625 protein-coding genes, 11 tRNA genes and 3 riboswitches (1 of these 639 running past the window's edge) are annotated in these 682960 nt (G+C 36.4%); of the genes, 308 read left to right on the top strand and 328 right to left on the bottom strand.

The annotated features are described in order from the left end of the window. Positions 1-1290: 1290 nt before the first annotated feature. The 3 genes from cysS to folE form a co-directional block, all read right to left on the bottom strand. Positions 1291-2757: a cysteine--tRNA ligase gene (cysS, locus tag LC457_RS03400; RefSeq protein WP_223598599.1), complete on the bottom strand. Its 1467-nt coding sequence runs from the start codon at positions 2755-2757 to the stop codon at positions 1291-1293. Between the two features lie 125 nt (positions 2758-2882). Beyond that, a complete protein-coding gene (locus LC457_RS03395) occupies positions 2883-3314 on the bottom strand; it encodes a DinB family protein (RefSeq protein ID WP_223598598.1) in 432 nt (143 codons plus the stop codon). Positions 3315-3320: 6 nt separating this feature from the next. Further along, positions 3321-3986, bottom strand: a complete 666-nt coding sequence (folE, locus tag LC457_RS03390) for a GTP cyclohydrolase I FolE (protein ID WP_223598597.1) — start codon at positions 3984-3986, stop codon at positions 3321-3323. A gap of 101 nt (positions 3987-4087) precedes the next feature. Between folE and LC457_RS03385 the strand changes: the two genes are divergently transcribed. Together LC457_RS03385 and LC457_RS03380 are read left to right on the top strand one after the other, a co-directional pair. Next, on the top strand, positions 4088-5239 hold the full coding sequence (locus LC457_RS03385; protein ID WP_223598596.1) for a hypothetical protein: 1152 nt from the start codon (positions 4088-4090) through the stop codon (positions 5237-5239). A gap of 89 nt (positions 5240-5328) precedes the next feature. Next, complete coding sequence (locus LC457_RS03380; RefSeq protein ID WP_223598595.1) at positions 5329-6036, top strand: hypothetical protein; 708 nt, start codon at positions 5329-5331, stop codon at positions 6034-6036. A gap of 52 nt (positions 6037-6088) precedes the next feature. On the opposite strand, the gene metF is transcribed toward LC457_RS03380, so the two are convergent. From metF to LC457_RS03345, 7 genes are all read right to left on the bottom strand, one after another. After that, positions 6089-7048 (bottom strand): methylenetetrahydrofolate reductase [NAD(P)H], encoded by a 960-nt coding sequence (gene metF, locus LC457_RS03375; RefSeq protein WP_123320601.1) that lies wholly within the window; start codon positions 7046-7048, stop codon positions 6089-6091. 7 nt (positions 7049-7055) lie between these two features. Beyond that, positions 7056-9716, bottom strand: a complete 2661-nt coding sequence (metH, locus tag LC457_RS03370; protein ID WP_223598594.1) for a methionine synthase — start codon at positions 9714-9716, stop codon at positions 7056-7058. A gap of 1 nt (position 9717) precedes the next feature. Further along, positions 9718-10809 carry a fatty acid desaturase gene (locus tag LC457_RS03365; RefSeq protein ID WP_223598593.1) on the bottom strand — a complete coding sequence of 364 codons (1092 nt, stop codon included), beginning with the start codon at positions 10807-10809 and terminating at the stop codon, positions 9718-9720. A gap of 83 nt (positions 10810-10892) precedes the next feature. Next, a complete protein-coding gene (locus tag LC457_RS03360; protein WP_223598592.1) occupies positions 10893-11903 on the bottom strand; it encodes a homocysteine S-methyltransferase family protein in 1011 nt (336 codons plus the stop codon). A gap of 46 nt (positions 11904-11949) precedes the next feature. Further along, entirely contained in the window at positions 11950-13110 is a 1161-nt protein-coding gene (locus LC457_RS03355) for an O-succinylhomoserine sulfhydrylase (protein ID WP_223598591.1), read from the bottom strand. A 113-nt stretch (positions 13111-13223) separates the two neighbouring features. Continuing rightward, positions 13224-14762, bottom strand: coding sequence for an ACT domain-containing protein (locus LC457_RS03350; protein WP_374200531.1), 1539 nt, complete (start codon positions 14760-14762; stop codon positions 13224-13226). Next, complete coding sequence (locus LC457_RS03345; RefSeq protein WP_223598589.1) at positions 14762-15706, bottom strand: alpha/beta fold hydrolase; 945 nt, start codon at positions 15704-15706, stop codon at positions 14762-14764. The genes LC457_RS03350 and LC457_RS03345 overlap by 1 nt, the downstream gene beginning before the upstream one ends. Before the next feature lie 66 nt (positions 15707-15772). Next, a riboswitch (SAM riboswitch) is annotated at positions 15773-15879 on the bottom strand. Between the two features lie 188 nt (positions 15880-16067). Here LC457_RS03345 and LC457_RS03340 point away from each other — a divergent pair. Further along, entirely contained in the window at positions 16068-18683 is a 2616-nt protein-coding gene (locus tag LC457_RS03340) for a glucosidase (protein WP_223598588.1), read from the top strand. A gap of 77 nt (positions 18684-18760) precedes the next feature. Here LC457_RS03340 and LC457_RS03335 read toward each other — a convergent pair whose 3' ends face one another. The 8 genes from LC457_RS03335 to LC457_RS03300 all read right to left on the bottom strand — a co-directional run bounded on the left by LC457_RS03335 (position 18761) and on the right by LC457_RS03300 (position 26045). Beyond that, a complete protein-coding gene (locus tag LC457_RS03335; RefSeq protein WP_223598587.1) occupies positions 18761-19180 on the bottom strand; it encodes an OsmC family protein in 420 nt (139 codons plus the stop codon). A 27-nt stretch (positions 19181-19207) separates the two neighbouring features. Further along, positions 19208-20530, bottom strand: coding sequence for a DUF58 domain-containing protein (locus LC457_RS03330; protein ID WP_223598586.1), 1323 nt, complete (start codon positions 20528-20530; stop codon positions 19208-19210). 146 nt (positions 20531-20676) lie between these two features. Next, positions 20677-20883, bottom strand: coding sequence for a four helix bundle protein (locus LC457_RS23440; RefSeq protein WP_308116395.1), 207 nt, complete (start codon positions 20881-20883; stop codon positions 20677-20679). Between the two features lie 138 nt (positions 20884-21021). Further along, positions 21022-22053, bottom strand: a complete 1032-nt coding sequence (locus LC457_RS03320) for a MoxR family ATPase (protein WP_223598585.1) — start codon at positions 22051-22053, stop codon at positions 21022-21024. A 109-nt stretch (positions 22054-22162) separates the two neighbouring features. Next, positions 22163-23320 carry a DUF4350 domain-containing protein gene (locus tag LC457_RS03315; protein WP_223598584.1) on the bottom strand — a complete coding sequence of 386 codons (1158 nt, stop codon included), beginning with the start codon at positions 23318-23320 and terminating at the stop codon, positions 22163-22165. 11 nt (positions 23321-23331) lie between these two features. Next, on the bottom strand, positions 23332-24123 hold the full coding sequence (locus LC457_RS03310) for a DUF4129 domain-containing protein (protein WP_223598583.1): 792 nt from the start codon (positions 24121-24123) through the stop codon (positions 23332-23334). Continuing rightward, positions 24116-25078 (bottom strand): DUF4013 domain-containing protein, encoded by a 963-nt coding sequence (locus LC457_RS03305; RefSeq protein WP_223598582.1) that lies wholly within the window; start codon positions 25076-25078, stop codon positions 24116-24118. The genes LC457_RS03310 and LC457_RS03305 overlap by 8 nt, the downstream gene beginning before the upstream one ends. Further along, entirely contained in the window at positions 25062-26045 is a 984-nt protein-coding gene (locus LC457_RS03300) for a stage II sporulation protein M (RefSeq protein WP_223598581.1), read from the bottom strand. The genes LC457_RS03305 and LC457_RS03300 overlap by 17 nt, the downstream gene beginning before the upstream one ends. Positions 26046-26073: 28 nt before the next feature. Between LC457_RS03300 and LC457_RS03295 the strand changes: the two genes are divergently transcribed. Both LC457_RS03295 and LC457_RS03290 read left to right on the top strand, forming a co-directional pair. Beyond that, entirely contained in the window at positions 26074-26823 is a 750-nt protein-coding gene (locus LC457_RS03295; RefSeq protein WP_213277922.1) for an RDD family protein, read from the top strand. A 174-nt stretch (positions 26824-26997) separates the two neighbouring features. Continuing rightward, positions 26998-27288: a GNAT family N-acetyltransferase gene (locus tag LC457_RS03290; RefSeq protein WP_223598580.1), complete on the top strand. Its 291-nt coding sequence runs from the start codon at positions 26998-27000 to the stop codon at positions 27286-27288. On the opposite strand, the gene LC457_RS03285 is transcribed toward LC457_RS03290, so the two are convergent. From LC457_RS03285 to smpB, 5 genes are all read right to left on the bottom strand, one after another. Then, entirely contained in the window at positions 27277-28248 is a 972-nt protein-coding gene (locus LC457_RS03285) for a glycosyltransferase family protein (RefSeq protein ID WP_223598579.1), read from the bottom strand. The two genes, LC457_RS03290 and LC457_RS03285, sit on opposite strands and share 12 nt — an antisense overlap. Then, positions 28249-29073, bottom strand: coding sequence for a UDP-2,3-diacylglucosamine diphosphatase (locus tag LC457_RS03280; protein ID WP_149833880.1), 825 nt, complete (start codon positions 29071-29073; stop codon positions 28249-28251). Between the two features lie 57 nt (positions 29074-29130). Next, positions 29131-29871, bottom strand: coding sequence for a YebC/PmpR family DNA-binding transcriptional regulator (locus LC457_RS03275; RefSeq protein WP_184558271.1), 741 nt, complete (start codon positions 29869-29871; stop codon positions 29131-29133). A gap of 95 nt (positions 29872-29966) precedes the next feature. Beyond that, positions 29967-31478, bottom strand: coding sequence for an OmpA family protein (locus LC457_RS03270; protein ID WP_223598578.1), 1512 nt, complete (start codon positions 31476-31478; stop codon positions 29967-29969). Between the two features lie 77 nt (positions 31479-31555). Next, on the bottom strand, positions 31556-32014 hold the full coding sequence (gene smpB, locus LC457_RS03265) for an SsrA-binding protein SmpB (protein ID WP_045501613.1): 459 nt from the start codon (positions 32012-32014) through the stop codon (positions 31556-31558). 121 nt (positions 32015-32135) lie between these two features. Between smpB and LC457_RS03260 the strand changes: the two genes are divergently transcribed. Continuing rightward, on the top strand, positions 32136-33758 hold the full coding sequence (locus LC457_RS03260; protein WP_223598577.1) for an ABC-F family ATP-binding cassette domain-containing protein: 1623 nt from the start codon (positions 32136-32138) through the stop codon (positions 33756-33758). A gap of 80 nt (positions 33759-33838) precedes the next feature. On the opposite strand, the gene LC457_RS03255 is transcribed toward LC457_RS03260, so the two are convergent. Then, on the bottom strand, positions 33839-35581 hold the full coding sequence (locus LC457_RS03255; protein WP_223598576.1) for a T9SS type A sorting domain-containing protein: 1743 nt from the start codon (positions 35579-35581) through the stop codon (positions 33839-33841). A gap of 260 nt (positions 35582-35841) precedes the next feature. Continuing rightward, positions 35842-36654: a M48 family metallopeptidase gene (locus LC457_RS03250; RefSeq protein WP_223598575.1), complete on the bottom strand. Its 813-nt coding sequence runs from the start codon at positions 36652-36654 to the stop codon at positions 35842-35844. A 110-nt stretch (positions 36655-36764) separates the two neighbouring features. Here LC457_RS03250 and recJ point away from each other — a divergent pair, with 110 nt between their 5' ends. From recJ to LC457_RS03225, 5 genes are all read left to right on the top strand, one after another. Then, the gene (recJ, locus tag LC457_RS03245; RefSeq protein WP_223598574.1) at positions 36765-38477 is read left to right on the top strand and encodes a single-stranded-DNA-specific exonuclease RecJ; all 1713 of its coding nucleotides are present in this window, start codon (positions 36765-36767) and stop codon (positions 38475-38477) included. A gap of 126 nt (positions 38478-38603) precedes the next feature. Then, the gene (nadD, locus tag LC457_RS03240) at positions 38604-39188 is read left to right on the top strand and encodes a nicotinate (nicotinamide) nucleotide adenylyltransferase (RefSeq protein WP_223598573.1); all 585 of its coding nucleotides are present in this window, start codon (positions 38604-38606) and stop codon (positions 39186-39188) included. A 69-nt stretch (positions 39189-39257) separates the two neighbouring features. Continuing rightward, the gene (locus LC457_RS03235; protein ID WP_142717087.1) at positions 39258-39596 is read left to right on the top strand and encodes a DUF3817 domain-containing protein; all 339 of its coding nucleotides are present in this window, start codon (positions 39258-39260) and stop codon (positions 39594-39596) included. A gap of 523 nt (positions 39597-40119) precedes the next feature. Further along, a complete protein-coding gene (locus LC457_RS03230) occupies positions 40120-42381 on the top strand; it encodes an outer membrane beta-barrel family protein (protein WP_223598572.1) in 2262 nt (753 codons plus the stop codon). A 45-nt stretch (positions 42382-42426) separates the two neighbouring features. Further along, on the top strand, positions 42427-44685 hold the full coding sequence (locus LC457_RS03225; RefSeq protein WP_223598571.1) for a TonB-dependent receptor domain-containing protein: 2259 nt from the start codon (positions 42427-42429) through the stop codon (positions 44683-44685). 142 nt (positions 44686-44827) lie between these two features. Here LC457_RS03225 and LC457_RS03220 read toward each other — a convergent pair whose 3' ends face one another. From LC457_RS03220 to LC457_RS03175, 10 genes are all read right to left on the bottom strand, one after another. Then, on the bottom strand, positions 44828-46582 hold the full coding sequence (locus LC457_RS03220) for a discoidin domain-containing protein (protein WP_223598570.1): 1755 nt from the start codon (positions 46580-46582) through the stop codon (positions 44828-44830). Positions 46583-46609: 27 nt separating this feature from the next. Then, on the bottom strand, positions 46610-47635 hold the full coding sequence (locus tag LC457_RS03215) for a hypothetical protein (RefSeq protein WP_223598569.1): 1026 nt from the start codon (positions 47633-47635) through the stop codon (positions 46610-46612). 9 nt (positions 47636-47644) lie between these two features. After that, positions 47645-49171 (bottom strand): NAD(P)-binding protein, encoded by a 1527-nt coding sequence (locus LC457_RS03210; protein ID WP_223598568.1) that lies wholly within the window; start codon positions 49169-49171, stop codon positions 47645-47647. A gap of 37 nt (positions 49172-49208) precedes the next feature. Further along, positions 49209-50723, bottom strand: coding sequence for a polyamine aminopropyltransferase (locus tag LC457_RS03205; RefSeq protein ID WP_223598567.1), 1515 nt, complete (start codon positions 50721-50723; stop codon positions 49209-49211). After that, on the bottom strand, positions 50716-50931 hold the full coding sequence (locus tag LC457_RS03200; RefSeq protein ID WP_223598566.1) for a DUF350 domain-containing protein: 216 nt from the start codon (positions 50929-50931) through the stop codon (positions 50716-50718). The genes LC457_RS03205 and LC457_RS03200 overlap by 8 nt, the downstream gene beginning before the upstream one ends. 12 nt (positions 50932-50943) lie before the next feature. Then, positions 50944-51138 (bottom strand): hypothetical protein, encoded by a 195-nt coding sequence (locus LC457_RS03195; RefSeq protein ID WP_223598565.1) that lies wholly within the window; start codon positions 51136-51138, stop codon positions 50944-50946. Then, positions 51135-52592, bottom strand: a complete 1458-nt coding sequence (locus tag LC457_RS03190; protein ID WP_223598564.1) for a DUF4178 domain-containing protein — start codon at positions 52590-52592, stop codon at positions 51135-51137. Before LC457_RS03190 ends, LC457_RS03195 begins: the two co-directional genes overlap by 4 nt. A gap of 2 nt (positions 52593-52594) precedes the next feature. Next, positions 52595-52954 carry an S-adenosylmethionine decarboxylase family protein gene (locus LC457_RS03185; protein WP_223598563.1) on the bottom strand — a complete coding sequence of 120 codons (360 nt, stop codon included), beginning with the start codon at positions 52952-52954 and terminating at the stop codon, positions 52595-52597. A gap of 20 nt (positions 52955-52974) precedes the next feature. Further along, positions 52975-53898 carry a citrulline utilization hydrolase CtlX gene (ctlX, locus tag LC457_RS03180; RefSeq protein ID WP_223598562.1) on the bottom strand — a complete coding sequence of 308 codons (924 nt, stop codon included), beginning with the start codon at positions 53896-53898 and terminating at the stop codon, positions 52975-52977. Between the two features lie 84 nt (positions 53899-53982). Further along, positions 53983-54897, bottom strand: a complete 915-nt coding sequence (locus tag LC457_RS03175; protein WP_223598561.1) for a dimethylarginine dimethylaminohydrolase family protein — start codon at positions 54895-54897, stop codon at positions 53983-53985. Positions 54898-55187: 290 nt separating this feature from the next. Between LC457_RS03175 and LC457_RS03170 the strand changes: the two genes are divergently transcribed. Then, positions 55188-55352 (top strand): hypothetical protein, encoded by a 165-nt coding sequence (locus LC457_RS03170; protein ID WP_156121335.1) that lies wholly within the window; start codon positions 55188-55190, stop codon positions 55350-55352. A 35-nt stretch (positions 55353-55387) separates the two neighbouring features. Here LC457_RS03170 and LC457_RS03165 read toward each other — a convergent pair whose 3' ends face one another. The 3 genes from LC457_RS03165 to LC457_RS03155 all read right to left on the bottom strand — a co-directional run bounded on the left by LC457_RS03165 (position 55388) and on the right by LC457_RS03155 (position 59236). Beyond that, a complete protein-coding gene (locus LC457_RS03165; protein WP_223598560.1) occupies positions 55388-57562 on the bottom strand; it encodes a TonB-dependent receptor domain-containing protein in 2175 nt (724 codons plus the stop codon). 80 nt (positions 57563-57642) lie between these two features. After that, on the bottom strand, positions 57643-58704 hold the full coding sequence (locus tag LC457_RS03160; protein ID WP_223598559.1) for an AraC family transcriptional regulator: 1062 nt from the start codon (positions 58702-58704) through the stop codon (positions 57643-57645). A gap of 154 nt (positions 58705-58858) precedes the next feature. Continuing rightward, a complete protein-coding gene (locus LC457_RS03155) occupies positions 58859-59236 on the bottom strand; it encodes a helix-turn-helix domain-containing protein (RefSeq protein WP_223598558.1) in 378 nt (125 codons plus the stop codon). 76 nt (positions 59237-59312) lie between these two features. Here LC457_RS03155 and LC457_RS03150 point away from each other — a divergent pair, with 76 nt between their 5' ends. After that, on the top strand, positions 59313-60131 hold the full coding sequence (locus LC457_RS03150) for an alpha/beta hydrolase family protein (protein WP_223598557.1): 819 nt from the start codon (positions 59313-59315) through the stop codon (positions 60129-60131). A gap of 46 nt (positions 60132-60177) precedes the next feature. On the opposite strand, the gene LC457_RS03145 is transcribed toward LC457_RS03150, so the two are convergent. From LC457_RS03145 to LC457_RS03120, 6 genes are all read right to left on the bottom strand, one after another. Continuing rightward, entirely contained in the window at positions 60178-61464 is a 1287-nt protein-coding gene (locus LC457_RS03145; RefSeq protein ID WP_047427632.1) for a citrate synthase, read from the bottom strand. A gap of 88 nt (positions 61465-61552) precedes the next feature. Further along, the gene (eno, locus tag LC457_RS03140; protein ID WP_223598556.1) at positions 61553-62845 is read right to left on the bottom strand and encodes a phosphopyruvate hydratase; all 1293 of its coding nucleotides are present in this window, start codon (positions 62843-62845) and stop codon (positions 61553-61555) included. A gap of 183 nt (positions 62846-63028) precedes the next feature. Further along, on the bottom strand, positions 63029-64252 hold the full coding sequence (locus tag LC457_RS03135; protein ID WP_223598555.1) for a hypothetical protein: 1224 nt from the start codon (positions 64250-64252) through the stop codon (positions 63029-63031). Beyond that, complete coding sequence (locus LC457_RS03130; protein WP_223598554.1) at positions 64249-64638, bottom strand: hypothetical protein; 390 nt, start codon at positions 64636-64638, stop codon at positions 64249-64251. The genes LC457_RS03135 and LC457_RS03130 overlap by 4 nt, the downstream gene beginning before the upstream one ends. A gap of 30 nt (positions 64639-64668) precedes the next feature. Next, on the bottom strand, positions 64669-64998 hold the full coding sequence (locus tag LC457_RS03125; protein WP_223598553.1) for a hypothetical protein: 330 nt from the start codon (positions 64996-64998) through the stop codon (positions 64669-64671). Between the two features lie 70 nt (positions 64999-65068). Further along, a complete protein-coding gene (locus tag LC457_RS03120; RefSeq protein ID WP_223598552.1) occupies positions 65069-65857 on the bottom strand; it encodes a sensor histidine kinase in 789 nt (262 codons plus the stop codon). 113 nt (positions 65858-65970) lie between these two features. Here LC457_RS03120 and LC457_RS03115 point away from each other — a divergent pair, with 113 nt between their 5' ends. Further along, positions 65971-66177, top strand: a complete 207-nt coding sequence (locus LC457_RS03115) for a hypothetical protein (protein WP_223598551.1) — start codon at positions 65971-65973, stop codon at positions 66175-66177. A 304-nt stretch (positions 66178-66481) separates the two neighbouring features. Here the strand turns inward: LC457_RS03115 and LC457_RS03110 are convergent, their stop codons facing one another. The 3 genes from LC457_RS03110 to LC457_RS03100 all read right to left on the bottom strand — a co-directional run bounded on the left by LC457_RS03110 (position 66482) and on the right by LC457_RS03100 (position 70023). After that, positions 66482-67315, bottom strand: a complete 834-nt coding sequence (locus LC457_RS03110) for a hypothetical protein (RefSeq protein ID WP_223598550.1) — start codon at positions 67313-67315, stop codon at positions 66482-66484. 6 nt (positions 67316-67321) lie between these two features. After that, complete coding sequence (locus tag LC457_RS03105) at positions 67322-67954, bottom strand: response regulator transcription factor (protein ID WP_223598549.1); 633 nt, start codon at positions 67952-67954, stop codon at positions 67322-67324. A 215-nt stretch (positions 67955-68169) separates the two neighbouring features. Further along, on the bottom strand, positions 68170-70023 hold the full coding sequence (locus LC457_RS03100) for a beta-galactosidase family protein (RefSeq protein WP_223598548.1): 1854 nt from the start codon (positions 70021-70023) through the stop codon (positions 68170-68172). A 65-nt stretch (positions 70024-70088) separates the two neighbouring features. Between LC457_RS03100 and LC457_RS03095 the strand changes: the two genes are divergently transcribed. Beyond that, positions 70089-70523 carry a hypothetical protein gene (locus LC457_RS03095; RefSeq protein ID WP_223598547.1) on the top strand — a complete coding sequence of 145 codons (435 nt, stop codon included), beginning with the start codon at positions 70089-70091 and terminating at the stop codon, positions 70521-70523. Between the two features lie 109 nt (positions 70524-70632). Here LC457_RS03095 and rplQ read toward each other — a convergent pair whose 3' ends face one another. From rplQ to LC457_RS02950, 29 genes are all read right to left on the bottom strand, one after another. Further along, entirely contained in the window at positions 70633-71154 is a 522-nt protein-coding gene (rplQ, locus tag LC457_RS03090) for a 50S ribosomal protein L17 (protein ID WP_027371704.1), read from the bottom strand. A gap of 6 nt (positions 71155-71160) precedes the next feature. Further along, entirely contained in the window at positions 71161-72156 is a 996-nt protein-coding gene (locus tag LC457_RS03085) for a DNA-directed RNA polymerase subunit alpha (RefSeq protein ID WP_047376582.1), read from the bottom strand. 33 nt (positions 72157-72189) lie between these two features. After that, positions 72190-72798, bottom strand: coding sequence for a 30S ribosomal protein S4 (gene rpsD, locus LC457_RS03080; protein ID WP_223598546.1), 609 nt, complete (start codon positions 72796-72798; stop codon positions 72190-72192). Between the two features lie 19 nt (positions 72799-72817). Further along, the gene (gene rpsK / locus LC457_RS03075; protein ID WP_047376581.1) at positions 72818-73207 is read right to left on the bottom strand and encodes a 30S ribosomal protein S11; all 390 of its coding nucleotides are present in this window, start codon (positions 73205-73207) and stop codon (positions 72818-72820) included. 12 nt (positions 73208-73219) lie between these two features. Then, on the bottom strand, positions 73220-73597 hold the full coding sequence (gene rpsM, locus LC457_RS03070) for a 30S ribosomal protein S13 (protein WP_002983260.1): 378 nt from the start codon (positions 73595-73597) through the stop codon (positions 73220-73222). A 9-nt stretch (positions 73598-73606) separates the two neighbouring features. Continuing rightward, the gene (rpmJ, locus tag LC457_RS03065; RefSeq protein WP_007839480.1) at positions 73607-73723 is read right to left on the bottom strand and encodes a 50S ribosomal protein L36; all 117 of its coding nucleotides are present in this window, start codon (positions 73721-73723) and stop codon (positions 73607-73609) included. A gap of 62 nt (positions 73724-73785) precedes the next feature. After that, positions 73786-74001, bottom strand: coding sequence for a translation initiation factor IF-1 (infA, locus tag LC457_RS03060; RefSeq protein WP_034684855.1), 216 nt, complete (start codon positions 73999-74001; stop codon positions 73786-73788). 3 nt (positions 74002-74004) lie between these two features. After that, on the bottom strand, positions 74005-75384 hold the full coding sequence (gene secY, locus LC457_RS03055; RefSeq protein ID WP_047376580.1) for a preprotein translocase subunit SecY: 1380 nt from the start codon (positions 75382-75384) through the stop codon (positions 74005-74007). A 9-nt stretch (positions 75385-75393) separates the two neighbouring features. Next, positions 75394-75843 (bottom strand): 50S ribosomal protein L15, encoded by a 450-nt coding sequence (gene rplO, locus LC457_RS03050; protein ID WP_034694692.1) that lies wholly within the window; start codon positions 75841-75843, stop codon positions 75394-75396. A gap of 21 nt (positions 75844-75864) precedes the next feature. Then, a complete protein-coding gene (gene rpmD, locus LC457_RS03045) occupies positions 75865-76041 on the bottom strand; it encodes a 50S ribosomal protein L30 (RefSeq protein WP_027371710.1) in 177 nt (58 codons plus the stop codon). Positions 76042-76052: 11 nt separating this feature from the next. Continuing rightward, the gene (rpsE, locus tag LC457_RS03040) at positions 76053-76574 is read right to left on the bottom strand and encodes a 30S ribosomal protein S5 (protein WP_045491132.1); all 522 of its coding nucleotides are present in this window, start codon (positions 76572-76574) and stop codon (positions 76053-76055) included. A 19-nt stretch (positions 76575-76593) separates the two neighbouring features. Continuing rightward, entirely contained in the window at positions 76594-76947 is a 354-nt protein-coding gene (gene rplR / locus LC457_RS03035; protein ID WP_034694689.1) for a 50S ribosomal protein L18, read from the bottom strand. Positions 76948-76962: 15 nt separating this feature from the next. Next, positions 76963-77508 (bottom strand): 50S ribosomal protein L6, encoded by a 546-nt coding sequence (gene rplF, locus LC457_RS03030; protein WP_047422409.1) that lies wholly within the window; start codon positions 77506-77508, stop codon positions 76963-76965. A 17-nt stretch (positions 77509-77525) separates the two neighbouring features. After that, positions 77526-77924 (bottom strand): 30S ribosomal protein S8, encoded by a 399-nt coding sequence (gene rpsH, locus LC457_RS03025; protein ID WP_047376575.1) that lies wholly within the window; start codon positions 77922-77924, stop codon positions 77526-77528. 147 nt (positions 77925-78071) lie between these two features. Then, the gene (rpsN, locus tag LC457_RS03020) at positions 78072-78341 is read right to left on the bottom strand and encodes a 30S ribosomal protein S14 (RefSeq protein ID WP_002983233.1); all 270 of its coding nucleotides are present in this window, start codon (positions 78339-78341) and stop codon (positions 78072-78074) included. A 3-nt stretch (positions 78342-78344) separates the two neighbouring features. Continuing rightward, positions 78345-78896, bottom strand: coding sequence for a 50S ribosomal protein L5 (rplE, locus tag LC457_RS03015; protein ID WP_105683336.1), 552 nt, complete (start codon positions 78894-78896; stop codon positions 78345-78347). An 11-nt stretch (positions 78897-78907) separates the two neighbouring features. Next, positions 78908-79234 carry a 50S ribosomal protein L24 gene (gene rplX, locus LC457_RS03010; RefSeq protein ID WP_047376572.1) on the bottom strand — a complete coding sequence of 109 codons (327 nt, stop codon included), beginning with the start codon at positions 79232-79234 and terminating at the stop codon, positions 78908-78910. 21 nt (positions 79235-79255) lie between these two features. Next, entirely contained in the window at positions 79256-79624 is a 369-nt protein-coding gene (gene rplN / locus LC457_RS03005) for a 50S ribosomal protein L14 (protein WP_002983226.1), read from the bottom strand. A 2-nt stretch (positions 79625-79626) separates the two neighbouring features. Further along, a complete protein-coding gene (rpsQ, locus tag LC457_RS03000; protein WP_027371715.1) occupies positions 79627-79881 on the bottom strand; it encodes a 30S ribosomal protein S17 in 255 nt (84 codons plus the stop codon). Between the two features lie 12 nt (positions 79882-79893). Then, positions 79894-80079, bottom strand: a complete 186-nt coding sequence (rpmC, locus tag LC457_RS02995) for a 50S ribosomal protein L29 (RefSeq protein ID WP_034694678.1) — start codon at positions 80077-80079, stop codon at positions 79894-79896. 12 nt (positions 80080-80091) lie between these two features. After that, on the bottom strand, positions 80092-80517 hold the full coding sequence (gene rplP, locus LC457_RS02990; RefSeq protein WP_029297776.1) for a 50S ribosomal protein L16: 426 nt from the start codon (positions 80515-80517) through the stop codon (positions 80092-80094). Between the two features lie 98 nt (positions 80518-80615). After that, the gene (gene rpsC, locus LC457_RS02985; RefSeq protein WP_034694675.1) at positions 80616-81365 is read right to left on the bottom strand and encodes a 30S ribosomal protein S3; all 750 of its coding nucleotides are present in this window, start codon (positions 81363-81365) and stop codon (positions 80616-80618) included. 7 nt (positions 81366-81372) lie between these two features. Beyond that, positions 81373-81771, bottom strand: coding sequence for a 50S ribosomal protein L22 (gene rplV / locus LC457_RS02980; protein WP_034694674.1), 399 nt, complete (start codon positions 81769-81771; stop codon positions 81373-81375). A gap of 2 nt (positions 81772-81773) precedes the next feature. Next, on the bottom strand, positions 81774-82052 hold the full coding sequence (gene rpsS, locus LC457_RS02975) for a 30S ribosomal protein S19 (RefSeq protein WP_034678015.1): 279 nt from the start codon (positions 82050-82052) through the stop codon (positions 81774-81776). A gap of 2 nt (positions 82053-82054) precedes the next feature. Beyond that, entirely contained in the window at positions 82055-82876 is an 822-nt protein-coding gene (gene rplB / locus LC457_RS02970; RefSeq protein WP_123909155.1) for a 50S ribosomal protein L2, read from the bottom strand. A gap of 22 nt (positions 82877-82898) precedes the next feature. Further along, positions 82899-83189: a 50S ribosomal protein L23 gene (rplW, locus tag LC457_RS02965; protein ID WP_047376571.1), complete on the bottom strand. Its 291-nt coding sequence runs from the start codon at positions 83187-83189 to the stop codon at positions 82899-82901. 3 nt (positions 83190-83192) lie between these two features. Next, positions 83193-83822, bottom strand: a complete 630-nt coding sequence (gene rplD, locus LC457_RS02960; RefSeq protein WP_047422406.1) for a 50S ribosomal protein L4 — start codon at positions 83820-83822, stop codon at positions 83193-83195. Beyond that, a complete protein-coding gene (gene rplC, locus LC457_RS02955; RefSeq protein WP_047422405.1) occupies positions 83813-84436 on the bottom strand; it encodes a 50S ribosomal protein L3 in 624 nt (207 codons plus the stop codon). Before rplC ends, rplD begins: the two co-directional genes overlap by 10 nt. Positions 84437-84627: 191 nt before the next feature. Further along, positions 84628-85524, bottom strand: coding sequence for a LysR family transcriptional regulator (locus LC457_RS02950; RefSeq protein ID WP_223598545.1), 897 nt, complete (start codon positions 85522-85524; stop codon positions 84628-84630). Positions 85525-85656: 132 nt separating this feature from the next. On the opposite strand from LC457_RS02950, the gene LC457_RS02945 reads away from it, so the two are divergent. Together LC457_RS02945 and LC457_RS02940 are read left to right on the top strand one after the other, a co-directional pair. Then, positions 85657-86049: a rhodanese-like domain-containing protein gene (locus tag LC457_RS02945; protein ID WP_223598544.1), complete on the top strand. Its 393-nt coding sequence runs from the start codon at positions 85657-85659 to the stop codon at positions 86047-86049. 16 nt (positions 86050-86065) lie between these two features. Then, on the top strand, positions 86066-86509 hold the full coding sequence (locus tag LC457_RS02940; RefSeq protein ID WP_223598543.1) for a GNAT family N-acetyltransferase: 444 nt from the start codon (positions 86066-86068) through the stop codon (positions 86507-86509). Positions 86510-86598: 89 nt separating this feature from the next. On the opposite strand, the gene LC457_RS02935 is transcribed toward LC457_RS02940, so the two are convergent. Next, positions 86599-87363 carry a DeoR/GlpR family DNA-binding transcription regulator gene (locus LC457_RS02935; RefSeq protein WP_223598542.1) on the bottom strand — a complete coding sequence of 255 codons (765 nt, stop codon included), beginning with the start codon at positions 87361-87363 and terminating at the stop codon, positions 86599-86601. A gap of 116 nt (positions 87364-87479) precedes the next feature. Between LC457_RS02935 and LC457_RS02930 the strand changes: the two genes are divergently transcribed. The 7 genes from LC457_RS02930 to LC457_RS02900 all read left to right on the top strand — a co-directional run bounded on the left by LC457_RS02930 (position 87480) and on the right by LC457_RS02900 (position 96708). Next, on the top strand, positions 87480-89078 hold the full coding sequence (locus tag LC457_RS02930) for a glycerol-3-phosphate dehydrogenase/oxidase (protein WP_223598541.1): 1599 nt from the start codon (positions 87480-87482) through the stop codon (positions 89076-89078). Positions 89079-89088: 10 nt separating this feature from the next. Continuing rightward, entirely contained in the window at positions 89089-90585 is a 1497-nt protein-coding gene (gene glpK, locus LC457_RS02925; RefSeq protein ID WP_223598540.1) for a glycerol kinase GlpK, read from the top strand. A gap of 23 nt (positions 90586-90608) precedes the next feature. Next, entirely contained in the window at positions 90609-91340 is a 732-nt protein-coding gene (locus tag LC457_RS02920) for an MIP/aquaporin family protein (RefSeq protein ID WP_223598539.1), read from the top strand. Between the two features lie 5 nt (positions 91341-91345). Then, a complete protein-coding gene (locus LC457_RS02915) occupies positions 91346-92158 on the top strand; it encodes a hypothetical protein (protein ID WP_374200530.1) in 813 nt (270 codons plus the stop codon). 176 nt (positions 92159-92334) lie between these two features. Further along, on the top strand, positions 92335-92757 hold the full coding sequence (locus tag LC457_RS02910) for a hypothetical protein (protein ID WP_223598538.1): 423 nt from the start codon (positions 92335-92337) through the stop codon (positions 92755-92757). Between the two features lie 171 nt (positions 92758-92928). Beyond that, positions 92929-93906: a hypothetical protein gene (locus tag LC457_RS02905; RefSeq protein WP_223598537.1), complete on the top strand. Its 978-nt coding sequence runs from the start codon at positions 92929-92931 to the stop codon at positions 93904-93906. A 78-nt stretch (positions 93907-93984) separates the two neighbouring features. Beyond that, positions 93985-96708 carry a hypothetical protein gene (locus LC457_RS02900; protein ID WP_223598536.1) on the top strand — a complete coding sequence of 908 codons (2724 nt, stop codon included), beginning with the start codon at positions 93985-93987 and terminating at the stop codon, positions 96706-96708. A 59-nt stretch (positions 96709-96767) separates the two neighbouring features. On the opposite strand, the gene LC457_RS02895 is transcribed toward LC457_RS02900, so the two are convergent. The 10 genes from LC457_RS02895 to LC457_RS02850 all read right to left on the bottom strand — a co-directional run bounded on the left by LC457_RS02895 (position 96768) and on the right by LC457_RS02850 (position 109068). After that, entirely contained in the window at positions 96768-99023 is a 2256-nt protein-coding gene (locus LC457_RS02895; RefSeq protein ID WP_223598535.1) for a zinc-dependent metalloprotease, read from the bottom strand. A gap of 154 nt (positions 99024-99177) precedes the next feature. Next, positions 99178-99672 carry a low affinity iron permease family protein gene (locus LC457_RS02890; protein ID WP_223598534.1) on the bottom strand — a complete coding sequence of 165 codons (495 nt, stop codon included), beginning with the start codon at positions 99670-99672 and terminating at the stop codon, positions 99178-99180. Positions 99673-99766: 94 nt separating this feature from the next. Further along, positions 99767-100963, bottom strand: a complete 1197-nt coding sequence (locus tag LC457_RS02885) for a PepSY domain-containing protein (RefSeq protein ID WP_223598533.1) — start codon at positions 100961-100963, stop codon at positions 99767-99769. A gap of 269 nt (positions 100964-101232) precedes the next feature. Beyond that, a complete protein-coding gene (locus LC457_RS02880) occupies positions 101233-101850 on the bottom strand; it encodes a hypothetical protein (RefSeq protein ID WP_223598532.1) in 618 nt (205 codons plus the stop codon). An 18-nt stretch (positions 101851-101868) separates the two neighbouring features. Continuing rightward, positions 101869-104040, bottom strand: a complete 2172-nt coding sequence (locus LC457_RS02875) for a TonB-dependent siderophore receptor (RefSeq protein ID WP_223598531.1) — start codon at positions 104038-104040, stop codon at positions 101869-101871. A 303-nt stretch (positions 104041-104343) separates the two neighbouring features. Continuing rightward, positions 104344-104649: a 30S ribosomal protein S10 gene (rpsJ, locus tag LC457_RS02870; protein ID WP_002661363.1), complete on the bottom strand. Its 306-nt coding sequence runs from the start codon at positions 104647-104649 to the stop codon at positions 104344-104346. A gap of 16 nt (positions 104650-104665) precedes the next feature. Further along, positions 104666-106783 carry an elongation factor G gene (fusA, locus tag LC457_RS02865; RefSeq protein WP_047376558.1) on the bottom strand — a complete coding sequence of 706 codons (2118 nt, stop codon included), beginning with the start codon at positions 106781-106783 and terminating at the stop codon, positions 104666-104668. Between the two features lie 6 nt (positions 106784-106789). After that, positions 106790-107266 (bottom strand): 30S ribosomal protein S7, encoded by a 477-nt coding sequence (rpsG, locus tag LC457_RS02860; protein WP_034694654.1) that lies wholly within the window; start codon positions 107264-107266, stop codon positions 106790-106792. A 23-nt stretch (positions 107267-107289) separates the two neighbouring features. After that, positions 107290-107703 carry a 30S ribosomal protein S12 gene (gene rpsL, locus LC457_RS02855; protein WP_002983146.1) on the bottom strand — a complete coding sequence of 138 codons (414 nt, stop codon included), beginning with the start codon at positions 107701-107703 and terminating at the stop codon, positions 107290-107292. Positions 107704-107931: 228 nt separating this feature from the next. Next, positions 107932-109068, bottom strand: a complete 1137-nt coding sequence (locus LC457_RS02850; RefSeq protein ID WP_223598530.1) for a hypothetical protein — start codon at positions 109066-109068, stop codon at positions 107932-107934. A 229-nt stretch (positions 109069-109297) separates the two neighbouring features. Here LC457_RS02850 and LC457_RS02845 point away from each other — a divergent pair, with 229 nt between their 5' ends. The 6 genes from LC457_RS02845 (at position 109298) to LC457_RS02820 (ending at position 114062) form a co-directional block, all read left to right on the top strand. Next, the gene (locus LC457_RS02845) at positions 109298-109774 is read left to right on the top strand and encodes a Dps family protein (RefSeq protein ID WP_047380538.1); all 477 of its coding nucleotides are present in this window, start codon (positions 109298-109300) and stop codon (positions 109772-109774) included. Between the two features lie 95 nt (positions 109775-109869). After that, positions 109870-111048, top strand: coding sequence for a nicotinate phosphoribosyltransferase (gene pncB, locus LC457_RS02840; RefSeq protein WP_223598529.1), 1179 nt, complete (start codon positions 109870-109872; stop codon positions 111046-111048). A gap of 129 nt (positions 111049-111177) precedes the next feature. Then, complete coding sequence (locus LC457_RS02835) at positions 111178-111648, top strand: YciI family protein (protein ID WP_223598528.1); 471 nt, start codon at positions 111178-111180, stop codon at positions 111646-111648. A gap of 146 nt (positions 111649-111794) precedes the next feature. Next, on the top strand, positions 111795-112769 hold the full coding sequence (locus tag LC457_RS02830) for a DUF6624 domain-containing protein (RefSeq protein WP_223598527.1): 975 nt from the start codon (positions 111795-111797) through the stop codon (positions 112767-112769). A gap of 231 nt (positions 112770-113000) precedes the next feature. Next, the gene (locus LC457_RS02825; protein WP_077413577.1) at positions 113001-113234 is read left to right on the top strand and encodes a hypothetical protein; all 234 of its coding nucleotides are present in this window, start codon (positions 113001-113003) and stop codon (positions 113232-113234) included. A gap of 72 nt (positions 113235-113306) precedes the next feature. Then, on the top strand, positions 113307-114062 hold the full coding sequence (locus LC457_RS02820) for a DUF5995 family protein (RefSeq protein WP_223598526.1): 756 nt from the start codon (positions 113307-113309) through the stop codon (positions 114060-114062). Positions 114063-114117: 55 nt separating this feature from the next. Here the strand turns inward: LC457_RS02820 and LC457_RS02815 are convergent, their stop codons facing one another. From LC457_RS02815 to LC457_RS02795, 5 genes are all read right to left on the bottom strand, one after another. Beyond that, entirely contained in the window at positions 114118-117216 is a 3099-nt protein-coding gene (locus LC457_RS02815) for an efflux RND transporter permease subunit (RefSeq protein WP_223598525.1), read from the bottom strand. Next, positions 117216-118331 (bottom strand): efflux RND transporter periplasmic adaptor subunit, encoded by a 1116-nt coding sequence (locus tag LC457_RS02810; protein WP_223598524.1) that lies wholly within the window; start codon positions 118329-118331, stop codon positions 117216-117218. Before LC457_RS02810 ends, LC457_RS02815 begins: the two co-directional genes overlap by 1 nt. A gap of 3 nt (positions 118332-118334) precedes the next feature. Continuing rightward, positions 118335-119609, bottom strand: coding sequence for a TolC family protein (locus LC457_RS02805; RefSeq protein ID WP_223598523.1), 1275 nt, complete (start codon positions 119607-119609; stop codon positions 118335-118337). A gap of 145 nt (positions 119610-119754) precedes the next feature. Next, positions 119755-121116, bottom strand: a complete 1362-nt coding sequence (locus LC457_RS02800) for a HAMP domain-containing sensor histidine kinase (RefSeq protein ID WP_223598522.1) — start codon at positions 121114-121116, stop codon at positions 119755-119757. Between the two features lie 2 nt (positions 121117-121118). Continuing rightward, complete coding sequence (locus tag LC457_RS02795) at positions 121119-121793, bottom strand: response regulator transcription factor (protein ID WP_223598521.1); 675 nt, start codon at positions 121791-121793, stop codon at positions 121119-121121. A gap of 184 nt (positions 121794-121977) precedes the next feature. Here LC457_RS02795 and rmuC point away from each other — a divergent pair, with 184 nt between their 5' ends. The 4 genes from rmuC (at position 121978) to LC457_RS02775 (ending at position 126005) form a co-directional block, all read left to right on the top strand. Beyond that, on the top strand, positions 121978-123483 hold the full coding sequence (gene rmuC, locus LC457_RS02790) for a DNA recombination protein RmuC (protein WP_223598520.1): 1506 nt from the start codon (positions 121978-121980) through the stop codon (positions 123481-123483). A 12-nt stretch (positions 123484-123495) separates the two neighbouring features. After that, positions 123496-124335 (top strand): LytTR family DNA-binding domain-containing protein, encoded by an 840-nt coding sequence (locus LC457_RS02785; RefSeq protein WP_223598519.1) that lies wholly within the window; start codon positions 123496-123498, stop codon positions 124333-124335. Positions 124336-124425: 90 nt separating this feature from the next. Then, entirely contained in the window at positions 124426-125214 is a 789-nt protein-coding gene (locus tag LC457_RS02780) for a CPBP family intramembrane glutamic endopeptidase (protein ID WP_223598518.1), read from the top strand. A 23-nt stretch (positions 125215-125237) separates the two neighbouring features. Next, on the top strand, positions 125238-126005 hold the full coding sequence (locus LC457_RS02775) for an RNA methyltransferase (protein WP_223598517.1): 768 nt from the start codon (positions 125238-125240) through the stop codon (positions 126003-126005). 121 nt (positions 126006-126126) lie between these two features. Here the strand turns inward: LC457_RS02775 and LC457_RS02770 are convergent, their stop codons facing one another. Continuing rightward, the gene (locus tag LC457_RS02770) at positions 126127-126468 is read right to left on the bottom strand and encodes a hypothetical protein (RefSeq protein ID WP_047376546.1); all 342 of its coding nucleotides are present in this window, start codon (positions 126466-126468) and stop codon (positions 126127-126129) included. A 183-nt stretch (positions 126469-126651) separates the two neighbouring features. Between LC457_RS02770 and LC457_RS02765 the strand changes: the two genes are divergently transcribed. Next, complete coding sequence (locus tag LC457_RS02765) at positions 126652-127833, top strand: hypothetical protein (protein WP_223598516.1); 1182 nt, start codon at positions 126652-126654, stop codon at positions 127831-127833. Beyond that, entirely contained in the window at positions 127817-128398 is a 582-nt protein-coding gene (locus tag LC457_RS02760) for a hypothetical protein (RefSeq protein WP_223598515.1), read from the top strand. The genes LC457_RS02765 and LC457_RS02760 overlap by 17 nt, the downstream gene beginning before the upstream one ends. On the opposite strand, the gene LC457_RS02755 is transcribed toward LC457_RS02760, so the two are convergent. Together LC457_RS02755 and LC457_RS02750 are read right to left on the bottom strand one after the other, a co-directional pair. Next, a complete protein-coding gene (locus tag LC457_RS02755; RefSeq protein WP_223598514.1) occupies positions 128347-128922 on the bottom strand; it encodes a 5-formyltetrahydrofolate cyclo-ligase in 576 nt (191 codons plus the stop codon). The two genes, LC457_RS02760 and LC457_RS02755, sit on opposite strands and share 52 nt — an antisense overlap. Before the next feature lie 62 nt (positions 128923-128984). Further along, on the bottom strand, positions 128985-130346 hold the full coding sequence (locus LC457_RS02750; protein ID WP_223598513.1) for a rhodanese-related sulfurtransferase: 1362 nt from the start codon (positions 130344-130346) through the stop codon (positions 128985-128987). 363 nt (positions 130347-130709) lie between these two features. On the opposite strand from LC457_RS02750, the gene LC457_RS02745 reads away from it, so the two are divergent. Next, the gene (locus LC457_RS02745) at positions 130710-132245 is read left to right on the top strand and encodes a trypsin-like peptidase domain-containing protein (protein WP_223598512.1); all 1536 of its coding nucleotides are present in this window, start codon (positions 130710-130712) and stop codon (positions 132243-132245) included. Between the two features lie 70 nt (positions 132246-132315). On the opposite strand, the gene LC457_RS02740 is transcribed toward LC457_RS02745, so the two are convergent. The 3 genes from LC457_RS02740 to LC457_RS02730 all read right to left on the bottom strand — a co-directional run bounded on the left by LC457_RS02740 (position 132316) and on the right by LC457_RS02730 (position 135871). Continuing rightward, positions 132316-132771, bottom strand: coding sequence for a hypothetical protein (locus LC457_RS02740; RefSeq protein ID WP_047376540.1), 456 nt, complete (start codon positions 132769-132771; stop codon positions 132316-132318). After that, positions 132771-133151 (bottom strand): RidA family protein, encoded by a 381-nt coding sequence (locus LC457_RS02735; RefSeq protein ID WP_034694591.1) that lies wholly within the window; start codon positions 133149-133151, stop codon positions 132771-132773. The genes LC457_RS02740 and LC457_RS02735 overlap by 1 nt, the downstream gene beginning before the upstream one ends. A gap of 134 nt (positions 133152-133285) precedes the next feature. Continuing rightward, entirely contained in the window at positions 133286-135871 is a 2586-nt protein-coding gene (locus tag LC457_RS02730) for a putative LPS assembly protein LptD (RefSeq protein WP_223598511.1), read from the bottom strand. A gap of 53 nt (positions 135872-135924) precedes the next feature. Here LC457_RS02730 and LC457_RS02725 point away from each other — a divergent pair, with 53 nt between their 5' ends. From LC457_RS02725 to LC457_RS02685, 9 genes are all read left to right on the top strand, one after another. Further along, positions 135925-137211 carry an N-acetylmuramoyl-L-alanine amidase gene (locus LC457_RS02725; RefSeq protein WP_223598510.1) on the top strand — a complete coding sequence of 429 codons (1287 nt, stop codon included), beginning with the start codon at positions 135925-135927 and terminating at the stop codon, positions 137209-137211. A gap of 59 nt (positions 137212-137270) precedes the next feature. Further along, a tRNA-Glu gene (locus LC457_RS02720) sits at positions 137271-137342 on the top strand. 372 nt (positions 137343-137714) lie between these two features. Beyond that, positions 137715-138035 (top strand): hypothetical protein, encoded by a 321-nt coding sequence (locus tag LC457_RS02715; protein WP_047380487.1) that lies wholly within the window; start codon positions 137715-137717, stop codon positions 138033-138035. Positions 138036-138101: 66 nt separating this feature from the next. Then, positions 138102-138356 carry a 30S ribosomal protein S20 gene (gene rpsT, locus LC457_RS02710; protein ID WP_002983073.1) on the top strand — a complete coding sequence of 85 codons (255 nt, stop codon included), beginning with the start codon at positions 138102-138104 and terminating at the stop codon, positions 138354-138356. 10 nt (positions 138357-138366) lie between these two features. After that, a tRNA-Glu gene (locus LC457_RS02705) sits at positions 138367-138438 on the top strand. Positions 138439-138521: 83 nt separating this feature from the next. After that, a tRNA-Glu gene (locus tag LC457_RS02700) sits at positions 138522-138593 on the top strand. A 65-nt stretch (positions 138594-138658) separates the two neighbouring features. Further along, positions 138659-138730, top strand: a tRNA-Glu gene (locus tag LC457_RS02695). 346 nt (positions 138731-139076) lie between these two features. Continuing rightward, entirely contained in the window at positions 139077-139850 is a 774-nt protein-coding gene (locus tag LC457_RS02690) for a T9SS type A sorting domain-containing protein (protein WP_223598509.1), read from the top strand. Positions 139851-140071: 221 nt separating this feature from the next. Further along, the gene (locus tag LC457_RS02685) at positions 140072-140860 is read left to right on the top strand and encodes a T9SS type A sorting domain-containing protein (RefSeq protein ID WP_223598508.1); all 789 of its coding nucleotides are present in this window, start codon (positions 140072-140074) and stop codon (positions 140858-140860) included. Between the two features lie 164 nt (positions 140861-141024). On the opposite strand, the gene LC457_RS02680 is transcribed toward LC457_RS02685, so the two are convergent. The 21 genes from LC457_RS02680 to LC457_RS02580 form a co-directional block, all read right to left on the bottom strand. Then, positions 141025-143283 (bottom strand): DUF5074 domain-containing protein, encoded by a 2259-nt coding sequence (locus LC457_RS02680; protein ID WP_223598507.1) that lies wholly within the window; start codon positions 143281-143283, stop codon positions 141025-141027. Positions 143284-143311: 28 nt separating this feature from the next. Next, positions 143312-144505, bottom strand: a complete 1194-nt coding sequence (locus tag LC457_RS02675) for a cell surface protein (protein WP_223598506.1) — start codon at positions 144503-144505, stop codon at positions 143312-143314. A 14-nt stretch (positions 144506-144519) separates the two neighbouring features. Then, complete coding sequence (locus tag LC457_RS02670) at positions 144520-145653, bottom strand: YncE family protein (protein ID WP_223598505.1); 1134 nt, start codon at positions 145651-145653, stop codon at positions 144520-144522. After that, positions 145650-147761, bottom strand: a complete 2112-nt coding sequence (locus LC457_RS02665; protein ID WP_308116394.1) for a TonB-dependent receptor domain-containing protein — start codon at positions 147759-147761, stop codon at positions 145650-145652. The genes LC457_RS02670 and LC457_RS02665 overlap by 4 nt, the downstream gene beginning before the upstream one ends. A 29-nt stretch (positions 147762-147790) precedes the next feature. Continuing rightward, positions 147791-147976, bottom strand: a riboswitch (cobalamin riboswitch). Positions 147977-148067: 91 nt separating this feature from the next. Next, a complete protein-coding gene (locus LC457_RS02660; RefSeq protein ID WP_223598504.1) occupies positions 148068-149015 on the bottom strand; it encodes a transporter in 948 nt (315 codons plus the stop codon). A gap of 12 nt (positions 149016-149027) precedes the next feature. Then, the gene (locus LC457_RS02655) at positions 149028-150077 is read right to left on the bottom strand and encodes a cytochrome-c peroxidase (protein WP_223598503.1); all 1050 of its coding nucleotides are present in this window, start codon (positions 150075-150077) and stop codon (positions 149028-149030) included. Next, positions 150070-150897 carry an MbnP family protein gene (locus tag LC457_RS02650; protein ID WP_223598502.1) on the bottom strand — a complete coding sequence of 276 codons (828 nt, stop codon included), beginning with the start codon at positions 150895-150897 and terminating at the stop codon, positions 150070-150072. The genes LC457_RS02655 and LC457_RS02650 overlap by 8 nt, the downstream gene beginning before the upstream one ends. Positions 150898-151099: 202 nt before the next feature. Continuing rightward, the gene (locus LC457_RS02645; protein ID WP_308116393.1) at positions 151100-151468 is read right to left on the bottom strand and encodes a hypothetical protein; all 369 of its coding nucleotides are present in this window, start codon (positions 151466-151468) and stop codon (positions 151100-151102) included. A gap of 4 nt (positions 151469-151472) precedes the next feature. After that, a complete protein-coding gene (locus tag LC457_RS02640; protein ID WP_047427466.1) occupies positions 151473-152147 on the bottom strand; it encodes a superoxide dismutase in 675 nt (224 codons plus the stop codon). 180 nt (positions 152148-152327) lie between these two features. Continuing rightward, positions 152328-153005 (bottom strand): SCO family protein, encoded by a 678-nt coding sequence (locus tag LC457_RS02635; RefSeq protein ID WP_223598501.1) that lies wholly within the window; start codon positions 153003-153005, stop codon positions 152328-152330. Further along, the gene (locus tag LC457_RS02630; protein WP_223598500.1) at positions 152992-153267 is read right to left on the bottom strand and encodes a YHS domain-containing protein; all 276 of its coding nucleotides are present in this window, start codon (positions 153265-153267) and stop codon (positions 152992-152994) included. Before LC457_RS02630 ends, LC457_RS02635 begins: the two co-directional genes overlap by 14 nt. A 215-nt stretch (positions 153268-153482) precedes the next feature. After that, positions 153483-153845 (bottom strand): hypothetical protein, encoded by a 363-nt coding sequence (locus tag LC457_RS02625; protein WP_223598499.1) that lies wholly within the window; start codon positions 153843-153845, stop codon positions 153483-153485. A gap of 589 nt (positions 153846-154434) precedes the next feature. Further along, positions 154435-156417 (bottom strand): heavy metal translocating P-type ATPase, encoded by a 1983-nt coding sequence (locus LC457_RS02620; protein ID WP_223598498.1) that lies wholly within the window; start codon positions 156415-156417, stop codon positions 154435-154437. Between the two features lie 45 nt (positions 156418-156462). Next, the gene (locus LC457_RS02615) at positions 156463-156882 is read right to left on the bottom strand and encodes a Fur family transcriptional regulator (RefSeq protein WP_002983024.1); all 420 of its coding nucleotides are present in this window, start codon (positions 156880-156882) and stop codon (positions 156463-156465) included. 17 nt (positions 156883-156899) lie between these two features. Continuing rightward, positions 156900-157796 (bottom strand): cation diffusion facilitator family transporter, encoded by an 897-nt coding sequence (locus LC457_RS02610; RefSeq protein ID WP_223598497.1) that lies wholly within the window; start codon positions 157794-157796, stop codon positions 156900-156902. An 18-nt stretch (positions 157797-157814) separates the two neighbouring features. Further along, a complete protein-coding gene (locus LC457_RS02605; RefSeq protein ID WP_223598496.1) occupies positions 157815-158696 on the bottom strand; it encodes a bestrophin family protein in 882 nt (293 codons plus the stop codon). Between the two features lie 131 nt (positions 158697-158827). Then, on the bottom strand, positions 158828-160057 hold the full coding sequence (locus LC457_RS02600) for an efflux RND transporter periplasmic adaptor subunit (RefSeq protein WP_223598495.1): 1230 nt from the start codon (positions 160055-160057) through the stop codon (positions 158828-158830). A gap of 46 nt (positions 160058-160103) precedes the next feature. Further along, positions 160104-164465: a CusA/CzcA family heavy metal efflux RND transporter gene (locus tag LC457_RS02595; protein WP_223598494.1), complete on the bottom strand. Its 4362-nt coding sequence runs from the start codon at positions 164463-164465 to the stop codon at positions 160104-160106. A gap of 146 nt (positions 164466-164611) precedes the next feature. After that, complete coding sequence (locus LC457_RS02590; RefSeq protein WP_223598493.1) at positions 164612-164935, bottom strand: DUF6660 family protein; 324 nt, start codon at positions 164933-164935, stop codon at positions 164612-164614. A gap of 790 nt (positions 164936-165725) precedes the next feature. Then, entirely contained in the window at positions 165726-167219 is a 1494-nt protein-coding gene (locus LC457_RS02585; protein WP_223598492.1) for a RagB/SusD family nutrient uptake outer membrane protein, read from the bottom strand. Positions 167220-167236: 17 nt separating this feature from the next. Then, positions 167237-170170 (bottom strand): TonB-dependent receptor, encoded by a 2934-nt coding sequence (locus LC457_RS02580; RefSeq protein WP_223598491.1) that lies wholly within the window; start codon positions 170168-170170, stop codon positions 167237-167239. An 83-nt stretch (positions 170171-170253) separates the two neighbouring features. Further along, positions 170254-170352, bottom strand: a riboswitch (SAM riboswitch). Positions 170353-170596: 244 nt separating this feature from the next. Here LC457_RS02580 and LC457_RS02575 point away from each other — a divergent pair. Next, on the top strand, positions 170597-171004 hold the full coding sequence (locus LC457_RS02575) for a type II 3-dehydroquinate dehydratase (protein ID WP_223598490.1): 408 nt from the start codon (positions 170597-170599) through the stop codon (positions 171002-171004). Between the two features lie 97 nt (positions 171005-171101). Here the strand turns inward: LC457_RS02575 and pckA are convergent, their stop codons facing one another. The 8 genes from pckA to LC457_RS02535 all read right to left on the bottom strand — a co-directional run bounded on the left by pckA (position 171102) and on the right by LC457_RS02535 (position 184861). Beyond that, positions 171102-172718, bottom strand: a complete 1617-nt coding sequence (pckA, locus tag LC457_RS02570; protein ID WP_079240179.1) for a phosphoenolpyruvate carboxykinase (ATP) — start codon at positions 172716-172718, stop codon at positions 171102-171104. Between the two features lie 127 nt (positions 172719-172845). Next, entirely contained in the window at positions 172846-173751 is a 906-nt protein-coding gene (locus LC457_RS02565; protein WP_223598489.1) for a GYDIA family GHMP kinase, read from the bottom strand. Between the two features lie 10 nt (positions 173752-173761). Continuing rightward, on the bottom strand, positions 173762-174637 hold the full coding sequence (fabD, locus tag LC457_RS02560; protein ID WP_047376515.1) for an ACP S-malonyltransferase: 876 nt from the start codon (positions 174635-174637) through the stop codon (positions 173762-173764). 71 nt (positions 174638-174708) lie between these two features. Continuing rightward, a complete protein-coding gene (locus tag LC457_RS02555; protein ID WP_223598488.1) occupies positions 174709-176676 on the bottom strand; it encodes a LysM peptidoglycan-binding domain-containing protein in 1968 nt (655 codons plus the stop codon). A 38-nt stretch (positions 176677-176714) separates the two neighbouring features. Further along, entirely contained in the window at positions 176715-178301 is a 1587-nt protein-coding gene (gene bshC, locus LC457_RS02550) for a bacillithiol biosynthesis cysteine-adding enzyme BshC (protein WP_223598487.1), read from the bottom strand. Positions 178302-178313: 12 nt separating this feature from the next. Next, entirely contained in the window at positions 178314-180251 is a 1938-nt protein-coding gene (locus LC457_RS02545) for a putative porin (RefSeq protein ID WP_223598486.1), read from the bottom strand. Between the two features lie 92 nt (positions 180252-180343). Next, a complete protein-coding gene (locus LC457_RS02540) occupies positions 180344-181984 on the bottom strand; it encodes a RagB/SusD family nutrient uptake outer membrane protein (protein ID WP_223598485.1) in 1641 nt (546 codons plus the stop codon). 12 nt (positions 181985-181996) lie between these two features. Beyond that, positions 181997-184861, bottom strand: a complete 2865-nt coding sequence (locus tag LC457_RS02535; protein ID WP_223598484.1) for a SusC/RagA family TonB-linked outer membrane protein — start codon at positions 184859-184861, stop codon at positions 181997-181999. Positions 184862-185263: 402 nt separating this feature from the next. On the opposite strand from LC457_RS02535, the gene LC457_RS02530 reads away from it, so the two are divergent. Further along, on the top strand, positions 185264-185944 hold the full coding sequence (locus LC457_RS02530; RefSeq protein ID WP_223598483.1) for a hypothetical protein: 681 nt from the start codon (positions 185264-185266) through the stop codon (positions 185942-185944). Between the two features lie 69 nt (positions 185945-186013). Here the strand turns inward: LC457_RS02530 and infB are convergent, their stop codons facing one another. The 3 genes from infB to rimP form a co-directional block, all read right to left on the bottom strand. Further along, complete coding sequence (gene infB / locus LC457_RS02525) at positions 186014-188995, bottom strand: translation initiation factor IF-2 (RefSeq protein ID WP_223598482.1); 2982 nt, start codon at positions 188993-188995, stop codon at positions 186014-186016. Positions 188996-189071: 76 nt separating this feature from the next. Further along, entirely contained in the window at positions 189072-190307 is a 1236-nt protein-coding gene (gene nusA, locus LC457_RS02520) for a transcription termination factor NusA (RefSeq protein WP_047097519.1), read from the bottom strand. Between the two features lie 16 nt (positions 190308-190323). Next, positions 190324-190791 (bottom strand): ribosome assembly cofactor RimP, encoded by a 468-nt coding sequence (gene rimP / locus LC457_RS02515; protein WP_142717170.1) that lies wholly within the window; start codon positions 190789-190791, stop codon positions 190324-190326. A 215-nt stretch (positions 190792-191006) separates the two neighbouring features. On the opposite strand from rimP, the gene LC457_RS02510 reads away from it, so the two are divergent. The 18 genes from LC457_RS02510 (at position 191007) to LC457_RS02425 (ending at position 208888) form a co-directional block, all read left to right on the top strand. Further along, positions 191007-192320: a UDP-glucose/GDP-mannose dehydrogenase family protein gene (locus tag LC457_RS02510; protein WP_223598481.1), complete on the top strand. Its 1314-nt coding sequence runs from the start codon at positions 191007-191009 to the stop codon at positions 192318-192320. A gap of 4 nt (positions 192321-192324) precedes the next feature. Further along, positions 192325-193404 (top strand): dTDP-glucose 4,6-dehydratase, encoded by a 1080-nt coding sequence (gene rfbB / locus LC457_RS02505; protein WP_223598480.1) that lies wholly within the window; start codon positions 192325-192327, stop codon positions 193402-193404. Between the two features lies 1 nt (position 193405). Further along, on the top strand, positions 193406-193867 hold the full coding sequence (locus LC457_RS02500; protein WP_223598479.1) for a hypothetical protein: 462 nt from the start codon (positions 193406-193408) through the stop codon (positions 193865-193867). Position 193868: 1 nt separating this feature from the next. Continuing rightward, the gene (rfbA, locus tag LC457_RS02495; protein ID WP_223598478.1) at positions 193869-194732 is read left to right on the top strand and encodes a glucose-1-phosphate thymidylyltransferase RfbA; all 864 of its coding nucleotides are present in this window, start codon (positions 193869-193871) and stop codon (positions 194730-194732) included. A gap of 174 nt (positions 194733-194906) precedes the next feature. Continuing rightward, positions 194907-195755, top strand: a complete 849-nt coding sequence (locus LC457_RS02490) for an ABC transporter permease (RefSeq protein WP_223598477.1) — start codon at positions 194907-194909, stop codon at positions 195753-195755. A gap of 41 nt (positions 195756-195796) precedes the next feature. Beyond that, positions 195797-197056, top strand: a complete 1260-nt coding sequence (locus LC457_RS02485; protein WP_223598476.1) for an ABC transporter ATP-binding protein — start codon at positions 195797-195799, stop codon at positions 197054-197056. A 43-nt stretch (positions 197057-197099) separates the two neighbouring features. Further along, complete coding sequence (locus tag LC457_RS02480; protein WP_223598475.1) at positions 197100-197507, top strand: FdtA/QdtA family cupin domain-containing protein; 408 nt, start codon at positions 197100-197102, stop codon at positions 197505-197507. Beyond that, on the top strand, positions 197497-198276 hold the full coding sequence (locus LC457_RS02475; protein WP_223598474.1) for an acyltransferase: 780 nt from the start codon (positions 197497-197499) through the stop codon (positions 198274-198276). The genes LC457_RS02480 and LC457_RS02475 overlap by 11 nt, the downstream gene beginning before the upstream one ends. Before the next feature lie 8 nt (positions 198277-198284). Continuing rightward, positions 198285-200159: an acyltransferase family protein gene (locus tag LC457_RS02470; RefSeq protein ID WP_223598473.1), complete on the top strand. Its 1875-nt coding sequence runs from the start codon at positions 198285-198287 to the stop codon at positions 200157-200159. 4 nt (positions 200160-200163) lie between these two features. Further along, positions 200164-201264: a DegT/DnrJ/EryC1/StrS aminotransferase family protein gene (locus LC457_RS02465; RefSeq protein ID WP_223598472.1), complete on the top strand. Its 1101-nt coding sequence runs from the start codon at positions 200164-200166 to the stop codon at positions 201262-201264. A 43-nt stretch (positions 201265-201307) separates the two neighbouring features. After that, entirely contained in the window at positions 201308-202228 is a 921-nt protein-coding gene (locus tag LC457_RS02460; RefSeq protein WP_223598471.1) for a glycosyltransferase, read from the top strand. Between the two features lie 19 nt (positions 202229-202247). Further along, positions 202248-203372, top strand: a complete 1125-nt coding sequence (locus LC457_RS02455; protein ID WP_223598470.1) for a glycoside hydrolase family 99-like domain-containing protein — start codon at positions 202248-202250, stop codon at positions 203370-203372. Next, the gene (locus LC457_RS02450) at positions 203365-204210 is read left to right on the top strand and encodes a glycosyltransferase (protein ID WP_223598469.1); all 846 of its coding nucleotides are present in this window, start codon (positions 203365-203367) and stop codon (positions 204208-204210) included. Before LC457_RS02455 ends, LC457_RS02450 begins: the two co-directional genes overlap by 8 nt. A gap of 57 nt (positions 204211-204267) precedes the next feature. After that, positions 204268-204936: an NAD-dependent epimerase/dehydratase family protein gene (locus LC457_RS02445; protein WP_223598468.1), complete on the top strand. Its 669-nt coding sequence runs from the start codon at positions 204268-204270 to the stop codon at positions 204934-204936. Positions 204937-205101: 165 nt separating this feature from the next. Continuing rightward, entirely contained in the window at positions 205102-205968 is an 867-nt protein-coding gene (locus LC457_RS02440; protein ID WP_223598467.1) for a glycosyltransferase family 2 protein, read from the top strand. Positions 205969-206099: 131 nt separating this feature from the next. Then, positions 206100-206927 (top strand): glycosyltransferase, encoded by an 828-nt coding sequence (locus LC457_RS02435; protein ID WP_223598466.1) that lies wholly within the window; start codon positions 206100-206102, stop codon positions 206925-206927. Positions 206928-206940: 13 nt separating this feature from the next. Next, the gene (locus LC457_RS02430; RefSeq protein WP_223598465.1) at positions 206941-207939 is read left to right on the top strand and encodes an acyltransferase; all 999 of its coding nucleotides are present in this window, start codon (positions 206941-206943) and stop codon (positions 207937-207939) included. A 10-nt stretch (positions 207940-207949) separates the two neighbouring features. Further along, positions 207950-208888 carry a glycosyltransferase family 2 protein gene (locus tag LC457_RS02425; protein ID WP_223598464.1) on the top strand — a complete coding sequence of 313 codons (939 nt, stop codon included), beginning with the start codon at positions 207950-207952 and terminating at the stop codon, positions 208886-208888. Positions 208889-208936: 48 nt separating this feature from the next. On the opposite strand, the gene LC457_RS02420 is transcribed toward LC457_RS02425, so the two are convergent. Next, complete coding sequence (locus LC457_RS02420; RefSeq protein WP_223598463.1) at positions 208937-209971, bottom strand: acyltransferase; 1035 nt, start codon at positions 209969-209971, stop codon at positions 208937-208939. Positions 209972-210138: 167 nt separating this feature from the next. Here LC457_RS02420 and LC457_RS02415 point away from each other — a divergent pair, with 167 nt between their 5' ends. The 3 genes from LC457_RS02415 to LC457_RS02405 are packed head-to-tail and all read left to right on the top strand — an operon-like array spanning position 210139 to position 212674. Then, positions 210139-210684: a DapH/DapD/GlmU-related protein gene (locus LC457_RS02415; RefSeq protein WP_223598462.1), complete on the top strand. Its 546-nt coding sequence runs from the start codon at positions 210139-210141 to the stop codon at positions 210682-210684. Further along, entirely contained in the window at positions 210681-211520 is an 840-nt protein-coding gene (locus LC457_RS02410; protein WP_223598461.1) for a glycosyltransferase, read from the top strand. The genes LC457_RS02415 and LC457_RS02410 overlap by 4 nt, the downstream gene beginning before the upstream one ends. Continuing rightward, entirely contained in the window at positions 211520-212674 is a 1155-nt protein-coding gene (locus tag LC457_RS02405; RefSeq protein WP_223598460.1) for a glycosyltransferase, read from the top strand. The genes LC457_RS02410 and LC457_RS02405 overlap by 1 nt, the downstream gene beginning before the upstream one ends. A gap of 1 nt (position 212675) precedes the next feature. Here the strand turns inward: LC457_RS02405 and LC457_RS02400 are convergent, their stop codons facing one another. The 3 genes from LC457_RS02400 to LC457_RS02390 are packed head-to-tail and all read right to left on the bottom strand — an operon-like array spanning position 212676 to position 214666. After that, positions 212676-213434: an SDR family NAD(P)-dependent oxidoreductase gene (locus tag LC457_RS02400; protein ID WP_223598459.1), complete on the bottom strand. Its 759-nt coding sequence runs from the start codon at positions 213432-213434 to the stop codon at positions 212676-212678. Then, entirely contained in the window at positions 213434-213667 is a 234-nt protein-coding gene (locus tag LC457_RS02395; protein WP_047380387.1) for a phosphopantetheine-binding protein, read from the bottom strand. Before LC457_RS02395 ends, LC457_RS02400 begins: the two co-directional genes overlap by 1 nt. A gap of 27 nt (positions 213668-213694) precedes the next feature. Then, the gene (locus LC457_RS02390) at positions 213695-214666 is read right to left on the bottom strand and encodes a 3-oxoacyl-ACP synthase III family protein (RefSeq protein WP_223598458.1); all 972 of its coding nucleotides are present in this window, start codon (positions 214664-214666) and stop codon (positions 213695-213697) included. Between the two features lie 107 nt (positions 214667-214773). Here LC457_RS02390 and LC457_RS02385 point away from each other — a divergent pair, with 107 nt between their 5' ends. The 7 genes from LC457_RS02385 to LC457_RS02355 all read left to right on the top strand — a co-directional run bounded on the left by LC457_RS02385 (position 214774) and on the right by LC457_RS02355 (position 226666). Continuing rightward, positions 214774-215289, top strand: coding sequence for an acyltransferase (locus LC457_RS02385; protein WP_223598457.1), 516 nt, complete (start codon positions 214774-214776; stop codon positions 215287-215289). 6 nt (positions 215290-215295) lie between these two features. Continuing rightward, the gene (locus LC457_RS02380) at positions 215296-216426 is read left to right on the top strand and encodes a glycosyltransferase (RefSeq protein ID WP_223598456.1); all 1131 of its coding nucleotides are present in this window, start codon (positions 215296-215298) and stop codon (positions 216424-216426) included. Continuing rightward, positions 216408-217388: a glycosyltransferase family 2 protein gene (locus LC457_RS02375; protein ID WP_223598455.1), complete on the top strand. Its 981-nt coding sequence runs from the start codon at positions 216408-216410 to the stop codon at positions 217386-217388. The genes LC457_RS02380 and LC457_RS02375 overlap by 19 nt, the downstream gene beginning before the upstream one ends. A gap of 10 nt (positions 217389-217398) precedes the next feature. Then, entirely contained in the window at positions 217399-218544 is a 1146-nt protein-coding gene (locus tag LC457_RS02370; protein ID WP_223598454.1) for a glycosyltransferase, read from the top strand. An 11-nt stretch (positions 218545-218555) separates the two neighbouring features. After that, positions 218556-219110 (top strand): serine O-acetyltransferase, encoded by a 555-nt coding sequence (locus LC457_RS02365; RefSeq protein WP_223598453.1) that lies wholly within the window; start codon positions 218556-218558, stop codon positions 219108-219110. 403 nt (positions 219111-219513) lie between these two features. Continuing rightward, positions 219514-224478, top strand: coding sequence for a T9SS type A sorting domain-containing protein (locus tag LC457_RS02360; RefSeq protein ID WP_223598452.1), 4965 nt, complete (start codon positions 219514-219516; stop codon positions 224476-224478). Between the two features lie 982 nt (positions 224479-225460). Then, positions 225461-226666, top strand: a complete 1206-nt coding sequence (locus tag LC457_RS02355; protein WP_223598451.1) for a phosphoethanolamine transferase — start codon at positions 225461-225463, stop codon at positions 226664-226666. A gap of 26 nt (positions 226667-226692) precedes the next feature. Here the strand turns inward: LC457_RS02355 and LC457_RS02350 are convergent, their stop codons facing one another. Together LC457_RS02350 and LC457_RS02345 are read right to left on the bottom strand one after the other, a co-directional pair. Then, complete coding sequence (locus tag LC457_RS02350) at positions 226693-227298, bottom strand: DUF2306 domain-containing protein (protein ID WP_223598450.1); 606 nt, start codon at positions 227296-227298, stop codon at positions 226693-226695. 131 nt (positions 227299-227429) lie between these two features. Continuing rightward, entirely contained in the window at positions 227430-228464 is a 1035-nt protein-coding gene (locus LC457_RS02345) for a helix-turn-helix domain-containing protein (RefSeq protein WP_223598449.1), read from the bottom strand. 468 nt (positions 228465-228932) lie between these two features. Here LC457_RS02345 and LC457_RS02340 point away from each other — a divergent pair, with 468 nt between their 5' ends. The 4 genes from LC457_RS02340 to LC457_RS02325 all read left to right on the top strand — a co-directional run bounded on the left by LC457_RS02340 (position 228933) and on the right by LC457_RS02325 (position 232350). Next, positions 228933-229601, top strand: coding sequence for a carbonic anhydrase (locus tag LC457_RS02340; RefSeq protein ID WP_223598448.1), 669 nt, complete (start codon positions 228933-228935; stop codon positions 229599-229601). A 21-nt stretch (positions 229602-229622) separates the two neighbouring features. After that, on the top strand, positions 229623-229922 hold the full coding sequence (locus LC457_RS02335; RefSeq protein ID WP_047380370.1) for a hypothetical protein: 300 nt from the start codon (positions 229623-229625) through the stop codon (positions 229920-229922). A gap of 147 nt (positions 229923-230069) precedes the next feature. Next, a complete protein-coding gene (locus tag LC457_RS02330; protein ID WP_223598447.1) occupies positions 230070-231662 on the top strand; it encodes a SulP family inorganic anion transporter in 1593 nt (530 codons plus the stop codon). 52 nt (positions 231663-231714) lie between these two features. Next, positions 231715-232350 (top strand): carbonic anhydrase, encoded by a 636-nt coding sequence (locus LC457_RS02325; RefSeq protein WP_213277796.1) that lies wholly within the window; start codon positions 231715-231717, stop codon positions 232348-232350. A 146-nt stretch (positions 232351-232496) separates the two neighbouring features. On the opposite strand, the gene pth is transcribed toward LC457_RS02325, so the two are convergent. The 7 genes from pth to mfd all read right to left on the bottom strand — a co-directional run bounded on the left by pth (position 232497) and on the right by mfd (position 241338). Next, on the bottom strand, positions 232497-233060 hold the full coding sequence (gene pth / locus LC457_RS02320; protein ID WP_223598446.1) for an aminoacyl-tRNA hydrolase: 564 nt from the start codon (positions 233058-233060) through the stop codon (positions 232497-232499). An 85-nt stretch (positions 233061-233145) separates the two neighbouring features. Further along, positions 233146-234078, bottom strand: coding sequence for a hypothetical protein (locus LC457_RS02315; RefSeq protein ID WP_223598445.1), 933 nt, complete (start codon positions 234076-234078; stop codon positions 233146-233148). 99 nt (positions 234079-234177) lie between these two features. Beyond that, on the bottom strand, positions 234178-235050 hold the full coding sequence (locus LC457_RS02310) for a hypothetical protein (protein ID WP_223598444.1): 873 nt from the start codon (positions 235048-235050) through the stop codon (positions 234178-234180). 152 nt (positions 235051-235202) lie between these two features. Beyond that, positions 235203-235940 carry a hypothetical protein gene (locus tag LC457_RS02305; protein ID WP_223598443.1) on the bottom strand — a complete coding sequence of 246 codons (738 nt, stop codon included), beginning with the start codon at positions 235938-235940 and terminating at the stop codon, positions 235203-235205. Positions 235941-235948: 8 nt separating this feature from the next. Further along, positions 235949-236773 (bottom strand): hypothetical protein, encoded by an 825-nt coding sequence (locus LC457_RS02300; RefSeq protein ID WP_223598442.1) that lies wholly within the window; start codon positions 236771-236773, stop codon positions 235949-235951. A gap of 2 nt (positions 236774-236775) precedes the next feature. Next, entirely contained in the window at positions 236776-237597 is an 822-nt protein-coding gene (locus tag LC457_RS02295) for a hypothetical protein (protein ID WP_223598441.1), read from the bottom strand. 372 nt (positions 237598-237969) lie between these two features. Continuing rightward, positions 237970-241338 (bottom strand): transcription-repair coupling factor, encoded by a 3369-nt coding sequence (gene mfd / locus LC457_RS02290; protein WP_223598440.1) that lies wholly within the window; start codon positions 241336-241338, stop codon positions 237970-237972. A gap of 245 nt (positions 241339-241583) precedes the next feature. On the opposite strand from mfd, the gene LC457_RS02285 reads away from it, so the two are divergent. The 20 genes from LC457_RS02285 to LC457_RS02190 all read left to right on the top strand — a co-directional run bounded on the left by LC457_RS02285 (position 241584) and on the right by LC457_RS02190 (position 267675). Then, complete coding sequence (locus tag LC457_RS02285; protein WP_223598439.1) at positions 241584-241979, top strand: hypothetical protein; 396 nt, start codon at positions 241584-241586, stop codon at positions 241977-241979. Between the two features lie 182 nt (positions 241980-242161). Further along, positions 242162-242455: a hypothetical protein gene (locus tag LC457_RS02280; protein ID WP_213277785.1), complete on the top strand. Its 294-nt coding sequence runs from the start codon at positions 242162-242164 to the stop codon at positions 242453-242455. A gap of 136 nt (positions 242456-242591) precedes the next feature. Further along, positions 242592-244091, top strand: coding sequence for a GH3 auxin-responsive promoter family protein (locus tag LC457_RS02275; RefSeq protein WP_223598438.1), 1500 nt, complete (start codon positions 242592-242594; stop codon positions 244089-244091). Positions 244092-244160: 69 nt separating this feature from the next. Further along, the gene (locus LC457_RS02270; protein ID WP_223598437.1) at positions 244161-244523 is read left to right on the top strand and encodes a hypothetical protein; all 363 of its coding nucleotides are present in this window, start codon (positions 244161-244163) and stop codon (positions 244521-244523) included. Between the two features lie 92 nt (positions 244524-244615). Continuing rightward, entirely contained in the window at positions 244616-245851 is a 1236-nt protein-coding gene (locus tag LC457_RS02265; protein WP_047380341.1) for an MFS transporter, read from the top strand. Between the two features lie 303 nt (positions 245852-246154). Beyond that, positions 246155-246760, top strand: a complete 606-nt coding sequence (locus LC457_RS02260) for a M48 family metallopeptidase (RefSeq protein WP_223598436.1) — start codon at positions 246155-246157, stop codon at positions 246758-246760. Between the two features lie 169 nt (positions 246761-246929). Continuing rightward, entirely contained in the window at positions 246930-249002 is a 2073-nt protein-coding gene (locus LC457_RS02255) for a T9SS type B sorting domain-containing protein (RefSeq protein WP_223598435.1), read from the top strand. Between the two features lie 102 nt (positions 249003-249104). Next, positions 249105-251252: a T9SS type B sorting domain-containing protein gene (locus LC457_RS02250; protein WP_223598434.1), complete on the top strand. Its 2148-nt coding sequence runs from the start codon at positions 249105-249107 to the stop codon at positions 251250-251252. A 154-nt stretch (positions 251253-251406) separates the two neighbouring features. Continuing rightward, positions 251407-252993, top strand: a complete 1587-nt coding sequence (gene dnaB, locus LC457_RS02245; RefSeq protein WP_223598433.1) for a replicative DNA helicase — start codon at positions 251407-251409, stop codon at positions 252991-252993. A gap of 59 nt (positions 252994-253052) precedes the next feature. Further along, positions 253053-253529: a ribonuclease HI gene (rnhA, locus tag LC457_RS02240; RefSeq protein ID WP_223598432.1), complete on the top strand. Its 477-nt coding sequence runs from the start codon at positions 253053-253055 to the stop codon at positions 253527-253529. A gap of 164 nt (positions 253530-253693) precedes the next feature. Next, positions 253694-255952 (top strand): T9SS type B sorting domain-containing protein, encoded by a 2259-nt coding sequence (locus LC457_RS02235; protein WP_223598431.1) that lies wholly within the window; start codon positions 253694-253696, stop codon positions 255950-255952. Positions 255953-256112: 160 nt separating this feature from the next. Next, positions 256113-258371: a T9SS type B sorting domain-containing protein gene (locus tag LC457_RS02230; protein ID WP_223598430.1), complete on the top strand. Its 2259-nt coding sequence runs from the start codon at positions 256113-256115 to the stop codon at positions 258369-258371. Between the two features lie 121 nt (positions 258372-258492). Then, the gene (locus LC457_RS02225; protein ID WP_223598429.1) at positions 258493-259119 is read left to right on the top strand and encodes an NAD(P)H-dependent oxidoreductase; all 627 of its coding nucleotides are present in this window, start codon (positions 258493-258495) and stop codon (positions 259117-259119) included. Positions 259120-259151: 32 nt separating this feature from the next. Beyond that, positions 259152-260723 carry an L-aspartate oxidase gene (gene nadB, locus LC457_RS02220; protein WP_213277775.1) on the top strand — a complete coding sequence of 524 codons (1572 nt, stop codon included), beginning with the start codon at positions 259152-259154 and terminating at the stop codon, positions 260721-260723. A 10-nt stretch (positions 260724-260733) separates the two neighbouring features. Continuing rightward, positions 260734-261366 (top strand): hypothetical protein, encoded by a 633-nt coding sequence (locus LC457_RS02215; protein ID WP_223598428.1) that lies wholly within the window; start codon positions 260734-260736, stop codon positions 261364-261366. Between the two features lie 10 nt (positions 261367-261376). After that, positions 261377-262237: a carboxylating nicotinate-nucleotide diphosphorylase gene (nadC, locus tag LC457_RS02210; RefSeq protein ID WP_223598427.1), complete on the top strand. Its 861-nt coding sequence runs from the start codon at positions 261377-261379 to the stop codon at positions 262235-262237. A gap of 208 nt (positions 262238-262445) precedes the next feature. Then, entirely contained in the window at positions 262446-265040 is a 2595-nt protein-coding gene (locus tag LC457_RS02205; RefSeq protein ID WP_223598426.1) for a TonB-dependent receptor, read from the top strand. Positions 265041-265126: 86 nt separating this feature from the next. After that, positions 265127-265558, top strand: coding sequence for a hypothetical protein (locus LC457_RS02200; protein ID WP_089692819.1), 432 nt, complete (start codon positions 265127-265129; stop codon positions 265556-265558). A 67-nt stretch (positions 265559-265625) separates the two neighbouring features. Beyond that, positions 265626-266618 carry an aspartate-semialdehyde dehydrogenase gene (locus tag LC457_RS02195; RefSeq protein WP_142717221.1) on the top strand — a complete coding sequence of 331 codons (993 nt, stop codon included), beginning with the start codon at positions 265626-265628 and terminating at the stop codon, positions 266616-266618. A gap of 58 nt (positions 266619-266676) precedes the next feature. Further along, entirely contained in the window at positions 266677-267675 is a 999-nt protein-coding gene (locus LC457_RS02190; RefSeq protein ID WP_223598425.1) for a cation diffusion facilitator family transporter, read from the top strand. 9 nt (positions 267676-267684) lie between these two features. Here the strand turns inward: LC457_RS02190 and LC457_RS02185 are convergent, their stop codons facing one another. Together LC457_RS02185 and xrtF are read right to left on the bottom strand one after the other, a co-directional pair. Then, positions 267685-268125, bottom strand: a complete 441-nt coding sequence (locus LC457_RS02185; RefSeq protein WP_223598424.1) for an exosortase F system-associated protein — start codon at positions 268123-268125, stop codon at positions 267685-267687. Continuing rightward, positions 268112-268642, bottom strand: a complete 531-nt coding sequence (gene xrtF, locus LC457_RS02180; protein ID WP_223598423.1) for an exosortase family protein XrtF — start codon at positions 268640-268642, stop codon at positions 268112-268114. Before xrtF ends, LC457_RS02185 begins: the two co-directional genes overlap by 14 nt. Before the next feature lie 241 nt (positions 268643-268883). Between xrtF and LC457_RS02175 the strand changes: the two genes are divergently transcribed. From LC457_RS02175 to LC457_RS02150, 6 genes are all read left to right on the top strand, one after another. Continuing rightward, complete coding sequence (locus LC457_RS02175) at positions 268884-269903, top strand: aminoglycoside phosphotransferase family protein (protein WP_223598422.1); 1020 nt, start codon at positions 268884-268886, stop codon at positions 269901-269903. Positions 269904-269998: 95 nt separating this feature from the next. Further along, positions 269999-270406 carry an RNase adapter RapZ gene (locus LC457_RS02170; protein ID WP_223598421.1) on the top strand — a complete coding sequence of 136 codons (408 nt, stop codon included), beginning with the start codon at positions 269999-270001 and terminating at the stop codon, positions 270404-270406. Between the two features lie 109 nt (positions 270407-270515). Then, positions 270516-271229 (top strand): nucleotidyltransferase family protein, encoded by a 714-nt coding sequence (locus LC457_RS02165; RefSeq protein WP_223598420.1) that lies wholly within the window; start codon positions 270516-270518, stop codon positions 271227-271229. 8 nt (positions 271230-271237) lie between these two features. Continuing rightward, entirely contained in the window at positions 271238-271990 is a 753-nt protein-coding gene (locus LC457_RS02160) for a TIGR00730 family Rossman fold protein (protein ID WP_052186347.1), read from the top strand. A 58-nt stretch (positions 271991-272048) separates the two neighbouring features. Then, entirely contained in the window at positions 272049-272519 is a 471-nt protein-coding gene (locus LC457_RS02155; protein ID WP_223598419.1) for a DUF6702 family protein, read from the top strand. Positions 272520-272794: 275 nt separating this feature from the next. Further along, entirely contained in the window at positions 272795-273346 is a 552-nt protein-coding gene (locus LC457_RS02150) for an inclusion body family protein (protein WP_149834031.1), read from the top strand. Positions 273347-273441: 95 nt separating this feature from the next. On the opposite strand, the gene LC457_RS02145 is transcribed toward LC457_RS02150, so the two are convergent. Continuing rightward, positions 273442-274866: a DUF5689 domain-containing protein gene (locus LC457_RS02145; RefSeq protein WP_223598418.1), complete on the bottom strand. Its 1425-nt coding sequence runs from the start codon at positions 274864-274866 to the stop codon at positions 273442-273444. 26 nt (positions 274867-274892) lie between these two features. Next, on the bottom strand, positions 274893-277769 hold the full coding sequence (locus LC457_RS02140) for a carboxypeptidase-like regulatory domain-containing protein (RefSeq protein WP_223598417.1): 2877 nt from the start codon (positions 277767-277769) through the stop codon (positions 274893-274895). Positions 277770-278019: 250 nt separating this feature from the next. Here LC457_RS02140 and LC457_RS02135 point away from each other — a divergent pair, with 250 nt between their 5' ends. Next, complete coding sequence (locus LC457_RS02135; RefSeq protein ID WP_223598416.1) at positions 278020-279210, top strand: endonuclease; 1191 nt, start codon at positions 278020-278022, stop codon at positions 279208-279210. A 51-nt stretch (positions 279211-279261) separates the two neighbouring features. Then, complete coding sequence (locus LC457_RS02130; RefSeq protein WP_223598415.1) at positions 279262-279624, top strand: DUF6146 family protein; 363 nt, start codon at positions 279262-279264, stop codon at positions 279622-279624. Positions 279625-279749: 125 nt separating this feature from the next. Here the strand turns inward: LC457_RS02130 and LC457_RS02125 are convergent, their stop codons facing one another. Continuing rightward, complete coding sequence (locus tag LC457_RS02125; protein ID WP_223598414.1) at positions 279750-280346, bottom strand: superoxide dismutase; 597 nt, start codon at positions 280344-280346, stop codon at positions 279750-279752. 197 nt (positions 280347-280543) lie between these two features. Beyond that, entirely contained in the window at positions 280544-282376 is a 1833-nt protein-coding gene (rho, locus tag LC457_RS02120) for a transcription termination factor Rho (protein WP_223598413.1), read from the bottom strand. Positions 282377-282519: 143 nt separating this feature from the next. Here rho and LC457_RS02115 point away from each other — a divergent pair, with 143 nt between their 5' ends. From LC457_RS02115 to LC457_RS02100, 4 genes are all read left to right on the top strand, one after another. After that, the gene (locus LC457_RS02115) at positions 282520-282909 is read left to right on the top strand and encodes a DUF4293 family protein (RefSeq protein WP_223598412.1); all 390 of its coding nucleotides are present in this window, start codon (positions 282520-282522) and stop codon (positions 282907-282909) included. Between the two features lie 132 nt (positions 282910-283041). Beyond that, positions 283042-283962: a M28 family peptidase gene (locus tag LC457_RS02110; protein WP_223598411.1), complete on the top strand. Its 921-nt coding sequence runs from the start codon at positions 283042-283044 to the stop codon at positions 283960-283962. 234 nt (positions 283963-284196) lie between these two features. Next, positions 284197-286035 carry an ABC transporter ATP-binding protein gene (locus LC457_RS02105; RefSeq protein WP_223598410.1) on the top strand — a complete coding sequence of 613 codons (1839 nt, stop codon included), beginning with the start codon at positions 284197-284199 and terminating at the stop codon, positions 286033-286035. 18 nt (positions 286036-286053) lie between these two features. Continuing rightward, positions 286054-286401 (top strand): DUF1801 domain-containing protein, encoded by a 348-nt coding sequence (locus LC457_RS02100; RefSeq protein ID WP_223598409.1) that lies wholly within the window; start codon positions 286054-286056, stop codon positions 286399-286401. Positions 286402-286450: 49 nt separating this feature from the next. Here LC457_RS02100 and LC457_RS02095 read toward each other — a convergent pair whose 3' ends face one another. From LC457_RS02095 to rsfS, 9 genes are all read right to left on the bottom strand, one after another. Further along, positions 286451-288250: a hypothetical protein gene (locus LC457_RS02095; RefSeq protein WP_223598408.1), complete on the bottom strand. Its 1800-nt coding sequence runs from the start codon at positions 288248-288250 to the stop codon at positions 286451-286453. 300 nt (positions 288251-288550) lie between these two features. Beyond that, positions 288551-288871: a helix-turn-helix domain-containing protein gene (locus LC457_RS02090; protein ID WP_223598407.1), complete on the bottom strand. Its 321-nt coding sequence runs from the start codon at positions 288869-288871 to the stop codon at positions 288551-288553. Between the two features lies 1 nt (position 288872). Further along, a complete protein-coding gene (locus tag LC457_RS02085) occupies positions 288873-289286 on the bottom strand; it encodes a transposase (protein ID WP_223598406.1) in 414 nt (137 codons plus the stop codon). 97 nt (positions 289287-289383) lie between these two features. Beyond that, the gene (locus LC457_RS02080; RefSeq protein ID WP_223598405.1) at positions 289384-290376 is read right to left on the bottom strand and encodes a Two component regulator three Y domain-containing protein; all 993 of its coding nucleotides are present in this window, start codon (positions 290374-290376) and stop codon (positions 289384-289386) included. Positions 290377-290806: 430 nt separating this feature from the next. Next, the gene (locus tag LC457_RS02075) at positions 290807-291463 is read right to left on the bottom strand and encodes a phosphatidylserine decarboxylase family protein (RefSeq protein ID WP_223598404.1); all 657 of its coding nucleotides are present in this window, start codon (positions 291461-291463) and stop codon (positions 290807-290809) included. A 4-nt stretch (positions 291464-291467) separates the two neighbouring features. Then, positions 291468-292340, bottom strand: coding sequence for a phosphatidate cytidylyltransferase (locus LC457_RS02070; protein WP_223598403.1), 873 nt, complete (start codon positions 292338-292340; stop codon positions 291468-291470). 25 nt (positions 292341-292365) lie between these two features. Then, complete coding sequence (locus LC457_RS02065; protein ID WP_047422252.1) at positions 292366-292947, bottom strand: LUD domain-containing protein; 582 nt, start codon at positions 292945-292947, stop codon at positions 292366-292368. A 136-nt stretch (positions 292948-293083) separates the two neighbouring features. Beyond that, a complete protein-coding gene (ftsH, locus tag LC457_RS02060; protein WP_223598402.1) occupies positions 293084-295105 on the bottom strand; it encodes an ATP-dependent zinc metalloprotease FtsH in 2022 nt (673 codons plus the stop codon). Between the two features lie 21 nt (positions 295106-295126). Continuing rightward, the gene (rsfS, locus tag LC457_RS02055; RefSeq protein ID WP_047422250.1) at positions 295127-295492 is read right to left on the bottom strand and encodes a ribosome silencing factor; all 366 of its coding nucleotides are present in this window, start codon (positions 295490-295492) and stop codon (positions 295127-295129) included. 87 nt (positions 295493-295579) lie between these two features. On the opposite strand from rsfS, the gene LC457_RS02050 reads away from it, so the two are divergent. Beyond that, complete coding sequence (locus LC457_RS02050; protein WP_223598401.1) at positions 295580-296293, top strand: biotin--[acetyl-CoA-carboxylase] ligase; 714 nt, start codon at positions 295580-295582, stop codon at positions 296291-296293. Here LC457_RS02050 and LC457_RS02045 read toward each other — a convergent pair. The 4 genes from LC457_RS02045 to LC457_RS02030 all read right to left on the bottom strand — a co-directional run bounded on the left by LC457_RS02045 (position 296287) and on the right by LC457_RS02030 (position 299690). Beyond that, positions 296287-297399, bottom strand: coding sequence for an LptF/LptG family permease (locus tag LC457_RS02045; RefSeq protein ID WP_223598400.1), 1113 nt, complete (start codon positions 297397-297399; stop codon positions 296287-296289). The two genes, LC457_RS02050 and LC457_RS02045, sit on opposite strands and share 7 nt — an antisense overlap. Before the next feature lie 6 nt (positions 297400-297405). Next, positions 297406-298536: a tRNA guanosine(34) transglycosylase Tgt gene (gene tgt / locus LC457_RS02040; protein WP_142717246.1), complete on the bottom strand. Its 1131-nt coding sequence runs from the start codon at positions 298534-298536 to the stop codon at positions 297406-297408. Positions 298537-298599: 63 nt separating this feature from the next. Continuing rightward, positions 298600-298968: a DUF4296 domain-containing protein gene (locus tag LC457_RS02035; protein ID WP_223598399.1), complete on the bottom strand. Its 369-nt coding sequence runs from the start codon at positions 298966-298968 to the stop codon at positions 298600-298602. A gap of 5 nt (positions 298969-298973) precedes the next feature. Beyond that, on the bottom strand, positions 298974-299690 hold the full coding sequence (locus tag LC457_RS02030) for a polyprenol monophosphomannose synthase (protein ID WP_047422245.1): 717 nt from the start codon (positions 299688-299690) through the stop codon (positions 298974-298976). Positions 299691-299932: 242 nt separating this feature from the next. On the opposite strand from LC457_RS02030, the gene LC457_RS02025 reads away from it, so the two are divergent. From LC457_RS02025 to LC457_RS02005, 5 genes are all read left to right on the top strand, one after another. After that, positions 299933-300601: a DUF4271 domain-containing protein gene (locus LC457_RS02025; protein WP_262904041.1), complete on the top strand. Its 669-nt coding sequence runs from the start codon at positions 299933-299935 to the stop codon at positions 300599-300601. 12 nt (positions 300602-300613) lie between these two features. Beyond that, positions 300614-301354, top strand: coding sequence for a uroporphyrinogen-III synthase (locus tag LC457_RS02020; protein WP_149834373.1), 741 nt, complete (start codon positions 300614-300616; stop codon positions 301352-301354). 171 nt (positions 301355-301525) lie between these two features. After that, on the top strand, positions 301526-303571 hold the full coding sequence (locus LC457_RS02015; protein WP_223598398.1) for a S9 family peptidase: 2046 nt from the start codon (positions 301526-301528) through the stop codon (positions 303569-303571). A 7-nt stretch (positions 303572-303578) separates the two neighbouring features. Then, a complete protein-coding gene (locus LC457_RS02010) occupies positions 303579-303941 on the top strand; it encodes a four helix bundle protein (RefSeq protein WP_223598397.1) in 363 nt (120 codons plus the stop codon). A 40-nt stretch (positions 303942-303981) separates the two neighbouring features. After that, positions 303982-304323, top strand: a complete 342-nt coding sequence (locus tag LC457_RS02005; RefSeq protein ID WP_047422243.1) for a hypothetical protein — start codon at positions 303982-303984, stop codon at positions 304321-304323. Between the two features lie 120 nt (positions 304324-304443). Here LC457_RS02005 and LC457_RS02000 read toward each other — a convergent pair whose 3' ends face one another. Beyond that, positions 304444-304935, bottom strand: a complete 492-nt coding sequence (locus LC457_RS02000; RefSeq protein ID WP_223598396.1) for an SRPBCC domain-containing protein — start codon at positions 304933-304935, stop codon at positions 304444-304446. 201 nt (positions 304936-305136) lie between these two features. Between LC457_RS02000 and LC457_RS01995 the strand changes: the two genes are divergently transcribed. The 5 genes from LC457_RS01995 to LC457_RS01975 all read left to right on the top strand — a co-directional run bounded on the left by LC457_RS01995 (position 305137) and on the right by LC457_RS01975 (position 311388). After that, positions 305137-306681, top strand: coding sequence for a sensor histidine kinase KdpD (locus tag LC457_RS01995; RefSeq protein WP_142717251.1), 1545 nt, complete (start codon positions 305137-305139; stop codon positions 306679-306681). A 155-nt stretch (positions 306682-306836) separates the two neighbouring features. After that, positions 306837-307523 carry a response regulator transcription factor gene (locus LC457_RS01990; RefSeq protein WP_002982671.1) on the top strand — a complete coding sequence of 229 codons (687 nt, stop codon included), beginning with the start codon at positions 306837-306839 and terminating at the stop codon, positions 307521-307523. A 72-nt stretch (positions 307524-307595) separates the two neighbouring features. After that, complete coding sequence (locus LC457_RS01985) at positions 307596-308231, top strand: hypothetical protein (RefSeq protein ID WP_374200529.1); 636 nt, start codon at positions 307596-307598, stop codon at positions 308229-308231. A 19-nt stretch (positions 308232-308250) separates the two neighbouring features. Continuing rightward, positions 308251-308613: a hypothetical protein gene (locus LC457_RS01980; RefSeq protein WP_223598394.1), complete on the top strand. Its 363-nt coding sequence runs from the start codon at positions 308251-308253 to the stop codon at positions 308611-308613. Between the two features lie 69 nt (positions 308614-308682). Continuing rightward, complete coding sequence (locus tag LC457_RS01975) at positions 308683-311388, top strand: TonB-dependent receptor domain-containing protein (protein ID WP_223598393.1); 2706 nt, start codon at positions 308683-308685, stop codon at positions 311386-311388. Positions 311389-311600: 212 nt separating this feature from the next. On the opposite strand, the gene LC457_RS01970 is transcribed toward LC457_RS01975, so the two are convergent. From LC457_RS01970 to LC457_RS01915, 12 genes are all read right to left on the bottom strand, one after another. After that, on the bottom strand, positions 311601-312098 hold the full coding sequence (locus LC457_RS01970) for a phosphoheptose isomerase (RefSeq protein ID WP_223598392.1): 498 nt from the start codon (positions 312096-312098) through the stop codon (positions 311601-311603). 23 nt (positions 312099-312121) lie between these two features. Then, entirely contained in the window at positions 312122-314404 is a 2283-nt protein-coding gene (locus LC457_RS01965; protein ID WP_223598391.1) for a GH92 family glycosyl hydrolase, read from the bottom strand. A gap of 21 nt (positions 314405-314425) precedes the next feature. Next, positions 314426-315286 (bottom strand): ROK family protein, encoded by an 861-nt coding sequence (locus LC457_RS01960; RefSeq protein WP_223598390.1) that lies wholly within the window; start codon positions 315284-315286, stop codon positions 314426-314428. Between the two features lie 130 nt (positions 315287-315416). Further along, positions 315417-317825 carry an endo-beta-N-acetylglucosaminidase H gene (locus LC457_RS01955; RefSeq protein WP_223598389.1) on the bottom strand — a complete coding sequence of 803 codons (2409 nt, stop codon included), beginning with the start codon at positions 317823-317825 and terminating at the stop codon, positions 315417-315419. Between the two features lie 58 nt (positions 317826-317883). After that, entirely contained in the window at positions 317884-320037 is a 2154-nt protein-coding gene (locus tag LC457_RS01950; RefSeq protein WP_223598388.1) for an endo-beta-N-acetylglucosaminidase H, read from the bottom strand. A gap of 108 nt (positions 320038-320145) precedes the next feature. After that, on the bottom strand, positions 320146-321573 hold the full coding sequence (locus tag LC457_RS01945) for a glycoside hydrolase family 125 protein (RefSeq protein ID WP_223598387.1): 1428 nt from the start codon (positions 321571-321573) through the stop codon (positions 320146-320148). A gap of 31 nt (positions 321574-321604) precedes the next feature. Further along, on the bottom strand, positions 321605-323836 hold the full coding sequence (locus LC457_RS01940; protein ID WP_223598386.1) for a GH92 family glycosyl hydrolase: 2232 nt from the start codon (positions 323834-323836) through the stop codon (positions 321605-321607). A gap of 128 nt (positions 323837-323964) precedes the next feature. Beyond that, positions 323965-324936 carry a glycoside hydrolase family 130 protein gene (locus LC457_RS01935; protein WP_129038662.1) on the bottom strand — a complete coding sequence of 324 codons (972 nt, stop codon included), beginning with the start codon at positions 324934-324936 and terminating at the stop codon, positions 323965-323967. A gap of 30 nt (positions 324937-324966) precedes the next feature. Next, the gene (locus tag LC457_RS01930; protein WP_223598385.1) at positions 324967-326268 is read right to left on the bottom strand and encodes an MFS transporter; all 1302 of its coding nucleotides are present in this window, start codon (positions 326266-326268) and stop codon (positions 324967-324969) included. A 174-nt stretch (positions 326269-326442) separates the two neighbouring features. After that, positions 326443-328068: a SusD/RagB family nutrient-binding outer membrane lipoprotein gene (locus LC457_RS01925; RefSeq protein ID WP_223598384.1), complete on the bottom strand. Its 1626-nt coding sequence runs from the start codon at positions 328066-328068 to the stop codon at positions 326443-326445. 17 nt (positions 328069-328085) lie between these two features. After that, positions 328086-331052: a SusC/RagA family TonB-linked outer membrane protein gene (locus LC457_RS01920; RefSeq protein ID WP_223598383.1), complete on the bottom strand. Its 2967-nt coding sequence runs from the start codon at positions 331050-331052 to the stop codon at positions 328086-328088. A gap of 386 nt (positions 331053-331438) precedes the next feature. Beyond that, the gene (locus LC457_RS01915; protein ID WP_223598382.1) at positions 331439-332317 is read right to left on the bottom strand and encodes an AraC family transcriptional regulator; all 879 of its coding nucleotides are present in this window, start codon (positions 332315-332317) and stop codon (positions 331439-331441) included. A gap of 201 nt (positions 332318-332518) precedes the next feature. Here LC457_RS01915 and LC457_RS01910 point away from each other — a divergent pair, with 201 nt between their 5' ends. The 6 genes from LC457_RS01910 to fabF all read left to right on the top strand — a co-directional run bounded on the left by LC457_RS01910 (position 332519) and on the right by fabF (position 337635). Continuing rightward, positions 332519-333385 carry an AraC family transcriptional regulator gene (locus LC457_RS01910; RefSeq protein ID WP_223598381.1) on the top strand — a complete coding sequence of 289 codons (867 nt, stop codon included), beginning with the start codon at positions 332519-332521 and terminating at the stop codon, positions 333383-333385. A gap of 86 nt (positions 333386-333471) precedes the next feature. Then, positions 333472-333891, top strand: coding sequence for an OsmC family protein (locus tag LC457_RS01905; protein WP_002982623.1), 420 nt, complete (start codon positions 333472-333474; stop codon positions 333889-333891). 179 nt (positions 333892-334070) lie between these two features. Beyond that, positions 334071-334676 carry a TetR/AcrR family transcriptional regulator gene (locus LC457_RS01900; RefSeq protein ID WP_223598380.1) on the top strand — a complete coding sequence of 202 codons (606 nt, stop codon included), beginning with the start codon at positions 334071-334073 and terminating at the stop codon, positions 334674-334676. Positions 334677-334686: 10 nt separating this feature from the next. Next, on the top strand, positions 334687-335955 hold the full coding sequence (locus LC457_RS01895) for an acetyl-CoA C-acetyltransferase (RefSeq protein WP_223598379.1): 1269 nt from the start codon (positions 334687-334689) through the stop codon (positions 335953-335955). A 10-nt stretch (positions 335956-335965) separates the two neighbouring features. Next, positions 335966-336391, top strand: coding sequence for a PaaI family thioesterase (locus tag LC457_RS01890; RefSeq protein WP_223598378.1), 426 nt, complete (start codon positions 335966-335968; stop codon positions 336389-336391). A gap of 2 nt (positions 336392-336393) precedes the next feature. Continuing rightward, entirely contained in the window at positions 336394-337635 is a 1242-nt protein-coding gene (gene fabF / locus LC457_RS01885) for a beta-ketoacyl-ACP synthase II (RefSeq protein ID WP_223598377.1), read from the top strand. Between the two features lie 151 nt (positions 337636-337786). Here the strand turns inward: fabF and LC457_RS01880 are convergent, their stop codons facing one another. The 3 genes from LC457_RS01880 to LC457_RS01870 are packed head-to-tail and all read right to left on the bottom strand — an operon-like array spanning position 337787 to position 340047. Next, positions 337787-338266, bottom strand: a complete 480-nt coding sequence (locus LC457_RS01880; protein WP_223598376.1) for a hypothetical protein — start codon at positions 338264-338266, stop codon at positions 337787-337789. A 21-nt stretch (positions 338267-338287) separates the two neighbouring features. Beyond that, positions 338288-338707 (bottom strand): Dabb family protein, encoded by a 420-nt coding sequence (locus LC457_RS01875; RefSeq protein ID WP_223598375.1) that lies wholly within the window; start codon positions 338705-338707, stop codon positions 338288-338290. A gap of 11 nt (positions 338708-338718) precedes the next feature. Then, entirely contained in the window at positions 338719-340047 is a 1329-nt protein-coding gene (locus LC457_RS01870; protein WP_223598374.1) for a porin, read from the bottom strand. 239 nt (positions 340048-340286) lie between these two features. Here LC457_RS01870 and LC457_RS01865 point away from each other — a divergent pair, with 239 nt between their 5' ends. Both LC457_RS01865 and LC457_RS01860 read left to right on the top strand, forming a co-directional pair. Then, complete coding sequence (locus LC457_RS01865; RefSeq protein WP_213277721.1) at positions 340287-340973, top strand: response regulator transcription factor; 687 nt, start codon at positions 340287-340289, stop codon at positions 340971-340973. Continuing rightward, on the top strand, positions 340970-342343 hold the full coding sequence (locus LC457_RS01860) for a HAMP domain-containing sensor histidine kinase (protein WP_223598373.1): 1374 nt from the start codon (positions 340970-340972) through the stop codon (positions 342341-342343). The genes LC457_RS01865 and LC457_RS01860 overlap by 4 nt, the downstream gene beginning before the upstream one ends. Before the next feature lie 33 nt (positions 342344-342376). On the opposite strand, the gene LC457_RS01855 is transcribed toward LC457_RS01860, so the two are convergent. Beyond that, a complete protein-coding gene (locus LC457_RS01855; RefSeq protein WP_213277719.1) occupies positions 342377-343132 on the bottom strand; it encodes a murein L,D-transpeptidase catalytic domain family protein in 756 nt (251 codons plus the stop codon). Positions 343133-343259: 127 nt separating this feature from the next. Next, positions 343260-343706, bottom strand: coding sequence for a peptide-methionine (R)-S-oxide reductase MsrB (gene msrB / locus LC457_RS01850; RefSeq protein WP_374200528.1), 447 nt, complete (start codon positions 343704-343706; stop codon positions 343260-343262). Between the two features lie 176 nt (positions 343707-343882). On the opposite strand from msrB, the gene LC457_RS01845 reads away from it, so the two are divergent. Further along, complete coding sequence (locus LC457_RS01845) at positions 343883-345127, top strand: DUF445 domain-containing protein (RefSeq protein ID WP_223598371.1); 1245 nt, start codon at positions 343883-343885, stop codon at positions 345125-345127. A gap of 18 nt (positions 345128-345145) precedes the next feature. After that, on the top strand, positions 345146-346036 hold the full coding sequence (locus LC457_RS01840) for a hypothetical protein (RefSeq protein WP_223598370.1): 891 nt from the start codon (positions 345146-345148) through the stop codon (positions 346034-346036). A gap of 30 nt (positions 346037-346066) precedes the next feature. Here LC457_RS01840 and LC457_RS01835 read toward each other — a convergent pair whose 3' ends face one another. Further along, positions 346067-347104 carry a quinone-dependent dihydroorotate dehydrogenase gene (locus LC457_RS01835; RefSeq protein ID WP_223598369.1) on the bottom strand — a complete coding sequence of 346 codons (1038 nt, stop codon included), beginning with the start codon at positions 347102-347104 and terminating at the stop codon, positions 346067-346069. 160 nt (positions 347105-347264) lie between these two features. Next, positions 347265-347960 (bottom strand): pseudouridine synthase, encoded by a 696-nt coding sequence (locus LC457_RS01830; RefSeq protein WP_223598368.1) that lies wholly within the window; start codon positions 347958-347960, stop codon positions 347265-347267. Between the two features lie 204 nt (positions 347961-348164). Between LC457_RS01830 and LC457_RS01825 the strand changes: the two genes are divergently transcribed. Continuing rightward, positions 348165-349706, top strand: a complete 1542-nt coding sequence (locus LC457_RS01825) for a glycine--tRNA ligase (RefSeq protein WP_213277713.1) — start codon at positions 348165-348167, stop codon at positions 349704-349706. Between the two features lie 82 nt (positions 349707-349788). Then, on the top strand, positions 349789-351318 hold the full coding sequence (locus LC457_RS01820; RefSeq protein WP_223598367.1) for a hypothetical protein: 1530 nt from the start codon (positions 349789-349791) through the stop codon (positions 351316-351318). A 128-nt stretch (positions 351319-351446) separates the two neighbouring features. Here the strand turns inward: LC457_RS01820 and LC457_RS01815 are convergent, their stop codons facing one another. After that, the gene (locus tag LC457_RS01815) at positions 351447-352775 is read right to left on the bottom strand and encodes a M48 family metalloprotease (RefSeq protein WP_223598366.1); all 1329 of its coding nucleotides are present in this window, start codon (positions 352773-352775) and stop codon (positions 351447-351449) included. A gap of 98 nt (positions 352776-352873) precedes the next feature. On the opposite strand from LC457_RS01815, the gene LC457_RS01810 reads away from it, so the two are divergent. The 3 genes from LC457_RS01810 to LC457_RS01800 are packed head-to-tail and all read left to right on the top strand — an operon-like array spanning position 352874 to position 356200. Further along, positions 352874-354007, top strand: a complete 1134-nt coding sequence (locus tag LC457_RS01810) for a serine hydrolase (protein WP_223598365.1) — start codon at positions 352874-352876, stop codon at positions 354005-354007. 5 nt (positions 354008-354012) lie between these two features. Next, complete coding sequence (locus LC457_RS01805; protein ID WP_223598364.1) at positions 354013-354624, top strand: YdeI family protein; 612 nt, start codon at positions 354013-354015, stop codon at positions 354622-354624. A gap of 16 nt (positions 354625-354640) precedes the next feature. After that, positions 354641-356200: a tetratricopeptide repeat protein gene (locus LC457_RS01800; RefSeq protein WP_223598363.1), complete on the top strand. Its 1560-nt coding sequence runs from the start codon at positions 354641-354643 to the stop codon at positions 356198-356200. Here LC457_RS01800 and LC457_RS01795 read toward each other — a convergent pair whose 3' ends face one another. From LC457_RS01795 to LC457_RS01775, 5 genes are all read right to left on the bottom strand, one after another. Beyond that, positions 356201-357112 carry a hypothetical protein gene (locus tag LC457_RS01795; RefSeq protein WP_223598362.1) on the bottom strand — a complete coding sequence of 304 codons (912 nt, stop codon included), beginning with the start codon at positions 357110-357112 and terminating at the stop codon, positions 356201-356203. It abuts the gene before it with no gap. Positions 357113-357123: 11 nt separating this feature from the next. Continuing rightward, a complete protein-coding gene (locus LC457_RS01790) occupies positions 357124-357936 on the bottom strand; it encodes a hypothetical protein (protein WP_223598361.1) in 813 nt (270 codons plus the stop codon). A 10-nt stretch (positions 357937-357946) separates the two neighbouring features. Beyond that, the gene (locus LC457_RS01785; RefSeq protein WP_223598360.1) at positions 357947-358807 is read right to left on the bottom strand and encodes a complement C1q domain-containing protein; all 861 of its coding nucleotides are present in this window, start codon (positions 358805-358807) and stop codon (positions 357947-357949) included. A 243-nt stretch (positions 358808-359050) separates the two neighbouring features. Further along, positions 359051-359323, bottom strand: coding sequence for a hypothetical protein (locus LC457_RS01780; protein ID WP_223598359.1), 273 nt, complete (start codon positions 359321-359323; stop codon positions 359051-359053). A gap of 49 nt (positions 359324-359372) precedes the next feature. Continuing rightward, positions 359373-360644, bottom strand: coding sequence for a Y-family DNA polymerase (locus LC457_RS01775; protein ID WP_223598358.1), 1272 nt, complete (start codon positions 360642-360644; stop codon positions 359373-359375). Positions 360645-360954: 310 nt separating this feature from the next. On the opposite strand from LC457_RS01775, the gene LC457_RS01770 reads away from it, so the two are divergent. The 6 genes from LC457_RS01770 (at position 360955) to LC457_RS01745 (ending at position 365238) form a co-directional block, all read left to right on the top strand. Then, positions 360955-361455, top strand: coding sequence for a M15 family metallopeptidase (locus LC457_RS01770; protein WP_223598357.1), 501 nt, complete (start codon positions 360955-360957; stop codon positions 361453-361455). 244 nt (positions 361456-361699) lie between these two features. Beyond that, positions 361700-362737 (top strand): patatin-like phospholipase family protein, encoded by a 1038-nt coding sequence (locus LC457_RS01765; protein WP_223598356.1) that lies wholly within the window; start codon positions 361700-361702, stop codon positions 362735-362737. 222 nt (positions 362738-362959) lie between these two features. After that, positions 362960-363115: a hypothetical protein gene (locus tag LC457_RS01760; protein WP_223598355.1), complete on the top strand. Its 156-nt coding sequence runs from the start codon at positions 362960-362962 to the stop codon at positions 363113-363115. Between the two features lie 102 nt (positions 363116-363217). Further along, positions 363218-364138, top strand: a complete 921-nt coding sequence (locus LC457_RS01755) for a YafY family protein (RefSeq protein ID WP_223598354.1) — start codon at positions 363218-363220, stop codon at positions 364136-364138. A gap of 53 nt (positions 364139-364191) precedes the next feature. Further along, positions 364192-364806, top strand: coding sequence for a hypothetical protein (locus tag LC457_RS01750; RefSeq protein WP_223598353.1), 615 nt, complete (start codon positions 364192-364194; stop codon positions 364804-364806). Next, entirely contained in the window at positions 364807-365238 is a 432-nt protein-coding gene (locus LC457_RS01745) for a nucleoside deaminase (RefSeq protein ID WP_223598352.1), read from the top strand. Between the two features lie 152 nt (positions 365239-365390). On the opposite strand, the gene LC457_RS01740 is transcribed toward LC457_RS01745, so the two are convergent. The 5 genes from LC457_RS01740 to LC457_RS01720 all read right to left on the bottom strand — a co-directional run bounded on the left by LC457_RS01740 (position 365391) and on the right by LC457_RS01720 (position 371307). Beyond that, positions 365391-365918, bottom strand: coding sequence for a GNAT family N-acetyltransferase (locus LC457_RS01740; protein WP_223598351.1), 528 nt, complete (start codon positions 365916-365918; stop codon positions 365391-365393). A 60-nt stretch (positions 365919-365978) separates the two neighbouring features. After that, positions 365979-366737, bottom strand: coding sequence for a type III pantothenate kinase (locus LC457_RS01735; RefSeq protein ID WP_223598350.1), 759 nt, complete (start codon positions 366735-366737; stop codon positions 365979-365981). A 223-nt stretch (positions 366738-366960) separates the two neighbouring features. Then, complete coding sequence (locus LC457_RS01730; protein ID WP_223598349.1) at positions 366961-368799, bottom strand: M1 family metallopeptidase; 1839 nt, start codon at positions 368797-368799, stop codon at positions 366961-366963. 189 nt (positions 368800-368988) lie between these two features. Continuing rightward, on the bottom strand, positions 368989-369459 hold the full coding sequence (locus LC457_RS01725) for a DUF1572 domain-containing protein (RefSeq protein ID WP_223598348.1): 471 nt from the start codon (positions 369457-369459) through the stop codon (positions 368989-368991). Positions 369460-369615: 156 nt separating this feature from the next. Beyond that, positions 369616-371307, bottom strand: a complete 1692-nt coding sequence (locus LC457_RS01720; RefSeq protein WP_223598347.1) for a hypothetical protein — start codon at positions 371305-371307, stop codon at positions 369616-369618. A 496-nt stretch (positions 371308-371803) separates the two neighbouring features. Here LC457_RS01720 and LC457_RS01715 point away from each other — a divergent pair, with 496 nt between their 5' ends. Both LC457_RS01715 and LC457_RS01710 read left to right on the top strand, forming a co-directional pair. After that, positions 371804-373999, top strand: coding sequence for a glutamine synthetase III (locus LC457_RS01715; RefSeq protein ID WP_223598346.1), 2196 nt, complete (start codon positions 371804-371806; stop codon positions 373997-373999). 339 nt (positions 374000-374338) lie between these two features. Then, on the top strand, positions 374339-375049 hold the full coding sequence (locus tag LC457_RS01710) for a C40 family peptidase (RefSeq protein ID WP_047422199.1): 711 nt from the start codon (positions 374339-374341) through the stop codon (positions 375047-375049). 186 nt (positions 375050-375235) lie between these two features. Here the strand turns inward: LC457_RS01710 and LC457_RS01705 are convergent, their stop codons facing one another. The 6 genes from LC457_RS01705 to LC457_RS01680 all read right to left on the bottom strand — a co-directional run bounded on the left by LC457_RS01705 (position 375236) and on the right by LC457_RS01680 (position 381583). Then, a complete protein-coding gene (locus LC457_RS01705; RefSeq protein ID WP_223598345.1) occupies positions 375236-375838 on the bottom strand; it encodes a pentapeptide repeat-containing protein in 603 nt (200 codons plus the stop codon). Between the two features lie 69 nt (positions 375839-375907). Then, positions 375908-377137, bottom strand: coding sequence for a rod shape-determining protein RodA (gene rodA, locus LC457_RS01700; RefSeq protein WP_223598344.1), 1230 nt, complete (start codon positions 377135-377137; stop codon positions 375908-375910). Next, the gene (locus LC457_RS01695; protein WP_223598343.1) at positions 377134-379179 is read right to left on the bottom strand and encodes a penicillin-binding protein 2; all 2046 of its coding nucleotides are present in this window, start codon (positions 379177-379179) and stop codon (positions 377134-377136) included. The genes rodA and LC457_RS01695 overlap by 4 nt, the downstream gene beginning before the upstream one ends. Beyond that, entirely contained in the window at positions 379176-379682 is a 507-nt protein-coding gene (locus tag LC457_RS01690) for a hypothetical protein (RefSeq protein ID WP_002982456.1), read from the bottom strand. Before LC457_RS01690 ends, LC457_RS01695 begins: the two co-directional genes overlap by 4 nt. Further along, positions 379675-380529, bottom strand: coding sequence for a rod shape-determining protein MreC (gene mreC / locus LC457_RS01685; RefSeq protein WP_047422195.1), 855 nt, complete (start codon positions 380527-380529; stop codon positions 379675-379677). Before mreC ends, LC457_RS01690 begins: the two co-directional genes overlap by 8 nt. A 28-nt stretch (positions 380530-380557) precedes the next feature. Then, the gene (locus LC457_RS01680; protein ID WP_045491741.1) at positions 380558-381583 is read right to left on the bottom strand and encodes a rod shape-determining protein; all 1026 of its coding nucleotides are present in this window, start codon (positions 381581-381583) and stop codon (positions 380558-380560) included. Between the two features lie 454 nt (positions 381584-382037). On the opposite strand from LC457_RS01680, the gene hemA reads away from it, so the two are divergent. The 4 genes from hemA to hemE are packed head-to-tail and all read left to right on the top strand — an operon-like array spanning position 382038 to position 386021. Then, complete coding sequence (gene hemA / locus LC457_RS01675; protein ID WP_142717305.1) at positions 382038-383312, top strand: glutamyl-tRNA reductase; 1275 nt, start codon at positions 382038-382040, stop codon at positions 383310-383312. Continuing rightward, the gene (gene hemC, locus LC457_RS01670) at positions 383299-384207 is read left to right on the top strand and encodes a hydroxymethylbilane synthase (RefSeq protein WP_047376231.1); all 909 of its coding nucleotides are present in this window, start codon (positions 383299-383301) and stop codon (positions 384205-384207) included. Before hemA ends, hemC begins: the two co-directional genes overlap by 14 nt. Positions 384208-384258: 51 nt before the next feature. Then, positions 384259-384942: a uroporphyrinogen-III synthase gene (locus LC457_RS01665; protein WP_223598342.1), complete on the top strand. Its 684-nt coding sequence runs from the start codon at positions 384259-384261 to the stop codon at positions 384940-384942. Between the two features lie 47 nt (positions 384943-384989). Then, a complete protein-coding gene (gene hemE, locus LC457_RS01660; RefSeq protein ID WP_047376227.1) occupies positions 384990-386021 on the top strand; it encodes a uroporphyrinogen decarboxylase in 1032 nt (343 codons plus the stop codon). A 79-nt stretch (positions 386022-386100) separates the two neighbouring features. On the opposite strand, the gene LC457_RS01655 is transcribed toward hemE, so the two are convergent. After that, on the bottom strand, positions 386101-386925 hold the full coding sequence (locus LC457_RS01655) for a T9SS-dependent choice-of-anchor J family protein (RefSeq protein WP_223598341.1): 825 nt from the start codon (positions 386923-386925) through the stop codon (positions 386101-386103). Between the two features lie 152 nt (positions 386926-387077). On the opposite strand from LC457_RS01655, the gene LC457_RS01650 reads away from it, so the two are divergent. Further along, complete coding sequence (locus LC457_RS01650) at positions 387078-387203, top strand: GNAT family acetyltransferase (RefSeq protein WP_223598340.1); 126 nt, start codon at positions 387078-387080, stop codon at positions 387201-387203. A 52-nt stretch (positions 387204-387255) separates the two neighbouring features. Here LC457_RS01650 and LC457_RS01645 read toward each other — a convergent pair whose 3' ends face one another. The 5 genes from LC457_RS01645 to LC457_RS01625 form a co-directional block, all read right to left on the bottom strand. Then, positions 387256-388476: an aminotransferase class V-fold PLP-dependent enzyme gene (locus LC457_RS01645; RefSeq protein WP_223598339.1), complete on the bottom strand. Its 1221-nt coding sequence runs from the start codon at positions 388474-388476 to the stop codon at positions 387256-387258. A 239-nt stretch (positions 388477-388715) separates the two neighbouring features. Next, positions 388716-389357 (bottom strand): 50S ribosomal protein L25/general stress protein Ctc, encoded by a 642-nt coding sequence (locus LC457_RS01640; RefSeq protein ID WP_223598338.1) that lies wholly within the window; start codon positions 389355-389357, stop codon positions 388716-388718. Positions 389358-389412: 55 nt separating this feature from the next. Beyond that, positions 389413-390351, bottom strand: coding sequence for a ribose-phosphate pyrophosphokinase (locus tag LC457_RS01635; RefSeq protein WP_184558726.1), 939 nt, complete (start codon positions 390349-390351; stop codon positions 389413-389415). A gap of 85 nt (positions 390352-390436) precedes the next feature. After that, positions 390437-391999, bottom strand: a complete 1563-nt coding sequence (locus LC457_RS01630) for a G-D-S-L family lipolytic protein (protein ID WP_223598337.1) — start codon at positions 391997-391999, stop codon at positions 390437-390439. A 12-nt stretch (positions 392000-392011) separates the two neighbouring features. Next, positions 392012-393250, bottom strand: a complete 1239-nt coding sequence (locus tag LC457_RS01625; protein ID WP_223598336.1) for an OmpP1/FadL family transporter — start codon at positions 393248-393250, stop codon at positions 392012-392014. Between the two features lie 438 nt (positions 393251-393688). Here LC457_RS01625 and LC457_RS01620 point away from each other — a divergent pair, with 438 nt between their 5' ends. From LC457_RS01620 to LC457_RS01595, 6 genes are all read left to right on the top strand, one after another. Then, a complete protein-coding gene (locus tag LC457_RS01620) occupies positions 393689-395086 on the top strand; it encodes a regulatory iron-sulfur-containing complex subunit RicT (protein WP_223598602.1) in 1398 nt (465 codons plus the stop codon). Further along, entirely contained in the window at positions 395079-395543 is a 465-nt protein-coding gene (locus LC457_RS01615; RefSeq protein WP_262904040.1) for a gliding motility lipoprotein GldH, read from the top strand. The genes LC457_RS01620 and LC457_RS01615 overlap by 8 nt, the downstream gene beginning before the upstream one ends. Positions 395544-395549: 6 nt before the next feature. After that, positions 395550-397928, top strand: a complete 2379-nt coding sequence (locus LC457_RS01610) for a transglycosylase domain-containing protein (RefSeq protein ID WP_223598334.1) — start codon at positions 395550-395552, stop codon at positions 397926-397928. A gap of 75 nt (positions 397929-398003) precedes the next feature. After that, positions 398004-399545: a YdiU family protein gene (locus LC457_RS01605; protein ID WP_223598333.1), complete on the top strand. Its 1542-nt coding sequence runs from the start codon at positions 398004-398006 to the stop codon at positions 399543-399545. An 86-nt stretch (positions 399546-399631) separates the two neighbouring features. Then, complete coding sequence (locus LC457_RS01600; protein ID WP_223598332.1) at positions 399632-400447, top strand: T9SS type A sorting domain-containing protein; 816 nt, start codon at positions 399632-399634, stop codon at positions 400445-400447. Between the two features lie 75 nt (positions 400448-400522). Continuing rightward, the gene (locus LC457_RS01595) at positions 400523-401800 is read left to right on the top strand and encodes a DUF6080 domain-containing protein (RefSeq protein WP_223598331.1); all 1278 of its coding nucleotides are present in this window, start codon (positions 400523-400525) and stop codon (positions 401798-401800) included. A 54-nt stretch (positions 401801-401854) separates the two neighbouring features. Here the strand turns inward: LC457_RS01595 and LC457_RS01590 are convergent, their stop codons facing one another. Continuing rightward, positions 401855-402412: an SPOR domain-containing protein gene (locus tag LC457_RS01590; RefSeq protein ID WP_223598330.1), complete on the bottom strand. Its 558-nt coding sequence runs from the start codon at positions 402410-402412 to the stop codon at positions 401855-401857. Between the two features lie 184 nt (positions 402413-402596). Between LC457_RS01590 and LC457_RS01585 the strand changes: the two genes are divergently transcribed. The 13 genes from LC457_RS01585 to LC457_RS01525 all read left to right on the top strand — a co-directional run bounded on the left by LC457_RS01585 (position 402597) and on the right by LC457_RS01525 (position 418722). Next, positions 402597-403955 (top strand): c-type cytochrome, encoded by a 1359-nt coding sequence (locus LC457_RS01585; protein ID WP_223598329.1) that lies wholly within the window; start codon positions 402597-402599, stop codon positions 403953-403955. Positions 403956-403978: 23 nt separating this feature from the next. Continuing rightward, the gene (locus LC457_RS01580) at positions 403979-407038 is read left to right on the top strand and encodes a TAT-variant-translocated molybdopterin oxidoreductase (RefSeq protein WP_223598328.1); all 3060 of its coding nucleotides are present in this window, start codon (positions 403979-403981) and stop codon (positions 407036-407038) included. Positions 407039-407063: 25 nt separating this feature from the next. Continuing rightward, positions 407064-408461: an NrfD/PsrC family molybdoenzyme membrane anchor subunit gene (nrfD, locus tag LC457_RS01575; RefSeq protein ID WP_149387537.1), complete on the top strand. Its 1398-nt coding sequence runs from the start codon at positions 407064-407066 to the stop codon at positions 408459-408461. Beyond that, positions 408448-408969 (top strand): DUF3341 domain-containing protein, encoded by a 522-nt coding sequence (locus tag LC457_RS01570; protein ID WP_223598327.1) that lies wholly within the window; start codon positions 408448-408450, stop codon positions 408967-408969. Before nrfD ends, LC457_RS01570 begins: the two co-directional genes overlap by 14 nt. A gap of 1 nt (position 408970) precedes the next feature. Beyond that, complete coding sequence (locus LC457_RS01565) at positions 408971-409660, top strand: cytochrome c (RefSeq protein WP_047380199.1); 690 nt, start codon at positions 408971-408973, stop codon at positions 409658-409660. Positions 409661-409668: 8 nt separating this feature from the next. Continuing rightward, complete coding sequence (locus LC457_RS01560; RefSeq protein WP_047422176.1) at positions 409669-411000, top strand: hypothetical protein; 1332 nt, start codon at positions 409669-409671, stop codon at positions 410998-411000. Between the two features lie 157 nt (positions 411001-411157). Next, entirely contained in the window at positions 411158-412174 is a 1017-nt protein-coding gene (locus LC457_RS01555) for a hypothetical protein (RefSeq protein ID WP_223598326.1), read from the top strand. A 175-nt stretch (positions 412175-412349) separates the two neighbouring features. Next, entirely contained in the window at positions 412350-413549 is a 1200-nt protein-coding gene (locus LC457_RS01550) for a hypothetical protein (protein WP_223598325.1), read from the top strand. A gap of 3 nt (positions 413550-413552) precedes the next feature. Then, complete coding sequence (locus LC457_RS01545; protein ID WP_047380195.1) at positions 413553-414089, top strand: adenine phosphoribosyltransferase; 537 nt, start codon at positions 413553-413555, stop codon at positions 414087-414089. 228 nt (positions 414090-414317) lie between these two features. Then, positions 414318-415025: a tetratricopeptide repeat protein gene (locus tag LC457_RS01540; protein WP_213277670.1), complete on the top strand. Its 708-nt coding sequence runs from the start codon at positions 414318-414320 to the stop codon at positions 415023-415025. Positions 415026-415028: 3 nt separating this feature from the next. Beyond that, positions 415029-415547, top strand: coding sequence for a 6,7-dimethyl-8-ribityllumazine synthase (ribH, locus tag LC457_RS01535; protein WP_034734563.1), 519 nt, complete (start codon positions 415029-415031; stop codon positions 415545-415547). Between the two features lie 166 nt (positions 415548-415713). Continuing rightward, positions 415714-417792, top strand: coding sequence for an LTA synthase family protein (locus LC457_RS01530; protein ID WP_223598601.1), 2079 nt, complete (start codon positions 415714-415716; stop codon positions 417790-417792). 66 nt (positions 417793-417858) lie between these two features. After that, positions 417859-418722, top strand: coding sequence for a neutral zinc metallopeptidase (locus tag LC457_RS01525; protein WP_223598324.1), 864 nt, complete (start codon positions 417859-417861; stop codon positions 418720-418722). 64 nt (positions 418723-418786) lie between these two features. Here the strand turns inward: LC457_RS01525 and LC457_RS01520 are convergent, their stop codons facing one another. Both LC457_RS01520 and LC457_RS01515 read right to left on the bottom strand, forming a co-directional pair. Then, on the bottom strand, positions 418787-419650 hold the full coding sequence (locus LC457_RS01520) for a GLPGLI family protein (protein ID WP_223598323.1): 864 nt from the start codon (positions 419648-419650) through the stop codon (positions 418787-418789). Positions 419651-419662: 12 nt separating this feature from the next. Beyond that, the gene (locus LC457_RS01515) at positions 419663-420601 is read right to left on the bottom strand and encodes a GLPGLI family protein (RefSeq protein ID WP_223598322.1); all 939 of its coding nucleotides are present in this window, start codon (positions 420599-420601) and stop codon (positions 419663-419665) included. 213 nt (positions 420602-420814) lie between these two features. On the opposite strand from LC457_RS01515, the gene LC457_RS01510 reads away from it, so the two are divergent. The 5 genes from LC457_RS01510 (at position 420815) to sufD (ending at position 425424) form a co-directional block, all read left to right on the top strand. Beyond that, a complete protein-coding gene (locus LC457_RS01510; RefSeq protein WP_027372006.1) occupies positions 420815-421144 on the top strand; it encodes an iron-sulfur cluster assembly accessory protein in 330 nt (109 codons plus the stop codon). Positions 421145-421226: 82 nt separating this feature from the next. Further along, positions 421227-422675, top strand: coding sequence for a Fe-S cluster assembly protein SufB (gene sufB, locus LC457_RS01505; RefSeq protein ID WP_223598321.1), 1449 nt, complete (start codon positions 421227-421229; stop codon positions 422673-422675). A 7-nt stretch (positions 422676-422682) separates the two neighbouring features. Beyond that, entirely contained in the window at positions 422683-423186 is a 504-nt protein-coding gene (locus tag LC457_RS01500; protein ID WP_223598320.1) for a GNAT family N-acetyltransferase, read from the top strand. An 18-nt stretch (positions 423187-423204) separates the two neighbouring features. Beyond that, positions 423205-423948 (top strand): Fe-S cluster assembly ATPase SufC, encoded by a 744-nt coding sequence (sufC, locus tag LC457_RS01495; RefSeq protein ID WP_047376159.1) that lies wholly within the window; start codon positions 423205-423207, stop codon positions 423946-423948. Between the two features lie 141 nt (positions 423949-424089). Then, complete coding sequence (gene sufD, locus LC457_RS01490) at positions 424090-425424, top strand: Fe-S cluster assembly protein SufD (protein ID WP_374200527.1); 1335 nt, start codon at positions 424090-424092, stop codon at positions 425422-425424. Positions 425425-425494: 70 nt separating this feature from the next. Here the strand turns inward: sufD and LC457_RS01485 are convergent, their stop codons facing one another. Then, positions 425495-426418 (bottom strand): DUF3078 domain-containing protein, encoded by a 924-nt coding sequence (locus LC457_RS01485; protein WP_223598319.1) that lies wholly within the window; start codon positions 426416-426418, stop codon positions 425495-425497. Between the two features lie 226 nt (positions 426419-426644). Continuing rightward, positions 426645-427571 (bottom strand): DUF3078 domain-containing protein, encoded by a 927-nt coding sequence (locus tag LC457_RS01480; protein ID WP_223598318.1) that lies wholly within the window; start codon positions 427569-427571, stop codon positions 426645-426647. Between the two features lie 237 nt (positions 427572-427808). On the opposite strand from LC457_RS01480, the gene LC457_RS01475 reads away from it, so the two are divergent. The 4 genes from LC457_RS01475 to LC457_RS01460 all read left to right on the top strand — a co-directional run bounded on the left by LC457_RS01475 (position 427809) and on the right by LC457_RS01460 (position 431770). After that, positions 427809-428576, top strand: a complete 768-nt coding sequence (locus LC457_RS01475; RefSeq protein ID WP_213277661.1) for a rhomboid family intramembrane serine protease — start codon at positions 427809-427811, stop codon at positions 428574-428576. Between the two features lie 33 nt (positions 428577-428609). Then, entirely contained in the window at positions 428610-429719 is a 1110-nt protein-coding gene (gene dprA, locus LC457_RS01470) for a DNA-processing protein DprA (RefSeq protein WP_223598317.1), read from the top strand. A gap of 190 nt (positions 429720-429909) precedes the next feature. Next, positions 429910-431268: an NADP-specific glutamate dehydrogenase gene (gdhA, locus tag LC457_RS01465; RefSeq protein ID WP_047380182.1), complete on the top strand. Its 1359-nt coding sequence runs from the start codon at positions 429910-429912 to the stop codon at positions 431266-431268. Between the two features lie 265 nt (positions 431269-431533). Beyond that, the gene (locus LC457_RS01460) at positions 431534-431770 is read left to right on the top strand and encodes an iron chaperone (RefSeq protein ID WP_262904039.1); all 237 of its coding nucleotides are present in this window, start codon (positions 431534-431536) and stop codon (positions 431768-431770) included. A 44-nt stretch (positions 431771-431814) separates the two neighbouring features. Here the strand turns inward: LC457_RS01460 and LC457_RS01455 are convergent, their stop codons facing one another. From LC457_RS01455 to LC457_RS01445, 3 genes are all read right to left on the bottom strand, one after another. Then, complete coding sequence (locus tag LC457_RS01455) at positions 431815-432117, bottom strand: hypothetical protein (protein WP_223598316.1); 303 nt, start codon at positions 432115-432117, stop codon at positions 431815-431817. 236 nt (positions 432118-432353) lie between these two features. Next, complete coding sequence (locus tag LC457_RS01450) at positions 432354-432842, bottom strand: YkgJ family cysteine cluster protein (protein WP_213277657.1); 489 nt, start codon at positions 432840-432842, stop codon at positions 432354-432356. Then, on the bottom strand, positions 432843-433814 hold the full coding sequence (locus LC457_RS01445; protein ID WP_223598315.1) for an ion channel: 972 nt from the start codon (positions 433812-433814) through the stop codon (positions 432843-432845). Positions 433815-433952: 138 nt separating this feature from the next. Between LC457_RS01445 and LC457_RS01440 the strand changes: the two genes are divergently transcribed. Next, complete coding sequence (locus LC457_RS01440) at positions 433953-434333, top strand: group III truncated hemoglobin (RefSeq protein ID WP_223598314.1); 381 nt, start codon at positions 433953-433955, stop codon at positions 434331-434333. Positions 434334-434388: 55 nt separating this feature from the next. Here LC457_RS01440 and LC457_RS01435 read toward each other — a convergent pair whose 3' ends face one another. The 9 genes from LC457_RS01435 to hflX all read right to left on the bottom strand — a co-directional run bounded on the left by LC457_RS01435 (position 434389) and on the right by hflX (position 443881). Further along, a complete protein-coding gene (locus LC457_RS01435) occupies positions 434389-435459 on the bottom strand; it encodes a calcium:proton antiporter (protein WP_223598313.1) in 1071 nt (356 codons plus the stop codon). Between the two features lie 66 nt (positions 435460-435525). Further along, positions 435526-435864 carry a DUF6122 family protein gene (locus LC457_RS01430; protein ID WP_223598312.1) on the bottom strand — a complete coding sequence of 113 codons (339 nt, stop codon included), beginning with the start codon at positions 435862-435864 and terminating at the stop codon, positions 435526-435528. A 29-nt stretch (positions 435865-435893) separates the two neighbouring features. After that, positions 435894-437129, bottom strand: a complete 1236-nt coding sequence (locus LC457_RS01425; protein WP_223598311.1) for a hypothetical protein — start codon at positions 437127-437129, stop codon at positions 435894-435896. Continuing rightward, positions 437130-439151 carry a hypothetical protein gene (locus LC457_RS01420; protein WP_223598310.1) on the bottom strand — a complete coding sequence of 674 codons (2022 nt, stop codon included), beginning with the start codon at positions 439149-439151 and terminating at the stop codon, positions 437130-437132. A gap of 17 nt (positions 439152-439168) precedes the next feature. Then, positions 439169-439837 carry a hypothetical protein gene (locus LC457_RS01415; protein WP_223598309.1) on the bottom strand — a complete coding sequence of 223 codons (669 nt, stop codon included), beginning with the start codon at positions 439835-439837 and terminating at the stop codon, positions 439169-439171. Positions 439838-439969: 132 nt separating this feature from the next. After that, positions 439970-440686 (bottom strand): DNA alkylation repair protein, encoded by a 717-nt coding sequence (locus LC457_RS01410; RefSeq protein ID WP_223598308.1) that lies wholly within the window; start codon positions 440684-440686, stop codon positions 439970-439972. Positions 440687-440711: 25 nt separating this feature from the next. Further along, on the bottom strand, positions 440712-441998 hold the full coding sequence (locus LC457_RS01405) for a sodium:proton antiporter (RefSeq protein WP_223598307.1): 1287 nt from the start codon (positions 441996-441998) through the stop codon (positions 440712-440714). Positions 441999-442019: 21 nt separating this feature from the next. Further along, positions 442020-442655, bottom strand: a complete 636-nt coding sequence (locus LC457_RS01400) for a DUF4919 domain-containing protein (RefSeq protein ID WP_223598306.1) — start codon at positions 442653-442655, stop codon at positions 442020-442022. Further along, complete coding sequence (hflX, locus tag LC457_RS01395) at positions 442655-443881, bottom strand: GTPase HflX (RefSeq protein ID WP_223598305.1); 1227 nt, start codon at positions 443879-443881, stop codon at positions 442655-442657. Before hflX ends, LC457_RS01400 begins: the two co-directional genes overlap by 1 nt. A 193-nt stretch (positions 443882-444074) precedes the next feature. On the opposite strand from hflX, the gene LC457_RS01390 reads away from it, so the two are divergent. The 4 genes from LC457_RS01390 to LC457_RS01375 all read left to right on the top strand — a co-directional run bounded on the left by LC457_RS01390 (position 444075) and on the right by LC457_RS01375 (position 448354). Then, on the top strand, positions 444075-444782 hold the full coding sequence (locus LC457_RS01390) for a LytTR family DNA-binding domain-containing protein (protein WP_223598304.1): 708 nt from the start codon (positions 444075-444077) through the stop codon (positions 444780-444782). A 161-nt stretch (positions 444783-444943) separates the two neighbouring features. Beyond that, positions 444944-445417, top strand: coding sequence for a T9SS type A sorting domain-containing protein (locus LC457_RS01385; RefSeq protein ID WP_223598303.1), 474 nt, complete (start codon positions 444944-444946; stop codon positions 445415-445417). 6 nt (positions 445418-445423) lie between these two features. Then, the gene (locus LC457_RS01380; protein ID WP_223598302.1) at positions 445424-447946 is read left to right on the top strand and encodes a collagen-like protein; all 2523 of its coding nucleotides are present in this window, start codon (positions 445424-445426) and stop codon (positions 447944-447946) included. A gap of 6 nt (positions 447947-447952) precedes the next feature. After that, positions 447953-448354 (top strand): hypothetical protein, encoded by a 402-nt coding sequence (locus tag LC457_RS01375; RefSeq protein WP_223598301.1) that lies wholly within the window; start codon positions 447953-447955, stop codon positions 448352-448354. 88 nt (positions 448355-448442) lie between these two features. Here the strand turns inward: LC457_RS01375 and LC457_RS01370 are convergent, their stop codons facing one another. After that, entirely contained in the window at positions 448443-448877 is a 435-nt protein-coding gene (locus LC457_RS01370) for an META domain-containing protein (protein WP_223598300.1), read from the bottom strand. A gap of 86 nt (positions 448878-448963) precedes the next feature. Here LC457_RS01370 and LC457_RS01365 point away from each other — a divergent pair, with 86 nt between their 5' ends. After that, positions 448964-451168, top strand: coding sequence for a S46 family peptidase (locus LC457_RS01365; RefSeq protein ID WP_223598299.1), 2205 nt, complete (start codon positions 448964-448966; stop codon positions 451166-451168). Between the two features lie 79 nt (positions 451169-451247). Continuing rightward, complete coding sequence (locus LC457_RS01360) at positions 451248-451724, top strand: YdeI/OmpD-associated family protein (RefSeq protein ID WP_223598298.1); 477 nt, start codon at positions 451248-451250, stop codon at positions 451722-451724. A 91-nt stretch (positions 451725-451815) separates the two neighbouring features. On the opposite strand, the gene LC457_RS01355 is transcribed toward LC457_RS01360, so the two are convergent. From LC457_RS01355 to LC457_RS01295, 13 genes are all read right to left on the bottom strand, one after another. Then, positions 451816-454923, bottom strand: a complete 3108-nt coding sequence (locus LC457_RS01355; protein ID WP_223598297.1) for a non-ribosomal peptide synthetase — start codon at positions 454921-454923, stop codon at positions 451816-451818. A 632-nt stretch (positions 454924-455555) separates the two neighbouring features. Beyond that, positions 455556-456407 carry a nuclear transport factor 2 family protein gene (locus tag LC457_RS01350; protein ID WP_223598296.1) on the bottom strand — a complete coding sequence of 284 codons (852 nt, stop codon included), beginning with the start codon at positions 456405-456407 and terminating at the stop codon, positions 455556-455558. 80 nt (positions 456408-456487) lie between these two features. Continuing rightward, complete coding sequence (locus LC457_RS01345) at positions 456488-457360, bottom strand: AraC family transcriptional regulator (protein ID WP_223598295.1); 873 nt, start codon at positions 457358-457360, stop codon at positions 456488-456490. Between the two features lie 150 nt (positions 457361-457510). Then, positions 457511-459046, bottom strand: coding sequence for a YifB family Mg chelatase-like AAA ATPase (locus LC457_RS01340; protein WP_223598294.1), 1536 nt, complete (start codon positions 459044-459046; stop codon positions 457511-457513). A 454-nt stretch (positions 459047-459500) separates the two neighbouring features. Beyond that, a complete protein-coding gene (locus LC457_RS01335) occupies positions 459501-460463 on the bottom strand; it encodes a T9SS type A sorting domain-containing protein (protein ID WP_223598293.1) in 963 nt (320 codons plus the stop codon). A 43-nt stretch (positions 460464-460506) separates the two neighbouring features. Beyond that, positions 460507-461904 (bottom strand): porin family protein, encoded by a 1398-nt coding sequence (locus LC457_RS01330; RefSeq protein ID WP_223598292.1) that lies wholly within the window; start codon positions 461902-461904, stop codon positions 460507-460509. Next, a complete protein-coding gene (locus LC457_RS01325; protein ID WP_223598291.1) occupies positions 461897-462463 on the bottom strand; it encodes an RNA polymerase sigma factor in 567 nt (188 codons plus the stop codon). Before LC457_RS01325 ends, LC457_RS01330 begins: the two co-directional genes overlap by 8 nt. A gap of 103 nt (positions 462464-462566) precedes the next feature. Beyond that, on the bottom strand, positions 462567-463145 hold the full coding sequence (locus LC457_RS01320) for a DUF4840 domain-containing protein (RefSeq protein WP_223598290.1): 579 nt from the start codon (positions 463143-463145) through the stop codon (positions 462567-462569). Positions 463146-463400: 255 nt separating this feature from the next. Then, the gene (locus tag LC457_RS01315) at positions 463401-464816 is read right to left on the bottom strand and encodes an efflux transporter outer membrane subunit (RefSeq protein ID WP_223598289.1); all 1416 of its coding nucleotides are present in this window, start codon (positions 464814-464816) and stop codon (positions 463401-463403) included. Then, positions 464803-467964, bottom strand: coding sequence for an efflux RND transporter permease subunit (locus tag LC457_RS01310; protein WP_223598288.1), 3162 nt, complete (start codon positions 467962-467964; stop codon positions 464803-464805). Before LC457_RS01310 ends, LC457_RS01315 begins: the two co-directional genes overlap by 14 nt. Positions 467965-467993: 29 nt before the next feature. Beyond that, complete coding sequence (locus tag LC457_RS01305) at positions 467994-469115, bottom strand: efflux RND transporter periplasmic adaptor subunit (RefSeq protein ID WP_223598287.1); 1122 nt, start codon at positions 469113-469115, stop codon at positions 467994-467996. 270 nt (positions 469116-469385) lie between these two features. Next, a complete protein-coding gene (locus LC457_RS01300; RefSeq protein ID WP_223598286.1) occupies positions 469386-470150 on the bottom strand; it encodes a LytTR family DNA-binding domain-containing protein in 765 nt (254 codons plus the stop codon). After that, on the bottom strand, positions 470147-471265 hold the full coding sequence (locus LC457_RS01295) for a sensor histidine kinase (RefSeq protein ID WP_223598285.1): 1119 nt from the start codon (positions 471263-471265) through the stop codon (positions 470147-470149). The genes LC457_RS01300 and LC457_RS01295 overlap by 4 nt, the downstream gene beginning before the upstream one ends. 228 nt (positions 471266-471493) lie before the next feature. On the opposite strand from LC457_RS01295, the gene LC457_RS01290 reads away from it, so the two are divergent. The 5 genes from LC457_RS01290 to LC457_RS01270 all read left to right on the top strand — a co-directional run bounded on the left by LC457_RS01290 (position 471494) and on the right by LC457_RS01270 (position 483027). Beyond that, positions 471494-472318 (top strand): universal stress protein, encoded by an 825-nt coding sequence (locus LC457_RS01290; protein WP_223598284.1) that lies wholly within the window; start codon positions 471494-471496, stop codon positions 472316-472318. A 508-nt stretch (positions 472319-472826) separates the two neighbouring features. Continuing rightward, positions 472827-474158 carry a hypothetical protein gene (locus LC457_RS01285; RefSeq protein WP_223598283.1) on the top strand — a complete coding sequence of 444 codons (1332 nt, stop codon included), beginning with the start codon at positions 472827-472829 and terminating at the stop codon, positions 474156-474158. 16 nt (positions 474159-474174) lie between these two features. After that, positions 474175-475356, top strand: coding sequence for a lamin tail domain-containing protein (locus tag LC457_RS01280; protein ID WP_223598282.1), 1182 nt, complete (start codon positions 474175-474177; stop codon positions 475354-475356). Between the two features lie 78 nt (positions 475357-475434). Beyond that, positions 475435-482313, top strand: coding sequence for an RHS repeat-associated core domain-containing protein (locus LC457_RS01275; protein WP_223598281.1), 6879 nt, complete (start codon positions 475435-475437; stop codon positions 482311-482313). 3 nt (positions 482314-482316) lie between these two features. Continuing rightward, a complete protein-coding gene (locus tag LC457_RS01270) occupies positions 482317-483027 on the top strand; it encodes a hypothetical protein (RefSeq protein ID WP_223598280.1) in 711 nt (236 codons plus the stop codon). 110 nt (positions 483028-483137) lie between these two features. Here LC457_RS01270 and LC457_RS01265 read toward each other — a convergent pair whose 3' ends face one another. After that, entirely contained in the window at positions 483138-484085 is a 948-nt protein-coding gene (locus LC457_RS01265; RefSeq protein ID WP_223598279.1) for an NADP-dependent oxidoreductase, read from the bottom strand. A 120-nt stretch (positions 484086-484205) separates the two neighbouring features. Here LC457_RS01265 and LC457_RS01260 point away from each other — a divergent pair, with 120 nt between their 5' ends. The 7 genes from LC457_RS01260 (at position 484206) to LC457_RS01230 (ending at position 489716) form a co-directional block, all read left to right on the top strand. Further along, positions 484206-484553, top strand: coding sequence for a helix-turn-helix domain-containing protein (locus tag LC457_RS01260; protein WP_223598278.1), 348 nt, complete (start codon positions 484206-484208; stop codon positions 484551-484553). A gap of 327 nt (positions 484554-484880) precedes the next feature. Next, positions 484881-485435, top strand: a complete 555-nt coding sequence (locus LC457_RS01255; protein WP_223598277.1) for a hypothetical protein — start codon at positions 484881-484883, stop codon at positions 485433-485435. Positions 485436-485447: 12 nt separating this feature from the next. Further along, the gene (locus tag LC457_RS01250) at positions 485448-486092 is read left to right on the top strand and encodes a hypothetical protein (protein ID WP_223598276.1); all 645 of its coding nucleotides are present in this window, start codon (positions 485448-485450) and stop codon (positions 486090-486092) included. A gap of 12 nt (positions 486093-486104) precedes the next feature. Continuing rightward, positions 486105-486875, top strand: coding sequence for a sensor histidine kinase (locus LC457_RS01245; protein ID WP_034691954.1), 771 nt, complete (start codon positions 486105-486107; stop codon positions 486873-486875). Next, positions 486872-487516: a response regulator transcription factor gene (locus tag LC457_RS01240; protein WP_142717386.1), complete on the top strand. Its 645-nt coding sequence runs from the start codon at positions 486872-486874 to the stop codon at positions 487514-487516. The genes LC457_RS01245 and LC457_RS01240 overlap by 4 nt, the downstream gene beginning before the upstream one ends. A gap of 269 nt (positions 487517-487785) precedes the next feature. Beyond that, the gene (locus tag LC457_RS01235) at positions 487786-488631 is read left to right on the top strand and encodes a caspase family protein (protein WP_223598275.1); all 846 of its coding nucleotides are present in this window, start codon (positions 487786-487788) and stop codon (positions 488629-488631) included. 74 nt (positions 488632-488705) lie between these two features. Then, positions 488706-489716: a serine protease gene (locus tag LC457_RS01230; RefSeq protein WP_223598274.1), complete on the top strand. Its 1011-nt coding sequence runs from the start codon at positions 488706-488708 to the stop codon at positions 489714-489716. Positions 489717-489805: 89 nt separating this feature from the next. Here the strand turns inward: LC457_RS01230 and LC457_RS01225 are convergent, their stop codons facing one another. The 9 genes from LC457_RS01225 to LC457_RS01185 all read right to left on the bottom strand — a co-directional run bounded on the left by LC457_RS01225 (position 489806) and on the right by LC457_RS01185 (position 502287). Continuing rightward, a complete protein-coding gene (locus tag LC457_RS01225) occupies positions 489806-490615 on the bottom strand; it encodes a hypothetical protein (RefSeq protein WP_223598273.1) in 810 nt (269 codons plus the stop codon). A 5-nt stretch (positions 490616-490620) separates the two neighbouring features. Continuing rightward, entirely contained in the window at positions 490621-490842 is a 222-nt protein-coding gene (locus LC457_RS01220) for a hypothetical protein (protein ID WP_223598272.1), read from the bottom strand. Positions 490843-490909: 67 nt separating this feature from the next. Continuing rightward, positions 490910-491263, bottom strand: a complete 354-nt coding sequence (locus tag LC457_RS01215; protein ID WP_223598271.1) for a hypothetical protein — start codon at positions 491261-491263, stop codon at positions 490910-490912. 8 nt (positions 491264-491271) lie between these two features. Next, entirely contained in the window at positions 491272-493452 is a 2181-nt protein-coding gene (locus LC457_RS01210; protein WP_223598270.1) for a toxin glutamine deamidase domain-containing protein, read from the bottom strand. Positions 493453-493527: 75 nt separating this feature from the next. Further along, the gene (locus LC457_RS01205) at positions 493528-494034 is read right to left on the bottom strand and encodes a hypothetical protein (RefSeq protein ID WP_223598269.1); all 507 of its coding nucleotides are present in this window, start codon (positions 494032-494034) and stop codon (positions 493528-493530) included. 120 nt (positions 494035-494154) lie between these two features. Further along, positions 494155-495732, bottom strand: coding sequence for a hypothetical protein (locus LC457_RS01200; RefSeq protein WP_223598268.1), 1578 nt, complete (start codon positions 495730-495732; stop codon positions 494155-494157). Between the two features lie 30 nt (positions 495733-495762). Further along, positions 495763-499407 (bottom strand): hypothetical protein, encoded by a 3645-nt coding sequence (locus tag LC457_RS01195; RefSeq protein ID WP_223598267.1) that lies wholly within the window; start codon positions 499405-499407, stop codon positions 495763-495765. A 346-nt stretch (positions 499408-499753) separates the two neighbouring features. After that, a complete protein-coding gene (locus LC457_RS01190) occupies positions 499754-500221 on the bottom strand; it encodes a hypothetical protein (protein ID WP_223598266.1) in 468 nt (155 codons plus the stop codon). A 5-nt stretch (positions 500222-500226) separates the two neighbouring features. Continuing rightward, positions 500227-502287 (bottom strand): hypothetical protein, encoded by a 2061-nt coding sequence (locus tag LC457_RS01185; protein ID WP_223598265.1) that lies wholly within the window; start codon positions 502285-502287, stop codon positions 500227-500229. A gap of 169 nt (positions 502288-502456) precedes the next feature. Here LC457_RS01185 and LC457_RS01180 point away from each other — a divergent pair, with 169 nt between their 5' ends. From LC457_RS01180 to LC457_RS01160, 5 genes are read left to right on the top strand one after another with little or no spacing between them, the layout of a single operon-like run. After that, complete coding sequence (locus LC457_RS01180) at positions 502457-502966, top strand: hypothetical protein (RefSeq protein ID WP_223598264.1); 510 nt, start codon at positions 502457-502459, stop codon at positions 502964-502966. Continuing rightward, on the top strand, positions 502963-503310 hold the full coding sequence (locus LC457_RS01175) for a tRNA-binding protein (RefSeq protein WP_223598263.1): 348 nt from the start codon (positions 502963-502965) through the stop codon (positions 503308-503310). The genes LC457_RS01180 and LC457_RS01175 overlap by 4 nt, the downstream gene beginning before the upstream one ends. A gap of 20 nt (positions 503311-503330) precedes the next feature. Then, a complete protein-coding gene (locus LC457_RS01170; protein WP_223598262.1) occupies positions 503331-504032 on the top strand; it encodes a 3'-5' exonuclease in 702 nt (233 codons plus the stop codon). 3 nt (positions 504033-504035) lie between these two features. Further along, a complete protein-coding gene (locus LC457_RS01165; protein ID WP_047422116.1) occupies positions 504036-504362 on the top strand; it encodes an SUF system Fe-S cluster assembly protein in 327 nt (108 codons plus the stop codon). A gap of 11 nt (positions 504363-504373) precedes the next feature. After that, complete coding sequence (locus tag LC457_RS01160) at positions 504374-504517, top strand: hypothetical protein (protein WP_223598261.1); 144 nt, start codon at positions 504374-504376, stop codon at positions 504515-504517. 65 nt (positions 504518-504582) lie between these two features. Here LC457_RS01160 and LC457_RS01155 read toward each other — a convergent pair whose 3' ends face one another. Together LC457_RS01155 and LC457_RS01150 are read right to left on the bottom strand one after the other, a co-directional pair. After that, the gene (locus tag LC457_RS01155) at positions 504583-505419 is read right to left on the bottom strand and encodes a sulfurtransferase (RefSeq protein ID WP_223598260.1); all 837 of its coding nucleotides are present in this window, start codon (positions 505417-505419) and stop codon (positions 504583-504585) included. Positions 505420-505570: 151 nt separating this feature from the next. Beyond that, entirely contained in the window at positions 505571-506419 is an 849-nt protein-coding gene (locus tag LC457_RS01150) for a hydroxymethylglutaryl-CoA lyase (protein WP_223598259.1), read from the bottom strand. 188 nt (positions 506420-506607) lie between these two features. Between LC457_RS01150 and pepT the strand changes: the two genes are divergently transcribed. From pepT to LC457_RS01130, 4 genes are all read left to right on the top strand, one after another. After that, positions 506608-507855, top strand: a complete 1248-nt coding sequence (gene pepT, locus LC457_RS01145) for a peptidase T (RefSeq protein ID WP_149387469.1) — start codon at positions 506608-506610, stop codon at positions 507853-507855. A 6-nt stretch (positions 507856-507861) separates the two neighbouring features. Beyond that, on the top strand, positions 507862-508428 hold the full coding sequence (locus LC457_RS01140) for a hypothetical protein (protein WP_223598258.1): 567 nt from the start codon (positions 507862-507864) through the stop codon (positions 508426-508428). 153 nt (positions 508429-508581) lie between these two features. After that, complete coding sequence (locus tag LC457_RS01135) at positions 508582-509889, top strand: hypothetical protein (protein WP_223598257.1); 1308 nt, start codon at positions 508582-508584, stop codon at positions 509887-509889. 155 nt (positions 509890-510044) lie between these two features. Then, positions 510045-510287 (top strand): hypothetical protein, encoded by a 243-nt coding sequence (locus tag LC457_RS01130; RefSeq protein ID WP_142717405.1) that lies wholly within the window; start codon positions 510045-510047, stop codon positions 510285-510287. Here LC457_RS01130 and LC457_RS23345 read toward each other — a convergent pair. Next, positions 510284-510415: a hypothetical protein gene (locus tag LC457_RS23345; protein ID WP_262904038.1), complete on the bottom strand. Its 132-nt coding sequence runs from the start codon at positions 510413-510415 to the stop codon at positions 510284-510286. The two genes, LC457_RS01130 and LC457_RS23345, sit on opposite strands and share 4 nt — an antisense overlap. 22 nt (positions 510416-510437) lie before the next feature. Between LC457_RS23345 and LC457_RS01125 the strand changes: the two genes are divergently transcribed. The 3 genes from LC457_RS01125 (at position 510438) to LC457_RS01115 (ending at position 512899) form a co-directional block, all read left to right on the top strand. Then, on the top strand, positions 510438-511034 hold the full coding sequence (locus LC457_RS01125; protein WP_223598256.1) for a porin family protein: 597 nt from the start codon (positions 510438-510440) through the stop codon (positions 511032-511034). A gap of 79 nt (positions 511035-511113) precedes the next feature. Next, positions 511114-512175 carry a sensor histidine kinase gene (locus LC457_RS01120; protein WP_223598255.1) on the top strand — a complete coding sequence of 354 codons (1062 nt, stop codon included), beginning with the start codon at positions 511114-511116 and terminating at the stop codon, positions 512173-512175. Further along, positions 512165-512899 carry a LytTR family DNA-binding domain-containing protein gene (locus LC457_RS01115; RefSeq protein ID WP_223598254.1) on the top strand — a complete coding sequence of 245 codons (735 nt, stop codon included), beginning with the start codon at positions 512165-512167 and terminating at the stop codon, positions 512897-512899. The genes LC457_RS01120 and LC457_RS01115 overlap by 11 nt, the downstream gene beginning before the upstream one ends. 61 nt (positions 512900-512960) lie before the next feature. Here the strand turns inward: LC457_RS01115 and LC457_RS01110 are convergent, their stop codons facing one another. From LC457_RS01110 to LC457_RS01090, 5 genes are all read right to left on the bottom strand, one after another. Next, positions 512961-513869, bottom strand: coding sequence for a DUF6268 family outer membrane beta-barrel protein (locus LC457_RS01110; RefSeq protein WP_223598253.1), 909 nt, complete (start codon positions 513867-513869; stop codon positions 512961-512963). A 141-nt stretch (positions 513870-514010) separates the two neighbouring features. Beyond that, positions 514011-515207 carry a multidrug effflux MFS transporter gene (locus LC457_RS01105; protein ID WP_223598252.1) on the bottom strand — a complete coding sequence of 399 codons (1197 nt, stop codon included), beginning with the start codon at positions 515205-515207 and terminating at the stop codon, positions 514011-514013. Positions 515208-515375: 168 nt separating this feature from the next. After that, positions 515376-516197, bottom strand: a complete 822-nt coding sequence (locus LC457_RS01100) for a helix-turn-helix domain-containing protein (RefSeq protein WP_223598251.1) — start codon at positions 516195-516197, stop codon at positions 515376-515378. Between the two features lie 98 nt (positions 516198-516295). Beyond that, positions 516296-517348 (bottom strand): thiamine-phosphate kinase, encoded by a 1053-nt coding sequence (thiL, locus tag LC457_RS01095; RefSeq protein ID WP_223598250.1) that lies wholly within the window; start codon positions 517346-517348, stop codon positions 516296-516298. Between the two features lie 94 nt (positions 517349-517442). Then, positions 517443-517937 (bottom strand): thioesterase family protein, encoded by a 495-nt coding sequence (locus LC457_RS01090; RefSeq protein WP_047422103.1) that lies wholly within the window; start codon positions 517935-517937, stop codon positions 517443-517445. Positions 517938-518051: 114 nt separating this feature from the next. Here LC457_RS01090 and LC457_RS01085 point away from each other — a divergent pair, with 114 nt between their 5' ends. Genes LC457_RS01085 through LC457_RS01065 form a run of 5 tightly spaced genes read left to right on the top strand, consistent with a single transcriptional unit; the run spans position 518052 to position 522568 of the window. Next, complete coding sequence (locus LC457_RS01085; RefSeq protein ID WP_223598249.1) at positions 518052-519254, top strand: NAD(P)/FAD-dependent oxidoreductase; 1203 nt, start codon at positions 518052-518054, stop codon at positions 519252-519254. Positions 519255-519285: 31 nt separating this feature from the next. Further along, entirely contained in the window at positions 519286-520587 is a 1302-nt protein-coding gene (locus tag LC457_RS01080; protein WP_223598248.1) for an alpha/beta fold hydrolase, read from the top strand. A gap of 19 nt (positions 520588-520606) precedes the next feature. Next, positions 520607-521011, top strand: coding sequence for an energy transducer TonB (locus LC457_RS01075; protein WP_223598247.1), 405 nt, complete (start codon positions 520607-520609; stop codon positions 521009-521011). 1 nt (position 521012) lies between these two features. Then, the gene (locus LC457_RS01070) at positions 521013-521651 is read left to right on the top strand and encodes a DUF2306 domain-containing protein (RefSeq protein WP_223598246.1); all 639 of its coding nucleotides are present in this window, start codon (positions 521013-521015) and stop codon (positions 521649-521651) included. Beyond that, positions 521648-522568, top strand: a complete 921-nt coding sequence (locus LC457_RS01065) for a YARHG domain-containing protein (protein WP_223598245.1) — start codon at positions 521648-521650, stop codon at positions 522566-522568. The genes LC457_RS01070 and LC457_RS01065 overlap by 4 nt, the downstream gene beginning before the upstream one ends. A 24-nt stretch (positions 522569-522592) precedes the next feature. Here the strand turns inward: LC457_RS01065 and LC457_RS01060 are convergent, their stop codons facing one another. From LC457_RS01060 to LC457_RS01050, 3 genes are all read right to left on the bottom strand, one after another. Next, complete coding sequence (locus tag LC457_RS01060) at positions 522593-522994, bottom strand: DUF2809 domain-containing protein (protein WP_223598244.1); 402 nt, start codon at positions 522992-522994, stop codon at positions 522593-522595. A gap of 70 nt (positions 522995-523064) precedes the next feature. Next, the gene (locus LC457_RS01055) at positions 523065-523718 is read right to left on the bottom strand and encodes a thioredoxin family protein (RefSeq protein WP_223598243.1); all 654 of its coding nucleotides are present in this window, start codon (positions 523716-523718) and stop codon (positions 523065-523067) included. 10 nt (positions 523719-523728) lie between these two features. Further along, entirely contained in the window at positions 523729-524217 is a 489-nt protein-coding gene (locus LC457_RS01050; protein WP_223598242.1) for a TlpA disulfide reductase family protein, read from the bottom strand. A gap of 150 nt (positions 524218-524367) precedes the next feature. Here LC457_RS01050 and LC457_RS01045 point away from each other — a divergent pair, with 150 nt between their 5' ends. From LC457_RS01045 to LC457_RS01030, 4 genes are all read left to right on the top strand, one after another. Next, positions 524368-524529, top strand: a complete 162-nt coding sequence (locus tag LC457_RS01045) for a hypothetical protein (protein WP_223598241.1) — start codon at positions 524368-524370, stop codon at positions 524527-524529. 39 nt (positions 524530-524568) lie between these two features. Further along, positions 524569-524724 carry a hypothetical protein gene (locus LC457_RS01040; RefSeq protein WP_223598240.1) on the top strand — a complete coding sequence of 52 codons (156 nt, stop codon included), beginning with the start codon at positions 524569-524571 and terminating at the stop codon, positions 524722-524724. 183 nt (positions 524725-524907) lie between these two features. Next, complete coding sequence (locus LC457_RS01035) at positions 524908-525075, top strand: hypothetical protein (protein ID WP_223598239.1); 168 nt, start codon at positions 524908-524910, stop codon at positions 525073-525075. A gap of 30 nt (positions 525076-525105) precedes the next feature. Further along, positions 525106-525264: a hypothetical protein gene (locus tag LC457_RS01030; RefSeq protein WP_223598238.1), complete on the top strand. Its 159-nt coding sequence runs from the start codon at positions 525106-525108 to the stop codon at positions 525262-525264. A 35-nt stretch (positions 525265-525299) separates the two neighbouring features. Here the strand turns inward: LC457_RS01030 and mutS are convergent, their stop codons facing one another. Then, a complete protein-coding gene (gene mutS / locus LC457_RS01025; protein WP_223598237.1) occupies positions 525300-527894 on the bottom strand; it encodes a DNA mismatch repair protein MutS in 2595 nt (864 codons plus the stop codon). A gap of 126 nt (positions 527895-528020) precedes the next feature. Between mutS and LC457_RS01020 the strand changes: the two genes are divergently transcribed. Next, on the top strand, positions 528021-528551 hold the full coding sequence (locus LC457_RS01020) for a GNAT family N-acetyltransferase (RefSeq protein WP_223598236.1): 531 nt from the start codon (positions 528021-528023) through the stop codon (positions 528549-528551). A gap of 182 nt (positions 528552-528733) precedes the next feature. On the opposite strand, the gene LC457_RS01015 is transcribed toward LC457_RS01020, so the two are convergent. Further along, positions 528734-529612: a cupin-like domain-containing protein gene (locus tag LC457_RS01015; RefSeq protein WP_223598235.1), complete on the bottom strand. Its 879-nt coding sequence runs from the start codon at positions 529610-529612 to the stop codon at positions 528734-528736. A 228-nt stretch (positions 529613-529840) separates the two neighbouring features. Between LC457_RS01015 and LC457_RS01010 the strand changes: the two genes are divergently transcribed. Continuing rightward, complete coding sequence (locus LC457_RS01010; RefSeq protein WP_223598234.1) at positions 529841-530737, top strand: bestrophin family protein; 897 nt, start codon at positions 529841-529843, stop codon at positions 530735-530737. Positions 530738-530749: 12 nt separating this feature from the next. On the opposite strand, the gene LC457_RS01005 is transcribed toward LC457_RS01010, so the two are convergent. Further along, positions 530750-531349: a hypothetical protein gene (locus LC457_RS01005; RefSeq protein ID WP_223598233.1), complete on the bottom strand. Its 600-nt coding sequence runs from the start codon at positions 531347-531349 to the stop codon at positions 530750-530752. Positions 531350-531404: 55 nt separating this feature from the next. Between LC457_RS01005 and LC457_RS01000 the strand changes: the two genes are divergently transcribed. The 10 genes from LC457_RS01000 (at position 531405) to LC457_RS00955 (ending at position 539483) form a co-directional block, all read left to right on the top strand. Continuing rightward, on the top strand, positions 531405-532025 hold the full coding sequence (locus LC457_RS01000; protein ID WP_223598232.1) for a toxin-antitoxin system YwqK family antitoxin: 621 nt from the start codon (positions 531405-531407) through the stop codon (positions 532023-532025). Positions 532026-532030: 5 nt separating this feature from the next. Then, positions 532031-532561: an RNA methyltransferase gene (locus tag LC457_RS00995; protein WP_223598231.1), complete on the top strand. Its 531-nt coding sequence runs from the start codon at positions 532031-532033 to the stop codon at positions 532559-532561. A gap of 187 nt (positions 532562-532748) precedes the next feature. Next, complete coding sequence (locus LC457_RS00990; protein ID WP_047375984.1) at positions 532749-533402, top strand: CBS domain-containing protein; 654 nt, start codon at positions 532749-532751, stop codon at positions 533400-533402. Between the two features lies 1 nt (position 533403). Continuing rightward, positions 533404-534270 (top strand): NAD kinase, encoded by an 867-nt coding sequence (locus tag LC457_RS00985; protein ID WP_223598230.1) that lies wholly within the window; start codon positions 533404-533406, stop codon positions 534268-534270. A gap of 70 nt (positions 534271-534340) precedes the next feature. Further along, the gene (gene fbaA, locus LC457_RS00980; RefSeq protein ID WP_105682972.1) at positions 534341-535411 is read left to right on the top strand and encodes a class II fructose-bisphosphate aldolase; all 1071 of its coding nucleotides are present in this window, start codon (positions 534341-534343) and stop codon (positions 535409-535411) included. Positions 535412-535500: 89 nt separating this feature from the next. After that, positions 535501-536355: an acetyl-CoA carboxylase, carboxyltransferase subunit beta gene (gene accD / locus LC457_RS00975; RefSeq protein ID WP_047095043.1), complete on the top strand. Its 855-nt coding sequence runs from the start codon at positions 535501-535503 to the stop codon at positions 536353-536355. Between the two features lie 54 nt (positions 536356-536409). Further along, entirely contained in the window at positions 536410-536919 is a 510-nt protein-coding gene (locus LC457_RS00970) for a hypothetical protein (RefSeq protein WP_223598229.1), read from the top strand. Between the two features lie 291 nt (positions 536920-537210). Continuing rightward, positions 537211-538614 carry a nucleoside recognition domain-containing protein gene (locus LC457_RS00965; RefSeq protein WP_223598228.1) on the top strand — a complete coding sequence of 468 codons (1404 nt, stop codon included), beginning with the start codon at positions 537211-537213 and terminating at the stop codon, positions 538612-538614. Between the two features lie 55 nt (positions 538615-538669). Beyond that, a complete protein-coding gene (locus LC457_RS00960) occupies positions 538670-539035 on the top strand; it encodes a four helix bundle protein (protein WP_223598227.1) in 366 nt (121 codons plus the stop codon). Positions 539036-539090: 55 nt separating this feature from the next. Further along, the gene (locus LC457_RS00955) at positions 539091-539483 is read left to right on the top strand and encodes a hypothetical protein (protein WP_223598226.1); all 393 of its coding nucleotides are present in this window, start codon (positions 539091-539093) and stop codon (positions 539481-539483) included. Positions 539484-539498: 15 nt separating this feature from the next. On the opposite strand, the gene LC457_RS00950 is transcribed toward LC457_RS00955, so the two are convergent. The 4 genes from LC457_RS00950 to LC457_RS00935 all read right to left on the bottom strand — a co-directional run bounded on the left by LC457_RS00950 (position 539499) and on the right by LC457_RS00935 (position 542170). Continuing rightward, positions 539499-540383 carry a ferric siderophore ABC transporter substrate-binding protein gene (locus tag LC457_RS00950; protein ID WP_223598225.1) on the bottom strand — a complete coding sequence of 295 codons (885 nt, stop codon included), beginning with the start codon at positions 540381-540383 and terminating at the stop codon, positions 539499-539501. 35 nt (positions 540384-540418) lie between these two features. After that, a complete protein-coding gene (locus LC457_RS00945; RefSeq protein ID WP_213277581.1) occupies positions 540419-540817 on the bottom strand; it encodes a biopolymer transporter ExbD in 399 nt (132 codons plus the stop codon). 12 nt (positions 540818-540829) lie between these two features. Beyond that, positions 540830-541534 carry a MotA/TolQ/ExbB proton channel family protein gene (locus tag LC457_RS00940; protein ID WP_047422081.1) on the bottom strand — a complete coding sequence of 235 codons (705 nt, stop codon included), beginning with the start codon at positions 541532-541534 and terminating at the stop codon, positions 540830-540832. A 174-nt stretch (positions 541535-541708) separates the two neighbouring features. After that, entirely contained in the window at positions 541709-542170 is a 462-nt protein-coding gene (locus LC457_RS00935) for a hypothetical protein (RefSeq protein WP_223598224.1), read from the bottom strand. Positions 542171-542339: 169 nt separating this feature from the next. Between LC457_RS00935 and LC457_RS00930 the strand changes: the two genes are divergently transcribed. Beyond that, a complete protein-coding gene (locus LC457_RS00930) occupies positions 542340-544136 on the top strand; it encodes a DUF885 family protein (protein WP_223598223.1) in 1797 nt (598 codons plus the stop codon). Positions 544137-544209: 73 nt separating this feature from the next. Beyond that, complete coding sequence (locus LC457_RS00925) at positions 544210-544656, top strand: DinB family protein (protein WP_223598222.1); 447 nt, start codon at positions 544210-544212, stop codon at positions 544654-544656. Positions 544657-544888: 232 nt separating this feature from the next. On the opposite strand, the gene nth is transcribed toward LC457_RS00925, so the two are convergent. Beyond that, positions 544889-545509 carry an endonuclease III gene (gene nth, locus LC457_RS00920; RefSeq protein WP_149387431.1) on the bottom strand — a complete coding sequence of 207 codons (621 nt, stop codon included), beginning with the start codon at positions 545507-545509 and terminating at the stop codon, positions 544889-544891. Between the two features lie 33 nt (positions 545510-545542). On the opposite strand from nth, the gene bcp reads away from it, so the two are divergent. After that, positions 545543-545992, top strand: a complete 450-nt coding sequence (gene bcp / locus LC457_RS00915; protein WP_223598221.1) for a thioredoxin-dependent thiol peroxidase — start codon at positions 545543-545545, stop codon at positions 545990-545992. A gap of 83 nt (positions 545993-546075) precedes the next feature. On the opposite strand, the gene LC457_RS00910 is transcribed toward bcp, so the two are convergent. The 5 genes from LC457_RS00910 to LC457_RS00890 are packed head-to-tail and all read right to left on the bottom strand — an operon-like array spanning position 546076 to position 550275. Further along, positions 546076-546609, bottom strand: a complete 534-nt coding sequence (locus tag LC457_RS00910; protein WP_223598220.1) for a GNAT family N-acetyltransferase — start codon at positions 546607-546609, stop codon at positions 546076-546078. After that, a complete protein-coding gene (locus LC457_RS00905; protein WP_223598219.1) occupies positions 546578-547240 on the bottom strand; it encodes a hypothetical protein in 663 nt (220 codons plus the stop codon). Before LC457_RS00905 ends, LC457_RS00910 begins: the two co-directional genes overlap by 32 nt. A 32-nt stretch (positions 547241-547272) precedes the next feature. Next, complete coding sequence (locus LC457_RS00900; RefSeq protein ID WP_223598218.1) at positions 547273-548355, bottom strand: mannose-1-phosphate guanylyltransferase; 1083 nt, start codon at positions 548353-548355, stop codon at positions 547273-547275. Between the two features lie 2 nt (positions 548356-548357). Continuing rightward, positions 548358-548951 (bottom strand): SprT-like domain-containing protein, encoded by a 594-nt coding sequence (locus LC457_RS00895; RefSeq protein ID WP_223598217.1) that lies wholly within the window; start codon positions 548949-548951, stop codon positions 548358-548360. A gap of 1 nt (position 548952) precedes the next feature. Continuing rightward, positions 548953-550275 (bottom strand): TolC family protein, encoded by a 1323-nt coding sequence (locus tag LC457_RS00890; protein ID WP_223598216.1) that lies wholly within the window; start codon positions 550273-550275, stop codon positions 548953-548955. Positions 550276-550459: 184 nt separating this feature from the next. Here LC457_RS00890 and LC457_RS00885 point away from each other — a divergent pair, with 184 nt between their 5' ends. The 4 genes from LC457_RS00885 to LC457_RS00870 all read left to right on the top strand — a co-directional run bounded on the left by LC457_RS00885 (position 550460) and on the right by LC457_RS00870 (position 553170). Further along, the gene (locus LC457_RS00885) at positions 550460-551698 is read left to right on the top strand and encodes a folylpolyglutamate synthase/dihydrofolate synthase family protein (RefSeq protein WP_223598215.1); all 1239 of its coding nucleotides are present in this window, start codon (positions 550460-550462) and stop codon (positions 551696-551698) included. A 49-nt stretch (positions 551699-551747) separates the two neighbouring features. After that, positions 551748-551822 (top strand) — tRNA-Val (locus tag LC457_RS00880). Between the two features lie 33 nt (positions 551823-551855). Then, positions 551856-551930: transfer RNA gene (locus tag LC457_RS00875), tRNA-Val, on the top strand. Positions 551931-552048: 118 nt separating this feature from the next. Beyond that, positions 552049-553170: a hypothetical protein gene (locus LC457_RS00870; protein ID WP_223598214.1), complete on the top strand. Its 1122-nt coding sequence runs from the start codon at positions 552049-552051 to the stop codon at positions 553168-553170. On the opposite strand, the gene LC457_RS00865 is transcribed toward LC457_RS00870, so the two are convergent. From LC457_RS00865 to LC457_RS00850, 4 genes are read right to left on the bottom strand one after another with little or no spacing between them, the layout of a single operon-like run. Further along, positions 553160-554083, bottom strand: a complete 924-nt coding sequence (locus LC457_RS00865) for a glycosyltransferase family 9 protein (RefSeq protein ID WP_262904043.1) — start codon at positions 554081-554083, stop codon at positions 553160-553162. The genes LC457_RS00870 and LC457_RS00865 overlap by 11 nt on opposite strands. Before the next feature lie 50 nt (positions 554084-554133). Then, on the bottom strand, positions 554134-554553 hold the full coding sequence (locus tag LC457_RS00860) for a SufE family protein (RefSeq protein ID WP_223598212.1): 420 nt from the start codon (positions 554551-554553) through the stop codon (positions 554134-554136). A 47-nt stretch (positions 554554-554600) separates the two neighbouring features. After that, positions 554601-555695: a glycosyltransferase gene (locus LC457_RS00855; protein WP_223598211.1), complete on the bottom strand. Its 1095-nt coding sequence runs from the start codon at positions 555693-555695 to the stop codon at positions 554601-554603. Continuing rightward, positions 555692-555919, bottom strand: coding sequence for a uroporphyrinogen decarboxylase (locus tag LC457_RS00850; RefSeq protein WP_223598210.1), 228 nt, complete (start codon positions 555917-555919; stop codon positions 555692-555694). The genes LC457_RS00855 and LC457_RS00850 overlap by 4 nt, the downstream gene beginning before the upstream one ends. Positions 555920-556071: 152 nt before the next feature. Here LC457_RS00850 and LC457_RS00845 point away from each other — a divergent pair, with 152 nt between their 5' ends. Next, the gene (locus LC457_RS00845; RefSeq protein WP_223598209.1) at positions 556072-558609 is read left to right on the top strand and encodes an ATP-dependent Clp protease ATP-binding subunit; all 2538 of its coding nucleotides are present in this window, start codon (positions 556072-556074) and stop codon (positions 558607-558609) included. A gap of 141 nt (positions 558610-558750) precedes the next feature. Here LC457_RS00845 and LC457_RS00840 read toward each other — a convergent pair whose 3' ends face one another. After that, the gene (locus LC457_RS00840) at positions 558751-559278 is read right to left on the bottom strand and encodes a hypothetical protein (protein WP_223598208.1); all 528 of its coding nucleotides are present in this window, start codon (positions 559276-559278) and stop codon (positions 558751-558753) included. A 190-nt stretch (positions 559279-559468) separates the two neighbouring features. On the opposite strand from LC457_RS00840, the gene mnmA reads away from it, so the two are divergent. Continuing rightward, the gene (gene mnmA, locus LC457_RS00835) at positions 559469-560656 is read left to right on the top strand and encodes a tRNA 2-thiouridine(34) synthase MnmA (RefSeq protein WP_223598207.1); all 1188 of its coding nucleotides are present in this window, start codon (positions 559469-559471) and stop codon (positions 560654-560656) included. Between the two features lie 135 nt (positions 560657-560791). Next, complete coding sequence (locus tag LC457_RS00830) at positions 560792-560992, top strand: hypothetical protein (RefSeq protein WP_223598206.1); 201 nt, start codon at positions 560792-560794, stop codon at positions 560990-560992. A gap of 71 nt (positions 560993-561063) precedes the next feature. On the opposite strand, the gene LC457_RS00825 is transcribed toward LC457_RS00830, so the two are convergent. After that, a complete protein-coding gene (locus LC457_RS00825; RefSeq protein ID WP_223598205.1) occupies positions 561064-561414 on the bottom strand; it encodes a hypothetical protein in 351 nt (116 codons plus the stop codon). A gap of 12 nt (positions 561415-561426) precedes the next feature. After that, a complete protein-coding gene (locus LC457_RS00820) occupies positions 561427-562164 on the bottom strand; it encodes a hypothetical protein (protein ID WP_223598204.1) in 738 nt (245 codons plus the stop codon). A gap of 138 nt (positions 562165-562302) precedes the next feature. Here LC457_RS00820 and LC457_RS00815 point away from each other — a divergent pair, with 138 nt between their 5' ends. From LC457_RS00815 to LC457_RS00805, 3 genes are all read left to right on the top strand, one after another. Continuing rightward, the gene (locus LC457_RS00815) at positions 562303-563199 is read left to right on the top strand and encodes a hypothetical protein (protein WP_223598203.1); all 897 of its coding nucleotides are present in this window, start codon (positions 562303-562305) and stop codon (positions 563197-563199) included. A 115-nt stretch (positions 563200-563314) separates the two neighbouring features. Beyond that, entirely contained in the window at positions 563315-563512 is a 198-nt protein-coding gene (locus LC457_RS00810) for a hypothetical protein (RefSeq protein ID WP_223598202.1), read from the top strand. 163 nt (positions 563513-563675) lie between these two features. Next, positions 563676-564902 carry a DUF6051 family protein gene (locus LC457_RS00805; protein WP_223598201.1) on the top strand — a complete coding sequence of 409 codons (1227 nt, stop codon included), beginning with the start codon at positions 563676-563678 and terminating at the stop codon, positions 564900-564902. Positions 564903-565014: 112 nt separating this feature from the next. Here LC457_RS00805 and LC457_RS00800 read toward each other — a convergent pair whose 3' ends face one another. The 10 genes from LC457_RS00800 to LC457_RS00755 form a co-directional block, all read right to left on the bottom strand. Then, positions 565015-565758: a LytTR family DNA-binding domain-containing protein gene (locus LC457_RS00800; protein WP_223598200.1), complete on the bottom strand. Its 744-nt coding sequence runs from the start codon at positions 565756-565758 to the stop codon at positions 565015-565017. Between the two features lie 59 nt (positions 565759-565817). Beyond that, positions 565818-566093: a 2TM domain-containing protein gene (locus LC457_RS00795; protein ID WP_223598199.1), complete on the bottom strand. Its 276-nt coding sequence runs from the start codon at positions 566091-566093 to the stop codon at positions 565818-565820. A gap of 31 nt (positions 566094-566124) precedes the next feature. Further along, positions 566125-566421, bottom strand: a complete 297-nt coding sequence (locus LC457_RS00790; RefSeq protein WP_223598198.1) for a 2TM domain-containing protein — start codon at positions 566419-566421, stop codon at positions 566125-566127. 125 nt (positions 566422-566546) lie between these two features. Then, positions 566547-567116: an isoprenylcysteine carboxylmethyltransferase family protein gene (locus tag LC457_RS00785; protein ID WP_223598197.1), complete on the bottom strand. Its 570-nt coding sequence runs from the start codon at positions 567114-567116 to the stop codon at positions 566547-566549. A gap of 55 nt (positions 567117-567171) precedes the next feature. Then, entirely contained in the window at positions 567172-567477 is a 306-nt protein-coding gene (locus LC457_RS00780) for a 2TM domain-containing protein (protein ID WP_223598196.1), read from the bottom strand. Between the two features lie 4 nt (positions 567478-567481). After that, the gene (locus tag LC457_RS00775; protein WP_223598195.1) at positions 567482-568795 is read right to left on the bottom strand and encodes a 2TM domain-containing protein; all 1314 of its coding nucleotides are present in this window, start codon (positions 568793-568795) and stop codon (positions 567482-567484) included. Between the two features lie 142 nt (positions 568796-568937). Continuing rightward, complete coding sequence (locus LC457_RS00770; protein WP_223598194.1) at positions 568938-569597, bottom strand: hypothetical protein; 660 nt, start codon at positions 569595-569597, stop codon at positions 568938-568940. Between the two features lie 51 nt (positions 569598-569648). Beyond that, entirely contained in the window at positions 569649-571895 is a 2247-nt protein-coding gene (locus LC457_RS00765) for a TonB-dependent receptor (RefSeq protein WP_223598193.1), read from the bottom strand. 93 nt (positions 571896-571988) lie between these two features. Next, positions 571989-572891, bottom strand: a complete 903-nt coding sequence (locus tag LC457_RS00760; protein ID WP_223598192.1) for a GyrI-like domain-containing protein — start codon at positions 572889-572891, stop codon at positions 571989-571991. 89 nt (positions 572892-572980) lie between these two features. Next, positions 572981-573628 carry a 4'-phosphopantetheinyl transferase superfamily protein gene (locus tag LC457_RS00755; protein WP_223598191.1) on the bottom strand — a complete coding sequence of 216 codons (648 nt, stop codon included), beginning with the start codon at positions 573626-573628 and terminating at the stop codon, positions 572981-572983. Between the two features lie 231 nt (positions 573629-573859). On the opposite strand from LC457_RS00755, the gene LC457_RS00750 reads away from it, so the two are divergent. Further along, entirely contained in the window at positions 573860-574363 is a 504-nt protein-coding gene (locus LC457_RS00750) for a superoxide dismutase family protein (RefSeq protein WP_223598190.1), read from the top strand. Between the two features lie 53 nt (positions 574364-574416). On the opposite strand, the gene LC457_RS00745 is transcribed toward LC457_RS00750, so the two are convergent. Beyond that, positions 574417-576546: a carboxy terminal-processing peptidase gene (locus LC457_RS00745; protein WP_223598189.1), complete on the bottom strand. Its 2130-nt coding sequence runs from the start codon at positions 576544-576546 to the stop codon at positions 574417-574419. 344 nt (positions 576547-576890) lie between these two features. Between LC457_RS00745 and LC457_RS00740 the strand changes: the two genes are divergently transcribed. Beyond that, complete coding sequence (locus LC457_RS00740; protein ID WP_047426491.1) at positions 576891-577061, top strand: lmo0937 family membrane protein; 171 nt, start codon at positions 576891-576893, stop codon at positions 577059-577061. A 390-nt stretch (positions 577062-577451) separates the two neighbouring features. Continuing rightward, entirely contained in the window at positions 577452-578240 is a 789-nt protein-coding gene (surE, locus tag LC457_RS00735) for a 5'/3'-nucleotidase SurE (RefSeq protein WP_142717462.1), read from the top strand. 53 nt (positions 578241-578293) lie between these two features. On the opposite strand, the gene LC457_RS00730 is transcribed toward surE, so the two are convergent. From LC457_RS00730 to LC457_RS00720, 3 genes are read right to left on the bottom strand one after another with little or no spacing between them, the layout of a single operon-like run. Beyond that, a complete protein-coding gene (locus LC457_RS00730) occupies positions 578294-579697 on the bottom strand; it encodes a radical SAM protein (RefSeq protein ID WP_223598188.1) in 1404 nt (467 codons plus the stop codon). Positions 579698-579707: 10 nt separating this feature from the next. Next, positions 579708-579941 carry a hypothetical protein gene (locus LC457_RS00725; RefSeq protein ID WP_223598187.1) on the bottom strand — a complete coding sequence of 78 codons (234 nt, stop codon included), beginning with the start codon at positions 579939-579941 and terminating at the stop codon, positions 579708-579710. Beyond that, on the bottom strand, positions 579938-580693 hold the full coding sequence (locus tag LC457_RS00720; protein ID WP_223598186.1) for a prolipoprotein diacylglyceryl transferase: 756 nt from the start codon (positions 580691-580693) through the stop codon (positions 579938-579940). Before LC457_RS00720 ends, LC457_RS00725 begins: the two co-directional genes overlap by 4 nt. Before the next feature lie 61 nt (positions 580694-580754). Between LC457_RS00720 and LC457_RS00715 the strand changes: the two genes are divergently transcribed. Then, the gene (locus tag LC457_RS00715) at positions 580755-581795 is read left to right on the top strand and encodes a GMP reductase (protein ID WP_223598185.1); all 1041 of its coding nucleotides are present in this window, start codon (positions 580755-580757) and stop codon (positions 581793-581795) included. A gap of 46 nt (positions 581796-581841) precedes the next feature. Here LC457_RS00715 and LC457_RS00710 read toward each other — a convergent pair whose 3' ends face one another. The 5 genes from LC457_RS00710 to LC457_RS00690 form a co-directional block, all read right to left on the bottom strand. Next, positions 581842-583161, bottom strand: coding sequence for a DUF6056 family protein (locus LC457_RS00710; protein ID WP_223598184.1), 1320 nt, complete (start codon positions 583159-583161; stop codon positions 581842-581844). Positions 583162-583164: 3 nt separating this feature from the next. After that, positions 583165-583908 (bottom strand): 3-oxoacyl-[acyl-carrier-protein] reductase, encoded by a 744-nt coding sequence (gene fabG, locus LC457_RS00705; RefSeq protein ID WP_129041169.1) that lies wholly within the window; start codon positions 583906-583908, stop codon positions 583165-583167. 172 nt (positions 583909-584080) lie between these two features. Further along, positions 584081-585592 (bottom strand): WG repeat-containing protein, encoded by a 1512-nt coding sequence (locus LC457_RS00700; RefSeq protein WP_223598183.1) that lies wholly within the window; start codon positions 585590-585592, stop codon positions 584081-584083. A gap of 6 nt (positions 585593-585598) precedes the next feature. Next, complete coding sequence (gene rsmI, locus LC457_RS00695; RefSeq protein WP_047377914.1) at positions 585599-586273, bottom strand: 16S rRNA (cytidine(1402)-2'-O)-methyltransferase; 675 nt, start codon at positions 586271-586273, stop codon at positions 585599-585601. Positions 586274-586275: 2 nt separating this feature from the next. Beyond that, positions 586276-587763, bottom strand: a complete 1488-nt coding sequence (locus LC457_RS00690; RefSeq protein ID WP_223598182.1) for a hypothetical protein — start codon at positions 587761-587763, stop codon at positions 586276-586278. 61 nt (positions 587764-587824) lie between these two features. Here LC457_RS00690 and LC457_RS00685 point away from each other — a divergent pair, with 61 nt between their 5' ends. The 6 genes from LC457_RS00685 to LC457_RS00660 all read left to right on the top strand — a co-directional run bounded on the left by LC457_RS00685 (position 587825) and on the right by LC457_RS00660 (position 596557). Then, a complete protein-coding gene (locus LC457_RS00685) occupies positions 587825-588412 on the top strand; it encodes a thymidine kinase (RefSeq protein ID WP_223598181.1) in 588 nt (195 codons plus the stop codon). 158 nt (positions 588413-588570) lie between these two features. Next, a complete protein-coding gene (locus LC457_RS00680) occupies positions 588571-591018 on the top strand; it encodes a bifunctional UDP-N-acetylmuramoyl-tripeptide:D-alanyl-D-alanine ligase/alanine racemase (protein ID WP_223598180.1) in 2448 nt (815 codons plus the stop codon). A gap of 2 nt (positions 591019-591020) precedes the next feature. Further along, the gene (locus tag LC457_RS00675; protein WP_223598179.1) at positions 591021-593180 is read left to right on the top strand and encodes a patatin-like phospholipase family protein; all 2160 of its coding nucleotides are present in this window, start codon (positions 591021-591023) and stop codon (positions 593178-593180) included. 4 nt (positions 593181-593184) lie between these two features. Next, positions 593185-593604: an rRNA maturation RNase YbeY gene (gene ybeY / locus LC457_RS00670; RefSeq protein ID WP_047422039.1), complete on the top strand. Its 420-nt coding sequence runs from the start codon at positions 593185-593187 to the stop codon at positions 593602-593604. Positions 593605-593751: 147 nt separating this feature from the next. After that, positions 593752-595614, top strand: a complete 1863-nt coding sequence (gene mnmG / locus LC457_RS00665) for a tRNA uridine-5-carboxymethylaminomethyl(34) synthesis enzyme MnmG (RefSeq protein ID WP_223598178.1) — start codon at positions 593752-593754, stop codon at positions 595612-595614. A 121-nt stretch (positions 595615-595735) separates the two neighbouring features. Further along, positions 595736-596557, top strand: a complete 822-nt coding sequence (locus LC457_RS00660) for a bifunctional 2-polyprenyl-6-hydroxyphenol methylase/3-demethylubiquinol 3-O-methyltransferase UbiG (RefSeq protein WP_223598177.1) — start codon at positions 595736-595738, stop codon at positions 596555-596557. Positions 596558-598138: 1581 nt separating this feature from the next. Here LC457_RS00660 and pgk read toward each other — a convergent pair. After that, the gene (gene pgk / locus LC457_RS00655) at positions 598139-599329 is read right to left on the bottom strand and encodes a phosphoglycerate kinase (protein ID WP_142717580.1); all 1191 of its coding nucleotides are present in this window, start codon (positions 599327-599329) and stop codon (positions 598139-598141) included. Positions 599330-599972: 643 nt separating this feature from the next. Between pgk and rpiB the strand changes: the two genes are divergently transcribed. The 7 genes from rpiB (at position 599973) to tsaB (ending at position 606725) form a co-directional block, all read left to right on the top strand. Then, the gene (rpiB, locus tag LC457_RS00650) at positions 599973-600407 is read left to right on the top strand and encodes a ribose 5-phosphate isomerase B (protein ID WP_223598176.1); all 435 of its coding nucleotides are present in this window, start codon (positions 599973-599975) and stop codon (positions 600405-600407) included. Positions 600408-600741: 334 nt separating this feature from the next. Further along, complete coding sequence (rnr, locus tag LC457_RS00645; protein WP_223598175.1) at positions 600742-602895, top strand: ribonuclease R; 2154 nt, start codon at positions 600742-600744, stop codon at positions 602893-602895. 234 nt (positions 602896-603129) lie between these two features. Continuing rightward, on the top strand, positions 603130-603816 hold the full coding sequence (locus LC457_RS00640) for a LysE family translocator (protein WP_047422033.1): 687 nt from the start codon (positions 603130-603132) through the stop codon (positions 603814-603816). Then, the gene (locus LC457_RS00635) at positions 603813-604742 is read left to right on the top strand and encodes an LD-carboxypeptidase (protein ID WP_223598174.1); all 930 of its coding nucleotides are present in this window, start codon (positions 603813-603815) and stop codon (positions 604740-604742) included. Before LC457_RS00640 ends, LC457_RS00635 begins: the two co-directional genes overlap by 4 nt. 43 nt (positions 604743-604785) lie before the next feature. Then, positions 604786-605157, top strand: a complete 372-nt coding sequence (locus LC457_RS00630) for a YraN family protein (protein ID WP_223598173.1) — start codon at positions 604786-604788, stop codon at positions 605155-605157. 77 nt (positions 605158-605234) lie between these two features. Further along, complete coding sequence (locus LC457_RS00625; protein WP_223598172.1) at positions 605235-605984, top strand: SDR family NAD(P)-dependent oxidoreductase; 750 nt, start codon at positions 605235-605237, stop codon at positions 605982-605984. Between the two features lie 66 nt (positions 605985-606050). Continuing rightward, positions 606051-606725, top strand: a complete 675-nt coding sequence (gene tsaB / locus LC457_RS00620; RefSeq protein WP_223598171.1) for a tRNA (adenosine(37)-N6)-threonylcarbamoyltransferase complex dimerization subunit type 1 TsaB — start codon at positions 606051-606053, stop codon at positions 606723-606725. A 77-nt stretch (positions 606726-606802) separates the two neighbouring features. Here the strand turns inward: tsaB and LC457_RS00615 are convergent, their stop codons facing one another. The 4 genes from LC457_RS00615 to LC457_RS00600 form a co-directional block, all read right to left on the bottom strand. Beyond that, a complete protein-coding gene (locus LC457_RS00615) occupies positions 606803-609373 on the bottom strand; it encodes a lipopolysaccharide assembly protein LapB (protein WP_223598170.1) in 2571 nt (856 codons plus the stop codon). A 148-nt stretch (positions 609374-609521) separates the two neighbouring features. Continuing rightward, positions 609522-610085 carry a nucleoside triphosphate pyrophosphatase gene (locus LC457_RS00610; RefSeq protein ID WP_223598169.1) on the bottom strand — a complete coding sequence of 188 codons (564 nt, stop codon included), beginning with the start codon at positions 610083-610085 and terminating at the stop codon, positions 609522-609524. A 6-nt stretch (positions 610086-610091) separates the two neighbouring features. Then, positions 610092-610610, bottom strand: coding sequence for an HAD family hydrolase (locus LC457_RS00605; RefSeq protein WP_149389103.1), 519 nt, complete (start codon positions 610608-610610; stop codon positions 610092-610094). Further along, positions 610600-611349, bottom strand: coding sequence for a Rossmann-like and DUF2520 domain-containing protein (locus tag LC457_RS00600; RefSeq protein ID WP_223598168.1), 750 nt, complete (start codon positions 611347-611349; stop codon positions 610600-610602). Before LC457_RS00600 ends, LC457_RS00605 begins: the two co-directional genes overlap by 11 nt. Before the next feature lie 181 nt (positions 611350-611530). Here LC457_RS00600 and LC457_RS00595 point away from each other — a divergent pair, with 181 nt between their 5' ends. The 5 genes from LC457_RS00595 (at position 611531) to lepA (ending at position 616262) form a co-directional block, all read left to right on the top strand. Continuing rightward, positions 611531-612082, top strand: coding sequence for an RNA polymerase sigma factor (locus LC457_RS00595; RefSeq protein WP_047377935.1), 552 nt, complete (start codon positions 611531-611533; stop codon positions 612080-612082). 18 nt (positions 612083-612100) lie between these two features. Next, positions 612101-612643 (top strand): hypothetical protein, encoded by a 543-nt coding sequence (locus LC457_RS00590; RefSeq protein ID WP_223598167.1) that lies wholly within the window; start codon positions 612101-612103, stop codon positions 612641-612643. Between the two features lie 6 nt (positions 612644-612649). Next, positions 612650-613159, top strand: a complete 510-nt coding sequence (locus tag LC457_RS00585; RefSeq protein ID WP_223598166.1) for a hypothetical protein — start codon at positions 612650-612652, stop codon at positions 613157-613159. A gap of 96 nt (positions 613160-613255) precedes the next feature. Next, complete coding sequence (locus LC457_RS00580) at positions 613256-614281, top strand: hypothetical protein (protein WP_223598165.1); 1026 nt, start codon at positions 613256-613258, stop codon at positions 614279-614281. A gap of 184 nt (positions 614282-614465) precedes the next feature. Then, positions 614466-616262, top strand: a complete 1797-nt coding sequence (lepA, locus tag LC457_RS00575; protein WP_047422022.1) for a translation elongation factor 4 — start codon at positions 614466-614468, stop codon at positions 616260-616262. A gap of 52 nt (positions 616263-616314) precedes the next feature. Here lepA and LC457_RS00570 read toward each other — a convergent pair whose 3' ends face one another. After that, on the bottom strand, positions 616315-616959 hold the full coding sequence (locus LC457_RS00570) for a DUF1579 domain-containing protein (RefSeq protein ID WP_223598164.1): 645 nt from the start codon (positions 616957-616959) through the stop codon (positions 616315-616317). A 123-nt stretch (positions 616960-617082) separates the two neighbouring features. Here LC457_RS00570 and LC457_RS00565 point away from each other — a divergent pair, with 123 nt between their 5' ends. The 16 genes from LC457_RS00565 to LC457_RS00490 all read left to right on the top strand — a co-directional run bounded on the left by LC457_RS00565 (position 617083) and on the right by LC457_RS00490 (position 629668). Further along, positions 617083-617778, top strand: a complete 696-nt coding sequence (locus LC457_RS00565) for an NUDIX domain-containing protein (protein WP_047380037.1) — start codon at positions 617083-617085, stop codon at positions 617776-617778. Positions 617779-618106: 328 nt separating this feature from the next. Beyond that, positions 618107-618649 carry an NADAR family protein gene (locus LC457_RS00560; RefSeq protein WP_223598163.1) on the top strand — a complete coding sequence of 181 codons (543 nt, stop codon included), beginning with the start codon at positions 618107-618109 and terminating at the stop codon, positions 618647-618649. 27 nt (positions 618650-618676) lie between these two features. Then, positions 618677-619225 (top strand): 2OG-Fe(II) oxygenase, encoded by a 549-nt coding sequence (locus LC457_RS00555; protein ID WP_223598162.1) that lies wholly within the window; start codon positions 618677-618679, stop codon positions 619223-619225. Between the two features lie 74 nt (positions 619226-619299). Further along, on the top strand, positions 619300-619635 hold the full coding sequence (locus tag LC457_RS00550) for a hypothetical protein (protein WP_223598161.1): 336 nt from the start codon (positions 619300-619302) through the stop codon (positions 619633-619635). Positions 619636-619637: 2 nt separating this feature from the next. Further along, on the top strand, positions 619638-620492 hold the full coding sequence (locus LC457_RS00545) for a hypothetical protein (RefSeq protein WP_223598160.1): 855 nt from the start codon (positions 619638-619640) through the stop codon (positions 620490-620492). A 74-nt stretch (positions 620493-620566) separates the two neighbouring features. Next, entirely contained in the window at positions 620567-621637 is a 1071-nt protein-coding gene (locus LC457_RS00540) for an adenylosuccinate synthetase (RefSeq protein WP_223598159.1), read from the top strand. 73 nt (positions 621638-621710) lie between these two features. Beyond that, positions 621711-622187, top strand: a complete 477-nt coding sequence (locus tag LC457_RS00535) for a macro domain-containing protein (protein WP_223598158.1) — start codon at positions 621711-621713, stop codon at positions 622185-622187. A 47-nt stretch (positions 622188-622234) separates the two neighbouring features. Continuing rightward, entirely contained in the window at positions 622235-622663 is a 429-nt protein-coding gene (locus LC457_RS00530) for an ADP-ribosylation/crystallin J1 (RefSeq protein ID WP_223598157.1), read from the top strand. Further along, positions 622653-623468, top strand: coding sequence for a TIGR02452 family protein (locus LC457_RS00525; protein ID WP_223598156.1), 816 nt, complete (start codon positions 622653-622655; stop codon positions 623466-623468). The genes LC457_RS00530 and LC457_RS00525 overlap by 11 nt, the downstream gene beginning before the upstream one ends. Further along, positions 623465-623971 (top strand): O-acetyl-ADP-ribose deacetylase, encoded by a 507-nt coding sequence (locus LC457_RS00520; RefSeq protein ID WP_223598155.1) that lies wholly within the window; start codon positions 623465-623467, stop codon positions 623969-623971. Before LC457_RS00525 ends, LC457_RS00520 begins: the two co-directional genes overlap by 4 nt. Before the next feature lie 4 nt (positions 623972-623975). Beyond that, on the top strand, positions 623976-624662 hold the full coding sequence (locus tag LC457_RS00515) for an NAD-dependent deacylase (protein ID WP_223598154.1): 687 nt from the start codon (positions 623976-623978) through the stop codon (positions 624660-624662). Then, positions 624662-625603: an ADP-ribosylglycohydrolase family protein gene (locus LC457_RS00510; RefSeq protein ID WP_223598153.1), complete on the top strand. Its 942-nt coding sequence runs from the start codon at positions 624662-624664 to the stop codon at positions 625601-625603. Before LC457_RS00515 ends, LC457_RS00510 begins: the two co-directional genes overlap by 1 nt. A gap of 10 nt (positions 625604-625613) precedes the next feature. Continuing rightward, complete coding sequence (locus LC457_RS00505) at positions 625614-626156, top strand: RNA 2'-phosphotransferase (RefSeq protein WP_223598152.1); 543 nt, start codon at positions 625614-625616, stop codon at positions 626154-626156. After that, positions 626157-626885: a metallophosphoesterase family protein gene (locus LC457_RS00500; protein ID WP_223598151.1), complete on the top strand. Its 729-nt coding sequence runs from the start codon at positions 626157-626159 to the stop codon at positions 626883-626885. It begins immediately after the preceding gene. 169 nt (positions 626886-627054) lie between these two features. Further along, complete coding sequence (locus LC457_RS00495) at positions 627055-628779, top strand: hypothetical protein (RefSeq protein ID WP_223598150.1); 1725 nt, start codon at positions 627055-627057, stop codon at positions 628777-628779. A 100-nt stretch (positions 628780-628879) separates the two neighbouring features. Then, entirely contained in the window at positions 628880-629668 is a 789-nt protein-coding gene (locus LC457_RS00490) for a T9SS-dependent choice-of-anchor J family protein (RefSeq protein WP_223598149.1), read from the top strand. 52 nt (positions 629669-629720) lie between these two features. Here the strand turns inward: LC457_RS00490 and LC457_RS00485 are convergent, their stop codons facing one another. Continuing rightward, positions 629721-630602, bottom strand: coding sequence for a cupin-like domain-containing protein (locus LC457_RS00485; protein ID WP_223598148.1), 882 nt, complete (start codon positions 630600-630602; stop codon positions 629721-629723). Positions 630603-631167: 565 nt separating this feature from the next. Here LC457_RS00485 and LC457_RS00480 point away from each other — a divergent pair. Next, entirely contained in the window at positions 631168-633867 is a 2700-nt protein-coding gene (locus LC457_RS00480) for a hypothetical protein (RefSeq protein ID WP_223598147.1), read from the top strand. A 52-nt stretch (positions 633868-633919) separates the two neighbouring features. On the opposite strand, the gene LC457_RS00475 is transcribed toward LC457_RS00480, so the two are convergent. Beyond that, complete coding sequence (locus tag LC457_RS00475; protein ID WP_047380021.1) at positions 633920-634417, bottom strand: DinB family protein; 498 nt, start codon at positions 634415-634417, stop codon at positions 633920-633922. 184 nt (positions 634418-634601) lie between these two features. Between LC457_RS00475 and LC457_RS00470 the strand changes: the two genes are divergently transcribed. The 8 genes from LC457_RS00470 (at position 634602) to LC457_RS00435 (ending at position 643941) form a co-directional block, all read left to right on the top strand. Next, on the top strand, positions 634602-635501 hold the full coding sequence (locus tag LC457_RS00470; protein ID WP_223598146.1) for a GLPGLI family protein: 900 nt from the start codon (positions 634602-634604) through the stop codon (positions 635499-635501). A gap of 133 nt (positions 635502-635634) precedes the next feature. After that, entirely contained in the window at positions 635635-635889 is a 255-nt protein-coding gene (locus LC457_RS00465) for a FeoA family protein (protein ID WP_047421995.1), read from the top strand. Next, entirely contained in the window at positions 635889-637922 is a 2034-nt protein-coding gene (gene feoB, locus LC457_RS00460; protein WP_223598145.1) for a ferrous iron transport protein B, read from the top strand. The genes LC457_RS00465 and feoB overlap by 1 nt, the downstream gene beginning before the upstream one ends. Positions 637923-638139: 217 nt before the next feature. Further along, on the top strand, positions 638140-639156 hold the full coding sequence (locus LC457_RS00455) for a DUF4421 family protein (RefSeq protein ID WP_223598144.1): 1017 nt from the start codon (positions 638140-638142) through the stop codon (positions 639154-639156). A gap of 68 nt (positions 639157-639224) precedes the next feature. Next, positions 639225-640607, top strand: coding sequence for a phosphoglucosamine mutase (gene glmM, locus LC457_RS00450; protein ID WP_223598143.1), 1383 nt, complete (start codon positions 639225-639227; stop codon positions 640605-640607). A gap of 91 nt (positions 640608-640698) precedes the next feature. Continuing rightward, positions 640699-641235 (top strand): Crp/Fnr family transcriptional regulator, encoded by a 537-nt coding sequence (locus LC457_RS00445; RefSeq protein ID WP_223598142.1) that lies wholly within the window; start codon positions 640699-640701, stop codon positions 641233-641235. Between the two features lie 144 nt (positions 641236-641379). Beyond that, on the top strand, positions 641380-642351 hold the full coding sequence (locus LC457_RS00440) for a zinc-binding alcohol dehydrogenase family protein (RefSeq protein WP_223598141.1): 972 nt from the start codon (positions 641380-641382) through the stop codon (positions 642349-642351). Between the two features lie 207 nt (positions 642352-642558). Continuing rightward, a complete protein-coding gene (locus LC457_RS00435; RefSeq protein ID WP_047421987.1) occupies positions 642559-643941 on the top strand; it encodes a tetratricopeptide repeat protein in 1383 nt (460 codons plus the stop codon). Between the two features lie 45 nt (positions 643942-643986). Here LC457_RS00435 and LC457_RS00430 read toward each other — a convergent pair whose 3' ends face one another. The 4 genes from LC457_RS00430 to LC457_RS00415 are packed head-to-tail and all read right to left on the bottom strand — an operon-like array spanning position 643987 to position 646857. Further along, positions 643987-644853: a hypothetical protein gene (locus LC457_RS00430; protein WP_223598140.1), complete on the bottom strand. Its 867-nt coding sequence runs from the start codon at positions 644851-644853 to the stop codon at positions 643987-643989. Positions 644854-644900: 47 nt separating this feature from the next. After that, positions 644901-645779 carry a DMT family transporter gene (locus LC457_RS00425; RefSeq protein WP_223598139.1) on the bottom strand — a complete coding sequence of 293 codons (879 nt, stop codon included), beginning with the start codon at positions 645777-645779 and terminating at the stop codon, positions 644901-644903. Continuing rightward, positions 645766-646419: a leucyl/phenylalanyl-tRNA--protein transferase gene (gene aat / locus LC457_RS00420; RefSeq protein ID WP_223598138.1), complete on the bottom strand. Its 654-nt coding sequence runs from the start codon at positions 646417-646419 to the stop codon at positions 645766-645768. Before aat ends, LC457_RS00425 begins: the two co-directional genes overlap by 14 nt. 60 nt (positions 646420-646479) lie before the next feature. After that, a complete protein-coding gene (locus LC457_RS00415) occupies positions 646480-646857 on the bottom strand; it encodes a DUF3127 domain-containing protein (protein ID WP_047380715.1) in 378 nt (125 codons plus the stop codon). Between the two features lie 179 nt (positions 646858-647036). Here LC457_RS00415 and LC457_RS00410 point away from each other — a divergent pair. From LC457_RS00410 to LC457_RS00385, 6 genes are all read left to right on the top strand, one after another. Further along, positions 647037-647118: transfer RNA gene (locus LC457_RS00410), tRNA-Leu, on the top strand. A 4-nt stretch (positions 647119-647122) separates the two neighbouring features. Beyond that, a tRNA-Gly gene (locus LC457_RS00405) sits at positions 647123-647198 on the top strand. A gap of 6 nt (positions 647199-647204) precedes the next feature. Next, positions 647205-647288: transfer RNA gene (locus LC457_RS00400), tRNA-Leu, on the top strand. A gap of 120 nt (positions 647289-647408) precedes the next feature. After that, positions 647409-647490, top strand: a tRNA-Leu gene (locus LC457_RS00395). A gap of 74 nt (positions 647491-647564) precedes the next feature. After that, positions 647565-647648: transfer RNA gene (locus tag LC457_RS00390), tRNA-Leu, on the top strand. A 171-nt stretch (positions 647649-647819) separates the two neighbouring features. Then, entirely contained in the window at positions 647820-648524 is a 705-nt protein-coding gene (locus tag LC457_RS00385; protein WP_223598137.1) for a hypothetical protein, read from the top strand. Between the two features lie 113 nt (positions 648525-648637). Here LC457_RS00385 and LC457_RS00380 read toward each other — a convergent pair whose 3' ends face one another. From LC457_RS00380 to LC457_RS00325, 12 genes are all read right to left on the bottom strand, one after another. Beyond that, positions 648638-650842, bottom strand: coding sequence for a peptidase domain-containing ABC transporter (locus LC457_RS00380; protein WP_223598136.1), 2205 nt, complete (start codon positions 650840-650842; stop codon positions 648638-648640). Further along, a complete protein-coding gene (locus tag LC457_RS00375) occupies positions 650839-653940 on the bottom strand; it encodes a lantibiotic dehydratase (protein WP_223598135.1) in 3102 nt (1033 codons plus the stop codon). The genes LC457_RS00380 and LC457_RS00375 overlap by 4 nt, the downstream gene beginning before the upstream one ends. After that, on the bottom strand, positions 653921-654868 hold the full coding sequence (locus tag LC457_RS00370; protein WP_223598134.1) for an LLM class flavin-dependent oxidoreductase: 948 nt from the start codon (positions 654866-654868) through the stop codon (positions 653921-653923). The genes LC457_RS00375 and LC457_RS00370 overlap by 20 nt, the downstream gene beginning before the upstream one ends. A gap of 1 nt (position 654869) precedes the next feature. Further along, positions 654870-656027, bottom strand: a complete 1158-nt coding sequence (locus LC457_RS00365; protein ID WP_223598133.1) for a lanthionine synthetase LanC family protein — start codon at positions 656025-656027, stop codon at positions 654870-654872. Next, positions 656027-657199, bottom strand: coding sequence for a lanthionine synthetase LanC family protein (locus LC457_RS00360; RefSeq protein ID WP_223598132.1), 1173 nt, complete (start codon positions 657197-657199; stop codon positions 656027-656029). Before LC457_RS00360 ends, LC457_RS00365 begins: the two co-directional genes overlap by 1 nt. 81 nt (positions 657200-657280) lie before the next feature. Beyond that, positions 657281-657451 (bottom strand): class I lanthipeptide, encoded by a 171-nt coding sequence (locus tag LC457_RS00355; RefSeq protein ID WP_174774463.1) that lies wholly within the window; start codon positions 657449-657451, stop codon positions 657281-657283. A gap of 58 nt (positions 657452-657509) precedes the next feature. Then, positions 657510-657689, bottom strand: coding sequence for a class I lanthipeptide (locus tag LC457_RS00350; RefSeq protein WP_223598131.1), 180 nt, complete (start codon positions 657687-657689; stop codon positions 657510-657512). 49 nt (positions 657690-657738) lie between these two features. Continuing rightward, positions 657739-657918: a class I lanthipeptide gene (locus LC457_RS00345; RefSeq protein ID WP_223598130.1), complete on the bottom strand. Its 180-nt coding sequence runs from the start codon at positions 657916-657918 to the stop codon at positions 657739-657741. A gap of 52 nt (positions 657919-657970) precedes the next feature. After that, positions 657971-658150, bottom strand: coding sequence for a class I lanthipeptide (locus LC457_RS00340; RefSeq protein WP_076595230.1), 180 nt, complete (start codon positions 658148-658150; stop codon positions 657971-657973). Between the two features lie 54 nt (positions 658151-658204). Next, positions 658205-658384, bottom strand: a complete 180-nt coding sequence (locus LC457_RS00335; protein ID WP_076595230.1) for a class I lanthipeptide — start codon at positions 658382-658384, stop codon at positions 658205-658207. Between the two features lie 88 nt (positions 658385-658472). Further along, on the bottom strand, positions 658473-660869 hold the full coding sequence (locus LC457_RS00330) for an outer membrane beta-barrel family protein (RefSeq protein ID WP_223598129.1): 2397 nt from the start codon (positions 660867-660869) through the stop codon (positions 658473-658475). 66 nt (positions 660870-660935) lie between these two features. After that, positions 660936-661580, bottom strand: coding sequence for a hypothetical protein (locus LC457_RS00325; protein ID WP_223598128.1), 645 nt, complete (start codon positions 661578-661580; stop codon positions 660936-660938). 125 nt (positions 661581-661705) lie between these two features. Between LC457_RS00325 and LC457_RS00320 the strand changes: the two genes are divergently transcribed. Further along, a complete protein-coding gene (locus LC457_RS00320) occupies positions 661706-662464 on the top strand; it encodes a response regulator transcription factor (RefSeq protein WP_223598127.1) in 759 nt (252 codons plus the stop codon). Positions 662465-662476: 12 nt separating this feature from the next. On the opposite strand, the gene LC457_RS00315 is transcribed toward LC457_RS00320, so the two are convergent. Next, complete coding sequence (locus tag LC457_RS00315) at positions 662477-663223, bottom strand: ThiF family adenylyltransferase (protein WP_223598126.1); 747 nt, start codon at positions 663221-663223, stop codon at positions 662477-662479. 205 nt (positions 663224-663428) lie between these two features. Next, positions 663429-664049 carry a helix-turn-helix domain-containing protein gene (locus tag LC457_RS00310; RefSeq protein ID WP_223598125.1) on the bottom strand — a complete coding sequence of 207 codons (621 nt, stop codon included), beginning with the start codon at positions 664047-664049 and terminating at the stop codon, positions 663429-663431. A gap of 205 nt (positions 664050-664254) precedes the next feature. Between LC457_RS00310 and LC457_RS00305 the strand changes: the two genes are divergently transcribed. From LC457_RS00305 to LC457_RS00295, 3 genes are read left to right on the top strand one after another with little or no spacing between them, the layout of a single operon-like run. After that, on the top strand, positions 664255-664623 hold the full coding sequence (locus LC457_RS00305; protein WP_223598124.1) for a hypothetical protein: 369 nt from the start codon (positions 664255-664257) through the stop codon (positions 664621-664623). 41 nt (positions 664624-664664) lie between these two features. Continuing rightward, a complete protein-coding gene (locus LC457_RS00300; protein WP_223598123.1) occupies positions 664665-666083 on the top strand; it encodes a PLP-dependent aminotransferase family protein in 1419 nt (472 codons plus the stop codon). Between the two features lie 11 nt (positions 666084-666094). Next, positions 666095-666580: a GNAT family N-acetyltransferase gene (locus LC457_RS00295; RefSeq protein WP_223598122.1), complete on the top strand. Its 486-nt coding sequence runs from the start codon at positions 666095-666097 to the stop codon at positions 666578-666580. Between the two features lie 73 nt (positions 666581-666653). Here the strand turns inward: LC457_RS00295 and LC457_RS00290 are convergent, their stop codons facing one another. From LC457_RS00290 to LC457_RS00265, 6 genes are all read right to left on the bottom strand, one after another. Further along, the gene (locus tag LC457_RS00290) at positions 666654-668507 is read right to left on the bottom strand and encodes an alkaline phosphatase family protein (RefSeq protein ID WP_223598121.1); all 1854 of its coding nucleotides are present in this window, start codon (positions 668505-668507) and stop codon (positions 666654-666656) included. 414 nt (positions 668508-668921) lie between these two features. Beyond that, positions 668922-669590: an HAD-IA family hydrolase gene (locus tag LC457_RS00285; RefSeq protein WP_223598120.1), complete on the bottom strand. Its 669-nt coding sequence runs from the start codon at positions 669588-669590 to the stop codon at positions 668922-668924. A gap of 7 nt (positions 669591-669597) precedes the next feature. Then, positions 669598-670752 (bottom strand): TIGR03364 family FAD-dependent oxidoreductase, encoded by a 1155-nt coding sequence (locus tag LC457_RS00280; RefSeq protein WP_223598119.1) that lies wholly within the window; start codon positions 670750-670752, stop codon positions 669598-669600. Positions 670753-670763: 11 nt separating this feature from the next. After that, positions 670764-672074, bottom strand: coding sequence for a DUF5690 family protein (locus tag LC457_RS00275; RefSeq protein ID WP_223598118.1), 1311 nt, complete (start codon positions 672072-672074; stop codon positions 670764-670766). A gap of 9 nt (positions 672075-672083) precedes the next feature. Further along, positions 672084-674909 carry a TonB-dependent receptor gene (locus LC457_RS00270; protein WP_223598117.1) on the bottom strand — a complete coding sequence of 942 codons (2826 nt, stop codon included), beginning with the start codon at positions 674907-674909 and terminating at the stop codon, positions 672084-672086. Between the two features lie 571 nt (positions 674910-675480). After that, on the bottom strand, positions 675481-676050 hold the full coding sequence (locus LC457_RS00265; RefSeq protein ID WP_120232272.1) for a helix-turn-helix domain-containing protein: 570 nt from the start codon (positions 676048-676050) through the stop codon (positions 675481-675483). 192 nt (positions 676051-676242) lie between these two features. On the opposite strand from LC457_RS00265, the gene LC457_RS00260 reads away from it, so the two are divergent. The 7 genes from LC457_RS00260 to LC457_RS00230 all read left to right on the top strand — a co-directional run. Then, positions 676243-676950: a response regulator transcription factor gene (locus LC457_RS00260; RefSeq protein ID WP_149834323.1), complete on the top strand. Its 708-nt coding sequence runs from the start codon at positions 676243-676245 to the stop codon at positions 676948-676950. Between the two features lie 3 nt (positions 676951-676953). Next, a complete protein-coding gene (locus LC457_RS00255; protein ID WP_223598116.1) occupies positions 676954-678366 on the top strand; it encodes a HAMP domain-containing sensor histidine kinase in 1413 nt (470 codons plus the stop codon). Positions 678367-678599: 233 nt separating this feature from the next. Further along, entirely contained in the window at positions 678600-679094 is a 495-nt protein-coding gene (locus LC457_RS00250) for a hypothetical protein (protein WP_142717527.1), read from the top strand. A gap of 27 nt (positions 679095-679121) precedes the next feature. Then, the gene (locus tag LC457_RS00245) at positions 679122-679949 is read left to right on the top strand and encodes a YoaK family protein (protein WP_223598115.1); all 828 of its coding nucleotides are present in this window, start codon (positions 679122-679124) and stop codon (positions 679947-679949) included. A 314-nt stretch (positions 679950-680263) separates the two neighbouring features. Further along, the gene (gene mutL, locus LC457_RS00240) at positions 680264-682054 is read left to right on the top strand and encodes a DNA mismatch repair endonuclease MutL (RefSeq protein ID WP_223598114.1); all 1791 of its coding nucleotides are present in this window, start codon (positions 680264-680266) and stop codon (positions 682052-682054) included. A gap of 6 nt (positions 682055-682060) precedes the next feature. Then, positions 682061-682789, top strand: coding sequence for a rhomboid family intramembrane serine protease (locus tag LC457_RS00235; protein WP_223598113.1), 729 nt, complete (start codon positions 682061-682063; stop codon positions 682787-682789). A gap of 9 nt (positions 682790-682798) precedes the next feature. After that, positions 682799-682960, top strand: the start of a protein-coding gene (locus LC457_RS00230) for an endonuclease/exonuclease/phosphatase family protein (protein ID WP_223598112.1). Its footprint extends 828 nt past the window's final position; 162 of the gene's 990 nt are visible here — the first part of the coding sequence; the start codon lies at positions 682799-682801; its stop codon lies beyond the right edge, outside the window.

Genomic DNA, 682960 nt, shown 5'->3' with positions numbered 1-682960 from the left:
CGCTTTTCAACGTAGCAATCTTCTCTGTCAGTGTCGCTCCGTATTTGCGAGTGCAAAAGTAAAACTTTATTTCTTAATGACCAAATGTTTTGAAAGAAAATTTTAAAGTTTTTTAAGTAACCTTAATTCCTTTCTCAACCTCAATCACCCTACTCCTGCGCTCCCTTTATTTGGGACTGCAAAGATACAAACTCTTTTTTAACCCGCAACTTTTTTTATTAAAAATTTAAAGTTTTTTTTCGTCCGTCTCTTCTTGAAGTATCTTAATGTTTTTAGCTTATCTAAAAGCTCTTCTGCGCTACTGTCTTACTCTCGTTTTTCAGTGGGGCAAAGATAGAAACTTATACGACACCCTGCAACTTTATTTAACATAAATTTTACCTTTCCGTAATATTTAACCCTAAACCATTGAAACAAAGGAGCAAAAATTTTAAACAAATGTTTGGAAGAAGGAAGGAAATCTTGGAGAGTCGGAGGGTTTGAGCGTTGGAGAGGATTTTGGGTCGGTGGAAAGGGATACGAGATACGAGATGCGGGGTGTGAGTCAGAGGGTGAGATGCGGGGTTTTAGGGTTTAGAATGATCAAAATATACATAATTATTATATAGAATAGCTTTTTAAAAGTTTTGGCTTCGCTATAGTCTTTATAATCATTATTATTCTATATCCCCAGATAGCATTGTCACTCCGTAGGAATAAGAACAAAACTCTTCTGTAAAATTAAAATAGCAGAAATATAATTCACCTTAATTAAAAGGCTTCGACTCAGCTCAGCATGACACTGCTAATACTAACTGATAAAAAAATCTTAAACATTATCCTGCCAGCTTACTTCCTTTAAAGGCTGTTTGGATTCCTGCGGAATGACACAATGGGAACAGAGGTTTATACTCACTAGCCACCTTACATAAAAATCAGGAATATGAAAATTCAACACCAATGTTCCTTTTCTACATAGAAACCTGAAACCCGAAACATAATAACCCGAACAACTGTATCCTTCTACCCCGAAACTCATCATTCATAATTCATAACTTATAATTCATCATTCGTCTTCCTAGCCCTGATAGGAATGGTTACCCCGCAGCATATGTAGGAGAGCAGATGGGTGTGAGCGTGGGAGTGCTCGGGTGCGAGGAGTATGAATGGATAGCAGGATGAAGCTCCTGAAAAAATCGTACTATATATAATAATGTATAAAGTGTATTTCTCAGATGGTCCAAAAAAACATTCCGTAAGAATCCTAAGTGTGGGACTCCTACGGAATGGGTATAAAACGAAGTTATATTTTTAGTTCAGAACGTATGATGTCCCGTCTCTTCCGTCTTTTAATTCGATTCCTTCTGCAAGCAGTTTGTCTCTGATCTGATCTGAAAGGTCGAAATTCTTGGATTTTCTTGCCTGATTTCTCAATTCAATTAAGACTTTTAAAGTTTGATCAAGCTTTTCATTATTATTTTCCTCTACAGTCTGTAATCCCAAAACGTCGAAGATAAAAGCATTCAAAGTTGATTTTAAATCTTCAAGATCTGCCGTTGAAATCGTTTCTTTACTGTCATTCAGAGCAAAAATATATTTCACGGCTTCAAACAGGTGAGCAATAAGGATTGGTGAATTGAAATCATCTGTTAAAGCTTCATATGCTTTATCTTTCCATTCTTTCAGGCTGAAACCAGATTGTTTTGTATCATCAGGAGTGATTGAGTTCAATACTTTTACAGCTTCCATTAATCTGATGAATCCTTTTTCACTGGCTATCATTGCATCGTTTGAAATATCCAGAACACTTCTGTAATGCGCCTGAAGGAAGCAGAAACGTACAATTGAAGGATGGAAAGGTTTTTCAAAGAAGTCATTATCACCTGTAACCAGCTGCATCGGAAGGATATAGTTTCCTGTAGATTTGCTCATTCGCTGAGAATTCATCGTCAACATATTGGCGTGCATCCAGTAATTTACGGGTGCAGCATCATTGCAAGCTTTCCCCTGGGCAATTTCACATTCGTGGTGAGGGAACTTAAGGTCCATTCCTCCTCCGTGGATATCGAAAGTTTCTCCTAAATATTTTGTACTCATTGCAGTACATTCAAGGTGCCATCCCGGAAATCCTTCTCCCCAAGGGGAATTCCATCTCATGATGTGAGCAGGTGATGCTTTTTTCCACAATGCAAAATCCTGTGGATTTTTCTTTTCTCCCTGTCCGTCAAGGTCTCTTGTATTGGCGAAAAGTTCTTCTATGTTACGTTTTGAAAGTTCACCATAGTTCAGTCCTCTTTTGTTGTATTCTAATACATCAAAGTAAACTGAACCGTTGCTTTCATAAGCAAATCCTCTTTCAATCAGCTTTTGAGTCAATTCGATCTGTTCTACGATATGTCCTGTAGCTGTAGGTTCGATATTGGGTGGCAAAAGATTGAACATATCCAATACTTTATGGAAATCAACAGTGTATTTCTGTACAATTTCCATAGGTTCCAGTTTTTCAAGTCTGGTCTGCTTTACGAATCTGTCATTATCTACATTCCCATCATCGGTAAGGTGACCTGCATCGGTAATATTTCTTACATATCTTACTTTATATCCCAAATGTGTTAAGGTACGGTAGATAAAATCAAAGGAAAGGAAAGTTCTCACATTTCCTAAATGCACATTACTGTACACTGTAGGCCCGCAGACATACATCCCGATATTTCCGTCTAAAATAGGTTTGAATATTTCTTTTTCCGCTGTAAGGGAGTTATATATTTTTAGTTGCATTTATTTTTAAGTTAAAAGATTCAATGATTTTAAAGATTCAAAAATTAGTTAAAAAATAATTCTGTCACAACAAATAATTGTCGTGATAAAAATTTTATCTGAAACTTTTTTAAATTTTATCATAATTAAATCGCTTTTAAATGATGCTGCAAATGGTCTACATAATCATTAATAATAAACTCCAATGTAAAAACCTGCGGCTCTGTTTTGGTTGTATCGCAGGTTCTCTGTAATGCTTCATCCGGGATATTTTCCACTACATGAACAATCTGATAGTTCAAAGATTTCCAAAGATCAATAAGATCCGAAACAGGAACATTCTGATAGTTCTGAGCTTTTACCCAGATATTCTGATCATATACAATATTTTCGTTCTCTTTATATTGAGTGACAACAAATCTACGAATATTTGTAAAAGCGCTGTCACAAAGGTGCCCTATAATTTCTTTTTTAGACCATTTTTCGGGGGCACTTCTGTATGACCATTCTTCTTCAGGGATATTTTGAAATCTCTGAAGTTCGGTATCAATAATATTTTTAAGAATTTGGTAGTTCATTGTTTATTAATCCAGTTTTGCATGGCTTCCTACATAATGAAGGAATTCCTGTCTTGTAATAGGGTTTGTTCTGAAAATACCACTTAGTTCTGCAGTAATGGTAGAACTTGCAGTATCTTTTATTCCTCTGCAGTTTACACAAAGGTGTTTCGCATCAATAATACAGGCTACATCTTTTGTTCCCAAAGCTTCTTTCAAAGCATCTACAATCTGCATCGTAAGTCTTTCCTGAACCTGTGGTCTTTTCGCATAGTAATCAACAATTCTATTGATTTTTGAAAGACCTATTACCTCACCATTGGAAATATAAGCTACGTGGGCTCTTCCTATGATGGGTAAGAAGTGATGCTCGCAGAAAGAATATATCGTGATATCCTTCTCCACCAACATCTGACGGTATTTGTATTTATTAGAAAAAGTGGAAATTCCCGGTTTGTTTTCAGGAAGAAGTCCTCCAAAAATCTCGTTCACGTACATTTTGGCAACACGTCTTGGAGAATCCTTCAGAGAGTCATCCGTCATATCCATTCCCAATGTTTCCATAATCTCACCAAAAAGCTCAGTAATTTTTTCTATTTTTTCCTGTGGCGATTTATCAAAAGCATCTTCCCTTATAGGCGTATGTTCTTTTCCAGTGAAAATATCATCGTCGTTATCAGTAAAATCAACCATTTTTATTTAATTTGCAGCAAAAATACGGATAATATCTATTTCTCTATTTCAAATAAGATGAAAAACATTATCTTTTATAGCCATTTCTGATTAAAAAGCCTATGATTATTGTTGAAGAAGTACAAAACCAACTCCATAAAAGGGAATTTCTTGAATTCCCTACGCAGCTTTATCAACGCGACAAAAATTATATCCGGCCTTTAGATAAGCATATTGAGGAGATTTTTGATCCTGAAAAGAATAAATTTTTTAAAAACGGTGAGTGTAAAAGATTTCTGTTTAAAAAGAATAACAAAACGGTTGGTAAAGTAGCTGTTTTTATCAATGATAGTTACGAGCAGAATCAACCTACAGGAGGAATTGGTTTTTTTGATTGTATTAATGATCAGCAAATTGCTAATTTTATTTTTGACCACTGTAAAAACTGGCTTCAGGGAAAAGGAATGGAAGCGATGGACGGGCCAATCAATTTTGGGGAACGGGACAAATTCTGGGGACTTTTAATTGATGGTTTTATTGAACCTTTGTTTGGTATGAATTACAATCTGCCTTACTACAAAGACCTTTTTGAAAATTATGGTTTTCAGATTTATTTTGAGCAGCTTTGTTTTACCAGACCTATTTTTGCAGAAGTTTCAAGAATTTTTACAATTGCTCATGAAAGGAACAGAAGAAATCCTGCAATTTCAGCCCAGCCTATGAAAAAGAATAACCTTGCTAAGTTTGCAAAAGATTTTACTGAAGTTTATAATAAAGCGTGGGCCTGCCACGGGGAAGGAAAATATCTGGAAGAAGCAAAAGTACTGAAGATGTTCAATACCATGAAACCTATTATCAATGAGCATATTTCATGGTTTGTATATGAAAATGGGAAACCGATTGCCATGTGGATTAATATTCCGGACCTCAACCAATGGTTTAAATATTTGAATGGAAAATTTGGACCTTTTGAAAAACTTAAATTTTTGTTTCTAAAACGATTTAAGAAGAATGAAAAAATGGTAGGGCTTGTTTTCGGGGTTATTCCGGAATGGCAGAAGAAAGGTATTGACGGATATATGATCTGGGAAGGAACCCAGCATTTGAGGAAACATACGGATTTTAAGATCACAGAACTACAGTGGATTGGTGATTTTAATCCCAAAATGATCAAGATTGCAGAAACTCTGGATACTTCAGTAACACGAAAGCTGGCTACTTACCGGTATTTGTTTGACAGGAATAAGGAGTTTGAAAGGCATCCAAGCTTATAGTTAAATACATCAATAAAATTTTATTACTTTAAGAATAATAGTTGTATTTTTGAAAATAACTTTTGAAAACTTTAAATAAAACTAACAAAATGAGAAAAGTAATTATAAGTGCCTTACTGGTTGCTTCATGCATTGCATATGCACAAGATTTCACACCTAACAACTACTCATCCAGCTACTCAAGTACAATGTCCGTCAATAGTCTTGGAGGAGATCATGCAGTATTTGGAGTACGATCAGAAAACTTTGGAAGAGCATTAAAGTATGATGAGATAGCCGGTTCTCCTTATTACAATGCTGAATTTCACCTTGCTAATGTAGCTGAAAATGTTGAAAAAGTACCTGTAAGATATAATAGTTATAAAGATGAAGTAGAATTTCAGAAAGAAGGTAAACCATTAGTACTACCTAAAGAAGAACAGTTTTCCAGAATTGAAATTATTTCGCCTAAAAGTACTATAGTATTATTAAAAACTAATGATGACCTGAGTGGTTATTTTTTTGAATTAATTAATGGTAAACTCCCTCTGTACAAAAAAATAAAGGTTAAATTTCAAGATGCCATTCCTGCAGCCAATTCATATGCAACTGATAAAGCAGCTTTTTTTAAAACTTTAGATCCTGTCTATTATATCAAGACAGAATCAGGATATATTAAGAAGCCAAAGAAAGTAAAAGAAATCGCTGATGCTTTTCCAGCAAAAAAGGATGAAATTGAAAAATTCGCGAAATCTAATAATATTAAAATAAATAAAGAAGAAGACCTCATTAAGCTGGTTAAATTCCTAAATCAATAAAAAAATAAACCCCTGTGAAAATCACAGGGGTTCCTTCATTTTGGTACTTTTATTAGAATAGCTCACCGGCTACTTTTTTTATGTTATCACTCTTACCCATGGAGTAAAAATGCAGAACAGGAACTCCAAAATCCAGCAATTCTTTGCATTGGGCAATTGCCCATTCTACTCCGATCTGCTTCACTGCTTCATTATTTTTTGCGTTTTCCACTTCATTGATGAGTTCTTCGGGAAGGTCTATTTTGAATACCTGAGGCAGTATTTTTAAATGCTTCTTTGTAGCAATTGGCTTAATCCCGGGAATAATAGGAACCGTAATTCCCATCTCTCTTGCTTTCTGAACGAATTCTATATACTTTTTATTGTCAAAAAACATTTGGGTAACAATATAATCTGCTCCGGCATCTACTTTTTGTTTCAACCATTTCAGGTCGTAATTCATGGAAGGAGCTTCCATATGTTTTTCCGGATATCCCGCAACACCGATGCAGAACTTGTTAAGCTCATCACAAACCTGCTCTTCATTATGAAGGTATTTTCCTCTTCCCAGGTTATTGATCTGATCCACAAGATCCATAGCACTCGCATGCCCTCCCTGAGTAGGCTCAAAATACTGATGTCCTTTCATAGCATCTCCTCTTAGAGCCATTACATTATCAATCCCAAGGTACATACAATCTACCAGCAGATATTCTGTTTCTTCTTTGGTAAAACCTCCGCAAAGAAGGTGTGGAACTGTATCTACATTATATTTATGTTGAATAGCAGCACAAATTCCCAGAGTTCCAGGGCGCATTCTCGTGATACGACGCTCCATCAAACCATTTCCTTTGTCTAAATAAATATATTCTTCTCTGGATGTTGTAACATCAATGAAGGGCGGTTTGAATTCCATCAATGGGTCTATGTTTGTATACAGATCTTCAATACCTATTCCCTTTTGTGGCGGAACAACTTCTAAGGAGAATAAAGTTTTTCCATTTGCATTTTTAATGTGTTCTGTTATCTTCATGTCAATTTTAATCTGCTAAATTTGGTGACAACCATTTTTTTGCTTCCTGGATGCTACAACCTCTTCTTGCTGCATAATCGTTAAGCTGGTCTTCTGTAATTTTTCCTAATCCGAAATATTTGGCATACGGGCTTCCGAAATAATATCCGGAAACAGATGCGGTTGGGAACATCGCAAGGCTTTCTGTAAGGAAAACGCCTGTATTTTCTTCTACTTTTAAAAGATCCCAGATTGTTTTCTTTTCCAGATGATCAGGGCAAGCCGGATATCCCGGAGCCGGACGGATTCCTTTATATTTTTCAGCGATAAGCTCTTCATTGCTTAAGGTTTCCTGATTGGCATACCCCCAATATTCCGTTCTTACTTTTTTGTGTAAAAATTCAGCGTAGGCCTCTGCAAAACGGTCTGCCAAGGCTTTTACCATGATGGAGTTGTAATCATCATTGGCTTTTTCGTATTCTGCAGACAGTTCATCAGTTCCAAATCCGGTGGTTACGCAGAATGCTCCCACATAATCGGTTTTTCCAGAGCTTTGAGGAGCGATGAAATCACTTAGAGCTAAATAGTCTTTTCCTTTTGATCTCTGAGCCTGCTGTCTAAGGGTTAAAAATTTTGCCTGCTCAGTGTTATTTTCATCAAAAATTAAGATATCATCGGATTCATTGGAATTGGCTTTAAAGATTCCGAAGATGGCTTTTGCCGTCAACAGTTTCTCATCCAGAATTCTTTTCAGGATTACCTGAGCATCTTTGAATAATTCTTTTGCCTGAGCGCCCACCACCTCATCTTCTAAGATATTCGGGTATTTCCCATGCAGATCCCAGCTTCTGAAAAACGGAGACCAGTCGATGAAAGGAAGAAGTTCTCTTAAATCCTGATTCTCGATTACTTTTATTCCTACAGTATTCGGAGTGAAGATATCTTCGTTTTCCCAATCAATTTTAAAATGATTTTCTCTTGCTTCTTCAATGGAGACATAATCTTTATCCACTTGTCTGTTCAGGAACTTTTCTCTGAAATCGGAATAGTCATTCTTTAAATCCGAAACGTATTCTTTATTTCTGTCACCCAACAATGAGCTCACAACGTTTACAGCTCTTGAGGCATCATTTACGTGAACGACTGCATTTTTATATTTTAAATCGATTTTCACCGCGGTATGTGCTTTTGAAGTTGTAGCACCACCTATTAATAAAGGAAAATCCAAATTTTGTCTTTCTAATTCTGAAGCGATATACACCATTTCATCCAAACTTGGTGTTATCAATCCGCTCAGTCCAATAACGTCTACTTTTTCTGCAATAGCAGTCTGGATAATCTTTTCAGCAGGAACCATTACTCCAAGGTCGACGATTTCATAGTTGTTACACCCCAAAACAACACTCACAATATTTTTACCGATATCATGAACGTCTCCTTTTACAGTTGCCATCAGGATTTTTCCATTGGCAGGTTTTGCTCCGTCTTTTTCAGCTTCAATGAAAGGCTGTAAATAAGCTACCGCTTTTTTCATTACTCTTGCAGATTTTACTACCTGAGGCAGGAACATTTTCCCACTTCCGAATAAATCTCCTACCACTCCCATTCCCGTCATCAGATTAATTTCGATAACATGAAGTGGTCTTGCTGCTGATTGTCTAGCTTCTTCTACATCTTCTTCAATAAAACGGTCGATACCTTTTACCAAGGCATAGGTAATTCTTTCCTGTAGTGGATTGTTTCTCCATTCTAAGTCTTCGGTCTTTTCTTTTTTGACTGATTTATGTTTTTCTGAATAATCAAGAAGTCTTTCTGTAGCATCTTCTCTTTTATCCAGGATCACGTCTTCTACAAGCTCCAGTAATTCTTTATTGATCTCATCATAAACTTCCAGCATCGCCGGGTTTACAATACCAATGTTCATTCCTGCCTGAATAGCATGGTAAAGGAATACGGAATGCATGGCTTCTCTCACTGTATCATTTCCACGGAAAGAGAAAGAAACATTACTCACTCCTCCACTTACGGATGCATAAGGAAGGTTTTGCCTTACCCAGCGTGTAGCTTCTATAAAATCGATGGCATTTCTTCTGTGTTCATCCATTCCCGTTGCCACAGGAAAGATATTTAAGTCGAAAATGATATCTTCTGCCGGAAAGCCAAGCTGGTTGACTAAGATATCATAAGAACGTTTTGAAATTTCAATTCTCCGGTCAAAATTGTCAGCCTGTCCCACCTCATCAAATGCCATTACAATGACTGCTGCTCCGTATCTTTTAATTGCTTTTGCATGTTTGATAAATTCTTCCTCACCTTCTTTTAAGCTGATAGAATTTACCACACATTTTCCCTGCGCTACCTGAAGACCGGCTTCCAGAATTTCCCATTTAGAAGAATCTACCATAATCGGGATTCTTGCGATGTCCGGTTCAGAGGCAATTAAATTCAGGAATTTGATCATGGATGCTTTTCCATCAATCAATCCATCATCGAAGTTGACATCCAGGATCTGGGCGCCTCCTTCTACCTGATGGCGGGCAATATCTAATGCTTCAGAGAACTTCTCCTCTTTGATCAGTCTTAAAAATTTTTTGGAACCGGCAACATTGGTCCTTTCACCAACATTGATGAAATTACTCTCCGGGGTTATGATAAGAGGCTCCAGGCCTGATAATCTTAAATATTTCATTTTATTCTTCTAAAATATAGTAGGCATTATTTGCATTCTGCCTCAATAAATCCCTATGCTTGCTTAAAGCAGTCAACAGTGGAAATCTTTTATAAGCAAGATCATATTCTCTGGCAAATTCTTCAATCTCCTCTGTGATCTCGTTGTAATACATATAACTGTAATTTGGAAACAGGTGATGGGCCACATGAAAATTGAAATTTCCCAACATATTTCTTACCAGCCAGTTATTTTCTTTTAAATCGTTCGTCACTTCAAACTGGTGACGAAGCCAGCTGAATGGAAGACCATTCTCTTTATTTAATCTCGGAAAAGCATTATCAGGAAGCGGATGCAAAGGCAGTAAAACAAACAATGCAAAAATACTTGCTGAAATCACCTGTAAAAACCACGCACCCAAAGCCAATCCTACTGATACTTTAAAGAACACAATAGGAATCACAATCTGATAAAAGAAGTAGAACAGCTTATAACTGATCATTTTTATTTTTTCCTTAACAGGTATTTGTCCCTGAGTTTTTAAAATCACCCTTTCCTTATCAAAGAAATCTCTAAAGTCTCGTATAAACATCCAGTTGAACAAATACAACGGATAAACTAAAAAGAAAAACTTATCCTGATACTTCTGTACTCCTTTTGCTTTGATCCACGGTACAATTAAAAGCAATCCGCTCTGTTCTATATCCGTGTCCCATCCGTCCACATTCGGATAGGCATGATGGCTTGCAATGTGTCTTTTCTTCCAGATGTAGGAATTAGCTCCTATAAAATCAAAAATATGAAGGACTAAATTATTCAGCTTTTTACTTTTATAGATATTGTTATGGGCTGCTTCATGAATCAGGTTCAAATAAATTAAAACAAGGGAGATTCCCATTAACACAAAACTCAATATATAGATCCAGTGCTTTTCAGCATTAAAAAGAGCAAGGAAGTATAATCCCAGATAAACCATCGGCAGAATAACTGCTTTGATCTGAATATAGATATCTCTGTTTTCAGAAATGGCTTCCACTCTCTTGTTCACTTTCTTTCTCAATTCATTAAAGAGTTTGATGTCTTCTGAATCTTTTAAGTAAATCGGCTTTTCCATTACATTAAATTTTGTGGTTTATTTAAAGATAATATTTATAACCGAGCCTTCATTATTGATTTTAATTAAAAAAATCTATCAAATCAGACAAATTCTCTCAATTTTCTAGGCGGATATTTTTCCACCAAATCTGCAATCGCCTTTATATGCTCAGGAGTAGTTCCGCAACATCCTCCGATAATATTGATCAATCCTTTTTCAACATATTCTTTGATCTGTCTTGCCATATCTTCAGGAGTTTCATCATATTTTCCAAAAGCATTGGGTAAACCTGCATTCGGATATGCTGAAACATAGAATTCCGAGTTATGGGCCAGTGTTTCAAGATAAGGAGTCAGCTGATCTGCTCCCAGTGCACAGTTGAAACCTACACTTAATAAATTCAGGTGGGAAACGGAGATCAGGAAAGCTTCTGCCGTCTGTCCGCTCAAAGTTCTTCCTGAAGCATCGGTAATGGTTCCTGAAACCATGATTGGAATTTTGATTCCTCTTTCATCCTGCAGTTCATCAATGGCAAACAAAGCGGCTTTCGCATTCAGTGTATCAAAGATGGTTTCTACCAAAAGGATATCTGAACCTCCATCCAGCAAAGCTTCACACTGCTGTTTATAAGCCACTCTCAGTTCTTCAAAAGTAATGGCTCTGTATCCGGGATCATTGACATCAGGGCTTAAACTCGCTGTTCTGTTCGTTGGCCCGATAGATCCTGCTACAAATCTCGGCTTATCCGGATTTTTTGCGGTGTACTCATCACAGGCTTTTCTGGCAATCTTTGCAGACTCATAGTTCAGTTCATACACCAATTCTTCCATATGATAATCTGCCATAGCAATGGTAGTCCCTGAAAAGGTATTGGTTTCTATGATATCAGCACTTGCTTCCAGGTATTTCTTGTGAACTTCCTCAATGGCCTGAGGCTGCGTCAGAGAAAGAAGGTCATTATTTCCTTTTACCGGATACTCCCAGTCTTTGAAACGCTCTCCCCGATAGTCTTCTTCTTCAAACTTATATCTCTGAAGCATCGTTCCCATTGCACCGTCAAGAATTAGAATTCTTTCGGATAACGCTTTATATAATTGTTCTGAATTTTTCATTTTTATCTATTTTGGTCATCATAAGCCTTAGCCTGCTCCTATTGAACTAGTCTAAGGCCTGTTTAAGATCTGCAATGATATCTTCAATATTTTCCAATCCTACTGAGCAGCGTACTAATCCCGCTGTAATCCCTACTTCATTTCTTTCTTCGTCTGACAGTTTAGAGTGTGTTGTAGATGCCGGGTGAGTAACAATCGTTCTTGTATCACCTAAATTGGCAGAAAGCGAACACATTTGTATCTTATCTAAAAAGTTTCTTCCACCTTCTATTCCGCCCTTGATTTCAAATGCCACGATATTTCCTCCAAGTTTCATCTGCTTTTTGGCAACTTCATAACTCGGGTGGGATTTCAGGAATGGATATTTTACTAATTCTACGTTCGGATGGCTTTCTAAAAATTCGGCTACCTTTAATGCATTCTCACAATGTTTTTCTACACGAATGGCCAATGTTTCAAGGCTTTTTGATAATACCCACGCATTAAAAGGAGACAATGCAGGACCTGTATTTCTTGCGAAAAGATAAATTTCTCTGATCAGGTCTTCTTTTCCTACTGCTATTCCTCCTAAAACTCTTCCCTGTCCGTCAATCAATTTCGTTGCTGAATGTACAACAATATCTGCACCATATTTGATGGGCTGCTGAAGATAAGGTGTTGCAAAACAATTATCTACAATAAAAATAAGATTGTGTTTTTTCGCAATCTGACCGAAAAACTCCAGGTCCAGGATTTCAATAGCCGGGTTGGTAGGCGTTTCAAGGTATAGGATCTTAGTATTCGGTTTGATATATTGCTCAACATTCGCTGCATCTTCTGCTTTGAAATAAGAGGTTTCAATATTCCATTTCGGGAAATACTTAGTGAATAATGTATGCGTAGAACCGAAAACTGACTGGCAGCTTACGATATGATCTCCGGCATTCAATAAAGCTGCAAATGTAGAATAAATGGCTGCCATCCCGGTTGCAAAAGCATATCCGGCTTCTGCGCCTTCCATTTTAGCGATCTTATCTGTAAACTCTGTTACGTTAGGATTGGAAAAACGGCTGTATAAATTTTTAGGTTTTTCTTCAGCAAAGCTTGCTCTCATATCCTCAGCATCCTGAAATATAAAACTGGACGTAAGGTATAATGGTGTAGAATGCTCGTCAAACTGGGTTCTTTCAGTCTGGGTTCTTATTGCTGATGTTTCAAAATTTCCCATATAGTTTTAATTTGGCAATTTGGCAGTGTAACCATCAGATTCTTCGCTATGCTCAGAATGACAATTGCAGTAATTGTTACACTGCTAAACTGGTAGATTGTTATAGTTAAATATTATTTCGTTTCACTTACTCTTAAAATATCTCCGAATACTCCTCTTGCTGTGACCTGTGCTCCGGCTCCAGCTCCCATAATCACAATTGGATTTTCACCATAACTTTCTGTATAAATTTCAAAGATTGAATCTGAACCTTTCAGCTGTCCTAATGCAGATGTTGCCGGAACTGAAATCAATTTCACATCCAACTCTCCTTTATCTTTCTGTAGATCACCGTGCAGATCTCCCACATATCTCAATACATGTTCGGGTTCCTGATTTTCTTTTATTTTCTGATATTCTTCATCCAGTTCTTCAAGTCTTGAAAGGAATTCTGATTTTGAAACCTCAAGTAAGCTTTCCGGAACAAGATTCTGAATATTGATATCTCCGAATTCGTTGATTAAGTCTAATTCTCTGGCCAAAATCAATAATTTTCTTGCTACATCATTTCCTGACAGGTCTTCTCTTGGATCCGGTTCTGTATATCCCTTCTCCAAAGCTTCATTGATGATGGTTGAAAATTTATAGTCTCTTAAAGAAAAATTGTTGAACACATAGCTTAATGTTCCGGAGAATACTCCTTTAATTCTTGTGATATTTTCTCCTGAAAGGTGTAATAATTTGATGGTATCAATTAACGGTAATCCCGCACCCACATTGGTTTCATAGAGATAACGTCTGTTGTTTTTATTCAACGTATATCTTAGTTTTCTGTATTCTTCAATCGGAAGGGTATTAAAAATCTTGTTTGAGGAAACCAGATCGAATCCGTTTTCTGCCAAAGCGTGATAGTTTTTCACAAAATCCTTACTTGCCGTGTTATCCACAACGATAAGGTTTTCCAGCTGGTTTTCGTTGGAGAAATTAATAAGCTCCTGAACACTTGAAGGATGTTCTGCAGTCAAAACTTCATCATTCCAATTTGCATCAAATCCTTTTTTGTTGAAGGCAATTTTCTTTGAATTGGCCACCGCCACTACTTTAAGGTCTATTTTTTTACGTCTTTTAATCTCTTCAGAAGATTCCAGTACCTGTTCTATCAAGGTTTTCCCTACATTTCCATGTCCTATGATCGCCAGATGAACGGTCTTTGGCTTCTTGAAAATTTCAGATTCTATAATGTTTTTTGTTTTTTCGTCCTGTGAAGAAGTTACTACGATGTTTACTCTGTTCTCTCCTGCAACCTGATTCAGCAATAATGGGAAAACATTGTTTCTTGCCAGTTCAGCAAAAACTTTATTGAAATCTTCTGCCACAAAACCAATGACAGAAACATTATTGATACTGTAGATCTGGGAAACTTTTCCAGATTTTCTTTCTGCTTCAAATTCATCAATAAGACAAGCGACTGCTTTTTCAGCATCATTTTCCTGAACCAGAATAGAAATTCCGTTTTCTATAGCCTGTTGAGAGATTACTCCCACACTGATACGCGCTAAAGTAAGCGCTTTAAAAATTCGTCCGTCAATCCCGATTTCTCCCAGGAAATCTTCTCCTTCAAATTTGACGATTGATCTGTTCTTCAAAAATTTTATTTCGTTAGCATTTTTCATTACTTCTGTAAAATGTTTTTAATGATATTATTTAATTGTTGATATTCCATTAGGAAGGCATCGTGCCCGTGTATAGATTGGATCTCGTGATAAGAAACATTCTTATTTTTCTCTTTTAAGTTTTCAAAACACATTCGGATTTCAGAAGCCGGGAAGAATAAGTCTGTATCTACAGAGATCATGTGCATTCGTGCCTGTATGTTCTCCAGTGCCATTTCATCAGCATTAATATTCATCAAGAGATGATTCATCAGTTTGTACGCTTTTAAACTAAATCTTTCGTTTAGCGCGTTACCATGATAAACCAACCAGTCTTCAGATTCCAGGCGTTGTTTGTCCTGATTATATTGGTTTTGAAATCTGTCATTGAGTGATTGTGGAGTTCTATAACACAGCATGGCATGAATTCTTGCTTTCTGTAATGGTTCCTCTTTATCATTCAATAAAAATTTCTGAACCAGACACTGTGCATGAAGCCAGTCATGTGTCCTGTAATCACAGGCTATAGGAATAAATATTTCTGCGAGATCCGGCTGCTTGGCAAGCATTTCCCAGGCAATCCCTCCTCCCAGAGAGCCTCCAATAATGGCATATAAGTTTTTGATATGTAAAGTTTCAAGTCCTTTTAAAAATATCGCTGCGATATCTGAAGGTGTGAAATCTTCATAGTCTTCAATTAAAAAATCGTCATAACCGTTTCCGGGTATATTGAAACACAGAACAGTGTATTGATCAGTATCAACAATCTGATTTTCTCCCACCAATTGTTTCCACCAGCCTTTTTCTCCGGATACCTCTGAGTTTCCGGTAAGAGCATGATTGATTAAAATAATGGGTGCTGTAAACAGATCTTTCCCAAAAAGCTGATAGCTTAACGGGATATAGTATTCCTTTTGAGAATTGGTTTGATACGAAAGATTTATATAGTTTAGTTCTGTTTTCAATTCTATTATATTTTAATACAAATACAATTGAAAATGCCACAGGAAATGGCTGAAAAGAACTTCAGTAAGTTATCTGTCCAAAATACTTTGGTAGAACGTAGCACCTTCTTTGCTTGCGCAAAGGGTTGCTAAGGTTTCATAGGGTCTAATCCCTCAACCTTTCTTGATAACATTTTCAATATTTAAATGAACGAATGGTGCAAAGGTAGTTCTTTTCTTTTAATTTCAAAAAAAAATTATTTTAATATTTAAAAAAGCCCTTAAATACAAGTATTCCAAGAGCATATTAATAATTGTTCAGATGAAAAAAATTGGAATTATTTTTCAAAAAAACTAACTTCGTATGGAAAAATGATGAGATATGACCGCCGAAAAAGAAAGATTACAAGATACCAAATGGAAAAACTGGGGCCCGTATGTAAGCAACCGGCAGTGGGGAAATGTACGTGAGGATTACAGCTCAAACGGGAATGCCTGGGATTTTACCAATCATAATAACGCTGAAAGTTATGCGTACCGCTGGGGTGAGGAAGGCATCGCCGGAATTTCTGATGTAAAACAGTTATTCTGTTTTGCTTTTTCATTCTGGAACAAGAAAGATAAAATGGTAAAAGAACGGTTCTTCGGATTGAGTAACCCACAGGGGAATCATGGTGAAGACATTAAAGAAATCTTTTATTATCTGGATAATACACCTACTCACAGCTATATGAAAATGGTGTATAAATACCCCATCAACGAGTTTCCATATGATGAACTTCTTGCTGAAAATGGAAGACGCAGCAAAAAGGAACCTGAATATGAGATTTTCGATACCGGAATTTTTGATAATGATGAATATTTCGATATTTTCATTGAATACTGTAAAGCTGATCACAACGATATCCTGGCCAGAGTCACCGTCTGTAACCGAAGCCAGCATGATGCTCCTATTGTCGTAGCACCAACTGCGTGGTTCAGAAATAACTGGAAATGGGGATATAACACTTATAAGGCAGAGCTCAATGCTTCTCATAACGGAAGTATCAATATAGGCCACGACAGTATTTCGATCAAAAAAGTCTATTCGCGAAATACAAATGCACAAAGTGTATTCTGTGATAACGAGACCAATACCTCTAAGCTTTACGGAACTCCTAAAACAGAGAATACTTATTTCAAAGATGGCATCAATGATTTTATTATTCATCAGGGAGATACTGTAAACCCCGAAAAAAGGGGAACAAAAGCATCTTTTCTGATTGATGAAATTGTAGGAGCAGGAGAATCTAAAATTTTTGAATTCAGATTATGTCCCGATGAAACGGATGAACCTTTTGAAAATTTTGATACTATTTTCAGTACACGACAAACGGAAGCGGAAGAGTTTTATAACGATATTCAGAATGATACGGTAAATGAAGATGAGAGAAATGTTCAGCGACAGGCTTTTGCAGGACTTCTCTGGAATAAACAGTTCTATCACTACAATATCGGAAAATGGCTGAAAGGTGATCCCAATTTTGAAGCTCCGAGAAATTTCAGTGAGTATGTAAGAAATACGGAATGGAACCACCTTCACAATAAGGATATTATTTCTATGCCTGATAAATGGGAGTATCCATGGTATGCTACCTGGGATCTGGCGTTCCACTGTGTTCCTTTTTCTATTATTGATGCAGAATTTGCCAAAGGACAGCTTTTATTGCTTACGAAAGAATGGTATATGCATCCCAACGGACAGCTTCCTGCCTATGAATGGAATATGAGTGATGTAAACCCACCTGTACATGCATGGTCCTGCTTCCGTGTTTTTAAAATTGATGAAAAAAATAACGGGAAGCCTGATTTATTATTTTTAGAAAAAGTATTTCAGAAGCTGCTGCTGAATTTTACATGGTGGGTGAACAGAAAGGATAAAAACGGAAAAAATATTTTTGGAGGAGGCTTTCTTGGTCTCGATAATATTGGTGCTTTTGACCGGAATATGGAATTAAAGGACGGTCAGCATCTTGAGCAGGCAGACGGAACAAGCTGGATGGCAATGTATGCACTGAATATGATGCGTATTGCAATGGAGCTAGCCCAGTATTATCAGGTGTACGAAGATATGGCGATCAAATTTTTTGAACATTATCTTTATATCGCTGAAGCTATGGAAAACCTGGGTGAAGGAACGAAAGGACTCTGGAACGAGGAAGACGGTTTCTTCTATGATGTATTGCAGCTTGGCAACGGAGACAGTGTTTCTTTAAGATTAAGAAGTATTGTAGGTCTAATTCCGATGTTTGCTGTTGAGATTGTAGACCATCGTTTACTGGAAAAGATGCCAAATTTCAGAAGCAGAATGGAATGGATCTTAAAAAATAAACCAGAGCTCACCAAACTTGTTTCTCACTGGGACGAGGAAGGACACGGCAGAAAACACCTGATGAGTATCCTCCGTAAAAACAGACTGACAAAGGTTTTGACCAGAATGCTTGATGAAAATGAGTTCCTGAGTTCTTATGGAATCCGGGCTATGTCTAAGGTATATGAAGAGAATCCTTTTGTATTTTCTGTACATGGGAATCAGAATATGGTCTATTACACTCCTGCAGAGAGTGACAGCCGAATGTTTGGCGGAAACAGCAACTGGCGCGGACCGATATGGTTTCCTATCAACTTCCTGATCGTGGAAAGCCTGCAGCGTTTTCATTATTATTATGGAAATAGCCTGAAAGTAGAACTTCCAACGGGAAGTGGCGATAAAAGAAACCTTGATGAAGTAGCTCAAAACATCAGCAAAAGACTTTGTTCTCTATTTTTAAAGGATGAACATGGGCAGCGCGCTTTCAACGGAGGAAATCCTAAATTCAATTATGATGAACACTTCAGAGATTACATCACCTTCTTTGAATATTTCCATGGAGATAATGGCCGTGGTGTAGGAGCTTCCCATCAGACGGGATGGACTGCCACTGTAGCGAAACTGATAAAACCAAGACTTACCTTTTAATAAGCAATGAATAATAGGTAATAAGTAATAAAAAAAGCCGGATGAGTCATCCGGCTTTTCTATTTTTAAATAAGAGATCAAATTTTTTCTCCGTTCACATAGACTTCATATCCGATTTCTACATTCGGTTCTAAGGTTTTGGATACGGAACAATATTTTTCAAAAGAAAGTTCTGCTGCTTTCTGTGCTTTTTTAGGATCAATTTCTCCTTCTAAAAGGAACTTAACGTTAATTGATTTAAATGGTTTTGCATCCTCTACCTGTACTCTTTCTCCCTCTACCTCTGCCTGGAAGCCTGTAATGTTCTGACGCTGCTTCTTTAAAATAGAAACCACATCAATTCCGCTGCAGCCTGCTACAGCCATCAACACACTTTCCATTGGAGAAACTCCTTTGGCACCCGGCTGGGAAGTATTATCCAAAAGAATAGAATTCCCCTGCGCATTGGTACATTCAAATAAAAAATCGTCGTTTATTCTGTTAAGTGTAATTTTCATTATTTATTGCTTATTGCTTCTGCAAAGTTATAAAATTCCTCTCGCTTTTATCTCCAGATATTTATTGATAACATCAATATTCAAATTTTCAGGAAGGGTATATACCGTATAAATTCCATATTTGCGGAGTTCCTGAATAATCAGTTTCTTTTCAAACTCAAATTTCTCAGCGATGATCTCATCATAGATTTCCTGCATATTTTCAGGATTTTTGTTAATGATTGTCTGCAGTTCTGAATTTTTGAAAAATACAACAACCAACAAATGGTTTTTAGCAATACCTCGAAGATATTTCAACTGTCGATTCAATCCGTCTAGTGTTTCAAAGTTCGTGAAAAGCAGAATTAAACTTCTTTGATTGATGGAATATTTTACATCCTGATACAAACGGTTGAAATCACTTTCAAAGAAATCTGTTTTGATATTATAAAGTGCTTCAGAGATTTTTTTCAGCTGTCCGGATTTATTATCAGCGGCAATTTTATTTTCAGCTTTCTTGGAAAAAGTCATCATCCCGGCTCTGTCCCCTTTTCTCAAAATAATATGAGACAGCGCCATGGTTGCATTGATGGAATAATCCAGTAAACTTAATCCATTGAAAGGCATTTTCATGGTTCTTCCTTTATCAATCAGCATAAAAATACGCTGTGATTTTTCATCCTGAAACTGGTTTACCATCAAACGGTTCGTTTTGGAAGTTGCTTTCCAGTTGATCGTTCTGATATCATCTCCAGGTACATATTCTTTGATCTGCTCAAATTCCATGGTGTGTCCCAGTTTTCTGACCTTTTTAATTCCGCCCAATAAAAATTCACTCTGAATGGCCATGAGTTCATATTTTCTGAGATGGATAAAAGACGGATAGGAAGGCAATGCAGCATCCTTCTGAAAAATAAATCTTTTTGATATCAATCCCAATGGTGAAGATGCATAAATATTCAGTCCCCCGAAATGATATTCTCCTCTTTCTTTAGGTTCTAATGAATATTGAAAGAATGTATTCGCCCCTGAAGCAATCTGTTTTTCAATCAGAAAATCTCTTTTCTGAAACTGGAACGGAATTTCATCAATAATTTTAGCATCTATTGTAAAATTGTAATTATTTTTAATATCAATTTTAACAAAATTCTCATCGCCATTGGACAATTTTTCCGGCAAAATTCTCTGAACCTGTAATGCATTCTTTTGATTAAAAAGCAATAGGAAATCTACCATTGCAGCCAAAAAACAGATTAACAGTGCAATATGGGCTACCCACATCAGCACCGGGAAGAAAAATGCCAGGACATACACAATCCCCACTCCGATGAGTGTAAAAAAGAAACGTGTATTGATGTATAAGTTTTTCATTATTTAGGTAGCGGGTTGCAGATGAAAGGTTTTAGGTGGTCGTATATTAGCTTTTTCACATTCATTATTATTGTAGGGAATTAATGAGCCCGTTTAACATTTTGGATATTTCTATAATCCTTTCATTTAGTTTTAAATAATTGTCTTCATTTAAAAATTTGAGATTTTTTTGAGATAATTAATTGTGTTTCTAATTCTGCACAACTACCCCTTGATATTTTTAAAAATTGCAGATAATCAGGTTTACTTCTTCTTGAGTTTCCCTCGGCAATATTGGAGGGTATAGAAATGGCGGTTCGTCTGATTTGTGATATTAATCCGTAGAGTTCATCCTTAGGAAAAGCTTCTGTGATTTTGTAAATTTCAGTAACAAAATCAATAGATTTCTGCCAAACTAAAAGTTTTTTTAAAATTTGCCATATATAATAATTTTGTAACTATTTAAACATTCATCCACTATCACCTGCTACCTGCCACCTATTAACTACTACCTATCTTGGAATCTCTATTCCTTCTAAAATCTGGCGGATAATTTCATCTGCAGTAAGACCTTCCATTTCTCTTTCCGGAGATACGATAACTCTATGTCTCAAAACTGCGTAGCTAGCTTCTTTAATATCTTCAGGAGTTACAAAATCTCTTCCTCTCAGAGCAGCAAATGCTTTTGATGCCGTAAGAAGTGCTAATGAAGCTCTTGGTGAGGCACCCAGATATAAGAATTGGTTTTCTCTTGTGTTGATGATAATTTTAGCTATATATTCCATCAGCTGAGCTTCCACAATGATTTCTTTTACCAGCTGCTGGTAGTTTTTCAATTGTTCAGCTGTGATCACTCGGTTTACTCCTTCTGTTTTATCTTCTTTTTTACTTTCGTGCTGGTTTTTAATGATTGCAATTTCCTGTTCAAGATTCGGATATCCTACATTGATTTTGAATAGAAAACGGTCCAGCTGAGCTTCCGGAAGTCTATACGTTCCTTCATGCTCTATAGGGTTTTGTGTAGCTATCACCAGGAAAGGTTCTTCCAAAATATAACGGGTACCGTCCATGGTAATCTGTCTTTCTTCCATGACTTCAAATAATGCTGACTGTGTTTTTGCTGGCGATCTGTTGATCTCATCAATCAGGATGAAATTGGAGAAAATAGGTCCTTTTTTAAATTCAAATTCTGAATTTTTCACATTGAATATGGATGTTCCCAAAATATCAGAAGGCATCAGATCCGGTGTAAACTGAATTCTGCTGAAACCTACATCAATTGTCTTAGCCAATAATTTTGCCGTAATCGTTTTAGCTATTCCGGGAACGCCTTCAATCAAAACGTGTCCGTTTGAAAGTAATGCAGCCAAAAGATGTTCAATCATTTTCTCCTGTCCTACAATTACTTTTCCAATCTCAGATTTTACTTTCTCTAAACTCGCACGAAGTTCAATCATATCAATTCTCGACTGAAACTGCTCTTCCTGTTTATTAAGATTGATTGAGCTTTGGTTTTCTATATTGGGGTTATCAAAGTTTTCCATAATACATTTTATTTGGTCAGTCTGACAATGAACAACGGTATTCTTTCCTGTGAATTGTCGTTATCAGCATTGAAAAACTGCTACATCATTAGGTTATTATATTGTTATATTATTTAAATATTTCGTCAAGGAGTTTATTGATCCTTGTAAGATCTTCTTTTATTACACTGGCATAAGGATCCTGCCCTTTTTTGATAAGCGCAATAGCTTCATTAATCATTTCCATATTTTTCCCGGTTTTCAATTGTAGCTTTTTTGCAAATTCTTCATCTAAAGTCTGAGTATCTATCAACAGATCCATTCTCACTTTGTTCAGAAAATACTGCGATTTCTTTGCCATCATATCATGAAAATCACCTTCCTGAAGATACAGATTTCCAATACTTTTCACAAAATCCAGAGAAGTATTCCTCAGAGGCTCTGTTATCGGTACTATTCTCTGTTTTCTTTTGGCATTAAAGAAAATGAAAAGGATAAATCCTCCCAAAAATACCCACCACGCATACTTTAAAGCCGGATTCGACAGTACAAATCTCATAAAGAAACGTGATGCAGAACTTTTATTGGATACAAACCAAAGCGTTTCTCTATCCGGAAGATATGAAAATACATCTTGTGCATACTTTACGTTTCCGGGTTTCAGAAGATAATAATTGGTCAGAAAAAGAGGTTCAGTATGAGCGTAAATATGTCCTTTCCCAAACTTTACTTTGATAAAGTTGGCCTGATCCGTATTCTTTTTCTCTACCGTTTTTCCAAGGACTTCAACGTTAGGTTTAATGAATGAAAATCCTCTTCCTGATGGAAATTTATCTAATTTAACAAAATCATTCTGATATTTTTTATCGGTAAGTTTCAGCACATTTTCTTCTTCAAAAGAGATTTCGGAATCATAATATCCGATACTGTCTGAAATTTCCTTCGGCATACGGGCTACCATTAAAAATGCATCCGATCCTTCAGATACCTGCGTCAGGATTTTATTCCATGATTCTTTGTCAAAATTATTTTCAATAACGATAATGTTGTGAGCATCTTTTTTATGCTGATTATAGTATTCGTAAGGAATCTGTTCAACCTTCTTCAGATTGTTTTTAAAAAGATTTTTAGCTTCATTATTAAAAACAAATAGTCCGAACGGAGACTTTTCATTGATATCAAAATTCTTGCGCCAGTCTGTCGTTTCTTTTTTGTTAACTTCAAGCAATGCCAGAATAATCATCACAATGATGAAAATTGCAGCATATGTTTTGAAAGTTTTATTCATGGTTACTATTGTTAGGGTTTAAATGCCTGATATTGATTTTTAAATTTCTGATAGCTCTGTTCTTCAATACTGAATTCTCCATACCAGACATAATCAAAAATATAAGACAGGTCAGAAAAGTCATTTTTCAGATGAGGGGCTTTCAACTCTACGGCATAATCCTTATTGGTTTTTTCCGGATTCCAGTTGATCAGCTTTTTGTCACTCAGTTTTTTAAGAATAAACAGGAACTGGTAACGGACTGCCGAACGATAATCTCCCGCCATTTCAAATTTTGCGATACTTTCAGGGAAATTGATTTCATGGATATTTTCACGGAGTTCCTGCACATTGAGATCCAGCTTTTTATTCTTTTTACCAAAAAGAAAGTTCCCGTCTTTTCCCATGATATATTTAATGATGAAATACAATAGAAAACCTACCAGGATGATCGCAAACAGACGGATAAGGATTGCGGTAAATTCCCCGGACTTTGTCAATGCTGTTTCCCCGAAAATTCCCTGTATAATTTGATTGAGCTTCCGCATCAGCTTTTGAAAGAAAGACTCTCTTGGCTTTGATACAGAATAATCAAATTCATTTCCTTTATATCTTGATGGTATATTTTCTTTGAATGCTTTCGGATAAGCTGTATTCTCAGATACCGGATTTTTCATCAGTACAGAATCAGCACGCAGCATATTTCTGTAATGCCCGGTTGTATATAGAGAATCTACCAGATCATCAGAAGTAGGATTATCGTCCTGAGCCTGAACCAGCCCAAGAGAGAGAAAAAGCAATATGAAAAGGAAAATTTTACTCATTGATTCCAATAGTGTCTATTTCTGCAAGTTCTACTTTCTGGTGAAGATCTGTTCTGCTGTCATAATACATCAATCCTGCATTTACATACATCAGGTTTGAAAGAAAAAACGAAATCAGCATTGAAACTCCATAGAATACAAAAAACAAAATTCCGGCAGCTCCGGTAAAAGGATTCTGCTCAAAATTCCCGTCCGGTGTTGATGTAAGAAGCGATCCGTAAAAAAATATCATCGGAATAAATGTGAATATAGATGTTATCATGTAAATAATAATAAACATCACAAATGCAGATCCCCAATATTTCCAGTAGGGTGATTTCTCACTCCCGTTCGGATAGGAAAACTGCGATCTTAATGCGTAGCTCAAACTTTCCCAGAAACCTCTGTTTGAATTAAAATAATCATACATCAAAAATGTAGTGAAATTGAATATCGTGGGATAGAGAAGCAGTATCAAAAAAAATCCGATAATAATAAAAATCAGAATATAAGAAAATCCTACCACAAACAAAACCGCCGGTGTGACGATAAAGATCATTCCAAGGCACAGCTTCCCGATTCTTCCTGCATTGCTTTTAAAATCATTCAGAATTTCATCCGTTTTTATTTTTTCTGCACCCTGTGCAATTCTTTTTAAATAAAAAACGGGATACAGGTAATTGACAATCATCAGAATCATGAAAAGCAGAAAAGTAAGTATTCCTACTGTAATCAGCATGCCGGAATTATCTGAAAAATACTGTTCAAAATAATACGTTTCCCCACCAAGATTGGACCCGAATATCTGCGAAAAGAGTTCTTTATATCCGAAAATCACAACGGTTACCATTAAGATCAAAAGCAGGCCATTGATCAGAATATAGTTCTTAAAATAATTCTTCCCGTATAATTTGAAAAAATTGAAACTATCACTGATAAAAGTTCCAAAATCTCTTTTTTTATAAAATTGTATCATGGATGTGTTTATTAGTTTTTTTGTAAACAATAGACGGATACACAAAATAGTAGAATCCGATAATTGCCAGTGAGCCAAAAATAATGATTAGGTTCAAAATTAAAGGCATCTTCAATGCATGTCTGGTGACATACCCTTCTATAATCCCTGCACAAATAGTGAAAGGAACAGTACTTAAGAATATTTTAAACGAATCTTTAAATCCTTTTTTAAAAGAATTAAATCTTGAAAACGTTCTCGGAAATAAAATAGATGCCCCAAGAATCAATCCACACATCGCTTCCACCACCATGGCAAAGATCTCAAAAACTCCGTGAAGCCATATCCCTCTTGCACTGTCTTTCAAAGCCCCATAATCATAGAAAAAATATTGGAAAGCACCCAGCATCACACTATTGGAAAGCAAAGCAAACAAAGTTCCCACTCCTCCGGCAATTCCATAAATATACAGTTTTGCTCCCACCTGGATATTATTAAAAATAATCCCGATAGTACTTCCCCATGTGCTGCCACTCTGGTAAACTCCTACTGCATTATTATGTTTAATATTTTCAATGGTTTCATTCACATAACCTTCCCCCAGAATGATATTGACAAAGTCTTTATCATAAATGGCAGAAAGCACTCCTATTGAGGTAAACAAAATAAAAAAGAGAAACGCATACATCAGATACCTTCTGTACTGATACATCAGCAATGGAACTTCAGTTTTGAAAAAATAAACCAGCCTGTTTTCCTCTACCCTTTTTGTTTTATAGATCTTCTGAAAAATCTGGGCAGACAAATGGTTCAGATAAACTGTGGTGTTACTTTTCGGATAATAAGTCTGGGCAAAAGAAAGATCATTGATCAGATTTATATATAACGAAGACAGGTCATCAGGATTTTTTTTAATTTTCCCTTGAATAACCTGTTCTATTCCCAACCATTTTTCTTTATTTTGTTTAATGAAATAAACTTCTCTCATAATTGTTAAGGCTAAAATAATAAAAAATATGTCTCAAATTGCGATAAATACCTCACAAAATGTAAATATTAATTTTAATATTGCAGGCGTAGGAGAAAGGATGCTTGCCTTCATAATTGATCTTCTGATCAGGATCGCTTATGTGGTGATCATCCTGTATTTATTCTTCAATATTCTTGACCTGGGATATTTATTAGACGGCCTTGATGAATGGTCAATAAGAGCGGTATATCTTATCCTTACTTTTCCTATTTACATCTATCCGCTTGTATTGGAAAGCTTAATGGAAGGCCAGACACCCGGTAAAAAGCTAATGAAAATCAAAGTGGTAAAGATTGACGGTTATCAGGCAAGTTTCGCAGATTATATGATCCGTTGGGTTTTCAGGATTGTTGATGTATCATTTGCCGGAGTTATAGGACTGATCTCTATGATTGTCTCTAAAAACAACCAGCGTCTAGGTGATATTGCTTCCGGAACCGCTGTCATTTCCTTGAAAAACAACATCAATATTTCGCATACAATTCTGGAGAATATCCACGAAAATTACATCCCTTCTTTTCCGCAAGTCATTGCTTTGAGTGATAATGACATGAGAATCATCAAAGATAATTACACCAAAGCACTGAAAGTAGACGACCGCCAGATCATCAGTAAGCTTTCTGAGAAAATTAAAAGCATTCTGAAACTGGAAATTGATGCTACTAAAATGACAGAAAGACAGTTTATCAATGTGATTATTAAAGATTACAACTATTACACGGGAAAAGATAATTAAGAGAGTCAATTGTGAATTTTGCTTCGCAAGTGAATGGTCAATTTAAAAAATGTTGAAAAATTCATAGCGAAGCTTATTGCTTGTTGCTTGTTGCTTGTTGCTTGTTGCTTGTTGCTTGTTGCTTATGCAAAGGTCGGTGCAATTTTTGTATGTTTAAACCTAAAGTTCAGAATCATGAAATTTGAAAACAATAAATCCGGAAACGGCGGGGTCCTTACCCTAAACAACGAAATAAAAGAAGTAGGCAGACTTACCTATACCATTTTCCCTGAAGACCATAAACTGATCATTTCATTTGTTCTGGTACATCCTGAATTTGAAGGGAGAGGAATGGGAAAATTCCTGGTAGAAGAAGCCATCAAATTTGCCAGAGAAAACAATTGGAAAGTATATCCGCACTGTTCCTATGCAAGATCTGTGATGATGAGAATGAGTGATGTGGACGATATTTTTTTAAAGAATTAAAACCTCGTTTACCAGGATATCTTCAATATCATCCGGATAATCTACTTTAAGATGATGATCAGAAGCAACCCATTCCATAATTTCCTGAAGATTTAAAACCTTCGAATTGGGGATTCCCATTTTATCAAGGGCACATGCATTACATTCCTGTTCATACTGATTGTGGATAGGAATTACGAATAGTTTTTTGTCCATAAATAATGCTTCTGCCGGACTTTCAAAACCAGCGTTGCACAAAATTCCGTCACAGCCTTCAAAGTATTTCAGGTATTGTATTTCATCAATAGGAAATACTTCTACATTTTTTACTTTGACCTGTACTTTGCTGTATTTTGAAAACACTTTCCATTCCACAGGAATTTTTCTTAAAACCTTGATAATATTTTCATCCGCAAAGCTGGGAAGATAGACAAGATAATATCCCTGTTTACAAGGGTTAAGATTTCTGATTTTTCTTCTGATCACAGGTTTTTTGATTTGTGGATGATAGTTTTCAAAATGAAACCCTATTTTCCTTTCACTGGGAACATAATATTTTAAAATCATTTCTCCCAGAAAGTCCTTTTTCTTTGGTTTGGGCGTTTCCGGAAAACTCATGGAAGCCTGATGGCTAAGCTCTATCATGGGAAGGTTCTTCAGTTTGGAAGCCCAGCCTGTCAAAGGCTCATAATCGTTAATGATTAAATCATATTGTGACAATTCCAGCTCTCTGATTGTTTTGGCTGCTTCAATGAACTTATTCTCTGTAAACATTTTCCGATAGGATAAACCGCCTGTTTTATTATAAAGAAGGGAAATACCCTTATATTGGAAATTGATGTCAAAATCAGCCTTTAATTGCGATTGATGTCCGCTGATCAATGTATCAACGGATGCATATTTTTTGAGAAGAGGAATAATTTCCTGTGCTCTGGCAACATGACCGTTTCCAGTACCCTGGAATGCATACAAAATCTTCATTTAGGAAAAATTGGTTACGATTTTTAAAAGCGCAGAATTATCCATTTCCTGAATTTCTTCCACTTCATCATCTTTCAGCAAATGTTTATGTTCATCATAATAAAAAATTGTCCATTCTTTATTGTTGTATTCTAAGGCAGAGAGATTTTCAATCCAGTCTCCTGAATTCAAATAAGTACAAGATCCTTTTTTATTAACAACCTCACGGATCTGTGGCTGGTGGATATGTCCGCAAACTACATAGTCATAATTATTGTCAATAGCCAGCTCTGAAGCTGTAAGTTCAAAATCTCCGATATATTTTACCGCTTTTTTCACATTGTTTTTGATCTTTTTGGAAAATGAATATTTTTCTTTACCCATTTTTTCTAAGAACCAATTTACAACATTATTGATAATAATAAGGAGATCATAGCCTTTTCCGCCAAGTTTGGCGATCCATTTTGAATGCTGGACGGATGCATCGAAAACATCACCGTGAAATATCCAGGTTTTTTTCTGATCAATATTCAGGCAGATTTTATTACAGACTTTAAGTTTTCCAAGTTCAAAATCTGTGAACTTACGAAACATTTCATCATGATTGCCCGTGATGTAATAGACGTCTGTGTTCTTGGTCGCCAATGAAAGAATCTTTCTGATTACTTTCAAATGAGGTTTAGGGAAGTAAGACTTTTTAAACTGCCAGATATCAATAATATCACCGTTCAAAACTAAAGTTTTAGGCTGGATAGAATTGAGATATCTCAACAATTCTTTAGCCTTACATCCATAAGTTCCCAAATGAACATCCGATATAACAACTAATTCAACGTTTCTTTTCATAGTTTTGTACAAAGAAACTAATTGAAAGTTAACTGTATATGAATGCTATATTATTTTTTATAAAGAGTCCATCAACTCTTCTGTAATTTCCATATTGTGGTAAACGTTTTGAACATCATCGTCCTCTTCGAAACGCTCAAGCATTTTCATGTTAGCTTTGAACTGTTCTGCATTTACTTCTTTTGTATTGTTTGGAATTCTTTGAAGTTCTGCGCTCTTTGCCTCAATTCCAAGTTCATCTAATTTGTGAGATAAAGAACCGAAATCTTCAAAAGCAGTTGTAATCATCACCTCTTCCTCGTCCTTTTCTACATCTTCTGCACCTCCATCAATCATTTCCATTTCAAAATCATCCCAATCCATTTTGATCTGAGCCAAATCGATTGTGAAAATTCCTTTTCTATCAAAGATGAATGCCAATTCACCATTTTTCCCAAGGTTACCGTCAAACTTGTTAAAAACAGCTCTCACGTTTGCTACAGTTCTTGTTGTATTGTTTGTAGTACATTCTACAAAAAAAGCAACACCACCTTGCCCGTAGCCCTCATACGTGATTTCTTCATAGTTTTCTGCATCAGCACCGCTCGCTTTCTTAATTGCTCGTTCTACGTTGTCCTTAGGCATGTTTGCTCCCTTCGCATTCTGGATACATCTTCTCAGGGCCGGGTTTGCTTCCGGATCTGTTCCACCAGCCTTTACAGCTAATGCAATGTCTTTACCTATTTTGGAGAATGTTTTGGCCATTTTATCCCATCTGGCCATTTTAGAAGCTTTTCTATATTCAAATGCTCTTCCCATTTTAATTTTTAAATTTCCAACAAAATTACTCAAAAGTCAACAAAAAAAAAATACCTCCAATTAAATTGGAGGTATTCATTATTTAGAAAAATTAATTATTTTTTCTTTTTAGCAGCAGCTTTTTTCTTAGCTGGAGCTTTTTTAGCTTTTTTCACTACAGTCTTCTTCTCTACAACTTCTAGATCAGATTTCTTAAGTGCATCCCAAGCAGCACCGTTGATAGCCTCAACAACTACTTTTCTGTCAACCATTCTTTCAGCGTCAGAAGCTTTTTCAGAAACAGTAGCGTCTCTTTCACCAACTCCTACAGATTTTAACTGATTACCGCTAACACCTCTAGCTTCTAGAGCACCTACTACTGAAGCAGCTCTTTGTCTAGAAAGTTTCAAGTTGTAAGCATCAGCACCTTTCTTATCTGTGTGACCAGTTACTAAGAATGTACCGTCGTTAGACTGCTTAATGATTGTTGCAGCTTGATCTAATTTACCGCTAGATTCAGGTCTGATAGTAGCTTTATTGAAATCAAATAAGATATCTTTAAGAGCACCTGTAGCTTCTTTAGCGATAACATCTTTTGGCTTAGGACATCCGTTGTATTCAGGAAGACCTGGAACAGTAGGACAAGCATCATCTTTATCTAAGATACCGTCACCATCTGTATCTGGCCAAGGACAACCGTTGTTTTCAGCAGGACCTGCTACTGTAGGACAAGCGTCATCTTTGTCGATTACACCATCACCGTCAGTATCTGGCCAAGGGCATCCATTGTTTTCAACTGGACCTGCCACTTCTGGACATTGATCGTCTTTATCTGGAACTCCGTCACCGTCAGTATCAGGACATCCTTGGAATTCTGGTAAACCTGGAGTATCTGGACAAAGGTCATCTTTATCTAGGATACCATCCTTATCTCTATCTCTGTTTCCAAATCTGAATAAGATAGAAGCAGAAGCTTGCCAGAAGTTAGCAACTGTAGAGTTGTCACCTGGAGTTGATACATAATCTCCCTGAACACCAAGACCGAAGTTCTTAGTTACCCAGAAGTTAGCACCAGCACCTGTAGCTACAGTAAAGTGGTTAGCTTTACCATTTTCGTTACCATCCTTACCATTAACAACAGCTTCGATTGGATTACCGTTAGCGTCAACAGATGTTCTAGGGAAAGTAAGAGCTGTATAGTCATGTCTTAAGTAGTTAGCACCAACTCTTAAATATGGATCAAACCAAGATTCTTCGTTCCATAAAAGACCTGCAGCGTGAGCTTGGAAACCAAGACCTGTCATTAGGAAAAATTCTTTCCCCATGTTGAATCTTTTGTTTTCAACGTTCCCAACAGAAGTCTGCCAGTCAATTACTAAACCTTTACCAACATTTCTAGCAACTGTTAACTTAGATAATGGAGGAGTAATAGAGAAGTTGTTCACATTGAACATACTCTTCGTCAAATTGTTAGCAGAGAACGTATTACTGAAGTTACCTCTTGCTGCTACGTGGTTTTCAGCATGAGCACCAACTCCGATTAACCACGGATTGTTGGTAGTCTGTGCGAAAACAGTAGAGGCAACAGTAAGCGCCAATGCTGAAATTCCTAATTTTAGATTTTTCATAGAATTAAATGATTAAATAATTGATAATGCAAAATAAATATAATTTTTCTTTATATACAAAGTTTTTCAAATGATTTTTAACTTTTCTTTAATATTCTGTCCAGGTTCCGTTTATTTTCTCTATCTTTTATCGCCTCTCTTTTATCGAAAAGCTTTTTCCCTCTACCCAGCGCTATCAGCACCTTTGCTTTACCTCGGTCAGTGATATATAATTTTAAAGGTATTATGGTGTTCCCAGCATCCTTTAACTTTTTTTCAAGTTTTTGTAATTCTTTTTTGTGCAAGAGCAATTTCCGTTCCCTTTTTGTTTTATGATTGTAAAAAGTACCTAATTTATACTCATCAATCATCATGTTGATGATGTACAATTCCCCATCAATAAACTGACAGAAGGATTCTGTAATGGATGCTTTGGATGAACGTAAAGATTTTATTTCGGTACCCGTCAAAACCATTCCTGCTTCATATTCTTCAAGAATTTCATATTCAAAACGGGCTCTTCTGTTTAATATGCTAACTGTTTTCTCAATCTTCATCATTTTAAAATTTCGTTAATGAAATATATAAAAAATACCATACAATTAAAAACTTGACTATTATATTATTACAAAATACCCAAATTCTTTTCGTATTTTTGCGCCAAATTTACAAAACTATATGTTAACAGTATCTAACTTATCTTTACAATTCGGGAAAAGAGTTCTTTTTGACGAGGTAAATATTATGTTTACCAAAGGAAACTGCTACGGGATCATCGGAGCAAACGGTGCGGGAAAGTCTACATTCCTGAAAATATTAACAGGAAAGCAGGATCCTACAACAGGACATGTATCTCTGGAACCAGGGAAAAGAATGTCAGTTTTGGAGCAGGATCACTTTGCTTATGATCAGTATACTGTTCTTGAGGCAGTTTTAAGAGGTAATAAGAAATTATTTGAAATAAAGGAGGAAATGGATGCGTTATACGCAAAAGAAGATTTCTCTGACGAAGACGGAATTAAAGCCGGTGAACTAGGCGTAATCTATGATGAAATGGGTGGCTGGACTGCAGAATCTGATGCACAGACCATGCTTTCAAATGTTGGAGTAAAAGATGACATGCACTGGCAGATGATGAGCGAACTTGAGAACAAAGACAAAGTAAAGGTTCTTTTGGCTCAGGCTCTTTTCGGCAATCCGGATGTGTTGATTCTGGATGAGCCTACCAACGACCTTGACATTGACACAATCTCATGGCTGGAAGATTTCCTTGCTGATTATGAAAATACAGTAATTGTTGTATCTCACGACCGTCACTTCCTTGATACAGTGTGTACACACATTGGTGACTTGGATTATGCTAAACTTAATCTTTACACAGGTAACTACTCTTTCTGGTACCAGGCTTCTCAATTGGCAACAAGACAAAGAGCTCAGGCCAATAAGAAAGCTGAGGAGAAGAAAAAAGAACTTCAGGACTTCATTGCAAGATTCAGCTCTAACGTAGCTAAAGCCAAACAGGCTACTGCAAGAAAGAAAATGATCGACAAATTAAATATTGACGATATTAAACCATCTTCAAGAAGATATCCGGCTATTATTTTCGAAATGGAAAGAGAGGCTGGTGATCAGATTCTAGATGTAAAAGGTCTTGAGAAAACAAAAGATGGAGAATTACTATTCTCTAATATTGATTTGAATCTTAAGAAAGGAGATAAAGTAGCTGTACTTTCCAAAAACTCTTTAGCAATTACAGAATTCTTCGAAATTTTAGCAGGGAATGTAGAAGCTGATAAAGGAACTGTTGCTTGGGGAGTTACAACTAACCAATCTCATATGCCTTTGGACAACACTAACTTCTTCCAGGAAGATTTAAGTCTGGTTGACTGGTTGAGACAATTTACCAAAAATGACGAAGAGCGTCACGAAGAGTTTGTAAGAGGATTCCTTGGAAGAATGCTTTTCTCTGGTGATGAAGCTTTAAAATCTTGTAAAGTGCTTTCAGGAGGTGAGAAAATGAGATGTATGTTCAGCAGAATGATGCTTCAGAAAGCAAACGTCCTTTTATTAGATGAACCTACCAACCACTTAGACCTTGAAAGTATCACTACTTTGAACAACTCTTTATCGAACTTCAAAGGAAATCTTTTATTAGCATCTCATGACCACGAAATGCTTTCAACAGTCTGTAACAGAATCATTGAACTAACTCCTACAGGAATTATCGACAGAGAAATGACTTATGACGAATACCTTGCTGATAAAAAGGTAAAAGAATTAAGAGAAAAAATGTATTCTTAATCATTAAGAATTTTAATTCATAAAAAAACAAATAGCTACTCGTTTGAGTAGCTATTTTTATTACGACTTTAATCGTTAAATTATTTCTTGATAAACTTATGAGTTGAAGAAGTTCCGTCTGTATTTTTGACAGTAAGGATGTAAGCTCCTCTTACTAACTGTGAAACATCAATTCTTTGTTCAGCTTTGTCTGAAGATAAAACGACTCTACCTGAAACATCCAAAACTTTAATTCCTGAAACGTTCTTAGCTCCTTTAATATTTAGATAATCACTTGTTGGGTTTGGATAAACCTGCATCCCTTTCAACAACAAGTTTTCTGAAGTAGATAATGAACTTGTAGTTAATGATATATTATCAAACATCATAAGTCCAAAACCTCCACTCATAGCTGCGGTTGTATATACATTAAATCCGAAATAATAAACTCCACTTGTCGCAGGTGTAATTGTAAAAGATCCCGTTGCATAGGTAGTTATATCTACGTTAGAATAATCATTAATCATGTTAGTCATTGAAGTATTTACTGGTGAAGTACCATATGCAACTTTAAAATTTTGAGGATCATAATTAGCATAATCAAACGTAAAGGTATAGGAAGTTCCTGCCTGTAGATTAACACCATTTGTATAAAACCAGGTATCTGCATCCGTCATATCATTGGTTGAAGTATAAACTATATTGGACGAAAATCCGGATAATCCTGCACTATCCCCAATAGTCCAATCTCCTCCTGCATTTATGATTTGCTGCGAGGTACACATTGGTAGAGTTCCGGGTGTGGTGGAATCGAAATTTTCTGTATATGGAGCATTTACAAAAGCACAAGATGTCGTAAAGTTCGCCTTTACAGGGCTCCAGTCACTCACACTGCCTCCTCCACAGTTTGATCTTACCCATACATTATATGATGTAGCTGGCGACAATCCTGTAATATTTTTTGAAGTAGTACCAATTCCCGTATCCGTTGGTGCAGTAGAACCAACAGGAGCAACCGTTGAAGTGCTTCTGTATAGCTCATAAGATGAAACTCCCGAAACAGCTGTCCAAGAAACCGTTGCAGAATTTGGAGTTAAATTGGCAGCCGTAATAGAATCCGATGCGATACATGAATTTGCAGCTTGGTAAGAAAGGCCAAAAACACACAAAATTCCTGATCCTGATGAAGTTTTAGTGACTTTAACACTTGAAATATTCTTAGCCTGATTAACAGCGTTCATTGACAAGACAATCTCATACAACCTCGGATCATTGATATTATTTTCAATAACATCACTTACCCTACTCGCTCTACCAATTCCTTTGATAGCAAAAGAAGACCCTCCATACCAATCACTCACAGTATTATTAGTAAATGTCTGACTTGTCCCATCTGTAAAAGTCACAAGAATATCGGCTGTAGAACTTCCACTTCCTGTAGTTGCCAGTATATATAATTTAGAAGCTTTTGGACTAGAACTAAATGATAAAGTTCCTGAATCACTTACATTTAAAAGCCTTAAGGAATTATTAGAGCTATAAGAGCCTAATTGAAACGACAACCCTGATGTATTTGCTGAATTAATCAAACCATTAACTGGCAATCCTGAAACTGGACTTACCCCCGAACCGTTAACAAAATCCGTTGACATAAACACATACCCGTTGGCTGGATCATCCACACTTTGCGAGGTACTAGAAGAAGCCACTCCTGCACCGTTTGCTACAAGATCTTCATTATAGCCACTTGTAACATTTAAGATTTGATAGTTTTGAGCATTGACTTTACCACAAAGAAAAGCAGTCATTAAGCCAAGTAAGACAAATGTAATTTTTTTATTCATTATTTATATTTTATTCAACACAAATGTAAAAATTAAAAATTATCAAATTAACTAAAATTAACGAATTAAAACCAAACAAATGATATAAAAATTATATTATAATAATTGAAATTTAATACAACCTAAAAAATCTTATTTTAAGTTTTAATGAATTTTTTTTTCAATTTCTATACATTACATTATTTTAAATTTTTTCATCAAACCAATAAAAAACCTCAAAGCAGTGCTTTGAGGTTTTTTTGTTGAAAATATATAATTAATTATTTCGTAAGTTTTGCTGTAGGCAAAGTTACTGTTCCCGGATCTTTCCAAAGACCATCTTTTTCTGCTCGTTTTTTAATAGACTCTGCCCTTTTATTACTGTCAGGGTGAGAATTGAACATTTTCTCAAAATTACTCTGTGTACTTCCTTCTGAAAGCAGTGCTAACTTTTTGAAAGCTGTATAAGCTCCTACAACATCATATTTATTAGCTTTCATAAAGTCATATGAATAAGTATCTGCTTCTGATTCCTGTTTTTTACTGTGTGAAGCATCCAAAAATGCATTAGCCATCTTTCCTACCTGGCTCTCATTAAGAGTAGCTACAGCAGAAGAAGCCGATGATGCAGCATCTAATGCCGCCGCTTTCAGATAAGCAGACTTCATAGCATCTTTTGTATCCTGATTTTTCACGTGCCCGATCTCATGCCCGATAACAGCAAGCAATTCATTGTCTGTCATGATATCCATCAGAGAAGAGAATACACGTACACTTCCGTCCGCACAGGCAAACGCATTAATATCTTTAACTTTATAAACTTTATAATTCAAATTCAGACCGTCCTGAGATTTGTGTTTTCCAAACAGTTTGTTCAGTCTCACAGTATATGGGTCTTTAGGTCCTGCTACAGCATTATTTTTATCCATCCAGTCTACTGACTCTTTGGATAGTTTAACCGCATCTTCGTTCGTAAATGTTAGAGCTTTTGCACCATTTGAAACCATTCCGGCAGCTTTCCCGAGGTTAATTTTTTGTGCATTAATCGAATACATAGCCCCAAATAACATAAGGCATACAGTAATTTTTTTCATAGTCATTTAAAATTTTGGAGCACGAAGATAGCCTTTTTTTAACAATTATTAAGTCGAAACTTCGTTCCAGTTCTTTCTGGAATGCTATTTTTTTTCCTTATTTTTGTGAAATGAGTCAAAAATGGATTTATAAGCCTGAACCCGATGAGGAAGTTGTGGACAGACTGAGTTCGTCACTTGGTTTTGGTACTTTTGAATCTAAAATCCTCGTTTTAAGAGGGATTGACAACTATCAAAAGGCCAGAGAATTCTTCAAACCAAACCTTAACGATATACATAATCCATTTTTAATGGCAGATATGCAAAAAGCTGTAGAGCGTATTGCAACGGCTATTGAAAATGGTGAAAAAATATTGGTCTATGGTGACTATGATGTGGACGGAACCACAGCCGTTGCTTTAATGTACCTTTATCTCAGCAAAATTGTTGAGAAAAAATATTTAGACTATTATATTCCTGACAGAAATTCTGAAGGGTATGGAATTTCTACTGAAGGAATTGATTTTGCCAAAGAAAATGGATTTTCATTAATCATTGCTCTGGATTGCGGAATAAAGGCTCTTGATATGATCAACTATGCCAAAAATCTGGATATAGATTTTATTATCTGCGACCATCACCTTCCGGGTGAAGAAATTCCTGATGCAGCAGCTGTACTTGATCCTAAAAGAAATGACTGCCGATATCCTTTCAAAGAACTTTCGGGATGTGGCGTTGGTTTTAAGCTTTGCCAGGGATTAAATACAATTTATAAATTACCGGAAGCGGAATTATTTGAACTTACTGATCTTCTGGCCATTTCTATTGCTGCCGATATTGTTTCCATGACGGGTGAAAACAGAGTACTGGCTAAAATGGGATTGAAAACCCTTAGAAAAACCAGAAATCTGGGATTAAGATTGCTGATTCCTGAGGATAAGCTTTCTCATTTTGAAATTTCAAATATTGTTTTTGAAATAGCTCCTAAAATTAATGCAGCCGGAAGAATCTCTCATGGTAAAGCGGCCGTAGAACTTATGGTTTCTGACAATCTGAAACATGCCAACCAGATTGTAAGCGACATCATGAACCTCAACGATGAAAGAAGAGAGCTGGATATGAACTCCACTCTTTCTGCGTTGAACCAAATTATAGAGTCTCAGCAGGAAACCAAGCACACAACCATCGTTTATCATCCTGAATGGAATAAAGGAGTGATTGGTATTGTAGCTTCCCGACTTATTGAAACGTATTATAAACCTACCCTGGTATTTACAGATGGTAATAACGGGGAAATGGTAGCTTCTGCAAGATCTGTTTCTGATTTCGATGTGCATGAAGCCCTTGATATGTGTTCTGAATATTTCCTGAAATTTGGGGGCCATCACGCTGCTGCCGGACTTTCTATGGAAAAAGACAAGTTTGATGCTTTCAAAGAAAGGTTTGAAAAAATTGTTTCTGAAAAAATCAAAGACCATCAAAAAGAACCTTCCATCGCCATTGATACTGAAATTGCAGTTGATGAAATCAACAGAGAGTTTATCAATTTCCATAGAAAACTGGCTCCATTCGGACCTCACAATATGAAACCTATTTTTACATTGACCAATCAGAAATTGTCAGGCTATGTAAAAACTATGGGAAAAGATAATAACCACCTTAAATTTTATATCAAGCAGGAATCTACAGGACGAAACATTGAGTGCGTAGGATTCAAGCTTGGACCATTTGTTGAAGATTTTAAAAATAAAAATTTCGACCTTGCTTTTACCCTTGAAGAAAATCACTGGAAGGGCAATGTCACTCATTATCTAAATATTAAGGATGTGAAATTCAGGGATTGATAGAGGCTGTAGGATCTAGGTTGCAGGTAATAGAATCAAATATTCCCCGTAAATCTTAAAAAGAATCCTGATACCAATATTTACAGTACTGCCACCTATCACCCGCTACCTACTACCTAACAAACAATGAAAAAAATCGGCTTATTTTTCGGATCATTCAATCCAATTCATATCGGACATCTTATTCTGGCAAATTATATTCTGGAAAATTCTGATATGGATGAGCTTTGGTTTGTAGTGAGCCCACAAAATCCATTTAAAGACAAAAAATCTTTACTGAAAGATCATAACAGGCTTGATATGGTACAGCTCGCAGTAAAGCATTATCCGAATATGAGAGCTTCTAATGTAGAATTTTCTCTTCCAATGCCAAGTTATACTATCGATACACTTACTTATCTCCATGAGAAGTATCCTGAATATTCTTTCAGCCTGATTATGGGGGAAGATAATCTGAAGAGTCTTCATAAGTGGAAAAATTCTGATGTTCTGATCAAAAATCATCATATCATTGTTTATCCAAGAGTATTTGAAGGAGAAAAGGCAGATTCTGAATATTTACAGCATGAAAATATTTCTATGATAAAAGCGCCGGTCATAGAACTTTCTGCCACAGAAATCCGTAATATGATTAAAGACGGCAAAAATGTAAGGCCTATGTTACCTCCTGAAGTTTTTGAATATTTGGATGGTAGTAGTTTTTATAAGTAATTTTGTAATCAGAAATGAGAGATTAGAGAAAGACTCTTTACTAGTAACTCTCAACTCATAACTAAAGGAATGGACTTCATCGAAAAATTTTTCTCAAAATATTCTCAGGAAAAAATCATCAAATGGTTTAAACAGATTTGTGTTGCGGAAGCTGTTTCGTGTCTTTTACTGTATTGTGTTGCGATGATCTGGATCCGATATGATGAAAATTTATATTCTATTATCTTCATCAGTGTTATTGGCAGTTTACACGGATTATTTTTTACACTTTACCTTATACTCTGCCTTCCTGCAAGAAAAATTTATAATTGGGATGATGAAGATTTTGTTTTTGCATTATTATCCGCATTCTTCCCTTTTGCAACGGTTTGGGTAGATAAAAAACTTGCCCGTTTTGACAGAGAATAAATAATATAATACTCACAAAAAAAGGACCTTTTCGGTCCTTTTAGTTTTTATAGTTATAACGTGTCCCTTTTACATGTCTTCTTGCTACGTTTGAGTTTTCTGGAAATCTATTACATTGATTGCAGATGTCGTTGTTCTATTTATTCCGTTGGTAAGCACCAAAGCTTAATGCATTCACATAGCCAGATTTTATCACTTTAATATGGGCAAAATTTTCTTTTACCGAAGCATAGTAATGAAACACAATCATTGTTACTTTTTCTGATTTCTCATCAAATATTTTTACAACTTTTCATCTATTTCATTTCGTCATGTAACAAAATTGAACTTTAAATTGTCTAATTAAGGAACAAAGTCATTAAAACCTTAAAATTGATGTAAAATTTTAGTTACTGATAATCAATAACTTAAATATTAATTAAAAACATTTTAAGTACTTTGCATTGCATGATACTAAATTTATTATATATCTTTGCAATGTAAAATAACAAACCATACAAGCTATTAATTAAAAAATAATATCATGAAAACTCAAATTCTTATTGCAGCACTATTTTTCGGTGGACTTGTAACTGCCCAGCAGAAAAAAGACAGTTTGAAAGTAAATGCTATTGATGCAGTGAATATCAAGAAGCAGGTTTTCAAAAAACAAGGAGACCGTTTAGTGTACGATGTAGCTTCTTCATCTATCGCTAAAGGAACGAACACCTTTAATCTTTTAAAACAAACTCCAATGATTTCCAGCATAGACGGAAAAACACTGAAGATTTTGGGAAAAAATGATGCGGTGATCTACATCAACAATAAGAAAACAAATATGGATTCTGAGGCACTGATTGAAATGCTGAAGTCTACTCCATCCGAGGATATCCAGAAAATTGAAGTGATTACGGTTCCGGGAAGTGAATTCCAGGTTGAATCCAAAGAAGGGGTGATTAATATCGTCATGAAAAAAAGCAAAAACAACGGTTACAACGGAACGTTGAAAATGCAGAACGAGCAGGCTTTTTACAATAACCCTAATGCCGGAGCTTCATTTAACTTCAGACAAGGAAAGTGGTCTGGTAATTCAAACTTCAGAACAGGAAGCTGGACAGACAGACAAAGATATACGCTGTCTAACGGAGATCCTACTTTCAGAAATGAATCATACGGGTTTAATGATGATCCTAATAAAAATTTTGGAGGAGGCTTTAACGTTGATTATGAGATCAATAAAAAGCACAGTCTTGGTTTCTCCTACAACATGAGATATAATAAAAGTTTCAATTCTGTACTGGATATTACCAACTGGCAAAACGGAGTTTTAAATAACAGAACGGTCAATAATGAAGATGCACAAACCAGAAATCACTCATTCAATTTAAATTATGAAATGAAAACAGATTCTTTGGGAAGCAGGCTTACCTCAAACATTTCTTACCTATGGTTCAACAGAGATAAAGTAAGTTTTAATGAAAGTTTTCCTTTAACTAATGATACCATTAATAAGTATTCTGCACTTCATCAATCAGTACCCCAGATCATTAACAATTATGCAGCTAATATAGACTATCTGAAAAAAACGGCTAAAGGTGCAACATGGTTAATGGGAATCAGCTACAATCATACGAACACCGATAATGATACCAAACAAGACAAATTAATAGGTACCGATTTTGTGATAGATCCCAAACAAACCAATCACTTCATTTATAAAGAAAATATTTTAGGTATTTACCTGAACTATGAACGTAAACTGACTGAGAAAATATCCGGAAAAATAGGAGCCCGATATGAAATGACCAGAAGTACGGGAGAGATTCTGAAAAAAACAGGATTCGAAAGAAACTACAACAATCTTTTACCTTATCTGAATTTAAATTATGCCATCAATTCTGATCACAACCTGAGCTATACTTTCTCGAGCAGAATCCGAAGACCAAGGTTCTGGGAACTTAACCCATCCAGAACGTATTTCACTCCTACGAATTATACACAGAACAATCCATTTGTTCTTGCTTCAAAATTTTATAATCAGGAACTGAACTATATGTACAAAAATGCATTCTACGCCAATCTTAGCTTTAATATGGTGGAAGATGCATCTGCTTCTGATATGCTTCCGTTACAAGGGACTTTAACAGCTCCAGAAAGGGATAAAAATGGAAATATAGTCTATGGCCCAGATGGAAATATGATCATGCGAACAACTAGATTCCTAAGATATATAAGAACCAATTACGGTAAAAACAGAGAGCTTGCTCTAACGCTGGGAATGAACAAATCATGGTTCAAAGACATATGGACAACCAACTATTCTGTCAATTTGGGTTATGTTACCTACAAAGGCGGAGTATGGGAAGATCCAACTTCTCAGCTAGGTCAGTACGAATCTGAGTCACTGGATCCTTATATCATTGATGTAAAAAACTACAATATGTCTGCAACCATCAATAATATCATCAGACTTTCATCTAAAAAAGACTGGTTCTTAGGAGTTAATTACTTCTTTGCAAGCCAGACAGCAATGGAAGGAGGTATGATAGGAGCAAGACAAAGCTTCGATCTCAGTCTGAAAAAAATTGCGGGCGACTGGACCATTGTAGCGGAAGTAAGCGATTTATTTAACCAAAGCTTTTACAGAGTCAAAGGAGTACAGCCAAACGGAAAATATAACAATATTACCAACTTCAACTATCCAAGGCTCATGAGCATCGGAGTTACTTATAATTTCGGAAACCAGAAACTGAAAAAGACAAGGGAAATGAAATCAGCTAATGATGCTGTAAAATCAAGAACCTAATCTATAAAAACTTATATCACTCAACCACTCTTAAATAAAAACAACATGAAACGTATAATTTTGTCAATGGCCATCGTATTCGGTACTTGTGCATTTGCCCAGGAGAAGAAATCTGATACGGCAAAAACAAAAAGTATAGAAGGAGTTACCATTACAAAACAGGTTTTCAAAAAACAAAGTGACCGTTTTGTATATGATGTGGCAGCATCTCCCGTAGCTAAAGGAAATACCACTTTCGACCTTCTGAAGCAGACTCCTCTATTATCTTCCACAGATGATAAAACATTAAAAATCGCTGGAAAAAATAATGCCCTGATCTATATCAACGGAAGAAAAAGCAATATGGATTCTGAATCCCTGGCTCAGTTCCTGAAAAATACTCCGGCAGAAAACATTCAGAAAATTGAAGTCATTACCGTTCCGGGAAGTGAATTTCAGGTTGAATCATCAGATGGGATCATCAATATCGTTTTAAAGAAAAAAATGAGTGACGGTCTCAACGGAAATATGAGAATGTCTAACACAACCAGTAAATACAACGGAAGCCAGGCCAGCTTCTCTGCCAACTACAGAAAAGGTAAGCTGGGAGTGAGCGCCAACCTTAGCGGTGGTGAAAATATAGAGGCACAAACCTACACGTTAAGAAACGGAACTGCCAAGACTTCTAACGAATCTACAGGAGATGTTGACGATCCGAACAAAAACATCGGAGGTTATCTGAATATTGACTATCAATTGAATGAGAAGAGTAATCTGGCTTTATCATGGAACACCTGGGCCAACAAAAGCTATAATTCAACGGTAGATTTGTTCAATACCATAAAAAAAGCAAGTACAGAAAACCCGGAATATACATGGTCCAAAAATAAAGAAGATGCAAGATCTTATAACAATTCCGTGAATTTAAATTATGAATTAAAAACAGACTCATTAGGCAGCAAACTGAATGTAAATGCAGCTTATCTTAACTACAGAAGATTTCAGTACACCGATAACAAAACCTTCGCTTCAGATATTGACAGAGTTGTAGGATCAAGAACAAGACAAGTCATTCAGGACCTTCCCCAGATCATTAATAACTTCTCCGGAATGGTGGATTACAATCAGAAATTTAAAAATGACCTGACAATTTCCGTAGGAGGAAATTATAACAAAACCAAAACAGACAACGATTCTAAAAACATTACATATTCTTTTAATCCCATAGAAGCTCCAGACTCAAGACCCAATCATTTTATCTACGATGAAAACATCTACGGCATGTATGTGACCGTTGAAAAGAAACTCTCGGATAAAATTTCCGGAAAAGTAGGAGCAAGATATGAGATCACCAGCAGTCTTGGAACTTCTGACAACGCTCCTACAGATGAACTTAAAAGGATTGAAAGAAATTACAGTAATATTCTTCCTTATCTGAGTTTCAACTATGCAATCAATGATAAAAATAATATTTCCTATTCCTTTTCAAGCAGGATGAGAAGACCGAGTTTTTGGGAAATCAATCCGGTAAGAAATATTCTTACAGATGATAATTATACTCAAAATAACCCATTTGTAAAGGCTTCATCTACTTATAATCAGGAGCTGACTTATATGTACAAAAATTCATACTTCCTGATTTTAAACCATTCTTATATTCAGGATGCTATCACTCAGGTTCCACTGCAGGGTTATCCTGTATCACCTGACGGTAAAGTAGGAGAAAATCCTGTTCTTAGATATATAAGAACCAATTTTGGAAATAAACAGGAAATGTCTGCCATGGTAGGTATTCAGAAGTCATTCTTCAAACAATACTGGACAACCAACTTCAATATCGGAGTACAGCATAACATCAATAATGGAAGTCTTGATATTGATCCTACAACAGGAGACCGATTCAGAAATCAGGATGGTAAAGACATAGTATACACCAACAAAACAAATTCTACCAGTCTTTTGATTCAGACCAACAACACGATCCGTCTTGATAAAAAGAAAACATGGTTCTTTGGTGTTAATTATTTCTTCGTAGACAAGCAGCAGATTGAACTTGGATTACTAAAAGGCTTAATGAGCTTAGACCTCAGCCTTAAGAAAATGTGGAACGACTGGACTTTTGCGGTAAATGTGAATGACATCCTTAATACCAACATCGTTAAAATTGAAGACTTCCAGGAGAATGGCAACTATAATTACATCCACCAAAACCGTTACAACAGAAACTTTACGGTAAGTCTTACCTACAATTTTGGAAACCAGAAAGTGAAAAAAGTAAGAGACATCGAAGGTGCATCAGATGCTATCAAAAGCAGAACGAGATAAAATTTATCTTTCTTCATATTCAATTAATTATTCTTTACAGTATCCGCTGATTCTTTTCAGCGGATTTTTATTATAAATTCCATCAAAAAATAACACGTCCTGATATTTCAAAACGTGTCATTCTTTTATAATTTAATTGTATTTATTCAGATTTTGCAACGGCTGTCCTTTCCGAAACTCCATTGGCATTGAAAGCTTCAATCTGGAAATAGTAAGCATCCGTTCTGTCTGCACCTGTAAAGAAATATTCATTTTTTCCGTATACCATAATGCTTCCGTACAATTTATCAGGAGACTTTCCAAAATAGATTACATAGCCGTCTGCATCAGGATTCTGCTGCCATTTCATCCAGATACTTCTTCTTTCACCATATTTCTTTGGATCAGCTCTTAAAGGTACAAAACCTTCCACCTTAGCGGGTTGTTTTCCTGCTCCTTTTCCAAATACCCTGAAACCGCTCAATGCAAATTTCCCTGTCGGCATTTTCAAATTTTCCATTTTCAGGAAACGGGCTTTCGCAGGATGTTCCAGTTCTACATAATCGTGAGGAACATCTTTTGTATTTTTGCTTTTATCCACAATCAGATTCCATTTCTTCCCATCATTGGAACCGTAGATTTTGTATTGATGCATTTTCCCTAAAGTTTTCCCCATAAATTCAGCGTCCTGATCAGCATAGTTGATCTGAATGGCATTGATGGTAGAAACCTCACCAAGATCTGTCTGAAACCATTCTCCGGAATTTCCTGTTTTGGCACTCCAATATGTTTTGATATCTTCATCTACTGCGTAATTAGGCTGATATCCACCTAAAGTAGATGAAACCTGAACCGGTTTGTTATAATTCAGCAGCATCCATCCGGCAAAAAGACCTTTTGTAAAATCTTTTCCCTGTGCATACTGCGGAAGGTATGTAGGATAATCCCCATAAGCCGTATTACAATACATTACATCATCCTTATCAAAACCTGCCGGCCAGATTCCCAGTCTTCTTTCAAAATTATTTTTAGTAGAAATAAAGATGGTTGAAATGTGCCACCAGTTTTTATAATTGTCTTCAAAAGTAGCTCCGTGGCCTGCTCCTCTGGCAAAACCTCCCGGTTTATAGGAAAACGGATTATGTTGTTGATATTCGAAGCCTTCCAAAGGATTTTTACTCACATATACTCCATCAGAATATCCGCTAAACTCTGTTGCCGGAGCACCATACTGCATATAATATTTTCCGTTGTGCTTTGTCATCCACGCTCCTTCTACAAAAGGCTGAAGAAAAACATTGTCATTGTATTCACCGAAACGTTCCCAGCCATGATCTTCTGGTTTTAATTTAATAATAGGTTTCACGAAACCTTCAGACTGAAGATTTTTCACTTTCACTTCGGTTCCCAGCAATGGCCATTCGTTACTTGAACCCCAGTACAGATACAGTTTATTTTTATCTTCATCATAGTGAAATGCCGGATCCCATGCTCCTACTTTTAAAGTATCTACTGCAATTTTCCAATCATCTTTCGTAGGATTCGTACTTTTCCAGATCGGGAAATCCTGTTCCCAGGTAGAGCCATAGACATATAAAGTATCTTTCATGGCCCAAACTGCCGGAGCATTAAGGTCATGGGTGTATTTATTATCTCTGAGAAATTTCCTTTTTACAAACTTCCAGTCCAGCATATCATCACTGTACCAATATCCCTCCTGATTGGTAGAAAAAAGAAACAGTTTATTCTTAAAATTAACAATCACCGGATCTGCTGTAGCACGGTGTTTTCCCTGTTTTGAAAAAACTTCAAAAGGCGTATAACCATAATCAATATTGATGGGATTACAGAAAGTCTTCTGTTGTGCCCCTGCAATGATTCCGAGAAAAACTGCTAATAAGAGAAAGTATTGTCTCATTTTTAGATTTTAAAGATTACCGCAAAGTTAGCTAACTTTTTTTGGTTTTCTCCAAATAAAGCCATCCAGCAGATAATGAGTGAGCTGAGGCACGACTAATAACGGAACCAGAAACTGAAACCATTTTTCTGAGAGCATCACATTCAGGGAAAAATGCTCATTCCAAACCAACGTTTCCCATAAGAATTCTTCTACAAAGGCAAATCCTAAAATAATACCCACAAATAAAAATACACCTGAAAAAGATTTAAAAACCTGCATTCTGTTAAGCTGATTGTTTTCCTTTTGATGTATTTCCCGGATATAAATCAATGCGACATAAGGAATCCCATGGGAAACCACATTCAGAAAAGTGAAAAGAAGATCATTATTAAAGTAGACAATCCCGAAATACCAGGAAAGGAAAGTTCCGGTAATCAAAGCAGTTTTTGGGATATTAATATCTTTTGTTTTAAAAACTTCAAAAACAGTTTTAACAAGCCAAATGATCAGAATTGCAAAGTATACAATGGTAATCAAATGAGTATAATCCGGAAGATTTTTAAGCCAGTCAAACTCATTATTGACAAACCATGTAAAGGCACGAGGTGTTTTAAACCAGTACAACATGGGATAAATAGTTGCAGAATAAACAGCCACTTCATCTATTTTCTTACTCCAGTTATTCGGCTCAAAACGGGCATAGATTCTCATAAACCCGTACTGTTGTCGTATAAAATGAAAAACTGCAACCAAAGCCAGCACCGACCAGAATGTCAGACTCCCAAATTGAAACAGAATAATTCCCAAAATCCAGCTTACAGCAGGGATGCCGAGATAAAGCAGCTTATTTTTCTGAACTTCTCCTTTTACAAAATAAGTTTTGAACAGTGTAGAATACACGTGAGACACATCCACGAAAACAATCAGGAAAAGCCATGTATAAAAAGAATAATGATTTTCTAACCCTTGAATCTGTTTCTGAAAGAGAAAGATAATCAGCAATACCACAAAAGGCGGTGATAAGATAAACCACCAGTCTGTTTTTGCATTATGTATCCACGGCTGTTTCATTGTATTATTTTAAATCATTCGTTCTGCAGTCCGGATTCCCTGATAGAAAGCTTCTTCAAAAATAGATATTCCTGAAAGATCGGAATGGGCAAAGAATATTTTATCTTCAATAGGTTCTTTTGCCATTTTGGTTTTTTCTCCAAAAATCTGATCAGGTACCGGAGCAACCATGGCATGTCCTATTTTATGAAACTGCATTTCCAGAATAAAATCCTCTATCAATGGGTGAGCTTTCTTCAGATCATCCAAAACTAAATTTTTCAGTTCAGCATCTTTCATTGCATACAGCTTTTTCCTTGCTTTCCTACAATCTCCGGTTGAAAAGCTCTTATAATGGGTAATCACTTTTTCACCCATAACCTGGTTCAGATTCTGATGCTGGTCAAAGATATAGCCCAATCCCGAAGAGCCATAAATCACATTATCCCAGGCCAACTCTTCATCCCCTCCGAATTCATTCTTCAGAGTAATTGTTGTTAAAAGCCAGGGAACATAGTTAAATGAAGCTGCTTTTTGATGATTGAAAATCCTTTCGTTGACAAACTGCGGTGATGCAAACAGTACTTTATCTGCAATGATCTTTTTTGTTTTTTTCTGAGTATTATCAAAACTTAAAACCTCAACTTTATCATTGATTTTCACATCAAAAACCAGATTTCCGGACATATGCTTTCCTTCTGTATATTTTGAAAAATGTTTTGCTAATCTGGCATTACCTTCAGGCCATGTGAAAACCTGATCTTTATATTTCGTGCTCCAATTGTTCTTTCTACCTGCGAAATAATGAATTCCAGCCCATGCAGAAACATAGTCTATTCCCAATCCGAAATCGTCTCTGCAGGAATAATCCAGCAGCCAAAGGAGCTCTTCGGAGTGATATTTATTTTCTTTGAGCCAGTCTTTAAAAATGATTTTTTCAAATGTCAAAACCTCATCATCTTTGCTGGAGTCATGTACAGGAATGGCAAACCAGTATTTTCCCCCTGCATCTTTTTTTAAACGAAATTCATCCATCAACTTAAAAAAACGGTTAAGCTCTTGCTGGGTTTCTGTTGAAATTCCTCTTTGTGGAACAATATCGTTCTGCCAGGAGTTTTTATAGAACAGCCTTTCCTGCTGTGGGAAAGTCATTTGGTATTCATCAAGAACGGGTTCACCATTCTCTTCGATTCCAAGGCAGATTTTGCATTCTTTCAGAAACTCGATAATTTCTATATTCTCTTTGTTCGGTAATGGTAAATAGTGAGCACCTAAAGGAAATTTTGAGAATGTGTTCTGTCCATTAGAAGAATTTCCTCCAAGATGGTTTTCCATTTCAAGGAGAAGATAGTTCTGTTCATGATGCTGACTGAAGAACCTGCACGCTGAAAGTCCGGAAATCCCACCGCCTACGATAAGATATCGGGTGTGGATAACTTCTGAAAATTGTGGAAAATCTTTTGCCCACAGTTTATGCCCCAGCACATGGTTTGTCCCGGTAATCTTCAGCAGCAATGATTTTACTTTCTTTCCGCAATACTGCAAAAAGGGAAGCATAAGACTACCTAAAAATATAGTTTTAAGAAAATCCTTTCTACTGTACTTTCCCCCACTCTTCATCAAAATAACGAACTAGTATCTGGTTGTCCAGACGGTTAACTTCTACGTCCTTCACTTTCATATCTTTACTGAAATAAGACATCTGTGAAAAGTTATAATCATAATATTTTAACCCAGGCAGCTTTCTGTAGACCCTGTTGTTGATGGGCTCAAATGAAGCCATAGAAAACCCCCATTCTCCAAAAGAGGGAACATAGGTATGGTATGCTGCTGTGAAAGGAAAAATCTGATTGATAGTTTTTTCTATACACCAGAAAGATTTAGGCGCGAAATACGGAGAGGTGGTTTGAACCACAATCTTTGTATCAAGGGTAGTCAGTCTTTCCAGTTCTTTATAAAACTGCAAGGAATAGAGTTTTCCCAAGCTATAATTGGATGGATCCGGAAAATCTATGATGATGACATCAAACTTTTTTTTGTTCTCTTTTACCCAAATGTAAGCATCTTTATTAATCACTTCCACCTTCGGATTGGAAAAAGAACTTTGGTTCAGTTTGCGCATGGTTTCGTTGGTCTTGAAAAACTGTGTCATTTCCCCATCAAGATCTACAAGCGTTATTTTTTTAACGTCTTTATATTTTAACACTTCTCTTGCTGCAAAACCGTCACCACCTCCCAAAATCAGGACATTATCAATATTCTTTGCCATAGACATTGCGGGATGTACTAAAGCTTCATGATAACGATATTCATCGGTGGAAGAAAACTGCAGGTTGTTATTTAAATACAGACGGAATTCATGAGTATTTCGGGTAAGAACAATCCTTTGGTAGGGAGAACTTTTGGTATAAACTACATTTTCACCGTACAATTTTTCTTCAGAATAAGACAGAATCGTATCTGAAAAAAAGAAAAGCCCCAACAGAAAAGCAAATGCAGCAATAGATTTTACTTTTAATGATAGGGGTTTTGACAATTCCTTTCTAAGGTAATAGCATAAAAATATCGCAATAGAGATATTAATCAGACCAAAAAATAAAGGTGTCTTTACAATTCCCAGCTTTGGAATTAAAACCAACGGAAAGAGAATCGAGGCTAATAAAGCTCCGATATAATCGAATGCAAAGACATTTGAAACTAAATCTTTAAACTGTACCCGGTCTTTCAGAATATTCATTAAAAGCGGAATTTCCACTCCAACGAGACATCCGGTGAAAAAGACAAAAAGGTAGAGAACACTTTCAAAATGTGCGAGTGTATTAAACAAAGTAAAGAGCACAACAGAACTGATTCCGCCTACGATTCCCACCAGAATCTCGATCTCAATAAATTTATCGATCAGATTTCCCTTGATGAATTTCGCAAAATATGAACCTACTCCCATTGAAAATAAATACACCCCGATAATAAAGGAAAACTGCTTTACAGAGTCTCCTAAAAGATAGCTCGCCAGGGCTCCGGCCACCAATTCATAAATCAATCCACATGTAGCAATGACGAATACTGAAAACAATAAAAGCAGCTCAAGAGGAATCCTCTTCTTATCCATGAATTGCAGCGCTTATAATCATTGAAATTCCTATGATAAATGCTCCGAAGACAATAGCCAGTGCTATATTTTTGTTCTGAGCAATCTCATGCCATGTTTTTTCCGGAGTAAGTTTTTCTATAACGAAATAGCACACCAGAAGAATAGCGATTCCTAATAGTGAATAAAGAACCGAGTTAAATATTGGTAATAAATTGATGTTGTCCATAGTTTTATATTTTTATTTGTGATAGTATCTGTAGAATCCTACTCTGGAATGACTTCTTGTAGTTCCGTCACGGTATGTTTCCGTCTTGGCACAGTCGCAGACCTGATTTCCCTGATAAGTAAGGTATACAAACCAGGTCATGAAAAGTCCTCCGATCATGCAGAGTATCCAGTTTTGTCTTATATAGTTTAAAATATTAGTCATCATGATGTGGGATAAGGAGTGTTTGAGCTATTCTTCCATTTATTCACATTAAAGAAATGTCTCCCTATCCACATAGCTACAAAGAGAACAATCATTATGAATAAAATAAATCCGAAGTTCCAGAATGAAACGGGAAGCCAGGTTGCTTTGAGTTGTACATAGGTATTGCTTGAAATGGGATCTGTAGTGAGTTTAGGTGCTTCAGCATTAATCAGGGAATCCAGCTTTTGAGTCCCGAAAGACGTTTTAGCAAGTCTCGCAACTTCTGATGTATCTTTTTCCAGTGTTTTTCCATCTGTAAAGCTTGTGGTCTGGCCCTTAAGCAGATCATTGATCTCGACAGTTCCCGATTTATCCCGAGATATGATCACCTTTGAATCCGGAGACTGAAGATTGGAAAAGGCAGGTAAAGCGCCATCTTTCTCTGCAGAAATAAGAAAGTGATACTGCCCAGAACTTACTCCACAAAGGTTAAAGTCTTCGGACTGACTTCCTTCTGACCAGCTTTCTCCATCTTCGTAACCATGATATTGTTCGATATCTTTGGAGGTATAGATAATTTCATTAGTCTTTTCATTCACAAGACTCAGCTGGATATTCGCCCAGGAATTATCAACTCCGGAAAAAGCATTAACTTTTAATGGTGCTGAGCCTCCTGAAAGGGTAAAACTTTTACTGACCAATTCCTTATCTTTTACATCTGTAAAATTGATGGTCTCCGTAAAAACAGTTTCGTTAGTTCTTGATGTGTAAACATATAGCTGACACAGACATATCATTAATGCAGCGATACAAAAGATGTTCACCGCCTGTCTCATATCGAAATAATAAGGCTGAACAATCCCAACGCCCGTATAATAAGGCATATGAGCTATTTTAAAAGCTCTTTTCACATCATATTTTGAAATATGAACTCCATAGAAATACTGGCTTTTTTTACTGGTCTTCTCCTGAGAGATCATACGGGTTCCGTTGACGTATTCTTTATAAGTAGCAATACTGAAGTCCAGATGTTCATCAAAAAATCCAGCTGCCGAATCGATACTGCATTGAGTATTTTCATACCAGCGATAAGTTCGTCCGAGGTAGGTTGGTAATTTTGAATTTTTACCTTTAAAATCATCAGGGTGCATTGAGGTCAGGAAAACCCAATGTCCGTCACTTTCACTCAGGAAAGCATCACCTCCTTTGCTGTCTTTTAAAGAATATTCCCGCCAGAAAATACTGTTTCCGTATTTTTTGACAGTAATTGCAACGACCGTATATTCTACACCGTCAATTTCTCCTTTCTGTCCGACGTCCAAGACAACGTTTTCTGTCGGGACTTTCAAATGTTTGATTTGTTTGTTTCCGGCAACATCGATGAGATGGGAACAGGTTTTACAAACATATTCTTCAACAGGAAAAGTGAGATCTAATTTATTTTCTGATTCGCATGCTGGGCAGACATAGTACATTTTTATCTGTAAATTTTGTGTTTTTGAATGGTATTAGCTTTAAAATACTGAACCACTTCATCTGCAATCTGCTCTACTTTTGTGGTATTGTCCTGTGTATAATTACAAAGGAAAACATCAAAAGTAAGCTGTTTAAATTCCGGCCACGTGTGGATACAAAGGTGAGACTCTTTAAGGATCACTGCGGAAGTAAAGCTATCATTCTCAAAAATATGATTGGTTACTCCTACAATTTCTACATCTTTTGTCTTCAGAATTTCTTCTGTAAACGCCAGAAAACCTTTGCTGTCTAATAACAAATCTTCTGACTCTGTTTCCAAAGTCAGAAGAATATGTAAACCTTTACTTGATAATGGGTTCAATTAATTTTTTCGTAAATATATTATTTTTTTGGAAGAAAAACCTCAGCAAGCATACATCTTGCACTTCCTCCTCCATTTACTTCAATGGTATTCAGGTCTGAATAGATAATTTCGCAGTATTTTTCAATAGCTTCAACTTGTTCTGTAGTTAAAGACTGGTAAGCTGTCTGGCTCATTACCAGGAATTTTTCACCATCTTTATTCTGAACCTGAAGCATATTTCCTGCAAACTGCTGCATCTGCTCTTCTGAAATTTCGATGATTTCTTTTCCGGAACCTTTAATAGTTTCAACTACTTTTTCTCTTTCCAGTTCATCATCAATACAATCAAGACAGATTACGACAAACTTATCTGCCACACACATCATTACATTGGTGTGATAGATAGGAAGCCTTTCTGTACCTACCGTCTGGAATGAATGAAACACAACCGGAGTGAATCCGAATTTTGCACAGAATTCTCTGAACAGTTTTTCATCCAGTCTCAAAGAAACAGAGCCATAAGCAATTTTGTTATCGTGATCGAAAATCATACTTCCTGTCCCTTCCAGGAAATGTCCCTGAGTTTCAGGAAAAGACCAGTCATCAATTTCAGCAACTTCAAATCCCTGTTCTTTGATACTTTCAATAATATCATCTCTTCTTTCTACTCTTCTGTTGGAAGCGAACATCGGATATAAAACCACCTTCCCATCTTTATGGAAGCTTACCCAGTTATTTGGGAAAATAGAGTCAGGAGTATGAGGATCTAATGTATCTTTTATTGTGATCACATTAATTCCTTTACCTCTCAACTTTCCAACAAAGGTATTGAACTCAGCCAAAGCTTTTGACTGGATATCGGAACCTGTCTGTTCTACCTGAAAGTAATTGTTTTTTGCTGTCTCAGCGTTGTAACCGAATGCAATCGGTTCTATCATTAATACTGTATCTGTTGTTTGCATTGTTTTTGATTTAAAAAATTAAAAGATTGAAGATTGAAAGACTACAACTCTCCCACTCTCAAACCCTAAACCACTCCTACTCCATTATTCTCTCACAAGCGGCATTGTAGAGCATCTCAACAAACCACCCATTTTAGAGATTTCTCTGTAAGGGATTTCTTCAACGGTCATTCCCCATACGTTTCTCAAATGGTCATTCATTCTTGTGAATGCTTTGTCTGAAACTACCACATCTGGTGCAATTGAGAAGATATTCGGGAACATTTCAAACATTTCTTCGTCATTGATATGGAAACAGTTTTCTTCTCCGAAAATATCGATAATCAAGCGGTAGTCACTTTCATCAACGAATCCGTTTTTATAAATGATACATTTGTCTTCTCCTACGGGATTGAATGTACAATCCAGATGCAGAATACCTTCAAACGGAACTTTATCGTTTTTCTTCAGCTCCAGGTCAATAATTCTCTTCTTTGGAAAATATTCTTTTAAGATTTCAATGGCGTATTCGTTTGTTCTTGCTGTCTTGTAGTTTCTGTAATCTTCGCTGAAACAGGTTCCGATAAAAATAAAATCATTCCATACGATCACATCTCCTCCTTCAATATGAGCTGTTTCCGGAAGGTTGATGATCTTTCTCCATGCTACTTTCTCAAAAACGCTTTTGTATGCTTCCTGCTCGTCTGCTCTGTCCGCGATCACATTGGAAATGACCATCTTATCGTCAATCACAAAGGCCACATCTCTTGAGAAAACCTGGTTGTAATCTTTGATGATACTTGGACGCAGTACTTCAACGTCATACTTTTTCAGAACTGCTTCAAAAGCGTTCATTTCATTGATAATATCCTCTTCTTTAGGATAAATGTTGTGTTCGATTGAGTAATATGACTTTGCGTCATAACTTTCCTCTAGTGTGGGAACTGCTCCCAGTGAATTAGGCTGGCCTAGAACTACTGACTTCAGCCTACCCGTTTCGTTTTTAATGTTTAGTCTCATAAAGATTTATGCAATACTACAAATATAAGTAAAGGTCTCTATCTGTAAAACTTTTGGATTATTTTATGCATTAAATTTGATCTCCAAAATCAGCACCCTTCAACAAAATTTCCTTGTCTGTAAAGCCAACTGTAGTGAATAGCTCCAAAAACATCTACAACTTACTATTTTCCATCTACATAAGAACAAAAAAACAGATAATTCTATTATTTAATTTCCTATATTAGTGATATAATTTTCGCGAAATTATAATCCATAAAACTTAACTATTAACACCAAAAATCAAAGTTATGAACAAGAACAATCCAGTGCTTAAAAATGCACAAAAATTAGGAAGAGATCAACAAAAATCTGTAATGGGAGGTGCTCCAATCTCAACAGGCAGAAGATGCTGCGAGTGGGATGATGCAGGAAATTGTTATATCTGGACATGCGACAGATGTCAATGTCCATAATAAAAACGAAAGTCTGCTTTTTCAAGCAGGCTTTCTTATCTCGTTCTGTTTTCTTCTTCTGTCTTCTGGGTTTCTTTAACCTGATATTTTGAACTTCCTATAGTATAACTGAGTGAAAATACCAATCGGCTGCTATCCCACCAATGGGTAAAACGATTATCCATAATCTTTTTGTGCCGGAATTCCAGTCGTTGCTCATAGGAATCCAGGAGATTATTAAAACCCAATTTAGTGTTTAGTTGATTATCAAACCACGACTTTTGCACTGATACCTCTACGGTATACCTTGGTTTGATAATGTAAAGGCTGTTCCCCGTTTTTGATTCATAGTTAGCAAATACGTTTACGGTAAATCCTTTTGGAAGGGAAAACACCTGGTTTAGCCTTACTTCAAAATTGTAAATTTTCAATGCAAAAACCTCATCCAGATAAGGCCTGAATTCATCATTATAATATCCTGTGATCTGGCTGGTAATATTCCACCATTTTGTAATTCTGACTGGAAAGCTGGTTTCCAAAACAGCAAAGTTCCTGTACGGAAGATTCGTTCCCAGATACTCCAATACATTTGTTTCCGGATTGTACAGTGGATAACGTGTCATCACATCTTTTTCTTTTCCAACTGTAAAGCTGGTGATCCAGTTTTTATAGCGATAGGTTGCTTTGATCTGATTTGTAAAGGAAGGAAGCAGATAAGGATTCCCTATCCAGTAATTTAGCGGACTGAAATAAAACCGGAACGGATTAAGCTGAGAGAAAACCGGTCTAGTTATTTTCCTGCTGTAAGAAAGAGAAAGTTCACTGGACTTGTTAAAAGTATAATTTGCACTTAACGACGGAAGCCATTTCAGATAGTTTCTTGCAACAACGGAATCCACGGTAACTGCATTGGAAATACTGTTGGTATTTTCAAATCTTAGTCCTGCATTGATCTGTAAACTTCCTATTTTCTGTCTGTAGGCCAGATAACCTGCCCAGATTTTTTCTTTATATGAAAACACATTACTTCTCGCAGGATCAAAGACAAACTGATTTCCGACAGACAATGTATCATACCTGATATTGTTTTGAGTGTCTGAACTGCTGTATTTGAATCCTGCTTCAAGATCTACATGATTAATTTTCTGTGAAGCATCTATCTGTGCAGTATAGATATTAATTTTATTAATCAAATCAGATTTCCAGTAAGACAGAAGATTTAATGTAGCCTTATCTCTATTGATAAAATCATCATTCTGTTTATTTTTAACTGAAAGATAGTTTCCTAAAAAACTGATTTTAAATCCTTTGTTTTGAAAAGAATAATCGGTGGTAATTCCATAATTATCCTGTGAATAACGGGTGGGATTTTCACTGGCGGTATTCAATACTGTCTGGGTTTCATTTTTATCGGTAGTAAAAAGAGAGCCGTCCCGTGTACGGTCATTATCCCTGAAATTACCTCTCAGATTGACTCCAAGTCTGTTTTTATCATTCATTCTGAAATCAGCTCCAGCCTGAATATTATACATCTTCCCAAAATCTTCCTGGTAGGTGTGGGTACGCATAATATTGGTATTTGCCAGCCGCTGCAAAGCCTGATAACGATAGGTAGAAATCCCTTCATTATAACCTGCCTGAAGGCTGTATGTAACTTTTCCCGTATGATAAGATGTATTGAATGCATTTTCCCTGTAATTGAATTTATTGATATACACATTACCATTATAGCTTACTTTCCAGCCGAGACTGATATTCTTTTTTAATTTAATATCAATGATCCCTTTAAATTCGGCATCATATTTTGAAGACGGATTGGTATTCACTTCTACAGATTCCACCATATCTGGAGATAAAGACCGCAAATAGGCCTGCAATTCCTGATTGTTCATCACAACAGGTTTTCCATCGATAAGAACAGCCGGAGCAATTCTTCCGCCAATAAAAATTCCGTCTTCCTGGTCTACTGTAACGCCGGGTGTTTTTCTTAAAACATCAAGAAGATGGGTAGAGGTTTTAAAGTCTCTGTTTCCGGCAACAGATACTATCAGGTTTCCATCATTTAATTTCATCTTTCGCGGAGCTGATTGAAGAATGACTTCAGAAATAGTTGTGGTGGAAGATCTTACCTGAGTCAGAGAATCCGAAAATTTATTTTTTACAATTTCCTGTGCTTTACCAAAAATGGAGAGAAACAGCAGGAATAACAAAAGCCACAATTTGATGATCATAGATTTTAAATTTTATGAAATCAAAAGTATCGGCTTGTCGTAAAAAAGCGGTTTTGAAATTGAAATTCCGCAGTACTGAATTATAAATTTGAACTCTGAAACCTAGGCTCAGTAAGGGTTTGAGTCTGTTTATACAAAAGAGGGGTTGTATTTTTAATTTTCTTGAAAGTTGAAAAGAAAGTTGACTTGGAATTAAATCCTACTTCATAGCCAATCTCCTCAATCTTTAAATAAGATCCGTTTTCTATCATTTCACAGGCTTCATTGATCCTGTATTCATTAATGCAGGTAGAAAAACTTTTTCCCAAGTTATCATTCAGCAATTGGGAAAGCTGGTGAGTTGACATATTCATTCTTGAAGCAAGATCACTCAGTTTTAAATTCGGATTTTTATAGAGCCCCTCTGTATCCATTAATCTTTGTAATCTTGATACAAAATTACCCGCCTGTTCTCCGGAAATCTTTTTATTGGAATATTTTTCTGTTTCTTTTACGGGAAGCTGCTGATATTTTTTATTGAATAGAATTAAAAAATTGGCATACAGTACAAATGAAAATACCAGACTTCCTCCTGCACAATATATCTGTACCCAACCCGTTGAAATCAACTGATAAGTCAAAAAGATAATCACATTACTGATCAGTACCGGAAGAACAAATTTGTTTGGGCTCTTATGGTTTTGCTTTGAAAAGTTATAGTACTGGTAAACTGTAAGGAATACAAATATAGACCAAACGGTATAAATAAATGTTCCAAAATAATGTTCCCATGTAACAGGGAAAAGCAGATATAATAAACCGACAGCTCCTAAAGTTAGTGTTAGTATTCCAAACCATTTCTGACAGTTTTTCCAATCAAACTGGTCTTGCTGAAAGGAAGATTTCACATAGTAATATAGAGCTGGTCCGGTGAAAAATAAGGCTGAAAGCCCCAAATGCGGGATAATTCTCGGCAAGTCGGGATAAAAGTAAATGCATACGGAAATTCCTACTCTTGAACTTAGCATGAGAAGAAGAAGACCCAGGAAAAAATCCGGCAGATACTTCAGTTTTTTAACAAACAACAGATAAATTCCCAGCAGAAGTCCGTTGAATGCTCCTACTGCACTGAAGAAAAATAACATCTGTTGTCCGAAAGTCATGATAATTAATTTATTCTTAAATAATGAAACATTTGAGTTCGCAGTTTATTATAAGGTCTGGTCATTCAATCATTCAGTTCTGAGCATATCAATAATTTCATAAAAGCAAAATTAACAAATTATTGGATTCAATTTCAGCAACATATATGTTTTTCTAAGAAATATTGCAGATCATTATTTCTTTCCCATTCTCATATTCTTTCCCCCATTCACATAAGCTTTTCAGGATAGGGATAAGGTCTTCGCCTTTGTTTGTCAGTATATACTCAATTCCGGAAGGAATAGTATCGGGAATGTCTTTTTTAATAATAATCTTATGGGTTTCCAATTCCTTTAGCTGTCTTCCTAAAACCTGTTCAGAAATATTAGGTAATTCTTTCTTCAAAAGATGAAACCTGTTGTTTCCTTCCGATATCGAATAAATAATCTGCGATTTCCAGCGTCCGCTGATAATGCTTACAGCAGAATTCAGTTCACAGATACCGAACAGAAACTGTTCGTTTGCCGCATTGGTTGAAGTTTCTTTTCTCATAATGATCACTCACAATTTTGTTCGTTATTGTAATTCACAGACAGCTTGCAGAAATTTACCTCAAAATTACAAAATTATGTATACAAAAAACATTCTGTTGATTATTGCCATCCTAATAAACCTGCAACTATTCAAAGCGCAGGAAAAATGGATTCTAAAATCCAGATTTATATCAAAACCAGATACGGTACTTATTTTCAAACCTAAAACCTATGATATGAAAGAGAAATATCCATTAGTATATTTACTGCATGGGTACAGTCAAAATTATCGTCAATGGTCACAAACAACAGACCTTCAGAAATTTTCTGATCAATATAAAATGATTATTGTCTGCCCGGATGGGTTTACAACATGGTATATAAACAGTCCTTATGATAAAGGGTCAAGAGCTGAAGATTTCTTTTTTAAGGAGCTGGTTCCCAAGGTTCATAAAAATTTCAGCATCGACAAAAAAAATGTTTTCATCAGTGGATTGAGCATGGGAGGATATGGTGCTATCCGATATTTTTTGCTTCATCAGGATTATTTCAATACTGCCGGAAGTACAAGTGGTGCCTTTTCGTTAGATCCTAATGTTATGCGAAATGCAAGTTTACAATTCTTTAATACAACCAGAATTACTGATGATCTGAACAAAACATTAGGTTCACCGGAAGAATGGAGTCAATATAATATTTCAACACTTTTAAAAGCTTATAATAAAGGAAATCCTTTTCTAATAGATTGCGGCACGGAAGATATACTTTATCCTTCCACGATTGAAATTAGAGATATTGCCGATAGTCTGAAAACTCACATTACATTTATTTCTCAACCGGGAAATCATAATACAGAATATTGGAAAAAATCCATTGAGCATCATTTCATTTTTTTCAGGCAACATTTTAAATAAAAAATCCCAAAGCAAGCTTTGGGATTTTTTATGGTATAAGCAAATATTATCTGCTTGCAATGTCGATGTAGTTTCTTTCCTGAGCACCTTGGTAAACCTGTCTTGGTCTTCCGATAGGGTCTCCTTTCAGTCTCATTTCTTTCCACTGAGAGATCCATCCCGGAAGTCTTCCCAATGCAAACATTACTGTAAACATTTCTGTAGGGATTCCTAACGCTCTGTAGATAATTCCTGAATAGAAGTCTACGTTTGGATATAGTTTTCTTTCTACGAAGTACTCGTCTTCAAGGGCAACTCTTTCTAACTGCATTGCAATGTCAAGAGCTTTATCCTGAATACCTAATGCTGTAAGGATATCGTCAGCAGCTTTCTTGATGATTTTCGCTCTTGGGTCGAAGTTTTTGTACACTCTGTGTCCGAATCCCATTAGACGGAAGTTATCAGCTTTATCTTTAGCTTTAGCAACATATTTAGATACATCACCACCATCTTTCTCGATCAATTCAAGCATTTCGATTACTGCCTGGTTGGCACCACCGTGAAGTGGTCCCCAAAGTGCAGATACCCCAGCAGAGATAGAAGCGAAAAGACCTGTGTGAGCAGAACCTACCATTCTTACTGTAGAAGTAGAACAGTTTTGTTCGTGGTCTGCGTGAAGGATTAATAATTTATCTAAAGCATTTACAACTACCGGATCGATTTCGAAATCAGCGTTTGGTAATCTGAACGCCATTTTGTAGAAGTTCTCTACGTAGTTTAGGTTGTTATCACCGTGGTTTAATGGTAAACCTTGAGTTTTTCTGTAAGTCCAGGCACAAAGGTGAGAGAACTTAGCGATCATCAGCTCAGCTGCGTGATCCATTTCTTCTTTAGAGTTTACGTTAACTGCTTTCGGGTTGAAAGCTGTCAAAGCAGAAGTTAAAGAAGATAAAACTCCCATAGGGTGAGCAGAACGAGGAAAAACATCAATGATCTTTTTCATTTCGTCTGCGATGAAGTTATATTTTTTAATATTGTTGTCGAATGAAGTAAACTGATCCTGAGTAGGTAATTCTCCATGTAATAAAAGATACATTACTTCTGTGAAGTTAGATTTTTCAGCAATCTGCTCAATTGGATAACCTCTGTAGAATAATTCTCCTTTATCTCCGTCTAAGTAAGTGATGTCGCTAATAGTAGCTCCTGTATTTTTGTAACCTAAATCCAGAGTGATCAAACCTGTCTGGTCTCTTAATTTTGAAATATCAATCCCTCTGTCTCCGATAGTACTATCCACGATTGGATATTCATATGAATTACCGTCGTAATTCAATATTACTTTGTTGTCTGACATTATTTATTTATTTTTTTTAAATATACCACTTTCCATAAAATACGGCAAACTAAAAATTTCGCTTGCCGTTATTTATAAATTCGATTAATTATCTTTTGATTTTAAAAGCTTCCAATCCTGGGAAAATCGCAGTTTCGCCTAAAGCTTCTTCTATTCTCAATAGTTGGTTGTATTTTGCCATTCTGTCTGATCTTGAAGCTGAACCTGTTTTGATCTGTCCACAGTTCATTGCTACTGCTAAATCAGCGATGGTAGAATCTTCAGTTTCTCCTGATCTGTGAGACATTACTGAAGTGAATTTGTTGTTCTGAGCCATTTGTACGGCTGCCATTGTTTCAGAAAGGGAACCAATCTGGTTTACTTTTACAAGGATAGAGTTTGCAATGTTTTCTTTTACTCCTCTTGATAATCTCTCTACGTTAGTCACAAATAAATCATCTCCTACCAACTGTACTCTGTCACCAATTTTATCAGTTAACATTTTCCAACCTTCCCAGTCATTTTCCTGCATACCATCTTCAATAGAAATGATTGGATATTTAGCAGCCAGTTCAGCAAGGTAAGAAACCTGCTCACTGCTTGAAAACTGAGCAGCATCCGGAGTCTGGAATTTTCTGTAATCATAAACTCCGTCTTTGTAGAATTCTGACGCAGCACAGTCTAATGCCAACATGATGTCATCACCAGGCTTGTATCCTGCTTTTTCGATCGCCTGAAGTAAGGTATCCAAAGCATCTTCAGTTCCTTTGAAAGTAGGAGCAAAACCACCTTCGTCACCTACCGCAGTAGATAGACCTCTTGAATGAAGAATAGATTTAAGATTGTGGAAAATCTCAGTTCCTTTTCTCAACGCATGAGAGAAAGAATCTGCTTTTACCGGCATAACCATAAATTCCTGGAATGCGATAGGAGCATCTGAGTGAGATCCACCATTAATTACATTCATCATTGGAACAGGAAGTGTATTAGCATTCACTCCTCCTACATATTTATAAAGTGGCATTCCCAATTCCGCAGCTGCAGCTCTTGCTACGGCTAAAGAAACACCAAGAATAGCATTAGCACCAAGATTTCCTTTGTTAGCCGTTCCATCAAGATCAATCATAATCTGATCGATATAGTTTTGTTCAAAAACCGGCTGTCCAACTAAATTCTCTGCAATTACTTCTTTTACATTTTCAACAGCTTTCAGAACTCCTTTCCCTTGATATTCTGAACCACCGTCGCGTAATTCTACCGCTTCGTGTTCTCCTGTAGATGCTCCTGAAGGTACAGCAGCACGGCCCATTGCACCGCTTTCTGTAAATACATCTACTTCGATTGTAGGGTTACCTCTGGAATCTAAAATCTGTCTTGCTTCTATATAAGAAATTGCACTCATTTTTTATTTTTTTTAGTTTAGACAAATTTAATCAAAATTTAACTTTTAGGGGTATTTCGAGGGATTTTTTTGAAATAAATCCAAGTTAAATTTTCGTTAATTTATATTATGATAATTCCAACTTTAAAAGGAACAAAAAACCTTTTTGAACATTCAAAAAGGTTTTTCTAAGTTATGATGTAGTTATTGAATTTTCTTTTCATCAGCAGGATCTACAAAAACACTCTTCTTTTCAGAATCCAATCCCCAATTAAGGCCCAAAAATGAAATAAGATTATCTTTTTCTCCATAATTTTTCCCAAAGGCTGCATTGATGTATACTTTATCTGAAACCTTATAAGCAATCAAGCCACTGGAACGAAAGGTATTTTCGATATCATTAATACGATAAATATATTCGTAAGAAATAGAGAACCTTTTATAGGTAAATTCAGCTTTCCCACCTAAATCACAGTTTTTTGTTCTTAGGAACTGTTGATTAGCATCTAAATTTGTTCCATCATCTAAATATCTGACTATACCGTAGAAATTGAGTCTTTTCTCTACATTTGGTTCATCACTTTTAGCAAAATCAAAACCTGTATTTAAGGTTAACCAAAATCCTAATTTTCCAAAATGATTGTTTGAAAATTTATTATCTGAGAAAAAAGTACTGTAACCTCCTGCAAAATCTGCAGAAATGAGAGGTGGTGCTTCCAGCAGATTCCTGTAATAGTCCGCTTCTTTTGAGCTTTTATACTTTTCAGCAAATTTTTTCTTAAAACGAGCTTTGCCTTTTTCAAAAATTTCTGCTTTGGCATCATCTTTAACACCAGCTCTCATACATGAATCACTTAATAATTTATGTTCATTTGAATGTACCCAATCTTTGTTGATATTACTCAAAACGCCTTTCAGTCTAGCATCATGAGCCAGTATTGAATCTTTATTCTTCCTTGTCCGAACTCTTATCAAAGTACTTCTAACACTGAAGGCAAAGGAAGGGTTTTTCATTTCGTCCCCGGTGCCTAGTGATAAATCTCTTACAAATCCTAATGAAAATGAAGCTTTTTTAACTTCACTGAAAGCATTCCATTTATATTTCATTTCATTATCACTTCCCTTTACAGTATTATATCCTGCATATTTAGAAGAATTCATATTACTTGATGGTAATAGCCAGAATGGAGTAATTTCAAAAGCATAACTGTCTGGAATACCTTCACTTTTTTTAAAAGAATTTACTAAACTCAGAACAATTGCTTTTTTTGATTTGACAATTTCAAGCTCTGATGGGGAAACTCCTAAAAGTACAACAGAAGGTGCTGTTGTAATTTCTAATTCTTTCAACTCAATATTAATGTCTTTTTTTTGCTGTGCATAAAAGACCAAAGGAAAGAAAATGAGTATTAGAATAAAATTTTTCATAAGGTAATATGTTCAATGGTTATAAATTTTACAGAACTGATCCTATCCTCACTGTCCAAATCTTTGCTTGTTTTCTTTTTAAAAGGTTGCAAAGGACCAATTACATTAAGAAGAGAGTATGTAATCTGTGTTTGCTGAATCGCATTATCTAAATTTTTCTTAGGTATACCTTCAAAAGAAAATTCATGATTAATTTCAATAGTTTTTCCCTTAAGATCACTAAACGATCCTATTTTCTCTCTTTTTTCGTAATCAAATTCTTTAACTCCGGGAATAGTGACAAGAGTACTGCAGGTGCCTGTAGATGATACAGTGATTTCTAAAAATACGTCTTGATTATCTGCGAGGTCAAATTTTAAGGTTTTTGATGATTTTACAGCTTTCATGGCATCTGGTTTTTTAAAGTTATTTGTTTATTATTTTCTCGGTGTAGGAGATAAAAGGCCGGCCAAAGCTCCAATAGCTCCTGATGAAATGGTTGCAAAGATTGTTACCAGCTGATTATCTTTGGGCTGCCCATTACTCCATGCGGAAATAAGAATAAGTCCTGCAATAATTCCAATAATTGCCAGACCAAGCATAATGACTATAATTCTATAGATCCAATAATCTGTACCTCTCCCATTTCGGATTTCCACATTTTTTAAGGCTTCTATAGGATTAGTCTTAAATTTTTCCTGAAGATCTGTGTTGTTTTTTAAAGCAGCTTCCAAATCTCCAATACTGTCATTAATAAGAGTTTTCATGGCTTTTAGTTTTTATAGATCAAATTTCCCTCTAAAAAACACACCAGTCAATTACACAAAGGGGTAGTTTTTATACTATTATTTTAAAAATCAGGCATGTTCCGGGGTTTTCGGATAAAATATGACATTCACCGGATAATTCATTCATTCTCCTTTTCATATTTCGGAGGCCATTTCCTTCTTTTTCGTTGTCAGAAATCCCGACTCCGTTATCTGATATTTTCATAGAAAAGCTATTTTTTTCCTGTGAGAATGAAAGTTTCAATGTATTTGCATGACTGTGTTTGTATACATTATTCACAGCTTCTTTTAAACAGAGAAAAAGATTACGCCTCATTTCAGTTGAAATGGAAGTTTCTGCGGTGATATCTTCACATTCTGAAAGCAGCACTATTTTTGTTTTTTTTAAAAAATTTCCTGTATATGATATCGCATAATCGATAAAACTGCCTAATGTATCATTTCCTGAGTTCAGGCTCCAAAGCATTTCCCGCATAGAAATATTCATTTCTTCAGAGGTTTTCAAAAGTTCATCAATATCGCTTTGCAGATCATCATCTTCTGCTTTCTGCTTTAGAAATTCTGCCTGTAGTTTCAATGCAGAAATTCCGGCTCCCAGATCATCATGCATATCATGGGAAATACGTTCGCGTTCCTGCTCAAGAATTTTTTGTTTTTCGAGTTCTTTCTGAAGAAGCTGATTTTGGTGCTCAGATTCTTTGAGCTGTTGTTCTTTGAGATATAAAAGCTGCTTTCGATTGTACATCAATACGACGAAAATAATGAAGCCTACAAAGAACAACATTATGATAGCAGCAAGTATGTAAGTAAATTTAAATTCTTCTGGAAGTTGGTTCATTATTAACAAATATTAGTCCTACTAGAAATAAAAGATACGTTACTATATTGATTAAAGAAAAAACTGATATTAAGAAATTTAGTAAACCAGAATCATTTTCCTGAAGAAAATACATGGGAATAGCCCTGAAAATAAAAACTACAGACCAGATTAAAATGGCAGAACTTATCCAAAATAAAAAATCACTTACAATAGTCTTTTCGTTTACATTTTTCAGTTTAAAAATATACCATGATATTGAAATAAAAATAAAAAAGACAGGAAGACTTATAATGGAAATAAACTCTAATTTCTCAACATTCTGGATTTGTGATTTGTAAAAAATAAAGGAAATTAAAATTATGGAAAGTAGAAGATTTAAAACTCTAAAAACTTTATTCTTTATACTCATCTGGTAAATACAACCAAAATAAAGTATTGATAAAATAATATAAACTGTGAATAACAGGTTCCTATTAAATGCTATCAGAGTATGTATATTTACAGGAATAATATCTATTAATATGACCATCAATAGATATAAAAAAAAATAAAATTGTTGTTTGGATTTATTTTTAATTAATCCAATATATAATGAATAAAAAAAACTTATCAAAACAACAATTTCATAAATTAAGTTCAGAATCATGGACACTGATTTGGACAAAGAGAGTTCATATCATAATCTGAAACATTATCCACAACTTTATTACTTTCATCAATAGAATCAAAAACTACTGTTAACTGATTAGGCGAATAAGCTCTATCAATTAATTTTTTGACTTCTAATGAAGACACCTCAATTTCACCATTTTCAATACCATAAGTCTCCAGCGCTCTTATTTCTGCTGCATCTAAAGTGCTCGCTAAGCAAACATTAACTGTAACAATTTTATTATCGTTATGGTATTTATTATAAAGCACAATTTTAGAATAATATGCTAATAACTCTATTCTGGGGATCATTACAAAATTTGTATATCCTTGCTCTTGAGTTGTTATACCTCCAACTAGTGACTGAAATACAGCTTCAAATTTTTGCTTTACCACATCAAAGTCTGCTTTTCTTACATGAACTTGATTATATGATGAGTATATCGCATTGTACTCATTCAATTCAGTTCTATCCATTGCTCTCGAATACATGAGACACAAAGAATTTTCAAATCCATTCAACTGAGAATAGCTCCCACTAAACTCATCCTTATAATGAGTAAAATATATTCTAATATGATTGTAAGAATCTTCGTCTTTCTCTACAACCCACAGCATATCTTCCAAATTGTCTAAACTTAAAGCGTAAGTTTCTTTAAAACCAACGTTTTTACCTCTAAAGACAGGAGCAATATTTAGTCTAAATTTTTCTTTCATCCTATCAGCTATTAATCTTGGTATTTTTATCATTTCTGTACCAAAATTTCTTGCCTTAGATAAAGACATTTGAGATGATGCCATTCTTTCTGTTTCTTTTGTGTTCATGATTTCTTAGTTTTTTGATTGGTTAAACTTATTAATAGCCTCCACTTTATTATTTACGTGAAGTTTTCTGTAGATATTTCCAACGTGTTTTTTTACGGTATCAATGCTGATACATTTTTGGTCTGCAATTTCTTTGTAAAGAAGTCCTTCAGAAAGAAGTTCAAGAATTTCCTTTTCACGCTCCGTAAGTTCATCAAACCCTTTTATTTCCGGAAGTTTTCTTTCAAAATGTTTGAGAACTTTTCTGGCAATGGAAAAACTCATAGGAGCTCCACCCTGGTAAACATCCCGGATAGATGAGAGGATCTTGTCCATACTTTCTCCTTTTACTAGATAGCCCATCGCACCAGCTTTTAAAGAATTAAAGATCTTTTCATCCTCCTCAAAACTGGTACACATAATGAACTGTGTATTCGGCATTTCTTTTCGCAGTTTTTCTATGATTTCAATTCCGAGCATATCCTGCAACTGGATATCCATCATCACGACATCGGGGGAGATAGCAGGAAGGTTTTGCATGGCATCATTTCCATCAAAGAACTGAGCAATTACCTTCATATCATCTTGGTAATTGATTACTTTCTTCAACGCGTTGTTGTAGTTTTTTTCGTCTTCTACTATGGCGATGGAAATACTCATGACTTATTTTGTTTGTAGCAAATTTCAACAGAAAACAAATTGAAATCAATTACACCTTCGGGTAATATTAGTATTTGAGTTACGGCTATGGTTTAGTTTTTAGCTGTTATTAAATTTAATCAATTTTTCATTTTAAAAACAACAATAATTTAATTATTTTACAATAAATTAAAGAAAAGTCAAATAAATTTAAACTTATATTTAAAAATTAATTTTTATTTCGTAAGCTGATCAAGAATAGGATGCTCAATACCGCTTACTGTATTATGAAATTTAATTTGCTCAAAGATCTGAATCAGGTTTCTACCTTTTTTCAACCATACCCCGGGAATGTAAAGTGTTTGTTGAGGGCCTGCAGTACTCCAGTATCTTCCTGCATTTTTTCCATTGATAAAAACAATTCCTTTTCCAAAATTTCTCATATCAAGAAAAGTATCTCCTGTTTCATCCAGTGTAAATTCAGCTTCCTGAATTACGGGTGAGTGAACGGCAATGTGTTTTTGTTTAAAAGTATGTTTGGGAAAAGTATCAAAAGGCATTGGAAGCATTTCCCAGTTTCCGGAGACTTCAGTTCCGTTGATTTTTACCGGACTGATAATTCCTTTTAAATTATTAACAATCTCTGCTCCATAATTAATCCTGCCCATATTTTCAACCAGAATCTCCAATCGGTCCCCTGATTTAATTTCAATGTCAAGATCATATTTTTTGTTCACCCTGTTCAATTCTCCTTCCCATTTGCCATTGATGTATATATTGGCATAATCACGTAATCCTTTTATTTCTAATTTACCTTTCTTATCATTATCAAATTTTCTTCTGTAGAGAACATATCCGTTTCCGATATTCAGATCTTCAAAGGTGAGTGGTTTGTCACTCACAACAGGTTTTTGACGATTGGTAAGATCAAAAATGCAATTTATTTTTGAAAATTTAATGGAGGGGATAGTAATGACCTTCATCGGCTTTGGAATATCAGGAAGTGTATTCTGATATATTTTTTGAAAAATTTCTCTCAGCGCATTATATTTTGGAGTGGCCCATCCTGCTTCATTGATGGGAGCATCATAATCATAGCTTGTAATATCCGGCTGTATATCGTGATTCTTATCGTAATTTGCACCGCTTGTAAATCCAAAGTTGGTTCCGCCATGAATCATATAATAATTAAAAGAAATTCCGTTTTTTATATACGTCTCTGTTTGCTTTACCACTTCTTCTGTAGTAACCTTAACAAAGGGTTCTGCCCAATGATCAAGCCATCCGGGGTAATATTCGGCAACCATGTAAGGACCTTGCCCTCCATTATATTCATTTATACTTTTCTTTAAAATATCAATATCACCTTCTCCGTTTGCTGTTGGTATCGCTCCTTCAATAGAACCACCTTTAAAAAGCGAACTTCCATCTGAAGTAAATAACGGAACCGAAACTCCGCTGTTCAAAAGCATCTCTTTTATCTTATGGCTGTATTTTCTGTGCTCTTCGAGAGGAATATCTTTTCTTTGAGCGACATAAGATCCAAATTCATTTTCAGCCTGGACCATAATCACTGGACCACCATTATTGATCTGCAAGGGGACTATTTGCTTTGCCAACTGATTAATATATTTCCGGCATTCTTCGAGAAAAGCTTTATTGTCTCTTCTTATCTCAAGATCTTTGTTTTTTTGCAGCCACCAAGGATATCCACCAAATTCCCACTCAGCACAAACATAAGGTCCTGGCCGAATAATAACATATAAACCAACTTCTTGTGCTGTTTTTATAAACTTTCTCAGATCCTTTTCGCCAGAAAAATTCCATTTTCCCGGGGCCTCTTCATGGTAATTCCAAAATACATAAGTAGTAACTGTATTTAAACCCATTGCTTTCATCATCTCCAACCGATGCTTCCAATATTCTGACGGAACTCGCGGATAATGCATTTCTCCGGAATACACTGTAAATGGTTTATCATTTAAGAAAAAACTCCCATGTTTAATTTCAAATTTTCCTTTTTGAGAAAACAGAGTATTCAGGGAGAAAAATAAAAGAATGATACATAAATAACGGCTAAAATTTCTCATATTGTAAGGCATGATTTTTGTAAAATTAAAATATAAAAATCAATTGAATATCAAATAATATAATCATGAAAAAAAGTCTTTTAGCACTCGGTGCTGTACTTGCATTAACAGTTATCGGCTGTAAAAAAAATGAGAGCGGAAATAAAAGCGTTATCAAAACAGACAGTTCGGAAACTGTAGTTACAGACAACAACGGAAAAATAGATTCGGTAACACAAAGTTCTTCAACGGTAGATGTAAACGGTCAGAAAATTGAAAAAACAGATTTTGTTTATAAAGCTACAGACGGAACCTTAGTGAAAGTTGTATTCAAAAACGATCCAAAAGAGAGTACAGTAGCTATTACCAGCAACAAGAAAACTTTTACATTACCTAAGACAGAATCCAAAGGTGATGAAACGATTTACAAGAAAGATGATATGACCGCAAGGGTAAAAGGAGACAGCCTTCACCTTGAACAAGGTAATAATATTATTGAGTTGAAAAGAACAAAGATCTAAAATAGCAATGTCCTTCAATATTGAGGGACATTTTATTTTGTAAGTATATTAAAGGAAATAAAAAAACCATCCGGATTCCGGATGGTTTTTTTATATATCTGAATGAATATTATTCTTCAGTTTTTTCTTCAGTAGTGTCAGCTTTAGCTTCTTCTACTTTCTCTTCTACTGCAGGTGCTTCAGCTACTACAGCTTCAGCTTTTTTAGGTGCAGCAGTTGATCTTCTGCTTCTTCTTGTAGCTTTTTTCTCTTCAGCATTAGGGTTGTAAAGCTCATTGAAATCTACTAATTCGATAAGAGCAGTATCAGCAGCATCACCTGGTCTGAATCCTGTCTTGATGATTCTTGTATAACCACCGTTTCTTTCAGCGATTTTAGGAGCTACAGTTCTGAATAATTCAGCAACCGCAAATTTATTTTGAAGGTAAGAGAATACTACTCTTCTGTTGTGTGTAGTATCTTCTTTTGCTTTTGTTAATAGAGGCTCAACATATACTCTTAAAGCTTTCGCTTTAGCTACAGTAGTGTTGATTCTTTTATGCTCAATTAGAGAACAAGCCATATTAGAAAGTAAAGCACTTCTGTGAGAAGCTGTTCTTCCTAAGTGATTGAATTTTTTACCGTGTCTCATTATTAATTATTTATCAGCGTCTAACTTATATTTTGCAACGTCGAAACCGAAGTTAAGACCTTTTGAATGCACTAATTCTTCTAGTTCTGTCAAAGATTTTTTACCAAAATTTCTGAATTTCATCAAATCAGACTTACTGTAAGAAACCAATTCTCCAAGAGTTTCTACTTCAGCTGCTTTTAGACAGTTAAGGGCTCTTACAGAAAGATCCATATCTGCTAATTTAGACTTAAGAAGTTGTCTTGTGTGAAGAGTTTCTTCATCGTACTGGATAGATGCTTTTACAGCTTCAGTTTCAAGCGTGATTCTCTCATCAGAGAATAGCATGAAGTGATAAATTAATATCTTAGAAGCTTCAGTTAAAGCATTCTGAGGGCTGATAGACCCGTCAGTTTCTATATCTAATACAAGTTTTTCGTAGTCTGTTTTTTGCTCTACACGATAATTTTCAATGCTATATTGTACTTTCTTGATCGGCGTAAAAATAGAGTCGATAGCAATAGTTCCTACAGGAGCATTGTTTGACTTATTTTGTTCAGAAGGCACATACCCTCTACCTTTTTCAATATTGAAAGTAATTTCGAAAGTTACATCACTGTTTAGGTTGCAAATCACTAGATCCGGGTTTAAAACCTCAAATCCATTGATAGACTTACCTAAATCACCAGCAGTAATAACCGTTTGACCTGAAACTTTAGCAACAACCTGCTCGTTAGCCTGGCCTTCTGCTGCAGCTTTTAATCTTACCTGCTTAAGGTTAAGAATAATTTCGGTAACGTCTTCGATTACTCCTGGAATAGTTGAAAATTCGTGCTCTACACCTTCTATTTTGATAGATGAAATAGCGTATCCTTCCAGAGAAGAAAGCAACACTCTTCTCAAAGCATTACCGATTGTAAGCCCGAAACCTGGTTCTAAAGGTCTGAATTCGAATTGACCTTTAAATTCATCAGAGTTAAGTAAAATTACTTTATCGGGTTTTATGAATTGTAAAATTGCCATATTATTGGGTTGAGCAAAAATTTGATTAAAAAATTATTTAGAGTAAAGTTCCACGATAAGGTTCTCCTTGATGTCTTCCGGAATCTGGATTCTTTCAGGAGCAGAAATGAAGGTACCTTCTTTCTTCTCATCGTTGAATTGTAACCACTCATAGTTTGACTTAGAAGCCAATGCATTGGTAACAACATCAAGAGACTTAGACTTTTCTCTTACAGCGATTACATCACCAGCTTTTACCAAGTAAGAAGGGATATTAAGAATTTCTCCGTTCACAGTGATGTGTCTGTGAGAAACTAATTGTCTAGCTCCAGATCTAGTTTTAGCAAAACCTAATCTGAAAACTACGTTATCCAATCTTGATTCACAAAGTTGTAATAGAACTTCACCTGTTACACCTTTGCTTCTGTGTGCTTTTTCAAATAAGTTAGCAAACTGTCTTTCTAAAATACCGTAAGTATATTTAGCTTTTTGTTTTTCAGCTAACTGAACTGCATATTCTGATTTTTTAGCACCTCTTCTTTTGTTAGGACCATGTTGTCCTGGCGGTTGGTTCTTTCTTTTTTCGAAGTTTTTATCATCTCCGTAGATTGCAGCACCAAACTTTCTAGCAATCTTAGTTTTAGGTCCAATATATCTTGCCATAATGGGTAAATTCTAAAAATTAAACTCTTCTTCTTTTTGGTGGTCTACATCCATTGTGTGGCATTGGAGTCACATCAATGATTTCGCTAACTTCAATTCCTGAATTGTGAATAGATCTGATAGCAGATTCTCTACCTGCACCTGGACCTTTCACAAACACCTTTACTCTTCTTAATCCAGCTTCATGAGCTACAGCAGAGCAATTTTCAGCTGCCATTTGAGCAGCAAAAGGAGTGTTCTTTTTAGAACCTCTGAATCCCATTTTACCGGCAGATGCCCAAGAGATAACCTCTCCACTTTTATTTGTTAAAGAAATGATGATGTTATTGAAAGAAGCTTGAATATGTGCTTCACCAATAGCTTCAACTTTTACTTTTCTTTTTTTAACTACTTTACTTTGTTTTGCCATAATTCCTAACGATTATTTACTTGCCTTTTTCTTGTTAGCAACTGTTTTTCTCTTTCCTTTACGGGTTCTAGAGTTGTTTTTCGTTCTCTGGCCTCTTAAAGGTAATCCTAGTCTGTGACGTATTCCTCGTTGGCATCCTATGTCCATCAATCTCTTGATGTTCAATTGCACTTCAGATCTTAACTCTCCTTCTACTTTAACGTTTTCAGAGATATATGTTCTGATTGCAGCCAATTCATCGTCATTCCATTCGTTGACTTTCTTGTCTTCGCTGATACCGGCAGCTTTAAGGATTTCAGAAGAAGTACTTCTTCCTACTCCATAGATGTAAGTTAAACCGATAACACCTCTTTTGTTTTTTGGTAAATCAATACCTGCAATTCTCGCCATAATTTAATGTTAGCCTTGTCTTTGTTTAAATTTTGGGTTCTTCTTGTTGATTACGAACAGTACACCTTTTCTGCGTACGATTTTGCAATCAGCGCTTCTTTTTTTAATTGATGCTCTTACTTTCATTTTGATAGTATTTATTTTTTACAAATGCCAAATGGAAAGTGTATTCCATTTGGCTAATTGTTTTAATATCTAAATGTGATCCTCCCTTTTGTTAAATCATAGGGAGACATTTCTAGTTTTACCTTATCACCAGGTAAAAGTTTAATATAGTGCATTCGCATTTTACCGGAAATATGAGCAATAAGAATATGCCCATTTTCAAGTTCTACACGGAACTGAGCGTTCGAAAGTGCTTCCGTTATAACGCCGTCTTGTTCAATATGTTTTTGTTTTGCCATAAATTAATATCCAGTCGTTCTAGACAGTTTAGACTGCATTAAGCCATCATAATGATGATTCAGCAGATATGTATTAATCTGTTGAACAGTATCTAAAATTACACCTACCATAATTAATAGTGACGTTCCCCCGAAAAATAGGGCAAACGCATCTGTCTGAACAAAGCTTCCATGCACAATTGCTGGAAGGACTGCAAAGATAGATAAAAAAATTGCACCTGGCAAGGTAATTTTTGATAAAATATCATCTAAGTAATCTGCTGTCTCTTTCCCTGGTCTTACTTTCGGTACTAAACCTCCATTTCTCTTCAAATCATCAGCCATCTGGTTTACCGGAATTGTAATTGCAGTATAGAAAAACGAGAAGATAATAATTAATAGCGCAAACAATACATTGTACTGCCAGCTAAAAACATTCTTGAAACCTGCAAGAAAAGTGTTAGACTCATCGAATTTTGTTAATAATCCTGGTACGAACATCAATGCCTGAGCAAAGATAATCGGCATTACACCAGCAGCATTTACTTTCAATGGAATCCATTGTCTTGCGCCCTGCATAAGATTCTTGTTTACACCTCCTCTTGCTTGAGCTCTGCTTACATACTGAATTGGAATTTTTCTAACAGCCACAGATAAAATCACGGCCAGAAGAACAACTACCATCCAGAATAATACTTCAATAAGGATCATGATAGATCCCATTCCTCCTTTTCCGTTCTGCACGGCCATCTCCTGTACGAATGCTTCAGGTAATCTTGAAAGGATCCCAACCATAATAAGGATGGAAATACCATTTCCGATTCCTTTGTCGGTAATCTTTTCACCTAACCACATTGCGAATACTGAACCAGCAACCAGGATTACAATACTTGGCAACCAGAACATGATAGAATTTGGCTCTACAAAATATGCAGATTGGAACTGAGCATACGGTAAGAATAATTGAGTAATAGAAGTTAAATAAGAAGGTGCCTGTACCAGACAAACTCCAATTGTTAACCATCTTGTAATTTGGTTCAATGTATTTCTACCTGACTCTCCATCTTTCTGAAGCTTCTGAAGATAAGGAATAGCCATTCCCATCAACTGAACAATAATAGAAGCAGAAATATAAGGCATGATACCCAACGCCATTACGGAAGCGTGGCTGAAAGCTCCCCCCGTAAACGACGAAAGCAAGCCAAGGAGACCTGCTCCTTGCTTGTTACCGCCTTGATTTTTATAATGCTCTAAGAGATCTCCCACCTCTGCAAGGTTAATTGCCGGAAGTGAGATATAAGATGCGAATCTATACACAAGGATAATACCTAACGTAAAGAGAATTTTGTCTCTTAACTCCTTTAGGCTCCATATATTTTTAAGTGTTTGTATAAATTCTTTCATTAGTAAGTATTATAAGGTAATTGCTTTTCCACCTGCCTTAGCAATAAGCTCTTCAGCAGATTTAGTGAATTTGTCAGCAGAGATTGAAACCGCAGATTTCAATTCTCCTCTACCCATAATTTTCACTAATTCGTTTTTAGAAACTATCCCGTTTGCTACTAAAACTTCTTTCGTGATATCTCCAGTGATGGATTTGTTCTCGATTAAAGTTTGAATAGTATCAAGGTTAACTCCTCTAAACTCTTTTCTATTTACGTTTTTGAAACCGAATTTAGGTAATCTTCTTTGTAAAGGCATCTGTCCACCTTCGAAACCGATTTTCTGAGAATAACCAGCTCTAGCTTTCTGACCTTTGTGTCCTTTTGTTGAAGTACCTCCTTTTCCACTACCTTGACCTCTACCAATTCTTTTTGAGTTGAAAGTAGATCCTGCAGCAGGTTGTATATTATTTAAATTCATTTTAATTTCTCTTTTATAAAATTATTTTTGAACTTCTAGTAAGTGACCTACAGCAGCTATCATTCCTAAGATAGAAGGAGTAGCTTCGTGTTCTACCACTTGGTGAAGTTTTTTTAATCCTAATGCTTCAAGCGTTCTCTTTTGGGTTTTTGTTCTACCAATAGCGCTTCTTACTTGCTTTACTTTAATTGTTGCCATTGTTTTAATTATTAACCGTTAAACACTTTACTTAGAGAAACTCCTCTCATTCTAGCGATCTCTTCAGGTCTTCTGATATCCAATAACGCTTTGAAAGTAGCTTTCACCACGTTGTGAGGGTTAGAAGATCCTTTAGATTTTGAAAGGATATCGTGAATACCAGCAGATTCCAATACCGCTCTTACCGCACCACCGGCGATAAGTCCTGTACCGTGAGAAGCAGGTCTTAAGAAGATATCTGCACCACCGTATCTAGCAGTAGTTTGGTGAGGAATAGTATGGTTCATTACAGGAACTTTCACAAGGTTTTTCTTAGCGTCTTCAACTGCTTTAGCAATTGCAGAAGCAACCTCTTTAGATTTTCCTAAACCGAAACCGATAATACCTTCTTCATTACCTACTACAACAATAGCAGAAAATCCGAAAGCTCTACCTCCTTTAGTTACTTTTGTTACTCTGTTAACAGCTACGAGACGATCTTTTAATTCTAATCCTCCCGGTTTTACTCTTTCTATATTATCTAGTCCTAACATATTTTCCGAAATTTAATGATTAGAATTTAAGTCCACCTTCTCTCGCACCATCAGCTAGAGCTTTTACTCTACCGTGATATACGAAACCGTTTCTGTCAAATACAATACTTTCGATTCCTGCAGCGATAGCTTTAGCAGCGATAGCTTTACCAACAGCAGCAGAAACTTCAGTCTTAGTACCTTTAGCGTCTACACCTTTTTCTCTAGAAGAAGCTGATGCTAAAGTTTTACCATTTTTATCGTCGATTAACTGAGCGTAAATTTCCTTATTACTTTTGTATACAGATAATCTTGGCAATTCAGAAGATCCAGAGATTTTCCCTCTTACTCTTCTTTTGATTCTTATTCTTTTTTCTAATTTACTTAATGCCATAATACTTATAATTTATTAAGCAGATTTACCAGCTTTACGTCTAACAATTTCTCCTACGAATCTTACACCTTTTCCTTTGTATGGCTCAGGCTTTCTGAAAGAACGGATCTTTGCAGCTACCATTCCTAGAAGTTGGTTGTCGTGAGACGTTAAAGTAATAATTGGGTTTTTACCTTTTTCAGTCAATGTATCAACTTTTACTTCACCTGGAAGTTCTAATACGATACCGTGAGAGAATCCTAAAGCTAACTCAAGTTTTTGACCTGCGTGTGAAGCTCTGTATCCTACCCCTACTAGTTCTAGTTTCTTTTCGAAACCTGTATTTACACCAACAATCATGTTGTTGATTAACGCTCTGTATAAACCGTGAAGCGCTTTGTGTTGTTTAGAATCAGATGGTCTGTTTACATTCAGTTCACCATCTTTTTGTTCTATAGTAATTCCTGCCGTAAGCTCCTGAGAAAGTTCTCCTTTCGCTCCTTTTACAGTTACTACACCGTTGTTTTCAGTGATTGTAACTCCAGCTGGAATTGTTATAATTGCTTTACCAATTCTTGACATTTTCCTCTGATTAAAAATTAATAAACATAGCAGATTACTTCACCGCCTACTTTCTCTTCTCTAGCTTTCTTGTCAGTCATTACTCCTTTAGAAGTAGAGATGATAGAAATACCCAAACCGTTTAGTACTCTTGGAAGTTCAGTAGAACCTTTGTACTGTCTCAAACCTGGTCTAGAAGCTCTTTGAATAGACTTAATAGCAGGTTTGTTAGTTTGCTTATCGTACTTTAAAGCGATTTTGATCACTCCTTGAACAGCGTTATCTTCAAACTTGAAGTTTAAGATATACCCTTGATCAAATAGGATCTTAGTAATCTCCTTTTTGATTTTCGATGCAGGAATTTCCACCACTTTGTGGCCTGCGCTTTGTGCGTTCCTTACTCTTGTTAGGAAATCTGAAATTGGATCTGTTACCATTTTTCTTTTATAAATTATTGGTTAAAGAACAATCAGTATTGAAAAGACTTGAAGAGAAAAATATCAGACTTCAGAAAACTTCAGTCTGATATTATTGTTCTTTAGTATCTCGACAACTTAATTGTCCCGATTTTTAATTAGTAATTATTACCAACTAGCTTTTCTTACACCTGGGATAAGACCGTTGTTTGCCATTTCTCTGAAAGTTACTCTAGAAATACCGAACGTTCTCATATATCCTCTTGGTCTACCTGTTAGTTTACATCTGTTGTGTAATCTTACAGGAGAAGCATTTTTTGGTAATTTTTGAAGTCCTTCGTAATCACCAGCTTCTTTAAGAGCTTGTCTTTTAGCAGCGTATTTAGCAACTAGTGCTTCTCTTTTGCGCTCACGCGCTTTCATTGATTCTTTAGCCATTTCTTAATTCTTTTTAAATGGTAAACCGAAGTGAGTTAGTAATGCTTTAGCTTCTTTATCTGTTTTCGCAGTAGTAACGAAAGTGATGTCCATCCCTTGGATTTTTTTCACTTTGTCAATTACGATTTCAGGGAAGATAATCTGCTCAGTAATACCTAAGTTGTAGTTACCTCTACCATCGAAACCATCAGCTTTGATTCCAGAGAAATCTCTGATACGTGGTAAAGCTGAAGCAGTAAGTCTGTCTAAAAACTCATACATTCTGTGAGCTCTTAAAGTTACTTTTGCACCTACAGGCATTCCTTTTCTTAGTTTGAATGCAGCTTCATCTTTCTTAGAGATTGTACCTACTGCTTTCTGACCTGTGATGTTTGTAAGTTCTTCTACAGCATAATCGATAATTTTCTTATCTGCAGTAGCGTCTCCTAAACCTTGTGATACAACAATTTTCTCCAATCTAGGTACTTGCATGATTGACTTGTACCCAAATTCTTCCATCATTGCAGGAACAATTTGCTCTTTGTATATTTTTTTGGGTCTTGCTATAAATTCCATGTTAATTCAAATTATAAAGTTTCACCCGTTTTTTTGTTAACTCTCACTTTCTTATCTCCTTCGATTTTGTAACCGATTTTGATAGCTTTTCCGTCTTTACCAACTAAAGCTACGTTTGAGATATGAATAGAAGCTTCCTTTTCAGTAATTCCTCCTTGAGGATTTGAAGCTGAAGGCTTAACGTGTTTTTTAACGATGTTAAGTCCTGCAACGATTACTCTAGGGTCTTTTCCTTCTTTCTTGATCACTTCAATAACTTCACCAGTCTTACCTTTGATATCTTTCTTACCAGTAGTAATGATTACGTTATCTCCTCTTTTTATTTTTAACTTTGACATTTCTTTTAAAAATTTTTAAAATTAAAGTACTTCAGGAGCTAATGAAATGATTTTCATATATTCTTTGTCTCTCAACTCACGAGCAACGGGTCCGAAAACACGCGTTCCTCTCATTTCTCCCGCTGCGTTTAGTAATACACAAGCATTGTCGTCGAATTTGATGTATGAACCATCTTTTCTTCTTACTGCTTTTTTAGTTCTTACTACTACAGCTTTAGATACCTGACCTTTTTTAGCGTTTCCTGATGGTGTAGAATCCTTGATAGTAACAACGATTTTATCACCAACTGAAGCATATCTTCTTCTGGTTCCTCCCAGAACTCTAATAACTAGTACTTCTTTAGCACCTGTGTTATCAGCAACTTTTAATCTTGATTCTGTTTGTAACATTATTACTTAGCTTTTTCAATGATTCTTACTAATCTCCATCTCTTGCTCTTGCTCAAAGGTCTAGTTTCTTGGATCAAAACTGTATCACCTTCTGTGCATTCGTTGTTCTCGTCGTGTGCAGTATATTTTTTCGTTTTCAAAACGAATTTACCGTACATCGGGTGCTTTACTCTTGTAGTTTCACTAACAACAATAGTTTTTTCCATTTTATTGCTGGAAACCACTCCGATTCTTTCTTTTCTTAAATTTCTATCCATTGTAAAATGAAATTATTGTTTGTTAGTTAACTCAGTGTTTAGTCTTGCGATTGTTTTTCTCAAATCTCTGATTTGAATCGGGTTTTCAATTGGGCTGATTGCATGAGCTAATTTCAATTTAGAATATTGAGCTTTTGCTTCAGTTAATTGAGCTTGAATATCACCCGCGCTTAAATTTTTAATATCAGCATTTTTCATTGTATTCAAAGATTATAGAGGTTTAACAAAATCGTTAGCAACGATGAATTTAGTAACTACTGGTAATTTTTGCGCAGCAAGTCTTAAAGCTTCCTTAGCGATATCGTAAGGTACACCTCCGATTTCGAACATAATTTTACCTGGTTTTACTACAGCTACCCAATATTCAACAGCACCCTTACCTTTACCCATACGTACTTCCGCTGGTTTCTTAGTAATTGGCTTATCTGGGAAGATTTTGATCCATAGTTGACCTTCTCTCTTCATATATCTTGTCGCAGCGATACGAGCTGCTTCAATCTGTCTTGCAGTGATCCAAGCTCCTTCCGTTGCTTTGATCCCAAAAGTTCCGTAAGCAAGTTGACTACCTCTTTGGGCATTCCCCTTCATCTTCATCTTGTGAACTCTACGGAATTTGGTTCTTTTTGGTTGTAACATAATTTCTAAATTTTAGATTTTAGATTTTAGATTTTAGATTTTTTTTAATTTTAAAAAAGTAACGGTAATTTAAAATTCAAAATTTCTAATCTAAAATTTTAATTATTATTGTTATTGTTGTTGTTTTTTCTAGGTCTTCTGTTGTCTCTGTCTCCTCCTCTGTTTCCTCTGTCTGACTGACCTCCTTTTTTCTGTTGTCCCACTAGTGGAGAAAGTTCTCTTTTACCGTAAACTTCACCTTTCATGATCCAAACTTTTACACCTAGTCTACCGTAAGTAGTGTGAGCTTCTGCCCAGTGGTAATCAATATCAGCTCTGAAAGTTGACAATGGAATTCTTCCTTCTTTGAAAGATTCTGATCTTGCCATTTCAGCTCCGTTCAATCTACCAGAGATTTGAACTTTGATACCTTCAGCACCCATTCTCATAGTACTTGCCATTGCCATTTTAACAGCTCTTCTGTAAGAAATTCTGTTTTCAATTTGCTTAGAAATACTATCAGCAACTAATACAGCGTCTAATTCAGGTCTTTTGATTTCGAAGATGTTGATTTGAATATCCTTACCTGTAAGTTTCTTCAATTCTTCTTTCAATTTATCAACTTCCTGACCTCCTTTACCGATGATAAGTCCCGGTCTAGCAGTAGTGATTGTAACTGTTACTAATTTAAGTGTTCTTTCGATATAAATTTTTGAAATACCACCTTTAGATAATCTAGCCTCAAGGTATCTTCTGATTTTGTAGTCTTCAGCGATTCTGTCTCCATAATCGTTTCCACCAAACCAGTTAGAATCCCATCCTCTGATGATACCTAATCTATTACCAATTGGATTTGTCTTCTGTCCCATACCTTGATTAATTTTCTTTTTTACCTAAGATTAATGTAATGTGGTTTGATCTTTTTCTGATTCTGTACCCTCTACCTTGTGGAGCTGGTCTTAGTCTCTTCAATTGTCTAGCACTGTCTACAAAAATTTCTTTAACGATAAGATTTGCTTCTTCAATATCAGCACCTTCGTTTTTAGTTTGCCAGTTAGCCATTGCAGAAAGCAATACTTTTTCTAACTTGTTAGATGCGTCTTTTTTAGAATATTTTAGAATGTATAAAGCTTTGTCTACCTGCTCTCCTCTAATGATATCAGCTACTAATCTCATTTTTCTTGGAGAAGACGGGCAATCATTGTGTATTGCTTTTACTACGTCTTGGTTTGTCAATTTACGTGCTAATGCACTTTCTCTTTTTCTTGATCCCATGATTATCTGCTTCCTTTGTTTTTGTTACCACCATGACCTCTGAAAGATCTTGTTGGAGAAAATTCGCCTAGCTTGTGACCAACCATGTTTTCTGTAACATAAACTGGGATAAAAGATTTCCCGTTGTGTACTGCAATAGTTTGTCCTACGAAGTCTGGAGAGATCATTGATGCTCTAGACCAAGTTTTGATAACAGTTTTCTTGTTAGCTTCTATATTTGCCTGAACCTTCTTATCTAAAGTATGATGAATGAACGGTCCTTTTTTAAGTGATCTTGCCATAATTATTTTCTTTTAGATACGATGTAACGGTTAGACACTTTGTTTTTCTTTCTAGTTTTGTAACCTTTAGACGGCATACCGTTTCTAGATCTCGGGTGACCTCCAGAAGAACGTCCTTCACCACCTCCCATTGGGTGATCAACCGGGTTCATTACAACTGCTCTAGTTCTTGGTCTTCTACCTAACCATCTGCTTCTACCAGCCTTACCTGATACAGTTAACTGGTGGTCAGAGTTAGAAACAGATCCAATCATTGCATAACATTCAGTAAGGATCATTCTTGATTCTCCTGAAGGCAATTTGATGATTGCGTATTTTCCGTCTCTTGAAGTCAATTGAGCTGAAGAACCAGCACTTCTTGCTAAAATGGCACCTTGACCAGGCTTCATTTCAACACAAGAAATAACAGTACCTAAAGGAATGTTTTTCAACTTCATTGCGTTTCCTACATTTGGCTCTACGCTTTCTCCAGAAATTACTTTCTGATCAACTTTGATACCGTTTGGAGCGATGATATATCTCTTCTCTCCGTCTGCGTACTCTAATAAAGCGATAAATGCAGTTCTGTTTGGATCGTATTCTACAGATTTTACAGTTGCTTCAACGTTTGCTTTGTTTCTTTTGAAGTCAATAATTCTGTATTTCTTTTTGTGTCCACCTCCGGTGTAACGCATGGTCATTTTACCTGTTTGGTTACGTCCACCTGACTTTTTAATACCAACTGTTAGAGACTTCTCTGGTTTGTTGGTAGTAATTTCCTCAAAATTGTTTACAATTCTGAATCTCTGTCCCGGGGTGATAGGTTTTAATTTTCTAACAGACATTACTATTATTTATAATTAATAATTAATTTACAGCAAAAATATCGATAACCTCACCTTCAGCAAGTTTGATTACCGCTTTTTTCAATTTGTTTGTCTTTCCTACTTGAAGACCTTTTTTAGTGTACTTTGAAGAAACCTTCGGAGCATAAATCATTGTGTTAACGTCTGCTACTTTTACACCGTAAGCTGCTTCAACAGCTTTTTTAATCTGGATTTTATTCGCCTTAGGATCAACTAAGAAAGAATAAGAACCTCTTAAATCTGTAAGGTAATTAGCCTTTTCTGAAATAACTGGTTTAATAATAATAGACATGACTTATTTCTTTAAATTTTCCTGGAATTTTTCAACTGCACCTTCGAAGAAAATAATCTCACCTGCATTTACTAAATCGTAAGAACTGATCTCGTTGAAGTTCATTACTTTAGTTTTAGGCAAGTTTCTTGAAGATAAATACACATTCTTGTTAGCTTCAGGAAGAACGAATAAAGATTTTTTACCGTTAAGTTCCAATGCATTTAATACATTGATGAAATCTTTAGTCTTAGGAGCAGCAAAGCTCACATCTTCTAAAACTTTAATGCTGTTGTCTCTCATTTTCTGAGATAAAACAGATTTTTTAGCTAATCTCTTAAGAGCTTTGTTCAATTTGAATCTGTAGTCTCTTGGTTTTGGTCCGAATACTCTACCTCCACCTCTGAAAGTTGGAGATTTGATATCCCCGTATCTAGCAGATCCAGATCCTTTTTGCTTCTTAAGCTTCTTAGTAGAAGCAGTAATTTCGCTTCTTTCTTTCGCTTTATGAGTACCCTGTCTTTGTGCAGCAAGATACTGTTTAACTTCTAAGTAAACCGCGTGCTGATTTGGCTCAATTCCGAATACTGTTTCGTCTAGAGTTACTTTTCTTCCGGTCTCTTTTCCTGATGTATTTAATACTACTAGTTCCATTTTCTGATAATTACATAAGAATTTTTAGCTCCCGGAACAGCACCTTTTACTACTAAAAGATTTTGTTCTTGATCAACTTTTAACACTTGAAGGTTTTGAACAGTTACCTGCTCACCTCCCATTCTTCCAGCCATTCTCATCCCTTTGAATACTCTTGAAGGGTCTGAACCAGCACCGATAGAACCTGGAGCTCTAAGTCTGTTGTGCTGACCATGAGTTGCCTGCATTACACCTCCAAATCCGTGTCTTTTAACAACACCCTGGAAGCCTTTACCTTTTGAAGTTCCTGTTACATCTACATATTCACCTTCGATGAATAGATCAACACTTACTACCTCTCCTACTTTTGCTTCAGTAAATCCATCATGGAATTCTACTAATTTAGCTTTAGGAGCAGAACCAGCCTTTTTAAAATGACCTGCTAACGCTTTACCAACGTTCTTCTCACTCTTGTCATCGAAACCTAATTGAACAGCTGTATAACCGTCTTTTTCTAAGGTTCTGACCTGTAAAATCGAGCATGGACCAGCTTGAATAACTGTACAAGGAATGTTTTTCCCTTCTTCGTTAAACAAAGATGTCATACCGATTTTTTTACCAATAATACCTGACATTGTTTATATTATAATAAAATTTATCCTTTATTTATCACCATTTTTCGGAAGTCTGAAGTAATTTCTACTTTTGATATAGGCATACTACGCTCCTAAAATGAGTGTGCAAATTTATGAATTATTTTATAACTGACAAATATTTTGAGTAAAATATTTTGATTTTTAATCATTTAGCGATCTCAGACAAAAAACTATCCGAAATTTTGAAAATACTCTTTGAAGTTCAAAAGAAAGTCATTAACATACTTTTTTCCAATGTCAGATTTCCTTACGATCAGATAGTGTTTTCTTTTCAAACCGTTAACTCCAATTTTTTTAAACTTCAGTTCATCAGATAATTTGAAAGACTTCAATGCCCATTTCGGCATACAGGTAATCCCTATGTTAGCCTGTACCATTTCCAAAGTGACTTCCGTTAAGGGAACTGCAGAAATCTTCAGTGGCAATATCCCGTTCGGATTTAGAAATTCTTCGTAAACAGAAACTGTTTTTAAAGGAAAAGAATGAATAATTAGATGGGCTTGCAGGAAATCATCAGCAATCAAGTATTCCGAATCATTCAAAATATTTTCCTGATGCATGACGGCAAAAATTTCATCGTCAAAAATTTCAACACTTACCAATTCTTTATTACCAGAAGGCTTTGAGGTAACAACAGCAATATCTATTTCATTCGATATAATTTTTACAACAGGCTTATGAGTTGCTTCCAACACCAGATCTACATCAATTCCAGGATACAGTACTTTCATTTTTTGAATAAATAGCGGCAACCCTTGATAGAATGAGTAGCATTCTGTGCTGATTTTTATTGTACCTGCCGCTCCTGACCTTATTTGCTGAATTGCATTCAGACCGCTCCCAATACTATCCATTACCGTACACGCAGTTTTATAGAGCACATTCCCCTCTTCAGTTAACTCCCATTTGTTCCGTGTTCTGTAGAATACTTTAAAACCAAGCTGAATTTCTAGATCCTTAAGCTGATGACTTAAGGCAGATTGTGTCAAAAATAGTTTTTCAGAAGAACCAGCAATACTTCCTTCTTCCGCAATTGTTTTAATAAGTTTTAAAAACTTGATTTCCATCGTGCAAAGTTAACAATATAACAAAAAAATAATGTCTGAAAATATTTCATTTACAACTGCAGAGCATTCAATTTAAATCTTGAAAAAAAAAGATGTCCGAGCATAGCTTTGCATTATAAACATTCTAAAATTATGCAAGAACAAATTGAATTCTATCAAAAAAAATTATCGTACGAAATGGACCCTTCAGATTTATATGATATGTTTCAAAATAGTACAGATTATATAGCAGTTGATACCCGAAAACCAATCGGCTACAACAAAGAACATATTCCATCCGCAATCAATCTTCCTCATCGGGAAATGACAGAACAGAAAACCCAACATCTTGACAAATCGAAAATATACGTTTGCTATTGTGACGGTATCGGCTGTAATGCCTCTACAAAAGGAGCTTTAAAAATGACTCAATTAGGATTTAAGGTCATTGAATTAATGGGAGGAATTGAATGGTGGAAGTTTGACGGCTATGCCACGGAAGGAACAAATCCCACCCAAGGATCTACATTTGTATGTGCATGTTAAATCACTAATAAGCAATATGAAAATAAGATTTGCTGAGGAAAAAGACCTTACCTCAATTATTGAACTATGTAAAGCTCATGCCCACTACGAAAGGAGTTCCTTTAAAGAAGAAAACAAGAAAAAATTACTCTCTAAGCATATTCTCAATCCGGATTCAAATATAAAATGTCTCATTGCTGAATCCGATACTGAAATAATAGGATATGCAACTTTTTTCAAACAGTTTTCAACTTGGGATGTCGGTTATTATATTTATGTTGATTGCTTATTCCTCAAGGATAGCGCAAGAGGAAAAGGAACGGGAAAGCAAATTATGGAATTAATAAGAGTTTTTTCAAAAGAAGAAGGCTGCTCGGTAATTCAATGGCAAACCCCAAACTTTAATACAAGAGCCATTAAGTTCTACTCACAGCTTGGAGCGGAAAGAAAAAGCAAAGAAAGATTTTTCTGGAAGGTATAAATTACCTCATTTTCAATTTAAAACAGAGACTTTCTGAAATCAGACTGTCTCTGTTTTAAATTGAAATAATTGAATAGGTTAAATACAGCCTATTTTACAATAACTGTAACTCCTCTTTCCTCCAATGCAGACCTATCTTCCTTACCGATACCTTCATCGGTAATCAAATAATCCACTTCATCCAACGAAGCTATTTTACCGAAACCTTTCTTGTTCAATTTGGAAGAATCTGCAAGAACTACTGTTTTATCTGCACATTCAATCATCACCTGATTAAGATGCGCTTCTGCAGCATTAGAAGTACTGATCCCAAACTCCAGATCAATTCCATCTACCCCAAGAAAAAGTTTATTACAGGAAAACTGCTTAAGAATTGCTTCTGAAATAGATCCAACGATAGAAGTAGAACTTTTTCTCACCTCACCACCTAACTGGATCACATTAATATTAGGATTATTACAAAGTTCGATTGCTACCCTGAGTGAAGATGTCAATACTGTAAGTGAACCAAAGCTCATTAACATCCTGGCCAGATAATGCATCGTCGTTCCAGACGCCAATATAATACAGTCGTTCTCTTGAATCAATGGTAGAGCAGCTCTGGCAATCGCCTGCTTTGCGTCCACATTGATACTTTCTTTCTCCACTACATTTTTTTCATAAGCATATCTTACCTGCTTACTTGCCCCTCCATGATTTCTGAAAAGAAGCCCCAGACTTTCAAGATAGTTCAAATCCTTTCGGATCGTAACTGAGGAAACATTGAGTTTTTCACACAGATCCTGAACGAGAACGTGTCCTTTTTCATCAAGCTCTTTCAATATTTCATCCTGTCTTGGTATTAGCTTTTCCATTTTATTCGTTTCATCAAAAATACCGTTTTTTTTTCACTTCTTAAAATTTCATTTATTTTCTTTTTGCTTTCATTTTTAATTTATATATTTGAAAACGAAACATAAACGAAACATTTATGAAACGAAACGAAGAACTCAGTAAGTTAACCAATGTAAAAGAATGGGACTTTATTGTCATAGGAGGAGGAGCCAGTGGTTTAGGTTCAGCATTAGACGCAGTAAGCAGAGGATTCAAAACTTTATTGATTGAATCTCATGATTTTGCAAAAGCAACATCCAGCAGAAGTACCAAATTGGTACACGGCGGAGTTAGATATCTTGCCCAGGGAGATGTCGGATTGGTAAAAGAAGCATTGAAAGAAAGAGGACTTCTGGCAAAAAATGCAGCACATATCGTGAAAAATCAGTCTTTCATTATTCCGAACTATACATGGTGGGGAGGAATCTACTATAAAATAGGACTCTCCGTTTATGATTTCCTTGCCGGAAAATTAAGTTTGGGAAAAACAAAATACATCAGCAAATCAAAAACTGTTGAAAAGCTTCCTACTATTGAACAAAATCACCTGATGAGTGGTGTTGTTTACCAGGACGGACAATTTGACGATGCCAGACTTGCGATTAATCTTACCCAGACTATCATTGAAAAAGGTGGAAGTGCTGTGAATTATGTAAAAGTCATCAATCTTTTAAAAGATGATTCCGATAAAGTAATCGGGGTTGTGGCAGAAGATCAGTTTTCTAAACAGCAATATCAGATTCATGGTAAAGTAGTCATCAATGCAACCGGTGTCTTTACGAATGACATTCTTAATATGAACAATCCTAAGCATGGTAAACTTGTAGTACCAAGCCAGGGAATTCACCTTGTATTAGATAAATCTTTCCTGAAAAGTGATGATGCAATCATGATTCCAAAAACTTCAGACGGCAGGGTTTTATTTGTTGTTCCATGGCATGACAGAGCATTAGTAGGAACTACAGATACTCTTTTAAAGGACGAAAGTTTCGAACCTCGTGCTTTGGAAGAAGAAATCAACTTTGTTTTAAATACTGCGAGACAATATTTAGCTAAAAAACCAACCCGTGAAGACGTAAAATCTGTTTTCGCCGGGCTTCGTCCTCTTGCCGCTCCTAAAGACGGAAGCAAAAGTACAAAAGAAGTTTCCAGAAGCCATAAAGTGATTACATCAGAAACAGGATTGGTTTCTATTATCGGAGGAAAATGGACCACCTACCGTAAAATGGCGGAAGATACTGTAGACGAAGCTATGAAAGTTCACAGGTTGGGAAATAGCCCATCTAAGACCGAACATCTTTCCATCCATGGAAATGTAAAACCAGAACAGGTAGACAGAACGAATCACCTGTACGTTTACGGATCTGATATCCCTTCTATCAAAGCACTGCAGGAAAGCAACCCTCGTTATGCTCAAAAAATTCATCCGGAGCATCCTTTTACTGTAGCAGAAATAGTTTGGGCTGTAAGAACGGAAATGGCGGAAACTATTGAGGATATCCTGGCAAGAAGGGTACGTTTACTTTTTCTTGATGCAAGAGCCGCTATAGACAGCGCACATAACGTAGCAAGAATCATTGCTGAGGAAAAAGGATATTCTGAAGAATGGGCTCAGCAGCAGGAAAATGAATTCATTGAATTAGCAAGAGGGTATTTATTAACTCCTTATTCACCTAAAGTTATCAACCTAAATTAGCACTATATACATGAATGAAAAACTTATCCTCGCTCTAGACCAGGGGACGACTTCCTCCAGAGCGATTCTCTTCAATCATAGTGGAGAAATAAAATATGTATCTCAGAAAGATTTCAGACAGATCTTCCCTACTCCGGGATGGGTAGAACATGATCCTAATGAAATATGGTCTTCACAGATCTCCGTAGCTGCAGAAGTAATCGCGAAAGCAGGTATTTCCGGACTGGAAGTTGCCGCTATTGGTATTACGAATCAACGTGAAACTACCATCGTTTGGGACAAAGAAACCGGTGAACCTATTTACAACGCAATTGTATGGCAGGACCGCAGAACTTCAAAATACTGCGACGAACTGAAAGAACAAGGGCACACAGAAACAATCAAAGAAAAAACAGGACTTGTTCTGGATGCTTACTTCTCAGCAACCAAGCTAAAATGGATTCTCGATAATACGGAAGGAGCAAGACAAAAAGCAGAAGAAGGGAAATTATGTTTCGGAACGGTTGACACATGGCTTGTGTGGAAACTTACCCGCGGAAAAATGTTTATCACGGATGTTTCCAATGCCAGCAGAACAATGCTTCTGAATATTCATACTTTAGAATGGGATAATGATTTATTAGAATTATTTGACATTCCAAAAGCTATTCTCCCGGAAGTAAAACAAAGCAGTGAGATATATGGTGAAACTGCCACTACTCTGTTCTCTACCAAAATTCCGATCGCAGGAATTGCAGGAGACCAGCAGGCTGCATTATTTGGTCAGATGTGCACCACTCCGGGAATGGTAAAAAATACTTATGGGACAGGATGTTTCTTATTAATGAATACAGGAACAGAAGCAGTTTCTTCCAAAAACAATCTTCTTACAACTGTAGCCTGGAAAATCAATGGAGAAGTGAACTATGCGCTTGAAGGAAGTGTATTTGTAGGAGGCGCAGCCATTCAATGGTTAAGAGATGGGCTTAAGCTTATTCATTCATCTGAACAGGTAAATGAATTAGCTGCTTCTGTAGAAGATAATGGCGGTGTGTATTTCGTTCCTGCATTGACGGGTCTTGGTGCTCCTTATTGGGATCAGTATGCCCGTGGAACAATTGTAGGAATTACCAGAGGTACCACTGATGCACATATTGCAAGAGCCACACTGGAAGGAATTGCATTTCAGGTATATGATATTGTGAAAGCTATGGAAGCTGATTCTGGAACAGCCAGTCTTGAATTAAGAGTAGATGGCGGTGCATCTGCCAGCGATCTTTTGATGCAGATACAGTCTGACCTTTTCGGATTTAAAATTACAAGACCCAAAACACTGGAAACTACAGCTCTTGGTGCAGCCTATCTGGCAGGACTTGCAGTGGGATACTGGAAAAATGTAGACGAAATTCAGGAACAGTGGATTGTGGACAAAGATTTCCATCCTCAACTGGACAGAGAACAAGTGGATAAAATGACCCACTTCTGGAAGAAAGCTGTAAAAAGCGCTCAAAGCTGGATAGAAGATTAACTCACTCATAAAAAAAAACTTATATGACTCCATTTATCGCAGAAGTTATCGGGACGATGCTTCTAATATTGCTAGGCAACGGTGTTGTAGCCAATGTTGTCTTAAAAGATACGAAAGGAAATAATTCCGGGTGGATCGTTATTACTACCGCATGGGCATTGGCCGTTTTTGTGGGAGTAACCGTTGCAGGGCCAATAAGTGGTGCCCATCTGAATCCAGCTGTAACCATTGGACTGGCCATTGCAGGAAAATTTTCCTGGGATCTCGTTCCGTCTTATATCGCAGCTCAAATGATTGGAGGAATGTTGGGTGCATTTTTGGTGTGGCTGTTCCATAAAGATCATTTTGCCATCACGGAAGATGAAGGAGCTAAACTGGCCTGCTTCAGTACTGGTCCGGCTATCAGAAAGACATCCTCTAACCTGATTAGTGAAGTTATCGGAACATTTGTATTGGTATTCTGTGTTTTCTATTTCGCAGAACCCAGTATTTCTTTACAGGCAGATCCAACCGCTAAAGTAGGATTAGGTACTATCGGGGCTATTCCTGTTACGTTTGTGGTGTGGGCAATTGGCTTATCGCTAGGAGGAACAACAGGATATGCAATTAACCCCGCAAGAGATCTTGCCCCAAGAATCATGCATGCCATCTTGCCTGTAAAAGGAAGTAGTGATTGGGGATATGCCTGGATTCCTGTTATAGGCCCAATTACAGGGGCTATAATCGCAGCAGTTATATATGGATTTTTAAAATAAAACAAATGATGAAAAAAATCTTAAAGGGAATCTTTCTTCTTGCCTTGGGCACAGGAAGGTTATTTTCACAGGAAACTGGTGAAACCAAGGAAACCAAAGAAGGCAGGCTTGATTTTACAGCCAACATTCAGAACAATCACTTATGGAGAGGGCTTATTATTACAGACAAGCCTGTTGTGATGGGAAATCTTTCCTATGCTTTGGATGCGGAAAAGAAATGGAAAGTAGGAATTTGGGGAGCTTCTGCATTAGCGGATGATAAGGATAATACCCACTACAAGGAGATCAATTATTATGTTCAGTATTCTGACGGACGTTTTTATATTGGATTATGGGATCTTTATAACTCCAGAAATATCAATACTGCAGTAGCCGCTGATGATATCTTCAGCTATTCACAGAGAAGAACAGCTCATATTATTGATTTAAGAACAAATTATACTTTCGGACCTTCATTCCCGATCAATATTGAAGCTGACATTATGCTGTATGGAGGAGCCAATGCAGGAGAAGTCATTCTGGAAGCTGACGGAAGTTATAAGAAAAACAGATATTCTACGTATGTTCAGGCAAGCTATCCTGTCATCAGTGGACAGAAAGTAAACCTGGATGCTTTTGTAGGGGCCGGATTTGCTCTCAACGACAAAACCTTTTTGTATGGTAATGGCAAAAACAGCTTCGACATTGTAAATGTAGGGGTAAAAGCAGGAAAAGTAGTTAAGATCACAGATCACTACAGCCTTCCTGTAACTATGATGGCGATGTGGAATCCGTCTAATAAGTATGCAAGAATTCAGCTTGCTGCAACCGTTTTTTAATCTGAATGAAACTAAATTATAGAAGAGCCACTCCTTTTGGGGTGGTTTTTTGTTACATGCTCTTCCTAAAAGAAGAAGGATTATGTGAATTTAAAGTAGGGTAAAAATCCCATCAATAACCGGGTTTTTACGGAGAATATTTTGTTTAAATATCTTTAATTTTGGAAAAAAGAGTAATGAAAAAGATTTTCAGTTTAATGATCCTGTTTATCAGTATTTTTACGTTGGCACAGCAGGCAAAGGTTCCTTTTACCGGACACAGAAGTTTTGATATCATGAAAGGATATAGCGGCACCGGTACTCCCCACTATTATCTGGATATAAAATCGAATGGTGATGTTCATTTTGGATACGTTCAGGTGAATCAGGCAGACGGAAAAGAAACAACAGAGGAAATCAATGCCGGAAAATATGCTCCTAATAAAGTCATGAAAGTAGCTTTCAAAGAATATGAGGAGACTTTTTTGGTGAAATTCGACAAAGACAAGATTTACCTTACCGATGAAAGGGGAAATATTCTACATCTTGATGGATGCTGCTCTTCCAGAGAGAGCATTGATAAGGAAACCTGTAAGTGCGAAAGTGAACTTTACAAGTAGTAAAACAGTATATATAGAGAGTCGCTCCATCCGGGGCGGCTTTTTTGTTGTAAAAAGCGATCCCGCCAAATTAATCACCGGGATTTTACGGTTTATATTTTGCTTAAATATCTTTATTTTTGAAAAACATATAGCTATAATGAATTGTGGCTTCAAGAGTGATTTGTATCAATGAGACATTTTAAAATTTTATTCGTATTTCTTCTCTTTCTTGTAGTATCATGCAATAAGAAAGAAAATCATCCATACACATTCTATTACTGGAAAACCAATCTGAAGCTGGATCACGAAGAAAAGAAAGCATTAGATCAGGCAACCGTTCCTTACCTGTACACGAGATTTTTTGATGTAGACAAAGTGAACGGAAAATTTCAGCCGGTAGCTGTTATTACAAAAGACAAAAGTTTTCAGACCAATAAACAGATTGTTCCCACTGTTTTTATCACCAATCAGACTTTGTTGGGCATTTCTGCAGAAGAGATCAAATTCCTTGCGGAAAGTGTTCATCTTTTAATTCAGAAAAAGGCGGAAGAGTATCATCTGAAAACCAATAATGAAATTCAGATCGACTGTGACTGGACAGCGGGAACACGAAATGATTATTTTAAATTCCTGAAAGAGCTCAAAAAGATCTCCGGCAAGGAAATCACCTGTACCCTTCGTCTTCACCAGGTGAAAGATAAAAAGCAGACCGGAATTCCTCCTGTTGAAAAAGTGTATCTGATGTGCTACTCCACTTCATCGCCACTGGAAAATTCTGACAAGAATTCCATTCTGGATATCAACATCCTAAAAAGCTATCTTTCAAAAATGGAAGACTACCCTATCAAAAAAATTGAAGTAGCCCTTCCTATTTATTCCTGGGGAATTGTCACCAATCATTTGGGCAAACATAAACTAATCAATGCTTTATCCAAAAGAGATCTTGAAAACCCAAATTTCAAAAAGATATCCGAACACGAAATTCAGGTGTTGAAAGATGGATTCTATTTTGGAAGTTATTTAAACAAAGGCTTCAAAATAAAGGCAGAAGAAATTTCTGAAGAACAGCTTCAGGACGTTATCTCATTTTTAGAGAAAAAAATCCCGCATTTTAATATTATTTATTATCAATTAGATAGTAAATTTGTGTTAGATCGGAAATTTTAATCTCTCGGAGATAGAGGCATACCTGTCTAGACCAAACCATAAACTATTACACAAAATTAAAAAAACACTACGAACCCTATGAAAAAGTATATTCTTTCACTTGCGGTTGTATCACTTTTCTATACAAAATCTGACGCCTGTGCATGGTCAGATCCTGATTATGATTACTTCAACCTTTTTACGCAAACCATCATCAAGGATAAGGCTTATCTTCCTTTTTTGCACAATTATTCGAGCAGATTTTATGGAGGATACAATCCTGCATTGATTCCTGATGACAATATTGAAACATGGAAAAAATTCTTTAATAATCAGCTTAGCTATACCGAGACGCAGAATCTGGTGTATAAGATGAGTATGAACGACCTGAATGCCTTAAAGAATGGAAGTCCGACAAATCCTCTTCTACAAAAGCTGGGTTCAGGGTTCTACCAAAAATATAAGGAAGGTCTTGATTATCTGATTGAAGCCAAGTATCTGGAACCTTATATGAGCATTAATTATGTTGAAAATGAAAATTCATTTTATTACGACAGAGATGCCAACAGAAAAAATGCTACAGCACTTGATTATAACAAAACCATTGCTGCTTTAACTTCTTTGTACAATGCAGCAAGAAACCCTGAGATCAAGCAACGTTACGGATATCAGCTTGTACGTCTGAATCATTATACCAGAAACTATGATTCTGCAATGCAGGCATTCAAAACCTATGTTGCTCCGATCAAATTGAAAGGAACTGTTTACTTCATGTCTCTGGACCAATTAGCCGGAGCACAGAGAGGATTGGAAATGAACAGTGATGCCAACTGGAATTTCTTTCAGGTATTCATGAACAGCAAAGACCGCAAGGAATCAGCATTTGTTTCTATGAAACTTTCTGACACGGCATCTTTCAGCAATATCATGAAGAGAGCCAATACGAACGAAGAAAAGAATATGGCTTATTTCCTTTTAGGGTATGAAGACTTCAACAATCCGATTCCAACTATGGAAAAGATGTATGAAATCAATCCTGATTCTGAAATCCTGAAGGTAATGGCTGCAAGAAGCATTAATGAACTGGAAAGAAGCTATCTGCCTACTTATTATTACACTTCAGACGCAGCCAATAGTCCGTATATACAAAGAGGAAAAGCCGATAACAATACTGCTGCAAAGGATACTAAAGCCACCACCACTGAGGTAAAGGAAGAAAAGCTTTCTTTCTGGCAAAAAATTGTAAGGTTCTTTAAAAACCTGTTCGGAGGTTCAAAATCTAAAGAGTCTGCTGATGGAAAGAAAACGGATCAAAGCGATGATGAGTTGCTGGACAATCCAAACCGGATTCCATTTTATACTACTTCCGGCTATGGCTATGATGACAAGATGAAGGATTATCTTGACGACCTCCAGAAATTCACAGACAAAACGAAAGAAAAGTCTAAGGATGAATATTGGCAGATCGCAGATGCCTATCTGAAATTCCTGAAAAAAGATTACAAAGGAAGTACAGAAATCCTTGAAGATATTAAAACAACAAACCCTGAATATCTGGAAGAGATCAAACGAATGAAAGTTCTGAATGATATTGTTTCCCAGCCAAGAATTGATGCTGCCTATGAAGATCACCTGATGAAAGATTATGCTGAATATTTCGTTGAGAAAAAGGTAGAGAAAGACACAGCCACTACAGATAATTTTGATTATTATGGTGAAGTGCCGTCTACTGCCGATTTCCTTAAGGATGTCATGGCAAACCGTTATTTCCTTCAGGGTGAAGACGGAAAATCCTTCCTGATGAACAATAAGCTTTCGGATCTTCAGTACAACCCGAATTCTACCCTTGTAAAGAGCGTGGAAGAGTTTTACAGAAAGCCTGATAAAACCCAGTTTGAACAGCAAATCATTGCTAAAAACATGGATAGCGTAGGTAATATCGATGCATTCTTCAATACCATTTACGGAGACAGAGCAATGAGACTGGCTGATTTTGAAAAGGCGAAATCTTATTATGAGAAAGCCAAAAGCTTTGCCGGTATCCCAAGACAGAATTACGAATGGACCGAAAAGAACGGCCAGACCATTACTACCAAACAATACACTCCTACTGAATACGACGGATTCAAAAATATTTCAAACCTTGTATTTGGACATAATGTTTGGGAAAGTTTCGGAAGTGCGGATACAGAAAGTATGAAAGCTGAAAATTATGCTGATTTCCCTTTCATTAAAACCAGCATGGACAAGCTTGAGTTAGCAGATGTATTGATTCAGCTTAAAAAAATCGGAAACGGAACGGGTGAAAAAGCCGCAAAAGCCAATCAGCTTATCGGAAACCTATTGTACAATACCTCTATTTTAGGATATTACCGTGAATTGTTTGTAATGGATATTGATAACAGTAACGGAGGTAAATATGACTTCTGGAATACTGACAGAAAGAATCCTTACAAGTATTATTATAAGAACTTCCTGGACACTTCTTATATTGAACCTGACAACTTTGATCTATCAATCAATTATTATCAAAAAGCTCTTAAGCTTTCAAGCAATAAGGAAGAAAAAGCAAGAATCTTATTCCAGATGGCAAGTGCTGAACAAGGTAAATATTATCAGTACGAAGCGAAGGCTCCAAAAGATTTTGATTATTCTGATCCGAAATGGTCTGAGAAAGAAGATGCCCGCCAAAAGGAGATGGACAATCTTAAAAATCAAAAATACAGAACCTATTTTGCTCAGTTGAAAGCACAGTATTCTGATACGGAAACAACGAAGAACCTGATGGGAAGCTGTAGTTATTTCAGCTATTTTATGAGATAATATTATTCATAAAAAAACCTCTGATGACTCAGAGGTTTTTTATTTTATCTTCTATTGAACTATTTTTTAACAAACTTGGTTTTGCTATTTTCGTCTTTATTATTAATTGTAATAAAGTAGATTCCTTTTACAAGAGCACTGACATTAATTTTACCATCTCCAATAGTTCCTTTTGAAATCAACTGCCCCGGAGCATTGAAAATTTCATATGATGCATTTGAAGAAACATTCAGAACATTCAACACATCTTCTACAGGATTTGGATAGATCTTAACTGATTTTATCTCATTTTTTGCTTCAGAGACAGCCATTGTGCCGGATACTACAGCTTGTTTCACTGCATAAAATACATTTCCAATAGCCGACACTCTTAAATGAATCGTCTTACCGGCCAATGACGCAGGAATGAAGACACTGGCCGAGCCATTATTCGGAACTGATGCTGCAAGATCATTCCAGGTTAATCCACCATCTTCTGTATAATCAATCTTAACATTGGCTGCATTGTATGGAGATACTGCAGTTCCGGAAACTGTCCATGCAATCGTAGAATTGACATTAGGGTTAAGTGATGTTGTATTGACAGTAAATGCAGCTGCAGATCCTACCACAATAGTTTGTGTTGCATGAGCAGTTTGCGCCTGTCCTCCAGGCTTGTTATCTCTTACCGTTACTCTGAAATCTGTAGTTCTTGCCACTGTACTCGCTGCTTCAAATTCAGCAGTATTTTTTACAGCTCCTCCCAAAACAGTCGCCAGTTTAGGGAAGTATCTTGTAGGGCTGATAGTAGGCGCCCATGATCTGAAATTAGCTCCCGTGGCTGTATTTCCGATATTATTTTTGGTTACTCCATTACCTAATTTACTTGGATTCACCTGTTCCCAGCAATACGTCAAAGCATCTCCATCCGGATCTGTGGCTGATGCTGTCAATACAAACGCAGTAGATTTTGGAATAGTATATACTGTATTCATCGCTGTTACAACAGGAGGATTATTAACAATCGGTGTTTCTACATCAGCAGTTACTGTTACAAGATTCGTCTGCACCTGATCAATACTCACGCTGTGGAAATAAACATCAGAATGTTTTTGGACATCTGTATTTGGGCCGGTAATTCCCGCATACCCCATAATTGTAGATCCTGAGCCGGGCTCAACTTCCTGATTCAAAAAGCCTTCGTAGAAACTGTACGTGTGGGAATCTCCCAGTTGGTGTCCCATCTCGTGAGCTACAAAATCAATATCAAAAGCATCTCCACTTGGTGGTAATTGAGCTGTACTGTTTGAGTCCCATGTACCACTAACATAATAATTAATTCCCGGAGAGGTATATCCGCTGCCCTTATAATTATCTGGAGATGGTGAATTTGCACAATTAGGATCTATACTTGTAGATATATCATTACTTCCTATGCACCCAATACAGCCGGCACTCCCACCACCGCCTGTTGCACCAAACAAATGCCCGATATCAAAATCTGCATCTGTAACGCCATACGCTCCTCCATGTAATGTATTCATCAATTCATTATTCCATTTACACATAAGATTGGAAGTACTGTAAGGATCATTAGCAGCATCCGAAAATATAAGTGCCGGAGCATTGATTGCGTTGACATGTACATTGAATTCTTTTTCAAACACTCCATTCACTCTTGACAGCGTTGCATTAATCTGTGTAAGAGCACCTGCTACTCCTCCAAAGAAAGTAGTGTATTCTCCTGTTACAGACATTGCCAGTCTAAGGGTATGAAAAGTTTTATTACCTGATTTTGCTGCAACTCCGGAATTCATCAGCTTCTGTATCCTAGCAACAGCTTCTTTATCCTCTTTCGTGTTACATACAAATGCATGTCCACTCTTATTGGTTTTTCCGTGCACAGAATAATAAGATTTGTCAGCAGTTGCCGGTTCTATAAATTCATATTTACCATCAGCACCAATAATCATAGATTGGAAATCATTGGGAGCGACACTAAATCTGATATATTTGGAAGGATCATCAGTGCCGATTCCTATATACGACCCTAACTGATATTTATTAGCCAGAGTCTCATCCATCACCGGAAAACTGTTTACTGTAAACTTCTCAATTTTTCCTTCAAGAGTAGGAATACTGATCGTAATGGGAGCACCCTCACCTATTTTAGGAGCTCTAAGAAGTTGAGTTCTTATCTGATCTATATCGAGTTTATAATAAACTGAATGATCACTTTTCTTAATGATTTTTTGTTCTGGCAGCCCTCTGCTCCATTGTGCATTTGCTGATATTGCTAAAAATAATACCGGCAAACAAAATAATTTTGTTTTCATTTAATATTTTTTAACAAATTTATATATTTGACAAAAAAAACACTAAAAAACAAACATAAAATTAAATACAACAGCAAAAACATAAATTACAACAATATAATGTTAAAAAAATATTGCAATAATTAAATTTTAAAGAATTTTTTAAACCAAAACCCTATTTATTTTTTTGTTCCTTCTTCTGCATCCATTCTTCATGTTTTCTTTTGAAGAATTCGTATTTGTAATCCTGATTTCTCTGTGCGGCGTCAATGGAATGGGAAGTATGAATATCCGCATCTTTTTTAGCAAGCTGAGCTAGTCTTTCGTAATAAAGATGAAGCTGGTCAAGCTCTGCTTCTGTAAGATCTTCAATATCTACAATTCGGTTGCTGGCTTTTTCGTGGGCGGCAATAATTTCGTTCAGTTTGATCTGTATTGCTTTTGAATCTTTATTCTGAGCTTTCTGAATAAGGAATACCATCAAAAAAGTAATAATTGTAGTTCCGGTATTGATAACAAGCTGCCATGTTTCTGAATAGTCAAAAAAAGGACCTGTAACTGCCCATATTACCACGATCAGGAAAGCTCCGATAAAAGCAATGGGACTTCCGGTAAACTTCACAGCCCAATTTGAAAATTGTTCAAAAATATGATGACCTTTATGACTCATAGCTTCTTTTTTTATATATAATAAATGTATAAAAATTAATCTGAAATCATGAAAGGGTTTAGAATATGAGGTATCTAAATACTTTGGGTTGTTTCTATTTCATTTTTCTGAATCTATGCCACCAGATCACAAACCCTGTCACCGGCAATGAACAGCCGATAAGAGAAACTACAAAATAGAGAATAATACTGGGCAGCCCCATGATCTCTCCTGTGTGTAAGGGTTTTGCCAAAGCAGTAAACTGTTTGTTCAAAGGTTTGTCTGAAAACAGTTCTTTTGTTTTGAAAACTCCGGTTTTGTCAAATGTCACTTCATCCGGGAACATCATTCCAAGGCAGTTTTGCCTGTTGGTTTTGATAACAACATACCTCGGATTTTCTTTATTGGGAAGTTCTATACTAGTAACAGCAGTGTAAGCAAGGTGGTGATCTGCCAGCTTTACAATTTGATCCACTGAAGCAGAAGTAACATCTTTCAGATTTTTCTTTTCGTCCTGTTTCTGAAGCATATCTTCCAGAAGTCCTACGAAGGCATCATCTCCATTATCTTTTTCTTTTGAAATGTTATCTATTGACGATCCTCCCAGACTTATAATAAGAGCATTCTTCACCCATGGGTAGGTCACATACAATCCTGTAACGGCAATAAAGAAGAGCATCAGAAAAGTATAAAATCCCAGTGTATTATGCAGATCATAATTGACCCTTTGAAATTTTGCTTTGAACATAACAGTGAGGCCCTGTTTCAAAAATTTCAGTTTCTTCGGGAGCCAGAGAATAAATCCAGAAATCAACAGAATACAAAACATAAGAACTGAAGCTCCAACAATCTGCCTTCCTGCATTTCCCATCATCAGGTTTCTATGAAGATCCAGAACAGTTTCAAAGAATCTCCCCGAGCCAACATCCGGCTGTCCGAGAATTTCTCCTGTATATTGGTTATAGTAGGTACTTTTATCCAGATTATTCTCACGGTAACCAATCACATAACTTTTCCCTTTATTATCGGGAATCATCAAAGAGGTAAGCTCTTTATTGTGCTTTAATAATTCTGCCTGGATCAGATCAGGATTTATCGCTTTTACTGAGCCTGGGCTTATGTATACTTTATCTCTGTTGCTGAAATCAATAATCTGATTTTTGAATGCATACAAACAACCGGTAAGACACATGATAAAAACAATGACACTTGATACAAGTCCCAACCAGAGATGAGTAATCCACATCAGGTATTTTGTAACCGATTCGTTTTTTCTTCTTTTTCTGTAAAGGCTTTTGAATAATAGTCTCATTGTTTAACAGCAAAAACATTAAGACAGTAGTACTGTCTTAATGTTTTAAATTAAAATTGATATGAATAAATTAAAAAAAGTTAATACAAATTCGGGTAAGGAAGCATGAAGCTTTTAATGGAATTATCTTAGTCTAAAAGATTACCACTGAACTTTAATCTACATTCACCAAATTGAATATGTTTACTTAAAAGTAGTAAGAACTTTTAGCCCAATATCATATCCTTCTCCCGCTTCCTGCTTCCAGCCCTTACTGGTATCAATGTCGTTTATTTTCTTCCTTTAAACTGAACATCTTTTACGATTACTTCAAATTTCGTATAGTGTTCAGGACTTAGTGCTTTCTGAATAGCAGCTTTTCTCTGGGTATCAAATTTCTCCCAGTATTCTTTGGCCAGATCGTTGTTTCCGTGATATACATCGTGTGCATCATTGAATGCTTTTTCAAAGGCATCATTAGCTGCATTTACTACTTTGAACTCATCCTCGGAAAGCTGTGCTTCTGTCTTGATTCTTTCTAGTAATGCATTGTCATATCTTGGTCTTTTTCTGGAATTTTCGTCTACAAACTTATTGAACTTCTCCATCTGTGGACCGTCTAAAACTGTAGCCATTTCGATAGACTGCTGTGCTCTCAGTTCTTCATTTTTAATTCCTAAAGCTACGCGGTCCATATTACCACCCTGAGCTTTTGCTGCCTGGAAGTTCTGTTCCTGAAGCTGCTGATATTTTGCAGTAATTTCATTAAAGTTTTTCTCCTGTTCAGCAGTAAGTTTCACTTCTGTTTTAAACTGGTTGTAATCTATTCCTTTCTTTTTGTCTCCGGAGCACGAGACAGCCGCTGCACCAAGTGCCAATGCGAAGAATATTGTTTTAATACTTTTCATAATGAATGGTTTTGTTGATTAGAATTTATAGTTTACCTGTACAGCAAAGTTTCTAGGCTGTATCTGATCGATATATCCTCCCCTGAAATAAGAATTATAACCTACTGAATCAAAGATGTTGTTGAAGAACCCCCTTAATCCCAGTCCATTTTTGAAGGAATATCCTATCTGGGCATCTACCGTTGTATATTGTGGCATAAAGAAAGGCTTTTCACCTGGTTGAGTTCCATTCACATGACCGTTTTCTGTATTGGTATATATTTGTTTATAGTCATCCACTGGTCTTTCTCCAACAAAATAGATTCCGGCTCCTATGTCAAGACCTGTCAACATCCCTGTGTCGAATTTATAATTCAGCCATGCATTGGCAGAATGCTTAGGTGTATTAATAGGCGCTGAACCATTTACAAATGAAGGACTATCCTGATACTGTGCATCCACATAGGCCCATCCTGTCATCACTTGCAGGTTTGGAAGAATTTTACCTATCAATTCAACTTCAACACCTTGTCTTTTTAAGTTACCCGCAAATGCGTATTTTCCCGTAGGATTTCCACCATCAAGAAGTTCATATGATAAATTATCTGTCTTGATATCAAAGAGGGTTACATTAAATCTTAATCTTTCATTCAGCCAGTCTGATTTAATTCCAGCCTCCCATTGTTTTGTAGTAGATGCTCCTACAGTTCCTCCGCTGAATAATACATTATTTGAACTTCTAAGCGCTGTAGTACTTGTATAGGAACCAAATATGTTCATATTTTCAATCGGTGAGATCATAATTCCCAATGAAGGGTTCCAAGCGTAGTCTTTTTCTTTATCTGAACCAATTAATCTACTGTAACGAACTCCCAAATGAGCTTTAATATACTTATTAAAAGTAATGACATCCTGTGCCATTAGACCCATTGTAGGTGCTACCGTGTTAATAGAACTAGCCGTTGATAAATCTATGTTAACTCCGACAGGAAGTATATTATTTATTTCATTCAGAACATTAATCTGATCAACGTCTTTAGCCTTATAGGAAGTAGTTGTAACATCAGATTCTTTCCAGTCAAAACCTACCTGAAAAGTGTGTTTCATGAATCCTGTCATTACATCAGCTCCGATAAAATCGAATTGAAATACTTTATTTAAATCCTCTCTTTCAGATCTCGTCAATGTTCTGTTACGGAACTCTGTCGGATTATCTCTCTTTAAAGGAGCCAGAGCCGCACCTACAATTTCAGTCTGATAAGATGAGCTCATATAAGCAGCTCTTAATTTCAATTTCTCAGTCAGCTTTCGTGTCACAGTTGTCGAGAAGTTGAATGTTTCAGTCTTTGCCTTATCTGTAGAAAATCCAAGGAATTTTCTTCCCGGCATTCTGTATATTGCCTCGGTATCTCCTTTAGCAAGATTTACAGTACCTCTGTCTGGTGTAGTATTGTTATGCATATAATCCATTTCCACAACAATCTCAGTTTTATCGTCCGGACGGATGGCAATGGATGGATTTACGTAAATACGTTCTGTATTAATAAATCTTCTGAAGCTATTATTATTTTGGTAAGCTGCATTTAGTCTGACAGCAACTTTCCCCTGAGAATCCAATACTCTCTGGAAGTCAACTGTTGGTCTATAGAAATCCCAGCTTCCGTATCTGAAACCAACATTAGTCTGATTGATAAATTTAGGAACTTTAGTGACCACATTAATCACTCCACCTGCAGAACCTAAACCGTCACCTATTCCCTGTGTAACAGCAGCAGATCCTTTAATTATCTGAATACTTTCTATTCCCTGCATATCAGTAAGCATTCCTGCGGTACGGAAATCAGAATCCATCTGAACCCCGTTCTTTAAAACCGGAACCCCTCTATATCCTCTGATAGACATGCTTTCTCTGGTTCCTCCATAACTACCGAATTGAGTTACTCCGGGAACATTCTTTGCTACATCTGTAACTGTTAACCCTCCTAGATCCTCAATTACTTTATGGGAGATTACTGAAATACTCTGAATCTGATCTCTGGTTTTCAAAGGCAATCTTGTGATTGCTTCCAAACCTTGTGGTTGTTTTTTTCTTTCACCGAATAATTCTACTTCGTCAATTTCTTTCGACTTTTTAATAGAATCATTAACTTTCTGTGCATTTACAAAAACCCCACCTAACAACAGCAGAGAAAAGGATACTACTTTATTCATCTGATAATTTTTAGCAAAATTATTATTTTTATTCATTCTAAATAAATAGACGAGAGTGACATATGTCACCTGAAAAAGAAGTAATAATATCAGATCATTAATCCCTGCCGAGGACTCTTTACAATCCCTAAACAGATGTACGCTATCATTAAGAGTAATTCCGTGAAGGGTTTTTATGGTTGGAGAAAGTTCAATTCAAAAAAAAAGCAGATTTGATGATGTATCAAATCTGCTTTTCGAGTAATAAAAAAACCGTCCCTTAAAAAGGAACGGTTTGTATAATCATTGCAAAGTATGCATTTATCACACTTTAATTTCAACGTCTACACCTGAAGGAAGTTCTAATTTCATTAGAGCATCAACAGTTTTAGAAGAAGAAGAGTAGATATCCATTAGTCTCTTGTGAGCTGATAATTGGAACTGCTCTCTTGCTTTTTTGTTTACGTGCGGAGATCTCAACACTGTGAAGATTCTCTTATTCGTTGGCAATGGAATTGGACCGTTTACAACAGCACCAGTAGCCTTTACCGTTTTTACGATTTTCTCAGCAGACTTGTCTACCAAGTTGTAATCGTAAGATTTTAGTTTTATTCTGATTCTTTGTGACATTTCTTTAATTTAAAAATTAACCTTTTGCTTTAGCTATGATTTCTTCAGCAACGTTTTGTGGAGTAGCCTGGTACTTCTCTAATTCCATAGAAGAAGTAGCTCTTCCTGATGAAAGTGTTCTTAGAGTAGTTACGTATCCAAACATTTCAGAAAGTGGAACAGAACCCTTGATTACAACAGCACCATTTTTCTCTTCCTGACCACTGATAGTACCTCTTCTTTTGTTAAGGTCACCAATGATGTTACCCATATATTCTTCCGGAGTTACAACTTCCAGTTTCATAATTGGCTCCATAATTACTGGCTTAGCAGCACGTCCCGCTTCTTTAAATCCTAATTTAGCAGCCATTTCAAATGAAAGAGCATCAGAATCCACCGCGTGGAAAGATCCGTCTTTAAGAACAACTTTAATACCTTCAACTTCGAAACCAGCCAAAGGACCGTTCTTCATTGCAGCTTTAAAGCCTTTTTCAATTGCAGGAACAAATTCTCTAGGAACGTTACCACCTTTGATCTCATTGATGAATTCTAAACCAATTTTACCTTCTTCAGCAGGTCCTAATTCAAATACAATATCAGCAAATTTACCTTTACCACCAGATTGTTTTTTGTAAACTTCTCTGTGTTGAGCAACTTTTGTTAAGTTTTCTTTGTATTCTACCTGAGGCTGTCCTTGGTTAACTTCAACTTTGAATTCTCTCTTCATACGATCTACGATGATATCTAAGTGAAGCTCACCCATACCAGAGATAATCGTTTGTCCAGATGCTTCGTCAGTTCTAACCGTGAACGTAGGATCTTCTTCAGCCAATTTAGCTAAAGCGTTACCCATTTTATCCTGGTCAGCTTTAGTTTTAGGCTCAACAGCGATACCAATTACCGGATCAGGGAAAACCATCGATTCAAGAACGATTGGGTTTTTCTCGTCACACATTGTATCACCTGTCTTGATAGATTTGAATCCTACCGCTGCACCAATATCACCAGCTTCAATATATTCTACTGGGTTTTGCTTGTTAGCGTGCATCTGATAGATTCTAGAGATTCTTTCTTTATCTCCTGAACGAGTGTTCAAGATATAAGAACCTGCATCTAGTCTTCCAGAGTATGCTCTGAAGAATGCTAGTCTTCCCACGAACGGGTCAGTAGCAATCTTAAATGCTAATGCAGAGAAAGGCTCATCTACAGATGGTTTTCTTGTGATTTCAGCGTCAGTTCTTGGATCTGTACCTTTAATATCATCTTTATCCAATGGAGAAGGCAAGTATTTACATACTGCATCCAACATAAACTGTACTCCTTTATTCTTGAATGAAGAACCACAAGTCATTGGGATAATAGATAAATCGATAGTAGCAGCTCTCAATGCAGCATTGATTTCTTCTTCTGTAATTGAATCCGGATCTTCGAAGAATTTCTCCATCAAAGTTTCGTCATATTCAGAAACAGCTTCTACTAGTTTCTCTCTATATTCAAGAACTTCATCTTTCATATCTTCAGGAATTGGCACTACTTCGAAAGTAGCTCCTTGTCCTGCTTCATCCCAGATGATAGCTCTGTTTTTAATTAAGTCAACAACACCTTTGAAATCTTCTTCAGCACCGATTGGTAAAACGATTGGAACTGCGTTAGATCCTAACATTTCTTTAACCTGGTTTACCACGTTAAGGAAGTCAGCACCTTGTCTGTCCATTTTGTTTACGAATCCCATTCTTGCAACTTTGTAGTTGTCAGCAAGTCTCCAGTTTGTTTCAGACTGAGGCTCTACTCCATCTACTGCAGAGAATAAGAATACCAATCCATCCAATACTCTTAAAGATCTGTTTACTTCTACTGTGAAGTCAACGTGTCCCGGTGTATCAATGATGTTGAAGTGGTAAGGCTTAGTTTCAGGTAAAGCTTTTCCTTGATCTGTTGGAAAGTTCCAAGAACAAGTGGTAGCTGCAGAAGTAATAGTAATACCTCTTTCTGCTTCCTGCTCCATCCAGTCCATTGTAGAAGCACCATCGTGAACTTCTCCAATTTTGTGGTTTACCCCTGTATAGAATAGAATCCTTTCTGTAGTGGTAGTCTTACCTGCATCAATGTGAGCAGCGATACCAATATTTCTTGTAAATTTAAGATCTCTTCCCATTTCAGATTAGAATTTGAAGTGTGAGAAAGCCTTGTTAGCTTCCGCCATTTTGTGAGTATCAGATTTCTTTTTGAAAGCAGCACCTTCTTCTCTTGAAGCAGCTACAACTTCGTTAGCTAATTTCAAAGCCATAGACTTATCATTTCTAGCTTTAGAATACTTGATTAACCATTTCATTGCCATAGAAATTTTTCTATCAGCTCTGATTGGCATAGGGATTTGGAAGTTAGCTCCACCTACTCTTCTAGAACGTACTTCTACGTGAGGCATTACATTTGTAAGTGCATCTTTCCAGATTTCAAGTGCAGTTTTTTCGTTATCTCCTTTTTTAGTTTCTACGATCTCTAATGCATCATAGAAAATTTTGAATGCGATTGACTTCTTACCGTCAAGCATTAAGTTGTTTACGAATCTCGTTACCAATTGATCATTAAATTTCGGATCTGGTAACAACGGTCTTTTTTTCGCTTTTGTCTTTCTCATTGCTTTTGTACCTTATTTAATGATTATTTTTTCTTTCCTTTTGCAGGAGCAGCAGCTGCTTGTCCTGGTTTAGGTCTCTTAGCTCCGTACTTAGATCTTCTCTGAGTTCTTCCATTTACACCAGCTGTGTCTAATGCACCTCTTACGATGTGGTAACGTACTCCCGGTAGGTCTTTCACCCTTCCGCCTCTAACCAATACTATCGAGTGCTCCTGTAGATTATGTCCTTCGCCCGGGATATAGGCATTCACTTCTTTACCGTTAGAAAGTCTTACCCTTGCTACTTTTCTAAGTGCAGAGTTAGGTTTCTTAGGTGTAGTTGTATATACTCTCGTACATACACCACGTCTTTGTGGACAAGAATCAAGGGCAGCCGATTTGCTCTTCTTGGCAAGCGTGGCTCTTCCTTTTCTTACTAATTGTTGAATAGTAGGCATTTAATTGCTTTTTATTTTAGGGTGCAAAAATAGTAATATTTTTTTAATCTGCAAACACTTATATAAAAATTAAAATCAAATACTTACATCCGAAATCGAACACGTTTCTATATGATAATCAGAGAAGCATAATAAACATGCGGAAAAGGAACAGAAAAACAGAAATTTCCCATATGAAAAAATGAGTATTAAATAATTATGAAATTTATAATTCTGACGATTTCACTTTTAACTCCGAATAAGATAGTTTTGAATCCATTCAATCATGGTATCATGCTGAAGATGTAAGAGAACCAACATATAAAAGATACAGGAAAAGAGAAGATACGAATATTGTATTGGGTTATTATTAAATGATATCGCTTCAGAATCATTCGTATTTAACTGGAATGTAAAGACAATAAATAATAATGTAGAGTAAATATAATTCCATCTCATCCAATCAATACCAAGATAGTATAAAGGGGCAGCCCAAAGAAGGCAGATTATATTACAGAAAACATAGGTATAGAATGATCTTCTTTTAAACAGGTAAACATAAAAACCCATTTGAAATATCATGATGAGGAATTCTATAGCATGAACCAGAAATGATAATTTATACTGAAGGACATAATTAAAATCAAAATAATATTCCAGATCGAAAATATTCTCTTTCTGAAAAACGACTCCCCTGCTTTTCAAAATAGATAGACTTTCCCCTTCGTTAACATTTCCGCCAAAAAAATATATAATACCAATACCTGCAAAAGCAGCTATTGTTATAGACAGCATATATTTAAGGTTAATTTTCTGCCACTTCGAATAATTAATCCATATTAAAAAGGGTAAGAAAAAAAATCCCGCCTCATGGATGAAGAGAAAAGTGATATAAAAAAAACACAATAAAGCATCATTAAGCTTCGATTTTTTTGCAAAAGAATACCAAAGCATTATAAGAATCAATATTATTTCTCTTCTGCCGGCATTTCTGACAGTTAGTGCAGGAAATAGCAGAATATAAGGAGAGGCCATAATACACAGATAAAAAAGATCAACTTTATATTTCTTTATGTATAGAAACGTCCCATACACAATTCCTGAAAGACCAATGATCTGAAAAATCAGGATTTGAAACTGTAACTTCACTCCCGTTACATCCTGTATATAAAAAAACACATCCCCCAAAAGACCTCTTCTTTTAAAACCGCCATCCGTGTAATTTATCAGCCAGTCAGAAATAGTCCAGACTGAAAACGGTTCTTCTGCTTTAAGATATAATGCTATAAAAACACCAATATAAATCAATACAATTCCAATACTGAAATATTTAACCAGTGATATTCTTTTATTTTCAGATATATTGATAAGGTTGTCAAAAAACATATGTATAAAATTTCCGCTGTCGATTCTTTCAACGCAATATTAATACTTCCAAACTATTTTAAAAAATTTTCTTATAGTTATCATCTATTAATAATTCAGGGAGTTCGGCACGATATTTCGTAAATTTGGGATATACAAAATGATAGACTATCAATCACAACAATAAAGCTTCGTTATATTTCATAGAAGCGGTGATTGTATATAATCCTAAAAAAATAAATATATACATATGAAAAATGCTAGTATCATTGGCCTTAAAGAAGCCGATTGTAAAAAGATTTCAGAAAAATTAAATGTACTGTTAGCCAATTATTCTGTGTTTTACCAGAATACAAGAGGTTCTCACTGGAACATCAAAGGAGAGCAGTTCTTTACCCTTCATCCAAAATTCGAGGAGTTGTACAACAGTCTTGTTTTAAAGATTGATGAGATTGCGGAAAGAATCCTGACATTGGGAGCTATTCCTGCACACAATTACTCAGATTATTTAAAGGTAGCAACCATCAAAGAAAGCAAAGAAGTAACTGATGGCACCAAAAGTGTTGAGCTGATTTTAAGCTCTTTCAAAGTAGTAATTGATCTGCAGAGAGAACTTTTAGATATTACAGATGAAGCAGGAGATGAAGGTACCAATTCGCAAATGAGCGATTATATTACAGAACAGGAGAAGGAAGTTTGGATGTACAATTCTTATCTTGGAAAATAACTCCATAAAATGCATTGAAATATTTCAAAAAAATCGCCTTACATTTAGGCGATTTTATTATTTATTTTTACATTTGCGTTAAAATTACACATATCATGAACGACGTAAGACTGAACTCTATCCTAGATAATGATTTTTATAAAATAACCATGCAGAATGCAGTGGTAAAACTATTCCCTGGTTCTATTGTAAAATACGAATTTATCAACAGGGGAAAACACCACTTTCCGGAAGGATTTGACGTTGCTTTAAGAGAAGCTGTTAATAAAATGGCTGAACTTAAACTTACGAAAGACGAGAAAAAGTTCATGGCAAGAACATGTCCTTATATTGATCTTCCTTATCTGGATTTTTTGGAAGGGTATCATTATGACCCGTCTGAAGTAAAAATACATCAGGAAGGAGGCGATCTTTCCGTTGTTGTAGAAGGACTTTGGTACAGAACAATTCTATGGGAAGTTCCTTTACTGGCCTTGATCAGTGAGCTTCACTATGAGATGAACCATATGGAAAGAGATTCCAATGAGGTGGTGATGAGTAAAACGATTGAAAAAGCAGATTCATTAGGCAGACTTGGAGTAACTTTTGCAGAATTCGGGACCAGAAGAAGACATTCTTATAAGGTACAGAATCTGGTAATGGAAGCATTAACTCAAAAAAGAGACTCAACCTTTATCGGAAGCTCTAATGTACATTTTGCGATGAAATACGGTGTAAAGCCTATCGGAACCCATGCACATGAATGGTTTATGTTCCATGCTGCTGAATACGGATTCAAAATGGCCAACGAAATGGCTCTGGAACATTGGGTAGATGTATACAGAGGGGATCTTGGAGTGGCTCTTTCAGACACTTATACTACGGATGTTTTCTTCCAGCAATTTGACAAAAAATTTGCAAAACTTTTTGACGGTGTTCGTCATGACAGTGGAGATGCATTAGAATTTGCAGATAAAACTATTGCTCACTATCAAAAGAATGGCATCAATCCTATGTTTAAATATATTATTTTTTCGGATGCTTTAAATCTTGAAAAGGTAGAAGAAATTACCAATTACTGCAGAGGAAAAATTGGTATTTCATTCGGGATAGGAACCAATCTTACCAATGATGTAGGATTAAAACCAATGAACATCGTAATGAAACTTATTGGTGTACAGGCTCCAAATAAAGAATGGATTCCTACAGTAAAACTTTCCGATGAACATGGAAAGTATACAGGTGATCCCAAGATGATTGAACTGGCCAAAGAATTTCTAAGAATAAAAGATTAAAATAAACCCATCTGAAAAAATTATATATAACCTCGTAACCATCGAGGTTTTTTTGTATCATATCATTTTTGAAATTCAGCGCTCATAAATCTTTAAGGTTTTTTATTATATTTATCAAAATAAAACAAGATGAAATCAAAACCATTATTAACCGCATGCCTGCTCATATCAGCATTGTCATTTGCACAGGAAAAGAAAGCAGAAAAACCTAAATATAATCAGGAACTGGCAACTTCATTAGGAGCTGATCAATATGGGATGAAACCCTATACTATTGTCATGCTGACAACAGGTTCTGTTAAGATTGAAGACAAAGCCAAAATGGGCGAACTCATGAAAGGTCATATGGCTAATATTGGGAAACTGGCAGATGAAGGCAAAATTATAGTAGCCGGTCCTTTCCTTGAAAAGAATAAAGAAAACTACCGCGGAATGTTTATTTTCAATACCAAATCTAAGGAAGAAGCTGAGCAATGGGTAAAAACAGATCCCGCTGTACAAGCCGGAGTCTTTAGTTATGAAATTTTCCCATGGTATGGTTCTGCTGCTTTACCATTGTATTTAAAGCATCACGAAGAGATTACAAAGGAAAACCCGTGATATCACCTTAAAAAAATGATAATCTTTAAGAACATATGACTTTATTAAAAGAAGAAATTAAAAGACTAAAGGAAGACAAAAAATAACTATTTCAATACTTCTTCCAACAAAACCAGAAATTACCAAACTCAAAAAAAATAATAACCATGAAAATAAGACTATTCGTTTTGCTGTGTCTAGCATCAACAAAACTACTCTTCGGACAAGCTGTTCCCAAAGAATACACTGATAAAGTAAAAGCGGCTGAATCTCTTTACCAAGCCAAGGATTTCAAAAACTCTGCCAGCAACTATTCAGAAGCATTTAAATCTAACGGCTGGAAAGCATCTCTAAATGACAGGTATAACGCAGCATGCTCCTGGGCAATGGCATCAGTGCCAGACAGCGCATTTTTCCAACTTGACAGGATTGCAGCAAAATTCAGTAATTACAACCATATAACTAAGGATACAGACCTTAGCTCTTTACATAATGATAAACGATGGAAGCCTCTCATCGAAAAAATCAAACATAATCAGGAAAAAGCAGAAGCAAATCTGAATAAACCTTTGGTAGCAAAGCTTGGTAATATTTATAATGAAGACCAAAAGTACAGACGACAAATCGATAGCATTGAAAAAAAATACGGTGGAAATTCAAAAGAAATGGACAAGCACTGGCGGCTTATCAATAAAAAAGATTCACTAAATCTTATTGAGGTAAAAGCCATTCTTGATAAATATGGCTGGCTGGGTCCTGATGTTGTGGGCGGACAGGGAAGCGTTACATTATTTCTTGTTATCCAACATGCAGATCAGGCAACACAGGAAAAATATTTACCTATGATGAGAGATGCTGTAAAAAATGGTAAAGCACAAAGCGGCAGTCTGGCCCTTCTCGAAGACAGGGTGGCCCTGAGGCAAGGCAAAAGACAAATTTACGGCAGTCAGATTGGACGTGATCCTGAAACACAAGTATATTATGTATCTCCACTGGAAGATCCTGAAAATGTAGATAAAAGACGCGCAGATGTTGGACTTCCTCCATTGGCAGAATATGTAAAGAATTGGCAAATGAAATGGGATGCGGAACAATATAAAAAAGACTTGCCTAAACTGGAGGCAAAAATAAAGCAGAAATAAACAGAAATCACATCGCTATACTATTCATAGCTAAATTTCAAATCTAATTGAGATTCTTTTATTTTAAACTTATTTGGCATTTTAAAAAATCTAACCTCCATTTTAACATTTCTCATCAATTAATTCAATCATCATAGAATAATTTACTATTTTAGTTCAATATTTTTTAACATACTTATTTAATTATAAGAGTGTTAAGAATTTAATTTACTAAACAAAAAAAATTAAACCATGAAAAAGAACTTAACAAAACTTTTAAGAACAGATTTGAAAGATGTATTTGGAGGAACACTCTATCCGGCAGAATGTCCCGGAGGATGCCACGGTGAAGGCATGATCAGATGTCCTGATGGCACTACCACCATGACTAATTTTATATGCATGGGGGGAACCTGCCAACCGGCAGCAATGTGTAAACCATTGGTTCTTGAACCTTTTCCAGATCCGATTATAATCACCCCATAATCTGAACGAACAATACATAAAGTGAGCTTTTCGGCTCACTTTTTTAGTATCTTTAAATAAATAAAACCCACCATGAAAACCATTGAAGAAGTTCTTAAAAAACTGGATGAAATTATCATTTGGTGTAAAGAAAATCAAAGTCCGGCAGGATATTTTGCATGTACCTATAGAATTATGACGGCACAGGTTCTGAAAGGTATTCAACAAAAAAAATTTGAAGACAATCCAAGAATGACATTACTGGATCTCGCTTTTGCACAGAGATATATTCAGGCATGGGTGAGTTACAGTAAAGGAGAGAAATGTACAAATTCATGGTATATTGCCTTTGAAGCCAGCAAAAATAAAAACCTGTTGATCCTACAGCATATATTTTTGGGAATGAATGCACACATCAATCTCGACCTTGGTATTTCTGCAGCTTCAATCATGCCTTACCGGAAAATAAATCCTTTGAAAAAAGATTTTGAAAACATCAATACTATCATTGCTTCCATTAATCAGAATGTACAAAACTCTTTAAACAAAATTTGTTATCCAGTAGATCTTATTGATAAACTATCCAATGGGAAAGACAATGCCGTACTTGATTTTGCCATTTCCAAAGCAAGGGATACTTCCTGGGCAACTGCAGTCATTGCATCCAATACTCCCAATTTCTTAAGAGAATCCGTGATAGACATTGTAGATTATGCAGCAGCAAAAGTCGCTACACAAATACTGAATCCAAAAATACTCACTCCTTCCCTTTTAAAAGAATTAAAAAAATGTGAAAGCAGTGATGTAGTGAAAAATATTGAAATTTTAGAATCTACAAAAAACTCATAAAAAAGCCGGGATCTTCCTCACGGATCCCGGCTCATAATGAACAAAATAAAAGAAACTATATTGCTTCCTTATGCTTTTTACGATAAGCATAATGGAAAATAATTGGTAACACAGTAAATGACAGCAGCATACAGATAATCAATCCTCCTACAATCATGATGGCTAAAGGTTTCTGGATTTCCGAACCCATTCCGTTTGACATCGCTGCAGGGAGAAGTCCCATAGATCCCATTAAGGCAATCATTACTACCGGACGGATCCTGCTCTTCACTCCTTCTGCAATGGATTCTTTGAGTGACATTCTGTTTTGCAGATTCTCTTTCATTACCCCAATCAGGACGATACCGTCTATGGTTGCCACTCCGAAAAGGATGATAAACCCGATTCCGGCTGAGATTCCGAAGATGGTTCCCGTAAACCAAAGGGATAAAAATCCTCCGATAAACGCAAATGCCAGTGTAATGGAAGAGATCAGCGTGTCTTTTATGTTTCCGAAATTGAAATACAGCAGCATCAGAATAAGAACTAAAGAAATCGGTACAACCATAGCCAGTTGTTTTGCCGCTCTTTCTTTACTTTCAAATTCTCCGGCCCACGTCATTTTATGATTTTTCGGAAGCTTTACTTCTTTATCTACTTTCGCTTTGGCTTCTTTAATAGTACTTCCAAGGTCACGTCCCTCAATATTAAATCCGACTCCGATATATCTGCTGTTTCCTTCGCGGTAAATAAATGACGGTCCGGTGTGATAATCTATGGTGGCAATTTCTTTCAACGGCACTTTTTTATTATCCTGAGTTGGGATGAGAATATTTCCCATTTTTTCCGGTGTATCACGGTATTGCTTTTCAAACCTAAGCATGACGTCAAACATTCTTTCTTCTTCGTAAAATTTGGTTGCAGCCTGTCCTCCGATCGTCATTTCAATCACGGCCTGCGCATCTGCTGTGGAAACACCATATTTTGCCATTTTGGAATCATGAAGCTGTATTCTTAATTCCGGAAGTCCGATATTTTTGAACACATTGACGTCCGATATCCCCGGAACCGTTCTGATAGAATTGGCCACTTTATTGGCGTAATTTTCTAGTTCAAATAAATCATTCCCGAAAATTTTAATGACTAACGGAGCTTTTACCCCTGCTACATATTCTTCCACATTATCCTGAATTGGCTGGCTGAATCCAAAATTGATTCCCGGATATTTTTCCAGGGAAACTCTCATTTCTTCGAGAAGTTCGTCTTTGGATATTTTTTTCTTCCATTCATTTTCCGGTTTCAGCTGAATATTAAATTCGATATTAAAGAAACCTGTAGGGTCGGTACCATCATTCGGGCGGCCTGTCTGAGTCATTACAAATTTCACTTCATCATATTTCATGAGAATTTCTTTCATTTCTTTGGTTAACCGCACAGATTCATCCAGATTGACACTATTCGGCAGAGTTGCTCTTACATAGATGGCACCTTCATTCAGTTTAGGTAAAAATTCAGATCCATAATTGGAGAATCTCCATCCACAGACTGCAAGCAAAGCAACAAAACCAATGATAAATCCTTTTTTGTGACGGTCACTGAATTCGTAAATTCTATAGATATTGACTCTGAAGAATCTTGAAATAAAGTTTTCTTTTTCTTCAATATTTTTCGTCAGTAAAAGTTTACACATTGCCGGAACATACGTTAAACTTAATATCAACGATCCTAATAAAGCATATCCAAGTGTAAATGCCAAAGGAGAAAACATTTTACCTTCTACTTTCTGGAAAGAGAAAATCGGCATCAGGGCAACGATAAGAATCAACAGGGCAAAGAAAATATAACTTGCTACGCTTCCTGCGCTTTTCTTTATGATTCCCAGTTTTGATATTTTGTTGAATCTCTTCAGCCCTATTTTCTTGGCCTTAACCTCGAGGGCAACAAAGACGTGTTCAACAATGACGAGTGTTCCTTCCAGAAGCAGTCCGAAGTCCAGCGCTCCCATTGAAATCAGGTTGGCCGGCAAACCCTGAATTTTGAGCATAATTATAGCAAACAGGAAAGCCAAAGGAATTACCGATGCTACAATAAAGGTTGTTCTCCAGTTGTAAAGGAATATAAATACAATGATGGAAACTAGAATAACTCCTTCAATAAGGTTTTTGGAAACGGTATGAACAGTTGTATTGACCAGTTCTGTCCGGTCAATAATCGGAACAATCTGAACATCTCCCGGCAGTTCTCCTCCATTCAGCTGTTCTATTCTGTCTTTCAGTCTTGCAATCACTTCGCTTGGGTTTTCACCTCGAAGCATAATGACAATTCCTTCTACAACATCATTTTCCTTGTTATATCCTACCTGTCCCAATCTTGGTTTTGCGGAAACTTTTACTTCAGCAACGTGTTTTACCAGAATTGGCGTAGAACCTTTCACCTCGATCTGAATATTCTCAATATCTTCTTTTTTCTCTAAAAGACCAATCCCCCTCACTACATAAGCCTGATCTCCTTTTGCCACTACATCTCCTCCTACATTGATATTACTCTTCGAAACTGCTTCATACACATCCAGAGGGGAAAGGTCGTAATTGTGTAATTCCGTAGGATTAATTTTTATCTCATATGTTTTTTCTTCTCCACCAAAGCTCACTACATCTGCTACACCAGGAACGGCCAGCAATTCTCTTTCTACTACCCAATCCTGAATGGATGTAACTTCTTTGATCGGAAGTTTACTTTTAATGATATACCGGTAAATTTCACCGGTTGCCCCGGAAGGAGGCTCAATACTGTATTCGGCTCCTGCGGGAAGATTTACATTTCCCAGTTTATTTGACGCGTATTGCTGGGCATAAAAATCATTGACATGGTCATCAAAAATCACAGTAACCACAGATAATCCGAAAAGGGAAATAGAACGCACCGATGTTTTATTCGGGATGGCATTCATTTCCTTTGAAATGGGTAAGGTGACAAATTTTTCTATCTCTTCAGCACTTCTTCCCGGCCATTGGGTAATGACTCTTACCCTGGTATTGGTAACATCCGGAAATGCTTCAATAGGAGTATGTATATAGGAATAGATTCCTCCGGCAAGCAATAGAAAAGTTCCCAAAAGAACAATCAATGAGTTTTTTAAAGAGAAGGAAACTATATTCTGTACAAATTTTCGCATTACTTCGTGGAATTATTTAATTGGTTTTTCAGGTTCTCATAGATCAGCAGTCCGTTGGAAGCAATGACATTTTCACCTGGTTTTAAATTGCCTTCTACATAAATATACTGGCTATTGGAAGCAATCTCTGTCACGGGTCTTATCTCAAGCTCGCAGTCTTTTTTGTAGACTACGACATAGCTTTGGTTATTATCAAAGATTAAAGCTTTGGCAGGAATAGCCAATGCACTTTTATTTTGTGAATTCACCGGCAATACAACATCTGCGGACATTCCCGGTCTTAGCTTCATTCCATTATTATCCATAATGATTTTCGCTTTGAGTACTCTTTCATTTTCATTGAAAACCTGGGAAATATTATCAATCTTTCCGGAAAAACTGTCATCCGGATAAGCTAGAGTCTTCACCACTACGGGTTGATCTACATAAACGTGTCTCATATTGGTTGCGTAAACATTCGCCATTACCCATACTTTATCCAGATTGGAAATGGTAAAAAGCTGGTCTCCACCTGCTGTAACCGGCATTCCTTTGGAAATATTTTTTGAAATAACATATCCGTCTGCAGGCGCTTTGATCTGAATGGTATTCCCACCTGCTGAATACAGCTGCATATTTTTCTGTGTCTTGGAAATATTAGACTGCAAAATGGCGACTTCCGATTTTGCTTCCTGCAAATCTTTCTGAGAGGCAATATCATCTTTATACATCGCTTCTACAGAAGATAGCTTTCTCTTCGCTACTGCCAGCTGAGCCTGCAAAGTTTGAGTATCATCCTGCATTTCGTTGACAGCCGTACTTTTTACACTCGCCAGCGTCTGTCCTTTTTTTACATAATCTCCGAGGGAGAAATAGGTATCCATCACAACTCCGTCTACAAGACTTACAAAAGGAACTGTTTTATCCGAATTGCTTTCCACTTCTCCGGTGAGCGTGATACTTTCTTCTATGGGAAGCATTTCTGCTTTAACAAGCTTAATATCTTTTTTAAGCTCTTTACTGATGCAATAGCTTTTTTCAGTTTCCTTATTTTCTTCTTTTCCGGCACAGCCTGTAAAAATAATGAGGGCAGACAGGTAGGCCGCAGCAATGTATTTTGTAATCATTTTGTTCATATCTTATAAGTCTTGTCCCACAACATACTGCAGGTTTTCGTAGTATTGATTAAGTTCTTTTTTTGTATCCAGTATGATCATTTTGTTTCCGATATAGGTATCCAGAAAATCCATGTATTCCAGCATGCTGATATTTCTTAGTCTGAAATTTTTCTCATGACTTACCAGCAAACCATCCAATGTAGATTCATAGCTTTCATCGATTTCTTCTGAAACCTGCTGTGTTCTGATATAGTTTCTGAAAACAGAGACAATTTCATTTTCTGATTTGAGCATATTTTTACGAGTCTCAAGCTTACTTTTCTCGATTTCAAGTTTCGCTTCCTGGATATTCCCTTTGTTTCTGTCGAAAATGGGCAAATCCATAGAAGCTCCCAGTCCTATAAAGTCTTTCATGATATTTCCCCCACGGTCGTATCCAATAGAAACAGCTACGTCCGGTGTTTTCATGGCATTTTGAATTTCCAGATTTTTGACAGCGTGTTTTTCTTTATTTTTTGCAATCATGATATCGGGGCGGTTTTCTTTTGCCTTTTCCATCCATTGGTTCACTTCCAGCTCTGAAAGTTGTTTTTCCGGCATGACAAATGAGTCTGAAATCACCAGATATGTTTGAGAAGGCAGCATCAATAAAGCCTTCAGCTCTACCTGCTGATCTTCAATTTCCTGTTTTAATGAAATCAGTTTTTTCTTGAATTCAATTTCCTGTGCTTTCAGCCTGACATATTCGGCTTTGCTGATATTTCCTAGCGTTAACTGATTGTTATAGGATTTTGTTAATTTCTCAATGGAAGCAATCTGGCCCTGGTAGATTTTCTGCTGTTCCTGATTGTAAAGAATTTCGGTGATTGTATTTCTCAGTGTTTTCTTAAGCTCACGCAATACTTCCTGCAGTTCATACTTCTCTCCTTCCACTTCTATTTTCTGAAGCTCAATATTTTTTCTTCTCTTTCCCGCAGTCTGAATCACCTGTTCTATTTCAGCAGAGATCTGTGTATTTTTCCCCCAGTTTCCAATGAGTGCAGGCTGTTCTTCTATGTCATACGTTCTCCATAGATTGACTTCGCTGATGCTTAATTTGGGATTTGGCCAGTATTTAGCCTGAACAGTTCTTGCTTCTGCTTGTGAAATTTCAAGCTTCTGTGCAATAAGGTCAAGGTTTTTAGCCAGAAAAATAGTTTCAGCTTCCTTTCTGCTGATTTTCATAGTATCTGAAATCTGCGCTGAAAAGAAACTGAAACAGGGAATATAAAATAGGGTTAAAAATAGCTTCTTCAAGATCTTTTATTTTAAGACCACAAAGCTATTCGTCTAATATTAGAGGGAATTTTAAACAGAATTAGAATTCGGTTAGTTCAACATTAGAGTTTGATTAGAACTTTTTAAAACACGAAAAACACGAATAATTTCACAAATAACACAATTATGAATGAGCCGAAAATTTAAGAAGTACAGTTGTTCCGGTGTTGACAACAGAATCAATCTTCATAACAATATGATGATGATCGAAGATACTTTTTGAAAGAGACAAACCAATTCCGCTTCCTTTCACTGTATCTACATTTTTTCCCCTGTAGAAAGTTTCGGATATTTTAGCAAGATCTTCTGTAGGAATTCCTCGTCCTTCGTCACGAATTTCAATATACAGATGATTTTCTTTTTCAGACAAAGTAAGCACTACAGGTTTATCGTAAGAATACTTAATCGCATTTTCAACAATATTATATATAGCAAGGTAAAGCAGTGTTTCGTTTCCGGGAAATTCCAGCAAAGCAGGTTTTGTTACCCAAAGCTGTATTTTAATGGATGAATTATTTTCTTTTGCCTTAGGTTCCAATTTCTCATAAATTTTCCAGATGAGCTCATCCACCCTCATTTGTTTATGAGAAGACTCAAGCTTTGTCATTCCGGACATCAGCAAAAGATTGTTGAGAATATTTTCAATCTCGTACACATTTTCTAATGATTCTTTCGCTACTTCCCGATACTCTTCCGGAGTTCTGTCTCTTTGGGCAAATACTTCCAGGTTTCCGGAGATAGCAGCCAAAGGAGTTTTAAATTCATGAGAAACGTAATTGATAAAATTCTGCTGTAAAAGCACATTTTCTGAGATTCTTCCCAGCAGTTTATTGTACGATTTAATAAGATCTTCAATCTCATCATTGGTATTCGTAGAAGTAATTGCTGTAGAAATATTGTTGTACTCCACTTTATTGATAAGCTCTACAACATTTGAAATAGGCTTATAAACCACCTTTGAAAGATACCGGCTTAGAAAATAAATGGCCAGCAAACCAATCAGCAATACAGAAAGCATAATAATGGCAAGCCTCAATATCTGGGATTGAAACGAATCATTTGATGATTTTACAAAAACTACGAAATCCCCCTGATTGTCCGGATAAAAAATTCCATAGTAGAATTGGTTATCAGACATAAACTGGATTCCTTTATTAGCCCGGACTGACTGCAAATGGGAAAGCTTTATATTCTTATCATTAAGGTTATGTCCAAAAGTAACTTCGTTATTCTGATTGTAAACCGCTACCCTGTTATTCTGAATCAGATGATTGTACTCTTTCTTGATCTGGGCATGTCTGTCTTTTGGAAGTTCATCTTTTTCAAGATAATAAATAGCAGAAATAAGAGCTGTATTCCTTAGCTTTTCGAAATAAAAGATCTTAGTACTGTCATAATAAGCAAAAAATATCACCGCAGATGTGATGATAGAAACGATGCCGAATGAAAGGCTTGAAATAAGGGTAAATCTATTTCTGAGCGTCATTTTCAGTCTTTAATTAAATATCCGGTTCCTTTTACGGTATGAATAATTTTCTGTTCTGTTTCATCAATTTTATTTCGGACATAGGAAATATAAACATCCACAACATTGGTGGTGTTATCAAAATCAATTCCCCAAACTTTATGCAAAATCTGGGTCCTGCTCAATACCTTATTTTTATTCTCCATCAGGAAAGTAAAAAGTTTATATTCTGTAGGGGAAAATTCTATTTCCTTATCATTCTGCGTTACCTTGTGAAGATCCGTATCAATGACAATATTTCCGCACGACAAATATTGATCTTCCTTCTGATAGCTTAATTTATTTCTTCTGGTTAACGCTTTAATTCTTGAAATCAGTTCTTCAAAATGAAAGGGTTTTGAGAGATAATCATCAGCACCCATATCAAGCATTTTGATTTTATCATCCGGACTATTCAATGCACTTAAAACTAAAATCGGAGTATAATTTCCTTTAAATCGTATGATCTGCGTAAGCTGCATCCCATCCAAACCGGGAAGCATGATGTCCATTAAAATAATATCAAAATCATAGGTATGAAGAAATTCACGAGCCTTTTCTCCTGAGTCGGCAAGGGTCAGATTGTATCCAGCCTCAGAAAGGCCTTTTATCAAAAAATTGCTGATTCTTTGATCATCTTCTACCAACAAAATATTCATAAGTCACTGAAATTTCCCATAAATATAGGCATTCTTGTTCAGAAAGGAACCTGAGATAATGGAAGAGGGAAATAATTGAATGCAATAAAACAATTACCAGACGTTTATTTCTCCTTTAAAAATAGTAGAACAAACAACGATTATTGCACATGCAGCTTCCAGCCTTTTTTCATAATTTTGGAAAATGGAGATGATATATTTAATTATTGGATTTGTTGCCGGTGGTATATTGGGCGCTGTTATATTATATTTTGCATTGAAATCATCTATGGTTTCAAGAAGTTCTTATGACGAATTGAATACCTTATCCATTAAAAATCAATCTGATCTTGAAAATTCAAACCTGAAAATTCAGGAACTTAACCAAAACATCAGCAAAGAGAAAGAAACCAATATGCTGCAACAGGATCTTCTGGATGATCTGAAAAATGAATTTTCTAAAATCTCCGCAGAATATTCTTCCTTAAACATCCAGTTTCAGGAATTGAAGCAAATCAATCAGCGACAGGTATCTCAAATAGAAACTCATATTATTGAAAAACAGGACATTTTCGCTAAAAACTCTGAACTTTCTGCTAAGAATGAAGGGCTGCAAAAATCTCTTGATACCCAAAAAGAAGAAATTATCAAAATTCAGGAAGATTCCAAACTTCAGTTTGAAAACCTTGCCAATAAAATTTTAGAAGAAAAAACAGAAAAGTTTACTGCTTTAAATCAAAATAACTTAAAAAACATCCTTGAACCTTTCCAGGAGAAAATAGCTGACTTAAAAAACAAAGTCAACGAAGCCTACGAAAAGGAAAATAAAGAACGTTTCTCTCTTGCTGAAAAAGTAAAAGAACTGGCAGAACTGAATCAACAGATTTCTGATGATGCAAAAAAACTAACCCGCGCTCTGAAGGGAGAAAGCAAAACCCAGGGAAATTGGGGCGAGATGATCCTGGAAAGTATTCTTGAAAAATCAGGCTTGGTAAAAGGAAGGGAATATTTCCTTGAACATGAATTACGTGATGAAGATAACAAGGCTTTATTCTCAGAATTTTCCGGTAAAAAAATGCGTCCGGATGCTGTTGTAAAATATCCTGACGAAAGAAATGTCATCATCGATTCTAAAGTCTCACTTACAGCTTTCACAGAACTGGTAGACGAAACTGATGCTGATATTTATGCTATAAAAGTGAGCCAGCATCTTGGTTCAATTAAAAACCATATTAATCAACTGAGTCAAAAAGCGTATGATGACTATGGAAAATCATTAGATTTCGTGATGATGTTTATTCCTAGTGAACCCGCTTATATTGCAGCAATGCAGGCCGATCAGAATCTCTGGAACTATGCTTACGAAAGAAGAATTTTGTTACTGAATCCAAGTAATCTTATTACTTCTCTTAAACTGATTGCTGATCTTTGGAAACGCGAATATCAGAACCGAAACTCCATAGAAATTGCGGAACGCGGTGCCAGATTGTATGACAAATTTGTAGGTTTTGTAGAAAACCTGGAAAAAGTAGGACGAAATCTTGACCAGGCAAAAAACGTCTATAACGATGCTTACAAACAGCTTCATGCCGGAAACGACAACCTTGTGATCCAGACTCAAAAATTGAAATCGCTGGGAATCAAAAATAAAAAAGATCTGCCACAAAGCCTTATTGACAACAGCAATCTCATTGATCCATCAGAAAGCTAAATCTCCGATTTTATGTTTTCATTTACATCATACCCTTATCCAAAGTCCGAATCTTTCAAAGAAATTTTCGTTTCTTCTCTGGGGGCAGGCATTTTGGTGTATCTGTTTTTGATTATTTTTCAACCTTTTGGTACGGAAACCTTTCATCATCCCTATAAGTTTTTATTACTTTTTCCCTATTGCATTATTTTCGGAACCACATTTTTCATAGCTAATCTTATGACTTCCCGTTTTAGTAACTGGAATATTGGAGCAGAGCTTTTAAAAATAATTTTCATTTTATTCTTAGAATCAGTTTTATCCTACTTTTATAATTCATTATTTCTGAGTCATGTACAACTTGATCTGGGTAATTATTTTTATATGTTGCTTTATTCTCTGGCAGTCGGCATCCCAATTTCTATCATATATATTTTATCGCGGTATATCTATTTAAAAAATATTCATGAAAATACTGCCCGGAATATTTCTCAGCATCTTCCTGTTTCTGTTCCTAAATTACAGGAAAATATATTACAGATATCAGCACAGAATATCGAATTGAGCATTAATGAAAACTATTTTATATGCGTTCAGTCAATGGAAAGCTATTGTACATTTTACTTTTTAGAAAATAATATTGTAAAAAAATTACTGGTCAGAATCAGTTTATCCAACGCTTTACAGCAGATCGAAACCAATTCCATTAAAAAATGCCATCGTTCTTACATTGTCAATCTTGGAAAGGTCAAGAACCTTAAAGGAAATGCTCAGGGATATAAATTAATTCTCCCGGAAATTGATTTTGAAATCCCTGTTTCAAGAAGTTTTATTTCCAAAATTATCCCACAGCTGCAAAGACAAAATTCATAAATTTTGTCATTCGTCACTATTCTTTGTCATTCATCACATTAACTTGAACGTACTGATTTAAAGCTACATTTTTGCTCAAAATTTAATGATATGAGTAAAAACATCCGCTTCTTTTCAATCTTTATTCTGGGTTTTACAGCCTATTATTTCTTTGATCTATTCTATTTCAAAAGCATTCAGGTCTTTTCAAAAAACGTATTTCACAGCAAATCAATCGCCCATGTGATAGCTTATTCAATGACCTTAATTCCATTGATAATCACTTTAAAAATTCTGTTACCTAAAAGAAGTACTTCGGATCTTTTTTCTCTGAACAAATCCATTATCAAGGGATTTAGCTTAGCTTTCACAGGAACCCTTCCCATGCTTATCGGATATCTGATTCATTTTAAAACAGCTGGAAAAATAGATTTTGAGTCCCTGTTTATCAACACATTATCTTCAGCCTTTTTTGAAGAAATTATTTTCAGAGCTTTTCTTATAGGAATATTATATAGGTTTACCAGACTGGGTTTCTTATCATCAGCCCTGTTCGGATCTCTATTGTTTGCACAGGTCCATTTATACCAAAGCCAGGATATAACAGAGCTTATAGAAATATTCACTATTACATTTCTTGGGTCTTTATTCTTTGTCTGGGTATATTTTGAATCGGAATATAATCTTTGGACTGCTATATTTCTTCATTTCTTTATGAACCTGTACTGGGAAATCTTTACTGTTTCAGAGAATGTTTCAGGCAATTTTTATGGAAATCTCTACAAATTCTTTTCCATTGCTGCTATTATAACCATTGTTATTTATTTAAAAAGAAAAAATAAAATCGCATTTGAAGTTACATGGAAAAGCCTTTTTATCAAAACCAGAGAAGTTCAATGATAAATTTTGCATAATTTTGCGGAATGTTGATAGAAAGTTTTCAAAACGAAAAAATAAAAAATGTCACTAAGCTCCTTACTGACAACAGATTTCGTAAAAAATCAAAAGTTTTTGTAGTAGAGGGCCAGCAGGAAAATGAAAGAGCCATGCAGTATGATTTCGAACCGCTGGAGTTCTTTATCTGTGAAAATATCTTTAAAGGAACTCTTCCGGAAGGGAAAATTCATCATGTGAGTGAAAAAGTATATGAAAAAATCGCTTACAGAGGAAGTTCCGAAGGGATTATCGGAATCTACCATGCAAAAGAAACCCCTCTTTCATCATTTATTCCTAAAGAAAATTCAACAGTAATTATTGTTGAAGGAGTAGAAAAACCTGGAAATCTTGGAGCTATTTTAAGAAGTTGTGAAGCATTTGGTGTAGATGCACTGATTGTTGCTGACGGAAAAACTGATTTCTACAATCCTAACGTGATCAGATCCAGCGTAGGCTGTCTTTTTGGAATGGAAGTATACCAGGCTGAAAATGAAGAAACATTGGAATTTTTGCAAAAAAACAATTTCAATATCTACACTACGCTTATGGACGAAAGTGCTGAAGATCTTTATAAGAGGGATTTCAGACAGCGTTCAGCAGTATTATTTGGTACAGAACATTCAGGATTGAGTGATTTCTGGATTGGAAAAGGAAAAAACACACTGATTCCGATGGCCGGAAGTATTGATTCTTTAAATCTGAGCAATGCTGTAGCGATTACCTGCTATGAATCTTTAAAGCAAAAGAAAGGATAAACTATTCTTAATCTCATTTTATATTAAAGAGATTGCTTCACCTTCGGCTCGCAATGACTAAGCATAAAAAAACCGTCTCACTGAGTGAAACGGTTCTTTTATTGTTAAGCGTATGCTAGAATTATTTCTTAGCAGCGTCTTTTGCAGCATCTTTAGCAGCGTCAGCAGCACCTTTAGCAGCATCAGCAGCTCCTTTAGCAGCTTCTCCAGCTCCTTTAGCAGCATCTTTAGCAACTTCAGCACCAGCAGCAGTAGTAGCAGCAGCAGCATCTTTAGTAGCTTCTACAGCAGTAGTTGCAGCAGAATCAACAACTTTAGCAGCTGAATCAGAAACTACAGCAGCAGAATCAGCTACAGTAGCAGCAGCAGAATCAGTTGCTCCTTCAGTAGAAGTAGCTTCAGTTTTTTTACAAGCAACTAGAGAGATTGCAGCGATAGCAGCTACGAATAATGACTTTTTCATAATAAATTAAATTTAATTTTGTTAATATTGTTTTATAAAATTTTCTTCTGTTCTGTTATTTGAACAAGACAAAGGTATAGCAGTTAGAAAATTTGTTTATGAAAAATAATTGTAATACCTTTGTAAAATAGTTTTACAAAAAAACATAACTGATAATCAACAATTTAATTATTTTTTGAAAAATTGACAGATTTAGATCTATTACACTTTGAGCAGCTAAAAAAGGATGTTCAGGGTCAATACTTAAAAGAACATACCCCTTCGCAGGATGATATATCCAAGTGGAAGGGTATTGATATAATATATTTTCAGGAAGACCTGCGCAAAAAAGCAAAAGGTAACATCAGTGAAAAGTCATTTTATACCTATTTCAAAAGTTCACCGGTTACTAAATTACCAAGGATAGACATGCTCAATTTATTGAGTATTTATGCAGGTTACGACTCTTGGTATGAGTTTAAGAAACTGCACCTTTTCGCGGGTGAACTGCTGCAGGAAAATGAAAATCTGGAGGAGGAAGAAATCAATGAACTTGAGAAAACAGTTTCTGCAGCCCCTGAAATTCCAAAAACTGAATTTCAGCCTAAAAAAACAGAAAACACCACCCCAGAAAACACTGATTTACAAAAATCAATTACTGAAAATCAACAAGTTAACCAAAATAAAAATACTACTCAGGAAATTGAAATTTCATCTGCACCGCCTAAGAAAAATTTCTTTAAAAAGAACGCCTGGGCATTGGTTACTTCCGTTTTAATTACAATCACTGGTCTTTTAGGATTTAAAGACGTTCTTTTTTCTAAAACTTATAAATATTGTTTCATTGACAAGGACAGAGGAGTTTCTGTAATCAACACTTTAGAAATAATGGTGGTGAAGGAAAACGAATCTCCATTGATGTATAAAATAAAACCTGGTGAGTGTTTTTATTATTCTACTAAGGATAAAAATTTAAAAATGCGTATCAGCGCTCCTTTCTATGAGCCTCTGGAAGTCAATAGAAACCTTGAGAATGCGCCTGAAGAGGAAAAAATAGAACTAAAGCCGGATGATTATAAGATGGCAGTGTATTATTTCTCGATAAAAGATATCAAAGGAGGAAATCCGGACGAACAAGTTGCTCTTATTAAGCAGAAAAGAAGTCAGCTGGAGAATCTGATCAGCAGCAGTGCAGTGATCTACCAGGTATATGACAATGATACCTACGGAATAGAAAGACTGGATAAACAGAAATACATTACTCTGGTAACCACTCCAACGACTTCACTGAAAAACCTGAATGTAATAGAAATGAAAAAGGATAACAAAGGTAAGATTGTATCCATCAAATTTAAAATTGCTACCACAAATGAAAAGAATAAGTAATTTTTTAATTTTTACCGTACTTCTGGCATTATTTATTGCCTGTAATAATAAAACTTCAGAGGTAAGCGACCTAGATAAGCTACGAAACAGCAACAATGAAAAGAGTTATCCTGCAGTACAGATGGACAGCATGCAGGCGATTAATTCCATTACCAAACAGAAAGTTCAGGAACTTTTTGACCTGTCTACCCTTTACCTATCCGGAAACAGAAATACAGAAATAGACACCGTTATTTATTCACAAATGGAAAGCTATTTCCACAAACCGGATTCTGTGACCTTTAAAAGATTACTGAAGGAACTGGATAGCATGAAAGTGAAAACAGCAAAGGTGAGTAACCTGAATGTTTATAAAGAGTTCTATAAAAAAGATACATTAGACTATGCCAAGTTTAATGTGGAATATTTTGATAGTAAAAACAAATCTTTGGGAAGCTTTGAAAAGAATGCACAATACATATTGCTGTCTACTTCCAAGCTCAAAAAGGAATTTAAATTCTACTTTTTAGATTTCTATTCCCAACCGCTTAAGAAAGACAGTACTTCAGTAGGAGTAACTAAATAATCGACGGGAATATCATTTTCCCAGACATCATCAACATATTCTTCGGGGTCAAAGTAATTGACTCCGATTTTTTTGGTCTTTACCGGGATATCCTGGAATAACCCATCATAAAAACCTTTTCCATACCCTACTCTGTTTCCTTTTCTGTCACAATACAGCAATGGAGTAATCACATATTGAAAGTTATTCTCACCCGAATTTTCATTGGAAACAGGTTCTGAAATCCCCCAGCTGTTGGTTTCAAAAACAGTATCTTCAAAGATTTCAATACTAATAAGCTTATCACCAACAATTTTAGGAACATACACACGGATATTCTTCTCTAAAAAATAGTGAATGAAGATTTGGGTATCAATTTCTTTTCTTGCCGGAATCGGGATGAAAATATGTACCTTCTCTCCTTCCTGAGGGTTAAAATGATGAATGAAATTTTCAAAAATTTTCTCAGATAACAAGAAAGCCTCATCTGGAGACAAGGCTTTTCTTTTTTGAGTATATTTTTTTCTAAGCTCAGCTTTTAGCATAATTATTAAGTTGTTTTGACTGAAATAATTGTTACCGACAGGCTTTGAAGTTCTATTATTGATTATGCGTTTTGCACAATTCTGTACAGTTTATCAGATAAACGAACTCTGAATGGAAGTTCGAAAGTAATCTGATCTCCTATATTTGCAGTTTCACAAGGACCGCCATTGGCATAGATTTCAGTAATGGTAACTTCCTGTTCTCCTGTTGTAGGACCGGAAATTAATACTTTATCTCCAACTGACAAATCTTTTTGTTCAATTAAGAACTGTGCAATTTTTGATTTTGAGAAATAATGCTCTGCTTTTCCAATCAATTCCTTTTTAACAGCAATCTTTTGACGGATATTCTTTGTTTCAGCTTTTGCCAAAGGTTTATCAGATAAATCGCCTGAATTTTTGAATTTCAAGGCATCAGATTTTCCTTTTCTGAATACTTTATTCCCAACCTGCAGTCCTTTTCTTAGTTTCACCTGTTCATCCCAAGGTAGATGTATTGTATCCAGGCATTCTGTAGAACAGCAGTTTTCCATTGCTGCTTTACATTCATCACATTGGATGAATAAAAGGTGACATGCATCATTAGCACAGTTGGTATGGTTATCACATGGTTTTCCACACTGGTGGCATTGTGAAATAATATCGTCTGTAATTCTTTCCCCTAAACGGTGGTCAAATACGAAGTTTTTACCAATAAACTTACTTTCTATTCCTTCTTCTTTGATCTGGCGGGTATACTCAATGATTCCCCCTTCCAATTGGTAAACATTTTTAAAGCCCTGATGTTTGAAGTAAGCACTGGCTTTTTCACAACGGATTCCTCCGGTACAGTACATCAAAAGGTTTTTATCTTCTTTAAAGTCTTGTAACTGTTCATTGATAATGGGTAAACTTTCTCTGAAATTTTCCACATCAGGAGTAATCGCCCCTTCAAAGTGGCCTACTTCACTTTCATAGTGGTTTCTGAAGTCTACGACAATTGTGTTCGGATCTTCAAGTAAATTATTGAACTCCTGAGCCTTTAAGTGAATTCCTTTATTGGTAACATCAAAAGTTTCATCATTCAAACCGTCAGCAACAATTTTATTTCTAACCTTAATTGTCAATTTTAAAAAAGAATAGTTATCCTGGTCAACAGCGACATTCAAACGGATTCCTTTCATAAAATCATAGACTTCCAGCGTATTTCGGAAAGCCTCAAACTGATCTGCAGGAACACTCATCTGAGCATTAATTCCTTCTTTTGCTACATAAATACGGCCAAGCGCATCCAGTGCGTTCCAGGCTATAAATAATTCGTCGCGAAATTTTTTGGGATCTTCAATTTTGGCATACGCATAGAAAGACAAAGTAAGACGGTCTTTACCGGCTTCATCAATAAGTTGAGCTCTTTCTTCTGCGCTTAAGGTGTTATACAGTTGCATGCTATAAACGTTTTAAGTGAGAATAAAATTTTTGCAAAGATAATAATTTTTGAATTAAGTATATTTATGACACAAATCACAGGTAATGAATAATGAACGGCCAGCATTGAATAATTGGCAATAAATAATGGAAAACAGAATGTATTTTACACCCTATAACCTGACATATTTTCTTTAATATTTTTTTAAGTTTTGTTAACCTTGGCATTAACAATTATGACATAAGGCATAAAATGACATAATAGCCGTTAAATTTTAGTTAAAATTGAAACATAGCATACTAATTGCTTACTTATTTAACATTAAATTTGTTTACTCAAAAACATAAAAAAGAAATTAATTAATAAACAAGAAAGATATACAATGAAGAGTACTTTAAAAAAACTATTACCATTTGCAGTAGTAGGAGTAATTTCCGGAGCTACTACCGTTGGAGCCATACAATATTTAGGACACAACTCCAACAATGGAGATCAATCTTACTTCACAACGTCCGCACCTAATACTTCATTCGCAGGAATGAATACAGGAGCAGTAGGCGACGATTTTGTGAAAGCAGCCAAAACAACCGTTCCAGCTGTAGTTACCATCAAAAATTACCAAAGCAGAACAGCAAGCAGAGCTTCTGAGCAGGATTTATTTGACTTTTTCTTCGGGGATCCTTTCGGGGGAAGAGGCCAGGGCCAGCAGAGACAGAAGCAACAACAGGCTCCTGACAATATGCCATCGGGAATGGGTTCAGGTGTTATCATCTCTCCGGACGGTTACATCATTTCCAATAACCACGTGGTTGCAGGTGCCAATAAACTGGAAGTAGTATTGAGCAACAAAAAATCATATATCGCTACTTTGGTAGGGACTGACCCAAATACAGATATTTCTCTATTAAAGATTGAAGAAAAAGGTCTTCCTTATTTAAACTTTGCGAATTCAGACAATATCGATGTAGGACAATGGGTGCTTGCAGTAGGAAATCCACTTGGATTAAACTCAACGGTAACAGCAGGTATTGTTTCAGCTAAAGGAAGAGGGATCGGAATTTTAAGCAGCCAGGGGAAAGCAGCTAATCCTATTGAAAGTTTTATCCAGACGGATGCTGCAATCAACCCGGGTAACTCAGGAGGAGCTTTGGTGAATACAAATGGGGAACTTATCGGGATCAACTCTGCCATCCAGTCTACTACAGGATATTATCAGGGATATGGATTTGCAGTTCCTTCTAACTTAGCCAGAAAAATTGTTGAGGATATCAAGAAATTCGGAATTGTACAGAGAGGATTCTTAGGTGTTCAGTCTTTAGACCTTTCAAACGATCAGTTGGTAACTTCATACAACAAACAGTTCAAGACGAGTCTGAAAGTTGGTTCAGGAATTTATATTACAGGATTCGGTGACAACAGCGGTGCTGAAGATGCAGGATTGAAAAAAGGAGATATTATTACTAAAGTAGATAACTACGATATAACAGATTTTGCTGATCTTTCAATGTCAATCGGAAGCAAGCGTCCTGGCGATAAAGTTCAGGTAACGTATTCAAGAAACGGTAAAGACGGTACTGCTACTGTAACACTTAGAGACCAGAAAGGAGGTACTTCTACGAGAACTAAAGCTGACCTGAGCGTCACTGAAAAAATCGGAGCTGAATTTGAGCCTCTTACAGAGCGTTTCAAAACAGAATACGGGCTGAACAGTGGTGTTGTTGCCAAAAGCGTATCTGAAGGCAGCGAAATGGCTAAAATCGGAATTGTAGACAACTACATCATCATTGAAGTAAACGGCAAGCCTGTAAATTCTCAGAAAGATGTAGAAAAGATCCTGGATAAATACCAAGGAAATGTACAGGTAAAATTTGTAGATGACTACGGAAGAATCTATACAAAAGGATTTAAAATGCCTTAATCAGAAAAACAAAATTAATTCTTCATATCAACAAAAAACGCTGCAAAGATCTGCAGCGTTTTTTTATTATTTATTTAGGCTTATTCATTTTTTCAGCAATTCTTTTCTGCTTGTTCCGCTCATAAATAACTTCTACAATCTTACCCCCAATCCATGAAAACGGAAAGAACGTAAGGAAAATAGAGATCTTATAAAATGTAGGATGGTAAGGAAATATAATTACATCCAGCATCGCGATAAACAGCATAATAAAACCGATCAGGATGGCATAAGCTACTTTAGCATATTTAACGATGATAGCTGTTGCAACACCCCCAATAGTAGTTCCCAATCCGGAAATAAACAACAGGAAGCCGAAGAACGCCTGATCATCTTTCATACTGAAAAGAAACCTCTGCCAGTGCTCAAACGGAGCAAAAGCCTCAAAAGTAACCCATTGCGGAAAAACCCTTATACCAAGAGTAATAATAAGTCCTGCAATACCAAGACCTACCAGAACCGCAATTGTATTTCTTATAAAATTCATTAATCCTGATGTGCGATCATAGAAATTTCGATATCCACATTTTTAGGCAGGCAAGAAACCTGTACTGTTTCACGGGCAGGATAGCTTTCTGAATCTAAGTAAGAAGCATAGATATCATTCATTACAGCAAAATCATCCATACTCTTAAGGAAGATTGTCGCTTTTACAACGTTTTTGAAAGTCATGCCGGCTTCAGTAAGAATTGCCTCAAGGTTTTTCATTACCTGATGCGTTTCTTTTTCAATCCCTTCTACCAGTTTACCAGTTGCAGGATCTACAGGAATCTGTCCAGAGATATACAAAACTCCGTTTGCCATATTAGCTTGTGAATAAGGGCCGATTGCTGCAGGTGCATTAACTGTGTTGATTATTTGTTTCATAGCGGATATTTATTTTTTTTCTAAGGTCATATGTCATCACTTTTGCCGGCAATAAAATTTCAGCTTTAGTGATTTCATTAGAATTTATTTTGGTTGCAAATATAAAATTTATATTCTCAAATGCCAATCTGATATTAGAAAGGTGCATTAGGCTGGGTAAAGCTTCTGTCTTTGTACTTTAATGCATCACTTAAGATATTGGCTTTGATACCAATAAAGAAGTCATACACTTTATACTGTCCGAAAGGAACCCAGTTGAAATTGATCGTAAAACTTCGCTGATCTCTTGAGAAACCAATTCTTGTATACGCCAATTCTTTAGTCACCATATCATAATGCGTACTTCCTGTGATATTCCAGAAAGGAGTCAGCTTAAGGCTTCCGTCTAATCCTATGGAAGCAATCTTATTGGCAAATCTGCTCAGTCCTTTTGAATAGGCATAGTTTGCACTGATATTTAAAGTCCATGCCTGGTCAAAATGAGCATAATGATCATCATCAAAATAATAATTTTCATTTCGGACCTCTCCTTTTGAAGAATATTTTTTAGCATAATCTGTTTTCTCTCCAAAAATTTCGCTGCTTAAAGGATAAGATAACTGAACATTGAATCCCTGTACACTGAAGTGCCCGAACTGCTCTGTTCTTACCCCAGTATCCTGGCCGGAAGAGAAATCGATTTTATAAGGTTCCAGTGCAAGACTGGTATTTACCGTAAGCTTATTATTAAAGAATGAAGACTGCCCGTTGATTGAGAACACAGACCAAGGATGATCATTCGCTGCAAAGTTGTAGCTTCCTGAAAGGTTTAAAGATTCAAATATCTTGATTTTTTTAACTCCTGTAGAATCACTTTTAGATTTTACTTTCATCTCGATATTGTTACCGATATTGAAACCTAAAGCTCCCTGCATTCCACTTGACGGACTTCCTATGATTCCTTTCTCGAAAATAGAATAAGGAGTCAACGCTCCGGTTGCATTGTAATAATTTTTATAATATCCGAAATTTGGACTTGAAAAATCCGGAGAGTATGTAAAGCTGACACTTGGTGTCATCATATGTCGTACCGCTTCTATTGCAGACCCTTTTTTGAATTTCATCATTCCGAAAAGCGTAGTCTGAAGACTGGCAGAAGTAGAGAATGTAGAATATCCTGTAAAATTCTTATTGATCTCATCCACTGTTACGTTCTTTACCGGATCATAGAATCTGTTCAGTGTTTTTGTAGTCAATGCATTATCGATATTCGCACTTAAACTGAACGTGAAATATTTTGCCACGGTGGTATTGGTAGCCAACGCGATATTATTTTTAAGTCCCGTCTGCATTTTGTCCCACATTTCTTTTTTAAACAGTTCGTTCTCCTGAGTATTAACAAAATTGGTAAGATTGAAACCTGTATTCACTGTAATATTTTCAAGAAGTCCCTGTCTTATTCCCGTTCTTGATTTAAACAGGTAAAACTGATTGATCGCTACGTTCATCTGTGGAAGACGAAGGTCTGCCAGCCCTGTTGCAAAGTTCTGTGAATAAGAAGCCGTCCCTGTAATTGTTGCCGGAAGTTTCAGAAATCTTTTGGTAAGGGTTACCGTAGAATTCTGCTGGGTATTCAATACATTCTGGTTGAAAATATAGTTGTTGTTAAGCGGGTTGTTATAAAACTTTGTACTTACGATATCTACAGAGGCACTGAATGTCAGGAAAGGGTTCGCTTTAGAATCCTGAGAATGCGTCCAATTGATTCTATAGGTACTGTTTTTAGTATAATCGTCCAGACCTTTGATACCTCTTACCATGGTTCCGACATCCGCTGTAAAGTTTCCGGAGTAACGGTACTTCTTCTGATAATTTACCTGAGGACGTAAGTTCCAGCTTCCTTTCGTATAGATATCAGCAAGAACCTTTACGTCAAAGTGTTCTCCAATGGGTTGGTAATACCCTATTCCGTTAAGGAAAAACCCCACATCTTCCCTTTCCCCGAAACTTGGAATCAGGATACCCGCTGCTCTTTTATCTGAAAACGGTAAAATAGCAAACGGAAGGTAAAGAGGTGTAGGAACCTGCTCGATAAACATTTGGATAGGTCCTGTTACAATCTGGGATTTTGTTTTAGTTTTAATCAGCTTGATATTATAAGCTCTCATAAAATAATCCGCAGCCGTATCTTTTTTCTTAATGAAATAATCATCCGTGGTATAATCCGCTTTTCTCATCGCGAATACGGAGTCGTTATATTTTTTGGTCTTCTGCGCTATAATTACTCCTTCGCTTTCTTCTGTTCTTGCATTGAAGGCGATGGCCTGTTTGGTTTTTGTGTTATAGCTGAATTCGTTGGTTTCGTATTTTTTCCCGGCCTGTGTGGTGATTACAGGTTCTATAATTTTTCCTAAAGAATCTTGCTTTCCTCTGGCGTAGATCAGATTTTTATTATCATCTATTGAAATATAGTCTGCATCAATCTGCATATCCTGATACTTCACCTGCGCATTTTTGTTCAGAAAAGTCATTTTTTTTGGGATGTCTCTTCTCTGATCATCAGCTTTTGTGCGAAGAACATCATCCAAAGTTTCTTTTTTTACAACTATGGTATCCTTTTTGGAAATAGTATCATTAACCGCATTTTTAGGCAATTTTTCAGGAGTTTTCTGTGCTAAAAAATTGTTAAAAATTAGGATAATTAAAATTTGTAATATATTTTTGAGGACGGTTTTGGCCAATTTTATTATATATAATTAAGGCCCAAAATTAATATAATTTTTATAACTGTAAGATGCACAAACAAAATTTTAAAATAATTTTATCATTTCTTCTTATCCTTACCAGCAACTTTATTTTCTCTCAGAAGAAGTTTACTATCGTTCTGGATGCGGGACACGGAGGAAGTGATCATGGGGCCAACAGGACCTATTCTGATATCGGAAGAGTCGCGGAAAAAGACATTACACTTGCCATTACATTAAAAGTAGGCGCAATGTTAGAGAAAAACAGAGATTTCAAAGTTATATATACCCGTAAGATTGACGAGTATCCTTCTTTATCTGACAGAACCAATCTGGCCAACAGGAGCAAAGCAGATCTTTTCGTATCGATTCACTGTAATTCTTCACAAAGACCTACAGCTTATGGTACAGAAACATATGTACAGGGACCTAACCAGAACAATGAAAATCTTGAAGTAGCCAAAAGGGAAAATGACGTGATCTTCCTGGATGAAAAAGATAAGCAGACCTTCGGATCCTATAACCCTGATTCTCCGGAGTCATTGATTGCCTTAAAACTTCAGCAGAACAAGTATCTCGAGTCAAGTCTTCTTTTGGGAGGATTGGTAGAGGATAACTTCGTGAATAAAGATAAGCGTTCTTCAAGAGGAGTTTTCCAGAAAAACCTTCACGTTCTTCGTATGAATGCCATGCCATCTGTACTGATAGAAACAGGTTTCATTAACCATCCGGAAGAAAGCCACTACATAGCTTCAGACAAAGGACAGACTGAAATTGCAGAAAGTATTTACAATGCGATTATTGATTATAAAAAAGCAGTTGACAGAAAATCCGGCGGTTCTATTGCTGTCAGAAAGCCAGAGCCTGAAAAACCGGCAGAAGTTCCTTTAAAAAATGATTTCAGAATTCTATTGATGAGTTCGCCTACGAAATACAATGAAAATGATCCTGCCCTGAAAGGACTGAACTATATTCTTACTCTTAAGGAGAACGGACAATACAAGTATTACTATGCTGTAACCAATATGGCTTCCGTAAAAGATATTAATCTTAAAACAGCCAAGGATGCAGGCTTTAGAAATGCTTTTGCCGTAGGATTTATGCCTAATCAAAGGATTAATATGGGATATTACACCATAGAGGTATACTCCGGGGATAAGCTGAATGGCAATTCTTATATCCTTCAGAACCTGAAAGACGTAGAAAGAGAAAAAGACAATGGCGTTTTTTATTATACCTATGGAAAAGTATACACGTTAGAAGATGCAGCCAAACTTCAAAAGGAACTTGAAGCTAAAGGTATCAAAAACACGGTGATACAAAAAGTGTATAAATAATTAAAAAAAATAATTTTGAAGTTAAAAAGTTAATGATTACTTTTGCAACCTCAAAATTTGGCCTATTCGTCTAGTGGTCAGGACTCAAGATTTTCATTCTTGCAACAGGGGTTCGATTCCCCTATAGGCTACAAATTTACAAACCTTTAACGGAGTCGTTAAAGGTTTTTTTATGGTTTATTTTTCGTTGTATTTTACTTTCAAAAATTAACCCGGATATTTTTAACAACTCTTTTAAGGTTAAAATTCTCAGGACTTTTACAATGTTCTGACAGAATTATTAGAAATTGAGACATTCTAACAACCTGAAAATTACTATCATTATAATATAGAACCTTTACTTTTATCGTAAAAATTCATTCCATTTATGTTATATGTCACAAAAGCATTATATTTGCAAAAATTTTAGCCATGGTTGGTCACCCAAATATGGCAGCACTGATGAAAAATAATATTGATAAATCATTGTTTGTAGTTTTCTACAAGCTACCAAATTTTATATCATGCCGGATTTAAAAATACAAGAAGCAAAATTGCTTTTTAAGAAAATCCACTCTAACCCAAAAAGTTACGATTTACAAATCAATGAAGACGGGATTACAGGCAGAGATGATAAAATCAGTTTCAGACTTTACAGGACTGGAGAGAGGGTTGCTTTTGAAGTAACAATTGACGGACTCACTTTCACCAACACGACTGGAGAATGGAATAATGCATTGATCATGCTGGGAAATACGATCAAAAAATTAGAAAAAGAACAAGAAAATTTAAAAATAGAACAAGCAATAAATAAACTAAGAAAGTACCTTTCAGAAGAAAATTAAAATTTTTGAAAATAAATTTGGTAGTTTTAAAAAAAGTTTATAGTTTTGCACTCACATTTAAACGATATGGCAAATCATAAATCAGCACTAAAGAGAATCAGACAAAACGAAACTAGAAGACTTCGTAACAGATATTACCACAAGACTGCTAGAACAGCTTTAAAAGCTTTAAGAAATGAAGAGAACAAAGCTGCTGCTACAGAACAACTGCCAAAAGTTATCGCTTTATTGGATAAATTAGCTAAGAAAAACATTATCCACAAGAACAAAGCGGCTAACTTGAAAAGCAAATTGACAAAGCACGTTAATAAATTAGCGTAAAAACATAGCTGGCCCGTTCGTCTATCGGTTAGGACCTCAGATTTTCATTCTGGTAAGAGGGGTTCGATTCCCCTACGGGCTACTTACATCTTATAAGACCACTGTAACAACGGTGGTTTTATAAAGATCACAGTAGAAAAAAGCTATATTAAAATAAATCTAACCGGCCCGTTCGTCTATCGGTTAGGACCTCAGATTTTCATTCTGGTAAGAGGGGTTCGATTCCCCTACGGGCTACAAGATTAAGAGTTGATACTTACAAAAACAAAACTAACACATTACTTCGGTAATGGAAGATAGAGGGCCCGTTCGTCTATCGGTTAGGACCTCAGATTTTCATTCTGGTAAGAGGGGTTCGATTCCCCTACGGGCTACAAAAGGACTTTTTCGAAAGTCCTTTTTTCGTTTTTATATATACATTCAGACAAATTTTATCCGACAATATCTTATTCTTTTTATCACCGGAACTTCTGAATTACTCCACTACCCTCCCATTTTGGGAATCTTTCATTGAATTACACCTGACAATGTCAATAAGAGCTGTTCTTCAATTTTACATCTATATTTTATACAATCCAATTAAATCAACAGGCTGTGCTACCCTATAACAGGGGTATATTAAATTTTATTAAAAATATCACCAATAATGGAAATATTATTTTTTACTTGGTCTATTAATCCTTAAATTTGGCTAAAACTATTCACAATAAAATAAATAACATGAAAATTAATTTACTTTTGGGAAAACAATTCTCTTTTAAAGCCGGATTAATGGCTTTATTTCTATTTTCGGCAAGCACGTTATCTTTTGCGCAAAACAGAATTTATGCACACGCTCAGAGCTCAGGTGTATTTGGAGTTGCATGTCTGGGATGCCGTATAGATAATCCTTTAAATGCAGTTGGATATAACGAGGATGATTATTCAACAATGGTGTTGGGAACAGCTTTGTTAGGAGGAATTCAACAAACCCTGATCTTCCCTGACCTGAGATCAGACACAAGACTGGTTGTAGGAATCGGAACAGACAACATCCCGTTATCTGTACAGTTATTAAGCGGAGTAACTCTTGAAACCATGAATGGAGGCACTTCTAATGATGACCGCAGAACGATAGATGTAAGTCTTCTTAAACTGGGAGCAACACCCAACAGAGGGACAGTAGAATTCAAGCCGACAAAACCTTATGACGGGATCAGAATAGGTTTAACAGGAGGTGTATTAAGCCTGGGCGGAGGATTCAGAATTTATTATGCTTATCAGGATCCATTGATCAGCATTATGGCTCACAGCCAAAACGGCCAGGTTACTCTTGGTGGAAATATTCCGGTAGAAGGTTCAGAAGTCACATTATTCAACACATCCGGAAAAGAAGTATTCCGTTCTACATTAAAATCAAACACTTTTGAACCCAGACAGTCTGAAGGTGTTTATATTATGAATGTGCAAACTAAGGAAGGAAAAACATATTCGAGAAAAATTTTAATTAAATAATCAAATAAACGATACAATAAATGCGGCAGACTTTTGAGTTGTCGCTTTTTTTGTATTCATTTTCAGAGAAATACGAAAAAACAATTCATTAAATAAAACAAATTCATAATAACAAATATCAACAAATTATTAACATTTCACATAAATATGAAATAAAATAAGCAACATAATCATTTTATTTATAAATTTACATAAAGCTAAAACCCAAAATTTTTCTACATATGAAAACTTATTTATTACTTGGCCAACGCACAATGAAAGCTGCAGCTTTGGCATCATTCTTATTTTTAACAAGCACAATGTCTTTTGCACAGATTGTGAAAACCTATGCAAGCAGCCAAACCAATCAGGTATTGGGAGTATGCTTAGGATGTGGAGTATTGAATCCTCAAAATGCAGTAGGAAGTAACGAAAACGACTACTCAACGATCCAGGTTTCAGTAGGTCTTCTGGCAAGAACGGAACAGACATTGATCTTCCCTACGACCAATATCGCCAACAACACCAATAAGCTTGTCATTGGTATTGGTTCCAATGGTACTCCACTATCTGCTCAGGTATTGGGAGGTGTGTCAATTGAGACATTCAACGGAGAAGTGTCCAATAATGATCGCCAAAGTCTTACCAACAGTCTGATCAACCTAGGAGCAGGAGATCCAAGCAAAGGTGAGATTGAGCTTACAATGAACATTCCTTTTGACCGTATCAAAATCAATGTGAATTCAGGATTGCTGAATATTGGTGGAGAACTTAGAGTATACTACGGATATCAGTACAAAGATCCGTTTATCAATTTCATGGCACACAGTCAGAATGGACAGTTTACTCTTGATAAAAATATTTCTGCACAAGGATCAGAGGTTAGTCTGACCAATACTTCAGGAAAAGAGGTATTCCGTTCCAAACTGACATCCAATACATTTGAAACAAAGCAGCCACAAGGAGTATATATTATGAACCTTACTACAAAAGAAGGAAAAACATATTCTAAAAAAGTGATCATCAAATAAGGTAGATCCATAACAGATCAAACCCGGCAAGCTTTTCAAGCTTGCCGGGTTTTTTATAGGGGTAATTATTATTCTGCATGATAAAAACATTTCTATCACTTCATTAAAAAAACCCTGACCAAAACTGGCCAGGGTTATATTAACAAGATTTATCTAAAATGGTATTAGTTTTTGATTACTTTTTGTTGATATACTGCTTTATCTGTAACTACTTTCAAAATATAAATACCTTTTGGAAGTGCACTTACATTGATTTGTCCGTTGTTCAGCTGTACATTAACCATTCTTCCTGAAGCATCATACATAGAAACATTCTGGATTTTCTCCTGAGTTTTAAGAGTAAGGATATCGGTAACCGGATTCGGATAAATACCGAATTCAAGTTTTTTCACTTCAGCAGTTGCCAAAGTAGTTCCTAAACTGTTTACACTCACCGTTTTTTCTACCAGCTTACCGTTTGAGTTAAAGCTGATCACAATATCAGAAGTTCCTGAAACAAGAGGTATCAAAACCAATTCATCATTCTCATTAATCGTTGCGGAAACTGCTGTAGGATTGCTGTTTGATTTGATAGATTTCACTACGGATACCGCCATGTTATCAGCATCGGAAATTATTGTTTTCAGATCAATTGCAGTAGTACTTGCAGCTGTAAGCTGTGAAGGTAAAGTATTGCTTACCACAGGAACCGAATTATTGGTAAATACTGTCAGTGAAGGGAACCAGTAATAATCATTCAATGTTTTTGTATTGATAAGAGTTCCGGCCATATTATAAGTATGGATCCAGTTTTTCTGATAGTGTGCACCGTATCCGCTTTCTGTTGTATTCAGAACAAGCTCTCCGGTAACAGGGTTTACACGAAGTGCCGCACCATAAGGAATCTGCTTAAACTGTCCTGTCTGCCCCGGGATAGCAGCAAAGTTTTCGTTAAATGTTTTCGTTGTTACGTCAAATCTTACAATCTGTGTTCCTGAACTCCAACTGCTGATTGAATTAATCCAGTATAAAGCATTTTCTTTATTACTTGCTGTAAATCTCCCTGCATTCCATGCTCCCCAATCTCCGATATATTTGGTCGTAGGAATGTTATAAACCTGCGTTGCAAAAGTAGTAGGATTGATACTGATCAGCTTCTGATCCTGAATTCCCCATACGCTTCCGTCTTTTGCCTGAACCACTGAGTAGAAACTTCCTGCAATTGTACTGATCACAGTATCTGTATTAGGATTAATGACTAAAATTCCAACACCCTGTTTCACCGCAAATACATATTGCGAAGTACGGATCATATTTCCAATCTGCCCGTTACCACCTGTTCCGGCAATCAGAGAACCTACCTGCAGGTTGTCAATATTGAAAAGAACAATTCCGGTAGAAGTACCAATATATCCTTTATGTTCGTTCACTCCCACAAATGATCTTCCGTCTCCACCACCAATTGTATTAAAGCCGGCAATTTTCTGCATAGTCTGCGCATTGGCAACCACAAGTCTTCCACCTGGAGTATATTGAGTATCTCCTCCATCGGCAGCCTGTTTTGATACAAAATAGAATTTATCACCATAGATTGTTCCGTATTGTGTAGTTGCACCGAAAGCCTGATTGTTGTTTGCGTTACTGTACACACGGTAATTGATCTGACCGTTATTATCAATGAAGTTTACAGAACCGTTGGTATGACCAAACCATTCTTCATTCACCATAAAATATCCGTTGGTAAAGTTGTTGGAAGCTACGTATGGAGAAACGGGAGTGATGGTAGAGGATACAGGTGTTTGAGTAAAGCCTACGTTAAAGTTCCATACATCCCATGATCCGTTTTCCAATACACGTGAAGAAGCTCCTACGCTAGAATATCCGAAATCAGCATCTGCAGGATTCTTTACCCAATAAGACCAATATCCGTTAACCGTCCATCCGGACTGCCAGTGATCATTAGCCGCATCTACAATCGTATAGCTGTCAAAATCATAAGCTGTAGTGTTAACAAAACCATTTACCGGATATAACGGATAAGTGGTATTTCCACTTTTGATCAGTGCATTGGTCCCTTGACCGTTCAGGTCAAAACCTATTCCTCCAACAGCTGATCCAAATTGTGTTCCCTGATACAGCAATGTGTATAATCTGTGATCTGCTTTAGCAATCGCTTTAAGCATATCTTCACCTGTAGCGTTTCCGTCCCATTTGAATCCCCAAACCATCGCATCAGGATTTTTACTGTCGTTCCACTGTACTACAAAAGCAGCCTGATTGGCTCCTGATCCTACCCAATACTGGATATCAGAAAAACTGATCGTAGTGGTATTAAGATTACTGATCCCTGAAATATCATTTCTGGGAACACCCTGAACTTTTATCTGTGCATTTGATAGGCATGCAAACAGAAAAAGCATCATAAAAAGATAAAACTTTTTCATTTTTTATTAATTTAAATAGATTGAATTATTATTTGAAATGTAAATCGTAAGCTCCTGCCACTTCTGTAGAAACTTCACCCAGCCAACCAGCTTCCTGATTGACTCCTGTATATATTTTCATAAAATCTACGCCGGGAAGTTTTACATATTTCCCGCTTCTGTCTACGGCCCAGGAAATATCAATATTGGAAGCTTCATCATTATTCGGAGCATTATCAGCATATCCGAAATCATATGATTTCCCTACCCAATAGGATCCGTCCCCGTTCTGATCATAAAAATTATTTGCCAGCCTTGTTCCGGAAAATCCGTAAGAACTATCGGTAAACCATAAAGGATAATAGCTTTGTGCATGGAAGGTATTTTTTGTTTTAAAACCCTGATTCCCCAGATTGTCGCTCCATTTTATATATTCTACATCGGTTTGCCAGAATTCGATTCCGGGTACGGGAGTTTTATTTTCGTCAGGCTTATGATAGGTGATACTGTAATCTCTTACGGTTGCGTTTTTAAAATATTCGCTGCCTGCAATTTCATACCATTCATCATTATCAGGTTTTCCGTTTTTGTTTCTGTCGTAGGCTACCATAATAATTCCCGGTTCACAAGAGCCGGAACGCTGGTCGCTGGCATCATTTCCAAAGAATGCATTTCCCAGCACTTTAAAATCTTTTCCATTCAGGTTCGGAATAGTATGATCAAAACCGAAAACCACATATCCACCGTATCCACCAAGGCTGATCATGGTAGAATTGCCTCCCACCAATGACTCATTTGCTTTCTGAAGCATATTTGCCGCTGTATTTCCAGGTAAATATTCGGGGATTTCATTCATGAACTGTCCTACAGCAGGACGGAACTCCAATACTTTAGCGATATATTTACTGTAAGGTGTTTTTTCTTTGGTAACGATAATTTTAGAGTGATAAACCTGCTCATTCCCTTTGTTATTAATTTTTAAAGTCAAAGGATAAGCATCTGCAGTAGGACTGATAAATTCAAGTTCTGAATTTTGAGAAATAATAGAATCGTTAATACTCCATGTAACCGATCCTGAAGCATTGGTAGGAATACTCAACACTCTCAAACGCTCAATGGTATAGGAATCATCAAGACCATTAAAGGTAAATTCATCTGCGTCATCATGTTTACAGGCGATCATTCCTACCAGAAAACATGATAAGACTCCGGTTTTTAAATAAGTAAAGGTATTTCTGTTCATTTCTTAAAGTTTGGTTATTTGTATAAAAAAGCGAAGTGAGCCGGAATATTTCCGCCCTCTGTCTTCCATTTAAAATGTCCGTTTTTATCAAAGCAATACACAAATCCAAGAGAAACATAATTCCTGGCATCTGTGATATAAATATCTTCTGTGATTGGATTTACCGCAATTCCGTAAGGTGTTTTAATGGCAGTTTCGTATTCTTTATCAAAAATTCTGTTGGCAATGATCTGTTCTGTTTTTACATCAATGATTCCAAAGCTCTTTTTATAGCTGTGGGTATTGTAATTGAATTCGTTTCCGTAGAAATAGAGTTTATCATTCACAATTGTCATTTCACTCACAGCGAGATGGAAATCTTTCTTAACAATCCCGGTTGCCGCATCTATAAGGTATAAGCTGGAAGGAATGTTATAATAATCTCCTCTTGAGCTTACATACAGATCACCGTAATTGTCTTTTTTAATGTGATGAAGATTGATGGCAACATTTAATTTCTGGATTTCAGTAAAAGTGTTCAGGTCTATTACGGAAACGGTATTGTCATAATCGGGAGCTTTGTATCCTCCGGAATTGGCAACAAACAATTTATTCCCTACAATTTCCATTTCTTCCGGCTGATATCCTACTACCACTTCACGCTGGATGGAAAGAGAAGTAGTATCAATTTCCACCACTTTTCCCTTGGGTGCTTTTGGATTAATTGCTACCGGACCTGCATAACTGCTGGCATATGCTTTCCCGTCTTTAAAGGTTAAATAACGACAGTTCTGTAAGGGAATAGAAGTAATACGTTTAGCCGTTTTGGCATCTAACACTTCAATTTTATTGGAAACATTGACTACGATATACAGTTTGCTTCCGTAAACTTTGATATCATTTCCTACATCTCCAAGCTCTTTTACCACATTGGGATTAATTTCTGCATAGATGTTTCTGTAATAGGTTCCTTTTGTATAATCAAAAAAGTCCAGTGTACATTTGTTGCTTCCCATATTCCCTTCGTTCAGCATATAGAATCCTTTTATTGCTGTATTTTCTGAAGGAAGTCCTTCCACTACTTCCTGACGGACGATAATATCATCTGTACGGCATGAGGTAAGAAAAGCTAAAGCAAGAAACAGAAAATAAAAGTTCAGTTTTCTCATAAGGTGAAGTTTAGAATAAGTTTAAAATTTCTTCCCGGCATCGGATAGTTGATCACTACATCATAATATTGGTTGAAGATATTATTCATTTCAAGGCTTACTTTAAACTGATGATCCGCCCAGTTGAATTTTTTCTGAACAGAGAGATCATGAGTATACCAAGGCTGTACATAATTGTATTGAATATTATCCTGATTCACATCATAGCGCTTTCCTACATACATTGCACTGTAATTGAAACTCCAGTCTTTATAATCGGCCATCAGTGCAAATGATCCACTATGCCATGGTGTGTAAGGAATCTGATTTTTGTAGAATGTATCTTCAGGATCGGTCATATCTCTTGCACTTTGATAGGTGTAAGAAAGTAATGGCCTCAGTTTTACTTTTCCCAACTGCATTTCTGCCTGAACATTCACGTCAGCACCAATAATCTCAACCATACCAAGGTTCATCATCAGCCAGCGGAACATACTTCCGTTAGGAGCAGCGACAATTTTATCCTGTACTTTGTTGTAATAACCATCTACTTTAGCATAAAAGGATTTAAAGAAATGATTGTTGTAGTTTTTCTGGTACGTGAATCCTACATCATACTGATTGGTAAATTCCGGTTTCAGATAAGTATTTCCGATATTCGTGTAATATAAATCATTGAAAGTAGGCAGTCGGAAAATTCTTTTATAGAAAGCTCTGAGGGTAAGCTCAGGAATTATTTCAGGCTGGTAGCTCATAAATACAGCGGGTGTCCATTCTCTGCTATCTCCCGGTCTTTTGTTTTTTCTTACTTCTTCAAAGGTAAATGTGCCCAAAAGGCTTCCCAGAATTTTAAACCTGTTCCACTGGTAGGTTGTTGCCAAAGCAACTAATGTTGTATAACGTGTAGGATAAGAAAAGTTATCCAGATTGGCGTCCAGATTATTGTACTGAAAATCTCCACTCAGGCTCACATCCCAGTTGGGAGTAATTGAATAGATATTGGATGAAGAAAGATAAACTTCTCTTTGGATGTAGACATTATCCGTATACATAATAGATTGCGAACGAACGGTATCCATAAAATGGGTATAATCGTAGGCAAATTTTGCTTTCAGCTGTGTTTCAAATTTTGGGAACAGTTTTTTCCGAAGATTGGCCTGTACGAAATAATTTTCATCGGAAAGTCTCGCTCCTCTTCCTCCAAAACGGCCGTTCACAATAGGTGCCGGCATTCCGCGGTCTGAAATATAACCGTAACCACGGATATTCCAGCTTCCGTTGTTTAAAGTTCCATTTAAAGAAGTTTCAAAACGTTTTGCCTTAATATCTGAATCCTGTCTTTTTGCGATCGTGTCATAAGCCTGCTGTCCATCAGGATATTTCTTGGCATATCGAAATCTGTAAATTCCGTCACTTTGCATAAATTCTGCGCTGAAACTGGCTGAAACTCTGTCTGAAATTTTCTGCTCCAATCGGAATGACGGGTTGAAAAGATCAATGGAAGCACTTTTTGCTCTTATTACAAGATTGGTTCTCCTTACTCCTTTAAACACAGGAGTTTTAGGTTGTAAATAAATAGATCCCGACGAACCAAAATCTTTTGCCGGTTGGAAGATTTCACTTTTCTGCCCGTTGTATAATGATATTTCTTCAAGATCATCCAAAGAATATCTTCCGAGGTCAACAAGGCCGTTTTGTGCATTTCCTAATTGAATTCCATCGTAAAAGACTCCTACATGCTGACTTCCGAGACTTCGGACGTTAATGGTTTTCAGTCCTCCTATTCCACCATAGTCTTTAATCTGAACTCCGGAGAAATACCGCAGCGCATCTGCTACAGAATGACTGTTCAGTCTTTCAAGTGCTTCCCCTTGGATGGTTTGTGCCGGAATGATTTCTTTAAAATTCTTTTTGTAGAGACTGATCACCTTGATGGATTCTTCCTTCAGCGTATCATTTTTCTTTTTTTGGGAATATAAAAGCTGAGATGTCATCACCAGTATTGTGAAAACAGCTTTATAAATTGTAGAAGTAATTAGTTTTGCCGCCATTAGCTCATTTAGGATAATGATGACGCTAATGGTATAAGAAAACAATGACAAAGCACAGCTGTCACTGTACAGAATCATTGATGTCCTAAGCTTTATTCCACGAAAGCGTCAAACGATTATTTTCTGGCAGGTCTTCTGACTTACTCCATTTTTGAAATCCTTCCCATTAAAAAACAGTGGATATATTCTTCAAAAATCTTGGTGTGGAGCTTACAGCAGCGGGTCTGTCCCGGATTTTCACCGGATTCCCTTTTAAGAGCTTTTTATGGCTCACCAAATTTCGGGCAAAGATAAAAAATTATTCCTAACCCCCAATTAAATTCATGATTCATAAACAATTAAAGCTCCCGAAGGAGCTTTAACATTATTAAAAAGGGTTTTATTTTAAATTCCGATATTCAGGAAAATACTGAATCTGGATTTTGCTTCAATATCACCACCTGCCAAATGGGTATACATAGGAAGCATGAGTTCACTTCCCAGACTCAGTTTTTTATAAGAAGCTTCAAATCCCAGTTTCCCATACAATGCACTTCCTGCAGTATTGGGCAGCGCTTCATCAAACTGTTTATTCTGTGTATACACTTCTCCCTGCACTCCGGTTTTTACAGAAAAGATCGACTTTTCATTTCCGGCAACCTGATAAAATCCTGTCGCAGCGTAGTTCCACTGGTTTCCGAAACGGTAATTTTTCTTATTTTCCGTTTTGATCGTATAGTCTGTATTGACCAATACAGCCACTTTATTTTTTTGAAATTTATAATTCAAAGCTGCCTGGTAATCCCAGCTGCCGGTTCCCAACTGAAAACTTGGATTGACTCCGGATGCACCTTTTTCATCAAATTTTCCCAAAGGAATTTTCACTCCCAAGCCTCCGCTTATGTGATGGAAATTATCTTTAGAATTCATCAGCTGGTAAATTCCCATCAGATTCAGATCTCCGATTCCATTGATTCTGATATCTCCCTGCATGGTTTTCTTTTCATGGAAATGAAAGGGCAGGCTTGCATAAACACTCAGTTTTTTAGTCAAGGGAATTTTCCCCCAAAGCTGTAAAGTATTGAAGTATTGATCCTGTGTAAGGTCTTTTACAAATAAATTCTCCTTTGCTTTGTAATGTTGTGCAAAGTATTTGATTCCGATAAACTGTGGATTCAGTAAAGATTCAAAACCGGAAGATCCGTTACCAGCTGCACAGCCACAAGCATCACAATCATCGTCAAAATCAAATCTGCTAAAGCTTTCCGGTGCAATATACACGCTGTCTCTAATCACATTGGCCTGGTTCAGGCTAAATACCATTAAACTTAGTATTGCTATAATCTTCTTCATGTTTTCTATAAATTATTCTGCAAATTTTGGATTGGAGATAAAACTTTTATCTGATAATGTTTTCAGGAAGGCAATGATGGATTGTTTTTCCTGGCTGTTCATAGCAATTCCCGTATGGCCATTCTGTTTCAATTGGGGATCGAGATTAGGATTATCTTCTACCTGATCTGAATAGAAATTGAGCACAGCCTCTAATGTGTAAAACCTTCCGTCATGCATATAAGGTGCTGTATATTCTACGTTTCTCAAGCTTGGAACACGGAATTTCATCCAATCAACCTGATTGAGAGAAACTCTGTACCGTCCGGCGTCTTTGAACTCCGTATTGTAATACATTCCTGTATTTCTGAAGCTTTCATCGGTAAATAATTCTCCGCTATGGCAAGAAGCACATTTCTGATTAAATAATGCCATTCCCTGAGATTCCGCTGAAGTCAATTGTTCTTTTCCCTGCTTGAATCTGTCGTATTTTGAATCTGCAGAAATTAAAGAAGCCATAAACTGTGATAATGCTTTTAAAATTCTTTCGCCAGTAATGGTTTCATCTCCATATGCTTCTCTGAAGAGCTTTTTATACTTCTGATCATCTTTTATCTTTGAAATAGCATCCGGTATGGAGCTGTCCATTTCATTGACATCTGTAATAGGACTGATGGGCTGTTCATTAAGGTTGTGAATCACTCCGTCCCACATATATCTTTTCAAAAAAGCCATATTCTGAATGGGTGGTGCATTTCGGATTCCTATTCTATCATCTACTCCATGACTTACGGTATGCCCGTGATGGGTGAATGCATTTTCCTGAATATGGCAGAACCCGCATGAAATAGTATTATTCCTGGAAAGTCTCCCTTCATAGAATAATTTTCTTCCCAGCTCTACTCCATTTTTAGTTACCGGATTGATTGATTTATCAAAAGTCATTTCCGGAAAATAAGAAGGAAACTGCAGATTGTACGCTTCATCTTTTTCCAACGGCTGGATCACCTCATCAGAACAGGATATACAGCTCAGGAACAATACAAGCAGAACCAATATCGTCTTAACAAAAACATTAATCATTGTGAACGTGGTCTACTTTAAACATTTTTGTAAGATTATTGGTAACGTCTACCAGATGTTGGTTTGAGCCCATCAGCATATCATTGGCTGTTGTAAGTGTAAGAGGTTTATCTCCACTCAAAAACTGGTTCAGATCTGCCAGAATATGAACAGAAGGACGAATTTGTGACGTTACTCTTGCTGTCGTCGGAAGGTTCAATGTGATCTCACGGTATAGATCAGCCTGTTCATTAGCAACAACATTTCCCATATTTCCGGTATGGTTCATAAATTCCTTGGAAGGAGTATCTGTACCATATTTTCCTTCCAGTTTTACAAAAACATACCCGGCAGCCCATGACCATGTCAATCCTTTCTGCTTGGCTCTTGTCCAGAATTCAGCTTGTCCGTCCTGTCCCAGCAAGTAGGCTTTCTGGCTGATTCCCAATCCGAATTTTATTTTTTTATAATTGTTTTTCGGAACTCCGTCAAGGTTAAGATAAATGATTCCGGCTACAGCATCGGCCTGATCTACAATAAAAGCACCTTTATCAGGATTGTTTTCATTGTATTTAAATTCATTTCCGCCTTCGTCAATCAATGTGATATTGCTGATGATATATTTTAAAGCAGAAAAATTATGCTTTTGTCCTTGGGAAGAAGTCTGGACCGTCTGATTTAAGACAATATCTCCTACATTATTAAATCCGTTTTCAAATTTGATCTGAAGTTTTCCGGGAGTGGTATCCTGCGGATCATCATCCCTGCTGCTTTCGCAGGCTACAAAAGAGAATAAAGTAAAGGCAATAAAGAATAGTGATAAAAATTGAGAAATTTTCATTGTTGATTTTTTAAAGTTGAATTATAATTTTTGAATGCAAAAACATTCTTTTTTTACCACAAAAGGCACAAAAGTTTTTACACTTAAGTTTATTAAGTGATAAGCTTTATGTACAATAAGAACACTTAAGCTTTTAAAAATCTTTGATTCTTAATTGATGTAAGCTTTTGTGACTTTTGTGGTTGAATAGTGATGGTATACCTTAAAAAACCGGTGGTTTGAAAATATGGGTCAGAAACAGAAAAGAATAGGCTGTTTCGTAAGTGAAGTTGAAATTGAAAAACGGTCGTTTTTCAGTGGTAGTGATCTCTATGGCTTCAGGCAGGATATAGATATCAAGAATTTTCTGTCCTGAGTTTTTGAGTTTCTGAAAAGGTGAAGATTCTGAGTCATTGGTTTTAGCCAATTCTTTACTCAGATAACATTTTCCGTTACAGTGAATCTCCGGCCTGGATTTATTAATACAAAGAACTTTAACGATATAATCATAATTTACAGCATACTCTACCAATGGTACCAAAGGTCTTAGCACCATATAAAGAGTGAAAAGTATGCTGTAAAATAATTTCATCAGACTACTTTTTGCTTATAGCTTCGTCATATCTTCTGCTGATCTCCTTCCAGTTCGTAACGTTCCAGATAGCGGTAAGATAATCTGCTCTTTTGTTCTGATATTTTAAATAATAAGCATGTTCCCAGACATCAATTCCGAAAATAGGAGTTCCCTTCTCTTCCACTACATCCATCAAAGGATTGTCCTGGTTAGGAGTAGAAGAAACAAACAGTTTCCCGTCTTTTCCTACAGAAAGCCAGGCCCATCCTGAACCGAAACGGTCTGCTCCGGCTTTAGACATTTTTTCTTTAAAAGCATCCATACTTCCGAAAGTTTCAGTGATGGCTTTTGCCAATTTTGCAGAAGGCTGTGTATTTTTCTGAGGGGTAAGAACCGTCCAGAATAATTCGTGGTTGTAATGCCCTCCCGCGTTATTTCTCACTGCAGCAGGCAGTTTTGAAGCATTGGAAAGAATCTGAAACAACGTTTCTTTTTCCTGTGGAGTTCCTGCAATTGCTTTATTCAAATTGGCTGCATAAGCTGCACCATGTTTTGAATAATGAATTTCCATCGTTTGAGCATCAATATTCCCTTCCAGAGCATTATAAGCATACGGCAGAGGAGTCTGCTTAAACTGAGCCAGTGCAAACTGAGCCGCGAAAACTGCGCTTAAGGCAGCTATTTTCATAATCTTCATAACTTTTTTGTTTATGGTTGAACAATGTTTTCTTCTTAAAATTGGAGATGGAGGCTGGAAGTAATTCTCTTGAATGTATAACTTCTTCAACTTCTATTTACCTTTATAGCCATCTCAAAAATCGCCGGAGCTGCATCGTCTGGAATAATTTCCAGTTCAAACTTCCAGCTTCCCTCTTCTCTATTTCAATAATTTCTTAATATCCTCAATCAGAATTTCTCTGTCAGGATGATATTTCCCGTTTAGTCTTGGGTTTTTCCCTACCGGATCATCATAATTCAATCCTGAATAATACAGAATCGGCATATTTTCTTTGTTGTATCTGCATCGGATATTTCCGTCCTGATCTACCAGTGCAATCATACCGCTGTGGTTCAGGCTTTCTCCTTCATCTTCCTTGTCACCTACGTAGATATTAAATTTATCAGCAAGGTTACCAATATCTGTACGGTCTCCGGTCAGAAAATGCCAGTTGGGAGATTTTGCACCTATCCTTTGAGCATGTTCTTTCAATGCTGCAGGAGTATCATTTTCCGGATCAATACTGATGGAGACAATACCGAAGTTGGGATCATTGATCTGATTCTGAATAGCCTTCATATTGGTATTCATTACAGGGCATATTGTAGGACATTTGCTGAAGAAAAATTCTACCAGATATACTTTTCCCAGCATGTCTTTATTGGTAATCTTTTTACTGTTCTGATCCGTCAGTTCAAAATCAGGAACTTTCATCACGGTATAAAGGTTCTTTTTAAAGTATCCCATTCCTACCCCGATTCCCAGGAAAAGCAATGCAAATACCGCAATGGGTATGATTACTTTACTTTTATTAGTGGTCTTCTTATTTTTGGGCATATTTCTCAGGGCTTTTTTTAAATTCATCTTTACAGTAAGAACTGCAAAAACCATACGTTTTATTTTTATATACAGCTGTATCTTTTGTAAATCCGGCTGTTTTCATGTGACAGATCGGGTCTTCTTCATTCACTACCTGTACATTTTCTATGTTTTTTGCGGAAGAACTCATGTGGCTTGAATGCTTTACCTGAGGTGTTTCCTTGGCACACGACAGTAGTGAGATTGACAGCAAAGCAGTCAAAATAATAGGAGATTTCATTTTGATGTTAAATTGAAATTAATAATGTTAAATAAGGTTAGGAACAGGTCCGGGTTTCAATTAATGAACCACAATTCTAAAACACAGAATTTTTTGATAAGAATTCAGGTGTTTATCGTTATTCATTTAATTGTACGGGATGCCTATAATAACTTAATTATAATAGTTTTAAAACTTTCGTTTCCATAAACTAAAAACATAGTTTACGGTGAGAATTAAGCTAAAGGAGGATGAAATATCCTGGAAAAGTATTCTGAGGAGTGAGAATTGAAATAACTTGAATCCGGAACTTCAGTAAGCAGCTCCGAGTTCAGTTGAGAGGAGAAGGAAAGGATATCATGAGAAATAAAAACATCTAATCCTGCAATCTTTATCGTTTGAGAGCTATTGGACTGCTTTTCTGTTTTTGCCAGTTCTTTTTCCACATAGCATTTTCCTTTACAGGTCGACTGTGGTACATTTCTGTTCTCACAAAGGTTTTTTACAATATACTCATAGTTCACAGCATAATTTACCAACGGCAAAACAGGACGTATTGCAACGGTAAAAATGATGAATATGGAAATGAATAACCTCAACGATTTTGTTCTCTGTTACAAATATACTACTTCAAAATTGTTTTATAATGGATTTATGATGAATGTCATTATGCTTATCTACTGTTACCCATAAAAATCACAAAACTGTGCCTGTCACCGGTATAATATTATTCCGAACTTTGAATAAGACTTTAGACCTAAATAAAAATTTAGTTCTTTATATACAATTTAATCTTGTTGATAAAAGCTTTGCTGATGTTTTGGCAGAGCTTTTTTTATATTCTTTATTTTGTTGGAAATCGCAAAGACGCAAGTTTTTTTTAATGCTTACTGTTTTAAGGTGCAAAAATTTTATCTCCGATAAAATTTAAAACTAATAATGAGACTGGGTCATTAGATTCCTTCTGAATGACAAACTGAGTGTATCATTTTTATACTAATTGTAATTATCAGTCATAGTTTATACGAAAAGTAAAGCCAGTCTCTTTGTCACTCCGTAGGAGTCTCAACAGCCTAATATGGATTTCAATGATATCACTGGTATAATGTGTAATTAAAAACAAAAGCTCCACTGAAATTCAGCAGAGCTTTTATTGAATATAATTGAGTTGTGTTTATTATTTGCTTCTTAAAATTTCATTCTTTGGATTCTCACCGCATTTAAAATAGCCAGCAATGCCACTCCTACATCGGCAAACACGGCTTCCCACATGGTTGCCAGTCCTCCTGCTCCCAAGACCAGAACGACAGCTTTTACCGCGAAGGCAAGGATTATATTCTGCCAAACTATCTTTTTCGTTTGTTTCCCTATATTGATCGCCATTGGGATTTTGCTTGGTTTATCATCCTGGATTACTACATCCGCTGTTTCAATGGTTGCGTCACTTCCTAAACCTCCCATTGCAATTCCCACGTCACTTAAAGCCACTACAGGAGCATCATTCACTCCATCTCCTACAAAAGCTACAGTCTGGTTTTTAGCTTTGATTTCTTTAACCTTATTTACTTTATCTTCAGGCAACAAATCTCCGAATGTATTGTCAATTCCCAGCTGATCTGCTACATATTTTACCACAGTTCCTTTATCACCGCTCAGCATGGTAGCTTTTACTTTCATTTTATGCAGATTGTCTACGGTTTCTTTGGCATCTTCTTTTATACTGTCTGCAATCGTGATATATCCTGCGAACTTTTTGTCGTAAGCTACTGCGATCACCGTGTACACAATGTTGGCATGGTTGATATCATAGCTGATGTTGAATTTATCCATCAGCTTAAAGTTTCCTACCAGAAGTTCTTTACCATTAATTGTCGCTTTCAATCCGTGGCCGGCAATTTCTTCTACATTTTCTAAAGGAATGGCGTGATTAATATCGCCTACATAATTGTGAATAGCTGTTGCGACAGGGTGGGTACTTTTACTTTCGAGAACATTCACCATCTGCAGGATTTCCTCTTTATTAAATTCAGGGCTCATACTTACTTCCTGAACTTTGAATACACCTTCAGTCATCGTTCCTGTTTTATCCATCACTACATTCTGGATTTCTGCAATACTGTCCAGGAAATTACTTCCTTTGAATAAGATCCCGTTTCGGCTTGCGGCACCAATTCCTCCGAAATATCCTAACGGAATAGAGATTACCAAGGCACAAGGACATGAAATCACAAGGAAGATCAATGCCCTGTAGAGCCAGTCTCTGAACTGATAGTCATTTACAAAGAAATAAGGCAGCAAACAGATTCCAATGGCAAGAAATACAACAATTGGAGTATATACTTTGGCAAATTTTCTGATGAATAATTCTGTCGGAGCTTTTTGAGCTGTGGCATTCTGAACCAGTTCCAGAATTTTACTCAGTTTACTGTCTTCATAGGCTGTATTTACTTGAACCAAAGCAATACTGTTCATATTGATCATTCCGGCAAGAACAACCTCGCCTTTATTTTTGGTATCGGGTTTACTTTCTCCCGTTAAAGCAGCCGTGTTGAATGATGCTGAATCTGAAAGCAATTCTCCATCCAGCGCCAGTTTCTCACCGGGTTTCAATTGGATTATATCTCCGATTTTAGATTCTTTCGCTTTTATTGTTTTAGGCTGATTATTTTCCATCACCGTTACCTCATCGGGGCGCTGATCCAATAAAGCTTTTATATTTCCTTTAGCTCTGGTAACTGCCATAGACTGGAATACTTCTCCTACCGCATAAAAAAGCATTACTGCGACTCCTTCCGGATATTCCCCAATGGCAAAAGCTCCGATAGTTGCGATGCTCATCAGAAAGAATTCTGAGAATACATCTCCCTTGATGATACTTTTATAAGCATCTTTCAATACCGGAAATCCTACAGGAATGTAAGCTGCCAGGAACCATACCAAACGTACCCAGCCTGTAAACCATGCGGGTTTTATATAGTTATCAAAGGCGATTCCCAATAATAAAATGACGAAAGATATAATGGCCGGAAGAAACATCTGAAAGACCGTCTGATCTCCGGAGTCGTGAGAGTGATCGTGGCCATCGTGGTCATGTCCGTCTCCTTCTGCGTGATTATGTTTGTGTCCTTTTGTATCTGGTTTTTCCGGGGTTGTACTACAGCATTTTTCCATAACTGAATATTTTTATACAAATGTAAAGATGAGACTGATGCAATGCTATTGCAAACTTTCGAGACAATTTTCGCAGATTCCTTTAGCAAACAATCTTATTTCATCTATCCTGAAATTGGTCTGTATATTTTCAGGGAAAGAAATATCTTCTTTACAGGTAGTTTGCTTGCATATTTTACAGTAGAAATGCAGATGCCAGTCTTTATGTGTTTTTTCATCACAATCGTCTTCACAAAGTTTGTATTTTGTGGTGGTGTTCTCCTGAATGCTGTGAACAATTCCTTTTTCTTCAAAGGTTTTCAAGGTTCTGTAGATCGTAATTCTGTCAGCATTATCAAAATGATTTTCTATTTCAGAAAGGGATAAAGCTGCTTCCTGAGAGCTTAAGAAATCATATACCAGAATCCTCATACTTGTGGGCTTGGTATTTTTATCAATGAGTTTGTGTTCTATATCTTTTTTCATTGTACGCTTTTAAATTTTTACAGATGTACTTCATTTTCTTCATAGCCTTCCTCCTCTATCTGAAAAGTGGTATGACTGATCTTAAAGTTATTAACAGTGGTATCCGTTAATATTTTTAATAATTGATTTTGAGAATACTCCGCTTCCTTTACAACATGTGCACTCATTGCATTCACACTGGATGTCAGTGACCAAACGTGCAGATCATGAACATTTTTTACCCCTGGAGTTTTTTCCAGAGATGTACGAAGTTCATGGATATCAACATCTTTTGGTGTTCCTTCGAGTAAAACATTGATTGCTTCTTTCAACAGCCTCCATGTTCTTGGAAAGATCAACAGTCCGATTGCTGCCGAAATTAACGGGTCGGCATAGTACCATCCGGTTGTCAGCATAATCACTCCAGCAATCATTACGCCTACTGAAGTAAGCATATCCGAAAGCACTTCAAAATAAGCGCCTTTCATGTTCAGACTGCCTTCCGAGTCTTTTCTCAGGATCATCATTCCGACAATATTAACAATCAACCCAATTCCTGCAACAATCAGCATTGATTTACTTTGTACTTCCGGCGGATTCTGAAACCTTTGATAAGCTTCAAACAAAACATAGATTGAGATTCCAAGTAAAACAACAGCATTAACAACGGCTGCCAATATTTCAGTACGGTAATATCCGTATGTTCTGGAAGGATCTGCTTTTCTCTCTCCAATTTTGATGGCTATAAATGCCAACAATAATCCTACCACATCGGTGAGCATATGAGCCGCATCTGCTAATAATGCAAGACTATTGGTCATGATTCCGCCAATAACCTCAGCAATAAGATAAGTTCCACTGAGGCACAGAACAATCAGTAAGCTTTTTTTATGTCTGCTTCCTGCAGAAACAGTTTGTATTGGTATATTTTCCATATTGTATGTATGGTTTAATTACATTTCGTAATAGGATGTATTTTCTTTTTTGGGCGGAACATTCTGTTCGCCGATCATTTGTCTGATATTGATCTCTATAGTTTGTGCCAGAGAAGTCATCGGAGTATCTACAGGGCCATTTTCAAAAGGATCCTGCATAATGATAGATGTTTTTTCAATAGCAATGAATGTAACCGGAACCAGGAAAGTGATTGCAATTTCTACCAACAACTGTGAATCATCAAGCCCAAACGGAAGGATAGCCGCAAAAACATAGATCAAAATATGAACTAAAACACTATAAGAACGCGGAAAAACCGTATTCTTCAGTCTTTCACATTTTCCCATACTGTCGCAGAGCCTTGTGATGATATCATTGAGCTGCATCTGTTGGAAATCCGTCAGTCCTTTCGAAGCCGCAATTTCCTTCAACTTTCTGGAGTGTTCGTCCAGAATAGCATTGGGAATATTGGCTCCTTTGATCTGATGTTGATCCAGATATTGCTGAACTTTTTCAGAAAACGGAAGTTTTCTCAGTGATTCTCCAAGGGCATAGGTCCAGGTGATCTGTCTTTCGGCAAAATCTTTTATTGTTTTATCATCTCCGGCAGGCATAAACTGAATAATCAATCTTACAAACGTTCTGGAATCGTTGACAACGGCTCCCCAAACGGTTCTGGCTTCCCACCATCTTTCGTAGGATTGGGAGGTTCGGAATGCCAGCAACAAGGATACTGCTGTTCCCAATAATGCAGGAATATTCAACGGCAGTGATATTTTGCGAAACCACGGCAATTCGTCCAGAAGACCAATGGCAATGGCAAATATTCCGATGAACAGAATTTGGGTTTTTATTTCACGGATGAAATACCAGACTGATATTTTTTTGTTCAGTAACATAATCAGGTCATTTATTAAAATTCGGTGAGATAATCTTTACTTTTCCTGCCGCTTTTATTCAATAAAAAATTCCGTAAACAGCTCTAATTTAAGGATAAAAATCGACATTTTACTGGTTCCGGCTGGTTTCATTAATGTTCGTGCTCGCCTGAATTTACCAGTTTCGCATTGACAAAGAATGCTCCTTTCACTACTATTTTTGCATTGTCCGGAATACTTCCTACCGGAGTTATCGCGGTATATCCCATATCGGAAGTTCCTTTTACCACTTCTATTTTTTCAAAGTTTAAGGTTTTCGGATGGGGTTTTCCTTTTTCCTCGTGTTCTTCTTCCGCTTTTTTATCAGTCTGAATAAACACGTAGTATTTTCCGTCTGCTTCTACAATAGCTTCTGTAGGAACTGCAGGGGTTGTACTTTTATCAAGGCTTACGATTCCGGTGATATTCATTCCGTCAATCAGTCCGGATTTGTTTCCGATCACTTCGCAATGCATAGAAATAGTTTTACTTTCGTTCTCAAAAGAAGATCCTATGCTGTAAATTCTCGCATCATATTCAGTTTCCGGGTTGTTAGTCAGTTTAAAATGAACAATCTGCCCTACTCTCATTTTAGGAAGATCTTTTTCAAACACTTGAAGATCGAGATGGATAGAACCGTTATCAATTACTGTAGCGACAGGAGAAGAAATATCTACATAACTTCCGATCTGCGCTGTAATACTGCTGATCGTTCCGCTGATAGGTGCTGTGATCACCAAACCTGACTTCATATTTCCATTGTTTACCTTCCCAGGACTTATTCCCATCATCTGAAGCTGTTTCAACAGGGAAGCTCTTTTTGTTCTTAATGTTTTAAGCTCAGCATCGGCACTCTGAAGGTTTTTCTTCGCTCCTGCATCATTATCAAAAAGCTCTCTTTGTCTTCTGTATTCCTGTTCCGCATACGTAATTCTGCTGTTTGTAGTCAGATAATCTTCCTGAAGCTGGATGTACTCAGGATTGGCAATGGTAGCGATAACTTGTCCTTTTTTCACGATACTTCCAACCTGAATATTGATGGTTTTGATAATTCCTCCGTACAACGAAGTAATGGTTGCTTTATTACTGTTGGGAACACTCAGCAGACCATTTGCTTTTATGGTAGAAGTGAGCTCTTTCATTTCTACTGTTCCCAATGCAACTCCTACAGACTTCATCTGATCTTCTGTAAGTGAGGCTATAGTTTGTGGACCTTCTTCATGTGCAGATTCTTTCTGCTCTGTCTTTTCAGGAGCCTTTTCTTCTGCAGTTCCTTTTTTTCCACAACTTGTCAGTAATAGTGAAATCAGGATAAGGGGTATGATATTATATTTGAGTTTCATATCTAAGAATGTATTTTGTCTGATACTGTATTTCAGCGCTTTCATATTATTTATTAATGATTGAATTAATGGTCACTACAGATTGGTTCACCTGCTGGATAGATTCGAGGTATTTCAACTGAATATTGGTAGCCGTCTGGAGGGCAAAAAGATATTCCACATAGGAAATTTCTCCTGTTTTATATCCTAACTGGGCTGCTTTTACAATTTTCTCAGCATTAGGCAATGCCTGACTTGTATAATAATCATACTGTTGTAAATCCTGCTGATACTGGCTGAAAGCATTTTCCAACTGGGCAGAAAGTTGTTTCTGCTGCATTTTAGCATTGGTTTCGGCAACCTGTTTTTCATATTCCAATGCCTGGATTCTTGCTTTCGTAGCGCCAAATGTCAAAGGAATTGCTACTCCTACTGTTGCCGACTGAAAACGTTTTCCTGAGTTATAAAAGTTTTCCTGTCCGTTGATGGTATGAAGGCCTATCAGGGACTGATTGGTATATCCTAAGCTGAAATCCGGTAGTCCGAGAGATTTTTCAACTTTCTTATTTTTTTCTGCAATCTCCATTTCCTGATAAAAAGCTTTTACTGTAGGATTGTTGGCAACCACAGCACTGTCTAGTACATTTTCTGCTTTTAAAGGAGCATAATCTTTATTAAATGGAACTTCAAGATCTTCTGAGGTGTTCATCAAGGTCTTTAAATTCTTGTAGGCGTTGTTCAGAAAAACTTCATTTTGTCTGAGCAGCAGATCAATTTCTCCTTTCTGAGTTTCTGCAGTACTGATTTCGATCTTTTTGATATCACCGGCTTTGAATCTTACGGTTGCAATTCTGATAAATTCCTCATAATATTTGTCCAGACTGGTCAATTGGGCTTTATTATACTGGAGATATTCAATCTGATAATAATAAGTACGAACCTGTTTTATCAGTTCATTGGCTGTGATTTCTTTATCAATCTGTTTACTTTTAATATTTTCATTGATTAAATCTTTTCTTGCTTTAAACAGCGTGGGAAAAGGAATACTTTGTGAGATAGTAAACGATTGGTCAAACTTCGGGCTGTTGTACTGTCCAAGCTGGGCTTCAAAACTTAACTTGGGAAGTTCTTTTGCGGTGGGTCTTAATGCTTCAGCTGATTTAATGCTCAGATCTTTTGACTGTAAGGTTAAATTATTACTCACCGCCTGCTCTATCGCCTGTTCCACAGAGATAGGTCTGGACTGTGCATTAAAAGTCTGTCCCAGCATCATAAATCCTACAACAAGAACCGCTGTAAACATTCCCGTATTGTTATTTTTTCTTTTCAAAATCTTTGTGTTAAAAATGATATACAGCATCGGCAAAACGAATAACGTAAGGAAAGTAGCTGTTACCAAACCTCCAATCACCACTGTTGCCAACGGTTTCTGTACTTCAGCACCGGCACCTGTAGAAATAGCCATTGGTAAAAATCCTAAAGAAGCTACTGTTGCTGTCATTAATACTGGTCTCAATCTGGTTTTTGTTCCTTCAAATACTCTTTTCAGAATATCGGTTTCCCCTTCTTTTTCTAATTGGTTGAATGTTCCGATCAAAACAATTCCGTTCAGCACTGCAACTCCAAAAAGAGCAATAAACCCGATCCCCGCACTGATACTGAACGGCATATCTCTCACTAAAAGCGCAAATACACCACCGATTGCACTCATAGGAATGGCTGTAAAGATCAATGCAGCCTGTTTGAATGAGCGGAAAGTAAAATACAACAGCATAAAAATAAGAAGCAGTGATACCGGAACAGCGATCATCAGACGTTTGCTTGCTTCCTGAAGATTTTCAAACTGTCCTCCGTAGGTAAAGTAATATCCGGAAGGAAGTTTCACTTTATTCAGTTTTGCCTGAATATCTTTCACCACACTTTCCACATCACGGTCTTTTACGTTGAATCCGATTACAATTCTACGTTTTCCCTGCTCACGGCTGATCTGTGCAGGTCCAAGTTTATAACTGATATTAGCGACCTGTGATAATGGAATCTGTGCTCCTGTACCGGAAGTAATCATCAGGTTGTTCACATCTGAAATATCTGTTCTGTGAAGACTATCCAGACGGACTACCAGATCAAAGCGTCTTTCATTTTCAAAAACCTGTCCGGCAGCTTTCCCTGCAAACGCTGTACTTACCGCATTGTTAACATCTTCAATATTTAATCCGTAATTGGCAATTCTTGTTCTGTCATATTGTACGTTGATCTGTGGAAGGCCACTTACTCTTTCAATCTGAGGGGCTGTAGCTCCGTCCGCTGTCTGAATGATTTTCCCAACTTTATCCGCGTATACTGATAAAGAATCCAGGTTTTCTCCAAAAATTTTCACAGCAACATCCTGTCTGATCCCGGTCATCAACTCATTGAAACGCATTTGAATAGGCTGGTTTTTCTCAAAGAATACCCCAGGAATCGTTTCCAGCTTTTCGCTGATCTCATCGGCCAGTTCGTTGTAGGACTTCTTAGTTTTCCATTCGCTTTGCGGTTTTAATACAACGATCATATCCGTAGCTTCGGGAGGCATCGGATCCGTAGGAACCTCAGCGGAACCCGTTTTTCCGACGACCATTTTCACCTCATCAAACTGTTTGATAATTCTTGATGCCTGCATGGAAGTTTCTATACTCTGGCTGAGTGAACTTCCCTGTGGTAAAATACAGTGAAATGCAAAATCTCCTTCCTGCAGCTGTGGAATAAACTCACCACCCATATTTTTAAAAATAAAAGCGGAGATCAGAAAAACGACAGCTGTTGCCGAAACAATGATATATTTTAATTTGATTGCTTTCTGTAATAATGGCTGATATATTTTTTGCAGACGGTTCATCATTTTATCGGAGAAGGTTTCTTTGTGGGATATTTTCTTAGATAAAAACAAGGCACTCATCATTGGAATATAAGTCAGGGATAAAATCAAAGCTCCCAGAATAGCAAATCCTACCGTTTTTGCCATTGGCGTAAACATTTTTCCTTCCACACCTGCCAATGTAAGAATCGGGATGTATACGATAAGGATAATAATTTCTCCGAAAGCGGCACTGCTTCTGATCTTCGATGCAGAAAGGAAAACTTCTTCATCCATTTCAGACTGTGTCAATGCCCGGGCAGATTTTCTTATGCCTAAATGATGCAGGGTTGCTTCTACAATAATAACGGCACCATCTACAATCAGCCCGAAGTCTATCGCTCCCAGACTCATCAGATTGGCACTTACTCCGAAAACATTCATCATTCCTAATGCAAATAACAAGGAAAGTGGAATGGCCGAAGCTACGATAAGTCCGGCTCTCAGATTTCCCAGGAAAATTACAAGAACGAAAATAACGATCAGAGCTCCTTCGATGAGGTTTTTCTGTACGGTATTGATTGCTCTGTCTACAAGATCGGTTCTGTCTAGAAATGGCTCTATAATGACATCATTCGGAAGAGACTTCTGAATAGTAGGAATTTTTGCTTTGATATTGCTGACCACTTCATTACTGTTGGCTCCTTTTAACATCATCACTACTCCACCTACTGCATCTACTTTTCCGTCATACGTTAATGCTCCGTAACGAACGGCACTTCCTAAGCGAACATCAGCAACGTCTTTTATAAAGATAGGGACACTTCCTGTTTCGTTTTTAACCGCAATATTTTTAATGTCTTCAAGAGAGGTTACCAATCCGATTCCACGGATGAAATAAGCGTTGGGTTTTTTATCAATATAAGCTCCTCCCGTATTTTGGTTGTTTTTTTCAAGAGCTGTAAATATTTCAGTAATGCTTGTTCCCATTGCTTTTAACCGATTGGGATCGATAGCTACTTCATATTGTTTTAATTCTCCGCCAAAACTATTGATCTCCGCAACTCCAGGAGTTCCATTCAACTGCCTGCGAACGATCCAGTCTTGCATTGTGCGGAGTTCTTTGGCATTGTATTTCTTTTCGCTTCCTTTTTTAGGGTGAAGAATATACTGATACACTTCTCCAAGACCTGTACTTACGGGAGCCAGCTCCGGAGTTCCCACTCCTTTTGGAATTTCTTCTACTGCGTTTTTCAGCTGTTCATTAATGAGCTGTCTCGCAAAGTATACATCTACATTTTCTTTGAATACCACTGTAATCACTGAGAGCCCGAATCTTGAAATACTTCTTGTCTCCTGAATATCGGGAACATTGGCAATACTCTGTTCAATGGGAAAGGTAACCAACTGTTCCACTTCCTGTCCCGCCAATGTAGGACATACAGTAATAATCTGCACTTGATTATTGGTAATATCCGGCACAGCATCTATCGGTAATCTGGTGGCACTCCATGTTCCCCAGATGATTAGTATCAGGGTCATCAATCCAATGATCACCTTATTTTTAATACTGAATTTTATGATTTTATCTAACACGATTTAATTTAATTTTTATTGAAAAGTGAATGCACACAGTATAAAATACTGCAGCAAAAATATCCTGAAAACCTCTGCAATGGTATTGCAAAGTTTCAAGCACAGTTAAGTATTAGAAAGCATAACTTTCTAAAAGTCAATAAAAATTAAATTTTAGGAGGCTGCCAGATAGGATCGTAAATCTGGTAGGCAAAGTCGTTTTTGTGGAATAGGATCTTCTTTGAAAAGTAAGCAGGAATCTGATCCGGAATTTCTAATAAAGGATTCATCTTAAATGCTGAAACCGTCATCTGGCAACAGCTGCAGGCACACAACGGAGAACAGATATCTCCTTTTTCTGTAGAATGAGCACTATTAATACTTAATGAAACCTTATTATCACCTGTATTCAATGGATGGGATGTGTCTTCACATGGCATCAATGAGAGTGCCATGAAATAAATTGCCAGTATCCATCTTAAGAGGTTCATTGTTACAAAGGTAGAGATTTTTTCTAAAATGGGTAGCCACTCATCTTAAAAGTTGAAATTCAAAGCAAAATCACTCAAAAGTTAAACAATATCAATAAATATTTTTTATAAAACAGAAATTCATCTTAACAGGTTCTCTTTTAAAGGCCCATTAATTAGTAATCAAAAGCTTAATTTTGCATACTAAATGAAATACTTTTTATTTATACCTTTTATGATCTATCAGTTTTTAAAAAAGCGAAATAAAACTGATAGTGATGCTTATATGAATAGCATTCTTGTTTTTTTTATCTATACATTCCTCTATACTTTTTTTTTAATCCCTCAAAGTGTAGATTTTGTATTTATTATAATCAATAAAATTTCTACTATTCTGGGATTTTCAACGAATAATAAGTTGGTGAAATATGCCTTTTTCATTATATTAACAATACCCTTTTTTGCCTTTATCAGAAAAAAAAGATTAGATACCATAAAATTTAATGACTTTGAATATAAAATAGCTTACGTGTTCACAGGTTTTATCCTCTGGTTTCCTGTAGCTTTGTTTATTTTTTTACTTATCAAGCATTTACTGGTTGAATAGAATGTACTATAAATTTGTAATCTATGGGTTTCATCTCATTGACTAGTCATGAAAAAGACTGACTAATTTATTAATAATTCAAATCTATTTAAATCAGAGTAGGAATTTTCTATTCTGATTTTGTTTTTTACAGTTTTTTGAAATAAAAAAACCACCGCAAAAGCAGTGGCTTAAAAAATCAAATCTAATTATAAGTATGTCTCCTTATAAGTTTGGGTTGTTTTCAGCTTCTCTCTGTGGAATACTGAATAAATAATAATTGCTATTTGGAGTGAAAGCAGATTTATTAGGGAAATCAAGAACAGAATGTCCTTTACCATCTACGGTTTTCACTGTTCCTTCCGGTGTAGTGATCTGAACTTTTATAGGTTTACCATCAGCATCTACAAAAGGTTTTCTTACTACTGTTCCCTGCGTTCTGATAATATCTGAAAGGGAAAACCCTTCTCCAAATAATTCTTTTCTTCTTTCAATCAAAACTGCTGCTACAGCGTCATTTTGTGATAAGGAACCATTGTAAATATTGGCATTTCTTGCTGTTTTCAACTGGTTCAAGACTGTTACTGCCTGAGATACATTTCCGTTTCTGGCTTCAGCTTCAGCTTCAATCAGATACATTTCTGCAGCTCTCATGTAGACAATATCTGCAATAAGAGTTGGTTTAAACTTAAACTTAGCATACCTCAGCAATCCTTCTCTTCCTTTCTGTCCATCCCATGAAAACAACTGGGACCTGATATCATTGGCATCAAAAAGATTTTTAAAATAAGGATCCGCCATAAAGCTATAATAATAACTTCCTGATGAAGAAACATCCAGATAATGGAAGGCATAACTTTCATCGGACTGTTCCTGTGTCTGACCGTGTCCCCAGATCCATTCTGCATTGTTGATATCATTGAAGCCGTCTTTATATTTTTCCGGAGCCATCAGAGGGAAACCTTCTCTTGCGATTTTTGCAGATGCTGAAGCTTTGCTCCATTCACCGGTATTCAGATAAGTTCTGGCAAGAAGTCCGTTGACTACAGCACGGTTGATCTTATCCTTATTGTTTCTTGTATAACTTTTCAACAGGTTATCTGCATCAGTAAGATCACTTTTGATCAAAGTATACATTTCTTCAAGACTTGCTCTTTTCTTTCCTACCGTACTGGTTGTAGAAGGTTCAGTATAAATCGGAGCCGTCAAAGCCGACTTATCTTTAAGATAGCTGAACTGATAAAAACTCGCCAGATTAAGGTAACAGAAAGCACGCAATGCTTTTGCCTGTCCTTTCACCTGATCTTTTTTCTCCTGACTTCCTTCTGTTCCATCAATTCTTGTAATAACATTATTCATATTATTGATGGTTGAATACAACATCGTCCAGATAAATAAAGGTCTGCTTGCCGTACTGTTCACCATTTCTGTAAAAGCATAGGTAGAAGCAAAACCATATTTATTGGTCAGTACCGCCACATCACTTCCCATGGCATCACTGGCTCTTAAAACAGTGGAATACCCGATATTGGCATAGGTTGTTCCATCATTATTAAATTTTGCCCAGGTACCATTCACCACTGTTTCGGCACTTTCGGCTGTTTTGAAAACTTCTACGCTGCTGGCCTGATCAGTCGGAGCCGTATCCAGCTCACTTTCACAGCTTGTCAGCGACAAAAATCCGATAAGAGCAAACGATAGATATTTTAATTTTTTCATTCTTTCAATTTTAAAGGTTAAAGTGTTGCCTGAAGACCAAAAGTGATCGTTCTCATTGCAGGATATCTGTAATATGTTGTTCCGTCCAATGCCTGCTCAGGATCCATTCCCTTATGTTTATAGAAGGTCAGAAGGTTTTCTGCCTGGATATAAATTCTGAACTTTTTCAATCCTATTTTCTCAAAATAATCTTCTGGAAGCGTGTATCCTAAGCTTACATTTTTAAGTCTTGCATACGTTCCGGAGTATAGGAATCTTGAAGATGTTGAGGTCCAGTTATTCGTTGTGGTACTCAATCCCGGAACATCCGTATAAGGATTTTCTGGGGTCCATCTGTTTAACATTTCTGCGCTCCATGCACGTCCGCCGGCACTTCCGTTGTGCATAATGGAAGTATAGTCGGTATCCAGAATCTTCCCTCCGATCTTGAATGTCAGTAATCCTGAAAAATCAAAATTCTTATAGGTAATACTTGTACTGATACCTCCGGTCAGTTTAGGTAATGCGGAACCTTGTAAAAGTTTTGTAGCTTTTGAATATTCCGAAGTGGTTCCTTCAACTGAATTTCCGCTGGCATCTGTAGAGACCGTTTTCCACAATGGCTTTCCATTGCTTGGATCTACACCCACCCATTCCGGAATAAAGAAATCATATACAGAACCTCCTACCGTTAATAACTTGCTACCCACCACAAGAGAACCTCCTGGTAATTTGGTCACTTTATTATTTAAAGTACTCAGGTTTACATCTACATTCCACTGGAAATTATCATTCTTAACGGGAGTTGTGAATAATGAAAATTCAAATCCTGTATTCTGAATTGTTCCGATATTCGCCGGATAATCACTGATTCCCAACGACGGCGCAACCGGCATATTAAACAGAAGATCCTGGCTTTTTCTTTTGAAGTATTCGATATTTCCTTTAACTCTGTTATTCAGAATCGCGAACTCCAATCCTACATTCAAATTAAGGTTCGTTTCCCACTTTACATTATTGGTAGACGTTTTTTCAAGGGTTGTTCCCGGTTCTCCACCAAGGCTGATAAATCTGTACAACTCCTGATAAGCATAATAAAGCGGCTGCCCGTTAGGTCTAAGTAATTTATCATTTCCTTGTCCTCCGTAGCTGGCACGCAATGTCAATTGATTAAAGACATTCAGGCTTTTCACAAATTCTTCATTTGAAATCTTCCATGAACCTCCCACTGACCAGAATCTCCCCCATCTGTTATCCTTCGCAAATCTTGAAGAACTGTCTGCTCTTCCTGATGCTGATAAAAAGTAAGTATTGTTATAATCATACTCTACTTTTCCCAGGAAACTCAATAAGCTTAATTTATTACTGTTTCCACTGAAACTTCCAAGCAGAGAAGCAGCATCCGGCTCATAGTAATAAGGCAGTGAGAACTGACTTCTTGTTCCTGAAATAGTTTGATAATCGTATTTATAGAATTCATGTCCTGCCAGAGCATTTACGTGGTGTTTCCCAAATTTCTTATCGTATGTCAGAATATTGCTGGTTGTATAAGAAAGTGTTCTGGTATTGGTTTTCGTTACTGAACCTCCAATCTCAGCGCCCTGTCCCAGCAATGGATTCGAATAATAATGTCCGTTGTAATTCACCAAATCAACAGAAAAACTCGTCTTGAATTTCAACTCCGGTAAGAAAGTGAATTCCATGAATCCTTTTCCTGAGAAATTATCTTCTTTATTTTCGTTTTTATCTAATGGCAGAGTTGCAGCTGCATTCTGATTTTGAAGTGCATTGGTAGGTCTATACTTTCCAAAATCATAAATCGGATTTCCATCAGCATCCAGAATATAAGTTCCGTCTGCATTTCTTTCATAATAAGGATAGAATGAAGGAATAAATCTTGCAGCATTGATAATATTGCTGGCCTTAGAATCTGAAGAAGTCGGCGCCTGTTGAATACTGTTTGTATAGCTTAAGTTCACCCCAACATTCAGCCATTTTTTTACTTCAGAATTGATCTTTAATCTGGTATTATACCTTTTAAATCCTGATTCAATCGCCATTCCTTTATCATCCAGATACCCCAATGAAAAGAAATAATTACTTTTTTCACTTCCTCCGCTGATATCAAGATCCACCTGATTTCTTGAAGCCACTCTCTGCAGGATATCTCTCCAGTCGTCATTCCAAAGTGGTGATGCACCTGGTAATAGTTTTCCATCTGTTCCTACTGGTTTTGGATAAGCAGTTCCATATGGATTGATCCCAAGAGTCGAAACAAGATTATCTGTTGCCATCTGAGCTGCCTGCTGAGAAGATACTTTTCCAGACTGGTATCCGTTTCTCAAGGCTTCCCAATATAATTGAAAGTATTGATCTGTATTTACCTGTTCGTAATCTTTTACAGCTCTTCCAGAGAATCCTTGACTGATATTAAAATTAACTTTCGCTTCTCCTTTTTTACCTGATTTTGTGGTAATGATGATAATCCCGTTTGCTCCTCTTGATCCATAAAGCGCACTTGCTGTAGCATCTTTTAAAACACTGATGGATTCAATATCACTTGGGCTTATAGAGTTAATATTTCCGTCAAAAGGAATTCCGTCTACCACATATAACGGATCGCTGGAAGCACTTATTGAACCAATCCCCCTGATCCGGATGGTAGAAACCGCACCAGGCTGTCCCGATGCACTTGTTGTCTGAATCCCGGCAACCTGCCCTTCCAATGCTTTGGTAATATTGGTTACAGGTCTGTTATTGATCTTATCACTTGAAATTGTAGCAACGGAACCGGTATAGCTGTTTCTTTTAGCTTTTCCATAGGCTACCACTACAACTTCATCAATTTCTTTTTCATGAAGGCTATCCTTTTTCGGCTTGGAATTCTGTGCATGTACACCGGTAACTCCAAGAAAAAATGCAGCAACCGGAGGAATCCAGGCTTTAGCAGAGAATAGGTTTTTGCTAATCATAATCAATTTTATTTATCATATATTAAAATTTTGCCCTTTGCAGAAAAGTCAGCAAAGGGCATCGATAAATACGATTAACCAATTGCTTATTTTTCCTTAATAGGCTGAACGTAACACCTTGCCCAATAGGTAGGTTGTCAAGATTTCATAGGGTCAGTTCCCTCCATCTTTCTTTATAAGCCGATCGAAATATGGTTGCAAAGCTAAAAACTTTTAGTCTACAAAACAAGTAGACTTATTGTTTTTTCATGATAATTTTTCAAAAATTAACATAAGATTTTAATAAAACCCATTACTGCAAGGAGTTGTAGTTATTGTCATTTTATCAAACATGACAAATATCATTATTAATAATTCAATTCAATAAAAGTCAATCTATGCTGAAATTTCTGATCATTAATTAAAAAAAGTTTCTAAATTTATAGTATGAAAGTTTTGATTATAAACGGACCTAACCTCAACCTGTTAGGCACCAGAGAACCTGAAATCTATGGAAATGTTTCTATGGAAAGCTATTTGGAAATTTTAAAATCCGAGTTTCAATCTCATGAATTAAAATATTATCAGTCAAATATTGAAGGAGAGCTTATCAACAGGCTTCAGGAAGATGACTTTGATGCCGTCGTGATTAATCCAGGAGCTTTTACCCATTATTCTTATGCAATAGCTGACTGTTTGAAAAACATTAGAAAACCAAAGGTTGAAGTTCATATCAGTAATATCTACAAAAGAGAGGAATTCAGGCAGAAATCTGTGACAGCAGCTAATACGGATGCAGTTTTATCTGGTTTTGGAATGGACGGATATAGATTGGCTTTATTAAGTTTAAAATAATTTTTCGATTTATATTCTTCCTATAGATTGCACAGCATATATAAAAAATAAAAAAGCCTCATCAATGATGAGGCTTTTTGTATGCTATTAATAACTATTAGATAGTTTGTTCCTGTAATTGAGGTCCTGAAGCAACTAATTTCTTACCTTCCTCAGTATCACAGTACTGTTCAAAGTTCTTGATATATCTTGAAGCAAGATCTTTTGCTTTTTCTTCCCATTCTGAAGCACTCTCGTAAGTATCTCTAGGATCTAAAATACCTGTAGAAACATTTGGCAATTCAGTAGGAATCTCAAGGTTCATAATTGGAACCTGAGTTTTAGGAGCATTATCGATAGAACCATCAATGATTGCATCAATGATTGCTCTTGTATCTTTCAGAGAGATTCTCTTTCCGGTACCATTCCAACCTGTGTTCACCAAATAAGCTTTAGCTCCGTGTTCCTGCATTTTACCGATCAATGTTTTAGAGTACATTGTTGGATGTAATGTAAGGAATGCTTCACCAAATGCCGGAGAGAAAGATGGCTGAGGTTCAGTAATTCCTCTTTCTGTTCCTGCCAATTTTGATGTATAACCGCAAAGGAAGTGGTATTGAGCCTGATCTTCATTCAAGATAGAAACCGGAGGAAGTACTCCGAATGCATCTGCAGAAAGATAAACGATCTTCTTCGCATGACCAGCCTTAGATGGTAATACAATTTTGTTGATATGATAAATTGGATAAGAAACTCTTGTATTTTCTGTGATTGATCCGTCTGTATAATCTGCTACTCCATTGTTCACAACAACGTTTTCAAGAAGCGCATCTCTTTTGATGGCAGCGAAGATATCCGGTTCTTTTTCTTCTGATAAGTCGATAACTTTAGCATAACATCCACCTTCATAGTTGAATACTCCGTTATTATCCCAACCATGCTCGTCATCACCGATAAGGTATCTTTTCGGATCTGCAGACAAAGTAGTTTTTCCTGTTCCTGAAAGACCAAAGAAAAGAGCTACATCACCTTTTTCTCCTACGTTAGCAGAGCAGTGCATTGAAGCCATCCCTTTTAATGGAAGGTAATAGTTCATCATCGCGAACATCCCTTTTTTCATCTCACCTCCGTACCATGTACCTCCGATGATCTGTAATTTTTCAGTAAGGTTGAACATGATGAAGTTTTCAGAATTCAATCCTTGAGCTTCCCAGTTAGGGTTGATTGTTTTAGAACCGTTGATTACTGTGAAATCAGGTTCTCCAAAGTTTTCAAGCTCATAGTGAGAAGGACGAATAAACATATTAGTAACAAAATGCGCCTGCCATGCTACTTCAACGATAAATCTTACTTTAAGCCTCGTATCTGCATTCGTTCCGCAGAATGTATCTACTACATAAATCTTTTTAGATTCAGCAAGCTGGTTCAGCACTAGTTCTTTACAAGACCCGAAAATTTCTGCAGTAGTAGGTAAGTTTACTTTACCATCCCAGAAAATTGTATCTCTTGTAACATCATCCTGAACAATATATCTGTCTTTAGGTGAACGACCTGTGAAAATTCCTGTTTTTACTGATACCGCGCCAGATTCTGTAAGTTCAGCTTTCTCAAATCCCTGATTTTCAGAAGAAACTTCAGCCTGGTATAATTCTTCATAAGAAGGATTGTACACTACTTCATAGTTTCCTTTAATCCCTAATTTCTCTAAATCCTGGATGATTTTAGTGTTTTTCATTTTACTTATATTTTCTATTTCTTTATTGACTTCAACAAAAATAATATTAATTATTTGTTAAAGGTGGTTTAAATATACTGATATAAGTCAGAATGACAAATAAAAAAACAGGATCGTAAGGGTCTGATTATAAATCAATTATATTTTCCCACTCAAAAATAGTTGTAAAACCTTTCTCCCAAAAATAGTCTTTAAAGCCCCCAAATTTGGCACTCATTACAAAATCTCCCCCCCATGCGCCTAAACTTTTGACAAAAGAAGGGCAATCTGAGAAGAATTTTTCTTTAACTGTGGATATTTCAAGAAAATTAGCAATTTTACGCTCATGAATTATCATTAATTCGGAAAATTTTTCCAATTCATTGCATAACATTATTTTTTTTGTGATATCTGAAAATTCATTTACCAATTCCGGAGACTTCTTTTTTGATTTATAAAAATTGATTCCTTCTCTGCTATCCTGCTTCTGATTTAAATGAATAAAAATCAGTTCATTTTTAAATGTAGGATTGAAATCCACCTTCTCATATTTAATCTCAGGTTTGCTTTGGAAAAGAACTGCAGACTTTTCTTTTGCAACTGCGATATCATATCCACTCCCTCCCAAACTAATGGTATTAAGATGAAAAGGATCAATTTCTGCCCATTCTGCAAGATTGTTCATCAAAGTAGAACTGCTTCCAAGGCCATAATCTGCAGGAAACTGAAGATTGGTTTTTAAATGATAAGTAAAATTGGAGTTGAATTTAATATTAGAAAGCTGCTGAACATTCTTTAATGTTTTAAGAATAAATTCAGCGCTTGATGGAATATTGGTTTCTAAGATCTGCCAGTTTTTATAATCAATGACAGCCTTCAACCAGAGTTTATTTTGATGATAAGCTTCCCAAAGAATAAGTGACTTGTCATCTTCTTTTTCTTCAAAGAAAAACTCTTGTCCCAGCTTGGTAGGTACCGCTAAGACAAGAGCTCCATCGATTGCGAAATATTCTGAAGTAAGCATAAGCTTGCCCGGTGAAAATATCGCGTTCATATATTTTTAATTAGATTGCCGAAGCAGCATCTACTGATCCGTCAATTTTTTTGATCAATCCCTGAAGGGTTTTTCCTGGTCCTACTTCTACAAAGTTAGAGGCACCATCTTTAATCATATTCTGAACAGATTGTGTCCATTTTACAGGACCGGTAAGCTGAGCGATCAGATTTTGTTTGATCTCGTCAGGATTTGTTACCGCTGTTGTAGTGATATTCTGATATACAGGAATCGTTGCTTTTCTGAATTTTGTTTTTTCGATAGCTGCTGCCAGTCTTTCCTGTGCAGGCTGCATCAATGGTGAATGGAAAGCTCCGTTTACCGGTAGTAACAATGCTCTTTTAGCTCCTGCTTCTTTTAATTTTGCACAAGCTTCTTCTACTGCAGGTGTTTCTCCTGAGATCACCAATTGCCCCGGACAGTTATAATTTGCAGGAACTACAATTCCGCTAATCTGTGCACAGATTTCTTCAACCTTAGCATCATCTAATCCTAAGATAGCAGCCATAGAACTTGGATTGGCATCACAAGCGTCCTGCATAGCTTTTGCTCTTTCGGAAACTAATTTCAAACCGTCATCAAAGGATAAAACTCCATTGGCAACCAAGGCTGAAAACTCTCCTAAAGAGTGTCCTGCAACCATTTCAGCACCAAGACCGTTTACGGCTTTTAATGCTGCTACTGAATGTATAAATATTGAAGGCTGGGTAACCTCTGTTTTTTTAAGATCCGCATCCGTTCCGTTAAACATAATGGAAAGAATGTCGAAACCTAAAATTTCATTGGCAGATTCCATCAGATCTTTAATATCTTTTCTAGAATCATACAATTCTTTTCCCATTCCTACGAACTGAGAACCCTGCCCTGGAAATACAAGTGCTTTCATGTATTGAATTAAATATTATGCAAATATAACTATAATGTTAACAATATTCTTTTAAAGAGCTATAAATCATGTTAAGGTACCAGCCTGATTACTCTGTAACCGGTGTTTACATAAGCACCATTAGCTTTAGATTTTACAAACTCAAATTTTGTAGCAAGCTGAGTCTGAACTTTATTCATCTGTTTAAAGATCTCGCCTTTTTTATTTTCTCTGGTTAACATGTCGTTGACTACATCAAAACCTACGATAGCATATTTTGGAGGAGTTTTACAGTATTTGCTTTTGTAAGCAGCCAGAATTTCTTTTTCAAAACCACCCTCTGTATTGATCTTTCTGTCCATAAGATATACCAGACTTGCCTGACTCAGCTCGTCAACTTTTTTCTCAAAAGTCGGAGAATAGAACATACTGAACGCTTTCACTCCTTGTACTTCTTTAGAAATAGCAATAATCCTGTTGGCAAAAGCATCTCCTGCTGCATTATCATCATTGGCCAGAATGGCAATAACCGGTGCAGACTGACCTGTCATCATATTCTGATCGGGCTGAATATCTGCCGGAGAGTTGACAATAATAATATTAGGGTTTTTTACCGCTTTTTCAAGCCCTGCTTTGATGTAATTGGCATTTTCTTTCTTAGCATCTGCCACTACATATATTTTCTGGTCAGAATAAATTCCTTTTACTTCTTCTACAATCTTATCAGCATACGTCTGATTGTTGGTTTCAACGATAATAAGATTACTGTAGTTATATAATTCCGGAGTGTTGGCAAATGGTGCTACAATAGGAATTTTCTGATTTTTGGTAAAATCAAGAACATCAATTACATTAGATTTAAAGAAAGGCCCTATAATAAGATCTGTATTATCTGGATTGATTTGCGTCAAAGAGTTTTTGAATGACGCTTCATTTCCTGAATCAACGATTTTGATATCCAGTTTTTGTCCACCTCTGGCATTTCTTTCAATAGCAAGTTTAGCTCCTGTTAAAAAGTCAAGTGCCATTGTTCTGTACTGGGTTTCGTTTGTACTGTATCCGAAAGGAAGCATTAGGATCACACTAAGGGCATCACCATTTTTCTTAATATATGCTGCGTCCTGCTTTTTGATCTTTAAAACCATTCCGGTTTTCAACCCATGAGAAAGGTCCGGATTAAGAGCAATAAGTTCATCGATAGAAACACCGAATTTATTCACGATGGAAAATACAGTATCTCCTTGTTGAACGGTATAGGTTACATAATCATCTCCTGCAGCAACATTAGAAGAGGCAGTCGATTTCTCATTACCTGAATCCATTTTTGCTTTTGGATTTGCTTGCTCAGCAACGCTATCTGTGTTTGTATTAGTATGGGATGTTTTTATTTTAATGGTTTCACCTGGTTTAAGGCCTTTTTCTTCCAACCCTGGATTTAAAGCATAAAGGTCCTGCTGGCTGATGCCAAACTGTTTTGTAATTCTGTAATAATTATCTTTAGCCTGTATCACATAAGATTCTCCTTCTACAGCAGTCGTAACCGTTGTAGGTGTAATCGTCGTTATGTTTTTTTCTACAGCGGGTTCAGCATGTTTTTCTGCTGTTATAGCCTGTTGCTCACCTCCATATTTTTTAATGCTGGCAAGAGGTAATGTGATCTCATCTCCGATTTTCATATGAGAATCCAGTTCAGGATTCAGCTTTCTTAAATCAGTTTCAGAAATTCTGTATTGTTTTGTGATGCCATAAATCGTTTGTTTTGGCAGCAAAACAATTTTACCCAGAGAAGAAGTACTTGTTGCTGAAGTTACTTTTTCTGCTGGGGCCGATTTTGTCACAACCGGAGTAGCTGCTTTATCTGATTTTATAGTTAAAACATCTCCGATCGCCAGTTTGCCATCTTTATGTTTTGGGTTTAGCTTCAGCAATTCATCTACAGTCATTCCATACTTTTTTGCAATGTTGTAAGGATTATCACCTTGCACAACCGTATGTGATTTCTGGGCTGAAACTCCCAAAACCATACATAAACTGGATAGAATAAAAAACCTCTTTATCATATTCGATAATTATAATTTACAAAAATACTTCTTTAAAATTAAATGGCAACAATTATTAATTTTGAATCTTGAACCACCATTTCTTCCAAACAATTTTCAAGCCACGAATAGCCATAATCTGAAAAGAATACACTAAAGTTATACACTCTTTCCTGCCATGTTTTTGCGGGATGAACATCTAAAAACAGATTTTCAAGTCTTTCCAGCAATTCATTCTGTTTTATTTTTTCAGCATGAAGCAGACGTTTTTTCATTCTTTTGAATGATTTTAATTGTCGTACTTCTTCTGCCTTTACCATATTTCCGAAAGATTTTTCGGTTGTTTCTGCTGAAGCTCTCAATGCAGAAAAATTGCTAACCAACAATTCCTCTTTCTCATCAAGTAATTGTAAAATCGGATTGTCTTTTAAAATTTTATGATTGGTAAGTACGGTAAAATTCTGGAAAAAATCTTCTATTTTAAGATCCAGTTTCTCAATTTTCCCTAATGTTTTCTCTTTCAGGAAAAGCATAGAGTTTCTTGGGATAAGTATAGGAAAAGGAATATTAATTTTTGAGAAATAGTCTTTAAGTTCCAGCCAGTACATGATTTCGGCATTTCCTCCGATATAAGCCAGATTCGGCAGTACATTTTCCTGATACACTGGCCGCATTAAAGCATTAGGACTAAATTTTTCCGGATGATTTTCCAATTCAGACAGTATTTCTTCTTCTGTAAACTGAATCGTTTTATCTACGATGATGTATTTCTGTCCGTTAAATTCTATTCTGTCTCTGGTTTCAGAAAGATAGAATAGGTTAATCTCGCGAGGATTTACCTGAACCTTCCCATATCTCTCTGTCAGAAAATCTACTTTACTCTTAGATGTTTTCTGTAAACCAAAGTGAAGAAGTTCATCTTTAAAGATCTCCTTTATCTGATTTTTAAGTTCTTTAGAATCTCCATCCAGAATCAAAAGCCCAAATTCTGAAAAAAGACGATTGACAAGAATCTTAATAGCTTCCGTTAAAGTGTTTCCAGCTTTATAAGCTTCTTTCATCATTAAAATCAGCTCGGTTCCAAAAATAGAGTCTTTGAATTCTTTTTCAAATTCAGAGATAAAATAGGTATCACTGATTTGAATTCTTCCAACCGGACCGCCTGATTTCTCATTGGTCTCGTAATAATTATTCTCGGTTTTAAAATGATTGATCTCTGCGAAATCATGATCTTCTGAAGCCATCCAATATACCGGAACGAAATTAAAATCCGGGAAATTTTCTTTCAGATAGGTACATGTCTTTATCGTCTGGAGAATTTTATAGACAAAGAAAACAGGTCCCGAAAACAGGTTCAATTGATGTCCTGTTGTAATGGTAAATGTATTAGGTTGTCTAAGATTTTCAAGATTTTCTCTCTGTTTTGAAGAAAGGGACAAGCTTGAAAGCTGGTCTGCGAATACCTCAGATAAAATTTCTCTCTTCCCTGATGAAAAAGAGTCTTTTTTCAGATGAATCTGTTGTTTAAAATGATCTAAAGAAAATGTATTATTTTCAAAACCCTCAATTTTCTGAGTCAAAAAATCTTTTACCAATTGAGGAATACTTTCTATATCGTTGAATGATATTTTATTTATTGTTTTCAACCTGTACAGTTTTTAGTTGAACAAATACCACACGATCCCGATATTCAATCTGAAATCATATACCGGATAATGTGGAAATGCATATGCTTTGTTATTGGAAATAACAGTTCCTATCTGCTGACCTTCTATGAAAAAAAACATCTTTTTCACTTTCATATTGATATAGATATCGGCAATAGGCTGTCCTCCAATTGAAAATGAATCTGCTCTTGGGAGGATATATTCGTTAAGAACAGGGAAATAATCTCTTGATGCAAACTTAGAGAAGTAATACACTTTAATACCTGCCTGGATTTCCGCAGCTTTTTTGAATGCCTGTGTCTGGTAGAAGAAATTAGCTCTACCAATAAAACCTGGCATGGTAAGCAATTCTTTATTCGTTAAAGTATTTTGGAAATGTACCCTTGTATTCAGATGGAATTTGTTGAAGCTGAATGTAGCATCACCTCCGATCTGAGAGATATTCACAGAATTATCACTTTGCTTCGGATTTCCGTTGTTATCAAAATAAGTAAAGTTATCTATTCTGAAATAGTTGGCAAAAATCTCTGTTTTAAACCATTTCAAGTTGATCCTTCCTCCCACTTCCATTACAGACTGGTTCTTTGCATTTTCAAGATAATAATTGAAATTGTTGTAAACCGAAGTATTCAACAAGTAATTAAACGAAGGATAGGCACTTTGGAAATTTACTTTGGCATTAACAAAATAATCTTTAATAGGCTCAAACTTCAGATTATTGGTTGTTTTAAGGTAGCTTTTAAACTGGCTCCCGTTTGAAAATTCAAGGAATGAATTCAGCTGGATTTTATCCCAAAGTTTTACCTGTAAATTTCCTACCGCTCCGATTCTGTTTTCTTTAAGTTCACCAGGAAAAGGAACACCATTTAGGGCAACAACATCTCTTATTCCCAATTTGATCATCTGATAACGTACACCAGCATCAAGTTTGAATTTCTCATTATTAAAAATCAAGCTTACCGTATTGCTGAAGTTTTCAGAATATTTTTTTGTAGTTAATGGGAAGCCATCAACCAATTCAGTGGGAGCATCATACCAATAAGACTCTAAAGCTGACTGGTTATAATAATATTTATTCCCTTGATGAGAAATAATATGTCTTATGCTGAAAGGAAATTTTCCGGAATTAAATGGAGTGAACTGGTGGCTCAGATAGTATCTTCTGTAAGAAAACTGTGAACTGCTGGATGCCAGATTCACCTGAGCATTTTGCCTGTTGCTATAATTACTGTCACCATTCATAAAAAGGTTATCTTCTGTAATACCTCCACTTTCCTGATTGTTTACATTCTGGTGAAGATAGTGAGCAAAGATTTCATAGTTACCACTTTTTGAAATATAGTGCCCTGAAAATAAAGTATTATTATTAGCTGCTAATGAGTTTCTGTAAAGTCCCTGAGAACGAAGTCCCATATACTCAAGAGCAAAATTGAATCTTTTTCCAATATTCTGGGTATAAGTAGATGTTAAAGCCGCCCCGTTTCGCATTGCATTATGATAGACAAATGTAGCAGTAGGTGTTTTTACATCATAGTATTTCACGTCATTGGCCCCAATGATCATATACGATTTATTGGATGGCAGCAAAGATAGGTTCTGCTCATCATTTACCTCAAATACAAGAGGATTGAATCCTGATCCTATATTGGCAGTCTGTACTCTCCCAAAATTATCTTTATTATTTTGTTGTGAAAAGATATAGGTTTTATCAAAAGTCATTACGGTATCAAAAACTTTTTTTTCAGAAAACTGAGTCTGATACAGATAATCATTAATAGTAGGCTTGAAAATTTTTAGGGAATCTTTTTTCCCGGAATCTATTACAAGAGTGTCTTCTTTTTTAGATTGAGGCTTTGTATCAGCTTTATTAACGACCTGAGCCTTGGCTACAAAACTTAAAGAGAAGAGTATGAAAAGGATGTACTTCATTATTCATTATTGTACAGCAAAAATAAGAAATAAAAGGACATAAAAAACCCCTGCTTTGAGCAGGGGTTCTATATCAAATGATTATTGTATGATTAATAACCAGGGTTTTGCTGACAATTTGGATTTGCAGAAGTTTCCTGTACAGGTATAGGTAATGTATACTTGTAACTATCATTTGGCAGGTTAAGAGATGGCAACGTGATAAAATCATCTTTTATATTTCTGTCCATCGATACCCCTGCAACAACTGCAAGTCTTTTTAAGTCGATATATCTGTGACCTTCTAGAGCAAGTTCAATTCTACGCTCTTTCAAGATATCCGCATAAGCAGATTGAGCATTTCCATATACAGGAGTTGTTGCAGTACCTAAATAGTTTCTAGCAACTCTCACCTGCTGAATAAGAGCCTGAGCATTTGCTAAATTACCTGCAGCTACTTCTGCTTCTGCTAAAATGAAGTACATTTCAGACAATCTGAAGACTTTCAGGTCATTTCTTGTAGCTGTACTTGTTTTACCAGGATACTTATCAATAACTAATCTATCATTTCTAGAATCAACGTTTTGGTAATTTGCCGAAATGATTGATGTTGGGTCAATATAATTGTATCGTCTAATATCTCCTTTATCAGGTTGTCCAGCAGGAGTATAAATTAAATTAAACAAGTTTCTACCCAAGAACCACATTGGAACTCCAGATACTGTAGATTGGTTTGTATTCCATCTTGATCCAATTGTCGCACCAGCACCTAAAGGAAGTCTGTTAAGAGAGAAAATAATTTCACCTCTTGAAGAATCATTCCATAAGTTTCTGTATGGATTGAAAGAAGAAGCAGTACCATAAAATTCACTTCTCCAAGTACTACCATTAGTTAGGTCAATTGCTGGAGATGTACTAGTTACAATAGGATTTGCTACAGTTAATTTAGAACCTGTCGCTGCATCCAAAATAGGAGAATTATTAATTACATCCTGAGCGTATTGTTTAGCCAGTGTAGTATTTCCTCTATATAAATTAAAACGAGCAGAAAGAGCGTTAACGAATCCTTTACCTACAGTATATCTTGCTGCTGCAACATTAGAATATGTTAAAATATTTCTAGCATAATCTAAATCTGCATTAATAAGGTCATAAACATCCTGATTCTTAGCTCTTGGTAACTTGGCATCAGTTGCTGGTACATCTTTAATAAGAATAACACCTAATCCATTAGGGTCCTTCATATTAGGAGCAAAATAAGTTTCCAATTGAATATAGCAAAATGCTCTTATCGCTCTTGCCTGTGCAAGAATACTGTTATATTGAGCAACTTCACCAGAACTAGGAGTGATATTTTTAGCTCCTTCCAATAATCTGTTAACTCTGTTAATTACTTTGTAATTGTTAAGCCAGATTCCATCACTTGAACCAGTACTTACAGAACCTCCTCCAACAATTTGAGTAGATGGATCTAGGAAAAATCTGTGTAGTTCATACTCCTGACCTCCACTTCCACTTCCAGGCTTAACTTCATCTGTGAAAACGGCAGTAAAATATATTTCATCTATTGGATCCAACAGGGCATAAACAGATCCATTTAAAGCTTCGTTTAAATTTGATACATTAGTAAATACTTCTTCAGGCTTCAATTCTCCAGCCTGTTTAATATCTAGTGCATCTTGGCAACTATTTAAAGCAAATCCTGTTGCTGATAAAGTTGCTAAAATTAAAACTGTATTTATAATTCTTTTCATAATTCTTTTTTATTAAAAATCAACATTTAACCCAACTGATACTGTTTTAGGGTTAGGATATACATTTAACGAGTACGTAGTAACCGGCTCAGGGTCAAATCCTTTCCAGCTGCTCCATGTATATAGGTTTTCAGCCTGAACAAATACTTTAATTCCTTTAACAGGTAATTTTCCTAACTGATCTTTAGTAAATGAATATCCTAAAGAAACATTTTTAAGTCTTATGAAATCTGATTTATATAAGAATCTATCTGAAGAACCATCTGTACCAGCATTATCAGCAAATAAATTAGGTACGTCAGATCCAGTATTTTCCGGAGTCCAAGCATTCAATAAATTAGCAGATACATTAATATTAGCAGCCGCATAATCAGGATTCATTACCCAAGAGTATAAATTGTCATAAATATATCCTCCTTGTTGGTATGAGAATAATGTATCAAGGAACCATCCTTTATATTGGAAGTTAAATCCAAAACCTCCTGTAAATTTAGCATATGGAGATTTCCCTGTCAATCTTCTATCTGAAGGTTGTGGGTTTTCTGTAATATTTCCATTGATATCAAGGAATTGCATATTTCCATTTGCAGCATTTACTCCTACGTATGGATATAGTTGATACTGACTAGCAGGACCTCCGATAGCATTAACAACATCTCCTGACAAATCTTCGTTACTCATTGAAACGATTTTGTTAGAGTTGTAAGCACCGTTAACAAAGATTGATAGCTTAGTGTTTTCTGTTCTTATTGCATTAAACCTGATTAAACCTTCAACTCCCTTGTTATCAAGGATTCCGTCATTTCCTCTAATACCGTAAGTACCTGTAACAGCTGATCTTTGTAAAGTGTTGAACATTCTTGTAGTTCTCTTTTGATAGTAGTCAAAGCTACCTTCTACAAGACCTTTATAGTTAAAATCAACACCAATATTTGTTTGTTTTACCTGCTCCCACTTCAAATATGGATTCGATAAATTCACAAAGTTATATCCTAACAAGTTTTGGTATCCTGAAATTCCTGAATATAAATCAAGGAAGTTATTTGGAAGTAATGCTAATGGGTTTTGGTTATTAGATGCAACTCCTAAATTCTGGTTACCTGTAGTACCGATAGATGCTCTTAATTTAAGCAATCTGAATCCAGAGTTAGCCATGAAATCTTCTTTATCAATATTCCATCTTACGGCCGCTGACCAGAAAGTCTCCCATCTGTTAGTAGGTAAGAAACGGTATGATCCATCTCTTCTGATAACTCCACTTACTCCATATTTATCTTTATAGTCATAGTCTACTGTTCCAAAATAAGCTAAGGTTCCAGCTGTTACTTTTGAAGCACCTACAGTAGGTCTGTAGATATTCGGTGTATCAGGGTTAAAAGGAATGTATCCTGTTCCAGCACCAAACTGCCATTGTAATGGATTTAATCCATTTTGAGTTTGAGTATTTGTATTTACATGAGCTTTGATATAATCCATGTAAGCAGCAACTGAAATAGTATGATCACCAAATGTTTTGTTGAAAGTAATATTTGTAATACTGTTAAATGTCAGATCTTGAGTTGTAGTAAAACTTTCTGATCCACCATATTTAGCACCTGCTCCTGCAGCTACAGCTGTAGATAAATAACCTTGAGCTCCTCTTGCAAAAACTCTTTCGTATTCTTTATACTCTATACCCGTTCTGTTACCTACACTTAGATAATCAGTAATTTTATAATTTACATTCGCGTTAGCAGAAATACTTAATTCAGTAAATCTGTTTCTTACTCCTCCATTAATGTTATCCTGAAGAATCCAAGCTCTATTTCCTGCACTATTTTGTCCAATCGCATTAAATAGCTCTACTCCATTAGAATATGGATTAGGTGCTACATAAGAAGGTGAAAGCACACTTCCAAATAATGCATTTTGGATTACATTGGAACTAATTCCTGTATTTTCTTCATCATCTAACTGGTTTCTTTTAGAGTATCCTAAACCTAGAATTGTACCAAAAGTTAATCTACCATCTTTAGACTTACCACTTAAGTTATTTCTTAAGGTAAATCTCTTGAAATCAGTAGATTTTACAGTACCTTCACTATCTAAATACCCTAAAGACAAGAAGTTGTTTATATTTTCACCTCCCCCTGTAATAGCTAGGTTATGCTGCTGGGAAATACCTACCTGAGTAAATTGTTTTCTCCAGTCAGTATCTATTGACCAGTTATCAATATCCTCCTGAGATAAGCCCTGATCTGCAGCGTACCCACCTCCATAAATTTTTTGTATTTGTAACTGTTGTTTAGCGCTTGACATATTATAGTCAGGCTTAGGTATCATTGAGAAAGAGGTCAATGCATCATAAGAAATCTTCAATCCAGAATTAAATTTCCCTCCTTTTGTTGTAATTACAACAACTCCATTTGCAGCTCTGTTACCATAAATTGCTGTAGCTTGTGCATCTTTCAGGATACTGAATGTCTCAATATCATAAGAGTTTAAGTTTCTAAACTGTGAACCTGAAGTAATAACACCATCTACTACATATAATGGATCTCTTGAACCATTCAAAGAGCTCATACCTCTAATCAAGATATTGAATTTACCAGAACCCGGAGAACCAGATCCTGAGTTAATAACAATACCTGGTGCTGTTCCTTGAATTGAATTCAGAACAGAAATGTTAGGTCTGTTTTCCAAGGTTTCAGCGCCTACTGTCACTGAAGAAGTTGTAGATTTTGCTTTTGTAGCGGTCTTACTATATCCTAAGACAACTACTTCCTCAATTTTTGTCTCCTTGTCTTTTTTGTCCTTGGAGTCTTTTTCCTGAGCAAATACAGCCTGTCCTGTAAAAAACAAAACACCAGCCGTTAATACACGTAATTTAACATTCATATTAACAAATTTTAATATATTTTAGGAGCAAATATGTTAATAAATATTAACACTAGCAAATTTTTCAGATTCACAAATCTTAGATATATTCATGATAAACCAGTTCAAACCCACCACACACATCATAATTCATAATATTAGCCATTAAAAATTATTATAATTTAAATCAAAAACTTAAATTACCTGCTTTTTAACACTTTCAAAACAATCCAAAAATAATTATTTATAATCAATCTAAATTGCAACGATGCTAATTTTCAAGCATCTAGGTATTTTTTTTAATTTTGTACTATCTTTAATTTTACTCTCCAACAATGTAAATATCTTCATTCATTAAACTTAAAAAATAAACCCGGGTTTCTTTTAAAAGTAATATATTTATATCCTAAAATAAAATTAAACATGAAAAAAATTGTTTTAACAACATTAGCCATAGCAAGCTTTAGTTTTAGCTTTGCACAAAATACACTTTCAGTAAATGGTGCTACAGGAGCACAATCTGTATTTGATGGCATCAACTCAACTACAGGTAAAACATTTAAATACGATGAGATTGCAGGAGATTCCCCATATATTGGGAAAGAGTTTTCCAATGCAAAGATTGCTATTAATTATGAACAAGTTCCTATACGTTATAACAGCTACACTGATGAAATTGAATTTAAGAAAGACGGAAATATTCAGGTTCTTCCAAAAACAACTGATTTGTCAAGAATTGAAGTTCTCTCTCCTAAACAAGTGATAGTTTTACTCGACACTTCAGATGATTTAAATGGATATTTCTTTGAATTGGTGAACGGAAAAAACACTTTATACAAAAAGATCAAAACCAAATTTACAGATGTAGTGCCTGCCGCAAATTCTTACGCAAGTGAAAAACCTGCTAACTTTAGAACATTACCCACAGTGTACTACATTAAAACACAAAATGGCTTTATCAAGAAGCCTAAAAACCAAAAGGATATTATTAATCAATTTCCAGATCAAAAAGACAGCTTAACCAGTTTCTTTAAATCCAATAAAATAAAATTTGATAAAGACGAAGACTTGATAAAACTTGTTACTTTTTTGAATCAGAATTAAAATATTTAGATCTATTATACTAAAAAAGCAGGCATCTGAGATGCCTGCTTTATATTTTATCTGAAATTATTATTTCAGTTTCTTCTTAACCGCTACTTCTTCGTAAACTTCAAGAATATCTCCGATTTCGATATCATTATAACCTTTCAGGTTCAGACCACATTCGTAGCCTTTCGTAACTTCTTTAACATCATCTTTGAAACGCTTCAAGCTTTCAAGTTCACCATCAAATTTAACAATACCATCTCTTAATAGGCGTACTTTTGATTGTCTTGTAACCTTTCCGGTAAGAACCATACATCCGGCAATTGAACCAACTTTAGAAATCTTGAATACCTCACGGATTTCAACATTACCAATTACCTGCTCCTGAATTTCTGGAGAAAGCATTCCTTCCATTGCTTCTTTTACCTCATCTATAGCTTTATAGATTACAGAGTATGTTCTGATTTCAATTTCCTCACGGTCTGCAAGTTCTTTTGCATTAGCGCCTGCTCTCACATTGAATCCAATGATAATTGCATCTGATGCAGCTGCTAAGTTGATATCGGATTCAGTAATCTGTCCTACACCTGAGTGAAGGATCTTCACGCTGATTTCCTCTGTTGACAATCTTTGTAACTGATCAGAAAGCGCTTCCACAGAACCATCCACGTCACCTTTAAGAATAATATTCAATTCTTTGAATTCTCCTAAAGCAATACGTCTACCTAATTCTTCAAGCGTTGTATGTTTTTTCGTTCTGATAGAAAGTTCTCTCTGAAGCTGTTCTCTCTTGTTAGCAATAGCCTTACCTTCACTTTCGTCAGCATATACACGGAATTTATCACCAGCTGTTGGTGCTCCATCTAAACCTAAGATTGTTGCAGGAATTGAAGGACCTGCTTCTGCAAGGTTTTTCCCTCTTTCATCTAGTAAAGCTTTTACTTTACCATGGTTTTTACCAGCTACTACATAGTCTCCAACTCTTAATGTTCCGGTTTGTACTAACATTGTAGCAACATAACCTCTACCTTTATCTAAAGATGCTTCAATAACAACACCGTTTGCAGAACGATCAGGATTCGCTTTTAATTCAAGCATTTCAGCTTGTAATAAAACTTTCTCCAATAATACGTCTACATTATTACCAAACTTCGCTGAAATTTCCTGCGCCTGAACATTTCCTCCCCATTCTTCAACTAAAACCGGTGGATTTAAGCCTGAAAGCTGTTGACGAATGTTATCAGGGTTTGCATTTGGTTTATCAACTTTATTGATCGCAATAATCATTGGTACCTGTGCAGCCTGTGCGTGAGCAATTGCTTCTTTCGTTTGTGGCATTACATCATCATCGGCAGCAATTACAATAATCGCAATATCCGTGATCTGTGCACCTCTCGCTCTCATTGCCGTAAAGGCTTCGTGACCAGGAGTATCTAAGAATGTAATTCTCTGGCCGTTTTCCAGTTTCACATTATAAGCACCAATATGCTGTGTAATACCTCCGGATTCACCTGCAATTACGTTAGTTTTTCTAACATAATCCAATAATGAAGTTTTACCGTGGTCAACGTGTCCCATTACAGTAACTACCGGTGCTCTTGACACTAAGCTTTCTTCACTGTCGATTTCATCTTCGCTATCACCTTCTTCAAGATCAGCATCTGAGAATTCAATTTTATAACCAAACTCATCTGCTACCAATAATAAGGTATCAGCTTCAAGTCTTTGGTTCATGGTAACCATTACACCTAGTGAGAAACAAGCAGAGATTACTTCAGTTGGAGAAACATTCATCAAACTCGCCAATTCACCTACAGTGATGAATTCTGTTACTTTAAGAGTTCTGTCTTGTGCCTCAAGCTCCTGCTGACGCTCATCCTGCTCTCTACGGAAAGTTCTTTTGTCTTTTCTGTGTTTTGCAGATTTAGATTTACCTCCTTTATTAGTAAGTTTTTCTAAAGTTTCTTTGATCTGGTTTTTAACTTGCTCGTCAGTCAGTTCAACTGGCATAACTCTTTGTCCAGGTCTGTTGTTCTGGCCGCCTTTTTTGAAGCCGCCACCACCTTGTCCCTGACGGTTTCCACCACCTTGGTTATTTCCAAAACGGTTTCCGCCTTGACCCTGGCCACCTTGACCTTGAGGACGATTTCCTTGTCCTCCCTGACCTTGACGGTTTCCACCTTGTCCACCATTATTATGTGGACGGTTTCCTTGGCCTTGACCTTGTCCACCTTGGTTATTATTATTTGCTGAGTTTTGATTGTTCCCCTGACCTTGTTGGTTATTCTGGCCACCAGGTTTTTCAATTCTCTTTCTTTTCTTTTTTGCTCCAGAACCTGGTTTTGGTGCAAATTGAGTCAAGTCGATCTTTTCTCCAACGATCTTAGGACCATCAAGTTTCTGATACACTGTCTCAATTTTCTGAGGCTCCTGAGATTCGGGCTCAGCCTCTACTTTTGGAGTTTCCACTTTTTTCTCCTCTACAACAGCAGGTTTTGGAGTTTCTTTTACTGGTTCCACAGGTTTCACTTCTTCTTTTTTCTCCTCCATTTTTGGCTTGTCTTTTTTCACAGGTCTGTTTCTAGATTCTATTTGAGACAAATCAATTTTATCCAAAACTTTAAATTCCTGCTTTTCAGGAGCTGCTTTAACTTCCGGCTGTTCTTCTTTCACGATTTCTTCTTTCTTTTCTTCAACCGGTGTTGCAACAGGAGCCACGGGAGCTGCAGGAGCTTCCTCAACTTCAGGCTTCTTAGGTTCCAGATCAATTTTACCTAAAATTCTAGTTTCTGGTTTATTTGCTTTAGCTCTTATCACTTCAGGGGTTTTCTTTTCTTCAATTTCCAGTTTTTCTTCCGGAACTTTAGTGATCACCACCTCATGGGAAGCCTTTCTTTGTTCGCCGTCTTTAGCAAACTCAGCCTCCAATGCAGAATATGCCGATTCTTCCAATTGAGCGTTAGGATTGCCTTCAACCTCGAAACCCCTTGACTGTAAAAATTCTACTAATCTGGACATCGAAATGTTGAATTCCTTAACCGCTTTATTTAATCTAATTTTTGGCATCTATATTATTTACTGTTTTTTAATTTTTAAAATTAAAGTATTTCCTTTTTACTGTTTATTAAAATTTATTTAAATCTTAATCTTCAAATTCTTCTCTCAAAATACGTTTTACCTCTTCAATTGTTTCTTCTTCAAGGTCTACCATATTTAAAAGACTTTCAGTTTCTTTATCCAATACTGATTTTGCAGTTGTAAGTCCTACTTTCTTAAACTCATCCAAAATCCACTGCTCGATATCGTCATTAAATTCTCTCAATTCAACATCGTCATCCTCGCTGGACTCTCTGTATACATCAATTTCATATCCTGACAACCAAGAAGCCAGTCTAATATTCTGTCCTTGTTTTCCAATTACTTTAGAAATCTCTTCAACAGGAGTATATACTAATGCATAGTTTTGATCCTCATTGATGTCAATTTTATTGACAGTAACGTTTCCTAAAGCTCTCTTCACCAAAATCTCAGGGTTTTTAGACCACTGAATAACATCGATGTTTTCATTTCTCAACTCTCTTACAACCCCATGAATTCTGGATCCCTTAACACCTACACAGGCACCTACAGGATCAATTCTGTCATCATAAGCATCTACTGCAATCTTCGCTTTTTCACCAGGAATTCTTACTACTTTTTTCAGCATAATTGTTCCATCCTGGATTTCAGGAATTTCCAGCTCTAATAATTTCTCAAGGAATTTAGGTGCAGTTCTGGAAATAATAATCTGTGGTTTAGAACCTTTAAAGTCTACTGTTTCAACAATAGCTCTGATATTCTCACCCTTTTTAAAGAAATCGGATGGGATCTGGTTTTCTTTTGGCAAAATAAATTCATTTCCTTCATCATCCAGCAAAATCACGTGCTTGTGACGGATATGGTGGATTTCTCCCACAACTATTTCCCCAATTTTATCTCTAAACTGCTCGTACAGCATTGCATTATTGTGCTCCTGAAGTTTTGTAGCCAGAATCTGCTTAAGGGTAAGAATATTTCTTCTTCCCAATTGTGCAACAGGAATTTCCATTGTAAAGTCCTCACCTACTTCGAAGGTAGGATCAATCTTCTTTGCTTCAGAAATTTCAATTTCCAAATCATCATCTTCAGACATTTCGTCCTCTACAATTGTTTTATTTAAAAATATCTGAAAATCTCCTTTATCCGGGTTTACAATCACATCAAAATGATCATCTGAGTCAAATCTTTTTCTCAAAAGAGTCTTCAGTGAATCTTCAATAATTGCCATAAGATCAATTTTACTGATCCCCTTTTCGTCTTTAAAATCACCAAAGGATTCAATCAACGCTATATTATCCATCTATTCTTTTTTCTTTTTAAAATTTAATTACTACTAATGCTTTCTTGATGTCGGAGTAAGAAATCTCTTTCTCCTCTTCTACATCTACTTTTCCTTTTCCGATATCTTTCGGCTTACGGTAACGCAAAGTAAGTGTGATCTTTTCATCATCTACTTTTGACAATTCTCCTTCTATTTTAGAAGAATCTTCCAGCATCACCTCAATCTCTCTTCCAATGTTTTTACCGAACTGTCTTGGTGTGGATAATGGTTCGCTCAATCCGGCAGACATCACCTGAAGGCTGAAGTCATGCTCTTCACGATCCATATTGAATTCTATTGCACGGCTTGCATCAAGGCAGTCCTGCAGTGAAACTCCGTTATCACCATCTAAAATCACTGTAATATCATCCCCTGCAGAAATTTTAAGATCAATAAGAAACAGATCTTTTCTGGTTTCAAGGAATTCATTTAATAATTCATCAATTCTTTTTCTAAACTCCATATAATTTTATCTTGATTTACAGTACGAAAAAAGGCTTTCTTCCGAAGCCTTCCCATTTTTTCCCGTAAATCCATTGCAAATATACGCATTTTTTCCAAAAACACAAAATTATCTTAAGTATCAAGCAAATAGCGTCAGATTCATTTACAATAAATTAAAGGAATATGTCACAGGATTTTTATTACTTTTGTCTTTAGAATTTTAAAACAAACATTTTGAACATAACGATTGTAGGAACAGGTTATGTAGGACTAGTTACAGGAACTACTCTGGCAGAACTTGGTAATTCAGTATACTGTGTTGATATTGATGAAAAAAAAGTAGAAGGTTTGAAAAACGGCATTGTTCCCATCTATGAGCCGAACCTTGAAGAAATGTTTTTAAGAAACATCCAGTCTGAAAGATTATTTTTCACTACCGATCTTAAAGAAGCCTTAGACAAAAGTGAAGTTATATATCTGGCATTACCCACTCCTCCGGGAGAAGACGGCTCTGCAGATTTATCTTATGTACTTCAGGTAGCCAATAACATTGGTGAAATGATGACGGAATACAAAGTCGTTGTCAATAAAAGCACTGTTCCTGTAGGAACTGCGGACAGAGTAAGAGAAACCATCTCTTCCAAAACAAGCCTTCCATTTGATGTAGTTTCAAATCCTGAATTTTTAAGAGAAGGTTTTGCCGTTGAAGACTCTATGAATCCCTCAAGAGTAGTTGTAGGCGCCAGCTCAGAAAGAGCAAAAGACATCATGTCTAAAATTTACCAGCCTTTTACCAATACAGGAATTCCAATCATCTTTATGGATGAGAAGTCATCGGAGCTTACAAAATATGCTGCGAATTCATTTTTAGCAGTAAAGATCACTTTTATGAACGAAATTGCCAACTATTGCGAAAAAGTAGGTGCAGATGTTGATAAAGTAAGATTGGGAATGGGTAGTGATGACAGAATCGGGCACAGATTCTTATTCCCGGGAATCGGATATGGAGGAAGCTGTTTTCCTAAAGATGTAAAAGCTCTTATAAAGTCCGGCAAGCAGGAAGATTTTAACTTTCAGATTCTTGAAGCTACTGAAAATGTAAATACCGCTCAAAAAGTAATTTTAGTTTCGGAAATAGAGAAGTATTTCGGTGGAAATATAAAAGGAAAGAAAATTGCCATGTGGGGACTTGCCTTTAAAGCCAATACAGATGACATCAGAGAAGCCTCATCTTTAGATAATATTGCTCTTTTATTAGAAAAGGGAGCAGAGGTCATAGCATATGACGCTGTTGCCGAAAGCAACGTTCAGAAACTCCTTGGCAGCAAAATACAATATGCCAAAGGAATGTATGATGCACTGGAAGATGTTGATGCATTATTTATCGCTACAGAATGGCCGGAGTTCAAAAATCCAAATTTTGAGCTTATGGCTAAAAAAATGAAAAACAAAGTCATTTTTGACGGCAGAAATATGTATCCGCTGGAAATCCCTGGACAAAATGGATTTCATTATAAAAGTATAGGAAGAAAGACCATCTCAAAATAAATCAATGAAAAACATTATCATTACAGGAGGTGCCGGCTTCATCGGCTCTCATGTTGTAAGAGAGTTTGTAAAAAACAATCCGGATACTACGATCATCAACCTTGATGCCCTTACCTACGCCGGAAATCTGGAAAATTTAAAGGACATAGAAAATGAACCTAATTATGTTTTCGAGAAAGCAGACATCACCCAACCTGAAGAACTTAGAAAAGTTTTTGAAAAATACAATCCTGATGCTGTAGTACATCTGGCAGCAGAAAGTCATGTAGACAGAAGCATTACTGATCCTATGGCGTTTATCAACACCAATGTAAACGGAACAGCTAATCTTCTGAATCTTTGTAAGGAGTTTTGGACATTAAATCCTGACCACACTCATGGCAGATTCCCAAATGAAAAAAGAACTAACCTTTTCTACCATATTTCGACTGATGAAGTATATGGTAGCCTAGGGGATACAGGATTCTTTTTAGAGACGACATCCTATGACCCTCAATCTCCGTATTCTGCTTCAAAAGCAGCTTCTGACCACTTGGTAAGAGCTTATGGAAATACATATGGAATGCCGTTTATCGTTTCTAATTGTTCAAACAATTATGGACCCAATCACTTTCCTGAAAAACTGATCCCTCTTTGTATCTCAAATATCATCAATGAAAGACCTCTTCCTATTTATGGTGATGGGAAGTATACCAGAGACTGGTTATTTGTTATCGATCACGCCAAAGCGATTCATCAAATCTTTAAAGAAGCAAAAACTGGTGAGACTTACAATATCGGAGGATTCAATGAATGGCAGAATATTGATCTTGTAAAAGAGCTGATCAAGCAAATGGATGCTAAACTTGAAAAACCGGAAGGTTATTCTGAAAAACTGATTACGTTTGTAAAAGACAGACCGGGCCATGACAAACGTTATGCTATTGACGCAACAAAACTAAATAAAGATTTAGGCTGGAAACCATCGGTAACCTTTGAAGAAGGACTGGGAAAAACAATTGACTGGTATCTTGAAAACAAAGAGTGGCTTGAAAATGTAACCAGCGGAGATTATCAAAAGTATTACGAAAAGCAATATTCGTAATATGAAAAAGTATCTTTTTTTATTTTTCGCGATCTTCTCAGTTTTGTCATATTCTCAATCTGTCATCCAGACCAAGTTTCCCACTGAAACCCAAAAGAAACTTATTGATGAACTTATTGAAGTTTCTGGATATAATGACTCATTGATAAAAACAGGAAACTTATTATTGTTCAGGAAATCCATGCAACATGAAAATGGTAAAAATTTCGAAATTTTAAATAAAGAAGAAAAGAAAATCATCCTTGATAGAATAAGACATAGTTATTCAAGAAAAGATAAACTCTATTTTGATTTTATGAATCTGACTGAAGAGAATCTGATCAGTTTGATTAAATTTTATAACGAAAATCCAAATTTGAAATCCAGCAATTATATATTTTCCTCAGATATTATAATTCATAATCTGGACAACGAAATCAGCCTTGAAGTCAATAAGATTTTAAAAGACAAATCCACAAAATAAAATGAAAGGAATAATATTAGCCGGAGGTTCCGGAACAAGACTTTACCCTCTTACCATTGCAGTAAGTAAGCAGCTGATGCCTGTTTACGATAAACCCATGATCTACTATCCGCTTTCCACACTACTTTTAGCAGGAATCAAAGATATTCTGATTATCACTACACCACACGACCAGGAAGGTTTTATCAAACTTTTGGGAGATGGTTCACAAATTGGCTGTAATATAGAATACGTTGTACAGCCAAGCCCTGATGGTTTAGCACAGGCATTTATTTTAGGAGACCAATTTATCGGCAATGATTCTGCAGCGCTGGTACTGGGCGATAATATTTTCTACGGTTCCGAAATGGGAACTTTACTGAAAAACAAAACCAATCCGAATGGAGGAGTTGTTTTTGCCTATCACGTTGCTGACCCGGAAAGATATGGTGTTGTAGAATTTGATAAAGATTTAAAAGCAGTTTCTATTGAAGAAAAACCTCTAAACCCTAAGTCAAATTATGCGGTACCCGGTCTTTACTTTTATGATAATGATGTGGTAGAAATTGCTAAAAACATCAAGCCTTCTGCAAGAGGCGAACTGGAAATCACCGATATCAATAATGTTTATTTAAAAAATGAAAAGCTTGAAGTAGCTGTTCTCGACAGAGGTACTGCATGGCTGGACACCGGAACTTTTGATTCTCTTCATGACGCTTCAGAATTTGTAAGTGTTATAGAAAAAAGACAAGGATTTAAAATCGGATGTATTGAAGAAATTGCCTTCAGGAACAAATTCATTAATGAAGAAAAACTGCTTGAAACTGCTGCAAAATATGGCAAAAGCGGTTATGGTGAATATCTGAAACAACTTATCGGAAAATAACAATTATAATTTATAAAATTCATAGACTATTGGCTTTATGGCCAATAGTTTTTGTTCATACCACCAATTATCAATATATTAGTTGTTGATTTTTAGTTTTATTTACCATGAAAATTTATAAACGAAGAGACAGAGTAAGAATTAATTATTATAAATTTGCAAAAACTTACACAGATGAATGAACCACAACAGAAGTGGACTGAGACGATTGATGCAGATCATTCGTTATTTGACTTGAAGCTAAAAGAAGTCTGGAGATACAAAGATCTTGTTTATATGTTTGTAAAAAGAGATTTTGTATCCAGTTTTAAGCAGACTATTTTAGGACCTATATGGTTTTTTATCAACCCTATTCTAACGACCATCGTATATCTGGTTATTTTTGGCAGAATTGCCAAACTTCCAACAGATGGAGCTCCGCCTCTTCTTTTTTATCTGGCAGGTGTTACCCTTTGGAATTATTTTTCTTCGTCTTTGCTGGCAACATCATCTACTTTTACCGGAAATGCCGGAATCTTTGGAAAAGTGTATTTTCCAAGACTTGTGACTCCGCTTTCAATTGTCATTTCTAATCTTATGCGATTTGGAGTACAGTTTGTCTTATTCATTCTGGCGTGGGCATATTATTACTATAAAGGGGAAGTTCATCCTAACATCTGGATTCTTGCAACTCCATTTCTTATACTTCTGATGGCGCTTTTCGCATTAGGTGTTGGAATGATATTTTCTTCACTTACTACGAAATATAAAGATTTGGCAATGCTATTAGGTTTTGGGGTAAGTTTATATATGTATGCTACACCGGTAATTTACCCGGTATCTTCATTGCCTGGCTTTTTTAAAAAATTAGCTTATTACAACCCATTGACAGGTATTTTTGAATGTTTCAAATATGCGTGGATCGGCGTGGGAGATTTCTCTCCGGCCATGCTTGGAATCAGTACTGGCATTATTCTTATCCTTTTAATGATAGGAATTGTTATCTTCAATAAAGTTGAAAAGAGCTTTATGGATACTGTATAATATTTACTAGTACCTTTTTATTAATTTTAAATCTTAAGAATATGCTGTCTTTAAAAGCAGAAAATATATCAAAACAATACCGTCTGGGACAAGTGGGTACAGGAACCCTTTCTCATGACCTTAACAGATTCTGGTATAAGGTAAGGGGAAAAGAAGATCCTTATCTGAAAATTGGAGAAGCCAATGACAGAACAACAAAAGGACTATCCGATTATGTGTGGTCTCTTCGTGATATTAATTTTGAGATCGAACAAGGAGATGCTGTTGGAATTATCGGAAGAAATGGAGCCGGGAAATCAACCTTACTAAAGGTTTTAAGCAAAGTTACAAAACCTACAACAGGTCATATTTCTACCAATGGAAGAATTGCCTCTCTATTGGAAGTAGGAACAGGATTCCATCCCGAAATGACTGGGCGTGAAAATGTTTTTCTTAATGGAGCCATTTTAGGAATGACCCGTAAGGAAATCAAAAGAAAGTTTGATGAAATTGTAGATTTCTCGGGTGTTGAAAGATACATAGATACTCCTGTGAAAAGATATTCTTCAGGAATGTATGTTCGTTTAGCTTTTGCTGTTGCAGCTCATCTTGAATCTGAGATCCTTATTGTAGATGAAGTTTTAGCTGTAGGTGATGCAGAATTTCAGAAAAAATGTCTGGGTAAAATGAATGACGTAACGAGAGGAGAAGGCAGAACTATCCTTTTCGTTAGCCATAATATGACAGCCGTTAAAGAACTGTGTACAAAAGGAATTCTTTTAACTCATGGGCAGATTGATTACCAAGGTGATATTCTTAGCACAATTATAGAATACCAAAAAAGCAGCGCAAGAGAAAGCTCTTATATTTATAATGGAAATCTTGATGAAGCTATAGGTAACGAAAATATCAGAATAAAAGAATTTTCAGTATCTCCAATTAAAGGAAATCTGTTAGATATAGATTCCGGGGTGCATGTAAAACTTACTTTTCATAATTACTGCCCTGATATTACACTTGACACCACCTTTGAATTGAAAAATTACGATGAGTTGGTGATATTCCATGTTGGAAAATTTGTTTCAGCAAAAGGAGATTCAAAAGTAGGTGAATACACTGTAGAATTTGATATTCCGACAGGACTTTTGAATGCAGGAAATTATTATTTCAAACTTTACTTTGGGAAAGATCAGAAAACACTTCTATACGGAATTGATAATTTTATCGGATTTGAAGTAGAAAATGTAAAAGTAGGAGACATCATGTATGTCTATCCTGGAGTAACCAGACCTCAATTTGAATATAAAGTACAAACACCGTAATTGCTTCTAACATTCGTTTTATCATCTTATCAAAAACAACTTTATGACAGGCCCTCATATAATAAATTTGAATAAAATAGGTTCTCCCGAACTCGGATATATTACTATTTCTGAAACACAGAAAGATGTACCTTTTGATATTAAAAGGGTATATTGGACTTATTACACGCCACAAGATGTCAGCCGGGGAGGACACGCCCATAAAAACCTTCAACAACTAATTGTTGCCGTAGCAGGAACAATTACATTCAATACAGAAGATAAGGATGGAAAAAAAGAGGTCTTCGTATTAGACAGCCCCAATACAGGTTTATATATTCCCAAATTAATATGGAGAGATATAAAGTTCAGCCACAGTGCTGTATTATTATGTCTGGCATCCGAACTATACGATGAGGATGACTATTTCAGAAATTATCAGGATTTTAAAAATTACCCAAATGAAATTTAATAATAAAAATGTCTCTATAAGTGATAAAGCCAGAATAGGCAAAAACGTAAAAATAGGTGACAATACTGTAATTTACGATAACGTTATTATTGGTGATAATTCTATTATTGCGAATGATTGCGTCATTGGAGAGCCGCTTAATGATTATTATTTTAAAGATGATTATGTAAATCCTGAAACTATAATTGGTGAAAATGCATTAATAAGAAGCCATACGATTTTATATGCAGGTTCCCGTTTTGGTAATAATTTTTCTACCGGACACAGAGTTACAATAAGAGAAAACTCTGTTTTCGGGAATAACTGTAGATTGGGTACGGTAACAGATATACAAGGACATGTTACTTTTGGTAATAACTGCTGGCTTCACAGCAATGTTCATATAGGTCAAAAGTCAACCATAGGAAACTTTGTTTTTATTTATCCTTATGTAGTGCTTACTAATGATCCTACTCCTCCTTCTGATGTGTGTATAGGTGCTACCATCGGGGATTTTTCTCAGATAGCAGTAGGCACTGTTTTACTTCCGGGAACAACAATCGGGAAACATTGCCTGGTAGGAGCCCAATCACTGGTAGGAGGTAATTATGAAGATTATTCCTTAATTCTTGGAAATCCTGGAAAAAAAATCAAGGATGTCAGAGAAATGAAATCGAGAGAAACAGGAAAATCACATTATCCGTGGCCTTATAATTTTTCAAGAGGCTTACCTTGGGAAAACGAAGGATTTGATGTGTGGAAAAAAGAAAACGGATACGAAAACGATTAATAAAACAATTGAAAACCAATAGTTTCAGATATGATATTTCTTTTCTGCGGGCATTTTCTGTACTCGCAGTTCTTTTCTATCATTATAAATTCCACTGGTTTAAGTCAGGATTTATCGGTGTTGACATATTTTTCGTTATTTCAGGTTTTTTAATGACCAAAATTATTTTGTCTTCTTTTGATAAAGGAAGTTTTAATATTTTAGATTTTTACAGAAGAAGAATTATCAGGATTATTCCCGCACTTTTGGGATTAGTTGTTACTTTCTCATTAGTAATATTCTTTTTCCTTCAACCGCAGATTGTCAATTTTTTCAGAAGTGCTTTTTCCAGCGTCCTGTTTTTTTCTAATATCTATTATTACTTAAACAACGGATACTTCGACTCGTCCTCTCAATACAACTTTCTATTACATTCATGGTCACTTTCCGTAGAATGGCAGTTTTATTTAATTTATCCGCTCATACTACTTCTCCTAAGAAAACTATATACAACTAAAAAGAACAGTTTTATTGCAGTCTTTTTAGCATTAGCCTTTATTTCATTTGGTGCTATGCTCATTCATAGCAGTTATGATCCTGACTTTTCTTTTTATATTTTTTATCCAAGGGCCTGGGAGATGATGTTGGGTGGACTTGCATTTCTATTGGAAGATAAAATGCAGCATATTCAGAAAAAAGTAAAGCTAGTCTTGGCTTTGGCTTCTCTTTCAGCAATAATATCTTTTATTTTTCTATTTCATGCTTCTTCATGGCCATCATTGTACACAACAATTCCGGTGTTCTTTACGGCACTGCTTATTAGTTTGAATTATGAATTCATAGCGTACAAAAATAAAGTAGTTACCTACTTGGGAAATATATCTTATTCCCTGTATCTCTATCACTGGCCTTTGTATGTTTTGATCCTGTTTTTTGAAGTGGATATCAGTTTGAAATATAGGGTTCTGGCAATATGTGTTTCATTTATTCTTGCTATACTTTCCTACGAGGGGATTGAAAAAAGAAATTATTCTGATAAGGCTAAGTCAGTTCTGACAGTGAGTCTGATTATATTTATTTTTTCATTCTCCATTACAAAAGTAGATGCTGAGAATTATACGGATGAAAATAAAAATCTGATCAATACTACCTCAAATTATAAGTATAGTAAAAAAGCTGAAGACCAATATAAAATTGACACAAAACACCTTACCCACAAAAAAGACTATAAAACAATTATACAGAATTTAGATATTCCTGTTTCTGATAAAAAAAATATTGTTCTTTTAGGAGACAGCCATGCAGGAATGTTTTCGGAAACAGTACATAATATTTTTTCTGATAAAAAAGATGTTAATCTCATTCAGATTACTGCTGATGCTACGTATCCGATGGAAAATTCTAAAGGGATTTATCCTAATCCTATCAACTATTTCAATTATATATTCAGGGAATATTTCCCAAAATATCATAAGGATATAGATCTTATTATCATTAATGCCAATTATTCCGGGTATCCTGAAAAAGAGATAAAAAGTAACCTAAAAATAACCGAACAGTATTTTTCAAAATATAATGTGCCTACTATTTATATAGGCATGACCGATATTTATGTGATCGATTTTCCGACGTATTATTACATCAAGAAAAAGTATAATGCAAATATGTATACGGAAGCAAAAAAATCCAGTGAGACTGAAAAATTCAATACCTTCTTAACAAACTATTTGGGGGATAAGTATATTGATTTGCTCAACACAAATGTTAATCAAGTATCTTCAGAAAACTTTCCTTATATCTATGACACCAACCATTTAACACTATTTGGAACGGAACAATATAAAAATATCATATCACAGAAAATATACAAAACACTGAATTTCAACACAAATACACATAATTAAAGAGATGATTAAATTTTTAGACTTACAAAAAGTTAATTTAAAGCACCAAGAAGAAATAGAAACAAAACTTTCTCAGGTTTTCCGTTCCGGATGGTTTCTTATGGGGCAGGAGCTTTCATCTTTTGAAAGTAATCTTTCTCAATATATAGGAGCTAAACATGCTATTGGTGTAGCCAATGGTTTAGATGCCTTGCGCCTTATTCTGCGTGGATATATTGAAATGGGAATTATGGATCGTGGAGATGAAATCCTTGTACCGTCCAATACCTACATTGCCTCCATTCTTGCAATTTCAGACAATGGCCTGATTCCTGTTCTTGTAGAGCCTGATATTAATAATTATAATATTGACATCACAAAAATTGAAGAAAAAATCACTTCAAAAACAAAAGGAATCCTGATTGTTCATCTATACGGACGAACTGTTTTCTCAGATCAACTTAAAGATTTAGCAGAAAAACATCAGTTAAAATTAATAGAAGATAATGCTCAGGCTATCGGTGCAATATGGAATGGAAAAAAAACAGGCAATTTGGGAGATGCGGCCGGCTTCAGTTTTTATCCTGGAAAAAATCTGGGTGCTATTGGAGATGCAGGTGCCATCACAACCAATGATGATAATTTAGCAAAAGTAATCAGAGCATTGGCAAATTATGGATCTAATCAGAAGTATGTCAATATTTACCAGGGACTCAATTCAAGATTAGATGAAATTCAGGCTGCAGTTCTGGATGTTAAGTTAAAATATATTGATGAGGAAAATACGGTAAGAAAAAGTATTGCGAAAAAGTATATTGCAGAAATATCAAACCCAAAAATAATTCTTCCTGAAAACCCGGCAAATGTAAATGAGCATGTTTGGCATTTATTTGTCATCAGAACAGAAAACCGTGATGAACTTCAAAAGTATTTAACTGAAAATGGTATTCAAACACTGATACACTATCCGATCCCACCTCATAAGCAGGAAGCCTATAAAGAATGGAATGACCAGTCTTTCCCGATCAGTGAAAAAATCCATGAGGAAGTATTAAGTTTGCCTATCTCCCCTGTAATGACAGAGGAAGAAGTTGAAAAAGTAATAGAAATTGTAAATAGATTTTAAAGTTTTTTGATCAAAAAGCTTGAATTCAATAAAGTAAAATATCATGACAGAATTGCCTCTGGTTTCAATTTTATGCCTTAGTTACAATCAGGAACGGTTTGTAGTAGAATCTTTAGAAAGTTTCAAATCTCAAAATTATACAAATATTGAGATTCTGATCTGTGACGATTGCTCTAAAGACAATTCTGTAGAAGTCATCAATAATTGGATCCAAGATAATCCCCAACTGAATATTCAGTTTATTCCTCATTCTCAGAATAAAGGAATTTGCAAATCTTTGAATGAACTCCTGAACATCTCAAAAGGCAAGTATATTATAACCATAGCACTTGATGATCTTATGGAGCCTGATAAAATAGAAAGACATGTGGCTATTCTTGAAAAATCTTCTCCTAACGAAGCTCTGGTATTTTCAAATGCTCATATTATAGATGATAATTCAGTACGTTTTCAAAATACTTTTATTCCTTATTTTCACAGATATCTGAGTATTGAATCTGGAAACTTTTATAAAAGATTACTTGAAGATAATTTTCTTCCTGCAATGTCATGTGTCACCAAATCTTCTTTGATAAAAGAGATTGGAGGATGGGATGAAACATTAACTTTTGAGGATTACGATATGTGGTTAAGATTAAGCCAGAAATATGACTTCATTTATGATGACACCAAATCCTGCAGCTATAGAATGCACGCCACTAATTCTCATAAAAAGAAAAACTTTTTAGATGTATCATTCTTTGATATTTATCTGAAACACAAAGAAGAGCCTGAAATGAAAAAGAAAATTCTAAAACTTATTCATGAGGCTTATAAAGAAAACAAATTGACGGAAAGTCATAAAAAATACCTTAGAGAACTTGATAATAAAACACTTAGCGAGAAGTTAATTCTGAAGAATGTAGGTAAGTTTACTTACAATACAATGCTTTATCTTCAAAAAGTTTATTATAAAAGTTGGTAACATTATTCTTAAATCAATTATGAAAAAAATAAAACCCCTTGCATTCTATCTCCCTCAATACCATCCCGTCCCGGAAAATGACGAATGGTGGGGAAAAGGATTTACAGAATGGACGAATGTAGGAAAAGCCCAACCTTTGTTTGAAGGACACGAACAACCTATATACCCGGGAGATCTTGGATATTACGACCTGAGGGTTCCCGAAGTAAGAGAACAGCAGGCTCAGATGGCGAAAGACTATGGAGTACACGGATTTATCTATTATCACTACTGGTTTGGTAATGGCAAACAGCTATTGGAACGTGTTGCCAACGATGTTTTAAAATCAGGGAAACCGGATTTTCCTTTTTGCTTCTGCTGGGCCAATGAAACATGGTCAGGGATATGGCACGGATTATCAGAAAAAATTCTGGCTCAACAGGTTTATCCTAATGAGCAGGATTTAATTGCTCATTTTGAATATCTTCTTCCTTTCTTCAAGGATGATAGGTATATAAAAGTGGATAACAAACCACTTCTCATTATCTATGATCCCAACCATTTGAATGATGGAGATCCTCACTATATTTCCAGATTCAGAGAGCTTGCAAAAGAAAACGGATTTGATGGTTTATATGTGATGGCATCCAATAAACTCCGTGATGACCTTGATTTTCAGTCTATGGGGTATGACAGTAAGATTTCTAACGCTTTTCAAAAAGCATGGATCCCTCATATTGATAAAAAAGAATATATCTCTCATTCTCAATATTATAAAAACAGGATAAAAGGATTAATCGGAATTAAGAAAAAAGAACAGCCTAAAGTTAGAATTCAGGATGCACAGGCAGTTGTAAACGACTTAAAGTTTGAAGAAAGCAACGTTCCTACCTATCCATGTATCCTGCCTAATTGGGACAATACTCCAAGAAGCGGTTATCGAGGCATTATACTTGCTAATAATTCCCCGGAAATATTTGAACAGCAGGTTGAAAAAGCAGCAAAATATCTTGAAGATAAAAAAGACTATCCTGAACAGTTTTTAATTGTTAAATCCTGGAACGAATGGGCAGAAGGAAATATTCTGGAACCGGATAGAAAACATGGTTTCGGATATCTGAATGCATTAAAAAAAATATTGAATAAACACAGTCGAAATGAGTAAATTCAGTGTACTTATTGCCAACTATAACAATGGCCATTTTTTTGAAAAATGCTGCCAAAGCTTAGTTGCGCAGACTGAAACAGATTGGGAAGCGGTAATTTTGGATGACGGCTCTACCGATGATTCTCTTGAAGTTATCAAAAAAATCATAGGTAATGATTCCCGGTTTAAAATACATCAGAATGACCAAAACAGAGGAATCGGATATACAAAAAAGAGATTAATAGATCTTGCTGAATCAGAAGTATGCGGTTTTCTGGACCCTGATGATGCTTTGGCTCCTCACGCTCTGGAAGTTGTTTTAAAAACACATTCCGAATACCCGGAAGCAGGTCTGGTTTACTCAAATTTTGTACGTTGTGATGAAAACCTTAATCCTCTGTCTGTTCATAAAGCCAAACAAATCACAGAACTGGACGAGTCTTACTATAATTTCAATGCAGAAATTTCACATTTTGTCACTTTCAAAAAGAAGATTTATGAAAAAACGTCAGGCATTGATCCTTTTTTAAAAATTGCTGAAGATAAAGACTGGTACATGAAAATGTGCGAGATAGCTCCAGTGAAATATATAGATGAAGATTTATATTTATACAGGATCCATGACAGTGGGATATCTACGACCAAAAATGCAGAAAAAGCATTGTTCTGGCACTGGGTTGCCCTGATCAAAATGGCAGAAAGAAGAAACATCAGTGTTGAAGAACTTTTTCTTCAGAGCTATGTTCCGAAAAAGAAATATGACCAGGCGCTCAACCAATTGAATCACGTGAAAAATTCAAGATGGGCAAAATTGGGGAATACAATTGGACTTTTTAAAATCTTTAAAAAACTTTAAATCTGTTGATGTACTTAAAAGATTTAAAAACTAACATCTTAATTAGAAAAGAAGCATATGATTATTGGTAGTGGAATCCTGGCAAATGCCGTAAAACTTTATGATAAAGAGGATGTTGTTTTTTTTGCATCAGGAGTTTCCAATTCGTTGGAAAAGGCTCCTGCTGAATTTGAAAGAGAAATATCCCTGTTGAAATCGGTTATCAGCCAAAATCCGGATAAAAAACTGATCTATTTCTCCACATGTAGTATTTATGATCCCACCAAAACCCACAGCCCTTATGTCATTCATAAAATTACGATTGAAAAAATAATAGCTGAGCATTGTTCAAGCTTTGTTATTTTCAGAGTAGGAAATGCTGTAGGTCGCGGAGGAAATCCCAATACGCTGATCAACTTTCTTAAAAACTCAATTCTATCGGAAAATAAACTTACGATTCACAGCAATGCAAGAAGAATTCTGATTGGTACAGATGATATTGCATCATTTGTCGGGAAGTACATGCAAGACCTCAACAATGAGATTGTTAATCTGGCCTATCCTTACCAGTATTCATTACCGGAAATTTTGTCTCAGCTGGAGAATCATCTTGCCAAAAATGCAGATTATGAAACGGTGGATGAAGGTTCCTTTTATAATATAGAATTCAACAGCCTTACAGAAGATTTTTTCGCAGGCCTCTCTCCCGATGAATATCTGAAAAAACTCTATTCATCTTATTTATGATTGTCCTGAAAGATACCATTCTGTACCGGAAAAAATAATTTTTGTACCTTCGACAAGAAAGCTTAAGATAGTATTAAGGTCAAGAAAAAAACAATTAAAAAGTAGTGGTTTTACGACCAGATGAAGCATAAAAAACACATTAAACCTATTGAATAAAAAATGAAAATGAATCCCAAAATATCCGTAATTGTCCCCTGCTACAAACAGGCTCAGTTTTTAGACGAATGTCTGCAGTCTATACTGGACCAGACGTATGAAAATTGGGAATGTATCATTGTCAATGACGGATCACCTGATAATACTGACGAAGTAGCTGATAAATGGGTAAAAAAAGACAGTCGCTTCAAATATCTTTATAAAGAAAACGGAGGTTTATCTTCTGCAAGAAATGCAGCCCTGGAAATCGTGACCGGAGATTATATACAGTTTTTGGATTCTGATGACCTCATCCACCGTGAAAAATTTTCAAAAAGTCTTTCCGGAGATAAAGAATACCCCCTGATTGTAAGTCAGTACACAATCTATAGAAACCAAGCTCATCTTCCTGGATATAAAGATATTGAGCAGAGTTTCCTGACATTTGATGGAATTGTGTATGGTTGGGATCTGAGATTTTCTATTCCTATCCATTGCGCTTTAATCCATAAAAAACTTCTGGAAGGTTTTCTTTTTGATATTACCCTTACCAGCTGTGAAGACTGGGTAATGTGGATTTATATCACCAAAGATAATCCTGAGGCTCTTTTGATCAATGAACCTCTCGCTCATTACAGAAAAGACGTCAATGATAATATGTCCGCTGATCCGCTTAAAATCATGAAACAGCGCCTTAAAATTTTACCTACCTTAAAAAAACTTTACGGCGAAGATGTTCATGACAAGCTTGCTTATTATATCATAGAAGTTCGTACAACCCAGCTTGTACAGCAAAGAAAGGAATTTCAAAAAATGATTCCTCTGGCTGTAGTTGCTAAATATCTTTCTTTTAAAAGATTTTACTACAAGTTTTTTCGAAAGAATGCAGATGGCTAAATTTAGGTTTCAATGCCTCTGGAAAAACACTATATATCCATAAAACTACACAAATGAGCTAGGTTGCTGTCAAAACAGATTTACAGCGGAAACCTTGAAAAATTATATAACTTTAAATAAAATTTATTTAGATGAGTCAATTTGTACACGTAATCATGACAAGATTCAATGTTCCTACAAAAGGCTGGAACGAAACACGTTCAGGATATAAACCTCTTACTGAAGAATGGCTGGATGACCGCTTCAAATTATTCAGAACTTACGTGCTTCCTTCTTATAAAAATCAAACCAATCAAAACTACGTCTGGCTTACTTTTTTCGACACCAATACATCTGATAAGTTTAGAAAAATCATTAAAGAAATTGAAACGGAATATCCAACTTTCAAAGCGGTATTTGTAGAGGATTTTGATGTAATGAAAACAAAAGCAGTAGAAATAATCCCTCAATATTTCACTTCTGACACAAAATTTGTGATCACCAGCGAACTGGATAATGATGATATGCTTCATCAGGATTATATAAAAACGGTACAAGAGCATTTCAAACCAATTCATGACCTGGTCATAGATTTAAGAAGAGGATACCAGCTTACCATGCTTCCGGATCGTAAAGCTGTAGTGAATGTTTACAACGCTGTAGTAAACCCCTTTGTAAGCTTAGCGGAAAGTGTAGACAATTTCAAAACAATGCTAAAGGAAAGGGCTCACAACAGCTATCGCCATTACCCTGATTTTTCTGTGGAAGACAGTAAAGAGATGTACATCCAGGTTATCCATCAGTACAACTTAATGAATGTCACCTTTAAACATAAAGCTGTTCCTGAAGTAGATTTTTCAGAATATGGAATGACAGAAGACACCAAATTTACAATAGACGGATTCAAAACACTTCAGCATAATATTGCCAGAGTGCCTTTTGTAATGGGACTTATTTTGAAAAAGATATTTAAAAAATAAGGTTCAGTCAGTCATGAAGCTTAACAACCTCCAGATATTAAGAGGGATTTCAGCCTTATTGGTATGTTGCTTTCATTTTCGTGAAACAATAAATCTACCTGGGCTGGATCTTGGTGATATTCTCTTTAAAAAAGGGAGTATCGGTGTTCCCGTATTTTTTATTATCAGTGGATTTATCATGGCTTTCACCACTCAAAAAATAAATTTCAGTAAAAATTCTTTTCAGCAGATCACTTTATTTTACAAAAGAAGGGTGATCAGAATTGTTCCGCTGTATTATCTTTTGACTTTCGCTGCGATGATACCAGGAGGGAGTTTTCTCCTTTATTTTCATGGGGCAGGCCTTTATGAGCTTATCCATTCATTATTATTCCTTCCAACGAAGAAAGAATTTCCGGTCCTTTTCTTAGGCTGGTCCTTAAATTTTGAGATGTTCTTTTATCTTATATTCGGGCTCTCATTATTTTTTAAGGAAAAGAGATATTATTTCATTGCAGGTTTTTTCATCCTTACATCAATTTTAGGTTCTTTTATTCAATTTGAAAGCCCTTATCTGCGAATGGTAACCCACTCTCTGAATCTTTATTTTGTTGTGGGGATTCTTTTTGCTCTTTTACTGAACAAATATACAATTCCTAAGAATTGGGCAGCATTACTTTCTGTAACAGGAATCGTATTATTTACATTGGTCCTGCTTAGCATTATCCCGATAGATAATGATATGATAAAGCTGGCTATTATCTCTCTGTTTGTCTTTTCTTTCTTAACTTTTGATTATGTTTTTCAGTTTAAAGGAAACAAAGCCTTTATTTTTCTGGGAGACATTTCCTATTCACTATACCTGTCACATCCTTTTGTAGAAATTGCTTTAAAAAGATTTAAAGTTGAAGGTTACCTCAGCTTTCCCTTTTTTATATTTAAGATTGCCGTGGTTATTATAGTGGCATCACTTCTGTATTATTTTGTTGAGAAAAGAGTCACCAATTATTTAAAAATTAAATTAAAAGCATAATCCGATACAAATGAAAATTTCAGTAATTATTCCCGTTTACAATGCCGAAAAATATGTTTCCCAGGCTGTAGATTCCGCGCTTCAGTTTGAAGAGGTATATGAAGTGGTGTTGGTAGAAGACAAGTCTCCGGACAATGCATTGCAGGTTTGTAAGGAACTTGCTGAAAAACATAGTAGAGTAAAGCTTTTTCAGCATCCTGATAAAGGCAATCACGGAGCGGGTGCCAGCAGAAATTTAGGATTGGAAAAAGCGGAAGGAGATTTTATTGCTTTCCTGGATGCAGATGATTACTATCTTCCCAACCGTTTTGATGCAGAAAAAGAACTGTTTGTCAATAAAGATGTGGAAGGAGTTTACGGTGCAATCGGGGTTCATTATTATTCGGAGAAAGCAAAAGAACAGTATTATAAGGTCTTTGGAGACCGTCTGACTACGGTTTACAAGAAATATCCTCCAAAAGATGTATTTCCTGGGCAACTTAATATGATAGGAACTTTCGGACTTTTCAGCATTGATGCTTTGACCATCCGTAAAAGTTCTTTAAAAAATATGGAGTATTTCTTTAAAACTCATTTAAAGCTTCATCAGGACACTGAATTTCTTTTCAGACTCTCCTACTATCTGAATTTATATCCGGGGATTCTTGATAAGGCAGTAGCCGTAAGAGGAGTTCATGAGAATAACAGAATTACCAAAATAGATTCCAGAGAAGTTAAACCTGCCTCCACAAGAGTTGTATTGTGGAAAGAGGTCAATCATTGGGCAGAAAATGAAAATACCATTCCCGATGATGTTAAGGTTCATATCAAAAGAGTCTACAGAAGTTTCCAGATCGCCAATGCTCCTCTACTCAAAAAATGGGGGATGATAATGAAGTATCTTCTTACGGATTATAAAAGTATACGTTCAGGGCTTTATAATATTAATTTTAGAAATGATTTGTTCTAAAAATAGAATTAAACTAAACATTTAGTTTAAAAACAAATCTTTAATTTTTCATCGTTTACCAAAATGAATCTTCCGTAAAAGATCACGCATTGGTTTTTCAATAAACTGATAAAAAACCGCAGAACTAAAAAGCATAACAATAATGTAGATCACAAATACAATATCAATACTGAACGTATATTCCTGCCATTTTAAAAACTCCCTTACCAGATAAAGAACAGGAATATGAGTGATGTATATACCATAACTTATTTCTCCCAGATATTCCAGAGGCTTTAACGAAAAGAGCTTGCTTACTTTCCCGTTATTCGCAGAAATCAAAAAAATTGCCGGAACAAAGAGTAAAGCCATCAAACCGTTGTGGTAAAAAAGAGGAACAAACATCAGCGACACGAGGATCAATAGAAAGACCGCAATCACCTGACGATCGTAATTTTTCTGCTTATAATTTCTCACGAAAAATATTCCTGCCAGATTTCCGATGAGAAACTCATTAAGATGCCAGAAAGGGAAATAATAAAGAAACTCGTGACTTTTCGTGTGTGGCCCTTCATAGGCTCCATACATAGGATAAAGGTTTGAAAACACCTGAGTAATCAGCCAGAGTCCAATGGCAAATACCCAGATCATTTTATTTTTCTTCGCGTAAAAATAATTATATAAAAACGGAAAAAGCAGATAAAAGAAAAACTCCACAGAGATAGACCATCCCGGAAAATTAAGAATCATGGCTTCTCCCGGTATCCAGCTCTGAATGCCCAATCCGTATAAAACCAGCTTATACCAATCAAACATTTCATATCTGGTCATAAAATACAGCAGAAGTCCCAGCATATAAAGCGGATAGATTCTGGCAAACCTGTTTTTATAAAACTCCAGATAATCAATTTTATCCTTTTTATGATAAGCAATAATCATAATAAATCCTGAAAGAATAAAGAAATAACTTACTCCTACATTCGCTCTCAAAAAAAGATTGGAAATGTAATCTATCTTATATAAAAACAGATCTTTATTGAAATGGGAAATGACAATTGCCATAGCGGCAACAAACCTGGTAAATGTAATCTGACTTATCTTCACAGAACCGCAAAATGCTTTACTTTATCAAAACACAGCAGACTCAACGCTGAGAACTGTTTTTATTTATTATAAAGTATTAATTTTAAGGCACAAAAATAAGATTTATTATTATAATTATGTAAAACAAATTATATTTGTAGGCTACAAATGTGAAAATAAATTCAGGTATGCTTTATGAAATTTTAGCAAAACTTCAACGGAAAAGCCAGGTTTCACTTCTCAAAAAACACCCTAATGTTTCTTTCAAGGGGATAAAGCTTGGGATCAGTGATCATTTCATTCTGCATGAAAATGTAAAGAAAGTGACCATTGGCAATGGGGTCAGTTTCAGAAATTATGTACATATTCTTGTACAGCAGAATGCCACTTTAGAAATCGGAAACAATTTTTTCATGAATAACTTCTGTTCCATCAACTGTTTGGACAGCATTTCCATAGGTGACAATACATTATTCGGAGAAAATGTAAAACTGTATGATCACAACCATGCATATCAGACCCATCCGGATTTTAAACTGTCTCACGCTGAGTTTACCACAGCTCCCATCAGAATCGGAAGCAATTGCTGGCTCGGAAGTAATGTTACCGTCTTAAAAGGAGTTACTATCGGGGATAACTGTATTATTGGGGCAGGATGTACCATTTACAAAGACGTACCTCCCAATACGACCGTGATCAATCATCAGGAATTAATCTTTAAGGAACATTCATGAAGTTTTCTATTCTTATAGCCCATTATAATAACGCTCATTTTTTCAAAGACTGCTTTGAAAGTATTCTTCAGCAGACCTATACAAACTGGGAAGCGGTTATTCTGGATGATGCCTCCACTGAAAATGAAAAGGCAATGATCCGGGAAATGATTTCAAATGATAAAAGGTTTAAATTTTTCGAAAATGAAAAAAATTCCGGTGTAGGCGTTACAAAAAGTAAACTGATTGAGCTTGCAGAAGGGGAAATCTGTGGATTTTTAGATCCTGATGATGCTATCAACCCTACAGCCATTCAAAAATGTATGGAGATCTTTCAGGCTAAAAAAAATACAGTCCTTACCTATTCCAGGTTTATGACATGTGATCAGAATCTGAAACCTATTTCTCCGTTCAGATCTGCAATGCAGGTACCGAATGGTGATCCTTATTTTTTTAATTTCCCCATTCAGATTGCTCATTTTGTAACTTTCAGAAAAGCAGTGTATGAGCAGACTGAAAAAATGAATCCGGATTTGAAAATCGGAGAAGACCAGGATCTGTACCTTAAAATGTATGAAAAAGGGAAAGTTCAGTTCATCAATGACACTAACTATCTGTATAGAACCCACCAGGGTGGAATTTCCCAGAATGACAATAAAAAGAAATCCCATGAGTATTTTGCTCAAGTGATTTTCAATACCATGAAGCGCCGAGGGCTTACAACCATCAATGGCCAGAAAATTCCTGATCATTATACAGGTGCGGATGAAATATTTGGACTGCTGCAATATCAGCACAAGCTTCCTTTCCGTATCAAGAAAAAAATAAAAATTACTTTACAATCAATCTTCGGATAATGATAGAAAAAAAAATAAAAATTTTGTTCAGACACCGCTCCATGGAAATGGGAGGCGTAGAAAAAGTACTGTTGGGACTTCTCAACAATCTGAATCCTGACAAATTTGAAATGACGGTATGCCTTACTCTTAACCAAGGTAAGCTGCGTGATGAGCTTCCGAAACATATCAGAAAAATATACCTTACGGATGGAAAAGAAGACTTTTCCGACAATACTCTCTTACAGAAAGTTCAACTAGTCAAGAGAAGGTTAAAGCTTCGTAAACTTAAAAATAACCCTGCCATTGCTGACAGGCTAATCAATGATACCTTTGATATAGAAATCGGGATGGATTACAGGGATTATGATGCTATTCTCAGTTCTACCCATAAAAATTCAAAAAAAATCGGATGGTTTCACTCTGAAATCAATGTTCCAAAATTTCAGCCTTTGGTTCCTGATATTTTAAAGAGTTTTCCTCAGTTTGATCATATGGTGTACTGTTCTCACAAAATAAAGGATATGATGCATCAGTATTATCCGAATCTCAATTATCCTGCTGAGAGCGTTATTATCAATCCTATTCCTATCGAAGAAATAAAACGTAAGGCGGAAGAAAAGCTTGACAACTTCCCTGAAGGACCCGTTTTTGCATCTATCGGGAGACTTCATTCAAGAAAAGGATATCATAAACTTATTGAAGCCCATACAAGGCTTATCAACGAAGGATTCCATCACAGCATCATTATCATTGGCGATGGTGATGAAATGAAAAACCTTAAAGCTCAGGTCGCAAAAAACAATGTTGAAAAAACATTTATTTTAGCCGGAAATCAGATGAATCCTTATCCGTACATCAAAAAGGCAGATTACTTTATCCTTCCTTCCGAATCTGAAGCATGGCCTTTGGTAATTGCTGAAGCATTAATTCTTCAGAAGCCTATTATTGCAACGAATGTAGGTGATGTAGGGCTGATGATCAAAGACCGGGAAACGGGATACCTCATTAGTTATGAAGTTGATGAAATGTATACGGCAATGAAGACATTCTTTACCGATCCCAGCCTTGTTCTCCATATCAGAGAAAATCTTAAAAATATTGAAAGTCAGTTCGACAATAAGAAAATATTTGACAGCGTAGAAAATATTATAGAAACGCTGTACAAAAAATAAGTTATTGTGCAGAATATCCTCCGTCAACTACAAGATTAGTTCCTGTAACCCATCTTGAGGCATCGGACAATAAAAAAATACAAGCATTCGCTACATCTTTAGGGTCACCTATTCCCAGCGGATGCTTTTTTATGATTTCGGATGAAGCTTCTTCACCAATACCTTCAAACATTTTTTCCAGAATCGGGGTATTCACCATCGCAGGGCTTATGCTATTGACACGGATATTACTTCTGGAAAGTTCCATTGCCAACGAACGGGCACCTGAAATGACAGCCCCTTTACTGGCAGAGTAAGCCGCTTTTCCAGCCTCTCCTACCATTCCTGCAACGGAAGAAATAAATACAAAACTCGAAGTCTCTTCTTTATACTTTTTTAGAGAAAGGATTTTAGCAATTTCAAGTCCGGCAATGACATTCACTGCAAATATATCCTGGTACAACTGAGGATTGTGCTTTCTTAACGGTAATGTTTTCTCGATACCGGCACAGTGTATAAATCCTGAAATTTTGCCTAAAACTGAAACTTTATCCGCAATAATTGCTTCAAGGTTTTCAGATTGGGTAATATCTTCGGCAATGATCTCAACTTTCGTTTCAGGATTCAGCAGAGCAACGGTTTTCATCAGTTCATCCTGGTTTCTTCCCACGAGAATCAGATCTGCGCCGCTTTTGCTGCATTCTACAGAACAGCTTCTCCCTATTCCGGAAGAAGCGCCTGTAATGAGAATAATTTTATTTTTTAATGAGAAAGCATCCATTAATCTTCAAAATTTTCTTTTCCTATAACATTCATCAGATCTGAAACGGTTTCGATATCTTTAAAGTGCTTGGTATCAATTTTTTTGCTGAAATTTTCGTCTACAAATGCAATAACAGAAAGTAAGCTGATAGAGTCATAGCTTTCCAAAGATTTTAAATTCGTTTCAGTCGTCAATGTTTCATCTTCCTCCAATTCTTCTTGTAATTTTTCTAAAAAAACGGATGTTTTCATATTTTATAATTTTAAATGTTTGTTATCTTAAATTTCCATAATGGTAGCTCCCCAAGAATATCCTACTCCAAAGCCTGCCATTAAAACTTTATCTCCTTCCTTCAGCATTCCTTTATCCATCATATTTTTAAGAGCAATAGGAATAGTTGCAGAAACAGTGTTTCCGGTATTTTCCATATCAATATAGAACTTTTCAGCCGGTATTTTTGTTTTCTTTCTTAAATAATTCAGCATAAAAGAATTGGCCTGGTGAAAAACAAAATGGTCAATATCATCCATCGTCATTCCGTTTACTTCAAGGGTTTCTTTTACCAATCCCGGGATATTTTCAATCGTAAAATTAAAAATCTCAGGACCATTCATATAAATATTTTCAGGGCTGAATTCATGCTCGGGATTCAGTTCAAAGTCTTTTTTGAAAGCCCCTTTCTTCACGATAAGGTTTTCGGCACCGCTTCCGTCTGTTCCCAGACAGAATTGATAGTCATTACCCTCTGCTTTTTCAACAATTGCTGAAGCTGAGGCATCCCCGAATATGCTTCGGTTTCCTTTATCATCGGGATGAATATGTTTGGTGTACGTTTCTGAAGTAACCAAAAGAATACTCTTTGCAATTCCTGCAGCAATCAGTCCTTTCGCAAAAGCCAGTCCATACACAAATCCTGAACAGCCAAGATTAAAGTCTATAGCTCCGATATTTTTTCTAAGCCCCAATCTGTCCTGCAAAATACAGGCCGTTGTAGGCAGAAAATACTCCGGACTTTGGGTACAGAACAAAATAAAATCTACTTTGTCCCGGTCATAGTTTTCGAAAATCTTTTCGGAAGATTGTACAGCCATATCCAGCACCGTTTCATTGTCTGAAGAAATATGACGTTGGGAAATACCTACTTTCTCCTTGATACGTTCTGAACTCCATTCAGGGAACAATTTTTCAAGACCCTCGTTAGTTAACACCTGCTGAGGCAGATAATATTCTATTTTTGAAATTTTCATCATATTAATAAATTCTCTTTCTTTGCAAAAGTAACAAAAACAACTTTACACTTGTGATGATTTTTATATTCAGAATCCTATTAAAAATAGACGCTCTTTATCATTCTTTTATGAATAGAGGCAGTCTTGAAGTGGCTAAATATAGAGGTATGAAGGTAGGAAAAAACTTCAATATGCCCGATAAGGTATATTTTGGAACTGAACCTTACCTTATCGAGATTGGAGACAATGTGAATATTGCAGGTGATGTAAGGTTTGTAAATCACGGCGGAACCACTACTCTACTGAGAAGACTTCCCGGATATGAAGACGCCAGAATTCTTGGAAGAATAAAGATTGGAAACAACTGTACAATTGGTCTCAATGCTGTAATCATGCAGGATGTACAGATTGGAAACAACTGTATTCTGGGAGCTAACTCTGTGCTGTCACAATCTATGCCTGACAATACCGTGTTTATTGGAAATCCGGCCCAATTCTTGTGCACCATTGAAGATTATGGTGATATTGTCCTTAAAAACAACCCGGAATATCCCCGTGAACTAGAGAAAGACAGAAAAAAGCTGGATGCCTATATCAAAGAAAATCTCCCTTATAAATTCAAAAAAGCAAGGAGAATTAAATAAACACAAATGGAACGAAAAAAAATCTTATTTATATATTATCAGAATACTAAGCCCGGAGGTGTAGCCAAAGTACTGTCTCAGCTCACTTCAGAACTGGCAGAGTTAAATTATGATATCGAAATTCTTTTCCTATTGGAAGCTCATCAGGATTTCTACCCCATACATCCTAAAGTAAAAAAGCACTACATCAATGCTTTTGGCGACAAATATTCCAGATTTGGAACCTCTATTTATAAAAAATATAATAAAATCCCCAAAATATATAATATTTACTCTTACTTCTATGATTTTGGAACATACAGGGTTTTAAACCAATGGATCAAGGAAAACCATCAGAATTATGATACTATTGTTTCCTGCTGGTATAAAATTTCATCAATGCTGGCCATCAATAGCCAGATAGGTAAGAAAACAATTGCGTGGGAACATATCAGCTACCAGACCGGCGGCTTGGTTTACTATAATATTTTGCGAAAGTATTATAAAAATCTACGCTCCATTATCTCTCTGACTCATACATCGTTGGAACATTACAAAAAAATAAATCCAAATTCAATCGTTATTTCCAATATTATTGGGGATAATTATGAAAGTTTTAAGCTGGACATTACGAGCAAAGAGAATATTATTTGCGCAGTAAGCAGGCTGGATCCTGAAAAAAATGTAAAAGATTTTATTAACATTATCAAAGAATGTAAAATAGGAGAAGATTGGAAAATCATTATTGCAGGAGATGGTACTCAAAGAACCTTACTAAAAGAACAGGCCCAAAACCTTGGTCTTCAAAATATTGAATTTCTGGGAAGCATTCCTCAGGAGAAAATACTGCAGCTATACAAAAAATCAAAAATCTTTTGCATGACCTCATTAAACGAAGGGCTGCCTACCGTTCTTATTGAGGCTATGTTCTGCGGCAATGCACTTATAGCCTACGATTGTCCTACAGGCCCTTCTGAAATCATCAATACTAATAATGGTTATTTGATTAAGATGCATGATAAGGAGAATTTTATCGTAAAGTTAAAACATCTGATTAATAATCCACAGGAACTTACTGAACTCATGATATCCAGTAAAACAGAATCAGAGAAATGGAGTAAAGAAAAAATAATACCGCAATGGGAAAAGATACTTTAGAGCACGATATACATATATCTGTCATCATACCGGTATACAATTCTGCAGAGAGCCTGCATCAATGTATTGATTCTATTTTAGAACAGAGCTATAAAGATTTTGAATTGCTGTTAATTAATGATGGGTCTGTAGACCGTTCTTTAGAAATAATGAATTCATTTGCTGAAAAAGATCACAGAGTCAAAGCCATTGATAAAATTAAAAACAGCGGAGTAAGCGATACAAGAAATATTGGCATTTCTCATGCAAAAGGAAAAATAATCTGTTTTATAGATTCTGATGATTGGATTGAAAAAAATTATTTCCAGGTTTTTGTTGATAATTATACATCATCTGATACTCTACTGCTTCAAAATATTATAAGAGGTAAAACGAGAGATCTTCATTATAAAACCTATGATTTACAAAAAGATTTTACAGAATTATTTGTCAGAAATAATTTATTGTATTTCGGGGGACCTGTTGCTAAATTTTTTGAAAGAGAAATAATAACAGGCAATATGATTACTTTCAACAAGGCAGTTAGCTATGGTGAAGATTTGATGTTTTTTTTGGAATATATAAAACAAATTAAAGCGATAAAGATCATTGACGCATCGCTTTATCATTATGAGTTTACTGAAAGCTCCCTGAGCAGATCACAACATTCCTTTGAATCCTTATTCAAATTACATACTGCCATTAAGGACTTTATTTTTTTGCATAAACAGCAGTCCGGAAAAGAAATAAAAAAATATCTATATCAGGTAAACTGGGATATTATTGAAGCCAGCATAGATCAAGGAATTATTGGTAAAAATTTAAACAGAAAAGAAGCGCATAAGAATCTGAGCCGTTTAAAATCATCCATGGATATTAATTATTTTATATACATCGGGGTTTATAGAAAAGTTTTATTTTTACTTCTCAAAACCGGACAATTTCAGTTGCTCCTGAAACTTAAAAGAAATCTAAATAAATAATACTACTCCTTTGAAGAAAAAAATTCTTATACGTATCGGTTCCCTCCGTCATGGCGGTGCAGAAAAAGTTCTTGTCAACTTTCTCAAAAACCTTCCAGAGGATAAATATGAAATAGATCTTCTAATCAACCTGTATACGGGAATGTATATCAAGGAAATTCCGTCATGGGTCAACCTGCATTATTTACTTAAGGGAGAAATGATTACCACCAACAGGCCTCATGAAATTCCGGTGAAGGCATTCAGGGTATTGTATCAGAAAATGTTTTTATGGTTTCCATCACTTCTTTACAGATTTGTTTTGAAAAACAAAAAATATGATGTGGAAATAGCGGCTATTCATGGGATGTATAAAGAGCTGCTTTCCAGTCCGCAAAAGGATTCAAAAAAAATAATCTGGATTCAGAATGATATTTTTAATCTGAAAGAATATACACACGATGTAATCAGACAGCTTTTTAAATTCGACAGAATACTGGTAATTTCAGATAAACTGAAAGAAGAAATGCTCAAGATTGCAGAGAATGATGAGGAGAAACAAAACGTGATCAAAATCTTTAATCCGATAGATAAAAATGATACTTTAAAAAAGGCTGATGTTGAAATCAACGACTATCCTTTCAGTAGTGACTTTCCCACTTTTGTAACTGTAGGAACCGTATATCCACAGAAAGGGTATGACAGGTTATTGAATATTCATAAAAAATTGATAGATGAAGGATTCAAACATCAATTGCTAATCATTGGCGATGGCTATGACTTTGAGACTATTCAGAATCAGCTTAATACGTTAGGACTTCAGGATACTGCAAAAATGCTTGGCTTTAGCAGTAACCCGTATCCATATATGAAAAAAGCAGACTTTTATATTATGTCTTCCCGACATGAAGGATTCCCTACGATTATCGCCGAAGCACTTATTCTTAACAAACCTATTTCTGCAACGGATATTTCTGGTATCAAAGACCTTCTGCAAAACGGAAAACTGGGAAATATCACAGAAAACTCTGAAGAAGGAATATATGAAGGAATGAAAAAGTTTCTTACTGATAAAAATATCACTGAGGAATACAAAAAACAGATTTCACAAACAGAGCTACCATTTGTATTGGAAAAATCTGTGGAACATCTTCAGAAAATAATTGATGAAGCATAAAAACATTGACAATGGCTGATTATTCTATCATTCAAAAAGACTTTTACCGGGAAAGCGGAAAATGGCTTTCAACATTTCAGATCTGGAAAAAATGTATTAATCCTAATCTTCATTTTGTTTACATTTTGAGAAAGGCTCAGAAGTATCAGAAAAGCCCTCTTTTGAATACGTTCTGGAGAATTGTATTAAGACATTATCAGATCAAATACGGATTTCAGATTTATCCTGAAACTCAGATTGGGGAAGGTTTTTATCTGGGACACTGGGGAAGTCTTGTCATCAATCCGAAAACAGTTATTGGAAAAAATTGTAATATCGCGCAAGGAGTTACCATCGGCCAGCAAAACCGTGGGAAAAATGAAGGTTCTCCCGTTATTGGTGATGAAGTATGGATAGGCACCAATGCTGTAATTGTAGGAGGTATTACTATTGGCAATAATGTATTGATTGTTCCTAATTCTTATGTTAATTTTGATGTGCCACAGGATTCTATAGTTATGGGAAACCCCGGAAAAATTTTTCCAAATTCAAAAGCAACACAAGGCTATATCAACAATAAGATATAAACCTGCCAACGTCTGAAGATTTTTGAAAAGTCTGGCGTAACATAGTCTAAAACAGAACCAATCATAAAATTCTGCTATACTATTTGGAATTTATTATTTTTTTCTATTTTTACAAAAAAATGAAAACAGTAATACTATAATTCATTTTTAAAAAATTAAAAAACACACAACTATGAAAAAAAACACTCAAATTCAACCGGGTAGTTGAAAAACTACGACTGCCCATTCTTTTACACTTCAGAAACACAGCATCAGTATTTAAAATCAGAACACCTGTAAACACTCATGTTTATGGACCTTGCTTTTTTTTCACAATAAATGAAGAAAGCAAGCTGGTCTTTTATTGTGAATCTGAATATTTTAAAACTCCAAAAAACACAACGTTTAATAAATTCTAAACACCATGAAAAAAAAGTCTATGCTCAGAGCTATTGCCGTACTATTCTGTATAGTACCCAGCCAAGCTTTTTCCAGACTCTCTTCCATTCCGGCAGAGTACAGTTATGGAAAAGAAAAACCTCCAGGGGTGAATCGTTATACGCCGCCTTATGTCTATGATTTAGATCCAGGTTTTACCATTCAGCAGAACGTCAACCAAAAAGGGTTGGTAGTTATTGAAGGAAAATTTACAAAACCATTTACCAGCGACGATGTCCGAATGGAGATTAAGTACCAGACCCCGCAAGGCAACTGGGTCACCGCTTGGTGCAAGATTCTGTATTCCTACAATCAGTACAATGAAAATCTTAAAGCTGTTTTTGAACTGCCTGAAACAACTACAGCAATCTACAACCTGAAGATTGAATTGAATTCCAACTCAAACCTCAGCAATTTCAATAGCGTGGCATGGAACAAGTCCGTAAGCCATTACAAACAAGGAGATTACAACCCTACCAACTGCGACCTTGACGAAAATGAATACACCATTCTTTTGACACCCAAAAAAGAAGGAACGCTGATCCTAGACAATACAGGAAAAGTTACGGGTATCAAAGACAGAGTAACGTCAGCCCATGCCTGGAATAAACTTAGCAATGTCATCATGAACAATAAAAAAGATGATGTTGTATTCTCTCCAACGAATCCTTCGGATCTCCTTACAGATACAAATGGAAGTAAATCCGTGAAAATGATTAATACAGGAGCTATAAGCGATACATTGGGTGCCACTCCAGAGTTCATTTACAACGAAATGCCTGGACATCCAATCCCTTATTTGTATAGCTATGATGATCCTGTATATATGTTTGCAGGAAAATATTCAATCAACGGATTGATGATGAAGTTCAGCCAATGGCCAGGAGAACCCAATGGACCAGGTTATCACAATTTTAAGAATCCAAACAATCTGGAAAGCAGATACTTCAACATGTACAACACCATCCATGAAAAACTATCTGACTTCATGACTGACCAGGAACCTATCGTAATTGTATCCAGCTATATTACAGGATTCAGGGTATACAAAAGTAATGGATCCTACATTAACATTACCAACCTTACGGCTCACAGTAATTATGGTGATCCTTATTTCGGTTATACCAATAATGAAGGAAATGCCCGCAGGGGACCGGGTTCTGAAGACCTGATTATTTCTAATACACCGGAAATGACTTTATATGGTATGGGTGCCCTTCGAAATAATATCACCAGTTTCTATCAACCCGTACGTTCACTACAGGATATTGAATCGGAAATATCAAAATTCATCAACTATGTAGGAATTTTCAATATCCCTTATAATGTTGGAGAATGTGTAAATTCATGTTTCACAATAAACTCAGGAGCTCTTCCGGACAATAACGCGATAGACTGGACCAAAGCCCCCAACAGCTACATTTTTACAGGAAAAGATAAAAATGGTAATAATGTGGATGGTCTTTATATTCCTGTCAAAAAAGCATACGAAATGTGGGCAAAAGGAGGAGATCTCATGAAGGATGAACAAAACAGCTACACCAAAATTCCGGATGTAGGAATTGCCAAGGCCGGATTATATTGGGAAGATGAAGTGGGATTGATAAAATCAGTGGCATTGGAAGGAACAGGAGAAAATGCCAAGATTAAAGTACTTGTCAATAAATTGAAGGAAGGAAATGCCGTTGTTTCTTATCGTATCGATGACAAGGTATACTGGACATGGCACGTTTGGGTTACAGATGATCCAACGAATGGAAGCACTTATCATCAAGGATTTGAGGCTGATAAAAACAACAACCTGGTAACGGACTGGAAATGGATGGACAGAAACCTTGGAGCAACCAATGCCAACCTTGTAGGCCATGATTTCCACAAATCAGGAGGGTTGCAATATCAGTGGGGAAGAAAAGACCCGTTCCCATCCAATTATAAGGATCTTTCCCTATATACCATCAGAGGAGAAGTAGGAACATTGAAAGGTTCTGTTCCTTCAAAATATAGAGGAAATCTTTATGCAGCAACCGACAATACTGGTTTTGATTCACCTAATGGAAACATCAGATATTCCATCAACAACCCAATCAACTTAATTATTCCACCGGTTTATGTGTATAAAATAGGGGAAACCCCTGTTAACAATGGAGAAAATTACTTGATTCAAGGTCCTGGTACCAATGATTGGGAAAGAAAGGAGCAAACCACATGGTTCTCAAAAAACAAGTATAAGGTATTCAATAGTAACAACCATTACGATAATGAAACCTGGGATCTGTGGGGAGATACCCGTGGTGGAAAATGGGTGAACATGAATACTTCTGATGCAACCGTTGCTAAGGAAAGTAAGCAATATGCAATGAAATCCTCTTATGACCCATGCCCTTGTGGATGGAGGGTTCCTTCTTTCTACTCATCTGTAGATGCCTCACCTAAATCCAGCCCATGGGGTAAAACCGGAGGCCTGGGTAATGTGGATATTCTTCCTAATACTCCAAATGTTCAATATCCAGGAATAAAGGTATATCCTGGTTATGGATTTGACCTGAGCAATGTTGCAGATAGAAATTTAGGAATGTTGCCAATCACTGGGAACTATGAATACTACCCTCAACCAATGACTCTGGCCAATCGTACCAGTGCACAGATTGATGGCTTAAGGGATGGGAACAAACTATACAAACAGCCAATCATAGGTTTTCAGGATCAGCACAGTGATGGAGCACTCCACGCTTCCACGTTCTTCTCTTCCATCAGTCCAGGAGAAACTCCTGTTACAGGAGCCAGAGGCCTTTTCCTTATATCTGATGCTGGAAATGTCCCTGGACATTCAAATGTGGGGTGGCATAATATAGCGTACAATCGTGTTCTGGAAGGAAACACCTATGAAACAAGAGCTGTACGTTGTATAAAGGACCCAAATGACGCCTATATGCCAACTTCCTTTGAAACAGAATATGTGACCGCTTCTCCAACACAATATACGTTGGAGGAATTAAAGAAATGGACAAAGGAATCTAATAGCTACATTGAGTATACCAACTCGACATTAGCCACTGCTAATCCAGCCGATAAAGATAGAATCATCGATATCCCTTTGAGAAAAGCCTATGCGATGTATAAACTATACTTATCGGAGAATAATGATTTCCCTACTGGAAATACTAAATCAACTTCCATTGTTTGGACAACGGATAAAACTTTGATTTCAAAAGTTGAAATAATAGACGGCTCTATAGAAAATGCAATATTAAGAGTAACGCTTAACGAAAACAAAACGGGTAATGCGGTAGTTGCATTCCATCTTGGAAGTTCAGGACAGTGGGCAAACAATAACAACAGTGACCCTATTATCTGGAGCTGGCATATATGGGCTCCACAATCAATCGTACAACAGCAAGCTGAATTCACGACAGAGACCGTAGCCAACGAAGGCATTAAACCTGACACAAGTAACCAGATCGTGAACCCTACGAACAGCTACTATGGAGTACCTTTAAAAACCATTTTAATGGATAGGGATTTAGGTGCACAAATGCCTTTTATTGATACACATATGGCACAGCCTGCAGAAACAACCACTGACCCTCTATCATACAATCCAGCTGACCCAACGGCGGCCAATAGCTTAAGGGTATTGCAGATAAAAAACAGTGGTGGTATGCACTTCCAATGGGGAAGAAAAGACCCAATCCCAGTATTTTATAATCCCGGAGGCTTTTACAATACATCCCGTTCATTCAATGTCTATACTGTTTTCAGACAAACAGGTTTAAGTGGCACTACCCCAATATACTCTGCCGCAATTAACAATACAAGCTACGAAGCAAATTATACTAAAGAATATTCCACGTATTCAAGTGTAGTCAATTCGAATGATACTACATCCGACAGAATAAAAAAAATCATAAAATATTCTGTAAACAATCCGTTCATATTCATGTATAATAATTCTACCAATGCAGTTAAAGATTGGTTATCTGATGAGAATGGGCTGCTTTCAAATCGTTGGGGACATGCTACCGAAAAATCCCCTTATGACCCTTGCCCTGAAGGGTGGAGAATACCAGATTTGCAAGGTACATCCACAGAAGGAGTCAATATATTTGATGGATATTTAGCATATGCTAAAGGTAATTCGCCTTGGTTCTATAATGCCAAGTTTAGCATCCTACAATCAGGAGTTTATAAAAACCTGTATGGAATAGACCCTTCAGATGTTAACGCATTCGTAAGCAATGAGGCGTATAATATCAATAAAATGACTTATCTAGGTGGATATGTAAGGGTAATACCTACCAATAAGCTGCCTATAAGATATGGATTCATTCTAAACAGACCTGAATACAACATTGGAAACTATGCCAACAATGGTATCAGAGGCTTCTTAGGAGGGAAAACACTTGACGAAATAGTAACTCCAGATGTAACAGCTCATCTTAGAAGGTCAGGTATTTGGACTTCTTCCCCATTAGGAACAGCGGGACAAGCAGCAGGAATGTATTTCAATATAGAAATTACTACCGGTACAAATGATAAGTTGTATTTCCTGAATCCTTCCTTTGCATTCTCACCACAGGCAGGAATGTCTTGCCGTTGCGCTAAGATTCAATATGATGCTGAAGGAAAAGAGATTCCGAGATACAACCCTAATGCGATTGCTGTACCTAAGGATGCCTTTAGAAAAGCAACCAATACCTTTGAACAAGCCAAGGTTACGGAAATGGTTGTAAAGGACAAACTGACTGTTTTCCCGAATCCAGTAAAAAGTATTCTGTATATAAAACCTAACGAGGTGAAGGAATATTATTACCAGATTTACAATATGTCTGGACAACTTATCAAGTCCGGCAAATTCGAAAATGAAAAGACAGATCTTTCATCTTTGATATCCGGAGCTTATTTAGTAAGAATCAACAATTCTGAAGCATTGGTGAAAATCATCAAGGAATAATCATCTCTTACTCTAAAATTAGCGGTCCCAATTGGGGCCGTTTTTTTTATTTAAAAATATTAAAATTTCAAATTCTCTTAATTATAATAGAAAATTCAACAAAAATCATCCCTATCCCAAATGCTACAATGGATTATATCAACCATAAAATGTAGTAATTTCAGCCACTTATCGTAAAAATTCTACTTGTATTTATCGGTAATTTCGTGTACATTTGTAAAAAAGGCATTGTTTGGTTATGAAAATAACGATACAATTAACCGGCTTTATAAACAATATTATGTTGTATAATCCGGATGATTCCAATGTCACTTGTTCTGAAAAAAATCGCTTAATATTAAAAACACAACCCAGGCTTATTATTAATTTAAAAAAATAATTTTTGATGAAAGAAACACACCCTCATTATTCCCATTCTTTATCTGCAATATCAACTCTATAGTTACTTTTTCTACCATCATTGAAAATATAAACGGACAGAAATAACGCTCCGTCATGCAACTGTAGCAATTTATCTTTCAAAAGTTTCTTTTTTGAGTTGATACAATATCTTTAATCTCTAAGAATTGTTATCTGATAATAATTCTTCTCATGCAACACATGATTCTGATATTCAGCAGGCTCTTACCCGGAAGACACTTAAGAAAGATGATTAAAAAATGATCTTAACAGCCCCGAAAACATATATACAATCATGCTCAAAAAAATAGTTCCAATTCTTCTCATTATAATATACCTAACAGGTTTTTTGATTTCATTTCCTTATATCTTTGATAATTTATTTGGTCCTGAAAAATTGGATAGTATCCGGAATATTTTTGAGTATGGAATTATGTTTTGTTCGTTTCTTGTATTCAATGCATTTCTCTTTAAAAATAAATATACATCCATTATTGCAGTTATCCTATGCTTATTATTAAGTCTTAATTTTCTTATTTCAGCCTCCTGCTTTCTTATTTATCATTCCGGATTCAATATAGGAATGGCCATAAGTATTGTAGAGTCTAATGTGAACGAGGCTATGAGTATGTCTTATATGTTTATCCTACCTGGTATTTTATGTTTACTATTTTGGGGTATAATGCTATATACGATCAACTATCTGAGAAAAAGCGTAGTTACTTTCAATTTCAAGTTCATATTTATTGCATTATTGTGGCTTATCATGCCATTCATTTTTTTCCTCAAACATAGATATGTAAGTAATAAAGGTGGAGGAAGCATGATTAAAAATGTATACTATCATTATACTGATTTCCGCATTGCACAAGATATTCAGGAAGATATCAATGCTCTCACAAAGAATATTCCGGTTTTTAATATCAAAAAAATACAGCCAGGAATAGAAAATGTAATTTTGATCATTGGAGAGTCTGAGAGAAAACAAAACATGTCATTATACGGCTACAACAAGAAAACTACTCCTTTTACGGATCAGCAGGCCGGAAATATGATGATTTTCGACAATGCTGTTTCTCCTGCAGGAATTACCAATCTGAGCGTTCCTTTAATGCTGTCCAGCATTCATCCGGATGAGTTCAGATACCGTTATGACAAGCTATCCTACAATATCATTAATCTGGCCAACCAAACCGGATACAATTCTTTCTGGCTTAGCACACAGGCGAGCGCAAGAGGAATAACAGCCATCGCATCAATGTCTAAAAATAAAAAATGGGTAAATGGCTATGATGAAGTGATTGTTCCGGAACTGGAGAAGGTGATTCAGAAAAAAGAAGATAAATTTGTGGTTCTCCACATCATGGGAAGCCATCCGAATCCGTGCAACAGACTCCCTCCCAACTGGAATTCTGAGAATTTAAACTGCTATGACAGCTCTATAAAATACACGGATTATGTTTTCAATAATATTTTCCGAACATTAAAAAATACCAATTCTGTAGTCATCTATGCTTCAGACCATGGAATTAAAATACAAGGTGACAAATTACTTCACGTAGACTCTAAAGAATCTACTCAGGTTCCGTTTTTTGTATGGTATGGTGATAAGGTTCCTGCAACGTATAGAATCACCGGACATGAAACCAAACAGACCCAAACGACTTACATCTATCCTCTGATTATGAAATACATGGGTCTTGAGGCCCCTCAGCATTATAAAAATGAAGGAAATAAATATTTAAATTTAGAAATGAAAAGTATGGAGTATGAAAAGCTGCCGGAATAGAATATAATCTTCCTTTGAAAGAAAATCTATACCACAACTATTCTTTTATTGATCAAATAAGCAACCAACAAATTAGGAACCCAGCACAACCAGGCAACAGCAATATAAGAATTCTCAGGATCACCGGTAATATTGGTTAGCAATGGATACCACAATCTCAGTGTCACTGCGGCAAAAGTACAGGCGTAGCTGTAAATCATGAACTGTTGATGCATCACAACATTTCCTTTTCTTATCTGCCAAACTGCCATAAGAGTCGTTATCAGCCAGATGCATCCTAAACTGATAAACCCTATTGAGGAAATCAGTCCGCCATTGGCATAAAAGCCCATATAAACAGCTGAAACGGAACTTATGACTACTGCAATCACATAGATACTTCCAAGTTTCCTATGGATCTTGAGATATTTACTCCTGAATGAACTGCCAAACTGACGCCAGCCAATAAAAAGTGCCAGACCTCCGAAAATGATATGGGCAAAAAATGCAGTTTTCCAGATAATATTATGAAGTATCTCTGGAGATTTGGAACCTAAAAAGGTATGTTTATGCTCTACAAAAGCATAAAGAAGAGGATAAGCACCAATAAGCAATGCCAACACACACATGATTACAAATAATAATTTTCTCATAGAAGTCTGATTCAATTTTTCTGTAAAAATGAGGATTATAAATGCTTCATCTGTTCCAAAATGAAAGGTGGAACAAATCTTTAAGTCAATAAAATAAAACAACTTACCTTTAATAAAATCAATAAGTAAAGTTATTCCATACTAATACTCTGACTTTTTAAAAATTCTCTCGGCGAACAGTTCATGTATTTCTTAAAATTCCGGTTAAATGATGTTTTTGAGTTAAATCCACTCTCAAACGCCAATGAAAGAATTGTAAACTTTCCATTTTCAGGTAATACTGCTATTCTCTTGAATTCTTCAATCCGTTGCCTGTTGATATAATCGTAAAAATTTCTATTTTCAACAAAATTGATGGTTTGAGAAAGTATATTCGGATGAACACCCAAAAGTTTTGCAACATAATTAAGGTTCAATTCAGGGTCTTTATACAGTTTTTCCTTCTCCATCTGAATCACCAGCTTATTATAAATATCCTGTATTGCTTCTTCCCCTGCAAAGGTTTTCTCATATTTTGGAACTTCGGGATTATTTTCAACTGTAATCTTTTCAATAGCACCCTCGGTTTTTACCTCTGAATAATCCAGAATCCCCACCCAGCTGATTCCAAAATAAGCTGCAACCAGGATAAACAAAACAACCATAGAAAAAATAAGAATATTGTTTCTTATCATAACGGCAATCCATATCAACGCTATGCCAATAATAAGATAATACACCCAGTTCAGATTGATTTTCTCAGTATTTGAATATTGGTCGGAGATTTCTTTTCTATATCTTGTGACTGCAAGAAGACTTAACCCTACATACAAAATCCCCGAGAGAATCATAAGAATTTTGATTACCTCGCTCAATGTTTCATATCCTTTTCCTTTATTCTGATATACTGCTGCTCTATCCTCAGGAGAGAGCAGTAAAAACTGAGCTAAAGCGATGTAGATCAGCAGAACCGGAAACCAATGCAGCAGCCAGATCTTTCTACCTGAATGGTTGGTGACACACAAAATATACAAATACAGCATCGGACCATGCATAAAAGGAAATGGAATCTCGAAACCAATGAGAGAAGGAAAATTCAAATAACCATCTCCACGAAACAAAACAAAGAAAATAAGATGCATTCCTATGATCATAAACCATATTGCCAGCACATAGTCTGCAGTCACCTTCTTAGATTTCCCAAATATCAGAAAAGATGAAAAAAAGGCAATAAAAATTCCTGCCCAATAAAATATTGATGATAAAGATTGTAAACCAAGATCAGACATCAAATAGATAGATTATCAAGGCGTTAAATTATTCATTTTTTTAACATATATGACTGTTTTTAATAGGTTTTCCTGCAACAGCTACATGATCAGACAAATAAATTAAGAATATTTTAATTCACAAATCTCGAATTTTAATTTATACTTCGTAATTTTATCATGGTTTTAAACGTTTGGATTACCTTATAAAACAAAGTATACCGGAATATTAGATATGATTTTAAGCATATTTAATATTAAACTTTGTTAAAAGTGATTGACTTTTTAACAAAAAGTATATTTTTGCACAATTATTGATTTAGTCTATTGATTTTGGAAATAATTTAAACGAAATAAATAATTATAAACTTTTAAAAATTTAAAATTATGTCACAATCGTACGAGGTTATTTTCGAAAACAACAAAAAATGGGTAGAATCCAAAGTAGCTGAAGACCCGAATTTCTTCAAAGAACTTGCAAAAACTCAGCACCCTGAATTCCTTTATATCGGATGTTCAGACAGCAGAGCCACAGCAGAAGAATTGATGGGAGCAAAGCCGGGCGAAGTATTTGTTCACAGAAACATTGCCAATGTTGTCAATACTTTAGATATGAGTTCCACAGCCGTTATTCAATATGCTGTAGAACATCTTAAAGTAAAACACATTATAGTGTGCGGACATTACAACTGCGGTGGTGTAAAAGCAGCGATGACTCCTCAGGATCTGGGATTATTGAATCCATGGCTGAGAAACATCCGTGATGTTTACAGATTGCATCAGACAGAGCTGGATTCTATTGAAGACGAGAGCAAGCGTTATGACAGACTTGTAGAACTTAATGTTCAGGAACAGTGCATCAACGTAATCAAAATGGCCTGCGTACAGGAAAGGTATATTTTAGAAGAACAACCTATTGTACACGGCTGGGTATTTGACCTTAGAACAGGTAAAATCATTGATCTGGAGATTGATTTTGAGAAAACCTTAAAAGACATCCAAAAGATCTACAATCTTACAGGTTCAGATTGGGTAATGAGCAGAAAGACCAAGTAGTTTTTCTAAAAAGAATGTAAAATGAAATTCTGGAGTATTATTGTATTAACGTTTTTTCTGAATTTTACAGCGCTGCCAGGCATTGCTGCGGTAGCGGGCTGGGATATTGCAAGAACGAATATCATAATCAACGAAGAAGAACCACATTCTCACCCGTCTTCATTCATTGTTTACGAAAAAACTATTCCGAAACCTTTGGATGTTTTCGATTATCTGAAGTTTTCCGAACCTGATTTTCAGGGCGTTTCTTTTGTACTGATAGATGATTCTTTTCATTTATCACCTTTACTTACTATATTTTCTCCCCCTCCGGAAGCGTAACTCCTATAGTTAGATTTTTTTGATACTATTTCCATATCATTTTTTGATATCGGATACACACGTACTTTAAAAATTATTTTTTCTCAACTTTTTATAATTGACTTATTTAAAAACAAATAAGCCGGTTATACTTTACAGCTTCACATTATGAAAAAGACATCATTAATAGGAGGAATCAAGGAGAATTTTCCTTCAGGACTCGTGGTATTTTTAGTAGCACTTCCGTTGTGTTTAGGAATTGCTTTAGCATCAGGTGCTCCCCCATTATCCGGTATTATTGCGGGTATTGTAGGCGGTCTGGTAGTAGGAACAATCAGTAATTCTAATATCTCAGTTTCCGGGCCTGCAGCAGGTTTAACGGCAATTGTTTTAACAGCTATAACAGATCTTGGCGCATTTGAGCTTTTCCTTTGTGCAGGGATTATTGCAGGACTTATTCAATTGGTTTTAGGATTTGTAAGAGCAGGAAGTATTTCCAATTACTTTCCCAATAACGTGATTGAAGGAATGCTTGCTGCCATAGGAATCATTATTATTTTAAAACAGATTCCGCATGCTTTAGGATTTGATAAAGATTATGAAGGTCATGAATCTATTTTTGATAATGGTTTAAACTTCGGATATTTTACAGAATTATTTGGGGCTATCCACCCGGGTGCCATTGTTATTACTTTAGTTTCAGTAGCAATTCTTATCGCATGGGATAAAATCCACGTTCTGAAAAGGATGAAAATGCTTCCGGGAGCACTGGTTGCCGTAATTGTAAGCATTCTTCTAAATCAACTTTTTAAGATGTCCGGAAGCTCTCTGGCTATCCAAACCCAGCATTTGGTTTCTTTACCAGTTCCACAGACTTTTGATGATTTCAAAAACCTGATTACCACTCCGGATTTTAATGGTTTCACAAATCCCAAAGTATGGATCGTGGGAGCAACAATTGCTATTGTAGCCTCTATTGAAACATTACTTTGTATTGAAGCATCAGACCGACTAGACAGACAGAGAAGAATTACAGATACCAATCTTGAGCTTAAGGCTCAGGGAATCGGGAACCTTATCAGTTCTTTTATCGGTGGTCTCCCAATGACGTCTGTTGTGGTAAGAAGTTCTGCTAATGCTAATGCAGGAGCAACATCTAAAGTATCGGCTATTATTCACGGGATATTTTTATTGATCTGTGTGTTGTCTATTCCTGTTGTTTTAAATTTAATCCCATTGGCTACCTTGGCTGCGGTATTAATTTTAGTAGGATATAAACTGGCAAAGCCCGCTACATTCAAACATTTCTGGCAGTTAGGAAAATTCCAGTTTATTCCGTTTGTAGCAACAGTGGTAGCGGTAGTGGCAACAGATTTATTAAAAGGAGTCGGAATTGGTCTTACCATCTCTGTTTTCTATATTCTTCAGGGAAATATGAAAAGAGCTTATTATTTAAGCAGAGAAAGGCTGGATGATGCAGATGGAATTAACATAAAACTAGCTGAAGAAGTTTCATTTTTAAATAAAGCAGCGATCAAAAAAACACTTAAAAATATAAAACCAAGCTCAACGGTGATCATTGATGCCAGAAGCACTTCATACATCGCAACGGATGTACTGGAAATGATTCAGGATTTTGCCAATATCCGTGCAAAGGAACAGGACATCAATGTAGAACTTCTGGGCTTTAAAACTTCATACAGAGATTACGAAAGAAGTGAGGATTCCCATATTCTGGTTACTCACAAAAGAGCCATGTAATCTCCATTTACAATTAATTTTTTTAACTTTAAATTCGAAAACAATACATAATATGAAAGCACATACATACGAAACCCAGTCTACTATCACTCCAGAGAAAGCACTAGAATTCTTAAAAGAAGGAAACCAAAGATTTGTAAACAATCTTAAAGCAAACAGAGACCTTCTTGAACAAGTGAATGCTACCCGTGAAGGGCAATGGCCATTTGCAGTAGTTCTAAGCTGTATAGACAGCCGTACTTCTGCCGAGCTTATCTTTGACCAGGGATTAGGAGACGTTTTCAGTATCAGAATTGCCGGTAATTTTGTTAATCAGGATATCCTTGGATCTATGGAATTTGGCTGTAATGTTGCCGGTTCCAAGCTTATCGTAGTTTTAGGCCACACGAAATGCGGTGCTTTGAAAGGAGGCCTTGATGCGGCGCAGATTGAAGGATTGGGAATGGATAACCTTAACCACCTGATCAATCATTTCAATCCTATCATCAATGAGATCATTGAAGAAAATGAAGAACGTTCATCAAAAAACAGTTCTCTTCTTGAAAGGCTTAACCATCAAAATGTAAAAAGCGCTATTGAAGACATCCGTAAGCAAAGCTCAACCCTTAAAAACCTTGAAGCAGAAGGTAAAATTAAAATTGTTGGTGCCAATTATGATGTTGAAACAGGTGCAGTAAGCTGGTTATAAAAGATGAAACTCATTAAAATTCAATTATAATTTACAGAAAATGCCATCGGAATCCGGTGGCATTTATTTTTTATCATAATTTAGATCCCAACAAATAAAGCTCAGACTCGCCTGTAACCCGCCATCTGGAATCTGCTGCCTGTTTTCTATTTCCCATTAAATGCAGACATCGTATTATTCAATCCTGCAAAAACAAAAGAAAGGCTCGCTTTTGAAAAAGTTTCAATTCTCTCGGTAAGCTTTGCTCCTTCTTCCTCATTCCAGGTTCCTAATACATAATCTACCTGTCGTCCGGCAGAAAAATCAGCAGAGATTCCGAAACGAAGCCTTGCATAATTCTGAGTCTGCAATACTTCATTAATATTTTTAAGCCCGTTGTGGCCTGCATCAGAACCTTTTCCTTTCAATCTTAAAGTCCCGAATGGCAAAGCAAGATCATCTGTTACAATCAATACATTCTCCAAAGGGATATTTTCTTTCTGCATCCAGTATTTCACTGCATTTCCGGAAAGATTCATATAGGTATCAGGTTTAAGGATAAAAACTTTTCTGCCTTTATGTTTTCCTTCTGCCAGCCAGCCAAAGTTGGAGGTATTGAATGATACTTCAAGTGTTTCGGCTATTTTTTCAGCTACTTTAAATCCTATATTATGTCGTGTATTTTCATATTCAGAGCCTTTGTTACCAAGCCCTACAATTAAATATTTCATCAGAAATTTTTTGCAAAATTAAGGTATAAAAAATAAAAACTCAACCTTATGAAAGATTGAGTTTGAATATTGTTAAAAAAGTCTTCTATTGTGGTTTATAGATATAATTAACGCCATATCCTTTTGTCATGTAAGTCTGAGGATCATAAACGTAGTTGGTACTCTTTACAATTGGAGTTGGAATTGGCGGCGAAAGATCTGTCACCGACCATCTCTTAGGATTGTTTGGAGATAAAATAAGACTTTCTTTATCATTGATTACTGTAGATAATAGTCTTGAAATCTTATATACGTGTGGCAATAATGTGAACGGACTTACCTGATCATCATATGCATAATACTCATAGTTATATTTTCCTGTAACAGCACCGAATGCACCTCCTGTCATTGTTCCGTAGTGTCTTACCACTTTAGATACGTTATCTCCTACATACGTGTAAGCTGTTTTGGAGTAATCTGTGAAAGCAAGTGGCACTCCTGCTACGTCCGGACCATTCTTCATGATGATAGAATCCAGTTTTCCTGTAGCTGTACTATATTTGATACTGTAAAGACTCTTCTCTTTTTTCAGTAATGTCTGTGGTCCCGGCGGATCTCCAGGTATTACAGGCGGAGGTCTTCTGAAGATAGAACGGTTTTCAGAAATAGTCTGAAGCTTATTGTTATTGACGTAAGTAAATAACTGAGTGTATGATACACTGTCCTTATCAAGCTTTCCGTTTCCGTCAAGATCCAAAAAGCCGTTGAAATTAATCTGGCTGATCTTATCTCCACTGTACATAATATTAGTAACTGAAGCACTGTCTGTAAGCACTTTAGTTACAAGAAGTCCACTGTACTGATATTCTGCGATAGTATCTTTATCTGTAATTTCTCTGTATAATGCTCTGGGACCGCTTAATCCCCCTGTATTGTTAAGATCCAACAATGGATTTCCATCCTCATCCAGCATATCCTTGCAGGAATGTATTGAGGAGAATCCTGCGATTAGTAAAATAAAATAGAAAATTTGCTTCATTTCCTTGTAATTGATTATTTTTTTGACAAATATAATTTTTTTTACCTAAAAATTATATGATTATTTTATATTCTGGTAAGATTAATGATTATCTCTCTCCTATAAATTTTTATAGGTGAAAACAGCATTCTGATTTTTCTCTACAACCACATACCCTTGATTATCATAAGAATAACTCTGAGCTGTATTCACTGAAGGAGCAGGTGGCGGCAATTCTATATACATTGAAGTAGGATTGTTCGGAGAAATCTTATAGAACTGAGCTGGATTTATCAGACTTCTTGTGATGAAATAAACCGGTGAAAGTGTAGAGTAAGGGCTTTTCTGAGCGTCATAGTTCTGAAAGCTATATTTACTTACTACTGCAGTCCCCATATTTGGGTTTCCGTTGATATCCAATATTCCTTTGGAACAAACTACCTGAATAACATTTTCTCCGTTATACACGAAACTATAATCTATAAATTTGTTATAAGCACTGATTCCACCTTCCTTTCTCTTCTCTAGAATCTTAGTAAGTTTATTGGTCGTTGCATTATAAGTAAAAGTATAGTCACTTATTACAGATGCTGATGGAGTGGCTCCCGTTGCAGTAGAAGTGGCATTATAAATCTTTTTACCTGTAGGATCAGGAACAATATTAAATTCATAAACCAGGCTGGATGTTACAGAGCTTACATATTTAATTTTTGTGATATCCTTGTTGGTATACGTTACTGTTGCTGTATAAAAAGCACCTGAAGCAGATTCATCTTTAGAAACCGCAGTCTGTAAATCTCCGGTTACTGCTGCTGTAGCATATTCTTCCTGAGAAGTATTATTAGCACTCACTTTTGCTAAAACCTTTTTAGGCGGCGGCCCATCATCCGGGTTCGGGATAGATTCTGTGGGATCTGAGGTAGTATTACATGCTGCCAGCAGCCCAAGAAAAGCAATACCGGCAAACATTTTTAAAAAATAGTTTTTTACCATATAGAATTTTTTTAGCTTGTCCAAATATAATTCAATTTTCGATAATACACTTCAATTTATACGGACAAATTCACAAGAAATAGAGTTAATAAACAAAAAAAATCTAAAAACATAACGTTTTTAGATTTCCTATTATTGTATGATGATGAAAATTAATAAGGCTGCAATATGGATGTTGTCAAAACAGATTGTGACATATCGCTATTAAGGAAGGCTGTATCAACCGCTTTTCCTATTCCAAGAGTTGTTCCTGAAATGGCTCTTTTTATACAGGCAACTTTAACGGAATACTGATTTTTAGGATTAAGATTAGTAAGAGTAGCATTAAGGTTGAAAATCTTATAAGCACCGCTGTCTCCCAATAACACATCCGTTCTCACTGCTCTAAGGGCATTATCCACAAAAACACCACAGGCAAAACTCGCAGAATTTGTTCCCGTTTTCTGAACAGTTGTCTGAAATGAGAAAGTAGCCTTATTCGTGCCGTTGGTTACGGAGAATGTATCTACAGTTCCAGGAATTACAGTCCAGCCTCCAGTTAGGTCCTCTCCATCATTATAAGGGTTAGTTGCTCCACTACTTCCAGAAAAACTTACTCCGGTTTTGTCCGAAACAGTGTTGATGGAAAAAACAGACATACTTCCTTGCCCATCTGCAATTTTAATGGCTTTCCAGTCATTTGTTCCTAGATCCGTGTTGTTGTGAAATATATCACCCGCTGTTCCGGCAGAACCTTTCAGCAGATCAGTCCCTCCGGTTCTTAATTCTTTTCCTACATTGAGATCTCCATTTACATCCAGCATATTAGTCGGATTAGGAGTATTAATACCCACTTGAGCATTTGTTGCAACAGCTAATAAGATTGCTGTTACAAATATTATTTTTTTCATAATCCGTCTTAGTTTATAATGGTGTTAAATACTTCCGGAACTTCATATACATCTACTTTAAGAGAAGACTGTGAGATAAAGCTGTTGATATTGCTATACACATTAGTTCCTATAGTAAGGGTATTTCCTGCACCTGAAGCTCCATAAGAGCCCAATCTAGTACAGGCAACGTAAACCGAATGATTTCCCTGGGAAAGATTATCTACAATTCCGATCTGGGTATGCGTAAGAAACGGATATGAAGTGGTAATGGCCTTTAGATTTCTCTGTCTCAGATTCACCAGTTTATCATCCACAAAAATACCGCATGCATAATCTATGGAGTTATCTGTACTTCCTGCACCCATAAAATCTGCCTGTACTACTGTTTCAAACTGAAAGTATGCCTTACTTTGAGTACTGTAAACAGTGATGGTTTGTGAAAGTCCGTTTATTTTTTTAAAATTTGTAAGTGTGCTATACTCCTTTCCCTTCGTAAAGGTTCCTCCTCTTGAGGCCAACCCTACCGAAGAATTTTCTGAAGAAGAAAAGGAGACTCCTACTTTATCAGAAAAGGAGTTGTTATAGATCAGATAAAATTTATTGGGTTCATATTCAGGAATACGGAGTGATTTCCATATCGGAGCAAAGCCTTCTCCCTGGGAAACAAGAAGCTGGTCATTATTTCCTTGAAATATGCTGTTATCAGTAGCATTAAGGACAGCAATTTTATTTCTGAAATTCACATCTCCGTTTACATCAAGTTTTGCATTGGGAGTCTCTGTTTTTATTCCTACCTGAGCTATTGCGAAAAGGCCTATGGTAAGAAGCAGCGTTGATAATAGTTTTTTCATCATTAGTTGTTTTTATAGCTCACATATTCGATAACATCCATTTTCATGGTAGATTCCAGCGTAAATGCACTGGAAGCACCATTTGAGGCCTCTACATTTCGTCCGATGGCAAATTGTGAAGTAGAACTTGAAGTATCAATCTTTCTGCACGCAATTTCAATATTGTGAACTCCTACAGGAACGTTCTGCTCTGTATAATTAAGAGTAAAAATATAATCCTGAAGACCAGCTTTTCCACTGTTATTATTAGAAGCAATTCTATCCGGACGTACCGCTACCAATGCACCGTTTCTGAAAACACCGCAGGCAAATCTCACATTCTGTATCGTCGTAGAAGAGGATGCTTTCATTTCAATTCCTGTCTGGAACTGATAGGTAAGTCTGTTCTTTCCATTTTTGATGGTAAAAGTATTGTCAAGCCCGCCAATCTTTTTCCAGTTGCCTTTCGTAATATCAGTAATATTATCTCCAACTTTGTTAGTATAGATACCATCACCGGCAACACCATCTGTAAGTGATATAATACCCGCTTGATCCGATGACAGATAAGAATTAATCAACTTATACTGTCCCTCTTCCATAAAGGAAATGTTCAAAGACTTCCACACGGGAGGCAAACCCTCACCCTGAGAAACCAAAACCTGGCCGTTTAACCCGGCATTTCCAGCCTGAGTTGAATTCCCGCCTACTCTAAGTTCTTTTCTTAAGGTGGTTTTTCCGTTCACATCAAGAACAGATTTAGGTTTTGCAGTACCTATTCCCACCTGTGCGTTAGCGCAGAATGAAAGAAGTCCAGCCGCGCAGCAATATATAATTTTTTTCATAATAAGGACTGCAAAGGTACATAATGAAGTCCTAAAAATTCCAGTTATACATGCATAAACCTATAGAAATAAACATATTACAACATAGAATTAATCACACACAAAAGTAGAATTATTACTACGTAACTCCACTTTTTACGTTAAAAAAAGATCTATTAATGTCTCAAACCCTTACTGTACGGGAATTTACAGGATATTTTTAATCATAGAAAAGTGACTTCAACCCCCTTAAAACGGCCTTAATTCCCTCCTAAAGGAATATTAGCCAATAAAAACATGATAACAATCACAAAAAAGCGTATAAAAATTTAAGATTTTTATACGCTTTTCACATCTTTTACAAATTTGTTTACAACAAATGAAACCTATAATTTAATTATGTTCAATAATAGCTTTTAGCAGCATATTAACCTCATCTACATTTTTCACCCTTTCCTTCCTCATCATCAGTTGATTACCTTCTTTTCCGGACTTCTCTTTAAGCTGTGCTTCGGCTGGATTTCGGGTTAAATAATTAATAATATGCCTGAATCTATCCGTCTGGTAGAATTTATCCTGAGGATTTCCCGGGAAGTATCCTAAGAACACTCCATTTTTCATAACAATCTTCTCAAAACCTATATCGGCTGCAAGCCATTTCAGAGAAACACTTTTCAACAGATTGACAGCTTCTTTCGGTAATGCTCCAAAACGGTCAATCAGCTCAAGTTCAAACTGATGAAGATCCGCTTCATTATTAATTTCAGCAATTTTTTGGTAAAGCATCAATCGTTCCTCCGTATTGGAAATATAGAAATCAGGTAACATCAGCTCCAGATCAGTATCGATATTGACATCTTTCACAGATTTGAAAAGCTTTTGTCTGTCTTCCTCGTTTTCAAACAGACTTTCAAAGTCAGCATCATCTTTCAATTCTTCCAGTGCCTCCTGCATTAGTTTCTGATAAGTTTCAAACCCCATTTCATTGATAAATCCACTTTGTTCAGCACCCAAAAGGTCACCGGCACCACGAATTTCAAGGTCTTTCATTGCAATCTGGAAACCACTTCCCAGATCGGAAAACTGTTCAATGGCTTCTAAACGTTTTCTGGCATCGGAAGTCATCATATCATAAGGAGGTGTGATCAGATAACAGAATGCCTTTCTATTACTACGTCCTACCCTTCCTCTCATCTGATGCAGATCCGCCATCCCAAATCGCTGTGCATCATTGATGAAAATGGTATTGGCGTTCGGAACATCCACCCCACTTTCTACAATGGTCGTAGATACAAGAACATCATATTTCCCTTCCATAAAATCCAGAACATTCTTCTCCAGCTGTTTACCTTCCATCTGCCCATGTCCTGTGATCACTCTTGCATCCGGAACCAATCTCTGAATAAGCCCTGCAATATCTTTCAGATTTTCAATCCTGTTATTAATGAAATAAACCTGCCCATCCCTCTGAAGCTCATAAGAAACGGCATCACGAAGAATCTCTTCATTGAACCCTATCAATTGTGTATCTACAGGCTGTCTGTTCGGTGGTGGTGTTTTGATAACAGATAAATCTCTTGCCGCCATTAATGAAAACTGTAAAGTTCTTGGAATAGGAGTAGCTGTCAGTGTAAGTGTATCCACATTATTTTTAAGTGTTTTCAACTTATCCTTTACTGAAACTCCAAACTTATGCTCTTCATCAATAATCAACAGGCCAAGATCTTTAAACTTCACAGAACTGCTTACCAACTGGTGTGTTCCAATGATGATATCTATTTTTCCATTCTTTAAAGCATCTAAGGTCTCCGATTTTTGTTTCGCCGTTCTGAATCGGTTGACATAGCCTACATTTACAGGAAAATCTTTAAGTCTTTCTTTAAAACTTCTGTAATGCTGAAAAGCAAGAATAGTTGTAGGAACCAATATAGCAACCTGTTTACCGTCTGTCGCCGCTTTAAATGCCGCGCGGATTGCAACTTCCGTTTTACCGAACCCTACATCACCACAAACCAACCTGTCCATAACGGTATCAGCTTCCATATCTTTCTTTACATCCACTGTTGCTTTTTCCTGATCTGGAGTATCCTCATAGATAAAGCTCGCCTCCAGTTCATTCTGAAGATAAGAATCCGGAGTATAAGCAAAACCTTTTGCCGTTTTTCGCTGTGCGTATAATTGAATAAGGTCAAAAGCAATCTGTTTTACCTTCGCTTTTGTTTTTTGTTTCAGGGATTTCCAGGTAGGAGAACCAAGTTTGCTCAAAACAATCTCTCTTCCATCCGGTCCGTTGTATTTCGAAATCTTATGCAGGGAGTGGATACTTACATATAATAAGTCTCCGTTTTTATAAGTCAGTTTGAAGCATTCCTGAATCTTACCATCATTATTTACTTTTACCAACCCCATAAATTTTCCGATTCCGTGATCAATATGGGCAATATAATCACCAATTTTCAAAGACATCAGATCTTTCAGTGTAAGTTGTTCTGATTTCGCAAAAGTATTCTTCGCCTTATATCTCTGATAACGGTCAAAGATCTGGTGGTCTGTATACACAAGAAGCTTGTGTCCGTTGTCTACAAATCCTTCATGCAGTTCAGATTTAAAGCTTTTAAACGGAAGTTCATGTTCCAGTTCTTCAAAGATAGATTCCAGTCTTTCTTTTTGCTTTTCTGTTGAAAAGGAAATCCACGTATCAAATCCGTTATTCTGTTTTTCTTCAATATCTTCAATCAGCAGTTCAAAGTTTTTATGAAAAGAAGGCTGAGGAAGCTGTTCCATCTTAATCTCAGTAATTTCCTTCACACCTTCAATCACTGATCCTCCAAAATCAATTGTTTTAAATTTTTTATAATCGAATAAAAACTCCTGATCAGAAATAAATAGCTCCTGAGGAGTTCTGTGTGAAATATCTTTACTTAATGTATCATATTTTTCCAAAGACTTTTCATAGAATGTTCTGATCTTCTGCATTCCTATCATTCCATTTTTAGAAACTACAAAGCTTTCATTTGGTAATAGCTGCAACAATGACACTCTGCTTCCTGTAACAGAGAAATTCATATTGGAAACCAATTGAAAATCCTTTACCTTATCTACAGAAAGCTGGGTTTCGATATCAAAAGTTTTAATGCTTTCCACTTCATTACCAAAAAATGTAATCCTGTATGGCTTTTCATATGAATAAGAAAATACATCTACAATTCCTCCTCTTACAGAAAACTCTCCCGGTTCTGAAACAAAATCTGCCTGCTGAAAATGGTAATGAGTAAGCAGTTCGTCTACAAAATCGAAGTCCAGCTGGTCCCCTACTTTTATGTGATGAGAGATGGCTTTAAAATCTTCTTTTTTCAGCACCTTTTCAGACAAAGCTCCGGCATAAGCCACAATGACTTTCGGAGATCTTCCGGAATTGATTTTATTTAAAACTTCAGTTCTTAAAACCAGATTGGCATTTTGTGTTTTTTCTACCTGATAAGGCTCAAGGTGAGTAGCTGGAAAATACAGCACCTTATCTTTACCAAGAAGATCTTCCATCTCAGTATTGGCATACAATGCATCCTCTTTATCATCTACCAGATAAAGAATATTTTTCTTTTGAACTAAAAAAAGCTCAGCCACAAAAATAGAAACTGAAGATCCTGCACTTCCCTTTACGGCAATATGCTGACTGTTTTCTAACTGGGTGAAAATTTCTTTCCCGAACTCTTTCTGCATCAGATCTGGAAGAAACTTTTCGTTGATGGATTTTAATTGCATAAATAGTATTGGTATAAACGACAAAAGCGATTTCGGGAGTTTTCCGAAACCGTTTATGATACACAAAGGTACAGATATTTTTTTCTTTCATTAAAAAACCGGATACTTTCGGATTTAAAATGAACGACTTAGCATAATAAATCTTAATTTTTTACAAATTTATTTAAGAACCCGTTAAAAAACCCCAATTTTTCCCCCATGGCATAGTGTTTGGGAATTTAAGCCTAACCAAACATTTAAGTATTATGAAAAAAGCAATTAAAATCTTAGGAGTTATGATGCTGTTGGTATTTACAGCATTATCTTTTTCGTCGTGCAGTAAGGATGATGATCCGGTAAACAATGAATTCTTTGCAGGAACATACAAAGGCAGTGTTTCTTATAAAGATGGCGGCTCTACCAATATAAGCACAGATAACGGGAGTGTTTTTGTAACGAAAATCGCCAGTGGTACCAAGTATAATTTCGCTTTCTCAAACAGCATTCCGGATCTTAACGGAATTGAGTTTAACCAGGAAGGAGATCATACTCTTGTTATGATTGGTTCTACAGCAACCTCTTATATCAGAATTGACAACAATACGTTAAAAATACTCTACGCAAAGGATGGTAAAACGTGGACAGCCAACTGTACGCGCTAACCTCCTGTCTATTTATATATTATTGCAAGCCTGTTTTCATCTGAAGACAGGCTTTTCTATTGTAAATGAAGCGTTTTAATTTTTTTTTAAGCAGTAATAAACTTTAGTTAAGTTTAAAAATCCAACTTTTCCAGCCTGCTTTTTGCATATCTTTATTCAACAAAAAACAAACAGTAATTCTTATGAAAAAATTATTATCTGCAATGTCATTGATCCTTGGATTAGGACTTGCAACTGCTCAGCAGACTGCTCCCGCTACAAGCACTCAGGCTCATGCACCTGTAAAAACTACAGTGAAAGCCGCTAAACCTGCAGAAGTAAAAGCTGCAAAACCAGCAATGGATGCAAAAGCAGCGAAGCCTGCACAACCGGCTGCCAAAATGAAAAAAGACGGCACACCTGACAAGAGATATAAAGAAAACAAGCACCTGAAAAAAGATGGTACTCCTGATAAAAGGTACAAGGTGAATAAATAAGCATAACATTAACATATAGTTGTTATTTTCATAATCAAATTTCGAAAAGCCGGTGGAACTTGTTCCATCGGTTTTTTTATGTGAAGCTTCGTAAAAAATGATTCCATTATTCTCTACTTATTTATAAATTTGACCCATGTTAAACTTCTTCAAGAAAAATGCGGCTTTGATTTGGGCAAAAAAACACGTCCAAAAAGCGGAGGATTTCAAAAAAAATGCAGAGAAAAATCAGGAGGACTTATTACTTTCTCTAGTTAATACGGCTCAAAAAACACTTTTTGGCCGGGAACATGATTTTGAAAACATCCGTTCTGTGAAAGATTTTCAAGACAGAGTTCCGGTAGCAGATTATGAAGATCTTAAACCTTATATAGAGCGGGTAAAAAAAGGGCAGGCCAATATTTTATGGACAGAAACTCCTGAATACTTTGCCAAAACTTCAGGAACAACTTCCGGATCTAAATATATTCCGATTTCCAAAGAAGGAATGCCGCTTCAGGTTGCCGGTGCCCAAAGTGCCCTATTTCATTATATAAGTAAAAAGAATAATGCAGACTTTGTAAACGGAAAAATGATTTTTCTACAGGGAAGCCCTGAGCTGGAAGAGGTTTTCGGAATAAAAACAGGAAGATTATCCGGCATTGTAGCGCATCATATCCCTAATTATCTGCAGAAAAACCGTCTACCAAGCTGGGAAACCAATATTATGGAAGACTGGGAAGCCAAAGTAGATAAAATCATTGAAGAAACGGAGCGCGAAAACATGACCTTGATCTCAGGAATTCCGCCATGGCTGATCATGTATTTTGAGAAGTTAACAGAAAAACACGGCAAAAAGATTAAACAGCTTTTCCCGAATCTGCAGCTTATCGTTACCGGAGGTGTCAATTACGAACCCTACCGTGATAAAATGGAGGATCTTCTGGGAGGAAAAGTAGATATTATCCAGACATTTCCCGCTTCTGAAGGCTTTTTTGCTTTTCAGGATGATTATACAAAAGAAGGTCTTCTGCTCTTGACCAATCATGGGATTTTCTATGAGTTCATTCCTTTGGAAGAATATGGCAAGCCTGGCGCAAGAAGATTAACATTGAAAGAAATCGAACTTCAGAAAGATTACGCACTGATCCTTACCACCAATTCCGGACTGTGGGCTTATTCTATCGGAGATGTTGTAAGATTTATCAGCAAAGATCCTTACAGGGTTCTGGTAAGTGGCAGGACCAAACATTTTACTTCGGCATTCGGGGAACACGTGATTGCTTTTGAGGTGGAAGAAGCAATGAAAGCTACTCTTGAAAAATACCCTGCACAGATTACAGAATTTCATCTTGCCCCGCAGGTAAATCCGGGTGAAGGACTTCCATATCACGAATGGCTGATTGAATTTGAAAAGGAGCCAGAGGATTTAGAAGTATTCAGAGATGAGCTGGATCTGCAGCTGAGAGCAAGAAATACCTATTATGATGATCTTATTTCCGGAAATATTTTACAGAAGCTGCATATCTCCACACTTAAAAAGAATGCCTTTCATGAATATGCCAAATCCCAGGGAAAATTGGGAGGCCAAAACAAGACTCCGAGATTGGCTAATGACAGAAACATTGCAGATATCTTAGAAATTTACAAAAAATAATCATATTTTTTCAATTCCAAAAACATATATCCGAAAAAAATTATAAATTTGAAAAACTAAAAGAAAATAATGAAAGCATCTGTACTGTTGAAATCGTCTTTACTAACATCTTTATTTGTTATTACATCTTGTGCTACTACAAAATACAGCGAAGATATTTCAAAAAATAATTACTCCAATCTTGAAGCCGGAAAGATATACAAAGTAACGATGAGAGACGGCTCTCCGAAACAGACCATCTTATTCAGAAACATGGTGGGTGATAATCTTGTAGGTACAGCAGGTAAGAAAGACAGTACGGAAGTTGTTATCCCTAAATCCAATGTAGCAGCTGTAAAAGACAGAAGAAAGGCAAGAATTGCTGCCGGGGCTACTCTTATCGGGGCTGCAGGTGTTGCTGCCATCGTAATCAGTTCTTCAAGAGCTGACTAAAATAGATTTTATCTTTTGAGGTATATTTAATATATCTTTCAAAAATTGTCATATGGATAGTCCTAAATAAATTTTTAGGGCTATTTTTGTTCATGATTTCCTTTACCCCGTTACAAACATTACAAAATGTTGAGTTCAGAAATCTTCTCACCGGGAGATTTTTTATTGTTTTAGCTTTCAGAATGCTGGCCACTTTATTAGGATGGTGGGTGTATCAATTAACAAAAGATCCTTTTTCAATAGGTCTTATCGGGCTATCAGAGGTAATTCCTGCTGTAAGCTGTGCGTTGTATGCCGGACATGTTATTGATATGAATGAGAAAAAGAGACTGCTTCTCATCTGTAATTATGCTTATATTTTCCTGATCGGGCTGTTGCTGATCCCTGCCTTTTTTGATGTAGAAATGCATTTCACAGGGCATCAGATTACCTATTACATTTATGGTGTTATCTTTTTTACCGGAATAGCAAGAGCATTCATTGGCCCTATTGTTCCTTCCATGATTCCTAAAATTGTAAAGAAAGAAAACCTTCCCAACGCAGTTACTTTGAATCAGGCCACTTTCCTGATATCTTCTGTGTGTGGACATGCTGTAGGTGGTATTCTTATTGGGTTTATAGGTGTAAAATGGACATTGGTTGCTATTTTAGCATTAATATTTGTGGCTTCATTATTTTTCTGGCAGCTTCACAAACAGCATTCAGAGTACAAAAAGGAAACTGTAAATGTAGTGGAAAGCATGCGTGAAGGAATTTCTTATATTTTTAAAACCAAAGAAATTTTGGGAGCATTGTGCCTTGATATGTTTGCTGTACTTTTTGGGGGTGCAGTGGCTATGATCCCGGTATTTGCTACTGATATTCTAAATTCGGGGGCTGAAGGTTTCGGATTACTGAACGCGGCATCTGATATTGGCTCCATGTGTATCATTACTATTCTATCTATTGTTCCTCTTCGAAAAAATCAGGGAAAAATACTTCTTGCAGTTGTTACCGGATTCGGGCTATGCATCATTGGATTTGGTTTATCGAAATTGTATTGGCTGTCTTTCATGTTCCTTGTGATGAGCGGAATGCTTGATGGAATTTCTGTGGTCATCCGAGGTACCATTGTACAGTTAAAGACGCCTGATCATATAAGAGGACGTGTTCTCAGTGTAAATTCAATTTTCATTATGTCCAGCAATGAAATGGGACAATTTGAAAGTGGTGTTATGGCTAAATTACTAGGAGTTGTGCGTTCTGTTGTATTTGGTGGCTGTATGACTGTTTTAGTTGCCCTGCTTGTAGGAAGCACCAATCCTAAATTGAGAAAGATGCAATATTAATTTATTGTTTATCAGTCTATTTAAAAATCTGATACAAAAAAATAAGAATTCGAAATACTTAAAATCAGAATAGAACGTTTTCTATTCTGATTTTACTTTTATAGGTGTTTTTTCAAAATTATTCAAAGGATTACATCCCAAATATTCAGTAAAATCATTAATACCTTTACGACCTCTATATAATTTAACTTAAACAATAAAATACAATATTATAAATCAATATATTACTTTCATTAAATATATCTCAAAATCTTTAATTTAACGTTAATAATTTTTTATATTTGCTTGATAAAATATCCCCCTATGTATAAACTTTTACTAATTTTGAGTTTTTTCGTCACAGGTTCGCTGATGAATGCCCAATTTTTTTCAGATCAATCCTTACAGCAGTCTGTTTTGCAACTGAATAGTGCAAAAACAGAAACCGATTATGATACTCTTTTTTCTAAGTTTTCAGAGGCTAAAACTTCAGAAAAATGGCAGGCTAATTATTATGCCGCTGCAGCTTTGTATCTTAAAACAAATTTCCTTTTAAAGAACAGCCCGAACAGCCCTCTTGGAGAACCCAATGAATCTGCAAGAAAACTGGCTATGCAGGCCCTTGCTTCTGAAAAGAATAACGGAGAAATCAATATTCTTCTTGGTCTTATCCACTTTCAGAAAATCAGGATAAAAACAGCTGCAGATCCTCAGAAGGAACTAAAAACAGCTACGAGCTTCATGACGAAAGCGGAGACCACTTTAAAGAACAATCCAAGACTTTCTTTCTTAAAGGCTGAAATGGCTGAAAAGCAAGGCAACAAAACGGAAGCCATCAAGCTTTATCAAAAAGCAGTCAAAGAATTCGAAACATCAAACGTCTCATCCAGTTCACCTAACTGGGGAAAACAGCTGATCGGAACAAATTAACAATAAGAGAATGCATGATCTCCTGAGTAAATCAGGCGGTCAGTTTTTATTTTGATACAAAATACTTTAATACTATATCATGTTCACAGAAACATTTTTGTCTCGGATAAAGCACTGCATTTTTTTAGTAATTAAACAATTTTACTATTTGTTTTTAAAATCAACTCTTATGAAAAAAGCATTACTTGTTTTCTCAATTATATTTTCACATTTCTTATTTGCCCAATCAGACTGTACTACTGCAATGGCAGTCTGCGGTAACTCGGATATTTCATATACTCCGGGCGGACACGGAGACATTGCCGAAGACCTCGGCGGATGTTTAAGTTCCGATGAAAAATACTCTGTATGGTACTCGTTTACGGTAGCTACAGCCGGAACCCTAACTTTTGAAATCATTCCTAATGATCAGACCGATGATTATGACTTCGGTGTATATGGTCCAAACAAATCATGTGGTAACCTTGGAACTCCAATCCGCTGCTCTTATTCCGGAACAGCTGGAAACACAGGCCTTAACATGACGGCTACAGACCTTAGTGAGGATGCTTCAGGAGATAAATGGGTGAAATACCTTGATGTATTACCTGGCCAGACGTACTATTTAATTGTAAATAACCACAGAGAGACCGCTAACGGATTCAAATTGTCATGGGGTGGAACAGCTACTTTATCTTCGCCATTCACGGATCCGAATATACAGCCTCACCCGTTCATTCCACCGGGAATTCCAGGAGCAACACCTGCAGACCCAAGAGAAGTAGTGGTGTGTGCAAATCCTGCAAGTTTTGATTTCTCTTCATTAACGGCAGGAATTCTTAATGGAAACCCGAACTTCAGCATTAGTTATCATACAAGCCAGAATGATGCATTAACAGGCAACAACCCTCTTGTTGGCCCTCAAACGGTTACTCCTGTAGGTGTTTATTTCTACAGTATCAACTACACAGATCCTACTAATCCCAACAGTCCAATTAATAAATGTAGACAGACTGGTAAATTTAAATTTAAAGATGGTACGATCAAGGCAACAAGTGTTACTTTAACAAGCTGTAATAACAACAATGCTGGTACAGCAACTTATGATCTTACAACAGCAGATGTTTTTGCAGATCCTACGGCTACAAAAAAATACTATTATACTTTATATGATCTGAATAACTCAATCAATGAGATTACCAACATCTATCAGTTTGTTTCAGCAGAAGGTAAAATCTACGTAAAAGTAACTTCAGTATTCGGATGTTCTGATATTGCAGAGATTACCCTTAAGTTTTACCCTGCGATTATTGCAAAAGATGCTGAATTAAGATCATGTTTTATTGAAGCAAATCCTTCTACAGCATTATTTAACCTTGATAATGCTGCTGTGATCACACCTCAAGCTGGTATTACGAAGAAATACTTCCCTTCATTAACGGATGCAGTGGATGGAACCAACGAGATTTTAAATGCAAATTATATTGCACCTAATGGTTTAGTATATGTAAGAGTATCTGATACCAGAGGATGTTTTGTAGTTGTAAAAATTGGTTTAACAGTGCTTGCACCTGTAAAATCTAATGTTCTGAAAGACAAAATCATCTGTATTGAAGACACCACAACTTTAGATGCCGGACCTGGATTCAAAAGCTATGAGTGGAGCACAGGAGCTACAACCCAGTCTATCAAAGATGTAGGAGTTGGAATCTACTGGGTAAAATTAAAAACAGGAGAATGTATTACTACTCAAACGGTAACAGTATACCCTTCTGATCAGCCGGTTGTAGCAAGCATTGATGTTTCTAACACTACACTAACCATCAATGTTATAGGAGGAACACCGGATTACCAGTATTCTATGGATAAAATCATATGGCAGCCTTCCAATACATTCTCGAATGTAGCAAGAGGAACATACAAAGTATATGTAAAAGACGCTTATGACTGCGACCCTATTGAAGTTACGGTAGTAGTTCCTAACCTGATCAACATGATTACTCCAAACGGAGATGGTGTGAATGATGTTGTAGATTATTCTGCAATTGCTGACAAACAAAACTTAGTTTTGAGTATCTTTGACAGATACGGAACAAAAATCCACCAGGGAGACAAATCCAATGGATACAAATGGGACGGAACCATTGCAGGGAAGAAAATTCCAACAGGTACATACTGGTATTCTGTAACATGGAATGAGAATGACAAGAAGAATACTCCGTTCAAGTTTTCAGGTTGGATCGTTGTAAAAAACAGAGAATAACCCTTATATAATATGAAAAAGCCGCTTTGGCGGCTTTTTCTTTTAACTAAACCATGAAAAATTAATTGATCCCAATTTTGTTTAACAAAAATCGTTTTAACAATGAAAAAAATACTACTTCTTTTTATTTTATTGATAACACAGATAGTCTACTCACAATCAGATTGTATCACAGCCATTCCTATCTGTGGTAACTCTGACATTTCTTACACTCCTTCAGGACCTGGAAATATTATAGAAATCCTTAATGCAAACGGAGGATGTCTTAGCACCAATGAAAGATATACTGTTTGGTATACTTTCACTGTATCTACACCAGGTACCCTTGCATTTAAAATAAAACCTAACGATCAGGGCGATGATTATGATTTTGCAGTCTATGGACCTACAGCAAACGGTTGTGCTTCTTTACAGAATGCAGATCACGTCTTCATACAGCCTATAAGATGTAACTATAGCGGTACTCCGGGAGACACAGGTCTGGATCTTACTCTTGCTCCACCTGCAGTATTCCCTACCAATCCTCCTGGCACTACAGCCAGTATGAACAATGGTAAATGGAGCCCTTATATGGATGTATTGGTAGGACAAACCTATTATTTGGTTATTGATAACTTCAGTAGATCAGTTAATGGTTTTTCTATGGAATGGTCAGGTACTGCGAGTTTAAGTTCTGCATTTAACGATCCTGTTCTTTCTCCGAACCCATTCATTCCACCGGGAATTCCTGGAGCAACTCCTAATGACCCAATGCAGGTAATGGTTTGTTCATTGCCTTCACAATTTGATTTTACAACCCTGTCAGCAGGGATCATTAATGGTAACAGTTCTAACTTCAAGGTTACTTATCATAAAACAACCAATGATGCCCTTACAGGAGAAAACCCTCTTACAATAGCAACTGTAGATGGAACAACAACATATTATTACAGAATTGTATATAAAGATCCTAATAACCCAACGAACCCTATCAACGGATGTTTCATAACCGGGAAATTTAAATTTGTTAATGTAGGCATCTCAGCCAATACCGCTACTTTATATTCTTGTAATAACAATGGAGCCGGTACAGCTAAATATGATTTGACAACGGCCAATATCTTCGGGGGAAGCGGAGCAACTATTAAGTATTACACTACGGTTGATGATATGAATGCAGAAGTTAACGAGATTACTGATCCTGTTAACTATATTTCTCCGGAAGCAACTATATACGCAAAAGTAATTTCTACTTTCGGATGTAAAGCAACTACTACTATCAGACTATTGTTCTACCCGACAGTAGTATTAAAAGATGCTGTACTTCAAAACTGTTATATTGATAACGATGTTACCCGTTCAACTTTCGATCTTTCTAAAGCTGATATCGGAGTACCTGTACCAACACCTACAGGAACTATCATTAAGTATTATACATCGATAGCTGATGCCAAAGCTCAGACCAACCCAATTTTGGCAGCGTTTAACTATCTTTCAGAAAGCACAACGGTATACGTAAGAGTAAACAATGATAAACAATGTTATGCAATTGCTAAGATTGAACTGAAAGTATTACCTCCTGTAAAATCAGCAGTATTAAAAGATAAAACGATTTGTGCTGAAAGCAAAACCACATTGGATGCCGGACCTGGATTCGACAGCTATGAATGGAGCACAGGAGAAACTACACAATCTATCAATAACGTAGGAGTAGGAGTTTATTTTGTAAAACTTCAGACAGGAAAATGTTTCACTCTTCAGGAGGTACGTGTACATGCAAGCCTGCAGCCAGTGATTTCAGGAATAGAGATCTCAAACAACAACATTACTGTTACCGCTACAGGTGGAGTTCCTCCATATAAATTCTCTGTAGATGGTATCAACTGGCAGGATTCCAATACATTCACAGGACTTCCAAGAGGTGAGAATACAGTATATGTAAAAGATACTTATAATTGTACACCTACTCAGGTGACAGTTACTGTTCCGAACCTTATTAACGCGATCACTCCAAACGGAGATAACGTAAATGATGTTATCGACTACTCTGCTCTCGCGTACAAGAAAAACCTTATCTTCATTGTGTATGACAGATATGGAAACAAACTTCATGAAGCCAACAAAATGAGAAACTTCACTTGGGACGGAACTGCTTTCGGTAAGAAAATCCTAACAGGAACTTACTGGTACACGATCTCATGGAACGAAAACAATAAAGACAATACAGAAACCAAATATTCAGGATGGGTATTGGTAAAAAATAAAGAATAAGTTATAATCACTCTTTAAAAAAAATCACCTCAGACTGAGGTGATTTTTTTTATCAACAAGATCAATCTCCTGTTTACAGTATTTTCCGAAAGACTGCCAATAAATTGTTGAATACTATTTTTTTATTATTTTTTAAATAAACTATCTTTGCACCATGGCGCAGAAAGAAACATTATCATCCCTGACACACGGAAACTTTGCAAAAGAATTGTCTATTGCGGATGGAAAAATGCCTCCCAATGCAGTGGATTTTGAAAGACTTGTTATCGGAACTTTTTTGATTGACAAAAAAGGTCTTGACCATTCCATTGATCTTCTTACCTCAGAAGTATTCTATGATCCGAGACATCAGGTCATCTTTTCTATCATCTTAAAGCTTTATGAAGGCAACCATCCGGTAGACTTAATGACCATTATTCAGGAATTAAAAAAAGAAGACAAGCTAAGCCAGGCCGGTGGTGATCACTACATCATTGATCTGACGATGGGAGTAAGTTCATCTGCCCATATTGAATATCACGTACGTGTAATTCTTGAAAAATATATTTTAAGAAGCCTTATCAATGTTTCTGCGAATGTTATCGACTCTTCTTATAAGGAATCAACAGATGTTTTTGAGCTTCTGGATAAAGCAGAACAATCTTTCTTCGAAATCACCAACGGAACGATTAAGAAGGGATTTGATACCGCCAACTCATTGGTAAAGCAGGCTATTGATACGATTAAATCTTTAAAAGATAAGGAAGGTCTTTCAGGAGTTCCTTCAGGATTCAGAGATGTGGATAAGGAAACCGGTGGATGGCAGAACTCTGACCTTATCATTATTGCAGCCCGTCCGGCGATGGGAAAAACAGCATTTCTTCTTTCAATGGCAAGAAATATTGCAGTAGGACACAAAGTTCCTATGGCCCTTTTCTCTCTCGAGATGGCATCAGTACAGCTTATCACCAGGATGATTGCTTCTGAAACAAGAATTTCTTCTGAAAAATTAAGAAAAGGAACTTTGGATGACGAAGAATGGCAGAGACTATTCTCCAATGTATCCGAATTGGAAAACGCTCCTTTATATATTGATGAAACTCCTTCCCTTTCAATATTCGATTTCCGTGCAAAATGCCGAAGACTTGTCATGCAGCATGGAGTAAGAATTATCATGGTTGACTACCTTCAGCTGATGACAGCAGGAAGCAGCAATGGAAAAGGAGTTGGAAACCGTGAACAGGAAATCTCCATGATTTCACGTTCATTAAAGGCTATTGCAAAAGAACTTAACGTTCCGGTGATTGCTCTTTCCCAGCTTTCGAGAAGTGTGGAAGCCCGTCCGGGAAAAAGACCTCAGCTTTCTGACTTGAGGGAATCCGGAGCGATTGAGCAGGATGCGGATATTGTATCTTTCATCTTCAGACCAGAATATTATAAAATTACCGTTTGGGATAATGATGAAGAAGGACAGGAAACTTCTACTGAAAACCAGGCCGAGCTGATTATTGCAAAGCACAGGAATGGTGCCACGGCAGATGTCCGACTGTCTTTCCTAAAACATTTTGCTAAATTTGGTGATATTGAAGCAGCAATGGACGGAGCCGGAGGAGGATACCCTTCCAACTTTGGAGAACCGAGTGGCTTTGACAAAATCAAAACTACCATTCAGCCAGGAGCAGCATTTGATCTTCCGGACAACTCAAAACTTTCCGGCTCATCAATGAATGACTTTGATGATGATGACGATTTTCCGTTTTAAATAAGCTTAAACCAAATTCAGTTTTCACAACCCATAATTCAATTTTTTAAAAAGCAGATTTGAGAATCGAAATTTATACCGACGGAGCTTGCAGCGGAAATCCGGGAAAAGGCGGATATGGAATTCTCATGCGCGTTCCTGAAAAAAATTATCAGAAAACATTTTCCAAAGGGTTTAGAAAAACCACCAACAACAGAATGGAACTTCTGGCAGTCATCACCGCATTGGAAAAACTGAAATCTACAGAAAATGACATCCATGTATATACTGACAGCAAGTACGTATCTGATGCGATAAACCAAAACTGGATTGCAGGATGGATCAAGCGGGGCTGGAAGAATGTAAAGAACCCCGATCTCTGGAAAAAATTTGTTGAGTTATACAACAAACACACCCCTAAAATGCATTGGGTAAAGGGCCATGCAGGGCACTTTGAGAACGAACTTTGCGACAAATTAGCGGTTGCGGCAGCCAATTCTTCCGATCTCGAAATTGATACTTATTTTGAGGGTTTGGATAGCAATTCCTTATTTTAATTTAATTCATATAAAAACGTAATCAATACTACAATATTCACCATTACATCATAATAAGTATTATTTTTTTAAAATATTATTAAAATTTTAGCAAAATTAACACTAAATACATATTATTTAATCGGGATTTAATATCTTTACACATTAATCAAAGTCCCATTTAAATGAATAAAAATCTATTATTGTATTTATCTGTTTTTTTACTCTGTATAGCCGGAAAGTCCTTTGCACAGACTTATCAGCTTATCGGAAACCCGGTGACTACTACTGGATGGACGATGGTTTCCCCTACTCAGGTAAACACAGATTTTATTCAGCTTACTCCGGATACCAATAATCAATCCGGTTCTATCAGACTGAATGACCCTATCAATTTAAAATATTGTGATAAATGGAGAGTGGAGTTTGATTTCAGAATGGATTCCAACCAAACCTCCAACGGAGACGGAATTGCCTTCTGGTATCTGGCCAATCCTCCTGTCGCCAGTGTATTGGGATCCGGGCTCGGAGTATCTCAAAATGCAGTAGGTCTTGTTGTAGGATTTGACACTTATAACAATACTACAACTGCTACAATGAGCAAGGTTCACGTTGCTTACGGGCAAGTTCAAAATACGAGTGATACCAATAACGTTGAATTTTTCAATGTTGCAGGAAGTTCTTTCCACTCACCAGATTTAAACACTACACAACCCTTTCAGGGCACCACCTTTAAACATGTTGAAGTAACTGCGCAGGTAAATCCCGCGGCTCCTACCAGCTGGATCTTAAAAATCACAATAGACGGTAATGTAATTTGCAACCAGTCTTTTGCTCCTTCCGGGACAGCTGCTGCAATGACGGTAGGATATTTTGGATTCTCAGCTTCTACAGGAGGTGCAAGATCAAGACACTCTATTAAAAATGTAAAAATCTATACTGATAAAGTTCCTATTTTACAAAACTCAGCGACTCAGTCTTTCTGTCCCAATCCTACTACCGGATACGGGTCTGTAAACCTGACATCTTTCAACTCGCAATTTGTTAACAATCCTTCAAACTATACATTTACTTATTATCCACTGGGAAGCTCTACTCCAATTGCTAATCCTGCCAATTATCAATTCAATGCAAACACAACGGTTACTGTTGTTATTAAAGATAATGCCGGACTGCTCTGTGACAATCCGGATGGTAAAATATTACTGGTTCTTGCACCATTTAAAGCTGAGGATAAAACAATTACCGTATGTAATAACAACAAAGCAGGAACAGCCACTTTCAACCTGAATTCAGCAAATGTTACAGGTGTTCCCGGTGCTGTTAAAAAATATTATAAAACGTTAGCAGACCTTAATGCAGACACGAATGAAATTCAAAATCCCGGCAGTTACTTCTCTGCTCCCGGAGAAGTATATGTAAAAGTAACAACTCCTCAGGGATGTACAGGTACAGCAAAAATCACGCTGGCATTTTACCCCGACACTCCTGTGCAGGAAGCTACACTTAGATCATGTTTTATTGAAAACAATATTACCAGTGCTATTTTTAATCTGACCACTGCGAATGTTACTACATTAACTACCGGTGCAACAAAAAAATATTACACCTCCATTGCGAATGCTTTAGACGGAACCAATGAGATCATGAATCCTCTTCAGTACTTATCAACGAGTACTGCCGTATACGCGAAAGTAACAGATGCCAACGGATGTTTCAATATTGCTAAAATCAATCTTATTGTATTACCACCTGTAACCTCTTCGGTTTTAAAAGATAAAACCATTTGTATTGGTGAAAAAACAGATCTGGATGCAGGTCCTGGATTTGATGGCTATGAATGGAGCACAGGAGAAACTACCTCATCTGTTAAAGATCTGGGAGTAGGTGTTTATTGGGTAAAACTTAAAACAGGGAACTGTATTACGACACAGATTGTAAAAATAAATGCATCTGCAAATCCTGTGATCTCCAGCATTGATATTGACAACAACACAATCACGGTAAATGTAGCGGGAGGAAAACCTCAGTATCAATTCTCTCTTGATGGAGTCAACTGGCAAACCAGCAATATTTTCACCGGACTCGCAAGAGGAGAAGTAAGAGTGTATGTAAAAGACTTCTATAACTGTACTCCTGTTGAAGTTCAGATTACCGTACCTAATCTGATTAACGCCATCACTCCAAACGGCGATAATGTAAACGACTTCATTGACTACTCAGCGCTTTCTTACAAGAAAAACCTGGTATTCATCGTCTATGACAGATATGGTAATAAATTGTATGAGGCTGGAAAAATGAGAAACTTCACATGGGACGGAACAGCTTCCGGTAAAAAAGTTCTTACAGGAACTTACTGGTACACGATCTCATGGAATGAGAACAATAAAGACAATACAGAAACCAAATATTCAGGCTGGGTATTGGTTAAAAACAGAGAATAAATTTAGTATCCGAAACTACCTCATATGGGGTAGTTTTGGTATTAAAATAAGGGTTTTCTGCTCCTGAATTTGAAATTAAACATTGCTTTTATAATCAAATTAAACATGTAACAAATCAATTTTATATCAAAAAAACAAATAACATCATAATCCATCCACTATGAAAAAAAATATACTCATTTTTTTACTGACTATCTTATTATGCTTGCCGGGAAGGGTATTTTCACAAACATACCAGCTTACCGGAAACCCTGTAAATACAACGGGCTGGGATCTTGTCTCTGATGCTATAGTAAGCGGGGACTTTGTGAGGCTTACCACCGATCAGACCAGCAGATACGGGGCTGTAAAATTATCCACTCCTATTACCCTGAGCTATTGTGATAAATGGAAAGTGGAATTCGATTTCAGAATTGACGGAAACGGAACTACTCAGTTTGGAAAAGGAGATGGTTTTACCTTCTGGTATCTTGCCAATCCACCTACAGGATTCGTTTCAGGAGGAGGACTTGGTATCCCCGCGAATGCTTCCGGGTTAATGGTTGGTTTTGACATCTTCAACAATACTACTGAGGGACAGATGAGTAAAGTTCACATTCTTTATGGTACCAATAATACAGCTGGAAATAATATCGAATTCAATACCACTCCGGGAAGTACATTCCATTCTCAGGACCTTATTGCCACTCAGCCTTTTGTAGGAGATACCTACAGACACGTTGAAGTAAACGGAGAAACAGATCTTACCAATCCTACAAACTGGATTATTAAAGTAAGAATCAATGGTGTACTTATCGTAGATCAGTCTTTTGCTCCTTCCGGAGGTGCAGTAGGAATGTCACAGGGGTATTTCGGTTTCTCAGCAGCAACCGGAGGTGCCAGTGCAAGACACTCTATTAAAGATGTTAAAGTATTCGTAGATAAAGTTCCTATTTTAAGTAATACGGTAACTCCTTTCGTATGTACAAATCCAGCTACCGGAAATGGTGTAGTGGATCTTACTTCTTTCAACTCTCAATTTGTAAATAATCCTGCAAACTATGTTTTCACTTATTATGTTTTGGGAAGTTCTACGCCTATTGCCAATCCTTCAAGTTTCCAATATTCAGGAAACACTACCATTAAGGTTGTTGTAAAAGACCCTACTTCTACTCTTTGTGATAATGGTGATGGAGTCATTCAGCTTAATCCTACTCCATTTGCGGCAACAGATGCCAGCCTTACAGGTTGTAATAACAACAATGCGGGAACGGCAACATTTGATCTTAACACTGCCACTGTAACCACTGTTGCCGGAGCTACCAAGGAATTCTACCCTACCTTATACGATATGAATAATGGTACAAATCAGATAACAAACCCTTCTGCTTATGCTTCTGCAGCAGCTACAATATACGTAAGGGTAACTACTCCTCAGGGTTGTGTAAGTACAGCTAAAATTACACTCAACATCTATCCCGTTGTGGTTGTCAATGATGTTGAAATAAAATCATGCTTTATAGAAACCAATCCATCTATGGCATCCTTTAATCTTACTGGAGCTATCGTTTCCCAAGGTGCACTTACAAAAGAATACTACCCATCATTAGCTGACGCCATCAGCGGAACTAATGCAATCTCAACTCCTGCGGCATACATCGCCCCTAATGGAGTTGTTTACATTAAAGTATTCAGCGCAAACGGATGTTATTCAATTGCTAAAGTTACTTTAACCGTCATTCCTCCGGTATTCTCAAGAACATTACTTGATCAGACGATCTGTATAGAAAATACAACAACATTAGATGCTGGAGCTGGTTTCAAAAGCTATGAATGGAGCACAGGAGCTACCACTCAATCGATCAAAAATGTAGGAGTAGGCACCTACTGGGTAAAACTTAAAACCGGAGATTGTGTTGCCACACAAAAAGTAACAGTATATCCTTCCGATAATCCGGTTGTTACCACTGTTGACATTTCAGGAAGCACAGTGACAGTATATGCCAATGGCGGAACTCCTCCTTACCAGTATTCTATGGATAATATCAACTGGCAGGATTCCAATATCTTTACCAATATTGCCAGAGGCGAAGCTAAAATATATGTAAGAGACGGATATAATTGCGTTCCTGTGGAAGTTAATATTACGGTACCTAATCTGATCAACGTGATCACTCCTAATGATGATGGTATTAATGATTTTGTTGATTATTCTGCACTTGCCAATAAACAGAATCTGGAAATAGGAATCTTCGACAGATATGGTTACAAAATGTTCCAGGCAGATAAAACCAATGGCTACAAATGGGCAGGTACCACTAATGGAAGCAAAAAAGTTCCTACAGGAAATTACTGGTATTCTGTTTCATGGAATGAAAATAATAAAAACAGTACTCCGATAAAATTCTCAGGTTGGATTGTTGTAAAAAACAGAGAATAATTACACTTTCCATCTTATCAAAAAGAATCACCCCGCTGGCGGGGTGATTTTTTGCATTAACAGGGCGGAGATATTTCATTTTAAAGACTCTTTATTCATATTCAATTCTTAAATTTGTCCTATGAATTATTTGGAAGCTTTAAGCAGAAGATATTCTGTAAAAAAATTCAATCATCAGATTATTCCTCAGGAAACTCTTCACAATATTCTTGAGTCAGGAAAGCTGTCTGCCAGTTCTCTGGGACTTCAGCCCTATAAAATGGTTATTGTTGAGAGCGAGGAAATGAAGCAGAAATTAATCCCGGCTTTCTATAATCCTTCTCAGATATCTACCTGTTCTCATCTTATTGTTATTATTTCAAAGAAAATCATTGAAGAGAACTATATCCGGGGGTATTTTAATCATATATCTGAAGTAAGAGATACTCCTGTTGAAAAACTGGATCCATTCAGAAACAGTATTAATCAGCATATCACCCAGAAAACACAGGATGAAATTTTCAACTGGGCAGAAAAACAATCTTATATAGTATTGGCCAATCTGATGTATGCCGCTGCTATTGAAAGTATAGACTCATGTCCTATGGAAGGCTTCCGTCAGGATCTTATAGAAGAAATTCTGAACATCAATCCCGAAACAGAAAAAGTAACTGTTACCCTCGCTTTAGGCTACCGTTCTGAAGAAGACCATTTTCAGCACATGAAAAAAGTAAGGAAACCAAACGAAAAATTGTTTAAATTTATTTAATCGTTTTAAACGATTGTACCTAAAGCAAGCATATGATAAAAGCGGATGTATTAGTAATCGGTTCCGGCATTTCCGGACTTTCCTATGCCATTAAAGTTTCTGAACAGCTCCCTGATGCCAAAATCATTATTGTAACAAAATCTGACGAAGACGAAAGCAATACCAAATATGCACAAGGCGGTCTGGCTGTTGTTACAGATTTCCAGAATGACAATTTCCAAAAACATATTGACGATACGATGCGTGCCGGTGACGGAGAAAACAAACGCGATGTCGTAGAAATGGTAGTAAGAGAAGCTCCTGCAAGATTCAACGAAATTGTAGAATGGGGCGCTCAGTTTGACATGAAGAATGGCAAATTCGCTTTAGGAAGAGAAGGAGGCCATACTGAAAACAGAATCGTACATCACAAAGATATTACAGGGTTTGAAATCGAACGGGCTTTGCTGGAAACAGCCAATAACAGTCCGAATATTGAAATTCTTGACCATCATTATGTCATTGATATCATCACACAGCACCATGTTCCCGGAAAAGAACTCAACGAAGGTGATATCCATTGTTATGGCGCTTACATCCTGGATGAAAAGTCCAAAACCATCAAAAAAATCACATCCAAAATAACATTGGCTGCAACAGGAGGCGCAGGACATGTTTATAAAAACACAACCAATCCTACCATTGCTACAGGAGACGGAATTGCTTTTGTAGCCCGTGCAAAAGGAAAGGTTTCCAATATGCAGTATTATCAGTTCCACCCCACAGCTTTGTACAGCAAAATGGATGGAATGTTGTTTTTAATTTCAGAAGCAGTTCGTGGAGACGGAGCAAAATTAAGAACCAAAAGAGGCGAAAAATTCATGCATAAATATGATGAGCGTGAAGAATTAGCATCCAGAGATATTGTGGCAAGAGCCATCGACGCCGAAATGAAAATCACAGGAGACGAATTTGTCGGTTTAGACTGCAAGGAAATGAACCATGAAAAATTCTTGGAACATTTCCCCAATATTTATAAAAAATGCAGAGACGAAGGAATTGATCCCTTCACTCAGTTAATCCCTGTTGTACCAGCCTGTCACTATCTAATGGGAGGTATTGAAGTTGACAGAGACGGACAGTCCTCCATCAGAAATCTTTTTGCTGTGGGTGAATGTACCAACTCAGGACTTCACGGAGCCAATAGACTTGCATCCAATTCTCTACTTGAAGGCCTGGTTTTCGGGCACAATGCTGCTATGAAAACAGTAGAACTTCTGAATGAAAACAATTTCAACTTTGACGACCTGAAAGCCGTTCCGGAATGGAATGAAGAAGGAATGAAGATAATGGACGAAATGGTAATTGTCAGTTACCTGAGAAAACAACTTCAGGAAATGATGAGCGACCTGGTAGGTATTGTAAGAAGCAACAGACGTCTGAATATGGCTTTACAAAAGCATCAGGAAATTGCTGCTGCCGTAGATGAGATCTATCACTACTCTATTCTTTCCCCACAATTATCGGAATTAAGAAACCTTACAACAGTTGCCCACCTCATCATTACCCAATCCATGGAAATGACAGAGAATAAAGGAGCATTTTATAATAAAGATTTGGTTTAATTTTAAACAAATGAAAATCCTGAATTTAAATATTCTTACAACAGTCAATATCTTATTCTATTCAAGAATGATACTTTCATTGACTTGTGGTTTAGTATTATTAAATTTTTGGGAGCAAGATAAAAAAATTGATGCTTTTTCAAATATAGCCATCCTTGCAGGAATAATGCTTTTGGGAATTTTTTTCGCATTATATGGTGTCACATTATTAAAAAAGATTATTGTTCCCAGATCCAAATACCCTTTAGCTTTAAATCTTTTATGCAACATGCAAGGGTTGGGAAAACCAGATTATTATGGAAGTTTAAAATTTGATTTAAATAATATAATTAAAGATAATAAGTTACGCTTAACGCTATACTATATCAATAATTCTCAATATCCGATTTTAACATTCAATAGAGAAAAAATCACTTACTACACTCAGGAATATAATTGGGATAATTTTAAATGGAACTATAAAATCATACCACAAGGACGAAACGGAAAACAGGTATTGGAGTTTCAAGCCATTAATCAAAACAACGTAAAAATAAAAGACAATATAGATTTTGAAAAAATAGACGCAAAGCAAAATGAAGTTCTTTTGCTCTTCATTATTCACGATTTATTATTCGGAAAAAGATCCTCCTTTTATTACTAAAATCAAAATTATGAAAAGACCAGCATACGTAACAGATAAAGCATTAAAGACATTTATAAAAAACGCACTTGAGGAAGATATTCAGGACGGAGACCACTCCACCCTGTCTACCATACCCCAAGATCTTATACAAAGTGCAAAGCTTTTAGTAAAACAGGACTGCATTCTTGCAGGAGTTGAGCTGGCGGAAATCATTTTCAAGACTTTTGACAAAAATCTGAAAGTAGAAGTTTTCATTAAAGATGGAACTCCTTGCAAATTCGGAGATGTAGCTCTTATTGTAACAGGAAGTGCCAGATCTATTCTTTCTACAGAGAGATTCGTTCTTAACTGCATGCAGAGAATGAGCGGTATTGCTACCCTTACCCACGACTGGGATTCAAGGTTGGTAGGTACAAAAACTAAACTTTTAGATACAAGAAAAACAACTCCTAACTTCAGAATGTGTGAAAAATGGGCAGTTGCAATAGGTGGCGGTACTAATCATAGATATGGCCTTTATGACATGATTATGCTGAAAGATAATCACATTGATTACAACGGAAGCATTACCAATGCAGTGACAATGGCCAAAGACTACGTTAAAAAGAACAAAAAAAAGTTAAAAATAGAGGTTGAAACAAGAAACCTTGAGGAAGTTCAGGAAGCCATCAATGCAAAGGTTGACAGAATTATGCTTGATAACATGGATGTAAAGACCATGAAGGAAGCTGTAAAAATGATCAACGGTTCATGTGAGTCTGAAGCTTCAGGTGGAATTACCCGCGATATGCTTAAAGAAATTGCTTCCACAGGGGTTACATTCATCTCTGTAGGAGCCCTTACACACTCTGCTGAGAATATAGATTTGAGTCTCAAAGCAGTGAAATAGCGTTGAATTTTTAACAAAAACACCCCCACTTTGTTAAAAATTCAATAACATGACTTTTTTCATAAAAAAATTCAATTTTTAGCCATAACACTGATTTTTAACACATTAACATTATTAAGACTGATTAAAAATTAACATTGAGTTAATAATAGTTAAATTTTATTTTGCGAATTTTGCAGAAAATTAAATCTAATTATTACTAACGATTATGAAATTAATCAACAAATCGATACTAACTGCGGTTATTACATTATCTACAGCTAGTGTTTATTACGCTCAACAAGTTCAGGACACAGTGCAAACTAAGTCCAAAGATATTGACGAGGTAATCTTAAGAGGTGTTACGGATATCGCTAAAGATAGAAAGACACCTGTTGCTGCTTCTACCATTAAAGCAGCACAACTTGCAGAAAGATTAGGTAACCAGGAATTACCTGAGATTTTGAACACTACTCCATCTGTTTATGCTACAAAATCCGGAGGTGGTTTTGGTGATGGAGGTCTTACAATCAGAGGTTTCGAATCTAGAAACATTGCTGTAATGGTAAACGGTATGCCAGTTAACGATATGGAAGGTGGTGCTGTTTATTTCTCAAACTGGACTGGTTTATCTGATGTAACAAGTACATTACAAGTTCAGAGAGGTTTGGGTTCTTCTAAATTGGCTATTGCTTCTGTAGGAGGAACAGTAAACTTCCTTACCCGTTCTGCTGATATGAAAAAAGGAGGGGTAATCAGATTAGGAGTTGGTAACAACGATTATTTAAAAACTTCATTTTCTTATAATACAGGAAAATCTAAAGATGGTGTATCTGCATCATTCTTAATGAGCAGACAAGCCGGAGGAACTTATATTGAAAATACAGATTACGAATCTTATGCATATTTCTTTGCATTAGGTTATGAAATCAATAAAAAACATAACTTACAGTTTACAATAACATCTGCCCCTCAGTGGCACGATCAAAGAACTTTTGCTCCAACAATCCAAAACTATATCAACTATAACCCGGATCATGACGGATCTCCTTACAGAAGATATAATTCAGATTATGGATATTACACGGATGCTAACGGAAACAAAGTTGCTCTGGCAAACAGATCAAACTACTATGCTAAGCCGGTAATGATGTTAAACTGGGACTGGACAATGAGCGAAAAATCTAAGTTAAGTACAGTTTTATACATGTCTAACGGTAGAGGTGGTGGAACAGGTGACTTAGGTAGAGTAGGAGGAAAAGGAATGACTGATTTCTATGATGCAGCAGGTCACTTCAACTATGATGCTATTTTCGCAGCTAACGCAGCCGTTAACTTAAATACTGCAGGTGCTGGAAGCACTTTAGTTCGTAGATCAAATATCAACTCTCACAACTGGTATGGTATCTTGGCTAACTTCCAACACAAAATTAATGACAACTGGAACTTCTCAATAGGTACAGATGACAGATATTACTATGGTTACCACTATCAGGTTCTTACAGATCTTTATGGAGCTAAAGGATATAAAGATGCAGCTAATAAAAACTTACCTGCTCCAAGAATCGTAAACACACTTTATGATTACAAAAAACTTACTTGGAATCCTTTCGGAGGAAAATTAGCCCCTGCTGAAGATCAGGTAGGATACAGCAATGATGGAGAAGTACTTTGGTACAGTGGATTTGCACAGGTAGAATATACTAAAGACAATCTATCTGCATTCTTACAAGGTTCCGTATCTAACCAAGGTTATCAGAGAATTGATAACTACGTAGTAGACGGAAGTACATTAAAAGGACAAACAGTAAACACGAAAACAGGATTTAAAAACATTTTCGGATATAATATTAAAGGGGGTGCTAACTATAACATTAACGAGCAACATAACGTTTTTGCTAACTTAGGTTATTATAGCAAACAACCATTCCTTAACACAGTGTATCCAAGTAACCAACAACTTGTTAACCCTTATTTAACTAACGAGAAGATTTCTTCTGCTGAAATTGGTTATGGATTCAGATCTGCAAAATTCACTGCAAATGTTAACGTATACAGAACACAGTGGAAAGACAGATGGTTGAGAAAAACAGGTCAGACTTTCACTTTAGCAGACGGTACAACAACTACAGGTTATTCTGAAATCAATGGTATTACTGAAGTTCACCAGGGAGTTGAATTTGATGGAGTTTACAAACCAAACCGTTTCTTAGAAATTCAGGGTATGTTCTCTTGGGGAGATTACTATTATAAAGGAAATGCTAGCGTAGCTTCTTTCGATGATAACAACAACCCTGTTACTTTAGCTGGTTCATCAGGAAACGAACTATACTTAGATAAAGTAAAAGTAGGAGGTTCAAGTAACAACAGTATCCCTCAGATGACTGCATCATTAGGACTTACTGTAAAACCGGTAAAAGACCTTAACATCTTTGGAACATGGAGATATGTAGGTAAACTTTATTCTACAATTGACGCTGGAACATTTACCAATATTGCAGCTCAAGACAGAGGAGTATTGAAACTACCAGATTTCAACTTATTTGATGTAGGTTTCTCTTATAAGATCAGATTACAAAACGAAGCTCAATACTTTACTATCGGAGCTAACGTTTATAACCTGTTTGATAAAATTTATATCTCTGACTCAGCTACAAGTGTTTTTGCTAACGATGTTCCAACTAAACTTGCTGATGGATCAAACAACACTGCTAAGCAGACTTACGAGCAACTTGGTATGATGTACAATGGAATAGCAACAGGTAACCGTGCGTATTTCGGTTTCGGAACTACTTGGGCAGCAACATTATCATTCAACTTCTAATAATATCACAATATTAGATTTTATAAATATCAATCCCGGCTTTGAGCCGGGATTTTTGTTATCTTTGTGTACAAAAAAATAGGATTATGGATTTTTACAACATTTTACTTAATGCCCACAAAGGTTTCGGGTATCTTGAAATTCTTTTGGTAACATTATTTATCATTGCACTTTTGGCTACCATGTTCGGTTTCAGTGGAAAAGTGAACAAATTTTTGAAGAAAACAACTCTTTTCACGATGATTTTCTTCCATGTTCAGTTTTTATTGGGAATCATTATGTTGATCACAACTTTTAGCAAAGGTTTAAACATGGGAGAAGTAATGAAAAATGCAGCATTGAGATTTCAATATGTTGAACACCCATTCTCTATGCTTATTGCAGCAGTTTTGATGACTATTGTCAACAAAAAAGTAAAATCCAATGATACTATTTCTTTAGGAGTAGTGATCATGGGACTGATTGCAGTAGGTTTATTTGCATTCGCGTTCCCTTGGACAAGAGTCTTTGGGGCTTAAAAAAGACAAAGAAATTATATGCGTTATAATTTATAAATAGTTTAATCTTAAATTTTTAATTAAATCAATGAAAGTAGCTGTAGTAGGTTCAACAGGAATGGTTGGACAAGTTATGCTTAAAGTTTTGGAGGAGAGAAACTTCCCTGTAACAGAATTAATCCCGGTAGCATCCGAAAGATCTGTAGGCAAGAAGGTGAAGTATAAACAGAAGGAATTTACCATCGTAAGCATGAAGGACGCTATAGCTGCCAAACCGGATATTGCAATCTTCTCTGCAGGTGGATCTACTTCCCTTGAATTTGCACCCTTATTTGCAGAAGCAGGAATCACAGTAATTGATAATTCTTCCGCATGGAGAATGGACCCTGATAAAAAACTGGTAGTTCCTGAGATCAATGCTGATGTTTTAACGAAAGAAGATAAAATCATTGCAAATCCGAACTGTTCTACCATTCAATTGGTAATGGTTCTAGGACCTTTGAACAAAAAATATGATTTAAAAAGAGTAATTGTTTCTACGTATCAGTCTGTAACAGGAACTGGAAAAGCTGCTGTAGACCAGCTAAACGGTGAAATCAGTGGAGATGATTCTATCGCAAAAGTATATCCTTATCAGATCTTCAAAAATGCATTGCCGCACTGTGATGTATTTGCTGATGATGATTACACCAAAGAAGAGATCAAACTGATGAAGGAGCCTAAAAAGATTTTAGGAGACGATACCTTTAACTTAACAGCAACAGCTGTAAGAGTTCCGGTTCAGGGAGGACATTCTGAAAGTGTAAATATTGAATTCGAAAATGAATTTGAATTAGATGAAGTAAGAAAAATCTTATCCGAAACTCCCGGTGTTATTGTAATGGATGATGTGAAAAACAACCAGTATCCGATGCCTTTATATTCGGAAGGAAAAGATGAAGTCTTCGTAGGAAGAATCAGACGAGATTTGTCACAGCCCAAAACGCTCAACCTCTGGATCGTTGCAGACAACCTGAGGAAAGGAGCAGCAACCAACGCTGTACAAATCGCAGAATACCTTGTAGCAAACAACTTAGTATAAACTAACAAAATAAAAAAGAGTCTCAAAATTGAGATTCTTTTTTTTATCAAACTCAAATATGAATACCCAGAAAAATGCCCACAAAGAGAAAATAGGATTTCAAAAGCTCATTGCTATATTCGGGATCATCCTTTTCATCGGAAAGATTATTGCCTGGAAACTCACCAACTCTGATGCCGTATTTTCTGATGCCATGGAAAGTATCGTCAATGTCATCAGTGCATTCATGGGGCTTTATTCACTCCATCTTGCAGCCAAGCCTAAAGATGAAGACCATCCATACGGCCACGGGAAAGTAGAATTTGTGACTTCCGGTATTGAAGGAGCTCTTATCGCTATTGCCGGTGTTATGATTATCTATGAAGGGGTTCACAGTCTTATCGTAGGAAAAACACTGAGTAAAATAGATCTTGGGATATGGATCATTGCTGCCACGGCAATCATTAATTATCTGTTGGGATATATTTCTATAAAAAAGGGAGAAAGAGAAAACTCTCTGGTTCTTATTTCATCCGGTAAACATCTTCAGTCCGATACCATTACCACCCTTGGAGTAGTTATCAGTTTAGTGATTGTTTATTTTACTAAAATTTATTGGCTGGATTCAGCGGTAGCACTATCTTTTGGGCTTTACATCATATTTGTTGGCTATAAAATCGTCCGAAAATCTTTAAGCGGTATCATGGATGAACAGGATCCCGAAATATTGAATCAGGTCATCAGAATCCTTGAAGGAAACAGACAGATAGAATGGATTGATGTACACAATATGAAAATACAGCAGTTTGGTTCTTCCTTGCATATTGATGCTCACATAACATTGCCATGGTATTATGACCTTCGTGATGCCCACAGTGAAATGGAAAAGGTAATTATCCTTCTTGCCAGAAACATGAAACGAAACATTGAGTTCAATTTTCATATGGATGATTGTAAACCGATTTCATGCCCGGTCTGCCAGATCAAAGACTGCCCTGTCCGCGAAAAAGATTTTATCAAACGAGTAGAATGGACTCCGGAGAATGTAACCAGTGTAGATAAACACACCGTAGAATAATACATTCACTTATCCTCCCTCTTTATCCATCATCTGCTTTCTGTAATAAAACATCGGAACAATCAGCAGTATAATCAAAGGCTGGATTACAAACCTTCTCATATAGAAAGAAAAAAGATATCCTATTTCAAATTTATCATGAATACAGTAAAGATAAATTGGTAATGTAATAGCAAAGACAACAACGATCATTACTGCGCCCTGCAATGTCCATTGTTTGTTTTTGAATAAACCATAAATAATCAGGCAGGAAAACAAAAGATTTAAGATAAATCTAAACAAATGTCCTCCAATCAGTTTTCCCCATTCAAATGCAGGGAATTCAATATGTTTATTCGCTTCATGGAAATAACCAAGGAAAGGATCATAAAAAAGAGTATCCTCCAGAGCTCTCACCCCAATCAATCCGCAGATTCCTGCTATAACCAGAAGCCAATTAAGAATTTTCATGTTTTAAAGCAAAAAATTTAATCCAGACCAGCCAAAGCACAACGACACTTCCATAAATAATGGCAGGAAAAATAAAATCATGGAACATTTTACCATATTCCTTATGATCTGTCATGACGATATTCAAGCCTACAATTCTTAGAAGATTCATTATGTATAGGATAATCAACCCTGCCCCAACAAAGACAAAAGTTTTCATTCCTTTATAAAAAGCAAAAACGAAAGAGACAAACAGAATGATGACAGAAACAGCATTACAGCCTTCCACCATTCTTGTCTCATACCGTTGTTTAACATAAAACCAAACCTGCTCATTCTTTACATCATCATAAAGCTCCGTAGGATAACCTATTGCATTTTGCAGAGCAGCCACCTGATTGGCAATTATTCTTGAAAAAGAATCTAACCCGGCATCTTTACCACTATTCAGATAGAACTGATAGGCAAAAAGCAATACCAGGTAAATAATAATGAAACGCAATAAAATACCTAAAACAGGTTTAAAGTCTTTCAACATTCTGCAAAGATAAAAATTAGCCTGTAATATCCTGAATTTGAATCAAGAAACTTAAAAAACACTCATCAGATCTTTCGATTATGGGATATAATACTGTAAAATTTTCTTTAAAATCTTTCATAAAATAAATATTCAACACTTCTTTTACACCTTCATTACAACGGTCTCTTCCTTTCACATTTTCACTTCTTTAAACTATAATTCCCAACTCACGTTTATTTAGTATATTTGTTTCCATATTATGACTTCTGAAAACGCAAAACGATTTTTTGAAAACCATTTGGGGAAAAAATCTTCCGAATTCGTCACATTAGCTCAAAGCGGCTCTGCGAGGGTAAATTTTCTGGCCACTGCAGGCACTGAAAAATATATCATCACCTACAATGAAAATATCCCGGAAAATGAAAGTTTCCTTTACTATTCTGAGTTATTTTCAAATTTGAAACTCAATACTCCTACTATTCTTGCCGTTTCTGATGACAGAAAAATGTATATCCAGGAATTTCTGGGACAGCACACTCTTTCGGAGGTTATTACAAAAGAACAGCAATCTTCCACTGTAAGAGCTTTGGTACAGCAGACATTGCAAAGACTTTTCCAAATGCAGACACAGACACAGGGAAAAATTGATTTTTCAAAAACCTTTGAATACGAAAGTTATGATGAGCTTCCTGTGATTCATGATCTTTATTATTTTAAAAATTTTGTGGCTGATGTCCTGGAACTTGAATACAACAAATCAACACTTTTAAAGGAATTCAAAAAAATCGCTTTACTCATTGAAAACATTGAGCCTAAAGGAATTATGATCCGTGATTTCCAGGCAAGAAATATCATGGTGAATGAAAAGAATGAAGTTTCTTTCATCGATTACCAGTCTGCAATGAAAGGCCCGTTAATGTACGACGTCATCTCTTTTCTTTTTCAGGCCAAAGCCAACTTCACAGAAGACTTCAAACAGGAAATGCTGGAATTTTATATTCAGCAGTTTGAAAATCCTGAAACAAAGATTCAACTAAAAGATGCGGTAATGCCCATTCAGATGATGAGATTCTTACAGGTATTGGGAGCCTATGGATTCAGAGGTTTGATTCAGAGAAAACAACATTTCATGGCCAGTCTGGAAAAAGGAATTCAGAATATTACACAATTTGCCGACTCATGGGGACAAATGAATAATTACCCAGAACTGAAAAAAGTAATTCAGCAGCTGACTTCAGACAGAGCAAAGCAAAAAATTGAGGAAATATTAAATAACTAAGTCTTCGACTCCGCTGAGACTGACTGAAACGAAATAAAAAACACTTCAATATCACTAAATAAACCTTAATGGTTTAAAAATTTAAAAGAAAGAATATGCTACACATCGAGATACACAGTTTTTCATACAAGAAAGGAGGAATTCCTAAAGACAATTCAGGAAATGGCGGAGGTTTCGCTTTTGACTGCCGTGGAATTTTAAATCCCGGAAGAATTGAAGAATATAAAATTCAGACCGGAAATGACATCGGAGTTCAGGAATATCTGGAAACAAAAACAGAAATGCCAAAGTTTCTTGAACTGGTAAAATCCATTGTTTCAATCAATATCGACAACTATCTTGACAGAGGATTTGAACATCTGCAGATTAACTTCGGATGTACCGGCGGACAGCACAGATCAGTATATTGTGCCATAAAAATTGCTGAATTTATCAAAGAAAAATATCCTGAAGGAACTGAGATCACCCTTCAACACGATGAACAACCGCAACTGAATTCATAAAAGATAAGCGATGATTGATAAATGATTATTTTCCAATGTTATTTTAATGATCATTTATTAATTATAAAAGTTTTATCATCCATCAACTATCATTTATCAATTATAAAAAATGAAAGCTCTAATTTTCGCAGCAGGAAAAGGAACCAGATTGAAACCGTTTACCGATCACCATCCAAAAGCGTTGGCAAAAGTAAACGAAATTCCACTTCTGGAAAGAAATATAAATTACCTGAAAAGTTTCGGAATAAAGGATTTTGTCATCAACATTCATCATTTTGGAGAACAGATTGTTGATTTCTTAAATAAAAACAATAATTTCGGATGCAGGATTGAAATCTCTGATGAAACCAACGAGCTTCTTGAAACAGGCGGTGGCTTGATTTTTGCGAGAAAATTTCTTGATCATGGAGAAGATTTTTTAATCATGAATGCGGATATTCTCACCGACCTGAACATCAATGCGTTGGTAGAATACCACAAAAAGATAAAAGATTTTGCTACTTTAGCGGTTTCCGACAGAGAAAGCTCGAGAAAGCTCCTCTTCAATGATGATATGGTTTTGAGAGGCTGGCTGAATGTCCAAACTGGTGAACAAAGGCTGGCAGAATTCAATAAAGGCTTTAAAGCGCTTGCTTTCAGCGGAATTCATTGTATCAATCCTACGATCTTCGAAAAAATAAAAAGAACAGGCAAATTTTCTGTTATGGAAGAATATCTGGACCTTATGCAGACCGAGCATATACACGGTTTTGTACATGACAGTATTCTTATCGACGTCGGAAGACCTTCATCTGTAACAGAAGCCGAAAAACACTTTAAATAAATTTTGCAATGGAAATTGATGGAACTAGGGATGAAAGTTTAGTAAATCCGGAACTTGACATTAACGAAACAAAACTGCATAACAGTTTCAGACAAAAAACCTGGGACGAAACAATTGCCAAAGACAGTTGGATGGTCTTCAAGGTCATGGCTGAATTTGTAGACGGTTATGAGAAACTGGCCAAGATTGGACCATGTGTTTCTATATTTGGTTCTGCCCGACTGAAGCCGGAGAACAAGTATTATGAAATGGCTGTAGATATTGCGGAGAAGATTACCAAAATAGGCTTCGGAATCATCACCGGAGGTGGTCCGGGTGTTATGGAAGCTGGAAATAAGGGAGCTTTCAATGCTAAAGGAAAATCGATCGGATTGAATATTGATCTTCCTTTTGAACAGCATTTTAATCCTTACATCAATAAATCCTATTCTATGAATTTTGATTACTTTTTCGTGAGAAAAGTAATGTTTGTAAAATATTCTCAGGGGTTTGTGGTAATGCCTGGCGGTTTCGGGACATTGGATGAGCTTACTGAAGCGATGACTCTTATTCAAACCAACAAAATAGGAAAATTTCCAATTGTTCTGGTAGGAAGCGAATTCTGGGGAGGATTATTAGACTGGTTCAAGGCAACTTTGTTGAAAGAAGGAATGATTGCGGAAGATGATTTGGATCTTTATCGTGTGGTAGATACCGCTGACGAGGCTGTAGCACATATTAAAGCCTTTTATGATAAATATTCTGTGAATGTAAATTTTTAATTGGCATATTATTTGTGACTTATAACTAACAAGTATGATTGTAAATCTATTAATTAAGATGAAAAAACTTTTATATATATCAGGAATTTTAACATTTTTTGTGTTAATGAGTTTTATGTATGTAGACTTTTTCTCTTCAATGACCAAAGTGGATTATGTTGATGGAAGCAAGACATTGAAGTTTACCACAAAAATGAATACAAGCCACATCTCTGACGCGATCAAGATCAACCCCAACACGGCTGGATTTGAAGCAGAGGTAAAAAAATATGTGAACAATAATTTTGATGTGTTTGTCAATGGTACTCCTAAAACGATAACCTTCACAGGAAGTCAGGTCAGTGGAGAAACTGTATGGGTGTATTTTGAAACCGGAGGTGTTTCAGATATCAACACCTTAAAGATTAAAAATACGATCCTCTTAAGCGCTTTTCCTAAGCAGATCAATCTGGTGAACATCGCCTACAAAGGCAGCCAGAAAACAATGAATTTTCAAAGAGGAAAAGAAGTGAATGAGGTTTCTTTTTAACGTGAATTAGATTTAACCATTATAAAATGGGTACCCTGGAGAGTAAAACTTTTCAGGGTATTTTTTTGTCCAAATCAAACAAATCACGAAAAAGAGATTAATTACGTAAAAATACCTATCTGAAAATTTCAGCATTTACACTGTAATATTTTCATTATCAGGAATGTACATTTGTATTGTAATTACAACCAAACGTGAAGCCGGAATCACTTTAATAACGGGGCAGAATCTGAAAAGCCAAATGAGTAAGAAACACCAAACTAAAACCAAATATCATGGACGACGTAACACTTAAATCATCGAGTCAGGCAATAGATGTCCTGATTGTAATTGACACGGATTATGTACGAGCAAATTATAAAAACCCCAGTACGGATCCAAATAAGCCTGTAGGAATTGACCATAACAGCCAGCATATGATTGTTTCCAATGCCAACGCTATTTCCGGACAAGGTTCTGCTGACCTGAACTTCAGCGCAAGAGCCGGAGATACAGTTTCATTCAGAGGAACTTCAATTTATCAGAATTCGGATGACGCAGTTATTATTTATAATATTAAATACTGGTCAGGAGATCAGGTTTTTAATAATTTCGTATACAATTCTGTGAGAAGAAAGCAAGCTGCTGTACCAGATGTAAATTCTTTAAACGGCCTCCCTGCCACCTCTGCAGATATCAGCTTTGCCAGTATTGACTCAAAAGTAAGATCTACTGGAAAAGAGAACTTCTATGTACAGTTTGGACTTTACATTTTAGACCCGAATGACAGTAACAAACAAATTTTGTACGGGTACTTTTACTGGGATCCAACAATTACGGTTAAGTAAACGAAAATAAAACCTCTTATAAAATAAAATCGGGCAGCTCGTACGAGCTGCCCGATTTTTATAAAGTATATTAGAATATATTTTATCCTAATGTATTACTCAATTTTGATATTGTCAATCTGAAGGTCATATATTCCATCTTTTCCTGTTTTTAGGGCAAACATAGTTTTTCCGGAAGTAATGTTAAGATCGGTAAGACCTGTAAGGGTAAGTTCAATCAGCCTCCATTGTCCGTTCGTATTGATTGACCCGGTATATGAATTAGTACTTTCAGGGCTTAAAGTAGCACCAGTAGAGAATGTTCCTAAATTGAATGTATAGAAAGCAGATGTATTAGGAGCTAGTGGTGTTGCTCTATATACATTGAAAGAAAGTGATTTCCCTGACGCGGTACCTTTGATATACATTGTAATTCTCTTTGGAGCCGCTGTTATTCCTGACGCAGCATTCGCTGTAAATACATAGTCATTATTGGCAGGTGTACCTTTAATCTGAAGAGAATTTGTACCGTTATACCCCAACCCACTACCTTGAGATGCATAAGGCATAAGCCCAAAGCTATTTAAACTTGACAGAAAAGATGTCCAGTTTTCAAAATCAGAGCTCGGGAAAAGATTTACGGCATTAGCAGAAGGAAGTTCCGGCTCCCCCGGCGTGAATCTGGCGTTAGGGAAATTAATATCATTAAGATCTCTTATATAAGCCTGATCTGTGAAAACTGTCGCGTTATTTGAGCTTGTAAAACGACTTAAAACAAGAACGATATCACCACTTTTTTCATATTTAGGAGCGATCGGAGATTTTCCAAAAGTTGAAAAGTTACTGAAACGAAGATCTAATCTGCCTGCTTTTTTATCCGTAATATAACGATCTCCTGTAGCTGATTCGTCAGCAAAGTTCTTTGTCAATTCAGGCTCTTCAAACTGAACGTTTTTTATTTTCACAAGCTGGTTAATGTGTGCACCGTTTTTCAGAGCATCAGAGATAAAGTTGAACTCTAATGGTTTCATTGCGGCTACTACAGGCTTCTGTCCGTCGCAAACTCTTGCCATGTAATTTGAAACTTTATTTGGGTTGATTCTACCGATAGGATAGTTAGGATCATAAGTACCTACTTTAATGTTTCCATTAACTCCCTGAACGATCAATCCTTTCAGGTTGATTCTTACTAAAGCTCCTACCGGATAATCAAGATATTGGCTTGCACCATCAATATCAATTTCAATACCTTGTGTCGGGTTTTCAGGCTTATCCTGAAGGAACATCATTTTGTAAAGATTTCCGGATTCATCACTTGAAGAAACATAAGCTTCTACGATAAAATCTTCTTTAATGATATCAGCTTCAACGGGCTTTGCTTTTGCAATGGTTGTAATTTCAGATAACTGGTGATTAGCTGCTGCAAATTTGTTGGTACATTTGATTTCCGGCACATCATAATCATCAGTTTTTACACAAGACGAGATTGCCAGCATTGAAATGGCACTAAAGATCGCCGCTTTAAAATATATATTTTTCATTGTTTTCGATTTTTAATTTTAATTTTTTAGAATCTGAATTGAAGGTTAACAAAATAAGATCTACCCTGATTATACCAATATTTAGGAGCGAATACCATGTTTCCGCTGTCATAATCATTAGCATAGTCAGTATAGTTAACATTTCTCGTCTGCTCAAATCCACCTGTAATAAAGTTTCTGTTATTAAGGATATTATTTACCGATGCAGACACCAATACATAATACTTACCAATCATCCAGGATTTACCTGCATTCACATTGAAGAAGAATGCTGAAGGTAATTTTGTAGGAGTAAGAATTCTTGCAAGTTCTTCTGCACTTACGTTATCATAAGGTACTCCCGGTGTATTAGGGTTCGTATAGAATCTTTCTGTTCTGGTTACCGGAGACGGATCAAGGAATGAATGTCCGAAATAGTTCCATGTAGCTCCTACCCACCAGTATTTAGGGCTGCTGTAACGAAGACCTAATGTATATGCCTCCTGAGGTGTTCCTCCCTGTCTGTAGTTTTTAAGGGTAGCCTCTCCCATATTGGTATAAGATCTTGATACGATATTTCCGTTTCCGTCAAGCTCTCTGAACGTTCCTACAGCATCAGATGCAAAATAAACAGTAGGGTTATTAATATAAGTATATTGTCCTACACTTAATAATCCGCTGGCTGTTAAAGTAGGCGTAACTTTCACCTGTGCACCAAGCTCGATACCCATATTTCTCTTATTAGCACCTGCCAGTACCTGAGTAATGAAAGCCCCATCCTGAACAGGAGTCTGATCTCCGCTTTCAGTCAGAGTAGTCAGCTTAACTCCCTGTGCGAAGTATCTTTGTACACTTGTTTCATTTTGAGTGTTAACAAGATAACCTGTTAATCTAAGTTTTACAATCGGAGTAGAAATTACATAACTCAGATCGTTGGCATCAACAACAACGTTCTTGATTCCGGGAGTGGTAACACCGCTTACTCTTGTATTAAAATAAATATCATTTAAGAAAGGAGATTGTGAAAAGTAAGCTCCGTTATAAACCAGGAAGTTTCTACCATTGATTTTATACGTAACCTGACCTTTAACCCCTGCATTCCAGAAGTTTTGGTCTGCTCCTTTTCCGTAAGAAGACTCATACAGATAATGCTGGAACAACCCTTCTCTGCTGTTCGTCGTATATCCGAATAATCCGGAAACAAAAACATCAAATTTCCCTGTCGAGAATTTGAAAGCAGGATTTACTTTAAATTCCTGTCTTCTGAAAATATAGCTGTACCCGATTTTGTCACCTTCTCTTTTGGCAACATCCGTATCATTTTCTCTTGTATTAAATTTACCCCAAACACTGCCTGCCGTTGTATTGGAGGCAAACGGGTCCATATTCAGGGCAAAGTCAGCACCTAAAAGATCGTTTACTTCTCTGTACTGTTCAGATCTGTAATTCTGGTAAGATAAGTTTAAAATAAAACGGGAGGTATCGCTAAAATTATATGTGTAGTGTGTAGAGACATTCCATACTTTATCGTCTTTTACGTCATCCACAAGATAATAAGCTGCTCTTCTACCCCCTAACATAGCATTATACTCTACGTTTCTGTTGGCATTATAAAGATTATCCCAGTTGATCTGTGTATGTGACTGATCATCATTAGTCCACCAGTCTCTTGTAATACCGATATTGGCAGCCTGTTCCGGAGACGGATTTGTATAGTTTAACCAATAGCTTGGTAAGTTACGGTAATAGGTCGGAGACGGGTTATTAGCTCTGTACCAATCCAGTCTCGAACTGTATTCTTTACCAAACTGATAAGAAACAGAGGTCCATAACTGAGAGTTTTTATTGATTTTCCAGAAATCCTGCAATTGAATCATGGGCTGGAAACCTCTTTTTACTCTTTCATTTCTTTTATCTCCATTTTGCCATCCCCAGTAAGAATTATAATGAACTCCTCTGAAATCATATACTTCCTGAGTACTTGGACTTGAAGAGCTTCTTGAATATTTGGAACCAATGGCATTTAAGGTCATTGTATGGCTGTCGCTGAATTTCTTCTCAATACCAATATATCCACTGTATGCATCATAAGCAGTACCATCCTGAATCCCTTCCTGTGCCCATCTTCTTGCGATCATTCCTGTAAATGCCCATCCGTTCTTATTCATTCCGGAAGAGAATCTGTAAGACAATCTGTTTGTATAATTTCTGTTGGTCAGAGAGTATGTCAATTGACTTCCCTTTCTGTACTCGCTGGCTCTGGTGTTCTTATAAAATACACCTGTAGTTCCTCCGAAAGCATATTCAGAAGGTGCATGATTAGCTGAAATTTCCGGGTAACGGGTGATTTCGTTCAATCCTCCCCAGGTACTGAAATCTACATCTCCATTATCTGCAGCGGCCATAGAAACCCCGTTGATCATATTCTCCCCTGTTCTGCTATCAATTCCTCTTGGGCGGAACCAGTACGGTCCTAAATCGAAACTTGCAATTCTGTTGAATACATCCTGAGAAGACTGCAGTAATCCTACAGTGGCTGTTTGCTGTGCACCACCGCTATCACTTTCTCCCGAATCTTCTATGATAGCCAGTCCCTGATCTGCACCGTTCAATGCAGAATAAAGAGTAATTACTCCAAGATCTTTTCTCTTCTCATCACTGGTTACATCAAATTCAAAAATTTTAGTTTCGAAATTTGGTTTTGTAACCATAATCTGATAATGTCCTGGCATCAAATCCGTAAATTGGAAATATCCGATTTTGTCTGCCTTTGCATCATTTCCTGCTCCTTTTAAATCTACACTTGCTTGCTCAACAGGCTTTCCTTCCGCATCCTTAAGATACGCAAACACTGTTGTCTGCGCATAATAATATGAAGCAGGCAGCAAAGTAAATAAAGAGATCAATGATAATTTTTTAATCATGAGTATGTTTATTTTTTTAATACTTTTCTTATTAATTTTCAACAGTTTAAAAGTTGGGGGCACAAATTTAATCAAATTTTATAATTCACAACTTTTTTAACCATATTTTTCCTTAGCACTGCAAGGTTTTAAGAATCATTATATAATTGACAATAAGACAATTGCTTTTAAATTTACAAATATTTAAAACGTAGTGAATTAAAAAAAGTAAATTTGTAAATTAAATAGTATTAATAATAACTCAAAGAGGATGAAGAGATTTTCGAGTCTGTTTGCCATCATTATTTCGATCATGGCATTTTCACAGCAACAGGGAAAACTGAGAAAAGTAGCTACCGTAGGTTTTTTAAACGTAGAAAACCTTTGGGACACTATCCGTTCAGCGGATTATATTGATGGGACCAAAGACATTAAAAATCCTGCTTTTCACAGAAGTATTCCTATAGATTCTATCAAATTTCTGGAGGCTGAAAAATATGACGGACCATGGAGCGACGGTGCTCTGATTGGTAAAAAAGTAGTTAGAGAACAAGGTGGTTCTGAAGAATTTACCCCCAAAAGCGCAAAGAACTATGGGACTAAAATTTATAAAGCAAAACTGGCCAACGAAGCGAAGGTAATTTCCGAAATGGGAGCCCAATATACCAAAACAGCTCCTGCAGTAGTTGGCTTAATTGAGGTTGAAAACAGACAGGTTATCCAGGATCTGATCAACGAACCTGCTTTAAAGAAATATGATTACGGAATCATTCATTACAACTCTTATGACTACAGAGGGATTGACGTTGCATTGATCTATCAGAAAAGAAGATTCACTCCTACCAATTCATTAAAAAAAGAACTGAAAATATACGGTGACAACGGAAGAAGAGAATATACGAGAGATATCCTTGTTGTAACAGGGTTTTTAGATAATGAAAAAGTGGCATTCTTTATGAACCACTGGCCTTCAAGAAGAGGAGGTGAAGCAATTTCTTTACCGAAAAGAAATGCTGCAGCAGCTTTATTGAAACAACAAATGGACAGTATAAGAGCCGCAGACCCAGCAACGAAGCTTTTTGCAATGGGTGACTTTAATGATGATCCTGTAAGCCCAAGTTTAAAAAACCACCTGAAAGCACAGGCAGCACCTAAAGATTTAAGTGAAGAAACACCCTACCTGAATCTGATGTATCCTTTATATAAGAAAGGGGTGGCATCTCTTGCTTATCAGGATGCACCGAACCTGTTTGACCAGATTATTGTTTCTAAAAACGTAATTTCAGATCAGGTAACTAAAGAATATTCGGTGTACAAAACCGAAATTTTTGCCCCGGCTTATTTAGTCAATAAAGAAGGAAATTATAAAGGATATCCTTTCAGATCCTGGAATGGAGATCAATTTACAGGAGGCTACAGTGATCACTTTCCGGCATTTGTAGTTCTTCAGAAAGAACCATAAACAAGTTAGGCACTCTTATTGGAGTGCTTTTTTTATGTAAATACCTTAATCATGAAAAATATTATTTTATTGGTATTGATCGCATTAATACCTTACAGCTGTTTTTCTCAGGAAACACCAAAGAAAGATAAAGAACCACATGAAATGAAGCCTTCCAAAAACGAAGACGGAGAATGGGATCTTACGGTTATTGACACGCAATTTGATTATTTTTTGAGTGCTGTTGCCAAACCCATCAGCCAGTATACAGAATCTTATCTGAAGACAAAAAACACATTTTTGGTGAACGAATGGAACAGTTATTATAATTCCGGGAGGTACAGAAATATCATAGAATCCGGGATAGATTATGATCCTCAGGAAAATTATGGGATCAAGTTTGAATATAAATTATACCAGGTTTCGTATATGTAAACTGGAAGTATAAGCTCAGAATGAACGGATTATCCGGCAGTGATGCTATAAGATAGTTTTACAACATCTATAAAAAAAGGTTCAGAGTAATTCTGAACCTTTTTATTTTTATAATAGCCTGTAAATTATTTATTGAATAATTCCTCTACTTTATCCCAGTTTACTACATCGAAGAATGCAGCAACATAGTCAGGTCTTCTATTTTGGTAGTTTAAATAATAAGCATGCTCCCAAACATCTAATCCTAAAACCGGAGTTCCTTTAATGTCTGCTACAGGCATTAATGGGTTGTCCTGGTTTGGTGTAGAAGAAACAGATACAGAACCGTCAGCATTTTTTACTAACCAAGCCCATCCTGAACCGAATCTTGTTTTAGCTGCATCAGAAAAATCAGTTTTGAATTTCTCAAGACCTCCGTAATTTTCGATAGCTGCTTTTACATTTCCTACAGGCTCTTTGCTTCCTCCCGGAGTTAAAATTTCCCAGAATAATGAGTGATTGAAATGTCCTCCTCCATTATTTCTTACTGCTGGCTTATCAGTTCCTGTCTGGCAGATTTCTTCAATAGTTTTTCCTGCTAGTTCAGTTCCTTCAATTGCTTTATTTAAATTGTCAATGTATGCCTGGTGGTGTTTTGTATGGTGGATTTCCATAGTTCTTGCATCAATAGTTGGCTCTAATGCATCATATGCATATCCTAGTTTTGGTAATTCAAATGACATAATCTTTATTTTTAATGTTATATTCCAAAATTAGCCAATATTTAAGGGATTATCAAGGATTGAATATTACTTTAATAAATCTTTAACATTGATATATTGATTTAGAATGAATTACGTTTTAAAATATTTATCTACATGACAACAAAAAGCACGAACCCAATGGCCCGTGCTTTCTATTAAACAATAATTAAATTAATTTATTTATTCATAGACATCAGGAATTCTTCATTATTAAGAGTTCCTTTAATGTTTTTATTTACAAATTCCATTGCTTCCACAGGATTCATTTCAGAAAGGTATTTTCTGAAGATCCACATTCTCTGAGAAGTTACTTCATCCAGAAGAAGATCATCTCTACGGGTGCTGGAAGAAATTAAGTCGATAGCAGGATAAATTCTTCTGTTAGCAATTTTTCTGTCTAACTGAAGCTCCATGTTACCTGTACCTTTAAATTCTTCAAAGATCACTTCATCCATTTTAGAACCTGTATCAATCAATGCAGTGGCAATGATCGTAAGAGATCCTCCTCCTTCGATTTTTCTTGCTGCACCAAAGAATCTTTTCGGCTTGTGAAGAGCATTGGCATCTACCCCACCGGAAAGAACTTTACCAGATGCAGGAGTAACGGTGTTGTATGCTCTTGCCAATCTTGTGATTGAATCCAGTAAGATAACAACATCGTGTCCGCATTCAACCATTCTCTGTGCTTTCGCCAGTACAAGGTTAGCTACTTTCACATGTTTTTCAGCTGCTTCGTCAAAGGTAGAAGCAATAACTTCTGCATTTACACTTCTTTCCATATCAGTAACCTCTTCCGGACGTTCATCAATCAAAAGAACCATCATGTATACTTCCGGGTGGTTGGCAGCAATAGAATTGGCGATATCTTTCAGCAACATCGTCTTACCTGTTTTAGGCTGTGCCACGATCATGGCTCTCTGTCCTTTTCCAATAGGAGCAAATAGGTCTACAATTCTTGTAGAAACTGTAGATTCGCTTCCTGCAAGATTGAATTTCTCTTCAGGGAAAAGCGGTGTAAGATATTCAAAAGCTACACGGTCTTTAATGAACGCAAGATCACGACCATTAACTTCTGTAGGTTTTAATAGTGAAAAATATTTCTCTCCTTCTTTTGGAAGTCTTACAATTCCTTTTACAGTATCTCCGGTTTTCAACCCATAATTTCTAATCTGAGCAGTAGATACATACACATCATCAGGAGAAGAGATATAACTGAAATCTGAAGAACGTAAAAATCCGTAGTTATCCGGTAGTATTTCCAAAACCCCTTCAATACTTACCAACCCATCGAAATTAAATTCTTTTTTATGGTCATGCTGCTCCTCTGCCTTCTCAGAATGCCTGTTTTGATTCTGATTTTGGTTTTGATGCTGCTGGTGCTGGTTTTGGTTTTGATTTTTATGTTGGTTTCCACTGTTCTGTGGATGGTTGTGTCCTTTTTGAGGTCTGTTAGCCTGTTGTTGAGGGGGATTGTTCGGCTTTTCTTCGGCCTGAGCAGGCTCTTGAGATTCTGTGTTTTTTGGAGCTTCTGTTTTTTCCTGAGATACTTCTGCGTTACCTGTATTGGTAGAAACTCTTTTTCTTTTCTTTTTAGCTTGAGCTGCGGCTGATACATCTTCTGTGGTGGCCGCTGCCGATACTTCTGCTTTAGGTTCTTCCTGTTTTATTTCTTCAGGAGCCGGTACCTTTTCTTCTACTTTTTCCTCTGCTTTAGGTTCTTCCGGAGCTTTTGTATTGGCTTTTGGTTTTGCTGCCGTTTTTTTCGGAGCAGCTTTTCTTACCGGGGCTTTAGCAGGTTTTTCTGCTGGAGCCTCTTCAGTATTTATACTGGTGGTTTCTGTGGCGTTGAAATAATCTTTTGCAACTTTAGGGTTAGAAGCCTGAAAGTCAAGAATAGCAAAGATCTTGTCATTTTCATTGCTGGTTCTTGCAACTTTAACGCCCAAATCTTTTAAGATTTTAGTCAGTTCCGTTACGGATTTTGACCTTAACGTTTCTATGTTAAACATATTTATGTAAAAATGTAATTAATTGTGAGTAAGAAAAGTAAGTCCGGTGACTTTTGTTTTCAAGTACATTGTATAATGCAAATCTACACTTATTTTTGAATTGTGCAAAATTTATGTTATTTTTGCCAAGAATTTAATATTCAATGCTACAGAGAATACAAACTATATGGACGTTATTGGCAGTTTTAGCTGCTGTTTTCCTTTTTATAACAGGACAGGATGTTGTCATTTCCGACAGTATTCCTCTACTTAATATTGGCAGTATAGTGCTTGTAATCATTGGAGCATTAAGTATTTTTAGTTTCAAAAACAGAAAAAGACAAATTTTGCTGAATACCATCAGCATCATTATAAACGTTTTGTTGATTGGTGTATTGGCGTACTGGTTACTCAACTTATCCGGAGGAATTCAGATTCCTGAGAAGGGTATTGAGCCAATTTTCCCATTGATTGCGGTAATATGTCTGCTTATTGCAAACATCTATATCCGTAAAGATGAGAGGCTCGTAAAATCTGTAGACAGACTTCGATAACCTTACAACGATTTTTTGAGTGAGAACAGCTTCTTTTAAGGAGCTGTTTTTTTATTTACCATATATTCTGTAAATTCAATGCAACTTTTTGATCAAAACCACGACAGATCATATAACTTTTAATAAAAGACAATGAAAAAGCTAACATACCTTACTTTATCACTATTCTCTGTATTTACTTTTGCACAGGAGGTTTCCAAAGAAAAAATAAAAACAGTTCTTTCCACTCTTGCTTCAGACGAAATGAAGGGCCGTGAAATCGGAACTCAGGAAAATGAAAATGCTGCCAACTACATTGCTAAGCTCTTCAAAGAAAATAATCTGGAATACTGTACCGGAAAATCATATCTGGTACCATTTGATTATAATGGGAAAACGGTATACAATGTCTGCGGGGTTAAAAAGGGAAAGACAGATCAATATCTTGGATTTTCAGGGCATTTTGATCATATCGGGACCAGTGACAAGAGTGGTGACAACATTTATAACGGAGCAGATGATGATGCCAGCGGAATTACAACTCTTGTAGGTATTGCCGACTATTTTAAAAATAAAAAGCCAGAATTCTCAATGGTTTTCATGGCCTTCAATGGAGAAGAAAAAGGAATGCTGGGGTCAAGAGCTATTTCCACAGACACCAATCTGGATCCTATTTATAATAAGATGACTGCCCTTTTCAATTTTGAAATGGTAGCTACAGAATCGCAATGGGGAAAAAATGCATTATATATGACCGGAGACGGATTCTCAGATCTTGATGAACTTTTCAATCAAAATGCTGTAAACGGATTAAAAATCAATGCAGATCCCTATGCAAAACAGCAGCTGTTTTACCGTTCAGACAATGTCAGCTTTGTAAAAAAGAAAATCATTGCCCATTCATTCTCTACCGTTGATATGACGAAAGCTTCTCATTATCACCACGAAAATGATGATATCAACATCGTAGATTTCGATAATATGACGCAGATTATCAATAATTTTGGAAAAACGCTGGATAAACTGAATCCTAAAAATTTCAATCCAAAGTATAACGATCAGGTAAAATTTTAATTAAACTATCCTATAGAGAACCGCTTTTTCAGCGGTTTTTTTGTTAAACAGCCACAGCCTTATATCTTTTAATATTGAGTTTCAGTGTCCAATTATTTACTAAAAAATAAAGTACAATACTCCTGAGTTGTAACAAAAAGACATTTTTTGGAACATATCCATTAAAGTAAAACAGGATTAAGAACGTCTTATCTTTTAATTTTACGTAATTTTGCTATCCAATTTTTTCATTGAATGAACCAATATATTAAAATACTGAAGTTCGCAAGACCTCACCAAAAATACATCTACGGAAGTTTGTTTTTCAACCTTATGTATTCTGTATTTCAGATTGCTTCCTTAGGGACTATTCTACCGGTTTTGGGAATGCTTTTCGGAACCATAGAGGCTAAAAAATACAGCCATCCTCCTGTTTATTCAGGAGAGATTTTAGATTTTTTCTCTTATGCAAAAGAATACGCCAATTATTATGTTCAGACTTTAGTAACTGAGCATGGAGCCCTTAACGTTTTGGCCTGGCTTTGCGTGATAACGGCTTTTATGTTTTTACTGAGAAACCTTTTCAGATATTTGGGTTCGTTTTTACTGATCAATTATCGTGTAGGTGTTACTAAAGACCTTCGTGGAGCGATGTACAGAAAGATTCTTGCTTTACCTGTTTCCTTTTTTACGGAAAGCAGAAAGGGAGATCTGATGTCCCGTATGTCAAATGACGTGGGTGAAGTAGAAGGTAATATCTTGGGAAGTTTAGTGGAATTAATCAACGCACCTTTCATGTTGATAAGCACATTGGTGACTCTTTTCTTCTTAAGTACAGAGATGACTCTTTTCTCACTTCTGGTATTGCCTGTAATGGGGACGATGATTGCTTTAATAGGGAAAAGCCTGAAAAAAGACTCTCATGAAGCTCAGAATGAAATGGGAACTATTTTCTCAATTGTAGATGAAACATTGAAATCTACAAAAGTGATTAAGATTTTCAGTGCCGAAAAAATAATGGACAACCGTTTTATGCAGTCAATGCAGAAATGGATCAACAGTTCCATAAGATTAGGAAGAAAAAAAGAACTGGCATCTCCGATGAGCGAATTCTTAGGTTCGGTTACGTTCTTAATTATCGCCTGGTACGGTGGAAAACAAATTATTGTAGAACAAAGTATTTCACCAGCTGACTTCTTGGTTTTCCTGGGTATTTTCTTCCAGATTTTACCTCCTGTGAAAAGTTTATCACAGTCAATTTCGAATGTACAGAAAGGAGAAGCTTCTCTTGAAAGAGTATTAGCCATTCTGGATGCTGATGTAAAAATTGATGAAATAGCAAATCCTGTTTCTATCTCAACATTAAATAGTTCAATCGAATTTAATAATATTGGTTTTTACTACGATAAAGACCATACGATCCTTAAAAACTTCTCACTTTCTATTCCAAAAGGAAAAACGGTTGCTCTTGTTGGACAAAGTGGAAGTGGTAAAACAACCATTGCCAATCTTTTAGCTAGATTCTATGATGTTTCTGAAGGAGAAATCATGATTGACGGCACGAATATTAAACATTTAAAATTAAATGAATACCGCAAGCTTCTGGGTATGGTAACCCAGGAATCTGTATTATTCAATGATTCCGTTTACAATAATATTCTGATGGGTAAACCTGATGCTACAAGAGAAGAAGTGATTGCAGCGGCAAAAATTGCCAATGCAGATGCATTTATCACAAGGCTTCCTGAAGGATATGATTCCAATATCGGAGATGATGGCGGTAAGCTTTCCGGAGGTCAGAAGCAGAGAGTTTCTATTGCGAGAGCTGTATTGAAAAATCCACCAATTATGATTCTGGATGAAGCAACCTCTGCATTGGATACGGAATCTGAAAGATTTGTACAGGATGCACTGGAGAAAATGATGGAAAACAGAACTTCTCTGGTAATTGCCCACCGTCTTTCAACAATTCAGAAAGCAGACTGGATCGTGGTGATGGAAAAAGGTGATATTGTAGAACAGGGAACACATCATGACCTGATCGCTAAAAAAGGAATGTATAATAAACTTGTTGAACTTCAAAACTTCGACTAATATTTTAATTCAATTAAAATGAATCCCATACAAGAGTATTTCTACAGAATCGAAGAGCCTGAGAGAAGTACTCTTGTATTTTTACGTGATTCTATTTTAGCTTCCGATCTCGAAAATATTACGGAAACATTCAGTTTCGGGCTTCCGTTTATCAAGTACAAAAAGAAGATGCTGTGTTATTTCTATTACAGCAAAAAATATAAGAAACATTATATCAGTTTTTACCACGGTGACAGACTGGATTATCCTGAGCTGATAATGGATGGCAGAAAGAAGTTTAAAATCCTCTTAATTGATCCTGAAGAAGATCTTCCCGTAGAATTCATATTAAACCTCACGGAAGAGATTAAAAAGCATATAAAATAAAAAACTCCGGCACGAATCATCGTACCGGAGCCCTCTTTAAAAAACTTTATCATTGTGTGTTTATTCCGCTGAATTCCGCCTGTTTGATTGCCCACGCGATCATATTGGCAAAAAGAATCGAATTCTGAACCTGCATTGATCCTGTTGCATATCCGTTTCCGGCATATCCGTAAGAAGATTTCTGAACCGGGAAATATCCTCCCGAACTCGGTGCTACAAAAGGCTCAATGGTATTGCTTGCATATTGATTTCCGTTCGCATTTTCATTACTTAAAAAACCACCGTCACCAAACCATATAAAGTTTAAACTGGTATTTCTTAATCCCGAAATTCCTGTTCTTGCAGTGGTGCTGTTAATGGGTTGTGCATAGCTGTAAGGAACAAATCCACTTGTCAATCCGGAAATATTTACTGTTGTAGAGGCATCTTCCCCCCAGTTTTTACCTCTTACATCTCCAAAAGGTCCGTTAAGGATAGGATCATCAGAATTGGTAAGAGCATAAACAGAACCTGCACCGCCACCATAAGAAGCTGAGATTGTAGGATCAGAGAATATTCCTCTGAATAAATTCTGTGCTGTACCTGTATCATCTGTCATAGCAATTACAACTCCTTTTTTATTAAGGTAAGAAGCAATATAACCGGCTTCTGTAGCATTAGGGGTATAGTTGTAACCAATGACAACAATATCAGGTTTGTTATTAAGAGCTGTCTGAAGAGCTGCTGATGAAGGTGAGTTTCCTAAAGATATATGGGTAAAACCTTCATATTTAACAATACTTGAGGCCGTTGTTCCAAAATTTGTCGGAGCATCCATCAGACTTCGTGAAGGACCGGTGTAAGCACTATAGCCATACGCTGTTTCTAATCCGATATGAAGTACTGTCTTCTTCGGAATTACAACCACTACATTTACAGAACAGGTTGTAGATACTCCTCCCTGGCTGTCTGAAGTAATAGTAATTGTTTTCACTGATGTAGAAGACGGTGTTCCTGTTCCGCCTAATGTTATATTTTGATTTCCTGTCGCTGTAAATGTTCCTGACCCACTGAAAGAAATCCCGTCAACTGTATTGGATGTAATCGTGTAACTTCCCAATGCTGAAACATTTACCGGTAACGTAATGGTATTGGAAGCTGTAAGAGCCGTTCCTACTTTGTACACGCCATTTACCGTTGCGTTTCCACAGCTCATGGTATATGTTCCTGCAGGACTTAATACTGTAATAGAGATCGCCGGAGTACAGGTAACAGCAGTTCCATTGGCTTCAAGTGATACATCATCTGTCTGGATATTCTGAGGAGTTCCCTGCCCAGGAATCTGTATCGTTTGTGTTCCTGTATTCAAAAATACTCCCGTTCCATAAAAGTTATACCCGTTTGTCGTAGTTCCGGAAATAGTGTAGTTACCCACTTTTGTAACATTTACCGCGATACTCAGGTAATTAGAATTGGTAAGTTCTTTTCCTTTTACATAGCTTCCCATTGCTTTGGAAGTAGAACAATCTATAGTAAAAACAGCTTTCCCCATTTGTCCGCAAACACTTTTCCATTCGTTATCCGCAAGACTCCAGTAATTGAAACAATCTTCTGTAGTATTGTAAATTGTCAGTCCGTCATCTTTGGATTGATTAATTACAATGGCATTTCGCTGTGCTTCTGTAAGCCGCGGAATCAGCACTCCTTTGTTATTATTTCCTGAGATGACATCCAAAACAGAATTATCATTCGGTGTAGTAGTGTTAATTCCTACCGCGCCATTATTGGCTTGTGAATAAAATTTTCCAAAGGCAAAGAGCAGTGCTATCAGCAAGACTTTGATTGGGGGAATTGTAAATTTTGTTTCCATCATTTTAAAGTTATAATTGTTTAATGATTAAAATTTTTGACCAAGTCATTTAACCGTCACAAAATTATCACCCTCAGACAATTACAAATTAATTTTCACTACGCAATACTACTCACGCGTAGTAAAACTCACAAAATCACAGCAAATTCGGAGCGCATGGAAATACAGATAGAAAGTTGAGTTATTTCATTTAATTCAATAATAAATTCAAAAAATTACAACCAACCAAACACAAAAACAATTATTATTTGCTTATCAAAAAAAATAATTTAATTAAGCCCAATGAACTACAATGTCATTTCATATTTTAAAGACAGCTTTCCATTTGGCAATGGTATTTCTGCTTATTTTAAAATGACAGCCAAGCTGAAAATTGCTAAGTCCGTTTTTTTTCTGATATCTGAGAATTTCCAAAATGGATTCTTCATCATAAGAGCGGAGTCTTTGACTTTTGAATCCAACTGCATATTCCGGATCACCAAAAATCAATTGATTAAACTTTAGAATATCAATCGCTGAATGTAATCTTTCCAACTTATTCCTGATGGTTATATCTATTAGTTTTTCCGGAAACTTTTCCTTAAGAATATCGGTATAGATCTGCTTATAGTCAGGTATCATATTATAGTTTTTTCATCCATTTGTATAAAGTTGTTTTGGGGATCTTATATCTTTCAACAACTTCATTGGCAGTCATTGCTCCCATTTCTATTTTTTCAAGTATAAAATTCTTTACCTCCTGGGTATAAATACTTTTCCTGAAAACTATGGAACTCCCCTTTTCTCTGAATTCATTATCAATTCTTGACTGCGGAGCATACAAAATAAGATGACCGGTATAAAATCTAAAAAAATCAAACTTTAATAGCTTACACCATTTCATCAATATATCCGTATCAATACTTTTTGCCTGATACATCATTTCTACATCATCTTCTGTTCTGTCTAAAAATCGGGAGATCCTTTCTATTGAAATCTGATGTTCCACTACTTTGGATCTTATCAGGCTTCCAATATGAATGTTCTTAATATTCATCACAATATTTTTAAGTAAAAATATTGACAAGAAAAACAAAAAATACCACCCATCGGTACTCAACACTACGTATGAGTAACAAAAATCGGAATTTTGTTTAAATTTTAATCAAAAAGCTGTTGATATTGATATCAGAGGATATATTCAGTTTTTTTCTAATCCTGTATTTTTTACTTTCTACTGCCCGAATACTGTTATTGGTACACTGCGCTATTTTCTTGGTATCAAAATCAAGTTTCATTAAAGCACAGAAATACAGCTCAGAATGAATAAGGTTAGGATTTATTTTTAAAACACCCGGTATAAAATGAGGGAAAAACACCTGGAATTTTTCAAAAAAAATGGGAGAATTACTTTCTGCCAGATTTAAAATTTCCTCAATATTTTCCTCTGAAAGATGGTTGATAAGCATCTGATGTTTCATCAGTTCCGTGTTTGTTTTTACCAGATCTTTAATGGTAGAATCTTTCTCTTTTTTATCAGAAATCAAGCCATGAATCAGTGCATCTTTCTGAGTAATAAAAACAATATCCATCAGGAAAGAGGCAATGGAAAATAAAATATTCAGCAACTTTATTGTTTTAAAATCCCCGGCTTCTATAAATTGACTCTTAGGCAGGAAGTCAAAATCAAAATACAGACATACAATAAAATTAATACTGATCATAAACGTAATGAAAAAAATAGCAAAAGCGTCTTTTTTATAGTTCAGAAAGAACGGAACGGCAAACAAGAGACAAAAATAAAAATACTCTACTCCCGCATTTTTGTAAGTATAAATATTAAAGAAACTCACTATAAAAGTCAGTAAGACAAATATAAAGAGGATGGAACTTTTCAAGACATTTCTAAACCGTTTTGTCTTCCCTTTTAACGCCATTAGAAACAACCAGAAAAAGGTAATAACCGTAAGAAATGTTGAGATCAGCATATCCCCGAAAAAAGTAATAATAAAAACGGAATAAAACAGGAAGATGAGAAACAATAAAAGCAGGTAACGGTTAATAAGATTCAGATAGTTGCTGTCAAAGTCATCATCCGTTTTCTCCGTTTCATCATTAATCATCTTAAAGAAAAACTTATAAATCATCTTGTTGTTTTTTTATGTTTTCACAAGCTCAAGTTGGCATTTGTACTACTGACAGCATAAATTTCCCAATATTAATAGCTTTTAAATAAAAACTCACAAAACAAAATATAGGTTTGTAATTTTTAGCGATAAAAGAATATGATTTGTGTTTTCCAGTTACAATTTACTAAAATCCAACATTTAAATTATCAAACAAAAGACATTTTCATAAAAATTAATGTCTGTTTATTTTACCTCTTTTAAAAGTTTAAATAGCTTGTGTATTTTTTAATATGCAAAATTATAAATACAAACAAAAAGGTATTCTTTCCTTGATACGCAATATTACTCATGCGTAGTTAAACTCAAATGTGCAGTTTAGTCCCTTCATCCTTCAAATAAAAAAGAGAGCCAGGAAGGCTCTCTTTTCAGTTTATATATGATAAGATTCTTAATTTTCTTTCAGTTTGGCAATAACATCCAAACCTCCTTTTGTAATATCTCCGATCTTACAGATAATCTCAGTGTCCAAAGGCAGGAATACATCCATTCTGGAACCGAATTTAATAAATCCGAACTCATGTCCGGCTTTTGCTTTATCGCCTTCATTACAATAGAAAACAATCCTTCTGGCCACATATCCGGCAATTTGTCTGAAGACCACTTTATGATGGGTCATAGTTTGTACAGCTACAGTAGTTCTTTCGTTCTCTGTAGAAGACTTTTCATGCCATGCTACCAGATATTTTCCCGGATGGTATTTTTTGTAAATCACTTCACCCGAAACCGGATATCTACAGATGTGAACATTTAGCGGTGACATAAAAATAGAAACCTGAATAGCTTTCCCTTTTATAAATTCATCTTCATCCACTTCTTTGATCATTACCACTTTTCCGTCCACCGGAGCTATCACGTTTTCTTTGTGATCTAAGATATTACGATCCGGAACTCTGAAAAACCAGAAAACTAAACTGTAAATAACCAACAAGGGCATAATGATCAGCAGGGACCATATTTTAAGGAAATAAATTGCTAAAGCGCCCAAAATAATAAAAAGTATGGTCGCAACGGTAATTGTTCCTTTTGATTCTCTATGTAATTTCATGAGACTAAATAAATTTTTCTAAAATAAAGTACAAATATACGACAGGAACGCAGATAATAAAACTATCCAGTCTGTCTAAAACTCCTCCATGCCCTGGAATGATGTTTCCACTGTCTTTCACACCGAAATTTCTTTTCAATTGGCTTTCTACCAAATCCCCTAATGGAGCAAAAGCAGCAACCAAAAATCCTACAACCATCCAATTCCCTCTCAATTCAGGCTGATAATGTTCAATAAAGTAGGATAAAACCAATGTTAACACTACACCTCCTGCATATCCTTCCCATGTTTTTTTAGGGGAAATTTTAGGAGCCATTTTATGTTTACCAAAAAACTTTCCTACCAGATAAGCAAAGGTATCGCTACTCCAGATGAGGATAAACAAGAATAAAACTTCCAGTGAGAAAGTATCACTATAGCTCGAAAACTTTGGCAGTCCCAATGCAAAACTGAATGGGAGCGCTACGTAAATAACGGTAAAAATAAGTTTCCCGCTGTCGAAGTATAATTCGTTGGGATATTTGAATAAAGTAACCACAGCAATCCCAATTAGAGCCAGCGCCAGTATTTCACTGAGTCTGAAATCAAAAAAGAAATCGTGGCTGAAATATCTTTTGGAAAAAATATAGAATATAAAAATGACCAATGGATATACGATCCATTTTTCATAGCCGTTTCCAAACTTCATTATTTTGACACATTCCCATGTTCCCACAATCAGTAACAGACTCATTAAGCCATAAAAAAGATACTGTTGTTTGATAAGGCCCGGGGCAATGCTGTTCAACAGTTGCGCTCCCAGCGGAGTCGAACAAAGAATAATGACGGCTACATAAACTATACCTGATACGGTTCTTTGAATGAGATTTTTATCCAAAATTTAAAATTTAGAAGTGGTTTGCTTAATCTTCAAGCAATAATAAAAACAGTTTTGTATTGGAATTGGAAGAACTGTCCATTTTTGACTGGCTTCCACTGATGGAAGTAAGGTTCTTGATATTTCCATTTCTTTTTATTTTTCCCATGGCATCATTCAGGTTGTTCACAATCTGAGAAACATTGGCAATGATGATAATTCTATCGGGAAGTCTTGAAGAATGATAATGAAGAATATTATTGTGTGAAAGCATGATTCTGCCATCATAGGCGATCAGGTATTCACAAGTAATGAATGCAGCGTCATTAGATGGCTGCAGTTCTGACGTGTAAGAAGTCTTCACAACGTTCAAAAAGTTATGAAGTTCTTTATCCCAACAGAAAAGATTGTGGATACCTTCTATTTTGATAATTTGATTTAAAGTTTGTAGAGCCTCCGCTTCATCTGCACAATAATTAAAAAATCCCCCCGAATGCGTAAATAATTGCGCAAACTTATAGTCAAGATCCGCATTTTTCAGCGAATCCCCAAGCTTCTCCAGGCTCTGTTTGTCCTCTTCTTCAGGCTGGTTGGTAAGTTTGCTTACAATCCTCTTGAATAAATTCAACTTAATCTATTTTTAGTCAACTTTATACAAAAATAGAAAATAAATTACAATAGAGTCCAAAATATCTCTTTAAATATGAAAAAACCTGACAATTTTGGAGTTGTCAGGTTTTGGTAAGGTTTATTTTTTAAGAATCTTAAAGCTGTGTCGGGCTTTCTGGAGCCTGTATTTCGCTTTCTTCTTCTTTATCTTTGATCTGAGGTGTTTCCACTACTACCGACTGATCTTTTTCAGGAATCGTATTGGTAACGGGCTTCTCTGTCAATTCAGGATCCCATGCTCTTTTTCCGAATATTTCTTCTAAGTCTTCACGGAAGATCACTTCTTTTTCTAACAATTTATTGGCCAGAGCATCCAGTTTATCTTTATTTTCTTCAAGAATCCTTACTGCTCTTTCGTACTGATTTTCGATAATCAATTTGATCTCCGCATCAATTTTAGTAGCGGTTTCTTCAGAATAAGGTTTTCCAAAAGAATATTCAGACTGTCCTGAACTGTCATAATAAGAAATATTACCAATATTGGGGCTTAATCCGTAGATAGTCACCATAGCCTGTGCTCTCTTCGTTACTGTTTCAAGATCAGAAAGTGCTCCTGTAGAGATATTGTTGAAGATTACCTGCTCTGCTGCTCTACCTCCTAATGTTGCACACATTTCGTCCAACATTTGCTCAGTAGTGGTCAATTGTCTTTCTTCCGGAAGATACCATGCTGCTCCTAAAGAACGTCCTCTTGGAACAATCGTTACTTTTAAAAGTGGTGATGCATGTTCTACCAGCCATGAGATGGTAGCGTGACCTGCTTCATGATAAGCAACTCTTCTTTTTTCAGATGGCTTGATGGCCATATTTTTCTTTTCAAGTCCACCAATAATTCTGTCTACCGCATCCAGGAAGTCCTGCTTTGTAACAGAAGTATGGTTATATCTTGCCGCGATTAATGCTGCTTCATTACAAACATTGGCAATATCTGCCCCACTGAATCCAGGAGTTTGTTTTGCTAAGAAATCTCTGTCTACATTATCATCAAGCTTGATCTTTTTCAAGTGAACATCAAAGATCTGTCTTCTTTCGTGAAGCTCTGGAAGATCCACGTAGATAGAACGGTCAAAACGACCTGCTCTCATTAATGCTTTATCAAGAATATCCGCTCTGTTGGTAGCCGCCATTACAATTACATTGACGTCTGTTCCGAAACCATCCATTTCAGTAAGAAGCTGGTTCAATGTATTTTCTCTTTCGTCATTTCCGCCAGAGAAGTTGTTTTTTCCTCTTGCACGTCCGATAGCATCAATCTCATCAATAAAGATGATCGCCGGAGATTTTGCTTTAGCCTGAGCAAAAAGGTCTCTTACTCTGGAAGCTCCTACCCCAACAAACATTTCAACGAAATCAGAACCTGAGAGTGAGAAGAACGGAACTTTAGCTTCACCCGCAACGGCTTTTGCCAATAACGTTTTACCCGTTCCCGGAGGGCCTACTAAAAGGACACCCTTAGGAATTTTACCTCCCAGTTTTGTATATTTTTCAGAGTTTTTCAAGAAATCCACAACTTCCTGAACTTCTTCTTTAGCTCCTTCCAATCCTGCAACATCTTTAAATGTCACCTGAATTCTTTCTTTTTCGTCAAAAAGCTTTGCCTTAGATTTACCGATAGAGAAGATTTGTCCGCCAGGGCCTCCGCCACCACCCATCTTTCTGAAAAGAAGGAAGTAGAATAATCCCAGAATCGAAATCCAGACCAGTGCAGGAACTAAGATGTCCATTAATGCACTTTTTCCTGTTCCGTAATCTTTTGTTGTTTTAATAACCGGATTGCTGGCTTTCACCTGCTCAAATTTCTGAAGGAAAAGTTGAAGGTCTCCATATTTTACAGAAAAATCTGCTTTAGGAGCCATTTCAAAGGCAGAAAGAGGGTTATTTTCTTTTCCGGCTTTGGAAACCATTGCCGATTTTGCTTCTTTTGTTAGGAAAACATCAGCTTTCTCTATGTCTTTGTATATAATTATATTCTGGACTTTCCCCGCCTGCATTTCTCTAAAGAAACCATCTTCATCAATAGATTTTGCACTGTCACCTCCAAGGAAATTGGAGCCAAAGAAGAGCAAAAGAGCTATGATTGCAATTGGAAAGAACCAGTTGAATCCTTTATTATTCATTTAGACTTTTTAAAATTTTTATTATTGATTTTCAATTTTGGTAATGACTGCGTCACCCCAAAGCTCTTCTATATCATAGTACTCACGTACCTGCTTCTGAAATATATGAACCACCACTGAAACGTAATCTACCAATACCCACATTGCATTTTCAGTACCTTCTACATGCCAAGGTCTGTCCTGCAGTTCGTTTCTTACTTTTTTCTCAACACTTCCCGCCAATGCAGCTACCTGTGTATTTGAGTTTCCACTACATATCACGAACGTTTCTGCTACGGAGTTTTCGATGTTGGAAAGATCGAAGATCATAATGTCTTCTCCTTTTACATCCTGGATAGCTTCAACGATTTTATCTATTAACGCTTGTTTTTCTGCTGTTTTATTCATTAAAAAAATACTATAATCTGCAAATTTATTGTTTTTTCTTTACTTTAACCTTACTTTTACCCTCTTAATGTCTTAAAGTTTTCTTAAATGAGCCAACTCTTCTATCTGAAAGAATGTTCTTCTACTAATGACGAAATATCAAAGTTTTTACTTTACGAAAATTCAGATTTTATTGGACTGCATACTTTTAATCAAACTAAAGGTCGTGGTCAGTATGGAAATGTCTGGACTCAAACTGCCGGAAAAAACCTGGCTTACACGCTGGCAGTCAATACCCAGAACATCTTGTGCTCCGACTTTATATTCAATTATTATACCGCAATGATTATCCGGGATTTCCTTGCCAAATTGTCTGAATCAGAGGTAAAAATAAAATGGCCGAATGATATTATCCTTAAAGGTAAAAAAATCGTTGGAATTTTAATAGAAAAGAAAAAAATTAATCAAAATAATTATTTTATCATAGGAGCCGGAATCAATATTCTACAGGACAAATTTGATGAAATATCCAATGCAGGATCGCTCCTGACACAGACAGGCATCCTATTCGACCTGGAAGAAGTTTCATTAAACCTTCATGAATATGTATCTGAGAGGCTGAAAAACATTCCTTCTGACCAGGAAATCATGAATGGATTCAATGCCAACCTTTTCAGAAAAGATCAGATCTCTGTCTTTGAAATTGAAAAAGAGCGACAAAATGGCATCATCCGAAATGCAGACGAAAAGGGTGAACTCTGGATCGAACTGGAAGACGGAATGCATTCCTTTTATCACAAGGAAGTAAAATTACTTTACTGATTGGCTCTTTTGATATACAGATAAAGGGTAAGCGGTAAAAACACCATATTTGGCAGCCACATGGCTACAGCAGGAGACAAGCTTTTATTTTCTGAAACTACTTTCAAGGCTTCAAATGAAAACACGAAAATAAAGGCCAATGAGATTCCTATTGCAAGGTTTATTCCCAATCCTCCTCTTTTCTTTTGTGATGACAGGGAAAGCGCCAGGAATGTCAGAATAATGATAGAAACTGGCATTGAAGTTCTTTGATGAAGTTCATTCAGATAAGAATTCAGGTTACTGTTTCCTCTTGCCTTTTCTCTTTCAATGAATTTCAGAAGTTCGGGTGTCGTTTTATTTTGACCCAAAAGTTCGTTAGGGAAAAGTTCTTCCGGCGAATGTCCGTAGTTTTTCCTTAATTCTATTCCGTTGCCTAGCTTCTCTGTATTGTCTTTATTGATTGTTTTTTCCAGATAATTATTGAGAACAAACTGTTTTTTGGCTTGATCCCAATACACTTCGCTTGCTTTCAGCTCATAGGTCATTTTTCTGTCTTTATCATATTTCTGATAAACGAAACTAGATCCTCTTTTTTCTCTTTTATTCCAGGAATCAACAAAGATATATTCTGTTTTGCTCAGCTGTGAAGAGGCTGGAGCTGTTCCTAAAATCTTTTCTTTATTGGCGGCATTATAAGTGTATGCTTCCAGTTCATTTTTCTTGATATTCGCCCAAGGGAGGACCATATGATATACCACAAGGGCAATCAAACCAATAAAAATGGATGTTACAAGATAGGGCTTGGAAAACCTGTAAAAACTGGCTCCACTACTGATAATAGCAACAATTTCGGTATTATTTGCCATTCTGGAGGTAAAATAAATCACCGAAATAAATACCAGAATGGAGAGGAAAGTCACTACAAGATTAATAATCCAGAAGGGATAAAAATGTACCAGGAAATACATCAGATCCAGTTTCGGATCAATGGCTTTGGCGTTTTCTATCCTTGGAATCTTTTGCTGAACATCGATTACCAATACGACTATAGACAATAACACCAACATGAAACTGAAAGTTCCAAGGTATTTTTTAATGATATATCTGTCTACAATTTTAAGCATATTCTCTTATAATCTTTGTCTAAGAACCGGTACTATGGAGTTTTTCCATTCGTAGAAATCTCCGGCAATAATATGTTCTCTGGCTACTTTTACCAGATCAAGATAGAATGCAAGATTATGAATCGAAGCAATCTGTTTTGCCAGATATTCTTTAGATACGAACAGGTGGCGAAGATACGCTTTTGAATATTCACGATCTACGAAACTTGTTCCAAATTCATCCAAAGGCGAAAAATCGCGCTTCCATTTTTCATTTTTAAGATTCATCACCCCCTGCCATGTAAAAAGCATTGCATTTCTTGCATTTCTTGTCGGCATTACACAATCCATCATATCAATTCCTAATCCGATAGATTCCAGGATATTCCATGGAGTTCCTACTCCCATCAGATATCTTGGCTTTTCTTTTGGAAGGATATCCGTCACTTCATCTGTAATTCTGTACATTTCTTCTTCAGGCTCTCCAACGGAAAGTCCACCGATGGCGTTTCCTTCGGCACCTGCTTCAGAAATAACTTCTGCAGAAATTTTTCTGAGATCAGAATAAGTAGACCCCTGAACAATTGGGAAAAGTCTTTGCTTATACCCATACAATTCAGGATTATCATTTGTCCATTCAATACATCTTTTCAGCCAACGGTGTGTAAGCTCCATAGATGATTTCGCCTGGTTATAATCACAAGGATAAGGAGTACATTCGTCAAAAGCCATGAAAATATCGGCTCCGATCTGTCTTTGAATCTCCATTGATCTTTCCGGAGAGAACATGTGGTAGCTTCCGTCGATATGAGATTTGAATCTCGCACCTTCTTCTGTCATTTTTCTGTTACTCGCCAGTGAAAACACCTGAAAACCTCCTGAATCGGTAAGAATAGGAAGATCCCAGTTCATGAATTTATGTAAACCTCCTGCATCCTGCATCGTCTCCATTCCCGGACGAAGATAAAGGTGGTAAGTATTTCCCAGAATAATCTGTGCTTTAATGTCTTCTTTTAATTCTCTCTGATGAACTGTCTTCACACTTGCAACAGTTCCCACAGGCATAAAAATAGGAGTTTGAATCTTCCCGTGATCTGTGGTAATTTCCCCTGCTCTTGCTTTTCCTTCAGAGGTTTTTTCTATATTAAAAAATTTCATCTTTCTACTTTTTTAATTCACCTTTTTATCAGTGATTCCTTATAGGTTAGAACTCCGTCCGCATTATCTCACCAAAGGGGGCACAACAGCGTTCTGTTTCAGTTTATCCTTCACGTATTTATCTGCTTTGGGATCTTTTTTCAGCAGTATTTGCTGTGCATCATTGGTAATCCCATCCATTTCTTCTTTGATCACATAGTATTTGAAACTTTCTACAAAGTCTTCAGATTTCACTTTATGCGACTTCAGGACAGCTCTTGTACCGGCTTCCATATTTTTGTCAGGATATACAAAGATCGCCTGATCGTTGATCGCAAGATCTGCAATGATTTCTGCCATTAGGTCTTTATCGATCAGATTTTTAGGCTTATCTATATAATCGCTGCACGAAAACAGGCTCAGCAAAACGAAAATAAAGATTAACTTTTTCATCAGTTTCATAATCTGTTGATGATTGATTTCCATTTTAAGTTCAGTACTCCAAAAACCGCTTCATGAATAATTCCACCGTTCATTTTGCTTTCTCCTAAAATTCTGTTGGTAAATATAATAGGAACTTCTACAATTCTGAAGCCTTTCTTGAATGCTCTGAATTTCATTTCTATCTGAAACCCGTAGCCTTTCAATCTTACATTATCCAATCCTATTTCTTCCAATACTTTTCTTGAAAAACAAACAAATCCTGCTGTAGTATCATGAATCGGAAGACCTAGTACAAATCTTACATATTTTGAGGCAAAATAAGAAAGCAGGACTCTTCCCATGGGCCAGTTGACCACGTTCACTCCTTTTGAGTATCGGGAACCGATGGCCATATCGGCATTCATACATGCTTCAAACAATTTCGGCAGGTCATTAGGATTATGGGAAAAATCGGCATCCATCTCAAAAATATAATCGTATTTATTTTCGATAGCCCATTTAAATCCGTGAATATATGCCTTTCCCAACCCGTCTTTCACATGTCTTATTGAAAGATGCAAATAATGCGGATGTTTCTTCTGCAATTCTTTTACAACCTCTGCTGTTCCATCCGGGGAAGTATCATCCACAACTAAGATATGAAAGTCGTCCTCCAATGCAAAAACCGCGGAAATAATATTTTCAATATTTTCCTTTTCGTTGTATGTGGGGATAATGACGAGTTTTTTCATTTCAGTTTGCAAAGATAGTTTATTTAACCTTTTTATTTTATACAAAATAATCTATAATTTTGCAAAAATATTTCTCAGGGATTAAGCGGATGAAACAGAAACTTTTATTCAACGGATCTGAACAATACGTAAAATCGATGAGAGCAAATATTTTAACTGCGGATACATGAAACAGGTGAAAGTAAAATCTGTGCCGGATTGTGCTATCAGAAGTTAAATAATAAATAATAAAAACTTAAATTTTGCCATCATCACAACACTTCATCAATCACGTAAGAATACCTGAGAACAATGACTGGGTAATCTTTATCCTCGTGGGCTGTATATTTTTATATGTTTTTATGATGAACGTCATAGAAAGGGATGCCAGTCTCAGGGATTTTCTGCTTCAAAAGTATTTTGATGCCAGCAACAACCTTCCCAGCTGGATTATCACTTCTTGTGTGACGACCCTCACCCTATCTGTTCTGATCTCACAGTATATTCCTATTGTACCGAAATACATTGCCGATCTTCAGCTTTTGGGGTATCAGCTTAATAAATTTGGGTATACTTTGCTGGCTGTGTTGTTTTTTTATTTAATAAAATCAACATTTGGTTTTTTATTTTATCAAAGTATAGGGGACGGAAAAAAATGGACTATTTTTTATTTTACCTCCACAAAATTTTATTTTATCCTTACATTTTTGTTAATAATTCTTTGTGTAGCCCATTATTACTTCCCTATCGACAGAAATAAAATGTTCTTGTATTATTTGTGTTTCTTTTCTTTTGTATTCATTTTCAAAGTTTTTTTCTATTTATTTCACAAGAACAAGATTCTTCCTGAAAAATGGTATTATAAATTTTTGTATATTTGCACCCTCCAAATCGCACCATTATTATTGCTTTGGAAGTTGTTATTTTTTTAATAAATGTCAATGATGAGAATAAAGTCTATATTGGTTTCTCAACCAGCGCCTAGTGAGTCTTCTCCATATTTGGATATAGCGAAGAAGGAAAAAATAAAGATTGATTTCCGTCCATTTATCCACGTCGAAGGAGTTGACAATAAAGAGCTCAGAACACAGAAAATAGATCTGACGCAGTATACCGGTATTATTTTTACCAGTAAAAATGCGATTGACCATTACTTCAGACTTGCGGAAGAACTTCGTTTTGCCGTTCCGGATACAATGAGATATATCTGCCAGTCGGAAGCAATTGCCAACTACCTTCAAAAGCATATTGTGTACAGAAAAAGAAAAATCAGCTTTGGGGAGAAAAATTTCTCAGACCTGCTTCCTCTTTTCAAAAAATTCCCAACTGAAAAATATCTGTTGCCATCTTCAGATGTTTTAAGCCCGGATATTGTGAAAACCATGGATGCATCTAATGCAGACTGGACAAGAGCAATCATGTACCGTACCGTATGCAGCGACCTTACAGACATCAACATTAAAGATTATGACATGTTGATCTTCTTTAGTCCACAAGGAATCAAATCGCTACAACAAAATTTCCCTGACTTCAAGCAGGATGAAACCAAGATCGGAGTTTTTGGAAACACGACGTTGGCTGCTGCAGAAGAAGCTGGATTAAAAGTAGATTTAATGGCGCCTACGAAGGAGACTCCTTCTATGACAATGGCCCTTGAAAAGTATATTAAAGCACTTCATAAATAGTCTTTAATTATAAAAATACCATCAACCATCTTTTCAATAAAGGAAAGATGGTTTTTTTTTACCTAAATTTGAACGAAAATTAACATTGAATGAGACGTCTGCATAAATTGCTTACTTTCAGAAGGAAAGTATAAAGACAAACTCTGCTCAATAAAAAATCAAAATATCCGGATGAAAGCTCCACAGGCAAAAAAAATAGAAAAAATAATAGAAACCCACGGCGATAAAAGGATCGATAATTACTTTTGGCTGAATGAAAGGGAAAACCCTGAAGTCATCAAATATATTGAAGAAGAAAATGCCTACGAAGAATTCATCATGAAAGATACAGAGGCTCTTCAGGAAGAGCTTTTTGAAGAGATGAAAGCCCGTTATAAAAAGGATGATGAATCTCTGCCTTATTTCTTTAATGAATACTGGTATATTGTACGTTATGAAGAAGGCAAGGAGTATCCTATTTTCTGCAGAAAGCACAAAAGCCTTGACAACGAGGAGGAAATTGTACTTGATGTTAACATACTGGCGGAAGGCAAAGAATTTTTTGAAGTAGGAAGTGTAGCGGTAAGCCCCGGTAACGAACTGGCTTCTTTTTCTTCTGATGACGTAGGAAGAAGAATTTATACGCTTAATTTTAAAAATTTAAAGACAGGAGAAATTTTACCGGACACTATTCCAAATACAACAGGAAAAGCAGTTTGGGCGAATGACAACCAGCATGTTTTTTACATTAGAAAAGACAAGAGTCTCCGTGCATTCCAGGTATACAGACATCAATTAGGAACTGATTCTTCAGAAGACATACTGATTTTCCATGAAGAGGATGACACTTTTGATGTCAACGTATTTAAAACAAAATCTTTACAATATATTTTCATTGCAAGTTCAAGTACTATTTCTGATGAACATCGTTTTATTCCTTCTGACAATGTATTTGCAGAATGGACGGTAATACAGCCAAGAATTGATGATCTTGAATATTCAGTAGAGCATTATGAAGATGAATTTTACATCATTACCAATGCTGACGATGCGATCAATTTTAAAATTGTAAAAGCTAAAATTGATAATTGTGGTATGGAAAACTGGGTAGATGTTATTCCACACCGTGCTGAAGTTTTGTTAGAGGGCTTTGAAATTTTCAAAGATTATCTGGTTCTTGAGGAAAGAGAAAGAGGATTGCTTCAGATCAAAATTATTGATGAGAAGACACAGGAATCTTATTATTTACCATTCTCCGATCCTACTTATACAGCTTATATCGGAATTAATCTTGAATTTGATACGGAAATTTTACGCTACGGTTATACCTCTCTTACACAACCTAGTTCTACGTATGAGTATAATATGAAGGACAAAACCACAACACTGCTGAAACAACAGGAAGTACTGGGTGGAAAATTTGTTCCTGAAAATTATATTTCAGAAAGAATATGGGCAGATTCGAGGGATGGAAAGACCAAAGTTCCTATTTCATTAGTATATCATAAAGACACCAAAAAATCGGCTGATACGCCACTTCTTCTTTATGGATATGGGAGTTATGGACATACCGTTGACGCCAGCTTCTCAAATGTAAGATTATCTATTCTTGACAGAGGCTTTATTTATGCTATTGCCCACATCCGTGGTGGAGAATATTTGGGAAGAGAATGGTATGAGGACGGAAAAATGTTATTCAAGAAAAATACATTCTTTGATTTTATAGATGCAGGGAAACATTTAATCAAAGAAAATTATACTTCATCGAGACATATGTACGCGATGGGAGGAAGTGCCGGAGGTCTGTTGGTAGGCGCTGTGGTCAATTACGAACCTCAGTTATTCAACGGAATTGTAGCACAGGTTCCTTTCGTAGACGTTGTTTCCACAATGCTGGATGATACGATTCCTTTGACTACCGGAGAATATGATGAATGGGGAAATCCAAATGATGAAGAATACTACCATTATATGAAAGACTATTCTCCATATGATAATGTAGAAGCTAAAGATTATCCACATATGCTGATCACAACAGGATTCCACGATTCTCAGGTGCAGTATTGGGAACCTGCCAAATGGACGGCAAAACTTAGAGAACTAAAGACAGACAATAATATTTTAGTCTTTAAAACTGACATGAGTTCCGGACACGGAGGAGCAAGCGGAAGATTTGAATCTCTGAAGGAAGATGCATTAGAGTATGCATTTCTGTTGAAAATAAATGATAATTCATAAATGATCAATGATGGATAGCCTTGATTATAACACAATTTTTGCTTCTAAAACAAAGCAGCTAGCCGTCACTATTATTAAGGAATTATCTAAACAGCCCTATAACGAAGCGTTTTCAGTTATCAGAAAGCAAATATACAGATCTTCTACATCCATGGCAGCCAATTACAGAGCCATGTGTAGAGCAAGATCAAAAGCTGAAAGATTTTCTAAAATATCCATAGTGATAGAGGAAACTGATGAAACTTTATTTTGGCTTGAAATGTTGGAAGAACTGGAATATGTTCAAAAAACAATTTTAACAGATATAAAAACAAACACTGAAGAAATACTGAAAGTAACTTCTTCGTACAGAAAAATGCTAAAGGAATGACTTTATCATTTATCAATCATTATTTATTATTTATCAAATTATGATCAACGAGTCCGAATATTGGAAAAAAATAGAACAGTTCTTCGAAGACAATTTCCAGACTGAGAAGAACCCGCCCATAGAAACCCTTTTATTTTTGATCGGGTTGCAGGAGTTGGGAAGCGGCCAGCAGAAATATACTAAAGAAGACAAGGTAAACCTGATTCATATTGCTGTGTGCAGATTGCTTGAGCCTTTTGGCTATTATAAATTCACACACTATGAAGACGGATGGCCTCAGTTTGACAAACTGGAAGACCTTCCGGAATTAAAGCCCAATGAGCAGAGCTTACTTATGAAAAAGGCGATTATTCATTACTTCCAGGAAGAAGAGCTTTTGTAAGAGCTGGAAGCTGGAAGAAAGAAGCAGGAAGTTAATAACTGTATATAAATAAAAAAGAGGGTTTTTCTATGGAAAAACCCTCTTTTTTATAAATAACTGTATTCTATACATTTTCAAATTTTATCCAATCAGTTCTTCAAGTTGACTGAGTCCCATAGTAAAACCTTCTTCAAATCCCATCTCCAAGATTTTTTTCATAACTTCCTCAGAATGGTAATGGATATTGATCGTCACTTTGGTTCCCTCTTCTACTCCGGTAAAACCGAGCAGCCATTTTGACCTTGGAAAATCTTCATTGATTTTTCCTTTTTCATCACAGAAAGCACTCATCCAGTCAAGACTTCTGTGTTCCGTAATTTCGCCATACTGAGACTGAGCATACATAGGTCCTTTTTCACCGTTTGGTCCTATCATGGCGTACATCCAGATTCCACCTGCTCTGAAATCCTGTTTTACCGTTTGACATCTCCAGGGTTTAGGTCCCCACCATTGATCCAATAATTCGGATTTGGTAAAGTGATTCCATACTGTTGAAACATCAGCTTTATAGATTTTCATGACATAAATAGAGGCTGCATCAAAATCTTTGTTGAAAATGATATTAGATTCCATATATTTTTATTTTTAATAAAGTTAGCACTTTATTTATTGAAAGGGACTTTTCATATGACAAGTAAAAGATAATTCATAAATAATTGTTAAAAAACACTCTTTTAAGAAAAATAAAACAATTATTTGGCTCGTTTTTTGTTTATGTAGTCTTAAAACAATTAATTTTAACATTCATTTTTCCAAAACATATATAATTAAATAATGAATAACAAATTCATCCCAATAATTTCAGTGTTTATGACGATCTCACTGATTGTCTTTGTGACGCTCCAATTTTATTGGTTGAAAGGCTATTACGGTGTACTGGAACAGGATTTTTCAAATAAAGTGTATGCAGTTTTGGAAAGTACTTCAAAAAGTATTGAAGAGATTGAAGCCGACAAATATCTGAATCAGGATTATAAGGACTTCAGAAAAAATATTCTTGCGAACAGCAAACAGCCGTCTTTAACGACTATTCAACAGGTTGAAGACTCCGGTACTCAGAGACAGATTATTTACTCCAAAAATATTATTGAAAAAACGCAGCTGCCGATTTCTCAAAAAGGAGATTCTATCAAGCTGACAACATTATATACAGACGAGGCAGCCTATAAAATAAAAAGAGATACCACTAATCGTGAGCTTCTTACCACAGATATCAATCAGGAGATTGAAACCGGAGATTACTCCATGAAAGAATTTGTGAAAGTATATGGTAATAATCTCCCTATCACCAAAAGAGTGGATCCGAAAACGCTTGATTCCGTGATTGCTAAAGAACTTAAAATAAGAGGAATATCTGCCAAATTCGGATATGGAGTTCTTGACCGCAACAACAAGCTTACAAGCATTGTGAATAAAGCTTACAAAGAGAAGAAGGACAGTAACATCTACAGTTTTCCACTTTTTGCAGATAAAAAAAATACACTGTACAGCCTCGCATTGGTTTTCCCTAAAAAAGAATACTCACTGGCGATGAACAACTGGCCAATGCTTTTAGGAACTTTTCTTTCTCTTCTTACTATTCTTGGAATTTATATTATTTCCATCAATTATATGATGAGACAGAAAAAACTTGCTGAAGTAAAAACAGACTTCATCAACAACATGTCTCATGAGTTCAAAACACCATTGGCAACCATTTCTGTAGCAACGGATTCTTTAGCGAATGATAAAATTGCCACCAATCCGGATAAGGTAAAATATTATTCAGAACTCATCAAGCAGGAGAATTTAAGGATGAAAAAACAGGTGGAAAACGTACTTAATATGTCCAAGCTTGAAAGAAATGAAGTGGAATTGTTTTTAAAAGAAACCAATGTAAGAGAATTGATCAAAAGAACCACAGAATCTTTCAATCTGATTGTACAGCAAAGAAACGGTTCGCTTACCCAGAAATTCAACGCCACCCATTATAATTTTAAAATAGACGAATTCCACATTTCAAACATGCTGGTCAACTTACTGGATAATGCCAATAAATATTCTCCTGAAGCACCGGAAATACATGTGGAAACAAGAAATGAAGGACACTGGTATATCATTGAAATTTCCGATAAGGGAATGGGAATGGATACTCAGAATAAAACCAAAATTTTCGAAAAATTCTTCAGGGAAGAAACCGGAAATATTCACAACGTAAAAGGACAGGGATTAGGCCTTTCCTATGTAAAGAAAATTGTAGAACTGCACAAAGGACAGATTATCGTAGACTCTCATAAAGGAAATGGAAGTACGTTCACGATAAAACTGCCAATGAGCTAGAAAAATAAATGATAGATGATAAGCGATAAATGATAAAAAGATTTCTTTCATATCTACCATCATTTATCAATTATAAAGTTTAAACCAAATATCAAAATATAGAAGATAGAGTGAGGAAGTTCATTCTTAATGTTAATTATTAATTATTAAAAGTTATGAGCAACAGAATATTATTAGTAGAGGACGATCAGAGTTTCGGGGCGGTGCTTAAAGATTATTTAACCATCAATAATTTTGAAGTAACACTGGCTACTGATGGGGAGCAGGGACTTAAAGAATTTACAGAAAATGAATTCGACATCTGCATATTTGACGTAATGATGCCTAAAAAAGATGGGTTTTCATTAGCTGAAGATGTAAAAAAGATTGATAAAAATACACCGATCATATTCCTTACAGCAAGAAATATGAGAGAAGATATTTTGAAAGGATACCAGCTGGGAGCTGATGATTATATCACAAAACCTTTTGATACTGAGCTTCTTTTATACAAAATCAAGGCTATTCTGCAGAGAAGTTCTACATTGGAAAATGAGGAACAGGAGCAGTTTAAAATCAGTAACATTTTCTTTGATTCTATGCTGAGACAGTTGAAAGTAGGTGATAAAGAATACAAACTTTCTCCTAAAGAAAATGAATTACTGAAGCTTCTTTGTATCCACAGAAACGATTTCATGCCTAGAGATCTTGCTTTAAGAAAAATCTGGAAAAAGGAAAATTACTTTACAGCAAGAAGTATGGACGTATATATTGCAAAACTTCGTAAGCTCTTAAAAGACGACGAAGGATTGGAGATCATCAACGTCCACGGAGAAGGATTTAGACTTTTGGTAAAAAATTAATCTAAAAATCAAATTATAAATATAAAATTAGCAAAACAATTGAAAATGTTTTGCTAATTTTGTTTCATACCCATGGATATGAAGAATACATTTATAGGTTTGATCGCCGTATCACTATTAGCTACATCTTGTAAGAAGGATGAAAAAGCAACTTATTTAAAAGAAGAAGCCAACGCCGGACAACCCAGCGTAGCTCTTAATACAACCTCAAAAACATCACTGATGGATCAGGCAGGTATTCAATCTTCCTCTACTCCTGCTCCGATGGCTACCGCTCCAGGAATGAACCCTCCACATGGACAACCTGGCCATAGATGTGACATTCCGGTAGGACAACCGCTGAACAGTAAATCTGCTGCTGCTCCAGCTTCACAAAATATAAATACAAACGGAAATAATATTGTTCAGATTGATCCGAATGCAGTAGCACCGGGAAAAATCACTCTTGATAATAACGGGAAGCAGGCAAAAACTGCTCCGGGGATGAATCCTCCACACGGACAGCCCGGACACCGATGTGACATTCCTGTAGGGCAGCCATTAAACAGCAAACCTGCACCAGCTCCTCAACCAGCCCAAGATGTAACAACTCCTGCTCCAGCACCTGCTGCACAGAATCTGGCAATGGGAGAAAAACCTAAGTTAAACCCGGCACACGGAGAACCTTGGCACAGCTGTTCTCTAAAAGTTGGTGATCCTTTGCCATAAATTTCTTATTTTTGCAGATATGAAGCTGTTTCATCTACTTGTAATTGTATTTTGTCTGGGATTTTTTTTAATTCCCAAGGACAATTTCTATGCACAGGCAATGCAGGAAACATGCTGTAAAGCAGAATCTTCGAAAAAAAGTGACTGCTGCAAAAATCATTCTTCAAAAAAAGACAGCGAACATGACAAAACAAAATCATGTAATGATGACTGCTGCTCATCATGTGTTGCCTGCTATACTTTTATTGAAACTCCTTTCTCAAAAAATCTACGTCTGGAACTATCTTATTACAAAGCGAATAAGAATGCCCAGTTCCGATATTCAGATCCTTATCTTTCAGACCGTTTAAAGGAAATCTGGCAGCCGCCTAAGATAGGTTAATTAAAATACCATGGGTTCATTATACTCTATAATGAACTGATTTTTAATTAATTTAAACTTTTAAACAAAATGAAATTACCAATTTCCAGGTTTATACTTGGTGCATTATTCCTATTTACACAATTTATATCTGCTCAGACACTTGCAAAAAATCAGTTCAAGGTAAAAGGGAACTGCGAAATGTGCAAGACAAGAATTGAAAGTGCTGCCAAAAAAGCAGGAGCTAAAACAGCAGTTTACTCTGTTGATCTTCAAACCTTAACTTTAGAAACGGACAAGGTATCTACAGATGATATTCTTCAAAAAGTGGCTGAAGCAGGCCATGATAATGAAAAATTCAAAGCTTCAGATGCTGTTTACAATAGCCTTCCGGGATGTTGTCTGTATAATAGAGATTTGCAGCCATCCCAAGCGGAAACTCATCACGAACACCATACAAATGCCAATGTTTCTGTTAAAAAAGAAAATGAATTCTATGTTAGAGGAAACTGTTCTTCTTGTAAAGCAAGAATTGAAAAAGCATCAAAAGATGCAGGAGCCACTGCTGCAGAATGGAATGCAGAAAAACAAACCGTTATTTTAAATTTTGACCCGTCAAAAACTTCAGCAGATAAGATCTTAAAAGCGATTGCCGATGCAGGTCATGATAATGAAAAATACAAGACTTCGGATGCAACGTACAATGGGCTTCCGGGATGTTGCCTCTATGATAGAGATTTTACTTTTGGTGAAGCCAATCCAAAGGTACATTATGAAGAAGAAACAAAGCAGGGAGATCATAAAGACCACGAGACTTCACCAGCTAAAGAAGACCACTCCCAACATGAAAAAAACATTGACGGTGTAGTGGTAACAGGTTCTAAAGCTGCAACTTCATTGAGCAAGAAAGAAGCAGGTCTTGTTTTTAATATTGATAAAAAAGAACTTTTAAAAGCAGCTTGTTGTAATCTGTCTGAAAGTTTTGAAACCAATGCAACAGTTGATGTTTCTTTCAGCAATGCCGTTACCGGAACAAAACAGCTGAAAATGCTTGGATTGGATCAGAAATATACCAGCTTAACAAAAGAACAATTGCCCGAAATCAGAGGTTTGGCTTCTGCCTATGGATTAAATTTCATTCCGGGAAGATGGATTGAAAGTATCCAGCTTACTAAGGGAGGAAGTACTGTAACAAATGGTTACGAAAGCATCACAGGCCAGATTAATACCGAACTTTTGAAGAATGCAAAAACTCCGGAAACTTCACTGAACCTTTTTTCTGACTTCAATGGAAGAGCGGAAGTGAATATTACCAATGTTTCTCCTATCAACGATAAATGGTCACAAACTTTCCTTCTTCACGGGAACGGAACTTTCGGGAATACGGATATGAATGATGACGGTTTTCTGGACAGACCGAAAGGAACTCAGATCAATGCCGCCTATTTATTGAATTATAATGATCTTGAAAAATCAGGATTCGGATCTCACTTCGGAATTAATTTTATCAGAGATGAAAGAACGGCAGGACAAATTGGTTTTAATAAAAAACTGGCTCAGGACAAACAGCCTTTTTATGGAGTAGGAATTGATATTTCAAGATTCCAGGTTTGGAATAAAACCGGATACGTTTTTAAAGGAAAACCATACCAAAGCATCGGATGGATGAACCAGTATGTGTATCACCAGCAGGATAGTTTCTTCGGACTGAGAAATTATGCAGGACAGCAGCACACGTATTATTCCAATTTAATCTTTGAAAGCATTATCGGGAATACCAATCATAAGTACAAAGCTGGAGCAAGTTTCTTGTATGACGGTTATAAGGAAACTTATTTGTTGAACGACCTGAAAAGAAATGAAATTGTACCGGGAATCTTTGCGGAATATACTTTAACAGGTTTAAAATATACTTTAGTAGCGGGAACCAGAGTGGATTTTCATAATCTGGCAGGAACTCAGTTTACCCCAAGGCTAAATTTCAAGTATGATTTCACGCCTCAGACTATTTTAAGACTTTCAGCGGGAAGAGGATTCAGAACAGCGAATGTATTTGCGGAAAGCCAGCAATATTTTGCATCGAACAGAGCTATTAACATTTTATCCAACGGAGGAAATATTTACGGCCTAAAACCTGAAATTGCCTGGAACTACGGTGCAAGTTTACAACAGGAATTCAAATTATTCGGTAGAAAATCCAGTATCATCGCTGATTTCTTCAGAACAGATTTCCAGGATCAGGTATTAGTGGATCTTGACAAATCTCCTCAGCAGCTGACATTCTATAATCTGGAAGGAAAATCGTTTGCAAACTCATTCCAGACTCAGTGGGATTTCACTCCTTTCAAAAACTTTGATGTAAGACTTGCTTACAAATACTATGATGTACAGGCAGATTATATCGGAGGAAGAAGAGAAGTTCCTTTTATGGCAAAGCACAGAGGATTTGTGAATTTAGCCTATTCTACCAATAAAAATAACAATGGAGGATTCTGGAGCTTTGATACGACTTTAAACTGGGTAGGAAAACAGAGACTTCCTGATACTTCAAGTAATCCGGCAGAGTTTCAGTTGCCAACGTATTCGGAATCTTATGCGGTTCTTAATGCTCAGATCTCAAGAAACTTCAATAAAAAGATCAGAGCTTATGTAGGAGGTGAAAACCTTACTTCTTATTATCAGAAAAATGCGATTGTTGATTTTAAAAATCCTTTCGGAAATTATTTTGACGGAGGAATGGTATACGCACCGATTATGAAGGCCAACTTTTATGTAGGACTGGATGTGACGTTTTAAGGCGGGAAGCTGGAAGAATGAAGCCTGGAGTACTATTAGTCGGTAAATTTCTTATTAGGGATACCTTACTGATATATGTTCTCTGAAATTCATCAGTAGTAACGGAGGAAATCTAAAAGTTACGTAAACCTACAGGAACTTCCTTCTTCCAGCCTCAAGATTCCTTACTAATAAAAAGAATCGGCTTCGATATTGAAGCCGATTCTTTTTATTTATCTTCCAAAGTCATCCTGTACTCTTACGATATCATCTTCATCGGAAGGATTGGACGCATCGGTGTGCTGCCAGATTTCGGCTACAATTCCCCAGCCTGTAAGACCAATTAATCTGTGTCTTTCCCCCTGCTGAAGTTTTACCTGATCTTTTGGTCCATATTCTCCCAATTCTCCTTCTTCATCGGTATTGCTTCTTTTGATCCCTACAGTTCCTTCCACTACCTGCCAGATTTCGGCTCTTCTGTGGTGATACTGCCAGCTTAATCTTGCTTCCGGAGCCACGATAAGAATTTTTGGGCTTAGCTTCCCTCCTATTCTCAAGTTGTCTACATCAATCCCATCAAAATACTGATTGGCAAAATCCTGCGCCTGTGTTTCATCAATTACAAAAAAACCACCCCATGGTCTTGTATCATCTTTAGCTGCAATAGTAAAACCTTGTGTCTGCAGCATGTTCTCTACTCTATCGAATATTTCTTTTTTTTCTGTACTCATACAGCTATATTTTTAAATTAAAATTATTTATTTGATTCTTCTTTTGACATTGAATATGGAAAATCTTTTTCCTGTGAACCTCTTTCTTTATTTGGTTTGTTATCCATTTTAAAGTCTAACACAGCTCCTTTCATCAACTCTTTATGGCTCAACCAGTTTTTGGAATAAGGCTGTTGGTTTACATTCAGTGATTTTACATATAGATTTTCGGAATTATTTTCCGGAGCTTTTATTTCAATTTTCTTACCATTTTCAAGATGAATGGTGGCTTCTTTAAATAATGGTGCTCCCAACACATACTGATCTGTTGCCGGGGTTACCGGATAAAACCCAAGCGCTGAGAAAATATACCATGCAGAAGTCTGTCCGTTATCTTCATCTCCGCAATATCCATCCGGAGTGGCATGATATAATTTATTCATTACCTGTCTTGACCAATATTGAGTCTTGTAAGGTGCTCCTGCATAATTATACAGATAGATCATGTGCTGAATAGGCTGGTTTCCGTGGGCATACTGACCCATATTCATGATCTGCATTTCTCTGATCTCATGGATAACACCACCATAATAACTGTCATCAAAAACAGGAGGTAATGAGAAAACCTCATCGAGTTTGGCTTCAAATTTCTTTTTTCCACCCATCAGTTCTGACAGTCCGTCAATATCCTGGAAAACAGACCATGTATAATGCCAGCTGTTTCCTTCTGTAAACGCATCACCCCATTTGAAAGGGTTGAAAGGTTTCTGGAAGTTCCCGTCTTTATTTTTACCACGCATCAAACCTGTTTCCTTGTCAAAGACATTTTTATAATTATAAGCTCTCTTCTTATAAATATCAATTTCTGAAGCGGGTTTCCCCAATGCTTTTCCTAGCTGATAAATTGAAAAATCGTCATAAGCATACTCTAATGTTCTTGCCGCATTTTCATTGATTTTCACATCGTAAGGCACGTAACCTAATTCATTATAATACTTTACTCCTGCACGGCCTACTGCTTCTATAGGACCTTCGTTATTCGCTCCGTGTTTTACCGCCTGCCAAAGAGCTTCCGTATCGTATCCGCGAAGTCCTTTGATGTAAGCATCTGCAACAACGGATGCAGAATTGTTTCCAATCATAATATCAGAATATCCCGGGCTGCTCCATTCTGGTAAGAATCCGCCTTCTTTGTAAGCATTAGCCAATCCTTCCTGCATTTCTACATTGATGCTTGGGTAAACAAGGTTAAGGAAAGGGTACAAAGCACGGAAAGTATCCCAGAATCCGGTTCCTGCAAACATTCTTCCGTCAACAATTTTACCGTTGTAAGGACTCCAGTGTTTTATTTTATTCTGAGCATCCACTTCATAGAGTTTCTGCGGGAAGAATAAAGTTCTGTACAAAGAGGAGTAAAAGGTTCTCATCTGCTGATCTGTACCTCCTTTTACGTCTATTTTGCCTAATGTTTTGTTCCAGATATTTTTAGCATCGGTTTTTACCTGTTCAAAATTTTTGGCTCCGATTTCTCTTTTCAGATTCAGTTCTGCCTGTTCAAAACTGATGAATGAAGAGGCTATTTTTGCATAAACCGTTTCTTTATTTTTAAGCTTAAAACCTACGACAGCTCCTGTATGATCGCTGGTAATTTCTAATTGGTCATTAACCAGCTTATCGTCTTTCCAGGTTTTTGTCAGTTCAAAATCTTTATCAAACTGAACGACGAAATAGTTTTTAAAATTATCATATTTCCCGGTAGAATATTTTGTAGTATACCCAATAATTTTTCTTTCTTTAGGTAAAATTTTGATGTAAGAACCTTTGTTCAAAGCATCTACGACGATGTAAGCACTGTCTGTCTTGGGAAAATCAAATTTAAAATAGGAAGCTCTTTCTGTAGGTGTAAATTCTGTAGTTACATTGATGTCCGCAAGGTATACACTATAGAAATAAGGAGTTGTAACCTCAGCTTTGTGACTGAACCAGCTCGCTCTGTCGTCTTCTTTAAATTTCACTTTTCCTACTCCCGGCATGATGGCAAATGCGCCGTAATCATTCATCCAGGGAGAAGGCTGATGCGTTTGTTTAAATCCTTTTATTTTATCTGCATCGTAGGTATAAGCCCATCCGTCACCCATTTTACCGGTCTGCGGCGTCCAGATATTCATTCCCCAGGGAAGTCCGACTGCCGGATAGGTATTTCCGTTGGATAAGGAAGGCTTGGACTGCGTTCCCATTAAAGGATTCACATAATCTACGGGAGATATGTTCTGACCCAGGGCCCACGCCTGTAACAGCAGTAAGCAAGTAGAAAATATAAACTTCATTGTATCGTTTCGTTTGTTAATTTATATAAGCTTTTTTAATGCATAGCTGGCCGCTCCAAGAATGGCTGCATCTTCAAATATAGCGGAAATTTTAACCTGCAAGTTAATATTATTCTTTATTAAATTCTGAATAAATCTTTGTTCAAAATAAGGGTATGCCTTCGCAATATTACCCCCTATAACTAAAACTTCCGGTTTGTAATGATCTACATATTTCACAATAAATTCAGAGAAAGAATCTGCATATTCATCAAATATTTGGGTTTGTATTTCTGCTGGTTTATCTAACAAATCTTTAGTCCCCGAAATTTCTTCTCCGGTGAGTTCTTTATAACGATTCACAAACCATCGTGTTGCCAGATAATCTTCACTGATAGAGTTTTTAAAAGGAGAATCCCATAAGTCTTCATCGGTAGCGAATTCACCATTGAAGAATGTAGTTCCCAATCCTGTACCGAGTGTCACTCCAAAAATCCTGCTGAATCCCTGAGCGCATCCACCGAATACTTCTCCTTCCATAAAAGCTGCAGCATCATTTACAAAATGAATCTGTGCCTGAGAAACAGAAAGTCTTGTAGCCAGCTCTTCTTTGATATTTACCTGATAGATATCGATGAATTTTCCCTGCTGCATCAATGATATTCCATTTTCATAATCGAAAGGCCCTGGCATTGCAACCCCAATTAAAAGATCTTCTTTTACCAGATCATGGGCCACTTTATGAATGGCCGCAACCCATGCGGAGAAAATAACTTCTTTGTGTTCAAAAGCATCTACATGTTCTCTTACATAGGTGGATGAAATGATTTCGCGTTTTTCCGGATCTACCTGAGCCAGCGTGATATGTGATCCTCCGATATCTATTCCTACTATATTCTGCATTATTTATTATTTTAAATTCAAACATCCTTTGACTGAAAAAACAGACAAACAGGAGTACATCACCTGTCTGTCTGCTTTGTATTTCAGACTTTATATTATTAATTCTGATAACTACTTCATTATCTGAACCTTACTTCACAATCACCTTACCAGTCGATAGTACTTTACTGTTTGAGGATGTAATTTTGTAAATATAAGTACCACTGATTAAATCCTGTGTATTAACTGCGTTATTATTTTGATTAATACTCTGTTTTTTGAACAATTTTCCTGAAGCATCATACAATGCCACTTCACTTGCAGAGTTATCGCTGATAACAAAGTGAATATTATTTCCTCTTTTCACAGGATTCGGATAGACAGCGCTGCTCTCTTTTACAGATTCAATATCTTTCACGGCAAGAGATGAAGCACAGGCAACATCTGTTCTCCAGTTCGCATCTGTCATATTGATCAGGGTTGCAAAGTGAGTATTTGCTGTAGCATCTAATGCACCTAAACCACTTCCTTCATCCATTTTCCAGTTGGCTTCAAGACCTGTGGAGTTGGCTGGAACATTACAGTTGTTACCTAATATTTCCTGAGGAGTCAAGGCTCTTTTCCAAACTCTGAATTCATCCAGGAATCCGTTGATTGTACGGGAATTATCATAATTTCTACCCAGATAAAGAATACCGTTGGCATTGAAATTACCCGTCACTGCTGAACTTGCATCCAGGTTTCCATTGACATAAATTTTCATTGCTGCACCGTCATAAGTGGCTGCAATATGGTACCATGTATTGGTATTAAATGCTGTATTACTGTTAAGCTTCACCTGAGATGAACCAAAACTCAAAATAAACTGAAGCTTATTATTGGCCAGGTTTCCATCTCCGAAACGAAGCATTGCCGAGTTATTATCTCCCACTTCAATACCCATTACTGATGAAATATAAGGGAATCCTGTTTTGAAGGCATTTACTTTTACCCATCCTTCAAATGTCATCGCATTTCCACTCAGGTTAAATTGGCCTGCATTCAGATAGTGTGTGCTTCCGTTAAAAGAAAGAGATCTTGCACCAGGACTTGTAACAGGAGCAAAACCGCTGTTGAATGATCCTTCTCCTGAATAGGTACTTGTAGTTCCTCCAGCACACCCTGCCTGCACTTTCCATACATAGTTTGTATTTGGTGTCAGGTTTTGTAATGAATAGGAATTGGTGGTAATATTCGGGATTTCAGACCATGTTGTGGCTGCAGTAGTTTTATACTGTAATGTATATGAAGTTGCATTTCCTGCATCCCATGACAGCTGGGCAGTATTACCAAGGAAACTTCCGGAAGTTAATCCTGATGGCGTAGTGCAGCCACTTCCGGAGTTAAACCTTGGTGCAAAAATATAAGTACTTGTTAATGTCGGTGAGCAGTTGGACTGTATTCTCCAGTCGTAGTCTGTATTCAGTGTAAGGTTATTGATTACAATATTATTTCCTGAATAATTATTCGCCGCGTTCGTCCATACCGTTGAATTGGCTGGTTTGTAATCAATTTTGTAAGATTGGGAAGCGTTGGAAGTCCAGTTCAGTTTTGCTGAAGTTCCTGTTACATTGGAAACATCCAGTCCCAATGGCGGATCGCAGGTTTGTCCCTGAGACCATGAATATAACTGACCGCTTAAGAGCGTATTTTCGTTGTAAAGGATATTGGAACCTGTACTCAGATAGCTGGCAACATTTGTTCCTGCCAGGTCATACCACATGAAAACGCCGTATTGGTCATTCTTTGTATTGGTCGCTAAGTTTGCCAATGTCGTTGCAGAAGTTGAGCTTGGATTCGAGTTTTGAATCCATGTAGCAGCTGCTGAGATTTTGGATTTATTAAGAGGAGGAACTACAGGTGCATTGTATGTACTGTACATTGCATTCCAGGTGTAATCGATATAATTTCCGGCCAGATCTCCGTTGTAAGTTTGTCTTGTGGTAGCGGGTCCGTAATAATAGAATGTAATCAGTTTATCTGGCATTGCTGTTTTCAATTCCTGCAAAAGCATTACGAAGGAGCTGTTATTTGGCTGTCCTGTTCCGTTATTTCCGTAGCCTGCATATTCATCATCAAGGTCTACTCCATCCAGTCCGTAAGTGTAAACAGTGTGAGCTACCTGTAAAGCGAAATCTTTTGCCGCCTCACGATTAGGGAAGTTAGAAATCCCCGCTCCCTGATGGTTTCCTAAAAGATCCAGAAGTACTTTTATTCCTTTTTGCTGTAAAGGTTTTACGTAGGTATTGACATCATTTAGGACTTTAGTAACGTTGTTATTATTTGAGATATAAGCACGGTTTTTAGAAACATCATAGTTGATGTTGGCTGCAAAAATAATCGCAACGTCAAAAAGTTGTCTGTTGGTATTCTGCAAAGTATAAGAACCTGCATTCAGCATATTATTGTTGTTCACTTCCACATAGCAGACTCCTAAAGGATCAAGCTGCTGTGCTTTGAGTTGAGGAGCAGTCTGGAGCATGAGTGCCATTAAGGGAATAAAAAAGGATTTTTTTCTCATAGTATATCAATTTTGTAGTAGAAAAAATCATTGGGCCGAAGCCCAATGACTGGTTTTGTTATTTTACAATTAGTTTTTCGGATTGTTTTAAACTTCCGTCATGAGATTCAAACTGAACAATATAGCTTCCTGCTGAAAGTCTTGTCAATTCAATTTGATTATCTCCGGAATTAAGTGATTTTGTGTCTACGATTCTTCCATTAAAATCATAAACCGTTAATTTCCCTTTGCTGTATTCATCCGGAACAGAAACTGTAAGTGATGAAGATTTACTTACCGGATTCGGATACAATTTGATTTGATTTTTAATATTGGTCTGTCCTGCACTTATTGCCTTTTGGCTTGAAGCATTTCTTGCCAATAATGAACTTCCTGTTGCACATGGCAGATCTGTTCCCCAATTGGGAGCATCAACACCTGTTAAGGTTAAAGTCACTCCGTTTCCGGATGTATCCTGAACTGTAGAACCGCTACCTTCGTTAAACTTCCAATAAGCAGCCAATGATGTTGCCGGAACCAATACATTACACATATTCTGGCTGATTTCCGTCTGGCTCAATGCACGTTTCCAAACTCTTACTTCGTCTATTTTGCCATTGAAATTTCGGGAAGTATTGTATAGATAGCCTACATTGAACGCTCCGGTTGAATTTACACTTCCGGTCTGTGCTTTAGTTGCATCCAGAACACCATTAATGTAGAGTTTCATATTGGCTCCGTCATATGTTGCTGCCACATGATACCAGGTATTGGCATTCAAAGCGGTTGCAGAAGCCAGTTTTTGCTGAACATTATTAATACTTACTACAAACTGAAGCTTATTATTGGCCAGGCTGGCATCCCCTAATCGCAGGAATGCGGAATTACTGTCGCTTACTTCAGTTCCCATGATAGAAGAAATATATGGAGATGCTGATTTAAATGATGAAGGTTTGATCCAGCCTTCAAAAGATAATGCGGAACCACTCAAGTTCATACTTCCGGCAGCCCCTGATTCAGTGCTTCCATCCAGAGATAATGCATAAGAACCTGTAGGGGTTGTTCCTGAGGTACTGGTAAATCTTGGTGCAAACATGTAAGCACTTTTCACGCTGCAGTTGGTTCTGATTCTCCAATCATATTCAGTATTGGCTGTTAAGCCTGAAACAGTTACAGAAGTAGCGCTCGTTGCAGATACGGCGTTCGTCCATGTTGTTGAAGAAGCCGGTTTATAATCAATATCATAGGTATTGGTTCCTACGGCTGACCAGTTCAGTTTTGCACTTGTTCCGGTAAGATTGCTTGTGTATAGTCCGATAGGCGCATCACAATTGGTTCCCTGTGTCCAGGATTGTAAAGTACCACTTAAAACGGTCGGCTCTCCGTATAGCGTCTGAGTTCCCGCTGAAAGCTGTGATGTTTCATTAGTTCCATGCAGATCATACCACATAAATACTCCATAACCTCCATTTTTAGTTTGGGTGGCCAGGCTGGTTGTTGTAGAATTGGACGTATTTCCCATCCATACAGCGGCTGGAGAGATTTGTGCTTTGGTAAGAGGAGGTACATTAGGAGCGGAGAATGTTCCGTACATTGCATTCCAACTGTAATTAACATTATCTCCAACTCTGGCTCCGTTCCATGAAAGTCTTGAAGCAGCAGGACCATAATAATAGAATGAAATAATCTTATTGGGCAATAATGCTCTAAGCTCCTGAACAAGCATTACAAAAGAACTGTCGTTAGGCTGTCCTGTTCCGTTATTTCCGTATTCTGAATATTCGTCATCAAAATCAATTCCATCAAGACCGTAGGTATTCACTGTATTGGCAAGCTGTAGTGCAAAATCTTTTGCTGCTTCACGGGTAGGAAAATTACAGATCCCTGCTCCCTGGTGGTTTCCTAAAATAGTCAGGACTACTTTCATTCCTTTTTGTTGAAGTGGCTTTATGTAAGTATCCGCATTGGTAAGCACTTTCGTAACATTATTATTGGAATACAGATAAGCTCTTCCACGGCTGGTATCATAATTAATATTAGCCGCAAAAATATTCACCACATTGAACAGATAGCTGTTCGATGTCTGCAGTTTGTACGCTCCTGCATTCAGCAGGTTGTTGTTATTCACTTCCACATAGCAAATCCCTGTAGGATTAAGCTGTTGTGCGTTAATCAGAGAACCTGACTGAAGCATCACTGCCATCAGTGCGGTAAGGATGGATTTTTTTTTCATTGTATAATTTTTTTAAGGTGCTTTGGTGTCTGAATTTTATATAGCTTTCCCCTGATACCTTCTTTTCAGGAAAGTACCTTAGATAAATAAGCCATATAAAAGGGAGGGCTATGTCAGTAGCTCAGGGTTTTCGTTAAAGGTTTTCCATAACAATTCACCGAATAACGTATTCGCCCATGCAAACCATTCTCTGGTGAATTTTTTGGCATCGTCTTTATGGAAGGATTCATGCATAAAGCCTGTCCCGCCGTGCGTTTTCTGTAGAGTATCAATGCACCATCTGATCTCACTTTTGTCTTTTGTAGTGAGTGCTTTCATGATGATACTCATTGGCCAGATCATGTCAAGTCCGATATGTGGACCTCCTATCCCTTCTGCCAGTTTACCTTTGAAGAAGAACGGGTTATTTTCTGACCACACAAATTTTCTTGTATTCAAATACACAGGGTCATCAGCTTTCACCGCATCCAGATAAGGCAGTCCCAGCAAGCTTGGACAGTTCGCATCATCCATCAGGTTGTAGCTTCCAAAACCATTTACTTCAAAAGCATAGATTTTTCCAAATTCAGGATGATTGTAAATTCCATATTTTTTGATGGCTGCATCTACCTCATCAGCAAGGCTGTTCAGCTGTTGAGCCAACGTTTTTTCATTTTTAATCTGAGCAACCATTTCCGCTGCCTGACGTAAACTTACGACAGCAAATAAATTAGATGGAATCAGGAATCCATAAATGGTAGCATCATCACTTGGACGGAACATAGAGCTGATAAGACCTACTGGTTTTGTTGGATAACCATATCCTCCCATAGGAACTCCATCTGTTGCCCACGCTGTTGTACGTTCAAATTTGTAAGGTCCCAGATCATTTTTTCTCTGCTGTTCTGTGAAAGTCTGCAGAGTAAGTTTAATTCCTTTCAGCCAGTTGGCATCGAAAGGTTTTGTGTCTCCTGTTGTTTTCCAGAAGTGGTAGGCCAGACGGATAGGATAGCAAAGCGAGTCTATTTCCCATTTTCTTTCATGGGTTCCCGGTTTCATATCGGTATGGTCATATTCTTTCCATTTACTGATCTTCTGGTCATCGTTATAGAAAGCGTTTGCATAAGGATCTTTCAGGATGAAAGTCGTCTGTTTGTGAATTACTCCTGAGATCAGTTTGTGCAGCTTTTCATCTTTTTTAGAGAACTGCAGATAAGGAAATACCTGCGCAGAACTGTCACGAAGCCACATCGCATCAATATCTCCTGTGATGACGTAAGTATCCGGCGTTCCGTTGGCTTCACTATAGAAAACAGTAGTATCTAATGTATTCGGAAAGCTGTTTTCAAAGAGCCAGCTGAGTTCTTTGTTTTTAACTTTCTTTTTAAAAGCAGCGATAGCATTTTCTACGGATTCGCTGGTAAAATGTCTTTTCTCTTTAGGAACACGGACAACAGGAAAATCATCCAGCACTAAATTTTTAGCAAAAACATTTTGAGTAAACAGCAATCCGGCTCCTGCCAGTGCACTTGTTTTAATAAAATTTCTCCTTTCCATTGATACTTTTGTTTCGTTTATTTTTATAGTCTTATTTTACCGGCTTGCTTCCCATTACAAATCTCAGTTCGCCACCGTTCATAATATCGCTGTGATTCAGCTCCCAGCTTTTGTATTCTTTTCCGTTCAAGAACATTTTCTGAACATAAATATTCTTGTCAGATATCTTGTCAGCGATCACGGTGAACGTTTTTCCATTCTCTAATTTTAATGATGCTTTCGGGAATTGTGGTGCTCCGATAGCATAAACTGGTTTTCCCGGTGTCACAGGATAGAATCCTAATGATGAGAAGATATACCATGCTGACATTTGACCGCAGTCTTCATTGTTAACGATTCCATCAGGTTTAGCGGCGTACATATTGTCACGGATATATTTTACCATTTTCTGAGTCTTATAAGGACTTCCTGCATAGTTGTACAGGTATGGAACATGATGCCCCGGTTCGTCCCCAAATCCTAGAGATCCAATGAATCCTGAGATATCTACGTGCTGCTCTCCTTCCATATGAAGCGCTTCTGTAAAGGTTTTATCCAGTTTTTCTTCAAATCCTTTTTTCCCTCCGTATAGATTCATCATTTCATCAATCTGGTGAGGAACAAAGAAATCATAGGCCCAGATATTTCCGGAAACCCAGTGTGGCTGGAGTTTTTTCCAATCGTTAAGCTTGAAATCTGCTAAGAATTTCCCGTCTTTTTGTCTTGGCCAGAAGTGATTATTTTCTTTATTGAAGGTATTCAGGAAGTTCATAGAACGTTTTTTATATACTTCCGATTCTTCTTTTTTACCTAATTTTTCAGCAAGCTGTTGAATACACCAATCATCATATGAATATTCCAGTGTTGCCGAAACAGAAGCTCCGTTTTCTGATGGGGTGTATCCTAATTTGATATAATCATTAAGACCTCCGCCTCCGTCACTGCTGCTCATTTTGTCCGTTAAAGAAGCATCTTTCATTGCTGCAAATGCTTTTTCTCCATCAATACCCGGAACTCCTTTGGAAATGGCATCCCAGATTACCGAAGCACTGTGATAGCCCAGCATACAGAAATTATCATATCCGCAAAGCTCCCAGATTGGCATGTGGTCTTTACGATCCGTATATCTGCTGATCAGAGAATTGGCAAATTCTTTTGTATGTTTCTGATCCATAATGGTCAAAAGCGGGTGTGTTGCTCTGAATCCGTCCCAGTAAGAATAAGTACTGTAGTTCGTGAACCATTTGGTATTCATGTTTTCCTGAGCGGCAACATAATCTCCATTCACATCCATATAAAGGTTTGGAGCAATGAAAGTATGGTAAACTCCCGTGTAGAAAATTTTTCTCTGGCTGTCTGTACCTCCTGTTACCTGGAATCTTCCGATAAGGTCTCCCCAGGTTTTTTGGGCCGTTTCTTTTGCTTTTGCAAAGTCAATATTTTTTGCTTCGGTATCGAAATTTTCCTGTGCGTTTTCTGTACTCACCGGAGATAAAGATACTTTTACTTCAATACTTTCCTGGTCTTCTGTGGAGAATCTTACGAATGCTTTAGCGTCTTTAGCAAGGGCAATTTTTTCATCATTTTTGATTTTTCCGTCAGCATAAACACCGTAAGACTTAAACGGTTTGGAAAACTCCATTACGAAGTAAGCAAATCGTTTACCTCCCCAGCCATTGCTGTAACAGTAACCTTTGATTTTATTATTGCCTTCCACACTCACTAAAGTATGGTAGATATTTCCGAAGATTTTATTGGTAGGATCAATAATGATGTTAGATTCATCACTTTTTGGGAAAGTATATTTATGAAATCCTACTCTTGGAGAAGCGGTCAGTTCAGCTTTGATTCCATAGCTGTCCAACATTACGGAATAATATCCCGGAGATGCCACTTCTTTATCGTGTGTGAATTTTGAACGGTAACCGGTTTCCGGTTGATCTTCTGATCCCGGGACCATTTTTACCTGTCCTACAGTTGGCATTACCAGAATATCTCCAAGGTCTGCCCATCCTGTTCCACTCAAATGGTTGTGACTGAATCCCATGATCGTCTTACTGCTGTAGTGGTATCCGGAACACCAGTCCCAGTCGCCGCTTTTCGTATTCTGATCCGGACTCAACTGTATCATCCCAAATGGTGTAGTTGCCCCCGGAAATGTATGCCCATGGCCTCCTGTCCCTATGAAAGGGTCAACCCAGGATAAAACATCATTTTTATTTTGTTGGGCACTGGCTACAGACATCAGAGTGGTAAAAAAGCAGATTAGCAGTTCTTTTTTCATGATAAGAGAGGTATCGGAGATTTTTTTGTTTAAAAGTTGGTTTAAAAATAGGAAAACCATTATAAAATTCCCAGTAAAAGGGAAAATTAAGATGATTAACCTATTTTCCTAAACTTTATATTACTGTATTAAATTGAATTCTTTTTCATAAAATCAATGATTTCTGAGATATATCCAAAGGCAATCGCAACTACGGTATCAGCAGCACCGTAATATACTGTTACTTTGTCTCCTTCAGTCAATGCTGCACAAGGGAAAACCACATTCGGTACATCTCCTGTCAGTTCATACAATTCTGCCGGCGCCAACAAATAAGGTTTCGTTCTGTACAATACTTTTGTAGGATCTTCAAGATCAAGCAAAGCTGCTCCCATTGAATATCTGAATCCTCTGCAGGTATTGATCACTCCATGATAGAAAAGCAGCCATCCTTCTTCTGTTTTGATAGGAACAGGGCCGCCTCCGATCTTTGTACACTGCCATGCACTGTCCTCAAAAGGGGTTACTTTCATCACACAACGGTGTTCTCCCCAGTACTTCATATCAGGACTATAGCTGATATAAATATCTCCGAAAGGCGTATGTCCGTTATCACTCGGACGGCTCAACATGGCATATTTACCATTGATTTTCTCAGGGAACAAAACTCCGTTTCTGTTGAATGGAAGAAAGGCATTTTCGCACTGAAAAAATTCTTTAAAATCAAATGTATACCCAATTCCGATGGTAGGACCATTATATCCGTTGCACCATGTGATCCAGTAACGGTCTTCTATGAATGTTACGCGGGGATCGTATTTGTAATCGGATTCAATCATGTCTGTATTTCCTGCCTGCATTTCAATAGGGTCATGATTGATGTCCCAATTGATTCCGTCTTTACTGAAACCAGCAAAAATATTCATCTGTACGGCCTTGTTGTCACAGCGGAACACTCCGGCAAACCCATCCTCAAAAGGAATTACTGCACTGTTGAATATACTGTTGGATGTTGGTATCGCATATCTGTTAATGATCGGGTTTTCGGAAAACCTCCACATGATATCATTGCAATCTTCCGGGCGATCCTGCCAGGGGATCATTACTGATTGAGCTGTCATAAAGTATTTTTTACTTTTTATTTTTAATTATTAAGAATTGATTTGTTGTTCTTTCTGATTTTCCGGATAAGGGAAAGGAACGAATAGAGTGACTAAAAATGCAGGAATGGTAGCAATCAACACCCAGATAAAGAACATTTTGTATCCAATCCAGTCACTGATCATTCCGCTGAACATTCCCGGAATCATCACTCCAAGGTTCATAATTCCTGTTGCAAATGCGTAGTGAGCGGTTTTGTGTTTTCCGGGAGCAATCTGCTGCATCATGTAGAGCATTAAACCTACAAAACCAAATCCATATCCGAAATACTCCACTACCACTGCAATTCCTACAGGCAAAAGATCTGATGGCTGATAATAAGCGAGTAATGCATATACCACAAATGGAATATTGAATGCAGAACACAGCCATATCAAAGATCTCTTCAGTCCGCGGGCTGAGATAAAATATCCTGCCAGTACAGAACCTAAAATGAATGCACCAGAACCGTAAGTTCCATAGACAAGTCCGATGTCAGACGTGGAAAGTCCCAATCCTCCTGAAGTTCTTGGAGCTTTAAAAAATAAAGGAGCAATTTTGATCGCAAATCCTTCTGCAAAACGATACAGAATAATGAAAAGGATACACCATAAAATTTTCTTTTTGGTAAAGAAAGAGGTAATAACTTCCAATAGTTCTTTACGAACATTTCCGGCAGTTTTCTCATCTTTAGGTTTTTCTTTATTCTCTTTTGGAAGAATGAAATAATGATAAATAGCCAATACAAAAAACAATAGTGCATAGATCACCATAATAATCATCCAGGCATTGGTAACTCCTTTTGTTTTTTCTAAAACACCTGCAAAATAAACAAGCGCGCCGCTGCTGATAATCTTCGCCAGATTGTAAAAAGCACCCTGCCAGCCGATATATTTGGCCTGCTCTTTATTGGTAAGAAAACCAATATACGTTCCGTCTGCTACCACATCATGGGTAGCTCCGCAAAATGCTATTACTGCAAAAAGTGCAATACTGTATTTGAAAAAATCATGCATTGGCAGACTTAAAGCTACTAATGCAAACAGAATTCCTATGGCAAACTGAGTAGAAACAACAAAGAATTTTTTTGTTTTATAGATCTCCAGGAATGGACTCCAAAGTGGTTTTAATGTCCAGGAGAACAGGATAAGGGCTGTCCAGAATGTAATCTGTGAATCTGAAACGCCCATATCTTTATACATGATTCCTGAAACCGCATTAATGGTTACAAAGGGAACACCCATTGCAAAATATAATGTTGAAATCCAAAGAATTGGCTGGATCCGACGGGTTCCGGAGTTGTTTTTTCCCATATTTGAAAATAAGATTCTAAATAAAAGAGAACATCTCAAGGATTCATTCAGGCTAAAAAAAAACGAAACTATAAATTTTTTGGAGATTCTACTTTATTCTCCCGCCTCAATGAATGTATCAAATAAATCTGATCTTGAGATGTCTCTTTACTGATGAGTGATTCTGAATATTTTTTATTTCTTATCCCACCATAGCTTAGTGCCTCCGGTATCAGGTCCGTTAAGCATTTGTGCAGCCTGCTGGTAATTATAAAGTGAAGTTTTGGTATCAATAGTGAAAGGAATTCTTCTGATCATTGCTTCTGTACTGATGGCTCCGCCACTGTCATTTTTTCTTACTTTGAAAAGAACCGGATATCCTGTTCTTCTCTGCTCAGCCCATGCTTCTGGTCCGTTCGGATAAAGAGAAAGCCATTTCTGGGTAATAATTCTTTCTAACTTTCTTTCGTTGGTATCTCCGTTATTCCATGCGATCGTAATGGTACTTAACTGAGGGTTTCCAGCAAGTACGTTATTGTCTGCATTTTTCGGATCAAGATAAGGTGCTTCAGTAGAAGTATTATCGGCAAGATAAGCAGCAACATTAGCACTTTTCCCCCATTCTCCGAAAGATTGCTGAACTCCTGTTGTATAGTTGGTTTGAATATCTCCAGCGCCTGCATATCCTCTCAAAGCAGCTTCAGCTTTCAGGAACCATGTTTCTGCAGCGGTGAATAATTTCATTTTACCATCAGTACCGGAAAAATAATCTCCATTGGCAGATTTTGCCTGTGGTTGTGAGAATCCTCCGTAAGTTGACTTACCATTTAATAAATCAATTCCCTGACGTATTCCTATGTATTTCCCTTGTAAGCTTGGGTCAGATGCAGGAATAGCATATGCAGGAAGTCTTGGGTCATTATATCCGTTCATATAAGCCATCAAAGGTGCTCCGATCAAACAGTCTCCCCAAGAATAAATGATAAAACTCAATTCTGACTGTCCTACACTTATTAAAGCGTTATCTGCATTGTCAGTGATTAATCCTGCTGTTGAAGCTAGTGCCTCTTCAGCATATTGTTTAGATTTCGCCGGATCAGCATAACTCATTCTCATCGCTAATCTCAGTTTTAGTGAGTTGGCAAACTTTGCCCACTGAGCCATATTTCCACCGTATACTAAATCTGCTTTTTTCAATGCCGATTTATCTTCTACATTCTGTGTTGCCGACATTGTGATTACTTTCTGCAAATCGTTAATAGCTGCAGTAAGGTCAGCAATAAAATAGTTGTAGGCTTCCTGTTGAGAATCAAAATCAGTTACTCCATTTGGATTAGGCTTTTCATATTTGCTGTAAACTACGGGCCCATGACTGTCTGAAACTCTCGCAGCCGTAATGACTTTCAGAATTTTTTTAACAGCAAATGTTCCCGTAAAATCTACTCCTTTATAGATTTCCTTAGCCGTATTATCTATGATAAGAGAGTAATTGAAAATATCCTGCTGTCTGGCAATAATTCTATTATTCCATCCATCCATCATTGAATAGGTAAGATTATTTACTCCTCCATTAAATGGTGTTGCTGTACTGAACATTCCACTGTACATATCTGCACTCAGGTTAGGGTACAGCTGATAATCTGACTGTAATCCTCTTTGCATGGATTTCATGGGATCAACAACAGCGATAAAATCTGCGTAAAAATTTTCAGGACCTCCCGCTTTTTCCTGGTTATACTGTTCAAAGTCATTAGTACATCCTGAAGCGGAAAACAATAATACAGCTCCGAATGCCAATATTTTAATATGATTGATTTTCATTTTCTTAATTGTAAAAGTTAAAAGTTAGCTTTTAATGATAATCCAATAGATCGGGTAACCGGTAATCCGAATGAATCTACCCCCACTCCACCAGGTGTATTCCCTGATACTTGCTCAGGATCAAACGGTGCTTTTTTATAAAAGAAAAATAAGTTGGTTCCTACTAAGCTTACCGTTGCATTTCTCATATATTTAGATTGAATATCGAAAGTATATGAAATGGAAGCCTGACGTAAACGTATTGTTGTAGCACTGTACAGATAGGCTTCATCAATACCTTTTCCAAATCCTTCTGTTGTTCCTACTGCTTTATAATAATCTTTTGCATTGGTTAAACCTGTATAAGCCTGTCCTGCATTTGGAGTTCCAGGTGCATACACTGCATTTGGGATAGATACACCGCCTGCATCTCTTGCATCAGCTGTAGACTGAGTTACCCCATAGATATCATTTGCTTTTTCTGTAAGGGAAAGTACCTTCCCTCCAAATTTACCATCAATAAGGAAAGATATTCCCAGCTTACCAATGTTAAAGGAGTTATTGAATCCCATAATAAATTTAGGGTTCGGATTACCAAGATAAGAAGGAGTACCTTCTGCTAATGGGATTCCTTTCTCATTCACTAAAATACGTCCCTGATCGTCTCTTTTAAACTTAATTCCGTAAAGATCACCAAAAGATCCTCCTAATTTCAGTTTTGTATAATCCCCTCCTCCTGTTAATGAGAAAAGTTGGTTTTCTGATATAGGTAAACTTGATGGAAACAATTCAACAATTTTGTTTTTGTTGGCAGAAGCATTTAATGTAGTTGTCCATCCAAATTTTTCTGAACTGAAGACCTTATAGGATAATGAAGATTCAAAACCTGTATTTCGGATTTTCCCTGCATTAATATAATATGATCCAGGAGCTATCCCTCCAAAATAAGAATCGATTTTTGTCTCTAACAATTGATTGCTCGTATTGGAGTTGTAGTAAGTAATATCAAAACTTAATTTATTATTAAACATCCTTAGCTCTGTTCCAACTTCAAAAGTTTTATTAAATTCAGGTTTTGGAAACAGGTCCTTATACTTGGGATCAGTAATGAATGAACTTTTTGGAAAAACAAGTGTTCCCGCATCTACCCCAAAGGTATATCCTTTATTATATTCAATCATTGCATTGGAGATATTGGTAGGCAACCCTAATCCTACAGTTGCATAAGATCCTCTTACTTTCCAGAAACTAATGACTTCCGGCAGTTTGAAAACAGATGATAATACAGCATTAGCCCCTACAGATTCATAGTCAAATCCTGTTCTTCCGGTTAAGGCCAAACTGGAATCCCAATCATTTCTAAAAGTCATGTCCACATAAAACATATTTTTATACCCTACTGTAGCACTGGCAAATACGGATTGCACCTGCTTCTTCATATTGGTATAAATATTATGATATCCATCACCAGGGGATCTTTTTTTACCCCATTCAAGATTACTTACAGTGAAAAGGTTAGGGTTTGTCAGATAAGCATTATCAATTTGTCCTATTTTATTTCTTGTGGTATTAATACTTCCTCCTAACGTAAAATCTAAAGAGAAAGACTCACTTATTTTAGGACTACCGATAAGCAACACGTCCCCGTATGTAGAAGAGTTTTCATAGGTGTTTTTAAGCATTCTTCCATTAATTCCTTCATTAACAGCCAGTAAAGTAGGTGCTGAAAAAGCAGCAATATCACGCTGACTGTCTGAAATATTCCAGCTATAATTCCCTCTTACTCTTGCTGTTAACCAGGGATTAATCTGGTAAGATAGTGAAAGCGCTCCATAGGTATTTTTATTGCTTACAGTAACAGGATTACGGTTTAAAATCCAATAAGGGTTCTGTGTTGGCGGGTTTCCTTTAAAACTTCCATCCGGATTAACCTCCCACCAGTTTTGAGCAGGTAAAAATCTTTCTTTATTTAAGTAGGTATAATTATCTGGACCATACTGATCAAAATCGACCCCTCTTGGCAGCCAATACAAACTTGTCAAGGGAGAAAAAGATGCTCCAGGAGTCTGTCTGTTCTTACTTTCCTGTAATGAACCTATGAAGTTGGCATCTAATGTTAATTTATCGTCCAGAAACTTACTTGAATTTCTGAAAGAAACATTATACTGATCAAAATAAGACATGGGAACAACTCCTTTGTTGGTGGTATTCCCAATGGAGAAATAGCTTGTTGATTTTTCATTTCCTGACTGGAAAGACAAGCTGTTTACCCATGTCGTTCCTGTCTGCAGAAAATCTTTAAGATAGTCCTTGGAAGCTCCTTTTGCTCCCCAGCTTTCTGTTGACTGTCCCGGCTGTGATCCCGATACAGAAGGGTCATAAGACAGATAACTGTGCTGCAGTTTTGGAAGACTGTATGCTCTGTCTACGGTAAGGCTCGAACTGTAAGTAATTGAACTTTTCCCGGCACGTCCTTTTTTAGTCGTAATCAAAATAGCCCCGTTACCTCCGGCAGAACCGTACAATGCAGAGGCAGAAGCTCCTTTCAGGAAGTTAATGCTTTCAATATCATCAGGATTGATAGAGCTCAGTACATCTCCGGGATCCGGCATATTGGAATACTGTCCGATATCTGCTGATTTTCCAGTTCCATTGATGATAGGAATACCATCAATTACATACAGTGGTTGTGCACTGTTGACAGACTTATCTCCTCTCATGACTACCCTTACGGAACTACCTACACCATTGGTTCTGTTGATCTGTACGTTGGAAACTTTTCCATTGATCGAATTTAATAGATTGGGAGTTTTCACTTCTGTAAGCTCATCCCCACCAATCTGCTGACTGGAATACGTCAAAGAGCGGGCCTGCCTTTTTATCCCCAAAGAGGTGACTACGACCTCCTCAATACTGTTTGTCTTCGTAGTGTCGGCCGATTTTTTCTCCTGTGCATTTGCAGAAAGTGAAAAAACGAACAGAACAGGTATAACTGCTTTTCTCATAAGGTTTAGATTCGTTAGATTTAATTGAGAATCAAATACATTGCTTTATTTTTCAATACAAAAAAAATTATTGTTTTTTCAGCAAAAATTTGCCGTTTATGTATTAAATTATTTAAAGTTTTGTTAAGATTTAATTCACATTCACAAATCTAAATTTTGTAGCCAGTCCGATATAATACTATTTTATCATAAAACGATATTATTTTTTCAGCAATTTCATTTAAAACCAATTAAACCATTACATATCAATAAAATACATCATTTTAAAATCAATCAAAAAAAGAGGATTTATCATCGTTTTAACAATAATAAACCCGGATATGAATACCCGGATTTTTATTTTATTTTGAGCTGACTATACAAAAAGAGTGAATTTCAAAAGTACATTATTCAATTTTTTTCACTCCTTTAAATTGCTCCTTAAATTCAGTTGGAGTTGTCTTTTTGATTGATTTAAATACCTTATTAAAGTTGGCAATATTGTTAAAGCCTGCTTCAAAAGCAATTTCAAAAACAGTAAGGTTTTTTTCCATCAGCCAGCGTGCAGCATAGCTGATTCTTATCTCATTAAGATAATTAATGAAAGTTTTTCCTGTTCTTTTTTTAATGAATCTGTTGAATGTTACATTACTCATATTCACCATGGAAGCCACTTTATCCAGCGTAATCTTATTTTCAAAATTTTTATGAACAAAGTCGTGGATAATCTTCATTTTATCATTATCAGCAAAGGTTTCAAGCTCAATACTATACGATGACAAAAGTGTTTTGTTTTCTGCCACTGCCAGTTCATTCAGAATCTTCATAATTTCTATGAAAGATTCAAAACTGTTCATCTTTGACAGGTTGAGAAACGAATCTTTTAGTTTTTCAGCGGTTTCAGAAGAAAAAAGAATCCCTCTGATAGAATCTTTCATCAGATTATTGATGGGCTTTAGAATATTTTTCTCCATGAGCGACTGCTGAAAGAAATCCTGGTTAAATTGTATTGTGATCTCGTGGGTTTTCCTGTTTTTGCATCTGTAATTCGCCCAACAATGTGGTAAATTTGGCCCTACCAATACCAGTTCTATATTCCCGATTTCTCCGGTGTGATCTCCTACCATTCTGCGGTAACCTTTCCCTTTGTAGATGAAGTTGATTTCAATTTCCGGATGATAGTGATACGGAAAGTCGAATGATGCTTTGATCCTGTCAAACACGAGAAAACTATCCTCAGGAGATAGTGGAGTTATTTCTCTCAGAATATTTTCTAATTCGCTCATACAGGGAGTTATGAAAAAAGGGTTAATAATATAGATCGCAGTACAAATCTTTGTAAAAATGATAAAATAATATCAATGTAAAAACATATTTCCGATTTATTTTATTCCAAATTTTATATGTCAGACATCAGAAATTTGGGTTTCAATAATTTAATACAGTTCAAATCATGCTTTTTTGTATCTTTAAACTAAAGTTAAAGTATGCCCCAACAGCTTATTTTTGAAGATCACTATAAAAGACTCGGACTGGAAATATTTTCAGGAGAAAATCTGGAGAATTTTAACGGGAACCATTTCAGAACTGATATCAAAGTATTTTTCATTCCTTCAGGATACGAACTTACGGTAGACTTTAATCATTATAAAACAAAGAAACCTTCACTCTTTTTCCTGACTAACCAGCATCTAAGCATACAAAAAGGTAAAGATGAATCTATTCTTCTTTTTTACAACCGTGATTTTTACTGCATTCAGATTCATGATAAGGAAGTGGCTTGTGATGGGCTGCTCTTTCATAATGTATTTGAAATTCCCTTTGTAGAACTAGATCCTTCCGAAACAAATCTTATAAAAGATCTCTTTCAGAATATTAAAGATGAACTTGAATGGAAAGATTCCTCTGCCGAAGAAATGATCAGAACCTATGTAAAACAGATCATTATCCGAGCTACCCGAAAATGGAAAAAACAGAATTTAGATAATGAAACTCTCAGAATACCAGGTAATGAGCTGGATATTTTCAGAGATTTCAGCAGACATCTGGAAATTCATTTCAGAGAAAAACATAATGTGGCAGATTATGCAGACCTGCTTCACATTGCCCCGAAAACCTTAACGCATAAGTTTAAAAATTTAAATCTGGATTCTCCCAATCAGTTTATCATCAACAGAATTTTATTAGAAGCAAAAAGGTTATTATTCTATACAGATAAACCTGTAAAAGAAATTGCTTATGATCTGGGCTATGAAGATCCCGCCTATTTCAACCGGCTTTTCACCAACAAAACAGGAAATACACCGGCTAATTTTAAGAAAAATTACTCCTCGGGAAAAAAGTACAATATTTAAGTCTTTTTATCTATTGAATATGCCATTCCACAGATATATCTTTGTATCATCAAAATCAAACAACATTAAATACAAAAACAAACATTATGAGACGTAACGCAACAGCCGTTTGGAACGGTACCATCAAAGAAGGAAAAGGACATTTAACTACTCAGAGTACAACTTTAAACCAAACTCAATATTCTTTCAACAGCCGTTTCGCGGATGGTGTAGGGACTAACCCTGAAGAATTACTGGCAGCAGCTCATGCCGGATGTTTCACGATGAAACTAGATGCAGAGCTTTCACAGGCAGGATACAATCCTGAAGAGTTAAAAACAACTTCTGTAATCACTCTTGACCCAAATATCGGAAAGATTACAAAATCTGAGCTGACTTTAACGGCAAAAGTTCCGGGAATCTCAGAAGAAGAATTCCAGAAATTTGCTAAAATTGCTGAAGAAGGATGTCCGGTAAGTGCAGCATTCAACTTTGAAATTACATTGAATGCTACTTTGGAAAACTAAACTAAGCTTTCATTTAACATCAATAGGAACGGGCTTTAGCCCGTTTTTTATTTTAAAAACAATTCCAGTGGCTTTAGCCAAAATTTAAAGCCCACAATATCTGTATTGGTAAAACCCTAAATAAAATATACCGAGTGGTATATTTTTGTATATTTGCATATATTTTTAAATCCTTAATAATGTCGAAGGCAGAAAAAACAAAACAGCATATCATCGAGAAAACAGCAACTCTTTTTAATACAAAGGGTTATATCTCGACTTCGCTGTCCGACATTACCCAGGCAACCGGACTGACGAAAGGAAGTATTTACGGAAATTTTGAAAACAAAGATGAAGTAGCGATTGAAGTCTATAAATACAATGCCGGACTATTGAGCAGAACCCTTAGCCGTTCTTTTGGTGATGAATATCCTAAATCCGTGGATAAGCTTCATGCTTTTGTAGAGTTTTACCGAAAAAACTGGAAGTTTGTATTTTCCAATGGAGGATGTCCATTAATGAATGCTGCAACAGAAGCAGATGATTCTTTCCCGGCATTAAAAACTCAGGTTAAAAAATCCTTTGAACAATGGATGGTCAAAATATCAGCCACTATTCTGGAAGGACAAAAGAATGGGGAAATTGATAAAAAAATCAATGCTGAGCAATATGCCTCCTTATTTATTATGCTTATTGAAGGCGGAATACTGCTTTCAAAAACAATAGGTGATCAAAGCTTTCTAAACCACGCTTTAGACAAAATTGCCCACATGATTGATCATGAACTCAATATTCTTCCATCATAAACTATACAATATGGAAACAAAAAAAGTGGCCATCATAGGATACAATAGAATTCCTTTCGCCAGAATGAATACCTCTTATTCAGAACAGGGAAACCAGGATCTGCTGCTCGCTTCTCTGAACGGATTGATAGATCGTTATCATCTTAAAGGAAAAAGGCTCGGAGAAGTTGCCGGAGGTGCTGTTATCAAACATATTTCTGAAAGCAACCTCATCAGGGAAACCGTAATGAATACCACTCTTGATCCTGCAACTCCTGCATGTGATCTTCAGCAGGCGTGCGATACAGGAATTGAAACTGCCATTTACATTGGAAATAAAATTGCTCTGGGCCAGATAGAGTGCGGTATTGCATGTGGTGTGGAAGCAATGAGCAACATCCCGTTTGAATCTTCACCTCGATTAAGAAAAGCTTTGTTAAAAGCGAATAAAGAAAAATCAGCATTCGGGAAATTAAAACAACTGTTAAGCCCGAAACTGAAAGACTGGATGCCAATTCCATACAAAGGACAGGAACCTAAAACAGGTCTGGTAATGGGTGAACATACAGAAATCACTGCAAAATATTACAATATATCAAGAGAGGAACAGGATCAATTAGCTTTGAAAAGTCATCAGAATATGGCAAAAGCTTATGACGAAGGATTTTTTGATGATATGATCACTCCAGCTTTTGGCTTAGATAAAGATAATAACCTTCGCCGTGACAGCAGTATTGAAAAACTGTCACAACTGAAACCTGCTTTTGATAAGCAAAACGGAACTTTAACAGCAGGAAATTCGACACCATTTACGGATGGAGCTTCGGCAGTTTTACTTGCCAGCGAGGAATGGGCTAATGCCAACAATCTTCCTGTTTTAGCCTATATCACCTTTTCAGAGTTGGCAGGGATAGAATATGTTGAAAATAAACAGGATTTACTTTTAGCACCCGTTTTTGCTGCTGAGAGAATGCTGAAAAAAGCAGGGATGAATCTCTCAGATTTTGATTACTACGAAATCCATGAAGCTTTTGCTGCACAGGTTTTGGCCACCATAAAAATCTGGGAAAACGATGATCTTGCCAAAAAATTCGGGTTGGAAAAGGCGCTGGGTAAGATTGACAGAAGCAAGCTGAATGTAAAAGGGGGAAGCCTCGCAGCAGCCCATCCTTTTGCAGCAACAGGCGGAAGAATTATCGCTACACTGGCAAAATTGCTTCATGAAAAAGGCAGCGGGAAAGGATTCATATCCATTTGTGCAGCACGTGGACAGGGAGTAACCATGATTTTAGAGAAATAAAATTGAAAGTATGGATAGATTAGCACAATTACAGCAATTCATCGGAAAAGAATTCGATCAGTCACCATCTCCATTTATGAAATGGCTGAACCCAATTGTTCTTTCCGCCGAGGAAGGTCAACTGGAATTTCAATATACGGTAAGACCGGAGTGGCTGAATCCTATAGGTAATCTTCACGGCGGCGTTACCGCTGCTATTGTTGATGATATTATTGGCGCCACCATGTTTTCTTTAAATGAAAATTCTTTCATTACCACTATAAATAATGTCATAGATTATTTTTCAACTGCAAAAGAAAATGATAATATTGTAGCTGAAACTAAAATCATTAAAAGAGGTAAGCAATTCGTAAATGCACAATGCGAAATATGGAATGCAGATAAAACACGATTAATCGCAAGAGGAACCTCGAATTTATTCAAAATCAATAACTAAGTATGAAGAGAGTTGTCATTACAGGTCTTGGCGCAGTGACGCCTTTGGGAAATAATGTCGAAGAATTTTGGCAAAACAGTATCAACGGAGTGAGTGGAGCAAATCAGATTACCCATTTCGATACGGAAAAATTTAAAGTACATTTTGCTTGTGAGGTTAAAAATTTTGATCCAAAACTCCATTTAACACACAACGAAATCAAAAGAAGTGATCTATTTTCACAATATGCAATGTATTCTACCGCGGAAGCTCTTAAAGATTCCGGACTTGAACTGGAAAATATGGATCCGTTTGATGTAGGTGTTATCTGGGGAACAGGACAAGGTGGAATGTGGACTTTCGAAAGCGAGGTCATGAATTTTGCTGCCGGTGACGGAACGCCAAGATTCAATCCTTTCTTTGTGCCAAAATTCATCGCCAATATGGCATCAGGAATGATTTCTATGAAATATGGCTTGCAGGGAATTAATTATACTACAGTTTCTGCATGTGCAACTGGAAATACGGCGTTGATGGATGCTTTCAACTATATCCGTCTTGGAAAAGCAAAAGTCATTGTAAGCGGTGGTTCTGAAGCTGCTATTTCTCCTGCCTCTATCGGTGGATTTTCCATTATGAAAGCCATGTCTACAAGAAATGATGATTTCGCGACAGCCAGTCGTCCTTACGATGCAGAGAGAGACGGTTTTGTAATGGGTGAAGGTTCGGGAACATTGATTCTTGAAGAGTATGAACACGCTAAAGCAAGGGGAGCAAAAATATATGCAGAATTGGTAGGAGCAGCCATGACAGCGGATGCTTATCATATGACGGCACCTCATCCGGACGGAGTAGGCGCAATCAAAGCTATGCAATTAGCACTTCATGAAGCAGGAATCAACACAGATGATATTGATTATATTAATCCTCATGCTACATCTACTCCTCTTGGAGATCTGGTTGAGCTCAATGGAATTAATAAATTGTTTAAAGGAAGTAAAAACCTGGATATCAGTGCCACAAAATCCATGACAGGACACCTGTTGGGAGCTGCGGGAGCTGTAGAGGCCATTCTTTCTATTAAAGCCATTCAAAACGGAATTATTCCTCCAACAATCAATCTTCACAGCATTGATGAGAATATTCCGCAGGATATCAATATTGTATTTGGAGAAGCAAAGGAAAAAAATATTACCTATGCTTTAAGTAATGCCTTTGGATTTGGAGGTCATAATGCCACCATAGTATTTAAGAAGTTCAGTTAATTTGATTAAATAATAATAAAAATCCCTGTATGAAAATCATGCAGGGATTTTTTATTTTATAACTGATTTTAAATCTAAAAAAAGCAGCCAAAATTGACTGCTTCAAAACATAACGAATTATATATTTTCCCAAAAAGAAAATGACTTGTAATTATTGGGCATCCGGGATAAAAAAATCATCGGCATTTTCAGCAATCGGAATATAAAGTCTCTCCCACTCCTTGCTTTTCACCATATCCCAGCTGTGACCGGTTCCTTTAAGGTCTTCAGCCAGAAGAACCACGCCAGGTTTAATTATAAAAGTGGAACCGTCTGTTACTTTAAATCTTATATTTCCTTTGATGGTAATCACATATTGTCTTCTGGGCGCCGGATGTGCATTTTTTTCCCACTCCTCCGTTTTATTGCTCATCCAGAATGTAGTGGTATTCATATGTTTAAGAGTAGGTATTTTTCCTTTCTCAAAAGCACATGATCCGTCAGGATGGTTGATTAGTCTTATGGCAGGAATAAACTCAGTGGAGGTTTCCGCAGTGACACTTACATTTTTATGGTTTTTGTGTTGTGCATTCATAAATCCTACAGTACTTACTACTAAAACAAGGCTTAAGCCTTTCATGATGTTTTTCATTATAAATTTAATTTTTTATTTTTAATTATAAACAGTATCGTAAACCAGCATTCTTTCAAAAAAGGGTTTATATTTCTGAACCAAAGCCAGATGTTCGGGAAGCTTTCCATACGCTTCAAGCTCCTCCAGAGTATCGAATTCCATAGAAGCATTATAGGTAAATGTGCTGTCTAAAACACTTCTCGGGGTGGAAGCGGCAGGCTTTCCATAACGGAGATTTTTCTGATAAGGAAGCTTTTTAAGACCTTCAAAAAAATTTTCAAATTCTTTTACTTCAGACTCCGAAAGATCTTTTCTAAGCCAGAACAACAAATAATGGAAGTACATCTTTTTCTTTTTTATAGGGTTAAACATGGGTAAAGCAGAGGCAAACATATTTCCTGAAACCAGCAGCAGGACGGAAGCCTGGACTGAGCGGAATAAAAATTTTCTTCTTTCCATTGTCATTTATTTTAATTAAAATCTATTCTGTATTTAAGGACAAACTGCCATTTCCGGTCAGAAACTACAGCATTGTTTGAGGGATCATTGGTATAAACAGGTCTGTTCTGGGCATCAAAAGTTAACCGGGAAGACATTCCGTTCATCAGCAGAGAGATTCCGGCATCATAAATCACTGCATTGTCATGAAGTCCTTTCAGGTCTGACAGCTGCATTCCTACTGCAGGCTGAAGCTGAAGGTTTTTCTTTTCTTTATCAAGATAAGGAAGTGTACCTCCCAATTGCACATAATACGTATTTCCGGTTCCGATAACAGGCATTGCATTTCCTGCTCCATTAAGACTCGCTTGTGTAACATCTACAGAAGTTGCAGGATTATTGGTTCCTACATACCGGATATAATTGGGTCCATAGTCGTTGTGCATCGCCATTCCATATGCGCTTATTGACGTTCCCTTTTCTTTGTTCAGCGGTGCATCATAAAATAAATCTACCGCAAAGCTTTTCATATCATCATTCACTGTATTTTTGCCTGCATCCAGATGCCATAATGCATTGTGAATGTAATCAAAACCAGCTCCCAGGCTCAGTACATTCTTTTTTCCTACATAGGTTCCAGAATTAAAAGGTGTAGAAATATTCTCTTTATCTAAAAAAGCATATCTGAAATACCCGGAGAAGTCTTTTCCCGGAGAATTTTTACTGAAGGAAGCTACATTCAGTTTCGGATCTGAAGTTGCCATGGTGTAAGGATCGGCTACCACCAAACGGTAATCAAATCTTCCAAGCTGCCCTTTAATATAGGCACTCAGTTCCCTTACTGTATAATCTGTAGTCCCTGCATTGGATGTTGCATAAGCCGGCAGATCATATAACAGCGTATTCAGAGGTCCTGTGGTAAATCTTGAAAGACCGCGCCATGTGGAACGCCCTGCACCAAAAGCAATCTTATCATTAAAAGCATATTCAGCATAAGCATCCAGAAGGTCAAAGTAATTACTTCCTTTAGCATTTACATTCACATTGGTGGTTCCTCCCTGCAAAACAAACATCAGCTTTTCGGTGGGCTTATAAGTCATTTTTACACGAACTCTTCGAAGAGAGAGGTCAGACAAATCCGATTTTGCCTCATTATTGACAAGGCTTCCGGGGTTAAGCTGTGTATATCTGGCCCACAATTCTGCATATCCGCTAAGAGAAATATATCGTGAGTGTTCTTCATTGAAGTAATGGGTCAATCCGGGGTTATTAAAGTCATTTTTTTTCTGAGCTTCTAATTTTCCCATGAGTCCCACTAAGGAAAACAAAGCAATTGCTGTTTTGAAAGAGGTAGTCTTCATATTTTTCTATTCTTATCTTTTTGTTGATTTCAACGGGACAAAATTAGATCGGGAATGTCTGGACAGGTATTAGAAATCTATTAGAAACCTTATAGAAAACTATTAAAAGGGTTAATGTTTTCTGATAAAAGAAAAATATGAAATACCTTTGTACAGTGCTTTGGGGACAGATGAAAATCAAGCTTTTAAAATCAAAAAAACATTTGAAAACCAAGGTATATAGCCCATAGTATTTCTTTATGAAAATTTTAATTGTAGAAGATAATTCGCGTGTTTCAAGTCTTTTGAAAAGAGGACTGGAGAGCCAGGAATATCAGGTGTATATTTCGGAAGATGCAGAAGATGCTATTGTCCTGCTGAATAAAATATCTTTCGATCTGGCGATTACAGATATTATGCTGCCAAAAATGAGCGGTATTGATCTATGCAAACTGATCAAAGAGAAATACCCTGATCTTCCCATTATTATGCTCACCGCTCTGGGCACGATTGATGAAAAAATTGAAGGATTTGACGCCGGAGCGGATGATTATATGGTAAAACCTTTTGAAATCAGGGAACTTTACGTAAGAATCAAAGCTATTCTGCAAAGAAGATCAGCCAGAAATAAAGAAGCATATCTGACTGATCTGGAATATCATGATCTGAAGATTGATAAAAAATTCAACAGGGTTTTCAGAAACAGAACGGAAATAGAACTCACTCCCAAAGAATTTAAACTCCTGGTATTTCTGGTAAACAATGCTGAAAGAATTCTTACCCGTGAAGAGATTGCAGAAAATGTATGGGGAAATCATTTTGACACAGGAACCAACTATATTGATGTCTACATTGCTTATTTACGGAAAAAGATTGATAAAAATTTTGATCATAAACTGATTCACACCAAACCCGGAGTAGGATTTATTTTCGCTTCACAATTATGAAAATAGCAACCAGAACAGCACTTATCTATTCTATCCTTACTGCAGGCATCTTATTTTTGTTTGCTTATGTTCTCTATTTTGTATCTGAAAAGAACAGGGAGGATGAGTTTAACGACCGTTTAGGATATAAGGTGATCTGGAGGTCAGAATTTATCTTCGATGTCAGAATCAGTGATGAAAAAATCCGTGAGCTTCACCAGCGTAACCAAAAACTGCTGAATGAAGCAGACATCAGTGTTTATAACAGTAAAAAAGAACTTACTTTCACGGATGTTCCTCCTCTTAAAAGCAATGAAAAATATCTGGATAAAATTATCAGATCCAATAAAAACAGAATATTCTGGCAGCAGGGCGACCGTCAGTATATTGCCATTCAGTTTCAATCAAACGGAGAAAAATATTATATCATTGGAAGTGCAGTAGACGTCACAGGAAAGGCCCATATTTCTGAGTTTAAAAAAGATATCATCATCATTTATATCAGCTCCATTGTCATCATTTTTATTATAGGATTTCTTTTTTCATACTATACCCTTAAGCCCTTAAAGGATATTATCCTCCAGATCCGCGATATTTCAGAGCATAATCTGAATAAACGGCTGGATATCCCCAAAGCAAAAGATGAGATTTATGAACTGACTGAAACTTTTAATTCTACCTTCAACAGGCTGGAAAAATCTTTTAATAATCACAAACAATTCGTCACCACTATTTCCCATGAATTCCGGACTCCTCTTTCCACTTTAATTGCAGAGCTGGAGCTTGCCAAGGAACTGAATGTAACGTTGGATGACTATAAGCTTTCTATTGACAATGCTCTTCAGGATGCCAATGATGCATCGGAGCTTTCTTCTGCTTTGCTGGATTTCGCCAGAGCCAGCTATGATGTATCACAGATCAGTCTTACCAATCTGCGTCTGGATGAGATTTTGGCAGAAGCCAAGCTTGCATTGCTGCAAAAAAATGTCAGCTACAAAATAGGGATCAATTATATGGGTAATGCGTCAGATGATGATGAAAACAATTATGATTTTCATGGTAATCCTTACCTGCTGCAGGTTGCTTTTTCTAACCTGATAGAGAATGCCTGTAAATATTCAGCAGACAAAAGCTGCCATATTGAAATAGAGACCAACTCGAACCATATAAAAATCCGTTTTATTGATCATGGGATTGGTATTTCAGAAAAGGATCTTTTGAAAATTTTTGATTTGTTTTACCGGGGTTCCAATAAGAATTTCGAAAAAGGAAACGGCATCGGTCTTTCCATTGTAAAAAGGATTATAGAAATACACGAAGGCAAATTGACGATCGATTCTGAAGTGTCAAAAGGAAGTGTATTTACTGTAACATTTCCCTCCAAAAAATAAAAAAGCAGTCAAAAAACTGACTGCTTTTTATTTTTATGCTTTCAACCATTCTGAGGAAGAAAGATAATTCTGATCTGGGTAATAAATGAACAGACAGTTTTTACCTTTAATTGTATTAATGATAGACTGTGTCAGTTCTCTTGGAACCGCGGGACATCCCCAGCTTCTTCCGATTCTTTTATGCATGGCTGCAAATGCATCGCTTACATAATCAGCACCATGTAATACAATTGCTCTTCTGTAAGCCGCATCATTAAACCCTTTATCCATTCCCAATAACTTCAGAGAATATCCGTTATCACCCTGATAGGTTGCATCTGTAATATAAAATCCTAAGCTGCTCTGTAACGAACTTTCCCTGTTAGAAAAATTCGTCGCAAATTCTTCGCCTGTATTTTTTCCGTGTGCTACCAATGAGTTGAACAGAACTTTTTTGTCTTCCAGGTCAATGATCCAAAGTCTTTTTGTGTTAGAAGACATAGAAAAATCGCAGATAGTTAATAAATGCGAGTCTTGGGTAAGCAATCCTGCTTTTTTTAAATTTTCATACCCAGTCAATGCTTTTGAGAACACTTCATAATTCAATTCATGTTCAGGATCAAATGCAATTGATTGGTATAGTGCTTCTGATGAAGATACAGCTGTTGTGCTCTTCTCAGATTTCGTTTCAGCTACTTTTTCTGTTTTCGTTGTATTGACATTCTCACTTTTCACCGCCATTCTTGGAGAAATGTAGAATGAAGTCGTCACCATGTAAACAAGGCCTAATACGCTATAAAATCCTTTCATTCAATAATATGTAAATCCAAATTAGTGGGGCAAAATTATAAAAACATAATTACCAGGGGGTTATAACTCTAAAAAGTTTAACGCTATTTAAGAAACTTTAACGTCCTGATTCTGTGAATTAAAAGTCTTATTTTTGCTCATCCGCCACAAATTCCAGGCTCACAGAATTCATACAGTAACGCAGTCCTGTAGGCTTCGGCCCATCATCGAAAACATGCCCAAGATGGGAGTCACATCTTTTGCAAAGAACCTCTACTCTATCCATTCCATAAGACTGATCTCTCACATAATAGACTCCTTCCTTATCCGCTTCAAAGAAACTTGGCCAGCCACAGCTGCTGGAAAATTTGGATGTAGAACGAAACAGGTGATTTCCGCACACCGCGCAATAATATTCTCCAATCTCATCAAACTCATTATATTTTCCGGTAAAAGCTCTTTCTGTTGCCGCTTCTCTGGCGATTGCATACAAGTCCGGAGCGAGTATTTTTTTCCATTCATCATTGGAAACATTAAGTTTTGTAGTATCTGTTCTGGAATAGTATGGATTGTTTTTTGCTTCTGTATTTTCCATAGAGGAGGTTTTAATAGGTTCGTATTTCTGCGTACATGCCTGCAGTAAAAATAATAGGATGATTGAAACTAAAAATTTCATCGTAAATTTCATTCTTTAACCACAAAAGTTTTGAGGTTTAAAAGCTTTTATTAAGATTAAACGGTTTCATAACCAAATTTAGTAAATTTGAGAATATGAATGACGAAGCAAAAAGAAAACAACTGAGAAAATATAAAGCATTTGCCACAGGATTATTCGTTCTGATGGCTGTTATTTTCATTGTTACCACTATTTTACAGAAGTCTGATAGCTCTCATTGGATCGGCTACGTTCGTGCTTTTGCCGAAGCTGCTATGGTTGGGGCTTTGGCTGACTGGTTTGCTGTAACCGCATTATTCCGTCATCCTCTCGGGCTTCCGATTCCCCATACCAACCTGATTGAGAACAGTAAACAGAGATTGGGGGACAACCTTGGAAGTTTTGTAGTAGGTAACTTTCTTTCTCCCCAGAATATACGTCCTTATATCCAAAAACTTAAAGTTTCCAATTTTGTAGGTGAATGGCTGGTAAAGGAAAAAAGTCAGGAGATTTTGATTAAAAACCTTTCAGATATTGTACTTGATATTCTTAATAAACTGGATGATTCAACAGTAAGCCAGTTTATCAGCAAAAAAGTATCTGAAATGACGGATGATATCAAACTTAATAAAGTAGTTGGAAACGGAATTGGTTATATTCTGGAAAAAAATGATCATCAGAGAATCATCACCAACCTTTCAAAACAGATCAAGGAATATATTATTGAAAATGATGAAATGATCCAGGAACGAGTAAAGAAAGGCAGCTATTCGTTCATTCCATCTTTTGTAGATAATAAAATTGCAGATAAAATTGCCGACGGACTTTCTGATTTTTTCAAAGAAATAGAAGGAGATCCTCAGCATGAAGTAAGAGGATTGATTACGCAAAAAATTCATGAATTCTCCGTTGACCTGAAAGAAGATCCGAAATGGGATGAAGAATTTAAAACCATCAAAAACGGACTTCTGAAAAATGACAAACTGGATGAATATTCCAACGACATCTGGGTTTCTATCAAAAAAACGCTGATGAAAGAGCTTCAGGAGGAACATTCCGCTTTGAAAAACTATCTTTCTAAAAACCTGAATGAATTTGCACAGAACTTAAAGACGGATGAAAACCTTCAGAACAAAATAGATCATTGGGTTCGGGTAACGGCCTATAAATATATTCTGAAAAACACCCACCAATTCGGGAACCTCATCAGTACAACCGTTGGAAACTGGCAGGGAAAAGAGCTTAGTGAAAAACTGGAACTGGAAGTGGGAAAAGATCTGCAGTTTATCCGGGTCAACGGAACGCTGGTCGGCGGTCTGGTAGGGCTTATTATCTACACCATCGCCCATTTCTTCCTCTAAAAACTAAGACAGCCAATCATGAAAAAAATATTTACTTTATTATTTTCTTTAAGTCTTACATTTTTTCTCAGTCAAAAAGTTGAATTAAAGAAAGTAACTGATTCTTCACAGATTTTCACTGGAGAGATTGGAGGAATACCTATTACCATGCAACTTAATTATACAGGCATTGTAGATTGTGATCAGTATCAGCATTACGTTGACGGATGGTATTATTATGATAAATACAAAAAGAAAATTCCACTCACCGGAATATATGATTATTATGGTGACCTGTCATTATATAATTTCGGGACTAAACAGAAACAGAATTCCAGAATTTTAAAAGATCAGATCACATCCCTGCAAAAAGTAGAAAAAACGAATGAAATAGCACAAAAGCTAGCTCCTCTGGAATCTCTTATATTGGAAAAAATCAGCATGAAAAACAACCCGATATCTGGACATTTTTATCTGGGTAAAAAAAATCTGCCTGTACAATTATTTACAGGGAACGCAATGATCTATCGTCTCAACAATTATCTGTTCCTGCCCAATAATAAAAAGATCAATACATTCGACTTCATTAATAAAGCCGGAGGAAATGAACTGATTTCTTACTCTTCAGGAGAAAACGGGAACAGGGTTCTTCTGTATTTTGAACAGACTTCAAATTTTAATTTCTGCGGACAGTGTGGGGCAAGTGATGGTGAAAAAGGCTACAGAGTTCTTTATTTTACAAAAGACTGGAATTATAAAAACTACGAAGAATTCCTGACTGAAAGCTGCTGGGAAAATATTTATGATACGACGAAAACAAAATCAAAGGATAAAGAAACGATACAATATAAAGTAGGTAAATCTTTCTCTTCTCCCGCCTATACATTTACTGTAGATATTAAAAAAGCTTCCATTATAAAGTCAAAATAAAAAAGAGAGTTGTGTAAACTCTCTTTTATTTTATCTCGGTAATCTGCTTGCTCTTTTCAGAAGTTCCTTATTTATATCATTGATCAGTTCCGGTCCTTCATAAATAAAGCCTGTATACAGCTGAATCAGGCTGGCTCCCGCATCCAATTTTTCCATGGCATCTTTTGCAGAATGTATTCCTCCTACTCCAATGATTGGGAATGCTCTGTTGCTTTTATCGGAAAGATATTTGATCATTTTTGTACTTCTTTCACGGATAGGCTTTCCGCTCAAACCTCCATTTCCTATCTGTTCTAAAACTTCCGGAGAGGTTTTCAGACCTTCTCTGTTGACAGAAGTATTGGAAACTACAATACCATCAATCTTTGTTTCTGCGATCAGCTCAATGATTTCGTCTAACTGATTGTTATTAAGATCCGGTGCAATTTTTAGTAGTATAGGCTTCTGTACAGATTTTGACTGATTGATCTTTTTCACTTCTGTAATCAGCTCTCTCAGATATTCTACATCTTCAAGTTTGGCGTGGCTTCCTACGTTGGGGCAGCTTACGTTCAGTACAAAGTAATCTACATGAGGGTGAAGACCTTCAAAACAGTCCAGATAATCCTGGGTATAGTTTTCCGGGCTTGTATCTGTATTTTTTCCGATGTTTCCACCGATGATTATTTTTCCTTTGTTGGATTTCAGTTTTTCAATAGCCGCTTCAAGACCTTCATTATTGAATCCCATTCTGTTGATAATTCCGCCATCTTCTATCAAACGGAATAATCTTTTTCTTGGATTTCCGGCCTGAGCTCTTGGGGTTACCGTCCCGATTTCTACAAATCCGAAACCTAAGTCTCCCAATTCGTTGAACAAAACTGCATTTTTATCGAAACCGGCAGCTAATCCTACAGGATTTTTAAATTTCAATCCGAAAACTTCTCTTTCCAGACGTCTGTCTTCAATAGGTTTTGGTAAAAATAATTTTGTGAGGAATCCAAAATTCTTAAGCATTGAAAATGTAAAGTGATGAACATCTTCAGGATCAAATTTGAAAAGAATCGGACGAATGAGCGATTTGTACATTGAAAAAAAGTTTTACAAAATTACTCATTTTAAAATTAATGCTCGATTAACCTATGATATTTTATCGAAATGTTTGATATATAGCATCTATACTATCCACCTTGTCAAGGTTTGGAACCTTGACAAGGTGATGTATATTAGCAAATTTTTGGTTTAAAAATTAAGAATATGCACTCAGATCAAATTTCAGGATATCCCCTATTCTTTTGAACTCTTCATCTATAGTGGCATTTACCGTAATTCTTTCGTTAGAAACAGGATGATTAAAAATTAATTGATGGGCATGGAGCGTCATTTTATTGATGTCAAATGTCTGAAGCCACAATTTATTTTGCTTATTGCAGCCGTGCTTACGACAGCCTAAAATAGGATGCAGAATATGTTTAAAATGTTTTCTCAGCTGATGAAACCTTCCCGTTTCAGGAATAGCTTCGACCAAACAATATCTTGAAGTCTGATGTTTTAAGAAGGGTAAATCTATTTCCGAAGTCTGCAAACGACGATAATACGTAACAGCATTTTGCTTGACTTCATTTTCATTAACCAGATCGTAATCGATGGTTTCTTCTTCTTTAGCCCAACCCCGAAGAATGGCCAAATATTTTTTCTCCACTTCGCGTGATGCAAACTGTTCGCTCATTTTCCTAAGGGTATCTTTATCTAAAGAAAACAGAAGAACACCCGAAGTTTTCCGGTCTAACCGATGCACAGGATAAACTTTTTGTCCAATCTGTTTCTTCAACTCCTGGATAGCATAGGTATCGGCTTCTCCTGCATAGAAGGATTTATGAACCAATAATCCACTGGGTTTATTGATTGCAATAAGGTGCTCATCTCGATAAAGAATTTCTAACATGGTGCAAAAGTAGAAATTTTCGATTGATCTAGCCCTGATTGTAACGGCATCCTTTTGCAAAGCAAAAGATATAGTGGAAAGCAGGTTCCCGGCTTCTGAAAAATTAAATTGTAAATATTTGTCTGTTTATTAACTGCTTTTTTTATTGAATCTCATGATTTTGGATCCAAATTGCTATTTTTGCATCTCAGACGTAAAAAAATTATGGCAAAGCAAGAAGATGTTTTCAAGAAAGTGATTTCTCACGCTAAAGAATATGGTTTTATTTTCCCATCAAGTGAGATCTATGATGGTTTATCCGCTGTTTATGATTATGGACAAAACGGAGCCGAACTTAAAAATAATATCAAACAATACTGGTGGAAAGCTATGGTACAGCTTAACGAAAATATTGTGGGTATTGATTCGGCGATTTTGATGCACCCGACAACATGGAAGGCATCAGGCCACGTAGACGCTTTCAACGATCCATTGATTGATAATAAAGATTCTAAGAAACGTTTCAGAGCTGACGTTTTGGTGGAAGACTACTGCGCTAAAATTGAAGATAAAGAGAACAAAGAAATTGAAAAAGCTGCGAAAAGATTCGGGGATGCTTTTGATAAAGATCAGTTTGTTGCCACGAATCCAAAAATTCTGGAATACAGAGCAAAAAGAGAGGCTATTCTTTCAAGACTGGCAAAATCTCTGGAAAATGAAGATCTTGCTGATGTAAAAGCTTTGATTGAAGAGCTTGAGATTGCAGATCCTGATACTGGTTCTAAAAACTGGACAGAGGTAAGACAGTTTAACCTGATGTTCGGAACAAAGCTTGGGGCTTCTGCTGACAGTGCGATGGATCTTTACCTTAGACCTGAAACGGCTCAGGGGATCTTCGTTAATTTCCTGAATGTACAGAAAACTTCACGTCATAAGCTTCCTTTCGGTATTGCACAGATTGGTAAGGCATTCAGAAATGAAATTGTGGCAAGACAGTTTATCTTCAGAATGCGTGAATTTGAACAGATGGAAATGCAGTTCTTCGTTGCTCCGGGAACAGAGCTTGAGTTCTATGAGCAGTGGAAACAAAAACGTCTGAACTGGCACAGAGCTTTAGGTCTTGGAAATGACAACTACAGATTCCACGATCATGAGAAATTGGCTCACTACGCGAATGCTGCGGCTGATATTGAGTTTAACTTCCCATTCGGATTTAAAGAGCTGGAAGGTATTCACTCAAGAACAGATTTCGACTTAAAGGCGCATGAAGAATTCTCAGGAAGAAAACTTCAGTTCTTTGATCCTGAAAGAAACGAAAACTATGTTCCTTATGTAGTGGAAACTTCAGTAGGTTTAGACAGATTATTCCTATCCATTTTCTCTCACTGCTTAAAAGATGAAGTATTGGAAGACGGTTCAGAAAGAACGGTTTTATCTTTACCTCCGGCATTAGCGCCAATTAAAGCGGCTATTCTTCCATTGATGAAGAAAGATGGTTTAGCAGAATATGCAGAAAAAATCTTCAATGATCTGAAGTATGACTTCAACTTATTTTACGAGGAGAAGGATGCGATTGGAAAACGTTACAGAAGACAGGATGCTATCGGTACTCCATACTGTATTACTATTGACCACGACTCTTTGACAGATCATACAGTAACCATCAGAGACAGAGATACGATGCAGCAGGAAAGAGTTCCTGTTTCAGAGTTGAGACGAATCATCGATGAAAAAACGAACTTCAGAAATTTACTTTCTCAATTATAATTTAAAAGCCCTGGTTTCAGGGCTTTTTTATTTTTATCAACATATGGGTTAATTTATTACTTTTATCCCTCAAATTTTAACCATGAAAAAAATAACACTGATAGTGTTTGGACTGATCCAGACATTTGCATTTTCCCAAACCCAGGATCTGACAACACTTGCCGCCGGGGATCACGTGGGAATGAATGCTCTATTCGATGATAAAGACAATCTTTACGGCTATGTTTCTCTATATTCTTACGGAAAATCCGGTGACAAGACCAAAAAGTTTGAGTATGTAATATTAGACAAAAACCTCAACCCTGTTGCCAATAAAGAGTTTGAAGGAGACATCACTGCCGCATCTTATTTAGGATATGTTGATTTTAAAGGGCAGATTATCTTAAAACCTTCAATGATGGATTATTCTCTGGTAAAAAGCAGAGAAGTATTTACTCCTGTTTCTATGGTGATTGATCCGAAGACAAACTCTATTACCAGAAAAATATATTATGACTATCTGGAAAACGGTACTTTCAAAGAAATCAACGAACCTAAGAGCTGGAAAGAACAGCGTAAGGAAAATCGTGATGAAAAAAAAGACAAAGGGTACAACTACGTTTCTGCCGTAGGTGAACTAAAAGAAGGCGGTTATTTTGCCGTAGAGTATAAAGATTACGGAAAGTATGAAAATAACAACAGCCTCATGAAATTTGATGAAAACAAGAAAGAGGTTTGGAGATATAAATACAATACTGACGGAAGCAAGAAAATTTATTCTACCCTATCTGTTCTGGAAAGAGATGAAAATTACATGTACTGCATCATGAAGAAAGTGAATGAAAAACAGAAAACATTCAGTCTTCTTGTTCTTGATATGAAAACCGGAAAAGAAACTTCCAATAAGCCGGTAACCGGGTTATCTGATGATACCATAGACAATATTGAATCCTTCTACTCCAATTACAGAAAGCTTGACAATGACAAAAATTTTGATGATAAAGTAGTTCTGCTGGGAAGAAACTATGATGATTCCGAATCAGTAGGATTTGCAAGAATGATGGTGGACAAGAAAAACTTTACGGCGGATACTAAAACAATCAATTATGAGCCGAATATCTCAGCTTTCCTTCCAAAAGTGAATAAAAACGGAATAGTAGAAAACGGATATATGCTTCAGACCAAAGACATGTATTTTATGAATGACGGAAGTGTAGGAATCCTGTCTGAAAAATATAAACCTGCAGGACAGTATAATGCTCCCAAAACCACAGACCTTGTTTACATCTACACAGACAAAGATTTCAAAGTGAAAAATGTACAGGTCTTTGAAAAAGAAAAATCAAAATGGGTAAACAGTGATTATCTGTTTTCTCAATACCTCAACGGAGGAAAAGACGTAGTATTTTTCTACCGCGACTATCAGAAAGATGAAGTAACCAAGCAGAAAAGGTGGAATTTGTTCATCAATACCATTATTGACGGAAAATTCAAACAGGAGATCATTCCTATTTCTGAAAAAGACAATTATGCGGTAACACCTTATGTAGGAAAAGAGGGCTATATTCTTCTTAGAGAGTATAACGAAAAAGAAAAATTTAATAAAATCCGTTTGGAGAAATTAAATTATTAGTATAAAAGAAGAATCCTGATGTGTCATCAGGATTCTTCTTTTACGTTTTGGCTAAAGCCAGTGGAATTTTTATTATTTTACAACGGGCTAAGCCCGTGTCTATTGATATTTCAATCATTGATAATAAATCAGTTTGCCCTTGCTATGGCTTCATTAGCCTGATAATAGTCTGCAATATTTTTTATTTCATCAAGACTTAGGTTCCACATAAAGTTCAGGAATTGCTGATAGCTTTCACTTTGATTCTTAGGTTCAATTCTATCCAGATACCGGTTCAGATTATAGTTTTTTCTGGCTTCATATATTTTGGAAAAGCATCTTCCCAACCAGCTTTTATAATATTTTTCTTCCTCTTCATCCTGCAAAAACTGCATAGCCGCATAAATCCCCTGCCCATAATCTTCTGAGTGGAAATAGTTGGGTAAAATTTCCATTCTTGCTGTTTTCTTTAATGTTACAAACAGGTCCGAAGGTTTTTCCGGAGCAATTGGACTTTTAAGTTCTGTAAACGTTTTTTTTAGCATCTCAATCCTTCTGGATACTTCAGGATGTGATGCGAGGGAATCTTTATTCAGTTTTTCTTTGTAGAAATTATAATTGTACAGTGAAAAGTCTTCCTTTTTCATCCATTTTTCGTTAAACGCCTGCTTTGGAAGATTAAAAAGTTTTTTATAGGTTTCCATCTTCAGTGCTCTAGGTGAAATGGTATCAAAATCCTGCAATCTTTGAAGCGCATTTACAAATTCTGCTTTCTTAAAATCGCTGTTTTTGAAAATGACATATCCTAAAGAATCTGCCTGCATTTCGCTTTGTCTTTTTTCCACCCCTTTTTTATACACTGTATTTTTAAAGATATCGAAAGCTTTCTGATTCTGACTCTGGCTTCGGCTTGTGGTAGTTGATTTGATATTCTCAACCAATACTTTATCCAATTTATCCTGTTCGATAATTTTTAAAAAGGTTTTCAGGGAATGTTCCTCTATTTTATGTCCCAGTTCATGGGAAATCACGGCTGCAATCTGCTCCTCATTATTGAGCCAGCTGTAAAGCCCCATATTGATTACAAACGTTCCGTCAGCAAGACAGTAAGCATTGGGAGTATTGTCTTTTGCGATCAGAATTTTCAAATCCTGAGGAATGGTTGGATTGTTCTTTTTAAGACGCTGAATCATAGACTGTATGCTGGCTTCAAATTCAGATTTAAAGATAAAATCCTTGTTCTTCACCTGCTTTTGAAAATCTGTTCCGAATTCTTTATAGATTTTGGATAATTCTGAGCCGGTTTTCCCGGAATACTGAGATTTTAATTTCTTTACAGTGGCTTCATTATTTCCTTCAAAACTCTTTAAAAAGGTTTTCCTCTGTATATAATCTGCAGTGTCTATCGGTTTATAAATCTGGGCCATTCCCATGATTGAAAATAGGAAGTACCCCAATACAATAAGTTTTCTGGTCATAGTTTTCATCAATAAGAACAAAAATAACTTATTTGCTCATTCATTTTAAATTTTATAGCCAAATTATTCTAAATTTGTTAAAGACCATTCATAAAAAAATGAGAATACTAAAGTACATGATAGGCGGAGCGGTAGTTGGTGCGGCAGCCGCTTATTTTCTGGGATATGATTATTTATTTAGTGGTATTTCCAAAACCTATCTTAAAGGAAAATCAAGTGCATCTATTGATGACGGAAATCTTTTCCCAAGCAATCCCATTGCCACAGAAGAACCCATACTCTGGGAAGAAGATCCGGATTACAACAAAAAGGATTTACCTAAATATTTAGTTGATAATTTAAAACATTCCAGAACAGCTGCTTTTGTCGTAATAAGGAATGGAAAAATTCTTCATGAGCGATATTGGGAAGGATATAATCAACTTTCACAGACCAATTCTTTTTCGATGGCAAAAGCAATGACTGTCATGTTGCTGGGAAAAGCATTGGAAGAAGGCATTATCTCTAATATTGATGAAAAATTCTCTGATTTTTATCCGGAATTTAAAAATAAAACATTCGGAAATCAGGTAACCCTTAAAAATCTGGCTCAAATGGAATCCGGGCTGGACTGGGATGAAAATTACAATAATCCGTTTTTACCCAATGCTAAGGCCTATTATGGGAAAAGCCTTGTAAAAGCTGTATTCTCAAGAAAATTTAAAGAAGAACCGGGGACAAGATTTGAATATCAAAGCGGCTCTACGCAACTTCTTGGTTTTGCCCTCAGAAAAGCTCTGAATAAACCATTATCGAGCTATTTATCAGAAAAATTCTGGATTCCTTTGGGAATGGAGCAGAATGCGAAATGGAGCACAGACGACAATGGTATGGAGAAAGCTTATTGCTGCATTCATTCCAATGCAAGAGATTTTGCTAAACTCGGGCAGCTGTTTCTGAATGATGGAAAAGCCGGGGATCAGCAGATTCTCAATGCTGACTTTATTGAACAGATGAGAACTCCAACAGAAAAGTCTGAAAACATTTATGGAATGGGGCTTTGGATCAATCATGACAACCCTATCAAACATTATTATTTCCTGGGATTACAGGGGCAGTATATTATTATGGTTCCGGAGCACAATATCGTTATTGTAAAAACCGGAAGTTACTCCAACAACCCTAAAAATGACAGAGGAAGACCTGATCAGGTAAAATACCTCGTGAATGAAATTGTACAATTATTCCAATAAATGCTATGGAAAAATACAGTCCGAAAATAGATACCTATATTGAAAAATCACAGGATTTTGCTAAGCCTATCCTGCATTATATCCGTGAAACGGTTCATGAATTCTGCCCTGATGCTGAAGAAACCATGAAATGGAGTTTTCCTCATTTTATCTATAAAGGAAAAAACCTGTGTGCTATGGCTTCCTTCAAACAACACTGTACTTTTGGATTCTGGTTGGAAAAGGAAATGAAAACCATGCAGGAGATAACTCAGAATATTGAGAAGAATTCAATGTTCAGCTTAGGAAAAATAACAGGAATGGAAGATCTTCCCTCCAAACCTCAGCTGAAGAAAGCAATAAAAGAAGCCATGGAACTTACGGATATGGGTGTCACAATGAAGAAAGCCTCACCTTCCAAAACAGAAATGGAAATTCCGGATTATTTTCAGTCTGCTTTACATGCTCATCCAAAGGCTTCGGATATTTTTGAAAAGGCTTCACCATCATTCAGAAAAGAGTATATTGCATGGGTTACAGAAGCCAAAACAGAAGCTACCAGAAATAAAAGATTGGAACAGTCTTTGGAATGGATAGCGGAAGGTAGAGGCCGTAACTGGAAATACCAAAAAAAATAAACACAAAAAAAACACAATGAAGAAAAAAATTATTCTCTTTTTCTTCCTTATTATTTCGGTTTCTACATTCTCTCAGGCAATTGATTTTGAGAGACAGTATAAATATGCCCGTACTCTTTCATCCAGGAATCCGGACAGTTCGGAAATCGTTCTGAATAAGATTATAGATTCAGCGCAGAGAAGAAATCTCCCTGAGTTTCTTGCTAAAGCTTATTATTTAAAATCATTCAACAGTTATTTAAAATCTGATGCTGAAAAAAGTCTTGATTTTGCAGATAAAGCCCTAAAAATATCTACCCAAAATGATTATGCTATCGGGAAAGCTCTGGCTTACAGAATGCAGGGAACCCAATATGCAAAGCTCGGATTGCTTAAAGAATCTTCTACAAGTCTTCGCAATGCCCTGTCTGAAGTAAAAAATAACAATACAGAGGAAGGACATGAGCTGAAAGGAATGATCTTTAATTCTTTTTTGATCCTTCTCAATAAGAATCAGTATAAAGAAAAAGAGTTGTATTCTAAAAATGCCATTCAGGAATTTCAGAAGCTTAAAAATACAGCCCGGCGAAACGAACTGCTGATCTCCGCTTATACCAATATGGGATATAATTTATCGGAAGTAAAAAAATTTAAAGAGGCTAAATACTATTTCGTAAAAGCCCTTTCTTTAGTAGGAGAAAACAATCATTATCTGCAGTCTAATATTCTGAATGATATTGGGTTCTCATTATCGAAACAGAATAAACCGGACAGTGCTGTGATTTATTATCAGAAAGCACTAGCTATTGTAGATCAGTATGGCTTCAATGAAAAAAAGATTGAGATCACGAAAAACCTTGAGGAAGCCTACACTCAGCTTCATGATGAACCGAATACGGTGAAATATAAACTTGAAAATCTTAAATTAAAAGACAGTATCGCTTACAACAAAGCAATGGCGGTCAACAAAACCTTATCCAAAAAAGAGGAAAGTTTTGATCAGCAGCTCAATAAGAGCCATTCCATTTCGAAAGGGCTTATTATAGTGTGTCTTGGCTTAATCATTGTTTTAGGGATTGTCATTTTTAACAGCATTCGTCTCCGCAAAAAGCATAAAGAAGCTGTTGCCAAAATTTACAAAGAAGGTATTTCTCCGGTGGTTTATGAAGAAGACCCCCAGGAAGTTTCTGATGATATCCAAAATAAAAATACCTCTACTCCCACAGAAATAAAAATTTCACCGGAAGTAGAGGAAAACATATTACACGGATTAAAAATATTTGAAGAAAACCTTGAGTTTAACAACAAAAATATTTCACGTTATAATCTTGCAAACACCCTGAATATCAACACAAAATATCTTTCAGCGGTTATTAAGAAACATAAGAAATTCAATTTCAATCAATACATTAATCACCTGAGGATCAATTATATTGTCAACCAACTAAAAAACGAACCGCAGTACAGAAAGTACAAGATTAATCACCTTTCTGAAATCACGGGATATTCTTCTCACAGTGCTTTTTCTCTTGAATTCAAGAAGATCACAGGGCTGCATCCGTCTGCATTTATCAAAACACTGGATGAAATCTCCTGACTACTGTTCTGCTATTGTCAAGTTATTATAGCCGCCGGTGTTATTTAATGAAAAATTGGCAACGATTGAATTATTTAAATTAAACCAGATGTAAGGCATCAGTCTCTGCCCTGCTGTCATGTAAAATGAGGCGGTACAGTTGCTTCCTGCATCAATATTTCCTACACTGTTTGAAGACATTGTATTAACACATTTTACCGTATTTACAATATTGGTAACCGCTAATCCCGTTGTATTGTCATAAAGCTGCCAGATCGCTTCTATTTGAATAGGATTTAAAGGATCCGTAGTATAATTAATTGCTAATGGAGCAAGATCTGTTGTGAAAGAAGCTACATAAATTCCATTGCGGGGTGCAGTAAAAATACCAGTGGCAGCATTAAAACTCGTGCCGGAATTACTTTCAAAAGTTTTACTCCAGTCTACAAGATAGTTACTTGCTCTGTTTTGTAATCCTGCAGTAATTGTCGGAATAGACGGAGTTGCCAGCTTTACATTATTATTGGTTTTGGCTGCAATAACGATTACTTTATTATTCGTGGGTTGTGCGGTGAGCAAAGGAAGCCATTCATTTCCATTAGAATATTCCACTCCATTGTTATAACGCACTGCTCCTTCATCAGCGGCAAGTGCAGTGAGTGAAGAAGCTCCAAAGCCAATGGCTCCGTTTCCGGAATTTCTGGCATCAACTTTCGTAACCGGGACGAGCGTTCCCACTCCTATTTTTCCGGTGCTGTTCACAAGAATATCATTACTCTGCTGGGCCGGGGTAAATGTCGGTCCTGAAACCGGATTATCTTTTTGTCCATCAGTATGCAGGATACCCTGTGGATTTGGAGTATTGATTCCAATCTGTGAAAAAACACACTGGAAGCTTAAAGTCATTAAAATCAGTAAACAATTTTTTTTCATCATCTTTCTTTTTATAATCCGAAAATACTTAAAGAAGTAAGTGTAGCATCAGTATCCAAAGTTTTTGAACTTCCCAGTTTCTGATTCAGACTTACGGTAATATTATCCCCTTGATTCAGGTTAAAAATTCCTGAACAATTCCCTGCAACACGGTTTCCAATGGTATTGGTTCCGGGGTAACTTCCTACACATTTGAACACTTTATTGGTAGTGGAAGATGTTGAATTGGTTTGGATTAAAGTTTCATATCTTGAATCATTCGCAATACTTCCCGATGCTAATGAAAAGGTAAAGGATACAATATACACTCCTGTTTTTGAAGCAGTAAAGGTTCCTGTGCCAGCATTGAAGCTGCTATTCACATCCGTTTTTTTAGTCCAGCCGGTAACAGCGGTCTGCACGCCATCAGTAAAGCTTTGTACCGAAGAGTTTTCTGCGTCTACAAAATCATTGGATATTTTATGAGCCAGTGTAATCCATGAAGTTCCGTTAGAATAGCTCAGATCCTGAGTTCCTGAGTTATACCTCAACGCTCCGGCCTTTGCTGCAGAAGCAGACTGTGAAGTTCCTCCAATTCCGATTGCATTTAAACGTTCATTGGATCTAAGGTCCAGTCTGGTTTTGGGGGATTTTGTTCCTGCTCCTACATTTCCGGTGGGAGTAATAACTACATCATCATAATAACTGGAAGGTATTGAGACATTTGTATTTTTCTGTCCATCTATATGCACCGTTCCTTCCGGGGCAGACATATTGATTCCTATCTGAGCGTGCATCCACATACCGCAGCAAATGAATAAAGCCAGTTTTAATTTTTTTCTCATATCAAATGTGTTATTGTTCTAAAATAGAAAGGTTTACAAAGCCATAATCATTACTTGCAGAAGTAAGATCTGTTCTTAAACTTAGATTGCCATTATAAACAGACTGGTAGATATAAGGCTGAAGAGTGTCGCCTTTATTCAGCTGAACTCCGGCAACACAAGAACCTGCAACTTGTGCCTGTTTAGAATTATTCGAGAAAGATTTCACACATTTCTTAACAGTATTGCTTCCGTTCACAACATATCTCGCTTCCGAGAAATAGCCTGAGGCGATAGGGATTCTTACGAAATCATAGGTAAAAGAGACAAGATACACTCCGGTTCTTGGTGCTGTAAAAATACCTGTTCCGGGAGTGAAGTTTGCTGTTGGATCAGAGATTTCCGTCCATCCGGTAATACCCGTAGAAACCTGATAGGGAACTTTAACGGCGAAATTCGCTGCCTGAAGATTGGCTACCACTACAGCTTTGGTAGGAGAAGAAATAAGATCCTGCCATACAATACCATCTGAGTATTGCATCTTTCCGCCATTCAGCGGGTTATATCTTACAGCACCTCCACCTGCTGATGAGGCTGCCTGGCTGGTCTCTCCTATTCCGATTGAATTATCTGTGTTAACTGCTGATCGTGCATCTATCTTAACAGCAGGAGATAATGTTCCGATTCCTATTTCTCCTGTGGAAGTTATGACGACATCGTTGGCTGCTTGGGCTGCGGAAGGAATTCCGGATGTCGGATTATCTTTTGCCCCATCCACATGGAAAGTGGTTTGAGGGTTTGAGGTATTAATACCAACCTGCGCTTTTGAGTAACTTATTGTAAAGCACAAGGAAATCAGTATTCCCTTCATCCAAATACTTAGATTTTTCATTTGATCTGTGGTTTTTAAACGTGTACAATTCTCGGTCAAAGATAAATGCAAAAGCACATCGCATACAATAGCTGCCCTTAGACCAAAAACACATAACCAACTGATAACAAATCAAATAAGCCTTTACTTTACATTGTCAAAATACGGAATTTTACTATTTAAAATAAAACTACCGTCCTATTTTGTGGGAAATTTTTATAGGATTTTTACTTTTTAAAGAAAATTATTATTCCGAAAACCTATTTAGAAAAAAGATTGAAGGTCATGAATAAGTTCACCATAGGATTTATTTTCTCCTGATTTCAATATTTTACCTGTCTCGAATTCTTCAATAATGATGTCATAGTAATTACTTTTAGGACAGTGAAATGTTGAAATATAGACAACAATATTTTCTTTCTGTAATCCTAAAGCTGTAGTATCGCCATCCCAATAATCAACTATCTCATATCCGAAAAAATTTTCCCGGGACAATTGCTTTAATAAATTATTGATTTCAGTCGTTTTATTTTTCATTCAGAAAGAAAGACGAAAAATAAGCAGAATTTTTGAATGAGGAATAGCTTTAATGAAATCTGAAATTAGCTTCCGGCAAGGTATTTTTTTTCAGGAAAGCCTCATACTCCGGAGATAGCTTTGCACGTCCGAAAGTATTCTCACCGCTCATACTACCAAGACGCACTTTATCCTTACCATATTTCCTGTTCATGGCATCCATAGCTTTCATCACGGGAAGGTGCTGGTTTTGTATATCTTCTTCAAAAAGACCGATCTGTCTCTGATCTTCGGGAACAAAATCATTCACCATAACTCCTGCTCTTTTGTAATGAAACCCGTCTCTGTAAATGGCTTCAAAAAGTTCATTCACCACTCTTCCTATTAAAATTGATGAATTGGTAGGATTGGAAAGAATCCGGGTCATTGCATTTCTGTATTCAGGCAAATCTTTCCTAAAACGATTGGTCTGTACAAAAACAGTAATCATTTTACAACAGGTATTCTGCTTTCTTAATCTCTCTGAACAATACATTCCAAAAGTTTCTACCCTTTCTCTTACTTCTTCTTTTTTCGCAAGCATCTGCATAAAACTTCGGGTAACAGCTATGGATTTTTTAGGCGAAGGAGAATCCAGCTCCAGCTGACGAATCCCCTTCAGTTCATTGATCATTCTTACTCCATGAATTCCCATAATCTTCCGAACCCATATTTCAGGTTTCTGAAGAAGATCCCAAGCTTTATAAACACCATTGTCATTCATTTTGACGGCCAGCCTTCTTCCGATTCCCCAAACATCTCCGATATTAAGCCATTTCAATGCCTTTTCAATTTTTTCAGGAGTATCCAGAATATAAACTCCACTAAAATTATCCGGAAAATCTTTTACAATTCTATTCGCTACTTTACATAAAGTCTTAGTGGGAGCAATTCCGATACTTACCGGAATATTTTCTTTCTCATTAATCTCATTTCTGATCTTAAGACAATATTCATACATATCAATGTATTTAAATCCTGTCAAATCAAGAAAAAGCTCATCAATACTGTAGACTTCATGATCAAGAACATAGGATTTGGCAATATTGATGACCTGCTGGCTTTTATAGTTATAGAGTTCAAATTTTGCAGAAAAACTTTTTACATCATGTTGTTGAAAAAGCTCCTTGTACTTGAATGCCGGAGCTGCCATAGGAATTCCCAGATCTTTTGCCTCTTTACTTCTGGATACAACGCACCCATCGTTGTTGGAAAGAACCACAACGGGTTTGCCCTCAAGATCAGGATCTAAAGTCCTTTCACAGGAAACAAAAAAGTTATTACAATCTACGAGTGCATACATGACAATTGTACAGAAAATATCTCTACAAAATTAGAATTTTTAAAGAATAAAATAAGCTTTTAGACTATAATTAACATCATATTTAACAGTCTGAAAAACAAACGAATGAAATTTTTAAATGCGACATGTTTTGTCGTATTAGCATTATAATTTCGCTCACAAAAACATTTTATCTAATCCCTTTTTATAGTCTCAATAATACCTGAAACAGCCAGGTTGAACACAGTAGAATTTTTAATAAAATTAAATAAAACACGTCAAGTTCCGTCGCTTCTGTTCTATACTTTTGTTATCATACAAAATAAGAAATATGGACAAAGTAACCTTAGAACGAATTCAGAAACTTCACCCGATGGTAAGAGATGAAGTAAAGCAAATTATACAGGAATGTGATGAAGCTCTTACCGGGAGAGCCAGGATACGGATCACTCAGGGACTAAGATCTTTTGAGGAGCAGGAAAAACTGTATGCGATCGGAAGAATTACTTCAGGAAAAAAGGTGACCAACGCTAAGGCAGGACAAAGCATCCACAATTATGGTCTTGCTGTAGATATCTGCCTGATGATTGGCGGTAAAACAGCAAGCTGGGATACGGTAAAAGACTGGGATAATGACAAAGTTGCTGACTGGTATGAGTGTGTAAAGATCTTTGCCCGTCATGGCTGGGACTGGGGTGGAAACTGGAAAACATTCAAGGATCTTCCGCACTTTGAAAAAAAGAGTATTCCTTCTAAGAAAGGACCTGTAAAAACCAGCTGGAGGACACTATTGAAGATGCCGAGAGATAAACAAAATTATGTTGTTTTTTAATTTTTATTAAAAACACACAAACAAACCTAACTAACTGATTTAAAGCTCTATTTTTTAATAAAATTAATTAAAATCATTTATAATACGACAAGTTCTGTCGCTTCCTCCATCTATCTTTGCTTTATAAGAAAACACCAAAGCAATCTTTATAATAAGCTGAAACCAATAGACATTTTTTCGAAAATCTATTGGTTTTACTTGTCTAAAGCTGCCAGATGTTTCTTAAAAAAAATGAAAAAATAACATGAAAAAGACAACCATTCTTTCTTTGGACGGGGGCGGAATAAGAGGAATCATCACCTGCATTATTCTACGCTACATAGAAGAACAGCTCCAGTATTATGATAAGCCCACGGCAAAGCTTGGGGATTATTTTGATCTGGTGGCAGGCAGCAGTACCGGAGGTCTGATTGCTTCTATTATTCTATGTCCCGACGAAACCCGAAAAGCAAAATATTCTATTCAGAAAGGATTAGAATTATATGCGGAAAAGGGCGGCGATATCTTCCAGGTTTCCTTTTGGGAAAAACTGGTTAATCCATTCGGATTATTGAATGAAAAAATTCCACAGGAATCTCTTGAAAGGAATTTAAATGACTTTTTTGGAAATTTAGAATTAAAAGAATTAATAAAACCATGTTTAATAACAAGTTACGACATTGAAAACAGAAGAGCAAAACTTTTCAATTCATGGAAAGCCAACCTCAGCACAGATAACTTCTATGTAAAAGATATTTGCAGAGCGACTTCAGCTGCTCCAACATATTTTAGTCCGGTACAGATCAAATCGATGTATGGACAGATCTTCAGCCTGATTGATGGAGGAATGTTTGCTAATAATCCCGCTCTTTGTGTTTATGCGGAAGCGAGAAAAATTCCTTTTGCAGAAGTTTTGAAAAATCATCAGAAAGCCAACCATCCGAGTGTAAATGATATGATTATTGTTTCTATCGGAACAGGAATTGAAGCCAGACCTTATCCTTTTAAAAAACTTGAAAAAGCTGGGAAAATTGGCTGGGTAAGCCCTATAATTGATATTTTAATGTCTGCCAATGCAGAAACAGTAGATTATCAGCTGGAGCAGATGTTTCAGACGCTAGGTTTGAGAAATCAGAAAAACTATTACCGTGTGAATCCTTCACTGAAAAACGCTTCTCCTGCAATGGATAACGTAAGAAGGTCTAATATTGAAAATCTGATACAGGCCGGATTAAGCTATATTGATGATAACAGAGAAATCCTGAATCAGATTGTTCAAAAACTCATCAGAAATAAAATATAAGCTTTAAACCTTATAACCAGCCAATATAAGCTTTTAAGATTATATTTTAAAATTAGTTTTTAACACGTCAAGTTCTGTCGTTTTGCCCCATTACCTTTGGAGTATTAAAGACACTAAACAACCATCTATAAAAATTTAAAAAAGCTATTGAATTCAACATGCAATTATGCTGAACAGCCTGAAATATGTTCAAAATATAACCAAGACATCAGAATACAAAACATGGAAACACCAGATCACAAAACAGATATACTCTTCGATGAAAACCTCTATACTATAGAATGGAGCGATATCGAAAATGCCGAGATGGATTATGAAAACTATCTCAACACTATTGAAAAATGCTGGAGAGAAGATTTTGAGGAAGATACTTTTTAGATAAAAAATAAAACACGACACATTTTGTCGCATTAACCGCATATATTTGTCTTATAAAACTTTACCCTGAAACGCAGTTCTGCTGCACCCTAAAAAAAAGAAATGAAGAAAGATTTTTATTTGACAAGATATGCCTTAATTATAAAAAGATTAGAAAGTTCTCCAGCTACCTATTCCCAGCTGGAGGACTATCTTTTAAACTCTTTTGAATTTCAGGACGCTGAGATTAAGAGCTACTCTATCCGTACTCTGCAAAGGGACATCCGGGAAATTTCCGATCTTTTCAATCTTTCCATTCACAACAAGAAAAAGGGTGACAACCGATACTATATTGAGAGCCGCCCCATTATGGAAGTGGATGAATATAACCAAAAACTACTGGAATCTTTTCAGGTGAGTAACGCTCTGAATCTTCACCCTGATTTTTCAGATTTTATCTTTTTTGAAAGCCGTAAGCCAACCGGTGTGGAACACTTTTATGACCTGTTCTTTGCCATCCGAAATAAAAGGGTTGTAAGTTTTGAACACTACAATTACAAAAACAAACTGATGACGTCCAGAAAAGTTCATCCTTTAGCCTTAAAAGAATCCAAAGACCGATGGTATCTTATTGCTATTGATACAAAAGATAAAGTTTTAAAATCCTTCGGGCTTGACAGAATCAACTATCTTGACGTAGCCAAAAATCAGTTTAGAGAGAAGTATAAATATAATTTCAGAGAGCATTTTAAAAATGCATTCGGAGTGATGAATCTGGCTGAGCAGAAACCACAGAATATTGTATTGAAATGCAGCCGTCATCAGGGAGAATATATCAGAAGCTTCCCTCTTCATCAATCACAGAAAGAGACCAAAGAAACTCCGGAAGAAATTTATTTTGAGTTCTTCCTTCATCCTACTTACGACTTTATGCAGGAGATTCTTTCTTTCGGTAAGGAAGTTACAGTTCTTGAACCTAAAGGTTTAGTTGATGATATCCGTAACCATTTGCAGGAATCCTTAAACCGCTATCTTGAAAGCTGATTATAAAAAATATATTTCATATTTTTTGTTATATTTACATAAATATACCCTTATTGAAAACTTTATTTGTTGGCATCAGCTGCTTTATCTCCACCTTTTTTCTGGCACAGCAGAAGGAAGAATTCCGGCTTGTAAAGAGCTATTACAACCAGCACAGAAATATGCTGAATAAAGAGTTCAAAAAAAAGTTTGATGCTGAATCAAGTACAGATAAAAAGGTGGCAATAAAAGGAGATTTTCTCTTTTTTATGAAAAAGATGGACAGCATTGAAAACAATGCCTTGATTGGAGCTTTATTAAAAGTAAGAAATCTCGAAGACCTCCAAACCATCAAAAATCCTAAATTAACCTCTGTGAAATTTTCAGACGCAGAAAAGATTGCAGATTATCCCGGAGGACTTAATTCTTTGAGACAAGAAGTTGCCAATCTGCTATACGTTGATGGCGTCTATTCTGTAGAAAAAATGATAAAAACAGATGTTGATTTTATTGTAGAAAAAGATGGAACGGTCAGCAATGTTCATGCACAGGGCGATAATTTCACTTTCAACAGGCAGGCGGAAATTGCATTATATTCTCTGGCAGAAAAGTTTTCTCCCGCAATGATAAAAGGTGATCCTACGACCTACCGTTTTAAACTTCCTTTAACTTTAACGATAAACGACTAAATGTTTACTGACGAATATTACATGAAAATGGCTTTACAGGAAGCAGAAGCCGCTTTGGAAAAAGATGAGGTTCCTATTGGATGTGTAGTGGTTTCCAATAACCGGATTATCGCAAGAGCCCATAACCTTACGGAAACACTGAATGATGTTACCGCTCATGCAGAAATGCAGGCCATCACCTCAGCGGCAAATTTTCTTGGAGGGAAATACTTAAAAGACTGTACTCTTTATGTAACGATGGAGCCTTGCGTAATGTGCTCAGGTGCACTTTCCTGGTCTCAGATCTCAAAAGTAGTGATTGGTGCACGGGATGAACAAAGGGGTTTTATCAATAAAAATCTTTCCCTGCACCCGAAAACAGAAATTATTACAGGCATTATGGAAGCCGAATGCTCTTCTATTGTTAAAGATTTTTTTAAAAGTAAAAGATAAACCCTTCCATTGAAGAAATTTGATTTGTGTCTTTATAGACTTTAACCCTCGTCTAAGGGTTTGGAAAATAATAATAGTATAAAAAGCCGGAGAAAATTAAAATATCCTCCGGCTTTTGTTTTTATAGAATCAGGAATCCATATTCCTTACAATCAGTCTTTATAAATAGTGTATCTTACTATATCAAAATATTCTCCGTCTTTCTTTATTTCCTGTTTTAAAACAGCTTCCTGTTCCATTCCTATTTTCTCCATTATTCTTCCGGATGCCGGATTGTGAAGAAAATGAGTAGCAAAAATTTTATTGAAACCCAGGTCATTTAAACCAAAATCTACGATTGCTCTTGCGGCTTCTGTTACATATCCTTTATTCCAGTAAGACATTTCTATCCAATATCCCAGCTCTGCTTTATCATCATCCCTGTCATGCAGCCCGATAGCACCTATGATATGTCCTTCTTTATTCCGGATAGCAAAAGTATATCCTGTTTTATTATCAAAAGCTTCTTTTGACATTTTCAGCCATGATCTGGCATCATTTTCAACATAAGGGTAAGGAATATTAGAGGTAAGATCAGAAAAAATCCTATGCTGAAGATATTCAACAATAAAAGGAATATCTTTTTCTTCCAGTTGAGAGAGAATAAGTCTTTCCGTTTCTATGATGGGAAATTTTTCCATTGTATTAAGGTTAAAGTTGAAAGTTAAGATAGTACTTGGGCTGAAACCTGCTTTAATATATTATAAATCTTTCCCCAGGAAATAAAGACCTTTCAATGTGTGAAGTCTGTCCATCACATGAATCTTATCTGTAAGAGGTTTATAGACATGGGAAACCCCTCCTGTCGCTACCACGAAACACTCGTCATTCACCTCTTCATTGATGCGATTCACAAAACCTTCTACCATTCCCAGGAAACCATACACCATTCCGCTTTGCATACAGGTTACCGTATCCAGCCCCAAAACAGATTTCGGTTTTTTCAGTTCAATGTCCGGAAGCTGTGCAGTCTGGTTGATCAACGAATTTAATGAAGTAACAATTCCCGGAGCGATAATCACTCCCAAAGTCTCTCCTGTTTCTGCTACACAACTGGCTGTAAGAGCAGTTCCGAAATCGATGACAATTTTTTTCCTGTTCGGATACAGATTGTGTGCTGCCACAAGATTTGCATAGATATCTGTTCCCATCTGCTTGGATTTTGCCTGAACGCCTGAAGGGGTTGATCTATCAACAATCACAGGATTAGTTCCGTGAATTTTCTTGATTCCCGAGCTCATTACTTTGGTAAGCTGCGGAACTACAGAACCGATAATTACTTTATCAATTTCTGTTGGTTCAATTTTATAGGTTTGATAAAGCATCAGCATCTGTACATAAAGTTCATCTGCCGTTCTGTAAGGTTTTGTATTGATTACCCACGAAATATCACAATTATCGCCATTGAAAAGACCAAATCTGATATTGCTGTTTCCTACGTTGATTACGATTGAATTCATTGACATATTTTTCAGAAGAAATTCTTGATTTATGATTGAAATTCCTGCTTGATTTTGAGGGATTAAATTTAATCATTTTTATAAAAACAAGCTCTGAATCTCTTATAAATTAAGTCTATCTTTAAAATAAATCCACATCAACATTTACCAGCTACCTCTTTCTTTAAAATAAATAGCGCAGAAATAAAATTTCCGCGCTATTTATTATATTATTTTGTATTTATTATTTTACTTCTACAAAATTATTCTCCATGTTTATATCTGCAATTCTCTGGCTGAAATCAATTCCCAAAACAGATAACTGAGATTTGGTGTAAGGAATGGTAAGGGTATATTCTTTTTGGGTCCAAGGCCAGTAAGGCGCTGTTTTAAGATCTCCATAAATATCCTTTTGTTTCCATGTATGCGTCATATTCAATGGTATCTGATAAGTAACAACTTTTTTATCCGTTGTCATCACTCCAAAATCTATCGGCATTGGAACCTGACCGTTGTTGATTAAAGTAATGGTTGTAGATTTCGCATCATATTTTACATCTTTAATCCCGTAATCAATCGTCTTTGTCGTATTGATCCAATAATTATGGAACCATTTCAGATCCATCCCGGAAACTTTCTGTGCAATGTGAAGAAAATCTCTGTCTGAAGGATGCTTCATGCTCCATTGATCATAATATTGTTTCAGGGTTTCCGCAAGGTTCTGCTCTCCCATAATGTATCCAAGCTGTACCAGGTATAATTCACCTTTTACATAAGATGCATATGTATAAGCTGTACCGTTATCATGGTGATCCCCTAACCAAACGGCAGGTTCTTCGATTCCTTTTTTAATAAAGCTTCTGTAAGCATCAAGTGTTTTGGCAAATGGATTCGGCAGGTCTTCAGGGAATAGCTGATACATGGTATACCCTTCCGCATAGCTTGTGAAACCTTCATCCATCCATGGACGTACAGATTCATTGGTAGCTAACATCTGCTGATACCATGAGTGAGATCCTTCGTGTGCCATTAAACCCATTAAATCTTTAACGCTTTTTGCTTCACCTAAAATCATGGTACACATTCCGTATTCCATTCCTCCGTCACCTCCCTGAATGAATGCATAAGTAGGATATACATATTTTCCAAAGTGACTATTCATGATCTGGAAATATTTGGTGATATAAGGTTGTGATTCTCCCCATGCCTTCGTTTTATCATTTTTCTGATAAACCAGATATACTTTTGGACCTTCCGGAACATTGAAGCTTTCTACAGAATAATCTCTGTCTGCACTCCATGCGAAATCAAGAATATTTTTTGCAGTCCATTTCCATGTAACCTTATTATCTTTATCTACTACAAGCAGACTTTTAGTTTCATATCCTTTCACGCCTTTAGGATTTTGAAGGATACCTCCTGCTCCTACAACATAATCTTTGTTGATTTTAATCGTAACATCAAAGTCAGAGAATGGAGCGTGGAATTCTCTTCCCAAATAATCAAAAGTTGCCCAGCCGTCATAATCGTACTCAGCAATTTTTGGATACCACTGCGTCATTGTCATATCTACACCTTCCCTGTTATTTCTACCGCTTCTTCTGATCTGTTGAGGAATCACAGAATCCCAGTCCATTGTAAAAGTAGTTGTAGAGTTTGGTTTAATTGGCTCTGCCAGATAAACTTTCATAATGGTTTCCTGAACTTCAAATTTCAGATCTTTTCCATTTTGTTTAATCCAGTGGATATTCTGAGCTCCTTCCTGATCTTTTGGAATGGAAGCCAGCCTTGAAATACCGTCTTTCTGCAGCCTTCCGTCACCATTCTTGCCTTGGGAAGCCACTCTTTGATCCATCATGGAATTAGGTTTGAAAGCGTTCCAATATAGATGGAAATACACCACATTCAGCTCATCTGGTGAGTTGTTGGTGTATTCTAAAGTCTGTTTTCCCTGATAGGTAAATTTTTCAGCATTGACATCAATATCCATCTTGTACTTCGCAGCCTGCTGATAATAAGCTCCTTGCTGAGCCTGAAATTGTGAAATGATAAACGCAAAAATGATTGCAGCCGATTTTCTCATTTAAAATTTTATTTTTTTTAAAGGTAGGTAATTTAAACAAGACCCTCAAATAGGAGTTATTTTGAGATTTTATTCTGTTTAATATGGTTTTAGATGAATTTTAATCAGAATTGTTAAATTTTTTAGAAAGCTTTATTTTAACTTCACCATTTAAAACCTTGGCATGGTGAAGTTATTTTAGAAGTATTTTTACTGGTCCTTCAATAGTTTTTTGAGTAAAGTAATCTGTCCCAGATGATAGTAGCAGTGTTCAATCATTCCATCGATATTTCTTTGGTAGGTTCCGTACTTTTCATCTACAAAAACCTCATCAAGTTTAGTATCAGGCATCTGTTCCAGTAATGTTGCAAATTTTTCAGAATCCATCCATAGTTTATGTAACAACCCCTCCCATTGCTCCTGAGAGTCTATAGAAGGAAGATCAAAACTGAATTTATCTTTGATTTCAAGATCACCTCCTTCAAAAACATTGACAATGCCTGCAATATAATAATCAATGTGAAAAGTGAGCATAGCAATGGTATTTAAAGAATCTATCTTTTTTACTGCCTGTTCCAAGGTAACATCTGAAAGCTGGTCTTTAAAATTGGTATTGGCAATCCAAAGGCCATCAAACAGTACTTCTCTGAATCTTTTTGATAATTGTGATACTGAACTCATAAGCTGCTATCTTTTGTTTTTTGAAGATATACAATGTAAGAATTTTTTACAACAGAGCCTTGCCAAGGTGTAAAACCTTGGCAAGGCTCTCTCAAAAACAAAAAACCTCAAATGCAAAATACACCTGAGGTTGATATTATAAATATTGAATTATAATTATTTTTTCGCAGAAACTTCTTTCTTTCCGCTTCTTAGAATCTTTTCAAGGATTCTTAAAGTAATCAGATAAGTTGGTTTTACTCCTGTAAGACCTAGCCCTCCTGAAGAAAGTGTACTTCCTGTTTCCAGCGGATTATCAGAAGCATAATAAGCATACATTACAAACAGATCCGGTGAAATATGGTGTCTGATCTTTGAAGCTACCTGAATCGCTTTCTGATAATGTGCTCCTTCCATTTCAAGCCCAATCGCTTTCCAGGAAGTATTCATAAAGTAGGATAAGATATCTCTGTTTTGCAGTGAAGTTCCCAGAACAGTAATCATTGGACCTTCAAAAGCTTTTAATTCATCATCTTTGAAATCTTCCAGCTTCAATGCATTCTCAAATGGATAATTGTCTGCAGTTCCTTCAAAAATATGAGAAGTAGGAATCATAATATCTCCTTTTTCTCCTGTAAGAATTCCCGCTTTACCCATGATAGAGACAGATTTCACTTTCATCATATAGATTTCTCCTTTATGTTCAAAAGGTCTTAAAAGCTCATCCATTACCTCAAAAGCCTGCTCTCCGAAAGCATAATCAAATACCATGATCACATCATCTCCTGTAAACTTACTGTCTGCAAACGGTGTATTCTTCAGATCTGTTTTGCTGAGGTCTATAATCTGAACATCTATATTACTTCCGCTTTTATCAGCGATATGAATCATCCCTTCATCCAAAGCGTATTTTGAAACTTTATCACGAAGTTCTTTTTTGTTCGATATCTCTTCATATAGTTTATAATCCACTTCATGATGCTGTTTCTTTTTAAGAGCATTATTAGCGTACAGCATATTTTTCACCGAGTGCATATTGGCAGAAATAATATGTAAAGGTCTCATATGAAGATCATTTTCAAATAAAACCTCTTTCACTTTATTCGCCCATTTTTCACCAAAATAATGGTGACCTACTCTTTCCTTTAGTATAGAACTGAAATGAATTTCTCTCTCTCTACTTCCTTTTGCATCATCAAGGCTTACTTTCCCTAAGTTGTAAATGATTTTGAATAAACGGTCAGGGTTATGATCGTCACCAAAAGTATTATATGCTCTTAAAGTTTCATCAAATGATCTTCCGATTAAAGAAGAAAGATGAATAAGTGCCACTTCTTTTTCTTTTCTGCTGAATTTCTTTTCCCCTTTCACAACCTCTTCGATAATCTTAAAGGCACGTGTCGGCTTCCAGTTTTCATCTTGGATAAATGCCAGGTTGCGGATTTTATCAGCTTCTATAAACAGGAATGTCAGGTGGGTAAGAATGTCATAAATTTCGGAACGTCCCAAAAGAACTTCAATATTCATCTGGTGTTCGTCTATTCTATAACAGTTTCTTCTTCTTTTCTTTGGAACAATTGGTTCGAAACTTCCTTTATCAAACCCTTCATCTGATGTAAGATGAATAAAAGCACATTCCTCAATTCCTTCCGGAAGTCTGTCCAAAACATACATCAACCCGTCAAGTTCCAATTTGCTTGGAATATTCATGGTTCCATAAATTTCCGGATTGATGGTCTTTAACAAACTTCTGATACTCTCTCCTGAAACTCCTCCCGGCTTGAAAAACCCTCTATAAAATAAGTGTCTCATAGAGATGTATAGTCTTTCAATAGCCTCTGTTGTTTCTCTTGCTCTAGAATTTGTCATAAAATAAATTTCACACAAATATACAAAATCTCCGCTCAACTTATTTTAACTATCTTTTAATAAGTTGTTTAAAACCTATAGATAAGCGGGGTTTATTTGGGAATCCTTTGACTTGTTATATCATTTTGTCTGATACTTATTGTGGTACTACTTTGGTCCTTTCCTGTATTTGTTTTCTATTTCTCTTTCATCTTTTTATTTATTTCAGAAAAAAAATCAAGAACTAGTCTAAAATAATTGTAATTTTAATGGTATACAATTCCATTATTATATCGGACTGTATATTCTCTTTTCGTACAGCTAAAGTTAACATCTCTGGTTTTTCAAGCCTGCGAATGTTAACTTTTAACCAAAATTCACAAATTCACCCTAACAAAAACACCCAAACAATTGTTTAATTTGTATAAATTTTCAAAACACCCCTAAAATTTTTAGGGTTAAAATATTTTCAATTCATTTTTTTTGTAAATTTGCCGTGTAAAAAATCAACCCAATTATGTCAACCTTAAGATTCAAAGCACTAGAAACCCTTCCATTTAAGGATTTCAGAAAAGACAACTCTGTTGAGATCCCTGCAAAATTATCAGAGCTATTCTGTAAAAATGTTTTCTCAGAAGAAACAATGAGAGAATATTTAACTAAAGAAGCATTCGGTTCTATTATGGATGCTATTAAAAAAGGAACTAAGATCCAGAGGCATATTGCAGATCAGGTAGCTGTAGCTATGAAAGACTGGGCAATGAGCAAAGGGGTAACCCACTATACTCACTGGTTTCAGCCTTTGACAGGTACTACTGCAGAAAAGCACGATTCTTTCTTCACTCCTATCGAAGGGGGTAGAGCTATCGAAAGATTCAGCGGAAACATGCTTATCCAGCAGGAGCCTGATGCATCATCATTCCCTAACGGAGGTATCAGAAATACTTTTGAAGCAAGAGGTTATACAGCTTGGGATCCTACATCTCCGGCATTCATCATGGGAACTACATTATGTATTCCTTCTATTTTCATCTCTTATACAGGTGAAACATTAGATTATAAAGCACCTCTTTTGAGAGCTTTGAACGCTGTGGATGAAGCTGCAACGAATGTAATGCAGTATTTTGACAAAAACGTAACGAAAGTAACTCCTACTTTGGGTTGGGAACAGGAATATTTCCTTGTTGATTCAGCATTATACCAATCACGTCCGGACCTTGTATTAACAGGTAAGACATTATTAGGACATTCTCCTGCAAAAGGACAACAATTAGATGACCATTATTTCGGTTCCATTCCTACAAGGGTAATGAACTTCATGAAAGAGTTGGAAATAGAGTGTATGAAATTGGGAATCCCTGCAACAACAAGACACAACGAGGTTGCGCCTAACCAGTTCGAGCTTGCTCCAATGTTTGAAGAAGTGAACGTTGCTGTAGACCACAACTCATTGTTGATGGACATCATGGCAAGAGTAGCTCATAAACACCACTTCCACATTCTTTTCCACGAAAAACCATTCGCTGGAGTAAACGGAAGCGGGAAACACAATAACTGGTCTTTAGCAACAGACACCGGAGAAAACCTTCTAAGCCCGGGAAGAAACCCAAAGAAAAACTTACAGTTCTTAACATTCTTTGTTAACACTATCAAAGCGGTTCACGAATATGCAGATCTTTTAAGAGCAAGTATCGCTTCTGCAAGTAATGACCACAGACTTGGTGCTAATGAAGCGCCGCCAGCAATTATTTCTGTATTTATCGGAAGCCAGCTGTTCAGCGTTTTGGAAGAACTTGAGAAAGTAACCAACGGAAAATTATCTCCGGAGGAAAAAACAGAATTAAAATTAAATGTAGTTGGGAAAATTCCTGAAATCCTGTTAGATAACACAGACAGAAACAGAACTTCTCCATTTGCATTTACAGGAAATAAATTTGAGATCAGAGCGGTAGGTTCTTCTGCAAACTGTGCGGAATCTATGACTGTAATGAATACCATTGCAGCAAAACAGCTTAATGATTTCAAGAAAGAGGTTGATGCTTTAATTGAAACGGGTCTTAAGAAAGACGAAGCAATCTTTAATGTATTGAGAGAGTACATCAAGCAGTGTAAAAACATTATGTTTGAAGGTGACGGATATTCTGATGACTGGGCAAAAGAAGCTAAAAAAAGAGGATTGAACAACCTTAAAACAACTCCAGAAGCATTAAAGCAGGAAATGGATAAGAAATTCTTAGATCTATATGAAGAGATGGGAATTTTCAACCACAGAGAAGTTGAGGCAAGAAACGAAATTAAATTAGAAAAATACTCTACTGTTATTGATATTGAAGCAAGAGTATTAAGTGATATCGCAAGAAACCACATCATTCCTTCTGCATTAAATTACCAGAACAGGTTAATTGAAAACGTAAAAGGTCTTAAAGATATCTTTGGTGATAAAGAATTCAAATCTTTGGCAAAAGAGCAAATGAGTTTAATTACGAGCATTTCTGAAAATGTTTCTAAAATTAAACTTGGTGTTGAAGATCTTATCAAAGCCAGAGAAGCAGCAAAAAGTGTATCAGACAGCCAAAAACAGGCAGAAACTTATTGTAACAAAGTAAAACCATTATTTGATCCTATCAGAGATGCTTCTGATGCATTGGAAATGATGGTTGACGATGAGCTATGGCCGATGACAAAATACAGAGAAATGTTGTTCACAAAATAACACCTGTAAAGTTCCATATTAGTTCAAATTCCTCGGTTTTCCGGGGAATTTTTTTTGTTTTATTAACATACCTGGAAATGGAGCTTTTAAATTGTAAAACCTGATATATAGAAGAAAATCGACATCGTTTGTTAAAGAATCTTAATAAAAAAAACCGCATACTTACCAAAAATAGGCCGTTGCGGTTTATTTTTCTTTAACATATGTAAATAATATGTTAAAATGTGTTAAAGTAAGATCCTGACAATTATCATATCAGGGGTCTTTTACTCGGAATCTTTACTTTTGTATTGCTTTTGAAAATAAATATTCCTTTTTAACACGGATAATCAAATATATATGAAGAAAAGAGTTTTGTTTTATTTAGTTGCTTTAGTTACTACAGTTTCATTGCAATCGTGCGCTACAAATTATGTGGTTTCAAAACCAGCAACTTACACAAAAGAATACAAAACAGATGCCAAACTAGCTTCTTTAGATAACAAAAGAATGGAGCAGGATAAGCAGAAACTTATCGACTCTTTCTTAGCTGAAAAGGCTGCATCTATCGCTAGTGCTAAAAAAGCAGTTAAGAATTCTGAGATTGCGAAAGTAATCAAACATAATAAAACCATTGACGGTATCCTTGAAGAAGCTGAAACATACCTTGGAACTCCTTACAGATACGGAGGAACTACAAGAAACGGTATAGATTGTTCAGCTTTTGTTCTTTCTGTATTCGGAGCAGCAGCAGGGCTTAGCTTACCTAGAGTAGCAGCATCTCAGGCTCAGGAAGGAGAAAGAATTGAAAAAGGAGATCTACAGAAAGGAGATTTGATTTTCTTTTCTCACGGAAGAAGAATTTCTCACGTAGGTATTGTAGAAAGTGTTACTGAAGAGGGTGAGATTAAGTTTATCCACGCAGCAACATCAAAAGGAGTAATGATTTCTTCACTGAATGATTCTTATTGGGGACCTAAGTTCAGATTCGCTAAAAGAGTGATCAATGAAGAAGGAGAAGCTTACAATAACTTAGCAGCAATCACTCCCGCTACACCAGCAAATTTTTAATTTTATAAATAATTGATTTAAATAATGAAGCCATCAGAATTCTGATGGCTTTTTTATACACCCTATTTGCACTAAGTTTCAGCTTGTGGTAGGTGAATGTATATTAAAAGAGAAAAGCGGATTAAAACCCGCTCTATTGATTCAATATTGATATTTTTATAAGCAATCAGTACATGGCAGAAGAAATCAGCTGTTCTTATCAATTTCAATATCCAGTTTGTACAATAGTCCATATATTTCAGAAAGTGAAAATTTGGCCTTTTTAAGCCTGTTTAAAGCCGGATCTATTGAATAATTGACAGAAGTTCTGAAATCTGCTTTTTCAAGATTTGTAGTATCGAAAACAGCGCCAGACAGATCACAGTTACCAAAGACAGCATTTGATGCATCACATTCAGTAAAGTCTACCTCAATTAACCTCGAATTTTTAAAAATCGTTTTCTTAATGGAGGTCTGATAAAAAACTGAATTATTCAAAGCACACCCATCAAATGTAAAAGATAAACCGAAGGCATTACAATCATTAAACTGAAGGCCAAGCATTTTACATTCTTTGAAAATCACACTATGAAAAGCGGTTCTCACAAGCTTTGCCATGCTGAGGTTACATTCTATAAATTCACAGTCTGTAAAGCTAAATCCGGAAAGGTTTGCATATTCAAAATTACAGTTCCGGAAAGTACAGTTTTCATACTCTCCTTTTTCCAGTTGAGAAAAGTCTGTGTTTTCAAAATCCTGATCCAGGAAATAAGCTTCTTTCATATTTTCATGATTATATACTCCACCCATGGGCGGATTTTAAATTAAGAATAAAAATTTCAGCTTTTAGCCGTTGATTTTTTTGATCTTAAAAGACCATTACACCAAGCTGTTTTTATCCGAATAATTAAGTTTAAAGAAAATAAAAGTCATCATAGAGAATGCCAACAGAGAACTTCCTCCATAACTGAAATACGGAAGAGGGATCCCAACCGTAGGGAAAAGCCCCATAACCATGCCTAAATTGATCGAAAAGTGCATCAGAAGAATCGAGGCAAAACAATATCCGAAGACCCGGTTAAAAGTAGACTTCTGCCTTTCTGCGAGATAATATATCCTTCCGATATACACCATGTAGCATAAGATAAGAATTGCACTTCCTAAAAAGCCCCACTCTTCTCCTACCGTACAAAATATATAATCCGTTTCCTGCTCGGGTACAAATTTTCCCTGGGTAACAGATCCTTCACGATATCCTTTCCCCCAGAGTCCACCGGATCCGATAGCTGTTTTGGAATATAGTAAATTGTATCCTGAAGTATCCCTAAATGCCTTTTCACCTTTATAAAGAACATCAATTCTTTCTCTCTGGTGCTTAGGAAGTTTTTCTAAAATAGTCGGAGATGCGAAAGCCAGTCCACACAGAAGAAGGATAGATCCTGAAATTCCCGAAATAGAAATCACATCCCAGGACATTCTATGATAGTTCATCGCAATCAAAATACCGGCAATTACCAGAACAGCGATTGCAACATAAATCGGAGGAACAGCTAATGAAATCAGAAAAACCCCGGCAAAAAGAAATCCTATCCCAAACAAAAGACCACTCAGTCCTTCTCTGTATAAGGCAATGAAAAATGCAATAAATACAAGCATGGAACCTACATCCGGAATAGCAAGAACTACAACCGCCGGAACGCCGATAATAGCTAAAGTAGTCAATAAAGACTTCCGGTTTTTAAGATTAAAATCAGGTCCTGAAACATAGTTGGCAAGCATCAGCGCCGTTCCTATCTTCGCAAATTCTACAGGCTGCATGGTAAAACTTCCAAATTTATACCAGTTCTTTTGTCCTAAAATTTCTTTTCCAAAGGGAAAAAGTCCGATAAGCAGCAAGACTCCGCCAATGTAAATAATCCCGGCCATATTTTCAAAGAACTTACTTCTGCTGAAAAATATGATAAGTCCCACAAACAGCGAAATACAGAAAAAGATCAATTGCTTTTCCCCTAGTTTCTGGTCAACACTGTAAATATTTGCAATGGCAAAAACACAAAGCAGGAAATACAGCCCAAGGCCTAATTTATCTATTCCTTCCGTCCATTTCATTGCTTGACAGTTTTTTTAACAGTGTTATTCTTTTTAGTTTCCTCTTCTATTTTCTTTTGCAGTTTGGCTTTTTGTTGCTTAACAAGATCCAGACTGTCCTTTATTCTTTTTTGTTTAATAGAATCCGGCTTAGGATCAACGTATAACCCTTTACGTTTCAAATCTGAAATCCACTGCCTTTTATATTCCGGCATAAAGCTGGAGGTAATCATCTTTTTATAAAGATTCTCACGCTTCAGATCACCTGTGATATATTTTTCAGCAATTACTGTACAGGCCGGACCAGCCCAAGTAGCTCCAAATCCTGCATGCTCCATTACGGCAACCACCACAATTTTAGGTTTATCCGCAGGGGCAATCAATACAAAGATAGAATTATCCTTTCCTTGCGGAACCTGTGCAGTACCTGTTTTAGCTAATTGTGTAAAGTCATTGGATTTCAATCCTCTTGCCGTTCCTCTCAAAACCACAGCTTCCATACCTTTTAAAACAGGTTCAAAATGCTTTGGATCAACTAATGTTTTATGTTTAACCTTAAATCTTGGATCAGGATTAGGTTTTCCATCAATTGCTTTAACGATATGAGGGGTATAATACCATCCCTTATTAGCGATAGCACCTACATAATTGGCCAACTGAATAGGAGTTACCAAAACATCTCCCTGACCCATTCCATTATAAATAGCTCCGGTTGACATCTCATCCCAGTTTTTAAAATCAGTTCTTTTGGAACCGCTTGCTTTCATGATGGCTTTGAACCTTTTCTCATAAAAATCTCCGGAAGGTATTCTTCCTTTTGCTCCTACAGCAAAATCATTATTTAAAAACTCTCCAACTCCAAAGCTGCTCATGATCTTCTTCCATTCATCAACACCTTTTGAAGGATTTCCAGGATATTTTTTAATGATAGCGATAAATGCATAGGTAAAGAAGCAGTTACTTGAAACCTGAATAGAAGGAATCAACGGATCTGCTCCACCATGTCCTTTAATTCTTTTTCCTTTATAGAAAAACCCACCGCCACATGGGAAAATAGTCTTTTCATCCATTACTCCCATCTGCATAGCAGCCAAGGCAGTCAACAATTTGAATGTCGATCCCGGAGGATATCCCGCCTGTAAGGAACGGTCAAAAGTGGGCTTATTCTCGTAAAGAGTATCTTTTGACAGGGCATATAAATTTTTTGATTTGTAAGGTCCGGTGAAAAGATTCGGGTCAATATCCGGTCCGGTAGCGGCAACCAACACTTCCCCATTATTAGGGTCTAAAGCTACAATTGCTCCGTGCTTGTTCACCAGCATTTCTTCAGCAGTTCTCTGAAGATCATAATCAATAGTTAATGTAATGTCTTTACCAGTAATCACATCTTTATCCAGTGATCCGTTTTTATAAGACCCAATATTTCGGAGCCTGATATCTTTTTGGATATATTTTACTCCTTTTACTCCACGAAGTTCTTTTTCGTAGGATTTTTCAACTCCGGTTTTTCCGATAAAGTCTCCCGGTAAATAGTATATAGAATCCTTTTTTATTTCACGCTCATTTACTTCACTGGTATATCCCAGAAGGTTACCTGAAGTAGAGACTTCATATTGACGCTGAGGTCTTTGTACAATATTAAAAGCCGGATATTTAAAAATAATTTCCTGAACTCTTGCAATATCTTCTCTGCTCAGATCCTTCAGAAAGGTCATCGGAGTCAGTTTGGAATAGTATTTTTCCTTTTTAATAACATCAATTCTTTTGATAAAATCCGCTTTGGAAATCTTCATAAGACTACAGAATCCGAGCGTATCAAAATCCGGCCGCATTAAAGCCTGTGTAAAAGAGACTTCATAAGCAGGCTGGTTTCCTACCATGATTTTACCATTCCTGTCAAAAATGACTCCACGCTGTGGAATAACATATTCGGTTTTGATGGAGGTATTCGCTGCATTTAATGCATAACGGTCTGTAAACAACTGTAAATAGGCAAGCCTCGCCACAAAAATAAGGGCGATGACAACGAGGATGGAAAAAATTTTAAAATAACGTGTGTTCAAACTTTTTGTTTGATTTTAAATATTAATGCGTAAATGACTATAAATATAAATGAAATTACACTAGTCACCAACACATTAAACAATATTTCAAAAAATCTGCTAAACTTAAAGAATTCGATATACTGTACTAAAAGCTGGTGCAGAAAAATACTTGAGAATAAAAACAGCAAAAACTGCGCCCATTGAAGGGACTGAAATGAGAAAAAGTCCGTAGATGTATCGGTAGAAGTCCTGAAGATCAACGTTCTGAAATAAGCAATCAGTGTTGTTGCAAATGCATTGATTCCCCACGAATAAAGAAAACCATCAATTGACAGCCCTATTAAAAAGCTCAATGCCAGGAACTGAAATTTATTCCTGAAAAAAGGATAGAACATGACAAATACAGGATATAATACCGGAGTATATTTCCCGAAAAGCGTAATCCTGTTCAATACAAATATCTGTAATGCTACAAGAAAAATCATGATCAATATATCAGTAAATAAAGTCCTGCTAATCATTTTCTTTTTTTATTACAGCCTGCATAGTGTCCTGAATCTTCTGCACTTCTGCTTTCTTAAGATTCTTCACTACATATACTTTGTTCAACGCTCCCATTTTTTCACTCAGCTCAACGGAAATATCCCAGAAACCGGTTTTATTATCTACAGAATATCCTGCAATAGTACCAATCGTTACTCCCTTAGGAAAGATTGCGGATTTACCATCTGTAACAACCGTATCCCCTACTTTTAACGCAACATATTTTGGAATATCTGCAAGGTGCATCACTCTGGAATTATCACCATTCCACGTTAAAGTACCGAAATATCCTGAATTTTTGAGTGCTGCATTAATTCTGATCTTGTTAACACTTAAGACCGACTGAACTAATGCATAACTGTCTGTAGAATTAATTACAATTCCCGCAATACCTCTTGGTGCCATTACCCCCATCTGAGGAAAGACCCCGTCTCTACGGCCACGGTTGATTGTAAAATAGTTGTTTCTTCTGTTGATACTGTTGAAAACAATTTCACCATCAACAAAAGTATAGATCTGCCCGCCACCAATGGTATCGTGAACTCTTTTGAAAACAGGTTTTTTTGCTCCGTCTTTTCCGTAGAGTTCAGTCATAAGGGCTTTATTCTGAACCACAAGATCTTCGTTGATCTGTTTTAGTTTCAGATAGGAAACTCCTTCATCAATATATCCGGAAACCCAGGAATTGAACGCAGCAGTCTGCCCCGCTATCCAGGATTTCTGCATGGCATTTCTGGAGAATATCAAAACCAGAGCAATAATTTGCAGAAATATAAAGAAGACGAAAAGAGTATTCTTCGAAAATAATCTCAGCAAAAATCCCATTCAGATATAAAGTCGTAAAAAGTTAAAATTATTTAATTAAGAAATTGAACTTATCCATATTCTTAAGGGCAATACCTGTTCCGCGAACTACAGCTCTCAACGGATCTTCCGCAACAAATACAGGAAGACCTGTCTTTTTGTGGATTCTGTCCGCAAGACCTCTTAATAACGCTCCTCCTCCGGCAAGATAAATACCTGTTTTGTAAATATCGGCTGCCAGCTCCGGTGGTGTAAGAGAAAGTGTTTCCATTACAGCATCTTCGATTCTGATGATGGATTTGTCTAATGCACGTGCAATCTCTTTATATCCAACCATAATTTCTTTAGGCTTCCCTGTGATAAGGTCTCTACCTTGTACCGGGATATCTTCGATATCTACATCAAGATCTTCTACTGCAGAACCTACTTCAATTTTGATTCTTTCAGCAGTTCTTTCTCCGATATAAAGGTTATGGTGAGTTCGTAAGTAATAAGCAATATCATTGGTAAATACGTCTCCGGCAATCTTCACAGATTTATCACATACGATACCTCCTAAAGCTACTACCGCAATTTCCGTAGTACCTCCACCTATATCGATGATCATATTTCCTTCAGGTTTCTGTACGTCTATTCCCACCCCAATTGCTGCTGCCATTGGTTCGTAGATTAATCTTACTTCTTTTGCGTTTACTTTCTGAGCAGAGTCTCTTACCGCTCTTTTTTCAACTTCAGTGATACCAGAAGGGATACAGATTACAATTCGTAATGCCGGTTGTATGAATTTACCTTTGATTCCAGGAATTTTTTTGATAAATTCCTTGATCATATGTTCAGAAGCATGGAAATCAGCAATAACCCCGTCTTTCAAAGGACGGATAGTCTTGATGTCTTCGTGAGTTTTACCTTGCATATGCTTAGCCTGTTCACCTACAGCAATGGGTTTACCCGTAGAACGTTCAATTGCAACAATTGACGGTTGATCTATAACAATTTTATTATTATGGATAATAAGGGTATTAGCCGTTCCCAGGTCTATCGCAATTTCTTGCGTAAACATATCAAATAAACTCATATTTTTCTTCTGATTTTAAGATTACAAAGATATAAATTTAAGACTAGTAAAGAAATTTCCCACCAACTTAATTTGGTTAAAATTTTATTAAAATTTATAATTCTTTATTAACTTTCAGTTTAGATGTTTACAGACTTTGAGTTAAACTAAAATTAATGGGTTGTTAAAAGGGCGAAAAAGCGAAATCACCGACAGGTAAAAAGGCCTGCATACAACAGACAAAAGGGTTTCTAAGCAACCCTGCAGTGCATTTAAAATTTTCAGGGTTTCTTAAAAAAATTAACAAAGAAAAATAATCAATAGTAAAATTTAAAGAAACCCACTAATAGAGACAAACTCATTTTTTTGCTGTCTTGCTCTTTTCTCCATTATCATCTTATAGTTTTTTACGATAATTATCATATACACTATCTGAGAGTGATTAATTAAAAAAAGCGTAAATTTGCGACTGCTTATGTTACAGTATTCCAACATTCATCGAACGTCAAATTTTGCCGTGCTTTCTATAAGCTACGAGAAAGCCGACGTAGAAACGAGAGGAAAGTTTGCATTTTTTGATGAAAACATCAAAAACTTTGTTTCCAGGGTCCACCAGGAAGACCTTGGGGATGCATTTGTGGTTTCCACCTGTAACAGGACCGAAATTTATACGACTTCTCCCAATTACCTTTTAGTGGCGGAAGAATATTGCAAAACCATTGGAGTACATCTTACGGATTTCCTTCAGTTTGCCAATATTCTGACCAAGGAAGAGGCTCTGATTCATCTTTTCAGAGTTGCTGCCGGTCTTGAAAGTCAGATTATCGGAGATTTTGAAATTATCGGACAGATCAAAAAAGCATACAGCCGTTTCAAAAAAGAAAGACAGAATTCTAATCCTTATCTTGAAAGAGCTATCAATGCAGCTATTCAGATTTCGAAAAGAATAAAAAATGAAACCGGAATTTCCAACGGTGCAGCTTCTGTTTCTTATGCGGCGGTTCATTATATTTTAAACAGCCAGAAAAGAATTGCTGAAAAAAACATTCTTCTTTTGGGTGTAGGTGAGATAGGACAGAATACCGTTGAAAACCTGGTAAAGCATGTCTATCAGCCAAAAATTAAAATTGCAAACAGAACTCAGGAGAAAGCTGAAAAGATTTCCCAGAAATATAATATTCCTCACGTTGATTATTCTGATTTTGACCAGGAATTAAAAAACACTGATATTCTTATTGTGGCAACAGGAGCCAAACATCCTATTGTCAACCAGTCTCATTTCCCGAACGGAAAAGAAACATTGGTGATTGACCTTTCTATTCCTCATAACGTTGAAAAGAATGTTACCGAAAATAAAAACGTAACATTGATTGATGTTGATGAGCTTTCAAAACAGATCCAGGAAACGATTCAACAGCGTGAAAGAGAAATCCCGAAAGCTGAAAAAATCATCAAGGAGCTGATGAAAGACTTTATTGAATGGGAGAAAAAGAGAAAGCTGGCACCGAACATCCACCATTTCAAAGCCGTTTTAAAAAACATGGAACGCAATGAAATGCATAATTTTTACAAAAAAAATAAATACATAAACATCACGGACATGGAACTTTCTGACAAAATGATCCAGAAAATTACCAACCGTTTTGCAAAATACATCATTGACAATCCTTTGAAAGCCGAAGAAATTAGTAAATTAATGCACGAAATATTAGTTGAACAACCAAACAACGAATTCAATGAAAAGCATTAGAATCGGAACGAGAAATTCCGCACTTGCACTTTGGCAGGCTAGAGAGGTTGCAAGGCACCTTCAAAACAACAATTATTTAACGGAGATTGTTCCTATCGTTTCTTCTGGCGATAAGAATCTTAATCAACCTTTATATTCTTTAGGAATTACAGGGGTTTTCACAAGAGACCTTGATATTGCCTTATTGAATGACGAAATTGATATTGCCGTACATTCTTTAAAAGATGTTCCTACTCAATTACCTCAAAATATTGAGATGATCGCTTATCTGGAAAGAGATTATCCTCAGGATATTCTGATCAGAAAAGAATCTGCAAGGAATAAAGAATTCCATGAGCTTAAACTGGCGACCAGCAGCTTGAGAAGAAGAGCTTTCTGGCTGAGAAATTATCCGACTACTGATTTTTCGGATATCCGCGGAAATATTCAAACCAGACTTCAAAAACTGGAAGACGGAAACTTTGATGCGACTATTTTATCTCTGGCGGGAATCAAAAGAATGAAAATGGAAATCGATTACGAGATGCTTCCATTAATGATTTCTGCTCCATCACAAGGAGTAATTTCCGTTGCAGGACATACCGACAAACCTGAAATCAACGAGATTGTACGTCAGATCAACCACAATCCTACCCAGATCTGCGTAGAGATCGAAAGAAACTTCTTAAGTACTTTGGAAGGCGGCTGTACTGCCCCTATCGGAGCTTTTGCTGAAATCATCGGGGATCAGATCCGCTTCAAGGCTGCACTTTGCTCTCTGGATGGGAAGAACTGCATTGCTGTGGATGAAAACTTTGTATATACTCCAACAGAGAATTTTGGAGAAAAGTTTGCAAAAGTCGTTCTTGAAAATGGAGGAAAGGAATTAATGGCAGAAATCAAAAGCCAGATCTAATCTCAGATTCCGTTTCTTCAGCCCCTTTTTCATCTTCTTAATTGTACAGACATGAAAATCTTATTTACCAAAAATATAGACCAGAAAACAATATCCAAAGAATTAGGAGAGGATATGTTGGCTGACTGTGTTGAGGTAATTAAGACAAAACCCATTATGATCAGTCCTTTTGATCTGAAGAATTACTCATTGATTTTTACAAGTGTTAATGGAGTCATTTCATTTTTTAAAAACAAGTTTAAGCCTAATGAGGATTTTACAGCCAAAAATTACAACAAGATCTATTGTGTTGGCGAAAAAACGAAGAGAGAATTAAGAAAACACGGCTTCGGAACATTTAAGGTTTTGAAAAATGCTGACACTCTTTCGAAATTCATTATCGGAAAATGCCAGCATGAACAATTTCTTCATTTCTGCGGCAACCTTGCCATCAATGTTCTGGACAAAGAGCTTCCTTTACAAAACATTAAGTACAAAAAAGTTACGATATACAATACTGAGGAAACTCATCCTTTAATAAATGAAAAATATCATGCTGCAGTATTTTTTAGTCCGAGCGGAGTTCGTAGTTTTGCAAGGCGAAATTCTCTGGAAGGCATGAAGCTGTTTTCGATTGGCGAAACCACTTCCGGCGAGTTGAGAAATTATACGCAGGAAGACATTTTTACTTCTGAAGAAAATACACTGACTTCAATCTTTGAACTGATAAGAAGAGAAATCAGAAATAGAATTTAGAATATTTGTTACCGAAATATTTCCGGTACTATTAGTTTAAATAGATTATGATAAAAAACGACCTATATTTAAAAGCACTTCGCGGAGAAACCGTTGAAAGACCTCCTGTCTGGATGATGAGGCAGGCTGGAAGATATCTGCCGGAATTCATTGCCTTGAGAGATCAGTATGATTTCTTTACAAGATGTCAGACTCCTGAGCTTGCGGCTGAGATTACATTACAGCCTATCCGCAGATTTCCTTTGGATGCAGCGATTCTGTTTTCTGATATCCTGGTAGTGCCACAGGCCATGGGGATTGATTTCAAAATGAAAGAATCTGTTGGACCATGGTTAGATACTCCTATCAGAACAATGGAACAGGTGCAGAATATTGAAACTCCGGATGTGAATGATACTTTAGGCTACGTTTTTGATGCTATCGAACTTACGCTACAAAAACTGGACAATGATATTCCATTGATTGGTTTTGCAGGTTCTCCATGGACGATTCTTTGTTATTGTGTAGAAGGAAAAGGAAGCAAGGCATTTGATATTGCAAAGTCTTTCTGTTTCCAACAACCTGAAGCGGCTCATTTATTACTGCAAAAAATTACAGATACTACAATCGCTTATTTAAAGAGAAAAGTAGAAAAAGGAGTTTCTGCAGTACAGGTCTTTGATTCATGGGGAGGAATGCTTTCTCCTACAGATTATCAGGAATTCTCCTGGCAGTACATCAACCAGATTGTTGAAGCATTAAGCCCGCTTACTCATGTGGTTGTATTTGGAAAGGGATGTTGGTTCGCATTGGAAGATATGACAATGTCTAAAGCTTCTGCTCTTGGGGTAGACTGGACTATTAAGCCGGAATTTGCCAGAACACTTACCAATCACACAATGACGTTACAGGGGAACTTTGATCCTGCAAGACTTCACTCCACTCCTGAGACGATCAAGAAAATGGTGAATGAGATGATCAACCGTTTCGGAAAAGACAGATATATTGCCAATCTAGGTCACGGAATTTTACCTAATGTTCCTGTAGAAAATGCTGAGGCATTCATCAGAGCAGTTGTTGACTGGAAACCGAATTTATAAGTTTATTTCTTTTGAAAATATACAAAACCTTATAGGATATCCTATAAGGTTTTTTGTTTTAATAGTTTATTGATGAGTCTTATTTCTTTATTATTTTCTTCTTAATCACTTTCCGGTTATTATTTGTAATTATTATGATATAAGCCCCTTTGGGAATATCTGATAGATCATATGAACTCGATTCTTTATCAAAAGTTTTCACAAGCTTTCCGGACATATCAACGAGACTAACTTTTTCTACTTTATTTCGGGAATCAAGCTTAATATGAATATTATCCTTTACCGGATTGGGGTATATTTCTATATTATCAGAATGTAAGACCTCCGAAGCAGCCAGAACATTTCCGCTTGTAATTTTCAAATTATCTACCACCACACCGTAAGAATAATCACCAGCATCGTCATAAACAAATCTTATTTTAAAAGCCTGATTCACATAGGGTGTTAAATCTATATTTACAGCCGAAGCATAAGACGTTACCACATATGATAAGGTATTAAAATCAAGATCCCATACCCCTGCTTCTCCCGAAAAAGTAAAAACTTGAACCCAGGATGTCCCATTGAAAACTTCAACTTTTAAAGTAGAATCAAGATTATCAATCATATTGGCATAATTAAACGACAGTTTTGGGTTTACAACTCCGGTAAGATTAATTACAGGAGAAATCAGTCTGGCATTCGTATTAATTCCGGTTGGACTTGCATCGTCATCATCAAAAAAAGCGGCTCCATCAGGAAAGCCTGCGAAGCCATTCTGCGCACCCACATTCCAATTAAAAGCTGTATCCGGATTTTCTACCGTCCATCCGGCTGGTAAACCATTGCCGTTGAAGTCTTCAGAATAGACTTGAGCATTACATATTCCACAAATGCACAGAAATAAAATAAATGAATTTTTCATGGTAAAATATTTGGTGTTTACGCAAAATTATGAAATAATATTTTACATAATATATTTATATATAAAAATAAATCCAATACAAACCCAAGATAAAACAATAGAAATGTTGCATATTATTTATACCTTTAGACGTAACCTTTAAATCACATCAAATGAAAAAACTAAACAAAGACAAGATGAAAAGCATCATGGCGGGTGGAGAAATCTGCCTTGAATGCGCTATTGGATACTACCAGGTTATTATTGACGGCCGGTGTTATTGCATTTCATGGGAATAATAAAAAAAAGCAGCTCAACAGCTGCTTTTTAGTTTATATGATAATGAATTAATTAGCTCAACATTCGTTGGGCTTTCTTAACCCCTTCTACCAGACTATCAATTTCTTCGAAAGTATTATAAACAGCGAAACTGGCTCTTACCGTTCCTGCAATATTAAAGAAGTTCATAATCGGCTGTGTACAATGATGTCCTGTTCTTACGGCAATTCCCATTTTGTCCAGAATCATTCCTACATCAGACGCTATTCCCACACCTTCAAGGTTAAAGGAAACAACACCAGTTCTCTTTGCTTTTTCTCCATAGATTTTAATTCCTTCTATTTCCAAAAGCTGCTTCTGGGCATATTCCAATAAAGCATTTTCATGATTCTGAATGTTGGCATGACCTATCTTGTTGATAAAATCAACAGCAGCTCCTAAAGCAATGTTTCCTCCTACATTGGGTGTTCCTGCTTCATATTTAAATGGAAGACCTGCATAAGTAGTTCCTTCAAAAGAACATGTTGCAATCATCTCTCCTCCTCCATGAAATGGTGGCAAAGCTTCTAATATTTCACGTTTTCCATACAGAATACCCGTTCCCATAGGAGCATACATTTTATGGCCTGAGAACACAAAGAAATCACAATCCAGCTTCTGTACATCAATATTGAAATGCGGAGCAGACTGGGCCCCGTCAATTACAACATAAGCGTCTGTATGCTTTCTTGTTTTTGATATAATTTCTTCAATAGGATTTACAATTCCCAAAGCATTGGAAATCTGGTTTACAGAAACAACTTTTGTTTTTTCGCTTAAAAACTGATCAAAATGATCCATCTGAAGAATTCCGTTTTCATCAATAGGAATTACACGAAGTTTCGCTCCAGTTCTTTCACAAAGCATCTGCCATGGAACAATATTGGAATGATGCTCCAGATATGAAATAATGATCTCATCATCTTTCTGCAGTTTCTGTGTTAAAATATAAGCGATCAGGTTCAACCCTTCAGTTGTTCCTTTTGTAAAAATTACTTCAAAATCGTGTTCAGCATTGATGAATTTCTGAATCTTTCTTCTTGAAAGTTCCATTTCTTCCGTAGCCAGCTGGCTTAGAGTATGAATTCCTCTGTGAACATTGGCATTAAGCTCTGTATAATATGCGTGACAGACTTCCAAAACCGAATTTGGCTTTTGAGATGTAGCTGCATTATCCAGGTAAACCAATGGTTTACCATTCACTTCTCTGTCCAATATAGAAAACTGGCTTCTTATTTCCTGAATGTCAAACATTTATTTATTTTTTAAATTAAGACGTCCTTATTTAGAACACTTCAAATTTACGGCTTTTTTTCCGAAAGGAAGCATGAGACTGAGAGCTGATAGTTATCAGTTGATAGAAATATTCAATAGTGTATAGCTAAAAAAACTGATGAGATTATAGGTAAACGAGCAAATTTTCCTGTATTAGCCCCTGCACAAAAAAACCCGTCAAAAAATGACGGGTTTTATATTGTTTAAATAAGCAATTCTTATTCTGCTGCAGTTTCTTCTGCCGGAGCTGCTCCTTCTTCAGTTGCAACTTCTTCTTCATCTTCATCATCCATTGCTGCTGCACCTCCTTTCATTGCATTTCTAGACATCTTAACAGCAACTACTACTGCATTGTCCGGGTGCATGAAAGAATATCCTTCTGTTTTGATACCACCGATGTAAAGTTTGTTACCAATTCTTAATGGAGTAACATCTACAACGATCTCATCTGGCAAGTTAGCAGGAATAGCTCTTACTTTTAGTTTTCTGAAAGACTGACGTAAAACACCACCAGCTACAACACCTTTTGAACGTCCAGTAATTCTTACAGGAACCTCCATAACTACTGGCTTATCGTCAGATAGTTGATAGAAGTCTACATGAAGAATCTTGTCAGTGATTGGGTGAAACTGAATGTCCTGAAGAACAGCTGGAATTGTTTTTCCGTCAACCTCAATAGATACCGTGTGTGCTTCAGGAGTGTATACTAATCCTTTAAAAGCTTTCTCTTCAGCAGAGAAGTTTAAAGGTGCTTCACCTCCATAAACAACACAAGGAACTAATTCAGCATCACGTAAAGCTTTTGTAGACTTTTTGCCCACGTTTTCTCTTTTTGTACCTTGAATTGTAATAGATTTCATTTATAATAAATTTAAAAAATTATTCTTATTTATTTTGCAAGTTATTTAAAATCAATTAAATAACAAACTTACTGCTAATTGATTTATGCTCATGAACCATGGTCATAACATCTGCAAATAACGGGGCGCAAGATAGCACTTTTATTTTAGATGACAAATTATTTTTAACAGGAATTGAGTCAGTTACAATAACTTCCAATAATTTTGAGTTCTCAATATTATCGTAAGCCTTTCCTGAAAGCACTCCGTGAGTTGCCATAGCTCTTACTGTTTTTGCTCCCTTTTCAATTAAGATATCTGCAGCTTTGCAAAGTGTCCCTGCAGTATCAATCATATCATCAATAAGGATTACGTTTTTACCTGTAACATCACCGATAAGGAACATTTCTTCTACAACATTTGCCTTTTTTCTTTCCTTATAAGCAATTACTACTTCAGCACCTAAATGACCTGCATAGTTTTTAGCTCTTTTCGCACCTCCCATATCCGGAGAAGCAATGGTAAGACTATCAAGATTTAGAGATCTGATATAATCCACGAAAATACTTGAAGCATATAAATGATCTACCGGAATTTCGAAGAACCCCTGGATCTGATCTGCGTGAAGATCCATTGTCATCACTCTTGTTGCTCCTGCTGCTGTAAGAAGGTTTGCAACTAACTTCGCACCGATCGGCGCTCTTGGTTTGTCTTTTCTGTCCTGTCTGGCAAGTCCGAAGTAAGGAATTACAACGGTAATGCTCTTTGCAGAAGCTCTTTTCGCTGCATCAATCATTAGAAGAAGTTCCAAAAGATTGTCTGCAGGAGGGAATGTAGATCCAATCAGGAAAACTCTTCCTCCTCTTACAGATTCGTCCAAAACAGGCTCAAATTCCCCGTCGCTGAACTCCTGAAAGTTGATTTTCCCTAATTCTTTCCCATAATTCTGGGCAATTTTCTCTGCCAAGTCCCTGCTGGTTCTTGTACAAAATAGATAACTTAACTGATCGGCCATTTTTACTTTTTAAAAGATTTTGCAAATTTAAAAAAAAACCACAAGATTTACTCCTGTGGTTTCTAAGTTTTTATTTTATCAATTATTAAGGGAATTTAACTCCTGAATATTTGTTCGGATCTACCTGCGGAAGTGTAGACTTGTATTTCGCATTGATAGACTTAATAAATTCGTTGGCAACTACACCATATCCACGACCTGTCAGGTGAACTCCATCCAGAGAGAAAGCTCCCCCTCTAACAAATGTTGCAGTATACTTTACTCCGTCAAATACGATTCCTGACTGTGAATTCAGCTCAAGCATCTTCGCATTAGCATCTACAAACGCAAGCCCATAAGAATCAGCAAGCCCTTTTATAGAGGAGTTGTATGCAGTGGTTGCTGTTTTTACATAGCCAGCTTCTGTTTTTGTTAATACATGTTGGTTTTGTAACGGATAAGATATTCCATAAATATTTACCGGAGCAGGAACTCCTGCTGCAGTACTTCCAATCACAGAACTTGTTGTAAGCAAGATATAATCATCTGCTGTCGCTTGTCTTGCCTGACCAAAGATCTGTCCAAAAGCCGTTGCTGTAGGTAATCCTAAAGAAGGAGTAAGTGCAGCAGTAAGTTGAGCTGAAAGGTCTGTCAGAGCAACATCTTTAATTAAGACAGGATTTGGACCCGTTGCAGAAAGTAAGTTAATTCTATCTCCAGCTCCAAAAGCGGTAAGAGCCTGCTTTAAAGGACCATACAAACTCGTATTAAGAGTTGTCAAATTTGAACCTAAAAGAGCCGGTGTCAAAGGGTTATAAGGAACCGTAGTAAAGAAAGGAACTGAAGTAACAGAAGGGATATTGGCTATAACACCTTTTGTTGTTCCCACACTTTTAAGTCCATCTAAAACAGCTTTGATAGATCCAGCCAAAAGTGCAGGATCTGAAATATCATTTGATTTATAAGTTGTAGGATTTGTATTTCCCGTCTGAACCGTAGCAGGCGTATAAGTAGTAACTCCTCCTACAGTCTGAGAGTTTGTACCTCCATTGGTAGCATATGATAATACATCATTATTTCCTATCCAAAGAGAGAAGAATGTAGCTTTCTGAGCCATAGCATCAGCAAGCACACTTGTTGTAGCAGAAGAAGCAAATCTTACAAAATAAGGATTAGCAGTTCCTGTTAAAAGTCCCGCCTGGCTGCCATAACCCGGAGCTACCAAGTGAAATGACTTTGCACCAGGTACACCCATATTATTATAAGTACCTCCCCCGGATAAAACATCCAGTGCAGCCGCTGCCCCACTTGGCACAGGCGCTAAAGCCCCGTTAACAACCTGAAGATTCAATTTTCCAGGAAAACCAGGAAGATTATTAAATCCGCCTACATCATTAGGCATCAACGGTTGTTTAAAGTCTCCTCCACCTGCAAGTTTCATCTGCGCAGCAATCATACTTGGATAAGATTCATTCTGGCCACTGCTGTACAATGCTCCATCACGATATCCTGAAGTAAGAGAGTTTCCTAAAGAAATATATTTTGTAAAGTCTGCATCTCCTTTTGTCACCTGGATATCTTTCACATCCGTATCGAAATCCGTATTACAGCTTGTTACTGTAAAAAGAAGTGCAGAAACTGCAATTGTCGATATTATAATTTTTTTCATAGTCTTCTAAAATTAAAATGGATTATAAGAGAAACCTAGACCAAAGTAGAAAGCTGTTGCTTTTGACTGTCCGTTAAGCCCTATATTAACATTGTTTACCTTTCTGTACTGAGGCATTGCATATCCTCCGGCAACATCAATTCCGAAGTGTTTCAGTTTAAAGCCTACCCCACCTGTAACTACATAAGTATCATATGAAGGGGTTTCCGGAATAAAGTTATCTGTTGTATAGGGTGCTTCATCATAATAAGCTCCCAAACGTCCGTAGATCATATCAGTGAACGCATACTGAGTCCCCAGTCTGAATGTTTTGGAGTTTTTGAAGTTCTTAGGATTGGTAAGAATAGTAGGATCCGATGGATTGTTTCCAATAGGAGCATTCTCGAAATCTAAAGTAAGTTTGCTGTATCTTTCCCATCCATGATAGTTAAAGTCTGCAGAAACCTGCCATTTCGGGGTCACTTTATAGGTTAAACCTATAGTATATTCTTCAACTAATGGAAGAACTGCTGAGAAACCATCTTGTCCTGCTGCATTCAGCTTCAACTGTGTATAAACAGATTGTGATGGAAACTGGAATGTTGCCGTTCCGCTTTTAGCTTTCATATCTATCGCTGAACGGTAGGCAATACTCACATCCAATTTTGGGTCAGGTCTGAAATAGAAACCAAATCCGTATCCGTGTCCGGTTGCATTTTCATCATTAATATTAACTTTCCCGTCAAATTGTGTTACCGCTTTGTCCCAATCTACTTTTCCTCTTGCATAGATATAGCTGGCACCAAAAGATACCCAAGGAGCCAGTTTTACAGAGACCATTGGCTGGAAATAGAAACTTTTCAGTTCCATTTTCTGAACCAGTTCTTTACCCTCCCAGTTTTCAGGCCATTTTATTGTACTTCCAAAAGGTGTGGTAACACTAAGACCTACGGTAAGTTTCTCTATTGGTCTATAAGTAATCGCTGCATAGAAAGGAGTCCCTATAGGGTTATCCGTTTCTGCACTTTGTAAAGTATTGAAGTTTTGAAAAGTAACTTTATTACTTGCACCAAACCCTCCTGCCACTACACTCAGTTTGGAAGGGATAAATGACATACCCGCAGGGTTAAAGAATGTCACACTCGCGTCTTCGGCATGAGCACTAGTATGCGCCATTGCCAATTGTTTTACCCCTTGCAGGGAAACTCTGAAGCCTCCTGCGTAAGATAGAACTCCCGCCAATAAAGCAGTTGATACTAATATTTTTTTCATAGACTATTATTATATAAGCCAAATATAAAATTATTTTGAATACGTCTGTTAATATTTGCTAATATTTTAAACAATATCTTAAAAGAAAACTATGTTTAAAATAACACCTTCACACAAACAAAAGCCAAGATTTTCATTATTAAACATTTAAGAACATTTTAAAATAATCCATACTTGTGCGTTTAATATTAAACAATTGTTTAACCTTTAAACTATCTTACTTCAAAAATTCAGAACAGGGAAACAAATGGTAATAAATGTTAAAGTTTAAAAATCTTCTCTTCAACTATTTCCCTTATAACAGGCTTCCCTCAGTCTTCAGCTTCCATTCTTACTTAAAATACATTAATGTTTTGCCCCGAATTCAGGTTATTTAAGTATTTTAGAATTGCATAAAGATAAAAATACATAAATTTGCAGATTATAAATAATAGTAATATGAGTTGTGGATGTAAAACATCCGGCGATTCTGCACATTCTTGCGGACCTAAAAAAACCGCAAATGGCTGTGAAAGCGTAAATACCTGCGGGAATAGTTATAAATTAAGTGTTTTTGACTGGCTATCTGACATCAACAATCCTGCACCTAACAGGTGTGATTTTGTAGAAGTTAGATTTAAAAATGACAGAAAATCGTTTTATAAAAATGTAAATAATATTCCTTTACATATTGGTAGCGTAATTACAGTAGAATCAAGTCCGGGACACGATGTAGGCGTTGTAAGCCTTACGGGAGAATTAGTAAAGATTCAGATGAAAAAGAAAAAGTTTTCTGAAGAATTGGCACTCAAAATATACAGACAGGCCAACCAAAAAGATCTTGAGGTATGGCAGGAAGCAAGAAAAAAAGAAGATGGCGTAAAGCTTGAAGCAAGAAAAATTGCTCAGAGAATAGGCCTTGAAATGAAAGTTACTGACGTGGAATATCAAGGTGACTCTTCAAAAATCACCTTTTATTACACTGCTGAAAACCGAGTGGATTTCAGACAGTTAATTAAAGATTATGCCGGGGCATTCCGTACTAAGATCGATATGAAACAGATCGGTTTCAGACAGGAAGCTGCAAAAGTAGGGGGAATAGGATCTTGCGGACGTGAGCTTTGCTGCTCTACTTGGCTTACGGATTTCAGATCGGTAAACACCAATGTGGCAAGATATCAGCAATTGAGTATTAACCCTCAAAAACTGGCTGGGCAATGTGGTAAACTTAAATGCTGCCTTAACTATGAGCTAGACAGCTATTTGGATGCATTAAGCAATTTCCCTTCTTCTTCAACCACTTTGGAAACAGAGAAAGGAAAGGCATTCTGTATCAAAATTGATGTATTCAAAAAGAAAATGTGGTTTGCTTATGTAGACAGTTCCATCGCATGGTATGATTTTGATATTGATCTTGTTAAAAAGCTGATTTCAAAAAATAAAAGAGGAGAGAAAATACTTCCTCTTGAAGACCTGAAACAACCTGAAGCTTCTGCTCAGAATATTGATCTGATTCAGGAAAACAGCGTAGATCGTTTTGAAAAGAAAAACAGAGGAAACAGGAACAGAAACAACCAGAATAAGCCAAACAACCATCAACAGGGGCAACAAGGACAGCCACAAGGTCAAAAAAGAAACAGACCGGAGAGACAAGACAGACCTGAAAGATCTGAAAAGTCCGAAAACCCTAATGCTCAATCTGGAAATCAGCCCAGACCTCAGAAACAAAATCCACAGCAAAAAGCACCCGTGGAAAAAGTAGAAGGTAATTCTGGCGATGATAAGAAGCCACAAAACAACCCGAACAAGAAGAAATTTAAAAAGAAATATCCTCCAAAAAAAGATAATAATGCATAAAATTTTAGGATTATTTTCCCTTATCCTTTTCTTTAGCTGTAACTCTTCCTCTGGGGGAGATATCATCATGAATTCCGTTGATAACAAATGGAATAAGAAAAATGAGCAAAAATTTAATCTTGAAATTTCAGATCCGCAGAATCCTAAAAATATTATATTTGTTGTAAGAAATAATAATAGTTATCCTTACAGCAATATAAGGTTTATTGTGAATTTCACCAATCTCCAGAATAAGAAAAAGGAAACAGATACCTTGAATTATGTGCTGGCAAAACCAAATGGAGAATGGCTTGGTACAGGCTTTGGTGATACAAAGGAAACTTTGTTTCAGTATAAATTGAATTATCAGTTTCCGGGAAAAGGAAAATATGAAATCGGTCTGACCCAGGCGATGAGAAATGACAATCTTTCGGGAATTGAGGATATTGGGGTAAAAATAGAAACGGCTAAACCGTAACCATAAATGGAAGAAAACAAAAAAAATGCAGGAAATAAGGGGAAAACATTTCCTCTGCCTCCTAAAAAAAAGAAAGATACCTCCTGGAAAAAATGGGTCTCATTTATCTGGATTGGACTTGTTGCGGTAGTTCTGGGAATTTCGGGACTTTTCTTTGCAGTTTCTCAGGGATTCCTTGGGGAAATGCCGGATGTAAAAGAACTTGAAAACCCTGATATCTTTGTCGCTTCAGAAATCATTTCTTCAGACGGAGTTATGCTGGGTAAATTCGAAAAGGAAAAAACACAGCCTATCGTTTATAAGGATCTTCCTCCTTTCCTTATCTATGCCCTGCAGGCTAAAGAAGATGAGCGTTTCAAAGAACATTCAGGAATCGACTTATATTCTATTGCCAGAGCCGTGGCATATGGTGGTGGCCGTGGTGGTGGTTCTACAATCACCCAACAGCTGGCAAAACTTCTTTTCACAGGAAATGCTTCCCAAAATAAATTTGAAAGAGCATTCCAGAAATTAAAAGAATGGGTAGTAGCGGTAAGCCTTGAGAAAAGGTATACCAAGGAAGAGATTGTTACTCTTTATTTCAATAAATTTGATTTCCTTTTCAATGCTAACGGTATTGAAATGGCTTCCAGAGTTTATTTTAACAAAAAGACTTCGGAACTTACATTACCTGAGGCTGCAACATTTGTAGCAATGCTTGAGAACCCAAGAAAAAACAATCCTTACAGATACCCTGAAAAGGCAAAAGAAAGAAGGAATGTAGTACTAGATCAGATGCAGAAAACCGGATATATTGATGCTGCCACTTACGAAAAAGCAGCCAATACTCCTATTGAAGTAGACTTCCACCCTATTAAAAGTATTACTGACGGATATTCGGCTTATTACAAATTCTATCTGAGAAAAGAGATTGATAAGTATCTTGAATCTCATGAAAAAGAAACCGGTAAAAAACTTAACCTTTATAAAGACGGTTTAAAAATATATGTTACTCTTGATTCTAAGATGCAGAAGTATGCAGAAGAAGCAATCAAAGAACACTTAACGGATCTTCAGAAAAGGTTTGATGCAGAACAAAGAGGAAGAAAAAACAGACCTTTCTACTATCTTAATGACAAACAGATCAAAGATGTGATGCTTCAGGCAATGAAAAGAACCGGCCGATACAAGCTGTTAAAAGCTGACGGAATGCCAGAAGACTCCATTATGATGGAATTCAAGAAACCTATCAAAACTTCAAGATTCACATGGAATGGAGAGGAAGAAGTTGAAATGTCTCCTTGGGATTCTATCAGATACCACAAACAGATAGCACAAGCAGGTCTGATGTCTATGGTTCCGGGAACCGGAGAGATCAAAGCATGGGTAGGAGGTATTGACTGGCAGCACTTCCAATATGACCACATCAAGCAAGGAAAGAGACAGGTAGGATCTACCTTCAAGCCTTTCGTGTATGCAACAGCTATCATGAAACTGGGAATGACTCCTTGTTCAGCGGTTTCTAACGGAACTTATGACCACAACGGATGGCATGTGCCGGGAAGAGGAGGAATGCTTACTTTGAAAGACGCATTGGCACACTCTCAAAACCCTGTCGCTGCAAGACTTATTGAAATGACAGGAGTAGATGCTGTTATCCAGACTGCAAGAGATCTTGGAGTAACAGAAGATATTCCGAGAAACAATACAATTGCTTTAGGTTCATCAGATATTACTATTTATGAAATGCTAGGTGCCTACAGTACTTTTGCCAACTATGGTAACTACAATAAACCTGAAATGATCTGGAGAATTGAAGATGCCAACGGTAGAGTAATTAAAGAAGTAAATGTAGAGCCAAAAGAGGTAATGAACCCAATGTACGCTTACACCATGATCGAACTGATGAAAGGTGTTGCACAGTACGGAACCGCTTCCGGAGAATTAGGAAGAAGAGGAATTTCAAAAGCAGTAGAAATTGCTGCCAAAACAGGAACAACTCAGAACAACTCCGACGGATGGTTTATGGGAATCACTCCAAAATTAGCAACCGGAGCATGGGTTGGATGGGAAGACAGAGCAACTCACTTCTTTGGAACCGGTGAAGGTCAGGGTGCAAAAATGGCATTACCAATCTGGGCGATCTTCATGAAGAAAGTATGGGCAGATAAAAGTTTAGGAGTTACCCCTGATGATAAGTTTGTTAAACCTTCCGATTGGAAAGACGGCTGTTCAAACCTTAAAGGATTAAGCGGAGGATATGGAGATGACGGAAGCCTTCAGACGATCGATGAGATCAAAAATCCAAGGCCGGCAGATCCTACGCCTAAAAAACCAACAGAAAAGAAAGAGGACAACATTAATGAAAATCTTCATTCCAATGATGAAGTAGATTTCAATAAATAAATTCTCTTTTATAAATACACAAGACCTTTCAATAATTTGGAAGGTCTTTTCTTTTATAATTAATACCTTTGAAGTATGAATATCGAACGCATCAGCCAACCTTTCATCGAGAATTTTCCGGGTGATTTTTCAAATAATCCTATGCAGAGAAACACCCCAAAAGTTTTATTTGCCACCATCAAACCTGCTGGTTTTGGTCAACCTGAATTGATTGCTTTTAATAAAGTCTTGTCCGAAGAAATAGGATTAGGAAAATTTGAAGATAAAGATCTGGACTTTCTGGTTGGAAATAACCTTCCGGAAAATGTTCAAACCTACGCTACCGCTTATGCAGGGCATCAGTTTGGAAACTGGGCAGGTCAACTCGGGGATGGAAGAGCAATCCTTGCAGGTGAAATCACAAATGACACAGGAAAAAAGACAGAAATCCAATGGAAAGGAGCCGGAGCAACTCCTTATTCAAGACATGCTGACGGAAGAGCCGTATTGAGATCTTCTGTACGTGAATATCTGATGAGTGAAGCGATGTATCATTTAGGAGTTCCTACAACAAGAGCACTTAGTCTGGCTTTTACGGGCGAAGATGTAATGCGCGATATTATGTACAGTGGAAATCCTCAACTTGAAAAGGGCGCGGTGGTCATCAGAACTGCTGAAAGTTTCCTGCGCTTCGGACATTTTGAACTGATGTCTGCTCAAAGGGAATACAACAGCCTGCAGGAACTTGCTGATTTTACTATTGAATATTATTTTCCGGAAATAATATCATCAGATACTCAAAAATATAAAGACTTCTTTCAAAATATATGCATCCGCACCGCAGACTTAATGGTGGAATGGTTCAGAGTAGGATTTGTACATGGAGTGATGAATACAGATAACATGTCTGTTCTGGGGCTAACTATTGATTATGGACCTTACTCCATGATGGATGAATATGATTTGAATTTCACCCCCAATACCACAGACCTTCCGGGAAGAAGATATGCATTCGGAAAACAGGGACAGATTGCCCAATGGAACCTTTGGCAGCTTGCTAATGCACTCCATCCCTTAATTAAGGACGAAAAGCTTTTAGAAGACACTTTAAATAATTTTGGAACTTATTTCTGGAAAGCTCATGATCAGATGCTTTGTAAAAAATTCGGATTTGATCAGCTTCAAAAAGAAGATGAGGATTTCTTCACCAATTGGCAGGGATTAATGCAGGAGCTTCAGCTAGATTACACCCTGTTTTTCATTCAACTGGAAAAAATAAATCCGGGTACTGATATCAAAGAACATTTTAAAGAGGTTTCTTATATTGCTTTGAATGAACAAATGTTGGCAAAACTTAGCAACTTCATTAAGAGCTATAACGCACGATTAGACTTAAATTCCATATCAAAAGAGGCTTCATTGGCCATGATGAAAAAAACAAACCCAAAATTCATCCTGAGAAATTATCTTCTTTACGAATGCATTGAAGAGATCAATAACGGCAAAAAAGAAATGCTTGAAAAACTCACCAAAGCTTTAGAGTTTCCTTACCAGGAATTGTATCCTGAGTTCTCCGTCAAAAGGCCATCCGGATATGATGATACTGCAGGATGTTCCACACTTTCATGTAGTTCGTAATTAATAAATATTCATAAATAATACAAAAACAAGTAATTATTTTCATTTTTTTATTACATTTACCAATAACTTTAAAACCAAAACAAATGAAAACAAAATTACTATTCATGTTCTTAGTCTCTTTTATATTCGGGAATGCGCAAATTCTCTCAGAGACTTTCCAAGGTACAACATTTCCCCCTACAGGATGGACAACAGGTACAAATGTAGCATCCAGACCTTGGGGTTTTACAACAACCATCTTCAATGCATCCGGGCAGCTTACATTTAATATCAATGGAGGAAAATCCGCTGGTATCGGATGGATTGCTCAGGCACAGGACGCTCATTTAACAAGCCCTTCTTTCAGCTTAGTAGGAACAACAAACCCAGTATTAAAGTTTAATGCCAAAATAGGATACGAATACATGGTTGATCCTAACCCTAACGGAGATTTAAAAGTAGAAGTCTCCACAGATGGAGGAACTACATGGAACCAGGTATGGGTTGAAGAAAACTATGGAGTATTTGTTGATTATGAAACATTGGCAATTACAGTTAGTTTAACACCATATGCCGGACAGGCAAACGTTAAATTCAGATTCCACTATGTTGCCAATGATGCAGATAGTCTTTCAATAGATGATGTACAGGTTTTATCAAGTGCCACACTAGCTACACAGGAAGCAGGTGCTAAAATAAAAGACATCACTAACATCTATCCTAACCCAACAAAAGGAGAAATTAACATCAAAACAGATAAAAAAATCAAATCTGCCACAGTGATTGATGCGAGCGGAAAATCTCTACTCAATAATACGTCTGAAAGATTAGATATTTCTTCACTTCCAAAAGGAATCTATTTATTAAAAGTGGACTTCTCTGATGGAACTTCGAAAACAGAAAAAGTAATCAAACAATAATAACGTTTATACAAACTTTTACAACCACCATCTTTGGTGGTTTTTTTTATTTTACTTTTGCAAAAAATTTGACACGTGTCTTTTATCAAAACAAAAATCATCAATTTCTTTAAACTGATTTTCCCTTCCACTTCCACCGAGCTGGCAGTTTTTCTCTTTTTTATAATCTGCTATGGAATTTTAGGTTCATATATTGCCCTTCATTACAGAATCATTTTTGACAGCAGAATTCCATGGGATGCTTATTTCAGTTTTGATAACAAATCTATCCTTATGACAGGAGGAAGTTTTGAAAGACACCCTCTATCCTATTATTTTTTCAACTGGATAAGAGAATTTTCATTATTTATTTCAGGCGGAAAAATGGATGCCAACTTCAGGCTTACACTGGCTTGGCTCAGCAATATTATCATCAGCTTAAACATTGTTCAGGTATTTAAATATCTAAAGAACATTATTTGTGTCCCACTATGGCTAAGCGTCTTAATTATTTTGTTCTTTGGAGTTTTTTCAACCAATATCATACTATCATTTACTCCGGAAAATTTCACCTATACGCTGTTTTTACTCTCATTATACAATTATTACGCAGCAATAAAACTCAGAAAGGAAGAAAAAACACCTGCTATTGCTCTTTCACTCGCAGGAATTACTATTGGCGGACTTACTATTACCAATTTTGTAAAAGTTTTCATTCCGCTTCTTTTTGAAAAAAACCTTTTCAGAGATTGGAGAAAATTCGGAAATGCAGTATTTAGAATAACTGTTGCTACGATCTGCTTTGTATTGCTTTATCTAAACAGAATTGATTTTAAATATCAGAATATCTTTTCCAAGACTAACCAGCAGTATGAGAAATTCTCAAATGTAGAATCCATGCCGACCTGGGACATGATTCTGTCCTTCTTTTTCGGAGGGAACATTCTTTTCCCGGGATTTATTATTTCGGATAAGCACAATATGAAGGGATTCGACTTTAAAGGACTTTACATGGACCTTTATTCATCTACCTTTCCCTACTTTTTTGTAGCCATATTACTTACACTTATAATTTGGAGTTATTGTAAAAATTTTAGAAACAAATGGGTTCAGGTTATTGCCATTTCATTTTTTGTTGACATCGTGATCCATTGTGTAATGAGGTTCGGACTTCATACTTCATCTATCTATGGAGGACATTTTGTTTTCGTCTATCCGCTTCTTTTGGGATGGCTTTTTTACGCTTACAGATCATCACCGAAAATAATGTCGGTTTTAACATTAACTGTGCTTTTATTGTTTGTTTACCTACTCGCGAACAATTTATTCCGAATGGCAGAGTTTTTCTGGTTTATGGAAACTTATTACCAATAAAAAAAGCTGAGAAATTTCTCAGCTTCTTTGTTTTTATATTGAAAGGAATCAATTCTATTTTGCTTCTGCACAGAAAATTCTGTACTGTACTGCAACTGCAGATTTGAAATATTCTCTGATTTTTGAAAGATCACTTGCAGCACTCTGTTTTGTGAAATAACTTCCTGCCAGGATCTTATAATTAGGTCTTAAAGAAGCATCCGTTTCCACTTTAAGGTTAGGGAATCTCTTTCTGAAATAAGATTTTACTTCATTCGCTTCTTCATTACTTTTCACTGTGGTAATCTGAATTTTAAAACCTAAAATTCTAGGATTTTTCTTACAAATTTCAGCATTGGTAAGCTCTCTGCTCGGCACAAAGATTTTAGGAGGTTTTGTACTTATCCCTGTAGAAAATCCACTATCACTTGAACCGGAATCTTTAGGAGAATTTGTGGGAGCGACTTTAGCACATTTTCCTTCAATTCCTTCCAAAGCTGCATTTATTTTGGAATCCATGGTCATAACAAGTTCTGTACCCGAAAGGGTATCTTTTTTAACAACTTGCTGGGCTTCAATACTATAAAAACCAAATAATGATAATATCGAAAATATTTTAATCAAATTTTTCATTTAAACTTGTTTTCGCAAATTTATACAAATTAAAAAACTATACCAAACAGGTTATTTAGAATCAATACAAATTAAACGTAAATGATATTTTCCCTTTTCGATATACCGTTAAATTCCTGTTAAAAATATTATTTTTGCGGAATTGATTGAATGTTCAATAATTTACTAACATAAGATAATTTAAATGATTAGTTGGAGAAAGCATTATAAAAAAACGTTGATCGCGATAGGCTTATTGCTATCAACCAGTGCTTCATTTTACGGGCAAGACGGCGATCCTAAAAACGGAGAGAAACTTTTCAAAGCGAATTGTACTGCATGTCACGCGCTGGACAAACAAGTTGTTGGACCACCATTAAAGGGGGTTGTAGAACGAGTAAAGACAGAAGGTGGTGTAGACAAAGATTGGCTTCACAAGTGGATCAAAGATAACAAAGCTCTGAGAGCTTCTGGGGATAAATACGCCAATGAGATTTTTGAAAAGTTTAATAAGACTGAAATGCAGGTCTTTCCAAATCTTACAGATAAGGATATTGACGACATTTTAGCTTTCACGACTAATCCTCCTGCTCCGGAAGAGAAAAAGCCGGAAGCAACTCCTGCAGCTGACGCTACTGCGGCAGCACCTGCAGACAAAACTACTACAAACGTTGTTATTATTTCACTTTTAGCGATCGCAGGTTTACTGGTTTGGATCTTAGCAAAACTAAGACAATTGGTAAAACTGGGGCAATCAGAAGATTTAGCTGGACTTAACGAAACAAGAGTTCGTTCTTTCAGTGAAATGTATGAGAAGTTCCACTACATTGGTAAAGGTTTATTAGCAATCCTTGCTATTTTAGCTGCCTATGGGGTATGGAACTGGTTGATGTGGATTGGGGTTTACAAAGGGTACAAACCTGAGCAGCCTATCTACTTCTCTCACAAAATTCACGCTGGAGAACAAAAAATTGACTGCCAGCTATGTCACTCTAGTGCTAAATACGGAAAGGTATCTGAAATTCCTTCTATGAACGTTTGTATGAACTGTCACAGAACAATTTCTGAATACAACGCAGATCACTACATGGAGCCAGGAAAAGATAAGGCATTCTATGACGGAGAAATCCAGAAGATCTACGCTGCAACAGGTTGGGATCCTGCAAAACAACAGTACACAGGAAAAACACAACCGGTTGAATGGACAAGAATCCACAACATGCCAGACTTCGTTTACTTCAACCACTCTCAGCACGTAATTGCTGGAGAACAAGCGATCATCAATTCTTTCAACAAAAAGAATCCTACCAACAAAATTGATGTTGTATGTAAAGCTTGTCACGGTAAAATTGATACAATGAATGTTGTTCAAATGGCTAACGACTTTACTATGGGATGGTGTATCGAGTGCCACAGAACGACTGAAGTTGATATGAACAACGGTTATAATAAAGAGTACTTCAAAAATCTACATGACAAGTTGAAAAAACAATATCCACAAGATGGAGGTAAGATCACTGTAGATGCAATTGGAGGTCTTGAGTGTGGTAAATGTCATTATTAATAACTAAAAAATTAGAAGTATAAATGGCTTCAAACAAAATACAATTCAGAAGTATTCATGAACTTAAAGATCCAGCTTTGAATAATAAGCTGGCTCAGAAAGAGTTTCAGGAAGAAATTCCGGTAGAAGATTTCCTTGGAGATGCTGAGAAAAACGGATCTAGTACTTCAAGAAGAGATTTCCTGAAATTATTAGGATTCTCTACAGCAGCAGTTACATTAGCTGCCTGCGAAGCTCCGGTAATCAAAACGATTCCTTATGTGGTAAAGCCGCATGATATTGTTCCGGGAGTCCCTAATTATTACGCTTCAACATATTTTGACGGTTTCGACTTTGCTAGTGTTTTAGTAAAAACCCGTGAAGGTAGACCCATCAAAATTGAACCAAACCCAGCTGGGGGCGATTTAGGTAAAACTAATGCAAGAGCTCAGGCAAGTGTACTTTCTCTTTATGATAATGATAAAGTAAAACAGCCTAAACTGGACGGTAAAGATGAAACTTTCGATAAAGTAGACAGTTTCGTTATTAAAGGTTTGGAAGAAGCTAAAGCGTCTGGCAAAAAGATTGTGGTTTTATCACACTCTTTTGCTTCACCAACTTTCAAAAAGTTATTCGCTGAATTCAAAGCTAAATATCCTACAGCTGAATTAGTAACTTATGATGCTTTCCCTTACTCTGCAGGATTAGATGCAGCTCAGGAAGTATTCGGACAAAGAGCATTACCTGTTTATGACCTTAAAGGTTCTGAATTGGTAGTATCTTTCCAGGCTGATTTCTTAGGAGACTATAACGCTTCAAGCTTAGAAACTTCTTATGCGGCTGCTAGAAAACCGGGAGCAAGCATGTTGAGACACATCCAGGTGGAATCTAACATGTCATTAACTGGTGCTAATGCTGACTCAAGATACAGATTAAAACCAAGTGCTGTAAACAAAACTTTAGTGGAAGTTTACAATGCAATCGTAGGTGGTGGTACTTCTGATAAGACTGCTACTGAAATTGCTAACGAATTGAAGGCAAAAGGAAGCAAAGCTGTTGTTTTTGCTGACGGTTCTAAAGGAGCACAGGTTTTAGCACACTTAATCAACCAAAAATTAGGTTCAGTAGCTTTCACTGGTAAAGCAAACTTCCTTAAAGAATTTAACGGTGCTAGATACCAAGAATTTCTGGGATGGGTAAACGGTGGACAAGTTGGTGTATTAGTTACAAACAATGTAGACCCTATTTACTCTCATCCAAAAGGAGAAGATTTCAAAAAATCTTTATCAAAAGTTCCTTACGTAGTTGCTGTAGCAGATAAGAAAAATGAAATGTACAAAGCAGCAAAAGCTGTAATTCCTGTAGCTAACTGGCTAGAGTCTTGGGGAGATATCGAACCACAGACGGGAGTATATTCATTGATGCAGCCTACTATTCAGAAAATCTACAAATCAAGACAGATTGAAGAGTCTCTATTGGTTTGGAAGAATGGTAAAAACAATGCAGCAAACAACTACTACGATTATTTAAAAGCAAGCTCAGCTTCACTTTTAGGTGGTACTTCTTTCAACAAAGCATTGTATAACGGTATCAACGCTTCTACAAACGCTGCAACTTTATCTTACGCAGGTGGAAACGCTGCACAGGCTGTTGCTGAATTAGGAAACTTCAAAGCTTCAGAATTAGAATTAGTATTATACACTAAGACTTCAATGGGAGACGGTACTCAGTCAAACAACCCTTGGTTGCAAGAGTTACCAGACCCAATTACAAGAATGTCTTGGGATAACTACTTAACAATTTCTCCTAAAGATGCAGAGAAATTTGCAATTGATAACGATCTTAACGCAAGAATGCAGTTAGATGGTTCTATTGTAAACCTTACTGTAAACGGAGTAAAAATAGAAAACGTTCCTGTATTCGTACAGCCAGGACAAGCTGAAGGATCTGTAGGTCTTGCACTTGGTTATGGTAAGAAAAACTCAGGAGCAACTGCAGATACTGGTGTAAATGCTTATCCTTTATTTGATGGTTCTAACCTTGTACTTTCAGGTGTTAAAATCGAAAAAACAGGAGAAGATCACGAATTTGCAGGGATCCAGCTTCAAAATACATTAATGGGTCGTTATGAAATCGCGAAGGAAGTTCCTTTAGCTGAATTCATTAACGTTGCTTTTGATGATGAGCACAAAGGATGGAATAAGCCTTTGGAATACCACACAATCAGCGGAGCACTTCCGGCGAGAAAAATCGACCTTTGGGATGCTTTCGATGATACAGATGGACCTCACTTCAACTTATCTATCGACTTGAACTCTTGTACTGGTTGTGGAGCATGTATTATTGCTTGTCAGGCAGAGAACAACGTTCCTGTAGTAGGTAAAGAAGAGGTAAGAATGTCAAGAGATATGTACTGGTTAAGAATTGACCGTTACTATTCTTCAAGACAAAAAGTAGAAGTATACGAAGGATTGAAAGAAGGAATGGCTGTACCAGAATTGTACGGTACTGCTTTCGGAGACGGAGGTGCATTAAATCACCCTGCAGACAACCCGGATGTAATCTTCCAACCTGTAATGTGTCAGCACTGTAACCACGCTCCATGTGAAACTGTATGTCCGGTAGCGGCTACTTCACACGGTAAGCAAGGTCAAAACCATATGGCTTACAACAGATGTATCGGTACAAGATATTGTGCAAACAACTGTCCGTACAAAGTAAGACGTTTCAACTGGTTTACTTATAACCTAAATGACAAGTTCGATTTCAACATGAACAACGATTTAGGAAGAATGGTACTTAACCCGGATGTAGTTGTAAGAACTAGAGGGGTAATGGAGAAATGTTCAATGTGTATCCAAATGACTCAGAATACAATTCTTGAGGCTAAGAAGGAGGGAAGAAAAGTGAAGGATGGAGAATTCCAGACTGCTTGTTCTAAAGCTTGTTCTACCGGAGCAATGACATTTGGAGACATGAATGATAAAGATTCTGCAATTAGAGAGCAATATGCTTCTAACAGAAGATATTATTTACTTGAGGAGATCGGAACAAAACCAAACGTGTTCTATCACACTAAAGTAAGAAACAGAGTAGAAAAATAAAGTTTAAATAATAAATAGGTAAAAAATGTCAGGACATTACGAAGCTCCGATAAGGGAACCTCTAATTATTGGTCACAAAACTTATCACGATATTACAGAAGATATCGCACGACCTATCGAAGAAAGAGCAGGTAAATTATGGTGGATCTCATTATATGCTGCACTAGTTCTATTCCTCTATGGATTCGGCTGTATCGCTTACACTATCGGGACAGGTATTGGAGCATGGGGGCTTAACAGAACTATTAACTGGGGTTGGGATATTACCAACTTCGTATGGTGGGTAGGTATCGGTCACGCCGGGACCCTAATCTCAGCAGTATTATTATTATTTAGACAGAGATGGAGAATGTCTGTAAACAGATCTGCAGAGGCGATGACGATCTTTGCGGTTGTACAGGCAGCAATCTTCCCTGTAATCCACATGGGTAGAGTTTGGGTTGGATACTGGGTATTCCCTTTACCAAACCAATTTGGTTCTCTTTGGGGGAACTTCAACTCTCCTCTACTTTGGGACGTATTTGCGATCTCAACATATTTCTCAGTATCAACTGTATTCTGGTTCATGGGACTAATCCCTGACTTTGCAATGATCAGAGATAGAGCGAAAACTCCTTGGACTAAGAAAATTTATACATTCCTTGCATTCGGTTGGGGTGGTAAAGCAAAACACTGGCAAAGATTCGAAGAGCTTTCTTTGGTTCTTGCAGGTTTGGCTACTCCACTTGTATTCTCAGTACACACTACTGTATCTTTTGACTTCGCAACTTCAGTTATTAAAGGATGGCACTCAACAATCTACCCTCCTTACTTCGTAGCTGGTGCGATCTTCTCAGGATTTGCAATGGTACAGACACTATTGTTAATTGCAAGAAAAGTTTGTCACTTAGAAGAATATATCACAATGTATCATATCGAAATTATGAACATCGTAATCGTTCTTACAGGTGGTATGGTAACTGTAGCTTATGCTACTGAATATTTCATCGGATGGTACTCAGGATCTAGATTTGAAGATTTCACATATCTTTCTCCAGGTGCTGCTGTAGGACCTTACTGGTGGGCATTCTGGTCATTGATCATCTGTAACCTTGTGATTCCTGCTTCTTTCTGGTTCAAAAGAGCGAGAACGAACATTATCTGGACGTTCATCGTTGCATTGATCATCAACATCGGTATGTGGTTTGAGCGTTTTGATATCATCGTTATCAACCTTTCTAGAGACTACTTACCAGGATCATGGACAATGTTTAAGCCAACGATCATTGATGTGGGTGTATATTTGGGAACTATCGGATTCTTCTCTGTATTATTCTTATTATACGCAAGAACATTCCCTGTAATTGCACAGGCTGAATTAAAATCGATTTTGAAAATCTCAGGTGAAACTTATAAAGCAAAAGAAGGAGATGAGCACCACTAAAATTGTATACGGACTTTATGCTGACGACGACGATTTAATGAACGGCGTTATGGCATTCAACGATAAAGGAATCGCTATAAACGAAGTATATACTCCGTTTCCGGTTCACGGGCTAGACAAGGCTTTAGGGTTAAAGAAAACTAGAATTTCTGATGCCGCATTCTTATATGCTCTTTACGGTGTTACTATCGGTGCTACTGTAACTTGGTATGTGATGAATCATGACTGGCCGCAGAATATCGGTGGTAAACCAGCTTTTGACTGGGCACATAACATGCCGGCATTCGTAGTTCCAATGTTCGAATTAATGGTATTCTGTGCTGCTCACATGATGTCTTTAACTTTCTTGGTTAGAAACAAAATGTATCCGGGAGCTCCTGCTCAGAACCCAGACCCGAGAACTACTGATGATAAATTCATGATGGAATTTGTAACTGAAGATGTAGAATCTGTAAAGCAGTTGCTTATTGAAACTGGAGTTGAAGAAATAACTGTTAAAGACGCTTAAAATGAAAAAGAATGTATTAAAAATTACAGCAGTTTTAGGTTTAACAACAGTTTTACTTAACTCTTGCGGACCAAAGGAGAATACTCCGTTGGTATATTTCCCGGATATGTATTTTCCGGTAGCTTATGATCCATTGATGAAAGCACAGGATGCTTATTCAGATCATGAAAATGAAATTCCTGCTTTTGTTAAAAATAGTGGAGCAACAGGTCTTGCTCCTGTAGAAGGATCAGTTTCTCAAAATAAAGATGGAGTTTTTGAAGAAAGCTTACTACCTAAGAATGTTGACGAGTACAACGCTGGGTATGACGCTTCTAAAAAACTTACAGTATCTCCTTTGAACCCAGCTAATGCAGCTAAGGATATTGAAAGAGGAAAAATATTGTTTGATCACACTTGTGCGGCATGTCACGGAACAGGAGGTGATGGACAAGGACCTATTGTACAAAGTGGGGCATTCTCTGGAGTACCTAACTATGCAGACAGAGAAATCACTGTAGGATCTGTTCATTATGTATTAACAAACGGTAGAAATGCCATGGGATCTTATGCGGGACAACTGAACGCAGGAGACAGATGGAGAGTAGCATTGTATGTGATGAGTGCTTTCAAAAAAGGAGCAGCAGCACCGGCAGCAGCTACAGCGGCGGCACCAGCAACAACTGAAACGACTACCGAAACTAAAAAATAAGAAAAGAAATGTATAGTTTTTCACCAAAATTAAAATCAACTTCTATAATACTTCTTGTTGTAGGTTTAGTTCTTTTCGGTATTGGTTTCTTTATGAACAAAGGAATTTCTACTGAGAAAATAGAACACATGATGGAAGCTGTTCATGCTTCTGGTCATGATGCTCCTACACACTCAAGTGAAATGGTTGGACCACAGGATCACGCAGCTCATTTAGAGCATGCTGAGCTTCAGGTTCACAATCAGCCATTAGCATCGCTGCACTTTGTAGCTGTCTTTTTCTTTGGAGTAAGTTGCGCTGTACTGTTCTTTTACTGTATTCAGCACGCAGCTCACGCAGGATGGCCTATTATCATCACAAGAGTAATGGAGGCTATTGCTTCTTATATTCCTTACGGTGGTGCAATCCTGGTTATCTTAATGATCTTAAACATCACTCATAATGGTCATTTATTCCACTGGATGGACCCTGAATTGACAAATCCAGAGTCTGCTCATTTTGACGTGATCCTATTTGAAAAGAAAAGATTCTTAAATATTCCTTTCTATGCAATCAGAACTTTAATCTACGTGATTGGTGCTTCTTTCTTTGCTTGGAAACTGAAAGCTCAGTCTAAAAAAGTAGACGAGACAAAATCAAAAGTGGAATATCAGTTTCTTTACAGATGGGCAGTAGGATATATCGTATTCTTCGGATTTGCTTCTGCAGCTTGGGCTTGGGACTGGTTGATGTCTATTGACCCTCACTGGTACTCTACAATGTACATCTGGTATTCAATGGTTAGCTGCCTTTCAAGTGGTATTGCTGTAATAATTTTATTAAGTGTTTATCTTAAGAAAAATGGTTTCTTACCACAGTTCAATGACAACCACTTACACGACTTAGGAGTTTTCCTTTTCGCTACAAGTATGCTTTGGACATATACATGGTTTGCTCAGTTCATGCTTTACTGGTATGCAAACGTTCCGGAAGAGGTTAACTACTTCTTCGGTAGATTCCAGCACTATGGTACTACGTTTTTACCAATGCTGATTGTAAACTTCTTATTACCGCTTTTGGTATTAGTAAGCAGCAGCATCAAGAGAAACTACAAAGTTGTAACAACAATGGCAGTAGTGGTTATCTTAGGACACCTTTTAGATTACTTCAACATGGTAATGCCTGGAACGGTAGGACCATACTGGAACACTCCTGAAGTATTCTTGTTAATCCTTGGAGCAGTTCTATTCGTAGCTGGACTATTTATGTTTACTGTACTTTCAGCTTTATCAAAACTGAAGTTGATTCCTACAGGAAACCCATTCTTACACGAATCTGAAATTTATGAGTATCCTTTCTAAGGACTTGTAACAAAATAATATTATAAAAGACTGATTGTTAAACAATCAGTCTTTTTTTATGCAATGACGCAAATAAGAATTTCAGGCAACCATTTTCTCTTTTTCTCATCTATATAAAAGTCTGTTGTATTATTAACACCAAAAACAAAATACTGCAATGAAAAAAATTCACTTTTTCTACCTTCTATTCACTCTGATCTCTGTATTCTCGAATGCACAGGTCATTACTTTTGTTTCTGAAAAAAATAATAACCCTCTTCCAAGAGTTTCCGTATTTGGCAAAGACGGAAGTATTCTCGCCTACTCTGATATTGATGGCAAAATTGACAAACAGTCACTGTCACCTGCTCAGGAAAAATTTCAGCTGGTTTATAATAACTTTCCGGTTGCCACACTATCCTACTCAGATTTTGATCAGCCAATCATTAAAATCAATGATCAGGTAAAAGAAATTGAAACCGTTGTTATTAAAAATAATAAGCCAGCCAAATACATTTTCATCAAAGGAAATTTTAACGCTTATGTAACCGTAAACAATAAACTGAATAGTTATGCAGACGGAATTGTAACCTATATTTTTGATAATAAGTCCAAAAAGCTGAAAAGCGCCAATGTAGAACAGTACAGAGTTTTCAGACTGGCAGAATCTAAAAATGAGAAAAAAGAAACTTCATCATGGGATTATGGAAATTCACTACAGCTTCCAAAACTTAAAAACGTAGGCAATCCTGAAGAATATAAAACAACAAAAAATATCATCAAAGAATTAAAAGGTGACCGCAAAGATCAGATCGAAGTAACTGGTGGCCTCCTTCAGGATAAAGAATTTTCATTCTTTGGATATAGATTTTACGATATAAAAACAATTCTAAACATGTCCTTTGAAAAAGGATCAGAAAAAACACTCAAAGATTTTCTGGAGTATAATGAACTTGTTTTTGTAAAATTGAAACACAAAAGCGAACCCAATTACAATCAGATAGCAGTGTATACTAATTTCTATCCAACAGAACTTAATTTCAGCAATGACAGTGATATTGAGAAAGTGAAATTTGATAAAGACAACAGTAATTACAAAACATCTTACTGGCAGGATTCATCATTTCCTAATATGCAGACTATTTTCAGTAGTTTTTTCAAAGGTGATCTAAAAGAACAGACCAATAAGAAATAATGAAAACTCGGTTCAGAAAGGCTTTCCATATTATAAATATTACTATTGAATTCTGAAATTAAAAGAACATCATCCATTTCCGGAAAAAAATAATAAATAAGCAAAAAACATAAAGTAAAAAATAAAATCCAGTATTAATAAAGGTTTTATTAAATTTGCAACAAACCAAATAAAAATGAAAAAGTTTTCTTTTCTACTTGTTTTCAGTCTGTTGCTTTTTACAGCATGTAAGAAAGATCATGTAGATGCTACGAATACTAAAACACTGCAGTCAAGTATCAATGATATGACTTCCAGTTTACCAACCATTAAACAGATTAAGTTTAATGAGGCTCTTTACATCCTTAAAACATTTGGCGTAGAAGCTGATGGTGATGTAAATGAACTAAAAGCCCTTGGAAAACTGATTAATGGAAAAAAAGTTCCTGAGATTATGTCGCTGGCAGACGAAGTTGCGCAGAAAAACGGAATAGAATGGGCCAGTACTGCCCCACCATCACTTGGAGAAATGAATATCTTCGGAGATGATAAAGCTAAAGAAAGCGATCCTAATGACGTAAAAGCAGGATCATTAAGCCTTATAACAAGACCTACAGGAGATGACGGAACCGGAGCTCCTACTGCCATTCAAATTGTACCAAGACTTGTAGATGCTGCAGGAAACCCTGTATCTTTTACAGGAGCAGGTCTGGAAGCAACCCTTGAAGTATTCAGTAACGGTGTAAGACTTGCTACCGCTAAAAACCTGATGCAGGATAATAACTTTAAAGGATTCAACCTAAAGTTCTCCTCTATTCCGGCAGCAAAAGTTGTAGATAACAAAATCGATATCACAGTTTCGGTAAAAACAACTGCAAAAACTTTCAAAATGTCAAAAATCGGTCTTGATGTGAATGAAGCAGCACTGAAAGTCCCTGCCATTCCTAAAACCGACACAACAGCTGTACCCGACCAACCGAGTGCTGTAATAGATCCTAATAACCCATCTGCAACCACCGGAACAACTACAGATCCTGCAACAGCAACTCCATCAGCACCAGCTGCTCCAAAACAGCCAACTGCAGATCCTAAAAATACAGTAAGTAAATTTTTGAACAGCGTAAGTTCACAAAACTTAAAAGCAGCTTACGAAACGGCCAGCAATCCAAGCTGGGGAAGTTATGAGTCTTTCTCAAATCCTACTTCAGGTTTCGGATCTGTGAAAAATGTAAGCGTAAAAAATATTACGACAAGTGGTGCCACAGCCAACAGTGCAAGCGTAAATGCTACCTATGATGTAACGGATAAAAGCGGGAAGACAACTTCATTAAAAGTAACTTTCGGGCTTAAAAATGTAAACGGAGACTGGAAAATTTCCAGCTATAAAATCAATTAATAAATGGCTTCAGCAGAACTGATCAAAAAATTAGAAGAAACAATTGAGAATATCCCTGATTTTCCGATTCCGGGAATACAGTTTAAGGATATTTCACCCATCTTTTTAGACCCGAAACTTTACGAAGACGTGATTGCAGATCTTGCAGCCTTCAGTAAAGGGAAAGTAGATGCAGTCTGCGGAATCGAAAGCCGTGGTTATTTGTTTGGAATTGCAATTGCCGTAGCATTGGAAGTTCCATTCATCTTAATCAGAAAAGCCGGAAAACTTCCTCCTCCTGTCATTTCAGAAAAATATGATCTGGAATATGGAAGTGCCATTATCGAAACCCGTGAAGGACAGATAAAACCGGGACAAAGAATTTTGATTCATGACGATCTTTTAGCAACCGGAGGAACTACTGAAGCAGCAGCCAAATTGGTAGAAAAACAGGGAGCAACGGTTTCCCAATTCAGTTTCCTTATCGGATTAAAAGATTTGAATGGTGACGAAAAGCTGAAAAAATTTGGTGCAGAAGTGTATCATATTTTAGGATATTAAGATATAATATATATGCTTCGACAGGCTCAGCATGACAATGCTAATAATTTACTGTAGGATTAGAACAAATAGTATTAGAAGTGTCACGCTGAGCTTGTCGAAGCTTCTTTTTTTAATAAATTCATCATTCCCGATTAGCAATTCACAAAATTTCATCAATAATACTCAGAAAGTATTTTGTAAATCTCTCAGAAACAATTAAATTTGCATTTCAATTTTTAAAAACTTATGGCAAAATTGGGAAAGAGTGCTCAGAACGAGCAAGAAGGTAAAGAAACGGTTGAGTTCTTTAAAGACCTTGACAGAGAAGCTTTAAACACTGAAAGATTTGTTGAAAAATATTCAAAACCTCTAGGTTTTGTATTTGGGGCATTAATTTTAGCAGTGTTAGGATTCTTCGCTTACAAGCAATTTGTAATTGCTCCAAAGAATGCTGAAGCTGTGAAAAGTTTCCTTTCTGCTCAAAAAAGTCTTACTGAAGGTAAAGATAAAGATGCTTTGGGTGGAAAATCTGCAGCTAACCCAGGTTTTGTAGGTACATATAACGAATATTCTTCTACTAAAATTGGTAAACTTTCATCTTATAATGCAGGTTTATTAAAGTTCAAGGAAGGAAAGTTCCAGGAAGCTTATGATCTTTTAGATCAATTTTCATCTGACAACAAAACTTTAGTAGCAATGAAATACGGAGCTATGGCAGATGCTAAATCAGGTCTTAACAAAAACGATGAAGCTTTAGCTTTATTAGACAAAGCAGCAACAGCTTCTGATGATCCGTATACAGCATACTATTTTACAAGAAAAGCAGGTATCGTTGCATTAGGATTGAAGAAAAATGCAGAAGCTAAGAAATACTTCTCTGCAATTGACGAGAAATATCAGGACTACGACAACGGAATGTCTGATTCTTATATTGAAATGACTAAATATTACTAAAAAATGGCAACAGTTAATCTTTCCGATTACAAGCCACTTCATATAACTAATGCCGAAGATTTTTCTATCGGCATTGTTTTTTCTGAGTGGAATGATTTTGTAACGTACAATCTTCGTGATGCAGCTTTGGAAATCCTTGAAAAAGAAGGGGTAAAACCTGAAAACATCAAACTTTTCCCTGTTCCCGGAGCTTTTGAACTCAACTATGCAAGCATGCAGCTTTGCAAAGAGAGAAAATATGACGCAGTAATTTCTATCGGGTGTGTAATCCGTGGGGAAACACCTCATTTTGATTATGTATGTTCTGCAGTAGCGCAGGGAATCAAAGACTGTAACATTATGACGGACACTCCTACAATTTTCTGTGTATTGACAGATGATACCAAAGAACAGTCTATCGCGAGAAGCGGTGGTGATCTTGGAAATAAAGGAGTTGAAGCAGCCGTTACAGCTCTTAGAATGATTGATTTCAAAAAGAAATTATCCGACAAAAAAGGAAATATCGGTTTCGGACACTCTTAACCGCAGATTACCTTAACAATATATTGGGACTATTTTTTAATAGTCCTTTTTTATTGGGTTATTTTAAATCATAAATCTTGCTAATAAACAGGATGTTTTTGTTTTTTTCTATCAAAAGTTCTGTACAAAAACTATCTTTGTGAAAACTAATAAAGACAGTAAATACATGTTTTTAAAAAAAATAAAACCGTTCCTATACTTAGGAGTTTTCTATCTTATTATTTCATTGATAATAAGAACAGTATTCTTTTTTCACCCTATCACTACTGCTAGTTTTGGATTTTTTGAAGTCGTGAAAGTACTGTTGATAGGTCTGGTAAATGATATTTTTGTATTCGTTCTTGCCAGTGCTATTCTCGCACTTTATTTTCTCTTCCTTTCCAATTCCAAATATAAAAAACCTTATGGCTACATTATTTTGGGAGCGTTGGTTCTGTTCTTCCTTTATATCTGGCTTATTCCGAATAACATTTTCAAGCAATATGGAGGTTCTATCATGGAGATAGCGCTTGTTTTTGTTGGAATAAAAACACTTTTCTTCGGATTGATGCTCTTCCTTCCTACCCAAAGAGTAAAGATTCGCAACATTCTGTACTTCATTACATTATTATTATATGTTCTTCTGATTATTTTCAACGGAGTAAGTGAATACTTCTTTTACAATGAATTCGGAGTTCGCTATAACTTTATTGCAGTAGACTACCTGATTTATACCAATGAAGTCATTGGAAATATTATGGAAAGTTATCCTGTGGTTCCTTTATTTTCCGGGATTATGATCGTTACGCTTACCATCACATGGTTCATTTATAAGAAAACAAAAGATGAACTGCTGGAACTTCCGGATTTTAAACAAAAAATGGTTCTTCTGGGGAGTTTCATTGTACTTTGTGCGCTTAGTGCACTTGCGATTCCTTCCTTAATGCAAATCAGGTCAGATAATGTATTTGCGGATGAAATTGAAGCCAACGGACTTCCAAAATTCTATTGGGCTTTTACTCATAATGAGCTGGATTACTTCCAGTTCTATTCACAGATCAATCAACAGCAGGCCGAAAAGAATTTCCTGAGCCAGTATCCCCAGCAGACATTATCAAGAAATATTGTTGCTGAGCAGCCTGAAATGAAGAAAAATGTAGTACTCATCTCTATCGAAAGTCTTTCTGCCGACTTTATGGAACATTACGGAAATACACAAAAAATCACTCCTTTCCTTGACAGCCTCGCAGATAAGTCTCTGATGTTTACCAATCTGTATGCTACCGGAAACAGAACAGTACGCGGGCTGGAAGCTTTAACACTGTGTATTCCGCCTACTGCGGGAGAAAGTATTATCAAAAGAGATGACAATAAAAACAAATTTACAACCGGGAGTGTATTCAAATCCAAAGGGTATGATGTCAAATTTTTATATGGAGGATACAGCTATTTTGATAATATGCAGGACTTCTTTGGTGGAAATGGCTACGGAATTGTAGACCGAAATAATTTTAAACCGGAAGAAATCACTTTTGCCAATGTTTGGGGAGTTGCTGATGAAGATATGGCTAAAAAAGCAATTCAGGTGATGAATACTGAAGCTAAGTCAGGAAAACCATTTTTCAATCACTGGATGACAGTTTCCAATCACAGACCTTTTACTTACCCTGACGGAAGAATTGATATTCCGGGAACGGCAAAATCCCGTGAAGGAGGTGTAAAATATACCGATTACTCCCTCAGATTGTTCTTTGATATGGCTAAGAAACAAGACTGGTATAAAAACACTGTTTTTGTTATCATTGCAGATCACTGTGCTTCGAGTGCAGGAAAAACCGAGCTTCCAATGGATAAATACAGAATCCCTGCAATGGTATTTTCAGAAGGATTTATTCAGCCTCAGAAGTTTGATGCACTGATGTCTCAGATCGATGTAATGCCAACCGTTTTAGGACTATTAAACTTCAGCTACCCATCTAAATTTTTAGGTCAGGATGTATTCAAACCGGAATTTCAGCCTAAAGCTTATGTTGCAACGTATCAGGATCTTGGATTTATAAAAGACGAACGTCTGACTATTATTTCCCCGGTAAAAAAGGTAAAACAATATTCTTTGGAACTGGAAAAAAGCGATCTGGCTCCAGCCTTTAAACTGTATTACGACGAAAAATTATTAAAAAATCCAGACCAGAAACTGGTAGATGATGCTGTGTCAGCCTATCAGTCTACATCTTACTGGCTGAAAACGAAACAACTTAACAGATAAATATCTAAATATTTTTAGCGTATAGTTTGGCATAAAATATTTAAATTAACGAATAAATTTATTACTATGAAATGGACAGACGACAGAGGCGGAAACGTTGATGACCGCCGTGGTTCCGGAGGAGGAAGTGGTGGTATGATCGTAGGCGGAGGACTTGGAACTTTAATTATAGCAGCCATTGTATTCTTTTTGGGAGGTGATCCATCCGGTATTTTAAATTCCGGCAGCATACAGCCTTCCGGAAATTCCGGAGAACAGAGAGAGCTTACATCCGGTGAAAAACAAATCGGGGAAATGGTAAAAATGATGGATGCATGGAATAGCCAGACCTGGAATCAGATTTTCACTGAAAACGGAATGACCTATACAGATCCGGGTATTGTTCTTTTTGAAAATACAACTTCTTCAGCATGTGGTACAGCTCAATCTGCCATGGGACCATTCTATTGTCCGGCAGATCAGAAGGTATATATGGATATGAGTTTTTTCGGTGAGCTTCAGCAAAAATTCGGGGCGAAAGTAACTGAATTTACGGTAGCTTATGTTCTTGCCCACGAAGTAGGACACCATGTTCAGACTCTTTTAGGAACCACTCAAAAAGTAGATGCGTTAAGAAGAAGCGGAAGATATTCTGAAGAACAAATGAACAGAGTATCTGTGGCCACAGAATTACAGGCTGATTTCTATGCCGGAGTTTGGGCAAAGAGAACCAATGACAGTAAGCATATACTGGAACCTGGAGACATTGAGTCTGCCATAGATGCTGCAGAAGCCGTTGGAGACGATAACATTCAGAAAAGAGGCCAGGGATATGTTAATCAGGAAAGCTTCACTCACGGATCATCTGCACAGCGTAAAGAATGGTTTATGAAAGGTTACAACACCGGAGATATCAGACAGGGAGATACTTTCAACCAATTATTAAAATAGTTTATCAGAATTATTCAGATTATACAAAATAAAATGCGGCCTTACTTTAAGGCCGCATTTTTATTTATTGCAATTCGATTGGATTAGAATTTTTCTTAGCTTCTTCCTTTACTCTTTCTTCCATTCTTTTCCTCATGTCCGCAGGGTTCTGATTTCCTCCACCGCCTCCCGGGCCTCTTCCTCCTCCCACTCTCACAGTAGTCGAGAATCCACCTTGTCCGCCACCTCCTTGGGTCATAAATGACATTGGATCTGTTTTGAATTTCTGCTGCTGCTTTAAATAATCTGCTCTTTTCACTTTTAATGTATTTCCAAACTGATTTAAAGCAGGGAGTTCGGCAATCTTATAGTTTTTCATTAAATCAAAAGAATAATCTCCTTTATCATCTTCCACTTTTACGATCAGTCCCGGAAGCCCTCCGAACTTGTAAGGCCCATCCTGATAAGGAAGATCTGTTGTAAACCACGCTGTCCATTTTCTTCCTCCAAAATCAGTCTCAGCCTTCTGAACTTTATACTCGCCTATTTTTCTCGTTTCTGATTCAATTTTCCAGTTCAGCGGCCTGTCCTCTTCATACGAATAGATATCACGGCCAATTCTGTCTTTGAAATAGGTCTTTTGATTGGTCTTATCCTTTTCCACGGAATAGTTGATATTCGTTCTCAGACTTTCCATCTGATCTCTGTTGATACTTCCTCTACCGCCGCCGCCCTGAAAGGCTTTTTGCATGATAGAGTCTCTTTTGATTCTGTTTTCAGAATAAAACACAGATTTTTCCGGAGAAATATCCAGATAAGCATTTTCAGTCTTGATGTCTGTTTTATTTTCTGCATCAGGCTTCATAGTCACCTGATACACAAACCTGTTAGTTTGTGCAGAAACATTCTGTATGAAGAGTGCCAATGCGATAATACCTAATTTTTTCATTTATATTTTTATTTATTTTAATTCAATTGGATTCTGATCTATACTTCCGGTAAAAGAATGGTTTTCTGTAGAAGAATTCTGCTGCATAGGGAAACTTTGATTTTCGTTACCCATTCCCCGATGCATTCCACCACCTCCATGGCCGCCACTTCTCATTCCGCCTCCGTTCATACCACCGCTGTGTCTTCCTCCGGCATTTATATTTCCACTTCCTGTATTTCCGGCTATAGCTTTTCTGTTTTTACCAAACTCCAGTTCCAATGCAGCTTTATCACCATGAAAATTAACTCTTGTGCTTTGTTTAGCATCGGAATTTAACTGTTCTTCAAAAGCATTTTTAACGGTAATTTTTTTAACAAGATCAAATTTATAGTCTCCTTTGTCATCTTCCAGCTTCACTATCAATCCCGGTAATCCTGAGAATTTATATGGGCCGTCAGAAACTGGAATTTCATTTGTAAACCAGGCTGTCCAGACTCTGCCGCCAAATTCGGCAACTGCTTTTTGAGCCGGATACCCATTTTGTTTATCAACTATATCTGTTACATTCCATTTTACAGGTCTGTCTTCCTGATAGTAAATTTGTTTTCCGGCTGCTCTTTCATAATAATACACTTTCTGTTCCGGAATACTCTTCGTAATAAAATATTCAAAGAAAGTAGGTTCAAAATTTTTCTTGCCTTCCAACTTTGATAAATCTTTTTCCTCTTTTTTATCATTTTCTTTCGCTTCTGATCTTAGAGAAATAAAAAGAGAGTCTCTTTTCAATTTATTTTCACTGATAAATAAAGATCTTTCTCCTTTTACATCCAGAAAAGTCCTTTCGCTTTTCATGCTAACCAGATTGATAGAATCCGGGTTTACCAGCGTTTCATAAACATATCTTGTGGTCTGTCCGTAAGACACTGCAGTGAGAAACAACACAAAAAAAGCAGTTATTTTTTGTTTCATTACCAATTTTATTTATAGATATGAAATACGTTTCAAGGTTAAAATGAGAAATAAAATCTTCACATAAGCATAACAATTTTATCTAATTTTAACAGAAATAACCCTTTTCAATCTTGCTATTAATATCAGAATCATTAAAATAGATATCTTCGATTTGAGATTGCGGAAATTAGTTCGTATTTTTGCATCATTAAATCATTCTAAATAAATACAATGATAAAAGTATCAGACTATGCAAAGGAGAAAGCCATTCAGTTGATGACTGAAGATGGTTTTAACCCTGCTGAAGATTATATAAGAGTAGGGGTGAAAAGCGGCGGATGCTCTGGTTTAGAGTATGTTTTAAAGTTTGATAACCAAAAAACAGACACAGATCAGATATTTGAAGATAATAACATCAAAATTATTATAGATAAAAAATCCATCCTTTATTTGGCAGGAACAACTCTTGAGTATTCAGGAGGATTGAACGGAAAAGGGTTTGTATTTAACAACCCGAATGCATCCAGAACATGTGGATGTGGAGAATCATTTAGTCTTTAAGAAAAGGCCTTAGATCCTAGACTTCAGATCTCAGAATCATTCTGAATTTTGAAATCTAAAATCTGAAATCTAAAAAAAAGTAATGAGTAAATATACAGAAGACGATTTAAGAGTCGATCTAGAAAATAAAAAATATGAATTCGGTTGGGAAACCAAAATTGATTATGAAGATTTCCCGATCGGTTTAAATGAGGATATCATCCGTGCCATCTCTGCTAAAAAAGAAGAGCCGGAATGGATGACTGAATGGCGTTTGGAATCTTTCAAAATCTGGTTGAAAATGGTAGAGCCTAACTGGGCGAATATCAAATATGAAAAACCGGATTTTCAAGCAATCCGTTACTATGCTGCCCCTAAAGTAAAGCCGGAGCTAGCTAGTCTTGACGAGGTAGATCCTGAATTGCTGAAAACATTTGCAAAATTAGGAATCAATATCGAAGAGCAGAAAAGACTTTCAGGAGTTGCTGTAGATATCGTAATGGACTCAATTTCTGTGAAAACTACTTTCCAGGATACATTGGCAGAGAAAGGAATTATTTTCTGCTCAATTTCTGAGGCCATTAAAAACCACCCTGATTTAGTAAGAAAATATCTTGGAAAAGTAGTTCCAAGAGGAGATAATTTCTATGCAGCATTGAATTCCGCAGTATTCTCTGACGGAAGTTTCTGTTATATTCCAAAAGGGGTAAAATGTCCAATGGAGCTTTCCACTTATTTCCGTATCAACCAGGCAGGAACAGGACAGTTTGAAAGAACGCTGCTTATTGCTGATGAAGGAAGTTATGTTTCTTATCTTGAAGGCTGTACAGCACCGTCAAGAGATGAAAACCAGCTTCACGCTGCGGTAGTGGAACTGATCGCTTTAGACAATGCTGAAATCAAATATTCAACCGTTCAAAACTGGTATCCTGGTAATGAAGAAGGTAAAGGAGGGGTATTCAACTTTGTAACGAAAAGAGGACTTTGTGAAAGAAATGCAAAAATCTCATGGACACAGGTTGAAACAGGTTCTGCAGTAACATGGAAATATCCGTCTTGTATCCTTAAAGGAGACAATTCTATCGGAGAGTTCTACTCTATCGCGGTAACCAATAACCACCAGTATGCAGATACAGGAACAAAAATGATTCACATAGGGAAGAATACCAAATCAACCATTATTTCAAAAGGTATTTCTGCAGGAAAATCTCAAAATTCATACAGAGGACAGGTGAAAGTAATGCCTTCTGCAAAAGGAGCAAGAAACTTCTCACAATGTGACTCTTTATTGATGGGTAATGAATGTGGTGCCCACACTTTCCCTTATATTGAAATCAAAGATCCTACGGCACAGTTAGAGCACGAGGCAACGACTTCAAAAATTGGAGAAGATCAGATTTTCTACTGTAACCAGAGAGGTATTGATACGGAAAGAGCAATTGCCTTGATCGTAAATGGTTTCAGTAAAGAAGTTTTAAACAAGCTTCCGATGGAATTTGCTATTGAAGCACAGAAATTACTTGAGATTTCATTAGAAGGATCAGTAGGATAAAATAAATATGGTAGTTACAGAAAGATTAATTTTAAGAAAACCAGCAAAAGAAGATTTTGAAAGTTTCTTTGAAATTAATCATGACCCTGAAACCAATATTCATAACCCAAGCGGACCCATGAGCTTTGAAAAAGCAGAGAATACATTTACAAAAATGCTTGATCATTGGGACAGCCATCATTTTGGAAGCTGGGCTATTGCTGAAAAGGAAAGCCCTGAAAATATAATAGGTTTTGGAGGACTGAGCTACAAACTCTACGGAGACAAAGAAAAATTGAATTTAGGCTATCGTTTTGCTTCCCAGGCATGGGGGAAGGGATACGCCACAGAATTCACAAAGAAAGCTATAGATTTTGGCTTTAAGGAGAACAATGAAGAAATATTCGCAATTGTTCGTCCTACCAATATAGCTTCTGTTAAAGTTTTGGAAAAGGCAGGTATGATCAAAATCGGGACTCTTAATGATGTTCCTGGTCAACCTGAAAGTTTAGTATATAGAATTCAAAAATAATTTGTTTAAGCAAATAAAATGTTAGAAATTAAAAACCTTCACGCCAAAATTGAAGATGGCGCAGAAATATTAAAAGGTATTAATCTTGAAATAAAGCCAGGTGAAGTTCACGCTATCATGGGGCCGAACGGAGCCGGGAAATCTACCCTTTCTTCTGTAATCGCTGGAAAAGAGGATTACGAGGTGACTGGTGGAGAAATCCTTTTCCAGGGAGAAGACATCAGTGAAGACGCTCCTGAAGATAGAGCACACAAAGGAATTTTCCTTTCTTTCCAATATCCAGTGGAAATTCCGGGAGTTTCTGTAACGAACTTTATCAAGGCTGCTTTAAACGAAACAAGAAAAGCAAATGGATTGGAAGAAATGCCGGCAAAAGAAATGCTTGCATTAATCCGTGAAAAATCTGAAAAACTGGGTATCAAGAAAGATTTCCTTTCAAGATCATTAAACGAGGGATTCTCCGGAGGTGAAAAGAAAAGAAACGAGATCTTCCAGATGATGATGCTTAATCCTAAATTAGCTATCCTTGATGAGACTGATTCAGGATTGGATATCGATGCTTTAAGAATCGTAGCAGATGGAGTAAACCACTTTAAAAATGAAGGAAATGCAGTTCTTTTGATTACGCACTATCAAAGATTGCTTAACTATATTCAACCTGACTTCGTTCACGTTTTAGCAGATGGAAAAATCATCAAAACCGGTGATAAATCTTTAGCATTAGAGCTTGAAGAAAAAGGTTACGACTGGCTTCTTAACTAAGAAGAATATATTATTTCAGAGATTAAAATTTTTAGCAATCATTCATTCGTGAAGCCTGTCAAAATAAAGAATCTCTACTATTAAAAATTGGATTCCCTATTCCTCGGAATAACAATATTTTAGTTCAAAAAAAAAGAAAAAATGGTGCAAACCACAGATATACCAGTAATGGCATTAAAAGAACAACTTACAGAGAACCATAATGAATTTTTGGAGAGTCTTCGTCACAGATTTCTGGATGATGAAAGAAAAGCAGCTCTTCAGAGATTTGCAGACCTTGGTTTTCCTACTAAAAAAGACGAAGAATATAAATATACCAATCTAAAGGAAATCACGGAAAAAAGCTACAACTTCTTCCCGAAAGAGAACCACAATATCACTAAGGAGCAGTTTGATGAATTGCACCTTGGGGAAGAAAATTTTGATTGGATTGTTTTTGTAAACGGTAAACTTCACAAAGAGCTTTCTAAAGTTTCTATTGAAAATGTAGAATTTCTTTCATTCAACTATGCATTAAACGATGAGAAGCATAAAGAGGTTTTTGAAAAATATTTCAATACGATTGCTTCTAAAGAACAGGCTTTTACTAACCTGAACCTTGCTTATTGCAAATATGGATTCTTCCTTAAGGTTCCTAAAAATGTAGTGATTGAAAAACCAATCCACGTTTTCTATATTTCTCAAAATCAGGAGGAAAACACATTCTACAATACAAGAAATCTTTTGATTGTAGAAGAAGGAGCCAAAGTAGAAGTGATTGAAAGCCACCATAATTTTGACAGCACGTATGTATTGACAAACTCTGTAACGGAGATCTTTACTTATCCGAATGCAAAAGCAGACTGGCACAAACTTCAGAATGACAACAACACAACCTATCTTATCGACAGTACTTTCGCAAGACAGGAGAAAGACAGTTTAACGACTGTAAACACATTCTCTTTCGGAGGTAAACTGGTAAGAAACAACCTTGATTTTATTCATAATGGATCTAATATCAATTCATTCATGAACGGGATCACAATCATTGGGAAAGATCAGTTGGTAGACCACCACACGGCAGTTCACCACAATTTCCCGAACTGTGAAAGTTATCAGAACTACAAAGGAATCTTTGATGGCAATGCCCATGGAGTTTTCAATGGAAAAGTTTTCGTTGACAAAATTGCTCAGAAAACAAATGCTTATCAGCAAAACAACAACGTATTGCTAAGTGAGGGGGCAAGTATTGATACAAAACCTCAGTTGGAGATCTTTGCAGATGATGTAAAATGTTCTCACGGTTGTACCGTAGGTCAATTGAATGAAGATGCTTTATTTTATCTGAGAGCAAGAGGAATCTCTAAAAAAGAAGCTCAGGCATTACTTTTATATGCTTTCGCAAATGATGCCATGCAGAACATTGATATTGAGCCTCTAAAGGAAAAAATTTCTAAGCTATTGGCTGAAAAACTAGGAGTAGATATAGAATTCTAAGACTTATATATATTGATACGAAAAAGCACTTCTTTTTGAAGTGCTTTTTTTATTTCTTACGAGTTCTCTCTTATTTCTTTAACCAGCCTTGGTTATCCTTATTATCCGAACGTTTCTTACCATTATCAAAATTATAAGCCAGACCTACGCCCAACGTCTGCTTCAACTGTGTCTTCCAGATCTGATTGTGGTCATACAGAAGATCCAGGGTAATATTGGATGAAATATATTTATTGATCTTCATATTTAAAACCGCTCCGTAAGCCAGTACCAATCTATCCGGATGATCCAGATAATTTGAAAATACAGACGCTGTATTCGTCAGATTAATATTCTCCATGATTTTGATCTTATAGATGGCTGTTCCAAGAAAACCGAACTGGAAAAGTGATGAATCACCATCATTTTTAAGGCCATACGTTCCGGCAGTCTGGAGATCCTTGTCTAAAACAAAAGTCCATCTCGCATTAGCAGGACGCAATGTTACGGTCAGATTATCATTAGGACGGTAAGTAACCCCTGCACCTACATTTAAATATCCGGGAGCCATGAAATTGGAAATCTTTTTAGCATCAGGATTGTTTCCATCTTCATATCCCGGAGCAAACTGAGTCTGAAGGCCTGCTCCTGCGGAGAAATACCAGCTTTCGGCAAATTTTCTACCATAGTTTGTAGAAAGGTTAATAACATCCTGAGTTTTTCTCACTCCTGTTCCCTGGGTATTATTCTGTCCATAACCCAGAATAATGATATTTTCCCAAAGATCTTTCCCCTTCTCATAAGTCAGGTTGTAATTGACACCGGCAAGCCATCCTACGTTGTTGGCTCCACCACCTACCCAGTTTGAAAAGGCAGCCTGATTAAGCATTAATGTATTTTGTCCCTGAATAGACCAGGCTTTAACGGTGTCTGCTGCAGGAGCATCTGTTTTAGTTTCTTGCGCCAAAGCTATCGCTCCAAAAGAAATGGAACCGATCAATAAAAGTTTTTTCATAATGTCGATTTATTACAAATGTATAAATAATAATCTACGTCAGAAGAAAATTCACTTTAAAATGAATTTAACATAGTTGATTTTTCGCTTATAATACAATGAAAATAAATCATTTAAACAAAACTCTATTACACCCCAAACTTAAGTCAACTTAAAACTACAGTATTTTCAAAACAAAAAACACCTCATTTCTGAAGTGTCTTTATATTAAAATTGATTTCTCATATTACTTTTTAATCCACCATTGACTGTCCTTACGATCAGAACGCTTCACACCATTATCAATGGTATAAGCGAACCCAATTCCAAGGGTTTGTTTCAGCTGCGTTTTCTCGATTTGGTTGTGATCATACAGTAAATCAACCGTCACATTGGATGAAATATATTTGTTGACTTTAAGGTTCAACAGAGCTCCATAAGCAAGAACCAGCCTGTCCGGACGGTCAAGGTAATTCGAGAAGACTGAAGCCGTATTTGTCAAATAAATATCTTCCATTATTTTCAGCTTATAAATGGCCGTTCCAAGAAAACCGAATTGCAATAAAGAAGAATCACCATCGTTTTTCAAACCATAACTTCCTGCTGTCTGAAGGTCTTTATCCAAAACAAATGTCCATCTGGCGTTGGTAGGACGTAAAGTCACCGTCAGATCATCATTGGGTCTATAGGTGATACCCATCCCGACGTTCAGGTAGCCCGGGGCCATAAAATTTGAGATCTTTTTGGCTTCAGGGTTGTTTCCATCTTCATATCCTGCAGCAAACTGTGATTGCAATCCCGCACCTAAAGAGAAATACCAGCTTTTTGAGAATTTTCGCCCATAATTGGTAGAAACGTTGATCACATCCTGCGTTTTTCTTATTCCCAATCCTTTGGTATCATTCTGTCCATACCCCAGAATAATGATATTCTCCCAGAGGTCGTTGTCTTTTTCATACGTCAGATTGTAATTGATCCCGGCAAGCCATCCTACGTTGTTGGCTCCACCTCCTACCCAGTTTGAAAAGGCAGCCTGATTGATCATTAATGTGTTTTTTCCTATCACCGACCAGTATTTTACTGTATCAGCCACAACAGAATCTTTCTTCAATTCTTCTTGTGCACTTGCATAAATCCCCATAAAAAAGGAAAGAATCAATAAAAACTTCTTCATTACTCAAATAATTTTCATTGCAAAAGTATTAATATAATTTTTTTTAAAGGTAAATTCAGCTTTAAAGAATGCTATTAATTACCTAACAATAAGATATCTCTATAAAATCAATGCCAAAATAATAAGTTTAAAAAATAAATTTGAAACCTTTTGTCTTAAAATCAGGTAGGTAGAAACTGATTCATCGACAAATTTTCCGAAATTTATCATTGGCTTTTGATTTGACGTAAAATCCTCATGTTTAAAAATGCAATTTCCAAAAGAGCGATTATATACCCTTTGCTGATGCTTTCTGCGATGTGGTTCGGGTATTTCTTACAAATGCAGGGCTTTTTTCAAAGCTGCTTTGGAGCGATCATTCCACTTTTGCCTGAAGGACTGCTCGGTATCGTTACCTCTCCTCTTTTACATGGAAATATAGATCATATTATAGGAAACTCTATTCCGATAGCTGCACTTATGTTTTTGCTCTATCAGTTTTATCCTGTGGTTGCTAACAAAGTTTTTATTATCGGCTGGCTGGCAACAGGGCTTTTGGTATGGCTTCTTCCTCCAATCGACATTCTCTCCGGTGAATATATGTACACATGTACAATCGGAGCCAGTGGTGTAGTGTATGTACTTGCCTTCTTCCTTTTTTTTAGCGGTGTATTTAAATGGAATACAAAACTTCTGACCATTTCAATGCTTGTTGTCCTATATTATGGAAGTTTAGTCTGGGGAATGCTGCCGGAAGAGTTGTTTTATAACATGCAGGAGCCGAGTAAAATTTCGTGGCAGGCCCATCTTTCCGGAGCTGTAGTCGGAAGTATTATTGCATTTGCCTTCAAAAATGTTGGAGAAAAGAAGAAAAAGTTCATTTGGGAATTCCCTAATTATTATAGTGAAAAGGATGATAAACTGTGGCAGGAATACAAAGAAAACCATCCGGAAGATTTTATGGAACTTCCGTATAAAAAAAGAGATGATATCTGGGATCATTTGGATGAATTGAGGAAGAGATAACACTTAATTCACTACATTTGAAAAAAAACACACATGATTTCCCAAGAATACTTATATGCAATCGCCCTCCGCGAGTGCAGCCAGATAGGCGACATTCATTTTCATAAACTTGTCCGTACTTTTGGAAGTGCCCAGGAAGCCTGGAGAAGAGCAAAGAAAGAATACAAAAAGCTGGAAGGCATAGGACAAAAAACAGTTTCAGACATTGGGAATAATAAGCATTTGGAATTCGCAGAAGAAGAATTAAATTTTTGCGAAAAGAATAATATTCAGGTCAGGCTGAAACATCTTGGTGAAACACCTTTTCTGCTTAACGAATGTAATGATGCACCTGCTATTCTTTATCAAAAAGGAAACATTGATGATTCAATTTCAAAAGTCAGTATCGTCGGAACCAGGAATATGACGTCATATGGCCGGCAGTTTATTGAAGACTTGTTTGAAGCCTCTCAATCTTCTACTTATCTATCGGTAAGCGGCCTTGCTCTAGGAGTTGACAAAGAGGTTCATGAGCAGTCTATTCTTCATCAGAAACCTACAATAGCTGTCCTTGCACACGGCTTTCAATATTTATATCCGGCAAAAAACAGGAAGCTTTCTGAGAAAATTCTTCAGGAAGGTGGAGCATTAATCACAGAGTTCAGCTCTTCCCAAAAACCAGACCGTGAAAACTTCATTCAGAGAAATAGAATTGTAGCAGGAATGTCCCCCGCAACCATTGTAGTGGAAACCGGTTTTGGAGGAGGTTCTGTAAGTACCGCCGCTTTTGCCAATGATTATAATAGGGACGTTTTTGCCCTTCCAGGGAAAATTACAGATCTCTGCAGCCAGGGATGTAATCAGCTGATTTTCCATAACAAAGCAACAGCCATTTCTACCATAAAAGATCTTATCGGTATGTTGGGGTTTAATGCTCCTAAAGAAAAAATTGGAGAGTTATTTCCTTATAGCGAGACCATAGTACAATTACCTGATAATCAGAATTTAATATATCAATCCATTAAAGAAGAGCCTCTGATTTCTTTGGATGATCTATCTCAGAAAATTGGGCTTGCCACGCACAAAATTTTACCAATAATTTTAGAATTGGAACTTTTAGGGAAAGTAAAATCATTTTCCGGGAGGCAATTCATGGCAATTTAAGATTTAATGATTTCTTAATATTGCATTATTTCACACATAACATTTCATTTTTAATAAAATTTGAACACAAATTATCAATTTAATAATATTACGAAACATTATTATTTAATTTTTAACAATGTTGAAATACAGTGTTGTGAATCTTGAAAAAAAAATTAAATTTGTTGACAATAATATTCAACCTTAATATATGGAACAATATAATATTGACCAGAAAATCCAAGAGTTTATTGCAAAAATTGAAGCAAAAAATCCTAACGAACCGGAGTTCTTACAGGCTGTAAAAGAAGTTGCCGTAACTGTAATTCCATTCATTGCTACTAAAAAAGAATACACAGGAATGAAGCTGCTTGAAAGAATGGCTGAAGCTGAAAGAATTATTATTTTCAGAGTTCCATGGGTTGATGATAAAGGAGAAATTCAGGTTAACAGAGGTTTCAGAATCCAAATGAACTCTGCTATTGGACCATATAAAGGAGGAATCCGTTTCCATCCTACTGTAAACTTATCAGTTCTTAAGTTCTTAGCTTTTGAACAAGTATTCAAAAACTCTTTAACAACTCTTCCAATGGGAGGTGGTAAAGGAGGTTCAGATTTCGATCCACAAGGAAAATCTGATATGGAAGTAATGCGTTTCTGCCAGGCTTTCATGACAGAATTGTGCAAGCACATCGGTCCTGAAACAGACGTACCTGCAGGAGATATCGGTGTTGGAGCAAGAGAAATCGGATATTTATTCGGACAGTACAAAAAAATCAGAAATGAGTTTACCGGAGTTCTTACTGGAAAAGGTCTAGCTTACGGAGGTTCATTAATCCGTCCTGAAGCTACAGGATACGGTGTAGTATATTTTGCTGAGCAGATGCTTAAGACTATCGGACAAAACTTCGAAGGTAAAACAGTAACTGTATCAGGTTTCGGAAACGTAGCATGGGGAGTTATCAAAAAAGCAACTGAACTAGGTGCTAAAGTAGTAACAATCTCTGGACCAGATGGATATATCTATGATAAAGATGGTATCAGCGGAGAAAAGATCGATTATTTATTAGAACTTAGATCTTCAGGAAACAACAGAGCTGAAGATTATGCTAAAAAATATCCTTCTGCTGAATTCCACGCTGGAAAACGTCCTTGGGATGTGAAGTGTGACGTTGCCTTCCCTTCTGCAACTCAAAACGAATTAGATTTAGATGATGCAAGAAAATTAGTTGAAAACGGATGTGTTTGTGTAACTGAAGCTGCTAACATGCCTTCTACACTAGATGCAATCAACTATTTCTTAGATAATAAAGTATTATTCTCTCCTGGTAAAGCTTCCAATGCTGGAGGTGTTGCTACATCAGGATTAGAAATGACTCAGAACTCTATCCGTCTTAACTGGACTTCTGAAGAAGTTGATGCAAGATTAAAGGAAATCATGATTGGTATTCACAAAGCTTGTAGAGACTACGGAAAAGACGAAGATGGTTATGTAAACTACGTAAAAGGTGCAAATATTGCCGGCTTCGTAAAAGTAGCAGAAGCAATGTTGGCTCAAGGAGTTGTGTAACAGAAAAAAACAAAGGTTGGGAAAAATTCCCGACCTTTTTTGATATAGCCTGTTCCCGGGATAATGGGAAAAAAGTAAAAAGTGAAAGGAGAAAGCGCTGCATTTAGCAGCGCTTTTTTTATTTTTATAGCATGAAAAACACGTTTAAAAATATTGATGAATATATCCTTCTGTTCCCGATAGAAGTACAGAAAAAGCTGCTTGAACTAAGACAAGCCATCTCCATTCACAGGTTCCTGATCTGGAAGAATATATTGGATATCAGATGCCGGCTTTCAGGTATAAAGGAAAACCTTTGGTTTATTTTGCAGCGTATAAAAAACACATTGGCTTTTATCCCGGAGCTGAAGGGGTACGCAATTTTGAAGCAGATTTTGAAGAAAGAAAATATGCATATTCCAAAGGAGCTGTACAGTTTCCGATTTCTGGTGATCTCCCGCTGGACTTAGTCAATAAGATTGTCCGGTTCAAAGTTGAGGAAATTGAACAAAAAAAATCCTGAAATACAAGATTTCAGGATTCCGACTAGTGTTTGCTAAAGCGATTTTACTTTTTCTTCTTTTTGTCTTTCTTTTCTTCTTTTGGTGCATCCGCAGGTTTAGTAGCATCTGTAGGTGTTGTACTTACAGTTGGGTCAGTTGCAGGAGCAGTTTCCGTTGTAGTAGCAGGTGTTTTTTCCTGTTGAGTCTTTGGATCCGATGGACTTGTAGTCTGTGTATTCGGTTGTTGTGTTTGAGTTGTCGTTGGGTTATTAGTAGAAGTATCGGCTGGCTTTTGCGGTGTTGATTGTGCTGATACTGCGATTACTCCGACTAATGTAAACGCTGCCGTTAAAAATAACTTTTTCATAATGTAATATTTAAATGATTGTTTAACTTAAACGAAGCACCATTTATAAAATTATGTGTAATAAGCTAATTTAACGTACTTTATAATTATTTAAGAGGAATTTGCAAAAAATAATTCTAACGAATTTGGCTGGAGGACCGAGGCTGGAAGCTGGAAGTTTATCACAGTTGAACCATCATTTCTTTAATTTAATAATTTCCTTCTCCCATCTATCTTCCTTCTTCTATCTTTTAAAGTTACTTCGCTATATTTTTCATCATTTTTTCTACGAATTCAAAGGCGGCCGGACAGATCACTGTATTTTTCAGCATCAAATTATTAATCTGGTAGATCTTTTTACGGTCTGTATGAGGATATTCCCGGCAGGCTTTTGGCCTTACTTCATAGATAGAACAGGTATTATCACTATTCAGGAAATAACAGGGAAGATTCTGCAATACTTTATCATTGTCTTCATCTACTCTTAAAAACTTGGCTTCAAAATCTGCAGACTTCATCCGGAGGTGCTTGGCAATACGCTCAATATCCTTTTCAGTATACAAAGGACCTGTTGTTTTGCAGCAATTGGCACATTGTAAACAATCTATTTCATCAAAAACTTCATCATGGGTTTCCTGTACAATATAATCGAGGTTTTTGGGCGGTTTTTTCTTTAATCCGTCCAGAAATTTCTTGTGCTCTTTCTGCTTCTGTATTGCTTGCTTTTTATAAAAATCTAAATCCATTTATTCATTATTTCCAGTTGAATCCGGAAGTTCTTCTTTCTTATATTCATTTATTTTATCCAGGTCCAGAACCGTTGAGAGATTTTCTTTGTTAGGATAGTACATAGGGACAAATTTAGCTCCATACACAATTTCCCTTGTGGTGTAAGAAGACCGCTGGACTACTGTATTGGAAAATACTTCATCAAATGCACGTACCTGCACAATAAGTTCGAGATCGGTATTTTTAAAATCCTCCTCTGAAAAACCATAAAATGGGGAGTTTTCATCTATTTTATGCACTACAGTCCAGTTAAGAGCCAATGTATTAATCTTACTCATCTGAGTAGTAAGCCTGTAAAAATTACTTTTTGCAACTCCGTTTTCTATCACTTCAATGGCAACAGATACAATTACGTCTGCATCCGTCAATGCATTATTCTTATAGGGAGCCAGCCTGAACATTAATGCCGAGGATTCCTGAAAAGGGGCAATAACTGCTATATCAGAAAATCGTAAATATGCTCTCGGCCTTGAAAATCTTCCATAAAAAAGTCCCGTTGCAATGGCAAAGGTAAGCAATCCCAAAAACGCTTCAAAAGTAGCCACAAGACTGGCCAAAAATCCCACCGGAGCAATTCTTCCGTATCCAACTGTTGTGAAGGTCTGGGAACTGAAGAAAAAAACGTCGATAAACTCATTCAACGGATCACTTTTATCTATTCCGGTAAGATGCTCTACCCCAATCAGATAATAGATCATTGCAAAAAGAAGATTGATCAGAATATAAGCTATAACCAGATAGGAGATAAAGCGAAATGAAGAAAGATTCAGCATGGTATGATACCAACTTAGCCTGTTGAAAACATTTACTCCTCTTCTCTGAACATTCGGAAGGCCGTCTTTATTGATAAATCTTCCGGAGGCATTAGTTCCGAAGCCACTATTCTCCGCATTTTTCTGACGGATCTTTTTTCTGAATCCTCCTGTCATTCTATTTCATTTGTTTTTGAGTTGGTTATACGATTTCGTCTTTCTGCTAATTCTGATGCAAAGATAAAATATTGTTTTGATGAATTTTATCAATTGATTCATTTGAGTTTTAATTTGATTTTGGAGTACATTTGAGGTATGAAAAAACTGGAGTCAAGAGAGGACATTGAGCACCTTGTCAACGCATTTTATACAAAGGTAATTAAAGATGAAACCATAGGATTTTTCTTTAATGATGTTGCTAAAGTAGATTGGGATAAACATCTTCCTAAAATGTATTCTTTCTGGGAATCTATTCTTTTCGGGCAGATGTCTTATAAAGGAAATCCAATGGGCGTTCATTTCCCGATTAATGAGATACAGGCTATGGAACAGAAACATTTTGACCGATGGCTAGAGCTTTGGCGTACTACTATTGAGGAGAATTTCGCAGGTGAAAACGCAGATATGGCTATCTACAAATCGGAAAACATAGCAAAACTAATGGCTTTCAAGATGGAATTGGCAAGAAGGCTGTAGTGAGTTACGGGATGCGGGATTCTCAGAATCTATTTTATCAGGTTTCCTTTTTTATCTAAGGAACTATTACGGTAAAGATATATGCGGCCAGGTTTACCAGTAAAACGGTTCCGTACAGAACATTGGTCTTACCGCGGCTTAATGAAAGCATTACGATAAATACGGATAAAGAAAGCAGGATAATGTCTTTTTTGTCCAATCCAAGTACCAGAGGAATATCATACATAATGCAGACCACTGACACCGCAGGAATCGTTAATCCAATACTTGCCAATGCAGAACCTAATGCCAGATTTAAGCTTGACTGAATCTGATTAGCTCTGGCTGCACGGATTGCGGCTACACCTTCAGGAAGAAGAACAACGGCTGCAATAATAACCCCTACCAAAGATTTTGGAGCTCCAAGACTTTGTACCATTCCTTCTATTGTATCAGATAATCCTTTTGCCATAAGCACTACAATAACAAGGCAAACCACCAGAAAACCAAAACTGATAAGCGTTTTTGTCAATGACGGGATATAATGTTCTTCCGGATGTTCATCAGGAACAATAAAATAGCTTCTGTGACGAACGGTCTGTACCATCAGGAAAATACCGTAAATGACAAGACAGGCAATAGATATAAAAATAAGTTGAGCTTCGTTATAGAAAGGTCCGTTGACACTTGATGTAAAATTGGGAAGAACAAGGGTAAGCACCAGGATTGAAACAATACTTACCAGATAAGTAGTTGCTGAAGTTCTGGCAAAAAACTGCTCATGATATTTAACACCGCCTACGAGAATACATATTCCCAGAATTCCGTTAAGAATAAGCATTACAGCGGCAAAAACCGTATCTCTGGCCAGCGTGATCGCCTGATCTCCGCCGGCCACCATCAGCGAGATAATAAGCGCAACTTCAATGATGGTGATACAAAGGGCAAGAATAATGGTTCCGAAAGGCTCTCCTACTTTATGAGCCACTACTTCTGCATGGTGTACTGCTGATAATACACTTCCAATCAATAAAATTCCTGCAAGAATATCATAAAGCACTCCCGTTCCCATCATTCCGGAAAAGTAGTACCCTACCGCAAGGAGAGGAAAAATATAGGTGTAGTGTAAGAATTCTTTAGGTCTCATAAAGTGACTACAAAATACAAAAAATCTATAGAAATTTCAATATTAAAAGAAAATATTAATAATATTTTAATGAGGCCAGAAGTTAAAGTCCTGATAATCTGTCAGCATATGAAACAGAAGCCCGATTCCTATTATTCTGATATTTCCTTTAAAGAACACCAGCAAAAAATACACCGCAATGGCATAATAAGAATGTAAGAAGTGAAAACCTATACTTTCTCTTGACGGATCAAAAATAGGAGTAGCAAAAAGGTGGTCCAGATCTACCAGCATTGTAGCAAGGAGAATAAAATAAGCTTTCTTCCAGTTTTTACGATAAAAAATCAATGCAATAAAGACCGGAAAAACGAAATGCAGGAAATAGTGTGTAAAGGTTTTGAGTAATGCAATGTCTGATGGAGCCATTAATAGATAATTTTATTCGGTTTCTATGGTTACCAGCGTAAAATTAAGGGTAATTCTCCGTTTTTCGCTTTTATTTTCACCCAATACTCCTGCGACTTATTTCCATACAACACATATTCTATATCTGAAATGATTCTTTTTTCAGTATTGCCCAGCGTTTTCAAAGAAGAATACAACAGAGCACTGTTTCTGATGAAAATATAGTTTTCTTTTAAAAGTGGTGATAATACTATTGGTTTTCTGGTTGATTTTATCACAACACCATTGTTATTTCTGCTGATTCGATTGGGTTGGAAGGGAATTTCGGTAAATTGATTTTCACTGTTGATCCACTTTTTAGACTCGAAATACGCCCAGGTTTTATTGGCATCAGCACTTTTAATATCAATGGTATAATCAGGCTGAATGATTTTTTGAAAGGACTTTTTTTCAACCTCATTGAAATTATCATCATATTCATAACTGACAATCGTGTCATTGACCTGTTCAAGATCTGCCGTTGCTTTAAGGTAAACAGCCTGTGAAGAATCAGCAATACTTTTATTGAAAAAACGGCTGAAATTCCTGATGTTTTCTTTGTCTAATTCCAGATCAAGAAAGTGATTTCCCTTCTGGAGTTTGGAAGCGACAGCATTAAGGATTTCAGGATTTGAATTGTTTTTAATTTCAATTTCATCATCATGTAATTCAATAGAAAAGTTTTGAATTTTCTTTCCGGAAATGAAAGAAATGCTTCCGGCCGTGTTATGAATAAACTGATCTGCGTCCCTGACAGAGTTTGAAGAAGTCTGAATCTCTTTTTGGATGGCTTCAAGTGCCAAATCTGAAGTTCCCGCAATACAATGATTCCCATTGATCATAAGAAAAATCTGATCTTTCTGAAAACGGTTGTTTCCTTTATCTAAAAAGTTCTGTTTCTTTAAAAAAGCAATGAATTTTTGGGAATCTTTAAGTTCTAAAACACTGTACCATTCGGAAAACTTTGTGTCTTTAATATGGAAAATCTGCAGGAAATCAGGAATTCTGATTCCTGAATCTTTCAGTGAGCCTGCGCTTTTACCTTTAGCTTTGTTTCCTGACCAATGTGAAGGATGTGCTGCAAGACTGAAGAGATATTGTCCCGTTACTTTTTTAATATCAATTAAAACTACCACATCTGCACTTTCAGGAATATATCTGAGGTTCTTATTTTTATGAAAAACCACAAAATATGCTGCAACTGCGAGTAATAAAACTAACGGGACAATAATCTTCTTTTTGTTCATCTATAGGATTTGTGGTTTTTCTTCGGTTTCTTTTGTTTTAAAAACCTGATCGAATACATCAAAGAAATACATTAAACTATTTTCTGAAGAATCTTTAATATTATAATTCATTTCAGTCTGAATACTCTCTCCTTTCACTTCTGTCTTATAATACAGTTCCCCTACATTTTTTCTGATGGCATCCAATGCCTTTCTCTCTTTAGGGGTTTTGAATTCTTTATCTAAACCAGTTAAAAGTTTCTGAATATCCAATCTTCCTGACAAAGGATATTTTGCTGAATCTTTCGCCCATTTTCTGGAAACATCAGATTGGTTTACTGATAAGATATTGTCAGCAGAACTCATCAGATATACTACTCCATCCTTTACTGTAAAGAATAATTGATCTATATATCCACCGTCTTTTTCGTCTTTAAAGGTGTAAAGATTTCCTTTTTTAGAGAATCTTTTAGACAGTTTTTTATTGGTTGTAAGCAAATCAAAAATACGGTTCCAGTACCCTTCATTTTCTGTTGCAAAAGCAAAGGTGAAGTTAGGGACAGCAATATCTTTGGTTTTCTTTACTTCTTTTTCGTTGAAATCAGCATCGTATTCATAATCAGTGTACTCTACTTTTTTAGATTTCAATTCATTTAAAACAAAGATTCCGTTTCCTGGTGCTATTTTGGCAATGGCTTCTTCATCCAGAACAATTTTCATGGTTTCCATAATGAGTTCCATTTCTTTTTTATACTCATTTTCTCCGGAATCCTGGAGAAGGCTGTACATCATGTCGAAACATTTCGCCCCATTTACATTCATTGCATAGTAACCAACGCTTTTTTCATTGATAAGTTCCAGCAGTTTTTTATTTTTCTTCCCTTTATAAATAGCTGATACATTCTTTTGAATGTCAGAATTTTTATGCTGATAATTATTAACCAGCCTTACTTTATCTTTATCAAAATATAGATTATAATAATAGTTGGAATTGTACATATTCTTAAAGAGCTGCCCATAACTATAGAATTTCGTCATCTTTCCATAGATTCCTTCCTCTACAATTCTTCCGTAGTCTGTGTAGACAAAAACATCGGAATTAGCATCTCTGAATGACAGCATTTCTTTAGGAACTTCAATTTCCAGATTTGAACTGAAGTATTGGTCAAAATGATCTTCAGCATTCTTTTTAACGATCTTGAAGTTTTCTCTACGGATAGAATCCTGTTCTTTTTTGTAAGCTAAATCCTCTTCTTCATCGTAAGCATAAGCATCATTAGGCATTTCCTCTTCATTTTCAGCACTTTCCTTCTCTTCAGGATATTTATGATGTTTCTGAAGGTATTTGATATCTTTTTGAATTCTTGCAATCTCATTGTTGTTATCTTTGATGCTTTCTTTCAGATACTTAATATCGTCTTTAAGGCTTTTGATCTCCTCTTTATAATCAAAAGGTTTTTCCGGCTCATCAGTATAAGCAGTATCTCCTTCTTCTGCGTAAACGGAGTCAACGGCAACAGCGGTACTGTCTGCAACGGCTTCTGTTGACCAAAGATCCTTATAAGGTTTAGTGTAGCTTATCATTCTAAGAACCGCACGATTTCCGTTCCAGGCAACAAAAATATCGTCATTGATATCTACATAGGAATAGTTCTTTTTATTAGAAACTTCCTGTCCTTTTTTCTTGACAGAATTGATGAATTCCTGAAACTTCTCCTTATTATCAATGATAAAATGGGTATTGTATGCTTTTATAGAATCATTAAAACTTGCATAATGGTATTGAACAGCATCGTATTTGATTCCGGTTTTGGAATAATCTGTCCATGAAAGGTTTTCTTTGGTTTCTTTGTTCTTTTTGCTTAATTCATGCAGCAAGGGGTTCAGTTTATTCCAGTTGATTTTGTTATTAAGCTCTTTCCCGTTGACTTCCATATAAAATACGGCATCAGCAGGAATTTTCATACTATTTTGGGCAAAAACCAGTGTAAAACCAAAGAGTACAAAAATAATTTTTTGTGTTTTTAATAAGATAGATTTCATGACTATAGTTTAGAAATTTATTGAAAAAGAATAGTGTTTTGTATTTGTTTTTTCTGAAGAATCAGATCCAGGATATCAGCCTCCAGTTTAAGCGCTTTTTTATTGGGTGAAAGCACATAAGTATTGTTGGTTTGTGATTTCACCGTACTTTCGAACTGCATGATGGAAGTATATCTGGCATCATTAAAGACTTCTTTATCCGCCTTGCTCATCTTTTCGTAATCTGCTTTGAAAGTATTGACCTTATTTCTTGTCAATGTCTTTTTCTCAAGATTCTGGCTGTAAATTTGAGTAGGAATCATTTTACCCAATATATTCTGAGCTTTAAGTTTTTCCAGTCCGGCATTGATGTTTTCAATCTTTTTGAAGTTACAGCTCAGTTTGATGATATAATTATCAAAATCCATGGAGGTTTTTACGTTGCTGATTCCGGGAGTTCCTTTGAAAATTTTTGCAGCTTCATTGATCTTATTTTCAATATCAGCTTTTTTTGGAACTTTTTTCCCGTTGATGGTTTCCATTTTGGAGATTGAAGCCAGCCTTGTTTTGCTTTTGCTGCCATTCAAAATAATGGTATACTCTCCCGTACCGTCTGCCTTTACATTTACTTTATCAAGAATGTCGAAACAGCTAGTCAGGAGCAGCAAAGGGATACATAGAAGAAATAATCTGAGAAAATTTTTCATGATTGGGTTTAAAACCACAAAATTACTCAATTCTGACCTTAAAACCTTACAATCTTTGATTTTTTGAGCATAAATAGCTGTTTTCAGGTACTTTTTTCAAGAGAGAAACTCTTCACTATTTTTTTATACTTTTTAAATACGTCCTTTCAGATAATCCTGACGAAGATCTTCGTCCAGCTTTTCAATAGCATACCGAAGACAGGTTCTAGGCATTTCTTTATAATATTTGTTCAGATAGCTTATCAATTCTCCTTCATTTTTATTTCCCATTTCGCGTAACAGCCATCCGTTTGCTTTATGCATCAGATCATGAGGATGTTTCAGGTTTCTGGTTACGAATTCTTTAGTAAGATCAAATGATCCTTTTTTTATATAATGCATCGTCCCTACAACAGCTACTCTTTTATGCCACATTTCCTCAGATTCCGAAAGATCTCTAAGCAGATTTTCTTTCTGATTTTCAAAAGAATATCTACCCAAAATTTTATAGCAGCTTGAGTCTACCAGATCCCAATTGTTGACATGAGAAAGATGATTAAGATAAAACGCAACCACTTCTTCTTTTACAGCTTTATCTTTTGTTTTTTCAAACTTTGAAATCAGTATAAAAAGTGCAGTCAACCTATGTTCATGGTATTTGGAAGAGAGTAATATGCTGAGTTCTTCCCAATTTATTTTCGGATAATATTCTTTGGCAACAGACCGCTGATCCGGAACTTTCACTCCCAGAAATAAATCGCCTTCACCATATTCTCCTTTTCCCGTCTTGAAAAACCTTGGAAAGAATTCTGCCTTCTCAGGAATGGACAAAACAGCTAGTGCCTCCTGTATTTCTTTAACGATACTCATATCCGAAACGACTGTTATTTGCAATTTAAGCTTTCTCTTCTAAGACAATATTCTCCTGTTCTTTCTCTTCTTTTGCGATCTTATTAGGATTGGCCACCTTGGCAATGGTAAGCCCCTGAACAATAATCGAGAATACAACGACACAGTAGGTAATACTTAGAATAATCTCACTGTACTCACTTTTAGGAATAGACATTGCCAGTGCAATGGAAACACCTCCACGGATTCCTCCCCAAACCAGAACTTTTACCGTCTGTGGGCTGAAACTTCTTCTCAAAGAGGTAAACTTCGTAGGTCCCCAGATTGAAATAAATCTTGCAAACAGCACGACCACAATAGCAGCTAAGCCAGGAATCATGAAATGTCTAAGATCTTTAATCATCAAAAGTTCAAATCCAATGAACAGGAATAATACGGCATTCAGAATTTCGTCAATAAGCTCCCAGAATTTGATAAGATAATCCTGAGTGACAGACTTCATTTTGAAACTTCTGTTGAAGTTCCCCATAAACAATCCTGCTGCCACCATCGTCAGTGGTCCTGAAATATGCATTTGCCTTGCAATAAGATAACCTCCCATCACTACAGAAAGTGTTACTAATACCGAGATAATATAGTCATCTACTTCACGCATTAATCTTGAAGTAACCCATCCTAACAGGACCCCCAGTAAAAGACCACCTCCTGCTTCTTTAAGCAAAAGCAATCCAATTGTTTCAACACTCAGATCCACTTCTTTTCCAACGGCAAGCTGCAGGATCACTGTAAAGACTACAACCGCCATACCGTCATTGAAAAGAGATTCTCCGGCAACTTTTGTTTCCAGTGATTTGGATACGTTAGCTTGTTTCAGAACACTCAGAACCGCCACAGGATCAGTAGGCGAAATCAATGCTCCAAAGACAAGACAGTAGATGAATGGAAGTTTAACGCCAACATAAGGCAGTAGATAAAACATTCCAAAACCTACCACAAAAGTAGAAATTACAACTCCTACTGTGGAAAATATCACTACAGGTCTGAACTGTTCCTTCAGGTCATTAATATTAATATGAATTCCCCCTGCAAACAGAAGAAAATTAAGCATAGCTCCCATCAGGACCTCCGTAAAGTCGATACTGTTCATCAGGTTGTGAAGATGTCCGAAAGTTCTCGGAAGTACTGTTTCTCCGAACATTACCAGGAAAATAGACACCACAATGGCAATCACCATAATTCCGATGGTACTTGGAAGTTTTAAAAACCTGTAATTGAGATATGCGAATATTGATGCTAATACGATTAACGCTGAAAATGAATAATATAATTCCACTAAGTGTTTTTTATTTTATGATTAATTGGTAAGTTCCAAATAGAGTATTTTAATATAGAGCTGCTGCCCCTCTTTTTCCCAAACATCAAACATGCCATCCTTAGCAGATTTTGAGCTTCTCGTATAATCCTTTCCTATATTCAGAATGTTCAGCAGAATATATTCATCTCCTACAGAATTGACGATATAGGCTGTTTTTTCAGATTTCCCGTCTCCAGAGACTTTTATTCCTTCCGTAAGCGAACGAAACTGATTCAGGTGATGCATAAAATTGTTGCCATCCTTCACAGAATCATAGGCTCTGAGAAGAATCAGCAAAACATCCAGATTAGTAGGATCTTTATCATACAAGGCTTTTCCCTGCTTGATACAGTCTGCAAAATTGTTCTGTTTAAAGGCTTCAGCAAGGCTTTTAAAGCTATCATCTGAAGTACTTACCTTATCTTTTCTGAAATTTCTTCCATAGTAAAGATATTGTGACTCTATACTGTCCAGAGACTTTGGATATCCTTTATATTTAAAAATAAGCTTCTCGTAATTATAAGGAGAATCAGAATTTTTGAGACTTTTCTCAACAGCTTTCAAATCAAGTTTTGATTTCTGGCTGAAACCAAAAACAGAAAACATGATGAATAAAAGGAAAAAGTGATATTTCATTAATTGTTGCTTTCTTCTTCCTCGTCGTTATCGAAATATTCGAAAAGGAAATCGTTGTATGGAAATCTGGAAATATGAATCTTCATTACCTCATCGTAAATCATTTTCTTCATTTCCGGGAAGTTTTCCTTCGTTAAAGCAGAAATGAATACCGTTGGGTATTTTGATTTCCCCATCCATGTTTTCTTCCACTCTTCCAGAGATACATTTTTACGGGTTGAAGGGGTAAGATCATCATCATCCTTTTTTTCATAGCTGAAATCGTCGATCTTATTGAAAATCATGATCATTGGTTTCTGATGAGCATTGATTTCCATCAAAATATGATTTACAGATTCTATGTGATCTTCAAAACTTTCGTGCGAAATATCCACTACATGAATCAAAAGATCAGCTTCACGAACCTCATCCAAAGTAGATTTGAATGATTCTACCAGCTGAGTAGGCAATTTTCTGATAAACCCTACCGTATCCGTAAGCAGGAACGGTAAATTTCCGATTACCACTTTTCTTACTGTGGTATCCAAAGTGGCAAATAGTTTATTTTCTGCAAAAACTTCAGATTTTGAAATGGAATTCATCAAAGTAGATTTTCCAACATTGGTATATCCTACCAAAGCTGCACGAACTACTTTCCCACGGTTATTACGCTGGGTCGCCATCTGCTTGTCAATGGTCTTTAGTTTTTCTTTCAGCAATGTAATTCTGTCACGGATAATACGGCGGTCAGTTTCAATTTCTGTTTCCCCGGGACCTCTCATTCCAATTCCCCCTTTCTGACGCTCAAGGTGGGTCCACATTCTCGTCAATCGAGGTAAAAGATATTGATATTGAGCCAGTTCTACCTGAGTTCTCGCATAAGAAGTCTGGGCTCTCTGGGCAAAAATATCAAGAATAAGATTAGTTCGGTCCAAAATCTTAACCTCCATATCTCTTTCCAGGTTTTTAAGCTGTGAAGGAGAAAGCTCGTCATCGAAAATTACAGTTCCGATCTCGTTTTCTTTTACATATTCTTTTATCTCAATTGCTTTTCCGCTTCCGATGAAGGTTTTGGAATCCGGCTGAGTCAGTTTTTGGGTAAAACGCTTTTGTACGGTTGCTCCGGCTGTGAAAGCTAAAAACTCAAGTTCATCTAGATACTCCGTCAGTTTTTCTTCGTCCTGATTCTGGGTAATAACACCCACCAAGACTGCTTTCTCATAGTTATGTTCTTTCTTTTCTAACATTAAGTTCTGTCTATGTTTATGATTTTTACAAGTTAATATTTTTCAGAAAAAAAACAAAATCAATTTTTATTTAATAACATATTTTAATATAAATTTAAGTTTACTGGTGAAGGTTTTGTAAAAAATCAATAACTTTATGTAATAAATTTCTGATTGTTAAATATTTAACCTAAAAACTAATCTCCGGAATATCATGATTACCCATATTAGATGTATGATTATTGATGATGATGAACTGGACAGACTGGTTCTTCAACATTATATCAAACAATACCAAAACATTGAGATTGTTGCCTCTTTTGATTCTGCAGAAAAGGCTATTCCTTATCTTGATCTCCCTACAGACGTTCTGATCACTGAAACCAATTTAAGTGGAATGTGCGGACTCGAATTCCGGAAACTGGCTCATAAGATTCCTGCCTGTATTTTTGTAAGCTCCCATCCGGAACTAGCTGCCGGAGTTTTTGAGACAGATACTTTAGATTTTATTACCAAACCACTTACCGCAGAACGTTTTCATTATTCTATGGAAAGACTTTTCGATTTTTTTGAAGTAAAAGAGAAGTGCAAATGCTATGATGCCATGGTAGGAGAAAACTGTATTAAAATAAAAGAAGGCGGAAATATCTTTCAAATCAAAATGAAAGACATCCTGTATCTGGAAGCTTTGAAAGATTATACTAGGATCATTACCCTTGAAAAAAATCACTGTATTTTAAATTCTCTGGGAAACCTCCTGCAAAAAAACTTTTTTGATTCTTTTGTTAGAATACACAGAAGCTATGCGGTTCCCCGCCACCTCATCCGCGGAAAAAGCTGTCACGAAATAGAACTGGCGCATCATATCAAACTTCCTATCGGACGTACCTACAAGGATAATCTTTCTTTTTTCAATCCTTAAAAAAGACTAAACAAACTTCTACAGTAATTCACAAAATGCCATTGGTCGATTATTTCTGCCGTTGGTCTATTTTCCTACCATTCGATTGAGATAGGTGGTAATTTAGTCTTCCCAAATTCCCTTTGAAAAAACACATCTATTAATCACCAAAACTGTTATCCATGGAAAGAATATCTATTTATTGTATTATTCTGTCTGTCTTTTCCGTCCCCATACTGCACGCACAATCTGCAGTTTTGGCAACCGGACTGGATGCTTCAGCAGCTAATGGTTTTGTTTCTTACAGTGTAGGCCAGATGACCTATCTCGAAAAAGGAACAGGACAGGTTCTCGAAGGTGTTCAACAGCCTTACGAAATTATTACTCTTACTTCCCTTGAAACTTCTTCTGAACTCACAGGTATTTTGCTCTACCCTAATCCTTTCAGAGATTATTTGTATTTAGATTTTACCTCAAATAATTTTAAAGGATCAGAGTATCAGTTATTCGATGCCCAAGGTAAGCTGGTAAAAAAAGATAAGATCTCACAATCAAAATCTGAGCTTAATTTCTCCTCACTTCCTTCTGCGATGTATATTATCAGGATTACTCAAAATGGAGAAAATATTAAAACATTTAAAATCATCAAAAAATAAAATGCCATGAAAAAAATATTATTACTGTTTTGGATCCTGACCGGTTTCTTTATGGGACTTTCTCAGGCTCCGGAAAAAATGAGCTACCAAGCTGTCATGAGAAACGGTTCCGGACAACTCTTAGTCAATCAAGGTATAGCCGTGAGGGTAAGCATATTACAGGGATCTCCTGCCGGCGCCGCAGTCTATTCAGAAAGACTCACCGGGAATACCAATGCCAACGGGCTTATCAGCCTTGAAATAGGAACAGGAACTGTACTTACAGGGACATTTGCCACCATCGACTGGCCCGCAGGAAGCTATTATTTAAAAACAGAAACTGACCCCGCCGGAGGAACAAGCTATACTATAGTAGGAACAAGCCAGCTGCTAAGCGTTCCTTATGCCATGTATGCCAAATCTGCAGGTGGAGGCGGTGGAAGTTTTACGATTCCTTATACCACGACTGTTAATAATGCTTCTACTCTATTTTCATTGATCAACGATGGAGATGGTACTTCTGTGGAAGGAGTAAATAACACAGCTACATCAAATATTTCTGCAGTAAGAGGAATTGTAAGCAGTGCTTCTCCTGGTGGATTTTCGAGTGCTGTACGTGGTATTAATAACGGAACCGGCGGACTTGGCGTTGGAGTATACGGAAGCCAGGCCGGAAGCGGATGGGGAGTTTATGGTACAACACCAAATGGCTTAGGAGTTTACGGAAATTCCAGTGGAAACGGTTATGGAGTATATGCAAACAGTAATACAGGAACCGGTCTCAATGCTACCAGTAATAATGGAATCCCTGCGAATATTGCAATCTTCAATAACGCGAATAATAATGTTGCTCTTAGTGCATCTACCGTAGGAAATGGTACAGTAGTAAATGTTACGACCTCAGGAAACGGAGCCGGAGTAAGAAGTTCTACCGGAGCGGGATTTGGGGTACATGGTTCCACCTCTTCCCAGTCTTCTGCAGGTGTTGTTGGTGATAACACCGGAGCAGGTGAAGCTGTCGTTGGTAGAACAACCAGTGACATTGCCGGAGCGGTAGTAGGCCGTAATGACGGAGGAGGATATGGAGTAAGAGGATTTGTTGCTACCAATACATCCGGAACAGGTATCGGTGTTTATGGACAAGTAGGTTTGAATAACAGTACAGGCCGTGCCGGACGATTTGAAAATTTTAACCAAACGAATACCACAGGAAATACCGTTGAGGTAGCAACCAATGGAAACGGGAATATTCCTGATAATACGCAAGGAAATGCAGCCTCTTTTATTGTTGACAACACCAATAGTGTTGGTGCTGCAGTAAGAGGTGAAGTAAATACTATTTTCGGGAACTTTGGTGCAGCAGGTATCTTTGGAATTTCTTCAGGAACCGGAGGACGCGCCGGATTATTCTATGCCTCAAACCCTGCAGGAAACGGAGCTTCATTGATTGCTCTTACAGACGGAAATGGGAATGCCATTACTGCCAATGCAGGAAAAGATGGTAACGGAGTTGAAACCAACATTGATGGAGCCGGGAATGCCCTTTATGCTTGGGTACCTACTTTTTCTACCGGACGTGCCGGAAGATTCAATATTTTTAACGAATCCAACACCAGTGATGTTATCACTGTAACTACGGTGGGAAATGGTATTGCAGGAAATTTTAAAGTAGATAAAGTTACCGGAACTTCAGCAGCGGTGAGAGGTGAAGTTAACTCTCAGTTTGCCAATTTCGGAACAGCTGGAATCTATGGAATATCTTCCGGTACAGGAGGATACGCAGGTTTATTCCATGCCAGTAACCCTTCCGGAAACGGTCCTGCACTGATTGCTATTGCAGATGGTAATGGTAATGGTATAACAGCTAATGCTTCAAACACAGGAGACGGTGTAGAAACGACTGCAGACGGAACAGGAAGCGCAATCTATGCCTGGGTTCCGAATTTCGGACAAGGACGCGCCGCAAGGTTTGTAAATTACAATACCGGCAATACCAACCCAGCCCTGACAGTAGAAACCCACAGCAACGGATCTATTGCTTTATTTAAATCCGGAAATCCGGGTACAGTGAATGTAGCAAGAATCAATTCTGCCGGACGTGGATTTTTTAACGGAGGTACACAAAACAGCGGTGCAGACGTTGCAGAAGCATTTGACGTCAACGGAAGTATCTCTGAATATGAACCTGGTGATATCCTTGTCATCTCAACAAAAGCAGACAGAACTGTTGAAAAATCCTCAACTCCTTATTCTACTCTTGTTGCAGGAGTGTATGCCACAAAACCTGGTGTACTTCTTACGGAAGAACATATTGACACTGATATTTCCAATAAAGCACCAATGGGCGTCATTGGAGTAATTCCAACCAAAGTATGTCTTGAGAACGGAAAAATAAAAAGAGGAGACCTTTTGGTAACTTCATCTAAAGCAGGTGTTGCCATGAAAGCGGATATCAAAAAGGTAAGAATAGGACAGGTAATCGGAAAAGCACTTCAGGATTATGACCAAAAAGAGATCGGAAAAATTCAAGTATTAGTCAACATAAAATAAACCGTCATGAAAATAGCATATATTATCCCGTTATTATTTTTAAGCACTATTATTTATGCTCAGGAAAATAAGCAGGCTGTTCCGATGGAAGATCAGGCACTCGTTGTAAAACAGGCAATCCAAATGCAGGAAGCCAAGGAAAGAGACGAAAAGACAACTGTAAATACCGGATTACCTTCTGATCATGGTCTTGCCGTTAAAAAACAGGAAACTAAGCCCAAGGCAGCTGCTGACAATTCGGGAAAATTACTTCCCAACACAGCAAGTCTTGAAGAAATCAAAAAAACTATTCCCAACAGACAGGCATATCATAATACTATAAATTCTAGGAACACAAAGACAACAACTATCGGGCTTCCCAATACGGCAACCCTGGAAGAAATTAAAAAAACTATTCCTAAAAACTGATAACTCTCAAAAAAAGCTGATAACCAAACTAGATTTTTCAAACAAAGAAGTCCGCTGCAAAGCGGACTTTTATATTATACGGATATTATTAATCCCAATCGGCGGCCACAAATTTCATTGAATTTCCATTATCATCTGTTAAAGTAAGAAAATGCCCTTCTACCGAATATTTTGTCATGGTTTCAAATTTCTTCTGAAATGAGGTTTCAAGATTCATATCCTGACAGGCTTTCATGGTACTTACTCCGTTTGAGATTTTCACCTTCCCTCCTTTTTTACATTCGGATACGAAAGACATTTGGTTGCATCCCATATAGGCATTCCCTTGAATTTTACCATCAATGATATTGGCTGTCAGATTAATTTCTGCTTTATTCGTAATAAGCTGTTCTTTTAAAAACCCATCAAAGGAAACCAGCATCCATTGCCTTTGAAGAGAAGGATTTTTATCCGGCACTGCGGAACAATTCAGAACAAGTCCTAAAAGTAAAACTGCAAAAATTGATAAGAGGATCTTTTTCATGTGGATTATCATCCCATTTTCATACCAATCCGGGACAGAATCTCGTAAAAATTAGTAAATTAGCGACACAAAAATTATTTTATAAAATGAAAAGACTATTTCTACTATTCACTTTCTTACTGGGCTTTGCTCAGATGAGGGCGGATGAGGGGATGTGGCTGCTAATGCTCATCAAAAGACTTAACGGTGTTGATATGCAAAAAGAGGGTCTGCACCTTACGCCTGAGGAAATTTATTCTGTGAACAATTCAAGCTTAAAGGATGCTATCGTAAGTTTCGGTGGTTTCTGTACAGGTGAAATTGTTTCTGATAAAGGACTTATATTTACTAACCACCACTGTGGTTACGGTGCTGTTGCTGCGGCTTCTACACCAGAAAAAGATTATTTGAAGAACGGTTTCTGGGCAATGAAACAGAAAGACGAATTCAATGCAAAGGATCTTTATGTAAGATTTTTAGTGAGAATGGATGATGCTACGCAGAGAATCACTTCTAAACTAAACAACAATATGACCGGAGCAGAGAGAAAAGCTGTTATTGATGCTGAAACTAAAGCAATCCAGACAGAAAACTCTGAGAACGGGAAATATACTGTAGTAGTAAGAGATTTCTTCAACGGAAATGAATTCTACTATTTCGTATATCAGGATTATAAAGACATCAGATTGGTAGGTGCTCCACCTTCATCATTAGGAAAATTCGGAGGTGATACAGATAACTGGGAATGGCCAAGACATACAGCGGACTTCACAGTTTTCAGAGTATATGCTGATGCTGCAGGAAACCCTGCTGAATATTCTCCAAGCAACACTCCTTTGAAGCCTAAGCATTTCCTTCCGGTTTCTCTTAAGGGAATTAAACCTGGTGATTTCTCAATGATCTTAGGTTACCCTGGAAGAACAAACCGTTACCTGACTTCTTACGGAATTCAGCAAATGGTAACTAAAGATTACCCGGCTTGGGTTGAGGCTTCTAAACTTGCCATGGATGTTATGAAAAAATACATGGATAAGGATAAAGCAACTCAGCTTAACTATGCTTCTCAATATGCTTCTGTAGCTAACTACTGGAAAAACAGACAAGGGACTATTGATGCAGTAGAGAAAAATGGAACTATTTCTGACAAACAAAAGATTGAGGAAACTTATAATAAGTGGGCTGCAATGCCAGGAAATGATCAATACAATGGTGTTTTAGAAGACATTGGTATATACTACAAGCAAGTTTCTGATAGAAACGTTGAAAGAAACTATGCTTCACAGTTTTCAAGAAATGCAAAATACATTACTCTTGCTATGCAGGTAGGTTCTGTACTGAAAGCTTATGCTGCTCAGGATATGCAGGGAAGACTGGCAATGAAGCCTAAAACTGAAGCGGCGATCAAAGCGGCTTATGAAAACTTCAATCCATCTTTGGAAGGTGAAATGCTTGCCGCTATGACAAGTCTTTACCAAGCAAGAGTTAAAAACCCTGAGGTTGCTTCTGCTACTATTTTAGGGTTGGATGCTAAAACAGTTTCTAATTTGGCTTATTCTTCAATCTTTGCTAACAAGACTTCTGCAACGAACTTCTTATTAAACCCGGATGCATTAAAACTTGATGCTGATCCGCTTTGGAAAGCTGCTAACGGAATTGTTGCTGATCAAAAAATAAGCACTGAGAGATTCGTAAAAATAGATGATAATTTTGCAAAAAATAACCGTCTGTTTTTAGCAGGTCTTATGAAGGCTATGCCTGAGAAAAAATTCTACCCGGATGCTAACTCTACCATGAGATTAACTTACGGTACTGTAGATAAATTACCTATCAGAAATGACAGAAACTATTTCGGTATTACTGATAACTATTATACTGATATGACTGGTCTTGTTGGAAAATACAAGAAAGGTGATGAAGAGTTTGATCTTCCTCAAAGAGTGATTGACCTTTACAACCTTAAAGATTTCGGTCAGTATGCTGATGCAGCAGGTTATATGCCTGTAAACTTCCTTTCTAATAACGATATTACAGGAGGTAACTCTGGTTCTCCGGTAATTGATGGAGACGGAAACCTTATCGGTATTGCTTTCGATGGTAACAGTGAAGCGTTAAGCGGTGATATCGTATTTGAGCAGGAATGGCAAAAAACAATCAACGTAGACGTTCGTTTCGTTCTTTGGACAATTGATAAGTTTGCTGGTGCAAGAAGATTAGTAGATGAATTGAAGCTTGTAAGAGGTGAAAACACTCCAGCTGATACAAAAACTAAAAACTCAGGTACTACAACAACGCCTAAGAAAGCTAAAAAATAATAATCTTATTTGATTTATTTTTAAAACCGTGAAATTACTTTCACGGTTTTTTTATTTTTGACTATTAAAATCTTTCATCATGAATCCTCAAACAATCGAATTCTCAGCTATTATTAAGCAAAACGGAGAAATGAATGCAGCGTTTGTAGAATTTCCTTTTTCTACAGAAGAACTGTTTAATAAAAAAGGACAGGTAAAGATTAAAGCTCTATTTGATGGTAACGTTGAATATCGTGGAAGCCTTGCCAAAATGAAATCAGACTGTCATATTTTAGGCCTTACACAAGAGATCAGGAAACAGCTTGGGAAAACTTTCGGAGATGAGGTTTCTGTTTCTCTTACAGAAGATAAAGAAGAGAGAGTGGTTGATATTGCAGGAGATATCGTCTCTGTTTTTAATGAAAATCCGGATGCAAAGATTTTATTTGACAAAATGAGTTATACCCATAAAAAGGAATATATCCGTTGGATAGAAGAGGCTAAAAAACCGGAAACAAGAGAAAACAGGAAGATAAAGATGATTCAGATGATTCTGGATGGAAAAAAGGGAATATAAAATAGTTTTCTTTCACACCTAAATCATTGGTTACCATAATATGAAAAAGCCCAAACAGAATCTGTTTGGGCTTTGTTTCAACAATCAAATATTATTCAACCCGAATTCCAAGGTATGTCAAATAGGAATCCAGTACTTTTTTATCAAATACAGGTTCCTGAATACCTGAACCTTCCAGAAACTGAATCACATTGGAGCAATCCCATATGTAAGTATTCTGATAAAGCTCAACGGTAGATAAACCTTCATGCATATTGTCCCTGAAAAGGCTTGTCAATGGATATAAACGGTTTTTACTGTCATCTTCCCACTGTTTTCTCCATTCTTTATAAGGAAGATCTTTCAGGGTAAAAGGATAATACTTTTTCATGAGTCCAAAGAATCCTTCCAGCGTAAGATTGGTTTCCGGACGGGCAATCAGGTTGAATTTTTTACCTATTGCCTCTTTATTTTTTGTAATATGAGCCATAGATTTCGTCATATAATCTACTGTGATAAGGCCTTCTCTAAGCTCAGTCAATGCTGGATAAGATTTAAATTCTATACAATTTTTCACCAAGCCTGACCACCATTGATAGGAAGCACTTGCTCCTGTTTCACTGTGACACATTGCATATCCAAGACGATAAGTAATTAACGGCAAGCCTTCTTTTGCGGCCAGGTCTGCGACAGCTTCCATTACCCATTTGCTTCTTACATATCCAATATCTTTGCTTACAGACATTAAGTTCTGTTCAATATCATCGGACTCCAGCATTACCGTTTTTCCTGTAAACACATGCCCCCAGCTGTATACCGAAATGGTAGACAACAAAGCAAGGCACTTCGTTCTTTCTGCTCCGGCCAATTTGATAATTTCTCTTAATCCTTCTACATTCGGGGCTTTCATGTAAGAATAAGGCTCAATGAAGTTTACCGAACTTCCTGAATGGTAAATCAGATCCGTTTGTTTTGCCAGTTTTGTGAATATTTCTTCTGACAGCCCCAATGCCGGCAATGCAAGATCTCCGATCACTGGAATAATTCTCGATTTCTGTACTTCTTTTTGAGGAATGTGATATTGTTTAAAGCATTTGTCTATCTTTTCCATCGCGTGAAATTGATCCTGAGCTCTTACAAGGCAGTAGATTTCAGCATTTGTAGTATCTAAAAGTTCCTGCAAAAGATGAATTCCCACAAATCCGGTTACTCCTGTTAAAAATATTGTTTTGGGGTTTTCTACTTGTTTAGGATCAAACCCTCCTGCAAAAACAGTTCCGGGAGCAAGATAGACATCTTTCTGCAAGGCAACGTAAGGCTCAACATCTTCTTTTGGGTCGGCTTCTCTTGTTTCTCTTGACCTCGCGATAAGAACTTCTGAAAGCTCCTGCAATACCGGAAACTGATAAATATCCCTCAGATATACTTTTACATCCAGTTTTCTTTGCAATGCCACGGCAACTGCCGCTACCAGAAGGGAGTTTCCACCGATATCAAAGAAATTATCTGTAATATTAATAATAGAACGCTCCAGAGCTGAAGACCATACATCTGCAACAATTCTTTCTGTCTCATTGGTAGGCGGCTCAAATGAAATGAGCTCTTTTGCTTCTTTATCTGCCAGATCTTTTAAAACATGGGTATCTGTTTTACCATTTGCCGTTAATGGAATTCTATCTATAAAAATAATCTGGGCAGGAATCATATAACCCGGAAGCTCTTCTTTCAATGCATTTCTAACTGATGAAATATCTTTCTCTGCATCAGGTTTTGAAACGATAAAAGCAATCAGATATTTACTGTTGCCTTCTGTATCCCTGCTCATGACCACAGCCTCATTGATCTCTTTCTGCTGAATCAATGTACGTTCTATTTCTCCTAACTCAACACGGAATCCACGAATTTTCACCTGATTATCTATTCTTCCCAGAAATTCAATATCACCATCAGGTTTCCATTTGGCAAGATCTCCTGTACGGTACAGTTTTTCTGTTTCCCGGAATGGATTATCAATAAATTTAGAATCTGTAAGCTCTTTATTATTAAGATATCCATTGGCTAAGATATTTCCCCCGATGCACAATTCTCCTACTGCCCCTACCGGCATCAATTCCATATTCTCATTTAAGATATAGGCTTTTGCGTTGGCAATGGGTTTCCCTATTGAAGAGACGTATTTCCCATTGATATCTTTCACTTTTTTAAATGTTGCAAATACAGTACATTCCGTTGGACCATAATAGTCTATCAGTTCATAGCTTAATTCCGTAGTAAGCACAGGTTTCAGTTTTTCACCTCCGGTAAAGAGATACTTCAATTTCAGATCATTATAATTTCTGGTATCGTTAACAACCTGCGGACCTAAAACAGAGGGAACAAAACCATGTGTAATCTGATTTCTCCTGTAGAAATCCACCAATGCATGAGCATCAGTTCTGTCTTCATTATCTGCTATAAACAAAGCAGCTCCGGCAGTAAGTGCCGACCAGATTTCCCAAACGGATATGTCGAATGCCAGTCCTGCTACGAGAGTCAGTTTTGAACTGTGATCTACGTGAAAATGATGGTTGTGCCAGGTTACCAAATGCTGGATAGCCAGATGACTTACCATTACCCCTTTTGGTTTTCCGGTAGAGCCTGAAGTATAAATCGTATAGGCTAAACTGTTCTGATGAATTTCAATTTCCGGATAAGCTGAAGACCAATGATTAAGATTCTCCATACTGCTCAGGTCAAAGACTTTTGATCTTTCAGTTTCAGGTAGAAGGTTTTTAAGATTTTGATTTGTAATGATCGTATCAGCAGCGGTATCTGAAAGAATAAATTCTACTCTTTTAGCAGGATAAGCGGGGTCTATAGGAACGTATGCGGCGCCTGTTTTGATCACGCCAAGAACAGCAACAATCCATTCTAGAGAACGGTCCAGCCAGATAGGAACATATTTACCTTCTTTAATTCCTTTACTCAATAACAGATTGGCAATCTGATTACTTCTCTGATCTAAATCACTGTACGTAATTTCCTGATCCTGATAAACAACGGCTGTTTTATCGGGGTGAAGGAGTGCCTGTTTTCGAAAAAGAGACTCTAATGTTTCTTCATGATGATAGTCCCAGCCGGTCTTATTGAATCCATTTAAAAGTTTTTCTCTGTCTTCAGATGACAGTAATATCGCTGTACCTATTGACAAGGTTTCTAATGAGGGAATTGTGTTTGACATAGTAATAATGTAATTTGGTTAAAAATTTTGCAATCAACTGCTTCTGTCTTCCATAGGTAATTTGAAACTGTTAAAAATCTGAAACAAAAGAGCATACGAGATAGCCACAGTTTATTGCTAAATATGTTTTTATAACAGTTTAAAAAAACTTAATAATACAGAAGCTTGAAACGATTAGCTCAATGAGCCGAGCGTAAGTAACGTTTAAACGTTATGTATTTCAATCGAAAAGATGGAAGAATAAGGTTTAGCCTATTCTTTTGAAGTTAAGGATGGCTCTACCCTGTATTTAAATATTTTATTTTCATAATTAAATATCTTTAATGATTTGGTAATCAAACTTAACATAATAAATTAACCTATGTGTTACATAATTACTATTATCTGTCACATCCTGAAATTGATATTGTAAAAGAAATCAAACAATAAAAAGACTGATTTTTAATTTGTTATGATTTTAAAGATGGCACTATCTTATTTACTTCCTTTGTTGATAGTCGATGTACCCGAATTTTCCAAGATTCCAGGCTGGGGAATGTCCGAATATAAAAAAGACTGTCTCACTTTTGAAACAGCCTCTTTTTTTAACAGGTAAGCAACACAAGTGCTACCTACACAGTGTAATATTAATGCTAAAATTTACCATTATTATTCTTCCACTGTTCTTTCGGCAGAATCTTTTCTATTACGTCCCAATGTTCAGCAATTTTGCCGTTTTCAACCCTAAACAGATCATAGAAAGCATCATAATCATTACCAAAATATCCTTCACTTACTACCAATACAAAATTTCCCTGTCCCAAAACCTGATGGATTTTATTATATTTTATGGAAATTCCTTGTTCTGCCAATGCTTGTAATGTCGCTCCCAAACCAGAAACTTTATCCGGAATATTGGGATTATGCTGAATGTAATTGTCACCATCAAAATAACCTGCCAGCTTATCCATTTTACTGTTTACAAGGATATCGTCAACAAAGTTTCTTACAAGAGCTTTATTGGCTTCTGTTTTCTCAAGATCTTTCACATCAATAGTTCCATCTATCATTGTGTGTCCGCTAGGGTTGGGCTTTGATGGTGTTTCCTGGAGATTATCCCAATGTTCTACGATTTTACCGTCTTCAAAACGGAAAATATCAAAACCTATTTTAGGACCAAAAAAATTATAGTCTGTCTGAGTAAAAACATAGTTTCCATCTTGAAAGCTACGTACGGTATTAACTTTGGCAGAATTAGGAGGTAACTGCTGCAAAAGCTCTCCAAAACCAGCTAATCCGTCAGCAACAGCCAGATTATGTTGAATATATTTATTGGGGTTAATGTAACTTACAGGTTCTGTTGCTCCTGTTTCAATGCTTTTTAAAAGTGCAACGACTTTGTCTTTGTTTGAAGGTTCCATATTTTTTTCTTGTTTTAAAGTGTTTTCATTGTCACATGATATCAATCCTAATCCGGCAACTAACAGTAAGACTGTTATTTTCATAATTCTTTGATTTTATTAATACAAAGTTCTGATTTTCACAGCGCTTCCAAAAGGTAGATATGGTCTTTTAAATGATACTTTTACTCTATTGTAAAAGATTTCCGAAACTCTACAGGAGTTCGGGTATCATGTTTTCTGAAGTATTTTATAAAGTTTGTTAACTCTTCAAACCCAAGTCTGTAACTGATTTCTTTAACACTTTCATTGGTGTAGGCTAGCAGCCTTTTAGCCTCAAGCATTACTCTTTCATCAATGAGCTGTTTGGGTGATTTGCCCAGTATTTTAGAAGTTGCCCTGTTCAGGCGCTTATCAGTAATATACATTTCTATTGCAAAACTGCTGACTTGTTTACGTTTCATATAATTCTCTTCAAGGATATCCTTAAATCTGATGACATAATCCAGATCCGCATTCTTTTTGGGTTCACTAAAACCCATGCTACTCCTTTCACGGTCAGACAATAAAAGGAAGTTATATAAAAGATTTCTCAAAAGGTCTGGCTGAAAAGTGTCTGCAGGCTGCAAAAGCTCTCTTTCCATCAATTCAACAATGTCTGTGAATGTTTTTATATTGTCTTGGATCCTGATCTTTGATATAGACTTCAAGTCATTGAACAGCATCGTACTCTGTAAATATCTGGCCTGCTCCTTTGTTTTAGAAAAAAAATCATCTGTGAAAAGAATAACCAGCCCATCTAGATTTGTGCTTTCATCAAAGCTATGGATTTTGTGCTTACTCAGAAATAAGACTGTATTGGGACTGGTTTTTACAGGTTCAAAATCAATCAAATGAGTATTTCCGCCACTCTTAAACCAAAAAATATGATAAAAGTTTGTTCTGTGTGGCACGATTAACATTTTTTTACTGGTAGTGTATAGATTCTTCAATTGAACAATCTCAAATTCAACAGGCAGACCTGCTTTAAAGGGATATCTTTTAATTTCATCTTTCATATAAATGCTTTTGCTAAGCCTTTATAGCCTATAATCTTTGAATCAACATTCATTCCATAAACTTTAATCCTTACTGTGTTTTTTTGAAGTAAAAATAGCGAATATACTATTTTGAAAATCTGACATATTATAGAAAAAAGCATAGGATCATCATCCATTCCAGAATTCCCGGTCCAGACTTCTGTACTGTATGGCTTCGGAAATATGATGGGACAGAATATTCTCAGATTCTTCCAGGTCAGCGATTGTTCGGGCAACTTTCAGGATTCTGTCATAAGCTCTTGCTGAAAGATTAAGTTTTTCCATTGCTAGCTTGATGAGCCCGAAAGAGGTTTCATCCAATTCACAAAAGGCCTCAATTTCTTTAGGTCCTATTTGGGCGTTGCTACTGATATTGAGGTTTTGATATCTTTTATTCTGAATATCTCTGGCTTTCAGTACACGATTTCTGATGTCCTTACTTTTTTCTCCTTTTCTTTTTTCAGAAAGCTGTTCAAACTCTACTTTCTGTACTTCAATATGAATGTCAATCCTGTCTAAAAGCGGCCCTGAGAGCTTATTCATATACCGCTGCATTTCATAAACAGATGAGGTATTGTTAGGATCATCGGGAAAGAATCCGCTTGGGCTTGGATTCATAGAGGCGACCAACATAAAACTTGCAGGATAATTTACGGTAAACCGGGCTCTTGAAATGGTTACTTCCCGGTCTTCCAGAGGCTGTCTCATTACTTCCAGTACTGTTCTTTTAAATTCCGGCATCTCGTCAAGAAATAAGACGCCGTTATGTGCAAGGGAAATCTCACCGGGCTGCGGGTAACTTCCGCCTCCTACTAAGGCAACATCTGAAATTGTATGATGAGGAGATCTGAAGGGACGAACAGTCATCAGTGAAGCTTCGGTTCCAATTTTTCCGGCTACGGAGTGAATTTTTGTTGTTTCTAAAGCTTCTTTCAAAGTCAATGGAGGTAAAATACTGGGAACTCTTTTAGCCAGCATGGTTTTCCCGCTTCCCGGAGGACCGATAAGAATAATATTGTGCCCGCCTGCTGCAGCTACTTCCATGGCTCTTTTGGCTGTTTCCTGACCTTTAACTTCAGAGAAATCGAAAGGAAAATCATTGATCTTCTCATGAAATTCTTTCCGGGTATCCAAAACGCTTCTGTTAAGAGGTTTTCCTTCATTAAAAAAATCAATTACTTCTCTTATATTTTCTACTCCGTATACTTCAAGATCATTTACAATAGCTGCTTCTCTGGCATTCTGTATGGGAAGGATAATTCCTTTAAAACCTTCTTCTCTTCCTTGAATAGCAATGGGTAAAACTCCTTTGATGGGCTGCAGGCTTCCATCGAGAGAAAGCTCACCCATAATAATATAATTCTCAATTTCCTCTGCCAGAATCTGATCTGAAGCCGCTAAAATACCAATCGCAATACTCAGATCATAGGCAGAACCTTCTTTTCTGAGATCTGCCGGAGCCATATTGATGGTAATTTTCTTCCCGGGAATTTTATATCCTACGTTTTTCAGTGCTGCTGAGATTCTATAGCTGCTTTCTTTAATCGCATTATCGGGAAGACCTACCAGATGGTATCCTACTCCGCCGGTATCTACATTCACTTCGATTGTTATTGTCTGTGCAGCCACTCCATGAATGGCGCTTCCATAAATTTTAATCAGCATCGTGTGTTTTTGAAGTAAAAATAATCAATATACTATTTTGAAAATCTGATATTTACATGAATGATATTCTAGCTGATTGGATATATTAAAAAAGATATTACGAAAACAGGTGCTTAAGTTCTATGTCAGCTGGGTAAAATGATAATAAAAAATCGGTACAAATAAATTTGTACCGACCCAACCATTATTAAAAACTAACGAAAGAGATTATTTCATCTGAATTCCGGATAAAATACCTAGTGTGAGTCAGGAAGCCGGATGCCTGAAAGAGAGAACTCCTTTTGGGGGGGGTAATTATGACGTCATTAGATTAACAAGGATGAAATGTATCTATTGAGCGTAAAGTATTAAAATAAATTACTCTAGTTCTTCTTCAATACAAGGCAAATCCCTCCTCCGACATCCAATCTTCCTTCCCACAATCAATATTTTAGCACATTCAGACTATGTAATCCTATTTCTTTATAAATCTATTTTTATATTCTTTTCCATCTGCACTTTTAGAAACAATAATATAGTTTCCTGGTACCAGCTGGCTTACATCAATTGGCTGATTATACTGATGGTCATTTTTCTTCAGAACCAATTTTCCGGACATATCTATAATGATGACCTCTTTATAGATTTTATCTGATTCTTTTCCGATATAAAGGTGCTGCGCTGTAGGATTGGGATAGATTTTCAGATTATTGTCTTTAGTCTTCACCTCTCCTGTTCCCAGATTGCTGCAGAAGTCCCAGTCCCCGAAATTCACTTCCACAAAAGCAAACGGATCAAGCATCTGACATTGATCCGGACAATATTCTGTACAGGCATAAAATCCGTATTTCCCGGAACTTGTAGCCACATAAGTATCTCCTACCACTCCAGGAATAATACAAGGATCTCCTAATACCGGCGGGTTACTGCTTGGTACACATCTGAACCAGGTATGCTTACCGTATACAACCGGAAATATATTATCAAATTGTACAGAAGCACCGTTGCACACATTCACTATCCCTCCATTATCCTGATACGTTCCGGGAGTATAAGTAGTCATCATAGCCGGAAGACCATATACAAATCCATCAGCAAATACCGCAGTACTTTCCGCGATACAGTCACCATCTGTAACTTTAACTTTAAAATAATTCAGCTGGTCATTCCCACTAACGGTTAACTGCTGTGATGTGGCTCCCTGAATGGCTACCCACGGGTTATTATTGGGTGTCTGCCAGGTCCATTCCTGTTTGTACCATTGATAAGTTCCATACGTCTGTGTGGTAGAAATTATTTCATCTTCTACGTCACAGAACAAGATAGTTCCCGGATATTTCTGTCCAAGTCTCGGGCTGGTAATTGTAGGGGTACACTGTGCTTTTATATCCAGAATACTGAATAATAAAACCACTAAAAAAATTAGTTTTGTTTTCATATATTAGATTATTAAGTGTGATTTGGTCTAAAAATCTTCTACATTAATCCAACAGCACTCTGATCCCGAATTTCATATTAAAATGAAAAGGTTTCTCTTTATAAATGGTATTAGGAGCATTTTCTTCCTTGAAATGATATCCTATTCCCGGCTCTGCATAAATTCCAACTTTGTCTATGACCTTCAGCTGAAATCCTACTGCGGTGTTAACAGAAAACTGTAACGGCTTATGATCAAGGCGTTCTTTTGAACTATCTTTTATTTCATCATTCACTACATAGGTTGTTGTAACACTTCCCGACACAGGTTTTTCCACGAGTGCTCCTCCTGTGATATATCCTGTAAACCGTCCTTTCTGAATGACATTATAGTTGACCTGAACAGGAATTCCTATGTAATGAACCGTCTGATCTCCTTTAATATAATTGTTTTCCGTTCCTGAATGCAGTTCGGAAGCCAGTTTGGTATAGTTCAACCCGGTTCCTATTCCCCACCTTTTTCCTAAATTGTAGTAAAGGGATAATCCGAACGTAACCGGTACTTTATGTCTGATCCTTGCTTCTACCGGTTGACTTTGATTTGCCAGTAATATGGCAGTCAGAGGATCATCATGGTACTCGGAAGTACTCCATACCTGCTCCACATTCATTGCTTTTCCAGTGATGGAGGCATACCCCGGAAACTGCTGCTCTGCAGAGTTGGAAGCAACATTCCCTGTAAGCATACTCAACATCCATGATTTTTTGTCACGGGATTTTGCAGTATGTTTTGTATTCTCAGCGTACACTTCTTTTGCTTCTTCCTGTTTGAAAAGAACCTCATCAGGAATCTTTTCTATGATTGGTTCTTTTACTGTATCATCAACAGGAGATGATTTCTGAGCGATCTTGCTCTCCTGATGAAAAGATTCCGCAGCAGCCGGAAGTTTGATGATTTCCTGAATATTCTGATAATTCCCGACTCTGTTTTTTTCTTCAGTATTAAAATATTTCTGTGCCGGCATTTTCTTGGAAACACCTGTATTCAATATGTTTTCAGCTAAAGGAGATTCCACTCCGGATTCTGCTTTACTGCCTGAGATGTTCTCCGTTTCCAGAGGATTCAAAGAATTCTTTTCCTTTTCTTTTTTAGCATTTGTCGGTTTCTGAGACAGGGTTTTGTCTGTATCATTCTGTGGCAGTATTTTCGTCAGTAAAAAGAGTAATGCAATGGCTGCAGCAATACCTCCGAGACGATAGAATAAAGATTTTTGTCCTGCACCCACTCCTTTTTCTTTCTTACCCGCTCCGCCTTCATGAATTTCAGGAATAAACCCTGGAATGCTGTTGTTTTCGTCCTCGGAGAATAATTCACCTTTGATGTCATCCCACAATCCTTCCGGAACGTCCTCTTCATGGTCATCCATTCGGCTACGCAGGTTATTTAGCCATTCATTATTCATATTGTGCTTTTTTTGACATTTTAAATTCTTTTATTTTCTGAACAAGCAGTCCTTTTGCACGGTGAAACTGAGATGCAGAAGAATTTTCTGCAATTCCCAGCAGCCCGGCAATCTCCTTATGGCTTTTTTTCTCAAATACAAACAGGTTGAAAACAGTTCTGTACCCATCAGGAAGAGATTTTATCATCATCATAATGTCATCCCGCGGAATCTCTTCAAAGTCCGGTTCTTCTTCATTAGGAATATCCGGAAGATCATCTACTTCTACCGCAGATTTGAAATCTCCTTTCTGTTTGATATGTTTCAAAGATTCATTGACAGTGATACGCGTCATCCAGGCTTTCAAAGAACCGCTTCCCCTGTACTCAAAAGATTCTATCGAACGGAACATTTTGATAAAACTGTTTTGGAGTACATCATGAACATCTTCTCTCTCAGCTACATAACGGGAGCATACATAGGTCAGATTTCCGGAATAAGCTCCAAAAAGCTCTTTCCAGGCGGCTTCCTCCTTCTTCAAAAGGTGCTTTACCAAAATCTGTTCTTTACTTTCTTCCATATAATGCTGCTGCTGCCGTATCCTGTTGGATATTATAAAACTGTCAGGCAAAAATAGATTGCATCTTATCAAAGTGCAATCCATTTGTGATAATATCTATTAATTAATTTTTTATACAGAATGGAAAATTATAATCAATAACAGTATAAGGGGTAACCAACGTACCATCTACTGTAATTTTTTCGGCTGTTAGCGCATACCTAAGCGTCTGATCCAACCCTACATAATATCCTTTTTGCTTTGCTACAAATTCCACAACAGTCTTTTTATTAATACCGTCTACAGGAATCTGAAGTTCCATAGTCTTGGGAGCAAAAGTCAGTTCTATCACATTATTGCTTGTGTTAATCACTGCAGCATATTTAAGATCATACTTTACTTTTCCCATTGTTTTCAAAGCTGCTTCTGCTTTTGCCGGGTCTTTCACTACTGTTTTTACAATTTCTGTAATTGGAAATTCAGCAAATGAGATGGTATCTTTCTTCACCTTGAACTCTTTTATCCCTTCTCTTTTACTGCTTCCCTGTATAATAATCAGTTTTCCTTTATAGTTCCCTGGTAAGTTTTCCATTTTTACAGGTGGAATATCCGGTCCTTCATTATCATTACATGAGGATAGGGCAAATCCTACCAAAACCATTAAAACTGTCATAAAAAATCGGGGTACTGTCAATCTTTTCATTGCATTATTTTTTTCGTTAAACATTAATTATTTTCGAGTACTCATCTATATAAATCTCACTTTTCAAAAATCTTGCATATATTTTTAAAAAAAAAGATAAAATTTTTCATAAACCACTGATTTAATGAATATAAAAATTCATCACTCCTCTGCAAATTCCGGACCTCATGTTAAAATTGATTTGTATTTACCTTTAGAAATAACAAAAAAGGAAGCTATATGATGTAGCTTCCTTTACTATTTATCGTTTACATTTTATTGTACTCCTCCGCCAAGCGATCTGTACAGGTCTACTTCTGCATTTAACCTTTCAAGGGTTACATTAATGGCTTCCAGATCATTCTGAAGCTTATTATTCTGAGCTGTAATCACTTCAAGATAGGTTGCCATTCCGCTTTTATACAGCTTCAGTGCATCATTGATTCCTTTATCCAGAATGGCTGTTCTCTGTTCTAAAAGCTGCAGTCTGTCTGAAGAGCCTTTAGACTTGGCCATGGCATCGGAAACTTCACCCACAGCAGTCATTACAGATTGCTTAAAGTTGATCGCTGCTTTTTCCTGTTCAATCAAAGCGGTTTCATAAGCTGTTTTCAATTGTTTTTTCTGAAAAATGGGAGCTGCAAGATTAGCGGCAACTGCTTTGGTAATAGATCCGGGAATATCAAACCATGAACTGAACTTATTGGAGTTAACTCCTATCTGCGGGCTTAAGCTGATACTCGGATACATAGCTGCTTTTGCTAATCCGGTTTTTGAATTCAGGCTGATAACATTAAATTCTGCCATTTTCAGATCCGGTCTGCGGCTCAATAATTGTGCAGGCAATCCTTCTGATAGCTTATTTTCAGGAATCATTGTTTTAAGGTTTCCTTCTCTTTCTATCTTCGACGGATATTCTCCGCAAAGAATGCTCAATGCATTTTCCTGAATGGAAATATTCTGTTTTGCCAAAGGAATCAACAGTTCTGCGGTTTTCTTCTGAGCTTCTGACTGCTGAACGGCCAATGAATTAATCTGTCCAGCTGTAAACTGCAGATTCATCATTTTAAGGGTATTGTCACTCAGCTCAATATTCTGCTCAGCTATTTTCAGCTGTTCATCAAGGCTGATAAGGTTGTAATACGCCTGAGCAACCTGAACTACAATCCTGCTTTTTATTGCATTCAGGTTTTCTTTCTGTCCAAAATATTCTGCTGCTGCGGATTCTTTCTGCATTTTAGCTTTTCCCCAGATATCTATTTCCCAGGAAAGTCTTAAGGCAGCACTAAAGTCATCCATGTATTTTGTCCCCACAAACTGCTCATTCAGAGAACCGTTAAGGGTATTTTTGGAAGCCCAGCTTCTGTTGGCTCCTGCAGTGAGGTCCAGTGTTGGCATCAGTCCTAACTTAGCCTGTTTATAGATAAGATCGAGCTGTTCTATATTTTTCAGAGCAACGTTCACTTCATTATTTCTGGAAAGGGCTTTGTCTATTAATCCAATCAGTTTAGGATCTTTGAAAAAGGTTTTCCATGGAAGCAGTACCGTATCTCCTGTTACCTGTACAGATTCTTTGTATGTTTCGGGAACCTGAAGATCTGTTCTTGTATATTTTTTCCCTACGGCACAAGACATCAGCAGAGATGCCATTGCGCCTGAAATAAGGAAGTTCTTTATATTAAATATTCTCATTTGTCAATTGATTTTCTATCGTATTGTACTTCTTTTTGGTAGAGAATTTCTCATCCAGATACTGGAAAAACATGTAAAGTACAGGAATTACAAAAACTCCTAAAACCACTCCACTCAGCATTCCCATGGCTGCACTTGTACTGATTGATTTGTTTCCTGAAGCCATTCCTCCTGAAGAAATCATCAGCGGAACCATTCCTACAATAAAGGCTAATGAAGTCATGATAATCGGACGTAATCTCGCCTTCGCTCCTTCCAGTGCAGAATCAAGGATTGAAAGTCCGGCTTTTCTCCTTTGGATGGCAAATTCAACAATCAGAATTGCATTTTTGGCTAATAAACCAATAAGCATAATCAATCCTACCTGTACATAAATATTGTTATCCAAACCAATGGCTTTTATTCCTAAAAACGCCCCTACAATTCCCGTTGGGATGGAAAGCATTACTGCCAGAGGAAGGATATAACTTTCATATTGAGCGGCCAGCAAAAGATAGACGAAAAGCAAACATAAACCGAAGATAGCGATCGTTTGATTTCCTGCCGATTTTTCTTCCAAACTCAATCCTGTCCATTCGTAACTGTAGTCAGAAGGTAATTTGCTTAAGGTTTGTTCCAGTTTACCCATCAATTCTCCGTTACTTACTCCTAGCTTTGGAGACACGTTGATATTTAATGAATTATAAAGGTTATAACGCTGAACGGATTCCGGGCCATATACTTTTTTCAATGTAATCAAGGTATTTACAGGTACCATATCTCCTTTTTCATTCTTTACGAAAATATCATTGAAAGCCTGTTCATCCATTCTGAAAACACCGTCCGCTTTAATATTCACTCTGTAAAATTTCCCGAATCTTGAGAAATTCTGAGACTGGTCTCCTGAAAAATACGTTTGAACAGTTCCCAACAGATTTGAAATGCTTACTCCTAATTGTTTTGCTTTATCTTCATTTACTTCAAGCTCCATCTGAGGATAATCTGCTCTGAACATCGTGTAGGCAAATGCTACTTCCGGAACCTGCATCAGCTGACCAATTAATTCATCTGCTTTAGCTTTAAGAACCTGAGGATCTCTTCCCATACGGTCCTGAAGTACAATCTCTGCATCATTCGTCATTCCGTATCCTTCTACCGGAGGCATTCTGAAAGTCATCACACTTCCTTCTTTGATTACGCCTAATTTTGCACTGGCCATATCTACCACCTCCTGAATATCCTGTACTTCACCTCTTTCTTTTTTAGGTTTCAGCTTAACAAATCCCATGGCGTAAGCCGGTCCTGCACTGTTACTAAGGAGATTATATCCTGTAATGGAAGTGTTTTCCTTCACTGCATCTACTCCTTTTAAGATTTCATTGATCTTGTTGGAAACTTCCGTAGTTTTTGTCAATGCTGTTCCCGGAGGCATACTTAGGGTATACATAAAGAATCCGTCATCTTCCATCGGCACAAAACTTTTAGGAGTGCTAGACATCAGCCATCCTGCAACCCCGATAACCGCTACAATTAATCCTCCTGCAATCCATTTACGTCCTATTAAAAACCGAACTCCTTTCGCATAACGGTTCGTCATATTATTAAATCCGGCATTGAATGCTACTGCAAACCTTTGCCCGAATCCTTTTGGTTTTTCTCCTCCTTCTCCGGCATGGTTATTTTTCAAAAATACAGCACATAAAGCAGGCGTTAATGTCAAGGCATTGACAGCCGAAATAATAATTGCGATGGCCAATGTATATGCAAACTGCTTATAGAATAATCCTGCTGAACCGGACATAAATCCGATTGGAATAAATACTGCAGACATCACTAAAGTAATGGAAATAACCGCTCCTGTGATCTCACTCATTGCTTTATGGGTAGCCTCTCTTCCTGAAAGGTCTGTTCCCTCCATATTACTGTGGACGGCTTCCACTACTACAATGGCATCATCGACGACAATACCGATGGCCAGTACAAGGGCAAAAAGCGTCAGTACATTGATGGTAAATCCTAAGACTAAAAGGAAGAAGAAAGTACCGATAATTGCTACCGGAACCGCCACTGCAGGGATAATCGTAGATCTGAAATCCTGTAAGAAGATAAATACTACGATAAAAACCAGGATAAATGCTTCTATTAAAGTAGATTTTACCTGACCTGTGGCTTCATCCAATCTTTCTTTGGTACTCATTACACTTGTGTATTTGATACCTGGAGGGAATGATTTTGATAGCTGATCAAGGGCTTTGTTTACCCCTATTTCAATCTGATTGGCATTGGATCCTGTAGTCTGCATGATGGCTACAGTAACTGCATTTTTCCCATTGGAAAGGTTATCTCCGGTATTTGAAATGGCTCCGAATTCTACACGGGCTACATCTTTAAGCCTGATGACCTGACTCCCGGTATTTTTAACAATAATATTCTCATATTGCTCCGGCTTATTCTTTTTCCCTTTGTATCGGATTACATATTCTAAGGCCGCATCAGATTCTTCTCCAAGTTTACCTGGAGCAGATTCCAAACTGTGGTCTGCAATTGCTCTTGAAACATCTGCCGGTTCCAGTCCGTAAGAGGACATTTTCTGAGGGTTAAGCCATATTCTCATGGAATAATCTTTCAATCCGAATACCATGGCCTGTCCTACTCCTTTTACCCTTTTAACCTGCGGAATAAGGTTGATATTCGCATAGTTCTGAAGGAAAGTTTCATCATACTGCTTATTATCTTCAGTATAAATATTGAAAATCAATACCATACTGTTCTGCTGTTTGGATGTGGTTAATCCCATTCTTACTACCTCCTGGGGAAGTATCGGGGTGGCCTGCTGAACTCTGTTTTGTACATTTACAGCCGCCTGATCGGCATTCACTCCCTGCTTGAATATAATGGAAATGGAGAATGTTCCGTCATTACTCGCAGTAGATTTCATGTATTCCATGTCCTCTACTCCATTGATCTGTTCTTCCAATGGAGTTACCACGGAACGGATCACAGTCTCACTGTTTCCTCCCGGATAAGATCCTGAAACGGTGATGGTAGGCGGAGAAATATCCGGGAATCTGGTCACCGCCAGCTGGTTTAATCCTATTATCCCTAAAATAACAATGATAAGGGATATTACCGTCGCCAGTACCGGACGGTCTATTATCTTTTTTAACATTTTTGAATTTTCTAAGAATGGTTATACAACTATTTCAAAGGAACTGTTGTGGCAACAACCTGTGCTCCATCGGTAAGAGCATCAATTCTGTTGACGGCAATCTTATCTCCTGCATTCACTCCTTCTTTGATAAAATAATCCTGAGACGTACTTCCTGAAACGGTAATCTGAGTCATTTTAACTTTATCCTTACCATTCAGTTTATAGACAAAGAATCTGTCCTGAATGTCTTTCACCGATGTTTTCGGAAGTTTGATCACACCATTCAACGCATTATGAATCATTACTCTAGCTGTTCCTCCGGCTCTTAATAATTTATCCGGATTTTGAAAAACGGCTTTCATCTGAATACTTCCTGTATTTCTGTCGAAGTTTCCACTGGCATTTTCCAGTTTTCCTTTAAGAGAATAGGTGGAACCATCTGCAAGGATAAGTTCTACATCTTCTGTATTATTTCCTGATACTGCAGCTTTACTATGAGCGATAAAATCAGCCTCATTCATTGAAAAGTATACGTTCACACTGTTTATGCTTGAAAGCGTTGTCAATGGAGCGGCATCAGAAGGACTGATAAGATTTCCTAATCTGTTTGGAATTCTTCCTATGTATCCGCTCACAGGAGCTTTGATATAGGTAAAATTAGCATTGATCTTTGATGAACCTAAGGAAGACTGTGCCTGCGCTACTTGTGCTGAAGCAGCTTTATAGCTTGCCTGAGCTGTTTTCAGCTGCATATCTGAAACTACTTTTCCTTCCACAAGAGGTTTTAGCTTTTCAACTTCCAATCTTGCTGTTTCCTGTGCTGCTATAGCTGATTTCAGAGCGGCTTCATTGGTGTTTACCTGCTCGTTGTATACTGAAGGATTTATTCTGAAAAGGGTCTGTCCTTTACTTACATACTGACCTTCTTTGATATATACTGCTTCCAGATAACCTGTCACCTGTGCTTTAATATCAACATTGTCCTGCCCTTCTATGCTTCCCGGATATCCTGTAGACACATCTGCATCTCCGGATTTCACCTGGATAAAATCTGTAGGTAACGCCTGCTGCATCTGCTGGGCATTTTCCTGACCATTCCCGGAACCGCACGAATACAGTATTGCTGCTGCCATAAGTGAAAGTACCAGATATCCTTTTCTGTAATTCATAATATGAGTTTTTAAATTTTACAGGAGCAAAATAACTTCATATAATAAGGATATTCATGCAGAAGTTGGGTGAAGCGTAGTTAATCGGGGGTGAAGCGTATGATAGTAAAAATGAAAGGAAAACAGCTTTTTTTTCCTATAATTGTGACGAAAAAGAGATTTTTGGGATAAAATAAGTGCTGAATTGCTAAAGATAAATTAACCTATTTCATAAGTAAAGCAAAAAAAGACTGCTTTTTAGACAAAGCAGTCTCATTTGTATTTTTGAGATTAATAATCCATCCAGGATTTGAATATAGAAGCTTTTTCACGGCTTACAATCACTTCCATATCAGGCTGCTTTCTCAATTCCAGCTTCAGTTTTCCGTTAAAATGATTAAAAATCTGCTTCACGGAATTGATGTGAATGATAAATTGCCTGTTGGCACGAAAAAAGAATTTGGGATCCAGCTGTTTTTCAAGTTCTTCCAACGTTTGGGGAACATTCTCTACAACTCCGGTATTCAGCATGGCTTTACTGATTCCCAATTCGGTATAAAAGTATAGGATATCTTCTGCCAGAACGGTTTTATATCCGTCTCTGTGGGCGATGAGAAAACGTTTTCTGTAATCTTTAGGCTGGATATAATTAAGAAGACCTTCTATAGCTGTTCCTACTACCGGAACGGCTTCCATAAAGGTTTCATAGCGTTTTAAAGCAGCATCCAGCTCTTCTTCTTCAATAGGTTTCAGAAGGTAATCTACACTGTTGTATTTAAATGCCTGTACTGCATATTCATCGTATGCTGTAGTGAATATAACTGCACTTTTCACCTCATGCTTGTTGAATATTTCAAAGCTGAGCCCATCTGCAAGACGGACATCCATCATGATGACATCCGGAACGACATTATTTTCCAGCCAGTGTACTGTTGAGGTAATCGAGTCTTCTACAGACAGGATTTCGATATGGGGTCTTAACTTCAACAACAGTCTTTTCAACCTATCGGCATTGGGTCTTTCATCCTCAACTATTAAAATCTTATTAATCTTCATATCAATGGAAGTTTTACAATAAATTTATCTTCAGTTTTTTCAATCACAGGTTTAGGATATCCTAAGATTTCGTATCGCGCAACAATGTTGGTAAGCCCTACTCCCGAGGAATCCGGCTTATTGATCAATGGCAGAAATGTATTGGATACCACCAGCTCGCCATCAGAGTTTGTATAAACCTGTATTTCCAAAGGATTCACCTTTGAAGTTTGATTATGTTTAATGGCATTTTCAACCAATAATTGTAAAGATAACGGAAGGGTGTACATGGATCTGTATTCTTCTTTAATATCTATTTTAAAGACAACGCCTTCACCAATTCTTTTTTCGATCAGAAAGATATAGGATTCTAAAAATTTCAGCTCCTCTTCTACTATAATGATGTCTTTTTTGGAATTGACTAACAGATATCTGTATACTCTTGCAAACTTCTCTGAATATTCATAGCCTAACTGCTGATCTTCCAGAATAAGTTCGGACAGTACACTTAAATTGTTGAAAATAAAATGAGGATCAATCTGCAGCTTCAGCGCCTGAAGTTCTGCGGCCATGGCAGCCTGTTTATGTTTAGATGCCCTTATTTTATGCTGAGCGGCTTCTACGGCAGTTTTTTTCCAGTTTTCCAATAAATAATCCACGGTATTAAATGCACTGATAATCAATGATATCACAATATTTGTTGCGATCCACTGTCCCAGCAGAGTATATTCTTTTCGGGAGTCCATCTCGGGTAATGTGACTGAGGTACCGTCTACAATTGCATTGATGATAATCACAATCATGACACTTCCCACAATCTGAAGCAAGCACTGAATAAGCAGTCGCTTTATAGTTCTGTCTCTCCAAGGCAAAAGTTTATTAAGTGTTCTGTCAATAAATATACTAACCTCGGAAATGAGTATAGAAAAAAAGATAATCCATGAAGCATCTTCCAGAATCATCTTTAGTGGAGCATCAAGATAGCCCTTCCAAACGGGATCAAAGGGATCAATAAGGTAGGAAAAAACACAGAAAGTGACTACTGCTACTGCCCAAATCACGAGCCTTCTTTTCATGGTAGAAAGAATCTTCTTATTCCGTACTATATTTTTCCTGATGGTAGAAATCCTATTCATATCCGGGAGTTGTGAATGTAAATATAGAAATAGATTTTATATGAGTATTCTCTATTTTAAACGAGACCGCCAAAACCGCCCCTGAAACGTAAAATAGCAGCGTTCAAATGAATGTTACGGTTCATCACCTGAAAAAGACATTTCATCATCATTTTATGCAACATCACCCTATTTTTACGATAAGACAACATCTGCCTATCATAGTTTTGCAGTATTAAATCCGGTACAATGAAAACAATAATTGTCTGCACAGATTTTTCTCACGAAGCTGAAAATGCTACTCATTATGCAGCATCTATGGCTAAAGAAAATAAATACACAATCGTACTTTTTAATCTGCAAACCATTTCTATACATGCTTTGAATGCACAGGCTTCGGCAGATTTTTTCTACACCCAGACCCTTAAAAATCAGAAAAAACTTGAAGACAAGGCAACCGAACTTAAAACACTTTATTGTATAGAAGCAACGCATCATCTGGCTTCCGGAAATTTCATGGAAGAGCTTGAAAACTGCATGCAGATCCACGAATGTGATTTTATCGTCATGGGAATGGCCGAAAAAACTTTGGAACAAAAGCTTTTGGGCAACAGCGTAACAAGAGCTATTCACAGAATTAAAAGACCAATATTAATTGTTCCTTCCCACATAGAATATACAGGAATCAGGAAAATCCTTTTTGCCTATGATACTCATAAAAGCATGACCTGGACCGCAATGAACGACATTTATTATTTCATTAATGAGTTTAATGCCGAGATCGAGGTATTCAATGTAAGTGAAAGCTTAGAAGATTTCACGGAGGTTATTCATGATATTGACCTGAATTCCGGATATGATCTGGATGATATTAAATACAGTTTTAAAATGATTCAATCCATCGAAGTCATCAAGGCTATTGAGGAGGAAATCAGACTGACAAATCCGGATCTGCTTACGATGGTTCCCTACAAATACAATCTTGTAGAATCTCTTTTCCATCGTAGCAAAACAGCTATTATGGCCTATAAAAACAAAGTACCATTACTATCAATTCCACTCAATATAGATTAAGATCAATAAAAATCTGAACACATTTAAATTATCCTTTTTTGCCTTTAAAGGCTAAATTTTACACTTAATCTTGTTTGACAGGACCGGAAAAATAATTTCCGGCCCTGTTTTTATCCTTAATTTTTAGCTTTTATGATTAAACTGAAATACATATTATCCTAATTCGGAGGTACAAATGAAAAAAAATCACAATATTTAATTTTTAATATATATTGAAATATTTTAAAAATTATAAAACAAAATAAACTTATAATTTTTATATCAATCTTTATAATACAAAAACAATTGTTTTACATCAATAAAAACCCATCATAATCAATCTCTAAACAATATTTTTTTCTCAAAATACTATTTGCAGATTAATATTTTTTACTACATTTGTCACCGTTAAGGGAAGGCAAACGATTAGAGTTTATTAAAGTTAAACCGAAAGATGAGGCCTATTATTTAGTAGTAGTAACCTACCTTCCCTTTATTTTTTTTAAGAAACACTAATTTCCACGAATCCATGGTTTCCAGAAAACGATTCTTGCAACTTTCAGCATTGAGTGCTGGCGCGTTGCTTATTCCTTCTTATTTTTTTTCCAAAAACTCTCCCAGTCCACAAAACTCTCTAACTAATGATGATGTCAACACTCTTCTTAAGAACGCCAAGGCATTCTGCAAAGAGAAAAAATGGGCAAAGGCAAAAGGAAAATATGAACAGATAATATCCAGCCGACCACAGGAGGCAAGAGCCTATGACGGATTACGGCGATGTATTTTTCAAAAGCCTAAACAGGAATCTGCTTATCTTGAGATTTTAGAAAATGCCGTCCAAAAGTATCCTGATAATAAAGACCTGAAACAAAGGTTATACAGCCAGTATATAAAAATGGCGACAGGAAATAAAAAAGTAAGCCGATTAAAAAACAGCAACCTCCTTTCCGTTGCCCAAAATAAGCTTTCTGAGCTTGCTTCTCGGTATCCTGAGGATCAAGCACTTCAACATCAGCTTGCCAAGGTGAATAAACTTATCTCCTTTAAAGCCGGAGAGATTCATCACAAGAAAAACCCCAACATAAAGCAGCAGCACAAGGAGAACCAAAAGCTTTTTAAAGCCCGGTTTGATCAGTTAACCAATGATGAGCTTTCTTCTAAACTTACTCTACTTAAGAATAAACCTTATAAAAAAGAAAGAGAAAACCATATAAGAGAACTCTATCTTATTCTTATTAAAAGGAATGTAAAAAATCATAGCTCTGATCAAGCTATTCAATTTGCTAAAGAATATCATAGCCTCTATCCTAAAGACCGTTCAGCAGTTTATTGGACAAGAAGATTGGGTAAACAAAAGAGAGACTTCCAAACCCTCTTATCCATGGAAGAAAAAAACCATCAAATAAGACAGAATTTCTGGAGTGCCACTTCATATTTTAATGCTGCAAAAAAGCATCAGCCATCAAATACCCAAAAGCTCCAAATACTTCTTTCTGAAATGGAGCAAAAGAAAACAGATGAAAACCAGGAATTTGTTCTTCAATGTAAAAAAACAGATTTTTATCTGCTACAAAATCAAACCACTGAGGCCGAAAACAATATTAATTCTTTACTTAACAAAAAATCAGGAATCAGGAATACATCTGTTATAGACTCTGTTAATATTCTTGTTATTAAATATCTAAAAAAAACAAATCAGGAACACTTAACCCAAAAATATCTTTATCTGGTCATCAATGCAAAAGATCTTACTACCAGCTCCGATCCCTGGGAACAGAAAATAGCACAGCTTAATCAAAACAGAAATTTTTCCCAATCTTCTCATCTTGAGAAACTGCAAAAATTTTTAAATAAAGTATAATTTCTCCTAACCAACCATGAAAAAACAATTATTTGGAGGGGTACTTATATTATTCCCCCTTCTATCTTCTGCTCAGCTTGTCATCACTGAGGTTTACAGAGATACCCCTTATTCGGAATACATAGATGTAAACTATGGTCCTTACCAAAATCCTACCCCTGAACTATTTGAAAAGTTACGAAAAAGACATCGTGGGGAATTTATTGAAATTTTTAATGCCAGCGATACAGATCTTAATCTTAAAGACTGGAAATTAAGGGATAATGAAGGAAGTTTTGATCTGCCTGATAAAATCATAAAGTCTAAACAATTCATGGTCGTCGTTGCCAATAATAACTCAGGAGGTGATTATTTTCCTAATTTTTTCTCCACCACTCAGGGCAAAGAGGACCAGATTATCTATCAGAATGTCATCAAGTTAAGCAATACTGACGAGACAATAGAGCTTATTGCTAAAAAGGTTGCCGGCCATAATTTACAGCAGGAAATGGTAGCTTCCGGGGTTTCTTTCCAGCAGAACGGCAATGGTATGGGAGTTTCTGTAGGTTTTGATGCAGTTTCCAATCCTAGTGTATTTTATGAGGTTAAAGACTGGCAGTATGATTATAATACTCCTCAGTTTCCCAATCCGCTAGTTGCCACTGTTATGCCTCCTGTTAAACCTCTGGAGGACTATGTAGGAAATATCTTAGCTCAAAATTACGATATTCTGACCTGGGACTCAAACGCGGGAGATCTTATTGATAATAAATGTGATATTACAATTCCTTATGTTACTCAATCTATTAACGTAGGACTTACTTCCGGAAGTAAAAGATTTAGCTTTGATGAGGGAGGAAACAGCTCTGCTATTAACAACGGACTTTTAAAAGCCAATACGGAATTATCTGAAACAGCTATGGCCAAAGAAGTTAATGCAGAGGATAATCTGGAGCAAATCAAAATGGCTATCCAGCTATCCCCCAACCCTACCACAGATATCGCCAATGTAAGTATTACAGGTGTTGCCCAAGGAAAAGTAACTTCAGTTCAAGTATTCAGCGGAGCGGGGGCTCTTTTATTTACCAAAAATAATTTGCAGGATCCTGCGAATTTCAATTTCAGTTTCAGCTTAGGAAACCAGATTACCGGCATCTATGTAGCTAAGTTTACGCTAAACACAGGACAGGTTGTAGGTAAAAATGTTATGAAGCGCTAATAAAAAATTATTGACAGGCCATATTCTTTCATGGCCTGTGCTATTAATAGTATCGATATAAGATCATAATCAATTCATATGATAAAAAATATAAAATTTCTTGGAGTTCTTGCGCTTCTCTCTTTAGCACAATTTGTAGGAGCTCAGCAAGCAACATCTGTATCTCTTGAGTATAATACTGCAGGGTATAAAGAAAACCAGCAGAACTCTTCAAAGACCATTTCGACAGACTATTCTCTTATCCCTTCTATAAAATCAGAAATGTCTGTCAGCGAAGGAGGGTCACTTACTTATACTGTTCCTTTGGAAACCTTAAAAGGGTTAAATAATTTTCAGCCCAATACAGCCTTGGTTTACAATAGCCAGGCAGGAAACGGAAATGCCGGATGGGGATGGAGTTTCACAGGCCTTTCTATTATCAGCAGAGGAGGAAAAAGTCAGAATGTAGACGGGATCACCATAGGTCCGCAGTTTGATGACAACGACCCTTATTATTTAGATGGCCAAAGGCTCCTTAAAAAATCAGATACAGAATATGTTACTAAAAATTTCTCCAAGATTAAGATTACAAAATCCTCTGGAACATATAGTTTCATTATTCAGTATACGGATGGAAAAATTGCCTGGTATAATGAGCTTTCACCAGGGCAGCACTATATTGTAAAAATGGCGGATTCATTTGATAATGAAATCCATTACACTTATGTAATTACAAACAATACTCCAAGACTGGATAAAATATCCTATGGAGGAACAGACACCGGTACGGATAAATTTTATTTAAAAGTATTATACAAAGACCGTAAAAAAATTGCAAAAATTTATAGAAACGGACAGCAGTATATCAACAGTAAAGTCATTTCTGAAATTGTCACTGGATCTACTTATTCCGGCGATTACAGGAAGTACACTTTCAGCTATGATTTTGTAGATGCGGACAGTAACGAAAGGTTACGTACCATCAATGTATTCAATGAAACCGGAGAAAGCCTGAGACCGCTCAACTTCAATTATAATTCTCCCAATTCCACAGGTACTGCTGAGGTAACAAAGCGTCAGCTTGCTACTACTCCTGCAAGTACTTATCGTTTAGGAGATGTAACTGCAGGTAACCTTTATAACAATAGCGGAAACGATATATTCTATGTATCAACTACCGTTACTGATTTCAGAAGCGGGCCAAACGGAGGTTTTGGCGGATCTACCCCTCCTCCTCCAGAGCCAGGTAGTATACGAAATCCTATATTTTATCTTAACAGCCCTTATGGCCAGATAACTCCCAGCACCTATGTTAATGCCCATACCAGAATCTTTACGGGAAAAACATTAATTAATGACAGTAAAATTACAACTAATGACCAGCTGATCATTGTCAATACTATTTCCAAAACACACGAGTCGTTACAGGGACAGATAGAAATCCGGGACTTCAAAACAGGAAAAACAAAAGTTATTTCTGGTGGTCCTTCTATCCCATGGATTAGCAGCGGTTTTCAGGGACAGCAAACCTATACATCTCCTCCCAGAATAGCCCAGAAAATGTTTATTCCGGGGGATTTTAATAATGACGGTCTTTTCGATCTTATTTATATCAGCGGAAATACACAGGCTAATCAAAAAATCTATTTATATGAAGTAGGTAAAGAAACCGGGGATGTCATTACACGAAAGGAGTTTGCAGTAACCTCTCTTCTGCTTACAGAAGACAATTACAGACTTTTGGAAATGGATGGTGACGGAGTACCGGAAATTATGATTATATCTGGTAACCAATATGGTATTTATAAGATCAATGTAAATGATATGACCATAAAGCCATATGGTGATATTGCAGGACAGTCTTCAACAAATATTTTAAATGATCTCAGCTATAATAGTGACGGAAAACTTATTACTCCTATTCTTTTAGGAGATTTCAACGGAGATGGCCTTACGGATTTTATGACTCCACAGTTTGTATTTAATACCATGAATCCTTTCTCAAAACTAAGGATTGCTATTGAAAACACACCGCAATTTATATGGTGGATGTACACTTCGGATGGTAAAAAATTTATCCCGAGCCAGCTTGATCTTACAGCTCAAAAACTAGCGTATATTAAACCTTCACAGGATGAAACAATTCCTAAGCAATCCGGATGGGACTTATTTTTATGGGGACCTGACAACTCAATGAAAGGGTTTGCCGTAGGAAATGTAGTTGTAACAGACATCAACAATGATGGGAAATCTGACCTTGTCTCCATCACAAAGTTCGGTAAAATACAATATAATGATCAGAACCCTTTGATCAGCAATTTTACCTATGAAAATATTGGTGATTTATATACTGAGCAGGTATACACACACTCCTGCTATAATGCTACTGCACAAGCTGTACCAGCCATATATATCAACGCTCAACAGGGATATAAATGTTTGGTTCCTGGTTTTCCTCAATATGTAGGGCCAACGCATTTCAGCATTACCAATACAGATGTTCCGGGAATCTACATGACCCTGCTGCCTGGATTTAATAAGGTTAAATTCTTTGTCAATACTACAGATAACAACGGAAATACCTCGTTTACCAAGCTAAATCAGGAAATTGATTTAAAAGACGAAAAAATAACCCCGTTCTCTCTTTTCACAGTTTCTGATGAGGTTAATTTCTTAAATACCTACAAGACTTCTATCAGTAATTTTGACATCACTACCGGGTCTGAATTTAAGATCACATTCAACAACAATAATTTCCTGGAAAAACAAATTCAGGAGGTGAATAACGGTTCTACTGTTATGCAAAAAGTTGAATACCGCCAGATGATGAAACTTGATACGAAAGAAGAGATCTGCTACGTACACAAGGATAATGATTTAAAATATCCATTATATACCCATCAGACCAACGGAGCATTATATCTGGTTAATAAGATTCATACTCTTTTCAGTGGAAAAATTCTTTCAAAAGAATACCGTTATGAAAATGCTATACAAAGTCTTGACGGAAGAGGTCTTTTAGGATTCCAAAAAACCTACGTTTCGGACGGATATGAATCGGTTTTGCAAAATGGAAAATTCAGAAATAAAAAGCTTGCTAATGCTCTTTTCTGGACAGTAAATACCAAAGATCCTTTATTAGATAACGTCCTATTAAAAACTACTTACGGAGGAATCTCCAAGTTTTTAACAGAAACCAATTTCATCAATCAAAAATTCATAAAAGGAAATCAGAGCCTTATTCTCAGCACAGAGGAAAGAACGACTGATAACCTTAGAAACATGAATGTCATTAAAAGATATACCTATGATGAAGCCGACGATCTTAAATTAAAGAAAACATGGATCAATTATGGGGATTATGCGATAACACATTCCAACTTTACTTATCAGCCGGAATTCACAAATGGTCTTCATTATTTCTACGGGAAAATCAGTGAGCAGGTTAATAATTCTTTTAGACAAGGTGATTTGTTTACCGCAAAAGAAGTAAGTACTTACTATCCAACAAATGGATCAATCAAAGAAATTCAGAAATTCAGCCAAAATTCTCAGTCGTTAAATAAGAGCTTTGTCTATGATAATATTGGGAATCTGAAGCAGGAAACAATTTCTTCCGCAGGAATTGCCTCTCAGACTACTACATATGATTACGACTCAACCAATCGTTACCGAACTTCTACAACAACACCTGATGGCTTAATAGCTTCCACGGTAGTAAATACAATAGGAAGACTTTTAGAAGAAACAGCCGCAATTGGAGGATTAAAGACTTATTATACTTATGATGGCTGGGGTAATATCACTTCATTTACTGATTATCTGGGTAAGAAAACTACCATCAGTAAATCTTCTGCTTCAGCAATTCCGGGAGGAATTTATCAGATCTCAAAAAAGAGAGAAGGAGGAGTAGAAACGATCTCAGCATATGATGAATTCGACAGAGAAATACAAACCAAAACCCAGAGTACAAATGGTAAATGGATTGTAAAAAAGAGCGAATATGACATTTTCGGAAAATTAATAAAGAAATCTGAACCTTTATTTGAAGGTGAGCAGACGAAATGGAATACAATAGAATATGATGCCTACAACAGAGCGGTAAAGCATGTAACTTACACAGGAAAAACAGTTATTACCTGCTACGAAGGATTAAAAGTAACCGTTGATGATGGCCATAAAAAAATATCCAAAACACTGGATCCTTTCGGTAACACGATTGTTCAGCAGGATCATGGTGGAACAATTAACTATACCTATTACCCTAATGGATCTTTAAAAGAAACCAACTATGAAGGCAGCAAAACCACTTTCGAAATTGATGACTGGGGTAACAAGAAAAAAATTGTAGATCCATCCTCAGGTACATATACCTATCAATATGACATTCTGGGAAGGTTACTTCGTGAAGACAATCCTAAAGGGTATACCGTATTACAGTACGATGATTTTGGACAAACTATTTCAGAAAAAACATACGGTAAAACCCCGGCAGAAAATACTTCTATAGAAAAGTTCTATCAGTACAATCCAACGAGTAAGCTTCTGGAAAAGATCTATGGAACAAGCAACGGAAAAAACTTTGCCTATACCACAGAATATGACCAGTATTATCGTATCAAAGGAAAGAAGGAGGAAACTCCGGAGTTTATTTATAGTAGTAACCTGACTTTCGACACCTTTGGAAGAGTAGATGAAACAGCTATTTCTGCCGTATGGAATGAGAATGCCTATACAACCACCTCAAAAACAAAGAATGTATATGACAGTAATGGTATCCTGACACAGCAGAACGACGTTAATGCCAATAAGATGATATGGCATACATCTTCGGTGAATGCTTTGAATCAGGCTACACAAATGGAATATGGCAATGGTTATATTATCAATAACTACTACAGCCCGCAGGATGGAACTCTTCTTAGAACGAATCATGCTAAAGGAGGTCTGATTGCACTGGACATGATGTATGATTTTGACGTCAATAAAGAAGTTTTAAGGTCCAGAAACAGCAATGATTTTGGAAAAAGTGAAACTTTTGAATATGACAAATTAAACCGACTATTAAAGGAAACAACCAATGGCACTGTAACCAATCAGTATTCTTATGATAAAAGAGGAAGAATGGCTGCAAATCTTGACCTTGGTTACTATAACTACAATGGCGAGTTTGATTATAAACTAAACAATATCGCTCTTAATGCGAATGGTCAGCAAGTAAATGCGAACCGAGGTTTTGCCGAAGTAACATACAATGCATTCAATTCGCCATTAACAGTTAAGGTTCCTAACAAAGAAGATTTAAGTTTTGAATACAACTTAATGAAATCAAGATATTCAATGATTTCAGCAGCTTCAGGAAAAAGAAAATATTATTCTGCCGACGGTGCCATAGAATTTACAAGAAGATCTGGAAAAGGAGGTGGCACACTGCAAATCGTTACCTATATTACAGGAGATCCTTATTCTGCAAATTATATTAAAAAAGATGTTGTAAGCTTTTTGAACGGATCTCAGGAGTCTCAAAACTACTATCTGCATCGTGATCATTTGGGAAGTATTTTAGCCATTTCAAAAGATGATGGTTCTATTGTTGAAAAACGATTCTTTGATGCGTGGGGAAATCTTAAAGGATTAATGATGGATGGACAAATTGTAGACCTGCAGCAGTTCAATGGGGAAACTCTCCTTATTGACAGAGGATATACCGGACATGAACATCTGTGGAGAGCCGGGCTTATTCATATGAATGCAAGGATTTACGATCCTATCATGAGAAGATTCCTTAGTCCTGATACTATTATTCAGGATCCTTTTAATACACAGAGTTATAATAAATTTGGTTATGTAACCAATAATCCTTTATTGTACACTGATCCAAGTGGAAATATAGGATTAGGTGCCGTTCTTATCATTGCTGTAGTAGTGTCTGCCGTAACACACGCTGTCATCAACACCATCAATGGAGTTCCATATTGGTATGGTATGGGACAAGCCATTACAACCGGGCTTGCAAGTGGTATCATCAGCTTTGGAATCGGAAGTGTCGCCACCTCTATATTTTCACAGACTCTGACCGTCGGTAAGGCTGCCTTCCAGGCGGGGATGCATGCTTTGTCAGGAGGAGCAATGTCCGAAATAGGAGGAGGAAAATTTATTTCAGGATTTATGAGTGGGGCTATTTCTTCTGTAGTATCCAGCGGAGTACAGGCATTAGGCGAATCAGGATATAAATTCTCCGTTGAAGGGAATTCTATTTCGATCAGTTCTTTTGGTTCCAGAAATGTAGGATTATTAAAAGCTCTAATGCTTGCTTCCGGTGGTCTTTCCGGAGGTCTTTCCTCTTCCATTGCAGGAGGTAATTTCTGGGATGGCCTAAAACAGGGATTATTAACCTCCGGGTTGAATCACTTAGCTCATGAAGGAGCAGAAGCTGTAGATTGGAAAACCGCATCTATGGATATTGCTGCTGATAAGCCGCAGACCGGTGAAACAGATTGTGTACCTACGGTAGCAAGGGCCGCAGCAAAATATTTAGGTATAGATCTTGATGTTTCTGTTCAGCAAAAAGCAGCCAATGAATCTGGAGGAGTACGTGCCGATCAAACCAAAGAGTATTTCGAGAAATTCGGATTGAAAGTAGATGCCCTATATGAAGCTAAAGCAAAGAACGACTATTATTTCCATTCCGGAATTCCTTCAGCATTGACAAAACAGGCTGTTAAATTCATTGTGGAAAGTTTACAGTCAGGTCACCCTGTATATCTTGGTTTCAGCACCACAGAAGCAGCCGGGAACAGACAAGGGCACGCCGTTCTGGTTACTGAAATAAAATATAGTGAGGATTTTTCAAGAATGAAACATATCAACTTTTTTGATCCGTATTCAGGAAGAAGCAATGGCCAGCTGAATAGCTTCCAAAACACGTATAATTTATCAGAAACTGTTTATAATATATTCTCACTTTCAAAACCATAAAATATGAAAAATATGATTGTCTTATTTTCTTGTTTATTGATAAGCTCTTTTAGCTTTTCACAAGATAAAACAGACACTATTGTCTATAAATACAACAAAGAGGAATATAATAAAGCGGCCCTATCGTATGTAAGAAAAATGATAGATGCTAATGTAAAATATGGAGAAAATAAAACAGGCTTGATAACAAATATGGATCATGTTGAAGTTATCATTCACCCTGTTTTCCAATTTAAAAAAGAGATTATTGAGAATGATGGGAATAAAAACCTCCTGCAGCTCATTGATTTTAAAAATACTCCAGAAACTCAGCTTTTTGATGTTTACTATAAGGGGAAATTTGTATATAGCTTTAAGCTTCCTGATGAAAAGAATGATAAAGCTGAACATGGAGACCGTAAAAGCCTTACCGGATACCTTTCCATAGACAGTAAAATGCCTGAAAATGGTCCGCTGGATTATACATATGCATTCAGGAATTATTTCTCTTTTTACATAGACAAGCATTATTGCGCATTGATAGATGATAAAATAGTTGTTGTTTCTTCTGTTGCAATACCGGCACATATAGAGATTCAGGATTTCAATTCCTACTTTTATCCTGAATTGAACTATCTAAAAGCCGTCGCTAAAAATATCAAAAATCCAAGCTACGAAACTTTTATTTTAAAAAAAGCCATTCCCCCGGCTATTGTAAAGGTTATCTCTCAATAAATAAAAACCAGGATTATTTCCTGGTTTTTTATTTTAAAGGATCTTCGACTGGGATGCTCTTTTGAAAATAAAACAGGACCAGAAATTTCTTTCCGGTCCTGTTTTTATTGCTAGAGATTTACAATCACTTTTCCGGCAACACGGTTGGTTTCCACCTCCAAATGTGCTATGGCAATATCTTCAAACAGAAATGTTTTATAAACAAATGGTTTCAATACTTTCTGCCCCAATAAGCCCGCAATTGCTTCCATAGTTTCTTTTTTAGACTGTACCATCATAAACTCAATATTCACCTTTTTCTGCCCGGCTCTGTCTGCAACATCCTCAGGAATCTCAGGAGTAGGAAGCGTTATGATAATTCCATTCTCTTTTACAACATCTACCGAATCAGATAGCGTTTTTCCCTGAAGGGTATCAATCACGATATCTACATCCTGCACTTTTTCATGAAAGTTTTCCGTTGTATAATCAATATGCTCATCAGTTCCAAGCGATAAAACAAAATCCCTGTTTTTACCGGATGATACGCCGATAACATATGCTCCGAAATGCTTCGCAATCTGAACAGCAAAATGGCCAACACCACCTGAAGCTGCATGGATCAGGACTTTATTTCCTTCTTTAATTTTAGCAACATCTACCAGCGCCTGATAAGCTGTTGAAGCTGCCATTGACGCTGCCGCCGCCTGCTGATGAGTAATATTCTGAGGTTTTAATGCCAGATGAGCCGCCGGAGCCGCAACATATTCTGCATACGCGTTTCCCCTTCCAAAAAAGTTAACCATCCCGAAGACTTCATCTCCTTTTTTAAAATCAGTTACGTTTTTCCCGGTTTCCACGACTTCTCCCGAGATATCCCATCCCAAAATAGCAGGTCTTTTTTCTTCAAAAATCCAATTCAGAACTCCTTCATAAGCTCTGGATTTTACATCTACAGGATTAATGCTTACAGATACTACTTTTACCAATACCTCATCATTTCCTATTACAGGTTTTTCTATTTCCGCAAATTGAAGATTTTCAACACCTCCTGCTTCGTTTAAAATAACAGCTTTCATTTTTTTTAATTTTAATTGTTGAACAAATGTAGTCTCATCATATCTTTACAGCAAGTATGTACTTTTTAGTAATCTACATACCAAAAACATACTAATACTGATTATCAAACCATTGAAAAAATGTTAAAAATAAAAAAAGTCACCAATGAGCCGTCCTGTCCTGTTGACTACGCTTTTAAACGGATTGGAGGAAAGTACAAAGGCCGTATTTTATGGTATCTTCATCTGAAGACGATTATGCGTTACGGCGAACTTCGTAAAACACTTTCTGACATTACCCCTAAAATGCTTACTCAGACTGTCCGGGAGCTGGAAGATGACGGACTCATCCACAGGGAAGTCTATCATGAAGTTCCTCCGAAAGTAGAATATTCTTTAACGGGAACCGGTGCCGAACTCATCCCTTTTATTGATTATCTTAGACTCTGGGGTGAAAATCAGATTGAAAAAGAGAGAATAAAAGGCTAAAACAGAGACCCGTTTCAGTCAGAGAACGGTTACTGTGATTTTATGTATTGTTCGTTTTGCTGCAGCATGATATTGTCTTTGTCCTCATATTTTCAATGATTAATATTTTAATTTCCATATAAACCATGAATGATCATCATGGTTTTAATTTTATGTATAAAGAGGCACCACTGGATATTTTTAATTAAAAAAAAACAAACCAGCAATTCATATTCATCTGAATATCAAAAAGTCGTAAATTTAGTAAAGGATAAAAACAGTGTTTTCACCCTTTTTTATAGTTGTGCCGTTAGCTAATTTTGTTCCATAAAATTAAAAACCATAAAAATGAAAACTTCCTTTTTTACTAAGACTTTAAGTTTGCTCTGTGCAGCATTTATTCTAACACTCTGTTTATTAAGCTGCACCCGCTGCTCTGAATCTCCTCAAGAACCCGTTAGTAACAGTTATAAAAAGAAACTGATCAGCTATCGTGAAGGCCGGGTCCTTTTTGATGAATACACCAGAACCAATCATGAAATTCTCATGAAGTACAGAAACGGAGAACCAGACTCCCGGTGGTACTGGTTTTCACTGGAAGACATGGAAGGATATATTAAGTATGTAAAAGAAAATGCAAAAAAACAGAAATTAAAAAATCCGGGAATCAGGATCTATATGGGAAAATATCCTATGAATCATCCTAAAAACAGAATGGCAAAACCGGAATATGCAGGTTATCAGACTATATTTTTAGTTCCTACTGCCCAAAAAAGAGAAAGAACCAATGCAATGTCCAGATCAGCCGCCACTGAGGAAAATACAGATGTACCATCCATAGAATCTATGAACATGACCAATCTGGCGCCTCCTCCAAAAACCTTGTCAGGAACAATGCCTTAAAAACACAAAATTATGAACTGGAATATTGAAACAGGGAAACAGATATCGATGATCCTATCCATCATAGTGATGCTTTTAATGGTCATAAAATATAGAAAAACCGGAAAGGAAAATTTATTTTTTATTATTGGATATCTGTTGTTTTCCCTGATTGATATTTTTTGTTATTTCTACTTCGACCTGACCAGGCTGCCTACGGACATATTTTATGTAATTGGTTTTTTGATGATTGTATTCTTTTTGTACTTATTTTATTATTACCAATTATTGTATGTTCCGTTGCTCAAAAAGATACAGACCGTCATTCTGGCTCTTTTTGTCCTTAATATTGCTGTAATGTTTTACACAGAAGATGATCTGCTCCATCATTTTTCTTTTAATATGCTGTATGTAGATATTCTTTTGTTGTTATTTTCAATTATTTTGTTCCTGTACCAAACCTTTAACTCTGATAAAATACTGGAAATCAAAAACTATTTACCATTCTGGATATCAGTGGCTTTACTGATCTTTTTTATTGGAAGTATTCCAATACTCTTTTTCAGAACTACTGTTTCGGAGACTATATATTTCTTCATTTTATTTATGCTGAATCTGATCAGTAACGGTATACTCATCTTAGGTTTAATTTGGAACAAACAGGAGAAAATCAGATAAAACTTCTTAGATATGGAAGAGAATAATTTGGTCATCATCTTTACAATTACCTTATTTATCGTTGTTTTGACAATGATCTTCATCTATGCTGTTTTCATCAAGAAAAAAACAACATTGCTGATAGAACAAAAGGAAAAAGATCTGCGTTTTGAAAAGGAACTTGCCACTTCTCAGGTAGAAATGAAGGAGCAGACCCTGAATTATATAGGACAGGAATTACATGATGATCTGGGACAAAAACTTTCTGTTGTACGTCTTCGTCAAAATCAGCTGATTACCAAATTAAAAAACAACGAAAAAGAGGACCTGATTGAGCTCAATGAACTGTTGGGAGAATGTATACAGGATATAAGAAACCTGTCTAAAACATTAATTACTGAACAGATCATTCATTTCGGACTGGCAGAATCTGTTGAAAGAGAAGTTCATAGGATCAAAAAACTGAAATTATTAAAAATAGAATTCATTACTCAGAAACAGGATATTGATATTTCCCCAAAACATGGGTTGATTCTCTTCAGAATTATCCAGGAAAGCATCAACAATATTCTAAAACACTCCAAAGCCAAAAATGTTTCCATACAAATGGAAGATGACTGTGAAAAATTACACATCAGCATTTCCGATAACGGAAAAGGCTTTGATACAAGCATTATTCAGGATGGCTCAGGATTAAAAAACATGGAACTGAGAGCAAAACTGATTCATGCCGAACTTTCTATACACTCAGAATTAAATAAAGGAACACAAACTCTGATAACCTATCATAAAAATTTATTATGAAAACTATTCCCATAGCGATCGTTGATGATCATACTTTAATTTCCAAAGCCTTGGAAAATATGATCACAGAAAACACTCAATATCGGGTCATTATGAATCATCCCAACGGAGAAGAATTTATTGCAGGTGTGGAAAAAGCTTCTGAATTACCCGCCGTAGTCCTGATGGATGTTAATATGCCTTATAAAAATGGTATAGAAACTACAGAATGGCTTACCGAACATTACCCCGATATCAAAGTCATTGCCCTTACCATGGATGATGATGAAAAAGTTCTTATCAGAATGCTTAAGGCAGGTGCTAAAGGGTATTTACTGAAAGATATGCAGCCTTCTATCCTTTTCCAGGCCATAGAAACTGTATTTGAAAAAGGGAGTTTCTATACTGATTTTGTTGCCCAGAAATTATTGAAAGTAAAAACAGAAGAAATGAAAAATGCTTCTCTTCTTTCTGAACTGAAAGACAGAGAGAAAGAGTTTATAAAGTGGGCTTGCAGTGAACTTACCTATAAAGAGATTGCCGACAAAATGTGCCTGAGTCCGAAAACTATAGATGGCTACCGAGATTCGGTTTTTGTAAAACTGGATATAAAAAACAGAGCAGGTCTGGTACTTTTTGCCTTGAAACATGATCTTTGTTGATTGAATATTCTCATTTTTAATCTTATTTCTTATACTATAAAATAAACATCTTTACATTCTATTTACGTATCCGGCAGCTTTTCAAGCTGCCGGATTTTTAATTCATAACAACCTCACAAACAGATAAAAAGGTGTTTTACCTTTTTCAAAATACGGTTTTCTCCTCTGTTTTCGTCCTGCAGAATAAAGGAATTTTGTCATAGAAAAAAACAGAAAGGCAGAACCCGAAAAGCCGAAACAGAGTAGGGAATATTTTTAAAACTAATACAATGAAAAAAGCACTTATCGTAGGTATTAATGATTATGCACCCATCGGATACGGAGGTCCGGATCTTAATGGCTGTGTAAATGATGCAAGAGATATGGCAAATACATTGGTAATCTGTGGTTTTAGCCCGGCAAAGATTAAAATCCTGACCAATCAGAATGCCACAAGAGCGAATATATTAAACTATCTGAAATCCATGATCAGCACCAGTGTAAAAGGTGATTCTCTTGTTTTTTATTATTCGGGACACGGAACCAGAGTGGCTAATATCGGATCGGATCTGGAACTGGATGGTCTGGACGAAGCTATTTGTCCACATGATTATGCCAATAACGGTGTTATTCGCGATGATGATTTTAAAACAGTTCTCAGCAAACTGAAAGCGGGAGTCAATATGGAAGTGATCTTCGACTGCTGTTATTCCGGAACAGGAACCCGAAAAATGGATCTGGGACTGGAAGCGGATCTTCTCAACGAAACCGCCCGTTATATTCCACCAATGCTGGAAGATGAATTTTACCTGACGTATGCCAGTGAAATGGAAACTTCTAAAAGTTCAAAAAAATCAACTGTTCTTACTAAAGCTCTTGTTCCTGTGGCCGGAATGAATCATACTTTATGGGCTGCAGCTAAAGACAATCAGGTTTCTATGGAAGGGAATATCAGCGGACAGATACGTGGGTATTTCACCTACCATTTCTGCAAAATATTACGTGCTACCAATGGGAATATTGTTAGAAAAACGCTTGATAAACAGGTTGCTATTGCATTGGCAGCTATGGGAGCAGCGCAAATCAATCAGACAGAAAGCATCACTACAGAATTTTCACAAAAAATATTCACTTAATCATATCATTATTAGAGGCGGAATCCGAAAAGCCATTAAAAGAGTAGGAAAACACTAGATTAAAAATAATAATCATGTCAAAAATCGAAAACAACAACCCAATGACAGCAGAAGAAGTTTTAAGACTTAGAACTGTTAAAGCAAAATCAACTGAAAAACCAGAAGCAGTTGAAAAATTATTTAAGCAGGCTCCCGCTATGGAAACCATCAACGGAAGAACTTTTCCTAAAGGGATGAAAACAATAGGAATGCCTATGGATGAAAAAACAGCGGAAATCCGAGCTCTGGAAACTGATCATTTCTATCCTACCCATGCTGATTTTGAATACAATCCAAAACTTGAACCGAAAAGAGACCGTAAACCAAAATTCATTGACAGAGATTCTTTCCTGACTCCGGAAAATGCAAGAACTATTTTTGGAGCAGATCAGAGAAAAGTATATAATTCTACCGCCTATCCATGGAGATGTGTTGGCAGAGTGGAAAGTTCTTTAGGCTCAGGAAGCGGTGTAATGATCGGACCAAGACACCTTCTTACCTGTTCTCATATTGTTGACTGGCAACCTAATAATACTACAGGATGGCTGAAATTCACTCCAATGTATTATAACGGCAGTGCTCCTTACGGAACGGCCTGGGGAACATTGACTTATTACAAATATAAAGTGGCAGGCCCATCTATTGATTCAACAGAGATACAATACGATTATGTAGTGATTGTATTAGACAGACCTATCGGAAACAGCACAGGCTGGTTAGGATCAAAATCATATTCTGATTCATGGGATGGAGGAGCTTACTGGACTCACGCAGGATACCCGGGAGACCTTACAGGAACACAAAGACCAACGTACCAAACAGGTATCGCACTGGATGGAGATTTCTGGAGTGCTGATGACAACGAAAGCATGAGCCATAAAGCAGATATCTGGCCTGGACAAAGCGGAGGTCCTTTTTGGGGATATTGGGACGGCTCTCCGTATGCTGTAGCTACTCAAAGCGCGCATAATCCAAGCGATAATTTTGCAAGTGGCGGCTCAGATTTAGTCAATCTGGTCATCAGAGCTAGAAATGAACATCCTTAATTTATTTTTTTAGTTTAAATAACCCCGACCCTTTTAAAGGCGTGCGGGGTTTTTATAATTTTTGTGTTGTAGATAAATAAATATGTTGTTTATTTAGATTTTATAGTCGTTCTAAAAACCTCATATTCATTAGGTTCTTCAGTTTTAAAATTGCACGTAGTAATAATCTCACAATCTTTTATGTCATTTTCTTTTAAACTGGAAATTATTTTCTTTTTCATCTTTGGATCAATACATATAGATTTCAAAGGATTATTATAAAAATTAATCCCATAAATATTTACCGAGCTGATTTTCAATGATTTTAATTTATTTTCATCTAAATAAATATTTTTTAATCGTGTATTTTTTATTGCATCGAGTGAAGATATCATATTTGAATCCAAATCTAAGTCTTCCAATGCTGACAATTCTGTAATATTTAAATCTCTTAATTGATTGTTGGCAGCAAGTATAGATTTGAGCTTAAAATTATTTTCAAAAATTATCTTTTCTACCTTGTTATTTTCAATATCTAATGATTGCAGATAATAACAATTTGAGATATTCACTTCTCTCAATTCATTGTTGTGTAAAAAAGCATCTTGTACAACCGGAAAATTAGTTAATTCTATCTTTTTAATTTTATTATTTTCAACAGAAATTGCTTTTAAAAGTGGAGAGAAAGAAATTTCTATATTCTCAATTCGATTATTGGCAAATAAAATTATTTCCAACGACAGACAATTTTTTAATTTCACATTTTTAATACCAGATTTCTCTGCCATTATTGATTTCAGTTTCTGTTTATTATTTAAACTAAACATTTCAATAGAATTATTTTCTATTTCTAAATCGGTCAGGTTTTCCAAATAATTTAACTCATCAATTCGATAAATAGAATTATTAGAACAGTTCAAATAGATTAAATTTTTGAATTGGAAATATCTAAATAAAATATTTTTTCGGCTTCATTTTCGTCTATTTCTTTATCATTATTCTGATCAATAATGATATATTTTTCATTTATATCCTTGGCTACTTTTTCAAGTAAAAGTTTACTTTTAAAATTAGGGTCATTAAAATCTATTTTTGCTGAATAACCTTTAAATGACAGTAAAATAAATAGTATTAATATTTTCTTCATAACTTATTTTAAATTGAACCTGTTTAAACTGAAAATTTACAACTTGTTTCAGTAGCAGTTCTAGCGTTTACAAATTCACCGGATCAAAAAATCCATCCTGATCTTCTTCCAACTGTAATAATTTATTTTTATCCTTTTTATAAAGCATAATATTTTCTTCCACAGAAATAGCAGTCATCATTTTATATACATTTAGTGTATCTTTCTCAATAATAATAGGACCATTTCCTGCTAAGACATTAGAGAAATTATCTTTAATATCCTTTACCTGCCAATAAAATATCCAACCAAAAGAATGTTCTTCTGTAAGTTGGTCATAGATTATTATATCAGGCTCTCCCATATCATTCCATATTATTAACTTATTTTGATAATCAACAAAGCGTTGCATCTTTGCTTTTGCTTCTTCTTTTGTATACATAATTTATTTTAGTTTGTTGGTAAAAATTGATAATAATCGTATATTAATTTTGCTCTTTTCCCTTTTTGTCCATCAAGAAATTTAATCACTCCGTTTTCATTAATTACATTAAAGTAATGTCCCATATTTGTTCCTTCTTTATATCCAAAAATAATTCCTCTTCTACCTGGTTTTAAATCTTTTATTAAGTCATTTAAATTAGTTGTCCAGTTTGAAAACTTAGTTCCGAATTCTTTCTCTAAAATTATAGGCTTTGTACCTTCATGTAAAGAAACATAATTTTCCCATTTCCCATTTCTAAATCGTTTCTGAATTGTATAGGGTAATGCAGATGCTGGCTTTCCTGCTAATATAGCATCTGTTGCAATAGCACAGTTTGCACAATTAAATTTTCCTTCCTGCAAATTAACTTTCCAAATAGAAAATAATTTTTTACTTATTCCGCCCCCTTCTATTTCATCTAAAGATTTTTTTTCTACATTTTTCTTTTTGTCTATTTTCTCCTGAATCCTCTTCTGCTTGTCCTTCGCCATCTTCTGTTTAGGAGACAAACCATGATCCGCAACCTCTTCTCCAAAGCCAAAGACCTCATTTAAAATCTTTTCTAATTTAGAAAAAATTTCTTTTGATCCTTTTTTAAATTCACGAAGAATCATTCGAATAAATTCTATAATCCTGTTGAGAGCGTTCTCAGCTGTTGTAATCGCCTTGGTGATCTTTTCCAGCGGATTTAGGATAAAGCTTTCTACGGATTTGGCCAGCTTGGCGACTGCTACTGTTCCACCTGTAAGAAGTGTTTCCACAATAATATCAATAATAATCCCAATGATATAGCCATAATAGTAAGCTGCTTTTTCCAGCATGATCTGAGGAATCTTTTCTTCCACCCACTTTACCAGACGGATAATGGTTTTGAGCTGGAAGGTAATACATTGCTTAAAGAACTCTACATAATCAAAGGTAAGAATACCTTCAAACAGGTCTTCCATTAATTCCAGAAACATTTCACCGTATTCTACTTTTCTGTCATTCACTTTATCCATTGCGGCGACTGCTTTGAAGATAAAGCCGATGATGGAGAAAATTCCCGCAATAATATCAATCAAACTGTTATAGATTCCACAAAGAAAAGCATTGGCAATCTGATAGTTTCTGTAAACAATATGCTGCATTCCGGTGAGCGGATCTGCAATGAATTTCTCCAGTTTGTTGATCTGGTTAAAAAAGAAGGTCAGGGATTTGTTGATTCTTTTATAGATAAAAGCGGGGAAGAAAGTTTCAGCGTTTTTCAGCAGACTATTAAAAACTTCTTTTGCTTCGTTGATGCTTTCAAAAAAAGATTTTACAATTTTGGCATTTATTTTTTTCTGCCCTGCAAGATTTTCATAAGGATTCTGAGAGGCTTTATGTTCATAAAAATCTTTTATCTCTTTATAAAATACCTCCGGAATAAAAGCAGGATCGTATTCTCCTTCTTTGGGACTGGGATTCCATCCATTTTCTGAGATCCTTAGTTTGACTATGTTTTCGGCAATACCTTTTGTAAAAAAAGTTGAAGCTGCTTCTAAAGCTTCCTGCTTAAAAAAACTGAATATTTCTCCAATGCTTTTATCTTTCAAACCCAGAAACCAGCTTATAAAATCTATTTTATTTCTGTAAATACCTTTTTCAATAAGATTTTTGAGTGATTTTGGCGTAACGGTTACCTCATGTTTTCTTGTAAAACTGAGAATGTCTGCAAAAGACATATCCTTTTTATTTGTAAGCCCTGCTCCCGCTACAGCACGCATTACCGTATTATGATTGTAACGGTCATCAATTTCTAAAAATAGAATCAGTTCATTGCTATTGGGTAATGCTTCCAAATAACGCTGCAAAAGAAAAGCTCCGTTTGTACTGGCAAAAAGAACAACATCAACTCCGGCTATGGTCTGGCTGAATCTGCTTTTGTACACAACAACTTCTTCGATATTTCCTCCAAATACAGGATCATCCGAATAGATCTGAAATCCATTACCGTCTACAACGGGTTTTCCTCCGTAGTAGGTATTGGCAATTTGCCTTGAGGTTTTTTGTTTTAATTCTGGAGGAGATTCCTGATTCGGAAAAATTGTCCCGGAGGAATCAGGATTATTTGCGAAATCCGTGATGTTCCTCAATAGAGGATTATTTAAAATTTCTAAACTCATTTTGTGATTTTTAAGGTGAATAAAGGCAGGGCTTTAACGCCCTGCCAGTAGAATGATCATTTAATAATCAATGTATTAAGAAAGCCTGTTCAGCTCAATACTTTTGGTTTCTACAAATTCCTGTAAATAGCTTTTCAGAAGATCCAGAAAACCTACTTTATTGTTCTTAACAAGCCAAAGCATGTAATGATGAGTATTCACTTTGAGGATAGTGGTTTTAGGGTTCCCTTCCTCATCCAGCAAAGGATTTTGTGTCTCTTCTTCTACTACAGGAACAAATATTCTGTCAAAGTTTTCATCTCTAAGGCTTGACCATTCTTCTTCTCCAATCATCCATTCCGGAGTTGGAAGGTTGGAAGGTTCTATTTCATTGGTTTCTTTATTTCTTAAAATCTGCTGATAAAAAAGATAGGTTCTTGGCAGGTCTGTGTCTACTACCATTTTATTGATTCTGATAAACCTGTTAAAAGATGGAAGTAAAGGATGTTCAGTGATCTGAATTTCCCCTAAGTTAAGATCTGTAGCTTCGATTTCGTTTAAAAGTTGCTGTACCTGCTGAGGTATTAATAATTTTTCTTTCATTGTTTTAAAATTTTGCTGTTAAATAATAGTGTCTATAAAATCATAGATCCTGTTTGATTAAAAGGCAGAATTTTAAGGCTCTGCCTTTTTATTGATTTTATCTCAAAAGTTTGATATAGGTTATAGTTTATACAATTCAACGATATTAGCGCTTACCCCTGTATTTCCCATTGTGTTCATATTGTACATTCCAAAGGCAACCGGGCCTGTATATCCTGTTTTGGTATAGGTGACTGTCTTATTATTGAAATTGACAATAACCGTCCAGCTTCCCCCACGTCTTATAAATGTTGCATTAAGGGCATAAGTGGGCTCCGCAGTAGTGACTGCTTCGGCTGAATTATCAGGGAATATTTTTCCCATAGGATACCAGTAAGATTGAACCAGCCTAACGTTTGCAACTGTTTGATTTAATAAGTCTACTCCGTTGGCTGCATTTACTAATCCAACAAAATGAGTCATTGTTCCGAAACCATTAGGCCCGCCAATTGTTGCTGTTTTACCTGTAATTTCAACACTCATGTAAAAATCTTCATCTGCCCCAATCAGTTGATTTGTCTTTCTGGCTGCAATGAAAGTTGAATCATCGGCAAGTTCCTTAACATTACTGTCAGAACTATAGCTTACAGCAGCTCCTGCCTGTGTAATGGCGGGCGATACTGCATTATTGTATATTTTCTGTTCCCAAACAATGTTATTGAGAGCAATACGCTGTATCTGGCTTACTACACGGATGGTAAAGCTTGTCAGATACCACGCTACACCATTCCACAATCTGATTTTATATTCTCCTACAGGAATATTTTTGAAATTGTAATAGAATGTTAAGTCAATTCCATTGGTGTACAACTGAACCTGGGAACCTGGGATTGCGGTAACAACAGTAGCTGTATCAGCAGAAACACTATCCTGGGTACATAACTCCACTTTAAAGCTGGTGGATGGAAGGTTTAAATTCGCTCCTTTTAAGTTGATCCAAAACGGTCTGTCTGTTTTATCCACAATTGGTGGTGATATAACAGCTACACTCATCGTGTCAGTGCTCCAACCTCCGTTCATTTTCGTTTTCCATACTAATCTTTCAGCTTCCGTCATTTGATTGGGCATTTCCAACAGTAGGTTTTTACTGTCTACCACAGCGTTTAAACCACTGGTATTTTGAACCATAACTTTTTGAAAATTGGCAGTATCAGAATTCTTATTGGGTAACCCAGATAATACATAGGGATTTCCTAAGGTATTGATTGAAAATGAAGCATTAAGGGTATGACTTCTTGCTGCACTGTTGGACAGGTTTGCATTCATCATATTCTTTCCCAGATCACCTGCCGGAAGTTTGGCAACATTTCCATTATCATTCAATCCTATGATTTTAGGATAATCCTGGGCATTCCCATCTGTCAGAGGAATTTCTAGTTTCTTAGCTAATTTCTCTGTTGTTTTGATATTATACTGAGCCTGGCTTGCTATTCCTTCTGCTAAAAGGTCAGCATTTGAAATACTGACATGGCTATCAGCTAACTCCAGAGGAATAGTTCCATCAACAACGGCATGGGTTTTTAAATCTCCGTTTTCATCAACGGCATAATCCGTATAAGACAGGGAACCCGGAGCTGCCACCTGGTAAATAGCATTCGTTTCCCTTTCTCCAATGGGAGGTAATTCATTGACACGTATAATTTTTCCTATAATTGGCATTTTTTTATTTTTTTTAGGTTAATAACTATTTTATTTCCAGTCTCCTGAAATAACTTTCTGTCCTTCCAGTGATTCTACTCCAAGGAGGTTATTGTTAGGTTCGAAATTGAATCTGTCTTCAGTAATTACTTCGGAAGGCACTTCAAAATCATCTGGATTCTCGGTAGTAAATGGCAATGCGTGAGCGACTTTCAGTCCAATACTTTCTGCCTGAAGAATATTTAAAGTAGTAGGAAGTCTGGTGATCCATGGTTTTCCATGTTTTTTCCCTTTTGGCTGCTTCATTTCATCTACAATTGATAAATAAAGGTCATTTCCGATTACAGGAACTTCTCCACCATTCCAGATCTTTCCAGTTGCTAAATAAAATTGTACAGCAGTCTCAAAGCCAGGGCGCACCGTAGCAACCACTCTGGCCATACCACTTTGTAAAAATGCCTTGAAAACAGGATCTGTATTCTCTGCTTTATATAAATCTGACCAGTTTTGCTTATTCCCCCAATAATAAGGGTACAGATAATAGGATAAGTTTTCCCATTCAAAAGCCTGCTCCATGAATTTTACAAAAGCTGCATACTGATCAAGATCTTTAAACAACTTGGTTTCATAATCTGTGAATGAACTTCCTTGTGTCAAACCTGACAAACCATAACCATGGATAGAATTTGCAGCTCTGTCTGACATATAGGAAATACAATTTTTTCTAAGAACAGTATTTTCAATCTGTCTGTAAAAATTAGGATTTGAATCTTTAATTGCAGAGGCTTTATTTTCTTCTTCAGAAACCGCGTTATTATATTCTATTAAAGCCACTTCATAAGCATCAATAATAGCCTTGAAAGTCTTTAACTGCCATTGTTTTTTAGCATCTTCTGTAAGTATACATGTGATAGAAAGCGACGTTTCAAAAGAATAAAATCTATCCGTAGAAATACTGACTGATACATCTCCTGTGTATCCCACAAAAGTTCCCGTTTTGCTAAAACCTGGCGTTGTAATGCCACTAACAATGCGCTGATCTGCGATATTAATATTTAATAATGAACTGACATACTCTTTTCCTCCACCACTGATTGAATATTCTGTACTGATATATCCCTCCGGAATTTTTACAACATCCTGTAATCCAATAGCACTTGATGCTCCCCCAGTTTCACTCATATCGGGAGCTTTATCTCTACCATATGCAAAACCTTTGGTTACTTTGATATTGTTTTGTAGAAAGTTTTCAATTTCCACATTGTATTTGCTGATCCAGTATTTCAAAGTTGTCTCATTGGAAAGCGCACTGAAATCTTTCATAGGCATTACATCAGAAGTTCTCGGATCTTCAGGTTTTACAAACTTACTTTTTGTCATTCCCAACAAATGCAATTTTGCAGGCTCTGGAATCATAAACTCAAACATCATACGTTTACCATAATCATAGATCTGATTCTTCATCAATTTATCTACCCATCTGTAAACACCTACTACATGTTTATCTCCTTTTTTGTTATCAAAACCATGAGTGTTATTTTCTTCAAATTCCTCAATAATTTTCTCAATCCTTTCTTCATGAACTTTTGTGACAATCCTGTCCATAGCTCTTGATGTAATGTCTTGAGCCTGAGTAGTAGCTTGTCTTGTGCTCTCATCTCTGGAACTATGACTGGCGTTGCCTAATGCCATACTTGTGTTAATATTATAACTACCTCCATCATAGCTGGCATTTACTCCAAACTGAGTATTACTGTCTGATGCTTCCTGCATCATTTTAGCGATCTCATTCTGCATTTCAAAACGGGTAGCTGTTGTAGTATCAGTAAGCTGTTCTCTCTCTGTATCAGAAGATGTAGTCGTTGTATTTTCACTTCTTCTTAATCTTCTGGTAGATTTCTCACGATATTCCCGAGCCATAATATTTTCAATATGAGCCACTTCCCCTTCAACATAGGCATGAGTAGTCTGCTCCACCTTCAAATAATCTGCAATACCAATTTGTTTGAACCCAAATCCTGAAGGAATAAAATTATTTTCATCATCGGTCTTCACAGGTTCATCTTCTTCCACCTCAAGCAAAAATTTGTCAGACAAACAAGATCTGGCCTGTAATTTATTTGCATAAATATTTGCCAGTTTTCCATTAGTGAACATAATTTTAATACTTAAAGAAGCATCCTGAATCGTATTTAAATCTAATCCCGGCATACAAAGATCATTTAAGAAAATAGTATTCCCTGATCTGGATTTCATAAAATAATCACTATTAAAATCTGATGAGCCATTATTAGGAGTTAAAGTATAAGAGATATTATTCACCTCCCAGGATGAATCCGGAACTGTAAGTGCCATATCAAATGTAAATCCCTGATGAACATACTTTGGACAAATCTGGTAGGTAAAAGGAACTGCAATTGTTCTTGCTACAGGAATAAAAACTCCTCCTATGCTACTATAGGCCTCATTATACGTATCAGTATTTTCAACAATTATATTATTAGATCTTTCGACCGCTTCTTTAACTAAGAAATCAATCTCTGAAAAAGTGTTTCTTCCTTCTAATAAATTGTTAAGATTCAAAGAATTTGATTCTGCAGAACGTGCCTTTTCCAGATCTGTTTGGAAATTATATCCCAACACATCAAACAATGCATCCAGGTTTTCTGGTTTTATTGCTCTTAATAAAGAATCTGCTTCTATTTCCGGCCTGAACTGAAAATTAAACTTTGGTAATACCGGTTCAGGAATACTTGGAATTTGCTGACATGGATCTGCAAGATCATATTTTACATCAGGATTTCTTACCTGACAGTATTTATCTCTGTTTGCTATCACTTCCCTATTGTATTCCTCAATAATAGGAGCAATTTCGTTTTGGTAAGCCTCTTCTCTGGCTGTGTATTCTTTTTGATATTCTGCCTTATACAATCTTTCAATAGTCGAAAGGTTTTTCTTTAAAGCTTCATATTTGTCAATTTTAATTTTTGCAGCAGAAATAAATTGTTGTCTTTTCATTTCTTCTGTGGGAAATGTTTCTTTAGGCCCGTCAGCTACCATTCTTGAAACAGCTTGCGACGTAGAAATAATCTCATCTTCCATCATAAGCTCTTTAGGTAGAACAACTCTTGCTTCAAGGGCCGTTTTCATTTGCTCTTCATTGGATACAGAAATAATATGATGAGCCAATAGCTGTTGCATGACAACTTCCTTGACATAAAAATCTTTCTGAGTTACCACCTGGTAAATTAAATTATTCCATAAACCAATCATGGGTGGCGCTACAGGAGCTGCCTGTGGATCAATTAACACTGCTTTTTTAGCAATAACCTCCTCATATGTACATGTATTTTTATTTTTTGCTAACCAGGTTCCAAATGCATAATAGGCCTTATAGGTTCTTTTGAAACCTTCCAAACTATTTAAGCTGTTTGGATCTGTTGAAATACGTTCAGGGTTATTTACATAATTAGCTGCACACGTTTGTAGTAATTTTTGTTTCAATCCGGTTCCATTAACAACCGGAACATAAAAAGCATTATCATTTTTAAGATCCTGAGGAATAACAATAAATCTTTTATCTTGTTGGGTATCATCCGATAATTCTGGACTTCTTAGGCTTACAAATCTGAAAAGCGTTTGTGAAGGTGTGTTTTCTACAGGTGCGCCTGTAGTATTATTTTCCATTTCGTTCATTTTGTGTAATTTTGTGTAGATTAAAATAGGTTGAGATCTGAAGTTCTTTTTAGTAGAGTGCCTTCAGGTTTTAGCCTTATTTTTTTAGGTGGTTTCCGGCTAAAGATTTCCACCAGGTCTTTTTAAGTCAAGTTTCATTCCTGTGTTTTTTTCTTGAAGCAAAGATCACCCCCAGAAGCGACAAAACTTGACGTATAAAAATATTTAGGTAAAATTTTCACAACAATAAAAAAACCACCAAATAGGTGGTTTAAAATGTATGTTCTATATATGATCTTGTTGAAGATATGATTTAAGAAATAAAGAGACTATCTTTTGAAACAGCTTTTTCTATATTTTGAGTATTCTAGGCTTTTTCCAATTCTTCTAATATTTTATCCATTATTTCTTGTGTAGTAAAATAAATTACATCATTTCTTGAATCATCATACTTTTCATTTTCATTTTGAACGAGTAATTTTGTTATTTCAGGAACTGTATCTGTGAATGTTAAACGAACAATACCCCCATATCCTTTTGGGATAACACCAATATTATCTCCTTTTTTTAAAGAAACAAAATCTAATTCTGCATCAATTTTTTGATAGCCTTTGACATCCTTTCTTCTAAAAGCTATATTAAATTTTGTTCCAATAACAAAATCAAAATCACTTCTATTATTATCTAAATAAAGTTGTTTTTCTTTATTTATTGTTGGCAAATCATAATATTTAATATCTGATTCTGAATGTGCTCTGTGCGAAAAAAGAAAGGGATTAAAAACTAACTTTTTTTCATTTAGCTTTTCAAAAACTTCATTAGTTAATATATTCATAAATTTTATTTTTTAAATTTAATAATCTTTTTATAGAATTCCTGTGCTTCTTTAGGTGTTAATTTTTTAGTCTCTTCTAATAGCATATTACTGTTAGGAATAGAGTTACTTGTAATTGTTTTAGGAATATCAATTCCGTATAATTCATTAACTAATTTCCTTGCATCCTCTATTGAAATCTCCTTTACAGCGAAATTAGATAAATTTTCTGGTGAAGTATTAACAATAACTTCTAATTCTTTACTAACTCGATAGTTAGTGGCTTGTAAATTTAGACCTTTTAAATCTTTTGGTACATAAACTTGCAAAACACCTTTTGTTCCAGGTTTAGATGAGGATTCTATCCCGAAGATCACTGCTCTGATCGGATCTGTTGAAGTTGAAGCTCCATATTCTATTGAGTTAATATTTCCTGTAAAGAGTTCTCCATTTATACTTCTTGTTGTTCCTCTGAAGAGTGCTTGTATTCCTACTTTCTCCAAATCTTCTGCCATTACATTCTGATCTACTTTTCCTAAGAATTCTATAAGTTCTTCTACAGTTTTTATTTTCCTACCGCTTAAAATTCTTGATAAAATGGCTACTCCTCTCGCAATTCCTGCTCCAAATTCAGGTAACAGTCCTGCCGCAATATTATTCAGAATTATCCAAAATTCTTCGTCTATTTTTTTATTAGTAAAATATTCAGCAACAAAACAAGGAATATATAGCTCTTTACCCTCCTTAACTACAATTTTCATAGGACTGAAAGGACTTTCAATCTTATTTCCAATTTCATTTTGAGCATAATACATTGAAAAAGAATCTTGATCATGGGCAAATAACGCTGTACCTACCTTGTACTTTTTTTCTTTTTCTAAATAATAAGCAAAACCAGTATATCTTATAAATGGATGATTAACTTCATTAGAAAGTTTGTATTCCTCATAATCAATATCAAATTTCCATGCTTGTTTAAGCTGTTTATTTGTCCAGTTTTTAAGACCAATTCTTGAAAAAATTGTAATTAATTCTTCTATATATTTATTACTGAATTTTTCAAATACTTGGCGGACAACCTCAGGATTTTTATTGATTTGATTATACCACCAATTCGCATTTTTTACCCCTTTTAACAAATTAAGAATTGAAATATTTTCATTAGTACCAATTGTATCAATAGCCTTTTTAGAAAAAGAAACAAAATCCTTCCAAAGCATTTCATCTGTAAGAGCTTCCAAAACAAATTCAGGAATGTTCTCATATAAGGCATCAATAATATCAGGGTTGCTTTTAGAGGTTGCAAAAAAATGTTTATAATACCTGATAATATCATTTTTCATTTGCTGGGCTTGTGAATTACCTTTTATAATTCTTAAAAATTCAATGAAAGTTTCTGCATTCCCTGTATAAAGCTTTATTGCAATGTATTCATCATTCAATTTGAAATCATATGGACTTTCAGTTGCATCTGTTTGTGCATCAGAAAATTTCTTGTCCTCTCCATCTTTATATATAAAATTGAGATTATAGATTACTTTATAATTGTCAAAATAAATTCCAAAATTGTAAGAATTACTCAGTAAATTCTTTCTAGTGTTTAATTTGGCTAAATCAAAAGTCACCTGAATTTCCGTATCATTCTTTTTATACACAAAGGGTTTGTTATTTTTAATACTATTGAATACAGGAGTACCAAATGAAGATAAGCCTGAATAGATTGTTTTATCTTCCAACAAATACTTTTCTGGCTCAAATAGAAAGCTTTTTATTAGTCCTAACTTTTCTTTTAAATCTTTTGCAAGAAGTTCGTAATTAATACCACCTGTATAAAAGTCTTCAGATAAAGCATCATAGTCTTCTGTTGTGGGTTTATAAAAAGCACTTTTCTTTCCAAAAGGCGTACTTAATGCGTACTCATTGGAGATTTCATCAAATGTTTTATTAGTTCTTATTCCCTCAAAAGGGTCTTTGCCACTCCCATAAATTCCTTTTTCAAGCTCTGCAAACTGTATAATACGACTTCCTCGAAGTATCCGTTTGCTTTCTTCGTCAAAATCGTTAAATTCATCTAAAATATTTTTCATATACTCATGTTTAGTTGTGTGTTTTCTTGAAACATTCCTAAAAGCAAAGATCATCCCCAGAAGCGACAGAACTTGACGTGTAAAAAAGATTATTTTTATATTAATCCTTTGGAAGAAAAACTTTAGTATTATCAATATGTTTAATACATTTGTTTAAAACATACTTCAGATGAATTTCGAACAGATCAACTTACACCTTGAAGCTTATAAAGAACATGATCAGATTCTGGATGCAGCAAAATATCTGATTCATTCTTTTGAACTGGAGCATGAAAACTTTGCAGGGTTTGGCTTCAGAGAAGAACTTTCTCCTACCTCGATGCTTCTTACCGCAGAAGGTGAATTGGGAGGACCGCAAACAGTCATGATCCCACGAAATTTATTTGATTTTGACCTAAATCTCGTCCTTAATATGGTGGCTCATGAAATGCTTCATGTAAGACAGAAAGCCCCTGGGCATGTAATTGAAGACAAAAATGAAAGAGAATTCCAGGCCTATTATGAAATGCTTTTTCATAAAGTCTTTCCACAGATTCCCGAGGTTTCGGATTTCCATAAAAAATTCTTTGGGGGAAAAGCCTTGGAATATTACAGAAGAATGGGTGAAGGTTCAGAACTACAACAAAAATATGCAGAACAGAAAACAGAAGTAGAACATTTAATCAACGAATTACCATGACAATAAAACCAGATATCACCTGGGCTGATTTTGAAAAAATAGATATCAGATGTGGGACTATCCTTTCAGTAAATGATTTTGAAAAGGCCAGAAACCCATCTTATCAGCTGGAAATAGACTTTGGAGATTTAGGAATCAGAAAATCCTCTGCACAAATAACCTCTCTTTATGAAAAAGATGAACTTATCGGAAAGCAGATCTTAGCGGTAGTCAATTTCCCTAAAAAACAGATCGCCAACTTCTTCAGTGAGTGTCTGGTATTGGGATTATATGGTGAAGACAAAAAAGATGTCACTCTTTTAGCCCCTTCATTACCTACAAAAAATGGAATGCAGGTAGGATAGACAGCAAATAAAAAACACATATGATACAAAACATCCCTTTAGAAAGAGTTTTATTCCTTGATATTGAGACCGTTCCACAGGCCGAATCCTGGGACAACTTATCTGAAACAGAGCAATATCTGTGGGATAAAAAGACCAGATTTCAAAGAAAAGAAGACATCTCCGCAGAAGAGTTTTATGACAGGGCCGGTATTATGGCCGAGTTTGGAAAAATCATCTGTATCTCCATCGGAATGCTTGAAAAGAATGAAACTCTTAAAATAAAAAGCTTTTCAGGGCACGATGAAAAGAAAATGCTTCAGGAATTTGGCGAAATCTTCAACAGTCCAAGGCTTCACAATGTTATTCTCTGTGCTCATAATGGAAAGGAATTTGATTTCCCATGGATTGCCAGACGATATCTTATCAACGGGATCCTCCCGCCGGCTCCGTTTCAGATGTTTGGAAAGAAACCCTGGGAGGTTCCTCACATAGATACGATGGAACTGTGGAAGTTTGGGGATTATAAAAGTTTTGTATCACTGGAATTACTGGCTCATGTCTTTGGAATTCCCACCCCGAAAGATGATATTGACGGCTCAATGGTTTCATCAATTTACTACATAGAAAAAGACTTGCAGAGAATTGTAGACTATTGTGAAAAAGATGTCTTAACTTTGGCAAATATTTTCCGGCGCATGCGTCAGGAAGATTTGTTGAAAAGGAATATCAATCTAGATTAAAAAATGAAATTTACAGACGATCAAATTGCTGACATTGGTGAGGAAATCATTGGTGTACTGAAAACCGTATATGACCCCGAAATTCCGGTAGATATTTACGAATTAGGACTGATTTACGATGTTCAGATCTCCGATGATGCTGACGTAAAAATTATAATGACCCTTACTACTCCCAACTGTCCTGTTGCAGAAACTCTTCCTCAGGAAGTAAAAGATAAAGTGGCTGAAGTAGAACATGTGAATAGTGTAGATTTAGAGCTTACTTTTGAGCCGAGCTGGAACAAGGATATGATGAGTGAAGAGGCGAAGTTTGAATTAGGAATGCTATAAATCAGGAAATAATGGCAAAGAAAATTGGAGCGATAGTTCTTGCTTTTCTCGGTATTTATATGCTCTATTTAGGAGCGCAGATGAAAGCACAGCCTCCTTTTATCACAGGAATCGGCTTCATCATTATTTCTCTGTTTCACTTGAATAAAAAATAAGTACAACGTAACATGTACCCATAAAAAAGGATGTCTTATCGGACATCCTTTCTTGTTTTCTATAATTATATTTCTTTTGCTATTTCTTTTCCTTCTCTCCTGCTCCATTCACTCCATGAACCTACGTACAGATCCGGCATCGGGAACCCCGCATAATCCAGCGCTAAGATCGTATGACATGCAGTAACACCTGAACCACAGTGAATGATCAAATGCTCAGGCTTATTTTCTAACAACTGGCTGTATTTTTCTTTTAAAATTTCCGGACTAAGGAAATCTCCGTTTTCATTAAGATTTTCAGAAAAAGGAATATTGATTGCTCCCGGAATATGACCGGCAACAAGATCAATAGGTTCAGATTCCCCTTTATAACGATAGGCATCTCTTACATCAACAACAGTCGAAGAATCGTTTTTAAGCTCATTTTCAACAATTTCCAAACTGGAAACAGGAAGAAGCCATTGTTTCTTTTTTATTAAAGAAGTTTTATCAAATATCTCTTCTCCTGAAGAAAACTCCAGTCCGTTTTTTTCTGCAGCCTGCATTCCGCCATCAAGAACCTGAACTTTTTCAAATCCAAAAGATCTTAACATCCACCAGGCTCTTGCTGCTGCATTTGAAGCATTTTTATCATCATACACAATGATGTGAGAGTTTTCAGCGATTCCAAGACCTGAAAGTGTCTCAGCAAACTTTTCTACGGAAGGAAGCGGATGTCTTCCTCCAAAAGCAGCATCCTGTCCAATCTCAGCTAAATCTTTATCCAGATCAATGAATCTGGCTCCTTTAATATGTCTTTCAAGGTAGCTTTGCTTTACCTCTTTTCCTGTTCTTGCATCAAGAATGACAAGGTTTTCTGCCGGGATATTTTTAAGTTCGGATGGGGAGATTATTGGAGACATTTTGTTGATTTTGGGTTTAAGATTAATATGTTTTGGCTGAAGCCTATTTGTATTTTAATATAATAAAGCGGGCTAAAGCCCGCTCCTATTAATGTTTTTCTCACATATTTTGAAATTTGAGCGGACCTCTTTTTCTCTGTGAGATTTATTCTTAAAAATGAAAAATATCCTTTGCTTTATTGTAAGAGCTTTCAAAGTTCAGGAGATTCAGCTTATGCTCTGCTTTTTCAACACTCATAAAATTGATCACCTGTTCAGTAGGCATATTTCCTACAAGATCATCTTTAGCCATAGGGCATCCTCCAATACCTTTGATGGCACTGTCAAATCTTCTGCAACCTTTATCATAAGCCGCTTTTAATTTTGAATAAGAATCTTCATAACGGTTATGAAAGTGTCCTCCGAAGTTAATTTCAGGGTATTTTGAAGGTATTTTTTCAAACAAAAGAGCAATCGTTTCGGGAGTTGCCACTCCGGTAGTATCTGACAATAAAATATCTTTCACTCCGATATCTGAAAATCTCTGTGCCCACTGGTCAACTTCTTCCCACTTCCACATTTCACCGTATGGATTTCCAAAAGCCATAGAGAAATAGATATTAAGTTGTTTCCCTTCACTTTTTACCAGTTCAAGCATTTTAATGATTTCATCGAAAGCTTCCTCCTGACTTTTATTGGTATTTCTGTGCTGAAAAGTTTCGGAAATAGAAAACGGAAAACCAAGAATATCCACTGACTGGTGTTTCAATGCTTTTTCAGCACCTCTGTAATTGCCGATAATTGCGGAAACTTTAGTTTTGGAGCGTGATTTGTCAATATTTTTGGCTACCTCATCAGAGTCAGCCATTTGCGGAATTGCTTTAGGGGAAACAAAACTCAGACAATCCAATACATCAAAGCCAACATCCATCAAGGAGTTGATATAATCTATTTTTTTATCGGTAGGGATAAATTCTCCCCATCCCTGCATTGCATCTCTAGGACATTCGGTAAGAAACATTGTTACTTTTTGATTTTCTCAAATATAATAAAACTAAACTACTTAGTATATTGTACACACAAAGCTAACATTATTTTGATTTTCAAAGTTTTATCTCTGATTAATAATTTCAATAACTGATATTAAATCGCAAATAACGTATTCTCAGCATCAAATTTGCTAACTTTGTTAAAATTTATGATTATCTGATGAGTACAATAGAATTCAACCCATTGTGGAAAGAAAAATTACTGAACCGTTTTCTTAGCTATGTAAAAATATATTCAACCAGCGATGCAGAGAGCGAAACAACACCTTCTACTCCTCGCCAGTGGGATATTGCCAATTACATTACTGAAGAGCTGAAAACCATCGGTCTGGAAAATGTTTCAATTGATGAGCATGGTTATATTATGGGATATGTTCCTTCTAACCTTGAAAATGATGACAGACCTACCATCGGATTTATTTCACACTATGATACTTCACCGGACTTCAGTGGAGAAAATGTAAAGCCTCAGGTTTGGGAAAATTATGACGGAAATGATCTTCTTTTGAACCAGACTACGGGATTCACATTATCCCCTTCAAGATTTGAAAGTTTAAAAAAATATATTGGCCAGACGTTAATTACTACTGACGGGAATACGCTTCTTGGTGCTGATGATAAAGCCGGTTGTGCAGAGATTGTAACGGCAGCGGAATATCTTATCGCTCACCCTGAGATCAAACACGGAAGAATTGCTATAGGATTTACTCCGGATGAAGAGATCGGAAGAGGAGCGCATAAATTTGATGTAGCTAAATTTGGCGCAGAATGGGCTTACACCATGGACGGTGGAGAAGTTGGAGAATTGGAGTATGAAAACTTTAATGCGGCGGGAGCTGTGGTAAAAATCCACGGATTGAGCGTTCACCCGGGTTATGCTTACGGAAAAATGATCAATGCAGCGCTTTTAGCGGCTGAGTTTGCTCAAATGCTTCCGGCTAACGAAACGCCTTCAACAACAAAAGGTTTTGACGGATTCTACCATTTAATGGATATCACGGCAGATATTTCTGAGGCTAAACTTCAATACATTATCCGTGATCATGATGCAGATAAATTTGAAGCGAGAAAGAAATTCATGGAAGGGAAAATCGCTGAATTCAATCAAAAGCACGGTGAGGGAACTGCTGAAGTGGAGATCAAAGAGCAATACAGAAACATGAAGCAGCAGTTTGAAGGCAAAATGCATATTGTAGATCTTGCCGCAAAAGCAATGACTGAAGCTGGTATTGAACCTAAGATTAAAGCAATCAGAGGTGGAACGGATGGTGCTCAGCTTTCTTATATGGGACTTCCATGCCCGAATATTTTCGCAGGAGGAATCAACTTCCACGGACCATACGAATATGTAGCTCTGGAAAGTATGGAAAAAGCAACTGAAGTAATTATTAATATTGTAAAAGCTTAATAAATCATGAAAAAGGTCTTAGCATCAGCATTCATTTTCACTTTTATTTTCGGCAATGCCCAGATTTCTGAATTTCAACGGGCAGATTCACGCTATGAAAGAAAGAAAACAGCTCTGTATAACAAATATCCTAAGCCTAATGATTTAAGAACGAAGAAAGAATGGCTTTTGACAGAAGATAAGATAGCGGCTTACAAAGATGCTTTGGATAAAGCTTCTCTTGAAGATCAGAAAATGATCGCTGCAGATCCTCCGTCAAAAGTAAAAGTCACTAAAGAAGCTGAATATGATAAAGGCAAAGCAGGCTTTCAAAAATTATTATATGAAGCTGTGGAACTTGATTTTTTAAACTTTTCTCCGGATACCTACAAAGCAACAATCACTTTTGTTGTTGATTCTAAAGGAAATGCTCTGGATCCTAATGTAAAAGGAAATAATGAAGATGTAAATGCATTTATTGAAGCGGCTTTTTACCGTATGAAAGATAAAGGCAAGTGGAAACCGGCAGAAGACAAAGGAAAACCAATTTCGTCAAATGTTTCTGTTCCTTTAACATTGACTTTTAAAAAATAATATACAGAACCCGCTACAGTGATAGCGGGTTTTTCTTTTCTATATTAAAAAAACATCATTGAATTCATTATGTTATTGATACTAATTTAACATTATTCTTTTGTATGTATTAAATAATTCACCTAATTTAGATAAAACTTAAAATCACTGTATATGAAAATGAAATCTAACCACTTCAAAATCAACAGAAAATTTTACTTTACTTTTCTTTTATCTATTTTCTGTTTGTTTCTTTTAACGTCTTGTTCTCAGGATGATCCCGCCGATCAGCCTGCTGAAAAACCCGCAGAGTCTGTTCAAATGAAGACTTTGGGAAATCTGACTTTACAGAAGAATGTCATTATTCTGAATGATGAATCGGTCAATGCAATTTCTACCCATAATGAAGGAGAAATCACATTTAGCCGTATGACCCCGCAAACAGACAGTATTTCGGTAGGAACCGTTATTGTAGGAACTAAAATAGAAGGTGATCAGGTGAATACCATTCTTTCAAAAGTAAGCGCTGTTTCAAAATTGAATAACCAATTTAAAGTGCAAACTTCCAGTGCCAAACTTGAAGAATTTATCTATAGCGGAACACTGAGCGGAGTGTATGATCCATCCGGTAAAGCTCCCGTTAATATTGATGGAAGAATGGTTAATTACATCCCTGTAGAAGGTATGGTCTCTGAGCAAATCAACCAAAAAATACTTTCTATCGAAGCAAAAAATATTCAAAACCAGAAATTAATTACTTTCAACCGTTATAATTTCAATAAAACCTTTTCATTTCCTCTATCTTCATCAGGTACATCCTCTGTAAATGTACAAGGAGGATTTACTCCAAAGATTGATTATAATATCACATTCTCATGGGGACACTTATCCAACTTCTATGTTAACCTCATTATGGATGACATCAAGCTTCAGAGCACTGCGAGTATTGTGGGAAGTCTGGGCTATACGGCAAGTACTACAGACTACCTGAATATTCCTATTGTTCCAATCGTTTTAGGACCTACAGGACTGATTTTAAGTCCTACTCTTTCTGCTGGTCCTTTCCTTGGAGTACAGGCTACAGGAAAAGTACAGGCACAACTTTTGGATCTTGAAGGAAATGCTAACTTTCTTGTAAGTAAAAATCCGGCGATTAATATTAATCTTCAAAAGAAATCAGAACCTGCCATCACCAGTGCAGAAGGAAACTTATCTGCTGAAGCCGGCTTAGAGGCAAAAGGAGCTGTAGGACTGATGTTTATTTCTATTCCTATCGCCAATTCCGGATTAAGAGGAAGAGCTTCTGCCCTTTCGTCCTTAGGATTGACATTTGTTCCTGAAAGGAAAGGGGTTATTTCTGTAAAAGGTAAAATCCAGGCTGATATGTTTTATGGTTTTGGAATAGCTCCTCTCAGATATGAAGGCACCATTCCTCTGTTTCAAAAAGAATATATGCTGTACCAAAAGAATTTCAGCTTCTAAAACAGAATATTTTACATCATAAGGAAGCCATTCTTGAAAATGGCTTCTTTTTGTATATAATCTATATATAATTCATTTACAATACATTAAGACAATTTTACTATATTTACAAGGATATACAAATTAAACGATAACATTTAATACCAAATTAAACCATGAAAAAAATCAAAAAACTTTTGAGAAAAGACTTATCTACAATTCTGGGCAGCGGAATAGACGGCTGTCATATGGGAGGCAACTCTTATAATTGTCAGGACGATTGCCAATGTGCCTGGGGATACGCATGCGAAATGTATGAAGACGGAAATCCCGGACAATGTATCGCTGTAGGTGGTGGCGGAAATCCAGGCGGCGGTGGATGCAATCCTCCTTCCATTTGTGAAGAGCAGCCTTATTAATAAACAGAAACCGGGAGTAATAATACTTCCGGTTTTTTATTTTCATCCGGAAACGGGTCTTGGTCCAAGCATCTCTGCCATTCATCAAATAAAATTTCATACTGCGCTTCATCATTGTTGTTTTGCATCAGATTTTTAACACAATTAATTATGAAGCAGCAATTTTTAGCTCTGAGTTCTCTGTTATTATGCATTTTTTGCACCGTAGAAACAAAAGCACAGCAGACACCGGCTTTTCACATCGGGGTCAAGGGAGGAACAAATTTTACAAAAACATCAACGGCATCTTCTTCCTTGGAAGGGAAATACGGGCTAGGCTATCAGGCAGGAATAATGACAAGAGTAGATCTCGGAAAGCTGTATGTACAGGGAGAAGCTCTGTTCAACAAAAAGAAGACATCATACACCTCCCAAGACGGAAGCTCTTCAAAACTTTCCTGGAACGCTATTGATATTCCTGTAGTAGTAGGATATAAATTCATTAAAACCGATGATTTTAATGTAAGAGCATTTGCCGGAGGTGTTTACAGCTATGCCTTTAATAATAATTTATCTTCTTCCAAGGCTTTGCAGGAAGGTTTTAAAAAGTTCGACAAATCCAATATTGGAATTACAGGAGGTATCGGGGTAGATTATAAAAACTTCACCGTAGATCTTAGATATGAAACAGGTCTTTCCAGTATCAGTAAAGAGTTTAAGTCCAAACCCCACAGTTTTTCCCTCGGAATAGGTTATTTCCTGTTCTAAAAAACTTAAATTATCTTTACCCATTAGAAACTGTTTTCCCTGCAGTTTCTAATTTTTTTATCAAATTATTTCCTATTCCATGACAAAATCTTTTGTTTTTAAAGAATACATATTTACTTTTATTTTCTGGCTTGTATTGGCTATTGTATTGTGGTTTAATTTCCAGAGTACCACAGAAACTTATCTTGCGATGATCCAGGCTGCGATTATTGCAGCATTCTCGTTTACATTTACTCATTTTTTAACCAATAAGCTTCTTCCGAAAGCTCTTCGGGAAAAGAAAATGAAACGGTTTCTGATACAGTTGATAATCGTTATTTTCTTGCTTAGTCTGGTTTTCTCCGTTATATTCACCTATCTTGAAGTGGAGCCTAAAGATCATCTTCCGGAAAACTTCATAGATCAGTTGCCTTTTTTATGGAAGGGCTTTTATATGTCTCTGCCTGCCTCATTTCTGATCAACGGAGCAGCATGTGGGGTAAAATTTTATAATGAACACGGAAGAATAGAGCGTGATCATATTCTTCTTCAGCAGGCACATCTGGAAAACCAGCTTAAACTTCTGCAGGATCAGATCAATCCGCATGTGGTATTCAATATCCTGAATCATATCCATATTCTGATGAAAACGGATACCCAGCTTGCAGATTTTTTACTGATGAAATTTTCGGATATTCTGAGGTATCAGCTATATCATTGCAATCAGCCTCTGGTTCATTTAGATAAAGAGATTGAATATCTTCAGAATCTTGTTGAGGTAGAAAAACTGAGATGGGGAAATGAACTGGATGTAAAGGCTTCATGGGAAGTGGATAACAGAAAAGCTTTCATTGCTCCTTTGCTTCTGGTTCCTTTTATCGAAAATGCCTTTAAGTATGTCTGCAGGCTTCCCGGGCATAAAGGGTATGTGAAAATCTCCTGTAAAGAAAAAGACAACCACCTCTATTTCTATGTTGAAAATTCCTATTCTGATATGACAACTTACAAAAAGAAAGACGGAGCGGGCGGAATTGGCCTTCAAAATGTAAAAAAACGTTTAAAGCTGCAATATCCTGACTCCCACGATCTGAAAATTGAAACGAATGATCATATCTTTAAAATAACTTTACTACTAACACTATCTGACCATCATGAGCTCTAATATTCCAAAAATGAAATGCCTGATTATAGATGATGAACCTCTTGCAAGATTCCATCTTAAGGAACTGGCTGGTCAAATTGATTTTTTATCAGTTGAAGGAACCTGTGCCACCGCACTGGAAGCAGATGCCAAAGTAAAGGAAAGCGAAATAGATCTTCTTTTCCTGGATATCAACATGCCATATCTTACCGGTCTGGAATTTCTGGAACAGCTGGAAAATCCACCTTTATGCATCCTTACCACAGCTTATTCTGAATATGCTTTGGAGGGATTCCGTCTGCAGGTTGTAGATTATCTTTTAAAACCCATTGCTTTTAACCGTTTTTATCAGGCGGTAAACAAGGCCCAGCAACAGTTTATCATCAGTGAAAAATTGAAAAAGAATACTCCTCTGGATGATCCCTTTCTGTATGTAAGGCAGTCTGACTCCTTTATCAAGGTTTCCTGGGTAGATATTCTGTACATTGAAAGTATGCAGAATTACACCAAACTTCATTTTAAAGACAAGTCACTGGTTATTCATCAGACGATGAAAGCGATTGAAGAATCCCTTCCTTCAGATCATTTTTTCAGGATTCACAAATCTTACCTCATCAATATCACCCATATCGATATGATCTCCGGAGGACGGCTTTTCATTAATAAAATTGAGCTTCCTATTTCCCGTACCAGAAAAGAAGAACTGCTTAATCAGGTAGTGTATAAGAAACTGATCAGCAAGTAAATAAATAACTTATCATAAAAAAGGAAGGCGTATAAAATTTTATACGCCTTCCTTTTAGTATTTATGGCAGATTCCAGCGCAGTGATACTGCAGCGTAGAATGTACTTGCAAATCTTGGATCCGCTATTTTTTTGTCTCTGAAAATGCTGCTGATTTTCCTGTCGTTTTCGCTGAAACTTCTCAGTATTGCCGTTCCACCTGTGACACGTAACGTAAGTTTATCATTGATTTTCAATTCAGGTCTGAGCCCTGCAGTGATCTGCTGATACCCCAGCAGCATAGATTTTCCGCCTACATTTCTCTCTGCCGTCATCCCGTTAAGATCTACAACAGCTTTTAAAGCAAATTTGTCTGAAAACAGATACCCGGCTTCCATGCCTTGCGGGAAATTGATATTGAATTTAATTTTTCCGTTGGTTTTCCAATCAAAATAAATCCATGGTAAAATCATGGGAACTCCAAAAGCCGTGGTAAGCACCGGCCCTCCTCCCAATGAAAGATTAGGATTAAAATGTCTGATAAACAAAATTCCTCCCTGCCCCAGCACATCATCAAAATTAACTCTTTCCAGGTCTGTATACACTCCCACGGATGCATTCAGCATCATACTCCACTTTTTGCCTAAAGGTCTCATATGCTGTATTCCCACCTGCGCATTCAGCATCTCATTCGGAAATAACTGGGTTTCGTAATTTTTGTGGGTCATCTTTGCATAAGATCCGCTCAGCAGCATAGACCACGATCTTACTTTCCCATCAGTATCTTTTTTTACGGATAACGGAATACTCAGGTTAAGATCTATTCTTTTAAAATCACTTTTAGAATTCGTCTTTGTGCTGTCTTCAGGGCGGATATAATTGGAACCCGGAATATATTCTGTTTTCAGTTCTGCAGAGATTCCGGATTGTGCATTTACCCAATATCCTAGTGGCAATAAACAACATAAAACCGTCGAAAGGGTTCTTTTCATATTTTAAATTTTATGCAAAGAGAACCCTTTGGTGATTTTTCACAAAAAATACTTGATTAAGTGTCCGGATCGTATGACAACAGGATCAAATAAGAGGATTAATTTTCCAGTACATTATTCTGTATATATGAAAACAGGTATTTAAGATGTTACTTTTTGAGCTTTAAAAATACGGTATCCGAACCCAACCGCGATTAATGCCATTGCGGAACGTGTTACCACCATCGGGATGATAGATTCTGCTTCTAAAAGTCCTATCAGTCCTGAAATTAAAAAGGTAACCATCAACTGCATGAATCCAAGTAAAGCAGCTGCCGTTCCTCTTCCTTCTTTAAATGGAGAAAGTGCATGAGCTGACGTGATAGGAAATAAAATACCGATGGCCAGTAACGACAGATACAGCATTGCAATTTCCAGGGCTACAGAAACATTTTCAGCGGCAATCAGAATATGAAGCGAACATACCACCAGTAATACAATAGTAGCTGTAAATAACAGTGTTGAATTGCTTATCCTTTTAATCAGCTTAGGGGTAATATAGGCAGCCGTGATCAATGCCAGGGAGTTAAAAGCAAATATAAAACTAAATGTACTGCTCGAAAACCCATGAATTTCCATGAATAGAAACGGTGCATTTGAAATGTAAATAATAAGGGATGCAAACGCAATACTTCCCACCATCGTACTGTTGATAAAATCTTTGTTGGAAATAATCATTTTAAGCTGATCTTTTAATCCTTTTTCATTCATCAGTTCTTCGTCAGGAAGATTGATTCTGCTATTCGTTTCCGGCACATATTTGTATACCATGAAAAACGTGATGAGTCCCATGATACATAAAAAGGCAAAAGAACTGTTCCAACCCCAGAATTTAAGGAAAACACTTCCCAGTAACGGAGCCACAATGGGAGCGATACCACTGATCTGAGACTGCTGGGAAAAGATGGCTACCGATTTTTGTTTATCGTAAAGATCAATAATGATCGCTCTGCCAATTACAATGCCAGCACTTCCTCCGAACGCCTGCAAGAAACGCATTGCCCATAAAACATAAATATCTGAGGTAAAATAGATGGCCGTAGCACCTATAATAAAAAGTAAAAGCCCGCAATACAACATGGGTTTTCTTCCTTTTTTGTCTGATAAAGGTCCCCATAATAATTGTCCGAAAGCAAATCCGGCAAAGAACACCGAAATGGATATCTGGATATGGCCGATATCGGTATTAAAGATTTTAGCCATACTTGGGAAAGCGGGAAGATAAAGATCTATACTTAGCGACTCCAAGGTGTTGAGCAGTGCCAAAATAAACACTACAATATTCAAATTCTTCTTCATAAATAATATAAGCCTTCACAGGCGGTTTTTCAGCTGCAAAGTTGCTTTAAAAAGCGTCATATTTCAATAAAAGAACTGAAGGAAGTATAGGACAAACTGAGGATTTAAATGAAAAAAAATAAATGAAAAATATTAATTTAAGCCAATCATTATAGTAAATATTGAGGATTATCTTTTTTCATTATTCTTAAAGCTGTCAGGATTTTGGTTAGTATGTTTCTTGAAAAACCTTGAAAAATATGAAGCATCATTAAAACCGAGTTTAAAAGCAATTTCCTTCACGGTGAGAGCTCCAAAGCTAAGTTCTCTTTTGGCTTCCAGGACAAGACGCTGGGAAATCATTTTTTTGACTGTTGTTCCTCTCAAAAGGCGCACAATATCATTAAGATGGTGTGTACTTATTTTTAATTGACCAGCGTAGAAACCTGTTTCTCTGTGCATTATATAATGCCTCTCAATAAGCCCCACCAGTTCCTGAATGCGTTGACGGTCATTCAATAAAGGTTCCTGGGGATGAATTTGCTCTCCGATGATGATACAGAATGCTTTCAGATATGTCTTTAAGAGTTCCGTCCTTGATGCAGCTTTATATTCCTGCTCAATCAGTGATATAAGGGTACTGCAGATCTTTTCATTTTCCGGATTTAAAAAAAAGGGAAGCTCACCTCCTGTAAGTACCGATTCTATATCACAGGCTTCATTAAAAATTTCCCTGCTTATGGCCATTGCATATCCCTCTTCTCCTTCCAGTTTCATGTTGAATGCCTGTCCCGGTGCAATGATACAGATCTGATTATTCTCAAGTTGATAGCTTTCAAAATCCAGTTCTAAACGGCTGTTTTCATACACGCTCCTGAACCAGATGATTTCAAAAAAATTATGCCGGTGAACATCATGAAAATTCTCCGGGCCAGCTGCACTCAGCGTGCTCATCTGAAATTCTTCAGAAGTGAGATGGTGAACCGGGATTTCTTTTTCTGGCGTAAACATTACTTTATTGCAAAATAATCAGTGATAAACAAAAACCACAGCAAAAAAAGTGCTGCGGTTTTCTTACAATATTTAAAATTAAATATAATTTTTCGGTTTTATTGGTTTAAAAAGGCATCCCAACCTTGAGCAGTTAATGCTACCAACTGGTTAGATCCTCTTGCTACCATAAAGTTTCCATCTTCTTTTTCTACGGCATGTCCTATAATGGTAAAATCCGGGTGATTTTTAATTTTATCAAAATCATCTGGCGAAATCGTGAACAGAAGTTCATAATCTTCACCACCACTTAAAGCAGTCATTACCGGATTCAAGTTCATTTCATCTGCAGTAGAGATCGTAAGATTATCCAATGGTACTTTTTCTTCATACAATCTGAAGCCTACTTTTGACTGATCTGAAAGGTGAAGGATTTCTGAAGCCAGGCCATCTGAAATGTCAATCATAGAAGTTGGTTTTATATCCAGTTCTTCAAGAATTGCCTTCACGTCTGTTCTTGCTTCAGGCTTCAATTGTCTTTCCAAGATATAATCGTAGCCTTCCATTTCCGGCTGCATATTTGGATCTGCAAGATATACAGCATGCTCTCTTTCCAGAATCTGTAACCCCATGTAAGCACCACCCAAATCTCCGGTTACCACAAGAAGATCATTAGGTTTTGCACCACTCCTTTTTACGATATTTTCTTCATTTTCAATTCCTACAGCGGTAATACTCATTACCAGCCCTGAGTTGGAACTTGTGGTATCTCCTCCTATAAGGTCAACTTTATATCTTCCGCAGGCAGCCTGAATTCCGGAATAGATTTCTTCTAAAGCTTCTACCGGAAAACGGTTGGAAACCGCAAGGGAAACCAAGATCTGTGTAGGCGTTGCATTCATTGCTGCAATATCACTAAGGTTTACCACGACAGCTTTATATCCTAAGTGCTTCAACGGCACATACCCCAGATTGAAGTGTACTCCTTCAGCCAGTACGTCTGTTGTAAGAACTACTTTTTTGTTATCAGGATTGATAACTGCTGCATCATCTCCTACCCCAAGTTCCGAAGATTCATTGGATAACGGAAAATGCTCTGTCAAATGCTTAATAAGACCGAATTCTCCTAGTTTTGAAATGGGCGTCAGCTCCTGTGATTTATCTTCAAACATAATTTCTGTTTATAAGTGATCATTGATAAATGAAAGTTGATTATCAAGAACACAGATTTTCATCGTATATCATTGATCAACCATCATTCATCATTTATATATTAATTTCTGCCGGGTCGATATTGTGTGGATGGAAAGGAAATTTTTTGAAATCCTCTTTCGATAATACAACAGTTTCCGGGCTTTTATACTTATTCATTGCTTCCACTACATCATCGGGTGGAGTGGTCATTTTTCTAAGCATCATATCAATCCATACTCCTGTAGCTTCTGCAGTGGCACAGTGCATTCCATCCGGTGTATAGAATTTGTGTACGAAACGGTAGATAGAAGAATCTTCTGCACATCCGTCTATTTCCACACTTACAATTACAATCTGATCGGCATAGATCTCTTTGAAGAAAGAATATCTTTCATGCAGGATCACAGGACCAATTCCCCATCTGCTCAGCTGGGTAACCCCCATTTTTTCTTTAGTCATAAAAGCCATTCTGGCTTGCGCACAATATTGTACATATGATGAATTGGCTAAGTGCTTGTTGGCATCAAGATCGCTCCATCGCACTTCAAATTTATGGTAGAAAATCATTTGAAAATCGTTTTTGGGTATTATAAAATAATAATCTTCAAAAATACTCAAATAAGATGGTTTATAAAAATTGTACTTTTGAAAAAATAATCTTCCGCATAGGATTACATATACATGAAACAAATCATTATTATCGGAGGCGGTGCTGCAGGCTTTTTCTGTGCATCCAATCTTGACGAAAAGAAATATACAATTACGATTTTAGAACAGAACTCTGATGTCCTTCAGAAGGTTAAAATTTCCGGAGGCGGACGCTGCAATGTGACTCACGCATGTTTTGATCCAAGAGAACTTGTTCAGTTTTATCCTCGTGGAAACAAGGAACTACTAAGTGTTTTCAGTAAATTTCAGCCTGGAGATACGATGGAGTGGTTTGACCAGCGTAATGTTACGTTGAAAATTGAAAATGATAACAGAACTTTCCCTGAAAGTAATTCTTCTCAGACGATCATCAATACTTTTCTGAACGAAGCGCAAAAGAAAAATGTTTCTATAAAAACAAAATGTACGGTAAAAGAGATTGAAAAACAGAGTGAAAAATATATCGTAAAAACCAATTCAGGGGATTTTGAGGCGGATTATATCGTATATACCACCGGAAGCTCTCCAAAGTCTTTGAAAATGGTTGAAAATCTGGGACATAAGATTGTAGACCTTGTCCCCTCTCTTTTTACTTTTAATATTAAAGATGCATTGCTGAAAGACCTTCCGGGAACAAGCTTTGAAAATGCAGGAATTTCTATTCCTAAACTCAAAACTGAAGAAAGCGGACCTTTACTTATTACGCATTGGGGACTTTCCGGGCCTGCTGTTCTGAAAATTTCTGCATGGGAAGCCATAAGTCTGGCAAAACTTAAATATAACTTTGAAATTGAAGTTAATTTTATCTCCATAGAAATGGACGAAGCGGAAGAAATCTTCCATAATTTTAAACAAAGTAATCCTAAAAAGACTATCGGACAGTCTAAGATCTTTGATATTACCAACAGGTTCTGGCAGAAAATTTTAGATATTTCAAAAGTTGACCTCAACAAACAGGTGGCTAATATTTCCGGAAAAGAAATGCAGAAAATATTAGAAAATCTTTGCAAAAAGAAGTTCCAGGTGACCGGAAAATCAACTTTTAAAGATGAATTTGTGACAGCTGGAGGTGTTGATTTAAAGGAAATTAACTTCAAAAACATGTCTTCAAAACTCCTCCCTAATTTCTATATCGCCGGAGAAGTTTTGAATATTGACGCCGTGACCGGAGGATTCAATTTCCAGGCATGCTGGAGTGAGGGATGGCTGATTGCACAGGATCTCAACAGCTTATAAAAAAATATTACTTTTACTAAAAACTAAACACATGAAAAAAAATTTCGCCTTCTTTCTTTTATTCTGGTTCTTTTTAGGATACAGCCAGGAAAAAACAATTGTTTCTGACTGGACTTCACTTACACAGGCTGTCAATATAGAGAATAAACCTAACTGGAACTTCCGTATAACGGCAAAAATCAGAAAAGATAATGAGGATAATGGTTCCAATTGTGGGTTATGGTGCAGAATAGATAATAAAGATGAGTCTACTGGTTTCTTTGAAAATCAATATTATGGAATCCAGGTAACCCATGAATGGAAAACCTACGAAATAAAAGGAACCATCAATCCATCTGCGAAGACCATGAATATCGGAGCTTTTGCACAAAGCAACGGGGATTTTTATTTTGACGATTTTAAGTTGGAAGTCAATGATGGAAAGTCAAAAAAATGGACTGAAATTCCACTGGAAAATTCAGGTTTTGAAAAAGAGATTGCATCTTCAAATGGTTGGTTTGAAGGAATCCGTTCTCAGAAAATAAAGCACGTAAAACATTTTACCATTGCAACTTCAGATTACAAACCATTCAGTGGCAACAAATCTTTGTTGATCAAAGGTCGTGGTATTATCGGAGCAATGCCGGAGGGAAAATTTATGGATGTTAATGGTATCAAATTATACTATGAAATCTATGGAGAAGGTGAGCCGGTTCTTATGCTTCATGGCAATGGTCAATCCATCAGCGCCTTTATGAACCAAAAAGATACATTTGCTAAAAAATATAAAGTGATCATTGTCGATTGCCGTGAACGGGGAAGATCTACGTATGACAAAACGAAAGAACTTACTTTTGATATTCAGACAGAGGATCTTAAGCAGTTTTTAGAGAAGCTGAACATCAAAAAAACAAAAATTCTTGGCTGGAGTGACGGAGGAATTCTCGCACTGTCTATGGCAATGAAATATCCCGAAATGGTAGACAAAATTGCCTGTTCAGGAGCCAATATATTTCCGGAAGGAGTCAAAGATAATGATTTAAAATCCATGAAGGCAATGCTCGTGAACCTTACTCAAGAGAATAAAGACCATAAAAATGATATCTTTATTGATCTTCTCAATCTGGATTTGAAGTATCCTCAATGGAAGTATGAAGACCTGAGTAAAATTCAGTGTCCATCATTGATTATTGCTGGTGATAATGATCTTATAAAAACAGAACATACGGTAAAAATCTCAGAATCTATCCCAAAAGGACAATTAGCTATTATCCCCAATGCCAATCATTATGTTCCCGAAGAAAAACCAGAGTTATTCAATGAGTTAGTGATTGATTTCTTTGAAAATAAATAATCTGAATACAAAATAAACCATGAAAAAAATAGTAACCTTCGCTTTGTGTCTTGGTTTTGGACTCGCATTTTCACAAACCAGCCAGCCAGAAACTACTTATAATACAGACAATAATACAGAAAACACAGTTACTACACCTGTTGAATATCCAGGAGGAATGACTACCCTAAGGCAGGATATCAGTAAAGTCTTTGATCTTTCCTGTATGGAGAAAGCATCTGGTACATCGAAATCATTAACATCTTTTGATGTTAATCCTGACGGAAGCATAAGTTCTATTTCAACAACAGGAAACAACCCTGCTCTGAATAAAGAAATGGATCGTGTAATGAATGCTTTAAAAAAAAGATGGAAACCCGCCACTAAAAATGGGCAAGCCATTAAATCAACATATAACGTTCCTATGACTTTTAAAAATTATTAAAATGCTATCAGTCAAAAGAAGTAGTTCCTTTTTCTTTAAAATCCTTTTAGTTTTAGGGTTCTGGTATTTCTTTTGGCTGATGTTAAAAATTACTTTAGAATATATTCCTTTTAATCCTGAAGTCAGTTTCCTGATGATTAAGCAGACGGAAGTGGTAGAAAGACCTGAATATCTCACATTTTTCTATATTCACGTTTATACAAGTATCTTTGTTCTTCTTTCAGGGTTTCTGTCCATTCTCAGACGGAATTTTGGATTAAAAAACTTCCACCGGAATATGGGGAAAGTGTATATTTTTCTCATTCTGATTTTCGCGGCGTCATCAGGAATTTATATGGGAACCTTTGCCAACGGAGGTATTTTATCAAAGGTGTCGTTTGTCATTTTAGGCTTTTTATGGTGGTTTTCAACTTTTAAAGCATATCAGCTGGCGAGACACAAAAAGTTTAAAGAACACAAGCAATGGATGTGGCGCAGTTTTGCTTTTACACTGTCTGCAATTACCCTCAGAATGTGGAAAGTAATTATTGTATATTTATTTCATCCCAATCCTATGGATGTATATCAGATCATTGCATGGCTGGGCTGGATTCCCAATATCCTTATTATTGAATATTTAATCACAAAAAAACATATATGAAAATTGTAAATTACACATTGATTTCTTTGATGGCAGTTTCTTTAGCAAGCTGTAAAAAAGAAGGAAAAGCCAATGAATCAGGGAAAGATTCCCTGACCGCAAAGAAAGATTCTGTAGTTATTCCTGAAGTTCACAAAGAATACTACGGAATTTATACCGGTGAGTTTGCCGGGATGGAAAAGATAGTTGACGAAACAGATGGCTCGGAATATGATGTCGATAATTACAAAAGAATTTCTTTAAAGATCAACAGAATTACCAAAGACAGCGTTTACGGACAAAGTATTGTGAATGGCAATCAGCGTCCATTCAGAGGAGTTTTCAATGAGGCTTCAGCGTCTTTTATACTGGATGAACCTGGCAATGACAAAACAGACGGAAGATTTGAAGTAAAACTGAAGGGAGACAGCTTAACCGGAAAATGGAACGCATTTGATAAAACAAGCGTTAAAGCACCTTCAAAAACACTTAAACTGACTAAAAAAGAGTTTGTTTACAATCCTAATTTTATGTTGAATAAAGATTCTGATCTGGTAGACTGGTCCAATCCTAAGGAGTTTACAGAAAAGTACACGGATGAAGAAACCGGAAAGACAGAAAGCTATAAAACATCTAAAAACCGTATTGCTTCAGAGGCGATATTCAAACTGAATGCCTCTAAGCAGAAACTGACGGAAAAGGATCTTAAAAACTTAAGAAAACTTGATCTTGAGATCATCAAAAATTCTGTATTTGCAAGACATGGCTATTCTTTCAAAAAAGAAACCTACAGAAATTTCTTTGAACAAACAGACTGGTACATTCCTGTTTCCAGCAATGTAGACAATGATCTTTCTCCTATGGAAAAGGAAAATGTTGCTTTATTGAACCGCTTTACCAAGTATGCAGAGGATAAGTATGACAGTTTTGGGAGATAAGTAATAGGTGGCAGGTTGCAGGCGTTAGGGATTAGGAGTTGAGGTTAAGTTTTCACTTTTTGTCATCTTTACGAAAAGATAGAGCAACAGGCAGCCTACAGCGTAACACAGATTATCAATCCAGGAGAAAGAATTTCCGATCACAATATACATCAGGCTTCCAGGGCGGAAGCCTAATTTTTCTGCAATATTGAAATACTGGGCAAACTCTACCAGAAATGAAAAAATCAGAATTCCCAGAATCAGTTTCTGGTCATTTACTTTTACAAAACTTTTCACAAAAGTATACAGAAGCATCACCACAATAACATCCCCGAGATAAGCTCTTACGAAGAAAACACCACTTAATTTGGTGGCAATTAATACTTCCACCAGAAAAATAAATATGGTTAGAAGAAGATATTTCAGGCTGAATTGTAATTTCATTTCAAAAGGGAATTAGGCATAAAAAATCGGTATTCAAGGAACACCGATTTTATTTTTAAGAGCAAATATATTATTTCTTTACTTTAATTGTACATCCGATGGCTACAGTTTTTGTCATTTTCACCGGTTCACCTTTTATCAGGGCATTTACGGCATCCTGAGCGTAATATTCGGATACATCATTCGGGTTATCGTAATTATTGTCGATAGCACCAATGTATTTCACGATATTCTTCCCGTTTTCTTTCTTCAGCACAAACACGTGAGGTGTCTTTGTAGCCCCATATTGCGGATAAATTTTCTGCCCTTCATCTACCAGATATGGGAAAGTAAATCCTTTCTGCTTTGCTCTTTCAATCATCTGCTGATAGCCGTCTTCCGGCTGTACATTTGGATCATTTGGATTGATTGCAATGACGGGATATCCCTGAGATTTATATTTTTTATCCAGCTCAATAATCCTGTCTTCGTATTTCTTGGCGTAAGGACAATGGTTGCAGGTAAATACTACAATGAACCCTTTGGCACTTTTAAAATCACTCAGGGAAACCATTTTCCCATCAATATTTTTAAGCTTAAAATCAGCAGCTTCATCTCCTACCTCATAGCCTTTTGCAGAAATATTCTCTTTCTGGGTTTTGTTTCTATCATGATCCGTCGTTGTAAAGCTCAGCAATCCGAGTCCAACGATGAATGCGGTCATTAAAATTTTCAGGTTTTTCATAATCGATTATTTATTGTAGGTTTTCTTTAATTGTTTTTTCAAGGTCTTCCTTGCTCATTTCACCGTCATTAAAATGAATTTTTGCTCCGTTTTTATAGAACAGCGTTATAGGAATATTCCCATCCCATTCTTTTTCAAACTTTGGAATCCAGGTATTCATTCTTTTGATATCATCCAGCAAAAGAACTTCAGCAGTAAGGTTTTTATTTTTAATGAATTTCAATACCCTTTCCTTATCTGCAAGCCCGTCCAGTGAAACTAAGATCATTTTAAATTTCTGATTATCCTCAAACTCAGCATTCACTTCCATAAAATGAGGAAGCTCTTTTACACATGGGCCACAGGTGGTTGACCAAAAATTGACAACCAATAATTTATTTTTTTCCTGCTGGATCCGCTTTTCCAGATCTTCATATTTTATCACAGAAACTTCGGTCTGCTGAGCTTTAAAAACCGTACAAAATATAAATACAGCTAGTATCTTTATTAAATTCTTCATATTCAAAATTAATAAATGCATTCTTTCTCAATGAGAATCAACTTGTTAAAATTTGTTAAGAATTCTATTTATTGCACAATATTCTTTCACCAACTGTTGAATTAATAAAAATAAAATGTAAATTAGCTCAGAATCAAAACTAAAAATACCATGAAAAATTCAAACACTCAAAAGAGAAAGCTTACTAAAAGCCAATTAAAGGAAATTAATGGTGGAGCACTTCCTCCACGATGCCTGCGAGGGTTCTGCATGATGCCTGACTCCGGTGAAATGACTCCAGGTCTTGTAGGAAAAGATGGTTTCTGCTGTTAATCAAACATTATTACTAAAAACTAATCAAACTAAATTATCATGAAAAAATCAAACGTTCAAAAAAGAAAATTGACAAAAAGTGAATTGAAAGATATTAAAGGAAGCGGAAGATTATGCTTTGATGGATTCTGCCGTATGGGAGAATTTGAAGAATGGCAGCTTGGCGCTGGCGACAAGAATGGGTACTGCTGCTAATATCAGCAAACTTATTAGATAAATAAAAAAGGATTGAGGCAGCCCCTCAATCTTTTTTATTGAACAATGCTTCCTCAAAGGAAAGAAAGACATTATAAAAAATACAACTTAACAATTTGAATAACAATATTTTGAATCAATAAAAATAAAGTGTAAATTAGCTTTTACCAAATTAAAATTATTATGAAAAATTCAAAGAATCAAAAAAGAAAGCTTAGTAAGAGTGAGCTTAAAGAGATCAGCGGAGGAGTCAACAGACCTATCTGTCCAAGAGTGATAAGCTGTACAGATCCCCATACCGGAGAAGAGCGCTCCGGAGTTCCCGGGATGCAGGATGGATTTTGCTGTTAACCAAGTTTATACCATGTAAACAGGGAAAATATGAAAAATTCAAACCTCAACACAAGAAGACTCACCAAAGCTGAGCTTAAAGAAATCAACGGAAGTGTATCAGCCTGCGCAGAAGGTCTATGTAAACTAAGAGGAGTAAGTCACTTCCTTATTATCGGCCCAAGAGGTAAAGACGGCTATTGCTGCTAATCAAACTTTTAACATTATTAAAAAAAATGATTGGATTACCCTCCAATCATTTTTTTTATTGCATTCAGTTTCATTAAAGCTTCAATAGGTGTCAATGTATTAATATCTATTTTCGTCAACTCCTCACGGATATTTTCCAAAACAGGATCATCCAGCTGAAAGAAAGAGAGCTGCATATTTTCCTCTGTCACTCTTTTGATACTCTCAGAAGTACCTCCGGTTCCCTGAGTCCTGCTCGCTTCAAGGGTTTTAAGAATTTCATTTGCTCTGTTAACCACTTTGGCAGGCATTCCCGCCAGTTTTGCCACATGAATACCGAAACTATGCTCACTTCCACCAGGAACCAGTTTTCTCAGGAAAATGATGTTTCCTTTATTTTCCTGGATAGAAACGTGGAAGTTTTTCACCCTTTCAAAATTGACAGTCATTTCATTCAGTTCATGATAATGCGTAGCAAACAAAGTCTTGGATTGTGTAGGATGCTGATGAAGGTATTCTGCAATTGCCCATGCAATAGAAACCCCGTCATAAGTGGATGTTCCACGACCAATTTCGTCCAGCAAAATAAGGCTACGCTCTGAAATATTGTTCAAAATATTCGCTGCCTCGTTCATTTCTACCATGAAAGTTGATTCACCTGCAGAGATATTATCTGTAGCTCCTACCCTTGTAAAGATTTTATCCAACATCCCGATCTCAGCGTGTTTTGCAGGCACAAAACTTCCGATCTGAGCCAACAGGCATACAATAGCCGTCTGACGCAGAATGGCGGATTTACCAGCCATGTTCGGTCCTGTCACCATAATAATCTGCTGGGAATCTTTATCCAGGAAGATATCATTCGGAATATACTTTTCACCCAGCGGAAGTGCATTCTCAATAATCGGGTGTCTGGCTTCTTTTAAATCAATAGCAAACCCATCATTCAAAACAGGTCTTGTATAACTTTCAGCAACAGCCAGTTCAGACAATCCTGCAGCCACATCAAGCTGGGCAATGATATTGGAGTTTCCCTGGATCTGGTCAATATAAACCATCGTTTCCGCACATAAGTTTCTGTACAGCGAATTTTCCAGAACGCCTATTTTTTCTTCGGCACCAAGGATCTGACTTTCGTATTCCTTTAATTCTTCGGTAATATATCTTTCAGCATTCACCAAAGTCTGCTTTCTTACCCAATCATCCGGAACTTTATCTTTATGTGTATTCCGGACTTCAATATAATACCCAAAAACGTTATTAAAATCAATTTTAAGGCTTGTAATACCTGTTCTTTCAATTTCCCGCTGGCACATTTCATCCAGGAATCCACGTCCTTTATTCTGTAGATTTCTCAATCTGTCAAGCTCTTCAGAAACACCTTCTTTAATGATATTTCCTTTGGCAATGCTTACCGGAAGTTCTTCATTAAGATGATTCTGCAGAAACTTAATCAATTCTTCAAGATCAAACAATGGCTCCAGCCACGCCAGCACATCCGCATGAGGATGCAATAATGCTTTGATTTTATGGATATTAATTAAACTTTGACGAAGATACCCCAGTTCTTTAGGTGAAATTTTTTCTGCCGCCAGTTTTCCCATTAATCGGTCAAGGTCAGAAATCGATTTCAGAAGCTGGCAGATCTCATATTTCAGATGATCATTTTCGTTTAGGAAATCAATCAGAGAAAGTCTTCTCATAATCTCGTCCACTGACTTTAAGGGAAGAATGATTCTTCTTCTCAAAAGCCTTCCTCCCATCGGAGTGGAAGTTTTATCAATGATATCCAGCAGAGATTTTCCCTGTGGATTGCTTGGATAAACAATTTCAAGGTTTCTCAGGGTAAAATTATCCATCATCAGATAATCTTCCTGTGGAATGATCTGAAGCTTTGTAATATGGGCCAGCAGATTATGATGGGTATCTTCCACCAGATACGCAAAAATAGCTCCTGCTGCCGTAATGGCCAGCGGAAGGTTTTCTACACCAAACCCTTTTAATGAATTGGTTTTGAAGTGATTCGTTAATTTTTCGTAGGCAAAATTATATTGGAAAGCCCAATCTTCCAGTTTAAAGGCACTTCTATTTTTAATCTGCTCCGGAATCTGTACACTTCTCTGGTAAATAATCTCACTGGGATCAAAAGTATTGACAATGTGCAGCAACTTTTCCAGATTTCCTTCACTTACCAGAAACTCTCCTGTAGAGATATCCACTAAAGCGATTCCATATTTCTCTTTTTCTTTGTGTAAAGAAAGCAGGAAATTGTTCTTTTTTGAATTTAAAACCTGGTCGTTAAAGGTAACTCCAGGCGTAACCAACTCAGTAACACCACGTTTCACAATACCCTTCACCATTTTAGGATCTTCCAGCTGATCACAGATCGCTACTCTCATACCTGCCCTTACCAATTTTGGAAGATAAGAATCTACAGAGTGATGAGGAAATCCGGCAAGCTCTATATGCCCTTCACCATTAGCTCTTTTGGTAAGCACAATACCCAGAATCTGAGAAGTTCTGACAGCATCCTGTCCAAAAGTTTCATAAAAATCCCCAACCCTGAATAATAATAGCGCATCAGGATATTTCGCCTTGATGGTATTGTACTGTGTCATTAATGGGGTTTCTTTCTTCGCTGCTTTTGCCATAGTAAAAAATGAGCCCCAAATTTAGAAAAATAAATTCAGGGTAAGAGAATTGTTTAGGGGTTAATCTTCTATACTTTTCTTTATCAGTAATTAATCGTACTTTTCACCCATCAAATCACATCATTCATGGAATTTCCTGTTTTAGAGACTGAAAGGCTTATTCTACGTCAGCTCACTTTCAATGATACCCAAGACCTGTTCGAGTACTTTTCTCTGGATGAAGTCATGGAATATTATGATCTGGAAACCTTCAAAACAGAAGAGGACTCCCGGCACATTATTCAACATTTTAACAATGAGTTTGAAAAAGGGAAAGGATTCCGATGGGCACTGGAACTGAAATCTGAGAAGAAAGTGATCGGCACCTGTGGTTATCACAACTGGTACAGAGAACATTTCAGAGCTGAAATCGGCTATGAGCTCAATCCAAAATTCTGGCAGCAGTCTTATATGAAAGAAGCTATTCTTCCCATCCTGACTTTCGGATTTGAAACCATGAGGCTTCACCGTGTGGATGCTTTCATAGATCCTTCCAATATTTCTTCCGAAAGGCTGTTAACTTCTTTAAACTTCAACAAAGAAGGAACGTTGAAAGATTATTTTTTTGAAAAAGGAAAATTCGTAGACGCAACCATCTTCGGGCTGATTAATAAATAAATCCAAAATCTAACGCTAAAATGCAAAGCCAATTGATATTGGCTCTTCTTATTTCGGTCCGCAAGGGTGTTTCACTTAGCAATTGGCGACATGTCTTCGCTGAGTGAAACACCCTTGCGAACTTTTATCAGCAATCAACCAAAACTTGCGTCCTTGCGTTAAAATTATCTAAATGGTAATTTTTATCTTTCAGGTCTAAGATGTTTTTCCAAAGCATCTGAACTTTTCTTGTAGGCCCATTTCTGTTTGTAATCTACCCATTTAGCTTTGAAAAGTTTTCGCATAAGTTTATCCGTGTACCTCATAATGAAGACATGATACAGCATACTGGCAAAAACATTGGGTTTATTGGGAAGGGCTCTCAGTGAAAGAGAAAAACCTGGTTCCAGATATCTGTTGAAGTGCCAGAAAGCCCCTGGAATAAAGAGAGCATCGCCATGCTCCATAAAAATTTCGTATCCTTTAGCATATTTCAGTGCCGGAAATTTTTCGTAATCCGGATTTTCGTAGTCGACCTCGTAAACAGTATGAACAGACAAAGGTACTTTATATAAAAAAGGAGACTGTTTCTGGTCAAATAACAGGATTCTTTTCTTTCCTTCAAAATGGATATGCATAAAATCGCCCAAATCCACATCATAATGCATTAAAACATGGGCATCACTTCCCCCGAAGAATAATGTTGGAAGTCTCTTAAAAAATTTCATTCCCAAATCCGGATATGTAAAGTTTTTCAGCAGCTCAGGAAGTCTGTCTGTAATGATATAGAAAAAGATACGAAGATCCGAAGGCTTACTTTTTATGGTATCAATATACTCCTTCATTTTCATTTGGGCTACCGGAGCGTCAGAACTTTTGGCAGCATCTGCGGGCTTATTATCATACAACGGAACTTCCTGATCTCCCGCCTTTTCCCGGATGTAAGCCAGATTCCATTTGTCAAAAGCATCCCATCTGCTGGCAAAATTCTTGATTAAAAGAGGTTTTTGCTTTTTAAAATAATTTTTCTGAAAATCTTCTTTACTGATATCATTTACAATATCTACGTTTTCGAGGATCATGTATTTTGTATTTAATGCGAAATAAAAATAGTGTTTTTTTGAAACCTGAGAAAATTAAGATTAAAAGTGATGGAAGTTAAGATTTGTTGTTTGCAAACGTCTATACATTGTTCCATAAAAATCTTTTTATGAAAAACTTAGTCCCATTCTTCGGCTTCAATACCGTCTCTCTCCCAGCTTCAGACTTCCTTGCTTTATTAGCAGAGCTCAGATGAAAAATTTATATTTGTGGTAACAAGTGAATTTATGAGAGTCTACAATACCAAACATTTCCTTAAAATCCTTTTCAGTTTACACAAAAGTGATACACTGAAGATTCTTTTTCCAAGCATGGTTCTTATAGGACTTTATTCCTGGGGAATTCAGTATCTGGAAGTGGAATATCTGCACCTTACCTCAAAATCAGGAATCAGTAACGTGGGAATGATTCACTCTCTGTTAGGTTTTGTACTTTCGCTTTTATTGGTTTTCAGAACCAATACGGCTTATGACAGATGGTGGGAAGGCCGAAAACTTTGGGGAAAATTGGTCAATGACACAAGAAATTTTGCTGTAAAAATCAATACTATTCTTGGTGACAACCGTCAGGATGCTGAGCAGATTGCAAGATATTTAAAATATTTTCCTCACTTTTTAGCCAAACATCTTTCCAAAGAATCTACAAGATTGGCGTTGGATGAAGATTATTCTGAAATAGAAAGTTCATTAAAAAACCATGGCCCTAGTGAAATTGTTATTCTGCTAACCCATAAATTGAACTTATTAAAAAAAGAAGGTAAAATCTCAGAAATTGAAATGCTGTATTTAGACACTCAGCTTTCAGGATTTCTTGATGTATGCGGAGGCTGTGAGAGAATCAAAAACACTCCGATCCCTTATTCATATTCTTCTTTCATCAAAAAATTTATTATCCTGTACGTTTTTGCACTGCCTATTGCTTATGTGATCACTATTGGTCTTTTCATGATTCCGCTTACCGTTTTCGTCTATTATGTTTTAATGAGTCTTGAGCTGATTGCGGAAGAAATTGAAGATCCTTTCAACAATGATGAAAATGATATTCCTATGGAGACTTTAGCGCAGAATATTGAGAAGAATGTGCATCAGATTATGATCAGAAAATAAGAAATCAAGCTCTTAAAGCTTGATTTCTTTGAGTTCGCCGTCCTGTTTTATCTCTACAAACTTGCTTTCTCTGTTGGCTGCAGAATATCCGTAGAAAAACGTACTGTATATCGGTGTTGAATACATATAAGCTCCATAACCGTTATAAGCATCTGAAGTTCCTGTCTGCTGCTGATAACTTGCCGTTGCTGTAAAATTTACGATCGTTTCAAGATAATACTTACCTGGCTTCAGTTTTTCGAATTTAAACCTGCCGTGATCATCCGTTAAAGCTTCCACTCTATATTTAAAAGCTTCTTCGGACATATACACTGTTGTCTTTTTGTTTTCATACTTCCTTCTCATGTCATAAAATTCCTCGAAATAAGGCGTTACAGGAAAAAGCATGATAACAGTTCCTTTCGGTGCATAATGTTTTTCTCCAAGCAATGGCTTGATGCCCCAATTGTTTTTTTGTTTGGTGGAAGCAACGCCTTCAATGGTAGAATTCCCGAATCCCAGCATGTCTCTGGCTAATTTTTTATCAAAAAAAGCCTGAGGATAATAGGTGTTTTGTGCCTCCAGATAGATAAATCCCCATATTAATATGAATAAGGTGAATAATTTTTTCATAGTATATTTTTGAGTCAAATATAAGTATTTTACTATTTTTGAAATAAAAATAGCTATGAAGTACATGTTTCTATTGTTTTTTTCCACTTCTGTCATGATTATGGCGCAGAAACCATGTGGATATAAAAACGGATTACAGGAGGGATCCTGCAAAGAATTCTATGACAACGGGCAGGTAAAAAACATGGTAGAATGGGAAAAAGGAAAGCTGGACGGGGATGCTGTTTTTTATTATGACAACGGAAAAATACAGTCTAAAGGAGAATATAAGAAAGGATTCAAAATAAAAGAATGGTCCTATTTTGATAAAAACGGAGTGCTTACTTCTAGAGAGGCCTTCAGAAACGGAGAAAAGAATGTTTATGATAACAGTCTCACGGCTACTTTTTATTCTCCAGCCGGTAAAATAACTGAAGTTTCGAATTATAAATTCAATAAATTACAGGGAGAAAGCAAAACCTTCCATGAAGATGGAAAATCAGTGAAAGACATCGGCCAGTATGACAACGGCCTTGCGACCGGAAAATGGAAAGCATTTTATCCATCAGGAAAGTTACAACGTGAAACTGAGCTTGCCAACGACAAGAGAAACGGCAACAGAGTTCATTACCGTGAAGACGGAAGCATAGAAAAAACAGAGGTCTATCAAGACGGAAAATTAATCTCAACAAAATAATACAATTGGTACAGAAACTAAAACTGGAAGAACTTAACAGAATAGATGTAGAAACATTTAAGAAGGTTGAAAAGATTCCGTTGGTCATCATTTTAGATAATATCAGAAGTATGCACAATGTAGGTGCAGCCTTCAGAACAGCAGATGCCTTTTTAATTGAAAAAATAATCCTTTGCGGGATCACACCGCAGCCACCCCACCGTGAGATTCATAAAGCGGCATTGGGAGCAACAGAAAGTGTTGACTGGTCTCATGAAGCAGAAACCAATACAGCGATTTCTGACCTGAAGAGCAAAGGATACGAAATCATTGGGATTGAGCAGACTACCGGCAGCCAGCTTATTACCGATTTTACGATTGACAGATCGAAAAAATATGCCTTGATCTTAGGAAACGAAGTGGAAGGAATCAGTGATGATGTGCTCCCAAATATTGATGTGTTTTTAGAAATTCCACAGCTTGGAACCAAGCATTCTCTTAATGTAAGTGTGTGCGCGGGAATTGTGATGTGGGAATTTGCTAAAGCGTTAAAATAAAAAAACTGCATATGTCCTTAGTAGACAGTGCAGTTTGAAATAAATCTAATAAAAAGTAAAAATGAAAGGCGACAAAGGTACTTTATTTTTCTTTACAATCAAATTTTGATGGCATTTTTTTTGTTTCAGCTTAAAAAAAGTCGGGTTTTCAGAAAAAGTTTCATTTAATTTTTTATAAATTAGCACAATGTTTATCAAGGACTATATCTCAAAAGACTTTCCATGTTTTAGCCTGTCTGACTCCATAGAGTCGGCCAGAAATATGTTGGAAGATTTTGGATATTCTCATGTTTTCATCAAAAAATCCCACCACTTCTACGGAGCCCTTGCAATGGATTTTCTGTATGAGGAAGATGGCGGGACTTTGAAGGACCTTGAGCATCAGATTGAGCGGTTTGCCATCCTGGAGGACAGCAATATTATGGACAGCATCCGTCTGTTTTATACCTTCAGCAGCAATGTGATCCCGGTGATTAATAAAAATGAAAAATATCTTGGGTATATTACCTGTGAAGATGTTTTCCAGGACCTTTCCCGTTATCCTTTATTTTCAGAAACAGGTGCCATTCTTACTGTAGAAACTCCTGCCAGAAAATATTCCATGACGGAAATTACCAATATCGTAGAAAGCAACAACTCGAAGTTTTATGGAGGGTTTATAAGCTTTATGTCTGAAGAAGTGGTTCAAATCACCATAAAGATCAGCAATGAAAATCTGGCCTCGATAGACTCAACTTTTGACCGGTATGACTACAGAATTGTTGAGAAATACTATTCTGATGAGAAATCCGATCTGTTTAAAGACCGATTTGGTTTTTTACAAAAATTCATAGAAATATAACATGAAGGCAGCCATATATTCTCAGAAAAAAGATCTTGATACTTTTTTATATTTAAGCAAGTTTATCTCTGAACTTGAAGCCAGAGATGTAAAATCTGTTCTGTACGATGAAATGGCTGAAGCACTTCAGTTCTCAAAAATTTTCGAAACCTTCAACTGTAAGCAGGATCTTCTGGATAAGGAAGTCGATTTGTTTTTCACTTTCGGTGGAGACGGAACCATTGTAAATTCTTTAACATTCATTGAAGATCTTGAAATTCCTGTTGTAGGAGTGAATACCGGAAGACTGGGATTTTTAGCTTTTTTCACGAAAGAAGAAGCCTTTAAGGAACTGGATTCCATCTTAAAAGGAAATGTAAAAACAAGCCGCCGATCGGTAATTGAAGTTGTTTCTCCAAAGCTTGAAGGGTCTTTCCCTTATGCCCTGAACGACGTTACCGTTTCCAGAAAAGAAACCACCTCAATGATTACAGTAGATTCTTATATCAATAATGAATTTTTGAATGTATTCTGGGGTGACGGTGTTATTATATCAACTCCTACAGGTTCTACCGCTTACTCCTTGAGCTGTGGCGGGCCCATCATTTCTCCAAACAACGAAAATTTTGTCATCACTCCAATTGCGCCTCACAATCTGAATGTGAGACCTTTAGTGGTCAATGACAAAGTAGAAATAAAATTCAGGGTGGAAAGTCGTGTCCCTCAATATTCCCTTTCTCTGGACTCCCGACTGATCCACATAGAAACCGATAAGGAAATTATCATCAAAAAGGCTGCATTCCAGCTTCTTCTGGTACAGCCCAACAGTTTGAGTTTCTATGAGACGATCCGTCAGAAGCTACTTTGGGGAAGAGATAAAAGAAATTAGTGATTTCTTAAAAATGATTACCTTTACACGAAATTAAAACACCTAATAAATTTATAATAAAAAGTAAAACATGAGCAGAATTTTTCCGGCAGGAGTTGCCACAGGTCAGTTAGTTACTGATATCTTTCAGTATGCTAAAGAAAACAAGTTTGCATTACCTGCAGTAAACGTAATTGGATCAAGCAACGTAAACGCTGTGATGGAAACTGCAGCGAAATTGAACTCTCCTGTAATTATTCAGTTTTCAAATGGTGGAGCTGCATTCAACGCAGGGAAAGGATTAAACAATGACGGACAAAAGGCTGCCATCTTAGGATCTATCGCTGGTGCAAAACATATCCACACGCTTGCAGAAGCTTACGGAGCAACAGTAATTCTACACACAGACCACTGTGCAAAGAAATTACTTCCTTGGATCGACGGACTGATGGATGCTAACGAAGATTTCTTCAAGCAGACAGGAAAATCTCTTTACTCTTCTCACATGTTAGACCTTTCTGAAGAATCTTTGGAAGAAAACCTTGAGATTTCAGCTCAATATTTCGAAAGAATGGCTAAGCTTCAGATGACTCTTGAAGTAGAAATCGGAGTTACAGGAGGTGAAGAAGATGGTGTTGACAACTCAGATGTTGATAACTCTAAATTATATACTCAGCCTGAAGATATAGCTTACACGTATGAAAAACTAAAAGCTATTTCTGACAACTTTACCATTGCTGCTGCTTTCGGTAACGTACACGGAGTTTACAAGCCAGGAAACGTAGTTCTTACACCGAAGATCCTTGACAATTCTCAGAAATATGTTCAGGAGAAATTCGGAACAGCTGCTAAACCTATCAACTTTGTATTCCATGGTGGTTCAGGATCTACTTTAGAGGAGATCAGAGAGGCTATCGACTACGGAGTGATCAAAATGAATATCGATACTGACCTTCAGTTTGCATATACAGAAGGCGTTAGAGATTATATGGTAAACAATATTGATTATTTAAGAGCTCAAATCGGAAACCCTGAAGGAGAAGAAAAACCTAACAAGAAATTCTATGACCCAAGAGTTTGGGTAAGAAAAGGTGAGGAAACATTCTCTACAAGATTGGTGAAAGCATTTGAAGATTTAAATAACGTAGATACTTTAAAATAAGAACTGTACATTTGTACCGGTGTAAAAAGTATTCATAGGAATGCATTTACATTGGTACATTTTACATTTATACATTAATACAAGCAAAAATGGCATTCGACTGGTTTAAAAGAAAAGCAAAAAACATTACCACTTCTACTGATGAAAAAAAGGACGTTCCCAAAGGCCTTTGGCATCAGACTCCATCCGGAAAAGTTGTGGAACATGATGAACTGAAGAGAAATAACTATGTTTCTCCTGAAGACGGATTTCATGTAAGAATAGGAAGTGCGGAATTTTTTGACATCCTTTTTGACGGTGGTAAATTTACCGAACTGGATGCCAATGTTGAAAGTATTGATATCTTAAACTTCAAAGATACAAAGCCTTATAAAGACCGTCTGAAAGAAGTAAAAGCTAAGACCAAGCTTACTGATTCTATCAGAAATGCTGTAGGAACTGTAAAAGGAACTGAAATGGTAGTTTCTTGTATGGATTTTGCTTTCATCGGTGGATCTTTGGGTTCTGTAATGGGAGAAAAGATCAGAAGAGCAGTAGACTACTGTATCAAGCACAAACTTCCGTATATGATTATCTGTCAGTCCGGAGGTGCAAGAATGCAGGAAGCCACTTACTCTTTGATGCAGCTGGCAAAAGTTCAGGCTAAGTTGGCTCAGCTTTCTGAAGCAGGACTTTTATACATCGCTTATCTTTGCGACCCTACATTCGGTGGAATTACTGCTTCTTTCGCAATGACTGCTGATATCATCATGGCAGAGCCGGGAGCATTAATCGGTTTCGCAGGACCAAGAGTAATCCGTGAAACAATTGGTAGAGACTTACCGGAAGGATTCCAGACATCAGAATTCTTACAGGAAAAAGGATTTGTAGATTTCATCGTAAAAAGAACTGAAATTCAGGATACTGTTGCAAAAACAGTTAATTTATTAGCTGTAAAAGCATAGTATCTGTAACAAAAACAATACAATCTCTCTCTAATTAGGGAGAGATTTTTATTTATGAGGACTTTTAAGATATTTTTCAATACCATCAGAAGTATGAGTTTTAAAAAGATTATACGTCTATTATCACTTATCCTTCCCCATCCTCTTTTTGCCCTGTTGAGCTTTCATGCCACGGTAAAAGCGTTTACCATAGCTCAGAAAAAATTTCCTAAGACAGCTTCCACGAATGGAATTGGAAATGCATTCAGACATGCTCTATGGTGCTGCTTCATCATGATGTACTGCTGTAAAATTTCTTCTCCTAAAAAAGCACTTGATTTTTGCAAAAGAATCACAGACATGCATGAAGAACTATTTCCGAATGAGCCTTTGGAAACCAAAATGGATCTCCATAATAACAAAATCGGAATGGATTATTTCATGGAAATTTTACCGGGAATCCACCGTCAGTTTTTTGAAAAAAGCTTTTTTGTAGACGCATTAATCAAAAAAATGGATGAAGCTAAGGTTCTGAAACATCTTGATGATGATTTTGAAGGGCATCTTGTCTATTTGAAAGAATAATTTCTTTATTTAAACGCCACGATTCGCAAAGAAAACATAAAACTTCATGCATATTTTCGTCCGCAACGGCATTTCATTCAGCAATGTCTCTGTTTCTCTGCTTAGTACTAACGCCTTAGCGAACGAAAAAAATCAAACTTCATTATTAGAAACCTTTGCGTACCCTGCGTTAAAATAGGTTTAAGGTTTGAAACTATCATTAATTCTATTTCACATCAGAATAACAAAAGACTTTAGTTATTTTTGTGGTTTAAAGTATTTTTGATAAGTTTAAACAATTAAATCAATCAGATGGTTCTCAGCAGAATTTGGTCGGCTTTCATTATTATTGCCATTGCCATTGCCAGTATAAAATACGTTTCGTCAGGTCACTACAAAACCATTTTCAATGATATGGTAGTGGGAAAAGGAGGTGATACAGTGAAGATTGCATCACAGCCGATGAACAGCCTCTCTCCTGTTGTAAGAGACAGTCTGATGAAAAAGAATGATTTTGCAGACAGCAGAATTCACTATAAAACAGATTCTTTAAAACAGAATGTAAACGTTTACCGTGTTCAGGAAGCCGATGGAGTTATCGGAACTTCAGAAACTGCGGTGAAAATCTGCCTTGGTCTTATCGGGATTATGACGTTGTTTATGGGCTTCATGAGTATTGCAGAAAAAGCAGGAGGAATCAACCTTCTAAGCCGTCTGATTCAACCTTTTTTCTCGAAATTATTTCCTGATATTCCTAAAAACCATCCCGCTTTCGGGCATATGCTGATGAATTTCAGCGCCAACCTTCTGGGACTGGATAATGCAGCGACTCCTTTTGGACTAAAAGCTATGGAAAGCCTTCAGACTTTAAATCCAAATAAAGATACGGCCAGCAATTCACAGATTATGTTTCTGTGTCTCCATGCCGGAGGAATGACTTTAATTCCCGTGTCCATTATTGCCATCAGAGCATCAATGGGTTCCAAAACGCCTACAGATATTTTCCTGCCCTGTATGATTGCCACTTTTGCAGCTACTTTGGCGGCAATGATTATTGTTTCTTTATATCAGAAAATCAATCTTCTCCGTCCGGTAGTAATAGCTTATGTAGGAGGAATTTCAGCGATTATTGCTTTATTGGTAGTATACCTTGTGCAATTGAGTAAAGATGAACTGGATGACTTCAGTAAAGTATTAAGCAATGGTTTAATCCTGTTTATCTTCCTTGCGATTGTATTAGGAGCCGTTTATAAGAAGATAAACGTTTTTGATGCCTTTATTGAAGGCGCAAAAGAAGGTTTCACCACCTGTGTAAAGATTATTCCTTATCTGGTTGGAATGCTGATTGCCATTTCACTGTTACGAACTTCCGGTGTATTTGATGTAATTATTGACGGAATGAAATGGATAGCCAACGTGGCCAGTATGGACCCGAGATTTGTGGACGGACTTCCAACTGCGTTAATCAAACCTCTATCAGGTTCAGGAGCCAGAGGAATGATGGTGGATACGATGTCAACATTCGGAGCAGATAGTTTCCAGGGGAAATTAGCGGCAGTACTTCAAGGAAGCTCAGATACAACATTTTATGTGATCGCAGTTTATTTTGGCGCCGTTGCCATTAAGAATACAAGATATACGGTAATTGCCATGCTTCTGGCTGATTTAGTAGGCGTTATTACTGCAATTGCATTAGCTTATTTATTTTTTGCATAATAAAAAAGTTGCTGGTTGCTGGTTTCTAGTTTTTTAACCGTGAAAAAAGATATTAATGAGCTACGAAAAACTTGACATTTATAATATTGCTTTTGAATTGTTTATTGAAACACATAAATTATCGCTCAAACTACCCAACTATGAATTATATGAATTAGGAAGCCAATTGAGACGTTCTGCAGATTCTATTGTTACGAACATTGCAGAAGGTTATGGAAGAAACAATTACAAAGGTGACTTTATTAGATTTCTCACTTATTCTCAGGCAAGTTGTGACGAAACAGTTTGTCACTTGTCAAAAATCGACCGTCTCTATCCGGATTTAAGCTCAGACTTTAAAGAAAAATCAGAACAATACAAACTCTTAGGAGGAAAAATCAATAACTTTATAAAATACGTCCAATTAAGCTGGCGAACCTAATCCAAACCAACAACTAGCAACTAGCAACTAGCAATTAGCAACAAAATACCCTATTATGATTACAGATAAAGAATTTACCCTAAGACTCATCCGTCAGCTAACCCAGGCATTGGAAAAACTTATCCTGGATAAACCTGAAGAAAGTTTAATGCAGAAAGAACTTGATTTTGATACCCTGATGAGAGACATTTTCAAGATGAGTTTTACAGAAGTTTCTTCTAAAACAAAGGAAGAAATGATCGCTATTGTTAATGAAAGACAGGAAAGGGATCACAAAGATTATTATGAAATGCTGGGAAATCTTTTCTACTTCAACAGCAGGCATGATGAAAACAAAGATTTTCAGGATAAAGCAAAGACTTTCTACGAGCTGTATCTTCAGACCAGTGGTATTTTTGCACTTCCGATAATAAACAGAATCAACGAATTAAAAAAAGCACTTGAATAAAGTGCTTTTGTATTTTTAGAATGTAATTTTATAAGTTCCTGTAGAAGAAGTACTGGCTTTCTCTGCTTTTACATATTTCTTTACCCAGGCTACTGATGTGGATGATACACAAGGATCTGAAACACCTCCCAATCTTCTTGCAGACACAACATTTCCAGCTTTATCCACTGTGTAAGCAATGGTAATTGATCCGCTTGCTGTACAGCTGTGAGATGGCTGTGCACCACCCCTTCCCATTGTTCCTGGGATGTAGCCTACCAGCTTTCTGTCTATTCCGACTTTGCTATCTCCGTTTCCGTCACCTCCTAAAGGATCTCCAGCGTTTCCTATGCCTTCACCTGTTCCCTGGCTTCCGGCTTTTGTTCCTCTTCCTTTGATCAGGTTTCCAATAGCGGCATTTCCTTTTCCGTCTCCATTCCCTGTTTTTGAGTTGGCTGTAGTAGCTCCGGATTTCTTCGTATTTTTTGAAGCACTTATACTGGTGGCTTCTTTTTTCTCTGCTTTTTTAGATTCCTCTTTTTTAGGAACTGTTGCTTTTGAATTATTTCCTGTGATGACTTTCTCCTTTGCCTCTACTTTCTTTGGTTCAGGTGCAGGTTCTGGTTTTACAATAGTTTTTGTTTCTGGAACAGGTGTTTCTGCAGGCTCAGGCGTCACTTCTTCTGTAGCTGCTGCAAGACTTCCTGGCTGTTCAGCAGGTTCTTCAATCCCTTTACCATTTCTATTGTCGCCGAAGTTCACCAACATGGTAGTAACCACTTCAGGATCTTTATCCAACTCAGGTTTTAGTTTATACAAAAAAACAAAAAGCAAAATAGCAGCCCAGATAAGAACAGAAAGCAGGGCGCTCTTTATTCTATCTTTGTTTTCTTCGTTTCTGTTTGCTGTATAGCTTCTCATCTTAACAGGTAATTCTTTCCGGAAATCCGGATTTGTTATTTATCTTTAACGGTTGCAATTGCAATATTAAACTTATGTTTTTCAGCAATTTCCATTACAAAAACAACATCTTTATGCAATGTGTTTTCGTCAGCTCTGATTGTGAATGATTGATTGGTCTGACCAGCCAGTTTATCTACAATACTCTTCTCAAGTTCTCCTTTATTAACAGGATTGTCATCTACAAAAAATGAGCCGTCCGGTTTAATGCTTACTGTCACAGGATTAGGTATATTATCGTCAACAGCTCCGGCTTTCGGCAGGTTCACATCAATAGCACTTTGATTGGCGGCAGAAGAGGTGATCATAAAGAAAATCAGCATCAACAGGATAACGTCTGTCATCGCTGCTAAACTGAATTCCGGGTTTGCTTTATTTCTTCTCTGAATTTTCATCGTAAGAAAGATTTATAAAGGTTTGTTGATAAGGTCTAAAAATTCTCCTGACATATTCTGAGCCTTCAATACAAACTTATCAATCCTTGTCAATAAGATATTGTAACAGAAGTTGGCAGGAATGGCTACTGCCAAACCTACAGCGGTCTGTCCTAATGCCGTATAAATACCCTCTGAAAGTGTTTTCGGAGAGAAAGATCCTGTGGCATGAGATAAATTAAAGAAAGCGATAATCATTCCGATTACTGTACCCAAAAGTCCTAACATCGGTGCAATACTCGGTACTACAGCCAAAAGGTTCAGATTTTTCTCCATATTGGCAACCTCTACCTGAGCCTGAGCCTCCATAGCACTTACGATATCAGAAACAGGGCGTCCCAGTCTTGAGATTCCTTTTTCTAAAATTCTTCCTTCCGGAGAATTCTGTGTTTTGCAATAATCTGTTGCAGCCTCTATTTTTCCAGCTTTGATAAAGTCTTCAATATTATTCATGAAGTTGGAATCCGTTTTTGAAGTCAGTCTTTTGATAAAGAAAAATCTTTCAAAAAATAGATACAGAGAAAATATTCCCAACAGCAATACCGTGACCATCACTATTTTAGCGAACGCTCCTCCGTGGAACATAATTTTCCAGAATGAGAACTCTAAGTTGTCCGCAGCAACTGCAGGTGTGGCGATTTGTGCAAATAAAATCTGAGAAAGTTCCGTTAACAGCATTAAATGTGAATTTTATTAAATTTTCAACGACAAATGTAGTAGAATATTATGAATTGAACTCTTAAAAATTGCTTAAAAACAACTTAAAATTTGTTATTATTTACCAATAGCAAATTTCTTTCCAAAAATAATTTTGAAAAGAAATTCGGTATTATAAAAGGATGAAGACGATTGTTAATCCTCGTCTACCTCAATATCATCCTGACTGAATTCGCATTTTAATCTAAAAGGAATCGGTGTATCAGATCCGGTATAGAAATCATCAATGGTCCCCTTCCAAATGACCTGAAGCTCTCCTTCCTCATTTTTTTCGAAAAGAAGCTCATTGTCATAGATATAGGCATCTTCGTCGTCGAAAAGGTCTACTTCTGTGTAGGTTTCTTCATCAGAGTCATTGATTGTGATAGTTTTTCCTTCTATTTCCGCTGATTCTATAGGAAAATCAAAAACTTCAAGTGAAAGCTGCGGAAAGTTGTACTGTAGTGAATCATCGTCCACGTGATCCAAACTGTCATCCGTAATAACTTCAACCTCTAAAAAATGTTGTTGGTTACTGTAAACCGCTTTACAATAAGTATTTCTGATATTGTATTTTAGCGTTTCCTCCGGATGGTAAATTTTTAAAATCCCTTTCATTTTTTCTTAAAAAAGAACTGTAATAATATGATTGTTAAACGTTTTAGACAAAGATAAAAAATTGATTCAAAGTTGAAAGGATTTTGAAAATAATTTTTTAAAATCAACTCATACCATAAGTCTGAATATCCCAATAATACTTACTTTTGTTTTCATAAAGATTCTGAAAATGAAAAACATTTTATCAAAAGGGATTCTTGGATTAGGGCTGATGATCGCGCTTGCTTCATGCAAAAAATCGGATTCTCCTCTTACCAAAGTGACTCCCAGCAACCTGGATTCTATTGCTTCCAACTATTATGAGCAATATCTTAAGCTATACCCTTTAGACGCTACATCTCAGGGAGATACAAGATACAATGACCAGCTTCCCATCAATATTGATAAGGATTTTATTTCAGGAGAAGTGGCTTTTTATAATTCTGTTCAGAAACAGCTGGAGCATGTAGATTACAAAACTCTTTCTGATGAAGATAAAGTGGTGTATGATGTGCTGGATTATACTTTAAAAGATAAAATTGAGGCCTATGCCTATCATCCGGAATATATTCCTTTCACACAATTCGGAGGTCTTCCGCTTACTTTTCCGCTGTATGGAAGCGGACAGGGCAGCCAGCCTTTCAAAACTGAAAAGGATTACAGCGATTGGCTGAAAAGAATGGAAAAATTTCCGGAATGGATGGATGCTGCAGCGGATAACTTCCGTGAGGGAATCAACAATAAGGTTGTACTTCCTAAAAAACTGGTTATCAAAATGATTCCCCAGATGAAAGCCGAGGAAATCACAACGTCTGATATGGAAAAGAATATTTTCTACGGACCGATTAAAGATTTCCCGAAAAGTTTCACTCAGGACCAGAAAGATAAATTTTCAACACTTTATAAGGAGACAATCACCAAAAAAATTATTCCGGCTTATACTAAAATGGGAGTGTTTTTAGAAAAAGATTATCTTCCTAAAGCCAGAGATACAGACGGATACAACAGTCTTCCCAACGGTAATGAGATTTACAGCTATTATGTAAAAAGTTGGACAACTACTAAGAAATCTCCTGATGAGATCAATAAAATTGGGTTACAGCAGGTAGCTATGCTCCGTGCAGAAATGGAAAAAGTAAAGCAGCAGGTAGGTTTTACCGGAAGTCTGGAAGAGTTTATCACTTTTGTGAAAACAGATCCAAAGGCAATGCCTTATAAAACCTCTAAGGAAGTTTTAAATGCCTTCAACGGTATTCTGACGAAGATTACTCCGAAATTGAAAACAATGTTTAACGTAACTCCAAAAACAAAGTTTGAAATCAGACAAACGGAGAAATTCAGAGAGGCAAGTGCCAGTGCAGAGTATATACCGGGAACTCCTGACGGAAAAAGAGCGGGTATATTTTATGTTCCTCTTCCTGACCCTACGAAATTCAATGTTACTTCAGGAATGGAGTCTCTTTTCCTTCATGAAGCGATTCCGGGACATCATTATCAGGTTTCTTTACAACAGGAGAATACTAAGCTTCCAAAGTTCATGAGATTCGGATGGTTTGGAGCCTATGGTGAAGGATGGGCACATTATTGTGAAACGCTAGGTCCTGAATTTGGTTTATATACTGATCCTTACCAGAAAATGGGGTATCTGAGCGATCAGATGCTGAGAGCGGTACGACTTGTAGTGGATACAGGACTTCATACCGGAAAAATGTCAAGAGAAGAAGCCATTAAATATTTCTTAAGCAATATTTCTTACGATGAAGGATCTGCCACTGCAGAAGTGGAAAGATACATGGCGATGCCGGGACAGGCTTTAGGCTACAAAATAGGTTCTTTAAGAATCCGTGAACTGAGAGAAAAATACCAGAAAGAACTTGGAAACAAATTCAACCTGGCAAACTTCCATGATGAAGTATTAAGCCAGGGATGTCTTCCTTTGGACGTTCTGAACAGGAAAATGGAGCTTTGGGCTCAAAAACAGAAATAAACTTACATTAATAAAAGGGTACATTGAAAAAAGTACCCTTTTTTATTTACTCTTCTAAATAAACAAAATTGATATGATCACAGAAAGCCTTAGATCTCTTTACAGCAGAGATTTAAACAAACTAAAAACAGAGGTAGAAGCCTATCAAAATGAAGAAAATCTATGGAAAATTGATAAAAACATAGCTAATTCTGCGGGTAATCTGGTTCTTCATTTGGTTGGAAACCTCAACCATTTTATAGGAACGCATCTTGGAAACACAGGATATGTAAGACAACGTGACCTGGAGTTTTCCTTAAAAGATATTCCAAGATCCGAACTTATTGAAAAAATAGAGGCAACTACAAAAATGATAGATTTTACTCTTTCTCAATTATCAGAAGACGACCTGAAAAAAGAATATCCTCTGGTTGTTTTTGAAAATAAAATGACTACAGATTACTTTCTGATTCACCTGATTGCTCATCTGGACTATCACTTGGGACAGGTCAATTATCACAGGAGATTATTGGATTATTAAATACATTTCTCTTACATGATGTTTTTTAAACCATGTCAAGGTTTTGAACCTTGACATGGTTTATTTTAATAAACGCAGCGATAATAAAGTAATTGTTGCGTTTTATTTTTAGTTCGCAAGGGCGTTTCACTTAGCGAGGAAACTTTTGTCTTAACTGAACGAAGTGCCTTTGCAAACTATTTCAACGTAATTTTTATAAAATCTTTGCGAACGTAGCGCTATAATCATTGAATTATTTCTCAAACATCATTTTCGTAATAAAATCCTTCTCTCCTTTTCCTCTTGCCGGAGAATATTCTCTTCCATAGAAAATGATCTGAAGATGAAGCTTATTCCATACTTCTTCAGGGAATAAACTTTTTGCATCACGCTCTGTTTCTACTACATTTTTTCCTGACGTAAGCTTCCATTGCGTCATCAGACGGTGAATATGGGTATCCACAGGAAAAGCAGGAAATCCGAAACCCTGGCTCATTACTACTGAAGCCGTTTTGTGTCCTACGCCCGGAAGAGCTTCCAATTCTTCATAAGTCTGGGGAACAATACCATTATGTCTTTCTAACAGAAGTTCAGCCATTCTCTTCAGGTTTTTGGCTTTTGTATTGGATAATCCTATTTCTTTGATCAGTTCTTTGATTTCAAATTCTTCCAGCTTAGCCATTCTTTGCGGCGTTCCTGCTACTGCAAAAAGATCGGGCGTAACCTGGTTTACTTTTTTATCTGTAGTTTGCGCAGAAAGTGCTACGGCAACCATTAATGTATAGGGATCGGTGTGATCTAACGGAATAGGTGTGGTGGGATATAATTTCTCCAGTTCTATCTGAACGAGCTCAGCTCTTTGTTTTTTTGTCATGTAACCCTTAAATTTGAACAAAATTAAATCATTATGCTGAAAGTTGGAGATAAATTACCTGAATTTGAAGAACTCAATCAGGACGGAGAAACAGTAACCTCATCAAAATTAATTGGAAAAAGACTAGTGGTTTTCTTTTATCCGCAAGCAAATACACCAACCTGCACGGTGGAAGCCTGCAACCTGAGTGATAATTATACTCAGCTTAAAAAAGCGGGATTTCAATTATTGGGAATAAGTGGTGATTCAGTAAAAAAGCAGAAGAATTTCCACAGCAAATTTGCTTTTCCTTATGATCTTATTGCGGATGAAAATCATAACATCATTGAGAAATTCGGGGTATGGCAGGAGAAAAAAACGTTTGGAAAAACCTATATGGGAATTGTAAGAACCACTTTTATCTTTGATGAAAATGGCATTTGTACAAGAGTAATTGAAAAAGTGACTTCAAAGACTGCTGCTGAGCAGATTCTGGAGGGATAACTTCTTTTTTCAAACACGGATATCACGAATATTTTCACAAATAACACAGGTTGTATTATTTGTGAAAATATTTTTTTAATTTATTATTCTGTTTCGTAATAGTTTAATTCTTCAGTTTCTCCGGGAAGAGTGACATATTTTTTAAACCTTAGTCCTAACTTTTCGATTAGTTTTTGGGAAGGAACGTTATCTTTTGAAATGATGGCAGATATTTTTGTTAATCCAAAATCATCCATTCCAATAGATTTGACCTTCTGAGCCGCTTCAAAAGCATATCCTTTACCTTCAAACTCTTCCAGCAGAGAATATCCTATATCTACAATATCCAATCCTTCTCTTTCAAAGATTCCTACTGCGCCTACTTTTTCATTTCCGTCTTTAGTCACTAAAAGATAGTTTCCAAATCCAAGTCTTTCAATCTGAGGAGCAAATCTGTTTAGGATATAATTTTCTGCATCTTCAATGCTATTAACATTACGGTTGCCGATATGTTGAATAAATTTTGGTCTGTTATAAAGCTCAAAAACAAAGTCTCTGTCTTCACGGGACATTGGACGAAGTATTAATCGTTCAGTCTCATAAGTGTTATCTGCGCTTGGGTGTTTTTTTAGGCTCATCTTTCTTTGGTTCTTCTTTTTTTTCGATTTTTAAAAGTCTCGGGTTATTAGCACACTTTTTATTGTAAAGCTCGATATAGGTTCCATTGTCCTTCACATTACCTACAGCACCTGTTGATTTATTTACAGTCACCGTATAATGCGTTTTCTGATAAGGACATTCCTTTGAGGTTAGTTTTCCAAGGTCAAGATAATAATTCGATTTGTCTTCATGATAGTTACCTGCAAGGTCTTTGAATTCCTCATCCACCATATATCCTTCAGCAGCCAGCATTACGGCGGCTTCCTGGGCATTATCAATCCGGTCTATGAACTTCTTAAGTCCTTCAATATCGGTAACATAATTAACTTTTCCAGCTTCTGAATAAGCAATATAATAAAAGCTGTCTTCACTGGGAAAAAGATTAAATCCGGAGAACTGAGGGGTATAATCCACCTTACCCGAAATTTTTATTTCTTCACCTTTTCCATAGCTGTTGTATACCAATATCCATGAATCTACCCTATTACTTGGATTGATCTGCTGTAAAATATTCGGAATGCTTGAAAATTTTTTCTTCTCCTGAGAAAATCCTAAGACTCCCAAAAGTAAAAATATAAGAATTGTAAATCGGGTTGCAGCTTTAATCATAATTTAAAAATCAGCAGAAAATATACCAAATTTTACATAAACTTATCTCCTTTCTTAAAATTCTTTAAGTCCAGAACATAATCTTTTATAAGCTGGTCGTTATCCCGCGGGCAGATAAGAAGTGCTTTATCGGTATCTACAACAATGTAGTTTTCAAGGCCGTCAATGATTACCGCCTTGTTATTATTTCTCAGACGGATAATGTTTCCTTTTGAATTATAGGAAAGTAAGTGCTTTAGTTTTACAGCATTTCCGTCTTTATCTTTTTCTGTATTTTCGTAAACAGAGGTCCATGTTCCCAGATCGCTCCATCCTAAATCTGATGGAATCACATATACATTCTTTGCTTTTTCCAAAATCCCGTTATCAATAGAGATTTTCTGAACTTTTGGATAAATAGTTTCAATACAGCTTTTTTCCTTTTCAGAATTGTATTCACAAGCCATAAAATGCTGCATCATTTCAGGAAGATAAAGGTCAAAAGCATGGTGAATACTTTTTACATTCCAAATAAAAATACCGGCATTCCAAAGGAAATCGCCACTTTCCAAGAAGCTTTGGGCAATTTCAAGAATAGGTTTTTCTGTGAATGTTTTAACTTTAAAATAGTCAGAACCCTTTTTTTCTACAAATTGAATGTAACCGTAGCCCGTATCAGGCCTTGTTGGAGTAATCCCTAATGTTACCAGATAATCATGTTTTGAAGCTACCTCAAATGCCAGCTCCACTTTTTCCAAAAATACATCCTCTTTCAGGATCAGGTGATCTGCCGGAAGCACAATCATTGTTGCATCCGGATTAATCTCAGCAATCTTGTTGGCCATGTATAAGTTACATGCAGCCGTATTTTTCATAAGCGGTTCCCCCACAATGTTTTCTTCAGGAATCTCCGGAAGCTGCTGATGGGAAAGAGCCACATACTCTTTATTCGTAATCACGAATATTTGCTCTTTAGGAATTACCTTGCTGATTCTGTCATAGGTCTGCTGAATCATAGTACGCCCGGTACCTAAAATATCCTGAAACTGTTTTGGAAATTTCTGCGTGCTCATCGGCCAGAACCGGCTCCCGATTCCTCCCGCCATTATAACGCAGTATCTATCTGATTTTAACATTCTTAACTACATTTTTCTACCCTAGCTAATGGCTTGAAAGAATACTTCCTTCCAGTAGCCAGGTTCTTACAAAGATAGTTTTTTTTAACCAGACCTTCTAATAAATACTTTTCGTTGCGGTATATAAAAAACTCCCCCTTCTGAAGTTCCTCGATAAAATGAAGAGTATCATCTTGTTTCTCAGTATGAAAATACCTTACCAGATCAGGGCTTGCCATAAAGTTTGCTTTGGGTGATTTTGAAAACTTTATGATGATGGGTTTTAACTCGTCATCATAAATTTCAAGGCTTTCAAGGAGCATATTTCTGAAAGTTTCTTTCCATTCGTTGCCATGAGGAGATATTTTTCGTCCATATTTTTCAAACGCAATCAGGTGCGCAAGCTCATGGGTCAGTACAAAGAAAAAAAGTTGCGGAGTAAGCGTAGAGTTTACCGTTATTTCATGGGAATTGTCCGGAAGCTTTCTGTAATCTCCCAGTTTTGAATTCCTGTTTCTAGTAACCTTTATATGTATATAGTAATCTGAAAACCAGATTCTTAAATATTTAAGAGTGTTTTTTTTAGGTAAATATTTTTCTAATGATTGAATTGGCATTTTACAAACTTAATGGAATTCCTGCATAGAAATTCAATAGTTTAAGACTAAAAAGATAATTATATTTTGCCTGCGCTACTGATCCCTGTGCATTTGCATAATTATTTCTCGCCACATTGACGTCATAGATGGTTGTTCTTCCTGCTGTATAACTTTTGTCAGCAAAATCAAGAGCCAGTTTCGAACTTTTCTCTGCTTCTACTGCTGACAGGTAGGTTTCATAATTAGCGTCAGCATCAAACTGAGCTTTCTGTACGTTTTGTCTTACGGTCTGTTTCTGTTGTTCCAAGGAATTCTTGGCTAAACTTTCATTTATTTTAGACTGTTCTACCTGAAGTTTTGTTTTCCCCTTATTGAAGATAGGAATATTAAGTGATAACCCTACATTTTGTCCAAACTGATCTTTATATTGTTCAAAAAAAGTTCCCTGCACAACACCTGGCACAGGATCAAACTGCCTGTTATAGAAAGTGATAAGCCCTGCACTGCCTGTTAGCGTTGGCCAGAATGCTGTTCTGCTTACCTCAGTTTGTGCTTCGGCAGATCTTATTCTGCTTTCAGCTGCTTTGATCTGCGGTTGTATCTCATAAGCCGTTGTAAGCACTTCATCTGCAGTAGTAAGTTGTAAATCAAGTTTTTCCGGAATATTCACATCTTCCACATCAAAACCCTTATAATCTGAAAGCTGTAAAAGCTGAACGATGGCAAACAAAGCACGACCAACATTTACTTCTGCAGTTTTAAGATTTTGTTTTTCTCTTGCCAGTGCAGCTTCAGCCTCCGCCAGAACCGTCTGGGCTGTTGTTCCAACCTGAGTGGTGATTTTAGCTCTGTCAAACTGTTTCTGAGCATTATCTACGGCACTCTGAGAGATTTTAACAATCTCTTTATTCAACAAAGTAGTCAGATATTGTTGAGCAATCTGAAGAGAGATATCATTTTTAATGGTTTCAATGTCATATTGACTGGCTTCTACATCAAACTGGGCCTTTCTTACATTTTTCTCTAATCTCCCATTATTATAGAGCAAAATCTCAGCACCTAGACTAATATTGTTATTGAATCTATCGTTTCTAAAACTTCCGGCTCCTAATGACCCTTGCCCGAAGCTCACCCCATTCGTCATACTTCCCGATACAGAAGGCAAGTATTCTTTTTGGGCGGCTTTAAGATTGTATTCCTGGTTTTGTTTGTTATACTGATTTTGGATAACCTGAAGATTATGCTCCACTGCATAGCTTACACATTCTTTTAAGGACCATTTCTTCTGAGCGCTTAAACCCAGATAACCTAATCCAAAAACGATGATCCAAACTTTTTTCATATTATGTAGATGTTTATTTGTTTTTAATGGTCATATGGAATCGTGTCATCTTCATCAGTATTGTAAATGCAAATCACAGCGACTTCATATTAAGATTTTTCAATATTAGACGAATTAAATATAAAAAAGTTACAGATTGAAAAATTATATTTTTTTTTAAGAAAACTTTTGGGAATTTTGTAGCATGACAAATGAACAATATCAGGAAGCTATTGACTGGCTTTTCGTGCAGATGCCCAACTATCAGATAGATGGACAGAAGGCTTATAAACCCGGGCTTGACAATATTACAAAGCTTTGTACTTTCTTTGGAAATCCTCAGGATAAAATAAAATGTATCCATATCGGCGGGACCAACGGAAAAGGCTCTTCAAGCAATATGCTGGCATCCGTTCTTCAGGAGGCTGGTTATAAAACCGGATTGTACAATTCTCCGCACCTGATAGACTTCACAGAGCGTATTAAAGTCAATGGCAAAAACTGTAATAAAGAATTTGTCTTTGAGTTTATTCAAAAACTAAGAACACTTCCGGAAGATATCCGACCTTCTTTCTTTGAATTTACCACAATTATGGCTTTTGAATATTTTTATCAGCAACAGGTAGATTTTGCCATTATCGAAGTAGGATTGGGAGGAAGACTGGATTCAACAAATATTATTACACCCCTGATCTCTGCTATTACGAATGTTCAGCTGGATCATCAGAATATTTTGGGAGATACCATTGAAGAGATTGCAGCCGAGAAAGCAGGAATTGTTAAAAGTAATATCCCTGTTATTTCCGGTGACGAGAATGAAGCAGTCAAAAATATCATCCGAGAGAAAGCGATTAAAGAAAATGCACCGTTTATAGATGCCACTCTTATTCATACAAATCTTGAATCTGATTTGAAAGGAAATTATCAGAAGAAAAATATCAGTGTCGTATTGGCTGCAGTAGAGGAATTGAGAAAACTGAAAGTGCATATTTCCGACAAAGATCTTGAAAATGGTCTGCTCCATGTTCATCAGAATACAGGATTTATTGGCCGTTGGTTTGAGTTTTCACAAAATCCGCTTACGATTTGTGATACGGGGCACAATCAGGCAGGTTTGGAGTATGTTTTTTCACAATTAAACTCAATTGACAGACACAAGCATGTCATTTTGGGGTTTGTGAATGACAAAAAAATAGATGATGTGATGAAATTACTTCCTGAAAATTCTGAGTTCTATTTTGCAAAACCATCCATCAACAGGGGAAGACATCCGGAAGATTATGAAAATCTGCTTCAGGAGGCGAAAATTTTTTATAAAATTTTTGATTCCGTAGAGGAAGCGTATCTTACTGCAAAAGAACGATGTACAAATGAAGAAATGATTTTTATCGGCGGAAGCAACTTCGTAGTGGGAGATTTTTTAGAAAAAAAATTTGGAGATTAAAGAATAAGTCGTATATTTGCACCACTCTAAACAAGAGAACAAGTCTAGAGGGTTCTTAGCTCAGTTGGTTCAGAGCATCTGGTTTACACCCAGAGGGTCGGGGGTTCGAATCCCTCAGGACCCACAGAAAAGGAAACGAAACCTTTCAAAAAAATTCGGGTTCTTAGCTCAGTTGGTTCAGAGCATCTGGTTTACACCCAGAGGGTCGGGGGTTCGAATCCCTCAGGACCCACAAAAATCTCTCAAGAAATTGGGAGATTTTTTTTTTTTTATTCCTAAGCTATTTAAGAGTTTCCTAACCTCCTTTCCTTATATTTATTTACCTTTGCACGCAACTGAATTCGCGTGACGTGAAGGAACTCCATATCATATCATTCAACTATCCCTATCCTCCTTCTTATGGCGGGATCATTGATGTGTATTATAAGATTAAGGCTCTATCTGATTCGGGAATAAAAATCCACCTTCATTGCTTTGTAGACAAAATTCCTGTAAAGATTGATCCGGAAGTTGAGGAAATTACTGAAAATGTCTTTTTTTATGAAAAGAAAAAGAATCCACTCCTCTATTTTTCAGGAATTCCTTTTGCTGTCGTAATAAGAAATTCTGAGCTCCTACTTAAAAATCTGGAAAAGACCAACGCTCCTATATTATTTGAAGGACTGCAGACAACATCCATCATCAGGTTTTTGAAAGATAACAGGCACAAACTATATCTCCGCCATCACAACAACGAAACGGAGTATTATAAAGGGCTTTCTTTATCAGAAAAAAATATTTTTAAAAAGATTGTTTACAGAATTGAATCCTTAAAATATAAAGGATATCAAAAAAAGCTTTTAAAGAAGTTTGAAGCTATATTCTGTCTGTCTGAAAAGGAATATAATGAAGTGGAAACTTATTCGAAAAACGCACAGTTAATTCATATTTTCCACGGCAATCAATGGGTAAAGCAACTGGATAAAAAAGGAAATTATTTTCTTTTTCATGGAGACCTTACCACCGCCGATAACAAAAGAGCACTGATTGAGACTATTGATTTATTCAAAACTCTTCCACAGTATAAACTTCTTGTGGCCTCCGACCGCGCCGGTGAAGACATTAAAAAGAGGATTTCAACGATCGAAAATATTACCCTCACTCCTATCCAAACCACGGAAAACCTTCACAATCTTCTGGAAAATGCCCATGCCAATATTCTGATTTCTTTCCAGAATTCAGGAACCAAGGTGAAGCTTTTCAACACCCTTTATAACAGCCGTTTTGTGATTATTAATGAAAATGTTACAGATGATCCTGTTTTGACAAATTTATGCCTGTATGGAGGTAATATGGCCGAAATTCGCCAACAGATTATCATCTCAGCTGAAAAAGACTATGCTGATTCTGAAAAGAGAAAGCAAATCTTAGAAAAAACACATTCGGATTATGCTAAAGCCGAAGAGATGGTAAAGATTATTTTTAAAAATTAACCCTGTCTATCACCTTCTGAATATTGAACTCCTCAAGACAAGCCCAGTCTCCCCTGTAGCACTCTTTATCTCCAAAAACAGAACATGGCCTGCAGGTAAGATCTTTTACCTGAACAACATCTTCTTCACGCTGCCCGAAACCTAAAAATCCGGCATAAGGATGAGTAGCTCCCCAAATAGAAACACATCTTGTTCCTACCAGACTTGCAAGGTGCATATTCGCAGAATCCATGGAAATCATCAGTTCCAGGCCGGCAATATGATTGAGTTCTTCTGTAAGGTTTAATTTTCCGGCAAGATTTTTTGTATTAGGAATCTCGCTCTCCCATCTTTCAAGGGTTTCAGTTTCTTTTTTACCTCCACCAAAGAAATATACCGTATGTTTCTGAGCCAGAATTCTGACCAGTTCATAGGATTTTTCCAAAGGAAGCATCTTTCCTTTGTGTTGGGCAAAAGGGGCAAAGCCAATTCCTGATTTTTGTTCCGAAGTCGGTCTGAGTTGATGTGAAAGCTCAAGCTTGAATCCCATTTTACGGAATACGTCTGCGTAACGCTCTACGGTTTTCTTCAATTGTACTTTCTCAAGGTTCCATACATCTGTAAGATGCTCTTTCTCCTCTTTACCCTTATCTATTTTGAAAACTTTAAGTCCTTTTCTTCTATATATTCTGTCTAAAACCTTGGTCCGTATTACGTCATGAAGATTGGCAATACAATCCGGATTAAACTCCCGGATCAGTTCATTGCTCAGTTTCCTCAATCCAAAGAGACCTTTATAGTCATCAAGATCAATTCCTTTAAAAGTAACATTGGGAACTCCCGCAAACAGTGCTTCAAAATTCTTTCTGGACACCATAATAATTTCCACGCCAGGGTTCTGCTCCAGAAATTCTCTGAAAACAGGCACAGTCATCGCAACATCTCCGAATGCGGAAAAACGATATGCTAAAATTTTTGTCACGGCTATGATTTCAGTTGGTAAGCAACTGCATAAAACTTGATCTGTTTGGTCATTGCCATCAATCCATTAGCTCTGGATGGCGAAAGAAATTCCTGCAATCCTATTTCCGCAATAAAATCAAAATCAGAATCCAGAATTTCCTGAGTGGAATGCCCACTATAAATACTTACTAAAAGAGAAACAATTCCTTTGGGTAAAATACCGTCAGAATCTGCATTAAAGAAAAGTTTCCCATCTTTAAATTCAGCATCAATCCAAACTTTACTCTGGCAGCCTTTAATCAGATTTTCTTCTGTTTTTCTATCTTCCGGTAAGCCTTTCAGTTCTTTTCCGAGATCAATGATATACTCGTATTTTTGCTCCCAATCGTCAAGAAAAGCGAATTCATCTATTATTTCCTGCTGTTTTTCTTTAATGGTCATTTTTAATCAAATTTCTTTTGCAAAGATAACCAATTTTGTAAAATTTATTACCGGGATGCTTTTTCAAAAAGCTGAAGGATTTTTGTTTCCTCATTCTCCCAGCAAAATACATCTGCAGCTTTGTTAAGTTCGCTCTGATAATACAGCCTTCCTCTTTCAAGAACAAGGTTAACTGCTTTTTCAATAGTTTCAGGTTTGTGATCCGAAATAATTTCCCCTACATTGAATTGATTTCTTATCCGCTTCATCTCCGGGAAATTAATCATAACAAGTGGCACTCTGGACTGAATATAGTCACAAACTTTATTGGGTAAGGAATAATAATAGCTAACTCCGTTATTTTCTTCAAGACTGAAACCCATATCTGCTGTTTTGGTCACTTCTCTGAGGTTTTCAGGTTTCAGTTTACCAAGGAAAAAGACTTTGCTTTGTAGCTTCTCCTGAATAACAAGTTCTTCATATACTCTTTTCTTCGGTCCGTCACCGGCAATTTTCAGAACAGCATCTTTAATATGATGCATGGCGGCAATCATTTTTTCAATTCCTCTGGATTGGTTGATCGCTCCCTGATATAGAATAATTTTAGGATGATTTTCAGGAATTTCGGGAGCAGAAAGAATTTTTCTCGGGATATTTCTGACAACTACCGGGTTGACATTATATTTTTCGTGAAACCATTCAGCGTAGCTTTCACTTTCTGTCATCATAAATTTCACATGAGGAACCAGCTTTCTTTCCAGAACCCTCCAGAATTTTTGTGAAAACCTGTTTTGTACCGATGGCATTTCTGTGAAAATTTCATGACTGTCAAAGACTAATGGAATGTTCAGTTTTTTGGCAATGAGATAATTTGGCAGAAGTGCGTCAATGTCATTGGCATGAAGGATAGTATCTTTGTCCGCTTTTTTCTTAAGCTCATGGTATAACTTCCAGTTGAACTCAAAATAAGCTGTCTTTAGGCTTTTTGACGTGAGTTCTATTCTTGAAAAAGGATAAGGACGTTCCATTTTCTCATTTCCTTCCCAATCGTTTCCGATGAGTTCAATGCGATATCCGTTGTCAAAAAGGGTTTTGCATACCTTTTCTATTCTCTGATCGGTATATAGGCTGCTAAAAGCTGAAGTAATTACTTTTTTCCTCATTCTTTTTTCTTGCCTAGTATTAAATGATAGATCTGGATAATACAGATCAATCCGTTTGGAATGATAACCGGCCATAACGGCCCACTAAAAAAGCCATAAATGACAAAACAAAAACAGCCAATCATGTTGACAATTCTAATTTTTCTTACATCTTTCAGTATGAAACTCAGCACGATAAAAACTGAGGCAGAATATCCGATATAAGTAGTAGATTCGGGGCTCATGAGAAATTTTTAAGGATAACAAACTTAATCATTTTCAATAAGATAATAAAATTTTTTACTGCCATAAAGTCATTAATTGATTTTTGGTAAAATATTTGTAATTTAGATAATGAATAAAAGGTAATGTTGCCTTTGTTCTAATGAGATATATTATGGATTATAAGTTTTCACAAGGTTTGAGCCAGGTGTTCAAACAAAGCAAAAGCGAAGCTAAACGGCTGAAAAGTGAATTTCTTAATACAGAACATCTACTTTTAGGTATTATAAAAACGGAAAACTCTGCAAAAGAAATCCTTCAAAACCTTAATGCGGATTTAACACAAATCAGAAGAAAAATTGAAACTTTAAATACAGCAAGTCTAAATCCTATTTCTGAGGAGGTTACCAATATTTCTTTCACCAAGATGGCAGATCATGCCATTAAACGTGCGGAGTTAGAATGCCGACAATATAAAAGCAATGAGATTAATACCGTTCACCTGCTTTTAGGTATTCTTTATAAATATGAGGACCCTACTTCAAATATTCTGGGAGCTTACGACATCGACTATGAAGGAGTTTCAAGAGAATACCAGACTATGCTTAAAAATTCAGGCCAGTCTCCACAGATGAGTGCTTATGACGATGATGATGAGAGAGAAGAATTTGAGCAGATGAGAAAGCCTACAGGAAATCTAGGTTCTGCAAAAAGTAAAACGCCTACTTTGGATAACTTTGGTAGAGACCTTACTTCTTTGGCAAGGGATGGAAAACTAGACCCGGTAATCGGCCGTGAAAAAGAAATTGAGAGAGTTTCTCAGATCTTATCGCGTAGAAAGAAAAACAACCCTCTTCTTATCGGAGAACCGGGAGTTGGTAAATCTGCCATTGCTGAAGGTTTAGCATTAAGAATTCAACAGAAAAAAGTGTCAAGAGTTCTTTACGGAAAACGTGTGATCACTTTAGACCTGGCAAGTTTAGTTGCCGGAACTAAATACCGTGGTCAGTTTGAAGAAAGAATGAAGGCTATCATGACAGAACTGGAAAAAAACAGAGATGTCATCTTATTTATTGATGAGCTTCATACAATTGTAGGAGCGGGAAGTTCTACAGGAAGTTTAGATGCTTCCAATATGTTCAAACCTGCTTTGGCAAGAGGAGAAATTCAATGCATTGGGGCAACTACTCTGGATGAATACCGTCAGTATATTGAAAAAGACGGTGCTTTAGAAAGAAGATTCCAGAAAGTAATGGTAGAGCCTACTTCTATTGATGAAACCATTCAGATTCTGAACCAGATCAAAGATAAGTATGAAGAGCACCATAATGTAGTATATACTCCGGAAGCGATTCTGGCGTGTGTGAATCTGACATCGAGATATATTACAGACCGTTTCTTACCAGACAAAGCAATTGATGCGATGGACGAAGCCGGATCTCGTGTTTACATCAAGAACATGAAAGTTCCTACCGAAATCATTGATTTTGAAAAGAAAATTGAAGACATCAAAGAACTGAAGCAGAAAGCTGTAAAAGCACAGGATTACCTTGAGGCAAGAAAGCTTAAAGATGAAGAAGAACGTCTTCAGATGGAACTAAATGCCGCTCAGGAAAAATGGGATAAGGATGTAAAAGAGAAAAAAGAAACAGTAACGGAAGAAAATGTAGCGGAAGTGGTTTCTATGATGAGTGGAGTTCCTGTAACGAAAGTTGGCAAGAACGAGCTTGACAAGCTTGCCCAGATGGATGAAAAACTGAACGGAAAAGTAATCGGTCAGGAAGATGCTGTGAAAAAAGTTGTGAAAGCAATTCAAAGAAACAGAGCAGGTCTTAAAGATCCGAACCGCCCTATCGGTACATTTATTTTCCTTGGAACAACCGGGGTTGGTAAAACCGAGCTGGCTAAAGTAATGGCGAGAGAGCTATTTGAATCCGATGAGTCTCTGATCAGAATTGACATGAGTGAATACATGGAGAAATTCGCCGTATCAAGATTGGTGGGTGCGCCTCCGGGATATGTAGGATATGAAGAAGGTGGCCAGTTGACTGAAGCAGTAAGAAGAAAACCTTATGCTGTGGTACTTTTGGATGAGATTGAAAAAGCTCACCCGGATGTATTCAATATTCTGTTACAGATCCTTGATGAAGGACACGTTACAGACAGTTTAGGTAGAAAGATCGACTTTAGAAATACAATTATCATTCTTACCTCCAATATCGGAACCAGAGATCTTAAAGACTTTGGAGATGGTGTAGGATTCGGAACTTCAGCTAAAAAGACAAGCTCAGATACAAGAGCGAGAAGCACTATAGAAAGTGCCCTTAAGAAAGCATTTGCTCCTGAATTCTTAAACAGAATTGATGACATTGTGATCTTTAACTCTCTTGTTCAGGATGATATCAAGAAAATTATTGATATTGAATTGAACAAATTGTATGGCAGACTTGAAAAATTAGGATATAAAGTTGACTTAACTGAAGATGCTAAAAACTTCATTTCTGAAAAAGGTTGGGATAAAGATTTTGGTGCAAGACCATTGAAACGTGCCATCCAGAAATATATTGAAGACTTATTGGCAGAAATGCTGGTAAACAAGCAATTGAATGAAGGAGAAACCGTAGTTCTTGACCTTAATGAAGCTAAAGACGGATTGATTGGAAAAACGCAGAAGGCTAAAAAATCAGCAGCTGAGAAATCTTCTCAATCTTAATTGAATAAATAATTTAAATTCAAATAGAAAATCCCCGGGAAATTTCCCGGGGATTTTGTTTTATAGGTTTTGGCTAAAGCCAATGGTATTGAATGTTGTATTGAACGGGCTAAAGCCCGCTCCTATTGAAAAATCACGGGATTAAAGTCCCACCACAAATCCGATATTCGGAATCAGGCCGCTTGAAAACACACTGGAATTCTGCTTCCAAAGTACATTATACATTAACCCAAGCTGCATAAAAGAATTATTTCCGATTCTCTGCATATATCCACCTCCAAGATATAATGCATTTTCTTCTGTATTGTATTTATAATCATAGTATTTATCCTTATAATCAACAAAATAATGCTGATAGTTTGCTCCCACATAAAATGATCTGGCAAAATAATAATTCACAAAAGGTCCTACTCCAAACATAGTAGATTTATAATAGTCGGAAGTCTGCCACGATACACTTCCTACAACTCCTGCTTCAAGATCATCTGTAAGCCTGTACCCCACTCTTGGTGAGGCAGACAGATTAAAAGCACTGTTACTTCCGAATCCTAATCCGATCCCACCTCCAAAGGTCCACTTGCTGTTTTCCTGCACCGGAGCTCCTACTGAAACCTGGGAAAACGCCGACCCTGAGATGATCAGCATCATTGAAATAATAATTTTTTTCATATGTAGATATATTTTGTTGTGATGATATTATATGCTTCTATCTTTGTTAATAGTTCGCTATAATGGCAAATACGGTTAACATCGTTTTTATCAATGTTTAAAATTATGGTTTTTTTACGACATTATTAATTGTACTTTTGCCGCATCAAACTAAGAACTCCCGTTAAGAGTTTCGTAAAATTGAAATATAATGAAAGTAGTAGTAGGCCTCTCCGGAGGTGTAGATTCTAGTGTTACAGCGTATTTGCTGCAGCAGCAAGGCCATGAAGTAGTGGCTTTATTCATGAGAAACTGGAACGATGCTTCCGTAACATTAGAAGATGAATGTCCCTGGATTGAGGATAGTAATGATGCCCTTATGGTGGCACAAAAGCTTGGAATTCCTTTCCAGGTGATCGATATGAGTGAACTTTATAAGGAACGTATTGTTGATTATATGTTTGCCGAATACGAAAAAGGAAGAACTCCCAACCCGGATGTATTGTGTAACAGAGAAGTAAAATTCGACGTATTTATGAAGACGGCGATGTCTTTGGGTGCAGATAAGGTGGCAACCGGACATTACGCAAGAGTAAACTCTACTTTTGACGAAAACGGGAAAGAAATTTTCCATCTTCTTGCCGGAAAAGATAACAATAAAGATCAGTCTTATTTCCTTTGTCAGCTGAGCCAGGATCAACTTTCAAAAGCGTTATTCCCTATCGGTGAACTTACAAAACCTCAGGTAAGAGAAATCGCCAAGGAGATCGGATTGGTAACTGCTGATAAAAAAGATTCTCAGGGATTGTGTTTTATCGGAAAAGTAAGCCTTCCTCAGTTTTTACAGCAGCAATTGAAACCTAACGAAGGAGAAATCGTAGAAATTTTCAAAGATTCGCCTTTATTTTCGGAAGAAAAACCTGAATTCGCTTCTAAAGAAGAAGAACTTGAGTTTTTATCCAGAAAAATCAATTATAAAAAATCTGACGGAAAAGTAATCGGGAAACATCAGGGAGCCCAGTTTTTCACTATCGGACAAAGCCGTGGCCTTGGAATAGGCGGCCACAAAGAAAGCTGCTTTATCATCTCCAGAGAGATGGAAAACAATATCATTTTCGTGGGAGAAGGAAGTCACTTTCCTGGCCTTCACAAAAAAGCATTGAAAATTGATAATTCTGAACTGCACTGGGTACGTGAAGATATGAAACTTCAGAATGGAGAATCTATGGAAGTAATGGCCAGATTCAGATACAGACAGTCTTTGCAGAAAGCCACTTTGTATCAGTTTGAAAATGCATTATATATTGAGTTTGATGAACTTCAGTCTGCTATTGCGGAAGGACAGTTTGCTTCATGGTATATTGATGATGAACTTATCGGAAGCGGTGTGATTGCATAAGGGATGCGAGGTTCGTGTTTCGGGATTGTGGAATTAGGTACTGGAATTTTTTAAAGAAAATATTTTTTTAAAATTTTTCTGTAACGTTTTTTAAGTTGTCTTACTTACTGAGTAAATAGCAATAAAAAAACTACTATGAAAACAACGACAAGAAACCAGTATGCTTATGTAAATAATATCCTGATCGCAATTGTATCTGCGGTTTTTGGCTATAATTTCTATCAGTTAATTGTACATCCGGAAAACTCGAATATCGCGATCAGCCTTATTTTAGTGGTAATCACCTCTATCATGGTTCGAAAATATGGCTACAGGCCCATAAAAGAAAAAAAGTAAGAGATTTAATCTCAATACCTTATTATAAAGCCCGGAACAGTTCTGTTTCGGGTTTGTTTTTTATGAAACAATTACTTTATCTTTTTGTTGACATGGCTCATGATAAGAAACACTGCCACAATACATTCCAGAATTAAAATCATAATGAGAAATCCAACGGGCTTTCCCAACATGATTCCTCTTATCAGTTTTATAGTTCCCAGTAAAAAAATGAAGCCTGTGAAATACAATGTTGTTTTAGAAATGGCTTCTCTCCAGGAATTTAAAATAAAAACTGAAGCATAGAATCCAAGAACCAGGATGAGATAAAATTTCAGAAAGTCCGGACCTTTAATAATAATGGGATTCAATGTCTGGCATACTGACATAAGCCACATAAAGCTTACTACAACGGGAGCTGAGTGAATGATTAGCTTTTTCATGTTCATTATTTTTTATCCTCCACATCCCCCACAACCGCCGCAGCCTCCGCCACAACCACCTCCTCCGCTGCAGCTTGATCCTCCACAGCTTCCTCCACCAGCACCATCATTGCTTTGCTTATCCTTTCTATTGGGATCGGAGATTTCGCCATCTCCTATGATTGAGGTTATTATCCCCAGAATAAAAATAATGGCAAAAACCACTGCTGTGACCAACAATCCGGTGAAACTACCTCCTTCTGAACAAGAGAACAGGAGCAGTAAAATAAAGATTGGAGCAAAAAAAGCCATTTTTCTCATCCAGAGTCTAAGTTTAGATTTTTTCTTTTTCCCTTTCCATATTTCTTCAGGTGCTTCCTGCTGAAATATGTTCCTGTAACCAGACATTGTATCTTCAAACCAATTCTCATGTTTCACTCTCTCCTTGTTTCCACCTTGAGAAGGATGATGATGAAGCGTTCTTTTTAAAATATTCGGGCAGAATTCTTCCCAATAATTCTGGGTATAGATCAGGTGCATATGCCATACTTTATCCACTATTTCGCTGGGGGAAGCTCCATTGGGAAGAATACAGCAGAGATAGACAAATTTTTTATATTCTTCAATCGCTTTTTTTGCGAAATCAAGGCTCCAGCTTTCTTCTTTTGCGAGTTTTTTTGAAAAAGGGAAAGCAGCGTTGGGAGCATCCAGAGAAAATCCCTGTATCCGGTTCCAGAGGGATTCATCTTTTAATAACATTCTTGTTTCCATTGTTTTAAATTTTGTTTTTCTATTCAAATATCAATTGATTTTAAAATATAAAAGTCTCTCAAAAATCTTTTTTGGTTTGATAAAAATCTTAAATTAGTCTTATAAAACTAAAATTAATCTGACCATAAAAATAAACAGATGAAAAAGGAAGATATACTGCATCTTGGAAAGCTGATGAATTTCTTAAGCCGTCACTTTTTAAAGAAAAATCATTGGGAAGATGTCACCAAAACGGAATGGTCTTACATCAGCGCAGAACTCAACGAACTCATTATCAATGATCATTCAGAGAAAGAAATAAAAAAAGAACCGGATCTTTTGGGAACCAATTATTTGTATGAACACCTGATCATCAATAAACTGAAAAAATTCAGGCAGAATGAAAATGGAGTTCTCAGCAGGCCAAACCTGGCAAAGCTAAGTCTTATTGTAAAAGTTCTGGGCTACTCCAATTATATCGATTTCATCAATTCCACTACGGAGTCATTCAATTTTAACGACCTCAGAATTGAGATGAATAATGTAAATCTGAATACAACTCTTTTAGACCGTTTAGTAGGCTGCTGGTATTCTTATAACAGAAATCTACCTGATAATCCTTTAATGGCAAAAGAAGACCGCATATGGCGCTCAGCAATGGAAATTTATAAGTCAGAAACAACCGGAGAATATTTTATTGAACGAAGCGGTGGCGACAAGCATAAGTATTTTGGTAAGGTAACGGCTTATTCCGACTATGTTTTTATCATCATGAACAGCAATACTTTTATCCGTCAGCGGCATTTTATTTCAAGAATTAAAGATATTAAAGAAAAGCTTAAGAATCCGGACTATAAACTCCACGAAATCCACTTCATAAGTACCTGCATCAGTTTCAATCAGGAACCGATAGCTTTGTTTGAAATCTTCAGAAAAGCAGACAGAAAGAACTTTATTTCCGACTCTATCAGCTTCCCCATTGACAGCGATGAAATTCCGGAATCTATCCTTAAACAGCTTGAAGACACTGAATCTAACAGAATAGATTACAGATAGTTATTATATAAAGTTAAAAATCTCTGATGCCTGGAAATAACTGATTCTTTTTTTGAAATTGTTGTAACGTATTTTGAATTGTCATACTTACTGGATAACAATAAAAAATATCATTATGAAAACAACGATTAAAAATCAATATGCATCTGCTAACAATGCGCTTATCTTTTTTGTATCCATGCTTGTTGGATATAACATCTATCAGGAAATCTTTCACCCCGAAAAAGCAGATATTATCCTGCGTGTTATAATGGTAGCCCTTACAGCCGTCACCATCCAGAAATATAACAAAAAAGCTGAAGTAAAAGAATAAACATCCTTATCAATTTCTATATCTGATGCCCTGGAACAATTATATTCCGGGGTTTACCTTTTCTCCTATGCTTAGAATACATTTAACTATTAAAAATCAATACATTACAGTAATAATTTTCTAAATTGATAGTTATAAATATAAACCCTTCAATTGTCTTGCTATGGAATATTATGAATTGTATGAAGTTTTGAAAAGTCACTTTGATTCCGGAAAAGACAGGGTTGAAATCAAGGAATTGAATGTAACCATTGAATCTCTTCCTTTTGAATCGAAGGTTTCTGATCTTCTTTATGGTTCGGAACATCAACATTGCAGCAAACATCAGCAATCACTGGAAATCAATGAAAATGGGCATCTTTTTTATGGCCAGCCCGCTGTAGACATCAAGGATTTTGATATTGAATGCAATAACAGGTTTACCTATTATATTCTAAAGAGTGCAGATATAGAAACAGCCAAAGGATGCATCTTTTTCTTTCATGGCCTGAACGAAAAGAAATGGGACAAATATCTGCCTTGGGCATATGAACTCGCCCAAAGAACACAGAAAGCTGTTATTCTGTTTCCTATTGCCTTTCATATGGATCGTGCAGAACCTATCTGGAGTGACCGGCATCACATGATGGAAGTGGTTCGTTTCAGAAAGAAAAAATATCCGGAAAACATGAATTTCTCCTATGTGAATGCTGCCATCAGCTCAAGACTGGAAGCCCACCCTCAAAGGATATTCTGGTCCGGACTGCAGACTTATTCTGACATTACTGAAGTGGTAAAAGACATTAAAAACAATAAAATAAAAGGGATTTCTCCGGAAGCAGATCTGGATTTATTTGGCTACTCTATTGGGGCTTTTCTTTCAATGATCATTAAAATGGCAGATCCCAACCATTACTTTACCCGGTCTAAAGTTTTCTGTTTTTGTGGTGGGATGACTATCGACCGTATGTTTCCAATCTCCAAATACATCATGGACACCCAGGCCACTATTAAAATGCAGTCCGTTTTCACAGAACTTTTGAGTTCTGATTTTAAATCAGATACCCGTCTGAAACATTATCAGAATGAAGATCTTCATCCACAGGAAAGCTGGTTCAAAAAAATGCTCCGCTACAATTATTTTCAAAAAGAAAGGGAAGAAAGAATTCATGAAATTCAGTCCCAGATAAAAGCGTATGTATTAGAAAAAGACAGTGTTGCCCCTCCAATGGAAGCGTTGAATACTTTACGCGGTGGCTACAGGAATATCAATGTAGATGTAGAAATTAAAGATTTCCCGTATGAATATTCCCATATGGTTCCGTTTCCTCTTGCCCACAAGCACAAGAAAGAAGTTACGGAAGCTTTTCACCAGTTTGTACAATCTGCCAGCAACTTTTATAACTCCTGATTATTCCTTTTTCAGGTATAGAAAAGAGAAAGGAATAGTTTAAAAATTAATAATATAAGATCCATGGTGTTTGTTTTTGTATGATGAGTAAGTCAAAATCCTTCCTTATTTATTAACTGACCAACCAGTCTTTGAAATCTTTGACACGGTCTCTGCTTACGGTAATTTCTTCTTCAGGCTGAAACTCCATATCCACTTTATAGTAAGGTGATGTATGGATGTTTTTAATATAATCCGAACTGACAATAAACTGTCTGTTTACCCGGAAAAACTTTTTCTCATCCAGAACATCTTCCAGCTCATCAAGCGTAAAATCTGATGGATAGGTGCGGTCTTCCGTCTGAAGATAAACGATTTTATTCTCGCTGAAAAAGCAGCTTATTTCCTGAGTCTGGATAATTTTCAGGTTATACCCGATTTTTACCAGAACTCTGGACAGCGTAGATTTCTCTTTTCTGATCAGCTGTTTAATATCCTGAGAGCCATCCGTATTGTTGGCAGGAATAAAAGATTTAAACTTCTCTACCGCTCCTTCCAGATCTTCATCAAGAATAGGTTTTAAAAGATAATCGATGCTGTTCAGCTTAAAAGCTTTCAGGGTATACTGATCAAAAGCTGTGGTATAGATGATGAACCCTTTTGTCGGAATTTTTTCAAAGATGTCGAAAGACAATCCGTCACCTAAAACAATATCAGAAAATATCAGTTGCGGATGTTCATTTTCAGAAAACCAGGCTACTCCTTCTTCTACTGATTCTATTTTCGCAACGATCTCAATTTCAGGGAAATTATTCAGCATACGTTCCAATTTCCTTGAAGCAGGTTTTTCATCTTCTATAATGACAGTTTTGATCATTGAGTTTTAATTTTGGTTATAGATTTTAGGAAATAAAGTTAGATAAAAGCGGGCATATTTTAATATTTTATCGGCTTTTTCTCTTTTTCAAGCTCTTTTTCAATCATATTTCTTTCCCATTCGGAATCAAAAAGAAACAGTTTTACAGCTTTAACAAGGATAATAAATCCCCAGATCCCAAGGATGGTATATCTGTCAAATAATCGAAAATTAATCATCTTTTCGCCAAAAATATCATCCGGAATGATGAGAACAGCAAAGATGGCAAATATAAAAATGCTTTTATAGAATTTTCTGATGCTGTTCGTTCTTGTGCTTGCAGTTTCGTAATCCATGATCGTGTAAGTTTTTTAGTTATGATTAATGTTAGAATGTTTTTATTTTACTTTTTTCCTCTTTCTCCATCAACTCTTTTATCTTTTTTTCTTCCCAGCTTTTTCCAATTCCGAATACATTTATTGCATGAAACGCAATTCCTATTCCCCAGCCCAGCGCCGGCCATAAAAACCATAAGTATCCCGGAGCAGTCAGTAGGTTCAGTATTGCCAGAAATGGAATAACAATACAGTAAGAAGTAAGATTTCCATAAAACTCTTTTAATTCCTTTACTCTTCTTGATGCTTTTCTGTAAGCAATCGTCTCTTTATTTGGTAAAATTTCCATAATATTTTATTTTTAAAAGGTTAATTTGTTTTTTCTTGAGTCAAAGGTAGCTCAGGAAAAGGGCTCAAATCAATTTTATATTACCGAATGGTAGATTATGCTATCCGAATCGTAAAAACAGTTAATTAATAGATAAACGGGATCAGTTTCTTTGTACTTTTTCTGTATTCAAGATACTCATCACCGAACTGTTCTACCAAAGCCTGCTCTTCAATCTTAATCCTGTAGGCAAAAGCCAGAAACGGTGGTACAAAAGCAAAGATTAAAGACAGCCAGTTATTGAGATACAAACCCAACCCAAGAGAGGTCAGCAGAGAAAAGGCATAAGAAGGATGTCTCAGGTATTTATAAAACCCCTCTTTTTTGATTTTATGATCCTGTCTGATAGTAACATCTACCGTAAAGTATTTTCCCAGAGATCTGATGATAATATATCTGAAAATAATTCCGGTAAGAATAAGGAATTCCCCAAGATAAAGAATCCAGTTTCCGCCAACAATCGTAAAATGAGTGTTATAAGAGATGAATATCGAACTCATGATAGAAAAAGGAATGGCAAGCCACAGAATATTCAAAGTTGATTTGTCTTTGTTCTTTTGATCTTCTTTACCAGATTTTAGCATGTTTTTGTAAAGAAATTCAGTGACAAACCAGGCTCCCATTGAAATGTAGAACAAAGTTGATAAAGTGTTCATTTGTAATCAGTTTTTAAAGTTAAAAATGTTGGCCAAAAAGAAAAAAGTAATTTTTTTACTGATCTTTATGTTTATCCATCAGTTCCTTAATCTTATTATCTTCCCATTTCCTGATAAAATTAACACGAGGAAGAAAAACCGTAAAAGCGTGTGCTACAAGTCCTATTCCCCAGAAAGTGGCTGTAAAAAAGTTTTTAAACTGAAAATAACTTTCACCAGGTTTAAGGTTCATACAATTATAGACCACGATCATGGCATTCACTGCGATATAAGCGAATAAATGTCCGTAAAAACCTCGTAACCTTTCTACCTGCCTTCTGGCACGTTGATATTCAATATCATTTTCGTCAAATCTTTCCATCGCTTTATTTTTTTTGTTTGTTCATAATTTCACGAATCTTCTTTTCCTGCCATGATTCTCCTACTCCAAACACCTGAAAGGCATGGGATGCGACCCCAATTCCCCACCCCAATACCGGAAACCAAAACCATTGATTTCTGCTGCTGGTGTAAAGATTGATAAAGATTAAAAAGGAGCAGACAGTACAGTAAGAAATCAGATTCATATAAAAGCTTTTCATTTCTTTTACTCTCTTTTGCGCACGTTTGTAAGCGGCAGAATCATCTTCAGGTTTCACACTGGAAATTTGTGGTTTATTCAAAAGCATCGGAAGTTTTACTTTAAAATGATCCTCCGATTTTTCTATGAATACATTTCGGTCTGTAAGCAGAGAATAACGCTGTACAATATTCGCCAGACCAATTCCTGAACTTTCTTTGATCTGTTCTCTTACCTGTAAGTTATTTTCAATACAAAGTATATTTCCGGCAGAAAAAATTCTTATAACCAAAGGTTTTGATGAAGTAGCAAAATTATGTTTGATACAGTTTTCCAACAGCAGCTGTAAAGACAGCGGAACAACATATTTCTGGTAATCTTCCTGGGCAACATCAAAAGTAAAATCTACACTGTCTTCAAACCTTGTTTTCAAAAGGTCACAGTATGTTCTGGCAAATTCTATTTCATCTTCCACCGTTACCAGCTCTTTATCTTTCTGTTCAAGTACATACCGGTAAATCTTTGACATTGAAGCGGTAAACTTCTGAGCCTGACGAGGGTTTTCATCGATCAGTGAGCTTAAAACATTCAGAGAGTTGAAAAGGAAATGAGGGTCCAGCTGATTCTTCAAACTTTCAAACTGGGCATTTGCTGATTTTGCGATAAGCTTTTGCTCTACCACTTCTTTTCTGGAAGTCTTTTTCAGCTCTTCCATAAAGCTTTTTGCATGAAGGAAGGCTGAGATTAGAAGAGCAATATTGATCATGAACCAATTGGTTACGCCATATTTTGCAGAGAAAAATTCTTGTATGGTAGCTGTTTTCTGAATCACAACATAGTTCATGTAATTACAGAAATAGACCAGAATAAAGTTTCCGATAATAATGGAAATGATGCTTAATACGGCTCTCGTGCGGGTGGCTTCGGACCAGGGAAATTTTCTGTTGAGGAATTCATTGATAAATCCGTTTCCAAATCCCAGTACAAAAGAATACATCGTTGAAAGAAGCAGTGTGATCAGAAATGTATTCAGAGTCTTTTCATTATTAAAAAACAAAAAGAAAAACAAAGTGGTTCCTAACGACGTCCAAAGTAATATTGTAAAGTATTTACGTTTCATGATCTGTTTTCTTGACTCAAAATTAGTTTTTATTAAAGTTATCAAAAATTTATTCTTACCGAAGGGCTGATTTTCTTCCCTGAATGGTATAAAAAAACCTTCACGAATGAAGGTTCATTTATTTGTAAAGTAGAGAAAAGCCCTATTTCGCTTTTTCTGCCGGAAGACTTAGGAAATAATCGGCTTCACCTCTTCCCCAGTTAGGATCTAAAGCTGTTTTAGGTTTGTAGGTCTTAAATTTTGCCTGTGCGTCTTTAAACATTTCCAATCCTTTGGTTTTACTTCCTCCATACTGCTCTGGAGTAAAATAAACATCTTCTGCTTTGATAAGGGCAATTCTTGGATTTGCCGGCTCTAATTTTTCTGCAGTATTAAGTTCTTCGGCAGCTCTGGCACCGTCTGTCATATATCGCTGTGCCGGATTTACCATCATTCTCAGGGAGTAAGACATTTTTCTCAACAAGTGAATTTCTGCATTGTCTGCTCCGGCAAGATTCTGTGCCATTGAAAGTTGTTTCTCAGCCTGATCTGCAATAGCATCCAGTTCCTGCATTTTTCCATCTCTCATCAAGGTTCTTCCTTTCTGGATATAAGAAAATGCCGCATAATATGCCGGAAGCCATTTTGTGCTTTCCTTGCTTCCTATTCTCTGGAAATCATTGGCCAGGGTCTGGAAATCTTCCGATGTTTTGCAGACTTCTATTCTTCCGATTTTTTCAGTCATTATTTTGTCGTAATCCGCCTGTGCAAAAGCTGTTAAACTCATAAAAGCTAAAGCAAAGCTTAAAAGGTATTTTTTCATGATATCAAATTTTAAAAGTTAGTCTATTTGTTTGTTCTAAGATATGTTTTTTTATAAATTATTATTGATTGCATCATCCGTTTTATCAACTCCGAAGCTTATAAATGCTCCAATGAACACAAAAGTATTGACTGGCGGCACTACAGCAGAACTTCTGGATCCGTCCGCAGAGAAGTTGTAGCCGTATACATTCTTTGATCCTAAAATATTGCTGACACTTAATACGAACACCGGAAAAGCTTTCGCATCTTTTTTACCAATATTGGGCAGATAATTAATACTGAAATTCAAAGCGTTATAATCTTTTAATCTTCCTTCATTTCTTGTATAATTCACTGCTTTCTCATTCTCAAACGTAGAGGCAATGTCATAATAAGGACGTCCTTTTGCATAGGTATATGATAAGTTTACCCCAAGCTTCCATTCCGGAATAAATCTTTTTGCGACTGCAGAAAGGGTATGTTCAGCAGCAAAACCTGGCTGCAGACTGACAGGATAATTAAGAAAATCTCTTTTGGAATCCAGGTAGGAGTAGCTGATCCAGTAATCAATATTTTCAAATGTTTTTTTATTGTCTCTCCAGAAAAACTCCACTCCTTTTGCGTATCCGTATCCATTGTTGTTTAAAGCAGCCTGAGTCTGCTGATTTTGCTCTTTATCCTGATTAATATTAAATGTTTTAATCAGCTGGTCATATTTTTTATAAAATGCTTCAAAGCGTAACGTTCTTCCTTCTGAAGCTCTCTGAACCTGAAAAATATAATGCTGGGACTGTTGGAAACCAAGGTCTGCAGGACCATTGATATATTTACTCTCCGGATTCTGATAAAAGAGACCATAAGCTAAGGAAGTAGTCCAGTCTTTTGCCAGACGATAGGCAATCGCAAAACGAGGGGCAATATTATTCTTTCCTAAAAAAGAAGAATGCTCTGCTCTTACTCCTATTTTCGCTGATAATGCATTGCTGAATCCCAGATCTGTTTCAATAAAAACTGAAGATATCAAATCCTTATAATGTTTCTGTACTGCTTCAAAATTCAGATTTTCATCCGTATTATTCAACTCAAATCCTCCTCTCAGGGCACTGATTCTGTTAATCTTTCTTTCAAGAACGGCTTTGAAGTTCAAGTAATTTCCGTCTGTCAAAAGCTGGTTTCTGTTGGATTCAATATCATTGGTTTCTGTGGAAAAATGAAGATCGGATCTGTTGTAAGAATAAGACCCTCCAACATTCAAAAGATACTTTCCAAATTTCTGCTTAAAAGAGAGGTTATGAAATGTATTTTTTCCGTTAAGCTTTACCAGGCTGAAATCATATCCGGGCTCAAGGCTTTCTGACCTAACCCCCATTTTATTGGAGTTGAACATCCCATAGTATTTGAAAAAGCCACCTGATTTTGTTTTAAATCTGAAATTCAGATCTCCGTTAAGTCCCTGTGGTGCTTCAACAAAGTCTGTATTAAAATTAAAGGTTTTCTGCATCAACGTTAAAAGAGAATATCCTGCTGTAGCTCCATAAGAATAGTTTTTATTATCTCCCAGCTTCTGAAATCCGGCACTCAGAAAAATAGGAGAAATTCCTAAACTGTAAGAACTCTCATCCGGAAGATCAACACTTTCCAGCATCAAAGCTCCTGAGAGAGCCTGTCCGTACAATGCAGAGTATCCACCGCTTGAAAATATATTCCCTTTGAAAAGAGAGGTATTGAACTGATCTCTTCCTGCAATTCCCGGAACAGAATTAGAAAAATAATTGTTGATAAGACTTCCGTCCATAAAAATTTTAGATTCCGTACCTGTTCCCCCTCTGATAAAAAGACCTTCAGTTCCACCTACTTTCTGTACACCCGGAAGATACGTTAAAGCCGAAGAAATCTGCCCGTCTGCACCTGCTGTGGTATAAATATCAATTGGAGAAAGCAGCGCTGTTGCTCTTTTCTTATCGCTTGCTTCAATAGATCCCGCAGAAACTACTACTGCATCAATCTCGCTGATCTGTTCTTTAAGATCGACATTCAAAGAAATTTCCTGATTTTCAATAGAAACTGTTCTTTCTACATTCTCATATTTCGGATGGGTAAACGTTATGGTATGTGCTCCTTTTTCTGAAGTTTCAAAAGAAAAATTACCCTGGGCATCTGTGGTTGTTCCGTCATAGGTGTCTTTCAGAGTAACGTTTACTTCACTCACTCCTTTGTTTTTAAAGGAAACTTTTCCTGAAATCTTCACCTGTGAATACCCCATTATGGAAGCCATCAGGAAGATAAGAAACAGTATGTTTTGTCTTTGAGTTTTCATTTTTATTGTTTTCTGGCTCAAAAATAGAATGAAAAACGCCTTCCGATAAAAAAATTGTTACCGAAAGGCATTCTTTTGCTACCGAATGGGAAATTAGTGAATCGGAATGCAAAAATCTACAATCATCTTTCCTTCCGGATGATCTTTAAAGTTGGAATGATAGATTTCGTAAGGAAAGGTTCTTCTTGTTGTATAATTATTTTCATTCATCCATAAAAACAGAGAAACCCAGCATTGCTCAAAGTCATCCAACGTAACTTCACCACTTCCCACAATGTATTTTCCTGCATCTAAGGTTTCAGCAAATACTTCGCCCTCCTGCTGCTTCAGTTTTTCATCCAGGAGCATGCTGGCATGGATTCTGACTTTATCAAGAGGGGTAATCTTACAGCTGTCATGGTATACAGCGATCATTTTCACATTCTCCCTTGGAAAAAGATTCTTCTTAACCGCCCAGCCTATTAATACGTTGAAAGAAGGTTCTACGTTTGCAATTCCAAGGCTCATTACTGACGCCAGATTCATTTCCGGCATTTCTTTTACTTCGATTTTTAAATTCATGTTGGTCCAATTTAACAGGTTTTCTATGTTGCAAATGTATTGGCTGAAAACCGTATCAATTTGTCCGTTCTTGCGATGTGTTTGTAAAATCTTGTGAAATTTTTCCGGCGCTGATTTCCGGAATTCTGTGGGAGCCAAACCGTAATGTTTTTTAAAAGTTTTACAGAAAACAGAATGATTAGAAAACCCAAGATCCCAATAAATGTTCTTGATTTCCATATTTTTATGTAATGCCAGATGCAGAGCACTTTTTTCTATTTTCTTTCTGATGATATAGTTCTGAAGGGTTTCTCCGGTAACGAGCTTAAATATTCTGTGAAAATGAAAGGGCGAATAGGCACTTACCTCTGAAACTTTCTCCAGAGACAAATCAGAATCAATATGATTATCAATATATTGAATTGTTTTTACAATCCGTTTTTTATATTCTTCCAATTCAAAGTTGTTAGTTTACAAAGATATTTTTCCAGAATGAAAATCTGTTGTCTATTATTGCTATAATCAAGATAATCCACTCGTTTTTACTATAGGATATCTTCTTCAAAATGTTTAAAAAGAGGAATTATATTTCTAATCTTGGGATCTGAAGAAGCTATATAACTATGATAATCTTCGTGAATAAAAACCTCTTTTATAAAGAACCTTTCATCTTCAATGATACACTCATCATTTATGACTTCAAAAGCATCCAACGGAAGCATCATCCCGGCTCCATGCGCTTTTATTACAGCTTCTTTTCTTGTCCAATAGGTAAAAAATCCATTCATTTTATCTTCAGCATCCTGAATTTCCTGAATCTCATCAGAAGTCATCTGAAATGTAAAATCGTGGTAGCTGATCTTCGGGTCGTTGTATTCTATATCTATTCCCAAAGGATATTCTGCAATGGCACAGGCTACAAGCTCTTTGGAATGTGATATGTTGAAATGGAGGTCATATCCTTTCAAATAAGGTTTTTTATTGGGAAGAATGCCAATCTCCACATCCGGAATGTTGTAATAAGTTCTTAATCCGTGCTGTAGAAGTACTTTTCCCATTAAAGAAAGCTGTGCATCCTGCCATCTTCTGTATCTCAGAATATCTTTTTTAATATCATCAGAAAAAACAGGCAGATACCGGTCAAGGAGGAACTGGTGCCTTTCTTCGCTGATAAATGTATACAGAATAATCATTTTCTATTTCTTCTTTGATATGGGATCATTACTTTCACGTTAAAAATAAGCTTTTTTTCGTCCCTTTTTAAAGCAATTCATCTTCTGGTCAAAGTTGCAGAATCTGAGGCTGAAACGTATTGAATTTCGGCTATCCTGCGCGGTATCTTTTGAAAAAAAGACTGGAATCATAAAGCGCTTTGGAAAATCTTTTATAATTTTAGGGTAAAATCACTATAAATCATTTAAAAAATGAAAGTACAAACACTAGCATTATTGGCAGGATTTGCATTTTTAGCAACTTCATGCGGAACAACAAAAACGTATTCTGTAAATGCCAAAAGCGGAACACAAACAGGAGGAACAGCGAAATTTACCCAGAACGGAAATGAGGTAACGATGAAGCTGGATATCACCAATCTTACTTCTGGAATCCATGCAGTACACATTCATGAAAAAGGAGACTGCTCTGCAGCAGACGGAACTTCTACCGGAGGCCACTGGAATCCTTCAAAGAATGATCATGGTAAATGGGGTGCTGAACATTTCCACATGGGAGATATAGGAAACCTGGTTGCTGATCAGAGCGGAACTGCAACATTGACTTTCAAAACAGACAAATGGTGCCTGGGTTGTACGGATGAGTCTAAAAACATTATCGGAAAAGGTCTTATCGTACACGCAGCAGCAGATGATTTCCATACTCAGCCTACCGGAAATGCCGGAGGAAGAGTGGGATGTGTAGAAATTAAATAATCTACTTTATTCAATAAAAAAACCGCTAATTTTCATTAGCGGTTTTTTTATGTCTAGGATTTAGCTCCCATCTCTGATACAATATTCATTGCTTCCTGCAGGTAAAGATCTTTTTTCAGATTCTTGATCCACATTTCAGATTTTTTCTTGAAAGCTTCATCTTTTTTCTCTCTTTCAACTTCACTTGGATACATGATGAACTGAAGGCCATTCTCAAATTTTGTCAAAGCTTTGAACTTTTCAATCTGAGATTTTCTGTTTTTCATCAGCTCATTAAACTTAGTGATATTCAACGTAATATTTTCTTCTTTATCAAGTTTTTCTCTCCACTGAGCAGACTCTAATAACAACTGATAATTGCTGTTTTTAGCCATTCTGTCTGCGCTCGCTTTTTCCAGTGCCTGAATATTGAAATAGTTCAGTTTCTGGAATTTCGTAGGTGGAATTTTGTCCCATGCCAATGCATAGTCATCATATCGTTCTCCTACTTCAGCATAGGTAAAGAAATCTTTCATCTGAATGTCAGAAACGATCCCTTTTCTCTGTGTAGATTCTCCGGTAATTCTGTAGAACTTCTGGATAGTCAGTTTTAAAGATCCGAAATCATCTTCTGTATTCAGGAATCTGTTCAGGTCAACAAAAGTCTGAACGGTTCCTTTTCCAAAAGACTGTGGAGACCCGATAATCATTGCTCTTCCGTTATCCTGCATTACTCCTGCAAGGATTTCTGAAGCTGAAGCTGAAAGCTCGTTTTGCATGATTACCAAAGGACCAGTCCAGATCGGAGTTTCATTTTTATTCTTAAGAGTCTGTATTTTCCCGTTTCCGTCTTTCACCTGAACGTAAGGTCCGGCTTCCATGAAAAGTCCCATAATATCCCCTACTTCTGTTAAAGAACCACCACCGTTATTTCTAAGGTCAAGAATGATTCCCTGGATATTCTGTTCTTTCAGTTTAATGATTTCATTTTTGATATCATCAGAAGCATTTCTTCCTTTTGCATTTTCAAAATCAGCATTAAAGCTTGGAAGGTTGATAAAACCATATTTCTTACCGTTTGGAGTATTCACTACGATACTTCTTGCGAAAGTGTCTTCAATAGCTACTTCCTCACGGATCATTGTTACATCTTTGATGGTACCGTCTTTTTTCTGAACCGTCAGTGTTACCGGAGTACCTTTTTCACCTCTGATCAAACGTACTGCTTCATCAGAAAGCATTCCTACTACATTTACGGCATCTTCTTTCGGTTTAGATCTTACTTTCAGGATTTTATCACCCTCAGAAAGCTGTTTCGACTTCCATGCCGGTGCACCAATGGTAAGAGCTCCTAAGTAAAGGTTTCCTTTTTTCTCCTGGATCAAAGCTCCGATACCGATTACTTTTCCAGTAAACTGAGTATCAAAATCTTCTTTATCTTTTGGAGAATAATAGTTCGTATGCGGATCGAATACTTCTGTGTATGCATTCATATACACGGTAAACCAATCCATTTTCTTTCTCTTTTTGAATCGCGTAAAGGTATCTTTTACAAGGTCTTTTACTTCATCAGTCGCTTTTTTGATTTTTTCGTCCTGAGTAAGCGGCTTAAACTTGATGGTATCTTTCAGCTTGTACTTCTGAACAGAGTCTTTCTTTTCTTTCTGAGCTTCTTCTTTGCTGTTCATCGACTCTACTTCCTGAAGAATATTGTACTTGATGAATTTTTTCCACTCATTATACTGTTCCTGCTTGTTGGCTGGTACCTTTTTAAGCTTCGGCTCAAGAGTAAGCGTTTCATCTTCCTGAAGATTAATTGGCTTGCTGAAAATATCCTGTGTTATTTTATCGATCTCATCCACTCTCTGGTATAGTCTGTCAATCGTAAGCTTATAGAATGTAAGATCACCCTGACCGATATAATCATCAAGCTTTGTCTCATGCTTGTTGAATTCATCCATATCAGATTGCAGGAAATATCTTTTAGCGGGATCTACCAATTCGAAATAATGCTTATAAACGTCCTTCGAATAGGCATCATTGATAGTCTTGGGGCTATAATGCAGATAAGAAAGTGTGTTTTTTACGCTCACCATAATCGTCTGCATCTTTTCATCGTCATTCTTTGGCGAGTTGAAACAAAACATTAGACTGGTTAATGGAATAAGAAGTAAAAATTTATTCAGTTTGAAATTTTTCCACATAAACTGTCTTTATTTATTAATTTTTTTAAAATAAGTATAATAATTAGTAGCAGTAAGTTTGGTACTGTTACAAATGATCAAATTTAATACCTTATTTGCAATTATCAGATAGTTTTAACCATTTTTATTAAATAGACTTACAAATAATAATAACAGTGTTAGCCATTTCCGATTATCAGGCAGTTTACCTCCTGAATGAAATAATTATCATTCTGTTTTCAAGATATAGACTCAGTATTTATTTTTCATCAAAAACTAAAAACACATACCACAAAAAACAATTTTTGCCCATAAAGGCATAAAATATGCAGAGAATTAAACATACAAATTCAAAATATTAAGTCATGAAAAGTTTATTATGGTTAGTAGCAGTCATCTGCATCGTTGTTTGGCTTTTAGGAATGTTAGGAATAGTTCCTGGAATGAGCACGGGTTATTTAATCCACGTTTTACTGGTCATTGCCATTATAGTTATTCTTTATAATATCATTTCCGGCAGAAAACCTCTCGACTAGTTTATTATTTTGTAAAACCACTTAAAATTAAAACAACCATCAGGCTTAACAGATGCTTTTTAGCGAAGTTGTAATATATTTTGTCTTGAAAAGCATCTGTAAGTACTGTGGTTACTCTTATTCTCAAAAAAACCGGGATTATATCAAATATTAATTTTGCTTTATTTTAAGTTTAATTTTTACTCCTTTCCCTCTTTCCTTTACATGCATCTTGCCTCATTTCAGGGTGAAAATAAGAAAATCTCAATTTCGATTTCACAACAATCAATAATAAATCTGCTGTTTTATCACGTCTTATTTTTGCCTACATTTGATGGGTTGAAAATCTATTTGTTCTATTCTGAAATGAACAAATTCACTCTATTTGAATAAAAATATTAAAGATAATTTATGGAAAGACCGCTTATTCTGGTTACTAATGATGATGGAATTACAGCTCCTGGTATCAGAAATCTTATCAGTTTTATGAATGAAATCGGAGAAGTAGTTGTTGTGGCACCTAACTCTCCTCAAAGTGGAAAAGGCCACGCTATTACCATTAATTCTACCCTGAGCTACGAAGAAGTTACCCTGGATGGCCCGCAGACAGATTTTTCATGCAGCGGAACTCCTGTAGACTGTGTAAAGATGGCTCTTGATAAAATTCTGAAAAGAAGACCTGATATTGTGGTTTCAGGAATCAATCACGGAGCAAACTCTTCTATTAATGTGATCTATTCGGGAACGATGTCAGCTGCAGTAGAAGCGGGTGTAGAAGGAATTCCTGCGATTGGATTCTCATTACTGGATTTCAGCTGGGAAGCTGATTTTACCCAGGCTAAGGAATTTATTCAGAATATCGTAAGAAGAACTCTGGAAAACCCAATGCCTAGAGGAATTGTATTGAATGTAAATATTCCTAAACTTCCTGCTGAAGAAATAAAAGGCGTAAAAGTATGTAAACAGGCCCACGCAAAATGGGAAGAAAGCTTTGACGAAAGAATAAACCCTCACGGTAAAAAATATTACTGGCTGACCGGTTATTTTAACAATATGGATGATTCTGAAGATGCTGATGAAACTGCATTGGCAAACGGATATATTTCTATTGTTCCGGTAAAGTTTGACCTTACGGCATATGAATACATGAAAACACTGGAGGAAGTAATGACTTTTGAAGATGTAAAAGAAGTAAAATAACCAAAGAGATAATAAAAGCGTGAAATCAGATTTCACGCTTTGCTTTTATAGTGTTAAAATAATACTTTATCTTCTTTTCTGAGCTCTTCCAGATATGCCTTTTTATCATCTCTGTAAAAAAGATTCATAGTTTCAAAAGGAATTAACTTCAGGTCTTTATTGACAATATGTACGCACGACTTCTTCACTGCCCTTACATCAAAATCATGAGCATCCATAAAGTTCATAATAATGATTCTGAAAAGGTTATCATAGTCAAGATCCGGAGCACATACTTCCGGCAGACAACACAGTAACTGATTGACCTTAGGCTGAACTTTATCTACGGAAATTCCGGTACTAAAAATATCCAGCAGCTGCATGTGCAGTCCCTTATCCTGTTCGTAAACAATGGTATTCCTTGATTCATTATTCAGAAGATCTGCAGGATTGATATATCGGGTTAAAGGAATTATTTCGTCCTGAAGTTTTAAGATATATCCCATAGCCAGAGCATCCGGATTGCACGGAACAGGAATAATATCATCAGAATTTAATAAAGGAAACTGATTGATAATTTCCTGTCTCACTTCAGTTAAGGTAATTTTTTCATGAGCAGAGTCTTCCCGGTTTCTTCCGGCAATTTCAACAGGCTGGAAGGTAATTCCTCTTACACATTTCTGTTTCAGGGCAAATTCTATAATTTTTCCTATTTCATCAATATTTTTATCCTTTTGAAGAACAATAACCAATGTAGTTGAAAGATTAAGCTCATTAAGTTTTTCCAGTGCCTTCATTCTGACTGCAGCAAGATCCTTCCCTCTGAAATCTTCCAGGACTTCAGGCTTAAATGAATCAAACTGAAGGTAAATTTCAAATTCAGGAGCATACATCGCCAATTTTTCAGCAAATCCCGGATCATTGGCTATTCTGATTCCGTTGGTATTCAGCATCAGATGTTTGATCGGTTTTGATTTGGCAATATCCATAATTTTGAAAAACTCCGGATGAATTGTAGGTTCCCCTCCACTGATCTGCACCACGTCCGGTTCACCTTCATTTTTTACGATAACATCAAACATGGCCTCAATTTCTTCAAGGCTTCTGTGACTTCCATAATGAGGTGAGGACATTGCATAACAGGTTGGACAGGTCAGGTTACAACGATCTGTAACTTCTACAATAGAAAGACAGCTGTGCTGTTCATGATCTACGCATAGTCCACAATCATAAGGGCACCCATATTCTACATCGGTTCCAAAATGAAGGGGCATTTCAGAGGCTTTATTATAATTTCTTATATTTTTATAATAATGTACATCAGAAGCTATTTTTGTTTTGAAAAAGCCATGATCCGGGCATCTTTTGGTCATAAAAACAGTTTCATCCTCAATAATGATTTTGGCTCCTATCCTTTTAAGGCATTCCGGGCAAAGACTGATTGTATAGTCGTAATAGGTATAATTTCTTACTGGCATAGCAAAATTTTTAAAGTCCTCCGCAAATATAACCGCTGATCAATCCACAGATCAGAAGGGATATAAGCATTGTCTGAATAAATTGTTTCCTGGTGAATTTCCGGTCTCCCTTTCTTTCGTAAATAAGTTTTGTTATAACAGTGACAATAAGGGATAAAACCAGTGCAACCAAAATAATTGCACCAACGATAATTACGACTAACCCTGCCAGATTGCCGACTTCTAAAATAGTTAACGTTTTCATCTTGAATATTTTGAATATAAAGACCTGGTATTTTTAATTTTATAAATGTAGTAAATAATTACGCAGATACAGACCATTTGAATCGTACCCAAATTTGCAGTGATTTCTGCCCTTGGTTTTATAAAATCTAAAAAGAATCTGAATGTAAAATAGCTGAGCATAAACAGCTGAAAAATAAAACCGGAAGGGTATTTCTTATGATTTTGAATATACTTTAATCCTATCCAAAGAAAAATTAAAAAGGCTATTTCATACAAAGCAACAGGATGCCTGAGATATTGGTCCCCCAGATGCATTCCAAAAACAGAATCAGTAGGAATGCCATATGTTTCTTCGCCAATACCGGTAAGAAAACACCCTATTCTGCCTATAATCATGGCCAGTATGAGAGGAAAAACAATAAGATCTCCCGTACTTTCTTTATGGTGTACTATCTTTTTTGCCAGCTCTACTCCCAATAAGCCAAAAGCCAGCCCTCCTATAATGGTATTGCTTGACCAGAACTTTCTGATAGAAAAATTGTCAAATAATGCATAAGGATTTTCAAGATTACCGATCAGTTTAGAGCCTATCAAAGCTCCGGCAGTAGCACCTATTAAAACCGCCGCAGAAGTATTGAAAGAAAGTTTTTCATTAGACTTTCGTTTCAGATAAAAATAATATCTCATACCCAAGAACATTCCGACAGCCTCAAAAAGTGGATGCGCAAGGATTGTTTTGCCGAAAATATGAAATGTTACAGGAAAATCCATTATTTCAAAAATACACTATTTCATATTATTCACTACCTTTATTCTGACAAATAATTACAAAATGCGTATAGAATATGACATAAAACTGGGGTTCAAGGATGTAATGTTCCGCCCTAAACGTTCTACTTTAAAATCTCGTTCAGAGGTTGATTTACAAAGAGAATTTACTTTTAAACATACTAAGAAAAAATGGACAGGTGTTCCCGTAATTGCTGCTAATATGGATACTGTAGGAACTTTTGAAATGGCTGTAGAGCTGGCAAAAGAAAAGATTATTACAGCGATTCACAAACATTATACTCCTGAACAATGGGATCAATTTCTAGAAAGCCAGCCGGAAAGTATTCATCAATATATTGCTTTAAGCACAGGAACCGGAAAAGCTGATGAGGAAAAAATAAGACTGATTCTTGAAAAGCACCCAAAAATTGAGTTTCTCTGCATTGATGTAGCCAATGGTTATTCTGAGCATTTCGTTGGATTTGTGAAGAAAGCAAGGGCTAATTTTCCGGATAAAATTATTATCGCCGGAAATGTTGTTACAGGAGAAATGGTGGAAGAGCTTCTTCTTGTAGGTGCCGATATTATAAAGGTAGGTATTGGTCCCGGATCTGTTTGTACTACCAGGGTAAAAACAGGGGTTGGATATCCTCAGCTTTCTGCTATTATTGAATGTGCTGATGCTGCTCACGGCCTAGGTGGACATATCATCGCTGATGGTGGATGTAAAGTTCCCGGTGATGTTGCAAAAGCCTTTGGAGGAGGCGCTGATTTCGTAATGCTGGGCGGGATGTTTGCCGGTCATGATGAAAGCGGCGGCGAAATGATTGAAGAAAATGGTAAAAAATACCGCCTTTTCTATGGAATGAGTTCCAAAACGGCAATGGATAAGCATTCCGGAGGAGTGGCCGAATATCGGGCTTCTGAAGGAAAAACAGTGAAAGCAGCGTATAAAGGTCCTGTTGCAGACACTGTAAAAGATATTTTGGGGGGCGTAAGGTCTACCTGTACTTATGTAGGAGCTTCAAAGCTTAAAGAACTTTCCAAGAGAACCACTTTTATCCGGGTTCAGGAACAGGAAAATCAGGTTTTTAAAGATTAAAAAATAATAACATAAAAGGCTTTAGATAATAATTCTAAAGCCTTTTTTATTCTTTCGTTCTAATATATTTTTTATTAAAATATTTTTGAAGCTGGTCATTTACATAGGTTTCCTGTTCTTTTACAGAAGCCATTTCATCGGTATGTAAAATTCTAGGAACTTCTTTTATCTTATCCACTACAACAGAGTCTTGAGAAGAATTTCTAATGATGTTTATCCTTTCATCCATCTCTTTTTCATATTCCTTAAGATCTGTAGTAAGAAGTTCCATAACTATATTTCCCCCATTAAAATCAATATTAAAATAAGAATACTTTTCCGGGAAAATTTTAAGTTCAGGAAGAAAAACAATCAAAAGAGAAACCCACCAGAACTTTTTTATTTTTTCAAATTTAAAGTATAACAACAGTGAAAAAGTAAGCAGGAAATAAAAGAGTATACTTTCAAACTGTCTTGCAATAGAGGTGAGAATATAGCTTGTAAATAATAAAGGAATCAGTGAAACAGACCAAAATAAAACCGCTTTTTTAAATGTTATCTGCACAGTGATCCTTTTAAGCTCTTCTTCAAAAACTTTAATAAATAATGGAAGTACTGCAATAACTTTTAATCCTACATAAGTTGTATCAGCACCCAAAAGAGCAATCCTTTTCAGCCATTTTACCATTCCTCTTTCCACCTCTCCCATTCTGTTGAAGTTTCCTGGTGCAAGAAAACAAACAAGTAAAAAAACAGTTCCTATCAATACCAAAAGCAAGTTTTCTTTATTACGTTTCTGATAATAAGTGACTAACAGAAGTCCTTCGAGAATCAATGCCAGAATTTCATTAGAACCCATCAGCATGATGATCAACAAAGCTGAAAGGTAAAACCAAATTTTCCGTTTTGTATCCTCATATTTTTTGAAAAAATAGAGTAAAATCCCGGATAAAATGACAGGAACGAAATAGATATTGGAACCCGTCACCCAGAAGTAATGCTCTGGTAAGCTTACCAGAAGTACTGTGTAAAAGAAAAACAGAAGAAATCCTTTTTTGAGGGATTCTTTCAAAGAATAGTTGAAATATTCTTTAAAGTTTAATGCTGAAACTCCAATAAAGGACAGCATCAAGAATACCGGATATATTTTCGGAAGAATAGTTTTACTGTCATAAAAGACAGGGTTAAACATGTTAAGGGAATATCCGAAATATCTTCCTCCCCATTGTGTATAGGTATCTATAAAACATTGGATCAGTCCAAGTTTTCTGGTAGCATAAGAACAAAAATAATCATCGGTCTGATATACATTAAAAAAACTAATGTATGCCAGACCGATGATTAGTAATATCGACAAGAATAATACTATATTCTGTACTTTTTTCATTTTCTAAGTTAACATTCCACCGTCAACGTTTAACGTTTGCCCGGTAATGTATGCTGACATTTCGCTGCCTAAGAATACACAGGCATTCGCGATATCCGCAGGCTGCCCTCCTCTTTTCATTGGAATTTCTTCTCTCCATCCCTGAACTGTTTTTTCGTCCAGAACAGCAGTCATTTCCGTTTCAATGAATCCTGGAGCAATAGCATTACATCTGATATTTCTTGATCCTAATTCCAATGCCACAGATTTTGTAAACCCTATTACACCTGCTTTAGAAGCTGCATAGTTGGCTTGTCCGGCATTTCCTTTCACTCCTACTACAGAAGTCATATTGATGATAGATCCGGATCTGGCCTTCATCATCGGCTTAATCACCGCTTTTGTAAGGTTAAAAACTGAATCTAAGTTTACTTTGATTACTTTATCCCAATCATCTTTGGACATTCTCAATAACAGGTTATCTTTTGTAATTCCTGCATTGTTTATTAAAATATCAATCTGCCCGAACTCTGCCATCACATCTTCCACCAACTTCTGAGCTGCATCATAATCTGATGCGTCAGACTGATATCCCTTAATTTGGGTTACAGAACTTAAAGCTGCTTCTAATTCTTTTGCTTTGTCTACAGAGCCAGCGTAGGTAAATGCTACTTTTGCCCCTTGCTGAGCAAACATTTCAGCGATACCCTTACCGATTCCTCTTGTAGCTCCGGTAATTAGTGCTACTTTTCCTTCTAATATTTTCATATCTATTGACAATTATTTTTCTTTTAACTCATTCAGCTTGTGACAGCTGACTCTTATAATTTCTACAATTCCTATCCGGAATTAAACGGTTTGCAAAGATATTATAAATTGTTATTCAACCCATTGAATTTGTTAAAATACTGGATTATTTTGATAATTATTTGGATTTTTATTACAGCTGAACAGAATTATTTTTAAATCTCGTGAAATAAATAAAGTCTGTTTTTTTGCTTCTATCCAGCTTCAGTACTTCTTTCTGCCAGAAATATTTGTCGTAAATAATCTCCTTCAAAGGTTCATTCTGAAAGTTTGAAACTCCGAATTTTCCTTCTTTTTTTACTACAATTTCGTTCTCGGCATTCCCGAATGTAATAATATCTTCGTAAATAAAGGGAACAATTTCTGTTCCTTTTCCATCCAGAATGCCATAGAGATTGCCTGTATTTTTACACACCAAAGGTTTTGAATACTGATTAAGCGGATTAAAATATTCTACATCTTCATTTCTGATCTGACTGATATTCTTCAACTCTGCCGTTGAGCCATCTTTTACAGAAAACCTATAGTAACGATCCTGTTTTCCAATAATAAGATTGTCGGGATAAAAGCCTAAAATCTGTACGCCTTCCCCAACAATATTCTTCAGATCCTTATCCAGAAATTGTTCTTCATTTCCTTTTTTAAGGTAGATGAAGTCTTTCCCGGAAATGGTAAAAGCTTTAATAAAATCATATTCCTGAGGAAGAATGATATTCCCCTCCAGATCAACAATTCCGGATTTCTTTACTTTATCATTATAGACACTGAAAAAATTATTCAATAAAGGGTTTACGTATTTAAAAGTCTGGGAATACAGTTTCTTATCTTTTTTATTGAAGACCGTTGCTTTTCCGTTTTTTATAAGGTAGATATATTCTTTTCTGCCAAAGTATTCCGGAGTGATATCATTAAAGATTTCCTCAGCAAGTATATTTTCTTCGGTGTCAATCAAACCGTATTTTCCTGTACTTTTATTTCTGGTAATCAGATAAGGATACGCATTGATATCTACTACCTGTTTTGAAAATTTATGCAGGGTCTGACCATTATTTCCAATGATTTCGCTTTCATTGTCATCATTAATGATCAATGCTTTACCCTCTTCAAAGTTGTAATCTTCTTTAAATTCCCGGCTGCTGAGCTGCTTTCCGTTAAGATCATACAGAAACCATTTTTTATCTTTTAAAACAAAGAATCTATCCTTCCCCGAAAATCGGATCTTTTCAGCATAAGGAATAATTTCCTTTCCGTTATAATCGTAGACGGCTTCTTTGCCTTGTTTTGAAGAAATAATGCGGTCTTTACTCCACCAGGGTGTATTGAATTCCTGATCATTCAAAGCAATGAATTCCTTTCCTTTTTCGTCAATAATAGCTGATTTTCTATTGTTTCCGTCTTCAGAATAAAGAATAAATCTGTTTTTAAAAATGTGTAAAATTCCGCCTCTGTAGGGAGATTCAAAGGTAATGGTCCCTAAAGAGTCTACTATTGCCTGCTTTTTAGATCCGGAATCATAAGCCGTTCCATATCCGTCCGAATAGGAATTCACCTCCTTCCCAGTCTTTTTCGACAGGATTACTTTCATATACTGGTTAGTCTGTGCTGTACAGACTACAGAACACAATACAAAAACTAATTTTTTCAAGAAAAATTAAATAGAATTGTTGACAATAAGAACGATCTCTCCTTTTAAGGTTTTACTCTTGGAAAATTCAATTAATTCATTGATTGTTCCCCGTTTGGTTTCTTCAAATTTCTTAGAAATCTCTCGGCTCAGGCTTACTTTGGTTTCTTCTCCAAAAAACTCTTTGATCTGCTCCAGTGTCGTGTTGATTTTATGGGGACTTTCGTAAAGAACGATGGTCTTTTTTTCTTCCGCAAGCTGTTTTAGTTTTGTTTGTCTGCCTTTTTTCTGCGGTAAAAAACCTGCGAATAAAAATTCATTGTTGGGAAGACCTGAAACAACAAGTGCAGGAATGAGAGCCGTTGCTCCGGGAAGACAGATCATATCAATATTATTGTCTGCTCCTGCTTTTGCCAGCAAATACCCCGGATCCGAAATACCGGGTGTTCCCGCATCGGTAATAATAGCGATATTCTGACCGTTTTTAAGGTCTGTAATCACTTTCTCAGTTGCCTGGTGTTCATTATGTAAATGATAAGATTTTAAAGGCTTTGAGATTTCAAAATGCTTTAAAAGTATTCCGGAAGTTCTTGTGTCTTCACATAAAATATAATCAACTTCTTTAAGGACGTTGACCGCCCTGAAAGTCATATCTTCCAGATTCCCAACAGGTGTGGGAACAAAATATAAGATTCCGCTCAAAATTATAAGAATTTATTTTCTACCAATATCCAAAGTCTCTGAGCATATTCATCCACTTTATTCCATTTTCTTTCGTAATACAGATCACTCAGATATTCTTTGGCTTCTTCCAGTGTTTTGAACTGGTTTAGCTGGAATACCGTATCATTCAGATCGGTCTGACTTCCTTCAAAGAGCATTTTTGAGAAAGCAATTCTGTCATTCAGATCCAGTTTAAATTCCGGTTTCTGTTTGTCTGCTTCCATAAAGTTGGTAGGAATATTAGACTTCAGAATACTTCCGTTATCTTCTTTCTCTGCTACAGGCTCTTTTTCGTTAGGAAATTCTCTTTCCAAAGGATCGTCATCAAAAAGTGACTGAACGGCCTTCAATCCTTTGATATTGGATAATTTTATTTTTTTCTCCTGATGATAGGCTTCTAAATTTTCAAAGCTTTCATCAGAAGGATGTTTTTCTGTTTCTTCAGCAGCAGGTTTATCGATCTCTACGATTTTTCTTCTGTCATAAACTTCAGCAAGGATGCTTTCCTCCTTTATCTCTTCTACTGAATGATCATTTTTAATCTCACTCAGAATATTTTCTACATTGGAAGTTTCTGTGGCCATTTCTCCCTGCTCAATCGAAACATTAGAAGCTACAAACTGCTCCTCATTTTCTTCGATCAGTATTTCATCTTCCAGAGTTTCTGTATCAAAAATACTTGGAATAATTTCCGTCACAGGAACTTTAGCATCATTTACTTCGGCGAAATCAGTTTCATTTTTTGATTCTTGCTCAGCATTTTCCTCTTCCTGCTCATCCATTTCATTCAGCTGGTTGTTGAAAATAGCTTCTTCCTCTGTCACTTCATGATGAAACAGATCTTCATTGAGATCTTCATCTGAATCCGGGGTAGAATCTGCAAGAATTTTTTCTTCGTCTACAAAACTCAGAACAGCTCTCTGCTCTTCTGAAATTTCATTTTCATCTATTTCATTCAACTGATTATTAAAAACAGCTTCTTCTTCCAGGATTTCATGATCAGAATCCTGTTCCTGAGTATTTTCCGGTACTTTTTCTTCGTAACCTTCTTCCACAAAGCTTACCATATTTTCATGGAATTCATTTTCAACAATTTCATTCAGCTGGTTATTGAAAACGGCTTCCTCTTCTTCAGAACCGGTTAAGAAAATTTCATTCTCATCAATTTCGTTCAGCTCATTATTAAAAATAGCTTCCTCTTCTGTTACCTCATTTCCTTTGTCATAATGTTCCGTTTCTCCGGATGCAAAAGAGATGTGCTGATTGTCCGGATTCTGCCCCGGTTGATCTGTAACGAAATATTCAATATTCTTTTCCAGCAGTTTCAAAAAAGAAATCCTGTTAGCAAGCTCATCTACAAGATCTTGCTTGGAAAGTAATTCGTCTACGTTGCTTATTTTGTCCAGATTATCAATGATATTCATGGATTCAAAAAAAATCTTTTCCTTTAAATCTTGGATATTCTGCATAATAAGATTCTTATTAAAATTGCTTACTTTTGATGTTAAAAATATACGGCTAATTTAACAAATGTTTTTAGAAAATACAATTAATCATTCCAAACAAAGTGGTTGGATGGAAGTGATTTGTGGCTCTATGTTTTCGGGTAAAACCGAGGAACTGATCCGCAGATTGCGAAGAGCGGAAATGGCAGGACAGAATGTGGAAATTTTTAAACCAAAAATGGATATACGGTATTCTGAAGAGGATGTAGTGTCTCATAATCAGAATAAAATCCGCAGTACAGCAGTAGAAAACCCTAATGAAATTCTTCTGCTGGCTTCCAATTGTGATGTAGTAGCTATTGATGAAGCTCAGTTTTTTGATGAAAGCATTGTTGATGTTGCCAACCAGCTTGCCAATAGCGGGATCAGAGTGGTGATTGCAGGATTGGATATGGACTTTTTAGGTCGACCATTCGGGCCAATGCCCAATTTGATGGCCACTGCCGAGTATGTTACAAAAGTGCATGCTATTTGTAAGAGAACAGGTAATCTTGCCAATTATTCTATGAGAATTTCCCAGGGAGATAATCTGGTAGAATTGGGAGAAACCGAAAGCTATGAGGCAGTAAGCCGCCGTGTATTTATTGACGAAGTACTTTTAAAAAGAAAATAAGGGACTGAATACCCCTAAAAATATTCACTCGTAAAAATAAAAGCGGAAAGCAATGGGTAAAATCTGGAAAAAAGAATCAGTATAAATAATCGGTTTCTTGCTTCCTTGCTGTTTTACTTCTGCTGTTTCGTTCAAAAAATAAAGCAGAAAGGGCACCAATGAACTATACAGTACAACACATTGCAGAGATCACCAATGCACAGATCATTGGAGACGGAAATTTAATGATCAAAAATATAGCGTATGACAGCAGAATTATTTATTCTATCAAGAATACAGCTTTTATCGCGATCAATACCCATAAAAATTCCGGAGAAAAATTCATAGAATCTGCAATAGACAGAGGAATCAATGTCATTATTTCTGAACATCATTATCCGGAGTTTGAAAATATAACCTGGATTATTGTTGAAAATTCCGTAGAGTTTCTTCAAAAATTAGCAAAGTATCATTTTGAAAATTCTCACTTACAATCTATTGGAATTACAGGAAGTAATGGTAAAACTATTTTAAAAGAATGGTTATATCAATGTCTGTGGAATGAATTTCCTACTGTAAAAAGTCCTAAAAGTTTTAATTCTCAGATCGGTCTTCCGCTCTCTCTTCTTCAGATCAACAGTTCTTATAAGCTGGGAATTTTTGAAGTGGGAATTTCAAAACCACATGAGATGAAAAAACTTGAAGACATGTTTCATCCTCAGATCGGATTGCTTACTCACATCGGGACCGCTCATGCTGCCAACTTTTCTTCCGAAGAACAACTTATTGATGAAAAGATCAGTCTTTTCAAAAATTCTGAAGTGATCATTTATAATGGTGACAATTCTTTGGTTGAACAAAAAATCAAAAAATCATATTCTGATAAAAAATTAATTTCTTACGGATTTAAAAAAGACAACCAGGTTTTCATCAAAAGCAATATTTCAAAAGATGACAACATTATTGTTGATTATTTTGGTGAAGAAATCAGTTTTCCGGCCCATCAGAGAGACGAAGCGACATTAACCAATGCTATGGCGCTTATCACAGTCCTCAAGGAGTTGAATATCGAAAATAAAAAGATCGTTGAAAAAATCAACCTTTTAAAAGCCGTTGAAATGAGGCTTGAAGCGATTGAAGGAATTAAAGGCAATATTGTCATTAATGATTCCTTTAATCTTGACCTTGATTCTTTGAAGACTGCCCTCCAGTTTTTGAATGAATATAACAAATCTAAAAAATCGCTGGTCTTAACTGATATTGTAGGGGTGAGTACCAACGCTAAAGAATTGTATGAAGAAGTTTCTGAGTTGGTCAATGAACAGCATTTTGATTCTGTATTCTTAATTGGTGATGAAATATCAAACTTTAGTGAATTATTTAAAGCTAAAACATATACTTTCATTGACACTAAAGAGTTGATTGAAAGCAAGCACCTTACTGAAATAGAAAATCAGATTATCTTGTTAAAAGGAGCCAGAAAATTTGAGATTGAAAGGCTTAAAGATATTCTTGAACTCAGAAAACATGATACGGTACTGGAAGTAAACCTAAATGCCATTCTTCATAATATCAACTATCATAAATCACTGCTGAAACCGGGAACCAAAATGATGGCCATGGTAAAGGCCAATGCTTATGGGTTGGGAAGTTATGAAGTATCAGAATTTCTTCAGCACCATCATATAGATTATCTGGGAGTGGCCTATGTTGATGAAGGTGTTGAACTCCGAAAGAAAGGGATCACCACTCCAATTATCGTAATGAATCCTGAGCAACACAGTTATCAGACTATTATAGAATACAACCTGGAGCCGGAAATTTATAGTTTCAGAGTACTGGAATTATTCTATGAAGCGGTTCAGAAATCAGGTTACGATAAGAAATATCCGATCCATATTAAACTGGAAACCGGAATGCACCGTCTTGGTTTTAAAGATTTTGAACTGGATCAGTTAAGCGAAACTTTAAGCCAGAAAAATCTAAAGGTTCAGAGCATGTTCAGTCATTTATCATCTTCTGATATGCCTGAGGAAAAAGAATTTACATTGAGGCAGCTGGAAGTTTTTCAAAAGAATTCCAGTTATCTTATTGAAAAATTAGGCTATACTCCTCTCCGCCATATTCTGAATTCATCCGGGATAACCAGTTATACCAATCATCAGTTTGATATGGTAAGAATCGGAATCGGAATGCTTGGAGAATCGCCTGATAATGAAATTCAGAAGCAGCTGCAGTCTGTGGTAAGCTTTAAAACCGTAATTTCACAGATATCAACGGTTGAAAATGGTGAATCTGTAGGTTACAGCAGAAGATATAAAGCAGATCACCCAACAAGAATTGCGACTATCCCTGTTGGGTATGCTGACGGTATTCCAAGGCTGATCGGAAATCAGGTAGGAAATGTAGGAATCAACAAAACATTAGCTCCAATTGTCGGGAATATCTGTATGGATATGATGATGATTAATGTAGATAATATGCCGAATGTAAAAGAAGGTGACACTGTAACTGTTTTCAACGCCAAACCAAGTTTAAAAGAATTCGCAGGCTACTGCAAAACGATAACCTATGAAGTATTAACCTCCATTTCGCCTCGGGTGAAACGGATTTATATAAAAGATTAACTATGAGAAAACTCCTGATTCTGCTTTCCATATTCCAACTGTTATTGATCCATTCTCAGGTAAAAAAAGATTTTAAAATTCCTAAAAACCCAAAGATTGGACTGTCGCTAGCCGGTGGCGGAGCCAAGGGGTTTTCACATGTAGGAGTTCTTAAAGTACTGGATTCATTGGGGGTGAAAGTGGATTATGTTTCCGGAACAAGTATGGGAGCCATTGTAGGTGGTTTATATGCCGCAGGCTACTCCGGAAAAGAAATAGAAAAAATAGTCATGGATACGGATTTCTATTCTTTAATTATGGATCCGAAGTCGAGACAGGAAACTACTTTTTTCAACAAATCCGTAGACAAATATCTTTTATCCATTCCTCTGAAAAACGGAAAAATCACACTTCCCTCTTCTATCAGTACCGGCCAGAGAAATGTTTATCTTCTGAAAGAACTTTTTAAAAACGTTTCCAATATTGAAGACTTTTCCAAAATGCCTATTCCATTCATGTGTGTGGCAACCAATCTTGAAAGCGGCAATATGCAGATATTTGAAAAAGGAGATCTCGTACAATCCATTATGGCAAGTTCTGCATTCCCTTCTTTAATGGATCCTGTTAAAATTGGCGATAGTATTTATATAGATGGGGCCATGACGGTAAACTATCCTTCAAAGCCTTTAAAAGACAAAGGAATTGATATCGTTATAGGTGTGGACCTTAATCAGGATCTTTCAAAAAGAGAGGATTTAAACAACATCATATCCATCCTGAATCAGGTTATTGATTTCGGAATAAAAAAAGACACAAAAAAACAGTATAAATATACAGATATCAATATCAAACCCAACCTGAAAGGGATGTCTGCTACAAGCTACGATGATAAAAAGAAAATTCTAGACAGCGGCTATGTAGAAGGGCTTAAATATTCTCAGGTACTGGATCAATTACCCAAACGTCCTTTTGACCGTCTCAGACAGCGTATAAATCCCATATATTCCAACGTATACAAGATAGACAGTATTTCTATCGAAGGAAGTAAAATATACGGTAAGAACTATACGCTGGGGAAAATGGGGCTCCGCCTCCCCTCTTTACAGACTTATGGGAGCATCAATAAAATGATAGATAAATTGGTTGCGACAAATAACTATCGCTTTATTAATTATGATATCGTTCAGGAAAATGATGCCAATTATCTGAAGCTTTATGTTACTGAAGACGACACCCGCCATTTTCTGAAATTCGGGTTGCACTATGACGAAGTTTTCAAAACAGGGCTTCTTTTGAATTATTCTGCAAAGAGACTTTTATTTAAAAATTCCAACCTTTCCCTGGATGTTGTTGTGGGCGACCGTGTGAGATATTATCTGAACTATTTTATAGATAACGGGTATATTCCCGGTTTTGGGCTTTATTCGTCAGGAATGAGCTTTGATATAAAAAATGTAGACAATTATGTTGTAGACCGATGGGAATGGCTGAGAAATGAGGCCTATATACAGTCTATATGGAAGGATAAATTCGCTATTGGAGGTGGAATCAGCCATGATTACTTTAAAGCGGAAAACAGCAATGGAGACAACAGACGCTACAGCCGTTTCCTGAACCCATACATCTTCATAAAAACCGATACGCAGGATGATAAAGAGTTTCCTACCAAAGGAATTTATTTTGCAGCAGAAGGAAAAGTAGTAGATCTATTAAAATCTGAAGTTGATAAAAGAATTATTCAGATCAAAGCAGATCTTAAAATCAATATCCCCCTGGGCAAACAATTTACTTACCGTCTGAACGTTTTTGGAGGTGTTACTATTGGAGAAAATCTTCCTGCCTACTATCAGTATAGATTAGGTGGAATTTTTGAACAGAATCTAATGAATTTTAAAAGTTTCGGAGGATTTTATTTCGCCCAGCTTTATACTAATAATGTGATATTGGCATCTAACGATATCCAGTTCAAATTTAACAAAAACTATTTTATCAGTGGAAACTTCAGCTTTGCTAACTTATCAAACGATATCAAGTTTGAAGATGCAGTTAAAGTAAATTATAGTTCTCTGGGAATTACGGCCGGTTACAAATCTCCTTTCGGGCAGATAAAAGTCAACTTCAGCCACTCACTTAAAAATAACCAAAAAGGTATATTCAGTGTTATTTTAGGACACTGGTTTTAAAAAAATGATACAGTTCTTTTACGAAAACTTACCAGAGTCGGTAAGTACAGATTACAAAAAATGGCTGGAAGATCTTATTCTTTCAGAAGGAAAAAAGCTAGGAGAAATCAATTACATTTTCTGTGATGATGAATATCTTCTTAAGATTAATCAGGATTATTTGCAGCATGATTATTATACAGATATCATCACTTTTGATTATGTAAAAGGCAAGACAATAAGCGCTGAGATTTTTGTATCTTTGCAGCGCATTTCTGATAACGCCTCTACCCTTTCCCGAGATTATGAAGAAGAATTAAGAAGAGTTTTAGCCCATGGTATTTTACACCTTGCAGGCTATAAGGACAAGACGGAAGAGGAAGAAAAAGAGATGCGGAGAATGGAAGATTTGTACTTGGCAAAATACAGGGATTTAAAGATTTGAAATTGAACAATCACTTAAAGTCCTATACCTAAAGTACTCAATTCTAGTAATAATATAACTTTACCTAGAGTGCATTCTTCAAAAATGTTTCACGTGAAACATTGGTTATAAAGATAAGGTTTAAAGCTTAAAACAAGCGAGATAAAAATGATTTCAGAAATATATGATGTAATAGTAGTAGGTGCCGGACACGCAGGTTGTGAAGCCGCCGCGGCAGCAGCCAACCTCGGTTCAAAAACACTACTCGTTACAATGAATATGCAGACCATCGGACAGATGAGTTGCAACCCGGCAATGGGCGGAATCGCAAAAGGACAGATCGTAAGAGAGATTGATGCAATGGGAGGATATTCCGGAATTGTAGCAGACAAATCCGCTATCCAATTCAAAATGCTGAATCTTTCAAAAGGTCCTGCGATGTGGTCTCCGAGAACCCAAAATGACAGAATGCTTTTTGCCGAAGAATGGCGATTAGCATTAGAGAATACTCCCAATCTTGATTTCTTTCAGGATATGGTGAAACAACTGATTGTTGAAAATAATAAAGTAACCGGAGTGGTTACTTCTTTAGGAATTGAGATTAAAGCAAAATCTGTAGTTCTTACAAACGGAACTTTTCTTAATGGTTTAATTCACGTTGGAGATAAACAATTAGGCGGAGGAAGAATGGGTGAACCTAGAGCATTTGGAATTACAGAACAATTGGTCACTTTAGGATTTGAAGCAGGAAGAATGAAAACCGGTACCCCACCGAGAGTAGACGGAAGAAGTTTGGATTATTCAAAAATGGAAGAACAAAAAGGAGATGAAAATCCTCAAAAGTTCAGCTATCTTGACACTCCGAAATTAACAAAACAATTAAGCTGTCATATCGTATATACTAATGAAACAGTACACGATATTTTGAGAGAAGGTTTTGACAGAAGCCCAATGTTTAACGGTACCATTCAAAGCTTAGGTCCAAGATACTGTCCAAGTATTGAAGATAAGATCAACCGTTTCGCAGAAAGAAACAGACACCAGCTTTTCGTAGAACCGGAAGGATGGAAAACTGTAGAGATCTATGTAAACGGATTCAGTTCTTCTCTTCCGGAAGACGTACAGATCAAAGCAATGAAACAAATTCCAGGATTTGAAAACGTAAAAGTTTTCCGTCCAGGTTATGCTATTGAATACGATTACTTCCCTCCTACCCAATTGAAACATACCCTGGAAACAAAATTAATTGACAATTTATATTTCGCAGGACAAATAAACGGAACTACAGGATATGAAGAAGCTGCCGGCCAAGGATTAATTGCTGGTATCAACGCTCACAATAAAGTTCATGAAAAAGGTGATTTCATTCTAAACAGAGACGAAGCGTATATCGGAGTTTTAATAGATGATCTTATTACCAAAGGAACTGAAGAACCTTACAGAATGTTTACTTCACGTGCCGAATACAGACTTCTTTTAAGACAAGATAATGCAGATATCAGGCTAACTGAAAAAGCTTATCAGTTAGGATTGGCAAAAGAAGACAGATTAAGAAAAATGGAAACTAAAGTATCTGAAAGCCAATCACTTGAAGAGTTTCTTCGCGAAACTTCTTTAAAACCAGGTATCATCAATCCAGTTCTTGAATCAATAGAAAGTAACCCGGTAGATCAGGCGTACAGAGCAGCACAAATCCTTACTAGACCTCATATGACATTAGGAAAACTGGATGAAATTGACTTCATTAAAGAAGTTTCAAGCCAGTACAATGATGAAGTAAGAGAACAGGCCGAGATCAACATCAAGTATAAAGGATATATTGAGAAAGAAAAAGAGAATGTAGCTAAACTTAATCGTCTGGAAAACATTAAAATTCCTGAAGATTTTGATTATACAAAGCTTTCCAGCCTTTCTGCAGAAGCAAAACAGAAGATGTCTAACGTACGTCCGAAGACTATTGCCCAGGCAGGAAGAATAAGCGGGGTTTCTCCAGCCGATATCAACGTTTTACTAGTCTATTTAGGACGTTAATAAAAGATATGTTTCACGTGAAACATTTAAATAAATAAAACAAAAATTAAGGTATTTATGGGCGTACACTAAGCTCTGAATATCTTAATTTTTTTTACAATATAAAAAGACAACGATTTCAATGAAAATAAAAGATCATTTTCTTTCACAGGAAATTTTTGAAATTAAAGAAACAGAAACCAAAGGGGTATTCAAGACCACCCCTATTCCATCCAATATTTCAAGATATTATGAAAGTGAAGATTATATTTCTCATCATCAGGACTCCGGAAGTCTGAAAGAAAAGCTTTATAAATTTCTTCAGTCCTTCAATCTGCAATACAAAAAAAATGTATTGATAGACAGAATAAAAAAAGGATCAAGAGTACTTGATTACGGATGCGGTGCCGGAGAATTTGTAAAATTCATAGAAAATGATTTTGAGACTTTCGGTTTTGAACCTGATGCCGATGCAAGAAAAGCAGCACAAGGAAAAATAACCAAAGCCTCTATTTTGGATACGATCAACACAATTGAAGAAAACAGCTTAGACGCGATCACTCTATGGCATGTGTTTGAACATATCGAAAATCAGGATGAAATGTTGAAGACTTTTCATGGGAAATTAAAAGAAAAGGGAATTCTTATTATCGCAGTTCCCAATCCTACTTCTTATGATGCAAAACATTATAAAGAGTATTGGGCAGCATATGATGTACCAAGACACATCTATCATTTTTCAAAAAATGGAATGGAAAATCTTATTTCAAAAAAGCCTGACTGGAAAATGAGAAAAATAAAACCTTTGGTACTAGACTCTTATTACATCTCCATGTTAAGCGAAAAATACAAGAAATCACCCCTATTTTGGATAAAAGCAATGATTTACGGAACGATTTCGAACGTAAAAGCCCTTTTTTCAAACGAATTTTCAAGTTTGATATATATTATCGAAAAAAGATAGAAAATGGATTTTTGACCTATTTCTAAAGGTCGATTTTCAGCATTTTCAGCTTCAAAAATAAAAAACTCAGGATTTTTTCACCTGAGTTTTTTATTTTTAATAAAGAAGCTAAAAAAATTTAAATAGAAACTTAAATTTAAGATACTATAATTTTAAAAATAAATACTCCCCACTCCATTTCAAGAAAAAAAAGAAAATAAAGAATCCTCCTTATTCAGTTAAAGTTTTACTTAATCATTTATTTATATTTCATATTTGGTTCCAAAAAATAAAAAATAGATGTTAGAAATTAAATTCTCACAAAAAAGGTAAAAATTCCGGCTCAAAATCCATTAAGATATAAATACTCGGAAAAATTTAGTTTTTCGATTTTAAAGGTATTTATAAAGGTCAATTTTCAGGGACTTTTAATAAAAAATAAGATTCATAGTAAATTTCATACTAAATTTAAACCTGATTAGTCAAAAAATTTTTATACTCTATCAAAAAGAAAATTTAAAAGCCAGGGCAGAAAACTCCCCTACTCTATTTTATCTTTTACATAAAAATTAAAAAAGCAAATTTCAAAGAAACTTCTTTAGAATAATTTAGATCAAAAAATTGACCTATATTATAAAAGAAATTTTGATAGAAAATAAAAGCATCGAAAAATTACTAACTCCAGAAAAAAGTAAAACGATTGCATTTTAATAATTCTGAATTTTTTTGAAAAGCTGAATACATCATTCATTTATAATGTTAAATGAATAATTTCTAATTTTCGCCTGCTATTAAAAAAAGAAAATAAGCATAATTTAGCGATATAAAAAGTTTAAATACTAATATTCAATAACTTACAGCACTATCACTAATATGTGAAATAAATAATTATGAAATTTACTTTAAATAAAAGTCAATAACTTGTTTCTTAGCTCAAAAAAATACCACAAGTCTCATAAATATATAATTATGGCGACAATATAGAATTTGACACCATCGTCTTTAACTGTGTCGAAACTTCGATTTCTGACGAATGAAGAATCTCATGTAAAGCTTAGATTCTTCATTTCACTTCGCTACACTCAGAATGACAGCTTCATAATGAGAAGATATCAGGATTAATGTAAATTGTATGTAATTACCCAAATTATTAAAGAATTTAAAGGTTCAATGAAACTCTAGGATACAATTAGAAAGATTATAAATTCTTGACTAATCTTTCATAAATTTTATTTTAAATCACATTATTTATCGGCCCGAATTCTGTCAAATTAAATATGAAAATTATAATAAAAAAGACAAATCATGATCTCATAAAAGAACAAATCCATATCAAAATTAATGGTTGATTAGCACAAAAATCTAGGTATAAAAACAAGAACTATCTCTTTCTAATGAGCCAATTTTAAGAAGAAAAAATAAGCACACTATTTATTAAAGACCTAAGTAGCTGAAAGCGAATTCAAGTTAAACAAGTATAACCACAGGTTATATCTTAAAATCCCAGAAAAGCTCGATCAATAAAGGAATTCCTTATACTTTCAAAAAGAAAAAAAGCCTGCTAATATAATTAGCAGGCTTTAAAATATCTTTATTTTTTATTTAATTGTTGATTGCAGCTACACCTGGTAATTCAAGTCCTTCAAGACTTTCAAGCATTGCTCCACCACCGGTAGAAACATAACTTACCTGATCAGCATATCCGAATTGCTTAACGAAAGCAACACTGTCTCCTCCTCCAACTAAAGAGAAAGCTCCTAATCTTGTTGCTTCAGCAATACTCTCACCTAACGCAACAGTACCACCAGCAAAATTTGACATTTCGAAAACACCAATCGGTCCATTCCAAAGAATAGTTCTTGAATTTAATAATACATCATTGAACTGATCTCTTGATTTATGACCTGCATCAAGTCCCATCCATCCTTCAGGAATTGCATAGATATCAGCTTCTTTTCTTTCCACATCATTACTAAAACTTTCAGCGATGATAGCATCAGAAGGAAGATATACTTTCACTTTATGTTCTTTTGCTTTCCCTAAAATCTCTAAAGCTAAAGGAAGCTTGTCTTCTTCTACCAAAGAATTACCAATTTTTCCTCCAAGAGCCTTAATAAATGTAAATGCCATCCCTCCACCAATGATTAGATTGTCTACTGCAGGAAGGATATTTTCTATAATGGTAATTTTAGTTGAAACCTTAGAACCTCCAAGGATAGCCGTAACAGGTCTCTCACCGCTTTTCAATACTTTATCAATAGCCTGAAGCTCATTAGCCATCAGTAAACCGAAATATTTAGTTGATGGAAAATATTGAGCGATCACTGCTGTAGAAGCGTGAGCTCTGTGTGCAGTTCCGAAGGCATCGTTTACATAAGCATCACCTAACTTAGAAAGTTTCTCAGCAAAACCTGCATCTCCTTTCTCTTCTTCATTATGAAAACGTACATTTTCAAGTAATAAGATCTCTCCTGGCTTCAGTTCAGCAGCAGCCTGTTCTGCTTTTTCCCCAATGCATTCATCAACAAATTTAACTTCCTGTCCAAGAACAGCAGAAACTTCGCCAAGAATATGTTTAAGAGAAAATTCATCTTTAACCTCTCCCTTAGGTCTTCCAAGGTGTGTAATTAAGATGACAGAACCACCATCATTAAGGATTTTCTCCACTGTTGGTTTCACAGCAACAATTCTCGTATTGTCTGTCACCTTCAGCTGATCGTCCTGAGGAACATTGAAGTCCACTCTTACCAGAGCTTTCTTATCTTTAAAATTGAAATCATTGATTGTTTTCATACGTAGATTTATTTTTTTCTGAGTCGGATGAAACTCCTTTGGCCAGATCCCGGTTTGATTTTCCGTAAACCCTGCAAAGGCAATTTCATAAATTTCATTGAATTTTTGTTTCACAAATGTAAGGTTTTAAACTTTTTCAACAGATTGATTAAAATAAAAGTTTTCAAAAACTTTCCCCGAACCCAATCACCCATTAATCAACAATTTTTTCTCTTTTAAAAAAAAGAATAATGTAGTTGTTGTTGAGTGTTGTTAGTTTCGGGGATAAGTTTTAAGCTAAAAGTTGGTAACACTCAACTTTTATTCAATTCATATTTAACTCACAATATAAATCCTTGTAAACCCGCTATTTCACATACTTATTAACAAATGTTGGTAACTTTGAGATGAATCAATTATTAGTTATTTTATTATGGAAAATTCTGGGGATAGCTGAAGAAAACATCTGGAAAGTTGTGGTAAAAAATTGCGGAAAGGTTTTCTATTACGAAATAAATTGATGTTTAAAAATAGAAAGTTGATAAAAGTTTTCCACAGTTATTAACATACCTTTTAACAATTAACTCAGGGTTTACTAACACGAATTGTTATTATTCTTACCTTTGTAAGGAAATAGAATCTAATAAAGCTTAATAAGAGTATTATGAAAAGAAAAATTGCTATCGCAGCGGACCATGCAGGCTATGAATATAAGGAGATTGTTAAGAACTACCTTTCAGAAAAGTTTGAAGTTCAGGATTTTGGAACGTTTTCCACAAACAGTGTGGATTATCCGGACTTTGTACACCCTGCTGCAACCTCTGTGGAAAACGGAGAAAATGAGCTGGGAATTCTGATCTGTGGAAGCGGAAACGGGGTTCAGATCACTGCGAACAAACATCAGAAAATAAGATGCGCTCTTTGCTGGATGCCGGAGATTGCAACACTGGCAAGACAGCATAATGATGCCAACATGATTTCAATACCGGCAAGATTTATATCAAAGGAACTGGCGATTGAGATTGTAGATAAATTTCTTTCAACAGACTTCGAAGGTGGCAGACACCAGAACAGAGTTGATAAAATTGCAGTTTGCTAAATATACTAAGGCTTGTAAATCGTATTACAAGCCTTATTTATTTTTTATTCGTACATTTGCAGTGTCCAATAGAAATTACACTCTATTATTCTCCAAAGCCTTTCTTATATTTGAAACATATTTAATAGAAGGTTTTTCTCTTTTCTTCTCAAGAATTGTATTAAATTTATACAAAACTAAAGCTCCCGTTCTAAGTAAACTGAAAGATAATTTCTGATGATGTACGGAATGAATCTAATGATGAAATTGAATAACCTTATATAAAAGGAATGGGGAAAGATTTAGAAAAAGGTTTTATTTGAACTAAGACCAAATTAATTAAAAGAAAATTAAAATGCCAAAAAAAAGAAAATATATAAGTCATAAAAATGATTTAAAAATGATGGAGATCGGAAGATTGATCCTCCGTTTTATGAATGCGAATTCATCCAAAATTTATAATTATAAACAAATCGCCGACGGAATAGATTACAAAAATCCAAGACAAAGAGAACTTGTCATCCAGGCGCTGCACAAACTTCAGGGATCTGAAAAGATCAAAGAAGTGGAAAAAGGAAAATATATAGTGAACCTGAAAATAGCAGGAACACTTACCGGAACTATTGACTTCAACCAAAGCGGAAATGCTTATGTAAGTGTGGAAGGATTGGAAGATGATGTCTTCGTACATGCCAAAAATGTGAAGGATGCTTTGCAGGGAGATAAGGTTCTTATTATAACTTATCATTATAAAGGAAAGAAACTGGAAGGCTCCGTTCTGGAAGTTTTGGAGCGTACCAGAACTGAATTTGTAGGAACATTTCAGAAGGTTGCTCATAAAGAATTTGGGTTTGTGGTTTGCGATAAAAAATCAATCAACACAGATATCTTTATTCCAAAAGGAAAATTCAATACTGCTGAAGATGGTGACAAGGTCATTGTAAAAATGACAGAATGGAGACCGGGAGATAAAAACCCTGAAGGAGAAATTATTCAGGTGCTGGGTGCCCCGGGAGAACACGAAACAGAGATCCACTCTATTCTTGCAGAATATGGTCTGCCTTACGAGTTTCCATCCGAAGTAGAAGCAGATGCAGATAAAATAGACAGAAGTATCACAGACGAAGAAGCTTTAAAACGTTGGGATATGCGTAATATCTGTACATTTACGATTGACCCTAAAGATGCAAAGGATTTCGATGATGCTTTATCCATTAGAAAACTGGAAAATGGGAACTGGGAAATTGGTGTTCATATTGCTGATGTATCTCATTATGTAGTTCCGGGAACTATTCTTGATGATGAAGCGTATAAGAGAGCAACTTCAGTATACCTTGTTGACAGAGTGGTTCCGATGCTACCGGAAGTTTTGAGTAATGATGTATGCTCCCTTCGCCCTAACGAAGATAAATATACTTTTTCTGCAGTTTTTGAACTGAACGACGAGGCAGAAATTCAGAGACAATGGTTTGGAAGAACGGTTATTCATTCAGACAGAAGATTTACCTATGAAGAAGCACAGGAACGTATTGAAAGCGGACAGGGAGACCTGGCGGAAGAGATCAATACTCTTGACAAATTAGCAAAAATTATGCGTCATGAACGTATCAGAAAAGGAGCTATTACTTTTGACAGAAGTGAAGTAAGATTCAATCTTGATGAAAATAATGAACCTGTTGGAGTTTACTTTAAAATAAGTAAGGATTCCAACCACCTGATTGAGGAATTCATGCTTTTAGCCAATAAAAAAGTATCTGAATATGTATCCCTGAGCAGAAAAGGTGAGATAACGAATAACACATTTATCTACAGGGTTCACGATGATCCGGATCCAGCGAAACTTGAATCATTGAGAGACTTTGTTTCCACCTTTGGATACAAAATGGATCTTGCCAATACCAAAAAGGTTGCAGCATCTTTGAATAAACTTCTTCATGATGTAAAAGGAAAAGGTGAAGAAAATATGATCGAAACGCTTGCGATGAGAAGTATGAGCAAAGCGGTGTACTCTACTGAACCAATCGGGCACTATGGTTTAGGGTTTGAGTATTACAGTCACTTTACCTCTCCTATTCGTCGTTACCCGGATTTGCTTGCACACCGTCTTCTTCAGCATTATCTGGACGGAGGAAAATCTCCAAACAGAGGAGAGCTTGAGGATAAGGCAAAACACTGCAGTGCCATGGAAAGGCTGGCAGCTGATGCAGAAAGAGATTCTATCAAATTTATGCAGGTGAAATTCATGGAGAAACACCTTGGAGAAACTTTCAGAGGGGTTATTTCCGGAGTGGCCGAATTCGGTTTCTGGGTTGAAATTCCTGAAAACGGTGCGGAAGGTCTGATCAAACTTAGGGACCTTGTAGACGATTCATATATGTATGATGCAAAAAGTCACGCAGTATACGGAATAAGACATGGAAACAAGTATCAGTTAGGAGATGAAGTTCAGATCAAAGTGGTGAAAGCCAATCTGATTCAGAAGCAGCTTGACTTCCAGATCGTAAAATAAGAAATAGATTTTTTATAAAATTATAGAAAGGCTGAAATGTTAATGGACATTCAGCCTTTTATTTTTTTTAACAAAAACATTTGAATATACTCTCCTCTCCTATTTTCTTAAAAACTTTAGATTAAACTCTCCTTAAAATCCACTTGATAAATCACAACTTTATTGAATAATTAAATCATAAAGTATAACTTTGTATAAAACGAAATGAATTTTATTCATTTTAAAACACATTAAATGCTAGAACTTGTACTATCGGCGATCATATTAGGATTCATGCTGAGCCTGGTTTTTATAGGACCTATATTTTTCCTGTTAATTGAAACCAGCTTTTCCAGAGGCCCCAGACATGCCTTGTCATTGGATCTTGGAGTTATTACTGCAGATTTATTATGTATTGTAGCAGCATATTATGCCAGTACAGATATTGTAGCTTTAATTGATAAGCATCCCGGTTTCTACAGGATCACTTCCATTCTTATTTTTGTTTATGGAATTGTGATGCTGGTGACCAAGACCAAGATGCATTTGCCCGGCGAAGAAAAGATCATTGGCCAAAATTATATTAAAACATTTTTCAATGGCTTTTTCTTTAATCTTTTAAATGTAGGAGTTATTCTTTTCTGGCTGGTAACGGTAATTTCTGTGAGAAATCAATATCCGGACACCAGCAGTTTTATTTTATACATAGGGATCGTACTGGGTACTTACCTTTCAATAGATCTTGCCAAAATATTTCTTGCCAAGCAATTTCACGATAAATTAACACAAAAACTGGCCAACCAAATCAGAAGAGTTGTTGGCTGTATTCTTATTATCTTCAGTTTCTTTATCTTCCTGCAGAGTTTCAAAAAGTTCAATCAGTTTGAAAGACAGCTGGAGGAAGCAGAAAAGAAAGAAGTAAAATATCAAAAAACAGAATGAAAAAAATAATCTTTCCAAAGTCCCTTAAAAAAGGTGACAAAATAGCTGTTATTTCCCCTGCAGGAGCAGTAGATGCCTCTCAAATGGAAAAGGGAATAGAAATGATTAAAAGCAGAGGTTTTGAGCCCGTTCTCGGGGAACATCTCTACACAAGATTTTCAAACGGATATAATTATGCCGGAACAGAACAGGAAAGAATAAAAGATATCAACTGGGCTTTAAATGATACAGAGATCCGAGCGGTATGGGCTTCCAGAGGAGGCTACGGATGCCAACACCTGATTCAGCATCTGAAAATGAAAGGTTTTACAGAAAATCCTAAATGGTACATCGGGTATTCTGATAACACGGTTATACAAAGCTATCTATTGAAAAAAGGATTCGTATCCATTCACGGGCAGACCATCAAAACATCAAGTTTCGGAGTTACTGATGAAAGCTATGATCTGATCTTTGATATTTTAAAAGGGAAAACGCCAAAATACAGTCTTGAATCAAATCAGTTCAATAAAGAAGGGAATATTGAAGGAGAATTAATCGGAGGGAATTTAGCCCTTATCTATGCTCTTTTAGGGACCAGATATTCTTTTGATTTTAAAGATAAAATCCTGTTTATTGAAGATATCGGAGAAAACTTCTATGCACTGGACCGTATGATCATGAGTCTTGAGCTGGCAGGAGTTTTCAGTAAAATCAAAGGACTTATCATCGGTGGTATGACCAATATGGGAGACGAAAAGGAAAATAAAAGCTATGAAGAAAGCTTTGATGAATTTGCCTATAAACTGATCTCGGAACGAATTTCAAAATATAAATTCCCTGTAGTATTTGGTTTCCCGAATGGACATATTAAAGATAACCGTCCGCTTTTAATTGGTGGGCAAGTTAAAATGAAGGTTGGAACTAAAGTAAAGATCGAATTTTAAAAAAACAACTACTCTCCTATCTTCAAACTCTTAAATACAAAATATGGCTGATCATAACGATTTAGGAAAAATAGCAGAAGATATAGCAGCCGATTACCTTCAAAAGAACGGTTGTAAAATCCTTATCAGAAACTTTCGTTTTAAACACAACGAAATTGATATCATTGCTGAAAAAGATAATCTGATTATTATCGTGGAAGTGAAAGCAAAGTCTACTGATGCTTTTATGCTGCCTCAGGAAGCTGTAACCAAAACAAAAATAAAATCAATTGTTTCTGCTGCTAATCATTATCTCGAAGAATTTAATAAAGATAAAGAAGTCAGATTTGATATTATCTCCGTTCTTCCTGATGAAAGCAGAAACTTAAAAGTTGATCACATAGCCGATGCTTTTCAGGCGTTGGATGCCAATTAATAAATCAATAACAATGTATGAAGGAACAATTATATTCTTAATAAAGTATTCCATTCATATCGTTAATAAATAATTTTATGAAGACAATATTAATCACCGGAGCAACTTCCGGAATAGGCAAAGCCACTGCAGAGCTTCTTGCAAAACAGGGAAACAGAATTATTATCTGCGGAAGAAGAAGTGATGTTTTGGAAACTGTAAAAACAGAGCTTTCTCAGTATACCGAAATATTTAGTTTATTATTTGATGTAAGGAATCTTGAAGAAGTGGAAACCGCTATTAACTCGCTTCCTGAGAATTGGAAAGATATTGATGTTCTGATCAATAATGCAGGAAATGCCCATGGGCTGGATCCTCTTTCGGCTGGTAAGACGGACGACTGGGATTCTATGATTGATGGGAACGTAAAGGGACTGCTCTATGTTTCTAAAATGATCATTCCTATTATGAAAACTAAAAATTTAGGTCATGTAGTAAACATCAGTTCTGTAGCAGCAAGACAGACTTATGCCAATGGAGTAGTGTACTGTGCAACGAAGAAAGCAGTAGACGTTATTTCAGAAGGAATGAGACTGGAGCTTACCGAATTCGGAATCAAAGTAACCAATATTCAGCCGGGAGCTGTAGAAACCGATTTCTCTTTGGTAAGGTTCAAAGGTGACAGCGAGAAAGCTTCAACGGTATATGCAGGCTATGAAGCCCTGAAAGCAGAGGATATTGCCGATGCCATTGCTTACTGTGTGAATGCTCCGAAACACGTAATGGTTTCAGATATGACCATCTACCCAAGTGCTCAGGCAGAACCGAGAACGATTTATAGAAAATAGTCAAAATAATGGACTAAATTTGCAGAATATTAAAAGCAATTTTGCTGTTTAGCTTAAAACAAAAAAATGAAAATTCTATATCTGGAAACATCATCCAAAAACTGTTCGGTAGCGGTATCAGACAATGAAAAACTACTGTGCGTGTGTGAAGAAGTTTCTGAAAACTATAAACAATCTGAAAGCCTTCATACCTATGTGGAATGGGCATTGGAAGGAGCAGGGATTGCTCTTAAAGATATTGAAGCCGTTTCTTTGGGGAAAGGTCCCGGATCTTACACAGGATTAAGGATTGGTGCAGCCTCTGCAAAAGGATTCTGCTATGGTCTTAAAGTTCCCTTGATTGCTGTAAATTCTCTTGAAAGTATGATAGAGCCTTTTTTAGGCGATAACTATGACTTTATAGTACCTTTGATTGATGCAAGGAGAATGGAGGTGTATACAGCCGTTTATGACGGTAGTACAGGGAAAGAATTATCTGAGACCGAAGCCAAGATTTTGGATGAAACTTCTTTTGAAGAATTCAAAGATAAAAAAGTATTGTTTGTAGGAGATGGTGCCAAGAAGGCAAAAGAGATATTGAATCTTCCTGATGCTGTTTTTAACGAGACTGTTTATCCTTCTGCAAAATATCTTATCACAAAGACATTGGAAAAAATAGAAAATAAAGAATTTGAAGATATGGCTTATTTTGAGCCTTTCTATCTGAAAGATTTCCATGGAGTAAAGAAAAAGGGCTCGTAATATTTATTAGATAGAGTAGTAGATAAGAATAAGCAAACTGCATAAAAAAAGCGAAGAGTACATCTTCGCTTTTTTATTTATTGAGGTCTTGGCGGTGCCTTTGAAGCAGGTTTCGTTTCTGCTGGTTTCTTATTTTTTTGCTGTTGCTGGGCAGGATTTCCCTGTTGTGGAGCAGGATCTATATTCAGGGTTTGTGTACTGATATTTTTTCCATTGTTCATTTGCGGAATGCCTGTATTCTGGGCATTAGGCTGTACGGGTGCTCCTCCTGGTTGTTGTGGAACAGCATTTCCTTTATTATCCGTTGCCTGGAAGCTGAGGTCACTTTTCAGATACACCAGCATTTCTTTAGCCCTTATACCTTCAGGAGTTTTAGAATAATTCAGGGCAATCTGTTCAAGCTGCAGAATCATTACTTCCTTTCCGTTGGCTTTTCCAGCATTAAATGCATTAAGCAGGTATAATTTAGGAACCAATGCATCCTTAGGGAATTTTTGAAGCGTCTGATCGATCACTTCCTTACTTTCTGCAAATTTTTCAGATTCATATAAGGCATAAGCTTTTTTATATTCATTTTCAACTTCTTCCGTTGATTTTACGAACGATTTGTTTTTAGGGTTTCTGGCAAATTCAGCATAAGAAGTGTAAGGATAATCCGTCAATAGAATTTGTTTTGCTTTTTCAGAAGCCTGTGGGTTTTTCTCATAGTTCATGGCAAAAATCTCATACAATGCCTGTAGCATTACCTTTTCTTCCGGTTTTACATCTACAAGATCATACAGCGTTTTTGTCGCCAGGGGAGTGTTGGTAAAATAGTTCTGATACATGATTCCCAGACCTAAAGAAGCGGTATCCCTGTCTTTTTTCAATTGGGATAATTTACCCTGATCTGTAGGGATCTGTTCAATATAATAAGAAGGTTCAAAACGTCTTGGATTAGGTGCTGAAGTAACTCCCAACGCTTCATTCTTCATATCTTCAATAGAAGCCATTTTCTTTGAAAAACGCCAGTTATCGGCAAGAGCACGATCTCCCCAAACTTGTTTAAAGGTAGAGGTTCCTTTGCTTACAGTTCCTGTATTTCCAAAGTAAAATCCTTTGGTAGTCACTCCGAAATCCTCAAAAGCATTAGAACTATTGGCAAAAATAGAATTAGCGCTGTAGTCTCCGGTATCAAATCCTTTGCTTCTTTCTGCACGTTTTCTTTCCAGTTCTTCTTTTTCTTCTTTAATCTTTAATTTGGCTATATATTTTGTGAAGTAGTCTGTTTTCTGACCGTCGTTCATCTTTGCCAATGAAAGAATACTGTCATTCTTTTTAATCAGATAGTAATTTTTGGAAATCTTTTTAATGTATTCAGACTGATCTTTTAATAAAATCTTTGACGGCTCATAAGTCATTACTGCAAGCGCAGAATCATAATAGCTTCCGGCTCCGATATAATCATTTTTCTCCAAGTAGCTTTTTCCTATCTCATAATAAGCCAATCCACGGATCTGAGGGTCAGAAACCTTTTCAAACAGTGATTTTCTGAAGAATTGCTGAGCTTCATCTTTTTTGCCTGCTTTATTGGCCATTAAACCTAAAGCATAATAAAATTCATTTTTTCTGGAACCGTAAGTCCCTTTTTTACTGATTCCTTCCAGATAGTTTTTGGCTCCTGCATAGTCACCTTTACCATTAAAAGTTTTGGCAATGGCAATTTGTGATTTTACTTCAAATTCAAAATCATTGGCATATTTATAGGCTGCGGTATAGCTTTCTCTTGCTTTATCATTCTGGTTCAGATTTTCTAAAACCTGGCCTCTCAGATAAGCAATTCTACTCTTTAGTTTTCTGTTGCTGTTTAGTTCAAAAGCATCATCAAGCTCTTTGGCTGCGTCTTCCTTTTTACCTGCATCCAGCAGAGATTCAGAGTAGTAAATGCTCAGCAGTTTTGCATAGCTCTTATTGATATCTTCTCCTTTCAGTTTAGCAAAAGTCTCGTGAGCTCTGTGATAATCTTTGATTTGATTATAAGCAAGTCCCTGATAAATTCTTGCCAGTGCAATCCTTTTATCATCTTTCATGTGAGTAAACACATAATTCAGAGCATCCAGCGCTTCCAGGGATTTTCCTCTATAAATTCTCGCCTGGGCAAGAATCATATAAGCATCAAAAATCTGCTTGTTTTTTTCTTCACCGTTTCTGGTTACAGAATATTTATTAATCGCTTTTAAAGCTTTTGCTTCTGCAATTTCTAGAGTAGTAGCTCCTTTACCTTGTTCACCGTCAGGTCTTGCAGGAGCATTTCCCTGAGGTCCTCCCGGTATATTGGGAACTCCTGAATTTCCTCTTCCTGAAGGTCTGTTGGCTACTTCAGCCATTTTCATGGAGTTTTCGGCAAATGCTTCTGACTGTCCGAGATCACTTCCCAAAGGCTGTTCTTCATAGGTAAGAATGGGAATATAAGGTGCATAAAAATTGTCCTTATGCCCTTTATCTCTGGTTGTAAATTCACTGTTTAATGCATCTTTCGCATTAAAAAGCGTGTTGTAATATGTGGAAAATCCTTTCAATAGTTTTGATCGCTGCTCCGGCTTTTTTGTTTTGGTAGCACAGGAAGCAACAAGACATATCACTAAAAGGAACAATATATTCTTTTTCATTATTCAATATAACTCGCTAATCTGCTTTTTATTATCAGCGGTTTGCTGATTTTGTAAAAATAATAAAATTTTATAATGAATAATATTTATATTTCTTTCGGAAACATTTTATTTCTTCTTTAATCGATATTGAGAACCTTAATAATTTTTAAATCAGAGAGGTTTCTTTCAATATTTTGTAGACAAGATGGGTAGGAAGTCCCATTATCGTATAAAAGCTTCCTGTAAGACTTGTGATCTTTGCCATTCCCAGCCATTCCTGAATACCATAGCTTCCCGCTTTATCGAAAGGCTTATAGTTTTGAACGTAATAATTTATTTCTTCATTGGAGAGGCTATCAAGAGTGACATCAGCAACATCCGTTTCTGTAATGGATTTATCTGCAGTTTTGATGGTAATTCCCGTATAAACCTGATGAGTTTTTCCGGAAAGGCTCTGAAGCATTTTATACGCGTCAGCTTCATCCTTAGGCTTTCCAAGAATCTGATTATCAATAGCCACAACAGTATCAGCAGTCAGCAGAACTTCATCTCCTTCCAGACGTCTGAAAGCATCTGCTTTTAAATCAGACAGATAAGCTGCAGCTTCTTCTATTTTTATATGTTCCGGAAGAATTTCTTCACAATCTATTTTTACGACTTCAAATTCAAAACCCAGGCTTGAAAGAAGCTCTTTTCTTCTTGGTGATTGAGATGCTAAAAGTAATTTCATACCGTATTATACAGATTGAGTGTTATCATCATGCCAGTTTCCCTGAACTTTCATTACCTGTTCAATCACATCGCGTACTGCTCCGGTTCCGCCTTTTTTAGGGGAAATATAATCAGAGATTCCTTTTACCTCAGGAACTGCATTTTCAGGACATGCCGCAATAGCTGAACTTTCCATAATATGAATATCCGGAAGATCATCACCCATAGTCAGGATTTCTTCATTTTTAAGATTGTGTTTCTTCTTAAAATCTTCAAAATCCTCTATTTTGTTGTGGGATTTCGGATAGTAATCCTGTATACCCAGATAATTGATTCTATGTTTTACCATTTCATCATTTCCCCCGGTAATCACTCCGATCAGATAATTATTTTTTAATGCTTTCACTACTGCATATCCGTCCAGAACATTCATTACCCTGCACATATTTCCTCCGGGAAGCAGATAAACACTTCCGTCTGTGAAAACTCCGTCAACATCAAATACAAATGCTTTAATATCTTTTAATTTCTCTTTATAACTCATACATTTTCTGAATAGAATGATTCATTGTTTTATAAATTTCAAGACTTTCGTCTTTTAATAACTGTTCATGCAGCTGTAAAATTCTTACATCATTTCTCACTGCCGGGCCGGTCTGCGCCTGTTTAGGTTCAATTTCATAAATTTTCTGAACCGTTTCATCAATCAATGGTAAGAAATAATCAAACGGAATATCCTGAGAATCCGAAATTTCTTTAGCCCTGGAAAAAAGATGATTCACAAAATTGCAGGCGAAAACAGCTGTCAAATGAATATATTTTCTTTTTTCGTGGCTGCTTTCCATTACTTTCTCTGAAACCTGTGAAGCAAGGTCAAGCAATATTTTCTGGTCTTCTTCATTTTCAGCTTCTACAAAAAACGGAATTTTTTCATATTCCAGTTCTTTTGATTTTGAAAAGGTCTGTAAAGGGTAGAAGCTGGCTTTCCTGTATTCACCAGACAAAACTTCTTTTGGAAGCGATCCTGAAGTATGGGCAACCAAAGAATCTTTTTTGGTAATGATCTTTGAAACTTCCTCTACAGAATGATCACTTACACAGATGATATAAAGATCTGCCTCCTCCAGATGATCTGTAGAATAAGGAATGTTTAATTCTTCTGAAATTTTACTTAATTCTTTTTCGTTCCTGCCAAAAATCTGGGCCAGGGGAATGCTTTTCAAAGTAAAAGCTTTTGCCATATGATAGGCTACATTTCCGGAACCGATAATTACAATTTGCATATAACAAATATAAGATTTTAAGCTGAGCCGGGAAAGGAACAAGGGCTCAGAAATCCTGTACTTCAATATAGGCACGTTTATTGCGTAAGTGTCTCATATTATTTTAAATATTTAATTGAAAATTGAAGATTTAATTTAACTTTCAGTTATTTTTGTAATCCAAAACAATGTAAGGCATCTTATGAAGATTAAGGACGCGGAGATTATTTCGTTGATGCAGAATCCACGGACCCAGGATAAAGGAGTCCGGGCCTTGATGGATGCCTATCAAAGCAGATTGTACTGGCACATAAGAAGAATTATTGTGGACGGAGATCTTGCACAGGATACTTTGCAGGAAACTTTTATAAAAGCTTATCAAAATTTTCATCAGTTCAAAAATGATAGCCAGTTATATACCTGGTTGTACAGAATTGCAACCAATGAAGCATTGCAGCAGGTGAACAAAATGAAGAAAATGCAGAAAACTGATGAAGATCCGGAGTATCATATGCAGAATCTTGTAGCTGACAATACGGAAGGAGATGCCGAAGAAATACAGATTTTACTGCAGAGCGCTATACAAAGCCTGCCTGAAAAGCAGAAACTGGTATTTATGATGCGGTATTATGATGATTTACCCTACGAAGAAATATCAAAAATTGTAGATATGTCAGTAGGAACTTTGAAAACGAATTATCATTATGCCAAACAAAAAATAGAAGATTATATTAAAGAAAATTACGAAAGATAATTTTTGATCCCAACAAAGATGAAAGAGTTCGACATAGAAAAATTAGAGCGTAAGAACATTTACACAGTTCCTGATAATATGTTTGAAAATATTCAGGAGAACGTTATGAATGATATAAAGACAAGTAAAAAAGCACCTGTCTTTAAGCTGAACTGGATGTATGCTGCAGCGGCATCACTGGCTTTGATCTTTGGTGCAACTTATGTTTTCAATTCGGATAATGATTCTACTCAGAAAGGATTGAATTCTGAAACAACATATACTGCCAGTACCAAAGAGCCAAAAACAGAAGGTGAACTTGCTTACGAAACTTTAAAATCTGATTTAACTTCTGTTGAAAATAATAATCAAACAGTTGAAAATCAAAAGAGTAATGATGCTTATGCTTATAAAAGTGTAAACGAAACTGAAAAAACAATTGATACACCCAAACCGGTGAAAGCCGTGAAGAAAAAAGAAGAAACACGAATGAATGAATATCTGGATTCGTTTTCTAACTCTGAAATTGCAGAGTTAGCAAGTAATTCGACTCAGGACGTTTATTTGGATATTTATAATTAAAAGAAAATGAAAAAGATATTATTGACGTTTTTGATTATTTATGGCTTTGGATTAAATGCCCAAAGAACTGATTACGACTGGAAAAAGATGGATCCTAAGCAGAGGAAAGAAGTCATCAATAATCTTTCTCCGGAAGAGAGAAAAGACTTGCTGAAGAAATTCAGGAACAATATGATTATGGATAATCTGAATGTCGATCCGGGTGATAAAGCCGAATTTACACAATTGTATAACGAATATCTGGATAGCCAGAAGCAAATAAAAAGTCAGTTTAATTCAAGCTTTGATCCTGAAACCCTAACGGATGAAGAAGCAAAAGCTAAATTACAGCAAAGCTTTGAAGTAGGACAAAAACTGTTGGATAACAGAAAAAAATATGCAGATAAAATGCAGCAGGTAATTCCCTGCCAGAAAGTTCTGAAGCTGTTCCAATCTGAGAAAATGATGAAGGATAAGATGGATGAAAGAAACCCTCACGGACATAATAATGCTTCGGGACCTAAACAGAACCCATAATAGTTTATTTTTTTAATGTTGGACGGCTCTTACAGATCTTTCTGTGAGAGCCGTTTAATTATTTATCAAAATTTTTAATTTTGTTGAAAAACAAATATGAAAAAAAGACTCTTATTTTTCCTGTTCCCTATCTTTATTTCTGCTCAAAAATATCAATTTATAGAGCTCAGAAAGAGCATAAAAGATAAAAATCATACTGCCGAATCTCTTACATTACTTGACAGAAGAGAGGATAAATTCATTGGAATTGTATCTCATAGAAAAGACCCCTATGAAGTAAAATTTGAAAAGGATGATCTGAAAAAATTATTTTCAGACTGGTTTATAGAATATAATAAAGAGCGTGGAAGTAATCAATATTTCTTTATGCTGGAGCATTTAAAAGTTGAAGATATATCAACAGAAAGATCAATTAAGGGGCATTTGGAGATGCGGATAGCAACTTTTCTTAAAAAAAATAATCAATATTATTTTCTTAAAAAAAATAGAATTTCAAAAGATTATCAACAGAAAGATCACGCTTATATTACAAGAGCAATAGCTGCCAGTATATCAGCAGAATTTTCTAATATAATAAAGGATTCTTACGATATAAAAGAATTGAATATTCCAATTTCTGAGACAGATATGGAAAATTATGAAAAGGTAATATCTGAAAAATTGCCAATTTTTAGTTCAGAGTCTTTTACAGATGGTGTTTATAAAGATTATGAATCATTTGCGATGCAAAAGCCGGATAAGGAGCTTATGGTAAGAAAGAATAAAGATGGTGTAATTAAAGGAGTGAAAAGAGTTGATGATTATGATAATTTAAATAGAGAAGTTTTTGCAGTTGTTGATAATGGACTTGCCTATAAAAAAACACCCACAAGTCTCATTGAAATTGAAAAAGACAATAATGGTTTCTTTATAATGGCATCCGAAGAGGAGTTATTTCCACAGAATAATACAATGACCATTGCAGGAGCAGCGTCTTTTGGTATAATAGGCGGTATAATAGGTGCTGTAATAGATGTTGCTTCTTCAAAAGCCCGCAAACAGAATGCAAAGTATTATAGAGTTGGAATTGATGCACTCACAGGGGAGTATATTTTACCAGAAAATTTTGGTAGATCAAAGTAAAAATAATTCCGTTTTTTGGATTTTTATACAATTTTTCTGTTCAAATTTTCATTGATAAAATAAGTGGGCGAAAGAGTTTTAATTTAATATTTTTAAGTTGAATGATAAGTTAATTTATGCTTATAAATTATGTGTGATAAATTCACTTTCATTTTCTTATCTTTGCAAATTACAAGATTCTTAAATGAAAAACATACGAAATTTTTGCATAATCGCTCATATCGACCACGGTAAAAGTACCTTGGCAGACCGTCTATTGGAGTACACGAATACGGTTACCCAAAGAGAACTTCAGTCTCAGACGCTTGATGATATGGATTTGGAGAAAGAACGTGGGATTACGATCAAGTCACACGCCATCCAGATGGATTATGAGTATAAAGGAGAAAAATATATTCTAAACCTTATTGATACACCGGGACACGTTGACTTTTCTTATGAAGTATCCCGTTCTATTGCTGCCTGTGAAGGTGCTCTTCTTATCGTAGATGCTGCACAGAGTATTCAGGCACAAACCATCAGTAACCTTTATTTAGCATTGGAAAATGATTTAACAATTATTCCTATTCTGAATAAAATTGACCTTCCGTCTGCAAATCCTGAAGAAGTAACCGATGAAATTATGAATCTTATCGGATGTGAATATGAAGATGTATTAAGAGTTTCTGGGAAAACAGGAGAAGGCGTTCATCATCTTCTGGAGCAGATCGTAGAAAGAATTCCTGCACCGGTAGGAAATCCTGACGGACCACTTCAAGCTTTGATTTTTGACTCGGTATACAACCCGTTCAGAGGAATTGAAGCCTATTTCAAAGTAGTAAACGGAAGCATTTCTAAAAACGAGAAGATTAAATTTTTTGCAACCGGAAAAGAATATGGAGCTGATGAGGTAGGTACACTAAAACTGAAGCAGGTTCCAAAGAAAACAATTCAATGTGGAGACGTAGGATATCTGGTTTCCGGGATTAAAGATGCCCGTGAAGTAAAAGTAGGTGATACCATCACTTCTTTTGAAAAACCTGCTGATGGTCCGATTGATGGATTTGAGGAAGTAAAACCAATGGTATTTGCCGGTATTTATCCGATTGATTCTGAGGATTTTGAAGAACTGAGGTTCTCCCTTGAAAAATTAAGACTGAACGATGCTTCTCTGGTTTTTGAGCCGGAAAGTTCTGCCGCTCTTGGTTTTGGTTTCCGTTGCGGATTCTTAGGAATGCTTCACATGGAAATTGTTCAGGAACGTCTTGACAGAGAGTTCAATATGAACGTGATCACTACAGTACCGAACGTATCTTATTTTGGATATACTAAAAAAGAACCTGAAGTTCCGATTCTGATCAACAACCCATCAGAAATGATGGACCCTTCAACGATGGATAGAGTAGAAGAACCTTTCATCAAGGCTTCAATCATTACAAAATCTGATTTCGTTGGAGCCGTAATGACTTTATGTATTGAAAAAAGAGGTGAGATCGTTAACCAAAGTTATCTGACATCAGAAAGAGTTGAATTGATTTTCAATATGCCACTTGCTGAGGTTGTTTTCGACTTCTATGACAGATTAAAATCAATCTCAAAAGGATATGCTTCATTCGACTATCACCCGATCGGATTCAGAGCTTCCAAGCTTGTAAAAATGGATATCCTGATCAATGGTGATATGGTAGATGCATTGTCTTCATTGATTCACGATTCTAATGCTTATTACATTGGTAAAAGAATGTGTGAAAAGCTTCGTGAGCTGATTCCGAGACAACAGTTTGATATTGCTGTTCAGGCGGCATTAGGGACTAAAGTAATCGCAAGAGAAACTATTAAGGCCTTAAGAAAAGATGTTACCGCAAAATGTTATGGTGGGGATATCTCCAGAAAGCGTAAGCTATTGGAAAAACAGAAAGAAGGTAAGAAGAAAATGAAGCAGATTGGTAGAGTAGAAGTACCGCAATCAGCTTTCATGGCTGTATTAAAGCTAAATGACTAATTCATTATAAATAAAAACCGCTTCAGATGAAGCGGTTTTTTTATTTCTTGATTTATTTTTTACGGGTATACTTTATTTCCATTGTTTTGTATTCTTTTCCGGTTTTGGAATCAGGGCCGTACATTTCCAGCTTTTGATTGTTATCATCTACAAATGTGAAAACTTCTCTGAAATCACAATCCTTTCCAGGTCTTGAAGGATCCGTCATTTTTCCCTTAAATTCAACTGATTTTGTGGAAGCATTCCAGTCTCCTTCGCTATGCATGATTCCGGTTCCCATATTGTCTATCCATGTACTGACAAATTTTTTCTTTGCGTTGTCGTATCCTACAATGCTCATCCCTTCAAAAGGCATTCCCATAAAATTCCCTTTGTGGTTTGTAATCTGATAACGCCCGCCATACATCATTTTATTAGTAGCCTCGGATTTACTTACCATAGGTTTTCCTCCATTTTCCATCCACATGGTAGTTTCTCCGTTCCAGTTCCCATCAGATTTTGCCAGCATTTTCTGCATTTCCCCGGGAGTGGCATATTCCGTCCAGTTTTTCATAGCTGTTGCAGAATCTACAGGTTTCCATTCAGAGTTTGCTGCAGTAGAATCTGTTTTGTCAGAACCATTGGCCGCTGTTTTTTTTTCTTTCTCACATGCTGTTAATAAAAAAGCAATGGTGAGAATTGTTAATACATTTTTCATAATAATTTAGTTTTAAGATGGTTAGAATAATATCTTAAAGATAGGAACTTTTATTATAACCGAAATTATTTTTTAATTTGAGCATAAATCGTAACTTTGTGTATTCGTAACGCAAATTAATTTATGGAGTCTCCAAAAAAATTACAGGATATAAAAGTGGCTGTAGATGCCGTTATTTTCGGATATTTTGATAAAAAAGATCTTCAAATCCTTCTGATTAAAAGAAACATTGAACCTTTTAAAGGCGGCTGGGCACTGCCCGGAGGACTTGTTCTTGATGATGAAAGTGTAGATGACGCAGTAAAAAGGGAACTCTATGAAGAAGCAGGCATAAAGCCTGATTTTCTGGAACAACTCTATACCTTTGGTAATCTGGGTCGTGATCCGAGAAATAGGGTCGTTTCTATAGCTTATCTGGGCCTTGTGAATCCATCATATCATGAACTGTTTGCAGACTCTGATGCGGAAGATGCACAATGGTTTAGTATTAATAAACTTCCTTCAGTGGCATTTGACCACAAAACAATCATTGAGACTGCGTTAAAAAGACTTCGTACCAAAATTCAATACCAGCCGATCGGCTTCAATCTTCTCAATGAAGAATTTCCCTTTTCAGACCTTGAAAACCTGTATAAAACGATTGTTGGACAGGAAATCGACAGAAGGAATTTCCGTAAGAAAATCATGAGCTACGGACTTCTGAATGAAACCAATAATGTTAAAAAAGAAGGCAGCGGAAGACCCGGAAAGCTTTTTACTTTCAATAAAGAAAAGTATAAAGAGCTTGAAGAGCAGGGTTTTTATTTTGAAATTAAATAGATTTCTAAACACAAACTTCACAAATGTTTTGCACAAATATCCACTAGTATTTATGACATTTTTGAAACCACAGTATAAAATATCAATTGAAAACATTCGATAGGAACGGGCTTTAGCCCGTTTTTTTTATGATCAATTCCATTGGTTTTAACCTAAACATCTTAAAGATCTGTGCCAATCGTGATAAAAATTAGTGTTATTCGTGTTTTATGAGATTAAATTTTCTCTCTGTAAATCAATTAATTACATATATTAGCGTAAAATTAACACAAATAAATTTGGTGCAAAGACTGATAATATTTTAAATTTGTGTAGAAATAACGCAATCATGAAATACACCATACAAAATATTACAGAACGTTTTCAGAAGAAAGAAAGGATAAAGTTTCTCTTTTTCTGGGGACATACGGCAAAGGACGTTGTAACCAAATCATGCTTCAGTCAATGGTTTCCTGGAAAATTTGAAGAAAACGGGATCATATATAAAACAGCAGAACATTATATGATGGCAGGAAAAGCAAGATTATTTAATGATCCTGAAACGGAAGAAGAAATCTTAAAGGCAGCTACTCCCAACCAGGCAAAAGCTTTAGGACGTAAAGTAAAAAACTTTGATCCGAAACTTTGGGATGAACATAAATACGGAATTGTAACCCAAGGAAACCTTTTGAAATTCTCTCAAAATCAGAAATTTAAAGAATTTCTTTTGTCAACCGGAGATAAAACTTTGGTAGAAGCAAGTCCGTATGACAGAATCTGGGGTATCGGAATGCTGGAAACGGATAGCAGAGCAGAAAATCCTTTGCTCTGGAACGGAGAGAATCTCTTAGGATTTGCTTTGATGGAAGTCAGAGATCAATTAAGAAAGTAAAAACAACATCAACACAAAATAGAAATCATGGAAAAAACAGAACTGCATCCACAGATATTTCTGATTGAAGATTTTCTGACCGAAACAGAATGCGATCACTATATAAATCTCTCACAGGAAAAAGTTTTTGAAGAAGCAAAAATTAATGTATTTGGACGCCAGCAGATGAATAAAGGAGTCAGAAATAATGACCGGCTGATGATCTTTGATGAAACAATGGCTGAAGATCTGTTTAAAAAAGCATCCGAATTTCTACCTCAGGAACACGATGGATATCAGATTCTTAACTTTAATGAAATGCTAAGGATTTATAAATATACTCCAGGTCAGCAATTCAAAATGCACAGGGATGGAAGTTATATCCGAAATGAAAGAGAGAAAAGCTTTTACACTTTTATGATCTACCTGAATGATGATTTTGAAGGTGGTGAAACAGAATTTGAAAACCTGTTTACAGTAGCTCCAAAGAAAGGGACAGCCCTTATTTTTCATCACCCTTTGAGACATGAAGGAAAGACTTTGATCAGTGGACAGAAGTATGTTTTAAGAACGGATATCATGTATTCCAGAGATTAACCATTCTTAAAAAAGAAAGGCATTACTATGTCTTGTTTAATTAGCGTAATATCAACACAAATAAAATATTGATCATGGAAGATGAATTAAAACCCAGATTTATCGAATCATTACAAAGAAATAATGATCAGATCAGAGAGGATAGAGCAAAGATCATCGGAGCAGATTCCGAATTGATTTACAGACGCAGAGTTGAAGATATCGAATTAAAAATCAAAAGACTCGAGCGCGAACAAGAAGGGTTTATTGATATCAGTCCTTTGGACAGAAACAGTCTGACATTTGCGGATTTCAATCCCGAAGCATTCGTTCAGAAAGACATGGAATTATCATTAACAATCAGAAATCTGAATATTCAGCTTGAAGTAACCCAAAAGAGATTTGAATATTTATTTGGAAAAACACTATAGTCATGGGAAGTACAAGATATGATTTAGACGCTCGTTATGACAGAGCAAGAAAAGCAGGTTACGGAACAAAATCCGCGGGAGAAATTTTCACCCAGAATTCGAAAAGAATGGCCCACGAATCCATGAATCCTCACGGAATTTCTTTCAGAGAATCCAGAGATTCGGAAGTTCATCCTAACTCAGTTCCCATTATTTTAGGACTTGATGTTACAGGAAGTATGGGACATATTCCCCATGAACTGATCAGAGATGGATTGCCTAAACTGATGGGAGGAATTATTCAGGGAGGAGTTCCTGATCCGGCTTTGCTTTTCCTTGGAATCGGAGATCATGAATGTGATGGTTACCCGCTTCAGGTAGGACAGTTTGAGTCCGGAGATGCAGAACTGGATATGTGGCTTACCCGCACCTATATTGAATCCGGAGGAGGAGGAAATGCTGGAGAAAGCTATCTGTTAGCATGGTATTTTGCAGCGTTCCATACCAGAACAGATGCCTTTGAAAAAAGAAAACAAAAAGGATTGCTGTTTACCGTGGGAGATGAGCCTTGTTTAAAGATACTTCCTGCTTCCGCAATCAGAGAAATTATGGGAAAAGGACAGCAAACCTATACTCATATCGAGTTGCTCGAAGAAGTAAAAAAGAAGTATGAAGTATACCACATCAGCGTTTTACATTCAGACCAGGCACTGAGAGCAGACAGAGGATGGAGAGAATTATTAGGACAAAATTGTATCTCCATAGAAGATCACAGAGAAATTCCGAATGTTATTAAAGGAATCATCTGCGATAGATTTAAAAACTCAACCTTTGGAACAACAGGAACGGAAGGTTTGGATCAATTTAAAATGCTTTAAATCAGAGTAATTGCCATCAGGAAAATTAGAAGCACAAATAATATTGGCAAAAGCTTTCAAAAAATAAAAAGGACATGAAAAAGGCGCAAATAGTAATAGGACTTGGTTTTGGTGATGAAGGGAAAGGGATCACTACAGATTTTCTGGCTTCTCAAAATCCGGAGGCGGTGGTAATCCGGTTTTCAGGAGGTCAGCAGGCTGCTCATACAGTGATGATTGATGATAGAAAGCATGTCCATTCAAGCTTTGCAAGCGGTTCTCTTCGTGGATTACCTTCTTATTTTACAGAACATTGCACTGTTCATCCGGTTTTTCTACTTAATGAGAGAGAAGAATTAAAAACAAAGAACGGAAATATTGAACTGCATATTCATCCACTGGCAAAGGTTACTACTCCTTTTGACGTTTGGCAGAACAGAACGAATGCAAGAAACCTGGAACACGGAACCTGTGGAAAAGGAATAGGAGCAACCATGAAAAGATACGAAAGCCCTTATAAATTGTTTGCCATAGATCTGATTGCGCCGAGAGAAATGCTGATGGAAAAGCTAAAAGGTATCGCTTATTATTACGGTTTTGTAGATAAAAAAGAAGTTGATGAACTTTTACATCCTTTTTTAGAAGCTGTTGACAGCATTGATTGGAAAATAAATGATTATATCTGGCTTGCTTCATTCAATCATCTTATTTTTGAAGGGAGCCAGGGTATTTTACTCGATATGGATCATGGTGTTTTTCCCAATGTGACCTATGCTCATACCACTTCAAAAAATGCCTGGGAAATCTGTAAGCTTTTAAAAATTGAAGATATTGAGATGTATTATGTCACCAGAAGCTATTCAACCCGCCACGGAAACGGCTGGATGAGCAATGAAAAAGAAATGAACCTCAGAAATAATGAAGAAGAAACCTGTACATTTAACGAATACCAAAAGGAGCTGAGAACAGGAGAAATAGATTATAACCTTTTGAATTATGCCTTAAAATTAGATGCAGCATATATATTTCCGACTAAAAAGAATCTTGTTGTTACCTGCCTGGATCAGATTGATGAAAAATTTAAGGTAGAAAACCTTGATGTTGAGTTTAATGCGGTCTACGGATCTTATTCTCCTTATTCAAAAGATTTTAAGCAGATTTTTTAGATCTTGAAGATACAAGTATTAATTTTATACGGATCAAAACCAGAATATTGATAATGAATAAAAGTGAATAACCATGAAAACGATACAATATTTAAAAGGAGATGCTACAGCTCCACAGGCAAAAGGAATAAAAATTATCGCTCATATCTGTAATGATATTGGAGGATGGGGAAAAGGTTTTGTACTGGCCGTTTCCAGAAGATGGGAAGCTCCGGAAAAAGAATACAGAAACTGGCACCGCTTTAGAAGTAAAAACAATTTTGCGTTAGGAGAAATTCAATTGGTTCAGGTTGAAAAATATATTTATATAGCCAATATAATCGGGCAAAAAGGAATAAAAACCGGAAGTAACGGATTTCCGGTTCGATATGATGCCATTGAAAAAGCCCTGACAAAACTTTCCAATGATGCTTTGCTGCTGAATGCAAGCGTCCATATGCCACGAATTGGATGCGGCTTGGCAGGAGGGAAATGGGAAGAAATAGAACCTATTATTGAAAGAACACTGCTTGAAAAGAATGTGGAGGTGTATGTATATGACTTTGAATAAATTAATACTTAAAAAAATTAGAATTACAGTATAATAAAATAAACACGATGAAAACAACAACATTATACAGACCGGTAGGAGAAAAAGAAATGATATTGATTATAGAAAGCGGATTTAAAAAATTTCCTCCAAGACTGGAATGGCAGCCTATTTTTTACCCTGTTCTCAATGAAGAATATGCTTCTGAGATTGCTGAAAAATGGAATACCAGAGACGAAGCCGGAAATTATCTTGGTTTTGTAACCCGGTTTGAGGTGTTGGAAGAAGTAGCGGATCAATATCCTGCACAAAATGTTGGAGCTAGGAACCACAATGAATTATGGGTCCCTTCCGAAGAGCTGAATAGTTTTAATGAGGCGATTGTAGGAGATATCAAGGTAACCAAAGTATTTATAGGAGATGATTTTAAGAAAGCCGGAAATACTGAGTTGGAAGGCTTGATGTTAAACATAAAAAAAACTAACAATGACCAATAAAGGAATGGCAAAAGATACTTTAGATATCCTCGTCAAAAAATATTATATCAACGAACATAACGAGAAAATAAATATAGAAAACGAGCTGGAAATCAGTAAAAAAGAAACGGCTCTTTTCACTCCGGAACAGCTTTCAGAAATGGTAGAATCCTCATTGCCGGAAACTCCTTTTGAAACACAGTTTGAAACAAAGAACTGCAGTACTTTAAAAGCAATTTTAGAATTGGCTGAAGAAGAAAACCAGGAAAAACTCATGTGTCTGAACTTCGCTTCGGCAAAAAATCCCGGAGGAGGCTTTATCAACGGTGCGGAAGCACAGGAGGAAAGCCTGGCTAGAACTTCCGGATTGTATGAAAGTCTGCTTCAGGCCTGGGATTATTACACGACTCACCGTGCAATGGAATCCTGTTTTTATACAGACACGATGATTTACAGCCCGAAAGTTCCGGTTTTCAGGAAAGATAAAGGAGAATTGCTGCCAAAACCGGTTCTGTGTAATTTCATCACCTCTCCGGCAGTCAATGCAGGAGTGGTAAAACGTCAGGAACCGGAAAGAGAAAATGAAATTCTGTCTGCCATGGATGTCAGAATGGATAAAATGCTTTCGTTGGCTTTACATGAAGGAAATGAGGTGTTAATCCTGGGTGCATGGGGCTGTGGAGTGTTTAGAAATGATCCAAAAGAAATTGCGGGATTATTTAAAAAACATCTTCATGGGAAGTATAAAAATAAATTTAAAAAAGTGGTTTTTGCAGTTATGACGAAAAAAGAAGAAGTGCTGAAGCCATTTGAAGAAATTCTATGAAAATTGAATTAATAAAAGGCGATATCACAAAGATACAAGCTGATGCAATTGTCAACGCCGCCAATTCTTCCTTATTGGGTGGAGGTGGAGTTGACGGAGCCATTCATAGAGCAGGAGGCCCAATGATATTAGAAGAATGCAGAAAGATTAGAAACAGACAGGGCAAATGTAATACTGGTGAAGCTGTAGTAACAAGTGCAGGAAATCTTTCTGCAAAATATGTTATTCATACCGTAGGTCCGGTTTGGAATGGTCATGCAGAAAAAGAATCAAAACTTCTGGCAGACTGTTATCATAATTCGTTGAAATTAGCAGAAAGTCTTGGTGTGAAAACCATTGCTTTTCCTAATATCAGTACAGGAATATATAGATTTCCAAAAGATCTGGCAGGAAAAATCGCTGTAGATGAGGTAAGAAATTTTAAGTCAGATATTATTGAGAAAGTTATTTTTGTTTGCTTTGATGATGAAAATGAAATGATTTACAAAAAACTATTAGATTAAACCAATGAAAAAACTAACCATATTAAGCGGCGCAGGAATCAGTGCCGAAAGCGGAATAAAAACTTTCAGAGACGGAGACGGTCTTTGGGAAAATCATAATGTAACGGATGTGGCAAGTCCGGAAGGATGGAGAAAAGACAGAGCTCTGGTTCTTGAATTTTACAACCAGAGAAGACGCCAGCTGCATGAAGTACAACCCAACGAAGCGCATCACTTACTGGCAGAGCTGGAAAAACATTTCGATGTTCAGATTATTACCCAGAATATTGATGACCTACACGAAAGAGCTGGATCTACCAATATCGTTCATGTTCACGGAGAACTGTTCAAATCATGCTCATGTAACAATAAAAACCTGATTTATGACCAAAAAGAGGACATCAATATCGGTGATAAAGCAGAAGATGGAGCTCAATTAAGACCTTTTATCGTTTGGTTTGGAGAAGATGTTCCTTTATATCAAACGGCAAGAGAAATTGTGAAAGAATCCGATATCTTGCTGGTAATCGGAACTTCTTTGCAGGTGTATCCTGCAGCTGGATTGATTCATGATATTAAAGATGACTGTCTTTTAATCGTTATCAATCCTAATGAAACAGGATTTGGATACGGACAGAGAGCTGTTGTTATTAAAGAAACAGCAACCCAGGGAATGAAATTATTGTTCGATAAACTGGTAAACCTTGCCTGATGAAAAATAAAGTAAAATCAGGAATCATGGGCGTTTGCATCGGTGACGCTCTTGGTGTTCCTGTAGAGTTTAAAAGAAGAGAAGATTTAAAACGTTTTCCGGTAACAAAAATGCTGGAATACATGTCCTGGAATCAACCCAAAGGAACCTGGAGTGATGACAGCTCTCTGACACTCTGTCTTGCTGACGAACTTACTAAAGGGTATGACTTGGAAAAGATCGGGCAAAGCTTTGTAAAATGGAATAAATATGGTCACTGGACTGCCCATGGAAGACTTTTCGATATTGGTGGAACAACAAGGCATGCTTTAGCGAGATTAATTAAAGGTGAAAGGGCGAGATTTTCAGGAAATATTTTTGAAGAAGACAACGGAAATGGTTCTCTGATGAGGATTCTTCCTCTTGCTTTTTATCTTGAAAATGAAAATGATATTCAAAAGCTTTATCTTACAGTAAAAGAAGTCTCAGCAATCACACATGGTCATTTCCGGTCTGTTTTTGCGTGTTTCATCTATGTGCTTTTTGCGATCGAATTATTAAAAGGTAAAGACAAAACAGAAGCATATGCCTATACACAAAAATCGGCATTGAAATATGCTGATGAACAAGGTTTTAACCCAAAAGAAATTGAGCTTTTTAATTGGATTTTAAAAAATGATATTTCCGGATATCCTGAAGAGGAAATCAAAAGTGGAGGCTATGTCCTTCACAGCCTGGAAGCTTCTCTATGGTGTTTTCTCAATTCGGGAAGCTATTCTGAAGCAGTTTTGAAAGCAGTCAACCTCGGAGAAGATACAGATACCACAGGAGCCATCACCGGAGGAATTGCCGGAATTTATTATGGATTTGAAAATATTCCTGAGGAATGGATTGCTGAGCTGGTGAGAAAGGATGATATTGAAGCACTGTGTGAGAAATTACACCAAAAATTAATGAATTAAAACACAAACCATGAACGAAATAGAAAAGAAAAAAATAAGTAAATTTTTAAGCCTGATCTTACGCCATCAGCCAGAAAGCATTGGACTTTCGCTGGATGAAAACGGCTGGGCAGATATAGAAGAGCTGAGAGCAAAATCAGCAAAGAAAAGGATATATTTTACTCCTGAAGAACTGGATCAGGTAGTAGAAACCAATAATAAAAAACGTTTTGCCTTTAACGAAGATAAAACCATGATCAGAGCAAGTCAGGGACATTCTATTGATATTGACCTGGCTTTGGAAACAAAACAACCACCTGAATTTCTTTATCACGGAACTGCAGAAGCAAATATCAGATCCATTCTGGAAAAAGGAATTGAAAAAAGAACCCGTCAGCATGTACACTTAAGTGCTGATAAAGAGACTGCTACAAAGGTCGGAATGAGACACGGCAAACCTGTGATTCTTACCATCAGGACCGGAACAATGCATCAGGAAGGATTATCTTTCTATCAATCTGCAAATGGAGTTTGGCTCACGGACTTTGTAGATGCAAAATACATTTCTAAGTAAATGAAAAGAACATTAGTAATTGGAGATATTCACGGAGGATTTAAAGCTTTACAACAGGCCCTTGAAAGAGCAAAGGTTACTGAAAACGATCAACTGATTTTCCTCGGAGATTATGTGGATGGATGGAGTGAGTCTGCAGAAATTATACAGTTTTTAATGGATCTTTCCCAAAAACAGGAATGTATTTTCATTAAAGGGAACCATGATGCATGGTGTGAAGACTGGCTTGCATTTGGGCAAAATCCTGATGTATGGCTTTTCAACGGCGGAAAAAGCACTGTAGAAAGCTATGCTGATTATCTCCCGGAAGACCTGGATCTTCACTTGGAGTTCTTTCAAAGGATGAAAAATTATCATATTGACGATCAGAACCGCTTGTTTATTCATGCCGGATATGCTTCCATGCATGGCCCGGAAAGAGAAGTCTACTCCAGTAATTATCGCTGGGACAGAACCCTTTGGGAAACCGCCGTAGCAATGGACAAAAAACTGGAAAAGAATTCAGCGTTGTATCCCAAAAGGCTGCTTTTATATAAAGAAATATTCATCGGGCATACTCCCACTATTGAAATTGGGATTAGAACGCCGGCCAACAAGGCCAATATCTGGAATATGGATACCGGAGCAGCCTATACCGGCTCTTTATCCATCATGGATATCAATTCCAAAGAATTCTGGCAAAGCGATCCACTTCCATCTTTATATCCAAATGAAAAAGGAAGAAACTGATGAAATATATTCAAATAAATTATAGATCAGCAAATAAACCTCACAGATGTTCAAAATCTGTGGGGTTTCTATTTTAGTAAAATATTTTTATCATTTTTCTCTTTAAGATTTTAACCATTCGCTCTTTCATAAAAGATGATTAATTTTAAAGTCTGAAAATATCACTTCAATGAAACTGAAATATCTTTTATTCATCCTGAGTTCTACTTTATTTTTTGCTCAAAAATCATTTCAGACCCCTTTTGAAAAAGGAAATGGCAACCAAACCGTTACTTATGATGAAATGAACAGCTACTATCAGGATTTGGCTAAGAATTTTAATACCATTCAGTACCTTAAAAAAGGGGAAGATGATAATGGAAAACCTATTTATATCGTTGTTTATAACCCTTTTCCTGAAAAAGATCTTGAAAAATTGAGAAAAGATAAAGCAATTCTCTTTGTCAACAATGGGATTCACCCGGGAGAACCGGACGGAATAGACGCAACCATGATGCTGATGAGAGATCTTGCCACAAAAAAAATTAAAACTCCGCAGAACTTTATCATCGCTGCTATTTCGGCTTATAATGTGAGTGGAATGCTGAACAGGGGTTCTTACTCCAGAGCCAATCAGAATGGGCCGGAACAATATGGTTTCAGAGGAAATGCAAGAAATTATGACCTGAACAGAGACTTTATTAAGGCAGATTCCAAAAATGCCAGAAGTTTTCAGGAGATCTACCAGTGGTTAAAACCGGATGTTTTTATTGATAATCATGTCAGCAACGGTGCTGATTATCAATATACTTTTACCTATATTTCTACCTTTAAAGAACGTCTTGGAAATACTCTGGGGACTTATTTCTATAATGATTATCAGGCTAAAAACCTTGAAGATATGAAGAAGCTGGGCTATGAAAGCACACCTTATGTCAATATTCATGGTGATGTTCCAGAAGTAGGCTTTGCTTCATTTGAAGACTCTCCTAGATACTCCACAGGCTATACATCACTATTCAATTCCTTAGGAACCGTTCCTGAAACCCATATGCTGAAGCCTTATGACAAAAGAGTAGATGCTACTTACAAATATATGCTGGTCAACCTTCAGAATCTAGATAAAGATTATCGTACGATAAAACAGCTCCGCATTGAAAATTTAAAACAATATCAGGCGGGTAAACAATATGGCATCCGTTGGAAAATAGACTCTACGAAGTTCTCTACCATGGATTTTAAAGGCTATGAAGGAAAATACAAACCCAGTGATGTTTCTGGAAAACCAAGGTTATATTATGACAGAAACAAACCCTTTACAAAAAATATAAAACTCTTTACTACTGCGGTACCAACGGGATATATTACTATTCCTCAATATTATGTAATTCCCCAGTCACAGTACCGGGTCATTGAAGAATTCAGAAGAAATAATATTCAGATGAAACCCATTCAGAAAGACAGTACTTTAGCGGTTGAATCTTATAAAATTAAAGAATTTAAGACCGTTAAAAATCCTTATGAAGGTCATTATCTGCATTTTGAAACAACAGTCGATGCTTCAAAAAAGAATATCATGTTTTCAGCAGGAGATTATCTGGTTTCCTCCAATCAGCCTGGAGCAAAATATATCATAGAAACCCTTGAACCTGAGGCATTAGACTCTTTTTTTAACTGGAATTTCTTCGATGGGATTTTAGCTCAGAAAGAATACTATTCTGCCTATATTTTTGAAGATACGGCTGCAGAACTGCTGAAAAATGATAAAAAACTTAAAGAAGCCTTTGAAGCAGCAAAAGCATCTGATAAAAAACTGTCTGAAGATGGAGAAGCACAATTAGATTGGGTGTACAGACATTCCCCTTACTTTGAAGAAAAGACTTTCAGACAATATCCTGTTTATAGGGTGTTGTAGAGAATTTCTCATAAAAAGTCAGATTATTTTTACTTTTATAGTGATTTGTTAATCAATGTGTTAGTTTTTTTTATTAAATTAGTATTCAAAACAAAACACTATGAAACAAATTTATCAATTCGTAACATTGCTGTGCTTTGTACCAATAGGTCTGCTGGCACAATATTCTCAAAGTTTTGATTCGACAACAATGCCTGCCGACTGGACAGTAATTAATGGAGGAGATCCCGGAACCTGGGAAACCTGGGATTCCTATGATTCTTCATTCAATGCACCTCATTCAGGAACGCATTTTCTGGGATTGGAATATGGCAGTACTGCCCACGATGATTATGTCATTAGTCCTGCTATAGTAGTAACTGCAGGAGTATCAGATAAGCTTACTTTCTGGGCAAGAAACAGAGGGGCCGGGCTTGCTGAGACGGTGGATATAAAAGTATCAACAACCACTCCCACCGTAGCAGGGCTTACCAATACGCTCGCTGCTGCGGTAAAACCTCCTACTTCATGGAATCAGTATACGTATGATCTGACCCCTTATGTAGGTCAAACCATTTATATTGCTTTCCATTCGACTACAGACGATATCTGGTTTATCGGGATAGATGATTTCCAGATTTCAGCAAACAATCTATCAGTTTCTGATGCAAAAGCGGATAACAGCCGTGCATCTATTTATCCAAATCCGGTAAAAGATATCTTATATATCAAAAATAAAACAAAGATCTCTGAAATCAATATCTATGATTTTAATGGAAAACTGGTGAAAAAAGAAATGATGAATTCAGAAAACGGAACTGTAAACGTAAGCGAACTGGCTGCAGGAAATTATATAGTAAAGGTCAAAGATAGAGAGACTGAAAAAGGCTATAAAATTATTAAGAAATAAAACTTTTTATAATAGAATTAAAAAAGACGTTTCAAGTGAAACGTCTTTTTATTTATCTTGGTAAACCTCTTTTTAAAGCGATTTCTGCCCTTTCAATGGCAAGCTTTTCTTTCCAGTCCATGTATTTACTTTTAAACTGGGACTTCATAACATCATCAAATTTGCGCTGTACAGTAAGATTCCATAAAGAATGTGCCTTTACTGCCCATGATTTGTCCCATGCTCTCAAAGAAATAGAGAAACTTCCATCCAGATATTTCATCCAGTGCCACCATCCTGTAGGCATGAATAAAGTATCTCCGTGCTCAAGGTAGCATTCAATTCCTTCCACACCATCCAATGCCGGGAATTTTGTGAGGTCCGGATTTTCAATATCATAGTCCTCCAATGCGTAAGTTGCGTAAGGGATCTGATAAAGTCTTTCTCTCCATTTATAATCGAAAAGAAGAATATGTTTTCTTCCGTTGAAGTGAGTATGGAAAATATGCGCCATATCAATATCGAAATGAAGGAATGTTTCAGATCCTTTTCCTCCGAAGAACATATTAGGGTATTTATCCAGGAATCCTCCCATAAGCTCTTTTGGAGAAATATAATCTTCCAAAAGATTCGGTGCGAATTTTATAGGGTCAAAAAGGAAAATTCTGAGATCCGTAGGTTCCCGCTGAATGAGATCTATATAATCTCCAAATTTCATTTTTGCAGCAGAAGAATTGATGGGAGCAGAAGGGTCTGCTTTTGAGCTGTCATATAAAGGAACCTCTACATCTCCTACTACCTGCTTCATGTATTCCATCGTCCATTTTTGGTAAGCAGGCCACTTTTTTGCCATATTTTTGATGACAACGGGCCTTCTTGGCTTCAGATATTTTTCGTAGAATTCCTCTTTGGAAATGTCATCTACAACATCTATAGGCTTTAAAATAATTCCCATTTTAGTAAATTTATATGACAAAATTATTAAATAAATGTTAACGATGCTTCTGTTTAATTTTTTTTTAATCTATGATTCAAATCAGATTTTACTATTTGGAATAGTTAAAAATATTATTTTTTCCATTAATTAATCAAATTCCTGTTTTTGTTATTGAAATAGAATCAAATTGACTTTATAAGACACCAATGATCTAAAAATGATTAAACTTTAAACTACAATTTTATTATTGATTAATATGAAATATTTATTTAAGGCATGGTTTTTTTTAACAAATCATAAAATCAGAAGCTTTAAACAAAGAGATTATGAAATAAATAAAAATAAAATTTGATATAATTTATCTATAATGTTTCTGTTAAAACACAAAGAAATCAAGCATTGATTTTGTTAATTATAGTTAATAATTTAAAAGAATTTACAATTAGTTTTTTAATCCTTGTAAAAAGCAAAATTATAACTATGTTTGTAGTGATAAAAAGATTTAACTTTTACTTATAAAAGCCATCTTTATAAAAGTGTAACAAAAAACCACAATGATTAACTAATTGAGCAAATAATAAGTATGAAAAAAAATATTTCCTTATTTCTGATGCTTTTCTTTACTGTGCTCACTTTTGCACAGAAGACTGTTTCAGGAAAGATTACTGATGATGACGGGATAGCAATACCAAGCGCCAGTGTTACCGTAGAAGAACCAGGCAAAGATGCTATTTTAGCTTATGGAATTACCAATTCTAAAGGGGAATATAAAGTAACCTTCACTTCCGGAGAGGCCAATGTGGATCTAAAAGTGAAAGCATTTAATCAGAAACCTCTCACAAAGCAAATCAGTAACAGCGACCAGACTCTGAATTTCAAAATGCAGTCTGAAGCGACAGAAATTAAAGAAGTTCAGCTGAAAACAAAAATGATTACAGCCAGAGGTGATACCATTTCATATGACCTTAAAGCTTTCAATTCCAAAAATGATAGGACTCTTGCTGATGTTATGAAAAAAATTCCCGGAATTGAAGTAAACAATGACGGAACAATTCTATATCAGGGAAATGCCATCAATAAATTCTATGTCAATGGAAAAGACCTTATGGAAGGTGGTTATGGAACGATTAACAATTCCCTTCCAAAAGATGCTGTACAGAAAGTAGAAGTACTGGAAAATCACCAACCGGTAAAAATCCTGCAGGATAAAGTCCCTTCAGACCAGGCCGCTATCAATATAAAGCTTAAAAACTCTGTAACGATGACAGGTAGAGGAGAAGTGGGAACAGGTTTCGGAGATCCCTGGCTTTGGAATGTAAAACTTACCCCTATGTTCTTTGGACAAAAGAGCCAGTGGGTAGTCAATTACAAAACCAATAACATGGGTGAACAGGTGGAAAATGAAGGAAATATTCTTGCATTTGGAAATAGATTTGAAGGAAAAAGAATCAATGCCTCTCAAAATGATTGGCTAAATGTAGAGAATGCAGATACTCCTAATCTTCCGGTGAAAAGATATCTCATGAATAATGTTCATTATTTATCTGCCAACTATCTTACCAACATTGATAAGAAAAAGGAATGGGAGCTTAAAGCCAATGCAAACTATACCAACAATGCCGTAGAAAGAGAGTCTTATAGTCAGACAGATTATTTTGGGGGAGCTTCTACTATTATAAAAACCCTGAATAATTTTTATACAGATAAAGCAAAAGGAGAATTAATATTTACAAAGAATGCCAAAAAAGGATTCTTTAAAAACACCACAAGCTTCTCTCAATATTGGAATGCAGACAGAGGAATTGTTGACAGAACAGATGCAAAAACGGGTATACAAAGAAACGCCAATGAGGGAGTTGAATCTCCTACAACATCATTCCAAAACTCATTGAGTACAATTATTCCGTGGAAGGAAAAAATGGTAAATCTTTTATCCTATGTAAGTTACCAAACAGATAGACAGACTTTGGAAGTTTCTCCGTCATCTTATTTGGATATTCCTGGATTTAAGCCGGTACCTAATACAGAGTTTGCTACACAGAGTTTAAGACTTAAAACTTTTGAAGCTAATCATTCTGCTAATATTGGTTTTTCTGCCAAAGGATGGACATTTACTCCTGAAGTTGGATTTAATTTTAAAAGTACGGGTCTGATGTCTGATTTGTCAAATGTGAAAGCAATTCCATCTGCCAATCCTGATAAAGATCCCAAACCAGAGGCATATAGTAATGATTTAAATTACACCATAGCTACACCATACGGAAGTCTAGGGATAAATTATAAAAGTGAATCATGGATGATCTATGCCAATCTTCCGGTAAACTCAAATAATATTAAAGCGGAAGATCCATTAAGACTCGTTTCAAAATCTGTAAATAAAGTAACGTTTGAACCTAATATTTTTGCACAATATTCATTTGCTTCATTCTGGAAAGCGTCCGTAAATGCTAATATTAACAATAATTTTGGAGAAATAAATACAGCATATTCTGGGTTCTTAATGACGTCACCTGAGGGAATTAGAGCAATGGATGTTAACAATCCAATTCCTCAGAATAACAATAAATCTGCAGGAACAAGAATAGAATACAGAAATCCATTAAATAATTTATTCTTCAATGTTAATTACAGATATTCTGATGCAAAGAGAAACTTAATTTCGAATCCAGTGATTAATGGCGGCGGATATACCATAATGAAATATAAAGAGCAGGACAATCATGTATTAAATAATGGATATAGCGTAGAAGTTGGAAAATATTTTCCAAAGTTTAAAACGAATGCATCTCTTAGCTATAGCAACAATACGACAGAATCTGATGCCTTTTTGAATGATAAATCCTATACCAATAAAAACAACGGCCAGTCATTTGGAATTAAATTTAATAATACCTATTTCAGTTGGATGAGCGTTGATTATAATGCAAGTCTTACCAGAACAAAACAAACAAGTGTTGGAGAATTAAGCTCAAATGCTACCAGAACAGGATTTACCCATAATCTAGGGGTTTTCTTCTATCCTATGGAAAGTCATACTGTTGGATTCAATTGGGATCAGGTAAATACAAATGCAGCAGGTCAAAAATACCATAATGGATTCTATGACGTATCATATCAGTTTACCTGGACCAAAAAGAAAATTGATTTTGAATTGAAATGGATGAATATCGCAAACAAAAAAGTTTTTGAAACCTATGATATCAATACTATAAATATTGAGTATACAAGATATCAGCTTCGTCCAAGTCAGGTCATGTTAAGCGTAAAATTCAATTTTAAATAACAAGAAAACCAATCCTAATGGATTGGTTTTTTTATTGAGATATAATAACGTATTAAAAGCTTTGCTGGTCGGCCGAAGGCCCATAGCTTCCCGGCAAAGGAATATTGTTTAATCTGTAATACACACCCAATTGTGCTCTGTGATGGGTAATCTGATTTAAAGCATGTCGGATCGCTCCATACTTACTCCAGCTTGCCAGTTCATGACCGTCATTTTTAATAGTCCAGCTGGGATTCAGATCGTCTTCAGTACTGTTTTCCAATGCAGTCTTTGCTGACTGATAATCATCCTCCAGTTTTTTCATAAGATCATCTTTTGTAGAAAGAACTGTCGGTTTGTAGTCGCCTTTACCAAAATCCAGTTCAGAAGTTTTCAAAATAGTATTCGGCCATTCAAAAACTTCTACGAGATGGGTGGCAAGAGGCATCATTTTCATGCTTTTTTCATGGGGAGCGAAGTCATTTTTTCCTTCAGGGAACAATTCAATAAACTTTTTTGTGGTTTGAAATTCTCCCTCCAATTCGGATTTTAATTGAGATAAGGTATCCATAATATTTTGTTTTTTAGAAACTTAAAGGTAAGCGTTTTGAAAATGAAAATGTTTTAAGAGAATCATAATTTTTCACTTGCCCTACACAGTCTGGAATACACCGATAGATTCTTTAAAAAATAAAATTTGAAAAAAATTGTAACAAAATCACAACAACCGGTACTAATTATATAAACTTGCTACAATGAAAAAGTTATTCTCCGTATTTCTTATTGCTCTTTTTGCTTTTGCAGGAGCTCAGGAGTCAAAAGAAACAGCTAACCGTTTCTTTTATGAACTGACTTTTAAACCGAAGAAAGATTCAGTCAGAATGGATAAAATAATAACCATTCTCGATATTACACCTAAGAAATCAATATACCAGGATTATACAATGCCGGCTCAGGATTCTATCATTAAAATACAGATAGAAGAAATGGAGAAAACCAAATCTTTTAAGGACATGACTAAGCTGATTAAATGGCCTAAATTTTCCTATAAAATCATCAAAAACTATCCGGATATGAAAGTGCAGTATGTAGATAGAATCAGCAGAAATCTATTCTCATATGAAGATGATCCGAAATTACAATGGAACATTTTACCTGAAAAACAAAAAGTGGGAGAATATAATGCTCAGAAAGCTACAACAGAGTTTGGAGGAAGAAAATGGACTGCATGGTTCAGTTCAGATATCCCTTTTCAGGATGGACCGTATAAATTTAAAGGACTTCCAGGCCTTATTGTAAAAGTTGAAGATGCCGATAAAAACTACTCATGGCAGCTAAGCGGAAATAAAAAAATAGAGAACTACGACGAATTATCTTATGCTGATAAAATCAATGCTAAGATGGGAATGATGAGCAATACGGTAACTCCTACCAGCAAAGAGAAATTCCTTAAATCTTACGAAGGTTATAAGGCGGATCCGTTTGCTGAGTCTCGCCCATATATGACCGCTGAAAATATGAGCAGACCAATGCCGGGTACAGATGGAACAGTAGGAGATTTCATGAAGAGGCTGGAAAAACAGGTGAAAGATTTCTTCGGATCCAATGATAATCCAATAGAAAAAGAACAGCCTTCTGACAAGAAGAAAAAATAAGCATTCATATCAACTAAATTATATTTTGAATCACCCCAGATACAGCAATGTGTTTGGGGTGATTTCTTTTATGTCAAAACGTTATTTAGATTAAATTTAAATAGCGTATATTTGCAGGACTAAAAATTAGGCTTTGAAAGAGAAAGGATTACATAAATTAAGTGGATTCCCTAAAAACAAAATGGGGAAGATATTGGGGTATGATAATGACCATCTTAAAATGCCCAATAAAATCATTGAAATGGGGCTTCTTCCGGAAACCGCTTTCAGGATTTTGTATCAGGCTCCGTTCAATGGGCCCATGTATGTAGAATTTGGAGCAGAAAAAAGCCGGATTGCTCTTCGCGAGGAAGAAGGAGATTACATCATTGTTGAAGAATTGAATTAATGCAGGAAAACAAGAAAAAACAGATACTTTTAGTCGGAAATCCTAATGTAGGAAAGTCAACGGTTTTTAATACGCTTTGCAACAAAAAGCAGAAGACCGGAAACTATGCCGGCGTTACCGTTGCAAGCCATTCTGGGAACTATACCTATAAAAATCAGGATGTTGAGGTTATTGACCTTCCAGGTTCTTACAGTGTATATCCGAGCTCAGAAGATGAAGCTATTTTTTCCAAATACCTTATTGATGAGCAGAAAAACTATGCAGGTGTTGTTTATATTCTTGAAGCATTAAGTTTAAAAAGAGGACTGCTTCTGTTTCAGCAGATTCAGGACCTTGGTATTCCAATGATTTTGATTGTCAATCAGATTGATCAGGCAGAAAGAAGAGGGATCACCATCGATATTCAAAAATTTTCCGAAGCATTAGGCATTAAAATTATCCAGACCAATGCCAAAGAGCAGATCGGAATAGATGAAGTAAGAGAAGCTGTTTACAATAATGAGTTTGTAACAACAAATAAAGTTTCTTTTGAAACACCGAACGAACACAGAGATTTTATTCAGAAACTGGCAGCACATAAAGGTTTCGATAATGAATATAAAGCCTGGATGAGCCTTTCGCTGGGAACAGACCTCGGCAGAATAAGTTCTGTAATGGAACAGCTGAATGAAGCAGATACAAAAAGCCTTGTTCCAAAAAGATTACAGGTTCAGGAAACAGTAAGAAGATATCAGAATGTAGACAGAATACTGGAAGATGTAATTTCTAAAAAAGCTCAATTCAAAGAATTACTAACCGAAAAACTGGATAAAGTTTTAGTACATAAATTCTGGGGTTATGTAGTCTTTTTAGCTATTCTGCTGATTATTTTCCAAAGCGTTTTCTTTCTTGCAGAATATCCGATGAACTGGATCGAAGAAACATTCTCATGGCTGGCAGCATTTACAAGCGAACACCTTCCGGAAGGACCCGTTAATTCACTTGTTTCCAACGGCATCGTTCCGGGAATCGGAGGAATTGTCGTTTTTGCACCGCAGATCGGAATCCTGTTGTATTTCCTTTATCTGCTGGAAGACTCAGGATATATGGCAAGAGTTGTATTTCTGATGGACAGATTGCTTCGTCCCTTCGGACTTAACGGAAAAAGTATTGTTCCGCTAGTATCAGGAACGGCTTGTGCTATTCCGGCTGTGATCTCAACAAGAAACATTGAAAATGTAAAAGAAAGATTGCTGACGATATTGGTAACACCATTTATGACATGTTCTGCGAGACTTCCGGTGTACAGTATTATTATCGGACTGATCATCTCAGAAGGAACATTTTTAGGAATAAAATATAAGGCGCTGGTTCTGATGGGGATGTATCTTCTGGGCTTCCTGGTTGCTTTATTCTCGGCAGCAATCCTTAAAAGATTTATTAAAAGTAAAGGAAAAACATATTTGGTAATGGACCTTCCTGCTTATAAAAAACCGCTTTTCGGGTATGACTTTAAAATGGTTTTAGGAAAAGTATGGGATTTCATCACGGGAGCAGGGAAAATCATTTTCATTGTAAGTGTTATTATCTGGTTCCTGAGCTATTTCGGACCAAGCCAGAAAACAAATGAACTGGTCGCTACGGACGTTCATCTGGACCATTCTTACCTTGCCAAAATGGGTAAAGGAATTGAGCCTGTTATCGCCCCTCTGGGCTACGACTGGAAAATGGGAGTGGGAATTCTTACCAGTTTCGTGGCAAGAGAAGTGTTTGTGGGAACAATGTCTACCCTTTACAGTCTTGAGGATGATGCTCCGGAAGTAAAAGTAATTGATAAAATGAGAAGAGATGTGAAACCAAACGGAGAAAAAGTCTTCAGCTTTGCAACCGGAATCTCGGTTCTTCTTTTCTATGCATTTGCAATGCAGTGTGTTTCTACACTTGCAGTAGTCTACAGAGAAACCAAAAGCTGGAAATGGACCGGCTTTCAGGTGGTCATGATGACAGGTTTGGCATATTTTGTGTCGATGATAGTATATCAGATTTTAAAGTAATGGACTCATCATTAATTATTCAATATGTACTTATTGCATTAATTGTAGCATTCGCTTGTTACTCTTTATTTAAAGTACTTAAAAAGAATTTCGCACCTAAGAAATTCAGCTCCAAAAGAACAAACTGCGATAAAGATTGTGGCTGTTCTTAATATTAGGTTCATCGGGTAATTGAAAAAAATGTAGTAAATTCATCTTTCTAATGTAAATTATTAATTTGAATTTCTTAAAAACAGGTTCTCTAGTCTTATTTTCTTTATTTGGGGCTCAGGGTAAAGCACAATCTGATACCACAAATACCAAGTCTTATGCAGACCAGGTAATGATTCGTGTGAATCTTGATACCAATATCGAGAACTATGTTTTTTCAGCAGGAGAAGGTAAAAATGCCTTCGAAATGGACCTGTCAATCAACAATAAAACCAAAACATCATTTTCAGTTGATTATAGAATAATAAGTGCGACTATATCATTTGCTCCCAGATTTTTAGATGGAAATAATGATGATGAAATGAAAGGGGAGAGTTCTTATACCGATTTTAGTTTCAGGTTTTTTCCCGGAAGATTTATCCAGAATGTTTATTATAAAAATGTAAGTGGTTTTTATGTAGAAAACATGAAAGACCTATCTCCGGAATGGCAGGAAGGAAGAGATCCTTATATTCAGTTTCCTGATTTAAGGGTACAAACCTTTGGAGGATCTACCTCCTATATTCTCAATAAAAACTTTTCAGCAAGAAGTATCTACACGCAGGGAGAATGGCAGTATAAAAGCGGCGGAAGCTGGGTTCCTTTTGTGGACTATGACCTTACTATTTTCAGAAATAAAATTGATGGTGTAAAAAGCAAAGAAACACAATATAATATCGGAGGGAATATCGGATATTTCTATAATTGGGTAATTGGAAAGAATGTCAATATCTCACCTTATCTGGCTGCTGGAATAGGAGGGAAATTCTCAAGTTACAGAGATCTTGATAACGGAGGATCCAAAGAAAATGCCCAGTATGCAACGATAAGAATGCAGGGAGGGCTTCACATAGGATACAATACTGACCGGTTTTTATTCGGAGGCAAAATGAATTTTAAGACCTATGCCTATGATCAGAAAGAAAACCAGACAGTAGAAAATAATAACCTTTATGGACTGTTATACATAGGCTATCGTTTTGCACCACCGAAAGTTGTAAAAAATACCTATGATAAAATCCAAAAAAAGATTCCCGTTTTATAAGTTGAAAGGTCTTTTAAGTATCTTTGCGTTGGAAAATTTAGAAAGAACAAAATAAAAGTAAAAACATCATGTCATTAATAAAATCAATTTCCGGAATTCGCGGAACCATTGGCGGTAAAGTAAATGATAACTTAACACCGCTGGATGTAGTAAAATTCGCTTCCGCATTCGGAACCTGGCTTCAGAATAATAAAAATAAAAAAGATCTTACCCTTGTCATTGGAAGAGATGCCAGAATTTCTGGTCAGATGGTTTCTTCTTTGGTAACTGCTACATTGCAGGGATTGGGGATTAATGTGGTAGATCTTGGTCTTTCTACAACGCCAACAGTTGAAATAATGGTTCCTGAGCTGAATGCAGACGGAGGAATTATCCTTACCGCTTCCCACAATCCAAAGCAATGGAATGCACTAAAGCTGCTAAATGAAAAAGGAGAATTCATCACCGGGGAAAATGGTGCTGAAGTACTGGCTTTGGCAGAGAGTGAAGATTTCAACTATGCAGAAGTGGATGATCTTGGAAAATATGAAACAAGAGATGATGCTTTTGATATCCACATCCAGCAGATTCTGGATTTACCAATGGTAGATGTGGAAGCAATCAAAGCTAAAAACTTTAAAGTAGCCCTGGATGCGGTAAACTCTACAGGAGGTATTGCCATTCCTATGCTTTTGGATAAATTAGGTTGTAAAACCATCAAATTATACTGTGAACCCACAGGACATTTCCCACACAATCCTGAACCTTTGAAAGAACATTTGGGAGACATCTGCGAATTAATGAAAAAAGAAAATGCAGACGTAGGAGTTGTGGTAGATCCGGATGTAGACAGATTAGCCCTGATTGATGAAAAAGGTGAAATGTTTGGTGAAGAGTATACATTGGTTGCAGTTGCTGATTACTTATTGAAACACAAAAAAGGAGCGGCTATTTCCAATCTTTCTTCCAGCCGTGCTTTGAGAGATGTAGCCCGTTCGCATGATTCAGAATATTTTGCCAGTGCTGTGGGAGAAGTAAACGTTGTTACTTTGATGAAAGAGAAAAATGCAGTGATTGGAGGAGAAGGAAACGGGGGAATTATCTATCCTGATTTACATTACGGAAGAGACTCTTTAGTAGGAGTAGCTTTGTTTTTAACTCATTTGGCCAAAGAAAACAAAACAGTTTCTGAGCTGAGAGCAGGATATCCAAGCTATTTCATGGGTAAAAAGAAAATAGAACTGACTCCGGAGATTGATGTAGATGCTATCTTAAGCAAAATGGAGCAGGAATATCAGAATGAAGACGTTTCTACAGTAGACGGCGTTAAAATAGACTTTGAAAACAACTGGGTTCACCTTAGAAAATCTAATACAGAGCCAATTATCAGAATTTATACAGAAGCTCAGTCTCAGGAAGAAGCGGATCAGCTAGGTGATGATATCATTGCTAAAATTAAAAGTTTAATCTAAAACATAGTAAGAACGGACATTTGTTCCGTTCTTTTTTATATCAGGCATGTTTGAGCATATTAAAAACAGGTTTCCTTTTCCTAAAGAAAAATTGAGGAAATTTCTTGGCAGCTTTGAACGTATGGAAGTTCCTGCCAAAACTCTGCTTTTAAAAGAAGATGAGGTTTCCTGCAATGCCTATTATATTGAAAAAGGAATCGTAAGAGCCTGGTATAATAATGACGGAAAAGATGTCACTTTCCAGTTTTTTCTTGAAAATACGATGTTTTCTTCCCTTGAAAGTTTCAAAAAAGGCTTGCCGAGTATGGTGTCATTTGAGACTATAGAACCGTGTATCCTGTACAAAATCAACAAACCCGATGTAGAAGCTTTTCTGGAAGAAGTTTACGAAAATCCTGAACTCAGAAACCTTTTTATGGATGCCCTTTTTGAAAGGGTATTTGATTATATGAAACACTTCTTTTCATTCATTAAAGACACGCCGCAGCAACGATATTTGAATTTGATTAAACAAAAACCGGAGATCATTAAAAGGGTTCCGCAGCATTATATTGCATCCTATCTCGGGATTACTACAGTACATCTCAGCAGAATCAAAAGCAAAATATTGAAAGAGAGACTGGGATAGGCAGGGAGTATCCTTCACTTTCAATCCTATTTCCAGATTTATAAATTTCCAGCCTCTCTTCCTATAGCTTCCTTTCCCAATTGATAACAAATGTTATTGCTGCACAGCATTCATCCCTCATAATTTTGTATAAAAATTAAAAGAATGAAAGCAGCAGTAGTATTTGAAAAAGGAAGCCTCCCTCAATACGCAGACTTCCCGGAACCGGAAACAATACAGGAAAATGAAATTTTAGTATCTGTAAAAGCAGCGTCTATTAAAAATCTTGACAAAGCTAGGGCAGGTGGAAACCATTATTCTACGGAAAATGAAACCCATCAGCCTAAAATTATCGGTTCAGATGGTGTCGGGTACCTTGAAAACGGAAATAAAGTCTATTTTTTCAGTAAGAAAGGAACCGTAGCTGAAAAAGCTGTAGCCGATAAAAAAATAATGGTCCCGATTCCGGAAGAACTGGATTTTTCTATAGCAGCAGCATTACCCAACGCGGTCATGGGATCAGCAATGGCTTTAAAATTCAAGGCGGGATTGCAACCTGGAAATACAGTATTGATCAATGGAGCAACAGGGATTACAGGAAGAATAGCCGTTCAGATAGCCAAATTATATGGCGCCCGAAAGATTATCGTTACAGGAAGAAATGAAGAGTCCTTACAGGCTTTACGTGAGCTGGGAGCTGATGAGGTGGTTTCTCTCAAACAGGAAGATCATGATTTTAAACAAAAAATAAAAGAAATTCACCGGCAAATCCCTATAGATGTTGTATTGGATTATATCTGGGGCCATTCTGTAGAAATGATCTTATCAGCTTTCAAAGGAGACGGAACGTTTTCCCATAAAACAAAACTGGTAACAATAGGAGGAATGAGTGGAGATACCATTCAGCTGTCTTCACAGATTCTCAGAGGAACTGATATTCAGATTTCAGGATCGGGATTGGGCAGCTGGACCAAAGAAGAATCTACACTTCTATTTACCGAAATCATTCCGGAAATGTATCAGGCAGCTGTGGAAGGAAAAATTAAAATAGAAACGGAAGAGGTTGATATTAAAAATATCGAAACGGTATGGAATGCTGAGATACAAAGCGGAAAACGTCTGGTCATAAGAATTTAACCCCAATTTCCATTTTTTTATCCACAATCCTTTTATTGGTTTTCTTTTTTTACTATTTTTATAATAGAAATTTATGAACTGGAAAATTCAAAAAAAAGTTGCAACTTTGCATAAATATTTGAATATCAGTTTCAGATGTATTATTAACTAAACGTTTGCCGAGGTTTGTAAGCAAATTCAGACATCAGGCCGACAAAGAGGACACTATTGGAAGAGTATTTTGGAAATGAACTTGTAAAAAAGTTCGAGGAAATGATGGAAAACAATGACGAATTCTACTTTGATACAGAAGAGTTAGAAGACATTATTGTTTATTATTTGGAGCTTGGTGATTTTAATTACGCTGATATGGCTGTTAATTATGGACTAAAGCTTCATCCCAATTCATTGGATATCAAGATCAAAAGACTTGAGATCCTTTTGGAATGGGAAGACTATAATATGGCGAAAGAACTTATCAATGAGCTGAAAGGTGCTTCTATGGAGAACACAGACTTTTTGGTTTGTTACGCCAAATATTATTCGAGCTTAGGAAATCCCAGAAAATCCATTGAAATTTGTAAAAAAGCTTTGACATTAGAGGAAGAAGAAAACTTTCTCCACAACTTTATTGCGGATGAATATGTGAATCTCGGAGATCCTTTTAACGCACTTAAACATTACAGAAAAGCACTGAAAGAAGATCCTACGGATGAATATTCGCTGGAAAACTGTATGGTGTGTTTCAGTGACCTGAATAAGAGCGAGGAGGCTATAGCCTTTCTTAATGAATATTTAGATGAATTCCCTTATTCTGAAACCGCCTGGTTTGAATATGGACAATTCTATTTCAACAGAAAAAATTATGATGAAGCCATAAGAGGCTACGATTATTTATTGGCAATCAACTCAAACTCTGTAGGGGTATATGCTAATAAATCAGCCTGTTATGAAGCTATGGGACAATACCAGAAAGCTATCGAGACTTATGAGGAAATGCTGGAGCTGGAATACACAAAAGCATTTACTTTTTATAAGATCGGATTGTGCAATAAGGCATTAAAACAGCCTATTTTAGCTTTAAATGCATTCCAGAAATCATTGAGAGAAGACCCTCAGTTTTATCTTGCAATGATGGAACAGTCCTATCTTTATGAAGAAATGGGCGGAATGTCTGAAGCATTGCATTATGCCAAAGAAGCTACCCAGCTGAATGAAAACAACCTTGACTATCAAAAAAGATTGGCGTTTCTTTTCATCGATTCAGGGAAGTTTGAAGAAAGTCTTTCCTGTCTTAAAAAGCTGGTGGATGCAGAACCTACAAGGTTCTACAACTGGTATGCCTACTCAGAAGTTTTGATGTTGGTAGGAGAGTACGAAGATGCTGTAACTGTTTTGAACAGTGCCATAAAAAAGCATCACAGAGCTGAGCTGTTTTATCAGTTGAGTAACTGTTTTTTCAATCTGAAAGATCAGGATAAAGGAACAGAATCACTTCAGAAAGCGTTAGATCTTGATCCGTCTTTAGTTAAGGATATGCAGAAAAAATATCCGTTCATTAAAGATGAAGTGAAAAAGGTTAAAGCGACTAAAGTGAAGAAAAAGAACTAGATTAATCTAAAAATAATAAAAAAACCTGCAGAAATGCAGGTTTTTTTATTGATAATTGTACTCGTAAATAAATTTATCTGGAGCACTTGTATTGGGGTTCCCATTGATATCAAGAGACTGCCTGTCTTCAACAGACGGATAACCTGCGGTGTTAAAAGTAGTGGTATATTTATGTGAAGTTGTTCCGGTTCCGGTTCCTCCGCCCGCAGTGGTGTTGGTAAACTGTCCTTTATAAGTACTTAAGCTGTTCTTTATATTTGAAAATAACATGCTTACCCCATCGCTTTCATTTCCATTGAATATGATTTTATCAAAGCCTTTTACATTCTTAAAAGGATAGTTTTTATCCGTATAAGTGTAAGTTTCTTTTTCTGTGTAGTTGACAGTATTTCCATTTACGGTTCCAGTTCCTGAGCCTACGTTGCTTACCATATTTCCATTGTTGTAGGTAAAAACACTGTTGATTACAGAAGACCCTGCAGCCCCGGAATTCGTTTGTTTTTTTACGTTAATTTCTGTAGTACTTGCATAAGTATAAGTAAATGTAACTGTGTTTTGTACCGCACCGGTAAGAGAATATTCTTTGGTAATGGCAGAGGCCATACGACCGTTGGAATATCCGTATTCAACTGTACTTTCAAGAACGTTGTTTTCGTAATGTTTAATCCCGGTAACATATTCGTCTGTGTAAGCGAATTCAATTCTTTGCCCATGATTAATGTTGTTAATCATACTGATGATTTTGGTTCCGTTGTAATTGATTTTCATTACAATACCGTCCATAATCATTTTTGTAGGAAGAATTACGTTTTGAGTGGAAGGATCACTATTGTCAAAAGGAACATCATCACGCGAAGAAGAACACGAAAGTGTTAATAAGGCTATTGAGCCACAAAGTAGAATTTTTTTCATAGTTATAAGTTAAATCGGTCAAATATAATTTAATTTATAATATGATTTTATTTTTTCGGATTTGTTCTTAAAAATATGAGACCACCAATAATAATTCCCGCTCCTACAAATTGTAAATAAGTCAGTTTTTCACCATCTAAAATGCCCCAGATAATAGCCACAATAGGCATTATTAAAGTAACTGTAGAGGCAAAAAGAGGAGAGGAAACCTTCAGTAAACGATAATTCATGGTCATTGCAAGGCCTGTTCCGAAAACAGATAAAAGGCTCACAAACATAAGTCCCATCAGAGTATCCCTGGAAAAGCTAAATTCAGAAAAGAATCCCGTACTTGTCAACGCTATTATGGATGGAAATAATAAGACAAATGAAAATACAAAAGCAGAGAGAATCGTAGATGAAACCTCCATAAGCTTTGATTTTACGGTCGTTGTACTCATTGCATAGCATAGGGTAGCCAATAATAACAATAAGATCGGAATCATTTTCAGTTCTCCGCTGTCACCACCTCCGAATGCAAGAATACAGACTCCGGTGAAGCTTATGAATGTTCCTATAATTTGTTTTTTGGTTGTTTCAAACTTCCATACCAATGCTCCTACAATAATCACAAAGATAGGCATCATAGAGTTGATGATCCCCGCAATACTACTGCTTATTTCGGTTTCGGCAATGGGAAAAAGGAACATTGGGATAAAATTTCCGGTAAAAGCTGCCAGAATTAACCATTTCAGATGCTTTTTAGGAAAAAGTTTATAATTGGAAATCGCAACCGGAAGTAAAATAATCCCGGCAATCAGAACTCGTAAAGATCCTACCTGAAAAGGATTAAAATGCTCCAGAGATTTTTTGATCAAAATAAAGGATGATCCCCAGATAATACTCAGGATAACCAGAAGAACCCATTTTTCTTTATCCGCGTTCATTATTTTCGTGTAAGATTTTTAGAAATTCTTTTTTAGGAATCATTTTAGCACCTAGGCTTTCGAGGTGCTCCGTATGAGATTGACAGTCAATTAATTCAATAGTATCTTTATTGCTTTCTACAAAATGGATAAATCCTGCTTTGGAAGCATTGCTCACTTTAGCAAACATGCTTTCCCCGCAAAAAACGTTTCCAATCTGAAGTCCGTAAAAACCACCCACAAGCTCTTCATCCTGCCACACTTCAATACTTTTGGCCAAGCCATATTCATGAAGCTGGATAAAAGTATTCATCAGCTCATCAGAAAGCCACGTCCCGGACTGGCCTTTTCGGTTTGTCTTTTGACAGTTTCTGATTACTTCCCTGAAATTTTTATTCTCTGAAAAAGTAAAAACATTTCTGTTTAATATTTTCCTCATTGATTTTGAAACCTTTAATTCTTCCGGGAGAAGAACAAATCTTGGATCAGGACACCACCATAGAATTTCTTCTCCGGGATTGTACCAGGGGAAGATACCGAGTTGATAAGCAAACCAAATGCGCTCTACAGACAAGTCACCTCCAAAAGCAACCACTCCTTCATGACCATCATACAGCTCAGGGTCAGGAAATGAAATCTCGTTTTCGTCTAATCGAACCATGCTTAGAAAAAAAATCCCACTTCAAAAAGCAGGATTTATATTTGATCTTATATTCTTTAATTAAAAAGGTAAATCATCATCATCATCTCCGGCAAACGGATTTTCGTTTGACACTGGAGTTGCAGATTGCTGAGACATTGCCTGAGTAGGTTCTGAAGCATTTTCAGAAACTTTCTCTACTCTCCACCCTGTAATAGAGTTGAAGTATTTAGTTTCACCTTGAGGAGAAACCCATTCTCTACCTCTGATGTTGATTCCTACTTTTACGTTTTCTCCTTCTTTAAGGTTATCTAATAAACTGATTTTATCAGATAAAAATTCTATGTTTATCGGCTGTGGATACTGTTCTTGAGTTAAAATAACCATTTCTCTTTTTTGAAATCCGCTCGCAAATGTTTGAGCATCAAAAAGTTTCTTTACCGTTCCTTGTAATTCCATATCGTAAATATTAACGATGTAAAAGTAAGAAAATGAAATGTAATAAAAGGTGCCGTGAAAAAAAAATATAGAAATTTTAATTTTTTTTCTTGAAAAGTTTGGTAGTAAAGGAAATTGCCCTATATTTGCACTCACAAAAACGAAGCAAGCTCTTTAAAACTTACAATATAAAAAAACCAGCGGATGTGGTGTAATTGGTAGCCACGCCAGACTTAGGATCTGGTGCCGTGAGGCGTGGGGGTTCGAGTCCCTTCATCCGCACTATGCGAAAATAGCTCAGCTGGTAGAGCACAACCTTGCCAAGGTTGGGGTCGCGGGTTCGAATCCCGTTTTTCGCTCCACACCATGCCCTGGTGGTGGAACTGGTAGACACGCAGGACTTAAAATCCTGTGTCCGCAAGGACGTACGGGTTCAAGTCCCGTCTGGGGTACAAGACCCTCTGTAATATCTTACGGAGGGTTTTTTGTTTTAATAGAGAGTGTTCTTTAAATAAAATTTTTATATTTGTAAGAAATATAGCCTGAATCTGTAAATTCAGATCAGTAAATCAGCGGATGTGGTGTAATTGGTAGCCACGCCAGACTTAGGATCTGGTGCCGTGAGGCGTGGGGGTTCGAGTCCCTTCATCCGCACTATTCTAAAAGATTTTAGAATCATTGAGAAGGTTGGAACCTCTGGTTCGGATCTTTTTTTTTGCCCACACCATGCCCTGGTGGTGGAACTGGTAGACACGCAGGACTTAAAATCCTGTGTCCGCAAGGACGTACGGGTTCAAGTCCCGTCTGGGGTACAAGTCCCTCTGTAATATGATTACGGAGGGATTTTTGTTTTAAAATAGCTCTGGAAATGTAGCCTCTCTTTTTGCAAGTATAATCTCTCATTTATATTTCTAAAATAATCTCTCAAAAAAGAAGGACTTGAAATGTCTTTTGGTACATTTGCTTCAGAAAAATAAATAACCATGAAATTATTGAATACAATTGCAATAGTTAGTATGATAACAGCTTCTAACCAATTGTTCTCACAAACATCCAGCGAAAGCAAAGCCAAAGAAATTATAGAAAAAGCCATCCAGGCAGAAGGCGGTAAAAAACTTCTGAGCAGCATAAAAACACTGTATTCTAAATCTGAAACAGTAATGGACGGACGAAATGTGAATTGGATTACCAAAGAAATGGTTCCTAATAAAGGAAGTTTTGAAATTGAGTATCAGGGAAGAATTGTTTACAAATCATGGTTTGATGGCAAAACGGGTTATGAGCTGGTCAACGGAGAGAGAAAATTGGCTGATCCTGCTGAGTTTAAAGATAAAGCGGACAGAAAGTACATTATAAATGAACTTGCCTATATAGATCCCAAATTGTATAAGATTGAACTTATTGAAGAAAACCCGGATAAGATCTATTATAAAATAAAAGCAACCTATGTAACAGGAAAGGTGACTTATCTGTATTACAATGTAAAGTCATTCTTTCTAAGCAAAGAAGAAACGGTGGAAAATGGTGAAAAGAATACGTTCTCTACGGTTTTACAAAGTGATTATAAAAAATTTGGAGATCTTTGGTATGCTACTAAATCTACTTTTATTTCTGAAGATGGAAATCAGGAAGCTAAACTTGTTGATTTATATTACAATAAAGATATTCAGGATAAAGATTTTAAATAAAGTTTATCCCGACTCAAATAAAATCCTCTGCAACCTGGCTGCAGAGGATTTTTGTTTAAACATAAAAACCGTTTCACAATTCGTGAAACGGGCAAAAATATATTGAGAGGTGATTAGTTGCCTAATTCAAGCTGATTTTTTACAAGACTGTAGTAATCTGCTTTCTTGTTGACCAACTCCTGGTGGTTTCCTTTTTCAACTACGGCTCCGTTTTTCAGGACGATAATCTGATCTGCATTTTTTACGGTGCTTAAGCGGTGCGCTACAATAATTACCGTTTTTCCTTTGAAGAATTCCTGAAGGTTGTCATGAATGATCTTCTCATTTTCAGCATCCAGAGCGGAAGTTGCTTCGTCAAACATGATAAAATGAGGGTTTTTATAGACTGCTCTTGCAATAAGAACTCTTTGCTTTTGTCCTCCGGAAATTCCGTTGCCGGCAGCTCCTATTTTTGTACTGTATCCTAACGGAAGATTATCAATGAAAGAAGAAATGTTGGCAACTCTTACCGCATTTTCCATTTTTCTGGTGTTGATTTCCACTTCGCTGGTAGCAATGTTTCTTTCGATGGTGTCAGAGAAAATAAACCCGTCCTGCATTACAACTCCATAGTTTTCTCGTATACTTTTAGGAGATAAGGTGAGGATATCGTCTTCGTTATAATGAATGGTACCCTGCGTAGGATTGTAGAATTTCAGTAACAGCTTCATTAAAGTAGTCTTTCCGCTTCCGCTGGCACCAACAATAGCGGTAACTTTGCCTTCAGGGATAAACAGATTGACATCTTTTAAAACAAACTGAGATTTTGGACCTTCATACTGGAAAGAAACATTATTTAAAGTAATTCCTCTCTCTTCTTCTGAGTATGTATTGTTGATTTCAAGTGCTTTCATGCCTTCTTTTTCCTCTTCTTCATGATTCTGAACCTCATTTAGTCTTGAAAGACTCAGTTTTGCATCCTGTAATGACCGGAAGAAAGAAATCATTTGGTTAACAGGAGAGTTCAGCTGTCCGATGATGTAAGATATCGCCAATAATTCACCAATGGTCATATTTCCTTTCACCACCTGCAATGCCGCAAAGAAAGTAACGAAAATGTTCTTTAATTGGTTAAGAAATTCAAATCCGGAAAACTGATACTGATCTACTTTTAAAATACGAAGGGTTGTTTTGAATAATTTATTCTGAATCCCTTCCCATTCCTGTCTTTTATAGTCTTCAAATTGGTTTAATTTCATTTCAGAAACTCCATTCAGGATTTCATAAACACTTTCCTGGCTCTGTCCTTTTTCTCTGAATCGGTAATAATCCAGAATTTCTCTTTTCTTTAACCAATACTGCGCCCATACAAGAGATAATGCAGTAAGAGATGAGTAAATAAGTACAATCGTTACATTATAATACCAAAGCACTCCGAAAAACACCAGAAAAGTCACCATAGAGAAGAAGGTCATAAGGCTCTGAGAGGTAAGAAAATCTTCTATTCTCTCATTATCCTGAATTCTCTGGGTAAAATCTCCCTTCATCTTGGTATCAAAAAAGCCCATTGGAAGGAGAAGCATTTTCTTCAGAAAGTCTGAAATAATGGAAATGCTAATCCTGGTCCCAATATAAAGCATCAGCCAGTTTCTGATAATTTCTATGGTAATGCTTCCTAAATATAATACAACCTGAGAGATCAGAATGATCGTAATAAGGTCTATGTCTTTTGTGTTAACTCCCTTATCAATAAGTGTTTGTGTAAGGAATGGAAAGACAAGGCTAAGGCAGCTTCCGATAAGAAGCATACCAGACAAAAAGAGGAATTTGTTTTTATGCTCTTTGAAATATTTCATAGCAAAAGAAATGCTCAGTTTATCTTCTTCCGGGAAAGTCTGCTGATAAAAACTGTTGGTAGGACTTACAAAAAGAGCAATTCCGGTTTCGCCGTCTGATAGCCAGCTTTTAAGAAAGTCTTTTTCGCTCAGCCAGATCATTCCATGGCTTGGATCGGCAATTTTATAGCGTTTTTTTCCTGAAATAAGGCTTTTCTTTACATCAAGAAGCACTACGAAATGGTTTTTATTCCAGTGAAGAATGCAAGGCAGGCTGCCATTTTCATCCAGGGTCTGCAATGTCAGTTTCGCAGGATAGGTTTCAAATCCGATATCTTCGCACAGTTCACTGATACTCAGTAAGCTAACTCCTTCTCTGGATAGATTAGCATTTTCTTTTAAAAAATGTAACGGAATCTGCTTACCAAAGTAGGAAGCCACCATTGCGATACATGCAGGACCGCAGTCCATTTGGTCGTGTTGAGGGATAAATTTTAGCTTCATGATACTAGATATTTTCTTTTGCCGATTTTCATTTTATAATACTTTTCTACAATGCCATAGATGATCAGTTCGTGCATTCTGTGTCTGGATCTGATCAGTCTGTTGATATGCATGTGAATAAAACTGCTGACTAGTCTTTCTTTTTGAATGGTCTTCAGATTTTCTATTTCTTTGCAGTTGTCTTTCATAGAAGTGACGAACTCTGAGAAATACTGATTGCCATCCGATTCTACAATCTCGCTGATGAGATTCAGGTTCGTTCTGTATTTCAGATCCAGCTGTTTCTTAAGATTGCTGTCTACATTAAACTCCCGCTGAAACTGGTTGTAGATTTTATTGATCACCTCATATCGCTTATCCAGATCAAGCTGGAAGACATCGAAATAGGTATCAATACTTTTGATGGAGTATAACCAGAGGTCATCATTATTAGGAATGTTTTTAAGCAGATTAACAGTTAATTGACTGTCATAATGGAAGATATGCTCTGCGGTATCAATAAATTCGCCTTCATATCTTTCATATTCTCTGTCATAGGTTCCCATTTCCACTTTATTAATGATTCCTTCGCTGATATATTTATCAAAATAATCGTTGAAAGTGGTAATGATTTGAGCAGTGTTAGTGAGCTTATTATCATTGATTTCCAACCTCAGTCTGATATGATTGTCGGGATCACTGTATCGAATGTAGAACCATTTTTTGATTAGCTCTTCTTCACTCAGGTGAGGTAAAAGATCCGGAAATACATCCTGCAATATTTTGTCTGAAAACTTGTTGCCGCAATAGATTTTATAGTATAACCATTTGTTCCCCGGGATAAATTTATTATCAGAAATATTGACATTGAAAAGATGCTGGTCCAGCTCTGTTTTAAATGCTGTATAATTTCTGTTGATCATGGGAATGATAATCTCGTTGTTGAATTCATCAGTCTCAAGATCGTAAAGACACTCGGTAAGGGTTACGGTTTCCTTGGATCTCAGTTCATCAATAAGGAATAATAAAAGGTTGTCATTTTCCGTATCGATCAATAGCTTGTTATCTCCCTGGGAAATAAAGAAATACCGGTTTACTTTTTTATCTGAAAGGTATTCTTTTACCGTTTTAATGCTTTCAGTATTGTTTTTGGTCTTTATTCCAGATACTTCATTTTGGTATAATCTCCATAATGCCGGTGTGAAGATGATATCATCACCATGCGTGATCCGCGGAATATAATCATACATCAGGTAGTTGGTGTCTCCAATATTTAAAACCAATGCAGTAGAAACATCCTGATGCTGAAGGTCGCACAGAAACTGATACACCGGAAGCGAATTATAATCAAAATTATGAGCGGTAGAATGGAAAATTTTAACTTCTTTATTCAGCTCTTTATGGAATAATACGATTCTTTTATCAATCATTTTAATGTAAAGATCCGTCAGGGTAATGGTATTTTCCGAAGCTGAAGACTTGGTAAGATAAGAAAGCTGATTTCCTCTTTTTACCTGTCTCAGTAAGATATTTCCTACTCTGTTGTCTGGCAAATGAAGCAGTTCAGCATAGATAAAGTGATTATCATTCTGTTCTTCTTTGATGATTCTGTTCATCGGAGCCAGGATTTCTTCATCTTCATTGGAAAATCTCGCAATAAGGTTGGCACCGCTTGTTCCGCCTACAGAAGAGATGGCTATTTTATCAGATACCTTTTCAATCATGACAGCCATTGATCTTGCAAGGCTTACCTCATCTGCATTCTGAAGGCTGTTGATGTCATGCTGGCTAAGGTCTATAGCGGTATCTCCATTGATGTTGGCTTTGTTGATGATTCTTCTCCAGAATTCATGGATCTTTTTATTGTAAGTGATAGAAAATGAATCATTACTGGAATTGGGCCAGCTCAACGTATCCAACAGGGAAGAAAAATCGTTTTCGCTGTTTTGTTCCTGGATGTATCCAATGCCGCTTTCGTTGTCCAGTACTTCAACCAAAGGCACCAGGCTCTCTTCATATCTTGCATAGAAGGCAGACTTGAATTTTTCTAAATTTTCATTCACTGTTTCACTTCCTTTGTCCCAAAAGCATGATAGGGTATTGATTCCCTTTTTGATTTTGGAAAGGTCTTCTCTGGTAACAGGTGAAAAGTCAAGGTTCCTTTTTAAGGATGAATTGATGAGATATTTTCTGTCATACAAAATAGAGAACTGGTTGGCAAGTGCAAATATTTCGTTGTAATATTCCTGAGATTGTCCTACTCCGGAGTTCAGCAATTCCATATAGTTTTCCATTTTGATCAGGATTTCCAGATAACGGTCAAGTTCAGGATAGATTCCTTTTTTTGAACTTAAATATTCAATGATCTGAGACAAAGGAGAGTGCTCATTCAGGCAGATATCAAAGTTACTTTTAAAGAACTGGGCATCAATCAGGCTGAAAATATAGTATTTTGCATCTTCTTCGGAAACTCCTTCTACATTTTCTGCAACCAGAGCCACCAGATTGTCAAAAGAATAAGATTGGGCAGCCACCGTTTCAACCAGAAAATCCAGAAGTTCATCTTTTTCCAATGAGCTTAAAGTATAGACTCTTTTTTCGTTTTGTATTGCGGTTTCGATATATCGGTAATAATCACCTAACTTATAGATTGAGTCATTAAGCGCATATTCGTGAACCTCTGGAAAGTCTCTGTTGATTAATACTATAACCTGAAACAGGAAAGAAAGATCCAGCGTAGTATACCGGTGGATAGCGTTCATATTTCCTGCTTCAATATTTTTATTTTCTGAGCTGAGTTCAAAAGCAGAATGGGAAGCAAAAGTTCCGAAAGGAGTAGATCTGGTGGTAATTCTGATGTAATATTTAAGAATAGAATTGTTGATTCTGTTTCTCTTTACCAGAGATAAAGACGGATCATCCTGGCATAATCTTGCCCATTCGCTATACAGCTCATAAGATGCTAAAAAGATAGATTCTCTGAAGACCTCATCATTCCATAATTCCAGGATAAAATGATCAAGATCTGCTGTATTTTTCGGTATATTGTTATATTGTTTGAATGAGTACAGAGAGTTTCTCATAAAACCAATATTGATGTTATCTAACTGCGTTTTCATGTTGAATAGATTGTAGGTTGTAATGGTTGCTTATCATTTCAGCGTTTTCTGTTTTCTTATCACTGTCAGGTTCTGTATCATATAAAATGAATTCATCAACAGCCAGTTTTTCATCCAGTTTTTCAATCAGTTCAAAAAGCTCTTCAAAGTTGAGGTTGAGGATTTTGAAAGATTCGGATTCTTCTGCATCGGATTTTATTTCGTTGACTTCTGAAAGGTTGATCGCCAGAGCCAGTGATATTTTAGGAGCAAATCCGTTTTGCTGTGCAAAAGAATCCCTGTATCTGTTGATCTCTTCTTTTTTATCTTCAAGATTTTCAAGGAATTTTCCGCTTCCGTGAAAGGCTGAAACACAATAGTTTGAGTGTAAAGTGATTGCTTCGTCCAGGTTGTTCAAAGAAGAAGAAAGATACCAGAGATCAGGGATCAGTCCGCCGTAAGGTGGAATTAAAATTCCTTCTTTTTCGTTCTTTTCAGCTTCAGAATAAAACAATTCGTGGATTTCATTGGCATTTTCTTTGAAAACCACTCCGGTACCTCTTTCAAGGATGTCCGGATTCAAAAGGTTTTTGGTGTGCTCACTTTCAGGAATCCCTTTTGACAGTCCAAGGTCTATTCTTCCGTTGAATATATTGTTGATGAGTTTATAATTGGTAGCGACAGCGTAAGGAGAATAACTGGGAACTGAAGTTCCTGCGGATCCTACTCTTATTTTTTCTGTCATTCCGGCGATCATGGCAATCACGATATCCGGATTTGAAAATGCAAGATTCTTGAGGTGGGAATAATGATGCTCTGCCAGCCAGAATCTGCTGTATCCTAATCTCTCTGCATGAAGGGCATAATCAACTACATCGTTAAGAGCTGTGATTGAATCTTTGCCGCTTCTGTATCCTAGTTCTAGTAATCCTATGCTTTTTGTTTTCATGTTACAGTAAAAATTTTAGGTATTTAGTTTTGTCTATTTTGTCATTCAGAGCAATCAGGGCTCCTGTTTTTCCAAAGAGTAAATTACTGTCCTGTTCGGTGAATGGCTGGTCCAATTCATTTCCCAGGATTTCCAATGATCTTTTTATCCAGAAGCTTTTGGCTTGTTTATAATCCGGATGGGCGTCTTTTTCATTAATCTCGTGATACAGCTGTACAAGTCCTGAAGTTCCGTGGCAATACTGGATAAATTCTACACCTGTATTGGCCATTACTTTTCTTTTTGTAGTTTCTAAACCCAGTTCATGGGCCATATCTCTGTATTTTGTTTCCTGCAGGGTTTCACCTGTTTTATAAAGGAGATAAGAGAAAGAAAGATCGCTGTTGCACCAGCAAAGTCTGTTGTTGTGAAAAGGCTTCAACAGATTCTCTGCTATTTTGTAGTTGTAAGGTTTATATATTCTGGCATTTTCTACTTCATGGACATCAAAATTGGAAATAATGAAATCCAAACAGGTGTCAATAATGTATCTTGCTTTTTCCGTCATTACCGGAAGACCCAAAAGATTATTAACAATAGAAAGATAGCCATAGTTGAATCCTAAGTTAATTCCATCTGCATAGCTGTCATTCAGCTTGTTTTCAAATGGAGTGGGATGGGAAATGCATTCATCATAAAGGATGTTTACAATTTCGCTGCTGTACTGTTCGTTTCTGATGGTGTTGAAATAATGGAGATTTCCTATCGGGCCATCAAAAAAAGTATAATTGTCTTCCTTCAGCATGGTAACGGATTGCTGGAAGATCAGTTCTCCGATGTCAGTAATCTGGTCATCAAAATCGTCTTGTATTAATCCGTCTTTTTTTAATAAATCCAGGATAATGCCTAGTCCGGTCATTCCTTTGGATAGATTCGGGAGCGTATATACGTTGTTTTCTTTTTGCATGTTGCCATTCTCAAAGACTTCTTCAAGGATAGCTCCGACTTTGTTTACGTAGATGTCATTTCCTGAGATTTGATATTGTGTTAAGAAATAGAGTAATAGTCCCAGTTTTCCATAAAGCAATCCATCAGGTAAATTTCCATAATCAAAATCAAGCAGTTTTTGATCGTATTCATGAAGAATGGTCGTGATATTTTGAGATTGTAGAGTTTCCATTATAGATCGTAATTATAGAATGAAACGTAGTTGTGATTGGTTTTAATGACATTGTTCATCAGGGTAATCCCGATTCCTGCTATGCCCTGGCCCAGGGCCATATTGATATTGTCAAATTCTGCATTGTAATAGGCTTTGAATCCTGCCCATGTTTCACTTTCATTATTTTTTGACTGCAGAAGATGTTCATGCCAATATTCTTTGGCCTCTAAAAATGCATCCTGTTCTGTAAGGTGATAAAGGTTTTTATATAATGCGGATAATCCGGCAGAACCATAAATTAATCCCGGCTCCAGGATAGCGGACTGATCAGTATCTTTAAATTTTGTAGTATTGAGTAAGATATGAAGTCCTTTGTCGCAATAGTCCTTATTTTCTAGGAGAATTCCTGCGTTGTAAAAAGTATAGCCAATTCCGATTTCTCCGTATGCGAGATTGTGATAATCTATATAGACATCTTCAAAAGCATTGAAGGGGAAAAGCGTAATATTGTCAGTACTGCTTTCTTTACAGCTCCAGATAAATGATAATCCTTTGTGAATGAGTTCTAAAGATTCTTTTGTGTAGATCTTATTTTTATAAAGGAATAACAAATAGTTGATTACTCCTGTTGTTCCGTGTCCTAAGCCCAGTTCCACATATGGATTTTCCTTATCCCGAAGATCAAACTTCCAGTAGTTTCCGCTGTCATGGTTTTGAGTAAGTTCAATGACTTTATCCAGGGTTTTCTCTATCAGGTATTTTTTGTCTTTAAGATTTCTCAGTACGAAATACTTGGCAAAACTCGGAAACCCGCTCGTTAAATCAAGGTCTCCCTGCTCTGTTTTCTGGATCAGTATTTCTTCCAGTATTTCATCTATATTTTCCAGTAGAGAATCAATTTCGCTGTCTAAAACTTCTTCCTGTTTCAGGAACATAAGATATAATCCTAGCTCTCTTATCTCATCATTAAAATGAAGACTTTTATAATCCTCTGTTAAAACAGACAGAGACTTTTCAATGTAGTGTGTTACCAACTCCAAAGATTCTGATTCTTTGGTCATTAGATAATGATAATAATAAAACATTGAAGCGCTTAGAATCCCGTTATTAAGACCGATTCCGGTAAGGGAAGTATCTTTTTTGCGGATACATTCTTCTATTTCTGAGATGATTAGTTTTTCTTTTTGCATGATCTGAGAGCTTTGAGATTATATAATTTTTTTTAAAAGAGGGAGTTTTATCAAAAGTGCTCCCTCTTTTATAGGAGAAGATTACTTCGCTATTCTTGTTTGTACTACTGTGTTTCCACCGCAAGAACACTGTCCGCAAGACTGCGCTGCTGCCTGAAGACTGTTAACACCTCCTTTTAGGCTATTCATTTGCTCTTCTTGTAATTTGCTGATTTGCTCTTTGTTGATTTGAAGACCCTTAGTTAGTTTCATTTTGTTCATGATGTTTAATTTTAAATTGTTATTGTTTATTTTAAATGTGATGGGCTGATTAAGATGCTACTCTTGTTTTTACGATTGTGTTTCCACCGCAAGAACACTGTCCGCAAGACTGCGCTGCTGCCTGAAGGCTGTTAACCCCTCCTTTAAGGCTGTTCATTTGCTCCTCCTGAAGCTTGCTGATTTGTTCTTTGTTGATTTGTAGACCTTTTGTTAATTTAATTTTGTGCATGATGTTGATTTTTAAATTGTTATATAAATATTTTAAATTTTTGTGAGAATTACTTAGCAACTCTTGTTTGTACTACTGTATTTCCACCGCAAGAACACTGTCCGCAAGACTGCGCTGCTGCCTGTAGGCTGTTAACCCCTCCTTTAAGACCATTCATTTGCTCTTCCTGAAGCTTGCTGATTTGTTCTTTGTTGATCTGTAGTCCTTTAGATAATTTCATTTTGTTCATGATGTTTGATTTTAATTGTTATTGTTTATTTTAATGTGATTTTGGAAGCTGATTATTGAGCTGCTCTTGTTTTTACAATTGTGTTTCCACCGCAAGAACACTGTCCGCAAGACTGTGCCGCTGCCTGAAGGCTGTTAACCCCACCCTTAAGGCTGTTCATTTGCTCTTCCTGTAATTTGCTGATTTGCTCTTTGTTGATCTGTAATCCTTTTGTTAATTTAATTTTGTGCATGATAGTTGATTTTTAGATTGTTATTGTTTATTTTAATGTGATTTTGGAAGCTGATTATTGAGCTGCTCTTGTTTTTACAATTGTGTTTCCACCGCAAGAACACTGTCCGCAAGACTGCGCTGCTGCCTGAAGGCTGTTAACCCCACCTTTAAGACTGTTCATTTGCTCTTCCTGTAATTTGCTGATTTGCTCTTTGTTGATTTGTAATCCTTTTGTTAATTTAATTTTGTGCATGATTTTAAAATTTTTAGTTGATTGGTTTTTGGTTATCTTTTCAAGTCATAAAACCTTTATTGGACCCTACTTGCAAGTATATATTTGATTAATTAATTCTGTTTCTTTCGTCCTCGTTTCCGAAGTTTCTCTGCTGTTCAGATTTCAGATTCTTGTTTCCGAACTTGTAGCTTAAAGAGACCCTTACTCCTCTTGTGTCGCCATAGCTGCTGAAGTCTGTTTTTATACCATTAGACTCATAAGTGATCAGAGGGCGCTGGCCGTTTAAAAGATCCATACCGGTAACAGTCAGGGTCAGTTTCTTATCCAGCAGCAGGAATTTCATAGAAACATCCAGAATATTCATGGTTGAGATATGAAAGATCTGATAACGTCCCGGAAGCTGAAGACCGTAGTTGGCACTGAAGAATATAGTTTTAGACTCATTCAATGTAAAATCGTTATTAGAATAGAAATACGCATTGTAGCCATCTATTGAACTGATGAAATCTGTTTTTGACTTTACATTCTGATAATTCACATTAAATCCTGTAAAGCTGTTCCACCAGGTCCATCTATTAAAATTGTAATATGTGGAAACCCCGATCTGATACGTATTGGCATAATTCAAAGGTGTGCTTCTTGTGATATTGGTATTCCGGTCCAGAATAGCAAGGTCCTGGCTGAAATCCGATACCTGAGAATAATACACCGAGGATACCCATTTCTGATTTCTTACATACGAAAACTCCAGATTATCAATGATAGAAGGTTTTAAAAAAGGATTTCCTTCCGAATAATAATAAGGGCTTGTACGCACCACAAACGGATTCAGATACTCAAAATTCGGTCTGCGGATTCTTCTGCTGTAGTTCAGTGAGAAAGAATTCTTGTCATCAGGATTATAGGTCACATACGCTGTCGGAAACAATTTGACATAATCATTTTTGTTGGTTTGGTTCAGATTATGCGAATATCCGGTTGTCTGGGTTGCTTCCATTCTAAGACCAGCCTGGGTTTCCCATTTTTCGCCTAGCTTTTTGCTTGCAGAAACATATAATGCTTCGTTATGCTCCTTATAATTAAAGATGTTCGACTGATCGGTATTTAAAACGGGAGTACCGGTCTTATGATCCAGAACAACAAGGTCATTGTTCGTATTTGTATAGGTATATTTCCCTCCGAAGCTTAAAGAAGCCCATTTCAACGGCATTTCCACATCCACTTTTCCGGAATAGTTTTCAATACGGTTCACATTGGTATTCGTAGCTGAGAAAAAGCTTCCCGGCAGAATATTCCTTTGAGGATCCAGCTCATTTCCTGCATAAAAGTTGTAATCACTCTTTCTGTAGTGGAAATAATCAAAATCAGTGGTGATTTTGGTCCCGGCAGAATCTACTTTAAAGGTATTGTACCAGTTAAGAGAATTCATATTAGGCTTATTGTTGGCATCCACATCAGATGTAATGTAGGAATTCACAGCTCCGGCAGAATTAAACCTTGAGGTAAAAGGACTGTTTGATGAGGTGTTTCTGGTAAAACTGCCCAGATATTTTGCCCCTGTTGTCCATTTATCCGATATTTTGTAGTCAATGCCAAGTCCCAACCCAAGATTATTCTCTTCAGATTTATTTTTGACATTCAGGATCCATAGCTCATCCGGATAGTAAATTTTACTGTCAGATGTCGTGCGGAGTCTCTGAGAATTGGTATTGGCGGTTAGCTGTAAAGACAGCCTGTTACGGTTATAATTAAATGCTCCCTGAAGACCGCCTCCTGCATATGTTTTTTGAGTATAGCTGCCTCCGATATTGGCATTCCAGGAATTCGGTTTTCCTCTTTTTAATTTGATATTGATCAGTCCGCTGTCACCCTCTGCATCGTATTTCGCCGGTGGAGTAGTGATGACTTCAATAGACTGGATATTGTCTGAAGGAATTGATTTTAATAAACTTGACAAATCATCCGGAGACATTCTCTGAATACGATCGTCTATCATGACCAGAACTTCCCCCTTTCCAACGATTGAAACCTTTTCATCCTGGATGCGAACCAGTGGAGTTGTTTTTAAAGCGTCCAATGCAGTGCCTCCTGTTGCTGCAACCGAATTTTCTACATTGAAAACAAGACGGTCTATTTTTCTTTCCACCAGTTTTTTCTTTTTTGTCAGACTGATTGCCTGGATTTCTTTACTTTCCGGCTGGTTTTCTTTAATCGTATAATTTCTTGTAATCTCTCCTTCTATTTTTTCATTTCCTTCGTATACTTTGCTTCCATTCAGGAAAAATTCCATTTTATAAGAATCGGCTTTTGGAAGTTTGATAGAGAAAAGTCCGTTTTCATCAGTGATCGTTGAGAATTTATCATTTCCTGCTAACAAAACTACTTCCACATAAGAAATATTGGCTGCCTTTTCATCAGATACTTTACCCGAGATACTCTGAGCATTAAGGTGAATGCCCATTCCTAAAAAGGATAATAACGGTATTAAGTATTTCTTTGTCATGATTGTTATTTTATATTTCAAAAGTAGAATGTTGTGTTTTGAATGCTGCTACACGGAAGTGTAGTTTTAGGCGGTTTGTTGTAATACTACACTTTGGTGTAGGGCGCTTACTTCCGGTGTTGACATCAAATGATAGTTCTTATCAAGGAATTTTTTTAGCCCGTTATAAGTAAGCATTACAGGGATTGTTTCAGAACCCAGATAATGAATGGGCTCTGCTAAGGTAATAGCCTCTATTCCCATAAGCTTAAGGACTTTCAGAAGCTTGGCATCACATTCAGCGATAGCAACAGAATTTTTATTCTGACAAACCTCGTTGATTGCATAAGCCATTAGTGTTTTGAATATTCCGAAACCTGTTTTATCAATTCCTTTCTTAATAGCAAATCTTCCGATATGCCAAATGTTGGTCGTTTTATTTTTGATAAAAGAAGACGGATTGATATGGAACAGTTTCTCCAAAGGAAGAACATCCTTATGATTCCATTTAAAAACTCTTATAGAACCATTGATCTTATCTTCGTGATCTCTGGAAACAAAAATCTTAGACTTTTTAAAGTTCTTTTCCTCATGATAGATATCTTCTACTTCAGCCTTAAACTGATCCGTATCAGAATAACTTTCATGATGATTAAAGTTTTCGGTAACAACAAATTCTGCTAATTCGTATAAGTTTTTATTACTTAAAGAATAAAAGTTAAGATGTTCCATATTTTTTTTATCTTTATAGTAAAATTATTACACTGAATAGTGGGATATGCTACACTTTAGTGTAGATTCCTTAAAGTCTACACTAAAGTGTAGTAACCTAAAAACTGTACCTTAAAAACTTAACTATGGAAGAGATTGGAAAATTCTTTTCAAATAAAAACAGTATTGATACAATCTCAGAATCAGAGAATAACCAGACCTCTGATTATCTTGAAGTGATTAAAGCATTTGCCAGGATCACTTATATGAGTTTGTATGTTATAGATTATCAGAAACAGAATTTTGAATATGTCTCGGATAATCCTTTATTCCTTTGTGATCATACTCCCAAAGAGGTAGAAACAATGGGCTATGCCTTCTATTTCAGGCATGTGAAAAAAGAAGACCTGGATTTGCTGTTTAAAATCAATGAAGTAGGATTTGAATTCTATGAGAATCTGCCCGTACATGAGCGAAAGCTCTATACAATTTCTTATGATTTTCATTTAGTCAATGAAAGTAAAAATACCATCCTTATCAACCACAAGCTCACTCCTCTTTTCTTATCTTCAGAGGGTAAAATGTGGAAGGCCATGTGTATTGTATCATTGTCCCACAACCATGCATCCGGAAATATTTCTATTGTAAAGCAGGGAACAGATGAAATCTGGAACTATGATCTGAAAGACAACAGATGGATAAAAGAGGAAAAAGTGAAGCTCTCAGAAAGAGAAGCCGAGATATTAAGATTATATGCCCAGGGACTTACCATCAATGAAATTGCAGATAAGATTTACGTAACAGGTGATACGGTAAAATTCCACAGAAGAAAGCTATTTGATAAAATGGGCGTAAGTAATATTACTGAAGCATTATCCTATGCGACAAATTACAAGTTGATTTAAACGCACAGGTAGCTATTCGGAAATCGCATTCATATAAAACTGTGGGAAAGTTTTATGGGGTTTTCCGGTGGCTATTTTGAACATTACGTGTGTACACATTCCCGCAACGATCCATGAAGCAATGGCCAATTGGGGAGGAGGAAGATTTTCTTTTTCCTTCTTATAATCGTCTATAATATTTTCAAGCCACTCATTGGGAGTTCTCCAAAATCGCAGATAACCGGCGATGTATTCTACCATTTTGAGCTCATTGAAATTATCATCAGAAAGGATGTCAAGTGCAAGCCCATTAGGTTCTATTACTGCCACTAAACCTCCCCACCCGAGATTATAAGGATGCAGAACATGCATTCCTTTTTCCTGGCATATTCTGTCAAATACCACAGGAATATTACTTGAAAAATCCAGGGCGTTGATAGCAATATCATGATCACCAATGATTTCATGAACGTTATCCGGTGTGATAAATTCGCTCCGATACCGGATATTGGCCTTTGGATTAATGCTTTTCAGCCGATGGTATAATGTTTCTGCTTTGTAGGAAGAAATATCCTGATGGGTGTAGTTTTGCCGGTTCAGATTAGACTGTTCAATAGTATCACCATCCACAATGGTAATATTTTCAAAACCAAAACGAAGCGCACATTCTGCAATATTGCTGCCTATACCACTTCCTGCAAGGAGAATAGAAAAATTCTTAATTGCTTTTTGCTCTTCTTCCTGTACGTATAACCTGTTTCGAGAATATTTTGCTTCCATTGCTGTTATTTTAATACAAAAATAGGTTTATGCCTCCTAATTTTGACTACACGATGGTTTAGTTTTGAGTCTGAGAATCAAAATAAAAGCATGCAAAACATAGATAAAATATAGGATTTATATGAATCACAATATTTTATTATTCAATAGATGGTGATTAAAAACAATTAGAAAACTTATTAAAGGTTACATACCATATAACCCATCAACTTTTGAATTTATTCTCAAGATTTTCCAGTCTTTCAAAAATACCCGTGAAGATATTCTTGTTAGCCGTTGAAACATATCCCACAATCTTATAGTATTCCTGAATATTTTCGTTTATTGTTTGATTATCAGTTATATAATAAATGTTTTCATTTGTGTAAACCAGTACTTTATGAATAGGATCTGTGTTCAGATTGGTTTTATTTAGAAAGATAATATCTCCGTATTGATATTGTGGTAATAGATGCTTTTCTGTAGTAAATTCATAGATTAAATCAACGGATGCTAATATTTTTTGCAAAACTGATACATTAGAGCTATTACTTTCCGTTATTACTTCCTGTTGATTCCGGATAGAAAATTCCGGGAAAAGCATAAGTTGATCCGTATTTGAAACACCTCCCAATTGATCTGCCTGTAGGGTTTCTGTCAGAAATTTATCAAGATTAAGATTGAAATGATTGGCAACTTTCAGTATTGTTTCGATTTTTGGTTCTGCACGTCCTTCCTCATAAGAGCTTATCACCCCTCTGTTTAAATCAAACAAGTCTGCAAAAGCTTTTTGGCTTAGACCTTTTAATTGTCTTATTTTCTTAATATTACTTCCAAAGAAGCTCATGTTGTCTAAAATTTTTTGCAAATATAAAGAATGTAGTATAAACGATTGATAAAAATATTTGCAATCCAAAATATACTGTGCAAACTTCTATTGTCATAAAAAATTCCATCCATTACAATATAATCTGTACCCGCAATATTGTATAGTTCTGTATCTGTATCCAAACTCAAAGACTCCATAATTTTGTTAAGCAAGAAGAGTACTTATGGAAACAATAGTTCAACGTCAGGAACAGATTCAGTATGCCGAAGCTTATATTTCGGATATGCCGGAACTGAAAAAGATTTTCCTACAAATGAAGGAAGCAAAGAAAGTAGACTCCAATTTCGGACTCCCTTTTATGTTGGTGAAAAAGAAAATTGAGACCGTTGCTTTTGCCAGTCTTATTGTGAATGAAAAGAATGAAATCTCTTTTAGAATATATGATAAAAACAGAATGTCAGAAGCTGAAAAGAGAAACTTTTTTTCTAATACTGAAAGATATTTTAAAAATAATAATACCCCTAATTTCAGGAATCCGGAACAACTGAAAAGCAGTATAAAGCGTATGACCGGCTGGCTGAATCTTGAATAAAGCCATGAGAAAATTGTACATTTACTTAAAACCGTAATGCAATGCCGAAAGATGTTCTGTACCTTAAAATAGCCAACTCTGTCACAGAGCAGATCAAAAGTGAAACCCTCCAGTTTGGAGACAGGCTGCCCTCACTGAGAAGTGCCCAAAAACTATACAACGTAAGCCTGAATACCGTCAAACAGGCTTATATGGAACTTGAAAGCAGGTCTCTGGTAGAATCACGCCCTAAATACGGATATTATGTAAGCCAGACTTCCCAGCGGAAACTTGCTCTGCCTTCTGTAGCCCAAATGAAGCTTTCGGAAGGGAAAAATACCCCTCAGGATCTTTTTGATAAAGTATTCGGAACGATTGCCGGTACGGATGTAACGCAGTTTGCTCTTGGAATTCCCGGGAAAAGCCTTCTTCCGGTAGCCAAGATGAAAAAATGCATGATTGATGTAGTGAAGAGGAAAAGTGACAGCGGAGTCAATTACGAATCGGTGCAGGGAAGTGAACAGCTTCGGCGTGAAATTGCCAAATGGGCGATGGTAATGGAAGGCAAAATTACAGAAGATGACCTGGTGATTACGTCCGGAGCCATGAATGGAGTATATAATTGTCTGATGGCAGTTACCAAACCGGGAGATTGTGTAGCGGTGGAAAGTCCGGTCTATTTTGGAATCCTTCAGGCCATTCATTTATTAGGATTGAAAGCAGTAGAAATTCCTACTCATCCTATTACAGGAGTGGATCTGGATGCTTTAAAAAAAGTACTCCCAAAACTTTCTGCATGCTGTTTTGTGGTCAATTATAACAATCCGTTAGGATTTCAGATGCCTGATGAGAACAAAAAAGAATTGGTAAAAATGCTTACTGAACAAAATGTTCCGCTGATTGAAGATGATGTCTATGGAAATATTTATTTTGGAGCAGGAAGACCAAAACCCTGTAAATTTTATGATGAAGCAGGAATTGTAATGTGGGTGGGATCCGTTTCCAAAACATTAGCTCCCGGTTTTAGGACAGGGTGGGTAGCTCCGGGAAAGTTTAAAGACAGAATTATCCGTCAGAAACTCGTGCAGACCGTTTCCAGTCCGTCATTATTTTCAGATGTAATCTCAGATTTTCTTGCCCATGGACGGTACGATCATCATCTGAGAATGTTCAGGAAAAAACTCTACGCCAATTATCTTCAGATTCAGAAATCCGTGATTGAGTATTTTCCGGACAATACCAAGATCTCAGAACCAAAAGGCGGTTTCATGCTCTGGCTGGAACTGGACAAGAGAATTTGTACAGAAGATCTTTATGATGTGGCTTTTGAACAGAAAATAACCTTTGCACCCGGAAGAATGTTTTCACAATATAACCAGTATCAGAACTGCATGCGTTTGAACTATGCACTGGAATGGACAGATAGAGTGGAAAGTGACCTTGAAAAACTGGGAAAAATGATAAAAAACAGAATTAAATAAACCCTATAGCGATGAATGATAATAATAATGAAGTAAAAATCGTAACCTATGAACCTCAGTATAAAGAAGCTTTCAAGGCTTTGAATGAAGAGTGGATCAAAACATTTTTTGTAATGGAAGCCAGTGATTATAAACTGCTGGATAATCCGGAAGAACATATTTTAAATAAAGAAGGGCATATTGTTTTTGCGCTGTTAAATAATGAAGCGGTTGGAACTTGTGCATTGGTGAAAAGAAAGGATAACCCTCTTACTTTTGAGCTGTCAAAGATGGCGGTAAGTCCTAAAGCTCAGGGTAAAAAAATAGGGTATTTGCTGGGAACAGCATTAGTAGATCTGGCAAAAAACCTGCATGCTGAAAAAGTAGTCCTGGAAACAAATTCTGTTCTTGTTCCTGCGATAAAACTTTATGAAAAGCTGGGGTTTAAACATGTTCCCATTGTAGATGCCGGATATGACCGTGTAGATGTACAGATGGAATTGAATCTGGACATATAACAAAAAAATATTAGAACTCGGATAGGAATATCCTTGTTCTAATATCAAATTTAAATCTAATTGCTTTACTGTTTTATTTCTTGATGAAAGTCTTGGTCAGTGACTTTTTGCTTCCGTTGATTTTAATAAAATATACTCCTGAAGGAAGATTTCCGATATTGATTTTTTCATCGTAATATCCTCTTGAAGACTGTAGAGATGTAGCGGAAACAATTGATCCCTTACTATCAATGATTTCTGCTTTAATTTCTTTATCCTCAGACTTGTACTGGATTCCGATGAAAGCTGAAACAGGGTTCGGATAGATTTTAAAATCCTCAACGGTTACCTTCGTCTCTTTTGCTGATAATATTTCTTTGGAACATGCCGGAATTCTGTTGGTTCCATCAATTCCCCATGAAGACTGTACCGGAATACAAAGCCAGTTCAATACAGTAGGGAAGTGATCTGTTTCTCTTGTTGTAGAGGTATAATCAAACACTTTAAAATTGTTGACAGTATTGGCATTATACGTCGGAGAACCGATAATGGCCATGTTATTTGCATTTGGACTTGAATCCGTCAATGTATTTCCTGAAGTTCCATTACATTTCCAATTGGCTATTAGTTGAGAATAATAAGGATGCGAAGATGTAATATCCTGATTTGCCCAATTCACAATCACATCATTTGGAAGCGCAGATTTCCATATTCTTACATCTTTATAAGAGGCCGCGAGATTAATCCCATAAGCATTCGTTCCATCCTGATTTAAAGTTAAAGGAAGCCCGGAATCAATATTTCCGATGGTATTCATTTTAGCAAAAGTTACCGGAACACCATCTTCATATAAAGTTACAAGGCCATCTCTGTCAAAGCTTGCAGCAATATGTTTCCATTTATTGGTTTCCACTTTTCCGCCCACAAGATCAATTCTGTTCGTTCCGTCACCAATATTCATCTTGAAAGTCTGCCCGGAATATCCTGAGAAAACAAATCCTTTATTTTTCCCGTTAGCCCAGTTTTTATTACTGATCATCACCGGATCACTGGAATAAGATGCATTAGGCTTTACCCAAAATTCAACAGTAAAATCCTGATTCGCTCCAAAATTAAAAGGAGTCTGGTTTACTGGTTTTGCATACGTTCCTGCCGGAAAATTCAACTGATTAAAGGTTTTATTTGATTCCAGCACCGTTTTACTGATCTGCTGAGGAGTAAATCCCGGATTGGAATACACTGTAAAAATATTTCTTTCAGAAAGGTTTCCGCCACCATGAGAACTGTCTACCGCTCCATGATCTGTAGTCAAAACGACCAACCAATCTTCGTTGTTATAAGAAGGCCTGTTTTTCATTGCTGCGACAATCTCTCCTATATAAGTGTCGGTAGTTTTAATAGAAGAAACATACTGAGGAACACTTGATGAGAATCCATAAGAATGTCCTGCGTGGTCTACATCATCAAAATCTACAAAGAGAATATCAGGATTATCATTCTGCAAAGCCATTACAGCAGCATTTTTTACTGCAAGATCTGTTGCCAGATTAGTCTTTACATCCGCATTCTGTATGATTTTATCATTGATTGGTGCCCAGTGGGCCAGGGAAATAGTTCTCAAATTCGGATTGTAAGTTTCCGCTCTTGTTATAAAATCGGGGTAATTGGCGTAGTTAGGGCTTGTAAAATTATTGTCCTGAACATTGTGTTTGGTGTGCCATACTCCGGTAAGCATCGTACTCCAGCCGTTTCCGCTCCAGGTAGTGGCGGCGCAAAGGCCGTCAACAGAATAGATTGACTGGCTGATGAGGTTTTGAATGTTGGGCGTAGGTGTAGACATCATTACGTCTGCACGACATCCGTCAATTCCGATAAAAAGGACTTTTTTTGTCTGAGCTCCAAGAAAGCAGCTCATTGCAACAGCCATTGAGAATAGTTTTGTTTTCATAGGGAAAAAGAGTTTTTTGAAAGTAGAAAAGTTTACAAATAGTAATTTATTTTTAACTATTGTAAAATTAGTTTACTATTTGTAAAAATTCATGAACTGAAAGTTAATTAATTGATAATTAAAAAGTTCTGAAAAGGAAGGATGAAATGTTTAACCACAAAAGTCACAAACGCGAATAAAATCCTGTTTATTTTAAGTGATAAACTTTGAGAATACAAAGTTCATAAAGGATTCGGAAATCTCGGATTTTCATAAATAGTCAATCAAACGTACGATATTCCCCTCCTCCGGAGGGGTGTCGAAAATTCAAAGAATTTTTGACGGGGTGGTAAAAAACACAAACATTCTCAATAGAAATATCCATGAAAACGTTTGTGCCAAGAAGTACTAAAAAATAGTTTGAAAAAGAGGTATTTAAAGAAGATCTTCAGCCTCCGAAATGGTATTCAGAATATAATCAGGGGAGGCCTTTTCAAGTTCTGCCTTGCTTTGAGCTCCCGAAAGTACAGCAATCGTCAGCCCGCAGCCTGCATTTTTACCCTCTTCAACATCAATGACAGAATCTCCTGCCTTTAAAACCTTATGCGCTTCAGTGATATTGAATTTTTTCATCGCAAGAAGGATCATTTCAGGGCTTGGACGGCTTTCCGAAACATCATCAGCAGTAATCAAAGCATCAAAATGAATGCTTTCTTTCCAGTTGAGTTTATTCAAAAGCTGATGAGCGATTTCAGAAGTATATCCGGTATTTAAAACAATCTTTTTGTTCTGAGACTTCATGCTGAGCAGGAAATCTTCCGTTCCGTTGATGGGTTTTACGTCAAGATTTTTGTAAGATTCTTTAAGCTGAACTGAGAAATTTTCAAAAATTACATGAGCATCTTCTTCATTTCCATTGATTTCCTTTAGAAGACTTGTAATAGCTTCCAGTTTTTCCATTCCGGCACAGCTGGATAATACTTTTTCAAGGCTTACAACATAGCCATAATCATTCACAGCGCTGGTAAGTGTTTTGTATACTACATTGTCCTCATCAATTGTTGTTCCGGCCATATCCAGAACTAATAATTCTATATTTTTCATTTAAATTTTAGGCGTAAATTTTTTCAATATTAAACTTGGAGAAGCCACCGCTTCCCGTCATTCCTTTTCCTCCGATACCCGTTACAATATGAATATTCGCAGATGGGCTGTGCTCAAAAATATCTTTGGTTTTGCATTGGGAATAAATTCCGAACCACCTTCTCTGGATTTCATACGTGGGCAAATCAATGATTTTCTTAGCTTCAAGAATCATAAATTCGTCAATCTCCATATTAAGATCATACCCAAGATCATCCGCATTTTTAGCATCTGCATATTCATGGGAATCTCCGATGATGACAGAACCATCCAGAGCCTGTTTGAATAAAATATGTACTCCGTATTTCTTTTCAAAAGAATTTGGGTCTTCTAAAGCTTTGATTTTCTGGAAAGAAGGGCACTCACTGAATGATTCATATCTTCTCACAGAAAGCCCCGTAAGAATATTTCCCTGAAGCGAATAAATCCCCTGTGGTTTAGTCTGAAGCATCTGAAGTTTACTCACCTCCAGATCACTGTCATTGAATATTTTAGGATATAAAGTTTTGAACTCATGTCCGCCGCAGATAATGATTTTCGAAGCGTTGAATACTGCTCCGTCGGCAGCTACTGCAGTACATTTCTGATCATCTTCAAGGGTTTCAAGAACTGTGGTGTTATAGAAAATCTGCAATCCCATCTTTTCCTGAAGCAGTTTATGAAGTTTTACAATCATGTCTGCAGAATCTACTGAAAGTTCCTGAGGGAAAAACAAACCTCCTTTGCAATAATCTGAACGAAGACCGTCATATTTCTTGATACAGTCATTTTTTGATAATAAAACAGATTCATAATCATTGTTTCTGTTGATTTCATAAAGTTCTTCAATCAGCTGAAGTTCCTCGTCATTGGAAGCGATATATACAGATCCGTTTTGTCTGATGGTAAGGTCTGCCTGGGTGTGAAGTTCATGATAGATGGCAAGGCTTTCTCTTCCGAAATTCTGCCATTTCAAATCCATTCCGGAAGGTACTACCTGTCCGAAATTCCTTACAGTAGCGCCTTGAGGAACAGAATTTCTTTCCAGTATAGCTACCTTAAGATTTTTCTTCAGCGCATGATAAGCATGGAATGTTCCTAAAATTCCACCTCCTACAACGAGTAAATCAAATTTTGTTGTCATTGTATTATATATTATAAAATTTTCGACGTATCGAAATTGATGAATTGATTAGAATTTGAGTTTAAGTTTGATTTCGGCTTTGATTTATTCCTGAAAGCCAGAAAAGCAATCACCGAAAGAATAAAAACCGTAACGGTGATGATATAATTTAAGTTGATATAAAAATGTAACCATGAAGTCTGGGCAGAGCCAAAGTTTTTATATAAAAGAATCAGAACACTTCCCAGATACCCGAATGAATCTACAATATAGATCAGAAAACCTACATTTCCTTTGATCTCAAAAGCGGCAATCATCCGGTCAAAATAAATTCCGTTAAAAGGAATATAGCAAATATACATTCCAAAACCTGAAACCGTCATCCATAAAAAAGGAGACAAAGAACCCTGCTGAAAAAGATAAGTAGAAAGGCCTACGGTAAGAATTCCTGCGAGAAGAATATAATGATAGTAGGCAAATGCTTTTTTGTTATTTTTCACTTTCACCATAAAACTTAAGATCAAAAGAACCATCACCGCAATCGGAATCTCCGTTAAGGTAAAAATAGAACTGTCGAAACTAAAATGCAATCCGTCCCAGATTTCCCGGTTGAAATTATCTCTGAAATCCCTTAAAACCGTTAAGCTGATATACAGAAATATGATACACACAATCGGAACAAAAAACTGCTGGATCAGTGCTTTTCTTTCCGAACCATTCAATGGCTGCCTTTTGTTTTTAAGCAAAATATCTTCGTCTGAAGGCTGGGGAGTTCTTTCAAGAAGCAGTCCGAAAAGAATCAATGGAATAATAAAGATAAGTCCGGCAGAAAACGGCATCCAGAATTCGGAAATTGATAATGTATCCATTAAAAATTTCCCTGCCGACTTTGTAAATCCTGAAGAAACCACAAAGCTTGAACATAGAAAAAGACCAATGATTTCTGTGGTTTTACGTCCTTCAATATAAGAGAAAACAATTCCCCAGATCATTCCCAACGGAATCCCGTTGATAAACATAAATAGAATATTGTAAGGTGCAGGAACGGCAGCAAATCCCAACAACGCAAGTTCTGCAATAGCAATGAAAGTAAAGAGATAAGCGATTCTTTTCTGAGGTTTCAACTCCGAGATAAATTTGATTCCAATGAATTTGGAGATAAAATATCCTACAGCCTGTGCAATGATAATCAGAATCTTATAATCTACTCCAAAATAGGAAAGTCCCTCGAAAGAAGCTACAGTAAAAGGCTTTCTGAAGCCGTACATGCAGAAGTAAACACCAAAAGCAGCAAAAGCGGCCTTCAGTGTTACTAATGTTTTTTTATTGATTACTCTGGCCATGATAATGGTTTAGAAGTTCAGTTTTACTCCAAGATTGAATCGTACTCCGTAATATTCTACCTGTTCAGGACGGTCTTCGTTTTTACCGAAGTGATAGATCAGAGGTTTGTTCAGGATATTGTTCACATCCGCATACAAAGTCAGATATTTTGTAAACTGATAAGAACCTCCGAAGTCAAGATTACTGTATTTACCGTAATAAGAATCATTGATGTCTTCCTCAGCGTATTCTACAGCATATTTCCCTTTATAATTGTAAGCCAGTCTGGCATTGAATCCTTTTTTCTCAAAGAAAAGCTGTGCGTTATACAATTCCTTTGCCTGATAGGGAAGAGCAACCGTTCTTCCGCTTGGTTTTTCCATTTCAGAAGTCATGAATGTAGCATTCAATTGTACTCCGAAGTACTGTAAAAATCCTGGAAGAAAATCAAATCTCTTGTTGATTCCCAGTTCAATACCTCCCAACCATGCTGCTTTTCCGTTATTTGGCGCGGTAAACTGTACTCCGTTGTTTCCATTATAATTTCCGATAAAAGAATCCTGGAAAATAGGATCTGTAATAGATTTATAGAAAACTCCTCCACTTAAAATCCCTACGTTGGAGAAATAATATTCTCCCATCAGGTCAAAATTCAAAGAATAGGTAGGATTAAGGTTGGGGTTTCCTCCTTTGAACTCGTTGTCTGCTTCAATATAAGTTCCTCCCGGCGTAAGATCTCCGAAATTAGGTCTTGAGAAAGTTCTTGTCGCTGCAAAACGAAGGTTGGCTTTATCGTTTAAAGTATATTTCAAATGAATCATCGGAAGAACGGCCAGATAGTTTTTGGTATTTTCTACAGGAGTCAGCACATTATCATTTACGCTGTATCCTCTTACTTTGGTATTGGTATTTGATAATCTGATTCCTCCTAAAATGATGATCTTATCATTCAGTTTATACGTTGCCATCCCATAAGCATCTGCATGTTTTTCAAACACATCAAAGTTTCTTCCTAATGCTTTATTATATTCCAGTGCTTCAGAATCAGCAGTATTAATTTTTAGATTTCCCTGATTATCGTACCAGAACTGATTCATTCCATTGGTGGAAAGTACCGGCCCGAAAGTATTCCCGATGTGAGCGTTCATTTCACTTAAATATTTCGGTCCGTTGGGCTGTGTCGTTATATATGGTGAAAACTCAGACAGAAGCGGGGCTGTTCCGTTGCTCCAGTTGTAGAAAATATCAGAGAACTTTGCATTACGTTCTTTATCTCTGTATTTAAAACCATACTTTAAAGTCAGTTTATCAGAAGCATTAATCTCATGGTTGAATGCTGCAACGATTTTATCCTTTTCCTCTACAAAAACTTTATAAAATTCAAGATCTGTAAATCTCATCTGCGAAGCATCCATTTTAAAGTTCGGATCACTGTAAAAGCCGAATAATGCATCCGGATTTTTATAATCTAGTTTTCCACCATCCGCTTTCCAGTAAGCTCTTGGGCCATTTCCATGATTGGAAATATAATCAGGATTGATCTCTACACCAGATTGGATATACTTGATGACATAGTAAGAATTGTTCTGTTTATCAGGAATATTCCCATACTTGAATTTGTTGTCATAATAAGATAAATCCCAGTCGATTTTTCCTTTATTTAATTGATGAACCGCTCCCAAAGAAACCGAAGTAAGCTCTGTGATCAGTAAATTGTGGATGTTCTGAAGTTCAACTCTTGTTGTATTATTGGCACTGCTGAACTTATCAAATCGAATTCTATGTTTGTAATGGGTTTCGTCATCCGACAATGTACCATACATTCCTTTTAAATAGAAAGTGGTTTTTGGAGATAATACATATTCAAAGGCTGTATTGATCCCGGTTGTCTTTCTTACCCCGTTATAATCACGGAGTTCCAGTCTGAAAACACCTTCGTCTCCACTTCTTCTTGCCTCGAAATTATCTGTAGACCAGTTTCTTATGAAATGAGCGAAATTGAATAAATACCCGAATTTCTTATCTTTTGTTCTTCCTCCATACAAGAAGCCAAGGTTGTAAACGCCTTTGTCAGCTTTTGCATTATATCCGCTTCCAATTGTTGCTTTGAATTCTGTCTTCATTGGCGGAGTCTTGGTGATAAAGTTTACCCCGCCACCAATTCCGTCTGCTTCCATATCAGGGGTAAAAGACTTGTTTACATGTACATACGAGATCAGTTCCGTAGGAAAGAAGTCGAAAGCTGTAGCTCTGGAAGTTGTTTCTTCCTCAGCCGTTGGAAGTCTGTTTCCATTGATGGTTGTAGACGCCCAGAATGGCGGAAGTCCTCTCAGGGAAACAAATCTTCCTTCACCCTGGTCTCTTTCAATAGAAACTCCCTGTACGCGCTGTACCGTCTCTGCTGCATTTCTGTCCGGTAATTTCCCAATCCCATCTGAGGCGATTACGTTGGTAATATTGATGGCATTTTTTTGAAGGTTTAAAGCTCTTGCTTCTGTATTTTTCAACGTTCCGGTAACCACTACTTCATCGATGTTTTTTCGGGGCTGGGAAAGTTTGATGATTCCTAAATCAACTGTTTGTTCCGGTTTCAGGTCAATAGTAATATCTGTAGATTCATAACCTATATAGCTTATTTGTAAAGTGTATTGGCCTTCTTTGATATCATTGATGGCAAATTTTCCTTCAATATCAGTTGTTATATTTCTGGATAAGCCTTTTATTTTGACTGTGGCCCCGGGAAGAGGCTGGCTGTCGTCAAGAACAGTTCCTATAATTAACTGTTTCTGCGCTGAAACAAATACAATGAAACAGACAAAAACAAGGGTAAGTAATTTCTCTAAATTTGTTTTCATTTTTACATATATTAAATTTTTTATGCAAATCACGCTAATAATTTTAATATATATAAATATTTCGTGTTAAGTATTGTTTAACAAATAACGACTATTTGTTACAGCTATTTTACTTGAAAACGCATTGGAGTTGACCTTTGAAAATAGGCCGGAATAAGTTTTAAATACACTATTTCAACACTTTTCGTAAATATTCCCTAAAAATAAAAGGAATAAAAATCTGCTGAAAATAGATGTGTTTTAGTTAATATTTCGTTCATCCTAGAAGGAAATGTAAAAACAAAAGTTGCATATTTGTAAACTTTTATATTAGGATAGAAACCCAAAATTGAATAGTAATGTATAAAGTGACTATTATTTAAACGCAAAAACTACTTACTATAATGTCATATTATAAGCATGTAAAGTTTGCGACGTTGTTGCTGATGAAGCTTATCATATGCATGCGCTTAGAAAGAATCTTTCTCAGGATTGTCATTCTGAATGAAATGAAATGTAATGAAAGAGATTCTTCCTTCGTCAGAATGACAAAAGCGAAAATAATAAAAATGATCTGTTAAAAAAGATGTATTTAAGCAGTATAAAAGTAAAGAACAAGCATCACACAGCTTTCATCACTAATACTTACCGGAACGTGAGGAAATTTTCCGTTGAAATATAAAGAATCACCCTCTTTTAAGATGACTTCTTCATTATCAATCACATATTTCACTTCTCCTTTCAAAATGTATTTGAATTCCCAGGCATCTGTAATAACCTTCTCTCTTTTAGAATTAGGTTCTAGAGTTAGGAGTACAGCTTCAAAACCCAAAGAATGAAGACTTTTGCTGAAGATGTGCATATACTTGAATCCTTCAGCTTCTACTTCTTTTTCGATGACTTGCTGGCTTTCTTTTGGAACATAAATGAATTTGGCATTGGATTTTTTCTCAACCCCTTCAAAAAAATAACTGGCATCAATCTCAAGAGATTGAATCAGATCTAATAAAACAGGAAGTGAAGGAATCGTTCTCCCATTTTCAATCCTGGAAACAAGACCATTGCTTACATTTGCTTTGAAAGCCAGTTCATTAATGGTTAAATTATTCTTTTTTCTAATATCCTTTAATCTCTTGCCGATACCTATTAAAAAGTCGTTCATACGCTATGCAATTTAACCTGAATTATTTTTTCATCATTATATTCAAACAAAGGTAATATTATTCTATAGAGTTTAGGTACAGGAGGGAATCAATTCATTGAAAATTATTATTTGCTACTTGATCCTCTGAGATTCTTCACTTTTTCTCCCCAGGAAAATTTCCCTATTTTTGTAAAACTCCTTATTTCATTTATGAAAAAAATTATTCTTATCGAAGACGAAACCAGTGTAGTATCTTTCATTAAAAAGGGACTTCAGGAAAATGGATATGAAATTTCTGTAGCTTTTGACGGGCGTACAGGAGTACAGTTGGTGCAGGCTAACGATTTTGATCTGGTAATTTTAGACATTATGCTTCCGGAAATGAATGGTCTGGATGTATGTAAAGAAATAAGAAAAACGAATCAGAGTGTTCCGATTTTGTTTTTAACGGCATTGGGAACTTCTGAAAATATTGTTCTCGGACTGGAAAGCGGAGGAGATGATTATCTGGTGAAACCTTTCAAATTTATTGAGCTGGTTGCCCGTGTGAAGTCTTTGCTAAGAAGAAGTAACAACAATGGTCCGCAGGAAATCACTGAACCGGAGCCGGATAATGAACATGTTTTTCAGTTTTCGGATCTGATGGTGAATGATTATACAAAGAAAGTAACCCGTGCGGGAGAAGACATTTCTCTTACTTCCACAGAATATAAACTCCTGTTGTATTTCCTGAATAATCCTGAAAAAGTAATTTCCAGAGCAGAAATTCTGGATGCAGTCTGGGGAGTAAACTATGAGCTGGGAACCAATGTGGTAGATGTATATGTCAATTATTTAAGGAAAAAACTGGATAGCCAGGATGATAATAAGTTGATTCATACCGTGATAGGAATGGGATATGTGTTGAAAAAAACATAATAGATGTTTAATAAAGTCATTACAAATCAGACCAAAACGATGGTGCTTTTAATGTTGGTTTTTACAGCCATCATATTGTTGTTCAGTGGTTTGGTGTACTTTTCTATCGTTAATTTTTCACATCAGAGGTTTTATGAACTCCTGAAAATCAGGACAGCTACCATAGTTCAGATTGAGAAAAGCAAAGACCATCTCGACCTTCCGGAAAATTATGTTCTCAACAGTTTGAATGATGAAGAGCTTCCGATGGAAAAAGATTATGTTTTTGCCGTCCCTTCCGATTCCAATTTCAAAAAAATATCTCAGGAAGTTCATATTCCTGCTTATTTCTTTAAAAATATCATTAAAGAAGGAGAGTCCAATTATAATGATGAAGAATTCTATTATATAGGACAGAGTTTCAGGTATGATGATAAAGATTATATCGCAATCGCTTCTGCCAAAAACCATTATGTGGTTTATTATCTCGGATTTTTAAAAAGAACACTGATTACGTGTATCGTACTTTCATTATTCTTTAGTATGATCTTCTCTTTTTATCTGTCCAAGACCTTATTCAGACCCATCTTAAAAATTACAGGAAAAGTAAAGGAAATCAGTTCTGAAAATCTTCATTTAAGACTGGAATCACAGCCTGATAATAAGGAACTGAATGAATTGGTGGATACCTTCAATGATATGCTCAACCGTATTGAGACCTCGTTTGAAACCCAGAATCACCTGATCGGAAATGTTTCTCACGAATTGAGAACCCCTCTTACATCCATCATGGGAGAAGCCGATGTTGCCCTTTCCATCAGCAGAACTGCCGATGAATACAAAGAAACTCTGGGAATTATTCTGGACGAAGCCGAAAAACTGGATAAAAAGATTAAAGCATTATTAATGATTGCCCAAACCGGATTCGACGGAAAGATCCAGAAAATGGATAAGGTAAGAATTGATCAGCTTCTTTGGGACGTTATTGAAACACTTAGGAGAATTGATTCCCGAAACAATATCTATCTTGATATCAGTATGCTTCCCGATAATCCTAAAAAACTAAAAGTTCAGGGGAACGAACAGTTATTACATCTTGCAGTGGCTAATATCATCAGTAATGGATGTAAGTATTCTAATTTTCAGCAGGTTAAAGTTTCTCTCGGAGCCACCAATACAGATGTGTATATTATTGTAAAAGATAATGGAATCGGAATTCCGGAAGTAGAAATGAACAAAATCTACGACCCATTCTTCAGAGCCTCTAATACGAACAACTATGAAGGCTACGGAATAGGACTTCCGTTGGCCAGAAATATCGTAAGAATGCATCATGGCGAACTGATTGTAAGTTCACATGAGAATCACGGAACAACCGTACAGATGAAGTTCCCGAATTTCTATAGTATGCAGAAAGGGGAAGAAATAAACAAGTAAGAATCTCTATTCTAGTTTTTTACTCATTTTTAATTTGTTTTATTCTGAAAAACAGATGTTTGTCTCCTTTTTTTGATTTTAATTTTTTCCTATATTAAGTCCACTTAACAATTTTCTAATCTCATTTTAATCTCTTTAATCACATTTTAATTCCATTCCAAAGATCTTCTAATTTGGTCGTTCTAGTTTTGTATCATCAAAAAAGATAAACACAATACAAAATAATAAAGAACATGGCTAAAACAATTTTAATTGCGACAGATTACTCTCTTGAGTCATTGAACATATTGAAAAAAGTACTTAAGGAGAAAGATGCATCAGAAGATCAGAACCAATATAATATCCTCCTGACTTCCGGATATGATGCCGGAGATTCTATCAGAGACCTTTTATTCACTACCAAAACATCTGTTTTCAATAAAATCAGACCTGCAGAATTCTGTGATGCTTTTGGAATTATCAGTAATAAATATCCTCATCTGGTTAATAAAATCATCTGTGATGTCTTTACGGGAAGTTTCCAAAGAACATTCAATCAATATGTAAAAGCAGAAAATATTGAAGAGGCATATTATTCTCCATCTATCAAAAGTAAAGGAAAGGGCAAGTTTGATCTGATTCCTTACATCAAAAAATGCAAAGAGCTGCAATCCCATGAAATTACCGTTGAAGTAAGAGAGAGACTTCCGGAAAGAGGAAGACTGGCAGAGATCTTTGTAGAGGTCTAAATAAACACAAATTTAAAAAATAAAAAAATGTTAAGAAATTATAGTAACAGCAGGACACTGGGAGACAATATCAGGTTGGGGACGCTGACTGCCTTCACGGCGGGTACTATAAACATTGCTTCCCTATTGATATTTCTTTCTTTTACATCGAATGTAACGGGACACTACGCTATTTTAGCTGCAGAAATAAGTAAAGGAAACTGGACACAGGTAGCTGTGGTAGGCGGATGGATCTTTTTATTCTTCTTCGGAAGCTTCCTGTCTAACTTTATTGTAATCAACTTTAATAAGAAAAGTAAATATTTTGCCCATTCTATGCCCATTGTGCTGGAAATCATATGTCTTCTGTTTGTAGGAGTATATGGGCAGTTTTATTACCAGAAAACATTAGAAGAAACAGAATATTTAGTAGCATTGATGCTTTTCGCTACCGGACTGCAAAACGGTCTTACCGCAAGTATTTCCAACTTCTCTGTGAAAACAACCCACCTTACCGGGACAACCACCGACTTAGGAATTCTGGTGTCTATGTTTACACAGAAAAAATACAGAAAAAACGGAGAGCTGATTGGCAGAGCAAAACTTCTGATGAGTATTATGCTTGCTTATGTAATGGGAGCTGTATTCTCAGGAATGACCTATTACTATCTGGAATTCAGGGTGTTCTATGTGATCAGTATATGTTTGTTGATCGTAATCGGGTATGATGCCTATAAAATCCATATCCGTCATTTCAATACAAAGTACAGATACAGCAGGATTTATAAAAAGCCGAATCTTTTTGCTTACCTGTATGATAAAATCCATGGAATTCCTAAAAGAGAGAAGAAAAGAAAGCTTGTCTTTGAGGATTAAAATATAAAACACACTATTAATTTTTTGTATAAACTAGCTGTAAGTGCCCTTATTTTATTATAGAATAGGGGCATTTTTCTTAAAAATTAACTTAAATATCTCTGAATGTTTTGTTTTTGTCCTGTTTTTCATGGCCGCTGGAATGAAAATTTTCGGATTGAAGCAATTAACTTGCTAACGCCCTTCATTACAAACATTAAAAAAATTGATTGGGGATAAACAGGCAAAAATGTTGATAATTAAATATTAAATCACAGTTTTGGTATTTTAATTCCCGTTTCCATTGACTATTTTTGTAAGTTGATTTACGTTTTATGTCAGATATTATTCAGCTTTTACCGGATCATGTAGCCAACCAAATTGCAGCGGGAGAGGTGGTGCAGCGGCCTGCATCCATCGTGAAAGAACTTTTGGAAAATGCTATTGATGCAGATGCAACGAAAATTGAACTGATCATCAGAGATGCCGGTAAAAACCTTATTCAGGTGGTAGATGACGGAAAAGGAATGTCCGAAACAGATGCCCGTATGGCATTTGAAAGACATGCCACCTCCAAAATCAAAGGAACTGAAGATATCTTTAAGATCGCTACAAAAGGTTTCCGTGGTGAAGCGCTGGCATCTATTGCAGCAGTTTCTCAGGTGGAGCTCAGAACGAAACAGAAAGACACATCTATCGGTACCAACATTTATATTGAAGGAGGAGTTTTCCAGTTTCAGGACCCGGTTCAGACAGCAGACGGATCAAACTTTTTAGTAAAAAATCTTTTCTATAACGTTCCTGCAAGAAGGAAGTTTTTAAAAAACAATAATATTGAATTCAGACACGTAATTGATGAATTTCAGCGTGTTGCACTAGCTCATGAGAATCTGGAATTTTCCCTCTTCCATGATGATGAAGCTGTTTTCAGGTTGAGAAAAGGAAGTCAGATGCAGCGTATTGTAGATGTTTTTGGAAGAAAACTTCAGCCGCTTTTGATTCCTATTAAAGAAGATATTATCTGGTGTAAGCTTCATGGGTTTGTTGCCAAGCCTGAAGGAGCCAAGAAAGCAAGAGGAGAGCAATTTCTTTTTGTGAACGGAAGGTATTTCAGAAGCCCATACTTCAATAAAGCGGTACAGGAAGCCTTTGAAGGATTGCTTCAGCCGGGATATGTACCTTCATTTTTTCTTTTTCTGGAGCTTGATCCGGAGAAAATTGATGTGAATATTCATCCACAGAAAACCGAGGTAAAGTTTGAAGATGAACATCTTATTTTTGCTTTACTGCGCTCAACCATCAAAAGATCTTTAGGAATTTATAATGTTTCTCCAAGCCTTGATTTCGACAGAGATCCGGAATTGGATGAAATGATGAATAAACCCATTCCAAGCAAAGGAAACGGTGGTGGAAGTGGCTTTGTAAAGATGCCGGAAATTATCGTAGATAAAGATTATAACCCGTTCCTTGAAGAAAAAAATGTGGTACATCCGGAAGAAATTCAGAACCTTACGGAAATGTATCATCAGAATATTACTGCTGAGCCTTCAAAGATCAATTTATTTGAAGATGAAGATTTTGATGAAGACCTGATGAGGCTTCCGAACGGCTACTGGCTTTTCAATAAAGGAGATGTGACATTGATGCTGGATCTCGGAAGAATGCACAGGTTATTGGTTTCTGAAGGAAATAAATCTACCAGAAAATCAAACACAAACAGCCACGCTCTTCTTTTCTCTCTGGAATACCATATGAATGAAATTGAGAAGGCAAAATACAATTCGTTCAAAAAATATCTTCCGGAATTAGGGTTTGACATGAAAATTGCTCATGAAAGTGTACTTCGAATAGATTCTCTTCCTGAAGGACTGAAAGAAACCCAGGCAATGCAATTCCTGGAAAACCTTTTTGAGATCCTGGAATACAAGACAGAAGAAGAATTTTTGCAGTATTACCATAATCAATGGAACAAAATGCAGTCGAAGTCAAGATTCGACTTTATTTATAAAAAAGATGCGGAACAGCTTATTAAAGACTTTACAGCATTAGGCTTCCCGGAATTTTTACCGGATGGAAAAAGATGCTATTACGAAGTTCCGTTTAATGATTTTAAAAACAAATTTTAAAAAATTATGTTTAACAATATACCGCCGATTACAAGAAATATTATTATTATCAATGTTATAGTATTTATTGTTACTTATTTTATGGGTAATCAGATGATTGATTATCTCGCGGGCTTTTATCCGTTCTCACCTTTTTTCCATTCATGGCAGGTTATTACCCATATGTTCATGCACGGAAGTATCATGCATATTTTATTTAATATGATGACTCTTTTTAGTTTTGGGCCCATTCTGGAGCAGACATTAGGAGACAAAAAGTATCTGATTTTATATTTTGCTAGTGGTTTAGGAGCATTTTTCCTTTTTAATTTGTGGAATTTTGTTGAAGTTCAGCAGCTTTCGCGTGAGCTGGAGCAGCTTGGATTTAATGTAAATGCATATTTGTCTGGTGCCAGTGTTGAGTTTGCTGGGAATACAGATTCCATTCTTAAGCAAAAAGAATTACTGGAAAGTTTCAAAGGTATTGTAGCCACGCCTATGGTAGGTGCTTCCGGTGCTATTTTCGGTGTCGTGGCGGCATTTGCAACGTTATATCCTGATTCTAAAATTGGAATCATGTTTATTCCGGTTCCGATTAAAGTAAAATATCTGTTGCCTATTATTGTTGTTGTTTCCGTATATCTCGGGCTTTCCGGCAATGGAGGCGGCATAGCTCACCTTGCTCACGTAGGTGGAGCTTTAGTAGGTTGGCTATTGGCACTCAACTGGAAAAAACATTTGTACCGTTTCAATTAAAATAATATTGTGAAGATTTTCCGACTCATACTATTCGTTCTGCATCTTGGGATTCTATTTTTACTGCTGGGCACATTATTGAATGCATATGTTCCACCGAAGGTTTTTCCGTGGTTTAACCTGCTTTCTTTAGGCTTTCCAGTGCTTATGATCCTTTATATTATTCTGACA

This window comes from Chryseobacterium sp. GVT01B (assembly GCF_019970045.1).
Lineage (GTDB): Bacteria > Bacteroidota > Bacteroidia > Flavobacteriales > Weeksellaceae > Chryseobacterium.
The sequence above is the reverse complement of the archived record's forward strand: the minus strand, read 5'-3'. Positions and strand labels throughout refer to the sequence as shown.

Bases quoted from the DNA above. Each gene is read 5' to 3' on its own strand.
- LC457_RS02780 (WP_223598518.1), top strand. From the start codon at position 124,426: ATGAGTAAAAACATCCGCTTCTTTTCAATCTTTATTCTGGGTTTTACA.
- LC457_RS01525 (WP_223598324.1), top strand. From the start codon at position 417,859: ATGAAATGGACAGACGACAGAGGCGGAAACGTTGATGACCGCCGTGGT.
- LC457_RS00690 (WP_223598182.1), bottom strand. From the start codon at position 587,763: ATGCAGAATATCCAAGATTTAAAGGAAAAGATTTTTTTTGAATCCATG.
- rmuC (WP_223598520.1), top strand. From the start codon at position 121,978: ATGGAGATGATATATTTAATTATTGGATTTGTTGCCGGTGGTATATTG.
- LC457_RS00745 (WP_223598189.1), bottom strand. From the start codon at position 576,546: ATGTGGAAAAATTTCAAACTGAATAAATTTTTACTTCTTATTCCATTA.
- accD (WP_047095043.1), top strand. From the start codon at position 535,501: ATGGCATTCGACTGGTTTAAAAGAAAAGCAAAAAACATTACCACTTCT.
- LC457_RS01230 (WP_223598274.1), top strand. From the start codon at position 488,706: ATGTCAAAAATCGAAAACAACAACCCAATGACAGCAGAAGAAGTTTTA.
- LC457_RS03105 (WP_223598549.1), bottom strand. From the start codon at position 67,954: ATGAGTATTTCCATCGCCATAGTAGAAGACGAAAAAAACTACAACAAC.
- LC457_RS00330 (WP_223598129.1), bottom strand. From the start codon at position 660,869: ATGACAAAGAAATACTTAATACCGTTATTATCCTTTTTAGGAATGGGC.
- LC457_RS02175 (WP_223598422.1), top strand. From the start codon at position 268,884: ATGACTTCTGAAAACGCAAAACGATTTTTTGAAAACCATTTGGGGAAA.
- LC457_RS01320 (WP_223598290.1), bottom strand. From the start codon at position 463,145: ATGAAAAGATTGACAGTACCCCGATTTTTTATGACAGTTTTAATGGTT.
- LC457_RS01325 (WP_223598291.1), bottom strand. From the start codon at position 462,463: ATGGAAGAAAGTAAAGAACAGATTTTGGTAAAGCACCTTTTGAAGAAG.
- LC457_RS03365 (WP_223598593.1), bottom strand. From the start codon at position 10,809: ATGGAAAAGCCGATTTACTTAAAAGATTCAGAAGACATCAAACTCTTT.
- LC457_RS03120 (WP_223598552.1), bottom strand. From the start codon at position 65,857: ATGAACCAACTTCCAGAAGAATTTAAATTTACTTACATACTTGCTGCT.
- LC457_RS01755 (WP_223598354.1), top strand. From the start codon at position 363,218: ATGAAGAAAGATTTTTATTTGACAAGATATGCCTTAATTATAAAAAGA.
- LC457_RS02030 (WP_047422245.1), bottom strand. From the start codon at position 299,690: ATGAAAAAACTCGTCATTATCCCCACATACAACGAAAAGGAAAATATT.
- LC457_RS01205 (WP_223598269.1), bottom strand. From the start codon at position 494,034: ATGAAAGAAAAATTATTAATACCTCAGCAGGTACAGCAACTTTTAAAC.
- LC457_RS02050 (WP_223598401.1), top strand. From the start codon at position 295,580: ATGAGCCAACTCTTCTATCTGAAAGAATGTTCTTCTACTAATGACGAA.
- LC457_RS02350 (WP_223598450.1), bottom strand. From the start codon at position 227,298: ATGAGAAAATTATTATTTGTAATCATGTGTGTGTTGGCATTGCTTATT.
- LC457_RS01770 (WP_223598357.1), top strand. From the start codon at position 360,955: ATGGACAAAGTAACCTTAGAACGAATTCAGAAACTTCACCCGATGGTA.
- LC457_RS02280 (WP_213277785.1), top strand. From the start codon at position 242,162: ATGAAAAAATTATTATCTGCAATGTCATTGATCCTTGGATTAGGACTT.
- LC457_RS02940 (WP_223598543.1), top strand. From the start codon at position 86,066: ATGAAAATAAGATTTGCTGAGGAAAAAGACCTTACCTCAATTATTGAA.
- LC457_RS01510 (WP_027372006.1), top strand. From the start codon at position 420,815: ATGATAAAAGTATCAGACTATGCAAAGGAGAAAGCCATTCAGTTGATG.
- LC457_RS02555 (WP_223598488.1), bottom strand. From the start codon at position 176,676: ATGATAAAGAGGTTTTTTATTCTATCCAGTTTATGTATGGTTTTGGGA.
- LC457_RS00825 (WP_223598205.1), bottom strand. From the start codon at position 561,414: ATGAAAAAGCTAATCATTCACTCAGCTCCCGTTGTAGTAAGCTTTATG.
- LC457_RS01200 (WP_223598268.1), bottom strand. From the start codon at position 495,732: ATGCCAATTATAGGAAAAATTATACGTGTCAATGAATTACCTCCCATT.
- ybeY (WP_047422039.1), top strand. From the start codon at position 593,185: ATGATACAGTTCTTTTACGAAAACTTACCAGAGTCGGTAAGTACAGAT.
- LC457_RS03355 (WP_223598591.1), bottom strand. From the start codon at position 13,110: ATGGGAAATTTTGAAACATCAGCAATAAGAACCCAGACTGAAAGAACC.
- LC457_RS01455 (WP_223598316.1), bottom strand. From the start codon at position 432,117: ATGAAAAAGTTATTTTTAACGGCAGCGTTTACATTAGTCGGAGTAATC.
- LC457_RS01265 (WP_223598279.1), bottom strand. From the start codon at position 484,085: ATGAAAGCTGTTATTTTAAACGAAGCAGGAGGTGTTGAAAATCTTCAA.
- LC457_RS01240 (WP_142717386.1), top strand. From the start codon at position 486,872: ATGAAAACTATTCCCATAGCGATCGTTGATGATCATACTTTAATTTCC.
- LC457_RS02390 (WP_223598458.1), bottom strand. From the start codon at position 214,666: ATGATGAAAATTTCAAAAATAGAATATTATCTGCCTCAGCAGGTGTTA.
- LC457_RS03395 (WP_223598598.1), bottom strand. From the start codon at position 3,314: ATGAACTACCAAATTCTTAAAAATATTATTGATACCGAACTTCAGAGA.
- LC457_RS01690 (WP_002982456.1), bottom strand. From the start codon at position 379,682: ATGATTAGCAGGACTTTATTTACTGATATATTGATCATGATTTTTCTT.
- LC457_RS02665 (WP_308116394.1), bottom strand. From the start codon at position 147,761: ATGATTCTGTACAGTGACAGCTGTGCTTTGTCATTGTTTTCTTATACC.
- mreC (WP_047422195.1), bottom strand. From the start codon at position 380,529: ATGGGATTTTTGCTGAGATTATTTTCGAAGAATACTCTTTTCGTCTTC.
- LC457_RS00615 (WP_223598170.1), bottom strand. From the start codon at position 609,373: ATGAAAAAGAATATATTGTTCCTTTTAGTGATATGTCTTGTTGCTTCC.
- LC457_RS02490 (WP_223598477.1), top strand. From the start codon at position 194,907: ATGAATGAACCACAACAGAAGTGGACTGAGACGATTGATGCAGATCAT.
- LC457_RS02740 (WP_047376540.1), bottom strand. From the start codon at position 132,771: ATGAATTTTATAAGAAATACAATTGCGGTTCTGGTAGGTCTTGGTATT.
- LC457_RS02045 (WP_223598400.1), bottom strand. From the start codon at position 297,399: ATGCTTAAAATTGTAGACAGATATATCATTAAAAAATACCTTGGAACT.
- LC457_RS02135 (WP_223598416.1), top strand. From the start codon at position 278,020: ATGAAGAGATTTTCGAGTCTGTTTGCCATCATTATTTCGATCATGGCA.
- LC457_RS01310 (WP_223598288.1), bottom strand. From the start codon at position 467,964: ATGTTAAAAAAGATAATAGACCGTCCGGTACTGGCGACGGTAATATCC.
- LC457_RS00280 (WP_223598119.1), bottom strand. From the start codon at position 670,752: ATGACAACAAAATTTGATTTACTCGTTGTAGGAGGTGGAATTTTAGGA.
- LC457_RS00675 (WP_223598179.1), top strand. From the start codon at position 591,021: ATGAGAAAACTCCTGATTCTGCTTTCCATATTCCAACTGTTATTGATC.
- LC457_RS01245 (WP_034691954.1), top strand. From the start codon at position 486,105: ATGGAAGAGAATAATTTGGTCATCATCTTTACAATTACCTTATTTATC.
- LC457_RS01890 (WP_223598378.1), top strand. From the start codon at position 335,966: ATGGATAGATTAGCACAATTACAGCAATTCATCGGAAAAGAATTCGAT.
- LC457_RS00845 (WP_223598209.1), top strand. From the start codon at position 556,072: ATGGATTATAAGTTTTCACAAGGTTTGAGCCAGGTGTTCAAACAAAGC.
- LC457_RS00560 (WP_223598163.1), top strand. From the start codon at position 618,107: ATGAAATACACCATACAAAATATTACAGAACGTTTTCAGAAGAAAGAA.
- feoB (WP_223598145.1), top strand. From the start codon at position 635,889: ATGCAGGAAAACAAGAAAAAACAGATACTTTTAGTCGGAAATCCTAAT.
- LC457_RS01385 (WP_223598303.1), top strand. From the start codon at position 444,944: ATGGAAAGAATATCTATTTATTGTATTATTCTGTCTGTCTTTTCCGTC.
- LC457_RS01315 (WP_223598289.1), bottom strand. From the start codon at position 464,816: ATGAGAATATTTAATATAAAGAACTTCCTTATTTCAGGCGCAATGGCA.
- rho (WP_223598413.1), bottom strand. From the start codon at position 282,376: ATGTTTAACATAGAAACGTTAAGGTCAAAATCCGTAACGGAACTGACT.
- LC457_RS03135 (WP_223598555.1), bottom strand. From the start codon at position 64,252: ATGAAAAATTTTATTCTAATACTCATTTTCTTTCCTTTGGTCTTTTAT.
- LC457_RS01865 (WP_213277721.1), top strand. From the start codon at position 340,287: ATGAAAATTTTAATTGTAGAAGATAATTCGCGTGTTTCAAGTCTTTTG.
- LC457_RS00970 (WP_223598229.1), top strand. From the start codon at position 536,410: ATGAGGACTTTTAAGATATTTTTCAATACCATCAGAAGTATGAGTTTT.
- aat (WP_223598138.1), bottom strand. From the start codon at position 646,419: ATGGTTCGATTAGACGAAAACGAGATTTCATTTCCTGACCCTGAGCTG.
- LC457_RS01555 (WP_223598326.1), top strand. From the start codon at position 411,158: ATGAAAAAAATTCACTTTTTCTACCTTCTATTCACTCTGATCTCTGTA.
- LC457_RS00930 (WP_223598223.1), top strand. From the start codon at position 542,340: ATGAAAAACATTTTATCAAAAGGGATTCTTGGATTAGGGCTGATGATC.
- LC457_RS03315 (WP_223598584.1), bottom strand. From the start codon at position 23,320: ATGAATAAAACTTTCAAAACATATGCTGCAATTTTCATCATTGTGATG.
- LC457_RS01810 (WP_223598365.1), top strand. From the start codon at position 352,874: ATGAGAATACTAAAGTACATGATAGGCGGAGCGGTAGTTGGTGCGGCA.
- LC457_RS02950 (WP_223598545.1), bottom strand. From the start codon at position 85,524: ATGGAAATCAAGTTTTTAAAACTTATTAAAACAATTGCGGAAGAAGGA.
- LC457_RS01790 (WP_223598361.1), bottom strand. From the start codon at position 357,936: ATGAGAAAAAAATTAAAACTGGCTTTATTCATTTGCTGCGGTATGTGG.
- LC457_RS01270 (WP_223598280.1), top strand. From the start codon at position 482,317: ATGAAAAATATGATTGTCTTATTTTCTTGTTTATTGATAAGCTCTTTT.
- LC457_RS02130 (WP_223598415.1), top strand. From the start codon at position 279,262: ATGAAAAATATTATTTTATTGGTATTGATCGCATTAATACCTTACAGC.
- LC457_RS02325 (WP_213277796.1), top strand. From the start codon at position 231,715: ATGAAAGCACATACATACGAAACCCAGTCTACTATCACTCCAGAGAAA.
- LC457_RS02620 (WP_223598498.1), bottom strand. From the start codon at position 156,417: ATGGAAAAATGCTGTAGTACAACCCCGGAAAAACCAGATACAAAAGGA.
- LC457_RS01435 (WP_223598313.1), bottom strand. From the start codon at position 435,459: ATGAGACCTAAAGAATTCTTACACTACACCTATATTTTTCCTCTCCTT.
- LC457_RS03330 (WP_223598586.1), bottom strand. From the start codon at position 20,530: ATGAAAAACTTATACATCAATACACGTTTCTTTTTTACACTCATCGGA.
- LC457_RS00540 (WP_223598159.1), top strand. From the start codon at position 620,567: ATGAAAAAGGCGCAAATAGTAATAGGACTTGGTTTTGGTGATGAAGGG.
- LC457_RS01065 (WP_223598245.1), top strand. From the start codon at position 521,648: ATGAAAATTGTAAATTACACATTGATTTCTTTGATGGCAGTTTCTTTA.
- rpsN (WP_002983233.1), bottom strand. From the start codon at position 78,341: ATGGCTAAAGAATCAATGAAAGCGCGTGAGCGCAAAAGAGAAGCACTA.
- LC457_RS00345 (WP_223598130.1), bottom strand. From the start codon at position 657,918: ATGAACAAAATGAAATTATCTAAAGGACTACAGATCAACAAAGAACAA.
- LC457_RS02680 (WP_223598507.1), bottom strand. From the start codon at position 143,283: ATGAAAAAGTTTTATCTTTTTATGATGCTTTTTCTGTTTGCATGCCTA.
- LC457_RS01720 (WP_223598347.1), bottom strand. From the start codon at position 371,307: ATGACAAATTCTAGAGCAAGAGAAACAACAGAGGCTATTGAAAGACTA.
- LC457_RS02015 (WP_223598398.1), top strand. From the start codon at position 301,526: ATGAAAGCTCCACAGGCAAAAAAAATAGAAAAAATAATAGAAACCCAC.
- LC457_RS01055 (WP_223598243.1), bottom strand. From the start codon at position 523,718: ATGAAAAACCTGAAAATTTTAATGACCGCATTCATCGTTGGACTCGGA.
- LC457_RS01980 (WP_223598394.1), top strand. From the start codon at position 308,251: ATGAAGCTGTTTCATCTACTTGTAATTGTATTTTGTCTGGGATTTTTT.
- LC457_RS01975 (WP_223598393.1), top strand. From the start codon at position 308,683: ATGAAATTACCAATTTCCAGGTTTATACTTGGTGCATTATTCCTATTT.
- LC457_RS00555 (WP_223598162.1), top strand. From the start codon at position 618,677: ATGGAAAAAACAGAACTGCATCCACAGATATTTCTGATTGAAGATTTT.
- LC457_RS00755 (WP_223598191.1), bottom strand. From the start codon at position 573,628: ATGATTATTCTGTATACATTTATCAGCGAAGAAAGGCACCAGTTCCTC.
- LC457_RS01725 (WP_223598348.1), bottom strand. From the start codon at position 369,459: ATGAGTTCAGTATCACAATTATCAAAAAGATTCAGAGAAGTACTGTTT.
- LC457_RS00415 (WP_047380715.1), bottom strand. From the start codon at position 646,857: ATGGAATTACAAGGAACGGTAAAGAAACTTTTTGATGCTCAAACATTT.
- LC457_RS01565 (WP_047380199.1), top strand. From the start codon at position 408,971: ATGAAAAAGAATGTATTAAAAATTACAGCAGTTTTAGGTTTAACAACA.
- LC457_RS01900 (WP_223598380.1), top strand. From the start codon at position 334,071: ATGTCGAAGGCAGAAAAAACAAAACAGCATATCATCGAGAAAACAGCA.
- LC457_RS01930 (WP_223598385.1), bottom strand. From the start codon at position 326,268: ATGGGAAAAAACAACTCCGGAACCCGTCGGATCCAGCCAATTCTTTGG.
- LC457_RS02305 (WP_223598443.1), bottom strand. From the start codon at position 235,940: ATGAAAAAAATAATATTTGTAACAGCAATCTTATTAGCTGTTGCAACA.
- LC457_RS00525 (WP_223598156.1), top strand. From the start codon at position 622,653: ATGACCAATAAAGGAATGGCAAAAGATACTTTAGATATCCTCGTCAAA.
- LC457_RS00610 (WP_223598169.1), bottom strand. From the start codon at position 610,085: ATGAAATTACTTTTAGCATCTCAATCACCAAGAAGAAAAGAGCTTCTT.
- LC457_RS01645 (WP_223598339.1), bottom strand. From the start codon at position 388,476: ATGTTTGACATTCAGGAAATAAGAAGCCAGTTTTCTATATTGGACAGA.
- LC457_RS02475 (WP_223598474.1), top strand. From the start codon at position 197,497: ATGAAATTTAATAATAAAAATGTCTCTATAAGTGATAAAGCCAGAATA.
- LC457_RS01000 (WP_223598232.1), top strand. From the start codon at position 531,405: ATGAAGTACATGTTTCTATTGTTTTTTTCCACTTCTGTCATGATTATG.
- LC457_RS00265 (WP_120232272.1), bottom strand. From the start codon at position 676,050: ATGAACGACTTTTTAATAGGTATCGGCAAGAGATTAAAGGATATTAGA.
- LC457_RS01765 (WP_223598356.1), top strand. From the start codon at position 361,700: ATGAAAAAGACAACCATTCTTTCTTTGGACGGGGGCGGAATAAGAGGA.
- LC457_RS00945 (WP_213277581.1), bottom strand. From the start codon at position 540,817: ATGAAAATTCAGAGAAGAAATAAAGCAAACCCGGAATTCAGTTTAGCA.
- rpsE (WP_045491132.1), bottom strand. From the start codon at position 76,574: ATGTTAGGACTAGATAATATAGAAAGAGTAAAACCGGGAGGATTAGAA.
- bcp (WP_223598221.1), top strand. From the start codon at position 545,543: ATGCTGAAAGTTGGAGATAAATTACCTGAATTTGAAGAACTCAATCAG.
- LC457_RS02205 (WP_223598426.1), top strand. From the start codon at position 262,446: ATGAAATTAATCAACAAATCGATACTAACTGCGGTTATTACATTATCT.
- LC457_RS02750 (WP_223598513.1), bottom strand. From the start codon at position 130,346: ATGCAACTGTATAACACCTTAAGCGCAGAAGAAAGAGCTCAACTTATT.
- LC457_RS02735 (WP_034694591.1), bottom strand. From the start codon at position 133,151: ATGAAACAAATAATCAACACAGTTAATGCACCTGCAGCAATCGGCCCT.
- LC457_RS01580 (WP_223598328.1), top strand. From the start codon at position 403,979: ATGGCTTCAAACAAAATACAATTCAGAAGTATTCATGAACTTAAAGAT.
- LC457_RS02430 (WP_223598465.1), top strand. From the start codon at position 206,941: ATGAAGCTTAACAACCTCCAGATATTAAGAGGGATTTCAGCCTTATTG.
- LC457_RS02380 (WP_223598456.1), top strand. From the start codon at position 215,296: ATGGAACGAAAAAAAATCTTATTTATATATTATCAGAATACTAAGCCC.
- LC457_RS01935 (WP_129038662.1), bottom strand. From the start codon at position 324,936: ATGACAGCTCAATCAGTAATGATCCCCTGGCAGGATCGCCCGGAAGAT.
- LC457_RS02140 (WP_223598417.1), bottom strand. From the start codon at position 277,769: ATGATTAAAAAATTATCATTGATCTCTTTATTTACTTTGCTGCCTGCT.
- LC457_RS02655 (WP_223598503.1), bottom strand. From the start codon at position 150,077: ATGATTAATGTTTTTGTTAAGACGATATTGGTTCTGCTTGTATTGTTC.
- LC457_RS01365 (WP_223598299.1), top strand. From the start codon at position 448,964: ATGAAAAGACTATTTCTACTATTCACTTTCTTACTGGGCTTTGCTCAG.
- LC457_RS01940 (WP_223598386.1), bottom strand. From the start codon at position 323,836: ATGAAAAAAGAACTGCTAATCTGCTTTTTTACCACTCTGATGTCTGTA.
- LC457_RS01860 (WP_223598373.1), top strand. From the start codon at position 340,970: ATGAAAATAGCAACCAGAACAGCACTTATCTATTCTATCCTTACTGCA.
- sufD (WP_374200527.1), top strand. From the start codon at position 424,090: ATGGTGCAAACCACAGATATACCAGTAATGGCATTAAAAGAACAACTT.
- LC457_RS02930 (WP_223598541.1), top strand. From the start codon at position 87,480: ATGAAACGAAACGAAGAACTCAGTAAGTTAACCAATGTAAAAGAATGG.
- LC457_RS03360 (WP_223598592.1), bottom strand. From the start codon at position 11,903: ATGAAAAATTCAGAACAATTATATAAAGCGTTATCCGAAAGAATTCTA.
- LC457_RS01600 (WP_223598332.1), top strand. From the start codon at position 399,632: ATGAAAACAAAATTACTATTCATGTTCTTAGTCTCTTTTATATTCGGG.
- LC457_RS00300 (WP_223598123.1), top strand. From the start codon at position 664,665: ATGCCGAAAGATGTTCTGTACCTTAAAATAGCCAACTCTGTCACAGAG.
- LC457_RS03215 (WP_223598569.1), bottom strand. From the start codon at position 47,635: ATGAAACAGCCGTGGATACATAATGCAAAAACAGACTGGTGGTTTATC.
- LC457_RS01345 (WP_223598295.1), bottom strand. From the start codon at position 457,360: ATGAAAGATGAAATTAAAAGATATCCCTTTAAAGCAGGTCTGCCTGTT.
- LC457_RS02000 (WP_223598396.1), bottom strand. From the start codon at position 304,935: ATGGAATCTAATATCATTTTCAACAAAGATTTTGATGCAGCCTCTATT.
- LC457_RS01425 (WP_223598311.1), bottom strand. From the start codon at position 437,129: ATGAACAAAAAGAAGATTATTGTCCCGTTAGTTTTATTACTCGCAGTT.
- cysS (WP_223598599.1), bottom strand. From the start codon at position 2,757: ATGCAACTAAAAATATATAACTCCCTTACAGCGGAAAAAGAAATATTC.
- LC457_RS02485 (WP_223598476.1), top strand. From the start codon at position 195,797: ATGCTGTCTTTAAAAGCAGAAAATATATCAAAACAATACCGTCTGGGA.
- LC457_RS03195 (WP_223598565.1), bottom strand. From the start codon at position 51,138: ATGATGACTAATATTTTAAACTATATAAGACAAAACTGGATACTCTGC.
- LC457_RS03300 (WP_223598581.1), bottom strand. From the start codon at position 26,045: ATGAGAGAAGTTTATTTCATTAAACAAAATAAAGAAAAATGGTTGGGA.
- LC457_RS02110 (WP_223598411.1), top strand. From the start codon at position 283,042: ATGAAAAAGCTAACATACCTTACTTTATCACTATTCTCTGTATTTACT.
- LC457_RS02235 (WP_223598431.1), top strand. From the start codon at position 253,694: ATGAATAAAAATCTATTATTGTATTTATCTGTTTTTTTACTCTGTATA.
- LC457_RS01800 (WP_223598363.1), top strand. From the start codon at position 354,641: ATGAAGAAAAAAATTATTCTCTTTTTCTTCCTTATTATTTCGGTTTCT.
- metH (WP_223598594.1), bottom strand. From the start codon at position 9,716: ATGAAATATTTAAGATTATCAGGCCTGGAGCCTCTTATCATAACCCCG.
- LC457_RS01740 (WP_223598351.1), bottom strand. From the start codon at position 365,918: ATGGAAAAATTTCCCATCATAGAAACGGAAAGACTTATTCTCTCTCAA.
- LC457_RS02275 (WP_223598438.1), top strand. From the start codon at position 242,592: ATGTTAAACTTCTTCAAGAAAAATGCGGCTTTGATTTGGGCAAAAAAA.
- LC457_RS01450 (WP_213277657.1), bottom strand. From the start codon at position 432,842: ATGGATTTAGATTTTTATAAAAAGCAAGCAATACAGAAGCAGAAAGAG.
- LC457_RS01110 (WP_223598253.1), bottom strand. From the start codon at position 513,869: ATGAAAAGAACCCTTTCGACGGTTTTATGTTGTTTATTGCCACTAGGA.
- LC457_RS01665 (WP_223598342.1), top strand. From the start codon at position 384,259: ATGAAAATCTTATTTACCAAAAATATAGACCAGAAAACAATATCCAAA.
- LC457_RS00305 (WP_223598124.1), top strand. From the start codon at position 664,255: ATGGAAACAATAGTTCAACGTCAGGAACAGATTCAGTATGCCGAAGCT.
- LC457_RS01015 (WP_223598235.1), bottom strand. From the start codon at position 529,612: ATGATCCTCGAAAACGTAGATATTGTAAATGATATCAGTAAAGAAGAT.
- LC457_RS02605 (WP_223598496.1), bottom strand. From the start codon at position 158,696: ATGTTACTGAACAAAAAAATATCAGTCTGGTATTTCATCCGTGAAATA.
- LC457_RS02585 (WP_223598492.1), bottom strand. From the start codon at position 167,219: ATGAAAAAATTAAAATATCTATCGTTTGCTCTTATCGGATTTTTGTCG.
- LC457_RS02455 (WP_223598470.1), top strand. From the start codon at position 202,248: ATGAAAAAAATAAAACCCCTTGCATTCTATCTCCCTCAATACCATCCC.
- LC457_RS00865 (WP_262904043.1), bottom strand. From the start codon at position 554,083: ATGACTGTGCCTGTTTTCAGAGAATTTCTGGAGCAGAACCCTGGCGTG.
- LC457_RS02845 (WP_047380538.1), top strand. From the start codon at position 109,298: ATGAAAAATGCTAGTATCATTGGCCTTAAAGAAGCCGATTGTAAAAAG.
- LC457_RS02005 (WP_047422243.1), top strand. From the start codon at position 303,982: ATGATCAACGAGTCCGAATATTGGAAAAAAATAGAACAGTTCTTCGAA.
- fabD (WP_047376515.1), bottom strand. From the start codon at position 174,637: ATGAAAGCACTTGTATTTCCAGGGCAGGGTTCTCAGTTCGTAGGAATG.
- LC457_RS03255 (WP_223598576.1), bottom strand. From the start codon at position 35,581: ATGAATAAAAAAATTACATTTGTCTTACTTGGCTTAATGACTGCTTTT.
- rpmC (WP_034694678.1), bottom strand. From the start codon at position 80,079: ATGAAAAATGCTGATATTAAAAATTTAAGCGCGGGTGATATTCAAGCT.
- LC457_RS03220 (WP_223598570.1), bottom strand. From the start codon at position 46,582: ATGAGACAATACTTTCTCTTATTAGCAGTTTTTCTCGGAATCATTGCA.
- LC457_RS02775 (WP_223598517.1), top strand. From the start codon at position 125,238: ATGTTGATAGAAAGTTTTCAAAACGAAAAAATAAAAAATGTCACTAAG.
- LC457_RS03280 (WP_149833880.1), bottom strand. From the start codon at position 29,073: ATGAAAAGAAACGTTGAATTAGTTGTTATATCGGATGTTCATTTGGGA.
- LC457_RS00475 (WP_047380021.1), bottom strand. From the start codon at position 634,417: ATGGATACCTTATCTCAATTAAAATCCGAATTGGAGGGAGAATTTCAA.
- LC457_RS02415 (WP_223598462.1), top strand. From the start codon at position 210,139: ATGCTTTATGAAATTTTAGCAAAACTTCAACGGAAAAGCCAGGTTTCA.
- eno (WP_223598556.1), bottom strand. From the start codon at position 62,845: ATGAGTGCAATTTCTTATATAGAAGCAAGACAGATTTTAGATTCCAGA.
- LC457_RS01640 (WP_223598338.1), bottom strand. From the start codon at position 389,357: ATGAAATCTATTACAATTCAAGGTACAAAAAGAGAAAACGTGGGCAAA.
- LC457_RS01875 (WP_223598375.1), bottom strand. From the start codon at position 338,707: ATGGAAAGAAGAAAATTTTTATTCCGCTCAGTCCAGGCTTCCGTCCTG.
- LC457_RS00960 (WP_223598227.1), top strand. From the start codon at position 538,670: ATGAGCTACGAAAAACTTGACATTTATAATATTGCTTTTGAATTGTTT.
- LC457_RS02785 (WP_223598519.1), top strand. From the start codon at position 123,496: ATGTTTTCATTTACATCATACCCTTATCCAAAGTCCGAATCTTTCAAA.
- fusA (WP_047376558.1), bottom strand. From the start codon at position 106,783: ATGGGAAGAGATCTTAAATTTACAAGAAATATTGGTATCGCTGCTCAC.
- LC457_RS03275 (WP_184558271.1), bottom strand. From the start codon at position 29,871: ATGGGAAGAGCATTTGAATATAGAAAAGCTTCTAAAATGGCCAGATGG.
- LC457_RS03310 (WP_223598583.1), bottom strand. From the start codon at position 24,123: ATGAGTAAAATTTTCCTTTTCATATTGCTTTTTCTCTCTCTTGGGCTG.
- LC457_RS00795 (WP_223598199.1), bottom strand. From the start codon at position 566,093: ATGGATTACGAAACTGCAAGCACAAGAACGAACAGCATCAGAAAATTC.
- LC457_RS00955 (WP_223598226.1), top strand. From the start codon at position 539,091: ATGATTACAGATAAAGAATTTACCCTAAGACTCATCCGTCAGCTAACC.
- dprA (WP_223598317.1), top strand. From the start codon at position 428,610: ATGATTTCCCAAGAATACTTATATGCAATCGCCCTCCGCGAGTGCAGC.
- LC457_RS03150 (WP_223598557.1), top strand. From the start codon at position 59,313: ATGTATACAAAAAACATTCTGTTGATTATTGCCATCCTAATAAACCTG.
- LC457_RS02315 (WP_223598445.1), bottom strand. From the start codon at position 234,078: ATGAAGCAAATTTTCTATTTTATTTTACTAATCGCAGGATTCTCCTCA.
- LC457_RS01910 (WP_223598381.1), top strand. From the start codon at position 332,519: ATGCCCCAACAGCTTATTTTTGAAGATCACTATAAAAGACTCGGACTG.
- LC457_RS02895 (WP_223598535.1), bottom strand. From the start codon at position 99,023: ATGAAAACAAAATTATTTTGTTTGCCGGTATTATTTTTAGCAATATCA.
- LC457_RS02185 (WP_223598424.1), bottom strand. From the start codon at position 268,125: ATGAAAATTCTTAATTGGCTTCTGGTTATAGCAGGAATCTGCGGATTG.
- LC457_RS00925 (WP_223598222.1), top strand. From the start codon at position 544,210: ATGATCACAGAAAGCCTTAGATCTCTTTACAGCAGAGATTTAAACAAA.
- LC457_RS03160 (WP_223598559.1), bottom strand. From the start codon at position 58,704: ATGACTTTCGGACAACAGATGTTATTTTTCTTCAGTGCAGTAGGAGCA.
- LC457_RS03295 (WP_213277922.1), top strand. From the start codon at position 26,074: ATGTCTCAAATTGCGATAAATACCTCACAAAATGTAAATATTAATTTT.
- LC457_RS02635 (WP_223598501.1), bottom strand. From the start codon at position 153,005: ATGCCCAAAAATAAGAAGACCACTAATAAAAGTAAAGTAATCATACCC.
- LC457_RS00800 (WP_223598200.1), bottom strand. From the start codon at position 565,758: ATGATCAAAACTGTCATTATAGAAGATGAAAAACCTGCTTCAAGGAAA.
- LC457_RS00505 (WP_223598152.1), top strand. From the start codon at position 625,614: ATGAACGAAATAGAAAAGAAAAAAATAAGTAAATTTTTAAGCCTGATC.
- LC457_RS03305 (WP_223598582.1), bottom strand. From the start codon at position 25,078: ATGATACAATTTTATAAAAAAAGAGATTTTGGAACTTTTATCAGTGAT.
- LC457_RS02890 (WP_223598534.1), bottom strand. From the start codon at position 99,672: ATGAGTCATAAAGGTCATCATATTTTTGAACAATTTTCAAATTGGGCT.
- LC457_RS01430 (WP_223598312.1), bottom strand. From the start codon at position 435,864: ATGGCTCCATCAGACATTGCATTACTCAAAACCTTTACACACTATTTC.
- LC457_RS01655 (WP_223598341.1), bottom strand. From the start codon at position 386,925: ATGAAAAATTCATTTATTTTATTTCTGTGCATTTGTGGAATATGTAAT.
- LC457_RS03225 (WP_223598571.1), top strand. From the start codon at position 42,427: ATGAAACGTATAATTTTGTCAATGGCCATCGTATTCGGTACTTGTGCA.
- LC457_RS01440 (WP_223598314.1), top strand. From the start codon at position 433,953: ATGAAAAAACTGGAGTCAAGAGAGGACATTGAGCACCTTGTCAACGCA.
- pth (WP_223598446.1), bottom strand. From the start codon at position 233,060: ATGAAATATTTAATTGTAGGGCTTGGTAACAAAGGCTCTGAATATGAA.
- LC457_RS01210 (WP_223598270.1), bottom strand. From the start codon at position 493,452: ATGAGTTTAGAAATTTTAAATAATCCTCTATTGAGGAACATCACGGAT.
- fabG (WP_129041169.1), bottom strand. From the start codon at position 583,908: ATGAAAATATTAGAAGGAAAAGTAGCACTAATTACCGGAGCTACAAGA.
- pckA (WP_079240179.1), bottom strand. From the start codon at position 172,718: ATGAAAAACACTAAAATCATCCAGGATTTAGAGAAATTAGGGATTAAA.
- LC457_RS01705 (WP_223598345.1), bottom strand. From the start codon at position 375,838: ATGGGTGGAGTATATAATCATGAAAATATGAAAGAAGCTTATTTCCTG.
- LC457_RS01260 (WP_223598278.1), top strand. From the start codon at position 484,206: ATGTTAAAAATAAAAAAAGTCACCAATGAGCCGTCCTGTCCTGTTGAC.
- LC457_RS00260 (WP_149834323.1), top strand. From the start codon at position 676,243: ATGAAAAAAATTATTCTTATCGAAGACGAAACCAGTGTAGTATCTTTC.
- LC457_RS00490 (WP_223598149.1), top strand. From the start codon at position 628,880: ATGAAACAAATTTATCAATTCGTAACATTGCTGTGCTTTGTACCAATA.
- LC457_RS02255 (WP_223598435.1), top strand. From the start codon at position 246,930: ATGAAAAAAGCATTACTTGTTTTCTCAATTATATTTTCACATTTCTTA.
- LC457_RS03385 (WP_223598596.1), top strand. From the start codon at position 4,088: ATGATTATTGTTGAAGAAGTACAAAACCAACTCCATAAAAGGGAATTT.
- LC457_RS01570 (WP_223598327.1), top strand. From the start codon at position 408,448: ATGAGCACCACTAAAATTGTATACGGACTTTATGCTGACGACGACGAT.
- rplF (WP_047422409.1), bottom strand. From the start codon at position 77,508: ATGTCAAGAATTGGTAAAGCAATTATAACAATTCCAGCTGGAGTTACA.
- infA (WP_034684855.1), bottom strand. From the start codon at position 74,001: ATGGCAAAACAAAAACATATTGAACAAGACGGCGTTATAACGGAAGCA.
- LC457_RS02590 (WP_223598493.1), bottom strand. From the start codon at position 164,935: ATGAACCTCTTAAGATGGATACTGGCAATTTATTTCATGGCACTCTCA.
- LC457_RS02685 (WP_223598508.1), top strand. From the start codon at position 140,072: ATGAAAACTTATTTATTACTTGGCCAACGCACAATGAAAGCTGCAGCT.
- LC457_RS01520 (WP_223598323.1), bottom strand. From the start codon at position 419,650: ATGAAAAAATTAGGTATTATCGCATTGGCACTCTTCATACAGAATGTT.
- LC457_RS02145 (WP_223598418.1), bottom strand. From the start codon at position 274,866: ATGAAAAATATATATTTTAAAGCGGCGATCTTTAGTGCCATTTCAATG.
- LC457_RS01085 (WP_223598249.1), top strand. From the start codon at position 518,052: ATGAAACAAATCATTATTATCGGAGGCGGTGCTGCAGGCTTTTTCTGT.
- LC457_RS01155 (WP_223598260.1), bottom strand. From the start codon at position 505,419: ATGTCTCCAATAATCTCCCCATCCGAACTTAAAAATATCCCGGCAGAA.
- LC457_RS00605 (WP_149389103.1), bottom strand. From the start codon at position 610,610: ATGAGTTATAAAGAGAAATTAAAAGATATTAAAGCATTTGTATTTGAT.
- LC457_RS01175 (WP_223598263.1), top strand. From the start codon at position 502,963: ATGACAATAAAACCAGATATCACCTGGGCTGATTTTGAAAAAATAGAT.
- LC457_RS01125 (WP_223598256.1), top strand. From the start codon at position 510,438: ATGAAGCAGCAATTTTTAGCTCTGAGTTCTCTGTTATTATGCATTTTT.
- rpsH (WP_047376575.1), bottom strand. From the start codon at position 77,924: ATGGTAACAGATCCAATTTCAGATTTCCTAACAAGAGTAAGGAACGCA.
- LC457_RS00660 (WP_223598177.1), top strand. From the start codon at position 595,736: ATGAAAATAAAAGATCATTTTCTTTCACAGGAAATTTTTGAAATTAAA.
- nadB (WP_213277775.1), top strand. From the start codon at position 259,152: ATGATAAAAGCGGATGTATTAGTAATCGGTTCCGGCATTTCCGGACTT.
- LC457_RS02910 (WP_223598538.1), top strand. From the start codon at position 92,335: ATGAAAAAGATTTTCAGTTTAATGATCCTGTTTATCAGTATTTTTACG.
- LC457_RS01035 (WP_223598239.1), top strand. From the start codon at position 524,908: ATGAAAAATTCAAAGAATCAAAAAAGAAAGCTTAGTAAGAGTGAGCTT.
- rplD (WP_047422406.1), bottom strand. From the start codon at position 83,822: ATGGAACTAGTAGTATTAAATACATCAGGAAAAGAGACCGGAAGAAAA.
- LC457_RS02770 (WP_047376546.1), bottom strand. From the start codon at position 126,468: ATGAAAAAGTCATTATTCGTAGCTGCTATCGCTGCAATCTCTCTAGTT.
- LC457_RS02600 (WP_223598495.1), bottom strand. From the start codon at position 160,057: ATGAAACTCAAATATAATATCATACCCCTTATCCTGATTTCACTATTA.
- LC457_RS00600 (WP_223598168.1), bottom strand. From the start codon at position 611,349: ATGCAAATTGTAATTATCGGTTCCGGAAATGTAGCCTATCATATGGCA.
- LC457_RS02200 (WP_089692819.1), top strand. From the start codon at position 265,127: ATGGATTTTTACAACATTTTACTTAATGCCCACAAAGGTTTCGGGTAT.
- LC457_RS02230 (WP_223598430.1), top strand. From the start codon at position 256,113: ATGAAAAAAAATATACTCATTTTTTTACTGACTATCTTATTATGCTTG.
- LC457_RS00275 (WP_223598118.1), bottom strand. From the start codon at position 672,074: ATGGCCAGAGTAATCAATAAAAAAACATTAGTAACACTGAAGGCCGCT.
- LC457_RS02330 (WP_223598447.1), top strand. From the start codon at position 230,070: ATGAAAAAGACATCATTAATAGGAGGAATCAAGGAGAATTTTCCTTCA.
- rpsQ (WP_027371715.1), bottom strand. From the start codon at position 79,881: ATGGATAGAAATTTAAGAAAAGAAAGAATCGGAGTGGTTTCCAGCAAT.
- LC457_RS00580 (WP_223598165.1), top strand. From the start codon at position 613,256: ATGAAAAAAAGACTCTTATTTTTCCTGTTCCCTATCTTTATTTCTGCT.
- surE (WP_142717462.1), top strand. From the start codon at position 577,452: ATGGAAAGACCGCTTATTCTGGTTACTAATGATGATGGAATTACAGCT.
- LC457_RS02825 (WP_077413577.1), top strand. From the start codon at position 113,001: ATGAAAAAGAACTTAACAAAACTTTTAAGAACAGATTTGAAAGATGTA.
- rplP (WP_029297776.1), bottom strand. From the start codon at position 80,517: ATGTTACAACCAAAAAGAACCAAATTCCGTAGAGTTCACAAGATGAAG.
- LC457_RS00740 (WP_047426491.1), top strand. From the start codon at position 576,891: ATGAAAAGTTTATTATGGTTAGTAGCAGTCATCTGCATCGTTGTTTGG.
- LC457_RS00245 (WP_223598115.1), top strand. From the start codon at position 679,122: ATGTTAAGAAATTATAGTAACAGCAGGACACTGGGAGACAATATCAGG.
- LC457_RS01165 (WP_047422116.1), top strand. From the start codon at position 504,036: ATGAAATTTACAGACGATCAAATTGCTGACATTGGTGAGGAAATCATT.
- LC457_RS02615 (WP_002983024.1), bottom strand. From the start codon at position 156,882: ATGAAAAAAGATATAGAACACAAACTCATTGATAAAAATACCAAGCCC.
- LC457_RS02405 (WP_223598460.1), top strand. From the start codon at position 211,520: ATGATAGAAAAAAAAATAAAAATTTTGTTCAGACACCGCTCCATGGAA.
- LC457_RS00725 (WP_223598187.1), bottom strand. From the start codon at position 579,941: ATGAAAACGTTAACTATTTTAGAAGTCGGCAATCTGGCAGGGTTAGTC.
- LC457_RS01530 (WP_223598601.1), top strand. From the start codon at position 415,714: ATGTTTTTAAAAAAAATAAAACCGTTCCTATACTTAGGAGTTTTCTAT.
- LC457_RS03095 (WP_223598547.1), top strand. From the start codon at position 70,089: ATGAAAAAAAGTCTTTTAGCACTCGGTGCTGTACTTGCATTAACAGTT.
- LC457_RS01830 (WP_223598368.1), bottom strand. From the start codon at position 347,960: ATGTTAGAAATTCTTTATCGAGATGAGCACCTTATTGCAATCAATAAA.
- LC457_RS01855 (WP_213277719.1), bottom strand. From the start codon at position 343,132: ATGAAAGGATTTTATAGCGTATTAGGCCTTGTTTACATGGTGACGACT.
- smpB (WP_045501613.1), bottom strand. From the start codon at position 32,014: ATGAAGATTGAGAAAACAGTTAGCATATTAAACAGAAGAGCCCGTTTT.
- nrfD (WP_149387537.1), top strand. From the start codon at position 407,064: ATGTCAGGACATTACGAAGCTCCGATAAGGGAACCTCTAATTATTGGT.
- LC457_RS01160 (WP_223598261.1), top strand. From the start codon at position 504,374: ATGGCAAAGAAAATTGGAGCGATAGTTCTTGCTTTTCTCGGTATTTAT.
- sufC (WP_047376159.1), top strand. From the start codon at position 423,205: ATGTTAGAAATTAAAAACCTTCACGCCAAAATTGAAGATGGCGCAGAA.
- LC457_RS02920 (WP_223598539.1), top strand. From the start codon at position 90,609: ATGACTCCATTTATCGCAGAAGTTATCGGGACGATGCTTCTAATATTG.
- LC457_RS01815 (WP_223598366.1), bottom strand. From the start codon at position 352,775: ATGACCAGAAAACTTATTGTATTGGGGTACTTCCTATTTTCAATCATG.
- LC457_RS02575 (WP_223598490.1), top strand. From the start codon at position 170,597: ATGAAAGTTTTGATTATAAACGGACCTAACCTCAACCTGTTAGGCACC.
- LC457_RS02675 (WP_223598506.1), bottom strand. From the start codon at position 144,505: ATGAACAGAAATACCTTTACTTATTTAAAAACCGGAGTCTTATCATGT.
- LC457_RS01990 (WP_002982671.1), top strand. From the start codon at position 306,837: ATGAGCAACAGAATATTATTAGTAGAGGACGATCAGAGTTTCGGGGCG.
- LC457_RS00770 (WP_223598194.1), bottom strand. From the start codon at position 569,597: ATGAAAAAATACCTTTTAAGCTTTGCTTTAGCTTTTATGAGTTTAACA.
- LC457_RS01560 (WP_047422176.1), top strand. From the start codon at position 409,669: ATGTATAGTTTTTCACCAAAATTAAAATCAACTTCTATAATACTTCTT.
- LC457_RS02580 (WP_223598491.1), bottom strand. From the start codon at position 170,170: ATGATTAGCAAAAACCTATTCTCTGCTAAAGCCTGGATTCCTCCGGTT.
- LC457_RS00590 (WP_223598167.1), top strand. From the start codon at position 612,101: ATGAAAGAGTTCGACATAGAAAAATTAGAGCGTAAGAACATTTACACA.
- LC457_RS02445 (WP_223598468.1), top strand. From the start codon at position 204,268: ATGATTATTGGTAGTGGAATCCTGGCAAATGCCGTAAAACTTTATGAT.
- rpsG (WP_034694654.1), bottom strand. From the start codon at position 107,266: ATGAGAAAGACAAAAGCGAAAAAAAGACCGTTGTTACCAGATCCGAAA.
- LC457_RS02375 (WP_223598455.1), top strand. From the start codon at position 216,408: ATGGGAAAAGATACTTTAGAGCACGATATACATATATCTGTCATCATA.
- LC457_RS03100 (WP_223598548.1), bottom strand. From the start codon at position 70,023: ATGAGAAATTTTAGCCGTTATTTATGTATCATTCTTTTATTTTTCTCC.
- nadC (WP_223598427.1), top strand. From the start codon at position 261,377: ATGAAAAGACCAGCATACGTAACAGATAAAGCATTAAAGACATTTATA.
- LC457_RS02150 (WP_149834031.1), top strand. From the start codon at position 272,795: ATGGACGACGTAACACTTAAATCATCGAGTCAGGCAATAGATGTCCTG.
- ribH (WP_034734563.1), top strand. From the start codon at position 415,029: ATGGCAACAGTTAATCTTTCCGATTACAAGCCACTTCATATAACTAAT.
- LC457_RS02440 (WP_223598467.1), top strand. From the start codon at position 205,102: ATGAATCCCAAAATATCCGTAATTGTCCCCTGCTACAAACAGGCTCAG.
- LC457_RS03205 (WP_223598567.1), bottom strand. From the start codon at position 50,723: ATGGATAAGAAGAGGATTCCTCTTGAGCTGCTTTTATTGTTTTCAGTA.
- LC457_RS00530 (WP_223598157.1), top strand. From the start codon at position 622,235: ATGAAAACAACAACATTATACAGACCGGTAGGAGAAAAAGAAATGATA.
- LC457_RS03125 (WP_223598553.1), bottom strand. From the start codon at position 64,998: ATGAAAACTCTTATTAATGACAGTATTGGAGATTTGGAAGCTGCTTTA.
- LC457_RS02395 (WP_047380387.1), bottom strand. From the start codon at position 213,667: ATGAAAACATCCGTTTTTTTAGAAAAATTACAAGAAGAATTGGAGGAA.
- LC457_RS02945 (WP_223598544.1), top strand. From the start codon at position 85,657: ATGCAAGAACAAATTGAATTCTATCAAAAAAAATTATCGTACGAAATG.
- LC457_RS00315 (WP_223598126.1), bottom strand. From the start codon at position 663,223: ATGGAAGCAAAATATTCTCGAAACAGGTTATACGTACAGGAAGAAGAG.
- LC457_RS01300 (WP_223598286.1), bottom strand. From the start codon at position 470,150: ATGAAGATTAATAAGATTTTAATAGTTGAGGATGAAAGACCCAATGCC.
- LC457_RS02905 (WP_223598537.1), top strand. From the start codon at position 92,929: ATGAGACATTTTAAAATTTTATTCGTATTTCTTCTCTTTCTTGTAGTA.
- LC457_RS01615 (WP_262904040.1), top strand. From the start codon at position 395,079: ATGCATAAAATTTTAGGATTATTTTCCCTTATCCTTTTCTTTAGCTGT.
- LC457_RS00905 (WP_223598219.1), bottom strand. From the start codon at position 547,240: ATGATTAAAGCTGCAACCCGATTTACAATTCTTATATTTTTACTTTTG.
- LC457_RS01135 (WP_223598257.1), top strand. From the start codon at position 508,582: ATGAAAATGAAATCTAACCACTTCAAAATCAACAGAAAATTTTACTTT.
- LC457_RS00515 (WP_223598154.1), top strand. From the start codon at position 623,976: ATGAAAAAACTAACCATATTAAGCGGCGCAGGAATCAGTGCCGAAAGC.
- LC457_RS01115 (WP_223598254.1), top strand. From the start codon at position 512,165: ATGAGCTCTAATATTCCAAAAATGAAATGCCTGATTATAGATGATGAA.
- LC457_RS02830 (WP_223598527.1), top strand. From the start codon at position 111,795: ATGAAAATAAGACTATTCGTTTTGCTGTGTCTAGCATCAACAAAACTA.
- LC457_RS01960 (WP_223598390.1), bottom strand. From the start codon at position 315,286: ATGCAGAATATAGTAGGAATAGATATCGGAGGATCACATATCACGCTG.
- LC457_RS00805 (WP_223598201.1), top strand. From the start codon at position 563,676: ATGGAATATTATGAATTGTATGAAGTTTTGAAAAGTCACTTTGATTCC.
- mutL (WP_223598114.1), top strand. From the start codon at position 680,264: ATGTCAGATATTATTCAGCTTTTACCGGATCATGTAGCCAACCAAATT.
- folE (WP_223598597.1), bottom strand. From the start codon at position 3,986: ATGGTTGATTTTACTGATAACGACGATGATATTTTCACTGGAAAAGAA.
- hemE (WP_047376227.1), top strand. From the start codon at position 384,990: ATGATAAAAAACGACCTATATTTAAAAGCACTTCGCGGAGAAACCGTT.
- LC457_RS00320 (WP_223598127.1), top strand. From the start codon at position 661,706: ATGGAAGAGATTGGAAAATTCTTTTCAAATAAAAACAGTATTGATACA.
- rplV (WP_034694674.1), bottom strand. From the start codon at position 81,771: ATGGGATCAAGAAAAAGAGAAAGTGCATTAGCACGTAAATTGACAAAC.
- LC457_RS02755 (WP_223598514.1), bottom strand. From the start codon at position 128,922: ATGCTAAAAGCTGAGCTTAGAAAAAAATATACTCAAAAAAGAAAAGCC.
- LC457_RS02530 (WP_223598483.1), top strand. From the start codon at position 185,264: ATGAAAAAAATTGTTTTAACAACATTAGCCATAGCAAGCTTTAGTTTT.
- mnmG (WP_223598178.1), top strand. From the start codon at position 593,752: ATGATTTCAGAAATATATGATGTAATAGTAGTAGGTGCCGGACACGCA.
- LC457_RS01620 (WP_223598602.1), top strand. From the start codon at position 393,689: ATGAGTTGTGGATGTAAAACATCCGGCGATTCTGCACATTCTTGCGGA.
- LC457_RS02250 (WP_223598434.1), top strand. From the start codon at position 249,105: ATGAAAAAAATACTACTTCTTTTTATTTTATTGATAACACAGATAGTC.
- LC457_RS00855 (WP_223598211.1), bottom strand. From the start codon at position 555,695: ATGAGGAAAAAAGTAATTACTTCAGCTTTTAGCAGCCTATATACCGAT.
- LC457_RS01390 (WP_223598304.1), top strand. From the start codon at position 444,075: ATGATTACCCATATTAGATGTATGATTATTGATGATGATGAACTGGAC.
- LC457_RS03290 (WP_223598580.1), top strand. From the start codon at position 26,998: ATGAAATTTGAAAACAATAAATCCGGAAACGGCGGGGTCCTTACCCTA.
- LC457_RS02125 (WP_223598414.1), bottom strand. From the start codon at position 280,346: ATGTCATTTGAATTACCAAAACTAGGATATGCATATGATGCATTAGAG.
- LC457_RS03285 (WP_223598579.1), bottom strand. From the start codon at position 28,248: ATGAAGATTTTGTATGCATTCCAGGGTACTGGAAACGGTCATGTTGCC.
- rpsC (WP_034694675.1), bottom strand. From the start codon at position 81,365: ATGGGACAGAAGACAAATCCAATTGGTAATAGATTAGGTATCATCAGA.
- LC457_RS01050 (WP_223598242.1), bottom strand. From the start codon at position 524,217: ATGAAGAATTTAATAAAGATACTAGCTGTATTTATATTTTGTACGGTT.
- LC457_RS02100 (WP_223598409.1), top strand. From the start codon at position 286,054: ATGAATCCCATACAAGAGTATTTCTACAGAATCGAAGAGCCTGAGAGA.
- LC457_RS03110 (WP_223598550.1), bottom strand. From the start codon at position 67,315: ATGAACACAAAAGAAACAGAAAGAATGGCATCATCTCAAATGTCTTTA.
- LC457_RS01150 (WP_223598259.1), bottom strand. From the start codon at position 506,419: ATGTTTCTTACCGAATGTCCTAGAGATGCAATGCAGGGATGGGGAGAA.
- LC457_RS00380 (WP_223598136.1), bottom strand. From the start codon at position 650,842: ATGAAGCTAAAATTTATCCCTCAACACGACCAAATGGACTGCGGTCCT.
- LC457_RS01895 (WP_223598379.1), top strand. From the start codon at position 334,687: ATGGAAACAAAAAAAGTGGCCATCATAGGATACAATAGAATTCCTTTC.
- LC457_RS02465 (WP_223598472.1), top strand. From the start codon at position 200,164: ATGATTAAATTTTTAGACTTACAAAAAGTTAATTTAAAGCACCAAGAA.
- hemA (WP_142717305.1), top strand. From the start codon at position 382,038: ATGTTACAGTATTCCAACATTCATCGAACGTCAAATTTTGCCGTGCTT.
- LC457_RS02815 (WP_223598525.1), bottom strand. From the start codon at position 117,216: ATGCGAAAATTTGTACAGAATATAGTTTCCTTCTCTTTAAAAAACTCA.
- LC457_RS00295 (WP_223598122.1), top strand. From the start codon at position 666,095: ATGAATGATAATAATAATGAAGTAAAAATCGTAACCTATGAACCTCAG.
- LC457_RS02105 (WP_223598410.1), top strand. From the start codon at position 284,197: ATGAACCAATATATTAAAATACTGAAGTTCGCAAGACCTCACCAAAAA.
- LC457_RS01480 (WP_223598318.1), bottom strand. From the start codon at position 427,571: ATGAAGAAGTTTTTATTGATTCTTTCCTTTTTTATGGGGATTTATGCA.
- rplB (WP_123909155.1), bottom strand. From the start codon at position 82,876: ATGTCTGTTAGAAAATTAAAACCTATCACCCCGGGACAGAGATTCAGA.
- LC457_RS02215 (WP_223598428.1), top strand. From the start codon at position 260,734: ATGAAAATCCTGAATTTAAATATTCTTACAACAGTCAATATCTTATTC.
- LC457_RS01075 (WP_223598247.1), top strand. From the start codon at position 520,607: ATGAAAAAAATAGTAACCTTCGCTTTGTGTCTTGGTTTTGGACTCGCA.
- rpsK (WP_047376581.1), bottom strand. From the start codon at position 73,207: ATGGCAAAACAAAGTAAAGTAGTTAAAAAAAGAAAAGTAAAAGTTGAA.
- nth (WP_149387431.1), bottom strand. From the start codon at position 545,509: ATGACAAAAAAACAAAGAGCTGAGCTCGTTCAGATAGAACTGGAGAAA.
- LC457_RS00510 (WP_223598153.1), top strand. From the start codon at position 624,662: ATGAAAAATAAAGTAAAATCAGGAATCATGGGCGTTTGCATCGGTGAC.
- LC457_RS01590 (WP_223598330.1), bottom strand. From the start codon at position 402,412: ATGAAAAATTTGATTAAAATATTTTCGATATTATCATTATTTGGTTTT.
- hemC (WP_047376231.1), top strand. From the start codon at position 383,299: ATGAAAAGCATTAGAATCGGAACGAGAAATTCCGCACTTGCACTTTGG.
- LC457_RS02660 (WP_223598504.1), bottom strand. From the start codon at position 149,015: ATGAAGAAGATTATAGCAATACTAAGTTTAATGGTATTTAGCCTGAAC.
- LC457_RS01380 (WP_223598302.1), top strand. From the start codon at position 445,424: ATGAAAAAAATATTATTACTGTTTTGGATCCTGACCGGTTTCTTTATG.
- LC457_RS00470 (WP_223598146.1), top strand. From the start codon at position 634,602: ATGAAAAAGTTATTCTCCGTATTTCTTATTGCTCTTTTTGCTTTTGCA.
- LC457_RS00325 (WP_223598128.1), bottom strand. From the start codon at position 661,580: ATGGAACATCTTAACTTTTATTCTTTAAGTAATAAAAACTTATACGAA.
- LC457_RS00595 (WP_047377935.1), top strand. From the start codon at position 611,531: ATGAAGATTAAGGACGCGGAGATTATTTCGTTGATGCAGAATCCACGG.
- LC457_RS01965 (WP_223598391.1), bottom strand. From the start codon at position 314,404: ATGAAGTTTATATTTTCTACTTGCTTACTGCTGTTACAGGCGTGGGCC.
- rfbB (WP_223598480.1), top strand. From the start codon at position 192,325: ATGAAAAACATTATCATTACAGGAGGTGCCGGCTTCATCGGCTCTCAT.
- LC457_RS00520 (WP_223598155.1), top strand. From the start codon at position 623,465: ATGAAAATTGAATTAATAAAAGGCGATATCACAAAGATACAAGCTGAT.
- LC457_RS01735 (WP_223598350.1), bottom strand. From the start codon at position 366,737: ATGAATTCAATCGTAATCAACGTAGGAAACAGCAATATCAGATTTGGT.
- LC457_RS01360 (WP_223598298.1), top strand. From the start codon at position 451,248: ATGAATCCTCAAACAATCGAATTCTCAGCTATTATTAAGCAAAACGGA.
- LC457_RS01040 (WP_223598240.1), top strand. From the start codon at position 524,569: ATGAAAAAATCAAACGTTCAAAAAAGAAAATTGACAAAAAGTGAATTG.
- LC457_RS03235 (WP_142717087.1), top strand. From the start codon at position 39,258: ATGGACTTCATCGAAAAATTTTTCTCAAAATATTCTCAGGAAAAAATC.
- LC457_RS03085 (WP_047376582.1), bottom strand. From the start codon at position 72,156: ATGGCAATTTTACAATTCATAAAACCCGATAAAGTAATTTTACTTAAC.
- LC457_RS02190 (WP_223598425.1), top strand. From the start codon at position 266,677: ATGAATACCCAGAAAAATGCCCACAAAGAGAAAATAGGATTTCAAAAG.
- LC457_RS03350 (WP_374200531.1), bottom strand. From the start codon at position 14,762: ATGAAAAATGCTAACGAAATAAAATTTTTGAAGAACAGATCAATCGTC.
- LC457_RS01330 (WP_223598292.1), bottom strand. From the start codon at position 461,904: ATGAATAATGAATGGCTAAATAACCTGCGTAGCCGAATGGATGACCAT.
- LC457_RS02795 (WP_223598521.1), bottom strand. From the start codon at position 121,793: ATGAATATTTTGTTGGTAGAAGATGATCAAAGAATCAGCAATTTTTTG.
- LC457_RS00900 (WP_223598218.1), bottom strand. From the start codon at position 548,355: ATGTTAAAATCAGATAGATACTGCGTTATAATGGCGGGAGGAATCGGG.
- LC457_RS02160 (WP_052186347.1), top strand. From the start codon at position 271,238: ATGGAAATTGATGGAACTAGGGATGAAAGTTTAGTAAATCCGGAACTT.
- LC457_RS00765 (WP_223598193.1), bottom strand. From the start codon at position 571,895: ATGAAAACTCAAAGACAAAACATACTGTTTCTTATCTTCCTGATGGCT.
- LC457_RS00625 (WP_223598172.1), top strand. From the start codon at position 605,235: ATGAAGACAATATTAATCACCGGAGCAACTTCCGGAATAGGCAAAGCC.
- LC457_RS03190 (WP_223598564.1), bottom strand. From the start codon at position 52,592: ATGTACTATGTCTGCCCAGCATGCGAATCAGAAAATAAATTAGATCTC.
- nadD (WP_223598573.1), top strand. From the start codon at position 38,604: ATGAAAAAAATCGGCTTATTTTTCGGATCATTCAATCCAATTCATATC.
- fbaA (WP_105682972.1), top strand. From the start codon at position 534,341: ATGAGCAGAATTTTTCCGGCAGGAGTTGCCACAGGTCAGTTAGTTACT.
- LC457_RS01375 (WP_223598301.1), top strand. From the start codon at position 447,953: ATGAAAATAGCATATATTATCCCGTTATTATTTTTAAGCACTATTATT.
- LC457_RS01745 (WP_223598352.1), top strand. From the start codon at position 364,807: ATGTTTACTGACGAATATTACATGAAAATGGCTTTACAGGAAGCAGAA.
- LC457_RS00270 (WP_223598117.1), bottom strand. From the start codon at position 674,909: ATGAAAACAAATTTAGAGAAATTACTTACCCTTGTTTTTGTCTGTTTC.
- glpK (WP_223598540.1), top strand. From the start codon at position 89,089: ATGAATGAAAAACTTATCCTCGCTCTAGACCAGGGGACGACTTCCTCC.
- LC457_RS00820 (WP_223598204.1), bottom strand. From the start codon at position 562,164: ATGGAAACAAGAATGTTATTAAAAGATGAATCCCTCTGGAACCGGATA.
- LC457_RS02850 (WP_223598530.1), bottom strand. From the start codon at position 109,068: ATGTTTTTTGACAACCTTATCAATATATCTGAAAATAAAAGAATATCA.
- LC457_RS02645 (WP_308116393.1), bottom strand. From the start codon at position 151,468: ATGAAATTATTTTACAGCATACTTTTCACTCTTTATATGGTGCTAAGA.
- LC457_RS00685 (WP_223598181.1), top strand. From the start codon at position 587,825: ATGTTTTTAGAAAATACAATTAATCATTCCAAACAAAGTGGTTGGATG.
- LC457_RS01820 (WP_223598367.1), top strand. From the start codon at position 349,789: ATGAAAAAAATAACACTGATAGTGTTTGGACTGATCCAGACATTTGCA.
- LC457_RS00935 (WP_223598224.1), bottom strand. From the start codon at position 542,170: ATGAAAGGGATTTTAAAAATTTACCATCCGGAGGAAACGCTAAAATAC.
- LC457_RS02270 (WP_223598437.1), top strand. From the start codon at position 244,161: ATGAAAGCATCTGTACTGTTGAAATCGTCTTTACTAACATCTTTATTT.
- LC457_RS02900 (WP_223598536.1), top strand. From the start codon at position 93,985: ATGAAAAAGTATATTCTTTCACTTGCGGTTGTATCACTTTTCTATACA.
- LC457_RS00830 (WP_223598206.1), top strand. From the start codon at position 560,792: ATGAAAACAACGACAAGAAACCAGTATGCTTATGTAAATAATATCCTG.
- LC457_RS01840 (WP_223598370.1), top strand. From the start codon at position 345,146: ATGAAAAAAATATTTACTTTATTATTTTCTTTAAGTCTTACATTTTTT.
- dnaB (WP_223598433.1), top strand. From the start codon at position 251,407: ATGGCGCAGAAAGAAACATTATCATCCCTGACACACGGAAACTTTGCA.
- LC457_RS01635 (WP_184558726.1), bottom strand. From the start codon at position 390,351: ATGGCCGATCAGTTAAGTTATCTATTTTGTACAAGAACCAGCAGGGAC.
- LC457_RS00680 (WP_223598180.1), top strand. From the start codon at position 588,571: ATGAACTATACAGTACAACACATTGCAGAGATCACCAATGCACAGATC.
- LC457_RS00940 (WP_047422081.1), bottom strand. From the start codon at position 541,534: ATGCTGTTAACGGAACTTTCTCAGATTTTATTTGCACAAATCGCCACA.
- LC457_RS01955 (WP_223598389.1), bottom strand. From the start codon at position 317,825: ATGAGAAAAAAATCCTTTTTTATTCCCTTAATGGCACTCATGCTCCAG.
- LC457_RS00785 (WP_223598197.1), bottom strand. From the start codon at position 567,116: ATGAACACTTTATCAACTTTGTTCTACATTTCAATGGGAGCCTGGTTT.
- LC457_RS03170 (WP_156121335.1), top strand. From the start codon at position 55,188: ATGAACAAGAACAATCCAGTGCTTAAAAATGCACAAAAATTAGGAAGA.
- LC457_RS03165 (WP_223598560.1), bottom strand. From the start codon at position 57,562: ATGATCATCAAATTGTGGCTTTTGTTATTCCTGCTGTTTCTCTCCATT.
- LC457_RS01485 (WP_223598319.1), bottom strand. From the start codon at position 426,418: ATGAAAAAACTTTTATTGATCGGTTCCATTTCTTTTGGAGCGATAGCT.
- LC457_RS01400 (WP_223598306.1), bottom strand. From the start codon at position 442,655: ATGAAATATCACTTTTTCCTTTTATTCATCATGTTTTCTGTTTTTGGT.
- LC457_RS01045 (WP_223598241.1), top strand. From the start codon at position 524,368: ATGAAAAATTCAAACACTCAAAAGAGAAAGCTTACTAAAAGCCAATTA.
- LC457_RS01005 (WP_223598233.1), bottom strand. From the start codon at position 531,349: ATGAAAAAATTATTCACCTTATTCATATTAATATGGGGATTTATCTAT.
- rplO (WP_034694692.1), bottom strand. From the start codon at position 75,843: ATGAATTTAAATAATATACAACCTGCTGCAGGATCTACTTTCAACTCA.
- rpsL (WP_002983146.1), bottom strand. From the start codon at position 107,703: ATGCCTACTATTCAACAATTAGTAAGAAAAGGAAGAGCCACGCTTGCC.
- LC457_RS02715 (WP_047380487.1), top strand. From the start codon at position 137,715: ATGCCGGATTTAAAAATACAAGAAGCAAAATTGCTTTTTAAGAAAATC.
- LC457_RS00365 (WP_223598133.1), bottom strand. From the start codon at position 656,027: ATGGAAACTCTACAATCTCAAAATATCACGACCATTCTTCATGAATAC.
- rpmJ (WP_007839480.1), bottom strand. From the start codon at position 73,723: ATGAAAGTAAGAGCATCAATTAAAAAAAGAAGCGCTGATTGCAAAATC.
- LC457_RS00775 (WP_223598195.1), bottom strand. From the start codon at position 568,795: ATGAAACGTAAATACTTTACAATATTACTTTGGACGTCGTTAGGAACC.
- LC457_RS01195 (WP_223598267.1), bottom strand. From the start codon at position 499,407: ATGAACGAAATGGAAAATAATACTACAGGCGCACCTGTAGAAAACACA.
- LC457_RS00480 (WP_223598147.1), top strand. From the start codon at position 631,168: ATGAAAAAAAATATTTCCTTATTTCTGATGCTTTTCTTTACTGTGCTC.
- LC457_RS00335 (WP_076595230.1), bottom strand. From the start codon at position 658,384: ATGCACAAAATTAAATTAACAAAAGGATTACAAATCAACAAAGAGCAA.
- LC457_RS02670 (WP_223598505.1), bottom strand. From the start codon at position 145,653: ATGAGAAAACTGAACTTTTATTTTCTGTTTCTTGCTTTAGCTTTTCTT.
- LC457_RS03340 (WP_223598588.1), top strand. From the start codon at position 16,068: ATGACCGCCGAAAAAGAAAGATTACAAGATACCAAATGGAAAAACTGG.
- LC457_RS00990 (WP_047375984.1), top strand. From the start codon at position 532,749: ATGTTTATCAAGGACTATATCTCAAAAGACTTTCCATGTTTTAGCCTG.
- nusA (WP_047097519.1), bottom strand. From the start codon at position 190,307: ATGGATAATATAGCGTTGATTGAATCCTTTGGTGATTTTAAAGACGAA.
- LC457_RS00790 (WP_223598198.1), bottom strand. From the start codon at position 566,421: ATGGAAATTTTACCAAATAAAGAGACGATTGCTTACAGAAAAGCATCA.
- LC457_RS00840 (WP_223598208.1), bottom strand. From the start codon at position 559,278: ATGAAAAAAATTATTATTTCAATGATGCTGATCATCTCAGGGTCGGCG.
- LC457_RS00350 (WP_223598131.1), bottom strand. From the start codon at position 657,689: ATGCACAAAATTAAATTAACAAAAGGTCTACAAATCAACAAAGAACAA.
- LC457_RS03175 (WP_223598561.1), bottom strand. From the start codon at position 54,897: ATGAGACTAAACATTAAAAACGAAACGGGTAGGCTGAAGTCAGTAGTT.
- LC457_RS01610 (WP_223598334.1), top strand. From the start codon at position 395,550: ATGGAAGAAAACAAAAAAAATGCAGGAAATAAGGGGAAAACATTTCCT.
- LC457_RS01785 (WP_223598360.1), bottom strand. From the start codon at position 358,807: ATGAAAAATCTAAGTATTTGGATGAAGGGAATACTGATTTCCTTGTGC.
- LC457_RS00815 (WP_223598203.1), top strand. From the start codon at position 562,303: ATGAAAAAGGAAGATATACTGCATCTTGGAAAGCTGATGAATTTCTTA.
- LC457_RS01415 (WP_223598309.1), bottom strand. From the start codon at position 439,837: ATGAAAAATTTTCTCAGATTATTTCTTCTATGTATCCCTTTGCTGCTC.
- pncB (WP_223598529.1), top strand. From the start codon at position 109,870: ATGAACGACGTAAGACTGAACTCTATCCTAGATAATGATTTTTATAAA.
- LC457_RS00965 (WP_223598228.1), top strand. From the start codon at position 537,211: ATGGTTCTCAGCAGAATTTGGTCGGCTTTCATTATTATTGCCATTGCC.
- LC457_RS01280 (WP_223598282.1), top strand. From the start codon at position 474,175: ATGAAAAAACAATTATTTGGAGGGGTACTTATATTATTCCCCCTTCTA.
- LC457_RS01340 (WP_223598294.1), bottom strand. From the start codon at position 459,046: ATGCTGATTAAAATTTATGGAAGCGCCATTCATGGAGTGGCTGCACAG.
- LC457_RS02425 (WP_223598464.1), top strand. From the start codon at position 207,950: ATGAAAATTTCAGTAATTATTCCCGTTTACAATGCCGAAAAATATGTT.
- LC457_RS01630 (WP_223598337.1), bottom strand. From the start codon at position 391,999: ATGAAAAAAATTATAATATCGACAATTGCAGTTTCTGCACTTCTTTTT.
- LC457_RS02010 (WP_223598397.1), top strand. From the start codon at position 303,579: ATGATGGATAGCCTTGATTATAACACAATTTTTGCTTCTAAAACAAAG.
- LC457_RS00910 (WP_223598220.1), bottom strand. From the start codon at position 546,609: ATGAGCCTAAAAAAACACCCAAGCGCAGATAACACTTATGAGACTGAA.
- LC457_RS00425 (WP_223598139.1), bottom strand. From the start codon at position 645,779: ATGAACGCGGATAAAGAAAAATGGGTTCTTCTGGTTATCCTGAGTATT.
- LC457_RS02630 (WP_223598500.1), bottom strand. From the start codon at position 153,267: ATGAAATCTCCTATTATTTTGACTGCTTTGCTGTCAATCTCACTACTG.
- LC457_RS02690 (WP_223598509.1), top strand. From the start codon at position 139,077: ATGAAAATTAATTTACTTTTGGGAAAACAATTCTCTTTTAAAGCCGGA.
- LC457_RS00495 (WP_223598150.1), top strand. From the start codon at position 627,055: ATGAAACTGAAATATCTTTTATTCATCCTGAGTTCTACTTTATTTTTT.
- LC457_RS02400 (WP_223598459.1), bottom strand. From the start codon at position 213,434: ATGGATGCTTTCTCATTAAAAAATAAAATTATTCTCATTACAGGCGCT.
- LC457_RS00290 (WP_223598121.1), bottom strand. From the start codon at position 668,507: ATGAAAACAAAACTATTCTCAATGGCTGTTGCAATGAGCTGCTTTCTT.
- rnr (WP_223598175.1), top strand. From the start codon at position 600,742: ATGCCAAAAAAAAGAAAATATATAAGTCATAAAAATGATTTAAAAATG.
- rplX (WP_047376572.1), bottom strand. From the start codon at position 79,234: ATGTCAAAGTTAAAAATAAAAAGAGGAGATAACGTAATCATTACTACT.
- LC457_RS03200 (WP_223598566.1), bottom strand. From the start codon at position 50,931: ATGGACAACATCAATTTATTACCAATATTTAACTCGGTTCTTTATTCA.
- LC457_RS02545 (WP_223598486.1), bottom strand. From the start codon at position 180,251: ATGAAGTACATCCTTTTCATACTCTTCTCTTTAAGTTTTGTAGCCAAG.
- LC457_RS00370 (WP_223598134.1), bottom strand. From the start codon at position 654,868: ATGAAAACAAAAAGCATAGGATTACTAGAACTAGGATACAGAAGCGGC.
- gdhA (WP_047380182.1), top strand. From the start codon at position 429,910: ATGGAACAATATAATATTGACCAGAAAATCCAAGAGTTTATTGCAAAA.
- fabF (WP_223598377.1), top strand. From the start codon at position 336,394: ATGAAGAGAGTTGTCATTACAGGTCTTGGCGCAGTGACGCCTTTGGGA.
- LC457_RS02610 (WP_223598497.1), bottom strand. From the start codon at position 157,796: ATGGAAAATATACCAATACAAACTGTTTCTGCAGGAAGCAGACATAAA.
- LC457_RS02335 (WP_047380370.1), top strand. From the start codon at position 229,623: ATGAAATTCTGGAGTATTATTGTATTAACGTTTTTTCTGAATTTTACA.
- LC457_RS02360 (WP_223598452.1), top strand. From the start codon at position 219,514: ATGAAAAAAAAGTCTATGCTCAGAGCTATTGCCGTACTATTCTGTATA.
- LC457_RS01775 (WP_223598358.1), bottom strand. From the start codon at position 360,644: ATGTATGCACTCGTAGATTGTAATAACTTTTTTGTTTCCTGTGAAAGG.
- LC457_RS02310 (WP_223598444.1), bottom strand. From the start codon at position 235,050: ATGGTAAAAAACTATTTTTTAAAAATGTTTGCCGGTATTGCTTTTCTT.
- hflX (WP_223598305.1), bottom strand. From the start codon at position 443,881: ATGTTAGAAAAGAAAGAACATAACTATGAGAAAGCAGTCTTGGTGGGT.
- LC457_RS00285 (WP_223598120.1), bottom strand. From the start codon at position 669,590: ATGAAAAATATAGAATTATTAGTTCTGGATATGGCCGGAACAACAATT.
- LC457_RS00570 (WP_223598164.1), bottom strand. From the start codon at position 616,959: ATGAAAAATGTATTAACAATTCTCACCATTGCTTTTTTATTAACAGCA.
- LC457_RS00750 (WP_223598190.1), top strand. From the start codon at position 573,860: ATGAAAGTACAAACACTAGCATTATTGGCAGGATTTGCATTTTTAGCA.
- LC457_RS02355 (WP_223598451.1), top strand. From the start codon at position 225,461: ATGGCCATAAGTATTGTAGAGTCTAATGTGAACGAGGCTATGAGTATG.
- LC457_RS01625 (WP_223598336.1), bottom strand. From the start codon at position 393,250: ATGAAAAAAATATTAGTATCAACTGCTTTATTGGCGGGAGTTCTATCT.
- LC457_RS02195 (WP_142717221.1), top strand. From the start codon at position 265,626: ATGAAAGTAGCTGTAGTAGGTTCAACAGGAATGGTTGGACAAGTTATG.
- LC457_RS00310 (WP_223598125.1), bottom strand. From the start codon at position 664,049: ATGAGCTTCTTTGGAAGTAATATTAAGAAAATAAGACAATTAAAAGGT.
- LC457_RS01760 (WP_223598355.1), top strand. From the start codon at position 362,960: ATGGAAACACCAGATCACAAAACAGATATACTCTTCGATGAAAACCTC.
- LC457_RS01255 (WP_223598277.1), top strand. From the start codon at position 484,881: ATGAAAACTTCCTTTTTTACTAAGACTTTAAGTTTGCTCTGTGCAGCA.
- LC457_RS02450 (WP_223598469.1), top strand. From the start codon at position 203,365: ATGAGTAAATTCAGTGTACTTATTGCCAACTATAACAATGGCCATTTT.
- LC457_RS01905 (WP_002982623.1), top strand. From the start codon at position 333,472: ATGAGACGTAACGCAACAGCCGTTTGGAACGGTACCATCAAAGAAGGA.
- LC457_RS02170 (WP_223598421.1), top strand. From the start codon at position 269,999: ATGCTACACATCGAGATACACAGTTTTTCATACAAGAAAGGAGGAATT.
- LC457_RS01105 (WP_223598252.1), bottom strand. From the start codon at position 515,207: ATGAAGAAGAATTTGAATATTGTAGTGTTTATTTTGGCACTGCTCAAC.
- LC457_RS02385 (WP_223598457.1), top strand. From the start codon at position 214,774: ATGAATAGAGGCAGTCTTGAAGTGGCTAAATATAGAGGTATGAAGGTA.
- LC457_RS01870 (WP_223598374.1), bottom strand. From the start codon at position 340,047: ATGAAGACTACCTCTTTCAAAACAGCAATTGCTTTGTTTTCCTTAGTG.
- LC457_RS02115 (WP_223598412.1), top strand. From the start codon at position 282,520: ATGCTACAGAGAATACAAACTATATGGACGTTATTGGCAGTTTTAGCT.
- LC457_RS01805 (WP_223598364.1), top strand. From the start codon at position 354,013: ATGGAAAAATACAGTCCGAAAATAGATACCTATATTGAAAAATCACAG.
- rpmD (WP_027371710.1), bottom strand. From the start codon at position 76,041: ATGGCAACAATTAAAGTAAAGCAAGTAAGAAGCGCTATTGGTAGAACA.
- LC457_RS02800 (WP_223598522.1), bottom strand. From the start codon at position 121,116: ATGACGCTCAGAAATAGATTTACCCTTATTTCAAGCCTTTCATTCGGC.
- LC457_RS01305 (WP_223598287.1), bottom strand. From the start codon at position 469,115: ATGAATTACAGAAAAGGATATCTGGTACTTTCACTTATGGCAGCAGCA.
- LC457_RS01500 (WP_223598320.1), top strand. From the start codon at position 422,683: ATGGTAGTTACAGAAAGATTAATTTTAAGAAAACCAGCAAAAGAAGAT.
- LC457_RS00255 (WP_223598116.1), top strand. From the start codon at position 676,954: ATGTTTAATAAAGTCATTACAAATCAGACCAAAACGATGGTGCTTTTA.
- LC457_RS02500 (WP_223598479.1), top strand. From the start codon at position 193,406: ATGAAAAAGTATCTTTTTTTATTTTTCGCGATCTTCTCAGTTTTGTCA.
- LC457_RS01120 (WP_223598255.1), top strand. From the start codon at position 511,114: ATGACAAAATCTTTTGTTTTTAAAGAATACATATTTACTTTTATTTTC.
- LC457_RS00885 (WP_223598215.1), top strand. From the start codon at position 550,460: ATGACAAATGAACAATATCAGGAAGCTATTGACTGGCTTTTCGTGCAG.
- LC457_RS02285 (WP_223598439.1), top strand. From the start codon at position 241,584: ATGAAAAAAGCAATTAAAATCTTAGGAGTTATGATGCTGTTGGTATTT.
- LC457_RS01835 (WP_223598369.1), bottom strand. From the start codon at position 347,104: ATGTACAAATCGCTCATTCGTCCGATTCTTTTCAAATTTGATCCTGAA.
- msrB (WP_374200528.1), bottom strand. From the start codon at position 343,706: ATGGAAAATACAGAAGCAAAAAACAATCCATACTATTCCAGAACAGAT.
- LC457_RS02085 (WP_223598406.1), bottom strand. From the start codon at position 289,286: ATGAATATTAAGAACATTCATATTGGAAGCCTGATAAGATCCAAAGTA.
- LC457_RS01185 (WP_223598265.1), bottom strand. From the start codon at position 502,287: ATGAAAAATATTTTAGATGAATTTAACGATTTTGACGAAGAAAGCAAA.
- rplW (WP_047376571.1), bottom strand. From the start codon at position 83,189: ATGTCTATTATTATTAAACCAGTTATTTCAGAAAAGGCTAATTACCTT.
- rplQ (WP_027371704.1), bottom strand. From the start codon at position 71,154: ATGAGACACGGTAAAAAATTCAATCACTTAGGAAGAACAGCTTCTCAC.
- LC457_RS00440 (WP_223598141.1), top strand. From the start codon at position 641,380: ATGAAAGCAGCAGTAGTATTTGAAAAAGGAAGCCTCCCTCAATACGCA.
- LC457_RS01880 (WP_223598376.1), bottom strand. From the start codon at position 338,266: ATGAAAAACATCATGAAAGGCTTAAGCCTTGTTTTAGTAGTAAGTACT.
- LC457_RS01945 (WP_223598387.1), bottom strand. From the start codon at position 321,573: ATGGAAAGGAGAAATTTTATTAAAACAAGTGCACTGGCAGGAGCCGGA.
- LC457_RS00730 (WP_223598188.1), bottom strand. From the start codon at position 579,697: ATGCCAGTAAGAAATTATACCTATTACGACTATACAATCAGTCTTTGC.
- rpiB (WP_223598176.1), top strand. From the start codon at position 599,973: ATGAAAAGAAAAATTGCTATCGCAGCGGACCATGCAGGCTATGAATAT.
- recJ (WP_223598574.1), top strand. From the start codon at position 36,765: ATGAGTCAAAAATGGATTTATAAGCCTGAACCCGATGAGGAAGTTGTG.
- rodA (WP_223598344.1), bottom strand. From the start codon at position 377,137: ATGAAATGGACGGAAGGAATAGATAAATTAGGCCTTGGGCTGTATTTC.
- LC457_RS03115 (WP_223598551.1), top strand. From the start codon at position 65,971: ATGGGAATAGCCCTGAAAATAAAAACTACAGACCAGATTAAAATGGCA.
- rpsS (WP_034678015.1), bottom strand. From the start codon at position 82,052: ATGGCAAGATCACTTAAAAAAGGACCGTTCATTCATCATACTTTAGAT.
- LC457_RS01295 (WP_223598285.1), bottom strand. From the start codon at position 471,265: ATGAATAGGATTTCTACCATCAGGAAAAATATAGTACGGAATAAGAAG.
- LC457_RS00985 (WP_223598230.1), top strand. From the start codon at position 533,404: ATGAAGGCAGCCATATATTCTCAGAAAAAAGATCTTGATACTTTTTTA.
- LC457_RS00640 (WP_047422033.1), top strand. From the start codon at position 603,130: ATGCTAGAACTTGTACTATCGGCGATCATATTAGGATTCATGCTGAGC.
- mnmA (WP_223598207.1), top strand. From the start codon at position 559,469: ATGAAAGTAGTAGTAGGCCTCTCCGGAGGTGTAGATTCTAGTGTTACA.
- LC457_RS02460 (WP_223598471.1), top strand. From the start codon at position 201,308: ATGACAGAATTGCCTCTGGTTTCAATTTTATGCCTTAGTTACAATCAG.
- LC457_RS00850 (WP_223598210.1), bottom strand. From the start codon at position 555,919: ATGAGCCCCGAATCTACTACTTATATCGGATATTCTGCCTCAGTTTTT.
- LC457_RS00550 (WP_223598161.1), top strand. From the start codon at position 619,300: ATGGAAGATGAATTAAAACCCAGATTTATCGAATCATTACAAAGAAAT.
- rpsT (WP_002983073.1), top strand. From the start codon at position 138,102: ATGGCAAATCATAAATCAGCACTAAAGAGAATCAGACAAAACGAAACT.
- LC457_RS02915 (WP_374200530.1), top strand. From the start codon at position 91,346: ATGATGAAAAAAATCTTAAAGGGAATCTTTCTTCTTGCCTTGGGCACA.
- LC457_RS01190 (WP_223598266.1), bottom strand. From the start codon at position 500,221: ATGAATATATTAACTAATGAAGTTTTTGAAAAGCTAAATGAAAAAAAG.
- LC457_RS01915 (WP_223598382.1), bottom strand. From the start codon at position 332,317: ATGAGCGAATTAGAAAATATTCTGAGAGAAATAACTCCACTATCTCCT.
- LC457_RS03270 (WP_223598578.1), bottom strand. From the start codon at position 31,478: ATGAAAAATCTAAAATTAGGAATTTCAGCATTGGCGCTTACTGTTGCC.
- LC457_RS02885 (WP_223598533.1), bottom strand. From the start codon at position 100,963: ATGAGACTATTATTCAAAAGCCTTTACAGAAAAAGAAGAAAAAACGAA.
- thiL (WP_223598250.1), bottom strand. From the start codon at position 517,348: ATGTTTGAAGATAAATCACAGGAGCTGACGCCCATTTCAAAACTAGGA.
- LC457_RS00385 (WP_223598137.1), top strand. From the start codon at position 647,820: ATGAAATTATTGAATACAATTGCAATAGTTAGTATGATAACAGCTTCT.
- LC457_RS01250 (WP_223598276.1), top strand. From the start codon at position 485,448: ATGAACTGGAATATTGAAACAGGGAAACAGATATCGATGATCCTATCC.
- mfd (WP_223598440.1), bottom strand. From the start codon at position 241,338: ATGCAATTAAAATCCATCAACGAAAAGTTTCTTCCAGATCTGATGCAG.
- LC457_RS00340 (WP_076595230.1), bottom strand. From the start codon at position 658,150: ATGCACAAAATTAAATTAACAAAAGGATTACAGATCAACAAAGAGCAA.
- LC457_RS01170 (WP_223598262.1), top strand. From the start codon at position 503,331: ATGATACAAAACATCCCTTTAGAAAGAGTTTTATTCCTTGATATTGAG.
- ftsH (WP_223598402.1), bottom strand. From the start codon at position 295,105: ATGAATAATAAAGGATTCAACTGGTTCTTTCCAATTGCAATCATAGCT.
- LC457_RS01550 (WP_223598325.1), top strand. From the start codon at position 412,350: ATGAAAAAGTTTTCTTTTCTACTTGTTTTCAGTCTGTTGCTTTTTACA.
- LC457_RS01995 (WP_142717251.1), top strand. From the start codon at position 305,137: ATGAATAACAAATTCATCCCAATAATTTCAGTGTTTATGACGATCTCA.
- LC457_RS00585 (WP_223598166.1), top strand. From the start codon at position 612,650: ATGAAAAAGATATTATTGACGTTTTTGATTATTTATGGCTTTGGATTA.
- rplC (WP_047422405.1), bottom strand. From the start codon at position 84,436: ATGTCAGGTATTATTGGTAAAAAAATCGGTATGACATCTTTGTTTAAC.
- LC457_RS00360 (WP_223598132.1), bottom strand. From the start codon at position 657,199: ATGCAAAAAGAAAAACTAATCATCTCAGAAATAGAAGAATGTATCCGC.
- LC457_RS02835 (WP_223598528.1), top strand. From the start codon at position 111,178: ATGAAATCAAAACCATTATTAACCGCATGCCTGCTCATATCAGCATTG.
- rpsJ (WP_002661363.1), bottom strand. From the start codon at position 104,649: ATGTCACAAAGAATCAGAATAAAACTAAAATCTTACGATTACAACTTG.
- LC457_RS02340 (WP_223598448.1), top strand. From the start codon at position 228,933: ATGTCACAATCGTACGAGGTTATTTTCGAAAACAACAAAAAATGGGTA.
- LC457_RS02095 (WP_223598408.1), bottom strand. From the start codon at position 288,250: ATGGAAACAAAATTTACAATTCCCCCAATCAAAGTCTTGCTGATAGCA.
- LC457_RS02155 (WP_223598419.1), top strand. From the start codon at position 272,049: ATGAAAAAACTTTTATATATATCAGGAATTTTAACATTTTTTGTGTTA.
- infB (WP_223598482.1), bottom strand. From the start codon at position 188,995: ATGCCAAAAATTAGATTAAATAAAGCGGTTAAGGAATTCAACATTTCG.
- LC457_RS01920 (WP_223598383.1), bottom strand. From the start codon at position 331,052: ATGAGAAAAGCAGTTATACCTGTTCTGTTCGTTTTTTCACTTTCTGCA.
- LC457_RS01460 (WP_262904039.1), top strand. From the start codon at position 431,534: ATGCCGGCTTTCAGGTATAAAGGAAAACCTTTGGTTTATTTTGCAGCG.
- LC457_RS01970 (WP_223598392.1), bottom strand. From the start codon at position 312,098: ATGAGTACAGAAAAAAAAGAAATATTCGATAGAGTAGAGAACATGCTG.
- lepA (WP_047422022.1), top strand. From the start codon at position 614,466: ATGAAAAACATACGAAATTTTTGCATAATCGCTCATATCGACCACGGT.
- LC457_RS01180 (WP_223598264.1), top strand. From the start codon at position 502,457: ATGAATTTCGAACAGATCAACTTACACCTTGAAGCTTATAAAGAACAT.
- LC457_RS02080 (WP_223598405.1), bottom strand. From the start codon at position 290,376: ATGATTTATAAGTTTTTCTTTAAGATGATTAATGATGAAACGGAGAAA.
- LC457_RS01100 (WP_223598251.1), bottom strand. From the start codon at position 516,197: ATGTTTACGCCAGAAAAAGAAATCCCGGTTCACCATCTCACTTCTGAA.
- LC457_RS02225 (WP_223598429.1), top strand. From the start codon at position 258,493: ATGAATTATTTGGAAGCTTTAAGCAGAAGATATTCTGTAAAAAAATTC.
- sufB (WP_223598321.1), top strand. From the start codon at position 421,227: ATGAGTAAATATACAGAAGACGATTTAAGAGTCGATCTAGAAAATAAA.
- LC457_RS01060 (WP_223598244.1), bottom strand. From the start codon at position 522,994: ATGAAATTACAATTCAGCCTGAAATATCTTCTTCTAACCATATTTATT.
- rplN (WP_002983226.1), bottom strand. From the start codon at position 79,624: ATGTTACAAACAGAATCAAGATTAAAAGTTGCTGATAACACAGGTGCT.
- LC457_RS01370 (WP_223598300.1), bottom strand. From the start codon at position 448,877: ATGAAAAAGATCCTCTTATCAATTTTTGCAGTTTTACTTTTAGGACTT.
- LC457_RS02165 (WP_223598420.1), top strand. From the start codon at position 270,516: ATGAAAGCTCTAATTTTCGCAGCAGGAAAAGGAACCAGATTGAAACCG.
- rfbA (WP_223598478.1), top strand. From the start codon at position 193,869: ATGAAAGGAATAATATTAGCCGGAGGTTCCGGAACAAGACTTTACCCT.
- LC457_RS01515 (WP_223598322.1), bottom strand. From the start codon at position 420,601: ATGAAACAAAAAATAACTGCTTTTTTTGTGTTGTTTCTCACTGCAGTG.
- secY (WP_047376580.1), bottom strand. From the start codon at position 75,384: ATGAAAGAATTTATACAAACACTTAAAAATATATGGAGCCTAAAGGAG.
- LC457_RS00485 (WP_223598148.1), bottom strand. From the start codon at position 630,602: ATGGGAATTATTTTAAAGCCTATAGATGTTGTAGATGACATTTCCAAA.
- LC457_RS01680 (WP_045491741.1), bottom strand. From the start codon at position 381,583: ATGAGTTTATTTGATATGTTTACGCAAGAAATTGCGATAGACCTGGGA.
- xrtF (WP_223598423.1), bottom strand. From the start codon at position 268,642: ATGTTGAAAGACTTTAAACCTGTTTTAGGTATTTTATTGCGTTTCATT.
- LC457_RS02365 (WP_223598453.1), top strand. From the start codon at position 218,556: ATGGCTGATTATTCTATCATTCAAAAAGACTTTTACCGGGAAAGCGGA.
- LC457_RS02020 (WP_149834373.1), top strand. From the start codon at position 300,614: ATGAGAATAAAGTCTATATTGGTTTCTCAACCAGCGCCTAGTGAGTCT.
- LC457_RS02535 (WP_223598484.1), bottom strand. From the start codon at position 184,861: ATGAATGTTAAATTACGTGTATTAACGGCTGGTGTTTTGTTTTTTACA.
- LC457_RS02090 (WP_223598407.1), bottom strand. From the start codon at position 288,871: ATGATACCTGACTATAAGCAGATCTATACCGATATTCTTAAGGAAAAG.
- LC457_RS01650 (WP_223598340.1), top strand. From the start codon at position 387,078: ATGAAAAAACTAAACAAAGACAAGATGAAAAGCATCATGGCGGGTGGA.
- metF (WP_123320601.1), bottom strand. From the start codon at position 7,048: ATGAAGATAACAGAACACATTAAAAATGCAAATGGAAAAACTTTATTC.
- LC457_RS01985 (WP_374200529.1), top strand. From the start codon at position 307,596: ATGGATATGAAGAATACATTTATAGGTTTGATCGCCGTATCACTATTA.
- LC457_RS00630 (WP_223598173.1), top strand. From the start codon at position 604,786: ATGGCTGATCATAACGATTTAGGAAAAATAGCAGAAGATATAGCAGCC.
- tsaB (WP_223598171.1), top strand. From the start codon at position 606,051: ATGAAAATTCTATATCTGGAAACATCATCCAAAAACTGTTCGGTAGCG.
- LC457_RS00250 (WP_142717527.1), top strand. From the start codon at position 678,600: ATGGCTAAAACAATTTTAATTGCGACAGATTACTCTCTTGAGTCATTG.
- LC457_RS03320 (WP_223598585.1), bottom strand. From the start codon at position 22,053: ATGGAAAACTTTGATAACCCCAATATAGAAAACCAAAGCTCAATCAAT.
- LC457_RS02075 (WP_223598404.1), bottom strand. From the start codon at position 291,463: ATGAAATTACATAGAGAATCAAAAGGAACAATTACCGTTGCGACCATA.
- LC457_RS02565 (WP_223598489.1), bottom strand. From the start codon at position 173,751: ATGAACGCGATATTTTCACCGGGCAAGCTTATGCTTACTTCAGAATAT.
- LC457_RS00720 (WP_223598186.1), bottom strand. From the start codon at position 580,693: ATGGATTTTCCTGTAACATTTCATATTTTCGGCAAAACAATCCTTGCG.
- tgt (WP_142717246.1), bottom strand. From the start codon at position 298,536: ATGAAATTTTTTAATATAGAAAAAACCTCTGAAGGAAAAGCAAGAGCA.
- LC457_RS01130 (WP_142717405.1), top strand. From the start codon at position 510,045: ATGAAAAAAATCAAAAAACTTTTGAGAAAAGACTTATCTACAATTCTG.
- LC457_RS00500 (WP_223598151.1), top strand. From the start codon at position 626,157: ATGAAAAGAACATTAGTAATTGGAGATATTCACGGAGGATTTAAAGCT.
- rplE (WP_105683336.1), bottom strand. From the start codon at position 78,896: ATGGAATTTATAGCAAGACCCAAAAAAATATACAAAGAGCAAATTGTT.
- LC457_RS02760 (WP_223598515.1), top strand. From the start codon at position 127,817: ATGAAAAGAATAAGTAATTTTTTAATTTTTACCGTACTTCTGGCATTA.
- LC457_RS00890 (WP_223598216.1), bottom strand. From the start codon at position 550,275: ATGAAAAAAGTTTGGATCATCGTTTTTGGATTAGGTTATCTGGGTTTA.
- LC457_RS03335 (WP_223598587.1), bottom strand. From the start codon at position 19,180: ATGAAAATTACACTTAACAGAATAAACGACGATTTTTTATTTGAATGT.
- LC457_RS01950 (WP_223598388.1), bottom strand. From the start codon at position 320,037: ATGAAAAAAAAATCCATCCTTACCGCACTGATGGCAGTGATGCTTCAG.
- LC457_RS02640 (WP_047427466.1), bottom strand. From the start codon at position 152,147: ATGAAGATTATGAAAATAGCTGCCTTAAGCGCAGTTTTCGCGGCTCAG.
- LC457_RS01540 (WP_213277670.1), top strand. From the start codon at position 414,318: ATGGCAAAATTGGGAAAGAGTGCTCAGAACGAGCAAGAAGGTAAAGAA.
- LC457_RS00780 (WP_223598196.1), bottom strand. From the start codon at position 567,477: ATGGAAAGATTTGACGAAAATGATATTGAATATCAACGTGCCAGAAGG.
- LC457_RS02410 (WP_223598461.1), top strand. From the start codon at position 210,681: ATGAAGTTTTCTATTCTTATAGCCCATTATAATAACGCTCATTTTTTC.
- LC457_RS02300 (WP_223598442.1), bottom strand. From the start codon at position 236,773: ATGAAAAAACTATTATCAACGCTGCTTCTTACCATAGGCCTTTTCGCA.
- LC457_RS00535 (WP_223598158.1), top strand. From the start codon at position 621,711: ATGAAAACGATACAATATTTAAAAGGAGATGCTACAGCTCCACAGGCA.
- LC457_RS02745 (WP_223598512.1), top strand. From the start codon at position 130,710: ATGAAGAGTACTTTAAAAAAACTATTACCATTTGCAGTAGTAGGAGTA.
- rplR (WP_034694689.1), bottom strand. From the start codon at position 76,947: ATGGCATTAAGTAAATTAGAAAAAAGAATAAGAATCAAAAGAAGAGTA.
- LC457_RS00950 (WP_223598225.1), bottom strand. From the start codon at position 540,383: ATGAGAAGCTATACAGCAAACAGAAACGAAGAAAACAAAGATAGAATA.
- LC457_RS03130 (WP_223598554.1), bottom strand. From the start codon at position 64,638: ATGAAAGCTGTAAAATCATCAAAAACCTTAAAATTTGACCTCGCAGAT.
- LC457_RS00860 (WP_223598212.1), bottom strand. From the start codon at position 554,553: ATGACCATTAAAGAAAAACAGCAGGAAATAATAGATGAATTCGCTTTT.
- LC457_RS01350 (WP_223598296.1), bottom strand. From the start codon at position 456,407: ATGAAAATAACAGTCTTACTGTTAGTTGCCGGATTAGGATTGATATCA.
- LC457_RS01730 (WP_223598349.1), bottom strand. From the start codon at position 368,799: ATGAGAAAATCGGCTGCAATCATTTTTGCGTTTATCATTTCACAATTT.
- LC457_RS01140 (WP_223598258.1), top strand. From the start codon at position 507,862: ATGAAAAAGGTCTTAGCATCAGCATTCATTTTCACTTTTATTTTCGGC.
- LC457_RS00710 (WP_223598184.1), bottom strand. From the start codon at position 583,161: ATGAAAAAAGTACAGAATATAGTATTATTCTTGTCGATATTACTAATC.
- rsfS (WP_047422250.1), bottom strand. From the start codon at position 295,492: ATGAATAAAACAGCAGAAAAACAAGCGTTAATAGATAAAATCGTTGAA.
- LC457_RS03155 (WP_223598558.1), bottom strand. From the start codon at position 59,236: ATGAGAAAAGAAACTTCAACCAATGCGGCAAACGAACAGTTTCTGTTC.
- pgk (WP_142717580.1), bottom strand. From the start codon at position 599,329: ATGAAAACAATCAATGATTTCAATTTTAAAGATAAGAAAGCTCTGGTA.
- LC457_RS23345 (WP_262904038.1), bottom strand. From the start codon at position 510,415: ATGCAAAACAACAATGATGAAGCGCAGTATGAAATTTTATTTGATGAA.
- LC457_RS01545 (WP_047380195.1), top strand. From the start codon at position 413,553: ATGGCTTCAGCAGAACTGATCAAAAAATTAGAAGAAACAATTGAGAAT.
- LC457_RS02540 (WP_223598485.1), bottom strand. From the start codon at position 181,984: ATGAAAAGAATTATAAATACAGTTTTAATTTTAGCAACTTTATCAGCA.
- LC457_RS01355 (WP_223598297.1), bottom strand. From the start codon at position 454,923: ATGTCAAACACAATTCCCTCATTAGAAACCTTGTCAATAGGTACAGCG.
- LC457_RS00635 (WP_223598174.1), top strand. From the start codon at position 603,813: ATGAAAAAAATAATCTTTCCAAAGTCCCTTAAAAAAGGTGACAAAATA.
- LC457_RS02650 (WP_223598502.1), bottom strand. From the start codon at position 150,897: ATGAAAATTTCTCAATTTTTATCACTATTCTTTATTGCCTTTACTTTA.
- LC457_RS01080 (WP_223598248.1), top strand. From the start codon at position 519,286: ATGAAAAAAAATTTCGCCTTCTTTCTTTTATTCTGGTTCTTTTTAGGA.
- LC457_RS03145 (WP_047427632.1), bottom strand. From the start codon at position 61,464: ATGTCAGACAACAAAGTAATATTGAATTACGACGGTAATTCATATGAA.
- LC457_RS02035 (WP_223598399.1), bottom strand. From the start codon at position 298,968: ATGAAAAAGTTAATCTTTATTTTCGTTTTGCTGAGCCTGTTTTCGTGC.
- LC457_RS00355 (WP_174774463.1), bottom strand. From the start codon at position 657,451: ATGAAACTAACTAAGGGTCTTCAAATCAACAAAGAGCAAATCAGCAAA.
- LC457_RS02260 (WP_223598436.1), top strand. From the start codon at position 246,155: ATGTATAAACTTTTACTAATTTTGAGTTTTTTCGTCACAGGTTCGCTG.
- LC457_RS01215 (WP_223598271.1), bottom strand. From the start codon at position 491,263: ATGTATACAAAAGAAGAAGCAAAAGCAAAGATGCAACGCTTTGTTGAT.
- LC457_RS01020 (WP_223598236.1), top strand. From the start codon at position 528,021: ATGGAATTTCCTGTTTTAGAGACTGAAAGGCTTATTCTACGTCAGCTC.
- mutS (WP_223598237.1), bottom strand. From the start codon at position 527,894: ATGGCAAAAGCAGCGAAGAAAGAAACCCCATTAATGACACAGTACAAT.
- LC457_RS02480 (WP_223598475.1), top strand. From the start codon at position 197,100: ATGACAGGCCCTCATATAATAAATTTGAATAAAATAGGTTCTCCCGAA.
- LC457_RS01845 (WP_223598371.1), top strand. From the start codon at position 343,883: ATGAATGACGAAGCAAAAAGAAAACAACTGAGAAAATATAAAGCATTT.
- LC457_RS00545 (WP_223598160.1), top strand. From the start codon at position 619,638: ATGGGAAGTACAAGATATGATTTAGACGCTCGTTATGACAGAGCAAGA.
- LC457_RS02265 (WP_047380341.1), top strand. From the start codon at position 244,616: ATGATTTCCTTTACCCCGTTACAAACATTACAAAATGTTGAGTTCAGA.
- LC457_RS01445 (WP_223598315.1), bottom strand. From the start codon at position 433,814: ATGACAGGAGGATTCAGAAAAAAGATCCGTCAGAAAAATGCGGAGAAT.
- LC457_RS01285 (WP_223598283.1), top strand. From the start codon at position 472,827: ATGGTTTCCAGAAAACGATTCTTGCAACTTTCAGCATTGAGTGCTGGC.
- LC457_RS00895 (WP_223598217.1), bottom strand. From the start codon at position 548,951: ATGCCAATTCAATCATTAGAAAAATATTTACCTAAAAAAAACACTCTT.
- LC457_RS02820 (WP_223598526.1), top strand. From the start codon at position 113,307: ATGAAAACCATTGAAGAAGTTCTTAAAAAACTGGATGAAATTATCATT.
- LC457_RS01090 (WP_047422103.1), bottom strand. From the start codon at position 517,937: ATGATTTTCTACCATAAATTTGAAGTGCGATGGAGCGATCTTGATGCC.
- LC457_RS03250 (WP_223598575.1), bottom strand. From the start codon at position 36,654: ATGAAAAAAATTACTGTATGCCTTATGTTATTTGGGGCTATGTATTCG.
- LC457_RS02810 (WP_223598524.1), bottom strand. From the start codon at position 118,331: ATGAACAAAATGATTACAAAATACATTGCTGCGGCCTACCTGTCTGCC.
- LC457_RS01585 (WP_223598329.1), top strand. From the start codon at position 402,597: ATGATTAGTTGGAGAAAGCATTATAAAAAAACGTTGATCGCGATAGGC.
- LC457_RS01420 (WP_223598310.1), bottom strand. From the start codon at position 439,151: ATGAAATCTATCTTATTAAAAACACAAAAAATTATTTTTGTACTCTTT.
- LC457_RS00235 (WP_223598113.1), top strand. From the start codon at position 682,061: ATGTTTAACAATATACCGCCGATTACAAGAAATATTATTATTATCAAT.
- LC457_RS00375 (WP_223598135.1), bottom strand. From the start codon at position 653,940: ATGAAAACGCAGTTAGATAACATCAATATTGGTTTTATGAGAAACTCT.
- LC457_RS00565 (WP_047380037.1), top strand. From the start codon at position 617,083: ATGGAGTCTCCAAAAAAATTACAGGATATAAAAGTGGCTGTAGATGCC.
- LC457_RS01070 (WP_223598246.1), top strand. From the start codon at position 521,013: ATGCTATCAGTCAAAAGAAGTAGTTCCTTTTTCTTTAAAATCCTTTTA.
- glmM (WP_223598143.1), top strand. From the start codon at position 639,225: ATGTCATTAATAAAATCAATTTCCGGAATTCGCGGAACCATTGGCGGT.
- LC457_RS01030 (WP_223598238.1), top strand. From the start codon at position 525,106: ATGAAAAATTCAAACCTCAACACAAGAAGACTCACCAAAGCTGAGCTT.
- LC457_RS01220 (WP_223598272.1), bottom strand. From the start codon at position 490,842: ATGAAGAAAATATTAATACTATTTATTTTACTGTCATTTAAAGGTTAT.
- LC457_RS01795 (WP_223598362.1), bottom strand. From the start codon at position 357,112: ATGAAAAAAAATTGTTTACTGATTTTAATGACTTTAAGCTTCCAGTGT.
- rpsD (WP_223598546.1), bottom strand. From the start codon at position 72,798: ATGGCAAGATATATTGGACCTAAAACTAAGATTGCTAGAAAGTTTGGT.
- LC457_RS02295 (WP_223598441.1), bottom strand. From the start codon at position 237,597: ATGAAAAAAATTATATATTGCTGCGCGGCTGGACTTCTTTCATTCTGC.
- LC457_RS02880 (WP_223598532.1), bottom strand. From the start codon at position 101,850: ATGAAAAGTATTAAAACAATATTCTTCGCATTGGCACTTGGTGCAGCG.
- LC457_RS01475 (WP_213277661.1), top strand. From the start codon at position 427,809: ATGTTTAAAAATGCAATTTCCAAAAGAGCGATTATATACCCTTTGCTG.
- LC457_RS00810 (WP_223598202.1), top strand. From the start codon at position 563,315: ATGAAAACAACGATTAAAAATCAATATGCATCTGCTAACAATGCGCTT.
- LC457_RS01410 (WP_223598308.1), bottom strand. From the start codon at position 440,686: ATGAGTATCGTTAAAGAAATACAGGAGGCACTAGCTGTTTTGTCCATT.
- LC457_RS02875 (WP_223598531.1), bottom strand. From the start codon at position 104,040: ATGAATAAAGTAGTATCCTTTTCTCTGCTGTTGTTAGGTGGGGTTTTT.
- ctlX (WP_223598562.1), bottom strand. From the start codon at position 53,898: ATGCAAACAACAGATACAGTATTAATGATAGAACCGATTGCATTCGGT.
- LC457_RS00715 (WP_223598185.1), top strand. From the start codon at position 580,755: ATGCGTATAGAATATGACATAAAACTGGGGTTCAAGGATGTAATGTTC.
- LC457_RS03230 (WP_223598572.1), top strand. From the start codon at position 40,120: ATGAAAACTCAAATTCTTATTGCAGCACTATTTTTCGGTGGACTTGTA.
- LC457_RS01825 (WP_213277713.1), top strand. From the start codon at position 348,165: ATGGCAAAGCAAGAAGATGTTTTCAAGAAAGTGATTTCTCACGCTAAA.
- LC457_RS01710 (WP_047422199.1), top strand. From the start codon at position 374,339: ATGAAGAAAAGAGTTTTGTTTTATTTAGTTGCTTTAGTTACTACAGTT.
- LC457_RS01290 (WP_223598284.1), top strand. From the start codon at position 471,494: ATGAAAACAATAATTGTCTGCACAGATTTTTCTCACGAAGCTGAAAAT.
- LC457_RS01335 (WP_223598293.1), bottom strand. From the start codon at position 460,463: ATGAAAACAAAACTAATTTTTTTAGTGGTTTTATTATTCAGTATTCTG.
- LC457_RS01780 (WP_223598359.1), bottom strand. From the start codon at position 359,323: ATGAAAAATAAAACGACTGAAATCAATAATTTATTAAAGCAATTGTCC.
- pepT (WP_149387469.1), top strand. From the start codon at position 506,608: ATGAGTACAATAGAATTCAACCCATTGTGGAAAGAAAAATTACTGAAC.
- LC457_RS02725 (WP_223598510.1), top strand. From the start codon at position 135,925: ATGCACAAACAAAATTTTAAAATAATTTTATCATTTCTTCTTATCCTT.
- LC457_RS01275 (WP_223598281.1), top strand. From the start codon at position 475,435: ATGATAAAAAATATAAAATTTCTTGGAGTTCTTGCGCTTCTCTCTTTA.
- LC457_RS01925 (WP_223598384.1), bottom strand. From the start codon at position 328,068: ATGAAAATCAATCATATTAAAATATTGGCATTCGGAGCTGTATTATTG.
- LC457_RS01235 (WP_223598275.1), top strand. From the start codon at position 487,786: ATGAAAAAAGCACTTATCGTAGGTATTAATGATTATGCACCCATCGGA.
- LC457_RS03260 (WP_223598577.1), top strand. From the start codon at position 32,136: ATGTTAACAGTATCTAACTTATCTTTACAATTCGGGAAAAGAGTTCTT.
- rimP (WP_142717170.1), bottom strand. From the start codon at position 190,791: ATGGAGTTTAGAAAAAGAATTGATGAATTATTAAATGAATTCCTTGAA.
- rpsM (WP_002983260.1), bottom strand. From the start codon at position 73,597: ATGGCGAGAATTGCAGGTATTGATTTACCAAAAAACAAAAGAGGTGTT.
- LC457_RS03210 (WP_223598568.1), bottom strand. From the start codon at position 49,171: ATGCTTCCCTTTTTGCAGTATTGCGGAAAGAAAGTAAAATCATTGCTG.
- LC457_RS02435 (WP_223598466.1), top strand. From the start codon at position 206,100: ATGAGTCAATTTGTACACGTAATCATGACAAGATTCAATGTTCCTACA.
- LC457_RS01605 (WP_223598333.1), top strand. From the start codon at position 398,004: ATGAATATCGAACGCATCAGCCAACCTTTCATCGAGAATTTTCCGGGT.
- LC457_RS00430 (WP_223598140.1), bottom strand. From the start codon at position 644,853: ATGAAAAAAATTCTACTTTGTGGCTCAATAGCCTTATTAACACTTTCG.
- LC457_RS01715 (WP_223598346.1), top strand. From the start codon at position 371,804: ATGTCAACCTTAAGATTCAAAGCACTAGAAACCCTTCCATTTAAGGAT.
- LC457_RS02935 (WP_223598542.1), bottom strand. From the start codon at position 87,363: ATGGAAAAGCTAATACCAAGACAGGATGAAATATTGAAAGAGCTTGAT.
- LC457_RS03380 (WP_223598595.1), top strand. From the start codon at position 5,329: ATGAGAAAAGTAATTATAAGTGCCTTACTGGTTGCTTCATGCATTGCA.